This is a genomic window from Pseudomonas sp. LAP_36 (genome assembly GCF_019456785.1).
GTDB lineage: Bacteria > Pseudomonadota > Gammaproteobacteria > Pseudomonadales > Pseudomonadaceae > Aquipseudomonas > Aquipseudomonas tritici.
In genome coordinates this window covers 226,340-1,127,450 of the sequence record NZ_JAHZMS010000002.1, presented here as the reverse complement: position 1 = coordinate 1,127,450, position 901,111 = coordinate 226,340, and the positions used below count along the sequence as shown (strand labels likewise).

At 60.3% G+C, this 901,111-nt stretch carries 858 protein-coding genes, 12 tRNA genes and 17 pseudogenes (1 of these 887 only partly in view); 428 read left to right on the top strand and 459 right to left on the bottom strand.

Features of this window, described 5'->3' with window-relative positions:
- The 8 genes from JBO08_RS10970 to JBO08_RS10935 form a co-directional block, all read left to right on the top strand.
- Positions 1-117, top strand: the final stretch of a protein-coding gene (locus JBO08_RS10970) for an SPOR domain-containing protein (protein WP_065874102.1). It extends 546 nt beyond the left edge of the window; the window shows 117 of its 663 coding nt (coding positions 547-663); its start codon lies beyond the left edge, outside the window; it ends in the stop codon at positions 115-117.
- 256 nt (positions 118-373) lie between these two features.
- Positions 374-931 carry a CvpA family protein gene (locus tag JBO08_RS10965; RefSeq protein WP_003234314.1) on the top strand — a complete coding sequence of 186 codons (558 nt, stop codon included), beginning with the start codon at positions 374-376 and terminating at the stop codon, positions 929-931.
- Between the two features lie 41 nt (positions 932-972).
- Positions 973-2,478, top strand: coding sequence for an amidophosphoribosyltransferase (gene purF, locus JBO08_RS10960; protein WP_049712337.1), 1,506 nt, complete (start codon positions 973-975; stop codon positions 2,476-2,478).
- Between the two features lie 65 nt (positions 2,479-2,543).
- A complete protein-coding gene (locus JBO08_RS10955; RefSeq protein WP_065874100.1) occupies positions 2,544-3,755 on the top strand; it encodes an O-succinylhomoserine sulfhydrylase in 1,212 nt (403 codons plus the stop codon).
- Between the two features lie 11 nt (positions 3,756-3,766).
- Entirely contained in the window at positions 3,767-4,531 is a 765-nt protein-coding gene (locus JBO08_RS10950) for an SDR family oxidoreductase (RefSeq protein WP_065874099.1), read from the top strand.
- Between the two features lie 107 nt (positions 4,532-4,638).
- A tRNA-Val gene (locus tag JBO08_RS10945) sits at positions 4,639-4,714 on the top strand.
- Between the two features lie 55 nt (positions 4,715-4,769).
- Positions 4,770-4,846: transfer RNA gene (locus JBO08_RS10940), tRNA-Asp, on the top strand.
- 104 nt (positions 4,847-4,950) lie between these two features.
- A tRNA-Asp gene (locus tag JBO08_RS10935) sits at positions 4,951-5,027 on the top strand.
- Between the two features lie 221 nt (positions 5,028-5,248).
- Here JBO08_RS10935 and JBO08_RS10930 read toward each other — a convergent pair.
- Entirely contained in the window at positions 5,249-6,532 is a 1,284-nt protein-coding gene (locus JBO08_RS10930) for an FAD-binding oxidoreductase (RefSeq protein ID WP_065874098.1), read from the bottom strand.
- Between the two features lie 184 nt (positions 6,533-6,716).
- Here JBO08_RS10930 and JBO08_RS10925 point away from each other — a divergent pair.
- Positions 6,717-6,793 (top strand) — tRNA-Val (locus tag JBO08_RS10925).
- Between the two features lie 343 nt (positions 6,794-7,136).
- Here the strand turns inward: JBO08_RS10925 and JBO08_RS10920 are convergent.
- Both JBO08_RS10920 and JBO08_RS10915 read right to left on the bottom strand, forming a co-directional pair.
- Complete coding sequence (locus JBO08_RS10920) at positions 7,137-7,322, bottom strand: hypothetical protein (RefSeq protein WP_220075110.1); 186 nt, start codon at positions 7,320-7,322, stop codon at positions 7,137-7,139.
- 9 nt (positions 7,323-7,331) lie between these two features.
- Positions 7,332-7,877: a hypothetical protein gene (locus tag JBO08_RS10915; protein WP_220075109.1), complete on the bottom strand. Its 546-nt coding sequence runs from the start codon at positions 7,875-7,877 to the stop codon at positions 7,332-7,334.
- A gap of 339 nt (positions 7,878-8,216) precedes the next feature.
- On the opposite strand from JBO08_RS10915, the gene JBO08_RS10910 reads away from it, so the two are divergent.
- The 4 genes from JBO08_RS10910 to JBO08_RS10895 all read left to right on the top strand — a co-directional run bounded on the left by JBO08_RS10910 (position 8,217) and on the right by JBO08_RS10895 (position 11,039).
- Positions 8,217-8,933, top strand: coding sequence for a DUF969 domain-containing protein (locus tag JBO08_RS10910; RefSeq protein WP_065874096.1), 717 nt, complete (start codon positions 8,217-8,219; stop codon positions 8,931-8,933).
- On the top strand, positions 8,930-9,880 hold the full coding sequence (locus JBO08_RS10905) for a DUF979 domain-containing protein (RefSeq protein ID WP_065874095.1): 951 nt from the start codon (positions 8,930-8,932) through the stop codon (positions 9,878-9,880). Before JBO08_RS10910 ends, JBO08_RS10905 begins: the two co-directional genes overlap by 4 nt.
- 7 nt (positions 9,881-9,887) lie before the next feature.
- On the top strand, positions 9,888-10,517 hold the full coding sequence (gene pcp / locus JBO08_RS10900) for a pyroglutamyl-peptidase I (RefSeq protein WP_220075108.1): 630 nt from the start codon (positions 9,888-9,890) through the stop codon (positions 10,515-10,517).
- 63 nt (positions 10,518-10,580) lie between these two features.
- On the top strand, positions 10,581-11,039 hold the full coding sequence (locus tag JBO08_RS10895) for an anti-virulence regulator CigR family protein (protein WP_220075119.1): 459 nt from the start codon (positions 10,581-10,583) through the stop codon (positions 11,037-11,039).
- A gap of 11 nt (positions 11,040-11,050) precedes the next feature.
- Here JBO08_RS10895 and JBO08_RS10890 read toward each other — a convergent pair whose 3' ends face one another.
- From JBO08_RS10890 to JBO08_RS10875, 4 genes are all read right to left on the bottom strand, one after another.
- Positions 11,051-12,451, bottom strand: coding sequence for a heavy metal sensor histidine kinase (locus JBO08_RS10890; RefSeq protein WP_065874091.1), 1,401 nt, complete (start codon positions 12,449-12,451; stop codon positions 11,051-11,053).
- The gene (locus tag JBO08_RS10885; protein WP_049712399.1) at positions 12,448-13,119 is read right to left on the bottom strand and encodes a heavy metal response regulator transcription factor; all 672 of its coding nucleotides are present in this window, start codon (positions 13,117-13,119) and stop codon (positions 12,448-12,450) included. The genes JBO08_RS10890 and JBO08_RS10885 overlap by 4 nt, the downstream gene beginning before the upstream one ends.
- Positions 13,120-13,161: 42 nt before the next feature.
- Complete coding sequence (locus JBO08_RS10880) at positions 13,162-13,407, bottom strand: DUF2790 domain-containing protein (protein ID WP_049712400.1); 246 nt, start codon at positions 13,405-13,407, stop codon at positions 13,162-13,164.
- A 111-nt stretch (positions 13,408-13,518) separates the two neighbouring features.
- Complete coding sequence (locus tag JBO08_RS10875) at positions 13,519-14,289, bottom strand: alpha/beta fold hydrolase (RefSeq protein WP_065874089.1); 771 nt, start codon at positions 14,287-14,289, stop codon at positions 13,519-13,521.
- A 206-nt stretch (positions 14,290-14,495) separates the two neighbouring features.
- Between JBO08_RS10875 and JBO08_RS10870 the strand changes: the two genes are divergently transcribed.
- Positions 14,496-15,173 carry an HAD family hydrolase gene (locus tag JBO08_RS10870; RefSeq protein ID WP_065874088.1) on the top strand — a complete coding sequence of 226 codons (678 nt, stop codon included), beginning with the start codon at positions 14,496-14,498 and terminating at the stop codon, positions 15,171-15,173.
- Between the two features lie 19 nt (positions 15,174-15,192).
- On the opposite strand, the gene JBO08_RS10865 is transcribed toward JBO08_RS10870, so the two are convergent.
- From JBO08_RS10865 to csrA, 3 genes are all read right to left on the bottom strand, one after another.
- Positions 15,193-15,486 carry a hypothetical protein gene (locus JBO08_RS10865; protein WP_065874086.1) on the bottom strand — a complete coding sequence of 98 codons (294 nt, stop codon included), beginning with the start codon at positions 15,484-15,486 and terminating at the stop codon, positions 15,193-15,195.
- A 95-nt stretch (positions 15,487-15,581) separates the two neighbouring features.
- On the bottom strand, positions 15,582-15,821 hold the full coding sequence (locus JBO08_RS10860) for a hypothetical protein (protein WP_065874085.1): 240 nt from the start codon (positions 15,819-15,821) through the stop codon (positions 15,582-15,584).
- Positions 15,822-16,032: 211 nt separating this feature from the next.
- Positions 16,033-16,227, bottom strand: coding sequence for a carbon storage regulator CsrA (gene csrA, locus JBO08_RS10855; protein ID WP_003192511.1), 195 nt, complete (start codon positions 16,225-16,227; stop codon positions 16,033-16,035).
- A gap of 263 nt (positions 16,228-16,490) precedes the next feature.
- On the opposite strand from csrA, the gene JBO08_RS10850 reads away from it, so the two are divergent.
- A complete protein-coding gene (locus JBO08_RS10850; protein WP_065874083.1) occupies positions 16,491-16,856 on the top strand; it encodes an SPOR domain-containing protein in 366 nt (121 codons plus the stop codon).
- 31 nt (positions 16,857-16,887) lie between these two features.
- On the opposite strand, the gene JBO08_RS10845 is transcribed toward JBO08_RS10850, so the two are convergent.
- From JBO08_RS10845 to JBO08_RS10835, 3 genes are all read right to left on the bottom strand, one after another.
- The gene (locus JBO08_RS10845) at positions 16,888-17,577 is read right to left on the bottom strand and encodes an endonuclease (RefSeq protein ID WP_065874081.1); all 690 of its coding nucleotides are present in this window, start codon (positions 17,575-17,577) and stop codon (positions 16,888-16,890) included.
- Positions 17,578-17,581: 4 nt separating this feature from the next.
- Entirely contained in the window at positions 17,582-17,833 is a 252-nt protein-coding gene (locus JBO08_RS10840; protein WP_082224448.1) for a DUF1654 domain-containing protein, read from the bottom strand.
- Between the two features lie 190 nt (positions 17,834-18,023).
- Positions 18,024-19,112: an asparaginase gene (locus JBO08_RS10835; protein WP_065874077.1), complete on the bottom strand. Its 1,089-nt coding sequence runs from the start codon at positions 19,110-19,112 to the stop codon at positions 18,024-18,026.
- 564 nt (positions 19,113-19,676) lie between these two features.
- On the opposite strand from JBO08_RS10835, the gene JBO08_RS10830 reads away from it, so the two are divergent.
- From JBO08_RS10830 to JBO08_RS10800, 7 genes are read left to right on the top strand one after another with little or no spacing between them, the layout of a single operon-like run.
- Positions 19,677-20,636, top strand: a complete 960-nt coding sequence (locus JBO08_RS10830; RefSeq protein ID WP_065874076.1) for a sugar ABC transporter substrate-binding protein — start codon at positions 19,677-19,679, stop codon at positions 20,634-20,636.
- 57 nt (positions 20,637-20,693) lie between these two features.
- Positions 20,694-22,247 (top strand): sugar ABC transporter ATP-binding protein, encoded by a 1,554-nt coding sequence (locus JBO08_RS10825; protein ID WP_220075107.1) that lies wholly within the window; start codon positions 20,694-20,696, stop codon positions 22,245-22,247.
- A complete protein-coding gene (locus JBO08_RS10820; RefSeq protein ID WP_015884943.1) occupies positions 22,244-23,221 on the top strand; it encodes an ABC transporter permease in 978 nt (325 codons plus the stop codon). The genes JBO08_RS10825 and JBO08_RS10820 overlap by 4 nt, the downstream gene beginning before the upstream one ends.
- 3 nt (positions 23,222-23,224) lie before the next feature.
- The gene (locus JBO08_RS10815) at positions 23,225-24,247 is read left to right on the top strand and encodes a LacI family DNA-binding transcriptional regulator (protein WP_065874073.1); all 1,023 of its coding nucleotides are present in this window, start codon (positions 23,225-23,227) and stop codon (positions 24,245-24,247) included.
- A gap of 23 nt (positions 24,248-24,270) precedes the next feature.
- Entirely contained in the window at positions 24,271-25,188 is a 918-nt protein-coding gene (rbsK, locus tag JBO08_RS10810) for a ribokinase (RefSeq protein WP_065874072.1), read from the top strand.
- Positions 25,185-25,589 (top strand): D-ribose pyranase, encoded by a 405-nt coding sequence (rbsD, locus tag JBO08_RS10805; protein WP_065874070.1) that lies wholly within the window; start codon positions 25,185-25,187, stop codon positions 25,587-25,589. Before rbsK ends, rbsD begins: the two co-directional genes overlap by 4 nt.
- Before the next feature lie 25 nt (positions 25,590-25,614).
- Complete coding sequence (locus JBO08_RS10800) at positions 25,615-26,643, top strand: nucleoside hydrolase (protein ID WP_049712414.1); 1,029 nt, start codon at positions 25,615-25,617, stop codon at positions 26,641-26,643.
- A gap of 33 nt (positions 26,644-26,676) precedes the next feature.
- Here JBO08_RS10800 and JBO08_RS10795 read toward each other — a convergent pair whose 3' ends face one another.
- On the bottom strand, positions 26,677-26,889 hold the full coding sequence (locus JBO08_RS10795) for a hypothetical protein (protein ID WP_032886978.1): 213 nt from the start codon (positions 26,887-26,889) through the stop codon (positions 26,677-26,679).
- Between the two features lie 171 nt (positions 26,890-27,060).
- Here JBO08_RS10795 and JBO08_RS10790 point away from each other — a divergent pair, with 171 nt between their 5' ends.
- Together JBO08_RS10790 and JBO08_RS10785 are read left to right on the top strand one after the other, a co-directional pair.
- Positions 27,061-27,369, top strand: a complete 309-nt coding sequence (locus tag JBO08_RS10790) for a hypothetical protein (RefSeq protein ID WP_065874069.1) — start codon at positions 27,061-27,063, stop codon at positions 27,367-27,369.
- Between the two features lie 144 nt (positions 27,370-27,513).
- Entirely contained in the window at positions 27,514-27,834 is a 321-nt protein-coding gene (locus JBO08_RS10785) for an I78 family peptidase inhibitor (RefSeq protein WP_065874067.1), read from the top strand.
- A gap of 73 nt (positions 27,835-27,907) precedes the next feature.
- Here JBO08_RS10785 and JBO08_RS10780 read toward each other — a convergent pair whose 3' ends face one another.
- Positions 27,908-28,120: a cold-shock protein gene (locus tag JBO08_RS10780; RefSeq protein ID WP_003234260.1), complete on the bottom strand. Its 213-nt coding sequence runs from the start codon at positions 28,118-28,120 to the stop codon at positions 27,908-27,910.
- Positions 28,121-28,409: 289 nt separating this feature from the next.
- On the bottom strand, positions 28,410-28,724 hold the full coding sequence (locus JBO08_RS10775) for a hypothetical protein (RefSeq protein ID WP_015884935.1): 315 nt from the start codon (positions 28,722-28,724) through the stop codon (positions 28,410-28,412).
- 367 nt (positions 28,725-29,091) lie between these two features.
- Between JBO08_RS10775 and thrS the strand changes: the two genes are divergently transcribed.
- The 9 genes from thrS to JBO08_RS10730 all read left to right on the top strand — a co-directional run bounded on the left by thrS (position 29,092) and on the right by JBO08_RS10730 (position 36,547).
- Complete coding sequence (gene thrS, locus JBO08_RS10770) at positions 29,092-31,014, top strand: threonine--tRNA ligase (protein ID WP_024076468.1); 1,923 nt, start codon at positions 29,092-29,094, stop codon at positions 31,012-31,014.
- Entirely contained in the window at positions 31,014-31,565 is a 552-nt protein-coding gene (infC, locus tag JBO08_RS10765) for a translation initiation factor IF-3 (protein ID WP_015884933.1), read from the top strand. Before thrS ends, infC begins: the two co-directional genes overlap by 1 nt.
- Before the next feature lie 60 nt (positions 31,566-31,625).
- Entirely contained in the window at positions 31,626-31,820 is a 195-nt protein-coding gene (rpmI, locus tag JBO08_RS10760) for a 50S ribosomal protein L35 (protein ID WP_002553160.1), read from the top strand.
- Between the two features lie 29 nt (positions 31,821-31,849).
- Positions 31,850-32,206: a 50S ribosomal protein L20 gene (rplT, locus tag JBO08_RS10755; RefSeq protein ID WP_003174975.1), complete on the top strand. Its 357-nt coding sequence runs from the start codon at positions 31,850-31,852 to the stop codon at positions 32,204-32,206.
- A 109-nt stretch (positions 32,207-32,315) separates the two neighbouring features.
- A complete protein-coding gene (pheS, locus tag JBO08_RS10750) occupies positions 32,316-33,332 on the top strand; it encodes a phenylalanine--tRNA ligase subunit alpha (protein WP_065874065.1) in 1,017 nt (338 codons plus the stop codon).
- A gap of 26 nt (positions 33,333-33,358) precedes the next feature.
- Positions 33,359-35,737 (top strand): phenylalanine--tRNA ligase subunit beta, encoded by a 2,379-nt coding sequence (gene pheT, locus JBO08_RS10745; RefSeq protein WP_220075106.1) that lies wholly within the window; start codon positions 33,359-33,361, stop codon positions 35,735-35,737.
- Between the two features lie 3 nt (positions 35,738-35,740).
- Positions 35,741-36,043: an integration host factor subunit alpha gene (gene ihfA, locus JBO08_RS10740; protein ID WP_002553164.1), complete on the top strand. Its 303-nt coding sequence runs from the start codon at positions 35,741-35,743 to the stop codon at positions 36,041-36,043.
- On the top strand, positions 36,024-36,380 hold the full coding sequence (locus JBO08_RS10735) for a MerR family transcriptional regulator (protein ID WP_003219935.1): 357 nt from the start codon (positions 36,024-36,026) through the stop codon (positions 36,378-36,380). The genes ihfA and JBO08_RS10735 overlap by 20 nt, the downstream gene beginning before the upstream one ends.
- Before the next feature lie 90 nt (positions 36,381-36,470).
- Positions 36,471-36,547 (top strand) — tRNA-Pro (locus JBO08_RS10730).
- Between the two features lie 69 nt (positions 36,548-36,616).
- Here JBO08_RS10730 and JBO08_RS10725 read toward each other — a convergent pair.
- Positions 36,617-37,798, bottom strand: a complete 1,182-nt coding sequence (locus JBO08_RS10725) for a tyrosine-type recombinase/integrase (RefSeq protein WP_258407172.1) — start codon at positions 37,796-37,798, stop codon at positions 36,617-36,619.
- Positions 37,684-38,085 carry a hypothetical protein gene (locus tag JBO08_RS28145; RefSeq protein ID WP_258407168.1) on the bottom strand — a complete coding sequence of 134 codons (402 nt, stop codon included), beginning with the start codon at positions 38,083-38,085 and terminating at the stop codon, positions 37,684-37,686. The genes JBO08_RS10725 and JBO08_RS28145 overlap by 115 nt, the downstream gene beginning before the upstream one ends.
- A gap of 86 nt (positions 38,086-38,171) precedes the next feature.
- On the opposite strand from JBO08_RS28145, the gene JBO08_RS10720 reads away from it, so the two are divergent.
- Entirely contained in the window at positions 38,172-38,981 is an 810-nt protein-coding gene (locus tag JBO08_RS10720; RefSeq protein WP_220075104.1) for a hypothetical protein, read from the top strand.
- 125 nt (positions 38,982-39,106) lie between these two features.
- Here JBO08_RS10720 and JBO08_RS10715 read toward each other — a convergent pair whose 3' ends face one another.
- Positions 39,107-40,366 (bottom strand): site-specific DNA-methyltransferase, encoded by a 1,260-nt coding sequence (locus JBO08_RS10715; RefSeq protein ID WP_220075103.1) that lies wholly within the window; start codon positions 40,364-40,366, stop codon positions 39,107-39,109.
- Entirely contained in the window at positions 40,363-40,674 is a 312-nt protein-coding gene (locus tag JBO08_RS10710) for a hypothetical protein (protein WP_258407167.1), read from the bottom strand. The genes JBO08_RS10715 and JBO08_RS10710 overlap by 4 nt, the downstream gene beginning before the upstream one ends.
- An 89-nt stretch (positions 40,675-40,763) precedes the next feature.
- Here JBO08_RS10710 and JBO08_RS10705 point away from each other — a divergent pair, with 89 nt between their 5' ends.
- Complete coding sequence (locus JBO08_RS10705) at positions 40,764-41,669, top strand: hypothetical protein (protein WP_220075102.1); 906 nt, start codon at positions 40,764-40,766, stop codon at positions 41,667-41,669.
- A 53-nt stretch (positions 41,670-41,722) separates the two neighbouring features.
- Here JBO08_RS10705 and JBO08_RS10700 read toward each other — a convergent pair whose 3' ends face one another.
- Positions 41,723-43,396: a DNA cytosine methyltransferase gene (locus JBO08_RS10700; protein ID WP_220075101.1), complete on the bottom strand. Its 1,674-nt coding sequence runs from the start codon at positions 43,394-43,396 to the stop codon at positions 41,723-41,725.
- 91 nt (positions 43,397-43,487) lie between these two features.
- Between JBO08_RS10700 and JBO08_RS10695 the strand changes: the two genes are divergently transcribed.
- Positions 43,488-44,147, top strand: a complete 660-nt coding sequence (locus tag JBO08_RS10695) for a hypothetical protein (protein WP_220075100.1) — start codon at positions 43,488-43,490, stop codon at positions 44,145-44,147.
- An 82-nt stretch (positions 44,148-44,229) separates the two neighbouring features.
- On the opposite strand, the gene JBO08_RS10690 is transcribed toward JBO08_RS10695, so the two are convergent.
- The 12 genes from JBO08_RS10690 to JBO08_RS10640 all read right to left on the bottom strand — a co-directional run bounded on the left by JBO08_RS10690 (position 44,230) and on the right by JBO08_RS10640 (position 51,204).
- Positions 44,230-45,051, bottom strand: a complete 822-nt coding sequence (locus JBO08_RS10690) for a DNA translocase FtsK (protein WP_220075099.1) — start codon at positions 45,049-45,051, stop codon at positions 44,230-44,232.
- Between the two features lie 9 nt (positions 45,052-45,060).
- Complete coding sequence (locus JBO08_RS10685; protein ID WP_220075098.1) at positions 45,061-45,261, bottom strand: hypothetical protein; 201 nt, start codon at positions 45,259-45,261, stop codon at positions 45,061-45,063.
- Positions 45,262-45,263: 2 nt separating this feature from the next.
- Positions 45,264-46,907 carry a YqaJ viral recombinase family protein gene (locus JBO08_RS10680; protein WP_220075097.1) on the bottom strand — a complete coding sequence of 548 codons (1,644 nt, stop codon included), beginning with the start codon at positions 46,905-46,907 and terminating at the stop codon, positions 45,264-45,266.
- The gene (locus JBO08_RS10675) at positions 46,894-47,655 is read right to left on the bottom strand and encodes a recombinase RecT (RefSeq protein WP_220075096.1); all 762 of its coding nucleotides are present in this window, start codon (positions 47,653-47,655) and stop codon (positions 46,894-46,896) included. Before JBO08_RS10675 ends, JBO08_RS10680 begins: the two co-directional genes overlap by 14 nt.
- A 163-nt stretch (positions 47,656-47,818) precedes the next feature.
- Positions 47,819-48,073, bottom strand: coding sequence for a hypothetical protein (locus tag JBO08_RS10670; protein ID WP_220075095.1), 255 nt, complete (start codon positions 48,071-48,073; stop codon positions 47,819-47,821).
- Positions 48,070-48,204: a hypothetical protein gene (locus JBO08_RS28140; protein ID WP_258407166.1), complete on the bottom strand. Its 135-nt coding sequence runs from the start codon at positions 48,202-48,204 to the stop codon at positions 48,070-48,072. Before JBO08_RS28140 ends, JBO08_RS10670 begins: the two co-directional genes overlap by 4 nt.
- Positions 48,201-48,434 carry a hypothetical protein gene (locus JBO08_RS10665; RefSeq protein ID WP_220075094.1) on the bottom strand — a complete coding sequence of 78 codons (234 nt, stop codon included), beginning with the start codon at positions 48,432-48,434 and terminating at the stop codon, positions 48,201-48,203. Before JBO08_RS10665 ends, JBO08_RS28140 begins: the two co-directional genes overlap by 4 nt.
- Positions 48,431-48,721, bottom strand: coding sequence for a hypothetical protein (locus tag JBO08_RS10660; RefSeq protein ID WP_220075093.1), 291 nt, complete (start codon positions 48,719-48,721; stop codon positions 48,431-48,433). Before JBO08_RS10660 ends, JBO08_RS10665 begins: the two co-directional genes overlap by 4 nt.
- 408 nt (positions 48,722-49,129) lie before the next feature.
- A complete protein-coding gene (locus tag JBO08_RS10655; RefSeq protein ID WP_220075092.1) occupies positions 49,130-49,300 on the bottom strand; it encodes a hypothetical protein in 171 nt (56 codons plus the stop codon).
- Positions 49,301-49,739: 439 nt separating this feature from the next.
- Positions 49,740-50,096 carry a hypothetical protein gene (locus JBO08_RS10650; protein WP_220075091.1) on the bottom strand — a complete coding sequence of 119 codons (357 nt, stop codon included), beginning with the start codon at positions 50,094-50,096 and terminating at the stop codon, positions 49,740-49,742.
- Between the two features lie 130 nt (positions 50,097-50,226).
- Positions 50,227-50,475: a hypothetical protein gene (locus tag JBO08_RS10645; RefSeq protein ID WP_220075090.1), complete on the bottom strand. Its 249-nt coding sequence runs from the start codon at positions 50,473-50,475 to the stop codon at positions 50,227-50,229.
- Positions 50,476-50,487: 12 nt separating this feature from the next.
- Entirely contained in the window at positions 50,488-51,204 is a 717-nt protein-coding gene (locus JBO08_RS10640) for a S24 family peptidase (protein WP_220075089.1), read from the bottom strand.
- A gap of 89 nt (positions 51,205-51,293) precedes the next feature.
- On the opposite strand from JBO08_RS10640, the gene JBO08_RS10635 reads away from it, so the two are divergent.
- The 17 genes from JBO08_RS10635 to JBO08_RS10555 all read left to right on the top strand — a co-directional run bounded on the left by JBO08_RS10635 (position 51,294) and on the right by JBO08_RS10555 (position 61,749).
- Complete coding sequence (locus tag JBO08_RS10635) at positions 51,294-51,482, top strand: Cro/CI family transcriptional regulator (RefSeq protein ID WP_220075088.1); 189 nt, start codon at positions 51,294-51,296, stop codon at positions 51,480-51,482.
- Between the two features lie 2 nt (positions 51,483-51,484).
- Entirely contained in the window at positions 51,485-51,793 is a 309-nt protein-coding gene (locus JBO08_RS10630; protein WP_017847636.1) for a CII family transcriptional regulator, read from the top strand.
- Positions 51,794-51,795: 2 nt separating this feature from the next.
- Positions 51,796-52,575 (top strand): YdaU family protein, encoded by a 780-nt coding sequence (locus JBO08_RS10625; RefSeq protein WP_220075087.1) that lies wholly within the window; start codon positions 51,796-51,798, stop codon positions 52,573-52,575.
- Positions 52,572-53,291 carry a replication protein P gene (locus JBO08_RS10620; RefSeq protein WP_220075086.1) on the top strand — a complete coding sequence of 240 codons (720 nt, stop codon included), beginning with the start codon at positions 52,572-52,574 and terminating at the stop codon, positions 53,289-53,291. The genes JBO08_RS10625 and JBO08_RS10620 overlap by 4 nt, the downstream gene beginning before the upstream one ends.
- Positions 53,284-53,550 (top strand): hypothetical protein, encoded by a 267-nt coding sequence (locus JBO08_RS10615; protein WP_220075085.1) that lies wholly within the window; start codon positions 53,284-53,286, stop codon positions 53,548-53,550. The genes JBO08_RS10620 and JBO08_RS10615 overlap by 8 nt, the downstream gene beginning before the upstream one ends.
- Positions 53,551-53,647: 97 nt before the next feature.
- Positions 53,648-53,746 (top strand): hypothetical protein, encoded by a 99-nt coding sequence (locus JBO08_RS28440; RefSeq protein WP_405045941.1) that lies wholly within the window; start codon positions 53,648-53,650, stop codon positions 53,744-53,746.
- Between the two features lie 163 nt (positions 53,747-53,909).
- Positions 53,910-54,677: a hypothetical protein gene (locus tag JBO08_RS10605; protein ID WP_309304402.1), complete on the top strand. Its 768-nt coding sequence runs from the start codon at positions 53,910-53,912 to the stop codon at positions 54,675-54,677.
- 134 nt (positions 54,678-54,811) lie between these two features.
- On the top strand, positions 54,812-55,477 hold the full coding sequence (locus JBO08_RS10600; RefSeq protein ID WP_220075083.1) for a hypothetical protein: 666 nt from the start codon (positions 54,812-54,814) through the stop codon (positions 55,475-55,477).
- 232 nt (positions 55,478-55,709) lie between these two features.
- A complete protein-coding gene (locus JBO08_RS10595; RefSeq protein ID WP_220075082.1) occupies positions 55,710-55,961 on the top strand; it encodes a holin in 252 nt (83 codons plus the stop codon).
- Positions 55,958-56,473 (top strand): glycoside hydrolase family protein, encoded by a 516-nt coding sequence (locus tag JBO08_RS10590; RefSeq protein ID WP_220075081.1) that lies wholly within the window; start codon positions 55,958-55,960, stop codon positions 56,471-56,473. Before JBO08_RS10595 ends, JBO08_RS10590 begins: the two co-directional genes overlap by 4 nt.
- The gene (locus JBO08_RS10585) at positions 56,470-56,733 is read left to right on the top strand and encodes a hypothetical protein (RefSeq protein WP_220075080.1); all 264 of its coding nucleotides are present in this window, start codon (positions 56,470-56,472) and stop codon (positions 56,731-56,733) included. The genes JBO08_RS10590 and JBO08_RS10585 overlap by 4 nt, the downstream gene beginning before the upstream one ends.
- 11 nt (positions 56,734-56,744) lie before the next feature.
- Positions 56,745-57,212 (top strand): lysis system i-spanin subunit Rz, encoded by a 468-nt coding sequence (locus tag JBO08_RS10580; RefSeq protein ID WP_220075079.1) that lies wholly within the window; start codon positions 56,745-56,747, stop codon positions 57,210-57,212.
- Between the two features lie 4 nt (positions 57,213-57,216).
- Positions 57,217-57,687 carry a terminase small subunit gene (locus tag JBO08_RS10575; RefSeq protein ID WP_220075078.1) on the top strand — a complete coding sequence of 157 codons (471 nt, stop codon included), beginning with the start codon at positions 57,217-57,219 and terminating at the stop codon, positions 57,685-57,687.
- Between the two features lie 28 nt (positions 57,688-57,715).
- The gene (locus JBO08_RS10570) at positions 57,716-58,048 is read left to right on the top strand and encodes a hypothetical protein (RefSeq protein ID WP_220075077.1); all 333 of its coding nucleotides are present in this window, start codon (positions 57,716-57,718) and stop codon (positions 58,046-58,048) included.
- A gap of 1 nt (position 58,049) precedes the next feature.
- On the top strand, positions 58,050-58,859 hold the full coding sequence (locus JBO08_RS10565) for a portal protein (RefSeq protein WP_220075076.1): 810 nt from the start codon (positions 58,050-58,052) through the stop codon (positions 58,857-58,859).
- Between the two features lie 71 nt (positions 58,860-58,930).
- Positions 58,931-60,067 carry a hypothetical protein gene (locus tag JBO08_RS28135; protein WP_258407165.1) on the top strand — a complete coding sequence of 379 codons (1,137 nt, stop codon included), beginning with the start codon at positions 58,931-58,933 and terminating at the stop codon, positions 60,065-60,067.
- Positions 60,068-60,132: 65 nt separating this feature from the next.
- Positions 60,133-61,749, top strand: coding sequence for a hypothetical protein (locus JBO08_RS10555; protein WP_220075075.1), 1,617 nt, complete (start codon positions 60,133-60,135; stop codon positions 61,747-61,749).
- Between the two features lie 214 nt (positions 61,750-61,963).
- Here the strand turns inward: JBO08_RS10555 and JBO08_RS10550 are convergent, their stop codons facing one another.
- From JBO08_RS10550 to JBO08_RS10540, 3 genes are all read right to left on the bottom strand, one after another.
- On the bottom strand, positions 61,964-62,650 hold the full coding sequence (locus tag JBO08_RS10550; protein WP_220075074.1) for an SOS response-associated peptidase family protein: 687 nt from the start codon (positions 62,648-62,650) through the stop codon (positions 61,964-61,966).
- 284 nt (positions 62,651-62,934) lie between these two features.
- A complete protein-coding gene (locus tag JBO08_RS10545) occupies positions 62,935-63,291 on the bottom strand; it encodes a hypothetical protein (RefSeq protein WP_220075073.1) in 357 nt (118 codons plus the stop codon).
- Between the two features lie 86 nt (positions 63,292-63,377).
- Complete coding sequence (locus JBO08_RS10540) at positions 63,378-63,587, bottom strand: hypothetical protein (protein WP_220075072.1); 210 nt, start codon at positions 63,585-63,587, stop codon at positions 63,378-63,380.
- Positions 63,588-64,083: 496 nt separating this feature from the next.
- Here JBO08_RS10540 and JBO08_RS10535 point away from each other — a divergent pair, with 496 nt between their 5' ends.
- The gene (locus tag JBO08_RS10535; RefSeq protein WP_065946012.1) at positions 64,084-65,592 is read left to right on the top strand and encodes a hypothetical protein; all 1,509 of its coding nucleotides are present in this window, start codon (positions 64,084-64,086) and stop codon (positions 65,590-65,592) included.
- 32 nt (positions 65,593-65,624) lie between these two features.
- Here the strand turns inward: JBO08_RS10535 and JBO08_RS10530 are convergent, their stop codons facing one another.
- A complete protein-coding gene (locus tag JBO08_RS10530) occupies positions 65,625-66,476 on the bottom strand; it encodes a lipopolysaccharide biosynthesis protein (protein ID WP_065890675.1) in 852 nt (283 codons plus the stop codon).
- Between the two features lie 384 nt (positions 66,477-66,860).
- Between JBO08_RS10530 and JBO08_RS10525 the strand changes: the two genes are divergently transcribed.
- From JBO08_RS10525 to JBO08_RS10475, 11 genes are all read left to right on the top strand, one after another.
- Positions 66,861-67,529, top strand: coding sequence for a GntR family transcriptional regulator (locus JBO08_RS10525; RefSeq protein ID WP_220075071.1), 669 nt, complete (start codon positions 66,861-66,863; stop codon positions 67,527-67,529).
- Between the two features lie 68 nt (positions 67,530-67,597).
- On the top strand, positions 67,598-68,404 hold the full coding sequence (locus tag JBO08_RS10520; protein ID WP_220075070.1) for an ABC transporter substrate-binding protein: 807 nt from the start codon (positions 67,598-67,600) through the stop codon (positions 68,402-68,404).
- Positions 68,405-68,415: 11 nt separating this feature from the next.
- On the top strand, positions 68,416-69,192 hold the full coding sequence (locus JBO08_RS10515; RefSeq protein WP_065874057.1) for an amino acid ABC transporter permease: 777 nt from the start codon (positions 68,416-68,418) through the stop codon (positions 69,190-69,192).
- Positions 69,193-69,194: 2 nt separating this feature from the next.
- Positions 69,195-69,974 (top strand): amino acid ABC transporter ATP-binding protein, encoded by a 780-nt coding sequence (locus JBO08_RS10510; protein ID WP_015884888.1) that lies wholly within the window; start codon positions 69,195-69,197, stop codon positions 69,972-69,974.
- Positions 69,975-70,011: 37 nt separating this feature from the next.
- The gene (locus JBO08_RS10505; RefSeq protein ID WP_065880895.1) at positions 70,012-71,622 is read left to right on the top strand and encodes a gamma-glutamyltransferase family protein; all 1,611 of its coding nucleotides are present in this window, start codon (positions 70,012-70,014) and stop codon (positions 71,620-71,622) included.
- Between the two features lie 84 nt (positions 71,623-71,706).
- On the top strand, positions 71,707-74,097 hold the full coding sequence (locus JBO08_RS10500) for a TonB-dependent receptor (protein WP_065880896.1): 2,391 nt from the start codon (positions 71,707-71,709) through the stop codon (positions 74,095-74,097).
- A gap of 246 nt (positions 74,098-74,343) precedes the next feature.
- Positions 74,344-75,258: a Fe(3+) dicitrate ABC transporter substrate-binding protein gene (locus JBO08_RS10495; RefSeq protein WP_371905391.1), complete on the top strand. Its 915-nt coding sequence runs from the start codon at positions 74,344-74,346 to the stop codon at positions 75,256-75,258.
- A 2-nt stretch (positions 75,259-75,260) separates the two neighbouring features.
- Positions 75,261-76,250 carry an iron-dicitrate ABC transporter permease FecC gene (gene fecC / locus JBO08_RS10490; protein ID WP_065910899.1) on the top strand — a complete coding sequence of 330 codons (990 nt, stop codon included), beginning with the start codon at positions 75,261-75,263 and terminating at the stop codon, positions 76,248-76,250.
- Entirely contained in the window at positions 76,247-77,215 is a 969-nt protein-coding gene (locus tag JBO08_RS10485) for an iron chelate uptake ABC transporter family permease subunit (protein ID WP_065874050.1), read from the top strand. The genes fecC and JBO08_RS10485 overlap by 4 nt, the downstream gene beginning before the upstream one ends.
- Before the next feature lie 4 nt (positions 77,216-77,219).
- Positions 77,220-78,011, top strand: a complete 792-nt coding sequence (fecE, locus tag JBO08_RS10480; protein WP_065874048.1) for a Fe(3+) dicitrate ABC transporter ATP-binding protein FecE — start codon at positions 77,220-77,222, stop codon at positions 78,009-78,011.
- 128 nt (positions 78,012-78,139) lie between these two features.
- Positions 78,140-78,754 (top strand): TetR/AcrR family transcriptional regulator, encoded by a 615-nt coding sequence (locus JBO08_RS10475; protein WP_220075069.1) that lies wholly within the window; start codon positions 78,140-78,142, stop codon positions 78,752-78,754.
- A gap of 188 nt (positions 78,755-78,942) precedes the next feature.
- Here the strand turns inward: JBO08_RS10475 and JBO08_RS10470 are convergent, their stop codons facing one another.
- Positions 78,943-81,693 (bottom strand): glycoside hydrolase family 3 protein, encoded by a 2,751-nt coding sequence (locus tag JBO08_RS10470; protein WP_220075068.1) that lies wholly within the window; start codon positions 81,691-81,693, stop codon positions 78,943-78,945.
- Positions 81,694-82,202: 509 nt separating this feature from the next.
- On the opposite strand from JBO08_RS10470, the gene JBO08_RS10465 reads away from it, so the two are divergent.
- From JBO08_RS10465 to gspD, 12 genes are all read left to right on the top strand, one after another.
- Complete coding sequence (locus JBO08_RS10465) at positions 82,203-82,430, top strand: hypothetical protein (RefSeq protein WP_049712459.1); 228 nt, start codon at positions 82,203-82,205, stop codon at positions 82,428-82,430.
- 154 nt (positions 82,431-82,584) lie between these two features.
- Positions 82,585-84,321 (top strand): type II secretion system ATPase GspE, encoded by a 1,737-nt coding sequence (gene gspE, locus JBO08_RS10460; RefSeq protein ID WP_065874043.1) that lies wholly within the window; start codon positions 82,585-82,587, stop codon positions 84,319-84,321.
- Entirely contained in the window at positions 84,318-85,520 is a 1,203-nt protein-coding gene (gene gspF, locus JBO08_RS10455) for a type II secretion system inner membrane protein GspF (protein ID WP_220075067.1), read from the top strand. Before gspE ends, gspF begins: the two co-directional genes overlap by 4 nt.
- A gap of 19 nt (positions 85,521-85,539) precedes the next feature.
- Positions 85,540-85,965 carry a type II secretion system major pseudopilin GspG gene (gspG, locus tag JBO08_RS10450; RefSeq protein ID WP_024076412.1) on the top strand — a complete coding sequence of 142 codons (426 nt, stop codon included), beginning with the start codon at positions 85,540-85,542 and terminating at the stop codon, positions 85,963-85,965.
- A gap of 9 nt (positions 85,966-85,974) precedes the next feature.
- Positions 85,975-86,406, top strand: coding sequence for a type II secretion system protein (locus JBO08_RS10445; protein WP_065874040.1), 432 nt, complete (start codon positions 85,975-85,977; stop codon positions 86,404-86,406).
- Positions 86,403-86,771, top strand: a complete 369-nt coding sequence (locus JBO08_RS10440; protein WP_065874039.1) for a type II secretion system protein — start codon at positions 86,403-86,405, stop codon at positions 86,769-86,771. Before JBO08_RS10445 ends, JBO08_RS10440 begins: the two co-directional genes overlap by 4 nt.
- Complete coding sequence (locus JBO08_RS10435; RefSeq protein ID WP_065874038.1) at positions 86,768-87,397, top strand: prepilin-type N-terminal cleavage/methylation domain-containing protein; 630 nt, start codon at positions 86,768-86,770, stop codon at positions 87,395-87,397. The genes JBO08_RS10440 and JBO08_RS10435 overlap by 4 nt, the downstream gene beginning before the upstream one ends.
- Positions 87,394-88,119: a type II secretion system protein GspK gene (locus JBO08_RS10430; RefSeq protein WP_220075066.1), complete on the top strand. Its 726-nt coding sequence runs from the start codon at positions 87,394-87,396 to the stop codon at positions 88,117-88,119. The genes JBO08_RS10435 and JBO08_RS10430 overlap by 4 nt, the downstream gene beginning before the upstream one ends.
- Positions 88,116-89,159 carry a PilN domain-containing protein gene (locus JBO08_RS10425; protein ID WP_065880899.1) on the top strand — a complete coding sequence of 348 codons (1,044 nt, stop codon included), beginning with the start codon at positions 88,116-88,118 and terminating at the stop codon, positions 89,157-89,159. The genes JBO08_RS10430 and JBO08_RS10425 overlap by 4 nt, the downstream gene beginning before the upstream one ends.
- Positions 89,134-89,745, top strand: a complete 612-nt coding sequence (gene gspM, locus JBO08_RS10420; protein ID WP_065874035.1) for a type II secretion system protein GspM — start codon at positions 89,134-89,136, stop codon at positions 89,743-89,745. The genes JBO08_RS10425 and gspM overlap by 26 nt, the downstream gene beginning before the upstream one ends.
- Positions 89,742-90,266, top strand: coding sequence for a general secretion pathway protein GspN (locus JBO08_RS10415; RefSeq protein WP_065890683.1), 525 nt, complete (start codon positions 89,742-89,744; stop codon positions 90,264-90,266). The genes gspM and JBO08_RS10415 overlap by 4 nt, the downstream gene beginning before the upstream one ends.
- Positions 90,263-92,485, top strand: a complete 2,223-nt coding sequence (gene gspD / locus JBO08_RS10410; RefSeq protein ID WP_220075065.1) for a type II secretion system secretin GspD — start codon at positions 90,263-90,265, stop codon at positions 92,483-92,485. Before JBO08_RS10415 ends, gspD begins: the two co-directional genes overlap by 4 nt.
- A 25-nt stretch (positions 92,486-92,510) precedes the next feature.
- Here gspD and JBO08_RS10405 read toward each other — a convergent pair whose 3' ends face one another.
- Positions 92,511-92,888: a c-type cytochrome gene (locus JBO08_RS10405; RefSeq protein WP_139113221.1), complete on the bottom strand. Its 378-nt coding sequence runs from the start codon at positions 92,886-92,888 to the stop codon at positions 92,511-92,513.
- Between the two features lie 224 nt (positions 92,889-93,112).
- Between JBO08_RS10405 and JBO08_RS10400 the strand changes: the two genes are divergently transcribed.
- On the top strand, positions 93,113-93,505 hold the full coding sequence (locus tag JBO08_RS10400; RefSeq protein WP_049712476.1) for a DUF4398 domain-containing protein: 393 nt from the start codon (positions 93,113-93,115) through the stop codon (positions 93,503-93,505).
- A 10-nt stretch (positions 93,506-93,515) separates the two neighbouring features.
- Positions 93,516-94,289 (top strand): OmpA family protein, encoded by a 774-nt coding sequence (locus JBO08_RS10395; protein WP_065890684.1) that lies wholly within the window; start codon positions 93,516-93,518, stop codon positions 94,287-94,289.
- 110 nt (positions 94,290-94,399) lie between these two features.
- Here the strand turns inward: JBO08_RS10395 and JBO08_RS10390 are convergent, their stop codons facing one another.
- From JBO08_RS10390 to JBO08_RS10370, 5 genes and pseudogenes are all read right to left on the bottom strand, one after another.
- Positions 94,400-95,860, bottom strand: a complete 1,461-nt coding sequence (locus tag JBO08_RS10390) for an aldehyde dehydrogenase family protein (protein WP_220075064.1) — start codon at positions 95,858-95,860, stop codon at positions 94,400-94,402.
- Between the two features lie 156 nt (positions 95,861-96,016).
- Positions 96,017-96,845, bottom strand: a pseudogene (locus tag JBO08_RS10385) (GNAT family N-acetyltransferase).
- Positions 96,842-98,023: an FAD-binding oxidoreductase gene (locus JBO08_RS10380; RefSeq protein ID WP_065874027.1), complete on the bottom strand. Its 1,182-nt coding sequence runs from the start codon at positions 98,021-98,023 to the stop codon at positions 96,842-96,844. The pseudogene JBO08_RS10385 and the gene JBO08_RS10380 overlap by 4 nt, the downstream one beginning before the upstream one ends.
- The gene (locus tag JBO08_RS10375) at positions 98,020-98,424 is read right to left on the bottom strand and encodes a RidA family protein (protein WP_065874026.1); all 405 of its coding nucleotides are present in this window, start codon (positions 98,422-98,424) and stop codon (positions 98,020-98,022) included. Before JBO08_RS10375 ends, JBO08_RS10380 begins: the two co-directional genes overlap by 4 nt.
- On the bottom strand, positions 98,414-99,553 hold the full coding sequence (locus JBO08_RS10370; protein ID WP_220075063.1) for a DSD1 family PLP-dependent enzyme: 1,140 nt from the start codon (positions 99,551-99,553) through the stop codon (positions 98,414-98,416). Before JBO08_RS10370 ends, JBO08_RS10375 begins: the two co-directional genes overlap by 11 nt.
- 94 nt (positions 99,554-99,647) lie before the next feature.
- Between JBO08_RS10370 and JBO08_RS10365 the strand changes: the two genes are divergently transcribed.
- A complete protein-coding gene (locus tag JBO08_RS10365) occupies positions 99,648-100,532 on the top strand; it encodes a LysR family transcriptional regulator (RefSeq protein ID WP_220075062.1) in 885 nt (294 codons plus the stop codon).
- Between the two features lie 20 nt (positions 100,533-100,552).
- Here the strand turns inward: JBO08_RS10365 and JBO08_RS10360 are convergent, their stop codons facing one another.
- Together JBO08_RS10360 and JBO08_RS10355 are read right to left on the bottom strand one after the other, a co-directional pair.
- Positions 100,553-101,266: a cupin domain-containing protein gene (locus tag JBO08_RS10360; RefSeq protein ID WP_220075061.1), complete on the bottom strand. Its 714-nt coding sequence runs from the start codon at positions 101,264-101,266 to the stop codon at positions 100,553-100,555.
- Positions 101,267-101,288: 22 nt separating this feature from the next.
- Positions 101,289-102,140: a GNAT family N-acetyltransferase gene (locus tag JBO08_RS10355; RefSeq protein ID WP_220075060.1), complete on the bottom strand. Its 852-nt coding sequence runs from the start codon at positions 102,138-102,140 to the stop codon at positions 101,289-101,291.
- Between the two features lie 597 nt (positions 102,141-102,737).
- Between JBO08_RS10355 and JBO08_RS10350 the strand changes: the two genes are divergently transcribed.
- The 12 genes from JBO08_RS10350 (at position 102,738) to JBO08_RS10295 (ending at position 116,773) form a co-directional block, all read left to right on the top strand.
- Positions 102,738-103,406, top strand: coding sequence for a haloacid dehalogenase type II (locus JBO08_RS10350; RefSeq protein ID WP_065875916.1), 669 nt, complete (start codon positions 102,738-102,740; stop codon positions 103,404-103,406).
- A 22-nt stretch (positions 103,407-103,428) separates the two neighbouring features.
- The gene (locus JBO08_RS10345; RefSeq protein WP_065880922.1) at positions 103,429-104,703 is read left to right on the top strand and encodes an FAD-binding oxidoreductase; all 1,275 of its coding nucleotides are present in this window, start codon (positions 103,429-103,431) and stop codon (positions 104,701-104,703) included.
- Positions 104,704-104,798: 95 nt separating this feature from the next.
- Positions 104,799-106,436: an ABC transporter substrate-binding protein gene (locus JBO08_RS10340; RefSeq protein WP_065875920.1), complete on the top strand. Its 1,638-nt coding sequence runs from the start codon at positions 104,799-104,801 to the stop codon at positions 106,434-106,436.
- Between the two features lie 13 nt (positions 106,437-106,449).
- Entirely contained in the window at positions 106,450-107,406 is a 957-nt protein-coding gene (locus JBO08_RS10335; RefSeq protein WP_220075059.1) for an ABC transporter permease, read from the top strand.
- The gene (locus tag JBO08_RS10330) at positions 107,403-108,278 is read left to right on the top strand and encodes an ABC transporter permease (protein WP_065875922.1); all 876 of its coding nucleotides are present in this window, start codon (positions 107,403-107,405) and stop codon (positions 108,276-108,278) included. Before JBO08_RS10335 ends, JBO08_RS10330 begins: the two co-directional genes overlap by 4 nt.
- Before the next feature lies 1 nt (position 108,279).
- Positions 108,280-110,121: an ABC transporter ATP-binding protein gene (locus tag JBO08_RS10325; protein WP_220075058.1), complete on the top strand. Its 1,842-nt coding sequence runs from the start codon at positions 108,280-108,282 to the stop codon at positions 110,119-110,121.
- Positions 110,118-110,426, top strand: a complete 309-nt coding sequence (locus tag JBO08_RS10320) for a (2Fe-2S)-binding protein (protein ID WP_065875926.1) — start codon at positions 110,118-110,120, stop codon at positions 110,424-110,426. Before JBO08_RS10325 ends, JBO08_RS10320 begins: the two co-directional genes overlap by 4 nt.
- Entirely contained in the window at positions 110,408-111,784 is a 1,377-nt protein-coding gene (locus JBO08_RS10315; RefSeq protein ID WP_220075057.1) for an NAD(P)/FAD-dependent oxidoreductase, read from the top strand. Before JBO08_RS10320 ends, JBO08_RS10315 begins: the two co-directional genes overlap by 19 nt.
- A complete protein-coding gene (locus tag JBO08_RS10310; RefSeq protein WP_220075056.1) occupies positions 111,781-112,935 on the top strand; it encodes an FAD-binding oxidoreductase in 1,155 nt (384 codons plus the stop codon). The genes JBO08_RS10315 and JBO08_RS10310 overlap by 4 nt, the downstream gene beginning before the upstream one ends.
- Complete coding sequence (argE, locus tag JBO08_RS10305) at positions 112,932-114,089, top strand: acetylornithine deacetylase (protein ID WP_065875931.1); 1,158 nt, start codon at positions 112,932-112,934, stop codon at positions 114,087-114,089. Before JBO08_RS10310 ends, argE begins: the two co-directional genes overlap by 4 nt.
- Positions 114,090-114,206: 117 nt before the next feature.
- A complete protein-coding gene (locus JBO08_RS10300; protein ID WP_065890692.1) occupies positions 114,207-115,667 on the top strand; it encodes an NAD-dependent succinate-semialdehyde dehydrogenase in 1,461 nt (486 codons plus the stop codon).
- Positions 115,668-115,687: 20 nt separating this feature from the next.
- The gene (locus JBO08_RS10295; protein ID WP_220075055.1) at positions 115,688-116,773 is read left to right on the top strand and encodes a tartrate dehydrogenase; all 1,086 of its coding nucleotides are present in this window, start codon (positions 115,688-115,690) and stop codon (positions 116,771-116,773) included.
- 123 nt (positions 116,774-116,896) lie between these two features.
- Here the strand turns inward: JBO08_RS10295 and JBO08_RS10290 are convergent, their stop codons facing one another.
- Positions 116,897-117,823: a glyoxylate/hydroxypyruvate reductase A gene (locus JBO08_RS10290; RefSeq protein WP_220075117.1), complete on the bottom strand. Its 927-nt coding sequence runs from the start codon at positions 117,821-117,823 to the stop codon at positions 116,897-116,899.
- A 194-nt stretch (positions 117,824-118,017) separates the two neighbouring features.
- Here JBO08_RS10290 and gabT point away from each other — a divergent pair, with 194 nt between their 5' ends.
- The 3 genes from gabT to JBO08_RS10275 are packed head-to-tail and all read left to right on the top strand — an operon-like array spanning position 118,018 to position 120,537.
- Positions 118,018-119,310 (top strand): 4-aminobutyrate--2-oxoglutarate transaminase, encoded by a 1,293-nt coding sequence (gabT, locus tag JBO08_RS10285; protein ID WP_065875936.1) that lies wholly within the window; start codon positions 118,018-118,020, stop codon positions 119,308-119,310.
- Between the two features lie 48 nt (positions 119,311-119,358).
- Positions 119,359-120,003 (top strand): 2-haloalkanoic acid dehalogenase, encoded by a 645-nt coding sequence (locus JBO08_RS10280; protein WP_065880929.1) that lies wholly within the window; start codon positions 119,359-119,361, stop codon positions 120,001-120,003.
- A gap of 45 nt (positions 120,004-120,048) precedes the next feature.
- Positions 120,049-120,537 carry an Lrp/AsnC family transcriptional regulator gene (locus tag JBO08_RS10275; RefSeq protein WP_010449292.1) on the top strand — a complete coding sequence of 163 codons (489 nt, stop codon included), beginning with the start codon at positions 120,049-120,051 and terminating at the stop codon, positions 120,535-120,537.
- Between the two features lie 89 nt (positions 120,538-120,626).
- Here JBO08_RS10275 and JBO08_RS10270 read toward each other — a convergent pair whose 3' ends face one another.
- From JBO08_RS10270 to JBO08_RS10260, 3 genes are all read right to left on the bottom strand, one after another.
- Positions 120,627-121,703, bottom strand: coding sequence for an aldo/keto reductase (locus JBO08_RS10270; RefSeq protein WP_065875938.1), 1,077 nt, complete (start codon positions 121,701-121,703; stop codon positions 120,627-120,629).
- 270 nt (positions 121,704-121,973) lie between these two features.
- Positions 121,974-123,047, bottom strand: coding sequence for an L-idonate 5-dehydrogenase (locus JBO08_RS10265; protein WP_065890695.1), 1,074 nt, complete (start codon positions 123,045-123,047; stop codon positions 121,974-121,976).
- A 14-nt stretch (positions 123,048-123,061) separates the two neighbouring features.
- Entirely contained in the window at positions 123,062-123,835 is a 774-nt protein-coding gene (locus tag JBO08_RS10260; RefSeq protein ID WP_065875940.1) for a glucose 1-dehydrogenase, read from the bottom strand.
- Between the two features lie 148 nt (positions 123,836-123,983).
- On the opposite strand from JBO08_RS10260, the gene JBO08_RS10255 reads away from it, so the two are divergent.
- The 5 genes from JBO08_RS10255 to JBO08_RS10235 all read left to right on the top strand — a co-directional run bounded on the left by JBO08_RS10255 (position 123,984) and on the right by JBO08_RS10235 (position 128,416).
- Complete coding sequence (locus tag JBO08_RS10255) at positions 123,984-124,856, top strand: LysR family transcriptional regulator (RefSeq protein WP_065876018.1); 873 nt, start codon at positions 123,984-123,986, stop codon at positions 124,854-124,856.
- A gap of 104 nt (positions 124,857-124,960) precedes the next feature.
- Positions 124,961-125,581, top strand: a complete 621-nt coding sequence (locus tag JBO08_RS10250; protein ID WP_065875941.1) for a glutathione S-transferase family protein — start codon at positions 124,961-124,963, stop codon at positions 125,579-125,581.
- Between the two features lie 18 nt (positions 125,582-125,599).
- Positions 125,600-126,520, top strand: coding sequence for a LysR family transcriptional regulator (locus JBO08_RS10245; RefSeq protein WP_065880931.1), 921 nt, complete (start codon positions 125,600-125,602; stop codon positions 126,518-126,520).
- Positions 126,520-127,404: a LysR family transcriptional regulator gene (locus JBO08_RS10240; protein WP_065880932.1), complete on the top strand. Its 885-nt coding sequence runs from the start codon at positions 126,520-126,522 to the stop codon at positions 127,402-127,404. The genes JBO08_RS10245 and JBO08_RS10240 overlap by 1 nt, the downstream gene beginning before the upstream one ends.
- A 79-nt stretch (positions 127,405-127,483) precedes the next feature.
- Positions 127,484-128,416 carry a pyridoxamine 5'-phosphate oxidase family protein gene (locus JBO08_RS10235; RefSeq protein ID WP_220075054.1) on the top strand — a complete coding sequence of 311 codons (933 nt, stop codon included), beginning with the start codon at positions 127,484-127,486 and terminating at the stop codon, positions 128,414-128,416.
- 218 nt (positions 128,417-128,634) lie between these two features.
- On the opposite strand, the gene JBO08_RS10230 is transcribed toward JBO08_RS10235, so the two are convergent.
- Positions 128,635-129,093: an REP-associated tyrosine transposase gene (locus JBO08_RS10230; RefSeq protein ID WP_220075053.1), complete on the bottom strand. Its 459-nt coding sequence runs from the start codon at positions 129,091-129,093 to the stop codon at positions 128,635-128,637.
- Positions 129,094-129,418: 325 nt separating this feature from the next.
- Here JBO08_RS10230 and JBO08_RS10225 point away from each other — a divergent pair, with 325 nt between their 5' ends.
- On the top strand, positions 129,419-129,823 hold the full coding sequence (locus JBO08_RS10225) for a RidA family protein (protein ID WP_065875946.1): 405 nt from the start codon (positions 129,419-129,421) through the stop codon (positions 129,821-129,823).
- A 41-nt stretch (positions 129,824-129,864) separates the two neighbouring features.
- On the opposite strand, the gene JBO08_RS10220 is transcribed toward JBO08_RS10225, so the two are convergent.
- On the bottom strand, positions 129,865-131,352 hold the full coding sequence (locus tag JBO08_RS10220) for an aldehyde dehydrogenase family protein (RefSeq protein WP_065875947.1): 1,488 nt from the start codon (positions 131,350-131,352) through the stop codon (positions 129,865-129,867).
- Positions 131,353-131,584: 232 nt separating this feature from the next.
- On the opposite strand from JBO08_RS10220, the gene JBO08_RS10215 reads away from it, so the two are divergent.
- Both JBO08_RS10215 and JBO08_RS10210 read left to right on the top strand, forming a co-directional pair.
- Entirely contained in the window at positions 131,585-132,754 is a 1,170-nt protein-coding gene (locus JBO08_RS10215; protein WP_065875948.1) for a p-hydroxyphenylacetate 3-hydroxylase oxygenase component, read from the top strand.
- A gap of 57 nt (positions 132,755-132,811) precedes the next feature.
- Positions 132,812-133,291 (top strand): annotated as a pseudogene (locus JBO08_RS10210) (flavin reductase family protein); the annotation flags it as partial.
- A gap of 32 nt (positions 133,292-133,323) precedes the next feature.
- On the opposite strand, the gene JBO08_RS10205 reads toward JBO08_RS10210, so the two are convergent.
- Positions 133,324-134,646, bottom strand: a complete 1,323-nt coding sequence (locus JBO08_RS10205; RefSeq protein WP_065875950.1) for a hypothetical protein — start codon at positions 134,644-134,646, stop codon at positions 133,324-133,326.
- Positions 134,647-134,863: 217 nt separating this feature from the next.
- Here JBO08_RS10205 and JBO08_RS10200 point away from each other — a divergent pair, with 217 nt between their 5' ends.
- The 3 genes from JBO08_RS10200 (at position 134,864) to feaR (ending at position 137,947) form a co-directional block, all read left to right on the top strand.
- Entirely contained in the window at positions 134,864-136,363 is a 1,500-nt protein-coding gene (locus JBO08_RS10200) for an APC family permease (protein ID WP_065945913.1), read from the top strand.
- Complete coding sequence (locus JBO08_RS10195; RefSeq protein ID WP_220075052.1) at positions 136,329-136,892, top strand: DUF3156 family protein; 564 nt, start codon at positions 136,329-136,331, stop codon at positions 136,890-136,892. The genes JBO08_RS10200 and JBO08_RS10195 overlap by 35 nt, the downstream gene beginning before the upstream one ends.
- Positions 136,893-137,005: 113 nt before the next feature.
- On the top strand, positions 137,006-137,947 hold the full coding sequence (gene feaR / locus JBO08_RS10190) for a transcriptional regulator FeaR (protein WP_065875953.1): 942 nt from the start codon (positions 137,006-137,008) through the stop codon (positions 137,945-137,947).
- An 18-nt stretch (positions 137,948-137,965) separates the two neighbouring features.
- Here the strand turns inward: feaR and JBO08_RS10185 are convergent, their stop codons facing one another.
- The 5 genes from JBO08_RS10185 to JBO08_RS10165 are packed head-to-tail and all read right to left on the bottom strand — an operon-like array spanning position 137,966 to position 142,035.
- A complete protein-coding gene (locus tag JBO08_RS10185; protein WP_065875954.1) occupies positions 137,966-138,721 on the bottom strand; it encodes an SDR family oxidoreductase in 756 nt (251 codons plus the stop codon).
- Positions 138,711-139,514 carry an SDR family NAD(P)-dependent oxidoreductase gene (locus JBO08_RS10180; RefSeq protein ID WP_065875955.1) on the bottom strand — a complete coding sequence of 268 codons (804 nt, stop codon included), beginning with the start codon at positions 139,512-139,514 and terminating at the stop codon, positions 138,711-138,713. The genes JBO08_RS10185 and JBO08_RS10180 overlap by 11 nt, the downstream gene beginning before the upstream one ends.
- Positions 139,507-140,328, bottom strand: coding sequence for a molybdenum cofactor biosynthesis F family protein (locus JBO08_RS10175; RefSeq protein WP_065880937.1), 822 nt, complete (start codon positions 140,326-140,328; stop codon positions 139,507-139,509). Before JBO08_RS10175 ends, JBO08_RS10180 begins: the two co-directional genes overlap by 8 nt.
- A 12-nt stretch (positions 140,329-140,340) precedes the next feature.
- Positions 140,341-140,706 carry a cupin domain-containing protein gene (locus JBO08_RS10170; protein WP_065875957.1) on the bottom strand — a complete coding sequence of 122 codons (366 nt, stop codon included), beginning with the start codon at positions 140,704-140,706 and terminating at the stop codon, positions 140,341-140,343.
- Positions 140,707-140,736: 30 nt separating this feature from the next.
- Positions 140,737-142,035: an FAD-binding oxidoreductase gene (locus JBO08_RS10165; RefSeq protein WP_220075051.1), complete on the bottom strand. Its 1,299-nt coding sequence runs from the start codon at positions 142,033-142,035 to the stop codon at positions 140,737-140,739.
- A 207-nt stretch (positions 142,036-142,242) separates the two neighbouring features.
- Here JBO08_RS10165 and hpaR point away from each other — a divergent pair, with 207 nt between their 5' ends.
- A complete protein-coding gene (hpaR, locus tag JBO08_RS10160; protein WP_049712530.1) occupies positions 142,243-142,671 on the top strand; it encodes a homoprotocatechuate degradation operon regulator HpaR in 429 nt (142 codons plus the stop codon).
- A 63-nt stretch (positions 142,672-142,734) separates the two neighbouring features.
- Here hpaR and hpaI read toward each other — a convergent pair whose 3' ends face one another.
- From hpaI to JBO08_RS10120, 8 genes are all read right to left on the bottom strand, one after another.
- Entirely contained in the window at positions 142,735-143,535 is an 801-nt protein-coding gene (hpaI, locus tag JBO08_RS10155) for a 4-hydroxy-2-oxoheptanedioate aldolase (RefSeq protein ID WP_220075050.1), read from the bottom strand.
- A gap of 16 nt (positions 143,536-143,551) precedes the next feature.
- A complete protein-coding gene (gene hpaH / locus JBO08_RS10150) occupies positions 143,552-144,355 on the bottom strand; it encodes a 2-oxo-hept-4-ene-1,7-dioate hydratase (RefSeq protein WP_220075049.1) in 804 nt (267 codons plus the stop codon).
- Between the two features lie 11 nt (positions 144,356-144,366).
- Complete coding sequence (locus JBO08_RS10145; protein ID WP_065890700.1) at positions 144,367-145,671, bottom strand: MFS transporter; 1,305 nt, start codon at positions 145,669-145,671, stop codon at positions 144,367-144,369.
- 46 nt (positions 145,672-145,717) lie between these two features.
- Positions 145,718-146,110: a 5-carboxymethyl-2-hydroxymuconate Delta-isomerase gene (locus tag JBO08_RS10140; RefSeq protein WP_220075048.1), complete on the bottom strand. Its 393-nt coding sequence runs from the start codon at positions 146,108-146,110 to the stop codon at positions 145,718-145,720.
- A 15-nt stretch (positions 146,111-146,125) separates the two neighbouring features.
- Positions 146,126-146,983: a 3,4-dihydroxyphenylacetate 2,3-dioxygenase gene (gene hpaD / locus JBO08_RS10135; RefSeq protein ID WP_065880940.1), complete on the bottom strand. Its 858-nt coding sequence runs from the start codon at positions 146,981-146,983 to the stop codon at positions 146,126-146,128.
- Between the two features lie 144 nt (positions 146,984-147,127).
- Positions 147,128-148,588 carry a 5-carboxymethyl-2-hydroxymuconate semialdehyde dehydrogenase gene (gene hpaE, locus JBO08_RS10130; RefSeq protein ID WP_065875964.1) on the bottom strand — a complete coding sequence of 487 codons (1,461 nt, stop codon included), beginning with the start codon at positions 148,586-148,588 and terminating at the stop codon, positions 147,128-147,130.
- A 5-nt stretch (positions 148,589-148,593) separates the two neighbouring features.
- Positions 148,594-149,364 carry a fumarylacetoacetate hydrolase family protein gene (locus tag JBO08_RS10125; RefSeq protein WP_065875965.1) on the bottom strand — a complete coding sequence of 257 codons (771 nt, stop codon included), beginning with the start codon at positions 149,362-149,364 and terminating at the stop codon, positions 148,594-148,596.
- A complete protein-coding gene (locus JBO08_RS10120) occupies positions 149,361-150,026 on the bottom strand; it encodes a fumarylacetoacetate hydrolase family protein (protein ID WP_065875966.1) in 666 nt (221 codons plus the stop codon). Before JBO08_RS10120 ends, JBO08_RS10125 begins: the two co-directional genes overlap by 4 nt.
- 128 nt (positions 150,027-150,154) lie before the next feature.
- On the opposite strand from JBO08_RS10120, the gene hpaA reads away from it, so the two are divergent.
- Positions 150,155-151,015 (top strand): 4-hydroxyphenylacetate catabolism regulatory protein HpaA, encoded by an 861-nt coding sequence (hpaA, locus tag JBO08_RS10115; protein ID WP_065875967.1) that lies wholly within the window; start codon positions 150,155-150,157, stop codon positions 151,013-151,015.
- A 42-nt stretch (positions 151,016-151,057) separates the two neighbouring features.
- Here the strand turns inward: hpaA and JBO08_RS10110 are convergent, their stop codons facing one another.
- Complete coding sequence (locus JBO08_RS10110) at positions 151,058-151,852, bottom strand: helix-turn-helix transcriptional regulator (RefSeq protein ID WP_220075047.1); 795 nt, start codon at positions 151,850-151,852, stop codon at positions 151,058-151,060.
- A 530-nt stretch (positions 151,853-152,382) separates the two neighbouring features.
- On the opposite strand from JBO08_RS10110, the gene JBO08_RS10105 reads away from it, so the two are divergent.
- The 3 genes and pseudogenes from JBO08_RS10105 to JBO08_RS10095 all read left to right on the top strand — a co-directional run bounded on the left by JBO08_RS10105 (position 152,383) and on the right by JBO08_RS10095 (position 154,691).
- The gene (locus tag JBO08_RS10105; protein ID WP_065875969.1) at positions 152,383-153,303 is read left to right on the top strand and encodes an ATP-binding cassette domain-containing protein; all 921 of its coding nucleotides are present in this window, start codon (positions 152,383-152,385) and stop codon (positions 153,301-153,303) included.
- A gap of 296 nt (positions 153,304-153,599) precedes the next feature.
- On the top strand, positions 153,600-153,980 hold the full coding sequence (locus tag JBO08_RS10100; protein ID WP_309304241.1) for a hypothetical protein: 381 nt from the start codon (positions 153,600-153,602) through the stop codon (positions 153,978-153,980).
- A pseudogene (locus JBO08_RS10095) lies at positions 153,980-154,691 on the top strand (ATP-binding cassette domain-containing protein). The gene JBO08_RS10100 and the pseudogene JBO08_RS10095 overlap by 1 nt, the downstream one beginning before the upstream one ends.
- Positions 154,692-154,747: 56 nt before the next feature.
- On the opposite strand, the gene arnT (JBO08_RS10090) reads toward JBO08_RS10095, so the two are convergent.
- Both arnT (JBO08_RS10090) and JBO08_RS10085 read right to left on the bottom strand, forming a co-directional pair.
- A complete protein-coding gene (gene arnT, locus JBO08_RS10090; RefSeq protein ID WP_065910909.1) occupies positions 154,748-156,403 on the bottom strand; it encodes a lipid IV(A) 4-amino-4-deoxy-L-arabinosyltransferase in 1,656 nt (551 codons plus the stop codon).
- A gap of 174 nt (positions 156,404-156,577) precedes the next feature.
- Positions 156,578-157,255 (bottom strand): histidine phosphatase family protein, encoded by a 678-nt coding sequence (locus tag JBO08_RS10085; protein WP_065876019.1) that lies wholly within the window; start codon positions 157,253-157,255, stop codon positions 156,578-156,580.
- 274 nt (positions 157,256-157,529) lie between these two features.
- Between JBO08_RS10085 and JBO08_RS10080 the strand changes: the two genes are divergently transcribed.
- From JBO08_RS10080 to JBO08_RS10065, 4 genes are all read left to right on the top strand, one after another.
- Positions 157,530-158,198: an ABC transporter ATP-binding protein gene (locus tag JBO08_RS10080; RefSeq protein WP_065880970.1), complete on the top strand. Its 669-nt coding sequence runs from the start codon at positions 157,530-157,532 to the stop codon at positions 158,196-158,198.
- 1 nt (position 158,199) lies between these two features.
- Positions 158,200-160,662, top strand: a complete 2,463-nt coding sequence (locus JBO08_RS10075; protein ID WP_065890705.1) for an FtsX-like permease family protein — start codon at positions 158,200-158,202, stop codon at positions 160,660-160,662.
- Positions 160,652-161,716, top strand: a complete 1,065-nt coding sequence (locus JBO08_RS10070) for a lipocalin-like domain-containing protein (RefSeq protein ID WP_220075046.1) — start codon at positions 160,652-160,654, stop codon at positions 161,714-161,716. Before JBO08_RS10075 ends, JBO08_RS10070 begins: the two co-directional genes overlap by 11 nt.
- A 112-nt stretch (positions 161,717-161,828) precedes the next feature.
- Entirely contained in the window at positions 161,829-163,340 is a 1,512-nt protein-coding gene (locus JBO08_RS10065; protein WP_065875973.1) for a hypothetical protein, read from the top strand.
- A 60-nt stretch (positions 163,341-163,400) separates the two neighbouring features.
- On the opposite strand, the gene JBO08_RS10060 is transcribed toward JBO08_RS10065, so the two are convergent.
- A complete protein-coding gene (locus tag JBO08_RS10060; RefSeq protein WP_220075045.1) occupies positions 163,401-164,498 on the bottom strand; it encodes an SMP-30/gluconolactonase/LRE family protein in 1,098 nt (365 codons plus the stop codon).
- The gene (locus tag JBO08_RS10055) at positions 164,495-165,172 is read right to left on the bottom strand and encodes a sterol desaturase family protein (protein ID WP_220075044.1); all 678 of its coding nucleotides are present in this window, start codon (positions 165,170-165,172) and stop codon (positions 164,495-164,497) included. The genes JBO08_RS10060 and JBO08_RS10055 overlap by 4 nt, the downstream gene beginning before the upstream one ends.
- Positions 165,173-165,490: 318 nt before the next feature.
- On the opposite strand from JBO08_RS10055, the gene JBO08_RS10050 reads away from it, so the two are divergent.
- The 6 genes from JBO08_RS10050 to JBO08_RS10025 all read left to right on the top strand — a co-directional run bounded on the left by JBO08_RS10050 (position 165,491) and on the right by JBO08_RS10025 (position 172,389).
- Positions 165,491-166,414 carry a substrate-binding domain-containing protein gene (locus JBO08_RS10050; protein ID WP_065890709.1) on the top strand — a complete coding sequence of 308 codons (924 nt, stop codon included), beginning with the start codon at positions 165,491-165,493 and terminating at the stop codon, positions 166,412-166,414.
- Positions 166,415-166,477: 63 nt separating this feature from the next.
- On the top strand, positions 166,478-167,986 hold the full coding sequence (locus tag JBO08_RS10045; protein WP_065875977.1) for a sugar ABC transporter ATP-binding protein: 1,509 nt from the start codon (positions 166,478-166,480) through the stop codon (positions 167,984-167,986).
- Positions 167,952-168,944 carry an ABC transporter permease gene (locus tag JBO08_RS10040; RefSeq protein WP_049713527.1) on the top strand — a complete coding sequence of 331 codons (993 nt, stop codon included), beginning with the start codon at positions 167,952-167,954 and terminating at the stop codon, positions 168,942-168,944. The genes JBO08_RS10045 and JBO08_RS10040 overlap by 35 nt, the downstream gene beginning before the upstream one ends.
- Positions 168,945-168,972: 28 nt before the next feature.
- Positions 168,973-170,052, top strand: a complete 1,080-nt coding sequence (locus JBO08_RS10035) for an alcohol dehydrogenase catalytic domain-containing protein (protein WP_065875978.1) — start codon at positions 168,973-168,975, stop codon at positions 170,050-170,052.
- 2 nt (positions 170,053-170,054) lie between these two features.
- Positions 170,055-171,587, top strand: a complete 1,533-nt coding sequence (locus JBO08_RS10030; RefSeq protein ID WP_220075043.1) for an FGGY-family carbohydrate kinase — start codon at positions 170,055-170,057, stop codon at positions 171,585-171,587.
- A gap of 76 nt (positions 171,588-171,663) precedes the next feature.
- Positions 171,664-172,389: an SDR family oxidoreductase gene (locus JBO08_RS10025; protein ID WP_065880948.1), complete on the top strand. Its 726-nt coding sequence runs from the start codon at positions 171,664-171,666 to the stop codon at positions 172,387-172,389.
- Here the strand turns inward: JBO08_RS10025 and JBO08_RS10020 are convergent.
- The 14 genes from JBO08_RS10020 to JBO08_RS09955 form a co-directional block, all read right to left on the bottom strand.
- Positions 172,386-173,390, bottom strand: coding sequence for a LacI family DNA-binding transcriptional regulator (locus JBO08_RS10020; protein WP_220075042.1), 1,005 nt, complete (start codon positions 173,388-173,390; stop codon positions 172,386-172,388). The two genes, JBO08_RS10025 and JBO08_RS10020, sit on opposite strands and share 4 nt — an antisense overlap.
- 58 nt (positions 173,391-173,448) lie before the next feature.
- Positions 173,449-174,312, bottom strand: coding sequence for a LysR family transcriptional regulator (locus tag JBO08_RS10015; RefSeq protein WP_065890711.1), 864 nt, complete (start codon positions 174,310-174,312; stop codon positions 173,449-173,451).
- A 334-nt stretch (positions 174,313-174,646) separates the two neighbouring features.
- Positions 174,647-176,050 (bottom strand): amidase, encoded by a 1,404-nt coding sequence (locus tag JBO08_RS10010; protein ID WP_220075204.1) that lies wholly within the window; start codon positions 176,048-176,050, stop codon positions 174,647-174,649.
- Complete coding sequence (locus JBO08_RS10005; protein WP_220075205.1) at positions 176,047-177,315, bottom strand: Zn-dependent hydrolase; 1,269 nt, start codon at positions 177,313-177,315, stop codon at positions 176,047-176,049. Before JBO08_RS10005 ends, JBO08_RS10010 begins: the two co-directional genes overlap by 4 nt.
- 13 nt (positions 177,316-177,328) lie before the next feature.
- Entirely contained in the window at positions 177,329-178,024 is a 696-nt protein-coding gene (locus tag JBO08_RS10000; RefSeq protein WP_048719438.1) for an ABC transporter ATP-binding protein, read from the bottom strand.
- On the bottom strand, positions 178,024-178,773 hold the full coding sequence (locus tag JBO08_RS09995; protein WP_065880953.1) for an ABC transporter ATP-binding protein: 750 nt from the start codon (positions 178,771-178,773) through the stop codon (positions 178,024-178,026). Before JBO08_RS09995 ends, JBO08_RS10000 begins: the two co-directional genes overlap by 1 nt.
- Entirely contained in the window at positions 178,770-179,780 is a 1,011-nt protein-coding gene (locus tag JBO08_RS09990) for a branched-chain amino acid ABC transporter permease (protein ID WP_220075206.1), read from the bottom strand. Before JBO08_RS09990 ends, JBO08_RS09995 begins: the two co-directional genes overlap by 4 nt.
- 1 nt (position 179,781) lies before the next feature.
- Positions 179,782-180,642, bottom strand: a complete 861-nt coding sequence (locus JBO08_RS09985) for a branched-chain amino acid ABC transporter permease (protein ID WP_049712559.1) — start codon at positions 180,640-180,642, stop codon at positions 179,782-179,784.
- A gap of 57 nt (positions 180,643-180,699) precedes the next feature.
- Positions 180,700-181,902: an ABC transporter substrate-binding protein gene (locus JBO08_RS09980; protein ID WP_220075207.1), complete on the bottom strand. Its 1,203-nt coding sequence runs from the start codon at positions 181,900-181,902 to the stop codon at positions 180,700-180,702.
- Between the two features lie 243 nt (positions 181,903-182,145).
- Positions 182,146-182,916, bottom strand: coding sequence for a FadR/GntR family transcriptional regulator (locus JBO08_RS09975; protein WP_065875988.1), 771 nt, complete (start codon positions 182,914-182,916; stop codon positions 182,146-182,148).
- Positions 182,917-182,976: 60 nt separating this feature from the next.
- On the bottom strand, positions 182,977-183,774 hold the full coding sequence (locus JBO08_RS09970) for an alpha/beta fold hydrolase (protein WP_065875989.1): 798 nt from the start codon (positions 183,772-183,774) through the stop codon (positions 182,977-182,979).
- 104 nt (positions 183,775-183,878) lie between these two features.
- Positions 183,879-185,282, bottom strand: a complete 1,404-nt coding sequence (locus JBO08_RS09965) for an efflux transporter outer membrane subunit (RefSeq protein ID WP_065880956.1) — start codon at positions 185,280-185,282, stop codon at positions 183,879-183,881.
- A complete protein-coding gene (locus tag JBO08_RS09960) occupies positions 185,275-187,245 on the bottom strand; it encodes a MacB family efflux pump subunit (RefSeq protein ID WP_220075208.1) in 1,971 nt (656 codons plus the stop codon). Before JBO08_RS09960 ends, JBO08_RS09965 begins: the two co-directional genes overlap by 8 nt.
- A 1-nt stretch (position 187,246) precedes the next feature.
- Positions 187,247-188,416, bottom strand: a complete 1,170-nt coding sequence (locus tag JBO08_RS09955) for an efflux RND transporter periplasmic adaptor subunit (protein WP_065875992.1) — start codon at positions 188,414-188,416, stop codon at positions 187,247-187,249.
- Positions 188,417-188,671: 255 nt separating this feature from the next.
- On the opposite strand from JBO08_RS09955, the gene JBO08_RS09950 reads away from it, so the two are divergent.
- The 4 genes from JBO08_RS09950 (at position 188,672) to JBO08_RS09935 (ending at position 192,866) form a co-directional block, all read left to right on the top strand.
- Positions 188,672-189,154 carry a sigma-70 family RNA polymerase sigma factor gene (locus JBO08_RS09950; protein ID WP_065875993.1) on the top strand — a complete coding sequence of 161 codons (483 nt, stop codon included), beginning with the start codon at positions 188,672-188,674 and terminating at the stop codon, positions 189,152-189,154.
- A gap of 120 nt (positions 189,155-189,274) precedes the next feature.
- Positions 189,275-190,612 carry a lysine N(6)-hydroxylase/L-ornithine N(5)-oxygenase family protein gene (locus JBO08_RS09945; RefSeq protein WP_065875994.1) on the top strand — a complete coding sequence of 446 codons (1,338 nt, stop codon included), beginning with the start codon at positions 189,275-189,277 and terminating at the stop codon, positions 190,610-190,612.
- 197 nt (positions 190,613-190,809) lie between these two features.
- Positions 190,810-192,030, top strand: coding sequence for a putative DNA modification/repair radical SAM protein (locus JBO08_RS09940; protein ID WP_065875995.1), 1,221 nt, complete (start codon positions 190,810-190,812; stop codon positions 192,028-192,030).
- Positions 192,027-192,866 (top strand): TIGR03915 family putative DNA repair protein, encoded by an 840-nt coding sequence (locus tag JBO08_RS09935; protein WP_065910918.1) that lies wholly within the window; start codon positions 192,027-192,029, stop codon positions 192,864-192,866. Before JBO08_RS09940 ends, JBO08_RS09935 begins: the two co-directional genes overlap by 4 nt.
- On the opposite strand, the pseudogene JBO08_RS09930 reads toward JBO08_RS09935, so the two are convergent.
- The 3 genes and pseudogenes from JBO08_RS09930 to JBO08_RS09920 all read right to left on the bottom strand — a co-directional run.
- Positions 192,835-194,247 (bottom strand): annotated as a pseudogene (locus tag JBO08_RS09930) (efflux transporter outer membrane subunit); the annotation flags it as partial. The gene JBO08_RS09935 and the pseudogene JBO08_RS09930 sit on opposite strands and share 32 nt — an antisense overlap.
- Complete coding sequence (locus tag JBO08_RS09925; protein WP_065945922.1) at positions 194,231-195,400, bottom strand: efflux RND transporter periplasmic adaptor subunit; 1,170 nt, start codon at positions 195,398-195,400, stop codon at positions 194,231-194,233. The gene JBO08_RS09925 and the pseudogene JBO08_RS09930, both read right to left, overlap by 17 nt.
- The gene (locus JBO08_RS09920) at positions 195,390-198,611 is read right to left on the bottom strand and encodes an efflux RND transporter permease subunit (RefSeq protein WP_065875998.1); all 3,222 of its coding nucleotides are present in this window, start codon (positions 198,609-198,611) and stop codon (positions 195,390-195,392) included. The genes JBO08_RS09925 and JBO08_RS09920 overlap by 11 nt, the downstream gene beginning before the upstream one ends.
- 196 nt (positions 198,612-198,807) lie before the next feature.
- Here JBO08_RS09920 and JBO08_RS09915 point away from each other — a divergent pair, with 196 nt between their 5' ends.
- Positions 198,808-199,218 (top strand): hypothetical protein, encoded by a 411-nt coding sequence (locus tag JBO08_RS09915; RefSeq protein WP_049712574.1) that lies wholly within the window; start codon positions 198,808-198,810, stop codon positions 199,216-199,218.
- On the opposite strand, the gene JBO08_RS09910 is transcribed toward JBO08_RS09915, so the two are convergent.
- On the bottom strand, positions 199,215-199,367 hold the full coding sequence (locus JBO08_RS09910) for a hypothetical protein (protein ID WP_175403023.1): 153 nt from the start codon (positions 199,365-199,367) through the stop codon (positions 199,215-199,217). The two genes, JBO08_RS09915 and JBO08_RS09910, sit on opposite strands and share 4 nt — an antisense overlap.
- Before the next feature lie 210 nt (positions 199,368-199,577).
- Between JBO08_RS09910 and JBO08_RS09905 the strand changes: the two genes are divergently transcribed.
- Positions 199,578-200,240 (top strand): C39 family peptidase, encoded by a 663-nt coding sequence (locus JBO08_RS09905; RefSeq protein ID WP_065880961.1) that lies wholly within the window; start codon positions 199,578-199,580, stop codon positions 200,238-200,240.
- Positions 200,241-200,389: 149 nt separating this feature from the next.
- Here JBO08_RS09905 and pbpG read toward each other — a convergent pair whose 3' ends face one another.
- Positions 200,390-201,313: a D-alanyl-D-alanine endopeptidase gene (gene pbpG, locus JBO08_RS09900; protein WP_065876000.1), complete on the bottom strand. Its 924-nt coding sequence runs from the start codon at positions 201,311-201,313 to the stop codon at positions 200,390-200,392.
- 207 nt (positions 201,314-201,520) lie between these two features.
- Positions 201,521-202,375: a bifunctional methylenetetrahydrofolate dehydrogenase/methenyltetrahydrofolate cyclohydrolase FolD gene (folD, locus tag JBO08_RS09895; RefSeq protein WP_065876001.1), complete on the bottom strand. Its 855-nt coding sequence runs from the start codon at positions 202,373-202,375 to the stop codon at positions 201,521-201,523.
- A 279-nt stretch (positions 202,376-202,654) separates the two neighbouring features.
- Here folD and JBO08_RS09890 point away from each other — a divergent pair.
- The 11 genes from JBO08_RS09890 (at position 202,655) to JBO08_RS09840 (ending at position 212,687) form a co-directional block, all read left to right on the top strand.
- Positions 202,655-202,731 (top strand) — tRNA-Arg (locus JBO08_RS09890).
- A gap of 32 nt (positions 202,732-202,763) precedes the next feature.
- Positions 202,764-202,839, top strand: a tRNA-His gene (locus tag JBO08_RS09885).
- Positions 202,840-202,896: 57 nt separating this feature from the next.
- A tRNA-Leu gene (locus tag JBO08_RS09880) sits at positions 202,897-202,981 on the top strand.
- Between the two features lie 77 nt (positions 202,982-203,058).
- Positions 203,059-203,134 (top strand) — tRNA-His (locus JBO08_RS09875).
- Positions 203,135-203,533: 399 nt separating this feature from the next.
- Positions 203,534-204,844 carry a trigger factor gene (gene tig / locus JBO08_RS09870; protein ID WP_065876002.1) on the top strand — a complete coding sequence of 437 codons (1,311 nt, stop codon included), beginning with the start codon at positions 203,534-203,536 and terminating at the stop codon, positions 204,842-204,844.
- A gap of 91 nt (positions 204,845-204,935) precedes the next feature.
- The gene (gene clpP / locus JBO08_RS09865; RefSeq protein ID WP_017848147.1) at positions 204,936-205,571 is read left to right on the top strand and encodes an ATP-dependent Clp endopeptidase proteolytic subunit ClpP; all 636 of its coding nucleotides are present in this window, start codon (positions 204,936-204,938) and stop codon (positions 205,569-205,571) included.
- Positions 205,572-205,683: 112 nt separating this feature from the next.
- Positions 205,684-206,967 carry an ATP-dependent Clp protease ATP-binding subunit ClpX gene (gene clpX / locus JBO08_RS09860; RefSeq protein WP_017136464.1) on the top strand — a complete coding sequence of 428 codons (1,284 nt, stop codon included), beginning with the start codon at positions 205,684-205,686 and terminating at the stop codon, positions 206,965-206,967.
- A gap of 173 nt (positions 206,968-207,140) precedes the next feature.
- Positions 207,141-209,537, top strand: coding sequence for an endopeptidase La (gene lon / locus JBO08_RS09855; protein ID WP_065890721.1), 2,397 nt, complete (start codon positions 207,141-207,143; stop codon positions 209,535-209,537).
- 148 nt (positions 209,538-209,685) lie between these two features.
- A complete protein-coding gene (locus tag JBO08_RS09850) occupies positions 209,686-209,958 on the top strand; it encodes an HU family DNA-binding protein (protein ID WP_003174819.1) in 273 nt (90 codons plus the stop codon).
- Between the two features lie 230 nt (positions 209,959-210,188).
- Complete coding sequence (locus JBO08_RS09845; RefSeq protein ID WP_220075209.1) at positions 210,189-212,063, top strand: SurA N-terminal domain-containing protein; 1,875 nt, start codon at positions 210,189-210,191, stop codon at positions 212,061-212,063.
- Between the two features lie 99 nt (positions 212,064-212,162).
- Positions 212,163-212,687 carry a GNAT family N-acetyltransferase gene (locus tag JBO08_RS09840; RefSeq protein WP_065876005.1) on the top strand — a complete coding sequence of 175 codons (525 nt, stop codon included), beginning with the start codon at positions 212,163-212,165 and terminating at the stop codon, positions 212,685-212,687.
- Here JBO08_RS09840 and JBO08_RS09835 read toward each other — a convergent pair.
- Positions 212,634-213,839: an MFS transporter gene (locus JBO08_RS09835; RefSeq protein ID WP_065876006.1), complete on the bottom strand. Its 1,206-nt coding sequence runs from the start codon at positions 213,837-213,839 to the stop codon at positions 212,634-212,636. The genes JBO08_RS09840 and JBO08_RS09835 overlap by 54 nt on opposite strands.
- A 118-nt stretch (positions 213,840-213,957) precedes the next feature.
- On the opposite strand from JBO08_RS09835, the gene JBO08_RS09830 reads away from it, so the two are divergent.
- Both JBO08_RS09830 and JBO08_RS09825 read left to right on the top strand, forming a co-directional pair.
- Positions 213,958-214,857 carry a LysR family transcriptional regulator gene (locus JBO08_RS09830; RefSeq protein WP_065876007.1) on the top strand — a complete coding sequence of 300 codons (900 nt, stop codon included), beginning with the start codon at positions 213,958-213,960 and terminating at the stop codon, positions 214,855-214,857.
- Between the two features lie 89 nt (positions 214,858-214,946).
- Entirely contained in the window at positions 214,947-215,720 is a 774-nt protein-coding gene (locus tag JBO08_RS09825) for a DUF2242 domain-containing protein (RefSeq protein ID WP_065876008.1), read from the top strand.
- 1 nt (position 215,721) lies between these two features.
- On the opposite strand, the gene aceE is transcribed toward JBO08_RS09825, so the two are convergent.
- Positions 215,722-218,382: a pyruvate dehydrogenase (acetyl-transferring), homodimeric type gene (gene aceE / locus JBO08_RS09820; RefSeq protein ID WP_065876009.1), complete on the bottom strand. Its 2,661-nt coding sequence runs from the start codon at positions 218,380-218,382 to the stop codon at positions 215,722-215,724.
- A 145-nt stretch (positions 218,383-218,527) separates the two neighbouring features.
- Between aceE and JBO08_RS09815 the strand changes: the two genes are divergently transcribed.
- On the top strand, positions 218,528-218,998 hold the full coding sequence (locus JBO08_RS09815; RefSeq protein ID WP_065876010.1) for a MarR family winged helix-turn-helix transcriptional regulator: 471 nt from the start codon (positions 218,528-218,530) through the stop codon (positions 218,996-218,998).
- Between the two features lie 63 nt (positions 218,999-219,061).
- Here JBO08_RS09815 and JBO08_RS09810 read toward each other — a convergent pair whose 3' ends face one another.
- The 3 genes from JBO08_RS09810 to JBO08_RS09800 all read right to left on the bottom strand — a co-directional run bounded on the left by JBO08_RS09810 (position 219,062) and on the right by JBO08_RS09800 (position 222,555).
- Entirely contained in the window at positions 219,062-220,066 is a 1,005-nt protein-coding gene (locus JBO08_RS09810) for a transketolase-like TK C-terminal-containing protein (RefSeq protein ID WP_065876011.1), read from the bottom strand.
- A 333-nt stretch (positions 220,067-220,399) separates the two neighbouring features.
- Positions 220,400-221,428 carry an AraC family transcriptional regulator gene (locus JBO08_RS09805; protein WP_065890724.1) on the bottom strand — a complete coding sequence of 343 codons (1,029 nt, stop codon included), beginning with the start codon at positions 221,426-221,428 and terminating at the stop codon, positions 220,400-220,402.
- Positions 221,425-222,555 carry a carbon-nitrogen hydrolase family protein gene (locus JBO08_RS09800; RefSeq protein ID WP_065890725.1) on the bottom strand — a complete coding sequence of 377 codons (1,131 nt, stop codon included), beginning with the start codon at positions 222,553-222,555 and terminating at the stop codon, positions 221,425-221,427. The genes JBO08_RS09805 and JBO08_RS09800 overlap by 4 nt, the downstream gene beginning before the upstream one ends.
- A gap of 213 nt (positions 222,556-222,768) precedes the next feature.
- Here JBO08_RS09800 and JBO08_RS09795 point away from each other — a divergent pair, with 213 nt between their 5' ends.
- Positions 222,769-224,808 (top strand): NADPH-dependent 2,4-dienoyl-CoA reductase, encoded by a 2,040-nt coding sequence (locus JBO08_RS09795; protein ID WP_220075219.1) that lies wholly within the window; start codon positions 222,769-222,771, stop codon positions 224,806-224,808.
- A gap of 55 nt (positions 224,809-224,863) precedes the next feature.
- Positions 224,864-225,748, top strand: coding sequence for a 1-aminocyclopropane-1-carboxylate deaminase/D-cysteine desulfhydrase (locus tag JBO08_RS09790; RefSeq protein WP_220075210.1), 885 nt, complete (start codon positions 224,864-224,866; stop codon positions 225,746-225,748).
- Positions 225,749-225,938: 190 nt separating this feature from the next.
- Here JBO08_RS09790 and JBO08_RS09785 read toward each other — a convergent pair whose 3' ends face one another.
- The 3 genes from JBO08_RS09785 to JBO08_RS09775 form a co-directional block, all read right to left on the bottom strand.
- Entirely contained in the window at positions 225,939-226,505 is a 567-nt protein-coding gene (locus tag JBO08_RS09785) for a cytochrome b (RefSeq protein WP_065873482.1), read from the bottom strand.
- 131 nt (positions 226,506-226,636) lie between these two features.
- The gene (gene phnX, locus JBO08_RS09780; protein WP_065873481.1) at positions 226,637-227,464 is read right to left on the bottom strand and encodes a phosphonoacetaldehyde hydrolase; all 828 of its coding nucleotides are present in this window, start codon (positions 227,462-227,464) and stop codon (positions 226,637-226,639) included.
- Positions 227,461-228,585 carry a 2-aminoethylphosphonate--pyruvate transaminase gene (locus JBO08_RS09775; RefSeq protein WP_065881795.1) on the bottom strand — a complete coding sequence of 375 codons (1,125 nt, stop codon included), beginning with the start codon at positions 228,583-228,585 and terminating at the stop codon, positions 227,461-227,463. The genes phnX and JBO08_RS09775 overlap by 4 nt, the downstream gene beginning before the upstream one ends.
- Before the next feature lie 113 nt (positions 228,586-228,698).
- Between JBO08_RS09775 and JBO08_RS09770 the strand changes: the two genes are divergently transcribed.
- Both JBO08_RS09770 and JBO08_RS09765 read left to right on the top strand, forming a co-directional pair.
- On the top strand, positions 228,699-229,556 hold the full coding sequence (locus tag JBO08_RS09770; RefSeq protein ID WP_065881798.1) for a LysR substrate-binding domain-containing protein: 858 nt from the start codon (positions 228,699-228,701) through the stop codon (positions 229,554-229,556).
- Between the two features lie 100 nt (positions 229,557-229,656).
- Positions 229,657-230,364 (top strand): YebC/PmpR family DNA-binding transcriptional regulator, encoded by a 708-nt coding sequence (locus tag JBO08_RS09765; protein ID WP_049712595.1) that lies wholly within the window; start codon positions 229,657-229,659, stop codon positions 230,362-230,364.
- A 115-nt stretch (positions 230,365-230,479) separates the two neighbouring features.
- Here JBO08_RS09765 and JBO08_RS09760 read toward each other — a convergent pair whose 3' ends face one another.
- The 4 genes from JBO08_RS09760 to JBO08_RS09745 form a co-directional block, all read right to left on the bottom strand.
- Complete coding sequence (locus JBO08_RS09760) at positions 230,480-231,772, bottom strand: protein kinase (RefSeq protein ID WP_220075211.1); 1,293 nt, start codon at positions 231,770-231,772, stop codon at positions 230,480-230,482.
- Positions 231,773-231,811: 39 nt separating this feature from the next.
- Positions 231,812-232,906 (bottom strand): cell division protein ZapE, encoded by a 1,095-nt coding sequence (gene zapE, locus JBO08_RS09755; protein WP_065881802.1) that lies wholly within the window; start codon positions 232,904-232,906, stop codon positions 231,812-231,814.
- 120 nt (positions 232,907-233,026) lie between these two features.
- The gene (locus JBO08_RS09750; RefSeq protein ID WP_065881804.1) at positions 233,027-233,764 is read right to left on the bottom strand and encodes an anti-sigma factor; all 738 of its coding nucleotides are present in this window, start codon (positions 233,762-233,764) and stop codon (positions 233,027-233,029) included.
- Entirely contained in the window at positions 233,761-234,267 is a 507-nt protein-coding gene (locus JBO08_RS09745) for a sigma-70 family RNA polymerase sigma factor (RefSeq protein WP_049712599.1), read from the bottom strand. Before JBO08_RS09745 ends, JBO08_RS09750 begins: the two co-directional genes overlap by 4 nt.
- A gap of 168 nt (positions 234,268-234,435) precedes the next feature.
- Here JBO08_RS09745 and JBO08_RS09740 point away from each other — a divergent pair, with 168 nt between their 5' ends.
- Together JBO08_RS09740 and JBO08_RS09735 are read left to right on the top strand one after the other, a co-directional pair.
- Complete coding sequence (locus JBO08_RS09740) at positions 234,436-235,518, top strand: catalase family peroxidase (protein WP_065873475.1); 1,083 nt, start codon at positions 234,436-234,438, stop codon at positions 235,516-235,518.
- The gene (locus tag JBO08_RS09735) at positions 235,515-236,054 is read left to right on the top strand and encodes a cytochrome b (protein WP_049712601.1); all 540 of its coding nucleotides are present in this window, start codon (positions 235,515-235,517) and stop codon (positions 236,052-236,054) included. The genes JBO08_RS09740 and JBO08_RS09735 overlap by 4 nt, the downstream gene beginning before the upstream one ends.
- On the opposite strand, the gene JBO08_RS09730 is transcribed toward JBO08_RS09735, so the two are convergent.
- A complete protein-coding gene (locus tag JBO08_RS09730) occupies positions 235,956-237,227 on the bottom strand; it encodes an MFS transporter (RefSeq protein WP_065881805.1) in 1,272 nt (423 codons plus the stop codon). The genes JBO08_RS09735 and JBO08_RS09730 overlap by 99 nt on opposite strands.
- A gap of 99 nt (positions 237,228-237,326) precedes the next feature.
- Here JBO08_RS09730 and JBO08_RS09725 point away from each other — a divergent pair, with 99 nt between their 5' ends.
- The gene (locus JBO08_RS09725; RefSeq protein ID WP_220075212.1) at positions 237,327-237,779 is read left to right on the top strand and encodes a helix-turn-helix domain-containing protein; all 453 of its coding nucleotides are present in this window, start codon (positions 237,327-237,329) and stop codon (positions 237,777-237,779) included.
- Here JBO08_RS09725 and JBO08_RS09720 read toward each other — a convergent pair.
- Positions 237,776-238,927 carry a M14-type cytosolic carboxypeptidase gene (locus JBO08_RS09720; protein WP_065881807.1) on the bottom strand — a complete coding sequence of 384 codons (1,152 nt, stop codon included), beginning with the start codon at positions 238,925-238,927 and terminating at the stop codon, positions 237,776-237,778. The two genes, JBO08_RS09725 and JBO08_RS09720, sit on opposite strands and share 4 nt — an antisense overlap.
- 466 nt (positions 238,928-239,393) lie before the next feature.
- Positions 239,394-239,744, bottom strand: coding sequence for a DUF6124 family protein (locus JBO08_RS09715; RefSeq protein WP_065873470.1), 351 nt, complete (start codon positions 239,742-239,744; stop codon positions 239,394-239,396).
- A 130-nt stretch (positions 239,745-239,874) separates the two neighbouring features.
- On the opposite strand from JBO08_RS09715, the gene JBO08_RS09710 reads away from it, so the two are divergent.
- Positions 239,875-240,507: a LexA family transcriptional regulator gene (locus JBO08_RS09710; protein ID WP_065881809.1), complete on the top strand. Its 633-nt coding sequence runs from the start codon at positions 239,875-239,877 to the stop codon at positions 240,505-240,507.
- Here JBO08_RS09710 and JBO08_RS09705 read toward each other — a convergent pair.
- The 4 genes from JBO08_RS09705 to JBO08_RS09690 are packed head-to-tail and all read right to left on the bottom strand — an operon-like array spanning position 240,504 to position 246,029.
- The gene (locus JBO08_RS09705; protein WP_220075213.1) at positions 240,504-242,429 is read right to left on the bottom strand and encodes an acetyl/propionyl/methylcrotonyl-CoA carboxylase subunit alpha; all 1,926 of its coding nucleotides are present in this window, start codon (positions 242,427-242,429) and stop codon (positions 240,504-240,506) included. The genes JBO08_RS09710 and JBO08_RS09705 overlap by 4 nt on opposite strands.
- Complete coding sequence (locus JBO08_RS09700; RefSeq protein ID WP_065873467.1) at positions 242,426-243,232, bottom strand: gamma-carboxygeranoyl-CoA hydratase; 807 nt, start codon at positions 243,230-243,232, stop codon at positions 242,426-242,428. The genes JBO08_RS09705 and JBO08_RS09700 overlap by 4 nt, the downstream gene beginning before the upstream one ends.
- 14 nt (positions 243,233-243,246) lie before the next feature.
- On the bottom strand, positions 243,247-244,854 hold the full coding sequence (locus JBO08_RS09695; protein WP_065910973.1) for a carboxyl transferase domain-containing protein: 1,608 nt from the start codon (positions 244,852-244,854) through the stop codon (positions 243,247-243,249).
- Between the two features lie 11 nt (positions 244,855-244,865).
- Positions 244,866-246,029, bottom strand: a complete 1,164-nt coding sequence (locus JBO08_RS09690) for an isovaleryl-CoA dehydrogenase (protein ID WP_220075214.1) — start codon at positions 246,027-246,029, stop codon at positions 244,866-244,868.
- Between the two features lie 150 nt (positions 246,030-246,179).
- Here JBO08_RS09690 and JBO08_RS09685 point away from each other — a divergent pair, with 150 nt between their 5' ends.
- Positions 246,180-247,814: an AMP-binding protein gene (locus JBO08_RS09685; RefSeq protein ID WP_220075215.1), complete on the top strand. Its 1,635-nt coding sequence runs from the start codon at positions 246,180-246,182 to the stop codon at positions 247,812-247,814.
- Between the two features lie 81 nt (positions 247,815-247,895).
- Positions 247,896-253,070, top strand: coding sequence for an NEL-type E3 ubiquitin ligase domain-containing protein (locus JBO08_RS09680; RefSeq protein ID WP_220075216.1), 5,175 nt, complete (start codon positions 247,896-247,898; stop codon positions 253,068-253,070).
- Positions 253,071-253,617: 547 nt separating this feature from the next.
- On the opposite strand, the gene JBO08_RS09675 is transcribed toward JBO08_RS09680, so the two are convergent.
- The 3 genes from JBO08_RS09675 to JBO08_RS09665 all read right to left on the bottom strand — a co-directional run bounded on the left by JBO08_RS09675 (position 253,618) and on the right by JBO08_RS09665 (position 256,084).
- Positions 253,618-254,517: a hydroxymethylglutaryl-CoA lyase gene (locus JBO08_RS09675; RefSeq protein ID WP_065911059.1), complete on the bottom strand. Its 900-nt coding sequence runs from the start codon at positions 254,515-254,517 to the stop codon at positions 253,618-253,620.
- Positions 254,518-254,533: 16 nt separating this feature from the next.
- A complete protein-coding gene (locus tag JBO08_RS09670; RefSeq protein ID WP_065881821.1) occupies positions 254,534-254,926 on the bottom strand; it encodes a MerR family DNA-binding transcriptional regulator in 393 nt (130 codons plus the stop codon).
- Between the two features lie 222 nt (positions 254,927-255,148).
- Positions 255,149-256,084 carry a LysR family transcriptional regulator gene (locus tag JBO08_RS09665; RefSeq protein ID WP_049712614.1) on the bottom strand — a complete coding sequence of 312 codons (936 nt, stop codon included), beginning with the start codon at positions 256,082-256,084 and terminating at the stop codon, positions 255,149-255,151.
- A 152-nt stretch (positions 256,085-256,236) separates the two neighbouring features.
- Here JBO08_RS09665 and JBO08_RS09660 point away from each other — a divergent pair, with 152 nt between their 5' ends.
- Entirely contained in the window at positions 256,237-257,466 is a 1,230-nt protein-coding gene (locus JBO08_RS09660; RefSeq protein ID WP_065873461.1) for an acyl-CoA dehydrogenase, read from the top strand.
- Positions 257,467-257,597: 131 nt separating this feature from the next.
- On the opposite strand, the gene JBO08_RS09655 is transcribed toward JBO08_RS09660, so the two are convergent.
- Positions 257,598-258,929: a substrate-binding domain-containing protein gene (locus JBO08_RS09655; RefSeq protein WP_220075217.1), complete on the bottom strand. Its 1,332-nt coding sequence runs from the start codon at positions 258,927-258,929 to the stop codon at positions 257,598-257,600.
- Positions 258,930-259,056: 127 nt separating this feature from the next.
- The gene (gene xthA, locus JBO08_RS09650) at positions 259,057-259,869 is read right to left on the bottom strand and encodes an exodeoxyribonuclease III (protein ID WP_065873459.1); all 813 of its coding nucleotides are present in this window, start codon (positions 259,867-259,869) and stop codon (positions 259,057-259,059) included.
- Between the two features lie 169 nt (positions 259,870-260,038).
- Here xthA and JBO08_RS09645 point away from each other — a divergent pair, with 169 nt between their 5' ends.
- From JBO08_RS09645 to JBO08_RS09615, 7 genes are all read left to right on the top strand, one after another.
- The gene (locus tag JBO08_RS09645; protein ID WP_065873458.1) at positions 260,039-260,689 is read left to right on the top strand and encodes an N-acetyltransferase; all 651 of its coding nucleotides are present in this window, start codon (positions 260,039-260,041) and stop codon (positions 260,687-260,689) included.
- A 64-nt stretch (positions 260,690-260,753) separates the two neighbouring features.
- Positions 260,754-262,481 (top strand): autotransporter assembly complex family protein, encoded by a 1,728-nt coding sequence (locus tag JBO08_RS09640; RefSeq protein ID WP_065881825.1) that lies wholly within the window; start codon positions 260,754-260,756, stop codon positions 262,479-262,481.
- A complete protein-coding gene (locus JBO08_RS09635; protein WP_220075218.1) occupies positions 262,481-266,152 on the top strand; it encodes a translocation/assembly module TamB domain-containing protein in 3,672 nt (1,223 codons plus the stop codon). Before JBO08_RS09640 ends, JBO08_RS09635 begins: the two co-directional genes overlap by 1 nt.
- 186 nt (positions 266,153-266,338) lie before the next feature.
- Positions 266,339-266,812: a MarR family winged helix-turn-helix transcriptional regulator gene (locus JBO08_RS09630; RefSeq protein ID WP_065881829.1), complete on the top strand. Its 474-nt coding sequence runs from the start codon at positions 266,339-266,341 to the stop codon at positions 266,810-266,812.
- Positions 266,809-268,260 (top strand): efflux transporter outer membrane subunit, encoded by a 1,452-nt coding sequence (locus tag JBO08_RS09625; protein ID WP_065946332.1) that lies wholly within the window; start codon positions 266,809-266,811, stop codon positions 268,258-268,260. The genes JBO08_RS09630 and JBO08_RS09625 overlap by 4 nt, the downstream gene beginning before the upstream one ends.
- A gap of 15 nt (positions 268,261-268,275) precedes the next feature.
- The gene (locus JBO08_RS09620; RefSeq protein ID WP_065873453.1) at positions 268,276-269,475 is read left to right on the top strand and encodes an efflux RND transporter periplasmic adaptor subunit; all 1,200 of its coding nucleotides are present in this window, start codon (positions 268,276-268,278) and stop codon (positions 269,473-269,475) included.
- On the top strand, positions 269,475-271,004 hold the full coding sequence (locus tag JBO08_RS09615) for a DHA2 family efflux MFS transporter permease subunit (RefSeq protein ID WP_065910979.1): 1,530 nt from the start codon (positions 269,475-269,477) through the stop codon (positions 271,002-271,004). Before JBO08_RS09620 ends, JBO08_RS09615 begins: the two co-directional genes overlap by 1 nt.
- Before the next feature lie 80 nt (positions 271,005-271,084).
- Here JBO08_RS09615 and lpxH read toward each other — a convergent pair whose 3' ends face one another.
- On the bottom strand, positions 271,085-271,834 hold the full coding sequence (gene lpxH / locus JBO08_RS09610; protein WP_065890745.1) for a UDP-2,3-diacylglucosamine diphosphatase: 750 nt from the start codon (positions 271,832-271,834) through the stop codon (positions 271,085-271,087).
- Positions 271,831-272,334 (bottom strand): peptidylprolyl isomerase, encoded by a 504-nt coding sequence (locus JBO08_RS09605; RefSeq protein WP_065873450.1) that lies wholly within the window; start codon positions 272,332-272,334, stop codon positions 271,831-271,833. The genes lpxH and JBO08_RS09605 overlap by 4 nt, the downstream gene beginning before the upstream one ends.
- A 248-nt stretch (positions 272,335-272,582) precedes the next feature.
- Between JBO08_RS09605 and JBO08_RS09600 the strand changes: the two genes are divergently transcribed.
- On the top strand, positions 272,583-274,283 hold the full coding sequence (locus tag JBO08_RS09600; protein ID WP_065881835.1) for a glutamine--tRNA ligase/YqeY domain fusion protein: 1,701 nt from the start codon (positions 272,583-272,585) through the stop codon (positions 274,281-274,283).
- A gap of 37 nt (positions 274,284-274,320) precedes the next feature.
- Positions 274,321-275,709, top strand: a complete 1,389-nt coding sequence (gene cysS, locus JBO08_RS09595) for a cysteine--tRNA ligase (RefSeq protein ID WP_065873448.1) — start codon at positions 274,321-274,323, stop codon at positions 275,707-275,709.
- A gap of 378 nt (positions 275,710-276,087) precedes the next feature.
- Here the strand turns inward: cysS and JBO08_RS09590 are convergent, their stop codons facing one another.
- The 9 genes from JBO08_RS09590 to JBO08_RS09550 form a co-directional block, all read right to left on the bottom strand.
- Entirely contained in the window at positions 276,088-276,423 is a 336-nt protein-coding gene (locus JBO08_RS09590) for a DUF6124 family protein (protein WP_065873447.1), read from the bottom strand.
- 311 nt (positions 276,424-276,734) lie between these two features.
- Positions 276,735-277,286, bottom strand: coding sequence for a dihydrofolate reductase family protein (locus tag JBO08_RS09585; RefSeq protein WP_065890747.1), 552 nt, complete (start codon positions 277,284-277,286; stop codon positions 276,735-276,737).
- 190 nt (positions 277,287-277,476) lie between these two features.
- Complete coding sequence (locus JBO08_RS09580) at positions 277,477-277,815, bottom strand: Na+/H+ antiporter subunit G (RefSeq protein ID WP_065881836.1); 339 nt, start codon at positions 277,813-277,815, stop codon at positions 277,477-277,479.
- Positions 277,812-278,090, bottom strand: a complete 279-nt coding sequence (locus tag JBO08_RS09575; protein WP_003211751.1) for a K+/H+ antiporter subunit F — start codon at positions 278,088-278,090, stop codon at positions 277,812-277,814. Before JBO08_RS09575 ends, JBO08_RS09580 begins: the two co-directional genes overlap by 4 nt.
- Entirely contained in the window at positions 278,087-278,575 is a 489-nt protein-coding gene (locus JBO08_RS09570) for a Na+/H+ antiporter subunit E (protein ID WP_065881838.1), read from the bottom strand. The genes JBO08_RS09575 and JBO08_RS09570 overlap by 4 nt, the downstream gene beginning before the upstream one ends.
- Positions 278,572-280,254, bottom strand: coding sequence for a monovalent cation/H+ antiporter subunit D (locus tag JBO08_RS09565; protein WP_065890748.1), 1,683 nt, complete (start codon positions 280,252-280,254; stop codon positions 278,572-278,574). The genes JBO08_RS09570 and JBO08_RS09565 overlap by 4 nt, the downstream gene beginning before the upstream one ends.
- Complete coding sequence (locus JBO08_RS09560; protein WP_003192163.1) at positions 280,251-280,595, bottom strand: Na+/H+ antiporter subunit C; 345 nt, start codon at positions 280,593-280,595, stop codon at positions 280,251-280,253. Before JBO08_RS09560 ends, JBO08_RS09565 begins: the two co-directional genes overlap by 4 nt.
- A complete protein-coding gene (locus JBO08_RS09555) occupies positions 280,595-283,516 on the bottom strand; it encodes a monovalent cation/H+ antiporter subunit A (protein ID WP_220074150.1) in 2,922 nt (973 codons plus the stop codon). The genes JBO08_RS09560 and JBO08_RS09555 overlap by 1 nt, the downstream gene beginning before the upstream one ends.
- A gap of 204 nt (positions 283,517-283,720) precedes the next feature.
- Positions 283,721-284,689, bottom strand: a complete 969-nt coding sequence (locus JBO08_RS09550) for a DMT family transporter (RefSeq protein WP_405045928.1) — start codon at positions 284,687-284,689, stop codon at positions 283,721-283,723.
- Between the two features lie 54 nt (positions 284,690-284,743).
- On the opposite strand from JBO08_RS09550, the gene JBO08_RS09545 reads away from it, so the two are divergent.
- From JBO08_RS09545 to JBO08_RS09495, 11 genes are all read left to right on the top strand, one after another.
- Positions 284,744-285,307, top strand: coding sequence for a helix-turn-helix domain-containing protein (locus JBO08_RS09545; RefSeq protein WP_065873442.1), 564 nt, complete (start codon positions 284,744-284,746; stop codon positions 285,305-285,307).
- A gap of 154 nt (positions 285,308-285,461) precedes the next feature.
- Positions 285,462-286,658: an SfnB family sulfur acquisition oxidoreductase gene (locus JBO08_RS09540; RefSeq protein ID WP_220074152.1), complete on the top strand. Its 1,197-nt coding sequence runs from the start codon at positions 285,462-285,464 to the stop codon at positions 286,656-286,658.
- A 12-nt stretch (positions 286,659-286,670) separates the two neighbouring features.
- Complete coding sequence (locus JBO08_RS09535) at positions 286,671-286,997, top strand: acyl-CoA dehydrogenase (protein ID WP_065873440.1); 327 nt, start codon at positions 286,671-286,673, stop codon at positions 286,995-286,997.
- Entirely contained in the window at positions 286,997-288,427 is a 1,431-nt protein-coding gene (locus JBO08_RS09530; RefSeq protein ID WP_065873439.1) for an LLM class flavin-dependent oxidoreductase, read from the top strand. Before JBO08_RS09535 ends, JBO08_RS09530 begins: the two co-directional genes overlap by 1 nt.
- A 132-nt stretch (positions 288,428-288,559) precedes the next feature.
- Entirely contained in the window at positions 288,560-289,462 is a 903-nt protein-coding gene (locus tag JBO08_RS09525; protein ID WP_065910983.1) for an AMP-binding protein, read from the top strand.
- Positions 289,459-290,229 carry an ABC transporter ATP-binding protein gene (locus JBO08_RS09520; RefSeq protein ID WP_065910984.1) on the top strand — a complete coding sequence of 257 codons (771 nt, stop codon included), beginning with the start codon at positions 289,459-289,461 and terminating at the stop codon, positions 290,227-290,229. Before JBO08_RS09525 ends, JBO08_RS09520 begins: the two co-directional genes overlap by 4 nt.
- Positions 290,229-291,110: a branched-chain amino acid ABC transporter permease gene (locus JBO08_RS09515; protein ID WP_065910985.1), complete on the top strand. Its 882-nt coding sequence runs from the start codon at positions 290,229-290,231 to the stop codon at positions 291,108-291,110. Before JBO08_RS09520 ends, JBO08_RS09515 begins: the two co-directional genes overlap by 1 nt.
- A gap of 4 nt (positions 291,111-291,114) precedes the next feature.
- Positions 291,115-292,164: a branched-chain amino acid ABC transporter permease gene (locus JBO08_RS09510; RefSeq protein WP_065881845.1), complete on the top strand. Its 1,050-nt coding sequence runs from the start codon at positions 291,115-291,117 to the stop codon at positions 292,162-292,164.
- 21 nt (positions 292,165-292,185) lie between these two features.
- Positions 292,186-293,526 carry an ABC transporter substrate-binding protein gene (locus JBO08_RS09505; RefSeq protein WP_065910986.1) on the top strand — a complete coding sequence of 447 codons (1,341 nt, stop codon included), beginning with the start codon at positions 292,186-292,188 and terminating at the stop codon, positions 293,524-293,526.
- A 3-nt stretch (positions 293,527-293,529) separates the two neighbouring features.
- Positions 293,530-294,297 carry an ABC transporter ATP-binding protein gene (locus tag JBO08_RS09500; RefSeq protein ID WP_065910987.1) on the top strand — a complete coding sequence of 256 codons (768 nt, stop codon included), beginning with the start codon at positions 293,530-293,532 and terminating at the stop codon, positions 294,295-294,297.
- A 12-nt stretch (positions 294,298-294,309) separates the two neighbouring features.
- Positions 294,310-295,704 (top strand): FAD/NAD(P)-binding protein, encoded by a 1,395-nt coding sequence (locus tag JBO08_RS09495; protein ID WP_220074153.1) that lies wholly within the window; start codon positions 294,310-294,312, stop codon positions 295,702-295,704.
- A 12-nt stretch (positions 295,705-295,716) separates the two neighbouring features.
- Here the strand turns inward: JBO08_RS09495 and JBO08_RS09490 are convergent, their stop codons facing one another.
- From JBO08_RS09490 to JBO08_RS09475, 4 genes are read right to left on the bottom strand one after another with little or no spacing between them, the layout of a single operon-like run.
- Positions 295,717-296,964, bottom strand: coding sequence for an efflux RND transporter periplasmic adaptor subunit (locus JBO08_RS09490; RefSeq protein WP_065910989.1), 1,248 nt, complete (start codon positions 296,962-296,964; stop codon positions 295,717-295,719).
- Positions 296,954-298,432: a TolC family protein gene (locus JBO08_RS09485; RefSeq protein WP_065910990.1), complete on the bottom strand. Its 1,479-nt coding sequence runs from the start codon at positions 298,430-298,432 to the stop codon at positions 296,954-296,956. Before JBO08_RS09485 ends, JBO08_RS09490 begins: the two co-directional genes overlap by 11 nt.
- A complete protein-coding gene (locus JBO08_RS09480; protein ID WP_065873430.1) occupies positions 298,425-299,642 on the bottom strand; it encodes an ABC transporter permease in 1,218 nt (405 codons plus the stop codon). Before JBO08_RS09480 ends, JBO08_RS09485 begins: the two co-directional genes overlap by 8 nt.
- Entirely contained in the window at positions 299,639-300,343 is a 705-nt protein-coding gene (locus JBO08_RS09475; protein ID WP_065881857.1) for an ABC transporter ATP-binding protein, read from the bottom strand. Before JBO08_RS09475 ends, JBO08_RS09480 begins: the two co-directional genes overlap by 4 nt.
- Positions 300,344-300,705: 362 nt before the next feature.
- On the opposite strand from JBO08_RS09475, the gene JBO08_RS09470 reads away from it, so the two are divergent.
- Complete coding sequence (locus tag JBO08_RS09470; protein WP_065873428.1) at positions 300,706-301,464, top strand: TetR/AcrR family transcriptional regulator; 759 nt, start codon at positions 300,706-300,708, stop codon at positions 301,462-301,464.
- Between the two features lie 180 nt (positions 301,465-301,644).
- On the opposite strand, the gene JBO08_RS09465 is transcribed toward JBO08_RS09470, so the two are convergent.
- The 3 genes from JBO08_RS09465 to JBO08_RS09455 all read right to left on the bottom strand — a co-directional run bounded on the left by JBO08_RS09465 (position 301,645) and on the right by JBO08_RS09455 (position 305,611).
- Positions 301,645-302,703 (bottom strand): FUSC family protein, encoded by a 1,059-nt coding sequence (locus tag JBO08_RS09465; protein WP_065911060.1) that lies wholly within the window; start codon positions 302,701-302,703, stop codon positions 301,645-301,647.
- Between the two features lie 148 nt (positions 302,704-302,851).
- Positions 302,852-304,468, bottom strand: a complete 1,617-nt coding sequence (locus tag JBO08_RS09460; protein WP_065881859.1) for an NADP-dependent glyceraldehyde-3-phosphate dehydrogenase — start codon at positions 304,466-304,468, stop codon at positions 302,852-302,854.
- Positions 304,469-304,546: 78 nt separating this feature from the next.
- A complete protein-coding gene (locus tag JBO08_RS09455) occupies positions 304,547-305,611 on the bottom strand; it encodes an MFS transporter (protein ID WP_065946322.1) in 1,065 nt (354 codons plus the stop codon).
- 128 nt (positions 305,612-305,739) lie between these two features.
- Between JBO08_RS09455 and JBO08_RS09450 the strand changes: the two genes are divergently transcribed.
- The 4 genes from JBO08_RS09450 to JBO08_RS09435 all read left to right on the top strand — a co-directional run bounded on the left by JBO08_RS09450 (position 305,740) and on the right by JBO08_RS09435 (position 310,119).
- Complete coding sequence (locus JBO08_RS09450) at positions 305,740-306,456, top strand: helix-turn-helix transcriptional regulator (RefSeq protein WP_065873425.1); 717 nt, start codon at positions 305,740-305,742, stop codon at positions 306,454-306,456.
- A 28-nt stretch (positions 306,457-306,484) separates the two neighbouring features.
- A complete protein-coding gene (locus tag JBO08_RS09445) occupies positions 306,485-307,360 on the top strand; it encodes a Dyp-type peroxidase (RefSeq protein WP_220074154.1) in 876 nt (291 codons plus the stop codon).
- A 199-nt stretch (positions 307,361-307,559) separates the two neighbouring features.
- Positions 307,560-308,927, top strand: coding sequence for an MFS transporter (locus JBO08_RS09440; RefSeq protein ID WP_220074155.1), 1,368 nt, complete (start codon positions 307,560-307,562; stop codon positions 308,925-308,927).
- Between the two features lie 58 nt (positions 308,928-308,985).
- Positions 308,986-310,119 (top strand): MFS transporter, encoded by a 1,134-nt coding sequence (locus JBO08_RS09435; protein WP_220074156.1) that lies wholly within the window; start codon positions 308,986-308,988, stop codon positions 310,117-310,119.
- A 1-nt stretch (position 310,120) separates the two neighbouring features.
- On the opposite strand, the gene JBO08_RS09430 is transcribed toward JBO08_RS09435, so the two are convergent.
- Positions 310,121-310,642: a DUF3087 domain-containing protein gene (locus JBO08_RS09430; RefSeq protein ID WP_065881869.1), complete on the bottom strand. Its 522-nt coding sequence runs from the start codon at positions 310,640-310,642 to the stop codon at positions 310,121-310,123.
- Positions 310,643-310,755: 113 nt separating this feature from the next.
- On the opposite strand from JBO08_RS09430, the gene JBO08_RS09425 reads away from it, so the two are divergent.
- Both JBO08_RS09425 and JBO08_RS09420 read left to right on the top strand, forming a co-directional pair.
- The gene (locus JBO08_RS09425) at positions 310,756-310,932 is read left to right on the top strand and encodes a hypothetical protein (RefSeq protein ID WP_220074157.1); all 177 of its coding nucleotides are present in this window, start codon (positions 310,756-310,758) and stop codon (positions 310,930-310,932) included.
- Positions 310,933-310,946: 14 nt separating this feature from the next.
- Complete coding sequence (locus tag JBO08_RS09420) at positions 310,947-311,147, top strand: DUF6021 family protein (RefSeq protein ID WP_065872055.1); 201 nt, start codon at positions 310,947-310,949, stop codon at positions 311,145-311,147.
- Between the two features lie 31 nt (positions 311,148-311,178).
- Here JBO08_RS09420 and JBO08_RS09415 read toward each other — a convergent pair whose 3' ends face one another.
- Positions 311,179-311,415, bottom strand: coding sequence for a DUF6555 family protein (locus JBO08_RS09415; protein WP_065872056.1), 237 nt, complete (start codon positions 311,413-311,415; stop codon positions 311,179-311,181).
- 120 nt (positions 311,416-311,535) lie between these two features.
- Here JBO08_RS09415 and JBO08_RS09410 point away from each other — a divergent pair, with 120 nt between their 5' ends.
- On the top strand, positions 311,536-312,372 hold the full coding sequence (locus JBO08_RS09410) for an arylamine N-acetyltransferase (protein ID WP_065872057.1): 837 nt from the start codon (positions 311,536-311,538) through the stop codon (positions 312,370-312,372).
- A gap of 124 nt (positions 312,373-312,496) precedes the next feature.
- Entirely contained in the window at positions 312,497-313,249 is a 753-nt protein-coding gene (locus JBO08_RS09405) for an outer membrane beta-barrel protein (RefSeq protein ID WP_220074158.1), read from the top strand.
- Positions 313,250-313,309: 60 nt separating this feature from the next.
- Here the strand turns inward: JBO08_RS09405 and JBO08_RS09400 are convergent, their stop codons facing one another.
- From JBO08_RS09400 to JBO08_RS09280, 25 genes are all read right to left on the bottom strand, one after another.
- Entirely contained in the window at positions 313,310-313,624 is a 315-nt protein-coding gene (locus JBO08_RS09400) for a DNA-binding transcriptional regulator (protein ID WP_010209571.1), read from the bottom strand.
- Complete coding sequence (locus JBO08_RS09395) at positions 313,614-313,964, bottom strand: toxin (RefSeq protein WP_065872221.1); 351 nt, start codon at positions 313,962-313,964, stop codon at positions 313,614-313,616. Before JBO08_RS09395 ends, JBO08_RS09400 begins: the two co-directional genes overlap by 11 nt.
- Before the next feature lie 238 nt (positions 313,965-314,202).
- Positions 314,203-315,666, bottom strand: a complete 1,464-nt coding sequence (gene nuoN, locus JBO08_RS09390; RefSeq protein ID WP_049712664.1) for an NADH-quinone oxidoreductase subunit NuoN — start codon at positions 315,664-315,666, stop codon at positions 314,203-314,205.
- 7 nt (positions 315,667-315,673) lie between these two features.
- Positions 315,674-317,206, bottom strand: coding sequence for an NADH-quinone oxidoreductase subunit M (gene nuoM, locus JBO08_RS09385; RefSeq protein ID WP_049712665.1), 1,533 nt, complete (start codon positions 317,204-317,206; stop codon positions 315,674-315,676).
- Positions 317,207-317,255: 49 nt separating this feature from the next.
- Complete coding sequence (gene nuoL / locus JBO08_RS09380; protein WP_065872059.1) at positions 317,256-319,109, bottom strand: NADH-quinone oxidoreductase subunit L; 1,854 nt, start codon at positions 319,107-319,109, stop codon at positions 317,256-317,258.
- On the bottom strand, positions 319,106-319,414 hold the full coding sequence (gene nuoK, locus JBO08_RS09375; RefSeq protein WP_003174727.1) for an NADH-quinone oxidoreductase subunit NuoK: 309 nt from the start codon (positions 319,412-319,414) through the stop codon (positions 319,106-319,108). The genes nuoL and nuoK overlap by 4 nt, the downstream gene beginning before the upstream one ends.
- 2 nt (positions 319,415-319,416) lie before the next feature.
- Positions 319,417-319,920: an NADH-quinone oxidoreductase subunit J gene (gene nuoJ / locus JBO08_RS09370; protein WP_049712667.1), complete on the bottom strand. Its 504-nt coding sequence runs from the start codon at positions 319,918-319,920 to the stop codon at positions 319,417-319,419.
- Between the two features lie 9 nt (positions 319,921-319,929).
- Positions 319,930-320,478 carry an NADH-quinone oxidoreductase subunit NuoI gene (gene nuoI / locus JBO08_RS09365; RefSeq protein WP_003174725.1) on the bottom strand — a complete coding sequence of 183 codons (549 nt, stop codon included), beginning with the start codon at positions 320,476-320,478 and terminating at the stop codon, positions 319,930-319,932.
- Positions 320,479-320,489: 11 nt separating this feature from the next.
- A complete protein-coding gene (gene nuoH, locus JBO08_RS09360) occupies positions 320,490-321,497 on the bottom strand; it encodes an NADH-quinone oxidoreductase subunit NuoH (protein WP_012724954.1) in 1,008 nt (335 codons plus the stop codon).
- Complete coding sequence (gene nuoG, locus JBO08_RS09355) at positions 321,494-324,208, bottom strand: NADH-quinone oxidoreductase subunit NuoG (RefSeq protein ID WP_065910995.1); 2,715 nt, start codon at positions 324,206-324,208, stop codon at positions 321,494-321,496. The genes nuoH and nuoG overlap by 4 nt, the downstream gene beginning before the upstream one ends.
- Positions 324,209-324,343: 135 nt before the next feature.
- A complete protein-coding gene (nuoF, locus tag JBO08_RS09350; RefSeq protein ID WP_065872061.1) occupies positions 324,344-325,699 on the bottom strand; it encodes an NADH-quinone oxidoreductase subunit NuoF in 1,356 nt (451 codons plus the stop codon).
- Positions 325,696-326,193 carry an NADH-quinone oxidoreductase subunit NuoE gene (gene nuoE / locus JBO08_RS09345; protein WP_003174721.1) on the bottom strand — a complete coding sequence of 166 codons (498 nt, stop codon included), beginning with the start codon at positions 326,191-326,193 and terminating at the stop codon, positions 325,696-325,698. The genes nuoF and nuoE overlap by 4 nt, the downstream gene beginning before the upstream one ends.
- Before the next feature lie 2 nt (positions 326,194-326,195).
- The gene (nuoC, locus tag JBO08_RS09340; protein WP_065872063.1) at positions 326,196-327,980 is read right to left on the bottom strand and encodes an NADH-quinone oxidoreductase subunit C/D; all 1,785 of its coding nucleotides are present in this window, start codon (positions 327,978-327,980) and stop codon (positions 326,196-326,198) included.
- Between the two features lie 72 nt (positions 327,981-328,052).
- Positions 328,053-328,727, bottom strand: coding sequence for an NADH-quinone oxidoreductase subunit B family protein (locus JBO08_RS09335; protein WP_012724951.1), 675 nt, complete (start codon positions 328,725-328,727; stop codon positions 328,053-328,055).
- A gap of 10 nt (positions 328,728-328,737) precedes the next feature.
- Positions 328,738-329,151, bottom strand: coding sequence for an NADH-quinone oxidoreductase subunit A (locus JBO08_RS09330; RefSeq protein WP_003219575.1), 414 nt, complete (start codon positions 329,149-329,151; stop codon positions 328,738-328,740).
- 651 nt (positions 329,152-329,802) lie between these two features.
- Complete coding sequence (gene aceA / locus JBO08_RS09325) at positions 329,803-331,128, bottom strand: isocitrate lyase (protein ID WP_065872064.1); 1,326 nt, start codon at positions 331,126-331,128, stop codon at positions 329,803-329,805.
- A 490-nt stretch (positions 331,129-331,618) separates the two neighbouring features.
- Positions 331,619-332,356: a secretin N-terminal domain-containing protein gene (locus tag JBO08_RS09320; RefSeq protein ID WP_065881881.1), complete on the bottom strand. Its 738-nt coding sequence runs from the start codon at positions 332,354-332,356 to the stop codon at positions 331,619-331,621.
- A 205-nt stretch (positions 332,357-332,561) separates the two neighbouring features.
- Positions 332,562-332,984 carry a GNAT family N-acetyltransferase gene (locus tag JBO08_RS09315; RefSeq protein ID WP_049712672.1) on the bottom strand — a complete coding sequence of 141 codons (423 nt, stop codon included), beginning with the start codon at positions 332,982-332,984 and terminating at the stop codon, positions 332,562-332,564.
- Positions 332,977-334,143 carry a cupin domain-containing protein gene (locus tag JBO08_RS09310; RefSeq protein WP_049712673.1) on the bottom strand — a complete coding sequence of 389 codons (1,167 nt, stop codon included), beginning with the start codon at positions 334,141-334,143 and terminating at the stop codon, positions 332,977-332,979. Before JBO08_RS09310 ends, JBO08_RS09315 begins: the two co-directional genes overlap by 8 nt.
- A gap of 83 nt (positions 334,144-334,226) precedes the next feature.
- Positions 334,227-335,597, bottom strand: coding sequence for an adenylosuccinate lyase (gene purB / locus JBO08_RS09305; protein ID WP_065872066.1), 1,371 nt, complete (start codon positions 335,595-335,597; stop codon positions 334,227-334,229).
- A gap of 125 nt (positions 335,598-335,722) precedes the next feature.
- Positions 335,723-336,346 carry a high frequency lysogenization protein HflD gene (gene hflD, locus JBO08_RS09300; RefSeq protein WP_065872067.1) on the bottom strand — a complete coding sequence of 208 codons (624 nt, stop codon included), beginning with the start codon at positions 336,344-336,346 and terminating at the stop codon, positions 335,723-335,725.
- Complete coding sequence (gene mnmA, locus JBO08_RS09295; protein ID WP_065872068.1) at positions 336,343-337,467, bottom strand: tRNA 2-thiouridine(34) synthase MnmA; 1,125 nt, start codon at positions 337,465-337,467, stop codon at positions 336,343-336,345. Before mnmA ends, hflD begins: the two co-directional genes overlap by 4 nt.
- Positions 337,468-337,525: 58 nt before the next feature.
- A complete protein-coding gene (locus JBO08_RS09290) occupies positions 337,526-337,972 on the bottom strand; it encodes an NUDIX hydrolase (RefSeq protein ID WP_065890767.1) in 447 nt (148 codons plus the stop codon).
- A gap of 69 nt (positions 337,973-338,041) precedes the next feature.
- Positions 338,042-339,259, bottom strand: a complete 1,218-nt coding sequence (locus JBO08_RS09285) for a serine hydrolase (RefSeq protein WP_065910997.1) — start codon at positions 339,257-339,259, stop codon at positions 338,042-338,044.
- A gap of 172 nt (positions 339,260-339,431) precedes the next feature.
- A complete protein-coding gene (locus tag JBO08_RS09280; protein ID WP_065910998.1) occupies positions 339,432-341,657 on the bottom strand; it encodes an NADP-dependent isocitrate dehydrogenase in 2,226 nt (741 codons plus the stop codon).
- Positions 341,658-342,152: 495 nt separating this feature from the next.
- Between JBO08_RS09280 and icd the strand changes: the two genes are divergently transcribed.
- Positions 342,153-343,409, top strand: a complete 1,257-nt coding sequence (gene icd, locus JBO08_RS09275) for an NADP-dependent isocitrate dehydrogenase (RefSeq protein ID WP_065890769.1) — start codon at positions 342,153-342,155, stop codon at positions 343,407-343,409.
- A 77-nt stretch (positions 343,410-343,486) separates the two neighbouring features.
- On the opposite strand, the gene cspD is transcribed toward icd, so the two are convergent.
- Positions 343,487-343,753 carry a cold shock domain-containing protein CspD gene (gene cspD, locus JBO08_RS09270; protein WP_065872072.1) on the bottom strand — a complete coding sequence of 89 codons (267 nt, stop codon included), beginning with the start codon at positions 343,751-343,753 and terminating at the stop codon, positions 343,487-343,489.
- A gap of 218 nt (positions 343,754-343,971) precedes the next feature.
- On the opposite strand from cspD, the gene clpS reads away from it, so the two are divergent.
- A complete protein-coding gene (gene clpS / locus JBO08_RS09265) occupies positions 343,972-344,340 on the top strand; it encodes an ATP-dependent Clp protease adapter ClpS (RefSeq protein ID WP_005789091.1) in 369 nt (122 codons plus the stop codon).
- A gap of 29 nt (positions 344,341-344,369) precedes the next feature.
- Entirely contained in the window at positions 344,370-346,640 is a 2,271-nt protein-coding gene (gene clpA, locus JBO08_RS09260) for an ATP-dependent Clp protease ATP-binding subunit ClpA (RefSeq protein WP_049712679.1), read from the top strand.
- A 175-nt stretch (positions 346,641-346,815) separates the two neighbouring features.
- On the opposite strand, the gene infA is transcribed toward clpA, so the two are convergent.
- The 3 genes from infA to aat form a co-directional block, all read right to left on the bottom strand.
- Entirely contained in the window at positions 346,816-347,034 is a 219-nt protein-coding gene (gene infA, locus JBO08_RS09255; protein ID WP_002553999.1) for a translation initiation factor IF-1, read from the bottom strand.
- A gap of 100 nt (positions 347,035-347,134) precedes the next feature.
- Positions 347,135-347,842: an arginyltransferase gene (locus JBO08_RS09250; protein WP_065881890.1), complete on the bottom strand. Its 708-nt coding sequence runs from the start codon at positions 347,840-347,842 to the stop codon at positions 347,135-347,137.
- Positions 347,843-347,897: 55 nt separating this feature from the next.
- The gene (gene aat, locus JBO08_RS09245) at positions 347,898-348,578 is read right to left on the bottom strand and encodes a leucyl/phenylalanyl-tRNA--protein transferase (protein WP_065872074.1); all 681 of its coding nucleotides are present in this window, start codon (positions 348,576-348,578) and stop codon (positions 347,898-347,900) included.
- Between the two features lie 497 nt (positions 348,579-349,075).
- Here aat and JBO08_RS09240 point away from each other — a divergent pair, with 497 nt between their 5' ends.
- The 6 genes from JBO08_RS09240 to cysG are packed head-to-tail and all read left to right on the top strand — an operon-like array spanning position 349,076 to position 356,575.
- Positions 349,076-351,481 (top strand): DNA translocase FtsK, encoded by a 2,406-nt coding sequence (locus JBO08_RS09240; protein WP_049712682.1) that lies wholly within the window; start codon positions 349,076-349,078, stop codon positions 351,479-351,481.
- A gap of 54 nt (positions 351,482-351,535) precedes the next feature.
- Positions 351,536-352,159, top strand: coding sequence for an outer membrane lipoprotein chaperone LolA (gene lolA, locus JBO08_RS09235; RefSeq protein WP_016975527.1), 624 nt, complete (start codon positions 351,536-351,538; stop codon positions 352,157-352,159).
- A gap of 27 nt (positions 352,160-352,186) precedes the next feature.
- Entirely contained in the window at positions 352,187-353,509 is a 1,323-nt protein-coding gene (locus tag JBO08_RS09230; RefSeq protein ID WP_049712683.1) for a replication-associated recombination protein A, read from the top strand.
- Positions 353,509-353,883 (top strand): fluoride efflux transporter CrcB, encoded by a 375-nt coding sequence (crcB, locus tag JBO08_RS09225; RefSeq protein ID WP_065872076.1) that lies wholly within the window; start codon positions 353,509-353,511, stop codon positions 353,881-353,883. The genes JBO08_RS09230 and crcB overlap by 1 nt, the downstream gene beginning before the upstream one ends.
- Before the next feature lie 16 nt (positions 353,884-353,899).
- A complete protein-coding gene (gene serS / locus JBO08_RS09220; RefSeq protein WP_065881892.1) occupies positions 353,900-355,180 on the top strand; it encodes a serine--tRNA ligase in 1,281 nt (426 codons plus the stop codon).
- Positions 355,181-356,575, top strand: coding sequence for a siroheme synthase CysG (gene cysG / locus JBO08_RS09215; RefSeq protein ID WP_065881894.1), 1,395 nt, complete (start codon positions 355,181-355,183; stop codon positions 356,573-356,575).
- 104 nt (positions 356,576-356,679) lie between these two features.
- Here the strand turns inward: cysG and JBO08_RS09210 are convergent, their stop codons facing one another.
- The 6 genes from JBO08_RS09210 to tusD form a co-directional block, all read right to left on the bottom strand.
- Positions 356,680-357,675: a glutathione S-transferase family protein gene (locus tag JBO08_RS09210; RefSeq protein ID WP_065911000.1), complete on the bottom strand. Its 996-nt coding sequence runs from the start codon at positions 357,673-357,675 to the stop codon at positions 356,680-356,682.
- An 88-nt stretch (positions 357,676-357,763) separates the two neighbouring features.
- A complete protein-coding gene (locus JBO08_RS09205) occupies positions 357,764-358,747 on the bottom strand; it encodes a glycosyl transferase family protein (protein WP_175406000.1) in 984 nt (327 codons plus the stop codon).
- A gap of 14 nt (positions 358,748-358,761) precedes the next feature.
- Positions 358,762-359,097 carry a TusE/DsrC/DsvC family sulfur relay protein gene (locus JBO08_RS09200; protein WP_065872081.1) on the bottom strand — a complete coding sequence of 112 codons (336 nt, stop codon included), beginning with the start codon at positions 359,095-359,097 and terminating at the stop codon, positions 358,762-358,764.
- Positions 359,094-359,372: a sulfurtransferase complex subunit TusB gene (gene tusB, locus JBO08_RS09195; RefSeq protein WP_065881903.1), complete on the bottom strand. Its 279-nt coding sequence runs from the start codon at positions 359,370-359,372 to the stop codon at positions 359,094-359,096. Before tusB ends, JBO08_RS09200 begins: the two co-directional genes overlap by 4 nt.
- Entirely contained in the window at positions 359,372-359,722 is a 351-nt protein-coding gene (gene tusC, locus JBO08_RS09190) for a sulfurtransferase complex subunit TusC (RefSeq protein WP_065872083.1), read from the bottom strand. Before tusC ends, tusB begins: the two co-directional genes overlap by 1 nt.
- 1 nt (position 359,723) lies before the next feature.
- On the bottom strand, positions 359,724-360,116 hold the full coding sequence (gene tusD, locus JBO08_RS09185) for a sulfurtransferase complex subunit TusD (RefSeq protein WP_065911001.1): 393 nt from the start codon (positions 360,114-360,116) through the stop codon (positions 359,724-359,726).
- A gap of 157 nt (positions 360,117-360,273) precedes the next feature.
- Between tusD and JBO08_RS09180 the strand changes: the two genes are divergently transcribed.
- On the top strand, positions 360,274-361,455 hold the full coding sequence (locus tag JBO08_RS09180) for a CaiB/BaiF CoA-transferase family protein (protein WP_065881905.1): 1,182 nt from the start codon (positions 360,274-360,276) through the stop codon (positions 361,453-361,455).
- A gap of 92 nt (positions 361,456-361,547) precedes the next feature.
- Here JBO08_RS09180 and JBO08_RS09175 read toward each other — a convergent pair whose 3' ends face one another.
- Together JBO08_RS09175 and JBO08_RS09170 are read right to left on the bottom strand one after the other, a co-directional pair.
- Complete coding sequence (locus tag JBO08_RS09175) at positions 361,548-362,042, bottom strand: SprT family zinc-dependent metalloprotease (RefSeq protein ID WP_065872224.1); 495 nt, start codon at positions 362,040-362,042, stop codon at positions 361,548-361,550.
- A gap of 128 nt (positions 362,043-362,170) precedes the next feature.
- The gene (locus JBO08_RS09170) at positions 362,171-362,773 is read right to left on the bottom strand and encodes a Yip1 family protein (RefSeq protein ID WP_065872086.1); all 603 of its coding nucleotides are present in this window, start codon (positions 362,771-362,773) and stop codon (positions 362,171-362,173) included.
- A 364-nt stretch (positions 362,774-363,137) separates the two neighbouring features.
- Between JBO08_RS09170 and ttcA the strand changes: the two genes are divergently transcribed.
- Both ttcA and JBO08_RS09160 read left to right on the top strand, forming a co-directional pair.
- Positions 363,138-363,962, top strand: coding sequence for a tRNA 2-thiocytidine(32) synthetase TtcA (ttcA, locus tag JBO08_RS09165; RefSeq protein WP_220074159.1), 825 nt, complete (start codon positions 363,138-363,140; stop codon positions 363,960-363,962).
- A gap of 67 nt (positions 363,963-364,029) precedes the next feature.
- Complete coding sequence (locus tag JBO08_RS09160; protein ID WP_065872088.1) at positions 364,030-364,701, top strand: DNA-3-methyladenine glycosylase I; 672 nt, start codon at positions 364,030-364,032, stop codon at positions 364,699-364,701.
- Positions 364,702-364,789: 88 nt separating this feature from the next.
- On the opposite strand, the gene JBO08_RS09155 is transcribed toward JBO08_RS09160, so the two are convergent.
- From JBO08_RS09155 to arsC, 3 genes are read right to left on the bottom strand one after another with little or no spacing between them, the layout of a single operon-like run.
- Positions 364,790-365,209, bottom strand: a complete 420-nt coding sequence (locus tag JBO08_RS09155; protein WP_065881909.1) for a DUF2069 domain-containing protein — start codon at positions 365,207-365,209, stop codon at positions 364,790-364,792.
- Positions 365,193-365,807 (bottom strand): NAD(P)H:quinone oxidoreductase, encoded by a 615-nt coding sequence (gene wrbA, locus JBO08_RS09150; RefSeq protein ID WP_065872090.1) that lies wholly within the window; start codon positions 365,805-365,807, stop codon positions 365,193-365,195. Before wrbA ends, JBO08_RS09155 begins: the two co-directional genes overlap by 17 nt.
- On the bottom strand, positions 365,804-366,157 hold the full coding sequence (gene arsC, locus JBO08_RS09145) for an arsenate reductase (glutaredoxin) (RefSeq protein WP_220074160.1): 354 nt from the start codon (positions 366,155-366,157) through the stop codon (positions 365,804-365,806). Before arsC ends, wrbA begins: the two co-directional genes overlap by 4 nt.
- A gap of 115 nt (positions 366,158-366,272) precedes the next feature.
- Between arsC and JBO08_RS09140 the strand changes: the two genes are divergently transcribed.
- Complete coding sequence (locus JBO08_RS09140; RefSeq protein WP_049712698.1) at positions 366,273-366,734, top strand: TlpA disulfide reductase family protein; 462 nt, start codon at positions 366,273-366,275, stop codon at positions 366,732-366,734.
- Between the two features lie 112 nt (positions 366,735-366,846).
- Here the strand turns inward: JBO08_RS09140 and JBO08_RS09135 are convergent, their stop codons facing one another.
- From JBO08_RS09135 to JBO08_RS09120, 4 genes are all read right to left on the bottom strand, one after another.
- Complete coding sequence (locus tag JBO08_RS09135) at positions 366,847-367,251, bottom strand: META domain-containing protein (RefSeq protein ID WP_065890780.1); 405 nt, start codon at positions 367,249-367,251, stop codon at positions 366,847-366,849.
- On the bottom strand, positions 367,248-367,688 hold the full coding sequence (locus JBO08_RS09130) for a hypothetical protein (RefSeq protein WP_065872093.1): 441 nt from the start codon (positions 367,686-367,688) through the stop codon (positions 367,248-367,250). Before JBO08_RS09130 ends, JBO08_RS09135 begins: the two co-directional genes overlap by 4 nt.
- 71 nt (positions 367,689-367,759) lie before the next feature.
- Complete coding sequence (locus JBO08_RS09125) at positions 367,760-368,749, bottom strand: 2-hydroxyacid dehydrogenase (RefSeq protein WP_220074161.1); 990 nt, start codon at positions 368,747-368,749, stop codon at positions 367,760-367,762.
- A 178-nt stretch (positions 368,750-368,927) separates the two neighbouring features.
- A complete protein-coding gene (locus JBO08_RS09120) occupies positions 368,928-371,681 on the bottom strand; it encodes a response regulator (RefSeq protein WP_065881915.1) in 2,754 nt (917 codons plus the stop codon).
- Between the two features lie 338 nt (positions 371,682-372,019).
- Here JBO08_RS09120 and JBO08_RS09115 point away from each other — a divergent pair.
- Positions 372,020-372,559, top strand: a pseudogene (locus JBO08_RS09115) (sensor histidine kinase); the annotation flags it as partial.
- A gap of 44 nt (positions 372,560-372,603) precedes the next feature.
- Here the strand turns inward: JBO08_RS09115 and JBO08_RS09110 are convergent.
- Entirely contained in the window at positions 372,604-373,119 is a 516-nt protein-coding gene (locus JBO08_RS09110) for a DUF2062 domain-containing protein (protein ID WP_012724913.1), read from the bottom strand.
- Between the two features lie 135 nt (positions 373,120-373,254).
- Between JBO08_RS09110 and JBO08_RS09105 the strand changes: the two genes are divergently transcribed.
- From JBO08_RS09105 to murB, 8 genes are all read left to right on the top strand, one after another.
- Positions 373,255-375,480: a DNA internalization-related competence protein ComEC/Rec2 gene (locus JBO08_RS09105; RefSeq protein ID WP_258407213.1), complete on the top strand. Its 2,226-nt coding sequence runs from the start codon at positions 373,255-373,257 to the stop codon at positions 375,478-375,480.
- 83 nt (positions 375,481-375,563) lie between these two features.
- On the top strand, positions 375,564-376,199 hold the full coding sequence (locus tag JBO08_RS09100; RefSeq protein WP_033896796.1) for a MotA/TolQ/ExbB proton channel family protein: 636 nt from the start codon (positions 375,564-375,566) through the stop codon (positions 376,197-376,199).
- Complete coding sequence (locus JBO08_RS09095; RefSeq protein WP_220074163.1) at positions 376,196-376,624, top strand: biopolymer transporter ExbD; 429 nt, start codon at positions 376,196-376,198, stop codon at positions 376,622-376,624. Before JBO08_RS09100 ends, JBO08_RS09095 begins: the two co-directional genes overlap by 4 nt.
- A complete protein-coding gene (gene lpxK / locus JBO08_RS09090) occupies positions 376,624-377,634 on the top strand; it encodes a tetraacyldisaccharide 4'-kinase (RefSeq protein WP_065911005.1) in 1,011 nt (336 codons plus the stop codon). The genes JBO08_RS09095 and lpxK overlap by 1 nt, the downstream gene beginning before the upstream one ends.
- 24 nt (positions 377,635-377,658) lie before the next feature.
- Entirely contained in the window at positions 377,659-377,844 is a 186-nt protein-coding gene (locus JBO08_RS09085) for a Trm112 family protein (RefSeq protein ID WP_003174668.1), read from the top strand.
- Positions 377,841-378,605, top strand: a complete 765-nt coding sequence (gene kdsB, locus JBO08_RS09080) for a 3-deoxy-manno-octulosonate cytidylyltransferase (RefSeq protein ID WP_065881922.1) — start codon at positions 377,841-377,843, stop codon at positions 378,603-378,605. The genes JBO08_RS09085 and kdsB overlap by 4 nt, the downstream gene beginning before the upstream one ends.
- Complete coding sequence (locus JBO08_RS09075) at positions 378,605-379,069, top strand: low molecular weight protein-tyrosine-phosphatase (protein WP_065872101.1); 465 nt, start codon at positions 378,605-378,607, stop codon at positions 379,067-379,069. The genes kdsB and JBO08_RS09075 overlap by 1 nt, the downstream gene beginning before the upstream one ends.
- The gene (gene murB / locus JBO08_RS09070; RefSeq protein ID WP_065890784.1) at positions 379,066-380,085 is read left to right on the top strand and encodes a UDP-N-acetylmuramate dehydrogenase; all 1,020 of its coding nucleotides are present in this window, start codon (positions 379,066-379,068) and stop codon (positions 380,083-380,085) included. Before JBO08_RS09075 ends, murB begins: the two co-directional genes overlap by 4 nt.
- 75 nt (positions 380,086-380,160) lie before the next feature.
- On the opposite strand, the gene JBO08_RS09065 is transcribed toward murB, so the two are convergent.
- Positions 380,161-380,832, bottom strand: coding sequence for a Bax inhibitor-1/YccA family protein (locus tag JBO08_RS09065; RefSeq protein WP_003174664.1), 672 nt, complete (start codon positions 380,830-380,832; stop codon positions 380,161-380,163).
- A 152-nt stretch (positions 380,833-380,984) separates the two neighbouring features.
- Between JBO08_RS09065 and JBO08_RS09060 the strand changes: the two genes are divergently transcribed.
- Positions 380,985-381,075, top strand: a tRNA-Ser gene (locus JBO08_RS09060).
- Between the two features lie 127 nt (positions 381,076-381,202).
- On the opposite strand, the pseudogene JBO08_RS28130 reads toward JBO08_RS09060, so the two are convergent.
- Positions 381,203-381,367, bottom strand: a pseudogene (locus JBO08_RS28130) (integrase); the annotation flags it as partial.
- Between the two features lie 88 nt (positions 381,368-381,455).
- Here JBO08_RS28130 and JBO08_RS09055 point away from each other — a divergent pair.
- The 6 genes from JBO08_RS09055 to JBO08_RS28125 all read left to right on the top strand — a co-directional run bounded on the left by JBO08_RS09055 (position 381,456) and on the right by JBO08_RS28125 (position 385,524).
- Complete coding sequence (locus JBO08_RS09055; RefSeq protein WP_258407067.1) at positions 381,456-381,686, top strand: hypothetical protein; 231 nt, start codon at positions 381,456-381,458, stop codon at positions 381,684-381,686.
- A gap of 251 nt (positions 381,687-381,937) precedes the next feature.
- Positions 381,938-382,366, top strand: a complete 429-nt coding sequence (locus JBO08_RS09050; protein WP_065881926.1) for a hypothetical protein — start codon at positions 381,938-381,940, stop codon at positions 382,364-382,366.
- 170 nt (positions 382,367-382,536) lie between these two features.
- On the top strand, positions 382,537-382,908 hold the full coding sequence (locus JBO08_RS09045; RefSeq protein ID WP_225930638.1) for a hypothetical protein: 372 nt from the start codon (positions 382,537-382,539) through the stop codon (positions 382,906-382,908).
- Positions 382,909-383,000: 92 nt separating this feature from the next.
- Complete coding sequence (locus JBO08_RS09040) at positions 383,001-383,633, top strand: hypothetical protein (RefSeq protein ID WP_065881928.1); 633 nt, start codon at positions 383,001-383,003, stop codon at positions 383,631-383,633.
- Positions 383,634-383,832: 199 nt separating this feature from the next.
- A complete protein-coding gene (locus JBO08_RS09035) occupies positions 383,833-384,324 on the top strand; it encodes an N-acetyltransferase (protein WP_309304401.1) in 492 nt (163 codons plus the stop codon).
- A 702-nt stretch (positions 384,325-385,026) separates the two neighbouring features.
- Positions 385,027-385,524, top strand: coding sequence for a hypothetical protein (locus JBO08_RS28125; protein WP_225930637.1), 498 nt, complete (start codon positions 385,027-385,029; stop codon positions 385,522-385,524).
- Between the two features lie 158 nt (positions 385,525-385,682).
- Here the strand turns inward: JBO08_RS28125 and JBO08_RS09025 are convergent, their stop codons facing one another.
- From JBO08_RS09025 to JBO08_RS09015, 3 genes are all read right to left on the bottom strand, one after another.
- On the bottom strand, positions 385,683-386,546 hold the full coding sequence (locus JBO08_RS09025) for a sensor domain-containing diguanylate cyclase (RefSeq protein WP_065890834.1): 864 nt from the start codon (positions 386,544-386,546) through the stop codon (positions 385,683-385,685).
- A 228-nt stretch (positions 386,547-386,774) separates the two neighbouring features.
- Positions 386,775-387,206 (bottom strand): glycine zipper domain-containing protein, encoded by a 432-nt coding sequence (locus tag JBO08_RS09020; protein ID WP_065872107.1) that lies wholly within the window; start codon positions 387,204-387,206, stop codon positions 386,775-386,777.
- Between the two features lie 228 nt (positions 387,207-387,434).
- On the bottom strand, positions 387,435-387,836 hold the full coding sequence (locus tag JBO08_RS09015) for a hypothetical protein (protein ID WP_065872108.1): 402 nt from the start codon (positions 387,834-387,836) through the stop codon (positions 387,435-387,437).
- A 174-nt stretch (positions 387,837-388,010) separates the two neighbouring features.
- Here JBO08_RS09015 and JBO08_RS09010 point away from each other — a divergent pair, with 174 nt between their 5' ends.
- The 3 genes from JBO08_RS09010 to JBO08_RS09000 all read left to right on the top strand — a co-directional run bounded on the left by JBO08_RS09010 (position 388,011) and on the right by JBO08_RS09000 (position 389,721).
- Complete coding sequence (locus JBO08_RS09010) at positions 388,011-388,172, top strand: hypothetical protein (RefSeq protein ID WP_175405998.1); 162 nt, start codon at positions 388,011-388,013, stop codon at positions 388,170-388,172.
- A 5-nt stretch (positions 388,173-388,177) separates the two neighbouring features.
- Positions 388,178-388,495, top strand: coding sequence for a hypothetical protein (locus tag JBO08_RS09005; RefSeq protein ID WP_065882052.1), 318 nt, complete (start codon positions 388,178-388,180; stop codon positions 388,493-388,495).
- Between the two features lie 476 nt (positions 388,496-388,971).
- Positions 388,972-389,721, top strand: coding sequence for a hypothetical protein (locus JBO08_RS09000; protein WP_065872109.1), 750 nt, complete (start codon positions 388,972-388,974; stop codon positions 389,719-389,721).
- Here the strand turns inward: JBO08_RS09000 and JBO08_RS08995 are convergent.
- The 3 genes and pseudogenes from JBO08_RS08995 to JBO08_RS08985 form a co-directional block, all read right to left on the bottom strand.
- Entirely contained in the window at positions 389,672-391,489 is a 1,818-nt protein-coding gene (locus JBO08_RS08995; RefSeq protein WP_065872110.1) for an EAL domain-containing protein, read from the bottom strand. The two genes, JBO08_RS09000 and JBO08_RS08995, sit on opposite strands and share 50 nt — an antisense overlap.
- 91 nt (positions 391,490-391,580) lie before the next feature.
- Positions 391,581-391,673: pseudogene (locus tag JBO08_RS28435) on the bottom strand (DUF2256 domain-containing protein); the annotation flags it as partial.
- 54 nt (positions 391,674-391,727) lie between these two features.
- Complete coding sequence (locus JBO08_RS08985) at positions 391,728-392,009, bottom strand: hypothetical protein (RefSeq protein WP_220074164.1); 282 nt, start codon at positions 392,007-392,009, stop codon at positions 391,728-391,730.
- Between the two features lie 240 nt (positions 392,010-392,249).
- Here JBO08_RS08985 and JBO08_RS08980 point away from each other — a divergent pair, with 240 nt between their 5' ends.
- The 4 genes from JBO08_RS08980 to JBO08_RS08965 all read left to right on the top strand — a co-directional run bounded on the left by JBO08_RS08980 (position 392,250) and on the right by JBO08_RS08965 (position 396,373).
- Positions 392,250-392,519, top strand: a complete 270-nt coding sequence (locus JBO08_RS08980) for a hypothetical protein (RefSeq protein WP_065872112.1) — start codon at positions 392,250-392,252, stop codon at positions 392,517-392,519.
- A 144-nt stretch (positions 392,520-392,663) separates the two neighbouring features.
- Positions 392,664-394,775: a TonB-dependent receptor domain-containing protein gene (locus JBO08_RS08975; protein ID WP_220074165.1), complete on the top strand. Its 2,112-nt coding sequence runs from the start codon at positions 392,664-392,666 to the stop codon at positions 394,773-394,775.
- 126 nt (positions 394,776-394,901) lie between these two features.
- On the top strand, positions 394,902-395,444 hold the full coding sequence (locus JBO08_RS08970) for a sigma-70 family RNA polymerase sigma factor (RefSeq protein ID WP_220074166.1): 543 nt from the start codon (positions 394,902-394,904) through the stop codon (positions 395,442-395,444).
- Positions 395,441-396,373, top strand: a complete 933-nt coding sequence (locus JBO08_RS08965; protein WP_065872115.1) for a FecR family protein — start codon at positions 395,441-395,443, stop codon at positions 396,371-396,373. The genes JBO08_RS08970 and JBO08_RS08965 overlap by 4 nt, the downstream gene beginning before the upstream one ends.
- Here JBO08_RS08965 and JBO08_RS08960 read toward each other — a convergent pair.
- Complete coding sequence (locus JBO08_RS08960) at positions 396,370-398,187, bottom strand: sigma-54-dependent Fis family transcriptional regulator (RefSeq protein WP_220074167.1); 1,818 nt, start codon at positions 398,185-398,187, stop codon at positions 396,370-396,372. The two genes, JBO08_RS08965 and JBO08_RS08960, sit on opposite strands and share 4 nt — an antisense overlap.
- A 382-nt stretch (positions 398,188-398,569) precedes the next feature.
- On the opposite strand from JBO08_RS08960, the gene JBO08_RS08955 reads away from it, so the two are divergent.
- The 6 genes from JBO08_RS08955 to JBO08_RS08930 are packed head-to-tail and all read left to right on the top strand — an operon-like array spanning position 398,570 to position 404,493.
- The gene (locus JBO08_RS08955; protein WP_065881935.1) at positions 398,570-399,664 is read left to right on the top strand and encodes an ABC transporter ATP-binding protein; all 1,095 of its coding nucleotides are present in this window, start codon (positions 398,570-398,572) and stop codon (positions 399,662-399,664) included.
- A complete protein-coding gene (locus JBO08_RS08950; RefSeq protein ID WP_065872118.1) occupies positions 399,664-400,761 on the top strand; it encodes an ABC transporter ATP-binding protein in 1,098 nt (365 codons plus the stop codon). Before JBO08_RS08955 ends, JBO08_RS08950 begins: the two co-directional genes overlap by 1 nt.
- Positions 400,758-401,624 (top strand): carbohydrate ABC transporter permease, encoded by an 867-nt coding sequence (locus JBO08_RS08945; protein WP_017735078.1) that lies wholly within the window; start codon positions 400,758-400,760, stop codon positions 401,622-401,624. The genes JBO08_RS08950 and JBO08_RS08945 overlap by 4 nt, the downstream gene beginning before the upstream one ends.
- A gap of 10 nt (positions 401,625-401,634) precedes the next feature.
- The gene (locus JBO08_RS08940; protein WP_003232361.1) at positions 401,635-402,435 is read left to right on the top strand and encodes a carbohydrate ABC transporter permease; all 801 of its coding nucleotides are present in this window, start codon (positions 401,635-401,637) and stop codon (positions 402,433-402,435) included.
- Between the two features lie 10 nt (positions 402,436-402,445).
- On the top strand, positions 402,446-402,718 hold the full coding sequence (locus JBO08_RS08935) for a DUF2160 domain-containing protein (RefSeq protein ID WP_003232363.1): 273 nt from the start codon (positions 402,446-402,448) through the stop codon (positions 402,716-402,718).
- Between the two features lie 32 nt (positions 402,719-402,750).
- On the top strand, positions 402,751-404,493 hold the full coding sequence (locus tag JBO08_RS08930) for an ABC transporter substrate-binding protein (protein WP_065872119.1): 1,743 nt from the start codon (positions 402,751-402,753) through the stop codon (positions 404,491-404,493).
- Between the two features lie 44 nt (positions 404,494-404,537).
- Here JBO08_RS08930 and JBO08_RS08925 read toward each other — a convergent pair whose 3' ends face one another.
- The 5 genes from JBO08_RS08925 to JBO08_RS08910 all read right to left on the bottom strand — a co-directional run bounded on the left by JBO08_RS08925 (position 404,538) and on the right by JBO08_RS08910 (position 409,036).
- Positions 404,538-405,377, bottom strand: coding sequence for an alpha/beta fold hydrolase (locus JBO08_RS08925; protein WP_175403062.1), 840 nt, complete (start codon positions 405,375-405,377; stop codon positions 404,538-404,540).
- 23 nt (positions 405,378-405,400) lie between these two features.
- Positions 405,401-406,174, bottom strand: a complete 774-nt coding sequence (locus tag JBO08_RS08920) for a trans-aconitate 2-methyltransferase (protein ID WP_175403061.1) — start codon at positions 406,172-406,174, stop codon at positions 405,401-405,403.
- 104 nt (positions 406,175-406,278) lie between these two features.
- On the bottom strand, positions 406,279-407,523 hold the full coding sequence (locus tag JBO08_RS08915) for a YcaO-like family protein (RefSeq protein WP_083228100.1): 1,245 nt from the start codon (positions 407,521-407,523) through the stop codon (positions 406,279-406,281).
- 49 nt (positions 407,524-407,572) lie between these two features.
- Positions 407,573-407,704 carry a hypothetical protein gene (locus JBO08_RS28120; RefSeq protein ID WP_256532845.1) on the bottom strand — a complete coding sequence of 44 codons (132 nt, stop codon included), beginning with the start codon at positions 407,702-407,704 and terminating at the stop codon, positions 407,573-407,575.
- Between the two features lie 429 nt (positions 407,705-408,133).
- Positions 408,134-409,036, bottom strand: a complete 903-nt coding sequence (locus JBO08_RS08910) for an AraC family transcriptional regulator (RefSeq protein WP_175406001.1) — start codon at positions 409,034-409,036, stop codon at positions 408,134-408,136.
- Positions 409,037-409,174: 138 nt separating this feature from the next.
- Here JBO08_RS08910 and JBO08_RS08905 point away from each other — a divergent pair, with 138 nt between their 5' ends.
- From JBO08_RS08905 to JBO08_RS08895, 3 genes are read left to right on the top strand one after another with little or no spacing between them, the layout of a single operon-like run.
- The gene (locus JBO08_RS08905; protein WP_065872122.1) at positions 409,175-409,918 is read left to right on the top strand and encodes an SDR family NAD(P)-dependent oxidoreductase; all 744 of its coding nucleotides are present in this window, start codon (positions 409,175-409,177) and stop codon (positions 409,916-409,918) included.
- Positions 409,919-409,934: 16 nt separating this feature from the next.
- Positions 409,935-410,336 (top strand): VOC family protein, encoded by a 402-nt coding sequence (locus JBO08_RS08900; protein ID WP_065881941.1) that lies wholly within the window; start codon positions 409,935-409,937, stop codon positions 410,334-410,336.
- Positions 410,333-411,292 carry a trans-acting enoyl reductase family protein gene (locus JBO08_RS08895; RefSeq protein WP_065872124.1) on the top strand — a complete coding sequence of 320 codons (960 nt, stop codon included), beginning with the start codon at positions 410,333-410,335 and terminating at the stop codon, positions 411,290-411,292. Before JBO08_RS08900 ends, JBO08_RS08895 begins: the two co-directional genes overlap by 4 nt.
- 360 nt (positions 411,293-411,652) lie before the next feature.
- Here the strand turns inward: JBO08_RS08895 and JBO08_RS08890 are convergent, their stop codons facing one another.
- A complete protein-coding gene (locus tag JBO08_RS08890) occupies positions 411,653-412,081 on the bottom strand; it encodes a hypothetical protein (RefSeq protein ID WP_065872125.1) in 429 nt (142 codons plus the stop codon).
- Positions 412,082-412,244: 163 nt separating this feature from the next.
- On the opposite strand from JBO08_RS08890, the gene JBO08_RS08885 reads away from it, so the two are divergent.
- A complete protein-coding gene (locus JBO08_RS08885; protein ID WP_065881945.1) occupies positions 412,245-413,258 on the top strand; it encodes an ABC transporter substrate-binding protein in 1,014 nt (337 codons plus the stop codon).
- 32 nt (positions 413,259-413,290) lie between these two features.
- On the opposite strand, the gene JBO08_RS08880 is transcribed toward JBO08_RS08885, so the two are convergent.
- Positions 413,291-414,079 (bottom strand): helix-turn-helix domain-containing protein, encoded by a 789-nt coding sequence (locus JBO08_RS08880; RefSeq protein WP_065872127.1) that lies wholly within the window; start codon positions 414,077-414,079, stop codon positions 413,291-413,293.
- An 86-nt stretch (positions 414,080-414,165) separates the two neighbouring features.
- Here JBO08_RS08880 and JBO08_RS08875 point away from each other — a divergent pair, with 86 nt between their 5' ends.
- The 3 genes from JBO08_RS08875 to JBO08_RS08865 all read left to right on the top strand — a co-directional run bounded on the left by JBO08_RS08875 (position 414,166) and on the right by JBO08_RS08865 (position 416,739).
- Positions 414,166-415,164 carry a bile acid:sodium symporter family protein gene (locus tag JBO08_RS08875; protein ID WP_065872128.1) on the top strand — a complete coding sequence of 333 codons (999 nt, stop codon included), beginning with the start codon at positions 414,166-414,168 and terminating at the stop codon, positions 415,162-415,164.
- Between the two features lie 84 nt (positions 415,165-415,248).
- Entirely contained in the window at positions 415,249-415,386 is a 138-nt protein-coding gene (locus JBO08_RS08870) for a hypothetical protein (RefSeq protein ID WP_175406751.1), read from the top strand.
- A gap of 168 nt (positions 415,387-415,554) precedes the next feature.
- Positions 415,555-416,739 carry a sugar transporter gene (locus tag JBO08_RS08865; RefSeq protein ID WP_065872129.1) on the top strand — a complete coding sequence of 395 codons (1,185 nt, stop codon included), beginning with the start codon at positions 415,555-415,557 and terminating at the stop codon, positions 416,737-416,739.
- Positions 416,740-416,768: 29 nt separating this feature from the next.
- Here JBO08_RS08865 and nadS read toward each other — a convergent pair whose 3' ends face one another.
- Entirely contained in the window at positions 416,769-417,056 is a 288-nt protein-coding gene (nadS, locus tag JBO08_RS08860) for a NadS family protein (RefSeq protein WP_049712743.1), read from the bottom strand.
- A gap of 2 nt (positions 417,057-417,058) precedes the next feature.
- Positions 417,059-417,373 carry a type II toxin-antitoxin system RelE/ParE family toxin gene (locus JBO08_RS08855; protein WP_065872131.1) on the bottom strand — a complete coding sequence of 105 codons (315 nt, stop codon included), beginning with the start codon at positions 417,371-417,373 and terminating at the stop codon, positions 417,059-417,061.
- A gap of 223 nt (positions 417,374-417,596) precedes the next feature.
- Between JBO08_RS08855 and aqpZ the strand changes: the two genes are divergently transcribed.
- Entirely contained in the window at positions 417,597-418,301 is a 705-nt protein-coding gene (aqpZ, locus tag JBO08_RS08850) for an aquaporin Z (RefSeq protein WP_065872132.1), read from the top strand.
- A 493-nt stretch (positions 418,302-418,794) separates the two neighbouring features.
- Here the strand turns inward: aqpZ and tal are convergent, their stop codons facing one another.
- The 7 genes from tal to JBO08_RS08815 all read right to left on the bottom strand — a co-directional run bounded on the left by tal (position 418,795) and on the right by JBO08_RS08815 (position 425,977).
- Entirely contained in the window at positions 418,795-419,718 is a 924-nt protein-coding gene (gene tal / locus JBO08_RS08845) for a transaldolase (protein ID WP_220074168.1), read from the bottom strand.
- Positions 419,719-419,742: 24 nt separating this feature from the next.
- Positions 419,743-420,696: a sugar-binding transcriptional regulator gene (locus tag JBO08_RS08840; protein ID WP_065872134.1), complete on the bottom strand. Its 954-nt coding sequence runs from the start codon at positions 420,694-420,696 to the stop codon at positions 419,743-419,745.
- 45 nt (positions 420,697-420,741) lie between these two features.
- On the bottom strand, positions 420,742-421,542 hold the full coding sequence (locus JBO08_RS08835; RefSeq protein ID WP_065872135.1) for an SDR family oxidoreductase: 801 nt from the start codon (positions 421,540-421,542) through the stop codon (positions 420,742-420,744).
- Between the two features lie 9 nt (positions 421,543-421,551).
- Positions 421,552-422,316: an SDR family oxidoreductase gene (locus JBO08_RS08830; RefSeq protein ID WP_065881949.1), complete on the bottom strand. Its 765-nt coding sequence runs from the start codon at positions 422,314-422,316 to the stop codon at positions 421,552-421,554.
- Between the two features lie 145 nt (positions 422,317-422,461).
- On the bottom strand, positions 422,462-423,970 hold the full coding sequence (locus tag JBO08_RS08825; RefSeq protein WP_065881951.1) for a sugar ABC transporter ATP-binding protein: 1,509 nt from the start codon (positions 423,968-423,970) through the stop codon (positions 422,462-422,464).
- A 15-nt stretch (positions 423,971-423,985) separates the two neighbouring features.
- Positions 423,986-424,918, bottom strand: a complete 933-nt coding sequence (locus JBO08_RS08820; RefSeq protein ID WP_220074169.1) for a sugar ABC transporter substrate-binding protein — start codon at positions 424,916-424,918, stop codon at positions 423,986-423,988.
- A 51-nt stretch (positions 424,919-424,969) separates the two neighbouring features.
- Complete coding sequence (locus JBO08_RS08815) at positions 424,970-425,977, bottom strand: ABC transporter permease (protein WP_049712752.1); 1,008 nt, start codon at positions 425,975-425,977, stop codon at positions 424,970-424,972.
- A 361-nt stretch (positions 425,978-426,338) separates the two neighbouring features.
- On the opposite strand from JBO08_RS08815, the gene JBO08_RS08810 reads away from it, so the two are divergent.
- The 3 genes from JBO08_RS08810 to JBO08_RS08800 are packed head-to-tail and all read left to right on the top strand — an operon-like array spanning position 426,339 to position 429,578.
- Positions 426,339-427,175, top strand: a complete 837-nt coding sequence (locus JBO08_RS08810; protein WP_065872139.1) for a transketolase — start codon at positions 426,339-426,341, stop codon at positions 427,173-427,175.
- Complete coding sequence (locus JBO08_RS08805; protein WP_065872140.1) at positions 427,165-428,097, top strand: transketolase family protein; 933 nt, start codon at positions 427,165-427,167, stop codon at positions 428,095-428,097. The genes JBO08_RS08810 and JBO08_RS08805 overlap by 11 nt, the downstream gene beginning before the upstream one ends.
- A 5-nt stretch (positions 428,098-428,102) precedes the next feature.
- A complete protein-coding gene (locus JBO08_RS08800) occupies positions 428,103-429,578 on the top strand; it encodes an FGGY family carbohydrate kinase (protein ID WP_220074170.1) in 1,476 nt (491 codons plus the stop codon).
- A gap of 151 nt (positions 429,579-429,729) precedes the next feature.
- On the opposite strand, the pseudogene JBO08_RS08795 reads toward JBO08_RS08800, so the two are convergent.
- A pseudogene (locus tag JBO08_RS08795) lies at positions 429,730-429,993 on the bottom strand (ABC transporter substrate-binding protein); the annotation flags it as partial.
- Positions 429,994-430,329: 336 nt separating this feature from the next.
- Here JBO08_RS08795 and JBO08_RS08790 point away from each other — a divergent pair.
- From JBO08_RS08790 to JBO08_RS08770, 5 genes are read left to right on the top strand one after another with little or no spacing between them, the layout of a single operon-like run.
- Entirely contained in the window at positions 430,330-431,268 is a 939-nt protein-coding gene (locus JBO08_RS08790) for an aliphatic sulfonate ABC transporter substrate-binding protein (protein ID WP_220074171.1), read from the top strand.
- Positions 431,265-432,590 carry an LLM class flavin-dependent oxidoreductase gene (locus JBO08_RS08785; RefSeq protein ID WP_220074172.1) on the top strand — a complete coding sequence of 442 codons (1,326 nt, stop codon included), beginning with the start codon at positions 431,265-431,267 and terminating at the stop codon, positions 432,588-432,590. The genes JBO08_RS08790 and JBO08_RS08785 overlap by 4 nt, the downstream gene beginning before the upstream one ends.
- A 51-nt stretch (positions 432,591-432,641) precedes the next feature.
- Positions 432,642-433,700 (top strand): ABC transporter substrate-binding protein, encoded by a 1,059-nt coding sequence (locus JBO08_RS08780; protein WP_065881962.1) that lies wholly within the window; start codon positions 432,642-432,644, stop codon positions 433,698-433,700.
- A complete protein-coding gene (locus JBO08_RS08775; RefSeq protein WP_065872146.1) occupies positions 433,687-434,676 on the top strand; it encodes an ABC transporter permease in 990 nt (329 codons plus the stop codon). Before JBO08_RS08780 ends, JBO08_RS08775 begins: the two co-directional genes overlap by 14 nt.
- Positions 434,670-435,458, top strand: coding sequence for an ABC transporter ATP-binding protein (locus tag JBO08_RS08770; RefSeq protein WP_065881964.1), 789 nt, complete (start codon positions 434,670-434,672; stop codon positions 435,456-435,458). The genes JBO08_RS08775 and JBO08_RS08770 overlap by 7 nt, the downstream gene beginning before the upstream one ends.
- Here the strand turns inward: JBO08_RS08770 and JBO08_RS08765 are convergent, their stop codons facing one another.
- Positions 435,459-436,313 (bottom strand): helix-turn-helix domain-containing protein, encoded by an 855-nt coding sequence (locus tag JBO08_RS08765; protein WP_220074173.1) that lies wholly within the window; start codon positions 436,311-436,313, stop codon positions 435,459-435,461.
- A 110-nt stretch (positions 436,314-436,423) separates the two neighbouring features.
- On the opposite strand from JBO08_RS08765, the gene JBO08_RS08760 reads away from it, so the two are divergent.
- Positions 436,424-436,834, top strand: coding sequence for a hypothetical protein (locus tag JBO08_RS08760; protein WP_220074174.1), 411 nt, complete (start codon positions 436,424-436,426; stop codon positions 436,832-436,834).
- A 128-nt stretch (positions 436,835-436,962) separates the two neighbouring features.
- On the opposite strand, the gene JBO08_RS08755 is transcribed toward JBO08_RS08760, so the two are convergent.
- Positions 436,963-437,310: a hypothetical protein gene (locus JBO08_RS08755; protein ID WP_220074175.1), complete on the bottom strand. Its 348-nt coding sequence runs from the start codon at positions 437,308-437,310 to the stop codon at positions 436,963-436,965.
- Between the two features lie 91 nt (positions 437,311-437,401).
- Here JBO08_RS08755 and JBO08_RS08750 point away from each other — a divergent pair, with 91 nt between their 5' ends.
- Together JBO08_RS08750 and glsB are read left to right on the top strand one after the other, a co-directional pair.
- Positions 437,402-437,746 carry a hypothetical protein gene (locus JBO08_RS08750; RefSeq protein ID WP_049712765.1) on the top strand — a complete coding sequence of 115 codons (345 nt, stop codon included), beginning with the start codon at positions 437,402-437,404 and terminating at the stop codon, positions 437,744-437,746.
- Positions 437,747-437,801: 55 nt separating this feature from the next.
- Complete coding sequence (gene glsB, locus JBO08_RS08745; protein ID WP_065890801.1) at positions 437,802-438,710, top strand: glutaminase B; 909 nt, start codon at positions 437,802-437,804, stop codon at positions 438,708-438,710.
- Between the two features lie 98 nt (positions 438,711-438,808).
- On the opposite strand, the gene JBO08_RS08740 is transcribed toward glsB, so the two are convergent.
- The 3 genes from JBO08_RS08740 to JBO08_RS08730 all read right to left on the bottom strand — a co-directional run bounded on the left by JBO08_RS08740 (position 438,809) and on the right by JBO08_RS08730 (position 440,378).
- Positions 438,809-439,309 carry a signal peptidase II gene (locus JBO08_RS08740; RefSeq protein WP_220074176.1) on the bottom strand — a complete coding sequence of 167 codons (501 nt, stop codon included), beginning with the start codon at positions 439,307-439,309 and terminating at the stop codon, positions 438,809-438,811.
- 72 nt (positions 439,310-439,381) lie between these two features.
- Positions 439,382-439,621: a DUF6124 family protein gene (locus tag JBO08_RS08735; RefSeq protein ID WP_065872153.1), complete on the bottom strand. Its 240-nt coding sequence runs from the start codon at positions 439,619-439,621 to the stop codon at positions 439,382-439,384.
- A gap of 547 nt (positions 439,622-440,168) precedes the next feature.
- A complete protein-coding gene (locus JBO08_RS08730) occupies positions 440,169-440,378 on the bottom strand; it encodes a hypothetical protein (protein ID WP_258407020.1) in 210 nt (69 codons plus the stop codon).
- Between the two features lie 409 nt (positions 440,379-440,787).
- Here JBO08_RS08730 and JBO08_RS08725 point away from each other — a divergent pair, with 409 nt between their 5' ends.
- Complete coding sequence (locus tag JBO08_RS08725) at positions 440,788-443,772, top strand: amino acid adenylation domain-containing protein (protein WP_220074177.1); 2,985 nt, start codon at positions 440,788-440,790, stop codon at positions 443,770-443,772.
- 206 nt (positions 443,773-443,978) lie between these two features.
- Here JBO08_RS08725 and JBO08_RS08720 read toward each other — a convergent pair whose 3' ends face one another.
- On the bottom strand, positions 443,979-445,223 hold the full coding sequence (locus JBO08_RS08720) for a saccharopine dehydrogenase family protein (protein WP_065881973.1): 1,245 nt from the start codon (positions 445,221-445,223) through the stop codon (positions 443,979-443,981).
- 28 nt (positions 445,224-445,251) lie between these two features.
- The gene (locus JBO08_RS08715) at positions 445,252-446,349 is read right to left on the bottom strand and encodes a carboxynorspermidine decarboxylase (protein WP_065872156.1); all 1,098 of its coding nucleotides are present in this window, start codon (positions 446,347-446,349) and stop codon (positions 445,252-445,254) included.
- Positions 446,350-446,718: 369 nt separating this feature from the next.
- Here JBO08_RS08715 and JBO08_RS08710 point away from each other — a divergent pair, with 369 nt between their 5' ends.
- The 7 genes from JBO08_RS08710 (at position 446,719) to JBO08_RS08680 (ending at position 453,664) form a co-directional block, all read left to right on the top strand.
- Complete coding sequence (locus tag JBO08_RS08710) at positions 446,719-447,738, top strand: LacI family DNA-binding transcriptional regulator (RefSeq protein WP_065872157.1); 1,020 nt, start codon at positions 446,719-446,721, stop codon at positions 447,736-447,738.
- Positions 447,722-448,726, top strand: coding sequence for an ABC transporter substrate-binding protein (locus JBO08_RS08705; RefSeq protein WP_065872158.1), 1,005 nt, complete (start codon positions 447,722-447,724; stop codon positions 448,724-448,726). Before JBO08_RS08710 ends, JBO08_RS08705 begins: the two co-directional genes overlap by 17 nt.
- Positions 448,727-449,545: an iron ABC transporter permease gene (locus JBO08_RS08700; RefSeq protein ID WP_065872159.1), complete on the top strand. Its 819-nt coding sequence runs from the start codon at positions 448,727-448,729 to the stop codon at positions 449,543-449,545.
- Positions 449,542-450,336 (top strand): ABC transporter permease, encoded by a 795-nt coding sequence (locus JBO08_RS08695; RefSeq protein ID WP_065872160.1) that lies wholly within the window; start codon positions 449,542-449,544, stop codon positions 450,334-450,336. Before JBO08_RS08700 ends, JBO08_RS08695 begins: the two co-directional genes overlap by 4 nt.
- Positions 450,333-451,364, top strand: a complete 1,032-nt coding sequence (locus JBO08_RS08690; protein WP_220074178.1) for an ABC transporter ATP-binding protein — start codon at positions 450,333-450,335, stop codon at positions 451,362-451,364. The genes JBO08_RS08695 and JBO08_RS08690 overlap by 4 nt, the downstream gene beginning before the upstream one ends.
- A 9-nt stretch (positions 451,365-451,373) precedes the next feature.
- Positions 451,374-452,207, top strand: coding sequence for a phosphodiesterase (locus tag JBO08_RS08685; RefSeq protein ID WP_065881978.1), 834 nt, complete (start codon positions 451,374-451,376; stop codon positions 452,205-452,207).
- Between the two features lie 137 nt (positions 452,208-452,344).
- The gene (locus JBO08_RS08680; RefSeq protein WP_220074179.1) at positions 452,345-453,664 is read left to right on the top strand and encodes an OprD family porin; all 1,320 of its coding nucleotides are present in this window, start codon (positions 452,345-452,347) and stop codon (positions 453,662-453,664) included.
- Between the two features lie 171 nt (positions 453,665-453,835).
- Here the strand turns inward: JBO08_RS08680 and JBO08_RS08675 are convergent, their stop codons facing one another.
- Positions 453,836-454,321 carry a GNAT family N-acetyltransferase gene (locus tag JBO08_RS08675; RefSeq protein WP_065872164.1) on the bottom strand — a complete coding sequence of 162 codons (486 nt, stop codon included), beginning with the start codon at positions 454,319-454,321 and terminating at the stop codon, positions 453,836-453,838.
- A gap of 332 nt (positions 454,322-454,653) precedes the next feature.
- Here JBO08_RS08675 and metE point away from each other — a divergent pair, with 332 nt between their 5' ends.
- Positions 454,654-456,942, top strand: coding sequence for a 5-methyltetrahydropteroyltriglutamate--homocysteine S-methyltransferase (gene metE, locus JBO08_RS08670; protein ID WP_065881980.1), 2,289 nt, complete (start codon positions 454,654-454,656; stop codon positions 456,940-456,942).
- A 128-nt stretch (positions 456,943-457,070) separates the two neighbouring features.
- On the opposite strand, the gene JBO08_RS08665 is transcribed toward metE, so the two are convergent.
- A complete protein-coding gene (locus JBO08_RS08665; protein WP_065881982.1) occupies positions 457,071-458,225 on the bottom strand; it encodes a DUF1624 domain-containing protein in 1,155 nt (384 codons plus the stop codon).
- A gap of 134 nt (positions 458,226-458,359) precedes the next feature.
- Between JBO08_RS08665 and JBO08_RS08660 the strand changes: the two genes are divergently transcribed.
- The 4 genes from JBO08_RS08660 (at position 458,360) to JBO08_RS08645 (ending at position 462,952) form a co-directional block, all read left to right on the top strand.
- Positions 458,360-458,857 carry a sigma-70 family RNA polymerase sigma factor gene (locus JBO08_RS08660; RefSeq protein ID WP_065881984.1) on the top strand — a complete coding sequence of 166 codons (498 nt, stop codon included), beginning with the start codon at positions 458,360-458,362 and terminating at the stop codon, positions 458,855-458,857.
- On the top strand, positions 458,854-459,807 hold the full coding sequence (locus JBO08_RS08655) for a FecR domain-containing protein (RefSeq protein WP_220074180.1): 954 nt from the start codon (positions 458,854-458,856) through the stop codon (positions 459,805-459,807). The genes JBO08_RS08660 and JBO08_RS08655 overlap by 4 nt, the downstream gene beginning before the upstream one ends.
- 90 nt (positions 459,808-459,897) lie before the next feature.
- Positions 459,898-462,330 carry a TonB-dependent receptor gene (locus JBO08_RS08650; protein ID WP_220074181.1) on the top strand — a complete coding sequence of 811 codons (2,433 nt, stop codon included), beginning with the start codon at positions 459,898-459,900 and terminating at the stop codon, positions 462,328-462,330.
- 85 nt (positions 462,331-462,415) lie between these two features.
- The gene (locus tag JBO08_RS08645) at positions 462,416-462,952 is read left to right on the top strand and encodes a DUF924 family protein (RefSeq protein ID WP_065911034.1); all 537 of its coding nucleotides are present in this window, start codon (positions 462,416-462,418) and stop codon (positions 462,950-462,952) included.
- 9 nt (positions 462,953-462,961) lie between these two features.
- Here JBO08_RS08645 and JBO08_RS08640 read toward each other — a convergent pair whose 3' ends face one another.
- Complete coding sequence (locus JBO08_RS08640; protein WP_220074182.1) at positions 462,962-463,669, bottom strand: hypothetical protein; 708 nt, start codon at positions 463,667-463,669, stop codon at positions 462,962-462,964.
- A gap of 178 nt (positions 463,670-463,847) precedes the next feature.
- On the opposite strand from JBO08_RS08640, the gene yfcF reads away from it, so the two are divergent.
- Positions 463,848-464,480, top strand: coding sequence for a glutathione transferase (gene yfcF, locus JBO08_RS08635; RefSeq protein ID WP_065872170.1), 633 nt, complete (start codon positions 463,848-463,850; stop codon positions 464,478-464,480).
- Here yfcF and JBO08_RS08630 read toward each other — a convergent pair.
- On the bottom strand, positions 464,455-464,727 hold the full coding sequence (locus tag JBO08_RS08630; RefSeq protein WP_065881990.1) for a hypothetical protein: 273 nt from the start codon (positions 464,725-464,727) through the stop codon (positions 464,455-464,457). The genes yfcF and JBO08_RS08630 overlap by 26 nt on opposite strands.
- Before the next feature lie 131 nt (positions 464,728-464,858).
- On the opposite strand from JBO08_RS08630, the gene JBO08_RS08625 reads away from it, so the two are divergent.
- Both JBO08_RS08625 and JBO08_RS08620 read left to right on the top strand, forming a co-directional pair.
- A complete protein-coding gene (locus tag JBO08_RS08625) occupies positions 464,859-465,494 on the top strand; it encodes an ATPase (protein ID WP_065881991.1) in 636 nt (211 codons plus the stop codon).
- A gap of 34 nt (positions 465,495-465,528) precedes the next feature.
- Entirely contained in the window at positions 465,529-465,870 is a 342-nt protein-coding gene (locus JBO08_RS08620; protein ID WP_049712789.1) for a hypothetical protein, read from the top strand.
- Positions 465,871-465,928: 58 nt separating this feature from the next.
- On the opposite strand, the gene JBO08_RS08615 is transcribed toward JBO08_RS08620, so the two are convergent.
- Together JBO08_RS08615 and JBO08_RS08610 are read right to left on the bottom strand one after the other, a co-directional pair.
- Positions 465,929-466,675, bottom strand: coding sequence for a creatininase family protein (locus tag JBO08_RS08615; protein WP_065872172.1), 747 nt, complete (start codon positions 466,673-466,675; stop codon positions 465,929-465,931).
- 32 nt (positions 466,676-466,707) lie between these two features.
- The gene (locus tag JBO08_RS08610) at positions 466,708-467,421 is read right to left on the bottom strand and encodes a murein L,D-transpeptidase catalytic domain family protein (protein ID WP_220074183.1); all 714 of its coding nucleotides are present in this window, start codon (positions 467,419-467,421) and stop codon (positions 466,708-466,710) included.
- A 40-nt stretch (positions 467,422-467,461) separates the two neighbouring features.
- On the opposite strand from JBO08_RS08610, the gene JBO08_RS08605 reads away from it, so the two are divergent.
- Positions 467,462-469,057: a murein L,D-transpeptidase gene (locus JBO08_RS08605; protein ID WP_220074184.1), complete on the top strand. Its 1,596-nt coding sequence runs from the start codon at positions 467,462-467,464 to the stop codon at positions 469,055-469,057.
- Positions 469,058-469,152: 95 nt separating this feature from the next.
- Here JBO08_RS08605 and JBO08_RS08600 read toward each other — a convergent pair whose 3' ends face one another.
- Positions 469,153-469,716 carry an AAA family ATPase gene (locus JBO08_RS08600; protein WP_065881999.1) on the bottom strand — a complete coding sequence of 188 codons (564 nt, stop codon included), beginning with the start codon at positions 469,714-469,716 and terminating at the stop codon, positions 469,153-469,155.
- 74 nt (positions 469,717-469,790) lie between these two features.
- Here JBO08_RS08600 and dapF point away from each other — a divergent pair, with 74 nt between their 5' ends.
- Positions 469,791-470,594, top strand: a complete 804-nt coding sequence (gene dapF / locus JBO08_RS08595) for a diaminopimelate epimerase (RefSeq protein WP_065882000.1) — start codon at positions 469,791-469,793, stop codon at positions 470,592-470,594.
- Here the strand turns inward: dapF and JBO08_RS08590 are convergent.
- Both JBO08_RS08590 and JBO08_RS08585 read right to left on the bottom strand, forming a co-directional pair.
- Positions 470,582-471,724 carry a PAS domain-containing sensor histidine kinase gene (locus tag JBO08_RS08590; protein WP_220074185.1) on the bottom strand — a complete coding sequence of 381 codons (1,143 nt, stop codon included), beginning with the start codon at positions 471,722-471,724 and terminating at the stop codon, positions 470,582-470,584. The two genes, dapF and JBO08_RS08590, sit on opposite strands and share 13 nt — an antisense overlap.
- Positions 471,714-472,529 carry an alpha/beta fold hydrolase gene (locus JBO08_RS08585; protein ID WP_065872177.1) on the bottom strand — a complete coding sequence of 272 codons (816 nt, stop codon included), beginning with the start codon at positions 472,527-472,529 and terminating at the stop codon, positions 471,714-471,716. The genes JBO08_RS08590 and JBO08_RS08585 overlap by 11 nt, the downstream gene beginning before the upstream one ends.
- 129 nt (positions 472,530-472,658) lie before the next feature.
- Here JBO08_RS08585 and JBO08_RS08580 point away from each other — a divergent pair, with 129 nt between their 5' ends.
- Positions 472,659-473,873 (top strand): YgcG family protein, encoded by a 1,215-nt coding sequence (locus JBO08_RS08580; RefSeq protein WP_220074186.1) that lies wholly within the window; start codon positions 472,659-472,661, stop codon positions 473,871-473,873.
- Between the two features lie 89 nt (positions 473,874-473,962).
- Complete coding sequence (locus tag JBO08_RS08575) at positions 473,963-474,514, top strand: hypothetical protein (protein ID WP_065872179.1); 552 nt, start codon at positions 473,963-473,965, stop codon at positions 474,512-474,514.
- A gap of 15 nt (positions 474,515-474,529) precedes the next feature.
- Here JBO08_RS08575 and JBO08_RS08570 read toward each other — a convergent pair whose 3' ends face one another.
- Together JBO08_RS08570 and JBO08_RS08565 are read right to left on the bottom strand one after the other, a co-directional pair.
- On the bottom strand, positions 474,530-474,955 hold the full coding sequence (locus JBO08_RS08570; RefSeq protein ID WP_065872180.1) for a GNAT family N-acetyltransferase: 426 nt from the start codon (positions 474,953-474,955) through the stop codon (positions 474,530-474,532).
- Entirely contained in the window at positions 474,952-475,449 is a 498-nt protein-coding gene (locus JBO08_RS08565) for a GNAT family N-acetyltransferase (protein ID WP_065872181.1), read from the bottom strand. Before JBO08_RS08565 ends, JBO08_RS08570 begins: the two co-directional genes overlap by 4 nt.
- A gap of 1,040 nt (positions 475,450-476,489) precedes the next feature.
- Between JBO08_RS08565 and JBO08_RS08560 the strand changes: the two genes are divergently transcribed.
- Positions 476,490-476,759, top strand: coding sequence for a hypothetical protein (locus tag JBO08_RS08560; RefSeq protein WP_220074187.1), 270 nt, complete (start codon positions 476,490-476,492; stop codon positions 476,757-476,759).
- A 222-nt stretch (positions 476,760-476,981) separates the two neighbouring features.
- Complete coding sequence (locus tag JBO08_RS08555) at positions 476,982-477,395, top strand: hypothetical protein (RefSeq protein WP_220074188.1); 414 nt, start codon at positions 476,982-476,984, stop codon at positions 477,393-477,395.
- A gap of 238 nt (positions 477,396-477,633) precedes the next feature.
- Here JBO08_RS08555 and JBO08_RS08550 read toward each other — a convergent pair whose 3' ends face one another.
- The gene (locus tag JBO08_RS08550) at positions 477,634-478,194 is read right to left on the bottom strand and encodes a hypothetical protein (protein ID WP_220074189.1); all 561 of its coding nucleotides are present in this window, start codon (positions 478,192-478,194) and stop codon (positions 477,634-477,636) included.
- A gap of 708 nt (positions 478,195-478,902) precedes the next feature.
- Between JBO08_RS08550 and sseB the strand changes: the two genes are divergently transcribed.
- The 3 genes from sseB (at position 478,903) to JBO08_RS08535 (ending at position 480,672) form a co-directional block, all read left to right on the top strand.
- A complete protein-coding gene (gene sseB / locus JBO08_RS08545; RefSeq protein ID WP_220074190.1) occupies positions 478,903-479,703 on the top strand; it encodes an enhanced serine sensitivity protein SseB in 801 nt (266 codons plus the stop codon).
- Positions 479,700-480,308: a hypothetical protein gene (locus JBO08_RS08540; protein WP_065882008.1), complete on the top strand. Its 609-nt coding sequence runs from the start codon at positions 479,700-479,702 to the stop codon at positions 480,306-480,308. The genes sseB and JBO08_RS08540 overlap by 4 nt, the downstream gene beginning before the upstream one ends.
- Before the next feature lie 64 nt (positions 480,309-480,372).
- Positions 480,373-480,672, top strand: a complete 300-nt coding sequence (locus tag JBO08_RS08535) for a hypothetical protein (RefSeq protein ID WP_065882010.1) — start codon at positions 480,373-480,375, stop codon at positions 480,670-480,672.
- A 102-nt stretch (positions 480,673-480,774) separates the two neighbouring features.
- On the opposite strand, the gene JBO08_RS08530 is transcribed toward JBO08_RS08535, so the two are convergent.
- The 4 genes from JBO08_RS08530 to JBO08_RS08515 form a co-directional block, all read right to left on the bottom strand.
- Positions 480,775-481,230: a hypothetical protein gene (locus JBO08_RS08530; RefSeq protein ID WP_065882012.1), complete on the bottom strand. Its 456-nt coding sequence runs from the start codon at positions 481,228-481,230 to the stop codon at positions 480,775-480,777.
- A 598-nt stretch (positions 481,231-481,828) separates the two neighbouring features.
- The gene (locus JBO08_RS08525) at positions 481,829-482,578 is read right to left on the bottom strand and encodes an ABC transporter substrate-binding protein (protein ID WP_065911064.1); all 750 of its coding nucleotides are present in this window, start codon (positions 482,576-482,578) and stop codon (positions 481,829-481,831) included.
- A gap of 273 nt (positions 482,579-482,851) precedes the next feature.
- On the bottom strand, positions 482,852-483,253 hold the full coding sequence (locus tag JBO08_RS08520; protein WP_220074191.1) for a hypothetical protein: 402 nt from the start codon (positions 483,251-483,253) through the stop codon (positions 482,852-482,854).
- 94 nt (positions 483,254-483,347) lie between these two features.
- Entirely contained in the window at positions 483,348-483,551 is a 204-nt protein-coding gene (locus JBO08_RS08515) for a hypothetical protein (RefSeq protein WP_175403059.1), read from the bottom strand.
- A gap of 217 nt (positions 483,552-483,768) precedes the next feature.
- Here JBO08_RS08515 and JBO08_RS08510 point away from each other — a divergent pair, with 217 nt between their 5' ends.
- A complete protein-coding gene (locus JBO08_RS08510; RefSeq protein WP_065872237.1) occupies positions 483,769-484,065 on the top strand; it encodes a DUF3144 domain-containing protein in 297 nt (98 codons plus the stop codon).
- Between the two features lie 232 nt (positions 484,066-484,297).
- Here JBO08_RS08510 and JBO08_RS08505 read toward each other — a convergent pair whose 3' ends face one another.
- The 3 genes and pseudogenes from JBO08_RS08505 to JBO08_RS08495 all read right to left on the bottom strand — a co-directional run bounded on the left by JBO08_RS08505 (position 484,298) and on the right by JBO08_RS08495 (position 487,230).
- Positions 484,298-485,713 carry a cytosine permease gene (locus JBO08_RS08505; protein ID WP_065911039.1) on the bottom strand — a complete coding sequence of 472 codons (1,416 nt, stop codon included), beginning with the start codon at positions 485,711-485,713 and terminating at the stop codon, positions 484,298-484,300.
- A pseudogene (locus JBO08_RS08500) lies at positions 485,701-486,531 on the bottom strand (flavin-containing monooxygenase); the annotation flags it as partial. The gene JBO08_RS08505 and the pseudogene JBO08_RS08500, both read right to left, overlap by 13 nt.
- Before the next feature lie 96 nt (positions 486,532-486,627).
- On the bottom strand, positions 486,628-487,230 hold the full coding sequence (locus JBO08_RS08495) for a response regulator transcription factor (RefSeq protein WP_065911040.1): 603 nt from the start codon (positions 487,228-487,230) through the stop codon (positions 486,628-486,630).
- Positions 487,231-487,346: 116 nt separating this feature from the next.
- Between JBO08_RS08495 and JBO08_RS08490 the strand changes: the two genes are divergently transcribed.
- Positions 487,347-488,960 carry a hybrid sensor histidine kinase/response regulator gene (locus JBO08_RS08490; protein ID WP_065882023.1) on the top strand — a complete coding sequence of 538 codons (1,614 nt, stop codon included), beginning with the start codon at positions 487,347-487,349 and terminating at the stop codon, positions 488,958-488,960.
- Here the strand turns inward: JBO08_RS08490 and JBO08_RS08485 are convergent.
- Positions 488,950-489,285 (bottom strand): hypothetical protein, encoded by a 336-nt coding sequence (locus JBO08_RS08485; protein ID WP_049712816.1) that lies wholly within the window; start codon positions 489,283-489,285, stop codon positions 488,950-488,952. The genes JBO08_RS08490 and JBO08_RS08485 overlap by 11 nt on opposite strands.
- Positions 489,286-489,460: 175 nt before the next feature.
- Here JBO08_RS08485 and JBO08_RS08480 point away from each other — a divergent pair, with 175 nt between their 5' ends.
- Entirely contained in the window at positions 489,461-489,931 is a 471-nt protein-coding gene (locus tag JBO08_RS08480; RefSeq protein WP_065872196.1) for a GNAT family N-acetyltransferase, read from the top strand.
- Positions 489,932-490,232: 301 nt separating this feature from the next.
- On the opposite strand, the gene JBO08_RS08475 is transcribed toward JBO08_RS08480, so the two are convergent.
- Positions 490,233-490,721, bottom strand: a complete 489-nt coding sequence (locus JBO08_RS08475) for an HIT family protein (protein ID WP_065946294.1) — start codon at positions 490,719-490,721, stop codon at positions 490,233-490,235.
- Positions 490,722-490,845: 124 nt separating this feature from the next.
- Here JBO08_RS08475 and JBO08_RS08470 point away from each other — a divergent pair, with 124 nt between their 5' ends.
- Positions 490,846-491,175, top strand: a complete 330-nt coding sequence (locus tag JBO08_RS08470) for a DHCW motif cupin fold protein (protein WP_065872198.1) — start codon at positions 490,846-490,848, stop codon at positions 491,173-491,175.
- 48 nt (positions 491,176-491,223) lie between these two features.
- On the opposite strand, the gene JBO08_RS08465 is transcribed toward JBO08_RS08470, so the two are convergent.
- Both JBO08_RS08465 and JBO08_RS08460 read right to left on the bottom strand, forming a co-directional pair.
- Positions 491,224-491,706 carry a copper chaperone PCu(A)C gene (locus JBO08_RS08465; protein ID WP_065872199.1) on the bottom strand — a complete coding sequence of 161 codons (483 nt, stop codon included), beginning with the start codon at positions 491,704-491,706 and terminating at the stop codon, positions 491,224-491,226.
- The gene (locus JBO08_RS08460; protein ID WP_049712821.1) at positions 491,706-492,314 is read right to left on the bottom strand and encodes an SCO family protein; all 609 of its coding nucleotides are present in this window, start codon (positions 492,312-492,314) and stop codon (positions 491,706-491,708) included. The genes JBO08_RS08465 and JBO08_RS08460 overlap by 1 nt, the downstream gene beginning before the upstream one ends.
- Positions 492,315-492,495: 181 nt before the next feature.
- On the opposite strand from JBO08_RS08460, the gene JBO08_RS08455 reads away from it, so the two are divergent.
- Positions 492,496-492,879 (top strand): DUF2946 domain-containing protein, encoded by a 384-nt coding sequence (locus tag JBO08_RS08455; protein ID WP_220074192.1) that lies wholly within the window; start codon positions 492,496-492,498, stop codon positions 492,877-492,879.
- 63 nt (positions 492,880-492,942) lie between these two features.
- Positions 492,943-493,488, top strand: coding sequence for a putative natural product biosynthesis protein (locus JBO08_RS08450; RefSeq protein ID WP_065872201.1), 546 nt, complete (start codon positions 492,943-492,945; stop codon positions 493,486-493,488).
- A 75-nt stretch (positions 493,489-493,563) separates the two neighbouring features.
- Here JBO08_RS08450 and JBO08_RS08445 read toward each other — a convergent pair whose 3' ends face one another.
- On the bottom strand, positions 493,564-493,842 hold the full coding sequence (locus JBO08_RS08445) for a hypothetical protein (RefSeq protein WP_065872202.1): 279 nt from the start codon (positions 493,840-493,842) through the stop codon (positions 493,564-493,566).
- A gap of 80 nt (positions 493,843-493,922) precedes the next feature.
- Positions 493,923-494,399, bottom strand: coding sequence for a hemerythrin domain-containing protein (locus JBO08_RS08440; protein WP_049712902.1), 477 nt, complete (start codon positions 494,397-494,399; stop codon positions 493,923-493,925).
- A 280-nt stretch (positions 494,400-494,679) separates the two neighbouring features.
- Here JBO08_RS08440 and JBO08_RS08435 point away from each other — a divergent pair, with 280 nt between their 5' ends.
- Positions 494,680-494,886 carry a PLDc N-terminal domain-containing protein gene (locus tag JBO08_RS08435; RefSeq protein ID WP_065872203.1) on the top strand — a complete coding sequence of 69 codons (207 nt, stop codon included), beginning with the start codon at positions 494,680-494,682 and terminating at the stop codon, positions 494,884-494,886.
- 59 nt (positions 494,887-494,945) lie between these two features.
- On the opposite strand, the gene JBO08_RS08430 is transcribed toward JBO08_RS08435, so the two are convergent.
- Together JBO08_RS08430 and JBO08_RS08425 are read right to left on the bottom strand one after the other, a co-directional pair.
- On the bottom strand, positions 494,946-495,506 hold the full coding sequence (locus tag JBO08_RS08430) for a type 1 glutamine amidotransferase domain-containing protein (RefSeq protein ID WP_065872204.1): 561 nt from the start codon (positions 495,504-495,506) through the stop codon (positions 494,946-494,948).
- Between the two features lie 26 nt (positions 495,507-495,532).
- Entirely contained in the window at positions 495,533-496,036 is a 504-nt protein-coding gene (locus JBO08_RS08425; protein WP_065890822.1) for a DUF4142 domain-containing protein, read from the bottom strand.
- Between the two features lie 196 nt (positions 496,037-496,232).
- Between JBO08_RS08425 and JBO08_RS08420 the strand changes: the two genes are divergently transcribed.
- From JBO08_RS08420 to JBO08_RS08410, 3 genes are read left to right on the top strand one after another with little or no spacing between them, the layout of a single operon-like run.
- Complete coding sequence (locus tag JBO08_RS08420) at positions 496,233-496,457, top strand: hypothetical protein (protein WP_065882037.1); 225 nt, start codon at positions 496,233-496,235, stop codon at positions 496,455-496,457.
- A gap of 2 nt (positions 496,458-496,459) precedes the next feature.
- A complete protein-coding gene (locus JBO08_RS08415) occupies positions 496,460-496,891 on the top strand; it encodes a DNA methylase (RefSeq protein WP_065882039.1) in 432 nt (143 codons plus the stop codon).
- Positions 496,888-497,625: a DUF72 domain-containing protein gene (locus JBO08_RS08410; protein ID WP_065882041.1), complete on the top strand. Its 738-nt coding sequence runs from the start codon at positions 496,888-496,890 to the stop codon at positions 497,623-497,625. The genes JBO08_RS08415 and JBO08_RS08410 overlap by 4 nt, the downstream gene beginning before the upstream one ends.
- Here the strand turns inward: JBO08_RS08410 and JBO08_RS08405 are convergent.
- A complete protein-coding gene (locus tag JBO08_RS08405) occupies positions 497,590-498,375 on the bottom strand; it encodes a DeoR/GlpR family DNA-binding transcription regulator (RefSeq protein WP_065872210.1) in 786 nt (261 codons plus the stop codon). The two genes, JBO08_RS08410 and JBO08_RS08405, sit on opposite strands and share 36 nt — an antisense overlap.
- Positions 498,376-498,496: 121 nt before the next feature.
- On the opposite strand from JBO08_RS08405, the gene JBO08_RS08400 reads away from it, so the two are divergent.
- The gene (locus JBO08_RS08400) at positions 498,497-499,657 is read left to right on the top strand and encodes an alpha-hydroxy acid oxidase (RefSeq protein WP_220074193.1); all 1,161 of its coding nucleotides are present in this window, start codon (positions 498,497-498,499) and stop codon (positions 499,655-499,657) included.
- 192 nt (positions 499,658-499,849) lie between these two features.
- On the opposite strand, the gene JBO08_RS08395 is transcribed toward JBO08_RS08400, so the two are convergent.
- Entirely contained in the window at positions 499,850-500,776 is a 927-nt protein-coding gene (locus JBO08_RS08395) for an alpha/beta hydrolase (RefSeq protein ID WP_220074194.1), read from the bottom strand.
- Between the two features lie 161 nt (positions 500,777-500,937).
- On the opposite strand from JBO08_RS08395, the gene JBO08_RS08390 reads away from it, so the two are divergent.
- Positions 500,938-501,795: an SDR family NAD(P)-dependent oxidoreductase gene (locus tag JBO08_RS08390; RefSeq protein ID WP_220074195.1), complete on the top strand. Its 858-nt coding sequence runs from the start codon at positions 500,938-500,940 to the stop codon at positions 501,793-501,795.
- A gap of 11 nt (positions 501,796-501,806) precedes the next feature.
- Positions 501,807-502,394, top strand: coding sequence for an NUDIX domain-containing protein (locus JBO08_RS08385; protein ID WP_065872219.1), 588 nt, complete (start codon positions 501,807-501,809; stop codon positions 502,392-502,394).
- Between the two features lie 64 nt (positions 502,395-502,458).
- On the opposite strand, the gene JBO08_RS08380 is transcribed toward JBO08_RS08385, so the two are convergent.
- Together JBO08_RS08380 and JBO08_RS08375 are read right to left on the bottom strand one after the other, a co-directional pair.
- Positions 502,459-502,779, bottom strand: coding sequence for a contact-dependent growth inhibition system immunity protein (locus JBO08_RS08380; RefSeq protein WP_083207183.1), 321 nt, complete (start codon positions 502,777-502,779; stop codon positions 502,459-502,461).
- Positions 502,776-507,464 carry an RHS repeat-associated core domain-containing protein gene (locus JBO08_RS08375; protein ID WP_220078211.1) on the bottom strand — a complete coding sequence of 1,563 codons (4,689 nt, stop codon included), beginning with the start codon at positions 507,462-507,464 and terminating at the stop codon, positions 502,776-502,778. The genes JBO08_RS08380 and JBO08_RS08375 overlap by 4 nt, the downstream gene beginning before the upstream one ends.
- A 202-nt stretch (positions 507,465-507,666) precedes the next feature.
- Between JBO08_RS08375 and lexA the strand changes: the two genes are divergently transcribed.
- The 6 genes from lexA to uvrA all read left to right on the top strand — a co-directional run bounded on the left by lexA (position 507,667) and on the right by uvrA (position 517,723).
- The gene (lexA, locus tag JBO08_RS08370; RefSeq protein ID WP_220074197.1) at positions 507,667-508,284 is read left to right on the top strand and encodes a transcriptional repressor LexA; all 618 of its coding nucleotides are present in this window, start codon (positions 507,667-507,669) and stop codon (positions 508,282-508,284) included.
- Positions 508,284-508,898 (top strand): translesion DNA synthesis-associated protein ImuA, encoded by a 615-nt coding sequence (imuA, locus tag JBO08_RS08365; protein ID WP_065880669.1) that lies wholly within the window; start codon positions 508,284-508,286, stop codon positions 508,896-508,898. The genes lexA and imuA overlap by 1 nt, the downstream gene beginning before the upstream one ends.
- 7 nt (positions 508,899-508,905) lie before the next feature.
- Positions 508,906-510,318, top strand: a complete 1,413-nt coding sequence (locus JBO08_RS08360) for a DNA polymerase Y family protein (RefSeq protein ID WP_065911047.1) — start codon at positions 508,906-508,908, stop codon at positions 510,316-510,318.
- Positions 510,294-513,386, top strand: coding sequence for an error-prone DNA polymerase (locus JBO08_RS08355; RefSeq protein WP_220074198.1), 3,093 nt, complete (start codon positions 510,294-510,296; stop codon positions 513,384-513,386). The genes JBO08_RS08360 and JBO08_RS08355 overlap by 25 nt, the downstream gene beginning before the upstream one ends.
- Positions 513,387-513,494: 108 nt before the next feature.
- Positions 513,495-515,207, top strand: a complete 1,713-nt coding sequence (locus tag JBO08_RS08350; protein ID WP_065880671.1) for an ATP-binding protein — start codon at positions 513,495-513,497, stop codon at positions 515,205-515,207.
- Entirely contained in the window at positions 515,204-517,723 is a 2,520-nt protein-coding gene (uvrA, locus tag JBO08_RS08345) for an excinuclease ABC subunit UvrA (RefSeq protein ID WP_220074199.1), read from the top strand. The genes JBO08_RS08350 and uvrA overlap by 4 nt, the downstream gene beginning before the upstream one ends.
- A 53-nt stretch (positions 517,724-517,776) precedes the next feature.
- Here uvrA and tkt read toward each other — a convergent pair whose 3' ends face one another.
- A complete protein-coding gene (gene tkt / locus JBO08_RS08340) occupies positions 517,777-519,840 on the bottom strand; it encodes a transketolase (protein WP_065874694.1) in 2,064 nt (687 codons plus the stop codon).
- A 175-nt stretch (positions 519,841-520,015) separates the two neighbouring features.
- Between tkt and JBO08_RS08335 the strand changes: the two genes are divergently transcribed.
- Positions 520,016-520,240 carry a DUF465 domain-containing protein gene (locus JBO08_RS08335; RefSeq protein ID WP_065874693.1) on the top strand — a complete coding sequence of 75 codons (225 nt, stop codon included), beginning with the start codon at positions 520,016-520,018 and terminating at the stop codon, positions 520,238-520,240.
- A 156-nt stretch (positions 520,241-520,396) separates the two neighbouring features.
- On the opposite strand, the gene JBO08_RS08330 is transcribed toward JBO08_RS08335, so the two are convergent.
- A complete protein-coding gene (locus JBO08_RS08330) occupies positions 520,397-521,773 on the bottom strand; it encodes a VOC family protein (protein WP_220074200.1) in 1,377 nt (458 codons plus the stop codon).
- 288 nt (positions 521,774-522,061) lie between these two features.
- On the opposite strand from JBO08_RS08330, the gene JBO08_RS08325 reads away from it, so the two are divergent.
- Both JBO08_RS08325 and JBO08_RS08320 read left to right on the top strand, forming a co-directional pair.
- Positions 522,062-523,471 carry an OprD family outer membrane porin gene (locus JBO08_RS08325; RefSeq protein ID WP_065874691.1) on the top strand — a complete coding sequence of 470 codons (1,410 nt, stop codon included), beginning with the start codon at positions 522,062-522,064 and terminating at the stop codon, positions 523,469-523,471.
- A 69-nt stretch (positions 523,472-523,540) separates the two neighbouring features.
- A complete protein-coding gene (locus JBO08_RS08320) occupies positions 523,541-526,177 on the top strand; it encodes an MGH1-like glycoside hydrolase domain-containing protein (protein WP_220074201.1) in 2,637 nt (878 codons plus the stop codon).
- Between the two features lie 130 nt (positions 526,178-526,307).
- On the opposite strand, the gene JBO08_RS08315 is transcribed toward JBO08_RS08320, so the two are convergent.
- Both JBO08_RS08315 and JBO08_RS08310 read right to left on the bottom strand, forming a co-directional pair.
- Positions 526,308-526,622, bottom strand: coding sequence for an SCP2 sterol-binding domain-containing protein (locus JBO08_RS08315; protein ID WP_049712927.1), 315 nt, complete (start codon positions 526,620-526,622; stop codon positions 526,308-526,310).
- 56 nt (positions 526,623-526,678) lie between these two features.
- Positions 526,679-527,389, bottom strand: a complete 711-nt coding sequence (locus JBO08_RS08310) for a histidine phosphatase family protein (RefSeq protein WP_220074202.1) — start codon at positions 527,387-527,389, stop codon at positions 526,679-526,681.
- A 193-nt stretch (positions 527,390-527,582) separates the two neighbouring features.
- Here JBO08_RS08310 and sohB point away from each other — a divergent pair, with 193 nt between their 5' ends.
- Positions 527,583-528,608 carry a protease SohB gene (gene sohB, locus JBO08_RS08305; protein WP_049712929.1) on the top strand — a complete coding sequence of 342 codons (1,026 nt, stop codon included), beginning with the start codon at positions 527,583-527,585 and terminating at the stop codon, positions 528,606-528,608.
- Between the two features lie 203 nt (positions 528,609-528,811).
- Here sohB and JBO08_RS08300 read toward each other — a convergent pair whose 3' ends face one another.
- Positions 528,812-529,927 carry an alcohol dehydrogenase catalytic domain-containing protein gene (locus JBO08_RS08300; protein ID WP_065880677.1) on the bottom strand — a complete coding sequence of 372 codons (1,116 nt, stop codon included), beginning with the start codon at positions 529,925-529,927 and terminating at the stop codon, positions 528,812-528,814.
- Positions 529,928-529,996: 69 nt separating this feature from the next.
- Positions 529,997-531,004, bottom strand: coding sequence for a substrate-binding domain-containing protein (locus tag JBO08_RS08295; protein WP_065872036.1), 1,008 nt, complete (start codon positions 531,002-531,004; stop codon positions 529,997-529,999).
- Between the two features lie 477 nt (positions 531,005-531,481).
- Here JBO08_RS08295 and JBO08_RS08290 point away from each other — a divergent pair, with 477 nt between their 5' ends.
- Positions 531,482-533,050 (top strand): TerC family protein, encoded by a 1,569-nt coding sequence (locus JBO08_RS08290; RefSeq protein ID WP_065945410.1) that lies wholly within the window; start codon positions 531,482-531,484, stop codon positions 533,048-533,050.
- Here the strand turns inward: JBO08_RS08290 and JBO08_RS08285 are convergent.
- Positions 533,007-533,366, bottom strand: a complete 360-nt coding sequence (locus JBO08_RS08285; protein WP_065945411.1) for a thioredoxin family protein — start codon at positions 533,364-533,366, stop codon at positions 533,007-533,009. The two genes, JBO08_RS08290 and JBO08_RS08285, sit on opposite strands and share 44 nt — an antisense overlap.
- 72 nt (positions 533,367-533,438) lie before the next feature.
- Positions 533,439-533,687, bottom strand: coding sequence for a hypothetical protein (locus tag JBO08_RS08280; protein WP_065872033.1), 249 nt, complete (start codon positions 533,685-533,687; stop codon positions 533,439-533,441).
- Between the two features lie 332 nt (positions 533,688-534,019).
- Between JBO08_RS08280 and JBO08_RS08275 the strand changes: the two genes are divergently transcribed.
- From JBO08_RS08275 to JBO08_RS08240, 8 genes are all read left to right on the top strand, one after another.
- Complete coding sequence (locus JBO08_RS08275; protein ID WP_049712935.1) at positions 534,020-534,868, top strand: transporter substrate-binding domain-containing protein; 849 nt, start codon at positions 534,020-534,022, stop codon at positions 534,866-534,868.
- A gap of 52 nt (positions 534,869-534,920) precedes the next feature.
- Complete coding sequence (locus tag JBO08_RS08270) at positions 534,921-535,583, top strand: amino acid ABC transporter permease (protein ID WP_065872032.1); 663 nt, start codon at positions 534,921-534,923, stop codon at positions 535,581-535,583.
- Between the two features lie 11 nt (positions 535,584-535,594).
- Positions 535,595-536,257, top strand: coding sequence for an amino acid ABC transporter permease (locus tag JBO08_RS08265; protein WP_065872031.1), 663 nt, complete (start codon positions 535,595-535,597; stop codon positions 536,255-536,257).
- Complete coding sequence (locus JBO08_RS08260) at positions 536,254-537,036, top strand: amino acid ABC transporter ATP-binding protein (RefSeq protein ID WP_065945412.1); 783 nt, start codon at positions 536,254-536,256, stop codon at positions 537,034-537,036. Before JBO08_RS08265 ends, JBO08_RS08260 begins: the two co-directional genes overlap by 4 nt.
- A 16-nt stretch (positions 537,037-537,052) precedes the next feature.
- On the top strand, positions 537,053-537,442 hold the full coding sequence (locus tag JBO08_RS08255) for a RidA family protein (protein ID WP_010210958.1): 390 nt from the start codon (positions 537,053-537,055) through the stop codon (positions 537,440-537,442).
- Positions 537,443-537,610: 168 nt separating this feature from the next.
- Positions 537,611-538,375 carry an IclR family transcriptional regulator gene (locus tag JBO08_RS08250; protein ID WP_065880681.1) on the top strand — a complete coding sequence of 255 codons (765 nt, stop codon included), beginning with the start codon at positions 537,611-537,613 and terminating at the stop codon, positions 538,373-538,375.
- A gap of 10 nt (positions 538,376-538,385) precedes the next feature.
- Positions 538,386-539,594 (top strand): amino acid deaminase, encoded by a 1,209-nt coding sequence (locus JBO08_RS08245; RefSeq protein ID WP_220074203.1) that lies wholly within the window; start codon positions 538,386-538,388, stop codon positions 539,592-539,594.
- 116 nt (positions 539,595-539,710) lie between these two features.
- Complete coding sequence (locus JBO08_RS08240; protein ID WP_065890851.1) at positions 539,711-540,616, top strand: sugar kinase; 906 nt, start codon at positions 539,711-539,713, stop codon at positions 540,614-540,616.
- Between the two features lie 120 nt (positions 540,617-540,736).
- Here the strand turns inward: JBO08_RS08240 and JBO08_RS08235 are convergent, their stop codons facing one another.
- From JBO08_RS08235 to JBO08_RS08180, 12 genes are all read right to left on the bottom strand, one after another.
- Positions 540,737-541,012, bottom strand: a complete 276-nt coding sequence (locus JBO08_RS08235) for a peptidylprolyl isomerase (RefSeq protein WP_003174397.1) — start codon at positions 541,010-541,012, stop codon at positions 540,737-540,739.
- Positions 541,013-541,055: 43 nt separating this feature from the next.
- A complete protein-coding gene (locus JBO08_RS08230; RefSeq protein WP_065945414.1) occupies positions 541,056-543,551 on the bottom strand; it encodes a PAS domain-containing protein in 2,496 nt (831 codons plus the stop codon).
- A 138-nt stretch (positions 543,552-543,689) separates the two neighbouring features.
- Positions 543,690-545,648, bottom strand: coding sequence for an acetoacetate--CoA ligase (locus JBO08_RS08225; RefSeq protein ID WP_220074204.1), 1,959 nt, complete (start codon positions 545,646-545,648; stop codon positions 543,690-543,692).
- A gap of 168 nt (positions 545,649-545,816) precedes the next feature.
- The gene (locus JBO08_RS08220; RefSeq protein WP_065872024.1) at positions 545,817-546,590 is read right to left on the bottom strand and encodes a 3-hydroxybutyrate dehydrogenase; all 774 of its coding nucleotides are present in this window, start codon (positions 546,588-546,590) and stop codon (positions 545,817-545,819) included.
- A gap of 7 nt (positions 546,591-546,597) precedes the next feature.
- Entirely contained in the window at positions 546,598-547,989 is a 1,392-nt protein-coding gene (locus JBO08_RS08215) for a GntP family permease (protein ID WP_065880685.1), read from the bottom strand.
- A gap of 286 nt (positions 547,990-548,275) precedes the next feature.
- Positions 548,276-549,685, bottom strand: a complete 1,410-nt coding sequence (locus JBO08_RS08210) for a sigma-54-dependent Fis family transcriptional regulator (RefSeq protein ID WP_049713545.1) — start codon at positions 549,683-549,685, stop codon at positions 548,276-548,278.
- Between the two features lie 101 nt (positions 549,686-549,786).
- Positions 549,787-551,358, bottom strand: coding sequence for an ABC transporter ATP-binding protein (locus JBO08_RS08205; RefSeq protein WP_065872022.1), 1,572 nt, complete (start codon positions 551,356-551,358; stop codon positions 549,787-549,789).
- Between the two features lie 10 nt (positions 551,359-551,368).
- Positions 551,369-552,391, bottom strand: a complete 1,023-nt coding sequence (locus JBO08_RS08200) for an ABC transporter permease (protein ID WP_049712947.1) — start codon at positions 552,389-552,391, stop codon at positions 551,369-551,371.
- On the bottom strand, positions 552,391-553,452 hold the full coding sequence (locus tag JBO08_RS08195; RefSeq protein WP_065880686.1) for a microcin C ABC transporter permease YejB: 1,062 nt from the start codon (positions 553,450-553,452) through the stop codon (positions 552,391-552,393). The genes JBO08_RS08200 and JBO08_RS08195 overlap by 1 nt, the downstream gene beginning before the upstream one ends.
- Complete coding sequence (locus JBO08_RS08190) at positions 553,452-555,311, bottom strand: extracellular solute-binding protein (protein WP_065880687.1); 1,860 nt, start codon at positions 555,309-555,311, stop codon at positions 553,452-553,454. The genes JBO08_RS08195 and JBO08_RS08190 overlap by 1 nt, the downstream gene beginning before the upstream one ends.
- Before the next feature lie 130 nt (positions 555,312-555,441).
- The gene (locus JBO08_RS08185) at positions 555,442-555,723 is read right to left on the bottom strand and encodes a peptidylprolyl isomerase (RefSeq protein ID WP_010210937.1); all 282 of its coding nucleotides are present in this window, start codon (positions 555,721-555,723) and stop codon (positions 555,442-555,444) included.
- 149 nt (positions 555,724-555,872) lie between these two features.
- Complete coding sequence (locus tag JBO08_RS08180; RefSeq protein ID WP_049712951.1) at positions 555,873-556,367, bottom strand: DUF1543 domain-containing protein; 495 nt, start codon at positions 556,365-556,367, stop codon at positions 555,873-555,875.
- Positions 556,368-556,473: 106 nt separating this feature from the next.
- Here JBO08_RS08180 and JBO08_RS08175 point away from each other — a divergent pair, with 106 nt between their 5' ends.
- Complete coding sequence (locus tag JBO08_RS08175) at positions 556,474-557,295, top strand: aldo/keto reductase (protein WP_065872019.1); 822 nt, start codon at positions 556,474-556,476, stop codon at positions 557,293-557,295.
- Between the two features lie 52 nt (positions 557,296-557,347).
- Here JBO08_RS08175 and JBO08_RS08170 read toward each other — a convergent pair whose 3' ends face one another.
- Positions 557,348-557,863 (bottom strand): Hcp family type VI secretion system effector, encoded by a 516-nt coding sequence (locus JBO08_RS08170; protein WP_012724698.1) that lies wholly within the window; start codon positions 557,861-557,863, stop codon positions 557,348-557,350.
- 477 nt (positions 557,864-558,340) lie between these two features.
- Between JBO08_RS08170 and tssA the strand changes: the two genes are divergently transcribed.
- The 7 genes and pseudogenes from tssA to JBO08_RS08135 all read left to right on the top strand — a co-directional run bounded on the left by tssA (position 558,341) and on the right by JBO08_RS08135 (position 564,742).
- Positions 558,341-559,894: a type VI secretion system protein TssA gene (tssA, locus tag JBO08_RS08165; protein ID WP_083213973.1), complete on the top strand. Its 1,554-nt coding sequence runs from the start codon at positions 558,341-558,343 to the stop codon at positions 559,892-559,894.
- 31 nt (positions 559,895-559,925) lie between these two features.
- Positions 559,926-560,423: a type VI secretion system contractile sheath small subunit gene (gene tssB / locus JBO08_RS08160; RefSeq protein ID WP_065872017.1), complete on the top strand. Its 498-nt coding sequence runs from the start codon at positions 559,926-559,928 to the stop codon at positions 560,421-560,423.
- A 28-nt stretch (positions 560,424-560,451) separates the two neighbouring features.
- Positions 560,452-561,927, top strand: a complete 1,476-nt coding sequence (tssC, locus tag JBO08_RS08155; protein ID WP_220074205.1) for a type VI secretion system contractile sheath large subunit — start codon at positions 560,452-560,454, stop codon at positions 561,925-561,927.
- Positions 561,928-561,941: 14 nt separating this feature from the next.
- Positions 561,942-562,334: a type VI secretion system baseplate subunit TssE gene (gene tssE / locus JBO08_RS08150; protein WP_065880689.1), complete on the top strand. Its 393-nt coding sequence runs from the start codon at positions 561,942-561,944 to the stop codon at positions 562,332-562,334.
- Positions 562,324-563,613, top strand: a pseudogene (tssF, locus tag JBO08_RS08145) (type VI secretion system baseplate subunit TssF); the annotation flags it as partial. The gene tssE and the pseudogene tssF, both read left to right, overlap by 11 nt.
- Positions 563,613-563,900, top strand: a pseudogene (locus JBO08_RS08140) (PP2C family protein-serine/threonine phosphatase); the annotation flags it as partial. The pseudogenes tssF and JBO08_RS08140, both read left to right, overlap by 1 nt.
- Positions 563,897-564,742, top strand: coding sequence for a serine/threonine-protein kinase (locus tag JBO08_RS08135; protein WP_065908845.1), 846 nt, complete (start codon positions 563,897-563,899; stop codon positions 564,740-564,742). The pseudogene JBO08_RS08140 and the gene JBO08_RS08135, both read left to right, overlap by 4 nt.
- Positions 564,743-564,746: 4 nt before the next feature.
- Here the strand turns inward: JBO08_RS08135 and JBO08_RS08130 are convergent, their stop codons facing one another.
- Both JBO08_RS08130 and JBO08_RS08125 read right to left on the bottom strand, forming a co-directional pair.
- Positions 564,747-565,076: a DUF6388 family protein gene (locus JBO08_RS08130; protein WP_065872012.1), complete on the bottom strand. Its 330-nt coding sequence runs from the start codon at positions 565,074-565,076 to the stop codon at positions 564,747-564,749.
- A 13-nt stretch (positions 565,077-565,089) separates the two neighbouring features.
- Positions 565,090-565,356 carry a hypothetical protein gene (locus tag JBO08_RS08125; RefSeq protein WP_065880700.1) on the bottom strand — a complete coding sequence of 89 codons (267 nt, stop codon included), beginning with the start codon at positions 565,354-565,356 and terminating at the stop codon, positions 565,090-565,092.
- Positions 565,357-565,664: 308 nt separating this feature from the next.
- Here JBO08_RS08125 and JBO08_RS08120 point away from each other — a divergent pair, with 308 nt between their 5' ends.
- On the top strand, positions 565,665-567,740 hold the full coding sequence (locus JBO08_RS08120) for an EAL domain-containing protein (protein WP_065872010.1): 2,076 nt from the start codon (positions 565,665-565,667) through the stop codon (positions 567,738-567,740).
- On the opposite strand, the gene JBO08_RS08115 is transcribed toward JBO08_RS08120, so the two are convergent.
- Genes JBO08_RS08115 through JBO08_RS08105 form a run of 3 tightly spaced genes read right to left on the bottom strand, consistent with a single transcriptional unit; the run spans position 567,737 to position 571,011 of the window.
- Positions 567,737-568,570 carry a metal-dependent hydrolase gene (locus tag JBO08_RS08115; protein WP_220074206.1) on the bottom strand — a complete coding sequence of 278 codons (834 nt, stop codon included), beginning with the start codon at positions 568,568-568,570 and terminating at the stop codon, positions 567,737-567,739. The two genes, JBO08_RS08120 and JBO08_RS08115, sit on opposite strands and share 4 nt — an antisense overlap.
- A 15-nt stretch (positions 568,571-568,585) precedes the next feature.
- Positions 568,586-569,476 carry an SDR family oxidoreductase gene (locus JBO08_RS08110; RefSeq protein WP_065945344.1) on the bottom strand — a complete coding sequence of 297 codons (891 nt, stop codon included), beginning with the start codon at positions 569,474-569,476 and terminating at the stop codon, positions 568,586-568,588.
- Positions 569,473-571,011: an NAD(P)/FAD-dependent oxidoreductase gene (locus JBO08_RS08105; RefSeq protein ID WP_220074207.1), complete on the bottom strand. Its 1,539-nt coding sequence runs from the start codon at positions 571,009-571,011 to the stop codon at positions 569,473-569,475. Before JBO08_RS08105 ends, JBO08_RS08110 begins: the two co-directional genes overlap by 4 nt.
- Positions 571,012-571,278: 267 nt before the next feature.
- Here JBO08_RS08105 and JBO08_RS08100 point away from each other — a divergent pair, with 267 nt between their 5' ends.
- From JBO08_RS08100 to JBO08_RS08045, 12 genes are all read left to right on the top strand, one after another.
- Positions 571,279-572,277 carry an alpha/beta fold hydrolase gene (locus JBO08_RS08100; protein WP_258407022.1) on the top strand — a complete coding sequence of 333 codons (999 nt, stop codon included), beginning with the start codon at positions 571,279-571,281 and terminating at the stop codon, positions 572,275-572,277.
- 294 nt (positions 572,278-572,571) lie between these two features.
- Positions 572,572-573,852, top strand: a complete 1,281-nt coding sequence (locus JBO08_RS08095; protein ID WP_065872005.1) for an alkane 1-monooxygenase — start codon at positions 572,572-572,574, stop codon at positions 573,850-573,852.
- Between the two features lie 136 nt (positions 573,853-573,988).
- Complete coding sequence (praA, locus tag JBO08_RS08090) at positions 573,989-574,483, top strand: alkane oxidation protein activator PraA (RefSeq protein WP_065872004.1); 495 nt, start codon at positions 573,989-573,991, stop codon at positions 574,481-574,483.
- Between the two features lie 131 nt (positions 574,484-574,614).
- Positions 574,615-575,109 carry an alkane oxidation protein activator PraB gene (gene praB, locus JBO08_RS08085; RefSeq protein ID WP_065872003.1) on the top strand — a complete coding sequence of 165 codons (495 nt, stop codon included), beginning with the start codon at positions 574,615-574,617 and terminating at the stop codon, positions 575,107-575,109.
- A gap of 128 nt (positions 575,110-575,237) precedes the next feature.
- Positions 575,238-576,692 carry an outer membrane protein transport protein gene (locus tag JBO08_RS08080; protein ID WP_220074209.1) on the top strand — a complete coding sequence of 485 codons (1,455 nt, stop codon included), beginning with the start codon at positions 575,238-575,240 and terminating at the stop codon, positions 576,690-576,692.
- A gap of 641 nt (positions 576,693-577,333) precedes the next feature.
- Entirely contained in the window at positions 577,334-577,828 is a 495-nt protein-coding gene (gene praB / locus JBO08_RS08075) for an alkane oxidation protein activator PraB (protein WP_065872001.1), read from the top strand.
- Positions 577,829-577,929: 101 nt separating this feature from the next.
- Positions 577,930-579,384, top strand: coding sequence for an outer membrane protein transport protein (locus JBO08_RS08070; RefSeq protein ID WP_220074210.1), 1,455 nt, complete (start codon positions 577,930-577,932; stop codon positions 579,382-579,384).
- 198 nt (positions 579,385-579,582) lie between these two features.
- A complete protein-coding gene (locus JBO08_RS08065) occupies positions 579,583-582,108 on the top strand; it encodes an acyl-CoA dehydrogenase (protein WP_065871999.1) in 2,526 nt (841 codons plus the stop codon).
- 152 nt (positions 582,109-582,260) lie between these two features.
- Positions 582,261-583,604, top strand: a complete 1,344-nt coding sequence (locus JBO08_RS08060; protein ID WP_065871998.1) for a 3-oxoacyl-ACP reductase — start codon at positions 582,261-582,263, stop codon at positions 583,602-583,604.
- Between the two features lie 3 nt (positions 583,605-583,607).
- On the top strand, positions 583,608-584,498 hold the full coding sequence (locus tag JBO08_RS08055) for a MaoC/PaaZ C-terminal domain-containing protein (protein ID WP_065871997.1): 891 nt from the start codon (positions 583,608-583,610) through the stop codon (positions 584,496-584,498).
- Positions 584,495-585,793, top strand: a complete 1,299-nt coding sequence (locus tag JBO08_RS08050; protein ID WP_065890866.1) for an acetyl-CoA C-acetyltransferase — start codon at positions 584,495-584,497, stop codon at positions 585,791-585,793. The genes JBO08_RS08055 and JBO08_RS08050 overlap by 4 nt, the downstream gene beginning before the upstream one ends.
- Before the next feature lie 31 nt (positions 585,794-585,824).
- Positions 585,825-587,528: an AMP-binding protein gene (locus JBO08_RS08045; protein ID WP_065908842.1), complete on the top strand. Its 1,704-nt coding sequence runs from the start codon at positions 585,825-585,827 to the stop codon at positions 587,526-587,528.
- A 109-nt stretch (positions 587,529-587,637) separates the two neighbouring features.
- Here JBO08_RS08045 and JBO08_RS08040 read toward each other — a convergent pair whose 3' ends face one another.
- Positions 587,638-588,753, bottom strand: coding sequence for a Gfo/Idh/MocA family protein (locus tag JBO08_RS08040; RefSeq protein ID WP_220074211.1), 1,116 nt, complete (start codon positions 588,751-588,753; stop codon positions 587,638-587,640).
- A 307-nt stretch (positions 588,754-589,060) separates the two neighbouring features.
- Between JBO08_RS08040 and JBO08_RS08035 the strand changes: the two genes are divergently transcribed.
- From JBO08_RS08035 to JBO08_RS28110, 6 genes are all read left to right on the top strand, one after another.
- Entirely contained in the window at positions 589,061-590,101 is a 1,041-nt protein-coding gene (locus JBO08_RS08035) for a YCF48-related protein (protein ID WP_175402979.1), read from the top strand.
- A 15-nt stretch (positions 590,102-590,116) separates the two neighbouring features.
- Positions 590,117-592,492, top strand: a complete 2,376-nt coding sequence (locus tag JBO08_RS08030; protein WP_065890870.1) for an RND family transporter — start codon at positions 590,117-590,119, stop codon at positions 592,490-592,492.
- Positions 592,493-592,571: 79 nt separating this feature from the next.
- Entirely contained in the window at positions 592,572-592,865 is a 294-nt protein-coding gene (locus JBO08_RS08025; protein WP_065871991.1) for a DUF5629 family protein, read from the top strand.
- Positions 592,855-594,027: a lactonase family protein gene (locus tag JBO08_RS08020; protein ID WP_220074212.1), complete on the top strand. Its 1,173-nt coding sequence runs from the start codon at positions 592,855-592,857 to the stop codon at positions 594,025-594,027. The genes JBO08_RS08025 and JBO08_RS08020 overlap by 11 nt, the downstream gene beginning before the upstream one ends.
- A 156-nt stretch (positions 594,028-594,183) precedes the next feature.
- A complete protein-coding gene (locus JBO08_RS08015; protein ID WP_016980181.1) occupies positions 594,184-594,363 on the top strand; it encodes a hypothetical protein in 180 nt (59 codons plus the stop codon).
- 159 nt (positions 594,364-594,522) lie between these two features.
- Positions 594,523-594,648, top strand: coding sequence for a hypothetical protein (locus JBO08_RS28110; RefSeq protein WP_256530428.1), 126 nt, complete (start codon positions 594,523-594,525; stop codon positions 594,646-594,648).
- A gap of 157 nt (positions 594,649-594,805) precedes the next feature.
- Here the strand turns inward: JBO08_RS28110 and JBO08_RS08010 are convergent, their stop codons facing one another.
- The 10 genes from JBO08_RS08010 to JBO08_RS07965 all read right to left on the bottom strand — a co-directional run bounded on the left by JBO08_RS08010 (position 594,806) and on the right by JBO08_RS07965 (position 608,307).
- Positions 594,806-595,399, bottom strand: a complete 594-nt coding sequence (locus JBO08_RS08010) for a glutathione S-transferase (protein WP_065880710.1) — start codon at positions 595,397-595,399, stop codon at positions 594,806-594,808.
- Complete coding sequence (locus JBO08_RS08005; protein WP_220074213.1) at positions 595,396-599,034, bottom strand: AAA family ATPase; 3,639 nt, start codon at positions 599,032-599,034, stop codon at positions 595,396-595,398. Before JBO08_RS08005 ends, JBO08_RS08010 begins: the two co-directional genes overlap by 4 nt.
- The gene (locus tag JBO08_RS08000; protein ID WP_220074214.1) at positions 599,031-600,272 is read right to left on the bottom strand and encodes an exonuclease SbcCD subunit D C-terminal domain-containing protein; all 1,242 of its coding nucleotides are present in this window, start codon (positions 600,270-600,272) and stop codon (positions 599,031-599,033) included. The genes JBO08_RS08005 and JBO08_RS08000 overlap by 4 nt, the downstream gene beginning before the upstream one ends.
- A gap of 407 nt (positions 600,273-600,679) precedes the next feature.
- On the bottom strand, positions 600,680-602,320 hold the full coding sequence (locus JBO08_RS07995; protein WP_220074215.1) for a BatD family protein: 1,641 nt from the start codon (positions 602,318-602,320) through the stop codon (positions 600,680-600,682).
- The gene (locus tag JBO08_RS07990; protein ID WP_065945418.1) at positions 602,317-604,056 is read right to left on the bottom strand and encodes a tetratricopeptide repeat protein; all 1,740 of its coding nucleotides are present in this window, start codon (positions 604,054-604,056) and stop codon (positions 602,317-602,319) included. The genes JBO08_RS07995 and JBO08_RS07990 overlap by 4 nt, the downstream gene beginning before the upstream one ends.
- A complete protein-coding gene (locus tag JBO08_RS07985) occupies positions 604,053-605,141 on the bottom strand; it encodes a VWA domain-containing protein (RefSeq protein WP_065872840.1) in 1,089 nt (362 codons plus the stop codon). Before JBO08_RS07985 ends, JBO08_RS07990 begins: the two co-directional genes overlap by 4 nt.
- Positions 605,134-605,628 (bottom strand): DUF4381 domain-containing protein, encoded by a 495-nt coding sequence (locus JBO08_RS07980; RefSeq protein ID WP_028616472.1) that lies wholly within the window; start codon positions 605,626-605,628, stop codon positions 605,134-605,136. The genes JBO08_RS07985 and JBO08_RS07980 overlap by 8 nt, the downstream gene beginning before the upstream one ends.
- The gene (locus JBO08_RS07975) at positions 605,625-606,557 is read right to left on the bottom strand and encodes a DUF58 domain-containing protein (protein WP_065880657.1); all 933 of its coding nucleotides are present in this window, start codon (positions 606,555-606,557) and stop codon (positions 605,625-605,627) included. Before JBO08_RS07975 ends, JBO08_RS07980 begins: the two co-directional genes overlap by 4 nt.
- Before the next feature lie 5 nt (positions 606,558-606,562).
- Positions 606,563-607,522, bottom strand: coding sequence for a MoxR family ATPase (locus JBO08_RS07970; RefSeq protein ID WP_003174327.1), 960 nt, complete (start codon positions 607,520-607,522; stop codon positions 606,563-606,565).
- Positions 607,523-607,953: 431 nt separating this feature from the next.
- The gene (locus JBO08_RS07965; RefSeq protein ID WP_220074216.1) at positions 607,954-608,307 is read right to left on the bottom strand and encodes a hypothetical protein; all 354 of its coding nucleotides are present in this window, start codon (positions 608,305-608,307) and stop codon (positions 607,954-607,956) included.
- Between the two features lie 491 nt (positions 608,308-608,798).
- Here JBO08_RS07965 and JBO08_RS07960 point away from each other — a divergent pair, with 491 nt between their 5' ends.
- A complete protein-coding gene (locus tag JBO08_RS07960; protein WP_220074217.1) occupies positions 608,799-613,667 on the top strand; it encodes an NAD-glutamate dehydrogenase in 4,869 nt (1,622 codons plus the stop codon).
- Positions 613,668-613,803: 136 nt separating this feature from the next.
- Here the strand turns inward: JBO08_RS07960 and JBO08_RS07955 are convergent, their stop codons facing one another.
- The 3 genes from JBO08_RS07955 to JBO08_RS07945 all read right to left on the bottom strand — a co-directional run bounded on the left by JBO08_RS07955 (position 613,804) and on the right by JBO08_RS07945 (position 616,636).
- A complete protein-coding gene (locus tag JBO08_RS07955; RefSeq protein WP_220074218.1) occupies positions 613,804-614,490 on the bottom strand; it encodes a GntR family transcriptional regulator in 687 nt (228 codons plus the stop codon).
- A 17-nt stretch (positions 614,491-614,507) separates the two neighbouring features.
- Positions 614,508-615,209 (bottom strand): FadR/GntR family transcriptional regulator, encoded by a 702-nt coding sequence (locus JBO08_RS07950; protein ID WP_065872845.1) that lies wholly within the window; start codon positions 615,207-615,209, stop codon positions 614,508-614,510.
- A 101-nt stretch (positions 615,210-615,310) separates the two neighbouring features.
- Positions 615,311-616,636, bottom strand: a complete 1,326-nt coding sequence (locus tag JBO08_RS07945) for a C4-dicarboxylate transporter DctA (protein WP_175402987.1) — start codon at positions 616,634-616,636, stop codon at positions 615,311-615,313.
- Between the two features lie 217 nt (positions 616,637-616,853).
- Between JBO08_RS07945 and JBO08_RS07940 the strand changes: the two genes are divergently transcribed.
- Positions 616,854-617,483, top strand: coding sequence for a DNA-3-methyladenine glycosylase I (locus JBO08_RS07940; protein WP_065872847.1), 630 nt, complete (start codon positions 616,854-616,856; stop codon positions 617,481-617,483).
- Positions 617,484-617,519: 36 nt separating this feature from the next.
- Here JBO08_RS07940 and JBO08_RS07935 read toward each other — a convergent pair whose 3' ends face one another.
- The gene (locus tag JBO08_RS07935; protein WP_065872848.1) at positions 617,520-617,921 is read right to left on the bottom strand and encodes a cupin domain-containing protein; all 402 of its coding nucleotides are present in this window, start codon (positions 617,919-617,921) and stop codon (positions 617,520-617,522) included.
- Positions 617,922-618,005: 84 nt separating this feature from the next.
- The gene (locus tag JBO08_RS07930; RefSeq protein WP_220074219.1) at positions 618,006-619,439 is read right to left on the bottom strand and encodes a PLP-dependent aminotransferase family protein; all 1,434 of its coding nucleotides are present in this window, start codon (positions 619,437-619,439) and stop codon (positions 618,006-618,008) included.
- A 154-nt stretch (positions 619,440-619,593) separates the two neighbouring features.
- Between JBO08_RS07930 and JBO08_RS07925 the strand changes: the two genes are divergently transcribed.
- Positions 619,594-620,037: a carboxymuconolactone decarboxylase family protein gene (locus JBO08_RS07925; protein WP_065872850.1), complete on the top strand. Its 444-nt coding sequence runs from the start codon at positions 619,594-619,596 to the stop codon at positions 620,035-620,037.
- A gap of 30 nt (positions 620,038-620,067) precedes the next feature.
- On the opposite strand, the gene JBO08_RS07920 is transcribed toward JBO08_RS07925, so the two are convergent.
- The 4 genes from JBO08_RS07920 to JBO08_RS07905 form a co-directional block, all read right to left on the bottom strand.
- On the bottom strand, positions 620,068-620,835 hold the full coding sequence (locus JBO08_RS07920) for an SDR family oxidoreductase (protein ID WP_049713006.1): 768 nt from the start codon (positions 620,833-620,835) through the stop codon (positions 620,068-620,070).
- Between the two features lie 9 nt (positions 620,836-620,844).
- On the bottom strand, positions 620,845-621,912 hold the full coding sequence (locus tag JBO08_RS07915; RefSeq protein ID WP_220074220.1) for a phosphotransferase family protein: 1,068 nt from the start codon (positions 621,910-621,912) through the stop codon (positions 620,845-620,847).
- A 129-nt stretch (positions 621,913-622,041) separates the two neighbouring features.
- Positions 622,042-622,995, bottom strand: a complete 954-nt coding sequence (locus JBO08_RS07910) for a 2-hydroxyacid dehydrogenase (RefSeq protein ID WP_065872852.1) — start codon at positions 622,993-622,995, stop codon at positions 622,042-622,044.
- Positions 622,996-623,048: 53 nt separating this feature from the next.
- Positions 623,049-623,573, bottom strand: coding sequence for a cysteine hydrolase family protein (locus JBO08_RS07905; RefSeq protein ID WP_065872853.1), 525 nt, complete (start codon positions 623,571-623,573; stop codon positions 623,049-623,051).
- A 384-nt stretch (positions 623,574-623,957) separates the two neighbouring features.
- Here JBO08_RS07905 and JBO08_RS07900 point away from each other — a divergent pair, with 384 nt between their 5' ends.
- A complete protein-coding gene (locus JBO08_RS07900) occupies positions 623,958-625,235 on the top strand; it encodes a serine/threonine transporter (RefSeq protein WP_065872854.1) in 1,278 nt (425 codons plus the stop codon).
- A 51-nt stretch (positions 625,236-625,286) separates the two neighbouring features.
- Here the strand turns inward: JBO08_RS07900 and JBO08_RS07895 are convergent, their stop codons facing one another.
- The 5 genes from JBO08_RS07895 to acnB form a co-directional block, all read right to left on the bottom strand.
- Entirely contained in the window at positions 625,287-625,865 is a 579-nt protein-coding gene (locus JBO08_RS07895; protein WP_065880651.1) for an acyl-homoserine-lactone synthase, read from the bottom strand.
- A 28-nt stretch (positions 625,866-625,893) separates the two neighbouring features.
- Positions 625,894-626,619 (bottom strand): autoinducer binding domain-containing protein, encoded by a 726-nt coding sequence (locus JBO08_RS07890; RefSeq protein WP_065872856.1) that lies wholly within the window; start codon positions 626,617-626,619, stop codon positions 625,894-625,896.
- Between the two features lie 118 nt (positions 626,620-626,737).
- Positions 626,738-628,009, bottom strand: a complete 1,272-nt coding sequence (locus tag JBO08_RS07885) for a glycosyltransferase (protein ID WP_065872857.1) — start codon at positions 628,007-628,009, stop codon at positions 626,738-626,740.
- A gap of 25 nt (positions 628,010-628,034) precedes the next feature.
- Positions 628,035-628,928, bottom strand: coding sequence for an alpha/beta fold hydrolase (locus JBO08_RS07880; protein WP_065872858.1), 894 nt, complete (start codon positions 628,926-628,928; stop codon positions 628,035-628,037).
- A gap of 343 nt (positions 628,929-629,271) precedes the next feature.
- Entirely contained in the window at positions 629,272-631,881 is a 2,610-nt protein-coding gene (acnB, locus tag JBO08_RS07875) for a bifunctional aconitate hydratase 2/2-methylisocitrate dehydratase (RefSeq protein WP_065872859.1), read from the bottom strand.
- 397 nt (positions 631,882-632,278) lie between these two features.
- Between acnB and JBO08_RS07870 the strand changes: the two genes are divergently transcribed.
- On the top strand, positions 632,279-632,749 hold the full coding sequence (locus tag JBO08_RS07870; protein WP_065872860.1) for a DUF1289 domain-containing protein: 471 nt from the start codon (positions 632,279-632,281) through the stop codon (positions 632,747-632,749).
- A gap of 68 nt (positions 632,750-632,817) precedes the next feature.
- Here JBO08_RS07870 and JBO08_RS07865 read toward each other — a convergent pair whose 3' ends face one another.
- Positions 632,818-633,681, bottom strand: a complete 864-nt coding sequence (locus JBO08_RS07865; RefSeq protein WP_065872861.1) for a universal stress protein — start codon at positions 633,679-633,681, stop codon at positions 632,818-632,820.
- Positions 633,682-633,832: 151 nt separating this feature from the next.
- On the opposite strand from JBO08_RS07865, the gene JBO08_RS07860 reads away from it, so the two are divergent.
- Positions 633,833-634,435: a tRNA-(ms[2]io[6]A)-hydroxylase gene (locus tag JBO08_RS07860; RefSeq protein WP_065909528.1), complete on the top strand. Its 603-nt coding sequence runs from the start codon at positions 633,833-633,835 to the stop codon at positions 634,433-634,435.
- Here the strand turns inward: JBO08_RS07860 and JBO08_RS07855 are convergent.
- Genes JBO08_RS07855 through JBO08_RS07835 form a run of 5 tightly spaced genes read right to left on the bottom strand, consistent with a single transcriptional unit; the run spans position 634,391 to position 639,692 of the window.
- A complete protein-coding gene (locus tag JBO08_RS07855; RefSeq protein ID WP_220074221.1) occupies positions 634,391-635,590 on the bottom strand; it encodes an MFS transporter in 1,200 nt (399 codons plus the stop codon). The two genes, JBO08_RS07860 and JBO08_RS07855, sit on opposite strands and share 45 nt — an antisense overlap.
- Positions 635,591-635,633: 43 nt before the next feature.
- On the bottom strand, positions 635,634-636,020 hold the full coding sequence (locus tag JBO08_RS07850) for an ectoine synthase (protein ID WP_065872864.1): 387 nt from the start codon (positions 636,018-636,020) through the stop codon (positions 635,634-635,636).
- Between the two features lie 12 nt (positions 636,021-636,032).
- A complete protein-coding gene (locus tag JBO08_RS07845; protein WP_220074222.1) occupies positions 636,033-637,154 on the bottom strand; it encodes a hypothetical protein in 1,122 nt (373 codons plus the stop codon).
- Positions 637,147-638,139 (bottom strand): hypothetical protein, encoded by a 993-nt coding sequence (locus tag JBO08_RS07840; RefSeq protein ID WP_065909524.1) that lies wholly within the window; start codon positions 638,137-638,139, stop codon positions 637,147-637,149. The genes JBO08_RS07845 and JBO08_RS07840 overlap by 8 nt, the downstream gene beginning before the upstream one ends.
- A 17-nt stretch (positions 638,140-638,156) precedes the next feature.
- On the bottom strand, positions 638,157-639,692 hold the full coding sequence (locus JBO08_RS07835; protein ID WP_083213977.1) for a class I adenylate-forming enzyme family protein: 1,536 nt from the start codon (positions 639,690-639,692) through the stop codon (positions 638,157-638,159).
- A 565-nt stretch (positions 639,693-640,257) separates the two neighbouring features.
- Between JBO08_RS07835 and JBO08_RS07830 the strand changes: the two genes are divergently transcribed.
- Together JBO08_RS07830 and JBO08_RS07825 are read left to right on the top strand one after the other, a co-directional pair.
- Positions 640,258-640,965 carry a winged helix-turn-helix domain-containing protein gene (locus JBO08_RS07830; RefSeq protein ID WP_049713020.1) on the top strand — a complete coding sequence of 236 codons (708 nt, stop codon included), beginning with the start codon at positions 640,258-640,260 and terminating at the stop codon, positions 640,963-640,965.
- Entirely contained in the window at positions 640,966-642,243 is a 1,278-nt protein-coding gene (locus JBO08_RS07825) for an ATP-binding protein (RefSeq protein ID WP_065872868.1), read from the top strand. It begins immediately after the preceding gene.
- A 22-nt stretch (positions 642,244-642,265) separates the two neighbouring features.
- On the opposite strand, the pseudogene JBO08_RS28105 reads toward JBO08_RS07825, so the two are convergent.
- A pseudogene (locus JBO08_RS28105) lies at positions 642,266-642,349 on the bottom strand (MipA/OmpV family protein); the annotation flags it as partial.
- 19 nt (positions 642,350-642,368) lie between these two features.
- Positions 642,369-643,511, bottom strand: a complete 1,143-nt coding sequence (ampC, locus tag JBO08_RS07820; RefSeq protein ID WP_065890887.1) for a class C beta-lactamase — start codon at positions 643,509-643,511, stop codon at positions 642,369-642,371.
- 131 nt (positions 643,512-643,642) lie between these two features.
- Here ampC and JBO08_RS07815 point away from each other — a divergent pair, with 131 nt between their 5' ends.
- On the top strand, positions 643,643-644,518 hold the full coding sequence (locus JBO08_RS07815; RefSeq protein WP_065872870.1) for a LysR family transcriptional regulator: 876 nt from the start codon (positions 643,643-643,645) through the stop codon (positions 644,516-644,518).
- Here JBO08_RS07815 and yghX read toward each other — a convergent pair.
- Both yghX and JBO08_RS07805 read right to left on the bottom strand, forming a co-directional pair.
- Positions 644,515-645,402 (bottom strand): YghX family hydrolase, encoded by an 888-nt coding sequence (gene yghX, locus JBO08_RS07810; RefSeq protein ID WP_065880647.1) that lies wholly within the window; start codon positions 645,400-645,402, stop codon positions 644,515-644,517. The two genes, JBO08_RS07815 and yghX, sit on opposite strands and share 4 nt — an antisense overlap.
- A 43-nt stretch (positions 645,403-645,445) precedes the next feature.
- The gene (locus JBO08_RS07805; protein ID WP_065872872.1) at positions 645,446-645,940 is read right to left on the bottom strand and encodes a PaaI family thioesterase; all 495 of its coding nucleotides are present in this window, start codon (positions 645,938-645,940) and stop codon (positions 645,446-645,448) included.
- Positions 645,941-646,061: 121 nt separating this feature from the next.
- Between JBO08_RS07805 and JBO08_RS07800 the strand changes: the two genes are divergently transcribed.
- Entirely contained in the window at positions 646,062-646,628 is a 567-nt protein-coding gene (locus JBO08_RS07800) for a YceI family protein (protein WP_258407024.1), read from the top strand.
- Here JBO08_RS07800 and JBO08_RS07795 read toward each other — a convergent pair.
- A complete protein-coding gene (locus tag JBO08_RS07795; protein WP_220074223.1) occupies positions 646,625-647,515 on the bottom strand; it encodes a DMT family transporter in 891 nt (296 codons plus the stop codon). The genes JBO08_RS07800 and JBO08_RS07795 overlap by 4 nt on opposite strands.
- Before the next feature lie 90 nt (positions 647,516-647,605).
- Here JBO08_RS07795 and JBO08_RS07790 point away from each other — a divergent pair, with 90 nt between their 5' ends.
- Positions 647,606-648,931, top strand: a complete 1,326-nt coding sequence (locus JBO08_RS07790) for a PLP-dependent aminotransferase family protein (protein WP_065909518.1) — start codon at positions 647,606-647,608, stop codon at positions 648,929-648,931.
- 28 nt (positions 648,932-648,959) lie between these two features.
- Here JBO08_RS07790 and JBO08_RS07785 read toward each other — a convergent pair whose 3' ends face one another.
- Positions 648,960-649,391: a nuclear transport factor 2 family protein gene (locus tag JBO08_RS07785; RefSeq protein ID WP_065909516.1), complete on the bottom strand. Its 432-nt coding sequence runs from the start codon at positions 649,389-649,391 to the stop codon at positions 648,960-648,962.
- 218 nt (positions 649,392-649,609) lie between these two features.
- Between JBO08_RS07785 and JBO08_RS07780 the strand changes: the two genes are divergently transcribed.
- From JBO08_RS07780 to JBO08_RS07765, 4 genes and pseudogenes are all read left to right on the top strand, one after another.
- Positions 649,610-650,707, top strand: a complete 1,098-nt coding sequence (locus tag JBO08_RS07780) for an SMP-30/gluconolactonase/LRE family protein (RefSeq protein WP_220074224.1) — start codon at positions 649,610-649,612, stop codon at positions 650,705-650,707.
- A 96-nt stretch (positions 650,708-650,803) separates the two neighbouring features.
- A complete protein-coding gene (locus JBO08_RS07775; RefSeq protein ID WP_065872878.1) occupies positions 650,804-651,022 on the top strand; it encodes a DUF6434 domain-containing protein in 219 nt (72 codons plus the stop codon).
- Positions 651,019-651,489 carry a RidA family protein gene (locus JBO08_RS07770; RefSeq protein ID WP_010210112.1) on the top strand — a complete coding sequence of 157 codons (471 nt, stop codon included), beginning with the start codon at positions 651,019-651,021 and terminating at the stop codon, positions 651,487-651,489. The genes JBO08_RS07775 and JBO08_RS07770 overlap by 4 nt, the downstream gene beginning before the upstream one ends.
- A gap of 62 nt (positions 651,490-651,551) precedes the next feature.
- A pseudogene (locus JBO08_RS07765) lies at positions 651,552-651,839 on the top strand (CPBP family intramembrane glutamic endopeptidase); the annotation flags it as partial.
- 128 nt (positions 651,840-651,967) lie between these two features.
- On the opposite strand, the gene JBO08_RS07760 reads toward JBO08_RS07765, so the two are convergent.
- Positions 651,968-653,677 carry an amidase gene (locus JBO08_RS07760; protein WP_083224201.1) on the bottom strand — a complete coding sequence of 570 codons (1,710 nt, stop codon included), beginning with the start codon at positions 653,675-653,677 and terminating at the stop codon, positions 651,968-651,970.
- A gap of 54 nt (positions 653,678-653,731) precedes the next feature.
- Entirely contained in the window at positions 653,732-654,520 is a 789-nt protein-coding gene (locus JBO08_RS07755) for a helix-turn-helix domain-containing protein (protein ID WP_065872880.1), read from the bottom strand.
- An 83-nt stretch (positions 654,521-654,603) separates the two neighbouring features.
- On the opposite strand from JBO08_RS07755, the gene JBO08_RS07750 reads away from it, so the two are divergent.
- Both JBO08_RS07750 and JBO08_RS07745 read left to right on the top strand, forming a co-directional pair.
- Positions 654,604-654,909, top strand: coding sequence for a DUF2834 domain-containing protein (locus tag JBO08_RS07750; protein WP_065872881.1), 306 nt, complete (start codon positions 654,604-654,606; stop codon positions 654,907-654,909).
- Positions 654,902-655,342 (top strand): MAPEG family protein, encoded by a 441-nt coding sequence (locus JBO08_RS07745; protein WP_065880638.1) that lies wholly within the window; start codon positions 654,902-654,904, stop codon positions 655,340-655,342. The genes JBO08_RS07750 and JBO08_RS07745 overlap by 8 nt, the downstream gene beginning before the upstream one ends.
- Here the strand turns inward: JBO08_RS07745 and JBO08_RS07740 are convergent.
- The 3 genes from JBO08_RS07740 to JBO08_RS07730 all read right to left on the bottom strand — a co-directional run bounded on the left by JBO08_RS07740 (position 655,339) and on the right by JBO08_RS07730 (position 659,055).
- Complete coding sequence (locus JBO08_RS07740; protein ID WP_065945427.1) at positions 655,339-656,499, bottom strand: GGDEF domain-containing protein; 1,161 nt, start codon at positions 656,497-656,499, stop codon at positions 655,339-655,341. The genes JBO08_RS07745 and JBO08_RS07740 overlap by 4 nt on opposite strands.
- Before the next feature lie 92 nt (positions 656,500-656,591).
- The gene (locus JBO08_RS07735) at positions 656,592-657,722 is read right to left on the bottom strand and encodes a sensor histidine kinase (protein ID WP_220074225.1); all 1,131 of its coding nucleotides are present in this window, start codon (positions 657,720-657,722) and stop codon (positions 656,592-656,594) included.
- 121 nt (positions 657,723-657,843) lie between these two features.
- Positions 657,844-659,055, bottom strand: a complete 1,212-nt coding sequence (locus JBO08_RS07730) for an MFS transporter (RefSeq protein ID WP_065880636.1) — start codon at positions 659,053-659,055, stop codon at positions 657,844-657,846.
- A 144-nt stretch (positions 659,056-659,199) separates the two neighbouring features.
- Here JBO08_RS07730 and JBO08_RS07725 point away from each other — a divergent pair, with 144 nt between their 5' ends.
- Positions 659,200-659,973, top strand: a complete 774-nt coding sequence (locus JBO08_RS07725; RefSeq protein WP_065890896.1) for a helix-turn-helix domain-containing protein — start codon at positions 659,200-659,202, stop codon at positions 659,971-659,973.
- Between the two features lie 12 nt (positions 659,974-659,985).
- On the opposite strand, the gene JBO08_RS07720 is transcribed toward JBO08_RS07725, so the two are convergent.
- From JBO08_RS07720 to JBO08_RS07710, 3 genes are read right to left on the bottom strand one after another with little or no spacing between them, the layout of a single operon-like run.
- Positions 659,986-662,589: an EAL domain-containing protein gene (locus tag JBO08_RS07720; RefSeq protein ID WP_220074226.1), complete on the bottom strand. Its 2,604-nt coding sequence runs from the start codon at positions 662,587-662,589 to the stop codon at positions 659,986-659,988.
- 33 nt (positions 662,590-662,622) lie between these two features.
- Positions 662,623-663,828, bottom strand: a complete 1,206-nt coding sequence (locus JBO08_RS07715) for an MFS transporter (RefSeq protein ID WP_065890898.1) — start codon at positions 663,826-663,828, stop codon at positions 662,623-662,625.
- Positions 663,829-663,832: 4 nt separating this feature from the next.
- Positions 663,833-664,849, bottom strand: coding sequence for an alpha/beta hydrolase (locus JBO08_RS07710; RefSeq protein ID WP_220074227.1), 1,017 nt, complete (start codon positions 664,847-664,849; stop codon positions 663,833-663,835).
- Positions 664,850-665,015: 166 nt separating this feature from the next.
- Here JBO08_RS07710 and JBO08_RS07705 point away from each other — a divergent pair, with 166 nt between their 5' ends.
- A complete protein-coding gene (locus JBO08_RS07705) occupies positions 665,016-665,936 on the top strand; it encodes an AraC family transcriptional regulator (RefSeq protein ID WP_065890899.1) in 921 nt (306 codons plus the stop codon).
- A gap of 112 nt (positions 665,937-666,048) precedes the next feature.
- On the opposite strand, the gene proP is transcribed toward JBO08_RS07705, so the two are convergent.
- Positions 666,049-667,551, bottom strand: coding sequence for a glycine betaine/L-proline transporter ProP (gene proP, locus JBO08_RS07700; RefSeq protein ID WP_065872891.1), 1,503 nt, complete (start codon positions 667,549-667,551; stop codon positions 666,049-666,051).
- Between the two features lie 153 nt (positions 667,552-667,704).
- Here proP and JBO08_RS07695 point away from each other — a divergent pair, with 153 nt between their 5' ends.
- Positions 667,705-668,235, top strand: coding sequence for a GNAT family N-acetyltransferase (locus JBO08_RS07695; protein WP_065872892.1), 531 nt, complete (start codon positions 667,705-667,707; stop codon positions 668,233-668,235).
- Between the two features lie 143 nt (positions 668,236-668,378).
- Complete coding sequence (locus tag JBO08_RS07690; protein WP_220074228.1) at positions 668,379-669,782, top strand: MFS transporter; 1,404 nt, start codon at positions 668,379-668,381, stop codon at positions 669,780-669,782.
- Here JBO08_RS07690 and JBO08_RS07685 read toward each other — a convergent pair.
- Positions 669,769-670,746: a DMT family transporter gene (locus tag JBO08_RS07685; protein WP_065909499.1), complete on the bottom strand. Its 978-nt coding sequence runs from the start codon at positions 670,744-670,746 to the stop codon at positions 669,769-669,771. The two genes, JBO08_RS07690 and JBO08_RS07685, sit on opposite strands and share 14 nt — an antisense overlap.
- A 93-nt stretch (positions 670,747-670,839) precedes the next feature.
- Here JBO08_RS07685 and JBO08_RS07680 point away from each other — a divergent pair, with 93 nt between their 5' ends.
- Positions 670,840-671,742 carry a LysR substrate-binding domain-containing protein gene (locus tag JBO08_RS07680; RefSeq protein WP_220074229.1) on the top strand — a complete coding sequence of 301 codons (903 nt, stop codon included), beginning with the start codon at positions 670,840-670,842 and terminating at the stop codon, positions 671,740-671,742.
- Between the two features lie 37 nt (positions 671,743-671,779).
- Here the strand turns inward: JBO08_RS07680 and JBO08_RS07675 are convergent, their stop codons facing one another.
- The 3 genes from JBO08_RS07675 to JBO08_RS07665 all read right to left on the bottom strand — a co-directional run bounded on the left by JBO08_RS07675 (position 671,780) and on the right by JBO08_RS07665 (position 673,907).
- Complete coding sequence (locus tag JBO08_RS07675; RefSeq protein WP_065880629.1) at positions 671,780-673,072, bottom strand: sorbosone dehydrogenase family protein; 1,293 nt, start codon at positions 673,070-673,072, stop codon at positions 671,780-671,782.
- The gene (locus tag JBO08_RS07670; RefSeq protein ID WP_065909493.1) at positions 673,069-673,494 is read right to left on the bottom strand and encodes a DUF2231 domain-containing protein; all 426 of its coding nucleotides are present in this window, start codon (positions 673,492-673,494) and stop codon (positions 673,069-673,071) included. The genes JBO08_RS07675 and JBO08_RS07670 overlap by 4 nt, the downstream gene beginning before the upstream one ends.
- Before the next feature lie 89 nt (positions 673,495-673,583).
- Entirely contained in the window at positions 673,584-673,907 is a 324-nt protein-coding gene (locus JBO08_RS07665; protein ID WP_065872898.1) for a hypothetical protein, read from the bottom strand.
- A gap of 239 nt (positions 673,908-674,146) precedes the next feature.
- Between JBO08_RS07665 and JBO08_RS07660 the strand changes: the two genes are divergently transcribed.
- From JBO08_RS07660 to JBO08_RS07650, 3 genes are read left to right on the top strand one after another with little or no spacing between them, the layout of a single operon-like run.
- The gene (locus tag JBO08_RS07660; protein ID WP_065872899.1) at positions 674,147-675,175 is read left to right on the top strand and encodes a UV damage endonuclease UvsE; all 1,029 of its coding nucleotides are present in this window, start codon (positions 674,147-674,149) and stop codon (positions 675,173-675,175) included.
- Positions 675,176-675,193: 18 nt separating this feature from the next.
- Positions 675,194-675,673: an ATP-binding protein gene (locus JBO08_RS07655; RefSeq protein ID WP_065872900.1), complete on the top strand. Its 480-nt coding sequence runs from the start codon at positions 675,194-675,196 to the stop codon at positions 675,671-675,673.
- Entirely contained in the window at positions 675,670-676,446 is a 777-nt protein-coding gene (locus JBO08_RS07650; RefSeq protein WP_220074230.1) for a nucleotidyltransferase domain-containing protein, read from the top strand. The genes JBO08_RS07655 and JBO08_RS07650 overlap by 4 nt, the downstream gene beginning before the upstream one ends.
- Before the next feature lie 293 nt (positions 676,447-676,739).
- On the opposite strand, the gene JBO08_RS28430 is transcribed toward JBO08_RS07650, so the two are convergent.
- The 3 genes and pseudogenes from JBO08_RS28430 to JBO08_RS07640 form a co-directional block, all read right to left on the bottom strand.
- Positions 676,740-677,507: a methyl-accepting chemotaxis protein gene (locus tag JBO08_RS28430; protein WP_371905347.1), complete on the bottom strand. Its 768-nt coding sequence runs from the start codon at positions 677,505-677,507 to the stop codon at positions 676,740-676,742.
- A gap of 87 nt (positions 677,508-677,594) precedes the next feature.
- A pseudogene (locus JBO08_RS28425) lies at positions 677,595-678,596 on the bottom strand (cache domain-containing protein); the annotation flags it as partial.
- A 230-nt stretch (positions 678,597-678,826) separates the two neighbouring features.
- Positions 678,827-682,798 carry a bifunctional nitrate reductase/sulfite reductase flavoprotein subunit alpha gene (locus JBO08_RS07640; protein WP_220074232.1) on the bottom strand — a complete coding sequence of 1,324 codons (3,972 nt, stop codon included), beginning with the start codon at positions 682,796-682,798 and terminating at the stop codon, positions 678,827-678,829.
- Between the two features lie 593 nt (positions 682,799-683,391).
- On the opposite strand from JBO08_RS07640, the gene nirB reads away from it, so the two are divergent.
- Together nirB and nirD are read left to right on the top strand one after the other, a co-directional pair.
- Positions 683,392-685,932: a nitrite reductase large subunit NirB gene (gene nirB, locus JBO08_RS07635; RefSeq protein WP_220074233.1), complete on the top strand. Its 2,541-nt coding sequence runs from the start codon at positions 683,392-683,394 to the stop codon at positions 685,930-685,932.
- Positions 685,932-686,273, top strand: a complete 342-nt coding sequence (nirD, locus tag JBO08_RS07630) for a nitrite reductase small subunit NirD (protein WP_065945431.1) — start codon at positions 685,932-685,934, stop codon at positions 686,271-686,273. Before nirB ends, nirD begins: the two co-directional genes overlap by 1 nt.
- Before the next feature lie 175 nt (positions 686,274-686,448).
- Here nirD and JBO08_RS07625 read toward each other — a convergent pair whose 3' ends face one another.
- Positions 686,449-686,946 carry a MarR family winged helix-turn-helix transcriptional regulator gene (locus tag JBO08_RS07625; RefSeq protein WP_225930634.1) on the bottom strand — a complete coding sequence of 166 codons (498 nt, stop codon included), beginning with the start codon at positions 686,944-686,946 and terminating at the stop codon, positions 686,449-686,451.
- Positions 686,947-686,995: 49 nt separating this feature from the next.
- Here JBO08_RS07625 and JBO08_RS07620 point away from each other — a divergent pair, with 49 nt between their 5' ends.
- Entirely contained in the window at positions 686,996-688,495 is a 1,500-nt protein-coding gene (locus JBO08_RS07620; RefSeq protein WP_220074234.1) for an FAD-dependent oxidoreductase, read from the top strand.
- 56 nt (positions 688,496-688,551) lie between these two features.
- On the opposite strand, the gene JBO08_RS07615 is transcribed toward JBO08_RS07620, so the two are convergent.
- The 3 genes from JBO08_RS07615 to JBO08_RS07605 form a co-directional block, all read right to left on the bottom strand.
- The gene (locus JBO08_RS07615; protein ID WP_256548070.1) at positions 688,552-689,535 is read right to left on the bottom strand and encodes an aspartate/glutamate racemase family protein; all 984 of its coding nucleotides are present in this window, start codon (positions 689,533-689,535) and stop codon (positions 688,552-688,554) included.
- Positions 689,536-689,842: 307 nt separating this feature from the next.
- Positions 689,843-690,925 (bottom strand): FAD-binding oxidoreductase, encoded by a 1,083-nt coding sequence (locus JBO08_RS07610; RefSeq protein WP_065880620.1) that lies wholly within the window; start codon positions 690,923-690,925, stop codon positions 689,843-689,845.
- Positions 690,922-691,482 (bottom strand): cysteine hydrolase family protein, encoded by a 561-nt coding sequence (locus tag JBO08_RS07605; RefSeq protein ID WP_065872908.1) that lies wholly within the window; start codon positions 691,480-691,482, stop codon positions 690,922-690,924. Before JBO08_RS07605 ends, JBO08_RS07610 begins: the two co-directional genes overlap by 4 nt.
- Positions 691,483-691,999: 517 nt before the next feature.
- On the opposite strand from JBO08_RS07605, the gene JBO08_RS07600 reads away from it, so the two are divergent.
- The gene (locus JBO08_RS07600; RefSeq protein ID WP_220074235.1) at positions 692,000-692,869 is read left to right on the top strand and encodes a GyrI-like domain-containing protein; all 870 of its coding nucleotides are present in this window, start codon (positions 692,000-692,002) and stop codon (positions 692,867-692,869) included.
- Positions 692,870-693,066: 197 nt separating this feature from the next.
- Here JBO08_RS07600 and JBO08_RS07595 read toward each other — a convergent pair whose 3' ends face one another.
- Complete coding sequence (locus JBO08_RS07595) at positions 693,067-695,601, bottom strand: ATP-binding protein (protein ID WP_371914105.1); 2,535 nt, start codon at positions 695,599-695,601, stop codon at positions 693,067-693,069.
- Positions 695,602-695,951: 350 nt separating this feature from the next.
- Positions 695,952-696,632, bottom strand: coding sequence for a GntR family transcriptional regulator (locus JBO08_RS07590; protein WP_065872911.1), 681 nt, complete (start codon positions 696,630-696,632; stop codon positions 695,952-695,954).
- Positions 696,633-696,930: 298 nt separating this feature from the next.
- On the opposite strand from JBO08_RS07590, the gene JBO08_RS07585 reads away from it, so the two are divergent.
- The 4 genes from JBO08_RS07585 to JBO08_RS07570 all read left to right on the top strand — a co-directional run bounded on the left by JBO08_RS07585 (position 696,931) and on the right by JBO08_RS07570 (position 701,688).
- Positions 696,931-698,016: a phosphotransferase gene (locus JBO08_RS07585; RefSeq protein WP_065872912.1), complete on the top strand. Its 1,086-nt coding sequence runs from the start codon at positions 696,931-696,933 to the stop codon at positions 698,014-698,016.
- Between the two features lie 25 nt (positions 698,017-698,041).
- Positions 698,042-699,397 (top strand): aspartate aminotransferase family protein, encoded by a 1,356-nt coding sequence (locus JBO08_RS07580; RefSeq protein WP_065890904.1) that lies wholly within the window; start codon positions 698,042-698,044, stop codon positions 699,395-699,397.
- 190 nt (positions 699,398-699,587) lie between these two features.
- Positions 699,588-700,256 carry a haloacid dehalogenase type II gene (locus JBO08_RS07575; protein WP_065872913.1) on the top strand — a complete coding sequence of 223 codons (669 nt, stop codon included), beginning with the start codon at positions 699,588-699,590 and terminating at the stop codon, positions 700,254-700,256.
- A 106-nt stretch (positions 700,257-700,362) separates the two neighbouring features.
- Positions 700,363-701,688 carry an FAD-binding oxidoreductase gene (locus JBO08_RS07570; protein WP_220074236.1) on the top strand — a complete coding sequence of 442 codons (1,326 nt, stop codon included), beginning with the start codon at positions 700,363-700,365 and terminating at the stop codon, positions 701,686-701,688.
- 328 nt (positions 701,689-702,016) lie between these two features.
- Here the strand turns inward: JBO08_RS07570 and JBO08_RS07560 are convergent, their stop codons facing one another.
- On the bottom strand, positions 702,017-703,522 hold the full coding sequence (locus JBO08_RS07560) for a methyl-accepting chemotaxis protein (protein ID WP_371914450.1): 1,506 nt from the start codon (positions 703,520-703,522) through the stop codon (positions 702,017-702,019).
- A 222-nt stretch (positions 703,523-703,744) separates the two neighbouring features.
- Here JBO08_RS07560 and JBO08_RS07555 point away from each other — a divergent pair, with 222 nt between their 5' ends.
- The gene (locus JBO08_RS07555; RefSeq protein ID WP_065872916.1) at positions 703,745-705,943 is read left to right on the top strand and encodes an OsmC domain/YcaO domain-containing protein; all 2,199 of its coding nucleotides are present in this window, start codon (positions 703,745-703,747) and stop codon (positions 705,941-705,943) included.
- Between the two features lie 31 nt (positions 705,944-705,974).
- Here the strand turns inward: JBO08_RS07555 and JBO08_RS07550 are convergent, their stop codons facing one another.
- From JBO08_RS07550 to JBO08_RS07530, 5 genes are all read right to left on the bottom strand, one after another.
- Positions 705,975-707,141 (bottom strand): cystathionine gamma-synthase, encoded by a 1,167-nt coding sequence (locus JBO08_RS07550; protein ID WP_065890908.1) that lies wholly within the window; start codon positions 707,139-707,141, stop codon positions 705,975-705,977.
- On the bottom strand, positions 707,138-708,514 hold the full coding sequence (locus JBO08_RS07545; RefSeq protein ID WP_220074237.1) for a cystathionine beta-synthase: 1,377 nt from the start codon (positions 708,512-708,514) through the stop codon (positions 707,138-707,140). Before JBO08_RS07545 ends, JBO08_RS07550 begins: the two co-directional genes overlap by 4 nt.
- A gap of 127 nt (positions 708,515-708,641) precedes the next feature.
- Entirely contained in the window at positions 708,642-709,814 is a 1,173-nt protein-coding gene (locus JBO08_RS07540) for an alpha/beta fold hydrolase (protein WP_220074238.1), read from the bottom strand.
- A 159-nt stretch (positions 709,815-709,973) separates the two neighbouring features.
- Complete coding sequence (dapA, locus tag JBO08_RS07535) at positions 709,974-710,822, bottom strand: 4-hydroxy-tetrahydrodipicolinate synthase (protein ID WP_220074239.1); 849 nt, start codon at positions 710,820-710,822, stop codon at positions 709,974-709,976.
- A 292-nt stretch (positions 710,823-711,114) separates the two neighbouring features.
- Entirely contained in the window at positions 711,115-712,506 is a 1,392-nt protein-coding gene (locus JBO08_RS07530; RefSeq protein ID WP_220074240.1) for a hypothetical protein, read from the bottom strand.
- 206 nt (positions 712,507-712,712) lie between these two features.
- On the opposite strand from JBO08_RS07530, the gene JBO08_RS07525 reads away from it, so the two are divergent.
- Complete coding sequence (locus tag JBO08_RS07525; RefSeq protein WP_220074241.1) at positions 712,713-713,609, top strand: SGNH/GDSL hydrolase family protein; 897 nt, start codon at positions 712,713-712,715, stop codon at positions 713,607-713,609.
- Between the two features lie 114 nt (positions 713,610-713,723).
- Here the strand turns inward: JBO08_RS07525 and JBO08_RS07520 are convergent, their stop codons facing one another.
- From JBO08_RS07520 to JBO08_RS07480, 9 genes are all read right to left on the bottom strand, one after another.
- Positions 713,724-714,116 carry an ester cyclase gene (locus JBO08_RS07520; RefSeq protein ID WP_065872923.1) on the bottom strand — a complete coding sequence of 131 codons (393 nt, stop codon included), beginning with the start codon at positions 714,114-714,116 and terminating at the stop codon, positions 713,724-713,726.
- Between the two features lie 16 nt (positions 714,117-714,132).
- On the bottom strand, positions 714,133-714,852 hold the full coding sequence (locus JBO08_RS07515; protein WP_065880608.1) for an SDR family oxidoreductase: 720 nt from the start codon (positions 714,850-714,852) through the stop codon (positions 714,133-714,135).
- A 29-nt stretch (positions 714,853-714,881) separates the two neighbouring features.
- Complete coding sequence (locus JBO08_RS07510) at positions 714,882-715,502, bottom strand: LysE family translocator (RefSeq protein ID WP_065872925.1); 621 nt, start codon at positions 715,500-715,502, stop codon at positions 714,882-714,884.
- 199 nt (positions 715,503-715,701) lie between these two features.
- Entirely contained in the window at positions 715,702-716,193 is a 492-nt protein-coding gene (locus JBO08_RS07505; protein ID WP_065890913.1) for a GNAT family N-acetyltransferase, read from the bottom strand.
- Between the two features lie 109 nt (positions 716,194-716,302).
- Positions 716,303-716,845 (bottom strand): AAA family ATPase, encoded by a 543-nt coding sequence (locus JBO08_RS07500; RefSeq protein WP_065880607.1) that lies wholly within the window; start codon positions 716,843-716,845, stop codon positions 716,303-716,305.
- Between the two features lie 84 nt (positions 716,846-716,929).
- The gene (locus JBO08_RS07495; RefSeq protein ID WP_225930631.1) at positions 716,930-717,538 is read right to left on the bottom strand and encodes a hypothetical protein; all 609 of its coding nucleotides are present in this window, start codon (positions 717,536-717,538) and stop codon (positions 716,930-716,932) included.
- Positions 717,539-717,675: 137 nt separating this feature from the next.
- Positions 717,676-718,107, bottom strand: coding sequence for a VOC family protein (locus JBO08_RS07490; RefSeq protein ID WP_065890915.1), 432 nt, complete (start codon positions 718,105-718,107; stop codon positions 717,676-717,678).
- 208 nt (positions 718,108-718,315) lie between these two features.
- Positions 718,316-718,780, bottom strand: coding sequence for a hypothetical protein (locus JBO08_RS07485; protein ID WP_065872930.1), 465 nt, complete (start codon positions 718,778-718,780; stop codon positions 718,316-718,318).
- 55 nt (positions 718,781-718,835) lie between these two features.
- Positions 718,836-719,192: a VOC family protein gene (locus JBO08_RS07480; RefSeq protein ID WP_065872931.1), complete on the bottom strand. Its 357-nt coding sequence runs from the start codon at positions 719,190-719,192 to the stop codon at positions 718,836-718,838.
- Between the two features lie 163 nt (positions 719,193-719,355).
- On the opposite strand from JBO08_RS07480, the gene JBO08_RS07475 reads away from it, so the two are divergent.
- Positions 719,356-720,117: a pyrroline-5-carboxylate reductase gene (locus tag JBO08_RS07475; protein ID WP_065890916.1), complete on the top strand. Its 762-nt coding sequence runs from the start codon at positions 719,356-719,358 to the stop codon at positions 720,115-720,117.
- 75 nt (positions 720,118-720,192) lie between these two features.
- On the opposite strand, the gene JBO08_RS07470 is transcribed toward JBO08_RS07475, so the two are convergent.
- Entirely contained in the window at positions 720,193-720,471 is a 279-nt protein-coding gene (locus JBO08_RS07470) for an isochorismatase family protein (RefSeq protein WP_065872933.1), read from the bottom strand.
- A gap of 43 nt (positions 720,472-720,514) precedes the next feature.
- Between JBO08_RS07470 and JBO08_RS07465 the strand changes: the two are divergent.
- Positions 720,515-721,120, top strand: a pseudogene (locus JBO08_RS07465) (LysR family transcriptional regulator).
- Positions 721,121-721,142: 22 nt separating this feature from the next.
- On the opposite strand, the gene JBO08_RS07460 reads toward JBO08_RS07465, so the two are convergent.
- Entirely contained in the window at positions 721,143-722,036 is an 894-nt protein-coding gene (locus tag JBO08_RS07460) for a LysR family transcriptional regulator (protein WP_083207068.1), read from the bottom strand.
- Positions 722,037-722,130: 94 nt separating this feature from the next.
- Between JBO08_RS07460 and JBO08_RS07455 the strand changes: the two genes are divergently transcribed.
- Positions 722,131-723,297: an MFS transporter gene (locus tag JBO08_RS07455; RefSeq protein WP_065880601.1), complete on the top strand. Its 1,167-nt coding sequence runs from the start codon at positions 722,131-722,133 to the stop codon at positions 723,295-723,297.
- A gap of 80 nt (positions 723,298-723,377) precedes the next feature.
- Entirely contained in the window at positions 723,378-724,538 is a 1,161-nt protein-coding gene (locus JBO08_RS07450; protein WP_220074242.1) for a saccharopine dehydrogenase family protein, read from the top strand.
- On the opposite strand, the gene JBO08_RS07445 is transcribed toward JBO08_RS07450, so the two are convergent.
- The 5 genes from JBO08_RS07445 to JBO08_RS07425 form a co-directional block, all read right to left on the bottom strand.
- The gene (locus JBO08_RS07445) at positions 724,450-724,854 is read right to left on the bottom strand and encodes a DoxX-like family protein (RefSeq protein WP_065880600.1); all 405 of its coding nucleotides are present in this window, start codon (positions 724,852-724,854) and stop codon (positions 724,450-724,452) included. The two genes, JBO08_RS07450 and JBO08_RS07445, sit on opposite strands and share 89 nt — an antisense overlap.
- Positions 724,851-725,303 (bottom strand): thiol-disulfide oxidoreductase DCC family protein, encoded by a 453-nt coding sequence (locus JBO08_RS07440; RefSeq protein WP_065872937.1) that lies wholly within the window; start codon positions 725,301-725,303, stop codon positions 724,851-724,853. Before JBO08_RS07440 ends, JBO08_RS07445 begins: the two co-directional genes overlap by 4 nt.
- Before the next feature lie 218 nt (positions 725,304-725,521).
- Positions 725,522-726,859: an MFS transporter gene (locus JBO08_RS07435; protein WP_065872938.1), complete on the bottom strand. Its 1,338-nt coding sequence runs from the start codon at positions 726,857-726,859 to the stop codon at positions 725,522-725,524.
- 142 nt (positions 726,860-727,001) lie between these two features.
- Entirely contained in the window at positions 727,002-727,976 is a 975-nt protein-coding gene (locus tag JBO08_RS07430) for an EamA family transporter (RefSeq protein ID WP_065880598.1), read from the bottom strand.
- 263 nt (positions 727,977-728,239) lie between these two features.
- A complete protein-coding gene (locus tag JBO08_RS07425; RefSeq protein ID WP_065880597.1) occupies positions 728,240-729,121 on the bottom strand; it encodes a LysR family transcriptional regulator in 882 nt (293 codons plus the stop codon).
- A gap of 111 nt (positions 729,122-729,232) precedes the next feature.
- Here JBO08_RS07425 and JBO08_RS07420 point away from each other — a divergent pair, with 111 nt between their 5' ends.
- The 3 genes and pseudogenes from JBO08_RS07420 to JBO08_RS07410 form a co-directional block, all read left to right on the top strand.
- A complete protein-coding gene (locus JBO08_RS07420; RefSeq protein ID WP_065880596.1) occupies positions 729,233-729,721 on the top strand; it encodes a heme-binding protein in 489 nt (162 codons plus the stop codon).
- A 105-nt stretch (positions 729,722-729,826) separates the two neighbouring features.
- Positions 729,827-731,308 (top strand): MFS transporter, encoded by a 1,482-nt coding sequence (locus tag JBO08_RS07415; protein WP_258407026.1) that lies wholly within the window; start codon positions 729,827-729,829, stop codon positions 731,306-731,308.
- A gap of 73 nt (positions 731,309-731,381) precedes the next feature.
- Positions 731,382-731,981: pseudogene (locus tag JBO08_RS07410) on the top strand (HAD-IA family hydrolase); the annotation flags it as partial.
- Between the two features lie 47 nt (positions 731,982-732,028).
- Here JBO08_RS07410 and JBO08_RS28295 read toward each other — a convergent pair.
- From JBO08_RS28295 to JBO08_RS07395, 3 genes are all read right to left on the bottom strand, one after another.
- Complete coding sequence (locus tag JBO08_RS28295; protein WP_065872944.1) at positions 732,029-733,525, bottom strand: methyl-accepting chemotaxis protein; 1,497 nt, start codon at positions 733,523-733,525, stop codon at positions 732,029-732,031.
- A 164-nt stretch (positions 733,526-733,689) separates the two neighbouring features.
- The gene (locus JBO08_RS07400) at positions 733,690-735,849 is read right to left on the bottom strand and encodes a TonB-dependent siderophore receptor (protein WP_065880594.1); all 2,160 of its coding nucleotides are present in this window, start codon (positions 735,847-735,849) and stop codon (positions 733,690-733,692) included.
- A 185-nt stretch (positions 735,850-736,034) separates the two neighbouring features.
- A complete protein-coding gene (locus JBO08_RS07395; protein WP_049713114.1) occupies positions 736,035-736,526 on the bottom strand; it encodes an Lrp/AsnC family transcriptional regulator in 492 nt (163 codons plus the stop codon).
- Positions 736,527-736,646: 120 nt separating this feature from the next.
- Between JBO08_RS07395 and JBO08_RS07390 the strand changes: the two genes are divergently transcribed.
- Both JBO08_RS07390 and JBO08_RS07385 read left to right on the top strand, forming a co-directional pair.
- Entirely contained in the window at positions 736,647-737,681 is a 1,035-nt protein-coding gene (locus tag JBO08_RS07390; protein ID WP_065945445.1) for a histone deacetylase family protein, read from the top strand.
- A 57-nt stretch (positions 737,682-737,738) separates the two neighbouring features.
- Positions 737,739-739,166 carry an amino acid permease gene (locus tag JBO08_RS07385; RefSeq protein WP_049713116.1) on the top strand — a complete coding sequence of 476 codons (1,428 nt, stop codon included), beginning with the start codon at positions 737,739-737,741 and terminating at the stop codon, positions 739,164-739,166.
- Here the strand turns inward: JBO08_RS07385 and JBO08_RS07380 are convergent.
- The 20 genes and pseudogenes from JBO08_RS07380 to JBO08_RS07290 all read right to left on the bottom strand — a co-directional run bounded on the left by JBO08_RS07380 (position 739,144) and on the right by JBO08_RS07290 (position 762,273).
- Positions 739,144-740,178, bottom strand: coding sequence for an alpha/beta fold hydrolase (locus tag JBO08_RS07380; protein ID WP_065880592.1), 1,035 nt, complete (start codon positions 740,176-740,178; stop codon positions 739,144-739,146). The two genes, JBO08_RS07385 and JBO08_RS07380, sit on opposite strands and share 23 nt — an antisense overlap.
- Positions 740,179-740,371: 193 nt before the next feature.
- Positions 740,372-741,133, bottom strand: coding sequence for a PIG-L deacetylase family protein (locus JBO08_RS07375; protein ID WP_065872949.1), 762 nt, complete (start codon positions 741,131-741,133; stop codon positions 740,372-740,374).
- Positions 741,134-741,312: 179 nt separating this feature from the next.
- Positions 741,313-741,972, bottom strand: coding sequence for a glycosyltransferase family 2 protein (locus JBO08_RS07370; RefSeq protein WP_220074245.1), 660 nt, complete (start codon positions 741,970-741,972; stop codon positions 741,313-741,315).
- Positions 741,969-742,568, bottom strand: coding sequence for an SAM-dependent methyltransferase (locus tag JBO08_RS07365; protein ID WP_065872951.1), 600 nt, complete (start codon positions 742,566-742,568; stop codon positions 741,969-741,971). Before JBO08_RS07365 ends, JBO08_RS07370 begins: the two co-directional genes overlap by 4 nt.
- Positions 742,565-743,323 carry a PIG-L deacetylase family protein gene (locus JBO08_RS07360; protein WP_220074246.1) on the bottom strand — a complete coding sequence of 253 codons (759 nt, stop codon included), beginning with the start codon at positions 743,321-743,323 and terminating at the stop codon, positions 742,565-742,567. Before JBO08_RS07360 ends, JBO08_RS07365 begins: the two co-directional genes overlap by 4 nt.
- Positions 743,320-744,318: an acyl-CoA dehydrogenase family protein gene (locus tag JBO08_RS07355; RefSeq protein WP_220074247.1), complete on the bottom strand. Its 999-nt coding sequence runs from the start codon at positions 744,316-744,318 to the stop codon at positions 743,320-743,322. Before JBO08_RS07355 ends, JBO08_RS07360 begins: the two co-directional genes overlap by 4 nt.
- A 1-nt stretch (position 744,319) precedes the next feature.
- Entirely contained in the window at positions 744,320-746,479 is a 2,160-nt protein-coding gene (gene glgX, locus JBO08_RS07350; protein ID WP_065880589.1) for a glycogen debranching protein GlgX, read from the bottom strand.
- Between the two features lie 119 nt (positions 746,480-746,598).
- Entirely contained in the window at positions 746,599-746,871 is a 273-nt protein-coding gene (locus JBO08_RS07345) for a DUF2934 domain-containing protein (protein ID WP_220074248.1), read from the bottom strand.
- A gap of 24 nt (positions 746,872-746,895) precedes the next feature.
- Complete coding sequence (locus JBO08_RS07340; protein ID WP_220074249.1) at positions 746,896-749,646, bottom strand: malto-oligosyltrehalose synthase; 2,751 nt, start codon at positions 749,644-749,646, stop codon at positions 746,896-746,898.
- Entirely contained in the window at positions 749,643-751,727 is a 2,085-nt protein-coding gene (malQ, locus tag JBO08_RS07335) for a 4-alpha-glucanotransferase (protein ID WP_065909454.1), read from the bottom strand. The genes JBO08_RS07340 and malQ overlap by 4 nt, the downstream gene beginning before the upstream one ends.
- Entirely contained in the window at positions 751,724-753,475 is a 1,752-nt protein-coding gene (gene treZ / locus JBO08_RS07330) for a malto-oligosyltrehalose trehalohydrolase (RefSeq protein WP_220074250.1), read from the bottom strand. Before treZ ends, malQ begins: the two co-directional genes overlap by 4 nt.
- A 20-nt stretch (positions 753,476-753,495) precedes the next feature.
- A complete protein-coding gene (gene glgA / locus JBO08_RS07325; protein ID WP_083207047.1) occupies positions 753,496-755,049 on the bottom strand; it encodes a glycogen synthase GlgA in 1,554 nt (517 codons plus the stop codon).
- A gap of 533 nt (positions 755,050-755,582) precedes the next feature.
- Positions 755,583-756,536 (bottom strand): D-2-hydroxyacid dehydrogenase family protein, encoded by a 954-nt coding sequence (locus JBO08_RS07320; protein ID WP_065880586.1) that lies wholly within the window; start codon positions 756,534-756,536, stop codon positions 755,583-755,585.
- Positions 756,537-756,562: 26 nt separating this feature from the next.
- Positions 756,563-757,564: an alpha/beta fold hydrolase gene (locus JBO08_RS07315; protein WP_065872961.1), complete on the bottom strand. Its 1,002-nt coding sequence runs from the start codon at positions 757,562-757,564 to the stop codon at positions 756,563-756,565.
- A gap of 45 nt (positions 757,565-757,609) precedes the next feature.
- Positions 757,610-758,053 (bottom strand): YqaA family protein, encoded by a 444-nt coding sequence (locus JBO08_RS07310; protein ID WP_065872962.1) that lies wholly within the window; start codon positions 758,051-758,053, stop codon positions 757,610-757,612.
- Complete coding sequence (locus tag JBO08_RS07305; protein WP_220074251.1) at positions 758,050-758,496, bottom strand: DUF411 domain-containing protein; 447 nt, start codon at positions 758,494-758,496, stop codon at positions 758,050-758,052. The genes JBO08_RS07310 and JBO08_RS07305 overlap by 4 nt, the downstream gene beginning before the upstream one ends.
- Positions 758,497-758,608: 112 nt before the next feature.
- Positions 758,609-759,067, bottom strand: coding sequence for an SRPBCC family protein (locus JBO08_RS07300; protein WP_065872964.1), 459 nt, complete (start codon positions 759,065-759,067; stop codon positions 758,609-758,611).
- Between the two features lie 82 nt (positions 759,068-759,149).
- Positions 759,150-759,962: a methyl-accepting chemotaxis protein gene (locus tag JBO08_RS28420; RefSeq protein WP_405045952.1), complete on the bottom strand. Its 813-nt coding sequence runs from the start codon at positions 759,960-759,962 to the stop codon at positions 759,150-759,152.
- 48 nt (positions 759,963-760,010) lie between these two features.
- Positions 760,011-761,144, bottom strand: a pseudogene (locus JBO08_RS28415) (cache and HAMP domain-containing protein); the annotation flags it as partial.
- A 133-nt stretch (positions 761,145-761,277) separates the two neighbouring features.
- On the bottom strand, positions 761,278-762,273 hold the full coding sequence (locus JBO08_RS07290) for an aldo/keto reductase (RefSeq protein WP_065890926.1): 996 nt from the start codon (positions 762,271-762,273) through the stop codon (positions 761,278-761,280).
- Between the two features lie 118 nt (positions 762,274-762,391).
- Here JBO08_RS07290 and JBO08_RS07285 point away from each other — a divergent pair, with 118 nt between their 5' ends.
- Both JBO08_RS07285 and JBO08_RS07280 read left to right on the top strand, forming a co-directional pair.
- Positions 762,392-763,303 (top strand): LysR family transcriptional regulator, encoded by a 912-nt coding sequence (locus JBO08_RS07285; RefSeq protein WP_220074253.1) that lies wholly within the window; start codon positions 762,392-762,394, stop codon positions 763,301-763,303.
- Between the two features lie 103 nt (positions 763,304-763,406).
- Positions 763,407-763,595 (top strand): hypothetical protein, encoded by a 189-nt coding sequence (locus JBO08_RS07280; RefSeq protein WP_049713137.1) that lies wholly within the window; start codon positions 763,407-763,409, stop codon positions 763,593-763,595.
- A 15-nt stretch (positions 763,596-763,610) separates the two neighbouring features.
- Here the strand turns inward: JBO08_RS07280 and JBO08_RS07275 are convergent, their stop codons facing one another.
- Positions 763,611-763,991 carry a fe2+ zn2+ uptake regulation protein gene (locus tag JBO08_RS07275; RefSeq protein WP_065872968.1) on the bottom strand — a complete coding sequence of 127 codons (381 nt, stop codon included), beginning with the start codon at positions 763,989-763,991 and terminating at the stop codon, positions 763,611-763,613.
- 238 nt (positions 763,992-764,229) lie between these two features.
- On the opposite strand from JBO08_RS07275, the gene JBO08_RS07270 reads away from it, so the two are divergent.
- The 3 genes from JBO08_RS07270 to JBO08_RS07260 all read left to right on the top strand — a co-directional run bounded on the left by JBO08_RS07270 (position 764,230) and on the right by JBO08_RS07260 (position 769,442).
- Complete coding sequence (locus JBO08_RS07270) at positions 764,230-766,515, top strand: acylase (protein WP_220074254.1); 2,286 nt, start codon at positions 764,230-764,232, stop codon at positions 766,513-766,515.
- Between the two features lie 212 nt (positions 766,516-766,727).
- Positions 766,728-766,801 (top strand) — tRNA-Cys (locus tag JBO08_RS07265).
- A gap of 985 nt (positions 766,802-767,786) precedes the next feature.
- Entirely contained in the window at positions 767,787-769,442 is a 1,656-nt protein-coding gene (locus JBO08_RS07260; RefSeq protein WP_065880579.1) for a methyl-accepting chemotaxis protein, read from the top strand.
- 1,215 nt (positions 769,443-770,657) lie between these two features.
- Here the strand turns inward: JBO08_RS07260 and JBO08_RS07255 are convergent.
- From JBO08_RS07255 to JBO08_RS07230, 6 genes are all read right to left on the bottom strand, one after another.
- Positions 770,658-770,921, bottom strand: coding sequence for a hypothetical protein (locus tag JBO08_RS07255; protein WP_065872973.1), 264 nt, complete (start codon positions 770,919-770,921; stop codon positions 770,658-770,660).
- 153 nt (positions 770,922-771,074) lie between these two features.
- Positions 771,075-771,617: a hypothetical protein gene (locus tag JBO08_RS07250; protein WP_139114569.1), complete on the bottom strand. Its 543-nt coding sequence runs from the start codon at positions 771,615-771,617 to the stop codon at positions 771,075-771,077.
- Between the two features lie 198 nt (positions 771,618-771,815).
- Entirely contained in the window at positions 771,816-772,616 is an 801-nt protein-coding gene (locus JBO08_RS07245) for a trypsin-like serine protease (protein WP_083213981.1), read from the bottom strand.
- Between the two features lie 144 nt (positions 772,617-772,760).
- A complete protein-coding gene (locus JBO08_RS07240) occupies positions 772,761-773,027 on the bottom strand; it encodes a hypothetical protein (RefSeq protein WP_065872976.1) in 267 nt (88 codons plus the stop codon).
- A gap of 111 nt (positions 773,028-773,138) precedes the next feature.
- Complete coding sequence (locus JBO08_RS07235; protein ID WP_065872977.1) at positions 773,139-773,900, bottom strand: SDR family oxidoreductase; 762 nt, start codon at positions 773,898-773,900, stop codon at positions 773,139-773,141.
- 29 nt (positions 773,901-773,929) lie between these two features.
- Positions 773,930-774,757 carry a DMT family transporter gene (locus JBO08_RS07230; RefSeq protein WP_065890931.1) on the bottom strand — a complete coding sequence of 276 codons (828 nt, stop codon included), beginning with the start codon at positions 774,755-774,757 and terminating at the stop codon, positions 773,930-773,932.
- A 180-nt stretch (positions 774,758-774,937) separates the two neighbouring features.
- Here JBO08_RS07230 and JBO08_RS07225 point away from each other — a divergent pair, with 180 nt between their 5' ends.
- From JBO08_RS07225 to JBO08_RS07210, 4 genes are all read left to right on the top strand, one after another.
- A complete protein-coding gene (locus JBO08_RS07225; RefSeq protein WP_175402973.1) occupies positions 774,938-775,084 on the top strand; it encodes a hypothetical protein in 147 nt (48 codons plus the stop codon).
- 267 nt (positions 775,085-775,351) lie between these two features.
- Positions 775,352-775,960, top strand: a complete 609-nt coding sequence (locus JBO08_RS07220; RefSeq protein ID WP_220074255.1) for a LysE family translocator — start codon at positions 775,352-775,354, stop codon at positions 775,958-775,960.
- 339 nt (positions 775,961-776,299) lie between these two features.
- Positions 776,300-777,280: a GlxA family transcriptional regulator gene (locus tag JBO08_RS07215; protein WP_065872980.1), complete on the top strand. Its 981-nt coding sequence runs from the start codon at positions 776,300-776,302 to the stop codon at positions 777,278-777,280.
- 35 nt (positions 777,281-777,315) lie between these two features.
- Entirely contained in the window at positions 777,316-778,254 is a 939-nt protein-coding gene (locus JBO08_RS07210) for an ADP-ribosylglycohydrolase family protein (protein ID WP_065880571.1), read from the top strand.
- Between the two features lie 141 nt (positions 778,255-778,395).
- Here the strand turns inward: JBO08_RS07210 and JBO08_RS07205 are convergent, their stop codons facing one another.
- The 5 genes from JBO08_RS07205 to JBO08_RS07185 all read right to left on the bottom strand — a co-directional run bounded on the left by JBO08_RS07205 (position 778,396) and on the right by JBO08_RS07185 (position 784,835).
- Positions 778,396-779,643 (bottom strand): FAD-binding oxidoreductase, encoded by a 1,248-nt coding sequence (locus tag JBO08_RS07205; RefSeq protein WP_220074256.1) that lies wholly within the window; start codon positions 779,641-779,643, stop codon positions 778,396-778,398.
- 3 nt (positions 779,644-779,646) lie between these two features.
- The gene (locus JBO08_RS07200; protein WP_065945272.1) at positions 779,647-781,218 is read right to left on the bottom strand and encodes an aldehyde dehydrogenase (NADP(+)); all 1,572 of its coding nucleotides are present in this window, start codon (positions 781,216-781,218) and stop codon (positions 779,647-779,649) included.
- Between the two features lie 62 nt (positions 781,219-781,280).
- A complete protein-coding gene (locus tag JBO08_RS07195; protein ID WP_065945273.1) occupies positions 781,281-782,228 on the bottom strand; it encodes a dihydrodipicolinate synthase family protein in 948 nt (315 codons plus the stop codon).
- Between the two features lie 42 nt (positions 782,229-782,270).
- Positions 782,271-783,197: a 4-hydroxyproline epimerase gene (locus JBO08_RS07190; protein WP_065945274.1), complete on the bottom strand. Its 927-nt coding sequence runs from the start codon at positions 783,195-783,197 to the stop codon at positions 782,271-782,273.
- Between the two features lie 12 nt (positions 783,198-783,209).
- Entirely contained in the window at positions 783,210-784,835 is a 1,626-nt protein-coding gene (locus JBO08_RS07185) for an APC family permease (RefSeq protein WP_065872986.1), read from the bottom strand.
- A 190-nt stretch (positions 784,836-785,025) separates the two neighbouring features.
- On the opposite strand from JBO08_RS07185, the gene JBO08_RS07180 reads away from it, so the two are divergent.
- From JBO08_RS07180 to JBO08_RS07165, 4 genes are all read left to right on the top strand, one after another.
- Entirely contained in the window at positions 785,026-785,793 is a 768-nt protein-coding gene (locus JBO08_RS07180) for an AraC family transcriptional regulator (RefSeq protein ID WP_175402974.1), read from the top strand.
- A gap of 300 nt (positions 785,794-786,093) precedes the next feature.
- Positions 786,094-788,157 (top strand): maltose alpha-D-glucosyltransferase, encoded by a 2,064-nt coding sequence (gene treS, locus JBO08_RS07175; RefSeq protein ID WP_065945275.1) that lies wholly within the window; start codon positions 786,094-786,096, stop codon positions 788,155-788,157.
- A 273-nt stretch (positions 788,158-788,430) separates the two neighbouring features.
- Complete coding sequence (locus JBO08_RS07170; protein WP_258407027.1) at positions 788,431-789,210, top strand: GNAT family N-acetyltransferase; 780 nt, start codon at positions 788,431-788,433, stop codon at positions 789,208-789,210.
- A gap of 32 nt (positions 789,211-789,242) precedes the next feature.
- Positions 789,243-790,361, top strand: a complete 1,119-nt coding sequence (locus JBO08_RS07165; protein WP_220074257.1) for an acyl-CoA dehydrogenase family protein — start codon at positions 789,243-789,245, stop codon at positions 790,359-790,361.
- Here the strand turns inward: JBO08_RS07165 and ppk2 are convergent.
- On the bottom strand, positions 790,358-791,275 hold the full coding sequence (gene ppk2, locus JBO08_RS07160) for a polyphosphate kinase 2 (RefSeq protein ID WP_220074258.1): 918 nt from the start codon (positions 791,273-791,275) through the stop codon (positions 790,358-790,360). The two genes, JBO08_RS07165 and ppk2, sit on opposite strands and share 4 nt — an antisense overlap.
- A gap of 185 nt (positions 791,276-791,460) precedes the next feature.
- On the opposite strand from ppk2, the gene pstS reads away from it, so the two are divergent.
- From pstS to JBO08_RS07130, 6 genes are all read left to right on the top strand, one after another.
- Positions 791,461-792,489 carry a phosphate ABC transporter substrate-binding protein PstS gene (gene pstS, locus JBO08_RS07155; protein WP_220074259.1) on the top strand — a complete coding sequence of 343 codons (1,029 nt, stop codon included), beginning with the start codon at positions 791,461-791,463 and terminating at the stop codon, positions 792,487-792,489.
- A 74-nt stretch (positions 792,490-792,563) separates the two neighbouring features.
- Positions 792,564-793,529 (top strand): phosphate ABC transporter permease subunit PstC, encoded by a 966-nt coding sequence (gene pstC, locus JBO08_RS07150; RefSeq protein ID WP_065872992.1) that lies wholly within the window; start codon positions 792,564-792,566, stop codon positions 793,527-793,529.
- Entirely contained in the window at positions 793,529-794,425 is an 897-nt protein-coding gene (pstA, locus tag JBO08_RS07145; protein WP_065872993.1) for a phosphate ABC transporter permease PstA, read from the top strand. Before pstC ends, pstA begins: the two co-directional genes overlap by 1 nt.
- Before the next feature lie 76 nt (positions 794,426-794,501).
- Positions 794,502-795,263: a phosphate ABC transporter ATP-binding protein PstB gene (gene pstB, locus JBO08_RS07140; RefSeq protein ID WP_010210300.1), complete on the top strand. Its 762-nt coding sequence runs from the start codon at positions 794,502-794,504 to the stop codon at positions 795,261-795,263.
- Positions 795,264-795,290: 27 nt separating this feature from the next.
- Positions 795,291-795,989, top strand: a complete 699-nt coding sequence (locus JBO08_RS07135; protein WP_220074260.1) for a hypothetical protein — start codon at positions 795,291-795,293, stop codon at positions 795,987-795,989.
- Entirely contained in the window at positions 795,989-796,579 is a 591-nt protein-coding gene (locus JBO08_RS07130) for a hypothetical protein (protein ID WP_220074261.1), read from the top strand. The genes JBO08_RS07135 and JBO08_RS07130 overlap by 1 nt, the downstream gene beginning before the upstream one ends.
- A 71-nt stretch (positions 796,580-796,650) precedes the next feature.
- Here the strand turns inward: JBO08_RS07130 and JBO08_RS07125 are convergent, their stop codons facing one another.
- Positions 796,651-797,256, bottom strand: coding sequence for a cysteine hydrolase (locus tag JBO08_RS07125; protein WP_220074262.1), 606 nt, complete (start codon positions 797,254-797,256; stop codon positions 796,651-796,653).
- A gap of 216 nt (positions 797,257-797,472) precedes the next feature.
- On the opposite strand from JBO08_RS07125, the gene JBO08_RS07120 reads away from it, so the two are divergent.
- The 3 genes from JBO08_RS07120 (at position 797,473) to JBO08_RS07110 (ending at position 799,149) form a co-directional block, all read left to right on the top strand.
- Complete coding sequence (locus JBO08_RS07120; protein WP_220074263.1) at positions 797,473-798,072, top strand: imm11 family protein; 600 nt, start codon at positions 797,473-797,475, stop codon at positions 798,070-798,072.
- A 168-nt stretch (positions 798,073-798,240) separates the two neighbouring features.
- Complete coding sequence (locus JBO08_RS07115) at positions 798,241-798,438, top strand: hypothetical protein (protein ID WP_065872998.1); 198 nt, start codon at positions 798,241-798,243, stop codon at positions 798,436-798,438.
- Positions 798,439-799,062: 624 nt separating this feature from the next.
- A tRNA-Leu gene (locus JBO08_RS07110) sits at positions 799,063-799,149 on the top strand.
- A gap of 388 nt (positions 799,150-799,537) precedes the next feature.
- Here the strand turns inward: JBO08_RS07110 and choX are convergent.
- From choX to JBO08_RS07095, 3 genes are all read right to left on the bottom strand, one after another.
- Entirely contained in the window at positions 799,538-800,473 is a 936-nt protein-coding gene (choX, locus tag JBO08_RS07105) for a choline ABC transporter substrate-binding protein (protein ID WP_220074264.1), read from the bottom strand.
- 259 nt (positions 800,474-800,732) lie between these two features.
- On the bottom strand, positions 800,733-801,341 hold the full coding sequence (locus tag JBO08_RS07100; RefSeq protein WP_258407028.1) for an HD domain-containing protein: 609 nt from the start codon (positions 801,339-801,341) through the stop codon (positions 800,733-800,735).
- A 24-nt stretch (positions 801,342-801,365) separates the two neighbouring features.
- Positions 801,366-802,481 (bottom strand): TauD/TfdA family dioxygenase, encoded by a 1,116-nt coding sequence (locus JBO08_RS07095; protein WP_258407029.1) that lies wholly within the window; start codon positions 802,479-802,481, stop codon positions 801,366-801,368.
- A gap of 89 nt (positions 802,482-802,570) precedes the next feature.
- On the opposite strand from JBO08_RS07095, the gene JBO08_RS07090 reads away from it, so the two are divergent.
- The gene (locus JBO08_RS07090; RefSeq protein WP_220074267.1) at positions 802,571-803,476 is read left to right on the top strand and encodes a LysR family transcriptional regulator; all 906 of its coding nucleotides are present in this window, start codon (positions 802,571-802,573) and stop codon (positions 803,474-803,476) included.
- Positions 803,477-803,697: 221 nt separating this feature from the next.
- On the opposite strand, the gene JBO08_RS07085 is transcribed toward JBO08_RS07090, so the two are convergent.
- Together JBO08_RS07085 and JBO08_RS07080 are read right to left on the bottom strand one after the other, a co-directional pair.
- Positions 803,698-804,402: a hypothetical protein gene (locus JBO08_RS07085; RefSeq protein ID WP_309304227.1), complete on the bottom strand. Its 705-nt coding sequence runs from the start codon at positions 804,400-804,402 to the stop codon at positions 803,698-803,700.
- Between the two features lie 69 nt (positions 804,403-804,471).
- Positions 804,472-804,777, bottom strand: a complete 306-nt coding sequence (locus JBO08_RS07080) for an NIPSNAP family protein (protein ID WP_065873002.1) — start codon at positions 804,775-804,777, stop codon at positions 804,472-804,474.
- A 657-nt stretch (positions 804,778-805,434) separates the two neighbouring features.
- On the opposite strand from JBO08_RS07080, the gene JBO08_RS07075 reads away from it, so the two are divergent.
- Together JBO08_RS07075 and JBO08_RS07070 are read left to right on the top strand one after the other, a co-directional pair.
- Entirely contained in the window at positions 805,435-805,674 is a 240-nt protein-coding gene (locus tag JBO08_RS07075; RefSeq protein ID WP_220074268.1) for a hypothetical protein, read from the top strand.
- A 42-nt stretch (positions 805,675-805,716) separates the two neighbouring features.
- A complete protein-coding gene (locus JBO08_RS07070) occupies positions 805,717-806,130 on the top strand; it encodes a hypothetical protein (RefSeq protein WP_220074269.1) in 414 nt (137 codons plus the stop codon).
- Between the two features lie 184 nt (positions 806,131-806,314).
- On the opposite strand, the gene JBO08_RS07065 is transcribed toward JBO08_RS07070, so the two are convergent.
- The 3 genes from JBO08_RS07065 to JBO08_RS07055 all read right to left on the bottom strand — a co-directional run bounded on the left by JBO08_RS07065 (position 806,315) and on the right by JBO08_RS07055 (position 808,146).
- Complete coding sequence (locus tag JBO08_RS07065; protein WP_220074270.1) at positions 806,315-806,641, bottom strand: DUF2388 domain-containing protein; 327 nt, start codon at positions 806,639-806,641, stop codon at positions 806,315-806,317.
- Between the two features lie 414 nt (positions 806,642-807,055).
- Positions 807,056-807,643 carry a hypothetical protein gene (locus JBO08_RS07060; protein ID WP_220074271.1) on the bottom strand — a complete coding sequence of 196 codons (588 nt, stop codon included), beginning with the start codon at positions 807,641-807,643 and terminating at the stop codon, positions 807,056-807,058.
- A 221-nt stretch (positions 807,644-807,864) separates the two neighbouring features.
- Positions 807,865-808,146: a hypothetical protein gene (locus JBO08_RS07055; protein WP_220074272.1), complete on the bottom strand. Its 282-nt coding sequence runs from the start codon at positions 808,144-808,146 to the stop codon at positions 807,865-807,867.
- Positions 808,147-808,340: 194 nt separating this feature from the next.
- On the opposite strand from JBO08_RS07055, the gene JBO08_RS07050 reads away from it, so the two are divergent.
- Positions 808,341-808,814 carry a GFA family protein gene (locus JBO08_RS07050; protein ID WP_220074273.1) on the top strand — a complete coding sequence of 158 codons (474 nt, stop codon included), beginning with the start codon at positions 808,341-808,343 and terminating at the stop codon, positions 808,812-808,814.
- Here JBO08_RS07050 and JBO08_RS07045 read toward each other — a convergent pair.
- A complete protein-coding gene (locus JBO08_RS07045) occupies positions 808,786-809,313 on the bottom strand; it encodes a DinB family protein (RefSeq protein WP_220074274.1) in 528 nt (175 codons plus the stop codon). The two genes, JBO08_RS07050 and JBO08_RS07045, sit on opposite strands and share 29 nt — an antisense overlap.
- 125 nt (positions 809,314-809,438) lie before the next feature.
- Here JBO08_RS07045 and JBO08_RS07040 point away from each other — a divergent pair, with 125 nt between their 5' ends.
- On the top strand, positions 809,439-810,131 hold the full coding sequence (locus JBO08_RS07040) for a tellurite resistance TerB family protein (protein WP_220074275.1): 693 nt from the start codon (positions 809,439-809,441) through the stop codon (positions 810,129-810,131).
- Positions 810,132-810,193: 62 nt separating this feature from the next.
- Here JBO08_RS07040 and JBO08_RS07035 read toward each other — a convergent pair whose 3' ends face one another.
- From JBO08_RS07035 to JBO08_RS07000, 8 genes are all read right to left on the bottom strand, one after another.
- Positions 810,194-811,015 (bottom strand): hypothetical protein, encoded by an 822-nt coding sequence (locus tag JBO08_RS07035; RefSeq protein WP_065880558.1) that lies wholly within the window; start codon positions 811,013-811,015, stop codon positions 810,194-810,196.
- An 18-nt stretch (positions 811,016-811,033) separates the two neighbouring features.
- Positions 811,034-811,381: a DUF2493 domain-containing protein gene (locus tag JBO08_RS07030; protein WP_065873010.1), complete on the bottom strand. Its 348-nt coding sequence runs from the start codon at positions 811,379-811,381 to the stop codon at positions 811,034-811,036.
- 65 nt (positions 811,382-811,446) lie between these two features.
- On the bottom strand, positions 811,447-814,161 hold the full coding sequence (gene mgtA, locus JBO08_RS07025) for a magnesium-translocating P-type ATPase (protein WP_065909382.1): 2,715 nt from the start codon (positions 814,159-814,161) through the stop codon (positions 811,447-811,449).
- A 726-nt stretch (positions 814,162-814,887) separates the two neighbouring features.
- Complete coding sequence (locus tag JBO08_RS07020) at positions 814,888-815,499, bottom strand: LysE family transporter (protein ID WP_065880556.1); 612 nt, start codon at positions 815,497-815,499, stop codon at positions 814,888-814,890.
- A gap of 48 nt (positions 815,500-815,547) precedes the next feature.
- On the bottom strand, positions 815,548-816,234 hold the full coding sequence (gene arsH / locus JBO08_RS07015) for an arsenical resistance protein ArsH (protein ID WP_220074276.1): 687 nt from the start codon (positions 816,232-816,234) through the stop codon (positions 815,548-815,550).
- Entirely contained in the window at positions 816,231-816,704 is a 474-nt protein-coding gene (locus JBO08_RS07010; RefSeq protein WP_065873014.1) for an arsenate reductase ArsC, read from the bottom strand. Before JBO08_RS07010 ends, arsH begins: the two co-directional genes overlap by 4 nt.
- Before the next feature lie 13 nt (positions 816,705-816,717).
- Complete coding sequence (locus JBO08_RS07005) at positions 816,718-818,001, bottom strand: arsenic transporter (protein WP_220074277.1); 1,284 nt, start codon at positions 817,999-818,001, stop codon at positions 816,718-816,720.
- A 19-nt stretch (positions 818,002-818,020) separates the two neighbouring features.
- Positions 818,021-818,377 (bottom strand): metalloregulator ArsR/SmtB family transcription factor, encoded by a 357-nt coding sequence (locus JBO08_RS07000; RefSeq protein WP_065873016.1) that lies wholly within the window; start codon positions 818,375-818,377, stop codon positions 818,021-818,023.
- Between the two features lie 176 nt (positions 818,378-818,553).
- Here JBO08_RS07000 and JBO08_RS06995 point away from each other — a divergent pair, with 176 nt between their 5' ends.
- The 3 genes from JBO08_RS06995 (at position 818,554) to JBO08_RS06985 (ending at position 819,844) form a co-directional block, all read left to right on the top strand.
- Positions 818,554-818,769, top strand: coding sequence for a hypothetical protein (locus tag JBO08_RS06995; RefSeq protein ID WP_065873017.1), 216 nt, complete (start codon positions 818,554-818,556; stop codon positions 818,767-818,769).
- A 71-nt stretch (positions 818,770-818,840) separates the two neighbouring features.
- Positions 818,841-819,536, top strand: coding sequence for an AzlC family ABC transporter permease (locus JBO08_RS06990; protein WP_065880555.1), 696 nt, complete (start codon positions 818,841-818,843; stop codon positions 819,534-819,536).
- On the top strand, positions 819,533-819,844 hold the full coding sequence (locus JBO08_RS06985; protein WP_065873019.1) for an AzlD domain-containing protein: 312 nt from the start codon (positions 819,533-819,535) through the stop codon (positions 819,842-819,844). The genes JBO08_RS06990 and JBO08_RS06985 overlap by 4 nt, the downstream gene beginning before the upstream one ends.
- A gap of 152 nt (positions 819,845-819,996) precedes the next feature.
- Here JBO08_RS06985 and JBO08_RS06980 read toward each other — a convergent pair whose 3' ends face one another.
- Complete coding sequence (locus JBO08_RS06980) at positions 819,997-820,212, bottom strand: hypothetical protein (RefSeq protein WP_065873020.1); 216 nt, start codon at positions 820,210-820,212, stop codon at positions 819,997-819,999.
- 243 nt (positions 820,213-820,455) lie between these two features.
- Between JBO08_RS06980 and JBO08_RS06975 the strand changes: the two genes are divergently transcribed.
- Positions 820,456-820,809, top strand: a complete 354-nt coding sequence (locus JBO08_RS06975) for a hypothetical protein (protein ID WP_065873021.1) — start codon at positions 820,456-820,458, stop codon at positions 820,807-820,809.
- Between the two features lie 144 nt (positions 820,810-820,953).
- Here the strand turns inward: JBO08_RS06975 and JBO08_RS06970 are convergent, their stop codons facing one another.
- From JBO08_RS06970 to JBO08_RS06935, 8 genes are all read right to left on the bottom strand, one after another.
- A complete protein-coding gene (locus JBO08_RS06970; RefSeq protein WP_065873022.1) occupies positions 820,954-821,658 on the bottom strand; it encodes a YoaK family protein in 705 nt (234 codons plus the stop codon).
- A gap of 69 nt (positions 821,659-821,727) precedes the next feature.
- A complete protein-coding gene (locus JBO08_RS06965; protein ID WP_065945283.1) occupies positions 821,728-823,350 on the bottom strand; it encodes an ABC-F family ATP-binding cassette domain-containing protein in 1,623 nt (540 codons plus the stop codon).
- A gap of 124 nt (positions 823,351-823,474) precedes the next feature.
- On the bottom strand, positions 823,475-824,512 hold the full coding sequence (locus JBO08_RS06960; RefSeq protein ID WP_220074278.1) for a DNA topoisomerase IB: 1,038 nt from the start codon (positions 824,510-824,512) through the stop codon (positions 823,475-823,477).
- A gap of 78 nt (positions 824,513-824,590) precedes the next feature.
- Positions 824,591-825,670: a molybdenum ABC transporter ATP-binding protein gene (gene modC, locus JBO08_RS06955; protein WP_220074431.1), complete on the bottom strand. Its 1,080-nt coding sequence runs from the start codon at positions 825,668-825,670 to the stop codon at positions 824,591-824,593.
- A 5-nt stretch (positions 825,671-825,675) separates the two neighbouring features.
- Positions 825,676-826,356 carry a molybdate ABC transporter permease subunit gene (gene modB / locus JBO08_RS06950; protein ID WP_065873026.1) on the bottom strand — a complete coding sequence of 227 codons (681 nt, stop codon included), beginning with the start codon at positions 826,354-826,356 and terminating at the stop codon, positions 825,676-825,678.
- Entirely contained in the window at positions 826,357-827,109 is a 753-nt protein-coding gene (gene modA / locus JBO08_RS06945) for a molybdate ABC transporter substrate-binding protein (protein WP_065873027.1), read from the bottom strand.
- A 119-nt stretch (positions 827,110-827,228) separates the two neighbouring features.
- The gene (locus JBO08_RS06940; protein ID WP_065880551.1) at positions 827,229-828,287 is read right to left on the bottom strand and encodes a nitronate monooxygenase family protein; all 1,059 of its coding nucleotides are present in this window, start codon (positions 828,285-828,287) and stop codon (positions 827,229-827,231) included.
- Positions 828,288-828,396: 109 nt separating this feature from the next.
- The gene (locus JBO08_RS06935; protein WP_065873029.1) at positions 828,397-829,275 is read right to left on the bottom strand and encodes an alpha/beta fold hydrolase; all 879 of its coding nucleotides are present in this window, start codon (positions 829,273-829,275) and stop codon (positions 828,397-828,399) included.
- Positions 829,276-829,446: 171 nt separating this feature from the next.
- Between JBO08_RS06935 and JBO08_RS06930 the strand changes: the two genes are divergently transcribed.
- A complete protein-coding gene (locus tag JBO08_RS06930; RefSeq protein ID WP_065873030.1) occupies positions 829,447-830,025 on the top strand; it encodes an ABATE domain-containing protein in 579 nt (192 codons plus the stop codon).
- Here JBO08_RS06930 and ada read toward each other — a convergent pair.
- The 4 genes from ada to JBO08_RS06910 form a co-directional block, all read right to left on the bottom strand.
- On the bottom strand, positions 830,022-831,068 hold the full coding sequence (gene ada, locus JBO08_RS06925; protein WP_065873031.1) for a bifunctional DNA-binding transcriptional regulator/O6-methylguanine-DNA methyltransferase Ada: 1,047 nt from the start codon (positions 831,066-831,068) through the stop codon (positions 830,022-830,024). The two genes, JBO08_RS06930 and ada, sit on opposite strands and share 4 nt — an antisense overlap.
- Positions 831,069-831,143: 75 nt before the next feature.
- A complete protein-coding gene (alkB, locus tag JBO08_RS06920) occupies positions 831,144-831,809 on the bottom strand; it encodes a DNA oxidative demethylase AlkB (protein ID WP_065873032.1) in 666 nt (221 codons plus the stop codon).
- Positions 831,810-831,813: 4 nt separating this feature from the next.
- Positions 831,814-831,981: a hypothetical protein gene (locus JBO08_RS06915; RefSeq protein ID WP_098467678.1), complete on the bottom strand. Its 168-nt coding sequence runs from the start codon at positions 831,979-831,981 to the stop codon at positions 831,814-831,816.
- A gap of 25 nt (positions 831,982-832,006) precedes the next feature.
- The gene (locus JBO08_RS06910; protein ID WP_027606593.1) at positions 832,007-832,309 is read right to left on the bottom strand and encodes a DUF1883 domain-containing protein; all 303 of its coding nucleotides are present in this window, start codon (positions 832,307-832,309) and stop codon (positions 832,007-832,009) included.
- Between the two features lie 212 nt (positions 832,310-832,521).
- Here JBO08_RS06910 and JBO08_RS06905 point away from each other — a divergent pair, with 212 nt between their 5' ends.
- On the top strand, positions 832,522-832,875 hold the full coding sequence (locus tag JBO08_RS06905; protein ID WP_065873033.1) for a hypothetical protein: 354 nt from the start codon (positions 832,522-832,524) through the stop codon (positions 832,873-832,875).
- A gap of 338 nt (positions 832,876-833,213) precedes the next feature.
- Positions 833,214-833,444: a hypothetical protein gene (locus tag JBO08_RS06900; RefSeq protein WP_065873034.1), complete on the top strand. Its 231-nt coding sequence runs from the start codon at positions 833,214-833,216 to the stop codon at positions 833,442-833,444.
- A gap of 9 nt (positions 833,445-833,453) precedes the next feature.
- Here JBO08_RS06900 and JBO08_RS06895 read toward each other — a convergent pair whose 3' ends face one another.
- From JBO08_RS06895 to JBO08_RS06845, 11 genes are all read right to left on the bottom strand, one after another.
- Positions 833,454-833,735, bottom strand: coding sequence for a hypothetical protein (locus JBO08_RS06895; RefSeq protein WP_065873035.1), 282 nt, complete (start codon positions 833,733-833,735; stop codon positions 833,454-833,456).
- A 168-nt stretch (positions 833,736-833,903) separates the two neighbouring features.
- Positions 833,904-834,875, bottom strand: a complete 972-nt coding sequence (locus tag JBO08_RS06890) for a fimbrial protein (protein ID WP_065880550.1) — start codon at positions 834,873-834,875, stop codon at positions 833,904-833,906.
- A 100-nt stretch (positions 834,876-834,975) separates the two neighbouring features.
- Entirely contained in the window at positions 834,976-835,524 is a 549-nt protein-coding gene (locus tag JBO08_RS06885) for a fimbrial protein (protein ID WP_065880549.1), read from the bottom strand.
- An 11-nt stretch (positions 835,525-835,535) separates the two neighbouring features.
- Positions 835,536-836,015 (bottom strand): fimbrial protein, encoded by a 480-nt coding sequence (locus JBO08_RS06880; protein WP_065873038.1) that lies wholly within the window; start codon positions 836,013-836,015, stop codon positions 835,536-835,538.
- Positions 836,016-836,044: 29 nt separating this feature from the next.
- Positions 836,045-836,539 (bottom strand): fimbrial protein, encoded by a 495-nt coding sequence (locus JBO08_RS06875; protein WP_065873039.1) that lies wholly within the window; start codon positions 836,537-836,539, stop codon positions 836,045-836,047.
- A gap of 10 nt (positions 836,540-836,549) precedes the next feature.
- Positions 836,550-837,122, bottom strand: coding sequence for a fimbrial protein (locus tag JBO08_RS06870; protein WP_065880548.1), 573 nt, complete (start codon positions 837,120-837,122; stop codon positions 836,550-836,552).
- Between the two features lie 21 nt (positions 837,123-837,143).
- On the bottom strand, positions 837,144-837,887 hold the full coding sequence (locus JBO08_RS06865) for a fimbria/pilus periplasmic chaperone (RefSeq protein ID WP_139113194.1): 744 nt from the start codon (positions 837,885-837,887) through the stop codon (positions 837,144-837,146).
- Positions 837,884-840,478: an outer membrane usher protein gene (locus tag JBO08_RS06860; RefSeq protein WP_175406703.1), complete on the bottom strand. Its 2,595-nt coding sequence runs from the start codon at positions 840,476-840,478 to the stop codon at positions 837,884-837,886. Before JBO08_RS06860 ends, JBO08_RS06865 begins: the two co-directional genes overlap by 4 nt.
- Before the next feature lie 19 nt (positions 840,479-840,497).
- Complete coding sequence (locus tag JBO08_RS06855) at positions 840,498-841,058, bottom strand: fimbrial protein (RefSeq protein ID WP_065880547.1); 561 nt, start codon at positions 841,056-841,058, stop codon at positions 840,498-840,500.
- A gap of 49 nt (positions 841,059-841,107) precedes the next feature.
- Positions 841,108-841,629 (bottom strand): fimbrial protein, encoded by a 522-nt coding sequence (locus JBO08_RS06850; protein ID WP_225930629.1) that lies wholly within the window; start codon positions 841,627-841,629, stop codon positions 841,108-841,110.
- Between the two features lie 479 nt (positions 841,630-842,108).
- Complete coding sequence (locus JBO08_RS06845; protein ID WP_049713265.1) at positions 842,109-842,294, bottom strand: hypothetical protein; 186 nt, start codon at positions 842,292-842,294, stop codon at positions 842,109-842,111.
- Between the two features lie 307 nt (positions 842,295-842,601).
- On the opposite strand from JBO08_RS06845, the gene galU reads away from it, so the two are divergent.
- Both galU and gorA read left to right on the top strand, forming a co-directional pair.
- Positions 842,602-843,441, top strand: coding sequence for a UTP--glucose-1-phosphate uridylyltransferase GalU (galU, locus tag JBO08_RS06840; protein ID WP_046068218.1), 840 nt, complete (start codon positions 842,602-842,604; stop codon positions 843,439-843,441).
- Between the two features lie 105 nt (positions 843,442-843,546).
- Positions 843,547-844,905 carry a glutathione-disulfide reductase gene (gene gorA, locus JBO08_RS06835; RefSeq protein ID WP_065945286.1) on the top strand — a complete coding sequence of 453 codons (1,359 nt, stop codon included), beginning with the start codon at positions 843,547-843,549 and terminating at the stop codon, positions 844,903-844,905.
- Here the strand turns inward: gorA and JBO08_RS06830 are convergent, their stop codons facing one another.
- Complete coding sequence (locus JBO08_RS06830; RefSeq protein ID WP_065873044.1) at positions 844,906-845,913, bottom strand: DNA-binding protein; 1,008 nt, start codon at positions 845,911-845,913, stop codon at positions 844,906-844,908. It lies immediately after the preceding gene.
- A gap of 170 nt (positions 845,914-846,083) precedes the next feature.
- Between JBO08_RS06830 and JBO08_RS06825 the strand changes: the two genes are divergently transcribed.
- The 3 genes from JBO08_RS06825 to ahpF all read left to right on the top strand — a co-directional run bounded on the left by JBO08_RS06825 (position 846,084) and on the right by ahpF (position 849,414).
- Positions 846,084-847,016, top strand: coding sequence for a site-specific integrase (locus tag JBO08_RS06825; RefSeq protein ID WP_065873045.1), 933 nt, complete (start codon positions 846,084-846,086; stop codon positions 847,014-847,016).
- Between the two features lie 145 nt (positions 847,017-847,161).
- Entirely contained in the window at positions 847,162-847,725 is a 564-nt protein-coding gene (ahpC, locus tag JBO08_RS06820) for an alkyl hydroperoxide reductase subunit C (protein ID WP_003173835.1), read from the top strand.
- 123 nt (positions 847,726-847,848) lie between these two features.
- Entirely contained in the window at positions 847,849-849,414 is a 1,566-nt protein-coding gene (gene ahpF / locus JBO08_RS06815) for an alkyl hydroperoxide reductase subunit F (protein WP_065873046.1), read from the top strand.
- 50 nt (positions 849,415-849,464) lie between these two features.
- Here the strand turns inward: ahpF and gloA are convergent, their stop codons facing one another.
- Positions 849,465-849,986 (bottom strand): lactoylglutathione lyase, encoded by a 522-nt coding sequence (gene gloA / locus JBO08_RS06810; RefSeq protein ID WP_065873047.1) that lies wholly within the window; start codon positions 849,984-849,986, stop codon positions 849,465-849,467.
- A gap of 195 nt (positions 849,987-850,181) precedes the next feature.
- Here gloA and JBO08_RS06805 point away from each other — a divergent pair, with 195 nt between their 5' ends.
- Entirely contained in the window at positions 850,182-850,718 is a 537-nt protein-coding gene (locus JBO08_RS06805; protein ID WP_065873243.1) for a DUF4946 domain-containing protein, read from the top strand.
- Positions 850,719-850,830: 112 nt separating this feature from the next.
- Here JBO08_RS06805 and JBO08_RS06800 read toward each other — a convergent pair whose 3' ends face one another.
- From JBO08_RS06800 to JBO08_RS06790, 3 genes are all read right to left on the bottom strand, one after another.
- Positions 850,831-851,196 carry a histone-like nucleoid-structuring protein, MvaT/MvaU family gene (locus JBO08_RS06800; RefSeq protein ID WP_065873048.1) on the bottom strand — a complete coding sequence of 122 codons (366 nt, stop codon included), beginning with the start codon at positions 851,194-851,196 and terminating at the stop codon, positions 850,831-850,833.
- A 198-nt stretch (positions 851,197-851,394) separates the two neighbouring features.
- On the bottom strand, positions 851,395-852,936 hold the full coding sequence (locus tag JBO08_RS06795; RefSeq protein ID WP_065880543.1) for an EAL domain-containing protein: 1,542 nt from the start codon (positions 852,934-852,936) through the stop codon (positions 851,395-851,397).
- 98 nt (positions 852,937-853,034) lie between these two features.
- A complete protein-coding gene (locus tag JBO08_RS06790; protein WP_220074279.1) occupies positions 853,035-853,904 on the bottom strand; it encodes a LysR family transcriptional regulator in 870 nt (289 codons plus the stop codon).
- 107 nt (positions 853,905-854,011) lie between these two features.
- Between JBO08_RS06790 and JBO08_RS06785 the strand changes: the two genes are divergently transcribed.
- Positions 854,012-854,905 (top strand): DMT family transporter, encoded by an 894-nt coding sequence (locus tag JBO08_RS06785; protein ID WP_065880541.1) that lies wholly within the window; start codon positions 854,012-854,014, stop codon positions 854,903-854,905.
- Between the two features lie 245 nt (positions 854,906-855,150).
- Positions 855,151-856,227, top strand: coding sequence for a 4-hydroxyphenylpyruvate dioxygenase (hppD, locus tag JBO08_RS06780; protein ID WP_065873052.1), 1,077 nt, complete (start codon positions 855,151-855,153; stop codon positions 856,225-856,227).
- Between the two features lie 55 nt (positions 856,228-856,282).
- Here hppD and rarD read toward each other — a convergent pair whose 3' ends face one another.
- The 3 genes from rarD to JBO08_RS06765 form a co-directional block, all read right to left on the bottom strand.
- Positions 856,283-857,164 carry an EamA family transporter RarD gene (gene rarD, locus JBO08_RS06775; RefSeq protein ID WP_065873244.1) on the bottom strand — a complete coding sequence of 294 codons (882 nt, stop codon included), beginning with the start codon at positions 857,162-857,164 and terminating at the stop codon, positions 856,283-856,285.
- Positions 857,165-857,455: 291 nt separating this feature from the next.
- Positions 857,456-858,466 (bottom strand): aldo/keto reductase, encoded by a 1,011-nt coding sequence (locus JBO08_RS06770; protein ID WP_065890956.1) that lies wholly within the window; start codon positions 858,464-858,466, stop codon positions 857,456-857,458.
- Between the two features lie 80 nt (positions 858,467-858,546).
- Positions 858,547-859,449, bottom strand: a complete 903-nt coding sequence (locus JBO08_RS06765; RefSeq protein ID WP_220074280.1) for a LysR family transcriptional regulator — start codon at positions 859,447-859,449, stop codon at positions 858,547-858,549.
- A 101-nt stretch (positions 859,450-859,550) separates the two neighbouring features.
- Here JBO08_RS06765 and JBO08_RS06760 point away from each other — a divergent pair, with 101 nt between their 5' ends.
- Positions 859,551-860,255: an SDR family oxidoreductase gene (locus JBO08_RS06760; protein WP_220074281.1), complete on the top strand. Its 705-nt coding sequence runs from the start codon at positions 859,551-859,553 to the stop codon at positions 860,253-860,255.
- Between the two features lie 95 nt (positions 860,256-860,350).
- Here JBO08_RS06760 and JBO08_RS06755 read toward each other — a convergent pair whose 3' ends face one another.
- Positions 860,351-861,661 carry an MFS transporter gene (locus JBO08_RS06755; RefSeq protein WP_065873056.1) on the bottom strand — a complete coding sequence of 437 codons (1,311 nt, stop codon included), beginning with the start codon at positions 861,659-861,661 and terminating at the stop codon, positions 860,351-860,353.
- A gap of 160 nt (positions 861,662-861,821) precedes the next feature.
- On the opposite strand from JBO08_RS06755, the gene JBO08_RS06750 reads away from it, so the two are divergent.
- From JBO08_RS06750 to JBO08_RS06735, 4 genes are all read left to right on the top strand, one after another.
- A complete protein-coding gene (locus JBO08_RS06750) occupies positions 861,822-862,928 on the top strand; it encodes a sugar diacid recognition domain-containing protein (protein ID WP_220074282.1) in 1,107 nt (368 codons plus the stop codon).
- A gap of 91 nt (positions 862,929-863,019) precedes the next feature.
- Positions 863,020-864,159 carry a glycerate kinase gene (locus JBO08_RS06745; RefSeq protein ID WP_065890959.1) on the top strand — a complete coding sequence of 380 codons (1,140 nt, stop codon included), beginning with the start codon at positions 863,020-863,022 and terminating at the stop codon, positions 864,157-864,159.
- Between the two features lie 53 nt (positions 864,160-864,212).
- The gene (locus JBO08_RS06740) at positions 864,213-865,277 is read left to right on the top strand and encodes a DUF1176 domain-containing protein (protein ID WP_065880535.1); all 1,065 of its coding nucleotides are present in this window, start codon (positions 864,213-864,215) and stop codon (positions 865,275-865,277) included.
- Between the two features lie 61 nt (positions 865,278-865,338).
- Entirely contained in the window at positions 865,339-865,851 is a 513-nt protein-coding gene (locus JBO08_RS06735) for a GNAT family N-acetyltransferase (RefSeq protein ID WP_065873059.1), read from the top strand.
- Here JBO08_RS06735 and JBO08_RS06730 read toward each other — a convergent pair.
- The 3 genes from JBO08_RS06730 to ccoN all read right to left on the bottom strand — a co-directional run bounded on the left by JBO08_RS06730 (position 865,848) and on the right by ccoN (position 868,269).
- Positions 865,848-866,540 carry an aspartate/glutamate racemase family protein gene (locus tag JBO08_RS06730; RefSeq protein WP_220074283.1) on the bottom strand — a complete coding sequence of 231 codons (693 nt, stop codon included), beginning with the start codon at positions 866,538-866,540 and terminating at the stop codon, positions 865,848-865,850. The two genes, JBO08_RS06735 and JBO08_RS06730, sit on opposite strands and share 4 nt — an antisense overlap.
- Before the next feature lie 90 nt (positions 866,541-866,630).
- Positions 866,631-866,840: a cbb3-type cytochrome c oxidase subunit 3 gene (locus JBO08_RS06725; RefSeq protein WP_065873061.1), complete on the bottom strand. Its 210-nt coding sequence runs from the start codon at positions 866,838-866,840 to the stop codon at positions 866,631-866,633.
- A gap of 1 nt (position 866,841) precedes the next feature.
- Entirely contained in the window at positions 866,842-868,269 is a 1,428-nt protein-coding gene (gene ccoN / locus JBO08_RS06720) for a cytochrome-c oxidase, cbb3-type subunit I (protein ID WP_065880533.1), read from the bottom strand.
- A gap of 177 nt (positions 868,270-868,446) precedes the next feature.
- Between ccoN and JBO08_RS06715 the strand changes: the two genes are divergently transcribed.
- Positions 868,447-868,941, top strand: coding sequence for a hypothetical protein (locus tag JBO08_RS06715; protein WP_065873063.1), 495 nt, complete (start codon positions 868,447-868,449; stop codon positions 868,939-868,941).
- Positions 868,942-869,031: 90 nt separating this feature from the next.
- Positions 869,032-869,703: a DUF3313 domain-containing protein gene (locus JBO08_RS06710; protein ID WP_065873064.1), complete on the top strand. Its 672-nt coding sequence runs from the start codon at positions 869,032-869,034 to the stop codon at positions 869,701-869,703.
- Between the two features lie 55 nt (positions 869,704-869,758).
- Here the strand turns inward: JBO08_RS06710 and JBO08_RS06705 are convergent, their stop codons facing one another.
- Together JBO08_RS06705 and JBO08_RS06700 are read right to left on the bottom strand one after the other, a co-directional pair.
- Entirely contained in the window at positions 869,759-871,159 is a 1,401-nt protein-coding gene (locus JBO08_RS06705; protein WP_065945293.1) for a DUF1254 domain-containing protein, read from the bottom strand.
- A gap of 156 nt (positions 871,160-871,315) precedes the next feature.
- Positions 871,316-871,681, bottom strand: coding sequence for a response regulator (locus JBO08_RS06700; protein ID WP_065873066.1), 366 nt, complete (start codon positions 871,679-871,681; stop codon positions 871,316-871,318).
- A 238-nt stretch (positions 871,682-871,919) separates the two neighbouring features.
- Between JBO08_RS06700 and JBO08_RS06695 the strand changes: the two genes are divergently transcribed.
- From JBO08_RS06695 to JBO08_RS06675, 5 genes are all read left to right on the top strand, one after another.
- Entirely contained in the window at positions 871,920-875,417 is a 3,498-nt protein-coding gene (locus JBO08_RS06695) for a response regulator (protein ID WP_220074284.1), read from the top strand.
- Complete coding sequence (locus JBO08_RS06690; RefSeq protein WP_371905342.1) at positions 875,418-876,248, top strand: protein-glutamate O-methyltransferase CheR; 831 nt, start codon at positions 875,418-875,420, stop codon at positions 876,246-876,248.
- On the top strand, positions 876,245-876,850 hold the full coding sequence (locus tag JBO08_RS06685) for a chemotaxis protein CheB (RefSeq protein WP_065873068.1): 606 nt from the start codon (positions 876,245-876,247) through the stop codon (positions 876,848-876,850). The genes JBO08_RS06690 and JBO08_RS06685 overlap by 4 nt, the downstream gene beginning before the upstream one ends.
- Positions 876,844-878,037 (top strand): hybrid sensor histidine kinase/response regulator, encoded by a 1,194-nt coding sequence (locus tag JBO08_RS06680; protein ID WP_065873069.1) that lies wholly within the window; start codon positions 876,844-876,846, stop codon positions 878,035-878,037. Before JBO08_RS06685 ends, JBO08_RS06680 begins: the two co-directional genes overlap by 7 nt.
- Before the next feature lie 78 nt (positions 878,038-878,115).
- Positions 878,116-878,493: a response regulator gene (locus JBO08_RS06675; RefSeq protein ID WP_049713300.1), complete on the top strand. Its 378-nt coding sequence runs from the start codon at positions 878,116-878,118 to the stop codon at positions 878,491-878,493.
- Between the two features lie 364 nt (positions 878,494-878,857).
- Here the strand turns inward: JBO08_RS06675 and JBO08_RS06670 are convergent, their stop codons facing one another.
- The 4 genes from JBO08_RS06670 to JBO08_RS06655 form a co-directional block, all read right to left on the bottom strand.
- Positions 878,858-879,100, bottom strand: coding sequence for a hypothetical protein (locus JBO08_RS06670; RefSeq protein WP_139113196.1), 243 nt, complete (start codon positions 879,098-879,100; stop codon positions 878,858-878,860).
- A gap of 150 nt (positions 879,101-879,250) precedes the next feature.
- Positions 879,251-880,936 (bottom strand): ATP-binding protein, encoded by a 1,686-nt coding sequence (locus JBO08_RS06665; RefSeq protein WP_065909353.1) that lies wholly within the window; start codon positions 880,934-880,936, stop codon positions 879,251-879,253.
- A gap of 2 nt (positions 880,937-880,938) precedes the next feature.
- Positions 880,939-882,441 (bottom strand): ATPase domain-containing protein, encoded by a 1,503-nt coding sequence (locus tag JBO08_RS06660; protein ID WP_065873072.1) that lies wholly within the window; start codon positions 882,439-882,441, stop codon positions 880,939-880,941.
- A 144-nt stretch (positions 882,442-882,585) separates the two neighbouring features.
- On the bottom strand, positions 882,586-883,641 hold the full coding sequence (locus JBO08_RS06655) for a tetratricopeptide repeat protein (protein ID WP_065880530.1): 1,056 nt from the start codon (positions 883,639-883,641) through the stop codon (positions 882,586-882,588).
- 217 nt (positions 883,642-883,858) lie between these two features.
- Between JBO08_RS06655 and JBO08_RS06650 the strand changes: the two genes are divergently transcribed.
- Genes JBO08_RS06650 through JBO08_RS06635 form a run of 4 tightly spaced genes read left to right on the top strand, consistent with a single transcriptional unit; the run spans position 883,859 to position 887,748 of the window.
- A complete protein-coding gene (locus JBO08_RS06650; protein ID WP_065880529.1) occupies positions 883,859-884,626 on the top strand; it encodes an SDR family NAD(P)-dependent oxidoreductase in 768 nt (255 codons plus the stop codon).
- A 12-nt stretch (positions 884,627-884,638) separates the two neighbouring features.
- Positions 884,639-885,823: an acetyl-CoA C-acyltransferase gene (locus JBO08_RS06645; RefSeq protein WP_065873075.1), complete on the top strand. Its 1,185-nt coding sequence runs from the start codon at positions 884,639-884,641 to the stop codon at positions 885,821-885,823.
- A 12-nt stretch (positions 885,824-885,835) separates the two neighbouring features.
- Positions 885,836-886,963 carry an acyl-CoA dehydrogenase family protein gene (locus tag JBO08_RS06640; protein ID WP_220074285.1) on the top strand — a complete coding sequence of 376 codons (1,128 nt, stop codon included), beginning with the start codon at positions 885,836-885,838 and terminating at the stop codon, positions 886,961-886,963.
- 11 nt (positions 886,964-886,974) lie between these two features.
- Complete coding sequence (locus JBO08_RS06635; RefSeq protein ID WP_065873077.1) at positions 886,975-887,748, top strand: enoyl-CoA hydratase; 774 nt, start codon at positions 886,975-886,977, stop codon at positions 887,746-887,748.
- A gap of 77 nt (positions 887,749-887,825) precedes the next feature.
- On the opposite strand, the gene JBO08_RS06630 is transcribed toward JBO08_RS06635, so the two are convergent.
- From JBO08_RS06630 to arnC, 12 genes are all read right to left on the bottom strand, one after another.
- Positions 887,826-888,977: an acyl-CoA dehydrogenase family protein gene (locus tag JBO08_RS06630; protein ID WP_065873078.1), complete on the bottom strand. Its 1,152-nt coding sequence runs from the start codon at positions 888,975-888,977 to the stop codon at positions 887,826-887,828.
- Between the two features lie 3 nt (positions 888,978-888,980).
- Complete coding sequence (locus JBO08_RS06625) at positions 888,981-890,084, bottom strand: enoyl-CoA hydratase/isomerase family protein (RefSeq protein ID WP_065873079.1); 1,104 nt, start codon at positions 890,082-890,084, stop codon at positions 888,981-888,983.
- 141 nt (positions 890,085-890,225) lie between these two features.
- Positions 890,226-890,933, bottom strand: coding sequence for an HPP family protein (locus JBO08_RS06620; RefSeq protein WP_220074286.1), 708 nt, complete (start codon positions 890,931-890,933; stop codon positions 890,226-890,228).
- A 176-nt stretch (positions 890,934-891,109) separates the two neighbouring features.
- Positions 891,110-891,343, bottom strand: a complete 234-nt coding sequence (locus JBO08_RS06615; RefSeq protein WP_065909343.1) for a type VI secretion system contractile sheath small subunit — start codon at positions 891,341-891,343, stop codon at positions 891,110-891,112.
- Between the two features lie 166 nt (positions 891,344-891,509).
- Positions 891,510-893,132, bottom strand: a complete 1,623-nt coding sequence (locus JBO08_RS06610) for a glycosyltransferase family 39 protein (protein WP_065909341.1) — start codon at positions 893,130-893,132, stop codon at positions 891,510-891,512.
- Between the two features lie 3 nt (positions 893,133-893,135).
- Positions 893,136-894,515, bottom strand: a complete 1,380-nt coding sequence (locus JBO08_RS06605) for a UDP-glucose/GDP-mannose dehydrogenase family protein (protein ID WP_049713316.1) — start codon at positions 894,513-894,515, stop codon at positions 893,136-893,138.
- Positions 894,512-894,913: a 4-amino-4-deoxy-L-arabinose-phosphoundecaprenol flippase subunit ArnF gene (gene arnF / locus JBO08_RS06600; protein WP_065873083.1), complete on the bottom strand. Its 402-nt coding sequence runs from the start codon at positions 894,911-894,913 to the stop codon at positions 894,512-894,514. Before arnF ends, JBO08_RS06605 begins: the two co-directional genes overlap by 4 nt.
- Complete coding sequence (gene arnE / locus JBO08_RS06595; protein WP_065945298.1) at positions 894,910-895,257, bottom strand: 4-amino-4-deoxy-L-arabinose-phosphoundecaprenol flippase subunit ArnE; 348 nt, start codon at positions 895,255-895,257, stop codon at positions 894,910-894,912. The genes arnF and arnE overlap by 4 nt, the downstream gene beginning before the upstream one ends.
- Positions 895,254-896,909 carry a lipid IV(A) 4-amino-4-deoxy-L-arabinosyltransferase gene (gene arnT / locus JBO08_RS06590; protein ID WP_220074287.1) on the bottom strand — a complete coding sequence of 552 codons (1,656 nt, stop codon included), beginning with the start codon at positions 896,907-896,909 and terminating at the stop codon, positions 895,254-895,256. The genes arnE and arnT (JBO08_RS06590) overlap by 4 nt, the downstream gene beginning before the upstream one ends.
- Complete coding sequence (gene arnD / locus JBO08_RS06585; protein ID WP_065880525.1) at positions 896,906-897,790, bottom strand: 4-deoxy-4-formamido-L-arabinose-phosphoundecaprenol deformylase; 885 nt, start codon at positions 897,788-897,790, stop codon at positions 896,906-896,908. Before arnD ends, arnT (JBO08_RS06590) begins: the two co-directional genes overlap by 4 nt.
- Complete coding sequence (gene arnA, locus JBO08_RS06580) at positions 897,790-899,781, bottom strand: bifunctional UDP-4-amino-4-deoxy-L-arabinose formyltransferase/UDP-glucuronic acid oxidase ArnA (RefSeq protein WP_065880524.1); 1,992 nt, start codon at positions 899,779-899,781, stop codon at positions 897,790-897,792. Before arnA ends, arnD begins: the two co-directional genes overlap by 1 nt.
- Positions 899,778-900,809: an undecaprenyl-phosphate 4-deoxy-4-formamido-L-arabinose transferase gene (gene arnC / locus JBO08_RS06575; RefSeq protein ID WP_065880523.1), complete on the bottom strand. Its 1,032-nt coding sequence runs from the start codon at positions 900,807-900,809 to the stop codon at positions 899,778-899,780. The genes arnA and arnC overlap by 4 nt, the downstream gene beginning before the upstream one ends.
- Between the last annotated feature and the right edge of the window lie 302 nt (positions 900,810-901,111).

The window sequence follows — 901,111 nt, the reverse complement described above, 5'->3', positions numbered from 1 at the left end:
CGCGTGTTTATCGGGCCGCTGATCGAGCGTGCAGAGGCGGATCGCCTGCGGGACTTGCTGGATCGCCAGCAGAACCTGAAGGGTTTTGTCACCCGTTTCCAGCCTGAGCGCGGCTGATACCGCCAGCCTCTGGTTGGAATGCAAGCCAAGTGTGGGGGCTGGCTTGCCTGCGATGACGGTGGGCTAATCAACAGAGATGTTGAATGTGCCGGCCCCATCGCAGGCAAGCCAGCTCCCACATTTGTTTTGTGGTGGCTTGAAATCGCGTTGGCTTGCCACAAACTATTGATTTGCAAAGCAGCCGCAATCACAGCTTACCGACAGCCCAGCGCTCTGCTAAAATGCGCCGCCTCATCTGTCCGTAGGCTGCACTGTGCCATTTACCTGGGTTGATTGGGCGATTGTTGCAATTGTCGCCATCTCCGCTTTGATCAGTCTAAGCCGCGGCTTCGTAAAAGAAGCACTGTCGTTGCTGACCTGGATCATCGCAGGAGTCGTAGCCTGGATGTTCGGCGGCTCATTGTCGGTCTACCTGGCCGGATACATCGAGACACCTTCGGCTCGCGTCATCGCGGGCTGCGCCATCATGTTCATCGCCACGCTGCTGGTGGGGGCAATGGTCAATTATCTTATTGGCGAGTTGATACGTGTCACCGGCCTCTCCGGGACCGATCGATTTCTCGGCATGGCCTTCGGCGCTGCGCGTGGCGCGTTGCTGGTGGTCGTGGCGGTCGGGCTGTTGAGCCTGGGGCCGGTACAGCAGGATGCATGGTGGCAGGAGTCGGTACTCGTGCCAAAATTTCTATTGGTTGCAGATTGGTCCAAGAACCTCATTCTGGGGTGGAGCAGTCAGTGGCTGGCCAGCGGAATCAGCGTACCCGCTGATCTTCCGTTCAAGGAACACCTCTTACCGGCCAAAACGCCTCAGTAAGTTGTGTTCAGTCAAGATTCATTAAGTAGGGGTTGCGTCGCATGTGTGGCATCGTCGGTATCGTCGGTAAGTCGAACGTCAATCAGGCGCTGTATGACGCGCTAACCGTCCTCCAGCACCGCGGCCAGGACGCTGCCGGTATTGTGACCAGCCACGACGGCCGGTTATTCCTGCGCAAGGACAATGGCCTGGTACGTGACGTGTTCCACCAGCGTCACATGCAGCGCCTGGTCGGGCACATGGGCATTGGCCATGTGCGTTACCCGACTGCCGGCAGCTCGACGTCGGCCGAAGCTCAGCCGTTTTACGTCAACTCGCCTTACGGCATCACGCTGGCGCACAACGGTAACCTGACCAACGTTGAACAGTTGGCCAAGGAGATTTACGAATCTGACCTGCGCCACGTCAACACCAACTCCGACTCGGAAGTGCTGCTCAACGTGTTTGCCCACGAGCTGGCCCAGCGTGGCAAGCTGCAGCCGACCGAAGAAGATGTGTTCGCTGCCGTGACTGACGTGCACAACCGTTGCGTCGGTGGTTACGCCGTGGTCGCCATGATCACCGGTTATGGCATCGTCGGCTTCCGCGACCCGCACGGCATTCGCCCGATCGTGTTCGGCCAGCGTCACACCGACGAAGGCGTCGAGTACATGATCGCGTCCGAAAGCGTGTCCCTGGATGTGCTGGGCTTCACCTTGATTCGCGACCTCGCGCCAGGTGAAGCGGTGTACATCACCGAAGACGGCAAGCTGCACACCCGCCAGTGCGCCGTGGCGCCGAAACTCACCCCGTGCATCTTCGAACACGTCTACCTGGCGCGTCCGGACTCGATCATCGACGGTGTTTCGGTGTACAAGGCACGCCTGCGCATGGGCGAGAAGCTCGCCGAGAAGATCCTGCGCGAGCGTCCTGAGCATGACATCGACGTGGTAATCCCGATTCCAGACACCAGCCGTACCGCTGCGCTGGAATTGGCCAACCACCTGGGCGTCAAGTTCCGCGAAGGCTTCGTGAAAAACCGCTACATCGGCCGTACCTTCATCATGCCGGGCCAGGCGGCGCGCAAGAAGTCGGTTCGCCAGAAGCTCAATGCGATCGAGCTGGAGTTCCGCGGCAAGAACGTGATGCTGGTGGATGACTCCATCGTGCGTGGCACCACCTGCAAGCAGATCATCCAGATGGCCCGCGAAGCCGGCGCGAAGAACGTGTACTTCTGTTCCGCCGCGCCTGCCGTGCGTTACCCGAACGTGTACGGTATCGACATGCCGAGCGCCCATGAACTGATCGCCCACAACCGTTCGACCCAGGACGTTGCCGATCTGATCGGCGCGGATTGGTTGATCTACCAGGACCTGCCGGACCTGATCGAAGCGGTCGGCGGTGGCAAGATCAAGATCGACCAGTTCGACTGCGCCGTGTTCGACGGCAAGTACGTGACCGGGGATGTCGACGAGGCCTACCTGAACAAGATCGAGCAGGCGCGTAATGACTCGTCGAAGATCAAGACGCAGGCGGTCAGCGCGATTATCGATCTGTACAACAACTGAGTGACAACCGGCCCTGAGGGGCCGGTTTTGTATCTTAAATAAAGAATTGAGTAAGGAGTGGCAGCATGAGTCAGGAATGGGATGCCGGTCGGTTGGACAGCGACCTCGATGGCGTAGCTTTCGATACCCTGGCTGTGCGCGCCGGCCAACACCGCACGCCGGAAGGTGAGCACGGTGATCCGATGTTTTTCACGTCCAGCTACGTGTTCCGCACGGCGGCCGACGCCGCTGCGCGCTTTGCTGGCGAAGTGCCGGGTAACGTCTATTCGCGTTACACCAACCCGACCGTGCGCGCGTTCGAAGAACGTATCGCGGCGCTTGAAGGTGCTGAGCAGGCGGTGGCCACGGCGACCGGCATGGCGGCAATCCTGGCGGTGGTGATGAGCCTGTGCAGCGCTGGCGACCATGTGCTGGTGTCGCGCAGCGTGTTTGGCTCGACCATCAGCCTGTTCGAAAAGTACTTCAAGCGCTTTGGCATCGAAGTGGACTACGTGCCTCTGGCGGACCTGTCCGGCTGGGACGCGGCGATCAAGGCCAACACCAAGTTGCTGTTCGTCGAGTCGCCATCCAACCCTTTGGCTGAGCTGGTGGATATCGCCGCGTTGGCCGAAGTCGCTCACGCCAAGGGCGCGATGCTGGTGGTCGACAATTGCTTCTGCACCCCGGCGTTGCAACAGCCGTTGAAGCTGGGCGCGGACATTGTCGTGCACTCGGCCACCAAGTTCATCGACGGCCAGGGTCGTTGCATGGGCGGTGTGGTCGCCGGTCGCGGTGAGCAGATGAAAGAGGTCGTCGGCTTCCTGCGCACCGCTGGCCCGACCTTGAGCCCGTTCAATGCCTGGATCTTCCTCAAAGGCCTGGAAACCCTCAGCCTGCGTATGAAGGCCCATTGCGCCAACGCCCAAGCGCTGGCCGAGTGGTTGGAGCAACAGGACGGTATCGAGAAAGTGCACTACGCCGGTCTCAAGAGCCACCCGCAACACGAGTTGGCCCAGCGCCAGCAGCGTGGTTTCGGTGCCGTGGTGAGCTTTGAAGTGAAGGGCGGCAAAGACGGCGCCTGGCGCTTTATCGATGCCACTCGCCTGATCTCCATCACTGCCAACCTGGGTGACAGCAAGACCACCATTACTCACCCGAGCACCACCTCCCATGGGCGCCTGGCGCCACAGGAGCGCGAGGCGGCGGGTATCCGTGACAGCCTGATCCGCGTTGCGGTGGGCCTGGAAGACGTTGCCGACTTGCAGGCTGACCTGGCTCGCGGGCTGGCGGCCTTGTGATCGAGTGGTCCATGGACACGGCGGCAGCCAGTAACGGGCGTGTCGCGCTGGTGACAGGCGCGGCGCGGGGCATTGGCCTCGGGATTGCCGCGTGGCTGATCAGCGAAGGCTGGCAAGTCGTGTTGACCGACCTGGACCGCGAGCGTGGTTCCAGGGTGTCCAAGGTGTTGGGCGAAAACGCCTGGTTTATCACCATGGATGTGGCCGACGAGAAGCAAGTGGCCCAAGGCGTCGCCGAAGTGCTCGGGCAGTTCGGGCGCCTGGACGCACTGGTGTGCAATGCGGCGGTCGCCGACCCGCGCAACATTACCCTGGAAAGCCTGGATCTGGCCTACTGGAATCGAGTGTTGGCCGTGAATCTCAGTGGGCCGATGCTGTTGGCCAAGCACTGCGCTCCGTATCTTCGTGCGCATGGTGGCGCCATCGTCAACCTGGCGTCGACCCGGGCGCGTCAATCGGAGCCGGACACCGAAGCCTATGCGGCGAGCAAGGGTGGCCTGCTGGCGCTGACTCACGCCCTGGCCATGAGCCTTGGGCCGGAAGTGCGGGTCAATGCGGTCAGCCCAGGCTGGATCGATGCGCGTGATCCCGCAGCCCGTCGCGCCGAGCCGCTGAGTGATACCGATCACGCCCAGCATCCGGCGGGCAGGGTGGGTACGGTCGAGGACGTGGCGGCGATGGTGGCATGGTTGCTGTCGCGCCAAGCGGGGTTTGTCACCGGGCAAGAGTTTGTGGTGGACGGTGGCATGAGCAAGAAGATGATTTACAGCGAGTAGGGCCGGTAGCTGTCTTGAAGCAATTTTGTCTTTTTCAGAAAAACTTCAAGCGGGCTATTGACTTAGGTCCGCTATCTGCGTAAATTTCGCGGCCTCAACGAAGCAAAGGGTGATTAGCTCAGCTGGGAGAGCATCTGCCTTACAAGCAGAGGGTCGGCGGTTCGATCCCGTCATCACCCACCACTTCTTGAGAGTTTTGCCCCAGGGCAAGACGCAACGTTAAAGGTTGCACCGACGCGCAGCGGTAGTTCAGTCGGTTAGAATACCGGCCTGTCACGCCGGGGGTCGCGGGTTCGAGTCCCGTCCGCTGCGCCATATTTCCGGGCTTGATTTATCAGGCTTGAGATTGAACAGCCAAGGCTGATCGATCAGATGTTTAAAGACAGTTGAGGGTTTACGTTCAACTGGTCAAGCGATACGCAGCGGTAGTTCAGTCGGTTAGAATACCGGCCTGTCACGCCGGGGGTCGCGGGTTCGAGTCCCGTCCGCTGCGCCATATCTGCCTCAAGGCCCACTGAACGCCTTGAAGCACAAAGAAAGCCTCTGGCTACTTTGATCCGATAGCAAAGACCCTGGTCGAAAGGCCGGGGTTTTTTGTGTCTGGGATTTGGCTTATGTGGGAAGCGGGCTTGCTCGCGAAGGCGGTTCGTCAGTCAATATTTCCAGTGACTGAACCACCGCATTCGCGAGCAAGCCCGCTCCTACAGTTGGATAGCGTTAGAAGCCCAACTTGTCGCGCAGCCCGTAATACCAGGCCCCGAGCGCCGCAAACGGCGTGCGTAACAGTTGCCCACCCGGGAACGGGTAGTGCGGCAGGTCCGCAAACGCATCAAAACGCTCTGCCTGGCCTCTCAGCGCCTCCGCCAGTACCTTGCCCGCCAGGTGCGTGTACGTCACGCCATGGCCGCTGCAGCCTTGCGAGTAGTAAATGTTGTCACCCAGCCGACCGACTTGCGGCAAGCGCGATAAGGTCAGCAGGAAATTGCCGGTCCAGGCGTAATCGATTTTCACGTCTTTGAGCTGCGGAAAGGCCTTGAGCATCTTCGGACGGATGATTGCCTCGATGTTTGCCGGGTCGCGTGCGCCATACACCACGCCACCCCCGAAGATCAGGCGCTTGTCGCGGGTGAGGCGGTAGTAGTCGAGCAGATAGTTACAGTCTTCGACGCAGTAATCCTGCGGCAGCAACGTCTTCGCCAAGTCATCGCCCAGCGGCGCCGTGGTGATGACTTGCGTGCCACATGGCATTGATTTGGCGGCCAGTTCCGGTACCAGGTTGCCCAGGTAGGCATTGCCCGCGACGATGATGAACTTGGCGCTGACCTTGCCCTCGGCGGTATGCACCACTGGGTTGGCGCCGCGCTCGATGCGCACTGCTGCCGATTGCTCGTAGATCGTTCCGCCCAGCGATTCAACCGCTGCTGCTTCGCCCAAGGCCAGGTTGAGCGGGTGGATGTGCCCGCCACTCATGTCCAGCAAACCGCCGACGTAGTTGTCACAGGCCACCACTTCGCGGATGCGGCGTTCGTCCAGCAACTCCAGCTGCGTGTGGCCGTAGCGTTCCCACAGGCGCTTTTGCGACTCCAGATGGCCCATGTGCTTGCTGTTAAGCGCGGCGAATACCCCGCCGTCCTTTAGGTCGCACTGGATCTGATACTTGGCGACGCGTTCACGAATGATCCTGCCGCCCTCAAACGCCATCTGCCCCAGCAATTGCGCCTGCTGCGGCCCGACGCTACGCTCGATCACGTCGATATCACGGCTGTAGCTATTAACGATCTGCCCGCCGTTGCGGCCCGAGGCGCCAAACCCCACCTTGGCGGCTTCCAGTACCGTCACGCGAAAACCGTTCTCCAGCAGAAACAGCGCGCTGGAAAGGCCGGTATAGCCGGCGCCAATCACGCACACATCGGTTTCGACTTCGCCTTGCAGTGCCGGGCGAGGTGGAACGGTATTCGCGGAAGCGGCGTAATACGACTGGGGATAGGGGGTGTTCGCCATCCTGGAACCTCTGTTTTATATTTTTTACGAGTGCGCCGATCCTACCTGAGTTGAAAATTGCCTGCCAGCCACCCGAAATTCACGGGTGGGCTCCACGCCAATAAAAAATTCGCATATTCATAGGGTTAGCTGCAAAAAAGATGTTGACACCCCTCCGGAATTCCGTAGAATGCCGCCTCACAGCAGGCACGTAGCTCAGTTGGTTAGAGCACCACCTTGACATGGTGGGGGTCGTTGGTTCGAGTCCAATCGCGCCTACCAAACAAAATCCGCTCTGCTGGGCGGTCTAGAAGGGCTCACCGAAAGGTGGGCCTTTTTTTGTTTCTGTTGCCAATCATCTACTGCTTTTTGATACGTAAAATTGTGGCGGATGAGTATTTGAAGAAGGGCTGGGTGGAGGTGGCTGATCCGAAACTCGCACTCAAGGAGGTTTCGCCAGCCTCCGAGTCATCTGCAGAGTAGGTGTTTTGATGCAAGCCCAGCCACACGCTGGGCTTTTTGCATGTTGCACCCCGCAAGTATCCGGTCACTATAAACACGGATTTTTGAGGTCGGTCAGCGCCGTTGAAGGGCGACGGGAACGCCGGGAACCGAAGCGCTAGCCTCAGCCGTTCCCTCCAAGAAATGCCTGCAGCACCACCAGTTCAACCACCGCCACCAACAGCAAAAACATCACGAACCCGAATGAGAACACGCGTTTCCGACGTGGCGGGGTGTAGTCGCTCGCGGCATCTAGAAATCTGAGCACCAGGTCGATCAGCTTCCAGATCAACTCGAAAAATTCGCTCACAAGGACGGCTTACTTGGCCTTGGCACTCTTGATATCGCTGATCATCTGCTTGGCAATTGCCTGCACCTGCTTTTGCGTCATGGCCGAGGCAACCCCTTCCCAGGCGGACGATGAGGTGTCGTAAGTGCGCGAACCAATCGGCGCGCCGGATTTCAGGTCGGAGTAGTCGGCGCGGGAGAAGACCCAGGCGTTACCGACCAACGCACCGGCGACATACCGCGAACCCGGCTCGATGTAGCGGAACTTGCTCACGTTGATGCTGATGGCGACACCTTCCTCACCACGCGGTGCTACCGCAGGGCTTTCGATGACATTTAAGCCGGCCTGACGGGCTTCGACTTGGAGCGCGTTGTTCCAGTCGCGCTTGAGCAGGTTCCAATCCGGATTTTGCTCGACCGGGCCTTCGCCCTTGATGCTGACCACAAGGTTGTGTTTGGCGGAATCCGAGATGACCAGCGCGGCGCTGCCACCACTTTTTACCTTGGCGGCGCAGCCACCCAGCATGGATAAAGCAACGGCGCAGGAGAGGGCGATCAGGACTTTTTGGGCTTTCATTGAATTTCCATATCCACAGCAGTATTGGGTGAAGCGTGCGCGGGTTGCCCGCACACGCTTGATAAACGGGCGGCGCTAAGATGCGCGAATCCTTCCGCGTCTGTCCACATCTTGTTACGTACGCGCGGCTCAATCACCCACAAAATTTATTGGTTTGCAGCAACAATTTTTCTTGTTGGACACCTCCCGCCCCAGGCAGCAAAGTTGCCGCCACTGAAGCTCGACCTTCCGGGTCAACAATAAAAAACCGAGCCGACTGCACGCCGCTTCTTGCTGTGAGCCCTTTGTTCACATCCTGCTGTAATGGCGCCGCAGCGCGCACTAAAGGACCTCTTCGCCATGCAAACTGTTGTGAACTTATGGCCGTTGATCGGCGTACTTGTGATCGTGGTTGGCTTTGTCTTGCGCATCAACCCTCTGCTGGTGGTCACCGCTGCAGCTATCGCCACCGGTTTCGCCGCCCATTTCCCACTGGAAAAAATCCTTGCCACCATGGGCGATGGCTTTCTTCAGACCCGAGCCCTGCAGTTGATTCTGTTATTGCCCCTGGCGGTCATCGGCCTATTGGAGCGCCATGGGCTGCGCCTGCATGCGCAGAACTGGATTGCACGGTTCGAGCGCGCCACGGTCGGGCGCTTGTTGATCATCTACCTGTTTGTGCGCGAATCCACCGCCGCCATGGGCTTGACCAGTCTGGGCGGGCACCCGCAGATGGTGCGCCCGTTACTGGCTCCAATGGCCGAGGGTGCCGCCGAAAAACGCTACGGCAAGCTACCAGACAAATTGCGCCACAAAGTGTTAGCTATGTGCGCCGCGACAGACAACGTCGGGCTGTTTTTTGGTGAAGACATCTTTGTCGCCTTTGGCGCCATCGCATTGATGCACACCTTCCTGCTCGGCTCAGGGATTGATGTGGAACCTCTGCACATCGCGGTGTGGGGCATTCCTACGGCGATCTGCGCGTTTATCATCCATGCGATCCGCCTGCACCGGTTTGACCGAAGGCTCACCCGTGAGATGACGCCTGCCGCCACACCCGTGGAGGTCGCGCAATGATCATTTCCATTCAATACCTCTACTGGCTGGCCGGCGTTCTGCTGCTGATCACGGCGGGCATGATCGTGATGGACAAAACCCATCCCAAGCGCTGGTCCAGTGCATTGTTCTGGTTGTTGTTCGCCATTCCGTTCCTGATCGGTGAGCGTTTGCCGTCGGTGGTTATCGGTGTCGGCGTCGTGGTCATGGCATTGATCGCCGGCATGGGCGGCGTCGGCCGTGGCAAGCATGCCGAGCTGCATGACAAGGCTTCGCGTGCCAGTGCCGGTCGGCTAGGTCACAAACTGTTTATCCCGGCGCTGGCCATCCCCTTGACCACGGTGATCGGCTCGGTGTTGCTCAAACACACCGAAATCGGCGGCGTACCGCTGCTGGACCCGAAAAACACCACCTTCGTCTCCCTCGGTATCGGCTGCCTGATCGCCCTTGGCCTTGCCTGCTGGCTGACCCGCGATACGCCAGTACAAGCCTTGCGCGAATCCCGCCGCCTCACAGAAGCCCTGGGCTGGGCCATGGTGCTGCCGCAAATGCTGGCGATGCTCGGCTTGCTGTTTAACGAAGCTGGGGTCGGCACGGCTGTAGCGCATGTCACTACCACCTATATCAACCTGGATTTCAAGTTGGTGGCGGTGATGGTCTACGTGTTGGGCATGGCCTTGTTTACGGTGATCATGGGGAACGGCTTTGCGGCGTTCCCGGTGATGACCGGCGGCGTCGGCGTGCCGGTACTGGTGGGAATCTACGGCGGTAACCCGGCGGTGATGGCAGCGATCGGCATGTTCTCCGGCTACTGCGGGACCTTGATGACGCCCATGGCCGCCAACTTCAATATTGTGCCGGCTGCGTTACTGGAGTTGCCGGACAAGAACGCTGTAATCAAGGCCCAGTTGCCGACCGCGTTGATGATGCTGGTGGTCAATATCGTACTGCTTTACCTGTTGATGTGAGGTCGAGATGCAAACTGTACTGCTGACGGGCTTCGAGCCCTTTGATCAAGACCCGGTGAATCCGTCCTGGGAAGCTGTGCGCCAACTGGATGGCGTGCTGCTGGAAGGCGATGTGCAGATTGTTGCGCGCCGCCTGCCTTGCGCGTTTGCGACCGCTGGCGAGTGCCTGACCCAGTTGATCGATGAGCTGCACCCAATGATGGTGATCGCCACCGGCCTGGCGCCGGGGCGTAGCACTATCTCGATGGAGCGGGTGGCGATCAACATCAACGATGCACGCATCCCCGATAATCTGGGTGAGCAGCCAATTGATACGGCAGTCGTGGCTGGCGGCCCGGCAGCCTACTTCACGACGCTGCCGATCAAGGCGATGGTCAAGGCTGTGGGCAAAGCGGGAATTGCGGTATCGGTATCGCAAACGGCGGGCACCTTTGTGTGCAACCAGGTGTTCTATCGGTTGCAACACCAGTTGGCGGGATCGGGCGTGCGCAGTGGCTTTATCCACGTCCCCGATGTTTACGGGGCATGCCAGCCGCCGATGGTGCTGTCGACCCTGGTCGAGGGGTTGCGCATCGCGGTGTCTGCGGCATGGCAAACCCCGATGGATATCGTCGAAGTGGGCGGTCAGGTCAGTTGAGGGCAGGGCGTGAGCGCCAACCTTCAACTACAGTTCAGGGACACCCATTCCACGGTAATTGCGATGATCAACTCTCTGAAGTGCGTGTCTGTCGTGCTTTCGCTTGTCTTGTTTGCTGGCAGTGGTATGGCCCTGGCCGATCCTGGTAATGGCAAGGGGCAGGGCAACGATAAAGGCAACGGCAACGGCAACGGCTCGGGCGGGCAGGGGCATGACAAACCCAAAGGCAAAGGCGCATCGGGTAATCACGGCCCCAGCGTCGATCGCGGCAGGGTACTGAATGTATTGGGTGGCTACCGCAACTACTGGAGCCCGGGGCCAGCGTTGCCCCCTGGTATCCAGAAGAACCTCGCACGCGGTAAGCCATTGCCGCCGGGCATCGCCAAAAAGCTGGATGGCCGTTTATTGGGCCAGTTGCCCCGTTATGATGGGTATGAATGGCAGCAAGCAGGTACCGATCTGATATTGGTGACCATCGCGTCGGGCATCATTTACGAAGTACTCAGTGGGGCCTTTGACTGACGGGGCAAACGTTACGCCACGCGTCCTGGGAAAAACAGCTCAAAGCAGGTCACGCCGTCGTGGCTGCTCACGCTGTACCGCCCGGTGTGCAACTGCATGATGGTCGCCACAATCGACAAGCCCAACCCATTGGACTGCGCCGAGCGTTCCCGTGACTCATCCACCCGGTAAAACCGTTCGAACAGTCGCGGCAGATGTTCGGCCGCTATGGTTTCGCCCTGGTTGCTGACCCTCAGGTAAATGCCCTCGGCATCAGGAACCGCCTGAATCACCAACTCAGTCCCCGGCGCACCATATTTGATGGCATTGGCGCATAGGTTCGCCAGGGCCCTGCGCAACAACATTGGCTCAGCCCAGATCACCCCTTCACCTCTAGCCTGAATGCTGATGTCCACATCGCCCGCCAAGCCTTCAAAGTACTCGGCAATGCGTTCAACCTCATCCGTGGCACTGAGCTCCTGGCGTTGGCGCAGGGCGCTGGCCGGGTCGGTGCGGGCCAGGAACAGCATGTTGTCGAGCATCCGCGCCAGGCGTTCAAGTTCTTCGACATTGGACGCCAGCAGTTGCTGATAGCTTTCGATGCTGCGGTTCTGTTGCAGGGCGACTTGGGTTTCGCCCAGTAGGTTATTGATCGGCGTGCGCAGTTCGTGGGCCATGTCGGTGGACACCTGGCCCAGTTGCACAAAGCCCTTGGCCAGCCGCTCAAGCATGGTGTTGAACGAATCAATCATCGGCAGCAGTTCTTTCGGTGCGCCATGGCTGTCGAGGCGTTCGGCGAGGTTGCCGACACCAATGCCCTGGGCGTGCCGGGCCAGGCGGCGCAACGGTAAAAGCCCGCGATGAACAAGCAGGTAACCGACCACTGCCAGGAGGATTGCGGCAATACTCGCCAAGATATAAACGCTCAAGCGATAGCTGGCGAGCACCGCGGTGCGCTCGGTCATCAGGCGCCCGCTGGTGACTTGCAGGCTGCCCAGGTCGCCGGAGTCGATGGAGGCGGCGACGGTGGAGAAGGGCACGCCATTGACGCCAGGCAGATGGTGCACGTCGGCGAGTCCCAGCGCGTGATCCTTCGCGACGGGGGGCACGGACGGCAAATCGATATTACCCGGGTTCACCAGCAGCAGCGGTTTCTGTCCCGGCGCGGCGATGCTCAGTACCGACTCGTGGTTACCCAGCATGTTCTGGAACAGTTCCGGCTTGGTCTTGATCAGGTCGAGCGTGTTGCTGTCGTTGAGCAAGTTGCGCAGTTGATCGACACGGGAAATCAATGCGGCATCGTCGCGCATGATCAGTTCCCGTTCGAGCTCGCGGTACAGCGCCACGCCCAGGGTAGCCAGCAGGGCGAAGGCGAGCAGCGCGAAGATCAACGCCAGGCGCAGGGTCAAGGAATAATGACTGCGCCCGCTCATGGCTGGGTATCGAAGCGGTAGCCGATGCCCCGCACACTGTGGATCAGCTTGAGCTGGAACGGGTCGTCGATTTTCAAGCGCAGGCGCCGCACGGCCACGTCGACTACGTTGGTGTCGCTGTCGAAGTTCATGTCCCACACGCGCGAGGCGATCAGCGAACGGGACAGCACCTGGTCCTGATGGGTCGCGAACAGGTGCAGCAGGGCGAACTCTTTGTTGGTCAGGGTGATGCGTGTGCCGGCGCGGGTGACGCGGCGCTTCAGTACGTCGATGTGCAGGTCGGCGATCTGTAGCTGCTCCTCTTCCCGGCTCGGGCCGCGGCGCGTCAGGGTACGCAAGCGTGCCACCAGTTCAGCGAAGGAAAACGGCTTGATCAGGTAATCATCGGCGCCCAGTTCCAGGCCTTTGATACGGTCGGCAATGTCGTCGCGGGCTGTAAGAAAAAGCACCGGTGTGTCGGCTTCCTTGCGCAGGCGGCGCAGCACTTCCCAGCCGTCCATTTTCGGCATCATCACATCCAGCACGATGACGTCGAACGGCGTCTCCAGGGCCTGGTGCAGGCCGTCCACGCCATCACGGGCAAGGCTGACGGAGTAACCCAATTCCTGAAGGCCATTGAGCAAGTAATTGCCGGCTTTGGGTTCGTCTTCGACTACAAGAATGTTCATGGGAAGTGCCTTGTCTCTATGCGTGGCGCAAGTGTAGCCCGATCAATTATCACTGGGGCAACCGATGGCCTGGACTTGGTAGTCCAACACGTGTTCACGGCCTTGGCTGTCCAGGTAGTTGAGTTGCGCCGGGACGATGCCGCATTGGCCGTAGGTGTCGGTGCTTGACAGTACTTTGGCCACATCCAGGTGCACGAAGAAGCCGGTTTTGTCGTGGATCACGGGTTCGGCGGCAAACACGGAACCGGTTGCGAGCAGAGCGGCAAAGCCGAGGATAAACAGTTTCATGACGGTATCTCTCTAAAAGGGTTGGCTGTCACGTCGTGGCAGTGGGTACACGGTAACCAGCCGTCCCGAACAGCCCACCAACAGGATGATGACAAGTTTGTAATGCGGGGCTCAGGGTTGGCGGCCGGAGGCCTCGAGGATCAGGTCGGTGATTTCCTTGGCGTGGGACACCAGTGACAAGTGGCTCGAAGGCAACTCGATGGTGGTGGCGTTCATACGTTTGGCAAGAAAGCGCTCAAGATCCGGGTTGATGGTCTGGTCATTCGTCGACACCGCGTACCAGGACGGCTTGGTGTGCCAGGCGGCATTGACGGTGCGACCGTTGAACAGGGTTTTAGTGATGGGTTGCTGCACGGCATACAGCTCAAGGGCCTTGGCGTGTGGCACATCGGCGGCGAAGTACTTGAGGAAGGCATCCTGGCTCAGGGTGAGGTAACCGTCGTGGTCTTCGACACCGGACCGTACCGGCATGGTCGGGAACTTGGCCGAAAGTGCGACGAAGTCTTCATTGGCGTCCGGCGCGCGCGCGGCGACGTACACCAGCGAGCTGACCTTCGGGTTGACCCCGGCGTCGCTGACCACCGTGCCAGCGTAGGAATGACCGACCAGCACGGTAGGGCCGTCTTGTTGGTCCAGCACGCGGTTGGTGGCGGCGACGTCGTCGGCCACCGAGGTCAGCGGGTTCTGCACGGCGGTGACGTGCAAACCGGCGGCCTGAAGCCGGGTGATTACCTCGGACCAGCTCGAACCGTCAGCCCATGAGCCGTGTACCAGCACCACGTTATTGGCTTTGATCGGTGCGACCGTGCCGGCCATGGCGGTGCCAGTACCCAGCATCAGCAGGCTGGCGGCGATCAGGCAGAGTTTGCTTGCAGGTTTCATGGTGGGACCCTTTTCATCAGTAGGAAGTGGTGTCATCCGGCGTGGGTGACTGACGACTTCACTGTATGAAGTGAGGGTGCTGCCAACACTTACGGCTGCATTACAAACCTGTAATGCATTCGACGTCGGTTGCGTTTACAAGCGCCGAGGTGATCCGTAGATTGCATTGGGCCGATATTTGTTAAAACCGATGAGGAAACCAAGCAGTGTCCATCCGAGGTTCAGCTGTATTCAACCGCCGTTACCGTGCCTTTCTGTTTGATATGGATGGGACGTTGCTCAATTCCATTGCCGCTGCCGAACGGGTGTGGAGCATCTGGGCTGAACGCCATGGCCTGGATGTGGCAGCGTTTTTGAAGACCATTCACGGTGCTCGAGCGATCGATACCATCACACGCCAGGCATTGCCCGGCGTCGATCCTGAGGTGGAGGCGCAATGGATTACCGAGGCTGAAATCAATGATGTGGACGGTGTTGTTGCGATTCCCGGCGCGGTCACGTTTTTGAACAGCCTGCCGGGTGATCAGTGGGCGCTGGTCACCTCCGCACCCAGGGAACTGGCGTTGCGTCGGCTGCAAGCGGCAGGTATTGCGCCGCCGGCGGTGCTGGTGACGGCTGAAGATGTTGCCCTCGGCAAGCCGAACCCCGCGTGTTACGTGCTGGGCGCGCAACGCCTGGGTGTACCGGTGAAGGATTGCCTGGTATTTGAAGACGCGACGGTAGGCATCCGGGCGGCAGAGGCAGCAGGGGCGGATGTGATGGTCGTGACGTCGACACATCACACGCCTATGGTCACCGAGCATCCTTCGATTGACGGGTATGAACCGTTGAAGGTGCAGTGCGACACGGACGGCTTGTTGTATGTGCAGAGCGGGGCGGCCTGATATAAAAAAGCCGAGCCCGTTAACGGCCTCGGCCTTGTTCGGCATTGGCTTGATCGGGGGGCTGCATCCGATTATTCCTCATGCCTTGGCGTGACAGCACCATCTCCCGAAGAATTTCATTGGCCAGCCGCGCGATTGCCTCGGCGCCCCGATAATGGGCGCGCACGATCCCGGTAATTGCAAAGTGGTCGGTTTCCGGGCCGCTGAGCACTGCCGAAAGCGTTCCGTCCGCGTGCAACGTGCAGGTCACCTGGTAGCTGGGCAGACGGGCTGCCAGTGCGGACTCGATTTGCGATTTACTCAGGGTGTCCATCTTGCTTCAGGCCCTTTTACTGATCATGCACGCCCAAGCATAGGTCGAGTTGTGGCGCTGTAAATACCGGCGATCTGATAGCAAGGAATGCGGTATCAGCGTGTCATTTGTCGGCACAACCGACGTTGCACGGCCCGCTGGATAGGTTTGAGGCAGAACAGGAACAGGTAGCCGCCGAGCAGCAGCGTCAGGTCCAGCCACGAATGGGGATCGGTGGAGCCAGTGCCTTCGATTGCGTACCTCAAGCCATAGGCCAGCCCGACGAAGACCAACCCTATCAATAGGGCGATCAACCAAGACCTGTAGGCAAATGGGTGTGTGGTCGTAGGCCTCATCGACGTGCTCCTGAATGCACACGAATGGCTGAGAGTCAGTCAGGAGATTCGGCCGTGAATGAAACAACAAGTTCCAAGCGTGAAGACAGTTTCATCTTTCCACGAAGATGAACACATTGGCGACGTCACTCACGCAATAAAGACAAAAGCAGTTCCAAGGAGTTTTCGCCAGCCGTTACAGTGAACGAAAGGGCTGGCTACTGGAGGCACTTCAAGGCGTCTGGTTTTTGTCCGGAGCCGTCAGGCCGGCCTGGATGCGCTGGTAGATCTCCTCGCGATGCACGGCAACATCCTTAGGGGCGTTGATGCCGATTCGTACTTGCTGGCCGCTGACGCCCAGGATGGTGATCGTGATGTCATCACCGATGTTTATGCTTTCACCAACTTTGCGGGTGAGTATAAGCATGGACTTCTCCTTGATTACTTTTAAGGACACATGTTTCAGACAGGGCAGGTGTCGGATGTGTGTAGCGTACTGCTTAGCGCTTCCCTGTGACTGCCTCTTTTTAGGACGCATAGAGGCGACATTAATTCCCATGGCGGCATCATACAGGTCTGCGATACATCATTCGCATTGTTTAAGCCAATGTTTATGACGGCCAGAATAGACAGTGAATGATAAAGTCGCCTCTTTATCTTTAAAGGAGCAGGGCAGTGCGTAAAGTAGCGATGGCAATTGCGGTGTTGGCATTGGCCGGTTGCGGTGAAGGCAAAAGCGTCGATGCGCCCAAGGCCAAGCCTGTCGTGACCGAAAGCCAGCCCCAGACCGGCGCGATTGCCGCCCAGGAATGGGACGTGCGGGTTGGCCCGCCGGACCACAAGTTGCAGGCGATCACCGACCTCACCGCCTGGTTGCTGGAACATGGTTTCAATTTTTATATCGTGAAGGTCGACGGCAAGGACGAAGTCCTGTTGGGGCCGTTCGCAACCAAGGCTGAGGCTGAGGCCAAGCAAACGTTGCTCAACGAGAAAATGGCCCGTGCCAAGAAAACCGATACTGTTTCAGAAATCATTGAACACAAGGCTGCGCAGTAACGACTTGGATGGGCGGGGTTTCCGCCCTTTTTCAACCGCAGGCTTTAAGGTTCACCGGGCCGACAAACTCATTGCCGCGTCCCATTACGCATGCCACGGTCTGGTTACGCTGACGTTCCCAGGCCTGTACCGGGTAGGTCTTGTTCCAGGCTTCGTATAACTGGCGATCCTGTTTCGACAGGCGCAAGCCGTATCGCTTGCTCATGTAGAAGTACGTGCGAGCGATCATTCCCCGAATAGAAGGGCGTGGCATCACCTTCTTTGCTTTGAAGTCCACCTGGGTCAAGCATGAGCCGTACTGCCCGCTTTGCACGGGCAGCCAGCCAAAACTGAAGTTATTACGGTCACCATTGACCTCGCCGATGCTCGGTACCAGGTTGTGCAGGTCGGCTTCGGCGCGTTTGAACACGTCATCATGGCGCGTGCAGTTCTTGCGCCCGCCGTCCTGCCAGCACTGGCGCTGATGCCCGATTTGCCAGGCCGGAACGATGTGCTCCCACTCGATCCGCGCGGCACGGTTGGCGTTCTTGCGTGGGATGTAGCCACAGGCTTTCAGGTCCACGCGGTTGCCGGTGTATTTGCAGCCGCAATAAAACTCGGTGGATTGTGGGGCGTACAGTTTCCACGCGACTTTCTTGGCTTCGCTGAAGGTTCGAGGCGCTTGGGCGTGGGCGGTAACGGCGAAAAACAGGCAACACACAGCGATAAAACGGACACTCATTGAATCAATCTTCCTTCGGCACAACCCAGAAAATCTGCACACCGCCATCGTCGCGATAGGCGAGGGTGACGTTGTCGTTCTCCGCGATTTCCTCCAGCAAGCGCGCCCACTCATCCTCCGGCTCTTCCGGCAAACGAAAAATCAAAGCCGCCTTGGCTTTCTGGGCGTTGGTCGAATTGATGATTTTTTGCACACGAATGGCCAGGCGTTCGTAGGCACCAGGTGGGGTTGGCACTGCAGGAGAGGACTTTGCCACGGAATATTCCTTAGTTTGCTGTACGCACATACAGTATTTAACTGTAGGCGATTTCGCAACTGCTTAAACTTCAAGAAGTCCGTCTGACAGCAATTCAGGCAATTTGGTGTAGGGCGCAGGTATTTTTATCGAAGGGTTTTGCGAGGAGGCAGGGGCGGGCAAACCGACCCTGCCGAGGTATCACCGGGAATCAATACTCCCAGAACATCCGTTGCAGCTCTTTGCTGTCCTGAGTCTTGGTCAGGGCGACCATCGCCAGGATGCGCGCTTTCTGCGGGTTCAGGTCGAGTGCTGCGACCCAGTCGTACTTGTCGTCAGGCTGTTCGGCGTTACGCAAAACCATGCCGCCGGCATTGACGTGGGAAGAACGAATGATCTGCACGCCTTGCTTGCGCAGCTCCACCAGTGCAGGTACGACTTTGGACGATACCGAGCCGTTGCCGGTACCGGCGTGGATGATGGCTTTGGCGCCCGCTTGAGCCAGGGCCTTGTAGGCGGTGTCGCTCACATTGCCATAGCCATAGGCGATCTCAACATCGGGCAGGCTCTTGATGTTTTTGATATCGAATTCCGAATCCATGGTGTGACGCTTGGCTGGCAAGCGGAACCAGTAGGATTTGCCTTCAACCACCATGCCCAGTGGACCCCATGGGCTCTTGAACGCTTCTGTCTTGATATTGATCATCTTGCTGACGTCGCGACCCGACTGGATCTCGTCGTTCATGGTTACCAGCACGCCTTTACCGCGTGCCTCTTTGCTGCTGGCCACGGCCACGGCGTTGTACAGGTTGAGCATGCCGTCTGCCGACATCGCGGTGCCTGGACGCATGGAGCCGACCACCACGATGGGCTTGTCGGTTTTTTCTACCAGGTTCAGGAAGTAAGCGGTTTCTTCCAAGGTGTCGGTACCGTGAGTGATCACGATGCCATCCACGTCCTTGCTGTCCGCCAGTTCGGCGACGCGACGACCCAGTTGCAGCAGGTTTTCGTTGTTGATGCTTTCGGACGCAATTTGCATTACTTGCTCGCCGCGTACATTGGCGATCTGGCTAAGCTCAGGAACACCGGCGATCAATTGCTCGATGCCGACCTTGGCGGCCTGGTAGGTGGCGCTGTTGGCGGCGGAGGCGCCAGCACCGGCAATCGTGCCGCCGGTGGCGAGGATCACAACGTTGGACAGTTTGGTCTTGGTTTCAACTTCCTTTGCCTGGACGGCAACGGGGAACAGCAGCAGGAGGGCCAACGCGCCCGGAACAAAAGTCTTCAGTGCAGATTTCATTATTTTTCTCTCTGGTTTTTGATGAGTGCTGTAGCAGGTTCATCTAGAACACCCGGGCAGTTCTGAATGCCACGAGGTGGTTGAGTAGAGCAGGATCTGTACCAGGCCGATTGTGCGCGCGAACATAAAATAACTTATTGATTTATAACGATTTATATTATTTTCGTAGCCTGTTATGCCCAAGTGCGCGTCCGGCTTTCCGAACATCGGGCTGTATTGCGTTCGGTTGTCCGAAAAAAGTTGGCGGTCGGGCCTTTGAGTTGGTAGGCGTGGCGCGGCACGGCCTGTCGTTTTAGAGAACGGCCGGAGGAGGGCGATGTTTAATCACATTCTTTGTCAGGCGCGAGCGAGGTGCTGTATGGCTTGAATGAAAGGCTGTTTTCAACCGTTGACAAATCTCGACAAGGTTCTCATAGTTTGGATAACGCAAACGTTTGCGAGATGTTTCACGTAACACGCCTGAAGTGTCGTGACAGCTCGTATCAGCCACCCGGGTGGGAAGGCTGCCGAAGCACTCTTCGGTGCAAGCGTTGCTCACAATAATCATAAGATCGGAGTGAACCCATGAAGCTGCCATTCGCTGGACGTCTTCTTGCTGTCGCTGTGCTTGCTGCCGCATCCGCCGCTTTGCCTCTTTCCTCTGCATTTGCTGATGACGCCGCCGCCAAACCCAAGGTCGGCCTGGTGATGAAGTCCCTCGCCAACGAATTTTTCGTGACCATGCAAGATGGCGCCAAGGCCTATCAGAAAGATCACGCCGCCGAGTTCGACATGATCACCAACGGGATCAAGAACGAAACCGACACCAGCGCGCAGATCGACATCGTCAACCAGATGATCCTCGCCAAGGTCAACGCTATCGTCATCGCACCCGCCGACTCCAAGGCGTTGGTGACCGTGCTGAAGAAGGCTTCGGATGCCGGTATCAAGGTCGTCAACATCGACAACCGCCTGGACCCGGACGTGCTCAAAAGCAAAAACCTCAATATTCCATTCGTAGGCCCGGACAACCGCAAAGGTTCCAAGCTGGTGGGCGACTACCTGGCCAAGCAACTGGCCTCGGGTGACAAGGTCGGCATCATTGAAGGTGTACCGACCACCACCAACGCCCAGCAACGTACCGCGGGCTACAAGGACGCGATGGATGCTGCCGGCATGAAGATCGTCTCCACCCAATCCGGCAACTGGGAAATCGACCAGGGCCAGAAAGTGGCGTCCGCCATGCTGAGCGAGTACCCGGACCTCAAGGCCCTGTTGGCCGGTAACGACAACATGGCCCTGGGCGCTGTCTCCGCCGTACGTGCGGCAGGCAAGGCCGGCAAGGTGTTGGTCGTGGGTTACGACAATATCGAAGCCATCAAGCCGATGCTGCAGGACGGTCGTGTGCTGGCGACCGCTGACCAGGCCGCTGCTCAGCAAGCCGTGTTCGGTATCCAGAACGCGCTCAAGCTGGTCAAGGGTGAGAAAGTCGATTCCAAAGACGGCGTGATCGAAACCCCGGTCGAACTCGTCCTCAAGAAGTAATCCTGGCAGCACCCAACAGCGTCCGCTCGTCCTGAGCGGGCGCCTGGAGATTTTCCTATGTCATCTTCCGCCCCGAACGCTGTCCTCTCGGTCAGCGGTATCGGCAAGACCTATGCCCAACCGGTTCTGTCCGACATCACCCTGACGCTCAATCGCGGCGAAGTGCTGGCGCTGACCGGTGAAAACGGCGCAGGCAAAAGTACCTTGTCGAAGATCATCGGCGGGCTGGTCACACCCACCACCGGGCACATGCAGTTCAATGGCCAGGGCTACCGTCCAGGCAGCCGCACCCAGGCCGAAGAGCTGGGCGTGCGCATGGTTATGCAGGAACTCAACCTGCTGCCCACGTTGACCGTGGCCGAAAATCTGTTTCTGGATAACCTGCCCAGCCAGTGTGGCTGGATCAGCCGCAAGCAACTGCGCAAGGCTGCGATTGAGGCCATGGCCCAGGTCGGCCTGGACGCCATCGACCCGGATACCTTGGTCGGCACCCTGGGCATTGGCCATCAGCAAATGGTCGAGATCGCCCGCAACCTGATCGGCGATTGCCACGTATTGATCCTCGACGAACCCACGGCGATGCTTACCGCCCGTGAAGTCGAGATGCTGTTTGAACAAATCACCCGTCTGCAGGCCCGGGGCGTGGCGATCATTTACATTTCACACCGGCTGGAAGAGCTGGCCCGTGTCGCCCAGCGCATCGCGGTATTGCGCGACGGCAAGCTGGTGTGTGTCGAGCCGATGGCCAACTACAACAGCGAGCAACTGGTCACCTTGATGGTCGGCCGTGAGTTGGGCGAACACATTGACCTGGGCCCACGCACCATAGGTGGCCCGGCCCTGACGGTAAAAGGCTTGACCCGCTCGGACAAAGTCCGCGACGTGTCCTTTGAAGTGCGCGCAGGTGAGATTTACGGCATCTCCGGCCTGATCGGCGCCGGTCGTACCGAATTGCTGCGTCTGATCTTCGGCGCCGACCTGGCCGACAGCGGCACTGTGGCACTCGGTTCGCCGGCTCAAGTGGTGAGCATCCGCTCGCCGGCGGACGCGGTGGGCCATGGCATTGCTTTGATCACCGAGGACCGCAAGGGCGAAGGCCTGCTGCTGACCCAGTCCATCAGCGCCAACATTGCCCTGGGCAACATGCCGGAAATTTCCGGAGGCGGCGTGGTCAACAGCCGCAACGAAACTGCACTGGCCAAGCGCCAGATCGATGCCATGCGCATTCGCAGTTCCAGCCCGGCGCAGTTGGTGTCCGAGTTGTCTGGCGGTAACCAGCAGAAAGTGGTGATTGGCCGCTGGCTGGAGCGCGATTGCTCGGTAATGCTGTTCGATGAGCCGACTCGCGGTATCGATGTCGGTGCCAAATTCGACATCTATGCCTTGCTCGGCGAATTGACCCGCCAGGGCAAAGCGCTGGTGGTGGTGTCCAGCGATCTGCGTGAACTCATGCTGATCTGTGATCGTATCGGTGTGTTGTCCGCCGGGCGTCTGATCGACACCTTCGAGCGTGACAGCTGGACTCAGGACGAATTGCTCGCCGCCGCCTTTGCCGGCTATCAAAAACGTGATGCGCTGCTCAACGACGCAGTGCTTAGGGATACCCCATGAAAACCACCACTTCACCCGGTAAAACCGGCGGCAACTTCTATGGTCTGGGCACTTACCTGGGCCTGGCGGGTGCTTTGCTGGCGATGATTGCGCTGTTTTCGGTGCTCAGCGACCACTTCCTGTCCTACGACACCTTCAGCACCCTGGCCAACCAGATTCCGGACCTGATGGTTCTGGCGGTGGGCATGACCTTCATCCTGATCATCGGCGGTATCGACCTGTCAGTGGGCTCGGTGCTGGCACTGGCGGCATCGGCCGTCAGCGTGGCAATTCTCAGTTGGGGCTGGAGTGTATTGCCGGCCGCTGTGCTGGGCATGGGCTGCGCGGCATTGGCCGGCACCATCACCGGCTCGATCACCGTGGCCTGGCGTATTCCTTCATTTATCGTATCCCTCGGCGTGTTGGAAATGGCCCGTGGTGTGGCGTACCAGATGACCGGATCGCGCACGGCTTACATCGGTGATTCGTTTGCCTGGCTGTCCAACCCGATTGCCTTTGGTATCTCGCCGTCGTTCATCATTGCCTTGCTGGTGATCATCGCCGCGCAGCTTGTACTGACGCGTACTGTGTTTGGTCGCTACCTGATCGGTATCGGCACCAACGAAGAAGCCGTACGCCTGGCCGGGATCAATCCCAAGCCCTACAAGATCCTGGTGTTCAGCCTTATGGGCCTGCTGGCCGGTGTGGCGGCGTTGTTCCAGATCTCGCGCCTTGAAGCGGCGGACCCGAACGCGGGTTCCGGCCTGGAGCTGCAAGTGATCGCTGCGGTAGTCATCGGTGGTACCAGCCTGATGGGTGGACGTGGTTCGGTGATCAGTACTTTTTTTGGTGTGTTGATTATTTCGGTATTGGCCGCTGGCCTGGCGCAGATCGGTGCCACGGAACCCACTAAGCGCATTATCACCGGTGCCGTGATCGTGATTGCCGTGGTTCTGGATACCTACCGCAGCCAGCGCGCCAGTCGACGAGGCTGAACCATGGCAACGATCAAGGATGTGGCCGCGCTTGCCGGTATTTCCTACACCACGGTGTCCCATGTGGTGAACAAGACTCGCCCGGTCAGCGAGCCGGTACGCATCAAGGTCGAGGCGGCCATCAAGCAGCTCGACTATGTGCCCAGCGCTGTCGCGCGTTCGCTCAAAGCCAAGACCACGGCCACCATCGGTTTGCTGGTGCCCAATAGCCTTAACCCCTATTTTGCGGAGCTGGCCCGGGGCATCGAGGATTACTGCGAGCGCAATGGCTATTGCGTGATCCTCTGTAACTCCGACGACAACGCTGAAAAGCAGCGCAGCTATCTGCGCGTGTTGCTGGAGAAGCGTATCGACGGCTTGATCGTGACGTCGGTGGGTGGCGACGACAGTGGCCTCGCCGCAGGCTTGAGCGCGGTGCGTACGCCCATGGTGATTGTTGACCGGGCGCTGGATGGCATTGACGTGGACTTGGTGCGTATCGATCACGAGGAGGGCGCCTACCTGGCGACCCGGCACTTGCTCGAGCTGGGCCATCGCGATATCGCCTGCATCGGCGGCCCGGCCCATACCCGCGTCGCGCAGATGCGTCTGGCGGGTTATCACCGCGCGTTGAGCGAGGCGGGCGTGGCGGTGGCGGCCAATCGCACCCAAGAAAGTGATTTCACCAGCACTGGCGGTTATGCCGCCGCCGTGCAATTACTGGCGCAAAATCCGCCCAGCGCCATTTTTGCCAGCAACGACATGATTGGTTTCGGCGTGTTGCGCGCAGCGGCGGAGCGTAATATCCGCGTGCCGGGCGAGCTGTCGGTAATCGGTTTCGATGACATTCAAATGGGCCGCTACGTCTATCCGGCGCTGACCACGGTGGGGCAATCGATCGTGCAACTGGGCGAAACAGCGGCCGAGCTTTTACTGCAAAGAATTGCAACACCCCAACTGCCGATCGATCAACGGATCGTGACGCCGAGCATCGTATTGCGTGAGTCGACGGCGCCCGTCGCCGGTACGTTCGCGCAATACCGCTGAACCGAATTGATGAGTACTGATGTATGCCAGCAAAAGTAGTGGTAGTGGGCAGTTTGAACATGGACCTGGTCACCCGCGCCAGCCGGTTGCCGCGTGCCGGTGAAACACTCATCGGCCAAACGTTTTCCACAGTGCCTGGCGGTAAGGGTGCGAACCAGGCTGTAGCGTCGGCGCGACTGGGCGCCGATGTTTCGATGATAGGTTGTGTCGGTACCGATGCCTATGGCGCCCAATTGCGTGACGCGCTGTTGGTGGAAGGCATCGACTGCCAGGCCGTCAGCAGCGTGGACGGCTCCAGTGGCGTGGCGTTGATCGTGGTGGATGACAGCAGCCAGAACGCGATTGTGATTGTCGCGGGCAGTAACGGCGAACTCACGCCGGCCTCGTTACAGGCGTTCGACGCGGTCCTGCAAGCGGCCGAAGTGATCATCTGCCAGCTGGAAGTGCCGATGGACACTGTGGGCTATACCCTCAAGCGCGGGCATGAATTGGGCAAGACGGTGATCCTCAACCCAGCTCCGGCCAGCGGCCCATTGCCGGCTGAGTGGTATGCCTCGATCGACTACCTGATCCCCAATGAAAGCGAAGCCACCGCTCTGAGCGGTGTGACGGTCGACTCCATTGAGAGTGCCAGGGTGGCGGCGACCCGGCTGATTCAGGCGGGCGCCGGCAAGGTCATCATTACGCTGGGCTCTCAGGGCGCGCTGTTTGCCGACGGCCAGGGCTTTGAGCATCTGCTGGCGCCGAAGGTCAAGGCGGTGGATACCACGGCGGCTGGCGATACCTTTGTCGGTGGTTTTGCCGCGGCGTTGGCCAGTGGCAAAAGCGAGGCCGAGGCGATTCGTTTTGGTCAGGTCGCGGCGGCGTTGTCGGTCACCCGCGCCGGTGCGCAACCCTCTATTCCAACGCTGCACGACGTACAAGGTTTTGTACCCTCATGAAAAAGACACCTCTGCTGAATATCGCACTGTCGCGTGTGATCGCCTCCCTGGGGCATGGCGACATCCTGGTGATTGGCGATGCCGGCCTGCCGGTGCCGCCGGGCGTCGAACTGATTGACCTGGCGTTGACCCAGGGCATCCCGGACTTCATCAGCACCTTGCGTATCGTGCTCAGCGAAATGCAGGTGGAAAGCCATGTGCTGGCCGAAGAAATCCTGCTCAAGCAGCCGCCGGCGCTGGCCGACCTCAATGCGCTCACAGAGCAGGCAGCCCTTGGTGAGCGGCGCCTGGCCAGCCATGAAGAATTCAAGCTGCTCAGCCGCAAGGCGCGCGCCGTGGTGCGCACCGGCGAATGCCAGCCTTACTGCAATATCGCGCTGGTGTCCGGCGTAACCTTCTAGAGTTCCCAACGACAAGGAGTGTTTTATGCAACGTGGTCTCCCAACCCTGAAAAATCTGTTCCGGAGTGTCCTGCTTTTGTCCGCACTCACAGCCGCCAGCGCCCACGCGGCGGAAAAAATCGACCTGATCATCGACACCGACCCAGGCGCCGATGATGTGGTGGCATTGCTCTTCGCCATGGCTTCGCCGGAGGAGCTGAACATTCGTGCGCTGACCACCGTCGCTGGTAACGTGCGCCTGGACAAGACCTCCCGCAACGCACGCCTGGCCCGCGAGTGGGCAGGGCGCGAGGAAATCCCGGTCTACGCCGGTGCGCCAGCGCCGCTGCTGCGTACGCCGATCTACGCTGAGAATATCCATGGCAAGGAAGGTATTTCCGGCGTCACCGTGCACGAGCCCAAAAAAGGCCTGGCTGACGGCAATGCCGTTGATTACCTGATCAAGACCCTGAGCACTGCCAAGCCTCACAGCATCACTATCGCCATGCTCGGCCCGCAGACCAACCTGGCGCTGGCACTGACCCAGGCGCCGGAAATCACCCAAGGCATCAAGGAAGTAGTGGTGATGGGCGGGGCGCACTTCAATGGCGGCAATATCACGCCGGTGGCAGAGTTCAACCTGTTCGCTGACCCGGTCGCGGCCGAGATTGTGCTCAAAAGTGGCGTCAAGCTGACCTACCTGCCGCTGGACGTGACTCACAAGGTACTGACCAGCGAGGCGCGCCTGAAAAAGATTGCCGACATCAATAACAACGCGAGCAAGGTTGTCGGCGACATTCTTAACGAGTACGTCAAGGGCGACATGGAGCACTACGGCATCCCAGGCGGCCCGGTGCATGACGCTACCGTCATTGCGTACCTGCTCAAGCCTTCGCTGTTCAGCGGTCGTCAGGCCAATGTGGTGGTGGACAGCCGAGAAGGCCCGACCTTCGGCCAGACCATCGTCGACTGGTACGACGGCCTGAAGCAGGAGAAGAACGTGTTCTGGGTTGAGAACGGTGATGCGCAGGGCTTTTTCGATCTGTTGACCGAGCGTCTCGCGCGTCTGAAGTAATGTGTTGACTGGTCGGCGTTCGGCGGCCGGTTCTTATTCACGTTCGGGGTTGTGTGCCCCCATGTGATCGGCCGGGTATTTCTCGAATACCTGGCCGATGAACGCTTGCGCCGCTTGTGTGCCCAGTTCCTTGACCAGCAGGTCGATACCGATGATCGCCAATTCCTCCGGGCTGCCGGGGCTGTAGGAGCTCTGTCCCTGGGGCCACTTGGCTTTGATGTCGGCTTGGAGCGTTACGGTGGTCATGACTATCTCGCGGGGCTGAAAGTGCTGTGTAGTGCGCTGGAACGCGGTTCTTACCGGGGCAGTTAACCATCTTACGTTGCGTTTGGCACTGATACTTAGGCATGAGGCGCCTCGGAATGAGGTCGGCGCTGTGCGACACTGTCGGCCTGTTTAATTGCCGGGGAACACCACGTGCAGATCGACCTGAACAACCCCGAGAACCTGACCCTGGCGAATGTGCGCCAACTGCTCGCCAGTGCCAGTGACGACGAGCATACCCAGTTGCGGGTGACCAAAGCCGGAATCGCTTTTATCTCTTCAGGCAGCGCTGTAGGCGGTGCGGATATCGACGGGCTGCTGTTTCGCCTGGAGACTTGGGCCAAAGGTTCCGGATACGTAGGGAATGTGGCCGCCAGCGACGAGGTCTGGGTGACGCAGATTTTCAACGCGTTAAAACAGAACTGGCCAGAGCCAGAATTCGCCTACATCGACATCTACTGATTTCATTCATATCTGGTCACGATTGACCGGGCGAATGCCTGTCGAGACTCAGGCAGACTTGCCTGGCGGCGGTTTACGTCTTGAAACCAATCCGCCCAATCGCTGTCGCACGATCTCTGTCCATTTTTTATCATAGGAGGCTTCATGCCTTGGAAGCTCGCATCATTCGGTACTTTGTTGGCAGCACTCGCGTTGGCGGGTTGCAGCACCCCGGGTGCCTCTGAGCCAGCCAAAGACGCCGCCGTGGCCGATGCCGGTCACAGCCGCTGTGAGTCGAAGGCCGCCGAATTCACCGTAGGCCAGAAAGCCTCGCCCCAGTTGCTGGAGCAGGCGCGTACCCGTGCCGGTGCGCAGAACGCACGAATCCTCAAGCCGAACGACATGATTACCCTGGAATACCGCTCCGACCGCTTGAACCTGAACACCGACGACAACCTGGTGATCACACGGGTCAATTGCGGCTAAGCCTCTCCTGGTTTTTGCAGCGCCCACAAAAAACCCCGTCACATGGACGGGGTTTTTTTAGCTCAGCGGAGAATTACTCGCCGCGAACTTGTGCTGCTTGCATACCCTTTTGGCCTTTCTCAGCCACGAAGGAAACGGTTTGGCCTTCTTTCAGGCTTTTGAAACCGTCGCTTTCGATAGCTTTGAAGTGTACGAACAGGTCGTCACCGCCACCTTGAGGAGTGATGAAGCCGAAGCCTTTTTCATCGTTGAACCATTTAACGGTGCCGGTTTGGCGATTAGACATGGTGTATCTCCAAGAAACATATATTTTCAGTAGTGCTGTGCTGCTCAGGCCAACTGGGCACACAGGGCTATCATAGTCGAAATGTTCGGCTTGGGAGCCCCCCCAAGGCATTGTTTGCTAATCAATAGCGTTACGTTTGATGCTCTGATCGGCTGAAAGCCCCGGTTTACGGGGCTTTAGCTCGAAATATCAGCTCGTAAAAAAAGCCGTAAAAGCTGCGTAATTTGTGAGAAACGGCAGTTTTCGGGCCGTTTTTCCGGCAAAACAGGCATGTGATCGGACGAAAATCTTACTTTTTCTTCACGACTTTGCAGGACGAAATAGCCGCGACTGCTTTGTTTTTGAGCTCCGGGCTGGCGTTCTGGTTGGTCATGAGTTCCTTGATCTCTGCAGTGCTCAATTCGGCGTTGATCTTGTCAGCGCCACATTCGCAATGGGCTTTGGCAGTTTTGGCATCCACGTTCTGGCTGGCAGCTGCGCTGCAATCGCTGACGAAGCTGTCGCGAGCACCGGCTGGCCAGTTCGACGGGGCAGCTGCCTGTGCGCCGAGGGAAAGGAGGGTCAGGGAAGCGGCGAGAGCGAGGGTAGAGGTGAAACGCATCATGAGGATGCTCCTTTGGGTCGAGGACGAACGGCGATTCTCAGTGGGTTTGAGGCATTGCGTACAGCTCAAGTTCACTTTTGCAGCTATAAAGGCCGGAATTTGTGTTTAGGCAAGATGGCGGCGGCGCGATGACCGTTCATCTGTGCTAGCATCCTCGTCCTGGCTATTTCCAGGCGCGCCATTTGCCGTCTTGCCATGTTCTTTTTAGCTCACTCCAGTCACTCTGGTCTGATTATCGGTTGGCCGAAAGGCTCCTGCCGCTGTAAGGCAGGCGTTCATTATTGAACGGCCTGGTGTTGGATCTTGTACTGGCTAATCCCAACCCACGTGACCTTTGGTAGGGGTCACCACTAGGAGAGGAGGCGCCATGCCAACTATTACTCTTCCCGATGGCAGTCAACGTTCTTTCGATCATTCGGTATCCGTAGCCGAGGTCGCCGCATCCATTGGTGCTGGCCTGGCCAAGGCCACTGTGGCCGGTAAAGTCGACGGCAAGCTGGTTGACGCCAGCGACCTGATCACCTCCGATGCCAGCCTGCAAATCATCACGCCCAAGGACCAAGAGGGGCTCGAGATCATTCGCCACTCTTGCGCTCACCTGATTGGCCATGCGGTCAAGCAGCTGTACCCCACCGCGAAAATGGTGATCGGCCCGGTCATTGACGAAGGTTTCTATTACGACATCGCCTACGAGCGTCCTTTTACGCCGGACGACCTGGCGGCCATCGAGCAGCGTATGCACGCGCTGATCGAAAAAGATTACGACGTGATCAAGAAGGTCACGCCGCGCGCCGAAGTGATCGACGTGTTCACCGCCCGTGGCGAGGACTACAAGCTGCGTCTGGTGGAAGACATGCCGGACGAGCAGGCCATGGGCCTGTACTACCACGAAGAATATGTCGACATGTGCCGCGGCCCGCACGTGCCGAACACGCGCTTCCTCAAGTCGTTCAAGCTGACCAAGCTGTCCGGCGCCTACTGGCGCGGCGACGCGAAGAACGAGCAACTGCAGCGGATCTACGGCACCGCTTGGGCTGACAAGAAGCAGCTGGCTGCCTACATTCAGCGCATCGAGGAAGCCGAAAAACGTGACCACCGTAAGATTGGCAAGCGCCTGAACCTGTTCCACCTCCAGGAAGAAGCGCCGGGGATGGTGTTCTGGCACCCGAACGGCTGGACCCTGTACCAAGTGCTTGAGCAGTACATGCGCAAGGTGCAGCGCGAGAACGGCTACCTGGAGATCAAGACGCCTCAGGTTGTTGACCGTAGCCTGTGGGAGAAATCCGGGCACTGGGCCAACTATGCCGACAATATGTTCACCACCCAGTCGGAAAACCGCGACTACGCCATCAAGCCAATGAACTGCCCATGCCACGTGCAGGTGTTCAACCAGGGCCTGAAGAGCTACCGCGAGTTGCCAATGCGCCTGGCCGAGTTCGGTGCCTGCCACCGTAACGAGCCATCGGGTGCGCTGCACGGCATCATGCGCGTGCGCGGCTTCACTCAGGACGATGCCCACATCTTCTGCACCGAAGAGCAGATGCAGGCTGAATCCGCTGCTTTCATCAAGCTGACCATGGACGTTTACCGCGATTTCGGCTTCACCGAAGTCGAAATGAAGCTGTCCACTCGTCCGGAAAAACGCGTTGGCTCCGACGAACTATGGGATCGCGCCGAAGCTGCACTGGCCGCAGCGCTCGACAGCGCGGGCCTTGCGTACGATCTGCAGCCGGGTGAGGGGGCGTTCTACGGTCCGAAGATCGAGTTCTCACTGAAAGATTGCCTTGGCCGCGTCTGGCAGTGTGGTACCCTGCAGCTCGATTTTAACCTGCCGATCCGTCTGGGAGCCGAATATGTCTCCGAAGACAACAGCCGTAAACACCCGGTTATGCTGCACCGGGCGATCCTCGGCTCGTTCGAGCGGTTCGTCGGGATCCTGATCGAGCACTACGAGGGTGCATTCCCCGCGTGGTTGGCTCCGACCCAGGCAGTGATCATGAATATCACTGATAAACAGGCAGATTTTGCCGCTGAAGTTGAAAAAACTCTCAACGAAAGCGGATTTCGTGCCAAGTCCGACTTGAGAAATGAAAAGATCGGCTTTAAAATCCGCGAGCATACTTTGCTCAAGGTTCCCTATCTTTTGGTTATTGGAGATCGGGAAGTCGAGATGCAGACTGTCGCTGTGCGTACTCGTGAAGGTGCTGACCTGGGCTCGATGCCCGTCGCCCAGTTCGCTGAGTTCCTCGCGCAAGCGGTTTCCCGGCGTGGTCGCCCAGATTCGGAGTAATTATTATTAAGCGTGAAATGAGACAAGATAAACGAGCTGCACCGAAAGCCCCGATCAACGAGAATATCTCGGCACGCGAGGTTCGGTTAATTGGCGCTGATGGCGAGCAGATTGGCATCGTCTCGATTGATGAAGCGCTTCGTATTGCAGAAGAGTCCAAGCTGGACCTGGTGGAAATTTCCGCCGATGCAATCCCACCTGTTTGTCGGGTGATGGACTACGGCAAATCTATCTTCGAAAAGAAGAAGCAGGTTGCCGCAGCGAAGAAGAACCAGAAGCAGATTCAAGTAAAAGAAATCAAGTTTCGTCCAGGGACGGAGGAAGGGGATTACCAGGTAAAACTGCGCAACCTGGTACGTTTCCTGAGTGATGGGGACAGGGCCAAGGTATCCTTGCGATTCCGCGGCCGTGAGATGGCCCACCAGGAGCTGGGGATGGAACTCCTCAAGCGGGTTGAAGCTGACCTGCTCGAGTACGGTTCGGTCGAACAGCATCCTAAGATGGAAGGACGCCAACTGATCATGGTCATCGCCCCGAAAAAGAAGAAGTAATCAACAGGGCACGGCAGGCCTTCTGATTATGTTTATCAACTGAATGCGGAGTATCCGAACATGCCAAAGATGAAGACTAAAAGTGGTGCTGCTAAGCGGTTTCTGAAAACTGCTAACGGTATCAAGCACAAGCACGCTTTCAAGAGCCACATCCTGACCAAAATGTCGACCAAGCGTAAGCGTCAACTGCGCGGTAGCAGCTTGCTGCATCCGTCTGACGTGGCAAAAGTCGAGCGCATGCTGCGCCTTCGTTAATTTTTGGATCAAGATAGAGGAAGTAACTCATGGCTCGTGTAAAGCGTGGCGTCATTGCCCGTAAACGTCACAAAAAAATTCTGAAACTCGCTAAAGGCTACTACGGCGCGCGTTCACGCGTATTCCGTGTTGCCAAGCAAGCGGTAATCAAGGCAGGCCAATACGCCTACCGTGACCGTCGTCAGAAAAAACGTCAGTTCCGCGCTCTGTGGATCGCTCGTATCAACGCTGGTGCACGTGTTAACGGTCTGTCCTACAGCCGTTTCATCGCTGGCCTGAAAAAAGCGTCCATCGAAATCGACCGTAAGGTTCTGGCTGAACTGGCCGTGAACGAAAAAGCGGTGTTTGCTGCGATTGTCGAGAAAGCTAAAGCCACCTTGGCTTAAGTACCCCCGACAGTCACCCTGGGTTGCTCCTGCAGCCCTAGGTGGTAAACGTCATAAATAGGGGAAGAGCCTTCAAGCTCTTCCCCTATTTTGTATCTGGAGTCTGTACATGGAAAACCTGGACGCGCTCGTCGCTCAAGCTCTCGAGGCTGTGCAAAGCGCTGAAGATATCAATGCCCTGGAGCAAATCCGGGTTCACTACCTTGGCAAAAAGGGTGAATTGACTCAGGTGATGAAGACCCTGGGGAATTTGCCGGCAGAAGAGCGTCCGCAAGTCGGTGCGCTGATCAACGTCGCCAAGGAGCGTGTCACAGAGGTTCTCAATGCGCGCAAGGCGTCGCTCGAGGAGGCCGATCTTGCGGCCAAGCTCGCGGCCGAGTCCATTGACGTCACCCTGCCTGGCCGTGGCCAGACCTCGGGCGGTCTGCACCCGATCACCCGGACTCTGGAACGTATCGAGCAGTTCTTCACCCACATCGGCTACGGCATCGCCGAAGGCCCTGAGGTCGAAGACGACTATCACAACTTCGAGGCGCTCAACATCCCAGGTCATCACCCGGCCCGGTCGATGCACGACACCTTCTATTTCAACGCGAACATGCTGTTGCGCACCCATACCTCGCCGGTACAGGTCCGCACCATGGAAGCGAACAAGCCGCCGATCCGCATTGTCTGCCCAGGCCGTGTGTACCGCAGCGACTCGGATATCACTCACTCGCCGATGTTCCACCAGGTCGAAGGCCTGCTGGTTGATCGCGACATCAACTTCGCCGACCTCAAAGGCACCATCGAAGAATTCCTCCGCGTGTTCTTCGAGAAGGAGTTGGCGGTGCGTTTCCGTCCATCGTTTTTCCCGTTCACCGAGCCGTCCGCTGAAGTCGACATGGAATGCGTAATGTGCAGCGGTAAAGGCTGCCGCGTCTGCAAGCAGACTGGCTGGCTGGAAGTGATGGGCTGCGGCATGGTTCACCCCAACGTGCTGCGCATGTCCGGCATCGATCCGGAAGAGTTCTCGGGCTTTGCCTTCGGCATGGGCGTTGAGCGTCTGGCCATGCTGCGTTACGGCGTGAACGACTTGCGTCTGTTCTTCGACAACGACTTGCGGTTCCTCGCGCAATTTCGCTAGTCGTAACGAATCTTTAGGAGAGCAGGATGAAATTCAGTGAACAATGGCTGCGCGGCTGGGTAAGCCCGCAGGTAGATCGCGACGAGCTGGTTGCTCGTCTGTCGATGGCCGGTCTTGAGGTCGATAGCGTCACTCCGGCCGCCGGTGTTTTCAGCGGCGTCGTAGTGGGCGAGGTGCTGAGCACCGAGCAGCACCCTGATGCTGACAAGTTGCGTGTGTGCCAGGTCAGCAATGGCGCGGAAACCTTCCAGGTCGTGTGCGGAGCGCCTAACGTGCGCCCGGGCCTGAAGATCCCATTCGCCATGATCGGTGCCGAGCTGCCAGGCGACTTCAAGATCAAGAAAGCCAAGCTGCGTGGTGTCGAGTCCAACGGCATGCTGTGCTCCCAGGCGGAGCTGCAGGTCGGCGAGGGCAATGATGGCCTGATGGAATTGCCGGCCGACGCACCAGTGGGCGAGGACATCCGCGTTTATCTGGAACTGGAAGACGCCAGCATCGAGGTCGACCTGACCCCGAACCGTGGCGACTGCCTGTCCCTGGCCGGCCTGGCCCGTGAAGTGGGCGCGTTGTACAACGCTCCGGTCACCCGCCCTGTGGTTGCCGCTGTGCCTGCGGTACACGATGAAGTACGCCCGATCGACGTGCTGGCGCCAAACGCCTGCCCGCGTTACCTGGGTCGTGTGATCCGTAACGTCGACCTGTCCAAGCCAACCCCGTTGTGGATGGTTGAACGCCTGCGCCGTGCTGACGTGCGCAGCATCGACGCGGCTGTCGACATTACCAACTACGTGATGCTGGAGCTGGGCCAACCGCTGCATGCGTTCGACCTCGCCGAAATCAACGGCGGCATCCGCGTACGCATGGCGGAAGAAGGTGAGAAGCTGGTGCTGCTCGACGGCCAGGAAGTCAGCCTGCGTGCCGACACCCTGGTCATCGCCGACCACTCCCGCGCCCTGGCGATTGCCGGCGTGATGGGTGGCGAGCACAGCGGTGTGTCCGAGACCACCCGCGACGTATTCCTTGAGAGTGCCTTCTTCGACCAGATCGCCATCGCCGGCAAGGCCCGTTCCTACGGCCTGCACACCGATGCCTCGCACCGCTACGAGCGTGGTGTGGACTGGAAACTCGCCCGTGAAGCCATGGAGCGCGCCACGGGCCTGCTGCTGGAAATCACCGGCGGCGAAGCGGGTCCGATCACCGAAACCGTCAACGAACAGTACCTGCCGTCCGTTGCCCCGATCACCCTGCGCGCGAAGAGCGTTGAGCAAATGCTCGGCCTGGTGATCGCGCCGGCTGAAATCGAACAACTGCTGTCGGCCCTCGGCCTGGGTATTTCCTCGAGCGGGGAAGGGCAGTGGAACGTTGAGGTGCCAAGTCACCGCTTCGACATCAGCCTGGAAGTCGACCTTATCGAAGAACTGGCCCGCCTTTACGGCTACAACCGTCTGCCGGTTCGTTACCCGCAAGCGCGCCTGGCACCGCAACCCAAGGCTGAGGCGCGTGCGCACCTGCCTGAGCTGCGCCGCCTGCTGGTTGCCCGTGGCTACCAGGAAGCGGTGACCTACAGCTTCATCGATCCAAAGCAGTTCGAACTGTTCAATCCCGGTGTCGAGCCGCTGCTGCTGGCCAATCCGATCTCCAATGACATGGCCGCCATGCGCTCGTCATTGTGGCCAGGCCTGGTGAAAGCCCTTTCCCATAACCTGAACCGTCAGCAAGACCGCGTGCGCATGTTCGAAAGCGGCCTGCGTTTTGTCGGCCAACTCGACGGCCTGAAACAAGAGCCAATGCTCGCTGGCGTGGTGTGCGGTAGCCGTCTGCCGGAAGGCTGGGCGCAGGGCCGCGATGCCGTGGACTTCTTCGACGTCAAGGCTGACGTAGAAGCGGTGCTGGGCTTTGCCGGTGCTCTGGATGCCTTCACCTTCGTTCCTGGTAGCCATCCGGCATTGCACCCGGGCCAGACGGCACGTATCGAGCGCGACGGGCGTTTGGTGGGCTTCGTCGGTGCCATTCACCCTGAACTGTCGAAAACCCTCGGTCTCGACCGTCCGGTCTTCGTGTTCGAACTGGTCCTGGCTGAAGTCGCCTCGGGCAAAATGCCTAAATTCAGCGAGCTGTCGCGCTTCCCTGAAGTGCGCCGCGACCTGGCTCTGATTGCCGACCGTGAAGTGGCCGCCACTGCGGTTCTGGATGTAATCCTTGAAAATGCAGGGGAATGGCTGACAGACCTCAGGCTATTTGACGTCTATCAGGGTAAAGGTATTGATCCGCATAGAAAAAGCCTAGCAGTTGGCTTGACCTGGCAGCATCCATCGCGCACTCTTAATGACGATGAGGTGAATACCACGACACAAAATATCCTCACCTCGCTCGAACAAAGGTTGAACGCCACGTTAAGGAAGTGACGTATGGGGGCTTTGACGAAAGCTGAGATGGCGGAACGTCTGTACGAAGAGTTGGGTCTGAACAAGCGCGAGGCCAAGGAATTGGTCGAGCTGTTTTTTGAAGAAATCAGACACGCTCTGGAAGACAACGAACAGGTCAAATTGTCCGGTTTCGGCAATTTTGACCTGCGGGACAAACGCCAGCGGCCTGGCCGCAATCCAAAAACGGGAGAAGAAATCCCGATCACGGCTCGCCGTGTGGTCACCTTTCGTCCAGGGCAGAAGTTGAAGGCCCGAGTTGAGGCTTATGCTGGAACCAAGTCATAACGACGAGCTACCCGTCATCCCAGGCAAACGCTACTTCACCATTGGTGAAGTCAGCGAGCTCTGTGCGGTAAAACCGCACGTGTTGCGCTATTGGGAGCAGGAGTTTCCTCAACTCAACCCCGTCAAACGCACCGGGAACCGTCGGTATTATCAGCGCCAGGATGTGCTGATGATCCGACAGATCCGCGCGTTGCTTTACGATCAGGGGTTCACCATCAGCGGTGCGCGCCAGCGTATGTCCGGTGATGAAGCCAAAGACGACACGACCCAATACAAGCAAATGATCCGCCAGATGATCTCCGAACTCGAAGATGTACTGGTGGTTTTGAAGAAGTAATTCCGGCTTTTAAAATACTTCCACATTTCAAAAGCTTGCGGTATATTCCGGTTCGCTTCGTTAAGAAGCGAACCCAGTAACACGCCTAGTCGGGGCGTAGCGCAGTCCGGTAGCGCACTAGCATGGGGTGCTAGGGGTCGAGTGTTCGAATCACTCCGTCCCGACCATATTTTTCAGTGACTTAGCCGAACTCTAGCCAGTTCGGCTTTTTTACGCGTAGGGACTTTTGCGGGGGATCATCCCAATTTCCTCCTCAAAATGGTCAGCGCTGGCCCGCGAGAGTCAGTAGCCGACACTTTGTTCGCAGCCTCAATCAAGTGCTGCAACTCCGGGGTAGAATAGTGGCTCGTAATGCTGCCGTTCTTATGCCCCAACAACGCTTTCCGATCTTCCTCTGTCACGCTCGCCGCACGTAGCCTTCTGCCAAAGGTGTGCTTTAAGTCGTGAATCCTGATCGACCTGAATCCGGGGTGTGCCGGCGATTGGTGGGCCTTCTCCCATTTGTCCGCTGCGCGCACCCTGGCTTTCTTCCAGGCCGAGTCGTTCATTCGATGCATCGCCGTTGGCCCGAACTGATCTGGTTGCCCATACGGGAACACCAGGCATTGGTGTAGACCGCGCTGGCCATCGATGATGGACATCGCCACGTTGTTCAAGATCACCAGGCGTTCATCGCCGTTCTTCACCCCTGCGTTTTCACTCCGCCCGCCGAATCCGGCAGGTATCAGAAACACGCTGGTGTTCAGGTCCGGCACCCGTATTTCCCAATCCCACCGCAACTTGCACACTTCCTGCTCCCGGCAACCCGTGTTCACCTTATAGAGGGCCATCCTCAACAGGTGGTCGGGCAGCTCAGGGAATAACAGGGCCTGCTCTTCCCAGGACATCGGGTAGGGTTTGCGGCTCGACTTCTTTTCCTCAAGCATCGATATCATCGGCACGCTCTCCAGCCACGGCCGCTTTTCAGCATCGCGCCACTTGCGGTGACACAGGTTCAAGATCCTGACCACTCGCTGTAGGGCGATATTGACCGTCCTGTTCGATACGCCTGGCTTGACCTTTCCTTTGTCGGTCTTGCTCGGCCGCTGCCGGTCACGAATGAACGTAGCCAGGCTCCCATCATCGATGTGCGTTATCAGCAGATCGCCGATGTATGGGTCGAGTTGTTCGATGTGGGAAGCGGAAAGGCCGATTGATGCCTGGTCTTTGAACTCGACCAGGAACCGGGTGGCAGCCTCGCGCCAGGTTCGCACCTGGCGCACGCCGTAAATCTTTTCCTGCCGCAGCTTTTCCAGCCGATGAATCAAGTACTGCTCGGCTTCTTCCCTCTCGCTTGCTCCAGTGCTTTCTTGAAGTCGGCTACCTCTGACGACTTTGTCGATGTGCCAAATCCCGTTCCTCTGGTAGAGGCCCGACATTGTTTTTCGCGCCATTGTTTTGCTCCTTGGCGCCCACTGCGGGGCGGATTGTTGTCCTGATCGGTCTGCTTTTCAATTGCCATGCGTTCGATGTAGGCGTCTGCCCACTGGTCCAGCTCATGGCGGTCGAAGGCAACGCCCTGTTTTCCAATGGGGAATTCGCGGACGTGGGGGCGGACGGTGTTCTTGAACTCTTCCCGGCACATGCCGAGGTAGGCGGGTGCAGCCGACGCCCGGATGAAGCGCGGCGTGATATCTGCGGCCGGTGCCGCGTTTGCTCTGGACATAGGAATGCCTCGCCACTCTATTTATAGGTGGTGTGATCAGCTTGGATAGGGTTTAGAGTTAAGTTCTATTTCAAAGGGAGATTGCAATGGTGAGCAATGTTTCGGTGGTCGGTTCGAGCGAGGATTCTAAATATATCGCCTATGGCGACGACAGCGGGTACAACGACGCTCTTGTATTTACTTTTTTTATTTTCAAGCGAACAAAACTAAAGTCAATCGTTCGGGATATAGATGATATAAAAAGACGCTTTAAGTTTCCTCTTGGCGTAGGGATACATTGTCGAGAACTTAATAGTGGGCAAATCAGAAAGAAAAAGGGATTAGATCACCTCTCAGAAGAAGATATAAACTCAGTCCTCAATAATGTCATAACTGTCGTGAATCGTTACCAAGGACTTGCGCGGTTCGGTTACGCGTTTACAGATAAGTCCTTGGGTGCTTTCAGTTCGGGCGAGTTGGTGATGCAGTCAACGATAGGTGAGGCTGATATTGCTCTTCCTATTGCTCCGAATCCAAAAGGCATCCTTGGCTTTTTGGCCCAAATGTGTTTTGCCAATGGCCCCCAAGGAGGCCCCAATGGGCCGTGTGCAGCTGATTGCCAAATTTTTATATCTCCTGACCCAACGATGACAAAATTCATAGGGCCCAGAAGCACGCAGGCACATTATTTGACTTCTGGCTATATTGACGATGGACGCAATATTGGCAAGGTCGATAAAGTTGAACCAATAATAGGTGGCGGCAAATATCCTCAACTTCTAGATGTTGCTGACGTGCTTGCATATGTGTGTTGTCACGCAATTCATAAAGACCCATTGCAGAAGAAGTATAATCAGTTATATGACCGTTTGGAGTGGCGGGTTGGCTCCGAGTTTGTGTTGGATCCGTCTCCTTAGATCACATTTTTTATACTTGCCCGGCCTTGCTGCACTTGTCGTGGTCCCCGCTGTTGCGGGGCCTGTTGCATTTGGCGCCTTTGGCCAGGAACCCCAGCACTCCGGCGGACAGCTTGCCGTGCTGCTCATAGCGCCAACTGCCGTGGCTGTTCCTGTTCGTGCTCAATGCGCGCTTGAGCAATAGCTGCATACTGGAGATCGATCTCGCACCCAACGAACTGGAACCCTTCGCGTATGGCAGCCTTGCCCGTGCTTCCGCTGCCCATGAACGGATCCAGCACTACACCGCCGGCTGGGGTCACCAGGCGGCATAGGTATGCCATCAGGTCCGTTGGCTTGACGGTGGGGTGGTTGTTGCCCTTCGTGTCCGTGGTCTGGACTTTGCGGAGGGTGGTGCCCATCTTAAACTGGTGCCCGGGGTTGCTCAGTCCTTCATGCCTGTCGGTGCGGCTTGTCTTGGCGCAGTAGAAGAAGCGGGCAGCGCTCCCACTGTCGCCGTGAAAGGCGCCGGCCACTCGCTCGCGCATGCCGGAGTACTTCACCGAGCCGCTGAAACCGTTGGACGTGGGCTCGGTTCCAAGCACCGGTGCACTTGCTCCGGCTTCGGCGGGAAACATGGCCACCACTTCCTGGCTGCCGTCATGAATCAGGTTCGCTGGCCAGCGGCCCGATCCAGCTGCCCCGCCGCCAGCGCGAATGTTGGTTGCTCCATGCTGCTCGATCGATCGAGTGCCAGCGGAGCCCCGGTCGCCGGAACAGTTGCGGGCATAGGTCTCGTCGGTCACGCCGATGCGGCAACCGTCGACGTTCAACGCGCCAGTGCCCCACTGGGCAACGTTAGTCGCCACGGTCCCGCTGAACGGCTTGCGCGCTACACAGATCGGTTCATGCGCTGGTTTCAACGCGGTGCCCCATCCCTGGTGTGCGCCCTTGAGGTTGTGCGACTTGGGGAAGCCGCTCCCGAACACCCACATAATCTGGTCGCGGATCTCAAACCCGGCCATCTCAATGCCCACCGCCATGTGGTGGTAGGTGCGAGCTGCAGCAAATGACAGCAGGTGACCGCCAGGCTTGAGAACACGCAGGCATTCGGTGGCCCACTCAAACGTGAACGACTGAAACGCCTTCATACCACTAGGTGTTAAGTCGTACTTTCCAGCTTCCGAAGCTGTCGACCGATGCCCGCCAGTGACACCGCAAGCAGGATCAGCCGACGGCATGCTGTCGCGGTAGGCCGCTCGCGATTCAATGTCCTGGCCATCCCAGCTTTTGCCCATGAAGCGGATGCCGTAGGGCGGATCGGTCACGACGCTGTCAACGGAGTTCTCCGGCATCTGCCGCATAAGCTCGATGCAGTCACCGATAAGGATGGTGTGTTGGTTCATCCCGCCTCCTTCAACAAATCAATAACGATCTTCACGCCGCTGGCCACGCTGGCCGGTTGCTGCACGGCGTACCGGGTCAGGTCGGCAATGGCCTTTGCCCGAACCGGCTCGCGCCGGATCGATGCGCCCAGGCCCTGCACGAATTCGATGGCCCACCGCTTGCCCGCCAGCTCCATGACGCGGTTGATGGGGCCGGTGATGACCAGTTCGGGCAAAGGCTCGTTGGCCAGGACTGGCGGGAGTAGTTTGGAAGCGCGCGCGGGCGCCTGGCGGGCACGATCAAGCGCCTGCTGTGCAAATGAGTTCATGGGGGGGGCCCTCGCCGAGCTGGCGTGACAGTGGGTTATGGAGTATTTGTAGCGATTCCGGCGTTTTGCCGAAACAAGGGAAAGTTGCTATGGCATTAGACGTTCAGCGCGCAGTAGCCAACGCGAGGCTTCATTTTGATTCGATGACCGATGACGAAAAAACTCGGTGGAATCAAGCGCAACATGATGAGCATCAGAGACAACATGCAGAGTTCAGGGCAGGCTACCATGCTCAAACATGCTATCTATGTGGCCGAGATATCAAGACGGTCAGCAAAGAGGAGCCATGTCTTCACTGGCTGCTTCGCCGGGGAAAATTTAAAAATAAAGATATAAAACTGATAGCCAATAAATACGGTTACTTTCAAATAGCCGCTTATTTAAGATGGTGCGCCAACGAAGAAAAGTTTATGGCGAATGTCAATGATCTTGTCGAGGAAGCGCCTGCCGGTAAAATCCTAAGCTCCACCATCAAGTGGAAAAATATCGAATGGTCGTTCGATTGTTCACCAAACGATTTGGCCGGTCACGCAGGGAGTCACTCTGACTATCCTCATTATCATTTTCAAATGCGGATAGATGGCCGTCAGTTCATAAACTTCAACGATTTTCATCTGCCATTTAGTCGAAACGATCTATTTGGTCTTGAGTGTATGAACGTTCCGGGAATGCATCCTGGGTTCGGTACTCATGGAGCGGGAATGCAAGATGCAATTAATATAGAACCTGAAGCTATAGTTAACGCGACCCTTCGTACGGAAGAAGAGGAGAGTTCAGCATTCCATATGTCCACTGTCGCATTTTCTGCTGACAAACCTATGAGGGGAGAGGATATATATAACTTGATGCAAGAGAGTAAATCCACCGGGAGAAGCATGGCTTCACTCCTGCATGAGTTTTATAGCGAGAGTGATGTTGCTATCCAAACGATAATTTCGCCTTCCGATGCAGTTCCGGCGATTACATCACGGACAGAGCACAGCAAAAAATCATAAAGGCGATTCTGTACTCATTGTTCGGTCCGGCGCATCGGGGCGAGGAGCGCTTTTTACGGTTGGGATATGGAAACGCTCAGCGCCACCGCCACGGGTTGAACCCAGATCGGCATGCTATTGAGCATGAAGGTTTCGCCGGCCTCGGCCAGCAACAGGGTGGTGCCCATCACATGGGCAATTGCTTCGGCGGCTGCCGGTGGAACTGCATTACCGATCCGCTCGCGCCAGGCCTGGTCGCTCAGGCCGTCCAGTTCAAACCATTCCTCTGGCTCAACCAGACTTTGCAGGGCGGCCAGCTCTAGCGTGGTGAATGGCCGGTGCCAGGTGCCGTCGAGGCTTTCGATAACGCAGGTCAAGCGCTCGCTGGCTTCCGGCATGCGGGGATCTGCGACAGACCACCGGCCGTTGTCCTGGCGGGCACTGGCGGAAACGGCGCCGCACTGATCGTTCCAGCTGGTGACGCCGTAGTGCCCACCGGTGAGGTAGGCGTCTCCTTTCGTGCGCTTCATGCCTGGGCGTGGGTCCTGAACAGCGAAAGCTCCCTGGCCTGTGGTGCTGCCTGAGATAACCGTGCGCGATATGCCATCCCACTGGGCCACGTTGTACTTGGCGTGCCCAATGCCAGGGTCGCGGGGGTCTGCAACGCTGAACGTCCCTTGCCCGGGTGACTTGACGCCGATCACCGCGCCGCTGGTTTCGTCCCAGCGGCGAACACCGTATTGCTGGTATTGCAGGGCGCCAGCTCTTGCCCGTGGATCTGCTACCGAGAACTTTCCGTTCGTTGGCCCGCTGCGCGCAGCAACGGTACCGGCGGTTTCGTTCCAGTCGTGCACACCCAAGAAGCCGTCCCGGAATTGCGGAACAATGACCAGGTCGCGCAGGTAGCCGTCCTCGATCGCTAAATCATTCAGACAGCGCCAGTCTTTCCCGGCTTCGACCAGGGCAAGTCGCACCCATGTTTTCCATTGCAGCGCTGGAACCCGATGCATAGGGCCAGCAGCTTCCACGTCGCCGGCCATGGGCATGCGGCCCAAGATCGAACCGACGGACTTGAGGGTTTTCTTTTCGGGCTCGTACAGGAAGGGCGGCACCTTCTCGATGTGTCTGGCCACCAGCAAGAAACGCTTGCGGCTCTGGGCCAGGCCGCCGATGACGCCGCAGTCGTGGGTTGTTTCTGCAACTGCATAACCGTAGTGATTCAGCAGCTTGTTGATCTGGTCCAGCAGGTGCCGGCCACGGGTGGCCAGGCGCGGCACGTTCTCGAAAACGATCAACGATACCGGGTCATCCTTCCAGGCTTCGCACATCAGCCACACGCAGCGCAGCGTCAGTTCGTTGAGGGCCTGGTACTTCGGGGTCAAGCTCATCGTCTCAGACAGCAAGCCCGAGGCGCCTTTGCAGGGGCTGCTGATGAACACGGCGTCGGGGCGTTCATAGCCGGCGGCACAGCGCACGTCGCCTGGACCAGCCTCAACCCAACCCGGCGGTGGCTGCTTACCGTGGAACGCGGTGTACATGCCCAGGGTGAACAGGTCCATCAGGGTGCCGGGCACGCCAGATAGGCGCTGGAAGTCACGCAACCCGGCCGGGTCAACGTCGATGCCACCAATGCACTGCCACTCGGCCTGCATGTTGCCCACCACGGGCTTGGCTTTGTTGAACCCTTTGGCGCCGCCGCCGAGGCCGCAGCAAAAATGGAAGTGCTTGAAAATTCGCTTGAGCATCATGCGGCGGTTTCCTTATCGGAGAGTGGCAAAACGCTCGCAACGCAAAGGCCGAGTCTTTAAGATCTCGGCATTATTCGAAGGAGCGATCTGTATGAAGTTAAAGTCGGAAGTGATTGGCGGGGTTGTTACGGCAATTTATTTGGTCGGAGTCGCATTTCTTGTTTATTTGAAAAGGGACTCATTGCAAACGTTAGAACTGAACGCGATCGGTGATTTCCTCGCAGGTGTATTCGGTCCAGTCGCTTTTCTCTGGCTAGTACTTGGCTACATGCAGCAAGGTCGAGAGCTGCAGTTAAGTTCCAGAGCGCTGCAATCTCAGGCTGACGAGTTAAAGTCGTCAGTTACTAAGCAAGACGATTTAGTTAAAGTGATTAATAAATCTCTCCAGAACTATCTGCAGTCCTTGGAGCCTTTGTTGCAGCTTAAGTATGTAGAACATGGAAATTGGATTCGTGACGGCGTGCATTTCTTGAGATTTGAGATCGATATCACTAATTATGGTGCGTATTGTGAACGTCTATTGGTAACCGCTTTTTCGAACAGTAAACACAGGGAGCTGTGTGAGCTTTCGTCTTTGGGTCGATCTTCTACCTTGAGTTTTAGTATGGAGGTTTATGATTTTGATAAGTCGGTAAAACTTAGTTTAACGGTTAATTATTTTCGAGCTGATGGACTTGCCGGAAGCCAGAAATTTGAGGCTGAAGTATGTTTTTCTGAAGGAACGAAATTGAAGATAAAAAAGATAGGTTGATGTTTATGGGAGCTATTACTTGGCCTATTCATTTGATCAAAAACAAGGCACCCGTAGGCGCCTTGTGGTGTTTCGGGATGGGTTAAACGACCTCGTCCAGCGTGGCGATGACCTTGAAGCTGTGATCAAACGCCGATTCGCCCTCGGTTTCGATCTCGACCACTTTGTCATCGAGCAGGCGCAACAGCAGGGTGGCTGTCTTGTCGCTATCGATGGCCAGGCGGCTCTGGACCCAATGGCCCTTGAACGCCTTGCTGTTGGACTTGAGCACGATCAACTGCTTGGCATCGTCGTAGGTGAACTCGCCGAACTCTTTGCCCAGGTCCGCGCCGGTGTCGCCAGCACCGCCGGTGCGCTGCGCCAATTCATCGGCGGTGCCCAGCGGGTGCTGGCCGTCCGGCTCGTCTGGTCCAGCACCACCGGCCGGGAACAGGCTGCCGGTCAGGTCGCTTACGTGCAGCGGTAGGTCTGGCTGGTCACGGTCTGGACGGATGTAGTCGAGCCCGTCGTCGTAGTCGGTCGGTGCCAGCACCAGTAGACACATCTTGCCGGGCACCTTCGCCAGGGCACCACCGTTGGGGTCGTTTGCATCAATGTTCGCGGTGATGGTGATTGCCTTTTCTTTGAACTTGGCGTCGATCACCTTCACTTCGACCACTTCAACGTTGCGCGAGCTGATGATGTTGATCGCGGTGTGAGCAGCCTCGGTGGCGCTCTTGACTGCGCGGTCAATCACTTCCTGCTGGCAACCTTCGTTCAGCTTGCTCCATGGGGAGTGGATGTTCTTCACTTCGAACAGGACCATGTTCACCAGGTCGTGAACCAGCAATTCATGCGCGAGCATGGACGGTTCAAAGCCCGCCAGCTTGGCGCGCTCGATGATGTCGCGGTGTTCAGTTTTCATAGAGTGTCCTCAGTGCTTGGCGATGCGCTCAAGCTTCGATTGTTGAGCGGGGCTCAGGTTGGTATGGGCGCCGTAACGCTTGAAGCTGGCGCGTATGTTCTCGACGAATTCCAGTTCCCATTCCCCGCTGGCGTCCAGCTCAGCGGAGGCCAAGATTCCGGCGAACTCCTCGACACTGTCGTAGATGTCGAGGATGGATTGAGCAGCCATGATCAGGCTGCTACCAGTTGGGCCTGCACTGCCTGGATGTGGTTTACCAGGGCGGTACAGATGCGCGAGAAGTCGCATTCGCGGTACAGCGTTGCCCCGCGCTCACGGGCGGCAGGTTCAAACCCAAGCGAGCCCATGAAGCTGGCCGAAACGACGAAGCCGAGGCGGTCGCTCAGGTCTCCAAGCTTGAAGTGCCGGCCATCGTCGACGGGCTGTTGAACTGCTGCAGCCGTCTTGATCGGCGTGGCGGCGACCTGTGCCGGTTGTTCCGTAACCTTCGCAGGAGGTTCAACAACCGGTTCAACGACCTGCTGTTGCTGATGGGCGGCGAGCTGCTGCGCCTTTTCATCCTCTAGGCGTTTGAGATCGGCCTGCTGCTGTTCGTGATCGTTGATCCGGACCTTGATCAGCGCCACCAGGTCATCGTTGGCCTTGAGCGCCAGTTCCTGGAAGTCGTGGAACAGGAACTTGTAGTCAGCTGCCAGCTCATTAAGGCTGGCTTGGTTGACCCGGATGCCGTCGGCGATCCGGCTGGCTTCGATCTTCGCCCTGGCCAGTTCGGCGTCCGCCGCTTCCTGCAGGCTGGACACCGACTTCTTGCCCTTGATGGCGCCTGCAAAGTCCGAGGCCACACGCGGCATGCGGATGCGACCACCGAGCGTTCCGTTGATCTGGTCGATGTGATCCTGCAACGCCTTGGCCGCATCCATGACGATGTCGCTGCGGATCATTTCCTTGCGCGCCTTGACCAGCTTTTCCAGTTCTAGGCGCTTGCGCCGGGTCTCGGCCGTGATGTCATCAATCGCCTTGAACAGCACGTCGATGCTTTCGGTCTGGCTCAGGGCGTGTTCTTTCGCGGCCTTGAGTTTGTCCTCAACCTCGCTGCACCACTTGACCGTGGCGTCAGCATCAGCGAAGTCCTGGTCGGTCTTTAGCTCGGTGCTGATGTTGCTGATAACGGTGAGGGCGTGCGACTTGAAGGCGTCAAGGTTGCTGGCGGTGACCATGCCCGTAACGTCGATGCGAAGCGCAGGCAGTTGATCAGGGGCGGCACCGATTGCCTCGACCTTGGTTTCCTGCGGGACGAATTCACCCAGGTCCTGTTCGAACTGGGCCCAGCCGGCGATCAGTTCTTCACGGCGCCCCGGTACCGGGCTGTAATACATGCTGACGTACTTGTCGCGGGTGCCATCCGAGCAGACGAACAGCACGCGTTCGGCACCGCTCACCAGCAGTTGCTGCTCAAGCTGCCAGTAGTAGTGGGGCTCTAGCTCGCCGGCGCGGATCTGCGTCGCTACCTTCTCGTTCCACAGTTTGTGTTCGAACAGAACGTCCCCCAGCATCGTGGCGCCGTCCATCGAGGCCAGCAGGTTGCCGCTGGTGCCGACGATTGGGTACAGCTCTTCGCCTATATCTTCCTCGGCCAGGGGACGCGCCATTTCCTCGGTGGCGTGGCCACGGTCGAACGCGGCCTGTTGCTGCGGCGTGACGTCCGGAACAATGCCGGTCTTTTTCATCGCCAGTAGATCGTTGCGGGTCTGGAACTTCGAAACGCCCTTCATCGCGGGCGCCTCCGAAGCGGTGAAGTGACTTGCGCGAAGGGCCAGCCATTCCGGCGTTCCCTGCTGGACGTTATGCACTTTCATTGGTGGCTTCTCCTTCGATTGGGGCAAGGTCGCGAATGCGCTGTTCTTGCTCAGGGGTAACGATGTATTTGCTGGTTAGGGTCACCAGCAGGTGTTCCGGGCTGGTGCGGTTCTGCGCGATCATCCCCCGCCACTTCTCCGCGTTTTCCTCGAGCTTGCTGTCGGGGTAGGCCGGCAGCACCTTCGGCTCTTCGGTCTTGCGGGGTAGGGACTGGTTGAGCTCGCGCTCGGTTGGGATGTCCTGGACCTCTTCGGCCATCGGCATGCCGCGCAGCACGTCGGGGAACACGTCTCGCAGGGCAAACGACCGGGCACGCATTTGGCGCATACGTTTCGGGTATTGCGCCCAGGGGCCTTGCTTGCCCTTGAGGCCGGCTTGCTGGGCGTCGGTCATGCTGAACGTGCGGGTCTGTTCGTCTTCGCCGACACGCTTCACCCGGCAGGAAGCCGTCTCACCGTCGTCGGTCTCATACACGTACTCACACAGCGGCGAGCTGCGGACCAGGGCGATGACCGCGTCACCCCAGAGCGATGGGCGCCCGTTGATGACTGCAATGCTTTGCATGGCTTGCATGGGCTGCAGGCCCAGCTCCATGCCCCACTGCACGGCCACCAGGATGTTGGCGGGCTTTTTCTGAAAGTCCTTCGGGACAATGTCGGAGGCCGCGAGGAAGTCGGCGAACTTCAACGCCTCGTCGAGGTTCTGCGGCGCAAGACTGAACGTCTGCTTGATGGCTAATTCGGACACAAGAGTTTCCTTGCCGCGACGTGCGCAGCATTGAGGGGTTTAAGGGGTTATTGAGTGATCAGGCCGCCGATGGCGGGGCCCAGTAGAACGATGGTGAGGAAGGTCACGCCGACGATGGCCGAGGTCCAGCGGATGGCGCGCCGCCGGTCACGCTGTCGGGTGGTCATGGGATGCACCTGTCGCTGCGCCCGCAGTAGCTGTAATCCGGGTTGAACTCGCGGGCGTCACAGTCGAACACGTAGCTGCAGCCGCACGATCTGCAATCGGCCTGCCACGTGTTGCCAATCCGCTGCAAGCCATCTGGCTCACGATCTTGAGCAGCCTCATTGCGGTAGTTGCGCTCTATCCGGCTGTGGCGCTTGGCCTCGGCGGCGCGAATGTTGGCGGTGTCCGTCGCGTCGAACCGGCGATATTTCATGTAAACCTCGCAACCAACATGCCGCGGCGAATCTCAATGCGCAGCGGCCGGGGTAGATCGGTGACCAGAAAAAAGCCCTGCAAGTGCAGGGCGTCTCTGAGTTCGTTAACGGTTCGGCAGATGATCGTCATGCATCCCGTCCTTGCCGGCGCTCGTAAACACGGTGCAGGCGTTCGGTGTAGTAGGCGTCCTCGGCTGCGTCGATCACGCCAAGGGTGCGGAAGATCAGGAGGGCGGTGTTGGCCGAAGCCTTGACCGCGACCGCGCTGCACTCGGGGTCAATCACGCGAGCGATGAACCCCTCCAGCATGCCGACTGCCAGTTCGTGGTTGGCTGCGGCCAGTTCGTGTTGGCTGCTCATGCTGCCCACCGTTCCCGGCGCTTGCGGGCGTCGATTTCATGCCAGAGCGCCAGTTCAATCTGCTTGCGGTAGCAATGCGCCAGGGACGCAAACGACCATTCCCGGCTGCAACTCATGCGCACGCCGTCATCGTCATAGGTGACGGCAGACACAATCTTGAATTCCAGTTCCCGTTCGCCCTGGGCGTCCCAGTCGCTGTTGCTGCTGCCGGGGCAGGGCGGGTCATCTGCGAGTACGGTCACCTCCACCTGGAGGACAAACCCCTCAACAACTATTTCGTGTTCCATGGTCGCCTCCATAGGCGGGGATGGGAAAAGTGCCTGTTTTTACAGGGACAGGCTCCCTGTTTCCTCGCTTTCCACAGTCGAGGTAAAGCCATATGCTGCTTATTCCACAGTCGAAAAATAGGATGTCGTTATGTCGGAATACTTGGTGCGAGTTGAGTTGTTCGGGGCAACTGGGGAAGGCTATGAAAGTCTTCATGAGAAGATGGAAGCATTAGGGATGAAAAGGACAATCCCTTTCAGCGATGGCAAAACGTATGTAATGCCGATAGGTACCTATTTCGGCTCAAGCAGCCTTAGCGTTGTACCTTTGAGGGAAAAGGTATGTACCGTTGCAAACGCGTTATCACCATTCAAAAACGCTGCTGTCTTTGCTTGCTCCGTTCAGCCTGATCAGTGGTCGGGATTCCTCTATACGATCTGACGTGGATCTAAAGCCCGACCTTCTCCGCTTGGTGAACTGAGGGCATGTAGCTTCAAAATAGCAATCGCAATATCGAAGGCATCCTGAAAACTGATGCCTTCATCATCGGCAGATTTCTGCACTATTTCTTCGATCTGCTTCGTCTGGTTTTCAGTCATCGCTGTAGCTCCGGTTGTTTTCCCAATGCACCCGTCGCCAGGTGCATCAGTGAAAGGTTCCGGTGTTGCTGGCCGCTGTTACACGCCACCTGCGGACTGGGCGATTACTTTCTCGGGGGCCTTCGGGGCCCAACACCCAGCCGCGACACTGTCCGCTGGAAAACTGATTCGGGGCTTTGCGCTGCGCACCCTGGGACAGTTGCCATCCCTCTGGACCGTTGAGGCCGGTCCATCGCTTGCCTGTGAAACTGGGCCGGTGGTGATCCGGCAAGGTGAGGCGGTGGAGCTAAAGAGCGGTGGCTTTCGCCGTCTCGCTGCATATGCAAGCAGACTTGCACTTATAAAAGCATGCTTGTATCTGATATGCAAGTTCACTTGTGTATTTTCCTTGGGGCGAAAAAAAGCCCGCTCATCGGCGGGCTTTTGAAATTCGTAGGTTTTAGTAGCTTGAATCGAGCCATAGAGCGGCGTCGTATACGGTTTTCAGTGGGTTGTCGCGGCAATATTTTTCAACGAAGGCAGTCATCGACTCGCTATCTGGTTGCAGCTTCATAGCTGTTTTAGAGTCCATGAAGCGTTGGGTGTTTGTCCCACTCAGATAGCCCTGTAACCACGTTACAGTCAAAGCGTCCGTAAGCTCTTTTTGCCCTTTAGGCGGCTTCATGAATTTTCCGCAAGACGTTGCCCCTATACCGCTTATAGCAAATTTCGTTTCAGCGTTTGACGTCGTTGGTGTGAGGATCACGGAGCACAGTGCCACCGCGACCGCTGAAGTTTTCAAAAGCTTCGTATGCATCAAAGTAATCCCGATTTTTTAGTCGAGGCCGGTATCGGCTTCGGTCATAACTCTTGCAGCATGGCATGCTGTATTTGCCTGCACGGTATGCACTGATCGCAGCTTGTGCAGAAGCCGTTAGGTTACGGTTTCATTGGATATCTCTCGGCTTGTAAAGGCGATAGAGGAACCAGTCTTTAACAGTTCCAAGGCCGAATACTGCGAAGAACGAAACGATGTACAGCAGGAAATACGCGACCTCTGCCCATCCACCCCGCTTTGTACTCAGCCATCCATCAAGCCAATACACCGCCAGGCCAAATGCGCCGAACACTAAGAATGCAAGTGTCCAGGCGTGCTTCTCGTGAGCCTTATAGATTTTCCGATCAGCCTCGTTCAAGGTCGGCACTCCTTAAAGCTTCCTTGCGTTCCAGGCCAGCAGCACGCGGGCGTGAATGATCATTTCGGCCAGTTCAGCGCCTTTGATGTCATAGGGAGGGAACGTCTCATTATCGGAAATCATGCGCAGCATCTTGGGCAGGCGTTGCAGGCGCTTGATGTAAAGCATCCCATCCAGAGTAAAGACGTATACCCCATCTACCACCACTTCGTTGATGCCCTGGTCAACGATCAGTGGGTCACCACTTGAGAAGGTCGCACCCATGCTTTCACCGAAGCCGGTGATCACTGACAGGTTGTCGCCGTTGGTGTAGGTGATGCCTTGCTCACGTAGGTACTCAGTTCGAACGGTGATATTGCGGACCGTCTCGATATATTCCTTCGGAAGAACCTGGCCAGGACCCATTGAGGCGACCACATCGTACTGAGGAATATCAATTTCGTCGTCCCTCTGCTGTCGGGAGAAGTCGCCTATCACTACGTTGTCCATGGCACGCCGCCTCGGTGGATCGCCGACGCCATCCAGTAGCCAGTCGACCGTCGTATCCAGTCCACGGGCCAGCGCCAGCAGGTTGTGGTTTTTTATGTTCCCGGTATCCCCAGCGAACCACTGGCGCACGGCTTCATAACTGACATCGCATGTAGTTGCGATCAGCCGTTTTACGCCACGTACGCCGGTTTCAGGCTTCCGTGCCAGTACAAGTTTTGTCATTCGATCAGTGATGTTCATCTGCCCAATCTACAAGTTGGCTTGTCAAGCATGCTTGCTTATTAAATACAAGCATGCTTGAATTTGGCGTAAGAGCATTGGAGGTGCCTATGAAACGCCAAACAGCGATTGATTATTACGGCTCCATCCCCAAGCTCGCACGGGCACTCAAAATCACTTATGAGGCCGTGCGGCAGTGGGGGGATGAAGTCCCCGAGTTGCGCCAGTACCAGCTGGAAAAGCTCACGAATGGAGCACTGAAGGCCGGCCGAGAAAGCCGGTCTCAGTCGGTGGCATAGCCATGTCGACGAGCCCATTGAACCAAGAGCAGACCGTAAGGGCCCGCAAGAACTATGTGGTCCTCATGCAGAAGCTTGCATCGATCGGCAACGGCCCTGTCGCGCTTGCAGTGGGTTGCGATGAAGCAACCATCAGCCGCATGAAGCCGGAGAAGTTCCAGCAGTTCGCTGAAATCCTTGCCGTGCTGGGGTTGAAGATCGTTCCCGAGGAAATGCGCTGCTTTAACGAGCAGGACATCGCCATGTTCATCCATGGATCAAAGCGTTGGATGGAGCATATCCAGGGCGTTGATCAGCTTGAGGAGGGTTGATCGTGGCCGCGCTTCCGTACATGCAGCTGTACGTCGCCGATTACCTGGCTGACACCATGCACCTGACCACCGAGGAGCACGGTGCATACCTGTTGCTGATATTCAATTACTGGCAGACCGGGAAATCGATTCCTAAGCCACGCCTGGCGCGCATTGCACGGCTTTCCAACGACCGTTGGACGGACGTTGAACGGTCGTTGCAGGAATTCTTCACGGACGATGGAGAGGACTGGGTTCACACCCGGATTGAACGTGACCTAGACGCCGTTTATGCATCCCAAAACCAGCGCAGTGAGGCCGGAAAGGCGTCGGCACTCGCAAGAAAAAACAAGAAAGAACAGACACTTAAACGAAAAGGCAACGCCCGTTCAACGACCGTTGAAAATTCGTTGAACGAAAACTCAACGATAAGAGATACAGATACAAATACAGAAGAAGATCTAAAACCCCCTTTATCCCCCCTTCCAGAAAACCCGGTTACAGCACCTGAGCCGAAACCCAAGCGCAAATGCCGCTTGCCCGAACCCTTCAACGTGTCCGGCGACATGCGCAAGTGGGCAGCAGATCGCGCCCCCGGCGTGAGCCTGATCAACGAAACCGAGAAGTTCGTGAACTACTGGCGTGGGAATGGCCAGACCAAGGCCGACTGGATCGCCACTTGGCGTAACTGGCTGCTCAAGGCCCAGGAAGATGCCAACCGCCGTACCACGCAACCACACCGCACCAGCCAACCGCCACTGGATATGTCCAGCACCGCCTGGGCACTGGAGCCGATTCTATGAAACGCGTTTCCGATATCACCAATGGTCTCGACCCACAGCAGGCGTTGGCACAGATCCCAGCCGCCCAGCCGATCAAGGTGGACAAGCAGACCGCCGACATCGTCAACACCGTATTCGACAAGCTGCAGGGCATCTTCCCAGCTTGGCGCCAGGCATGGACCGACGACAAAGCGCTGTACAACGCCAAGCGCGAGTGGATCGCAGGTTTCATCCAGGGCGGAATCAACTCGGACGCGCAACTGGCTTTCGGTTTCCAGCAGGCCCGCAAGTCCACCAGCCCATTTCTGCCTAACGTCGGCCAGTTCGTTGCATGGTGCAACGCACCGCCAGAGGTGATGGGCCTTCCGTGTGAAGCCCAGGCATGGGACGAAGCCCGCGCAGGCAAGTACAGCCACCCGGCCGTGCGTATCGCCGCCGAAGCCACCAGCACGTTCGATCTGCACGGCGGTTCGAACAACGACAAGGCTTTGCGCCAACGCTTCGAACGCAACTACGCCATCGTCATGCGCCGCGCACAGACCGGCCAGCCACTGGAAGGGCGCATCGCCAAGGGCATTGGCCACGACAGCATGCGTCCGCGTGAGCAGGTGCAGCTGGAGTACTCCCGCCAGGAAGCCGACCGCATCGTCGACATCCTCGAAATTCCCAAAGACCCCAAAGCGTGCAGAGCACAGCTGCTGGCAACGCTCGGCATTCGGAGAGACAAGCATGCGTGATTACAGCGAATTGGAGCTGATCGCCCAGGCTGCAGTTGGGTTTACCGATGTGAGCCTGGCACCCGATGTGGTTCTTGAACTGATCGCAGAGAACAAGGCGCTGCGTAAGGATTCTGACCGGTATCAATGGCTCAGGGACAAGAGCGAGGCCGTGCATCAGTTCTACCTGAGCGTGCCGCTGTGGTTCACGGGCGTACGCTTTCGCGCTCAGGACGTGGACAACGCTATCGATGCAATGAGCATGGGAGAGCAGCCATGACCGACCTCAAGCCTGTTTCTTTCGTAGTCCCAACCGAGCCCCAGGGCAAAGGTCGTGCGCGTATCGGCAAGCCGTCTGTGACGCTCTCAACGGCGTCGTGTTCAAGGATGACGTGCAGGTTACGGACGGATCGTTTAGACGGCGCTGGGGCGCTATACCGGGCGTTCACGTACGAATTGTGCCGCTGTGCCTGTGATCGACCAGCAATACGCAAAAATACGCACCAAGGGGGATTTATGAGACTGATCAGCGCACGGCAAGCATGGCGGGAAGCGTTGCACGAAAGCCGGGACTCTGTGCTGGCAGCAGCTCAGGAGCGCATCAAGCTGGGTAAACGGGGCAGGGTGATCGGAGAAACCATGCCCTCAATGCGTGACAGCAACGGCCGGTGCGCGCACATGCTCGCTGCCGGCCTTGTGCAATCTGCGATAGGCACGTTGCCCAAGCCGTTACAGCACTTCGGACACGCGCTGTACTCGCCTGTCGCCAATGGCCAGGACATCAACGTGGCGCACGCCCTGGTCTGGCTGACCGTGGACTTCGGCGAGTGCACCGCCAAGCGCAAGGAAGTGGCGTACTGGATGGCCCTGGCCGCTATCAAGAGCCACCAGGCCGCCGTCAATGGGCGTGAAGCATGGGGCCCCGGCCGTGTGATTGAGTTTGTGCACGACTGGTACGGGACGAAGGTCAGCGTCAGCCATTGGGCGCGCGACTGGGCGACGATCTGGTCCACCATCGCCAGTACTGTGGATGCGCTGGACGCGAAGGCGTTGAAGCCGGTGGCTGCTGTTATCTTGAAAATGGCAGAGCGGCGTGTGTACGGCGCAAGCAGGTGGGACCTGCACAACCGGCAGCATGCTGCCGACTTGAGGGCGGCAGCGTATGATGCTCGCCGCGATGTAGCGCGCAATTCGCTGCGGCGGCGCCTAAACGCCATGGACACCGAGCATCTGCGCCGATGGTTCCACCGCATGAATATGTACGGTGCGGCGTACCGCGCTGAGTGGGGGAAAGACACGCAGGAGAATCCCGGACGCCACTTGATCTACAGCGATCGAGTCAGCGAGTACTGGAGACAGCGCCAGCGTGTAGGTGATGTAGGGAATCTGGCGGCATTGTCGGCTTGATTTCTCTGCGCGGTGTTGACCAGGTGTGTGGTACTGATCAGTATCTGCGGCCTGCCTTGAGTTTTGTCAGGCTGTTTCACTGGGTGCAACTCTAAAGTTTGGCTTGATTTTTCTTTTTTAGGAGCAGGGCGATAATGGACGAATCTTTAAAGAATGATTTGCGAGGACTGTTTAAGAAGGCTGCGGATTTAATTGACCGCGATAGCTTCGGACAGGAACCAAATTACACCGCCGCTTTTTTTGGGAAGCTTAAAGGTGAAAGATTTTCGCTCCCGAGTGGCGAGTATGTTCAACTGGATGCTTCAATATCTAATGACCGTGGCCCCGGGTCTGCGGAGTTCAAAACCGGTATAGATATCGGGCTTATTTTGAAATGGGTAAACGATGGCGTGGTTTACGAGAAGGCGCTGCTTATGCAGGCAAAAAACCACGTCGATACACTAAATGCATCCGAGATATTAGCCTTATTCGTTCAGTGCGCAAAAATGTCAAAGATTACCTCCAGTTACGTAGTAATGGACTGCCCTTTCGATAGAACGGTCCCAAAGGTATATGAGACTCGACCAGTCAATACGTTGATCAAACCGCCATTTTCGCTTGATGATTACTTGATCGATTGGATTTTGCCATGTTCCAGGGGCGACTATAATCCTAAGGTTGTTGATCTGGCTAAACGTGCAAATAGAGCCTTGACTATTACGACCAACAGTCCAAAGCCTACCAACACGGCCACACAGAAGAATGACAAACCTGATACACCTACTAGTGGGAAAAGACCAGGCAAAAAGCCGAAAATGTGATTTTCCAAGCGAACTGTATCTTTTGGCTAAACGAATGAAGTCTTTGCCGTCCTTGACCGTTTGGCGAGTGTTCTGATACATTTTTCGCAAGTTGCAAAGTTACGTCCAGCTCCCAGAAACCCGCCAAGTGCGGGTTTTTTGTTGCCTGGAACAATCCCCCCGAGCCCTGGCATTTGCCGGAGCTTTTTCGTTTCTGGAGGCCCATATGGACGCCCCAGGTAGGAGCAGAAACATGGCCAACCCGACGCCCGAGAGCATCGTAGAGGTGGTGGGTGCGTCAGTGGCCAACAAGGGCATGTTGGTGGGCGGTGCTGCTGGTATGGTCGGCTCGCTATCCCAGGTCAACTGGATTGGTATCGCCGGCGTCGCGGTGGCCGTGCTAGGCCTGCTGATCAATCTGTACTTCCAGGTGCGCAAGGATCGCCGCGAGCACGCCGAGAGCATTGAGCGCATCAAGGCCTTGCGCGAGCAGTGCCAGCGATGAGCCCTGAACTGCGCAAGCGCATCGCCGTGGGCCTGCTCAGTCTCAGCGCTGCCGGCTTTACCGCCTGGCAGGCCAGCGAAGGCCTGACCACCAACGCTGTCATCCCCACCAAGGGTGACATTCCCACCATTGGCCATGGCTCGACACGTTACGAAGACGGTTCGCCTGTCCGCATGGGTGACACCATCACCCCGGCTCGCGCCGAAGTCCTGGCCCGTAACCTGAACAGCCAGGCCGAGAAGCAATTCGCCGCATCGCTGCCCGGGGTGAAGCTGTACCAAGACGAGTTCGATATCTACATGGACTTCGTGGGCCAGTACGGCATTGGCACCTGGTTGAAAGGCTCCCCCCGCCGCGACTTGCTGGCTGGCGACTACGTCCAGGCTTGCAACGACCTGCTCAAGTACAAGTTTGCCGCTGGCTTCGATTGCTCGACGCCTGGAAACAAGCGCTGCGCCGGCGTGTGGACTCGCCAGCTTGAGCGTCACGCCAAGTGCATAGGTGCCCAATGAAATATCGCAAGCCAGCCGAAAACGTCGATGCCATGCAGTACACCGGTCTCAACCTCGATGAGGTCATGGCCTTCTGTCCTGAACTGGTCGAGTCGGGCGGCTTCGGGTTCACCGACCGCGTGAACGGTGTCGTGGTCATGAACACCGAAACGGGCACCCGCCGTGCATTGCCTGGCGACTGGATCGTCAAGGCTGCCGACGGTTCGCTCAAGGTCGTGAAGCCCGAGGCATTCGCCGCCACCTACGAGCTGGCCGAATAAGGAGTTTTGCCATGATCCGTTACCTCATTGCCGCACTCGCTGCATGCCTGGTGCTGATCTACGGTGGATGGAGCCAAATCAAGGGACAGGCCAAGGACATGGCCATTGCGAAGGATCGCATTACCACTCTTGAGCTTGAGGCCGCGTCACGCAAGAACACCCAGAGACTGCTGGCCCAGCTCGACACCGAACACACAAAGGCCCTGACCGATGCGCAGAACGCTAACAATCAGCTCCGTACTGCTGTCGCTACTGGCGCTCACCGGCTGTCCGTCAAGGCCACCTGTCCAGCCACAACTGGACCTGCCGCCACCGCCGGCCTGGGTAATGCAGAAGCGCGAGCCGAACTTGACCCCGCGACTGCTGAACGAATTGTCGCCATCGCCAACGATGGTGACGAAGGACTGATAGCCCTGCGCGCGGCACAGGACTACATCAACACCGTCTGCCTGGGCGTTACCACACAGAAGGGGCAGTGAATCTATGGCCCTGACCGCGAAACAGCAGGCGTTCGTTCTTGAGTACCTAGTTGACCTCAATGCCAGCCAGGCAGCAATCAGGGCGGGGTATGCAGCCAAGGGCGTCAATGCGGCTGCCTACCAGCTCATGCAGCGCCCGGCCATCACCGCCGCAATCAAGGCAGCGATGGAGGCCCGCAACCAGCGTACGAAGGTCGATGCCGACTACGTCCTGAACCGGCTGGCCATCGACAGCAGCGAAGAGCTTGAAGCCGAGCTGACATCGCCGATGTACACCCACAACGCCAGTGACCAGATCGCCCTGGAAAAGAAGGACGACATCAAGAAGCGCCTGGGCATCTCGCCTGATGACGCCGACGCCTTGGCCTTGACCTACGCCATGCCGGTGATGAAGAGCCAATACAACGAATACGGCGGGGCCGGGGCCAGCAACAACGGCCTTGAATCCGAATACGACCCTTACGCGAGTAACTGACATGTGCGGAAAGAAGATCAAAAAACTGATGAACAAGGTGATCGACCTCGACCCGCTGCGCGGCGGTGACGTGATCCTTGAAGGCCTGGGCTTGCCCAACCTTACGGGCGAAAACACCGGCATGCTGGGCGCCGCCGACCGGGCCAAGGAAGCAAAGGAAGCGGCTGCAGAGCAGGCGGGTTCCATCAACACGGCTGGCACCACGGCGGCCACGACCTCAAGCGACTCCGTACAGGCAGCCGTTGAGGCTGAACGCAAGCGGCGCCTGGCCCAGTCCGGCCAAAGCGGAACCATTCTGACCGGTGCATCTGGCGTGCTTGGCAATGCCAGCACCAGCCAGAAAACGCTGCTGGGGGTGTAAGTTGGCCGACTCCCTACGCGAACGCTGCGAGAAGCGCTACACCGCTCTCAAGAGCGAGCGCGACAGCAACTGGCTACCCGAGTGGAAGGAACTGGGCGACTTCATCAGCCCGCGCTCTGGTCGTTGGTACAACACCGACACCAACGACGGCAAACGCCGCGATCAGAAGATCATCAACCCGCAGGCTACTTTTGCAGCCCGTACGTTGGGCGCTGGCATGCACACCGGCATGACCAACCCTGCAGCGCCCTGGGTGAAGTTCGGCACGCCTGACCCAAGCCTGATGGACTTCGCCCCGGTCAAGGCCTGGCTGTTTGCAGCCGAGAAGGCCATGCGCGAAGTCCTGGCCAGGGGCAACCTGTACAGCGTGCTGCCCAACCGCTACAGCGAAGAAGGCATTTTTGGCACCGCCCCCATGGTGGTGATGCCAGACGACAGCGACTTGCTGCGTTCGTACCCACTGGCTGTCGGTAGCTACATGCTCGCCAACAACAGCCGCAACCAGGTGGACACGCTTTACCGCGACTTCCGCATGACCGCCCGCCAGATGGAGCAGCAGTTCGGCAAGGACAAGATGGACACCGCGTCCAAGAACCTGCTTAACAGCAAGCCCGACGCCTGGATCGACATTTGCCATGGTATCGAGCCCAACGACACCCGTGAGAAGGGCCGCAAAGACAACACCAACATGCCTTTCAGGTCCGTGTACTGGGAGAAGGGCGGAGACAAGGATTTGATGCTGCGTGAATCCGGCTTCAAGGTGTTTCCGGTCATGGCGCCGCGCTGGGATGTGCTGGGCGAAGACGTTTAGCGCACGACAACTGGACCACCGCAGAGATCAGCCTTGCGCCGCGTATTGCTGCGCCGGCGTCGGCTACTGCTGTGAGCGGTGGCGGTTCGGGCGTAACCCAGGTATGGACCTACCAGGTCACCGCTGTACTCGATGACGGCAACACCCTGGATGAGTCTCTACCCGTCACCTCCAATGCCATCACGGTGTTCAGCAACACCATGGCCGGCACCATTACCTGGCCTGCCGTCGCGGGTGCGACCTATTACATCATTTACAAGGACAACGCCGGCGCCGGCATCTACGGCTTCATCGGCCGGGCTACCGGGACCACGTTCACCGACCAGAACATCACCGCCGTGAAGACGGACACACCACCGAACGGCAAGGATCCATTTGTGGGAGCGGGCAACTACCCGGGTGCCGTGGGCTACTACCAGCAGCGCCTGGTGTTCGCCGGCAGCGACAAAAGCCCCCAGACCGTTTGGATGAGCAAGACAGGTCTGTTCAAGAACTTCGGCTACTCGATCCCCAACAAGGACGACGACGCCATCACGTTCACCATTGCCAGCAAGGAAGTGAACCGCATGCGCCACCTGCTGGGGCTGCGCAAGCTGCTGGGCCTCACCTCGGGCGGCGAATGGACGTTCACCGGCGCTGACACCGGCTTGACTGCCAAGACCATCCAAGCGAGCCAGGAAGGTTACGACGGTTCGTCCATCGTTCCGCCCGTGGTGGTCGGCAACAGTGCCGTGTACGTGCAGGCGCGGGGCAACCGGGTTTCGTCCTTCGGCTACTCGATCAACGACGACGGGTTCGCCGCAGCTGACCTGACGCTTTTCAGTGCCCATCTGTTCAAGGGTAAAGAGCTGACCAGCGTGGCCTATCAGAAAATCCCTGACTCCATCGTCTGGTACGTACGCGATGACGGCGTGCTGCTGGGGCTGACCTACCTCCCGGAACAGCAACTGGTGGGCTGGCATTGGCACGACACAGACGGCTTCGTCGAGTCCATCGCCTGCATCGCCGAGGGGCAAAACAACACCCCATTCCTGAACCTGTTCTATACGCGGATTGCCATGGACCACCTGTTCCTTTGGTCAGTGCAAGAGGCCATGAACCCCGGATCGCTTCGCCGGACTGAACAGAGAATCCAGCAGGAAAGCGGGCAAAAGTTCCTGGTCAAACCGTCACAAAGCTACCTCGACCCACTGGGCATAGCCCGATAGCAGTCACGCCAACAGCGCCCCGCCATTGAGTGGGGCTTTTTTTGCCTATAGAAAAGGTTTCCGCCATGACGGTTTCAACCATTACCAGTACAGCGCAATTCGACCCGAACGGGGTCACCATCAATTTTCCGTTCGCCTTCCGCTTTTTCGCAGCCACTGACTTGAAGGTGTTCTGGCAGAAGCCGGACGGAACAATCCAGCTACTGGTGCTAAACAGCAACTACACGGTGCAGGGCGTCGGCAATGACGCTGGCGGCAGTATCACCACCATTGGAACCCCACTACCTAACGGGCTGCTGGTTGTGTCGCGGATCATGGTGGCCACACAGCTGACTTCCTTCCGCAACCAGGGCGAGTTCTTCGCGGAGATCCATGAAGACGCGTTCGATAAGCTGGTAATGCTTGTGCAGCAGACCATTGATAGTCAGGGCAGGGGGCTGACAGTTCCGGTCGCTGATCCTTTGGGTATTGATCTAGTGCTGCCAGGCTCAGTTGCGCGCGCCGGAAAAGTGCTGGGGTTCGACCAGGACGGCGAACCTGTTGTTTCGAATCTGTCCCTTGAGCAGATCGAGCAACAACCAGCACTCGCATTAGAGGCCGCCGCCCAGGCAGCAGCCTCTGCCGAAGCGGCTGGGGATTCTGAGGTGGCCGCCGGCACCTCTGCGGATGAATCCGCCGCTGCCGCTGCCGCCGCTGCCGCATCGGCTGAATCAGTGGCGTTCGCCGCGCTACAGCTCGGTATGTCGACATGGGGGCATCGACCTCAACCGTTCCAGGGCTTTGCGCTGGATGATGGGCAGGAGTTGGAACGGGCCGTTTATCCTGCGTTTGCTGCGGCGCTGGATGCTGGTCTGCTGCCGACAGTGACGCAGGCGCAGTGGAATGCAGATCCCGGTAATCGGGCATGCTTCGTGGCTAACTCCAGTACTGGCAAGTTCCGTATGCGTGACCTAAACGGCGTATCTGCCGGATCACTTGTAGCGGGCGGTGCGTTCCTCCGGGGCAGCACTGGGACGTCTCCAGTGCTCCGGCGGGACCAATTCCAGGGCCACCGGTTCGGGTCGGCAGATGGATACCAGCTATCGCATAACGTGAACTACCCCACAGCCAACGCACTGGATGACGCGATTCGGGGTGTTTACGGACGTAAAGTGACGTCTGAGTTCCTCCAGATCGGTAGCGACGGTGTGAATGGTACACCCCGCGTAGGGTCTGAGACTTACCCCATGCACGCAACTGGTGCCTGGATGACCCGCCTGTTCGGAATCATCACTCCGCTAGGCTCGGCTGAGGCCGCAAGTCTTGCGACGGCGTATGCTTCGTTGGCTTCACGGATCAGCGTGGTTGAGCAACTTCCAAGAACCAGGGCACTCGGTTGCTTTAACGGTGCAGTGTTCGCTGTGCTATCCACTTACGAATGCACTATTACCCGAACCGGGGCAGGCATATATGTCGTGGTGTTCAACACTCCACGACCTAACCGAAATTACAGCGTATCAGCGTCGTACTCTACTGATAGCAACGCGGTGGACGACTTCAGTGCGGCGTCGACGCCTCGCACGCTGCACATCCCGACAGGCCTGAAGCTAACAACCGGGTTTACCATCTACACGGGCGGGAACAACACGGCAGGCAACGGCCGGTTCGATTTTCGGGAGGTTAGCTTCACCGTCACACAATAACGGCTGGCCTCTGCTCCCAACGGCTCATCAACATCCTCCGGTATTTTCGAGACAGGTTGCATGGGGAGGGCGTTGAACTACCCTTCACCGTGACAATCATAAGCGGGTCAATAAAACCCCAGTGGGGAGCCATGGATAAGCGGTTGGCGGGTCTTTCAATTCTGCTAACGCTCGTCTGGGCAGTGAGCGTGGCTTCGGTGATCTGGTATTTCTACTAGATCTCGGCCACCCGCTGAATCAATTCCGGCCCTTGATTGCGCACATTGCCCACGGCCACATTGACCTTAAACCATTCGAAGGCATTGGACGGTTCACCCTGAAGCAGCACCATCTGCTCGGCTCGCTCCTTTGGCGTGGCCGGGTCGAGCCATTCGCGCGCCAGCTCCGGCGAAAGTACCACTGGCCGGCGGTCGTGAATGTCCACCATCCCGCCTGCACTGTCTGCAGTGATAATCACGAAACCGTCGTGCTCACTAGGTCCTTCGTCTGCGTCAGGTAGCTGGCCGATAGCCGCGCAGAATATCGGTTCTCCATCTCGCCGGCGGATCAGGTAGGGCTGTTTCTTCGGTCCGCCTTCATCTACCCATTCAAACCAGCTGTCTATGGGCGTGATCGCCCGATGTGGCCAGATGGCCCGGAAGAACGGGCCATGTGCGACTTTCTCTACGCGCGCGTTGATTGGCGCAGCACGGTCTTTCGCCCAATGTGGTCGCCAGCCCCAGCGCACCGGGTCGGCGTGCAGCAGATCGCCCTGTAGGTGCAGCAGCGCAACTTGAGTCGTTGGCGCAACGTTGTAGCGCTCGATCGGTTGATCACCCACAGAGTTAGCCAGGGCATTGGGCATGCTCAGGACTGCAACAAAGTCATGGATGCCACGGTACTGCGTCAGTCTTCCGCACATGGTCGTCTCCGCTCGTCGGGGCTGGTGAACAGCCAGGCTTCGATCAGCCTCTACAGGGTAGACACTGGACAAGAGAATTAGTCATGACGATCGGTAATGGGCAAGACAATGCATTAGAGGGATCAGCCCCGCCTAGCATTAGCGCAGCGACCAGATCTCTATCCCATGAAGAGCGATACGACATGAGCATGTCCGCTGCGAACGTTTTGCGGTCGCATGGCCTCATTGACAGGGCCGGCTGGATCGACTTGTCAGATAGAGCTCTGACTGTATACGCAGACGAGCTAGGCTGATGCCTCTTTCAAGATTTTCAACTCCATCAGGAGCCGTTGATTCTCCCTGAAGAGGTGGTCTCGCTGGCCGGTCACCAGGTCAATGCTTCGAAAGCTTCCTGTGTCAGACGACTCATTGCTCTTGGGCGATATTCGCTCAAGGGCTTCCCTCAGTGCCATCTCTGCTAATGCTTTGCCCGTGGCGAGCAGGTCATTCATCTGCACCAGGCCGGCAACATTGGCCCGAGCTTTACGCAGCATAGCTTCGGTATGGCTGAGTTCGTCCTCCAACAGGGCGCACTGGTGTTGGTACATTTCCAGGGGCGTAGGGCAGCCAAGCCACTCGGATGTGTCTTCGTCGATGTTCATGGTGGGATAGCTCAAATGCTGTATGTGCATACAGTAATAGAGCTTTGCTCAGGATGCGATTTGAGGCGACGAGCTGTAGGGCCGGATTATTCCGGGGACATCAGGACGGCCAGGGTGAGCTTAATGAACTCCTCGTTCTCATCGATGGTGTGCAGCGCGCCGCGGATGTTCTCAGCCACCTCGGCTGAGCCACGCTGTTCCAACCAGTTCGAGAGCTCCATTATGGAAGCCTCGAGCGCAAGTTGATTTTCGTAGAGTTTTGAAAGCAGGGAAGGGAGTAGGTCGGTGTTCGGCATGGCTGTTCCTCCTTGGAATGAACAGCGTAGCATTTGATTCAGCACTGGGCCGAGTTGGTGCGGCAGGACGCCGAGGGCAGGGACTTTCTTGGCGAAAGCTTGTAGGGAGAATTGCGGGGATTAGTGAATCCCCGTCCAACATCGTTAGGCGTCGATTGCAGTGGGCGCCTACGTAAGGTGTTGCTGTTTAAGGCATTTCGGAACGTCCGCTAGCATGGGGTGCTAGGGGTCGAGTGTTCGAATCACTCCGTCCCGACCATATAATTCAAAGGGGTCGCGAGATTAATCTCGCGGCCCCTTTTTGTTTTTAACGTGTCTACCTTTACAAGCCATTCCGGGCCTCTTGAACCTTTCGAGTCGGATGATTATGCCCCTGAGGTTGATCCTTCAGGACCTGTGCGTCGTCAGCGTGCTCGATGACACGGCTATGGCGCTTGTTTTCTCGGCTTACGGTTAAGATGACGCAGGTAAAACATCACAGGGGAAGGCACTCGCGATGGCAGCTCGTTTTGATCCATGGGTCCATATCGATTGGAAAACCCCCGGCGGCGAGTTGCTTGTGCTGCTCCAGCATTACTATCCCGATATCAGTGTGTTTTCCGGCGCGCCATTCGAGGCGCTGTTGGATGAGCTCTCCAACGAAATGCCGGAGGTCTGCTTTGAGGCGTTGGCAGCCGTGTTGGCGCGCCACGGCTTCGACCTGTGGAATCTGGACGCCGGTGGCGATGATTACCGACCGGTCATTTTTCCGACCGATCAGCGCCAGGCTTTTGCACAGCATTGGCAACAACAAAACGCAGAACCACAATTCACCCCAACGTTGATTGGGCTGAAAAAGCCTCTTGCCACTGAACGCAAACCCACCAAGCCCAAGCGCAGCAAATTGAAATGGCTGCAGGACGTCCATGACTATCCCGGGCCCACCTATGTGGATGAATACAACTATCGCAACGGTTGGGCCGCCATTACCGAGCAGGACGAAGACCAGTGGCTGTGCTTTCTGATTGATTACAATCGATGGCCGCCCACCGAGCAGGACATGCTTGAGCGCCGGAGCGACGGTGTAGACGGCGCTGACTTGCAACTCATCGATGCCAACGCTCAGCGCAGCCTGTGGAAGCGTCGGGCTACAAGCGGTGCTTACCCTTCGGATGATCGTTACCGGTACGAAATTCATCAAGGCGATGACATTCAGGGCTTCGGCGCCGCCGAGATGGAATGGCCGGAATTCGAAGACCCCTGCGTGGTGGTCGATGCGCAGGTTTTCGAACGTCAACGCCTCTACCAGCCCGAGCAGTTGACGCGGATCTGGCGGATCACGATGCATGCCAGCGAGGTCATTTTCGAGCACTCGGATGAACTGACAATCCTGCCCATCGGCCCGCGCCGTTTGCTGTTCATGCAGCACAACGGTGCGCTGTGCTGGATTTGGAATCAAGACGCAGCACACCAGGCTGTTGCTGCCCAACCGATGCCGGCTCATGCTTATAAATTACGGGCGTCTACTGCGTACCTGGGAGGTGACGAGGTCCTGTTGTTCAGCGAAGGCGAGCGGCAGAACCCTGAGCACACGGGCTACCAGGAGACTGTGCTGTTGGCGTGGCGCTTCAACTTCATCACGGGTGCCACGACAAAGGCGGTGTTGGACGGCTTTGGCAGCGAGCTGTGCCAGGACACCCGCCTGCTCGTCACACAGCCCAAGCAGGTCATCACGTTGCGTACGTTTCATGGGCAGCTTCAGGTTGCCCGTGGACATGGGGATTGGTGGGTGTGGAATTACCGGACTCATAGTTCTGGCACGCAGACGTTGGCGTGGTTTTGGAATCAGGTCAGCAATGAAGTGGTGAAACTGTCTTCCAAGGATATTGTGCGGGTGAAACCGCAGATTCGTTACCTCAGGGCGCAGGATCGGTATCTGGCGTTTGAAACAGCGTTTGTAGCGCGGATGCCGGAGTTTGCGCAGATCATTGAGGCTAAGGGGTGTGAGGTTTTGGTTTTTGAGTGAGGGCGGGCACCTGACCATAAACCTGGCGCCTGCTACCCGAGCATCGCCTCAACCTCTGCAAGCGTGACCTGCGGGACCACACTGTCCGGAATTCTTGAAATGTCAGACAGGTTATAAACCATGAAGTCCTCGCCCATGACCTTTTTGGACATCAACTCAAGCGACGGCAGTATGCGTGTGAAGTAGTGTTGGTCCAGTCCGCAGGGAGAGTTTTTCGATTCCTGGGTCTCGTAAAACCTTCCAGCGTTTTGGTCCAGATCCACCCCGACAAGAAAAACCTTGTTGAATCCAACGTGGAATGCCAACTGTATCGCCAGATAGGCCACGGTTCGTGCATCAAAAAAGCCCTGGCTCATGTCTTTACTGAATCCCAGCGGTCTTTTGCGATGGGGCAGCAAGGGATGATTGACGACCAGCGTGCGGCGTCTACCCAGTATCGAATCCAGCCAGGAAGGTCTTTTAGCTTTGGTCAGCGGGTATAACCGTCCTGCTGGGAGAGCACGCGACGATCGCGCGTGGTCTTCCCAAAGCGCGACCCTCTGGCTGATCGCCATGGCGTGTTTGAATAATTCCGGCTGCTGTTCGGAAAAACTTCTATCCGTGCAGGCATAAAAATACGGTTTGACGTCGGTGTCCTGAAACATGGAGATAGCGCCATTCATCGTGATCATCGGCACGTGCGCAAATTTCTCGAGAGGAAACGACTTTGCCGATGCGCCTGAAGCAATGATGAAAACGGCACCTGTCTCAATGTGCCGACAAGAACCGAAATCCTGCGTAGTCAGGCAACGTTTGTTTGAACGCTGTCGCGCTGAATCTGGCGTGTGCAAAGCCTGCTTGATGTTGCCCACAGGCTTCGCATTGACGAGGGACGTCTGTTTCATCGGGCCCTACCTTGCGGCTAAATGTAAGTACGTATATCAGCCGACCCGATGACGGCTACTGAGTTCCCTTTACACCGTGCCCACCTCTCAGAACACTGAGGTGCGCACCGATTTGTTGTCCTTGATACGGCACCGGAAATACGTTTCCGTGCCACCGGTGATCAGGATGTTGCCATCCAACCGTACGTGTTACTTGTGCCCACGGATGGGGCGTTCATGAGCCATTTCGTAGCAATTTCCTACGTAAGCCTTCCTTCTATCCTTCGGCATTTCCAATCTATTCACTCTGAATCAATCACTTGGCTCATCTCGGCAAAGTTGGCACACATTCTGCTTTTTTGTATCCGTGGATAATTGGATACAAAAATTCAAAAGGTGCTGCCGATGCAATTTGCCCCTGCTTATGTTGACCGTCAGCCTCTCACCGCGGAGGAGGAGGCCTACAACTTCCTGCTCGATGCTATTTGTGGTGGTCGCTATCGCAAAGGCGACCGGCTGATCGCCGAAGACATCGCCAGCGAGATCGGCATGAGCCGCATGCCGGTACGCGAAGCCTTCCGCCGCCTGGATGCACAGGGCCTGGTGACGTTGCGACCGAACCGTGGCGCCATCGTCAGCGGGCTGGATATCGACGAATTGCACGAGGTCTTCGAAATGCGCAGTGCCCTCGAAGGCCTGGCAGTGCGCGTCGCGGTGGGTCGTATCGGCGAGCGTCAGTTGGCGGCGCTGGAGCGCATGCTCGATGAGATGGACGACTACCGCGACGAAAGCGCCGCGTGGGTCAGCCGCCACCGCGCCTTCCACGAATACCTGTGCAGCCTCAGCGGCCGGCCGCGCCTGTTAAAGCAGATATCGGCGCTCTATTCCCTGGTGGAAGCGCCCATGCGCCTGTGGCTGCAACACGGCGAAAAACCCCTCAGCGCACGCCAGGAACACGCGGTGATCCTCGATGCGATTCGCGCCGGTGACGCCGTCCGCGCCGAAGCCGTGGTGCGCGAGCACATCGAAGGCACCGTGCCGGCGCTGATCCAGTTCCTGCAAGCCGAAAAATAACAAAGACCTGCTGTGTTTTGACGTTGAGTCCTGCCCCCCGTTGTACCCACGAACTGGAGTGTCTGGTCATGCATAAACGCCGCGCCTTGCTGGTGGCTGTCTCCCTCGGTCTCTGTACCCAATGGGCCTGCGCTGCACCGCCGGTGCCGGATCGCCTGTTAACGGTCGACAAACTCACCTACTGCTCGGGGATGGATTCTCCGCCCCTGGTGTCCTTCGACGAAGCGCAGAAACCGCGTGGGCTCACGGTCGACCTCGGCCTGGAGATCGCCAAGCGCCTGGGCGATAAAAAGGTGCAGTGGCGGGTCATCCCTTTCTCCGGGCTGGTGCCGGCGCTGCTCGCCCAGCAGTGCGACATGATCGTCGACCAGCTGTTCGACAAGCCCGAACGCCGCCAAGTGATCGACATCGTCAACTACATGTATTCCAGCCAGTCGGTAGTGGTGCCCAAGGGTAATCCCAAAGGCATCAAGACCCTCGATGACCTGTCCGGGCACAAGGTTGCCGTACTCAACGGTTCTACCATCAAGACCCTGCTGGACACGCAAAACGACAACCTGGCCAAGGCCGGCAAGCCGCCGATGAAACTGGTGGTCTACAACACCGACACCGATGCGTTCCAGGCCCTGCGCATCAGCCAAGTGGACGCCTACGGCACCACCGTGGAAACGGCCGGCTACTACGCCGCGATGGCCCCGGACCTGTTCCAGGAAGGCGTGCCGGCGTTCAGCCGGATCCTCACTGGCCTGGGCATGCGCAAGGACGACCCGCAACTGACCGCCGCCGTGCAGCAAGTGATCAGCGACATGCGCAGCGATGGCAGCTACGTCGCGTTGCTGAATAAATGGCATGTCAGCAGCGACACTCTCGACTGAGGTTTCCCGCAATGAACTTCAATTGGGATGTGTTCTGGCAGTACCTGTTGCAGCCCAGCGGGGTGTACCTCACCGGGCTTTGGCTAACCTGCCTGATCGCCGTGTCGGCGATGCTGCTGGGCTGCGCGCTGGGGCTGGCGGCGGCGTTGTTGCGCTTGTCAAAGAACCCGCTGCTGCACCTGCCGGTGCGTTTTTATGTGTGGTTGATGCGCGGCACGCCGTTGCTGGTGCAGATTGTGTTCCTGTACACGGCGCTGGCGGCGGGCGGGATTTTCCGCTTTGAGGATATCGATCTGTTTGGCCTGGTTGTCCCCGGCAACATCCAGGCGGCGATCATTGCGTTGGGCCTGAATGAAGGAGCGTACATGGCTGAGATCATCCGGGCCGGCATCGGCGCGGTGGACAAGGGCCAGTACGAGGCCGGACGTTCACTCGGCATGGGTTTCGCCAAGCTGATGCGGCGCATTGTGCTGCCCCAGGCGTTCCGGGTGATCGTGCCGCCGCTGGGCAACGAGTTCAACGTGATGCTCAAGAACACCACCCTGGTCAGCGTGATCGGCGTGCAGGAGCTGCTGCTCAGCACTCAAATGGTCACCTCGGCAACGTTCCGCGTGTTCGAGCTGTACCTGGTGGTGGCGATCTACTTCCTGATGCTCACCACGCTGTGGGGCTTTTTCCAGCGCTGGCTGGAGGCGCGTTTCGGCCAGTCCGATCGGCCTTCCGCGCCACCGCCGGCAGCCAGCCGCATGTTCGGGCGCAACACCCTTAAATTGCTGAGGGGACGCTAACCATGGCGCACCAAAGTGAAGAACTGATCATTGAAGCGCTGGATATCCACAAGTCGTTTGGCACGCTGCAGATCCTCAAGGGCATCTCGCTGCAAGTACGGCGCGGCGAAGTGGTAGTGCTGATCGGCGCCTCGGGCTCTGGCAAGACCACCTTTATCCGTTGCATCAACCTGCTGGAAGACATCCAGGGCGGGCGCATCCGCGTCAACGGCCGCGCCATGGGCTATCGCGAGCGCAGCGACGGCAGCCTGGTACGCGATTCGGAGCGCAACATTGCCCGCCAGCGCCGCGACATTGGCATGGTATTCCAGCGCTTCAACTTGTTCCCCCATATGACTGCGCTGGAAAACATCATCGAAGCGCCGATCCAGGTCCTCGGCACGCCACGTGCCGAAGCGCTGGAACAGGCGCGTGGCCTGCTGGCGCGAGTCGGCTTGGCGGACAAGGCCAGCCACTACCCATCGATGCTTTCCGGCGGCCAGCAGCAACGGGTCGCCATCGCCCGCGCCCTGGCGATGAAACCCCAGGCCATGTTGTTCGACGAACCCACCAGCGCCCTCGACCCTGAAACCGTCGGCGAAGTGCTGCAGGTGATGAAGGAGCTTGCCGAGGAGGGCATGACCATGGTGGTGGTCACCCATGAAATGGGCTTTGCCCGTGAAGTGGCGGACCGCGTGGTGGTGCTCGACCAGGGCGAACTCATCGAACAAGGGCCGCCGGAACAGATTTTCAGCCACCCCAGCCACCCCCGTACCCGGGCCTTTCTCAGCCGCGTGTTATGAGCCCGCTAATAAACCTTTGTGTTGAAGAGCCTTTGCCATGTTGAAATTCTCCGCTCACGAGTACCCCTATCCCTCGCAACGCCAAAGCGTGTTTGCCAAGCGTGGCATGGTCGCGGCGTCCCAGCCCCTGGCCGCCCAGGCCGGCATCGAGATCATGCAAAAGGGCGGCAACGCTATTGATGCCGCCATCGCCACGGCGGCCGCGTTGACGGTGGTCGAGCCCACTGGCTGCGGCCTGGGCGGCGATGCGTTTGCCCTGGTCTGGTGCAAAGGCCAGTTGCACGGCCTGAACGGCAACGGCCATGCGCCGGCGGCCCTGAGTATCGAGACGGTCAAGGCGGCGGGGCACGATCAAATGCCGCTGTACGGGTGGACCCCCGTCACCGTACCGGGCTGCCCATCGGCTTGGGCCGAGCTGTCGCAACGCTTCGGCAAGTTACCGTTTGCCGAGTTGCTGCAACCGGCGATCAGCCTGGCGCGGGACGGTTTCCCGCTGTCGCCGGTGGTTGCTCATCAATGGCAGATTGCGCTGGATGAGTTCACGCCTCATCGCGACCCAGTGCTGGCTGCCTGGTTCGACACCTTCCTGATCGACGGTTGCGCGCCGCGAGCGGGGGAGATTTTCCGCAACCCGGCCCAGGCCCGCACCCTGGAAGAACTCGCCGCCACTCGCTGCGAAAGCCTGTATCGCGGCGCCCTGGCCGAACGCCTGGACGCCCACTCCCGCGCCAGCGGCGGCTACCTGCGCGCCAGCGACCTCAAGGACTACCGCGCCCAGTGGGTGGAGCCGATCCACATCAACTACCGGGGCGTGGATGTCTGGGAAATCCCACCCAGCGGCCAGGGCCTTGTGGCGCTGATGGCGCTGAATATCCTCGAAGGCTTCTGCTTCGATCACCGCGACAGTCAACAAACCTGGCACCGCCAGTTGGAGGCGATGAAACTCGCCTACAGCGACGGCCTGCACTACATCACCGACCCGCTGCACATGCGCTTGGCCGTCGCCGATCTGCTCAGCGATGACTACAGCACCCGTCGCCGTAGCCAGATCGGTGAACAAGCCCAGCCCCCGAAGCCCGGTGACCCCCACGCCAGTGGCACGGTCTATCTGGCCACGGCGGACGCCGAAGGCAATATGGTCTCCTTCATCCAGAGCAACTACCACGGCTTTGGCTCCGGTGTGGTGCTGCCCGACAGCGGCATCGCCCTGCAGAACCGTGGCCAGGAATTCAGCCTCGATCCTGCCCACGCCAACTGCCTGGCGCCGGGCAAGAAAACCTTCCACACCATCATTCCCGGCTTCCTCACCAAGGACGGCCAGGCGCTCGGCCCGTTCGGTGTGATGGGCGGCTATATGCAGCCCCAGGGCCATGTGCAGATGGTGATGAACCTGGTGGACTTCGGCCTCAACCCGCAAGCGGCCTTGGACGCGCCGCGCTGGCAATGGCTGGGCGACATGAAAGTCGGCATCGAGCAGGGCGCCTCCCGCGACCTGGCCAATGCCCTGGCGCGGCGCGGGCATCAGGTACAAGTCGCCAGCGACCTCACCGACTTCGGGCGCGGGCAGATCATCCTGCGTGATCCGGTCAGTGGTGTATTGTGCGGCGGCACCGAGCCCAGGGCGGATTCAACGATCGCAGTGTGGTAAGCGAAAAAAATTGGCGGAGCTTGTCCCTTTTTTTCATCTCGCCTGTCATTCCAGGCAAGTGAACAATATCGAGAGCTTCCGCCAATGCCTGTAGTCCGCCCCTTGCTGAAACTGAGCCTGCTGCTGAGCCTCAGTGCCAGCCCGTTATTCGCTGCCGTCAGCTATGCCGAAGACACTGCCGCCCGCCGCAGCTACCAGGTGCCGGCCGGCAGCCTGAGCGCGGCACTCACCCGGTTTGCCGGGTTGGCAGGCGTCAACCTGTCGGTAGACCCGGCCCTGGTCAGCGGTCGCACCAGCAGTGGTTTGTCCGGTGAGTACGCCGTAGAGGAGGGCTTCGCCCGCTTGCTGCAAGGCTCCGGCCTGCAACTGCAACCCATGGGGGCACAGGCCTACATGTTGGTGCCGGTGCCGGATGGCAGCAGCCTGGAACTGGCGCCGACCTCAATCCTTGGCACCACCGGCCTGTATGACGGCGACACTTACGCCGGTGGGCAAGTGGCGCGCCGTGGCTCGCAGGGTTTGCTGGGCACGCGGGACTTTATGGAAACCCCGTTCAGCATGACCACCTACACCGCTGACGCGGTGAAAAACCAGCAGGCGCGCACCTTGGGCGACCTGATCGCCAGCGACCCGTCGGTACGCGCCACCAACCCGGCCGGTGGGCGTTATGAGCAGTTCACCATTCGCGGTTTCAGCCTGTTCAACAGCGATGTGTCGTACAACGGTCTCTATGGCGTACTGCCGACCTACACCATCGACATGGAAATGGCCGACCGCGTCGACATCTTCAAAGGCCCCACCCAGTTGATCAACGGCATCTCACCGCGCGGCAGCGTCGGTGGCGGCATCAACGTAGTGCCCAAGCGCGCCACCGACAAGGACATCAACTCGTTTACCGGCAACTGGGCCTCCGACAGCCAGGCTGGCGGCGCAGTGGATGTGGGCAGACGCTTCGGTGAGGACAACAAGTTCGGCATCCGCTTCAACGGCGTGAAGCAGTCCGGCGACACCGAGTGGGACCACCAGAGCGTCGACCGCGAAATGGCTGTGTTGGGCCTGGACTTTCGCGGCGAGCGCCTGCGCCTTTCCACCGATATCGGCCACACCGAACGCGACACCGATGCACCGCAAGAGCGCGTGCAGGTGGCGGCCGCAGCGCCGGTGCCCAGCGCCAACGATGTGCGCCGCAACTACGCGCAATCCTGGAGCAAGGCCAGCACCAACGACACCTTCGGCACGGTCAACGCTGAGTACGACCTCAGCGATAACGTGATGCTGTATGGCGGCATGGGCGCGCGTAAAAGCAACCACGACTTCCTGCGTCATGCGGTGTCCGTCACCAATGCGGCTGGCGCGTTCACTGTGCAGCCGCGGGATTTCACCCGCGATGAAAACGTACGCACCTACACCGCCGGCGTGCGCAACTGGTTCCATACCGGGCCGGTGAGCCATGAGGTCAACCTGGCGGCCAGCTACTTCGACATGGACTTCACCAACGGCGGCGCCCGCTACGGGACGGCGACGAGCAACCTCTACAACCCGGTGCAAACGCCGACGCCGTCCACGGCGATACGCCAGGACGCCAAGGTCTACACCGAAAACAAATTCAGCGGCGTGGCCTTGTCCGACACCCTGGGGTTCTTCGACGACCGCCTGCTGCTGACCCTCGGCGCGCGTTGGCAGCGCGTCAAGGTGGATGACTGGAGCGACGGCGTCAAAGGCAAGACCGGCTACGACGAAGAAAAGGTCTCGCCGTCCGGTGGCCTCCTGTTCAAGGCCACCGACAAGCTGTCGCTGTACGCCAACTACATGGAAGGCCTGAGCCAGGGCAAGATCGCGCCGTCGACCTCGAGCAACGAGGACGAAATCTTCCCGCCGTTCATCAGCCGCCAGGTGGAAGTGGGCGCCAAATACGACGCCGGCGCCTTTGCCGTGACCGCCGCTGTGTTTCGCATCAAGCAGCCGGCCTATGAAACCAACGCCACCTCGCGGTTGTTCGGCCCCAACGGCAAGCGTCAGAACTCCGGTGTGGAGCTGAGTGTATTCGGCGAGCCGCTCAAGGGCGTGCGCCTGCTGGGCGGGGTGATGTACATCGACAGCGAGCTGAAGGACACCACCAACGGCGCCTGGGACGGCAACCGCGCCCCGGCGACGCCTAAATACAACGTTAACCTGGGCGCCGAATGGGATGTGCCGGGCCTTGAAGGCCTGACGTTGACCAGCCGTGGCATCTATTCCAGCTCGCAGTACCTGGACCAGTCCAACGTCAAGGAAATCGATGCGTGGAACCGCGTCGATGTCGGCGCGCGGTATGGGTTCAAAGTGGATGACAAGCACATCACCTTGCGGGCGAATGTGGAGAACGTCGCCGATAAGCGCTACTGGAGCTCGGCCGGGGCGTCGGATGACAGTGAGCCGGGGTTGACCTTGTCGACACCGCGTACCTACCTGCTGTCAGCCACCGTCGACTTCTAGCGGGTGTACACCGATCAAAATGTGGGAGCGGGCTTGCTCGCGAAAGCGGTGGCCCAGTTGGAACATCTTCGACTGACCCTCCGTATTCGCGAGCAAGCCCGCTCCCACATTTGATCGGCGGTGTCGGCGGGGATCACCTTAATGAGAATGTTTTTTGATCGCGCCGCCCCAATATGGAATAGTACCCGCCGTTTTCCCCAACAGGTCTAGCTGGGGTGTTCCAACGCCGAGGTCCTTGTCATGCGAATGTTGCGCTCCATCCCCACCGTTGCCGCCTGCCTCTTGGCGTTCTCTTCAAGCCTGCTGAGCGCCGCCCCGATCGACCTCAATGACGGCCAGCACGCGGTGCATCTGCCGGACGCGCCCAAGCGTGTGGTGGTGCTGGAGTTTTCCTTTCTCGACAGTTTGGCTGCCGTTGACGTAACGCCCGTTGGCGCCGCCGATGATGGTGATGCCAACCGCGTGTTGCCCCGTGTGCGCCAGGCTATCGGTGAGTGGAAGTCCGTAGGCCTGCGCTCGCAGCCGAGCATCGAGGAAATCGCCCGGCTCAAGCCCGACCTGATCGTCGCCGACCTCAATCGCCACCAGGCGTTGTACAGCGACTTGGCGAGCATCGCGCCGACGCTGTTGTTGCCCTCGCGTGGTGAGGATTACCAAGGCAGCCTGAAATCTGCCGAGCTGATCGGCAAGGCGCTAGGCAAGAGCGCGCAGATGGAAGCGCGTATCCAGAAGAACCGTGAAAACCTCAAAGCCATCGCGCAACAGATTCCCGCTGGCGCCAGCGTGCTGTTTGGCGTCGCCCGTGAAGACAGCTTCTCCGTGCACGGCCCAGACTCCTACGCCGGCAGCGTGTTGCAGGCCATCGGCCTGAAAGTCCCATCGGTACGCGCCAACGCCGCGCCCACCGAATTTGTCAGCCTGGAGCAACTGCTCGCCCTCGACCCGGGCTGGTTGCTGGTCGGCCATTACCGTCGCCCCAGCATCGTCGACAGCTGGAGCAAGCAGCCGTTGTGGCAAGTGCTCAGCGCCGTGCGTAACAAGCAGGTAGCCGAAGTCGATGGCGACAGCTGGGCGCGCAACCGTGGCGTGCTGGCCTCGGAGCAGATCGCCGAAGATGCGTTGGCGATTCTTAAAGGCGGCAAAGCTGTGTTGAGCCAGTAAGCGTGCAACGCGGTTTTGCGGCGGCAGGCATTGTATTGCTGGGCGCGTTGTTGTTCTGGCTCTCGCTGTACAGCTGGTCGCCGTTCACGCTCACGGCGGCGGACGCGTGGAATGGGCTGTTCCATCAAGGCAGCGTAGGCGGCAACATGGCGTATATCGTCGCCCAGTTGCGCGTGCCGCGTGCCGTGTGTGCCGCCTTGGTCGGCGCCTGCCTGGGCCTGGCCGGCGCGCTGATGCAGGGCATTACGCGCAACCGTCTGGCCTCGCCGTCCTTGTTTGGTGTGACAGCGGGCGCGGCGTTGGGCTTGGCCCTGTTTTCCACCGGCCTGGTCGCGCCGCCGTTTGCCGGTGGTGCATTGTTGATGACCTGCCTGGGCGGCGCGTTGGCCTGGATCACGGTATTCAGCCTTGGCGGCGCCTGGTCGCCGACCACGGCCCAGGGTCGTCTGGTCTTGGCCGGCGTTGCGGTAGCGGCATTGTGTGCGGCACTGACCCGGCTCACGGTGATTCTGGTCGAGGCCCAGGCGCAAAGCGTGCTCAACTGGCTGGCCGGCTCCCTGGCCAATGTGGGCGCCGCGCAAGTGCAGTTGCTCTGGCCGTGCACCTTGATTGGCGGGCTGTGGGCGCTCTGGTGTGCACCGCGCCTGAACCTGATCAACCTTGGCGAAGACGCCGCACGTTCGTTGGGCGTGGGCATCGCCAGCCTGCGTTTGCAGGTGTTTATCGCCAGCCTGTTGCTGGTGGGGGCGAGTGTCTGTGCCGTGGGGCCGATCGGTTTTGTCGGGTTGATCGCGCCGAATATTCTTCGCCAGTTCCTCGGTAATGACTACCGCTGGCTGATCCCGCTGAGCGCAGCGTTGGGCGCGGTGATCGTGCTGGGGGCTGACCTGCTCAGCCGCGCCGTGGCTTTCCCGGTGGAAACGCCGGCTGGCGTGGTCACCGCGTTGATCGGCGCACCGTTCTTTCTCTTTCTTGCCAGGCGCGCCTTATGATCCGGCCACGATTACGCCTATGGCTGCTGCTCGGCCTGTTGCTGCTGGCGACCTTCGTCAGCCTCAGCGCCGGCACCCTGTGGCTCACGCTCGACACCGTGCTGGACCGCCTGCTGGCCCACGATGCACTCGACTTCGAAGTATGGAACCACCGCCTGCCACGCAGCCTGATCGCGATCCTCGCAGGTGCAGCCTTTGGCCTGGCCGGGGCGATTGTGCAGGGCGTGATCCGCAACCCGCTGGCTTCGCCGGAAATTCTCGGCGTGACCCAGGGCGCGGGGCTGGCGCTGACCGTGGTGATCATCAGCTGGCCGCACTTGCCAATTGCCTGGCTGCCGCTGGTGGCCTGTTTGGGCGGGGCGGCTGGCGCGTTGCTGCTGGCGCTGTACAACACCGGGGTGAGTTTTTCCGGGGTGCGCTTTGCGTTGTCCGGGGTGGCGATTGCGGTGACCTTATCCAGCGTCACCGAGTTTCTGATCCTGTCCCACCCGCTGGATATCAACACCGCATTGCTCGCGCTGACCGGTAGCCTGTGGAGCCGCAATTGGCACCATGTGGCGCTGCTGCTGCCGTTCCTGGTGTTGATCCCCGTGGGCCTGTGCCTGGCCAAGCCGCTGAACCTGGTCGCCCTCGGCGATGAGGCCGCCCACAGCCTCGGCACGGCACTGAACCGCACGCGCTGGCTGGCAATGGCCTGCGCGGTGCTGCTGACCAGCCTGGGCGTGGGCGTGATCGGGCCGATTGGGTTTATCGGCCTGGTCGCACCGCATATGGCGCGGCGGTTGGTGGGCGGGCATCACCAGTACCTGCTGCCGGCGTCGATGCTGATCGGTGCACTGTTACTGGTGCTGGCCGACACGTTGGGACGCACGTTGATCGCGCCCAGCGAAATTCCCGCCGGGGTGCTCACGGCGGTGATTGGCGCGCCGTATTTTCTTTGGCTGCTGGCACGGTTCAAGGGCTGATGACATGAGTATTCTTCAAGCACATCAACTCGATATTGGCTACGGCGCGACACGCATCGTGCAAGGGTTGTCATTCACGCCACCCGCCGGAAAGGTCACTGCGCTGATCGGGCCGAACGGCTGCGGCAAATCCACCTTGCTCAAGGCCTTTGCGCGCATCCTCAAGCCGACCCAGGGCGAATTGACCCTGGATGGCCAGGCCTACGCCGGCCTGTCCGCTCGCCAATTGGCGCGGCAGATTGCGTTTTTGCCTCAAGTATTGCCGGTGCCGGAAGGTGTCAGCGTGCGCCAATTGGTCGCCTATGGTCGCAGCCCGCACAACTCATTGTGGGGGCGCCTGAGCGGCAACGATCAATCCCATGTGACCCAGGCCATGCAACGCCTGGAACTGGACAGCCTGGCCGACCGCGCCCTGGCAGATCTATCCGGTGGTCAACGCCAACGTGCCTGGCTGGCCATGGTGTTGGCGCAGAACGCGCCGGTGGTGTTGCTGGATGAGCCCACGACCTACCTGGACATCAGCCACCAGGTTGAACTGCTCGACTTGATGGGCGAACTGGCCGCTGAAGGGAAGACGGTGATTACCGTGCTGCACGATATCAACCAGGCTTGCCGTTATGCCGACCACCTGGCGGTGATGCACGGTGGCAAGCTGGTGGCCGACGGCGCGCCGGGGGACGTGATCAGTGCCGAGCTGATGCGGCAGGTGTTTGAGGTGCAGGTGCAGATCATGAACGAACCGGTGTCGGGCACGCCCATGTGCGTGGTCGAAAAAAGCACCCGCCATTCCGCCTGACGCAAGGGTGAGGTGCAGCGCTTGAACCTGTTGGGCTGCCGCTTGATCGAACGGGAGAGCACCTGAGCTTTATTTGCGGCTCAGGGCCGATTTGGATACGGTGCAAGCCTGCCCACAAGGACGTCCTCATGAAAGAACCCGCCCCCAAGACCCGTCGCGCACCCAAAGGTGAAAAACGCCGCGAAGAACTGCTGGACGCAGCCTTGCAGGTGTTTTCCCTGGAAGGTTACAGCGGCGCCTCGATGGCCCAGGTGGCAGCGATTGTCGGCATTTCAGTGGCCGGCTTGTTGCACCACTTTCCCAGCAAAATTTCGCTATTGATGGGCGTGTTGCAGCGTCGCGACGAGGTCAATCAACGGATTGCCGACGAAGTGCGAGCTGAAAAAACCCTCAATGGCTTGCTCGGCAGCCTGCGTGCCATTAACCGCTCGAACGCAACGGCACCGGGGGTGGTGCGGGCGTTTACGATTCTGAATGCCGAAAGTTTGCTGGACACCCACCCGGCGTGGACGTGGTTCCAGGAGCGCTATGCGGCGATTCATCAGCGGATGCAGGGACAGTTTGACGAACTGGTGGCGGCGGGGGAGGTGCGCGGTGATGTGGACATCGCCGGGCTGGTGGAAGAGATTCTGGCCATGATGGATGGGTTGCAGGTCCAATGGCTGCGCTTTCCCGAGCGGGTGGACCTGGTGGCGCGTTTCGATACCTACATTGCGCGGGTCGAAGCGGCCATCAGAACCTGAGTCGCACACGCACCCACCTGATGTATGAAGATCCAAATGTGGGAGCGGGCTTGTTGTGGCGAGCAAGCTTGCTTGCGCTGGGGTGTGAAGCGCCCCCAAAAAAAAGCCGGAGATTGCTACGCAATCAGCGGGAGCAAGCTCCCTCGCCACAGCAAGCCCGCTCCCACAAAAAGCACTCCTCTTATCTGTTAGTTACCGTTGGCACTGCCCTGGCTGCTGTCATCGCTCATGTCATAGCCATCACCGTCGCTGGTGCCGCTGTCACCTTCATTCTGATGCAGCACGCCACCGGTCTTCACCGTCGATTCACGCAGCGTCGAATTGAGCGCTGAGCGCGGCAGCGGGTTGCTGGTGGTGGTCGACAGTTCCTGGCGGAACGGGTTGACCAGCTTGGCGTTCAGGCGAATATCCTGGGACGACGCCCCCACCGACAGGTTGAAACTGTCCGCATCCACCACCCATTGCTTGCTCGCCACGTCGTAGTAAGCCAGCGAGCGGTCGTTGAGCTCGATGGTCACGCGCTTGCTCTCGCCAGGCTTCAAGAACACCTTCTTGTAGCCCTTGAGTTCCTTGATGGCGCGCTCCACTTTCGGGTTGTTCTGGCCCACGTACAACTCGGCGACTTCGGCGCCTGCCACTTTGCCGGTGTTGGCCAGGTCGAACGACACCTTGATCGGTGCACCGGCCACCGCCACCCCAGGGGTCACGCTGATATTGCTGTAGCCGAAGGTGGTGTACGACAAGCCATAACCGAACGGGTAGAGCGGCTTGATGCCTTTCTTCTCATAGCCGCGATAGCCCAGGAACAGGTCATCCTTGTAGCTCATCTCGGCCAGGGTTTCCTGGTTGTCGAATTTTGGGAAGGTCGCGTAGATCGGGTTGTCTTCGATGTTGCGTTCGATACTGATCGGCAGCTTGGCCGACGGGTTTACCTTGCCCAGCAGAATCTCCGCCAGGGCCTGGCCGCCGTTTTGCCCAGGGTAGAACGCATGCAGCGCGGCCGGTACCTGGTCGATCCAGTCGCTCATCTTCAAACCGGTACCGCCGTGCAGCGTGACCACGGTGTTCGGGTTGACCTTGGCGATGCTCTGGATCAGCAGGTTCTGGTACTCCGGCAAATCGAAGCTGTGGTCGAAGCCTTCACCCTCGTATTCGTTGCTGTTACCGGCTGCCACCAGCACGGCGTCGTACTGCGCCAGATCCTTGGGCGCGACCAGCGAGGCCCAGCTCATTTGCACGCCGACCAGGCCGCCCATGGTCGAGAGGTAGCCGTTGCGACGCGAGTATTCCAGCTTGATATCGACGGGTTTGCCGGCCTCCAGGTTGACCTTGGCAAACACCGGGATGGTCGGCGGGATGCTGTTGTTTGGCAGCGGCTTGCCGTCGCCGTTATCGAGGACTTTCTTGCCGTTGACATAGAGGCGCACCGCACCGTCGGCGCGGATCTTGAACACCTGTTCGCCGCTGACGGCTGGGGTGATCTGGCCGCTGTAGCGAATCGAAGTGGCGGCGGTATCGCCGTTCACCGGCAGGCTGTCGGTGGACCAGTCCAGGTCGACATGCGTGTCAGTGCGGCTGGCGGCCGGGTCACCGGACCAGTTGGTGTTGCTGAAGAACTCGGTCTTCAAGCCTTTGGCGCTGTTGCCATTGCTGTCGGCATGGGTCCAGGTCGAAGTGGCCGGGTCCAGGGACAGCCCGTCGATGAACTCGACCTTGGCGCCCGGCGCCAGTTGCTGCAGGCCGCTCAGCTCGCTGATGTAGTTAGCGGCCATGACGTTGGCACTGCCAAAACCGGTGGGTGGCGCGTACTTGGCCAGGGTGCCGACCACGGCGATGCGCTTGACCTTTTTCGCGTCCAGCGGCAGCAGGTTGTTCTGGTTTTTCAGCAGCACGATGCCTTCACGGGCGGCGTTCAGCGCTACGCGATTGCTGGTGGCGCTGTTCATGTTGTGGCTGGTCAGCGGTGCCTTGCTGTCGAACTTGTACAGGTAGATCTGCTTGAGAATGCGGCGCACCTTGTCATCGATGGTCGCGCTGCTCAGCTCGCCGCTGTCCAGGTACGGCTTGAGGATGGTGCTGTTCATCTGGTAGCCCATCATGTCCAGGTCGGTGCCGGCCTGTGCCGCTGGCAAACCGCTGACCACAGCGTTGTAGTCACTCTGCACGAAGCCGGGGTAGCCCCATTCGGTTTTCAGAATATCGCGCATCAGGTGCTTGTTCTGGCACGCGAATTCGCCGTTCACCTTTTGGAACGCGCACATCATCATCGCGACTTTGCTGTTCTTCGAGGCGGACTCGAACGGCGGCAAGGTCATTTCGCGCAGCACGCGCTCGCTGATGATTTCATCAAGGTGGAAGCGGTTGCTTTCCTGGTCGTTGGCGGCGAAATGCTTGGCATTGGCCCACACCCCGCGTGACTGAATACCGTTGATCAACGCCGGCCCGAGGCTGGCGCCGAGGAACGGGTCTTCACCGGACAAATACTCGAACGCACGGCCGCTGTATGGCATGCGATACAGGTTCACGCCGGGGCCGGTGACAAACTGATAACCGCCGCTGGCAGTGTCATAACCCAGGGCACGGCCCAGGTCGATGGCGCGGCGCGGGTTCCAGCTGGCGGCCAGGTTTGGCCCGGACGGGTAGACCACGCCTTGTGCGTTGCCTTCGCTAGTGTAGCGCACACCCACGCCGCCATCGGCGCCGTGAATCTGCGGGACACCGTACTGGGTCAGCGGCTTGACATCCCAGCCACCGGTGCCGCCGATGTAGGCGAGTTTTTCTTCCATGGTCATCTTGGCCAGGGTTTTGTCTGCGGCGTTTTCCGCACGGCTCACACGACCTTCATCCAGGGCAGGGCTGGTCGCCGCGTGCACCTGGGACACGGCCAGTGCCAGCAGGGCGAATGCCGACTGTGCACCGATCATTTTGCGTTTATTCATGGGTCTCTCCGACAACTGTTCAGTAAACATGGCGCGCCGAGAAGTGCGGGTTGCTGTGCACGCTCGTCACTTTTTTCTGGGCAATAGTTACCCGTGATCGCAATTTTTAACCGATGGCTAATTGCAACTATTTGGCGAATTACGCAGTTTTATAAGTGTAATAATTGTAGTGGTTATTGTTGTAAGTAGTGTCTAAGCGATATCACGAGATGGCATTTTGAACCGCGAAAACCGCATAATTAAGGCAATTCTTGCGGTTATAAGTCAAACGAAAGCTAATTTTTGCGTGAAATAAGAAATAATTTCTTACGTTTTGGAACTTGTGTTAAACCTACTAGTCGATTGGTTTAAGGAAATATGTCGTGGCATGGCTAACTAGTGGCATTGCTCGGTAGTTCTAAAGTGCCATGTCTTATACAAGCTGTAATACACACTGCTTTGGTGTAGGGTCTTGATCGAGTTCAAGGCGCCACTTGGGCTATCTGCTGTTTTTGATCTGGAGAAAGTTGATGAAGATTTCCTTGCTGGGTGCCGGTGTTGTACTGAGCGTCGCGCTGAGTGGCGCGGCGATGGCGGCTGAGTCCACGGACGCTGATGCGACATCCGGGGCCACCGATTCCACCGTGCTGACCCAGGCCCACGACGCCAAGGCGGCAAAAAAACAGAAGGCTGAAACCACCAAGGGTGGCCGGCCGCTGAACAGCAGCCAGACGACCGCGCCGAAAACGTCCAACTGACGGGAAAACGCGGACTCCTGTGGGAGCGGGCTTGCCCGCGATAGCGGTGTATCAGCCAGCATATTCGGCCCTGATCCACTGCCATCGCGGGCAAGCCCGCTCCCACAAGGGGTTTACACAGCCCTTTAGCACATCGCCCCTCAGATTTTTACCCATGTCCCAGCCCAGCCTTTCAACGCCCATCAATGCCTGCCAACTGCATATCCCGAACACCGAACAGGTGTGCGCGTGGTTGATGCAACAGGCCGGCTTGAAAACCGTCGACCTGGAGCGCGCCCGACGCCTGTCCCAGGAAGGCGGCGACAGCGAGTTGCTCGGCTTGCTGACGCGCCTCGGGCTGGTCTCCGAAGTGGAATTGGCCCGCGCCTGGGCAGACTTGCTCGGCGCACCGCTGCTGCTGGCGGATGCCGCGCCGCCGCTGCTGGACCCGTTGCCACAACTGACCGAGCGTTTCATGCGCCACTACCAGGTGGTGCCCGTGGGCTGGAGCCAGGGCGGCCTGCGGGTTCTGGCGGCGAACCCGTCGCTGGTGTACCCGTTCCAGGCTGTGGCCTATGCCTGTGGTGTGCCGGTGTGGTTGGCCGTGGGGCCGCGCAATGAAGTCGAGACGCTGATCGAGCGCTACTACGGCCAGGGCCGCTCAGCCATGGGCACCTTGATCGAAAACCTCGATGAGCAGGGCGGTGCACTGGAAGACATCGAACACCTCAAGGACATGGCCTCCGAGGCGCCGGTGATTCGCCTGGTCAACCTGATCCTGCAGCGCGCGGTGGAACAGCGCGCCTCGGACATTCATATCGAGCCGTTCGAAAACCAGTTGAAGGTGCGCTATCGCATCGACGGCGTGCTGCACGAAGCCGAGGCGCCGCCGTCGAGTTCCTCAGCGGCGGTGATTTCGCGGGTGAAAATCATGGCGCGCCTGGACATTGCCGAGCGGCGCCTGCCGCAGGACGGGCGGATCATGCTGCGTATCCAGGGCAAGGAGCTGGACTTACGGGTGTCCACGGTGCCCACCAGTTTTGGCGAGTCGGTGGTCATGCGCCTGCTCGACCGGCAGACCGTGCAGTTCGATTTCCAGAGCCTGGGCTTCGATGGCCAGCGCCTGGAAACCTTCCTGGAAGTGCTCGAACGGCCCCACGGCATCCTGCTCGTCACCGGGCCCACTGGCTCGGGCAAGACCACCACGTTGTACACCGCGCTGTCGCGCCTCAACACCGCCGAGCGCAAGATCATCACGGTCGAAGACCCGGTGGAATACCAGCTTGAAGGCATCAACCAGATCCAGGTCAAACCCGCCATCGGCCTGGACTTTGCCGGCGCGCTGCGCTCCATCGTGCGTCAGGACCCGGACGTGATCATGATCGGTGAAATCCGCGACCTGGAAACCTGCCGCATCGCGATCCAATCGTCCCTCACCGGCCACCTGGTGCTGTCGACCCTGCACACGAATAGCGCGGCGGCGAGTATCACGCGGCTGCTGGATATGGGCGTCGAGAGCTACCTGATCGCCTCGACGGTCAATGGCATCCTCGCCCAGCGTCTGGTGCGGCGCCTGGACCCGACCACGCGCGAAGCGTTCGAAGCACCCGCGGAGTTGATCGCCGAACATGGCCTGGATCGGTTTACCGAGCAGCGCCCGATCATGCTCTATCGCCCCCGCGCCGATGCAGCGGGCGGTGGCTACCACGGTCGCAGCGCAATCACCGAACTGCTGGTGATGAACGACGAACTGCGCAGCCTGTTGATGCGCCAGGCCGACGCCGCCACCCTTGAACAGGCCGCCCGCCGTGGCGGCCTGCGGACCTTGCACGAAGAGGGCCTGCGCCAGGCCGTGGCGGGTGTCACCTCGCTCGAAGAAGTGCTGCGCGTCACCCGTGGGGAGGGCGCGTGAGCCTGTTCAAATACCGCGCCCTCGACAGCCAGGGCCAGGCGCAAAACGGCACCCTGGAAGCCAAGGACCACGCCGCTGCCGTCGCCGCCTTGCACAAGCGCGGCTTGCTGTTGTTGCAGATCGATGCGGCGGGGGGCCAGGGGCTGCGCAAGGCCTTTGGCCGTGGCCAGTTGAACGGCGCGGCACTGGTCAGTTTCACCCAGCAACTGGCCACGCTGTTGGGCGCCGGCCAACCGTTGGAGCGCTCGCTGGGCATCCTGCTCAAGCAGCCTGGCCAGCCGCAGACCCGCGCGTTGATCGAGCGCATCCGCGAACACGTCAAGGCCGGCCGACCGTTATCCAAGGCGCTGGAGGAGGAGGGCGGCCAGTTCTCGCCGTTGTACCTGAGCATGGTGCGTGCGGGTGAGGCGGGCGGCGCCCTGGAGGACACCCTGCGCCAGCTCAGCGATTACCTGGAGCGTAGCCAGTTGCTCAGGGGCGAGGTGATCAACGCCCTGATCTACCCGGCCTTCCTGGTCGTGGGCGTGCTCGGTTCGCTGGCCCTGTTGCTGGCCTACGTGGTGCCGCAGTTCGTGCCGATCTTCAAGGACCTGGGCGTGCCGATTCCGCTGATCACTGAAGTGATTCTGGCGCTTGGCCAATTCCTCGGTGCCTATGGCCTTGCGGTGTTGGCCGGTTTGATCGTGACGATCTGGACACTCGCCGCCCGCCTGCGCGACCCGCAGCGCCGCGAAAAATACGACCGCCGCGTGTTGGGCATTCGCATCATCGGCCCGCTGCTGCAGCGGGTCGAAGCCGCGCGACTGGCCCGCACCCTTGGCACCTTGCTCAGCAACGGCGTGGCCCTGCTGCAAGCCTTGGTGATCGCCCGGCAGGTTTGCACCAACCGCGCCCTGCAAGCGCAAGTCGCCCAGGCTGCCGAGTCGGTGAAGGGCGGCGGCACCCTGGCGAGTGCCTTCGGCAGCGAGCCGCTGCTGCCCGATCTGGCCCTGCAAATGATTGAAGTCGGCGAACAGGCCGGCGAACTCGACAGCATGCTGCTCAAGGTCGCCGATGTGTTCGACGTCGAAGCCAAGCGCGGCATCGACCGCTTGCTGGCCGCCCTTGTGCCATCCCTGACCGTGGTCATGGCGGTGCTGGTGGCGGTGATCATGCTGGCGATCATGCTGCCGCTGATGAGCTTGACCAGCAATATATGAACCCTTGAGGACTGCACCTATGCGCCATACCCGATTCAAACCCGCCCGCCGCCAGGGCGGTTTTACCTTGCTGGAAATGCTCGCGGTGATCGTGCTGCTGGGCATCGTCGCGACCATCGTGGTGCGCCAGGTCGGCGGCAATGTGGACAAGGGCAAATATGGCGCGGGCAAGGCGCAACTCGCCAGCCTGAGCATGAAGATCGAAAGCTATGGCCTGGACGTCGGTTCGCCGCCCAAGACCCTGCAGCAATTGGTCGACAAACCCGGCAACAGCGCCGGCTGGGCCGGGCCGTACGCCAAGCCGTCAGACCTCAAAGACCCGTTCGGCCATGCCTTCGGCTACCGCTTCCCCGGTGAACACGGCGCCTTTGACCTGATCTTCTACGGTCAGGACGGCCAACCCGGTGGCGAAGGCTACAGCGCCGACCTGGGCAACTGGGAATAACCCGCTAACATGATCAGCCCCCAACGCGGCTTTACCCTCCTGGAAATGCTGGTGGTGATCGTTTTGATCAGCATCGCGGCCGGGTTGGTGGGGTTTGGCCTGCAACAAGGCCTGCGTGCGGCGAAAGAGCGCCAGGCCGTGGGGCAGATGGTCGAGGCGTTGCGGGCTACGCGGGCGCGGGCGATTGTCAGCGGCAGTACAGAAAAAACCCTGTTCGACCTGCACGCGTTGAGCTTCCAGGCGCCGGGTCGACCGTTGAAACACTGGCCGGCCGACCTGCAAGTGACCCTGCACACCGCCGAGCACGCAGGCGCCGCGATCGAGTTCTACCCCGATGGCAGCTCCACCGGCGGCAACCTGCTGCTGACCAATGGCAGCCGGCGTTGGCGCATCGATATCGGCTGGCTGACCGGCAGCGTGCAGTCCAAGGCGCTGCCATGAAGCACCAGGGCGGTTTCACGTTGCTGGAGATGCTCGCCGCGCTGACGCTCATGGCGATCTGCAGCAGCGTGCTGCTGGTTGCGTTCGGCCAGAGCGCGCGTTCGCTGTTGCAGGTTGCGCACAGCGACCGGCTTACCCACGCCGCCGTCAGCGTGCTGGACCAGGAAGCCACGGGGCCGCTGGCCAATGGTGTGCGCCACGGCGATCTGGACGGCGTCGCCTGGCAATTGCGCATTGCCCAGCAGCCCACCCGTATCGGCCAGCCACAGCTGTTTCGCCTCGACCTCAGCGTCAGTGAAGGCCCGCGCAACGCCAGTTTCAGTACCTTGAAACTGCGCGCAGCCAGCGACAAGGCAGGCCTGTGAAGCCGCGTCAGCAGGGCTTCACCTTGCTCGAGATCATGATCGTGCTGAGCTTGCTGGGCGTCTTGCTGGTGCTGGTCGGCGGCGCGTTGCTGGGGGCCAATCGTGCGGTGCTCAAGGCGCAGCGCTACACGGTCAGCCTGGATGAAATGCGCGCCGCGCAGCAGTTTTTGCGTACCTCCATCAGCGAGGCGCTGCCCTTGGACGTCACCGAGGACGACAGCCAGACCGATGGGTTTTTCGCCGGTGGCCCGCAGCGCATGCAGTTTGTCGCGACCTTGCCCGGCGTGCTCGGTGGCGGGATCCAGCGCTTCACCTTGCAGTTGGCCGGCGCCGAGGCGCAGCGCGATTTGCAGGTGGCGTTCGCGCAGTTTGAGTCTGCGGCGCAGGTCAGCGTGCCGGCCTCGCGCAGTGAGCCGCAGGTGTTGTTGAAGGGGGTCGAGGACCTGCAATTCAGCTACCGCGGCCTGTCGCCCAAGGGCCAGGCCACCGGCTGGATCAGCGAGTGGCCGTGGACCAAGCGCTTGCCGTATGCGGTGCGCATCGCGGCCCGTGTGAATGGACCGGTGCCCTGGGTGACCCAAGTGGTTGCGTTGCGCTTGAACCTGTCGGGCGGGGCACCGGAATGATCAGGCATCAGCGTGGCGTGGCCCTGTTGGTGGTGCTGTGGGTGCTGGCGTTGCTCAGCCTGTTGCTGGGCGGCCTGGCCGGCTGGGTGCAACTGGAAACGCGCCAGGCCGCCTGGCACCGCCAGCACACCCAGGCCGTGTTGGCCGCCGAGGCAGGCGTGGCGCTTGCGATGCAAGGGCTGGCCGACCCGATGCAACGTAAGCAGTGGGTGGCCGACGGGCGAGAAATCCCGCTGGTGTTTGACGATGCACAGCTGCACGTGAGCCTGCACAGCGAGCGCGGCAAGTTGTACTTGAACAGCGCCGAGGTCGCCGACTTCGCCCGCCTGGCCCTGGCCTGCGGTGCCACCCAAACCCAGGCCAACCAGCTCGCCAGGGACTTGGACGTGCGGCGCAACCAAGGCCTGGCGCCGTTTCGGGTAGTCGAAGAACTGCGGCAACTGCCGGGCATGACCCAGGCGCTCTACAGCGCACTGGTGCCCGAGATCAGCCTGTGGAGCGGCCTGGATCGGCCTGATCCGGCGTTCGCCAGTGCTTTGATGCGCCGCGCGCTGAACCTGCCGCACCAGAGCGCGGTAGGAGCCGACCCCGGCGAAGTGCTGGTGGTCAGCAGCCGCGCGCAACGGCCCGGCGGTTACCACGCCCGATTGCAAGCCACGGTGTTATTGAGCCCCGCGCAAGGCAGCGCACAACCTTATCGAGTCCTACGTTGGCAAGAATGAACGATCACTTAACCGCACGGCTTCAGTGGCTGACGGAGCCCATCACCCAACGCTGGCGCGGCAGCCTGCTGCAACTGGGCTGGCGCCTGTGGCTCAAGGAACTGCGTGGCTGCCTGCCGGCGTGGCTGTCGCTGCAGGACATTCCCGAGCATTGCTATCGCTGGCCGTTGACCGCACCCGTGGCAAAACCCGCTGGCGAAGCACGCCAGGTGTTGCTGCTGGCACCCGATGCGGTGCTGGTGCAAACCCTGCAATTGCCCCCGGCGGCAGCGCGCAACCTGGCGACGGTGGTCGGCTATGAGCTGGACCGCTTTACTCCGTTTGACGCCGCCCAACTGTACTTTGTCGCGCGCCAGGAACGCCGCACACCCACGCACGTGCACGTCACGCTGGTGGCGATCCTGCGCGAGCGCCTGGACCCGATTCTCAATGAGTGTGCGGCCCTCGGATTGCACCCCCATGCGGTGGATGTGGACACTGGCGCAGGCGCGCCCATGGGCATCGACTTGCTGCCGGCACCCTTGCGCCCGCGCCAGCGCCCACAGGGCAAGGGCTTGCAGCGCAGCCTGCCGTGGCTGTGCGGTGCCTTACTGATTGCCGCGATGCTGCTGTGGCTCAACGACCGCCAGCGCGTGCTGGAGGCCATGCAGCACAGCGTGCGCGAGCAGAAAGCCCAGGTTGCCGAGGTCCAGGCCCTGCGTCAGCAACTGCTCACCACCCGTGGCGCGGCGCAGTACCTGATCCGCCGCAAGGCAGCCCAACCGCCGTTGTCGGCGCTGCTCAACGAGCTGACCGCTTGCCTGCCATCCGACACCTGGATCGACCAGTTGGAGGTCAATGACGGCGCCGACGTGTCCTTCTCCGGGCAAAGCGCCAAGGCCAGTGCCTTGATCACGCGGATCAAGGGCTGCCACAGCCTGGAAAACGCCCAGTTCGAAGGGGTTATCCAACCCGATGCGCAAACCGGCAAGGATCAGTTTTCCTTGCGCGCCCACCTGCACCAGGAGGCCGCCGATGCGCCGACCACTGACACCCCGTGAACGCCGTGGCGCCGCCCTGATCGGCCTGGCCCTGGTGCTCGGCCTCGGTTATTGGCTGTTGATCGACAGCTGGTTCGCCGGTCCCTTGCGCGACATGGGCGAGCAGGCCGAGCAGCTACGTGAGCAACAACAACGCTACGCCGGCGTGTTGCGCCAGGGCGCCAGCCTGCGCCAACAGCTTGAGCTCGCACGGCAGGACCCGGCCAGCAGCACCAGCCTGTTGCCCGGCGATGACCCCAGCGCCGTCGCGGCCGACCTGATGCAGCGCATCGCCGACCTGATCAACAGCCGCGCCGGCCTCGGTGGCGGCTGCAGCCTGACCCAACGCATGCCCATCACCCCGGAGCAGGATGACGCCGAGCCGTATCGCCAGGTCAAAGTCAGCCTGACCCTCAACTGCGCCATCGAACCCTTGACCGCGATCCTGCATGAACTGGAGTACCAGCGGCCGTTCCTGTTTGTCGATGAGATGAGTATCCGCCGCCCGCCCAACGCACCTGCCAGTGGCGGTGCCGGCCAGCTGATCGTGCATTTGCTGGTGCGCGGCTACCTGCAGCCGGCCGCCGCACAGCAGGTGCGCCAATGATCCCTGCATTGCGTCCTCTGGAATGGCTGTTGCTCGGTGTGTCCGCGCTGCTCGGCCTGTTGATGGTCGGCATCCTCAGCAGCATTGGCGATGCGCCGCAGTGGTTGCCGCCGCCTGACCCTGATGCGCGCGCTAACACCTCGGCCAACGCGCTGGTGGCCCCGAGTGCGACCCTGGAAAGCCTCGCCGGCACCTGGCAAGCCCCCTTGTTCAGCCCCGACCGCAGCCCTGATCGCGCGGTCGGCCAGGCGGCCGTCTCCAGCCTGTCGAGCCTGACGCTGACCGGCATCGTCCTGGAGGGCAACCTGCGCGTTGCACTGCTCAAACGCAGCGACGGCCCGCCGCTGAAAGTCCACCAGGACCAGACCCTGCCCAACGGCTGGCGCCTGGAACAACTGACACCCCGCGAAGCGCGCTTTGTGCTTGACGGCCGCACGCAGACCCTGAGCCTGCGCGCGCCGCGTTTGCCCGCGCCGTCCACGACACCCCCGATTACCCTTCCTCACGAGTCCGCCCCTTGATCGATACCTTCCCCGGCGCTTTGCGCACCACCGTGTTTTGCCTGGCTACCGCCGTTTCCCTCGGTGGCTGCGGGACATTTCCTGAGCACCTCGACCCGGACGAAGCCCTGTTGCACGAGGCGATGCAAGGCACTGGTTCGCAACGCCCGCCAGTGGACCCGGCCAGCGAACAGGCCCCGGTCGACAGCGGCCAACCCCAGGCGAAGACGCCCCCTCAACGCCAGTTGATTCGTGGCAATCAGCAGTTCGTGCGCGCGCCGGCAGCAGCGCCGGCAAGGAAGGAGGAGGGCAGCGGTGACATCGTGTTCAACTTCGCCGACCAGCCGATCGAAGCGGTGATCAACAGCGTGATGGGCGACCTGCTGCACGAAAACTACAGCATCGCCCAGGGTGTGAAAGGCAACGTCAGCTTTTCCACCTCCAAACCGGTGAACAAGCAACAGGCCTTGTCGATTCTGGAAACCCTGTTGTCGTGGACCGACAACGCGATGATCAAGCAAGGCAACCGCTACGTGATCCTGCCCGCCAACCAGGCGGTGGCGGGCAAGCTGGTGCCAGAGATGCGCGTGTCGCAGCCGTCCAGCGGCCTGTCGGCGCGGCTGTTTCCGCTGCGCTATATCTCGGCCACCGAGATGCAGAAACTGCTCAAGCCGTTCGCCCGCGAAAATGCATTTTTGCTGGTCGACCCGGCGCGCAATGTGCTGAGCCTGGCCGGTACTCCAGAAGAATTGGCTAATTACCAGGACACCATCGACACCTTTGATGTGGACTGGCTCAAGGGCATGTCGGTGGGCGTGTTCGGCCTGCAACGTGCGTCGGTGGCCGAGCTGATGCCCGAGCTGCAGAAAATGTTCGGGCCCGACAGCGGCATGCCCCTGGCGGGCATGGTGCGGTTCCTGCCGATCGAGCGGACCAACTCGGTGGTCGCGATCTCGTCACAGCCGCAGTACCTCAGTGAAGTGGGTGACTGGATTCACACCATCGATGAAGGCGGCGGCAACGAGCCGCAGATGTACGTCTACGATGTGCGCAATATGAAGGCCACCGACCTCGCCAAGTACCTGCGGCAGATCTACGGCACGGGCGCGATCAAGGATGACACGCCGGCCAAGGTTGCCCCCGGTTTGCGCACGGCGACCCTGTCTTCGCCGGGCACCAACAGCACGTCCGGCAGCACGCCTGGTGGCCTGAGTAACAACCTGAATAACAGCCAGCCCGCCGCTGATGATGAGGATCAGGAACCGGAAGCCGAGCAGGGCAGCGCCGAGCAGGGCATGGGCGAAGACGCTCCGGCCAAAAGCCTCGACGCCGGCACCCGCATCACCGCGCAGAAAAGCAGTAACCAACTGCTGGTACGCACGCGCCCGGTGCAGTGGAAAGAGATTGAATCGGCGATCAAACGTCTCGACAACCCGCCGCTGCAAGTGCAGATCGAGACGCGCATCCTCGAAGTCAAGCTTACCGGCGAACTGGACCTTGGCGTGCAGTGGTACCTGGGCCGCCTGGCCGGCAATTCCACCAGCACCACCGTGGGCAACACCGCCGGCAGCCAGGGCGCCCTTGGCGGTGGCGGCGCGGGCCTGGGGGCAGCGGACTCGTTGTTCTACTCCTTTGTCAGCTCCAACCTGCAAGTCGCCTTGCACGCCCTCGAAACCAACGGCAGCACCCAAGTGCTGTCGGCGCCGTCGCTGGTGGTGATGAACAACCAGCCGGCGCAGATTCAGGTGGGCGACAACATTCCCATCAGCCAGACCACGGTCAACACCGGCACCTCCGACACCACCTTGAGCAGCGTTGAATATGTGCAGACCGGGGTGATCCTCGACGTCGTGCCGCGGATCAATCCGGGTGGCCTGGTGTACATGGATATTCAGCAGCAGGTCAGTGATGCGCAGGATCAGGCGTCGTCGAGTAATGACACGCAGACTAATCCGCGTATTTCCACGCGGTCGGTGTCGACTCAGGTGGCCGTGCAGAGTGGGCAGACGGTGCTGCTGGGGGGGTTGATCAAGCAGGACAATGCGGAGTCGGTGAGTGCGGTGCCGTATCTGGGGAAGATTCCGGGGTTGCGGTGGTTGTTTGGGAATACCAGTAAGTCCAAGGATCGGACCGAGTTGATTGTGCTTATTACTCCGCGGGTCATCACCAGTAGCAGCCAGGCGCGGCAGGTGACGGATGATTATCGGCAGCAGATGCAGTTGTTGAAGCCGGCTAACTGAAGGAACGTGATCAATTGACTGAAAATCATCGACTCTTGGCAATCACTTCGCCCATGTATTGATTCAAATCGCGGAAATCGTTAACCCTCCAAGTGAACGGCGGTAGCTTTACGCCGTTCTCTCGCAACGTTCTGGGGATCAAGTCTCCATTGGGGCGAAGTATGATCGAAGAGACGATCACGCCCGGATAATCATGCAGTCGCTTTTTGAAAGCGGCTGTTGTCAGGTCAGGTGTAGGCGGGTTGCTTTTATTGGCCAGTGGCCCAGTACCTTTGATATCCGCTCCGTGGCACATCGCACAGCGCTGCACATAGAGATTTCGTCCGTTGGTGTTATCTGCGAAGGCCAGGGATGTGTGTGCCAGCGATAAAATGCCGAGCGAAGCGATGAACACTATTTTCATTTCCATATGGCCTTGTTGTGTCGAATGGCGAACAACTCATTGAACAAATAGTACACCTGCCTGTTGTTATTTTTATGAGAAAAATCCTACAGATAGGCGGGATTTTTCATTCTTCTAGTCGATATTTTTCCTCCTAGGATGGCGCGCTCGCTTGATCGCAAGCGAGACGGCAAGGGCCGCTCCATCGGTCCTGCAGCCATAAGAACATGCTTAGGAGTCAACACATGAAGATGACCAGTGTGAGCAAACGCCTGCGCCGCTCGGCCTGGGCCGTGATCGTCGCCGGTGCATTGGCAGGCTGTGCTACGCCGCAGCCGCCTGCGGCAAAAATCTCCCTGGCGCGTGATTCGGTTGGGCGCGCCTTGGCGGCGCAAGCGACCCAGTTCGCCCCGCTGGAGATGAAAACCGCCCAGGACAAACTGGCACGCATGGAGCAAGCCATCGGCGAAAAAAATTACGTCCAGGTCGACGCCTTGGCCGATCAGATCGAAGCCGATGCCGGCCTGGCCGAAGCCAAGGCCACTGCGGTGCGTAAACAACAGGTCTTGAAGCAGGCGCGGGAGGGCATCCAGGTGCTCAAGCAGGAAATGCTCAACGCCCCCGCGACTACTCACTGAGGATCTTGCCATGCGTACCACTCTCGTCATTCCTGTTCTTTCGGCCCTGGGCCTGGCCTTGGCCGGCTGCGCTACGCCACCGGAAAACCCGCAACTGCTGCAAGCGCGCAGCCAGTTCTCCAGCCTGCAGCAAAAGCCTGAGTCCAACACCCTGGCGGCGGTTGAAACGCGCATCGCCTCCAACGCACTGGACCGCGCCAACCAGTTGTCACTGCACAGCCGTACTGACCCGCAGATCGATCAGCTCGCGTACCTCGCGACGCAGAAAATCGCCCTGGCTGAGCAGACCATCGTCGGTCGCAAAACCGATGCGCAACTCGACAACATCGCGGTCGACCGTACCCAGGTGCAACTCGACGTTCGCACTGCGCAGCTCAAGGCCTTGCAGGCGATGAAAGCGCAGCCTACCGAACGTGGCCAGGTCGTCACCTTTGGCGATGTGCTGTTCGATACCGGCAAGGCTGAGTTGAAGCCGGGCAGCCAACGGGATTTCCAGGGGCTGGCGAACTTCCTGTTGCAGAACCCGGAGCGCCAGGTACGCGTTGAAGGTTTTACCGACAGCACCGGTGGCGATGCTTACAACCAGAGCTTGTCCGAGCGCCGTGCCCAAGCGGTTGCCCGTGGCCTGCAACGCCTCGGCGTCGGGGCTGAACGTATTGCAGTGATGGGCTACGGCAAGCAGTTCCCGGTCGCCGATAACCTCAGCGCGCCGTCACGCCAGTTGAATCGCCGTGTGGAAGTGATTGTGTCCAACGATGCGTCGGCGGTCAGCGCTCGTCGCTAAGCGGGCGGGTTGTTCGATGTGGCAGTTGTCGCGCCCCGGCGCGGCATGCCCATGAACCGGGAGCGGCACTGCCGCTCTCGGACTTGACGCTTGCCAGTCGGTAACGTGTATCAGCCGAAGCCAACGATGGCTTTGGTTTCCAGGTATTCCTCAAAACCATAGATACCGTACTCGCGCCCATTTCCCGAGCGCTTGTAACCGCCGAAGGGCGCCATGGGGTTCCAGGCCGGGTAGTTCAGGTGCACTTGCCCGGCGCGAATGCGCGAGGCGACGGCACGCGCAAGCTCAAGGTCTTGCCCCTGAACATGGGCACCCAGCCCGTAAACCGTGTCGTTGGCGATAGCGACTGCTTCATCGACTGTGTCATACGCAATGATGCAGAGCACCGGGCCGAATATTTCCTCTTGAGCAATGCGCATGGCAGTGGCCACTTCAGAGAACACAGTCGGTCGGGTATAGAAGCCCTTTGCAAAACCCCGCACACGCCCTGGCCCACCGCACAGCAGTTTTGCACCCTCGTCGAGGCCAGCGGCGATCATTGCTTGCACGCGATCGAATTGTGCGCGGTTGGCGATGGGGCCCAGTTGCGTCTCTTCCAATTGCGGGTCACCCACGATGAGTGCATTGGCAGTCTGCGCGGCCAGTGCCTCGACCTCCGCCAGGCGGTTTCTGGGCACAATCATTCGGGTCGGCGCGCTGCACGATTGCCCGACATTGCGAAACGCTGACATCACGCCCAGCGGCACAGCCTTGGCGAAATCTGCATCGGGCAATAGCAGGTTTGGCGACTTGCCGCCCAATTCCTGTGTGACCCGTTTCACTGTAGGCGCGGCGGCTTGTGCAACCAGTGCGCCGGCGCGGTTTGAGCCGGTGATTGAAATCATGTCGATATCGGGGTGGGCCGCGATGGCTGCACCCACGTCGGGACCGCTGCCGTTGACTAGGTTGAACACACCGGGCGGCAAGCCGGCGTCGTGCAATAGTTGTGCAAAGAGCAGGGCGCTCAGGGGGGACAGTTCGCTGGGTTTCAAGACCACGGTGCACCCGGCGGCGATGGCCGGGGCGACTTTTGCGGTGATTTGATACAGCGGCCAATTCCACGGCGTGATGAGACCGCACACCCCGATAGGTTCGCGTTCGATCGCCGTGCCGTCTTCCACCGTCCGAAAGCGGTAGCTGGCCAGCAGGTCACGTGCGACGCGAACGTGCTCGGCCGCCAGCGGCACCTGCATGGCCCGCGCAAAACTGATGGCAGCGCCCATCTCCAGAGAAAGCGCCTGCGCCAGCGCCTCTTTGCGCTCAAGGATCAACTCATGGATTTTCCCGAGGATTTGCGCGCGCGACTCGACGGAGCGCGCCGACCACTCGGGGAACGCTGCACGCGCCGCCGCGACCGCACGGTCGACATCCTCGGCCGAGCCGCGCGCTACCTCGGCTACCACCTCTTCAGTGGCCGGGTTGACCACCGGCAAACTGGCCGGGACGGCAGGGGGCGTCCAACGGCCGTTGATATAAAACTGCTGAGACGTTGGCAGATCAACGCGGTCGTTATTCGAAGAGTGTGTGGTCATCCAACGAGCTCCTTGGAGCGGTGATAAGCGCTGCGAACAGCGGGGCCGGGCGTCTGGATACGCTACCAAAACGGCCCAGGCAAAAGATGCCGTTGTTCAAGCCTGCAAGGAATAATCTGCCGTATCCGGCGGGCTGGCCTTGCATCATGCTGAGCCCTAGCCGATCGCTTGAGTCACCAGCGCAAATTGTTGGATCCCGTCGCGCGATTGCGGCGGCACGCCCAGTACCATCCGCGGCGCCCGATCAACGCACGGCAGCCCCAGGCTTTCCAACCAGTCGGCCAACCCGCACTCGCTGAGAATGTCGAAGCGCACAAACGCACCAGGAATCAACTGCAGCAGGTGGCTGATCAACTGTCGGGTGGTCCAGGTCCTGCGCGACCACCGGACCAATGATATGGCCGCGACCAAAGCGACGGAGCAGGGCGCAACCCTTCAGGTGCCCGTCTACATCGATGCCGACGACGTGCTCGGCCGTTGGCAGCAGATCGTTGAGGACTGCGGTACGGTCCAGTCCACTGCCGGCATTGGCCAATTCAATCACCTGAGGGTAATCGGCCAGGTTTAACGCACGACATTTTGCAAAGGGCGCCGGCGTCTGCGGCACCCCTTGGTGTTGCTGAATACGCGCGAAGTCAACGAACCCCATGCTTGCATACAGCGGCGCGCCTGACTCGGTGGCGTTGAGGATCGGCGTGCGCGGCGCCGCGGCGTCCAGGCACCGCTGCATCAACTGGCGGCCGATGCCTTTGCCTTGATGTTGATCGCTCACGATCACCAGGCCGATGGAGGAATAGGCGCCTTGGTGGCAAGCGAACGCTACGCCCACCAACTGCCCCGCATGCTCGGCGACAAAGCCTTCCGACGTGCGCTGCACCATGGCCCAGTCTTCCTCGCGGTGCGGCCATTTAAGGTGCACCGAGAGCGCGTGGGCGGCGGGCATGTCTGCCGCGGTAGCCGTGCGGTACGCATAGGCGTGGGTCATATGAGTTTTCCTGTGCTGAGAAGGCTTGTGGACAGCTGCGCTGTAAGCGATGGCTGCGTGAACCGGCGGATATCGAAGGGACTGATCAAGGTGCTGGTACTGCCGGTGCTGATCAATTCGGCCATGACATCGCCGACGCCGGGGCCGAGCTGGAAGCCATGGCCGCAGAAACCAAACGCATAAAACAGCCCGTCCACCATACCGCTTGGGCCCATCACCGGCAGCGAGTCCGGTGTGTAGCTCTCGATGCCGCTCCACACGCGGATGATGTTGAGATTCTCGGCGCCTGGCAAAAGTCGGCGCATCTGCCGCATTTGGTTAAGCAAACTTTCCGGCTTGAAAAACGCCCGTCGGTTGACCATATCCGGGGCGCAACGGTTACCACCCCCGATGATGATGTTGCCACGTGGGATCTGCCGGAAGTAGATCACCTCTTCCTTGATTTTGGTGAACACGCCAATCACGGTCGGCAAGGCGTAGGGCACTGGTTCAGTGACGGACATCTGCGGGCCGTTGGGTTCCAGCGGCACCGGCTCACCGAATTGCTCGGACAACCGGGCTGCCCAGGCGCCGGCGGTAATCAGCAATTGCTCGGCGGCGAACAACTGCCCATCGGTGGTGGTGACGTGGAACAGGCCGTTGACCTTCTGCACGTCGGCCACTTCGGTTCTTTCCTCGATTCGCGCCCCTAGGCGACGCGCCGCACGGGCAAACGCCGGGGCGGCCAGGCGTGGGTTGGCGTGACCGTCGTGGGGCGCGTAGGAACCGCCCTTGACCTCCGGGCCAAGGAAGCCGAAGCGTTGATGCAGCTCGGCGCCGCGATAGATTTTCAAGTCCAGTTGCACCGCTTCCGGCGCGGCGGCATAGGCCTCCAACTCGGCGATTTCGTCTTCGCGGTAACACACGCGCATGTGGCCACTGGGGATGAATTCGAGGTCATCGTCGATCAGTTCCGGCAGGCGCTTCCACAGCGCCCAGGAACGGTTGGCCAATTCAAGCTGCCCCAGGTAGCGCCCCTGGCGACGGACGTTGCCGAAGTTGACGCCGCTGGCGTATTGACCAATCTGATCGCGCTCCAGCAGCGTCACCGCACGGCCGCGCCGGCTCAGGAAAAACGCCGATGAGGCGCCCATGATGCCGCCGCCAATGATCAAGACATCACTTTTTTGCGCGTTCATGAAGGCTCCTCTTGTGCGCCTCGGGCCACGGCTTCGATTTCGATCAGGTAACCATGGTGCAACATCGGGACCGGTACCACGGCGCGGGCTGGCCGGTGCTCGCCCAAATAGTGTGCATAAATGCGGTCAAACGCCGGCCAATGTTCTATCCCGACCACATACACCGTCACTTTGAGCAGGTCGCGGGGGCTCAGCCTGGCTTCCCTGAGGATCGCTATCAGGTTGTCGAGGGCAATCGACGCCTGAATCTCAAACGGTTGATCGGCGCTGTGCTCGCCATTGGCGCGTACCGGCAATTGCCCGGACACGTACATCACGCCGGCGTGGACCACCGCCTGCGAATAGTGCCCGCCCGGCGCTGCCGCGTCTGCGGTATGAATCACCTCTGGATTACCAGCCATGCAAGCGACTCCATGTATGCACCGCGCCGTCGGCGTCGAGGGCGTGATAGTCCGGGAACTGCGCGCCGGTGGCGCAGGCATGGTTGGGCAGGATGCGCAGGCGACTGCCGATAGGGAAGCGCGCGGCAAGCGCGTCACTGTTGGCGGCGCCCAGGGTGATGATGCCATGTTCCTGGTTGGCGCCCGTGACCAGCGCCCCGTCGATCCAGTCGCCCGCTTCGGTACACACTTGGCCATAGCCAAAGTCCTGGCGCTGACGCTGCGTGCCGCGGTCACGGCTCATGGCCATCCAGCCGGCGTCCGTGATGATCCAGCCTTTGTCCGGCTGATGGCCGATCACGGTGGTCAGCACGCTCAACGCCAATTCGTCTGCCCGGCATACGCCAATGTTGTGCATGACCAGGTCGAAGAACACATAGACGCCTGCGCGCACTTCGGTGACGCCGTCGAGGTTGAGCGCCGATAGCGCGGTGGGCGTGGAACCGATGCTGACTTCAGGGCACGCCAACCCGGCTGCGCGGATGCTCTCGGCGGCGCGCACGCAAAGGTCGCGTTCCTGTTCGGCCAACGCTTGCAGGGCTTCAAGGGTGTCCAGTTCGTAACTGGAACCGGCGTGGGTCATCACACCGCGCAGGCGCATACCGCCGCCGCCGCTGAGGATGGACGCGACATCGATAAGCGCAGGGTCTTCAGCGGCCAGGCCGGAGCGATGGCCGTCGCAGTCGATTTCAATCCACACGTCGAAGCGTTCATCGTGTTGCTGGGCGAACGCGACGATGGCCTGGGCACCTCTGACGCTGTCGGTGAGCACGCTCAGGTCGCAACCGTTGCGCCGCAGTGCCAACGCCTGGGGTAATTTGCCCGGTGCAATGGCAACGGCGTAGAACACATCGCGGATGCCTTGGGTGAAGCAATGCTCCGCTTCTTTCAAGGTGGAAACCGTGACGCCGCTGGCCCCCGCAGCGAGCTGCGCCTCGATCACGGGCAGGCACTTGCTGGTTTTGATGTGGGGGCGCAAGCGCACGCCGAGGCTGTCCATGCGTTGCTGCATACGCTGGATATTGCGCTGCATTCGCGGGACATCGATGAGCGCTGCTGGCGTGTCGAGAGAGGCAATCGGCGTGGGCATGACGGGACTCGGATGGCTGGGTACGGCAACACTCTACTCAGGCATCCTTAAGGTGTGGTTCAATCCAGGCTCATCAATCATTAAGTAAAATTGAATGATCTCCATCGAAGACCTGCGTCTCGCCGTGACGCTTGCACGTTCGGAGTCGCTGAGTGCAGCGGCCAGGGCGCTGAACGTCTCGCCGCCGGCGCTCTCCATGCGCCTGCGTAAGTTGGAGACGCTGCTGGGGCTGACCCTGGCCAATCGCGATGCGCGGCGCCTTAGCCTTACCGCCGATGGCGAGCGGTTTTCGCGTGAAAGCGCGCTGCTGCTGGAACAACTCGAGGCGCTCCCGGAGTCGTTCAGGCAAAAGGACGAGAGGCTGGTGGGCACGTTGCGGCTGGCGGCGCCGTTTGGCTTTGGTCGACAGCGACTCGCGCCGTTGCTGGCGCGTTTTATACGCTTGCATCCGCAGCTTTGCCTGCACTTGGATTTGCGTGAGACGCCCTGGCCTGACCGGCATGACAGCGACGCAGTGATTCACATCGGCCACCTCAATGACAGCCTGTGGACGGCCCGGCAACTGTCGCCGAACCAACGCTGGTTATGCGCGAGCCCGGCTTATCTGCAAGCGCAGGGCGTGCCGTCGACGCCGGACGAGCTCACGGCGCATCGCTGCATTTGCATTCGTGAAAATGATGAAGACGTCACGCTGTGGCATATGCGCAAGGGCCAGGGGCGCAAGACGCTGCGCATCGAGCCCGTCTTGTTGAGCAACGATGGCAGCGTCGCCCGGCGCTGGGCCGAGCAAGGGCTGGGGTTGGTGCTGCGTTCGCAGTGGGACGTGAGCGACGCCATCGCCAACGGCAGCCTGGTACGGGTACTGGCCGATTGGAGTTTCGACAGCGCGCCGGTCAACCTGCTGGTGCCGTCGCGCAAGCTTCGCAGCCCGCGCGTGCAGGCGTTGGTGGCGTTTCTGGAAGAGGCGTTGAAGGTGTGATCAGCTTGCGCTGATCTCCGTTATTTCACCGCATACACCTTGCGTACGTAAACCGTACTGGTCCAGGCGCAGGGTGCGTTTTTGGCGACGAATACGGTGTCGCCGGTGTTGACGGTCACGTCGATACCTTTGTCATCCTGCAGCGTGACACTGCCCTCAAGCAGGTGCATCAATTCGTGCAGTTTGTGCGGGCGGCCGTGGCGGGCGTAAGGCGTCGAGTCCCAGACGCCGATGCGCAACTCGGTGGCCGCGTCGTCGAACAGGTTGAGTGCGCGGCACTGCGGCGTGGGGCCGATCAGGATCGCAGGTTCCGGGGCGGCCGAGGGGTTGAGCAGGGTGTACGGGTCGAGGAAGGTCAGGCCGGGGCAGGCAGGGACGTCGGACAGGTCGAGGGCGCAAAACGCCCATTCACTGTTGGCACTCGCCTGTACGGTGAGGTGGGTGCCACGGCCGATCACGGCACTGGCGCCGACACCCAGTTTCAGTGTTTGTCCTGCGCTGCTGAGTACCACTTGGCCGGCGTGCACCACCAGCGTCTCGCTATGGGGGAAATCTTCGATCACGGCTTCGCCGCTGAACTGCACCCGGCCTGCGGACACACCGTCGTCGCCCCGCCAGGCGAGTTGGCGGCTGTCGCCGAAGGGGTCAAGTGCGCTCAACGCTGCGTTGTTGAAAGACGTGGCAACGCTACTGCCGTCGGCGCGAGCCAACAGCAGGATTTGGGGAGATGACATGTGGAGTGCTCCGGGAGGAAAGTCAGCCGATCGCCTGGGTGATCAGGGCAAACGGGTATACGCCTTGGCTGGCCTGGGGCGGCGTGCCCAGGGACATCTGTGCGACGGTGTCGATGTTTTTCAGGCCGGCGCTCTCGAGCCAGTCGCTGAGGCCGCAGACTACGGGGATATCGATGCGCACAAAGGTGTCGGGGACCTGCGCCAGTAACGCCGCGATCAGGTGCTTGGCCTGGTTGAGGTTCTCGGCGACCACCGGGCCGATGCAGCGGCCACGGCCAAACGGGCGCAGCAGGGCGAAGCCGCGTAACTGGCCGTCGCGCTCGATGCCCACGGCGTGCTCGACCTGCAGGTCGCGCAGCACTTTGCGGCGGTCCAGGCCGCTGGCGGCCTTGGCCAGGGCCAGCAGCGTGGCGTGGTCATCGGCGCCCAGCGCACGGCAGCTTTCGCCGGGTGCCAAGGCCACAAGGTCGGGCACCAACGCTTGGCCTTGATGCTGCTGGACCCGGCCGAACTCGACGAAGCCCTGGCTGGCATACAGCGGCGCGCCGGCGAGGGTGGCGTTGAGCAGGGGCGTGCGTGAATCGCAGGCGGCGAGGGCCTTTTCCATCAAACGACGGCCGATGCCTTGTCCTTGATAGTCATTGCTGACGATCACCAGGCCGATGGTCGCGTAATCGCCTTGGGGGCAGGTGAAAGCGCTGCCGATCAGGCGTTCGCCGTCCATCACCACGAAGCCGTCGCTGACCCGTTGCAACATCGCCCAGTCTTCCAGGCGGTGGGGCCATTTCAGTTGCACTGACAAGGCATGGGCGGCGGGGAGGTCGGCCACTGTCATCGGGCGGTAGGTATAAGCGGGGTGTGGCAGGGTGGACATGGCGAGCCTCCAGGGAACGTGGTTTTTAGCACGGCGAGGGTGCTTGTATCCCACCTGGCCTGGAGGCTGGCAAGAGGGGCGGGCACATTCGGTAGATTCCCCGAGCTGTTCAAGGCGGGACCACAGTTGCTACTTAATTGGTGCAGGTGCGCAGCAGCAAATGCTTCCTGTAGTGAGCGGGCTTGCCCCGCGCTGGGTGGCGACGCCGCCCCAAACCAGGCGACCTGGATTTATCCTGATACTCGGTGGTGTCCTTATTGGGGCGGCTTCGCCACCCGCGCGAGGCAAGCCGCTCACTACAGGTGGCGGGTCAATCAGCCCGCCACACTTTCTGCCGCCCACACCCCCTATTCTTGAGGCCCTGGCCCTGGAAATCCCCATAAAAGCGCACAAACAAAGGCCCTGCCCAAGCCTGGCGCGCACCGCAAACTCTGCTGAGCCCAACCCCCAAAACGGTGGTTTGTATTGAGCGCGGGTCGTTTTAGACGGCATATGCTGATTTCACAGTGGTGTAATGAACCTGTGCTGCAACGAGGCCGACGCGCCGCCAGGGCAGCGAACGCTTGTCACATTCAACTGACTCCAGGACCGCACTCAATGAGCTTTCTTCGCCCCAAATTCATTACGTTCGACTGCTACGGCACGCTCACCAACTTTCATATGGGCACCATGACCCGCGAGCTGTTCGCTGACCGCATCACTCCTGAGCAGATGGACCAGTTCGTCAAGGACTTCTCGGCCTACCGTCTTGACCAGGTCATGGGCGACTGGCGCCCGTACGATGAAATTCTCAAGACCGCCCTGGCCCGTACCTGCAAGCGCTGGGGTATCGACTACCGCGAAGAAGGCCAGCTGTATTACGACGCTGTGCCGACCTGGGGGCCCCATGCGGACGTGCCGGCCGGTCTGTCGAAGATTGCCGACAAGATCCCCTTGGTGATCTTCTCCAATGCCATGGACAGTCAAATCATGTCCAACGTCGACAAGCTCGGCGCGCCGTTCCATAAAGTGTTCACGGCTCAACAGGCCCAGGCCTACAAGCCGCGGCTGGCGGCGTTTGAATTCATGCTCGACAACCTCGGGTGCGGTCCGGAAGACATCTTGCATGTATCTTCCAGCTTCCGTTATGACCTGATGTCGGCCCATGACATGAAGATCAAGAACAAGGCCTTTGTTGCCCGTGGCCACGAAGTGCCGGCCAATGCGTTCTACGGTTACCAGCAGATCACCGATATCGGTGGGTTGCCGGCGTTGGTCGGTCTGTAAACGCGCACCTTGAGGGTAAGACATGGGCAGTGAATCCTATTGGCTCGACACCGCACCGGCGTTTACCGGTGCCCAGCTGGGCGGCTTGCCCAAGCAGGTCGACGTGGCCGTGGTCGGCGGTGGGTTTACCGGCCTGGCGGCTGCGCGGGCCTTGGCGCTCAAGGGCGCCAGCGTCGTGGTGCTGGACGCCGGGCGCGTGATCGGTGAAGCCTCGGGGCGTAACGGTGGGCAGTGCAACACTGGCGTGGCCCAGGATTACGCCGGGCTGCACGCCAGCCTCGGTGCCGCCAAGGCGCGCGCTTATTACCAGGCGTATGAGCGCGCGGTACAGAGCGTGGTGTCGCTGGTCGAGCAGGAAGGGATTGCCTGCGACATGGTGCGCAACGGCAAGCTCAAGCTGGCGGCCAAGCCCATGCATTACGAAGGCCTGGCCCGCACGTGCGAGCTGATCCGCCAGGAGGTGGATGCCGATGTCGAGCTGCTCAGCGCCGAACAGACCCACGCCGAAGTCAACTCGGCGCAGTTCCATGGCGGTTTGCTGCAACGCAACGGCGTGCAGATGCATGTCGGGCGCTTTGGCGTCGGGTTGGCCGAAGCGGCGGCGCGGCGTGGTGCGATGATTTACGAGCACACGGCCGTCAAGGATTGGAAGGCCCAGGCCGGCGGTTATCAGGTCAATACCGCCAAGGGGTCGCTGCACGCCGGGCAAGTCTTGCTGGCCACCGGCGCCTGTCAGCATGGCGACCTTGGCTGGTACCGCCGGCGCATCGTGCCGGTGGGTAGCTTCGTGATTGCTACCGAAGTCTTGCCCCAGGCGTTGATCGACCAATTGTTGCCGCAGCGCCGTGCGTACGTCACCAGCCGCATGATCGGCAACTACTTTCGCCTGACCCCGGACAACCGCCTGCTGTTTGGTGGGCGTGCGCGGTTTGCCATGTCCGACAGCGTCTCCGACGCCAAGAGCGGCAAGGTGCTGCAAGCGGCGATGCTGAACATATTCCCGCAGTTGGCGGGGGTAAAAATCGACTACTGCTGGGGTGGGCTCGTGGACATGACGTCCGACCGCCTGCCCCGCGCCGGCCAGCATGGCGGCGTGTTCCATTCCATGGGCTACAGCGGCCATGGCGTGCAGATGTCGGTGCACATGGGCCAGGTCATGGCCGACGTCATGGCTGGCAACACGGCGGCCAATCCGTGGCGTGAACTCGAATGGCCGGCGATTCCCGGGCATTTCGGCAAACCCTGGTTCCTGCCGTTCGTGGGCGCCTATTACCGTTTCCAGGACTATTTGCACTGAGTTGCCGTTGTTGCGTCACCGTCGTTTGCGTTTCCAGGACGCTCCGGACATCCGTGAGCACTCGATTCTTCCGATTATCGACAGGTAGCCTTGCTATGACTGACAAAAAAAACACACCCGAGCTCATTTCCGGCCAGGAAAGCCTGCGGGTGTTTGAAAGTCTCAACCGCGGCATGTCACGCCGCAACGCTTTGCAAATGCTCGGCGTTGCCGGTGTGGCCGCCGCCGGTGCGGGCAGCCTGTTCGGCAGCGCCGGTCAGTTGTTCGCCGATGAAGCCGCCGTTGAGGGCAAAGGCAAGCCCGGTGGCAAGATCCGTGTCGCCGGCATGTCCAGCTCCACCGCCGATACCCTTGACCCGGCCAAGGGCGCACTGTCCACCGACTACGCACGCCACTACATGTTCTACAACGGCCTGACCCGTTTCGATAAGCACCTGGTGCCGCAACTGGAACTGGCTGAGCGCATCGACAATACCGACGCGACCGTGTGGACGATCACCCTGCGCAAAGACGTGACCTTCCACAACGGCAAGGCCCTGACGGCCGCCGACGTGGTGTTCTCGCTGAACCGCCACAAAGACCCGCTCACCGGCTCCAAAGTCATGCCGCTGATGGAGCAGTTCGCCGAGATCAAGGCCAGCGGCCCGAACGAAGTGCAGATTCGCCTCAGCGCGCCAAACGCCGAGCTGCCGTCGATCCTGGCGGTGTCGCACCTGCTGATCGTGCCCGAAGGCACCACCGATTTCGGTAAAGGCATCGGCACCGGACCGTTCACCGTGGGCGAGTTCAAGCCAGGTGTGCGCTCGATTGCCGTGCGCAACAAGAACTACTGGAAACCGGGCCTGCCGTACCTCGACGAGATCGAATTCATCGCCATCGCCGACGAACCGTCGCGGGTCAACGCGCTGTTGTCGGGCGACGTGCACATGATCAACGAGGTCAACCCGCGCTCCACCACGCGCATCGCCGCGAGTGCCAAACACCGGGTCGTGGATGCGCCGTCGGGCAACTACACTGACTTGATCATTCGCCAGGACCAGTTGCCCGGCAAAAGTCCGGAATTCACTCAGGCCATGAAGCTGCTGCTCGACCGTGAGCAGGTCAAGTCCGCGGTGTTCCGTGGGTTTGCCGTGGTCGGCAACGATCATCCGATTGCGCCGGGTTCGCGTTACTTCAACACCGACTTGCCGCAGACGGTCTACGACCCGGAAAAAGCCAAGTTCCTGTTGAAGAAAGCCGGCATGGAAAGCATCACCATGCCCGTCATGGCATCGCCTGCCGCCACCGGTTCGGTGGACATTGCTGTGCTGTTGCAGCAATCGGCCAAACAGGCCGGGCTCAAGCTCGACGTGAACCGCTTACCGAGCGATGGCTACTGGTCCAACCACTGGATGAAACACCCGCTGAGCTTCGGCAACATCAACCCACGGCCGAATGCCGACGTGATGTTCTCGCAGTTCTTCCAGTCCAAGGCGCCGTGGAACGAGTCCGGCTGGCAGAACGACCAGTTTGACCAACTGCTGATGCTCGCCCGTGGCGAAACCGACGACGCCAAGCGCGCCAAAATGTATGGCGACATGCAGGCGCTGGTGCACGACCACTGCGGTATCGGCGTGCCGGTGTTCATCAGCAACATCGACGGCGTGGACCAGCGCGTCAAAGGCTACGGCACCAACCCGTTGGGCGGTTTCATGGGCTACATGTTTGCCGAGCAGGTGTGGTTGGACGCGTGAGGAGGGCGGTACGATGAATAGCAATACACTGTGGTTGATCGCCCGGCGCGTCGGCGCCGGGGCCGTGACCTTGTTGATCGTGTCCATGGTCGTGTTTGCGATCACGGCGGTACTGCCGGGGGACGCGGCGCAACAATCCCTCGGCCAGTTCGCGACCCCTGAGCAGGTGGCGGCACTGCGCCTGAAGCTGGGGTTGGACCAGCCCGGTGTATTGCGGTACCTGCACTGGTTGATGAGCCTGCTCACCGGCGACATGGGCGTGTCGGTCTCCAACGAGATGCCGGTGGGTGAACTGATGGCCGGTCGCGTGCCTAACACCCTGATGCTGGCGGGCGCCACGGCACTGGTCTCGGTGCCGGTGGCGCTGGTACTCGGTATCGGCTCGGCGATGGGCCGGGGCGGGCGCATTGACAGCTGCCTGAGCTTTGTCACCCTGGCCATGGTCGCGGTGCCGGAGTTCCTGGTGGCGACCCTGGCGGTGCTGATCTTCGCGGTCAACCTGGGTTGGTTGTCGGCACTGTCTTACGCCAGCGACATCACCTCGCCGCTGCAATTCATGCGTACCTATGCGTTGCCGGTGATGACGCTGTGCTGCGTGATCGTCGCGCAAATGGCGCGCATGACCCGCGCCGCCGTGATCGACCAGCTCGACAGCCCCTACGTGGAAATGGCCCGGCTCAAAGGCGTCAGCCCCATACGCATCGTGCTGCGCCATGCCCTGCCCAATGCGATCGGGCCGATTGCCAATGCCATCGCCCTGAGCCTGTCGTACCTGTTGGGCGGGGTGGTGATCGTCGAAACCATCTTTAACTACCCCGGCATTGCCAGCTTGATGGTCGATGCCGTGACCAACCGTGACATGGCGCTGGTGCAAGCGTGCACCATGTTGTTCTGCGCGGCCTACCTGGCGTTGGTGCTGCTCGCCGACCTGTGCGCAATCCTGTCCAATCCGAGGCTGAGAAACCAATGAACCCGCTCATTGCGAAATCCAAGCCCGCGTCCTCCGCCCTGGCCCTCGCCAAGGTGTCCAGCGGCCCGTCGTGGCTGGGCCTTTTGGGCGCCGTTGTGTGCGTCGCCTGGTTGCTGGTGGCGCTGTTGGGCCCCTGGCTGGCGCCACACCCCGTGGGTGAAGTGGTGTCCGATAACATCTTCGAAGGCTTCAGCCTCACTCATCCGTTCGGCACTGATTACCTGGGTCGCGACATGCTCAGCCGGGTATTGGTGGGTGCGCGATTCACGGTCGGGCTGGCGTTGGTGGCGGCGTTGTTGGCCAGTACCTTTGGCACCGGGTGTGCGCTGCTGTCGGTGGTGTCGCCCAAGTGGCTGGACGAGATCATCAGCCGCATCATGGATGCCTTTATCTCGATCCCAAGCAAAATGCTTGCACTGATCATGGTCTCGGCGTTTGGCTCGTCAGTCACGCTGCTGATCTGCACGGCGGTGATCAGTTATATCCCCGGCTCGTTCCGCGTTGCCCGCAGCATGGCGGTCAATATCGAGGCCCTGGAATATGTGCAGGTGGCGCGTACGCGCGGCGAAGGCCGTTTGTACGTGGCGTGCATGGAAATCCTGCCGAATATGCTCAACCCGGTGCTGACCGACCTGGGGCTGCGTTTCGGCTACATCGTGCTGTTGCTCAGTGGCATGAGTTTTCTCGGCCTGGGCGTGCAACCGCCAGACGCCGACCTTGGCTCGCTGGTGCGCGAAAACATCGGCGGCCTCAATCAGGGCGCGCTGGCCATCATTATTCCAGCGTTGGCCATTGGCACACTGACCATCGGTGTAAATCTGTTGATCGACTACCTGTCCTCACGACGCAGTCGACGCACGGGAGGCCATTGAAATGACCCAATTGATTCGCGTCGAAGACCTGCGCGTCGTTGCTGGCGACGAAGGCAGCGAGGTAGAAATCGTCAAAGGCGTGAGCTTTTCCCTGGAAAAAGGTGAAGTGCTGGCGCTGATCGGCGAGTCCGGCTCAGGCAAGACCACCATCGCCCTGGCATTGCTCGGCTATGCACGGCGTGGCTGTCGCTTGTCCGGCGGGGTGGTGCAGGTGGGTGAACACGACATGCTCGCCCTGAGTGAAAAACAGCTGCAGGGCCTGCGTGGAAACCGCGTGTCCTATATCGCCCAAAGCGCCGCCGCCGCGTTCAACCCGGCGAAAAAACTCATCGACCAAGTGGTAGAGGGCGCGTTGATCCATGGCCTGGGCACCCGGTCCGAGTTGCAAGCCAAGGCCATCGGCTTGTTTCGTGACCTGGCCCTGCCCAATCCCGAGCGCATCGGCCGGCGTTACCCGCACCAGGTCTCCGGCGGGCAACTGCAACGGGTGATGGCGGCGATGGCGCTGATCAGCGACCCGCTGCTGGTGGTGCTCGACGAGCCGACCACCGCGCTGGACGTGACCACCCAGATCGACGTGCTGCGCGCATTCAAACGCGTGGTGCGCGAGCGTGGCGCGACGGCGGTGTACGTGTCCCACGACCTGGCCGTGGTTGCGCAAATGGCCGACCAGATTGTGGTGCTCAACGGTGGGCAAATCCTCGAGCAGAGCGCCACCGCGCCGCTGCTCAAGACCCCGGCCCATGAGTACACACGCAGTCTGCTGGCCGCCGCGCGGCCGGATACCACCATTCGCCCGCCTTGCGGGATTGCCGAAGACGTACCGCTACTGACCATCAGCGGCCTCACCGCCGGTTACGGCAACAAGAACATGCAGGGCATGCCGGCGATTCGGGTGCTGGAAGACATCGACCTGACGGTGCGTCGCGGCCAGGCCATCGGTGTGATCGGTGAGTCGGGCTCCGGCAAATCCACGCTGGCGCGTGTGGTCGCGGGGCTGTTGACCCCGGCCATCGGTGGGCTGACGTTTGACGGCCAGCCGCTGGGCGGCAGCCTGTCTGAGCGTACCCCGGAGCAATTTCGGCGCATCCAGATGGTGTTCCAGAACGCCGACACCGCCCTCAACCCGATGCACAGTGTGGCGACCATCCTCAGCCGCCCGCTGAAGATGTATTTCGGCCTCAAAGGCGCAGCGCTACAGGCGCGTATCGGCGAACTGCTCGACCTGGTGCGGCTGCCGCGCACCCTGGCTGAACGTCGGCCCAATGAACTTTCCGGCGGGCAAAAACAACGGGTCAACCTGGCCCGCGCGCTCGCCGCCAAGCCTGACCTGATCCTGTGCGATGAAGTCACCTCGGCCCTCGACACCGTGGTCGGCGCGGCGATCCTCGAACTGCTGCGCGACCTGCGCCAGCAACTGGGTGTGTCCTACCTGTTTATCAGCCACGACATCTCCACCGTGCGCGCGCTGTGCGATGACATCGTGGTGATGTACAGCGGCCACAAGGTGCAGGCCGGCAGCCGGCAGTCGTTCGCCGAACCACCGTTCCATCCGTATACCGACCTGTTGATTCACTCGGTACCCGAGTTGCGTCAGGGCTGGCTGGAAAGCCGCGCCACCACCTGCGCGACACTGCCGCCGATTGGCGAGCGGGCCAACGTACCGGAACTCTGCACCTTCCTCAGTCGCTGCCCGGTACGGGTCGACGGCCTGTGCAACCGCACCGCGCCGAACCGCCGCACCCTGGACAACGGCGGTGAAATTCTCTGCCACCACGACAGCGCCCAGCTGCTGAACACCCAGCAGGGCGTCACGACCATGACCTTGGGAGCGTATGCATGAAAGGGCGTTTTGTGAGGCTGGCCGAGCAGGGCCGGCCGACGGTCAGCCTGACCGTGGATGGCGCACCGGTCGAAGCCTTGCAAGGCGATACCTTGATGGTCGCGCTGCTGACCCAGGGCAACGCCTTGCGCCAATCGGAATTCGACAGCGGGCGCCGCGCCGGCTTCTGCCTGATGGGCGCGTGCCAGGATTGCTGGGTGTGGACCCGCAGCGGCGAACGCCTGCGGGCTTGCTCCAATGAGGTCCGTGACGGACTGGACATTGTCACCACACAACCGGAGGCGACATGGCCACTGCACGGGTAATTATTGTCGGCGCCGGGCCGGCCGGCGTTCGCTGCGCGGAAACCTTGCTGGCGGCCGGCATCAAGCCGATCGTGATCGATGAAAATCGCCGCGACGGCGGGCAGATCTACCGTCGCCAGCCAGACGGCTTTACCCGCGATTACACGACGCTGTACGGCACTGAAGCTGCCAAGGCCCAGGACCTGCACCTGAGTTTCGACCGCCTGCGCGGCGCCATCGACTACCGCCCCGACACCCTGGTGTGGAACCTCACGCCGGGGCAGTTGTGCTGCGTGAGCCAGGGCCGCCACAGCACGGTGGATTACGACGCGCTGATTCTTTGCACCGGCGCCACCGACCGCTTGATGCCCATCGAAGGTTGGCAGTTGGCGGGCACCTACAGCCTGGGCGGCGCGCAGATCGCGCTGAAAAACCAGGCCGTGTCCATTGGTCATCGCGTGGTGTTCATGGGCAGCGGGCCGTTGCTGTATCTGGTCGCGAGCCAATACGTCAAAGCCGGCGCCGAAGTGGCAGCGGTGCTCGACACTTCGCCGCTGAGCCTGCGCCTCAAAGCCTTGCCCAAACTGCTGGCGCGCCCGGCGGTGCTGTTCACCGGGATCAAGCTGCTGGCACAACTGTATCGGGCCAAGGTCGCGGTGCACCTGGGGATCAAGCCGCTGCAAGTCATGGGCGATGCGGCCAATGGCGTGATGGGCGTGCGGTTCACCACGGGCAGCGGGCGGACTGAGACGGTGCAAGCCGATGCCGTCGCGCTGGGTTACCACCTGCGCCCGGAAACCCAACTGGGCGACCTCGCCGGGTGCGCCATGGCGTTTGATCATGCGTCCAGCCAGTGGTGGCTGGCGACCGATGAGGCCGGGCGCACGTCGGTAAAGGGCGTGTATGCGGCTGGCGACGGTTCGAAAATTCGTGGTGCGGATGCCGCTGAGCACGCCGGGCGCCTGGTGGCGTTGGCACTGCTGGAAGACCTGCAGCAACCGATCAATGCCGGCCTGCGTGATGAACAACAGCAGGCCCTGGCCGTGATGGATCAATTCCGCCTTGGCTTGGCCGAAGCGTTCCCGTGGCCCAGCGAACAGGCCAAGGCGCTGCCGGACAGCGCCATTGTGTGCCGCTGCGAAATGATCAGCGCCGGTGAACTGCGCCGCACGGTGAGCGAGAAGGGCGCCTGCGAGGTTAACCGCGCCAAGGCGTTCAGCCGCGTGGGCATGGGCCGTTGCCAGGGGCGCTATTGCTCCCAGGCCGGCGCAGAAGTGATCGCCGCCGCCGCCGGTGTGCAGGTCCAGGAAGTCGGTCGCCAGCGCGGCCAGGCACCGGTCAAGCCGTTGTCGATGCTCACCGAGGAGGTGTCGTCATGAGCGTGCAAAAAGCCGATGTGGTGATTGTCGGCGGTGGCCTGATGGGCTCGGCGACCGCGTTTTTCCTGCGGCGTCGCGGGCAGTCGGTGATCCTGCTGGAGCGCGACCAGATCGGTCAGTACGCCAGCGGCGTCAATTTTGGCAATGTGCGCCGGCAAGGGCGGTTTCTCGGCCAACTGGCCCTGGCCAACCGTTCCTGGGCCTTGTGGAAACGCCTGCCGGAGCTGATCGACGATGACCTGGAGTTCATCCCCAGCGGGCATATGCGCGTGTGTTATCGCGACGATGAAATCGCCGAGTTGGAGGCCTATGCCGCCGCGCCGGAAGCGGTGCAACTGGACCTGAAAATCTATCGTGGCGCCGAGTTGCGTCAACGTTTCGGTTTTCTGGGGCCGGACGTCAAGGGTGGCTCCTACGCGCCCCACGACGGCCACGCCAACCCACGGCTGGCTGCACCGGCGTTTGCCCGGGCCGCCAAGCGCCTGGGCGCGCAGATCGAAGAGCGCACCGAAGTGGCCGAGGTTCAGAAAGTCGGCGCCGACTTCCATATCACCACCACCGACGGCCGCCAGTTCCAGGCCGCGCAACTGCTGATCACCGCCGGCGCCTGGGGCCAGAAACTCTCGGCGCAGTTCGGCGAGCCGGTACCGCTGGACACCCACGGCCCGCAAATGGCGGTGACTGAGCCGGTGCCCTATGCATTGCCAACAGTGATCGGCGTGTACACCAAGATTCCCGAGGAAGTGATCTACTTCCGCCAGATTCCCCGAGGCAATATCGTCATTGGCGGCGGCTACCGCAGCAAACCCGACATGCTTAACCGCCGCGCCTATGTGGAACCGCGCAGCATCCTCAATCAGGTCAACCAGATGCGCCGCCTGCTGCCGGGCGTAGGCAACCTGAGCATCATCCGCGTGTGGAGCGGCATCGAAGGCTACCTGCCGGATTCGTTGCCGATAATGGGTCCCAGCGGCACCGTCGACGGGCTGTTCTATGCCTTCGGTTTTTGCGGCCACGGCTTCCAGCTCGGCCCTGGCGTGGGGGATGTGATGGCCGAACTGCTCAGCACCGGCAGCACCAGCACGCCCATCGAGCCGTTCTCCATCACCCGCTTTGCGGTCCCTGCCGAACACCGGAGCCAGGCCTCATGAAACCCCGCGTCCTCGAGATTCTCAAACAACTGATGGCCTTCGACACGGTGTCATCGGAATCGAACATGGCCCTGATCGACTACGTGCGCGGCCTGCTGCTGGGCAAAGGCATCGAGTCGTTGATCGTCAAGGACCAGAGCGGCAAGAAGGCCAACCTGTTCGCCAGCACCGGGCCCAAGGATCAGCCTGGCGTGTTGCTGTCCGGGCACACCGACGTAGTGCCGGCAGCAGGGCAGGCGTGGACCTTTCCCGCCTTTGCCGCCACCGTGCAGGACGGGCGCATCTATGGTCGGGGCAGTTGCGACATGAAAGGTTTTATCGCCCTGGCCATCGACGCCATGCTCGATGCCGCCGACTACAACCTGAACCGCCCCCTGCAACTGGCCCTGTCCCATGACGAAGAGATCGGTTGCGTCGGGGTGCGGCGCTTGCTCGACGTGTTGCACCTGGCACCGATGCGACCCTTTTTGTGCGTGATTGGTGAACCGACCAATATGCAGTTTGTACTCGGCCACAAGGGCAAGGGGTCCTACCGCACTTATTGCCGTGGGCAGGAGGCGCATTCTTCGCTGGCGCCGCGTTCTGTCAACGCGATCCATGTCGCCTGCGACTTTATCGCCGCCCTGCGTGAGAGCCAGCAGCAGCTGCAACAACAGGGCGCCCAGGACCATGACTACGACGTGCCCTACAGCACGGTGCACGTCGGGCAGATTGTCGGCGGCAAGGCGCTGAACATCGTGCCCAACCTGTGCACCTTGGATTTCGAGGTCCGCAACCTGCCGGCCGACGATCTGGATCAGTTTCTGGAGCAGATGCGCGAGCGTGCCGAAGTGATCGTGCGTGAGGCGCAGAAGCTGTCCAGCGTGGCCGCCATCGAGATTGAAACCGTCAACGTCTACCCTGGCCTCGACACGCATCCCAGCGTCGAAGCGGTGCGCTTCCTCAAACAGTTCGCGGCGCCGGACACCGGCACCTCCAAGGTCTCGTTCGGCACCGAAGGCGGCCTGTTCAAGCAGCGTCTGGATGTGCCAGTGGTGGTGTGCGGGCCAGGCTCTATCGAGCAGGCGCACAAGCCCGATGAGTTTATCGAGATCAGCCAGATGGACGCCGGCGAGCGCTTTTTGCAGGGCTTGCTAGGCTCGCTCAAGGCCTAGCAGAGCCTGCCGTCCTGGGGTGAATTTCAGCACGGCACGCTGCTGTAACCGCACTTTCGGCATCCTCATCCGTGGTAGCTCCCTAGACTGGAACCTGTCTCGGATCAGGACTCGACCATGCTCAAGAATCGCTTGCAAGACCCCAGCCTGCTGGCTGAACTCGCCTACGTGGATGGCCAATGGATTGCTGCCGACAGCGGCGCCACCCTGGACGTCCGCGACCCCGCTACTGGCGGCCTGCTCGCGCAGGTCCCGGCGATGGATGCGGTAGATACCCGCCGTGCCATCGAAGCTGCCGAAAGCGCCTGGCCCGCCTGGCGTGCGCGCCCGGCGGCAGAGCGCGCGGCGCTGCTGGATCGCTGGTACCAGGCGATGCTCGACAACCTCGACGACCTCGCACTGATCATGACCAGCGAGCAGGGCAAGCCGCTCAACGAAGCGCGCGGCGAGGTGCGCTACGGTGCCGGTTTCGTCAAATGGTTCGCCGAGGAAGCGCGCCGGGTCTACGGCGAAACCATGCCGGCGCCCAGTGGCGATCGCCGCCTGCTGACCCTCAAGCAACCGGTGGGCGTATGCGCCGCCATCACCCCGTGGAATTTCCCCAACGCGATGATCACCCGCAAATGCGCACCCGCGCTGGCGGCCGGGTGCCCGATCATCGTCAAACCGTCGGACCTTACACCGCTGTCGGCCCTGGCCCTGGCGGTGCTGGCTGAGCGCGTCGGCATTCCTGCAGGGGTGTTCAATGTGATCACCGGGCTGCCCGCCGACATCGGCGCAGAGCTGACCGGCAACCCGGCGGTGCGCAAGATTTCCTTCACCGGCTCCACGGCGGTGGGCCGCTTGTTGATGCGCCAGAGCGCCGAGCACATCAAGCGCCTGAGCCTGGAATTGGGCGGCAATGCGCCGTTTGTTGTGTTCGATGACGCCGACCTGGAACAGGCGGTGGCCGGCGTGATGATCAGCAAATTCCGCAACGCCGGGCAAACCTGCGTGTGCGCCAACCGCATCCTCGTGCAAGACGGCATCTACGAGCGTTTTGCCGCGCGCCTGGTGGAAGAGGTGGGCAAGCTCAAGGTGGGCAACGGCCTGGAAGACGGCGTGACCATCGGCCCGCTGATCAACCCCGCTGCGGTAAACAAAGTGGCGCGGCATATCGACGATGCCCTCAGCCAGGGCGCTCGATTGTTGTGTGGTGCGATCCCTGCTGGCGACAACCAGTTTGTGCAGCCCACGGTACTCGGGGACGCCCATGCCGGGATGTTGCTGGCCAATGAAGAAACCTTCGGCCCGGTGGCGCCGCTGATGCGCTTTACCGATGAAGCCGACGCGCTGGCCCTGGCCAACGCGACGCCGTACGGCCTGGGTGCCTACTATTTCACCCAGGACTTGAAGCGTTCGTGGCGCTTTGGCGAGGCCCTTGAGTTCGGCATGGTCGGGCTCAATACCGGGATTATCTCGATGGAAGTCGCGCCATTTGGCGGCATCAAGCAATCGGGGCTGGGGCGTGAGGGCAGCAAGTACGGCCTGGACGAGTACCTTGAAGTCAAAGCCTTCCACATCGGCGGCTTGAACTGACAGTCAGTGAGGAGTGGTGCATGAACAAGGCATTCAGGATCGCCGCGATTGCCGGCGATGGCATTGGCAAGGAAGTGTTGCCCGAAGGGCTGCGGGTACTGGAACAGGCCGCGAAAATCTGGGACCTGAACCTGAGCATTGAGGTGCTTGATTGGGCCCACTGCGATTACTACCTGGAGCACGGGCAGATGATGCCCGAGGACTGGTTCGAGCAACTCAAGGGCTTTGACGCTATCTACTTCGGCGCGGTCGGTTGGCCAGAAAAAGTCCCGGACCATATTTCCCTGTGGGGCTCGCTGCTCAAATTTCGCCGCGACTTCGACCAGTACGTGAACATCCGCCCGGTGCGGCTGTTCCCCGGCGTGCCGTGCCCGCTGGCCGGGCGCGAGCCTGGGGATATTGATTTTGTGGTGATCCGTGAGAACACCGAGGGCGAGTATTCGTCGGTCGGCGGCAAGATGTTTGAGGGCACCGAGCATGAGTTTGTGTTGCAGGAGTCCGTGTTTACCCGGCGTGGGGTCGACCGCATTCTCAAATTTGCCTTCGACCTGGCCCAGACCCGCCCGCGCAAGCGGTTGACGGCGGCGACCAAGTCCAACGGGATTTCCATCAGCATGCCGTACTGGGATGAGCGCACGGCGTTGATGGCGGCGAACTACCCCGACGTGACGTGGGACAAGCAGCACATCGACATCCTGTGTGCGCGGTTTGTGTTGCAGCCGGACCGGTTTGACGTGGTGGTGGCGTCGAATCTGTTTGGCGACATCCTGTCTGACCTGGGGCCGGCGTGTGCGGGCACGATCGGGATTGCGCCGTCGGCGAACCTGGACCCGCAGCGGCGGTTTCCCTCGTTGTTCGAGCCGGTGCATGGCTCGGCGCCGGATATTTATGGGCAGAACATTGCCAACCCGATTGCGATGATCTGGTCGGGGGCGCTGATGCTGGATTTCCTGGGGAATGGGGATGAGCGCTATCGCGCGGCGCATGATGGGATTTTGCGGGCGATTGAACAGGTGATTGCCGAAGGGCCGATTCCGCCGGATCTGGGCGGGCAGGGCTCGACGCAGGATGTCGGGCTGGCGATCACTGAAAGGCTCGATTTCTAAGCAGAGCACGGTCAAAAATGTGGGAGCGGGCTTGCTCGCGAATGCGGTGTATCAGTCAAAGATGTACTGACTGAATCACCGCATTCGCGAGCAAGCCCGTTCCCACATTTTGATCTTCATACATCAGTAGCCCAGTGAACGATCCACTTCGCCGACCATGCGCTCGCCGCGCTCAAACCGGCGGATATTTTCCAACAACACCCCAAACGCACTCGCCGGCTGGGTCATCGCCGCAATATGCGGCGTCAGCACAATCTGCGGATGATCCCAAAACGGATGACTCGCCGGTGCAGGCTCCTCCTGCAACACATCCAACACAGCGCCACTCAACCGGCCGCTGCCCAATGCCTCCAGCAAATCCGCTTCAACCAGATGCCCCCCACGGCCCATATTGATCAACGCCGCCCCCTGTGGCAGTTGCGCAAACACGCGCCGATTGAGGATGCCCTGCGTCTGCTCGGTCAGCGGCAGCACACACAGCAGAATGTCGCACTGACTGAGAAACGCCGGCAGTTGCGCTTCTCCTGCATAACACTCCACCCCTGAAACCTGGTGCGCGCTGCGTGCCCATCCCGACAACGCAAACCCCAGCGGCGCCAACGTCGCTAGAATCTCTCGCGCCTGGGCGCCCAGCCCCATCACCCCAACCCGCCGATTCACCGCCGGTTGCAACAGGTGCGCCTGCCAGCAGCGCGCAACCTGCTGCTGGCGATAACGCAACATATCCCGGTGCAGGCTGAGCACGGCCCAGCTGGCGTATTCGCACATGCCACGGGTGATGCCCGGGTCGAGCAGGCGCGCCACCGGCAGCGCCGGCGGCAAGCGAGACAGGTCCAGTTGATCGACACCGGCCGACAGCGCAAACAGCACTTTGAGGTTGGGCAGCAATTGCGCCACATCCTCCGGGGCTGTCCAGGCGGCGAGGTACTCGACCTCTTCGGGGTTGCCGATGTCTGGCCAGGCACGCCATTCGATATCCGGGGCATGGTGGGCAAAGAGCGCCTGCCACTGTTGGCCGCGCACCGGATCAGCTTTGTAGAGCAAGGCCATGGGCATTTCCTGCTGGATAAAGGGAAGCTTCATCATCGCCCATACCCCGGCGCAGGATCTGTTGAAAGGCGGGGGCAAAACAGTTGATCCGAATTTCTCACGGGGCAAGTTCGGCTGAGTGCGTTGCCCGCAGGCCGTAATCTGAACAGCATCGCAACCACCTCCAGGTTGCCGGACTCACGATGGGAAATGCCATGAATAGCAAAGTCGACGAAACCCCTCATTTGCTCCGTCAGCGCGAGCAGTTCGTGCCCCGTGGTCTGGTGACCGCGCATCCGCTGGTGATCGACCGCGCCCAAGGCGCTGAGTTGTGGGACGTGGATGGCAAGCGTTACCTGGACTTCGTTGGCGGCATTGGCGTGCTGAATATCGGCCACAACCACCCTAAAGTCGTGGCGGCTGTGCAGGCCCAATTGCAGAAGGTGTCCCACGCGTGTTTCCAGGTTGTGGCTTACCAGCCTTATCTCGACCTGGCCCAGCGCTTGTGTGAAATGGTTGGCGGTGAGGAGGCCTATAAAGCCGCGTTCTTCACCTCCGGCGCCGAAGCGGTAGAAAATGCGGTGAAGATCGCCCGCGCCCACACCAATCGTTCGGCGGTGATCGCCTTTCGTGGCGGCTTCCATGGCCGTACGTTGCTGGGCACTACGCTCACGGGGATGAGCCAGCCTTACAAACAAAACTTCGGCCCGTTCGCGCCGGAGGTATTCCACACCCCCTACCCGAACGCTTATCGCGGGGTGACCAGCGAGGTCGCGCTCAAGGCGCTGGATGAGTTGCTGGCAACCCAGGTCGCGCCGGAGCGCGTTGCGGCGATCATCATTGAACCCGTGCAGGGCGACGGTGGTTTCCTCACGGCGCCGCCGGAGTTTCTGCAGGCGCTGCGCGCGTTGGCCGACAAGCACGGCATTGTATTGATCCTCGACGAGATCCAGACCGGCTTCGGTCGCACCGGCACCTGGTTCGGTTTCCAGCACGCCGGCATCAGGCCCGACCTGGTCACCGTGGCCAAGAGCCTGGCCGGAGGCTTGCCGTTGTCCGGCGTGGTCGGCAAGGCGCACATCATGGATGCGCCGCTGCCCGGCGGCCTCGGCGGTACCTATGGCGGTAACGCCCTGGCCTGTGCGGCGGCGCTGGCGGTCATCGAAGCGTTTGAGCACGAGCAGTTGCTGGCGCGCAGCCAAGTGCTGGGCGAGCGTTTGCGTCAGGGTTTACTCGGTTTGCAGGCGCGCTTCGCGAACATCGGCGACGTACGCGGCACCGGTTTTATGCTGGCCATCGAGCTGATCAAGAATGACCCTGAGCGCACCCCGGATGCCGACCTCAATCAACGGGTGATCGACGCCGCCCGCGCCGGTGGTTTGCTGGTGATCAAGTGCGGCGTACACCGCAACGTACTGCGCTTCCTCGCGCCGTTGGTGACCACCGAGGCGCAGGTCGACGAAGCCTTGCAGATTCTCGACGCGGCCTTGGCACGGGTCTTGAATTGAGGCTGTGCCCGCTAGGGGCGAAATGCATCAAGGGAGGCTTGACCCACCATGGGGCTGACAGATTATCGGGCGTTGCTGATTGACTGCGATGAAGTGCTGGTGGATCGGGATTCGGGGGTGTGGGCGGCGTTGCAACCGCTGCTCGACAGCCGTGGTGGGCAGCCAACCCGGGAGGCCGTGCTGGCCGAATACGACGCGGTCGTTGCCGCGCTCTACCCGCGGTTTGCTGAGCTAGGCTTCAGTGGCGTGTTGTGTTTCGCTCATCGCCAGCTGGCTGAAAAGTGGGGCCTGCATGCCAGTTGGGAGGAGGGCATGAGCTTTGCCCGTTCCGCGGGCAATTGGTCGCTGTTCGAGGATGCGCCGGGGGCGATGCTGTACCTGCGTAAGTTTTATCGCCTGCTGGTGCGTGGCGACCGCGATGCCGAGGATCGCGGGATGTTGTGCGAGCGCCTGGGGATTGCACCGGAAGATTTCATTTCCCTGGCCGATGACCCGCAATGGCACAATCCTCAAGCCTTTGATGAGCAGCCGATTCTGCACGTGACGCGTCCGTCGGTCGGCGCAGAGCACGCGCTGGACCGCTGTTTGATCGGCCGCCAACGGGCCAGACAGCCTTCGCCTTGCGCGGCGGAGTACTGCATCAACAGCATGGCGGATCTGGTGGCGCAGCATCAGCTGTCTTTACGGCGCTGATTTTGCTAGAAGATTGTCTTACAAACGGCAGTCAAGAGGTACGCAATGGAAGGGCAAGTCAAGCTGGACCGGATCGACATCAGCATTCTGGTTGAACTGCAAAAGGACGGCCGGATGACCAATGTCAGCCTTGCCGACGCCGTGGGCCTGTCTGCCAGCCCCTGCCTGCAACGGGTCAAGCGGTTGGAGTCGGCCGGGTATATTTCCAGCTACAAGGCGCATTTGAACCTGGCCAAGATCACCGACTCGGTCACGGTATTCACCGAGATCACCCTCAGCGACCACAAACGCGAGGATTTCGCCAAGTTCGAATCCAACATCCGCCTGGTTGACGAAGTGCTCGAATGCCACCTGATCAGCGGCGGCTATGACTACCTGGTGCGCTTCATGACGCGCAGCATCCAGCACTATCAGGAAGTGGTCGAGAGTTTGCTGGACAAGAATATCGGGATTTCCAAGTACTTCAGCTACATCGTGATCAAGTCGCCGGTGCTCAAGGACGGTGTGCCGCTGCGCAAGTTGCTGCGGCACTGAATCGGGTTTGCGTGGGCTGTACTCGGTTAACAGTGTGGGAGCAAGCCCGCTCCCACAGTTTTTGCTCTGCGGTGTGTCACATGCCCGCGCTACTTGTCGGTGCGCGCATCCAGGGTCTTCTGATGCTCCGCCAGAAACGGCTGTTCCGCCGGATCAAAGCGGTCGATCCCGGCGGTAAAACGATGCCAGTACGGGTACAACGGCTGGCGACGCGTCACCGCCTCGATGCGCAAAGACTGCTCTTCGGTGAGTTTCAGTTCAGTCGCCGCAAGGTTGTCACGCAGGTGCTCTTCGGTGCGCGCGCCGACAATCAGCGAGGTGATCCCCGGTCGATCCTTGAGCCATGCCAGGCACGTGCGGGCAACCGAGACGCCGTGTTCATCACCGACAGCCGCGAGGGTTTCAATAATGTCCAGGGCGCGCTCCTGGTCGTGCACATAAGGTTCCGGCCAATCGCTGCCCTGACGGGTGTTGGCAGGCGGTTTTTGCCCGCGACGGGTGGAACCGGTCAGCAAACCCTCGCCCATCGGGCCCCATACCAGGGTGCCCACCGACTGATCCAGCGCCAGTGGCAGCAACTCATACTCGGCTTCGCGGGATTCCGGGGTGTAGTAGATCTGCTGGGTGATGGGCTTGAGCATGCCGTGCAGCTCGGCCTTGCCCAGGGTTTTCATCATCTGCCAGGCGGTGAAGTTGCTGGTGCCGAAGTAGCGGATTTTGCCCGAGCCCACCAGCAACCGCAGCGCTTCGAGGGTTTCCTCGATGGGCGTCATACCGTCCCAATTGTGCAATTGGTAAAGGTCGATATGGTCGGTACCCAAGCGTTTTAAACTGGCCTCGCACGCACGGATCAAGTGATAGCGCGAGGAACCGGAGTTGTTCGGGTTCTTGTCCACGGGGCTGCGGCCCTTAGTGGCCAGGAGGATGTCGTGGCGCTTGTCGCCCAGGGCTTTACCGACCACTTTTTCGGCCAGCCCGTGGGAGTAAAGATCGGCGGTGTCGACCATGTTCACACCCGCGTCGAACGCGATATCGAACATGCGCTTGGCCTGGGGCACGTCCACCGATCCGCATTTTTCAAACTCTGCGCGACCGCCAAAAGGCACGGTGCCCAGGATGATTTCGGACACCAGCAGGCCGGAATGGCCCAGTTGTCGGTATTGCATGTTGCCTCCTACTAAACGTTGCACGTGAAGGTGTGAACGACGTGGATGGCGATAGTTTGAATTTTTTCATGAAAAAATCGTGCGTCTGCATCTGTGGTGTTGGCTGGAATTCGGTCTTGGCTACGGGCGCAATTTCAGCAGTGACGAAGATCCCCTGTGGGAGCTGTCGAGCCCCAGCGAGGCTGCGAAGGCGGCAGTACTGCAAGCATGTTCGTCGCCTGACACTCCGCTTTCGCAGCCTCGCTAAAGCTCGACAGCTCCCACAGGGGATCAGTGTTGTTGGGAGGCCTGCATTCCTGGATCAGGCACGCCGAAATCCAACACCACCTTCATCGCCTGCGTCTTGTCCGCTGCCAGTTCAAACGCCTGCGCCGCCTGCTCAAATGGCACCGTATGGGATATCACGGGGCGCACGTCGATGATCCGGCGGTTGAGCAAGTCCACCGCCTGGGCGAATTCCGGGTGGAAGCGGAAGGTGCCGCGCAGGTCGATCTCGCGGCTCACCAGCAGATTGAGCGGCAGCGACACGTCGCCGCCCAAGCCCACGGTGACCAGCACGCCTCGCGGCGCGATGCATTCCAGGCCGTTGCGCAGGGCCTGGGCGCTGCCGGAGACTTCGAACATGACGTCGAAATAGCCTTTTTCAGTGGTGTAGCGTTTGAGCGCATCAGCACCGCTGGCGAGGTTGTGGGTGCGCGTGGCACCCATTTTTTCAGCGCAGGCGAGGGCGCTGGTGGACAGGTCTACGGCGACAATTTCAGCGGCTCCAGCAGCGCGCAGGCTACCGATCAACAGGTTGCCGATGGGACCGCAGCCGGTCACCAGCACGCGCTTGCCGAACACCGCGCCGGCCCGTTGGATCGCGTGCAAACCCACCGACAAGGGTTCGGCCAACGCACCTTCGGCCAGGCTGACATCATCGGCCAGCAGATGGGCTTGGTGGGTCTCGATCACCAGGCTTTGGCGAAACGCGCCCTGGATATGCGGGAAAGGCATGGCGCTGCCGTAGAAGCGCATGTTCAGGCAATGGTTGGGCAAACCCTGATGACAGTAACGGCAACCGCCGCAGGGTCGCGACGGGGACACCGCCACGCGTTGCCCTACCTTGAACAACCCGGCATCGCTGCCCACCGCGTCGATCACCGCCGACACTTCATGGCCGAGCACCATCGGCTCGCGCAGACGCACGGTGCCGAAGCCGCCGTGCTGGTAGTAGTGCAAATCGGAGCCGCAGATACCGCCCCGTGCGATGCGTACCCGCAGTTGGGCGGGGGCGAGGGTCTGTGGTTCGTCCAGGCGGTCGACTCGCAAGTCTTTCGAGGCATGGCAGACAATGGCGTGCATACAATTCTCCAGGGTTACAGCGACGCGGTGATGCCACCGTCGACGTAAAGAATATGACCGTTGACGAAGCTGGCGGCGTCACTGGCGAGGAATACGGCGGCGCCGGCCAGCTCGTCCACCTCACCCCAGCGGCGGCTGGGTGTGCGTTGCACCAGCCAGTCGCTGAATTCCGGATTGGCGACCAGATTGGCGTTCAGATCGGTCTTGAAATACCCAGGCCCGATCCCGTTGACCGTCAGCCCATGGGGGCCCCAATCGATGGCCATGCCCTTGGTAAGCATTTTCAGCGCGCCCTTGCTCGCCGCGTACGGCGCAATACCCGGGCGGCCCAACTCACTTTGCACCGAGCAGATATTAATGATGCGCCCACGCTTGCGCGGGATCATCGCCCGCGCCACGGCCTGGCCGACCAAAAAGGCGCTGTCGAGGTTGGTGCTGATCAGTTCGCGCCAGTGCTGCTCGCTGTAGTCTTCCAACGGCCCACGGCGTTGCATGCCGGCGTTGTTCACCAGGATATCCAGCGGGCCGAGGCGTTCTTCGATGTTCGCTACGGCGGCCTGGATGGCCGCGCTGTCGGTCACATCAAACGCCTGTGTGTGCACGTCGAGGCCTTCCAGCGTCAACAGTGCGGCGGTGTCGCGCAAGGTACTGCGGTTGCGCCCGTTGAGCACCACCCGCGCACCGGCCTGGGCCAGGCCGCGGGCGATCGCCAGGCCGATACCGGCGCTGGAGCCAGTGACCAGCGCAAGCCGGCCATCCAGGCGAAAGTGGTCTAAAACGTTGTGCATGGGGCCGTTGCTCCTGGCGCGCTCATTGTTATAAGCAAAATCCGATGATGTCCTGCTTGGTTGGCCTAAGTTCACTCCGGTACAGGCAGTGGGTCCAATGTTCATTTATGATCGGGTGATCAACATTTGTGATAACCGGGGAGGCCTGATGGAGCTAAAGCACTTGCGCGCCTTTGTGGTGCTCGCCCAGGAGCTGCATTTCGGCAGGGCGGCGGCGCAGCTGTCGATTGTGCAACCGGCGTTGAGCATGCAGATCAAATTGCTGGAAAGTGGCCTGGGCGTACGCCTGCTGGATCGCAATCGCCATTCGGTGACCCTGACCGATGCGGGTCGCGTGTTTCTGCCTGAGGCCCAGGCCACTTTGCATCAGGCGGCGCGTGCAGCGGATGCGGCGCGGGCGTCCAATCGCGGCGAAATCGGCCGGGTGCGCCTGGGGTTTGTGTCGTCGGTGCTGCCGCAGCTGTTGCCGGAATTGATTCGCACGGTGCACCAGCGATACCCGCGTATCGAGCTGGAGCTCAAGGACATGCCCGGGCCCGACCAGGCTGCCGCGCTGAAGAACGGCCTGCTGGACTTCGGCCTGATGCGCCTGCCCGCCAGTCACCCCGGCGTACAGACCCGTGCGGTGTTGCACGAGCATTTCTGTGTGGCGTTGCCGATGGATCATCCCTTGGCATTGAAAACGTCGATCCACCCCACCGATCTGCTCCGGGTGCCGGTGTACATTCTCGCGCGACGCTATGCGCCGGGTTTCTACGACGAATTTATCCAAGCCGTGGGCATGCCCCTGGAGATCGCTTCTGAGCTGGGCGAATTTACCACCATGCTCGCGCTGGTCTCCGCGGGGCTGGGTGTTGGGGTGCTGCCGCAGCAGGCGGCACGGGCGCTGCCGTCCAATTGCGTGTCGCGGCATATGGAGCTGGGCGCCTTTCAGGCCACTACTGGTTTGGCTTGGACCGAGCTGGACAGCGCGGTGAAGACCACCTTGTTCAACCTGATCGTGGAATTGTCCGGCGAGTGATTGTTTCGCCAGATGAAATGCTGGATTGTAAATCCTGGTGATTCCAACGCTCGGGGCAGGGGTAGAACATGCAGAGCGTCGACCCCATTCTTCTGGAGCTTCTCATGATCAAACTCTACGGTTTCCCGTTGTCCGGCCACTCCCACCGGGTCGAGCTGATGCTGTCCCTGCTGGGGCTGCCCACCGACTACATCCTCGTGGACCTCAAGCAAGGCGCCCACAAAGCCCCCGACTTTATTGCCAAGGTCAACAGCTTCGGCCAAGTGCCAGCGATTGATGACAACGGCACTGTGTTGGCCGATTCCAACGCAATCCTGGTCTACCTGGCGACCCAATACGGCAACGGAAAATGGCTGCCGAGCGACCCCCGGGGGCAGGCCCGCGTGCAGCGTTGGCTTTCGGCCGCCGCCGGTCAACTTCACGCCGGGCCCGCCACCGCACGCCTGGCCCTCGTGTTTGGTGCCGAGGTCGACACTGTCACTGCCATTACCAAATCCCACGCTTTGCTGACGTTGATCGAAGCGCAACTGAGCCAAAGCCGGTTCCTGGCCAGTGAGCAACCGACCATTGCCGATATCGCCTTTTACACCTACGTGTCCCACGCGCCGGAAGGCAATGTATCGCTGGCCGACTACCCTCATGTGCGTGCCTGGCTCGCGAGCATCGAGGCGTTGCCGGGCTTTGTCGGCATGCCGCGCACGGCGGTAGGTTTGCAGTCACAGTAACGTTCAAGAGGGCCACCGATGGATCGATTTCATGAAATGCAGGTGTTCCTGGCGGTGGCCGAGGAGGAGGGCTTTGCCGCCGCCGCGCGCCGCCTGAAAACCTCACCCCCGAGCGTGACCCGGGCCATCGCCGCGATGGAGGCGCGCATCGGCACTCAACTGCTGGCGCGCACCACCCGCAGCCTGCACCTGACTGAAGCCGGCCAGGGTTACCTGGAAGATTGTCGGCGCATCCTGGCGGAACTCAATGAAGCCGAGGAAGCGGCGGCGGGCAGTTATTCCATCCCTTGTGGCCACCTGACGGTGACCGCGCCGGTGCTATTTGGCGAGCTGTATGTGGCGCCGGTGCTGGGGGAGTACCTCGACCGGTTTCCCTTGGTCAACATCAACGCCTTGCTGGTCGACCGCGTGGTCAACATGACCGACGAAGGCGTCGATGTGGCGGTGCGTATTGGCGATCTGCACGAGCCGGGGCAACAGGCGATCAAGGTCGGCGAAGTGCGTCGGGTGGTGTGTGCAGCGCCGGCCTATCTCGACCGGCACGGGCGGCCCCGGCATCCGACGCACTTGCGTGAGGCCAAGATTGCCACGTCGTCGTCCAGCCAATTGGTGAGCGAGTGGAATTTTGTCGACGCGGATCAGCCGCTGACGGTGCCTATTGAGCCGCGCCTGGTCGTCTCGGCGAACAATGCCGCGATCAACCTGGCGAGGCTGGGCTGGGGCATGACGCGGGTGCTGTCCTATCAAGTCGCAGCCTCGGTGGCCGCCGGGGAGCTGGAAATTGTTCTGGAAGCCTTCGAACCGGCCCCCTTGCCCATCCAGGTGGTGTTCCAGAAAAGCGGCCGCGTGCCTGCCAAGATCAACACCTTTGTCGACTTTCTCAGCCATCGCCTGAGCCAGGACGCCGCCCTGAACCCGGCGATGAAACGGCGCAGCTGATGGAGCGTTATCGCGATATGCAACTGTTCGCCGCGCTGGCCGGACAACCGAGCCTGGCCTCGGCAGCGCGGGATGCGCAGGTGTCGGGGCCGACCCTGGTGCGGGCGATTGCACGCCTGGAAGCGCGTTTGCGCGTGCCGTTGCTTGAGCGCAGTACGCGCGGCGTTAGCCTGACCGACGCCGGCAGCGCCTACCTGGCCGACTGCGTGCGCCTGATCACCGCCGTGGACGCCGCCGAAGCGTCAGCCAAAGGGTTGCATGTGCAGGCCGAGGGCAATCTGCGGGTGTTTTTGCCATTCCTGTTCAGCCGCTATGTGATGGCGCCGGTGTTGGCCGACTACATGGACCGCTACCCTGAGGTGCGCGTCGTCGCTCATTACCATGACTATTACCCGAACCTGCATGAAGAGGGACTGGATGTGGCGATCCTCGTCGGCGAACTGCCCAGCTCATCGTTGATTGCACGGCCGGTGGGGCGGGTGCGGCATATCCTTTGTGCCAGTCCCGATTACCTTGTGGCCCACGGCGAACCCCTGCACCCGGATGACCTCAAGCAACATCGGCTGATTGCCAGCGCCGCTCAGGTGTATTGGGATTTCCATGGCTATCAGCTCAAGACCCGCGCGCGCCTGAGCTGCGCCACGGTGCAGGGCACGATCAATGCGGCCGTGCATGGGGCGGGGCTGATTCGCTGCCTGAGCTATCCGGTTCACGAGCATCTGCTCAAGGGTCACCTGCGGCAGGTGTTGCCGGGCTACGAACCGCCGCCGCTGCCCGTGCACGTGGTGTATCGCGAAGGCCGCAATGCACCGATGCGTGTGCGCAGTTTTGTCGATCACTGCGTGACAGCGCTGCGCGAGCATCCAGCCTTTCAGCTGGCGTAATAGTGGATTGCCCGGCGTGGTTATTCCCTCGGTGGCTGGCAGGGCGCAGCATCGAGGTATCCAACATGAGGTGCTCGCCATGAACCTGATCGAACAAAGTCCCTGGCATGCTGGCGAACGGCAGATGCAAGCTGCGGTTGGCGTGGCCGAACGCATGGCCGTGATCGGGCCCAAGGTGATTCGTGATCACCTGCCGGAGCAGCATCGTGATTTCTATCCCTTGTTGCCTTACCTGATGCTGGGCGCGGTGGACGAGCAGGGCATTCCCTGGGCGACGATGGTGGAAGGGGCGCCGGGCTTTGCCCACTCGCCAGACCCACAGACCTTGCAGATCGACAGCCTGCCGTCTGCGGGCGATCCGGCCCGTAACGCCTTGCTCAACGGCGCGTCGGTGGGCGTGCTGGGCATCGACCTCAGCACCCGCCGTCGCAACCGCATGAATGGGCGAATCAGCAGGCTCGATCACGAGGGTTTTTCGGTCGACGTGGTGCACACCTTCGGCAATTGCCCCAAGTACATCCAACGGCGGCCGGTCGATTCCATCGCGCGCAAGCCCGGCACGCAGGTGGAACGCTTCAATGACCTGGACGACGCGGCACAAACGATGATCCGCGACGCCGACACGTTTTTCGTCGCCAGCTACGTGGACCTGGACGGCCAACGCTCGGTGGACGTCTCCCATCGCGGCGGTAACACCGGCTTTGTGCGGGTTGAAGGCAACGTACTGACCATCCCCGACTTCGCCGGCAACCTGTTCTTCAACACCCTGGGCAACTTGCAGAGGAACCCGGTGGCGGGGTTGCTGTTTTTCGATTTTGCCTCGGGGGATGTGTTGCAGGTTGCCGGGCGGACTTCGCTGATCCTCGACGGCCCGCAAGTGGCCTTGTTTGAAGGCGCCCAGCGCTTGTGGACAGTGACCGTCGAACACGTGGTCCGCCGCCCGGCGGCGTTGGCGCTGAGGTGGCAGTTCGCGGAATTTTCGCCGTTCAGTCTGGCGATGGGGCGCTGGTAGGCGGGGTTGTGGAGTAGGTCGCGTTGGGGAACAACTGATTGGTCATCTCGATGATTTCCCATCGGCGCGCCGCCCCTGTAGTGAGCGGGCTTGCCCCGCGCTGGGTGGCGAAGCCGCCCCAAACCGGATCGCCGCAGTGTGTCAGTGAATCTTGCGGCGCCTGGGTTAGGGCGGCTTCGCCACCCAGCGCGGGGCAAGCCCGCTCACTACATGCGCTGTCAGAGCCAGGCAGCATCCCACAGTGAGTAATCGCCTACCCGCTCAACCAGGCCTGCTCGCAACGGGTTAGCCACCATGTAGCGCGCCATCGTACGAATATCATCCTCTACACGCACAGCCCTATCGTAATAACCAGGTTGCCAGACGCGTTCCTTGCTTCTGCGACGCCTGTTAATCGTCAGCGTACTGCGTGACTTGATGCGCCGGACAACGTCGGCCAACGTCTGCTGTTTCAACTCAAACAGCCAATGAATATGGTCAGGCATAATTACCCATGCCGTGGAATCGACCAACCCAAGTTCATGAACTTGTCGGAACTCGGCAACCAGCAGGCGACCCAGGAACAGGTCGGCGAACAAACGCTGGCGGTGGTGAACGACGATGGTAATGAGATAGCTACGTCCGTGTTCTGAGTAGCGACCGTGACGCAGGCGATGTGTTTGAGGTTTTGGGCGCAATCCGTTGCTCCTGGAATAGTGCTTAGGAACATTAACGCTAGCTCGCGATTTACAGTGAACCTCCGCGATTTGGTCACTGAATATTTGTAGTGAGCGGGCTTGCCCCGCGCTGGGGGGCGAAGCCGCCCCAAAACGGATCCCCGCGGTGTGTCAGGTGAGTTTTGCGTTGCCTTGTTTGGGGCGGCTTCGCCCCCCAGCGCGGGGCGAGCCCGCTCACTACAAGGGTCCCGGGCACGATGGTTGAAATGTTGCCAGATGTTGAATCACCAGATTGCGCCAACCCAGTGCGTTAGCCTTGTTTTCCCACCGACAACAAGGACTCGTCATGCTGCGAAAAGTCATCAATCCCACAACCGTGTTCAACTCCCTGCAATACGGCTTCAGCCAGGCCCTCGAAGTGCCGGAAGGCCGGCGCATCCTGCTTTCCGGTCAGGTGGGCGTGGATGCCCAGGAACGTAGTGTCGGCCCTGGCATCGCTGAGCAGACCGCGACCGCCCTCGACAATATTGAAAAGGTTCTGGCCGAGGTCGGCGGTGATCTATCCCATGTGGTGATATTGCGGCTGTATATCGTCGAGTCCGCCCGTGATCAGCAGGAGCCGATTGCCCAAGCGCTGCGTGAGCGCTTCCCGCACAACCCACCGCCGTCTTCGTGGATCATCGTCAGTGGGTTGTCATTGCCGGAATGGTTGATCGAGATCGAGGCTGAGGCTGTGATTCCTTTCAGTTAAGCGATCACTCTTTTGAGCACACGAGGCTCAAAGGTGGGAGCTCAATACCGAATCATCACCGATTTAAGCTCGGTGTAATCCTCGATAAACGCACTGCCAAATTCTCGCCCAACCCCCGAAGACCGACTGCCCCCAAACGGCACCGCTGGGTCGAGCAAGGTGTGCATGTTCACCCACACGGTGCCGGCATGGATGGCCGGCACCATGCGCAGGGCTTTGCCGAGGTCGTTGGTCCACAGGCTGGCGCTGAGACCGTAAGGGCCGTTGTTCATCAGGGCGAGCAGTTCTTCTTCGCTGTCGTAGGGCAGGAAGGTGGCGATGGGGCCGAAGGTTTCTTCGTTGAGCAGGGTGTCGTTGATGCTGTTGGCAAGGATCACCGTGGGCTCGACGTAGCAGCCGGGGCGGTCGATGAGGGTACCGCCGTGGATGATCGTGTTGTTTTCGGCGCGGGCCTGGGTGAAGTAGCCGAGCAGTTTGAGTTGGTGCTGATGGTGGGTGACCGGGCCGAATTCGGTGTGTTCGTCCAGCGGCGAGCCGATGTTCAGGCGACTGAGGCGAAGTTTGAGTTTCTCCAGCACTGCGTCAATCTGTGAGCGGTGCACGAAGAAGCGTTCGGCCGCTGCGCAGATTTGCCCGGAGTGCAAAAAGCCCGCTTCGATAATGCCGTCCACCGCCTTGTCCACGTCCACGTCGCGCAGGAAACCCGCGGCGTTCTTGCCGCCCAGTTCCAGCGTTGCGCGGGTCAGGCCGGCGCCCATGGCGCTGCGGCCGACGGCGATGCCGGTGGGCACGGAACCGGTGAACGACACTTTGTGAGTGCCGGGGTGTTCCACCAGGCCTTTGCCGACATGGCCGCCACCGGTGAGCACGTTGAGCACGCCGGCCGGCAACCCGGCTTCGATGGCCAGCTCGGCAATGCGCAGGAGAGTCAGCGGGGTGAATTCGCTGGGCTTGATGATGATGCTGCAGCCAGTCACCAACGCCGAGGCGAGTTTCCAGATGGCGATCATGGTGGAAAAATTCCACGGCACGATGCCCACCACCACGCCCACCGGTTCGCGCAGAGTGAACGCGGTGTAGCGCTCGCCGTTGAACGAGGGCAGCGAAGGGGTAAGGGTCTGGCCGCTGAGCTTGGTCGCCCAGCCCGCGTAATACCGCAGGAAATGCGCGGCCTGGTCGACTTCGAAGGCGCGGGAAATCTGGATGATCTTGCCCGACTGGCAGGTCTCGATCTGCGCCAGTTCTTCGCGGTTGCGTTCCAGCAGGTCGGCGAGTTTGAGCAGCACATTGCCCCGCGTCGCCGGAGCGGCTTGCGACCAGCGCTGAAAGCCCCGGTTGGCAGAATCCACTGCCGCATCGATGTCCGCCAGGTCCGCATCGGCCACTTGGGCGATCACCTGCCCCGTCGCCGGGTTGGTCACGGCGAGGGTCTGGCTGGAATGGCTGCGCACGGTGACGCCATCGATAAACAGCCCATGGGGTCGACGCAGGAAAGCTTCGACTTGAGGCAGCAGCGGGATATCACTCATGGCAGGTTCCTGGCAGTTCTGAGAAAACCCGAGGGTAACCAACGGTGGGCAGGGTCGCTTGACTGTGCCTGCCGCACGCTATGTCTGTGCCTGCCACCCTATGAAAAGTACAATCTTGCCTGCGGAACGTGCATTTCCCATCCGCGTGTCCCATTTGATACTCGCCCTGCATCAGGCGCCGCTCCTCAAACCGGAGCGCCTGCCGGACTCCCAATAATAAGCAGGGCCCTCCATGAAAAAGCCAAACCCGCTGCTCGAAGACCTCAAGCCTCTCTTGCCGACCATCGCCGCGAATGCCACGCGGGCCGAACAGATGCGCCAGGTGCCGGATGAAAATATCGCCTTGCTCAGAAGCATCGGCCTGCACCGCGCGTTTCAACCCAAGGCGTTTGGTGGCCTGGAACTGTCGCTGCCCGAGTTCGCCGACTGCATTGCTTCTCTCGCCGGCAGTTGCGCCAGCACTGCCTGGGCCATGAGCTTGTTGTGCACCCACAGCCACCAACTGGCCCTGTTTTCGGCAGAACTGCAGCAGGAAATCTGGGGCGAAAACCCGGATGCCACCGCCAGCAGCAGCATCGCGCCGTTCGGGCGCGTGGTAGAGGGCGAGGGGGGTGTGTATTTCAGCGGCGAAATGGGCTGGAGCAGCGGCTGTGACCATGGTGAATGGGCGATTGTCGGCTGCCGTCGGCAGAACGCCGAAGGCACCCAGGATTATTGTTTTGCCGTGCTGCCTCGCAGCGACTACCAGATCCGTGATGACTGGTTCGCCGCCGGTATGAAAGGCAGTGGCACCAAGACCCTGATCATCGACAACGCCTGGGTGCCCGAGCACCGTATCCAGAAAGCCAAGGACATGATGGAAGGCAGGTCCGCAGGCTTTGGCCTTTACCCCGACAGCCAGATTTTCTACGCGCCGTACCGGCCGTATTTCGCCAGTGGTTTTTCCACCGTCAGCCTTGGCGTGGCCGAACGCATGTTGGAGGTGTTCCGCGAAAAAACCAAAACTCGCGTGCGCGCCTACACCGGTGCCGCCGTCGGTGCTGCAACACCGGCATTGATGCGTCTGGCCGAATCCACCCACCAGGTGGCCGCCGCCCGCGCGTTTCTGGAAAAAACCTGGCAGGACCACGCCGAACACAGCGCCGCGCACCGTTACCCGAGCCGCGAAACCCTGGCGTTCTGGCGCACCAACCAGGCTTACGCGACCAAAATGTGCATCGAGGCTGTGGACCGGTTGTTCGCCGCAGCTGGCGGTAATGCCTGGTTTGAACACAACGAAATGCAGCGCCTGTTCCGTGATTCCCATATGACAGGCGCCCATGCCTACACCGACTACGACGTCTGCGCTCAGATCCTCGGCCGTGAGCTGATGGGCCTGGAGCCGGACCCAAGCATGGTGTGACACGTTCTTCCTCAACAACAATCAGGGCGCCCGTTCGAGGACGCCTGGGAGTCTTGCATGTCTGACAGCAGCGTTTTCGACCCACGGGCGTTTCGCCGTGCCTTGGGTAACTTCGCCACCGGGGTGACCGTGGTCACCGCCGCCACCGCGTCCGGGCGCAAGGTGGGCGTGACCGCCAACAGTTTCAACTCGGTGTCCCTCGACCCGCCGCTGGTGCTGTGGAGCATCGACAAACGCTCCAACAGCCACGAAGTATTCGAGGAGGCCAGCCACTTTGCGGTGAACGTGCTGGCGGCAGACCAGGTGCACCTGTCCAACAACTTTGCGCGCCCGCGTGAGGACCGCTTTGCCCTGGTCGAATATGAACCGGGGGAGGGTGGCTCACCGGTGTTCGCCGATTGCTCGGCGCGGTTTCATTGTGAGAAATACCAGCAGCTGGACGGTGGTGATCATTGGATCATGATCGGCAAGGTGGTGGCCTTTGATGACTTCGGCCGGGCGCCACTGCTCTACCATCAAGGGGCGTATGCCGAGGTCCAGGCGCTGCGTCCGTGCGCGCCCGAGACGATTCAGAACGGCACGGCGACCACTAACTGACTGTAGACGTTAGTGCCGTTGCCACCGACCTGGTTGCCACCGGTCTCTGCATCCTTATTCGGTTTGTAGAGGCCGAGCAGCGGCGTGATGATCAGGTGCTCGTTCACCGCCCACTCGACGTACAGGTCCAGCTCGCGGCCATCCAGGTTCAGTTGGCCACGGGTGCTGACGGTGTTGTAGTCGAAAAACAGCGCACCGAGGGTGACGTTCTCCAGCGGCTTGACCTTGAACGCCACGTGTTGCACCGCTGTATTGGTGTTGTACGGGCCGGAGTAATTGCCCGTCACTTCACCCTGCACCCAGGTGCCGTAGCCACGGTTGAAGCCGGCGAACATCGCGTCCCAGTTTTTTGAATAGCGCGCGTAACGGTAGGTCAGGTCCGGTGACCAGGGAAGGTCGGCGAAGGTGTAGCCGGCTTCGGCGTAGCCGGCGTTTTCCTGGCTGTCACGGCGGTCCTGGCGAGCCAGTTCAAACGCGAAATGCGCGTTGTCGATCCCTGCGTTACCCGCACCGCGCAGGCTGTAGAGGTTCATGCCTTTGCGCTGGCGTTGTACGTCACTGGCGAAGCGTTCATCCACATCGACCCCGTGAAGATAGGTCAGCCCCAGGGTGCCCGGCGCGGCGCTGTATTCCAGGGTGCCGACGGCCATTTCGGTCATGGCCTGGGCGGGGTTGTCAGATTTGATCCACATCAGGCTGCCGTGCACGCCATCCTTGCCCCCCAGGCGGACCACGGCGGTCTTGTCGAAGGCATGGCGTGCGGCGATGTAATAGGCGCCGCCACGGTTGAATTCACCGTCTCCCACGCCCTTGCCCAGGTTGGGCCCGTCATCGTTGACGATAAAACCGTCGCCCAGCGTGATGACCTGCCGGCCAAACGACAGGTCCACGCCATCCTTGCCCAGCACCGGGAACAGGTCGCCGGAGCGCCAGCCGGCAAAGGCTTCGTCAAACTTGGTGGTGCGCTCCTTGCCCGTGGTGACCCCAGACGCATCACCATCGCCCCAAGTCCCGGAACTCACCAGGTTGGCCGTGCCGTACACACCGCCAAAGGTGCCCAGGATTTGCTCCACGCTCAGGCCGTACTTGATAAAGGCCTCGCGCCAGGTGGAACCACCGCTGCGTCCATCGTAGTTCTTCGGGCTGTTGAACATCCCGTACACGGAGAGGAAGTTGCCGGTGACCTTAGTGTCTGCGTCGGCATATAACTCGACTGCCTGGACCTGGCCCACCAGCAGGGCAACGCCCAGGCCGACCGCCTGGCGCAGGCGGCGATTTTTCAGTGTGTGCTCCATTGTTATTGTCCCCAGCTTGGTTAAGAGTGAGGGCGCATTAGGGCGAGCACTGGGGGCCCAAGTCTTTTCTCTGCGTGCCAGGGAATTGACCGAGGCCGCCAAGCTTTACACGATGGCAGGGAGCAACAAAACCGGCGGCAGACAGGGGCAAGACGACTAACTCGAGTGGGGCGCAGAGTACTGACACATTAAAAAAACCGTCTTCGAGGACCCCACCATGTCGATCAACGACCGACTCACCGCGCACCTCAACCGTGGCACGGTAGGTTTCCCCACCGCGTTGGCCAGCACCATTGGCCTGATCATGGCCAGTCCGGTCATTCTCACCGCCACCATGGGCTTTGGCATCGGTGGCAGCGCGTTTGCCCTGGCGATGTTGATTGCTGTCGTGATGATGCTGGCCCAAGCGACCACTTTCGCCGAGGCCGCGTCGATCCTGCCTACCACTGGCTCGGTGTACGACTACATCAACTGCGGCATGGGGCGGTTTTTCGCGATTACCGGCACCCTATCGGCCTACCTGATCGTGCATGTATTTGCCGGAACCGCCGAAACTATCCTGGCCGGGGTCATGGCCCTGGTGAACTTCGAACACCTCAATACCCTGGCTGAATCCGCTGGCGGCTCGTGGCTGCTCGGCGTGGGTTTTGTAATCGTATTCGGTGTGCTGAATGCGTTTGGCGTCAGTGCGTTCGGCCGCGCGGAAATCATCCTCACCTTTGGCATGTGGACCACCCTGATGGTGTTTGGCGTGCTGGGCTTGATCGCCGCGCCCGCCGTGCAGTTGGACGGCTGGTTCGGTGAGTCGCTGGTGGGCACCGACCTGATCACCGTGTTGTCGTTGGTGGGCATGGCAATGTTCATGTTTGTCGGCTGCGAATTTGTCACGCCACTGGCGCCGGACCTGCGCCAATCGGCCAAGGTGATGCCGCGTGCAATGATGCTGGGGCTGCTGGGCGTGGCCACGTGCATGTTCATCTACGGTGCGGCGATGAAACGCCAGGTGGAAAACGTGCTGCTTGACGCCGCTTCGGGTGTGCACTTGCTGGACACGCCCATGGCCATCCCCAAGTTCGCCGAGCAGGTGATGGGGCATATCGGCCCGCTGTGGCTGGGCATTGGTTTTCTATTTGCCGGTGCGGCCACTATCAATACCTTGATGGCGGGCGTGCCGCGCATTCTGTACGGCATGGCCGTGGACGGCGCGCTGCCCAAGGTGTTCACCTACCTGCACCCGCGCTTCAAGACGCCGCTGCTGTGCATCCTGGTGGCGATGCTGATTCCGTGCCTGCACGCGCTGTACCTGGGCGGCAACACTGACAACATCATGCACCTGGTGCTGGCGGCGGTGTGTGCGTGGAGTTTCGCCTACCTGCTGGTGACGATCTCGGTGGTGAGCCTGCGTATTCGTCGGCCGGATTTGCCACGGGCCTACCGTTCGCCGTGGTTTCCGCTACCACAGATCGTCTCGAGCATCGGCATCCTCCTGGGCATGTGGTTTATCACGCCCCCGGGCATGAACCCGGCAGACATCTATGTGCCGTTTGGCGTGATGTTGGGCGGCACGGCAGTGTATGCGTTGTTCTGGACCCTGGTGGTGCAGAAGGTCAGCCCCTTCAAGCCGGCCTCCGTGGAGGAGGTGTTGGCAAGGGAATTCAGCAACTATCCGGAGCAGGCCGACCATGTCTACAGCGACTTTGCGGCAAAAACTGTTTGAGCTGTTTCGCGCTGATCGTGCCCCGGCGGGCTATCGACCGGGCGTGACCCTGGAGCGTTTGCGGCGCAACCTCGGGCTGGAAAAGCTGGAAGTGGAGGGCATGCCGTTTGAGATTGTCGAGCGCACCGAGTCGCAGTTGTTGATGCATGTGGTGATGACCAAATTTGTGCTGCACGTACCTGCTCTCGCAGGAAGCACAGGTAGCTTCGAGGTGCACCATGGCGGCGCGATTCGCCGCCATGGCATTCGTGTGCGCCGCCGTTGCGGCAACCAGGCGTTGGGCCATGAATTGCACGCGCGCATCCTGGCAGACGACGCGCTATTCCAAGCGCTGATGCCGCTGGACTTCAAGCGCCTGCGCATCGAGCTGCAAGGCCAGCAATGGTGCGTGCGGCTAGAGCACATGGGCGGTAGCGAGGTGGTCAATCGCCTGCCGGCCTTTCGGCGTTACATTGCCCTGAGCCCTATGCAGCGCAGCCATTTGCTTGCGACGCTGGCGGGCTTGAAACGGGTGTTGTCAGACCTCTGATTGGCATCATTAGTGCTTCTGTAAAGGGCAAACAGGTTGTTGTTGCGTGCATATAGATAACATGTTAACTATTGCACCAGAACAACAAAAAGAAGCCATTGCGGAGACACCCCATGAGCATCCCACAGCATGCGCACGACGGGCTGGACACTTGGAACCGCGAGCTACGCGCCGCGTGCGGTCACTTCGATACGGAACTGGCGTTCAACCGCTCGCTGTTTATCGGCGAGATCAGAGACTTGCCGCGCGGCGTGGCCCTCCTGCGCACCAATGCCGGGCTGATCAAACGCCCGGCGCACCACGCCGACCACGATAACGACCAGGACTGTTTCCTGGTGAGCCAGCGCAGCGGTTACTCGCAAATCGTGCAGAACGGCCAGACGCTGCAACTGGCCCCCGGCGAAATGTTGTTGATGGACTCTGTGGGTTCCATCGAAATCACACCCTTCGGCCTGATCGAGCACGCCTCGTTGTCACTGTCGCGCCTGCAGGTGTGCAAGCACCTGGGCGGCGACGCACGGGCTTTCGGCAAGATATCCTCGACCAAAGCCTGCGGGCGTATGTTGCATGTGCTGATGGATCAGCTGTGCAAGGACGACACCGAAGACGGCGCGGGGGAAGTGGAGGCGCTGCAAACGGCCTTCGTTTCGTTGCTGGGTTCGGCCCTGGAACAGGGAGATGAGTGCCGCGAAGGCATGGCGTCGTTGCAGGGCAACAACCTGCGCAGCTATGTGCAGAAGATTATTGATGAATCGCTGAGTCAGCCTGGGCTTAGCCCGATCGGCCTGGCCAATCGGCTGAATATTTCAGTGCGGCACCTGTATCGCTTGTTCGAAGAGCAGGACGACAGCGTCTGCCGCTATATCCAGCGGGCGCGGCTCAAACGCAGTGCGGATGACTTGACCAACCCGTTCCTGCGCAGCGAGTCGATCACCTCGATTGCCTACAAATGGGGCTTTACCGATTCGGCGCATTTCAGCCGTTCGTTCAAGAAGCAATTCGAGGTGTCGCCCAAGGATTTCCGCTCCAGCCGGATGCAGGCGGTCGGTGCGTAGCCACATTTGAATCGATTTTCAGACTTCTGGCAGGGTGGACCCACCGTCCACCACCAGGGTCTGCCCGGTGATGTAGCTGGCCAGGTCAGATGCCAGGAACAACATGGCTCCGGCGATATCCACCGCCGCGCCCAAACGACCCAGGGGCACACGGCTGGCGATCGTGTCATTCAGCGCGGCGTCACCCAGGTTGCCCATCGCCGGGGTTGCGATCATGCCCGGCTCCACACCATTCACCCGCACATTCAACGCTGCCAGTTCCAAAGCCGCATTGCGGATAAAGCCATTGACCCCGGCCTTGGACGCTGCGTAATGGCTGAGCCCCGGATAACCGACCCGGTTGCCGGTCACCGAAGACGTCACCAGCACGCAACCCCGACCCTGTTCGCGAAACGTCGGCAATGCAGCCTGGGTCAGCCAGAACAACGCCGACAGGTTGACCGCCAACGTGCGCTGCAGGATCTGCGGGGTGATGTCTTCAAACGCCGTCAGCGGAAAATACCCGGCGTTGTGCACCAGGATATCCAGTTGTGGCAGCCCTTGAACGCAGTCAAAAATAGCCTGTGCCTCTGCCAGATCGACACCCACGGCTTCAACCCAATACCCCTGCGCCGATAGCGCTGCGGCCACGTCCTGGGCCTGCGCCAGCAGACGGTCGGCGATCACCACCCGTGCGCCACGCTGGGCAAACGCCTCGACGATGCCCCGGCCAATGCCCTGGGCGCCGCCGGTAACAAGCACCACTTGCCCGCTGAAATCCAGATCATTCGGCATACGTGGGCTCCAGGCGCGTGAAAGCCAATGTTGGCACATCGACGATGCTTGAACCGCCGTCCGCCACCAGCGTTGCTCCGGTAATGATCGATGCCTCACTGGAGGCCAGGAATCGACAGACCTTGGCGATCTCTTCGGCACGCGCGGCACGGCGCAGCGGCACATCGGCACAGACCCGCGCATAGGCCTGCTGCAACGTGTCGCCATAAGCGTCCATCAGCGGCTGCATCTCCGCATCGGCCATGGGTGTGTGCACCCAGCCCGGGCAGACCGTGTTTACCCGCACGCCGCGCGGCCCGAAATCCCGCGCGAGCGAGCGATTAAGCCCGAGCAACGCATGCTTGGCCGTGGTGTAACTGCACACCTCAGGGCCCGCCGCGAGGGAGGCGATGGAGCCGATCAACACGATATTCCCGGCGCTTTCCTGCAAAAGCGGCAGGCAAGCACGGGCACTGTAGAACGCGCTGTCCAGATTGCTGCGCAGCGCGCCTTCCCACGTGGCCGGGCTGGTCTGGGTTGCGCTGCCCAGGCCATGGCCGCCGGCACAGGCCAGCAGCACATCGAGGCGCCCGTAATGCTCGTGGATCTGGCGGATAAACCCGTCCCACGTAGTCGGACAGGCGGCGTCACCCACCAAAATCAGCCCGCCGGTGTCCCGCGCCACCTGCTCCAGTGGCTCACGCCGCCGGCCGATCAGCACCAGACGCGCGCCTTCCTGCGCATACAGCCGAGCACACGCGGCACCGATGCCCGTGCCGGCCCCGGTGATCACCACCGTGCGCGGCTCAGTCACGGGGGTATTCCGTGCGGTTGAGTACCTGGCAGTACGAGCTGATCGGGAAGTTTGACAGCGCGTCAAAGGACGCCCCCGCATAACCGAAGATCTTGCCGTCACTGCGGTGTTGTTGCAGGTCGATCAGCACCAAACCGAGCGTGGGCACGATCTTCTCCTGCCACACGAACAGGTACAGCTGCTCGGCGATTTTGTAGTAATGGCAGCGGTCGGTGTCGCACAAGCCTTGCTCCACACCCTTCAAGCATTGCCAGGCGTAGAAGCGTTCGTTGAGATAGATGTGTTCGTAGACTTCGCTGGGGCTGTAGCGGTATAGGTTGCGCAGGCCGATCAGTTCATCGGTCGGTGCATGCAGGCAATGGCCGTCCTGCCATGGGCGGTCGAGGCTGCCATGCAGGAAGTCGACTTCTACCGAGGTCAGCGGTTTACCGGCGAGGGCGCGGTGGTAGAGGCCTTCGTGGGTCTCAGCCTGATCCGGCAGACGGCCGATCACGGCGGTGAATGAGGCGTGCGCGGTGTCCAGCACCAGGCTGATCGACCAGCTGTGCCCGGCCTCATGCTTGACGAAGTCGACCAGGTACAGGCCTGGGCGAATCGAGGTGGCACGGTACGCCGCGCTGCCGCTGGAGTGGCCATCCGCGGCGTGCCAGGCCAGGCGGTCCTGCTCGAAACGATGCTCGATCTGCCAGCCATTGGCGAAGTGCAGGGTGAAGGCCTGGCCTGCCAGCTCGGCGAGGTTGGGCAGGATGAACGCTTCTGGGGCAAAACCGTCGGCGAGGGCGCCCACGGTGATCCAATCGGACGAACTCGTCATGGCAATGCCTCCTTACACGACGGCGAAGTAGTGTTTGACGAAGCTTTCGCTGACCACTTCCCACAGCACCGGCGTGCCTTTGGTCACGAACCAGCTGTCACCGGCCTTGTAGCGCGTGGTTTTGCCTGTGGATTCGTCGGTCAGCAGCACTTCACCGGTGACCACGGTGGCCTGTTCGGCGAACGGGTAGACCATGCGGAATTTGCCTTGGGTGGTGCCGAAGTAGGCGCTGCTGACGGCATCGGTGGGTGCGCCAAAGGTCATCTTGCCGAAAGCGCGGACTTCACCTTCGAGAATCTCGGAACCGAGGTCGGCCACGGTGCCCCAGGCGTCGAGTTCCGACAGCTGGGTATTGTGCTTGAGGGTGGTAAGGGTCATGGCAGTTGCTCCTGATGAGAAAAAATGGGGTTAACGGCGCCCGTTCCAGTAACCGGATAGTTGGTGCCAGGATTTACCCGCCGTCAGCAGCAAGGGGCGGATCGCGTCCTTGCCGATGATGGACGGGCGATGAATAGAGCTGATCAGGTCATAGCGCGCCGAGCCTTCGCTCATGCCCTCGGCCAGGACCTTGCAGATGATGTGGCTGGGGGTCACGCCGAAGCCCGAATAACCCTGCACGAAAAACGCATTGCTGCGCCCCGGCAAGGTGCCGATCTGTGGGAACAGGTTGGGGCTGCACGCCATAGGACCGCCCCAGGCCAGGTCGATTTTCACGTCTTTGAGATAAGGGAAAATCTTCAGCATGAGGTGGCGGTTCCATGCCTTGAGGTCGCCGGGAATATGCTCCACCAGCGGTGTGGCAGCGCCGAACAGCAGGCGGTTCTCGTTGGTGACGCGGTAGTAATCGATCACCGGGCGGATATCGCTGTAGGCGCCGCGAATCGGGCTGATGCGCTGGATAAGCTCCTCGGACAACGGCTCGGTCATCATCTGGAACGCGTAGGTGTTGATGGTTGAGCGGTGCAGCTCCGGCTCCAGCTTGTTGAGGAAGCTGTCGCAGGCCCACAGCAACTTGCTGGCGCGTACCGAGCCACGGCCGGTGCGCACGGTGATGCGCTCGCCGTAGCTGACTTCCAGCGCCGGGCTGTTCTCGAAAATCCGCACGCCATGGCTGGCCAACGCAGTGGCTTCGCCCAATAGCAGGTTCAGCGAGTGCACATGCCCGCCGCCCATGTGCAGGAGGGCACTGCTATAGGCTTTGGAGCCGATGATTTGCTGCACGTCGGAGCCGCCAAGAAAGCGGATCTCGTGCTGGCTGTTGACCGACTTGAAGTCCTTTTCCCAGGCGCGCAGGGTTTTCTCTTGGCGCGCGTTGAAGCCCATATAGCCGTAGCCGTAGCAGAAGTCTGCGTCGATGTTGTACTTGGCGATGCGGTTCTTGATGATGTCGGCGCCCAGGTCGCTGATCTCGAACACCTGGCGCAGGCCGTCTTCGCCGACGTCTTTCTTGATTTTCTCAAGGTCATGGCCGATGCCCGCCATGATCTGGCCGCCGTTGCGGCCGGTGCCGCCAAAGCCCAGGTAGCGTGCTTCGAGCACGACGATATTGGTGATGCCTTTTTCCGCCAGTTCCAGGGCCGTGTTGATGCCGGAGAAACCGCCGCCGATCACCACGACGTCGGCGTCGATGTCCTGCTCCAGGGTGGGGAAGCTGAGGTTGTATTTCTTGGTGGCAGTGTAATACGTGGGGGTTTCGATGTTGATCATGGCGCAGCCTGAAAAGGTGAAGGAAGGCTCTAAAGCGGATGCCTCCATTAGGGGCCCTGACGGGATGGAAGTCTTGATCCTGCGTGCCCAGGCTTTTGATCGAGCGCGCCATGGGCGGTGCGATCAACAAGTTATAGCGCGCTCGCTGGCAGGGAATGCTAGAGTTTCGTTAAATTATTAACTAAATACGTCGTGACCCTGATTCCTATGCTCAAACCTCGCCAGTCCCTGACCTTGACCCTGCTGCAAGCCCGCGAAGCCGCGATGAGTTTCTTCCGCCCGTCCTTGAACGAACACGGCCTGACCGAACAGCAATGGCGGATCATCCGCATCCTCGAGCAGCACGGTGAACTGGAGATTTATCAACTGGCGGAACTGGCGTGCATCCTCAAGCCGAGCATGACCGGCGTGCTGGTGCGCATGGAAACCGCCGGCATGGTGCATCGGCGCAAGGCCGAGCAGGACCAGCGCCGGGTCTTGGTGACGTTGGCCGATAAGGGCAAGGCGAGTTTCGAATCGATGAGCCATTGCATGGAGGCCAACTACCAGCGTTTGCAGGATCAGTTGGGAGAGGAGAAGTTGCAGACGTTGCTGGGCCTGTTGGATGACCTGAAGAACATCAACCTCAAGCGCTGAATCAATGCATGGCCCACTACAGGCCAAAGGTGGGAGCTGGCAAGCCAGCTCCCACAGGAGATCTCAGTAGACTCCTCCTCCTGGGGTGGCCTCGGGAATGCCTTTGAATTTCCCCGCCAGCGCCTGCAACCCACGCATCAACACCGTGGTATCCACTCCCACTGCCACAAACGTCGCACCCAGCTCGATATAACGGCGCGCCAGGCTTTCATCAGCACTGAGAATCCCCGCCGCCTTGCCCGACTGCACGATGCGCGCGATTGCCTGTTCAATCGCCACCTGCACCTCCGGATGCCCAGGATTGCCCCGATGCCCCATCGACGCACTCAAATCCGCCGGGCCGATGAACACGCCGTCCACCCCCTCAATGGCGGCAATCTCATCCAGATTCGCCAGGCCTTCACGGTTTTCAATCTGCACCAGCAGGCACATCTGTGCATCCGCCTGATCGAGGTAACCGGGAATGCTGTTCCAGCGCGAAGCCCGGGCCAGGGCGCTGCCCACACCGCGAATACCCTGTGGCGGATAACGCATGGCGCGTACCAGTTCGCGGGCCTGGGCGGCGCTTTCCACCATGGGCACCAGCAGTGTCTGGGCGCCGATATCCAACAGCTGCTTGATGAGCGCGCTGTCACCAATCACCGGACGAATCAACGCCTGGCTAGGGTAGGGCGCTACCGCCTGCAACTGGCCGAGCATGCCGTGCAGGTGATTGGGCGCGTGTTCGCCGTCGATCAGCAGCCAGTCGAAACCGGCGTTGGCGGCCAATTCCGCACTGCAAGCGTTGGCGAGGCCGAGCCACAGGCCGATCTGTACCTCGCCCTTGTGCAGGCGTTGTTTGAAGTGGTTGACGGGCATGTCCATGACGATCCTCCAGGGTTCAGACGAAGCGGCAGGCAATCGAGCCGAGCATGTCGTAGTCGACATGAAAGGTGTCGCCAGGCCTGGCCGCGACCGGCCGGGTGAAAGAGCCGCCAAGAATGATTTGCCCCGGCAACAGCGTCACGTCATAGGCTGCCAGCTTGTTTGCCAGCCAGGCGACGCCTTTTGCCGGGTGATTCAGCACCGCCGCCGATACACCAGATTCTTCGATTACGCCATTGCGGTACAGCACAGCGGGTACTTTGCGCAGGTCGATCTCGGTAGGCCGCACGGCGCGGCCGCCCAGCACCACACCGGCATTGGCGGCGTTGTCGGAGATGGTGTCGAAGACTTTGCGGGTAGCGTTGGTCTGCGGGTCGACCTGCTGGATGCGCGCGTCAATGATTTCCAGCGCCGGGATCACCCATTCGGTCGCGTCGAGCACATCGAGCACCGTGCAGTTCGGGCCCTTGAGCGGTTTGCCGAGGATAAACGCGAGTTCCACCTCCACCCGCGGCACGATGAAGCGTTCGAAGGGAATGTCGCTGCCTTCGTCGAAAAACATGTCATCGAGCAGAGCCCCGTAGTCGGGCTCGGTGATGTTCGACGACACTTGCATGGCCCGCGACGTGAGGCCGATCTTGTGGCCCTTCAACGTACGCCCGTCCTTGATCTTCTGCGCCACCCAGGCGCGCTGGATGGCGTAGGCGTCGTCAATCGTGATGCCCGGATAGTCGAGGGAAAACTGGCGGACCTGTTCGCGGCTGCGTTCGGCGCGGTCCAGGTTGGCAGCGGCCTGGAGGATTTGCTGGGAGTCGAGCATGGCAAGCGTCCTTAGTGTGGGTTAACGATGGCAGCGTGGGTGCGCAGCACCAGCAGGCCGCCGAGGGCGATAAACAGGGCGAGTACGTAAAGGGCCAGGCTGGCGCTATGGGTGGCGTCGCGCATCCAGCCGATCAGATACGGCGCGAGGAACGCGGCGATGCTGCCGAACGAGCTGATCATGGCGATGCCGGCCGCTTGGGTCGTGTTGGACAGAAACGCCGGCGGCAGTTGCCAGAACATCGGCAACGCTGCACTGGCGCCCATGCCGGCGACCACCAGCCCGCCCATCACCAGCAATGGATTTCCCGGCGCCAGGCCGGCCACGGCGATGCCGACGGCGGCCATCAGCAGCGGCACACACAGGTGCCAGCGGCGTTCGCGATGGCGGTCGGATGAACGCCCGCAGCCGATCATGAAGAAACACCCGGCCAGGTACGGCACGGCGCTGAGCAGGCCGACCTGGCTGTCGCGGCCAATGCCGGCGCCGTGGATCAGGGTGGGCATCCAGAACGCCAGCGTGTTGACCGCCAGCATCACGGCGAAATACACCGCCACCAGCAACCACACCTGCGGGTCGCGCAGGATGCCGCCGAACGAGGTGATGGTCTTGCGCTGTTCTTCGCTGCGCAGTTGGGCGTACAGTTGTTGTTTCTGCTCAGGCGTAAGCCAGCGCGCCGAGTCAAAGCTATCCGGCAGCCACTTGAGCACCACCAGCCCCAGCAACACCACGGGCAGGCCTTCGATCAAGAACATCCACTGCCAGCCGCGCATGCCGCCCACATTATGGAAATGTTCGAGGATCGCCCCGGACAAGGGCCCGCCCAACACACCGGCCATCGGTACCGCAATCGCAAACAACGCCGTGACCTGGGCCCTGCGCCGCGCAGGGTACCAACGGTTGAGAAACACCAGGATCCCGGGGAAAAAACCGGCCTCGGCAACCCCCAGCAAAAAGCGCAGTACATAGAAACCACGCGCGCTCTCCACCCACAGCATGCCGGTGGACAACACGCCCCACACCACCATCAGGCTGGCGATCCAACGCCTGGGGCCGACGCGGTCGAGTGCGATATTGCTCGGCACGCCAAACAGCGCGTAGGCGATAAAGAACAGTCCGGCGCCGAAACCGTAGACCGTGTCGCTGAAATGCAGGTCGCTGCTCATCTGCATCTTGGCGAAGCCGATGTTGATGCGGTCCAGATGGGCGAACAGGTAACACACCAGCAACAGCGGCATCAGGCGCCACGTCACCAAACGATGGGTGCGGTCGTGCTCGGCCAGCGCGCGGCTGGCAGTGGATTGGGCTGTGCTCATGATGTTGTACTTTTTGTCTGAGTGGCCGTGAGGGGAGCGGCGGGATTCAGCCCGCCGGGTTGTTCAGGAGCGCATGCACATTGTTCAGCTTGTAGTTGAGCTGCGGATGTAACTCGACCATCTCGAATGACAGTGCCAGCAAGCGTTGCGCCTGCAACGGGGCGAAGTGTTCGGTGATCAGCGCAAACAACGCCTCGGCCACCGCCTGGCGCGTGGCCAGGTCGCGGCCATGGCCGACCTTGAGGGTCATGTGCACAAAGGCGTAGTCGTGCTTGCCATCGGCCATGCGCCAGGTGTCCAGGCGCACGCCGCGGCTGCGAATACCGCCCAAGGGAAACACGTCACTGTCTCCCAACACGCGGTGAACCTTTTCAAACAGGCCAGGCAGGTCGGCCTGCTGTTCAATGTTGTCGGTGTACTCGGCGATAAAATGCGGCATGGGTTTCTCCCAGTTCTATAGCGGGAAAATCGCGTTGATCTGGCCGGTGCCCGAACTGCCGAACGGCGGCGTAATGATCTCCGCCGGCTGGGCATATTCCGGCCCGCCGAGCAGGCCCAGGAGCATGGCGGTGTCGTGCATCTTGCCTTCGCCAAAGCAGTGTTCGGCGTAGTCCGGCAGCATCGCGCAGAACTCTTTGAAACGGCCTTGCTTCCACATTTCCACCACGTGCAGGTCCATCTGTTTGTCGAACTCGCGGGTCCAGTTGTGGATATTCGCCTCGGCCTCGCGGTCGTCCGAAAACCGGTGGGACAGCGAGCCGGACGCCAGCACCAGCACCTTGCGATCGCTCTTCTCGATCGCCCGGCGTACGGCGGCACCGAAGGCAAAGCTGTCTTCCAGGCGGTGCCAGGCGCACCACGCGGCGATCGAAATGACCTTGAATTTCTCATCCTCCGGCACGCCCATGTGCATGTAGCGCATGGGCACCAGCGTGCCGTATTCCAGCTCCAGGCTCGGGATGTTATGGGCCATGCTGCGCACGCCGGCCAGGTTGGCCTCGGCGGCGATCAGCTCGCCCAGTTCCGGGCAACCGGGGTAGGCGTAGTCCATGTTCTTGATGAAATGCGGCAGCTCGTTGCTGGTGTAGGTGCCCTGGAATTGCTCGCCGCAATTGATGTGATAACCGCTGTTGACCAGCCAGTGCACGTCAAACACCACCGCCGTGTCGGCGCCCAGCTCGCGGGCGCGGCGGCCGATTTCCTTGTGCCCGGCAATCGCCGCGTCGCGACAGCCGTGATGCTTGCCGGGCAGTTCCGACAGGTACATCGACGGTACGTGGCAGATCTTCGCCGCCAGGACCACTTCGCCCATGATGATTCTCCTGAATAATTATTCTTGTAATGACAATGAGATCCCTGTGGGAGCTGGCTCGCCTGCGATGGCATCGACGCGTTCTCCTGAGGCACCGCATCGCGGGCAAGCCCGGCTCCCACAGGACAGCTAGCATGTCCCGAATTACACGCCCCAACGCGGGATGTGATGACTGCCCATGGAAATGCACACGTTCTTGATCTCGGCAAACACTTCAAAGCTGTACTGGCCACCTTCGCGACCGGTACCTGAACCTTTCACCCCACCGAACGGCTGACGCAAATCGCGCACGTTCTGGCTGTTGATAAATACCATGCCGGCTTCAATACCGCGCGCCAGGCGATGGGCCTTGCCGATGTCCTGGGTCCAGATGTAGGAGGCCAGGCCGTACTCGGTGTCGTTGGCCAGTTGCAGGGCCTCGGCCTCGTCCTTGAAGGGAATGAGGCACACCACCGGGCCGAAGATTTCTTCCTGAGCGATGCGCATGTTGTTGTTCACGTCGGCAAATACCGTCGGCTGGATAAACTGGCCGCGGCTCAAGTGCGCCGGCAAGTTGGCTGGCCGTTCCAGGCCACCGGCGAGCAGGGTCGCACCTTCCTCGATACCAATCCTGATGTAGCCGGTGACCTTGTCGTAATGCGCCTGGGTGATCATCGAGCCGACCTGGGTCTTCGGGTCTTGCGGGTCCCCTACGATCAGGCGTTTCGCGCGGGCGGCGAATTCGGCGACAAACTGCGGGTAGACGCTTTCCTGGATAAAAATGCGGCTGCCGGCGGTGCAACGTTCGCCGTTCAGCGAAAAGATCGTGAACAGCGCCGCGTCGAGGGCCCGCTCCAGATCAGCGTCTTCAAAGATCAGCACCGGCGACTTGCCGCCCAGCTCCATGGAGTACTTTTTCAGGCCTGCGGTCTGCATGATTTTCTTGCCGGTGGCGGTGCCGCCGGTAAAGGAAATAGCGCGCACATCCGGGTGACGTACCAGGGCATCGCCCGCCGTGGCGCCATAACCCTGGATCACGTTGAGCACGCCGTTGGGAATCCCGGCTTCTAGCGCCAGGCGCCCCAGTTCATTGGCGGTCAGCGGCGACAGTTCCGACATCTTCAACACCGCCGTATTGCCCAGGGCAAGGCACGGCGCGGTCTTCCAGGTGGCGGTCATGAACGGCACGTTCCACGGCGACACCAACCCGCACACGCCCACCGGTTGGTACAGGGTGTAGTTGAGCATCTGGTCGTCCACCGGATAACTGTGGCCGTCCATACGTGTGCAGACTTCGGCGAAGAAGTCGAAGTTGTGCGAGGCGCGCGGAATCAATACGTTTTTGGTCTGGTGGATCGGCAGCCCGGTGTCGAGGGTTTCCAGTTCGGCCAGGTGCGGCACGTTCTGCTCGATCAGCTCACCGAGCTTGCGCATCAGGCGTGCACGTTCCTTGGCTGGGGTGTTGGCCCACTTGGGGAACGCTGCCTTGGCTGCCGCTACGGCTTGCGCGACTTCCTCCGGGCCGCCGCTGGCGACTTCACCAATCGCCTCGCCAGTGGCCGGGTTGTAATTGATGAAGGTGTCTTTGCTTTCGACTTCACGGCCGTTGATCCAGTGTTTGATCATGTCTCTCACGCCTCTTTACGGACGGAGAAGAATTCCGTCTCGCTGACAATTCGGTTGACCAGCCGGCCCACGCCTTCGACTTCCACCACCACTTCATCGCCGGGCACCACATCGGCCAGGCCCTCGGGCGTGCCGGTGGCGATCATGTCGCCGGGTTGCAGAGTCATGAAGCTGGACAGGTATTCGATGAGGTAGGGGATATCGAAAATCATGTCGCGGGTGCTGCCTTCCTGGCGCAGTTCACCGTTGATCCACGTGCGCAGCTTCAGGTTGCTCGGGTCGGGTACGTCTGCGACATCGACGATCCACGGGCCGACCGGGGTGGTGGCGTCGCGGTTTTTTACGCGCAGGTTGGGGCGGTAGTAGTTTTCCAGGTAGTCGCGGATCGCGTAGTCGTTGCACACCGTATAGCCGGCCAGGTAATCCAGGGCGCCGGCGCGCTTGACGTTGCGTGCGACCTTGCCGATCACTGCCACGAGCTCGCACTCGTAGTGCATGTAGGCGACGTTGTCCGGGCGCCAGGTGAGTTGGCGGTGGCCGGTGTAGGTGCCGACGGACTTGATAAAGGCCAGCGGTTCCGTGGGTGGGGTGAAGGCCAGCTCGGCGGCGTGGTCGGCGTAGTTCAAACCGAGGGCGAACATGGTGCCGGTGGCCGGTGGCAGCCATTCCACCTGATCCTCGGCGAGCAGGCGACCATCGCTCAGGCGCACGGCGTTATCGGCCTCGACCTGCACAGCGTGGACATTATCTTCAAAGCGGATGCGGGCGTGTTTCATGCTTGAGTCTCCGCTTGAATATGGCTAAAAAGGCGGCCCACGCCGCTGATCTCGACCTCAACCTTGTCGCCAGGCAGCACATCCACGCGGCCTTCAGGGGTGCCTGTGATCAGCACATCGCCGGGATGCAGGGTCATGAATTCGCTGATCTCGGCGATCAATTGCGGGATATCGCGGACCCAATTGGCGGTGGAGTTTTCCTGGCGCAGTTCGCCGTTGACCGACAGTTTGAGGCTCAGCTTGTTTGGGTTGGCAATCTGATCCCGCGGGACAAGGTGTGGCCCGAGGACGCAAAAGCCATCGCGGCATTTGGCTTTGACGGCGGGGCGGTAGTAGCTGTCTTCCGGCAGGCTGAACTCGTTGACCACCACGTAGCCCGCCACATGAGCCATGGCATTTTCCAGGCTGACGCGGCTCGCACGCTGGCCGATCACCACACCCAGGGCGGGGCCGGGTTGCAGGCGTTCACCCTGTGGATGCAGCACCACGGCGTTGTGCCCGTTGCGCGTATTCGGGGTTTTGATAAACAGCACGGGCTTGGTCGGCGGCTTCTGGTAGGGCGCCTGCTGGAAGGCGGCGAGATGCTGGTCCAGCAGGCCCCGGTAGTTCAGCGCAACGCCGAACAGGGTGCCGCTGGCAACATCATGCAGGGTACGGCTCATGCGTTTCTCCTGACGGTGGCGACTGCTGCATAGGCAGTTCGTTAAGTTGTTAACGTTATAATTAATATGTTAACTACCGTCAAGCGTGGCAAAATCCAACGGCACTCAAACAAGAACCAGGTGACAACGTGCAGCCGATTCCCAACATCAACATCGGGCAGGTCTACGACCAGCGTTACAGCGATGCCGAGGTGCATTACGACAAGCTCGGCAACCTGGCGGGTTTTTTCGGGCGCAACATGCCCGTGCATCGGCATGACCGTTTTTTCCAGGTGCATTACGTGAAGAGCGGTGCGGTGCGGGTGTATCTGGATGACCGCCAGTACGTGGAGTCCGGGCCGATGTTTTTCCTCACTCCGCCCACGGTGCCGCACGCTTTTGTTACCGAAGCGGATGCCGACGGACATGTGCTGACCGTGCGCCAGCAACTTGTGTGGGGAGTGATTGACGCCGACCCCAGCCTTGCCTCTGGCGCAGCCTGTGTGGCGCTGACGGCGGGTGACCACGGCCTGGATCAACTGTTTGAAGACTTGAACGATGAGATCAACGCTGAACGGGCAGGGCGCGCCGCTGCGCTGGAGAGCCTCACGCGGCTGATCATGATTCGCTTGCTGCGCCTGTGCGCGCACTCGTTACCCGCGCGCCCGACCCGCCATGAGGACCTGCGCATCTTCCATCGCTTCAACGAATTGATCGAGGCCCACTATCTGGAGCACTGGCCGCTGGTGCGGTATGCCGAGGGGATTGGCGTGACCGAGGCACGCCTGAATGAAGTCTGTCGACGCCTGGCTGATCTACCGTCCAAGCGCCTGATCCTGGAACGCGTGATGCAGGAAGCCAAGCGCCTACTGCTGTTTACCGGCAGCTCCGCGAACGAAATCTGCTACCAGTTGGGTTTCAAGGACCCGGCGTATTTCAGCCGGTTTTTCCTTCGTTATGCGCAGCTGACGCCGGGAGAGTATCGGCTGCGACAGTCGGGTTTGCGCTGACACTTCAGGCGCCTACCCTCGCGAATGCGCTCAATTTATTCATCAAACACCGATCATCCATTTGGCCAAACCATGTCGCCCACTGACGCCCAACTTCGCAGCAGCGCGCTTGAAGTAGGTTTCGATGGAGCTGTTCTTCACGCTGAGTTTTTCCGCCATCTGCGGCACGGTGCCGCCCGTCAGTAGACCGAGGCACACCTCCTGCTCGCGTGCCGAGAGGGTGATGTCGCCGAGGGACAGGCGCTTGTAGAACTCACGCTGCAATTGCGATTGTTCCAGCAACGTGTGGGCCGGTTCGACTTCGGCGTGCGGTGCCTGGCGCAGGCTCTGCGCATGGAACTCGATAAGTGGCAGCAGGGTGTCCGACAGGCACTTGAGAAACGACAACTCGGCCAGGGAGAACCCGCGCTGGTTGGGCGGGCGATAAAACGAAATCACACAGCGCCGTTTGCCCTGGCGCGACACCAGGTTGCACTGGTGCGAGGTGCCGCGTGGGTACGCGCTTTTGGCCTTGGCCTTTAGCTGGATCAGCAGCGGGTCCTGCATGCCGAGCATTTCCCGCAGCAACGGGTGGTCGTCCATGGAGTTCAGCGGCTGGGGCGGCGGCAGGTCCTGCGTCTGGCCAGCGCTGCCGAGCAACGTGATATCGAGCACGCGGTCGCGTAGCTCGTCGAGGGTCCATTCGCTGAGGTCCACCAGGTGGATCGGTACCCATTTGTCCACCAGGTGCAGCATGTGCGCGGCGAAGTCGGCGTGCCCACTGTTGGCAATCAACTCGCCCATTTCGGCATAGAAATTCGGGCTTTGGGTGTTCGCAATAGTGCGGGTCAAGCTCATTGCCATCTCATCCTTGATGTCGAAAACCGTCTGCAAATTCTCTGGCCTCTGCGGGGCGATCCGTGGCTCACACACCAGAGTTGGTACTCGAAATTGTAGTTAGCTAGGGGATTCGTCCTACGCATGTAGCAGAAACGATGGACACAAAGTGCCATAAAAACAACGTCATTAATTCGACGTTTCTGAGAGGCAATTCCGGATGCAAAAAACCAAAGGTTTTTTTGATTTTCGTTAACTTGTTGATAATTAAGTAATAATTACTATTTTTAGGCGGCCATGAAATCCAATAGCGGGCAAACATAGCCAATGTCCTACAACTCTTTAATCGTTTCAGCGGATCGCCGTCAGCCAAGCGCTCAACGAGCTGCTGACAAGGGCCTTATAACTCAAAATATTTTTGATATGCGATTCAGCTATTGGATTGTTCATGAGGTAATGCATTTAATTTGGTGCCTAACTCATTGTTGTTTTGCATAAATCAGCGCCCTGGCGCGTTGCAATGAGTCATTGTTCCGCCTTAGAGATTAGCCATGAGCAACCCCGTTGCCCCCGAGCCGCTGGTCCGCCTGCTTGGCCTGTGCAAGCGCTTTGGCGCCCAATGGGCACTGGATCAGATCAACCTGGATATCTACCCGGGGGAGGGCGTGGCGCTGCTCGGCGCTGCGGGGGCGGGAAAATCTACCCTGGTCAACATCCTCAGCGGCATCCTGGCGCCGGATGCTGGCGAACTGTGGGTGGATGGGCAACGCCAACGCTTTACCTCGCCCTTGTCGGCACGCCGAGTCGGCATTGTGGCCGTGCACCAACAGCCCGACGACGCCATCGCCCCTGGCCTGAGCGTGGCTGAGAACCTGTTGCTCGATGAGTTGGGGCAGCCTGACGTGGATTTTCTGCTCAACCGCAAGAGCCTGTTACAACGCGCCGAAGCCATCGCTGCCGGCCTGGGCCTGGACCTGCCGCTGCAATACCCGGTCGAACGCCTCGGCCAGGCGGATCGCCAACTGCTGGTACTGGCCCGCGCTTTTGCCCTGCAACCCAGGCTCCTGATCCTCGACGAACCCACCGCGGCCTTGCCGGAACCCGACACCGAACGCCTGCTTGGCCTGATCGACAGCCAGCGCGCACAAGGCGTGGCCATCCTCTACATATCCCAGCGCCTGTCCGACCTGCAACGGGTCACCAACCGCGCGATCGTATTGCAGGAAGGGCGGCTGACCAGCGACCTCAACACCCGGCACTTGCCGAGTGCGGCTTACACCTTGTTTGGGGATGTGGCCGAGCATTCTGCGATAACCCCTGACAAAGCGTTGCCGGTGCCGTTTCTGGAACGGTTCACTCGGGCTGGGTTTATTCGCAATCGGGCCGAGGGGCGGGCCGTGCAGGCGCAGGTGAGGGGATTGCCAGTCCACAAGACTAGCTCGCTACTAAACGACGAAGCGGAGTCAAGTTAGGGTTGCATATCTGTTCGGGCGCGCGATATGAGTTGTGCCATTTGTCGGATTGTTTTATGCATGCTTGTAGGAATAATCCTCATCCTACAAAAAATATCTGAGTTGGCGCTTTCTGGTTTTACGCGTTTGTAGCGTCAAGTGTGGCGCTATTTGGTCTGGCGTTTTACATAGTGGGTCGGAGGGAAAGTGGCTTTCTGCGATCATTCGTTTATACGGGCCGAACAAGAATTATCTTTCTTATTGGGCAGTTTCTCGCGTATTCGGTTGTTGCAGTACTGTATTGCACTGTCTTCTATGTGCTCGCGCGTCATTCTTTTGGCGTTTTTAACGGCGCTGAGTACTTAGTTGTGGTTGCGCGGTTTTATATATGTTTTCTTATTTTTTCCATACCTTCGCTATTGCTGACGCTGGTGCCGCTGGGCTTCAAGAATGCGAGTACTGTCTTTTCCATGTTGTCGTTGGCGATGCTGGCGCTTGGGATTATGAGTTCTGGTTCTTCCAGTCCAGCCTTTGTCATTGTCAGTTTTTTTAATCCGATGGGGTGGGCAAACAAGGTTATGTTAGTCGGGGTGGCGGAGTGTTGGTTGGTTGTTCTACTGGTTGTCGTGTTGTTGGTAGTTTCGTTCTTTTTGATGTTTCGCTTTTTACGTATTAACCCCGTATGGAGTCGTTATTGATGAAACGGCTTATCGTAAACGCTCTTGACGTCAGGTATGCCTCTCACATTTTGTTGCAGCATGCGACTCTGACAATTGAGGCGGGTTCAATTTCAGGGTTGTTAGGACCAAATGGCTCCGGAAAAACCACGTTTTCGATGTGATTTGTGGCCTGAAGAAGATAGCGGGCGGTGAGATAAACAACTCTTTTCCAAACTGCTTTATCTGTCGCAAATCATCAACACACCCCCTGTGTTTCGCATGTTCGACATCTTCAAAATGACCATGCTCTTTTGCTCTGAAACACAGGTCACTCAACAACACGCTTTGGAGAGGATCGGAAAATGGAGCCCCGGCATTGCAGAAAGGTATTGCGACATTTGGAACAAAAAATCCTCCCTCTGTAGCTACGGAGAAAAGCGTTGGTTTTTCACTTTGTCATTGCTCTGCGCCAACGCGGACCTGGTGATACTGGACGAACCCACGGCGGGTGTAGACCCTGAGTTTCGTTATCACATTTGGCGATGCCTGGAGGGGGCGGCGGCGGAAGGTGTCGCGGTGTTGGTTTCATCGCACAACGTCGATGAGATCGTCACGCATTGCGATGACTTTTACATGCTTAGCCAGCGGCGATTCAACCGTTTCACTGACGCGCAAAGCTTCATGAGCACGTACGGTGGTAACAGCCTGGATGAGGCATTTATCCATGCCGCCAGCCTGCCAAAGGGATAGACCACGCCCAGTAACAGCAGCAGGATCACCGCGTTCAGTTATCCAGAATGCCGCCCTCAGGCCGATTTCGGGTAGATGATCAGTTCCAGGCAACCCTTGTAGTAGCGTTTGCCCCCAGGCGGCAGTTGCCCCGCTTCGCGCATTTCACTGGTGCTGTTGACCCGCATCAGCACGCCTACCGAGCCGTGCTGGCGCGCGTCCTTGAGCCAGGTTTTTACTTCCTCCAATTCGACTTTGCGATGTACCGACCCCGCGTATTGCAAGCCGTAGCGCAGTTCGCCTTCGGTGTCATACAGCGCCACTTCCGGGCGTTTCAGGCGCCAGGCCAGGGCGCTGGCATTGCTCAGTTCATTGCTCAACAGCGCGTTGGTCTGCTGCAGTTCTTCAAGGTGTTCGAGCACGAACTGGTCGGGCATTTCGTTATCTGCGATCCACGCCGGCATGCTCGCTGGCAGCAGGGTCACCAGCAGGCCGATGCCCAGCACCGGCATTGCCCACAACGTCAGCGGGCGAAACGCTTGCAACAAGTTGGCGAGGATCCACACCAATAACACGATAAAAGCCAGGGACAGGCTGAACATCTCGGCGTGGCTGTTGCTGTACAGCGGCCGAGCGATCTGCAGATAGATCAAGCCGATCATGGCGACCATGCCGATCACGAAGTTGAGCAGGCCATTGAGGCAGATTGTGCGGGCGCGGCCGGTGCGGATCAGGTCGACCAGGGTATGCCCCATCAGCAATGCCAGGGGCAGCAGGCACGGCATGATATAAGTCGGCAGCTTGCCGTTGCTCAGGCTGAAGAAGCCCAGCGGCAGCAGCAACCACAGGGCCAGGAAGGTGATCGCCGGCTGGCGCTTTTCCTGCCAGGTCTTGCGCAGGGTGGCGGGTAGCAGACCTGCCCACGGCAGGCAAGACACCGCGATGATCGGCAGAAAGAACCACCACGGACGCACGTGTTGCGCGTTGTCGGCGCTGAAGCGGCGGATGTGTTCATTCCAGAAAAAGAAGCGCCAGAAGTCGGGTTCCTGAAGGTGGATCGCCAGCGCCCACGGCAGGCACACCAACACCGCAACCGCCATGGCCAGCGGGCCATAGCGCAGCAACTCGCCCAGCCGGCGTTGCCAGAGCATGTAGGGCACGGCAATCAACACCGGCAGGGCCCAGGCCAGGAAGCCTTTGGTCAGGAAACCCAGGCCGCAGGCCAGGCCCAGCACGCCCCAGGCGCATAGGCGAGCACGCGTCGTGGCGCTTTCAAGTGCAAACCACAGGGCGACCAGGCTCAGGTTGACCCACAAGGTGAATTGCGGATCGAGGTTGGAGTAGCCCGCTTGCCCGGCCACCAGCCCGAAACTCAGGTAGAGCAGGGCGCAGGCGAAACTTTTGCGCGGATCATTCCACAGACGGCGGGCAATCAGGTAGGCAAGCAGCACGCTCAGGCCGCTGGTCACGGCTGAGGCGATGCGCACACCGAACAGGTTTTGGCCAAACACTGCCTGGCCCAGGGCGATCAACCAGTAGCCGCCGGCGGGTTTTTCGAAATAGCGGATACCCATGAAGTGCGGCGCCAACCAGTTGCCGCTTTGCAGCATCTCCTGGCTGATCTGGGCGTAACGGGTTTCGTCCGGGGTCCACAAGCCGTGCAGGCCCAGGGGCAACAGGTAAAACGCGACAAACGCCAGCAACACTACCGGCAGGGGTTTTAATCGATTCATGAAAACGTCGCTCCTTGACGTTTAGTGGCGGACGTTTGAAGTAATGAACTAATAACGGGAATAGTCACAGCATTCACTGAATTGCGGGAAATAGTCATGACGTCCTTAATTAAAAGGCGCAACTAAACATGCCAGAACAGGGCTGTCTTTTTGCTGAACAGGCCGAAGGGTGAGTTAATAGAGTTGTTTAAGAGCGGCGGGCCAGTCGGGATTGTTGACGATGCCCAAGGTCTTGAATTTGCCGTGGGGCAATACCTGTACGAACAGCGCACTGCCGTACTGGGGGAACGTGGCGTGGGGAAAGCCGAGGGTGGCTTCGAAGTCGGCAATGCAGCCGCTGTGGGTGACGAAAACCAAGTTGCGTCCCGGGGTTTTGTGGCTGAGCAGCTCTTCACCCATGGCCGCGCCGCAGACGGCTTGCTGGCCGGAGGTCACTTCGTTTTTGCCAAACATGAAGCGCAGCGTCTGAGCCGTGCGGATCGCGGGGCTGGCCAGTACGTCGCTGCCCTCCATGCCCAGTGTTTTAAAGGCGTTGCCCAGGGTTTCCGCCTGCTGGCTACCGTTGATCGTCAAGCCTTCCACGGGGCCCAGGCAAGGGTTGGCCGAGCGGTCGCAGCGCTCTTCGTGGCGCACCAGTACGATCAGGTCACCGTCGCGCCAGAGGGGCAGCACGTGGGAAGTCAGCAGGCGATCACTGACGCCCAGGTCGCGTGGCGAGGCGTGCCAGAGCAGGTTGCCGGCGACCAGCAGGCCGACCACGAATAGCCCCAACCATAGCGGTCGCAGGCGCTTGCTCAAGGCTCGGCGCGAGCGCGGTTTGGTCAGGGTAAGGTCAACCACTTCATTCACCATGGGCATTGTTGGCAGTGTCGTGTTAGTTGATCGCAACGTGTTGGCGGATGCCCGTAGTGGTGCCAGAGGCTGTCACAGGCGGGCTGTCTTTTCGCTGAACATGTTGTGGTTAAAAGTTGTCAGGCGTGGCAACTAACAAGTTGCCGACGAATGACCCATGGCCGGCAATTTAAAGTGCAGTGAGTGGGCAGCCGGTGAAATCAATGTGAAAAATTTGCGTGGTTGGGAGCAGCAGCCGTTATTCTCGATTGCCGCCCATCAAACGAGTGTTGCCATGTTGCAGGTGCAAGGAGTGTTTAAAAGCTATGCCACCCCCCAGGGTTCGTTAGCGGTGTTGGCCGGCGTCGATCTGCTCCTGGCCGAGCGCAGCAGCCTGGCGTTGATGGGCGAATCGGGCAGCGGCAAGAGCACCCTGTTACACCTGGTGGCCGGGCTGGATCGGGTGGATGGCGGCAGTATCCAGGTGGGTGAGCAGCGCCTCGATCAGCTCAGCGAGGCGCAACTGGCGCATTGGCGGCGTACGCAAATCGGCCTGGTATTCCAGCAGTTCAACCTGATCGGCAGCTTGCGGGTCGAGGACAACCTGGCGTTCCAGGCGCGGCTGGCGGGGCGGTTTGACCCCCAGTGGCAGGCGCAACTGGTGGAACGCCTGGGCCTGGGTGATCTGCTCAAGCGCTACCCGGAACAACTCTCCGGTGGTCAGCAGCAACGGGTCGCGGTGGGGCGGGCTTTGGCGTCACGACCGGGCCTGTTGTTGGCCGATGAACCCACCGGCAACCTTGACGAAGCCACCAGCGATGAAGTCCTGCAACTGCTGCTCGATTTGCTGCGCGACAGCCCCACCAGCCTGTTGATGGTCACCCACAGCCCGCGCATTGCCGCACGGCTGGACCGGCAGGTGGTGCTGCACCGCGGCCGTGTCGTACCGGCAGGCGCTGCTTGAGATGGCGGTGTTTTATTGGACATTACGCGCGCTGCTCAGCCACTGGCGGCGGCATCCCGTGCAGTTCTTCAGCGTGCTCACCGGCCTGTGGCTGGCCACCGCGCTGTTGATTGGCGTGCAAGCGCTCAACAGCCAGGCGCGCGACAGCTACGCCCGCGCCAGCCAATTGATCGGGGGTGAGCCGCAGGCCAGCCTCAGTGCGCCGGACGAGGCCGCTTTCCCACAGGCGGTGTTTGCCCAACTGCGTCGTGCCGGTTGGCCGGTGTCGCCGGTGGTGCAGGGGCGCGTGCAGCTCAAGGGGCTGGAGGATGTTCGCTTGCAGTTGATGGGCATCGACCCGGTGTCGTTGCCCGGCAGTGGCGCGGTGGCGGGTCAGCGCTTGAGCCAGGCGCAGATGCTGGCGTTTTTCGAACCGCCGGGGCGCACGTGGATCGCGCCGCAGACCTTGCAGGTCCTGGGGCTGCACGAAGGCCAGCAGCCGACTACCCTGAGCGGCCATACACTGCCGCCGCTGCAAGCCCAACCGGATATGGCGCCCGGCGTGTTGCTCACCGATATTGGTTTTGCCCAACCTGTGCTGGAGCTGCCCGAGCGCCTGTCGCGCCTGCTGGTGGACAAGGCTTTTGCCGCCGGCCACCCCACGCCGCCCGCCGGATTGCAACTCAAGCAGGGCGAGGACAACAACCTCGCGCGCCTCACCGATAGCTTTCACCTGAACCTCGATGCGCTGGGCTTCCTGTCGTTTGTGGTGGGGCTGTTTATTGTGCACGCCGCCATCGGCCTGGCCCTGGAGCAGCGGCGCGGGCTGTTGCGCACCTTGCGTGCCTGCGGGGTCAGCGTGCGGATGTTGATCGTCAGCCTGAGTGTCGAACTGGGCGTGTTGTCATTGTTGGGTGGCGTGCTTGGCGTGGCGAGCGGCTACCTGTTGGCCAGTCTGTTGCTGCCGGATGTGGCGGCCAGCCTGCGTGGCTTGTATGGCGCCGAGGTGGCGGGGCAGTTAAGCCTGAGCCCGTGGTGGTGGGGCGCGGGATTGGGCTTGAGCTTGTTCGGCGCGTTGCTCGCTGGCGCCAGCAGCTTATGGCGGGCGGCGCGCTTGCCCTTGCTGGCGCTGGCCAACGCCCAGGCCTGGCATGAGGCGCATGGACGCTGGTTGCGCCGTCAAGGTTGGGTGGCCAGTGCTGCGCTGCTGATCGCGGTGCTGGCGCTGTGGTTGGGCAATAGCCTGGCCGCCGGCTTTGTGCTGATGGCCGCCTTGTTGCTTGGCGCTGCCCTCGGTTTGCCGGTGGTGCTCAATGGCCTGCTCAAAGCCGTGTTGGGGCGCAGCCGTTCGGTGCTCGGCCAATGGTTTCTGGCGGACTGCCGCCAGCAGTTGCCGGCGTTGAGCCTTGCGCTGATGGCTTTGCTATTGGCCCTGGCCGCGAATATTGGCGCGGGTTCCATGACCTCGGGTTTTCGTCACACATTCAATAACTGGCTGGAGCAGCGTCTCACCGCCGAGCTGTACCTCAACCCGCAAAACCCGGCGCAGGCGCAGCAGCTCAGTCATTGGCTGGCGCAACAACCGTTGGTAAAAACGGTGCTGCCCACCTGGCAGGTCGCGGTGCAATTGCAGGGCTGGCCAGCGGACCTGTTTGGCGTGGTCGACGACCCGACCTATCGCCAGCACTGGCCGTTGCTTGAGGCGACGAATGAACCGTGGGACCAGTTGCAGCAAGGCGACACCTTGATGCTCAGCGAGCAACTCGCGCGCAGGCTCGGTGTGCAGCTCGGTGATAGCGTGAGCATCCCCACGCCACACGGCGTGTGGGCGCCCAAACTGGTGGGGATCTACGCCGATTACGGCAACCCCAAGGGCCACGTGCTGGTCAATGCCCAGCACCTGTTGGCCCACTGGCCGACGCTGTCACCGGCGCGTTTCAACCTGCGGGTTTCACCGTCGGACGTGGCGCCGCTGGTGCGTGAGGTGCAACGCGCCTTTGCCCTGGAAGACAGTCGCATCGTCGACCAACAGCAACTCAAGGGCTGGTCGAGCCAAGTGTTCGAACGTACGTTCGCCGCCACTGCCGCGTTGAACAGCCTGACGTTGGGCGTGGCCGGTGTCGCGCTGTTTATCAGCCTGTTGACCCAGAGCCAGAGCCGCCTTGGCCAACTTGCACCGCTGTGGGCATTGGGTGTCACGCGCCGGCAATTGATGCTGCTCAACTTGGGCCAGACTTGGCTGTTGGCGGTACTCACGCTGGTGCTGGCGTTGCCGCTTGGCCTGCTGTTGGCCTGGTGCCTGGACGCCGTGATCAATGTGCAGGCCTTTGGTTGGCGCCTGCCGTTGCAGGTGTTCCCGTGGCAGCTCGCTCAATTGCTCGGGTTGGCGATGCTCGCGACCTTGCTGGCCTCGGCCTGGCCGTTGTGGCAGTTATACCGCAGCCGTCCTGCGGATTTGTTGAGGACGTTTGCCAATGAAGATTAAGTGCCTGTTGTGGGCGTTTTTATTGTTACTGGGCGCTTGCGACAAAGTCCCAGAACCGCAGGAAAGCTTCGCCGGGTTGGGCAGTGACGCAGCAGATTTCGCCCAAGTGGTGCCCGGCAAGGTCTTCAGCTTTCCCGAGGACCACGGCCCGCACGCAGGCTTTCGCATTGAGTGGTGGTACGTCACCGCTAACCTGAAGGATGAACAAGGCAATGTATTCGGCGTGCAATGGACGTTGTTTCGTAACGCCCTCAAGGCCGGGCCGACGCAAGCGGGCTGGCACGACTCGACCATTTGGCTTGGGCACGCCGCTGTCACTTCCGCCACTCACCACTACGCTGCGGAGCGCTACGCCCGAGGCGGGGTCGGCCAGGCCGGCGTCCAAGCAGTGCCGTTCAACGCCTGGATTGACGACTGGAGTTTCGCCACCCGCCCCGGTGCCGCGAGCGCGTTGGCGGACATGCAGCTCAAGGCCAGCGGCGCGCAATTCGCCTATGACTTGAACCTCACCTCCAGCCGCCCGTTGGTGCTGCAGGGCGACGGCGGCTACAGCCGCAAATCCGAGCAGGGCCAGGCCTCGTACTACTACAGCCAGCCGTTTTTCAACACCAAGGGCAGCGTCAGCATCGACGGCAAGGCCTACCAAGTCACCGGCCCGGCTTGGCTCGACCGCGAGTGGAGCAGCCAACCGCTGACCGCCAACCAGACCGGCTGGGACTGGTTCTCCCTGCACCTGGACCGAGGCGAGCAGTTGATGCTGTTCCGCGTGCGACAAACCGATGGCGCGTCGTATATGACCGGCACTTGGATTGATCACGAGGGGCGTACGCAAACCCTGCACAACGCGGATATCGAGCTGAAACCGCTGGAAACCACCGACATTGACGGCCGCAAGATTCCCACACGCTGGTCGCTGAAAGTTCCTGGAAAACAGCTGGATATCACCCCCCAGGCCGTCAACCCAAACGCCTGGATGAACCTGAGTATTCCGTACTGGGAAGGGCCGGTACAGTTTGACGGTGGGGTGGGGTATCTGGAGATGACGGGGTATTAGGCGAAAAGATCCCTGTAAAAATACTGGACATGCATACAGTTGTTGGCTAGATTCCATCCCAGGTGACCGGATGTCACCTGAGCTTCACTTTTTAACTATGGATGGATAAAAAATGAAATCGAAAAAAGCCTTTATGTTGGGCGCGGCCATGGCGGCCTCCTGCTTCGTTTCGGCCTTTGCCCTGGCCGAGCAATACCCTCACCTCGCTGCGCAAGCCGTTAAACCTGACATCAAGCAAAGCCTGAAAGCCGCTGGCAAAGTCCCGGCCACCAAGGCTTCGGCGGCGCTGAAAAAGCAACTGAACGCAGGCGCCCAACTGAAAAAGCCGGTGTTCGCCGCGAAGGCCAAGGCCGACTCGGTGGTGGAAGACCATAGCGCACCTGCCCCGGTAACCCAGGTCAAGAAAGCCGGCGCTCAGCCAGCCACCGCCGTGCAAGCGGCGCGGGTCCAAGGCTGTGAAACCACGCTGGACGTGAATGAGTTGTACACGGTCAATGGTGTGCAAACCGGTGACCTGCTGTGCTACCACTTCAACCTGCCGCAGACGGCCCGGATCAATGCGCTGCTGGTCGGCCAGACGGCCGGTACCGACATGTCCTTGACCCTGTTCCAGGACGATGGCCAAGGCAATCCGATCCCGCTGGGCACTTCCAATAACCCCGGTACCGGTGACGAAAGCCTCAGCGGCGTATTGCCGGCGGGTGACTACTACTGGTTCATGGAAGCCAATGCGGCTGTCTCGGGTTCGAGCTTCCAGTTCGGTGTGGCGGTCAATGCCAATATCGATGCCTTCGAACCGAATGACACGCCGGACACGGCCTTTCAACTGCCGGACACCCTGAACTACATCAGCGGCAACGCCGACAGCCTCGATGATGTCGACTACTTCGACTTCACCGCCGTGCGTGGCCAGAGCGTGGGCATTGCCCTGTCGGCCGATGCCGGCAGCGGCAGCACCCGTGGCAAATGGATCCTTGAGCGCTTCGATGGCAGCCAGTGGGTCACCGTAGGTGCCAATATCGTCTCGACGTCGATCCCGAGTCCGGGTGTGGGCGGTGTGGTCAAGGTGCGGGTGCGCCCGAACCAGCACCCGAACGAGCCGTGGAGCGCGACGGGTAAATACACCCTGTCCTTTGGTTCCAACCCACGTGTCGACAACCCGGATATGAAAGGCGAGGCCAACGTGTTGCGCATCCCATATTCCGCGTCTGATGTGGGCTACGGCTACATGACCACCCAGGCTTATCGAAACCTGACCTGGAAAATGAACCTGTCCGACAGCACCGGCGCGCCACTGGTGGGGCTGCACCCGATTGTTTATCTCGACCAGCACATCAACCCGGACACCGGCAATATCGTCTACAAGGCGTATTCGGCGGCGACCGACAGCTCCGGCCAAGCCGGTGGCACGATCAACGTGGGCACGTGCGCCGGTGACTTCCAGACTACCTTTGTCGATTACTCCCAGGGCTACAACAACACCTGGCGTACCGACTTCAACTACGGCGTGTGGCGCATGGAGGTGCTGGAATACCCAGGCATTGGCGTCGGCGGTGAAAACACCGAGTTCGTCAGCTTTGGTCACCTGTGCAAGCAAACCTTGCTCAGCAGCACTAAGAGCTAAACGCGTGTAGCCGCAAGCAATGAGGGCATACAGGCCGAGCGCCTGTGTGCCCTTTTTGCGTCAGGGCGCCAACGCCAGCGCCAATGGCACGCGCGCCATGCTCGTGCTTTTCAACGAACCCAGGTACAACCAGTTGCCATACTCCCGGGCCGTGGTGATGGGCGAGTAATTGCCAGCACTGCCATCCTGCAGATTGGCGATGACGTTACCCTCAGTATCCAACCCCAGCACAAAAGCTTTGCGCTCGATGGGTTTGGGCACCACCAGCAGCGCCCTTACCATGACCTTGCGCAGCAGGGGGTAGCCGGCAAAGCTGTCCAACAGTGGATTGCGCGGCGAGTACAGCGCCACCCAGAAACGGTCCCTGCCGTTGAAGCTGAGGTTGTCCGGCAGGCCCGGCAGGTTGTCGATGAACAAATCATGGGTGCCGGCTCGTTTGCCTTTGAGCCAATAACGGCTGATGCGATAGGCGCCGGTCTCATTCACCAGTACATAGCTTTCATTCGGACCCAACGCCACGCCGTTGGCGAATTGCAGCTGCTCCAGTAGCACATCGGTGTTGCCGTTGCTGAAGTCATAGCGCAGCAGCCGACCATCACCGCCATGCTCGATCACCGCTTCACCGTCCTGTCCGTAACCCCAGCGACTCGATGCATCGCTGAAGTAGGCATAACGTCCGCTGGCGTCCACGATAACGTCATCGGTGAAGCCAAACGGCAGGTCATTGGCGCCGGTGCTGAGGGTGGTGAGTTGGCGTTGGGCATCCAGTGCAAGCAGCCCCTTGATCCCATCGGCAATGATCAGGCGACCATCCGGGTGTAGCGCCATGCCCAGGGGGCGCCCGCCGGTATTGGCCAGCACTTCCAGGCTGCGGCTGTCGGGCGAGGTGCGGATGATGCGTCCGTCATGCAGGCCACTGATCAGAAATCCCTGGGCATCCAGCAGCAAGGCCTCGGGCCCGGCGATGTCCTGGGCGCCGATTTTCTGCACACCCTTGAGGCGCTGGTTCTCGGCGTAGGGGCCGTCTTTCATCGAGGGCGCCTTGGGCGGCGTCCAATTCACCGGTTGCACCCTGGTCGGCATCAACAGCAAAAAGGCGATCACTGCCAGAAACAGCACAAACAGCAGATGGCGCAGTTTTCTTGGGCGGGTACTCATGTGGATTCCTGGTTGCTGTGGGGAGTCGGTTCCCAGTGCAGGGTGCCGAACAGGTAGTCCATCAGGGGAAGCACGATATTGAAATTACGCCCCTGCATCAGCTCACGGCGGTGATGCAGGGCGTGCAGCCGGTGCATCTGGCGGATCCACGGCAGGCGCGCCACCGGGTGGTTGGCGGGCAAGTGCTCGCAGGCGTGAAACACTTCGTAAAGTAAATACCCAAGGATCATGCACCCGGCGAACAGCCCGGCGACGTTGGGGCTCAGTTGCTGAAGCAGCCACCAGGCGGGCAAGGTGATTGCCAGGCTGTGCAACACGATCAGCCAGGCCGGGAACAGGATGACGCGCCAGTCCCTGGGGCTGTCGAACGTCATGTGGCCGGGGGTGAAGAAGCTGTGGTGATCACCGGTGTGGCGCGCGTAGAACAAACGAGTCAAGGCATGTTTATGGTGGCCGAGGTGGCGGTGCACCAGGTAGATGCAGAGGTTGAAGAACACCAGCGTCACGGGCACGGTCAGCCATTGCAATGCGGATAGGTGGGCGGTGGATGACCACGCCAGGCCGATGCAGGCAACGCCGTAGCCGAACACGAAACTGGCATGAAGCCAGGGGTTGTAGTGGCGTGCGACGTTGGCGCGGTAGCGGGCGCGAAAGGTCTCGGTGGGGTGGGCCATGGCGGGCAGCTCGGTGTTTTTATTGTTAGAACGTGAGCTTAGTTGGCGGCGGGGAATGTGCGAGTTTTCGAAGGCAAGGCCAATCAAATGTGGGAGCTGGCTTGCCTGCGATGCAGACGCCTCGGTCCTTCAGCCAGACCAAGGTGATCCCATCGCAGGCAAGCCAGCTCCCACACTTATCCGAGTTCGCTCTTGAGTGTTATCGCACCCCGACCGACCAGTGGGGGCTTGCACACGCCTAATTTCCTTGCTAGCTTCTCGCAAAATGTTAACGATAACATTTGCTCTAAAAATAAAAACAAAACAGAGACCCACGCCATGAAAATGCTTCCGAAAACCCTGTGTTTATTGGCTGTAAGCATCACCCTCGGCACCGCTTCCCCTGCGTTTGCCGACACTGCCAAGCCGATCCGCATCGGCGCGTCCTTCCAGGAAATCAACAACCCCTATTTCGTCACCATGAAAAACGCCCTGGAAGAAGCCGGGGGAACCATCGGCGCGAAATTGATCATCACCGACGCCCGCCATGACGTGTCCAAGCAGGTCAGTGACGTCGAAGACATGCTGCAAAAAGGCATCGATATCCTGCTGATCAACCCCACCGATTCGGTGGGCGTGCAGTCGGCCGTCAAATCTGCCCACGCCGCCGGTGTGGTGGTGGTCGCGGTAGACGCCCAGGCGGATGGCCCGCTCGACTCTTTCGTCGGTTCGAAAAACTTCGACGCCGGCTTCCAGGCCTGTGAATACCTGGCCAAGAACATTGGCAACAAAGGCAATATCGCCATTCTAGATGGCATCGCCGTGGTGCCGATCCTGGAGCGTGTGCGCGGTTGCAAAGAGGCCGTTGCGAAGCACCCGGACATCAAGATTGTCAGCATCCAGAACGGCAAGCAGGAGCGTGACCAGGCACTGACCGTCACCGAGAACATGCTGCAGGCCCAGCCCACCCTCAAGGGTATTTTCAGCGTGAATGACAACGGCTCCCTCGGCGCTCTGTCGGCCATCGAAGCCAGCGGCCTGGACGTGAAGCTGGTCAGCGTCGACGGCGCGCCGGAGGCGATCAAGGCGATCCAGAAACCCGGCAGCAAATTCATCGCAACCTCGGCCCAATACCCCCGCGACCAGATCCGCCTCGCCCTGGGCATTGCCCTGGCGAAGAAGTGGGGCTCGCAAGTGCCGGCCACCATTCCAGTCGACATCACCCTGATCGACCAGGCCAAAGCCAAGGATTTCAGCTGGTAAATCGCCCAGGCCCCACGCCAGCCGTGGGGCTTAAGGTTTCCTTCTGAATACGAGGTCGGCGGCATGAGCAGTCTTCTGAAGCTGGAAAACATCTGTAAGCGGTACCCGGGCGTACAAGCCCTCAAGTCCATCAACCTGCAAGTCGAGCGCGGCGAAATCCACGCCCTGCTCGGCGAAAACGGCGCGGGCAAATCGACCTTGATGAAGATCCTCGGCGGCGTCGAGCATCAAGACGAAGGTCAGATCCTGATCGACGGCCAGGCGCAGCAGTTCGCGACCTATCGCGATGCGATTGCCGCCGGTATCGGTATCGTTTTCCAGGAATTCAGCCTGATTCCCTACCTCACGGCGGTGGAAAACATCTTCCTCGGCCATGAGCTGAGCAACCGCTTCGGCCTGTTGCGCAAGCGCGAGATGGTCGAGGCCAGCGAGGCCTTGTTCAAGCGCCTGGGCGTGACCATCGACCTGCAATGCGCGGTCAAGCACCTGAGCGTGGCCGAGCAGCAGTTTGTCGAAATCGCCAAGGCCCTGGCCCTGGATGCGCGCCTGCTGGTGCTTGATGAACCCACCGCAACCCTTACGCCCAGCGAAGCCGAGCTGTTGTTCGAGATCATGCGCGAACTCAAGCGCCAGGGCGTGGCGGTGATTTTTATCTCGCATCACCTGGAAGAGATTTTCCAGGTGTGCGACCGCATCAGCGTGCTGCGTGACGGCGGCAATGTCGGCGTCACCGATGTGGCCGACAGCGACATCGACCGCCTGGTCGAGATGATGGTAGGCCGTCGCCTGGAATGCAGTTTTCCGCCCAAACCGACCACCGCGCGCGGCCCGCTGTTGCTGGAGGTCAAGGACATCCAGTTGGTGCGCAACGGCCCCCACAACAGCTTCCAATTGCACAAGGGCGAAATTCTCGGCTTTGCCGGCTTGGTCGGCTCCGGCCGTACCGAACTGGCCCTGGGCATGATGGGCGCGCTGCCGTCAGTGAGCAAAGAGGTGTGGCTGCGCGGTGAAAAAATCACCCTCGATGACCCGGCCCAAGCGTTGGCCCACGGCATCGGCCTGCTCCCGGAAAGCCGCAAGAGCGAAGGGCTGATCACCGATTTCAGCATTCGCGAAAACATCTCGCTGAACAACCTGCCCAAATACCAGAACGCCTCCGGCCTGATCGACAAAAGCCGCGAATGTGCGAGCGTCGAAGGCCTGATGAAACAGCTGTCGATCAAAGCCCCGAGCAGCGAAAGCCGGGTGTTCAATCTCAGTGGCGGCAACCAGCAGAAAGTCGTGATCGCCCGCTGGATCAACCACCACTGCGACGTGCTGGTGTTCGACGAACCCACCCGTGGCATCGACGTGGGGGCCAAGGCGCAGATCTACGCGCTGATGCGCAGCCTCACCGAACAGGGCTACGCAATCATCATGATTTCCTCCGAATTGCCAGAAGTCATCGGCATGTGCGACCGCGTCGCCGTGTTCCACAAGGGCGCCATCGTCAAGGTACTCGAAGCGTCTGCCGTCAATCCTCAAGAGGTCATGCGCCATGCAACAGGGGGCTCAAGTGAATACGTCCATTAGCAGCGGCGACAGCAGCCGGCTGCGCCTGAACCTGGCGCGGCTGGTACGTTCGCCGGCGTTTTATCCGTTTGTGGGGCTGGTGGTGGTGACCCTGGTGATGATCCTCGCCAGCGACACGTTCCTCACCGCCAGCAACCTGTCGAACATCGCCCGCCAGGTGTCGATCAACGCGATTATCGCGGTGGGCATGACCTGCGTGATTCTCACTGGCGGCATCGATTTGTCGGTGGGGCCGGTGATGGCCTTGTCCGGCACGCTTACCGCCGGGTTGATGGTCGCGGGGCTGCCACCAGGTTTGGCGATTGGCGCGGGCATGTTGATCGGTGTGGCCTTCGGCATCGGCAACGGTCTGTTCGTGGCCTACCTGCACATGCCGCCGATCATCGTCACCCTGGCGACCATGGGCATCGCCCGTGGCCTGGGCCTGATGTACACCGACGGCTACCCGATTTCCGGGTTGCCGGAGTGGTTCGGCTTCTTCGGCCGCCAGAGTCTGTTCGGCATAGAAGTGCCGATCCTGATCATGCTGATTACCTACGCCGCCGCCTATGTGCTGCTGCAACACACGCGCATCGGCCGCTACATCTACGCCATCGGCGGCAATGAAGAAGCGGTGCGTTTGTCCGGCGTGCGCGCCGCGCGCTTCAAGTTGCTGGTGTACGGCATCAGCGGCCTCACGGCGGCGATTGCCGGGCTGGTGCTGACCTCACGCTTGATGAGCGGCCAGCCGAATGCCGGCGTGTCGTTCGAGCTCGATGCGATCGCTGCCGTGGTCCTTGGCGGCGCGTCGATTGCCGGCGGGCGTGGGGTAATCGTCGGCACGTTGCTCGGCGCCATGCTGCTCGGCGTATTGAACAACGGCCTGAACATGCTCGGCGTTTCGCCCTACGTCCAAAGCGTGATCAAGGGCGGGATCATTTTGCTGGCGATTTTTATCAGCCGTCAGCGCCATAAATAAACTACTTACAAGAACGGGATCAGACACCATGGATAAGCACACCGAAATGCAAGCCGTCGTCTGCCACGGCCCCAAAGACTACCGCCTGGAACGCATCGGCAAACCTCAGGCACGCGCCAATGAACTGGTGATCCGCATCGCCGCCTGTGGCATCTGCGCCAGTGACTGCAAGTGCCACTCGGGCGCGGCCATGTTCTGGGGGGGCGACAACCCGTGGGTCAAGGCGCCGGTCGTGCCGGGCCACGAGTTTTTTGGCTATGTGGTGGAGGTCGGCGAGGGCGGCGAGGAGCACTTCGACGTCGCGGTAGGCGACAAGGTGATTGCCGAACAGATCGTGCCCTGCGGCAAGTGCCGCTTCTGCAAATCCGGCAAGTATTGGATGTGCGAAGTGCACAACATCTTCGGCTTCCAGCGTGAAGTGGCCGAAGGCGGCATGGCCCAGTACATGCGCATTCCCAAGACCGCCATCGTGCACAAGATCCCTGAATCGGTGTCGCTGGAAGACTCGGCTCTGGTGGAGCCAATGGCCTGCTCGATCCACACCGTCAACCGTGGCGATGTCCAGCTTGACGACGTGGTGGTCATCGCCGGTGCCGGCACCCTTGGCTTGTGCATGGTCCAGGTTGCCGCGTTGAAAACCCCGAAGAAACTGGTGGTGATCGACATGGTCGACGAGCGTCTGGAACTGGCGAAAAAATTCGGCGCCGACGTGGTGATCAACCCGTCACGCGACAACGCCCGCGAGATCATCAATGGCCTCACCGACAATTACGGTTGCGACGTGTACATCGAAACCACCGGCGTACCGGCCGGCGTCACCCAGGGCCTGGACTTGATCCGCAAGCTCGGGCGCTTCGTCGAGTTCAGCGTGTTTGGCGCCGAAACCACGGTCGACTGGTCGATCATCGGCGACCGCAAGGAGCTGGACGTGCGCGGTGCCCACCTCGGGCCTTACTGCTACCCGATCGCCATCGACCTGTTCGAACGTGGCCTGGTCACTTCCAAGGGCATCGTTACCCACGATTTCCCGTTGGATGACTACGCCGAAGCGTTTGAGCTGGCCAACTCGACCAAGTCAATCAAGGTGCTGTTGAAGCCGGTGGCCTGAGCATGAACTACGTGATGGGTGTCGACATAGGAACCCAGAGCACCAAGGCGCTGCTGGTGGATGGTCAAGGCACGATCATCGCCCAGCACAGCCAGGGGTATCGCGTAGATACCCCGAAAGTGCGCTGGGCCGAACAATGGCCGCAGGTCTGGCTGGACGCCGTCGAAGCCTGTGTCGCGCAGTGCATGGGCAAGGCGGGCGTGGCGGCGCAGCAGGTCAAGGCGCTGTGCATCAGCAGCCTGTATGGCGGTTCGGGAATTGCGGTGGATGCACAGATCACACCGCTGCACCCGTGCCTGATCTGGATGGACCGCCGCGCCGGCGAGCAGGTGGCCTGGGTGCGCGAGCAGGTGGACCTGGAGCGTTTGTTCGAGGTCACCGGCAACTCGGTGGACAGCTACTACGGTTTCACCAAGATGCTCTGGCTCAAGCAGCACCAGCCTCAGGTGTGGGCGAAAACCCGCTACCTGCTGCCGCCCAACAGCTATATCAACTGGTGCCTCACGGGTGAGTTGGCGGTGGACCATAGCAGCGCCGGCAACATCGGTGGTGTCTACGATGTGAAAGCGCGTGATTGGTCCGGCGAGATGCTTGATGCACTGGGCATACCGCAGGCGATGATGCCTGAACGCCTGGTGTATTCCGGTGAATTGGTCGGTGGCTTGTTGCAAGACTGGGCATTGCGCCTGGGCCTGCAAGCCGGCACGCCGATCCTGGCCGGTGGCGTCGATGCGGCCATGGCCACCTTGGCAGCGGGCGTGACTCAGCCGGGCAATCACGTGGCGATGATCGGCACCAGCATGTGCTGGGGTTACCTGAACCAACAGGTGGATGCACACCACGGCTTGGTGAGCATGCCCCACGTCTATAACGGCCACCGGGACCTGTACATATTCGGCGGTGCGATCACGGCCGGTGCCTCGGTCAGCTGGTTTCGCGAGCAGTTCTGCCAGGCTGAAGAGCTACAGGCCAAGGCCACCAGCCAGGACAGCCTGGCGCTGCTGGAACAGAGCGCGATGAGCATTCCGGCGGGCAGTGAGGGCCTGTTGTTCCTGCCGTACCTGATGGGCGAGCGCAGCCCGGTGTGGGATGACCGCGCGAGTGGCAGTTTTGTCGGCTTGAACCTGTATCACAGCCGCATTCACCTGTACCGCGCGGTGCTGGAGGGGGTGAGTTTTGCCCTGCGGCATAACATCGAAGCGGGCACGCGCGGGGCGCATTCCCTGGACCCGCGTTTGATCGTGGTGGGTGGCGCGAGCCATTCGGATCTGTGGATGCAGATCATCGCGGATATCACGCAGTACCCGGTGTACACCATCGTTCAGGAGGTAGAAGCGGCGTTGGGTGCGGCGTTGTTGGCGGCGCATACGGTGGGGTTGGTGAGTGATGGGGAGATGGATAAAGGGTGGGTGCAGCTGGCGCTGCGGGCGGAGCCAAAGGTTGAAAACGTCGGGGTTTATGACCGGGCGTTTGCCGAGTATTTGAAGCTGTATCCCGCCCTGAAACCGATCATGCATAACCTGCAAACGAACTGATTCAACACAGTCCAAATGTGGGAGCTGGCTTGCCAGCTCCCACATTGGATCTTCATTGTTTTTGAGATCTCTATTCATGAACGCAGCCTTTGACTTCACCCACCACCGCATCCTCGTCACCGGCGCCAGCAGTGGCATCGGCCGCGAGATCGCCCTGCAGCTGATTGCCAGCGGCGCCGACGTCTTTGCCCTCGGCCGAGACGCCCAAGCCCTGGCCCAACTCGGCTGCCACACCCTCTGCCTGGACATCGCCGACAGCACCGCCCTCGACAAAGCCCTGCAAGACCTGCCGCCGCTGCACGGCCTGGTCAACTGCGCCGGCATCTCGCGCCTGGAACCCGCCGCCGCGATCAGCGCCGACGCGTTCGACCAAGTGATGAACGTCAACGCTCGCGCCGCCGCGCAAGTCGCCAGCCGCGTGGCCGCCAAAATGATCGAGGCACACATCGCCGGTAGCATCGTCAACGTCTCCAGCCAGGCCTCGCTGGTGGCCCTGGACGATCACCTCGGCTACTGCGCGTCCAAGGCCGCGCTGGATGCGATTACCCGCGTGCAATGCGCCGAGTGGGGCCGTTTTGGGATTCGCGTCAACAGCGTCAATCCTACGGTCACGCTCACACCGATGGCGACCATGGCCTGGTCCGAGCCGGCCAAGCGCGATCCGGCGCTGGCGGCTATTCCCTTGGGACGCTTCGCTGAAACCGTGGAAGTTGCGCTGCCGGTGCTGTTCCTGCTGAGCCGCGCCGCCAGCATGATCAGCGGCGTCAGCCTGCCCATCGACGGTGGCTACACCAGCCGCTAGCCGTTTTCCAACCGGCCGGCTATCACCACCTTGTCCCGTGGTTTGAACGGGTCTTCGAGGCGGTCGAGCAACAGGCGTACCGCGCTGCTGCCGGCCAAGGACGCGTCGTGGGCCACGCAGGCGATGGGCACGCCGAAGATATCGGCGAAGGGCAGGCGATCGATGCCGCAAATGGTCAGGCTGTCGTGGGGGATGTTGTGCATGCGCAACGCGCGCAGGGCACCGAGGGTGATCAACTGGTTGAAGCCCATGATCGCATCCGGCGCCGAGTGTTCGGCCAGGTAGTCGAGGGTGTGCAGGTACGACGGCATCAGCGTGTAGTCGCCGGCCTGCACCTCGACCTGCACCAGGGGATGTTCGGCCAGCACTTCACGCAGGCCCTTGAGGCGTTCGACGGTGATGCGTGAGTGTTCGGGACCCGTCAGCACCAGCAGGCGCTTGAGCGCGGGTGTCTGGCGCAGCAGGTAGTGCGCGGCCTGGATGCCGCTGTGATAGTTGTCCAGCACTACGCGGCTGAACGGGCTGTCGTGAATCGTGCGATCGAGCAGCACCACCGGGGTCTTGCCGTTGCCCAGGCGTTCAAGGTAGTCGGGCTGGTAGCTCGGCTCGTCCGAGACCGGCGACAGGATGATCCCCGCCACGCGGTAGCCCAACAGGGTGTCCACGGCTTTGCTTTCCAGTTCTTCCAGTTCGTCGGTGTCTACCAGCATGATGGTGTAGCCGTGCTGCTTGGCCTCGCGGGAAATCGCCTTGATCATTTCGCTGTAGAACGGGTTGTCCACTGAGGCGGTGATCACGCCGATGATCAGGCTTTCGCTGCGCTTGAGCCCGCGCGCGAAGGCGTTGGGCACGTAGTCCAGCTCCCGCGCTACTTCGAGGATGCGCGCCAAGGTGGCCGGTTTGACCAGGTCGGGTTTGCTCAGCGCGCGGGACACTGTGATGGTGGTCATGCCGACCCGTTTGGCGATGTCGCTGATGGTGACGGACTTTTTCTTGTTCATCGGTAAGGCTGCAAAAGGAAACACCCGCAGGCTAGCATGCGCGCGGGGGTAGGGTGATTCAAATCAATGGGTCCCAGCGCTGCGACCAGTCAGTTTCAGCCTTGACCACTTCGCGCAACAACCCCAGTGCCTGTTGCAACACCGCCGAATCCCGCGCCCGTGAATACACCAGGTAAGTGGGGAAGCTGAACTCCGGCGCCTTGGGCACGCGCTGCATCACGCCACTGTCCAGGTAGCTTTGCACCACGCGGGTACGGAAATAGCCGGCGCCGCCGTTTTCGAGGATGTACTGCAACGCCAGTGGCCCGAGGTTGAAACTCAGCGCGGCGCGGGCCTTGTCGGGCAGGGCGGCGTCATGCTGCTGACGAAAGCCTGGGCCCCAGTCGATATACACGTAGGGGGCCGGATTGCTCACCAACTGCACCAGGATCAGTTTTTCTTCCAGCACCTGCTCCACCTGCAACCCCGGCCAGTATTGCGGCTGGAACACCAGCGCGGCGTCGAGCACGCCGAGTTCCAGCTGGCGCAGCAGGTATTCGCCTTCGCGGATTTCGGTACGCAGCGCATGGCCCGGAATATGTTGGCGCAGCGCCTGGGCCCAGCCGAGCATCAACGGGTTGCACAGGCTGACCTCACCGCCGATGTGCAGCACATTGCGATAGCCATCCGGCAGCGGCAGGTCGCGGCGCGCGGCTTCCCAGGTTTGCAGCAATTGGTTGGCGTACACCACGAAGGCTTCGCCGTCGGCGGTCAGGCGTGCGCCGGCGCGGTTGCGGATGAACAGCGTGCTGCCCAATTGGCTTTCGAGGCTCTTGACCCGCGCGGTGATAGCGGTTTGGGTGACGTGCAGTTTCTCGGCCGCCGCAGCCAGGCTGCCGCAGCGGGTGATTTCGAGGAAAGTGCGTGCCAGTTCGATGTCCATGAAGCCCCCGGGGATGAATGGGGGGCATTGTAGTGGAATGTGGTCAAACCTGTGGGAGCAGGCTTGTCGAGTCGTCGAACCGCTGCGATAGCCATAAGTATCTACACATCTTCAACGTGAAATTGCGTAGCAGCTGTCGAGCCCTGGCGAGGCTGCGTCAGCGGTGTGTCAGACAGCCCGCAAACGCAGCCTCGCCAGGGCTCGACAGCTGCTACGCAGAGGGGGCCCCCAAGATGTGTAGATACCTATGCTGCGATGGCGGTGATTCAGTCAATCCAGTTGTCACTGATGCACGGCTATCGCAGGCAAATCAGCTCCCACAGTAGATTGCATTTCAGACTGGGTTTTTTGGTGCCTGCAAGTGCGGGGTAGGGAATGCTTTGGCGTACGCCTGGCACACCCGCAAAACCTTTTCATCCGCAAACCGCGCGCCCACCACGTGCAACCCCACTGGCAAACCATTCGCCGCCAACCCGCACGGCACCGAAGCTGCCGGTTGCTGCGTCAGGTTGAAGGGGTAGGTGAACGGCGTCCACTGCGTCCATTCCTGCAAACCCGAACCCGGTGGCACGTCGTGCCCGGCGTCGAACGCGGTGATCGGCATCATCGGCGACACCAGCACGTCGTAATGCTCATGGAATGCGGCCATGCGCGCCACCAGGGCTGCGCGCGCTTCGAGGGCCGCGTTGAAGTCATCCAGGCTCAAGCGTTCGCCGCGTTGTGCGATGCGCAGCAAACCAGGATCGAGCAGCTGCTTTTGCGCCTCGCTCATGCTCCCGGTCAGGCGTGCGGCGCCGGCGGCCCACAGGGTGCTGAAGACTTCCAGCGGGTCACTGAAGCCGGGGTCGATTTGCTCGACATGGGCGCCCAGTTGCACCAGCCCTGCCACCGCTTGAGCGACGACCTTGGCCACGTGCGGGTCGACGTCAACGTAACCGAAGTTCGGGCTATAGGCGACCCGCAAACCTTTCAGATCCGTACCCGGCATGAGCCATGGCGTGGTGCGTGGCGCACCGACCAAGCCATCGCGCGCATCCGGCTGGGCGATGGTCTGCAGCATCAACACGCTGTCTTCCACCGTGCGGGTCATCGGCCCCAGGTGCGAGAGGATGGTCATGGAGCTGGCCGGCCATTGCGGCACATAACCGAAGGTGGGCTTGATCCCGAAGGTGCCCGTGAATGCACAGGGAATCCGGATCGAACCGCCCGCATCGCTGCCCTGGTGCAACACACCGAGGTTCAATGCGGCCGCTGCCCCTGCGCCGCCGGACGAACCGCCGGCCGTGGTGCGTGTGTCCCAGGGGTTGCGGGTGACGCCGTAGAGCGGGTTGTCGGTGACGCCTTTCCAGCCGAATTCCGGGGTGGTGGTCTTGCCCAGCAGCACCGCGCCGGCCTTGCGCATAAAGGCGGTGAAGGGCGCGTCGATGTCCCATGGGCCCTCGGCGGATGTGGTGCGCGAGCCCTTGCGGGTGGGCATGCCGATCGTCAGCGTGAGGTCTTTGATCGACGCCGGCACGCCGTCCAACGCGCCGCAGGGTTGGCCGTCGAGCCAGCGTTGTTCGGAAGCACGCGCTGCGTTCAGCGCGCCTTCGGGGTCCACGTGGCAGTAGGCGTTTACCACTGGGTTATAGCGTTCGATACGCAGCAAGGTATCCTCGGTGACTTCCACCGGCGACAGGCTCTTGTCGCGAAAATGCTGCAGCAGTTGCACCGCCGTCAGTTCGCCGATCTCACTCATGCCACATCCCCCTGAGCCGCATTGACCATGGCCCGCAGCAATACCGCGCAGCCCGCCGCCAGGTCATCCGGCGCGGCGTTTTCGATTTCGTTATGGCTGATGCCGCCCTCGCACGGCACAAAGATCATCCCGGCGGGGCCCAGTTCGGCCACGAAAATCGCGTCGTGCCCGGCGCCGCTGACGATATCCATATGGCTCAAGCCCAACACACCCGCCGCGTCGCGCACCGCGTTGACGCAGGCCGGGTTGAAGTCCAGCGGCGGGAAGTCGGCCGTCGGCGTCAGCTCAAAGGTGAGGCCGTGTGTTTTGGCGGTGGCTTCGATCACGCCGCGCACTTCATCGACCATGGCTTGCAGCGTGTCCGCATGCAGGTGGCGCAGGTCGATGGTCATGTGCACTTGGCCAGGAATCACGTTGCGTGAACCGGGGTGCAGGCTCAGGCAACCGACCGTGCCACAGGCGTGGGGTTGTTGTTGATGGGCGATACGGTTGACCGCGCTGACCACCTCGGCGGCGCCAACCAGGGCGTCCTTGCGCAGGTGCATCGGCGTCGGGCCGGCGTGGGCTTCGACGCCGGTTAAGGTCAGGTCGAACCACTTCTGGCCCAGGCAACCCATGACCACGCCAATCGTGGTGGCCTGGTCTTCCAGCACCGGACCTTGTTCGATATGGGCTTCGAAATACGCGCCTACCGGATGGCCCAGCACCGCCCGGGCACCGGCATAGCCGATGCGCTGCAACTCGGCGCCCACTGACAGGCCTTGGTCGTCGAGCTTGTCGAGGGTGTTCTGTAAATCGAATTTACCGGCAAACACCCCCGAACCCATCATGCACGGCGGGAAGCGCGAGCCTTCTTCGTTGGTCCATACCACCACTTCAATCGGCGCTTCGGTTTCGATGTTCAAATCATTGAGGGTGCGGATCACTTCCAGCCCGGCCATCACCCCGTAGCAACCGTCGAACTTGCCGCCGGTGGGCTGGGTGTCGATATGGCTGCCGGTCATCACCGGGGGCAGGGCAGGATTGCGCCCGGCGCGGCGCGCGAAAATATTGCCGATGGCGTCGACACTGACGCTGCACCCGGCCGCCTCACACCATTGCACAAACAGGTCGCGGGCCTGGCGGTCCAGATCGGTGAGGGCCAGGCGGCACACGCCGGCTTTGGCCGTGGCGCCAAGCTGGGCCAGGTCCATCAAGGATTGCCACAGGCGGTCGCGGTTGATCAGCGGGGCGTTGCTCTTGAGCGGTTGCGCAAAACTATTCATCAGCAGTCTCCGGTCAGGCACTCAGGGCCAAATAGCGGTTTTTGATGGTCGGGTCGGCGCGAAAGGCGGCGGCGCTGCCCTCGTAGACCACGCGGCCTTGTTCGAGCACGTAATGGCGGTCGGCGAGCTTGTCGCAGACCATCAGGTTCTGTTCCACCAGCAACACCGGCAGGCCGTCGTCCTTGACCTTGCGCAGGATCTTCACCAACTCGTCGACGATCACCGGGGCCAGGCCTTCGGTGGGCTCATCAAGGATCAGCAACTTTGGATCGTTGAGCAGCGCACGGGCGATGGCGAGCATTTGTTGCTCGCCGCCAGAAAGCGCATGGCCGGCGTTTTTGCGACGTTCCTTGAGGCGCGGGAACATGCCGTAGACGTCTTCGAGCTGCCAGCGGCTGGTCTTGCGTGCGGCGATGCGCAGGTTTTCTTCGACGGTCAGCAGGCGGAAAATTCCGCGGTTCTCCGGTACCAGCGCCAGGCCCTGGCGAGCAATTTCAAAGATCTTCTGGCCCACCAGTGCCTGGCCGTTGAAATGGATCTGGCCCTGGCGTGGGCAAATAATCCCGAGGATGCTGCGCAGCGTCGTGGTCTTGCCGGCGCCGTTGCGGCCCAGCAGCGTCACCAGCTCGCCAGGGTTTACGGTCAGCGACACGCCTTCCAGCACGTGGCTCTTGTCGTAGTAGGAATGGATATTCTCGACGATCAGCATCAGGCAGCCTCCCCAAGGTACGCACTGCGCACACGTTCATCGGCCCGCACGAATTCCGGCGTGCCTTCCACCAGGATCTGCCCGTGGCTCATCACCGTGATGCGTTGGCTGATGGACATGACAATGCTCATGTTGTGTTCGATCAACAGCACCGTGTGGTCGCGGCCGAGGTCGCTGATCAGTTGGGTCATGATCGGGATGTCGTCGATGCCCATGCCCGAGGTGGGCTCGTCGAGCATCAACAGTTTGGGTTTGGAGCAGATCGACATGCCCACCTCCAGCACGCGTTGCTGGCCGTGGGACAACTCGCCGGCCAGGGTGTCGGCGCGGGCGGTGAGTTGCAGGCGTTCCAGCACGTGGTCGGCCATCTCCAGGTGTTCGCGCTTGCTGTCCACGCGGCGCCAGAAATTCAGGGCGCGCACACCATCGCGGCCTTGGGCGGCCAGGCGCAGGTTTTCGCGCACGCTGAGGTTCTGGAACAGGCTGGTAAGCTGGAACGAGCGCGCCATGCCCAGGCCGACACGGGCATGGGCCGGTTTGCGCATCAGGTTCCTGCCGTCGAAATGAATCGCCCCGGCGGTGGCCTGGCGCTCACCGGTGAGGCAGTGGAACAGGCTGGTCTTGCCCGCGCCGTTGGGGCCAATGATGGTGTGGATGGTGCCGGCTTCGACCTTGAGGTTTACGCCATTCACCGCATGGAAGGCACCGTAGGCCAGTTCCAAGTCTTTGGTTTCCAGCAGGATGCTCATAGCACGTCCTCCTTGGCGACAGCGGCGGCCTTGCGACTGCCTCGCACCCGTTCAAACAGCGACACCAGGCCGCCCCACAAACCACCGCGCATGAAGATCACCACCAGGATCAAAATCACCCCCAGCAGCATCAGCCAGCGCGGCCACAGGTCGGAGAGGAAATCCCCCAGCAGCACGATGGAACCGGCGCCCAGCAATGAGCCGAACAAAGAGCCCGTGCCGCCGACGATGGTCATGATCAGGATGTTCTCGGACATCATCAGGTCGATATTCGACAGCGGCACAAAGTGCAGCAGCATGGCGTACAGCGCGCCGGCAACCCCGGTGACCGCGCCGGACAGTACAAACACCAGGATTTTGAAATGCCGCGTGTCGTAGCCGATGGCCGAGGCACGGGTTTCGTTTTCGCGGATCGCCATCAGCGTGCTGCCGAACGGTGAGGCGATCACTCGGCGTGCGCCGATAAAGATCAGCAGGAACAGCACCGCGACAAAGCCGTAGAAGGCGCGGGCGTCGGCGAGCGATAGCAACACGCTGTCACCGAGGCGGATTTCCGGGCGTGGCACGCTGAGCAGGCCGTTGTCGCCGCCGGTCCAGTCACTGAGCGTATAGGCGACGAAGTAAGCCATTTGGCTGAACGCCAGGGTCAGCATCACGAAGTAGATGCCGGTACGGCGGATCGCCAGGGCGCCCACCAACAAGGCCAGGAACCCACCGGCAACGGCGGCGCCGAGCAGCGCCGTGAACAAACCCATTTGCAGGTGGATCATCAGCAACGCCGCACAATACGCGCCGGCACCAAAGAAGATGCCTTGGCCGAAGGACAGTAGCCCGGTGTAACCCAGCAGCAAGTTGCAGGCGAGGGCGGCCATGGCAAAGATCAGGATCTCGGTGGCCAGGGTCGCCGAGGGCAGTATCAAGGGCAGGCCAATCAGCACTGCCAATACCCACAGCAACATCGCGCGCGATTGCGTCTTGGCAAACGGCAGGGGGTTTTTCTCGCTCATGTCAGGCTCTCCCAAACAGGCCGTAAGGACGTACCAGAATCACCACGGCCATTGCGCCGTAGATCATCAGGCTCGCGCCCTGGGGCCAAAGTGTGGTCATCAGGCTTTGCACCACGCCCACCAGCAAACCGCCGACCAGCGCACCGCTGAACGAACCCATGCCGCCGATCACCACGACCACAAACGCCACCCCGAGAATTTCCGGGCCGACGAAGGGCTGGGCGCCGCGCAACGGCGCGAACAGCACACCGGCCATGCCGGCCAGGGCAACGCCAAGGGCGAAGGTCATGGAGAACAGGCGGAAAATATTGGTGCCCAGCAACGAGACGGTTTCGGTGCTCTCACTGCCTGCCCGTACCAGGGCGCCGAAGCGCGTGCGTTCCAACAGCAGCCACAGGCCCAGGCCGACCAGCCCGGAAAACACGATGAGGAATAGGCGGTAATAGGGGTAGACGAAGTCACCCACCACCAGCACGCCGCGCAGCAGCTCAGGCACGGCGACGCTCTTGCCCACCGGCCCCCAGATCATCACGCTGGCTTCCTGGATGATCAGCGCGATGCCCAAGGTCACCAGGATCTGGAACATGTGCGGCAAGTGGTAAATCCGCTGGATCAATAATCGCTCGATGGCCCAGGCCAACGCGGCCACCACCAGCGGGGCGATCAACAGCGCCAGCCAGAAATTGCCGGTGAGGCTCACGGCGGTGTAGCAGATGTAGGCTCCCAGCAAGAAGAACGCGCCGTGGGCGAAGTTGACGAAGTTGAGCAGGCCGAAAATGATCGTCAGCCCGACCGCGATCAGGAAGTAGATCATCCCCAATCCAAGGCCGTTGAGTATCTGGAACAGGTAAAGATTAAGCATGCAGGAACCCTCTGCAGGAGGCCGCTCGCACGGCCCTGCGCTACCAAATTCAGGGGATCAGCCGAGCGTGCAGCCCGTGGCTTCCACTGGCGGGAACGACTGGCCGGCGCTGAGCACTTTGGCCAGGTCGTCCTTGTCGGCCATGTCGCCGGTGGCCTTGCCGATCAGCAGGTAGTAATCCTTGATCACTTGGTGGTCGCCAGCGCGGATCGATTCCTTGCCGGTCGGGCCTTCAAAACTCAAGCCCTGCATGGCTTTGGCCACGGTTTTACCGTCGAAGCTGCCGGTGCTAATGATGGTTTCGAGCATGACCTTGGTGCTGATGTAATCGGCGGCCAGCGGGTAGGTGGGGTTGATGCCGTACTTGGCCTGGGTCAGCTTGACCAGTTCGCGGTTGAGCGGGGTGTCGACCTGGTGCCAGTACTGCGCGCCGAGGTACACGCCTTCAAGCACATCGCTGCCCAACTCCTGGAATTGGTCGAGGCCGGCGGACCATACCAGCAGCACTTTCATGCGCTCCTTGATGCCGAAGTTCACCGCCTGGCGCAGGGTGTTGGACGACTGGCTGCCGAAGTTGAGCAGCACCAGTACATCGGGCTTGGCGGTGATGGCGTTGGTCAGGTAGCCGGAGAATTCTTGTTCTTGCAGTGAGTGGTAGCTGTTGCCGATGTGTTCCAGGCCGTTTTCCTTGAGCACTGTTTTTGCGCCTTCAAGCAGCGCTTCGCCGAACACGTATTGCGGGGTGATGGTATACCAGCGCTTGGCGTCCGGCAGCAGTTTGATCAGCGGCACCATGGTTTCGCGGATCGCACCGTAGGTGGGCACCGACCAGCGGAAGGTCGCGAGGTTGCAATCCTTGCCGGTGACTTCGTCGGCGCCGACCGGGGTCATGAACACACCGCCGACTTTGTCGACTTCCTTGGCCACCGCCAAGGCTGACGATGACAAGGTGCAGCCCTGGAAGAACCGCGCGCCGTCCTGCTGGATGGCTTCCTGCACCTTGCGCACGGCCTTGCCGGCGTTGCCTTCGGTGTCGATGACTTTGTAGTTCAGTGGCCGGCCGAGCAGTTCGGGGTGCTGTTCCACCGCCAGGCGCGAACCCATGTCGGCAAATTTGCCATAGCTGGCAAAGGCGCCAGACATGGACTTGAGGCCGTAAAAGGTAAAGGGCTCGGCGGCGAATGCCGACCGGATACTCAGCGGGAGGCTGAGGGCGGCGGCTGCGGTGAGACTGGCTTTCAACAACGTACGACGCTGCATGGGGTGACTCCCTGGTTTAGTTATTGGCAGGAGTGGCAAGGGCGATACGGTGGAGCAAGGGCCTGTGGGCAGGCCTGTTATTGAATTGGGTGAAACGGTCTGAGGGTTGGAACCCGGTCAACTGTGGGAGCTGGCTTGCCTGCGATCGCATCGACTCGGTGTAACTGAACACCGAGGTGCCTGCATCGCAGGCAAGCCAGCTCCCACATTGATCGGGTTTCCACAGTAGGTACCGCGGTGTTTTCAGTGGTTGTGATCGAACTCCAGCAGAAAATGCGGGCTGACTTCACCTTCCAGCGCCGTCATATGGTGTTCCGCATCGCACATGTGCTCATGCATCAAACCGCGCACCGCGCGTTCATCCCCGGCACGAAAGGCGATCAGCAACTGTTTGTGATAATCCAGGTTGGCCGCGTCGAACTGCTTGCGCTTGGGCTTGTAGGCCTTTTTCAACACCACCAGGTCGCGCAGCAGGTCGTTGAGAAACTGCGCCATGAAACTCAGCAACGGATTGGGGCAGGCCTTGGCCAGCAGGTTATGGAACTCCAGTTCCGCCAGGCGTTGCTCGCGCTGGCCGGCCTCGCTGTCTTCCGGGGCGCTGCAGAAATCCACGTTGTCTTGCAGGGCCTGGTAGTCGTCTTCGCTCAAGCGCCCGAGCACCGACACCGCGAGTTCCACTTCGATGACTTTGCGCAGTTGGTACACCTGCTCGCCATCCAAATGCTGGAAGTGCAGGTAGTTGCGCAGCGCGCGGCTGGCGGGCTCAGTGCCGGCCTGGTTCAGGTAAGCACCACCGCTGGGGCCGGTGCGTGTGCTCACCAGGCCTTCCACTTCCAGGGCCTTGAGCGCTTCGCGGGCCGAGCCCTTGGAGCACTGGAAGCTTTCCATCAGCTCACGTTCAGTGGGTAGACGGTCGCCGGGCTTCAAGGCGTCGGTGACGATGGAGCGCTTGACCGACTCGACAATCACATCGGACAGCTTCTGGCGTTTGCGTCGGAGCGGGCGACTTAGCATGGGTTCGATTTATCGTATTAATGCGGATAAATAGCACTTAATAGCGATCGGGATGCAGCGTCAACGCCACGTGTCGTTTTCGATGGCAACAGGTCGCAAACGGGTGGCTGCTCCGCGGTTACCTGAGTCAAGGCAACGGGTGGACGGCGGTGGCTGCTTGCCAAAGACCAGGAAGTCTGCGACCCAGCGGTTGATGCAACTGCTGGCGGCGTGCTTGACGGGTTCTTTCAGCCGCAGTTGCTCGACCGGCGAAGCCGCTTCTTCGGCCTGTTGCGCGTTGACCAGCACCATGCGCGCCACGCGATCGGGAAACAGCGCAGCGTAACGGCTACCCAGGCGGGCGGCGTTGTCATTGCCCAGGTAGAGCAGTTGGGCGTCGCCAAGTTGCCTGCGGACGTACTCCATGTCCTGGGCGGCCTGTTCGATGCCGTTGTCGTTGCTGAGGTCGCGGGGGCTGAGTTCGATCACGTCGTAACGGTCGACCAGCGTGCGATAGGCGGGGTTGGCGTAGGCGCCCCAGAGGCTGGTCAGGTGAATGACAAAGGTGCCGCCCTGGTTGTTGGCGGCGGCGTCGCCAGCCTGGGCAAACACCACGCCTTCACGGTTCAGCGGGTCACGGGCGCCGACGCGAGTCAGGTAGAGACGCAAGCTGCCTTGCCGGGGCGCGGCGTAATTGCGCGGTACGTTCACAATGCCGCATTGGGTGCGTTGCAGCACCTCGGGGTCCAGGCGCTCAACGGTGGGCAGGGGGCAGTCCAGCAGCCAGTCGATGGTGGTGGGAGGGATCAGTGGTTGGGCAGAGGCAAGGCTTGCCGTCAGCCAGAGACAGGCGCACGTCAGGTAGTTTGCAACAGTCATCGAGAGGTCCTGGGCGGCCGTGTAATAGCGGCTTTTTTACCAAGGACCTCAGGTCGAAGAATGTAGGGTGAAAAGACAGCTAATGTACGAGATCGGAGTTTTGTTTATCGGATCTGTGCCTGCCAGCCACCGCCCAGTGCCTTGTACAGCGCGATGCTGGCCTGCAGGCGTGACAGCCGCAGTTGCACATTCTGGTCTTGGGCCGCGTACAGCGTGCGCTGGGTTTCCAGCACCGTGAGCAGGTCTTCGGCACCTGCCTGGTAGCGGCTTTCGGCGATCTGGAACGCGGTCTGGGCCTGTTTCAGCTCTTCACTTTGCCATTCGCGTTGCTGGTCGAGGCGGGTGATGCCGCTGAGGGCTTTTTCCACATCGGCAAAGCCATTGATGATCGCGCCGCGATAGGTTTGCAGCAGTTCATCCTGGCGTGCGCGAGCCTTGTCACGTTCAGCACTTAAACGGCCGTTGTTGAAGATCGGGCCGACGAGGCCGGCGGTCAGCGTGTAGTAGGGGCTGCGCAGCACATCCATGGCCTTGTAGGCGTCGGAGCCCAAGGTTGCACCAAGGGTGACGGCGGGCAGCATGGCCGCGCGGGCCACGGTGACGTCGGCCTGTGCTGCCGCCAGTTGCGCCTCGGCCTTGGCGATATCGGGCCGGCGGCTGAGCAGTTGGCTGGGCAGGCCGGCGCCGATGGTCGGCCAGGTCAGTGCCTGAAAGGGCTCGGCGCCCAGGTCCAACGCCTGCACCGGTTGGCCGAGTAGGGCGGCCAGGGTGATCTGCGATTCTTCGGCCAGTTGCTGGATCAGCGGCAACTGGCGTTGCTGGCTGGCCACCAGGCTTTTTTGCTGTGCCAGTTCCAGGGCCGTGGCGGAGCCGGCGTCGTAGCGCGTCTGTACCAGGTCGAGCACGTTGCGCGCATTGGCCAGGTTCAGCTCGGCGATCTGCTGGCGTTGGTGGGCGGCGAGAGTTTGTGCGTAGCGGTCGGCCACGCTGCTGAGCAGGGTCAGTTCCACGGTGGCCCGGTCAAACTCGCTGGCGCGCAGGCTGTGCAGGGCGCTGTCGCGGGCGGCGGCGCGGCCACCCCAGAAGTCCACTTCGTAGCTGGCGGTGAGGTTGGCGCCGAAGTTGTCGACGGCGTCGTCGCTTTGGGACGCATCCAGGTCCGGTCCACCCGGGCCGCGTATGAGTTTCTGGTGACTGGTCGCGAGGTTGAACTTCACCTCGGGCAACAATGGCGCACCGGCTATCACCGCACTGGCCTGCGCCTGGCGCACACGGGCCGTGGCGGCGGCAACGTCGAAACTGTCACGGCGGGCCTGCTCGATAAGACGGTTCAACTGCGGGCTGGCGAAGTGTGTCCACCATTGCTGGTTGGTGGCCTGGGCGGCGTCGCGCTCGGCGTATTGCCAGGCGGCAGGCGGCGCAATAGCCGTGTCGATGGCCGGTGGGTTGCCGGCGCAGGCGCTGAGCAACACACACAAACCGGGCAAGTAGATGGATCGTTTATTCACTGGTCAACGCCTTAACCGGATCGAGCCGGGCAGCTTTACGGGCCGGCATAAAGCCGAATACGACGCCGGTGACCAGCGCGCAACCAAATGCGCCACACACCGCCACCAGGGAAAACTGCACCGCCACCTCGGCCAGTACCAGCACGCCACCCACCAGCAGGGCCAGGGCGATGCCGCACAGGCCGCCGACCACCGAGAGCATCACCGCTTCGGTAAGGAACTGGCGCAGGATGTCGCGCTGGCGTGCGCCGGTGGCCATGCGGATACCGATTTCGCGGGTACGTTCGCGCACGGTCATCAACATGATGTTCATCACGCCGATACCGCCCACCAACAGGGAAATCGCGGCAATCGAACCGAGCATCAACGACAGCGTGTTCTGCGTGTGGGCTTCGGCCTGGATCATCGCCGCGTTGTTGGTCAGCTCGTAATCGCGCTTGCCGTTGTGCAGCGTTTGCATCAACTGGTCGATGGCCAGCTCGGCCTCGTGGACCTTGCGCGCATCAGCCGCCGCGATCACCACGTATTCGGGGTTATAGCTGCCGAACAGCCGCACGCTGGCGGCGGTATAAGGAATGGCAATGCGGTCGTCGCTGTCCTTGTTGCCGGAGCTGGCGCCTTTTTCCGCCAGCACGCCGATCACCTGAAACGGCACGTTCTCAATCAGGATGTACTGGCCGATGGGGTCGACCTCGCCCTTGAACAGCTTCTCGCGCACACGATGCCCGATCACCGCCACCGTGGCGGCGGCGCGCTCGTCCTCGGCGGTAAAATAATTGCCCTCGACCACCGGCCAATTGAAGATCTCCGGGAAGTTGGTGTCATTGCCGCCCACATAGGCCATGTAGTCGACATTGCCAAAACGCACGCCGGCTTCGCTGCCGTTGACCGGCATGATGCGCTGCACCTGAGGCAGGGCGGCCAGTGCGTGGACGTCATTGAGCGTCACGATCCCCGGCGGCGTACGCGGGTTGGGCGACGATCCACTGAGGTAGATGATGTTGGAGCCGAACGCGCCCATCTGCGCCATGACCTGGCGCTTGCTGCCTTCGCCCACCGCCAGCATCACCACCACCGATGCCACGCCGATAATGATGCCCAGCAGGGTCAACGCGGTGCGGAAGCGGTTGATCCACATCACCCGCCAGGCAGCTTGCACGGCATCCACCAATTCGGCTTTCCACGCGCCATTGTGCTCGGCGCCGTCGGCCAGGCGTTGGCGCAGGTCAACAGCTTGCAGGGCGCCGTTGGCTAATGCAGGAGCAACTTCGCTGCCATCGGCCGAGTCACTGATGATCAAGCCATCGCGAATCTCGATGATGCGGTTGGCCCGCGCCGCCACTTCGCGGTCGTGGGTGATCAGGATCACCACGTGGCCTTGGCTGGCCAGTTCGTCGAGCAGGGTCATGACCTCGGCGCCGCTGTGGCTGTCGAGGGCGCCGGTGGGTTCATCGGCCAGGATGATGTGGCCACCGTTCATCAACGCGCGAGCGATGGACACGCGTTGCTGCTGGCCGCCGGAAAGCTGGTGCGGGCGGTTGCCGGTGCGGTCGGCCAGGCCCAGGCGCGTGAGCAGCGCGTTGGCGCGGGCATGGCGCTCGGTGGCGCTGATGCCGGCATAGATCGCCGGCATCTCGACGTTTTCCTGGGCCGAGCCGGAGGGAATCAAGTGGTAGCCCTGGAACACGAAGCCAAAGGCTTCGCGGCGCAGCCAGGCCAGTTCGTCACTGTCCAGGTGCGCGACGTTTTCCCCGGCGAACAGGTAGTCACCGACGCTTGGGCGGTCGAGGCAGCCGAGGATATTCATCAGCGTGGACTTGCCGGAGCCCGAGGCGCCGACGATGGCAACGAACTCCCCGGCATGAATCGACAGGTCGATGCCGCGCAACACGTCGACCTGCGGGCTGTCGCCGCCGCCGTAGGATTTGCGGATGTTCTTGAGTTCGATCAGGGGCGTGGTCAACTCAACCCCCGTTGCCGTCGGCCGGGCCGATCACCAATTGATCGCCCTCGTTCAGGCCGTCGAGCACCTGGACGCGCAGGCGGTCACTGATGCCCAGGTGCACGTGGCGTTCTTCGATACGGCCGCTTTTGGTCAGGACCCGGGCGATCTGGCGGTCGGCACTGGACGTGCCCCGCAGCGCGGCAACCGGTGCAGTGAGGGCGTCCTTGACCTGGCTGGCGACGAAAAACACCTGGGTGGTCATCTCCGCCATCAACGCGTTGTCGCTGTTGTCCACGTCCAGCAGCACGGTGTACAGCACCACACGGCCACTGCCGCTTTTGCTGGAACTGTTGGGGCTGCCGCTGCCTTGGGTTTCATTCAAGGGCTTGGGCGGGATCGGCAGGATCTGCCGCACGGTGCTGGTCCAGCGCCGGTTGCCGCCGCTCAGGGTGGTGAAATAGGCGGTCATGCCCGGTTTGACGTGGCCGATATCGGCTTCCGAGACTTCCGCCCAGACGGTCATCGGTGACAGTTTGGCGATGCGCAGGATCAGCGGTGTCTGCTGCTGGGCGTTCAGGGTCTGGCCAACGCGCGCGTCCACCGCCACTACGGTGCCGGTCATCGGCGCATAGATGCGCGTGTAGCCCAGCTCCGCTTCATCGCTGCGCAGGCTGGCCTGGGCTTGCCGGATCTGCGCCTGGAACATGCTGACCCGGGCCGCTGTGGCGCTCAATTCAGCTTTGGCGGTTTGTACATCTTCTTCGCGGGTCGCATTACCGGCGGCCAGGCGCTGCTGGCGCTGGTACTTCTGGCGTGCCAACTCATGCTGGGCGTTTTGCTCCTGCAACTGAGCCTTGAGGTTTTCGATGGCGTAGCGGCTGGCGTCGAGTTTGGCTTTTTGCGTGGAAGGGTCGATCTCCACCAGCAACTGACCTTCCTGGACCTGATCGCCGGCCTCGACGTGGATCTTGCGGATCTGCCCGGACGCCTGTGCGCCTACATCGACATAACGCCTGGGTTGCAGGGTGCCCAGGGCCGTCACGCTGTTTTCGATATTGCCGCGGGTGACGCTCACAGTGGTGAGGGTGTCGGGCCCCGGCGGCAGCACTTGCCAGGCCGCGATGGCGATGACGGGGATCAGGCACGCGATAACAAGCAAGGCGCGTCGGGCAGGTCGAGGGCGTTTCATGCTTTGGTTCCAGCCAGGAAAGTTCGGACCGCAGTTGCGGGGAGCTGACAAGTAGACGAGGGAATTGCGCGGGGATTTAGGCTGTTACATAAGCAGTTACAGCTCCCTTGAAGAAAAATAATCGTCCGTTGATGCAAGTGTGCTTTAAAAGTAGATGAGAATTACTATAAATTGCACGCACTCAAACTGCCATCACCTAAACGCTGTCTTTTTTGCACCCAAGGGCCTAATGCCGCCACCCGGCGGTCGGGAGTCATGTTGGAAAACTACTATCGCGAGCTGGTGTGTTTCCTCAACGCCAAGCTGGGCAACCGTCAGGTGGCCGAGGATGTGGTGCATGACGCTTATGTCCGGGTGCTGGAACGTTCCAGCGACACGCCCATCGAACAACCCCGCGCCTTTTTGTACCGCACTGCGCTCAACCTGGTGATCGACGGTCATCGCCGCAACGCCTTGCGCCAGGTTGAACCCCTGGATGTGCTGGATGCCGAAGAGCGCTTCGCCAGTTGCTCGCCCCACACCCACCACGACCACGGCCAGCGCCTGGAATTGCTCGAACGTGCCCTGGCCGAGCTGCCGCCTGCCTGCCGCGACAGCTTTCTGCTGCGCAAGCTCGACGGCCTGACCCACCTGCAAATCGCCGAGCGCCTGTGCATTTCCCGCGCCCTGGTGGAAAAACACATCGTCAACGCCATGAAGCACTGCCGGGGGCGGATGCGAGAGTGGGAAGCGCACTGATCACCTGTTAGTTAAATTTTATTTCACTGTCCTCGTTTCCTATCAACAGATGACCTGTTGTGCAGGTCTTGAAAGGTATTCCCGCCCCACCGCCAAGGGGCTTATCCAGAGGACACTGGAATGACACAGGCTATTGCTTCGCCCGCGGTTCACGACCTGATCGGTATCGGTTTCGGCCCTTCGAACCTGGCGCTGGCCATCGCCCTGCAGGAGCGCGAAAAGGCCCAGGGCAAACTGGACGTGCTGTTTCTCGACAAACAGGCCGACTACCGCTGGCACGGCAATACCCTGGTGACCCAGAGCGAACTGCAGATCTCGTTCCTCAAGGACCTGGTGACTCTGCGTAACCCCACCAGCCCGTATTCCTTCGTCAATTACCTGAAAGCCCACGACCGCCTGGTGGACTTCATCAACTTGGGCACCTTTTACCCGTGCCGCATGGAGTACAACGACTACCTGCGCTGGGTCGCCGGGCAGTTCCAGGCCCAGGCGCGCTACGGCGAGGAAGTGCTGGCCATCGAGCCGATCCTGCATCAGCAGCAGGTTGAAGCGCTGCGCGTGATTTCCCGCGATGCCCTGGGCGAGCAGCATGTACGCACCACCCGTTCGGTGGTGGTCAGCGCTGGCGGCACACCACGTATTCCGGAGGCGTTCAAGGCGCTCAAAGGGGACAGCCGGGTGTTCCACCATTCTCAATACCTGGAGCGCATGGCCACGCAACCGTGTGTCGAGGGCAAGGCCATGCGCATCGCCATCATCGGCGGCGGCCAGAGTGCAGCCGAAGCGTTTATCGACCTGAACGACAGCTTCCCGTCGGTGCAGGTCGACATGATCCTGCGCGGATCGGCGCTCAAGCCCGCCGATGACAGCCCGTTCGTCAACGAAGTGTTCTCGCCGGCCTTTACCGACCTGGTGTTCCAGCAGGAAGGCGCCGAGCGTGAGCGCCTGGTCGCCGAGTACCAGAACACCAATTATTCGGTGGTAGACCTGGACCTGATCGAGCGTATCTACGGCATCTTTTATCGCCAGAAAGTCTCCGGCATCGCCCGCCAGGCGTTCCGCACCATGACGGTGGTCGAGAAAGCCACCCCTGGTCCGTTGGGCATCGAGCTGGTGCTGCGCAATAACGCCAGCGGCGAAACCAGCGTCAATCATTACGATGCGGTGATCCTCGCCACCGGCTACGAGCGCCAGACGCACCGCGCCTTGCTGGCGCCGCTGGAAGGCTACCTGGGCGACTTTGACGTGGCGCGCGACTACCGCATCGTCACCGACGAGCGTTGCAACGCCGGGATCTACATCCAGGGTTTCAGCCAGGCCAGCCATGGATTGAGCGACACCTTGCTGTCGGTGCTGCCGATTCGGGCGGATGAGATCGCGGCGTCGTTGTATGCGCTGGACCGTGGGCGCGGCAAGGGGCGGTCGGTGCAGGATTTGCTACTCGCTACCGCCAGCTGATCGTTGTGGCGAGGGAGCTTGCTGTGGCGAGGGAGCTTGCTCCCGTTCGACAGCGCAGCTGGAGCCGGCTTTTTGGGACCGCTGCGCAGCCCAGCGGGAGCAAGCTCCTTCGCCACAAAATCTCTGTCCTACAGACGGCACTGGCGTGATGGTTGAGCTACTGATACTGTACAAAAAACCAGTGCCGGTAGCCCTCCATGCAGTTGATCGAAAAACTCAGCATCCTCGCCGACGCCGCCAAGTACGATGCGTCGTGCGCCAGCAGCGGCGCGCCCAAGCGTAGCTCCGAGGGCAAGGCGGGGCTGGGTTCTACCGATGGCATGGGCATCTGCCACAGCTATACGCCCGATGGGCGATGCGTGTCATTGCTCAAGGTGTTGCTCACCAACTTCTGTCTCTACGACTGCCAATACTGCGTCAACCGCCGCTCCAGCGACGTGCCCCGCGCGCGTTTCAGCCCGGAGGAGGTGGTCACATTGACCCTGGACTTCTACCGGCGCAATTGCGTCAGCGGGCTGTTTCTCAGCTCCGGCATCATCCGTTCGTCCGACTACACCATGGAGCAGTTGGTGCGGGTCGCCAAGCTTCTACGCGAAGAGCACGACTTTCGCGGCTATATCCACCTCAAGACCATTCCCGACGCGGACCCGGCGCTGATCGCCGAAGCCGGGCGTTATGCCGACCGCCTGAGCGTGAATATCGAACTGCCTACCGAGACCAGCTTGCAGACCCTGGCGCCGGAAAAACAGATCGTCTCGATCAAGCAGGCCATGCAGACCATCTACACCGGCGAGCAGACCGTGCTCAACGAGCCGCGCGCGCCGCGATTCGCCCCGGCAGGGCAGAGTACGCAAATGATCGTCGGCGCCGACGACACCGATGACAGCACCATCCTCCACGGTGCCGAGGCGCTTTACGGCAATTTCAAGCTGCGGCGTGTGTATTACTCGGCGTTCAGCCCCATCCCCAACAGCCCGAAGAGCGTGCCCCTGGCTGCACCACCGCTGATGCGCGAGCATCGCTTGTACCAGGCCGATTTCCTGCTGCGCAGCTACGGGTTCAGCGCCAACGAACTGTTCGCAGGCCCCGGCCACCTGGCCCTGGATATCGACCCCAAGCTGGCCTGGGCCCTGGAACACCGCGAGGTATTCCCCCTGGACCTGAACCGCGCCGAGCCGACCTTGATTGCGCGCATTCCGGGCATTGGCCTGCGCACCACCCAGCGCCTGGTGGACCTGCGGCGTGAACGCAAGATCCGCTTCGAAGACCTGGCGCGCATGCGCTGCGTACTGGCCAAGGCCAAGCCGTTTTTCATCACCAGTGACTATCACCCGCAACAGGCCGAAAGCACCAGCGTGCTGCTACGTGAACAATTGCGCGACCGCCCCGCACCCCAGCAAATGGGGCTGTGGGGATGATCAGCCTGGAATGCGACAACCTGTTCAGCACTTGGCGCGACCAGGCGCGATGGCTGCTCAGCCATCAGGTCGATCCCAGCCAGGTGAGCTGGGGTGAGGCCGAGGTAGCCGATCTGTTTGCCACCGACCAGTCCATCCCCGAAGGCCTCGGGCCGTTCCAGACGCGCGTGCCCAAGGCGCTGTTGGATCTGCTGGAGTCGGCCGCCTGCTACCACGGCGACCAGCGCTGGAGCCTGCTGTATGAAGTGTTGTGGCGTGTGAGCCATGGCGATCGTACTGCGATGCTGGCGGGGGACAAGCTGGGCAGCGAGTTGCAGCGGCGGATCAAACAGGTCAGCCGCGAGGCGCACCACCTGCATGCGTTTGTGCGGTTTATCGCATTACCCGCCGGGGCGGGGGCGGAGCTGCCGGAATATGTGGCCTGGCACGAGCCTGCACACGACATTCTGAAATCCGCCAGCCAGCATTTCGTCGGGCGCATGGGCCGTCATCGTTGGATGATCGCCACGCCGCTGGACGGGGTGTACTACGACGGAGAGCAGCTTATTCATCAGCGCGAGTGCCCCGAGGCGTGGCGGCAGCTGGCGCAGAATGTGGAGGATCCGCACAGTGCGATGTGGCTGACCTATTACAGCCACATCTTCAACCCGGCGCGGTTGAACCCCAAGGTGATGGAAGGGCACTTGCCGAGCCGGTTCTGGAAGAACTTGCCCGAGGGCAAGTTGATCCCAGGGTTGATCACTGAGGCGCGGACGGGGAAGCAGAAGGATGGGCAGGCGAAGTTGATTGGGGCAAAAGCCGGTCGCCAGATTGCCAGCCCCCACCGAGCGCGGTGACCAATCCCACGCTTGCCTGTAACTGACGGGTCTGCACCGCCTGCAATGTTTGTTGTGCCTGCAAGGCTGCCGTTTGTGCGGTCACTACATCCAGGTAACTCACGGCCCCGGCTTGGTAGCTGTTCATCGCCAGCGATTGCGTATGTTGCGCGGCATCCGCCGCCGCCTGTTCGTCCTGGGCTTCCTGTTGCAAGTCCCGAAGCTGCGCCAGGTTATCTTCGACCTCGCGCACCGCTTTCAGTACGCGGCTCCGGTATTGCGCCGAGGCTTCTTCAAACTCCGCTTTGGCTTGATGTTCATTGGCGCTCAAGCGGCCGCCATCAAAGATCGGCAAGTTGACCAGCGGCCCCAGCGCCCAATACCGATTGCCCGCCGAAAGCAGATTGCCGACGCCTTGCGTCTGCCCGCCAACCAACCCGGTCAAGCTGAAATCCGGATACCACGCGGCCTTGGCCACCCCGATATTCGCATTGGCCGCAAACACCCGCCGTTCCGCCGCCGCAATATCCGGGCGGCGCTGCAGCAACTGGCTGGGTAACTGCGTAGGAATTCCCGGTAACGCGATCAACTGTTGGCTCGGCGGCAACGTAAAATCACTGGCTGCGACACCCACCAGTTCACCAATGGCATGCTCAGTAAGGTTGCGCTGGCCGCGCACCTCATCCAATTGCGCCTTGGCTTCTGCCAACTGATTCTGCGCGCGGGTCAGGTCCAGCTCAGAAGCAATCTGGCCTTCATACCGGCTGCGGGTCAATTGCAGCGCTTGGCTGAAATCGTCCAGCGAACGGTTGAGAATTCGCGCCTGCGCATCCAGCCCATTGAGCTGCACATACAACGTCGCCAACTGGTGCTGCAGGCTCAAGCGTGCCACCGCCAAGTCATCGCCGGACGCTTGCGCCTGAGCATCACCCGCCGCCACCTGGTTGCGGATTTTGCCCCACAGGTCCAGGTCGTAGCTCAATAAAAAGCCTGCGGTGTTGCTGTTATACACGGACGGCTGAGTCGTCCCCCGCAACGGTCGCGAGTCCGATTGCCGTTGCCGCAACGGCTGCGCGCTGGCAGTGATTTGCGGGAACAACCCGGCATGCAGTTGGCTGGCGTACGCCTGGGACGCATCGAAGTGCGCCAGCGCTGCATCCAGGTCCGGATTGGCCTTGAGCAGTTGCTGTTGCAGGTCATTCAGGTGTGGGTCGTTGTAGAGTTTCCACCATTCGGGCGCCAGTTGGTCGCAGGGTTGAGCGCTGTGCCACGGGCCGTCACGGGTCTGTTCGCGGTAGCCCGTCGGGAGGTTTACCGAAGGCACGGTGTAGGTCGGCGCCATTGAGCAACCTTGCAACGCCAGCAGTATCAGGGCTGCGACAGGTTTAAGCCTTGGGCACATGTGCACCTCCCGAGGCGTTGGCCAGTTGCACCGGGTCGCCTTCACGCAGGGCGTCAGGTGGGTTGTCGACGACACGGTCGGCGCGTTTCAGGCCCTGGTCGATCACCAAGCGTTCGCCCAAATCCAATCCGATGTGGATGTTCTGCAGGTGCACGTGATTCTGCGCGTCCAGCACCGCCACTTGCGTGCCTTGGGCGCGGAAGATCAACGCGCTGGCCGGGATGCTCACGCCATGGGTGTCCACCGGAATCGGCAGGGTGGCTTCGGCGTAATCACCGGGCAGCAATTCGCCGTTGGGGTTGTCTGCCACGAACTGCGCGAGCAGGGTGCCTGAGCGGCGGTCGATGGCGGTGGAGTCGCCGATCAGGCGGGCCTTGAAGTGTTCGCCAGGATGCTCGGGCACTGTCAGTTCGGCTTCAAGGCCGGGATGGATGACGGCCGCGTAGTTCTGTGGCACCGGCACATACAGGCGCAACTGGTGGGTGTCAGCAATGTTGAACAACTCGGGATCACTGTCGGTATCGGCTTTGATCAACTGGCCGATATCGGTGTTGCGCGCGGTGATGGTGCCGGCGAATGGCGCACGAAGGGTCTTGTAGCTTTCCAGCGCGGTGAGCCTCGCGTAGTCGGCAGCGGCGGCTTCGGCGTTGGCCTTGGCCGCGGCGGCATTGGAGGTTTTTTCATCGGCCTCCTGGCGTGATACCGAGTGGCTGGCGAGCAGGTTTTGCCAGCGGGTGGCGGTGGTTTCGGCCAGGCGTGCGTTGGCTTGTTCCTGCACTAGGCGTGCGTGGGTTTGGGCCAGTTGCTGGTCCAGGTCCGGGCTGTCGATCTCGGCGAGGACCTGCCCGGCCTTGACTTGAGTGCCGATGTCGGCTTTCCAGTCTTTCAGGTAGCCGCTGACCCGGGCGTGAATCGGCGCCTTGCTCCAGGCTTCCAAATGCGCGGGCAAACGCAGGGTATCGCCGGCGGCGTTCTGTTGCGGTTGGACCACCCTCACTTGAGCGATGGCGGCAGTCTCGGTCCAGGCGGCAACCGATTGTTCGTGCAGCGTACGGGCGTGCAGGCCGTTGGCGACCAACAGGGCGGCCAGGGTCAGGCCGCCGACACCCATGAGCATCAGACGCTTGCGCGAGGGTTTTTGATCAGACGACATGTGGGGGAACTCCTGCAACTGCGCGAGTAGAGTGACGACCGTGGACCAGGCTGAAGACCACGGGAACAAACAACAGGGTGGCGACGGTGGCGAAGATCAAGCCACCGATCACCGCACGGCCGAGCGGTGCGTTCTGCTCCTCGGAGATCGCCAGTGGCAGCATGCCGATGATCATCGCCAGGGCGGTCATGCACACTGGGCGAAAGCGCGTGTAGCCCGCTTCCAGCGCGGCCTTCAGCGCATCACCATGTTCGGCCAGGCGTTCGCGGCAGAAGCTCACGACCAGGATCGAGTTGGCGGTGGCGACGCCCATGCACAGGATTGCGCCGGTCAACGCGGGCACCGACAGCGAGGTGCCGCTGAGGAACAGCATCCACACGATCCCCGCCAGGGCCGCCGGCAAGGCGGTGATGATCACGAACGGGTCGGCCCACGACTGGAAGTTGACCACGATCAGCAGGTAGATCAGCACCACCGCACCGAGCAGGCCGACGCTCAAACCGCTGAACGCTTCATGCAACGCATCGATCTGCCCGTGCAGGCTGATCACCGCGCCTTTGGGGCGCATCGACGCGGTGTCATCCAGCACTTTTTGCACATCACGGGCTACGCCGCCGAGGTCGCGGCCTTGGACATTGGCGTACAAGTCCAGGGTCGGTTCGATGTTGTAGTGAGTCACCACCGCCGGGCTCTGCACGCGGGAGATGGTTGCCACGCCGCCGAGGATTTGCGACTGGCCGCCAGCACCCGTTACCGGCAGCGCTTCCAGTGACGGCAGGCTGTCGAGGCGGTATTGCGGGGTCGCGGCAACGATGGAATAGGACACGCCGTTGGCCGGGTTGAGCCAGAAGGTCGGCGCCACCTGGGAGCTGCCGGCGAGGGAGGCGACCATGCTGTTGGTCACGTCACGCTCCGTGATGCCCAGGCCGTTGGCGCGCATCCGGTCGACATTCACCTGCAAGGACGGGTAGCCGGTGGACTGTTGGATACGCAGGTCGGCGATGCCCGGGACGTGCTGCAGGCGGCGCTCCAGTTCTACCGCATAGGCGCGGTTTTCTTCGTCGCTGCGCCCGGAGATCTTCACGTCCAGCGGGGCAGGCGCGCCAAAGTTGAGGATCTGGCTGCTGATATCCGCCGGCAGGAACGCAAAGTGGCTGCCGGGAAAACTTTGCGGCAAGGCTTCACGCAGTTTCTTCACATAGTCCGCGGTGGGGGCGTGGTCTTTTTTCAAGGTGACCTGGATGTCGCCATCCTGCGGGCCGATGGTGCCGCTGCTGCTGTAGGCCATGTCGATGCCGCTCAGCGGGATGCCGATGTTATCGACAATGGTGTCGAGTTCTTCGGCGGGAATCACTTCACGAATCCGCGCTTCGATGCGGTCGAAAGCGGCGGCGCTTTCTTCGATGCGCGTGCCCAGTGGTAAACGTACGTGAAGGGCGAGGGCACCGGCGTCGGTGGCTGGGAAGAAGTCCTGGCCCAGGCTAGGCAACAGCAGGAATGACGCGAGTACGCAGGCCAGGAAACCGACGATAAAGCGTTTGCGATTGCCCAGCGCCAAGGTCAGCAGGCCGTAATAGGTATCGCGGATATTCGAGAAATGGCGCTCGAACCCCTGTTGGAAATTCAGCATCGATTGCAGCAGGGCGTTGCGCTGTTTCGTGTGCTGCTCACCTTCGTGATGATTGATGAATTCATCTTCCGGGTGATGCCCCGCGCCTGGCTCCGGCATGTGCGGCTTGAGCAGGAACATCGCCAGTGTCGGTACCAACGTACGCGAGAGGATGAACGAACTGGCCATGGCAAAGATGACCGCCAGGGCCATCGGGCGGAACAGGTAGCCGGCGATGCCTTGCAGCAAGAACATCGGCACAAACACGATGCAGATGCACAGCAGCGAGACGAACGCCGGGCCGACGATCTGCGCGGCGCCGTCGAGGATCGCGGTTTTTACCGCCTTGCCTTGTTCCAGGTGCCAGTTGATGTTTTCGATGGTGACCGTGGCGTCGTCCACCAGGATGCCCACGGCCAACGCCAGCCCGCCGAGGGTCATCACGTTGAGGGTTTGCCCGGACACCGCCAGCAGCGCGATGGCCGAGAGTACGGCCAGGGGAATCGACGCCGCGATGATCAGCGTCGAACGCCAGCTGCCAAGGAACAGCAGGATCATCGCGCTCGTCAGCAGCGCGGCAATGATGCCTTCCTGGGCCACGCTGCCCACCGACTGTTTGACGAACACCGAGGCGTCGCCCAGCAGCGAAGTCTTCAGCGACGGCGGCAGCGTTTCGTTGATGCGCGGCAGCATCTGCCGGATGCCGTCGATGATCGACAGGGTAGAGATGCTGCCGTTTTTCAATGCCGGCATCAGCACCGCACGGTGGCCGTCGACGCGTACGATGTTGGTCTGCGGCGGCGAGCCGTCACGTACGTGGGCCACCTGGCCGATGGTGATCAGCGCACCGTCGACGGTTTTGATTGGCAAATCGTTGAGTTCATCAATTGCCTTGGGGCTGTTGTTGAGCAGGATCGTGTATTCGTTGGGACCGAGTTTGGCGGTGCCCACTGGGATGATCTGGTTTTGCAACGCGAGTGCATTGCCCACGTCCTGGGCCGACAGCCCTTTGGCGGCCAGCGCCTGCGGGTCGAGGTCGAGGGTGATCTGGCGTTGTTTACCTCCCATGGGTGTGGGCATCGCCAGGCCGGGCAGGGCGCTTAAAGGCAGGCGGATGTTGTTTTGCACCAGGTCGCGAATCTTCGCCTCCGAGAGGCTCGGGCTGGAGAATGCCATCTGCAGGATCGGCACCGTGGAGGCACTGTAGTTGAGGATCAGCGGCGGCGTGATGCCCGGTGGCATCTGCTTGAGTACGGTTTGAGAAACTGCCGTCACCTGAGCGTTGGCGGTGCGGATATCCACGCCGGGCTGGAAGAAGATCTTGACGATGCCCATGCCGGGCAGCGATTGCGATTCGATGTGTTCGATGTCGTTGACGGTGGTACTCAGGGAGCGTTCGTAGGTGTAAATCACCCGGCCGGCCATGGCGTCCGGCGACAGGCCGTTGTACTGCCACACCACCGCTACCACAGGGATGCCGATATCCGGGAAAACGTCAGTGGGGGTACGCAGGGCCGCCATTGGCCCGATGATGCAGATGAATATGGCCAACACGATAAACGTGTACGGCTTTTGCAGTGCGGTCTTTACCAGCCCGAGCATGCGTGAACCTCCAAAGGAGCAGGATTGCAAACCCCGGCAGTCTTGCCCGACCCACCTAACACGCACCTTTCAGCCAGGTGAAGGAACATTTAGGTAAGGGCTGAAGATCGTTTCATATGTATTCATTTGTTCTAAACAGGCGCGCTCACCAAGCTTGTAACCCATCGGACACATCGTCTTTTTTTGGAGCCCTGCCATGTCACTCAAACCCCTGTTGTTGATTCCCGCCCTCGGTGCTGTGCTGCTGTTATCGGCCTGCGCCGGCCCCATTCCAAAAGCCGACCCGAGCGAAGCCTGGATCGGCTTGAAGGAAGAAGCGCCTAACGACCTGATGGCTGAGCGAGTGGATGGAAAACGCGTGGATGATGGGCGTTTTTTTGAAGTGACGCCGGGAGATCATCGCCTGGATGTGACGTTATTCGAGGAAGAACCAGGCGACGACAACCAGCAGGACTGCCAGGGCCGGGTCGAGTACAAGGACTTCAAGGCGGGTGAGCACTACACCTTGGTGGAATCCAGCCTGGGCACGACCGTGCGCGCATCCCTGGAGGATGGCCACGGCAAGGAAGTCGCGGCGACTCAGGATTTCAATTGCATGCCTGGCTAGGCGTGATGCACCGCTGCCTTATGAGGCTTGGCGGGTTTGGCGTGGGGGTGATGGTGCCGGCGGGTAATGCGCAACACCCCCCACAACATGGCGCCGGCTACCGCCAGCCAGCCGCAGATCAACAGGAAAATCGTTGTTGCAAGGCTCATTCGGGCCTCCTTTCGCCCCGTTCGGGGCACACACAGTCTTCTCAAGGGACAGTCTAGCTAGCTGGCGGTTGCCTGCTATTGACCAATGGTCGTGTCTGACCAACTTCTTTGCTCTATCCACTCCCTTTACTAAGCCTGCGGGCTATACCCGCGTGGCAGAGCGTCCTATGATCAGGGCCCTCACCGGCAGTTGATCAAGAGAGTAGAAAATTGCGGTTACGGTCGAACCTTAAAACATCCGTGTTGCTCGCCTGTGCCCTGGGGCTTGCGGCCTGTTCTGCAACCCCATCGAGGCTGGCGGGCCTGCCGGAGCGCGTCGAGCTCAATGGCGTGCCGACTTTTCGGAGCGAGGCTTATCAGAGCGGTCCTACGGCTTTAGCCAGCATGCTGTCGCAACAAGGCATTGTCATGACACCGGGCCTGCTGGATAAGCCGCTGCGTTTACCGGGCGCCGAGGCAGACCTTGAACGCAACATGCAGGTGCTGGCGCGTGAATACGGGCTCATGGTGTATCCGCTGGATGCAGAGCTGACGGCGGTGCTGGCGCAGGTGGCGGCGGGTTACCCGGTGATGGCGCGGATTGGTGGTGGGATGTGGTCTGACGCGCATTATGTGGTCGTGGTCGGGTTCAATCAGCAGAAAAGCACCGTGCTACTGCGCTCCGGGATGGACCGGCGCCTGTTGATGAGCTTCAGCGACTTTGAATCGAAGTGGAAGAGCGCGGGGAGTTGGGCAATCCTCACCCAGCGCCCTAGCCAGTTGCCGGCCAATGTGGATGCGCAACGCTGGCGGGATTCGGCTAATGCAACGGCCCAGGCGGGGCAGGAACGGGCGGCGGCGCAGGCACTTAAAGTGTTGGCGGAACGCAAGTAAGGAAAACACCGACGATCCAATGTGGGGCTTGTGTGGGAGCTGGCTTGCCTGCGATAGCATCTCCGCGGTGCCACTGAAACACCGCAGTGTCTGCATCGCGGGCAAGCCCGACTCCCACACAAGCCAGCTCCCACATAGGTAGTGCGTGTTTAGCGACGCACTTCCGCAGCGTTAGGACGGTTCTTCAGGTTCTTGTCCGCCTTGTAGCGCAATGCCACATCCGGCACCGAGCCGCTCTTACCGGTTTCAACCCAATTACGAATCCGGCTGGCATCGGCAAAGTGCGTGAATTTGCCGAAGGCATCCAGGATCACCAACGACACCGGGCGGTTACCCATGCTGGTCACCAGCACCAGGCAGTGGCCGGCCTGGTTGGTGAAGCCGGTCTTGGTCAGCTTGATGTCCCAGTTGGCGCGGTTGATCAGGTGATCGGTGTTGGAGAAACCCAGGGTATAGTTGGGTTTGCGGAACGAAACGGTCTTTTCCTTGGTGGTACTCAGTTGGCTGAGCAGCGGGTAGTGGCGCGCGGCGGCCAGCAATTTGCTCAGGTCACGGGCGGTGGACACGTTATGAATCGACAGGCCAGTAGGCTCGACGTAGTGGGTGCTGGTCATGCCCAGCGCTTTGGCCTTGGCGTTCATCGCCGCGATAAACGCTGGATAGCCGCCTGGGTAGTGGTGGGCCAGGCTGGCGGCGGCGCGGTTTTCTGACGACATCAGGGCGATCAGCAACATCTCTTTGCGCGGCATTTCGCTGCCGATTTTCACGCGGGAGAACACACCTTTCATTTCCGGCGTGTCCTTGATATTGATATCGATGTACTCATCCATGTTCTGCTTGGCTTCGAGCACGATCAGGCCGGTCATCAGCTTGCTCACCGAGGCAATGGGCACCACCACGTCGGGGTTGCTGGAATAGATGACCTTATTGGTCTGCAGGTCCACCAGCATGGCGCTGCCTGAAGCGATCTGCAGCTTGGAGGTATCACGCGGAGCCTGGGTGGTTTCGGCTGCTTGCGCGAAGGTGCCTGTGAAAGCAAAAAATAGGCTGACAATAGAGAGACGAATTTTCACGCGGATGAACTCGCTAAAAAAGTAAGGAAATACCGTTGGGGAACGGGTTTTTGATAAATGCCGTTACATTTTAGGAGTATGGATCAGAAACTGTCGAATGTTCTTCTAAAGCCAGATGAAAGTTCCTAAAAACTAAGAAAAAAGAGTTTTTTTGCGGGCAATAAAAAGCCCTGCGATAAGACAGGGCTTTTTCAGTACACCTGGTTATTAATCGTGCAGGGTTTCTGCGGCGTACAAGGTGTTTTCCAATAGGCAGGCACGCGTCATCGGGCCAACTCCACCCGGTACTGGAGTAATCCAGCCGGCGCGGGGCAGGGCGGTTTCGTACACCACGTCCCCCACCAGTTTGCCGTCTTCCTGGCGGTTGATGCCCACGTCGATGACGATGGCGCCTTGCTTGATCCACTCACCCTTGACCAGGCCCGGCTTACCGGCGGCGACAACGACCAGATCGGCGCGGCCAACGTGGCCGGCGAGGTCTTTGGTGAAGCGGTGGGTGACGGTCACGGTGCAGCCGGCCAGCAGCAGTTCCATGGCCATCGGGCGGCCGACGATGTTGGACGCGCCGACAACCACGGCATCAAGGCCATACAGGTCGACACCGGTGCTTTCCAGCAGGGTCATGATGCCTTTCGGCGTGCACGGGCGCAGCAGCGGGATACGCTGGGCCAGGCGGCCGACGTTATAAGGGTGGAAGCCGTCGACGTCCTTGTCCGGGCGGATGCGCTCCAGCAATTTGGACGCGTCCAGGTGCTCGGGCAAAGGCAGTTGGAGCAGGATGCCATCGATCTTCGGGTCGTCGTTGAGACCGTCGATCAGGTCAGTAAGCGCCTGCTGGGTGGTCTCGGAAGGTAAGTCGTAGGCTTTGGAAATAAAGCCGACCTCTTCACAGTCTTTGCGCTTGTGCGAGACATAAACCTGGGACGCAGGATCGCTGCCGACCAGGATCACCGCGAGGCCAGGCGTGCGCAGGCCTTGCTGGCCACGCTCGGTGACGCGTTTGGCGATCTGCTGGCGCAGGCTGGCGGCGATTGATTTGCCGTCGATAAGTTGTGCAGTCATTACGCGTGATTAACCATCGAGAGGGGGAAGAAAAGTGCGCGCATTCTCGCATGCCATGACGTGAGGGCAAAGGCGCTTGGTCTGCAAATTGCCCTAACCCCTTAAATAAAATCAGTTTTTTTCAAAAAAGATTTGACGGGTTTCCAGGCCCTCTATACTATTCGTCGCACTTGTCGGGCACAGCCTAGCACTGGTTAAGAAGGTCGAGCAGAATAGAGTGTTGTTCTGCAAGGCTGGAAGCACTTAGTTTGTAATCCTCCAAGAGTACAGATTAATCAGGCGCCCGTAGCTCAGCTGGATAGAGCATCCGCCTTCTAAGCGGATGGTCGCAGGTTCGAGTCCTGCCGGGTGCGCCATTAGGCAGCTTTGGCACAAGTAGCGCTAGTTGGTGGGCGTAGCTCAGTTGGTAGAGCACGGGATTGTGACTCCCGTTGTCGAGGGTTCGATCCCCTTCGTCCACCCCATATTTTGAAAAGGCGCCAGATTAATCGTCTGGCGCCTTTGCTTTAAGAGCTACAAGCGCGGATGTGGTGGAATTGGTAGACACACTGGATTTAGGTTCCAGCGCCGCGAGGCGTAAGAGTTCGAGTCTCTTCATCCGCACCAAACAAGGCTTGGCCATGTCGAAAGGCAGGGCAGGGCTAAACAAAGAAGTGGTTTGGTTTCTTTGTTAACGCAATATGGTGGGCGTAGCTCAGTTGGTAGAGCACGGGATTGTGACTCCCGTTGTCGAGGGTTCGATCCCCTTCGTCCACCCCATATTCGAAAGGCGCCAGATTTAACAGTCTGGCGCCTTTTTTGGTTTCAGCGGTACGAATATTCGGCGGCTGCAGGTAGTGGGTCGCAACGGCAGGGCGTTTCGTCGTATTTATGTATCTCGATGATGCCGCACTGCCTGCTGGCCCTGTTTGAGGGGTTGGCCGCCAAGGGGGTGCAGACGACTTCTTCTATATATAGAAGAGGCGGCGCAGAGCCCTGGCGTACTTGGCTGTATTTGTCACCGGGGCGAGGTGCGTCAGTGCCTTCGTACCGATAAATTGCCGGCTGTTTTCGGGCGTATTTTCAGTAGGGTGACTTCTTGAGTTTGACCCACTAGAATGCATGCCCTTGATTGGGGTCGGAAATGGCCGGCTAACGTCTGTGCAACGAGGAATATCCATGCAAGTTTCTGTTGAAAATACTACTGCTCTCGAGCGCCGCCTGAGCATCACCGTTCCGGCAGAGCGTATTGAGACTGCGGTCAACAAGCGTCTGCAGCAGACTGCCCAAAAGGCCAAGATCGCTGGTTTCCGTCCAGGCAAAGTGCCAATGAGCGAAATCAAGCGCCGTTTTGGTGCTGATGCGCGCCAGGAAGCTGTTGGTGACGTAATCCAGGCTTCTTTCTACGAAGCAGTGGTTGAGCAAAAGCTGAACCCAGCAGGTTCGCCGTCGATCGAGCCTAAGTCCCTCGAAGCGGGCAAGGACCTGGAATACGTTGCCGTATTCGAAGTGTTCCCAGAATTCGAAGTGGCCGGTTTCGACGGTATTGCTATCGAGCGCCTGAGCGCCGAAGTGGCTGATTCGGACCTGGACAACATGCTGGAAATCCTGCGCAAGCAGAACACCCGTTTTGAAGTAGCCGAGCGTGCTGCCCAGAACGAAGACCAGTTGAACATCGATTTCGTTGGCAAGGTTGACGGCGAAGTCTTCGCTGGCGGCTCCGCCAAGGGTACTCAGCTGGTGCTGGGTTCCAACCGCATGATCCCTGGCTTTGAAGACGGCCTGGTTGGCGCCAAAGCCGGCGAAGAGCGTGTTCTGAACCTGGAATTCCCTGCTGACTACCAGAACCTGGACCTGGCTGGCAAAGCCGCCGAGTTCACCGTGACCGTCAACAGCGTTTCCGAGCCTAAGCTGCCTGAGCTGAACGAAGAGTTCTTCGCTCAATTCGGTATCAAGGAAACCGGCATCGAAGGCTTCCGCACCGAAGTTCGCAAGAACATGGAGCGCGAGCTGCGTCAGGCCATCAAATCCAAGGTCAAGAACCAGGTCATGGACGGTCTGCTGGCTGCCAACCCGATCGAAGTGCCTAAGGCACTGCTGTCCAACGAAGTGGATCGCCTGCGCGTACAAGCTGTTCAGCAATTTGGTGGCAACATCAAGCCTGATCAACTGCCGGCCGAGCTGTTCGAAGAGCAAGCCAAGCGCCGCGTCGTCCTGGGTCTGATCGTGGCAGAAGTGGTCAAGCAGTTCGACCTCAAGCCTGACGAAGACCGCGTTCGCGAAATGATCCAGGAAATGGCTTCGGCCTACCAGGAGCCTGAGCAGGTTGTGGCTTGGTACTACAAGAACGACCAGCAACTGAACGAAGTACGTTCGGTTGTGCTGGAAGAACAAGTTGTGGATACTGTTCTGCAGAAGGCTAAGGTGACCGATAAAGCGGTCTCTTACGAAGAAGCAGTCAAACCGGCGGAAGCACCACAAGCCGACTGATTGTCCAACTCGTTGGAAATTCAACCATAAGCCAGCCTCGCGCTGGCTTATGCGTTTTCAAGACATGACTATTTGGGAGTAACTGCAGAGCATGTTCCGTAATTCCTATATTCAGCAGAACTCTGATATCCAGGCCGCTGGCGGCCTGGTCCCGATGGTTGTCGAGCAGTCCGCTCGTGGCGAACGCGCCTACGACATCTACTCGCGCCTGCTCAAGGAGCGAGTGATTTTTCTGGTGGGCCCGGTAGAGGACTACATGGCCAACCTGATCTGTGCGCAGCTGCTGTTCCTTGAAGCGGAAAACCCGGACAAGGACATCCATCTCTACATCAACTCACCGGGCGGTTCGGTGACTGCGGGCATGTCGATCTACGACACCATGCAATTCATCAAGCCGAACGTATCCACCACTTGCATTGGCCAGGCTTGCAGCATGGGCGCGTTCCTGCTGACTGCGGGTGCCGAAGGCAAGCGTTATTGCCTGCCTAACTCGCGCGTGATGATTCACCAGCCACTGGGCGGTTTCCAGGGCCAGGCGTCGGACATCGAAATCCACGCCAAGGAAATCCTGTTCATTCGCGAGCGTCTCAATACGTTGATGGCCAAGCACAGCGGGCACACCCTGGAAGAAATCGAGCGCGATACCAACCGCGACAACTTCATGAGTGCCGAGGCCGCGCGTGACTACGGGCTGATCGACGCCGTGATCGACAAGCGCCCCGCTTAATATAAGCCGCTCAAAATAGGGCCGGTCGGCATGTCCGACCACTGGCGGGCTTGAAAAAGCCCGCATAAGCCTTCATCTTGTGTTGCAAGCCTATCGGATTTGGATCGAACGAATGACTGACACCCGCAACGGCGAGGACAACGGCAAGCTGCTCTATTGCTCCTTCTGTGGCAAAAGCCAGCATGAAGTACGCAAATTGATTGCCGGCCCCTCGGTCTTTATCTGCGACGAGTGCGTCGACCTGTGCAATGACATCATCCGTGAGGAGGTGCAGGAAGCCCAGGCCGAAAGCAGCGCGCATAAATTGCCTTCGCCTAAAGAAATCAGCGGCATCCTTGATCAATACGTGATTGGTCAAGAGCGTGCAAAGAAGGTTTTGGCCGTAGCGGTATACAACCACTACAAGCGCTTGAACCAGCGTGACAAGAAAGGCGACGAAGTCGAACTCGGCAAGAGCAACATCTTGCTGATCGGTCCTACAGGCTCGGGTAAAACCCTGCTTGCAGAAACCCTCGCTCGTCTGCTCAACGTTCCGTTCACTATCGCCGACGCCACCACCCTCACCGAGGCTGGATACGTGGGTGAAGACGTCGAGAACATCATTCAGAAGCTGCTGCAGAAGTGCGACTACGACGTAGAGAAAGCCCAGATGGGTATTGTCTACATCGACGAAATCGATAAGATTTCGCGCAAGTCTGACAACCCGTCGATCACTCGGGATGTTTCCGGTGAAGGCGTGCAGCAAGCCCTGTTGAAACTGATCGAAGGCACGGTTGCTTCCGTACCGCCACAAGGCGGCCGCAAGCACCCGCAGCAGGAATTCCTTCAGGTTGATACGCGCAACATCCTGTTCATCTGTGGCGGTGCGTTCTCCGGGCTGGAAAAAGTTATCCAGCAACGTTCCACCCGGGGCGGCATTGGTTTCGGTGCAGAAGTACGCAGCAAGGAAGAAGGCAAGAAGGTGGGCGAGTCCCTGCGTGAAGTCGAGCCTGACGATCTGGTCAAGTTCGGTCTGATCCCGGAATTCGTTGGCCGTCTGCCCGTCCTGGCCACGTTGGACGAATTGGATGAGGCTGCTCTGATTCAGATCCTCACCGAGCCGAAAAACGCCCTGACCAAGCAATACGCCAAGCTGTTCGAGATGGAAGGTGTAGACCTCGAGTTCCGTACCGACGCACTCAAATCAGTGGCCAAGCGGGCACTGGAGCGCAAGACCGGTGCACGTGGCCTGCGTTCGATTCTGGAAGGCGTGTTGCTCGACACCATGTACGAAATCCCCTCGCAGTCCGAGGTGAGTAAAGTGGTGATCGACGAAAGCGTTATAGAAGGCAAGTCCAAGCCACTGTATATCTACGAAAACAGTGAGCCGGCTGCCAAGGCTGCGCCAGACGCGTAAGCGTTTCGCAGTTTCGGTATAAACAAGGGGCCTCCAGGGGCCCCTTTGTTTTTACAGCGTTTTTACTCCAAAGCGTTTACTGCGTTTAACTGCTGGCAATAAGCTTGTTTTTTTTGCATGCAGCCCCCATCTTGGTTTCAAGTTTATTTTTCAACTGTCATAGAGGCGAAATCATGAAGACAACCATTGAATTGCCTCTCCTGCCGTTGCGTGATGTCGTCGTCTATCCGCACATGGTTATCCCGCTGTTCGTGGGGCGCGAGAAGTCTATCGAAGCCCTCGAGGCCGCGATGACGGGCGACAAGCAGATCCTGCTGTTGGCCCAGAGAAATCCTGCTGATGATGATCCAGGCGAAGATGCCCTGTATCGCGTGGGCACCATTGCTACCGTGCTGCAATTGCTCAAGCTGCCTGATGGCACTGTCAAGGTGCTGGTGGAAGGTGAGCAACGGGGTGCGGTCGAACGCTTCATGGAGGTGGACGGCCACCTGCGCGCCGAAGTCGCGCTGATCGACGAAGTCGAAGCCCCTGAGCGTGAGTCGGAAGTTTTTGTACGCAGCCTGCTCTCGCAATTCGAGCAGTATGTGCAGTTGGGCAAGAAAGTCCCGGCTGAAGTCCTGTCTTCCCTCAACAGCATTGATGAGCCAAGCCGCCTGGTCGACACCATGGCCGCGCACATGGCGCTGAAAATCGAGCAGAAGCAAGACATCCTCGAAATCATCGACCTGTCGGCCCGTGTTGAGCATGTGCTAGCGCTGCTGGATGGCGAAATCGACCTGTTGCAGGTTGAGAAACGCATCCGTGGCCGTGTGAAGAAACAAATGGAGCGCAGCCAGCGCGAGTACTACCTGAATGAGCAGATGAAGGCCATCCAGAAAGAACTCGGCGACAGCGAGGAAGGCCACAACGAAATCGAAGAGCTGAAAAAGCGCATCGATGCCGCCGGCCTGCCGAAAGACGCCCTGACCAAGGCTAACGCCGAGCTGAACAAGCTCAAGCAAATGTCGCCGATGTCGGCTGAAGCCACCGTGGTGCGCTCCTACATCGACTGGCTGGTGCAGGTGCCGTGGAAGGCCCAGACCAAAGTGCGCCTGGACCTGGCTCGCGCTGAGGATATCCTCGACGCCGATCACTACGGCCTCGAAGAAGTCAAAGAACGCATCCTCGAATACCTCGCCGTGCAAAAGCGCGTGAAGAAAATTCGTGGGCCGGTGTTGTGCCTGGTGGGGCCGCCTGGCGTGGGTAAAACCTCCCTGGCTGAGTCGATTGCCAATGCCACCAACCGTAAATTCGTGCGCATGGCCCTCGGCGGTGTGCGCGATGAAGCGGAAATTCGTGGTCATCGCCGGACTTACATCGGTTCGATGCCAGGAAGATTGATTCAAAAGATGACGAAAGTGGGTGTGCGCAACCCGCTGTTCCTGCTCGATGAAATCGACAAAATGGGCAGCGACATGCGTGGCGATCCGGCATCGGCCCTGCTCGAAGTGCTCGACCCGGAACAGAACCACAATTTCAACGACCATTACCTGGAAGTCGATTACGACCTGTCCGACGTAATGTTCCTGTGCACCTCCAACTCCATGAACATCCCGCCAGCGTTGCTGGACCGGATGGAAGTGATTCGTCTGCCGGGCTACACCGAAGACGAGAAGATCAACATCGCGGTCAAATACCTCGCGCCCAAGCAGATTTCGGCCAACGGCCTGAAGAAGGGCGAGATCGAGTTCGAGCTCGAAACGATCCGCGACATCGTGCGTTATTACACCCGCGAGGCCGGTGTACGGGGCCTGGAGCGCCAGATCGCGAAAATCTGCCGCAAAGCGGTCAAGGAACATGCGCTGGAAAAACGCTTCTCGGTGAAGGTCACCGCCGACTCCCTGGAGCATTTCCTGGGCGTGCGTAAATTCAGTTACGGCCTGGCCGAGCAACAGGACCAGGTAGGGCAGGTCACTGGCCTGGCGTGGACCCAAGTGGGCGGCGAATTGCTGACCATCGAAGCTGCGGTGATCCCGGGCAAAGGCCAACTGATCAAGACCGGTTCCCTGGGTGACGTGATGGTCGAGTCCATCACTGCCGCGCAGACCGTGGTGCGCAGCCGCGCCAAGAGCCTGGGGATCCCCCTGGACTTCCATGAGAAGCACGACACGCACATCCACATGCCGGAAGGGGCGACCCCGAAGGACGGCCCTAGCGCAGGCGTAGGGATGTGCACGGCCCTGGTGTCGGCATTGACTGGCATTCCGGTGCGTGCCGATGTCGCTATGACCGGGGAAATTACCCTGCGTGGTCAAGTACTGGCTATCGGTGGTCTGAAGGAGAAATTGCTCGCCGCACACCGGGGTGGCATCAAGACCGTGATCATTCCTGAAGAGAATGTTCGCGACTTGAAAGAAATTCCTGACAATATCAAGCAGGATCTTCAGATTAAACCGGTTAAATGGATTGACGAGGTCCTGCAAATTGCGCTGCAATACGCGCCGGAGCCCTTGCCGGATGTGGCTCCGGAGATTGTCGCGAAGGATGAAAAACGCGAGTCAGATTCCAAGGAAAGAATTAGCACGCATTAATGCGATTAAGCCGGGTGGCTTCCTTGACAGCTTTTTAGAGCCCTTGTTATAAAGCGGCTCTTAAGTGTCTGTAGGCCATTCAGCACTGGCTTTTGTTTTTACCAAAAAACTTAGAATCATACTCAATAGAAATATAAGGGGACTTAGAGTGAACAAGTCGGAACTGATTGATGCTATCGCTGCATCCGCTGATATCCCGAAAGCTGCTGCTGGCCGTGCGCTGGATGCAGTAATCGAATCCGTCACTGGCGCTCTGAAGGCCGGCGACTCCGTGGTCCTGGTAGGCTTCGGTACTTTCTCTGTGACTGACCGCCCAGCTCGCACTGGCCGTAACCCACAGACTGGCAAAGCACTGCAAATCGCTGCTGCCAAGAAACCAGGTTTCAAAGCCGGTAAAGCCCTGAAAGAAGCCGTTAACTAAGCTTCGCTCAAGCCTTACCTACCCGGGTCGGACGCAGGTCTGGCCTGGCAGCGGAGCGGCAGTTGACCTACGTATCCATTGGGTCGCTACGCCGGGGGTGTGGGTTCAAACCCCCGTCCGCTCCGCCAGTTACGAGAAGGCGCATCCTCGGATGCGCCTTTCTTCTATCCGGACTCTACCCACGCTCCACGGTTGCCTATTTTTGAAGTTCAACCGTTTCTGGGGGACGCATGCTGCAAAATATCAGGGACAATTCACAAGGCTGGATTGCCAAGACCATTATCGGGATCATCGTCGCATTGATGGCGTTCACCGGTATCGAAGCCATTTTCCAGGCTTCGGGTAACAGTAAACAGGACGTGGCCAAGGTCAACGGTGAAGAGATCACCCAGACCGAGCTGAGCCAAGCCGTCGACATGCAACGTCGCCAGCTGATGCAACAGCTGGGCAAGGATTTCGATGCTTCGCTGCTGGACGAAAAACTGCTGCGCGAGGCGGCCCTCAAGGGTCTGATCGATCGCAAGCTGCTGCTGCAAGGTGCGGCCGATTCCAAGTTTGGCTTCTCTGAAGCTGCGCTGGACCAGGTGATCCTGCAGACGCCGGAGTTCCAGGTGGACGGCAAGTTCAGCGCCGAACGCTTTGACCAGGTGATTCGTCAACTGGGCTACAGCCGTATGCAATTCCGTCAGATGCTGACCCAGGAAATGCTCATCGGTCAGGTTCGCGCAGGTATCGCCGGCAGTGGTTTCGTCACCGACGCCGAAGTGCTGGCATTCGCCCGTCTGGAAAAACAGACCCGCGACTTCGCCACCGTCAACATCAAGGCCAACCCTGCCGCGGTGAAACTCACCGACGACGAGGTCAAGGCTTACTACGATCAGCACGCCAAAGAGTTCATGACCCCTGATCAAGTGGTTATCGACTACCTGGAACTGAAGAAGTCGTCCTTCTTCGACCAGGTCAGCGTCAAGGACGATGAGCTGCAGGCTGCCTATCAGAAAGAAACCGCCAACCTCGCTGAACAGCGTCGTGCGGCGCACATCCTGATTGAAGTCAACGACAAGGTCACCGACGCGCAAGCCAAGGCCAAGATCGAAGAAATCCAGGCCCGCCTGGCCAAGGGGGAGAAGTTCGAAGCCCTGGCCAAGGAGTTCTCCCAGGATCCAGGTTCGGCCAACAGTGGCGGCGATCTGGGCTTTGCCGGCCCAGGCGTCTACGACCCGGAGTTTGAAACCGCGTTGTACGCGTTGAACAAGGACCAGGTCTCGGCGCCAGTGCGCAGCACCTTCGGTTGGCACTTGATCAAGCTGTTGGGCGTTGAGGCACCGCAAGTGCCAACGTTTGCCAGCCTGAAAGACAAGTTGACCAAAGAGCTCAAGGCGCAGCAAGTCGAGCAGCGTTTTGTCGAAGCGACCAAGCAATTGGAAGATGCGGCATTTGAAGCGTCCGACCTGGCCCAGCCGGCATCCGACCTGAAGCTGACCGTGCATACCTCCGCGCCGTTTGGCCGTGAAGGTGGCGAAGTTGTTGCAGCCAACCGTGCCGTGGTCACCGCTGCCTTCAGCCCGGAAGTGTTGGATGAGGGTGCCAACAGCGCCGCCATCGAGCTGGACCCGGAAACCATCATCGTGCTGCGTGCCAAGGAGCATCTGAAGCCTGCGCAACTGCCGCTGGAAAGCGTCAATGCCGCGATTCGTACGCAGATGGCCAAGGAGCGCGCCAGCGCGGCTGCCAAGACTCACGCTGACGAATTGATCGCCAGCCTGCGTGATGGCAAGACCCCGCTGAACCAGCCGGTCGACGGCCAGGCCTGGAAGGTCACTGAAGCGGCTACCCGTAGCCAGGAAGCGATCGACCCTGCGGTGTTGCAAGCCCTGTTCCGCATGCCCAAGCCTGCGGCCAAGGACAAGCCGACCTTCGCCACCGTGACCCTGGCTGACGGCAGCCTGGTGATCGTGCGCTTGAACGGCGTCAACGAAGCCGCTGCACCAACGGATGAAGAAAAGGCGCAATACCGCCGCTTCCTCGCTTCCCGTGTCGGGCAGCAGGACTTCGCGGCGTACCGCAAGCAGTTGGAAACCAAGGCTGACATCAAGAAGTACTGATGTCGGTTTGAACAAGAAGCCCCCGGCCTGAAAAGTCCGGGGGTTTTTTTATGTGCGCTAGACTGGGCATTCACTGTCGCGGACCAAGGAGTTTTCAGCGTGTTCGATCAAGGAAGTGAGGGGGTGGTGATCCGCCGGGCCAGTGTGGCGGATGCCCCGGCGGTTTTGCAGGTGTTCGACGAAGTGATTGCCTGGTTCGTGTCCATCGGCAATAACGGTCAATGGGGAACCGAGCCTTGGTCGGCCTCGCCGCGGCGGGTTGCGCAAGTAACCGATGCCTGCGCGATGCCGGGTGCGTGGGTGGTAGAGGAACGCGGCGGCCGGGTCCTGGCCGCACTCGTGTTGGGCGAGCCCATGGCTTATGTGCCCGCAGCGACAGAGCCGGAGGTCTATGTGCGGCTGCTGATCGCTGCGCGGGATCAGCGTGTACGGGGTATCGGTCGGCGCCTCATGGCCTTCGCCGACGACCGTGCCCGTGCTGCGGGAGTGAGGCGTTTGCGTGTGGACTGCTACGGCGGTGGGACCGGCGACCTGGTGCGGTTTTATGAGTCCTGTGGCTATGAGCGCATTTCAACGTTCGACCTGGAGGGATGGCCGGGCCAGTTGTTGGGGCGCAGCCTGTAGAGCGCCGGCCAGGGCCAGCAGCATCAGCAGCACAACCGCCCACGGAAATGCGCCGACACCCCACCCCTGGAGCAACACGCCGCCTGCCAAACCGCCGCCCGCGATGCCCAGGTTCCAAACGGTCACCAGCATCGACTGCGCGGCATCCGCCGACTCGCCTGCCGACTTGGCCAGCGCTGTTTGCAGGAGCGCGGGCAGTCCGCCGAAGGCCAGGCCCCATAGCGCGACGGCGGTGTAGATGACCGCTGGCAGGTCAATCCAGAACGCCAGCGCAAAGGCGATCAGGCCAAACAGCGCGCAACTGATCAGCAACAGTGCGCGCAACCACCGATCAATCAATACGCCGGCCAGCCAGATGCTCAATAATGCGGCGAGGCCGAACACCAGCAGCAGCCGGTCGATATCCGCAACAATTCCCGCCGGTACCAACAGCGGGGCGATATAGGTATAGAGAATGTTATGGGCCAGCACGTAGGTGAAGGTCACCCACAGCACCGGACGAATGCCCGGCAATGTCAGCACTTGATGCAGCCCCAAACGTTTTCCGCCGCGTTCGCCGGCAAAATCCGGAAGCTGCCAGCGCGCCCAGATCAGTAGCACCAGGGTCAGCCCGGTCATGATCGCAAAACTCAGGCGCCAGCCAACCGCGGCGCCCAGAAAGGTGCCGGCGGGTACACCCAATGACAGCGCCAACGGGGCGCCCAGCATTGCCACCGCAATCGCCCGGCCCTGCAGATGTGGCGCAACCATTCTGCTGGCATAACCCGCCAGTAACGCCCAGAGCAGCCCGGCGAATACGCCGGCGAAGAAGCGCGCCACCAAGGTCAGCCCATAGTGGCTGGAAAGGGCGGTCACGCTGTTGACCAGCGCAAAGCCACCAATGGCCACCAGCAACAAGGGCCGCCGTCGCCAGCCTCGCGTCAACAGCGTCAACGGGATGGCCGCCAGCAGTGACCCCAGGGCGTAAAGCGTAACCAATTGGCCAACCAGCGCGGGCGAAACGCCCAGGCCTTCGCCCATCTGCGGCAGGAGCCCGGCAGGCATGGCTTCGGTGAGGATGGTGATAAAGCCGGCACTGGCCAGGGCCAGCAAGCCTGCCATCGGCAGTGTTTCAGGCCGGGTTGTGACGGGGGAATCGGTGAGGGAGGTCATCGCGCTCTGTCCATGCAAAAGGTCGAGCACGCAGAGTAGGGGGCTGTGGTCGGCGGAAAAACAGGCTAAGGTTCCGAACTTATCGGACCTTAGTGTCCGCAATCTTCAAAGGCCCATCATGGACAGTCTTGGCAGACTCTCGGTATTCGTGCAGGTGGCGGAGACTCGCAGTTTCACCGCCGCCGGGCGTGCGCTGGGGGTGTCGTCTTCGGCCGTAGGCAAAAGCATCGCGCGGATGGAAGAGCGCTTGGGTGTGCGGCTGTTTCACCGCAGCACCCGCAGCATCACCTTGACCAGCGAGGGCGCGCTGTTCCTTGAGCGTTCGCGGCGTATCCTTGCCGAAGTCGAGGCCGCTGAGCGCGAGCTGACCGAAGCCAGCGCCACGCCTCGGGGCAAGCTGCGCATCAGCGTGCCGCAAGTGCGCGGTTTGTTGATGCCGGTGCTCAGCGATTTTATGCGGGCCTACCCGGATATCGAGCTGGATGTGGATTTTTCCGACCGCATGGTGGACGTGATCGAGGAAGGTTTCGACGCGGTTATTCGCACTGGCAAACCGGAAGATTCGCGCCTGATGGCCCGTCATCTGGGGCATTACCAATTGGTGCTGGTCGGTACACCGGCTTATTTTCGCCAGCATGGCACGCCGAAAGAGCCGCAGCAGTTGAGCGAGCATGCCTGCCTGCGCCACAAGTTCTGTACCACAGGCAAACTGGAACCTTGGCCGCTGCGCATCGCCCCCGGCGCCTCGGAACCCTTTTTACGCGCGCCTCTGGTCAGTACCACCATCGAGTCCCTCAACCATGTGGTGCACGAAGGGTTGGGTATCGCTTGCCTGCCGGACTATATGGTCAACCGCGCTGTGCGCGAGGGGCGCCTGCAAAGGGTACTGGATGACTACCTTGAACACCGGGGCAGTTTCTGGATGTTGTGGCCATCAAGTCGCCATGCGTCGGTTAAATTGCGCGTATTTGTTGATCACATGTGCGCCGGGCTTTTTCCTACAGGTGGCGTCTCATAGGGCTGTGACGTTTTACCGACAGGAATGCGCGCGCCAAGGCCTCGTTCTGTTGCACAATACGGCCCTGACTGTTTTCCTCGGGATTTTCAATGTCGACATCATTTTACTTGCGTGGCCTTGGGGTGGCGCTGGTGTTGGCGGGCGCCGCGGGCTGCTCGTCACCCAAGACCGCTATCTATGAACATGAGAGCTTCGACGACTCCGGCACGTTTTCACGGGATTACCCGGTCAGTGATGTCGCCGCGTGCGAAGCCGCGCGGCGTGCCCTGCTGAGCCAGGGCTACATCATCACCAGTAACGATTCGAAAGTGGTCGTGGGTAACAAGAGCTTTCAGCAGACGGGCGAGAGCCACCTGCAGATCAGCTTCAACGTGGTGTGTGCCGATGATGGCAAAGGCACCAACCATTCAACGATGTTTGCCAACGCCTTGCAGGATCGCTACGCGCTGAAGAAGGTCAACAACTCCGCGAGTGTGGGGGTGGGTGTGCTGGGGTCCGTGTCGATGCCAATCGGCTCTACCGATGACTCGATGGTGAAGGTGGCCAGTGAGACCGTGTCCGCGCCGAAGTTCTATGATCGTTACTTTGCGCTGGTGGATGTGTTCCTGCCGCAAGAGGTGAAGAAGGCCGAGAATATCCCTGAGAAGCCGAAGGCTGACCTGGGGGTGCCGGAACCTAAAGCCGCCCCGGCTGCCGAGAAGGTCGAGCCGCCGAAGGACGCGCCTGCCGCTTCACAACCCGTCACGCCGCCTGCCGAGGCCGCGCCGATTGCCCCGCAAGCAGAGCCTGCACCGGCTGCCACCAACCCGGAGTTGCCTGCGCCGACCGAAGCGATTCCGCCCCTGCCGACGCCTGCACAGTAACTCAGACCGCTACGGGGTTCGTCTTGTCGACGTTGATCCCGTAGCGGCTGATTGCCTCACTGACTTTATCGCGACCGATCACACCGTCATCCGCCAGCGCCTTCAAGGCCGCCAGCACGATGAAGTGCCGGTCCACTTCGAAAAATGCCCGCAGGGTTTCTCGGGTATCCGATTGCCCGAAGCCATCCGTACCCAGTGCCACAAAGCGCCGGCCAGGCACGAAAGGGCGGATCTGATCGGCGAATAGCTTCATGTAGTCCGTCGCCACCACCACGGGTCCCGTTTCACCGGCCAGGCATTGCTCCACATAACTTGGCCGTGGCTCGCTCTCCGGGTGCAGCAGGTTCCAGCGCTCGGCCTCATGGCCATCGCGACGCAATTCGGTAAGGCTGGTTGCGCTCCACACGTTGCTTTGCACGCCAAAGTCTTTCTCCAGCAATTCAGCCGCCGCCATGACTTCCCGCAGGATTGAGCCACTGCCCATCAGTTGCACCTGGGCCTGCTCGCTGGCATTCAGTCGGTACATACCCTTGAGAATTCCATCTTCCACGCCATCAGGCATCGCCGGGTGCGGGTAGTTTTCGTTGAGCAGGGTGATGTAGTAGTAAATGTCCTCTTGGTCGACATACATCCGCCGCATGCCTTCGCGAATGATCACCGCCAGCTCGTAGGCAAACGTCGGGTCGTAAGACACACAGCACGGAATCACCGACGACAGGATATGGCTGTGCCCATCGTCATGTTGCAAGCCTTCGCCCATCAGCGTGGTGCGGCCGGCCGTGGCGCCGAGCAGGAAGCCGCGCGCCCTTGCATCGCCTGCCGCCCAGGCAAGGTCACCGACGCGCTGGAAGCCGAACATGGAGTAGAAAATATAGAACGGAACGGTCATCAGGCCGTGGTTGCTGTAGGACGTACTCGCCGCGATCCATGAGGAAATGGCGCCGGATTCATTCAGGCCTTCCTGCATGATCTGTCCGTCCTTGCTCTCCTTGTAGTAGCTCAGTTGCCCGGCGTCCTGTGGGGTATAGAGCTGGCCGACGGCGGAATGGATACCGATCTGACGGAACAGGCTTTCCATGCCGAAGGTGCGCGATTCATCTGGCACGATGGGCACGATCAGTTTGCCCAGGTGCGGGTCCTTGAGCAGGGTGCCAAGGATGCGCACGAAGGCCATGGTAGTGGAGATCGCGCGTTCGCCGGTGTCTTTAAGCTGGGTGGCAAAGGCGCTCAGTTCAGGGATTTGCAACGATTCGACCGCACTGTGTCGCGCCGGTACGTAGCCGCCGAGGGCCTGGCGGCGTGCAGCGAAGTAGCGGGCTTCTTCGCTATCCGCGGCAGGCTTGATGTATGGGATTTCGGCGAGTTGGTCGTCGGCCACTTCCAGGCCGAAGCGGTCGCGGAAGGCTCTTACAGCGTCGGCGCCCATTTTCTTGAGTTGGTGGTTGATGTTCTGGCCTTCGCCAGCTTCGCCCATGCCAAAGCCCTTGACGGTTTTCGCCAGGATCACGGTAGGTCGGCCGTTGTGGCGCACGGCGGCGGCGTAGGCGTTGTAGACCTTGTCCGGGTCATGCCCGCCCCGTGAAAGTTTCCAGATATCGTCGTCGGACATGTCCGCAACCAACGCCAGCAATTCCGGATATTTGCCGAAGAAATGTTCGCGCACATAAGCGCCGTTCTGGGACTTGTAGTTCTGATAGTCGCCGTCCACGCATTCCATCATGCGCTGGCGCAGCAGGCCGCTTTGATCTTTTTCCAGCAGCGCGTCCCAGCCACCGCCCCAGATCACTTTGATCACGTTCCAGCCAGCGGCGCGGTACAGGCTTTCGAACTCCTGGATCACCTTGGCGTTGCCGCGCACGGGGCCGTCCAGGCGTTGCAGGTTGCAGTTGACCACGAAGATCAGGTTGTCGAGTTTCTCGCGACCCGCCAGGGAGATGGCGGCCAGGGATTCCGGCTGGTCCATTTCGCCATCACCGAGGAAGGCCCAGACTTTGCGCCCTTGGTGCTGCTTGAGGCCGCGCAATTCCAGATAGCGCATAAAGCGCGCCTGGTAAGCGGCGGTGATCGGGCCGAGGCCCATGGACACGGTGGGGAATTGCCAGAAGTCCGGCATCAGCCGTGGGTGCGGATAGGACGAAATGCCCTCGCCACCGGCCTCGCGGCGGAAGTTGTCGAGTTGCGCTTCGCTGATGCGGCCTTCCAGGTAGGCGCGGCCGTAAATGCCAGGGGAGGAGTGGCCCTGGATGTACACCAGGTCGCCGTCAAAGGTATCGGTGCGCCCACGGAAGAAGTGATCGAAGCCTACGTCATACAGCACAGCAGCTGACGCATAGGTCGCAATATGCCCACCAACGCCGGAGTGTTTGCCTGCACGCAATACCATCGCCATGGCGTTCCAGCGAATAAACGCATTGGTCCGGCGTTCGATGGCCAGGTTGCCAGGGTAGGGCAGTTGGCGGTCCACCGGGATGGTGTTGACGTAGGGGGTGGTCACCCGCCCATAGAAGTCGCCATGCCGCGCCACGTCGAAATCCAGCAACTGATCGATCAAGTAGTGCGCGCGCGGTCGGCCTTCGGTGGACAACACCGATTCGATGGACTCCAGCCACTCGCGGGTTTCCTGTGGATCGTCGTCGCGTCTGACTGCGTTGTTCGGGGTCATGTGGAGCTCCAGGGTAGGCGGAATTCAAGTGGCGGGCTCTTTGTGGGAGTGCCGTCAATGTAATTGCAATTGCAACTACATAGCCGAATCTAGCGCGGGATGAGCTACTATTGCAACCTTCTTGAAATCCCTCGGATGGTGTTGCATGTCGTCGAAAGAGCCTGATGTATGGTTCCGTTTTGTCAGGGCCCACAGGACGGTCATCCGTGAAATCGAACGCCGCCTGGCCGAGGCGAACCTGCCGCCCTATGCCTGGTACGACGCATTGTGGGGCCTGGAAAGCGGCCCCGATGGCACCCGCCGCATGCACGAGCTGGCGGATGTGCTGGCCATCGAGCGCTACAACCTCACGCGCCTGGTCGACCGCCTGGAAAAGGATGGCCTAGTCGTGCGTTCGCGCTCCGATGGCGACGGCCGCGCGGCGTTTGCCTCGATCACCGATGCCGGCCGGGTGTTGCGTAAAAAAATGTGGAAGATCTACGAAAGCACGGTGGATGAGTTGTTCCTGTCGCAGATCGAACCGGAGCAGCGCCAGGGGTTTGCGGATGCGTTGGAGCGCACGGCGGGGCTGGCGATGGAGGCCGGGGTACAGACCCGCAGCCGGCGCAAAACCTGAAACTCAGTGGAGATCCAATGTGGGAGCAGGCAAGCCAGCTCCCACAGTTGACGGCGTTCCAATTCATTTGAGCGGGTACCGGGCCATCGCTGTTTCCACCTGCTGAAGATCAATACGCCCCTCATCCGCCAGCGCCCTGAGCGCCATCACCACAATCCAATACCGACTCGGCGCCCCGGCCTGCACCGACCCGGCCCCCAGCGCCACAAACCGCGCATCCGTATGAGCGGCCAACTGATCGACAATCGCCTGCGGATATCCGGTGACAGCAATCACCGGCGCCGCAGTTGCGGCCAGGCATTCACGCAGATGGCAACTGCGCTTGGGCGCTGTGGGGTGCAGCCGATTCCAGCGTTCAGCCGCTGCAGCCTCACGCGCCAGTCGCGTGTAACTGGGGCAACTCCACACCTGCGCCGTGATGTCCCAGTCCTGCTTCAATAACCGTGCGGCATGCAGCACGTCTTCCAGTGCCCGGCCCGCACCGAGCAAACGTACGTCGCCCGTGTGGTCACGCTTGATCGGGTACATGCCCTTGAGCGCGTCCTCGCGATCCTGCGCGCTCAGCACCCCTGCGCTTTGCTGATCATGTAACGCCAGGTAATAAAACCCCGGTTCACCGTCGACATACAGCGTGTGCAAGCCTGCCAGCACAATCGCCCGGGCTTCTTCACCGGAAGCCGGGTCGTACGGCGTGCAACGTGGATGGGTAGCGAGCCACAGCGGCAGGGAAGGTTGTGCACCTTTGGGCCAGGGCGAAGGCTGGTTTTCGATGTCGTTGCACAGGATGCCGCGTTGCTGGGTCACGTCCGCCAGCGCACTCAACTGTGCCGATGATTGCGCACTGTGCAGGTACAGCAAGGGTTTTTCGACGGTATTGCGCGCAAACCAGCTGGGCCAGTTCCCCACGCGCCGGGAGCGTGACTGGCCGCGAATCACCCACGCCTGTCGGCTGGATTCGAGCGTGTTGGCCATGGTCATCACGGTGTACAGCGGTGAGTTGGGAGCGTCTTCTGCGGCGCTCAAAACGTCGATGCAGCGTTGCGCGCAGTCAAGGGTGGAGGTGGGCATGGGCGAGTCACCTGGTCACGGATGCGCCTACCCTAATCGAATCCATTATGTGATTGCAATTGCAATGATTGCAATCGCACCTCAAGTCCTGGCGGCTAAATCCATAAAGCGCTGCTACGTTTAATCCTGGAGTGCAGGAACGTCATGGCGCAGACATTTTTTCGTCATCACGGCACTTTAGGCTGTTGATGAATGTCATTTGTTTGCAACCGCTGTTAATTCAAAAAAGGAGTCCCCCATGGACGATTACCAGGAAGAGCTGCTCGAGTACCAGGCCTTTGAATGGGACCCGCTGGAACCCGCAGACGATGCAACCGAGCTGTAAGACCGACTTCAGGCGGAATGCCGCTGACTGCGGCGAAATTCCCCTGGGGTCTGGTTGTTCCACCGCCTGAACGCCCGCTGGAAGGCTTGGGCGGAGGCAAAACCGAGCAAGTAGGCGATCTCGCCGAACGCCAGTTCCGTATCGCGAATATAGGTCATGGCCAGGTCGCGGCGGGTATCGTTGAGAATGGCGCGGAACTGAGTGCCTTCTTCGGCCAGTTTGCGGCGTAGCGTCCAGGTCGGCAGCTTCAAGCGTGCCGCCACTTCTTCCAGGTCGGGTTCCCGGCCGCCATTGAGCATCGGCCCGAGCAACCGGGTAATGCGCTCGCGCAGGCTGCGGGTGCGGGTCAATTGCTCCAACTCTCTCTCACAAAGTTGTAACAACAGGTTCCAGGTACTTGGGCAGTGCTGCGGGTTGCGCAGGGCCAGGGTTTGCTGGTTGAGGCGCAATTGGTTGGCCTCGGCGCTGAAGTGAATGTCTCCGAGCGCGTTGTACTGATCGGCATACACCGGTGTTTCAAATTCGATGTCGATGCGTTGTGCCTGCACCCGGTGTTGGGCCAGGCTCGACAATTGATGCAGCCAGCCGGCGATGATCGAGTCGACCACAAAGCGGTTGAAGGCGTTGTAGGGGCTGATGGAGTAGAAGCGGAGCCAGGCGCCTTCGGCATCTTCGACAAAACTCGACTGCCCGCGATAATTGGAGCCGTACAGTGCTTCGAAACGAGTCAATGTGCGCGCAGCCTCGCGTACGTTGGGCGCCTGGGCGGCGGTGACGCCCGCGAGCCCTGCCTGGCTCAGGCGGCTGAACTGGCCCATGCGCAAACCCAGGCCCGGGTCGCCGGTGAGCTGGATGGCCGCATGGCCAAGGCGCATGTAACGCGGGATCGACAAGCGTGCACCGGCCTCGGCGAGGCGCGCCGGGTCGAGGCCGTATTGCAGCAGCAGCGGCTGCGGGTCCTGGCCGTGGCTGTGGATGGCATCCGCCAGGGTGTGCACGAAGCCCACCGACAGGTCCCCCAGCCGTACGGGCTTCACAGCCAGATATTCAACAAGCGCGCACCACGGGCGTCGCTATCTGCGCTGATTTGCCCGTTGCTGCTGAGGAAGCTATGCCCAGCGGTGCCCAGGTCCCAGAATTGTCCACGCAGGAACACGCTCATGCCGGCGCTTGCCTGACTGACGGGGGGCTGGCTGATCAGCGTGAGACGGCGCCAGGCTTCGCCTTCACTGAGTTCTTCGGGCTTGAGGCTGATTTCAGTCGGGGTGGACACGCTTTTGAAACCGCGCCATGGGCCGTCCCAGGTGTCACGTCCCAGCACAAAGGCCGGCACTGCGATCAACTGCGCGCCGTGTTCGTTGAGTTTGCGGTAGTTTTCCGGGTACCAGCTGTCGCTGCCCACCAGCACGCCCAGGCGACCGGCCGGGGTGTCGACCACGCTGACGACGTTTTCATCACCGGGTTCGATAAAGCCACGTTCATTGTAGATCGGGTAGAGCTGACGCTGCGGCTCGCCGACGGGCAAACCGTCGGCGCTGAAGACCACGCTGGCGTTATACAGCGCACCATGGCCGACCTGCAGCTGTCCCTGACTGACGCTTGGGTTGGGCAGGGTGATGGAGCCGGCCACCAAGGTCACGCCAAACTCCTTGGCCAGGCCGCCAAACAACACCTGATAGTCCCGCGCCATGCCATCGGCTTTCATGCGCAGGTAGGCGTCGTCGGTGCGGTTGTCGCCCGTGGCGCTGATCCACGCGCGCGCAAACATCAGTGGGTTGCTGACCGACAGCCAATTCATCGCATCTTTCGCGTGGAGAGCCTGGTAGACCTCGTTCTTCTCGCCTATGAGCATCAGCCAGGTGCCAATATGTTCGGGCAGTACCACGATGGTCTTGTCGTTGATCAGCCCTTGGTCGCGGGCTTTTTGCAGGTAGGCCGACAGCTTCAGGTGCAGGCGTTCCAGGCTCTGGTAGTCGGCCGGAAACAGCTCCGGCTGGATGCCCAGCAAGTTGCCACGGTCAGCCGGCAGGCCTTCGTTGACGGCAAGGGTGATGCGCAGGTCCGACAGGTAATGCGCCACGGGGCGCTCCTGGGTCCAGACCAGATACGCGGCGACGGCGGCAACCAGGGCCATGGTGACGGTAAAAGCGAGAAGTTTACGCATGGGGCAACAGACAACAGACCGTGTGCAGGGTTCGCCGACTAGGGTAGGGCCCATGGACCGGCTTGCCAAGGGGCGCTGTGCATTTGGATCAATAACTTGTCAGTTTCAGTCATTGAGCGGTAGTCCGCCGGCTCTTAGTCTGTGGGACATAAACCGATGGCGGGCCGCATGAGCCTGTCACGCCCCCGTGATGATCCGTTGTGGAGCTTGACCATGACCGCTGTTGCCTACCCGCACCTGCTGGCCCCGTTGGACCTGGGTTTTACCACCTTGCGCAACCGTACCCTGATGGGCTCGATGCACACGGGCCTTGAAGAAAAGCCCGGCGGCTTCGAACGCATGGCCGCCTATTTTGCAGAGCGCGCCCGTGGCGGCGTTGGCCTGATGGTCACTGGCGGCATTGGCCCGAATGACGAGGGCGGGGTGTACGCCGGCGCGGCCAAGCTGACCACCGACGAAGAAGCGCAAAAACACAAGATCGTGACCAAAGCCGTGCATGAGGCGGGCGGCAAGATCTGCATGCAGATCCTCCATGCCGGTCGTTATGCCTACAGCCCTAAACAAGTTGCACCGAGCGCGATCCAGGCGCCGATCAACCCGTTCAAGCCCAAGGAGCTGGACGAAGAAGGCATCGAAAAGCAGATCCAGGATTTTGTCACCTGTTCGTTGCTGGCCCAGGTCGCCGAGTACGACGGTGTGGAAATCATGGGGTCCGAAGGCTACTTCATTAACCAGTTCCTCGCCGCCCACACCAACCATCGCACCGACCGCTGGGGCGGTAGCTACGAAAACCGCATGCGCCTGGCGGTGGATATCGTGCGCCGTGTGCGTGAGGCCGTGGGCCCGAATTTCATCATTATCTTCCGCCTGTCGATGCTCGATCTGGTGGAGGGCGGCAGCACCTGGGAAGAAATCGTGCAGTTGGCCAAGGCCATCGAAGGCGCCGGTGCGACCCTTATCAACACCGGGATTGGCTGGCACGAAGCGCGTATCCCGACCATCGCCACCAAGGTGCCGCGCGGCGCGTTCAGCAAAGTCACCGCCAAACTGCGCGGTGCGGTGCAGATTCCGCTGATTACTACCAACCGCATCAACACCCCGGAAATCGCCGAGCAGATCCTCGCCGAGGGCGATGCCGACATGGTGTCCATGGCACGCCCATTCCTGGCCGACCCGGAATTCGTCAACAAGGCTGCCGCTGGCCGTGCCGATGAAATCAACACCTGTATCGGCTGCAATCAGGCCTGCCTGGATCACACCTTCGGCGGCAAGCTGACCACCTGTTTGGTCAACCCGCGCGCGTGCTATGAGACTGAGCTCAACTACCTGCCCGTGAAGCAAATCAAGAAGATCGCCGTGGTGGGTGCCGGTCCTGCCGGTCTGGCGGCGGCAACGGTGGCTGCGGAGCGCGGCCATCAGGTGACGCTGTTTGACTCCGCCAGCGAGATCGGCGGCCAGTTCAATATCGCCAAGCGCGTGCCGGGCAAGGAGGAGTTCTTCGAAACCCTGCGCTACTTCAAGCGCAAATTGCAGACCACCCACGTGGAGCTTTGCCTCAATACCCGTGTGGACGTGGCGCAACTGGCGGCGGGTGGTTATGACGAGATCATCCTGGCCACCGGCATCGCGCCGCGTACCCCGGCGATCCCGGGGGTCGAGAGTGCCAAGGTGCTGAGCTACTTGGATGTGATCCTCGAACGCAAACCGGTAGGCAAGCGCGTAGCGGTGATCGGCGCCGGTGGTATCGGTTTCGATGTCTCGGAATTCCTCGTGCACCAAGGTGTGTCCACCAGCCTGGACCGCGAAGCGTTCTGGAAAGAGTGGGGCATCGACACCCAGCTGCAAGCCCGCGGTGGTGTTGCCGGTATCAAACCGCAACCCCATGCGCCGGCGCGTGAAGTGTTCTTGCTGCAACGCAAGACTTCCAAGGTGGGCGACGGCCTGGGCAAGACTACCGGCTGGATCCACCGTACCGGTTTGAAGAACAAGCAGGTGCAGATGCTCAACAGCGTCGAGTATTTGAAAATCGACGATGAAGGCCTGCATATCCGCATTGGCGCCGAGGGTGAAACCCAAGTGCTGGCGGTGGACAATATCGTCATCTGCGCCGGCCAGGACCCGCTGCGCGAACTGCAGGACGGCCTGGTCGCGGCGGGCCAGACCGTGCACCTGATCGGCGGCGCCGATGTGGCGGCCGAGCTGGATGCCAAGCGCGCTATCAATCAGGGTTCACGCCTCGCTGCCGAACTGTAAGAACCCAAACGGGGCGGTGTTAGACTACCGCCCCGTTTTTCATACAGATGTCCCGATGGGCCCCTTCGATTGGCTTCCCCGCGCACCGCTTGAACCCTTGCAGCTGGATTGGCTGCAAGGTGTCGAGCTGGCCGTGTTGCGCCTGGATTGTATCGACCCGCTGATCAGTGGCAACAAATGGTTCAAGCTCAGCGGGCATTTAGCGCAGGCGCAAAACGCCCGCGGCATCATCAGCCTGGGCGGCGCTTACTCCAACCATTTGCACGCGTTAGCCGCCGCCGGCAAGCGCTTTGACTTCCCCACCGTAGGCCTGCTGCGCGGGCATCCACAAGACACCCCTACTGTCCTCGACTTGAAGGCATTTGGCATGCAATTGCATTGGCTGGGGTATGGCGGTTATCGCGCGCGCCATGAACCGGACTTTTGGCTGCCGTGGCGTGAGCAGTATCCCCATCTGCATCCCGTGCCTGAAGGCGGCGGTGGTATTGCGGGTGCATCGGGTTGCTCCGTGTTGGTCGAGCAGGTGCGGGCGCAGTTGCCCGCACTGGGGTGGACCGACTACGACGGCTGGTGGTTAGCTGCAGGCACTGGCACCACGTTGGCCGGTCTGGTGCTGGCGGAGGCGGGTGCACACACGGTGCACGGCGCCATGGCGGTGCCGGATGATCACGGTGTGGCGCAGAACGTGGAGTCTATCGTGCAAGGTGGGTATGAGCTGGTGGACGCCAGCCGAGGTGGCTTTGCCAAGGTGGATCCGCTGCTGCTCGAGTTTATCGAAACCACAGAGCGGGCCTGCGGCTTGCCATTGGAGCCGCTCTACACCGGCAAGGCGTTACTGGCCTTGAAGGCGCAGATCGAAGCAGGGCGCTTTACTTCCGGCACCCGCCTGATCTTCGTGCACACCGGCGGCCTGCAAGGCCGCCGAGGGTTCAATGCCTGACACAGAACCCCTGTGGGAGCGGGCTTGCTCGCGAAGAGGGGTGTCAATTGGCATATCTGTACCTGGCCTACCGCATTCGCAGGCAAGCCAGCTCCCACATTTGAACCGGTTACCCTCGATCCAACCTATTTGACTGCCAGACCGTCACAGGCACGACGCAGCACGCTACCCATGCCGTAATCGCGTTCCATCATTCAGCAGTTTTCTTGGCAAACCGCCCCGGCATCATCCGCAACGCCGTGTTGTCCCGCAGGACGTAATGGTGGGCAATCCCCGCCAGTGCATGCAGCCCGATCAGCCAATAACCGACCTTGCCGAACCAGACATGCCAGCCTTCAATCTGCTTGGCGAGGTCCTTGTTCTCGCCAATCAACGGCGGCAACTCCATGCCATAGAACATCACCGAATGCCCCTCGGCACTCACAATCAGCCAGCCGGCAATCGGCATGCCGATCATTAGCGCGTACAGCGCGACATGCATCAGCGTCGCCAGCAGGCTCTGCCATTGCGGCGGTGCCGGCACGATCTTGGGGGCAACCCCCAGGCTGCGCGCAAACAACCGTAGCCACACCAGCACAAACACGGTAAGGCCAAACATAAAGTGCATTTCGACGATCAACGTTCGCGCACCGCTGCCTTTCGGAAACTGGCCACGCAGTTCAATGCAGGCGTAGACCACCGCCAGCAGCACCACCATCAACCAGTGCAACGCGATCGACATGGTGCTGTAGCGCGTATCGGAGTTTTTCCACGGCATCGCTGGGTTCCTCACTTATCAGGTACAGTTTATTCACGGAACAACATTGCGTTCTTTGGTGACGCAGTGCGTTAACTGTAAGCCGATTTTGAGCGTTTTGCCCCACGCAAATGCCGTTGTTTTGACCTCTATCAGTGGCTCTGCGGCATTTCCCCACGGGCCAGGCGCGCATTGATGTCGGCGATCACCGAAGGCAGGTCGTTGATGGTGTCGATCAGGTAGTGCGGGCGCGAGCCTTCGAACATCGCTTCGACGCGCTTGCGCTCGCTGGCCAGGGTGGCGGTGTCAAGGGCGCGGAACTGCGCGTAGGTCAATCCCAGTGCGTTGCCGGAGCAGGTCAGGGCCACGGTCCACATCCCGGCGCGGCGGCCTTCGAGGATGCCGGGCACGGTGTCGTCGACTTTCACGCACGCTGCCACATCATCGATGCCCAGCGCGATCACATTCGCCAGCGCCTGGGCCGGCCATGGGCGGCCGTTGGGCACTTCATCGGTCGCGACTACATGGTCGGCGATATAACCGTTGGTGGCCGCCAGGGCGACGACTTTATCCATCACTTGTTTGGGGTAGCCGGAGCAGGAACCGATCTTTATGCCTTGCACGCGCAGGCGTGCGATGGTGTCGAGGGCACCGGGAATCAGCGCCGAGTGTTCGGCGATCTTCTCGATCTGCAACGGCATGAAGCGTTGGTAGATGGCGGTTACGTCGTCATCGGTCGGCGTGCGGCCGAACGCCTTGCGGTAGCGCTCGGCGACCTGCGGCTGGTCGCAGAGGGTGCGGATGTGATCCCACTTGCCCATGCCCATCGGGCCGCGGGCTTCTTCGATGGAGACTTGCACATCGAACTCGGCAAAGGCTTCGACAAAAATCTGCGTGGGTGCGAAGGAGCCGAAATCGACCACGGTGCCTGCCCAGTCGAGGATCACAGCTTGCAGGGCATTGGGGTTCTGGTAGTTCATGCGTGTGCTCCGAAGGAAGAAAGGGTGATGCCCATGGCTTGCAGTGCCTCGGCAATGGCGGTGACGGCGGCGTGCATGTCGGTGGCGTCGACATGGCCGATGCAGCCCACGCGAAAGGTTTCCACCTGGGTCAACTTGCCCGGATACAGGATGAAACCCTTCGCCTTGACCCGCTCGTAAAAATCCTTGAATTGATAGTGCGGGTCTTGCGGAGCATGGAAGGTGACGATGATCGGCGCCTGGATCGCCGCCGGCAGGAAGCTGCGCAGGCCCAGTTCGGCCATGCCATCCAGCAGCACCTGGCAGTTGCGTGCATAGCGTCGATGGCGCGCGGGCAGGCCGCCTTCTTCAACGTATTGCAGCAGCGCTTCGTGCAGGGCGGCGACCACGTGGGTCGGCGGGGTGAAACGCCATTGGCCGGTCTTGGCCATGTAGCTGTGCTGGTCAAACAGGTCCATCGCCAGGGAGTGGCAGTTTCCTTGGGCCGCGGCCAACGCGGTTTTTTCGGCGAAGACAAACCCCATCCCCGGTACGCCTTCCAGGCATTTGCCGGAGGCTGCAATCAGTGCGTCGAACGGCACTTCATGGGCGTTGATCGGCAGCGCACCAAAGGAGCTCATGGCGTCGATGATCAAGCGCTTGCCGTGGTTTTTAATGACCTGGGCGATTTCCGGCAGTGGGTTGAGAATGCCGGTGCTGGTTTCGCAGTGGATCAGCGCGACATGGGTGATGGCCCTGTCGGCTTGCAACAGGCGGTCGACGTCGGCGGCGGTGGTCGGTTCGTCTTCGGCGGTTTCAAAGGTGCTGAAATCGCGGCCGAGCACGTCGCAGATCTTGGCCAGGCGCTTGCCATAGGCGCCGTTGATCAGCACCAGCACCTTGCCGTCGCGCGGTACGAGGGTGCCGATGGCGGCTTCGACGGCGAACGTGCCGCTGCCTTGCAAGGGCACGCAATGGTGGCTGTCGGCGCCGTTGAGAATCGCCAGCAGGTGCTCGCGCACACTGGCAGTGAGCTGGTTGAACCGGTCATCCCATGAACCCCAATCCACCATCATTGCCTGACGGGTCCGGGCGGAGGTGGTCAGGGGGCCAGGGGTCAGCAGGATCGGCGCGGTGGTCATTTCAAATTCTCGCAAGGCATCGGGGGCTGAAGCTACGGCGACTAAATTGCAGTTTGGCTTGTCATCAATCAAATTGTTTGTTGTTATGCGAGCTATCAGTGAGGCCGATAGCTATGAATCTGTTTCAATTGCGCGCATTCGATGCCGTGGCCCGCGAGGGCAGTTTTACCCGTGCGGCGGCGCGGCTGTTCATCAGCCAACCCGCGGTAACCGGGCATATCAAGGCGCTGGAAGAGCACTACCAGATCCCGTTGCTGCGGCGTACCGCACGTCGGGTAGAGGTGACGGAGGAGGGCGCGCGCCTGGCGGCGATCACGCGGGCGATCTTCGGCCTGGTAGATGAAGCGCAGGCGATGCTGGAGGCCAACCAGCAATTGCTCACCGGGCGCCTGGAAGTGGCGGCGGACGGCCCGCATCTGGTGATGCCGATGATCGCCAGCCTGCGCGCGCGTTACCCTGGGATTACCGTCAACCTGCGCTTGGGCAACGCCCAGGAAACCCTGGCCGCGTTGTTGTCAGAGCATGCGGATGTGGCGGTACTTACCGAGGTCGAGCCGCGCAACGGCCTGCATTTGCAACCTTTGAGCGAGTCGCGGATCTGCGCGCTGGTGCCTGTAAGTCACCCCTGGGCGACGCTGCCCAAGGGTATCCGCCTGGGTCAGCTTAACGACGTGATCATGGTGCTGCGCGAGCCCAGCTCCATCACCCGGCGCACCTTTGATGACGCCTGCCTGGCTGCCGGTGTACAGCCCAAGGTGCTGCTGGAACTCGACAGCCGTGAGGCGGTGACCGAGGCCGTTGCTGCCGAGTTGGGCGTAGGCGTGGTGTCGTCGATGGAAGTCAGCCCGGACCCGCGCGCGTGCGCCGTGCCGATCCAGGGCGAAGGGCTGCTGAATCGCCACATGCTTGGTTGCATGGAGCGGCGGCGCTCATTGCGCTTGATCCAGGCATTTTTCGAGTTGGCACCCTGACGGTTTTTTGGTGGAACGATGCGTTCTTGCGCTATAAACTCTGCCCCCAAAGCGCCGGCCAGTAGACGTTTCGGCGCGATGGACGAAAAGAGAGTGAGTCATGGGCGCACAGTGGAAAGTCAAACATAAAGAAGCGGCATCCAATGCCAAGGGCAAGATCTTCGGCAAGCTGGTGAAAGAAATCACCATCGCCGCCCGCAACGGCGCCGACACCGCGACCAACGCCCACCTGCGTCTGGTGGTGGAACAGGCCAAAAAGGCCTCGATGCCCAAGGAAACCCTGGAACGCGCCATCAAGAAAGGTGCCGGTCTGCTCGGCGAGACCGTGCAATACCACCGTGTGACCTACGAAGGGTTCGCGCCGCACCAGGTGCCGCTGATCGTCGAGTGCGTGACCGACAACATCAACCGCACGGTGGCTGAAATCCGTGTGGCGTTCCGCAAGGGCCAACTGGGCGCCTCCGGCTCCGTGGCTTGGGACTTCAACCACGTCGGCCTGATCGAAGCCTCGCCGGACAGCCCGGACGCCGATCCGGAAATGGCCGCGATTGAAGCCGGGGCCCAGGATTTCGAAGACGGCGAGGAAGAGGGCACCACCCTGTTCATCACCGAAACCACCGACCTGGATGCTGTACAGAAGGCGCTGCCGGAGCAGGGCTTTACCGTGTTGTCGGCCAAGCTGGGTTACCTCTCGAAAAACCCGGTGAGCGGTTTGAGCGCCGAGCAGATGGCTGAAGTCGAAGCCTTCCTGGAAGGCCTGGACAACCATGATGACGTGCAGGATATGTTCGTCGGCCTGGCTGGCTAAAACGCGGTAAAAATGTGGGAGCTGGCTTGCCCGCGATGGCGGTGTATCAGTCACTGGAAAGGTGAATGACACGACCTCATCGCAGGCAAGCCAGCTCCCACAGTTGGATTGGGTTTTAGCCCTGGTTCAGCAGCGCTTCGATTTCCTCGAAGCCAGGCCGTGCCATCACCTCTGGTTGACAGCAATTTCTTTGCAGCTCCCTCCACTGCGCGTTCACTCCCGACTCAACCCGCTCCAACAACTCCCCCAGCAACACCCCAAACGCGCGCACTTCAATCCGTTGCAGCGCTCTGGTTTCCACGGTGTCCGCCGTGGCATGGAACGACGCTGCGCCAAAGTCCCCGAGTAAACAATCCCCGGCTTCATTCCACAAAATGTTGTGGCCATACAGATCGCCATGGGTGATGCCGTGCCGATGCAGATGCGCGCCCACCGAAGCGATACCCCGTGCCATACGCAAGGCAACGTCAAAGCTGAAGCGCACGCCCGGTTCGTAGATATCCCGGGTGCACGAGGCCAGGCTCGGCAGTGCCGCGAGGTTGCGGTAGCTCGGGTCGATCAAGTCCATCACCAGTGCGGCCTGGTTATCGGGGTGGCCGACTACCCGGCCTTGCACCTTGATCAGGTTGGGGTGCAGCCCGGCAGCAATGCAGGCCTGCATTTCGTGCAGCGGTGAGCCGTCGCTGGTGATGGTGCCTTTATAGAGTTTGACAGCGACGGGTTTGCCTGACGGTTTCCACAGCGCTTTGCGGATAACGCCGGAAGCGCCTTCGCCAAGGACTTCGGCCAGTTCCAGTTCGGACCAGGGAATATGTGGTGTGGCGTCATCACCTGCCACCTGCATCGCCATTTCCACCGGGTTACCGGCATAGGCCAGCCAGGTCAGGCTTGGCAGGGCCAGTAGCCATCGCGGCAGCTGGGTGAAGCGGTTGGAGGCGATGCGCAGCAATTCGAGGTTGTGGCAGTGGGTCAGGCTTTCCGGCAGGTGCGTCAGTCGGTTGCCGGCCAGCATCAGTTTTTGCAGCAATGGCCGTTCGCCCAACTCGTCAGGCAGCTCGCTGATCTGGTTATCGGTCAGGATCAGCCAGCGCAACAACGGCGGCAACGCGGCGGCAGGCACGTGGCGGATCTGGTTGGCCTTGAAGCCGATCATGCTCAGTCTGGTGCATTCGCCCAGGCAGGCTGGCAGTTCAGTAAAGAGGTTATCCGAGCAAAACAGCACGCGCAGGTGAGGCAGGCGGTGCAGGTCGTCGGGCAGGCTGCTCAGGGCGTTACCGCTGAGGTTGAGGATCTCCAGCGAGTCGGCCAGTTCGAAAATTTCCTGGGGGAATTCGGCCAGTCCGCAGGACAGGTCCAGCCGTGTGATACCGGCCAGTTGGCCGGCCTTGAGTTGGGCGAGGGTATTCATGAACGGCGCAGTCACTCGGCAAGGGGGCGTGAATGGCGTTCATGATACCGGGTCGCGCGAGCGTTGCGGGCTGGCCTGTTGCAATTGTCCGAGACGGCTGGCGGTGCGGGCGAGGTCGATGGCTTGGCCACCCAAGGCAATGTTGAGGGGCTGCTCGCCGATCAGAATCAGTTGCTTGTCCCGGTCGTAGAGTACGTCCACCAGATTGATGAATCGCTGCTGCACGGCAATCGGGCACTCCGCCAGTGGTGGCAAGCCGTCGATGACCCAGTAATCGTAGTCCTGGCACAGCAGCAAGTAGTCCATCACTGCCGTCAACTGTTCGCACAGGTCGTTGAAGGTGAAGGCAATGGAGCGGCCTGTATGGCGGCGACATATCAAGGTTCGAGTGCCGACGGGCAAGGGCTGAGGCGTGCAGTTTACAGGAGGCAAACCGAGTGCTTCGCGCTGGCTCGCGGTCCCCGGCCAGACATAGTGACCGCTGGTAAAGCGTTGCGCGCTCCGAGTCTGGGGCAGGCTGCGAAAATCCTGGGGCGAGCTGACTTCCAGCACCTCCATACGCGCGGCGATCAGGTCGATCACCGGTTTGAAACGCTCGTGATACAGGGGGTTGGGTAGCAAGTCTTGCGGCGCATAGTTGGACGTTACCAGCACCAGCACACCGCGTCCGAACAGCGCCTTGAACAGCCGCGATATCAGCATGGCATCGCCGATGTCGTGGACGTGGAATTCGTCGAAACACAGCACCCGGCAGTCCGTCAGCAGTTCATCCAGGGTCAAGGCCAGGGCATCGTCTTGCCCGCGATGCTTGAACATGCCGCGATGCAGTTGGGCAAAAAAGTCATGGAAGTGCACACGTTGCTTCTCGGTAATCGGCAACGCCTGAAAAAAACCATCCAGCAGCCAGCTTTTGCCGCGCCCCACCGGCCCGTGCAAATACAGGCTGCGGGTGGACTGGCCGGCGAGCAGGGTCTTGGTTTCACGGGCCAGGGCGGCAATGGCGCGGGTTTGACCAGTGCTCAGGGTAAAGCCCTGTTGCTCGGCTTTTTGCTGAAAGAATGCAGGGATGGGCGAGTCGTCGAGGCTGTCGGTTCTTTTACCGAGGAGGCGACGGATAAGGGGAAGCACGGCCAATGCAAGTCACTCTGTATTTCAGTGGTCGCTTACTGTAGGGCGCCCGCGGCGATTTGACCAATAGAGAAGGGTGCCGCTTGCCGGCACCTGTCTCGATAGCGTCGTGCTGGGCGTGGGCTTCTAGAACTTCAGCATCTGCGGGGTGGGCTGGTCCACTGGGCTGACCACCGCATAGTTGTAGCCAGCGCCGGACCAGTATTGGGCCTGCAAGCCATCGGCACTGCGACTGCCACGGGGCAGGAAGCCGTTTTCCGGGCCCGGTGGGCGGATGTAGAAACTGATGCGCCGCCCCTGTGGGTCTTCGTATAGCACCATGGCGGCGGCACCTTGCTCGGTAGTGAGCAGGCGGCCGCTGACCGGCATGAAGCCTGATGCGCTCAAGTCGGGCAGGCGGTGGGCCTGGTTGAAGTAGCGGTCGAGCCAAGCCTGCATCGTGCCGTTGCCCTGGACTTTGTAGTCGGCGGGCATGATGCCGTCCTGCGCAAACAGGCGGAAGGCTTGCATCGCATCGGCCATCGGCAACAGGGGAGGCTGAGTGGCTTCACGGGCGTGCCAGCCACCCAGGCCACCGAGGCTGACGGCGATCAATAGCATGGCTGCCGTAGCGAAATGGCGGCGCGATTGGCGCTTGATGCGCTGGCGAATCAGTGCCGGGTCCAGGTCCGGGTTAGCCGGCTGTTGCAGGGCACCGCCCAACGCGGCGCGCAGCAATTGCGCGTCGTGCTGCCAGGCGTGGACCTGGGCTGCGACGTCCGGATGGGCCGCCAGATAGGTTTCCAGGACACGGCGATCACTTTCCAGCAGTTGGTGATCGACGTAGGCATGCAAATCGCGTTCGCTGGGAGGCAGGCTGATCATTTGAGTATCCGCAGGGAAGGGCTGGCAATTTCGCCATCACTGAGTTGACGCAGGGCTTGGCGTGCCCGGGACAGGCGCGACATCACGGTGCCGATGGGCACATCGAGGATTTCGGCGACCTCCTTGTAGCTCAAGCCTTCGACCGAGACCCACAGCAGCAGGGCGCGCTGCTCGGTGTTGAGTTGATCGAAGGCTTGCAGGGTTGACTGGGCGATCACCGTACGTTCGACCGACGGCTGCGCATCGTCGCGTCCGGTGAAAAATTCGAGCATGCGAGCGTAGCGCCGGGTGCGGCGATGGGCGTCGAGGAACTGCCGATAGAGAATCGAGAACAGCCAGGCGCGCAAGTCGCCTTCGACGCGTTTGTCGGCCCAACTGATGATCGCCCGTTCCAGGGTTGACTGTACCAAGTCGTCGGCGCTGCTGGCGTTACGCGTCAGGGACACGGCAAAACGCCGCAGCCTGGGGATGAGTTCACGTAACGGTTCGTCGAGTTCATGCATGGGGAGCTGGCTGTTCACTACGCTGGGACTAGAGAGACGTGCGGCGATGAAGGTTATTCCCCCTTGCGGGGAAATAAATCCAAGGCCAGGGAATAGAGCCGATCGGCGTTCGTCTTAATGCTCCGACCTTATGTTCTCCCCTACGGCCTTGGGCCCTGGAGTTTCTTCATGGTAGATCACTCATCACCGCCCCGTCCCCCCTTGAGCACGGCGAGCCTGATCGCGCGCCTGGCGGGTATCGGAGCCGTGGTTGCGGTTGTGGCGGGGGCATTTGCCTACGTCAATGGCACCCTCGACCCACAGCGCCTGCGTCCGAAAACCCTGGTCAATGCCCTGGAAACCAACAACGGTGTCCACCCTGGCTTCCGGCGTAACCATGCCAAGGGCGTGTGCGTGGCCGGGTATTTCGAGAGCAGCCCCGAGGCGCGTGCCTATTCCAGCGCCCAGGTGTTCAACGAGGCCAAGACCCCACTGATTGGCCGATTTGCGTTGCCCAGCGGCAACCCCTATGCACCGGACAGCAGTGTGCCGATCCGCAGTTTTGCCGTGCAATTCAGCCAGGCCAACGGCCAGCAGTGGCGCACCGGCATGAACAGCATGCCGGTGTTCCCGGTGGGCACGCCTGAGGCGTTCTACCAACTGCTCAAGGCCGGTGCGCCGCAGCCTTCCACCGGCAAACCGGACCCGGCGGGCATGCCGGCGTTCTTTGCCGCCCATCCCGAGACTGCACCGTTCCTGGCGTGGGTCAAGACCGCCAAGCCTTCGGCCAGTTACGCGACCGAAACCTACAACGGCATCAACGCGTTCTACCTGGTGGGGGCCGATGGCAAGCGCCAGGCCGTGCGTTGGGGCGTAGTGCCGCAGAGTCAGGATGCAGCGGGTGATACTGCGCCTGCCGGCAGCGATTTCCTGGAAAAGGACTTGGTACAGCGCCTCGCTGTCGGGCCGCTGCGCTGGCAGTTGAACATGACCCTGGCCAACCCCGGCGATCCTTTGGACGATGCAAGCAAAGCCTGGACCGGCGAGCATAAAGTCATCAACGCCGGCACCCTGGTGCTGCAAAGCAGCCAGGCTCAGGCCGATGGCGATTGCCGCGACATCAACTTCGACCCGCTGATTCTGCCCAGCGGCATCGAAGCCTCCAATGATCCGTTGCTGGCGGCACGTTCGGCGGCGTACGCCAGCTCGTACCTGCGCCGCGCCGGTGAAGTCAGCCCGTTGCACAGTGCCCCTCAGGAGTCGAAGCCATGAATGCTCAACCACGGTTTTTCGCTCCCCTGGCGCGCCTGCTGCACTGGTTGATGGCGCTGATGGTCATCGCCATGCTGTTTATCGGCGCGGGCCTGGCGGCCTCGGTCTCGGAGCGGCATGAATGGTTGATCCACCTGCACAAGCCGCTGGGGATCGCGATTCTGGCGCTGGTGATCGTGCGGCTGGTGGTGCGCTTCTCCACGCGCCAACCACCGTTGCCCGCCGACTTGCCGCTGTGGCAAGTGTTGGCGGCCAAGGCGTCTCACCTGGTGCTGTATGCCTTGATGCTGGTGTTGCCGCTGCTGGGCTGGGCGATGATTTCGGCGGCGGGCGACCCGGTGATGCTCAGCAGTTCAGTGCAGTTGCCGGCGCTGGTGGGGGCAAATGCGCCTTTGTTTGCGGTGCTGCGCAAGGCGCATGGGTTCCTGGCCTATCTGCTATTCCTCACCGTGTTGTTGCACCTGGCGGCGGCGCTGTTCCATGGGCTGATTCGCCGTGACGGCGTGCTGCAAAGCATGACCGGCAGTAAAGACTGAGACCGGTTTCGGGGGCAGTGTGGCCAGCCAGTAGATCAACGCCAGCAGGTTGATCGCCGCGCCCAGGCCGCACACCCCGATCCACCCGGCCCAGGCATACATCGCCGTGGCACTCACCGATCCCACCGCACTGCCCACTGAGTAAAACACCATGTAACCCGCCACCAGCCGACTCTGTGCATCGGGGCGTACCGCATAGATCAGGCTTTGGCTGGTGACGTGCACGGCCTGCAAGCCCAGGTCGAACACAATTACCCCCAGCGACAATGCCCACAGCGACGATTGGGTAAAACCGATGGCAACCCAGGAGAGCAGCATGAGCAGCAGTGCCGTGCCGCTGACCCATTGGGCGAAGCCCTTGTCGGCCAGGCGTCCGGCGTGCGCAGCACCCAGGGCTCCGGCGGCACCGGCGAGCCCGAAGAGGCCGATCTGCGTGTGCGAAAGCGACAGCGGTGGGGCGCTCAAGGGCAGTACCAATGGCGTCCACAGAACGGTGCCGGCGGCGAAAATCAGCATCGCCAGCACGGCGCGGTCACGCAAGACTTTTTCCTCTTTGAACAAGCTGAAAACCGAGCGGATCAACGCGCCATAGGTGCCGGTCGCCTGCGGTTGCTCGGTGCGTGGCAGCACTCGCCACAGTAGGATCGCCATCAATAACGTCAGGCCCGCCGATAGCAGGTACACCGAACGCCAACCCGCGAGGTCAGCCATGGCGCCTGAAACCGAGCGCGCCAGCAGCAACCCGACCACGATACCGCTGGTAACCAGTCCGACCACGTGCCCGCGCTGTTCAGGCGACGCCAGATGGGCCGCCAATGCCACCAGCACCTGGGCGATAACGGCCAGCAGCCCGGTGAGCGCCATGCCGGCCAGCAGCCAGAAACTGTTGGAAGACAACGCCACCACCAGCACGGCGAGCGTGGAAAGCAGCAATTGGGTGACGATCAGTTTGCGTCGGTTGAGTAGATCCCCGAGAGGCACCAGCAGCAACAGTCCTACGCCATAACCTATCTGGGTGAGGGCGATGATGATGCCAACGGTGGCGTGGTCCATGGCAAAGGTCTCGGCCATGGCGTCGAGCAGCGGCTGTGCGTAGTAGACGTTGGCCACCGACAGGCCACAGGCGATGGCGAACAGCGATACCACGGCGCCGCTCAAGGGGGATGACGACATGCGGCTTATCCTTTTCTGGTTTTAAAATGAAACCAGTTGTACGGTAAGGATTCCGGTTTTATATTGCAACTACATTGTTAGTCGAGTTCAGGCAGCCTGATGGTCAAGCTCACCCGTTTTGAAAATGCCGAATGCCCGGTGGCGCGTTCGTTGGATGCCATAGGCGATGGCTGGTCGTTGCTGATCATTCGCGACGCGTTTGATGGCATCCGTCGCTTTGGTGAATTCCAGAGCAGCTTGGGGATGGCCAAGAATATTTTGTCCGCGCGCTTGCGCAGCCTGGTGGCCCATGGCGTGCTGGAGGTCGTGCCGGCGTCGGATGGTAGTGCGTATCAGGAGTACGCCCTCACGGAAAAGGGTCAAGGCCTGTTCAACGTGATCATCGGGTTACGGCAGTGGGGGGAAGGGTTTTTCTACGAGGCAGGCGAGGCGCATTCGGTGATGGTAGACCGCGCCCAGGGTGAGCCGCTGCGAGCGCTGGAATTGCGCTCCGCGGATGGACGCTTGCTGGGGCCCGAGGATTGTCGGCGGGTGCCCGCCGAGTCGGTTTAACGCAGCTCGTCGACGATATAGGCCACGGTGCTCAATACATCCTTGCCCAACTGCATCGAGCGTTTACCTGACCAACCGGTGTGCGGGTTGGGGGCGTCGTCGTTGTCCTTGAAGGGCATTTCAAGGGTCAGGGACAGGCAGTCGTATTGCTCGCCTACCGCGTTGCAGGCCAGGCTCATGTTGGCTTCTCCCGGCAGGTCGCGGGTGTAGCCGAAGGTGGTCTGGAAGTCGCGGGTCAGGCCACTCAAGTGGCTGCGGAAATGTTCTTCCAGCGTCTCGATGCGCGGGGTATAGCCGAGGTTGCCTTCACAGCCAGCGGTGAAGACGTAGGGGATTTCCTCGTCGCCGTGGATATCGAGGAACAGGTCAACGCCGTACTTTTCCATTTGTTGCTGCACGAACAGCACTTCCGGGCTGTTCTCCTGGCTGGCGCTCTGCCAGGCGCGGTTGAGGTCCTGGCCCATGGCGTTGGTGCGCAGGTGGCCGTGGAAGGCGCCGTCCGGGTTCATGTTGGGCACGAGGTACAGGTCGGCGACTTTCAGCAGCTTTTTCATCTCATCGTCGCCGTCCTGTTGCAGGCGTTCGATGATGCCTTCCATAAACCATTCGGCCATGTGCTCGCCGGGGTGCTGTTGAGCGATGATCCAGATGTTGCGCCGGCCTTCGCCCCCTTTACCCCGCCGTAGCAGTTGGATATCACGGCCTTCAACACTTTTACCGGTGGCCAGCAATTGGGTGCCCGTGCGGTTCAGGGCCTGTTCGATCAGCCAGTCGTGACGCTCGCGGCTATAGGGTTCGAAATAGGCGAACCAGGCATGTTTTTCGCGGGTCTCAAGGCTGATATGCAGGATTTCCCCATCAAATCGCGAAGGTACCCTAAACCAATTGGTGTGGTCGTAGGACGCCACGGCGTTGTAGCCGCTCCATGCGTTGGGGTAGGAGGACTGTCCCGCGTTGCTCAGGCGAAAGGTATGGGTGTGGCCCACATGCATGCCTTCGGCCTTGAAGTGGAACCACTGGTAATGCGCGCTGCAGGTATCGGGTTTGATTGCCAGCAACAACTGATAGGCATCGTGGGCATCCAGTACCTGGATATTGCCACTGTCGAAGTCGGTGCTTATTTTGATGGAGGTCAAGGCCACGGTCATAGTCTGGTTGCCTGAGTATGAGTGTTGTGGCGGCTATATTACACAGGAGTCTGGTAAAGACCGGATGCAAAATTGTTGCGAGAGGGAGGGGGGCGTCGTCCTTGACGCCGCGGCAGCTTAGAATCTATGAGATTGATTCTCAAGCGCTAATTCGCAAAGATGTGGGCTGGAGCTACCCGCTGGCTTTCTTTTGGCGATGGTCTTTTGCTACCATGCGCCCCATCAAGTAGCACACAGTCTTCATTAGCCTGAAGCCACGCCAGGGAAACTGGCAAAAAAAAGACCCGGCCAAAGAGCCGGGTCAAAAACCGTGATTAGCCTGATGAGGAGATATTCCAAGAGTCCGACCTAAGGTCCCTTGGTCTATCGACTGATCTCGCGATCAGCTGGGTCCAATAATAATCATTATCATTTGCAAGTCAAATGTTTTTATCCGTGGGATAGAAATATTTTTTCTAAGCGCCAGTTATTTGTTCGCTTGAGCCTCTGGCACCTGCAATGATCGCTCCACCATCGCCTTCGCCATATCGATCAAATACACCACTGAAAACGCCATGTCACGATGACTGCCCTGATGGCTGCTCGCTGATTCATAGGCCGTTGCCGCGGCGCTGCGCAACAGCTCCGAGGCGTGCACCAGGGCTTCCTCCTGGCTGATGCCTGGATTGATGGCGAACAAGGCCTCGTCAGGGGTTGATGCCGACATATCTTCTTTCAAGTAAAAGTCCAACGCACGCTTGGCGGCACCGCTGCTGCGCAGATCGTGCAATTCGTTGTCTTCCGGGATTTCAGGCAGGAGAAGCGGGCTTGTCGTCATAAGGGGCGGTACTCTGGGTGGATGTCGAAAACCTTATGTCCGATGATAGTACGTATCGTATTTATGTCGTTTTATGGATTACTACAAACTGTTTATTGCCCTGAAAACTACGTGACGTATTGTCAGCCCCATGGATAACTGGATCGCGTTGGTCAAGGCCAACATGGAAGACCGCAAGGTCACGCAAGGTGAGTTGGCTGAACGCTTGGGCATGTCCCAGGGCGGCGTGGGCCATTGGCTCAACAAGCGCCGTGCACCCAGCCTGGCGGACATGAACCGGGTATTGGCGGCGTTGGGCCTGGGGTATCTGGAGGTCGCGCTGGACATTCGCGAGCGGGCCGATGAAGTGCCTCTGGAGAAAAACTACAACCCGTATTTCCGCTATCCGGTCAGCGATTGGAAAGGGCTGTGCGAAATCCGCGAAGAGCGAACGCCTTATGGCACCGCCCGTTTCGAGTTGACGGATTATCATGCCCACGGCGATGCCTTTTGGCTGCCGGTTACAGGCGATGCCATGACGGCACCCAGCGGGCTCAGCGTGAGTGCGGGCATGATGATTCTGGTCGATCCGGCCATTGCCGCCGAGCCCGGCAAGCTGGTGGTCGCCCAATGGGCCGAGAGCCCCCAGGCGACCTTCCGTCAGTTGCTTGAAGAGAGCGGCCAGCTCTATCTGGTACCGCTCAATCCCACTTATCCGAAACGGCAGTTCACCGGCGATTGCCGCATTCTCGGCGTCGTTGTGCAGGCCACGGCAAAGTTCTAGCCCGCTGTTTCCAGCTCCACCAACGCGCAACCTTCGGCAACCATTTCGCCTTCCTGGCAGAACAGCGCCTTGACCACTCCAGCCTCGGGCGCGCGGATGCTGTGTTCCATCTTCATGGCCTCCAGTACCACCAGTTGCGTGCCGGCCTCCACGTTGTCCCCGACCTGCACCAGCACGCGCACTATGCTGCCGTTCATCGGCGCCGTAAGGCCACCTTGATGAGCGCCGCTGGCGTCGACCGCTGCAATCGGGTCAAACAGGCTGACGGCATGCATCTCGCCGTCCCAACGCAGGTACACCGTACGGTCGTGGCGTACAGCCAGATGGCTACGGCGCACGCCCTGGTGCTCGATCAACAACGGTTCGCCGCGCATTTGCGCGGTATCGGCAGCCAGTGTCACCAGCCGATCCTGACCATTGCAGCTCAAATGCAGCGAAACCTCGGCAGGTAAACCGGTACGAAAGCCTCGCTTATCTGCCCAAGGCCCGTCACCGGCCGGCAAGGTCTGTATGAACGCCGCGCCCGCTGCCTGCCAGAACTCATTGCTCAGTTCGCCAGGTATCGGCAGCAACTCATCCTGATAGCGCGGAATAAAGCCGGTATCCAACTCGGCTGCCGCAAACGCCGGATGCCCGATAATGCGCCGCAAAAAGCCCAGGTTGGTCTTCAGGCCACCCACGGCAAACTCATCCAGCATGCCCAGCAAGCGCAGGCGCGCCTGTTCACGGTCCTCGCCCCAGGCAATCAGCTTGCCCAGCATCGGGTCGTAGTAGGGCGACACGCTATCGCCTTGCTCGACACCGCTGTCCACGCGGCGGCCAGCGCCCGGCGCGGATTCGCGGTACAGCGTCAGGTGCCCGGTGGCGGGCAGGAAATCATTGGCCGGGTCCTCGGCATACAGTCGTACTTCGATCGCATGGCCGATCAGCGGCACCTGTTCCTGAGTGATAGGCAGCGCCTCGCCCTGGGCGACACGAATCTGCCAGGCCACCAGGTCGAGGCCGGTAATCGCCTCGGTCACCGGATGCTCCACCTGCAGCCGCGTGTTCATCTCCATGAAGAAAAACTCACCGCGAGCGTCCAGCAAAAACTCCACGGTACCTGCGCCGACATACCCGATGGCCTGGGCCGCACGCACGGCGGCTTCGCCCATAGCCTTGCGTTGTTCAGCAGTCAACCCAGGTGCCGGCGCCTCCTCGACAACCTTTTGGTGGCGCCGCTGGATCGAACAATCGCGTTCATTGAGGTACAGGCAGTGCCCATGCTGATCGGCAAACACCTGGATCTCCACGTGACGCGGCTTGAGCAGGTATTTTTCCACCAGCATCTGCCCGTTGCCGAAGGACGACAGCGCCTCACGCTGTGCAGAGGCGAGGGCTTCGGCCAATTGGCTGACATCCTCGACCACCTTCATGCCTTTGCCACCGCCACCGGCCGTGGCCTTGAGCAGCACCGGATAGCCGATACGCTCGCAGGCCGCGCGGAAGGTTTCCAGGTCCTGGGCCTCGCCGTGATAACCCGGTACCAGCGGCACGCCGGCGGTTTCCATCAGCGCCTTGGCGGCCGATTTGCTGCCCATGGCGTCGATGGCCGAGGCGGGCGGCCCTAGGAAGATCAAGCCGGCGGCTTCGATCGCACGGGCAAACCCGGCGTTCTCCGACAGAAAACCATAGCCCGGATGAATTGCCTGGGCACCACTGGCCTGGGCGGCGGCGATCAGTTTATCGATTTGCAGGTAACTGTCGGTGGCTTTGCTACCGCCCAGGTCGACACGGATATCGGCCTCACGGCTGTGGCGTGCATCGCGGTCGGTGGCGCTGTGTACGGCCACGGTTTTCAGGCCCATGGCCTTGGCGGTGCGCATCACGCGGCAAGCGATCTCGCCACGATTGGCGACCAGCAGGGTCGTGAGTGGGCTCATGAACGCGGCTCCTGTGGCTGCCAGCTCGGTGGACGTTTTTGCAGGAAGGCGCGCAAACCTTCCTGGCCCTCGGCGCTGACGCGAATGCGCGCAATCGCATTTTCGCAATAGCGACGCAGGGCCGGAGTGAGGGCGCCGTTGCCGACTTCGCGCAGCAAGTCTTTGCTGGCACGCATCGCCGCCGGGCTGTTTTGCAGCAGGTTGGCGACCCACTGTTCCACCTGCTGGTCCAGCGTGTCGATTGGGTAGCTCTCCGCCAACAAACCGATCTCCCGTGCACGCTGGCCGCCGAAGCGTTCGGCGGTCAGCGCATAGCGCCGCGCCGCGCGTTCACCAATGGCCTGCACCACAAACGGGCTGATCACCGCCGGTGCCAAGCCAATGCGCACTTCCGACAGGCAGAACTGCGCATCGTCCGCGCCAATCGCCATGTCGCAGCAACTGATCAGGCCCAGTGCGCCGCCGTAGGCCGCGCCTTGTACCACCGCCAGTGTCGGGATTTTCAGCTTGGCCAGGTTGTACATCAGCTCCGCCAGTTCGCGGGCGTCGTCCAGGTTGGTGTGGTAATCCAGTTCGGCCGATTGCTGCATCCAGGCCAGGTCTGCGCCGGCACTGAAGTGCTTGCCGCGTCCGCGCAGGACTAAAAAGCGCAAGGACGGATCGCCTTGCACCTGGTCGAGGGCGATGATCAGTTCGCGGATCATCTCGGCGTTGAACGCGTTGTTCTTGGCTTCACGACTGAGCCACAGCGTGGCAAAGCCACGGCTGTCGGTGATCAGTTCGAGGGTATTGAAATCGCTCATGGGTGCAGCTCCATTTACATGCGAAACACGCCGAAGCGGCTCGGCTCGATGGGGGCGTTCAGCGAGGCGGACAAGGCCAGGGCCAGCACGTCGCGGGTCTGCAACGGGTCGATGACACCGTCGTCCCACAGGCGCGCGCTGGAATAGTAGGGGTGGCCCTGGGTTTCGTACTGGTCGAGGATTGGCTGCTTGATCGCGGCTTCTTCTTCGGCGCTGAAAGCAACGCCCGCGCGTTCAGCCTGCTCACGTTTAACCTGCACCAGCACGCCGGCCGCCTGTTCGGCCCCCATCACGCCAATGCGTGCATTCGGCCACATCCACAAGAAACGCGGGTCATAGGCACGGCCGCACATACCATAGTTACCGGCACCAAAGCTGCCACCGATGATCACTGTGAACTTCGGCACCTTGGCGCAGGCCACTGCGGTGACCAGCTTGGCGCCGTGTTTGGCAATGCCGCCAGCTTCGTATTTCTGCCCGACCATAAAGCCGGTGATGTTCTGCAGGAACAGCAGGGGAATGCCGCGCTGACAGGCCAACTCGATAAAGTGCGCGCCTTTTTGCGCTGCTTCGGCAAACAGAATCCCGTTGTTGGCCAGGATCGCCATCGGGTAGCCGTGCAGGTGCGCAAAGCCGCACACCAGCGTGGTACCAAACAATGCTTTGAACTCATCGAACACTGAGCCGTCGACCAGCCGTGCGATCACTTCGCGCACGTCAAAGGGTTGCTTGGCGTCGGCCGGAATCACACCGTAAAGCTCTTCGCAGCTGTACAGCGGTGCTACGGGCGTGCGCTGCAACAGTTCGCCCTGCTTGCGCCAGTTGAGGTTGGACACGCTGCGTCGGGCCAGCGCCAGGGCGTGTTCATCGCTGTCGGCGTAGTGGTCGGCCACACCAGAGATCTTGCAGTGCACATCGGCACCGCCGAGGTCTTCGGCGCTGACGACTTCACCGGTAGCAGCCTTCACTAAAGGCGGTCCGGCGAGGAATATCGTCGCCTGGTTGCGCACCATGATTGCCTCGTCCGCCATCGCCGGCACATAAGCACCGCCGGCGGTGCATGAGCCCATCACCACGGCAATCTGCGGGATGCCTTGGGCACTCATATTGGCTTGGTTGAAGAAGATCCGCCCGAAGTGCTCGCGGTCCGGAAACACTTCATCCTGACGTGGCAGGTTGGCGCCGCCGGAGTCCACCAGGTAAATGCACGGCAGGCGATTCTGCTCGGCGATAGTCTGTGCACGCAGGTGCTTTTTTACAGTGAGGGGGTAGTAGGAGCCACCTTTCACGGTGGCATCATTGGCGACGATCATGCATTCGACGCCTTCCACGCGGCCGATCCCGGCAATCACGCCAGCGGCGGGTACATCTTCGCCATACACCTGATAAGCGGCCAATTGGCTGAGCTCAAGAAACGGCGAGCCTGGGTCGAGAAGACGGTTGATGCGCTCGCGTGGCAGCAATTTGCCGCGCGACGTGTGCCGCTCCTGAGCCTTGGCGCCGCCGCCTTGCTGCACATCGGCGAGCAGGCTGTGCAGGGCGTCGACCTGTTGGCGCATCGCCGCGCTGTTGGCGGCGAACTCCGCCGAGCGTGGGTTGAGCTGGGTGTGCAAGGTGGCCATGGTGCGCTCCTTCAGCGGGTTTCGTTGAAGAGTTCGCGACCGATCAGCATCCGGCGGATCTCACTGGTACCGGCGCCGATTTCGTACAGCTTGGCATCGCGCAACAGCCGCCCGGCAGGGAATTCGTTGATGTAGCCGTTGCCACCGAGAATCTGGATCGCATCGAGGGCCATTTGTGTGGCGCGTTCGGCGCTGTAGAGGATCACCCCGGCCGCATCCTTGCGCGTGGTTTCGCCACGTTCGCAGGCTTGGGCTACCGCGTAGAGATAGGCGCGGCTGGCGTTGAGTTGGGTGTACATGTCGGCGACCTTGCCCTGGATCAGTTGGAATTCGCCGATGCTCTGGCCAAACTGCTTGCGGTCGTGGATGTAAGGCACGATGAGGTCCATGCAGGCCTGCATGATCCCGGTGGGGCCACCGGAGAGCACCACGCGTTCGTAGTCCAGGCCGCTCATCAGCACTTTCACGCCGCCATTGAGTACACCGAGGATGTTCTCTTCGGGCACTTCCACGTCATCGAAAAACAGTTCGCAGGTGTTGGAGCCGCGCATGCCCAGCTTGTCGAACTTGTTGCTGCGGCTGAAGCCTTTCCAATCGCGCTCGACGATAAACGCGGTGATGCCGTGGGCGCCTTTTTCCAGGTCGGTCTTGGCGTAGATCACGTAGGTGCTGGCGTCGGGGCCATTGGTGATCCAGGTCTTGCTGCCGTTGAGCACGTAATGATCGCCGCGCTTGTCCGCGCGCAGTTTCATCGAGACCACATCGGAGCCGGCGTTCGGCTCACTCATGGCTAACGCGCCGACGTGTTCGCCGCTGATGAGTTTGGGCAGGTACTTGAGTTTTTGTTCATGGCTGCCGTTGCGGTTGATCTGGTTCACGCACAGGTTGGAGTGCGCGCCATAGGACAAGGCCACCGACGCCGAACCGCGGCTGATTTCTTCCATGGCCACCACGTGCGCCAGATAACCGAGGCCGGCGCCGCCGTACTCTTCCGGCACAGTAATGCCTAGCAGGCCCATGTCGCCGAACTTGCGCCACAGGTCGGCGGGGAACAGGTTGTCGATATCGATCTGTGCCGCACGGGGCGCGATTTCCTTGCCCACGAACGACTGCACCTGGTCGCGCAGCATGTCGATGGTTTCACCGAGGGCGAAGTTCAGGGACGGGTAACTCATGGACAGGCACCTTAATGTGAGCTTTGTTTTTGTGTGGATGGCGCGCCAGGGAAGGGCGCTCACCTTTACGTTAACGTAAGCTTGCGTTAAGGCGCTGTCAATCGTAGTTTACGTTTACGTCAACCTACAAAAAAGACAACAGGGGTCGTTATGGATCAATCGAATCAGAGCTACAGCCGTGGCGTTCAGGACAAGACCTTGCTGGCCATGACGATTGGCCAGGCCTTTGATCGCACCGTTGCACAGTTTCCCGATGGCGAGGCTCTGGTGGTGCGCCATCAACAGCAGCGCTACACCTGGCAGCAACTGGCCCACGCCGTGGATTTACATGCCCGCGCATTCCTCGCACTGGGCATGCAGATCGGTGATCGCCTGGGTATCTGGGCACCCAATTGCGCCGAGTGGTGTATCAGCCAGATCGCCAGTGCCAAGCTGGGTGTGATTCTGGTCAATATCAATCCGGCGTACCGCAGCAGTGAATTGGAGTACGTGCTCAAGCAGTCCGGTTGCCAGTGGCTGGTATGCGCCGGGTCGTTCAAGACGTCCGATTACCACGCGATGCTCCAGGAATTGAAGCCCGAGCTGCGCTGCATTATCAGCCTCGACCCCAGTCCGCCCACGGGATTCTTGCCCTGGTCGCAGTTGGCCGCGCTCGGCGCTGGCATCGCGCCCGAACAATTGCACAACCGCCAGGCCAGCCTGCACTTCGACCAAGCCGTGAATATCCAGTACACCTCCGGCACCACCGGCTTCCCCAAGGGCGCGACCCTCAGTCATCACAATATCCTCAATAACGGCTATATGGTCGGCGAAAGCCTGGGTTTAACCGCGCAGGATCGCCTGGTGATCCCGGTGCCGCTGTATCACTGCTTTGGCATGGTGATGGGCAACCTGGGTTGCATCACCCACGGCACCACCATGATCTACCCCAATGACGGCTTCGACCCGCTGCTGACCCTCACTGCCGTCGCCGAAGAGCGCGCCACCGGCTTGTACGGCGTGCCGACCATGTTTATCAGCATGCTCGATCACCCACGTCTCGGCGACTTCGAGCTGTCTACCTTGCGCACCGGCATCATGGCCGGTGCGACGTGCCCCATCGAAGTGATGCGCCGGGTCATCAACGAGATGCACATGAGTGAGGTGCAGATTGCCTACGGCATGACCGAAACCAGCCCGGTGTCCCTGCAAACCGGCGCGGATGATGACCTGGAACGTCGCGTCACCACGGTCGGCCGCACCCAGCCGCAGCTGGAAAACAAGATCATCGACGCTGACGGCAATACCGTCGCGCGCGGTGAAATCGGCGAGTTATGCACCCGTGGCTACAGCGTGATGCTTGGCTACTGGAACAACCCCGACGCCACCCGCGAAGCCATTGATGACGCCGGCTGGATGCACACCGGCGACCTGGCGAGCATGGACGCCCACGGCTACGTGTGCATCGCCGGGCGCAACAAGGACATGATCATTCGCGGTGGAGAGAACGTGTACCCGCGTGAGTTGGAGGAGTTTTTCTTCACCCATCCGGCGGTGGCGGATGTGCAAGTGATCGGTATTCCGGATGAGCGTTACGGTGAAGCCATCGTGGCCTGGGTCAAGTTTCATCCAGGCCATGTGGCCAATGAATTGGAACTGCACACCTGGTGCAAGGGGCGCATCGCGCATTTCAAGACGCCCAAGCATTTCAAGATCGTGGAGGAGTTTCCAATGACGGTCACGGGCAAGGTTCAGAAATTCCGCATGCGCGAGATCAGCATCGAGGAGTTGCGCGACGACGCCTGAAGCGGGGTGCATGTCTACTGCTGCGCGCGCCAGCGCGGTGCCTAAAGTGGCGCACGACTTCGCCACTTGACGGCCATACCGATGACACACCGCACGATTGATCCCCCGACGCGCCCTCTTCAGGACGAGCACAGTCCACATGGACGGCTTATCAAGGACAACACACCTGACTGGTACACCGATGCGCTGGATCAGCGCAAAACCGAACTGGCCTCGTTGGCACTGAACATCCCGGATTGGTACAAAAAGGCCCCGGCGGCTGCGCGCGATCGCATGAGCACGATCCACTCACGCAGCAGGACGTCCTTGAACCAACTCGATCAGATGTTCAGTGAACTGAAGGGACCGGCAGAGTACGCCGAGCCGTTGTTGGTGGCAGCGATCGAGAAAACGTTCGGGCAGAGGTTGGATACCAGAAAAGCGTTTTATGCCCGCAAGCTGACCCAGCTGGAATGCGAGTCCGCCCCCAGAGAAGTCTCGATTTCCCACGCCAGCACATTGGCCCCGCAATTCTATTTTTACAAAGGCATCAGCTTGCTGGAGGCTGCGCTGAACAACTTCACCTCGCAAGAGGCAAGTGATCCGGTTTGCCAGGACTGCCACTTGATCACCTATTACAACTTTTACCAATATCCAAGCGACAAGCTTCATTCGCCAGGTAACGTCCAGTCACTCCCAGTGCGTATCAAGCCTCATGAGTTCGCCAAACTGTGTCGGGAACTCGATCTGGGGAGCTCCTACTACGAGTACGTGCGCACCTTTCTCAACAATCATATTCGGACCACCACCACGCCGGCGGGAGTTGGCAAGCTGTACAGCACCCTGGTTACCAGCCATCGGAACCAGTTGAAACTGGCCGCTGAGATTGCCTTGATGAAGGGGGACATCGGCGCTGATCACCACCAGTTGATCAACGATCTGTTAATAGATCAGGCAGACCGCAAATGGGACGGCGAAGTGGTGAAGTTTTCGCCGTTGCGGTTACTCAATTTTGTGATCGAGAACATCCTGGTCATCGGTCCGGTCGTGTGGCGGACAAATGTGAGGAGTGCAGAGCTCGTGCCCCGACCATGCCTGGTATACATTCCCGGCGATCCACTCCATCCACTCAAGGTCTATGACCATGTTGCGGCCTTTACCGACGAGCTGACGACGCGTTTGTGTCATGTCGAATACCGCACATTCTTCAGCCAGTTCGTGCCACTTGCCGATCAGGATGGTTTTTTTACACAGTTGAAGACACTGCTGGATCCGGGGGCGGTATACGCCCACGATCAGGATTTTGCCCCGGCGCAAAAAAGCCGGATCCATCGTCAGGGAACCTATGCGTCGCCGTGGCGAGACGTCTGGATGGACTGCGCGATGCAGCGCATACGGCTGATCATGAGCAATGCCCGCACCAGTGTGGTGTCCACCCAGGATGTCGACGATCGGGTTTACAAAGCCTGGCTCTGGTCGTTCGGCAGCAAAGCGCTGGATATTCTCAATCTTGCCTCTTTCGTGGTGCCTTTCCTGGGAGAGGTGATGCTGGTCGTTGCCGCCGCGCAAGTGCTCTACGAGGTAGGTGAAGGGATTGATGCCTGGTCCCAGGACGATGCCCAAGCGGTTTGGGCACATTTTTCGGCGGTGGGTTTCAATCTGGCGGGGCTGGCGCTGCCCAAAGTGTTGGAGACAGCGAAAAATACGGCGTTCATCAAGCGACTGGTGCATGTGGAACTCGGAGGGCGACCGCGTTTGTATGATTTCCAGCCGAGGTCATATCTGCATCAAATTGCGTTGCCCGACGGACAACGGCCAAACGCGCTAGGGCTCTATGTGCACGAAGCAGGTCTCTACTTGCCGGCAAAGGGGGGTGGTCATTACAAGGTCAAAGCCAGCGGTACCGATAACGAATTCAGGTTTGTGCACCCTGAGGGTGATACCCGCTATGCGCCACGTGTGCGACATAACGGCGAAGGTGCTTGGGTGCATGAGTTCGAACAACCGTTGACGTGGGATCGCCAAACCCTGTTGCGTCGCATGGGGCATACGGTCGATCACCTTAGCGATAGTCAGCTCGAGCAGGCGAGGGCGATCAGTGGCGTCACAGATGACGAGTTGCGTCGGGTGTTCATCGAGCACCGGCCGCCTGCGCCACTCCTCAAAGATATGCTGCGGCGGTTTGAATGCGCCGCTAAATACCAGTCATTTATTGATCGGTTGAGCCACTCAGACCCTTGGTTTTTTAGCCAGGTCGATTGGTTCACACAAGTCCAGTTGTTGCTCGAGTGTGGGATGTGGCCCGAGTCGCGCGTGTTGGTGGCGCTGGATGCTGAGGGCAATCAGGTGTGGTGTTCAGCTGTTCCGAGTGATTCGTCCTCGGTCGTCACGCTTGGGCATGAGGAACTGAAAAGTGGCCGCCTCTTTTCGTCATTCAGGGAGCAGTTGACGGAGCCCGAAATTCGCCACTTACTGGGCGAAAAAAAGATGACGCAAGAGGCGGTATCAACGCTGTTCCTAAGGACCCGAGACGTTTCATCCGAGACTTCGTCCTCCGCGATCGAAGAACGTGACGATGGAGATACTGATCCGCTGATGCAGTATTTGCGTACACATTATGCGAGGGTGGTGAGGTACCGGGATTGCTTGCTTGAGGCGGCCTATAGCACCAAAGTCAAGCTGTTCAACCGGGAGATATCAGCCGGTGATGTATCCAGTGACGCGAACGTAAAACTGATCCAGCGCGACTTTCCGGGTCTGCCTAAACTGGCCGCCGAAGAAATAGTCAGCCATGCCACTAGTCAGGAACTGACAAGCATGCAGGCCGGGTCACGTTTGCCTTTACGCCTGGCCGAGGAAGCGCGTGTTTACTGGCAGAAGGCGCGAGTCATGCGGGCACACGCTGATCTTCTGTTCGACAACCAATTCACGTTGGACGTCGTACGGCTGGCCTTGCACAAGATGGCCTCGCTGCCCGGACTTCTGGAAGGGGTGTCTGTTGAGCTACGCGAGGGCGCTTACGATGGTCCTCTGCTGGACCGGGTGGGCGATACGAGCGCGCCCAGGCAACTGCGTCTTATCCATACCGACCTGAAGGAGTGGAAACTCTGCAGCGGCCCGGAAAAAGCAGAGTACTGGCGCAGTGATGAAGGCGCGTTCTTTAACGCGCTCTGGATGGCAAGCAGTGGCAAGTTCACAGGGTGGGCCGAATTCAATAGGGCTGCCCAACGCTTGAAGATGCAGATTGCGCAACAGCCGCTGAGCGAGCTGGCGAGCCGGCGCGCACTTGGCTTGAAAACAATCAAACCCGGTTTCAAATCACCCATGCGTCTGGCTGACGGGCGCATAGGGTATCCACTCAGCCCGGTGGGCGGCGCTGGCGAGCGTCCGTCTGTTTGTACGATGAAAGCAATGTCGCTGTACCCGTCGAAGTCCATGGCAGAGGTCGAGGTCATGCTCGACCTTCAAGGCGCTGGCGACGCTGTACTTCTGGCGAAGTTGACCCAACTCGAAGCTGAGCTTGCAGACTTGGACACGGCGCTGGCCCGGTGGCAGCAGGAGGGCGGATCGGGTTATGCAAGCGCCAGGCGCAGAGTGTCGGGCACCATCAAGGCTGCCTGGCGTAGAAGTTCTGCGCAGGCATTGGCTGGGGATCAGACGCCGATCGGCCATGTACTGGACTTGTCGCATGAAGTGATTGGCGAATTGCCTGCGATAACCGCAAATATGGATCACGTGGGCAGCCTGGTTCTACGTCGAATGGCGCTTTCAGACAGCTCACTGCCTTTTCTGAACGCATTCGGCGGCTTGCGCTGGCTGGACATGCGAGAGAACAACCTGACGCAACTGCCAGATTTCGCTAATGGCGGGTCCGGGCTGACTAAACTCTATTTGAGTGGAAACGATATCCAGTTGACCGAATCGAGCCGCCTGCGTCTGGAGAGAATGCAGAGCCTGAAGATTCTGAATCTCAGCGATAATCGTCGCCTGGGATGGCAGGCCGACCTGCGCCGCCTGCGCAATTTGAACCAGCTTTATCTTTCGGATACCGGCACGGAGACCTTTCCTATCGGCGCCGAACAACTACCTCAACTGGCCCGCGTCGATCTGCACACCAATCGGATCACGACGTTACCTGAATACGCTTATCAGCATCCGGACCGCATCATCGTGCACGACAATCCATTGTCGGCGGCTACCCTGGCGCGGCTGGGTGAGCCTTTCAACGCGGCGCATTTGGGGGAGCACATCACGGTCGACGAAGCGCGCGGCTTGTGGCTGGGAGCGTTGTCGGCCAGCGAATCAGCCCGGCGCGGCGGGATCTGGGACGAACTCAGGGCCCATCCTGAGTCAGCCGCTTTTTTTACCGTGGTGTCCGATACTACTCGCAGCGCGGAATTCAGCAGTGATGTGACGCGCCCGGTACTGGCGCAGCGCGTGTGGAACATGCTCGAGGCCGCAAGCGAAAGCCAGGCTATCCGAGCGTCGTTATTTGCAGCTGCCGATGATCGAGTCACCTGTGGCGACGGCAGTTCGGTCGAATTCATGAATCTTGAGAGTGAATTGCTGGGGGCGAGGGCACTCGAGTTGGCAGGCGTTGAGAGCGAAGAGGGCGCCTTGGTATCCACGGGCAGAAAGTTGTTTCGTCTAGCGTTGGTAGACGCCATTGCCGAACGGGATGTCGCGGCGAGAGGACCCGGGTTTACCGAGCAGGTTGAAGTCATTCTGGCTTATCGCACCCGGCTTGCGGTATCGCTGGATTTGCCGGTCCAATCCCGGGACATGTTGTTTGCGCAACAGGCCGCTGTGAGTCAAACGGATATCGATAATGCGGGCGCAGAGGTGCAAAGAGAAATGCGCAATGCGGCTAAAGAGGCGGACTTTTTTATCGGGCGCCTGTTCTGGGATAAGCACCTGCGCACCCGATACCCTCAGGAACTTGAGGCGTTAATGAAGCCGGACCTGGTTCTGATAGACGAAAAGAGCACTGCGCTGTTCGATATTTCGGATTTGCAAGGCGAGCAAGACGCCGCTGTAGATCCAGCCACAAAAGCACTGTGGCAGACAAAACATGATGAGGCAGTCGACCGGTTGGCGCGCCTGTTGAGTATGCGCAGGGATCAAATCCTGGTGAACGGCTCGATGCAAAGCGTGTTTTTTGAGCGTGAACTCAAGCAGCTAGGGGCTGAGCGGCAGGCGCTGGAACAACGAGCGCTGCACACCTTGACGCGGCGGGTGTTCAACAACTTCGCGGCCTCAGGTGGGACCGCCCTGTAATCGCACGGTGCAGAAAGCACAAAGGGGACCCTAGGGTCCCCTTTAATTTGTCGTTGCGTGCTCTTTTTTATTATTGAGGGGCGGTCTATTGTTGTTTTTGGCAACCGTTACCCTTTACCGCTGTTTTTGGCGACCCCCATTCGGGGTCAAGAGCAAACGTATTTTTTTGAGCGCTGATCTGCTTCTTCGTTATCGATCCAACCAGTGGGTAGCTACCTGAGGTAGTTTTATTTTTCTCTAACCGGTTGCGGGTTTCGGCACGCCGTACCCTGCAAAGCACATCTTCTCCAAAAAAATCTGTTAGCTGCGTCTCTGCCGTGTTGTTTTTGTTATGTCAGAGTCGTTTCGTCTTATTTTTATTAGGTTTGGCGCTTTTTATTCTTGTTATGCCATAGAGATAGCAGAAGCCGTGCCAACTTTGTAAATCCCTTTAAAATCAATGGTTTGATTTTTTTGTGGGAGGTGGCCTACGGCAAATACGACAAAATATGTTCCCGTGTTACTCGTTGTGTAGGTGTGCGGTAACACATTGTCACGGCTACGCTACTCAACTGGCGTTGCCTGCCTTGGCCACGCGCGACCCTGTCGGTCGGCCCAGCACGTTGCTGATTTGCTGGCCCGCACGAATCAACGCCTCCAGGTCTATACCGGTCTCGATGCCCAATCCGTTGAGCAGGTACACCACATCTTCGGTGGCAACGTTACCGCTGGCGCCTTTGGCATAGGGGCAGCCGCCAAGGCCCGCGATAGAGCTGTCGAACACGGTGATCCCTTCCAATAGGCTGGCGTAGATATTCGCAACGGCCTGGCCATAGGTGTCATGGAAGTGCCCGGCCAACTTTTCTCGTGGCACGTGGGCGCCGACCACCTCGAACAGTCGCCGCGTCGCGCCCGCCGTACCGGTGCCGATGGTGTCGCCCAGGGACACTTCATAGCAGCCCATGGCATACAACTCGCGCGCGACCATCGCCACCTGTTCCGGCGCTATCTCGCCCTCATACGGGCAACCCAGTACGCACGAGACATAACCACGCACGCTGATCCCATGTTGCTTGGCCGCGGCCATGATCGGCGCGAAGCGTTCCAGGCTTTCGTTGATGGAGCAGTTGATATTGCGCTGGGAGAACGCCTCGGACGCCGCCGCAAACACCGCTACTTCCTTGACGCCGGCCGCCAACGCGTCTTCAAAACCACGCAGGTTCGGCGCCAGGGCACCATAGGTCACGCCAGCTTTACGCTGAATCTGTGCAAACACCTCGGCAGAACCGGCCATCTGCGGCACCCATTTGGGCGATACAAAACTGCCGACCTCGATATAGCTCAAGCCCGCAGCGCTGAGGGCGTCCACCAGTTGAACCTTGTCCGCCACGCTGATGGGTTGGGCTTCGTTCTGCAAACCGTCGCGCGGGCCGACTTCCACCAGGCGTACGTGTAAGGGGAGGGACATGGCAGTTACCTTCTGATCAATGGCCAACCTGGCTCATGGTGTGGGCCAGGGCCTGGGTGCAGCGCTCTTCGGCGGTGTCCAGCTCCAGCTTCATTTGTTCGATATCCAGCAGTTGCTGTTCCAACTGTTCACGGCGCTCGGCGATCTTGGCCAGCATGCTGTTGAGTTGGATGTGGTTGCCGCCGGAGGGGTCGTAGAGCTCGATCAGTTCGCGGCATTCGGCCAGGGAAAAACCGATGCGCTTGCCACGCAGGATCAGCTTGAGGCTGACCTTGTCGCGCGCCGAGTAGATGCGCTCCTGGCCCCGGCGTTCCGGGGCCAGCAGGCCTTGTTCTTCGTAGAAGCGAATGGCGCGTGTGGTGATGTCGAGCTCGCGGGCGAGGTCGGAGATGCTGTAGGTCGTGCTCATGGGTGTGCCCGAGAAGATGTCTTGGGCGCTAAGCTAATGGCTGCTTGACGTTAACGTCAAGGGGCGCGCTCTTGTAGTGAGCGCGCTTGCCCCGCGCTGGGTGGCGAAGCCGCCCCAAACCGGGCGACCTGGGTGTATCTGGGACTCGGTGGTGTCTCGTCTAGGGCGGCTTCGCCACCCAGCGCGGGCGGTGCGACGATTCGACAAGCCCGCTCACTACAGTCAGGCTTGTTTTCCATCCAACTTCTTCTCATGGGCCGTCACCTGCTGGCACAACTCGATCATCTGCTCGCGCATCCAACGGTTCGCCGGGTCTTGATCGGTGCTTTCGTGCCAGTACAGGTGGGTTTCCACCGGCGGCACATCGTTGACCGGCAGGTTGAACCAGTGCAGTTCGTGGCGGCGGGCGAAGCGTTCGGGCACGGTCATGACCATGTCGGTCTGCTGCAACACTTGCGAGGCCATCAGGTAGTGCTGGGAGCGCAGGGCGATCTTGCGCTGGATGCCCATTTTGCCCAGTGCCAGGTCAACGTGGCCCAAGCCGTTGCGGCGGCTGGAGATATGGATGTGGGTCAGCGCCAGGTAGTCATCCAGCGTCAGCTTGTCTTTGCCAGCCATGGGATGACCCTTGCGCATGGCGCACACATAGCGGTCTTCCATCAGCTTGACGTGGCGCACCTGGGGGTCGGTGTTGAGCGGCGCATCCACGGCAAAGTCCAGGCGCCCGGCGGCCAATTCCTTGGTGGTCTCGCGGCGTTTGGACAGGAAACTCTCGATCACCACCGTCGGCGCCAGGCGGCGCAAGCGCTGGAACAGCGGCGGCAGAATCACCGCCTCGGTGAGGTCGGTCATGCTGATGCGGTAGGTCTTGGCCGCCTGCTGCGGGTTGAAAATCCGGCTTTCCTGCACCGACACCCGCAGCAACGACAATGCATTACGCACGGGGCCGATGATGTTCTGCGCCATCGGCGTGGGCACCATGCCTTGGGCAGTACGCACGAACAGCGGGTCGTTGAAGGTCTCGCGCAGGCGTGCCAGAGCGTTGGACACCGCCGGTTGGGTGATGCCGACAATCTGCCCGGCGCGGGTCAGGTTGGCTTCGGTGTAGATCGCGTCAAAGACGATAAACAGGTTGAGGTCGACCTTGCTCAGATTCATTGGGTTGCGCTCTTATTGTTAGGGTGCCGATAGGCCGATCATATATCGGTGATGAATGTTAATACACGCCGAGAATAGGCTAGGTAAATTATCAACGCTGTTCTAGCATCGATTGCATGACCTAAACAACCTCTCAGAGAAGGGAGCTGCTCATGGATTTCGCTTATTCGCCCAAGGTTCAGGAACTGCGTGAACGCGTCACTGCATTCATGGATGCTTACGTTTACCCGGCCGAGCCGGTGTTCGAACGCCAGGTCAGCGAAGGTGATCGCTGGCAGCCCACGGCAATCATGGAAGAGCTGAAGGCCCGCGCCAAAGCCGAAGGCCTGTGGAACCTGTTCCTGCCGGAATCCGAACTGGGCGCTGGCCTCACCAACCTTGAATACGCGCCGCTGGCCGAAATCATGGGTCGCTCACTGTTGGGCCCGGAGCCGTTCAACTGCTCCGCCCCTGATACCGGCAATATGGAAGTGTTGGTGCGCTACGCCAACGAAGCGCAAAAACAACGCTGGTTGGCGCCGCTGCTGCGTGGTGAAATTCGCTCAGCCTTCGCCATGACCGAACCGGACGTAGCGTCTTCGGACGCCACCAACATGGCTGCCCGCGCCGAGCGCCAGGGCGACGAATGGGTGATCAACGGCAAGAAATGGTGGACCTCCGGCGCCTGCGACCCGCGCTGCAAGATCCTGATCTTCATGGGCCTGAGCAACCCGGATGCGCCGCGCCATCAGCAGCACTCGATGATCCTGGTGCCGGTGGACACCCCCGGCGTGAAGATCGTGCGCCCGCTGCCAGTGTTCGGCTACGACGACGCGCCCCATGGGCATGCTGAAGTGCTGTTCGACAATGTGCGCGTGCCCTATGAAAACGTGCTGCTCGGCGAAGGCCGTGGTTTTGAGATTGCCCAAGGCCGCCTTGGCCCAGGCCGTATCCACCACTGCATGCGCTCCGTCGGCATGGCTGAGCGTGCACTGGAGTTGATGTGCAAACGCTCCGTCAGCCGCACCGCGTTCGGCAAGCCGCTGGCCCGTTTGGGCGGCAATATCGACAAGATCGCCGACTCACGCATGGAGATCGACATGGCGCGCCTGCTGACCTTGAAGGCGGCGTACATGATGGACACTGTGGGCAATAAGGTCGCGAAAAGTGAAATCGCCCAGATCAAAGTGGTCGCGCCGAATGTGGCCTTGAAGGTGATTGACCGTGCGATCCAGATCCACGGCGGCGCGGGCGTCTCCAACGACTTCCCGCTGGCCTATATGTACGCCATGCAACGTACGCTGCGATTGGCGGATGGGCCGGACGAAGTGCACCGCGCCGCGATTGGCAAGTTTGAGATTGGCAAGTATGTGCCTAAAGAGTTAATGCGCAGCGGGCAGTAACACCGCGTCGCCTGCATTCGCGAGCAAGCCCGGCTCCCACATTCGACCGAGTTTTTAAGGAGAACACGGTCTAATGTGGGAGCCGGGCTTGCCCGCGATGAGGCCAGTCTGAACAACCCAAAACCCAAGGTTCAGTACACCCAAACCTCCACCCGCCGATTCTTGATCCTGCCTTCATCCGCCGTATTTGCGGCCACCGGCATCTGTGCCCCAAACCCACGAATATCGCGCAATACCACACCGTTCTTCACCAGCTCCCGACGCACCGCCATCGCCCTCAACTTAGATAACAACGCCGCCCGTTGCGGGTCATTCTTGGCATCACCAAACCCCACCAATGTCACCTGCTTATCCAGCTTGTCGTGGCTTTTCAGATACGCCACCACCCGTTGCAAATCCTGGCGCGCCTTGTTGTCCAGGCTGGCACTGCCTTCTTCGAAGCGAAAATTCACGGTCAAACGCTGAGCGTCACGCGCGATGGCCTGATAGTCCTCGGGCATCGACGCGCGCGGCTCGACGGCGATCGCCTGTACCTGCTGCGCGATAAACCCGTTGGCCGCCACAATCGCCTGGCCCTTGCTGCTCTGGGTAAAGTCCACCAGTGCCTTGGCCCACGGGTTATGACCCGATGGCGGCAGGTAGAAAAACAACCGTCGCGACAGCGGGTAATCCTCGGTGGCAATCAGGCTGTTCAGCGGCAACATGGGGTGCGAGTCGCCATCCACAATCGCCACCGCCTTCGCCTGACGCACATAAGGCAGGCCGATAAAACCGATGCCCTGAGGGTCCTGGCTGACCGCGTCGGACAGCTGTTCGCTGGACTCGAAGCGTTTGGCACCTGCGCCGAGCGGCTTGCCACGCAAGCGCAGCACCAGTTCCTTGAAGGTGTCGTAGGTGCCGGACTGATCATCGCGCGCATACAAATGAATCGGCCCGCCGATGCCGCCTAATGCTTCCCACGTGCTGATTTCGCCATTGAAGATCTGCGCCAGTTGCTCGGTATTCAGGGTGTTCAACGGGTTTCGCGGGTTGAGGATGATGGCCAGCCCGTCGATGGCGATCACCTGTTCGGCTTCGGGGCTTTTCAGGTCGCCGAGGGGTTCGAGGTCGACCAGTTCGCTGTCCTTGATCGGACGGGACGAGGCTGCCAGGTCGGCCGTGGCTTTTTTCAGCGCCATGAAACCGGTGCTGGAGCCGTGGGCAGCGACCTCGATCGACACGGTCTTGCCTTGGCGCGTCTTGCCGGTCACGCGCTGTTCATTGTCACCTTGCGCCGGTTCAATGCGCACCGCCTGCAGGCCCTGATGTTCCATCAACCCCTTGGCCAGCGCGGGCCCCAGCGCCGCGCCAATGGTATTGGAACCCTGGATGCGTAATGCAGGGCCTTGATCGGGAGCGGGTAGGGGGGCGGAAGCAGCGTAGAGAGGAAAGAGTGCCAGCAGAAACAGAACGCGCAGCATCATGCCGGCACCTTCTTAAGCCAAAGGGAGTGCCGCGAGAATAAGTCAGGCCGGTTGCAGAAATATGACTGATAAGCCAGGGGTCCAGTTGTGGGAGCAGGCAAGCCAGCTCCCACGTTGAAGGGGGGTGTCAGCTCAATTCAAGCCAGATCGGCGCATGGTCGGACGGCTTCTCCAGCCCGCGCAGATCGTAATCCACGCCCGCATCCTTGACCCTTGGCAGCAAGCCATTGGACGCCAGGATCACGTCGATGCGCAGCCCGCGCTTGGGCTCATCTTCAAACCCACGGCTGCGGTAGTCGAACCAGCTGAAGCGGTCGGCCACGTCCGGGTTGAGGTGGCGGAAGCTGTCGACCAGGCCCCAGTTCTTCAGGCGGGCCATCCATTCGCGTTCTTCGGGCAGGAAACTGCACTTGCCGGTCTTGAGCCAGCGCTTGGCGTTGTCGGCGCCGATGCCGATGTCGCAGTCTTCCGGGGAAATATTCACGTCGCCCATCACTACCAGCGCCTGGTCATTGCGGAACTGGCTTTCCAGCAACTGTTGCAAGTCTTCATAGAAGCGTTGCTTGGCCGGGAACTTGGTCGGGTGGTCGCGGCTTTCGCCTTGAGGGAAGTAGCCATTCATGATGGTGACCGGTTGGCCGTTTTCGTCGGCGAAGGTGCCCCAGATAAACCGGCGCTGGGCGTCTTCTTCGTCGGTGGCAAAACCCTTGTGCAGGCTCAACGCCGGCAGGCGCGAGAGCAGCGCCACACCGTAATGGCCTTTTTGCCCGTGGTAGTACACGTGATAGCCAAGAGCTTGCACTTCGGCCAACGGGAACTGGTCGTCGTGGACTTTGGTTTCCTGCAGGCCGATCACATCCGGCTGGTGCTTCTCGATCAGCGCCGCCAGCTGATGAGGGCGGGCGCGCAGCCCGTTGATATTGAAGGAGACGATTTTCATGGTCGGCAGTCCAGTCCTGGCAAAAGGGCGATGCTAGCCGACAAGTCGGACGGGGGCCAGCGTGGCGGTAGGGCAGTTGCGCTGCTAATGTCTGGGAACGACTCGTGCTGCGTGGGTTCGTACCCATAAGAACGCCGCCTTCTGAGCGGTGCCCAGGGAGATTCACTGTATGCCAGACACTTCGACCGCCATTGGCGAAATCCGCTTGCTCAACAGCGGCTATTCCCGTGAGGCCCGTTCCCTGCTGTACCAGGCCTATCGGCATGAGCCAACATTTGCCTATATCTTTGAAGCGGAACGTTCAGGTTATGAGCAGCGAGTGCGCGCCACCGTGCGCGAACTGGTCAAGCAGCATTTCTTCCAGAAGCTTCCGGCCATCGGCCTGTTCGTCAATGACCGGCTCATCGGCATCGCCCTGATCGCTCCCCCGCAGCGGCGCCTGGGGATTACCGAGAGCTGGGCCTGGCAAATCCGTATGTGGCTGAGCACCGGCGTGCGCGGCACGCGGCGTTACCTCGACTACCACCATGCGGTGCTGGCGTGCCTGCCAAGTGAGTCGGTGCATGTGCTGCCGCTGCTGGGTATTCACCCGCAATTCCAGGGCAAACACTACGGCGAGCAGTTGCTTGAGGCGGTGCACAACTGGTGTGCCGACGACCCGCACTCATCCGGTGTGGTGCTGGACACCGGCAATTCGCGCTACTTGGATTTCTATAAGCGCCAGGGGTATGAAGAGATCGGTGAAGTCGCTGTAGGACCTGTCGTGGAGCACGTGTTTTTTCATCCCAACCCGCAGTCGTCACATGCTGCAACGGCTTGATGCAGAATTTTTCAGAATTTTCCGAGTTCTAAAGTGCTCTCCAGCTCGTGTAGCATCCGCGCCTATGAAGTTTCCAGGAAGATTTACCAGCGGCTTGATTCTGCTGTTCACAAGCTGCGGCGCGTTGGCGCAAAGCGAACTGGACGTGCGGATCAAGCCCTCAAACGATGCGTTGAAAGCCAACATCGAAGGCTACATCGGCGGGGTGGGCGATCGTGATGAAGAGGCCTTGCTGCGGTTCAGCCGTGGCGCCGAGGAGCAGGCGCGAAAAGCAGCCCAGGCCCTGGGCTTCTATCAGCCACAGATCGAAAGTGATGTGAAGGGCGGCAAGAACCCGCGCCTGATCCTCACCATCGACCCCGGCGAGCCGGTGCATTTGCGAGACGTGACCATACGGGTCGACGGCCAAGCCGCAGACCTCAAGGCCTTTCGCGTGCCCGTCAGCGACGACCTCAAATCCGGCGCCGTGCTCAACCACGGCCATTACGAAGATGCCAAGCGGCTGATCCAGAACCAGGCCTCGCGCTACGGTTTCTTCAGCGGGCGTTTTACCAAACAGAAGCTGTCGGTGGACCCGCAGGCGGGCGTCGCCGATATCGAACTCATCTATGACAGCGGCCCGCGCTACACCTTGGGCAAGGTGAGCTTTGCCGGCGACACGCCGTTTGACGAAGAGCTGCTGCAACGCATGGTGCCGTTCAAAAGCGGCACGCCCTACGATTCCGAATTGATCGCCGAACTCAACCAGAACCTGCAAGCCAGCGGCTTTTTCGAAGGCGTGCGCGTGGACGCTGCGCCGGCCGCCTCGACGGATGACATCATCCCGGTGGCTGTGCGCCTGGAGACCCGCAAGCCCCGCACCATGGGGCTGGGCCTTGGTTTTTCCACCGACGTTGGCCCGCGCGGCAAAGCCAACTGGACCCGTCACTGGGTCAACCCCCAGGGCCATAGCTATGGCTGGGAAGCCGAGCTGTCGGCGCCGCGACAGAACGTCGGCCTGTGGTACGACATTCCGCTCGACCCCCCGCTCACCGACAAACTGCGCTTCGCCGGTGGCTATCAGAACGAAGAAATCGCCAACACCGACACCGTGAGTAAATTGCTCACCCTCGGCCCCGAGTGGCATAGCAAGTTGCCCAGCGGCTGGACCCGGGTAATCTCGCTCAAGTATCAGCGTGAAGAATATCGCCTGGGCAACGACTCCGGCTTGAGTAACCTGGTGATGCCGGGGATCAGCTACTCCTACCTGCGCAGCGACAACCGCATTGACCCGCACCACGGCTACCGCCTGCAATTCGACACCAAGGTCGCCAAAGAGGGCTTGGGCTCCGACACCAACCTGCTTTACGGCACGGCCATGGTCAAGGGCCTGACCACCTTGTGGGACAACCACCGCTTTCTGGCCCGCGCCCAGGTCGGCGGCAGTGCCACCAACGGTTACAAATCGGTGCCGCCGTCGTTGCGCTTTTTTGCCGGTGGTGACCAGAGCGTGCGCGGTTATGAGTACCAGACGCTGTCGCCCGAGAACGACCGCGGCGACCGCATCGGTGGCCGCTACATGGTTGCCCTCAGCGCCGAGTATCAATATTCCATCGCCGAGAAATGGCGGATCGCGACGTTTATCGACCAAGGCAACTCGTTCAATTCCCTGGACCTGCCCAGCCTGAAAACCGGCGTCGGCGTCGGTATCCGCTGGGTCTCGCCGGTCGGCCCGATCCGCCTTGACCTGGCCCACGCCCTCGAAGATCCGGGCGGCGTTCGATTGCACTTTTCCATGGGGCCTGAGCTGTGATGCGTGGTGTGAAAAGAGCGGGGCTGGCCGTGGTTGCCATCCTCGCCGTGCTGTTATTGGCGCTGTGGGCGTTACTCGGCACCCAGGCCGGCAGCCGCTGGGCGTTGGCCCGCGTACCGGGTTTGAGCGTAGAGAATTTCCAGGGGCATTTGGGCGACCAGTGGAGCGCCGACCACCTGCTGTGGCAGCAAGACAGCAGCCGCGTCGAACTCCAGGCACCGACCGTGGATTGGTCGCCCGCCTGCCTGTTGCGCATGACGGTGTGCATCAATCGGTTGGACGTGGACCAGGTCAGCCTGCAATTTCCGCCGGGCACTGAGGAAAGCAGCGGTCCGATCCAGTTACCCGACCTGAAACTGCCGGTAGCGATCCAGTTGGGCGACGTTCGCGTCGGTCGCCTGCTGTTCAACGGCAGCGAAGAACTCAAGGGCCTGCAATTGGCGGCGCATTGGACGGCTGCCGGCCTGCAGATCGACTCTGTGCACCTGCAACGCGATGATCTGGTACTGGACTTGGCCGGCTTGCTGCAACCCACCGGCGATTGGCCGCTGACCGCGACTGGGAATGTAAGCCTGCCGTATGCGCCAGGTGGTGCACCTTGGGCGGTGGCGTTGAAGATTGATGGGGATTTGTTAAAGACGCTCAAGCTTGATGCAGACAGCAGCGGCTATCTGCCAGCCAAGCTCACGGGCGAACTGCAACCCTTGGCAGAAAACCTCCCGGCCCAATTGCACATCACCGCCGACGGTTTCAAGCCCAGCGCCGATCTACCGGACACCTTGCAACTCAACAAACTCGATCTCACCGCTAAAGGTGACTTGAAGCGCGGCTACCAATTGTTGGGCAAGGCCGTGCTCCCTGCGGAAAAAGGCCCGGTGGATGTGCTGCTGCAAGGCCGGGTTGACGCCAAGGGCGCGCAGATCGCCGGCCTGGACCTGAATGCCGGAGACAAGCAAAGCCTCAAGCTGACGGCCCAACTGGATTGGCAACAAGGCTTCAGCGCCGACGCCAGGATCGACTGGCTGGACTTCCCTTGGCATCGTCTCTATCCGGTTATCGACGAGCCGCAAGTCGCACTGCGTACCTTTAACGGTGAGGTCTCCTACAAAGACGGTAACTACCTGGGCAACCTCAAGGCCGACCTCGACGGCCCGGCGGGCAAGTTCAATGTGGTCACGCCGTTCAGTGGCGACCTCAAGCAAGTCTTCCTGCCCGAGCTGAAACTCACCGCCGGCCAAGGCAAGGCCGAAGGCCACTTGAACCTGCAATTCGCTGACGGCATCGCCTGGGACACCGCGCTCGACCTGTCGGCCCTGAACCCGGCGTACTGGGTTGCTGAACTGCCCGGCACCCTGGCCGGCCCCCTGCGCAGCAAGGGCGAGTTCAAGAACGAGCAGCTCAAGCTGAATGCCGACCTCGACCTCAAGGGTCGCCTGCGCGGGCAAACTGCCGTGCTGGCGGCCAAGGCCGAAGGCGCGGGCGAGCAGTGGACCCTGGCCAACCTGGATATCCGCCTGGGCGACAACCGCATCAACGGCAGCGGCAGCCTGCAACAACGCCTGGCTGGGCAGATCGATATCAAGCTGGCGCGCCTGGCCCAGCTGTGGCCGCAGTTGCGCGGGCAGGTTAATGGCCGACTCGACGTGGCCGGCAGCCTCAAGGCCCCCCAAGGCAAGCTCGGCCTCAAAGGCCAGCAATTGGCGTTCGCCGACAATCGCCTGCAAAGTCTTACCCTCGACGCCAGCCTCGATAACGCCCAGCGCGCCAGGATCGACCTCAAGGGCAGCGGCATTCAAAGCGGTGACACTCAGGTCGGCACCCTGACGGCCAGCGCCCAGGGCGATATCAAGAACCAGAAGGTCCAACTGGACCTGGCCGGCCCCTTGGTCAAGCTGGCCCTGGCGTTGGATGGCAACCTCGACAAAGGCAATTGGCGCGGGCGCCTCGCCAGTGGTGATGTGCAAGCGGGCGGCCAGGACTGGAAGCTGCAAGCACCAGCGAAGATCGAACGCATGGCCGATGGCAAGCTGACGTTTGCCGCACACTGCTGGGTCTCCGGCCCTGCCAGCCTGTGCGGCGAAGACCAGCGGCTGATGCCCGAGCCAAAGTTGCGCTACCACCTCAAGCAATTTCCCATCGACAGCCTGGCGGCGTTTTTGCCCAAGGATTTCGCCTGGAAGGGCAAGCTCAACGCCGACCTGCAGCTCGATCTGCCGGACAGCGGCCCCAAAGGCGTGGTTTCGGTTGACGCCAGCGGTGGCACCTTGCGCGTCAAGGACAAGGACCAGTGGCTGGATTTCCCCTATGACACGCTGAAGCTGGAAACCACGCTCAACCCCAAGCGTATCGACACCCAGCTGGACTTCCGTGGCGGCAAGCTCGGCGAGCTGATGGTGCAAGCGCAGATCAACCCGTTGCCGAAGAACAAACCGATCACGGGCACGTTCACCCTTGCCGGCCTGGACCTCGCGGTGGCGCGGCCGTTTGTGCCGATGGTGGAAACCCTCAGCGGCAAGCTCAATGGCAACGGGCGCATCTCCGGTGGCTTGTTGGCACCTCTGGTCAACGGCAGCGTGAACCTGGTGGGCGGTGAGATTTCCGGTCCGGAACTGCCCATTAGTCTGGAAGGCCTGAACGTGCAGGCGCTGATCGCCGGTGAAAGCGTGCAGCTCAACGGCGGCTGGCGCAGCGGCAAAGCCGGGCAGGGCAGCCTCAAAGGGCAGATCGACTGGGGCCAGGCCCTGGTGGTGGACCTCAGCCTGCAAGGCTCGCAGTTACCGGTCACGGTTGAACCTTATGCCGTGCTGGAAGTGGCGCCCGACCTGAAAATCACCCTCAAGAATGACAAGCTCGCCGTCGCCGGCAACGTGCACATCCCGCGAGGCGATATCATCGTGCGCGAGTTGCCACCGTCCACCGTGAAGGTCTCGGATGACACCGTGATCGTGGGCAGCCAGACCGAAGAGGGCAAGCCGCCGATGGCGATGGCCATGGACATCAACGTGGTGGTGGGTGAAGACAAGCTCAACTTCTCGGGCTTTGGCCTCACCGCCAAGGTGCAGGGCCAGGTGCACATCGGCGACAACCTCGACACCCGTGGCGAGCTGTGGCTCAACGATGGCCGCTACCGCGCCTACGGGCAGCGGCTCGATGTGCGGCGTGCACGGCTGCTGTTCGCCGGTCCGTTGGACCAGCCGTATCTCGATGTCGAAGCGATCCGCAAGACCGACGATGTCATCGCCGGTATCCGCCTGAGCGGCAGCGCCGAGCAGCCCACCACGCAAATCTTCTCCGAACCGGCCATGAGCCAGGAACAGGCGCTGTCCTACCTGGTGCTGGGCCGTCCGCTGAGCTCCACCGGTGAAGACAACAACATGCTTGCCCAGGCGGCGTTGGGCCTGGGGTTGATGGGCAGCGCCGGGGTGACCTCGGACCTTGCCACCAAGTTGGGCATCCAGGATTTCGACCTGGATACCCAGGGCAGCGGCAACAACACCGCCGTGGTCGCCAGCGGCAAAATCACCGAAAAGCTCAGCCTGCGTTACGGGGTAGGGGTGTTCGAACCGGCCAGTACCATCGCCTTGCGCTATTTGTTGAGCAAGAAGGTGTACCTGGAGGTGGCGAGTGGTGTGGCCAGTTCGTTGGATATCTTCTACAAACGCGATTTCTAAAACCCGGCACTGTTCAAAACGGTGGGAGCTGGCTTATGTGTGCGCTGGCTCCCACATTGTGTCTGCCTTCCAAACCACTCGTCGCGTAATTACAAAGCAAGCTAACTATTCCATTTGACATTCGCTGCCTAAGCAGTAATATCTCGTCACACATTCACTGCCTAGGCAGTAATAAGGTGACTTCCGATGAAACACTTCACCCCGGATAACTTCCACAACTGCCACCTCGGGCTTTTGCTTGGGCGTGCCGCAATCCTCAAAGACCGCATCATCGACACCCACATGGAACCCCACGGCATCACCGCCGCGCAGTTCAAGGTGTTGATCATCATGGCTCAGTTTGGCGTCGACACCCCGGCTGAGCTGTGCCGCCACCTGTCTCTGGACAGCGGTTCAATGACGCGCATGCTCGACCGCCTGGAGCATAAGGGGCTCCTGGGCCGCAAGCGTTCAGAGCTGGATCGACGCCAAGTGCAGCTGGTGCTCACCCCGGACGGCCAGCGCCTGGCAGACATGCTGCCGTTCATCGGCGCCGATGCGTTGAACCAGTTGGCCGGCGCACTGGAGCCGGGTGAGTTGGAAACCCTGGAAAAGATCCTCAAGAAAATTCTGATAGCTGCAGGTGATCCGATCACTATCCAGCGGGTAGGTAACCAATGAACACACGCGCCCTTTGCCTGGTGCTGGTGGCCATGAGCATGGCCGGTTGCGCCAATTACAGCGGCCTCGACACCCAGGGCAAGCGCCTTGACGCCAATACCCTGCAAACCGGCAAGTCCTTGAGTGGCGTGGCCTTGTCGAGTGCCGCCTGGCCCAGCGCCGACTGGTGGAAAAGCCTTGGCGACCCGCAGCTCGACGGCCTGATCCAGGAAGCCCTGCAAAACAGCCCCGACATGCAAGTCGCCAGCGCCCGTGCCCATCAGGCCGAAGCCGCCGCCTACGCCGCCAATGCCGAGCGCATGCCGACCCTGGATGCCAGCGCCGGTGTGAGCCGCTCGCGCCTGGCCAAAGACCAGGACCCTCGCGGCGAAGGCGATGCCTATTCGACCGTGCGCAACATCGGTGCCAGCTTCAACTACAACTTCGACCTCTGGGGCGGCCAGCGCGCTGCCTGGGAAGCCGCGCTGGGCGAGGCACGCGCCGCCCAGGTTGATCAACAGGCCGCGCGCCTGACCCTGGCCGCCAACGTCGCCAAGGCCTACAGCGACTTGGGCCAGGCGCATATCGTGCGTGACCTGGCCAATGACGACCTCAAACGCACCCGGCAGATGCTTGACCTGAGCAAACGCCGCCTGGACTCGGGCATTGACAGCCAGTACCAGTACCAACAAACCGAAAGCCTGGAAGCCAGCTCCCAGTCGCAACTGATCGATGCGGAAAAACAACTGCAGAGCGCAAAAATCGCCCTGGGGGTGTTGCTCGGCAAAGGCCCGGACCGTGGCAACGAGCTGGCCCGTCCCAACGTGCTGAAGCCCAGCGCAGTCGCCGTGCCTTCAGTGCTGCCGGCTGAACTGCTGGGCCGTCGCCCGGACCTGATCGCCGCGCGCTGGCGTGTCGAGGCGGCGGGCAAGAATATCGACGCGAGCAAAACCCGCTTCTACCCCAACCTCAACCTGAGCGCGAGCGCCGGGGCCGAGTCGTTGCTGGGGGACGCGATGTTTGGTTCGGCCAGCCGCTTCTTCAATATCGCGCCGACGATCTCGCTGCCGATCTTCGACGGCGGCCGCCTGCGCGCCGACCTGGATGCCCGCGACGCCGACTACGACCTGGCCGTGGCCCAGTACAACAAAACCCTGGTGCAAGCCCTCGGTGATATCGGCAACACCCTTTCGCAACTGCGCGACACCGGCCGGCAGATCCAGGCCCAGCAACACGCCGCGGACATTGCCCAGCAGTCCTACGACACCGGCGTTCAACGCTACAGCTCCGGCATCGGTAACTACCTGGATGTGCTCAGCATCGAGCAGCAGTTGCTGCAGGCCCAGCGTCAGTTGGCGAGCCTGAATGCTGCGCAGATCGATCTGTCGATTCAATTGATGCAGGCCCTGGGTGGCGGATACGAGGCCAACAATGTGGCCGCGACCACCCCAGCCACCCGCTCGGAATAATTTGAGGTATTTGTCATGGCCACTGCCGACAGCAACACCGCAACTGAACAAACCAAGGACAACAACCCACGCAAACGCAAAGTGATGCTGATCGGCCTGGCACTGATCGTCATCCTCGGTATCGTCGGCGTGTGGGGCTGGTATGAGCTCTACGGCCGCTTCAACGAAAGCACCGACGACGCCTATGTGAACGGCAACGTGGTGGAAATCACCCCGCTGGTGACCGGTACCGTGGTGAGCATCGGCGCCGACGATGGCGATTTGGTCCATGAAGGCCAGGTGCTGATCAACTTCGACCCGAACGACGCGGCCGTCGGCCTGCAAAGCGCCCAGGCCAACCTGGCCCGCACGGTGCGTCAGGTGCGTGGTTTGTACAGCAACGTCGACGGCATGAAGGCCCAGGTCAATGCGCAGAAAGCCGATGTGCAAACGGCCCAGGACAACTTCAACCGCCGTAAAACCCTGGCCCAGGGCGGGGCGATTTCCCAGGAAGAACTGTCCCACGCCCGTGACAGCCTGACGGCGGCGAAAAACGCCCTGACCAACCTTGAGCAGCAACTCAAGACCAGCAACGCGCTGGTGGATGACACCGTGATCTCGTCCCACCCGGACGTGCAGGCCGCCGCCGCGCAATTGCGCCAGGCGTACCTGACCAATGCACGCAGCACCCTGATTGCCCCGGTCACCGGCTACGTGGCCAAGCGCACCGTGCAACTGGGCCAGCGCGTACAACCCGGCACGGCGTTGATGGCGGTGATCCCACTCAACCAGCTGTGGATCGACGCCAACTTCAAGGAAACCCAACTGCGCGATATGCGCATTGGCCAGCCGGTGGACATCGAGTCGGACATTTACGGCAGTGACGTAAAGTACAGTGGTACCGTGGACAGCCTTGGCGCCGGTACCGGCAGCGCATTTGCCCTGCTGCCGGCGCAGAACGCCACCGGTAACTGGATCAAGATCGTGCAACGGGTGCCGGTGCGCATCCACATCAACGCCGACGAGTTGGCCAAACACCCGCTGCGCGTGGGCTTGAGCACCGTGGTCAATGTGGACCTGCACGACCAGAGCGGCCCGGTCCTGGCGCAACAGGCGCCGCAAAAGGCGTCGTTCACCACCAATGTGTATGACCGCCAATTGGCCGAGGCGGATGCCATGATCAACCAGTTGATCCATGACAACAGCACCGCCGCGCCCAAGGCTGCGCAACGCTGATGAGCAATAACGCCTCCTTCACGCCACCCAGCCTGTTGATGGCCACTATTGGCCTGTCGCTGGCGACCTTTATGCAGGTGCTCGACACCACCATCGCCAACGTGGCGCTGCCGACTATTTCCGGCAACCTCGGCGTGAGTTCGGAGCAGGGCACCTGGGTCATCACCTCGTTTGCGGTGAGCAACGCCATCGCGTTGCCACTCACCGGTTGGCTGAGCCGCCGGTTTGGCGAGGTGAAGCTGTTTTTGTGGGCGACGATGCTGTTTGTGCTGGCGTCGTTCCTCTGTGGTATTTCCACCTCGATGCCCGAGCTGATCGCCTTTCGGGTCGTGCAAGGCCTGGTGGCCGGGCCGCTGTACCCGATGACGCAGACGCTACTGATCGCGGTCTACCCACCGGCGAGGCGCGGCATGGCCCTGGCGTTATTGGCGATGGTCACGGTGGTGGCGCCGATTGCCGGTCCCATCCTCGGCGGCTGGATCACCGACAGCTACAGCTGGCCGTGGATCTTCTTTATCAACGTGCCCATCGGCATCTTTGCGGTGATGGTGGTGCGTTCGCAACTGAAGAAACGCCCGGTGGAGACCAGCTACCAACCCATGGACTACGTGGGGCTGCTGAGCCTGATCGTGGGGGTTGGCGCCTTGCAGATCATCCTCGACAAGGGCAATGACCTGGATTGGTTTGAATCCAACTTCATCATCATTGGTGCCGCGATTTCGGTGATTGCCCTGGCGGTGTTCATCATCTGGGAGATGACCGACAAGCACCCGGTGGTGAATCTGCGGCTGTTCGCCTACCGCAACTTCCGCATCGGCACCATCGTGTTGATCCTGGGTTACGCAGGCTTCTTCGGCATCAACCTGATCCTGCCGCAATGGTTGCAGACCCAGATGGGCTACACGGCCACGTGGGCGGGCCTGGCGGTGGCGCCGATCGGCATCCTGCCGGTGCTGATGTCGCCGTTTGTCGGCAAATACGCGCACAAGTTCGACCTGCGCCTGCTGGCAGGCCTGGCGTTCCTGGCGATTGGCTTGAGCTGCTTTATGCGTGCGGGTTTCACCAATGAGGTGGACTTCACGCACATCGCGATGGTGCAGCTGTTCATGGGCATCGGCGTGGCGCTGTTCTTCATGCCGACCTTGAGCATCCTGATGTCCGACCTGCCGCCCAACCAGATTGCCGACGGTGCGGGCCTGGCGACGTTCCTGCGGACCCTGGGCGGCAGCTTTGCGGCCTCGCTGACCACCTGGATCTGGATTCGCCGGGCGGACCAGCACCATGCGTACATGAGCGAAAACATGACCACCTACGACTCGGCGACCCGCGATGCGTTGCAGGCGCTGGGTGGGGCAGGTCACAAGGCGTATGCGCAACTGGACCAGATCCTCACCAGCCAGGCGTACATGATGTCCACCGTGGATTACTTCACGTTGCTGGGGTGGATGTTCATGGGGTTGATGTTGCTGGTGTGGTTGGCCAAGCCGCCGTTTGGCGCCAAGGCTGGGCCGGAAGCCTCAGGCCACTAGTTCGGCGTTTTTGTAGTGAGCGGGCTTGCCCGCGCGAGGCAAGCTCGCTCACTACAAAAAGCCAGCCAGGTGCAGTCGGTTCAGGCGCCGGGCAACGCCAATTGCGGGTTCACAAAATCAAACGCCGCCAATTGAAACCCGTGCTCATCCACCTGCAACGCCCACCCTTGCTTATCCCAATCCCCCAGCACAATACGCTTGGCCGCCTGTTCACCAATCTGCAACTTGTGAATGGCGGGGCGGTGAGTATGGCCGTGGACCAGGGTGCGCACGCCAAATTGCTGCATCACCCGCGGCACTTCTTCGGGCGTCACATCCACAATATCGTTGGCCTTCATGCGCGTCTGCGCACGGCTTTCACTGCGCAGCTTGCGCGCCAGCTTGTGCCGGGTGCGCAACGGCAGGTGGCGCAGGATAAACAGCACAATCGGGTTACGCAGGATGCGCCGCAGCTTCATATAGCCGACGTCGCGGGTGCACAGGCTGTCGCCGTGCATCAACAGCACAGGTTCGCCATGGAGCTGCACGACACTCGGGTCCTTGAGCAAGGTGGCACCGGCTGCTGTGCAGAACGCCTTGCCGATCAGGAAGTCGCGATTGCCATGCATGATAAAAATCGGGGTGCCGCTGTCGCTTAGCTCGCGTAGAGCCGCGCAAATCGAGCGCTGGAACGGTGTCATCCCATCGTCGCCAATCCAGGCTTCAAAGAAGTCCCCCAGAATGTACAACGCCTGGGCGCCACGGGCGCGGCCATTGAGCAGATCCAGAAACGCCCGGGTGATGTCCGGGCGCTCCTCTTCCAGATGCAAGTCTGAAATCAGCAATATCACCCAACGATCTCGGCTTTCTCGACGATAACGTCTTCTACCGGCACGTCCTGGTGACCTGCTTTGCTGGTGGTCTGCACGCCTTTGATCTTGTCAACGACGTCCTGGCCTTCGGTCACTTTGCCGAATACCGCGTAGCCCCAGCCCTGCACGTTCTTGCCGCTGTGGTTCAGGAACGCGTTGTCGGCCACGTTGATGAAGAACTGCGCGGAGGCCGAATGCGGCTCCATGGTACGGGCCATGGCGACGGTGTACTTGTCGTTGGAAAGGCCGTTGTCCGCTTCGTTCTGGATGCTTGGGCGCTTGTCTTTCTTTTCTTTCATGCCAGGTTCGAAACCGCCGCCCTGGACCATGAAGTTGCCGATGACACGGTGGAAAACGGTGTTTTCGTAGTGGCCGGCTTTAACGTACTCGATGAAGTTGGCGACCGTGATCGGGGCTTTCTCGGCGTTCAGCTCGATGACGATGTCACCGTGGTTGGTGGTCAGTTTGACTTGAGTCATGTTCACTACTCTTTTCAGGGAATTCGTGGGTTTGGGTGCCTGGGCACCACGACCGGTGTGGCGAAATTGCGGCCAAGACGCGCAGTTTAGCGTGCCTTGCAGGAATTTCGAGGTGGTTTTTTACCGCCTATGCAATAAATGCAGCCGTTTTCAGTGCTTCTCTGTCAGGTGCTTGACAGCATCGGCTATGATATCGCCTTTGTTTTGTCGGCCTAGCCCGGCCACGTACTTGTCTGTTCAAGGATCCTATGAGCAAGCCCACTGTCGACCCTACCTCGAATGCCAAGGCCGGACCTGCCGTCCCGGTCAATTTCCTGCGCCCGATCATCCAGGCGGACCTGGATTCGGGCAAGCACACGCAGATCGTCACCCGCTTCCCGCCAGAGCCCAACGGCTACCTGCACATCGGTCACGCCAAGTCGATCTGTGTGAACTTCGGCCTGGCCCAGGAGTTCGGTGGCGTCACGCACCTGCGTTTCGACGACACCAACCCGGCCAAGGAAGACCAGGAATACATCGACGCCATCGAAAGCGACATCAAGTGGCTGGGTTTCGAGTGGTCCGGTGAAGTGCGCTATGCGTCCAAGTATTTCGACCAGTTGTTTGACTGGGCGGTCGAGCTGATCAAGGCCGGCAAGGCCTACGTTGACGACCTGACCCCGGAGCAAGCCAAGGAATACCGTGGCACCCTGACCGAACCGGGCAAGAACAGCCCGTTCCGCGACCGTTCGGTGGAAGAGAACCTCGACTGGTTCGCCCGCATGCGCGCCGGTGAGTTCCCGGACGGCGCTCGCGTACTGCGTGCCAAGATCGACATGGCCTCGCCGAACATGAACCTGCGCGACCCGATCATGTACCGCATCCGCCATGCCCATCACCACCAGACCGGTGACAAGTGGTGCATCTACCCCAACTACGACTTCACCCACGGTCAGTCCGACGCCATCGAAGGCATCACCCACTCCATCTGCACCCTGGAGTTCGAAAGCCATCGCCCATTGTATGAGTGGTTCCTCGACAGCCTGCCGGTACCGGCGCACCCGCGTCAGTACGAATTCAGCCGCCTGAACCTGAACTACACCATCACCAGCAAGCGCAAGCTCAAGCAACTGGTCGATGAAAAGCACGTGCATGGCTGGGATGACCCGCGCATGTCGACGCTGTCGGGCTTCCGCCGTCGTGGCTACACGCCTGCGTCGATCCGCAACTTCTGCGACATGGTCGGCACCAACCGTTCCGACGGCGTGGTTGACTTCGGCATGCTCGAATTCAGCATCCGCCAGGACCTCGACGCGAACGCCCCGCGCGCCATGTGTGTGCTGCGTCCGTTGAAAGTCGTGATCACCAACTACCCGGAAGACAAAGTCGAGCACCTCGAACTGCCGCGTCATCCGCAAAAAGAAGAACTCGGCGTGCGCAAGCTGCCGTTCGCCCGTGAAATCTACATCGACCGCGATGACTTCATGGAAGAACCGCCAAAAGGCTACAAGCGCCTGGAGCCAAACGGCGAAGTGCGCCTGCGTGGCAGCTACGTGATCCGTGCCGATGAAGCGATCAAGGACGCCGATGGCAACATCGTCGAACTGCGTTGCTCGTACGACCCGGAAACCCTCGGCAAGAACCCTGAAGGCCGCAAGGTCAAGGGCGTGGTCCACTGGGTGCCTGCGGCTGCCAGCATCGAGTGCGAAGTGCGCTTGTACGATCGTCTGTTCCGCTCGCCGAACCCTGAAAAGGCCGAAGACAGCGCGAGTTTCCTCGACAACATCAACCCTGACTCCCTGCAAGTACTCACGGGTTGTCGTGCGGAGCCCTCGTTGGCCGACGCACAGCCGGAAGACCGTTTCCAGTTCGAGCGCGAAGGTTACTTCTGCGCGGATATCAAGGACTCGAAACCCGGTCAGCCGGTATTCAACCGTACCGTGACCTTGCGTGATTCGTGGGGCCAGTGAAGCCTTTGGCGGCTTTGCGTAGAAAGAAGGAAATGTCGTGCTAACGATCTACAACACACTCAGCAAGACCAAAGAAGTCTTCAAACCGCTGGATGGCAACAAGGTGCGCATGTACGTGTGCGGCATGACCGTGTACGACTACTGCCACATCGGCCACGGCCGCAGCATGGTTGCCTTCGACCTGGTGACCCGCTGGTTGCGTTTCAGCGGCTACGACTTGACGTACGTGCGCAACATCACCGACATCGACGACAAGATCATCAACCGCGCCAATGAAAACGGCGAGTCGTTCGACGCGCTGACCGAGCGCATGATCGCCGCGATGCACGAGGATGAGGCGCGCCTCAACATCCTCAAGCCGGACATGGAGCCACGCGCCACGGACCACATTCCGGGCATGCACGCGATGATCCAGACCCTGATCGACAAGGGTTACGCCTACGCCCCAGGCAATGGCGACGTGTACTACCGCGTCGCCAAATTCATGGGCTACGGCAAGCTGTCGCGCAAAAAAATCGAAGACCTGCGCATCGGCGCCCGCATCGAAGTCGACGAAGCCAAGCAAGACCCGCTCGACTTCGTGCTGTGGAAAGGCACCAAGCCCGGCGAGCCGAGCTGGGAGTCGCCGTGGGGCGCCGGGCGTCCGGGCTGGCACATCGAATGCTCGGTGATGTCCACCTGCTGCCTTGGCGAAACTTTCGACATTCATGGCGGCGGCAGCGACCTCGAGTTCCCGCACCACGAAAACGAAATCGCCCAGAGCGAAGCCGCCACCGGCAAGACCTACGCCAACGCCTGGATGCACTGCGGCATGATCCGCATCAATGGCGAGAAGATGTCCAAGTCCTTGAACAACTTCTTCACCATTCGCGACGTGCTGGAAAAGTACCACCCGGAAGTCGTGCGTTACCTGCTGGTGTCGAGCCATTACCGCAGCGCCATCAACTACTCGGAAGACAACCTCAAGGACGCCAAAGGCGCCCTGGAACGTTTCTACCACGCGTTGAAAGGCCTGCCCGCCGTGGCGCCGGCTGGCGGCGAAGCCTTTGTGGCCCGCTTCACCGAAGTCATGAACGACGACTTCGGCACCCCGGAAGCCTGCGCCGTGTTGTTCGAGATGGTGCGTGAGATCAACCGCCTGCGCGAGAGCGATCTCGACGCGGCGGCGGGTCTAGCGGCACGCTTGAAAGAGCTGGCCAGCGTGCTGGGCGTGTTGCAGATGGAAGCCGATGACTTCCTGCAAGCCGGCGCCGAAGGGCGTGTGGATGCGGCTGAAGTGGATGCGCTGATCCAGGCGCGTCTGGCTGCTCGTACCAATAAAGACTGGGCGGAGTCCGACCGTATCCGTGACCAACTGACCGCGATGGGTGTGGTGTTGGAAGACGGCAAGGGTGGGACGACGTGGCGGTTGGCTGATCAGGCCTGATCGGTAAACGCTGAACAAAAACGCCCCGACTGGTTCGGGGCGTTTTTTTGCACACTGTTTAACGTTTCACTCGATCCACTGTGGGAGCTGGCTTGCCTGCGATGAGCATAGGTATCTACACATCTTGAGGGAGCCCTCTGCGTAGCAGCTGTCGAGCCCCGGCGAGGCTGCGTTTGCGGGCTGTCTGACACACCCCTGACGCAGCCTCGCCAGGGCTCGACAGCTGCTACGCAATTTCACTTTGAAGATGTGTAGATACTTATGCTGCGATGAGGGAGTGTCAGTCATCGAAGATGTTGACTGACCCACCGTAATCGCAGGCAAGCCAGCTCCCACATTTTTTACCGTGCCCACTTTGCGAACTCTTCAATTTCAGATTTATGTGTGAGTTGGATGGTCTTTGAGGCTTAGTGTTTTATCCACCATTAGCTGGATCCCCTCCAGCATCCGACACATTCCCAAGGCCACGCTGCGAGGATTGCCGTCGATCTCAAAAGCCAAATGGCTTGCCAGCGCTTGAACCGAGGCAAGATCCTCCGACGCGTTGACCAGCAGCGTCTCGACGTCTAATCCTTCGCGTACGGTAAATAAACTATGGTCCTCAGTAGAAGGCTCTGGTTTCTCAGGTGGGTTCAGATAGTGGTTGATTGCTCGATGAGCCGCAGTATGAAACGCGGCTGAGTCTGACGGCGGATTCGGACTGTCTTTGATCATGACGAAGCTCCTAGAGTATTGGAGCCACCACCCATCGCTGCGAAACGATACCGGGGTGGCAGCTGTACGCAGGTTCGCAGACCGGGACTCTAGGCACCCGGCATACCCGAAGGTATCCCGCGCACAGCCGCCATAACATCAGGCATAAAAAAGCGCCCGCTATCTTGAGGTGGACGCTGTGCGTCTAGAGTTTAACCGGGCTGCGAAACCCGGTCGCTGAGTTTTCAGCGACCACCGAAGATTAGGGCGTCATCTTCCGAGGGGCAACCTTAGAACGCTGTCGGAAATTTCCGGGAGCTGATGCCTGAGCATCAGCGCTTGTCAGTGACTTCGTACCGACTCTGAACAAATCCATTCTCCGACACATACGTGCCGATATGGCGAAGATCATGCTCGTTGCCGACCTGGCTGAAAAATGGAATCCCTTGCCCCAGCAGCACCGGAATACGCGTAATGATCAGCTCGTTGATCAGCCCTGAGTCTAGAAACGCCTGGATCGTTTGGCCACCATCGATATAGAGATGCTTCATGCCGCGTTCGGCTAACTGTGCCACCAGCGCGATTGGGTCCAGGGACATCACCTCGACCTTGCCCTGCAAATACGTCGGGATTTCTACGGCCTGGTGAGAAAGGGCGATGACCGGCATACCCTCATAGGGCCACTCCGCAAACGACAGGACTTTTTCCAGGGTTTTGCGGCCCATCACCAGCGCATCAACCGTCGCGATGTAGCTTTCATACGTCAGGCCGTTCAACGCTGCCAGCTCATATTCCGGCCGGTGCAGCCACTCGATATCGCCATCTGGCCGGGCGATAAAACCGTCAACGCTCGCGGCGATAAACACGGAACACTTGATATCCATAATGGGAATTCCTTTTCCTGATGTCCGAAAGACGTCCCCGGCACACATCCGATCTCGCGCCTGGCACCCATTCAAATGTGGGAGCTGGCTGGCCTGCGATGAGGGCGTGTCAGTCACCGAAAATGTTGACTGACCCACCGCAATCGCAGGCCAGCCAGCTCCCACATTTTTACGCTGCCCACTTGAGGGATCAGCGGCGGCTGCTGACCTCGGCGGGGACGTCGTCACCGGCCATGCGCTTGCGGAACAGTCCGGTGCGGGCCAATAGCAATGTGGTCACCGGCACCGTGATCGACAACAAAATCGGAATCAACCACCCGTGCAACACCGGCCCGGATTTGAGCACCGAAAAGTAGATAATCGACGCCAATGCTACACACCACGCGCCTAATGTCGAAGCCAGTGCCGGTGGGTGCATGCGTTGAAAAAAGTCCTTCATCCGCAGTAATCCAATCGCGCCAATCAATGCAAACACACTGCTCAACACCAGCAGCACCGCGACCACCGCTTCCATCCATAACGGCATCATTCAATCACCTCCCCACGCAGCAGGAATTTCGCCAGGGCAAACGAGCCCACGAAGCCAAACAGCGCAATCAGCAGCGCCGCTTCAAAGTAGGTGTCACTGGCATAACGAATGCCCAGCACCAGCATCATTAGCATGGCCAGGATGTACAGGTAGTCCAGCGCCAATACCCGGTCTTGTGCCGACGGGCCTTTGAACAGGCGCACCAGGGTCAGCACCATGGCCAGGGAGAACAGGAACAGGCTGAACAGGATCGCGTTGGAGAGCAGGGCGCTCATTCGAAGATCTCCATCAGGGGCCGCTCGTAGGTGGTCTTGAAGTGCTCGATAAACGACGCTTCGTCCTCGAGGTCAAACACGTGCAGCAGGAGGATGCTGCGGTCCAGCGCCAGTTCCGACCAGATGGTGCCGGGCACCACCGTGGTGATCATCGACAGCGCGGCCAGGCCGTTGGCGTCGCGCAGGTCCAGGGGGATCTTGATAAAGCGCGAACGCGGCGGGCGTGAACCACAGATCAATACGCCCCAGGCCACTTGCAGGTTGGAGATGATTACATCGCGACCCACCCGGAAAAACAGGCGAATGATCACACCCGGGCGGCGGATGCGAATCGGCAGCGGGCGCAGCGGTGCCATCAACAGCGGTGCAAGAAAGCCCAGTGCGGCACCCAGCAGCAGGTTGCCAGCGCTGAGTGACACGTTCAGCACCAGCCACAACAGCCACAGGGCCAGGGACAGCCACGGGGCAGGGAACAGGCGCTTCATGGCTGCACCTCCAACGCGGCGGTCTTGGCTTCAGGGCTGGGGACGGGACGTGTTGCCATGACGGCCATCACGTAGCGTTCCGGGTTGTTCAGGCTGGCGGCGGTGGCCTGGGTGTAGCGCATCAGCGGTTCGGCCTTGAAGGTCAGCAGGATGCTAAGGCCGAGCAGAAAGAAGATCGGCACGCACTCGTAGCGACGCAGCAGCGGTGAGGGGCGCTCTTCGGGGGTCCAGAAGCGCTGGATGCCCAGGCGCGCAAAGGCGATCAGCGAAGCCAGGCCGGAGAGGATCAACAGCGCCACAAGGCCCCAGGCAGCGGGACGGATTGGCTCGTCGACACTGACGCCCAGGCCCAGCGGATTGACCAGCGCACTCAACAAGCTGAGCTTGCCGATAAACCCGGACAACGGCGGCATGCCGATAATCAGCAGCGCGCAGGCGACAAAACTCAAGCCGAGGAACGCCATGGTCCACGGAATCACCTGGCCGACGACGGCTTTCTGCTCATCATCCAGGTTGACGCCGGGGCGCGGATGCAGGGATTCCATGGCCTTGGGCAGCGCATCGATTTCTTCGTCCAGCGGCAAATCGTTGGCCGAACGCGAACGCTCGATCAGCTCAGCCAGCAGGAACAGCGCGCTTAACGCCAAGGTGGAGCTGACCAGATAGAACAGCGCGCCAGCAGTCAGGCTCGGCTGGGCGAAGCCTACCGCCGACAGCAGAATGCCGGCTGACACCAGAATGCTCAGGCTGGCCATGCGCTCTAGACGCTGCGCCGCCACCATCGCCAGCGCCGCGCAGATGATGGTCGCCATGCCGCCATACACCAGCCAGTCGCCGCCAAACAGCGCTGACGCACCGGCCTGGCCGGAGAACAGCAGGGTCCACAGGCGCAGCACGGTGTACACGCCAACCTTGGTCATGATCGCAAACATCGCCGCCACCGGCGCACTGGCCGAGGAGTAGGCCGGGGCCAGCCAGAAGTTCAGCGGCCACATGCCGGCCTTGGCCAGGAACGCGGTGGCGAGGATCGCCGCACCGGCATGCAGCAGGCCGCGATCGGCTTCCGGCACCAGCGGGATTTTCAGCGCCAGGTCGGCGAAGTTCAGCGTGCCGGTGACGCCATAGATCATCGCCGCGCCAATCAGAAACAGCGACGACGCCAGCAGGTTGATTGCGATGTAATGCAGCCCCGACGACACCCGCGCGCGGCCGGAACCGTGCAGCATCAAACCGTAAGACGCCGCCAGCAACACTTCGAAGAACACAAACAGGTTGAACAGGTCGGCGGTGAGAAACGCACCATACAACCCCATCATCTGGATCTGGAACAGTGCATGGAAACTGGTGCCCGCACGGTCCCAGCGGGCCATGGCGAACAGCAGCGCGCTCACGCCGATGATCCCGGTGAGCACCAGCATCAGCGCCGACAGTTGGTCCACCACCAGCACGATGCCAAACGGCACTTGCCAGTTGCCCGGCAGGTACACGCCGATCGAGCCGGGGCCGCCTTTTTGCGTCCAGTACAGCAGCAGAATGGCAACGCCCAGGCCAAGCATGCTCGACACCAGGTTGATCTGCGCCTTCAGCGGGCGACGTTTTTCACCCAGCATCAGCATCAGCGCGGCGGTGAGCAATGGCAGCAGGATCGGTGCGACGATCAGTTGGTTGACCCAATTCATTCCTTGGGCTCCCGGCCGTCAACATGGTCAGTACCGGTCAGGCCACGCGAGGCCAGCAGCACCACCAGAAACAGCGCGGTCATGGCGAAGCTGATCACGATCGCCGTGAGCACCAGCGCCTGGGGCAGCGGGTCGGTGTAGTTGAGCAGGTCCTGCGGCACGCCGTCCTTGATGATCGGCTCTTTACCGATAAACAGGCTGCCCATGCTGAAAATGAACAGGTTGACCCCATACGACAGCAGGCACAGGCCCATCACCACCTGGAACGTCCGTGGCCGCAGGATCAGCCAGACGCCGGAAGCGGCCAGGACTCCAATGGCAATTGCGATGACTTCTTCCATCAGGCGGCTCCTTCTGTTGCAGCAACGACCTTGGCCTGGTTGCTCGGTTTATGCGCTCGCACCGACTGGTGACCGAGGGCAGTGAGCATCAGCAGCGTCGAACCGACGACCATGGCGTACACGCCGACGTCGAAGAACAGCGCGCTGGCGACATGAATATCGCCCAGCACCGGCAGGCTGAAATGCCAGGTGTGCGTGGTGAGGAACGGGTACCCGGCAAACAATGCGCCCAGGCCCGTCAAGGTCGCGGCGAGCAGGCCGAAGCCCATCCAGCGCATCGGCCGCAGGCTCATCTGCGCCTCCACCCACTGCGTTCCGGCGACCATGTATTGCAGGATAAACGCCACCGACATCACCAACCCGGCGACAAACCCGCCGCCCGGCTGGTTATGGCCGCGCATGAACAGGTAGAACGACACCACCAGCGCAATCGGCAATAGCAGGCGCACCAGCACCGCCGGCACCATCATGAAGCCCAGGGCGGTATCGCTGGCCTGGCGCGGGTTGACCAGGTCGGTGGCCACGTCCGGCGCGAGTTGGCGCTGTTGCGCGGGCAGCTGCATGCTTTCCCTGGACGGGCGGAAGCGCCGCAGCAGGGCGTACACGGTCAGCGCCACGGCGCCGAGCACAGTGATTTCGCCGAGGGTATCGAAGCCACGGAAGTCCACCAGCATCACATTGACCACATTGCTGCCGCCGCCTTCGGGCAGGGCGCGGCTCAGGTAGAACGAGGAGATATCGTTGGGCGTCTGGCGCGTCAGCATCGCATAGGACAGCAATGCCATGCCGCCGCCGACAAAGGTGGACAGCAGGAAGTCGCGCAGACGACGGATGCGTGCCTTGCGCAGCGAACTGGGCAGTGGCGACACTTCTTCGATCCGCCTTGGCAACCAGCGCAGCCCCAGCAGGATCAGCACCGTGGTGACCACTTCGACCACCAGTTGGGTCAACGCCAGGTCCGGCGCCGAGAACCACACAAAGGTGACGCAGGTCATCAGGCCGCACACGCTGACCATGGTCAGGGCCGCCAGCCGGTGATACTTGGCTTGCCAGGCGGCACCGAGGGCGCAGGCGATCGCCAGCAGCCACAGGGTCACAAACACGATGGAGCCCGGGATTTTCGGCCGGTCGCCCCAACTGAGGCCACTGTTGATCATCGGGATCATGCCGCCGATGACCGCCACCAGCACCAGCAGAAACAGCTGGGTCTGCAGGCGCTTGGTGCTGATGCGTTTTTCGATCTTGCGCACGCCGCGCATCATCACCACCAGGCAGCGCTCAAAGCCGCGCTTGCCATTGAAGTAGCTGATGACGGGCGGGTATTTGAAGCGGCCCAACTTGAGTTGCTTGCGCAGAAGCAGGTAAAGCACCACCCCGCCGGACATGGCCACCAGGCTCATGATCATCGGCGCGTTCCAGCCGTGCCAGATCGCGAGGCTGTACTCCGGCAGCACACCGCCCACCACGGGCAAGGCGGCGGCAGCGAGGATAGAGCCGACGACCTGAGCCGGGAAAATCCCCACCAGCAGGCAAGTAAACACCAGCAGCTCAACCGGGGCGCGCATCCAGCGCGGCGGCTCGTGAGGGGTGTGCGGCAGGTCTGTCGCGGTCGGGCCGAAGAACACATCCACGGTAAAGCGCAGGGCATAGGCCACGCTGAACGTACCGGCGATGGTCGCGATCAACGGCAGGGCGAATTCCACCCATTGAGTCGAGGAGATAAAGACGGTTTCGGCGAAGAACATCTCTTTGGACAGGAAGCCATTGAGTAACGGCACGCCGGCCATGGACGCACTGGCCACCATCGCCAGGGTCGCGGTAAACGGGATCAACCGCACCAACCCGCTGAGCTTGCGGATATCCCGCGTGCCGCTTTCGTGGTCGATGATGCCCGCCGCCATGAACAGCGACGCCTTGAAGGTCGCATGATTGAGAATATGGAACACCGCAGCGACGGCGGCCAGCGGGCTGTTAAGGCCCAGCAATAAGGTGATCAGCCCGAGGTGGCTGATGGTGGAGTAGGCCAGCAGGCCCTTGAGATCATTCTGGAACATGGCGCAGTAAGCGCCGAGGAGGAGGGTGAGGGCGCCGGCGCCGCCGACGATATAGAACCATTCTTCGCTGCCGGACAGCGACGGCCACAGGCGGGCCAGCAGGAACACGCCGGCTTTCACCATCGTCGCCGAATGCAGGTACGCCGACACCGGCGTGGGAGCCGCCATCGCGTGGGGCAGCCAGAAGTGGAACGGGAACTGCGCGCTTTTGCTCAGGGCACCGATCAACACCAGGGCCAGCATGACCGGGTACAGCGCATGCGCGCGAATCTGATCGCCCGCCGCCAATACCAGGTCCAGGTCATAGCTGCCGACGATATGCCCCAGCAACATCACGCCCGCCAACAGGCACAAGCCGCCGGCGCCGGTGACCATCAACGCCATATACGCGCCGCGCCTGGCATCGGCGCGGTGGTGCCAATAGCCAATCAGCAGGAACGAGAACAGGCTGGTCAGTTCCCAGAAGAACACGATCTGGATCAGGTTGCCGGAAATCACCAGCCCGAGCATGGCGCCCATGAAGGCCAGGAAAAACGCGAAAAAGCGCGGCACCGGATCATCCGGCGACATGTAGTAACGCGCATACAGCGACACCAGCGAACCGATGCCGAGCACCAGCATCGAGAACAGCCAGGCAAACCCGTCCATGCGCAACACGAAGTTCAGCCCAAGGCTGGGCAACCACATGAATTCTTCGCGGATCACGCCACCGTGGGCGATCTGGGGGTAGAGCAGGGCGACTTGAATCGTACCAACCAGCGCCACCAGGCCTGCCAGCAGGGATTCGGTGTTACGTGCATTGTGCGGCAGCAAGGCCGCCAGACAGCTGCCGATAAAAGGCAGAAGCAGTAGAACTATCAGGGACATAGGCTTCTAATCTGCGGGAGTTTGGGATGCATCATACGTGCCGCTTTCGCGATCACCAAACGGCAAGATGTGTAAGGATCCTACAAAGTAGGCCGAAAACTCCCATAATGCATTGTTTCGAGGGAGTGGGCTTTGAAGTGCTTACCCCTGTGGGAGCCGGGCTTGCCCGCGATAGCGATTTCCCAGTCACCACAGGGTTCGGCTTTACCCCTGCTGTTCCTGTTCCCGAGCATCCCGCAATTCAAGGGCCTTCTGCCCCTTGGTCTTCATCTCACTCACAATCACCGCCGCCACAATCAACACGGCCCCCAGCATCGCAATCGGCGGGAAGCGTTCTCCGGCAATCCGCCCCACCACGCCCGCCCACACCGGCTCACCGGCATAGATCAACGTCGCCCGCGTTGGCGAAACACTCTGCTGCGCCCAATTCATCGCGACCTGAATCACCGCACTGGTCAAGCCCAGGCCCACCGCGCTGAACAGCAGTAGCCACGAAAACCCCGGCAGCGCTTCGCCCATCGGCACCACCATCAGGAACGACAGCAGCGAAGCGGTGGCCAGTTGCACAACCGTCACCCGGCGCACATCCACTTGCCCCGCGAATGCACTGATCAGGATGATTTCCGCCGCAATGGCGATGGCGCCGATGAGCGTAGCGATTTCACCGGGACTGAAATTCAACGAGGCCCCCGCCGGCCCCGTCAGCAGCATCAAGCCGGCAAACGCCAGCATGATGCCAATGCTCGGCATCAACCCCGGGCGACGGCCCAGCACCAGCCATTGCAGCAGTGGCACGAAGGGCACATAGAGCGCGGTGATAAACGCCGACTGGCTGCTCAGGATGCTCTGCAAACCGATGGTCTGCAGGCCGTAGCCAAACATGATCGCCACCCCAATAAACACACCGGCCTTCAATTCGAACAAGGTCAAGTCACGCAGGGTACGCAAGGAAAAGCAGCCCACCACAATGGCCGCAGCGGCAAAGCGCAGGCCTACGAAAAACATCGGCCCGCTGACGGTCATCGCGTGCTGCACCAGCAAAAACGTGCCGCCCCAGATCATGGTGATCACCACCAGGATGCATTCGGCTTTGCTGAAGCGGTTGAAACGCGGGGACGCGGTCGAGGTAGTCATGGCGGCTCTGATCTTGCACAGTGAGAACGCGGCACGCACAATGCGCCGCACGCTGGGCAGTATACTGCGCACACCCACCCATTGAGCAATATAGTGCACAAAGAAAATCCACAACGGGCCTCGGTCCTGCAGCACGTCAGCCAGAACGTTCGTCGCCTGCGCCACGCCGCCGACCTCAGCCAGACCGCGCTTTCGGAAAAATCCGGAGTCAGCCGACGCATGCTGGTGGCGATCGAGGCGGGGGAGAAGAATGTCAGCCTGTCCACCCTCGACCGCGTGGCCGAAGCGTTAAACGTGGCCTTCAGCGACCTCATCCAGGCGCCGGACGCGCCCGACCACAGCCGCATCAATGAGCTGGCGTGGGCCGGTGAGATTCCGGGCAGCAAGGCGGTGCTACTGGCCAAAGCCAATGCCCGGCGCGAAGTGGAATTGTGGGAGATGCGCCTGGAACCCGGTGATCGCTACAGTCCCGAGCCCGATCCGGATGGCTGGAGCGTGCAGCTGTTCGTGTATGAGGGCGCACTGACCCTGATCCTCGACGACGAAGAAAAACACGTCGTGGCGGGTGAGTTCTATATGTTCGCCAGCCGCCAATCCCACGGCTATCGCAACGAGGGTGACGTGGCGGTGTGCTTTGTGCGGACCGTGGTGATCTAACTGTTCGCCCGGCAACAGTAAATGCACACTTTGCTGGTTTGAAACGCGCTCTACTGCGCTGATTTAACAGCAAGTCGCTGATTTTATTGGCGATTAAATTCAGGCACGACTCCTGCAATCACTCCAGCATCCCATCGGAGCCTGGAGTCGGCCCATGTCTGCCCACCCTCAACACCCTGCCCATATCATCCGCTCGGACGCGGAAGCCATCGAGGTTGCCACGCGCCTGGCCGCACGGTTTGCCGTCGACGCCAGCGAGCGCGACCGCGAGCGTCGCCTGCCCATCGCTGAGCTCGACGCGTTTTCAGCCAGTGGCCTGTGGGGCATCACCATTCCCAAGGCCTACGGCGGCGCCGAGGTGGCCTATGTGACCGTGGCCGAGGTGATCAAACTGATTTCCGCCGCGGACCCTTCACTGGGCCAGATCCCACAGAACCACCTGGGCGTGGTCGACATCCTGCTGCAAACCGCGACCGAGGAACAAAAGCGTCATTACTTCGGCAAAGTCCTGGCCGGCTACCGTTTCGGCAACGCCTTCTCCGAAGCGAAGAGCAAAAATGCCGGCACCTTTGACACGCAGATTCGCTTCCATGGCGACACCGCGCAAATCAATGGCGAGAAGTTCTACTGCACCGGTGCATTGTTCGCCCACATCGTGCCCACCGTTGGCAACAACGAAAACGATCAAGCCTTCATCGCCTTCGTCGAACGTGATGCGCCGGGTCTTAGCGTGATCGACAGTTGGGACGGTTTCGGCCAGCGCACCACGGCCAGCGGCGGTGTGACCCTCGACGGCGTCACCGTGCCGCGCAGTGCGGTGATCCCCGCCCACCAGGCCTTCGACACGCCCACCGCCAACGGCCCGATCTCGCAGATTATCCAGGCCGCCGTCGACACCGGTATCGCCCTGGGCGCTCTCGAACACGCCAAGATCTACGCACGCCAGGCGCGCCCGTGGATCGACAGCCAGCAGGATCACGGCTGGCAAGACCCGTTCACCATCGCCGCCATCGCCGACCTCGAATGGCGTGTGCACGGCACCGAAGCGATTCTCGCCAAGGCCGGCAAGGCGGTCGACCAAGCACTCGCCGAACCCAGCGAAGACAGCGTGGCCCACGCCTCGCTGGTGGCCGCCCAGGCCAAAGTGCTGTCGGCCGAAACCGCCTTGCTCGCCAGCAGCAAGCTTTTCGAACTGGCCGGAACCCGTTCGGTCACCGGCAAGCACAACCTTGACCGCTTCTGGCGCAACGCGCGCACCCACACCCTGCATGACCCGGTCCGCTGGAAATACCACCTGATCGGTAACTTCGTGCTCAACGGCGTGAAACCTGCGCGTCACGCCTGGAACTGAGGAGCCTGACCTATGACCGTACTGAATCTTGCGCGCCAACTGCTTGAAACTACCCGCCACCACGTCGAGACAAGCGATGACCCGTACGTGATCAGCCGCTTCGGCGATTTGCAGATCCGCGTCGATGTCGCCGCCGCGTTGCTGGAGCGTGCCGACACTCACCCGAGCCCGGTTGCCGCCACCGAAGCGCAGATCGCCGCTGCCGAAGCCCTGATTGCCGCCAGCAACGCCGAGTTTGAACTCACCGGCCATCGCACCGCACTGCCGTCGACACTCGATGATCCGTTGCGCCTCAAATACCAAATCGTTGGCAACTACCACCTCAACGGAGTGCTTTGATGGCCCGTGAAATCCGCTTGAATGCCTTCGACATGAACTGCGTCGGCCACCAATCCCCCGGCCTGTGGGCGCATCCGCGTGATCGCTCGTGGCAGTACAAGGACCTGGAATACTGGACCGACCTCGCCAAAATCCTTGAGCGCGGCAAGTTCGACGGCCTGTTTATCGCCGACGTGTTGGGCATTTATGACGTGTACAACGGCAATGGCGACGCAGCGATTCGCCAGGCTACCCAGGTGCCGGTCAACGACCCGTTGTCGCTGATCGCGCCGATGGCGCTGGTCACTGAACACTTGGGTTTTGGCCTGACCGCCTCGTTGTCGTTCGAGCATCCTTATCCGTTCGCCCGGCGTCTCTCCACACTTGATCACCTGACCAAGGGCCGGATCGGCTGGAACATCGTCACCTCTTACCTGGAAAGCGGCGCCAAGAACCTCGGCCAGAAAGCCCAGACCGAACACGACGCGCGCTACGACTATGCCGAGGAATACCTCGAGGTTTGCTACAAGCTTTGGGAAGGCAGTTGGGAGGAGGGCGCGGTGCTGCGCGACCGCGAGCGGCGGATATTCAGCGACCCGAGCAAGATCCACGAGATCCGCCACGTGGGCAAACACTTCCAGGTGCCCGGCATTCACCTGTGTGAACCCTCGCCGCAGCGCACGCCGGTGCTGTACCAGGCGGGTGCGTCGAGCCGTGGCAAGCAGTTCGCCGCCGAACAGGCGGAATGTGTATTTGTGGCTGCGCCGTCCAAAGTGCTGCTGAAAAAGACCGTCGCCGATATCCGTCGCCGTGCCGCCGAAGCCGGGCGTGATCCGAAGAAAATCCTGATCTTCAACCTGCAGACGGTGATCGTCGGCGAGACGGACGCACAGGCAAAAGCCAAGTTCGACGACTACAAATCCTATGTCAGCTACGAGGGCGCGATGGCGCTGATCTCCGGCTGGACCGGTATCGACTTCAGCCAGTTCAAGCCGGATGAGCCGCTCAAGCATGTGCACACCAACGCGATTCAGTCGGCGGTGGAAGCATTTTCCACGGCGGACCCAGACAAGGTCTGGACGCCGAACGAACTGGCTGATTGGGTTGGCATCGGCGGCTTTGGCCCGTTGTTTGTCGGCAGCCCGGAAACCGTGGCGGACTTGCTGCAGGAATGGGTCGAAGAAACCGATGTGGACGGCTTCAACCTGGCGTATGCACTGACCCACGAAACCTTCATCGACGCCGTCGACCTGCTGGTGCCGGAGTTGCAGAGGCGCGGTGTGTATAAGACCGAATATGCCCAAGGGACGTTGCGCGAGAAGCTGTTCGGCGACGGCCCACGACTCGGAGCGAACCACCCTGGCGCCGGCTACCGCAATCTATCGGGTGTACACAAAACGAATGTGGGAGCGGCGGTGCGACGACTCGACTTGCTCGCGAAAGCGGACTGACATTCAGCATTGATGTTGACTGACCTACCGCATTCGCGAGCAAGCCCGCTCCCACATTTTGATCTTCATTGTTTGATCTATTTCAGCCAGCGGACCACCGCACGCTTAACCACCCAATAGGAGCATCTGCCTATGAGCGTGCACGAACTCAAACGCCCGCTGACCCTGGAATGGCCCGCCGAACTGCTCGGCAACCTGCCCAAGGCGCTCGAACAACTGCATCACTGGGCGCAGATCACACCGTTGCACACCGCCCTGCGCCACAAACGCCAGGGCCAGTGGTATGCCTGGCGCTGGATCGATGCATTACGTGACGTGGAGCGCCTGGCCGACGGCCTGCGCCAGCGGGGTTTCAGCGAGCAGTCGCGGCTGGCGCTCAGCGGGTCTTTCGAGCCGAACCTGCTGCTGCTGGCGCTCGCGGCGCAGGCCATCGGCGGGCAGGTCTTGACCCTGGACGATGACCTGGAGCCCGAGGCGCTGCAGCAAGACCTGTGGCGCATCCACCCCACCCATTCTTATGCGCCGGGCCGCCAACACCTGCGGCATTGGCAGTCCGCCAACCCAGTGGATTTCACCCAACTGCTCGGTCCGGTCGAACCGGCCCAGCACCTTACGCGGTGGTGGCAAGCCACCGACGAGGCCGCGCTGTGGAGCGAAGAGGGCACCCATTGGCAGGGGGGCCTGGTCGTGGTGCTGGAGCAATGGCTCAACACCGGTCACGGCCTGGCCTTCCCGGAAAGCCAGGCCTCGGCGCGGCGTGATCGCAGTGAAATTGCGCCCACCGGCTTGCTGTTGTCGCCCATACGTTTGCAGTACCTGGCCGACGAGATTGAAAGCCGCCTCGCGCCCCACGGGACCTGGCGTCGGCGCTTGTGCGACTGGGCCATCGCCCACCCGCAAAGTGGCCTGCGTCGCCTGCTGAAAAACCGTGTGCGCAAACTGCTCGGCTTCCAGCGCCTGGCCTATATCTGGCAACCCCTCAAATCCACAGCCGAGCCGACGTGGCTGGATGAATTCAAACGGGACATCGCATGAGCCAAGCCATCCTCCAGGTGCGGGATATCTCGCTGTCGTTCAAGGGCGTCAAGGCGATCAATGCGTTGTCGTTCGACGTAGTGCGCGGCGAGATCTGCGCGCTGATCGGGCCCAACGGTGCCGGTAAAAGCTCGTTGCTCAACGTGCTCAATGGCGTTTATCGCTTCGATGCCGGCGAGATTGTTTTTGAAGACCAGCACTTCCACCGCATCGATCCGTTGGGTGCCGCGCGGCGGGGCATTGGCCGCACCTTCCAGAACAACGCGCTGTTCAAGAAGATGAGCGTGCTCGACAACATCCTCACCGGCCTGTCGCGGCATATGCGCAGCAGCGTTATCGAGCAGGCTTTAGGGCTGCCCCGCGTGCGGCGAGAAGCCGAAGCGTTCCGGCTGCGTGCCCAAGGCATCCTCGAATTTCTCGAACTGCAAGCCCATCGCGATGTATTGGTCGGCAACCTGTCTTACGGCCTGCAAAAACGCGTGGAGCTGGGTCGGGCGCTGATCGCCGGCCCCAGCCTGTTGCTGCTCGACGAACCCATGGCCGGGATGAACGCCGAGGAAAAACACGAAATGGCGCGCTTCGTCGCCGACGTCAACCGGGACCTCGGCACCACCGTGGTGTTGATCGAACACGACATGGGCGTGGTCATGGGCCTGTCCGACCATGTGGTGGTGCTCGACTACGGGCGCAAGGTCGGCGACGGCACGCCCGCCGAAGTGCAGGCCAATCCCGAAGTGATCGCGGCTTACCTGGGAGCGGTGCACTGATGACGTTCTTCCTTGAAACCCTGCTCGGCGGCCTGCTCGCCGGCACCCTGTATTCGCTGGTCGCTATCGGCTTCGTGCTGATCTACAAAGCCAGCGGCGTGTTCAATTTCGCCCAGGGCTCAATGCTGCTGTTTGCGGCGCTGACCTTTGTCAGCCTGCATGAGCAGGGCGTGCCGTTTGCCCTGGCATTGCTGCTCACGGTGATCGTGATGATCGTCGGCGCCTTGCTGATTGAGCGCCTGGTGCTGCGGCCGCTGGTGAACCGCTCGCAGATCACGCTGTTCATGGCGACGCTGGGCTTGTCGTTCATCGTCGAAGGCCTGGCCCAAGGCTTGATGGGCTCGCAAGTGCGCGCGCTGGACCTGGGCATCGACGACGTGCCGCTGTTCGTTGGCCCGCTGATGCTCAGCCAGTTCGACCTGATCGCCGCCGCTGCCGCTGTGGTGCTGGTGACGGTATTGGCGCTGCTGTTCAACAAAACCCGCATCGGCGTGTCGCTGCGTGCGGTGGCGGATGACACCACGGCGGCGCTGTCCATCGGCATCAACCTTAACCGCATCTGGCAGATCGTTTGGGCCGTGGCCGGGATTGTCGGGTTGATCGCCGGGCTGCTGTGGGGCGCGCGCCAGGGTGTGCAGTTTTCGCTGTCGCTGGTGGTGCTCAAGGCCCTGCCAGTGTTGATCATTGGCGGTTTTACCTCGATTGGCGGGGCGATTGTCGGCGGGCTGATTGTCGGCGCGGCGGAGAACCTCGCCGAGGTCTACATCGGCCCGCTGATCGGCGGCGGCATCACGCCGTGGTTCGCCTACGTATTGGCCCTGGCCTTCCTGTATATCCGTCCCGCCGGCCTGTTTGGCGAGCGCGCCATCGAGCGAGTCTGAAACCATGTCGATCCCCGTTGCTCAAGAAACCGCGCCGCTGTTGCTGATCCAGCGGCGTATCCCCTGGGGCCTGATTGGCCTGTTGGCGCTGGCGTTTATCGTGGTGCCGCTGTGGGGCAATGATTATTGGCTCAATGCGATTCTGATCCCGTTTCTGGTGCTGTCGTTGGCCGGGTTGGGCCTGAACCTGCTCACCGGCTACACCGGGCAAACCTCGGTGGGCGCTGCCGGTTTCATGGCTGTCGGCGCGTTCGCCACCTACGGGTTCCTGCTGCGCTTGCCGGAGCTTGGTTTGCCGGTGGCCTTGCTCGGCGGTGGGGTTATCAGCGCTTTGGTTGGCCTGCTGTTCGGTTTGCCCAGCTCGCGGATCAAAGGCTTCTACCTGATGGTGACCACGCTGGCCGCGCAATTTTTCCTGGAGTGGCTGTTCGTCAAATTCCCCTGGTTCTACAACTACGGCTCATCCGGGACTATCTCTGCGCCGAAGCTGGCGCTGTTCGGCCATGACCTCAACACCCCGCTGGGTCGCTACCTGCTGACCCTGGTCACGGTGCTGTTGTTGACGTGGACCGCGACCAATCTGGTGCGCAGCCAGGTCGGGCGCAACTGGATGGCGATCCGCGACATGGACACCGCCGCCGCCGTGGTCGGCATTCCCGTGGTGCGCTACAAGCGCCTGGCGTTTGCGGTCAGCTCGTTCTACTTAGGGATAGCCGGCGCGCTGTGGGCCTTTGCCTACCTGGGCACGGCCAGCGCCAGCAGTTTCGATATCAACCGCTCATTCCAGATCCTGTTCATCATCATTATCGGCGGCATGGGCAGCATCGCCGGCAACTTCGTCGGCGCGGCCTTCATCAGTTTGCTGCCGATCTTTCTCAGCCATGCCGGGCAGGCGCTGTTCGGCGGTTCGGTGGATGCAGGGCAGTTGCAGAACCTGCAGAAAATCATCTTTGGCGTGTTGATCATCGTGTTCCTGATCAAGGAACCCGACGGCTTGATTCGCCTGTTGCACAACCTGCGTGACCGTGTGCGGCAGTGGCCGCTGCGTTTCTGACATTCCTCGAAGAGAACTCCTATGCGTGCATCCTTGAAACGTTCCCTGATCGGCGCCGCTTTCGCGCTGGCCTCACTGGCCGGCGCTGTACCCCAGGCAATGGCCTCGCCGGACCAGCAATTCATTCCCCTGGCGACCTACCGTGTCGGCGCCTATGCCTCCAGCGGCGTGCAGGTGTGGGCCGGGATGATTGACTACCTGCGTTACATCAACGAGGTCGAAGGCGGTATCAACGGCGTGAAACTGGTGTGGCAGGAATGCGAGACCGAATGGACGGCGGAGAAGGGCATCGAGTGCTACGAGCGCTTCAAGAATGGCCTGGATGGCGCGCCGGTCGCGGTGTACCAGCCTAACGGTGCACCGGCAGCCTATGCGCTGAGCGAGCGTGCCGAGGTGGACAAGATCCCGCTGATCACCCTGGGCTACGGTCGCACCGAAGCCACCGACGGCACGGTGTTCCCGTACAACTTCCCGGTGATGCTGACCTTCTACAGCGAGGCATCGACGCTGGTGAACTACATCGCCGAGCGCGAGGGTGGTTTCGACAAGCTCAAGGGCAAGAAGATTGCCACGGTCTACCACGATTCGGCCTACGGTCGCGAAACCCTCGGCCCGCTGAAGTTGCTGGCGGACAAATACGGCTTTGAAAATATCCAGATTCCGGTGGCCGATCCTGGCAACGAGCAATCGGCGCAATGGCGCCAGGTGCGCCAGGCCAACCCGGACTGGGTGTTCCTGCGCACCTGGGGCGTGTCCACCCCGGTGGCGGTGAAGACCGCTGCGCGCTTCGGCTTTCCGGTGGACCATATCATCGGCGATATCTGGGCCAGCTCCAGCGAAGACGTCTTGCCCGCAGGCGCTGCCGCCAAAGGCTACCTGGCCCTCACACCGTACCCGGCGGGTGCGGACTTCGAGATCCACAAACGGCTCAAGCAATACATCCTCGACAAGGGCCACAGTGATCTCAAAGACCTGAAAAACTTCGGCAGCGTCTACTACAACTCCGGCCTGGTGAACGCCGCCGTCGCGGTGGAAGCGATCCGCACCGGCCAGGCCAAGTTTGGCAAGCGCCCGCTCAATGGCGAAGAAGGCCGTTGGGGCCTGGAACACCTGAATATCGACGATGCGCGTTTGAAGGACATGGGCTACCTGGGCCTGATGCAGAACCTCAAGCTGTCCTGCCGCGACCATGAAGGCGGCGGCTCGGCGCGGATGCAACAGTGGGACGGCGCCAATTGGACACTGATCAGTGACTGGATCGCCGCCGACCGCGCATTGCTGCGCCCGTTGATCGATGAAAAATCCGCTGCGTTCGCCAAAGAAAAAGGCCTGACGCCGCGTACCTGCACCGGGGATGAATAAACCATGAGCCAGCCTGCCACCGACTCTGCGCGCCCGTCGCTGCTGACGGTCAACGATATCGAAGTGATCTACGACGGTGCGATCCTGGCGGTGGCCGGCGTGTCGCTAGACGTGCCCAAAGGCGCCATCGTCGCGTTGCTCGGTGCCAACGGCGCGGGCAAGAGCACCACGCTCAAGGCTATTTCCGGGCTGGTGCGCGCCGAGCGAGCTGAAGTCAGCCGCGGCGTTATCGCGTACGCCGGCGGCGACCTGGCCGGTGTCGATCCCAGCCAACGCGTGCGCCAGGGCATGGTGCATGTGCTGGAAGGTCGCCACGTGTTCGGCCAGCTCACCGTGGAGGACAACCTGCGCAGCGGCGGCTTTGTGCGGCGCCTGAGCCGCAAGGACATGGCGCACGACCTGGAACGTATCTACGCCTGGTTTCCAAGGCTCAAGACCAAGCGCAATACCCGCGCCGGGCTGACGTCGGGCGGCGAGCAACAGATGGTCGCCATCGGCCGGGCGCTGATGACGCGTCCTACTTTGGTACTGCTCGACGAGCCGTCCATGGGTTTGGCGCCTATGATCGTGCAGGAGATTTTCGAGATCATCGCGCACCTCAACCGTGAGCAGCAGGTGAGCTTTTTGATCGCCGAGCAGAACATCAACGTTGCGCTGAACTATGCGTCCCACGGCTACGTGCTGGATACTGGGCGCGTGGCCCTGAGTGGCAGCGCCGCTGAACTGCTGGCGCGGGGCGACCTGCATGATATTTATCTGGGCAAACAGTAAGGGCGACTTCGCATGACTGAATCCATCCGCAACGCTGATGTGGTGATCATCGGCGGCGGCCTGAGCGGCACGATGCTGGCCGTGCAACTGCTGCGCTTGCCGGGCAAGCGGCAGATTCTGGTGATCGAGCCGCGCGCTGAACTCGGCCGGGGCGAAGCCTACAGCGCCGTCGAGCTGGGCCACACCCTGAACGGCAACGCGGCGCGCATGAGCGTCGACCCGGACAATGCCGACGACCTGACCCAATGGCTCACCGACTACATTGGCGCGGGCGGTTGGCCCGAGTCAGGCCAGCAGGCGGTGCCGATCAGCGAGCTGTTTCCGCCGCGCGGCATTTTTGGCCTGTATGCCCAGCAACGCTTGGCCGAAGCCAGGGCGCAGTCCGCTTCCAGCGTTGAGCATGTGCGCGGTGAAGGGGTCGACCTGCAAGTGGATGACGCCTCGACGCTGCTCACCCTTGATAACGGGCAGCAACTGCGCGGCGACGTTGCGGTGTTGGCCACCGGCATGTTCCCGGCGGCGCGTACACCGCAGACCGAGTCCAGCGGCTTGAACGCGGCGGCGGTCGACCCTTGGGACGTGCAGGCGATGACCTTGATTGACCCGCAAGCGCCGGTGCTGATCATCGGTTCCGGGCTGACCATGGTCGATGCCGTGGTGTCCCTGGAACAGGCCGGGCATTGTGGGCCGATCGAAGTTTTCTCGCGTCACGGCCTGCTACCTCACGTGCGCCGACAACCGCCGAGCTGGGTGGATTTTCTCGGTGAGGACCACCGCCTGCGGAGTCCTCTGCAATTGCTGCGTGAGGTGCGTCGCCAATGCCGGATTGCGCAAGCGCAGGGTATCGATTGGCAAGCGCCACTGGACACGGTGCGCGCGCATATCGCTCGCCTGTGGAGCCAGGCCAGCGAGCGTGAAAAACGTCAGTTCGTGCGTCATGTCAGGCCGTGGTGGGAAAGCCATCATCACCGCTCGCCGCCGTTGAGCGCGCAGCTGGTGGCACGGTTGCAGGAAGAGGGGCGGTTGCGGATTCGGGCGGCGTCTTACAGAGGCCTGGAACCTTCGGTTGAAGGGGTGACCATCCGTTTGCGTCACCGCGGCGAGCAAGCGGTCGCGCAGGTTTCAGGGGCGGCGTTGATCAACTCCAGCGGCATCGAATACGACTGGCGCCGCGTGGCCCGGCCGTTGCCGCAACAGTTGCTCAAGCGTGGGTTGATTCAGCCAGGGCCATTGGCGTTGGGGATTGCGGCGGATGCTTCGGGGGCTGTGGTGGATGCCCAGGGGCAGGTCAGCTCGCGGTTGTTTGCCATGGGGCCGCCGTTGCGGGGGATGTGGTGGGAAAGTACGGCGGTAACGGATGTGGCGATTCAAGCTAAAGCCTTGGCCGCAAAGCTGACAAAAATCTAAATGGATCTTCATTTATCTTGAGACTTTCACAAGTCCAGGCCTAAGCCCAAACACCTCAACCCCCTGCGCCGTCGATTGCCCAGTCGTCACCTTCACTCGCTCCACCGGCTTATCCATCGCCTCCCGGTATTCAACCGTCATGTCCGGCTGGATCGCCTGGCTCGGAATCACAATCGCCTGCGCATTGTTGTAGGTCACGATGGTCAGCCGCGCGCTCATCCCCAGCCGCACACGCTGCAACTGTTGCGGCGTGAGCTTGGGAATCGACAAGGTCACCGGGAATTGCGCACTGCCCTGGCTGTCGGTGGCAATCGCCAAACCACTCACCACGCTTACCGACCCTGTCAGCCGCTCACCCTCAAAACCATCCCCCAGCACTTCCACCGCCTGGCCCTGGTGCAACTGGTTGATGTCCAGCTCCGACACCTTGGCAACGATTTTCAGCCGCTCGATATTTGCCAGGCCAAACAACACCTGACCCTGGCTGACCTTACTGCCGGCCTGCACCGGGGCATTGTTGTTGCCGCCGCCTTGGGAGGAGGAGCTATTGCCCGGCGGTGGCACCACGATGCCGGAGAAGGGTGCCTTGACCTCTTTGCCTTCGAGCAGTTGGTGCAGGGCGTCGTATTTCACCGTGGCGTTGGTCAGTTCCATGTCGGCGATCTGGCGGTATTCGCCCTTGCCCTGGTCGATCGCCTGTTGCAATTCGCTGCGGGCGGAGGCGAGGTCCAGTTGTTGCTGCTGGGTCTGTTGCCTGAGGTCGTCCAGCTCATTGCGCGGGATGATACCGCGCTGGAATAGGTTTTCACTTTCGGTGAGTTTGCGCTGGGTGTTACTGGCGGTCATTTCGGTGGTGCGCAGGCTGCGGCGTGCACGACTGACGGTGGGGCCGTTGTCCCAGTCCTGCATCTCTTGCACGGTGCGCCGGGCCTTGAGTTGGGCGGAGAGGGCGTCGCGCAGTTGCACCTCCAGGGTCGCCGGGTCCATGCGCAACAGCACTTGGCCGGCCTCGACCCGCTGGCCTTGCTCCACCAGATTGGCTTGCACATTGCCATCGAAAGGCGCGGTAAGGGTGATGGTGGTGTCGGGCTCGATCTTGCCCACCAAGCCGATCTGGTGCACCAGCGCGTCGGGCTTGACGGCCAGCCACTGCTCATTGGTGCTGGCCGGCGCGGACGCAGGGCTGCGCAAGGCCAGGCCCGCGCCACCCAGCAGTACGATCAATACAGCGCCAAGCAGGCGTTTTTGATTAGTAGTCATTGAGGGCGATTTCCCAACTTTCCAGCGTCATGCCCAGCGTCAAGTCGAGCTGGGTCTGGGCGTTCAAATAAGCGATCAGCGCATTGAGCTGCGCGTTTTCGGCGTTGCGCAGGTCGGTCTCGAAACTCAGCACCTGGAAGTTGGTGGAGCGCCCGGCGCTGAGTTTTTCCCGCTCGATCTCGATCTTGCGCCGCGACAATTCCACGGCGCGCTGGGAGATTTCATATTGGCGCCAGCGGGTGCCGAGGTCCCGCACCACATCGTTGACGCTGCGCTCCAGTTCCTGGCGCGCGTCGGTGATGCGGATCTCCTGGTCCTCCACGTTTACCCGTGCGCGGACTTCGGCCTGGCGCGTGCTGATATCGCCGATGGGGATTTGCACCTGCACCCCGGCGTAGCTGTCCCACGTGCGATTGTTGCTGCTGCCGGCATCGTTATTGTAGGCGTCGCGCACCTGATTCGCGCCGGCCACCAAGTCCACCTGCCAGCGCCCGGAGTCCTTGGCGATCACCAGGTTGAGGTCAGCCTGCTGGCTGCCGAGCAAGGCGGCAAGGTATTCAGGCTGCTGGGTCTGCGCCAGGTTGAAGGCCTGGCGCTTGTCGATCTGCATCGGCCGGGCCTCCAGGGCTTCGGTGGCGCGGACCGGCGTGGACAGGTCCAGGGCCAGCAGGCGCAGTAGGGAGAGACGGCTGGTGTCCAGTTGATTCTGCGCCTCTTCCACGCCGAGTTGCTGGGTGGCGATGTCGGCTTCGGTCTGCACGATTTCAAACTCGGCCATGCGCCCGGCACTGATCAGCGCCTTGTTGACTTCCAGCAAGGTGCCGGAGCGCTTGAGGGCGTCCTGCACGATGCTCAGTTGCTCCTGCGCGCGCAGCAGCTCGCGGTAGGTCGCGATGATCTGGCTGATGGTCTGCGCCACGGTGGCCTTGAGGTTCAGGCGGTTGGCCTGTTCCGACAGGCGCGACAGGCGCAGCGGTGCGGTGGTGGCGTCCCAGCCGGCGCCACGCAGCAGCGGCTGGATGATCGCCAGGTCGAGGCCATCGCTGCGGTAGCGGCCGGCGCGGTCGGCGTTGTTCAGTTGCTGGGTCCAGGCCATGCTCAGGCGCGTGCCGTATTCGCCGAGCAGGCTGGTGGCCGGCGCCACGCTGGCATTGCGCGCGTTGTCGGCGGAGCCGCGGGTATTACGGTAGTAACTGTTGAGGGTGAGCTTGGGGTTGAACACATCTTCGGCGACGCGCAGGTCGAACTTCTGCGCGACCCGTTGCAGGTAGGCGCTGCGAATCGCCGGGTTGTTGCGCAGGCCCAGGTAGACCGCATCGCCCAACGTCATGGTGGTGGCCTGGGCATTCAACGAGACGCCGCGGTCATAGCCGCTGCGCGTGGTGCTCGGCGCCGACGGTTTGATCACCACGTCGGCGGCCACGCCCGGCAGGCTGACCAATGCGAGCAGCCAGAGCCATTTACTCATCGCGCAGGGCCTCCACCGGCTGCAACCGTGAGGCCGAGACCGCCGGGTAGAGGCCGAAGAACAACCCCACCAGCAACGTGCTGCCCACCCCCAGCGGCAAGGCCGCGACGGCGAGGGCGAATTCCCAGCTCGACAGCCAGGCATACAGCCACGCGGCGGTCATGCCCAACACTGCACCGCACAAGGCCCCCACCGCCGTGAGCGTGATGGCTTCGAGCAGGAACAGGTTGCGGATGTCCCGCTGGCGCGCGCCGAGGGCCATGCGAATGCCGATCTCGCGGCGGCGTTCCGAAACGTTCATCAGCATCACATTCATTACCCCCACGCCACCGCCCACCAGGGAGATCGCACCCAGGGCCAGCAGCAGGTAGGCGAAGGTACGGCTTTGCCGGGTCATGCCGTCGATCATTTGCTGGGGCACCTGGATGTCCACATCGTGGTCGGGAAGTTGCGGTTTGAGAGCGGCGGCTACGTCCTTGGCAACGCGCTCCATGTCCTGGCCCTGCGTGGCGCGGATGATCACGTTGCCGATCTGCGGCGCTGCATAGATGCGGCGCATGCCTTCGGCGGGGATGAACAGTGATTCGTTGGCCTGCACCGGCATCAGCATCGCCCGCGGCTGGCCCTGCAAAATGCCCACAATCAGGAACAGGTAATCGTTGATGCGCACACGGTCGCCCAGTTGCAGTGGGTCACCCGGCGCGCCCAGGGCCTCTGCCACCTGCGCGCCGATCACGCCGTAGGTTTCGTTGGCATCAAAGCTCGACAGGAAACGCCCCTGTTGCAGTGCCAGGCGCATCGCGTCCTTGATACCCGGTGTACTGCCGACGAAGTTGGTGTTGACGGTGCGGCCATGGAATACGATGGGCCCGCTGAATAACGAGAGGGCGCCGATGTGCGCAACGCCGGGCACCGCTTGGCGCACAGAGTCCAGGTCCAGGCGGGCGGGCATCGGTGAACTGCTGCCGCCTTTAGGTGGGAACTGGGCGATCAGGGTGTCGGTGCCCATGTCCTTGAAGATCATCGCGGCATCCACCGCCGCGTTATGGCCGATATTGATCAATGCCACCACCGACGAGCTGCCGATCACGATACCCAGCAGGGCCAGGATCGAACGCTTGCCCAGGGTGCGCAGGCTGACAAACGCTTCATGCAGCAGTTGGCTGAGGCTTTGTTCGACCCGCAGGCGGCTCTCTCCCTGCGGGGTCATAGGCAGCCGGCCTCTTGCACCACGCCATTGCGCACCAGGATCTTGCGGTCCAGGCGCTCGGCGATGTGCGGGTCGTGAGTGACGATGATCAGCGTGACCTGTTGCTCGCGGTTCAAGGCCAGCAGCAGGTCCATGATGTCCTGGGCGGTGGTGCTGTCGAGGTTGCCGGTGGGTTCGTCGGCCAGTATCACCGAGGGTTTGCCCACCAGGGCCCGGGCAATCGCAACCCGTTGGCGCTGGCCGCCGGAAAGGTCGGCGGGGCGATGGTGGGCACGGTCGGCCAGGCCCACTTGCTCGAGCATGCGCAGGGCTTGCTCCACCGACTCGTGGCGCGATAGGCCGCGATAACTCAAGGGCAGGGCGACATTGTCCAGGGCGCTGAGGCGCGGCAGCAGGTTGAAACTCTGGAACACGAACCCGATCTGCTGGTTGCGGATGGCCGCCAGCTGATCGGGGGTGGCGTTGAAGATATCGTGGCCGGCAAAGTGGTACTGACCGCAGTTGGGCAGGTCCAGCAGGCCGAGGATATTGAGCAGGGTACTTTTGCCGGAGCCGGATGCGCCGAGGATGCCGCAGCTGTCGCCGCTGGCGATGGTCAGGCATACATCATTGAGAATGGACAGGTGTTGCCCGGCCAGCTGATAGCTTTTGCCGATGCCTTGCAGCGAGATCAAGCCTGGGTGCGCGGGGGTAGCTGTCATGAATATGCCTTCAGTCTGGGCGCCGCCCTCATCTGCTCCGGTAAAGCTTTGTAACAAGTTGGGGAGACTGAAGGAGTACACGCCATGGACTGGTTTTGTTTCTTGTTTTTAAAATATTGTTTGAATACTAACCGGCTTCCCGTCGCTTCGCCAGCCATCGATGTAGAGCGGTATTACCTTGGGAAAATGCTTACTCCCGGTGGAGAAAGGTGGCTCAACACTTTGATGAATCATCCATGGCGAGCCCGTCGTTCGAGGCTTTCGAACATATGGCGGTGTGTCACTACTTGCTTTCGAGCGACGTCCCCGGTATAAAAAAATCAAATAATTTTTTAAAACAATATTTCCCACGTGGAACTTCTATGGTCGCGAAGAAAGTCAGCGCTCCAAACATTACCAAGACTCGATTGCTGGATGCGACAGAGGCTCTCTTCATCAAGTATGGATACGACGCCGTTTTGTTGCGGCAGATTACCGAGCGCGCCCAGGTGAACCTGGCGGCGGTGAACTACCACTTCGGGGACAAGGACTCCCTGATGAAAACCCTGCTGATGCAGCGCCTGGAACCGCTCAACGAGCAGCGCCTGGAGCTGTTGGCACGCTGCGAAGCCGAGTCCGACGGCCCACTCGATTGCGACACCTTGCTTGGCGTGCTGTTTGCCCCGGCCATGGGCCTGGAACGCAGCGATCCAGCCAGCGCGAGTGGGGAAGGGCGTTCGTTTATCCGGTTCCTGGGTCGGGTCTACAGCGACACGTCGCCGTTTATCCAGGAATACCTCAAGGTGCATTACCAGCCGGTGTTCCAGCGTTTCTTCGAAGCCTTCGCCCTGGCCTTGCCGGATCTGCCGCGCAATGAACTCGGGGTGCGCCTGCAATTTGCCCTCAAGGCGATTTCCGGCGTGATGGCCGGGACCGAGCTGCGCCTGCTGATGAACTCCATGAGCCTGGGCCGTCCGGCGACGGATGCCGAGGTGATGGCCAAGTTGATCACCCTGGTGTCGGCGGCGATCCGCGTGCCACAGCAAAGCCCGGAAGCGGAGCATGCCTTGGCCAAGGTTCTGGATACCCAGCGGGCCATTCGTGAGCAGGCGGTCGCGCCCGCGAACAAGGCGGCGCGCTAGCTCAAATTCCAGGCAAAAAAAAGCCCGCTGGGGCGGCGGGCTTGATATGCAACGTTTGTAACGGATGAGGCTTCACACTACGTTCCGGGATGTGAATAAAACGTGAAAACTTTGTAAGGTAAAGTGTGAAAACCTTGAAATCTGTAATCGCATGGGGAATTTCTTTTCCTCCCGGCGAATTCAGATTTTCCAGCGCCCGGCACTCTTGGCCAGCCGCTGGCGCAGCGCATCGATGTTCTGCGCCAGTTGCAAGGTCAGCAGCCGGTAGCCATCCAACGCGCTATAGACCGGCACGTCCAACCCAGGCTCAACGCTGGCGTGGCTCGGCCGCTCCAACCGCTCCGTTACTCCAGATTTCAACGCCCGTGCCATGCCCACCAGTTGCACGCGAATTTGCCGATGCTCGGCCTTCAACATCACCTGCATCCGCGCCATCGCCGGTTTATCGCGAGGGTCGGGCCGGGTATTGCCGAGAATTTCCAGGGTGCTGATGCACATCCGTAAATGCCGCTGGATCGCGTCCAGCTCAGTCATGGAGATGCGTACCTCCTTGGACACCGACGGCATTAACGAGCGCAACTGCAACATCGCCGCATTCAGCCGATTGAGCAGCTTCAGGTGCTGATCATCCGTGACCGACTCGCCATTGATAATCCGGCTGTAGATCTCGGCGCAATCGCGCAACGCGCTGGCCAGGTTGTAGCGCCAGGAGTACACGGCATACAGCGGCAGGGCGAAGGAAAAGGCCAGGGCGAGGGCGATACCGATCAGGATATCCACGGTGCGCCATAACCCGTCCGACAGCGGGTTGTCGCCGTGACCCGCGACGATAAACACAGTGATCGCCGAGAGCAGCGCGGTGTAACCGCCCTTGCCGATGGCGTGGTAGGAAAAGAAGCCGCACACCACCGACATCAGCAGGTAGGTCAACAGCGGCTGGCCGACGTACGCCTCCTGCACCACCAGCAACAAGCCGACACTGGCGCCGATCAAGGTGCCATAGGCACGCTCCACGGCTTTCTTGCCGATATTGCCGTGGTGCTGCAAGCCGCCGATCACCACCAGCATGGTCACCGAGGCCCATTCACCGTGGGGCAGGTTGAGGCCAGTGGTCAGCATAATCGTCGCCAGCAAGCCGATGGACACGCGCACGGCGTGGATCAGCTTGGCGTGGCGATAGCGGCGGTAGGGGTCGAGCAGTGGGCGCAACAGGCGCCGGGCGAAGAGGGGCAGGTTCATCGGTATTAAAGTGGCCTCGGTGATCAGGGCAAACTCGATCACATGTGGGAGCTGGCTTGCCTGCGATGCAGGCACCTCGGTGTTTCAGGTACACCCGGTCGATGCTATCGCAGGCAAGCCAGCTCCCACATTGTGAGCGGTGGCACGCTTAAAAAATGTAATCAGTGGTCAAGAAACTCGAATCACGGTTACGCAAAATATCGCTGACCAGCGCCTTGTTGCTCTCCTGGAATTTGGTCGCCACCAAGGTGCGGATCGAGAACACGCGCAATGCGTCATGTACCGACAGCGTGCCCTCGGCCGAGTTCTTGCGCCCGTTGAAAGGGAAAGTGTCCGGCCCGCGCTGGCACTGGGCGTTGATGTTGATACGGCCGACCTGGTTAGCGAAGGTATCCACCAGGCGCCCGACTTCCACGGCATTCGTACCGAAGATGCTCAGTTGTTGACCGAAATCCGAGTCCAGCACGTAGTCGATCACCTTCTCTACATCACGGTAAGGCACGATCGGCACCACTGGGCCGAACTGTTCCTCGTGGTACACGCGCATCTGCGGGTTCACCGGGTACAGCACGGCCGGGTAGAAGAACGACCCGCGACTCTCACCGCCATGCTCATTCACCACCTTGGCACCGTGTTGCGCGGCATCGGCCACCAGGCTGTTGAGGTAATCCACCTTGCCCACTTCGGGCAATGGCGTCAGCGTCACACCGTTTTCCCACGGCATGCCGGGTTTGAGCGTGGCCAGCCTCTTATTGAATTTGTCGATAAAGCTGCCGACGACATCTTCATGCACGAACAGGATTTTCAACGCGGTGCAGCGCTGGCCATTGAACGACAACGAGCCGGTGACGGCTTCACTGACGGCATTGTCCAGGTCTACCTCAGGCAGCACGATGCCGGGATTCTTCGCATCCAGGCCCAGCGCCGCACGCAGGCGGTGCGGCTTGGGGTGCAGTTTCTTCAAGTCACTGGCGGCCTTGTTGGTGCCGATAAACGCGAAGATATCGATCCTCCCGCTGGCCATCAGCGCGCTGACGGTTTCGCGGCCACTGCCGTAGATCACGTTGATCACCCCGGCTGGGAAGCTGTCGCGAAACGCCTCCAGCAATGGGCGGATCAGCAGCACGCCGAGCTTGGCTGGCTTGAACACCACGGTGTTGCCCATGATCAGCGCCGGGATCAGCGTGGTGAACGTTTCGTTCAGTGGGTAGTTATAAGGGCCCATGCACAAGGCCACGCCCAGCGGGACGCGGCGGATTTGGCCGAGGGTGTCCTGTTCCAGCTCGAAACGGCTGGAGCGACGGTCGAGTTCCTTGAGGGCATTAATGGTGTCGGTGATGTAGTCGCAGGTACGGTCGAATTCTTTCTGCGAGTCCTTGAGGTTCTTGCCGATTTCCCACATCAGCAACTTCACCACCGCGTCGCGTTGTTCACGCATGCGTCGCAAGAACGCTTCGACATGCTGGATGCGGTCGGCCACACGCATCGTCGGCCATTCGCCCTGGCCCCGGTCATAGGCGCGCACGGCGGCGTCGAGGGCGGTCAGTGCGGTGTCGGCATCCAGCAGCGGCGTGCTGCCGATATGCACACGCTCGTCGCCCAGTTGCACCGGGCTTTGCACCTTGGCTAACGGGCCGTTCCATACTTGCAACTGGCCGTCGACCAGGTAATCGCGCTGTTCGATGGGCGCTGCCAGGCGGAATTCTTCGGGAATGTCGGCGGCGGAGGCGGGAAACAGCTGGGCGAGCAGGTTGCTGGTGGTCATGTCGCTACCCCTGTAATAGTTGCAAAACATGACTAGAGAGTCACTCATCCAAGGGCTGCGTGGCAAGCGCCAGGCGCATCAGAGCAGCCCGCCGGCCAGCGCTACGCCTAGCGCCGCGCCGATTTGCCGGGCGGTGTTGAGGATGCCGGCGGCCACCCCAGCCTGTTCCTTTTGCACCCCATTCATCAGCGCGGCAGTGGCGGCGGGGGTGATCAGCCCCGCGGCGAGGCCGATCAGCGGCATGGGCACGACGATCAACGCGTAATCGGGTGTTGAGACGCTCATCAGCAGCAGGGTGAAACCCACGGCGTATGAAAACAAGGCGCCACCGATCAGCCAGCGGCTGCCAAAGGCGCGAACCAGTTCGCCGGCCATTAGGCTGCCAAGGCTGACCATGACCGTCAGTGGCAGGAAGGCGGCGCCGGTCCTCAGCGGTGAGAAACCCAACGTCCGCTGGAAATACAGGCTGAGTAAAAACATCAGGCCATACAACAGCAGCGCCGACACCAGGGACACTGCCACGCAGGCGCTGAACACGCGGTTGCCAAACAGTTGCACCGCGCGCCACACCGACGCTCGAGGCTGTGGTGCACTGGCGGCAAGGCGCGCGCTCAAGCCGATGGCGATCAGGCCCAGTGGCAGGTTGGCGAGGAAAATGCTGCGCCAGCCCAGGGTCTCGATCAGCACGCCGCCTACCAGAGGCCCGGCAGCCATGGCGATACCGCCACAACCGGCCCAAATGCCGATTGCTTTCGCGCGCCCGACCGGGTCGTCGAGATACGCCTGGTTGATCAACGCCAGTGACGCAGGCACCAGCATCGCTGCACCCATGCCTTGCAGTACCCGAGCGGCAACCAGTGTCATGCCATTCCCGGCCAAGCCACACAGCAACGACGCCAGGGTAAACAGCAGCAATCCATGCAGATAGAGACGGCGCGCGCCAAACCGGTCCGCCAGTGCTCCGCCGCCGAGCAGCAGGCAGCCAAAGCTCAACGTGTAGGCGCTGACCACCCACTGCAGCGCTGTATTGTTGCTGTGCAAGGCGAGGGCGATGGGCTCCAGCGCGACGTTGACGATGGACGTGTCGAGGATCACCAGTACGTAGCTGAGGCTGGTTGCGGCCACTGCCTGTCGTTGTTGCATCGCGGGTCATCCTTGAAAGGGGCAGGCGGCGAATCTAGCCGAACGGTTGACGTGGATGCTTCGACGGCGGCCGAAGCATGCACGCGGTCGGCGCGCCTATACTGCGTCGGTCCTGATGGAGAGCTGCCATGTCAAACCCGTCCACCTTCACTGAAGTTGCCGCCCTGATTGCCGAGCCTGCCCGCGCCGCGATCCTGCTGGCGTTATTCGACGGGCGTGCGCTGCCGGCCGGCGAACTGGCCTTTGCCGCCAGCATCACCCCGCAGACGGCCAGTACCCACCTGGCCAAGCTGGTCGCCGGTGGGTTGCTCGCCTGCGAAACCCAGGGCCGGCATCGTTATTACCGCTTGGCCGGTGCGCATGTGGCACAGGCCATTGAATACCTCAGCGCAATTGCCCCGATGTCGGCGATAGTGCTCAAACCCCAGAGCCGCGAAGCCCAAGGGCTGCGTTTTGCGCGTTGCTGCTACAACCATCTGGCCGGGCAATTGGGCGTCGCCGTGACCCAGGCGTTGGAGAAAAACGGCTACCTGCGCGCCATCGACGATAAACACTTCGAGGTGCTGCCTGCAGGCGAAATATGGTTGCGCACCCTGGGCATCGACTCTCCTACCGTGAAGCCCGCCCGCCAATGCCTGGACTGGACCGAGCGCACTCATCACGTGGCCGGCCCGCTGGGCGTGCAACTGCTGAGCGCCTTGTGCGAAGCCGGTTGGTTGCGCCGTTCCAAAAACTCCCGTGCGGTGCTGGTCACGCCCAAAGGGTGGGCGCAGTTCAAGGCGCAACTGGGGCTGGCCCCGCGTGACCTGGAAAACCTTGAGCACAAGCCCGCGCTGGCCGGGTAAACTTGGCGGCTTTCTTGAAGGAGTTCACATGAGTCAGTACCAGCCGGGCATTCTTGCCGCACCGGTGCCGTTGCAGGCACGCCATCTGTTTTTTGCCGTGGATTCCCTGGCTGCCGTTCCCGCAGCGCTGGACGCGTTGGTGCAGTTGGCCGATTCGGCGGCAGTGGTCGGTTTTGGCGAGCCGCTGGTAAGCGCTCTGGGCGCAGGGATTGAAGGCTTGCGCACATTCCCCACCGTCAGTGGGCCGGGCGCGCATAACCCGTCGACCCAGCAAGCACTGTGGGTGTGGTTGCATGGCGTGGATCGTGGTGAACTGCTGTTGCGCAGCCGCGCGTTTGTAAAGGCGCTGGCCCCGGCGTTTCGCCTGGTGCAGGCGACCGAAGGTTTCCGCTACAAGACCGGCTTCGACCTGACCGACTACGAAGACGGCACTGAAAACCCCCATGACGACGCAGCGGTTGAAGCGGCCCTGACCGACAGCGGCGCCAGTTTTGCCGCGATCCAGCAGTGGCAGCACGACCTCGACGGCTTCGCCGCCTTGCCTGCGCAAGAGCGCGACCACATCATCGGCCGTCGCCACGGCGACAACGAAGAACTCGACGACGCCCCCGAGTCCGCCCACACCAAACGCACCGCCCAGGAAAGCTTTACCCCGGAAGCCTTCGTGGTACGCCGTTCCATGCCATGGGCCGAGAATGGCCAGGCCGGGTTGATGTTTCTTGCGTTTGGTCATTCCTTTGATGCGTTTGAAGCGCAACTGCGCCGCATGAGCGGCCTGGAAGATGGGATTGTCGACGGGTTGTATCGCATCAGCACGCCGCTGACCGGCGGCTACTACTGGTGCCCGCCGATCAAGGAGGGGCGTCTGGACCTGAGTGCACTGTTCGTCACTGCAAGCCACTGAAAATGTGCGAGGGGGGGCAGCTACCTACCGGCTCGGCGGGTGAATACCTGGCCACCTGGCTTGGCAGTGAATTATTGTGGGGCTTGGCTAAAACGGAGCATCGGTGAACATGAAGATACGGACAGCCACGCAATCAGCCACTGAAAAAATTCGCCGCCGCCCTTAATCTAAACGCCTTTGTCACCTGCCCGGACCGTTCATGTCTTCTGTTGCCGATGGGTTGCCCCTCAATAAACGCCTGCCGGCCGTCATTGCGATCTCCTTGGGGATCGGCATGGCGACGCTGGACACGGCCATCGTCAACACCGCGTTGCCGACCTTGGCCGAGGGGATTGGCACTGACTCTGCGTCGGTGATCTGGGTGGTCAATGCCTACCAGTTGGCGATCATCGCGACGGTGCTGCCGTTTGCTTCGCTCAGTGACGTATTGGGACATCGCCGCGTTTACCTCGGCGGGTTGCTCGTCTTTATCGTGTCGTCGCTGTTTTGCGGCCTCGCCGGTTCGCTCGTCACCCTGACCGCCGCGCGGGTGGTGCAGGGGCTGGGGGCGGCGGCGATCATGAGCGTGAATACGGCGTTGTTGCGGCATATCTATCCTTCAAAAATGCTTGGACGGGGGTTGGGCTATAACTCGTTGGTGGTGGGGCTGGCGTTTACGCTTGGGCCGACGGCGGCGTCGGCGATACTGTCTGTGGCGACCTGGCACTGGTTGTATCTGATCAACGTACCCTTGGGCTTGCTCGCACTGGCGCTGGGCTTGCGCTCGTTGCCGACCTTGCCGATGACTGGGCACGCCTTTGATCGAGTCGCCGCCGTGTTGTGTGCCGGGTTGTTTGCGTTGCTGGTCTTGGGGCTGGGCACGGCAGTGCACGGTGCACAAGGCACTCTGACCCTAGGCCTGATCGCCGTGGCGCTGGCGTGCGGCGCCTTGCTGCTGCGACGCCAAGCCGGGCACCCGGCGCCGATACTGGCGCTGGATCTGTTCAAGCGCCCGGTGTTTGCGTTGTCTTCCCTTACCGCTATTTGCGCCTTCAGCGCCCAGGGCCTGGCGTTTGTGTCGTTGCCGTTTCTGTTGCAAGCGGCGCTTGGCCATAGCCAGGTCGAAACCGGCTTTCTAATGACGCCGTGGCCGGCTGTGGTGGCGGTGATGGCGCTGGTAGCGGGGCGCCTGGCGGACCGTGTATCCCTGGGCGCGCTGTGCGGCATCGGCCTATTGATGCTCAGCGTGGGAATGGCCGCGCTGGCAACATTGGGCAGCGGCGCCTCGGCGTTTGATATCGGCTGGCGCATGGCGCTGTGTGGAGCCGGTTTTGGCTTCTTCCAGTCACCTAACCTCAAGGCGTTGATGACCAGCGCACCGCTGGCTCGCAGTGGTGGAGCCAGCGGCATCGTGGCGATTTCGCGATTGCTGGGGCAGACGCTGGGCGCGTCGTTGGTGGCCTTGTGTTTCCACCTGTCGCTGGGCAACGGCCCGCATTATGCGCTGTGGTTGGGTTGCGGGTTCGCACTGGTGGGCGCCGTGGCCAGTGGCTTGCGTTTGTTGCCCTACGGGAAAAAGCCGTTGTAAATCACGGTTGCGGAAGGCTACCGTGGCGACCTGAATATTTCGGGATGTTTCCAGATTTATGTCCAGCCTGGCCCTCCGCACTGCTGATACCCATTCTCGCCGCGCCGCGCTGACCCTGGCCTTATGCTTGCCCAGTGACGTGTTGCTGTACCTGCTGCTGCCGATGGAATCCCAGGCGTTCGGTATCACCCTGGCCCAAGCCGGGGTGCTGCTGGCGGCCAACCGCCTGGTGCGGATTTTCGGCTACCGGCATGTGCTCAATTTCTACGCGCGCAACGGCGACCGCCTGACCTGCATGATTGCCGCCGGCGCGGCGACCCTGTGCGCGTTGGGCAACTCGATGTTGTCGGGTTTCGCGGCCTTGTTGGGCTTGCGGCTGGTGTGGGGCCTGTGTTTTGCCGCGTTGAACCTGTCGACCCAAGTACTGGCCACCTCGGAGCCGGCCGGTGCCGCACGCCGGGCCGGGCGTTCCCGGGCGATGATTGCGCTGGGGCCGATGCTGGCGCTGCCGCTCGGCGGCTGGCTGACGTTGTGGGCCGGGCCGCGTCCGATCTTTTTGATTTTGGCCGGGTGTTGCCTGGTGGGCTTGTGGATGGCGCGCGGCTTGCCTACCGCTGGGCATGATTTACACAGCACGCCGGGGCGTCGCTTCAAGTGGCCGGACAGCGTGGCGGTGTGGTCGTTTATCGAGGGCGTGGCGCTGGATGGTCTGTTTATCTTTGGCCTGTCGATCCAGGCGCAGAAGCTGCTTGGCGGTGATGCGGTGCTGATCGCCGGTGGCCTGATGGCCCTGCGGTATGTGTCGGAAATGCTCCTGAGCCCGTTGGGCGGCCGCGCCGCGCAGCGTTTTGGCGCCACCTCGATGTTGCTGTTGTTTTCGTTCCTGAGTGCCCTGGCCCTGACGGCGTTTGGCAGTTACTGGGTGATTGTCGGCGCGGCGGCGGTGTTGGTACTGCGCGCGCTGCAACTGCCGCTGGTGACGACCCTGGTGGCGGAGCGTAACCCCGGTTCGATGCGCGTATCGGCCCTGGCCTCGAATGCCGTGTGGCGTGATGTCGGCGCCGGCCTCGGGCCATTGCTCGCAGGCCTGCTACTGCCGATTGTCTCGGCGCCCTGGGTGTTTGGCCTGGCGGGCGCGGCGATTGCGCTGAGCGCGGTGTTCTGCTGGAGGGCCAACACGGCAACGCAATGATTCAAGGGGTTTTGAAGCTTTGCAGCCAGGCCGGATCGAAGCGGGTTTGTTCGGTATCCATGCCCAATGCCTGCATCTTGGCCTTATGGGCCTCGACCTCACCGACCAATTGCGCCTGGGCGCTGGAGTTGGCGTCCAACTCATGCATTTGCGTCAGGCCCAGGTGATAAAAACGCAGCACCTTGATCGCCGTCGGGTCATTGGCCTGGACCCGCTCGGTGACCTTGTGCATCACATTGGTCACGCTCATCAGGCTGCGCTTGAGTTGCCAGCCGTACACCGCCGGCGCCAGCCAAGGCTGGGTCCAGAACGGCCCGCGCACCAGGGCCAAGGTGATCAGCACCCCGGCGAAGACGCCGCCGACATTGAAGCGGAAGTTATCACCGCCGGGCTCGCCGAACAGCATCACTGCCAGGCTCGACAGCAACATACCCAGGGCCAGGAAGAGCACCGCCACAATCAGCGTACTGCGCCGGGTCTGTTGGCGAAAGGTGACAGGGTCGCAGGGTTTGAGCTCGAACATCCGGGTCGTTTCTCCAGAAGGGGCTGGCATCATCTCACGCTTGGGCAAACAAGTTGAACGATGGCGCACAGCGGTTTCTCTAAAGCTGTGTAGACCCTTTGAGGTGAACCATCATGTCCGACTACAAGCAGCCGCCGCCCGGCACCCCGAACCCTGACCGCACACCCGGTGAAGAGGAGCGTGACAACGATGCGTTGCGCCCCAATGACCCGGCGGAACGTCAGAACGACGACGTGGAACGCGTCGAGGAAGACCTGGAAAACCTTCACGACAAAGCCCGCCCGCGTTAAACAAGGAGATCGCCGTGAGTAATCCACCGAAAGGTCCGTCTTCAGACGAGCATGCCAGCGGTAAGGATGAATTGGGCTTCGACCCGGATTCGCCGGATGTGGCAGACCCACAGGTCGACCCCATCGGCCCTGCCATTGCACCGCTGGACAAGGACAAGAAAGACCCGGCAGAAAAAAAGCCGCCCTACGATCCGTTGGGCGACTTGAAGCCTTGAATCGAGCCCCGCCTTTGTGCGGGGCTTTTGTTTATTTGGGCGCGATCCAGATGACGTCGGTAATGCCGAATTTCTCCGCCCAAGGCCGGGTAGTTTTCTTCACCTGTTCGTGGCCGACTCGACCCACACGACTGACATGCGCAATGTCGGCATCAACGGCCGCCCAGTGCCATGCCTCGGCGTTGTTCATCACTTCGGCGCGCACCACAAAGGACTTCGGTTGACCGTGCAGTTGGTAGTTGATGGTGTAGATTTTTGCGGTACTCATGTTGCCTCCCTGTGTTGTTATAGATGGATACGGGAGCGTTCAAAAAGGTTCATTCAAAATGACAACCTGCGTGTTGGCGCGGCATAGTGTGGCCTCTATCCCGCGCCCAAGGATTGCGCCATGTCACTGTTGACCCATAGCCGCCTCTACCTGCAACGCCTGGGCTATGACACGCCGCCCGCGCCAACCTTGCACACCCTGCAGGATTTGCAGCTGCGCCATGTGTGCACCTTTGCCTTCGAAAGCCTGTCGACTTTGATGCGCCTGCCGGTGCCCATTGACCTGCCCAGCGTCGAGCAAAAAGTGCTGTTGGAGGGGCGGGGCGGATACTGCTATGAGTTGAACCAGATGTTCCTGGCCCTGTTGCAGGAACTCGGTTTCGATGCAAGAGGTATCACCGGTCGGGTGGTGATGGGCGGCCCGCCGGACGCGCGCACCTCGCGCACTCATCGCTTGAGCCTGGTGACGCTGGAAGGCGTGCGCTATATCACCGACGTGGGTTTTGGCGGCATGGTGCCCAGCAGCCCATTGCAACTGGACACCGATGCGGTGCAGGCCACGGCGCACGAACCTTATCGGCTGAGCTTCGACGGCCAGGGCAGTTACACCCTGTGGGCGCAAGTCGCCGGGGAGTGGCGGGGCTTGTATGTATTCGACCTGCAAGTGCAGGGGGCCATCGACTATGAAATCGGCAACTGGTACGTCTCCACCCACCCGGATTCGCCGTTCGTGGGCCAACTGAAAGTCGCGCGGTTGGCGGCGGGTAAACGCCATACCCTGAACAATGCCAGCTATGCAGTGCACTCCCTGGACCGGCCGAGTGAAAAACGTACGCTCCAGAGTGCCGATGAAATGGTGGGGATGCTCGCCGACATTTTTGGGATTCGCGTGCCAGTCTCGCCCCAGCTTCGCCAAATCCTTGCGGGCTTGGCAGCGTCTGAATCTGGAGGCCGTTGAGCTAGAGCCTTGGTTGGCCCGTTTTATCTTCAGATCGGTGCAAATTATTTCGAACCTTTCGCGTAAGCCAGGGTTCGAAGCGGTTCCTGAATAATTTGCTCACCAGACAAGGAGATGTAAAACGATGTCCAAGCTATTCGGAAAATTCTTCAAGGGTTCATCGCTGCTGGCGCTGGTCGCTGCGCCTGCCGTGGTGTTCGCCGCACCGTCCACCGACCCGATTTCCACCTTCGGGATCATGGGCAGCTACAACGACTTCAAATTTGAAGGCGGTAGCCAAAGCGACAAGAGCCACATGCCCGAAGCAGGCCTGTTCTACAACTTCGGTAACAAGCTCACTGCTGAATCCGGCTTTATCTACCAGGCCGGTATCGAAGCCAAGTACGGCAAAAAAAGCGACAACAAACTCAAGGAAGGCCAGGCTGACCTGGACCTCGGCTGGCGTGCTGCGCTGGATGCGCGCAACTTTGTCGACGTGATCGTGGGTGGTGGCTACAGCTGGACCCGCTACGAGCCGGAAATCAACGACCTCGATGTGAAACTCACCAACAAATCGCCGTTCGCCAAGGCGGCCCTGGGCTACAACCACCAGTTCGACGACATGACCCTGCGCGTCGAAGCGGGCGCCCGTCGTACTATCGATGGCCGCACCAGGCTCAAGGTAGATGACGTTGGCAGCGACACCGTGGACCTAAAGGACCGCACCAATCCGTACGCCGAAGTCAGCCTGCTGATGAATCAGAAAGGCGACCTGCCGGTGATGGCGGGCCTGTACTACACCCGCACCGAGTACAAGCTCGACGGTGATTCCGACGTAGCCGACAACACCAAGCTCAAGCGTGATGAGTACGGTTTCAAGGTCGGTATCGCGTTCTAACGCCGTTGCAATGGAAAACGCCCCGAATGTTCGGGGCGTTTTTTTTGGGGTAATTGCAGGTCAACCCAAGGCAGCAAGTTGCGCCACGGTCTCAGGAAAACGTGCCACCAGGCGAATCAGGGTGGCGGCCTGAGCGTTGGGTTTGGCCCGGCCTTGCTCCCAGTTCTCCAGCGTACGCGTGTTGGTGCGCAGGTACATGGCGAAGACCGCACGGGAGAGGTTGAGCTGTTGGCGCACGGCGACGACTTCCTCTGCGGTGAGCGGCTCCAGGTTGTTGAGATGAACCTTGTGGGTCCGCAGGGTGACTTTGCCTTGGCGTTCGTTTGCCAGGGCGTCGAAGCCTTCGACCAGTTCGGAAAAGATTTCACGTTTCATGGTGTGTTCTCGCTTTGATTTCCCTGTCCAGCATGTGTTTTAGGGCTTTTTTGTGCTGTGGCGTCAGGTCGTCCTGTTCGTGTTTGCCGTACAGGGTGAATAACCAGAATTGCGTGCCGCCCGACCACCAGTAGTAAATGACCCGCAGGCCACCGCGCTTGCCTTTGTTGCGTCGTTCGTCGACAAAGCGAACCTTGCGTAACCCGCCTGTTCCCTCGATCACGTCTCCCGCTTCCGGGTTCTTCATCAACGCCTGTTGAAAACCGTGGAAAAGCTCGTCACTCAGATAGTCCTTGCGATGCCGCTCGAAGGCCGGCAGTTCGATAAATAGAGCATCCATGTTCTGTACGTAGCCTGCGTATAGTTTGGTGGCCCACTCGCTTTGGGTCAAGTGACCCTGCTGTGGGAACTTTCCTAAAACGCAAACACCATACGGCGGCCTTCATTGGGTAGATGCCAGATAAGGAGGCAGGTGCAGGAGGAAATTTCCCTGAGTAGGGGAGGGTAAAAGCACCGGCCCCAGAAACGCAAAACGGCGCCCGAAGGCGCCGTTTTGTCTACTGCATCACGCTAAGCGATCAAACGCCCAGTACCGCGTGCTGCACCAGGGTGAGCAACGGTTGTGGGTACACGCCCAGGAAGAACGCGAGCAGGGCGATGGCCAGCAGCATTACGCCGCCTGCCTTCTGTTCCCAATGCAGCTCGGCGTCCACACGGCGCAGGTTTGGCTCGATCAGGTACAGGGTGACCATCACGCGCAGGTAGTAGAACACGCCGATGGCGGAGCCCAATACCAGCGACGCAACCAGCCACCATTCATGCGCTTGAACACCGGTCGCCACGATGTAGAACTTGCCGATAAAGCCTGCGGTCAGCGGGATACCTGCCAGGGACAGCATCATCACGGTGAGTACGGCGGTCAGGTACGGACGGCGCCAGAACAGGCCGCGGTATTCGTACAGGGCGTCGGCGTCACGGCCTTTGAATGGCGAGGACATCAGCGTGATCACGCCGAATGCGCCGAGGCTGGTGATCACGTAGGTGACCAGGTACACGCCCATGGCTTCCACGGCCAGGCCTTTGCTCGCCACCAGGGCGATCAGCAGGTAGCCGAAGTGGGCGATGGACGAATAACCCAGCAGACGCTTGAGGTTGTTCTGGGTCAGCGCCAGCAGGTTACCGAACAGGATCGACGCAATGGCGATCACGGTCAGCACGTCGCTCAGCACGCCGGTGTTGGCCGCAGGCGAGATCTGGAACAGACGCACCATCACCGCAAACACGGCCACTTTCGACGCGGTCGCCAGGAACGCAGCCACTGGCGCCGGGGCGCCTTCGTACACGTCCGGGGTCCACAAGTGGAACGGCACCAGGGACAGCTTGAACGCCAGGCCGATCAGCATCATGGCCAGGCCCAGTTGGGCAATCGGCGCAGGCATGCTGGTCGCCGCCAATGCGTGGCCGATGCCGGTGAAGCTCAGGCTGCCGGCTTCTGCGTAGAGCAGGGCCATACCGAACAACAGGAACGCGGAACCGGCGGCCGACAGCACCATGTACTTGATGCCGGCTTCCAGGGAGCGCTTGTTGAAGAAGGCGTAGGCCACCAGGCCGTAGGTCGGGATCGACAGCAGTTCCAGGCCGATGAACAAGCCGGCCAGGTGCTGAGCGCTGACCAGCACGATACCGCCGGCCGCAGCCAGCAGGATCAGCAGGTACAGCTCTTCCTTGTTGCCCGGGTAGCCGGTGCCGCCTTCGCCAAGGTAGGCGTGGGCGAGGGTGACGCAGGCCAGGGTCGCGACCAGGATCAACGCGATGTACAACAGCGCGAAGTCATCGACCATCATCAGTGGCGTGACCGCCAGTGGTGCGACCTTGAGGGCCGGAATGATCGACAGCAGGGCCAGGTTGAGACCGGCACACGACAGCAGGAACGTTTGCGAGTGATTGCGGCGCCAGGCGATTGCCAGCATCACCACCACGATGGTGAGGCTGGTAATCAGCAGCGGCGCAAGCGCGATAAAGTGTTGGATCGTAAATTCCATAGCGCTCTTACCGGGCCGAAGCGAGTTGAGAGAAGGCGGTGCCGAACCACTGCTGCACGCCATGCATCGTCGCGGCAGAAGTGTCCAGGAACGGTTGCGGGTACACGCCGATGTAGATCAGCAGTACCGCAAGGCCGAGCACCATGATCAGTTCGCGCGCATCCATCCCTTGCAGGACGGTGTCGGACTTGGCCGGGCCGAAGTAGGCGCGGTGGATCATGATCAGCGAGTAGACCGAACCAAACACCAGGCCGGAGGTAGCAATCGCACTGATCCACGGTGTTTGCACGAAGGCACCCATCAGGATCAGGAACTCGCCGATGAAGTTACCGGTACCCGGCAAGCCCAGCGACGCGGCGGCAAAGAACAGGCTGATCGCCGGCAGGTAAGCGATGCGCGACCACACGCCACCCATTTCCCGCATGTCACGGGTGTGCAGGCGTTCGTACAGCTGGCCACTCAGGATAAACAGTGCAGCGGCCGAGACACCGTGGGCCAACATCTGGATCACGGCGCCTTGCAATGCCAACTGGCTGCCGGAGTAGATGCCGATCAGTACGAAGCCCATGTGGGAAACGGACGAGAAGGCAATCAGACGCTTGATGTCGGTTTGTGCGAAGGCCAGGAACGCGCCGTAGAAGATCCCGATCAGACCCAGGGTCATGGCGATCGGCGCGAACTCGGCCGAGGCATTCGGGAACAGCGGCAGGGCGAAACGCAACAGGCCGTAGGCGGCGGTCTTCAAGAGGATACCGGCCAAGTCCACGGAACCGGCGGTCGGTGCCTGTGCGTGGGCATCCGGCAGCCAGGAGTGGAACGGCACCACCGGCAGCTTCACCGCGAACGCGATGAAGAAGCCCAGCATCAGGATGTACTCGGTGGTCAGGGACATCTTGGTTTTCAACAGGTCGGCGTAGTTGAACGTAATCACGCCCGTGCTGTTGAAGTTGACCAGTACCAGACCCAGGATCGCCACCAACATGATCAGGCCGGAAGCCTGGGTGAAGATGAAGAACTTGGTCGCCGCGTAGATCCGGGTTTTCTTGCCGTCCGAAGAACTGTGACCCCAGAGCGCGATGAGGAAGTACATCGGCACCAGCATCATTTCCCAGAAGAAGAAGAACATGAACAGGTCGAGGGCGAGGAACACGCCGACAACGCCGCCCAGGATCCACATCAGGTTCAGGTGGAAGAAGCCCACGTGACGCTGGATCTCTTTCCAGGAGCAGAGTACCGAGAGGATACCCAGCAGGCCGGTCAGCAGAATCATCAACAGCGACAGGCCGTCGAGGGCCAGGTGCACGTTGATGCCGAAGCGCTGGATCCACACGTGCTTGAACTCAAGCGCGAAGGTTGGATCGGCACCCGGTGCCGGAGCAAATGAATAGTCGCCATGGGCCCACAGCCAGAGGCCGAGTGCGAGTTCCAGGGACATGGTCAGCAACGCAATCCAGCGGGGCAGGGTGGCGCCGAAGCGTTCACCCATCCAGCAGAGCAGGCCGCCGATAAAGGGGATCAGGATTAGCCAGGGCAGAATCATGACAGGCTCGTTTCCTTTCGCAAGTTCGCAAAGATCGCAATGTTCATAGTCAAACCGCTACCACAACGATGGCGCCGATCACCAGCACGGCACCTGCCGCCATGGAAGCTGCATACCAACGCAATTGGCCCGTCTCGCTGCGACTCAGGGCGGTGTGACCGGCCTTGGCGGCACGCGGGATCAAACCGATGGTCTGGTCGAGCGGGTCTTTACGCAGTACATGGCTGATGGCGAGGTAAGGCTTGACGAACAGTTTGTCGTAGAGCCAATCGAAGCCCCAGGCAGCAAACCACCAGGCCGACAGGAAACGACCAATGCCACTGTTGGCAACGGCCGTCACGAAGCGACGTTTGCCGAGGAACAGCAGGGCCGCCAGCAGGATACCCGCGATGGCGATGGCGCCCGAGGCGATTTCCAAGCTGTGCTTGGCCGCGCCGCCAGCATGGCCAGCGCTTTCCGGCAGTACACCGGCCAGGGGTGGGGTGATCAGTGCGCCGATGAAGGTCGACAGGATGATCAGTACCGACAAAGGCAACCAATGCGAAATGCCGTGGCCTGCGTGTGCTTCGGTCTTGGCTTCACCGTGGAAGGTGATGAAGATCAGGCGGAAGGTGTACAGCGAGGTCATGAACGCACCCACCAGGCCTGCGTACAGCAGGTTCTGGTTACCGCTGGCAAAGGCTTCCCAGAGGATTTCGTCTTTCGAGTAGAAACCGGCGGTCACGAGCGGCAGGGCTGCGAGGGCGGCACCACCGACGATGAAGCTGGCGTAGGCCAGTGGCAGTTTCTTCCACAGGCCGCCCATCTTGAAGATGTTCTGCTCGTGGTGGCAGGCAACAATCACCGCACCGGACGCAAGGAACAGCAGGGCCTTGAAGAAGGCGTGGGTCATCAGGTGGAAGATCGCCGCGTCCCAGGCACCCACGCCCAGGGCCAGGAACATGTAGCCGATCTGGCTCATGGTCGAGTAGGCGAGGATACGCTTGATGTCGGTTTGGACCAGCGCGGCAAAGCCGGCCAGTACCAGGGTCACGCCGCCCACTACGCCCACCAGGTGCAGGATATCCGGCGCCAGGGTGAACAGGCCGTGGGTACGCGCGATCAGGTAGACACCCGCAGTCACCATGGTTGCCGCGTGAATCAGTGCGGAAACCGGGGTAGGGCCGGCCATCGCGTCCGCCAGCCAGGTTTGCAGCGGCAGTTGCGCGGATTTACCGACAGCGCCGCCCAGCAGCATCAGGGTGGCCAGGGTGATCCAGAAGTCGCCGACCTGGAATTTCTGCGGTGCCAGCACCAGCAGTTCCTGGATGTTCAGCGTGCCCACCTGTTGGAACAGGATGAACAGGCCGATGGCCATGAACACGTCGCCGATACGCGTGACGATAAACGCCTTGAGTGCCGCGTTACCGTTGTTGCGGTTGCTGTAGTAGAAACCGATCAACAGGTACGAGCACAGGCCCACGCCTTCCCAGCCGAAGTACAGGAACAACAGGTTATCGCCGAGCACCAGGAACAGCATGCTGGCGATAAACAGGTTGGTGTACGAGAAGAAGCGCGAATAGCCCGCTTCACCGCGCATGTACCAGGACGCGAACAGGTGGATCAGGAAGCCCACGCCCACCACCACGCCAAGCATGGTGATCGACAGGCCGTCGACATAGAGGGCGAAGTTGGGCTTGAAGCCCTCCACCGACATCCACTGCCACAGCACCAGGGTGTAGTGACCGCCTTCCGGCGGCGCCACGTTGAATTGCCAGATGACGTAGGCGGCCACGATGGCCGACAGGCCAATGGAACCCACACCGATCAGGGCAGAAAGGTTTTCCGACCAGCGTCCGCGAGAGAACGACAGCAGCAGGAAACCGATCAGGGGGAATACGAAAGTCAGAAAGATCATGTTCATCCGCGCATCTCACTGGCAGCGTCGATATCAAGCGTGTGGAAGCGACGATACAGTTGCAGCAGGATCGCCAGGCCGATACTGGCCTCGGCGGCTGCCAGGCTGATCACCAGGATGAACATGACTTGTCCATCCGGCTGGCCCCAACGTGCGCCTGCCACGATGAACGCCAGTGCTGCGGCGTTCATCATGATTTCCAGGCTCATCAACACGAACAAAATGTTACGGCGAACCATCAGGCCGACCAGGCCAAGGCAGAACAGGATGCCGGCGACCGCCAGACCATGCTCCAAAGGGATAGCAGGCATCGTCATTGCTCCTTGGCTTCGTTGCGGCCCAAGTGGAAGGCAGTGATGGCTGCGGCGAGCAGCAGCATCGAAGCCAGTTCGACCACCAGCAGGTACGGGCCGAACAAGCTGATGCCCACGGCCTTGGCGTCTACGGTGGTGTGGCCGATGGCCTGGCCGCTCTGGTGAGCGAACAGCACATACAGCAGTTCAGCCAGCAGCAGCGCTGCGAGGATGACTGGGCCGAGCCAGATGCCGGGCTTGAGCCAGACGCGTTCCTGGGCGACCGAAGCCGGACCGAGGTTGAGCATCATCACCACAAACACGAACAGCACCATGATGGCGCCGGCGTAGGCGATCACTTCCAGCACACCGGCGAACGGCGCGCCGAGTGCAAAAAAGGTCATGGCCACGGCGATCAGCGAAATGATCAGGTAGAGCAGGGCGTGCACAGGATTGGTGTTGGTGATCACGCGAAGCGTGGACACCACTGCAATACCGGACGCGAAATAGAAAGCGAATTCCATCTTTCTTCCTTAAGGCAGCAAGCTCTTCACGTTGATCGGCTCGGCTTCGTTTTGTGCGGCGCCTTTCGGCTTACCAGCAACGGCCATACCTGCAACACGATAGAAGTTGTAATCAGGGTTTTTACCGGGACCAGAGATCAGCAGATCTTCTTTCTCGTACACCAGGTCCTGACGTTTGAACTCGGCCATCTCGAAATCCGGTGTCAGCTGGATCGCGGTGGTCGGGCAAGCTTCCTCGCAGAGGCCGCAGAAAATGCAGCGCGAGAAGTTGATGCGGAAGAAGTCCGGGTACCAGCGACCGTCTTCGGTTTCAGCTTTCTGCAGGGAGATGCAACCCACCGGGCATGCCACGGCGCACAGGTTGCAGGCAACGCAACGCTCTTCGCCATCGGGGTCACGGGTCAGCACGATGCGGCCGCGATAGCGCGGCGGCAGGTACACCGCTTCTTCCGGGTATTGCAGGGTGTCGCGTTTGCGGAAGCCGTGACCGAACACCATCACCAGGCTTCGCAACTGGGTACCGGTACCCTTAACGATGTCGCCAATATATTTGAACATGGGTCAAATCCTCACTGAACCGCGGCCGCTGGCGTGTTCAACAACACAACGGCAGCCGTCACCAGCAAATTGATCAGGGTCAGTGGCAGGCAGAAGCGCCAGCTGAAATCCATCACCTGGTCGTATCGTGGACGCGGAATGGAAGCGCGCAGCAGGATAAACAACATGATGAAGAACGCGGTCTTCAGGAAGAACCAGAAGAACGCCAACTGCGGCAGGATGCCGAATGGACCGTGCCAGCCGCCGAAGAACAGCGTGACCAGCAGGGCCGAGATCAAGATGATGCCGATGTATTCACCGACGAAGAACATGCCCCATTTCATACCGGCGTATTCAATGTGGTAACCGTCGGCCAGTTCCTGTTCCGCTTCCGGCTGGTCGAACGGGTGACGGTGAGTCACGGCGACGCCAGCGATGAAGAAGGTACAGAAGCCAAAGAACTGCGGAATGATGAACCACAGGTTCTGCGCCTGGTACTCAACGATGTCGCGCATGTTGAACGAGCCGACCTGCACCACGATGCCCATCAGCGCGAGGCCCATGAAGACTTCGTAGGACACGGTCTGGGCCGAAGCCCGCAAGCTGCCCAGCAGGGCAAACTTGTTGTTACTCGACCAACCCGCGAACAGCACCGCGTAGACCGACAAGCCGGCCATGGCGAAGAAGAACAGCAAGCCGATGTTCAGGTCCGCCACGCCCCAGGTCGGGGTGATCGGGATGACCGCGAAGGCGATCAGCAAGGCGCTCATGGCCACGACCGGTGCCAGGGTGAAGATCACCTTGTCGGCAAACGGCGGGGTCCAGTCTTCCTTGAAGAACATTTTCAGCATGTCGGCAGCGATCTGGAACATGCCGAATGGGCCAACGCGGTTCGGACCGTAACGGTCCTGCCACCAGCCCAAGAGGCGACGTTCGACGAAGCTGAGCAGAGCGCCCGCGACAACCACGGCCAACAGGATCACGATGGCCTTGACCACCGAGATGATCACGTCAATCACTTCAGGCGTGAACCAAGTCATTGCGCTGCCTCCTGCAGACCGTCAACGGTTTTGCCAAAGATCGCCGCTGGAATACCGGCGATGCCTTTCGGCAGGGCAACCATGCCAGCACCCAGCTCTTCGTTGATGCGCAGCGGCAGGCGCAGGGTCTGGCCAGCCACGTTCAGGCTGAGCAGGGCACCGTCGTTGACGCCCAGGCGATCGGCTTCGGACTTGGCCAGGGCCACGTAGGCTTCTGGAATGCGCTCTTGTACCGGCGCGGCCTTGGAAGAGGTCTCTTCGCTGCCAAACAGGTGGAAGAACGGCACAACCTGCCAGGTGCCCGGGGCCGGGTTGAACGGACGCGGTACGGCGGCGAACCAGTTCAGCGAGTCACCGGTGCTTTCGATCAGGCGGGTGCCCGGGTCGCCAGCGCGGATGTGACCACCGACTTCGTCCTGGAACTTGTTCCAGGCCTGCGGCGAGTTCCAGCCCGGCGACCAGGCAAATGGCACCTGCTGACGTGGCTCGACCGAACCCGAGTAACCTTCCATCGAGAAGTTGAACGCGGTGTCCGGGTCTTGCGGCGTACGCGGTTCGTGCACGCTGATGTTGGCGCGCATGGCGGTACGACCGGAGTAACGCAGCGGCTCACGGGCGAGTTTCATGCCCTTGATGCGGAACGCGGCGGATGGTGCGGCGTCGACGATACGTGCCAGCTGCGGCGCGCTTGCGGCGGTGGCAGCGGTGACGTGGTCGAGCTGGGTCCAGTCGATTGGCTGGTTCAGCAGGGTCGCGCGCAAGGCATGCAGCCAGCGCCAGCCTTCATGGACCAGGATGCTGGCGTCCATGTATTTCGGGTCGAACACTTGGAAGAAGCGCTGGGCGCGGCCTTCCTGGCTGACCAGGGTACCGTCGCCTTCGGCGAAGGTAGCGGCTGGCAGCACCAGGTTGGCACGCTCGCTGGTGGCGGTCTTCTGGTGGTCGGCAACGATCAGTACTTTGGCCGCGTCCAGCGCGGCGTCGACCTTGGCCGAATCCGTGCGGGTGTACAGGTCGTTTTCCAGCACGACGATGGCGTCGGCGTTGCCGTCGATCACGGCTTGCAGGGCCGCGTCCAGGGACTCGCCACCGAGCATGGCCAGGCCGAGGCTGTTGGCTTCCGGTACGACCAGGCTGATGGAGCCGTTTTTGTCGCGCAGCTTCAAGGCCTTGGCGATGTTGGCGGCGGCTTCGATCAGCGCCTTGGAACCCAAGGAGGTGCCGGCAATGATCAATGGGCGCTTGGCGGCCAGCAGGGCGTCGGCGATACGCTGGGCCAGTTCAACGGCTTCAGTGTCCAGGCCTTCGACCGCCGGTGCGCTGGCGTCGAGGGCGTGGGCCACGGCAAAACCGATGCGCGCCAGGTCGTCCGGTGCTGCGTGTACGCACTCTTCAGCGATATCGTCGAGCTTGGTTTCAGCAAGGCTTGCAATAAACAGCGGGTTCAGCGCGTGCTGGCCGATGTTTTTCACCGCGGCGTCGAGCCAAGGCTGTACGCGCATGGCGTCGGCCATGTCTTCAGCCTTGCCTTTCACCGACTGGCGCAGCGACAGCGCGATACGCGCAGCGGTCTGGGTCAGGTCTTCACCGAGCACGAAGATCGCGTCGTGGTCTTCGATGTCGCGCATGTTCGGAACGGGCAGCGGGCTGTCGTTCAGCACTTGCAGGACCAGGCGGATGCGCTCCAGTTCACCGGCTTCGATACCGCTGTAGAAGTGCTCAGCGCCGACCAGTTCACGCAACGCGAAGTTGCTTTCGAGGCTGGCGCGTGGCGAACCGATACCGACGATGTTGCGGCCGCGCAGCAGGTCGGCGGCTTTATCCAGCGCCGCGTCGAGGCTCAGCTTGGCGCCATCGGCCAGCAGCGGCTGGCGTGGGCGGTCTTCGCGGTTGACGTAGCCGTAGCCAAAACGGCCACGGTCGCACAGGAAGTACTGGTTGACCGAACCGTTGAAGCGGTTTTCGATGCGACGCAGTTCGCCGTAGCGTTCGCCCGGCGAGATGTTGCAACCGCTGGAGCAGCCATGGCAGATGCTCGGCGAGAACTGCATGTCCCACTTACGGTTGTAGCGCTCGGAGTGGGTCTTGTCGGTGAACACACCGGTCGGGCAGACCTCGGTGAGGTTGCCGGAGAACTCGCTTTCAAGCACGCCGTCTTCAACGCGACCGAAGTACACGTTGTCGTGGGCGCCGAACACGCCGAGGTCGGTGCCGCCGGCGTAGTCTTTATAGAAACGCACGCAGCGATAGCAAGCGATGCAGCGGTTCATCTCGTGGGAAATGAACGGGCCCAGTTGCTGGTTCTGGTGGGTGCGCTTGGTGAAGCGATAACGGCGCTCGTTGTGGCCGGTCATCACCGTCATGTCTTGCAGGTGGCAGTGACCGCCTTCCTCACAGACCGGGCAGTCGTGGGGATGGTTGGTCATCAGCCATTCGACGACACTGGCGCGGAACGCCTTGGATTCTTCATCGTCGATGGAGATCCAGGTGTTGTCGGTGGCTGGCGTCATGCACGACATGACGATACGACCACGGGTGTCGTTCTCGTCGGTGTATTGCTTGACCGCACACTGGCGACAGGCACCGACGCTACCAAGCGCGGGGTGCCAGCAGAAATACGGGATGTCGAGGCCTAGTGAGAGACATGCCTGTAACAGGTTGTCTGCCCCATCGACTTCGAGCGCTTTGCCGTCTACGTGGATAGTGGCCATGGTTCAAAGTTCTTCGTTGGCCCGTTGTCAGCGGGCGTGGCTAATGGAATCTTGTTATTCATGTGCATCTACACAGCCCTAAAGGCGTCAGCACATGAGAAGGCGAAAGGCACGAACCCTTCGCCTTTTAAAGCGTTACGCGCCGACTACGATCGGCCTCGCCAGAGGCGGGACGGCGGCGCTGGTAGGCGCGATGCCGGCTTCGAACTCCGAGCGGAAGTATTTGATTGCGCTGCCCAATGGCTCCACGGCGCCCGGTGCGTGAGCACAGAAGGTCTTGCCTGGGCCAAGGAAGCCGACCAGGCCGAGCAGGGTTTCGATATCACCCTCGCGGCCTTCGCCATTTTCCAGGGCCATCAGCAGCTTCACGCTCCATGGCAGGCCGTCGCGGCAGGGGGTGCAGAAACCGCACGATTCACGTGCGAAGAACTGCTCCATGTTGCGCAGCAACGAAACCATGTTCACCGTGTTGTCGACCGCCATCGCCAGGCCGGTACCCATCCGGGTGCCCACCTTGCCGATGCCGCCGGCATACATTTGCGCGTCGAGGTGCTCAGGCAGCAGGAAACCGGTACCGGCGCCGCCTGGCTGCCAGGCTTTCAAGGTGTAGCCGTCGCGCATGCCGCCGGCGTAGTCCTCGAACAGCTCGCGCGCGGTCACGCCGAATGGCAGCTCCCACAGGCCAGGGTTCTTGACCTTGCCGGAGAAGCCCATGAGCTTGGTGCCCATGTCTTCGCTGCCTTCGCGAGCCAACGATTTGTACCAGTCGACGCCGTCGGCGATGATCGCCGGCACGTTGCACAGGGTTTCCACGTTGTTCACGCAGGTTGGCTTGCCCCACACGCCCACGGCGGCAGGGAAGGGCGGCTTGGAGCGCGGGTTGGCGCGGCGGCCTTCGAGAGAGTTGATCAGTGCGGTTTCTTCACCGCAGATATAACGCCCGGCGCCGGTGTGCACGAACAGTTCGAAGTCGAAACCCGAACCAAGGATGTTCTTGCCCAGCAGGCCCGCTGCCTTGGCTTCCTGCACCGCACGGTTGAGGTGCTTGGCGGCGGTGGTGTATTCGCCACGCAGGAAGATGTAGCCACGGTAGGTTTTCAATGCGCGGGCGCTGATCAGCATGCCTTCGATCAGCAGATGGGGCAGTTGCTCCATCAGCATGCGGTCTTTCCAGGTGTTCGGTTCCATTTCATCCGCGTTGCACAGCAGGTAGCGGATGTTGATGGATTCGTCCTTGGGCATCAGGCCCCACTTAACACCCGTGGGGAAACCTGCACCGCCGCGGCCTTTAAGGCCGGCGTCTTTCACGGTCTGGACGATATCGTCCTGGGCCATGTCGGCGAAGGCTTTGCGCGCAGCGGCGTAACCGTTCTTGGCCTGGTACTCGTCGAGCCATACCGGCTCGCCGTCGTCACGCAGGCGCCAGGTCAGCGGGTGAGTCTCGGCCGAACGCTTGATCAGGTTGGCCGGGCCGAAAGAGGTCAGGGTCATGGGTAGCCCTCGAGCAATTGGGTCACGCCAGCAGGCTGTACGTCACCGAATGTGTCGTCGTCGATCATCAACGCCGGCGCCTTGTCGCAGTTGCCCAGGCAGCACACCGGCAGCAGCGTGAAGCGGCCGTCCGGGGTGGTCTGGCCGAGGCCGATGCCCAGTTTGTTCTGGATCTCGCTGACCACCGACTCGTGGCCACCGATGTAGCAAACCATGCTGTCGCACACGCGAATGATGTGGCGACCCACCGGCTGGCGGAAGATCTGGCTGTAGAACGTCGCCACGCCTTCAACGTCGCTCGCGGGGATGCCAAGGATCTCGCCGATGGCGTAGAGGGCACCGTCAGGCACCCAGCCACGTTCCTTCTGGACGATCTTCAAGGCTTCGATCGACGCCGCGCGCGGGTCTTCGTAGTGATGCAGCTCGTGCTCGATGGCCGAGCGCTCGGTTTCACTCAGGGTGAAACGGTCTGTCTGGATAAGCGTGCTATTCATGCTTAGCGGTCCACGTCGGCCATAACGAAATCGATACTACCCAGGTACGCAATCAAGTCCGCGACCATCTCGCCTTTGATCACCGAAGGGATCTGCTGCAAGTGCGGGAAGCTTGGGGTACGAATCCGGGTGCGGTAGCTCATGGTGCCGCCATCGCTCGTCAGGTAATAACTGTTGATACCCTTGGTCGCTTCAATCATCTGGAAGGATTCGTTGGCCGGCATTACCGGGCCCCACGAAACCTGCAGGAAGTGCGTGATCAGGGTTTCGATGTGCTGCAGCGTGCGCTCTTTCGGCGGCGGCGTGGTCAGCGGGTGATCCGCCTTGTACGGGCCGGCCGGCATGTTGCGCATGCACTGCTCGATGATCTTCAGGCTCTGGCGCATTTCTTCGACGCGCACGATGCAACGGTCGTAGGCATCGCCGTTGGCCGCCAGCGGGACTTCGAATTCGAAGTTCTCGTAGCCGGAGTACGGGCGCGCTTTACGCAGGTCGAAATCGCAGCCGGTCGAACGCAGGCCAGCACCGGTGACGCCCCATTCCAGGGCTTCTTTGGTGTTGTACTGGGCGACGCCGATGGTACGGCCTTTGAGGATGCTGTTGTCCAGCGCTGCCTTTTGGTACTCGTCCAGACGCTTGGGCATCCAGTCGATGAATTCCTTGACCAGGCGCTCCCAGCCATTCGGCAGGTCGTGGGCCACACCGCCGATGCGGTACCAAGCCGGGTGCAGGCGGAAGCCAGTGATGGCTTCGATGACCTTGTAGGCACGCTGACGGTCGGTGAAGGTGAAGAACACCGGGGTCATGGCGCCAACGTCCTGGATATAGGTGCCCAGGAACAGCAGGTGGCTGGTGATCCGGAAGAACTCGGCCATCATGATGCGGATGGTGTCGACGCGGTCCGGTACCTTGATGCCGGCCAGCTTCTCGACCGAGAGCACGTACGGCAGGTTGTTCATCACGCCGCCGAGGTAGTCGATACGGTCGGTGTACGGGATGAAGCTGTGCCACGACTGACGTTCGGCCATCTTCTCGGCACCACGGTGGTGGTAGCCGATGTCCGGCACGCAGTCGACGATTTCTTCGCCGTCCAGTTGCAGGATGATACGGAAGGCACCGTGAGCCGAAGGGTGGTTCGGGCCCAGGTTGAGGAACATGTAGTCCTCGTTGGTGCCGGAGCGTTTCATGCCCCAGTCTTCCGGACGGAAGCGCGCGGCCTCTTCTTCAAGCTGTTGCTTGGCGAGGTTGAGGCTGTACGGGTCGAATTCGGTGGCGCGGGCAGGGAAGTCCTTGCGCAGCGGGTGACCTTCCCAAGTGGGCGGCATCATGATGCGCGTCAGGTGCGGGTGGCCCGGGAAGTCGATACCGAACATGTCCCAGACTTCACGCTCGTACCAGCTGGCGTTCGGCCAGATGCCGGTCACGGTCGGTACGCTCAGGTCGCTTTCGGACAGCGCGACCTTGATCATCACGTCGCTGTTACGTTCGATCGACAGCAGGTGATAGAACACGGTGAAATCGGCGCCGCTCGGCAGGCCTTGACGCTTGGTGCGCAGACGCTCGTCCACGCCATGCAGGTCATAGAGCATGACGTACGGCTTGGGCAGGTTGCGCAGGAAGGTCAGGACTTCGACAAGCTTGGCACGCGCCACCCACAGCACCGGCATACCGGTGCGTGTGGCCTGGGCGGTGAAGGCGTCAGGGCCAAAACGGTTATTGAGTTCGACGACCACATCCTGGTCGTCTGCCTTATAAGGCGGGATGTACAGAGCGCTGCCTGTAGTCATGGTTTTTTATCGCTTTCGGTCAACGTAAAGAATGAAGCCAGGTTTTCGTTCTATAAAAGAAGCGGTGCTGGATCAGACTTCGTCGGGGCTGCGCAGGTTGGTGACTGCGATACGCTGTTCGCGGCGCTGTTCCTTTTGCGACGGCATCTCGGCGCGATACACGCCTTGATCGCCGACGACCCAGGAAAGCGGGCGACGCTCCTTGCCAATCGATTCCTGCAACAGCATCAAGCCTTGCAAGAACGCTTCAGGGCGGGGCGGGCAGCCAGGCACGTAGACGTCCACGGGCAGGAACTTGTCCACCCCTTGAACCACGGAGTAGATGTCGTACATGCCACCGGAGTTGGCGCACGAACCCATGGAGATAACCCACTTTGGTTCGAGCATTTGCTCGTAGAGACGCTGAATGATCGGCGCCATCTTGATAAAGCAGGTACCGGCGATAACCATGAAATCCGCCTGACGCGGCGATGCCCGGATAACTTCGGCGCCAAAGCGCGCGATATCGTGGGGCGCCGTAAAGGCGGTGGTCATTTCCACGTAGCAGCAGGACAGACCGAAGTTGTACGGCCACAGGGAGTTTTTACGCCCCCAGTTGACCGCGCCACTCAGCACGTCTTCCAGCTTGCCCATGTAGATGTTTTTGTGGACTTGATCTTCTAACGGATCGGAAACGGTTTCCCGTTCGCCGATAGGGTACTGATCGTTAGGAGCATCCGGGTCGATCCTGGTGAGATTGTATTGCATCGCCAAAGCCTCATTGTTTCAGCTTCGCTTGCCGCTTACGACGAGCTTCCGGAGCCCAATCAAGGGCGCCCACTCGGAACAAGTAGACAAGGCCTGCCAACAGAATTGCTATGAAAACGAGGGCTTCGACGAATCCGGTCCAGCCGCTTTCGCGGACGGACACAGACCAGGCAAAGAGAAAAAGGGCTTCGATATCGAAGATCACGAACAGCATCGCGACCAGATAGAATTTGGCTGAGAGCCGCAAGCGGGCGCCACCTGTAGGCAGCATGCCGGACTCGAACGGTTCATTCTTGCTGCGGCCCCAGGCTTTTGACCCGAGGAGGCTGGAGACACCGAGCATGAAGGCGCAAAGGCCGACAACACCGAGGAGGAAAATGGCAAAGCCCCAGTTGTGGGCCATGAGTCCTGTCGCTTCGGTCATGCTGGAAATCCTTAACAGAGAGCAAAGGTCTCTGAGCTCGAAAAAGTAACGATGCAGTGACGATATGTCGCACTGCAATCAATCGCGGTGATTTTATGGCTAAACACCGGGCAAGTAAAATTCCTAGGGCGAAATTATTCGGTGGAATAAGCACATAGTGCACCTTCTTGGGGCTGTAGCCCTTATGGGGCGGGCATTAGCGGGCATTTAATCAAATGTGTTTTGTTTAACCGGTAACGAAGTTTTTATGAGTCAAATGATAATGAATATTGTTTGCGTGGGGTTTAAGCGAATGTTTCTCGTGTGGCGCGGGAAGTTGCCGTTACTTGGTTGATTGCGGCTTAGTTGCCGATTGGGATCTTTTAACCGATTGGGCTCTGGCAAATACCGCTCTGGATCAATGTTTTGCACAAAAAGTACCCGGCTCGGTCTCTGTGGGAGCCGGGCTTGCCCGCGATGGCGGTGTGTCAGCAAAAGAATGTGGTGACTGGCACGCCGCCATCGTAGGCAAGCCAGCTCCAACATCTGCTCTGCATTGCGTCAGTCAGATTTTTTCACGCAAAAAAACGCCCCGAACCAGTCGGGGCGTGATTGTTGTGCGGCACTGCGGTTAGCTTTTGAACGGTTACGCAGTGGCCGTGTACTCGATACTTAGTGGAACTGCTCTTCTTCGGTCGAACCGGTCAGCGCGGTCACGGACGAGGAGCCGCCCTGGATCACGGTGGTCATGTCGTCGAAGTAGCCGGTGCCCACTTCCTGCTGGTGCGCCACGAAGGTGTAGCCCTTGGCGGCGTCAGCGAACTCTTGCTCCTGCAGCTTCACGTAGGCGGTCATGTCGTTGCGGGCGTAGTCGTGCGCCAGGTTGAACATGCTGTGCCACATGTTGTGAATGCCGGCCAGGGTGATGAACTGGTGCTTGTAGCCCATGGCGGACAGTTCGCGCTGGAACTTGGCGATGGTCGCGTCGTCCAGGTTTTTCTTCCAGTTGAAGGAAGGCGAGCAGTTGTACGACAGCAGTTGGTCCGGGTATTCCTTCTTGATCGCTTCGGCGAAACGACGGGCTTCGTCCAGGTCCGGCTTGGCGGTTTCGCACCAGATCAGATCGGCGTACGGCGCGTAGGCCAGGCCACGGGCGATCGCCTGGTCGAGACCGGCGCGCACTTTGTAGAAACCTTCCTGGGTACGTTCGCCGGTCACGAATGGCTGGTCGTACGGGTCGCAGTCGGAGGTCAGCAAGTCAGCGGCGTTGGCATCGGTACGCGCCAGGATGATGGTTGGTGTGCCGGCAACGTCAGCGGCCAGGCGGGCAGCGGTCAGCTTCTGTACGGCTTCCTGGGTTGGCACCAGTACCTTGCCGCCCATGTGGCCGCACTTCTTCACCGAAGCCAGTTGGTCTTCGAAGTGCACGCCGGCAGCGCCTGCCTCGATCATGCTCTTCATCAGCTCGTAGGCGTTGAGTACGCCGCCGAAACCGGCTTCAGCGTCAGCCACGATGGGGGCGAAGTAGTCGATGTAGCCTTCGTCGCCCGGACCTTTGCCAGCTTTCCATTGGATCTGGTCGGCACGACGGAACGAGTTGTTGATGCGCTTGACCACGGTTGGAACCGAATCCACCGGGTACAGCGATTGGTCGGGGTACATGGATTCAGCGGAGTTGTTGTCCGCCGCCACTTGCCAGCCGGACAGGTAGATTGCCTGGATACCGGCTTTTACCTGTTGGACTGCCTGGCCACCGGTAAGGGCGCCCATGCAGTTGACGAAATCTTTGTCGGGACGGAAGGAAGGCTTGGCACCTTGGGTGACCAGGTTCCACAGCTTCTCGGCGCCGAGTTTTGCAAAGGTGTGCTCAGGTTGAACCGAGCCACGCAGGCGGACGACGTCAGCAGCGGAATAAGCGCGGGTCACGCCTTTCCAGCGTGGGTTTTCAGCCCAGTCTTTCTCAAGGGCTGCAATTTGCTGTTCGCGTGTCAGTGCCATGGAAGTAAACCTCGTCGCGTCTTCGTGTGGTGGAAAAATCCATTTGCCAGCCCTGCATTCAATGCGTGGGCAGGGCTGCTCGCTGACCAGAAGCTTAGGCGGTCATGTCGGGTCTGGCGGGGAATGCGACGGGATGAACGATTGGCGAGAGGGGGGAGCAGGTAAAGGCAGACCAGGAACAGTCTTCAGGCGTCGTGGGCCCTTAGGTGTTCAGCAGCGTGTAGCCGGGTTACCTGGTTAGCTTCCGTCCCTCGGGACAACTTCGTTCCAGTCGCAACCTCGTCAAACACACCTTGTGGGCGGTACAGACACGAATCGGCTCAGGTGGGTAGCTTAGAGCGGCGATCCGAAGGCCCTTGCCAGGGCCCCTGATTAGCGGGAGCGAGGCCATCATGCCCATGCTTTTTTGGATCGTCAAATGTTTTGTAGTGCTTTTTTTTGAGCACTACATCTTTAGTCTAATACGACTCATCAGTCAGTTTTTGGTGCTTCAGTTCAGGGTGTCGACCTTGACCCGCACCGTTAGGTCGTCGCGGCCCTGAGTAGAGTAGCTGCGGGTTGTAGAGGATTTGTCGGCCTGGGTTTCGCGATTGATGCCAGCCAGGGTAATCCACTCGCCCAACTGCCCGCTGACGGTTGTGTCGGTGCTTTGCACGTTCACTACATCGGGACGTTCCTGGCTCATGCGGTCACGGTTGGTACTGATTGCCAGGTGCACGGTTTCACCGGTGACGCTGGCTGTGACGTAGAAGCCCTGGGTGACGTTGCGGTACTGGGTCTGGTTTTGCAGACGGCCATAGCTGTCTTGCTGGGTGGTAGTGAGCGGTACGCTTTGACCCACCTGGATCAAGGCGGGTACGCCTTCACTGGCCTGGATCTGCTGGATACCGCCGTCGCGGCTGGTGGTGCCGTAGCTGATGATGCGGGTCTGGCTGTCGCCGCTGTTCTGCTGATTGCTTTCGTTGGTGTCGACGGTGATCAGCAAGCGCTTGGCCGGGGTGTCCAGTTGCGAGAGCAGGGCGCGCAAGTCCTGGATCTTGGCGGGGTCGGCCTTAACGATCAGCTGGTTGCCGTAGGCACTGACGGTGCCGTCCTTGCCAATGAAGTTCTGTGCCACAGGCAGTAGGTCGGCGCTGGTGCGGTTGCTCAGGTTGACGACTTCAGTGTCGGCCATGGCCGAGACGCTGGCGGTCAGGAGAAGGGCGGTGAGCAGGGTGCGTAGGGACATGTCCGTGATCTCTGCGAGTCATTTGGGCTTGAGTTTGCCAGTTTGTCGGCCTGGCGTGTAGTGAGCGGGCTTGCCCCGCGCTGGGCTGCGCAGCAGCCCCAATAAAAACGCCGAGTTCTTTCTGGAAGAACTCGGCGTCTGGTTTTAGGACTGCTGCGCAGCCCAGCGCGGGGCAAGCCCGCTCACTACAAGCCAGTGCCCCGGATCAGTCCCCGCGCACCATATCCACATGCGGAATCCCGACTTCAAGAAACTCATCACTGACAATCTTGAAACCCAACCGCTCATAGAACGGCGCCGCATAAACCTGCGCACTCAGAAACTGCCGGGTCTGGCCGCGTTTCTCGGCCTCGCCGATCACCGCTTCCATCAGCTTGTCGCCGACCTTCAGCCCGCGCCAGTCCTTGAGCACCGACACGCGACCAATCTCGCCGCTGGGCAGCAGGCGAGCAGTGCCGATAGGAAAGTCGCCTTCAAATGCAAGAAAGTGCATGGCGCCAGCGTCGTCCGCGTCCCACTCCAGCTCCGGTGGAACCGATTGTTCAGCGATAAACACCGCTTCACGAATGCGCCGAATCTCGTCGATATCCTTTCGCCAGTCCGCGACACGTACGTGAATCTTATTCATCGGCAAATCCCAGGCTGCCTTGCTTGACCAATTCGCACAGCAGGTCGCGACCGTCTTCATCCGCCAGCCATGGGCCGAGGTTTTCAGCATGCAAGGCGTCGGCGGCGCAGATCAGCTTCAACAGCTCGCGCAATTTGCCTGGCAAGTAACGGCTCTGGCCGCTGGCGAACAGCAGCACGTCGTCGTCCACTTCCGACCAGGCCATTCGCGCGCTCGGGTTGCGCACGAGGATCGCGCCGTCTTGCAGGCTGCTGATGAAGTCTTCTTCGCCCACTTCTTCACCGGCCACCAGTTCCGGGTAACGTGGCTCGGTCATGAACTGGCCGAACCAGGTCAGCAGCATGCGCTCGTCGCTCATGTGCTCGGCCAGCAGGCTCTTGAGGCGGTCGAGGGCGTCGCTCTGGATCTGGTGCGGGTCGCTGACGGGTTGGGCGTCTGCGTCGGTGTAACGCTCTTCGTCGGTCAGGTACTGGGCCAGGAAGTCGGTGAAGTGGGTCAGCACTTCAGCAGCGCTTGGCGCGCGGAAGCCGACCGAGTAGGTCATGCAGTCATCTTCGGCAATGCCGAAGTGCGCCAGGCGCGGCGGCAGGTAGAGCATGTCGCCCGGTTCCAGGACCCATTCGGCGCTTTCTTCAAATTCGGCGAGGATACGCAGGTCAGCGTGTTGCAGCAGCGGGCTTTCGGAGCTGCACATCTGGCCGATCTTCCAGTTGCGCTTGCCCTGGGCTTGCAGCAGGAACACATCGTAGTTGTCGAAGTGCGGACCCACGCTGCCACCCGGGGCCGCAAAGCTGATCATCACATCGTCGATGCGCCAGCTCGGCAGAAAGCGGAACTGCTCCAGCAGCTCGGCCACTTCCGGTACGAACTGGTCGACGGCCTGCACCAGCAGGGTCCACTCACGCTCGGGCAGGGTGCTGAAGGCGTCTTCAGCGAACGGGCCGCGACGCAGTTCCCACGGACGCTCGCCGTGTTCGATCACCAGGCGCGATTCGACTTCTTCTTCTAGGGCCAGGCCGGCCAGTTCGTCGGCGTCGATCGGGCTTTCGAAATCAGGAATGGCCTGACGAATCAGCAGCGGTTTTTTCTGCCAATAGTCGCGCAGGAATTCCCGTGCCGTGATGCCGCCCAGAAGTTGAAGAGGGATATCAGGATTCATGTGTAACCTATTGAAAAAATGCACTTTTCAGACTGAAATAAAAACGCCCGGCGCGGCCGGGCGTCTCAAGGGTCTTGCGGTAATCAGATGCGCTTGGCTTGCTCTACAGCGTTGCCGATGTAGTTGGCCGGGGTCAGCAGCTTCAGCTCGGCCTTGGCGGCGGCTGGCATGTCCAGGCCGTCGATGAAAGTTTGCAGTGCTTCGGGGCTGATGCCCTTGCCGCGCGTCAACTCTTTCAGCTTCTCGTAAGGGTTTTCGATGTTGTAGCGGCGCATCACGGTCTGGATTGGCTCGGCCAGGACTTCCCAGCACGCGTCCAGGTCAGCGGCGATCTTCTGCGCGTTGAGCTCAAGCTTGCTGATGCCTTTGAGGCTGGCTTCGTAGGCGATCACGCTGTGAGCGAAGCCCACACCGAGGTTGCGCAGTACGGTGGAGTCGGTCAGGTCGCGCTGCCAGCGGGAGATCGGCAACTTGCTGGCCAGGTGCTGGAACAGGGCGTTGGCGATGCCGAGGTTGCCTTCGGAGTTTTCGAAGTCGATCGGGTTGACCTTGTGCGGCATGGTCGACGAACCGATTTCACCGGCAATGGTGCGCTGCTTGAAGTAGCCCAGGGAGATGTAGCCCCAGATATCGCGATCGAAGTCGATCAGGATGGTGTTGAAGCGCGCAATGGCGTCGAACAGCTCGGCAATGTAGTCGTGCGGTTCGATCTGCGTGGTGTACGGGTTGAAGCCCAGGCCCAGCTCGTCTTCGATGAAGGCGCGGGCGTTGGCTTCCCAGTCGATCTCAGGGTAGGCGGACAAGTGGGCGTTGTAGTTGCCTACGGCGCCATTGATCTTGCCCAGCAGTGGCACGGCTGCGACCTGAGCGATCTGGCGCTCCAGGCGGTACACCACGTTGGCCAGTTCTTTGCCCAAGGTCGTTGGCGATGCCGGCTGGCCGTGGGTGCGCGACAGCATCGGCACATCGGCGAAACGGATAGCCAGTTCGCGGATGGCTTCAGCGGTCTGGCGCATCAGCGGCAGCATGACGTCATCACGGCCTTCGCGCAGCATCAGGGCGTGGGACAGGTTGTTGATGTCCTCGCTGGTGCAGGCAAAGTGGATGAACTCGCTGACCTGGGCCAATTCCGGCAGCTTGGCCGCTTGCTCTTTCAGCAAGTATTCGATGGCTTTGACGTCGTGGTTGGTGGTGCGCTCGATCTCTTTCACACGCTCGGCGTGCTCCAGGGAGAAGTTTTCCGCCAAGGTGTTGAGCACAGCGTTGGCTTGCGCGGAAAACGCCGGCACTTCGCTGATGGCGGGGTGAGCGGCCAGGCGCTGGAGCCAGCGCACTTCAACCAGTACGCGAGCACGGATCAGGCCGTATTCGCTGAAAATAGGGCGCAGGGCCTGGGTTTTGCCGGCGTAGCGGCCGTCAACAGGGGAAACCGCAGTGAGCGAAGAAAGCTGCATGGGGTGTTCTCGGACAGTCGGGCAACGAAATGGGGCGCGTATCATACATGAAAAAATCCGCCGGTCCGTTGCCAACTGACCGGCGTATTACGCGTAACGGCTTGAAAATGAGCGGCTGGTGCGACTTATTCGTTGCGCATCAACGGGTAAAGTTCTTTGAGCAATTTGCGACGGCTGATGACCAACTGCCAACGATGTCCGCCCAACTGGCGCCACAAGCGCGCCGAGCGAATACCGGCCAGAAGCAGGGCGCGGATTTTCGAGGCGTTGTTTGGCTGTTGCAGGTTGCGCATGTCGCCGTGTACCTGGATTCGTTGGCGCAAGGTGCTCAAGGTGTCCTGGTACAGCGCACCGCAGGCGGCAACCACGTTTTCGTGGGCCGGGCCGAAGTGTTCCACTTGGGATTGGATTTGCGGCAGGCGCTTGCCGATGACCTCGAGCATGTCCTCGCGCTTGGCCAGTTGACGCTCAAGGCCGAGCATCGACAGCGCGTAGCGCAACGGCTCGCGCTGCAAGGTGCTGGGGTCGCGCTCAAGGGCGCCGATCAGCGCGCGGTAACCTTCACGCAGCGCGATATCGTCACCCCCGTAGACTTCCAGGGTGTCCTTGGGGTCGCGGATCAGCAGGCTGCCAAGCATGCAGGTCAGTCCGGCTTCGGTGACCTGGCCGGTCTTGGCGATCTTGTCCACCAACACCGCAGCCAGGAAAACCCCGCCCAGCGCGGTCAATTGCTCCTGGGTCGGGCTCATGCGGGGTTGCTCCAGGCTTCGGCCACTTCAATCACGCCGCCGCCCAGGCAGATTTCGCCGTCATAGAACACCACGGACTGGCCAGGGGTGACTGCGCGCTGCGGGTCATCGAACGTCGCACGATAGCCGGTGGCGGTTTTTTCCAGGGTGCAGGGCTGATCGCCCTGGCGATAGCGCACTTTGGCGGTCAGGCGACGCGGGCTGCTCAGGTCGATCGGGTTGACCCAATAGATCTCGGAAGCCAGCAGGGCGCCGGAGAACAGCAATGGATGTTCGTTGCCCTGGCCAACAATCAGCACGTTGTGTTCCAGGTCCTTGACCAGCACGTACCACGGCTCTTCACCGGCGTCTTTCAAGCCGCCAATGCCCAAGCCCTGGCGCTGGCCGATGGTGTGGTACATCAGGCCATGGTGACGGCCGATGACGTCGCCTTCGGTGGTTTTGATTTCACCCGGTTGCGCCGGCAGGTATTGCTTGAGGAAGTCGCTGAAGCGGCGCTCGCCGATAAAGCAGATCCCGGTCGAATCCTTCTTTTTGGCGGTGGCCAGGCCGTGTTTCTCGGCGATCCTGCGTACTTCGGGCTTTTCCAGCTCACCCACCGGGAACAGGGTCTTGGCGATCTGTTCACCGCCAACGGCGTGCAGGAAGTAGCTCTGGTCCTTGTTCGGGTCCAGGCCCTTGAGCAGTTCGGTGCGGCCCTCGATGTCGCGGCGGCGCACGTAGTGGCCAGTGGCGATCAGATCGGCGCCGAGCATCATCGCGTAGTCGAGGAACGCCTTGAACTTGATTTCACGGTTACACAGGATGTCTGGGTTCGGCGTGCGGCCGGCCTTGTATTCGGCCAGGAAGTGCTCGAACACGTTGTCCCAGTATTCGGCGGCAAAGTTGGCGGTGTGCAGCTTGATACCGATCTTGTCGCACACGGCCTGGGCGTCCGCCAGGTCGTCCATGGCGGTGCAATATTCCGTTCCATCGTCTTCTTCCCAGTTCTTCATGAACAGGCCTTCCACCTCATAACCCTGCTCCATGAGCAGAACGGCGGAAACGGAAGAATCCACGCCGCCGGACATGCCGACGATGACGCGCTTCTTTTGGGTGTCAGAAGGGGCTGGATCACGCATAGGTTTCAACGGGTGTCTTGAAAAAGGACGCGATTCTATCAGGCCCGAGCCTTCAAGGCTAAAGAGAAGGGCGGATCAATTCGAGACTGTGGCGCTGGCCGGCCAGATAATCGTCGATACAGCGGATGATCAGCTCGCTGCGCCAGCTGTCGCGCAGGGCCATCAGCTCGTCACGGGTCAGCCAGCGGGCGCGGATGATGCCTTCGTCGAGTTGATAGTCCGGGTGGTGTTTCAGGGCTTTGGCGGTAAAGCAGACTCGCTGGTAGGTCACGCCATTGCTGGGGGCGGTGTACAGGTAGATGCCGACGAGGCTGGTGGCTTCGACGTCCCAGCCGGTTTCTTCAAGGGTTTCGCGTACGGCGGCCTCGATCAGGGTTTCATGCGGGTCGAGGTGGCCGGCGGGTTGGTTGAGTACGGCGCGGCCGCCCTTGAGTTCTTCGACCATCAGGAAGCGGCCGTTGTCTTCGACGAGGGTAGCGACGGTGATGTGGGGTTGCCAGGTCATGGGAGTTCTCGATGAATCAGAGGGGCAAACGCGCATCATACAGGGGCGCCCGCCGAGCGCCCCTGTTGTTTACTTCGCGGCCTTGGTGATGGCGTCGAAGGCGACCATGTCGTCAATGACTTCACCGCCGGTGGCTTTGGTTTGCGCTTGCCACACGACGATCACCACTTTTTTGCTAGGGTTGATGTAGATGAACTGGCCGAAAATGCCTGCAGCCGTGAAGGCTTTGTCGGCCTTGGAGGCGTCGGTCCATGCGGGCCACCACATGGAGGCAAAATCACCGTACGCGGGATCGGTGCCGGTGGTGGCGCTGGCAAAGCTCATCCAGTCCTTGGGCAACACTTGCTTGTCGCCGGCCTTGCCGCCGCTGAGTACGAATTGTCCGAACCGCCCGTAATCTTCCAGCGTTGCGCTGATGCCGCTACCGCCCACTTCATTGCCGTTAGGGCCATCGAGCCACCAGTTGGCGTCGGTTTGCATGCCGTACGGCGCCCAGATCTTCTCACTCAGGTACTGCGCCAGCGGCTTGCCCACTGCGGCGCTGACCAGTTGTCCCAAGACTTGGGTTTCGCCGGTGCTGTAGTTGGTTCGGGTCCCAGGAGGCGCGGCGCTGGGCAGGCTGGCCATGAATTTGAGCGCGGAGCCGGGTACTTGCTCGGTTTGCAGCTTGAGCATCATGCGGCGGTCTGATGTGGGGTCAGCATACTTTTCGCTCCATTTGACCCCGGAGCGCATCGCCAGGACCTGACGTACCGTGGCCTGGTCATAACCGCTGCCAGCCAGTGCGGGCAGGTAGCGGGTCACTTTGTCATCAAGGCTTTTGATCGAGCCATCCTGCAGTGCAGCGCCGACGAGGGTCGAGGTAATGGATTTGGCCACTGACATCGACATCCAGCGGGTAGCCGGTGTGTTGCCTTTTTCGTAGCGTTCAGTAACGACTTGACCGTCCTTGATCACTAGCAGGCCTGTTACCCGGTTCAGGGTGACATAGTCATCGAGGCTGTAGCGTTTGCCTTCGTAGTCGAATGTGACCGGGCTCAGTGGTTGGCTGCTGCGCGGCAGTGGAAACGGGTGGCCGCCGGCGGGAATGGTGCGCACCGGGAATAAGCGGTCGATGTTGCGGAAGGTGCTGACAGCTGCGTCGGGGCTTAGTTTGCCGTCGTACATCGTCTGCACGTCGCCAATCGGCTCCTGTGCGTGGGGATAGGGCGGCGAATGGGTTGCGCAGGCGGTCAGCAGTGCGATCGCTGAAGCCCAGGCCAGCGCTTGGAAGTGAGCTCTTTGCATGGAAACTTCCCTATGTATGGTTTTCTGAATGGCTTGAACCAAAACCCAAAGCAAGTCCTGCGCCCATTCTCCAAAAAAAACGCAAAAAAAATCCGGGACCCTTTCGGGTTCCGGATTTTCCTGCTGTGTGAAGATCAGCCCGCAATCGTCACATCAGCGACACCGTGAAGCATCACACCAGCGCAGCAATCGCCGCATTGAGCGTGTTGCTCGGACGCATGGCCTTGCTGGTCAGCTCTGGGCTCGGCGCGTAGTAGCCGCCGATGTCCACTGGCTTGCCCTGTACGGCGTTGAGTTCGGCAACGATGGTTGCTTCGTTCGCGGTCAGGGTTTTTGCCAATTCGCCAAACTGCGCTTGCAGTGCAGTGTCTTCGGTCTGAGCGGCCAGGGCTTGAGCCCAGTACAGCGCCAGGTAGAAGTGGCTGCCGCGGTTGTCGATGTTGCCGACTTTGCGCGATGGCGACTTGTTGTTGTCGAGGAACTGGCCGGTGGCCTGGTCCAGGGTCTTGGACAGTACCAGGGCTTTCGGGTTGTTGTACGTCACACCCAAATGCTCAAGGGAGGCGGCCAGGGCCAGGAACTCGCCCAGGGAGTCCCAACGCAGGAAGTTCTCTTCGACCAGTTGCTGCACGTGTTTCGGAGCCGAACCGCCAGCGCCGGTTTCGAACAGGCCACCGCCGTTCATCAGCGGCACGATGGACAGCATCTTGGCGCTGGTGCCCAGTTCCATGATCGGGAACAGGTCGGTCAGGTAGTCACGCAGCACGTTACCCGTCACCGAGATGGTGTCCAGGCCCTTGCGGGTGCGCTCCAGGGTGAACTTCATCGCGTCGACGGGCGACATGATGCGGATGTCCAGGCCTTCGGTGTTGTGGTCTTTCAGGTAAGCCTGAACTTTCTCGACCACGACACCATCGTGTGCACGCTGTGGGTCCAGCCAGAAAATGGCCGGGGTGTTGCTGGCGCGGGCACGGTTGACGGCCAGTTTGACCCAGTCCTGGATCGGCGCGTCTTTGGTCTGGCACATGCGGAAGATGTCGCCGGCTTCGACTTTCTGTTCCATCAGCAGGCTGCCCTTGCTGTCGGTGACGCGGACTACGCCGTCAGCCTTGATCTGGAACGTCTTGTCGTGGGAGCCGTACTCTTCGGCTTTCTTGGCCATCAGGCCAACGTTTGGCACGCTGCCCATGGTGGTTGGGTCGAACGCGCCATTGGCCTTGCAGTCTTCGATGACGGCTTGGTAAATGGTGGCGTAGCAGCGATCCGGAATCACAGCCTTGGTGTCGTGCAGCTGGCCGTCGGTGCCCCACATTTTGCCGGAGTCACGGATCATGGCAGGCATCGAGGCGTCGACGATGACGTCGCTCGGCACGTGCAGGTTGGTGATGCCTTTGTCGGAGTTGACCATCGCCAGGGCAGGGCGAGCGGCGTAGACCGTCTGGATGTCAGCTTCGATCTGCGCTTGCTGGTCAGCCGGCAGGGCCTTGATGCGTGCGTACAGGTCGCCGATGCCGTTGTTCAGGTTGAAGCCGATCTGCTCCAGCACGGTCGCGTGCTTGGCCAGGGCGTCTTTATAGAACTCGGCAACGATCTGGCCGAACATGATCGGGTCGGAGACCTTCATCATGGTGGCTTTCAGGTGAACCGACAGCAGCACGCCTTGTTTCTTGGCGTCTTCGATTTCAGCGGCGATGAACGAACGCAGGGCTTTTTTGCTCAGTACGGCGGTGTCGATGATTTCGCCAGCCTGTACCGAGGTTTTTTCCTTCAGGACGGTCGCAGTGCCGTCTTGAGCGATCAGCTCGATCTTGACGGCATCAGCGCCTTCGATCTGTACGGCTTTTTCGCTGCCGTAGAAGTCGCCACTGTTCATGTGCGCAATGTGCGACTTGGAGTCGGCAGCCCAGGCGCCCATTTTGTGCGGGTGCTTGCGTGCATAGTTCTTGACCGACAGCGGTGCGCGGCGGTCGGAGTTGCCTTCGCGCAGTACCGGGTTCACGGCGCTGCCCTTGACCTTGTCGTAACGTGCACGGGTTTCTTTTTCCGCGTCGGTGGTTACGGTTTCCGGGTAGTCCGGCAGGGCGTAGCCCTGGGCCTGCAGTTCCTTGATCGCGGCTTGCAGCTGCGGGGTCGAGGCGCTGATGTTAGGCAGCTTGATGATGTTGGCTTCAGGCGTAACGGCCAGGTCGCCCAGTTCGGCGAGGTGGTCCGGGATAGCCTTTGCGCCCAGTTGCTCGGGGAAGCTTGCGAGGATACGCGCGGCGAGGGAGATGTCGCGGGTTTCCACGGCAATATCAGCGGAAGCGGTGAAGGCCTCTACGATAGGCAGCAGTGAATAGGTGGCGAGTGCCGGGGCTTCGTCGGTGAAGGTATAGATGATCTTCGAGCGGGTGGGCATATTCGGATTAACTCTCTTCTTTGCTGAAAGCGTGCGCAGAAACTCGAGATGCGCCGGGTGGAGCGCGTTCGTTCAAAGTCATCCATGAGCGAAATGTCGAGGTTTCTTCGCGGTGATGTTGGGTTGCATCAGTCGAGCGTCAAGCGGGTGGACTATTGTAATAGTCCTGCTTTGCGAGCCGGGGGCATCTGTTCTAGAGCGGTCGGCTGTCGTGACTCTTTGGTCAGCGGCGGCATTATACATAGGTCGCTATGCTTACGCCGAGCCTTCATACAAAAGGTGTGTCGTCCATTGGTCTAAAGGTCGCAGGTGTCGGGTTACGCCTAAAGTCGCACGATGTGCTCAAGATTGGCGCTTTTCCCTTTGCTTTCAGGCTTGTAGGCGACAATTTATGCTGTTTTCGGGGCAAATGAGCATGGCGCGAGGTTTCAGTCGCCATTTATCTGGAGTAGGCTCGAACGCAGCCAGATGTTCAATCCATAGATGGAGTTCAGCATGGGATACAAGAAGATTCAGGTTCCGGCAGTCGGCGACAAAATCACCGTCAATGCAGACCATTCTCTCAATGTTCCTGACCAACCGATCATCCCTTACATCGAGGGTGACGGTATCGGCGTCGACATCAGCCCGGTGATGATCAAGGTGGTCGACGCAGCTGTTGAAAAGGCTTACGGCGGCAAGCGCAAAATCTCGTGGATGGAGGTTTACGCCGGTGAGAAGGCGACCCAGGTCTACGATCAGGATACCTGGCTGCCCCAGGAAACCCTGGATGCGGTCAAGGATTACGTGGTGTCCATCAAGGGGCCGCTGACCACGCCGGTGGGTGGCGGCATCCGTTCGCTGAACGTGGCCCTGCGTCAGCAGCTCGACCTTTACGTGTGCCTGCGCCCGGTGCGCTGGTTCGAAGGCGTGCCCAGCCCGGTCAAGAAACCAGGCGATGTGGACATGACCATCTTCCGTGAAAACTCCGAAGACATTTACGCCGGGATCGAATGGAAGGCCGGTTCGCCCGAAGCGATCAAGGTGATCAAGTTCCTGAAGGAAGAAATGGGTGTGACCAAGATCCGTTTCGACCAGGATTGCGGGATTGGCATCAAGCCGGTGTCGCTGGAGGGCACCAAGCGCCTGGCGCGCAAGGCCCTGCAATATGTGGTGGATAATGACCGCGATTCGCTGACTATCGTGCACAAAGGCAACATCATGAAGTTCACCGAAGGGGCCTTCAAGGAGTGGGCCTACGAAGTGGCGGCGGAAGAGTTCGGCGCGACGCTGCTCGATGGTGGGCCGTGGATGCAGTTCAAGAGCCCGAAGACCGGCAAGAATGTAGTGGTCAAGGATGCGATTGCCGACGCGATGCTCCAGCAAATCCTGCTTCGTCCGGCTGAGTATGACGTGATCGCCACCCTCAACCTGAACGGTGACTACCTGTCTGATGCCCTGGCCGCGGAAGTGGGCGGTATCGGTATCGCGCCGGGGGCCAACTTGTCCGACACTGTGGCGATGTTCGAGGCAACCCATGGTACTGCGCCTAAATATGCAGGCAAGGACCAGGTCAACCCAGGTTCGTTGATTCTGTCGGCAGAGATGATGTTGCGCCACATGGGCTGGACCGAGGCGGCGGATTTGATCATCAAGGGCACCAACGGTGCGATTTCGGCCAAGACCGTGACTTATGACTTCCATCGCTTGATGGAGGGCGCCAAGTTGCTGTCTTCGTCGGCCTTCGGCGATGCGTTGATTTCGCATATGTAAGACAGAAACACAAAAAGCCAGCCACCCTCGTGAATCGGAGTGGCTGGCTTTTTTATGGAAGTTTGCTCAGTGGCTGATCAGGCCAGTTGCGTTTTTGGTTTTTGAGCTGGTTCTGTTTTAACGGTGCCGATGCAGATTGATGCTTTGATTTTCACAGCGTGCTTGCCTTTGGGGCCTTGAATAATCTCAAAATCGACGCCCTGGCCCGCTTTCAGGGTTTTGTATCCTTCCATGTCGATCGCTGAGTAATGCGCAAAAAGGTCTTCATCCTTGCCTTCTTCAATGATGAAGCCGAACCCCTTGGCATTGTTGAACCACTTGACCTTACCAGTTGCCATACCCATATCCCTCTGCACCAGACTCCATCACTGGAGTATCATCCAGTTTATCCGTCCTAACCCGAATAAATAAGGTTGACTGCGCGGACCTTTTTTACCCACTGTGGGTTCTATTGGTTGTAACACCGATTTGCCGATAGTCAAGGCGACCCGTTGGTCAGAGTTGAAATTCTGACAGGTCGCCCCCACCACTGTATTTGAACCACTGACGAACCTTTCTTTCCATGCATGCAAACAGCCAGATTCGACTAACATTCAATCAGGATCGACCGGATCAGGAACATGATGACGACGGTTCTGCAGGCATTGCTGTTCAAGAGGCCAAGCCTGCTTTACAGGCGCCGCCGATGTACAAGGTGGTTTTGTTCAATGATGACTACACACCGATGGATTTCGTCGTCGAAGTGCTCGAGGTGTTTTTTAACCTGAACCGCGAGTTGGCGACCAAGGTAATGCTGGCCGTTCACACAGAAGGACGGGCAGTATGTGGAGTGTTTACCCGCGACATCGCCGAGACAAAGGCCATGCAGGTCAACCAGTACGCCAGGGAAAGCCAGCATCCGCTACTCTGTGAAATCGAGAAGGACGGTTAACGCCGACCACTTGGGTATGAGGTGAAGCTATGTTAAACCGCGAGCTCGAAGTCACCCTCAATCTTGCCTTCAAGGAGGCCCGTTCGAAGCGTCATGAATTCATGACCGTCGAGCACCTGCTGCTGGCACTTTTGGATAACGAAGCTGCCGCCACCGTTCTGCGTGCGTGCGGCGCTAACCTCGACAAACTCAAGCATGACCTGCAGGAGTTTATCGACTCCACGACGCCACTTATTCCCGTCCACGATGAAGACCGTGAAACCCAGCCAACCCTGGGCTTCCAGCGGGTGCTTCAGCGTGCTGTTTTCCACGTGCAGAGCTCCGGTAAGCGTGAAGTCACGGGCGCCAATGTGCTTGTGGCCATTTTCAGCGAGCAGGAAAGCCAGGCAGTGTTCCTGCTGAAACAGCAGAGCGTTGCCCGTATCGATGTCGTCAACTACATCGCCCACGGTATCTCCAAGGTGCCTGGGCACGGCGATCATTCCGAGGGTGAGCAGGAGATGCAGGACGACGAGGGGGGTGAGTCTTCTTCTTCGGGCAATCCACTGGATGCCTATGCCAGCAACCTCAATGAACTGGCGCGCCAGGGGCGGATCGATCCGCTGGTGGGGCGTGAGCTTGAAGTTGAGCGCGTCGCGCAGATCCTTGCGCGTCGTCGCAAGAACAACCCGTTGCTGGTGGGTGAGGCGGGCGTGGGTAAAACCGCGATCGCCGAAGGCCTGGCCAAGCGCATCGTGGATAACCAGGTGCCGGACCTGCTGGCCAACAGCGTCGTCTACTCCCTTGATCTCGGCGCTTTGCTCGCCGGGACCAAGTACCGGGGCGATTTCGAGAAGCGCTTCAAGGCGTTGCTCGGCGAGCTGAAAAAACGCCCGCAGGCCATCCTGTTCATCGACGAGATCCACACGATCATTGGTGCCGGTGCGGCCTCCGGTGGGGTGATGGACGCCTCCAACCTGCTCAAGCCGTTGTTGTCCTCGGGTGATATCCGTTGCATCGGCTCGACCACGTTCCAGGAATTTCGCGGCATCTTCGAGAAAGACCGTGCCTTGGCGCGTCGCTTCCAGAAAGTCGATGTGTCCGAGCCTTCGGTGGAAGACACCATCGGCATCCTGCGCGGGCTCAAGGGGCGCTTCGAAGCGCACCACGGTATCGAGTACACCGATGAAGCCTTACGTGCGGCGGCTGAGCTGGCGTCGCGCTACATCAATGACCGGCACATGCCGGACAAGGCCATCGATGTGATTGACGAGGCGGGTGCTTACCAGCGCCTGCAGCCGGTCGAGAAACGCGTAAAACGCATTGACGTGCCTCAAGTCGAGGATATCGTGGCGAAGATTGCGCGGATTCCACCTAAACACGTCAACAGTTCTGATAAGGAACTGCTGCGTAACCTGGAGCGCGACCTCAAGCTCACCGTATTTGGCCAGGACGCGGCCATCGACGCGCTGTCCACTGCGATCAAGCTGTCGCGTGCGGGCCTCAAGTCGCCGGACAAGCCTGTCGGTTCGTTCCTGTTCGCAGGCCCGACCGGCGTCGGCAAGACCGAAGCGGCGCGGCAGTTGGCCAAGGCCATGGGGATCGAGCTGGTGCGCTTCGACATGTCCGAATACATGGAGCGGCACACCGTGTCGCGCCTGATCGGTGCGCCTCCTGGCTATGTCGGTTTCGACCAGGGCGGCCTGTTGACCGAGGCGATCACCAAGCAGCCGCATTGCGTGTTGCTGCTCGATGAAATCGAGAAGGCCCACCCGGAAGTCTTCAACCTGCTGTTGCAGGTGATGGACCACGGGACCCTGACCGACAACAACGGGCGCAAAGCGGACTTCCGCAACGTGATCGTGATCATGACCACCAACGCCGGTGCCGAAACGGCCGCGCGGGCTTCGATTGGCTTCAGTCATCAAGATCACTCTTCTGATGCCATGGAAGTGATCAAGAAGAGCTTTACGCCAGAGTTCCGCAACCGCCTGGATACCATTATCCAGTTTGGTCGCCTCAGCCATGAGGTCATCAAAAGTGTGGTGGACAAGTTCCTCACCGAGCTCCAGGCGCAGTTGGAAGACAAGCGCGTGCAACTGGAGGTTTCGGAAGCGGCGCGCAGCTGGATCGCCGAAGGCGGCTACGATGCGGCAATGGGCGCACGCCCGATGGCGCGTCTGATCCAGGACAAGATCAAGCGGCCGCTGGCCGAAGAGATCCTGTTTGGCGAGCTTTCCGACCATGGTGGCGTGGTGCACATCGATCTGAAGGACGGCGAGCTGACCTTTGACTTCGAAACCACGGCTGAAATGGCCTGATAGCTGACTGCAACAAAGCAAAAGGCGCCGAAAGGCGCCTTTTTGCTGTCTCTGATTGTGCAATGCAGTCTTCAGGTCAATAAAGACCAAATGTGGGAGCTGGCTTAACCAGTATCTGTTAAATCGCACACACACAAAAACGCCCGGCATAACCGGGCGTTTTGTATTGACTTGCTTAGCGAGCGCGGTAAGTGATGCGCCCTTTGCTCAAGTCATAGGGCGTCAGCTCGACGCGCACTTTGTCGCCGGTAAGAATACGAATGTAGTTCTTGCGCATCTTGCCGGAGATATGCGCGGTTACGACGTGCCCATTTTCCAACTCCACACGAAACATGGTGTTGGGCAGGGTGTCGACGACAGTGCCTTCCATTTCGAAGCTGTCTTCTTTCGACATGCAGTAAAGCCCTCGGTATCCAGTGAATGGCCCGGTGCAACTGCGCCAGGCAAAAGCGGCGTGCATTGTGCCCGAAAAAGGGTGTTTAAGCCAAGGGGTTCTAGTTAAGTGTGACCCATCTTTGATTAATCAGCAGTTCAATCGGTCGATATTGGGTCTTGTAATTCATCTTTTTGCAGTTCTTGATCCAGTAGCCGAGGTACACCGCCTCCAGTTCCTGGCGCAGCGCTTCGCCAATTTGCCAGAGGATCGCGAAGCGTCCCAGGCTACGGCGTTCTTCCGCAGGCTCATAAAAGGTATAGACCGCTGAAAGCCCGTTTGGCAGCAAATCGGTCACGGCGACGGCCACCAGGCGGCCGTCCGCACGAAACTCGTAGAAGCGTGAGAAGGGCAGGTCGCGCACCAGGAACGTGGAAAACTGGTCGCGACTGGGCGGGAACATATCGCCGTCGGCGTGGCGTTGCTCGATATAACGCTGGTACAGGTCGAAGTATTCTTCGGTAAAGCGCGGCTTGGCAGGCATCACCGTCAGGTCGGCGTTGCGCTTGAGGATGCGTTTCTGGTTACGGTCCGGCAGAAACTGCGCCACAGGGATGCGTGCCGGCACGCAGGCATTACAGTTCTGGCAATGCGGCCGGTACAAATGATCGCCACTGCGCCGAAAGCCCATTTCCGAGAGATCGGCATACACATGCACGTCCATCGGCTGGCTGGGGTCGAGGAACAGTGTGGTGGCCTGCTCGTCGGGCAGGTAGCTGCAAGAGTGGGGTTGAGTGGCATAAAACTTCAAACGCGCCAACTCGGTCATGATCAACCCTCGGATAAGCTTTGAAATAAGTGTAAGCCAGGAGTGCACAAGTCGCTTAAGAAACCCACGGTCCGGCGTTGGGCTGGTCCAGATGGTCACGCAGGAAACCTGCGAATTCGCTGCGGGATAGGGCGCGGGCACCCAGGCTGTGCAGGTGGTCGTTGGGCATCTGGCAGTCGATCAGCACGAAACCCCAGGCCTGCAATTGGCGGGTCAACGTGGCGAAGCCGAATTTCGAAGCGTTGTCGGCGCGGCTGAACATCGATTCGCCGAAAAACAATTGGCCCATTGCCAGGCCATACAGGCCGCCCACCAGTTCCCCGTCGTCCCAGACCTCTACCGAATGGGCGTAGCCGCGCTGGTGCAGTTCCAGGTAGGCGCTCTGTATGCTTTCAGTGATCCAGGTGCCATCGGCATAGGCGCGCGGTGCGGCGCAGGCCTGGATGACCGCAGCAAAGTCCTGGTCGAAGGTGACACTGTAGCGCTGCTGGCGCAACAGTTTGCCCAGGCTGCGAGACACATGCAGTTCATCGGGGAATATGACGGTGCGTGGGTCAGGCGACCACCAGAGGATCGGCTGGCCCTCCGAGAACCAAGGGAAGCAGCCATGACGGTAGGCTTGCACCAGCCGTTCGGCCGAGAGGTCGCCACCGGCCGCGAGCAGGCCATTGGGCTCGCGCATGGCCTTGGCCAGCGGAGGGAAGGTCAGTGAATCGCGTTGTAACCAGGTCAGCATGGCATCCAGGCTTACGGAAGGGGAGGGGAGTGACAGGTGTGACACCTGCTTGCGCAGTGCTGATTATTGTCGACCTGGCGCCATCGGGCCAGCCCGAATCGGCCTTTCAGGCGTATTAGCGTGAGCAGGTGTTTCTGCAACTCTGTGTCGGGGACGCGGTCGTAATCGGGTCGGTTCGATGCAGGCCATTTGCCAAGCTGGCCTGGATTGATAAAAACAGCTCATAAGCCTTTGTCAGCAAAGACAATGCATGCTCAAATTGAACATGTTGTGAGACGCGATTGGCTAGGCTGCCGGGTGAAGGGCCAGGGCGTGGCATCGCAGTCACAAACCCGTACAATGCGGGCATTGTGGCGCTTTCCTCATTTCATCCAGCAATCGCCCAATGGTAAAAAGTAGATTCAACGACACTCGTTCATTTTTCAGCTGCTCGGATTGGGCAGTATTTGCAGTCATTCAACAGATGGACGCGCTAAAGGCGCAGGAAAAGACCCGTTTTGAAGAAATCCGCCGCAACACCTAAAGCAGCAGTCGTGCCGGCCTGGCGCCAGCACCTGCATTATCGCCTCAAGGAAGGTGCGCTGATCGCTATCGGCGCGCTGTGCCTGTTCCTGATGATGGCCTTGCTCACGTATGGCAAGGACGATCCGGGCTGGAGCCATAACAGCAAGATCGAAGACGTGCAGAACTTCGGCGGCCCTGCCGGTTCCTACAGCGCCGATATCCTGTTTATGGTGCTGGGTTACTTCGCGTATATCTTCCCGTTGCTGCTGGCGATCAAGACCTGGCAGATCTTCCGCCAGCGTCACGAGCCATGGCAGTGGAGCGGTTGGCTGTTTTCGTGGCGCCTGATCGGCCTGGTGTTCCTGGTGCTGTCCGGCGCGGCCCTGGCCCATATCCATTTTCATGCACCGACCGGCCTGCCGGCGGGTGCGGGCGGTGCGCTGGGCGAAAGCCTCGGCGACCTGGCGCGCAAGAGCCTGAATATCCAGGGCAGCACCCTGATGTTTATTGCGCTGTTCCTGTTCGGCCTCACCGTGTTCACCGACCTGTCGTGGTTCAAGGTGATGGACGTGACAGGCAAGATCACCCTCGACCTGCTGGAGTTGTTCCAGGGCGCGGCCAATCGCTGGTGGTCGGCCCGTGTGGACCGCAAACGCATGGTGGCCCAACTGCGTGAGGTGGACACCCGCGTCAACGAGGTGGTGGCCCCGAGCACGCCGGACCGACGCGAACAGGCCAAGGTCAAGGAACGCCTGATCGAACGCGAGCAAGCCCTGAGCAAGCACATGTCGGACCGCGAGAAGCAGGTGCCGCCAGTGATTGCCCCGGCACCGCCCAAGGCCCCCGAGCCCAGCGCTCGCGTGCAAAAAGAGAAACAGGCGCCGTTGTTCGTCGACAGCGCCGTCGAAGGTACCTTGCCGCCGATCTCGATTCTCGACCCGGCCGAAAAGAAACAACTCAATTATTCCCCAGAGTCGCTGGCGGCCGTCGGCCACCTGCTGGAAATCAAGCTCAAGGAATTCGGCGTCGAAGTGACGGTGGACTCGATCCACCCCGGCCCGGTGATTACCCGTTACGAGATCCAGCCGGCTGCGGGCGTCAAGGTCAGCCGTATTTCCAACCTGGCGAAAGACTTGGCCCGTTCCCTGGCCGTGACCAGCGTGCGCGTGGTGGAAGTGATCCCCGGCAAAACCACCGTGGGTATCGAAATCCCCAACGAAGACCGCCAGATCGTGCGCTTCTCCGAAGTCCTGTCGACGCCGGAATACGATAACTTCAAATCGCCGGTCACCCTGGCCCTGGGTCACGACATCGGCGGCAAGCCGGTAATCACTGACCTGGCGAAAATGCCTCATCTGCTGGTTGCGGGTACCACCGGTTCCGGTAAGTCGGTGGGCGTGAACGCGATGATCCTGTCGATCCTGTTCAAGTCCGGCCCGGATGACGCCAAGCTGATCATGATCGACCCGAAGATGTTGGAATTGTCGATCTACGAGGGCATCCCGCACCTGCTGTGCCCTGTGGTCACTGACATGAAGGACGCCGCCAACGCGTTGCGTTGGAGCGTTGCCGAGATGGAGCGCCGCTACAAGTTGATGGCGAAGATGGGCGTACGTAACCTGTCGGGCTTCAACGCCAAGGTCAAGGAAGCCCAGGACGCCGGCACACCGCTGGCCGACCCGCTGTACAAGCGCGAAAGCATCCACGACGAAGCGCCGCTGCTGACCAAGCTGCCGACCATCGTGGTGGTGGTCGACGAATTTGCCGACATGATGATGATCGTCGGCAAGAAGGTCGAAGAACTCATCGCACGTATCGCCCAGAAAGCTCGGGCGGCCGGTATCCACTTGATCCTCGCGACCCAGCGTCCGTCGGTGGACGTGATCACCGGCCTGATCAAGGCCAACATCCCGACGCGCATGGCGTTCCAGGTGTCGAGCAAGATCGACTCGCGGACCATCATCGACCAGGGCGGCGCCGAGCAACTGCTGGGCCACGGTGACATGCTCTACATGCCGCCAGGCACCAGCCTGCCGATCCGGGTGCACGGCGCGTTTGTTTCCGACGATGAAGTACACCGCGTGGTGGAAGCCTGGAAACTGCGCGGCGCGCCGGAATACAACGACGACATCCTCGCAGGCGTTGAAGAAGCCGGCAGTGGCTTCGACGGCGGCAGCAGTGGCGACGATGATGCCGAGACCGACGCGCTGTACGACGAAGCCGTGGCCTTCGTGCTGGAAAGCCGTCGCGCGTCGATTTCTGCCGTGCAACGCAAACTCAAGATTGGCTACAACCGCGCCGCCCGCATGATCGAATCCATGGAAAATGCCGGCGTCGTCACCGCAATGAACACCAACGGCTCGCGCGAAGTCATTGCCCCCGGGCAGATGCGCGACTGACCCCGTGCCGCGTGGCAGCACGCGGCGCGCCCTGACTACTCAATGAGGACTCCCATGCGTCTTATCCGCATGCTGTTGTTGCCGGCACTGGCCCTGACCGCTGTTTCGGCTCACGCTGACCCGGCTTCCGTCGCCAGCCTGAAGAACCTGTTGGACAAATCCCAAACGCTGACTGCGCGCTTTTCCCAGCTGACCCTGGATGCCGGCGGCACCCAGTTGCAGGAAACTGCAGGCGAAATGGCCGTGCAGCGCCCGGGCCTGTTCTACTGGCATACGGAAGGCAAGGCTGAGCAGACCATCGTGTCCGATGGCCAGAAGGTCACCCTGTGGGACCCGGACCTGGAACAGGCGACCATCAAGAAGCTCGACCCGCGCCTGAACCAGACCCCGGCGCTGTTGCTGTCGGGCGATGTGTCGAAAATCAACGACAGCTTCGACATCACGTCCAAGCAAACCAGCAACGTCATTGAGTTCACCCTCAAGCCGAAATCCAAGGACACCCTGTTTGACACACTGTCCCTGTCGTTTGGCAACGGCGTGATCAATAACATGCGCCTGGTCGACAGCGTCGGCCAACGCACCGATATCCTGTTCTCCGGGGTCAAGGCCAACCAGCCGGTGCCGGCGTCCAAGTTCAAGTTCGACATCCCCAAGGGTGCCGATGTGATCCAGGAATAAATCCCCCAGAGGTTTCAAACGCTGCCCATGGACCTGTTTCGAAGTGACCCGATTGCCCAGCCCCTGGCCGCGCGCTTGCGCTCGACCAATCTGGATGAGTACGTCGGTCAGGAACACCTGCTCGCGCGCGGCAAGCCCCTGCGCGAAGCCTTGGAGCAGGGCGCACTGCATTCGATGATCTTCTGGGGGCCGCCGGGCGTGGGTAAAACCACCCTGGCGCGGCTGCTGGCGAAGGTCTCGGATGCACACTTCGAAACGGTCTCGGCGGTGCTCGCCGGGGTTAAGGAGATCCGCCAGGCGGTGGAAGTCGCCAAGCAGCAGGCCGGGCAATACGGCAAGCGCACCATCCTGTTTGTCGATGAAGTGCATCGCTTCAACAAATCGCAGCAGGATGCGTTCCTGCCCTATGTGGAAGACGGCACGCTGATCTTTATCGGTGCCACCACCGAGAACCCTTCTTTTGAATTGAACAACGCCTTGCTTTCGCGGGCGCGCGTCTATGTGCTGAAAAGCCTGGACGAGGCGGCGATGCGAAAGCTGTTGCAGCGTGCGTTAAGCGAAGACAAGGGCCTGGGCAAGCGCCAGCTGAGTCTCAGCGATGAAGGCTTCAAGATACTGATGAGCGCCGCCGACGGTGACGGGCGCCGCTTTCTCAACCTGCTGGAAAACGCCTCGGACCTCGCCGAAGACGGCAATGAAATTGGCGTCGACCTCCTGCAAAGCCTGCTCGGCGATACGCGTCGGCGCTTCGACAAGGGCGGCGAAGCCTTCTACGACCAGATATCGGCGCTGCACAAATCCGTACGCGGTTCCAACCCGGACGGCGCGCTGTACTGGTTCGCGCGCATGATCGACGGCGGCTGCGACCCGCTTTACCTTGCCCGCCGCGTGGTGCGCATGGCCAGCGAAGACATCGGCAACGCCGACCCGCGTGCGCTGAGCCTGTGCCTGGCGGCGTGGGAAGTTCAGGAGCGCCTGGGCAGCCCGGAAGGCGAATTGGCAGTGGCCCAGGCCATTACCTATTTGGCCTGCGCACCTAAAAGCAACGCGGTGTACATGGGCTTCAAGTCCGCGCTGCGCGCCGCGGCCGAACACGGTTCCCTGGAAGTGCCGCTGCACCTGCGCAACGCGCCGACCAAGCTGATGAAACAACTGGGTTACGGCGATGAATACCGTTATGCCCACGATGAACCGGACGCCTATGCTGCCGGTGAAGATTACTTCCCCGACGACCTTGAGCCACAACCGTTCTACCAGCCGGTGCCCCGTGGCCTGGAGCTGAAGATCGGTGAAAAGCTCAATCACCTCGCCCAACTCGATCGACTCAGCCCAAAACAGCGGAGAAAGTAGTGCTCAAGACGATTCTTGCCGTGTCCGCAGCCGGCATCGCTGGTACATTATTGCGTTTCGCCACTAGCACCTGGGTCAGCGCCAACTGGCCGAAGCATTTTTATGCGGCGACCCTGGCGGTCAACCTGGTGGGCTGTTTGATCATCGGGCTGTTGTACGGCTGGTTCCTGCTGCGCCCGGAAGTACCGATTGAAATTCGGGCTGGCTTGATTGTCGGCTTTGTAGGCGGTCTGACGACCTTTTCATCCTTTTCACTGGATACGCTGCGCCTGCTGGAAAGCGGGCAGGCCCTGGTCGCCTTCGGGTACCTGGGCATCAGCGTGTTCGGCGGGCTGCTCGCCACCTGGGCTGGCCTGTCCTTGACCAAACTTTGATAAACGAGAGACCGACATGCTCGATTCCAAACTGTTACGTAGCAACCTTCAGGACGTAGCGGACCGCCTGGCATCCCGTGGCTTTGCCTTGGATGTCGCGCGCATCGAAGCGCTGGAAGAACAGCGCAAGACCGTCCAGACCCGCACCGAAGCACTGCAGGCTGAGCGTAATGCGCGTTCCAAATCCATCGGTCAGGCCAAGCAGCGCGGCGAAGACATCGCGCCGCTGATGGCGGATGTCGAGCGCATGGGCACCGAGCTGTCCGACGGCAAAGTCGAGCTGGACAAGATTCAGACCGAGCTGGATTCGATCCTGCTGGGCATCCCTAACGTGCCGCATGAGTCTGTGCCGATTGGCGAAGACGAAGACGGCAACGTCGAAGTGCGCCGTTGGGGCACGCCAAAAGCCTTTGATTTCGAGATCAAGGACCACGTTGCCCTGGGCGAGTTGACCGGCGGCCTGGATTTTGAAACTGCCGCCAAGATGTCCGGCGCACGCTTTGCCTTGCTGCGCGGCCCGATCGCGCGCATGCACCGTGCCCTGGCGCAGTTCATGATCAACCTGCACACCGCCGAGCATGGTTACGAAGAAGCCTACACCCCTTACCTGGTGCAGGCGCCGGCGCTGATGGGCACCAGCCAGCTGCCGAAGTTCGAGGAAGAGCTGTTCAAGATCAGCCGCGACGGTGACGCCGATCTGTACCTGATCCCGACCGCCGAAGTGTCGCTGACCAACATCGTGGCGGGCGAGATCCTCGACGCCAAGCAACTGCCGTTGAAGTTCGTGGCTCACAGCCCGTGCTTCCGCAGCGAAGCCGGTGCATCGGGTCGTGACACTCGCGGCATGATCCGCCAGCACCAGTTCGACAAGGTCGAGATGGTGCAGGTCGTCGAGCCGTCGACGTCCATGGAAGCCCTGGAAGGCCTGACCGCCAACGCCGAACGCGTCCTGCAACTGCTGGAGCTGCCGTATCGCGTGCTGGCGCTGTGCACGGGCGACATGGGTTTCAGCGCCGTGAAGACCTACGACCTCGAAGTGTGGGTGCCGAGCCAGGATAAATACCGCGAGATTTCGTCGTGCTCCAACTGCGGTGATTTCCAGGCGCGTCGTATGCAAGCGCGTTTCCGTAACCCGGAAACCGGCAAGCCGGAGCTGGTCCACACCCTCAACGGTTCGGGCCTGGCCGTAGGCCGTACGCTGGTGGCGGTGCTGGAAAACTACCAACAGGCTGACGGTTCGATCCGCGTGCCTGAAGTGCTCAAGCCTTACATGGCTGGCGTCGAGGTCATCCGCTAAATGGAATTTCTGCCGCTGTTTCATAACCTGCGCGGCAGTCGTGTGTTGGTCGTCGGTGGTGGGGAGATTGCCTTGCGCAAATCCCGGCTGCTGGCCGACGCCGGTGCGGTGTTGCGGGTGGTTGCTCCCCAGATCGAAGACCAGTTGCGTGAGCTGGTGCAGGGCAGTGGCGGGGAACTGATGTTGCGCGGTTATCAGGAGGCCGACCTCGACGGTTGCACCCTGATCATCGCGGCAACGGACGACGAGCCGCTGAACGCGCAAGTGTCCAGCGATGCCAAGCGTCGTTGCGTGCCGGTCAATGTGGTGGATGCGCCGGCCTTGTGCAGCGTGATCTTTCCGGCGATTGTCGACCGTTCGCCTTTGGTGATCGCGGTGTCCAGCGGCGGCGATGCGCCGGTGCTAGCGCGCCTGATCCGCGCCAAGCTGGAAACCTGGATTCCTTCCACCTACGGTCAGTTGGCCGGGTTGGCGGCGCGTTTTCGTGCCCAGGTCAAAGGCTTGTACCCGGATGTGCAGCAACGTCGCGCGTTCTGGGAAGAGGTGTTTCAAGGCCCGATTGCCGATCGCCAGCTGGCCGGGCAGGGGGCTGAAGCCGAGCGTTTACTGATCGAAAAGGTCAACGGAGCGCCGCCTTATGCGCCGGGTGAGGTTTACCTGGTGGGCGCAGGACCGGGTGATCCTGACCTGCTGACCTTCCGCGCCCTGCGCCTGATGCAGCAAGCCGATGTGGTGCTGTACGACCGCTTGGTAGCGCCGGCAATTCTCGAGCTGTGCCGCCGTGATGCCGAGCGCGTGTACGTCGGCAAGCGTCGCGCCGACCATGCTGTGCCGCAAGATCAGATCAACCAGCAACTGGTTGACCTGGCCAAGCAAGGCAAACGCGTGCTGCGCCTCAAAGGTGGCGATCCATTCATCTTTGGGCGAGGTGGTGAAGAGATTGAGGAACTGGCAGCCCACGGCATCCCGTTCCAAGTGGTGCCGGGGATCACGGCGGCCAGCGGTTGCGCAGCGTATGCGGGTATTCCGCTGACCCACCGCGACTATGCGCAGTCAGTGCGATTTATCACCGGGCATTTGAAGAACGGGACGTCTGACCTGCCTTGGCAGGATCTGGTCGGGCCATCGCAAACCCTGGTGTTCTACATGGGCTTGATTGGTTTGCCGATCATCTGCGAACAGCTGATCAAGCATGGGCGGGCAGCGGATACCCCCGCAGCCTTGATCCAGCAGGGCACCACGTCCAACCAGCGTGTGTTTACTGGCACGCTGGCCGACTTGCCGCGCATGGTGGCGGAGCATGAAGTGCATGCGCCGACACTGGTGATCGTCGGTGAAGTGGTGATGTTGCGTGAGAAGCTGAAGTGGTTTGAAGGCGCCCAGGCACAGGTTTAAGCCTTAAAAGCATCGCGGGCAAGCCCGCTCCCACAGGGGATTGCATTCCAATGTGGGAGCGGGCTTGCCCGCGATGGTGCTTCAAAGCCAGCTCATAATTCGGATCAGTTCCGGACACCTTTGCCGCTCAAACGCAGCCGATCATGCTGTGCATCAAACACCTGCAACGGCCCCTTCGGCACAACCCCTGTCGGATTGATCGTCCGGTGGCTGGCGTAGTAATGCCCCTTGATATGCTCAAAATCCACCGTCTCAGCCACACCTGGCCACTGATACATCTCCCTCAGCCAATTCGACAGATTCGAATAATCCGCAATCCTGCGCAAATTGCATTTGAAGTGGCTGTAATAGACCGCATCAAAGCGAATCAGCGTGGTGAACAGGCGCACATCGGCTTCGGTCAGGTGCTCACCGGCCAGGTAGCGATGATTGCCTAGATGCTGTTCCAGGTGATCCAGTTCGGCAAACACATCATCAAACGCACTTTCATACGCCCGCTGCGAAGTGGCAAAGCCTGCGCGGTACACGCCGTTGTTCACGGCGGGATAAATGCGCTCGTTCAGCGCGTCAATGGCAGGGCGCAGCGCTTCGGGGTAAAAATCCAGGGTGTTGCCGGTCATCCCGTTGAACGCGCTGTTGAACATGCGGATGATTTCCGCCGATTCATTGTTCACGATGCGCTTCAGCTTTTTGTCCCACAGCACCGGCACGGTGACGCGCCCGGTGTAGTCGGCGGTGTCGGCCGTGTAGCGTTGGTGCATGAAGGCGAAATCGTCGAGCGCGTCGCCGGTCGAGCCGTGGGCCTTGTCGAACGTCCAGCCGTTTTCCAGCATCAACCAACTGACCACGGACACGTCGATCAAGCGTTCGAGGCCCTTGAGCTTGCGCAGGATCAGGGTGCGATGGGCCCACGGGCAGGCGAGGGACACGTAGAGGTGGTAGCGACCGGCCTCGGCCTTGAAGCCGCCTTCGCCGCTCGGGCCTGGCGAACCGTCGGCGGTCACCCAGTTGCGGCGTTGCGCCTGTTCCCGTTGGAATGCGCCGTCTGCGCTACTTTCGTACCACTGGTCTTTCCAGCGTCCTTCAATCAGCAAACCCATGACTGGCTCCTCTGCTATTAAGCGTTGGAGGCCAGTCTAAAGGGCTGAGTTCGATTTAAAAGCGCAAAGACTGCAGGTGAATGATCGATTAAATCGATTTATCCCGCGCGTCCCAGTATTGCTGGGCCACCACGAACGCCTGTTCACGTGAGTGACCCAAGCCGCGCAAGGCCAGGGCCATGGTGGCGATCAGGGCCAGTTGTGGGTAGCTGTCTTCGACATCCCCGCGCCACACGGCCTTCAGGTGTTCGGGTTCCAACGTGGCAGGTTTGACGTGGCGTTGGGCGGAGAGGGCGGGCCATTCCTCGTCCCAGCTTTCGCCACCGGTGGTGCCGTACAAATGGCTGGCCGAGTCGGGGTTGATCTCGATTTCGCCGCCATCGCCCTTCACGACAATCACATTGTCGCCGAGCAAGCCGCTGGCATCGCGGTGCACGCCCTGGTAGCCGGGGTGGAAAATGCTTTGCAGGCCAAGCCGCGCATTCAGCGGGTTGAGCAGGCGCGCCAGGGAATGGATCGGTGAGCGCAGGCCCAGGGTGTTGCGCAGGTCGATCATGCGCTGCAACTGCGGCGCCCAATCGCCCAGTGGGATAAATGCCAGGTTGCCTCGCTCATAGGCGGTCTCCACCTGCTGCCAGTTACGGCACAGCGGAATCTCCAACGCTTCCACTAATTGCTCGGTGTACAGCCGCCCCGCCGTATGCGCGCCGCCGCCGTGCATCAGGATGCGCACGCCATTTTGTGCCAGGCACTTGGCGGCAAGCAGGTACCACGGCAGGTGACGCTTCTTGCCGGCGTAGGTGGGCCAGTCGACATCCACGTTCAGCGCCGGGGCGTTGAGGCGTTCGCGCACGGCTTCGGTGAAGCCGGCGAGTTCTTCCGGGCTTTCTTCCTTGTGGCGCAACAGCATCAAGAAGGCGCCGAGCTGGGTGTCTTCGACTTTTTCGTCGAGCAGCATGCCCATGGCTTCGCGGGCTTCCTCGCGGGTGAGGTTGCGCGCGCCGCGCTTGCCTTTGCCCAGGATGCGCACGAACGGCGCAAACGGGTGCTCGGCAGGGGTTTCAAGGGTCAGCGGGGCAAAGTCGGTCATAAGCAATTCGTCGGCCTGGGCAGGCCCGCCAGCTTGGCGGCGAGTTTGGCGGGAGTGCCGTTGAACAGTTTGTTGAGGTGCAGGCTGTTGCCCTTTTCCGGGCCCAGCTTCAAGGCGGTGTACTTGATCAGCGGGCGGGTGGCGGGCGACAGCTGGAATTCGGCGTAGAACTGGCGCAGCAGCTGGAGGATTTCCCAATGGTCCGGGGTCAGCTCCAGCGTCTCAGTGGCGGCCAGGGCGATTGCCACCTCATCGGACCACTCGTTCAGGTCAACGAGGTAGCCGTCCTTGTCCAGTTCCAGGGTGCGTGCGCCGACGGTCAGGGTGTTCATAGCCAGGTGTTGACCTTGTCGTAGTCGATCGACAACTGCACGAAACCTGGGTAGTCCACGCTGTCGGCCCAGTCCGGCAGAGGCAAATGGCGCGCCTGCATGTCTTCGGCCAGCACAAAGACCTTCACGCCCTTGGTTTGCAGCGCCGGGTTGTGCAGCGCGTAGGCGCCATCGCCGCAGAGCAGGATGGCGTCCTTGGCGCCACAGATGCGCAGGCAGCTGTCGAGGCGGCTATCGGTAAACGGGGAGTGGGAAACCACATGCAGAGTCGACATCAGAGGGTCATCACCTGGTCGTAACGGTCAATCAACTGGGAGATCGCTTCGCTGTCCAGCGGCTGGGCGCTGGCGGGCGGCGCGAGGCCGCGCTCGGCCAGGCTATGGCGGCAGGCAAATACGTCATCGATGCCAAAAAGGCCCAATGCCTGCAAGTTGGCGCTGAGGTCTTTTTGCTGCACGGCCTTGGCATCCTGGTGCGGCGCCAGTTGGAACACGCCGTCATCAAGGAACAGCAGGCCGATCGGTAGATCGAAGGCGCCACCGGCCAGGACGATATCCAAGGCTTCCCGGGCACTCGGCCCGGACCATGGCGCCTGACGGCTGATCACCAACAAGGATTTGGACATGTCACGGCCCTCCAAAGCAGATCAGGCGGTCAGCGGCCTGGGCGGCGTCATGCAACTGACCCAGGCCCGACAGCGCCCACGGTGCATCCAGGTTCACCGCGCTGCGTTGATAGCGCGCGGCTTCCTCCTGGTTAAGCACGCCACGGCGCAAGGCGGCAGCGATGCACACCACACCGTCGAGTTGGTGCTGGCTGACAAACTCACGCCATTGGCGGGCAATGTCTTGCTCATCCTGGGGCGCAACGATGTTATTGGACGCGCTATACACGCCGTCCTGGTAGAAAAACAGCCGCACAATCTCATGCCCGCCGGCCAACGCCGCTTGGGCGAACAGCAGGGCACGGCGCGAAGAGGGCGCGTGGGCGGCGGAAAACAGTGCAATCGCGAACTTCATGGAACACTCTGCAAGCAAACGTGGGGCAATGATAAAGCCGCTGCCACGAAAAAGCCCGCCGTGATCAAAACGGTCACTGTTGGTGACCGTTCCGGCGATTGCCGGTAAGCGCAAGGCTGCCTAGTCTGTGTGCATTCAAAACAAAAATGGAGTGCCCATGTCAGGTCCCTTGGCGTCCCTCAAAGTGTTGGATTTTTCCACCTTGCTGCCGGGCCCGTTTGCATCGTTGATGCTGGCGGACATGGGCGCCGAGGTGCTGCGTATCGAATCGCCCACGCGCCCGGACCTGCTGCGGGTATTACCGCCCCATGATCAGGGTGTTTCGGCGAGCCATGCCTACCTCAATCGCAATAAGCGCAGCCTGGCGCTTGACCTCAAGCAGCCTGAAGCGCTGGAGATCGTGCGGGCGTTGGTCAAGGCGTACGACATCGTGCTCGAACAGTTCCGGCCAGGGGTGATGGAACGTCTGGGCTTGGGGTATGAGGCGTTGAAGGCGATCAACCCAAAGCTGATTTACGTGTCTATCACCGGTTACGGCCAGACCGGGCCCTATAAGGACCGCGCCGGGCACGATATCAATTACCTGGCACTGGCCGGCGTGGCCAGCTACACCGGTCGTGCCGACAGCGGGCCGCTGCCGTTGGGCGTGCAACTGGCGGACGTGGGAGGAGGGTCGCTGCATGCGGTGGTGGGGTTGTTAGCGGCTGTTATCGCCCGACAGCAGAGCGGGGTCGGCCAATACCTGGATGTGAGCATGACCGACTGCTCGTTCAGCCTGAATGCCATGGCCGGCGCGGGTTACCTGGCGTGTGGGGTGGAGCCGGAGTGGGAGAGCCATGTGCTTAACGGCGGGAGTTTCTACGACTATTACCGCTCGCGGGAGGGGCGCTGGATGGCGGTGGGCAGTTTGGAGCCAGGGTTCATGCAACAACTCTGTGAAACGCTGGGACGGCCGGAGTTGGCGGCACAAGGCTTGTCGCCCAGGCCGGAGCAGCAAAAAGCCCTTAAGCAGGCGCTGAAAGTCGAGTTTGAAAAGCGTAGCTTCGAAGAGTTGTGTGAGTTGTTTGCTGGGGTCGACGCCTGTGTCGAACCGGTGCTCAGCCTGAGCGAGGCAGTGGAGCATCCGCAGTTAAAAGCGCGCGAACTGATCAGCCAGGTGCCTCGGGGTGACGGTTCGACCCAGGCGCAACTGGCCTGCCCGTTGAAGTTTTCCGAGGGGGTGCCAGCGCCTCGGCATATCGGAGCTGCAGTGGGGGCGCACAGTGATGAGGTATTGGCGGAGTTGGGGCTTAGTGCTCAGCGGATAAGCGAGCTGCGACAGGCTAAGGTGGTTGGGTAGCCTGAGCTGACGCTATCGCAGGCAAGCCAGCGCCCACATTTGATAGGCGGCGCGGTCAAAGTGTGGGAGCTGGCTTGCCTGCGATGAGGCCCTCACTCCACCCGAGTTTCCCCGGTAAACACCAACGTCTGCCGACACCGCCGACACAAATACCGCCGCCCCTGCGCCACCATACCATGTCGCTGCGACGAAAACGGAAAGTCGCTATCGGCACACGGGCATCGGTAAATATAGCGAGTCACCTGGCGACGCTTCACCTCATACGTGTGGCAACGGTCAGGCGGCAGTTCGTAAACCCCGCGCATGATCAATTGCCATTCCTCGCCATGGGGCTGAATGCGCTCGCCGAACAATTGGTGGGCGATCAGGTGCGCCACTTCGTGGGCCACGGTCTGTTTCAGGAAATGCTGGCTGTTTTCACGGTACAACTGTGGGTTGAAGCGCAGCAGGTTCTCGTGCAAATGCGCGACACCGGCCTTCTGGCCCCGCAGCTTGAGGCTGACCTGGGGGCGTTTGAAGCTTCGTTTGAAAAAGGATTCGGCTTGTTGGAAACAATCTTCGACGCGGGTATTGAGTTGCTCGGGCATGCTGTACATATCTCCAGAGACCCCCAGTATGCCGCAAAGCTGAGTGTTTCCGAATCTGTCAGGCGCCGAATGGTCATGCATAACGCACAAAGCCACCTTGCGGTGGCCTTTCCTACGGTTTAATCGGATCAGTTGGTATAGATCGGCCCTACGCCGAGGCCCCAGACAATCACGGTAAACGCCATGATCGCCACCAGTACCACTAGGCCTACGGCCAGCACCGAGCTGGAAAACAGGAAACCCTCATCCGGGTCGATGTTCATGAAGGTCGGCAGCCCCACGTACAGCAGGTACACCGTGTAGCAAATCGCCGCCGTGCCCACGACCATGCCCAGCCACATATGTGGGTAGAGCGCCGCCAGCCCGCCGATAAACAGCGGCGTGGCGGTGTAGGTGGCAAACGCCACGCAGCGCGCCATGCTGGGGTTGGCGTCGTAGGTACGCGCCATCCAGTGGATGAACGCGCCCATCACCGCCACACCGCCAAGCATGGCGGCGTAGGACATGAGCGTCATCCACAGGGCGCTTTCCTGGGTCAGCATCACTGGCGAGCGGTTGCCGATGACCCAGCCAACCTGGGTGGTACCGATAAAGGCTGATACGGCGGGGATCGCCGCGAGAATCAGTGTGTGAGTGAGGTACATGTGGCTGATGCTTTCTTCTTTATCGCCACGAATTTCCCGCCATTCCTGGTCGGGATGGGTAAAAAGCCCCACGACGTGATGGATCATGCCGGTCACTCCTGTCGTTATTGCCATCGCCCCCCATCGGAGCGCCCACGGGCCAAATGGCCTCAAAGGTCCCGGATAGCTGTGCGACCTCTAGTCGCAGTATAGGAAGAGATGCCCGGAATAACTGTAGGGCCTTTAGAGCAAATTGCGCTGTAAACATTGGGCTTAATCGCGGTGAGGTCTGTCAGGCGCCACTCGGTCGACTGTGGGAGCTGGCTTGCCTGCGATGGCGACCTGTCAGAAACCGATACGTTAACTGGCCCACCGCTATCGCAGGCAAGCCAGCTCCCACATTGGAACTCGGTCGCTCATAACGGTAAAATACCCGGCTTTTCGTCACACACCTCCAGCGGATCCAAGCGCCATGGGCACTCTTACGGTCAACCAGAACAAACTGCAAAAACGCCTGCGTCGCCTGGCCGGTGAAGCGGTCGCCGATTTCAACATGATCGAGGACGGCGACAAGGTCATGGTCTGCCTCTCCGGCGGCAAAGACAGCTACACCTTGCTTGATGTGCTGCTGCACCTGCAAAAGGTCGCGCCGATCACGTTTGAGATCGTTGCCGTCAACATGGACCAGAAACAACCGGGCTTCCCCGAGCATGTGCTGCCGGCCTACCTCAAGGCGTTGGGCGTCGATTACCACATCGTCGAAAAAGACACCTATTCGGTGGTCAAGGAACTGATCCCGGAAGGCAAGACCACCTGCTCGCTGTGCTCGCGCCTGCGCCGTGGCACGCTGTACACCTTCGCCGATGAGATCGGCGCGACCAAGATGGCCCTGGGTCATCATCGCGATGACATCGTCGAAACCTTCTTCCTCAATATGTTCTTCAATGGCTCGCTCAAAGCCATGCCACCCAAGCTGCGCGCCGATGACGGGCGCAACGTGGTAATCCGCCCGCTGGCGTATTGCAACGAGAAGGACATCCAGGCCTACTCCGACCTCAAGCAATTCCCGATCATCCCGTGCAACCTGTGTGGCTCCCAGGAAAACCTGCAGCGCCAGGTGGTCAAGGAGATGCTGCTGGACTGGGAGCGCAAGACGCCCGGTCGCACCGAAAGCATCTTCCGCAGCCTGCAGAACGTGCAGCCGTCGCAGTTGGCCGACCGCAACCTGTTCGACTTCACCAGCCTGAAAATTGATGAGAGCGCCGCTTCGCGCTTCGTTAATGTTGTGAACCTCTGAGCCTATTCAATGCTCTGACACACGGCGCTCGCGGGCGCCGTTTTCAATTCGAATCCCAGGAGAGGGCATGCGCGATTACAAGTGGCTGCACGAATATTGTCTGAACCGCTTCGGTTCGGCGGCCGAGCTGGAAGCCCACCTGCCTGTACCCAAGACCCCGGCGCAGTTACGCAAGATCAGTGATGACCGCTACCTGTCGACATTGGCGCTGCGGGTATTTCGCGCGGGTTTGAAGCACAGCGTGGTAGACGCCAAGTGGCCGGCGTTCGAGCAAGTGTTCTTCGGCTTCGATCCGGAAAAAGTCGTGCTGATGGGCGCCGAACACCTGGAGCGGTTGATGCAGGACACGCGAATCATCCGCCACCTGGGCAAGCTCAAGAGCGTGCCGCGCAATGCGCAGATGATCCTCGACATTGAGCAGGAGAAAGGCAGCTTTGGTGCGTTTGTCGCCGATTGGCCGGTGACCGATATCGTTGGGCTGTGGAAGTACCTGAGCAAGCACGGCCACCAACTGGGCGGGCTGTCAGCGCCGCGCTTTTTGCGCATGGTGGGCAAGGACACGTTTGTGCCGAGTTATGACGTGGTCGCGGCGTTGAACGCGCAGAAAATCGTCGACAAGGCGCCGACCAGCCTGCGCGACCTGGCGGCGGTGCAGGGGGCGTTCAACCAGTGGCATGCCGAGAGCGGCCGGCCGATGTGTCAGTTGTCGATGATGTTGGCCTATACGGTGAATCATTGAGACCGAGGTGAGGCCATCGCAGGCAAGCCAGCTCCCACAGGGGAATGCATTCCAAATGTGGGAGCTGGCTTGCCTGCGATAGCGGACGTCAGGCCGGCAAAGGACCTGCCGCCAACCGCCGATTCAACTGATGCCGCCACCGCACGTACAACAACGCCGTACAAAACACCGCCAGGCTCGCCAGCATCTCCAACACCCCGAACCACTGCCGGTTCGGGTCGTACGCCGCCAGCGCGCCTTTGATGAAATACAGGTTCACCACAAAACACATCCACGAATGCCCGCGCGCGCTGCCTTGCAGCATGCCGGGCGCCAGCACCAGCAGCGGCACCAGTTCGATCAGCAGGATCACCCACGGCCGCGCGCCGTGCAGGTCGGCGACGAACAGGTAGTAAACGCAGAGCAACCCCACCAAGCCCAAAAACGCCAACAGGCTCAGCGTGCGCGCCACCTTGACCCGTGGCGCCAGCCACGCCTGGGAGGGCAGGACCTTAGGCTTCCTGGCCACGGCCGTTCTCCAGCAACCTAGCGGTTTTAGCCAGGCGCAGGCCCAAGGCGCGGCACAGCGTGATTTCGTGTTGATCGAGCATGCGCTTGCCGTCAGGCCCGGCATGGTGGCTGGCGCCATACGGCGTGCCGCCGCCTTGGGTGTCGAGCAATGCCTGTTCGCTGTAGGGCAGGCCGGTGATCAACATGCCGTGGTGCAACAGCGGCAACAGCATCGACATCAGCGTGGTTTCCTGGCCGCCATGCAGGCTGGCGGTGGAGGTAAACACCCCGGCCGGCTTGCCGACGAGGGCGCCGGTGAGCCACAGGTTGCTGGTGCCGTCGATAAAGTACTTGAGCGGCGCGGCCATGTTGCCGAAGCGGGTCGGGCTGCCCAAGGCCAGGCCCGAGCAGTTTTTCAGGTCATCGAGGCTGGCATACAGTGCGCCTTCGTCCGGAATGCTCGGCGCGACGGCTTCGCACTCGGTGGAGATCGCCGGCACGGTGCGCAGTCGGGCCTCCATTGCGCCTTGTTCGATGCCCCGGGCAATGTGCCGGGCCATTTCGCTGACCGAGCCGTTACGGCTGTAGTACAAAACCAGCACATACGGGGCACTCACGGCAGGATCTCCAGCACGTTCTCTGGCGGACGGCCAATGATGGCTTTATCGGTGGTTTCGAGGATCGGGCGTTCCATCAACTTTGGATGCTCGGCGATGGCGGCGATCAATTGCGCTTCGCTGAGGCTGGCGTCGGCCAGGTTGAGGGTCTTGTATTCGTCTTCGCCGGTGCGCAGCAGTTGGCGCGCGCTGATGCCCAGCTTGCCGAGCAATGCTTTCAGCTGCGCGGCGCTCAGCGGGGTTTCGAGGTAGCGCACCACGCTGGGCGTGAGGCCGCGGGCTTCGAGCAATTCCAGCGCACCGCGGGATTTCGAGCAGCGCGGGTTGTGATAAAGCGTCAGATCGGTCATGTGCGGGTCGCATCTTGCGTAAGGTGGCGGGTATTCTACCCGCGCTGCGGCCCGTCCTTAAACCGTAAGAGGCGATAGGTCGCAGTCAACGTTCATTTTTGCGAAGGATTACCCCATGACTAGGCGACTGATCGGTGCATTGGCGATCATCACAACCCTGCTGCTCAGCGGCTGCGGTAATGACTACGGCGTTGACCAGTATGGCCAGAAAGTGGCGGCCGAACGCTTGGACAAACAGTGGCTGGTGGTCAATTACTGGGCCGAATGGTGTGGCCCGTGCCGCACGGAAATTCCTGAACTCAATGCCTTGGCCGAACAGCTGAAGGCTCAGAACGTGGGGGTGTTCGGGGTCAATTTCGACAACGTGCAGGGTGAAGAGCTGAAAGCCGCCAGTGACAAACTGGGCATCAAGTTCACCGTGCTGGCGCAGAACCCGGAGGGGATTTTTGATATCCCGCGCAGCGAAGCGTTGCCGGTGACCTACATCATTGATGACAAGGGCAAGGTGCGCGAGCAGCTGATGGGTGAGCAGACGGCGGAAGGGGTGTTGGCTAAGCTCAAGGCTTTACGCGGCTGATTTGGTAGGCGCTGGCTTGCCTGCGATGCAGGCGACTCAATGTGTCTGTGGTACCGAGTCGATGTGATCGCAGGCAAGCCAGCTCCCACAGAAAAGCCAATCCGCAGTGAAATCAGCCTTCTTCCAGCCACAGGCGAATCGGCTTGCCCTCGGCCGGCCAGAAGCGCGTTTGGTCAATCGGTGAGATATCCCAGCGCTGCACCCCCTGCAGGGCCTGGAAGAAGCGGTGTTCCTGCTCCATCAAGGCTTCGGCGCACAGCTTGCGGGTGCTGCCGATCTTGCCGAAGCTGATCTTGTCGCCTTCGACGGTGTACGGCGCAAACCAGTGGTTGCAACCGCCATTGCCGTAGGCGCGGCCATCGGTGCCGAGGGTGACGGTCAGGTGCGCGTAATCCATCAACGGCCGCTCACCAATCCATTCCACCACGTAGCTATGATCCCGCTTGAGCTTGACCGCGTCCCCGGCGCAACCCGTCAGGGCCGCCCCGAGGGCGGCGAGCAAGAGCAGGCCTCTCATTGCGCGGCCTTTTGGCATTTCGGGCAGCGGTGCTTGTCGCCTTCGCTGGCCCAGCCCAACTCGGCAATGCGCGCGTTGGCGGCCGGTTGCAGGGGTTCTTTGGTCAGCTTGGTTTCCACCGCAAACTCGAACTCCAGCACCGCATCGCAGCTGTCGCAGTTGACCTTCCAGGTGTGAATCTCCAACTCGCCGAATTTCGGCCCCTGGGCCATGGCGACCCATTGGCCGGCCGGGCGGATGGAGTAGCGTGCGTCACCTTCGACGGTAAGGCGCATCGACAGGGTTTTACTGCCACGCAGGGTGACGATCAGCACGTCGCCATGCTTGATCGAACCACCGTTGCCAGTCACCTGGTAACGGCCCGGCACCAGGGCGCGGCATTCGATCAGGGTGTGTTGCGGGCTCAGCAAGCTGAAGCGGAAATCGTGTTCGGCCATGGATCCTCCAAATAGGCGCGGCATCCTATCACGGGTGCTGGCCTATCATGAGCCTGGTATGTGACCGCTGATCATCCTTCGACAAGGTTCTGCGCCCGGCCATCGGCCCATGCGGCAATGTTGGCCAAGGTGGTGCCGGCGATGGCCGCCAGGGCTTCGCGGGTAAGAAATGCCTGGTGCGCGGTGATGATCACATTGGGAAAGGTCAGCAGACGCGCGAGTACGTCGTCTTGCAGGGGCAGGTCGGAGCGGTCCTCGAAAAACAGCTGCGCTTCCTCCTCATACACATCCAGCCCGAGGTAGCCGAGTTGGCCCTCCTTGAGTGCCTCGATCAGCGCCGGGGTGTCGACCAACCCCCCGCGACCGGTGTTGATCAGCATCGCACCCGGCTGCATCTGTGCCAGGGAGCGGGCGTTGATCAAGTGTTTACTGTCGGCGGTCAGCGGGCAGTGCAGGCTGATGATCTGCGCTTGGGCCAGCAACTCAGGCAGGCTCACGTAGCGCGCCCCCAAGGCCAGGACCTGCGGGTTTGGGAAGGGGTCGTAGGCGAGCAGTTGGCAACCGAAACCGGCCATTATCTTGGCGAACGTCGCGCCGATCTGCCCGGTGCCGACCACGCCGACGGTCTTGCCCACCAGGTCGAAACCGGTGAGGCCATGCAGGCTGAAGTCGCCGTCGCGGGTGCGATTGTAGGCGCGATGCAGGCGGCGGTTGAGGGCGAGGATCAGTGCGACCGCATGTTCGGCCACCGCGTGGGGCGAGTAGGCCGGCACGCGCACGATGGTCAGGCCCAGGCGCTTGGCGGCGGCCAGGTCCACATGGTTGTAGCCCGCCGAGCGCAGGGCGATCAACCGCGTACCGCCCTTGGCCAAGTGCTCCAGCACCGCGGCGCTGAGGTCGTCATTGATGAAGGCGCACACCACTTCGTGATGCTCGGCCAGGGCCACGGTGTCGAGGTTGAGCCGTGCAGGCTGGAATTGCAGCGCCAGGCCCGGTGGCAGCGGTTCGCCGAGAAAACTGTCGCGGTCGTAGGTCTGGCTACTGAAAAGAATGACGCGCATTGGAATGCTCTCTGCACTAACTGACTGACTGAATAAATACATAAACCCTGTGGGAGCTGGCTTGCCTGCGATTACGGCCTGTCAGGCGACGGGGGTTTGGAAAGACCCAAAAGTAAGCGGCCAGCGTGGTTGACGGGGCGCCTGAGATTAAGATCAAAAGCAGATCCAAAGCGGAGCATTAGGCATTGACCCTTGCTTCACTCGCCAGCCGGGCAATCGCCATGTCCAGTTCGTCCAGCGCGTGCAGGGCCTTGGCGTCGTCCTGTTTGAGCAGGGTCTCGGCGCGGTGGCAGGCGGCACGCAGTTGCGGTACGCCGCAGTAACGGGTTGCGCCGTGCAGGCGGTGCACACGTTCGATCAGGGCGTTGTTGTCATTGGCTTCGCGGGCGATGGTGATGGCCAGGCGGTCGGCTTCCAGGGAGGCCAGCAACATGGCGAGCATGTCCGCCGCCAGGTCAGCCTTGCCGGCGGCCAGGCGCAGGCCCTCTTCATGGTCGAGCACCGGCAATTTCACGCCAGGGCCGAGGCCGTCCGTTGGGCGTTCCGGGCCTTGGTTACGCAGGGCCAGGCCGGTCCATTTCAACACCACTTGGGCCAGTTGCCGTTCGCTGATGGGTTTGGTCAGGTAGTCGTCCATGCCGCTTTGCAGCAAGGCGCGCTTTTCGTTGGCCATGGCGTGGGCGGTGAGGGCGACCACCGGCAATGGCGTGCCGCTGCGCTCGCTTTCCCACTGGCGGATCGCCTCGGTGCTTTGGCGGCCGTCCATGCCAGGCATTTGCACGTCCATCAGCACCAGGTCGAAAGTGTCCTGTTTCACGGCGTCGACGGCCGCATACCCGCTTTCCACTGCACGCACCCGCGCGCCCATGTCTTCCAGCAGGGTTTGGACCAGCAGCAGGTTCGCCGGGTTGTCATCCACGCACAATACGCGCGGCGCCCGGCTGGACAGCGGCTCGCCCGGTTCGCTGCGCGATGGCCGCGGGCTGATCAGGTCGGACAGCGCGCGGCGCAGCTTGCGCGTACACGCCGGCTTGGCCTGCAATTGGCTATTGGGGTTGGGTACGGACTGGTTGAACAGCATCTGTTCAGTGGTGGGGCACAGCACCAGCACCTTGCAGCCCAGGTGTTCAAGGTCCCATAGATGCTGGTTGAGGCGCTCGGGCGGGATGTCATTGGCGGTTACGCCAAGTACCGCCAGGTCAATCGCCTGATCGGTCTGATGGGCACTGGTGATGCCGTTGGTCAGGCTTTCCAGACTGTTGAACGGGGTAACTTCCAGGCCGCAGTCTTCCAACTGATGTTGCAGCGCCTGGCGCGCCAGTTCATGGTTTTCCAGCACCGCCACGCGACGGCCGAGCAGCGGCGCGCAAGGCAAATCCTCGACATCGTCACGGGTCTTGGGCAGGTTCAGGCTGATCCAGAACTCCGAACCTTCGCCCGGCGTACTGTCGACGCCGATTTCACCGCCCATCTGCTCGATCAGGCGCTTGGAAATCACCAGGCCCAACCCGGTGCCGCCGGGCTGGCGCGACAGTGAGTTATCGGCCTGGCTGAACGCCTGGAACAACGCGCGCACGTCTTGGCTGGACAGGCCGATGCCGGTGTCCTGCACGCTGATGCGCAGTTGCACGCTGTCTTCCTGCTCGTCCTCGATCATCGCCCTGGCCACGATGGTGCCTTCACGGGTGAACTTGATCGCGTTGCTGATCAGGTTGGTCAGGATCTGCTTCAGGCGCAGCGGGTCCCCGACCAGCGCCAGCGGCGTGTCGCGGTAGACGAGGCTGACCAGCTCCAGCTGTTTGGCATGGGCGGCGGGAGCGAGGATGGTCAGGGTGTCCTGCAGCAAGTCGCGCAGGTTGAACGGGATGCTGTCGAGCACCAGCTTGCCGGCTTCGATTTTCGAAAAATCGAGGATCTCGTTGATGATGCCCAGCAGGTTGTCGGCAGACTTTTCGATGGTGCCCAGGTAATCGAGCTGGCGTGGGGTCAGTTCGCTTTTTTGCAGCAGGTGAGTAAAGCCGAGGATACCGTTGAGCGGCGTGCGGATCTCATGGCTCATGTTGGCCAGGAACTCCGACTTGATGCGGCTGGCCTCCAGGGCTTCCTTGCGCGCCAGGTCCAGCTCGATGTTCTGGATCTCGATGGTTTCCAGGTTCTGGCGCACGTCTTCGGTGGCCTGGTCGATGCTGTGTTGCAGTTCTTCCTGGGCGTTCTGCAGGGTCTCGGCCATGCGGTTGATGCCCGACGCGAGCTGGTCCAGCTCCTGGCTGCCCAGCGCAGGCAAGCGGGTTTGCAGGTTGCCGTCCTTGAGTTGGGCCACGGCCTGCTTGATCTGGCCGATTGGCGAGTTGATCGTGCGGCTGATGCGCAAAGCCAATGCCGCGGTGCAGATCAAGCCGATGGCGATCAGCAGCAGGCTGGCGAACAGGCTGCGGTAGCCGCGCAGCAACATGCCGTTGTGGGAGAGTTCCACCTCGACCCAGCCCAGCAGGCGGTCGGCTTCATCCGGGATCAGGTCGCCCGCAAGGTTGCGATGACGACCAAACACCGGCAGCAGGTAGCGGGTGGCGTCATTGCCGGTGCGCTGCAACAAATGGGAACTGTTGCCGATGGGCGCCTGGTTGAGCATAGTCGGGCCCGCATGGGCCAGGGAGATGCGGTCCGGACTGAGGAACGCCACGGTGCGCACGTCCGGCTGCTCCAGGGATTGAGTGGCGATGCGCTCCAGCAGGTCGGTGTTGCGGGCGCTCAGGGCCGGCGCCACCAGCGGAGCCAATTGCTCGGCGATCATTTCGCCGCGTTGCAGCAATTGGGTCTGCAGTTCCGAGAGCTGCATCCAGGTGAAGTAGCCCCCCAGCAACGAGGCCATCAGGCTGGTCGGTAATAAGGTCAGCAACAGTACGCGGCCTTTTATCCCCATTCTTGTCAGCACGCTACTCTCCTGCTACCACATTGATATCTATGATCGGCACGGGCATCCGGCCCGCGCCACCTGCGCAGTGTAGCCATTTGCGCGGCGTGGAATCTTGCAAATTAATGACATACGGCAATCTTGAAGTCATTTGGCGCCCGGTGGCGATTGCCTGCGGCAAGGCAATCTTGAATAATCGGCCATTGAGAATGACTTGCAGATACTAATGAATCCCGCATCAATCGGCCTGCCCAGTATCCTGACCATCGAAGATGACACCCGTGCTGGGCGCCTAGGTCCATGAGTACCTGGGGCGCTGTGGGTTCCAGGTGACCTGGTGCCAGAACGGCCAGCAGGGCCTGCAGATGGCGCGGGACAGTGAGCAAGACCTGGCGCAACTGCGCGAGCGGTTGGGGCGTGAGATCGACGCCATGCAGCGCCTAGTCGAAGACAGCCTGCAACTGGCCTGGCTGGACACCGAGCGCGCGCCGCTGCCCCAGGAGGATATCCAGCTTCAGGCGTTATGGGACATGCTGCGCGAAAACGCGTGTTTTGAAAGCGATTGGCCGGCGTCGCGCCTGCCTTGCCTGCTAGGTACGGAGTGCTGGGTACGGGGCAACCTGAATGCGTTGGCCCAGGCCCTGGAAAACATCCTGCGCAACGCTATTCGCCATTCGCCTGTGGGCGGCGTGGTCAGCCTGGATGGCCGGCGTGAAGGGGATTATTGGCATGTGTGGCTGGAGGATCAGGGCGGCGGGATCGATGACGGGGACCTGGAACGGATCTTCGCGCCCTTTACCCGCCTGGACGGTTCACGCCCCGGCGATGGTGGCTTCGGCCTGGGCTTGAGCATTGCCCGCAACGCCGTGCAACGCCAGGACGGCAGCCTGTGGGCGTAAAACACCGGGCAAGGGCTGCGCGTGCATTTGCGCTTGCGGGCCTGCTAAGCGCGGCGTTGTTTGCGCTTTTTCCACTGATGGGCAACCCACCAGCGCCAATAGCCCATGGTCAGGCAGTAGGCGAGGGCGCCCAGCACCAGTCCCAATACCACTGAACCGAGCAGGAACGGCTGCCACAACGTACTCAGTTGCCCGCTGATCCATTCCCAGGTCAGGTCATCGGGCAGGCTGCGGGGTGGCACGTTCATCAGCCAGGCGCCGGTCATGTAGGTGCAGATAAACACCACCGGCATGGTGATCGGGTTGGTCAGCCACACCAGGCTGACCGCGATGGGCATGTTGCCGCGCACGGTAATCGCCAGGACGGCCGCCAGCAGCATCTGCAAGGGAATCGGGATAAAGGCCGCGAACAAACCTACGGCCATCGCGCGCGCGACCGAGTGCCGGTTGAGGTGCCAGAGGTTCGGGTCATGCAGCAATGTGCCGAGAAACTGTAATGACTTGTGTTCCCTGATACTGCTGGGGTCAGGCATGTACCGTTTGAATAAGCGCCGTGGCATAAGGGGTCCAGGTCAGTTCGAGGGGCAAGTATGCCCGCATTCTATAAACAGAAAATTCAGACTTTGTGACAAAACATCATAGGCAATGTCGGACGCCCGGCTAAGACTGAGTGGATCACTTGAAAGGGATGATTCATGAGGACAGGGATGTTCGCGTTGGCGCTGGGGTTACTGGCCCTGCGTTTTTTACCGGCATTGCCGCCTGCGGGATGGCTGATCGCCTTGCTGGTGCTGGCGTTGATGCTGTTGCCGTTTCGCACTTACCCACTGGCGTTTTTCCTGCTGGGGCTGAGCTGGGCATGCATCAGTGCGCAGTGGGCGCTGGATGATCGCCTCAAGCCGACCCTGGACGGCCAGACACGTTGGGTGGAGGGGCGAGTCATTGGGCTGCCGCAGCAGACGGGCGAAGGGGGGCGTTTCGAATTGGCCGACAGCCGGTCGCGAAATGCCCGGTTGCCCAAACGCATCCGAGTGTCCTGGCGTGGCGGGCCGCCTGTGCACAGCGGTGAGCGCTGGCGCCTGGCAATCACCCTGAAGCGGCCGGCCGGTCTGCTGAATTTTCACGGATTTGACCAGGAAGCCTGGCTGCTCGCCCAACGTATTGGTGCCACCGGCACGGTGAAGGACGGCGAACGTCTGGCTGCGGCGCGCAGCGCCTGGCGGGATGGCGTGCGCCAGCGCTTGATGGCGGTGGATGCCTTTGGTCGGGAAGCAGGCCTGATCGCCCTGGTGCTGGGAGACGGCTCTGGATTGGCCGCCGCTGATTGGCAGGTGCTACAGGACACCGGCACTGTGCATCTGCTGGTTATATCCGGCCAGCACATCGGCATGCTGGCGGGCTTGATCTACGGGTTGATCGCCGGGTTGGCACGTTATGGGCTCTGGCCCCGAACCTGGCCGTGGCTGCCGTGGGCGTGTGGCCTGGCGTTCACGGCCGCGCTGAGTTACGGCTTGCTGGCCGGGTTTGGCGTGCCGGTGCAGCGCGCCTGTGTGATGGTGGGGCTGGTGTTGTTATGGCGGCTGCGCTTCCGGCACCTGGGGCTGTGGTGGCCGTTGCTGTTGGCACTCGATGGGGTGTTGGTCCTGGAGCCGTTGGCCAGTTTACAGTCGGGGTTCTGGTTGTCGTTTGCGGCGGTGGCAGTGCTGATCCTGGCGTTTGGTGGGCGGCTGGGGGCGTGGAGCGTGTGGCAGGCGTGGACCCGCCCCCAGTGGTTGATTGCCGTTGGATTGTTACCTGTCTTGCTGGTGCTGGGGTTGCCCATCAGCCTGAGTGCGCCGCTGGCCAATCTGGTTGCCGTGCCCTGGATCAGCCTGGTGGTGTTACCGCTGGCGTTGCTGGGGACAGCGTTGCTGCCGCTGCCGTTTATAGGGGAGGGAGTGCTATGGCTGGCGGGCGGTGCGTTGGATGGGTTGTTCAAGGGCTTGGCATGGCTTGCCGGACAACTGCCTGCCTGGATTCCGGCCGAGGTACCGCAGCGGTATTGGCTGCTGAGCCTGCTCGGTGCGCTGCTATTGCTATTACCCAAGGGCGTGCCATTTCGTGTGCTGGGCTTGCCGATGCTGTTGCTGGCGGTGTTTCCCCCGCGTGAACTGGTGCCCCATGGGCAAGTGGAGGTGGTGCAGTTGGACGTCGGCCAGGGGCAGTCGCTGATCTTGCGTACTCGCCATCACACCTTGCTCTACGACGCCGGCCCGCGCTCCGGAACCTTTGACCTGGGTGCGCGGGTGGTATTGCCGTCGCTGCAAAAACTCGGGGTAAAGGCGTTAGACATGATGTTGATCAGCCATGCCGATGCGGATCATGCCGGCGGCGCGGGGGCGATTGCCAAGGGGATGCCAATCAAACGCGTGGTGGGCGGGGAAACCGAGGGCCTGCCGGCGTTTCTCGGTACGCAGTCGTGCAACAGTGGCGAGCGATGGACCTGGGACGGTGTGACGTTCGAGCTGTGGCAGTGGCCGGACGCTATCAGTGGCAACCCGAAGTCCTGCGTGTTGCAGGTGCAGGCCAATGGTGAGCGCTTACTGTTGACCGGCGATATCGACCGCGCGGCGGAACAGGCAATGCTCGCCTCACCTCTGGCAGTGCCCACCGATTGGTTGCAGGCGCCACACCATGGCAGTCGCAGTTCTTCGTCCTGGGCGTTTGTGGAACACCTTGCCCCTCGTTCGGTGCTCATTTCACGAGGGCGCAGCAATGCGTTCGGCCATCCGCATCCGCAGGTGATGGCACGCTACCAGCGGTTGGGCAGCCAGGTCTATGACAGCGCCGAGCAGGGCGCCGTGCGCCTGCAACTGGGGGCATTTGCACCACCGGTTGTTGCGCGCAGTCAACGCAGGTTCTGGCGTGAACGGTTACCTTAGGCGCTTGTGGCCGCAGCCGATGGGGTCTGTGGTCGACGAACCTATATGGTAAAGTGGCGCACTTTTTCGAGGGGACATTCACTGTGTGGGAATTGGTCAAATCCGGCGGCTGGATGATGTTGCCGATCATCATGAGTTCTATCGCCGCACTCGGCATCGTCGCCGAACGCCTGTGGACCCTGCGCGCCAGTCGCGTCACCCCCGAGCACCTATTGGGGCAGGTCTGGGCCTGGATCAAGAACAAGCAACTGGACAAGGAAAAACTCAAGGAACTGCGCGCCAACTCCCCGTTGGGTGAAATCCTTGCCGCCGGCCTGGCCAACTCCAAGCATGGTCGCGAGATCATGAAAGAGTGCATCGAGGAGGCTGCCGCCCGTGTCATTCATGAACTGGAGCGCTACATCAATGCCCTCGGCACCATCGCTGCCATGGCGCCGTTGCTCGGTTTGCTGGGGACGGTGCTGGGCATGATCGATATTTTCAGCTCGTTCATGGGCTCCGGCATGACCACCAACGCGGCCGTATTGGCCGGTGGTATCTCCAAGGCGCTGATCACCACGGCAGCGGGCCTGATGGTCGGTATTCCTTCGGTATTCTTCCACCGTTTCCTGCAACGGCGCATCGATGAGCTGGTGGTCGGCATGGAGCAGGAAGCCATCAAGCTGGTGGAAGTCGTGCAGGGTGACCGTGACGTTGATCTGGTTGGGGGCAAAGCGTGAAATTTCGCCGCAAGCAACGGGAAAATGTCGATATCAACCTCGCGTCGCTGATCGACGTGGTGTTTATCCTGCTGCTGTTTTTTGTCGTCACCACCACCTTTACCCGGCAAACCGAGCTGCGCGTTGAACTGCCGGAAGCCGTGAGCGGTTCGCCGGCCGAAGACCAGGAGGTCAAGCAACTGGACATCGCCATCAGCGCCGACGGGGTGTTTTCAGTGAATAACCAGTTGCTCGAAAAGAACGATCTCAACAGCCTGATGGAGGCCTTGCAGAAAGAGTCCGGCGGCGATACCAAGCTGCCGCTGTCGATCAGTGCCGATGGCAAGACCCAGCACCAGGCCGTGATCACTGCCATGGATGCCGCCGGCAAGCTCGGTTTCAGCCACCTGCGCATGACCACCGTTGAGGCAGCGAGCCAACCCTGATGGCCATGTCCGATCGTTTGCTTAAGGCCTGGTACGAGGGCCATCCGGCGCTCACGTTGCTGCGGCCGCTGGAATCCTTGTACCGCCGAGTGGTGCAGCGCAAGCGCGCACGTTTCCTCGCGGGTGAGGGTGAGATCTATCAGTCGCCGGTGCCCGTGGTGGTGGTCGGTAATATCACCGTGGGTGGCACCGGCAAGACCCCGTTGATCCTGTGGTTGATAGAGCACTGCCGACGCAGCGGCTTGCGCGTGGGGGTGGTCAGCAGGGGGTATGGGGCCAAGCCGCCGCAGTTGCCATGGCGGGTTGAAGCCAACCACAGTGCCGAAGTGGCGGGTGACGAACCCTTATTGATCGTGCAGCGCTGCGGCGTACCGTTAGTGATCGACCCCGATCGCAGCCGTGCGGTCAAGGCGCTGCTGGTCAGTGAAACCCTGGACCTGATCCTCTCCGACGATGGCCTGCAGCATTACCGCCTGGCCCGCGACCTTGAATTGGTGCTGATCGACGCCGCCCGTGGCCTGGGCAATCGCCGTTGCCTGCCGGCGGGGCCGTTGCGCGAACCCGTGGAGCGGCTGCAGAGTGTCGATGCGCTGTTGTATAACGGCGCCGCAAGCGACCGAGACGATGGTTTTGCCTTTCGCTTACAGCCTTCCGCACTGGTCAATCTGAAGACCGGCGAGCGCCAGCCGGTCGATCACTTTGCGGCGGGCCAGCAGGTGCATGCGGTCGCCGGTATCGGCAACCCGCAGCGTTTCTTCAACACCCTCGAAACGCTACACTGGCAGCCGATACCCCATGCGTTTGCCGACCACGCGCCGTACAGCGCCGAAGTCCTGAATTTTTCACCGTCATTGCCGCTGGTCATGACCGAAAAGGACGCGGTGAAGTGCCGCGCCTTTGCCCAGCCCGACTGGTGGTACCTTGCGGTGGATGCGCTGCCGTCGCCGGCGTTTGTCGCCTGGTTCGACACGCAGCTGATGCGCCTGTTGCCTGCCCGTCTCTTGCCTTAAATCGCTTCTTTCCAGGAAACACTCATGGACACCAAACTGCTCGATATCCTCGCTTGCCCGATCTGCAAAGGCCCGCTCAAGCTCAGCGCCGATAAAACCGAGCTGATCAGCAAAGGCGCCGGCCTGGCTTACCCGATCCGTGATGGCATCCCGGTAATGCTGGAAAGCGAAGCCCGCACCCTGACCACCGATGAGCGCTTGGATAAATGACCACAGCCTTTACCGTTGTCATTCCCTCCCGCTACGCGTCGACCCGCTTGCCGGGCAAGCCGCTGCAACTAATCGGCGACAAGCCGATGATCCAGTTGGTGTGGGAACAGGCCTGTAAAAGCAGCGCCGAGCGCGTGGTGGTGGCCACCGATGATCCACGCATCATCGAAGCCTGCAAAGGCTTCGGCGCTGAGGCCGTGCTGACTCGCGAAGACCATAACTCCGGCACCGACCGCCTGGCCGAAGTGGCCACGAAACTCGGCCTGGCACCTGATGCCATCGTGGTCAACGTGCAAGGTGACGAGCCGTTGATTCCGCCGAGCGTGATCGACCAAGTGGCCGCCAACCTGGCCGCCCATGGCGAGGCGCGCATGGCGACCCTGGCCGAACCGATTGAAGACATCGACACCTTGTTCAATCCGAACGTGGTGAAAGTGGTCAGCGACATCAATGGCCTGGCGCTGACGTTCAGCCGTTCGACCTTGCCGTGGGCGCGCGATGCTTTCGCCAAGCACCCCGACGTATTGCCGGAAGGCGTGCCGTATCGCCGTCATATCGGCATCTATGCCTACCGTGCCGGTTTCCTGCATGACTTCGTCAGTTGGGGCCCGTGCTGGCTGGAAAACACCGAATCGCTGGAGCAGCTGCGTGCCTTGTGGCACGGCGTGCGCATTCATGTGGGCGATGCGCTGGAAGCGCCGCCGGCGGGTGTCGACACTCCGGAAGACCTTGAGCGCGTCCGTCGCCTGCTGGGGGCCTGATGGAGGTCTTGTTTGTCTGCCTGGGCAATATCTGTCGCTCGCCCACCGCAGAAGGCGTGCTGCGCCATAAATTGCGCGAAGCGGGTTTGGCAGGGCAGGTCGAGGTCGCGTCCGCCGGTACGGGTGAATGGCATATTGGCAACCCACCGGATAAGCGCAGCCAACGTGCGGCGCTGGTGCGCGGCTATGACTTGTCGGCCCAGCGGGCCCAGCAGGTCTCCCGCGCCGACTTTGCGCGCTATGACCTGATCCTGGCCATGGACCACAGCAACCTGCGCAACCTCAAGGCCATGCAGCCGGGCCAGGGCACAGCGGAGCTGGACCTGTTCCTGCGCCGCTACGACGGCGAAGTGGACGAAGTGCCAGACCCTTATTACGAAGGTGAACAAGGCTTCGAGCGGGTCCTGGACCTGATCGAACGCGCCTGTGATTTATTGGTGATCGAATTGAAGGGGCGGTTATGACCTTGCAGGTGCTCTCACAGGTATCGCTCAAGCCCTTCAATAGCTTTGGCATCGACGTACGCGCCCAGTTGTTCGCCGAGGCTCACAGCGACGATGACGTCCGCGAGGCCCTGGCTTATTCAGCCGCACATGCGGTGCCACTGCTGGTGATCGGTGGTGGCAGCAACTTGCTGCTGACCCAGGACATTCCTGCGCTGGTCTTGCGCATGGCGACCCAAGGCATCCGCGTGGTCCACGATGACGGCACGCAGGTGGTGGTCGAGGCGCAAGCGGGCGAAGCCTGGCACCCCTTCGTGCTATGGACCCTGGAACAGGGTTTCTGCGGCCTGGAAAATCTCAGCCTCATCCCCGGTACTGTTGGCGCAGCACCGATGCAGAACATCGGCGCCTACGGCGTGGAGATCAAGGACGTATTCGCCGGGCTGACCGCCCTGGATCGCCACACCGGCGAACTGCGCGAATTCAGCCTGGAAGAATGCAACTTTGCCTACCGTGACAGCCTGTTCAAGCACGAAACCGGCCGCTGGCTGATCCTGCGGGTGCGCTTTGCCCTGAGCCGCACCAGCCACCTGAAACTTGACTACGGCCCGGTGCAGCAGCGCCTGGCGGGGCAGGGGATCACTGAAGCGACGCCGAGTGACGTCAGCCGTGCGATCTGCAGCATCCGCCGCGAAAAACTGCCGGACCCGGCAGAGCTTGGCAATGCGGGAAGCTTCTTCAAGAACCCATTGGTGTCCCAGGTGTTGGCAGCTGAGCTGCAGGCGCTGTACCCGGACCTGGTGGCTTATCCGCAGCCCGATGGGCAGATGAAGCTCGCGGCCGGTTGGCTGATCGACAAGGCTGGCTGGAAAGGCTTTCGTGAGGGGGATGCAGGTGTGCACAAACTGCAGGCGCTGGTGTTGGTCAACTATGGCGGTGCCTCGGGGCACGATATTGCCAACCTGGCTCAGCGGATCCAGCAGGATATTGCGCAGCGTTTCAAGGTTGATCTGGAGATGGAACCCAACAAATACTGAAACCGGCTCTTAACAGCCTAAAAACAAAAATGCCCCGTATCTTTCGATACGGGGCATTTTTATTGCGTTAACTAATCAATCGTCGCGGCTCATGATGCCGAAGATCTGCAACAGGCTGATAAACAGGTTGTAGATCGACACATACAGGCTCACGGTCGCCATGATGTAGTTACGCTCACCGCCGTGGATGATGGCGCTGGTCTGGAACAGGATGCACACCGAGGAGAACAGCACAAAACCCGCGCTGATCGCCAGTTGCAGGCCACTGATCTGGAAGAACATACCTGCAACCACAGCCGCCAGCAGCACAAAGAAGCCTGCGGTGATGAAGCCACCCAGGAAGCTCATGTCCTTACGGGTGATCAGCACGTAGGCCGACAGACCACCAAACACCAGGGCCGTCATGGCAAACGCCGAGCTGACCACTTCCGCACCGCCGGCCATGCCGAGGTAACGGTTGAGGATCGGGCCGAGGATAAAGCCCATGAAACCGGTCAAGGCAAACGCCGACACCAAGCCCCAGGCCGAGTCGCGCAGCTTGTTGGTCAGGAAGAACAGCCCGTAGAAGCCGATCAGCACGACAAAGATGTTCGGGTAGCCGACGCGCATCTGCTGAGCCACAAACGCCATTACGCCGCTGAATGCGAGGGTAAGGGCGAGCAAGCCATAGGTGTTGCGCAACACGCGGCTGACTTCAAGCTGCTCAGCCTGCGCGTTGCCATTCACTGCGTAATTCTGTTCGCGCATGGCGACACTCCTTCGGTTTTGAAACGTTCAGTCGCAAAGATCATAACAGACGCTCTGTAACAAGCGATGCCGAGAGTTTGACAGTGTGTTTCATTCGGGTATTATGGCGCCCGCTGAGACAGGATGGGCTACTATAATCCTGTGATGCACAAGGGAAATTGGCAGAGTGGTTGAATGCACCGGTCTTGAAAACCGGCGAACGTTAATAGCGTTCCCAGGGTTCGAATCCCTGGTTTCCCGCCAAGATTCACACGAAAGCCTCGCGAAAGCGGGGCTTTTGTGTTTTTGGGGTTTGGCAAAGCTATCAGCGTACAGGCTGATAGTTTCCGCATCCTTTCAGGCGGTTTCCGCAACTCGTTGCAAATTGCGGTCAGCGAGTCGGCTTCACGATCTCCCCAACGTGTCGATATACGGTCTCGGTTATCCGCTTGTCTGTGAGTCCCAGGAGCCGGCTTGCATCTCCTAGGTCGAGGATCTCGCTTGCGGCCTTGGGGCGGATGTCGCGGAACTGGAACTTTCGAATGCTGGCTGCCAACACTCATCAATACAGGTCGACGTGGGCGTGTGCCGAACGGTGCGCAGGATCGCCAAGCACTGTACGAAAGAGCTCTGAAGGTGCTGCCATGATGCCCGTGAATTGCCTAGCGTCGATCCTGCTGGCGATGGTGGTCAGCGCTGGTGGAACTTGGCGCGTACAGGATTGGCGTTATAGGGAAAAGCTGGCTGGCATTGGCGAGGCCCAAGCGCTTGCTATCACCGAGGCTGGCAATGTGGCCCGGAAAGAAGAACAGCGCCGTCAGGCTCAAGTTAATAAGGAAGCAAGCGATGCGCGAGAACAGAACAACGTCAGGTGATTTTCGCGCTCACCACCCTCTGTCGGGGGACACGCGCATCCGAAGAGAGTTACCGCAGTCAGTAGGCAGGTTGCAGCAGCGCGAACAAGAGCAAAGGACATGAGGGTGGGCTTCCTTGCGAGTAAAAATTTGCTCACCAACACCGGCAATGTGCCACTTTTTCAGGCTTTAGAGAGCGTCCCTGACAACCCAAACTACTAGAGTCGCTATGGGGCGTGATATCGTTTTGCCTCTATTGGTGGAGGCAGCAGATGAACGTCAAAAACTGGCAGGGATGGGAGCCTGAGTGGTTAAAGCTCACGGAACACTATAAGAGCGCACCTGTTGTCCCCGGGGCATATATTATTTGCGCAGACAGGGCGCTCAATCGCGCGATAGGCGTGGATGAGAACGGAATATTGACCATTGGAGAGTCAGATAATCTTAGGCGCCGCCTCTCTGCATTTGTTCGATGCGCAAAAAATCCTGGAGCAGCCGGGCATATGGCTGGCTGGCGTTTCAACTATGCGGCGTTTGAGAAAGTCTTCCCTCTAGAAACGCTTTGGGTGAGTTGGTATCCGACTTCTGATAAAGCGGCTGCGTACGCGAAGGAAGGGGAAATGCTGGCGTTGTATCTGGCTGAACATTACGAGCTGCCTCCGCTGAATTACAAGTTCAATTGGCCAAGGATTGAAGAGTAACGGCACTCGCTTTGCTCACTAGCCCGGTGGTCGGCTGTCGGTATGCCGCAGTAAGCGACTGGCTCCGTGCAAACCCAGAATTTTGCTGGCTGTTATCGGACGAATACCGTGGTAGCGATTGGGTATAGGTTGATGTATTACTACGCAAACTAATTTGAAGGATCAAAGCAATGCGTTTTTTGATTGGCTCATTGATGTTGCTCACCTCTGCTGTAGCGCTCGGCGATGAAGCCCAAATGAAGCAGTGGGAAAAGATGGATCGCTGCTCGAATGCGGCCTTTATCGCGGTACAGATCCTGGAGGAAAGCGCGGACACCTCCAAGCAGGCGCTGGCGCTACATGGAGCGGTAGAAGGGCTCAAAACCAACACAACGTTGAAAGAAGCTACACCCACTGGAAATGAAGTCAGGGGTGCCTACAACTTTGCTCTCCGGATTTCTTACGGGATGCCTCGGCCCTTCGCGAAGCGTGAGCATGATTGGCTCATTGCCCAAGCTGCGACTTCGTGCACTTTATGGGTTCCAAGCGTTAGCGCCCAGTAATCATAGCGAGTGGATGGCTGGCGCTTCCTTGAGTCAGCATCGAGGGTGTGCGTCATTGGTAATACCTACGCTGCACCCCTGGAGCCTGCTGGATGAATCCTCAAAGCCCACCTCGCCATGTCGCAACGACTCAAGTCGCGCCAGGCACTCAAGCCCCTGTCGTCCACCCACCTATTTGGCATAGTGGTCCGGATTTACCGATCATTGGCAGCACGGGTTCGGGCATTTTGGGTTTCTGCTTTGCGCTGCTTATGTTGTTGCCGGCTTTTGGCCTGGCGATATTGCTTCTTCTCGGACTTGGCGCGATGCAGGATGTGCCGTCCAGCGATGAGTCGAGTTTTACGACGTCGTCGCTCATCCTGTTCCTGCTTGGTTTTGTTGTGCTCATGGGGCTGGTCTTCGGGTGGTTTTTCTCTGCGCCTAGCGTGCAAGCCTTCACGTTTGACGAAGGTCAGCAACTGCTTACCCTCACGGTCACCCGTCGCGGCCGTAAACCCTCCGAATTGCGCGTGCCGTTTAGCGACATCCTTTATATCTGCCCCTACCAGCTCGCCATGTTTGATCGCGATGGCCATTTTAGCGTTGTGTATAAGGGGCCGAAGGACAAAGTGTTCGAATACCGATTTGCTGAGGGTACTTCTCTGGAAGAAATCGAATTTCATTCGGCGTGGTTGCGAGGAATAATTGGCGAACGGATGCATGAACTACTGAATCTGGACAAATGAACGAAGCACGTGGGTAATTCACTCCACCTGACCACACATTTGCATTCGACTTGACCAGTCATTTGCATCGGGTTTGACCAGTACACTGGGTGGCCCTAACTGGCAAAAATCGGCCAGAAGCAGCCTTTCATGATCGGCTGTTAGCCACCTGTAACCTCGCGCTGCACCCGGATCGCGACCCATCGTCCGGCTTTGCGAAATGTCAGGCAAGCCATACCATACCTTCACGTCATCAAAGGCTAATGGAATGGCACTACAACTCAGACAAGCACGTGTTACCGATCTTCCGGCCATCTACAGAGGCGAGGAGAGCTATATCCGCTGTTGGGAGCCCGAGCATGAAGCATCGTGGCGAGCCCAACTGGAACGGCACCTGACGCGTTGGGTAGAGAATTTTGAACGTCTGAACGTCGCGTTCATGGGTAATGCCTTCGCAGGTTACTCACTCTGGATACCTGAGCAGAGTTACGCAGAACTTTGCACTATCCATGTAAGTCCAGAACATCGGCGTAGCGGGGTGGGAATGGCCCTCTTGGAAGCCTATGCACTGGACGCGGCACGGCACGGATTTACGCAGTTGCGGTTGAGTGTGCGACCTGATAACCCCGCGAAGAGGATGTACGAGAAGGCAGGGTTTTTATGCACCGGTACCGGTGCCCATGATTACCTGACGTATAAGCGCCAAGCGTGAGGGGTGTTCGGTGCGGGTCCGCTTCTGGCCCAAAACAGTCACGATGTATTTCGTAAATCGTTGGGCAATGCTGTGGCTTGCCTTCATTCGACAGGATGCTTGGGAGGGCAAAAACGGTTCCCAAACTCAAAACGCCCCCCCTGCAGAATGCGGTCTGTAGACTGACCGGTTGCCATGAGTAATGGAACGCCGACGGCCTTCAGGGCGTCGGCCCGCTTGAATTTGCCTATCGGTCTTGAAAACCGGCGGATGTTAATAGCGTCTCCAGGGTTCGAATCCCTGGTTTCCCGCCAAGATTCAAACGAAAGCCTCGCGAAAGCGGGGCTTTTGTGTTTCTGGGGTTTGGTGGCGGAACACGGTTTTTCGTAGGCGTTCCGAAACGTTGCCTATTTGAAAGGCTTGGCGATTGCACCTATTGCATGAGTCGCCTCATCTTGCCCTGCGATCCGAACACGGCACAATGAGGGTCCATGCTCAGCTTGGACCCACCGCAATTGTCCCGTTAAATCTGTGGCTTTTCTGACGAGCTTTTACTCGTCATCTCTTTGTTTTTTTACTATTATCACTCACCTGCGCACTCAAGGAAGAGAGGCTGAGCGCCTTGAGTCTGGTAGAAAATTTATACTCGATCATCGAGTGAGTTATTACTTTTACCCAGAACCTAACGACTCAGCCAACCATAATTACGTCTTGGTGAAACCGATGTATAAACTGTGTGGCATCGCTGTAGTGGTAGGACTTGCCCTCTCTGGATGCGCTACGAAAACGCCAGAAAAATCTAACGTGACTCCGCCTCCTGCCGTCGTCCAGGAAGCCCCCCCTGAAGTCGCGTCTTCGACACCACCTAATTGGACTGTGCGATATGAGGCTGCACCTGCGGGCACCAGTGCTGACTCCCACGTCCCTGCCTCTGCGGAAGCTGCTCAGTCAGAATCAGAAACAGACTTAAACCAAAATCGCGCAGAGCAATGCCGTAAAGAACTGGACGTTTTGAAGGTTTACAACAAAGCGTCTTACGTTAAATACGAGGCGGAGTACCAAGCCATTGCTGCCAAGACCGCTAAATATATGGAAATCAAAGACTCATTAGGTCCTGACTTGAACTACATGGTTATGCCCGCTTATCAATTTCAAATTCGTGAGTTCTGCTTCCGCGTTAAGACCCGTCTATCGGAACTTGTGCTTCGCCAAGCCAAATAGCCTCGTGCATGATGGTCAGCAAGCGGTTCTTCACCCGTAAGGCTGAAAAGCCCTTTGATTTATCCAAGACCATAAAAGCCAATGCCCCGACTCGTCGGGGCATTGGCTCTTTACCGACGCGGGTTGCGAGACCCTACGCTACGGTGTACTTCATATCTTCACTCACTCGCAACCCGCAGCCTCTTCACCCGATACATCTCCCCATCCGCATGACTCAACAGCGTATCCGCATCCTCTCCATCCTCCGGATAAAACGCCACGCCGACGCTGCAAGACGGCATTTTCACTCCGCCAAACTCGGCTCCCAGTGGCTCAGCCATGACCGCAAGTATCTGCGCCACCTTCCCGGCAACCGCATCCGGCGACTGGATATCCGTGATCAGTACCGTGAATTCATCACCGCCCATCCGGGCCACTAGATCGCCTTCGTGCACACAGCGCTCTAGCCGTCGTGCAATCACACAGAGCACGCGATCGCCCATGGCATGACCATGCACATCGTTGATGCACTTGAAGTCGTTGATGTCCAGAAACAGCAACGCCAAGCTCCGGTCATGGCTCTGTGCACTTTGCAGCGCACTGTCGAGCCGATCGTTGAACAGCGATCGGTTGGTGAGGGCCGTCAGCGGGTCATGATGGGCGAGGAAGCGTAACTCTTCCTCGGCCTGGGTGAGCGCCGTTACGTCCCGCGCGACACCGATCCGCGCACCGACTTCTTTGGACCAGAAGGCCGCCCACAAAATGTGTACGACGCTGCCATCCTTGCGCAGATAACGGTTGCGGAAGTCGACGTGGGCTTGGCCATTCATGACCCGAACTATTGAGGCGCGGGTGCGCGCGAGGTCTTCAGGGTGCATGTAGTGGATGATCAGGGTGCCGATCAGCTCTTCGGCGCGGTAGCCGAGCAGTGACTCACAGGCGTCGCTCACGAAGACAATCTGGTTGTCGCTGTCGACGACGAATACCGTATCCAGCATCAAGTGGATCAGTTTTGGATAGAGCGCTTGTAGGTCAACGGGCATGGGGCATTGGGCGTCCGGTTCAGATGGCCTGATCATAGCCCAATCATGACGGGCGGCGGCGGGGAGTCCTGCGAGTTTTTAATACCGTTCATACTCGTCGAACCCCGGTTATTCAAAACAGGTGCTCACACATATGATCAGGCCCAGCCCCTCACTTGTTCGCTAAGCTGACCCGCCAAACGGCGTCTGCATTTATTGGCGCCTACTGCAAGCACGAGCCATGGCTCATCAATGGCGCTTGTTCTTATGCTTGTGCTTATTGTTGCCTTTGTGCTTTTTCCCGTCAGATCGATGATTGCTCTCATCATCCGCCAGGTTGTTGCCGAGCGCGCCACCTGCAGCGCCACCGAGACCCGCTCCGATAGTCGAACCAGTTGTGCCGCCCAGACGATTGCCTATAAGTGACCCACCCGCAGAGCCAACTCCGCCGCCTATCGCAGCTTCTGTCCTCTTACCCTTCTGGGCACCGACTGCTCCACCGGCGGCCCCCCCTAAGCCTGCGCCTACCGCTGCACCCGTTGAGCCGCCAAGCTGTTGGCCGACGATATTGCCAAGTGCACCACCAACGCCACCTCCAAGAGCGGCTGTACCATCACCGGCGGCTATCGCTCCTTGCGATATCAGAACACCCAACACCAGGGCGGGTAGTGTCATTTTCATTTTGTGAACCTCTATGGGCTGTCAGCAGGCGTTAATCTTTAAAGCACGCTTGGGATTAAAACAAAAGCTCGAAGTTCTGCGCGGGCGGCATATGGCAAGCATGCTGGCCCCCGACTCGCGAAATTAAATCTGACATTGAAACGCAGATGCCGACCTCACGAGCATAGACGGTGGAAGGCACTGAAAGTAGCGCCTGATAGCAACTCTCGCCGTCTCGCTATTCCACACTCACCATTTTTCGGTAAACCAGTATCTGGCGAGTTTCACTTGGTTTCTGAGGCCTGTCTGACCTTTGACACATACGTCCTCCAGTTCCTCGGCTGATTTTGGAGGCGCCTTCTTAAGGCTGGGCTTCAGGCCGTCCTTAAAGGTCGGTCCAAATTCTGGGCTGGCCTCTGAAAGGAATCGGATCGCCTTCGCGTAATCGTCTTCAAGGTCTTGCGGGAGAGTGCCACATGCGGCTTTTGTATGCTGGTAGACCTGCCCCCACATGAATCCCGATTTATCAGGCGTGCTCAGCTCCGAGTAAGTGTCTGCGGCAACACAGGTGCAGGAGAAAACCAGCGAGATTGCAGCCATGCAAATGTGCTTCTGGTTAATCCGCAAGCGCTTTCCATTGTCGTCACTCATTTACCTTTCCTGGTCCCGAAAAAACGAACGGCAAGCTTATACAAACACCGAGAAATAAACAGGCCGTTGCGGCGGTTCCACGGCCAAGGTTGTTACTGATGCCCGCCGAAACGTATGATCAGGCCGAGCGCCTCATCTGGTCGCTAAGCCTCACCTTCTATAAAGGACATGAGCATGGAAAAGCACTTCGGTAATTCAGGCCTGTTCAAGGCTGCTTCGTCTCACTGCAACGAAACTCTGGGCAGCGGCATTGCCCGCTGGGAGTTGAAGAATATTGCGTTGAATACGAAGGAGTTTTTGATATGTCCAAAGAACTACTCGGAGTTTCTGCTCTAGGGTTGATGATCATCGGTGAGTTTTGTGCAATCTACAGTGAGGTGGTGACCGCCAAGTTGGCTCAAGCGGGCGACGGCTCATGGCACGCTTTCATCATGCCTGTTGTGTTGATGTGCTTTGCCGGGCTTTGTCTGCTGGGGGCTTATTGGCTGGGGTATCTTGCGGTCGGTGACATCTGGGTGGTGACGGTTGTGTCCGTTACCTCCTTATTGCTGCTGGAGCCTATCGTGATCTGGGCGCTGTTTCAGGAGTTCCCCGGTCGAGGCGCATTGATCGGGTTTTGCCTGGGCGCCTTAGGTATGTTGTCCACGATCTTGCTATAGCTGCACGCTCTGGCCCGGCAATCGACTGTCGGGCCAGATGATGGCTTATAGCTGGCAATACCTCTCACTGCCGCAACTGCAGCTGAATGTGAAGGCAGTCACACGCCGCTCAACAAAAAAGCTGAGCCACCGAAAGCAGGCAAATCACCTGAACAACCATTTGAGCTCGAATTGGATGTTTCATTGCCGTCTCCCTCATGTACAGCTGCTGGTGAGTATGCCGGGGCGATATAGAAAAACGCGCCAAGCCGTTCAAAGGTTGAAATGCCACCCTGGATCGCCAACAACACACGCAGCTGTTGCAAACAGTATAGAGCCTAAAAAAAATTCTTCACGTTTGAGCCCGTTCACCGGCCGGACGGTATCTGCTTACAACTATCTAGCCACGGCCATTGCACTTTTTTTGATTTCTTAGCTCTATCCTTGTCCCAGCCCCGCCGATTCCCGCGTGGGCAGATGAGCCAGATCGGGTGCCGATGGATCGCACGTTTCCTCGTTTCAATATTCGACGGCTACGCCAGCCCATGCTGCTGGCTGCCGTGCTGATGCTCTGCGCCAGCGGTTGCAGCCAGCAACAGGGTCGGGATATCGCCAAGCAGTTCAGCAATGGCAAACCTGATGAATTCTTCCAGACCAGTGTCGATCGCATGGCAACACTGGGCATGCGCGACAATTTGCAAAGCCTGTATTTGCTCATGAACAAGCTCTATCTGCGTAATCCCAGCCAGTGGCGTCAGTCGGGTTACCCGGATGCGGTGACCGCTGCGCGGGAGATTCGCCAGGCCATCGAGCAACGCCGATCCCTTCCAGCGCTGGGGGAGCGCCGTGACTTGGCGGCGCTGAGCTATTCCTTGAGCCCGGAATTCAAAGGCGACCGCGTCGGCGCTTTTATCTATGCCATCGGCAGCATGATCGTGACTGCTCACGGTGGGCGCACGGAGTTTTACATCACCGATGCGATCAACCCTGAATTCGTCAGCAATGCTGCGCGCAATATCGAGAAGGCCACCTGGCTGCTGAGCAAGCGCCAGGATGCGAATGGGGTGTTGCTGCTGTTTTCCAACGAGATATCGGAGGAGGGCAGCAACCTGAGTTTCGCGGTGGAGTTCGGCAAGATTGTCGCTCGCCTCGATCTGCTGACCCAGATGCTCGATGAGCGCTACCGGCGCATAGGTGTCAACTACGCGCAGAGCTTGTTGCTGATGAATTTTCTGCCGGTGCAGTAATCGTGCGGTAGCCGCCTGCCTGAAACCAATCGGCGAGGGCGTCTGCCCCCATTGGCTTGGAGATCAAGAAACCCTGGGCCTCCGAGCATCCCCATTGAGTGATCAATTCGAGGGTATCCGCGTTTTCCACGCCCTCTGCGACTACCTTGTAGCTGAGTCCCCTTGCCAATTCGATCAGGGTTTTGACCAGACGCGCATCTTTTTCATGGGTTTTTATGTTGCTGATCAATGACTGGTCCAGCTTGACCGAATCAATGGGCAATTGGCGCAAGTACGTCCAATTGCTATAGCCCGTGCCGAAGTCATCAATAGCAACGCCTATGCCGTATCCGCGGGCTCGTTCAAGTTGACGGCTGACCGTGTCTGCATCAGTCATCAACGCGCTTTCGGTAAACTCCAGCTCAAACGTGGCAGGGTCGAGTTGGAGCCTGTGGATGTCATCGATCATCTTGTCGATAAATCGCGGTGTTTCCAGGTCGCCCGCGGTGACGTTCATGGCGATGCGAATCACCAGCCCTTGCTGTTTCCAGGACAGTGCCTGATGGAGGACTGCGTCGAGTACCCAAAAACTGATCGAATGCATCAGCGCGGTTGTTTCCGCCAAGGGAATAAATTCCGAAGGGGAGATCGCGCCGAATAGCGGATGCTCCCAACGCAGCAATGCCTCGACACTGCTGCATTCACCCTGCGGCAGTTGGATCTTCGGCTGGAATACCAGGCTTAATTGATGACGGGCACGCATAGCGTCCGGCAACGAACTCAAGAGCATAAAAGCACGCTGCTGCGCCGCATCGATGTGCGGTTGATAAAGCGACCACCCCAGGTTTCTGTCCCTGGCGTCGTCCGCTGCGGCAACGACGAGCCTGATCCAATCCTGCGGCTCGCCACTGGTGACTGCCAGGACACCAATACCGGCATGCATGAGAATCGGGATCCCGTGGCACTCGACGGGGGTATGAAAATCTTCAAGAATCCCGGCGCACACATCCTCCAGAGGCACGCTGCCTTTTGACAAAAAGCCGAAGCGCGTCGGGCTGATTTTATATAACAGGCATTGGCTGGGCAGCAGCGCGTGCAGACGTGCTTTGATCGCCAGGATCAGGTCCTGGACGAAGTTGTAGCCGAGCGCTTTGACCACGTTGTTCAAGAAGGCCGGGGAGACAATATCAACGGCAAAAACGTGAAAATGCTCGGACGTCGCCGCTGCCTGGCGGATGTCTTCCTCAAACCGCAGGCGGTTGAACAGCCCGGTAGGCTGGTCGATGTAAATGCGAGCACGCGCGCCAGTGATGTGCATCATCACCAGCTCAGCGAAATACACCAGCATGGAAAAATCACGCTCGCTCATTGGCTCGCGGGGCACGGTATCGATGATACACAGACTGCCCAGCGAGAAGCCGTCAGCTGTCATCAGTGGCGCACTGGCGTAATACCGAATGTAGGGCGTGCCGGTGACCATCGGGTTGTTTATAAAGCGCTCGTCGTTGTGCGAGTCGAGAATCTCAAGCGGTACCCGGTCGAAAAGCGAATAGGCGCAAAATGAAATTTCGCGCGCGGTCTGCTCTTCTTCAATGCCGATGCGTGCTTTGAACCACTGCTGATGCTCATCGATGATTGAAATCAGCGCGATGGGCGCACCGAAATAGTTCGAGGTCATCGCGACCAGTTTTTCGAAGGCGTCGTCGTGTTCGGCATCGCGAGCGCACAAGGCTGCGACGCGCTGCAAGCGTTGTACTTCATAGTCTGAAGTCGGAGTTGCTTCGTCCATGTTGACCCCTGCGTATACGTAGACTTGCCTGAAACCTATCAGCTACGGTGTCCTACCGGATTACCTATTTATCTATCAAGACAATAGCAAATCATTGTGCAGGGTTGCAGCCTTGTGCCGGCGGTGGAAGCGGGCGCTTGCCTCGTCGACACCGCTCGGAGCAATAGCGCACCTCGTCCCAGCATTATCTTGCGGCTTATGACGCGCTTGAAAGCGGCGCCTTGACGACGCCATCCCGTCAATCGTCCAGGCTGAACGTCAACCATGCGGCGTGTCCAGCCTGACGGTTGATTTCCACGATCACACCCTTCACAACGCTGCCATCAGGCAGCCTGACTTCCACGTGGTTAGCGTGTCCTGGCCACTGTACGGGCTGATCGACTTCCAGGCGTGCGATGGTCGGCGTGCCGCTTTCCGAAAGGCGCACGGTCACATTTTCGTTCAAGCACTCGTCTGGCTCCACGCCCAAGTGGCGAGAAGCCAACAACACACTGGCAGTGCCCTGATAAGTTTGAGACATGAGATTGCTTCCTTTAATTAGCGGGCGGATTCAGGCGGTAGACCTCCTGCCTGACCCAGAGGTTTCCACGGAGTGATTGCCGGTTATGCAAGGCCTTAGAGAAAACCGGATGGCCGGCCCTATCTGCCAGTAGGGAGTTTCCGTTTTGCATGTAGGAGGCGGCCTATCTTGCACCCCGTGGCTTGAAACACCTGTCTGCCGGCAATAGCCTCGGATTTTTCTGAAAGTGAAGCCTTCACGATGGGTAAGCGAAAAACGGTTTGGCCGACTGAACGCGAAATACGCCTGCGCTTTATCCTCTTCGCGGTAATCGACGCGGCAAGCGCTCAGGGTGTTTCCTCCGAGTTGTTGCTGCCAGCGCACAAATTACTGCGTGAATCGCCCACTGAGGCGCAGGTATTGAGAACGTTGGGCGAAATTCTCGACACTGATGAAATGGTTGGGTTCAGGTTTGCTCCAGGATCAGAAGCAGAGGAACTGATGCGGACGTTAGGCGAACCTGGCGGCTGAGTTCTTTGCGTCCGAAATGACAGTATCTGCGAACCAGCTACAGTTGATGCTGTTTTGTGAAGGGGCTGGTGCGTTAATAGGGAGTGACCTGGCGGGCGTCTCAGTCTTCCCACCACGTGCCCCCGAATTCCAAGGACTTGCCCGATGCTGTTGCGCCACCCTCCGTTCCTGTTTGCCGCCCTGACGTTAAGCTCACTGGTGCACGCCGAAGACCTGCAATTGGCCCCGGTCGAAGTCACCGGCAGCGAAGCCAGCGCCGGTGAAATGGCGCAGGCGCAGCTCAGAAACGTCCCCGGCGGCACTAACTACATCGACATGAACAGCGTGCAGCAGGGGCGGGTGAGCACCAACGAAGACGTGTTCAAGTACCAGGCCGGGGTGTACGCCAAGGCAGCGAACAATGAAGGGGTGAAACTCTCGATTCGCGGTTCTGGCCTGAACCGCAGCCCCGGTTCCCATGCCTCCGGCTTGTATGAAATGTTCGACGGACTGCCACTGACCGGGCCTGGTGGCACCCCCTATGAGCTGAAAGACCCCTTGTGGCAAAGCCGCGTCGAAGTGCTGCGCGGCGCCAATGGTTTTGACCAGGGCGCCCTGGCCCTCGGTGGCGCGGTCAACTACGTGACCCGCACGGGCTACGATGCGCCTAAGTTGCAGGTGCGATACGAGGCGGGCAGCAAGGGCTACGCGCAGCGTGAGATCAGTTCCGGCCAGGTGTTGGGGGATGCCGACTACTACATCAGCCTCACCGACTCCGCGTCTGACGGCTACCAGCGCCAGAGCGCCGCCACCGGCAAGGGCGTGGCCGCTAACTTCGGCTACCGCTTCAACCCGGACCTGGAAACCCGCTTTTATTTCCGCTACCGCGAAACCAACAACGACACCCCCGGCAAGCTCACGCGCGCGCAAATCAGCCATGACCCGCGGGCGGCCAACAGCCTCAACGCCGCCCGCGACTCCAAGCGCCTGCAACCGGGCTCCACCTGGATCGCCAACAAGACCACCTTGCAGTTGGACGACAATTCCCGGGTCGAAGTCGGGCTGGCCTACCACGACTACCCGATGGACCTGCGCGAAGGCACCAACCGCCTTAAAGTCGCCTACACCGATGTCAGCGGCACCCTCAACTACATCCGCCAGGACACGCTGTTCGGCCACGACAGCAAAACCACGCTGGGCCTGCGCACTACCCAAGCGATGCCTAACAACGGCGCTGCGGAATATGTGCGCACGCCCGCCGTCAATACCGCTGGCTACGCCCCGGGCACCAAGACCCGCGACTACAGCTATCTGGGTTCCGACACCGTGCTGCATATCGGCAACGACCTGGAGCTGGTCCCTGACCTGTGGCTGACGACCGGCCTGGCCGCGATCTACACCCGGCGCGAAACCCAGGTCACCTATCCCGAAGGCCAGGCGCCGCTCAGCCAGCACGACTGGGACTACGCGCCGCGCATCGGCCTGCGTTATGACTTCAATCCGCAACTGCAGGTGTACGGCAACCTGAGCCGCTCGGTCGAGCCGCCGCACGCGTGGTCGATGATCTGGGGCTCCAACAAATACTTCACGAGTGGGCCGGCCAAAGGTTTGGCGCGCGAAGGGGTGAGCCTGGAAAACCAGACCGCCACCACCCTGGAAATCGGCGGGCGTGGCGAAGCGTGGCTCGGCCAATGGGACCTGGCGCTGTACCGCTCTGAAGTGCGCCACGAACTGCTCACCGTGGAAACCCAGGCGCAAACGTCCACCAGCAATGCCATTATCGCCGAAGCCAATGCCAGCCCCACTGTGCACCAAGGCCTGGAAGTGAGCCTGCTCAGCCCCTTGTGGGACGGCGGCTGCAACGGCCAGCTCTCCCTGCGCCAGGCCTATACCTTCAGCGACTTCCACTACCGCGACGACGACCGTTTCGGCGACAACACCTTGCCCGGTATCCCCAAGCACTACTACCAGGCGCAAGTGCGCTACAGCCACCCGACGGGTTTCTTTACCAGCCTCAATAGCGAATATTCCTCGCGCGTGGCGGTCGATTACGCCAACTCCTATTACGCTGCGTCCTACACCATCCTCGGCGCCACCTTTGGCTACGACGCGCCAAAGCAAGACTGGCAAGCCTGGGTCGACCTGCGCAACCTCACCAACCGCCGTTACGCCAATACGGTCACGCCGGGCTATGACGACAAGGGCCAGGATGTAGCGCGTTCGACGCCAGCGGATGGCCGCGGCATCTACACCGGCGTCTCCTGGAGCTGGCGCTGACAGGCAAGCCAGCTCCCACATTTGATCGGGGCTACTTTCAGAGAGGGACAGGCCCTTGCTCCTACACCGATTTACTGGCATTGTTTGCGCAATTGGTAACACTTCCCATTTGAGATCTTTTTGCGCATGCATGACATTCCCGCCGCGCTGGGCGACTCCGTCCGGCAGCAGACTCTCACGGCGATGTACAGCGAGCACCACGGCTGGTTGCACGGCTGGCTGCGCAAGAAACTCGGGTGCTCCCAGCATGCCGCCGACCTGGCGCATGACGCGTTCATCCGCGTACTGATGCTGGCCGAACCGCAAACTATCAAGGAACCCCGCGCCTTCCTGGCCACCACGGCAGGGCGGTTGTTGATCGACGGCGCTCGTCGTCGCCGTATCGAAAAAGCCTACATGGAGGCGTTGGTGATCCAGTGCGAAGACGCCGGCATGCCCGACCCAGCCGCGATTCATGTGGCGCTGCAAGCCCTGGAACGCATCGCCGAGATGCTCACTGGCCTGCCTGCCAAAGTCTGCGAAGCCTTCCTGTTGAGTCGCCTGGATGGGCTGACCTACAGCGAAATCGCCACGCGCCTGGACGTCTCTTCCAGCACCGTCAAAAACTACATCTCCAGCGCCCTGGTGCATTGCTACCACAGCCTGCACCCGACAGACCCGCTGGTATGAGCACCGAGCAGATCATCCAGCAAGCGGCGCAGTGGCTGACCCGCCTGCACGACGAGGACGTCAGCGACGCCGACCGTCACGCGTTTAATGCCTGGTGCCAGGCCGACCCGCGTCACGCCGTGGCCATTGAACGCATGCGCGCCTTGTGGGGCAGCCTCGACACCTTGCCCGCCAAGCCCGCCCGTGTTGCCCTGAACCGCGCGTTTACCCCGCAACGTCCGCGTGGTGCGCAGGTGGCGGGCTTGCTCGGCGTGGTCTTGTGCAGCTGGCTGGGCTTGCAACACGTGCCGGTCTGGATGGCCGACCAGCGCACCGCCGTCGGCGAGCGCCGGCAGATTGCCCTCGAAGACGGCAGCCAGTTGCAGCTCAACAGCAACTCGGCAGTCGACGTGAAATTCGACGGGCATCAACGCGTGATAGAGCTGTTGCAAGGTGAACTCTGGGTCGAAGTGGCCAAGGATGCGCAACGGCCTTTTGTGGTGCGCACCGACCAAGGCACGGCCACCGCATTGGGTACACGTTATCTGGTCAAGCGGGCGGCAGACGGCACCACGGTCGTCACGGTGATCGAGTCCAGCGTAGCGGTCAAAGGTGAAGCCAGCGAGGGGGTCAAGGTCACGGCCGGCCAGCGTTCGGTCCTTGACCACGGCCGCGCCCAGCCGCCGCAAGCCATCGCCGATGCCGACCCGGACGCTTGGACCCGCGGCCTGCTCAAAGTCAACGACCAACCCCTGAGCGAGGTGCTGCAAACCCTCGCCAGCTATCGCCACGGGATGCTGCGCTTCGACCCTCAGGCCCTGCAGAACCTGCGGGTATCGGGGGTCTTCAAGCTGGATGACACGGCGGCGGCGCTGTCGTCACTGGCGGATAACCTGCCGATCCAAGTGGAGTACTTCACCGACCTGCTGGTGGTGGTCAAGCCGCGCTAGCCTTCGTTCTGGCGCAGGCGCTTGTACAAGGTATTGCGGCTCACGCCCAGCTCGCGCGCCAGGTGGGAAATATTCCCGCCGGCAGCCTTCAAGCGCTGGTTCAGGTCGATGCTGTCGTCCAGCTCGTCACTGGCGGGCCGCGGCGCCGCCATGTCCAAATCCACAAAAAAATCATCCGGCAGGTGTTCCGGGCGGATCGGCTGCTCCTCGGCCATGGCTAGCGCCACCTGCAACACGCTGCTGACCTGGCGCAAGTTCCCCGGCCAAGGGTGCTGATCGAACAGCGCCAGCACTTCGGCGCTCAGGCCCGCCCATTGGGTCGGCTCGCGGTGTTGCTGCCACAGTTGCTGGAACAGCGCCTGCTTGTCCGTACGCTCGCGCAACGGCGGCAGCTCCAGCGTCAGGCCGCCGATACGGTAGTACAAATCCTCACGAAACCGCCCGGCCTGCACCAGCTCGCGTAACGTGCGGTTGGTGGCCGAAATGATGCGTAAATCCACCGGGAACAACTCGCTGCTGCCCACCGGCTGCACGCAACGCTCCTGCAATACCCGCAGCAGGCGGGCCTGTGTCGGCAGCGGCATATCACCGATTTCATCCAGGAACAGCGTGCCCTTGTCGGCCTTGCGGATCAGGCCGATGCTGCCTTTTTGATTGGCGCCGGTGAACGCGCCTTTTTCGTAGCCGAACAGTTCCGACTCCACCAGCTCTGCCGGAATCGCGGCACAGTTCACCGCAATAAACGCTTTCTGGCTGCGTGAGCTCGCCTGGTGCAGGGCTTTGACGAACACTTCCTTGCCCACGCCGGTTTCACCGTGGATCAGCAGGGGGATGTCCTTCTCCAGTAAGCGCTCGGCCTGACGCACGGCTTTCTCCACGCGCACATCGCCAAAATGCAGGGTCTTGAGGCCAATCGACGTGGGTTTCGCCGGCACCGGCTCAGTGAATACGCGGGCTTGTACCGGCATCTGCTGCGGCCGCTTCAACAGGCACTGGAAGCGGTTGCGTCCCGCTGCTTGCAGCGAGAAGGGCAACCCCTCCGGCTGGTTCAACAACTCCAGCAACGACACCTTGAACAAACTGTCGATCATCACCCGCGACAAACTGATGCCCAACAGGTTGTCGGCACGGCGATTGGCCGACAGCACCTGGCCGCTTTCATCAAAAATCAGCAGACCGGCCCACTGGCTATCCAGATTGCTCAGGCCGGTGTTGAAGGTCAGTTGGAAGTGTTCACCGCGAAACAGGTTGAGGATCAGCCGGTTTTCCACGGTCTGGCTCATCATCTTGACCATGCCCAGGGTGTGGGAGGGCGGCAGGTAGCTGTCGCTGGACACATCCAGCACCGCGATGATCTCGCGCTGGGCATCAAAGATCGGCGCCGCTGAGCCCGTCATGAAGCGGTTGGCCTTGAGAAAGTGCTCATCGTGTTCGATATGCACCGCCTGGGCACAGGCCAGCGCGGTGCCGATAGCGTTGGTGCCGCTGGAACGCTCCATCCAACTGGCGCCGGGGTTGAAGCCCCGAGCCAGCTTGGGCTCGATAAAACGCTGGGTGCCCCAGCTGGTCAGCACCTGGCCCTGGTTGTCAGCCAACATGATCAGGCAATTGGAGTTGCTGAGGATGTTCTCGTAGTAGGGCAGCACTTCCTGATGGGTGGTTTGCACCAGCGAGTGCTGGCTTTCGAGCAATTGGCTGATGCCCTCGGCGGGCAGTTGGTCGAAGCTGGGCGTGCTCTGGTGGTCCAGGCCGAAGGCGCGGCAACGGCGCCAGGATTCCTGGATAAGGGTGTCGTGAGCCAAGGGTTCGGCCATGGGGGCGACCTTCGTTTTTATTGTTATTGGGCTTGCACAATCTACAGGTTGGAACGGTATCCACATCAAATGTGTGAGCGGGCTTGCCCGCGATTGCGGTATATCAGCTTGCTCATCAAGTGACTGACCCACCGCCATCGCGGGCAAGCCCGCTCCCACACTAGTCCTACAGTATTCGATAAATCGAGTTCAAACAGTGTTGTTCAGTACTGTTCATTGTCAACCCCTGACTGTTCAGTTGTTCAGCCTGCGTTGTTCATTTCTGTTCACACCTGAACATCCCATTTAAGCCATTTCCTTGCGCATCAAGCACTTGCCGTTTTGGCACGAAACTCGCTGTCACATCTGGCCAGATTCATTCCAATAATAAAAAGGTCGTGTCATGTCATTGACCCTGGAAAATGTCTCCCGTGTTGTCGAAGGCCAAACCTGGATCGACGACGCCAACCTGCGTTTCGAAGCCGGTTCCTTTAACGTCCTGCTCGGTCGCACCCTGTCCGGCAAGACCAGCCTGATGCGCCTGATGGCCGGCTTGGACAAGCCCAGCAGTGGCCGCATCCTGATGAACGGTGTGGATGTCACGCAAAAGCCGGTGCGCCTGCGCAACGTGTCGATGGTGTATCAGCAGTTCATCAACTACCCGACCATGACCGTGTTCGAGAACATCGCCTCACCGTTGCGCCAGGCCGGTGTGTCCGACGAGGTGATCCAGGGCAAGGTGCTGGAAACCGCGAAGATGCTGCGCATCGAGAAATTCCTCCAGCGCCACCCGCTTGAACTCTCCGGTGGCCAGCAGCAACGCACGGCCATGGCCCGCGCGTTGGTCAAGGACGCCGAATTGATCCTGTTCGATGAGCCCTTGGTGAACCTGGACTACAAACTGCGCGAAGAGCTGCGTCAGGAAATGCGCGAACTGTTCGCGGCACGTCACACCATCGCCATCTACGCCACCACCGAGCCCAATGAAGCGTTGGCCCTCGGTGGCACCACCACCATTCTTCACGAAGGCCGGGTGGTCCAGAGCGGTAAAGCCGCCGAGGTGTATCACCAGCCGCAGACCGTGCTGGCCGCTGAGCTGTTTTCCGAACCGCCGATCAACCTGATGCCAGGGCGTATCAGCGGCAACGAAGTGAGCTTCGCCAATTTCGTGCACTTCCCGCTGAACGTCGACCTGCGCCCCATCGGTGAAGGCGAGTTCCGGTTTGGCGTACGCCCCAGCCATATCAGCCTGGTACCGAGCAACGACGACGACCTGGAGCTGGCGGTGACCGTGGAAGTCGCGGAGATCAGCGGCTCGGAAACCTTCCTGCACGTACGCAGCGAGCATTTCCTGTTGGTGCTGCACCTGTCGGGGGTGCACGAATACGACGTCGACGCGCCGATTCGTGTGTACATCCCCACCCATAAACTGTTTGTGTTCGATGGCCAGGGCCGTTTGGTCCAGGCCCCCGGACGCCGTGTCGCGAGGGTTGCCTGATGGCCGAGATCCACTTGCAGAACCTGGCGCATAGCTACAGCCCTACGCCGAGTGGTCCTGAGGACTACGCGATTAGGGAAATGAACCACGTGTGGGAGCAGGGGGGAGCCTACGCCTTGCTCGGGCCGTCGGGCTGCGGCAAGTCGACGTTGCTCAATATCATCTCCGGCCTGCTCAGCCCGTCTGAAGGCCAGGTGCTGTTCGACAGCAAGGTGGTTAACGACCTCACCCCGGAAAAACGCAACATCGCCCAGGTGTTCCAGTTCCCGGTGGTGTACGACACCATGACGGTGTTCGATAACCTGGCATTTCCCCTGCGCAACCAGGGCATGGCCGAAGCGAAAATTCACAGCAAGGTGCAGGAAATTGCTGAAGTCCTTGACCTGCAAAGCCTGCTGAGCAAAAAAGCCCGCAACCTCACCGCCGACGAAAAGCAGAAAGTCTCTATGGGCCGTGGCCTGGTGCGCGACGACGTGTCGGCGATCCTGTTTGACGAACCGCTGACGGTGATCGACCCGCACCTCAAGTGGAAACTGCGGCGCAAGCTCAAGCAGATCCACGAGCAATTCAACATCACCATGGTCTACGTGACCCACGACCAGTTGGAGGCCTCGACCTTCGCCGACAAAATCGCGGTGATGTACGGCGGCCAGATCGTGCAGTTCGGCACGCCCCGTGACTTGTTCGAACGGCCGAGCCACACCTTTGTCGGCTATTTCATCGGCAGCCCTGGGATGAATCTGATCGAGGTGCAGGCCGAAGCGGGCGGAGTACGGTTTGCCGGCATGCACCTGCCATTGTCCGAGGCCATGCAGCAACGTATTGCCAGCGCCGATTACAAGAAATTGCAGGTGGGTATCCGCCCGGAATTTATCCACGTGTGGGACGAGCACAATCCTGACGCCTTGCAGGCTGATGTCACACACCTTGAAGACCTCGGTACCTACAAGATCGTGACCCTCAACCTCGACGGCGCCACGCTCAAAGTGCGCCTGGCCGAAGACAAACCGGTACCCGAAGGCAAGGCCTCCATCAGTTTCCCGGCGCAATGGCTGATGGTGTATGCCGACGATTACCTGCTGGAGGTGCTGCCATGAACAAGGTGCAGAACAACAAGGCCTGGTGGCTGGTGTTGCCGGTGTTCCTGCTGGTGGCGTTCAGTGCGGTGATCCCGATGATGACCGTGGTCAACTATTCGGTGCAGGACATCTTTGACCAGTCCAGCCGCTACTTCGTCGGTGCCGATTGGTACAAGCAGGTGCTGCTCGATCCGCGTCTGCATGACTCATTGCTGCGCCAGTTCATCTACTCGGCCTGCGTGCTGCTGATCGAAATCCCGCTGGGCATCGCCATCGCCCTGACCATGCCGACCAAGGGGCGCTGGTCGTCGCTGGTGTTGATCATCCTCGCTATTCCGCTGCTGATTCCATGGAACGTGGTGGGCACCATCTGGCAGATTTTCGGCCGCGCCGACATCGGCCTGCTGGGTTACAGCCTCAATGCCCTGGGCATCAGCTACAACTACGCGGCCAACACGGCGGACGCCTGGGTCACCGTGCTGGTGATGGATGTGTGGCACTGGACTTCACTGGTAGCGCTGCTCTGTTATTCCGGGCTGCGGGCCATTCCGGATGTGTACTACCAGGCTGCGCGGATTGATCGGGCATCGGCCTGGGCGGTTTTCCGACATATCCAACTGCCGAAGATGAAGAGCGTGCTGCTGATCGCGGTGATGCTGCGGTTTATGGACAGCTTCATGATCTACACCGAACCCTTCGTCCTCACGGGCGGCGGACCGGGTAACGCCACCACCTTCCTCAGTCAGACACTGACCCAGATGGCTGTGGGCCAATTCGACTTGGGCCCGGCGGCGGCATTCTCGCTGGTGTATTTCCTGATCATCCTGTTGGTGTCCTGGCTGTTCTACACCGCCATGACCCACTCCGACGCCAACCGCTGAGGCCGCCAACATGAGCAAGCGCAAGCTGATTCCATTGCTGATCTACATCCTGTTCCTGCTGGTGCCGATCTACTGGCTGCTGAACATGTCCTTCAAGAGCAACACCGAAATCCTCGGTGGGCTGACGCTGTTTCCGCAGGACTTCACCCTGGCCAACTACAAGGTGATCTTCACCGACCCGAGCTGGTACACCGGTTACCTCAACTCGCTGTACTACGTGAGCCTGAACACGGTGATCTCCCTGAGCGTGGCGCTGCCGGCGGCCTATGCGTTTTCGCGCTACCGTTTCCTCGGTGACAAGCACCTGTTCTTCTGGCTGCTGACCAACCGCATGGCGCCGCCGGCGGTGTTTTTGCTGCCGTTCTTCCAGCTGTATTCGTCCATCGGTCTGTTTGACACGCACATCGCCGTCGCCTTGGCGCACTGCCTGTTCAACGTGCCGTTGGCGGTGTGGATCCTGGAAGGCTTCATGTCCGGCGTGCCTAAGGAAATCGACGAAACCGCCTACATCGACGGCTACTCGTTTCCTAAGTTTTTCGTGAAGATTTTTATCCCGTTGATTGGCTCCGGCATTGGTGTGACCGCGTTTTTCTGCTTCATGTTTTCCTGGGTCGAACTGCTGCTGGCGCGCACCCTGACCTCGGTCAACGCCAAGCCCATCGCGGCGGTGATGACGCGCACGGTCTCGGCGTCGGGTATCGATTGGGGCGTACTGGCGGCGGCGGGGGTGTTGACTATCCTTCCCGGCATGCTGGTGATCTGGTTTGTTCGCAACCACGTGGCCAAGGGCTTTGCCCTGGGCCGGGTCTGAGGAGTCGATGATGGAATGGATGGCCTGGACCACCCCCACGGCGCTGTTCTTTGGCGGCATAGCCCTGATCCTGGCGGGCATGACCACTTGGGAACTGCGCTCGCCGAGTATCCCTCGGCGGGGTTTTCTGCCGATCAGCACCACCCGTGGTGATCGCTTGTTTATCGGTCTTCTCGGTAGCGCCTACCTGCATTTGCTGGTCATCGGCGTTACCGACTGGAGCATCTGGGTGGCGTCCGCGCTCTCCCTGGTATGGCTGTTGAGTGTGATGCGTTGGGGCTGAAGCCCTTGTGAATAAACCACCTGGAGGTCTCTATGTTGAATAAAAACAATAAGCTGCGACATAGCATTTCATTGGCCGCCGTACTGGCCCTCAGCGGTTTGAGCGCCTCGGCCTGGGCCGATGCGTATGAAGATGCCGCAAAAAAATGGATCGGCAGCGAGTTCAAGCCGTCGACGCTCACCGAAGCCCAACAGCTCGAAGAGTTGAAGTGGTTCATCAAAGCCGCCGAACCCTTCCGTGGGATGAAGATCAACGTGGTGTCGGAGACCCTCACCACCCACGAGTACGAGTCCAAGGTGCTGGCCAAGGCCTTCACCGAGATCACCGGGATCAAGCTGACCCACGACCTGCTGCAGGAAGGCGACGTGGTGGAGAAGCTGCAAACCCAGATGCAGTCCGACAAAAACATCTATGACGGCTGGGTCAACGACTCCGACCTGATCGGTACACACTTTCGCTATGGCAAGACCGAATCGATCACCGACCTGATGGCCAATGAAGGCAAGAACTTCACCTCGCCGACCCTGGATATCAAGGACTTCATCGGCATCTCCTTCACCACCGCGCCGGACGGCAAGATCTACCAATTGCCCGACCAACAGTTTGCCAACCTCTACTGGTTCCGCGCCGACTGGTTCGAGCGCCCCGAGCTGAAAGCCAAGTTCAAGGAAAAATACGGCTACGACCTCGGTGTGCCGGTGAACTGGTCGGCCTATGAAGACATCGCCAAATTCTTCAGCGAAGACGTCAAGGAAATCGACGGCAAGCGCATTTATGGGCATATGGACTACGGCAAGAAGGACCCGTCCCTGGGCTGGCGCTTCACCGATGCCTGGTTCTCCATGGCCGGTGGCGGCGACAAGGGCCTGCCCAACGGCTTGCCGGTGGACGAGTGGGGCATTCGCGTGGAGGACTGCCACCCGGTGGGCTCCAGCGTCACCCGTGGCGGCGACACCAACGGCCCGGCCGCGGTATTTGCCACACAGAAATACGTGGACTGGATGAAAGCCTACGCGCCACCGGAAGCGGCGGGCATGACCTTCTCGGAATCCGGCCCGGTGCCGTCCCAAGGCAACATCGCCCAGCAGATATTCTGGTACACCGCGTTTACCGCCGACATGGTCAAACCGGGCTTGCCGGTGGTGAATGCCGACGGCACGCCGAAATGGCGCATGGCGCCGTCACCTGTCGGACCGTACTGGGAAAAGGGCATGAAGAAGGGCTATCAGGACGTAGGTTCCTGGACCTTCCTCAAGTCGACGCCGGAGAAACAGAAACTCGCGGCCTGGCTTTACGCGCAGTTCGTGACCTCGAAGACCGTCTCGCTGAAGAAAACCATCGTTGGCCTGACGCCGATTCGTGAGTCCGACATCAACTCCCAGGCCATGACCGACATGGCGCCGAAACTGGGTGGTTTGGTGGAGTTCTACCGCAGCCCGGCGCGTACCGAATGGTCGCCAACCGGCACCAACGTGCCGGACTACCCGCGCCTGGCGCAACTGTGGTGGAGCAACATCGCCGCGGCCGCCAGCGGCGAGAAAACCCCGCAGCAGGCCCTCGACAACCTGGCCAAGGAGCAGGATGCGATCATGACGCGCCTGGAGCGCTCCAAGGTGCAACCGGTGTGCGGCCCGAAAATGAACCCCGAGCGTGACGCGCAGTACTGGTTCGACCAGCCGGGCGCGCCAAAACCGAAACTGGCGAATGAGAAGCCGAAAGGCGAGACCGTGAGCTACAGCGACCTGCTCAAGTCGTGGGAGGCGGCGCGTAAGTAATAACGCCAGTGTAGAAGGGTAAAACGACACGCTTGCGTGTCGTTTTACTGTCCGCAGTTTGCCCGCATCAGGCTTTGTTGAATTGCACGCATCAGCACGGGATCAAACGCATCATGCCCGGCGCGCAATAGTCTGCATTTCAGCAGTGCTCGTTGGCGCAACCAACGCAGGCTCGACAGGCCGATAGGGTCATTGATGCCCTGTATCACGTGGCACGCACAGCTCAGTGTCAGCCCCTGATCCTCCTCGCAAAAAAAATAACCGGCGCGATGGTAGTGCACCTCCAGACGGATTGCGCGCAAGGCGACTTCATCAATGAAGTGCTCCAAGGCTGCCTTGCCCATCCGCTGGCGATTCAGGCGCAGCGCTGCGCCGACCCATGCCATCGCTGCCTTGTGTTGCAAGCGTTCGCAAGATTGTTCGAGGTCCTTGCACACTTGTTCAAACGATGTAACCGCCTCGGCCTTCAAGTAGCACGCTAGTGCTCGATGGTAGGTGGCAAGGTGATTGGGAGTGGGTACGAACAGTGATGCCAGCACCAATCGGCATACTCGCGATGGGGCCTGCCAAGCATATTTGAGCGCCAGCCAACTACCCCAGGAAATACCCAGCAATGTGATCTGGGTAAAGCCAAAATGCTTACGCAACGCTTCAATGTCTTCGATGATCCGGGCCGTTTCGTTGTTCTGCCACTCGCCATGGGGACTCGAGCGTCCGCCACCGCGCTGGTCGAACAGGACGACTTCGAAGTGTTCCAGGTTAAAAAACGCCAGGTGATCGTGGCTGGAACTACCGCCCGGCCCGCCGTGCAAGAAGAACACCGGTTCACCACCTTCCTGGCCGTGCCGCTCCCAATACACCTGATGGCCGCCGGATACCGGCAAGTGCCCACTGCGATACAGAGGCTTCATGCCGAGGGGCGACTGAGCAAGTAAAACTGAAACAGCTCAAGCTGTCCTGGCCGGGCTGCCACACAGGATTCCAAGGTGATGCCCAGCGCTTGTGCGATCCAGGGGACTGCCGGCAGTACCGGCGTATGACCAAAAACCAAGGCCAGGCCACTCGGCTTGAGGCTGCCGAGTAATGTGCGCAACAAGGTTTCGGCGTCGCGCCGCGTGACCACCTCGGCGTTGAGAAAGCGTAGGATCAAGGCATCGCAGGCAGGGTTTTCCCGTGCAGCGTCAGCTTGCCTGAAGCGCACGGTTGAACCGACGTGGCGTTGCGATGCGTAGCGAATCATCGAGGCCGAAAGGTCCGAGCCCAGGCACCGGCAACGGGGCAGCGCCTGGGCCAGATGGGCGATCAACTCGCCGGTGGAGCACGCCGGGTCATGGATCAGCGCCCCAGGCTTGAGGCGCTCGCGTAGCACAGCGACACACTGTTCACGAAAGTGCGCTTCGTCGATGTTCAACTGCGTGGCGCGCTCATCGTCACACTCCCAAAAGCTCGGCGGGCAGACGAATTCCTCAGCGTGCATCTCCAGCGGCGGATACGGAAAGCACACGTCGCTATGGATTTGCTGCTGTGCTTCGATAAATGCCAGGTGCTTGGCCGCAGGCGTAGCGGCCTGATAGAAAAGTGCAACGCCTTCATTGCTCCAGTGATGGCTGGTGAGGGGGCCCAGCAGCATGGAGGGACGCAAGAGGCTGCTCAGGCGGCGTTGCCCCTGATCGTCGGGCATCGGCCTGTTGCGGCCTGCCCAGTGGCGGCTCCCGGTATTGAGTACAAACAGCTGACTGAGCCCGAATCCCAATGGCTCAAAATGACGTTGCACGGTGCTGGGGTTCATAGCGTGGCAACTTGCGATTCACCGCATAGACGCCTGCCGCGCTGTTGCGGCACCACGATATTGCCGGTGGAGACCAGGAAAAAACGCTCCAGCCCCGGGATCACCACCTGGACGAGCGTGGTGCCAAGCTGGCTTTGAAACAGGCGGCACACCCCGGGTGTCAGGTTGTGGCTGGCCATATCGCCCACCAGGAGAGTGATTTGTTCGCCTAGACCGGTTGGCGCCGGCCGCTCGTGGAGTTGCACCCATTCGACGGGTTGCGCCATCAGGCGCTCAGGGGCGAATTGCAGGCAGCGTTGCAGGCGCGGGAATCGTGCCAGGTGTCGCTGGGCATTGAGCAAATGACGGCTCAAAGGCGGTTCGACCGCGAGCGCTTGCAACTGTGCTAGTTCGGTCAGTGCACGCCAGGCCGCGTGCGCGGGCGTCAGGGAGGTGCCTGAGCCGTAGACGGTTGGCATCGCGCAAGGCGTGTTGATAAAGGCCAGGCAGGTGGTCGCGCAGAATTCGCGGCTGATATCCAGCAAGACCACCTCTGCATCGAAGGGCTGACTCAGTGTTTGCAACACGGCTCGGGCCTCGGGGCCAAGGCTGTCCGGATAGACGCGGCGTAGACGACTGAGCGGGCGCTGGTAGTAGAAATGCTCCAGCAGAAACAGTGAAAGGGCATCCCGTTCGATAGTCTCGTTCAAGGCATGCAGAAGCGCTTCGTCAGCCGTGGCTCCGATGGCAGTTCCGCTGTTGCTCGAATAACGGCGCAGGACGCGCAGGTCTGTCGGATCGTTATGCAGTGGCTGCTCGCAGTAGCGTGGGCAGGTCAACGCTAGCGGGTAGGAAAATGACTGGTCATCCACCAAGCTGCGATAGGTGCGGCAAATGACAGCGTCTTCTTGTTGTGCGACCAGCAATGCCAACGCGCTGTCATCGACAAACTGTGGGTGATCAACAAAGTAGCCGGACGCCTGGCAGTGAAGGGGCGACGCATGCAGATCGTCGCTCAAATAGTGTTCCAGTGCCTCATATAACGCGCCGACACGTGCCGCTGCCGGAGGACCCTTGCCCGCGCCGCGTGCGACCTCTATCGCATGTGCGTCGTACAAACAGGCTTGGACGCACAGCTCGCCTTCACCCACGATGCGCAAATGTGCGCGCAAATTCAACGCACTCAACTGGGCGAGAATCTGATGGTGGGCGAGTACGAGTGTCTGGCAGCGTTCGGGGGCGATGGCTTGGGGAATGCTCATGAAGGTAACTCCTGGGAAGGAGGAGAGGCATTGCCTCTCCTCGACTCACTTACTCGGCTTCCAGCTCCGCTCTTTCCGTATCAGTGAGTTGCAGGGTCTCGATGAAATCATCCGCGTGCTCCTGCTCCAGCTGTTCCATCTCGGCGATTTTATTTGCGTTTGCACTAGCCATGTAGCCCATGTTTGAAGCCTCATTTTTGTTTGAAGGTAGGGTGACGTGCTCTCGATGAGCACGGCTAGAACCTATTAAAAATGGCCGGCGTGGGCAAATGTGAGCAGCTGTTGCAAAAGCGTTGGCGGAGGGCTATGGAAATGAATTCTTTCACTTCAATATTTGACCGCTGTGGAGAGGTTGCTTTGCTTTGGAACCGGGGGCTGCGTCTGTGGTGAGATCCATCGCTAAGGGGAGCAGCGGTAGGCATTGCCCTGGGCAGGGGCGGGTAAGTCTTCCAGAGGTGTTGAATTTTCGCGGTGGTGAAGCGGTGATGGCCGTCCCGATATTGATCTTGGTTTGATGTACTACTGACGCTGTCGGGCTTGCTTGCAAAAAGATTGATAGGAGCGCTCGCTAGCCTGCGATGGCATCACCACGGTGCGCCTAACGCCCAGATCAGTCCTGCATTGAATGACGGCTTTTGTTCTCGCCTAAAATTCGCGCTGTATCCCTCGCCGGCGGCAGCCCAAACACCCGCGCATAGTCCCGGCTGAACTGGGTCGCGCTTTCATACCCCACTTCAAACGCCGCACTTGTCACGCTGCTCGCGCTGGCCACCATCAACGTGCGCGCCTGCAACAATCGCACACGCTTCTGATACTGCAACGGGCTCAGATTAGTCACCGCCTTGAAGTGCCGGTGAAACGCCGAAACACTCATCGCCGCCTTCTGCGCCAATGCTTCCACTCGAATCGGCTCTGCAAAATCCCGGCGAATCCACTGGATCGCCTGGCTGACCCGCGCTATGGCGGTATCCGGCGCAGCAATCTCGCGCAACATCCAGCCGTGGGGGCCTTGCAACACGTGGTAGAGGATTTCCCGCTCATACACCGGTGCCAGGGCGGCGATCGCCACGGGGTCACCCATCAGGCGCAGCATGCGCACCCAGGCATCCATCAAGGCCGGCGTCACCGCCGCCACTGAAAAACCGGCTTCCTGTTCGCGACGACCACTGGGCGCCGGCAAGTCATTGAGCAGTGTGGTCAGCACGCTCGGGTCCAGGGTCAGGCTCACCGCCAGGTAAGGTTCGCCGGTGCTCGCCGGGTTCACCACCCCCACGGCAGGCAGCTCGATGGACATCACAAAATACGTCGCCGGGTCGTAGCGCAAGGTGCGGTCGCCCACGGTCATGCACTTACTGCCCTGCAGGATCAGGTTGATCATCGGGTCATACACCGCCGCGAGCATATGCTCGGGAATCGCCCCCTGGACCATCGCCACGCGGGGGATACCAGTCTCGGTGCGGCGGTTTTCAGCCTTGGCGGCCAGGGCACGCAGTTCGATCAATTGAGTATTCATGGCCGCCATGCTGTTCCTTCCTACAAACCTCGCGCAAGCAAAAAGCAGAAACAGGCAGGATTGGAGTAGGAACGGCTGCGTGGAGGCGTGGGGTGATGGCTACTGTGGTCACTCAACTTTTTAGCACTGGAGCAGGCCATGAGCGTCATCGTAATTACCGGAGGCAGCCGCGGGATCGGTGCCAGTACCGCCCAATTGTGTGCGCGCCAGGGGCACGGCGTGATCCTTACTTACAACAGCAACCCGGATGCGGCGCAGGCGGTGGTCAAGCGCATAGTGGCTGAAGGCGGTAAAGCCGTGGCGCTGCAATTGGACGTTGCCGCCGTCAGCACTTTCGCTGCATTCCACGATGCCGTGGCGCACGCCCTGCAAGCCACTTGGGGCGTAAGCACCCTGAGCGGCCTGGTGAACAACGCGGGCTACGGCCTGTTCAACCCCCTTGAATCGGTGACCGAGGCGCAATTCGACGGCCTGTTCAACGTGCACCTCAAGGGGCCGTTTTTCCTGACCCAAACCTTGCTGCCGCTGCTGGAAGAACACGCCAGCATCGTCAACCTCACCAGCGCCACCACCCGCGTCGCTACGGCTGGCGTCGCACCTTACGCCGCTTTCAAGGGCGGCCTGGATGTGCTCACCCGCTACATGGCCAAGGAGTTCGGCGAGCGGCGTATCCGCGCCAACGCCGTGTCCCCCGGCGCGATCCGCACCGAACTGGGCGGCGGCTTGAACGACGAGTTCGAAGCCCAACTGGCCGGGCAAACCGCCCTTGGCCGTGTAGGCGAACCGGAAGACGTGGCACGGGTAATCGCCCTGTTGCTATCGGAAGAAGGCCGCTGGATTAATGCCCAGACCCTTGAAGTCGCGGGCGGCTACATCATCTGAGTCGGGAGACCCCACCATGCTGGATCATCTGTTTATTTCGGTGAGTGATATCGAGCGCTCCATTCGTTTCTACGCAGCCACCCTGACGCCCCTCGGCATCACTGCGCGGCATGACTACGACGGCAAAGACGGCCCACCCGGCCACCCGGACTTGAAGGGCTTTGGCGCCAATGGCCGGATATTTTTCTGGTTGCGCGAAGGCGTGGTGGAAGGGCGAGCTGTGCATGTGGGCTTTGTCGCCAATAATCGCGCTGAGGTGGAAAAAGCCTACGCCGCCGCCTTGGCGAACGGCGCCACCGACAACGGCGCGCCGGGTGCACGCCTGCATTACGACCCCAACTACTACGCGGCCAATGTCCTTGACCCGGACGGCTACAGCCTCGAATTCGTCTACAAGAGCTGGCAGCACACCTCATGAAAACCCTGATGATCTACGGCGCCACCGGCTACACCGGACGCATGGCGGCGCAACACGCGAAAACACTCGGACTCAACCTGGTGCTGGCCGGCCGCAACGTCGAACGCCTGGCTTCCCTGGCGGCTGAGCTGGACGCGCCTTACCGCGTATTCACGCCAGATGCCGCCCAGTTGGAAGGGATTGACGTCCTGCTCAATTTCGCCGGCCCTTTCGCCCAGACCGCCGGAGCCCTGATGCGTGCGTGCATCGCCAATGGCACCGACTACCTGGACATCACCGCCGAAATCAACGTGTACCGCTTGGCCGAGCAACTCGGGGCTGGAGTGCAGGTGATGCTGCTGCCCGGTGTGGGCTGGGACGTGGTGCCCACCGACTGCCTGGCCCTGCATGTTGCCCGCCGTGTGCAGCAGCCGCAGTCGATAAAAATCGCTCTGCAGGTGCCCGGCGCCATGTCCCGTGGGTCGGCCATGAGTGTCGGCGAGATCATCGGTGCCGGCGTGATGGCGCGGATCGACGGCCAACTGGTCGCCACGCCGGACGCGCAACCGCAGTACCTGGACTTTGGCGATGGCCCGGCGCTGTGCGCGCCCTTGTCGTTTGGCGACCTAGTGACGGCCTGGCATTCCAGCGCTATTCCGAATATCGCCATGTTCGTGCACATCACTGGCGAAGCCTTTCCCGAAGGCGACCTGTCGCTGCTGCCCGATGGCCCCACCCAGGCACAGCGTGACGCCCATCGCGCCCTCGCCGTGGCCGAAGTTATGGGTGCCGATGGTTCGGTGGCGCGTTCGGTCATCGAGACCGTCAACGGCTACAGCTACACCCCACTGGCAGCCGTCGAAGCCGCGCGCCGGGTACTCGGCGGTGAGCGCCGGGCCGGCTTCGAAACACCTGCAAAGCTGTTCGGCGTGGGCTTTGCCCAGACGATTGCCGGTACGCAGATCATCGATTATTGAGCTATCGGGAATTGCCATCGGCGGGTATTTGAGAACGTCGCAGCTCAAATGTGGGAGCTGGCTTGTCGAATCGTCGAACCGCTGCGATAGCCATAAGTATCTACACATCTTCAACGTGAAATTGCGTAGCAGCTGTCGAGCCCTGGCGAGGCTGCGTCAGCGGTGTGTCAGACAGCCCGCAAACGCAGCCTCGCCAGGGCTCGACAGCTGCTACGCAGAGGGTTCCCCCAAGATGTGTAGATACTTATGCTGCGATAGCGGACTGTCAGTTTACAAGTGCTTTGCTGACCCGCCGCTATCGTAGCGGTGCGACGATTCGACAAGCCAGCTCCCACCTATTGTCGTGCGGTGATTTCAAGATCACGCCGCCTGTGGCTGAACCAGCAACTCCCCCTCGACATCCTTGACCAACTCACTGGCCAAAAACAGCGGTGCCAGGCGTTTATGCAATTGTGGCTCGACAAACTCCTTCACCGTCTCCAGCGCCAGTACGCCGCTCAACGGCAACTCGGCCTTGGTGTACGACAACCAGGCTTTCTTCAGTGCCTGCAACACATCACTGCCGGCGGTGGTGGCGAAGCGGCGGTGGGTAGGTTTACCGTCAAAAGTGAAGGTGTGCTGGAACGCGTAGCCGGTTTCATCACCCTGGCTGGCGGTGCAGCGGATGCAGCTGCACGGGCCTTCGCCGAAAGCACTGCGCAGGTAGGCGTTGAAGTCCACCACGGGTTTGAGTGACAGGCGCTTATCCACCTCGAACAGGTCCCCGGTCATTTTTTCGTCAGTGTTCAACGTCCATTTCCTCGCAGGTTCGGCGGTTTTTCAAAGCGCGGCACAATAGCAGCCGAGCGGCTGTTTGTGGGTTATTTGCATAACAATAGATCTCGATATTCTTTTCCCGTCTTAAAAATCGTGGCTACCCTCGTTCACCTTCTCAAAAGTGCGGCAGATCCCCATGACCCTCAAGCGCTCCTCTTTGACCCTTCTGGCTGCCTCGCTGGCTGCCGCAAGCACTTTGCTCAGCCCCGGTGCCCAGGCTGAGGGCAAGATCAGCATTGCCCAGCAATTCGGCATCGGCTACCTGATCCTCGACGTGGTGCGTGACCAGTACCTGATCGAGAAGCATGGCAAGGAGCAGGGCCTGGATATCCAAGTGGAGTGGAACAGTATTTCCGGCGCCACGGCGATGAACGAATCGCTGCTGGCCGGCGCGCTGGACGTGGTTTCCGCGGGCGTGCCGCCGATGCTCACCCTGTGGGACCGCACCAAGGGCAAGCAGAACGTCAAGGCCATCGCTTCGCTCGGTTCGATGCCCAACTACCTGCTGACCAACAACCCCAACGTGAAGACCCTCAAGGACTTCAGCGAAAAAGACCGCATCGCCGTGCCCGCCGCTGGCGTGGGTTTCCAGTCGCGGACCTTGCAGATCGAGACGGCCAAGCAGTTCGGCGATGCCAACTACAAGAAGTTTGATGACATCTCCATCAGCCTGGCGCACCCCGACGCGACTGCCGCATTGATTGCCGGTGGCTCGGAGATCAACTCGCACTTTTCCAGCCCGCCGTTCCAGTATCAGGAATTGCTCAATCCGAATGTGCACAAGGTGCTCAGTTCCTACGACATCCTCGGTGGGCAGGCGACGTTCAACGTGCTGTACACCACGCAGAAATTCCACGACGAAAACCCCAAGACCTACAAGGCGTTCTATGCCGCGCTGGCCGAAGCCGAACACATCATCAAGGCTGATAAACCGGCGGCGGCCAAGACGTACATTCGGGTAGAGCAGTCGAAGTTGCCGTTGGACCTGGTGGAGAAGATCGTCCAGGACCCGGAAATCGACTTCACCATCGTGCCGCAGCGAACCTATATCTATGCTGAAAAACTGCAGGAACTCGGCGTGCTGAAAAACAAGGCCGACAGCTGGAAGGACTACTTCTTCGAAGAAGCCCACAGTGGTAACGGCAGCTGACCTCCAATGTGGGATCTGCAGTGTTTGAGCGGTCAGCGGAAAAACTCACCGGGCGTGGCGTCAAACTGCTGCCGAAACGCATTGATAAACGCCGACGTCGACTCATACCCACACCCCAACGCCACATCCGTTACCCGCTCGCCTTGCTCCAGGGCGGGCAGGGCGGTGAGCAACCGCAAGCGCTGGCGCCATGCGCGAAACGTCAGCCCGGTATCCCTCAAAAACAACCGGCTCAACGTCTTCTCACTCACGTCCAGCTTTTGGCTCCACTGGCCCAACGTTGTCTGCTGCTCCGGGTGCAGGTTCAAACTGCGATAGATCTGCCGCAAGCGCGGGTCCAGCGGCAGCGGTAACATCAAATCGACCTGCGGCGCCGCTGCCAATTGATCCAGCACCACTTGCGCCAAACGCCCATCCGGCCCGTCCTCAGCGTATTCCACCGGGAGTTCGCTGAAGCTGCGGATCAACTCGCGCAGTAAATTGCTCACTTCCAGCACATGACAGCGCTCAGCCGCCCAGGCCGTGACGCTGCAGTCGAGGTACAGACTGCGCATTTCTGTGTGGGGCGAGCTGAACACCCGGTGCGGCATTCCCGCTGGTATCCACACAGCGCGCTGTGGCGGCGCCACGAAACGGCCGACGCTGGTCTGGATCTCCAGCACCCCGGAAATCGCGTAGGACAATTGCACCCAAGGGTGGCTGTGTCGGCGGGTCAGCGCACGGTTGGGCAGCGATTCGGTGCGCCCATACACCGGCCGTGGCAGGCTGGAAAGCCCAGGGACACTGCGGCGGACGGTCTTTTCATGTCCTTTAGGCGGCATTTACTGGCTCATTGGCGTTAGTCGGTAATAAGCCGTTACGTTAGAGTCGCGGTGACGCTCTTGGCAACCCCTGGAAGATCCTGCTTATGACTCGCCCGCGTTTCGTGCCCGACAACTTCACCCTGACGCTGATCGCCACGGTGATCCTCGCCTCCCTGTTGCCCGCCAGCGGCCAGACCGCCGTGGCCTTCGGCTGGGTCACCAACCTGGCTATAGCACTGCTGTTTTTCCTGCACGGCGCCAAGCTGTCGCGCCAGGCCATTGTTGCCGGCGCCGGTCATTGGCGCCTGCACCTGCTGGTGTTCAGCCTGACCTTCGTGCTGTTCCCGCTGCTGGGCCTGGCGCTCAAGCCGCTGTTGTCGCCAATGATCGGCAACGACCTGTACATGGGCATGCTTTACCTCTGCGCTCTGCCGGCTACGGTGCAGTCGGCGATTGCCTTCACGTCCCTGGCACGCGGCAATATCCCGGCGGCGATTTGCAGTGCGGCGGCCTCCAGCCTGTTTGGCATCTTCCTCACGCCGCTGTTGGTGACATTGCTGCTCAACGTGCACGGTGACGGCGGCTCGACCGTCGACGCAATCCTGAAAATCAGCGTGCAATTGCTGCTGCCGTTCATCGCCGGGCAGATCGCGCGTCGCTGGATCGGCGAGTGGGTGGGGCGCAATAAATCCTGGCTGAAATTCGTCGACCAAGGCTCGATCCTGCTGGTGGTGTACGGCGCGTTCAGCGAAGCGGTCAACGAAGGCATCTGGCACCAGATCCCGCTGTGGGAACTGGGCGGGCTGGTGGTGGCGTGCTGCGTGTTGCTGGCCTTGGTGTTGGTGGCGTCGGCGGTGCTGGGCAAGGCCTTCGGCTTTAACCAGGAAGACCGCATCACCATTCTGTTCTGCGGCTCGAAGAAGAGCCTCGCGACCGGCGTGCCGATGGCGCAGGTGCTGTTCGCCGGGGCGACCATGGGGGTGCTGATCCTGCCGCTGATGCTGTTTCACCAGATCCAGTTGATGGTCTGTGCGGCATTGGCCCAGCGTTATGCCAAGCGCCCGGAAAGCATTCCGGAATTGATGGGGCAGGTGGATCCTTGATCTACGTCACAGCCTTTGCCGAGTAAGCTAAATAAACGCCCGGCCAGACAACTTAGTGGTAAGAGCCCAGTAAGGCGTGTCGGCATGAGCACTAAAGGTATTTCGCTGCTTACCGGCCTGTTGTGCGTCTGGGCGGGGCGTGCGGCGCGGCGCAAACCGTGGGCAGTGTCGTCGAGCCCGGATGTGCGACAAATGCGCACAGGGGCACGGTCATTGAGTTGAACGGCTGTGCCGAGTCCAGGCGTGTAACTAAGTGATCATCCTGACGTCGCCCTGACCCCCTTAGGCGACGATCCGCGTCAACAGCGGGGCCAGAAACCTATAGAATGCTCGGCGGCGGCGCTTGTCCTGGGTGGCCGCTCGATCACCGTCAGAGTACCGCGCCGTTCAATGAGCATTTCAGCCGCAACCCCCCAAACCAATTGGCAACCGGTCATCGCCCTCGCGTTGGCCGCCTTTGTGTTCAATACCACCGAATTCGTGCCCGTTGGGCTGCTCAGTGCCATCGGCGCCAGCTTCGACATGCCGGTGTCCAGCGTCGGCCTGATGCTCACGATCTACGCCTGGATCGTGTCCCTGACCTCCCTGCCGGTGATGCTGCTGACCCGCAACATCGAACGGCGCAAGCTGCTGATCGTGCTGTTCTGCATGTTTATTGTCAGCCACATCCTTTCCAGCGTCGCTAACAGCTTCGGCCTCCTGATGCTCAGTCGCATTGGCATTGCCTTGTCCCATGCCTTGTTCTGGTCGATCACCGCATCGTTGGCCGTTCGCTTGGCGCCGGAAGGCAAGCAGGTGCAAGCCCTCGGCCTGTTGGCTACCGGTACGTCCCTGGCCATGGTCCTGGGCATTCCCCTGGGTCGCCTGCTCGGCGAAGCCATGGGCTGGCGCACCACGTTCCTGGTGATCGGCGCCTTCGCTGCCGCACTGGTGTTCTGGCTGGCGCGCACCTTGCCGCTATTGCCGAGCCAGAACTCCGGCTCCCTGCGCAGCCTGCCGCTGCTGTTCAAGCGCCCGGCGCTGGTGGCGCTTTATGTGCTCACCGCGATGACCGTCACCGCGCAATTCACCGCCTACAGCTACATCGAACCCTTCGTCGAAGGCGTGGCCGGCATGAGCGGCAGTGCGGTGACCCTGATCCTGCTGGTATTCGGCGGCGCGGGCATCATCGGCTCTCTGCTGTTCAGCCTGGTGCACCGCTTCAACCCGCATGTATTCGTTGTCGGCGCGGTATTTATCCTGGCCGCGTGCCTGGCGCTGCTGCTGCCGTTGAGCGGCGCGGAATCCTACCTGGTGGTGCTGAGCATTTTCTGGGGCATGGCGATCATGGGCTTTGGCCTTGCCATGCAGTCCAAAGTGCTGGTGCTGGCACCGGATGCCACCGACGTGGCCATGGCGATGTTCTCCGGCATCTACAACATCGGCATCGGCGGCGGCGCACTGATGGGCAGCTGGGTCGGCAGCCAGTTCGGCTTCGCCTGGATCGGCGCGGCGGGCGGGTTGCTGGCGGCGGTGGCGTTGATTGGGTATTGCTTGGCGATTCGCAAGTTTGGGCAGGGTGTGGCGGGAGCCTGAATCAAACTCTCGCGCCAGCCACCGTTGGGTTAAAGGGCCAACGCATTCAACACATGGACCGGGTCATTGTGAATGGCCCTCAACAGCGCCTTTGCTGGCCCTGTTGGTTCGCGTCGCCCCTGTTCCCAATTACGTAGCGTGCCGATTTGAACATCGATGATGGCTGCGAATTTGGCTTGAGTCAGGCCCGTTGCCTTACGGATTTGTTTGACTTGAAGCGCGTCAACAATGAATTCGCGAGAGGGCTTGCGCTCGCCTCGGACGATTTCGTCCATCTGTTGCACGCTTTCCATCAGCTCATCGAAGAATTTGCTCATGGTTATCTCCAGTGTTCGATGACGGCTTTCAGTGCTTTGCGTTCATCGTTAGTCAGGTCTTGCTGTTCGTTTTTTGGATAGATCATTAATAACGCAATTTTTGAAGCCGTTACAAAGTGGTAGTAAATCACTCTGGCGCCGCCTCGTTTGCCGTGACCTTTTGAAGCAATACGCAGCTTTCGGATGCCGCCCGTTCCTTCGATCACATCTCCAACGCACGGATTGAACATCAACGCTACCTGCAAACCCAGGTAGGCGTCGTGATTCATGAGCTCCGTTACACGCCGGGTGAAAACCGCAGTTTCAATGAAAATCATAGCAAATGTACGCCATTGACTTAGTCGGCGGCAATGCTAGTGCAGTCAGGGAAGGGGAACAGCTGGTTAGTTGTAAGCGGGTTTTATACAAAGGGCCGGCGTGCTTCAGAAGCAACGTGTTCAGGGGCTAGAACTCCAGACAAGTCTTACACAGTATTTTGATACCCATTGCTACCGTCGCCCAGGACCGCCCACGGCCTGTGGTGACGGCACTTGAGCAGCAATGGAGTCCACTGTGCAAAAGCGTTTGACCGCCGAGTTTATCGGCACTTTCTGGCTGACGTTCGGCGGCTGTGGCAGCGCCATTCTGGCGGCTGCCTTCCCCGGCTTGGGCATTGGCTTTGTGGGCGTTTCGCTGGCGTTTGGTCTCACTGTATTGACCATGGCCTACGCGGTCGGCGGCATCTCCGGCGGGCATTTCAACCCGGCGGTGACCATTGGCCTATGGGCAGGGCGCCGCATTCCTGCGGGTGATGTGCTGCCGTACATCGCGGCGCAGGTCAGCGCAGCGATCGTCGCCGCTGCGGCGTTGTACCTGATTGCCAGCGGGCAGCCTGATTTCGCAGTGGGTGGTTTTGCCGCCAACGGGTATGGCCCATTGAGCCCAGGCCTCTTCGACATGAAGGCCGCTTTGCTGGCCGAACTGATCGCCACGTTTTTCTTCGTATTCATCATCATGCGCGTGACCGCACCGGGCGCTGTGCCTGGCTTTGCGCCGATTGCCATCGGCCTGGCGCTGACGTTGATTCACCTGGTGCTGATCCCGGTGACCAATACGTCGGTGAACCCGGCGCGCAGCACCGGACCGGCGTTGTTTGCCGGGGGCGAATACATGGCGCAGCTATGGTTGTTCTGGGTGGCGCCAATTGTTGGCGGAGTGTTGGGAGCGTTGGCAGCTCGCACGCTGGGCGAGCAAAAGCCGAGTTGACACCTTATACGTTTGAGAAAATCGGTACAGACTTAGCTTTCGGCAGTGTTGGCTTTGGCGTTGGCCTTGGCTTTTGATCTGTTTTTGATGTTGATCTCAGGAGCCCCGTCAACCACGCTGGCCGAACGCAGGCTTGAATCCGTGGGTAACCCGGCAGGACGCCGGGTTAGCCGCGCTGGGCCAAGGATGGCCCATCGCGGCGGCCCACGGATTCAAGCCGGAGTGAGGGCACACCGAGCCTGGGCGAGGTGCCGAGTGGTGGGGCAAGAGCGTTTTGGTTACTTTGCCGCTTTTGCAAAGTGACTCGCCGTAAGGGCGAAACCTATATTAGCCATCACCTAAATAACGGATATGTACTCATTCCAACCACAACACATGGCCGCCCTACAAACCGCCATCGCAGGCAAGCCAGCTCCCACATTTTGATCGATTTACACCTGATAGGGTTCGGGCGGCTATCAGGTTGCCACCGGACCAAAAGTAGACAGCGTCATCACAGCGCAGCCAATACCGCCTCAAGCTTCTCCTGATCCCGCGCAAACTGGCGAATGCCTTCGGCCAGCTTCTCGGTAGCCATCGCATCTTCGTTGGAAGCCCAGCGAAATTGCGCCTCGTCGATGGTCTGGCGCGGCTCGCCCGTCGCCCCCGGTACCAACTTGCGCTCCAGCGGGCCGTGGTCTTCATCAAGTTTTTGCAGCAATTCGGGGCTGATGGTCAGGCGATCGCACCCGGCCAATTCCTCTATCTGGCTGAGGGTACGAAAGCTGGCGCCCATGACCACAGTCTTGATGCCGTTGGCCTTGTAGTAGTTGTAGATCCGCGTCACCGACTGCACGCCCGGGTCTTCAGCGCCGGTGTAGTCCAGGCCCGTGCTCTTGCGGTACCAGTCGTATATGCGGCCGACGAAAGGTGAAATCAGGAACACCCCGGCATCGGCGCACGCCGCCGCCTGGGCAAACGAAAACAACAACGTGAGGTTGGTCTGGATACCGGCCTTTTCCAGGCGCTCGGCGGTTCGAATGCCTTCCCAGGTAGAAGCCAGTTTGATCAGTACACGGTCGCGGCCGACACCGGCTTTGTCATACAGCTCGATGAGCTGGTTGGCCTTGGCCCACAGCGCGTCTTCGTCAAACGACAGGCGCGCGTCGACTTCGGTCGAGATGCGACCTGGAATGGCCTTGAGGATGCCGCAGCCTACTGCCACCGAAAACTGGTCGCAGGCCAGGCCCAGGTCACCCTTGGACAGGTCGACCGAGTGACGCAGGATGTCGCCGTAGTGTGCGATAGCCGAGGCTTTGAGCAGCAGCGACGGGTTGGTGGTGGCGTCGACCGGTTTCAGACGGCTGATAGCCTCAAGGTCGCCCGTGTCGCAGACCACCGTGGTGAACTGCTTGAGTTGTTCGAGCTTGGATGTCATGAGCGGTCGATCTCCCTAATGAGTTTAGTGATTCAAGGCCTGTGCGGTATCCAGGTCGGTGATCAGGATGTCCAGGTAGCCGCCCTCGAGCGCGCCGCGAATCGCCTGGACCTTGTTCAACCCGCCGGCCAGGCCGAGCACGCGGTGGATCGAGCGCAATTTGGGCAGGGCCACCGACACTACGAATTCTTCGTCTTCCTCCAGTACCGGCTTGCCCTGGGCATCGAAATAGCGCAGGCAGATGTCACCCACGGCACCGCGCTCGGCCAGCAGGCGCAGCATGTCTTCGGTGTAGTAGTTACCGCTGTTGCGCAGCAGTTGCGACGGTTCCAGGTCGCCGATGCCGACAATCGCCAGGGTGATGCTGTCAAAGCGTTGCAGCACCTCCTTGACCTCTTCCATCTGCATGATGCGCTGCTTGCTTTGCACTGATTGCTCGATGCTTTGCGACGGCAGCAAAAACGCCGGGCAGTTGAGCAGGGTGGCCAGGCGCTGGGTGAGCAGGGTGGCTTCAAACGCGCCCTTATGGCCGACGCCGCCCAACAGTTGTACCACTTCCTGGGCTGCCTGTTTGCCCGGCTGCGCATGCAAGTGGCCAACCATGGCGCGAATGGTGCTGCTCCACGACGAAATACCGATATGGTCCTGGGGCGACAGGCTGGTTTCCAGGTAATGCGCGGCCGCTGAACCGATGGCCTGCTTGATGCTTTCATCGTTACCGGGCTCGGTGGCTTCCACCACGATCACCTGGCGCACGCCGTAGCGGCGCTGCAATTGGGTTTCCAGCTCCAGGTGAAGGCCCTGCAGGCGCATCACGCTGATCTTCACCACGCCTTCCTGCAGCGCCCGACGCAGGGCGCGGCTGATAAAGGACTGCGACAAGTCCAACTGTGCGGAAATCTCGGATTGCTTGAGCCCTTCTTCGTAATAGAGGCTCGCGATCTTGGTGATCAGGCGCTGTTCTTCGATCTGGCTCATGAAGGCCTCAGTGATGACATCAATGCGGGTGAGGATACCAAACCCTTACGACATGATCAGGCCGCCGTCGATATTGATCGCCTGGCCGGTCAGGTAAGCCGCGTCATCGGACGCCAGGAACGCCACCAACCCCGCGACATCCGAGGGTTTGCCGGCGCGGCGCAACGGGATGTTCTTGACCCATTCGGCCATCAACTCCCCCTTGCCGTAGCGCTTTTCGTCGGTGCTGAGAATCTCGCCCCAGACGCGGTCGTTGTAGTCCCACATCTCGCTTTCGATGATGCCGGGGCAGAACGCATTCACCGTGATGTTGTGCCGCGCCAACTCCAGCGCCAGGCTCTGGGTGATGCCGATCACGCCCATTTTGCTCGCGGCGTAGTGCGGCGTGTAGATAAACCCCTGGCGGCCCTGGCCGGATGACGTGTTGATCAGCCGTCCGCTGCCTTGTTTGACCATGTACTTGGCCGCTTCCCGGCACCCCAGCCACACGCCGGTAGTGTTGACCTGTAGCACCTTGTCGAAGTCGGCGCGGGGCATGGTGTCGTAGTGGTCGATGGTGATGATGCCGGCGTTCTGCACCGACACGTCGATGCTGCCAAAGCGGGCATGGCCTTCGCGGTAGAGCTTTTCGATGTCGCTTTCGTCTGTGACGTCGATGCCCAGGGCCAGGGTGTCCACGTTGTATTCCTGGGCGAGCTGGTTGGCGGTAAAGGTCACGCGTTCCAGGTCGTTGGAGGCCAGTACCAGGTTGGCGCCCTCTTGGGCGAAGCGCTCGGCAATGCCGGCGCCGATGCCACGGCAGGCGCCGGTGATGACGATGGTTTTACCGCTGAATCGTTGCGACATGATGAACTCCTACCAGCACACAAAGCCGCCATCGACCAACAGGTCGACACCGGTGCAGAAAGACGACGCCTGGCTCACCAGGAAGATCGCCGGGCCAACCATTTCTTCCACGCTGGCCATGCGGCCCATGGGCGTGGTCTGTTCAAATATCTTCACCTGGTCGGCCACTTCCGGCCGCGAGTTCATCGGCGTGGCGGTGTAGCCGGGGCTGATGCAGTTCACGCGCAAGCCCTTGTCGGCCCATTCCATCGCCAGGCTTTTGCTCAGGTGGATCACCCCAGCCTTGGAGGTGTTGTAGTGCGCCTGCAACAGGCCACGGTTGACGATGCTACCGGACATGGAGGCGATATTGACGATGGCGCCTTTGCCACGCGGCAACATCACCGCGGCCTGGGCCTGGCAACTGAGGAAGATGCCGGTGAGGTTGATGTCGAGGGTGGTTTGCCAGCGTTGCAGTTCCAGGTCTTCGGCAGCCTGGGCGTTGGCGATGCCGGCACAGTTGACGGCGACGCTGAGTTCGCCGAGTTCGCTTTCGGTGTGGGCGACGGCCGCATCCAGGGCGGCACGTTCGGTGACCGTGCCGCTGAGGGCCAGGGCGCGACGGCCGAGGGCTTGGATGCGTTCGACGGTGCTGGCGATACCCGGGCTGCCGGGTAGATCGAAGCAGGCTACATCGGCGCCGGCTTCGGCGAGGCCGACGGCGATGGCTTGGCCGATGCCACTGCCGGCGCCAGTTACAAAGGCGACTTGGCCCTGAAGACTAAAAAGCTGCATGAAATACTCCATTGTTGAAATCACAGTGGGACCCCTGTGGGAGCTGGCTTGCCTGCGATAGCGGTCGTTCAGTCACCTCTTCGGTGGCTGGTACACCGCCATCGCAGGCAAGCCAGATCCCACAGTTGATGTGTGTTGTCTTTGCTCACGCGGTGGCCATTTCCATCACTGACACCGGTGTGGCTTCACCACGCTCCAGAATCCCCATCTGCCGTCCCCGGCTCATCACCATCACGCGATGGGACAATCCCAGCACCTCATCCAGGTCCGAACTGACCACTATCACCGCCATGCCCTTGGCCGCCAGGTCTGCAATCACCTCATAAATCGCCGCCCGCGCACCCACGTCGATGCCTCGAGTCGGCTCGTCCAGAATGAACACCTTGGGATTACGCGCCAGCCATTTGGCAATGATCACTTTCTGCTGGTTACCGCCGGACAGGCTGGAAATCCGCGACTGCGGCGCGCCTTTCACGCCGAGTCGAGCCACCGCCGTGCGAGCGAATTCGCGCAGCGGGGCAGGGAACACCCAGCCGCGTTTATCCAGCAGGTCGGTGTTGCCATAGATCAGGTTGTCTTCGATGCGATGTTCCACCACCACGCCTTGCTGCTTGCGGTCCTCGGGCACCAGCACCACGCCGGCCTGGATGGCTTCGAACGGCGAGCGCAACTGACGCACCTCGCCATCCAGCACCATAAGCCCCTGAATGTCCTGGGCCGCGCCGGCAATGGTGCGCACCAGTTCGGTCCGCCCGGCGCCGACCACGCCGGCAATGCCGAATACCTCACCGGCGCGCACGCTGAAATCGATGCCGTGCAGGGCGAATTCACGGCAGCTTAAATCCTTGACCTGCAACATCACTTGGTCCTGCGGCGGTTGCAGCGCGGGGAAAATTCGCTCCAGGCTGCGTCCGACCATTTGCTCGACCAACTCACGCACCGGCACCTGGGCCGTGGCGTGCAAGGCAATTTGGCGACCGTCACGCAGTACCAGCACGCGGTCGGCAATACGCGCGATTTCTTCCAGGCGATGGCTGATGTAGATAAACGACACCCCCTCAGCCTTGAGCCGTTCCACCTGTTTGAACAGCAGCTCGGTCTCTTCCCCACCCAACGCCGCGGTGGGTTCATCGAGAATCAACAGGCTCGCCTTGAGGGTCAGCGCCTTGGCGATTTCCACCAGTTGCTGCGCCGCCACGCTCAGGCCTTCGACCTTGCGCGACGCCGGCACCTTGAGCCCCAGGCGTTCCAACTGGATCTGCGCCTGGGCTTCCATGTATTCGCGGTCCACCTTCCCATAACGCATGGGCAGGCGGCCGACGAAGATGTTTTCGGCGATCGACAATTGCGGCAGCAGGCGGATTTCCTGATGGATCAGGCCGATCCCGGCGCTCAGCGCGGCCCCCGGCGAACCCGGTGCGTAAGGCGCGCCGAGCCAGGTCATGCTGCCGCCGGCTTCGGGCTGCACAAGCCCGGCGATGATCGACGACAGGGTGGATTTACCCGCGCCGTTCTCGCCGAGCAGGGCCAATACTTCGCCGGGGCGAATGTCCACGTTGACCTGCGACAGGACCTGCACCGGCCCGTAGGCCTTGCTGATATTGCGCAGGCACAACACCGCTTCGGCGGTGTTATCCAGAGCTGCTGCTCGCATGACGACCTCCAAGGTTTACGGGTGCTGTTGCAGGAACGGCGCGACGTTGTCTTTGGTGGTCAGCACGGTGGGCAGCAGTTGTTCCTTGGGCACGTCTTTGCCGGCCTTCAGGTCAATCGCCGACGCCACCGCCAGGCGGCCCATCTTCTGCGTCTGCTGGGTCATAGTCGCGTTCAGCACACCGCTTTGCACCGCCTTGAGCCCGGCGACGTCACCGTCAAAACCAACCACCACGACCTTGTGATCCAGGTTGCCGACTTTCACTGCCTGTGCAGCGCCCAACGCCATGGCATCGGCACGGCCGAAAAACACGGTGATGTTCGGGTCACGCTGGAGCAAGTCCTGGGCCACGGCGAAGCCTTTGTCCTGGGCCCATTCGGCGGGTTGCTGGGCGACGACTTTGAGGTCCGGGAAGGCTTTCAAGCCTTCTTTGAAGCCTTTGGCTCTATCGTTTTCAGGGGTGGTGCCGAGCTGGCCTTGCAGGATCGCGATGCGGCCCTTGCCGTCGGTGATCTTGCCGACGTATTCGGCCAGCGTCTTGGCACCTGCCACGCTGTCGCTGGCGATAAAGGTATCGCCCGGCGCGTCAGGGGCGTTGCGGTCGACGGCGATCACCGGGATGCCGGCGGCCTTGGCGGCTTTGACTGGCACACCGGCGGCGGTCGCACCGGCAGGGATGTAGATCAGCACGTCGATCTGGCGGGTGATCAGGTCTTCAATCTGGCTGACCTGGGTAGACGAGTTGCCCTGGGCGTCCACGGTGATCACCTTGATCCCCTTGGCCTTGCCCTCGGCTTCCACCGATTGCTTGATCTGGTTGAAGAAGTCGGCCTGCAGGTTGGCCACGGCGAGGCCGATGGTCAGGTCCTTGGCCCAGGTGGTGCCGGCGGCGGTGAGGGTGGCGGCAGCGAGAGCGGTGGCCAACAGCAGTTTCTTGGGGCTGAACATGTCGGTGACTCCTGGTTTTATTGTTGGAGGGTGTCAACTGTCGAACAGGTTTTAACGGGCAGTGCTGGAGCGGCGTCGCAGGGTGTCGATGGTCACGGCGAGGGCGATGACCACGCCGATCACCACTTGTTGAATAAAGGGTGAAACGCCCAGCAGGTTGAGGCCATTGCGCAGCACGCCAATGATCAACACGCCCACCAGGGTGCCGCCGATGCTGCCGACGCCACCGTTAAGGCTGGCGCCGCCAATGACCACGGCGGCGATGGCGTCCAGTTCCAGGCTCAGGCCGGCACTGGGTTGCGAGGAATCGAGGCGCGCGGCCAGGGTCACGGCGGCGATACCGGCGAGGGCGCCACTGATGGCGTACACCCACAGTGTGATCGCGCGCACCTTGATACCCGACAGTCGCGCCACTTCCGGGCTGCCGCCCATGGCGTAAAGGTTGCGGCCACCGGCACGAAAGCGCAGGAACACCCAGGCCACTACCAGCATCACCAGGAAAAACCCGACCGTCGCCGAGAGAAAACCGAAATGCCGCACCGTGGCCAGATTGGTAAACCACTCCGGGTAGCCGACAATCTGCCGGCCTTCGGTGAGGATATTCGCCAGGCCACGGGCCACCGACATCATGGTCAGCGTGGCAATGAATGGCGGCAACTTGGCATAGGTAATCAGCGCGCCCGACACCAGCCCGGCGAGCATGCCGGTGGCGATCGAGATCGGAATCGCAAAGCCCAGCGGCACGGCCTGATCCTGATAGAGCCAGCCGAGCATCATCATTGAGAAGGCCAGCACCGACCCTACCGACAGGTCGATGCCGCCGATCACGATCACGGCGGTCATGCCAATCGCCAGGATGCCCAGCACCGTGACCTGATCAAGGATGTTCAGGCCATTGCGTAAAGAGAAGAAGAATTCCGAACTGAAGGAGAAGACCAGCACCAGCAGCACCAGGCCGATCAGCGGGCCGCCGATGTTGCTGGGGAGCAGTTTCACCAGCCGTGGGCGGTGGGGCGGCTTGAGTTCGGCCGGGTGCTGGACAATAGCTTTGGCGTCCACAGTGTTCTCCTGATTTATTTTTTTTGGAGTGCTTTCAGGCGACTTGAATATTTATGCGTGCCTGACTGTTAATTCAGATTCCAGTGCCACCGTGTCAAAGTCAAGCGCTTAATTTTTCAGGTATGCCTCTAGAACGCAGCTTTTACCGGGCGCAAAGCCACGGGATAGAGTGGCGCGCCTGGGATTTTGGCCGTTTGTCCGAGGGATCTTTCCGGGTTTTATTTCATTTTTCCACCGTCCGCTTACTTGACCTGCGGGGCGTTCGGCGTCTAAATAGAAATATATTGTCACTGCTGAATAAATATTCAAACACAGCTTTCGGCACTTTCACCTCGCGTGGTCAGCCCACAGGAGCCGCTGCATGAATGCCTTCCAGTACGACGCTCACCAGATCAAAGAACAGGCCCGCCTGATCCGGCGCCACGTGATCCGCCTGAATGCCGACTCTCCGGCCGGCGGGCACACCGGGGCCGACCTGTCGGAAACCGACATCCTCGCCACCCTGTACTTCCGCATCCTCAATACCGGTCCGGAGCGCACCGAAGACCCGGAGCGGGATATCTACATCCAGAGCAAGGGCCACGGCGTCGGCGGTTTGTATTGCTGCCTGGCGCAGGCGGGCTACATCCCCACCGAGTGGTTGCCCACCTACCAACACTTCAATTCCCACTTGCCCGGCCACCCGGTACGCCAGAAAACCCCCGGCATCGAACTGAATACCGGCGCCCTCGGCCACGGTCTGCCGGTGGCGGTGGGGCTGGCGTTGGCGGCGAAGATGTCCGGCAGCAAAAAGCGCATTTACGTACTCACCGGCGACGGCGAGCTGGCCGAAGGCTCCAACTGGGAAGCCGCGATGGCGGCGGCCAAATACGGCCTGGATAACCTGTTTGTGATCGTCGACAAAAACAAGCTGCAGCTGGCGGGGCTGACGGCCGACATCATGCCGCTGGACCCGCTGGACGTGAAATGGGCCGCCTTCGGCTTCAGCGTCAGCGAGTGCGACGGCAACGATGTGGGCCAGTTGATCGCAGCCTTGGAAAGCATGCAGACCAAAACCGGCGCGCCCCAGGTGCTGATCGCCCACACCATCAAAGGCAAGGGCGTGTCGTTTATCGAAGCTCGCCCCGAATGGCACCACCGTGTGCCCAAGGGTGATGAAATCAACGCAGCACTGGAGGAGTTGAACCATGGCGAGTGAACATTTGGCGAGCGTCATGGTGGACGCCTTTATTGCCGCCGTCGATGCCGGGCTCGACGTGGTGCCGGTGGTCAGCGACTCCACCTCCACGGCCAAGATCGGGCCGTTTGCGCAGCGTTTTCCCGAGCGCCTGATCAACGTTGGCATTGCCGAGCAGTCGCTGGTCAGCGTTGCGGCGGGGCTGGCATTGGGCGGCAAGATCGCCGCCACCTGCAATGCGGCGCCGTTCCTGATTTCGCGGGCCAATGAACAGATCAAAGTGGACGTCTGCTACAACCAGGCCAATGTGAAGATGTTCGGTCTGAATGCCGGCACCAGCTATGGCCCGTTAGCCAGTACCCACCACAGCCTCGACGATATTTCGGTGATGCGTGGCTTTGGCAATGTGCAGATCTTTGCCCCTGCCGATGCCGTCGAGTGCCGGCAGATTGTCGATTACGCGCTGCGGTATGAGGGGCCGGTGTACATCCGTCTCGACGGCAAGGCCTTGCCCGACGTTCATGGCGCCGATTACCAATTCAAACCCGGGCACGTGGATATCCTGCGCCAGGGTGCAGACCTCAGCATCGTCGCTTTGGGGTCGGTGGTGCACGAAGCGGTCGACGCGGCGGCGTTGCTGGCGGAGCAGGGCATTGAGGCGCAGGTGATCAACCTGTCGTCGATCCGCCCCTTGCAGCGTGATGTGCTGTTGAGCGCGTTGCGTGGCACGCGCGCGGTGATCACTGTCGAAGAACACAACATCAATGGCGGTGTCGGCAGCCTGGTCGCCGAAGTGCTCGCCGAGGCCGGCCTGGGCATTGCGCTGACTCGCCTGGGCATCGGCGATGGCGAATACGCCGCCGCGGGCGCCCGGGAACCGACGCGCGCCTTGCATAACATCGACGTGGCTGGGATTGTGGCGGCTGCCACTCGGTTGCGGTGAACGTCATGAATAATCCTACGCCGCTGATCCTGGCGATAGATGAAGGCACCAGCAACGCCAAGGCGGTGCTGGTCAACGAGCTCGGGCAGGTGATAGCACGCGGCTCTCGGCCATTGAGCATCATTCATCCACAGCCGGGTTTTTCTGAGCAGGATCCGCTGTTGATCTGGCACAGCACCCTGGCCGCCATTGAAGAATGCCTGGCTCAGGTGGATCGGCCAGTCACTGCATTGGCCATCAGCAACCAGCGTGAATCGGTGGTGGCCTGGGATCGACATACCGGTGAAGCACTCTCGCCGTGTATCAGTTGGCAGTGCCGGCGCTCCACGGCGTTATGTGCCCGGCTGCACGCGCAAGGTCATGAGGCGCTCGTTCTGGAAAAAACCGGTTTGGCCCTCGACCCGATGTTTTCCGCCGGCAAGTTTCGCTGGATTCTCGACAATCTGGAAAATGGTCATGCCCGCGCTGCTGCGGGTGAGATCTGCCTGGGCACGGTCGACAGTTGGCTGCTGTGGAAACTCAGCGGCGGCCAGGTATTTGCCACCGACTATTCCAACGCCGCGCGCACGCAATTGTTCAACCTGCACACCTGCGCCTGGGACCCAGAGCTGTTAGCGCTGTTCGCCATCCCGCTGGCGGCACTGGCGCCGATTCGGCCCAGCGCCGGCTTCTTCGCCGAAACCGTCGCGGTGGGCGGCTTGCCCGCCGGCATCCCGGTGATGTCGATGATCGGCGACTCACACGCCGCACTCTACGGGCAGGGTGGTTTTGCGCCCGGCCTGGTGAAAGCCACGCTTGGCACCGGCTCATCCTTGATGACGCCCATGAGCGGCCCGATTGCCTCCACTCACGGCCTTTCGACCACACTGGCCTGGCACGACGGCGGCACACCGACCTTCGGCATGGAAGGCAATATCGTCCACACCGGTGCCGCCGTGCAGTGGGCTTCGCGGCTGGTGGCCGGGGAATCCCTGGACGCCTTGACGGAGCAGGCCGCGCAACTGCCCGACAACGGCGGCGTGTATTTCGTGCCGGCGCTGTCCGGGCTGGGCGCGCCACATTGGAAAGCTGACGCACGCGGGTTGATCTGCGGGCTGACCGAAGCCACGTCCGGCGCACACATCCTGCGTGCTTCACTGGAATCCATCGGTTATCAGATCCGTGATGTGTTCGAAGCGATGCAGCAGGACATCGGCAGCCCGTTGAAGGCGTTGTGGGTGGATGGCGGCGCGACGCGCAACCGCTGGCTGATGCAGTTCCTGGCCAACCTGCTGCAACGCCCGGTGGTGCGCAGCCTGTCACCGGAGGTGTCGGCATTGGGCGCGGCGCACCTGGCGGGCAGGGCGTCGGGAGTGTGGGCGAGTGATGAAGCGCTGGGCGCGTTGGAGCGCCAGCGGGAGCGGTTTGAGCCGCAGGAAGATCCGGCGATGGCGGGGCGTTATGGCGAGTGGAAAAAGGCCTTGAGCCGTACTCTTCTCTAACTATTTATGCAGCCTAAAAGTGTGGGAGCTGGCTTGTCGAATCGTCGCACCGCTGCGATAGCGGTTTTTCAGCCAATATTTTCATTGCTGACCCACCGCCATCGCAGGCAAGCCAGCTCCCACAATTGATCGAGTTGTGCCTGTTATTCGCTCAAGGCTTCCAGGTCTGCACATCCTTCGCATCCACCGCCTTGGGCAACAACCCCGCCTTGAAGAATGCATCGGCAATCTTCTGCTGTTCACCCAACTGATCGATTGTCACCGGCTGCACCTGATAGCTGCGGAGTGCATTCGCCGCTTCAACCGTGGCGACATCCAGATTGCCCCACAACGGGCCGAGCACTTTAGCCGCGTCCTGCGGGTTGGTTTTCACCCACTTGCCCGCTTTTTCCAACGCGTCATACACCACCTTCAACGCGCCCCACGATAGCCTGGGCCTCGGCGCTTATGCCGATGGAAAAAGCCAACAACCCGATTACTGCGGCGAGGGTACGACGTATGGACATGGTGTGCTCGATCTCTAACGAAATAGATTTGAGCTTAAGGTTCTAAAAACTATTCGTTAAATACTCTTTCGATCTTAGCTTAGGGCGCTTTTCCCAGGTTCCGACGAATTGGGCATAACCATAGAATTATAGGGTTCTTTCATAATTTCTCGTCATTAATATAATCGAATTAACTCTACTGCCAGGCCTTGCGCGGGTTTTTGGCATATGCAGCTCTTTTCATTTCTCCCACGCCAAGGTCTTCCATGACGTTCAAGAAACTTATTGTTGCCGCCAGTTTGCTGTTCGCCGCTGCGGCGGCCCATGCCGAGCAAAGCCTGGATATCAGCTACCAGCGTTCGTCCACCTTGTGGATCCTGCTCAAGCAAAATGGCCAGTTGGAACAGCGCCTCAAGCCGCTGGGTTTCACAGTTAACTGGCATGAGTTCAGCACCGGCCTGCTCAGCTCGCTCAACGCTGGCAGTGTCGATCTGCACGCCGATGTGGCCGACGCCTTTGCCCTGTTTACCCAGGCCGCGGACGCGCCGTTGACCTACTACGCCCAGGAAAACTCATCGCCGAGTGCCCAGGCGATCATCGTCCAGGAAAAATCACCGATCCACAGCATCGCCGACCTCAAGGGCAAGACCGTCGCCGTATCCAAAGGCTCGGGCAGCAACTTCCTGCTGATCTCTGCGCTGAAAAAAGCCGGGCTGACGCTAAGCGATATCACCCCGCGTTACCTGGAAGCGCCGGATGGCGGCGCCGCCTTCGCCAATGGCAGCGTGGACGCCTGGGTGATCTGGGACCCGTTTCTCGCCACCCAGCAACTCGATCATCATGTGCGTGTGATCGCCGATGGCAAGGACGGCCTGGCCGACTACAACCGCTTCTACCTGGCCACCACTCAGTTCGCCAACGCCCACCCGGACGTGTTGCAGGTGACCTTCGACACCCTGCGCGAGACCGGCCAATGGGTGAAGGCCCATCCCAAGGAAGCCGCCGAAATACTTGGCCCACTGTGGGGCAATATCGCCCCTGCCACGGTGGAGCGCGCGAACAGTCGCCGCAGCTACAACATCATTCCCGTGAAGGTTGAACACCTCGCCGAACAACAACGCATCGCCGACACCTACTACGCCGCCAAGCTGATTCCCAAGGCATTGAAGGTCAGCGCAATCACCGTGTGGACACCCAAACCATGAGCCGCCAAATCCATTTATCCGCGTTCCTGTTGAGTGGGCCGGTGGTGCACAGCCATGCGGTGTGGCGCCACCCGGAAACCGTCGGCAATTACCTCGACCCCGAGTATTACGCACGGGTAGCCAAGGTGGTGGAGGAGGGGCTGTTCGACTTCCTGTTCTTCGCCGATCGCCTCGCGGTGGGTGACCAGATGGGCGGCTCCCGCGAGTTCGCCTTGCGCTACGGCGCCCAGGACGCCACGCGCCTGGACCCGTTGCCGATCCTCTCTTACCTGGTGGGCAAGACCACCAAGCTGGGCCTGGGCGCCACCCGCTCCACCACCTATTACGAGCCGGCGCACATTGCCCGCGAATTCGCCACCCTCGACCACCTGTCCAAGGGCCGTGCGGCATGGAACATCGTGACCTCGATGAACGACAGCGAAGGGCGTCTGTTCGGCAAGGACAAGCACCTGGAACACGACCTGCGCTACGACCGCGCCGACGAGTTTGTCGAAGTCGCGTTGAAGCTCTGGAACAGCTGGGGCAAGGACGCGCTGAAACTGGATCGCGAAAGCGGGGTGCTGGCGGACCCTGAACTGATCCGTTCGGTGCAGCATCAGGGCGAGTGGTTCAAGGTTGAAGGCCCGCTGAATATTCCGCGCACGCCCCAGGGCCGGCCGGTGCTGATCCAGGCCGGTTCTTCGGGGCGTGGCCGGCGTTTTGGTGCGCGTTGGGCCGAGGCCATTTTCACCATTCACCCGCACTTGGCGGCGATGCGCGCGTTTCGTGATGACGTACGTGCCCAGGTCGTGCAACAAGGCCGTGCCGCTGACAGCTGCAAAGTGCTCACGGCGGTGATGCCGTTTATTGGTGGCAGCGAAGCCGAGGCCCGCGCCAAGCGCGACAAGCACAACGCGCTGGCACGTCCGGAGTTGGGGTTGGTGACCTTGGCTTCGCAGCTGAATGTCGACCTGTCGCCATTCCCGCTGTCGGCGACGCTGGCCGAGATCGCTCAGTCGCCCCTGATCCCTCGGGCGGCCGCTGAAAAGCTATTGATGCAAGGCCCGGAAACCACCCTCGAACAACTCGGCCGCATCTTCGCCAGTAGCGTGCGTGTGCCCCAGTTGGTGGGCACCGGCGCACAAATCGCCGACCAGTTGGCCGAGCTGTTCGAGCAGGGCGGTTGCGATGGGTTTGTGATTTCGCCGGGGTATCTGCCGGGCTCGTTCACGGAGTTTGTGGAGAGTGTGATTCCGCATTTGCAGCGCAAGGGGTTGTTCCGCACGGCGTATGAGGGGACGACGCTGCGCGAGCACCTGGGCCTCGCTGATCTCACACGCTGAACGCCCACATGTCATATCCGCAAATCTATCAATTTAGAAGGGACACTTTGCATGACTGATTTCGATTATTTAACCCGTCGTCGCCTGCTCGGCCTGGCCGGTATCACCCTGGCCAGCCTGTCGCTGCCGCGCCTCGGCTTCGCTGCCGACGCGCATGCCGGCCATAATGTCGCCCAGGAACCTGCCGGCACCGGTGAGTTCATCCGCCTCGACGCACCGCGCAAGTTGAAACTCGCCGTCAACCTGAACGCCGTGTGCCTGGCCCCGGTGGTGATCGCCCAGGGCCAGGGCTTTTTCACCAAGCACAACCTGGACGTGGAACTGGTCAACTTCGGCAACTCCACCGAAGTGCTGTTGGAAGCGATTGCCACCGGCAAGGCCGATGCCGGCGTGGGCATGGCGCTGCGTTGGCTCAAGGCACTGGAACAGGGTTTTGACGTGAAACTCACCGCCGGCACCCACGGTGGCTGCCTGCGCTTGCTCAGTGCGGTGAATGGCGGCGTGACCAAACTCGAAGACCTCAAGGGCAAGGCCATTGGCGTGACCGACATGGCCAGCCCGGACCGCAATTTCTTCTCGATCCTGCTGAAAAAACACGGTGTCGACCCGGTACGTGACGTGGAATGGCGTCTGTTTCCAGCCGACCTACTCGGCACTGCGCTTGAGCGCGGCGAAGTGCAGGCGGTGAGCGGTAGCGACCCCTTCATGTACCGCCTGATCAAGTCTGGCGTGGCGAAGGAGCTGTCCACCAACCTGGTGGAGGAGTACGCCAACCTCAGCTGCTGCGTGGTCGGTGTCACCGGCAAGCTGGTGCGTGAAGAAAAGCGCGTGGTCGCGGCACTGACCCAGGCGATCCTCGAAGCTCACGACTATTCGGTGCAACATCCGGAAGAAGTCGCCAAAGGCTTCCAGGCCCATGCGCTGAACACCTCGGTGGAGGAAGTGCAGGCGATCCTCCACGACCACACCCACGGTCACCACGCGGTGGGCGCGGCGCTGACCCAGGAAATCCTCACCTACATTACCGACCTGAAAACCGTCGAGGTGATCAGCAAGAGCACCGACCCGTTGGAGTTTGCCAAGGAGATCACCGTCGATGTCTTCAGCTGATGCAACAACCCTGAACCCCTCCCTGGCGTTCAAAGTCTGGTGGCAGGGCGTGGCGGTGGTCGGGGCCTGGGTCGCCGTTGCGCTGTTGATCAGCTACTGGCCCAACGCGACACGCAACTGGCCGATGACCCAAGGCTTGGCCAACCTGTGTGTGGCTGTGGCGGCGCTGTTCATCGTGCTGAGCCTGCTGGGGCGCAAGCTGCCAGGGCTAGGCCTGCGCTTGCGTAATGCCGGCCCTTGGTTGATCGCCTTGCCGGTGCTACTGGGTATCTGGGAGTTGGCCACCGCCAAGCTGGCGCTGTTGCCGGTGCCGTTTTTTGCGCCGCCCCAGGCCTTGCTGGCGGTGTATCTCGAAGACTATCCGCGACTGGCCGACAGCCTGCTGCATTCGGCGTTGCTGCTCGGCTCGGGCGTGGCCCTGGGCGCGATCACCGGGTTTATTGCCGGGGTGGCCATCGGTTGGTCCACGCGCATCGGCTACTGGTTGCACCCGGTGCTGCGCATCCTTGGCCCGGTGCCGTCAACGGCGTTGTTGCCGCTGTGTTTTTTCCTGTTTCCGAGCAGTTGGAGCGCCAGCGTGTTTCTGATCGCCCTGGCCACGTGGTTCCCGGTCACGGTACTGACTTGGTCCGGCGTGTCGAGCGTGGATCAAGCCTATTACGACGTGGCCCGCACCTTGGGCGCCAAGCAGGGCTTCCTGGTTTTCAAAGTGGCGATTCCCGCGGCCTTGCCCCACGTGTTCGTTGGCCTGTTCATGGGCCTGGGCGCTTCCTTTTCGACGCTGGTGGTGGCGGAGATGATGGGCGTCAAATCCGGCATCGGCTGGTACCTGCAATGGGCCCAAGGGTGGGCCGCCTACGCGAATATGTACGCCGCATTGCTGATCATGGCACTCGCCTGTTCAGGGTTGATCACCGGGTTGTTCCTGGTGCGTGATCGGTTGCTGGCCTGGCAGAAAGGATCAATGAAATGGTAGCCCTGGCACACGCAGTATCGGCGTCGGAAGGCTTGGCGCTGCGCATCGAAAACCTCAGCCATGGCTTTGCCCTGGACGGGCAGCACCTGCCGGTGTTGGAGCGGGTGTCTCTGGAGGTGGCGCCGGGAGAGTTTGTGGCCTTGCTCGGGCCTTCGGGTTGCGGCAAATCCACCTTGTTGCGTTTGGTGGCTGGCCTGGAACCGGCGGATTCCGGCCGCTTGCTGGCGGATGGTGAAGCCATCACCGGCCCGGACCCAAGCCGCGTGGTGGTGTTCCAGGACCCGACGCTTTACCCGTGGCGCCGCGTGTGGGACAACGTGGCGGTCGGCCTGGAAGCCCAGGGCCTGCTCAAGACCCATTCGGCCAAGGTCGATGAAGCCTTGGAAAAGGTCGGCCTGAGTCAGTTCGCCCGTGCCTATCCTCGGCAACTCTCCGGTGGCATGGCGCAACGGGTGGCCCTGGCGCGCGCACTGGTCAATCAACCGCGCCTGCTGATCCTCGATGAGCCCTTAGGCAAGCTCGACTCCTTGACCCGCATCACCATGCAAAAAGAGCTGATCGGCCTGTGGCAACGCCAAGGCTACACGGCGTTGCTGGTGACCCATGACGTGGAAGAGGCCTTGCTGCTGGCCAACCGGGTGATTGTGTTCAGCGACCGTCCGGCAAAAATTCAGGCGCAATTGAGCATTGATCGGCCGTATCCACGGCACCGCGATGATCCTTATCTGGTTGACCTGCGGCGCCAGATACTGGGCCTGCTGGGGTTGGGCGGCAGCTGGTAGTCATTCAGGGTCAGCTTCTTTCAGCGCAATGGCCTGGGGCGTCGCGCTAAATGCTCCAGCGCGGTCTGCCAGGTAACGCGCCGGCGGCTGGCCCACCGCCTTGCGGAACATGGTGATAAAGCCGCTGGCGTTCTCATAGCCGAGCTCCAACGCCACCGTTTGCACGCTCTGGCCTTTGGCGAGCCGCTGCAACGACAGGATCACATGCAACTGCCGGCGCCAGCGACCGAAGCTCAGCCCCAGTTCCTCCAGCAGCAAGCGCGTCATGCTGCGTTCGCTCATGCCGATGCGCACCGCCCATAGGCCGAGAGTGGCTTTGTCCGCCGGTTCGGCCAACAGACTATCGGCCAGGCGGCGCAGTCGAGGGTCCTTGGGCATGGGCAAATGCAGGGCTTCGATGGGTGCAGCCGCCAGTTCGTCAAGCAGCGTATTGATCAAACGGCCCTGGGCACCCCCTTCGTCATAGAGCTGCGGGAAACTCACCGCCTTGCTGATCAACTCATGCAACAGCCCCGACACGGCCAACGTGCAGCATCGCAGGGGCAGGGCGCATGCGACGCCAGGGTCGATCAACAGGCAATAGACTTCCGCTTCGCCAGACCCGCGCGCCGCGTGGGACGTGCCGCCGGGAATCCACAGTGCACATTGCGGCGGAACGATCCAGATACCCGCTTCGATCTCGCAATGGATGATCCCGCGCAGGGTGTACATCAACTGGCCCTTGCGATGGGCATGTTGCGCATGTTCCCAGGTGTCCGACGTGCTGGTGGCGGTCACGGCCACCACGGCGCGCGGGAACACATCGGCGTCCTTGGCCATCAGCGGGTCGTGCATTTCAAGGCGATGGTGCTTCATGGCGGGGATCGCAAGTTGGCTGAATTGCGAAACAGTCTGGCTATCCTGTGCAATGCCGTCTAGTGGTGCGGTGGATATAGTGAGATCCGTTCTCAACAAGGAGCTCTGCCATGCGACTCGACAGCACAACATTCCCAGTGGTGAAAATCGTCTTTGATGCGCCCAGCGAGAGAGGCCCGGAAGATGCCCTCCGGATTTTCGAAAGCCTGTTGGCCCGTCAGCAATCCTTCGTGTTGCTGCACGAAAAAACCGTGGATGAAAACAACCACGAACACTCCCACGAGGAACGCAAGCATGCCTCGATCTGGATGAAGAAAAACAAACAGGCGCTGCGTGCCTACGTCAAAGGCATGATCCAGGTGGAACCCAGCGCAGCGCAGCGCCTAGCGCTCAAGCCGTTCGCCGCGATGTTCGGCAAGGCGTGGGGGTACCCGTTGCTGGTGGTAGAGTCCAAAGACCAGGCGTGGGCACTGGCGCGGGATGTGCTGGATGAGCGGGTGTCGGATGTGGCGCATTTTTGAAGGGTAATGTGGAGCAAAAAATGTGGGAGCGGGCTTGCTCGCGAATGCGTTTGATCAGTGGATACATCGTTAACTGATACACCGTATTCGCGAGCAAGCCCGCTCCCACATTTGTTCGGTGGCGAGGCTCAGTCCACGCAAATCGCCCGGCCGAGCTTGCCTTTTTCCACCGTCGCCGAGCAGCCGAAGTGGCTGTTGTCCACCTGGCACGCGCCTGTCACCGGGCCATTGCCCGTTTGGGTGGTGACACTGGTCTGGCACTCGCCATCACACTGACTAGAGTCGGTACACGCCTTACCTGCATCCTTGTACGGCGTGATGCATGTCCAGCTCTGCAACTTGCCGACTTGCTTCATCGTGCCGCCGCCTGCCAGGCACGTCGACGCGGCGGCGTCTTGCGCAGGTGGCGTGGTGGGCGCTGTTGAGGTGCAAGCCGATACCAACAGCAGGGCGGCCAGGCCGATCATCAATTTCATGCAAAAGTCCTCATAGGGTAAGCGCAGCGGTGCAGTGTACGGGCAATTGGACTACTTTGATTGACGAGCGATCCCTACCCGGTACTTACCCATGCACACGTTATGGAAGCGGTATTTGGCCTTGCTGGAAAACGATCTGAGCACACAGATTTTCGACAACGTGAAAAACCTGCTGGTGTGTGCGCTGTTGTTTGCGGCAGGGACCAATACGCTCGTGGGCCAGCAGGACCTGTTTATCGGGGTGTTTGCCTCCAGCGTGGCCGGCTGGGGACTGATTGTGCTGTCGACGCTGTTGATGCTGTTGAACGTCAGTGATGGTATCCGTCGATTGGCCAAGCTGCGTTATCACCTGGCGCTACAGCTGTTGTTGATCCTGGTGTATCTGGTGGTGGCCGAGCGGGTGGTAGAGATTGTGTGGGGCTTCCGCGCGCATTGAAGTATCCTCCGCGCCCCGCTTATCACTGATTCAAAGACAGATGACAGGACAAGACATGCAGGCGCTGCTGGACTCGATCCTTGACGAAGTTCGTCCATTGATCGGCCTCGGCAAAGTCGCCGACTACATCCCCGCGCTGGCCGATGTACCCGCCAACCAGATCGGCATCGCCGTGTACGGCAACGACGGCTCGGCCTACCGCGCCGGTGACGCCGATACGTTGTTCTCGGTGCAGAGCATTTCCAAGGTGTTCAGCCTGGTGCAGGCCATCGACCACGGCGGCGAAACCATCTGGGAACGCTTGGGCCACGAACCGTCCGGGCAACCGTTCAACTCCATGGTGCAACTGGAATTCGAGCGCGGGCGCCCGCGTAATCCGTTTATCAATGCGGGCGCGCTGGTGATTTGTGACATCAACCAATCGCGCTTTGCCGTACCGATCCTGTCGATGCGCGACTTTGTAAGGCGCCTGTCCGGCAACCCGCAGATCCTGGTCAACAGCGTTGTCGCCGAATCCGAAGCCCAGCACGGCGCGCGCAACGCGGCCATGGCTTACCTGATGAAGTCCTTCGGTAACTTCCACAATGACGTAGACGCGGTGCTGCACAGCTACTTCAACTATTGCGCGTTGCAGATGAGCTGCCTGGACCTGGCCAAGGCCTTCAGCTTTCTCGCCAACGAGGGCACCAGCGCCCACAGCGGCGAGCAAATCCTGACGGCGCGCCAGACCAAGCAAGTCAACTCGATCATGGCCACCAGCGGGCTGTATGACGAGGCAGGGAATTTCGCCTATCGCGTGGGGCTGCCAGGCAAAAGCGGGGTCGGCGGCGGGATCGTCGCGGTGGTGCCGGGGCAGTTTACGGTGTGCGTGTGGTCGCCGGAGCTGAACGCGGCGGGGAACTCGCTGGCGGGGATGAAGGCGTTGGAGTTGTTGAGTGAGCGGATTGGGTGGTCGGTGTTCTAAGGTGTAATGGCGTTGATCTGCTGAAATGCAATCTACCAGCACCATGATTTCCCTGTGGGAGCGGGCTTGCCCGTTCCCACACGGGTTCAGCAATCACTTTAGGCCTTACGTTTCAAAAACAAATCCACCATCAAGTACAGTGCTCCAGCGGTGATCGCTATATCGGCGATATTGAACACGCCGGTATGCGTCGGTCCGACATTCAGGACCATGTAGTCGACCACATGACCGTGGCGAAAGACGCGGTCGATCAGGTTGGCGATGCCACCCAGCGCAATCGCATACAGCGGCAAGACCTTACGCAGTGGTTGGCTCCAATTGGACAGCGACCACCACATCGCCCAGGCCACCACTACTGCCACGCCGACGATAAAGATCAGCTGTTTGACCTGCGGCGGCAAAGCAGCGCCCAGGCTCAGGAAGGCGCCTGGGTTCAGGCTCAGTTCCAATGCGAGGTTGATGGGGTTAGAGCCGATTTTGAAACTGTTGGCTTGCAGTGAAACCAGGGCCAGTAGTTTGACGAGTTGGTCGACGGCAACAAAGGCGATACCGGCGAGGAGGGCGAAGGTGCGGCCTCGCAGTAGGGGTGACGTGCTCAAGCGGTAACTTCCTGTTTGGGGGCGGTCGATAGAGCGCCCGAAGATAGCTCAGGCGCTCTATCCCGTCCATCTTCAGGCCGCCGGGTGGGCTACGTCCAATGCCTTGTCGACCAGCAGTTGCACACCTTCGAGCATGCGGCAGATACCCAGTGCGACGTTGCGTTGAGCACCGTCGATTTCAAAGGCCAGGTGAGTGGCGATATCGTTGATGGAGGCCAGGTCCTGGGAGGCGTTGACCAGCAGGGTTTCCGTGCCTAAGTCGGCGCGGACGGTGAAGAGTGTTTCTGGGGGATTTGGACTGTCTTTGATCATGGTGAAACTCCGTCGGGAATGGAGCTGCCACGATTCGCGGTCAAACGAAATAGGGTGGCAGCTATACGCGGGTTGACCGACCGGTCCCGAGGAGCCCGGCATACCCAAAGGTATCCCGCGTACAGCTGCCGCGACACGATACATCAGACGTAAAAAAAACGCCTGAATCGATGTTGGCATAAGTGTATTCGGGTTCGGACGGTCAAATCCGGTCGCTGAATTGGCAGCGACGGCAGAGAGGTTAGTCAGCGCACTTCCGAGCGACAACCTGAAACGGTTGTGGGATATATCCGAGAATCTGGGGCGCAGTGCCATCCCTGTGGGAGCTGGCTTGCCTGCTATGCAGTGTGTCAGCTAGCACATCCGGCACTGGCACTCTCGCCACGGTGCGGTATGACCGCCACATCTTAAATCATCGGCTGGAGTGTCTATTCACTGCCGTTATTTGCACCCCCTGGCTTTCCTCTTCGGCATCGGCACAATCATGCTCACCTCACCCTGATACCGTTGATACCTCTCCCTAAACAGCACCACCAGATCCTTTTCTTCAAAGTGGGTCCCAACGAAGAGATAGATGGTCAGCCCCACCGCAAACAACAGTGATTGGCCCAGCGTTGATGTCCTTGGGCACCAGGACGCCACCCACGAAGCCTATCAGGTATAAAAAAGTGACCAGGAAAGTCAGATAGCAGCCGGTGCTGTAGACCAGACCGACCCGGCGCGCGGGGAGGCTGTTCGAGTTCTTCGGCAGGTTCATGGACGAGTCCTTTCGTACAGGGTGAATGGTTAAGCCAGTCGACGTACGAATTCGACTGGCTAAGGCTAGCGAGGTTTACGAGATCAGTAACCTGTAGGAAGTGACAGTATCTTTGACCGTTTGGCGATTGGTCTTCTACTACCGCGTGCGACGCGTCAGACCAAGCAAGTCAACTCAATCATGGCAACGAGTGGGCTATATGAAGAGGTGGGGGCTGGTCGCCAGAATCGAATGCGTTGGAGTGGTTGAGTGAACGATATGGGGGGGGCGGTGTGTGGACGCTATAGCGATTAGATGAAGTCAGTCTAAAAAACTGTCATTTCTAGCAGGGGAAATGTTCTGGAAATCAGCAAAAAATAACAGCTGGAAGGCGGACGTGCTCAAGGAGAGCGAACCAGGAGGGTTTAACATGTTCCCGCACACGGTTGTGAGCGCATTTGCACAACAGGTCAAGGTCAACCCCGATCGGTTGGCTGTGGTAGGCCACGAGCAACGGCTGACTTACGCAGAGCTCGACCATCAAAGCACTAAGGTGGCGGCTGGTTTGCAAGCGTTGAAGATCGGTGTCGGCGATCTCGTGTTGGTTCAGGCTGAGCGCTCGGTGGCGCTGATCATTGCCTTTTTGGCCGTACTCAAAACCGGTGCAGCGTACGTCCCGCTCGACAGGACATTGCCACAGAACCGCAAAGAATACGTTGCCCGGCAATGCGGCGCTCGGGTGGTGCTCTCTACCCTGGCTGATGATCGAGCGCCATTGCCTGAGTGCACATTAACAACGGTCGACGAGTTGCTGGCCGGGCCCGAGTCCGTGCTGTCTCGACCTGTCTGGGTCAAGCCCACGGACGTTATGTACGTGATTTTCACATCGGGCACTACGGGCAATCCGAAGGGCGTGGTCGTCGAGCATCGTAGCGTCATAGGGTTGATGCTCGAACACAATGCACGTCTGGATATCGACCCGAGCAGCCGATCCACGGTGATGGCAGCAGTAGGGTTTGACTTGATCCAAGCAGAAGTCTGGTCAAATCTGGTTGTCGGAGCTTGCCTTTATCTGCTGGATCAAGAGTCGTTACTCAGCAGTGATGCATTCCTGGCTTTTTGTGTGACGCATCAAATCACGCACGCGTTCGTACCAACCCTGAAAGTCTACAACATCGTGAATGCCCGCCAGCCGCCAGCCCTCTCACTCAAATACATCTATACCTGTGGCGAAAAGCTGCATCCCCTGAGAGTGGAGCACTTATCCTTTAAATTGGTGGACTGTTATGGCCCCACCGAAGCGACCATTTTCGTTACCTCGCACCTTGTGCAAAGCAGACGTTTGAACCAAGCCGATTCCATTGGCCTTCCGATCGGGCAGTGCAAAATCTACATCCTTGATGAGCATTTGCAGGAAGTAGGCGCTGGCAAGGTAGGTGAGTTGTGTATTGCCGGGCCCTGTTTAGCCAGAGAATATCTGGGCGCGCCTGAATTGACCCGGCAGCGTTTCATCTATTCCAAAGTGCTCAGGCGTCGCCTATATCGCAGCGGCGACCAAGCGCGGATCCTTGAGGATGGCAGTATCCAGTTTCTAGGGCGGCTGGACGGTCAAGTCAAGATACGCGGCTACCGGGTTGAACTGGGTGAGATCGAGGCACGCCTGCTTAAGGAGTCGCAAGTCACCAGTGCGGCGGTGGTTGTGGAAGATGGGGGCACTCAGGCTGACAAACGTTTGGTTGCATTTGTCGTGCCCTGGAATCGACACGTCCATCCGAAGCGGCTGGAGGCCGACCTGCGCCGTAGCCTTGGGCGCGACTTGCCTGAATATATGGTGCCTTTCACCTTCCACTGCGTGGCCGAACTGCCAAGCAATGGCAACGGCAAGACCGATAAGCCAGCCCTGCTCGAATTATTGAAAAAACTGCAACCCGACCTGTTGGCAGTGGATCGCTTCAGCGATGAAAACCAGCGCAAGGTCGCGCTCGCTTGGTATGCGGTGCTCGGGCATGGCAATTTTTCAGTGGACGATAGTTTTCTTGAGGTGGGCGGGCATTCGTTGCGCGTGGCGCAGTTGGCTAAACAGCTGTCTGAAGGCTTCGGTATCAGGGTGGCAGTGCGTGAAATCTATGAACATATCGTATTGAAAGATCTTGCCGCTGAGCTGGCCCACCGCTGTCAGCCTTCCGCGCAGGGCGGCGCTCAGCCTGCCATCAATTTCGAAGATGATGTATTCCTGGATGCCGGTACGGATTTTAGAGGTGGCTTTGATACCGCACAGGTAGGCGACCCAAAGCATGTCTGGCTTACCGGGGTGACAGGGTTCGTTGGGATTCATCTGCTCCAGCAGCTTTTAGCCACGGGCGCCGCGTGCATTCATTGCCCGGTACGCTGTGAACAGCCCGAAGCCGGCCTGGCGCGGCTTCAACAAATCAGCGAGCGTTACCGGGTGGAGCTTAAAGCGAGTGATTGGGCGCGCATCCGTGTGTATGTCAGCGATTTGTCGCAGCACAACATGGGATTAGAGCCCGGCGAGTATGCGTGGCTTTCTAAAATGATTGATGCGGTGGTCCACTCGGCCAGCGCGGTCAATTTCATCATGCCGTATTCCTACATGAGGACTGATAACGTCGAGGGCCTCAGGCGCATTCTCAGTTTTTGCGCCGCAGGAAAAACCAAAGCGCTGATGTTGATGTCGACTATTTCCATCTACAGCTGGGGGCACCGCTATACCCTTAAGCGCCGTGTGTACGAGGACGATTGCATCGATGAAAACCTACCCGCAATACGGCACGATCTTGGGTATGTTCAAAGTAAGTGGGTGATGGAAAAAATAGCGGATATGGCGGCGGCCAAAGGCCTGCCCTTGATGACTTTCCGCCTCGGTTACGCGACCTGTCACAGCCGCACCGGCGTATGTGCCGACTACCAGTGGTGGGGCCGGTTTATCAAAACCTGTCTTGAGCATGGCGCGGTGCCAGACCTGCGAAAAATGCGCGAAGGCCTGACGACTGTTGACTACATGGTAAAGGCCGTCGCTCACATTGCTCGCCAACCTGCGGCCCTTGGCAAGAAATTCAACCTGTGCCAGACGCTGCACCGTGATCCAAATCTCAAGCAGTTTTGTTCGCGGGTTGGCCGTTACTATGGGCGCCGCCTTGCTGTCTTGCCGTACGAGAAATGGGTTGGGCTGTGGGAAAACCAGACGGATGCGTTGCTGTACCCGCTATTGGGGATGTTCAAGGACGACATGCATGAGGGGCAAACGATATTGCAGCTTTACCAGCACAATTACGCTTGGGATAGGCGCAATGTCCGGGCTTTTTTGATGGGCAGCGGGATTCGGCAATCGGAATTCTCGGGAGACGTGCTGGCGCGCTACCTGGACCGGTTGGGAGGCGGCGTTGGAAATATCTGAGAATTTGGGGCGCAGTGCCATCCCTGTGGCAGCTGGCTTGCCTGCGATATCGGTGTGTCAGCAGCCTCTCAGTCACTGGAAGACCGCTATCGCAGGCAAGCCAGCTCCCACATGTTGATCTTCATTCTTCTTTGGGATTTATGTGAGCCCCAACAAAAAATGCGCCCCTGAGGGCGCATTTTTTTGTTCGGTCAGCTATCGCCTATTCAGGCAGTCGCATCCCAAGCACGATCACCATTCTCGTCTTTAATCCGAGTTGGCAACCCCATCACGTCCAGCGCCTTCAGGAACGGCTCAGCCGGCAGTTCCTCGACGTTGGCCATGTGCTTCACATCCCACTCACCACGGGCAACCAGCAGCGCAGCGGCTACGGGTGGAACGCCTGCGGTGTACGAAATGCCCTGGCTGTCAGTCTCGGCAAAGGCTTCTTCATGGCACGCCACGTTGTAGATGAACATCTCACGCGGCTGGCCGTCCTTGGTGCCTTTGACCAGGTCGCCGATGCAGGTCTTGCCGGTGTAGTCGGGCGCGAGCGAAGACGGGTCGGGCAGCACGGCCTTGACCAGTTTCAGCGGCACGACTTCCAGGCCTTCGGCGGTGGTGACCGGCTTCTCGGAGAGCAGGCCGAGGTTTTTCAGTACGGTGAACACGTTGATGTAGTGTTCGCCGAAGCTCATCCAGAAGCGCACGTTGGGCACGTCGAGGTTTTTCGACAGGGAGTGCACTTCATCGTGGCCGGTGAGGTAAAGGTTCTGCGAACCGACGACCGGCAGGTCGTCGGTGCGTTTGACTTCGAACATGGTGTTGCTGGTCCACTGGCTGTTCTGCCAGCTCCACACCTGTCCGGTGAACTCGCGGAAGTTGATTTCCGGGTCGAAGTTGGTGGCGAAGTATTTGCCATGGGAGCCGGCATTGACGTCGAGGATGTCGATCGAGTCAATGCGGTCGAAATGCTGTTGCTGCGCCAGCGCGGCGTACGCGTTGACGACACCTGGGTCGAAGCCCACGCCAAGGATGGCGGTGATGTTCTTCTGTTTGCACTCTTCCAGGTGGTTCCATTCGTAGTTGCCGTACCACGGCGGGGTCTCGCAGACCTTGCCCGGCTCTTCGTGGATGGCGGTGTCGAGGTACGCAACGCCCGTGTCGATGCAGGCACGCAGTACCGACATGTTGAGGAACGCGGAACCCACGTTAATGACGATCTGCGATTCAGTCTCGCGGATCAGGGCCTTGGTCGCTTCCACGTCCAAGGCGTTCAGCGCGAAGGCTTGGATGTCGGCGGGAACCTTGAGGCTACCCTTGGCCTTGACGCTGTCGATGATGGCCTGGCATTTGGAGATGTTGCGCGACGCGATAGCAATACGACCGAGTTCGTCGTTGTGCTGCGCGCACTTGTGGGCCACCACCTTGGCGACACCTCCTGCACCAATGATAAGAACGTTCTTTTTCAATTGCTTTATCTCTCCTTTATCCGCCAGCTTACGAAAGGCTGGACAGGTAGTCGTCGTAACCAAATTCACGAACCACTTCGACTGTACCGTCGAGTTGTTTCACTACGATGGACGGCATTTTCAGGCCGTTGAACCAGTTTTTCTTGACCATGGTGTAGCCCGCGGTGTCGATGAACGACAGCCGATCGCCGATGGCCAACGGACGATCAAATTGATACTCGCCGAAAATGTCCCCGGCCAGGCAGGATTTGCCGCACACCATGACGGTGTGTTCGCCATCGCTTGGCGCCAGCTTGGCGTTGAGGCGATAGATCAGCAGGTCCAGCAGGTGGGCTTCGATGGAGCTGTCTACCACGGCGAGGTTTTTGCCGTTGTAGAGGGTGTCGAGCACGGTGACTTCCAGGGAGGCGCTGTTGGTGATCGCTGCTTCGCCCGGTTCCAGGTAGACCTGCACGCCGTACTTCTCGGAGAACGCCTTCAAGCGGGCGCAGAACGCGTCCACGGCATAGTCTTCACCGGTGAAATGGATGCCGCCGCCAAGGCTGACCCACTCGACCTTGTGCAGCAGCGCGCCGAAGCGTTCTTCGATGGTGCCGAGCATTTTGTCGAACAGGCTGAAATCGCCGTTCTCGCAGTTGTTGTGGAACATGAAGCCGGAGATCTGATCAATGACGCCTTCGATCTTCACCGGGTCCCATTCGCCGAGGCGGCTAAACGGGCGCGCCGGGTCCGCCAGGAGGTAGTCGGAGCTACTCACCTGTGGGTTCACGCGCAGGCCACGGGTCTTGCCTTCGGAGCGTTCGGCAAAGCGCTGCAGCTGGCTGATCGAGTTGAAGATGATCTTGTCGCAGTGCTCCAGCATCTCTTCGATTTCATCGTCGGCCCAGGCCACGCTGTAGGCGTGCGCTTCACCTTCGAATTTCTGGCGGCCGAGCTTCAACTCGTACAGCGACGACGAGGTGGTGCCGTCCATGTATTGCTGCATCAGGTCGAACACCGACCAGGTGGCAAAGCACTTGAGCGCCAGCAACGCCTTGGCGCCGGACTGCTCGCGCACATAAGCAATCTTCTGCATGTTGACCAGAAGTTTCTGTTTATCGATGAGGTAGTACGGCGTTTTGATCATTTTTGAGAGCCTGCGGCGGTGCCTGCCAAAAAAGGACAGGCATTGTGCCCGCACTTGGATTGAATCGAAAGGTTAGTGGGCGGAATTTGCTGCACCCGGTTTTCAATCGTAGTTGCGAAGTATGACTGTCTATAGGCATACACAGGTCGAATGTGGGCGCTGGCTTGCCTGCGATAGCGGTGGGTCAGTGCCAACAGTACTGGCTGATAGTCCGCAATCGCAGGCAAGCCAGCTCCCACCTTTGATCATCACCCAGCGGGAGAGGGCGCTTAATGCTCAGTGACATCAAACCGTCATCTCCCCACCACCGTCCTGCCACATTCCCCCGCTACTGTCCTCGCCAATGAGATCGATCTCAAGCGAGTGACAATGACTGACCTGAAAGACGTTGCGCGCCTGGCTGGCGTATCCCGCGCCACCGCCGCCCGCACTTTTGCTTCCCCTGACCAAGTGCGCCCGGCCACCCGTGAACAGGTGTTCGCCGCCGCCCGCGAGTTGGGGTTTCGGCCCAATCTGCTGGGCCGCCAACTGCGCCTGCAAACCACCCAGTTGATCGGCGTGGTGGTGCCCAACCTGCTCAACCCGGTGTTCGCTGAACAGTTCCAGGCCATGGAGCGCGCTGCACGGTCGCGCGGCTACAGCCTGTTGCTGGCGACCACCGACTACAGCAGCGAACGTGAGTGCATTGTGGTGGAAGAACTGCTGCGCCAGCGCGTCGACGGCTTGGTACTGACGGTCACCGATGCCGAAAGCAACAGCGTGCTCAGCAGCCTGAACACCGAGCAGACCCCGTTCGTGCTGGCGTATCACCAGCCGAGCAACCCCAACTACAGCGCTGTGTCGGTCGACAACCGCGCAGGCATGGCCCTCGCCACGCGATATCTGCTGGAAGCCGGGCACCGCCGCATCAGCATGGTCGCCGGGCCCGCGTTGCAATCGGACCGTGCTCGCCTGCGCTACGCCGGCTACTGCGATGCCATGCAGGAATACGGCCTCAAGAGCCGTCCGGTGATCGAAATGCCGGCTCACACCCAGGCTGAGTTCGCCGCTATCGAACCTTTCCTCCAGGGCGCCGATGCACCGACCGCCTTGGTGTGCTCCAACGACTTCCTGGCGATCAGCCTGATTGCCGAACTGCGTCGCAACGCCTGGAACGTGCCCCAACAGCTTTCGGTGATGGGCTTCGACGGCATCAGCCTCGGCACCCAGATGCACCCGACCCTGTGCAGCGTGGTGCAGCCCATTGCGCTGTTGGCCAGCACCGTGATTGACCAACTGCTGGCGCAAATCGCCGGCAACACCCCGACGTCCCATTGCCTGCCTTGCCATATCCGGCCCGGCGAAAGTACTCAACCCTACGAGGAGACCCTTGATGCGCGCACTCAGTAAAACCCTGGCAGCCCTGTTGCTGTGCGGTGCGGCCAGCCTGGCCCAGGCCGCCGAAACCGCGATCTGCTACAACTGCCCGCCGGACTGGGCCGATTGGGGCACCCAGCTCAAGGCCATCGCCGCCAGCACCGGTGTGCAGGTGCCGCTGGACAACAAAAACTCTGGCCAGTCCCTGGCGCAATTGGTGGCCGAGAAAGCCGCACCGGTCGCCGATGTCGTTTACTACGGCGTGACCTTCGGCCTGCAGGCGCAAAAAGCCGGCGTGGTCGACACCTACAAACCCAAGGCCTGGGACCAGATCCCTGCTGGCCTCAAAGACCCGGCCGGCCATTGGTTCGCGATCCACTCCGGCACCTTGGGCATCATGGTCAATGTCGACGCGCTCGGCGGTTTGCCGGTCCCGCAAAGCTGGGCTGACCTGCTCAAGCCGGAATACAAAGGCATGGTCGGTTACCTCGATCCGTCCAGTGCCTTCGTCGGCTACGTGTCGGCAGTGGCGATTAACCGCGCCATGGGCGGCGACCTGGACAACTTCGCCCCGGCCATCGACTACTTCCAGAAACTCGCGAAAAACGCGCCCATCGTGCCCAAGCAAACCGCCTATGCGCGGGTGCTCTCCGGCGAATTGCCGATCCTGGTGGACTACGACTTCAACGCCTATCGCGCGCGCTACAAAGACAACGCCAACGTCGCCTTCGTGATTCCGAAAGAAGGCAGCATCAGCGTGCCCTACGTGATGAGCCTGGTCGCCAATGCACCGCACCGCGCCAATGCCGAGAAAGTCCTCGACTTCGTGCTGTCGGACGAAGGCCAGGCGCTTTGGGCCAAGGCTTACTTGCGCCCAGTGCGTCCAATGAAAATGCCGGCTGACGTGGCTGCGCAGTTCCTCCCGGACAGCGACTATGCCCGTGCCGGTGTGGTGGACTACGAAAAAATGGCCGCTGTGCAGGAAGCCTTCGCCGCCCGATACCTTAACGAGGTCAAGTAAGTGGCCGCATCGGCAAGACATGCAGCCTGGGCGCTGGCCCCGGCTTTTGCGGTACTGCTCGCGTTCTGGTTGTTGCCGCTGGCGCACCTGATGGTGCTTGGCGCCGAGAGCCGCGACAGCAGCGGCAGCGGCTATTGGCAGGTGCTCAGCAGCGCGCAGTACCTGGGCAGCCTTGGGCAAACCCTGATCCTGGCAGTGGTGGTGACGCTGGTCGCTTTGGTGATTGGCGGCATCAGCGGCGTGTTCCTCGCCCGCCAGCAGTTTTTCGGGCGCTCGGCGCTGGTGGCGTTGCTCACTTTTCCTTTGGCCTTTCCCGGCGTGGTGGTGGGCTTCCTGGTGATTTTGTTGGCAGGCCGCCAAGGCCTGCTGGCCTCACTGGGCCTGCAACTGGCCGGGGAACGTTGGATCTTCGCCTACTCATTGGCGGGGCTGTTTGTGGGCTACCTGTACTTCTCGATTCCGCGAGTAATTCTCACGGTAATGGCCGCCTGCGAAAGCCTCGACCGCAGCCTGGAGGAGGCCGCGCATTCACTGGGCGCAGGGCACTGGCGCGTGGTCTGCGACGTGATCGTGCCCGGTTTGGCACCCGCGTTGGCGTCCTGTGGGGCGATCTGCTTTGCCACGTCCATGGGCGCTTTCGGCACCGCCTTTACCTTGGGCACGCGGCTCAATGTCACCCCGGTGGCGATCTACAACGTATTCACCAACTACGCCAATTTTGCCGTCGCCGCTGCGCTGTCGGTGGTACTCGGTGCGGTGACCTGGGCGGTGTTGCTGCTCACGCGACGCCTGGTGAAAAACGCGGGGACTGTGCTGTGAAACGCTCATCGCTGTTTGTGATTCAACTGCTGTTCACCCTGCTGGTGTGCGCCTTCATGCTGGTACCGGTGCTGATGTCGTTGCTGGCCGGGCTGACCCGCAACTTTTTCGTGGGTGTGTCCAGTGGCTTGACCTTTGATTGGATTATTCAGGTGTGGCAGGCCTATTCGCCGACTGTGTGGCTGTCGCTGCAATTGGCCTTGGCCTGCGCGGTGTGCGTCTGTGTCATCGGTGTGCCGGCAGCCTACGCCTTGGTGCGTATGAACAACCGCTTCAGCCGCGCCTTCGAGGAGCTGATGGTGCTGCCGGTGGCCATGCCCGGCTTGGCCAGTGCGTTGGCTTTGCTGCTGACCTACGGCCAGTTCGGCAGCTTCCGCAGCAGTTGGCTGTTCATCCTCGTCGGTCATGTGCTGTTCACTTTGCCGTTCCTGGTACGCCCGGTGATGGCGGTGATGCAACGCCAGCAATTGCCGGTATTGGAGGAAGCAGCGGCCAGCCTGGGTGCAGGTCCGATAAAGCGCTTTTTCAGCGTGGTGGTACCTAATTGCCGGGCGGGGATTCTGGCGGGTGTGCTGATGGTGGTCACCTTGTCCCTGGGTGAATTCAACCTGACCTGGATGCTGCACACGCCGATGACCAAAACCTTGCCGGTCGGCCTGGCCGACAGCTACGCCTCGGCCCGGCTGGAAATCGCCAGCGCCTATACCCTTATCTTTTTGCTGATGATCGTGCCGCTGCTGATTGCACTGCAGGCCATCAGTGCCCGTTTGTCCCGTGGAGAGCGTCGATGACCGCTATCACTATCCGCCTGCAAGGCTGTCGCAAGGCGTTCGCCGACGGCACCGTGGCCGTGCATGACTTGAATTTGACCGTTGAAGGCGGCGAAACCCTGGCGATCCTTGGCCCGTCCGGCTGTGGCAAAACCACCACCCTGCGCCTGATTGCCGGCCTGGAACGCCCGGATGTGGGCCAGGTGTTTTTCGGTGACCAGAACGTGACCCGCCTGCCCATTGAACGCCGTGACGTGGGCATGGTGTTTCAGAACTACGCGCTGTTTCCCAACCTGGATGTGGCGGGCAATATCGTCTACGGCCTGAAAATTCGCGGTATGTCGGCACCGGAGCGCAACAAGCGTTGTGAAGAATTGCTGGAACTGGTGGGTTTGCAGAACCACGGCAAGCGCAGCATCCATGAACTGTCCGGCGGCCAGCGTCAGCGCGTGGCTTTGGCCCGTGCGTTGGCGCCGCGCCCCAAGGTTTTATTGCTGGATGAACCTCTGGCAGCGCTGGATGCGCAACTGCGCGAACGCCTGCGCAGTGAGCTGAATGAACTGCTGCGCGGTCTCGGCATTACGTCGGTGTTTGTCACCCACGACCAGGGTGAAGCCATGGCCTTGGGCGATCGCATCCTGGTGATGGAGCACGGCCGCGTCGCCCAGTTGGCCAGCCCACGGGACATCTACCAGAAACCGGCCAACGCCTTCGTCGCGGGCTTTGTCGGCAACCTTAACGCTTTCGTGGTGATCGAGCCGTCAGCCCATGGCTTGAAAGTCTGCGGCGGCGAGTTGCCGTGGCACGAAGCCAACCTGCCGGGCACGGTCTACTGCCGCCCCGAACACCTGCGGGTGATGGAGGGCGAAGGGCACCTGCACGGCCATCTGCTGGCGCAGTTTTTCCAGGGCGCGCAAAGCCGCCTGCTGGTGGATGTCGGCGGCCCGCAACCGCTGTTGGTCGACAGCAGCGACAACCAGCTGTACGCGGTCGGCGCGCCGATTGCCCTGGCGGTTGCGCCGCACATGTTGTTCACCCTGAATGCTTGAGAATCTATTGTGAATCGTCCGTTTCTAGTCGCGCAGATCAGCGACCTGCACCTCAAAGCCGGCCAGCGCTTGACCTATGGCGTTGTCGATACCCTGGGTGCGTTGCGCCGCGCCGTCGACCATTTGAACGCAAGCCACCCACGGCCCGATATCGTGGTAATCAGCGGTGACCTGGTGGACTTCGGCCGCGCCGATGAATATGCCGTGCTGCACCCCGAACTCGCACGCCTGCACATGCCGTGCTACCTGGTGCCTGGCAACCATGACACACGCGGGCCGTTGCTGGAGGCGTTCCGTGATCACCCTTATTTGCCACTGTCGGCAGATGGCCCGTTGGACTGGGTGGTGGACGAGTATCCGCTGCGCCTGATCGGCCTCGACTCCACCATTCCCGGCGGCCATGGCGGGCAGTTGTTGGACAGCCAATTGCAGTGGCTCGATGAGCAACTGGCGTTGCGTCCTGATGCACCCACCTTGCTGATCCTGCATCACCCGCCGTTCATCAGCGGTATCGGCCATATGGACCGCGAACCCTTCATCAACGCCGCTGGCCTGGAGCAGGTCGTCGCACGCCACCCGCAAGTGGAGCGGCTGTTGTGCGGGCATCTGCATCGGCCGATGCAGCGCCGTTTCGGCGGCAGTTTGAGTTGTGTGTGTCCCGGCACGTCTCACCAGATCGTGCTGGATTTGCAAGAAGCGGCGCCCGCGCATTTCAACCTGGAGCCGGCGGGCTATTTGTTGCATCGCTGGGAGGCGCAACAAGGTGTGATCAGCCACAACGGCGTGTTCGGGGAGTACCCGGGGCCGTATCCGTTTTATGACGCTCATGGATTGATTGACTGAGGTTTTACGGAGGTTCACTTCGCGCAACTAAGTCGTAAACGTTAGTTAACGCACCGGCCAAGCCGAGTTTGGCCGCGTGCTTCCTGCTGCCCATTTTTTGCGCCCGGAACTTGGATTCCGCGCCGGAGTTCGTCCTGATGAAAGCCACTTTGAATGTAATAAGCGTATTGACCGGCGGCCTGGGCATTGCCCTGAGCCCCTTGGCCTCGGCTGATTTCTTGAGTGACAGTAAAGCCAACGTGAGCATGCGCAACTTCTACTTCAACAACGACAACCGTGACGGCGCCGCCGCACCGTCCAAGACCGAAGAGTGGGGCCAGGCGTTTATCCTCAACTATCAGTCAGGCTTTACCGATGGCACGGTGGGGTTTGGTCTGGATGCGGTCGGCATGCTCGGCCTGACCCTCGACAGCGGCGCCGGCCGCCATGTGGGCAGCTCGATGATCCCCAACGACGACGGTAAGGCCGCCGATAGCTGGAGCCGTGGCGGCGCCACCGCTAAGGCGCGTTTCGCCAAGACCGAGGCGCGCTACGGTTACCTGCGACCGAACCTGCCGATCCTGGTGAGCAACGATGGGCGCCTGTTACCGCAGTCGTTCGAAGGCGGGCAAATCACCAGCAAGGACATCGACAACCTGACCCTGGTCGGCGGCCAACTGCAACACACCACCGGTCGAGGCTCCAGTGATCGCAGCGGCCTGGCCGCGGCGGGTGGCACTCAGGAAAGCAACAAATTCAACTACGCCGGTGCCGACTACCAAGTGATCAAGGACCTGATGGTCCAGTACTACTACGCCAACCTTGAAGACTATTACCAACAGCACTTTGCCGGGCTGATCCACGTGTTGCCGCTCGGCGAATACGGCTCGCTGAAGACTGACCTGCGTTACTTCAAAACCACGTCCGACGGCAAAAACAGCACCGTCGCCGGTCGTGCCGAAGGCTACAAACTTGGCGGTTATACCAAGAACGGCACCGGTGAAATCGACAACAACACCTGGAGCGCAGCGTTCATCTATTCCCTGGGCCCGCACGCGATTACTGCCGGTTACCAGCAAGTCTCGGACGACAGCAACTTCGCGCAACTCAACCAGGGCGGCCTGGTGAATAAAGGGGAGGGTGGTTCCAGCCTGTACCTTTACACCGACCGCACCGTGCAGACCTTCATCCAGGCCGGCGAGCGCACCGCGTTTGCGCAATATGCCTATGACTTCGCGTCGCTCGGCGTGCCGGGTTTGAAGGCGTCGCTGATGTACTTGAAAGGCGACCATATCCTTACCGCCAGTGGCAACGATGCCAGCGAATGGGAGCGGGATATTTCCCTGGATTACGTGGTGCAGAGCGGTACGTTCAAGAACGTTGGGTTTGGCTGGCGTAATGGGGTTTCGCGCAGCGAGGTCGCACGGGATCAGGACCAGAATCGGCTGTTCGTGAGTTATTCGATTCCGTTGATGTAATTACTCTCAAAGCTCTGCAAAAACCAATGTGGGAGCCGTCGAGCCCCAGCGAGGCCGCGATGACGGCGGCATTGCCGATAGAGATGCCGCCTGACACACCGCCATCGCAGCCTCGCTGAAGTTCGACAACTCCCACAGTTGATCGATGTTGCTGAACGGACAGTGTCCGTCTCAGCAACGCTTCAGTGCCTTTGCATGCGTTGCCGTGTCATCCGCCACCTGATGAAAGCCACAGCGAAGATAAAACGCTGCGGCTTCGGGCGTATCGGTCGACAGGCGAACCGATTGGAACTGCGCGCGGGCATGTTCCAGCAGCTGTTGCACCAGTGCTTTTCCGACATTGCGACCGCGTACGGCGGGCGCAACGTACACGCGGCGGAGTCGTCCCGTGCCTGGAGGTGCATACGGGTCACAGTTAAGGCCGCCGATTGCGACCAGTTGCCCTTCACAAAATACGCCCAACAGGCACTCGCCCGGTTGGTCGAATCGGTTGGCGTGGTCGTCCCACTCGGTAATCAGGCGCGTCAGGAATCTGAAACCTTCGGCGATAGCTTGGGCTTCCAAGTTACGGATCTGTTCTGGAAGTCGTTCGAGTTTGCGTATCGAAGGAAGGTTGTCCTGGCATTTTCTGGAATGGCTGTGGTTGGTGGCATCCATGCTAATTCTGCTCTTGATAAATACCCACGCGATTACAACCCTGAAAACCCAGAAGATCAAATGCGGTAGCCGCCCCTGTAGTGAGCGGGCTCGCCCCGCGCTGGGTGGCGAAGCCGCCCTAAACCCAGGCGCCGCAATCTTTCTGAAAAACCGAGGTGGATTTATTGGGGCGGCTTCGCCACCCAGCGCGGGCGGTGCGACGATTCGACAAGCCCGCTCACTACCTGTCAACATGAGCAGATCTTGTGATCATCTCGAATAAAATGAGTTTGTTTCACTATCTCCATCTGCCGACAATAGCTCCATAAATATTGACATTGGAGTTGTAAGTCATGGCAGTCGCTCATTCCCTTGGTTTTCCGCGCATTGGACGCGATCGTGAATTGAAAAAAGCGCAGGAAGCGTTCTGGAAGGGCGAGCTCGACGAAGCCGGCCTGCGCGCCGTTGGCCGTGATCTGCGCAAGACCCACTGGGACCTGCAAAAACAGGCCGGCATTGAACTGCTGCCAGCCGGTGACTTCGCCTGGTACGACCAGGTACTGACGCACTCGCTGATGTTTGGTGTGATCCCGGAGCGGTTCCGCCCGGCGGATGGCATAGCCACCCTGCAGACCCTGTTTGGCATGGCCCGTGGTGTCAGCGACAGCTGCTGCGGCAGTGCCCACGCCCAGGAAATGACCAAGTGGTTCGATACCAATTACCACTATCTGGTGCCTGAATTCAGTGCTGACCAGCAGTTTCACCTGGGTTGGGATCAGTTGTTCGAAGAAGTCCAGGAAGCCCACGAGCTGGGCCACAACGTCAAGCCGGTAGTGATCGGCCCGCTGACTTACCTGTGGCTGGGCAAGGCCAAGGGTGGTGATTTCGACAAGCTCGATTTGCTTGACCGCCTGCTGCCGCTGTACGGCCAGATCTTCCAGCGCCTGGCAGAGCTGGGCGTGGAATGGGTGCAGATCGACGAGCCGATCCTGGTGCTGGACCTGCCGCAGGATTGGAAAAACGCCTTTGAACGTGCCTACAACCAGATCCAGCGCGACCCGTTGAAAAAGCTGGTGGCGACTTACTTCGGTGGTCTGGAAGAGAACCTCGGTCTGGCCGCCAACTTGCCGGTGGATGGCCTGCACATCGACCTGGTGCGTGCGCCGGACCAGTACCCGACCATCCTCGACCGCCTGCCGGCGTATAAGGTGCTGTCCCTGGGCGTGGTCAACGGCCGTAACGTCTGGCGTTGCGACCTGGAAAAGGCCTTGGCTACCTTGCAGCACGCCCATGAGAAACTGGGTGATCGGTTGTGGGTTGCGCCGTCCTGTTCCTTGTTGCACAGCCCGGTGGATGTAGGCCGTGAAGACAAATTGGATTCTGAGCTGAAAAGCTGGCTGGCGTTTGCCGTGCAGAAGTGCGCTGAAGTCGCCGTGTTGGCACGTGCGGTCGACGCGCCAGAAGCGCCAAACGTACTGGCTGCCCTGGCTGAGAGCCGCACCGTACAAGCGGCCCGCGCCGCGTCGCCGCGTATCCACAAACCTGCGGTGCAAGCCCGTGTGGCTGCGATCACCGCCAAGGACAGCCAGCGCCAGTCACTGTTTGGCCAGCGCATCGAGAAGCAACGGGCCGGCCTCAACCTGCCGCTGTTCCCGACCACCACCATCGGGTCGTTCCCGCAGACCGCGTCGATTCGCCTGGCGCGTCAGTCGTACAAGGCTGGAAAACTGAGCGAAGCCGAATACGTCGAAGCCATGCACAGCGAGATCAAGCACGCCGTGGAGGTGCAGGAAAACCTCGGCCTGGACGTGCTGGTGCACGGTGAAGCCGAGCGTAACGACATGGTCGAGTACTTCGCCGAGCAACTGGACGGCTATGCATTCACCCGCTTTGGCTGGGTGCAGAGCTACGGTTCGCGCTGCGTGAAACCGGCGGTGATTTTCGGCGACCTGAGCCGGCCGAAAGCCATGACCGTGGAGTGGATCCGCTACGCCCAAGGCCTGACAGGCAAGGTGATGAAGGGCATGCTGACGGGCCCGGTGACCATGCTGATGTGGTCGTTCCCCCGCGAAGACGTGAGCCGCGAAGTGCAGGCCCGTCAACTGGCCCTCGCCATCCGTGATGAGGTGGTGGACCTGGAAGCCGCCGGCATCAAGATCGTGCAGATCGACGAAGCTGCGTTCCGCGAAGGCCTGCCGTTACGCCAGGCGCAGTGGCAGCACTATCTGGAGTGGGCCACCGAAGTGTTTCGCCTGTGCGCCTCGGGTGTGCGTGACGAAACCCAGATCCACACCCACATGTGCTACAGCGAATTCAATGATGTGATCGAGAGCATCGCCGCGATGGATGCCGACGTGATCACCATCGAGACTTCACGTTCGGATATGGAGCTGCTGGACGCGTTTGAAGCCTTCGCTTACCCGAATGACATCGGGCCGGGCGTGTATGACATCCACTCGCCGCGCGTGCCGGATGCTTCGGAGATGGCCAATCTGTTGCGCAAGGCGGCGAAGCGGATTCCGGCTGAGCGGTTGTGGGTGAACCCGGATTGTGGGTTGAAGACGCGAGGTTGGCTGGAGACGGAAGCGGCGCTGGTCCACATGGTGACGGCGGCCCGTCAACTGCGTGCCGAACTGGCCTGATTCCTGGGTAGAACACAGTCAAAAATGTAGGAGCTGGCTTGCCTGCGATACAGGCACCTCGGTCTGAAGTGACACCGCGGTGATGCAATCGCAGGCAAGCCAGCTCCCACAGAAAAGCAACCGGGGCGCTATAGGTACTTGAGCCATGCCAAGTCGCGGCGCCGCGCTTTCAGCCCGGCGAACCAGCGCACTGGCAGGTAGAGCGCCAGGGGCAACAACAGCGCCATCAGCCATATCGCGCCCATACCGTCGAACCCAAAGTAGTTGCCATGGTTCAGGCCAAACAACGCCACACACGCGACATACAGCAGCTTCAACACATACAGATGCAGCAAATAAAAGAACATCGGCGCAGCCCCGAACGTGGCCAGCACGCTAATCCAGCGTTTCTGCCCCGCACGTTCAAACGCCAGCAACAGCAACAACCCAATCCCCAACGTCAGCGCCAAAAACAACAGCGAAGGCGGGTACTTGGTGACGTTGAAAAAGCTCATCAACGTCTGCACGCCACTGTCATACGCCTGCCAGGGCTTCTCGCCATAGCCATTGGCCGCGCGCAGTAACACGAACCCCACCAACGCACCCACGCCGCCCAGCAACAGATAACGCTGGCGTAACGCCGGCTGCATGCCATTGGCAAACAGCGGGCCCAAGCCGTAACCCAGGGCAATCACACCGATCCACGGCAGCACCGGGTAGGTGGTGCGCAGTCGCAGCGAGTCGCCCACCTCGATCCAACTGCGCTCATGCAGGATCGTCCACGGAATATGCAACGCCGAACCCGCATCGAAATGCAGCCCATCCAGCAGGTTATGCCCGGCAATGATCACCACCGCCAACACGATCAACGCCGGACGCGGCAACCACACCAGCGCGGCCAGGGCGATCATGCTCACGCCAATCGCCCAGATCACCTGCATATAGATCACGCTGGGCGGCAGCTGAAAGGTCCAGGCAAAGTTGACCAGGGTAAATTCCAGCACCACCAGGAACAGCCCGCGCTTGAACAGAAACGCCGACACATCGCGACGGCCCTGGTATTTCTGGCCGTACAGCCAGGCCGACAAACCCGTGAGCAACACAAACACTGGCGCGCACAGGTGGGCGAGGGTGCGGCTGATAAACAGTGCGGGCTCGGTGCTGTCGATGGTCATCGGGTCGCCGACCTGGCGGTGCAACAGGAACGTTTCGCGCACGTGGTCCAGCAGCATGAACAGGATCACCAAGCCGCGCAGGGCGTCGATGGAAAGCAGGCGTTGGCGTAGCGGAACAGCATCGGTCATGGGCGGGATCACAGGGCAGGGTGGAAATTGGGCGTTATCCTATAACATTAATTTGCGCGTTGCCGCGATTCGTTGCGCAGATTAGAATGCGATCAATTCTTAATTACTCCGTGGCCCCTGTGCCGGTGACTCGCATGTCGTCCCCCGTCAATCTGCCCATTCAGGACCTGTACTGCGAACACCACGGATGGTTGTACCGCTGGCTTGACCGCAAGTTGGGCAATGCCAGCGACGCGGCCGACCTGGCCCATGACACCTTTATGCGCCTGCTGACCCGTCAGAACGGCGCCGGGTTCGGCACTGAGCCGCGCGCGTTGCTCACCCATATCGCCAAGGGCTTGATGATCGACAGTTGGCGTCGCCAGGAAGTCGAGCGCGCCTACCTGGAAACCATCGCCCATCTGCCGGAGCAGGAAGTGCCGTCGTCGGAAACCCGCTGGCTGATCCTGGAGGCGCTGTACCGCATCGAAGCCATGCTGCGCGATTTACCGGACAAGACTCGCCGAGCCTTCCTGATGTCGCAGATCGACGGCCTGACTTACCAGCAGATAGCCGATGAGTTAGCGGTGTCGCTGGTCTCGGTCAAACGCTACATGCGCGAGGCCTTCCTCGCGTGCCTGAGCGTGGCATGAACCCGTCCATCGACCCGTTGATCCTTGGCGAAGCCGCTGACTGGATGGTGCAATTGCAGTCCGGCAGCGCCACCGATGAAGACCGCCGCGCCATCGCTCAATGGGAAGGCCGCAGCGCCCAGCACGCCCAGGCGTGGCAACGGGCGCAGGCGATTCTGGGGGATTTCAACAGCGTGCCGGCTGCGATTGCCGGCGACACCCTCAAACGCATCGGTCGCAAGCAATCCCTCGGCCGCCGCCAGGCCCTCGGGCTGTTGCTGCTGGCGGCGCCGGCGACGTGGCTGGCCTATCGGCACAAGCCCTGGCAGCCCTGGACAGCCGACCAGCACACCGCTATTGGCGAGCAACGCAACCTCACGTTGCCCGACGGCACACGCCTGCTGATCAACACCGCCAGCTCGCTGAATATCGCCTTCACCGACCAGGTGCGGCGCCTCGAGTTGCTGCAAGGCGAGGTGATGATCACCACCGCCAAAGACCCCGCGCCGACACCTCGACCGTTTGTCGTGCAGACCCGCCACGGCACCGCCCGTGCGCTGGGGACGCATTTCAGCGTGCGGGTCGGCGAGCAGAGCAGCCGCGTGGCTGTGCTCGACGGCGCGGTGGAAATGCTGCCGCAGCGCGCCAGTCGTGGGTTGATCCTCAAGGCCGGCGAGCAAAGTGCCTTTGGCAGTGACGGCGTCGCCGCAGTGCAGCCGCTGGATATCAGCGCGACGACCTGGCAGAGCGGCATGCTGCTGGCCCAGCAGATGCGCCTGGCGGATTTGCTCAATGAACTGGGGCGCTATCGCCATGGCGTGTTGCGTTGCCACGACAGTGTGGCCGGGTTGACCGTGTCCGGGGCATTCCCCTTGCGTGACACCGACGCCAGCCTGCGCCTGTTGCAGGAAACCCTGCCGATCAAAGTCAGCAGCCTGACCGGTTACTGGGTGACCCTCGAACCGCGCTGAAATTTTTTCATTTTTCGCTGATACCTTTTCAGTTGTCGCCCGGTGTAGAGGAGAACCCTCAACATTTGTACCGCGCCGACAGGAATTCCCATGACCTTCACACCGCATCCCATCCGCCCTTTGAAGGCCTTGAGCCTGGCTGTTGCCCTGGCGGCGATCGCACCGTTGCACAGTGCCGTGGCAGCGGACGCGGCGTCGACCAGCGCAGTACGCAGCTACAGCCTCGCGCCGGGCCCCTTGGGCAATGTGTTGGCGCAGTTCGCGGCGTTGTCCGGGGTGCCGTTGTCGTTTGATTCCACACTGCTCAATGACCAGCAAAGCGCCGGTTTACAGGGCAGCTATACCGCGCAATCGGGTTTTATGCGGCTGCTGCAAGGCAGCGGCTATACCCTGCAAAACACTGGCGCGAATGGCTACACCGTAGTGCCCCAGGCCACTGGCGATGCGCTGGAGCTGGGCGCGACCACTATCAGCGGCGAGAGCGGGGCGCAGGCCGACACCTATGCCGGTGGCCAGGTCGCGCGTTCGGCGCGTTTGGGGGTGTTGGGTAATCGCTCAATCAATGACGTGCCATTCAGCGTGGTCAGCTACACCGCCAAGACCATTGCCGACCAGCAGGCGCGCACCGTGGGAGATGTGCTGCTCAATGACGCGTCGGTGCGCCAATCGTCAGGCTTCGGCAATTTCTCCCAGGTGTTTACCATTCGCGGCCTGCCGCTGAACACCGATGACATTGCCTTCAACGGCCTGTACGGCGTGCTGCCGCGGCAGATCATCACCACCGAAGCGCTGGAGCGTGTCGAGTTGTTCAAAGGGCCCAATGCCTTCGTCAATGGTGTATCGCCAGCGGGCAGCGGCATTGGCGGCAGCGTCAACCTGGTGCCCAAGCGCGCCGAAGACACGCCGACCCGCAGCGTCACCCTCGACACCACCACCGATGGTCAAAGCGGCGGCCACCTCGACCTGGGCCAGCGTTTTGGCGAGGACAACCGCTTCGGCGCGCGGGTTAACCTGGCCAAGCACGGTGGCGACACGGCCATCGAGGATGAATTCAGAAGCTCGCAATTGGTGGCCGTCGCCCTGGATTACCGTGGCGATCGCCTGCGGGTGTCCACCGATTTCGGCTACCAGAAACAGCGCATCAACAATGGCCGCTCCGTGGTGTACCCGAATGGCGCCCAAGTGCCAGAGGCGCCATCGGCAAGGCACAACTATGCCCAGGATTGGAGCTGGTCGGAGCTGGAAGACGCCTACGGCATGTTCAATGCCGAGTACGACCTGAATGAAAACTGGACGGCCTACGTGGGCGGCGGGGCCAAGCACACGCGGGAAAATGGTCAGTATTCGTCGCTGTACGTGGGCAACAATGGCAGCGGTCGCGTGGGCTTTTTGTACTCGCCTCACGATGAAGACAACAAAAGCGCCATGGCCGGCTTGAACGGGCATTTCAACACGGGGGCGGTGACTCATCAGGTCAACGTCGGTTTGTCTGGCATCTGGGGTGAGCAGCGTTCGGCGTTTGAAGCGATCCAGCAGGCCAATCGTCAGCCGGGCAATCTGTATGACCCGGTGCAGATTCCGCGTCCGTCTGTCACCTACTTCGGCAGTGATATCCACGACCCGCGCATCGTCGGCAAAAACCGCATCAAAAGCGCGGCGGTGTCCGACACCCTGGGCTTTATTGACGATCGTGTGTTGCTGACCCTGGGCGTGCGGCGCCAGACCATTGAGGTGGACGCGTGGAATACCACCACAGGCGTGCGCAATGCCAACTACGCCGAGACCATCACCACACCCGTGTATGGCCTGGTGGTAAAACCGTGGGAGCACGTGTCGTTCTACGCCAACCGCATTGAAGGGCTGGCCCAGGGGCCAACCGCGCCGTTGACCAATGTCACCAACCCTGGTGAGGTCTTTGCGCCTAACCGCAGCAAACAGACGGAAGCAGGTGTGAAGCTGGATTGGGACAGCTTTGGTGCGACCTTGGGTGTTTACCGTATCGAGCAGCCGAACAACGCCACATCGCGCCTGCCCGGCAATACTCTGGACACCTTCAGCGTCGACGGCGAGCAGATCAACAAAGGTGTGGAGTTGAACGTCTTCGGCGAACCAATTGACGGCCTGCGCCTGCTGGCCGGTGCGACCTGGATGAACACCGAACTGAAGAACACCTCCAACGGCCTCAGCGACGGCAATCGCGCCGCCGGCGTGCCGCGCTTCCAGTACAACGTCGGCGCCGACTGGGACATTCCCGGCATCCAGGGCGCCGCCGTCAACGCACGGATGCTGCGCACCGGTGGCGAGTACGTCAACGCCACCAACACCCTGAGCATCCCCGCCTGGACCCGTGTCGACCTCGGCGCCCGTTATGGTTTCAAGGCCGACGACAAGTACATCACCCTGCGCGCCAACGTCGAGAACGTGGCGAACAAAGCGTATTGGGCGTCGGCGTCGACGGCCAATAATTACCTTACCCAGGGTGAGCCGCGCACCGTCAAACTCTCGGCGACGGTGGATTTCTAACCAGCGACGCCGCTCCCATATTTGATCCCGGCCAGGCGATGGATTCTGATACCGTCAGATGAATCGCTTGCCTAGGCCTCTCATCATGACAACGCCAAATGCCGTCATCGACTTCTGGAAACACGCCGGCCCAAAACGCTGGTTCGCCAAGGACGACGTCTTCGACGCCACGTTCCGCGACACCTTCCATGCTGCCCACTTGCAAGCCGCCCGGCGCGAACTGGAAAGCTGGCTGGACTCGGCGGAGGGCGCGCTGGCCCTGCTGATCCTGCTCGACCAATACCCCCGCAATACCTTTCGTGGCACCGCGCATATGTTCGCCACCGACCCGCTGGCGCGGCTGTATGCCCAGCGCATGGTGGACGCCGGGCTGGATCAGCAGATCGAACCGGCGTTACGCGCGTTCTGCTACCTGCCGTTCGAACATTCGGAACACCCGGCGGATCAGCAACGCTCCCTGATCCTCAACCAGCAACTGGACGCCAACACCTACCATTGGGCCAAGGAGCACGCCGAGATTATCGAGCGCTTCGGACGTTTTCCCCATCGTAATGAGGTGCTGGCTCGAGAGACCACGGATGAAGAGCGTGTGTTTCTGGATGAGGGTGGCTTTGCTGGATAGAGCAGGGTTTTATTGGGCGGGTCGGTAGATGTCCAGCCGCTCGCGCGCATATGGGCAACCGTTGCTTGCCAGCGCTTTCTCTAAGTATTCGATGCGCAGGGGCAACGCCTTCCTCTTATCAGTCTGACTGGCGAGCAATTTGTAGAGCTCAGCGCGGAAGTCGTTTGCACTGCCCAGTTGCAGTTCAACGCCAGTGGGGGGCGCCCCGCACGTTAGCCAGACGGTCGGTTGCGGGTAATAGCGAGCATAGTCGGGCAATTTCGCGAGAGCGCCTTGCAGCGCCGGTTCATACCGTGGGCCTTGGGTGTAACTCAGGCAGGCATTGGCCAGATACAGGGCGGCAGGGGCGAAGCCTGCCTCCAGGCTTGACGCCGAGAGGTCGCACATCTCCTGTTCTTTACCGGGGACCAGATAAGACTGGTAAAGCAACACCAGCCGATATTGCGCGACAGGGTGGCCGGCCGTTGCCGACTCGCTCAGCAGTCGCTCGGTGAGACGAAATGGCTCGCCCAGCTCGCGCATTTTCTGATCAAAGTCCGCCGCCTTCTGGTTGGCCTGCACGGACCGCATCAGGTCGGCGAGCTGTGGGTCGGTTTTCGCCAGGACCGCGACGGCTTCCTGGTACTGCGCTTCGCCGGGAGGCGATGAGTTTTCGCCGGCCATGGCTATCCACGAAGCGGCGAAGAGGGGCAGACAAAACACAAAAGGCAAGCGCAAGACGAAAATCCCTTTCCGGCCGTGCAGGGTTGCACGCGAGGCGGCGAGTCTACCTTGGCAGGCCTGGCCGTCAAAGCCTAGCCTGGCTATTCCTGCCAGGAATGCCCCCATAAAAACAGCGCATTGTCTTTCTCGCGGCACATCTCGTAGCGTGGTGTTCCATTCAAGGAGAGCCGTTATGAGCCAGCGACCGTTGCGTCTGTATGTTGATCATTTGTATACCAGCCCCTACGCCATGTCGGTGTTCGTGACCCTGAAGGAAAAGGGCCTGGCGTTCGACACGCTCACCCTGGACTTGGACGCTGCGCAGAACCAGGCGGCTGATTTCGCCCAACTGTCCCTGACCCAGCGTGTGCCCACCTTGGTAGAAGGTGAATTTGCACTGTCGGAGTCTTCGGCGATCACCGAGTACCTGGAGCAGGTTTATCCCGAAACGCCGGTGTACCCGGCCGACCCCAAGCAGCGGGCGAGGGCGCGGCAGGTGCAGGCGTGGCTGCGCAGCGATTTGCTGCCGATTCGCCAGGAACGCTCGACGATGGTGGTGTTCTATGGGCAGAAGATGCCGCCGCTGTCACCCGTGGCCGAAGCCGCCGCCGCGAAGTTGATCAGTGCGGCACAGGCGTTGTTGGTGGGTAACCCGGGCTATCTGTTCGGCGCATGGTCAATTGCCGATGTGGACCTGGCGGTAATGCTCAATCGCTTGATTCTCAACGGCGACAGCGTGCCCGCCGAGTTGGTGGAATACGCGCAACGCCAGTGGCAGCGGCCGTCCGTGCAGGCGTGGGTCAATCAACAACGCCCTGCACTGTAGAGCGTTCAGTGATCTGCAAGACGCGGCGGTCCAGGTCTTCCCAGTCCGCCATGCCCAGCACTCGCGTGGTGTTCAGGCCGCGCAGGTAGCCGCGCAGTTGCTGGGCACTGGCCGTGACTCGGCTGGCATCCGCCGCGTCATCCTGCAGCACGTTTTCATAATCGACCAGGTAATCGGCGACCCGCTCGCGAAACTCCGGTAGTACGGCTTCGCGGATGCGGTCGAAGGTTTTCTGGTGGGGCTTCATGGCGTGGTCCTTATAGGTTTTATGGGTGCACTATCGGTTCAGATAATAGTCACCATCACGGATCGCAAGTTCTGTTTTTGCAGGAAAAGCGGAAAATCTCCCCATCGAGACGCTGTTCAAGGAAATGCGCGATGAGGACGTTTATTCAACTAGCTTTGATGGCCCTGATGCTTGGCACGGTCGTCGTGAACAACGTCGCACTCGCCGATGATAGCCATTTGCTACCTATCGTCAGTAGCGTAGACTCGCTACAGCACACGCAGTCGGTAGGTGTGTTGTTGAGCGATAACACCCGCGACAACCTCAGCTACCTTGAACGCTACCACGACATGGCCTTGAATGGCGCCAAGGATGCCCTCGACGGGCGCATCCGCCAGGCGTTCGTCAACAGTTCCGACCCGGAATTGGCCATTGATTGGTTGATGAACTCGCTGCAAGGCAGTTTTTTGTCGGTGACTGTCTACGACAACCTGGATGCCCTGGTGCAGGCTCACCCCGATGTGGTGGTGATGCTCGATACCCATAACCAACTGTTGACCCAGCGTAATGACCAAGTCGAAGCGCGTTTTATTGCGCGGTTCTATGACGCGAACCTGCAATACATCGCCAAGGCCGAAGGCTCGGTACACAAGCAGGTGCCGTCGGTGTGGGTACGTGACAAGGCCGTGCCAGAGATTGCCGCGCAGATCGAGCAGCAGCGCGATGTGCAGTTGGATGCCTTGAAGCAGTTCGATGCGTCGCTCAAGGCATTAGTCCGCGCGGGTTGATGTGAACCATTATTTTTATAGTCAGGAATTTTTCATGCGCTCTTTTTTCGCCCCGGGCTTGGCCTTTGCTTCCCTGTTGCTGGCCGGTTGTGTTTCTGCTCCCAATGCACCAACGCTGACCCTGCAAACCAGCAAGGCCCCCGAGGCTTATGTGCAATGTGTGTTGCCCAAGCTGGAAAAGCACGGGATTACCTCCACCGTGACACAGGGCTCGCGCCACGCCAGGGTGTTGTTGACCAGTAAGATTGCCGCCGACGATGTACTGGAAGCCTACAAGTCCCAGGAGGGCGCCAAGGTGTTCTTGTATGAACGCAAGCCACTGGCGTCGACGATTACGCCGTCGCGGTTGGAGCTGGCTGCACAGGAATGTAAGTAACACACGATCCCTGTGGGAGCAGGCAAGCCAGCTCCCACAGTTTGGATGTGTGTAGGGCCTAGGGTTTGGCTTCGTTGCTGAAGGTGTTGACCGTCTTGATCAGCCCTTGAGCCGCCAACGCCACCAATTCCCCACCTTTCTCTACCGTCGCCAGCGCTGGGTCTGAGCCCATGCGCCCATCAGGGAAGCGCGCGCGGAAGTCCAGCGCTTCGCGGATCGGCCCGGTGTTGGCGATTTGTGGCGAGTAGTCGGCGGTCTTGATCGATTCCGGGTACGCCCACTGCGTCACCGCGATCTCCGATGGCGTGGCATGGCTGCCATGGCCTACCGGGAATTGGCGTTGAGCCAGGTCATTCACACCTTCTAGGTCCCACCAGTTCACCAGCTTTAACGCAAATCCGGCCGGGCGGCGGGCGAAGCTGGCTTCGGCGTACAGCTCGGAAAATGCCGCTTCAATGGTGGCAACATTGCCACCGTGGCCGTTCAGGAACAGGATCTTCTCGAAACCGTGCCCGGCCAGCGAACGCACCCAGTCGCCAATGGCGGCCATGAAGGTGGAAGGGCGCAGGGAAATGGTGCCGGGGAAGCCCAGGTGGTGCTGGGCCATGCCGATGTTGAAGGTCGGGCCGATCAGGATGTCGGCATTCTTCTGCGCCTCATGGGCGATGATCTCCGGGCACATCCAGTCGGTACCGAGCAGGCCGGTGGGGCCGTGCTGCTCGTTTGAGCCGATGGGGATCACCACCGTGCGGCTACGCTCCAGAAATTGCCCGATCTCGATCCAGGTGGATTGGTGTAGAAGCATTCGACGCTCTCTTTTTTATCTATGGGGACAGGCTATCCGCCACGGATTGTACGACTACTCGCCACCTGTTGGGGTTTGCAATTGAGGTACGTCGAGGACTTCAACCAGCGCTGGTCGGGGTACCACGAAAACATGAACTGCCCATCCTTGAGTTTATCCACTACCTGGCGCGCCACCTGCGGGCGCACGGCTGGGCAACCCTGGCTGCGGCCGATACGGCCTTCGCGCTTGCTCCACAACGGGCTCACGTAGTCGGCGGCATGAATCACGATGGCGCGGTCGCGGGCCTGGTCATTGAAGCCCGGCTCCAGGCCATCCATGCGCAATGAGTAACCGTGGGTGCCCAGATAACTCTCCTGGGTGCGGAACAGGCCCAGGCTGGATTGGTGGCTGCCTTCCAGGTTGGAGAACTGCGTGGCGAAGTTCTCCCCGGATTTGGCGCCATGGGCCACTAGGTCGCGCAGCACCAGGGTCTTCTTGCGCAAATCGAAGATCCACAGCCGACGGGCGGTCGAGGGCTGGGAGTAATCAATGACGGCCAGGCGATCGGAACGTTCTTCGCCGTTATTCACCGCGCACTGCACCGCGTTCAGGGCGCTTTTCAAGACAGTGGGATTGAGTTCTGGAGCCGAGCGCGCCAGGCTGCTATACAAGGAAGGAGGAATCCCATTGGCGGCGAGCGCTAAATTGCTCAACGTAACCAAGGGCATGGCGATCAGGCCGAGGCGGCAAAGAAAATTCAACATCTACAGTACATCCCCCCGCTGTGGATTGGAGCTAAGACAATTGTTCAAAAAACACGCATGTTACTTGAGCATTTGCCTGCTCGTTGCACCATTGGTCGCGACAGCCGAGGCACTGCCGGTTGAGCCGTTGCCGGTGACCACGCCGGCGCCGGTCGATCTGGCGCCCGTGCAACAGGCGTTGGCGCAACTGCCCAGTGTCTGCCCAGGCCTGGCGCCGCAGATCGACGCCGTCGGCCAACTGCGCCTGCAAGCGTTCTACCAACAGCAGGGCAACGCGCCGTTGTGGTCAGCCGAAGAGCGCCGCCAAGCCTTGCACACCCAACTGCAAATGCTCGCCGATGACGGCCTGAACCCCACCCACTATAGCTTGCCTTCGGCGGACGCCACGGCCAACGTGCTGTGCAGCGATATCAGCATCAGCCAAAGCTACCTGCAAGCCCTGCAGGATCTGCACTACGGGCGCCTGCAGCAATCGCGCTTCGAACCGTTGTGGCATTCCCAACCGCCCACCCGCGACCCCAACATCGAAGTGCTGGCCTTTGCCGCCACCGGCCTGCAAGACATGGCCCAGGCGTTTGACCAGGCCCGTCCCAGCGCGGACCTCTACCGCAGCCTGCGTAACGCCTATTCCACTGTACGCCAGCAGCCGTTGCCCCATTGGGACCCGGTCGCCAGCGGCCCACTGTTGCGCCCCGGCATGGAAGACCCGCGCGTGCCGGAACTGGCGCGACGCCTGATCAGTGGCGGCTACCTGGCCAAGGCCTCCAGCGGCAAGCAGTACCACGACGAGCTGGTCAAGGCGGTCAAGGCCTTCCAGCTCAGCCACTCATTGCAGGCTGACGGCGTGATCGGCGCCGGCACCGTGGCGGAACTGAATATCAGCCCGGCGATCCGCCGCGAACAACTGCGCATCAACCTTGAACGCTTCCGCTGGTTGGCCCAGGACCTGGAGCCTGAAGGCGTGCTGGTCAACGTCGCCGCTGCGCAACTGAGCGTGTATCAGAGCGGCATCCCGGTATGGCAAACCCGCCTGCAAGTGGGTCGCGCCGAACGTCAGACGCCACTGCTCAAATCGCGCATCACGCGGCTGACGCTCAACCCCACCTGGACCATCCCGCCCACCATCATGCGCGAGGACAAGCTCCCGGCCATCCGCCTCAACCCCGAATACCTGCGCCAGCAAAACCTGCAAGTGCTCGACGCCGAAGGCCACCCGCTGGCACCCGAGCAAATTGACTGGGCGCGCCCCGGCAATATCCTGCTGCGCCAGGAAGCCGGCCCGCGCAACCCGCTGGGCAAGATTGTGATGCGCTTTCCCAACCCGTTTTCGGTGTACCTGCATGACACGCCCAGCCAGCCGCTGTTTACCAAAGGGCCGCGGGCGTTCAGCTCGGGCTGTGTGCGGGTCGAGCAACCGTTGTTGCTCAGGGATTTATTGGTAAGCCCGGCTGAGCGCGCCCGTACGGATGAGCTGCTGGCGACCGGCGTGACCCATGAGTTCAGGTTGGCGACACCGGTGCCGGTGCTGTTGGGCTACTGGACGGTCGAGGTCGACCGCCAGGGTGGGTTGGTGTACGCGCCGGATATTTATGCGCGGGACCTGGTGTTGATGAAGGCGATGGGGAGTGTGCTCTGAGGCACTCGCTCGACACCACCGCGGGCCTGTAGTGAGCGGGATTGCCCCGCGCCGGGCTGCGGAGCAGCCCTGAATTCGGGCAATACGTTCTGGTCTTACTGGGGCTGCTTTGCAGCCCGGCGCGGGGCAAGCCCGCTCACTACAAAGACCTCTTTTGCCGTAGAGGTGAGACTTGTCAAAATCATTGCAGTTGCCTGATCTGGCGTCATGAAGGCGGTGTCGACTGTCAGCGGTGCTTCATTCCAATCTTGGTACTCATGCACCAGAACCGACGCCCAGGTTGGAGGCGCCAGGCCGGCAATATCCCCCGCACGGGCTTCTACCCGCCGTTGATGTTCCAGCCGGTCAGAGCAAATCACCCTGACATCCAGCAACGCCACCTCTGCCGTTGCCGCTACGGTCTTCCACGCTTCCCGACTTTCCTCGACCGGGTTCACGCAATCGGCCACCACGGTGTGGCCCAAGCTTAGATTACTCAACGCCAGCGCATTCGCCACGCCATAGCCGCTGGCGCCCACATCAGTCGACAGTACGCCAGCTTCGCGGATCGCCTGTTCGATCACGTCGATGCGCAGGTAAACCGCGCCGATCTGGCGCGCCAATGCCTGGGCAATCGTGGTTTTGCCGGTGCCGGGCAGTCCGCTGAAGACAATTAACATGCGTTGCTCTCGATGGGGTTGGGCCGGTTCAGAGTATCCTTCAGTTCCCCCACAGGTCGACCACTGGACAGCCGATGCCTTTGCCGTTCGTAAAAATGCACGCCCACGGCGACGATTTCATCATCGTTGACCGCCGTGGACTCGACGATCCGATTAGCCCGCAAATCGCCCGCCAGTTGGGTAACCGCCACACCGGAATCGGCTTCAACCAGCTGGCTGTGCTGCTCGACTGTGAAGACGCCGCCGCGCGCATCAAGTTCTGGAACCCCAACGGCACGCCACTGGCAACCTGCGGCAGCGCCACCCGTGGTGTGGCCGACCGTTTGATGCATGAGGCCGGCACGGATTCGGTGGTGCTGCGCACTGATCGGGGCCTGCTGACCTGCGTGCGCGCGCCGGGGCGGCAAGTGTCGGTGAATATGGGCGAGCCTTCGCTGGAGTGGTCGGCAGTACCGCTGGCTGAAGCCATGGACACACGCACCTTGCCTCTGGAAGGCAACCCGGCGGCGTGCAGCATGGGCAACCCCCATTGCACGTTTTTCGTGGAAGACATCGCGGTTGTCGACGTAGCGGCCCTGGGCCCGGCGCTGGAAAACCACCCGCTGTTCCCGGCCAAGACCAATGTGCATTTCGTGCAGGTGCTCGACCGGGGCCACATCCGCCTGCGTATCTGGGAGCGCGGCGGTGGCGTGCCGTTGGGTTCCGGCTCGTGCTGCTGTGGGGCGGTGGTCAATGGGATTCGGCGTGGGTTGCTGGATGCCACGGTGCAGGTGCAATGCGACGGCGGCACCGTGACCGTGCACTGGGCAGGCGAGGGCGATGTGGTGCTGACGGGCAGTGTGGAGCCGGTCATGCAGGGCAGCGTCTACGTGCCCTGAAACTTCACGGTAAATGTGGTGCCGAGTGTGGCACAGGAACTCACCGCCACATCCCCGCCGTGTACCTTGGCCAACTCGCGCACGATATACAGGCCAAGGCCCACACTGCGCACATCGCTGCCTTGGTCGGTGCCACGGGTCATGGGCTCGAACAGCCCGGCCAGCAGCACTTTGGGAATCGCCGCACCATAATTGTGTACTGACACTTCGCAGGCACCATCGCCCAGCCGCGACGTCACCGTGATCGGCTGTTGCAGGTCGCCATAGGCCACGCTGTTGGCCACCAGGTTGCCGATGATCTGCTGCACGCGGTCGGCGTCCAGGTTGGCATCGCCATGGCCTTGTGCGTGATGCTCCAGTGTTGCCTTGGGAAACGCCACGCGCAGTTCATCCACGGCGCGGTGAATCACGCTGTGCAAATCCAGAGGGGCCGCCTTGATGACGATGCCCTGGCCGACACGGGCCTGGGTGAAGTCCAACAGGTCGGCGATCATGCGCTGGGCGCGCTCGGACGATTGACCGATATGCCCCAGCAGTTGGCGTTCCTTGGCCGTGCGTTCGCCACGGCTGAGAAAGTCGGACGCCATGCGGATCGCGGTGAGCGGGTTTTTCAGGTCATGGCTGACAATCGCGACCATCTGCTCGGCGAACAGCGCACGGCGTTGAGCGATGGCATAGGCCTCGCTCAACTCGACCTGGGCTTGATGCAGTGCCAGTTCAGCGGCGGTTTTTTCCTGCAGCAGCGCTTCGGCCGTTTTGTGGGCGTTCAGCAGCTCCCGCTCGTATTTGTCGCGATCAGTCGTGCCAAACAACGCGAGGTCGTAGACCACGTGATCGGCCAGTTCGCGTTTATTGCCGTTGAGCAGCATGGTCAGCTTGTGCCCGTCGCGGTGCAGCAGGTCCAGTTTCACCTCGGCGACACTGCCGTGCATGCGCAGCATCGGCGCCAGGTGGGTCTGGTGGAAAATCCGCCCGCCCATGGTCAGCAGGTCCTGGAAACGCTTGCCGCACAATTCGGCAGTGCTGAACCCCAGCCACTCGCTGAAGCGCGCGTTGGCCTGCAGGATCGTGCCGTCTTGCGCGGTGACTGCCAGGGCGCAGGCGGCGCTGTCGAATAGCTCAGCCGGCATCGGGCACGGCCCACGGTGCCAGAAACGCTTGCATGGCAGTCGCGCAGGCGTGCGGCGCGCTCATGTGAGGGCAATGGCCGACGTTGTCCACCAGGCAATAGGTGCTGTTGGGCAGTACGCTGTGCAGGTATTCGCCCACGGCGATGGGGGCGATCAGGTCATCGGTCGATTGCAGGATCAGCACCGGGGTGGTCAGGCCGATCACGTCCTTGCGGTTGTCCGACATAAACGTGACCCGCGCGAATTGCTTGGCGATGTCGGGTTCGGTGCGGCAGAAACTGTCGGTCAGCGTGTCACTCAACGCCGGTTGGTCGGGCGCGCCCATGATCACCGGGGCCATGGCACTGGACCAGCCGAGGTAATTGCTGTCGAGGGTGTCGAGCAGGTCATTGATATCGCTGCGCTTGAAGCCGCCGACATAACCGTCTTCGTCGATATAGCGCGGCGACGGGCCGATCATCACATGGGCGGCAATACGGCCGGGGGCCAGGCGGTCGGCGAGGGTGCCGATCATCGCGCTGACCGAGTGGCCCACGTGAATGACGGGGCCGACCGCGTATTGATCAATGATCTCGTTCAGATCGCGGGCGTAGCCATCCAGAGCACTGTATTTAGCCTTGTCAAAGGCGCTGAGGTCCGACAGCCCTGCGCCAACCAAGTCGTACAGCACGACCCGAAAACGCTCGCAAAATGACGGGACCAAGTAATTCCACATGGCTTGGTTGCAGCCAAACCCGTGGGAAAACACCAGCGTCGAGGCGCCGTTGCCCATGACACTGACGTTGTTGCGCTTTTGTAAGTCCATGCAGGGCCCCGGTTATGGCGTATTGCTATGCGTGCGGGCAGTTTAAATAGTCAACGCCGTAGGGTCACGCGTTATAGCGCTGATAAGGTAAAGTCGGCGTCTTCAGGAAGAAACTTCAGGTAACAAAACATGATGCGGTGTGTGCGGCAATCCGTCTTGAGTCTGCTGGTGCTGGTGATTGCCAGCCTGTTTACCACCGCCCAGGCAGACACTTCGCCCATCGGCGTCGCCCTTGACCAGCGGGTGATCGACCTCACCAACACCCTCGATGCCATCACTACCACCCGTCTGAAAAAGCAACTTGCCGATCTGGAGCAGCGCAAAGGCTCGCAGGTTGCCGTGTTGCTGGTGCCCAGCACCGGCGGCGCGAGTATCGAGGATTTTTCCAACCAACTGTTCCGGGCCTGGAAGCTGGGGCGCAAGGGCGTTGACGACGGCATCCTACTGGTGGTGGCCAAGGACGACCGCAAAGTGCGCATCGAAGTGGGCTATGGCCTGGAAGGCACGGTCACCGATTTGCTGACGCATCAGATCATCGAAGCGCACATCAAGCCGGCGTTTGCTCAGGGGGATTTTGCAGGCGGTGTCTCCGAGGGCGTGAACGACCTGGTGGTGTTGGTGGACGGCGGCGACTTGCCCAAAATCGCGGAGCCAGGGATCAATCCCCAGTTCATTGGGATATTTCTCGCGTTTATCATCGGTGCCATTGGCGGTGTGCTGCTTGCCGCCGGCAAGCTGCATTGGCGCCGCGCCGTGATTGCCGCAGTGGCGGTCACCGGCCTGTTGGCGATTTTTTGCGGCGGCCGCGAATGGCCGATGTTCCTTATCGTAATGCCGCTGATCCTGCTGATCGGCGGCGCCGCGTTTGGCGCGTTGTGGCTGGCGCGCGGGGTGTTTTACGGCGTGACTGGGCTGCTGGCCTACACCCTTGGGTTGGTGGCGGTGGATCGTTGGTACGCAGACGTCAACTTCATCCACTGGCTGGGGTTTCCGGTGGGGGCGTTGGTGGTACTGGGCTTATACCTGATCCTGTTCGTGGTGTTGAGGGACGCCTGGAAGCAAAGCCGAGTGGGCTTTTTCGCGCGGCTGGCGGCTGCTGTGGCGGTCTATGTCGCGGCGGGGACGCTGATGGAACTCGGCCGTAATGGCTGGCTGTACGCGTTCCCCATTGCTTCGTTTGCGGCGCTGTTCATCTTTGGCAAGACCCGCGGTGGGGTGGGGTCGAGCTCGGACGACTCTTCAAGCTCAAGCTCCAGCAGTTCCAGCTCCAGCAGCAGCTCGAGCAGCAGCTCCTCTGGTGGCGGTGGTTCCAGCGGTGGCGGCGGAGCGTCCGGAAGCTGGTAGTAGCTACTGCAAATCGCCAGTGGCATTCACCTCAAGATATTCGCGATGATGTCGATAGGATCTCATCGCTCACAAGGACAGTCCTCCCGATGAAACTGCTGAAACTCGCCGCCGTATTGACCCTTCCACTGCTCGGCGCCTGCTCCGACTACCACTACAAAAACTACCAGGGCGACTGGGCCCCGGAAAAACTTCACCCCGTCGACCTCTCCAACAACGCGCCGGACGCCGTGCTGGTGTACTTCGACACCTGGCGCGAGCGCGAGCTGGGCGTGCCGTTCCACCGCCTGGTATTGGCCGTCGAAGTAGATGGCCAGCCGCTGCCCGGGGCAGGGCGTCGTTCGATCCTGGACGTCAGCGGCGAGCAAGCCCTCAAACTCACGCCGGGCAAGCACTCGCTGCGCTGGTGCAACGTGTCGATGAATGCTCTGGGCACCGGTGGCGCGTTCTGCAACAAAGGCGCGGACGACGTCGACTTCAAAGCCGGCCAGCGTTACATGGTGACCTACCGCCTGACGGCCAGCACCAAAGGTATCGGGCCTGTGGGGCCGCACTACAGCACTGAATACCGCACCTATTCGAGCATCCGGAACCTGGACACCCAGGAAGTGATTTTCCCATTGCCGGGTGAGGAAGAATGACCCCGCCGGTGCGCGTCACAACACCTTAGACAAAAACACCCGGCTGCTGCCCTGCGGTTCGCACGGTATCTCGCCGAACCGCACCCAGCCACGCCTCTCGTAAAACCCCGGCGCCTGGAAACTCAGGGTATACAACACCGCGTTAGCACAACCCCGGCGCCGGGCCTCATCTTCAAAGGCTTGCAGCAACTGGCTGCCGAGCCCAGTGCCGCGCAGCGAATCGGGCAGGTGGAACAGGTCGAGGAAGGCCATGCCCAAGGTGGTCTTGCCGGTGATGCCGCCGAGGATTTGCTGGGTGTCGGGGTCCTTGATCAGCACCGTGAGCAAGCGCCGATCGTTGTAGCCGGTGATGGCTTCGTTGAAGGCCGCCAGGCCGCTGCCCAGGATGCGCTCGGCGTCGGGGTTGGGTTGGTCGCTGACCTCAATACGCGGCACGTTCATCCCTGGAGCGCCATGACCATCTCATGCCACGCCATCCCGCCGTGATCCGACGGCGAAGGTCGCACATAGCGATAGCCCATGCGCTCGTACAGCGGCACATGCCGTTCCTTGCACATCAAGTGAATCGTCTGCTTGCCCATCCCGCGCATGCGCTGCACAAACTCGGTCATCAACGCCGTGGAATACCCCTTGCCCTGATGCGCCGGGTCGACCACCACCGACATGATCACCACATTCGGCGCCTCGGCCGAATGCCCCACCAACTCCTTGAATGCCTCGTCCGACATCACCACATCGTGAGCGCAGCCGCAGTTGATAAAACCTACCACCTCGCCATCGGCTTCCAGGATCAGAAAGCCCTGCGGATATTGCGCAATGCGCGTGGCGATTTTTTCCAGGGTGGCGGCTTCGTCGCCTTCGTAGGCGGTGGTTTCAATCTCGAAGCAACGAGCGGCGTCAGCGGGGAGGGCGTTGCGGAAAGTGAGGGCGGGCATGGGGTGTCCTGGGGGTGTTGAGCGAAAGGCCACATCATAGGCATCACGCAAGATCACTGCCAGTCATGCTGCCGTCTTCGCGGCCTCGCTAAAGCTCGACGGCTCCCACAGGGGAACTGCATTGTCTGATTGTTCGGCGATCAAAATGTGGGGAACTGTCGAGCTTTAGCGAGGCTGCGAAGGCGTACAGCTCGCGGGGTGCGCCAAGACAACATCCGGGCAAGGCCAGTAAATTGCGAACCGGAGTTGGGTAATGAAAGAGGGAGATGGATGTACATAGGTGAACTTGCCAAGTTGTCGGGGGGGCACTCCCAAAGCCATTCGTTTGTTTGAAGCTGGGAAAGTAGACTTTTGGCATTTCTTCCCGCTTTGACAATTTGCCGACGCGCGTTCACACGTTCTGGGCTTGCAAGTAGAGTTTGGAAATCATCTCTTCCCTTTTTTAAAGTAGGTGCAAATGGTGACTCCCTTCGTTCTTCAAGACTTTGATGTTGGATGGGTCGCCACCGACGCCGTCGGGCAGGTTGCGCTCTTCACTACGGGTGGCCCAGGGCCGGTCCCTGATTCCGCATTGCCCTCAGTCGAGAACTCCGAAGAGTTTGTCCTTTCATTGCCGGAGATGTCCGATGTGGATCGGGTCACTGCCATGGCTGGCGCAAACGCTTTCGTTGAATTTGCCAAACGTGGGTTCTTTGCGTACGACTGGTCGGACGTTCATCGCGATGCACGCCAGGGCTTGAGGGGGTATGAGCTGCAATACCGTCCACTGAATCCACTGACACTTTCCGAGTTGCCTACCCCTTTACGGGCATTGGCTGAGGCTACACGGCTATCTGACGTAACGTTCGGAGCATCCATCATAGTGATAGGTGATCAGATTTCTTAGCCTTCATTCGGTGGTCAGGCGCCGTTTTTTTGGTCGGAAGCCTTCAGTTGCGTACGGCAGCAACTGGCCAGAATCAGGCATTCGATTTCGCTATTCATCAATCGCCCGAGCGTGCGAAATTACCAGCTCTTCAAATTCTCTTAAAGGCAGGCTCATGCCATCCACCCTGGCAGTCTCGGATATTTTAGGTCCATGGAGTGGCGATACCACCGCAGGACTCATTCAGCGTTGCAGGGAGGCATGGGACACACCTCTAGAGAGATTGAATGATCTTATGGTCGCTACTTTTTTGAATCAGAACATCGCGACGGAACACTTACTGATTGAGGCGAAGCGCCGCATGAAAGACCAGGAACGAGATGAAACCGAGTACTTCGAGGGCCAGCTTCTTGAAGCTATCGAGCGCTTGCAATCCGGCGAGTAACTCATCCCGACGGTTTATTGCGCTCGACATGGACTATCTGTATTGGGCAGCTTTCTGTCTCGCGCGACTGGCAGAGAACGTCAGCTTTGGGGCCAGGCTGTGTGAAAACACGTTTTTAGAACGATTCGGCCATGGGGGCATTCGAGCAGGTTTTGAGGCACCATATGATCTCTAAGAATCCAGCAGCTCGACGCAGCTCGCAAACCAAATCAGGAAGAATGAATGCCTTCCCGTCGCCGCCTCAGTAGTGTCTGTCAAAGTATTGCGCATCACGCTGCGAGCAGTCTGTCGTACGTACACCCACATCTGTTGCAAGCCCTCAAAGCGACCGGGGAATCGATCGCGACGGTGGATCTACTGAGTGCGACCCCATACCCGAAGGAGCTTCTCAGTCATCCCCACCTTCCCACCGCCCTCTCTTCACTACGTGATCGTTTTGAACAGATTTTGAAATCTGAAGGATTTTTAATAACCGACCTCAACGAGGCCAAGCTATTTTTCAAACCTGATGGCCAATACCGTGACGAGTATTGTTGCGAATGCCACGCAAGGTTGTCTCATTCAAGGGGCCGTAAATACTTTGCGGCAGTCAATTGCATGGGTAAATCCATTGTTCCCCAGCTTGCCAATATCTGACCAATCCCCTCCGGTAACGTCTTCAATCCAGATGAAAGGCGAGCTTTGCTTTAATAAAAACGGGGTCAGACCACCATTATTTGTGTCATTTTGGCATCGCTCCAGCCCCGGTCAACCTTCCTGTTACCGGAGTGCAAGCCCGACTCCACTTATACTGCCTGCCGCCGCAAGGTCAGGATGTCAGCTCGGGTCGGCATCTGCCCGTCATGATAGACGTCTGTCGGCCAAAAGCAGCCTCTCAACGCGTCGCACATTGACCTCTGCGAAGAAAATCTTTAAGCACCGCCTGATAGAGCGTCAATGGCTGATTGCCCGTATTGAAGAGTGCAAACGGAATCATCGTGAGATGTGAAAACGACGTGGAGTTTATCGAGTAGGTTTTCTGCCTGCAAAAGCGCTGGTCCTTATTCAATATAAAATCAAACTTGAAAAGGTTTGTCCGCGTACACCAACTGGGGATCAAACCCAGACTCAGGCCCGTCAAGTAATCTTGTCCGCAAGCGCCGTCAGATGAGAACTCCGAGATCTTTATTTCTAATGCCGGCAGACTCGGGGCGGCAAAGCTGGAGTTCTTATCCTGTGCATCGGGAATAACGTTGAGTGTCGCTGCGTATGCGTCCTTGCCGAAGCGACTGTCTTTCCATGGGGAGTTTATTGCGTAACTGAAGCTGGAGATGATTTCTTGTGTTTCGGGTTCAACGGGTTCGTTGATTGTCGGCTGGGACGAATAAGATGTGCAGCCGCAACAGAGTATCGCAATGCTGACAAACACAAACCCGTTGGCTATTAAGCGACGCATACTCAGTTTTCCCTAACTATCAATTAGCCAACATACCTGTCACTTAACGCCGTATAGCATCTTATCTACACGCCGGACGGCTGAATCAGCATAACAGGGCAGACTGTACGCGCGACACTTCGGGAGAGAGAAAAGGCCGCCGCCATGCTTTCTTTACCCCAACCCAGTGCGAACCCGCGAACGTTGAAGGCAAACGCTGAACGACAACACCTGCCCAAGCTGTCCAGCGGCTCTTATTGGCCGGTTGTTGCCGGTAGCCACCGGCGACATTGACCCGATGCAGCCAGTGACAATTGGCAGTGATCGACCAGAATCGGTTGATCGTGAGGTGGATCCGTAAAAACGGGGTCAGACCACCATTATTTGTGTCATTTTGGCATCGCTCCAGCCCCGGTCAACCTTCCTGTTACCGGAGTGCAAGCCCGACTCCACTTATACTGCCTGCCGCCGCAAGGTCAGGATGTCAGCTCGGGTCGGCATCTGCCCGTCATGATAGACGTCTGTCGGCCAGAAGCAGCCCTTCGAGGCGAACCGCATTTGGCTCTTCATCCACCACTGATATGGAGGAACTATCCTTGGAAAACCGTTCAGGGTGACTCTCCGTATGCTCCAGATTTATTAGCCTGCTGTTCTTCCTGTTTTCACCGTCGCGTGAAAAACTGCGCGCTCTTTGCCGCTCACTTTTTGTCTGTTTTGATGGAACTGCCGATGGACATCATGGATACCAAGCAAGAAAACACCCTTGAAAAATCACTCAGGCTGGCGGCGGATGAACCGGCCCATCGACCTGACTTTTTCAAGACTCTGTTGAATTCCACTATCTACGTCCTTGGCACTGCCGGCACTGGCGAAGGGCAAGTCAACCTCGAGGCTGGTAGCAACATCAGCATCGCGCATTGGCAAAAGCCTGACGGCTCCGCTGTCATCCCGTTTTTTTCTTCGTTGCAAACACTACAAATTTCCATAGATAGCGAAGAGTCCTACGTAGAGATCCCGGCCAGATCGCTGTTTGAAATCACACTGGGTACCCCTCTTTTCCTCAATCCAAAGTCTCCTTACGGGAAAGAGTTTTTCCCGGAGGAAGTGCGCCATCTGCTCTCCGACGAGATCGGCCAAAAGCTGATGCAGCGCACGGTCGAAAAAGACACCAAAGTGCTGCTCGGACAGCCGTCGCAATATCCGTCGAAGATGGTCAACTCGCTCACACAATTACTCGCCAAACATCGCAACGTAAAGCATGCATTTCTGGCCTTGATGCATGACGCATCGTCTGATCAAAAGCCTCATCTGATCATTGGTATTGAAGCGGACGGAGATATTGAACGGGTCATGCGCGAAGCAGGTAACGTTGCCGGGGATACCGCTCCGGATGGCGAACCCGTTGACCTCTATCGCGTTCACGAAGGGGAATCAGGCCTTAGCGATTACTTCCTCAAACAAACCACACCCTTCTATGAACGAAAGTCGGCAGGCTGGCTGCGTTCATTGTTCGGCTTGGGCAAAGCGTGACAGAGATCAACGCCGTGCTAACCGCCGAGCAGGCCTGCGAAATCGTGCTTGGCCTGTTTGACGGCGTCATGAGAGATGGCAAACCTGAGCGTTTTGTCATTCAGTCATGTGAGCTTTCCGCCAACGGTGATTACTGGGTTATTCGCAGTAACAGTGAGGATTACGTCGTCCACGGAATGACGGAGTTCTGCTACGTCGGTGTTAACGCGCACTTGATCAACGTCATGACGGGCGAGCGTGAGACAGTCGTCAGTTGCATGAGTGTCGATGAGTATCTGCAAGACAAATACGATCTGGAGGCAGTATCGGGCAACCAGTATGTACTGACCCCCGCAATTGACCGAGGCGACAAACCGGCGCTGGTCAATTTGCGTCGAAAACTGCAGTGCACCTATCCGCAAACCCTTGCGTTGCTGACGGGCAAACAACGACTTTGGCTCACAGGTAAACGCAGGCTTCTTGAAGAAGCGCAGCGACTGCTTCTCGAACAAGGCATAACCACCCAAATCGAGTTAGTGCTTGATGCCGGCGAAGCAGTCGCCATCGGCGTCGAAACCTGGCACATCGAAGCGGTGTTGAGGGCTGTGCGCAAGAGGTTGTGCTGAGCCGACGCCAAGGAGCAGTCATATAAAATGCCGTAACCCACCATCAATAGAGACGGCCGGCGCCATGCCCCAGCACACAAGTCACCTATTTGCTTATGTAAGGAAAATCAGCGATTTCCGGCCTGACGTTACCGCTATCGTGCTTTTCGGCCTGAGGGCCGAAGACGATGACCTGGTGTATCTGGAGATACGCTTTAAGGACTACGCAAAACTCCAAATTGAAGGCGACCACTTGATACTTGGATTGGATGAGGCACTGGAAAGCGCCGAGTTCGAGTACGGTATTTTGCCAAATGATTGGCGAGTAATGAGCGAGGCGGAAATTCAGCGAATCCCATTCTTTGTCGGTGGAGCATGCGTTTAGTGAGTTGACCGCTTTGGGTCGATTTCAATAAGTCGTGACAGTCAATAAATGACCCAGAGTGAACGCCCTAAAAAAACAGAGCAGTCTCCTCCCTCCGCCAAATCAAATCTCAAGCGCGGCTCTTACAGTGCGCACGTAGGAGGTTGAGCTGAATACGAATGGGCCAACGCCAGGTACTACGCGAGGTTCTTCATATCCATTTTCGTAAGCAAATGCCTCCCAAATTATCTCAGCACAGAATCTGCGAATTTGCACTGAGTAGGCTCCGCATCCGATGTCACCACACTCGGGGCAAATATAGATGAGCACCCGATAGGGCTCTGCCTGGGGCTGGTCGCATCGAATCAAGCTCTGGGCAAACCGGAGATTCTGTTCTGGATAACCTGATACGAACCCACTCATGTAGTCAGAATGCCCACCGTCAGCGGTCACCAGAATTTCCAGTAAAGAATGCTCGTCGATTTGAAAATCAGCAAAGCTACGCTCAACACTGCTACAGCCGTCCGATGAGCTTCCGGGGCGAACCCTATCCTCAAAGGTCATAGTGTTGTGCGGCATGCCTTACTCCTTGCTTAAAGGTACTCAGAATTAGACACATTGGGCACGAGTCAGGCAAGGCCGGAGGACTTCGGCGAATGTCCGGTTGTGGCCGATTGTGTTGAAAAAGTTGGTTTGTCCAAAACGCTCGGATACAGATAGGTAAAAACACCTGTTTTGCGTGCTGCTACATGAAATCCGAGTCGTGAGCCTTCTGCCAAAAACACAGATTTCAATCTCGGGCGCGAACTTTTCTACCGTGGAAACCGAAGCCGACTTTTTCAACACAATCGGCCGATAGCAGTCTTTAGGAAGTGCGGGCGCTGGACAAGCATGCGGGCACCACTATGGCCAAGCGACTTCGCAATGATCAGATCCGGTCCGTTGTTCCGAGCGTTACCAACGGCAGTGTCGACCTGAACCACTCGAGCACCTCTGACTGCTCACTTTGGTGAAGCATCATCTGCTCCGCAAGCTCCGTTGGCGTGGCCGGGTTAAGCCGTTCCCTTGTTCCAAGGCTGATGGCTGCATATTGCAAAAATGTTCATGACTTATCCTCCGCGTTGAGTGAGAGCAAGGCTGGATAAGTGCGAGGCGGGCTTGCGCTGGTTCCGCGCTGTCATTGCCCGATGGGTTGATTGTATCGATCCTGGATGCGCTCCAGCTCGCCCGAGTGGCGCAGTTGCTCTAGGGCGTGGGCCCAGGAGGCTACCAGTTCGTCGTCACAGTCGCGGCTGAAGGCGATGTACAGCGATGAGCGATAGAGCTCGATGGGAATCTGCCGCAGCGTGCCGGGGGCGATGTTCAACTGGCGGCTGTAGTAAGCCACTCCCGCATCGGTGTCGCCTATGATGATATCGGTGCGTCCGGCTAGCAGCATGCGATAGAGCTGCAGGCTCTCGGTTGCAGTTTTTTCCAGGTTGTTGAAGCCCCGCGACTGCAGAATCTCGGGTATCAGGCCGGCATGTCTCGTGGTAATTTTTGGGGCGTGCAGTAGCTGCTCCAAGGAATTCACCGGCTGCTGCGCATTGGCTAACTGATAGGGGTGAATGGACTCTTCCACGATCGGTCCGACCCACTTGTATAGCGGTTCGCGCTCTGCCGTGCGGAATAGTGAATACATGATGGTCTTGGGCCGGGTCTTCAATGCGCGGGCGCTTCGCATACTGGGCAGCAGCACCACCTCAAAGTCATCCCCGGTCCGCGCCATTATGGCTCGAACGATCTCCGTGGCCATGCCGGTGAGCTGATTGTTCTCCTGGTAGTTGTACGGCGCCCACTCTTCAGTAACGACCTGATACTGCTCGGCCCTGACGGGAGTGCCAAGTAATAGGCAGAGCAGCGCGGCAGTAAGTGTCGAATGTTTCACGTGTTCTGCCTGGTGGGCTGTGCGGTGATCAAGGGTGGATCTGATCAAAAGAGCGAAATTAGTATAGACCCTGACACGCGTCAAACGCCTGATCCAGTCCCGTAAACCGTCACCACGGCGATTGATACATACGAACCAGTACGCATGGCACAGGTTTCTCAAGAGCGTTTAGCGGATTGCCTCTTATCGGTATCGGTTGGGACATATAGTGACCGTCCGGTTCTGGCCGAACGCAGCCAATAGCAACTGCAGATTTCGACCAATCGCGCACGCTCAATCTCGCTTCTCAGACTCTCCTGATGCCACTGACAAGATCGCCCCATATTCGCCTTCCTCAGGGACATAGGAAACAAATCTGTCACTGGCATCCTTTTGCACCCAAAGGCGTCCACAGTTCTGGCATTCGTAGACATTCGACATGCGGTGAATGTAGATGCGGGCTATTCGGCCTTGCAGTTCGTCAGTAGCGCTGCTCCAGGGTGCGAACCCGCCAAATGCCTCAGCTATCGCAGCCTTGTCTCCGGATTCCGCAGCCTCTACCAGAGGTTTGAGTTCGCGGTGCACCTCATCCCAACATTCATTTTCTACCTCGTCGCGAAGCAGGCTCGCCTTATAGGGCAAGCTGTCGGTTTGATCGGTAATCACATGACCACACTTACAACCCAGTTTGCTCATTTGCGGTTCATCCCTAGTGTTCGATCACTTCGTTAAATGGCGGGCAACTCTTTGGCAAAATTTTCGACTTGGGCAGGGGTAATTCATTCAGCCCTTAGGCTTTCATCAGCCTGTAAAAGTCCTCCAGCGCCTCGCGAAATTCCGCCAGGGAAAAACTGATCGGGCGATTCTCGGCGTCCCATCGAGTGGTAATACCGACTTCCAGACCGTTGGATACGCTCAACCCAAAACGGCGCCAGTGCAGAGTCTCTCCGTCAATCACCTGTTCGGTCATCAGCACAAAGCAATCGAAGTCCATGTCATCGCCGCAGTGGGAACGCGCTTGAGTCCGCGCGAGTCGCCGAACAGGTTATCGCCAGGTTCAACGCTTGCTGAAGGGCACCCGCGTGGTGAGCGGCGAGTGCCAATAGCGGGCGTCAAACCTTGGCATTTTTTTGTTTACGTGTCGTAGCATAGCCGATGCGGGAAGTGTTCCAATTACGGAATTTCCGACAATGATAGATAGGTACCCAGCAATGCCAGATGCCACCGATGAAGCATTCTTTGATCGTGCAGACGCGCATATAAACCTGTCGAACGAGCAGCTTAGGGCGCTCGGAGACCTTGGAAAGGTTAGCGCGTCGATGATGTTTGGCACCACTCGATTCAATGCTTGGGTGAGCACTCGCAACTTCAAATCAGGCGAGGAAATGGCGCAGGCTCGCGAAGCGATGTTGAAGTATTTTTGTGAGCAGTACCGGATGATGCTTGAAGATAACCTCGACGACCATATCAACAACTTCAGCAAGTACATGACTGCGCAAGACGCCTGATTAATCTTGGTTACTCTCGGTGATTGACTGTTTTTTAGCAGTCGATCTCGATGGGCCACTATCGACCAGACGCATGCTGGCACACCTCGACGGTTAGATTGGCTGCCGCTTCACAACCTGGCGCGGGGCAAGCCCGCTCACTACAAAAAAGGCGATGCCCGGCCATCCCCTAAAATCAGAAAACCCGCCAAGGCGGGTTTTCTGACAGCTCAAGTCACAGCCGACGGATGTTTCAAATCCCGCCCACCAACTTGCCCCCCTCCATCCTGCGCTTATAAGCACTGTCCCGACTCGCCAACCAGAAATACAACGGCGACGTCACCACCAACCCCACCACCCACGACAAATCCGCCCCGTTGATGTGCTCCGAAATCGGCCCCACGTACAGCGGCGTGTTCATGAACGGAATCTGCACCGCAATCCCAATCCCATACGCCAACAAGGCCTGCGGGTTGTAGCGCCCGTAGATCCCGCCGTCCACGCGGAAGATCGAGGCAATGTCGTACTTGCCCTTATGGATCGCGTAGAAGTCGATCAGGTTGATCGCGGTCCACGGCACCAGTACCACGAGCAGCACCAGCACCATGTCGACGAGGTGGCCGATGAAGTCTTTGGAGGCGAATACCGCTGCAATCGCGCAGGCGGCCAGCACGATAATCGAGATCACTGCGCGGCTTTTCGCGGTGGGAATCCAGCGATAGGCAAAGGTCTGCACCAGGGTGATGATCGACAGCACTGCGCCGTACAGGTTGAGGGCGTTGTGGCTGATCACGCTGAGCAAGAACAGCACCAGCATCAATGGGCCGATGGCGCCGGTGGCGAGTTTGACGGCGTCCATGGTGTCCATGCCCACCGGGGTGGCGAGCACGGCGACGGCGCCGAAGATGAAGGACAGGCTGGAACCCAATGCCGAGCCGAGGTAGGTGGTCCAGAACGTGGACGCGACGGGTACGTCTGCCGGCAGGTAGCGGGAGTAGTCGGAGACGTAGGGCGCAAATGCGATTTGCCACAGCGCCGCCAATGACACGGTCGCCAGCCAGCCGGAGATGTTGAAGCTGCCGCGTGTCAGGAAGTCCGTGGTCTGCACGTGGGTGAAGATGTAGCCAAACCCGAGCACGATCCCGGCGCCCAGTACCCAGGTGCCGATGCGGTTGAGCACGTGGATAAAGCGGTAGCCGATGATGCCGATGATCCCGGAGCCGATGGCGCCGATCACGATGCCCACGGGTACGGGCACTGCGTCGACCACGCCGTGCAGGGATTTGCCGGCCAGCACGATGTTGGAGGCGAAGAAGCCGATGTACATGACGCCGGCGATGACCACCACCAGCAGTGCGCCGAGGGAGCCGAACTGGGCGCGGCTCTGGATCATTTGCGGGATGCCCATTTGCGGGCCCTGGGCCGAGTGCAGCGCCATCAGCACGCCGCCGACCAGGTGGCCGACAAGGATGGAGACGATACCCCAGATGAGGTTGAGGTGGAACAATTGCACACCCAGCGCACCGGTAACGATCGGCAGCGGCGCGATGTTCCCGCCGAACCACAGGGTGAACAGGTCTCTTACCTTTCCATGGCGATCTTCCGGGGGCACGTATCCAATCGTGTGTTTTTCGATAAGCGGGGCGGAGGATGTTGCAGTGGTAACCAGGTCATGCCTTGCTGGGCCAGTTCGCGGAAGTCGATGGTCTTGCCGCCGTGTGCGCCGCTGACCGCGATGGTCACGTGTTCACGGCCCGGTTTCATGGCTGCCTGATCCCACTCGCCCAGCACCCCCAGCCACCAGCAGAAGTCGCGGTTGCGATAGGCGCGGGGCGGGCGGTCATGGGCGCCAACTGACAGGTAGACCTGGCGGCCCGAGCGTTGCAATTCATCGGCGATCTGCACACCGGACGAGCCGGCACCCACCACCAGCACGGCGCCCGTTGGCAATTGTGCAGGGTTGCGATAGTCAGCGGAATGGATCTGGTGCAGTGCCGTGTCTTTGGGTGCGATGGCTGGGATCACTGGCGTCTGGAACGGCCCGGTCGCCGCCACCACGCGGTTGGCTTCGATCACACCGTCGCTGGTGTGCACGGTGAAACCGGGGCGGCCGACATTGCGTACAACGGAGGTTACGTTCACGCCGGTGCGGATCGGCGCATTGAACGTGCGTGCATAAGCCTCAAAGTAATCCGCTACGCGTTCTTTCGGCGCGAAGCCATCCGGGGCGACATCATCGAATACCAGGCCTGGAAACCGGTCATGCCAGGCCGGTCCGTTCGCCACCAGCGAATCCCAACGCCCGGTGCGCCAGCGCTCGGCGATGCGGCTGCGCTCCAGCACCAGGTGGGGCACGCCTTGCTTGCTCAAATGCTCGCTCATGGCCACGCCCGCTTGACCGGCGCCCACCACCAGGGTGTCTGTTTTTATTATTGCTTCAGTCATGTCTCTGTCCTTGCGTGATGCAGTTGGATTCAGCGTTGGCATGACTTCAAGGTAGGGGGAGGGGGGTTATAAATAAAATATTATTAAGCTGGGAATTGAGCATAAATATCGGATGCAACGAGGCGGGCCCGGCTGTGACTAGAACTCCCCGGAATACTTCACCGCCGCTGCTGCCCGCGAAGGCACATCCAGTGCGCGCAGCAGTGACGACACATGGATGCGCACGGTAAACGGCGAGATATCCAGGGCCTTGGCGATTTCCTTGTTGGTCTTGCCCTGGGCGATCAGGCGCAGCACGTCATGCTGGCGGGCAGTGAGGGTGTGGGTGTCGAGGGGCAACAAGCCTGAGGGCGCGAACTTGACCAGCACTTCGCCCTCGCGGATGGCCAGCAGCGCCTGGCCGATTTCGTCGGGGGCGATGTTCTCGCCGATAAAACCGTCTGCGCCCAAGGCCATCACCTGATCGATCAGCGCCGGGTCGTCCACCATCGACACTACGATCAACGTGGTGCGTCGCAGTTGCTGGCGCAGTTCTGCCAGCTGGCTCAGGCAGGTCAGGCCCGGAAAGCGCAGGTCGAGGATCAGGGTGTCGATCTCGCCGTCTTCACGGAGCAGCGCGTGTACCCGGTCCAGGTCGCCGGCCTCCTGCACCACGGCCTCGGGCAGCAGGCGCTGCACGGTGCGCAGCATGCCTTCGCGAAACATCGGATGGTCGTCGGCAATGATGATGCGACCGGTCATGAGGGTGCTCCTTCCTGGGGCAGGGTTGTGCTCTGGCATGCTACCTTACCACTGCGCCCGGGGCCTGCCTGTGGAGCGTGAAGGAATTGATGATTGCCGCACAAGGACGTAACCCCATGAGTCTTGAGACCAACTCCGAGCTCGACCAGGCCAACCTGCGCATCGTGGTGGCCGGTATCGCGATTGTCTACATCAGCATCCTCGGCTTTTTGCCTGGGCATTCGTTGGACACGTACCTGCCGGTAATCGTGTATATCGTCCTGTTCCTGCTGGCCTCCATCGTATTTCGCCAGGTGATCGCCCGATGGCCCGGGCATTACCCGGCGCGGCGGATCTTCGGCATGATCCAGGACTACACCGGCACCTCGTTCGGCATGGTGGTCGGCGGCGAGGCGGCACTGCCGCTGTATGCGGTGATGGTGTGGGTCAACCTCGGCAACGGCATGCGCTATGGCTCGCGTTACCTGGCGATTGCCACGGGCCTGGCGTTGCTGGCGCTGTTGATCGTGTACCGCCTCACGCCGGTGTGGCAGGCGCAACCATTCATGGTGCTGATGCTGATGACCACCAGCACGGTGATCCCGGTGTACGCGCATATCCTGCTGGAGCGCACGCGCAAGGCGTCCGAGCAAGCCATCGCCGCCAATCTGGAAAAATCGCGTTTCCTCGCCCAGGCCAGCCATGACCTGCGCCAGCCCATCCACTCCATCGGCCTGTTCACCGCCTGCCTGCGCGAAGCCCGGCTGGGCGATGAAGAGCGCCGACTGGTGGACAACATCGACCGCTCGCTGCTTAACGTGTCGCAGTTGTTCCGCTCGATTCTCGACCTCTACACCCTCGACAACGGCCGCTTGCTGCCCAAGTACCAGGCGGTGCACCTGGGCGAGTTTCTCGCCGACCTGGTGCGCCAGAACGCCGAGGCCGCACGTTGGGCCGGCGTGGAGTTGCGCCTGCGGCCTTGTGCGCATTGGGTGCTGGTCGATCCGGCGCTGTTGGCGACCATGGTGCAGAACGTGCTCTCCAATTGCTTCAAATACGGCGCGCAACGGCCGGTGCTGATCGGCGTGCGCATTCGCGACGGCGGCTTGGCAGTGGAGATTCATGATCGGGGGCGGGGGATTGCCGAGGAGCATCTGTCAAAGGTCTTCGAAGAGTTTTATCGGGTGCGCCACCTGCGTGACAAAGACGTCGAAGGCGTAGGCCTGGGGCTGTCCATCGTCAAGCGCCTGGGGCAGTTGATGAGCGTGCAAGTGAGCCTGCGTTCACGGGTCGGCCGTGGCACCTCGGTAAGCCTCTACGGCCTGACCCTGGCCACCGCGCCGCATGCAGCGGCACCTCGCGACGACACACGTCAGACCGGCCTGCTGACCGGCTTGAAGGTGTGCCTGGTGGAAGATGACTACAACGTATTGCTCGCCACCCAGGCGCTGTTGGAGCGTTGGGGCTGTGAGGTACAGGCTGAAACCTCGGGGCGCGACTTGGTCAGCGACTGCGACATCATCGTTGCCGACTACGACCTGGGAAACCACGCCACCGGTATCGAATGCATCGATGCCCTGCGCGAACAACGCGGCTGGGCAGTCCCGGCGCTGATCCTCACCGGGCACGACGTGGAGAAAATCCAGGCCGCGTTGCACGACCGTCAGATCGCGATTCTCTCCAAGCCGGTGCGCCCCGCTGAACTGCGCGGTGTTCTGCGGGACTTGAGCCAGGAGGCCGTTACTGAGTGAAGCCCTGCAATGCATTGCCGCGCGCACCTTTGGGTTGGCAGTAGGCTGCAGGCTTTATCAGGCCAAAGCTTCCTACCGCATGCAGCGCCCCGCCGACGCCGGTTGAGAGCACGCAGTTATAGTCGCCGGACGCGGTGCTGGCGATGTAATAGGTGGTCATGGAGTCACTGCGCACGTTAGCAATACGCTTTACCGGCTCGCCCAGGTTGGTTTCCGACAGCGTCTTGAGATGGTCTTCGGTGGGCTTGATGTTGCTGCAGCCGGCCACGCCAATGATCAAGGCGCCCAACAAGGTGAGGCGGGTAACGGAGGATTGCAGTTTCATGGTGATTCTTCCTTGGGGTTGTTAGGGCTTTTCCGGCGCGCAACAGGCCCACCCGCGATAAATGCGCGGTGCCAGAGGAGCGTTGGAAGTGCCGAGGAATATAGCGCCGCAAGGGGGAGGGGTCGATTAGCACAAGTGTGCTAGTGGCGCGATGATTTCATGGAGGGAGAGTGAAATGCTGGAGATAAAACGGGCTGCCCCGGAGGATGCCCAGGTGGCGTTCGACATCCGCTTGCAGGCCATCCGTAGCCAGTGCATCGGCGCCTATACGCGCGAGCAAATGATGCTGTGGACGCGGGGAAAGGCCGAGGATGGCTACGACGTGCTGATGGATAAACTGTTTTACCTGGGGTGTATACAGGGGGAGCCGGTTGCCACCGGGATGCTCGACCTGGACAACAACGAAGTAGGTGCGCTGTTTGTACTGCCCGAATTCACCGGGCGTGGATATGGCAAGGCAATGCTCGATCACCTCGAAAACGTTGCGCAGGAACGGGCGATTGAAACCGTGGTGCTGGATGCGACGTTGAACGCAGCGACATTCTATCGAGCCTGCGGATACGTGGGGGACGAGCAGGCGACTTACCACTCGCCCTCGGGGTTAGCGTTAGCGTGTATTCCGATGACAAAACGACTGAGTGCCTGACTGAACACTGTTCAAGAGGTGGGAGCTGGCTTGCCTGCGATGGCGGTGTGTCAGGCGCTTAAAGTGTTGGCAGTGCCGCCGCCTTCGCAGCCTCGCCGGGGCTCGACAGCTCCCACATTTGATCTGCGTCGCTGCTGAAATTGCGCCCGCAGCTATAACCGAAATCCAGCCAAAACAGCAGATCCCCTGTGGGAGCTGTCGAGCTTTAGCGAGGCTGCGAAAGCGGAGTGTCAGGCGACAAAAAAGCTGGCAGTGCCGCCGCCTTCGCAGTCTCGCCGGGACTCGACAGCGCCAATGTTCATCACGCCGACCGAAAGGCCGTGCGCAACCGCGCAATCACTGGGTAGATTGATTCCCCCCGGACCTGCGGCGGCGTAGTGCTCTCGCCAAATTCGCGCCACACAAACAGCGTCAGCTCGGCCCCGTCGGTCAGCGCCTGCGCGGGAGGCTGCGGGCCAAAACCCTGCAGAATCCGATATCGCTCATCCCGCCAAAACGCGTCCTCCACCCAGTCGTACACCGGGATGAAATGAAAATGCAGCGGGAATCCCGGCATGTGCCCATAACGGCTGATGTACAGCCATTTCGGCTTTAGCTGCGCTTCCATCACTCGCTGAGTCTTCGCGAGCAACCCGCCCAGCTCGGCCAGCGCTGCGTCCGGCATATCCGCCAGGGAGTGGATTGGCGCTTTGGCACCCAGCATCAGGTACCCCGGCAGTGCCGAAGCCACGTGGTGGTTGAGGCGCCAGTGTTCGGTTTGGTGGAGGACGAAGGCAGGGTCGATCTGCATAAGCGTATCCATGGGAGCTGGACCGGCAGAATACCTGTATCCCACAAATGCGGTCGATCTGTGTCTATCGCACGCGGCACCCGGTGGATAGCCTCAAACGACTCCAACCACCACCGAGCCCACCATGGATCTCACCGCCGTCCCCTTTGGCACCACCGATTGGTCCACCCTCGAACCCAGTATCCACGCTGGCGTCACCGGCAGCGCCTTATGGCGTACCTGTCACTTTGGTACCACCCGGGTGCGCATGGTCGAGTACACGCCCGGCTACCTGGCGGATCACTGGTGCTGGCGCGGGCATGTGCTGTTGTGCCTTGAAGGCGAGTTGCACACGGAGCTGGAAGATGGCCGCCAGTTCACCCTGACAGCTGGAATGAGTTACCAGGTGGGCAATGACATGGAAGGGCATCGCTCATCGACGGGCGTCGGGGCGAAGCTGTTTATCGTGGACTAAACCGTCATTCTCCGTAGGCGCGAGCAGGCCCGCGCCTACGGTCTTCCATCAATGCATCTTGCTGTGGTCCATATGGCCATGGTCCATGCCATCCAACCCACGCGCCTTGGCGTTGACGTCGACAACCTGCTTTTCGCCCTTGGCGTTTTTCACGGTGAGGGTCAGTGGCACCTGGTCGCCTTCCTTGATCTGGCCGGTCAGGCCCATCAGCATCACGTGGTACCCGTTGGGGTCGAGGGTTACGGCTTTGCCGGCAGGCAGTGCCACCGAGTCCACCGGGCCCATGCGCATCACATCGTCCTTCATGCTCATCTCATGGATCTGCACGTCCTTGGCCACGGGCGAGGCCACGCTCAGCAGTTGGCTGTCGCTGTCGGCCGTGACGGTCATGAACGCACCGCTGGAAGGCTGGCCCGGCACGGTGGCGCGCACCCACGCGTCGGTCACTTGCACCTGGGCACTGGCGTGCGCTGCGAGGCCGAGCAGGGTCAGGCCGAACGTCAGGCGCTTGAGGTGTTGAACGGCAGTCATTAGCAGACCTCCATGACGGTGAGCAGGTCTTCTGCGCACTCTTTAGCGGTAAGGGACGCCTGCAGGCCCAGGCGTAGGTTGCCACGGGTGTCGAACACGAAGCTGGTGGCGGTGTGGGACAGGGTGTAGGTGTCGCCGGCGGGGATCTTTTCATAAAAGATGCCGAATTCCTTGGCGGCCACGGCAATTTCTTCCGGGGTGCCATACAGCGCTTCGAAGCTGGGGTCGAAGGCCTTGACGTACTTGTCGAGAATCTCGGGCGTGTCGCGTTCCGGGTCCAGGGTGATAAACACCACCTGCATGATTTCGCCGTCGCGGCCCATCAGCTTCTTGGCCTGGGCGGCACGCGCCAGGGTGGTCGGGCACACGGCCGGGCACTGGGTGAAACCAAAGAACACCACTGGCATCAGGCCACGGTACGAACTGAGGGTGACGGTTTCGCCAGCGGTATTCTTGAGCTTGAAGGTGCGACCCATGATCTTGTCGCTCAAGTCCTTGCCGTACTTGAAGTTCAGCTTGGGGCTGTAGTCACAGCCGCCCAGCAGGCTGCCCAGGCCCAGCAGGCCCATACCGGTCAGCACTTTGCGGCGGGTGAATAGCGTACTCATCAATGGTGCGTCCTGTGAAACGCCTGCATTGCTCTGGATCTACACATCAGGCTTTGAAAAGGAGTAAAGGAGGAGGGCGCCAAGTCTACCAACCCTGGCTGCGACACGTAATCTGCGACGTTCTGTCACAGGGGCGTGCCGTGCTTCATCCTTTTGCGGCTCTGGTGGTAGAGTCGCCGCCATGAAATTGAGCCACCCCGACCGTTCACTGATCGCCTGGGCCCTGTACTTTTGCGTGCTGATGAACCTGTTCGTCTGCGGTTTGGGTCATGGGCAGATGATGGGCCAGGCACTCAATGGCATCGGCGGGGCGTTCTGTTCGGTGGACGGCAGCCAGGCGCCAGTTTCCGACAAAGGGTTGGGCAGCCCGTCTTCCAGCAACATCTCGAACTACTTTGCCTGCCCAGTCTGCCACGCGTTGACGCTTGCGCTGGTGTTTCTGATCGGGCTGGCCTGGCTGTTGGGCCTGGGACGAACGCCACGTCCGGCCCATGAACGGCGCAACAAGGCGCCGCCGCGTTATTCCTGGCCCTCGGCCAACCCCCGCGCTTCACCTGCATGCTGACGTACGCCCCGGGGCCTCCTGAAACCAGGAGGCGTTCCATCGTCATGACTGTGAGTGCGTTTGATGAACCTCCTATTGCCCGCAGGCGCCAGCCGCCTGGTCAGCAAGGCGTCCCGTCGCCTGCACGCGGAACCTGTTCCGCCTGAATACCCCAGTAATTCGCGTAATTTCGTGCATCTGGATGCGCGCCTTTTGCCCTATTGGCACACCCTGTTCGATATCTGCCCGGCGCTGCTCAAGCTCGACCCGCCCGAAGGCCTCAACCTGTTTCGCAGCTTCATGACCTGGGCCTATCGCAACCGGCCGCCGCTGGATTGGACCTACCACGTGAATGTCTGCCGCTGGCTGCTGGGCTCGGTGTATGGCGCGCAGATCGATGATGAGCCCATCGAGGCATTCATGGCGGCGGCGGCCGCGGGCTGGGTCAATACGGACGAAAGCCAGGCCCAGGGTGTGGTCCTGGCCTGGCAGTCGTCGCGGGTTGTCGATTGGAAACACGCTCAGCGTACCGGGACCGAACTCCCGGCGCTGCCACCGCCACCCTGGGATTTCGCATGGTGCCCGTTGACGGTATCGCGTGGCTTCAGCGGATGGTTGCCGGTGCCTTGAGCGGCTGCCGAGTGCCTCTGGTCGAGCTTTTTCCGCTTCACCCCAACCACCAACCACCGGGTCACGGATGAGCCGTCAACTGCCTGAGCGAGGTTTTTCCTTGCTGTCTTTATGGCTATCGGCGGGCTTAGCCGGTTTGCTCGGCGGTTTGTCGGTGTCTTTGGTTTTCTTGTCGCTGTCGGAGGGGCTGCTGGGGTAGGTCCCAGGCGGCAGCGCGGAACCGGCGGCGCTGTCGCCAGTCAAGGCGTTAGCGGCAGGCTCGGGGTTATCGCCAAAAGCGGCGAGGGCGGGGCCCGCGAGCAAGGCTGAGAGGCCGACGATATGCAAAATCCGTTGGTACGATCTGGTCTTCATGACGCAATCCCCTACCGTGTGGGTACATCCAGAAACAGCCCCGAAGCCTGGATCACGTCCAGGCTTCGGTCATGCTTCGATCAAGCCGCCATTGGCTTGGTCGACTGCGCCTTTTTATGCGCGGCTTTCATGGCTTCCATTTCAGCGCCCAACTCTTCCAGCAGCGCCTTACCCAGCAGTTTTTTGGCCTGCGGGAACATCTCGGTTTCCTCTTCTTCGATATGGTGCTCCAGCAACTCCTTGACCACTTTAACGCGGCCGGAGAACTCGGTTGTCGAAGGCTCAGTCTGCTTCAAGTCCGGCAGCACCAGCGAGTCGACGGTGCGATGCTCTTCCTTGGCTTCGTGGTACATGATGTCCTGCTCCTTGCCGCCGGCCTTTCTGAATGCCGGGTATAGAATCTCTTCTTCCAGCTTAGTGTGCAGGCTGATTTCTGCTTCCAGCTTGGCCAGTAGCTCAGTACGCTTTTTAACCCCGCGTTCGGTTGACTCACTCAATTGAGTCAACAGGGCCTTCACGCGTTCGTGGTCGGCTTTGAGCAGGTCAATGGCATTCATGGGTGACACCTCACGGGAAAATCAGGGCGTGTCGAAATGCACGCCTCGTCCTGAGGAAACATTGCATCAGGTGTACCAACCTGAGATTTTTCTGAATGTTCAGATAAATCATGCGGTTAGCTGCTACAGAACAGGCCGGGTGTCGTGCAGCTTGCATGGTTGCCTGCGTGGAGGGTTGCATTCCACCCTGAATGACGGGCGTATTAGCTGTTGCAGGTATTTTTAATGAACCCTCAGCGCCGATACTTGACCTAATGCACAAGACCTCAGGAGGTGACTCATGCAATTAGAATATATCTGGATCGGTTTGGCGGTGATTTTGCTGCTCGCGGAGCTGTGGGCGATTAACGTTGTGTTGCGTAGCACAAGTGGCTGGGAGACTAAGGGGTTGTGGCTGATAATCCTGATCTTCGTGCCGCTGTTTGGGTTGATTGCATGGGCAGTGCTCGGGCCGAAACGTGAGATGCCCGAGCAGCATCGAGGCTAAATCAGAGGTAAAAAAAACAGGCGCCCATTGGGCGCCTGTTTGCGTTCAAAGCCAGCTGTTTAGCCTGCGACAGCCTTGGCAATCGTGTCGTTGAACGCCGGCAAGTCGTCCGGCGTGCGTGAGGTAATGAGCGTCCAGCCATTGGCTGTGCACGTTTTGGTCTCGGCATCGACCCAATCCGCGGCGCCGGCATTGACCAAGTCGGTGCGCACGCTCTTATACGAGGTCAGGGTCTTGCCCTCGACCACGCCCGCATCGATCAACGCCCACGGTCCATGGCAGATCGCTGCCACGGTTTTACCCGCCGTGACGAATTCGTTGATCAACTTCAAGGCTGCTGCATCCTGGCGCAAGGTGTCGGCATTGACGGTGCCACCGGGGATCACCAGGGCATCGAAATCCGCACCGGACAGTGCCGACAGCTTGGCGTCTGACTCTACGGTGCGGTCCTTTTCGGTGTCGCCGACAAACGTCTGGGTGGTGCCGCCCTCACTGGATCCATGGGTCACCGTAGCGCCAAAACCGCGTAGCGCTTCCAGGGGCTTAAGCAGTTCGTCGCGCTCGATACCCGTGTTGGACGTGATGATGAGGATGTTCTTGCCGTTGAGTTGCGAACTCATGTTTGAGTACCTCCTGAGTCGTGGGGTTACTTGGCGTATTTGGCTTGCAGATCCTTGGCGGCCTTCAGGTGAGCTTCAAGGGTTGGCAGCGTCTTGGTGGCGAAGGCTTTCAACTCGGCATTGTCCGAAGACGTGGATTCTTTCTTGAACAGCTCGACGGTTTTTTCATGGGCGGCGACCTGATTGTTGGCGTAGGCCTCGTCAAACGATTCGTCGCGCATTTCCAGGATGGCTTTCTTGGCCTTATCCGTCAGGGCAGCATCATCCGGTACTTCGATGTCGAGCTTTTTAGCCAGGGTCGCCAGTTCCTGATTCGCCTTGGTGTGTTCGGTCACCATGTGTTGGGCAAAGGTCTTCACATCAGCCGAACTGCTCTTTTGCAGGGCCAGCTTGCCCGCTTCGATTTCGGTGATGCCACCTTCGGCCGCATTGTCGACAAAACTATTGGACGTGGCGGCCATGGCGGTCGAAATCGAGCCTGCAACCAATACGAAGGTCAGGCCCATTTGTTTCATTAACTGAGTAGTCATGGTGTGGCTCCTTAAAGGTGGCTTGATGCCGTTACCTGAGTGTTGAGAGGGCGGCTGTGCAAAAGGTTTAATTTAATTCGCGCTTATTTCGCCAGTGGCCGTGCCCGGTTGAATTCTTGAACTATCGAAATTCAGTGGCCTCTGCTGCTTAGGTGCCCGCGGACTTTTGCGGGCTGCAACTGCCAGGAGATTGACCATGACCGATCACAAAAATGCTGACAAAACCCCAGACCCGATCAGCTCGGAAAACGTGCAGAAAGGCATTGAACAGCCGTCCAAGGGGAAGACCCTGGACCGTCCGAACCCCAAGACCGAAACCGTCGATAAAGTGCTGACGCCGACTTCGATCAAAGAGACTGAGCGCCAGACCGATGCCATTAACGAGCAGGCCGACAAAGCCGAGCGCAAGTTGGGGCACTAGCCATGGCTCGGGCGATTAGCGCGTCTGAATTGGGCATCGAGCTCAAGCCTGATGATGACGCGAGCCTGTTCAAATGGTTGATCGCCAGCTTCTTGATGGGCAAGCGGATCCAGGCACCCATCGCTGCACAGGCCTACAAGGTGATCGTTGAAGAACAAGGTCGCGACACTGCACGCAAGTTGCAGCACTGCACTTCACGGGAATTGGTCGCAATGTTAGGGCGTGCTCACTACGTGCGTTATGACGAAACCACCGCGCAGCGCTTGCTGGACCTCAGTGCCAAGCTGAATGCCGAGTACGCCGGCAAGCTCACCCAGATGCGCAGTGCCAGTAAAGACCGGCAGGCGTTTGAAAAGCGCCTCGGGGAATTCGACGGCGTGGGACCTAAAACCATCGAGATTTTCATGCGTGATGCGGCGACGGTGCTGTTTTGACCGCGCCGCTTTTTGTGGGATGCGCGGGCTGGAGTTTACCGCGTGAGCATTGGCCGGCATTTGTGGCCGAGGGCACGCATTTGCAGCGCTATGCGTCACGCTTCAATGCAGTGGAAATCAACAGCTCGTTTTACCGCCCCCATCTGTCAAAGACCTATGAGCGTTGGGCGCAATCAGTGCCGTCGACGTTTCGTTTTTCGGTCAAAGTGCCCAAGCGCATCACCCATGAATTGCGCTTGCAGCGTTGTGAAACCGCGCTGGATGAGTTTCTTGAACACAGCCTGCAGCTGCGTGAAAAGCTCGGCTGCTTGTTGATTCAACTACCGCCGTCGCTGAGCTATGAACCTGCCATCGCCAGCGCTTTTTTTACGGCGTTACGCCAACGCTTTGCCGGCGCCGTGGTGCTTGAGCCGCGTCACGCTACCTGGCTCGCAGCCGAGGTGATGTTGCAGGATTTTGAAATTGGCAGGGTCGCCGCTGACCCTGCGGTGATTGAAACCGGCGGCGTGCCCGGCGGTTGGCGGGGCGTGAGTTATTGGCGCCTGCATGGATCACCGCGTATCTATCACAGTGCTTATGGCCCTGAGCGAGTGCAGGCATTTGCGCAGGCATTGGTTCAGGCTACGAACGCCGGCATTCCCACGTGGTGCATCTTCGACAATACCGCCAGCGGGCATGCGACGCCCGACGCCTTGTCACTACTCGACCTCTACTCGCAACACTTCCAAGCCTAACTGCTCATACGCTTCCACACTCGGCACATGCCATTCGGTAATCAGTGTATGAATGCGGCTGCAGGGCGCCACCACAAAGGGCTCCACCGCACCGAGCTTGTCCGCCAGGGTCACCGCCACTACATGGGAGGCGCTGTCGAGCAAAGCTTGCTTGACCGCCACTTCATCAAAGTGCAGCGAGCTGATGCCCACTTGCGGATGCAGCGCGCACACCCCGGTAAACAGCAGGTCGGCCTTGATGCTCTGGATAAGGCGCACGGTTTCGTGGCCGCTGGTGGAGAGGGTCGCCGGGTTGAGTTGGCCACCGGTGAGGATCACTTTTACATCGGGATGGTCGGCCAGTGCGATGGCGATCATGGGCGACGTTGTGACCACGGTCAGGCGAATCGAGCGGGGTAATGACTGCGCGATCTGCAGCGTTGTGGACCCGGAATCGAACAGCACGATCTGGCCATCTTGCACGCGGTCGGCCGCGAGTCGGGCGAGGCGGCGCTTGGCCTCGTTGGTCTCGCCAACGCGGGTGAAAAAGTCTTTGCCAGTGTCCTTGGGCCGGGGCAGGGCGCCGCCGTGCACGCGTTGCAACAGGCCGGCGGCGGCAAGTTCGCCGAGGTCGCGGCGGATCGTGTCCTGGGACACGGCAAAGTGGTCCACCAGTTCCGAGGCGGTGACTTTGCCGTCGCGTTCCAGCAACAACAGGATCTTCTGTTTGCGCAAAGAAGGCAGGTCAATGGCTTGATGAGTGTTGTGCATGGTTTTGCGTCATTTTGCGGGTTTGTGCGAGATTATGCGTCTGCCGATATAAACGCAATGGCTGGTTGAGCAGCCGATGGGCGGTTACTCTCAGTGTTCAGTTCAGGGAGAGGTGACTTAGATGTCGTTGATTACAACCATCGAAGATTTACGCAAGCTCGCGCAGAAACGTGTCCCACGGATGTTCTACGACTACGCCGACTCCGGCTCCTGGACTGAGAGCACCTACCGGGCGAATGAAAGCGATTTTGCCCGCATCAAATTCCGCCAGCGCGTGGCACGCAATATTGATGAGCGCTCGATCCGTACCAGCATGATCGGCCAGGACATGGCCATGCCGGTGGCGCTGGCACCGACTGGACTGGCCGGCATGCAACATGCCGATGGCGAGATCCTGACCGCCCGCGCGGCTGCCGCGTTTGGCCTGCGCTACACCTTGTCGACCATGAGCATCTGCTCCCTGGAAGACATCGCCGAACACGTCGGCAAGCCGTTCTGGTTCCAGTTGTATGTGATGCGCGACCGCGCTTTTATCGAACAATTGATCGAACGCGCCAAGGCTGCCGGCGTGGATGCGTTGGTGCTGACCCTCGACCTGCAGATCCTCGGGCAACGCCACAAGGACTTGATCAACGGCCTGTCGGCACCGCCCAAGCTGACCCTGCCGAATATCCTCAACATGGCCACCAAGCCGCGTTGGGTGATGGGTATGCTGGGCACCAAGCGCCGTGGTTTCGGCAATATCGTCGGGCATGTAAACGGTGTGGCGGACATGAGTTCGCTGTCTTCCTGGACGGCCCAGCAATTCGACCCGCGCCTGAGCTGGGACGATGTGGAGTGGATCAAGAAGTGCTGGGGCGGCAAGTTGATTATCAAGGGCATCCTCGATGTAGAAGATGCGCGCCTGGCCGCCAATTCCGGCGCCGATGCACTGGTGGTGAGCAACCACGGCGGTCGTCAGTTGGATGGCGCTCCCTCGAGCATCAGCCAACTGCCGGCAATCGTGGAGGCGGTGGGCGAGCGTATTGAGGTGTGGCTTGACGGCGGCATCCGTTCCGGCCAAGACGTGCTCAAGGCGATGGCGTTGGGTGCAAAGGGCACCATGATCGGTCGGCCACATTTATATGGCTTGGGTGCGATGGGCGAGGCGGGCGTGACCAAGGCACTCGAGATCATCGCCCGTGAGTTGGACGTGTCGATGGCGCTGTGTGGGTATAACGATATACGCGATGTGAATCGCGAGATTTTGTTGCCGGGTACATTTCCAGAAAACGTTTACTGAGCAAAAAAAACGTAAAAATATAAAAAGAGTTGTCCACGAAAACCGTGGGTATCTCTGTGGATAACTTTGCGAAGCCCCGGCAGGGTTGGCGATTTAAGCCAAGATCAATATTTGATCAACTTCTGATTTGGCCCAGCATGGGCTGGGTTTGCGCTTGACAGGCAAGCGCGAACCCAGTGCCGGAAAGTGTTTTTACGAGTCGCCGTTGCGGCCTGTGGCGTGCGTGACAACCTGCGGTGGCATCTTCGCTTGCATCAGTTTGTCCAGCGCCTGGCCATAACTGCGACCGCCCAGGCTCATGCTGTTGTTATGGCTGGCGCCGGGCACCAATAACAGGCGTTTGGGTTCCTGGGCGGCCTCAAACAATTGTTGGCTGAAACGCGGCGGCACGTAGCGGTCGTCAAGGCCATGCACCACCAGCAGCGGCATATGGATATCGGCAATCTTGTCGATGGAATCAAATTTCTGCGACAGCAGCCAGCGCACCGGCAACGAAGTGTTGGCCACCGCCGTGGCTACATCTGCCAGCGAGGTAAAGGTGGATTCAATCACCAACCCGCGAACCGGCAGTGGTGTTTGTTTGCCTAACTCGGCGGCCAGGTCGATGGCCACCGCACCGCCCAGGGAGTGGCCGTAGATCAGGCGTTTGCTCGGGTCAGGTTGCAGCACCTGGAAACGTTCCCAGGCGATGCGCGCGTCTTCATACACGCTGGTTTCCGACGGCAGCTCGCCGTGGCTCTGGCCGAAGCCGCGATAGTCGATGGCCAGCACCGAGTAGCCCAAGGCATGCAGCTGTTCGATGCGAAACAGTTGCCCGGTCAGGTTCCAGCGTACGCCGTGCAGGTAGAGGATCGCGGGGGCGTCCTTCTTGTCCGCCGGGTACCACCAGCCATGGATGTTCTGCCCCGATTTGAAACTGGCGGGTTTGAGTTCGAACTCCTGCACTGCCTTAGGCAAGCCGCTGTACCAGCTGGCGGTACCCGGCTCGATGCGAAACACCAGTTCGCGCTCCTTGTGTTGCAGCACGGAGCACCCCACCGGCAGGCCGACGATCAACAACGCCATGCACAACAGCGCAAACCAGCGCAGGCTCAGGCGCGAGAGAAAACGTGAAGACATGAAGATTCCAGAAAAAAGGTGAAGCAGGGTTTTTACCAGATGGCCCACACAGGCAGGAATTAATTCGACAGCCGTAAAAGGGGATTGCTTGCAAAGTGTTACAGCATTGAACAATGCGTGCCGGGATTGTTAGGGTGGGGGCCGAACAGGAGAGCAAGCACATGGATTTCACAGGTAAAACCGCAATCGTTACCGGCGGCGCACGCGGGTTGGGACTCAGCTATGCACGGGCACTGGCCCAAGGCGGCGCGCGCGTGGTGATCAGCGATATCGGCGCCGACAATGCCGGCGCAGGCAGCGATGCCTCGGTGGTGCTGTCGGCGGCAGAGGCTTTGCAGGCCGAAGGCTTGACTGTCATCGGCCATGGCGGTGACTTGTCCACGAACGAGGGCTGCCAACAACTGGTTGCGTACGCCATCGAGGCATTCGGCCAACTCGATATCCTGATTCACAATGCTGGCTGGGTGGGTTACCAGAACATCGCTGACCTCGACGTTGCGTTCCTGCAACGTGCCATGGACATCAACCTCTACGCTCCACTTTGGCTGTGTAAGCACGCTTGGCCGCACCTGCTGCGTTCATCTGCGCCGCGCATCATCCTCACCACCTCCGACCGCGCCATGTACGCGCAGTATGAACAGACCGGGCTGGTGGCCTACAGCGCAGGCAAGATGGCGCAACTGGGCATCATGAACGCGTTGAGCCATGAAGGCTTTGAGGCGGGCATCAGAGTCAATGCGATCTCACCGGTCGCCAAGACGCGCATGTGGGGCGTAACCGAGGAACCGGACGAACTCAAGCCGGAGTGGGTGACGCCGGGGGTTGTGTTCCTCGCATCAGCGCAGTGCGACGACACGGGTTACATTCTGCGCGCCAGCAACGGGCAATTTACCGCCACGCGCTTTACGGAAAATCCCGGCGTGGAATACCCCCGTGATTTGGCCCGAATCAAGGCCCGCAGCGCCGAAGAAGTCGCCGCTGCCTGGGATCGCATCAAACAAACGCAGGCACTTTCTTGAGAAAACCGATCATGGACAACAGCCCCGTTCGCATCACCGCAGAAGAGACACTCTCGGAAAACTGGTACTTGCTGAAAAAATACAGCTTCGACCTGCGCCGCCGCGACGGCAGTTGGCAAGCCCAGACCCGCGAGGTGTACGACCGCGGTAACGGCGCGACCATCCTGCTGTACAACCGCGAGCGGCGCACAGTGTTGTTGATTCGCCAGTTTCGGATGCCGACGTTCGTCAATGATTACCACGGATACCTGATCGAAGCGGCGGCAGGGTTGCTCGACAATGCGAGCCCCGAGGAACGTATTCGCCTGGAAGCGGAAGAAGAAACCGGGTATCGCGTGGGGCATGTGGAGAAGGTTTATGCGGCGTTCATGAGCCCGGGCTCGGTGACGGAGCGGATTCACTTTTTCATCGGTGAATATCAACCGGGGGACCAGGTGGGCAGCGGTGGCGGTCTGGAAGAAGAGGGCGAGGATATCGAGGTGCTGGAGCTGGGCTTTGAGCAAGCGCTGGCGATGGTGCAAAGCGGGGAGATTGCGGACGGGAAGACCATCATGCTGTTGCAGCATCTGGAGTTGCGGATGTTGAAAGAAGGGTGGTGAGTCAGTTCTTCCTCGGCGGCATATTTATTGTGGCGAGCGAGAAAACTCGCCACATAGGTTGCTTTTAAATAGGGTTTTCTTGTTTCAGTAAGTGCTCATCGAATTTAACAATGATGTGATTTAACCATGAGGGTCCTGATGCCCATTGATTAGGGTAGTAATAGTAGCAGTGCTGTTCATGAAATAAGTTATTTTGGAACTCTGGTTCATTTGTGTAGGTTTTTATTAGTTCTATTATTTCCATTTTTACAGTGGTGATGACATCTCTTTGTGAGTCAAGTAGGAATGAGCCAATTACTTCATCGGCTGAAGAGTATTCCGCTGTCCAATCCTGATTAAAGTAGGCGCCAAAAAATTGCTGAAGTTCAGTCAGTGGTAGGTTCATTTTTCAGGATATCCCGTCAGTAATAAATAGCCATCTGGCATCTTAGGTTTTCTCTTCAGAACCAGAATGAAGTTGTAGACTGGAATGGACGATTCAGCGCCTCTAATAGCGCTCAATCCTACCGGAAAGTTTGAACTTTCGTTGATGATATGTTTATCTTTTTTTCCTTCTAAAAAATTTAAGATTTCCTGTCTACGGTTGGTTAAGCTTTTAGAAACAAGAGCTTCTGCTTCCTTTTTGTTTCTGAACGTAGATGCCGCTGGAATATGTGGTTCCAATTCCAGCCTTGCAAACAATTGTGCATCCGTCTGCTCAACGTGCTTCTTGAGCAAATGCCCCCCTGCATCTTCGTGTGTATCTAGTATGCCGCCAGGGCAATTTCCAATCTTACAACTCAATCCTAATGGGTCTATCCATCCCGTAGGGTTAGGGACGTATAGGTAGGCGTTGATCCCACCCGCCAGCTTTACCGGATCCGGCGTCAGGTAACGACCAATATCCGGATTGTAGTAGCGATGGCGGTTGTAGTGCAGTCCGCTTTCCTGGTCGAAGTACTGGCCTTGGAAGCGCAGCGGGTTGTCGACTTTTCCTATGTCGAGGCGGGTGATTTCACCGTAGGCGCGGTAGTGGGCGGACCAGACGATTTCGCCATCTTGAGCGGTGAGTTCCTGTGGGGTGCCGAGGTGGTCGAGTTGGTAGTGGTAGGGCTTGGTATCTTTTGGACCGAAACCTTCCAGCAGGGCTAACGGACGGAAGCTGTCCGGTTCGTAGAGGTAGCTGCGGTGCCGATTCGCGTGGTGTTCGGCGATGAGTTTGTCGCCTTGCCAGAAGAATTCGGTGGTCAGGCCGTCGATGGTTTTGCTGATGCGGCGGCCGAAGGGGTCGTAGCGATAGCTGGCGGTTTGGCCGTTGGGTTGGGTGAGGCCGATGAGGCGGTGTTGGCAGTCGTAGCGGTATTCGGTGACGAGTTGATGGCCCTTTCCGCGACGTTCACGGATCAGGTTGCCGAAGGCGTCGTAGTCGTAATGGCGGTCGCCTTGGATCATCAGGCGGTTGCCGGCGACGATGTCCGGACCGGGGCGGTCTTGCATGAGCAGGTTGCCGGCGGGGTCGTGGGCGAAGCGTTCCTGCTCGCTTTGGGAATGGTTCGCGCGGGTTAGGCGGTTTAGCGGGTCGTAGTGGTAGTGGTGTTCGCCTTTGCGGGTGTCATTGAGGCGGGTGAGGTTGCCGGCTTTGTCGTAGTCGTAGTGGCGTTGGTAGAGGGTGTGTTGCTGTTGGGTGACGGCGTGGGCATGCAGGCGTTGCTGATCGTCGTAGTGGTAATGGCTGATCAGTTGGCCTTGTTGGCGTTGGTGTTCCTGGCCGGCTTTGAACAGGTGCGAGGTGAGGTTTTTACCGTTCAAGTCGACAGTGGCCAGATGGCCGCCTTTGTCGTGGTTGAAGGTGAGGCGGTTGTTGTCGGGTAGTCGCAATTTTTGAAGTTGGCCGCAGGCGTCGTAGCCGTAACGCAAAGTGCCCCAGCCTTGGTGTTCGGCCGTCAGGCGGTTTTGCGGATCGTATTCGTAGGACAGCGCCCAGTGGCCGTCTTCGACGCTGAGGAGGTTGCCTTGGCGGTCGTAGGCGTAATCGACAATGTTGCCGTCGGGCAGGGTTTTTCTTACGAGTCGACCGGCGTGGTCGCGCTCGTAGCGGGTGACTAACTGACTGCCATCGTCGCCATGTTCGGTCTTTTCTTGCAGGTTGCCGTTGAGGTCGTAAACGTAGGCAGTGCGCTGGCCGTCAAACCCGGTTTCCTGTTGGATCAGGCCGTTGTTGTGGTATTGGAGCCGGTAAGTTTCGCCGACTTCGTTTTCGATTTCGGTCAGCAACAACCGCACGTTGTCGTAACGGTATTTGACCTGGGTTCCGTCGGCGTTGATGCGGCGGCTAATGAGGTGCAGGCCGTCGGCATATTCGTAACGGGTGACGTGGCCGAGTTCATCGCGTTCAGCGGTGATTTTTCCGTAAGCGTTGTAGGAATATATGCGCGTGTCACCGCTCGGCAAGACGATTTGGACTAATCGCCCAACGCTGTCCCACTGATACTGGGTCAGCGCACCCTGTTCATCCTCACGCGCAATCTGCCGCCCCAGATCGTCATAGCGATAGCGCTTTACGCCGCCATTCGGTAATTGCTCTTCAAGCAACTGCCCACGCTCATTCCAGACCAGCCGCTGACAACTGTGATCCGGAAACCAAACCCCAATTAGCTGGCCGTATTTGTTGTAGCTGTAGTCCGTGGAATGACCGTCTGGATCGGTCCTACGCGTAACGTCGCCCTGGTCATTACGCTCATATTTCCAAACCGCCAGACCCCGCCTTACAACCCGTACGAACCCATTCTCATGCTCGTAGGAAGTCGGCTCATCATCCCCCGGAAACAACGCCACCAAGCGCCCAGCTTCGTCATACTGATACGCCGTCACCGCCCCCAGCGGATCCTGCTCAACCGTCAGCCGGCCTTTGTTATCGTAGGATTTGAAATGCTCAGCACCATCCGGATCCACCCGCTGCACCAGCCGCGCCCGCTGGTCATGCACGTAGACTTCCTGGCTGCCATCGGCGTTATGAACCGTGACCTGCCCGTCGTCATCCCAGACATACCGCGTGTCCATCTGCGAAAAGCTCGCCCAATGCCGGACACACCGCGCCGCCTTGCCAGACCTTTCCCACGCCCAAAAGAAACTCGCCCCACCGGCCAGTCCGCGCTCAAGAATGACGTGCTGTTCGTCGTACCGATAAACCTCACTTTCACCTACAGCATTGGTCGCTGAAACCAACCGCCCGACATCGTCATAGGCGTAGGAAACAACGTTCTGCTCTGTCACCCAGACAAACGGACCGTCATCCACAGCCCGCTCAACCTGGTAATCCACCGCAACAATGCGGCCCGACGCGTAGCGCAAAAACAACGAGCGCCCCACACCGTTATCCAGCCGCTCGATCTGCCCCAGGTAGTTACGGAAAATGCGCAATCGGTTGTCATACGCATCGCTGATCGCTGTCAGCACACCGTCGCGGAAGTGGTAGAAACGCGATGCCTGAGCCAGCACCAACTCATCAGGCAAAGACCCCAGGTAGATCGCGGCTTCGGCCAGGCTGTTGGTGATCGCGGGCCGAGAAACAGATGGCAAGGGCAGGGTAGTCGACCGATTTTCATGATCTGTCCACACCACCGAATCACCGGAAACCGTGAGCCGATGCGCCAGCGAGTGACTCCAGCCAAACCCCAACCCGCAATCCACTTCCACCGCACTGGTGCGATACAACCGAGTCCACTCAAACGGCAGAATCCCATCGAGTGCACCATCAGTCAGCGTCAGTAATTCCTCCCCAGTAACCATCGACACCGGGCAGCCATTGGTAGCGGTCTTATCCGAAGCAGCCGCCGCATCCCCAGCCGGGTTCTTCGCAACAACAGGCGTATCGTCGACAGGTTCCTGCCGCACCAACACCGTCCGCTGGGCCTTGTCCCGAACCATCGACACCGGATTGGAAACCACCTGATCCCCAGCCTTTAACGGCACATCCGGAATCACCCTGGTCGGTATCGCCGGGCCCCCCAACAGAATCGGCTTGGCCAGCTCTGCATGATCATCCACGCGAGCCTTCCCGAACTGCCCGGCCATATGTTCCAACCACCTGCGCGCCCTGTGAGACTTGATGCCCTCCAGCACCTTCGCACTCATGCGCACCGCCATGCCCATCCCGGCAGTGGCAAGACTCAGCAACAAATTGATCAATACTTCAGCGCTGATTTCCCCCAGCAACTCATTCATGTACGCCGGCGGCAACAGCCGCATCCAGCTGACCATCGCCGACAGATAGATGAACAGCAGCGGCTCATCGCTCAGCACCAACAAGCCTTTTGCGATGCTTTCGGTGCCGAGTTTCAGCAGCTGTTCAAATTGGTCCTGAGACAGGTAGTGCAGGAGTTTTTCGGCATGCCCCAGCGGGTCTGAAAGCCACTGAAACAGCTGCTTGATGGTGTCCCACAGCGAATACAACGCCTCACCAAACCCGCGTGCGTAGCCTTGATGCAGTGAGAGGTAGCGCTTGAGGAAGTCGGCTTCGGAATACCCCTTCCACAGCGGCTTGAATGTGCCGCTCCATTCAGCGCGCAGCCAACCTTCCAGCGGTGCGATAACCGACTGATAAGAGGCGTACAGCGCCTTGAAATGCGCTTTGGAAACAGTGGGGTAGAAACTGACCCGGTACTGCTGGTTGCGATCACATTCTGTGATTTCGAGAATGCCGCTGGGGCCAATCGTCTTATGGATCGGCTCACCCAGCGGGCCACCGTTGGGGTCGATGCGTTGCACCATCACGGGCGTATTACCAATGGGCACGAACCGTGAGCTCTGGAACATATGCACCAGGGTCAGCGTGCCGTTGGCCTGGCAGGTTGCGGTGGTGGTGCTGGGAAAAAGCGAAGGGCTGATCGGCGCGACCAGCGTCACTTCATCCCCGACCTTGAATACCTGTTCGATATCCAATGCCGAAAAGCTGAAAAAACTCTCGGCCCAGGCGTCGTAGTGATTAAGGCAGCGCTTGAAGTCGCTGATAACGGCTTCGACGTCTCGCGCCTTCGAATCCATGGTGGCCAGCACCAGGTAGCCAATGGCTTGGCTGGTTACGCCTATCATGAAACAGCCCCATCAACCGGGGCCCACACAAAAAACGCCATCTGCAATCCCTCGCACTGTGTATTCAGGCGAAGGACTTTGCGGACCTTTTCAGGGGAGGGGAGTAGAGGTAATCCGACCATCACGTGGGACGTTTCGACAACGCTCGTCCTTCCTCCACGCGACTGGCGGCTATTGTCAGAAATTTCCCACAGGAGTACAAATGTACTCCATGACGACTTTAACCCCCCGCCGTACCGCCATCCTGACCTTTATCCGCGACCGCATCGCGCAGCAAGGCCAGCCCCCCAGCCTCGCCGAGATCGCCGAGGCGTTCGGCTTTGCCTCGCGCAGCGTGGCGCGCAAGCATGTGCTGGCGCTGACCGAAGCCGGGTTTATCGAGGTCAACCCTAACCAGGCCAGGGGCATTCGCCTGCTCAACCAGCCACCGCGTCCGGAATGGCTGGATGTGCCGGTGCTCGGTCGAGTCGCTGCCGGCTTGCCCATCGGCGCCGATGCCGAAGTGCACAGCCGCCTGCAACTTGACCCGTCTACCTTCGCAAAAACGCCGGACTATCTGTTGCGGGTGCAAGGTGACTCGATGATCGAAGATGGCATTCTTGACGGCGACCTGGTGGGCGTACGCCGCAGTGCCGAGGCGTTGAATGGGCAGATTGTGGTGGCGCGCCTGGACGGTGAAGTGACCATCAAGCGGTTCGAACGCAATGGCGACAGCGTGCGCTTGCTGCCGCGCAACCCCGCGTACCAGCCTATCGTGGTGGGGCCCGACCAGGACCTGGCCATCGAAGGCGTGTTCTGCGGTTTGGTGAGGCAAGGCTGATGGGCGCCGTGATTGCACTGGACACGCTGTTCAATGGCGGCCGCGTGTGGAAAGGCAGGCCCGCCGCGCCGCCGACGAGTGTGCATCCCACGGGGTTGGCGGCGCTGGATGCGGTGTTGCCCACGGGCGGCTGGCCGGAGGCGGCCTTGAGTGAAATCCTCATGGCCAAGGAGGGTGTGGGCGAGCTGCAACTGGTGCTGCCGACCCTGGCGCGCCTATCAAAGGCGGGGGAGCGGATTGTGTTGGTGGCGCCGCCTTATACGCCATACCCGCATGCGTGGCAGAACGCCGGGGTTGATCTGCGCCTGCTCTCAGTGATCCAGGCCGAGGAGCGCGACGCCTTATGGGCCGTGGAGCAGTGCCTGCGTTCCGGCAGTTGCGGCGCGGTGTTGTGCTGGCCGCGCAAGGCTGATGACCGGGCGCTGCGTCGTCTGCAAGTCGCGGCGGAAACCGGGCAGACCCTGGCATTTGCCTGGCGCGCCTTGGGCGAGGCGATCAACTCATCGCCCGCCGCCTTGCGCCTGGCGGTCGAGGCCAAGCCCGCGCAGGTGCGAGTGCTCAAGTGCCGGGGCGGTCTGGCTCATCCGGCGCCGATTGCGCTGGCGGGGCACTGAGGTTGCCATGCGCTGGGTGTGTATTGTTTTCCCGCAATTGGCGCTGGACGGGGTGCTGCGTGTGCACCCTGAACCGGACCAACCCCTGGCCCTGCTGGCCGGCACGCCGCAGCGACGCGTGCTGCAAACCGTCAATGACGCCGCCCGTGCCTTGGGCCTGCGGCCTGGCCAATCCCTGACGGCAGCGAATGCCCTGGCCAAGACCTTTGCCAGTGCCGAATACGACCCTGCCGAGATCGAACGCTACCAACAGTTCCTTGCCGCCTGGGCCTACCAGTTCAGCTCCCAAGTCAGCCTGCATTACCCGCGTGCCTTGCTGTTCGAGATCGAATCGAGCCTGGGGCTGTTCGGGCCGTGGCCGCGGTTCGAAGCGCGCTTGCGCAAGGAATTGACCGAACTGGGTTTTCGTCACCGGATCGTCGCTGCGCCCAACCCGGCCGCCGCGCGGGTGCTGGCGAATATCGATGATGGCCTGGCGGTTACCGATGACGTCCTGATGCAGGCCCTGGCGTCGCTGCCCATCGACCGCGCCGGGCTCGAACCACAGGCCGCCACGGCCCTGTCGCGCATGGGCCTGCGCTGCTTGGCCCAGGTGCAGGCGTTGCCCCGGCATACCTTGGCGCGACGTTTTGATGCCAGTTTGCTCAAGCACCTGGACGCACTGACCGGGCAGCGTCCGCTGGCCCTGGCGTTCTATCAGCCGCCGGACCAGTTTGATGTGCGTATCGAGCTGAATTTCGATGTGCAATCCCACCAGGCGCTGCTGTTTCCTTTAAGACGGTTGACCGGCGATCTGTCCGCGTTTCTGTGCGGTCGCGACAGTGGCGTGCAGCGTTTCGACCTGCACCTGGAACACGCCCAGGCGCCGGACACTGTGATCAAGGTCGGCCTGCTCAGCGCCGAGCGTGAACCGGCGATGCTGTTTGAATTGGCCCGTGGCCGCCTGGAGCACGTTCAAGTGACCTCGCCGGTACGCGGCTTTCGCCTGGTGGCCCAGGACCTGCCAGTGTTCGTGCCGCAGCGCCATGACCTGTTCGACGACCGCCCGCAACAGACCCTGCCGTGGGAACAATTGCGCGAGCGCCTGCGCGCGCGCTTGGGGGATGAGGCCGTGCGGGGCCTGCGCTTTCACGCCGACCATCGTCCAGAATGCGCCTGGCAAGCGGCGGCGGATAAAAACCCGTGCCAGGCCTTGAACAAGGTGCAACGGCCCGGCTGGCTGCTGCACGAACCCACACTGCTGGCCGAGCACAGCGTGCACATCCTCATGGGCCCGGAACGCATCGAATCCGGCTGGTGGGACGGCGCCGATATCCGCCGTGATTACTACCTGATCCAGACCCGCGCCGGCCAGCAAGGCTGGGCCTATCGCACCGTGGGGCAAAGCGATGGGCTGTGGCTGCAAGGCTGGTTTGCATGAGCTATGCCGAGCTGCACTGCCTGTCCAACTTCAGCTTCCAGCGCGGTGCGTCCAGTGCGCTGGAGTTGTTCGAACGGGCCAAGCGCCAAGGCTACAGCGCCCTGGCGATCACCGATGAATGCACGCTGTCGGGCATCGTGCGTGCCTGGCAGGCGGCCAAGGCGGTGGAGCTGCCGCTGATTATCGGCAGCGAGATGCGCATCGAGAACGGCCCGAAACTGGTGCTGCTGGTGGAAGACCTCAGCGGCTACCAGCACCTGTGCCGCTTGATCACCCTGGCCAGGCGACGTGCTGAAAAAGGCAGCTATCGCCTGCTGCTGGAGGACTTCGAGCAACCGTTGTCCGGCCTGCTGGCGCTGTGGGTCGCCGAAGACAGCAGCACTCAAGCCGAGATCCAATGGCTGCGCCGCACCTTTGCCGGGCGCTTGTGGCTGGCGGTGCATTTGCATTGCGGCCAGGACGATGCGCGCCACCTTGAGCAGCGCCTGGCACTGGCGGCCAGCCTGAAAATCCCGGCGGTGGCCTGCGGTGATGTGCATATGCATGCGCGCGGCCGCCGTGCCCTGCAAGACACCATGACCGCCATCCGTCATCACGTACCGGTGGCCGAAGCCGGCACGCGGCTGCACCCCAATGGCGAGCGGCACCTGCGTTGCCTGGAGGCGCTAAGCGCGCTGTACCCCGCGTCGTTGCTCGACGAAACCCAGGCGATCGCCCGTCGTTGCACCTTCGACCTCAGCCAATTGCGCTACCACTACCCACGCGAGCTGGTGCCCGCCGGCCACAACGCCGAATCCTGGCTGCGCGCCGTGACCGAAGCAGGCATCGCCCAGCGTTGGCCGCAGGGTGTCGACGCCAAGACCTTGCAGCAGATCAACAACGAACTGGCGCTGATCAGCGAGCTGGGCTACGAAAGCTACTTCCTCACGGTGCATGACATTGTGCAGTTCGCCCGCAGCCGTTCGATCCTGTGCCAGGGCCGGGGCTCGGCGGCCAACTCGGCGGTGTGTTTTGCCTTGGGCATCACCGAGATCGACCCGAGCCTGACCCGTCTGCTGTTCGAGCGCTTTCTCTCCAGGGAGCGCAATGAGCCGCCGGACATCGACGTGGACTTCGAACACGAACGCCGTGAAGAAGTGCTGCAGTACGTGTTCCAGCGCTACGGCCGCACTCGCGCGGCGCTGACGGCGGTGGTCAGCAGTTACCACGCGACCGGCGCGGTACGCGATGTGGCCAAGGCCTTGGGCTTGCCGCCCGACCAGATCAACGCGCTGGCCGAATGTTGCGGGCGCTGGAGCGACGATACGCCGCCCCTGGCGCGCCTGCGTGAAGCCGGTTTTGACCCCGAAAGCCCGATCCTGCGTCGTGTGCTCACGCTCACCCAGCAACTGATCGGCTTCCCCCGGCACCTGTCCCAGCATCCTGGCGGCTTTGTGATTTCCGAATACCCGCTGGACACCCTGGTGCCGGTGGAAAACGCGGCCATGGCCGAGCGCACCATCATCCAGTGGGACAAGGACGACCTCGACGCCGTCGGCTTGCTCAAGGTGGATATTCTCGCCTTGGGCATGCTCAGCGCGATCCGCCGCTGTTTCGATTTGCTGCGTCGTCATCGCCACCGGGATTTGAGCCTGGCGTCGGTGCCCAAGGAGGACCCGGCGACCTACGCGATGATCAGCAAGGCCGATACCATCGGCGTGTTCCAGATCGAGTCGCGGGCGCAGATGTCGATGTTGCCCAGGTTGCGCCCGAAGGCGTTCTACGACTTGGTCATTGAGGTCGCCATCGTGCGGCCGGGGCCGATCCAGGGCGGCATGGTGCATCCCTATTTGCGTCGGCGTAATAATGAGGAGGAGACCACCTATCCCTCGCCGGAGCTGGAAGTGGTGCTGAAGCGCACGCTGGGCATCCCGCTGTTCCAGGAGCAAGTGATGCAGATCGCCATGGTCGCCGCCGACTACGGCCCTGGCGAGGCCGACCAGCTGCGCCGTTCCATGGCCGCCTGGAAACGCCATGGCGGTTTGGAGCCGCACCGCGAACGCCTGCGCACTGGCATGCTCAAAAACGGTTACACCGAAGCCTTCGCCGCGCAGCTCTTCGAGCAGATCAAGGGCTTTGGCAGTTATGGCTTCCCTGAATCCCACGCCGCCAGTTTCGCCTTGCTGACCTACGCCAGTTGCTGGCTCAAGTGCCATGAACCGGCGGCGTTTGCCTGTGCGCTGATCAACAGCTGGCCCATGGGCTTCTACAGCCCGGACCAGATCCTGCAGGATGCGCGGCGCCATCGCTTGCAGATTCGCCCGGTGGATGTGCAGGCCAGCGACTGGGATTGCAGCCTGGAACCCATCGACGGTGCGCAGCCGGCGATCCGCATGGGTTTGCGCATGATTTCGGGGTTTCGCGAAGAAGATGGGCGGCGCATCGAAGCGGCGCGCCAACGTCGGGCGTTCAGCGACATCGCTGACTTGGACGAACGCGCCGGACTGGATGCGCGTGCGCAGGCGTTGCTGGCGGATGCCGGTGCCTTACGCGCCCTGGCCGGCAACCGGCACAAGGCGCGTTGGGAAGTGGCGGGGGTGCACAAACAACTCGGGCTGTTTGCCGGTCTGCCCAGCCCCGACGAAGCCGTGGTCGAGTTGCCGACACCCACGGTGGGCGAGGACCTGCACGCTGACTACGCGACGGTCGGCACCACCCTTGGCCCGCATCCGTTGGCGTTATTGCGCGCGCAATTGCGTAAGCGGCGCTGCCGCAGTTCCCAAGAGCTGATGCTGGTCGAGCATGGGCGCAACGTCAGCGTCGCCGGGTTGGTGACCGGTCGGCAGCGCCCAGGCACTGCCAGTGGGGTGACCTTTGTCACCCTGGAAGATGAATTCGGTAACCTCAATGTAGTGGTCTGGCGTGACCTGGCTGAGCGTCAGCGCCAGGCGCTGGTGGGCTCGCGCCTGTTGAAAGTGGACGGGCGCTGGGAAGCGGTGGGTGAAGTTCGGCACCTGATCGCCGGCCGGCTTACCGACCTGACGCCGCTGTTGGAAGGGATAAATGTGCGCAGCCGGGACTTTCACTGAGGCGGGGGCTTGTGGAGGCGTAACCCCCTAAATTATAAGAGATGAACCATCCGCGTCCGACGCGCTCCAAATTTTTGCGACCGTCCTCTCTTAGCGCAGAGCCAACCGATGCAATTTTTATCCAACTCTCATGGCTGTGAAGGCTGGGCCGGTGAAATGGCCCGGCGGATCCGCGCATTTGATTGGTCGAACACCGACCTGGGGCCCATTGAACAGTGGTCCACCAGCCTGGTCTGCAACGTGCAGATGATGCTGGCATCACCCGTGCCGATGGTGATGTTGTGGGGCCGCGCGGGGTACATGATCTACAACGACAGTTATTCGGTATTTGCGGGTGGCCGCCACCCTTACCTGCTGGGCACGCCGGTAGAACTGGGCTGGCCGGAAGTGGCCGACTTCAACCGTCATGTGGTGGACACCTGCCTGGCAGGCGGGACCTTGTCGTTCAATAACAAAGACCTGGTGTTGTTGCGTAACGGCAAACCGGAAACCGTGTGGCTGGATCTCTATTACAGCCCTGTCGCCGGCGACAGTCAGCAACCCGCCGGGGTGTTGGCGATTGTGGTGGAGACCACCGAGCTGGTGAAATCCGAGCAGGTACGCCAGGAACTCACCCATAACCTCGAGCAGCGTGTGGCCGCCGAAGTGCAGGCGCGCTCTGCCGCCGAGGATAAGTTGCGCCAGTCGCAGAAACTCGAAGCCATCGGCGGCCTGACCGGTGGCGTGGCGCACGACTTCAACAACTTGCTGCAAGTGATCGCCGGCAACCTGCACTTGCTCGCCCGCCACGAGCCGGACAACGCGCAGGTGCAGCGACGTGTCGCGGCGGCCATTGCGGCGGTGGATCGTGGTGCCAAGCTGTCATCGCAATTGCTGGCGTTTGCCCGGCGCCAACCGTTGTCGCCGGCGGTGTACAACCCGCAACGCATTTACGCGGGCCTCGGCGAACTGCTGCAAAGGGCGCTGGGAGAAACCATCCATATCGATGTGCAGTTGCCCCAGGATTCGTGGTGCATCAACGTCGACCGCAACCAGCTGGAAAACGCACTGCTCAACCTGGCGATCAATGCCCGCGACGCCATGCAAGGTGAGGGGGTGATCCGCATCACCGGCGAGAACATTATCCTCAACCCCGGCGATTGCGCGGGTAAAAGCATCAAGCCCGGTGAGTACGTGCGCCTGGCTGTTACCGATATCGGCGTGGGCATGCCGCCGGCCATCCTGGCGCGGGTGTTTGAGCCATTCTTCACCACCAAGCGTAACGGCCATGGGACCGGCCTTGGCCTGAGCATGGTGTTTGGCTTTGTGCGCCAGAGCGGCGGGCATGTCGACGTGTGGAGTGAGGAAGGGCGCGGAACCGTGGTGCAGATGTATTTCCCGCGCAGCCTCGGCGAAGAGTGCGAGGACGCCTGTGACGAGCCTCTGCCGCATGTCCATGGCCATGAAACAATCCTGGTGGTCGAAGACAACGAAGACGTGCGCGAGACGGTCGTGGAACTGCTGGAGCAGGCGGGTTATACCGTGCTCACGGCCGAAGACGGTGACCGCGCAATGAACATGCTACAGACCGGTGTACAGCCGGAGCTGATTTTCACCGACGTGGTGATGCCCGGTCGCGTCAAGAGTACCGACCTGGCTGACTGGGCTCGCGCACAAACGCCTGCCGTGGCAGTGCTGTTCACTTCCGGGCACACCCGCGACATTCTCTCCAACAATCATTTGCTGAGTCCCGAGATTCATCTGCTGAGCAAACCCTACAGCCCCGAAGCCCTGACGCAACGGGTCCGCAGCGTGCTTGCCGCCCAACAAGGTTGTCCATGACTTCACAGCGCAACATCCCCTCGATCACCGCCCACCACACAGGCTTCGTCCGCGTCCGCGGCGCCCGCGAACACAACTTGCGTAACGTCGATGTGGATATTCCACGGGATGCCTTGGTGGTGTTTACCGGCGTCTCGGGTTCGGGCAAATCGTCCCTGGCGTTTTCCACGGTGTATGCCGAGGCGCAGCGGCGTTATTTTGAGTCGGTGGCGCCGTATGCACGGCGGCTGATCGACCAGGTCGGCGTGCCGGATGTGGACAGCATTGAAGGCCTGCCGCCCGCCGTGGCCCTGCAACAGCAGCGCGGTACGCCGAGTGCGCGCTCGTCAGTGGGTAGCGTCACCACGCTGTCGAGCCTGATCCGCATGCTGTACTCCCGCGCCGGCAGTTACCCGCCGGGCCAGGCGATGCTGTACGCCGAGGACTTCTCGCCGAACCTGCCGCAAGGTGCCTGCCCGCAATGTCATGGTCTTGGGCGCGTGTACGAAGTGACCGAGGCATTGATGGTGCCCGATCCCTCGTTGACCATTCGCCAGCGCGCGGTGGCCTCCTGGCCATTGGCGTGGCAAGGGCAGAACCTGCGCGACATTCTGGTGACCCTGGGCTATGACGTGGATATCCCGTGGCGCGACCTGCCGAAAAAGCAGCGCGACTGGATCCTGTTCACCGAAGAAACCCCCACCGTCCCGGTATACGCTGGCTTCACCCCCGAACAGACCCGCGATGCGCTCAAGCGCAAGCTTGAGCCCAGCTACCAAGGGACCTTCAGCGGCGCGCGACGCTACATCCTGCACACTTTCACCCACACCCAAAGCGCGTTGATGAAAAAGCGCGTCTCGCAGTTCATGCAGGGCAGCGCTTGCCCGTTATGTGAGGGCAAACGCCTGACCAGGGCCGCGCTGTCGGTGAAGTTCGCCGGGGTGGATATCGGTGAGTTGTCGCAGTTGTCATTGGCGCAACTGGCCGAGTTGCTGCGGCCGGTGGCGGCGGGGCAGGACAAGATGAAGCTATCGGTGGAAAAACGCCTGGCCGCGCAACGTATCGCCCAGGACTTACTCGAGCGGGTCAGTACCTTGACCGAATTGGGCTTGGGCTATTTGTCCCTGGAGCGCAGCACACCGACCTTATCGTCCGGAGAGTTGCAGCGATTGCGCCTGGCCACACAGCTGGGCTCGCAATTATTTGGCGTGATCTATGTGCTGGACGAGCCGTCGGCAGGCCTGCACCCGGCAGACGGCGAGGCGCTGTTCACCGCGCTGGATCGTTTGAAAGCGGCGGGCAACTCGTTGTTTGTGGTGGAGCACGACCTGGAAACCATGCGCCGCGCCGACTGGCTGATCGACGTGGGCCCGGCCGCCGGTGAGCATGGCGGGCAAGTGTTGTACAGCGGGCCGCCGGCGGGGCTGGCGCAGGTGGAGGCGTCGCAGACGCGTGAATACCTGTTCGCCGAAAAGCGCGTGTCGAATCAGGAACGCCGCGAGCCCTCCGGCTGGCTGAAGCTGGAAGGCGTGACGCGTAATAATCTCAAGGCCCTTAACGTCGTTTTCCCGCTGGGCTGCTTCACGGCAGTCACCGGGATTTCCGGTTCGGGCAAGTCCAGCCTGGTCAGCCAGGCGCTGCTGGAGCTGGTAGGCAGCGGCCTCGGCCGGGTGGTGGAAAACGACGATGAGCCGAGCCTGGAAGACGACACGCCGCAAACCAGCGGTGGACGTATCAGCGCCGGGCTCGAGCTGATCCGCCGCCTGGTGCAGGTGGACCAGAAACCCATCGGCCGCACCCCGCGCTCCAACCTGGCGACCTACACCGGGCTGTTCGACAACGTGCGCAAACTGTTCGCCGCCACGCCGGCAGCCAGGAAGCGTCATTACGACGCCGGCCAGTTCTCCTTCAACGTCGCCAAGGGCCGTTGCCCGAACTGCGAGGGTGAAGGGTTTGTCAGCGTCGAGCTGCTATTCATGCCCAGCGTGTACGCGCCATGCCCGACCTGCCACGGCGCGCGGTATAACCCCGAGACGTTGGCTATCAAATGGCAGGGCTTGAGCATCGCCCAGGTCCTGGGGCTGACGGTGGAGCAGGCGGTCGACGTGTTTGCCGAACAACCCAGTGTGTTGCGTTCATTGCAGGTGCTGCGGGATATCGGCCTGGGTTACCTGCGCCTGGGGCAACCGGCGACCGAGCTGTCGGGCGGCGAAGCGCAACGCATCAAACTGGCGACCGAGTTGCAACGCAATGCGCGGGGCGCCACGTTATACGTGCTGGATGAGCCCACGACGGGGCTGCATCCACGGGACGTGGACCGCTTGCTCATCCAGCTCAATCAGCTGGTAGATTCGGGGCATACGGTGGTTGTGGTGGAGCATGAGATGCGCGTGGTGGCGCAGAGTGATTGGGTGATTGATATCGGGCCGGGGGCAGGGGATTTGGGCGGTAAGGTAGTGGCTTGCGGCACACCGCAGAAAGTCGCCAAAAGCAAGACCAGCCGCACCGCGCCATTCCTGGCTCGTGAGCTGATCTAACCGACACTGAAGATCAACGGTGGGAGCAGGCAAGCCAGCTCCCACCGTTTTGATCAGTGTTGAGTCAGTTGGATTTGTGCCTTGGCTTGCTTAACCACATTCTCCAGCGTAAACCCAAACTGCTCCTGCAACTTGGCCAACGGCGCCGACGCGCCAAAGCTGTTCATCACCACTTTGGCCCCGGTCTGCCCCACATACCGATCCCAGCCCAAAGGCCCCGCCTGTTCGACCACCACCCGAGCTTTCACTGCCGGCGGTAATACGCTGTCGCGATAGGCCTGGTCCTGGTCTTCAAACAACTCCCAGCTGGGCATGGAGACTACCTGCGCAGCAATCCCTTCGCTTTTCAGTTGCTCATACGCAGCCACGGCCAGGCTGATTTCACTGCCCGTCGCCAACAACAGGACTTCGGGCTCATCGCCACCCGCCAACACATAAGCCCCCTTGGCCGCGCCGGACGCCGCTGCATACCTCGTACGGTCCAACGTCGGCAATGGCTGGCGCGACAACACCATGCAACTCGGTCGATGGGTTTGCGCCAGGGCCACCTTCCACAGCTCCAGGGTTTCATTCGCATCACCGGGTCGCAGGGTCAACAGTCCCGGTGTCGAGCGTAACTGCGTGAGGTGCTCGATCGGCTGGTGCGTCGGCCCATCTTCACCCACGCCAATCGAGTCATGGGTAAACACAAACACCACCGGCAGTTCCATGATCGCCGCCAAGCGGATCGGCGGCTTCATGTAGTCGCTGAACACCAGGAACGTCGAGGTGTACGGGCGCAGATAGGACAGCGCCATGCCATTGGCAATCGCGCCCATCGCGTGTTCACGAATGCCGAAGTGCAGGTTGCGCCCGCTGTAGTCGTCGGCACTGAAACGGCCGGCGCCCTCAAAGGTCAGGTTGGTCTTGGTCGACGGCGACAAGTCCGCCGAGCCGCCCAGCAACCAGGGGATTTGCTCGGCAAACGCATTCAGTACTTCGCCACCGGCGGCACGGCTGGCCACACCCTTGGCGTCGGTATCGAAGCTGGGCAGGTGTTTCTGCCAGTGTTCCGGCATTTCCCCGGCACGCATGCGGCGCAATTCATCGGCCAATTCCGGCTCGTACTGCTCAAGTTGCAACAGGTGCTCGGCCCACTTTTCATACAGCGACTCGCTGCGGTCAAGCAAGGCATCACGCAAGTGCGTGCGGACATCATCGGGCACCAGAAAGCTGGCGTCTTCCGGCCAGCCATACGCGGCCTTGGTCAAGCGAATCTCATCCTCGCCCAAGGGCTCACCGTGGGCGGCGGCGGTGTTGTGTTTGTGCGGCGAGCCATAACCGATCACGCTGTCGACCACAATCAGGGTCGGCGCGCCGCGGTTGCAATGGAAGGCTTCCAACGCATTGCTCAGGGCTTGCAAGTCGTTGGCGTCGGTCACGTGCAACGTGTGCCAGCCATACGCCTGGAAGCGCTTGATCACGTCTTCGCTGAACGCCAGCTCCGTGTGACCCTCGATGCTGATGGTGTTGTTGTCGTAGATCCAGCACAGCTTGTCCAGCTTCAAATGCCCGGCCATCGACGCGGCTTCGCTGCTGATGCCTTCCATCATGTCGCCGTCACCACACAGGGTGTAGACGTTGTAGTCGAACAAGGCTTTTTCTTCGCGATTGAACCGCTTGGCCAGCCAACGCTCGGCCATCGCCATGCCCACGCTGTTGGCGCAGCCTTGGCCGAGTGGGCCGGTGGTGGTCTCGACCCCGGTGGTCATGCGGTACTCAGGGTGGCCTGGGGTTTTTGAACCGGCTTGCCGGAACTGCTTGATGTCGTCCAGGCTGATCGCCGGCTGGCCGGAACGCTTGCCATGTTCATCAATCTCGACCACGCCGGCCAAGTGCAGCAGCGAATACAGCAGCATCGACGCATGCCCCACTGACAGCACAAAGCGGTCACGGTTGGGCCAGTCGGGATGTTCCGGGTGGTAACGCAGGAAGCGGCTCCACAGCGTGTAGCCCACTGGCGCCAGGCCCATGGGCGTGCCCGGATGGCCGGAATTGGCCTTTTGCACGGCGTCCATCGCCAGGGTGCGGATCGTGTTGATGCATTGCGTGTCGACAGCGGTGGCAGCGTGATTCATGAATCCGGTCTCCCTCGAGTGTCTATCTACAGTGGAGGGCGGGGCGCCACGAAGGTTTGATCGCATCGCCGATGCCGCGACGAACGGGGATGTATTGACCCCGAACATGACAAGACCCCTCGCAATGGTCTAGCTTCTAGGGCGTAAGCCATTGATCAACTTGCGGAGGTACGCCATGCCAGTGAAACACGACCTGTATCAGGACTTGGGGTTGAGCAAGGAAGTCGTTCACGAACGCAGGGCAAATGACAAACGCCTGGACTCGCTGCTCACTCAATACGACGACGCTGACAAGGAGGTGCTGAAGGCAGAATCAGCAAGCGCCGGCGATGAAGAGGTGGAGAAGCTGAAGAAGAAACGGTTGTTGATCAAAGACGACATTGTGGCGAAGTTGGGGTAGGGGATAGTCCGCGTTCCTACAGGGGGCGCACACATTTGTTCAGAATTGTCTGAAGGACAGGCTTCTCTTCACTGCCTATGATGCCCACCGCCTACCCGACTCTGGGGACTGTTGCGGCGTAAGGATTGCGCCGGTGAGCCGGGTGGGTACTTTATTTCATGCCAGCAGCGCCAGGGTGCATTCATCGATAGAGCGCTGCTGAGTCTCGCCATATAGCGTCAATTCATCAACCGTCCGGCGCCCCAGCGCCCTTTCAAACTCGGCCTGGTTCGAGTTCGCCGCGTAGTGGCTCTGCCCTGCATCCCCCAGGTTCGACTGGAAAATCCCCGCCGCGCTCACCGGCAGAAAATCCTCATACACCAACGGCTCCACATTAATGTGGCCTGCCGCGATCAGCGCTTCCAGGGTGCGCGGTTGATCCGCTGTGCCGCGCGCCGCCAGGCCTTGCTCGGTGGCGAAATAGCGGAAATACGCCAGGCCCTGCTCACGCATTTGCCCGTAGTTATCCGGGAAGGCCTGGAAGTGCTGCTCCATCAATTGCATGTAACGCGCGGCGTTGCCCTCATTCGGGAAGGCGCCCAGTGCGTCGCGCGCGGCGTTCAGCAGGTGGTCGTACAGCGCACGGCCTTTGGGCGTGAGCGCCACACCGCGCTGCTCGATTTCGCCGAAGCGCGCGCTGTGGCTGCCTTTGGCGTCGGTGAAGGCGATGGGTTCGTCGAGCGCCTTGAAGCTGGTCTGGCGCAGCAGGATCGGGCAATGACGGCGCGGTGGGCCTTCGATCACGGCCTTGGGGGTGATGCCTTTGTCGGGCATGGCGGCCTGGACCTGGTCGATGTCCAGCGTGCGCGGGGTCAGGTGGTTGATATGCGGGCCTTTGAAAGCGACAACGTCGGCAATCAGACGGTGCTGGTCGCTCAATTGCTGATAATGCGCAGCGGTGACGGTAGCGGTGTGGTGCCAGCGGAAGGTTTCCAACGCCTGGCGGATGAATTCATCCGCATCCACGCGGTTGAGGCCGCCGTCCTTTTCCGACTGTTCAATCAGCGCCAGGGCGCCAGGGGTGAAGATCGAACGTTTGGCCAGGGCGGTCTCGGCGAAGGTGCGCAGGTCGGCATTCTCGATCAGTTTCAGGCGCAGCAATGAGGTAAATACGCGAAACGGGCTGGTCTGCAGCGCCTGTTCATGCACCGCGCGAAAGGCGGTGGAGTGCACGGGCACGCCAGCCGGGGTCAGGTCGTAATAGCCCACTGGCTGCATGCCCATCACCGCAAACAAGCGGCTGATGGTCGCCAGTTCTGCAGGCGTGCCTAGGCGGATCGCTCCGTGGCGCTCCATGTCCAGTCGCTGGATTTCGCCGGTGCGTTGCAACTGCTGCGCCAAGCTCGGTTCGGCGTCGAGCACACGGGTGTTGGTCTCGGCCACCAGCTCCATCAACGCGCCATACAGGGGAACTTCATCTCGGTACATGTCGGACATGGCCTTGGAAAAGCCCTTGCGGATCTCGTCTGGGCTGACATGTGCGGTGGTGGGCATAGAAAAATTCCTGATGGCATGGCGATGGGGGTGGCCGTTGCCCGGAGTTTGTTGAGCGCAAGGCTTGCTTGCAAACGAAGAATCCTCAGGACTTCATTCTGCAAATGAATGAGATGACCTGAATATGACAAAAAACAGCCGGTGCAAAATTTCATTTTCCGGCGGTTTTCCTAACTAATTCTTCACGGAGTGCGCCCCGGTCGGCATGAAAGAATCGCCACGTTTGCAAGGATGAAAACGCCGTCATGCACATCACGCACATAAAAATATGTTTAGGGGCCGTCATTAATGAAAATTTCTACACTGGCGTTGTCGATCACCGCCGCCGTTCTTGCACAACAGGCTTACGCTGATGATTTCGGGCTCGGCGCTCTGGGCACGGGTAACGGTCACAGCGGTTTCCTTGAAGACAGTCATGCGGCCATTAGTTCGCGGACCATGTACTACAGCGCGGATAACCGCTCGGGGACCAACAACGACCTGCGCGAAGCGGCAACCGCGCTGCGTTTTGACTACAAATCCGGCTACACCCAAGGCACCCTTGGCGTCGGCTTCGACGTCATGGCCTTCGGCGCCTTGCGCCTGGACGGTGGCGATGGTCACACCGCGGGCCCAGGCTTGGCGGGGAACGGCAACAGTTTCTTCCCAACCAAGAATAATGGTACCGAACCGGCCGATTCCTTTGGTCGCGCGGCAGGCAATGTAAAGTTCCGCATTTCCCAGACCGAATTGCACGTCGGCGGTGGCTTGGCGCCGGTCTTGCCGATCCTGGTCTCCAACGACAGCCGTGTGGCACCGCAAACCTTTGACGGCGGGGTCCTCACCTCCAACGACATTCCAAATGTCACCTTCACCGGCGGTGAGCTCAACCGTGCCGAAGGCCGTGCCTCCAGCAACTCCACCGGCTTGAGCGTGGCCGGCGGTACCCGCGACAGTGACAGCTTCAAGTTTGGCGGTGTGGACTACAAGCCGTTTGGTTCTTCCGACAACACCATCGCGAAAAACCTGACGTTGCAGTACTACTACGCTCAACTGCAAGACTTCTACAAACAGAACTACGTCGGCCTGGTTCACGTATTGCCACTGGGTAATGACCAGTCGTTCAAGACGGACCTGCGCTACTTCGACAGCAGCAGCGACGGCAAGAACGGCGAGAGCGGCTACCAGTTCAACAACAACGGCGGCTTTGCCAAGCATGCCAACGAAGTGGACAACAAAACCTACAGCGCGGCCTTCACTTACCAACTGGGCGGCAGCAGCTTGATGCTCGGCCATATTGGCGTGGGTGACGACGGCGGCTTTGTGTGGGTCAACCAGGGCAGCCTGGCCGACCCGCATGCGCAAGGCGCCGGCGGCAGCGACTTCTACCTGTTCACCGACGCCGTGGTCGGCCAGTTCTCCCGTGCGGGCGAGCAGGTCAACTTTGGCCAGTACTCGTATGACTTCAAGGCCTACGTGCCTGGCCTGAAAGCGTCCGTGGCTTACCTGGACGGTACGGATATCAAGTCGAAAGTCGCCGGCGGTCCCGACCAGAAAGAAAACGAAGCCGACTTCCGCCTGGACTACGTCGTGCAGGCAGGGCCGCTGAAAGGCTTCGGTACGACTTTCCGCACCGGCACCTACCACGGTAAAAACACCGGCACTGCCGATCAGGATCAAACCCGCCTGATCTTCAACTACACGTACGCCATCTTCTAAGTCTTCATGTGCACCCGGGCGTCATTGGGCTCTACACTGCCTCTCACTTGGTAGGCGATGGAGGACCCAATGGCGGCCACACCCGACACCCGAATAGTTGGAACAATCGAAGGCCAACGCCTGGCGACGCCGGGTGCCGAGCGTTGGCGCGAGTGGGGCCCTTATTTAAGCGAACGCCAATGGGGCACGGTGCGCGAAGACTACAGCGCCGACGGCGACGCCTGGACTTACTTCCCCCATGAACATGCCCGCAGCCGTGCCTACCGCTGGGGCGAAGATGGCCTGGCCGGTTTCAGCGACAAAGCGCAACGCTGGTGCCTGGGCCTGGCCCTGTGGAACGAGCGCGACGCGATCATCAAGGAGCGCCTGTTCGGCCTCAACAACGCCGAAGGCAACCACGGCGAAGACGTCAAGGAACTGTACTTTTTCGTCGATGGCGTGCCGAGTCATGCCTACATGCGCATGCTCTACAAATACCCCCATGCAGCCTTTCCCTACGACGACCTGATCAGCGAGAACGCCCGCCGTGACCTGCAGGATGCCGAGTACGAAATCCTCGACACCGGGGTGTTCGCCGACAACCGTTACTGCGACGTCAGCGTCGAATATGCCAAGCACCAGCCCGACGACCTCTTCATGCGCGTCACCGTGCACAACCGTTCGGACCAGCCGACCCGCTTGCAGGTGCTGCCCCAACTGTGGGCGCGCAATGACTGGAGCTGGACCTTTGATGCGCCCAGGCCGCTGTTGAAGATGGACGGAGAGTCGGTGCTGGCGCGCCATCATGAACTGCCTGATCGCCATCTCAGTGCCTGGGGCCAGGATGGGGTGGAGTGGCTGTTCTGCGAGAACGAAAGCAACTATCCCAGGCTAAATGGACAGCCGGCGCCAGGGCCGTTCAAGGATGGGGTCAACGATTACGTGGTTGAGGGTGTGCAAGCGGCGATTCGCCGTGACAGCGGCACCAAGGTCGCGGCGCGTTTTGTCCTCGAATTGGCGGGCCTTGAAAGCAAAACGCTCTATCTGCGTTTTGCGCCCGTCGACGCGCCGCAGGTCAACGCGCGCACGCTGTTCGAACAACGCCGTCAGGAGGCCGACGAGTTTTACGCCGCCTTGCAACATGGCGTGGCCAGCGACGATGCGCGCAATGTGCAGCGCCAGGCGTTGGCCGGGCTGCTGTGGTCCAAGCAGCTGTACTATTTCGACGTAAACCAATGGCTCGACGGCGACCCGGCGCAACCCGCGCCACCGCCCGAGCGCCTGCATATCCGCAACACCCATTGGCGACACCTGTCGAATTTCGACATTCTCTCCATGCCGGACACCTGGGAATACCCGTGGTATGCCTCGTGGGACCAGGGCTTCCAGGCGGTGGCCATGGCGCTGATCGATCCGGGGTACGCCAAGCAACAGCTGTTGCTGCTGGTGAAAGACCGTTTCGTGCACCCCAACGGCCAGTTGCCGGCCTATGAATGGCGCTTTGACGACGCCAACCCGCCGGTACATGCCTGGGCCAGTTGGCGGGTTTATCAGCAAGACAAAGCGCTGAACGGTGTAGGCGATATGGATTTCCTTGAGAGGATTTTCCATAAGTTGCTGTTGAATTTTTCCTGGTGGGTGAACCGCAAGGATGCCGAGGGCCGCAACCTGTTCCAGGGCGGTTTCCTGGGCTTGGACAATATCGCCTTGTTCGACCGCTCGGCCGCGTTGCCGCCGGGTTACCAGCTGGATCAGGCCGACGGCACGGCGTGGGTCGCGGCCTATGCCCTGGACTTGATGCGCATCGGCCTGGAGCTGGCCAAGCGCAACGTCGTCTACGTCGACATCGCGGTGAAGTTTTTCGAGCACTTCCTGTACATCGCCGGCGCCATCAACCGCGTCGACGACAGCGCCGAAGGCCTGTGGGATGAGCAGGACCTGTTCTTCTACGATGTGCTGCACCGCCCCGACGGCCAGAACGAGCCGGTGCGCCTGCGCTCCATCGTCGGCCTGATGCCGCTGTTTGCCGTGCTGGTACTGGAACAGCGCGAGCATGAAGGTTTGGAAGGGCTGCGCGAGCGGCTCTTGGGTTTCATGCATCACCGCCCGGACCTGGCAAAGCTGGTCTCGCGCTGGAATGAGCCGGGACAAGGCAATCGCCTGCTGCTGGCGCTGCTGCGCGGTGAGCGCACCAAAGACCTGCTGCGGCGCATGCTCGATGACAGCGAATTCCTGGCGCCCTTTGGCGTGCGCTCCTTGTCCAAGGCTTTCGCCGAGCAACCCATGGCGTTGAAGATGAATGGCACCACGCTGAGTGCCTGCTATCAGCCAGGCGAATCCGACTCGCGTTTGTACGGCGGTAACTCCAACTGGCGCGGGCCGTTGTGGATGCCGGTGAACTATATGTTGATTGAGTCGCTGCGCGAGTTTCACCGTTACTACGCGGATAACTTCTCGGTGGAGTACCCGACGGGCAGTGGTTATCTGTCGTCGCTGGAGGACGTGGCTGACAGCCTCAGTCAGCGGCTAACGCGGTTGTTTCTAAGGGATGAAAATGGCCTGCGGCCGTCGATGGCGGGGTATGCGCAGTTGGAGGCGGACCCGGAGAGTCGCGATTTGGTGCTGTTCCACGAATACTTTCATGGTGAGACCGGGAGGGGGCTGGGCGCGTCGCACCAGACCGGGTGGAGTGCGTTGGTGGCGTTGCTGCTACAGCCAAAAACCTGAGTCACACCGCAGAATAAAATGTGGGAGCGGGCTTGCTCGCGAATGCGGTGGGTCAGTCACATATTCGTTGACTGACCCACCGCATTCGCGAGCAAGCCCGCTCCCACAGGGATCCAGGGTTACCCGTGAATCAGGAAGGGAACAGCTCGCTCAGCTTCATCGCCAGCATCATGTCGCCTTCGGTGCGCAGCTTGCCGCCCATGAAGGCTTGCATGCCGTCAGTAGAGCCGTCGACGATGCCTTCCAGGGTTTCGCTGTCCATGACCAGGGTCACTTGGGCGTCCGGGTTTTCGCCTTCATGAAGTTCGCAGGTCTTGTCTTTGACGACCAGGGAAAAGTTCTTGGTGTCGTCGATACGGAAACCGAACACCAGGTCCAGGCCGTCAGCGGCGGCTGGGTTGAACTTGGCTTTCATTGCTTCTACAGCTTTGGCTACGTCAGTCATGGTTTCGATCCTTTAGGGTAGAGTCCAGTGACCTTGGGGTCACGGTTGGCCGCAGTTCATCGGAAGGTGATGAGCTGCGGCGCCTTCAACAGTTGCAAGTGGGTATGGCTGTTGAAGGAAGCCAGTGCCACCTCGCGACCGCGGAATTTCAGCTGGTTGAGCGAGGTGTTAACAATTTGCCAGTTCAGTTCGAACGCCTGGGCAGCGGGCATTCGGGTAATCAGGTGGAGCAGGGCGGTGATGGTGCCGCCGGAGGTGAACACCGCAATCTTCTGCGTGTTGTCCGCCGCTTCAAGAATACGCTGCAGGCCGCCCTGGACACGCTCGACAAATCCCAACCAGCTTTCCAACCCATGCGGGTCGTAGGTGCCGGCCAGCCAGCGGTCGATGATCAAGGCGAAGATGCGCTGGAATTCGCTGCGGTTCTGCGCGGCATTGCGCAGGATCTCCAGGGCTTCGGGTTCACGGCTGAGCAGGTCAGGGAGCAGGGCACGGATGATTGCGTCGGCATCGAATTCGTTAAACGCGCTGTCGGTTTCCAGCGCCGGTACCGGCAGGCCCAGGGCGCTGTATTGTTCGAAGGCGGCGGTGGCAGTGTGCTGCTGGCGGCGCAGGTCGCCGGCCACGCAGCGATCGAAGACCAGGCCCATGTCCGCCAGGTGGCGACCGAGCACTTGTGCCTGCTCCACGCCGATGGGCGACAAGACGTCATAGTCGTCTGCACCGAAGGAGGCCTGGCCATGTCGAATCAAATAGATGCTGCCCACGTCCGTTTTCCCGGTACGTTGAAAGTCTGGCGAGGTTATGAGGATGCCTTCAAGCTGTCAATGAAAAAACATACGCTTGTTTTAAAAGTGCGTTGGAGGGCGCCTGGTGGCGGTTTGAGCACTGGCTCACAGCAAGCCCCGTCGGTATGCTGGGGTCATCCGCGCCTGGCGCACTGCACTTGTAAGGAGAACTATGGATTTTCTGGCCGAATACGCGAGCTTTCTGGCGAAGACCGTCACCCTGGTGGTCGCTATTCTGGTGGTATTGATCAGCTTCGCGGCGTTGCGCAGCAAAGGTCGTCGCAAATCCGCCGGCCAGTTGCAGGTCAGCAAGCTCAATGATTTCTACAAGGGCCTGCGTGAGCGCCTGGAGTCGAGCCTGCTCGACAAAGACCAGCTCAAGGCGTTGCGAAAATCCGAAGGCAAGGCTGAAAAGAAGAAAGGCAAACAGAAAGCCGAGGCCAAGCCACGGGTGTTTGTGTTGGATTTCGACGGCGATATCAAGGCTTCGGCCACTGAGAGCCTGCGCCATGAAATCACCGCACTGCTGAGCCTGGCCACGCCAAAGGACGAAGTGGTACTGCGCCTGGAAAGCGGCGGCGGCATGGTCCACAGCTACGGCTTGGCATCTTCGCAACTGGCGCGTATCCGTCAGGCGGGCGTGCCGTTGACCGTGTGCATCGACAAGGTCGCAGCCAGCGGCGGTTACATGATGGCGTGCATTGGCGAGAAGATTATCAGCGCACCGTTTGCCATCCTCGGCTCCATTGGTGTGGTGGCGCAGTTGCCTAACGTCAACCGCCTGCTGAAAAAACACGACATCGACTTCGAAGTGCTGACCGCGGGTGAATACAAACGCACCCTCACCGTGTTTGGCGAAAACACCGAGAAGGGCCGCGAGAAGTTCCAGGAAGACTTGGACATCACTCACCAGTTGTTCAAGAATTTCGTCTCGCGTTATCGCCCGCAGCTGGCAATCGATGATGTCGCGACCGGAGAAGTGTGGCTGGGTGTTGCGGCGCTCGACAAGCAATTGGTCGATGAGCTGCAAACCAGCGACGAATACCTGGCCACCAAGGCCAAGACCGCCGAGGTGTTCCACCTGCATTATGCCGAGCGTAAGAGCTTGCAGGAGCGGGTTGGCTTGGCGGCGAGTGGCTCGGTGGACCGGGTGCTGCTGACCTGGTGGAGCCGGCTGACCCAGCAGCGGTTCTGGTAACCCGACGTTGAATGTTGGTAATCCCATGCGGGCATTGTAGTGAGCGGGCTTGTCCCGCGCTGGGTGGCGAAGCCGCCCCAAACCCAGGCACTTCAGTTCTAGCTGAAAAAACTCGGTGCCTGAGTTGGGGCGGCTTCGCCACCCAGCGCGGGACAAGCCCGCTCACTACATACCAATGCCCCACATTGGTTTGGCGTTGATGGTTAAGGCTCGAGTACCACCTTTAAGGATTTGTCGCCGCGCTCCATCACCGCAAACGCTTCCTTGAAGTCTGCCAGGGCGAACTTGTGGGTGACCACGTCGCGCATGTCGATCTTGCGGTTGCCGATAAAGTCGATGGCGCGTGGGTACATGTAGGGCCCCAGGTGCGAGCCGAGCACGTCCAGTTCCTTGCGGTCGCCGATGATCGACCAATCCACTGTAGCCTCGTCATTGAACACGCTGAACTCAACGAAACGCCCCAGCTTGCGCAGCATCGCCAGGCCCTGGTTGACCGCTTTGTGATGGCCGGTGGCTTCGATGTAGATGTCGCAGCCGTAGCCGTCGGTGATTTCACGGATCTTCGCCACCACGTCGACTTCGGCCGGGTTCCACACTTCGTCTGCACCCATGCGCAGGGCGAGCGCGGTGCGTTCGGGTTTCATGTCCAGCACGATGAGTTTTTTCGGGTTACGCATGCGCACTGCGCCGATGATGCCCAGCCCCAGCGTGCCAGCGCCAGCAACTACCACCACGTCATCGAAGTCGACATTGGCGCGCTCTGCAGCATGCAGCGAGCAGGCGAGGGGTTCGATCAGGATGGCTTCGTCCGGAGCAATGGCGTCCGGGACTTTGTGGATGATGCCTTCCTTGGTGAAAATCATGTACTGGGCCATGGCGCCCTGCACATTGTTCTGGAAGCCATACAGGTCGTGTTTCTGGCACATCCAGTACTGGCCGTGATTGCAGAAGCGGCAACCCCAGCACGGTACGATCTGCTCGGAAATGACCCGGTCACCGACCTTCACGCCGCGTTTTTCCGCGTCGGGGCCCAGGGCGACCACGCGGCACACGAATTCATGGCCGGGGATCATCGGCGGTTTCACATAGCGCGGTTGCTCGGCATCGCCCCAGAACGAAGGCGCGCCGCGATAGGTCTTGATATCGCCCATGCAGATGCCGCACAGCTCGACCTTGGTGAGGATTTCGTCGGGGCCGGGCACAGGTACATCGACGGTTTCCAGTCGATAATCTTCCGGGCCATAGCAGACCACTGCCTGCATGGTTTTCGGGATGACCGGGAATAGTTGTGCTTGCGAACGTTCGGTAACGGTGGACATGGCGGGCCTCGGGGCAAAGGTGAGCTCATCGCTCCTGTGCGCACACAGGAGCGATCAACCGGCAACGTTTTATTTGGCGCCGCTGACTTGCTTGTACAGCGCGTCGGCGTTGGCGTTGGTCACGGGCACCCAGGGCAGGATGTAGTTCTTCGCGGTGCCATCGGCCCATTTCACGTCTTTGGCGTAGCGCTCCCAGATCACCGATTGCGGTTTGTAGTCCTTGCCGGCGAGTGCGCGCAGGGCTACATCCAGCGCGCCTTGGGATTGGGCTTGGGCGTCTTGCAGGAAGGTGGTGACTTCGTCTTTTTTCGCCGCTTGGATCGCATCCGGCATGCCGTCGATGGAGGTGACCGGTACGTCCTTGGCGGTCAGGCCGTGGGATTTCAGTGCCTGTATGGCGCCTAGGGCCATGTCATCGTTTTGCGCGATCACGCCGTTGATGCCTTTGGGGTGAGCGTTCAGCCAGTCTTCAGTGAGTGTCATGGCCTGGGCGCGGTCCCAGTTGGCGGTCTTTTTCTCGATGATCTTGATGTCCGGGTGCTTGCCCAGTACTTCCAGTTCGCCTTTTTCCCGATCGATCTGCGCCGACTGGCCGATCGGGCCCTGGATAATCACCACGTTGCCTTTGCCGTTGAGCTTGTCGACCATGGCTTGGGCCTGCAGGCGGCCGCCTTCCACGTCGTCGTTGCCCACATAGGGTACGGAGGCATCGGCTACTTTCGTATTGGAGGCGATGACTACCACGTCGTTGCTCATGGCTTGCTTCACAGTGCCCACGCCGGCCTTGGTGTCGATGGGCACGAACAGGATGGCGTCGTAGTGCTGGGTCACCATGTTTTCGATCTGGTTGTTCTGGGTCAGTGCGTCGTAGTTGCCGTCGAATACGGTCAGTTGCACGGTACCGTCTTTGACGGCGGGATGTTCCTTGAGCTCGCGCACCCAGTTCTGCATGAATTGACCCTTGAGGCCGTAGACCGCGGCGCCGACCTTGTAGGTCTTGCCGTCGGCAGCCAGGGCGATGCTGCTGGCGAGGAGGGAGAAGGCTGCAGCGGCGGCGAAGGTCGTACCAAGTTTCATGATGAGAACCCCAATTATTGTTGTAGTCAGTTGTTCATTCATTGCCTTGTTGTGATCATATGTTTATCAAATGAAAATATGATCAGTCAAACCCTTTCGCATAAAACAATAAAATAGCTTTTATAGGGAGGCTCAGGATTCTTTTCCGATCATTAGCCCGTTATTAGTGATTTTTTGCCATGATATTAATTTCATACATTGATCATATGATCGTTTGGTTTTGTCGGGGTTTACAGATTTTGTAATAGTTTTGCGTTGTAGGGGATTTCGCTTTCGCCTGTACGATTCAGGTCCTTTTGTCATCGCAGGATTTGCATGAACACCCTCTCGGAGCCTCCCAGTCGTCTTTCCTCAAGACAACCGCTGCCGCTGTTCCCGCTGAAGCACCCCGTATTCCGACTGCTAGTCTTGTCCCGGTCCTCTGACCGTGCGTTGCCGTGTCTGGCATTCTGAAATTCGATTGAAGAGACTCTATAAATGGAATGGTTAGCGGATCCAACGGCCTGGCTCGGCCTGTTGACCTTGATTGTGCTGGAACTGGTTCTGGGCATCGACAACCTGGTGTTTATTGCGATCCTGGCGGACAAGTTGCCGCCGGAGCAGCGTGATCGTGCGCGCTTGATCGGTTTGTCCCTGGCACTGCTGATGCGCCTGGGCCTGTTGGCGAGTATTTCCTGGTTGGTGACCCTTACCCAGCCACTGTTCGAGGTGTTCGACAAAAGCTTTTCCGGCCGTGACCTGATCATGCTGTTTGGTGGTGTGTTCCTGCTGTTCAAGGCCACCATGGAATTGCACGAGCGCCTGGAGGGCCATGTCGCACAGCGAACCGGCAACGTGGCCTACGCGATGTTCTGGCCAATCGTGGCGCAGATCGTGGTGCTCGACGCGGTGTTCTCCCTGGATGCGGTGATTACCGCCGTGGGCATGGTGGACGAGCTGGCGGTGATGATGATCGCGGTGATCGTGTCCATCGGCCTGATGATCGTGGCGAGCAAGCCGTTGACCCGCTTCGTCAATGCACACCCGACCGTGATCATGCTGTGCCTGGGCTTCCTGATGATGATCGGTTTCGCGCTGACCGCCGAAGGCCTGGGCTTCCATATTCCCAAGGGCTACTTGTACGCGGCCATTGGTTTCTCGATCCTGATCGAAGTGTTCAACCAGATTGCCCGCGCCCGCCGCAAAAAATCGGCGCAAGGTGTGTTGCCGGTGCGTGAGCGCACTGCTCACGCGGTGATGCGTTTGCTCGGCGGCCGCAGCCTGGCAGTGGAAGAGGTGGGCGAAGACGTGGCCGATTTGCTTGGCGAGTCGGATGCTGCACAAGGCCCGCTGTTCGACCGACGTGAACGCGTGATGATCAGTGGCGTGCTGCAACTGGCCGAACGGCCGATTCGCACGCTGATGACGCCGCGGGCCAAGGTCGACTGTATCGATCTGGCAGACGATCCCGACACTATTCGCTTGAAATTGATGCATTCGTCCTACTCGCGGCTGCCTTTGATCCGCAACGGTGCCGTCGATGAGCCATTAGGCTTCGTGCACAAGAAGGAGTTGCTCAAGGAATACCTGGCCGGTAACGAGCCGAACCTTGAGCATCTGGCGCGCCGCGCGATCAACCTGCTGGAGAGTTTTTCGATCCTTAACGCCCTGGAGCAGATGCGTCAGGAATCCACGCACATTGCGTTCGTGATCAACGAATTCGGTGACTTCATGGGGGTGTTGAGCATGACCGACATTCTCGAATCCATTGCCGGTGAGTTGCCGGACGCCAGCGAGATCGAGGGGCCGGATATCGTCGAAGAGGGAGCGGGTTTTCGCGCCAATGGCGCGTTGAACCTTAACCATGTGCGCCAGCGCACAGGCTTCAACGCGGTTGCAACTGGGGATTATCAGACCCTGGCGGGCTTGGTAATGAGCCTGCTGGACCGCTTGCCGGTGGTGGGCGACAGCCTTGTGCATGAGGGCTGGCGCCTGACTGTCGCGGTGGTTGAGGAGCGGCGGGTCACGCAGGTTCGCCTGGAGCCCGCTGCCGGGCATAGCGTCTGAAGATTTCTGTGAGTGTTTGCTCCTGGGTTTCCCAGGAGCCGAACCTCGTGATGACTTCCATGACTTTGCCCTCCACGTGCGTGACCAGTGTGGGCGTGCTGTTGATTTCCAGTGGCAGCCTGGGGGTCTTGGCTGTCTCGAGCACCATGCTATTTATAGTGGAGTCATAGGTGTCGGCGATGGGCTCGAAAAGCTTCACGGCCTTTGCGCACGGCGGGCAGTCCGGCATAACAAACAGTAAGAAAACGATCCGATTCGATGCCAGCACCGACTGGTAGTCCTCGATGCTGGTGATGACGTCTTTGGCGATTCCCATGGTGATCTCCCTATCGGCAGCGGTGTTTGGCCAACGCTAAGCCGGAAGGTCACTACCGTCTACTGTCAACCTTTACAGGTCCCCCTCACGTTCCACGCGTTCCCGCGCCTTGCGTGCCTGGCTCGCACATTTCTTGTATTCCAAGTTGTCCCTGGAGGCCTTCGCTTCGCGATAGCCGTGGTGATTCTGGCTCGTGTAGTGGGTGCTCAAGGCTTCGTTGAGCTTGCGCAGTTCTTCCTTGCAGTCACGACGATCGTTGCTGGCAGAGGCGCCGGCGGCCACCAGGAAGGCCAGCAAAAACAGGCTGAGACGTAGCTTCATCAGGGCGGGGTCCTTATCGGCATGAATGTGCCAAGGCTAGCCCAGGGCAGGGATTTTTCCAGGTTGGGCGTGCACTGCACGGGTGCGCGGTAACACTGTTATGGCGCACTCAAGTGGGGCCGATCACCGCTGTGTGGGGCCTTGGGTAGCACGCTCATTCCAAGTGATGGCGCAACGCCTCATCGCCGAAAACATTCATCCAACTGATTCCTAACGAATTTATTCCAAGCATATTTTTCTGTTAGCGCGTGTGGCACACTTTCTGCTGTCTATTCCGTTGTTACATACTAAGTTCCGGTATAGCGGAATACACAACTCCTGGAGTGCTTGTCATGCATCACCGACCTTCCGTGTTTAAAGCGTGTGTTTTTCTCTTCGCCGCATCGGCTTCCCTCGCCAGCCTCGTGCAAGCGGCGGACAGCAAGCTCGATAACGTGCTCAAGCGTGGGCACCTGATCGTGGGTACAGGCAGTACCAATGCGCCGTGGCACTTCCAGGGAGCGGATGGCAAGTTGCAGGGGTTTGATATCGACATCGGCCGCATTGTGGCCAAGGGTTTATTCAACGACCCGAGCAAGGTCGAGTTTGTGGTGCAGTCGTCCGACGCACGCATTCCCAACCTGCTGACCGACAAGGTCGACATGAGTTGCCAGTTCATTACCGTCACTGCCAGCCGCGCGCAGCAAGTCGCGTTTACCCTGCCGTACTACCGCGAAGGTGTGGGCCTGCTGCTGCCGAACAACAGCAAGTACAAAGAGATTGAAGACCTGCAGGCAGGCGGCGATGGCGTGACCGTGGCGGTGCTGCAAAACGTGTACGCCGAAGAGCTGGTGCATCAGGCCCTGCCCAAGGCCAAGGTCGACCAGTACGACAGCGTCGACCTGATGTACCAGGCCGTGAACTCCGGCCGCGCCGACGCCGCCGCCACCGACCAGTCCTCGGTCAAATACCTGATGGTGCAGAACCCCGGCCGCTACCGCAGCCCGGCCTACGCCTGGAGCCCGCAGACCTACGCGTGCGCCGTCAAGCGTGGCGACCAGGATTGGCTGAACTTCGTCAACACCGCGCTGCATGAAGCCATGACCGGTGTGGAATTCCCCACCTACAAGGCCTCGTTCAAGCAGTGGTTCGGCGTTGATCTGCCGGAGCCGGCGATCGGTTTCCCGGTTGAGTTCAAGTAATTCGTGAAAGCCGGGGCGCCGCGAACGGCGCCCCATTCAGGTACTGTCGACCATGAACTATCAGTTGAACTTTGCCGCCGTCTGGCGCGATTTCGACACCTTGCTGTTGGGGCTCGGCCTGGGCCTGGAACTGGCATTGCTGTCGATCGCCATCGGCTGCGTGATCGGCCTGCTGATGGCGTTTGCCATGCTGTCCAGGCACCGTGCGCTGCGAATCTTCGCCTCGGTGTATGTGACGGTGGTGCGCAATACACCGATCCTGGTACTGATCCTGTTGATCTACTTCGCCTTGCCCAGCCTGGGCATCCGCCTGGACAAGATCCCCTCGTTCATCATCACCTTGTCGCTTTACGCCGGTGCCTATCTGACCGAGGTGTTCCGCGCCGGGCTGTTGAATATTCCCAAGGGCTTGCGTGAAGCCGGGTTGGCGATCGGTTTGGGTGAATGGCGTATCCGCGCCTACATCACCGTGCCGGTGATGCTGCGCAACGTGCTGCCTGCGCTGTCGAACAACTTCATTTCGCTGTTCAAGGACACCTCGCTCGCCGCCGCCATCGCGGTGCCGGAGCTGACCTATTACGCCCGCAAGATCAACGTCGAAAGCTATCGGGTGATTGAAACCTGGATGGTCACGACTGCGCTCTACGTGGCTGCCTGTTACCTCATCGCCATGCTGCTCCGCTACCTGGAACAGCGCCTGGCGATCCGTCGTTAAGCGAGGTTTCCATGTACGAATCCCCAAGCTGGCTGCATGAGTTGTGGATCGCCCGGGAGACGCTCTGGGCGGGCTTCCAGGCCAGCGTGTATGTCTCGGCGTTGGCCATTATCTTTGGCACCCTGATCGGCATTGTCGCCGGGTTGATCCTCACCTACGGCAAATTCTGGATGCGTGCGCCGTTTCGTCTGTATGTCGACTTGATCCGTGGCACACCGGTATTTGTACTGGTGCTGGCGTGTTTCTACATGCTGCCGGCGCTCGGCTGGCAAATCAGCGCGTTTCAGGCCGGTGCGGTCGGGCTGACGTTGTTCTGCGGCTCCCACGTCTCGGAAATCGTGCGCGGCGCGCTGCAAGCCATTCCCCGTGGGCAACTGGAAGCGGGCAGGGCGATTGGCCTGACGTTCTACCAGTCCCTGGCCTACGTGCTGTTGCCCCAGGCGTTGCGCCAGATTCTGCCGACCTGGGTCAACTCCTCGACAGAAATCGTCAAGGCCTCGACCTTGCTCTCGGTGATCGGCGTGGCCGAGCTGTTGCTGAGCACCCAGCAAGTGATCGCACGCACTTTCATGACCCTGGAGTTCTACCTGTTCGCCGGGTTTCTGTTCTTTGTCATCAACTACGCCATCGAATTATTCGGTCGCTACATTGAAAAGCGGGTGGCCTTGCCATGAACCAACCTCAAACAACCCACCCGCTGCTGAACATTCGCGGGCTGCGTAAACAATACGGCGAAGTCGAAGTGCTCAAGGGCGTCGACCTGTCCATGCAGCGCGGCAATGTGGTGACCTTGATCGGCTCCAGCGGCTCGGGCAAGACCACGCTGTTGCGCTGCGTCAACCTGCTCGAAGAGTTCCAGGGCGGCCAGATCACCCTGGATGGCGAGTCTATCGGTTACAGCGAGATTGCCGGCAAGCGCGTGCGTCATCCTGAACGGGTGATCGCCCAGCACCGTGCGATGACCGGCATGGCGTTCCAGCAATTCAACCTTTTCCCACATTTGACGGCGTTGCAGAACGTTACCCTCGGCCTGCTCAAGGTCAAGAAAATGGGCAAGGACGAAGCCATCGCGCTGGCGGAAAAATGGCTGGATCGCGTGGGACTTCTAGAGCGTCGCAACCACTTCCCCGGCCAGCTTTCCGGTGGCCAGCAACAGCGTGTGGCGATTGCCCGTGCGATTGCCATGAACCCGAGCCTGATGCTGTTCGACGAAGTCACCTCGGCCCTCGACCCCGAGTTGGTGGGCGAAGTGCTCAGCGTGATCAAGGGCCTGGCGGAAGAGGGCATGACCATGTTGTTGGTTACCCACGAGATGCGTTTTGCCTATGAAGTCTCGGACAAAATCGTTTTCATGAACCAGGGCCGCATTGAAGAGCAGGGTACCTCGAAGGATATTTTCGAACGTCCGCAATCGCCGCGCCTGGCGGAATTTCTCAAGAACATTCGTTTTTAATCAGGAGCCTATTTTTATGAGTATCACTCGTTACGGTGCCGGCAGCACAGCCGGTGGTGGCCAGCCACGTCCTTTCGCCCGCGCGGTGGAAGCGGACGGTTGGCTGTACGTCTCAGGCCAAGTGCCTGCGGTGGACGGCGAAATCATCACGGGCGGGATCATCGAGCAAACCCGCCAGACGATGCGCAACGTGGTGGCGATCCTCGAAGAAGCCGGCTACGAACTCAAAGATGTCGTGCGCGTCGGCGTATGGCTGGAGGACCCCCGGGACTTCTGGAGTTTCAACAAGGTATTCGGCGAATACTTCACCCCGGAACACGCCCCGGCACGTGCCTGTGTGCAGGCGAACATGATGGTCGATTGCAAGGTCGAGATTGATTGCGTGGCCTACAAGAAAAAAGGCTAAATGCCCCCCACTCTTGAGACCACCCGAGATCAAATGTGGGAGCGAGCTTGCTCGCGAAAGCGGTGTGTCAGTAAATGCATCTATAACTGATCCACCGCATTCGCGAGCAAGCCCGCTCCCACAGGGGATATGTGTTGATAGCAACATTTTGACCGGACCGAAACCGCCATGACCGAAGACACCATCAAACGCCGCGCCAAGGGCCTGGACCGTGCATTCGATATCCTCGACTTCCTCAAGGAAATCGGCCAGCCCCTGCGCCCGAATGATATTGCCAGCGGCATCGGCAGCCCCAAATCCACCGTCTACGAATTGGTCGCGTCCTTGCTCGAACGACGCATCCTCGAAACGGTGGGCAAGGACGGTCACGTCTACCTCGGCCGCCAACTGTACTTTCTTGGCCAGGCGCACCTGCGCCATTTCGACCTGACCCGCGAGGCCGACCACGCCTTGCAGGAGATCGTCAGCCAGACCCACGAAACCGCGCAGATGTGCCTGCTCAACGGGCGCAAATACACGGTGGCGCTGATGCGCGAAGGTGAGCGGCATTTTCGGATTTCCTCGGACATCGGCGAAAACGCACCGATCCCCTGGACCGCCTCCGGACGCCTGCTGCTGGGGCATTTGAGCGACCAGCAGATCATCGACCTGATCGATCCCGACGACTTCATCCTGCCGGATGGCCAGCGCTTGCCGCTGGAGACCTTCCTGGCGCAAATCCGTCAGGCCACCCTCGATGGCTTCTTTTCCTTCGACAGTGTGGCCGACACCTTTACCCATTGTTTTGCCGCCCCGGTGCGCGACGCCCAAGGCATCAGCATTGCGACCCTGTGCATCGTCGCCCCGCGCGCCGATGCGGTCAAAAACTACAACGACTATCGCCGGGTGTTGATCGACAGCGCCAACAACCTGGCCCGGCGCATCAACGAATAGGAGTTTTCCCATGTCTGCCATCAATGCCGTTGAAAAGGGCGCCGCCGCCGTCGGTGCCCACCTGGTCCGCGACGTCAGCTTGCCAGCCTTGGTGCTGCACCGTGACGCCCTGGAACACAACATCCGCTGGATGCAGGAGTTTGTCAGCAAGAGCGGCGCCGAACTCGCGCCCCATGGCAAGACCAGCATGATGCCGGCACTGTTCCAGCGCCAGATCGCAGCGGGTGCTTGGGGCATCACCCTGGCCAACGCCGTACAGGTCCGTGCTGCCTACGCTGGCGGCGTGCGCCGTGTGTTGATGGCCAACCAACTGGTAGGCGCGCCAAACATGGCGTTGATCGCTGACCTGTTGGCCGACAAGGATTTCGACTTCCACTGCATGGTCGACCACCCGGACAACGTCGCCGACCTCGGCCTGTTTTTCGCCGCTCGTGGTTTGCGCCTCAACGTAATGATCGAATACGGCGTGGTCGGTGGCCGTTGCGGTTGCCGCAGTGAGCAGGAGGTCCGTGATCTGGCCAAGGCGATCAAGGCCCAGCCCGCCCTGGCCCTTACCGGTATCGAAGGCTATGAAGGCGTGATCCATGGCGAGCACGCCATCAGCGGCATCCGTGAGTTCGCCGCCAGCCTGGTGCGCTTGGCGGTGGACCTGCAGAACAACGGCTCTTTCGACCTGCCCAAGCCCATCGTCACCGCGTCGGGGTCGGCCTGGTACGACTTGATCGCCGAGTCGTTCGAGGCGCAAAACGCCGCCGGCCGCTTCCTCAGCGTGTTGCGCCCGGGCAGCTATGTGGCCCACGACCACGGCATCTACAAAGAGGCGCAATGCTGCGTGCTCGACCGTCGCAGCGACCTCAGCGAAGGCCTGCGCCCGGCGCTGGAAGTTTGGGCGCATGTGCAATCGATGCCCGAGCCGGGTTTTGCGGTGATCGCCCTGGGCAAGCGTGACGTCGCCTATGACGCCGGTTTGCCGGTGCCGCTCAAGCGCTACAAGGCCGGTATCCTGCCGGCGGAAGGTGATGACGTGGGGGCGTGCAAGGTCACGGCGGTGATGGACCAGCACGCATTCATGACCGTCGCGCCGGGGGTGGAGTTGCGTATTGGCGACATTATCTCGTTCGGCACTTCGCACCCGTGCCTGACCTTTGACAAGTGGCAAGTCGGCTGTTTGGTGGATGAGCAGTTGCAGGTGATTGAGTCTTTGCATACCTGCTTCTAGACCGAGTTGCGGCCATCGCAGGCAAGCCAGCTCCCACATTTGAAGGTATTTACAATTCAAAATGTGGGAGCTGGCTTGCCTGCGATGGGGCCCTGAACAACACCCGAGAACCCGCCATGCCCCCCGAACCCCACATCGCCCTCATCGGCGAATGCATGATCGAACTGCAACACCGCGCCGACGGCAGCCTGCACCAAAGCTTCGGCGGCGACACCCTGAACGCGGCGGTCTACCTGCGCCGCGAGCTGGGCGACACCGCTCACGTCGACTACGTCACCGCACTGGGCGATGACAGCTTCAGTGACGCCATGTGCCAACAGTGGGCGCAAGAAGGCCTGGGCCTGGGCAGGGTCCAGCGCCTGCCCGGGCGTTTGCCAGGTTTGTATTGCATCCAGACCGATGCCAATGGCGAGCGTAAATTCCTCTATTGGCGTAACGAAGCCGCCGTGCGCGAGTGCTTCACTACGCCTGCGGCCGAGCCGATCCTGGCCGCCTTGCCGGACTACGACGTGGTGTATTTCAGCGGCATCACCCTGGCGGTACTGGGTGAACTCGGCCGTGAGCGTTTGCTGCAAACCCTGATCGAAACCCGTCGACGCGGGGGCAAGGTGGTGTTCGACAACAACTACCGACCGCGCCTGTGGGCCAGTGTCGAGGCGGCACGGGCGGCGTATCACTTGGTGTTGGCCGAGGTGGATATTGCCTTGTTGACCGAGGATGACGAGCGCGCGCTGTTTGGTTATGCCGACAGTGAGCAGGTGTTCGCGGCGTATCCGGGAATTGCTGAGGTGGTGCTCAAGCGCGGGGCGGATGCGTGTTTGATCCGTTGTGCCGGGGAGCGCTTTGCCGTGCCGGCGCTGAAGGTGGAGAAGGTCGTGGATACGACGGCGGCGGGGGATTCGTTCAGTGCGGCGTATTTGGCTGGTCGGCTCAAGGGTGGGTCACCCGAGGAGGCTGCCTTGGCTGGGCATCGGTTGGCGAGCCGGGTTATCCAGGTGTCGGGGGCTTTGATTCCCAGGTGAATGGCCGCCTGCGGCGGTTCGGGAGCAAGCCCCCTCCCACAGTTGACAGCGTTTTAACTGAAAGAATGCAGTCGAATGTGGGGGCGGGCTTGCTCGCGAAAGCGGTCTAAAGCCAACCCCTCAATCCCGGTAAAACACCTGCACCAAGTGATACCCAAACTTACTCTTGATCGGCCCGTGAACCACCTTCACGGGCTTCTTGAAAATCACCGCATCAATCGCCCCGACCATCTGCCCAGGCCGCACTTCACCCAGATCGCCACCACGCTTGCCAGACGGGCAGGTGGAGTACTTCTTGGCCAGCACGTCAAACGCCTCGCCCTTGGCAATGCGTTGCTTGAGTTGTTCGGCTTCTTCGCTGGTTTTCACCAGGATATGACGGGCTTGGGCTTTCATTGATCTCTACCAAGTGTGCGACGGCGCGCGATTATGCCTGAACTCATTCGTCCACGCTGATCATGCTGCGGATTTTCGTGGCCAGCAGGTCGATGGAAAACGGTTTGGCAACCATGTCCATGCCGTCTTCCAGAAAGCCCTGGCGCTCAGCGGCTTTCTCGGCGTACCCGGTCATGAACAGGACCTTGAGACCGGGCCGCTGCTGACGGGCAATTTCCGCCAACTGCCGGCCGTTCATGCCCGGCAGGCCGACATCGGTGACCAGCAAATCCACGCGCAGGTCCGACTCCAGCAGCGGCAGTGCCGCCCTTGCGTCCGCCGCCTGGTGCGCGGTGTAGCCCAGCTCATCGAGCACATTGACCACCAGCATGCGCACCGCCGGGTCGTCCTCGACCACCACCACCGCCTCACCCTCCAGCGCCAACGGGGCTTCGCTTAGGTGCGGCGGCTGGCTGCTTTCCAGCGACGTACCGTACAGGCGCGGCAGGTACAGGCGCACACACGTGCCGTGGCCCGGTTCGCTTTGAATGGTCACGTGGCCGCCGGACTGCTGGGCGAACCCGTAGATCATCGACAGCCCCAGGCCGGTGCCCTGGCCGATGGGTTTAGTGGTGAAGAATGGGTCGAACGCCTTGGCCAGGATCTTCGGCGCCATGCCCGTGCCGTTGTCGCACACGCCCAGCATCACGTAGTCGCCAGCCTTGACCGGTTCAAGGGTGGTGATGTCGGTGCCGTCCAGGTAACTGTTGGCGGTTTCAATCAGGATTTCACCGCCATCGGGCATGGCATCGCGGGCGTTGATTACCAGGTTGAGCAAGGCGTTTTCCAGCTGGCTGGCATCGGTGTTCACCGGCCAGATGTCGTGGCCGAGTTGCACCTTGAGCGCGATATGCGCGCCCTTGGTACGCCGGAACAAATCTTCCAGAGACGTCACCAATTGGTTTGGGTTCAGCGGGCGTCGATCCAGCGACTGGCGGCGTGAGAACGCCAGCAAGCGGTGGGTGAGGGCGGCCGCACGATGGGCGGACGACACGGCGGCATCGGTAAAACGCCCGATCTCATCACTGCGCCCGGCGGCGATATAGCGCTGCATCAGGTCCAGGCTGCCGATGATGCCGGTGAGCATGTTGTTGAAGTCATGGGCGATACCGCCGGTGAGTTGGCCGACCGCTTCCATTTTCTGCGCATGGCGCAGGGCGTCTTCGGCGCGCTCGCGCTCGTACATTTCGTTTTGCAGGCGCTGGTTGGCCTCGGCCAGCGCCTGGGTGCGCTGGGCCACGCGTTCCTCGAGGTTTTCGTTGAGGTGGCGCAGGGCTTCTTCGGTGAGTTTGCGTTCGGTCTCATCGATCACAAAGATGTAAAAACCATTCACCGAGCCGTCATTGCTGAAGCGCGGCAGGTACTTCATCAAGGCATGCCGCGGCCGGCCGTCGCGGTGCGGCGTGACGGTCATGAAACTGCAGGCCTTGCCCTCGAGCGCGGCGGCAATCTTGTCCGCCCGCCCGGCATACACCTCGTCGCCGAGCACTTCGCGGATGGTCTTGCCGTACAGTTCCTGGGGCGTCCTGCCGTACCACTCCAGGTACGCACTGTTGTTCAGGCGGAAACGCTGTTCGTGGTCGACATAGCCGATCAGCACCGGCATGGCGTTGATGATCAGCTGCAACTCTGTCTGGCTTTGGCGCAGGGCTTGCTCGGTGTGCTTGCGTTCGGTGAGGTCCAATGCGGCGCCGAGGAACCGCGCCGGGCGGCCTTGATGGTCCTTGTAGCAACGGCCCCGGGCAAACACCCAGCGCACGTTGCCGTCGGCCTGCAGCAGGCGGTATTCCTCAGCGTATTCGGTGCCGAAGGTGATGCAATGCTTGATGCTGCGCGTCACCGTGCCGCGGTCTTCAGGGTGCACGCCTTGCAAATAGTCGCTGATCGGCAGCAGGCCTGCATCGCTGGGGGCGACGCCGTGCAGGTAGGCGAAATGCGCGTCGGCAATAAAGCGGTCTTCGCCGATATCCCAGTCCCAGGTGCCTACGGCGTCAGTGGCCGCCAAGGCGAGTTGCAGGCGTTGTTCAGTGTTGTGCTGGGCCCGGCGGCGTTCGTTGGTTTCGATGGCGGTGACCAGGATGCCAGCCACCTTGGCGCTTTCATCGCGGACCGGGCTGTAGGTCAGGTCCAGCCAGATCTCGGTGTCGCGATTATTGCGTTGCAGCACGAAGCGCTGCTCGCTGAACGTGCGCACCTCGCCGCTGAGCACTGCGTCGTAGACCGGCGCGGCAAAGCTTTCCAGCTCCGGCCAGGTCTGGTGCGCGGGCTTGCCCATGGCTTCGGGGTGTTTGTTACCCGCCAGCAGCGCGAAGCCGTCGTTATAGAGTTGCGTGAGTTGGCTGCCCCACAGCAGCAGCATCGGCATCGGCGAGTGCACGACGATATCCACGGCAGTGCGCAGGCTTTGTGGCCAATCATTGGCCTCACCGAGGGGGCTTTGCGCCCAGTCCAGCCGCGCAATTAAAGCGGCGGCTTCGCTACCGGTGGATGTTCCCTTCATGATGTAAAAGCCCTGAGCGTAACGCTTTGAAAGATGACAACACCCATTATCCCGTGACTTGGGAATGAGTGACTACCCCCGAAAAATAGCATGCATTCGGGGTTTGTCTTCAAAACCGTGCGCCAAGGCTGAAACCTTTCATCCTTCAGCCAGTTCAGGGCGATCGCGAAACTGCTCCAGCGCCTGCGGGTTCGCCAGGGCGTCGGTATTCTTCACGGGCTCGCCGTGCACCACATTGCGCACCGCCAATTCGACGATCTTTCCGCTGATGGTGCGGGGGATATCGGTGACAGCGAGGATCTTCGCCGGTACATGGCGGGGTGTGGTGTTGGCGCGGATGACCTGGCGAATGTGTTGCTCCAGGGCTGCGTTCAGTTCGACACCGTCGTTGAGGCGCACGAACAGCACCACACGAACGTCGTCCTGCCAGCGTTGACCAATCGCCAGGCTTTCCAGCACCTGTGGGACTTTTTCCACCTGGCGGTAAATCTCTGCCGTGCCGATGCGTACGCCGCCCGGGTTGAGCACGGCGTCGGAACGCCCGTGAATCAGCAGGCTGCCATTGGGCCGCTGTTCGGCGTAGTCACCCTGGGCCCATACGCCGGGGAACTGGCTGAAATACGAGGCGCGCAGTTTCTGGCGCTCCGGGTCGTTCCACAGGCCGATCGGCATGGCCGGGAAATGCCGGGTGCACACCAGTTCGCCTTTTTCGCCGATCAGTGGCTGGCCCTGGTCATTCCACACCTCAATGGCCATTGCCAGGCTCTTGCACTGCATTTCGCCGCGCCGCACCGGCAACACTGGGTTGCCGATCACAAAGCAGGAGACGATATCGGTGCCGCCGGACATGGAGGACAGGCACAACTCGCCCTTGATCTCGCGATACACGTAGTCGTAGCTCTGCGGCGACAACGGTGAACCCGTTGAAATCAGGCCTTTGAGGCTGCCCAGGTCGTGGGTCAGGCGCGGTTGCAGGCCGGACTTTTCCAGCGTGGCGAGAAACTTGGGGCTGGTGCCGAACACGCTGATCTTTTCCGCGTCGATCAGGTCGATCAGCCGCTCGGGGCCTGGATGAAAAGGCGAACCGTCATACAGCACCGCCGTAGCGCCGATGGCCAGCACCGACACCAGCCAGTTCCACATCATCCAGCCGCAGGTGGTGTAGTAGAACAGGCAGTCCTCGCGCGACAGGTCGGCGTGCAGGCCGTGTTCCTTGAGGTGGGTGAGCAGCACGCCGCCGGTCCCATGGATGATGCATTTAGGGATGCCGGTGGTGCCGCTGGAATAGAGGATGTACAGCGGATGATCGAACGGCACGGCGACGAATTCCGGCTCGCCACCGGCTTGGTAGAAGTCCTGCCACAGGGTGATGCTGGCGTGGGTGCGGTAGTCCTCGACTCGCGCCTGGGGCCGTGCATAAGGCACGATGATCAACTGTTCCAGGGACGGCAGGCGCTCGAGGATTTCATTGAGCTTGGCGGTCTGGTCGATGTCCTTACCGGCATAGCGGTAACCGGCGCAGGTGATCAGCACTTTGGGTTCGATCTGGCCGAAACGGTCGATGACGCCCTGGGTGCCAAAGTCGGGCGATGAGCACGACCAGATCGCGCCCAGGCTGGTGGTCGCGAGCATGCCCACCAGGGTTTGCCAAGTGTTGGGCATGCACGCGGCAACCCGGTCGCCCTGGGTGACGCCGGCAGCGCGCAGGCTTTTTTGCAGGCCGGCCACGTGGGCGGCCAGTTCGGCGTAGGTCAATTGCTCGCGCTGGCCATCTTCGCTGATGGCGACCACCGCCGGGTGATCGTCGCGGCGGCGCAGCAGGTGCTCGGAAAAATTCAGGGTGGCGCCGGGAAACCAGTGGGCGCTGGGCATCTCGGTGTCTTCGATCAGCACCGCCGTGGGCGGGCTGCGAAATTGCACGTCGAAGAACGCCACGATCGCCCTCCAGAAATCCGGGCGCTGGTCGATGCTCCACTGGTGCAACGCCGGGTAGTCGCTGAGCTCCACGCTGTAGCGTTCGTTGATGTAGCGGCGGAACTGGTCCATGCGCGTCTTGGCGATGCGTGCCGGGGAGGGTTGCCAGAGGATGTCGGACATACGCAAGTCTCTTATTCTTCTACAAATCTATCCAACAAAATCGACCCAATGTGGGAGCGGGCTTGCTCGCGAATGCGGTGTGTCAGCCAGAAATTTGTTACTGACCCACCGCATTCGCGAGCAAGCCCGCTCCCACATTTAGATCTCCTGTGTGTGCACGATGGGGGTCTACTGTGCCAGCCAACCGCCGTCGATATTCCACGCCGCACCGCGCACCTGGCTACCCGCCTCGCTGCACAAAAACAGCACCAACTCACCCAGCTGCGGCGGCGTGACAAACTCCAGTGACGGCTGCTTCTCCGCCAACAAATCATGCTGCGCCTGCTGCGGGTCGATGCCATTGGTGGCGCGATCATCAATCTGCTTCTGCACCAGCGGCGTCAGCACCCAGCCTGGGCAGATGGCGTTGCACGTGACGTTACTGGTCGCGGTCTCCAGGCCGACCACTTTGGTCAGCCCGATCACGCCATGCTTGGCCGCCACATACGCCGCTTTGCCCACTGAACCGACTTGCCCATGCACCGACGCGATATTGACAATGCGCCCCCAGCCCTTGGCTTTCATGCCTGGCAAGCTCAAGCGCGTGCTGTGGAACACCGAGGACAGGTTGATCGCGATGATCGAGTCCCAGCGCTCAGCCGGGAAGTCTTCCACCGCCGCGACGTGCTGGATGCCGGCGTTATTCACTAGGATATCCACGCCGCCGAATTCACGCTCGGCGTAGGCGATCATGTCGGCGATCTGCGCCGGGTCGCTGACGTCCGCCGGGTGATGGCCGACCTTGCCGCCAAACGCTTGCACTTGCGCGATCACCGCGCTGGCGTCGCCAAAGCCGTTGAGGATCAAATTGGCCCCGGCCTTTGCCAGGCTCAACGCGATACCCAGACCGATGCCGCTGGTGGAGCCGGTGACCAGGGCGGTCTTGCCGTTCAATGTCGTCATGAAAACCTCACACAATGCCGGTGGCGTAGAAAGTACCGATCACCACGAACACCGCGAGGGTCTTGATGATCGTGATGCCGAAAATGTCCTTGTAGGCTTCGCGGTGGGTCAGGCCAGTCACCGCCAACAGCGTGATCACCGCGCCGTTGTGGGGCAGGGTGTCCATGCCGCCGCTGGCCATGGCAGCCACCCGGTGCAGCACTTCAAGGGGGATATTGGCCGCATGGGCCGCCGAAATAAAGCTCTCGGACATTGCCGCCAAGGCAATGCTCATGCCGCCCGACGCGGAGCCGGTGATACCGGCCAGCAGGGTCACGGTAATTGCTTCGTTGACCAGCGGGTTGGGAATGCCTTTGAGCCAGTCTGCCAGTACCAAAAAGCCTGGCAACGAGGCAATCACTGCGCCAAAACCGTATTCCGAGGCGGTGTTCATCGCCGCCAGCAGCGCACCGCTGACCGCACTTTTACTGCCTTCGGCGAGCTTGCTTTTGATCGCCTTCCAGCCAAACACTAGCACCATGATGATGCCCACCAGCAACGCCGCCTGCACCGCCCAGATTGCGGTCAGCTTGGCGATGTCGGTGGTCACCGGCGCGCTCATGCCCGGCAGGCTGAGGCTGTGGGTCTTGCCGTACCACTGCGGGATCCAGTGGGTGAACAACAGGTTCATCACCCCCACCAGAATCAGCGGCGACAGCGCGATCCATGGGTTGGGCAGGGTCAGGTTTTCAGCGGTTTCGGGCTCGTTGCGCAGCTCGGTGCCATAGCCTTCGCCCGCGCGCTGGGCTTTGTTGCGCTGACGCGCCAGGTAGAGCATGCCGGCGCAGAACACGAAGATTGTGCCGATCAACCCCAGCCACGGCGCGGCCCAGGCGGTGGTGTTGAAGAAAGTACTGGGGATGATGTTCTGGATCTGCGGCGTGCCGGGCAGGGCGTCCATGGTGAACGAAAACGCACCGAGGGCGATGGTTGCCGGGATCAGCCGCTTGGGAATATTGCTCTGGCGAAACATCTCCGCCGCAAACGGGTACACCGCAAACACCACCACGAACAGCGACACGCCGCCATAGGTGAGCAGGGCGCAGACCAATACGATCACCAGCATCGCCTGGCGCGTGCCGAGCAAACGGATCGCGGCGGCGACAATAGAGCGCGAGAAGCCCGACAACTCGATCAGCTTGCCAAACACCGCACCGAGCAGGAACACCGGGAAATACAGTTTGATAAAGCCGACCATTTTCTCCATGAACACCCCGGTAAAGGCAGGGGCGACGGCGGACGGGTCGGTGAGCAGGACAGCGCCGAGCGCGGCGATGGGGGCGAACAGGATAACGCTATAGCCACGGTAGGCAGCCAGCATCAGCAGCGCCAGGGCTGCCAGGGCAATGATCACACTCATGGTGTGTCTCCATCGGATTGTTATTTTTGTGGGGTGAGGCTTTGGAGGAGGGCTATAGCGAGATGTGTGCCAAGATTTTAACTGATTGAAATATATAGATAATTCATGTTTTTTTGATGGCGATCTTGAACTGAGTCTCTATTTTGAGACAGATGAAGATCCAATGTGGGAGCGGGCTTGCTCGCGAATGCGGTGTGTCAGTCAAAGGATTCTTTACTGGTACACCGCATTCGCGAGCAAGCCCGCTCCCACAGTGTAATGTCTTTATATGTAGATCGGTGTCTCTTTATTGAGACTCGCTGATCCCCAGCGCCACCATTTTCTTATACAACGTCGACCGCCCAAGCCCCAGCCGCTTCGCCGCCTCCACCACATTCCCCTCACACGCCTCCAACGCCGCCCCGATTACCTGCCGATCAAATCGCTCCCGCGCCACACTGAAACTCTCCCCCTCGACCGGCACCACCGCACTGCCACGCTGCACCGGGGTGAACGTACCAATCGCCGCACGAATTTCCCGGGCATCCAACACCAAGTCATCACTCAACAACGCCGCCCGCTCCAGCACGTTACGCAGCTCACGGATATTCCCCGGCCACGCATGCTGCGCCAACAAGGCCAACGCTTCATGATCCAGTTCATGCTGGCTGCGCAGTTCCTCAAGGATCGCCTCACTCAACGCCGGGATATCCTCCAGCCGCTCGCGCAACGGCGGCACCTGGATTGGGAGCACATTCAGCCGGTAATACAGGTCCGCACGAAACTCACCGCGCTTGATTGCCGCTTCCAGGTCCATCGACGTGGCGGCTATTACCCGCACATCGCTGTGCAGCATCTCGTTGGAGCCTACTGGCTCAAATTCTTTTTCCTGCAATACCCGCAGCAATTTGCTTTGCAGCGGCAGGGGCATGTCCCCGATCTCGTCGAGGAACAGCGTGCCGCCTTGGGCGATCTGGAATTTACCGGGACGGCCCTTGCGGTCAGCACCGGTAAACGCGCCCGGTGCGGTGCCGAAGAACTCGGCTTCCAGCAGGTCTGCGGGAATCGCCGCGCTGTTGACGCTGACAAAGGCCTTGTGCGCCCGCGTGGAGGCGCCGTGAATCGCCTGGGCGAGCAACTCCTTACCCGTGCCGGTTTCCCCCAGTAACAATACCGGCGATTCGGCACTCGCACTGCGCCGCGCCCGGCGTTTCACTTCAAGGCTGGCGGCGCTGGTGCCGATGAAGTGCGCGAAGTTGTATTTACTCTGGCGCGAACGCAGCAATGAGCGGGTGGAGGCCAGCTCCTGTTGCATGCTCAGGTAACGTTCGATCAATGGCGACAGGTTGCGCAGCTCATCAAACAAGGCAAAACCAATCGCCCCGATCACCGCGCCTGCGTCGTTGTGGATCGGCAGGCGCATCACCACCAGCGGGCCTTTGGGCGTGTCCTGGATATCCAGCAGGATCGGCTGATCATTGCGCACCACCTGGCGCAGCAGGCTGTTGGAAATCACCTGTTCGCAGGGCTGGCCGATGGCTTCATCGGCGCTTTTCAGGCCGAAACGCTTGGCGTAACGCTCGTTCATCCAGACAATATTGGCGTCGCGGTCGACAATCACCGTGCCCTCGCTGGACTGCTCGATAATCTCGAACAGCGACTGGATGGCCAGGCCGCGAACCTGTTGGTAATCCTTGAGGTTATCGGTGATGTTCATGCTCATGCCACCCACACAAAATATAGATAGGATCGCGGTCCTGTGGGAGCTGGCTTGCCTGCGATGGCGCCCTTCAGATCGCTATCGCAGGCAGCCAGCGCCTACAGGGGAATGTGCGCCGCGGCTAAAAGCTCTTTGGTATAGGCATGCTGCGGCGAATCAAACACCTGGTGGCTCGCGCCGGCCTCCACCACCTTGCCGTCCTTGATCACGATCATGTCGTGGGCCATGGCGCGCACCACCGCCAGGTCATGGCTGATAAACAGGTAAGTCAGGCCGTATTTCTCTTGCAGTTCACGCAGCAGTGCCACCACTTGTTTCTGCACCGTACGATCGAGGGCCGAGGTGGGTTCGTCCAGCAGCATCAGCGCCGGCTTGAGCACCAGGGCGCGGGCGATGGCGATACGTTGGCGCTGACCGCCAGAAAACTCATGCGGATAACGGTGCCGGCTGGCAGGGTCAAGGCCCACGTCCTTGAGCACCTGAACCACCTGTGCATCGCGATCGGCCAGGCTGCACGGTGCGTGCACTTCCAGGCCTTCGCTGATGATCTGCTCCACGGTCATGCGCGGGCTGAGGCTGCCGTAAGGGTCCTGGAACACCACCTGCATCTGCTTGCGCCATGGGCGCATTTGCTGGTTATTCAGCGGGTCGAGGGCTGCACCCTGGAAGCGGATGCTGCCGCTGGAGTCGAGCAAACGCAGGATCGCCTGGCCCAAGGTGGATTTACCCGAGCCAGACTCGCCGACGATCCCCAGGGTCTTGCCGCGCTGCACGCTGAGGCTGATGCCATCCACCGCACGCAGATAGGTTTTGCGCCGAAACAGGCCGCTGCTCAGCGGGAATTGCACGCTCAGGTCGTCGACCTGCAACACCGTCTCGCGCTCATCGCTGCACAGCGCATCACCGGCCGGTTCAGCATCCAGCAGCAGGCGGCTGTAAGGGTGCTGAGGCGAATTGAACAGGGTCTGGCAGTCGGCCTGTTCGACAATCTCCCCGGCGCGCATTACGCACACGCGTTGGGCAATGCTGCGCACCAGGTTGAGGTCATGGCTGATCAGCAGCAGCGACATGCCCAGGCGTTGCTGTAAGGACTTGAGCAGCAGCAGGATCTTGCGCTGCACGGTCACGTCCAGGGCGGTGGTGGGTTCGTCGGCGATCAGCAACTCCGGCTCGCAGGCCAGGGCCATGGCGATCATCACCCGCTGGCGTTGGCCACCGGAGAGCTGGTGCGGGTAGGCCTTAAGCCGCTCCTGGGGTTTCTGGATACCCACCAGCTCCAGCAATTCGAGGATGCGCGCCTGCGCCGCCTTGCCGCCCAGGCCCTTGTGCAGCAGCAGGGTTTCGCCGATCTGCTTTTCGATGCTGTGCAGTGGATTGAGGGAGGTCATCGGCTCCTGGAAGATCATCGCAATGCGGTTGCCGCGCAGCTTTTGCAGGGTAGCCGCTGAGGCACCGATCAATTCCTGGCCTCGATACTTCACCGAACCTGTGGTTTGCGTACCGGCTTCGGGCAGCAATTGCAGGATCGAATGGGCCGTCACCGACTTGCCCGAGCCCGACTCGCCGACCAGCGCCAGGCATTCGCCGGGGCGCACATCCAGGCTCAGGTTGCGCACCACGGTCTGGCCAGTGAACGCGACGCTGAGGTCGCGGATTTCGATCAAGTTCATACGGGAGCACTCATGAACGGGGGTCGAAGGCATCACGCAATGCCTCGCCGATAAATACCAGCAGCGACAGGATCAGCGCCAAGGTGAAAAACGCCGTCAGGCCCAGCCACGGCGCTTGCAGGTTCTGTTTACCCTGGGCGATCAGTTCGCCCAGCGAGGCGCTGCCTGCCGGCATGCCAAAGCCCAGGAAGTCCAGGGCGCTCAAGGTCGAAATCGCCCCCGTCAAGATAAACGGCAGGTAGCTCAACGTCGCGGTCATCGCGTTGGGCAGGATATGCCGGCGAATGATCTTGCCGTCACCCAACCCCAACGCTCGGGCGGCCTTGACGTATTCCAGGTTGCGCCCGCGCAGGAACTCGGCGCGCACCACATCCACCAGGGCCAGCCAGGAAAACAGCGCCATGATCCCCAGCAGCCACCAGAAATTCGGCTCGACAAAGCCGGACAGGATGATCAGCAGGTACAGCACCGGCAGCCCCGACCACACCTCCAGAACGCGCTGGCCAATCAAATCCACCCAGCCACCGTAGTAGCCCTGCAAGGCACCCGCGGCAATGCCGATGGCGGCGCTGATCGCCGTGAGCGCCAAGGCAAACAGGATCGACACCCGTGCGCCAAAGATCACCCGCGCCAACACATCCCGCGACTGGTCATCGGTGCCCAGCCAGTTCACCGTTGAAGGTGGGCTGGGGGCAGGGCGGGTCAGTTCGTAGTTGGGCGTGTCATCGCTGAACGGGATCGGCGGGAACAGCATCCAGCCGCCGTCTTGTTTGATCAGCTTTTGCACGTAATCGCTGCGATAGTCGGCCTGGAACGGCAGCTGGCCGCCGAATTGCTGCTCGGTGTAACGCTTGAATACCGGGAAATACAGCTCGTTCTTGAAGCTCAGCACCAAAGGCTTGTCATTGGCGATCAACTCGCCGCCGAGGGTCAGGATAAACAGGCCGATAAACAGCCACAGCGACCACCAGCCGCGACGGTTCTTCTTGAACCGCTCGAAACGCCGACGGGCAACGGGAGACAAATTAAGCATCAGGCGTTCCTCGCGGCGAAGTCGATACGCGGGTCCACCAAGGTGTAGCAGAGGTCACCGATCAGTTTTATCAAGAGGCCGAACAACGTGAAGATAAACAACGAGCCGAATACCACCGGATAGTCCCGCGATACGGCGGCTTCGTAGCTCATGCGGCCCAGGCCGTCGAGGGAGAAGATCACTTCGATCAGCAAGGAACCGGCGAAGAACACACTGATAAACGCCTGGGGAATGCCCGAGATCACCAGCAACATGGCGTTGCGGAATACATGACCGTACAGCACGCGTCTTTCGCTCAAACCTTTGGCGCGTGCGGTAACCACGTACTGACGCGTGATTTCATTGAGGAACGAGTTTTTGGTGAGGATCGTCAGCGTGGCGAAACCGCCAATCACCAACGACGTTACCGGCAATACCAGGTGCCAGAAATAGTCGGCGATCTTGCCCACGGTGCTCAGTGCTTCGAAGTTTTCCGAGACCAGCCCGCGCACCGGGAACCAGTTCAGCGAGGTGCCGCCGGCAAAAACCACGATCAGGAACATCGCAAACAAGAACGCTGGCATGGCATAGCCGATGACGATCGCGGTGCTGCTCCACACATCGAAGCTGCTGCCATGGCGCACGGCCTTGCGAATTCCCAGGGGGATCGACACGAGGTAGGTGATCAGCGTCGCCCATAAACCAAGGGAAATGGTCACGGGCATTTTTTCCAGGATCAGGTCGATCACCGTCTTGCCGCGAAAGAAGCTGTTACCAAAATCCAACTGGGCATAGCTCTTGAGCATCAGCCACAGGCGTTCCGGCGCGGGCTTGTCGAAACCGTATTGTTTTTCGATGTCCTTGATCAACTTAGGGTCCAGGCCACGACTGGCGCGGGAACCGCTGCTGATGCCTTCGCCGGATGACCCGCCGACGCTACCGCCGCCGATGCCTTGCAGGTTGGCGATGGCTTGCTCAACCGGACCGCCGGGGGCGGCCTGTACGATCACGAAATTCACCAGCAGGATGATCACCAGCGTCGGGATGATCAGCAACAAGCGCCGCACGATATAGGCAAACATCAGCGCGCACCTCCGCGTTTTTTCAACTCGGCTGTCATTTGTTCATTCGTCAGTGGCGTGGGGCTGATTTCCCACCAGGTTTCCAGGGCTTCGTCGTTCTTCGCCTCGATGGCCGGGCGACCGAAGCGGTTCCACCACGCGGCCGAAGTGCCCGGTGGGTAGTAGTTGGGGATCCACAGGTAATTCCATTGCAGTACCCGGTCCAGCGCGTGGGCGTAGGTGAGCATCTGCGCCTGGGTGTCGGCCTTGACCAGGCCCTTGATCAAGGTGTCGACGGCCGGGTCCTTGAGCACCATGTAGTTATTGGCGCCGGGGTCATAGGCCGCCGCCGAGCCGAAGTAGTTGTACAGCTCCATGCCTGGCGACGTGGTAACCGGGAAGCCGATTACGATCATGTCGTAATCTCGCGTCATGATTCGGTTTACATACTGCGAGGAGTCGATACGGCGGATATTCAAGGTGATGCCGATCTGGGCCAGGTTGCGTTTGTACGGCAGCAGCAGACGCTCGAGGCCGTTCTGCGTATTGAGGAAGGTGAACTCCAGCGGCTCGCCCTCGGCGTTCACCAGTTTATCGCCTTCAGGTTTCCAGCCGGCTTCTTCCAGCAAGGCCAGGGCTTGCAACTGCTTGTCGCGGATCATGCCGCTGCCATCGGTCACCGGTGCCTTGAACACCTCGGTGAAGACCTCGTCGGGGACCTGGCCGCGCAAGGGCTCGAGAATCGCCAGCTCTTCTTTGCTGGGTAACTGGCTGGCCGCCAGCGGGCTATTGGAGAAGAAACTCTGCTGGCGGATGTACATGTTGCGCATCATCTGCCGGTTGGCCCATTCGAAGTCCCACAGCATCGCCAGCGCCTGGCGCACGCGGCGGTCCTTGAACATCGGCTTTTGCACGTTGAATACATAACCCTGGGCCGCTTGCGGCATCTCCTTGGCCAAATGCGCGCGTTGCAAGCGGCCATCGTCGAGGGCCGGGCCGTTGTAGCCGATGGAATAGCCGGTGGCGGAAAACTCGCGGTTGAAATCGTAGGCGCCACCGCGCAAGACCTGGCGGGCCACTTCGGTGTCACCGAAATACTCCAGGCTCAGGTGATCGAAGTTGTACAGGCCACGGCTGACAGGCAAGTCCTTGCCCCACCAATTCGGGTCGCGGGTAAAGGTGATGGTGCTGCCGGAGTCGATCTTGCTGATTTTGTACGGACCGCTGCCCAGCGGGGCCTCGTAACCGCCGCCATTGGCGAAATCACGGGTTTTCCACCAGTGCTCCGGGAAGACGGGCAGGGTGGCAATGTCCAGGGGCAGGGTGCGGTTTTCATTGCTGGAGAAGTCAAAACGCACCTGGCGCTCGCCCTCGACTTCGACGTGCTTGACGTCGGCGAACAGCGTGCGAAAACGCAGGCTGCCCTGGGTCATCAACAGGTCGAAGCTGTAGCGCACGTCTTCGGCGGTGATTGGCTTGCCGTCGGCAAAGCGTGCCTTGGGGTTGAGGAAAAAACGCAGCGACAGGCCGTCCTCGGCGCGCTCCATTTTTTCGGCGACCAGGCCGTAGACCGTGTAGGGCTCATCCAGGGAGCGCTGGGCCAGGGGCGCGTACAGCCAGCCATCGACCTGGGAAACGCCGATGCCTTTGTCGATATACGGCAACACATGGTCGAAGCGCCCGATTTCGATCGCCGAGCGGCGCAGGGTGCCGCCCTTGGGGGCATTCGGGTTGGCATAGTCGAAATGGCTAAAGCCGGCGGGGTACTTGGCCGGTTCGCCGTATACCGTAAGGTAAGGTTGGGGCGCCGCAATCACGGCGGTGCTGGCCAGCAACAGGGCCAGGGTCGAGCTAAACAGGTAGGAAAAAGCCAATCGCATTGTCAGCCTTGAACGCCGTGTGAAGTAGAAAAGGGATTTGTACGCTAACGGCATCAGCGTCGCCAGTCATCACATGCACAACGGCCCACCAAAAGGCGGGCCGTTGTTTATAGCATCAGCGCAGACTGGATCAGTCCTGGCGGCTGGTGACTTCCAGCAGGTGGTAGCCGAACTGGGTTTTCACCGGGCCTTGCACGGTGTTGACCGGGGCGCTGAATACGACAGTGTCGAACTCTTTTACCATCTGGCCTGGACCGAACGAACCCAGGTTGCCGCCGTCGCGGCTGGACGGGCAGCTGGAGTTGGCTTTGGCGATTTCTGCGAAATCGGCGCCGCCTTCGATTTGGGCCTTGAGTTCGTTGCACTTGTCTTCAGTGGAAACGAGGATGTGACGGGCGGTGGCTTTGGCCATGGGAAGTAACTCCTTGAGTAAAAAGGGTGAGCCTACCGGATTCAGTCGGTTATTTCCTGGCAAAGTTCCACTGGATTTTGGGTACTGCACTAAACCTGAGCAGGCATCTATCCATCGTTAAGCTGCTTCGGCGTAGCGTTCATACCCGTTCAAAGCAAGACGATATAGTCGTTTTGCTGGAGGATGGGCCGGTGCGGGCCTTGCACTAAATGCACATAACGGCCGTCCACCAGATCGATGGGGAGGCAGTCGTCTATGTCCATCACGGCGTCAGTATGGGCCTGGGACCAGTGGCGCAGCATCTGTTGCTTGCCTTTGCTCATCGCTTCCTGCTTGTTGCGTGCGACCACCAGCAGATAGTGGTGGGCCTCGCCAAAGCTATTGGCTTCATAACCGCCCAGGTTGATGAAATACAGGTGATGCGCGCCGGCAGACGGTGCCAAGTGGCTTATCTCGACTTTCCAGCCGTCGACGCCGTCCACTGCCATCCACGAATCGATATGCACGCCCTTGGGGCTGCCGAACCAGTCAGCGCGTAATTGCGGGTAGGCCGCTTCCAGCGTGTCCGCCACAGCGAATACCACATCGTGCACTTCAATCTTTGCGCGTGGGTGCTTACCCCCGAGCATGACGACAAACAGCATTGCAGGTTCTTCCTGGCGACTTGGCAAAGGCTAACCATACTTCGATTGAACCCTTTTGTCCGGTCAATGCCACACTGTTAATCCGCGAACTTATCAGGAGGTTGTCATGCGTACCATTGATCTGGCGGGCGTTCCCGTCCCTGTCATCGGCCAGGGAACCTGGCGCATGGGCGAAAACCCCGACCAGCACCGCGCCGAAGTCGCGGCGTTGCAACTGGGCATTGATGAGGGCATGACCCTGATCGATACCGCTGAAATGTATGGCGAGGGTGGTGCTGAAACAGTCGTCGGCGAAGCCATTCGCGGTCGGCGTGACCAGGTGTTCCTGGTGAGCAAGGTCTACCCGCACAACGCCAGTCACAAAGGCGTTCCCCGTGCCTGTGAAGCCAGCCTCCAACGCCTGGGCACGCACTACATTGATCTATATCTGTTGCACTGGCGCGGCCAATATCCTCTTGAAGAAACCGTCGACGCCTTTGAGCGCTTGCGCGAAGCCGGCAAGATTGGCCGCTGGGGCGTCTCCAATTTCGACGTGGCCGACCTGCAGGAGCTCGCATCTCCAGCCTGCGCCACCAACCAAGTGCTCTACAACATCGAGGAGCGTGGTATCGAATTCGACCTGCTGCCCTGGTGGCAACAGCATCACTTGCCCTTGATGGCGTACTGCCCGATCGCCCAGGGTGGCGAGCTGTTGGCCAGCCCGACCCTCAAGCAGATAGCGCGGCGCCACGAGGTTACGCCCGCCCAGGTTTCCCTGGCCTGGGTGTTGCGCCAGGACGGTGTTATCGCGATACCCAAGGCCGTCACCCCCGAGCACGTGCGACTCAACGCAGCGGCCGCCAAGCTGGTACTGGATGAGCACGACTTGGACGCTATCGATCGCGTGTTTGGCGCGCCCAAGCGCAAGCACCCGTTGGCGATGGTTTAGCCAACTGGCAGGAACGGCGTCTTCCTTGGCGCCGTTCCTGTATCAATTCTCCCTAGCCCGCAACCGGGCTGCGCCAGTCATCAGACCCCGATGTCCCGGACACTTCATGGGTCCACACGATCTTGCGATACGTGAAGTACACATCTTCCAGGTGCGTGAAATGGGCGTTGTCCGGGTCCTGGCAATTGGGCATGCGTGACTGGATGTCAACGATGGTCGCCCCCTCCAACTCAATGGTGAAGTAGTGTTCCTGGGTGCCGGCCGACGAGGTGCGCAACCATTCCAGCCGACACTTGACCTCTTCGCCGCTGGTCAATGCGCTGAACAGCAATGGCGAAGACTTATCGAAGACCTTGCTGATCATCAAGGGCTTATGGACCCTCTGGCCCGTTGGCTGGCCCGACTGCGGATCGCGGGGAATGATCACCTGATGAGCAAAGGCCTGGACCAGGATCTGGTCCTCATGGCCTTCCTGATAAATGTTACCTACCGAGTCCTGGGTAAACGTGCCTGCCGTAATCAAACCTTGTTTGACACCGGTGATGGAGAGATACGCGGGTGTTGGCATGACGGGTTTCCTTGCCTGATTAATGAGGTAGTCCCAACCGATAAATGTGCCGGCTGGGCAAATACCTATAACAAGAAGCGTGCCTGAAAGTACGTCGCCCAATAAAATTAGGGGGGCAGCGTTATATGTGCATGGAATTTCTATGAGATAGGCGAGTTTTAATTGCTTTGGACGGTATTTGATTGCGCAGCGGTGCGCATTTAGTTGCTCAGATAGATCGCTTGGTAAAACTTACAGTTTTCGAAGAGGTCGAGCATCTACAGTTGTTTAAGTGCGCAAAAAGCTGCGCATTCGTCGATTTAGGATTTTTGTAGGAAAAGGATTAAGTGTAATTCCGTCGCTTGCTGAATGTTATAGGCGTGGCTAAGGTTTGGGAGCTTTGCAGGGGTTTCTGCAAAGTACAGATGGCTTTCTGATGTGCAGTTTTAAATGTGATTAGTTGGCCTTTTTGTCTCGGTTAGTTGCGCGCGGTGCCAAATGTCTTATTCGGACGAGCTTTGTGATTATTGGCTTGAAGTTGCACGTTCGCCGTGTACGCAAACACGTTTTGCGGGCAGCGATATGCGCTTTTCAAGTGAGTATGAAGTCTTGGAATCAGAGCTGGCCAAGGTGCAGTCGATTCATGGCAACGGCCAGCCCGATTGGCATAAGGTCCTGGAAACCAGCGAGATCCTGTTACGCCAGCAGTCCAAGGATCTGAAGGTGGCCGTCTGGCTGACCTGGGCGCTGCACCAGCGTGAATCCTTCCCAGGCTTACTGGCCGGGCTCGGGTTGCTGCGTTATCTCTGCGAGCATCATTGGTCGGCGGTCTACCCTGAAAAACCGCGCACCCGTGGCGCGGCATTCGGATGGTTGGTGTTGCGCCTTGAGCCCCTGTTTATGCAGGGCCCGCCGCTGCAGAACCAGCAGCCTCTATTCCGTGCCGTGCTTGAGCACCTGATATGCCTCGATGAGCTGTGGACCAAGCACTTGGGCGATGACGCGCCGTTGCTGCTGCCGATACGCAGGCAATTGGCCCAGCGATTGGAGCGGGCTGCGCAGGGCGACGCCCCGGCGGTGGGGTTGAATGGCGTCATTGCGCAGGTCAAGCAGGCGACCAGCCAATTGCTCAAACCCGAAGGGGTGGTGGACAACGAAAAAGACGCCAGCAAGTTGCTGCGTACGTTGCAGGAACAAGCCCGTTCCCTGTGTGCCTGGTGGTTGCGCCAGAACGCTACTGACCTGCGCGCGCTGCGCCTGAATCGAACATTGACATGGCTGGCACTCGCCAGCTACCCGGATGCCGATAATGAGCGGGTCACCGCCTTGCGCGGGCCAGCCCCCGACAAGCTCAAGCGTTATCACGAACGTTTTGCCCAAGGCCATCACGCCGACCTGGTGCTTGAACTCGACGCCAGTCTCTGCGGTGCGATGTTCTGGTTCGATGGGTTGCGCATGCTCTGGCAATGCCTGGAGGCCTTGCAGGCCGAACAGGCCATGACCGAGCTGGAAGTGACCTTCGCTCTGTTGTTGCAACGCTTGCCTGAGCTGCCGGCCTTTCGCTTTCACGACGGCGCCCCTTTTGCCGATGCCGTCACGCGCGACTGGATCACGCTGCAGGTTGCGCGTCATCTACAAATGCCCGAATCACCTGCAGCGGTGGTTGATGCTGAAGCCGAGCCCTGGGAGATCGCCTTGCAAGGCGTGGCGCCCCGGCTGCTAAAGGACGGGCTCAAGGCCGCCATCCATGAACTCAAGCAAGGCATGCACGCCGCTCGCAGTGATCGCGCGCGTTTTTATTGGCGGCTGGCCCAGGCGCGCCTGTGTGTACAGGCCGGCAAACATGAGCTGGCGAAGATCCAGCTCGAACACCTCGACCACGAATTGCAACGTACGGGCCTGGAACGCTGGGAGCCGGAGCTGGCCCTTCAAGTCACCCAGCTTTTGTATCGCTGCTGCGATCTGCTGCCACAAAACCACGCCGTGCGCGAACGCAAGGAAGACACCCACCGCAGGCTGTGCCTCTTCGATCTGGAAGCGGTACTTGAATAGGCTTTCGAGCCACTTAAAAAGGAGATACACCATGGCCAAAGAAGGTTCGGTAGCCCCCAAGGAACGTATCAATATCACGTTCAAACCCGCCATCGGCGGCGCGCAGGAAGACGTCGAACTGCCATTGAAATTGTTGGTGCTGGGCGATTTCACCCAGCGTGAGGATGTGCGCAAGCTCGAAGATCGCAAGCCTATCGCGATCGACAAGAACACCTTGGATGACGTGTTGGCCAAACAGGCGTTGAGCTTGACGCTCAACGTGCCCAACCGCCTGCAGGAGGAGGCAGACGTTGAGGAACTGGCCATTCAGGTCCGCATTAATTCCATGAAGGATTTCAATCCCGCGAACCTGGTTGAACAGGTTCCCGAGCTGCACAAGCTGATGGCGTTGCGCGAGGCACTTATGGCGCTGAAAGGACCATTGGGCAACACCCCGAGCTTTCGCAAGGCTATCGAACAGGCCCTGGCCGATGACGAGTCCCGCACCCGGGTATTGGCGGAGCTGGGGCTGGACACCCCCGACACCTGACATTTTTCAGTAAAAGGACACTGACCACATGACTACACAACAGCACCCGCTACCTGCACCAACCGCTGACCAGTACAGCATCCTCGACAACATAGTTGCGCAGACACTACTGAGTGCGGACGACGAGGCGTATGGCATTGCCAAACGTGGCGTCTCAGCGTTTATCGAAGAGTTGATCAAGCCGCAAAACCGTGGCGAGCCCGTCAAGAAACGCTTGGTCGACCGCATGATTGCCGAGATCGACACAAAGCTCAGCCTGCAAATGGACGAAATTTTGCACCACCCGGACTTCCAGGCGCTGGAAGCCTCCTGGAAGGGGCTGCAATTGCTGGTCGACCGCACCAACTTTCGCGAGAACATCAAGATCGAGCTGCTGAACGTCTCCCGTCAAGACCTGCTGGAAGACTTCGAAGACTCACCGGAAGTGACTCAGTCCGGGTTGTACAAACATATCTACAGTGCTGAATACGGTCAGTTTGGTGGCCAGCCTGTGGGTGCGATTATCGCCAACTACTTCCTGTCACCCAGCGCGCCCGATGTGAAGCTGATGCAGTACGCATCCAGTGTGGCTTGCATGGCCCATGCGCCTTTTATCGCTGCCGCCGGGCCGGCGTTCTTCGGATTGGAAAGTTTCACCGGTTTACCGGACCTCAAGGATCTGAAAGACCATTTCGAAGGCCCGCAATTTGCCAAATGGCAAAGCTTCCGCCAAAGCGAAGACGCGCGTTATGTCGGGTTGACGGTACCGCGATTCCTGCTTCGTACGCCCTACGATCCCCTTGAATGTCCAGTCAAGACCTTCGCCTACCATGAAAACGTGGTCAACAGCCATGAGCACTACCTGTGGGGCAATACTGCCTACGCCTTTGCCACGCGCCTGACTGACAGTTTCGCGCGGTTTCGCTGGTGCCCGAACATCATCGGCCCGCAAAGCGGTGGGGCAGTGGAAGACTTGCCTTTGCATCACTTCCACAGCATGGGCGAAATCGAAACCAAGATTCCGACTGAAGTACTGGTGTCCGACCGTCGTGAATACGAACTGGCGCAAGAGGGCTTCATTGCCTTGACAATGCGCAAGGGAAGCGACAATGCCGCGTTTTTCTCCGCCAGCTCGGTACAAAAGCCGAAATATTTTGGCCTCATTCCCGAAGGCAAGGAAGCCGAGCTGAATTACCGCTTGGGTACCCAGTTGCCTTACATGATGGTGGTCAATCGCCTGGCCCACTACCTCAAGGTCCTTCAGCGCGAGCAACTGGGGGCGTGGAAGGAACGCACCGACCTTGAACTGGAACTCAATAAATGGATTCGCCAGTACGTGGCCGACCAGGAAAACCCCAGCGCCGAGGTGCGTGGGCGGCGCCCCTTGCGCGCAGCGCGCATTGTTGTCAGTGACGTCGACGGCGAGCCCGGCTGGTATCGCGTCAACCTGAGTGTACGGCCGCACTTCAAGTACATGGGGGCAGACTTCACGCTGTCCCTGGTTGGCAAGCTCGACAAAGAATGAGCAGAGGCCAGGGAATGCCCCACCACCAAAATCTTTTCGAGCGCCTCGCGGCTGCCCCCGCATGTGGAGTGACATCCGTCGCCATCCATCTCGGGAAAATGCTCAGTATCCGTGCAGGCAGCGTACAGACGCTGCCGGACTACGGTTTGCCCGACCTCAATGATATGAATCAGAGCCTGCATGAATCATTGAGTCAGTCGCGTCTGTTGATCGAGCGATTTATCCGAGCCTACGAGCCGCGCTTGAAGCATGTGCGGGTCACAACACTGCCACGGGATCATGACCCATTGGCCCTGGCGTTCGCTATCGAAGCCACGCTGATGGTCAAGGGCATCCGCCAGCCCGTGGTGTTCACCGCGCGGCTATGTGACACCGGTCGTGTAGAGGTCATGCCGGATGTCGTTTAACCGTTATTACCAAAGCGAGCTCAGTGCGTTGCGGCAGCTTGGACGGCGGTTCTCCGAACGCAATCCGGCGCTTGCTCCCTTTCTCGCGGAGTCAGGCCAGGACCCGGATGTAGAGCGCTTGCTGGAGGGCTTTGCGTTTCTTACGGGTCGCCTGCGGCAGAAACTGGATGACGAGCTTCCAGAGCTGACGCATTCGCTGATGCATTTGCTTTGGCCGAACTACATGCGACCGATGCCCGCCTTCAGCATCCTGCAGTTCGACCCCTTGAAACATTCCGGCCCTGGTGTGTGGGTCGCGCGGGATACACCGGTCGAAAGCGCCCCAGTCAACAACGAGCGATGCCGTTTTCGTACCTGTTACGCCACGCAGGTTCTACCGCTGCGACTGAGCGCGCTGGAGTACAGCTGCCAAGCAGCGTGTGCGATTTTGAGCCTACGCCTGGACGTCAGCGACGAAGGGAATTTCTGTGAATCGACCTTCGATCATTTGCGCCTGCATCTGACGGGAGATCGCTACATCAGCCAGGAGCTGTACCTGAGCCTGTTGCGTCATCTTGGCGGTATCGAGCTACTGCCTTTGGGCCGCGATGGCCAGCCGCTCGAGGGAGGTGATGGGCAGGCGATATCGCTGCGATTGAGCGCCGACCGGGTACAACCCGTGGGGTTCAGTGAGGAGCAGGCGTTGATTCCGTATCCGTCGAACACTTTTCGCGGGTATCGCCATCTGCAGGAGTACTTTGCCTTTCCCGACAAGTACCTGTTTGTCGATGTGGGTGGCCTGGAGGTACTGCGCAGTTTGCCCGGTGAATTACTGAAGCAAGTGTACGGGGTGGTGTTGCGCTTCGAATTGCGCAATCCATCGCGTGAGTCCCAGGTGCCTACCCTGGATAACGTGAAGCTGTACTGCACGCCCATCGTCAACTTGTTCACGCATGACGCCGTACCGATTCGCCTAGATGGCAAACAAGACGAATACCTGCTGATTCCCGGCGAGTATTCACGAGAGAACGCTGGCGTGTTTTCCGTAGACAGTGTCACCGGTTGGCAGCCTGGGGGGCTCGGATATCAGGCCTACGTACCCTTCGAATCCTTCGAGCATGATGGCGACACTGACCTTTCGCAAGGCGCACCGAGTTACAGCATTCGCCAACGGACGTCGGCGCAGCATGCGGGGCTCGATACCTGGCTTAGCTTTGGTAACGGCCTGGCAGTGGAGCCACAGACGCTGTCGATCGAATTGACCTGCACCAATCAAAACCTGCCTCGGCTGTTGCAGGTAAGCAGCAACTGAGTCCAGAAATGGCCCAGGCTCATCCAGGCGCAAGGGCGTTGACCCGTGCAGTTGGAGCCCGGCAGCCACTGAGCCTCGAGATACTGGAGCTGCGTACCCATCCCGGAGATGTGTTTTTGTTGTGCAGCGATGGTCTGTACCAAGGGCTCAGCTGCAGGGAACTGGGGAGGGCCATGAGTGCAGGTACGCCACGGCAGGTGGTGGAGCAGCTATTCAGCGACGTATTGCGGGGGCCGGCGCGGGATGACCTCACCGCCGTGGTGGTCCAGTCATGAGCGCGGCGGCAGGTCCGCCTAACCTGCTGGCGGGGCGCTATCAGCTTGAACGAATCCTGGGTACCGGGGGCATGGGCGTGGTCTATCGGGCCCGGGACCTGATGCATGAGGCGTTCGGCGAGCCCGACTGCCGTGTGGCGCTGAAGCTGTTGGGCGAGACCCTTTCTGCCTCCGACGACGCTCATGTGTTGCTGTACAGCGAATTCGCCCTGACCCGAAGTCTGCGCCATGACCATGTGGTACGCGCATTTTCATTCGAGGTAGACACCACGCACCAACTGGCATTTTTCACTATGGAAGTGATGCCGGGCCTGACCCTGGATCGCATGCTCCCGGAGTGTCCGCAGGGGCTGGCATGGCAGGAGCTGCAACCCATGGCCCTGCAATTGCTGGATGCACTGGCCTATACCCATCGGCAAGGCGTCCTGCATGGGGATGTGAAACCGGCGAATATCATGGTGGGGGAGCAAGGGATACGCTTGTTCGATTTTGGCCTGGGCCATGCCGAGGCGCAGGCAAAAGCTGGGTTGCCGAGCTTGAGCCGCAGTCGCCTGAATGCCTGGACGCCGGCGTATGCGGCGCCTGAGCTGATAGCGGGAGGGGGGCCGTCGGCCAGTGCCGATTTGTACGGGGCTGCCTGCGTGCTCTATGAACTGGCCGAAGGCCGCCGCCCCGGCGAACGCCAGCAGAATCAGCGACTGCGTCGGCCCAGGCAACTGCCCAGGCACTGTTGGCCTTCGTTGTGTTCAGCATTGGCGATGGACCCCGAGCAGCGAACGGTAGGCGTCGCCGAGTTGCGCGATGCGTTGGCGGGCCGGCGTCGTTGCTGGTTCCTGAGCTAGTGCGTCAACCGGGGAGGTCATGCAGCTGGCAGTACTCGCTCCAGCCCAGGCCCGCCATCTGCGCCACTTCCCTGTGCACCTCGAGGCGCTGGGCTTCGAAGGCTTCGGCGGACTCGGAGGTCAGTTTGAGGGTCAATTCCCAGGCAAACAGGCCTTGGCGTTCGGCTTCCGCTTCGAAGGCTTCATGCAGCCGCTCGGCGCGGTACTGCGCCAGGGTTTCGCCCTTGGCCTGGGCGGCCAGCGGGTTCAGGGTATTGAGTTCGGTGGCCACATCGGGGTGTTCGTTGAGGAACCTGTCCAGTGCTAACTGGTGGTTATCGCCAGGTGGTGACAAAGGCTTGCTCCAATCAAGGGCCGGATTCCGGTCGGTGGGATGCACAGAGGCGACGCGCGCGTTTGCGCAGCCGGCGGTGGGTCCAGGCGCGTATGGGGTTGAGTAAAAACAATAACAGATACGCGCTCAGCACGAGGGCCAAGTCCACAGAGCTATTGTTGGGGGACCCCGTCGCCCGTTCAATAACGCCCCTGCTGATCAACAGCAGCGCGACGCCGAACACCCACAGCAGCACGTTGAAAAACAGCGGGTGCCCCTTCATTGGCAGCTTACTTTGCATAGCCAGCTTATCTCCCTGGTGCCTGCTTCCTTTGCAACAACCTTCCTTGATCAGTTGCGCCCCCGGCGCCGCGAGCCTGCACCCATAAACACACAGGCAGTAAGTATTGAAGCAGATTCCGCGATTGGCCCAGCTTAGAAAAGTCAATTATTTGGAAATATTCAGCGAATTTCCTGTCATCCATTGTTGAAAAAACACCCGGAGGAATGGCAAAAAGCTTTCGCTCACTGTGCCTGGACGTGTAGCGTTAGCCCGTGTTTACGGCGCTGCCTTCCAGGGACAGTGGGCGATGGGCAGAGGGATGGGTCATGGCGCAAACGCTGTTCAAGCTTTTCTTCACCCAACGTCTGGCCGCCTTGGCCAGCACGGAGTCGCTGCGAGCGATCCGCGAAGGGTTGTTGTGGATCCTGCCGTGCCTGCTGGTGTCAGCGAGCTTTCTGATCCTGTCTGAATGTGCTCGCGTGCTTGGCTTCGACCCGCAGGTGGTGGCGTTCCTCGCCGGCCTCCACAATCAGATCAGCTCCGTCATCCCACTGCTGGTGGCCGCTTCCATTGGCTACATGCTGGCGATCCAACATCGCCTGCCGCAACTGCCGGTGGCATTCCTGTGCCTGGCTCATGTGGTAGTGGCGACGTTTGTCCTGCGGGAGTACCCGCGCGCCTCGGCCACCTTCGTACTGTTTATCGCGATTGCCTCGCCGCTGTTGAATGTGCCGGCGATTGCCTGGCTGCACCGTTACCGCTGGACCCGAGTGGTCAACGAAGACCTGGTGGGGCACAACCTGCGAGGTACGATCAACATGGTGGTGCCGGGGGCGATCACTGCCTTGGCGTTGGTGGCAGTGCTGTCCTTGTTGTTGCAGGTGCCCTATGTGGCCCAACTCCAAGGGCCGCAGGTACTCAATGCGTTGGAATCGCCCTACGGCAGCGGCCTGTTTGTGACATTGATGAATTCGCTGCTGTGGTTTTTCGGGATCCACGGTGTGTACGCCATGCAACCGTTGTTCGATGTGCTGGACCAGGCCGTAGTGCTGAATAGCACGGCGTCGGCAGCGGGCGAGCCCATCAAGTATGTGTTGAACAGCGGCCTGTTGGGCAGCTTTGCGTTTATCGGTGGTTCTGGCGGTGCATTGTGCCTGTTGCTGGCGATCCTGCTGTTCTCCAAGAGCCAGTCCATGCGCCTGTTGGCGGTGGCGAGTGTGCCGCTCTCACTGTTCAACGTCAGTGAAGTGCTGCTGTTCGGTTTACCGATCATTCTCAACCCGCGCTTGTTCATACCGTTTCTGATCGTACCGGCGTTGAACGCCACGGTGGCGTTAACCGTGGTGCAGATGGGCTGGGTGTCGCCGGCAGTGGTCAGCGTACCGTTCACGGCGCCTGTGCTGCTCAACGCCTATCTCAGCACCCACGGCGACCTGGCGGCGGTGGCGCTGCAACTGGCACTGCTGGCCCTGGGCACGCTGGTGTATGCGCCGTATGTGCACGCGATTCATCGCCAGGCCACTGAGGGCGGCACGGTCTACCTCAAGTCCCTGGACATGACCTTCCGTGGCCTTGAGGAAAAGGGCCGGTTGCGCGAGTTGGACCCGGTGCTCGCTTCGCACAAGACTTTGGCGCGCCAGGCCACTGAGCTGAGCCGCATCCAGCAGATCAGCGACTACGAGTTCTACCTCGAATTCCAGCCGCAGGTCTCGACTCGCACCGGCCTATGCACCGGCTGTGAGGCGCTGATGCGAGCTCGTGATGCCCAGGGCACGGTGCATTCGCCGTGGGAGTTCCTGCAATGGCTGGCCCAGGCACAGTTGATGCCGGACGTGGATGTGTGGGTGGCATCCCAGGCGGTTCGCCAATACCAGAAGTGGCAAAAACTTGGCTTTGCCTTGCCGATGACCATCAATATTTCCAGCGCGACCCTGACCGACGCTGCCTATGGCGAGCGCCTTGTGGAGATTCTGGCCCAGGCCCACGGGCAGGTATCGGTGGAAATCACCGAGGACGCGCTGGTCAGTGATATCCAGGCCACGCGCCAGACCATCCAGAAGCTGCAAGCCATGGGTGCCAAGGTTTACATCGATGACTTCGGCACCGGGTTTTCGGCCTTGAGTTACCTGCACCAGTTTCCGGTGGACTTCATCAAGATCGACCGCAGTTTCGTGGTGGCCCAGCATGATCCCAAGGGCGCTCAGGTCATGACCGGCATGTTGCGTTTTTGTGAGGCCCTGAACTTGGGTGTGGTGGTGGAAGGGGTAGAGACTGCCGAGCAGTTGGCCTTCCTGAACACCGGCGCCGAATTGATTATCCAAGGCTGGTATTTCAGCAAGGCGCTGCCGGGCGATCAGTTGGAAGGCTTTGTGCGAGCGCGTGCCGCGTTAGCCGAGGGCTAATAACCGCGCTGGGTCTGCTCGATTTCCTCGACCAGGCTGTCTATTCCAGCCAGACGAGCCCGGTTGTCATGGTCCCAGGGGTGAAAACCGGGTTTGAAGTAATGCAACCACGGCACCAGCATCCGTGGGAAAACCCCCTTGGGCCCATACAGAAACTTCAGCATGCGCCAGAAGCCTTTCAGGTGCCCCCCCGATTTGCGGTCGGCAATCAGCAGGCGCAGGTGGAAATCGAATACCACCAGCCAGAAGAGCAACGTGGTGGTCAGCATGGTCCCGGTGCGTAGCAAGTAACGCTTGGGGCCGGGCTTGATCACGCGGTTCCACACGTCGAAGGCTACGGCCTTGTGTTCGGTTTCCTCCAGGGCGTGCCAGTACCACATCTGCTGGTAGCCTTTGAGTGAATGGCCGAAACGTGTCGGGTCGCTCAGGAGTATTTCCGCCAGCATTGCGGTGTAGTGTTCAAGCGCAATGGTCACCGCGAGGTTGAAGGACGGCGGCAGGTGTTTTTTCTGCAGGTCGAGGATGAATTTAAGCCGTCGGTCCAGGGTGTGTGCCGGCAATCCTGCCTCTTGCAGCAGGTTGTTGTAGGCCACGTGCTCACGGCTGTGCATGGCCTCCTGGCCGATAAAACCCTGGACCTCTTTCTTCAGTTCAAGGTCATCGATGTGCTGGCGGTAGTGGCGCACGCTGTCCATGAAAAACAGCTCGCCCTGGGGGAACAACAGCGACAAGGCGTTGAAAAAATGCGTGATGAACGGACCCTGTTCATGCCAGTCCTTGATGCGCTCGGCGGGCAGGTCAAAATGGATGTCACGGCGGATCGGTAACATAGTGCATGCTCCTGTTCAGAGACGGGGCTCGTCGTTGGTTTCAAACACCGGCGTGCGGGCTTTTGGGGCTATGCGCTGGCTGGCGAATACCACTAAGGCTTGATAGGCCGCCGGCAAGCACCGGGCGAGCAGGTCGAGGAAATACGCGTCACGGCCGATCAGCACACGACGCTTGTTTTTGCGCACGCCTTGCAGGATCACTTTGGCGGCTTGGTCAGCGTCAGTGATGAACAGCTTCTCGAAGTCGGCGCGGGCCTGCTGTTCGCTGTGGATCAGGAAACCCGTCATGTTCGCGTCGATACGGCTGCTGCGACAGATATCGGTACGAATGCCTCCTGGGTGTACGCAGGTGGCGGAGACGCCGCAGCGCTGCATATCCAGCTCTTGGCGCAGGGATTCGGTAAAGCCGCGCACGGCGAACTTGGTAGCGTTGTAGCCACTCATGCCGGGTTGGGCAAACAGGCCGAATACGCTGGACGTATTGACGATATGGCCGTCACCCGAGGCTTTCAGATACGGTAGGAACGCCTTGGTGCCGTGGACCACACCCCAGAAGTTGATGCCGACAATCCATTCCAGGTCGGCGTAGTCCACACCTTCCACCGTGCTCGACAGCGCCACCCCGGCATTGTTGAACACCAGGTTGACCTGGCCGTGTTCGGCAACGCAGCGCGCGGCCCAATCCAGCATGGCCTGGCGGTCGGAAACATCCAGCACCTGGGTGGTGATCAACACGGGGGCCAGGGTCGAGGTCTTGATCAACGCCTCGGTCTGTTCCAAGCCCTGGCTGTTTTTGTCCGCCAGCGCCAGGTGGCAGCCTTCCCGAGCCAGGGCCAGGGCGAGGGCGCGACCCATGCCGGATGCCGCGCCGGTAATGGCCGCTACGCGACCGTTGAATGACTTCATGACAGGCTGCCTTCTGCGGTGGAGTGGGGCGCCGGCACTGGACGGCTGGGCGTGTTGACCGGTAGCAGGTCGGCCACATAGTCCTTGAGCGCAAACTGCCGGGTGACCTGCTTGAAGCGCCAGGTGGAGCCGGGCCATAGGGTGGTGTTCTTGCCCGTGCGCGGGTCGAGGTACCAGCTTTGGCAACCGCCGGTGTTCCAGATAGTGCGCTTGAGCTTGTCTTGCAGCTGTTGGTTGTAGGCGCTTTCGACACTGGGTTTGACGTCGACAGTGGCGATGCGATGCCGCTGCATGTGCTGGAGTGCGTCGAGGATGTAGGTGACCTGGGCTTCGATCATCAGGATCATCGAGTTATGCCCCAGGCCGGTGTTGGGCCCGACGATCAGGAACAGGTTGGGATAGCCCGGCACGGTGGTGCCCTTGTAGGCGTGGGCGCCGTCTTGCCAGGTGTCCATCAGGTCCACGCCACCGCGCCCGATGATGCAATCGCGGGGCAGGGGATCGGTGGCCTGAAAGCCGGTGCCGAAGATCAGGCAATCGGCCGGGTGCTTGATGCCGTCAGCGGTGATCACACCGTCAGCTTCAATGCGCAGCACGTTGTTGGTGACCACCTCCACATTGCTGCGCGACAACGCCGGGTAGTAGTCATTGGAAATCAGCACGCGCTTGCAGCCGATGGTGTAGTCCGGGGTCAGGGTTTTGCGCAAGGAAGGGCGAGCCACTTGTTTATGCAGGTGACGCAGGGCGATTTTCTGCACCATCTTCATCAGCCGTGGGTGCAGGGCAAAGCCGACCACCCGGCCTTCCAGCGCCCAGTAAAAGGCGCCGCGCACCAGGCGCTGAGTGAAGGGCAGGTGCTTGAACAGCCAGCGTTCGAAGGGCGAAACCGCGCGGTCGGGCTTGGGCATGATCCACGGCGGGGTGCGTTGGAACAGGTCCAGGTGAGCCACCTGCGGCGCGATCTGCGGCACGAACTGAATGGCACTGGCGCCGGTGCCGATCACCGCCACGCGTTTGCCCTTCAAGGAATAATCGTGATCCCACTGTTGGGAGTGAAAGCGTTTGCCCTTGAAGCTGTCGAGCCCTGGAATATCCGGCAGCGCCGGGCGCGACAAGCCGCCCATACCCGATACCAGTACCCGCGCACTGACCTGACGGCCATCGCTGAAGCTCAACTGCCAGCGTTGCTGTTGGTCGTCGAACACCGCACGTTTTAGGCCCATGCCGAAGCGCAGGTAGGGCGCCAACCCAAAGCGCGTGGCGCATTGTTCCAGGTAAGCGCGGATCTCTGCCTGCGGCGCGAACTGTCGCGTCCAGTCCGGGTTGGGCGCAAAGGAAAACGAATACACATGGGACTGCACATCGCAGGCGCAACCTGGGTAGTGGTTGTCCCGCCACGTGCCGCCGAGGGTGTCGGCCTGTTCGGCAATAAAGAAGTCGGTGAACCCGGCCTCCTTGAGCTTGATCGCCATGCACAGGCCGGCAAAGCCTGAGCCGATGATGGCAATGTCGATTGAATCACTCTGGGCATTCATAAGCAGTCCTTCGTGGGCATCGGGTGTGCTCGCTTTCTTGTTTTGTCTTTTAGATAGAACACCATTGCAAAGAAAAATTGAATTACTTATTTTAAAAAAGATTTTAAATAATCTACCTGAAAATATCGCCTACGCTAGTCCCAGGTTCCTCATGTGCGATTTGTCCGACGGACAGGCACGAAGTTTAGGTCCAGGGTGTGGACGATGGCTGAGGCCTTGATCAATTCCGGTCGGGTCGCCAGCAGCAGGGATGCAGAGGACCGAGCTATGGCTGTTGAATGGGTTATCGCTGCGGCTGTGTTTATAGGCGTGAGCACTGCTTTGTGGGGGTTCAGTGCCTGGATGACGCGGCGTATCGAAGCTGCCGTTCCGAGCAACGGGCGCTATGTGGAAGTGAATGGCGAGCGCTTTCACTATTACGAGGAGGGCAAGGGCCCGCCGCTGTTGATGATTCACGGGCTGATGGGCAGCAGTCGCAACCTAACCTATGCCTTGTCCGGCCAGTTGCGCGAGCACTTTCGAGTGATCACGCTTGACCGTCCGGGGTCGGGCTATTCCACGCGCCATAAAGGCACCGCCGCAGACTTGCCGGCCCAGGCGCGGCAAGTGGCAGCCTTTATCGGCACGTTGGGCCTGGACAAACCGCTGGTGCTGGGGCATTCCCTCGGCGGCGCGATTTCACTGGCGCTGGCCCTGGACCATCCCCATGCCGTGGCTGGCCTGGTCTTGGTGGCACCCCTGACCCATCCCCAACCCACATTGCCCCTGGTGTTCTGGTCACTGGCGGTACGACCGGCCCTGCTGCGGCGTTGGGTTTCGCACACCCTGACCGTGCCAATGGGCCTGCTCACACGCCGCTCGGTGGTCAAGGGCGTGTTCGCTCCGGACACTGCCCCAGAGGATTTTGCTACCCGGGGCGGCGGGCTGCTGGGCATGCGGCCCGACAACTTCTATGCGGCGTCCAGCGAGATCGCGCTGGTCAACGATTACCTACCGGACATGGTCAAGCGCTACCCGCAACTGACGCTGCCGATCAGCCTGATTTATGGCGCGCGTGACAAGGTCCTGGACTTTCGCAAACACGGGCAGGCCCTGGCTGACAGGGTCCCCGGCCTGAAGCTGCAGGTGGTGGAAGGGCGCGGCCATATGTTGCCGATCACCGCCACGGCGCGGGTGGTCGAGGCGGTAATGCAATTGGCCAAGCGTGCCCGGCCGCCGGAAACCGCCGCGATCCTGCATCCGCCATTTGCCTTGGCAAACAAATAATCGTGACCTCCACTGCGCGGTGGACGGTCCGAAATGCTTGCCCTAGAGACCTGACCAAACGGCAGAAAAACAGACTGCCCAGTCATGCGGAAAAGGCCTCGAAAAAGTAGTTGACGACCTATCGATTCCGCGCTATTTCTTTAAAAAAATATTTCAATGTTTATTTTGAAATTATTTTTGAAATGCCTAAGAGCGAATAAAAATGAAAAAAACGCCTTTTATCGCATGGTTGATTTCTCGGAGCATTCAGCGCTCCCCGAACCTTTTTTCTGCCTCCCTGCCACGGAGGTTGCCATGAATCAGACTCTGGCAGCCCCAAGCGTATGGACCGACGGCAAGCGTCACCTGTGGTGGCTGGGCATCATGCCCCTGGCCACGCCATTGCTCTCCGGTGCCCTGGCCATTTCCACCGGTATCCAGCAACTTTGGTGGGTTGGCGTGCTGGTGATCTTCGGCCTGATCCCGCTGATCGACGGCTTGCTTGGTGAGGATGTGAGCAACCCGCCCGAATCCGCCGTCAGCCACCTCGAATCCCAAAGCTATTACCGCTGGATCGTCTACACGGGCGTGCTGTTCGTCATTTCATCGGTGGTGATCACCGGTTGGCTGGCCGCCGGCGGTATCGACTGGATCATCCGGGGCGGTTTGTTGCAAGCTGCCGCGAACCTGGAACCGTCCAACTGGTTGTCCCACGCCGCCAGCTACATCACTGCGCGCACTCAGCTGCATGGCGAAGCGAGCTGGTTCACCTACCTGGGCATGGCCATGTCGACAGGTGCCGCTACCGGCATCGCGATCAACACGGCCCACGAACTGGGACACAAGCCCAACGCGTTGGAAGTGTTCCTGGCCAAGGTCACCCTGGCCCCGACCTTCTACGGCCACTTCTACACCGAACACAACCGTGGCCATCACGTACGTGTGGCTACACCGGAAGATCCAGCCAGTTCGCGCCTGGGGGAGAGCTTCTGGGCCTTCCTGCCCCGCTCGGTATGGCTCAGTGCCCGTTCGGCGTGGAACCTGGAGCGCGAACGCCTGCGCAAGCTCGGCTTGCCCGCCTGGCATTGGCAGAACGGCGTACTCAGCGCATGGATGTACAGCGTGGTGCTGTGGGGTGCGATGATCGCGTGGTTGGGCGTGGCAGTGATCCCGTTCCTGATCATCCAAGGCATCTACGGCTTCTCGCTGCTGGAAGTGGTGAACTACGTCGAGCATTACGGGCTTAAACGCCAGAAGTTGCCCAATGGTCGTTATGAGCGTTGCTCACCACGGCATTCATGGAACAGCAACCGTATTGTCACCAATATCTTTCTGTTCCAATTGCAGCGGCACTCCGATCACCATGCCAACCCAACCCGTAGTTATCAGTCGTTGCGCCACTTTGATGAGTCGCCGCAACTTCCCTACGGCTATGCGAGCATGATTGTCTGGGCCTATGTGCCTTACTTGTGGCGCCGTCGCATGGACCATCGAGTGCTGAACCATTATGCCGGGGATATCACCCTGACCAATCTTCAACCTTCACAACGCTTGAAGTATCTGGAGAAATACAGCGGCAGTGCCAAGCCGTTCTGAGGTGAATTAAAACATGTGTTGTGCGCTCAGGATCTGTGCATCGCGCAGGTCTCTATCGCCCAGGATTCTCCAAATGAGTTGCAAAAAAACAGTGTTTGACCCGAACAAAAATAATTTAAAGGGAAGGACGTACACTATGCAATCACCTGCCAAGTTCACCACCCATATCGTATTGGCCGCGCTGGGCCTGATCGTCTATCACCAGGCTCAAGCTGCGCGCATTGAGCCTGCCGGCAGTGCGTTTACCGCCCAGGGCCCCATCAGTTTTTCCAAAGGTGCGCTGATCAGCGCCGACTGCACCATCAAGGTCGCCGGCAAAGTGGCGGCCGACGGCTCATCGGTGAATGTCGACAAAGTTGAATTCGATGGCGGCCTCAAATGCAGCCGAGTCGAAGCCATTAACCTGCCCTGGGTATTAGTTGCCAAAGACACCAAGAGTGGTTCTATGTCGAAAATCAGCGTGGATGTTCATGCCTTTGGTTTAGGCGGCAAGTGCGGGCCTTCTACCGCCGAGGGAACATGGGATAACGCCACCGGTAAGTTGGAAGCCGCGAACGTACCGATTGGCGAAGACTGCACGATCAAGACGGTGTCGATCAAGATGCCACCAAACTTCAAAGTGGTTGAATAAACATTAAATGTTGTTGCGGTAATTGAATTGAGATTTGGCTGGAAAGGGAAGTTCTGCAGTTTCACCGTGACCTCTCGATCATGGCCATTACCCCCTGGCGAATGACTCGCCATAACATGTGAGGAAAAACAATGAAAAGCTTGAAAACCCTCGTATCGTTGTCTGCTTTGGCTGTTTGCATGGGTGCTGCTTCCATGGCGAACGCTTATAGCATCGCTCCGGTTAACACCAGCTTCACCGCGCCAGGCACCATCTCGGTGAAATCGCCATCCTCCTTCCAAGCCACCGTTAATTGCGGTGCGACGTTCACCGGCAATGTTGATGCGACGGGCGTTGCAAAAATCACGGGCGTGGCGGTGACCGGTGGCGGGCTGTGCGCCCTGCCCAAGATCACTGGTTTGCCCTGGACTTTGACCGCCACTGGCCCGGCTGCCGGTTCTGTGACCAACGTCGGTTACACCATCGCCAGCTCGATTCTGTACCCGGCCTCCAATTGCGGCCCGTCCACCATTACCGTGGGCTACAGCGGCGGCGTGCTGTCGGCAGCCAACCAGACGCTGAGCGGCAGCTGCACCGTGGTGAGCCTGAGCGTGACACCAAGCCCTGCGCTGACCATCGTGCCTTGAGAGCCGCTTGAGCACACAGGGTTGATCACCCATTGAAAACTGGCGCCTGAACCAGGCGCCAGTTCATGAATAGCCAGGCAGCAAGACGAACCGGCGGGACCGGCTCAGATAACAATAAGGAGTGCCGCATGAATAATAAGAAACAACATGTGCAGGTTTTGCTGGGGCTGGCGCTGATAGGAGGGGCGATTGTGATCGCACCCGTGCAAGCCGGCGGTTTTTCAACGCCGACCTACGGCGCGCCAGGTTGGGGTCGGGCTTTTGCGGGCGGCTCGCTGTTCAAGAATGACCCGAGCTCGGCGTACAACAACCCGGCTGCCATGGCTTTTGTAGAGCATAACGTTGCGCAATTTACCGTCGACTATGCGCGTATCAAGATCAAGTACAAGGGCGATGCCTCTGATTATGCAGGTAACCCGATTTCCAGTACTCCGTTGGACGCAGGTGGGTTTCCCGACCTCGCGGCGACCACTGCTAACAACAACGACGGCGGGCAAGGCGGGTTTACGGCCTGGTTGCCAACCGGTTTCATGGTGATGCCCCTGGGGGATCGGTTCGCTTTCGGCCTGAGCCAGGTCGTTCCCCAAGGCATGCGCTCCACCTGGGATCAGGATTCGAAACTGCGCGACTTTGCCGTGGACACCAAGATCGAAACGGTGGGTTTGACGGGGTCCCTGTCGTTCAAGGTCAATGATCAATTCTCCATCGGTGGTGGCGTGATCGTGCAGCACAGCAAGGGCTTCGTAAGCCAGAACGTCGACTTGCTATCTGCCGCTGCCGTGTCGGATTCCGTCCTGGGCGGGGTCACGTTTCCATCGGATGTCGGTAGCGCATTGATGCGTGTCAAGGTCGACAATATCTCGGCTGGCTGGTTTACCGGCGTCGTGTGGAAACCCACGGACCGAGATACGTTGGGCTTGAACTACCACGCCAAGATCAAAAACAAAATGACCGGTAAATACAATATTTACGCCGATCAGTTTTCCTACAACCTCATGACCCAGCCGAGCCCTTTCGGCGGTAGCGGCACACTGGTTAATACGGCTTATCCCGGCCTTGAACTGGCGCCGGACGGTGCCCATGCCAGTGTCCAACTGGACATTCCTGCCACTGCGAGCCTGGATTGGGTGCACCAGTTCAACGACCGATTCACCCTGGGCGCCAGCGTGACCTGGACGCAGTGGTCGTCGTTTAAAGACCTTACGCTCAAGTCGGGAGGCGCGACGATCGTCTCCATCCCCTACAACTATAAAGACACCTGGATGTACTCGGTCGGCGGCGATTTCCGCGCCACCGATGAATTGACCCTGCGTGCCGGTGTGGCCATCGACCAGACACCCACCCGCAACTCCACCCGTGACCCACGGATCCCGGATGGGGACCGCACCTTTCTGTCGTTGGGCGCTGGGTACGATGTCAAAGCGGTCAAGGGTTTGAGTCTCGATGTTGCGTACTCCCACCAGTTCGTTCAGGAGGTCAAGCTGAAGACCCAGAACGTCGATCGCCTGGGTGGCGCCAGCCTCAACGGCAAAGCCGAGTCGTCGGGCGATGTCGTCAGCTTATCGGCAACCTACGCGTTCTGACGTTTGCGGAGGCCGATGGAAGAAGGCATCAAGCGCATCTTGCTGCCTTCAACCAGCGGTTCGTCCTCAATTCAGCGACAGCGAACTCTTCTCATATCAACATTCCTGCTGCCCCATGCCTCTCGCATCTTATCGCTAGCAACTTGTTGCAGTGTTGCTCCGAGCCCATCCTAATCCGACACGCAATTACCCTTCGTAGCGCTGCTCTGAGGAGCCGCCACAACTTCCCTACCGTGACGCAAGCCAAAGTATCTGGAGTGGGTTACGCAATCACGCTCTGAATAAAACGCTGATTTCCATCGCTCAGATTTTTCCTATTTCGGCGCATGCTTAGTTGTATGAAAGTTGCTATGTCCGAATAAAAATAATTTTGAGGGAAGAGTGCTAGCGATGCAATTACCTAAAGTATTCGTCCCTCTCTGCCTAGGTTCCCATGGGGCTGTTCACTTATTGCAAGGCCGTGCCCGCTTGGCAGCGCCTACTGCACTCTCACACACCATTACCGAATGAATTGATTCTAGCTATGTATAGATCATTGATTTGAAGTTTGGCCGGATCAAGGGGTTTCGCTATGTTGCTTTAACTTCTCGATCCTGGTCATTACCCCGGCGAATAACTCGCCTTTATATGTGAGGAATATAATGATGAACTTTAAAACCCTCGTGTCGTTGTCTGCCCTGGCTATTTGCATGGGGACCGCTTCCATGGCCAATGCGTACAGCATTACCCCGGTAAACACCAACTTCACTGCACCCGGCACGATCTCGGTGAAATCCCCGTCTTCCTACCAAGCTGCTGTTAACTGCGGGGCCACCTTTACCGGCAATGTCGACGCCGCCGGCGTTGCAAAAATTACCGCTGTAGCCATCACCGGTGGTGGTCTGTGCAGCCTGCCCAAGATTACCGGCTTGCCTTGGACATTGACGGCGACGGGGGCCACGGCGGGTTCTGTGACAAATGTCGGGTACACCATCGCGGGTTCTATTCTGTACCCGGTCTCCAATTGCGGTGCTTCCACTATCACAGGCAACTACAGCGGCGGTGTGTTGACGGCGACCAATCAACCGCTGGCCGGCAACTGCACGGTAGTGAGCCTGAGTGTCAAGCCAACGCCAGCGTTCACCGTTGTGCCTTGAGGGTGGCTTGAGCACACAGGGCTGATTGCCCGTTAAAAGACAGGCGCCTTTCACCAGGCGTCTGTTGGTTTAGCTATATGAGATGGCATTAGGAATACCGTATGAATGACAAGACACGACCGGTACAGGTTCTCCTGGGGTTGGCGTTTATGGGCGGGCTGATGATTGCCGCACCTGTGCACGCCGGTGGTTTCTCCACCCCGACTTATGGTGCGCCTGGCTGGGGCAGGGCATTTGCCGGTGGTTCGCTGTTCAAGAACGATCCGAGCGCTGCGTACAACAACCCAGCTGCCATGGCGTTCATAGACCGTAACGTTGCGCAGTTCACGGTCGACTACGCACGCATCAAGATCAAATACACAGGCGCGGCCTCTGAGTACGCAGGCAACCCAATTTCCAGTACCCCGCTGGATGACAGCGGTTTCCCTGATCCCACAGCGACTACCGTGAACAACAACGACGGTGGCCAAGGAGGTTTTTCCGCTTGGCTACCGACGGGTTTCATGGTGATGCCGCTTGGTGACCAATTTGCCTTCGGGCTGAGCCAGGTTGTACCCCAAGGCATGCGATCCACCTGGGATGAAGACTCGAAACTGCGCGGTTTTGCAGTGGATACCAAAATCGAAACCGTGGGTTTGACGGGGTCATTATCGTTCAAGGTCAACGACGAGTTTTCCATCGGTGGCGGCGTGATCGTTCAGCACAGCAAGGGCTTCGTCAGCCAGAACATCGACTTGCTGTCGGCAGCGGCGGTGTCCGATTCCATACTCGGCGGCACTCCTTTCCCATCGGACGTGGGCGGCGCGTTGATACGGGTCAAAGTCGACAATATTTCAGCAGGCTGGTTTACCGGCGTCGTCTGGAAACCTACGGAGAAAGACACCCTGGGTCTGAATTACCACGCCAGGATCAAGAACAAGATGACCGGCAAATACAACATTCATGCCGATCAGTTTTCCTACAACCTTATGACCCAACCGAGCCCATTTGGCGGCAGCGGTACGCTGGTGGGCACGGCTTATCCGGGACTTGAGCTGTTTCCGAACGGTGCGCATGCCAGTACCCAGCTGGATATCCCTGCCACCGCGGGCCTGGACTGGGTGCACAGGTTCAATGATCGATTCACCCTGGGGGCAAGCGTGGTTTGGACGCAGTGGTCGGCGTTCAAGGACCTGACGCTCAAGTCCGGTGACCTCACGATCGTCTCTATTCCCTACAACTACCAGAACACCTGGATGTACTCCCTGGGTGGAGACTTCCGTGCCACCGATGAACTGACCTTGCGTGCGGGCGTGGCCGTCGACCAGACGCCTACCCGTAACTCGACCCGTGACCCGCGGATCCCGGATGGTGATCGCACCTTTCTGTCCGTTGGCGCCGGGTACGACGTAAAGGCAATCGAGGGCCTGACGCTTGATATTGCCTATTCCCATCAGTTCGCTGAGCAGGTGAAGTTGAGGACCCAAAACGTAGACCGGCTGGGCGGCGCGAGTCTCAATGGCAAGGTCAAGGCGTCCGGCGATGTCATCAGCCTGTCGGCGACCTACACGTTCTGATGTTTCGCTGGGTGATCCGCTCAGCGTGTTGATGGACCAGGCGGCCCGCTCGGCCGTCATTTTTTTGCCCTAGCGTTAAATAATTATTTCAAAACAAAATTTGAATATAGTTTTCGAATTTTGTAGTGTGGCGTTACGCCGCAGGTCATCCGACCCGGCGCACGTAGGCCGTACCCTGAATCAAGTAGAGGTATCTCCATGGTTATCTGGTTACTGGTGGGTTTCGCAGCAGCGATTGCCCTGGCATATCGACAAGCTGCCGCCACCCTGTGGTTGGGTGCCGGCCTGGTCTGGCTGGCGGCGGGTTACCTGTTCAACGTGGTTGCCGGATTCGGTACCACCGTCGCGGCCGTGCTGGTGGTGTTGCCCGCGTTGCTGATGACGATCAAGCCCCTGCGCCGCACCTTGCTTACCAGCAAGGCCCTAGGCCTGTTTCGTACGATCATGCCGGCGATGTCCGACACCGAGCGCGCCGCCATCGAGTCTGGCACTGTGTGGTGGGACGCCGAGTTGTTCAGCGGCAAGCCCAACTGGCAGCGCCTGTTGCAAGCTGCTCCAGCCAGTCTGAGCGCCGAAGAACAAGCCTTTCTCGACAACGAAGTGGAAACCCTGTGCGACATCGCCAATGACTGGGAAACCACCCAGGTGTGGCAGGACATGTCACCCGAAGGCTGGCAGTACACCAAGGATGCCGGGTTTCTCGGCATGATCATTCCCAAGCAATACGGCGGCAAAGGGTTCTCCCACTACGCGCACTCGCAAGTGGTGATGAAGTTGTCGACGCGCTGTTCGGCGGCGGCGATTTCGGTGATGGTGCCCAATTCCCTCGGTCCGGCGGAGCTGCTGTTGCATTACGGCACCGATGCCCAACGCAATTACTACCTGCCGCGTCTGGCGCGGGGCGAAGACATTCCGTGCTTCGCGCTGACCAGCCCCTATGCCGGCTCTGATGCGGGGGCGATTCCCGACCTGGGCATCGTCTGCAAAGGCACCCATGAAGGCGAGGAAGTGCTCGGTTTTCGTGTGACCTGGGACAAGCGCTACATCACCCTCGGCCCGATTGCCACGGTGTTGGGCCTGGCATTCCGCGCTGAAGACCCGGACGGCTTGCTCGGTGCTCCCGGCTCACTCGGCATCACCTGTGCACTGATTCCAACGTCCCATCCCGGCGTGAACAGCGGTCGCCGTCATTGGCCATTGAATGCTGTGTTCCAGAACGGTCCTACCACCGGTAAGGATGTCTTCATCCCACTGGAATGGGTGATCGGTGGCCGCGAGCAAGTCGGCAATGGCTGGCGCATGTTGATGGAATGCCTGGCAGCGGGGCGGGCGATTTCCTTGCCGTCGGCCAACGTCGGCCTGGGCAAGGTCGCGGTGCGCGGCACCACGGCCTACGCTGCCATGCGTAAACAGTTCGGCTTGCCGATCGGAAAATTCGAAGGCGTGCAGGCGCCACTGGCACGCATGGCCGGGCACCTGTATGCCTGCGATGCGGTGCGTAAAGTCTCGGTAGCGTCCCTGGATGCGGGTGAGAAACCTTCGGTGATCTCGGCCATCGCCAAGTACCACGTCACCGAGCGCGCGCGCATCATCGTCAATGACGGCATGGACATCGTTGCTGGCAAGGGCATCTGCATGGGGCCGAATAACTTCCTGGCGCGTGCCTATCAGCAAAGCCCCATCGCCATTACCGTGGAAGGCGCGAACATCATGACGCGCTGCCTGATCATCTATGGCCAGGGGCTGATTCGTTGCCATCCCTATGTGTTCCGCGAGATGGAAGCAGCGAGCAACCCGGACCGGCGCAAGGCGCTGGAAGACTTCGACAGCGCGATGTTCGGCCATGTGAGCTTTGTGCTGGCTAACACCGTACGCGCGGCAGTGCATTCTCTGACAGCGGGGCGGCTGATATCCGTACCGGCCAAGACCGACCCCGCGTTGGCGTCCTACTATCGCCAGGCCAATCGTCTGTCGGTGGTGCTGGCGTTGATTTCGGACGTTTCCATGGGCGTACTGGGCGGTGCCCTCAAGCGTAAGGAAAGTATCACCGGGCGCCTGGGGGATATTCTGTCGCAGCTGTACATTTTGTCCTGCGTGCTCAAGCGCTTCGAGGATGACGGCCGGCCCCAGGCGGACCTGCCGTTGGTGCACTGGTCGGCCCAGGATGCATTGCTGCGGGCTCATGAAGCGCTGGCCGAGGTACTCGATAACTACCCGTCAAAAGCGGCGGCGGCCGTGGTGCGGGCGTTGACGTTCCCGTTCGGTATCCCGTTGCGCAAACCTTCGGACCGTCTGCTGGCCCAGGTGGCGGATGTGGTGCAGACACCAGGCGAAACCCGCGACCGCTTGCTGGCCAATTCCTACATCCCACGTCCGGAAATCGACAAATTGGCCTACGGCGAACTGGGCTTCCGCCTGTTGCCGCAGGTGGAGCTGATCGACGCCCGACTCAAGCCCGCCGTCAAGCAGGGCTTGATCGAACCGATGCCGATCTCAGCCACGGCCTTCACCGTCTGGCGCGTCAAGGCGCGGGCGCTGGACCTGATCAGCGACGACGAAGACACCTTGCTCGGTCGCTATGTGGAATACGCCGACCACGGCATCCAAGTGGATGACTTCCCGCAGGACTTCGGGTTGCTGGAGGCGTTGCAGCGGCGCAAGCAAGCGCTGGAGCCTATGCCAAAGCGCCGAACCGCCCAAGGTGAAAGTACCTCGGTGAATTAGGAGAAACACGATCCAAATGTGGGAGCGGGCTTGCTCGCGAATGCGGTGGATCAGTCGCTGCATCGGGTGACTGAAACGGCGCATTCGCGAGCAAGCCCGCTCCCACACTGATCGGGTTTACAGCCAAGACAGCGTTGTGAGTAGAACTACCTATGAGTGACAGCTACCTTTCTTTCGTCAATTCCCCTTGGGGCCGTCGCCTGGCCCAGGCCGTTGGTCTGCCGCAACCCTTGGCGCTGCAACGTCATCGCAGCGGCCAGCAAGGCCTGGCCAACCCGGTGATCCTCGCCGGGGCAGGGCGCCTGGCCTTTGAGGTGCAGCGGATTTTCGCGGCCACCGACACCGTCACCGCCACCCCGGCCTCGCTCAAGGCGCCGTCCACGGTGAACGTGCAGGGCGCGGTGTTTGACGCCAGCGCCGTGGCCGACCTGCAGCAACTGGATGAGCTGTATGTGTTCTTCCATGCCAACGCCAAGCGCCTCGGTCAGCACGGCCGCGTGGTGGTACTCGGTACCGCGCCGGAACACTGCCAGGACTTGCCCCAAGCCATCGCCCAACGCGCCCTTGAAGGGTTGGTGCGTTCGCTGGCCAAGGAGTTGCGCCGGGCGATCACCGTGCAACTGATCTACGTGGCGCCGGGCGCCGAAGACGCACTGGACAGCAGCCTGCGGTTCTTCCTGTCGCGCCGGTCGGCGTATGTATCGGGGCAGGTGGTGCGCCTGGAAAAACCGGTGGACGGCCAGGTTCCCGTCAACTGGGACAAACCCTTCGCCGGCCGCCGCGCGCTGGTCACCGGCGCTTCCCGTGGCATCGGTTTGGCGATTGCCCAAGTGTTGGCGCGCGACGGTGCCCATGTGGTGTGCGTGGATGTACCGCAGGCCCAGGCGTCGCTGCAACACGCGGCGGAGAGTGTCGGCGGTTCGGCGCTGCCCCTGGATATCACTGCAGCGGATGCCGGCGCACTGCTGCAGGCCCATGTCAGTCAATACGGCGCTTTTGACGTGGTGGTGCACAACGCCGGGATCACCCGCGACAAAACCATCGCCAAAATGACCGAGACGGCGTGGCGCAGCGTGCTGGCGGTCAACCTTGAGGCGCCCCTGCAACTCAGCGACGCGTTATTGCAAAACCAAGGGTTGAACCCCGGTGGGCGCATCGTGTGCGTGTCGTCGATTTCCGGCATCGCTGGCAACCTCGGGCAAAGCAATTACGCCACCTCCAAGGCCGGTGTGATCGGCCTGGTCCAGGGCCTGGCACCGCGTGCGGCGGCGCAGCACGTCACTGTGAATGCGGTGGCGCCGGGGTTTATCGAAACCCAAATGACCGCGAAGATCCCGCTGATGATTCGCGAAGCGGGGCGGCGCATGAATTCGCTGTCCCAAGGCGGGCAGCCGATCGATGTGGCCGAGACCATTGCCTGGCTGGCGCACCCAGCGTCTGGCGGGGTCAACGGCCAAGTCGTACGCGTGTGCGGCCAAAGCCTGCTGGGAGCCTGAGCCATGGACTACGTGACACAGATTATCGACCCACCGCCATCACGCACCCGCTTGCTGCTGGACGGCGTGCGGGCCTTGCGCAAGCCAGCGCTCGACGGTGCGCCTGTATTGCCCAAGGAACGCCTGGTGCGCTCGGCAGTGGAGTTATCCGCCGCTGGCATTGCCGCGTATGGCCGTGCCTGTGGTTTTCGCCGCGAGCAAGGCGTGCCGCTGTCTTATCCCCATGTGTTGGCGTTCCCGCTGCACCTGATGCTGTTGACCCGCCCGAGTTTCCCGTACCCGGCCAGCGGCATGGTGCACCTGGCGAATCGTATTCGTCAGCACCAACGCCTGCACGAAGGCCAGGCCTTGCGCCTGGAAGTGTATTGCGAGCGCTGGGTCGCGCATCCCAAGGGGCAGGCGTTGAGCATCGCGACCCGTGCCTACAGTGCTGGCACCCTGGTATGGGAGAGCGACAGCCTGTACCTGCGCCGGGATGTCAACGACCCGGTCGGCGAGCCCTGGGACGACGCGTTGCCGTTGCAGGAAGAAGGGTTGTTGCGCACTCAACGTTGGGTGCTGCCCGCCGACCTGGGCCGGCGCTTTGCCAAGGTCTCGGGGGATTTCAACCCGATCCACACGTCGGTGATCGGCGCGAAAATCTTCGGCTTTCGCCGTGCCATCGCCCACGGCATGTGGACCTTGGGCCGCGCCCTTGCCGCGCAGCAACCGCCCGGTGGGCTGGACCAGGCCGAGGCGCATTGCGATTTCAAGCTGCCGATCTTCCTGCCCGGCCAGGTCGCGCTGTGGAACCGTCCGGCAGCGGGCCCTTGCCGTGAGTTTGAAGTCCGCAATTTCGCAGGTGACAAGCCTCACATGCGTGGACTGTTCGTCTGGAAAGAGAGCCTTAAATGACTGATTACAGCTTCAACCGAGCTCCGGTTCGCCGCGTCGCGATTATCGGCGGTAACCGCCTCCCTTTTGCGCGCTCCAACACGGTGTACGCCCACGACAGCAACCAGGATCTGCTGGTCGCCGCCTTGCAGGGGCTGGTCGACCGCTACAACCTGCACGGCCAACGCCTGGGTGAGTTTGCCGCCGGGGCGGTGATCAAGCATTCGCGGGATTTCAACCTGGCGCGTGAGTCGCTGCTGTCCACCACCTTGTCCCCGGACACCCCAGCCTACGACGTGCAGCAAGCCTGTGGCACCGGCCTGGAAGCCGCATTGCTGGTGGCGAACAAGATCGCACTGGGCCAGATCGAGGTGGGCATTGCCGGGGGTTCCGACACCACCTCCGACGCCCCCATCGGCATCAACGAATCCCTGCGCCACACCTTGCTCGCGGCCAACCGCGCCAAGGGCATGGGCGACAAGCTGAAAGCGCTGCTCAAGGTTCGGCCGTCGATGTTTTTCAAGCCCTTGCTGCCCCGCAATGGTGAGCCACGCACCGGCCTGTCCATGGGCGAACACTGCGAGGAAATGGCCAAGCGCTGGCAGATCAAGCGCCTGGCCCAGGATGAGCTGACACTCACCAGCCATCAGCGCCTGGATGCCGCTTACAAACGTGGCTTCTTCGACGACCTGATCAGCCCCCATCGCGGCCTGGCCCGGGACAATAACCTACGCGCTGACGCCAGCCTGGAGAAACTCGCCGGGCTGTCACCCGCTTACGACCGCCAGAACGGCACGCTCACCGCAGGCAACTCCACGCCGCTGACCGATGGCGCTTCGGTGGTGTTGCTGGCCAGCGAAGAATGGGCAGCCGAGCACGGCTGGCCAGTGCTGGCTTACCTGCGGACCGGCGAAACGGCAGCCGTGAACTTTGTCGACGGCACCGAAGGCCTGCTGATGGCCCCGGCCTACGCGGTGCCACGCATGCTCAAACGTGAAGGCCTGAGCTTTAATGACTTCGACTTTTTCGAGATCCACGAGGCCTTTGCCGCCCAGGTGCTGTGCACGCTCAAGGCCTGGGAAGACGCCGATTATTGCCGCGAGCGTCTAGGCTTGGACGCGCCGCTGGGCCCCATTGACCGGGCGAAAATGAACGTCAACGGTGGCTCGCTGGGCTGCGGTCACCCGTTCGCCGCCACCGGAGGCCGGCAATTGGCAGCGCTAGCCAAGATCATCCATGAGAACGGCGGCGGGCGCGGCCTGATTTCCATCTGTGCGGCAGGCGGACTGGGCATTACCGCCATCGTCGAAAAGTAGCTCTATCAAAAACAACAACAAGGAGACTGCCATGAACGCTGTAAGCCTGGAACAAACCGAACGGATCTGGCTTGACGCTTACCTGCCTGGCGTCCCGGCGGATATCGATGCCGCGATTGAAGATTACCCATCGTTGCGCGAGGTGTTCCTCGAACACTTGGAGAAATTCCACGAGCGTGTGGCGTATGTGAGCATCGGCACCGAAATGACTTACGCCGACTGGCAGGTGCAAGGCATTGCGTTCGCCGCCTGGTTGCAGGGCCAGGGTGTGCAAAAGGGCGACCGCGTGGCGTTGATGATGCCCAACTGCTTGCAGTACCCGATCTGCCTGCTGGGTACGATCCTGGCCGGCGCGGTGGTGGTCAACGTCAACCCGCTGTACACCTCCCATGAACTCAAGCATTTGCTCAAGGACAGCGGCGCGCAGACCGTGGTGATCTTCGAAAACTTCGCGCATACCCTGGAAAAAGTCATTGCCGGCAGCAGCGTCAAGCGCGTGGTCATCGCGGCCATCGGCGACTTGCTCGGCACCTTCAAGGGCGCGGCGATGAACTTTATCCTGCGTAGCGTGCAAAAGCAGGTGCCGGCGTTCAATCTGCGCGGCTCGGTGCGGTTCAATCAGGCCTTGAAACAGGGGCGCGGGCTCAATCATTTTCCGGTGGAAATGCACCTCGACGACCTGGCTTTCCTGCAATACACCGGCGGCACCACCGGCGACGCTAAAGGCGTGATGCTCAGCCATCGCAACATCATCGCCAATCTGCTGCAGGCCAAGGCCTGGGTCGGTGACCAACTGGACCAGCAAAAGCAGGAAACCAACGTCACCTTGCTGCCGCTTTACCACATTTTTTCGCTGACGGTGAACTGCCTGATGTTCATGTGCCTGGGCGGGCGCAATATCTTGATTGCCAACCCGCGGGACGTGAAGCGGGTGCAGATGATCCTGCGCAAGGAGCGCTTCAACGGCATTGCCGGGGTCAACACGTTGTTTAATGGCTTGCTGGAAAACAAGGCGTTTTGCGCGCGGGACTTTTCCGACTTGCGCATGGTGATCGCGGGCGGCATGGCCACCCACACCGCCGTGGCCAAGCGTTGGAAGGAAGTCACCGGGCTGCCGATCATCGAAGGCTATGGCCTCACCGAGTGTTCGCCGGTGGTGAGCATCAGCCCGATCAATATTGCGCGCATGCGCGAGATGGAATTCACCGGCAGCATCGGCGTGCCATTGCCGTCGACCTGGGTGCGGTTTATCCGTGAAGACGGCGAGCTGGCCGAGATTGGCGAGCAGGGCGAACTACAGGTGCGCGGGCCGCAGGTGATGCAGGGCTACTGGAAACGCCCGGAAGCCACCGCCGAGGTGCTGGATGCCGAGGGGTGGCTGTCGACCGGCGATATCGGTGTGATGGACGAGCGTGGCTATATCCGTCTGGTGGATCGCAAGAAAGACATGATCCTGGTCTCGGGCTTCAACGTGTACCCCAATGAAATCGAAGACGTGGTGGCGTTGCACCCAGGGGTGGCGGAAGTGGCGGCGATTGGGGTGGAAGATGGCGTGACGGGGGAAAAGGTCAAGATCATCGTAGTGCGCAAGGACCCGAACCTGACGCAGGAGCAGATCCTGGTGCATTGCCGGGAGTATCTGACGGGGTACAAGGTGCCCAGGTATGTGGAGTTTCGGACCACCGAGTTGCCCAAGACCACCGTGGGAAAAGTCCTGCGCCGCGCCTTGCGCTGATTCGAAGGTTTAGGTGATCCAAATGTGAGCTGGCTTGCCTGCGATAGCGGTGTACCCGTTACACCGCCATCGCAGGCAAGCCAGCTCCCACAAAGTTCTGTGGTGGATTTTAGAGTGAGTTCACGGCTACCCAGCGTTCTTCCTTGGCCGCCAGGCGAATCGCCGTCGCCAAGCGCTCGACCTCCCATGCCGCCTCAAAGTCAGTGCCCTGCGCACCCTGGCCAGCCACAGCCAGAATCAACTCCTGCACCTCCAGCGTCTTCAACTCGTTGTACCCCAACTGGTGCCCCGCAGCCGGGCTGAACGCCGCATAGCCGGGCAGGGCGGGACCGGCCAACAGACGCTGGAAACCCTCCTGGCCGACACGGCATACGCGCAGTTCATTCAAGCGCTCCTGATCGAACGCCAGCGTGCCTTTCGTCCCGCTGATCTCGAAGCTCAGGTGATTCTTGTACCCATGCTTGAGCCAACTGCTGCTGACCGTGCCGCGCGCGCCGTTGGCGAACCGCAGCAGGGCATGCACCTGGTCATCCACGGCGATGGATTTCAAGTCGGTGCTGTCTTTGACGGCAGGGCGCCGGGCGTGGACGGTCTGGGTATCGGCGCACACGCTGACGACATCCCCCACCAGATAGCGCGCCATCGACAGCAGATGGCTGCCCAAGTCCGCCAGCGCGCCGCCGGCATGTTCCACTTCGCAGCGCCACGACCAAGGGGACGTCGGGTCGGCCATAAAGTCTTCGCTGAATTCACCCTGGAAGCTGATGATTTCGCCCAGCTCGCCATTGGCAATCATCTGCCGGGCCAAGGTGATCATCGGGTTGTGCTGATAGTTGTAGCCGACCCGCGTGACCACGCCAGCCGCACGGGCGGCGCGGCGCATGGCGTCGGCCTGCTCCAGGCTGACCGCCAGGGGTTTTTCGCAGTAAACCGCCTTGCCTGCCGCGATGGCGGCCATGGCCATGGGGTAGTGCAAATGGTTGGGGGTGGTGATGGCCACTACATCGACCCTGGAATCATTGATCAGCGTCTGCCAGTCGCCGTGGGCCTCGGCAAATCCCCACGCCGTGGCGCAGCGCTGTGCGCGTTCGGTATCGGCGTCGGCCAGTGCAGCCAGTTTGAGGGTAACTGGCAATTCGAATACCGCGCGGGCGTTATTGAATGCCAGGGCATGGGCGCGGCCCATGAAGCCTGTGCCGATCAAGCCGATTCCGAGTTCGCGCATTGCCGTGGTCCTTTGCATTATTGTTTTGAGAGGGGGTATTAATGGAATAAAAATTCTCTAAATTCAATAGATGGAATAAAAATTCATTAGGCTGCCGAAGATCACCCCAGCGAATGCAGCTATATTCAGGCCATGGGGAAACGGCGTCAGTTAACAAAAGATAACGTAGCGCCGATTGTCAGACGATTCGAAAGCCCGATAGGATGGCCCCTGCTTCCTCCAGGCGCTCTAGATTGCAGGTTTCAAGGCCCCGGAAGGCAGGCGATAACAATAATAAATGGGAGAAAGGTCTATGAGTGAGCCTGTCATGGGTTGGGTTGTTTGCCGCCCACGCGCCGCACGCAAGGTTGCGTTGTTGGCCACAGCGCTCTCGTTGCTGGTCGGTGGTGTGTTGTCCACGTCCGCACTGGCAGCCAGCGATACCACCGCAACACCTGCGTTTGCGATTGAATCCCCCAAGGCCGCCAAAGGCCTGATGATCGACGTGGTCCATGCCGGCAAGCGCCTGGTGGCCGTCGGTGATCGCGGGCATATCCTCTATTCCGACGACCAGGGCAGCACCTGGACCCAAGCCAAAGTCCCCACCCGGCAACTGCTCACGGCGGTGTTTTTTGTCGATGAAAAGCAGGGCTGGGCGGTGGGCCATGATGCGCAAATTCTCGCCAGTTCCGATGGCGGTGCCACCTGGACTCAGCAATACCAAGACCTCAAGCGCGAAGCCCCGTTGCTCGACGTGTGGTTCAACGACGCCAGCCACGGCCTGGCCGTCGGCGCCTACGGTGCGTTGATCGAAACCACTGACGGCGGCAAAACCTGGAACGACGTCAGTGACCGCCTGGACAACGAAGACCAGTTCCACCTCAACGCCATCGCCCATATCAAGGACGCCGGCCTATTCATCGTTGGTGAGCAAGGCAGCATGTTCCGCTCCAGCGACGACGGCCAGACCTGGGAAAAACTCGAAGGCCCTTATGAGGGCTCGCTGTTTGGCGTAATCAGCACCGCCCAGCCGCAGACCCTGCTGGCTTATGGCTTGCGCGGCAACCTTTACCGCTCCACGGATTTCGGCAGCACCTGGGAACAAGTTGAGCTGAACGCGGCGCGGGGAGCGCTGGAGTTTGGTTTGTCGGGCGCGACTTTGCTGGATGACGGTTCCATCGTTGTCGTCGGCAACGGTGGCAGCGTGGTGGTCAGTCATGACGATGGGGCGACCTTCAGCGTGTTCAATCGTCCGGACCGTATTTCGCTGTCGGCCGTCACGGCGGCAGGCAACGGCAACTTGATTCTGGCCGGGCAGGGTGGCGTTCGTGTTGCCATGCCCACCGGCGCTGAACCGACAAAACAATAAGAAGGCGGGCAAAGAATGAGCAGTCATCACAACGATAAAGCGACCTTTCTTGAGCGCCTGATCTTCAACAACCGCCCGGCAGTGATCGTCATCTGCCTGCTGGTGAGTATTTTCCTGTTCTGGCAGGCGACGTTGATTCGCCCGTCCACCAGCTTTGAAAAGATGATCCCCCTCAAGCATCCCTTCATCGAGAAGATGATGGAGCACCGCAACGACCTGGCCAACCTGGGCAACACGGTGCGCATTTCGGTGGAGGCCAAGGACGGGGACATCTTTACAAAGGAGTACATGGAGACCCTGCGCCAGATCAACGACGAAGTGTTCTACATCTCCGGCGTCGACCGTTCGGGCCTCAAGTCGCTGTGGAGCCCCAGCGTACGCTGGACCGAAGTGACCGAAGAAGGCTTTGCCGGTGGTGAAGTGATTCCGCAGAGCTACAACGGCTCGCCGCAAAGCCTTGATCAACTGCGCAACAACGTGCTCAAGTCCGGCCAGGTCGGGCGCCTGGTAGCCAACGATTTCAAATCAAGCATTGTCGATATCCCGCTGCTGGAGTCTTACCCGGATCCGCAGGACCAAGGCAAGTTGCTGGCCCTTGACTACCGCAAGTTCTCCCATGAACTCGAAGACAAGATTCGCGACAAGTTCGAAGCGCAGAACCCTAACGTCAAGATCCACATCGTCGGTTTCGCCAAGAAGGTCGGTGACCTGATCGATGGCCTGGTGATGGTGGTGCTGTTCTTTGGCATCGCGTTCGTTATCACGCTGATTCTGCTGCTGTGGTTCACCAACTGCCTGCGCAGCACCGTTGCGGTGTTGAGCACGACATTGGTGGCGGTGGTCTGGCAGCTCGGGTTGATGCACTTTTTCGGTTTCGGCCTTGATCCGTATTCGATGCTGGTGCCGTTCCTGATCTTCGCCATTGGTATTTCCCACGGTGTGCAGAAGATCAACGGTATCGCCCTGCAATCCAGTGAAGCGGACAACGCGCTGACCGCCGCCCGCCGTACCTTCCGGCAACTGTTTCTGCCAGGGATGATCGCGATCCTCGCCGACGCGGTGGGCTTCATCACGCTGCTGATCATCGACATTGGCGTGATCCGTGAACTGGCCATCGGCGCGTCCATCGGCGTGGCGGTGATCGTGTTCACCAACCTGATCCTGCTGCCGGTGGCGATTTCCTATGCTGGCATCAGCCAGCGCGCCATCGCCAGGAGCAAAAAGGACGCGCACCGCGACCACCCGTTCTGGCGCCTGCTGTCGAAATTCGCCAGCGCCAAAGTGGCGCCGGTCTCGATCCTGCTCGCGCTGGTCGCCTTCGGCGGCGGCCTCTGGTACAGCCAGAACCTGAAGATCGGTGACCTGGACCAAGGCGCGCCGGAACTGCGCCCGGACTCGCGCTACAACAAAGACAACAATTTCATCATCAGCAACTACTCCACCAGTTCCGACGTATTGGTGGTGATGGTCAAGACCAAGGCCGAAGGCTGCTCGCGCTATGAAGCCATGGCGCCCATCGACCAGTTGATGTGGAAGATGCAGAACACCGAGGGCGTGCAGTCGGCGATCTCGCTGGTGACCGTGTCCAAGCAGATGATCAAGGGCATGAACGAGGGCAACCTGAAATGGGAAACCCTGTCGCGCAACCCGGATGTGCTGAACAACTCCATCGCCCGTGCCGATGGCCTGTACAACAACAACTGCTCCCTGGCGCCCGTGCTGGTGTTCCTCAACGACCACAAGGCCGAAACCCTCGACCGCGCGGTGCATGCGGTGCAGGACTTCGCCAAGGAAAACAACAAGGATGGCCTGGAATTCATTCTCGCGGCGGGTAATGCCGGGATCGAGGCAGCGACTAACGAGGTGATCAAGGAATCGGAGCTGACCATCTTGATCCTGGTGTACCTGTGCGTGGCGACCATGTGCATGATCACCTTCCGCTCCTGGGCGGCGACCCTGTGCATCGTGCTGCCGCTGGTGCTGACCTCGGTGCTCGGCAACGCGCTGATGGCGTTCATGGGTATCGGCGTCAAGGTCGCGACCTTGCCGGTAGTGGCCTTGGGCGTGGGGATTGGCGTGGACTACGGCATCTACATCTACAGCCGCCTGGAAAGCTTCCTGCGTGCCGGCCTGCCGCTGCAAGAGGCGTACTACCAGACGCTCAAGTCCACCGGTAAAGCCGTACTGTTCACCGGTTTGTGCCTGGCGATTGGCGTGTGCACCTGGATCTTCTCGGCCATCAAGTTCCAGGCCGACATGGGCTTGATGCTGACCTTCATGCTCCTGTGGAACATGTTTGGTGCGCTGTGGCTGCTGCCGGCGCTGGCGCGGTTCCTGATCAAACCGGAGAAGTTGGCGGGGCAGAAGGGCAATTCTTTGTTCGCTCACTGACCGATATAGACCATTGCCGCAAGGCACTGCGGGGGAATTGACCTATCATGTGTCTTTTCCCCCGCAGTGACTTCACATCATGACCGACGCAGCACCCAACCTGAGCACCGACCTGAAAGACAGCGACATGCTGATCATCAACGGGCTGCACGCCTTCGACTTCACGTTCGATCATCACTTGCAGATCGAAAGCATGGACGGCCGGGAACTCAAGCGTTGGACGTTCAGTCCAGATCAACTGAACGCCGCCACCTTTGATAGCAGCTTGCAAAGCTGGCTCTTGAGCAACGAAGACGGTGAACACCGTCTGGTCTGCCTGAGTGCGATCAAGGGCGACAACAACAACGACGAGGATGAAGCGGATGATGCGTAAATTCTGGCCCCTGCTGATGGCCGGCAGCGTAGGCGCGATGTCGGTGCAAGCCGCGCCGGCCGACACCTATGCACTGTTGGTGGGCAGCTACACCGCTGGCACCAGCGAAGGCATCTACCGCCTGCAATTCGACAGCCGTACCGGCACGTTCCAGGGCCCGCCGGTGCTGGCGGCCAAGGCCGCGAACCCGTCGTGGCTGACGGTTTCCAAGGACCAGAAGCGCCTGTTTGTGGTCAACGAAAACGGGCCGGGCCAACAGGATGCGGTAGGCCGCGTGAGCAGCTACAGCATTGATCCGCAGAATCATCAGCTGACCTTGATCAACCAGGTCCAGAGCCTGGGCAACGAGCCCACCCATTCCAGCGTGGCCGCCGATGGGCGCTACCTGTTTGTGGCCAACTACTCGGTAGTGGAAGACCCGGGCGGAAGCCTGGCGGTGCTGCCGGTGGATGCCGAGGGCAAGCTGTCAGCCCCGGTGCAACTGAGCGGCCACCCGGCCAGCCGCGTTAACCCGGAGCGCCAGGCGTCCAACCATGTGCATTCGGTGGTGTCGTCGCCGGATGGCAAATACGTGTTCGTGCAGGACCTGGGCGCGGACAAGGTGTTTGCCTATCACTACGATCCCAAGGCCAATCATGAACTGCCATTGACCCCGGCCACTCCGGCCTCGGTGCAACTGCCGCCGGGCAGCGGTCCGCGTCACTTGTTGTTCAGCGCTGATGGCAAACATGCCTGGCTGACCACCGAGATGAGCGCGCAGGTCGCGGTGTTTGACTACAAAGATGGCCAGCTGACCCAGACGCAACTGGTGGACTTCGCCGCCGGGAAACCGGTACCGGACAAGGCTGGCGCTGCGTTGCACGCGTCCAGTGATGGCAAATTCCTCTACGTGAGCAACCGTGGCACGGCCAATCAGTTGCTGGTGTTCAGCATCGACCCGGCTACCGCGCACCTCAAGGAACTGCAACGCCGTTCCGTGGAAGGCGACCACCCGCGCGAGTTCAGCCTGGACCCGAGCGGCAAGTTTTTGCTGATCGCCAACCAGAAAAGTAACGAAATCGTGGTGGTTGAACGCGACCCCAACACCGGTCTGCTGGGTAAAACCGTGCAGAAACTGGCGATCGACGCCCCCAGTGACCTCAAATTCCTGGTGCGTCAATAAGCCACAGGCCCCGCACTGCGGGGCCTGACCCGGTGTATTAATTCTATTAATAGCGGCTACTGTTTCAAAGCATTTCTAAGGTTCAACCCTCGGGCGTAAGTTGGGTTCCAAGGCCTTCCCAGGCCACCCAACCAAACGAACACAAGGGTTACCGACATGAACTTGAATCTCTTCTCCATCATTGCCGCTTCCGCTGTTTCCGCCACTGTCGCCCTGCCAGCGGCGGCCAGCGTGGAAGTTTCCGGCAAAAAATCCAGCACCAGCGCCTACACCCAGAAATACCTGCAACAAAGTGCCAACTTCTACGCCGCACTGGATCACAAGACTCAGCAATAACCTGCACAAAAGCAGACGCCAAACCACTGGAACGAAGCCTGGCTCGTTCGAGTGGTTTGGCGTTTGTGCATCTGCAGAATAAAAATGATTGATATCACATTGCCATGTGTTTAAATTTGACGCTCAAATATTGACGCATTTATTCCTGGAATCGACAGCATGGCACTCCGACTCGCCGCACTCATCCTGGTTCTCTACTCCGCCCCCATCCTGTCCTCCGTACAAGGGGTGGACGGTGAGCCGGAGATTGCCCGTGAGCGATTACTTAACCTGGTTGAAGGCTAAACCGAATCCCAGTAGTGAGCGGGCTTGCCCCGCGCTGGGCTGCGAAGCAGCCCCAAAACCAGGCGCCGAGGAATACCTGACACCGTGCGGCGTTTTCGATGGGGCCGCTTCGCAGCCCAGCGCGGGGCAAGCCCGCTCACTACAGAGCCCTGTCGGGTCAGGTCTTTGCCATTACGGCAATGAACAGCGGCGATTGCAGGAAGCGCTCCAGCCACTGCTGTAACCGGGGATACGGTGCACCGGCAAACCATTCCCGATCCACATGGGCGAACTGACGCACAAACGGCGCCAGGGCCATGTCTGCCAGGCTTGGGTGATCGGCGAATAAGTACTCGCGATTCGCCAATAATCCCTCAAGTGTGCGCAAGAACACCTCGCCCTCGGCCCGATAATGTTCCATCGGCTGTTCCGGATAGCGTTCGGCATACTTGTATCGATTCAAGTGATACTTGAAGCCCACATCGTTCTCGGCAATCAACGCCAATACCGCCGGGTCACCCTGCAGCAGCCAATCATCCGGGTCGTGCTGCGCCAGCGCCCACTGCATGATCGCCAGGCTTTCATCGATCACCACGCCATTCACACTCAACACCGGCACCGTGCCTTTGGGTGACAGCGCCAGCATTTCGGCCGGCTTGGCCTTGAGGCTCACTTCGATAATGCGCACGGGCACGCCGCAATAGCGCAACGCCAGGCGCGCACGCATCGCATACGGGCAGCGTCGAAACGAATACAGCAGCGCCTCACTCACTTGACCTCCAGGGTGCTCAAGCCATTGCCCTGGCGCTTGACCTGGATCTGCACCGGAATGCGCTCGTGCATTTCCTGCACGTGGGAGATCACCGCCACTTTGCGGCCCTGGGCCTGCAAACCGTCCAGTGCGTCCATCGCCAACTGCAGCGACTCGGGGTCCAGGCTGCCGAAGCCTTCGTCGATAAACAGCGACTCGATCTTCAACGTGCTGGAGGCCATCGACGCCAGGCCCAGCGCTAGCGCCAGCGACACCAGGAAGGTTTCACCACCGGACAACGAATGCACCGAGCGCAGTTCATCGCCCATTTCCGTGTCCATGACCAACAGGCCCAGCATGCTGCCGCCGCGCTTGAGGCGGTAGCGGCGCACCAATTGGCGCAGTTGCACGTTGGCGTGGTGCACCAGCAGGTCGAGGTTGTAGGCCTGGGCGATCTTGCGGAAGGTGTCGCCGGTGGCTGAGCCGATCAACGCATTCAGGCGTGCCCAGCGTTGCCATTCGTCATAGGCCTTGGCGATCTGTTCGGCGAAGGCCTGATTGGCATCCTGGCGGCGCTGGTCTTCGGACTGGCGCGCGCGCAATTCGGCGCAGGTTTTTTCTCCCTCAGCCAACTGTTGGTTGAGCGTAGCCAACGCGCTGTCCAGTGCTTCGGCTTCAAGGTTGCCGTTGTGCAGGGCTTGGTGCTCGGCCAGGCGTTGCTCGCGTTCTTGCAGCAGGACCTTGGCTTGTTCAACGGCTTTTTCGCTGTGCTGCAACTGCTGGCGCAATTGGCTGACCTGGGCGTCATCGTAGGCCAGCAAGCGGTTGAGGCCATCGTTATCGAGCTCCGGGTGCCGGGCTCGCCACTCGCCGAGGCGTGTGTCCAGCGATTGCTGTTCGGCCTGTAAGGCTTGCTGGCGCTCCTGCTGGGCCTTGAGATCGGCGGCCAACTGGATCAATGCGTTGTGGATCTCTTGCAACTGCTTGTTGGCGTCGGTTTCACTCTGGCGTGATTGGGTCACGGCCTGATCCAACTGCTGTTGCCAGTGTTCGGCACTGCCGTGCTCGCCAAGCAACGCGCCGAGTTTTTCCTGAGCTGCTTGTTGCTGGGCGGCCAACTCGTTGACCTGCTGATTCAGCGCATCGAGTTGCTGCTGGCGGTGCTGCTGATGCGTCTGTTCTTTCTCGATCGCTTGTTGGCGTTCTTGTTGCTCGGCCAGCTCATCACGTTGATGGCCGAGCTGTTCAAGGCGCTGGCTGACCTGTTGGTCCAGCTGCATGAAGGTTGCGGCCGGCTCGGCACGCAAACCGTCCAGGGTGTCGGCGGGCAACAGGCTGGCGAAGGCATTCAGTTCCTGCTCAAGACGTTCGCGGTCGCTGGCCAGCTCGCGTTGCTGATCCACCAGCAATTGACGGGCCTGCTGGCTCGCTTCCTGGGCGGCTTGCAGTTGTTGCTGCAGACGCCCGGCGTTTTGTTGCAGGTTGAGCAGGGCACCTTGGCGTTGTTCGTCCTGGGCGATGCTCTGGGTCAGTTGACTCAACTGTTGATCAAGCCAGGCGCTGCGTTTGGCCTCATCCTGGTTGAACAGCGCGGCCGACAGTGGGTGCGCATCCAGGCTGGGCTTGAGTGCTTGTTGTTGCGTCGCCAGTTGCTCCTGCTGTTGCAGGTATTCCTTTTGCTGGGCGATCAAACCGCCGACTTCGCCGCGCAGCTCGGTGAGCTTTTCCTTGAGGGTGTCGACGGCTTTCTGCGCCGTGGCTTCCTCGTTTTCGTCATGGCGACCTAGGCTCTGCAGCAGCGCTTCGGGCTGGTGGTACGGGTGTTCGTGGCTGCCGCACACCGGGCAGGGCTGGTCGTCCTGCAACTGCTCGCGCAATTCTTCGACACTGGCACTGCGGGCCAGGCGCTGGCGCTCAAGCAGTTGCTTGGTCACCGTCAGGGTTTGTTCGGCAACGGTCAGCTCCGCCTTGGTTTGCAGGCCGGTCTGGTTCAGTTGCTCGCGTTGCTGTTGGGCATCGGCGAGCTTTTGCGTCAGTACGCTGGCCTGCTGGTCCAGCTGCTGCTGGCTGTCCCACAGGCGCGTCAGGTCTTCAAAGGCGCGTTGCTGTTTGCGATTGTCTTGCAGCAGGCTGGCCAGCAACTGGATTTGCTCGGCCACGGCATGCGGCTCGGCACCGGCCTCCTGATACAGCAGGTCCAGAGCCTCGCGTTGTCCGGTGAACTGTTCGGCTGCGCGGGCCGCGCGTTGTTCCAATTGCGGCAGTTCGGCCTGGCCTTTGTTCAGGCGATTGCCTATCAACATCAGCTGTTGCAAGCGATCGCGGTAGGCGGTCCAGGCGTCGCTCAAGGGGGCGAGGGCGGCGCTGCGATCAAGTTCGGTGGCCAGGCGTTGGAGGCGTTCGGCGACTTGGCTTTGCTTTTCCAGCAGACCGTTAAGCCGGGCCTGGCCTTCGGTGCAGGCGTGTTCGTGCTGCTGTTTGTCCTCGGCGCGCTTGGCCAGCGCTTTGGTCAAGTGGGCGAGGGTGCTCTGCTCTTCAAACGCTTGGCGCAGCAAAGGCACGGCATCGGCCTGGTTTTTCAGCGCCTCGGCCAACGCGGTTTGCGCGGTGGCTTGCTGTTGCTCGGCCTGCGTCTGGCGACTATGCAGTTGGCCCTGTTGTTCGATATGCAACTGAATCTGCACGGCCAACGGGGCAAGCACGCTGTTGAGTTCGGCTTGGCGGGCGAACTGATGACGTTGCGGCGCCAATTGCTCCAGGCGACTCAGGTCCTGGCGTTGCGGGCCCTGGGCATCCCAATCAGCCTGTGCCCGTTGCAGCTGTTCGGTGGCGGCGAGCTGGCGCTCCTGCCATTCGCGCAGTTCCTTGAGCCAGGTGTGTTGCAGCTCCAACTGCTTGAGTTGGGCCTGTTGGTTCTTGAGCTGGGCGTTTGCGGCGTCGAATTGCTGATCCAGTTCGGCACGTGCTTCAGGGGCCAGGGGCACCACGCCGGTGGCTTGGTCCTGCAACTGCTTGTGCGCGTCCCTGGCGTCTTTGGCCTTGTCGAAGGCGCGTCGGCCAAGCTGGGTGTAGAGGGCCGTGTCGGTGAGCTTTTCGAGCAGTTCGCTGCGCTCGTTATCGTTGGCCTTGAGGAAGGCACTGAACTCGCTTTGCGCCAGCAATACGGCGCGGGTGAACTGCTCGAAGTTCAGGCCCAGGGCCAGTTCCAACTGGGTCTTGTATTCGGTTTTCTGGCTGGCCAGCAGTTGGTCGCTGTCCAGGTCGATCAGGCTCTGGCGGCTGTTCTGCAACTTGCCGCTGGCCTTGTCGCGGGCGCGGTTGGCTTCCCAGCGCGCACGGTAGCGACGGCCGCTGACGCCGACAAAATCCACTTCGGCATAACCACCCCCGGTGCCGCGACGAATCAAGGTGCGCGGGTCGCCAATGGAAATATCGCTGTCGGCATCCGGCATCTTCGCCTGGCCGGTATCGCCCAGGCGCGGCACAGCGCCGAACAGCGCCAGGCACAACGCATCCAGCAGGGTGCTTTTACCGGCGCCGGTCGGCCCGGTAATCGCGAACAAACCCGCGCTGGCCAGCGGCTCTGCGGTGAAGTCGATCTCGAACGGGCCCGCCAGGGAGGCGAGGTTTTTCAGGCGGATGGCGAGGATCTTCATGGCTGTTGCTCCTCCTGTTGCACTTCCTGGAGCAGCACAGCGAAATCCTTCAAGGTCTGTTCATCCACTTCACTGCCGTAACTGTCCTGCCAGGCGCGGCTGAACAATTCCTGGGGCGTGAGCTGGTCGAGTTCGATCAGGCGGTCTTCGTCCGTGTTGTCGCTGCCGCGCTTACCGGCGTACTCGGCGGCGATGCGCACCAGGCGCACGGCTTTGCCTTGCAGGGCGGTTTCGATTTGCTGGCGCAGGTCGGGTTGCGGCTCGTCCAGGCGCACGCGCACTTCCAGCCAGGGATGGCGCTGGGTTTCAGCGAGCAGGTCGACGTCCGGCAACTCGGCCAGGGCCTTGAGGATATCCGCCAGCGGCGCAGCCTCCAGGCGTTGCAGGTCAACCGAACGCGGGATCAGCAGTGGTTCGACACTCACCAGGCATTGGCCCTGGAACGTCACGTCGAGGATCTGGTGTTTGTAGCCGATTTCGGAAAATGACAACGGAATCGGCGAGCCGCTATAGCGAATCCGCTCTTCGCCATTGACCTTTTGCGGCTTGTGCAAATGGCCGAGGGCGACATAGCCGACACTTTTATCGAACAGGCTGGCCGGCAGCGCCTCGGCATTGCCGATGATCAGGCTGCGCTCGGAGTCTTCCGACACCGAGCCTCCGGCCATGTGCGCATGGCTGATGGCAATCAGCGCCTGGCGTTTTTTACGCTTGGCGTTGGCGGCGGCGATCAGCCATTCATGCACTTGGCCGATACCGCGCAGGTAGTCGTCACCCAGGTGTGCACCGGTGACTTCCGCCGGGCGCAGGAATGGCAAGGCCAGGCACCAGCCGGCAATCTTGCCCTTGGCATCCGGCAGTGGGATCAGCAGGCGTTCGGCGTCGAGTTCGCCGTCATCCAGCCACAGCACGCGACCGAGCGCATGGGTGCGCAGGCGACGCATCAGTGGTGCGGGCAGTTCGATGCGCGAGCCGGAGTCGTGGTTGCCGGCGATCATCACGATGGTCAGCTTGGGGTTTTGCTCGTGGGCGCTGATGATGAAGTCATACAGCCGTTCCTGTGCCTTGAGCGGCGGGTTGACCGTGTCGAATATATCGCCGGCGATGAGCAGCACATCCGGGCGCTGGGCGTTGAGTTGGCCCAGCAGCCACTCGAGGAAACAGGCGTGTTCGAAGTCGCGTTCCTGGCCGTGGAGGTTTTGGCCAAGGTGCCAGTCGGAAGTGTGGAACAGACGCAAGGCGAACTCCGTGAATAAACAGAAAAGTGAATAGCCGCCATGAACAGAGAAGGGCGGTGAAAAGGAAGGGAGTTTACCTGTAATGCGAACCCGGTGCCTGCGGGCGAAGGAGATCAACTGTGGGAGCTGGCTTGCCTGCGATGGCGGTGTGTCAGTCAAAAATGAGCTGACTGATCCACCGCCATCGCAGCATAAGTATCTACATATCTTTATTCCCCCCCAGGCGTAGCAGCTGTCGAGCCCCTGCGAGGCTGCGTCAGCGGTGTGTCAGACAGGCCGCAAACGCAGCCTCGCTGGGGCTCGACAGCTGCTACGCACTATCACAGTGAAAATGTGTAGATACCTTTGGCCGTCGCAGGCAAGCCCGCTCCCACATTTTGATTTGTGTGGCGTCAGGGATGTTGCCGTTACTTGGGATACAACGGCGGCAGGCTGGTGGTGTCGGCGGCCGGATCCAGCTCACGCTCAGCCACCGGGATGGCCTTCACCGCACGCCACAGGTCTTCACCCAGCCAATAATGGCCGCCCTCGCTGTAGAGCGCGCCGTTCAACCCATCCAACGCGTCCGACAGCGGTACAAACCGCGCGGCCATGTCCGCCAGGGTTTCCGGCTGTTGCCGGGCCCAGGCGTCGAGGGCTTGGCGGGTGGCCTGGGGGTCGTTGGCCTGGGTGGCGCGCTTGAGGTCGTCGAGCAGGGTGCGCGGGCTCGGGCCGGCTTGCGCGGCGCGCAGTACGGCGGGCTGCCGTCGCGCGCGCCACCACAGGCCAAAACCGAGCAAGGTGGTGCACGCGAGGAGCAGGGTGCTGAGTTGCCACAGCCATAGGTGGTTGTCGTCGGGGGCGGTGATGACGGTAGGCGTGGCGGGCGCGTCAACCACCAGGCTCGGGTTGATCGCCACTTGCAGGGTGCGGGCCGGCAGACTGGTGCGCTCAAGGTGATCTTCGTGGGTGTTCCACCACACCACTTCAACGGCGGGCAGTTCCAGTGCGCCTGCGCGGGTGGGCACCAGGGCTTCGCGGTCTTCGCGGCTGCCGATCAGGCCGCGGTCGCTGGTCTGGTTGCCGAGCACCGGTTGGTCCGGGTAGCGGCGCAGGCCGTTGATCTCGGTGCTGGGCAGCGCCGGCAGTTGCGCGCTGGACAGGCCTTCGGCCTTGACCGTGAGGCTGCGGGTCAGGGAGTCGCCGACCTGCACATGCTCAGGCTCCGGGTTCCAGCTTTCGCTCAGGGTCAGGCTGCGCGCCGGTAGCCAGGGCGTATCGGCGGGGTACAGCGCCGGCTTGGGCTTGACCACCAGCGGCAGCTCCGCCGAGCTGACGTGGATCAGCTTGCCGGGCTTGGTACCTTGCAGCGTGTTCTCCTGCGGCGGGCGCGACTCCACCAGCGTCGCGCTGAACGTCTGCGCCGGAATCGCCAATGTGCCGCTGTGCTGCGGGTAAATCGCGTAGCGGGTTTCGATCACGCCGTGGCGAATGCTGTTGATCACCTTCTCGTAGGTGCGTGACTCGCCCAATTGCTCGACGCGTGCGTCGGCAATCTGCAACGGCGTGAGGCTGCTGTCGTCATACAGCGACACCGAGTGGTACACGCGCACGGTCAACAGCGCCTGGGCCTGGACGTAGACACTGGTCTGGTCAAGATTGGCCTCGACAAACACCGGCGCCAGTTCGGCGGCTGTGTTCTGGCTGGCGGTTTCTACCACTTGCAGGCTGATCGGCTGGGTCTTGTACTCGCCTACTTGCAGGGGCGGGATGAGCACCGTGCCGTTTTCCTTGGGCAGCAGCGTGATGATCCAGCGTGTGGTGGCGTGGTTATCGCCGCCCAGCGTGGTGAGTTGGTTGATCTGCCGCGTACCGCTGACTTCGAACTGCGCATCCAGCGGCGACAGGTCGGGTTTGCCGAACTGCGTTACATCGCTGGACTCTACCGTGAGCTCCACCGTTTCCCCGGAATTGAGGCGGCTGCGGTCGACGCTGGCGGTCAGGCTCGCCGCCTGGGCGTGGCCTGCCGAGAGTGCGAGCAGGAACAGTAGGGTGGTGCGGCGGCTCATCGAGTCTTGTCCTGATGTTGTTGCTGTTCGTACCAGAATTTGCGGCGCAGCAGTTCGCCGGGGTTGTCCGGGATCTCCCGCAGCCATTGCTCCAGGGCCTGGCGACGTTCACCGTCGAGGCTGGCGTCGGCAGGAAGCAGCGGCGGGGTAGTGGTTTGTTCGTCGCCCAGTTCGCTGCCCGGCACTTCATTGCCTGGGGCGCGCGGCGTATTACCGGCCTGGGTGTCGCCGGTGCCGGCTTCCCCCTGGCCTTGGGATGACTGCTCGCCACCCGTGGTGCTTTGCCCATTCGCGCCCGGTTGCGCAGTTTGGCCGGGTTGGGTGGTTTCGTCATCCTCGTTATCGGCTGGCTTATCGGGTTCGGACGGCTCTTTTTCCTGCATCAGGGTTTCCACCAGCGCTTTGTTTTTCAGGGCCGGTTGCAAGTCGGGTTGTGCTTCAAGGGCCTGTTCGTAGGCGTCGATGGCGGCCTCCAGCTCACCGGACTTGGCCAGGGCGTTACCCCGATTGTAGTGGGCGTAGGCGTCATTGCCCTCGGCGAAACGCTTGATGGCCTCGGCATAGTTGCCGGCTTCGTAGAGCGCTACGCCCTGCCACTGCGGGTCTTCGAAGTGTTCGGCGGCTTCGGCGGGGCGTTTCTTCTTCAGCAGGTATTGGCCTTGTTGGTCGGGACGCAGCCACAGGTCCTGCAAACCGAAGGCATAGCTGGGTTGCGGCGCGCTCAACAGCAGCAGGGGCAGGCAGAACAACCAGCCACGCCGACCGGCGCAGGCAGCGAGCAGCAACAGCGGCAGGAGCAGCCAGTAACCCTGGTCTGCCCAGGTGTCGAGGTGCAGCAGTTGACCGTCGTTGCGCAAGGTGTGTGGCGGGTCCAGTACACCGAGTTGGCGCAGGTCCTTGTCGTCCAGGCGGGCGGCGCGGTAGCGACCGCCCATTTCGCTGGCGAAGGCCTTGAGCGTCGGGCTGTCCAGGCGTGGCACCAGGATCGCGCCTTGTTCGTCCTTGAGAAACTCGCCACTTTCCTGAGTCACCGGGGTGCCTTCCCGGCTGCCGATACCGAGGATCGACAGGGTCGGCGCCTGGCTACTTTGCAGCAGCAGCCGAATGCCCTGGCGTTCCTGTTTGGACAGCGAAGAGCCAATCAGCACCAGACGACCCTGGCCGAGGCCGCCTTGTTTGAGCAGGCCCAGGGCTTTCTCGACTGCCAGGTCGGCGCGGTGTCCGGGCTCCGGCATGATTGACGGGCGCAGGGCTTCGAGCAGGTTGCGGCTGGTGCCCAGGTCGTCTGACAGCGGCACCAGGGTGTGGGCGCTGCCGGCGTAAACGACGATGGCCGTCTGCGCATCGGTGCGTGCCTGCAATAGGTCATACAGCTTGCGCCGCGCCTGTTCCAGGCGGTTGGGCGGGCTGTCGGTGGCAAGCATTTCCGGGGTCAACTCCAGCAGCACCACCAAAGGATCGGAGGGTTTCTGGCTGGACTGCTCAACCCTTTGCCAACTGGGCCCAAGCAGCGCGAGCACGGCCAAGAGCCAGGCAATGCCGAGCACCACCCATGGCGATTTGCTTTCGCGCCCGTTGCCACCACTGAGCAACACGGCGTGGAAGGCCGGCGGCAGGATCATCTGCCAACGCCCGGCGCGCTTTTGCCGATGCCACAGGTGCCAGAGCAACCAGCCGAGCAATGGCAGGAGCAACAGCGACCAAGGGCGGAACCAGTGCGGCCACAGGTCGATCATCGACGCCTCCGCAATCGCAGGCGTTTGAGGCGCTGGCGCCATTCCGGGTGCTGTTGCAGGAAAATCCCCTTGCTCGACAATTTGGTGAACCACCGATGCAAGGCGTTGTTCGGCCAGCGTTCCTGGATCACCAGCAACATGCTCAGCACCAACGCCAAGGCCAGCGGCGCGCTGTACAGGGCCAGGGCCGGGCGCGCCTGGGTGGGTTGCTGTTCAACGGGTTCGAGCTTGTCGAGCGTTGCCTTGATCGCTTGCAGCTCTTCGCCATCACGGGCGCGGAAGTACTGGCCGCCCGTAGCCTCGGCGATGGCCTTGAGTGCCGGTTCGTCGAGGTCCAGGCTCGGGTTGACGCCGAGGATACCCAAGGAACCGGTTTGTTCCGGGTCTGCGCCGATGCCGATCGGGTAGATCTTCACGCCTTCTTCAGCAGCGAGGCGCGCGGCGGTCAGTGGGTCGATCTGCCCGGCGTTGTTGGCGCCGTCGGTGACCAGGATCAGTACACGGCTCTGCGCCGGGCGCTGACGCAGGCGTTTCAAGGCCAGGCCAATGGCATCGCCAATTGCGGTGTTCTTGCCGGCAATGCCGATGCGCGCTTCATCCAGCCAGGTGCGCACGGTGCGGCGGTCAAAGGTCAGCGGTGCTTGCAGGTAGGCCTGGCTGCCGAACAGGATCAGGCCGACGCGGTCACCTTCACGGCCTTCAAGAAAGTCGCCGAGCAAGTGTTTGACCAGGCTCAAGCGGCTGACGTCCTCGTCTTGCCAGTTCATATCGGGGAAGTCCATGGAGCCGGACACGTCCACCGCCACCAGAAGGTCGCGGCCACTGGCGGCAATCGGCAGCGGCTCGCCAAGCCATTCCGGGCGGGCAGCGGCGGTTAACAACAGCAGCCACAGCACCACAAAGGGCGCTTGCTGGCGCCAGCCGGGCAGGTTGACGCGGGCGCGGCGGCGAGCCAGGCCCTCAAGGTCGCTGAGGTAGCTGACTTTTAACGCCGGCTCGCCGCTGTCGGCTGCCGGCAACACAAGCCGCATCAGCCAGGGCAAGGGCAACAGGGCGAAGATCCACGGCCAGGCGAACTCAAACATGTTTGCGAATCCAGGTGTCGACGGCTTGGGTCAGGCCGGCGATGGCCTTGTCGTCGAGTTTGCATTCGGGTTTGTAGGCGCCTTCCACCAACACCATCCAGCGTGTGAGGCCCGCGGCGGGGCAGCGGTTGTCGAGGAACGCCAGCCATTTTCGGCCGTTGAGGGTATGGCTCTGGCTGTAGGGATAGTCGTTGCGGCACAGGCGCTTGAGCAGGCCGTTGAGTTGCTGCAACCACGCGCCGGCCGGGGCCCCGTCGTAGGGCTTGGGCATCAGCGCCAGTTCCGCGAGGGCGGCGATGCGCAATGGGTCCAGCGGTTGCTCGGCGCGGGCGATGGGGCGACGGGTTGGCAGAAAGCGTCGCAGTGACCAAAGCCCCCAGCCGAGCAGTGGAATCACCAGCAGCAACAACCACCAGCCCGGCGCAGGCGGCCAAAAGCCGATGGCTGGCGGGGCGATCAGCGGTTGCAGTTGGTCAAGGCTGCTCATTGTTTTTTAACCGGACGTTGCGGGTTAAGGTACTCGCGCAGTTGCTCGACCATTTCGCTCTGGGTGCTCAAGGGCATCAATAAGATGCGCAGCTTCTGGGCGAGCAGTTCCCAGCGGGCGATGCGTGCTTCGGCTTGGGCCTTGTAGGCCTGGCGCAAATCGACGTTCAGCGTGTCCAGTTCCAGCTGGGCACCGCGTTCGGCGAAACGCAGCAGCCCGGCAGCGGGCAGGGCGTGGTCCAGCGGGTCGGAGATGGGCAACAGCAGCAGGTCGCAGTGCCGCGACAACAGGCTCAATTGCTGCTCGGCACCTTCGGTGAGCGCGCGTTCATCGCAGATCACAATCACCAGGCTGCCTGGGCGCAACACTTCGCGGCCACGGCGCAGGGCCATGCCCAGGGCATCAGCCTCGGGGCGGCTTTCGGTGTTCAGGCTCTGGTTGACGCGCACCAACCGGTTGAGCAGTTGCAGCAGACTTTGTTTGCTGCGGCGCGGCTTGATTTCGTAGTGCTCGCTATCGCCGAACACCAGCCCGCCCACGCGGTCGTTATGCCCCAGCGCCGCCCAGCCGATCAGGCTGGCCGCCTGGGCCGCCAGCACCGATTTGAACATTTGCCCTGAGCCGAAAAACAGCCGGCAGCTTTGCTCGACCATGATGAAGATCGGCCGCTCGCGTTCTTCGTGGAACAGCTTGGTGTGCGGTTCCTGGGTGCGCGCGGTCACGCGCCAGTCGATGGTGCGCACATCGTCGCCGGCCTGGTACACGCGCACCTGGTCGAAGTCGACACCGCGCCCGCGCAGCTTGGAGTGGTGCAGGCCGATCAGCGGGCTGCGCTGGCTCGGCGTGGAAAACAGCTGCACTTCGCGCACACGGTGGCGCATCTCGATCAATTCGCTGAGCGTGACGCGGATTCCATCGCTGGCGTTCATGGGTTTCAAGCGACGGCAACGACGTCAAGAATGCGTTGCACCACGCGGTCCTGGTCAATGCCGGCGGCTTCGGCCTCGAACGACAGAATGATGCGATGGCGCAGCACGTCGAACAGCACCGCCTGGATATCTTCCGGGCTGACGAAGTCGCGACCGGCCAGCCAGGCATGGGCGCGGGCGCAGCGGTCGAGGGCGATGGAGCCGCGTGGGCTGGCGCCATAGGCGATCCACTCGGCCATCTCCGGGTCGAACTTGGCTGGAGTGCGCGTGGCCATCACCAGTTGCACCAGGTATTCCTCCACTGCATCGGCCATGTACAAACCGAGGATTTCCTTGCGCGCGGCGAAGATCGCCTGTTGGCTGACGCGGCGCTCAGGCTTGGTTTCGCCGTTCAGGGCTTCGCCACGCGCCTGTTGCAGAATGCGCCGCTCGACGGCGGCGTCCGGGAAGCCGATCTTGACGTGCATCAGAAACCGGTCGAGCTGGGCTTCGGGCAGCGGGTAGGTGCCTTCCTGCTCGATGGGGTTTTGCGTGGCCATCACCAGGAACAGCGGCGACAGGTCGTAGGTGCTGCGTCCGACGCTGACCTGGCGCTCGGCCATGGCTTCCAGCAACGCCGATTGCACCTTGGCCGGCGCGCGGTTGATTTCGTCGGCCAGCACCAGGTTGTGGAAGATCGGCCCCTGTTGGAACACGAAACTACCGGTTTCCGGGCGATAGATCTCGGTGCCAGTGATGTCGGCTGGCAATAGGTCGGGGGTGAACTGGATTCGATGGAACTGCGCTTCTATGCCTTCGGCCAGCTCTTTGATGGCCTTGGTCTTGGCCAAGCCCGGCGCGCCTTCTACCAGCATATGGCCGTCAGCGAGCAAGGCGATCAGCAGGCGATCGATGAGTTTTTCCTGGCCGAGAATCTGCGTAGAAAGAAAGGTTCGCAGCGCAAGCAGCGCTTCACGATGTTCCATCGATGACGGTTCCTGGAGAGATGAGCCTGAGTGCCGTGAAAAAAGCGTCGGGCTTGGGGGGCTTACTTTAATGCATGGCAGGGGGTGGCGACTAACGGCGTGACGGGTATTTTTCGGAAAACTTGTAGGAATTTTGTGTGTGGCGCACCAATTCTGTTGAGCACACCGTTCATGTGGGAGCTGGCTTGCCTGCGATGCAGGCGACTCGGTGTGTCAGCCAGACCGGGTTGATGCCATCGCACCATTGGTATCTACCTATCAGGAGCGAGCCCTCTGCGTAGCAGCTGTCGAGCCCCGGCGAGGCTGCGTTTGCGGCTTGTCTGACACACCGCTGACGCAGCCTCGCCGGGGCTCGACAGCTGCTACGCACGTTCACTTTGAAGATGTGTAGAGGGTTACGACCAGCTCCCACAGTTGATCGTTGGTGCAGTTTAAATTCGGGTGAAAGTGCCGGTGCCTTTGAGGATGTTCTGCAGGGTTTCTTCAACTTCGGCCATGTCCGACGCGGCCGTGGCATGGGTGATCTGCAGCTGATCCTTGCCCCCCAGCGCATCCGCATCCCCGGCGGCGAGTTCCACCATTACGGTCGTATCGCTCAGCGTGACCTTCAACCCATCCAGGGTCGACGGCTCGTAATCCCAGGTCAGTTCGACTTCGTCTTCATCGGGGTAGCGGGTGAGCATGAACATCTCGCCGTTCTTGCCGTGGCAGCAGAGCATGGCCATGTTGTCTTCTTCGTCGTCGCACGGGGTGACCATCAGGGCGTCGGTTTTCAGTTGCAGCATGGGGAATCCTGTCTGGGGTAGGGCGTTATGGGGGCAATTGTGCCATTGCGACGAATTTTGTGCTGCATCCTGTGTCAGACCCCGTGCATGACCTGGCGGGCTGAATCAGTCATTTCTGGTACTCGGGGGATTGAAAAACGCCGGTTTTTCTACCTGGAAATCCGGGTTGCCCAAGTCGCAACCCCGAGCCTGCTTACCGATGACCGAATATGTCGCAGCGTCGCAAGCAGCTGTCTTCCTACACTCGTTAAGCTGCGCAACGGATGTGCACGTGCCAGGCGCTTGACCTGCCCGTCGTACCGTCACCCGGCAAGGTGCGCATCTTATGGAAGTTGTATGTGACCTCATTGTCTTGTCCAGCTTCACCCACCTGTCACTCTGATTCGTTTATGGTGTTTCCAGAATTACCAGCGAACAGAGCTGACGGTCTCCCCGCAAGGGGATAACACGCGACGCTTCCATCAATAACAAGCCCAAGCGGAGTACCACAGATGGCGTTCTTCACCGCAGCCAGCAAGGCCGACTTCCAGCATCAACTGCAAGCGGCACTGGCCCAGCACATCAGTGAACAGGCACTGCCACAAGTGGCGCTGTTTGCTGAACAATTCTTCGGCATCATTTCCCTGGACGAACTGACCCAGCGTCGCCTTTCCGACCTGGCCGGCTGCACCCTCTCTGCGTGGCGCCTGCTTGAGCGCTTTGACCACACCCAACCGCAGGTGCGGGTCTACAACCCCGATTATGAACGTCATGGCTGGCAGTCGACCCACACCGCGGTCGAAGTGCTGCACCATGACTTGCCTTTCCTGGTGGACTCGGTCCGTACCGAACTGAACCGCCGTGGCTACAGCATCCACACCTTGCAAACCACCGTGCTCAGCGTACGTCGTGGTGCCAAGGGCGAGCTGCTGGAAATCCTGCCGAAAGGCACCCAGGGCGAAGGCATCCAGCAAGAATCGCTGATGTACCTGGAAATCGACCGCTGCGCCAACGCCGCCGAACTGAACGTGCTGAGCAAAGAGCTTGAGCAGGTGCTGGGCGAAGTGCGCGTGGCCGTGGCTGATTTCGAACCGATGAAAGCCAAGGTCCAGGACCTGCTGGCCGGTATCGACGCCAGCCAGTTCAGCATCGACGGCGAAGAAAAAGCCGAGATCAAGAACTTCCTGGAATGGCTGGTGGGCAACCACTTCACCTTCCTCGGCTATGAAGAGTTTGTGGTACGTGACGAGGCGGATGGCGGTCATATCGAATATGACGCCGATTCGTTCCTCGGTCTGACCAAACTGCTGCGCGCCGGTCTCACCGCCGACGACCTGCGCATCGAAGACTATGCCGTGGCCTACCTGCGTGAACCGACCGTGCTGTCGTTCGCCAAGGCTGCGCACCCGAGCCGCGTGCACCGCCCGGCGTATCCGGACTACGTGTCGATCCGTGAGATCAGCGCCGACGGCAAGGTCATCAAGGAACACCGTTTCATGGGCCTGTACACGTCCTCGGTGTATGGCGAAAGCGTGCGGGTCATTCCTTATATCCGTCGCAAGGTCGCGGAAATCGAACGCCGTTCCGGCTTCCAGCCCAAGGCTCACCTGGGCAAGGAGCTTGCTCAAGTCGTTGAGGTGCTGCCGCGTGATGACCTGTTCCAGACGCCAGTCGACGAGCTGTTCAGCACCGTGATGTCGATCGTGCAGATCCAGGAGCGCAACAAGATTCGCGTGTTCCTGCGCAAAGACCCGTACGGTCGTTTCTGCTACTGCCTGGCTTATGTGCCGCGCGACATCTATTCCACCGAAGTGCGTCAGAAAATTCAGCAGGTACTGATGGATCGGCTGAAAGCCTCGGATTGCGAATTCTGGACCTTCTTCTCCGAGTCCGTGCTGGCGCGCGTGCAACTGATTCTGCGGGTTGACCCGAAGAACCGCCTGGACATCGACCCGCTGCAACTGGAAAAAGAAGTGGTGCAAGCCTGCCGCAGCTGGCAGGACGACTACGCCAGCCTGGTGGTGGAGAGCTTCGGTGAAGCCCACGGCACCAACGTGCTGGCCGACTTCCCCAAAGGCTTCCCGGCCGGCTACCGTGAGCGTTTTGCCGCACATTCGGCCGTGGTCGACATGCAGCACCTGCTCAGCCTCACCGAAGCCAACCCACTGGTAATGAGCTTCTATCAGCCGCTGGGCCAGGTTTCCGGCCAACGCGAGCTGCATTGCAAGCTCTACCATGCCGACACCCCGCTGGCGTTGTCCGACGTGCTGCCGATCCTGGAAAACCTTGGCCTGCGCGTGCTGGGTGAGTTCCCGTATCGCCTGCGCCACGCCAATGGTCGTGAGTTCTGGATCCATGACTTCGCGTTCATCGCCGCCGAAGGCGTGAACCTGGACATCCAGCAGCTCAACGACACCCTGCAGGACGCGTTCGTGCATATCGTGCATGGCGACGCCGAGAACGATGCGTTCAACCGCCTGGTACTGACTGCCGGCCTGCCTTGGCGTGACGTGGCCTTGCTGCGTGCCTACGCCCGTTACCTGAAGCAGATCCGCCTGGGCTTTGACCTGGGTTACATCGCCAGCACCCTGAACAACCACACCGACATCGCTCGCGAGTTGACCCGGTTGTTCAAGACCCGTTTCTACCTGGCGCGCAAACTCACCGCCGAAGACCTGGAAGACAAGCAGCAACGCCTGGAACAAGCGATCCTCACCGCACTGGACGATGTTCAGGTGCTCAACGAAGACCGCATCCTGCGTCGCTACCTGGACCTGATCAAGGCCACCCTGCGTACCAACTTCTACCAGACCGACGCCAACGGTCAGAACAAGTCGTACTTCAGCTTCAAGTTCAACCCGCACGCGATTCCTGAGCTGCCTAAGCCAGTGCCGAAGTTTGAGATCTTCGTGTACTCGCCACGGGTTGAAGGTGTGCACCTGCGCTTCGGCAACGTCGCGCGTGGCGGTTTGCGCTGGTCCGACCGTGAAGAAGACTTCCGTACCGAAGTGCTTGGCCTGGTAAAAGCCCAGCAAGTGAAGAACTCGGTCATCGTGCCAGTGGGTGCGAAGGGCGGCTTCCTGCCGCGTCGCCTGCCACTGGGCGGCAGCCGGGACGAGATCGCGGCCGAAGGCATCGCCTGCTACCGCATCTTCATTTCCGGCCTGTTGGACATCACCGACAACCTGAAAGACGGCGCCCTGGTACCGCCGGCCAACGTTGTGCGCCATGACGACGATGACCCGTACCTGGTGGTGGCTGCGGACAAGGGCACTGCGACCTTCTCCGACATCGCCAACGGCATCGCCATCGACTACGGCTTCTGGCTGGGCGATGCGTTTGCTTCCGGTGGTTCCGCCGGTTACGACCACAAGAAAATGGGCATCACCGCCAAGGGCGCGTGGGTCGGTGTGCAGCGTCACTTCCGTGAGCGCGGCATCAATGTGCAGGAAGACAGCATCACGGTTGTGGGCGTCGGCGACATGGCCGGTGACGTGTTTGGTAACGGCCTGTTGATGTCCGACAAGCTGCAACTGGTCGCGGCCTTCAACCACCTGCATATCTTCATCGATCCAAACCCGAACCCGGCCACCAGCTTCGTCGAGCGCCAGCGCATGTTCGAGCTGCCGCGTTCGGCCTGGACCGACTACGACACCAGCATCATGTCCGAAGGCGGCGGTATCTTCTCGCGCAGCGCGAAGAGCATTGCCATCTCGCCACAGATGAAAGAGCGCTTCGACATCGCGGCCGACAAGCTGACCCCGACCGAATTGCTGAACGCCTTGCTCAAAGCGCCGGTAGACCTGTTGTGGAACGGCGGTATCGGCACCTACGTCAAGGCCAGCACCGAAAGCCACGCCGATGTGGGCGACAAGGCCAACGACGCACTGCGCGTCAATGGCAACGAGCTGCGCTGCAAAGTGGTAGGCGAGGGCGGTAACCTCGGCATGACCCAACTGGGTCGTGTGGAATTCGGCCTCAATGGCGGCGGTTCCAACACCGACTTCATCGACAACGCCGGTGGCGTGGACTGCTCCGACCACGAAGTGAACATCAAGATCTTGCTCAACGAAGTGGTGCAGGCCGGTGACATGACCGACAAGCAGCGCAACCAGTTGCTGGCGAGCATGACCGACGAAGTCGGCAACCTGGTGTTGGGCAACAACTACAAGCAGACCCAGGCCCTGTCCCTGGCGGCGCGCCGTGCCTACGAGCGTGCCGCCGAGTACAAGCGGCTGATGAGCGACCTGGAAGGCCGTGGCAAGCTGGACCGCGCCATCGAGTACCTGCCGACCGAGGAACAGCTCACCGAGCGCGCCGCGAACGGCAAGGGCCTGACCCGTCCGGAGCTGTCGGTGCTGATCTCGTACAGCAAGATCGACCTCAAGGAAGCGCTGCTCAAGTCGCTGGTGCCGGATGACGAGTACCTCACCCGTGACATGGAGACCGCGTTCCCACCGAGCCTGGTGGCCAAGTTCGGAGAGGCCATGCGTCGCCACCGTCTGAAGCGCGAGATTGTCAGCACCCAGATCGCCAACGACCTGGTCAACCACATGGGCATCGCCTTCGTGCAACGACTCAAGGAGTCGACGGGCATGAGCCCGGCGAATGTGGCGGGTGCTTATGTGATCGTGCGTGACATCTTCCACCTCCCGCACTGGTTCCGCCAGATCGAAGCCCTGGACCACCAGGTGTCGGCTGACGTGCAACTGGAATTGATGGATGAGCTGATGCGCCTGGGTCGGCGCGCCACGCGCTGGTTCCTGCGCAGCCGTCGCAACGAGCAGGACGCTGGTCGTGACACCGCGCACTTTGGTCCGCACCTGGCGGCGTTGGGCCTCAAGCTCGACGAACTGCTGGAAGGCCCGACTCGCGAAGGCTGGCAGAACCGTTACCAGGCCTACACCGAAGCCGGTGTTCCTGAGCTGTTGGCACGCATGGTTGCAGGTACTACCCACCTGTACACCTTGCTGCCGATCATCGAAGCCGCCGATGTAACGGGGCACGACGCCGCTGAAGTGGCCAAGGCCTACTTCGCCGTCGGCAGCGCCCTGGACTTGCCATGGTACCTGCAGCAGATCAGCGATTTGCCAGTGGCCAACAACTGGCAGGCCCAGGCCCGCGAAGCCTTCCGTGATGACGTGGACTGGCAGCAACGCGCGATCACCATCTCCGTCCTGCAAATGGCCGACGCGCCACAAGACATGGAAGCCCGCGTGGCCCTGTGGCTTGAGCAGCACAAGGACATGGCCGAGCGTTGGGTGGCGATGATGGTTGAGATTCGTGCCGCTGTGGGCACGGACTACGCCATGTATGCAGTGGCCAACCGTGAGTTGCTGGACCTGGCGTTGAGTGGTCAGTCGGTGCTGCAACCGGCTTGATCAAGCGGTAAAACAAAAGCCCCCGTATCGTGAGATTCGGGGGCTTTTTGTTGGAACACCTTCTGACAAACGATGCAGGGCAACTGTGGGAGCAGGCAAGCCAGCTCCCACATTTTGATCTCCATCTACCTTGGGGTCAGTGGTGCTTCAGTAATTTAGTTTCCAGGTGGTCCAGATGCTGGGTCATCAGCGCCACCGCGGTAGTTGAGTCACGCTGCTCCACTGCATCCACAATCGCCGCATGTTCCTGCCACGCGCAATACGTGCAGGCTTTTGCTTCGTATTGGGCAATGATCAACGACGTCAGCGGCACCAAACTGTTAAGGAACTGCGCCAGCGGTGCATTGCGCGCCATCGCTGCCAATTGCAGATGAAACTCTCCCGACAGCCGAATCGCCGGCCCACGCTGGTCGCGCTCGATGCACTCGCGCTCGCGGGCAATCAGCTCGCGTAACTGGCGTACCTGGGTCGGTGTGGCGTGCGCGCAGGCCAGTTGCACCACGGTCATTTCAGTCAGGCGCCGTGCTTCGAGAATTTGCCGGGTTTGCTGCTGGTCCGGCGCGGCGACCTGGGCCCGTTGGTTGGGGCGCAGGATGATCACTTGCTGATGGGACAGTTTTGCCAGGACCCGGCGAATCACACTGCGGCTCACGCCAAAGATTTCGCCCAGGCCTTCTTCGGTAAAACGACTGGCCGGGGCAATGCGTTGTTCGAGGATGGCGTCGAACAGCTGCGGGTAGATGTCGTCCACCGAAGGCTTTTTACCGGCGACCAGGCGCAGGGCAGGGAGGATGGGATCGCGTTGCAGCGCGTGAGCGGTCATGGCCTGTCTCCAGAAAGTCAGCTGCCCAGATGGTCGTCCGGGATGTTCAAACGAATGCCCATGCGCAGGCCTTCCTGAAGGATGTGCCGACGCATTTCCGCACTGGCCAGGGCGCTGTTTTTGTTGCGGATGGCGCGCACCACGGCCTCGTTCTCTCGCAGGCGCTCCGCCAGGTGCTCGGGCGAGTTGCGCAGCACTTGGGCGCTTTGCTTGAGGGCATTGCTGGTTTGCTGCACCACGTTCTGGAAGATCGGGTTGGAGGTCAGGGCGAACAGTTCTTCATGGAAGTCGATGTAGGCGTTCATGCCGGCTTCGGCGTCGCCGGCGTCGAGGGCTTCGCGCATGTCCATCAAGGTCAGGCGCAATTGGCCGACCTCTTTGCTGCTGATGGATTGGGCCACCAGGCCGACGATGAAGGGTTCAAGGGTGTAGCGCAGTTGCAGGATATCTTCCAGGCTGGCGTCGGCCACGGCGTCGCTGGATTGCGGCTCGCTGACGCTGGTCTCCAGCACCACCACGCCTTTGCCGGGCATGGAGCGCACCAGGCCAAGGGTTTCCAGGACGATCACGGCTTCGCGCAGGCTGGGGCGGCTGATGCCCATTTGTTCGGCCAGTTCGCGCTGGCCGGGGAGCATTTCGCCGCGTCGCCACTGGCCCCGCTTGAGTGCGGCGCGCAGTTTTTCTACGACTGAATTGACGACGGTTGAGGTGCTGATCACGTCGTACACTCCTTTAAGTTGCAAATACAATAATTAAACTGGCGTTGAGCCAATGTGGGAGGCTGGCAAGCCAGCTCCCACATTTGAACCGTGTCGCTTGCTCAGAACTCCTGATGCGCCGGCAGCACCGGTTTCTTCGCCTGGAAGGCGTAGCCTTGGTGACCATCGAGGACCTTGTTGGCACGCTGGATATCGATGTCTTTCTCCCAGCGGGCAATGGCCACGGTGGCGACGCAGTTGCCGATCAGGTTGGTCAATGCACGGCCGATGCCCATGAACCAATCCACCGCCAGCACCAGCACCAGGCCCACCACCGGAATCGCCGGGATCGCCGTAAGCGTGGCCGCCAGAATCACCAGGGCCGACCCTGGAATGCCGTGGGCACCCTTGGAGGTAATCAGCGACACCAGCAAGATGGTCATCAGGTCGGTCATCGACAGCGGTGTACCGGTGGCATTGGCGATAAACACGATGGCCAGGGTCAGGTAGATCGAAAAGCCATCGAGGTTGAACGAATACCCGGTTGGAATCACCAGGCCGACGGTGGAACTGCCAATACCCAGGTGCTCAAGTTTACGCATGACCTGCGGCAGCACGGCGTCGGAAGAGGCGGTGCCCATGACAATCAGCAGTTCTTCACGCAGGTACTTGAGCAGCGGCCACATGCGCAGCCCCGACACGCGCATCACCAAGCCGAGAATCAGCGCGACGAAAGCGAAGCAGGTCAGGTAGAACAGGCCCACCAGGCTGCCCAGATGTTGCAGCGAGTCCAGGCCGTAGGTGCTGGTGGTGAAGGCGATCGCGCCGAATACGCCGATTGGCGCCAGGCGCACGATCATGCCCATGATGCGGAAAATCACGTGGCTCAGTTCATTGATCAGCCGCGTGATGCCGGAGGCCGCTTCGCCCACCAGGTTCAGCGCACTGCCGAACAGCACCGAGAACAGCAGCACCTGCAACACGTTGTTCTCGGCGAAAGCGCCGATCACCGAGTTGGGGATCAGGTCCATCAGGAATTGGCTGGTGCCCTTGATGTGCTGGCCCTTGTCGGCCAGTTCATTGAGGCCGGCGGAGGAGAGCTGTTCCAGGTGGATATTGGCGCCAGTGCCGATACCGGTGCTGAAGGCCATGATCAGGCCGATCACCAGGGCGATGGTGGTCAGCACTTCAAAGTAGATCACCGACTTGAGGCCAATGCGCCCGACTTTCTTCAGGTCGCCGGCGCCGGAGATGCCGCTGACCACCACGCAGAACACGATCAGGCCGATCAGCATCTTGATCAGCTTGATAAAGCCGTCGCCCAAGGGTTTGAGTTGCGAGGAGAATTCGGGAAGGGCCAGGCCGCAGATTATGCCTAACATCAGGCCGATCACGACTTGCAGGAAAATCGAACGCGAGCACCATCTGAGCATGGGAGGGATCTCTATTCGGTGCCCTGGTGGTTCCAGGGCTTAATTGTTGTGGTCATACCGGTAAGTCCAGTGCGGGGCCAGTCTAGGCCAGGTATTTTTGAAATAACAAGTCATTATTTGCCAGTTGACGGGTCCCGGTCTGACCAGTTGGTCGGTGAGGGCGATGCTTGAGCGGTTGGCGGGGCGGGATTTTTTTCGCTTATCATCCGCCGCTCGGCCTATGAGGTGATAGATGGACCAGCCAGGACTGACCACCGACGAAACCGGGCGCACCCATTGCACCTGGCGCACCGCAGCGCCGGAATACCCGCATTACCACGACTGTGAGTGGGGCGTGCCGGTAGCGGATGACATCCAGCTGTACGAGAAGATCTGCCTGGAAGGTTTTCAGGCAGGCATGGCCTGGATCACCATCCTGCGCAAACGCGAGCAGTTTCGCGCGGCGTTCGAAGGTTTTGATTTTCGCCGGGTGGCGCAGTACGGCGAGTCGGATATCGAGCGGCTGATGCAGGACCCGGGCATCGTGCGTAATCGCGCGAAGATCGTGTCCACCCTCAACAATGCGCGCAGGGCATGTGAGTTGGTGGAGGAGGCCGGCTCGCTGGCACGGTGGTTGTGGGCGTTTGAGCCCGCTGACGATGAACGCCCGGCCTTGGTAGACATGGCTTACTGGACGGGTAACCCCACCTCACCGGCTTCCGAACGTTTGTCGAAAGCCCTGAAGAAGCGGGGTTGGACGTTTGTCGGCCCGACCACGATGTATGCGCTGATGCAGGCGATGGGGATGGTTAATGATCATCTGGAAGGCTGCTACTGCCGGCCGCGAATTGAAACGCTGCGGCGGCAGTTCAAGCGGCCCTGAATCCCTGCTCCCACAGGGGGGTGGTGGTGTGGCTGATTAGTGTGGAAGGGGTGTCAGCACCTCAGCCTTGTCATCCAACACCATCACCACCAGCAACTTGGCCGGTTTTGTCTGGCTGGCATTGCTCGATTCAAAGTGCCGCGAACCCGCCGGTTCGTAGAACGACTCACCCACTGTGTAGGTCTTCGCCTTCTCCTCATTCACCCGCGAAGTCACCGCGCCCTCCAGCACGTAAGCCACGGCGGTGCCGGTGTGGCTATGGGGCACAGTGGCCTGGCCGGGGGCATAATCGACGGTGAGCAGGATGGTTTTCTTGCCGGGCACATTGGTCAGCGCGTGCTCTTGCAGAACCTTGATCGATTCCTGGTTGTAAACCGGTTCGTGTGCAAAGGCGGTGAGCGAGGTGAACATCAGCGCGCTGGCGAGCAGTCGTTTCATGGCGAGGTTTCCAAGTCATTCGAGACCTCTTCACCCTACGCCGCAGCGCCTGGGTGACCAATGACCAATCCAGCGGAAAACCGCCTAGCCAATCTGCTGGAGAATATCGCGGACCTTGTCCAGCGCCGGGTCGATGTCCAGGGTTTCGATGGCGCCGAAGCCGATGATCAGGCCAGGACGTACCGGAGCGTCGTGGAAGAACACATCCAGGGGGTACAGACCCACTTCGACCTGCCGCGCCAGCTCCATCAGCAGCGGGATGTTGACCGGCACCTTGCACAATGCAGCCATGTGGAACCCGGCCACGGTCGGCACGGCGTCGAACCACGGCGACAAATCCCCCGCCAAGCGCTGCAGGATGCGCTCGCGGCGCCCGGCATAGACCGTGTGGCAGCGGCGGATATGCTTGAGCAGGTAGCCTTCGCTGATGAATTTGGCCAATGCCCATTGCGGCAGCGTCGAGCTGTGCTGGTCGGTCAATTGCTTGGCTTTGAGCACCGCGCCATGAATCGCCGGTGGCAGCACCGCGTAGCCCAGGCGTAGCTCGGGCAGCAACGTTTTCGAGAAGGTGCCGACGTAGGTCACCAGGCCGCGGGTGTCCATGCTTTGCAGGGAGTCGGTAGGGCGCCCCTCGTAGCGGAACTCGCTGTCGTAGTCGTCCTCGATAATGATCGCGCCCAGCTCTAGCGCCCGCGCCCGCAAGGCTTCACGGCGTGGCGGGCTCATGGGCATGCCAAGGGGGAACTGGTGTGAGGGCGTCACGTAGATCAGCCGCGTGCCGTCGGGAATCTGGTCGACGCGAATGCCCTGTGCATCCACCGGCACACTGGCAACGTTGGCGCCCATTGCCATGAACAACTGGCGTGCGGGGCTGTAGCCGGGGTCTTCCATGGCGACAATGCTGCCCGGTTCCAGCACCACGCGTGCGATCAAATCCAGCGCCTGCTGTGCGCCGTTGGTGACGATGATGTCGCTGTCGCGGCATTTCACGCCGCGCGAGAACGCGATATGCCCGGCGATTGCACTGCGCAACGCAGGCAAGCCTTCGGGTTGGCTGTAGAACCCACTGTTCTGGGCAATCCGGCGCAGCGCGTCCTGGGTGCAGCGCCGCCATTCATCCTGGGGGAACTGGTTGCGGCTGGTGGCACCGCCGATAAATTCGTAACGCAGCGTGCTGTCGCGCGTGGGGTGGCGCATGGGCGAGGGCAGCGACTGCCACTTCGCCAGGTTGGCGGCGCAGGCCAGGTCGGTGGCGGTTTGCAGGCGTTCGGACTGCGGTGCGCGGGCGTTGACGAAGGTGCCACGGCCCGTCTTGCCGACCAGCAGGCCTTCGTAGGTGAGGGTGGCGTAGGTGTCGGACACGGTCTTGCGCGATATGCCCAGTTGCTCGGCAAGCAAGCGGCTGGGCGGCAATTGCGCGCCAGCGGCCAGGCGTCCGGAGCCGATGGCTTCGTGCAGCTGTTGGTACAACTGTTCGGCCAGATCCTTGCGGCCGTTGATCACAACGTGCAGTTCCATGTCTTATCCCGGGCATTCACTCTTTGCCAAGATTACGCGCCTGCGTGACAGGCTCAAAATGGTCTGCGCATAAACCGGCTGATTGGCTATAGGGCTTATGCCTTGCGGACTCTAGGCTGGTTTGTCATTGCGCCCTACGCCAGAGAACCGTTCCATGGAACCTCGCCTCGATTACTACACCGCCTCGCCGCAAGCGCTCAAGGGCATGCTGATGCTGGAGGCGACAACCTTTGGTTTGTCCATCGAAAAGCCCTTGCTGGAGCTGATCAAGATTCGTGTCTCGCAGCTCAACGGCTGTGGGTTTTGCACAGACATGCACTCAATGGCGGCGCGCCAGCGCGGCGAAACCGAGCGACGCTTGTTCGCGTTGTGCGTATGGCGTGACTCGCCGTTTTTCACGGCACGGGAAAAGGCGGCACTCGCCTGGAGTGAATCGGTGGCGACGCTGCCGACCTCGACGGTATCGGATGAATTGTACGCGGCTGTACGCGTGGAATTCAGTGAGCAGGAGCTGGTGGACCTGACCATGGCGGTGTCCAGCATCAGTGGCTGGAACCGCCTGGCGGTGAGCTTTCGGCAGCAGCCGCCGAATGCTTGAATGTGCCAGCTCCCACATAGAGTGCGGCTTTCAGGACAGGAAACCGCCATCCACATTCAGCGACACACCCGTGGTGTAGCTGGATGCATCGCTGGCCAGGAACAGCACCGCGCCGGCCATCTCGCTTGGATCCGCCACACGCTTGAGGGGGATCTGCGCCAGGGCCATTTTCAGGATTGCGTCATTCTTCACCAGGGCCGAGGCGAACTTGGTGTCGGTGAGGCCCGGCAACAGGGCGTTGCAACGAATGCCGAACTCGGCGCATTCCTTGGCGAACACCTTGGTCATGTTGATCACAGCGGCCTTGGTCACCGAATAGATGCCCTGGAATACACCCGGCGAAATCCCGTTGATCGACGCTACGTTGATGATGCTGCCGCCGCCGTTTTCGCGCATCAGCTTGCCGGCTTCCACCGACATGAAAAAATAGCCACGGATGTTCACGTCAACGGTCTTCTGGAACGCACCGAGATCGGTGTCCAGCACGTTGCAGAATTGCGGGTTGGTCGCAGCGTTGTTCACCAGGATATCCAGGCGACCAAACTGTTCGCGAATGCCGGCGAACACTTGGGTGATCTGCTCCATCTCGCCGATGTGGCAGGCCACGGCGGTGGCCTTGCCGCCGTCGGCGATGATTGCATCAGCCACGTGCTGGCAGCCTTCCAGCTTGCGGCTGGAAACGATCACGTGAGCGCCTTGTTGGGCCAGCAACTTGGCGATCGCTTCACCGATGCCACGGCTGGCGCCGGAAACGAATGCGATCTTGCCATCGAGGTCGAACAGGTTGGTCTTGGACATGAGGGTTCCTTAGAGGGCTGATTTACCGATGACATTCAGGCTCATTTGCTCCAGCAGCTTGTTCATTTGAATGAACTGCGGAAAGCGTTTGTCCTGGGTCTGGCCATGGAAGAAGCGGTAGTAGATCTGCTGCACGATACCGGCCAGGCGGAACAGGCCGTAGGTGTAGTAGAAGTCGAAATTGTCGATCTGCAGGCCCGCGCGTTCAGCGTAGTAATCGACGAACTGGCGGCGGGTGAGCATGCCGGGGGCGTTGCTTGGCTGACGGCGCATCAGTTGCACCGGCGCAGGGTCAGCGGCTTCGATCCAGTAGGCGAGGGTGTTGCCCAGGTCCATCAGCGGGTCGCCGAGGGTGGTCAGTTCCCAGTCCAGCACGCCGATGATCTGCATCGGATTATGCGGGTCAAGAATCACGTTGTCGAAGCGGTAGTCGTTATGCACGATGCTTGACGTCGGGTGGTCGGCGGGCATTTTTTCATTCAGCCAGGCGCGTACCGCATCCCAGCGTGGCGCGTCGGGGGTCAGAGCCTTTTCGTAGCGATCGCTCCAGCCACGGATCTGGCGTTCAACGTAGCCTTCGGGTTTGCCCAAATCCGCCAGGCCGCAGGCGCTGTAGTCCACCTGATGCAGTTCAACGAATTTGTCGATAAAGCTCTTGCACAGCGCCTCGGTCTTGGCGGCATCCAGGCCCAGCTCGGCCGGCAGGTCGGAGCGCAGGATGATGCCGTTGACGCGCTCCATCACGTAGAACTCGGCACCGATCACCGATTCGTCGGTGCAATGCACGTAGGCCTTGGGGCAGTAGGGAAAGCCGTCTTTGAGCTGGTTGAGAATGCGGTATTCGCGGCCCATGTCATGGGCGGACTTGGCTTTGTGCCCAAACGGTGGGCGACGTAGCACGAACTCCTGACCGGGGTATTCCAACAGGTAGGTCAGGTTGGACGCGCCACCTGGGAACTGGCTGATCGTAGGCGTGCCGCTCAAGCCCGGGATGTGAGCCTTGAGGTAGGGATCGATCAGGCTGGCATCAAGTTCTTCACCTGGGCGAATTTGGGTCGATTGGTCGTTCAGCGCCATGCTTATCCCTTCTGCTTATTCTAAAGGCCTTGGACTATTTCCTAATCTAATGCGCACCACCGCCCAGCGACAAGGTCGGGGCGGCTTAATAGGTTAGCGTGTTGGACGATGATCAGCGTGCCTGATCGGTCATTTATTGGGCGGGGGCAGGGCGACCGGCGTGAGCACCGGACGCCCGGCGAAGTATTCCACCAGGTTGTCGGCCACGCGTTGCACGGTGTCATGGGCGGCTTCCGGCGAGAGGCCCGCGACATGGGAGGTGAGCACGGTGTTGCCGAGTTTTTTGAGCGCGTCGGGCACCTTGGGCTCGTCGTCGAACACATCCAGCGCGGCGCCGCCGATGCGGCGTTGCTCCAGGGCGGCGACCAGGTCGGCGGTGACCACCACGCTGCCACGGCCGATGTTGACCAGATAGCCATTCGGCCCCAGCGCGTCCAGGGCATGGCGATCGATCAGGTGGCGGGTGCTGGCGCCGCCGGGGGTGGCCAGGATCAGGAAGTCCGAGGTGCGCGCCAGTTCCACGGCGGTTGCGCAGTAGGTGTAGTCCACGTCGTCGCGCGGCTGGCGGTTGTGATAACTCACCTCCATGCCGAATCCCAGGGCGGCACGCTTGGCGATCTCCAGGCCCACCGCACCGAGTCCAAGAATGCCCAGCTGCTTGCCGCCCAGCGACGGGCGCATCACTTTCGGCCATTCATGACGGCGCACGGCTGCGTCGGTCTGAGGGATGCCGCGCACCAGCGACAGCAGCAACGCCATGGCGTGATCGGCCACCGACGGCGCATTCACTCCGGCGCCATTGGTGACGACGATTCCGCGATTGCTGGCGGCCTGCAGGTCAACATGCTCATAGCCGGCGCCGATTACGCAGATTATTTCCAGCAGCGGCAGGGCGGCGATTTCCTCGGCGTACAAACCCAGCGGGCCACGGGTCAGTACGGCGTTGATCTGGCTGCCATGGGCTTTGATGGCTTCGGCGCGTTCGGTGGGCGTCGGCGCCAGGATCACGTGAAAGTCATTGCTCTCGATGATGGGCAGGTATTCGTTGATGGTTTCTACCAGGACCAGAACGGTGGCGGTCATCGGAAGGCTCTTCCTGAAGGGTTTGAGGGCATGAGTATGCAGTATTTGCGTGGTCAGAAGCGGATCTCAGCCGCTCTCGTGCGCTTCACAAACGCCCCAGCCAACGTCGCGTTGTGATGCTCGATAATCGCCTCGGCTTTCAATGCCGCAGTGTCCATGCAGGTATGGCCGTCTTCCGGCAGCACCACCTGGAAGCCCAGTTCCACCGCAACCCGGCAGGTGGCGTCGATACAGAACTGGGTTTTCATGCCCACGATCACCAATTGGCTGACCTGTGCCGCCCTCAGTTGCTGCTGCAAGTCTGTGCCCAGGAAGCAACTGGGGCGGGTTTTGTTGAACAACAGATCGCGCGACTCGTCGACATCCAGGCCATGCCATAGCTGCCAGGGCGCGCTGCCGGCTTCAATCGGCGAGCCTGCCGGGCCAGTGTGGCGGGCGACGAAGATCGGGGCGCCTGCATGGCGTGCACGCTGAATCAGTTGGTTGATGGTGGCGAGTACACGTTCGCGCTCGAAGGGCTTTTCCGGACCGTCGTATAAGCCAGTTTGCATATCAATGATCAGCAGGGCGTCAGTCATGGTGTTGCTCCTTGCAATGGCCAGATGGCGGAGCAATAAAAAGGCCCCGTCCATTGCTGGCGGGGCCTTGGGTTGAATCTGTGAGGTGTCTAGCGTGAACACCCACCGCAACCGCACGACCCGCCTGAGGCGGTCGTGGTGGTGGTGGGGGTGAGGTTCAGCTGAATACGGTTCATGGCTGGATCATGCTGAAAGCGGCGCCAAGTTGTCAACGAATGTGTTTGATTTGTGCGCGGCGCGTCGATGTACCACGCCACCGTTCCTCAGCTAAGTCTTTGCTTATTCAACAGAATCCCGGACAATCCGGCCCCTTCTATGGTCGGGGCGCTGCCTGTCAGGTTTTTCTGACTCGTCCCGACCGTGTAAAAGCGGAGATCCGATCGGATGAATGATCAGGCCAATAGCGTCGACCAACGCTATGAGACGACACCTGCAACCCTCACACGCTGGAGCCGCCAGGACACCACCTGGATGCTTGGCCTGTTCGGCACCGCCATTGGCGCCGGCACGCTGTTCTTGCCGATCAACGCGGGCCTGGGAGGCTTCTGGCCACTGGTGATCCTCGCGGTACTGGCCTTCCCGATGACGTTCTTCGCCCACCGTGGCCTGACCCGCTTCGTACTGTCCGGTCGAGAAGGCTCCGACATCACCGACGTCGTCGAAGAGCACTTCGGCATCAAGGCCGGTGCGCTGATCACCTTGCTGTACTTCTTTGCTATCTTCCCGATCCTGCTGATCTACAGCGTGGCGCTGACCAACACCGTTGGTAGCTTCATGGAACACCAACTGCACATCATGCCGCCACCACGAGCGATTCTGTCGTTGGTGCTGATCCTCGGCCTGCTGGCCGTGGTGCGTTGCGGCGAGCAAGTGATCGTCAAGGCCATGAGCCTGATGGTGTATCCGTTCATCGTCGCCTTGCTGTTCCTGGCGGTGTACCTGGTTCCGCATTGGAATGGCGGCATCCTCAGCACCGCCAGCGTAGTCCCGGCACCGTCTGCACTGCTCAATACGCTGTGGCTGGCGATCCCGGTGATGGTGTTCTCGTTCAACCATTCGCCGATCATCTCGGCCTTTGCGGTTGACCAGAAGCGCCAGTACGGCGCCCACGCCGATGAGCGCAGCTCGCAGATCCTGTCCCGCGCACACGTATTGATGGTGGTGATGGTGCTGTTCTTCGTATTCAGCTGCGTACTGACCCTATCGCCGGCGCAGTTGGCCGAAGCGAAGGCGCAGAACCTGTCGATCCTGTCGTACCTGGCCAACCACTTCGATAACCCGACCATCGAGTTTGCCGCTCCGTTGATCGCGTTTGTGGCGATTGCCAAATCGTTCCTGGGCCACTACATCGGCGCCAGCGAAGGCCTCAAGGGGTTGGTGCTGAAAACGGGTCGTCGCCCGGGTGCCAAGCGCCTGGACCGCATGACTGCCGCTTTCATGCTGGTGGCGTGCTGGATGGTTGCGACGTTAAACCCAAGCATTCTCCACATGATTGAGGCTCTGGGTGGTCCGATCATTGCTTCAATCCTGTTCCTGATGCCGATGTATGCCATCCGCAAAGTGCCGGCCATGGCCAAGTACCGTGGGCAGGCGTCCAATGTGTTTGTCACGGCGGTTGGCCTGGTGGCGATCACTGCGGTGGTGTACTCGCTGATTCCTTGATGTGAGCAAAACCTTCGACCCGGGCTTTCCTCACACCTGGATCACGCAGCGCTATGCAACGGCCGAATCAGCGTGCAACGCGATTTGGCCGTTTTTCTGCCAGGCCGGAAAACTCAGCGCTACCAGGTGGTCTTTGTTCACGCGTTGCGCAGCGCCGAGGCGACTCAACTGCACACCATTTTTCAGGAAATAACGCTCCAGTGCCGGGGTGGTGACCGCCACCACTCGATTGGCGCCCTGGCGCCAGGCATGGTGCAGGCTGTTCCACCAGATCCGCATCGGTAAGGTGCCTTCCTCAAGAGCTCGGGCGGCAAAGCGCGACACTTCCCAAGTATCACTGCTTTGCGGGCTGGGCTGGTCGCACAGAAATCCAAAGACTTCCGACAGCAGATAAGGCTGTGTGGTCGGCAACAGTCGTGCGCAACCGCAGACCTGGCCTTTGGTGTCCAGGGCGAGGATGTGACGGGTGTCGGCCTGGTCGAACTGGTCGAATTCGCGTTGGGGCAGGGCGCAGGTGGAGTCTAGTTTCCAGCCCAGTTGCTGGATGAACACTTCGTGTCGATAGCGGCCCAGGTCGTCCTCAAGGGCTGCAGACAGTTCATGGTGATGGCGGGTGATGATATTGATCATTGGATGTCCTTATCGTGATCGTCGGGCCCTAGATCAAGCCCAGTGCGGCGGCATAGGCAGCCGCCAGTGTCTTGTTGGCGGCCCCGAATTTTTTCTGGATGGCCTTGAGGTGAAAGTTCACGGTGTTGATGGAGATGGTGAGGATCAGCGCGATCTCGCCGGAACTTTTGCCGTCGGCGGTCCACTGCAGGATCTCCCGCTCACGCAGACTGAGGCACACCGATGGGTGGGTGCGTTCGCTATGGCCAAGGTCCGTCAGGCGCAGCGTCACCTGTTCGAGGATGCAGCGCAGGCGCAATTGTATTTCGTCGCTTTCTGCCTGTGAGATCCGGTCTTCGCGCCGGGCCACGGACAGTAACCGCAGCGAGTGATCGTGGCTGCGAATCGGCAGCGTGGCGCCGATGCGCAGACCCCAGTCCCGAGCTTCCAGCCATAACTTTCGACTGTTATCAAACAGTGCGTCGTTCCACAGCACCATCTCGGTGGAACGCAAGCCACTGAGAATCGACGGATCGACTGCCGCGTAGTTTTGCTCCTCGTAATGTTCCAGCCATCTTTCGGGGTAGGAGCCGTAAATCTCGGTTTTTGGACGGGTAAAAGGGGTCAGGTGGCGTACGCCATAGGCGTAATACTCGAACCCCAGTTGCAACACCTCCCGCTCCAGCAGCGCGAACACTTGTGGCCCACCCTGTTGCTTGAGCATCTCTATCCGCAAGCGATTCCACCAGCGAATGAGGTCGTTTTCCTTCTCCATGGACAGTCGCCTCGATTCCCCAAACCTTTGGCAATCTAGCCCACGAGATATTTCTGTCAAACTTTTCCTAGGCTTTCCCGATGGCTCTGGCACGGTGCTTTCACCCAAGACGCTGGTGTTATGACGCTTGGCGCAGACGAGGAATTGAATGGCGCGCGTGGCACTGCTCAATGGCCTTGACCGCTGTTTCACAGGACGCCGCGTCGGCGGGCATCAGGCTACTCGCCCGCAGGCTGGCCTTTTGCAAGTGGGTATCGTGTAACAGTGCTGCGATCGCCCCTTGCAGGTCTTGGCTGTCCAGGGGCAGGTCGAGGCGAATCCCGCACCCCATGCGCACCAGTCGCTCGGCGTTATCGAACTGGTCGTGAGCGATCGGCAGGACGATCTGTGGAATGCCGGCCGCAAGCCCCAGGCTCATGGCACCAATGCCGCCGGGGTGGACCAGGCCCGCCGCGCGGGGCAACAGTGAACTCATCGGCAAGAACGGACGCTGCATCACCGTGGGCGGCAAGTCGCTGATGACCGGCCGATCACCGGTCAGAAAAATGCCGCGTGCGCCCGACTTGTGCAGCGCTGCGAGGGCGAACCGATAAAACTGATGGTCAAAGTGCTCAGTGGAGCCTTGGGTGAAGACAATGGGGGCAGATCCTGCGTCCAGAAAAGTTCGGCTTTGCTCATCGAGCCCGAGGGTGCCGCCGTCGAACAGTGGGAAGCCGGCCATGTGCAAGGGCTGCGGCCAGTCTTGCTGTACGGGGGCGAACCATTCGGGGAACAGGCATATTACCCCTTGAGGCGAATGCATCCATTGGCTGAAGATAGTCTTCACCGTGCCTGGCAGCCCGTGTTTGCGGCGCAGGGCATTGATTTGGGGCGCACAGGTACGGTCCAGGCTTAGGTATTCGATCCCGCGCCAGAGGAGTTTACGCAGGGTCAATGGCAAGCGCGGCGATACATTGAAGGTGGGGTGCACGGGCGGCAAATGTGCAGACAGCAACGTTGATGGTGATACTTGGACGGACAGGTAGGGGAAGCCGTATTTTTCATGGGCGATACGAGCACCCAAGGCCCACAGCGAGCCGACGACCACGGTGTCGTCGTTGTCCTGGGCGGTCACATAGTCGTAGACCGGCTCTAAAAGGCCGGCGATGGCTTGCCACAACACGCCGAAGGATGTCTTCGGGTCCCACAGCCGGGGATCACCCATGGCGGCGGTGTAGGTAGCCTCATCACATAACGGTACGAAGTCTAGGCCTCGCGCCTCAATGGTGCGTTGAAAAGCCGGCATGCTGCACAAGGTCACCTGATGACCGCGCAGAATCAGGGCAGAGCCCAGGCCGATAAAGGGAAAAACGTCACCGGCCGAGCCGATGGCAATCATGATTACTCGCATCATCCACATCCTTGTCGAAAAGTGCTCAGGCGAAGCTCAACTGCGCTCGGTGCGGGGGCGACGCGTGAAGCGCCTCTGGCTGGGTATCGCGAGGCGCCAGCAAATGACCGAGCAATGCACGGTGCACGCCGTTGGCCGCCGCCCTGGATTCCAGATCCAGAAAATGCCCGCTGCTCTCGGCCGTGGAGAAGCTGCAGTCACGGATGTACTGTTTGAAGCACTGCACGTCCATGGCGCTGGTGTATTCGTCCCAGGCGCCGTTCAAAAAGTGCACATGGCTGTTGATGCTCGAAAGTTGCGGCAGGTAAGCCCCCTCGTTGAGCTTGAGCGCCTGGTCGATATGGAATCGCGCTTGATGCTGCTCGGCGTCGATCAACTGCGCCATGTGTTGTTGATTAGCGGTCTTGAGTCGGGCCGGAAGGTGCTTGCCCAGTGTCTGGTTGAGCAAATGGCCGATACCTGCGTTGTCATCCCGGGCCATGAGTGCCTGGGCCCCGCTGACGTAGTCGAGCATCGGTGCGTTGAGGCCGGGAGCGAATGACATCACGACCGAGCTTTTGACGGTGCCCGGGTTTCTGGCGAGCGCCAACAGGGTCGACAAGCCACCCCAGGAGGCGGAAACCAGGTGGTGAATATTGAAGCGCTCGATCAATGCCAGCAATATCTGCACTTCGTCGTCCTTGGTCACCAGGCACCGGTCCGGGTTATGAACGCGGGAGTTTCCAGCGAACGGTAAGTCAAACAGCACCACGTTAAAGTGTTCGGCCAGGCATTTGCTTGTACGGGCAAAGGCCGACGTCGTGGCCATGGCGCCGTTGACCAGCAAAACGTTATTTTTATTGGGAGCATCGCCGATTTGTTCCACTGACACCGAATAATCCTTGAAGACCTTCTTGATCACATAGTGTTTACGCGACATAACACACCTCCAGTCAGCACTTGAAAAACAGGCGAGAGCGCCCCTGCCACTGAGCTCAGGTGCCGGGGGCAAGGCTTGATTGTTTTTTATTAGAAGTAGTACGGCTTACAGCGCGAAGTAGATCCAGAGCAGGCAGATCCCATGACGCAGGTTTCAGGCTGTAGAGAGTTTTAGTCTTCAAGGTGTTGGGGGACAACTACCTGATCTGGTAGGTCGGTATACAAAGGCGGTCGGCAATCAGTGTGTTTCATCTGGCGCGGCGGTTCTTCAAGCACAAAAAAACGCCGCGTATCTTGCGATACGCGGCGTTTTTTTTACCGGGTGTAGCTACATCAACACACCCTTAGGCTTGAATCACCGGGATGTTGGCGCTTGCTGCGATCTTACGGAACTCAGCGATCTGGTCGAAGTTCAGGTAGCGGTAGACGTCACTGGCCATGGTGTCCAGTTTCGCCGCGTAGCCCATGTACTCTTCAACGGTCGGCAGGCGACCCAGGGTAGAAGCCACTGCTGCCAGCTCAGCCGAAGCCAGGTAGACGTTAGCGCCGTCACCCAGACGGTTCGGGAAGTTACGGGTCGACGTCGACACAACGGTCGAGTTCGGTTCTACGCGTGCCTGGTTACCCATGCACAGCGAGCAGCCCGGCATTTCCATGCGCGCGCCAGCTTTACCGTAGATGCCGTAGTAGCCTTCTTCGGTCAATTGGTGAGCGTCCATCTTGGTCGGCGGCGACAGCCACAGACGGGTTGGCAGCTGACCCTTGACCTGCTCCAGCAGCTTGCCGGCAGCGCGGAAGTGACCGATGTTGGTCATGCACGAACCGATGAACACTTCGTCGATCTTCTCACCGGCAACGCTCGACAGCAGACGGGCATCGTCCGGGTCGTTCGGTGCGCAGAGGATCGGCTCGTTGATCTCGGCCAGGTCGATCTCGATGATTTCGGCGTATTCCGCGTCGGCATCGGCTTCCATCAGCTCAGGGTTGGCAACCCAGGCTTCCATCGCTTGGGCACGACGTTCCAGTGTGCGCGGGTCGCCGTAGCCTTCACCGATCATCCAGCGCAGCAGGGTGATGTTGGAGTTCAGGTACTCGGTGATCGACTCTTTCGACAGCTTGATGGTGCAACCGGCAGCCGAACGTTCGGCCGAGGCGTCGGACAGCTCGAAAGCCTGTTCCAGCGTCAGGTCGTTCAGGCCTTCGATTTCCAGGATGCGGCCGGAGAACGCGTTCTTCTTGCCTTTCTTCTCTACCGTCAGCAGACCCGATTGGATCGCGTAGTAAGGAATGGCATGAACCAGGTCACGCAGGGTGATGCCAGGTTTCATTTTGCCTTTGAAGCGCACCAGGATCGATTCCGGCATGTCCAGTGGCATTACGCCAGTGGCTGCGGCAAACGCGACCAGGCCAGAGCCGGCCGGGAACGAGATGCCCATCGGGAAGCGGGTGTGGGAGTCACCACCGGTACCGACGGTGTCCGGCAGCAGCATGCGGTTCAGCCAGCTGTGGATGATGCCGTCGCCTGGACGCAGCGATACACCGCCACGGGTCATGATGAAGTCAGGCAGGGTGTGGTGGGTGGTCACGTCGATCGGCTTTGGATAGGCCGCGGTATGGCAGAACGACTGCATTACCAGATCGGTCGAGAAGCCCAGGCACGCCAGGTCTTTCAGTTCGTCACGGGTCATCGGACCGGTGGTGTCCTGGGAACCCACGGTGGTCATCTTCGGTTCGCAGTAGGTGCCAGGGCGAACGCCTTTGCCTTCTGGCAGACCGCACGCCTTGCCGACCATTTTCTGTGCCAGGGTGAAACCTTTGCCGGTGTCGACAGGCGCTTCAGGCAGCTTGAACAGGTCGGTAGGGCCCAGGCCCAGTTCAGCACGCGCCTTGTCGGTCAAGCCACGACCGATGATCAGCGGGATACGGCCGCCGGCGCGGACTTCGTCCAACAGCACCGGGGTCTTCATTTCGAAGGTGGTGATGACTTCGTCGGTGCCGTGTTTGCAGACTTTGCCAGCATGCGGGTACAGGTCGATCACGTCGCCCATGTTCATGTTGGTAACGTCGAATTCGATTGGCAGTGCGCCAGCATCTTCCATGGTGTTGTAGAAGATAGGAGCGATCTTGCTGCCGAAGCAGAAGCCGCCAGCGCGCTTGTTCGGCACGTAAGGAACGTCGTCACCGAAGAACCACAGTACGGAGTTGGTCGCGGATTTACGCGAAGAACCGGTACCGACCACGTCACCGACGTAGGCGATCGGGAAGCCTTGGCCGCGCATCTCTTCGATCTGCTTCATCGGGCCGGTCTTGCCTTGCTCGTCCGGCACGATGCCTTCGCGAGCCATTTTCAGCATGGCCAGGGCGTGCAGCGGGATGTCAGGGCGGGACCAGGCGTCCGGGGCAGGGGACAGGTCGTCGGTGTTGGTTTCGCCGGTGACCTTGAACACGCGCAGGCTGATCTTGTCGGCCAGGGTCGGGCGGTTGCGGAACCACTCGCCGTCTGCCCAGGACTGGATCACGGCTTTGGCGTGATCGTTGCCATTGCGGGCTTTTTCGGCCACGTCGTGGAACGCATCGAACATCAGCAGGGTGTGCTTGAGTTGGGCGGCGGCGACAGGTGCCAGCTCGGCGTCGTCCAGCAGCTCAACCAGTGTCACGATGTTGTAGCCGCCTTGCATGGTGCCAAGCAGTTCAACGGCGCGTTTCTTGTCGATCAGGGGGGAAGTGGCTTCGCCCTTGGCCAGGGCAGACAGGAAACCGGCCTTGACGTAGGCAGCTTCGTCAACGCCTGGTGGAATGCGGTTGGTGATCAGGTCAACGAGGAATTCTTCTTCGCCAGCCGGAGGATTTTTCAGCAGCTCAACCAGGCCTGCGGTTTGTTCGGCGTTAAGCGGCTGGGGAACAATACCCAGGGCTGCACGCTCTTCGATATGTTTGCGGTAGGCTTCAAGCACAGTTATTACCCTCATCAGTGGTCCCACGGGACGCTCATCCAGCAATGAACGGCACGCATGCGCTCGGGGGCTTTTTGAGCCACAAAGCCAGCGCTGCCGGCATTTCTCACAGAAGCTGCTTTCAAAGTTTTACGCCTGCAGAACGGAGCTGATGAGGGTTGGCGAGGGCGTTGACCTACCGAGTCATTCACCATCGCCAACACCGTTCTGAAGGAACGACTGTGCTCGTGACGCTTTGAAAACAGCTTCCAGCGGATTATTGGCGCCTTACAAGGCCGGATGATTCTACGGCAAAAAAAAACTAAAGGTAAGTTGCCTCGCCAAGTTTGCAGGGTGATAGCCGTTAGACAAAGGGCTAACATGGCGCATTGTTTCGCTGATCTGCGTGTCGTTGCCCATGTCCAACCAAACCATCAAGACTCCCTGCGTCGGCCTGTGCTCCACGGTTTACGGCGATCTCGTGTGCCGTGGTTGCAAGCGTTTCCACCACGAAGTGATCCAGTGGAACGGCTATAACGAAGAAGAAAAACGCGCGGTCTGGCTGCGGTTGGAGCAGCTGTTGGTGCAGGTAATGGCCGGCAAAGTCGAGGTATTCGACCCCAAGACCCTGCGTGGGCAGTTGGAGCAGCGCAAGATTCGCTTTGTGCCGCATCAATCCGAGTATTGCTGGGCGTACCAGTTGATCGCCCGTGGTGCGCGGGTTATTTCCAACTTGGAGGCTTACGGCATGGTGCTGTTGCCGGAGTTTCGCGATTGGCCCTTGCCGGACCTGCGCGATGCCATTGATCGGGAGTTTTTTATCCTGTCGGAGGCGCACTACCAGCGCTATATCGCGCCAAACTTTTTGAAGGATGCACTGGGGCACTGACTGGAGCGGTCAAGGCGGGAGCAGGCAAGCCAGCGCCCACAGTTGATTTTTGTTGCCTGAAGACCCCGTCAGGGCTTGCTGGCCAGTTCCTCCAGCTGATCCATCAGCGTGTCAGGCTTGAGCACCAACACATCACTTTCCACTGCATCCAGTATCACCTCCGCCGTATTGCCGATCAGCGCTCCGGTAATCCCGGTGCGCGCCACGGTGCCGATAATCGTCACCGCCGCCTGCCACTTATGGGCGGCGAACGGGATCAGCACATCCGCCGGGCCTTCCTCAATGTGCAAGTGTGAGTCGTCCACATCGAACTCTGTCTGAAACGCCTTACATTGCTCGCGATAACGCGCCTCGATGGTTTCCTTGAGTTGGAAGGTCGGGTCTGCCGCCGACAACATCGGCGACGGGTGGGCGCTGATGACATGCAACTGCGCCTTGGCCAGGCTGGCGATATCAAAACCATGGTCGATGATTGAATTGTGCAGCGCCCGATGATCTGCATCGGTGTTGCCCACATCGATCGCCGCCAGGATCACACCGCTCATCCACGGCTTAGCCGTCTTGACCAGCAGGACCGCCGACGGGCAGTAGCGCAGCAACTTCCAGTCCGCAGGCGTCAGCAGGGCTTTCTTCAACGGGCTGTCGGGGAAATGCTGCTTGATCACCAAGCCACAACCCTCGGCTTGCTGCACATCGATAATGGTTTCATGCAGGCTGTCATTCCAGGCCTGCTCGGTGCTGACGCTGTAGCCGTCTTCCTGCAAGCCCGACTTCAGCAGCGCCAGAAGCGCCGAGTGCTCATGCTTCTTGTCGCAGACCAGCAAATGCAAGTGCGCGCCAGTGACCCCGGCGATCAGCTTGGCGCGCTTGAGGGCCAGGCTTTCCGAATGCTCGGGTTCGATGACCACCAGGATGCTGCGGATGGCTTGCATGATTGGATCTCCAAAAGAGGCGGGGGCTGGAACAACTATAGTTGCTGCCCGCCAGACGTCATGTTGATGCACATCAAGGCCCGTGACTGGTGGTCTGCGGCGGGGTCGGTATAATCGCCGGCCTTTTGTGATCCTTTTGCCCGTGAGCCCGATGAACCTGCCAGAAATCCACGAATTCCTCGGTTGCCGCACCCCTGACGCTTGGGTCCAGGCCGCGCTGGCCGATCAGGAAACCCTGCTGATCGACCACAAGAACTGCGAATTCAAAGCCGCCAGCACCGCCCTGAGCCTGATGGCCAAGTACCACGGCCATGTTGACCTGATCAACATGATGTCGCGCCTGGCCCGCGAAGAGCTGGTACACCATGAGCAAGTCATGCGTTTGATCAAAAAGCGCAAGGTCGAGCTACGGCAGCTGCACGCCGGGCGCTATGCCTCGGGTTTGCGCAAAGTCGTGCGCAGCCATGAGCCGGTCAAACTGGTTGACACGCTGGTGGTGGGTGCCTTTATCGAAGCGCGCAGTTGCGAGCGTTTCGAAGCATTGGTGCCGCATTTGGACGAAGAACTCGGCAAGTTCTACTTTGGCTTGCTGAAAAGCGAGGCGCGGCACTTCCAGGGTTACCTGAAGCTGGCGTACCAGTATGGCGACGCCAAGGACATCGCTCAGGTGATCAAGCGGGTGAGGGCGGCCGAGCAAGAGCTGATCGAGTCACCCGACATCGAATTCCGCTTTCACAGTGGCGTGCCAGCCTGACGCGACGGCCACGCCGATCAGCGCGGTGATCCCGGTCAGCAGCAGGATCACCGTCTGGGTACTCAAGGGCGCGGCGAGTACGGCAATCGCAAGACCGGCCAATGGCTGTGCCAGGTTGTTGAGCAACGTGATCACGCCCACCGTTTTACCGAAGTCTTGCACCGGAATGACCCGTTGACGTGTGCTGCGCATATACACGTTGAACATTTTGTCGAAACCGGTGACCAGCAGGAATCCCACGGTGTAAGCCCAAAGCGTGGGGCTGACCGCCATGACCAGGGCCCCGGCCCCGATCATTGAATACGACAGCCCGCCCAGCACTTTCAACGACAGCGTGGCGCGCGCCAGGTAAAACAGGATAGCGATGGTGACCACTGCGCCGGCCGCCTGTAGCAACGCATAGGCATCCTTGCCGGCGGCGAATTGACCCGTGACCATCGCCGCCGACGTGGCCAGCGTCACGCCGATGATCAGGTTCACGCCGACCGCGAGGGCAATGATGCGCTTCAGCTCTGGCAGGTTGCGGATATGCCCGAATGCGATGCGCAGCGGTTGCAGCCAGATGTCCTGATGCTGTTCAAAACGCTCAAGATTCACCGTGGTGTTGCGCTGCCATGCCCGCATCGCCAGATCTGCCAGCACAAACAACCCGGCAACCCCAAGTACTACCCAATGCCAGGCCCACACCTCCAACATCAACGCCGCTACCAGCGGCCCCAGCACCAGGCCGCTCTGGTCGGCTATTTGTGAGTAGGACAAGGTCTTGGCGTAGGTGTAATGCTTGAAGATGTGTGGCATCACGACTTCGCGAGCCATGATGCCTTGCGTCGTCAGTACGCCGCACAGCGCAGACAGGGCCACCAGCCAATAGATACCGTCAAACACCCCGTAAAGCGCTACGGCCACCACGCACGCCAGTGCGCGGTAAACCTGGCTGATATGCAGGATGCGCACCGGCGAGAATTTATCGCACAACGCTCCACAGACGGGAAAGGCCAGGTAGCGCGGCAGCGATTCGACGAAAAACGCCAACCCGGCCCACGCGACGCTGTTGGTGGTCTGGAACACAATCAGCGGCACGATAAACAGCAGGATCTGGTCCGCCAGCCGTGACAGGAACAGTGAGATAAAAAAAGCCAGGTAATCCTTGCGCATGGTGTTCCCGTTTCAATGAATCATAGAGTCAACTGACAGCCGATCAATAGCTTGAGCCAGAGGTGTCGCTGAGGTTGTGGCGCTCATCGCCCCTGAGCGGCGGGTTGAACACACTCACCAGTACCAGGTCCTCGTCCTGACCACCGCGCAGGTAATGGCGGTCATGCTGGTCCAGCACATACATGTCCCCTGGGCGGATCTGATAGACGTTGCCGTTCATATCTTCAACCTCACCGTTACCTGCAATGCAATAACAGGCTTCCAAGTGATTACGGTAATGCAGCAGAGACTCGGTGCCTGCGCGCACGACGGTATGGCAGACGGTATAGCCCATCTGGTCTTTTTCCGTCAGCAGGCGGTGGCTGGTTCCAGCACCCCACTCAACAAAGTGGGCGGTGTTTTCAATATCGGCTTTGCTGCGAACAAACATCGTCGTCTCCCGTTAATGATTTGAGGCTAAAAGGGGGGGGTGGAGCGCTGAAGCAGCACTGGCGAGCATGGCTGAATCCCAATGCACGTCACGGTGCGCGGCCATTGTTTGCAGGTCGCGCCAGTGGCGATGCAACGGATTGCCGGTGGTCATCAACGAGGCGCCACTGTGTTCTACCAGTCGGTGTACGGCTTCAACGCATTGGCGGGCGAGGTAGCTGCGATCACGCTTGAGGGCTGACAACTGGCTCTCGCTGAGTGAGCGCAGTGCCTGACCTGATTCGTCCAAACGATTGACCAGTGAATCAAACAGCGCACTGGCCGCCGTCAACTGCGCGCCACTGTGGGCTACCCGCTCAAGGGCCACCGCCGAAGGTGGAGTAGTTTGCTGCGCGAGCGCCTGGAGGTGGAGGTCGTACGCCCCCTCCGCGCAGCCCAATAGCGGGCCTATGATCGAGGTCGTGATGAACGGCACGATGGGCACGCTGTAAAGGTAATCCGACCCGGTGCCCGCCGGTCGTGCACCGAACACCTCTTGAAGCGGGAAGACTTCGTGATGAGGCACCAACAGCTCTGGTGTTACGACATCATGCGAACCCGTGGCGCGCATGCCTATGCTGTCCCAGGAGTCGAGAACAGTGACACCTTGCTTCGCTGCGACAACCAGGAAGCGCTCGCTGGCGTCGGCCGTAGGAGGGTTCGCGCAGGGTGCATTCAGAATCAACCACGTCGCGTGTTCAATGCCAGAACTGAATCGCCAGCGCCCGCTGACACGCATGCCCCCAGGCTCAATGGATAATCGACTGTCCGGGCCTGCCGATGCAGAGGCAAACAACTGTGTCGTGCCGCCGTCGTAGAGTTTCGCCTCAAACGACGGATTCAAGCGCGCTGCGATGGCGGCGTGTCCTCCCACCAAGCTGATTAACCAGCCTGTCGATGCACATGCCCTGGCCGCTATCCTTGATGAACGAACCAATGCTGGCCAGCCGGGTTTCAGCGGTTTGGCTCTGCGGGGGCAAACCAGGTTCAGCAAACCGCTTGAGCGCAACTCACCCAGTGTTTCGTCGCTCAATCTACGGCTTTTATCCGCAAGGGCAGCCCGCTCGCGCCACTGGGATAGATAAACGTCAGGCATCGAGAGCGTCCCCTTGCGGCTGTTTGCCAAGGGACGCATTTTCGAAGCAGAAGCCGCCGGGCTGATTGACCGGGCCTAGCAGTTCGAGGAAGTGCTCGATGTGGTTCTGATCGTCTGATGCGACGAATTCGCAGAAATTGGTGCTATTCCATAGCAGGAAGACGTGCTTGAAGTGCCGCTGAAGGGCTGCAACCAGAGCCTCCTTGCGGACTTGTCCGTTTTCCATCTGATCGAGCATTTGTCTGCGCTTCCACTCGATTTCTTCGACGGTGAAATAGCGCGTCTTGAAGCGTTTATCCTTGAGCGCTTCCCGGCGCAGATATTCCTCAGGGTCGGCGTGATTGAGTTTTTCCAAGAAGAACGCCAGGCCGCCCGGCTTGAGCAGCGGTTTGATATGACTGAGCTGCAGGTCGCGGTCCTGAGTGTAGAACTGGAATGCAGCGGTTTCGTAGAGGTAGTCGAACCCCTCGGCAAACCGTTGATAAGGCGCCGAGCTGAGCAACGACGGGGTGACCTTGAAGAACGATTGTGGGTAGAACAGTGAATGCTCAGGAGAGGCATACCGATCAAAGGCGATCTGATTGGCGCGGTTGGGCGAGCACGTCAGTGTCTGAACCAAGCCGCGAGAGTGGGCCGCCAGCGCGCGGCCATTGCTGCCGTCGAAGGCATCGACTTCAAAAAAACTGAAGTGTTGTGCCTGTCCGGTGCGGCGGGCGTTGGAAAGTCGGGTCAGCGCCACACCAATTCGCGCCATCTCCTCGAGAATGTACGGGACGCTGGCCAGGAAGTGCGAAAACAACGGGCCGGCATCAGCCACCAATTGATCGTGGTAGGCAATGACATCGACGTCCGCGATGGTATCGCGAAGATGGCTGGTGAGTGGCTGGGAAGGAACCTGGGTCGAGCCGGTGGCCAGGCTGTGAAAGTGCTCGGCCAACTTGAACATTGAACTGTTTTCTAATGCTGCGTCGTACGGCGGGTTCATCGTATCGCTCCTTGATTTCAAGCCAAGCCTTTACCGGTGGTCTTTCCGGAATCGGTTTGAGGCAACGCATCCATGAATGCCCATTGCGCCGGGACCATGTGCCAGTCCATCAGCCGTTTGCAATGCTCCTTTAATGCGGCTTCGCAAGTTGAATCGTGGTCTCGTTCCAGTACTACAAATGCCTTGGGCAAAAAACCCGCAGACTCGTCGGCTACCGGCATTACAACCACTTGGGCGACGGCGGGGTGGGAGGCCAGGCACTGCTCTATCTCGCGTGGGTTCACATTCCATATGTTGCGAGCAAATACATCATCCTTGCGCGCTATATAATAGAGAAAGCCTCGGTCGTCTTTCTTGAAAAGGTCGCCTGTGCGATAAAGTCTCGCTTCACCGAATACGTGTGTTTTTATGGCTGAGTGAGTGGCTTCAGGCATTTGCCAATATTCAAGCATCAAGTAATCACTGGTCACCCAAAGTTCACCGATAGTGTTCGGCTGTGTTATTTGTTCGCCGTCATCATTGACAATGAATACGCGAACACCGGGCAAAGCCTTGCCAACAGAAGTAGGGCGTCTATCAATTTCTTCAGGTGGCAAATAACTGACGCGTTTGCATTCAGTCAGACCATAATTGGAGAAGATTTGAACGTCGGGAAGTGCAGCGCGAATACGTTCTATATGACGGGAATACAACGGCTGACCGCTGCTGGAAATATAGCGCAGCGTGGGCAGTTGCTGTCGCCAGTGCTCTTTGGTCGCGGCAAGCAGGAAAAATATGGGCGGGAAGACGTGCATGCCGGTTACGCCTTCACGTTTCACCACTTCAAGAACATCGTCCGCATCCGTCGGTGGCAAGCTCTCAATGACCGATGTGCCGCCGAAGTACAAGGGCATCAAGATGTTGTACACGCCGTAGTCAGAGGCCAATGTGGAATAGCTGAGGATCACATCGTCCGGCGTGTTGTTCAGATAAGCGGTAACGGCGCTTGTCGCCGCGGCCATGATGCGATGGTTGACCACCACGCCCTTCGGGTTGAAGGTGGAGCCGGACGTATAGAAAATCGACGTGATGCGAGTATCGTCCTGCAGGTCGGGAAGTGCGGCCGCCTGAGTGTCCGGTGTCGATACTGCACGGTCCAGAGAGACTATTTCCGGGTGCAGTGTTTCATCGTTGCCGATCAGAATGATGCGATCGACATCGGTTTCCAGGTGCAGCGTTTCCAGGGCATTGCAGCCTTGGGTGATCAGAACTTTCGCGCCAGTATGCTTGAGCTGATACACCAGTTTTTCGCGGCTGTAAGTCGGGTGTGTGGCGGCGGTAATAGCGCCGGTACGCAGGACGGCGAGATAGGCCGCGATCAGGTCGAAGCAAATCGGGGAATACAGGGCGACGCGATCTCCCGGATGAACGCCGTTGGCGACTAATACATGGGCTATTTGTAGCGTCCGTGTGCGAAGCATTTCATAGGTGTAACGGATTCCATCAACAACGACAGCGCACTTTTCGGGGTGTTTTGCCGCGATCTTCTCGATGACGTCGTGATACAAGAACATGAAAGGCTACCTGCATTCAATAATACAAATAATATAAAGAAGGTCAGCGCCGTTAGCGCGAATCTCTGAGCTAGATTATTGGTCTGTTGAATAAAGGATGGTCGACAAAGTTATTGCGATAGATAAAATCGAGAAGTGGCACGATATCAGTTCCTTTGATATTTATTTTAATTGTCATCCATGAACTTTCGCGAAGAGGACTTGCTGAAAGTACACGGATAGTTTCATTTGAGTTGTAAGGCTGTCAACGGTAGCACGGTTGGTTTTTTGTCACGGCGTGGTGACAATATAGGGGGCGAGCCTGATAAATGTTAGAGGTGAAATTTCCTGATTAGACGTGAGCAACGGCTGTCAGAAAAAACCACGGTCACTCGTAAAAACGACGACGGTGGCCGGTGATTGACGCGTTAAAAAATACACGCGAAATGTTAAAAACTCTTAAAAACATGAAGTTTCTCTGAAAACTTCGGTGAAAGCCGGTTTCTGTCAGGCTCGGTGGCCTCTTCGGCCCAGCTTGCCACCTATAATGCTCGATCTTCAATCCGCTTCCGCACACTGAGAACTTATGGAAAACCTGGGGTTGGGCAAGGTCTTGCTCGTTGAGGACGACGAAAAGCTGGCAGGGCTGATCGCGCACTTTCTGTCACAGCATGGTTTCGAGGTGCGCGTGGTGCATCGAGGCGATGAGGCTCTGGCGGCGTTCCTGGACTTCAAACCGAAGATTGTCGTGCTTGACCTGATGCTGCCCGGCCAGAGCGGCCTGCATGTGTGTCGCGGGATCCGCACGGTGTCCGACACGCCTATCGTGATCCTGACCGCCAAGGAAGATGACCTGGACCACATCCTCGGCCTGGAGTCTGGTGCCGACGACTACGTGATCAAGCCGATCAAGCCCCCGGTGCTGCTCGCACGCCTGCGCGCCCTGCAGCGGCGGCAGGCGCCAGAGCCGACGGTGCGCGGGGCCCTCGCTTTCGGGCGGTTGGCCATCGACCGCAGTTGCCGGGTGGTCAGCCTGGGGGATGACAAGATCGACCTCACCACCATGGAGTTCGAGCTGTTGTGGCTGCTGGCGAGCAACTCGGGGACGATCCTGTCCCGTGATGACATCCTCAACCGCATGCGCGGTATCGCGTTCGACGGCCTCAACCGCAGTGTCGATGTGTACATCAGCAAACTGCGCGGCAAACTCAACGACAACCCGCGCGAACCGGTGTGCATCAAGACCATCTGGGGCAAGGGCTACCTGTTCAATCCGTTTGCGTGGGAGGTCTAGATGCTGCGGCTCTATATCCGCCTGTACATCATCCTGGCGCTGGGCCTGGCGGGGGCAATCTGGCTGGTTAACTACACCTTCGATGAGTTGCTCCCCGAGGCCAACGAAACCTATAACCGCGAAGCCCTGCGCGGCCCCGCCTATGGCCTGGTCGAGCAATTGCGTCCTGTGCCGGCCGAGGCGCGCGAGGTGCGCCTGAGCGAATTGCAGCAGCATTACGGTCTGCGTCTGGACTTGGTGCAGCGCGATGAGTTGGCGCTGAGCCAACGCGAGCAGCAATTGCTCGCGGCCGGGCAATTAGTGGTACGTGGCGACTTCATGGAGTTCATCGCCAATATCGATGGCGGCCCCCAACTGCTCAATATCAAGCTGCCTGAAGAGCCTAAATGGTTGTACCTGTGGGCCTACGGCCTACTGGGATTGAGCTTGGCAATCGTGCTGTATTTCTGGGTTCGTCCGCACTGGCGCGACCTGGAGCATATTCGCCTGGCTGCACAGCGTTTCGGTGACAACGACCTCAGTTCCCGCATCCTGCTGCCACGCCGCTCCACCGTGCGCGAGCTGGCGGGGCACTTCAACCAGATGGCCGAGCGCATTGAAAGCTTGATCGCTAACCAGCGCGAGCTGACCAACGCCGTGTCCCACGAGTTGCGCACGCCGATTGCGCGCCTGTCGTTCGAACTCGACCAGCTCAAGCAACAGACCGACCCGCGCCAGCGCGGCGAATTGATCGCGGACATGTACGCTGACCTCGGCGAGCTGGAAGACATGGTCTCCGAGCTGCTCACCTACGCTAGCCTGGAACGCGGTGCCACCCAGGTCACCCGCGAGCGCATCGAAGCCCACAGCTGGCTCGACAGTGTGATCGGCAGCGTGGCCCTCGAAGCCGAAGCGGCCGGCATTCAACTGTCGCTGCGTACGTGCGAAGTGGACTTTATCCAGATCGAGCCGCGCTTTATGGCGCGAGCGGTGATCAACCTGCTGCGCAACGCGATCCGATACGCCGAGCGCCGTGTGGAGGTGTCGCTGGTCAAGTTCGGCAGCGGCTATGAAGTGCGGGTGTGTGATGACGGCCCCGGTGTGCCGGAGGAGGGCCGCTCGAAGATCTTCCAACCCTTCATGCGCCTCGACGCCAGCCGCGACCGTCGCACCGGCGGCTTCGGCCTTGGACTGGCGCTGGTACAACGGGTGTCGCAGTGGCACGGCGGCCAGGTGCAAGTGCTGGATTCGGAATGGGGCGGGGCGTCGTTCCGGATGACGTGGGCGTACGCCGATTAACAACACTACAGTTGCTCCTGCCCTGGCCGGTGGTGACGTCGTACCCGGTCTGCAGGTCGTTACGGTCGCCAAAATGGCTGTTGAGGCTGGCATCGACGGAACCGTAAGCGCGGTGGAAGCAAACTTCAGTTATCCATAGCGCTCAGAATCGCATGCGCCACCTTCACGCGTTCGGCGTTCGGGTAGTTCTTGTTCGCCAGGATCACCACGCCTATATCCTTGGCTGGCACATACGCCACGTAGGCACCGAACCCGGCGGTAGAGCCAGTCTTGTTGAACAGGACCTGAGCACGATGCGTCTGAGCAGGTTTCAGCCAGTTGACCTTGTGCGGGTTCATCGCCATTGGGGTGGAGTTGCCGTCAAGCAACGCTTGCAGCGTGATCGGGTAAGGGTAGGACTCCCAGCCCAGGCCCTGGGTCATGCCCTTCACGGTGTAGTAGCCGGTATGAGTGGTGGCGATGGCTTGCTGCAGCGCTTTTTCCAGGGTGTCCGGGTGCATGTTCGCGATGACGTAACGCGCGAGGTCCTGGGTGCTGGTCTTGACGCCATAGGCTTCGCTGTCCAGCGCGCCGGGGCTTACGCGAACCGGTTTTTGATCCTTGTCGTAGCCCTGGGCATAGAGGCCTGCCTTGTCGGCAGGCACACTCACGTAAGTGTTCTTCAAGCCCAGCTTGGGCAGCAGGGTTTTTTCCATCGCGTCGTTGAAGGGCTGACCGAGGCTTTGCGCGGCGATGTAGCCAAACAAGCCAATGCTCGGGTTGGAGTAGAGGCGCTGTTCGCCGGGCGCGTATTTGGGTTTCCAGCGCTGGAAGTAATCGAGCATGGTCTCGGCGCTGTCGGCCGCGTCGGGAAACTGCAGCGGCAGCCCACCGGGTGTGTAGGTGGCCAATTGCAGCAGGCTGATGCTGTCAAAAGCGCTGCCGCGCAGGCTGGCCACGTGTGCGCTGGCCTTGTCCGAAAGCTTGAGCGTGCCGATGGCCTGGGCGTAGCCGCCCAGAGTGGCGTTGAAGGTTTTGCTCAATGAGCCGATTTCAAACAGGGTGTCTTCGGTAACCGGCTGCTGGGTGTCTTTGGCGGCAACGCCATAGTTAAAGTATTGCACCTGGCCTTTATCCACCACGGCAACCGACAGGCCAGGAATGTTCTGTTGCTGCATCAGCGGTGCAACACGGCTGTCCACGAGCGTGCGCAGGTCGGTGGCGGCCATACAGGTGCCGGAGCCCAACAGCAAGGTTGATAGCACAATTTTTTGTACGTGATGGTTCATGGCAATTTGCTTCCATTTCGATGATGCACTGATGATCAAGGCCTGCGCAGGCGCCGCAAATCTAGGTGGATTTTGTTCCCTCGGCAAACGATGATATCTCAGGCCAGTCATTAGAAATTTTAGGGTCAAGCATGTTGCGCTCCCATCTGCCCCTCAACGCACTGCGTGCCTTCGAAGCGTCGGCTCGCCACTTGAGCTTCACCCGCGCGGCCATTGAGTTATGCGTGACTCAGGCAGCGGTCAGCCATCAGGTCAAGAGCCTGGAAGCACAACTTAATGTCACATTATTCAAGCGTCTACCTCGAGGCCTGATGCTCACCCGTGAAGGCGAAACCTTGCTGCCGGTGGTGCGTGAGTCGTTCGACCGCATCGCCCAGACGCTCAGCCAGTTCGAAAGCGGGCACTACCGCGAAGTGCTCACCGTGGGCGCAGTCGGCACCTTTGCGGTGGGCTGGTTGCTGCCACGCCTGGCGGATTTTCACGCGCGTTACCCCTTTATCGACCTGCGGTTGTCCACCCACAACAACCGTGTCGACGTGGCCGCCGAAGGCCTCGACTACGCGATCCGCTTTGGCGCGGGAGCCTGGCACGGCACCGATGCCTGCGAACTGCTGGAAGCGCCCCTCACCGTGCTTTGCGTGCCGCAACTGGCCGAGCAACTGCACACCCCCACTGACCTGTTGAACCACACGTTACTGCGCTCCTACCGCGCTGATGAGTGGAGCCTGTGGTTCCAGGCCGTCGGTCTGCCCGCCGACACCCTGGTGCCGCGCAGTATCGTGTTTGATTCCTCGTTGGCAATGATGGAAGCGGCCTTGCAAGGAACGGGGGTGGCATTGGCGCCAGCGATGATGTTTTCGCGGCAGCTGGAGCGTGATGTGATTCGCCAGCCGTTCGACGTCGGCATCACCACCGGCAGCTATTGGCTCACGCGATTGCAGTCGCGGGCCGAGACGTCGGCGATGCTCGTCTTCAAGGGGTGGTTGCAAGAGCGGGTCCGTGGTTAAGCCAAGTACTTGCGAAACCATCCCAACGTTCGTTCCCATGCCAGATTCGCCGCCGCCTCGTCATATCGCGGCGTCGAGTCGTTGTGAAAACCATGGTTGGCGCCCTTGTAGATGTACGCCTCATAGTTCGTGCCTGCAGCCTTGAGTGCCGTTTCATACGCCGGCCACCCCTCATTGATCCGTGTATCCAGCTCACCGAAATGCAGCATGATCGGCGCCTTGATCCGTGGCACGTCGTTGGCCTCCGGCTGGCGCCCATAGAACGACACCGCCGCGCCCAATTCCGGATAGGCCACGGCTGCCGCATTGGTCACGCCGCCGCCGTAGCAGAACCCGGTGATGCCGACTTTGCCGGTGCTGCTGTCGTGGTGCATCAGCCATTCGATAGCGGCGAAAAAATCGTTCATCAGCTTGGTCGGGTCAACCGTCTGTTGCAGCGCCACGCCTTTTTCGTCGTTACCGGGGTAGCCGCCCACCGAGGTCAGGCCATCCGGCGCCAGGGCGATGAAGCCAGCTTTGGCCAGGCGCCGGGCGACGTCTTCGATATAGGGGTTGAGGCCACGGTTTTCATGCACGACCACCACGGCGGGCAACTTGCCCGCGGCCTTGGCCGGGCGCACCAGGTAGCCGCGCACGGTGCCGTTGCCTTTGGGCGAGGGGTAGGTGATGTAGTCGGCAACGATGTCCGGGTCGGTGAATTTCACCTGTTCGGCCAGCGCGTAGTTGGGGCTGAGGGCTGCGAGCAGAGCCGAGGCGGTGAGGCCACCCAAGGTGAACAGCGCGGCGCGGTCGAGAAATTCGCGGCGGTTGATCTTGCCGTGGGCGTAGCCGTCGTAGAGTTCCAGCAGTTCGGGGGCAAAGTCTTTCGCGGTGAGACGAGTCATCGGTGCATCCTCGATTAGCGGTGGCAGTCAATGTAGATCAGGATCAGCCCTCACGCCCATGGGCGGCGGCTGCCAATTGGCCGGTATCGACGCGCACGAAAACCGAGTCGCCCATGGCGGTGAGCACGTCACCCGCGTACACCTCGCAGATCACGCGGGTCTTGCGCCCCACGTCGCCCTCGACCCGTGCGCGCAGGGTGAGGGTGACGCCCATGGGCGTTGGCTTGATGAATTTGATGCCCAGGTTGCCGGTCACGCAGTCAATGCGGGGCAGGCTGCCGGGTTCGCGCCCCTCGGCGCGGTAGTGGTAGGCCATGGCGGTCCAGTTGGAATGGCAGTCGACCAACATGGCGATCAGGCCGCCGTAGACCAGGTCGGGCCAGCCGCTGTATTTTGCTTCGGGCATATGCTCGGCGATCAGGTGGATGCCGTCCGCGTCCCAACGGCTCTTGATATGCAGGCCGTGGGGGTTGCTGCCGCCGCAGCCGTAGCAGATGCCGTCCGGCGCGGTGAGGTCCTGAAGCGAAGGGGTGTGCATGGAGCGTCCTTATTATTCTGGGGCGACTACTCTGTTTAGCAGGACAAACGCCTGATGGGAACAAATCCCTGTTACAGCGTGTTAGCTCGGTACCTGTGTCTTTTCCTCTGCGGAGCGCTGCATGAAACGTCGAATGTCCCCGGTCGCCATACTGGTCCTGACCCTTGCTTTCTGTTCCAGCGCCCAGGCGGTGGAGTACAACGACGTCAACCGCACCGCCAGCCAGATCAGTTTTACCTATAAACAGTTGGGGCAGCGGGTGTACGGCACCTTCAGTGAGTTCGAAGGCACCTTGACGTTCGATACGCAAAAGCCGGAAGCCGGGCATGCATTGCTCAAGATCCAGCTGGCCAGCATCGACGCCGGCAGCCCGGACGCGAATGACGAGCTGCAGCGTGCGTCGTGGTTTGACACCGCGACCTATCCAGTGGGCGTTTACGAATCCACCGGCGTCGCGGTCCTGGGAGATAACCGCTTCAGGATCAGCGGCAACTTGACCATCAAGGGCACCACGCGCCCGGTGGACGTCGACGTGGTGCTCAAGGAGCAAAGCGGTATCGGCGTGTTCGACGGCGAATTCATCCTCAAGCGCGGCGATTTCAAGATTGGCGAGGGCGAGTGGGCCGGCAACAGCGTGGTGTCGAATGACATCAACATCAAGTTCAAGATGGTCGCGCCGCAGCGTTAACGGGCGAACTTCTTCGCGCCCGCCACGCAGCCGATCACCGCGACCGTCACCAGCACCATGCCCAGGCTGACCTGCTCATGCAGCAAGCCAGCCGCCAATGCCAGGCCGAAAAACGGTTGCAGCAACTGCAACTGGCCGACGGCGGCAATGCCCCCCTGGGCAAGGCCGCGGTACCAAAACACAAAGCCGATCAACATGCTGAACAACGCCACATAACCCAGGCTCAGCCAGGCGGGCAGGCTGATGCCGCGCAAGCTTGGCGGTGCCAGGAGCAGGCTCAAGGGCAGCACCACTGGCATTGCCACCACCAACGCCCAGCAGATCACCTGCCAGCCGCCCAGGCTGCGCGACAAGGTGGCGCCCTCGGCGTAACCCAGGCCGCAGACCAACACTGCCAGCAACATCAGCAAATCGCCGGCGGGTGCGGCGGTCAAACCCTGGGCGACGGCATAACCCATCACCAATACGCTGCCCAGGATCGAGAACAACCAGAACACTGGACGCGGGCGCTCACCACCGCGCAGTACGCCAAACACCGCGGTCGCGAGGGGGAGCAGGCCGATAAACACGATGGAGTGGGCCGAGGTCACGTACTGCAGCGCCAGTGCGGTCAGCAGGGGAAAGCCGATCACCACGCCAAGGGCAACGATCGCCAGGGGGACCCATTGGTGGCGCGCGGGGCGTTTCGCCTTGAACCACCACAGCAGGCACAACCCCAGGCTGGCGGCGATGGCGGCACGGATCATGGTGAGGAACACCGGGTCGAACTCCATCACGGCAAGCCGTGTGGCGGGTAAGGAACCGCTGAAAATCACCACGCCAATAAAGCCATTGATCCAGCCTTGGGGGCGGGTATCCAGGGTGCTGATGGGGGATGTGCGTTCCATGAGGAGGCGCCCGAATAATGAGGGGTTGCGTTCAGGCCATCCTAGGGGCGAGCATTAAGACAATCAAAAAATTGTCATGGATACATCCCTATGCCGCGCGCCCGCTACAAGTCGCTGGTCGACACCTTTGCCGAGAGCATCCGTTCGGGGAAAATGCCGCCGGGTACGCGCCTGCCGACGCACCGGCAACTGGCCGCCGATCATGGCCTGGCGCTGGTGACCGCGAGCCGGGTTTATACCGAGCTGGAAGCCATGGGGCTGGTCAGCGGCGAAACCGGACGCGGCACGTTTGTACGCGAGATCTCGCTGCCGCCAGGGCAGGGCAGTGGGCAGATGACGGTTGCGGCGGGCATGCTCGACCTCAATTTCAACTACCCCTCATTGCCGGGCCAGGCTGACCTGTTGCGCACGGCGTTGCGTCAGTTGGCGCTGTCCGGCGACCTTGAGGCCCTGTTGCGTTACCAGCCTCACGCAGGGCGTTTGCATGAGCGAGCTGCCGTCGCACGGCATTTACTGAACCGAGGGCTGACGGTAGAGGCCGACCAGGTGCTGCTGGTCAGCGGCGCCCAGCACGGCTTGGCGGTGACGATGATGGCGTTGCTCAAGCCGGGGGACGTGGTCGCGGTGGATGCGTTGACCTATTCGGGGTTCAAGGTGCTGGCCGAGACCCTGCACCTGGAAGTTGTCGCGATCCCGGTCACGCCCGCCGGCACAGACCTGAGCGCCTTGCAAAACCTGTGTCGCAAACGTCCGGTGCGGGCCGTGTACAGCATGCCGACCCTGCACAATCCCCTTGGCTGGGTCATGGACAGGGACCAGCGTGAGCAGTTGGTTTCCATCGCCCGGCAGCACAATCTAATGATCATTGAGGACGCGGCCTACGCGTTCCTGGTCGAAAACGCACCGCCACCCGTGGCGACCCTGGCGCCGGAGCGCACGGTGTATGTGGGCGGGCTCTCAAAAAGTGTCGCGACCGGTTTGCGCGTGGGGTATGTTGCGGCGCCAAATGACTGGGTTAAAGCACTCGAGCGCACCATCATGGCCACCACCTGGAACGTGCCCGGCGTCATGAGCGCCATTGCCGTGGCGTGGATCGAAGATGGCACGGTGGCGCAACTGGAAGCGCAAAAACGCCAGGACGCCCAGGCCCGGCAAGCCTTGGCGGCGCAGGTGTTGAAAGGGCTGGCCTACACCAGCCATCCCTCATCGTATTTTTTGTGGTTACCCCTGCCCGAGGACGCACGCGCTGACCAGATCGCCATGGCCCTGCAGTGCGACAATATCTCGGTATCCACCGCCGAACCGTTTGCCGTCACGGCTTATGTGCCGCACGCGCTGCGCCTGGCGCTGGGTTCGGTGGACATGGCGGCGCTGCGCGAGGCATTGCTGACAGTGCGCAAGGTGGTGGAGTGGTGAGCCGGCGCACGCGGCTCACCGCTGGCCATCAGTACTTGTAAGCCTGGCGCCCGATCAGCAGCCACTTGCCTTTCTGCTTCTGCCAAACCTGGAAATTGTCGATGTCGGTGGGCATTTCAACGCCACTGTTCACGGCCAGCGCGTGGAAGTGGTTGCGCACCAGGGCGGTGTCGCCTTGCAGGGTGACGGTCTGGTTCTGCATTTCCAGGGTCTTGAAGGCGCTGGTGTGGGTTTCCAGGTCGGCGATGAATTGCGCTTTGTTCTGCACCTTGCCGCTGGAATGGCCGTAGGTGAGTTTGTCGGACGTCAGCGCATCAAGCTGCTTGAGGTCCAGGTGCAGCATGGCTTGGGTCAGTTGGTCGACCGCTTGGGCCACCTCCTTTTCCGCAGGGGCAGGCGCTGCGGCGACATAGCCGGTAAACAGGCAGAGAAAACCGATCAGTACTTTGATTTTTTGCATGTGGGGTTCCTTATTGTTGTTGGGGTAGCGGACAACGCGTTACTGTTTGTGTCGTCGTACAACATTGCTCTATCCACGCTTATTTTGAAAACTAAATTTTTGATTATTTACAGAGTTCCTGCATTGCATGGGACTTGAGGTTTCATTGTTCTTGTACGATGTCCCATCACTGACTAAGAATGGTGTCCCGTCTAACAATAAAATAACGGAGACACACGATGAATCTTCCCCCTCTGCCTGCGCGGACTGACCACAGTCGCCGCGTCTTCCTCAAGCGTTCCTTGGCGGTTTCCGCATCGGTCGCGGTGCTGGGCAACCTGCCTCACCTGGCAGAAGCCGCCGAGCCGTTGAGCCAGCGTTATCCAGACCCACTGATCAAAGTGCTCGATGACAGTTTCCTGGAGTTGCGTCTGTTCAACGCCAGTGTCGAACGGCTGGCGACAGGTTTGCGCTGGGCCGAGGGGCCGGTGTGGGTCGGCGATGGCCGCTACTTGCTGGTCAGCGATATTCCCAATAACCGTATCGTGCGCTGGGACGAAGTGACCGACAGCCTGTCGGTCTACCGCGAAAACGCTAATTTCTCCAACGGCATGTGCCGCGATCGCCAGGGCCGCTTGCTAGTGTGCGAAGGTTCGACGACCACCCGCGAGGGCCGGCGAATTACCCGCACCGAACACAACGGCAGCATCACCGTGCTGGCCGACAGCTTTGACGGCAAACCTTTCAATTCGCCCAACGATATCGTGTGCAAGCGAGATGGCTCAGTGTGGTTCAGTGACCCGCCGTTCCAAACCGGCAACAACTACGAAGGGCACAAGATCACGCCCACCCAACCCCATGGCGTCTATCGCATCGATGGCGAAAGCGGCACGGTCACGCGAGTGATCGACGACCTCAACGGGCCCAATGGCCTGTGTTTTTCACCTGATGAAAAAGTCTTGTACGTAGTGGAAGGTCGGGCCAAACCCAACCGGTTGATCTGGGCCATCGATGTCAAGGACGACGGCACGCTCGGCGCCCGTCGCAAGCACATCGAAGGTTTCGACTACGCAGCGCTGGACGGCATCAAGTGTGACGAGAGCGGCAACCTGTGGTGCGGTTGGGGCGGCAATGGTGACCCCAAGGCCGACCTGGAAAAACTCGATGGTGTGCGTGTGTTCAATCCACAAGGCAAGGCCATCGGGCATATCTCGTTGCCCGAGCGCTGCCCCAACCTGTGTTTTGGCGGTCGCGAAGGCAACCGCCTGTTCATGGCCGGCAGCCATTCGATCTACGCGTTGTTCGTCAATACGCGGGACGCCGGCTTCGGCAGCTAACGTGTAAAAAAAACACGATGGGCGTCGGTTGGCAGGCGTTCATCGTGGCATTTGGCGCTATGCTGCTGGCTCCTGAGGCATCAGAGCGTCAAGCAAATGGACTTCAATTGGCACAGCGACTCCATCACCCGCAGCACCCCCGTGACCCCACACTACAAAAATACTCAAAACGTACGCCGCTTCATGCTTGAGCACTGCGGTCCGGGGTTCAAATTCGATCGTCCCTTTATGGCCTGGATTCGCAACGACCAGCCCAAGACCCTGGGCGACGTGGTGGATGAATGGCTGCGCCGAAACGAGGATTCACGCCCATGACACCCGATGAGAAATACCAGGCCGCCCAGCAACGCCTTGGCTATCAGCTGGACGAATTCAAAATCGGCGGCAACTACACGCCGTTGGTTCGCGACGGCAACCACCTCTACATCAGTGGCCAGATCCCCCGCGTCGGCGATGCGATCGTGCTGCCGGGCAAGGTTGGGGCAAGCCTGACCGTGGCCCAGGCGCAAATCGCCGCCGGTATCAGTGCCTTGCGTTGCTTAGGGTTGCTCAAGCAGGCGTTGGGTTCGCTGGACCAGGTCAGGGCGATCCCGCGCATCACCGTGTACGTGCGCAGTGCCGAGGATTTTGATCAGCAGAGTGAAGTGGCCAACGGCGCGTCGGATTTGTTGCACGAAATTCTGGGTGCCGCCGGGGCGCACACGCGTACGTCGGTGGGGGTGATGCAGTTGCCGAAGTCGGCGGCGGTGGAGGTCGATATGATTGCGGTGGCACACGGTTGAGCGACCGATGATTAACCAGGGAATGGCGGTACTGATTAACTACGGCACGTATCTGGCGCCGGGCCTACGGCGCCAATGCATTGGAAGAAGTGTTGTTTCGCGGTTATTTGCAGGGTTATCTGGAACAGCATGTCGCGCCCTTACGCGCCGCACTGGCCAGCGGCGTGGCGTTTGCGGCTTGCCATGCGTTCCTGGCACTGAGCGTCACCCAGTTGGGCTGGCCGGTGTTGTTGTTCACGCTGATCGAAGGGTTGGCCTGTGCGCTGGTGCGCATGCGCTACGGGGTGTTGGCGGCGACGCTGACCCATGGCACGGCAATCCTGCTGGTTGCCGTGCCTCAGATGGCTTGATGTGAAATGCAGGCGAAAATGTGGGAGCTGGCTTGCCTGCGAAAGCGCTGGATCAGTCGGCATATCCGTCACTGAAAGACCGCATTCGCGAGCAAGCCCGCTCCCACATTTTGATTGCGTTGAGTCAGTTACATCGGCGCCAACGGCGGTGTGCGCGTTGGAATTTGGCGCTTGCTGCCCGTCGCTTCATACGCCGAGGCAAACCGCAGCAACGCCGAATCATCATAGGCGCGCCCGGCGAATGTCAGCCCTATCGGCATGCCAATATCCGCCATTACGCCCATCGGCACGGTAACGGTCGGTACGCCCAGGTGGCGGATGGCGAGGTTGCCGTTAGCCACCCAGACGCCGTTGCTCCAGGCGATATCGGCTGAGGCTTCGTTCACGTCGGCATCCGCCGGGCCCACGTCGGCCACGGTGGGGAACAGCACGGCGTCGAGGCCGAGCTTGTCCATCCAGGCTTCCAAGTCGATCCTCCGGGTTTGCTCCAATCCGCGCAGGCCGTCGGGGACGGTACTGATCTGGTCCCATGGGGTGATGCCACGCTCGGCCATGCGCACGTATTCGTCCATGCCGGCGGCCAAGTCGTCCTCACGGTTGGGCAGGGTGCCCGGGTCGTGGGGGAAGATCTTTGGCCCGTCCACATCCGCCAAGCGGTTGAGCGCCGGGTCGTTGTTGGCGCGCAGGAAGTCGTCAAACGCCCAGGCTGACAGTTCCCACAGTTCATCGTGGAGGAATTCCTTGGACACCAGCCCCCGGGTGAACACGGTGGGTGCGCCAGGGCGGTCGCCTTCGCAGTTGGACACGAGCGGGAAATCCACATCAATCACTTCCGCGCCGGCCGCTGTCAGCGCCTGGCGCGCGTCTTGCCACAGGTCGATCACGCTGGCGCGGGTGTTGATTTTCTGCCCGGTCGGGCCACCGATCCCGGGTTTTTCGCTGGTGCCGGCGTCGGGGTCGGCGTTGATGTACATGCGCGGCACGCCAAAGCGTTTGCCCGCCAGGGATTCGGCAGGCGCCGCCAATTCAGCGTAGGAAGCAGGGCGTACCGAGGTGACGCTCGGGATCGGCACCCACGGCTGCAGGCGCCACAGGTCGCCACGGGTGTCCGGGTCTTCGGCGACCACCACGTCGAGCACTTCCAGCAGGTCGGCCATGGTGCGGGCGTAGGGCACCACCACGTCCATGGTCGGCGTGAGCGGCCAGTTGCCGCGCACCGAAATCACCCCGCGGGACGGGGTGTAGGCGCACAGGCCATTGTTGGACGCCGGGCCGCGCCCGCTCGACCAGGTTTCTTCTGCCAGGCCAAAGGCCGCAAAGCTCGCCGCCGTCGCGGTGCCAGCGCCGTTGGACGAGCCGGAGGCGAACGGCGCGGTCAGGTAATCGGCGTTATACGGGCTTTCTGCGCGGCCATACACGCCACGTTGCATCCCGCCATTGGCCATCGGCGGCATATTGGTCTTGCCCAGGCAGATGGCACCGCCGGCGCGCAGACGCTCGATGGTGAACGCATCACGTTGCGCGACCAGCTTGGCAAACGCCGGGCTGCCGGATGCCGCAGTCAGGCCCTTGACCAGGTAGCTGTCTTTGGCGGTGTAAGGAATGCCGTCCAAGGGCCCCAAGGTTTCGCCTTTGGCCCGGCGTGCATCGGACGCCTCGGCTTCTTTCAGCGCTTCGGGGTTGCGCACCACCACGGCGTTCAAGGCGGTGGCGGTCTGCGGACCGTCATAGGCATCGATTCGCGCCAGGTATGCCTGGACCAGTTCAACGGCCGTGGTCTGGCCGGACTCAAGCGCCGCGCGCAATTGGGCAATGGAGACTTCAGTAACTTGCATCACGTTTTTTTCGCCGCCTTCAAATGGGGGTATGGCGGCAGTCTACGTACAGATATTTCACAAAACCAGCGCCGCATAATCCGCATAGGCGCCGCGCATCACCTGCCACGTCGCCTCGTCAGCGGGAATCAGGTGTTCGATGCGCAGGGAGGTGAGGGTGATGTCCTGGGGCATGCCGAAGGTGGTGAAGGTGGACAAAAAGCTCAGCTCGCCCTGGGTTGAGCGCAGGCGGGTCAGCACCAGCGGTGGCAGGTGCGCGGGCAGTTCAGCGTTGGTCGGGGTTGGCAGGCTCGCCAGTAGCGCGGCCAGTTCCGGATTGCCCAGCGCCTCGCGAGTGGCACGCTGCCAGGCCAGGGTGCGGATCTCATCGGCATTGAGCAGATGATCGCCGAGGCCGCCGGCTTGGAGCAGGGTGGTCAGCAGGTTCAAACCTTCAGCCGCATCGGGCGGGATACCCACCAATGCCAACAACACGCCGGTACTGGCATTCGCTGCGAGTACTTGCCACTGGCTGTCCAACAGGATCGCAGGCGCTGGGTTGTTGGCGTGCAGTACATGGCTGACCGCTTCGCGAATCGCGGCCATGGCGGGCGAGGCGAGCGGAGTGGCGGTATAGCGCGGGGCGAATCCGGCCGCAAGGAAGACGCGGTTGCACTGGTCCAACGGTGCCTCCAGCGCCGTCAGCAGGTTATGCAAGGTGACGGGGCTCGGCTTGGCGCGGCCGGTTTCGAGGCAACTGAGGTGGCGCTGGGAAACGCCGGTGATGAGCGCCAGGTCGAGTTGGCTCAGCTTGGCCTGTCGGCGTAATTGGCGCAGTTGTTCGCCGGCAGTTGAAGGGGCGTCCATGGCGTGGTCATGACCTCCGAGGTCATTGCGAAGGGCTGAACCTTATCACTAACTTAGGCCTTCATCATTCCAAGGATGCGACCATGAGACGACCCTCTATTGCCCTGGCGAGCTTGCTGGGATTTTCGTTGTACACCCTGGCGACGATGCTGACGGCGGAGCAGTCGCTGCTGGCATTTGGGCTGGAACTGATGTCGCGGCCGGACACGGCGCAGGTGGTGATAGACCTGTACTTGATGGCGGTGCTGGCGTGCGTATGGATGTACCGGGATGCGCGGCGGCGAGGACGGTCGATGGCTTCGGTGGTGCCGTACTGGGTGCTCACGGCGGTGTTTGTGTCGGTGGGGCCGTTGCTGTATCTCGTGGTGAACGGGTACCGAGATGAATGAGCTTTTGCAGGTCTACGCGCTGTGTGTGCTGGTGCTGTGCCTGAAGATGTTTGCGATTTCCTGCTATCAGGGCTTTTTTCGGATACGGGGTTTCGCATTTACCAATCGTGAGGATGCGGCGTTCTTCAATCGGGCCGTGCATTCAGAGGAGGTGCCGCAAGTCGCCAGGGCGGCCAAGGCCTGGGCGAATGACTTGGAGAACATTCCAATATTTTTCGTGTTGGGGGGACTTTGCATCGGGCTGGGAGCTACCGGCACTCTGACTGCAGGGCTGTTTGTGTGTTTTACCCTTGCCCGGGTCGCACACACGCTGATGTATCTGGCTGGCTGCCAGCCTTGGCGCACACTCGCGTATGGACTGGGCTGCATTTGCTTGTTCGGGCTGGGCGTCACGCTGAGCGCCAGATTGATGGACTTTCCCATTCACGTTTAGGATGCAGCTCCCGTTCTATCCACCAACCGGATGCTATCCCGCCCGCCACGCTTGGATTCATACAAGGTGCTGTCACCTTGCTCAATCAGCGCCGCGAGGCTGGGGGGTGGCTGGTCGAACAGGCTGGCGCCGATGCTCAGGGTCACGGGTGCAGGCGTCATGAAGGTCTGCGAGGCCAGGTGATGAAACTGTTCGCGCAGGCTGCTGCCCAGTTCGACAATCTGCTCAGTCGAGGCCGGATTCAACAGGATCACGAACTCATCCCCACCCAAACGCGCAGCCAGCGCGCCCTGAGGCATCGCGCCACGAATCAATTCGCTCAAGGCGATCAACAAGCGGTCGCCGGCGGTGTGGCCATGAAGGTCGTTGACCAATTTGAAATTGTCGATATCGATCAGCAGTAAGGCGCCGGGTTGTGCGGGCGATACCTGGGCCAGCAAGCGCGGCGCGCGCAGGTCGAGGGCGCGGCGGTTGTACAGGGCGGTCAGTGGGTCACGGGCGGCGAGGCGGGCGATCTGTTGTTCGCGGCGGTATCGCTCGGAGCCGGTCATCGACAATGCAATCAACATGATCGCCATGGCGCCTTCCACCAGGGAAATCTGGATGATCTCGCCCTTGAATGCGGCGAGGTCGATCAAGGTGCCCGGGATCAGCACCGATAACGCCTTGGCCACATAGAACGCGCCATGGATCAGCAGCACGTAGCGCAATTGCACCGCGCCGATGCTCAAGGATTTGCCATGGGGCCGCAGCAAAAAGCTGGCGCGCAGCGTCGGCAACGCCACCAACAGTGACTGCACCGCCAGCATGGCTTTGGACCATGACGGGTCCACCGGCAGCATCAGCATGCCCAGCCAGGTCAACAACATCAGCAGCCACAGCGGCGACAGGCGGGTTTGAGTAAATCGCGCCACCCCAAGTAAAAACAGGAAGTGTGCGGTCACCAGCAAGCCATTGGCGAACCAGATGCCGATTATCATAAAGCCATTGATGCGCAGCAGGGCGAGCGTGGAGCCAAGGCCGATGGTGGCGAAACCGGCGCTCCAGCACAGCAGCGACGGTTCGCGCACGCTGCGCCATTCAACGGCCAGGTACAGGGCGGCAGCGGCTGCCAGGGCAACGGAAAGTGCCAAAATCGTAGGAGGGTCGAGCGTCATGTTGCCGGGCCGCCTGGGGTGCGTTTGAAAGCGCGATTGTAAGCGTTTCCGACGCGTTTTCGGAGCCTTGCTGGCGAGTGGCTATCAGTGTGTCAAGCTGCAACCAGCGGCACCATTACCCGAAACTCCGTACCCCACTGCGATGTTGACGCGACCTCGATCGAACCCTCATGAGCCGCCACAATCTCAGACGCGATGAAAAGTCCCAGTCCAAGGCCTTCCGCAGGGCCATGCTCAATCACCGAGCGCTGCGAAAAACGCCCCATGGGATTGAAAATGAACGGCAGCACATCCTCCGGAATTGGCTCGCCTTGATTGTGAACGGTGAACACCAGGCTGCCATCGGAAACCGCAAGCCGCACCGTGATCGGCAGGCGAGCATCGCCGTGCTGCACTGCGTTACCGATGATATTGGAGAACACCTGCTCCATGCGCGCGCCGTCGAACGTCCCAAGCGCGGGCGCTGTTGTTTCATATTTGAGCTGCGCGTGTGGGTGAAACGAGCGCATTTCTTCGACGATGCGTTCGCAAATGGGGGCTAGGTCAATGTCCACGCGTTTCACAGGGATGCCGGGGCCCATCTGGCAACGGGTCAAATCCAGCAGGTCGCCGACAATTTGGCTCGCCCGTTGAACACTGGTGTAAATCTGCCCGGCGACTTTGTTGCCGCGCTTCCCGACCTCTTCCGAACGCCGGAGCATGTCGGCGCCTAGCAGAATGGCGCCCAAGGGCGTGCGCAAGTCATGGCCGAGGATACCCAGGAACACATTGCGCGAGGCTTCTACCGCCCGTGAGTAACTGGCAATGGACTCCGTGAGGGCTTGATCGATGGCTTCATGAAAGCGGTTCATGTCATCGATATCCAGCGGCGTGCCGTGTTTGACCTGCTGGAGCCACTGGCTGAGCACGCTGGTGCGCAGCGCGCGGTATTCAGACACCATCTGATCAATCGAGAAACCCGCCATCAAGCGTGTCACGGCATGGGTTTCGGCGGGGGTTTCGTCTTCGTCCTGCGGTGCGAGGCCCTGGGCCTTGTCGATTTGCTCCTGCGCGGTCTGCGTGTTGCGCAGGTCCATGGCAATGGCTCGCAGCATCTGCTCGGCATGATCACGCAGGTCTACACGGTCGAGATCAGCCCCAGGCGTCTGGATAGTGCGGGCAAAGTCCTCCCAGGCCTGAAGGATCGGCTCGAGGTTCTCAATAATGAAATCTGCCAGGCGCATACGGGTGTTTCCTTGGTAGGGAGGCAAGCGTGAACGCACAGGAAGCCGCCAAACAAGGATTTAAACATGGATTGGCCTGTTCAGCTTGCGCAGGCGTTCGTGCCTGCGCATGCCGTAGACGTCAAACGCCTTTGGTTGACGGTAACAATATCGTCAGGATGCCGACTAACGGCAGGAACGAGCAGATTTTGTAGACGTATTCGATGCCGTGGCTATCGGCAAGCAACCCCAGCAACGCTGCACCAATCCCGCTGAAGCCGAACATCAGGCCGAAGAATATCCCGGCGATCATGCCCACATTGCCCGGCACCAGTTCCTGGGCAAACACCACGATGGCCGAGAACGCCGAGGCGAGCACAAAACCGATCACCACGCTCAGCACCGCCGTCCAGTACAGGTCGACGTAGGGCAGCGCGAGGGTGAACGGCGCGGCGCCGAGGATGGAGAACCAGATGACCTTCTTGCGGCCGATCTTGTCGCCAATCGGGCCGCCCGCGAAGGTACCGACGGCAACCGCACCGAGGAACAGGAACAGGTACATCTGCGAGCTGGCGACGGACAGCTGGAATTTTTCAATCAGGTAAAAGGTGAAGTAGCTGGTCAGGCTGGTCATGTAGAAGTACTTGGAAAACACCAGCGCAGCCAGCACCACCAAGGCAAAGGTCACGCGGCCTTTGGACAAACCATGGGTGGCTTGGCCGCCTTGCTTGAGCTTGAACAGGTTGAGGTGGTTACGGTACCAGCGGCTTAAACCGTAGAGCACCAGGATCGCGAACACCGCAAACAGCCCGAACCAGGCGATATGGCCCTGGCCGTAGGGAATGATGATTGCCGCCGCGAGCAACGGGCCCAAGGCGCTGCCGGTGTTGCCGCCGACCTGGAACGTCGACTGCGCCAGGCCGTAGCGCCCGCCGGAGGCCAGGCGTGCGACGCGCGAGGTTTCCGGGTGGAAGGTCGACGAGCCGACACCGACTAAACCGGCTGCGAGCAGGATGGCCGGGAAGCTGCCGACAAACGCCAGCATCAGGATGCCGATCAGGGTGCACACCATGCCCGCTGGCAGCAGCCACGGTTTAGGGTGACGGTCGGTGTGGTAGCCGATCCACGGCTGCAGCAACGAGGCAGTCAGCTGGAAGGTCAGGGTGATCAGGCCCACTTGGGTAAACGACAGGCCGTAGTTGGCCTTGAGCATCGGGTAGATCGACGGCAGCACGGCCTGGATCAGGTCATTGATCAAATGCGCCAGGGCGCAGGCGCCAAGGACGCGCATGACCAAGGGGCTGGCCTGGGGCGCAGTGGTTGCAGCGGCGGGTGACGCAGTGAGGGTCGACATGCAGGCATTCCATTCAAGGCGGCGAACACAGGTGGCAACTTCTTAGGTGGCCATCCATTACAAAATGATTCGGGAGTTATGCTAGATTCGCTGCAAATGCCTGTCTCGCGAAATTCGGGAGGCAACTAGCGCAAAAAGGGCGAAATGATCAAATCACTGGATCTATTTTTACAGGAGATCGACGAGGGCGATTGGGCTGTCATCAGTTCGGCCACCGATTATCCGGAAAACTGGGTGATCCCCGACCACAGCCATGAGAAGCATCAACTGCTGTACGCCACCGAAGGCGTGATGGTGGTGCACTCGGCGCAGAACCAGTGGACGGTGCCGCCCAATCGCGGCTTCTGGATGCCCAGTGGGCACGTCCACTCCTTGCGTTGTGTAGGCCCGTTGAAGATGCGCAGCGTCTTTGTCCGTCCCGACAGCTTTCCCAATTTGCCCACCGAAACCAAGGCCGTGAGCATTTCGCCCCTGCTGAGTGAGCTGATCAAGGCGTCGGTGAGCTTGAAACCACCGTATGCCGAGGACTCACGGGACGCGCGCATCATGCACCTGATTCTGGACGAGCTGGCACTGCTGCCGGCTTTGCCACTCTCGCTGCCGCAACCCGCCGACCCGCGCGTCCACCGGATCTGCCAGGCGTTGCAGGATGAACCGGGCGATGCCTCGACGGTGGCGGACTGGAGCGAGCGCTTGAACCTTGACCAGAAAACCATCCAGCGCCTGTTCCGCAAGGAAACCGGCATGACGTTCGGCCAGTGGCGCCAACAAGCAAGGCTGCTGCTGGCGCTGGAGCGCATTGCGGTGGGCGAAAAGGTGATCGATATCGCCCTGGAGCTGGGGTATGAAAGCCCGAGCGCGTTCACCAGCATGTTCAAGAAGCAGTTCGGCAAGACGCCCAGCCATTTTTTCAGGTAGCGCCCGGCGTTATCACTGCACGATGCCGGCTTGCACGTCCAACAGGCGAGTGAAGGTTTCGATGTCCAGGGGGCGACTGAGGAAATAGCCTTGGCCCTCTTCACAGGCCACGGCCTTGAGCAGTGCCACGTGTTCAGCCGTTTCGACGCCTTCGGCCGTTACCGTCAGTGCCAGGGCGCGGCCCAGGCCGACGATGGCCTGGATAATCGCCTTGTCATCGTCGCTTTCTTCCAGCCGGGTCAGGAAGCTGCGGTCTATCTTCAAACCGTCGAACGGGAACGTGCGCAGGTAGCTCAGGGATGAGTAACCGGTGCCGAAGTCATCCATGGCGATGCGTATGCCCAATTGTTTGAGCGTGCGCATGACCTCCAGCGCCCCGGTGGCATCTTCGAGCATGACGCTTTCGGTGATTTCCAGTTCCACGCGTGCGGGTTCGATACCCGAGGTTTTCAGGGCCTGGCGTACGCGCTCTACCAGGTTGCCACGCTTGAATTCCATAGGGGACAGGTTCACCGACACAAAAAGATGCTCTGGCCACTGGGCTGCGCTTTTACAAGCGGTTTCAAGTACCCAGTCGCTCAGGGCCAGGATCAGCCCGGACTCTTCGGCAATCGGAATAAAGGTGTCCGGCGTGATCAGGCCGCGCACCGGATGTTGCCAGCGCACCAGGGCTTCAGCGCCGACCATCTGGCCGTCGGCGATGCGATAGCGCGGCTGGAAGTGCAGGCGCAGCTCCGCATGTTTGATTGCAAAGCGCAGGTCGCTCTCCAGGCGTCGGCGTTCGATGATCCGCGCGTTCATATCGCCGGAGTAGAACCGCCAGGTATTACGGCCCGCAGCCTTTGCCTCGTACAGTGCAATATCGGCGTAACGCAGCAGTTCCGTGGCTTCGCGCGCATCGTTGGGGGCGATGGCAATGCCAATACTGGCGCTGATGAACACCTCTTGCTCGTCGATTCTGATCGTGCGCTCGATCGATTCGATCAAGCGCTTGCACAGGGCTTCGACCTCGTCTTGAGTGCCTGCATCGCTCAGGATCAGCACAAATTCATCACCGCCGACACGGGCGACCAGATCACCATGGCGCACGCAGGCGGCCAGGCGGGCCGACACTTCGTTGAGCACCCGGTCGCCGGCAGCGTGCCCGAGCAGATCGTTGACCGGTTTGAACCGATCAAGGTCCAGGCTGAGCATTACCAGGGGCTGCGTTGAGGTGGACACCTCAGCTGTTGACAGCTCCGCGCTCGACAGCGCCTTGAACTTGCCCTCCAGGAACGCTTGCAGCCGCGTGCGATTGGGCAGCCCGGTGAGGGCGTCGTGCTGAGACAAGAACTCGATGCGTCGACGGGACTCGACTTCTTCCGTCACGTCGGTGGCTGTCCCGCGAAAGCCGCCACACGGCATCTGCCGCGCTGACAGCCGTGTGCTGCGTTCCAGCCCCAGTGCATCGACGTAGCGGCACTGCACACTGATATCCGGGCGGCGTCCGGGGGTGCTGAGCCATTGCGAGAGCAGGCCGGTCTCGGTCTCGAGCAAGTCGTTCATCGTGGCACCGATCCACGCATGCCGCGCCAACCCGGTGACGCCTTCGAAGCGCTCCGACAGGTAGGTAAAGCGCCAACCGGCGTCGATTTCCCACACCCAATCTGAACTCGCCTCCACCACATCGCGAAAGCGTGCTTCGCTGGTCGCCAAGGCGTTCTGGCTGTTCTGCAGCGACGAATGGCTAGCGTCCAGGGCGAGCGCGGCCGCCGTGGTGCGGCGTGAAATGACCCAGCTCATCACGCATACCAATAACGCGGCCAGGCCAAGCAGGGGCAGGCCTACGCCCATCAAGCGCAAACCGGGTCGGGCCGGCTCCCAATGCAGGCTGCCGGCAGCGCCGTTGTCGCCGAGGGGGAACAGCAACGTCTTGCCGATTTCATCAGGGGTAGCGATGTGCAGCTTGCTCACGCCGAATTCATCGCCGATCACGGCCAGCTTGGCACTGTTGAGGATGTCGACGAAGATCAGTACCGAGGCAGGCCGGCCATCCGGTTTCACCGTAGGGTCTGTGCCGGGGGTGATGGCGGCTGCGGCCACCAGCGCGGGGCTGCCCTTAACGTTGATGAAGGCTGTGGCGGGTGTTTCGCTGTAGGCGCCTGCACGTGCTTGCTCCACAATCCCGGCAAAGGGCTGGTCGAGCCATTGCGCGAGTTCGACATCTTGCAGCTTGCCATCGACGACCGCGTAGACCGTGCGGTTGGCATCATTGACCACAAACAGGCCTTGAAAACCGAAATCTTCGAACAGCGTGGCGCCGATATTGCCGCGGACATACGCCCAATCACTGTCCACTTTAACGTGCAGGTGTTTGTAGGCATCGCTCCAGAACGCGTAGTCCTTGACCGTCACCCGCAGGGTTTTTTCCAGGGATTGCACGGCTTTACGGGTATAGAAGGCGCTTTCTGCCTGTTCGGCACGGTCCAACTCATAGGCGAGGTAAACCAGCGAATAGGCTGCCGCCGCAAAGACGACAGCCAGCAACGCCATGAACTTGAACAGTGAGGTACGTGCCAGCGAAAGGCTGGTGCGATCGGAAAGCGAGCGGACAATAGGGGCGAGGGTATTCGGCATTGTTTCCGGCAGGGCGTCACTGCAAGTCAGAAGTTATCCCTTGTTATCGGCGAGCCCGGCGAAATATTTAGACCGCCACAGGTGATTACCGCTGGCGCGTGCTGCCAGCCAAGCCAGTAAGGCAGCGGCGCCCAGCACTGCCGCGCTCAACTCGAATGTCGCCTGATACCCGCTCAGGTCAAACACCAGGCCTCCCACGATAGCGCCTGAGGCGATCGCCAGTTGAATGATCGCAACCATCAAGCCGCCCCCTGCTTCGGCATCGTCGGGCAGGGTTCTCGACAGCCAGGTCCACCAGCCCACCGGTGCGGCAGTCGCGACCAGGCCCCAAAGCCCGAGTAACACGGTGGTCAGCACGGTGGAACTGCCTACCATGACCAGTGCCAGCGCAATCCCTGCCATCAATAACGGGATGATCGCCACTGTCAGGAAAAGGCCTTTTTTCAGGAACCGCTCAATCAGGAACGTCCCCGCAAACCCTGCCAGCCCCAACACCAGCAGCATCAACGACAGCCGGGAAACGCTGACCTGGGTGACGGTCTCCAGAAACGGTCGCAGGTAGGTGAACAGCATGAATTGGCCCATGAAAAATGCGCTTACCGCCAGCATGCCCAATGCCACCGGCGTGCGTTTCAACACGTGCAGCAGGCTGCTTTTCTTCGCGCTGACGTCTGATGTGATCGACGGCATGCTCACCATCAACCAAGCCGCCGCCAACACCGCAACCGGGACGACGCAAAAAAACGCCCCGCGCCAACCGATCAAACCGCCGACAAAGCTGCCCAGCGGCGCGGCGATGACGGTGGCCAGCGCGTTGCCGCCATTGACGATGGCCAATGCGCGCGGCACCTGTGGCTGTGGCACCAGGCGCATGGCGGTGGCCGCCGACAGCGACCAGAAACCGCCGATGGCCACGCCGATCAAGGCACGGCCAACCATGAACACCAGGTAATTTGGCGCGAACGCCACCACCGTGCCAGAGATGATCATCAGCAGGGTCAAGGACAGCAGCAGGCGCTTGCGATCGACCCGCGCCGCCACGGCCGCGATCATCAGGCTCGTGAGCAAGGCAAACAACCCGGACACCGAAATGCCCTGGCCGGCCTGGCCTTCGGTGATGTGCAGGTCGGCCGCCAGCGGCGTCAGCAGGCTCACGGGCATGAATTCGGACGCGACCAGGGCAAATGCCGCCAGCGACATAGCGAGTACGGCGCCCCAGTTTTTTGTGGTGTGGGTCATCACTTCAATGGCTCTTGAAGAAGGTGGTGAGCTTGGCGAACGGGATCAGGTCGACCCGGTCGTACAAATCCACATGGCCCGCGTTAGGGATGATGACCAGCTCTTTGGGTTCGGCGGCACGCTGATAGGCGTCCTCGCTGAATTCACGGGAATGGGCGTTGGCGCCGGCGATCAGCAACAGCGGGCGTGGGGAAATCGTCTCAATGTCATTGAACGGGTAGAAGTTCATGAACTTCACGTTGCTGCTCAGCGTCGGCCGCGTAGTGGTTTGCGGCGAGGCACCGGTCGGGGTGAACTCACCACGCGGTGTGCGGTAGAAATCGTAGAACTCATCGCCAATCGCATCGCCGGTCAGGGTAAGGGGCGTGCCGCCGGTGTAGACGGTCTCGCCACCCTGGAACTCCACGTAGCGCTGGTTGGCGGCTTGCAGCATGACCTGTTGGCGCTGCGCCAGGGTCACGCCATGTTTGAGGCCATTGCGGTTGGCGGCGCCCATGTCGTACATGCTCACGGTAGCAATCGCCTTGAGGCGTGGGTCGATCTTCGCCGCAGCGATAGCGAAACTGCCACTGCCGCAGACGCCGATCACGCCAATGCGCTCGCGGTCGACGATTGGGCGGGTGCCGAGGTAATCCACGGCGGCGCTGAAGGCTTCGCTGTAGAGTTCGGGCAACACGGCGTTGCGCGGCTCGCCTGCACTGGCGCCCCAGAACGACAGGTCCAGGGACAGGGTGACAAAACCCTGTTCAGCCATTTTGGTGGCGTAGAGGTTTGCGCTTTGTTCTTTGACGGCACCCATCGGGTGGCCGACGATGATGGCGGCATTTTTGGAGGCCGGAGCAAGGTGCTTGGGCACGAACAGATTGCCTGCGATCGCCATGCCGTATTGATTGTTGAAGGTGACTTTTTCGACGGTCACCTGTTCGCTTTGGTAGAAGTTGTTGGCTCCGTTGGACATATCGGCTCCCAGTGAAGAAAAAGAAGTCACCAGCAAACCCAGGGCGAGCAAGAGGCTTTTCATCGGATGATCCTTGAGAAGGTCGGTCCGCACATTTTCCCTAGGCAGGGCGGGGTTCTGTAGTGCGTTTCACTGGATTACTTGCCTGATCCTCTGAGTCTTGCGGTTTGCCGGGGACGCCCACGGGCTGGCCGGGGTAAAGTCCAGTCAAGAGAGGAACGAGCGTGTTATGACGATCAATCAAACAGCGTTGGATGTACTGATCCAGGCCATCGGTTCGCGGGTGCACGCGCCCGGCGACTACTCCATGCCGATTCCCGGCCTGGGCTTTTATCGACGGGAGCAGCCCGCGCAACCGGTGGTGTGCATGGTCGAGCCGTGCATCGTGCTGGTGGCCCAGGGTGAAAAGCAGTTGTGGGTCGGCGGGGAGGGATATCCGTATGACACCTCGCGGTTTCTGGTGACCTCATTGGACATCCCGGCCAACTCCGAAGTGATCGCCGCCAGCCCCGAGCAACCGTGCCTGGGGCTGACGTTCAAGCTGGACCTGCGCATCCTGGCTGAGCTGATTGCCCAGAGCGAGCTGCCACCGACCCGTGAACGGGCAGTGCTGAAAGGGGTGGGGATTGGCACCGTCACTGAAGGCATGCTCGCGTCGTTCGCACGACTCGTCGCGTTGCTGGATGAGCCCGAAGCCATTCCGGTGCTGGCGCCGTTGATCCAGCGCGAGATCCATTACCGGCTCTTGAAAAGCGACCAGGCTGGCCGCCTGCGGCAGATATGTTCAGTCGACGGGCAGGGCTATCGCATCGCCCGGGCGATCGACTGGCTCAAGCTCAACTACGACGCGGCGCTGCGCGTGGAAGAGCTGGCCGCGCGCGTGCAAATGAGCGCAGCGACCTTTCATCATCACTTTCGCCAGTTGACGGCGATGAGCCCGCTGCAGTACCAGAAGTGGTTGCGCCTGAACGAGGCGCGGCGCTTGATGTTGAACGAGCACCATGACGTGTCCAGCGCGGCGTTCAAGGTGGGCTATGAAAGCCCGTCGCAGTTCAGCCGCGAATACGGCCGCTTGTTCGGCGTGCCGCCCAAGCGCGATATTGCAGCGCTGCGTGGCAAGGTCGGGGTGGCTGATCGGGCGTCAAATTAGCGGAACCCATTCCAGGTCGGCGATCACGGTGCGCTCATCGGCGCTGAGCAAGAATTCGAGGCGGTGACCCTCGATTGGCGTGGTGGCCGGGGCCACCTCGCACGTTCAGGCTTTAATTGATCCGCGGATGCTGCTGCACCAGGTTCTGGCGCTTGGCTTCCAGAGCGGCAATTTCTGCATCGATGTCTTCGATTTTCTGCTCGATATTGTCGTGATGTTCCTGCAGCAACTCCTTGGCTTCTTCCATGTCCGAAGCGGCCGGCGCTGCGCCGCGCAATGGCTTGTTGGCGGTTTCCTTCATGGTCAGGCCGGTGATCAGGCCGACTACGGCAAACACCATCAGGTAGTAGGCGGGCATGAACAGGTCGTTGGTGCTTTCTACCAGCCAGGCCACGGCGGTTGGCGTGAGGCCGGCGATCAGTACTGAAACGTTGAACGCAGCGGCCAAGGCGCTGTAGCGCAGGTGGGTGGGGAACATCGCGGGCAGTGTCGAGGCCATCACGCCGATGAAGAAGTTGAGGATCACGGCCAGGATCAGCAAACCGGCGAAGATCAACCCGATCTTGCCGCTGGTGATCAGCATAAACGCCGGGATGGACAGGAACAGCAAACCGATGCTGCCAGCGATGATGAAAGGCTTGCGGCCGATCTTGTCGCTGATAAAGCCAATGAACGGCTGCACGAACAGCATGCCGACCATGATCGCGATGATGATCAGCACGCCGCTGTTTTCTTTGTAATGCAGGTTATGTGACAGGTAGCTCGGCATGTAGGTGAGCAACATGTAGTACGTCACGTTGGTCGCTGCGACGATACCGATGCAGGTCAGCAGGCTGCGCCAGTGCTTGGTCGCGACTTCCTTGAACGAGACTTTGGGGCCGTGGGTCAGGCCTTCGCGGTCGCCTTGCTCGAGTTTGTCCATGTGCTGTTGGAATGCTGGTGTTTCTTCCAGTGCATGGCGCAGATACAGGCCGATGATGCCCAGGGGCAAGGCGAGGAAGAACGGCAGGCGCCAGCCCCATGCTTCGAATTCGGCTTCGCCCAGGACGCTGGAAATCAGTACCACTACGCCTGCGCCCAGGACGAAACCAGCGATGGAACCAAAGTCCAGCCAACTGCCCAGGAAGCCGCGCTTGCGGTCCGGGGCGTACTCGGCGACGAAGATCGACGCGCCGGTGTATTCACCGCCCACCGAGAAGCCCTGGGCCATTTTGCACAGCAACAGCAGGATCGGCGCCCAGATGCCAATCGAGGCATAACCGGGGATGAGGCCAATGGCAAAGGTGCTCAGGGACATGATCACGATGGTCGCGGCGAGCACTTTTTGCCGTCCGTACTTATCGCCCAGTGCACCAAAGAACAGGCCGCCCAGGGGACGGATCAGGAAGGGCACGGAGAAGGTGCCGAGTGCAGCGATCATTTGTACGCTGGGCGAGGCGTCGGGGAAGAACACCTTGCCGAGCACATAGGCGACAAATCCGTAGACGCCAAAGTCGAACCATTCCATGGCGTTACCCAGTGCGGCGGCGGTGATTGCCTTGCGCACCTTGGTGTCGTCGACAATGGTGATGTCTTTCAATCCGATCGGTTTGACGCTTTTCTTACGTAATTTCATGCGGGGCACTCTAAAGCAGAACAGGGGAGGTGCCATCGCAGCGATGGCACCGCTCTGTCAGTTCAGATACAAGCGGACATGAAATAATTCACCGTTATTTGCTTTTTTTTGCAGATGCATTGAACTTCGTCGATTCACAACGGAGCGATCTGAATGCCCGCGACTTTTTCCCGCCTCATCTACCGTCCACCGCAGCCCGCAGACGTGCAGCGATTGTTCGCGATCTTCGGCGACCCGCAGACCAACCTGTTTAATCCCGCCGGCCCCATGGTCACCCTCGGCGATGCGCAACGCCTGCTGGATCGTTGGCTGGGGCAGTGGGCCGCTCAGGGGTATGGCTGGTGGGCGATTGCGCGAAATGAGGCGCCGGAACACATCATCGGCTTCGGTGGGATCGCGCCACTCCACTACTTGGCCGAACAGCGCATCAACCTGGGTTACCGGTTTGCAGTGGAAGCCTGGGGGCAGGGCTACGCGACCGAGCTTGGCCGCGATGCGCTGGCGCTGGCATTTGAAACCCTGGGCGTGCCCGAAGTGTTCGGCCTGGTACGACCGGACCACGCAGCCTCGATCCGCGTTCTGGAAAAGATCGGTATGCAGCCTTTCGGCGTTCTTGACGATGTGCCGGGCAAGTCGCCAAGCCGGGTGTTTCGCATTTGTCATCCTACAACTGCTTTTGCCTGACCTTTCACATAGCCGCGCAATACCTCGATAAAGGGCAATCTTTCAGATTGACACCGTGTAGGTGTCCCGATATAAAAGTCGCAGTTGTACGATGACATATGACGTTACATATGTCCTACCTAACAAAAATAAAAAGTGATGCCATGAACTTGAACGAGCCCATCAACGCCCATCGCGTTGGCCAAGCTGTAGGCAACTATCGCTGGACCATCTGCGCGATGCTGTTCTTCGCGACCACCGTCAACTACCTCGACCGCCAGGTGCTCAGTCTCTTGGCGCCGCAGTTGTCGACGCAATTTGGCTGGAGCAACACCGACTACGCCAACATTGCTGCAGTTTTCCAGTTTGTCTACGCGATCTCCATGCTGTTCGCCGGGCGCTTTGTCGACAAGATCGGCACCAAGGCAGCCTACGTGGTGGCGATTGGCATCTGGTCCACGGGTGCCATCATGCATGCGTTCTCGGTGCCGATGGGCGAGGGCATCGCAGCGATCAGCGGCGCGATTGGGCTGGCAGTGATTCCTGTGTCGATTGCAGGGTTCATGCTGTCCCGTGCAGTGTTGGCGATTGGCGAGGCGGGCAACTTCCCAATTGCGATCAAGGCGACTGCCGAATACTTCCCCAAGAAAGAACGCTCGCTGGCCACCGGTATCTTCAATTCCGGGGCCAACGTCGGTGCCATCCTGGCGCCTATCTGCGTGCCGTTGATTGCCGGTTTATGGGGCTGGGAAGCGGCGTTTATTGTGATCGGTGGGTTGGGTTTCGTGTGGGTGGCGGTGTGGATCGCACTCTATAAGAAGCCGGATGAGCAAAAGCGTCTGTCGCCCGAAGAGCTGGCCTACATCCGCAGCGACCAGACCGTGCAGCCCTTCACGCCTGAACCCGCTGGCGCAGTGGCGAAAAAAGTCTCGTGGTTAAAGTTGCTCACTTACCGCCAGACCTGGGCCTTTGCTTTCGGCAAGTTCATGACTGACGGCGTGTGGTGGTTCTTCCTGTTCTGGCTGCCCACCTACCTGTCGGCGCAATACGGTATGAAAGGCCCCGACATTGTGCTGCCGCTGGCGGTGCTGTACAGCATGACCATGGTTGGCAGTATCGGCGGCGGCTGGTTCCCCAGCTACTTCATGGCGCGCGGCGATGCGCCGTATGACGGCCGCATGAAAGCCATGCTGGTGATTGCGCTGTTCCCGCTCGTGGTACTGCTGGCGCAGCCGTTGGGTTACATCAGCTTCTGGGTCCCGGTATTACTGATCGGCGTGGGCGCGTCGGCGCACCAGGCGTGGTCGTGCAACATCTTCACCACCGTGTCCGATATGTTCCCGCAGAAGACCGTAGCCTCGGTGGTCGGCATCGGCGGCATGGCCGGCGGCCTGGGCGGCGTGGTGATGACCAAGATCGGCGGCTGGGTGTTTGACTACTACAAGTCCATCAACGACATCCACACCGGCTACATGATCATGTTCGCCATTTGCGCACTGGCCTACCTGGTGGCCTGGAGCGTGATGAAGACACTGGTGCCGCGTCACAAGGAAATCACTGACCTGTAATTGGCACGGGCAAGGCGGTGTCTCGCTTGGCTATCAGGATGATGCGCACCGCCATCACCACGCCGATCAGCACCGCCGCCAGGCCTGCCGCTTCCATGAGCGTCGGGCCCCGGCCTGCGAACGCCAGGCCGAGCAGGGTGGCGAACAGTGATTCAAGGGCGATCAACTGGCCGCTCAGGACCATGGGTAAGCGACGTGTTGCGGCGTTCCAGGCCCAGGCGCCGACCACGGTGGACATCACGGCAATCACCAAGCCCCAGGCATACAACGGCGCCGCCTGTTCAAGCCCAGCGCCGAGGACTGGCAGCCTCAGCAACCCCAGGGCCTGCATGAACGGCCACAGGCACAGCGCAGCGATGCCGGCCCCGGCCAGCATCAGCGCGGTCCAAAGCCCGGTCGCCTGAGCCGGTAACTGCATCAGGTGCTGTTGGTTGAGCACGCTGAACAGTAGCCATAAGGCCACGGCACCCAGCGACCAAAACAACCCCGACAACCACGAACCGGCACTCAACGACGGTTGATGAAGGCTGCCGACGTTCGACAGTGCCAGCCCTGTCATCAGGCACGACAAGGGGGTGATCAGTCGACGCCATTCGACGGTCTTGTGCCGCGCATTGCCCAGCAACGCGAGCAGCACCGGCACCGTCCCGACGACCGCCGGCGTGAGCACCGGCCCGGCAAAGTGCACGCCGGCGGCGATGCACACGCCATAACCCAGGCAACCCAACGCGCCCAGCCCGCCTGCCAGCAATCGCTGGCCAGGCGTGATCAGGTGCAAATGAGCGCGACTCAGGAGTATCCAACCGACGCCCAGCCCGCCGACGAACAGGAATCGCACGAGCATCAGGTCGTAGAGGCTGTAGGCGCCGGTCACGTAGGGGGTGATGAAGTTCAGCGCCCAGCCGAGGGTTGCAATCACAGCAAGGAACAGTCCGACAAGTATTGACGCGGGTGCAGGATTCATCCGGTTATCCATCAAGTAATGGATGCCCATGGTGCCCAGCCGCGCGGCCGTGCTACAAACGAGTTCTCGGCCCTGGATACATAACCAAAGATTATGAATACGCTCGGTAAAACCCTACCGCCCCTCGCCAGCTTGCTGCCCTTCGAAGCGGCGGCACGCCTGGAGAGTTTTTCCAAGGCAGCCGATGAGCTGCACCTCACCCAGGCCGCGATCAGCCGACAGATCCGCGGGCTCGAGGATAATCTTGGGATCAAGCTGTTTCAGCGCCGCAATCGTGCCGTGTTCCTCACGCCGGAGGGGCGCGAGCTGGGGCGGGTGATCAGCGAGGCGCTGCGCAGCATCGGTGATGGCGCCGCCCGCCTGCGCGCGGTGCACCACAGCAACCGTGTGGTGCTGCTCTGCCAGTTGTGTGAAGCGTTTTATTGGCTGATGCCGCGCTTATCGACGTTTCACCAGCAATACCCGTATATCGAAATCCAGGTGGTGACCACCACTCGACCCTTGACTGAATTCAACGACCCCTTTGACGTTGCGCTGCAAAGCACGCGGCGCGCCAGTGGGGCTCATCCGCTGATATTCACAGCCTCGGACGAAGTCTTTCCGGTGTGCAGTCCGCTCTACCTGGCCGTAGAGCAACCGCTGTCACTAAATGCATTGCAGCGTCATACGTTCTTGCACCACAGCGCACCGCCGCCGCATCTGATGGAGTGGGAGGAGTGGCTGCAGGTGTTTGGCCATAGGCTGGCCGGGGATGCGCGAAGTGCCACGTTCGACAGCTACCCACTGATGTTGCAGGCCGCTGTAGAGGGGTACGGGATTGCCATGGGCTGGCGTCGCACCGCGAGCCGCTTGATTGAAAGTGGCGCGCTGGTGAGGCCGTGCGCCGAGAGCGTGCACTTGCCCGACGCTATTTCGGTTTATCGGCATCAAGCGGCTGGGAGGCGGGATGAAGTGGCGGCGCTGCTCGCCTGGCTCGAGGCGCAGTTGCAGGATTAAGGATGACAGGGGCGCTGTCCGCCCCTGTCGTGCACGGCTAGGGGTTGCGTGTCACTCGCCATACGGTATTGGCCAAATCATCGGCAATGATCAGCGCGCCTTTCGGGTCCACCGTCACACCCACCGGCCGGCCGCGGGTTTTGCCGTCGTCACCGCGGAAACCGGTGGCAAAGTCGATAGGTTCGCCAGAGGGCTTGCCGTTGCTGAAGGGCACGAAGATCACCTTGTAGCCCACCGGGTTGTCACGGTTCCAACTGCCGTGTTCGCCAACAAATACGCCGTCGGCAAACTTCTCACCCATTTGCGCGATGGAAAAGTCCACGCCCAGTGCCGCCACATGGGAGCCGAGGCTGTAATCCGGCTTGATCGCGGCGGCCACTTTGGCCGGGTTCTGTGGCTGTGCGCGTGGGTCGACGTTCTGGCCCCAATAGCTGTAGGGCCAGCCGTAGAACGCGCCTTCACGCACCGAGGTGAGGTAGTCCGGGACCAGGTCCGGGCCGAGTTCGTCGCGTTCGTTAACCACCGTCCACAGTTGGCCGGTGTCCGGCTGAATAGTCAGCGCCGTCGGGTTGCGCAGGCCTGTCGCGTAAGGTTTGTGCGCGCCGGTTGCGGCATCGATCTGCCAGACCATCGCGCGGTCGATCTCCACTTCCATGCCGCGTTCGGTAACGTTGCTGTTGGAGCCGATACCCACGTAGAGCTGGCGACCGTCAGCACTCACGGCCAGGGATTTGGTCCAGTGGTGGTTGATCTGCGCCGGCAGGTCGGTGACTTTGATGGGCGCGCCGCTGGCTTTGGTCTGGCCGTCGGTGTAGTCGAAGCGCACCAGCGCATCCTGGTTGGCCACATACAGCTTGCCGTCGGCGAAGGCCAAGCCGTAGGGCGCGTTCAGGTTATCGGCGAACACGGTCTTGAGTTCGTAGGTGCCGTCACCGTCGGCGTCGCGCAGCAGGGTCAGGCGGTTGCCGCCCTTGACCTTGGTGTTGCCTTCGGCCTTGATCAGGCTGGCGATCACATCCTTGGGCTTGAGCTTGGCCGCGCTGCCGCCACGGCCTTCGGCGACCAGGATGTCGCCGTTGGGCAGCACCAGGGTCTGGCGTGGAATGGCCAGGTCAGTGGCGATAGCGGAGATGCTGTAGCCGTCCGGCACCTTGGGTTTCTGCTCGCCCCACGGCACGGGCTCGGCAATCTTCATGCTGGGTAGCAGGCTGCTTTGCTGTTCCGGCAACTTGGGGTCCGGGCCGCGGGCCTGGGTCTTGTCGCCTTCGCCACCGCATGCGGTCAGCAACAGCGCAGCGCTTAATAGGGTCAGCGTGCTGGACGTTTTCATTGGGCAGCTCCCGAGCGCAGGTTAGTCAGGCCGATCCACGTTGCGACGAATGCCAGCAGCGTGACAATCGCCGACAGCACCAAGCCCGTGGGCATCATGGCGTATGCATCCTTGGCATGCTGAAAGGCATTGACCAGGCCCAATACCCAGGCGGCTAACAACACCAGGAAATACACTGCGGGTCGCCCGGATTTACGCTCGGCGCGCAATAGATTGACCAGCGAAAACAACAGCGCAAATCCACTGAACACCAGCGCACCGGCAATCAGCCAGGACGCGAAGTTGGCCCACTGAATCTGGTAGGTCTGGCCGTAGGCAATATCGCTGAGCAGTGCACCCAGAAACAGCGGCACGCTGCCGGCGAGCATTATTGAGTGCAGCGGGCCAGGTCTTGTCGCGTAGTAGGTGGGGAGGGTAGTCATGGGGGTAGCGGCTCCTTATCGTTCAGCGCTCCTGGAGTCAGGGCGCGGTGACTTCGCATAGGAGAGGAGCTTTTCGTTTATCAGAAAGTTCACTGAGGATTGGTGTCGAGATGTTTTTCGTACCACTCGGCATAGGGTGTGTTGACGACCTGATGGCGGTTGAAGTCCGGACTGCCGTCGCTCCACCACACCGGACCGCGTTCGCCCAGTGCGACTTTGGCGCGCTGCACGTGCTGACGGGCCAGCTTCAGCGCTTGCGGGTCGTCGTGCGCCTTGGCCGCTTTGACCGCACGGCGAGCGTCCATCAGCTCGTGCACCAGGCGCTGACGGGTGTCTTCGTCCAACGTCGGGTCAGTGCAGCGCCACAGTTGGCCATTGACTATGAAGTAGTGTTTGTCCGGCGTGCTAAGCATGGTGCCAGCGCAGTACCCGCAACACGCCCCACATCATCGAAATCACAATCGCGATCCAGCCGGCAAACAGGCTGAAGAGGGTCATTGCAAGGTTCATAAGCACCTCCAGTGTGTGGTCGTCTTTATAAATGACCCCGGTCAAAAACCAGGATTCAACTTAATTTCCTGACTGAACCCCTGGCAGGGTTACCCACCTAAGCACCTATAATCCCCACACTTGCTTACCATCAGGCCTTTCCATGCCCCATCCTCGCATCGGCTTCGCATGCCAGTACAAGCATCCCGAACGCCTGCTGTCGGCCAGCGCCCTCAAGCTGATCGAAGGCCCGTTCAACCCGCGTACCACCACCCTGCGCTGGATGGACGGGGTAGCGCCTAACGTGGCCCGCGACAAGCTGGTTGAAGTGGTGACCCACAACCTGGCCGCCCAATTGCGCTTGCTGGCCTATGTCGCCGAACTGCCGCCGACCTTGCGCATGCTGCGCTTGAGCAGCGATCTGCTGCCGTTCTACAGCCACCCGAAGGTCGCTGCGGTTTACAAGGATCCGGCCATCGAGCGTCAATGCGTGGAAGGCTTCGCCACCATCGGCGAACTGGCGCGTGCTTCGGATATCCGCTTGTCGTTCCACCCAGGCCAGTACTGTGTACTCGGTTCGGAAAACCCCGGCGTGGTGGAAAACAGCCTGGCCGAATTTGAATACCACGCCGACATGATCCGCATGATGGGCTACGGCCGGCGCTTCCAGGACCTCAAGTGCAACGTGCATATCGCCGGTCGCCTGGGCGTGGAAGGCACCCGTGCGGTGTGGGCGCGGCTGTCGGAAGTGGCGCGCAACTGCATCACCTTCGAGAACGACGAAAAAACCTACGGCCTCGATCATTGCCTGCAAGTCGCCGACCTGGCGCCGGTGGTGCTGGATATCCACCATTGCTGGATCAATGAAAACGAGTACATCGACCCCCACTCAGAGAGGGTCACCCGCGTGATTGAAAGCTGGCGTGGCGTGCGGCCTACCCTGCATTACTCCCAGCCCCAGGAAGTCTTGCAGGAGCTCGGTTTCGACGCCGAGCACAAGCTGGAAATGGACGCGCTGTTGAAGGTGGTTTCCAAGCGCGACCTGTATGCCCACAGCGCACAAATGTGGAACCGCTGGACCAACGACTATGCGCTGCAGTTTTTCGATCGCTTCGACATCATGTTGGAGTCCAAGGACAAGAATGTGGCAGCTTGGGCGTTTTATGAGCATTTCAAGCGACGTTCAGTTTAAAAAAGGAAACCTTTACTCATGCCAACTCTGCATCTGCTATGCGGCAAGATAGCGTCGGGCAAGTCAACGCTCGCCAGCACCCTCAGCGCTGAACACGCGGCGATGCGGTTAAGCGAGGATCAGTGGCTCGCTCAGTTGTACCCCGGTGAAATTTTGTCGGTGGCGGATTACCTGCGCTGCGCCCAACGCATCCGCGGGGTGTTGGGGCCGCTGGTGGTAGGTTTGCTGGAGTCGGGCGTCAACGTGGTACTGGATTTTCCGGCCAACACCTTGGCTAACCGCCAGTGGCTGCTGGGACTGGCGCAGGCCGCCGGGGTGCCACACTGCTTGCACTATCTGGAACTGGACGACGACACCTGCCGCGCCCGACTGCATGCGCGTAATGCGCACGGTGAGCACGATTTTGCGGCGACGGATGCCGAGTTTGATCTGATCACACGCCACTTCTGTGTGCCAAGTGAGGAGGAGGGGTTGGTGATTGAGGTGCATCGCTCGTGAGTGCAGCGCATTTTAAAGGGGTCGACGCGGAAGGTTTCATCCTTACTGTCCCCGAAACGTCCGTGCAGAGTGAGTTTCAGCCATTGCTGGAGGAGGCCTGCACCGCTCTGTCGCAGAAAGCACTGGGAGTGGAGGGTATCTACCTCTATGGCAGTGTGGCGCGCGGTGATGCCATCCCGGGTGTTTCCGATCTTGATCTCACGCTGGTGCTGCGCGAGTCGCCGACTTCACAGGTACTGGAACGGCTGGAAGTGATCCGGCGCGATCTGGGGCGGCGGCATTTGCAAGTCACCAAGGTGGATTTTGATATTGGCAGCCGTGGGGAAGTCATGGCAGCGGAAAACCGCAACAGCTGGGGGTTCTGGATCAAGCACCATTGCCGATGTGTGTGGGGTGAGGACCTTGCGCTGCACGTTGATCGGTTTCGGCCTTCCGTGGAAATTGCCTTGGCCATGAACGGTGACTTCGAAAAGGTATTGACCGACTACCTCACACGCATCGCAGGCGCCGACACCGAGCTGGAGCGACTTCGCTGGCAGCGCGAAGCGTCACGCAAGCTGATCAGGGCGACCCATGTATTCCGCTCGCGGGATGCGGCTACGTGGCCGCAGACACTCGAAGAGCACGTTGCGCTGTTCGTCCAGGGGCATCCGACAATGATGATTCAGGTGGCGTTCTTCCTGTTTGAAGCCCGAAACCCGAGTGCCGCCGGCGAAAAATTCTCAGCCCGACTCCAGGCCTTTCTGAGCTGGATGGTTTCACAGCAAGCGTAGTTCTACTGGCGTTCGCCGGTATAGGCGAAATCCAACCACCACAGCAGATCCCCTGTGGGAGCTGTCGAGCTTTAGCGAGGCTGCGAAAGCGGTGGGTCAGGTGATGAAAATGCTGGCAGTGCCGCCGCCTTCGCAGCCTCGCCAGGGCTCGACAGCTCCCACATTTGAGCTTTATCGCCGCTGAAATCAAGCCCGTAGCCAAGACCGAAATCCAACTAAAACAGCAGCTCCCACCGGTTATCTTGGTCACCGCTTAAAGCTGCGTTCGCAGGTACAACCGAGGCCCACGGATCCTACGACTTGAACCGTCCCACCAACCCATTCAACTCATCCGAAAGGTTGGACAACCGCCCCGAATCGTCCTGCGCCGAGTTGGCCAGGCTTTCTACCAGTCGGGCCTCGTCGTAGATCTGCTGGATATGCCGGTTGATCTCTTCGGCCACGCTGTGTTGTTCCTCGGCGGCGGCGGAGATCTGCAGGTTCTGGTCGCGGATTTCGTTCACTGACAGTTGAATGCCTTCGAAGCTGTCCCGTGCGCTTTCGATGGACGACACGCTGGCCCGCGACAGGTCCAGGCAACTGCCCATCTTTTGCGTGACCTCCTGGGTCTTGTTTTCCAGGGTGCCGAGCAGTTGCTCGATTTCGCCGGTGGAGTCTGACGTGCGCTTGGCCAGTGCGCGCACTTCATCGGCCACCACGGCAAAACCACGGCCTTGATCACCGGCGCGGGCGGCTTCGATGGCAGCGTTGAGCGCCAAGAGGTTGGTTTGTTCGGCAATCGCGCGAATGGTGCCGAGGATCTGGTTGATGCTGCGGCTGCCGGCCTCCAGTTCAACCATGGCTTGGGACGACTCGGTGAGACGGCGGCCCAAGCGGTTGACGTTATCGGTCGTGACCTCGATCTGCTGCTTGCCCTCTGCCACGCGACGGTGCCCGTTTTCGGCGGACTCCGCGGCGCCGCTGCATGAGCGCGCGACTTCGTTGGCGGTGGCGACCATTTCGTTGAACGCGGTGGACACCAATTCAACCGCCTCACGTTGCCGGCCCGCAGCTTCGTTCATGTTGTGCGCGACTTCGCTGTTGACCTTGGAGGCGTTCTGCAGATTGGCGGAAGCGGCGCCGATATGCTGGATCAGTTGGCGAATCGCCGCGAGAAACTTGTTGAACCAACCGGCCAGTTCGGCGGTTTCATCCTTGCCCTGCACCTGCAGTTCGTGGCGCAAGTCACCTTCACCCTCGGCGATGGACTGCAAGCCCGTGCTGACCTGGCCGATGGGCTTGACGATGACCTTGGAAAACGCTGCGGCAATCAATCCGAAGATCAGTACCAGCACGCCGACGATGATCGCGGTGAGGTAGGTCATGCGCGTGGCTTCAGCCATGACTTCACGCTGCTCGATCAACCCGATGTAGCGCCAGCCAAGGCTGGGGGAGGTCCACACGTTGGCCATGTAGCGCACGCCGTCGATGACCACTTCGGTGGAGCCTTGCGGTGTGTTGGCGAGTTGCGCATAGGCGGCGCCCAGGTCTTTGAGCGGTTTGAAGCTGTGGGCGGCGTCGCGCGGGTCAACCAGCACCACGCCGTCTTCGATCAGCATCACGTAGCCGCTTTCACCCAGCTTGATGCTCTTGACCAGCTCGGTGAGGTTTTTCAATGAGACGCTGACTACAAACACGCCCTTGGCTTTGCCGTTATCCAACAGCGCCCGTGCGGTGCCGACCAATGCCACATCGTCTTTGTCGTAATAGTAGGCGGGCGTACGGACGGTCTTGCCGGGGCTGGCCATGGCCGCTTTGTACCAGGGGCGCGTGCGCGGGTCGTACTTGGCCAGTTGCGGGTCATCCGGCCACTTGGCATAGGTGCCGTCTTCCAGGCCGATGGACAGGATCGCCGCCGCTGGGTGCGTGGCGCCAAAGCGCGCGAATCGGTCGATGACGGCTTGCGCCTCGGCCGGCATGGGCTGGCTGGCCGCGTCGGCGGGCTGGTAGTTTTTCAGCGTGTTAACTGATGTGTATACAGGATCGGTGGCCATTTGATCGACGTTCTGCAGGGTGCCGTCGAAGAACTGGCGGATATTGCCATCAATCTGACGGATCTCCCGGGTGCTGCCATCGATAAACTGATCCACCGCCTGGGTCCGCGTGTTCATGACCGAGATCACAGCCACCAGGCTTACCGGTATAAACGCAACAGAGACGAATGCCAGTACCAGCTTATTTTTTATTTTCATCGACACGACCATCAGCGTAGAGGGCGGCCAAATCGTCGTCTCCATCAAAGAAGCGCGGCGATTTGCTATCACTGATGTTTCGGCCCGGCTGCGATAAAACTTTAGGGTTTTTTGTACACAATACAAATTGCTTATTGTTCTGTATCCAATCAATACACATCACGCAGATAACGCTTCTGTTCACTCAACTGCCGCCAGTAATCCACGGCGGCTTCCACGCCAAGTCCTCCGTGGGTTTGCGCGACCTGACGCAGCGCCTGGTCGACGTCTTTGGCCATATGGCTGGCGTCGCCGCAGATGTACAGCTTGGCGCCGTCCTGCAGCCATCGCCAGAGCTCGGCGCCCTGTTCGCGGATGCGGTCCTGCACGTAGACCTTCTGCGGCTGGTCGCGGGAGAACGCCAGGCTCAAGTGAGTGAGCAAGCCGTCGCGTTGCATGCCTTGCAGTTCGTCCTGGTAGTAGAAATCGCTGGCCGCGTGCTGTTCGCCAAAAAACAGCCAATTACGGCCCTGATGCACCAAGGCGCGGCGTTCCTGCAAAAACGCGCGGAACGGCGCGACGCCGGTGCCTGGCCCGATCATGATCATCGGCACGTCGCCATCGCTGGGTGTGCGGAAGTGTTTGGACGGCTGCACGAACAACGGCACTTCAGCGTCGCCCGCGCGGTCGGCGAGGAAGGTCGAGGACACGCCTTTGCGCTTTCCATAGCGCACGGCGGCCACCGTGAGGTGCACTTCCTGTGGGTAAGCCTTGGCACTCGAGGCAATCGAATACAAGCGTGGCTGCAGGCGCTTGAGGGTGCCCAGCAGTTCGTCCGCGGAGCAATCGATCGGGTATGCCTGCAGCACGTCCGCCAGTTGCCGGCCCCACAGCCAGTCATTCAGTTCGGCCTTATGCTCGGGGTTGAGCAAGTGTTTGAGGCCTGGGTTGGCGCTGCGCTCGGCGATGAAGGCCAAGGTGTCGCTGCTCGGCCGGGCGATTTCGAAGTGCTGGGTGAGCGCCTGTTGCAGCGGCACATCACCGAAGGTATCGATGTTCACGCAAGTGCTCGCACTCAGGCGGGTGAGGTCGAGCAGTTCGCTGACCAGTTCAGGGCAGTTGCGCGGCCGTACCCCGAGGGCATCACCGGCTTCATAGGTGAGCCCGGAGTCAGCCAGGTCCAAGGCAAACTGGCGGGTTTCCTTGTGGGCACTGTGAGGGTTCAGGTGCCGGTTGAGCAGCAGCCTTGACCCATACAGCTTGGTTTTACCGGCTGGCGTGGCCGGCGCTACGGGCTTTGCCGGATTGAGGGTGTGTTGGAACCGCACCAGCCAGGCATCGGCGCGTTCCTCGAATTCGGTGTCGCAGTCGACACGCTCCAGCAGGCGGGTGGCGCCCAATTCCAGCAAGCGCTGGTCGAGTCGCTTGCCGTGGTTGCAGAACTGGTCGTAATTGGGATCGCCCAGGGCCAGCACCGCAAAGCGCAGGGATTCCAGGCGCATTTCAGCGGTGCTGAGGCTGTGCCAGAAACCTTCGCCGTTGTCCGGTGGGTCGCCGTCGCCAAAAGTGCTGCTGATCAGCGCGAGGGTGTGAGTGCTCGCCAGTTTGCTCGCGGGGAAGTCCGCCATCGCGCTCAGTTCCACCGTGATTCCAGCGTCCCGCAGGCGTTTGGCAAAACGCTCGGCCAAGGCTTCGGCGTTGCCGGTTTGCGACGCCCACAGCAGGGTGACTGCCGGGGAGGGCGCTGCGATGGCGTCTGCACGACTGAACAAACCGCCAAGCAGGCCGTCCAGCCACAGCCTGGATTCCCTTGCCAATGGCGCATTCGCCGGCATCGTCGGTACACCGCCAGCCTGGCGCGCGGCGGATTGCAGGCCACTGAGGAACCCGGCGAGATAGGTGCGCTCACTGTCGCTCAATGGCGGCGGCGATAGATGACGGATGCCGACGATGTCGGCGAAGGCGTTAAGGCGCGACAAGGTGCTGTCCTCTGGTTCGGGAGCGTGGAGGTCCAGAAACTGGTGATCGATCAGTTCGACCCGGGCCAGGGCGACGGCGCAGAACTTGAACGCCGGCTGAAGCGAAATCGGGTCCACGGCGTCATGGGTCACGGCGTTGATCGCCAAGTTTTCACCAAACACATCGTTCCAATGAAACGGCGCAAAGCAGTTGCCCGGCCGCACACGGTCGGTGACCACGGCAGGCAGTACGGCGCGGCCACGTTGTGAGCGTATTTCAACCCGGTCCTTGTCCTTGATACCCAGGCGGGCGGCGTCTTCGGGATGTAGTTCCACGAAGGGCCCGGGGTTGAGTTTGTTCAACGTGGCGACCTTGCCGGTCTTGGTCAGCGTGTGCCATTGGTGCTGCACGCGGCCGGTGTTCAGCACGAAGGGAAACGCCTCATCTGGCATTTCCGCTGGCGGCATATGGGGACGGGCGAGGAACTGGGCTTTGTCGTTTTCAGTGGCGAAAGTGAGTGTGCCGCCCTTCACGTAGCGGATCGGGTTACGGTCTGCCGCATCGTCTGATGCGCAGGGCCATTGCAGCGGCTTGTCACGCAGGCGCGGGTAGCTCGCGCCACGAATGTCATAGCCGGTCTTGGGGTTCCAGGCGCGTTTGATCTCTTCAAAGACGTCGGCGGCGGACGCATAGGTGAAGGCCTCGGCGAAGCCCATCTCACACGCGACCCTGGCGATGATCTGCCAGTCGGGCAGGGCCTCGCCGGGGGGCTCGACGGCTTTTTGCATCAGGGTCAGGTTGCGCTCGGAGTTGATCATTACCCCTTCGGCCTCGGCCCACAGCGCGCCAGGCAAAAGGATGTCGGCGTAGCGGTTGGTCTCGGTGTCGAGGAAGGCGTCCTGAGTGATCACCAGCTCGGCGGTTTGCAGGCCTTTGATGACGGTTTGCCGGTTGGGCACGCTGGCCACCGGGTTGGTGCAGATAATCCAGCAGGCTTTGATCTGCCCAGCCGCCATCTGCTCGAACATCGCCACGGTGCCGCCGCCGGCCTGGCGCGGCAGGCTGTCGTGGGGGATTTGCCACAGGTCCTCGATAAAGGCGCGGTCGGCCTCGACCAGCACCGAGCGTTGCCCTGGCAGGCCGGGGCCCATGTAGCCCATTTCGCGCCCGCCCATGGCGTTGGGTTGCCCGGTCAGGGAAAACGGTCCGCTGCCCGGGCGGCAGATGGCACCCGTGGCCAGGTGCAGATTGCACAGGGCATTGGTGTTCCAGGTGCCGTGGGTGCTCTGGTTGAGGCCCATGGTCCAGCAACTCATCCACTCGGCAGCCTGGCCGATCCAGTCGGCGGCTTGGCGGATATCGGCTTCGGCAAGGCCGGTTATGGCTGCGACCCGGTCTGGCGAGTAATCCTCCAGAAACGCGGGCATCGCCTCCCAGCCCTCGGTGAAGGCCGCGATAAAGGCTGGGTCGGTGTGGCCGTTCTTGACCAGCAGGTGCAACAGGCCATTGAGCAAGGCGAGGTCGGTGCCGGGCGCTATCGGCAGGAACAGGTGGGCCTTGTCCGCCGTGGCACTGCGTCGGGGGTCGACCACGATCAGCTTCGCGCCGGCCTTGACCCGGTCCATCATGCGCAGGAACAGAATCGGGTGGCAGTCGGCCATGTTCGCGCCGATCACGAAGAACAGCTCGGCACGGTCGAAGTCCTCATAGGAACCCGGTGGCCCGTCGGAGCCAAGCGACAGTTTGTAGCCGCTGCCCGCGCTGGCCATGCACAGGCGCGAGTTGGATTCGATGTTGGGGGTACGCACGAAGCCCTTGGCCAATTTGTTGATCAGGTATTGGGATTCCAGCGACATCTGGCCCGACACGTAGAAGGCCAGCGCATCCGGCCCGTGGGTATCGAGGGTGTGGCGCAAGCGGGCGGCGGTTTCGCTGATGGCCTTATCCATGGCAATGCGCACCGGGTCGTGATCGCGTGCCTGGCGCACGTAGGCATTTTCCATGCGGCCGGAGTCGGCGATGGCTTGGCCGCAGGTGGTGCCTTTGGTGCACAGGCGGCCGAAGTTGGTGGGGTGGGCCTTGTCGCCGATCACCTTGACCACTTTGTTGTGCTCGACCTGCATGACGATGCCGCAGCCCACGCCACAATAAGGGCACACGCTGCGCACGTTTTGGTTTGCCATCCGTAACCCCGTAAACAAAAAAGGCGCCTTGTAACCCTCCGTTGAAAACGGGGATTACACGGCGCCTTTGTCGTGAGAGAGCAATCAGCGTTGATTGCCTGGTTGAAGTATTCCTAGCAAGTCACGCGCCAGGTTTTTCATCTGGCTGTAGTGAGCGGGCTTGCCCCGCGCTGGGTGGCGCAGCCGCCCCAAACCAGGCGACCTAGTTCTAGCTGGATATCGGCGGTGTCTCTACTGGGGGCGGCTTTACCACCCAGCGCGGGGCAAGCCCGCTCACTACAAAAGCGGTCGGAGTGCACATTTATGAAGCGTGGCGCACCAGTGAGAGGCGCTGAGCGAGGTGTTCGGCGCAGTTAGCTGATGCCAGGGGCCAGTGCATTAGGCTGTCCGACTATTTGGCACAGACCCTGCAAGCTCCCCCCTCAACCCACCTCGGTCAACGACGATCGACATCCTTGGGCAATAGCGGTAAATCCGGCGCAGTCGCCCGATCCGAACCCGCATAAGAACAGGCAAAGACGCCTGGAACCGCAAGGTTTCAGGCGTTTTTTTTTGCTTTTTTAAACCGTGATGAGCTTTGTCGGGTGATTTATATGAACAGTCTCAAAACCCTGATCGTCGTCGGCAATGGCATGGTCGGTCACCATTGTGTGGCGCAACTGATCGAACGCGGCGCGCTGGATCACTACCGTTTGCATGTGTTCAGCGAGGAGCCGATGCGCGCCTATGACCGGGTGCATCTGTCCGAATATTTCACCGGCCGCGATGCCGAGTCGCTGGCACTGTCCGAAGCCTCGCTGTACCAGACCCCGGGCGTGACCTTGCACCTGGGCGTGCCTGTATTGGAGATCGACCGCGCCCGCTGCGAGGTGATCACCGCCGACGGCTGCGTGGCCTATGACAAGCTGGTGTTGGCCACCGGTTCCTATCCATTTGTGCCGCCCATCGAAGGCGCTGAAGGCGATTCGCGGCTGGTGTATCGCACGCTTGAGGACCTGGATGCGATTCGCAAGGCGGCCGCCAATGCGCGGCGCGGCGTGGTAGTGGGCGGCGGCCTGCTCGGTCTGGAAGCCGCCAACGCGCTGAAAAGCCTGGGGCTTGAAGCGCACGTAGTGGAGTTCGCGCCGCGCTTGATGCCGGTGCAACTCGACGATTTTGGCGGCCTCGCGCTCAAGGCGCAGATCGAGCGGCTGGGCGTCGGTGTGCACCTGTCCCGTGCTACCCAGTCGATCAGCGCGGGCGCGGAGTATCGCTACCGCATGAACTTTGCCAACGACGAATTCCTGGAAACCGACCTGATCGTGTTCTCCGCTGGCATCCGTGCCCAGGACGCGCTGGCGCGCCAGGCTGGCCTGGAAATCGGCCCGCGCGGCGGCGTGGTGATCAACGATGAATGCCTGAGCATCGACCCGAATATCTACGCGATTGGCGAGTGCGCGTCCTGGAACGGCAGTCTGTTCGGCCTCGTCGCGCCGGGCTATCAGATGGCCCGAGGCGTTGCTGCGCTGCTCTGCGAGCAAACCGCCGAGCCGTTTGTGGGCGCCGACATGTCGACCAAACTCAAGTTGCTCGGTGTGGACGTGGGTTCCATCGGCGATGCCCATGCCCACACGCCCGGCGCACGCAGCTACCAGTTTATCGACGAAGCCAGCGCCAGTTACCGGCGCCTGGTGGTGGATGCTTCGGGCAAGCATGTGATTGGTGCTGTACTGGTGGGCGATAACAGCTACTACGACACCCTGCTGCAATACATGCAGAACAGCATTGCACTGCCGTCCGAGCCGGCCAGCCTGATCTTGCCATCGTCCAGCGGCGCACCGACCCTGGGCCCCGGCGCATTGCCGGAATCGGCCACCGTGTGCTCCTGCCACAACGTGACCAAAGGGTCGATCTGCTCAGCCATCGACGGCGGCTGCAGCGACCTCGGCCTGCTTAAAGCCCAGACCAAGGCCTGCACCGGTTGCGGCGGCTGCGCCGGGTTGCTCAAGCAGGTGTTCGAGCATGAGCTGATCGCCCGTGGCGTCAGCGTCGACAAAAGCCTGTGCGAACACTTCGCCTACACCCGCCAGGAGCTGTACGCCTTGGTGCGTGTGGAAGGCATCATCACGTTTGACGAACTGCTCGCCAAACACGGCCGTGGCCACACCGGTTGCGATGTGTGCAAGCCGGCAGTCGGCTCGATCCTGGCGTCGTGCTGGAACCAACCCATCATGGACGCGTCCCTGGTGCCGTTGCAGGACACCAACGATACATTCATGGCCAACATGCAGAAGAACGGCACCTACTCGGTGGTACCACGCATCCCGGGGGGGGAGATCACTGCAGAAAAACTCATTGTGATTGGCGAAGTGGCGAAGAAATACGACCTCTACACCAAGATCACCGGCGGCCAGCGCATCGACCTGTTTGGCGCGCAGCTGCACGAACTGCCGGACATTTGGGGTGAACTGATTGCCGCCGGCTTTGAAACCGGGCATGCCTATGGCAAGTCCACGCGTACGGTGAAGTCCTGCGTGGGCAGCACCTGGTGCCGCTACGGCGTGCAGGACAGCGTGAAAATGGCGCTGCTGATCGAGGATCGCTACAAAGGCCTGCGCTCGCCGCACAAGCTTAAGTTCGCGGTATCCGGCTGCACGCGAGAATGCGCCGAAGCCCAGAGCAAGGACGTCGGCGTGATCGCCACCGAGAAGGGCTGGAACCTCTACATCGCTGGCAACGGTGGTATGCGTCCACGCCATGCAGAGCTGTTCGCCACTGACTTGGACGATGCCACGCTGATCCGCTACATCGACCGTTTCCTGATGTTCTACATCCGCACCGCCGACAAATTGCAGCGCACTTCGGTATGGCGCGAAAGCCTCGAAGGCGGCCTGGATTTCCTCAAGGATGTGATCCTTGAAGACAGCCTGGGCCTGGGCGCTGAGCTCGAAGCGCAGATGCAACTGGTGGTCGACCGCTACGAATGCGAGTGGGCCAACGCGCTCGCGGACCCGGAGAAACTCAAGCGCTTCCGCACCTTCGTCAACGACAAACGCCCGGACCCGGACATTCACTTTGTTCAGGAACGCGGCCAGCGCCGGCCGATTATGGCCGCTGAACTCAACCTGATTCCGGTCATCGAGGAGATTGCGTGATGAGCCAACCCGTCTGGAAAACCGTGTGCAACGAGCAAGACCTGGTGACCAACTCCGGCGTGGTGGTGTGGTTGGACGGCGCGCAAGTGGCGCTGTTCTACCTGCCGGATGCGCAAGACCAGACGCTGTATGCCATTGACAACCACGACCCGGAATCGGGCGCGAATGTGATCGGTCGTGGTTTGATCGGCAGTATCAAGGGCGACTTGGTGGTGGCTGCGCCGATCTACAAGCAGCATTACCGCCTGCAGGATGGGCAATGCCTGGAAGAGCCAAACCAGCGCCTGCGCGTGTGGCCGGTGCGGCTCAACGGTGGGGTGGTGGAGGTGGGGGTAGGTTGAGCAACGGTGGGAGCTGTCGAGCTCCTGCGAGGCTGCGATGGGGTCACCTCGGTGTACCTGCTGAACCGCAGCGTCTGCATCGCAGCCTCGCCAGGGCTCGACAACTCCCACATCGTCCTGCTCTGTTTTGAAGACAGCATTCCTTGACTGAACCCGATCAAAGCAATGTGTGGCCTCAGGAGATATCCTTCGTTGCACGCACCGAGTCATCCTTGATGTCCTCGGCAAACTTGCGCATCAGCCGCACCAAGTTGTCGAAGTCGCCTTCGTCCCACGTGGAGAAGATCGACACGCCGATCTTCTCGCGCGCTTCGTCCACGCGGTCGGTCATGACCTTGCCTTTCTCAGTGATCACCGACTCGCGCACGCGTCGATCAAGCGTGCTCTCTTGGCGCAGGATCAGGCCGAGGCTTTCCAGTTTCGCCACCTGCCGGCTCACGGTGGTGTAGTCACGGCCTACGCGGTCGGCCAGTTCGACCACGCCAATCGGGCCCAGCCGCTCCACCAGCACCAGTAGCGGAAACAGTGCGCGGTCCAGGGAAATCCCGGCCTCGCGCACCATGGCTTCGTCGCGTTGCGGGCGGTTCATCACGCCCATGATTTCCACGAGTGAACCATGCAGGTCGCGCAGTTGGGCGGATATATGTGCGTTTTGCACATTTTTAATTGACACGGTGTTGGCCTCTCTTAATATGTGTGTATTGCACATATAGGTGTTCCATATGAAAGCGCAATTCGCTGTCGATGTACTGATTTGCGGTGCCGGTGCCGCCGGCCTGACCCTGGCAATTGACCTAGCAAGAAGGGGTATCACCTTCCGCCTGATCGAAAAAAGCACCCAGCCGTTCCATGGCTCTCGCGGCAAGGGTATCCAGCCAAGGTCCCTGGAAGTCTTCGAAGACCTGGGGATTCTCAACCGCCTAGTGGCCGTGGGGGGAGTCTATCCGACTGACCGGCGCTACCGCGACGATGGCAGCTACAGCGAAGCCGATTTAGTGGCGCATAAAGCCCCGACACCGGCCGAGCCCTATCAACAACCGTTGATGGTGCCGCAGTTTTTGACCGAGCGTGTGATGCGCGAGCGCCTGTTCGAACTGGGCCACCAGCCTGAGTTTGGGTGTGAGTTGGTCGGGTTCGAGCAGGATGCCGAGGGCGTTACCGCACAGCTTGTGAGCAAGTCGGGCGACGACAGCGTTCGTGCGCGTTGGCTGGTGGGGGCCGATAGCGGTCGCAGTTTTGTGCGGCATGCGCTGGCTATCGGATTCCCCGGCAAGACCCTTGGCGTACGCGCCCTGGTAGCGGATGTGGTGCTGACCGGCCTTACGCGTGATGCATGGCACCGCTTTGGCGACGGTGATCAGCAGCGCCAGATTGCCGTATGCCCATTGGCCGGCACCGACCTGTTCCAGATCCAGGGGCCGATCCCCGCCGATGTCGACATCGACTTCAGCGCCGAAGGGCTTACGGCCATCATTGCCGAACGCACCGGGCGCGACGATATCCACGTGCATTCCGTGTCCTGGGCATCGGCCTACACCATGAATGCGCGATTGGCCGACCGATACCGCGCAGGTCGGGTGTTGCTGGTGGGTGACGCCGCCCACATCCATCCGCCTACCGGTGGCCAGGGCCTCAATACCAGTGTGCAGGACGCCTACAACCTCGGCTGGAAGCTGGCGGCGGTGGTGCAGGGCGCGGCTGAAGGGTTGCTCGACACCTACGAGGTGGAGCGCCGGCCGATTGCTGCATCCGTACTTGGGCTGTCGACCCAATTGCTCGCAGAGATGAAGAATGGCGACCTGCGGCGGGGTAGGGAAGTGCACCAGTTGGATATCGGCTACCCGCAGTCCTCGCTGGCGTTGGAACATTCCGAACGCCGCGGCGTTTCAGCGGGCGACCGGGCGCCGGATGCGCCGATACGTGGCGCGGCTGGCCAGCCCTTGCGGCTGTTCGATCTTTTCCGGGGCGTGCAGTGGACGTTGCTGGGCTATGGCGTGGCGCGTGGTGCGGTGCCGCCTCGGCCGGGATTGCACATCCATGTGTTCGGGTTGGACGGCGGTGTGATTGACGAGCAGGGGCATTTCCAAAACGCTTATAAATTGGCCATCGGCGAATGGGTGTTAGTGCGCCCCGACGGGTATATCGGGGCGATTGTTTCCTCAGACGACCTTGAGCGTTTGGAAGCCTACCTGGCTAGGGTAGGACTGCCATTGAACCCGTGACGGCGCGGGGCTAGTTGCATGTTCAATCGTACCCGCAGCTATAGGTGTCAGTAGGGTCAACCCCGCTTGCGCAATGCTTCCATCGCCGCCGTCAGGCCTGTGGCTGCGCTGGTAAGCGGTGTTGGCCCAGCAGTGACAAGCAACGCCGCCGCGCTCATTGAAGCCTGCCCCAGCGCAACGATGCTTGCCCCTTCAACATAGGCGCGGTCTGCCGCCTGCGCGGTGGCTGCCAGATAAGCGTCGATGTTGCCCGCCTTGAACAGCTCCCAGGCGCTCGGGACCCACTGCACCTGTACGGATGCAGTGGAGTGCTGCGTGGCCTGGTGGAAAATGCGCGAGGTGGGTTCGAGGGTTGTCTCCACGGCGCACAACACGACGATTTTTCCGCCAGCGTTGACCGCTGCAATTGCGAGCGCTTCATCTGCTCTGAGAATGGGTACTTGAATGTGGGAGGGAATGTGTTCAACCGCTGGGCCCAAGGTCGAGCAGGTGAGCACCACGGCGTCGGCTCGCCTGGCCAGGGCAAGCAGCGCGGAGGCGGTTGACGCGACAATGTCCGCCGTCAGGTGGCCTGCCTGTTCCGCTGCCGCCAAGAGGTCTGGACGCACTTCATGGTGCAGCACGTCAGGCTCGATACCCAACGCCTTTGCGGCCGCGTCAAACACGCTGATATTGCTGGCGGCGGTGTGAAGGCAGGCTATTCGAAAAAGGTTTGCCTTGGCGATCGTTGCCCTACCGAGGTGAGTCACAAAGCCTCCAGAAACAGACAGGATGAAATCGGCGGCGCGCTGACAGAGGTCTGCGTTGGAGGAGCGGATATCCAGCGTCAGAGGGGCAGTCGAGACCGGGTCAATATCAATCCGCTCGTTTGGGTAACTGCGCAGTATTAGCGTCAACTCTGTCCAGTGTCGATCCTCGGGCGTACTGCAATCACCGTCAGAGTCGATGTTACAGCCGGCTCCCCACAGATGTTCGGCGATGCTATGGAAATCGGGTAGCAGGCATGCCGGTGTGATCTTGATTGAATAGTGCGAGGGCATGGGGCGGTGCATCCTGTTCATAACTGGGCTTACGGTTTTATCCGGCGGTAATGGTCGCACAAGCCAGACGGTCTGACCTGTGACGGCCAAGGGTACCTACACAACTTTCAAAGGCTGAAAAATCTCCTTGTAGTGAGCGGGCTTGCCCCGCGCTGGGCCGCGAAGCGACCCTAAGTCCTGGCATCGCGCTTTACTTGAAGAAACTCGGCGGCTTTTTTGGGGCCGCTTCGCAGCTCAACACAAGAAACGCTATGCCCGGAGTCGCGGCTTGAAATGCTTCAGGACGCGTGAGTCCCCAGACCTGCGCCTACTGGGTGTGAAAAAAACGCTCGGGACGGCAAGGATCAAGTGCAGTGCAAGGCCTGCCGTCGATGATCTCCTCACTGGCCAGCCGACCCACTACGGCCGCCAGCACCACACCGGGGTGCATGGCACACACGTAGACACCGCCGACGCTTGGCAGGTAGCCGATGATCGGGATGCCATCCAATGGGACAGGACGAAGCCCCACGCAGGCTAGTTGTGGCGCCAGCGAACCGAGCCCGCTGAGTTGGTTTTCGATGACTCTGGCCGTTTGCCGTGCGATCACTGACGGGTGGTTCTGCGCCGCGTCGTCCCGATAGTCTTCCGCCGCCAATAGCGTGCCATCGGCAGTTTGCCGCACCTCCATGTCGGCGTTGGCAATCAGGGTACGTACGGCGCCAGGTTGCGCCACATAGCGAATAAAAATAGACGGCGAGGCTTCCACCGGAAGGGGTGTGCCCAACATGCCAGTCAGTGCCTTTATGCCGGTTCCCGCGGCAAGCACGACCACGTCGGCGTCCAAGGTTCCCAATGGGGTTTCAACACCGGTCACTTGGTCGCTGACGGTTCTGAAGGCGACTACCCGAGTCTGCGTCAGCACCGTCGCGCCACGGTCCTTGGCTGCTGCCACCAGCGCGTGGGTTGCTTGTACTGCGTCCAACGCGCCTTCCTCGGCTTTGAACAAAGCCTGGGCAGGGGGATTTTTCAACTGCGGCTCGAGTTCGAGTATCTGCGAACCTGTCACCTGCGTTGCCGTGGACGCATGACTCGAACTATGCAGCGCTTCATCGGTGCCTGCGCCGTAACACAGCGCACCTGTCCATTGGATCTTCAGCTCGGGCAGTTCCTTTTCCAAACGGTGGTAATCGCCGATGGCTGCGCCGCGCAGGAGGGCGATCGGGTCAGGTGCCGCGCGTGAAGTGTTGAGCCAGGCGAATGAAGTCGCCGTCACGCCCGACGCAATGTCTTGCGCTTCAACGAGGGTGACATTGGCGCCTTTGCTCGCCAAATGATAAGCCAACGAGGCGCCAACGATACCCGCGCCTATCACCACCACTCGCTTGCCGGTAGCGTTATCCCTATTCATAGCCCGCCCAGGATTACGGAGGCGTCCACAACCTTGGCATAGTCCATCGCCAGGTTACTCAGCGACAACGCATGCACATCCTCCGCCGGCCACAGCCGTCCGGATAAATCAGTCTGATCAAACGTATAACAAGCATCCGCCACCACGCTCACAGCAAAACCCAGGTTGCCGCCGGAGCGCGCCGTGGCTTCGACGGAATTGTTGGTGATAACGCCGACGATCACCAACTGCCGGATCGAGCGTGCATGCAGCCAGCGCTCCAGCCCCGTAGCCGTGAAGGCATCCGGAACGTTCTTCTCCACCACATGCTCATGCGCCAGCGGTTGCAGCGCGGGCTGGAACTCACAGCCCGGCTGGCCCGGCCAGAATACCGAGTCGGGTGAGCGGGAAATGTGCCGGATGTGGACGACGGGACGGTTGGATTGCCGCCACGCGCTCAACAAACGCTGTATCTGCACTTCGGCGTCGAGGTTATTGCGACGCCCCAGCTTCGGCTGGTTCATGCCTTGCTGCATATCGATGATCAGCAGTGCAGCGTTGGTTGCTGGCGGTTCCATGACACGTCCCTTTACTCGTGAGGTTCGAAACATAACAGCCAATGTGGGCATCCAGACAGCGATTTGTTCGTAGTATTCTCTACAGCGTCAGGGGCAGGAAGTAGTCGTGTCTGCTACCTCAATTGTGCATGGCCGACACGTTTCAAATAGACCCTCGCGGTGAGGCGCGCTATCAACAGGCAGTCTCGTATCTACAACAGGCGAACAGCACAATCCAACCTGGCGGCTGGCGGAGGAACTTGAGTTCTACATGGACTCGGATTTCGTAGAACTCTTGCCGCAGAACACGGCAAGCATGACCTATCTGGGCAGCTTTAACTGAGCCTCGGCGTACGGCACCACTGCGTCGGTACGCCCGCTTGATCCTTTTCATTATTGAACCGCTCCGCCCTTTAAAACGCCTTGGAAGAGGATCGCACCGGCAAAGCCAAAGCGTGTCTTTAGCAAACGCGGCTAGGCGCGTTCACGCCGCTATAGTCGACTCTATTGACGGCCGTACTTCCAGGAGTCTTTTCCAGTGTCTGACATGCCGACCCATTTTGCTTACACAAAACGTTTCAACGCCGTACTCGCCTACATTGATGCCAATCTCGAAGGCGACCTGTCGGTAAGGACGTTAAGCCAGGTGGCGAACTTTTCGACGTTTCACTTCCATCGACAATTCAGTGCGTTCGTAGGCGTGCCGGTTTCACGTTATGTGCAACTGATGCGACTACGGCGGGCAGCACATCGCTTGGTCGCCCTCGCTGATCACTCGGTGCTGGGCGCCGCCTTCGATGCCGGTTTTGAAAGCCCCGAGGCATTTTGCAGGGCGTTCAGGCGGGCATTCGGTACCACGCCGAGTGCTTTCAGGAAGGAACCTAACTGGCAAGTCTGGAATGCGGTATTTGCAATCCCTCACTTTTCCAGGACGATCACCATGCAAGTACGAATTGTAGATTTCCCTGAAGTCAAGGTAGCAGCGCTCGAGCACCGTGGACCACCGGGGCTCGTCAATGAGAGCGTGCGCAGGTTCATTGAGTGGCGTGTACAGAGCGGACAGTCGCCAGTGGCGTCGAGTCGCACCTTTGGCATTCCCTTTAACAATCCCGATACGACACCCCCACACGCATTCCGCTTCGCAATCTGCGGCGAAATCCACGAGGCGGTGGCGGCTAATGAGTTCGGCGTGCACGAACTCCTCATTCCTGCCGGTCGCTGCGTCATGGTGCGACACGCGGGGTCACCGGAACACATCGGCGAAACGATCTATCCCATTTACCGCGATTGGCTTCCTGCCAGTGGGGAGGAGCTTCGCGACCAGCCGCTGTTTTTCCAGTACCTGAGCGCCTACCCCGAGACGCCGCAGGATCAATGGCAAACAGATGTGTATATTCCGCTGCAATAGCGGAGCAACTAGCTTTGGACCCTAGCATGTGATCTCCCAATTGCTAAGGCGATACCCTAAACACGGTCGCGACTCAGCAATAGGCGCTGTGAAGGCGTAGCGTCAATCATCATCCCGTCGCCAGGTGTAAGACTGTAGCCTGGGATGAATGGCGCATCGTTCACCCCATACTCTGGCGAAGGTCAGGGTATTAAGCCCTAAGATTCTGGCGCAGGGTCCTCGCACTTGCCTCGGAGCACGGCAAGGCTTGTTGCAAGTTCGCTTTTGCGAAACGGCTTGTTGAGCCGCGGAAGATCCGGGTCCAGCCCTTCACGTTCGGCATACCCGGAGACCAGCAGGATCGCGGTTTCAGGCCTTGCGGAGCGGACCATCCTGGCCAAATCGGTCCCGTTGATACCCGGCATCAGATGGTCCGTGATCAGCAGATCAAATGCCTGCCCGTTGGCCATCAGCTGCATGGCCTCTTCGCCGGAGCCGGCCTCGATCACTCCGTAACCCAGTTCGCAAAGCATGTAAGAGGTACTCGCCCGTACCAGCTCCTCATCGTCGACCAGCAGCGCGATCCCGCGTGTCAATTGCGGCTCTGATGCCTCGACAATGCGCAATGCCCCTGCTGCCACGGTCATGCTGCGCGGCAACCAAAGCTCCACGTTCGTTCCGGAACCTGGCGAACTCTGAATCGTGAGGGCTCCGTTCAATTGTGATGCCAGCCCATGCACCATCGAAAGACCCAAGCCAGTCCCTTTGCCGACACCCTTAGTGGAGAAGAACGGCTCCACCGCTCGACCAAGCGTGGCAGCGTCCATGCCAACGCCCGTGTCTGCGACAGTCAAACAGAGATATTCACCTTGCGGCAGCTTTGAACGATGCCCATCGCCGACCAGCGCCGTGCTGGCAGAAATGCGCAGGGTACCGCCCCCCATCATCGCGTCACGCGCATTGACGGAGAGATTGAGAAGAGCCATCTCCAACTGATTCTGATCGGCAATGGCCGCTGGCAGATTCTCCGGAACATCAACGACCACCTTGATTTTCGGCCCGGTCGTGCTCGCCACCAGATCGCCCATATCGTTCAGCAACCTCGCCACATCGACCGGAACCGTTTGCAACGGCTGACGGCGCGCGAAGGCAAGCAGTCTCTGTACTAGCGTCTTGGCACGCTCCGCCGATTGCATCGCGCCCGAGATGAGACGTTGCTCCCGTTCGCCACCCACGCCACGGCGCAGGAGCAGATCGAGTGTGCCTACGATGGGCGTGAGCAAGTTATTGAAGTCATGAGCGACGCCGCCGGTGAGCTGCCCCATGGCTTCCATCTTCTGGCTCTGACGCAGCGTCTTCTGGACCTCCTCGCGCTCGACGATGGCCTGGACAATTCGCCCTTCAAGGGTTTCATTAAGCTCCCTCAGTTCCTCCTCGGCAGCCTTGCGAGCGGTGATTTCGACTGCCGTGCCGGTGACGCGCACACAGATACCGGCCTCATCGAACACCCCGCGCCCCTTGGCCGCGATCCAGCGGACGATGCCGTCCTCTCGGCCAATCGTGCGGTAGTCGACCTCGTAGAGCGCGCGGCGCTTTGGGTCAGCGGCCGCTAAGAAGGCATCGATCGTCGCGTCACGATCCTCGGGATGCAAACCATCGTAGAAGTCTTGCAGCGTGACCGTCACGTTAGCCGAGATGCCGAACATCGCCTTGGTTTGTGAGGGCCAAACCAGCGTGTTATGAACCAAATCTACGTCCCAGAAACCCACATCGGCGTGGTCAACAGCAAGGCGCAACCTGGATTCGTTGATACGGATCACCGAATCCGCTCGTGCACGGTGAACGGTCATCCCGACCGTATGGGCCACGAAATCGATGATCTCGATATCCGCCGGCAACGGCTCACGCAGCTCACGGTGGTAGAGGACGAACGCACCGAGTAATGCGCCCTGCGCCGATCGGATAGGACTTGACCAGCAGACGAGCAACCCATGTCCGAGGGCCAGGTCGCGAAACGGGCTCCAGCGTGGGTCGATCATGATGTCGTCCGCTTCCACTAAAGCACTCTGGTAGCCCAAGAACGAGACGCCGGCAATGGCTTTGACTGCGTCAATGTAAGCGTCAGGCAGGCTCGGGCCGGCGCAATGCTCCACATGATCGCTGTCCTCATTGAAGAGCACGATGCTCCCCACGAATCCCGACGTTGACAGCGCTTCCACCTCGCGGACGATTGCATCCAGAGTAACGTTCAGGTTTGTTACTTCTACAGCCAGCTTCAGGACTCGATTCTGAGTGGCGCCTAGTGCTGCCCCGCGATTGCGTGCCTGGGTCAGGCGCGCATTCTCGATAGCGATCGTTGCCAGTCGCGCCAGGCTTTCCAACCGCTTGATCGTATCGGGATCATGATCGCGAACCTCCGACCAGTAAGCGCCAAGCGCCGACATCGGAACAGGTCTACCAATGGGGACCATCACAAGGCTTCGGACAAAAGTGGGCGTGTAAGCGTCCTGCGGGATACGTGGATCGAGCCAAACGTCGCGGATCGCAACTGTCTCACCGTGGCGCATCGCCCAACCAGAAATACAGTGGTCGATTAAGAAGCTCTGGCCTTGCCAAAGGGGGGAAACTGCGTCTTCGGCTACATAAGAACAGCGGCCTTCATTTTCGATGACGACCGCAATGCCCTCCGCGCCTACCGCGGCGCGCGCCGTGTCCCTCAAGACAGCGACGACCTCGTCCACCGAGGCCGCCATGGCCATTCGCTCACTGGCGTTCAGCACATGAGACAGACGGTCATCACCGACCAGATCCTTGGGATCATTAAGCAAACGTATCTCCCAACGGCCGCAGAATCCTGTTCTGCGGCATGGTTCAAATTGAAGGAGGGAAAGAGAGGCTGAAGCGCGACTCTCTTTTCGCCATTGTCGAATTTCAGTCTCTCAGAAAATCGCTTATCAGGCATCACCATAGCGGTGGTTTACGATCGGCAGCACTTGGCCGAAGGCAGGCGGGGACTGCCTTGTTTCGGCTGCGTCATGAGGCCGGTCCTCATGGAAAGAGCCCCTCAGGGCGCTCCAGTCCGAGGTCGAGGTAGCTGCGAACCTCAGGACTTGCGGCGCTCGAAGCGCGCACGTAGCAGCTTTGTACTCAGGTCTTCCCAATGCTCGACGAACGCGACGCGCGCGGTCTCGAAATCCCTGCTGCGCAGGCACTCGATCAGGTGTTCATGATCAGAAACAATCTCCTTCGGGTCTTCATAGCAGGGCTGCTGCAGCACCAGTAGCAGCTCAATCTCGCTTTCCAGCATCGCATAGCTTCGCCGCAGTCGCGGGCTGCCGCTCGCATGGATAATTGCCCGGTGAAAATCGCCATCTGCGGTGACGATTTCCGAACGCGGTGCATCGGCCGGCGCGCGACGCAGTGTTTCCACGGCGCTCAGCGCGGCGGGCGGAATCTCCCCGCTGAGGATAATCATGCGTACCGCCTCGGTTTCAAGAACCCCGCGCAACCTGGCGATATCGACGATGTCGTTTGGCCCGAATTCGGGTATGCAAAAGCCACGATTAGGCACCTTCAGCAACAAGCCGAATGAGACCAGTAATTGAGCCGCGCTGCGGAACGTGTTGCGTGCCACCTCGTACTCATCCGCCATTCTGACGTCCCTCAGGAATTCGCCTGGCTCGAAGTCACCGTTCAGGATCCTGCCCTTGAGCTTTGCAGCCAGCACCTCGACCGCCGAGGGCTTGGCTGAGTGGGTGTCAATGTTCGCGCTGGGAAAAATCATTTTATACAACACCAGGGTGGGGGCTCGGCTGAGGGTTGATTCTAATATGTTTGGGCGGCTGGGCACCAGCAATCAACCTTGAGTGCTCCGTGTTTGTTCTACAAAAATAAAAGTAGGCAAAAATAATTCACTAAGTTTTCTTATTTAAAATCAAATATTTGAGGATGTTTTTTGAAAGTTAACCCGTATATCTCGAAAAAAATTGGCCTTAATCTCTTTCAATATAAAAAATTGTAGCACAATATTCGGGCATCAAAGACGTGCGCGGCATCGCATGTCCAGGGCCAGGAGTTCAGCGATGCAAGTGATTCAGAACGATCTGCACAGTGAGGACCTCGCAAGCTTGCAGGGTGATTTGGCGGCGCCTTTTACCCCGGTCTCCCTGGAGGAAGGCACACGGATCCTGCGCGAGCAGTTTGGCTTAAGTGCGGACCTCACCCGGTTCGCGACGGAAAAGGACGATACGTTTCGGTGCGACTGCCAGGGCGGCACGTCTTATGTGCTGAAAATCGCCAACCCGCGGGAGGTTCCGCTGGAACTCTCGCTGCAGGTCGAAGTGATGCGGCACATTGAGCGCAAGGCGCCGCAGCTTCCGACCCCCAGGGTTTATCAATCGCTGGAGGGTGAGTACCTGACACGCATTACCACGCGCAATGGCGATTCAAGGCAGGTGCGGCTCATGAGTTTCCTGGCAGGCACGCCGCTCGACAAAACCTCGGTGAAACCGCTAGGGCGCGAGCATATCGGCCAATTGCTTGCCCGTCTCAGGCTGGCCACTGCCGATTTCTCCCACCCGGCAGAGTCGCGCAAGGTGTGCTGGGATGTTCAGCACCTGAGCACACTCGAGCCCCTGATCAACTGTGTGGCTGAGCCGCTGCGCCGCCAGCAATTGGAAACGGCGCTTGAACGGTTTTCTGCGGTTGAGGGCTTGATCGCCGGATGTCGGCAGCAAGTGCTGCACAACGACTTCAACACTTCAAACATTGTGATTGATACGCGCAGCAAGCAGTTTGTCAGCGGCGTCATTGATTTTGGCGACACGGTCAAGACCGCCATCGCCATTGATGTCGCCACGGCCATGATGAACCAGTTAGGCACGGTAGGCGCCGATGACTCGGTGGATATTTTTGCCCCGGCAAAAGATCTCCTGCGGGGCTACCTTCGCATCGCCGACCTCACCGGCGCAGAGCTGGCCCTCATCCCGCACCTCGCAATGGCGCGCTTGACCGCCCGCGCCTTGATTACGACCTGGCGCTCGCAATTGTTCCCGCACAACAGCGCGTACATCTTGAGGAATGCTGCGCCCGGCTGGGGCCAGCTCGACTGGATGCTTAACCGATCACCCGCGCAAATGTCAGAACTCCTGATGTCCTTCGCCGATTAATGCTTCCTTGCTAAAGGGGATTCAAATGAGCAATTCAAAAATCGAGGCTACCCGTGGTGATATGCCAAACGGGTTCAATCCGGCCAATATCGAGAGGCTGGACGTCACGACGCGCGAGCATATCGAGCGGCGCGCCAATCTGTTAGGCCCGGCCTATCGGTTGTTCTATAACGAACCCGTGGGCGTGGCCCGTGCGAAAGGCGCTTACCTGTATGACAAGGACGGCAATGAGTATCTGGATGCCTACAACAATGTCGTGTCGGTGGGGCACTGCCATCCTCGCGTCATCGCGGCGATCACCGAGCAATTGAGTACCCTGTGCAGCCACACCCGCTATATGCAGGACGGCATTCTCGATTATGCCGAACAGCTGCGTGCGACTGCGGATGGCGAGATGGGCGCTGACGGGCAGTTGATGTTCACGTGCAGTGGCTCGGAAGCCAACGACCTGGCAATCCGCATTGCGCGCCATCACACCGGTAACACCGGCGTCATCGTGACCGCCGAGGCGTATCACGGAAACTCTGCCACCGTGGCGGCGTTTTCACCCTCGCTGGGGGCCAACGCCAAACTTGATCCGTTTGTTCGGCAGGTCCCTGCGCCAGACTCCTACCGTATTCCGCGTGAAGCGCTGGGGCGCTATATGGCGGACCAGGTCAGTGCGCAGATTCAGGATATCCAGCGCCATGGCGGTGGTGTCGCGGCCTTTATCGCCGACTGCCTGTTCTCCTCCGATGGCGTGTTTTGTGACCCGGTCGACGTGTTCGGCCCGATTGCCGAGGTCGTGCGTAAAGCCGGAGGCTTGTTCATTGCCGATGAAGTTCAGTCCGGCTTTGGGCGCAGCGGTACGCACTTCTGGGGCCATCAGCGCCATGGCGTCGTGCCGGACATCATCACCATGGGCAAACCCATGGGCAACGGTTACCCCGTGGCGGGCTTGATGGTACGCCCGGAAGTCGTTGCGAGTTTCGGGCGCGACATGCGTTATTTCAACACCTTCGGCGGTAATAGCGTGGCGATTGCCGCAGCGCAGGCAACGCTCGACGTCATTCGCGAAGAGCAGCTCATGGCCAACGCCAACCGTGTGGGAGGGCTGATCATGGCCGGTCTGAAAGACCTGGCCCAGCGCTATGAGCCGATCGGCGATGTGCGCGGCACCGGCCTGTACTTCGCTGTTGAATTGGTTACGGACCGGAGCTCGAAAGCGCCTGACATGAAAACGGCGCTGCGCCTGGTTAACCATTTACGTGAGCAGCGGGTGCTGATTTCCGCCACGGGACCGGATGCGAGCATCCTGAAAATTCGCCCGCCACTCATCTGGACGCCAAAGGAAGCGGGTCGACTGCTGGACGCGCTGGAAAAGGCGTTTGCTGCGTTGTGAACCCTGGCCTGTCGCGCTGGCAAAGTCTGCCGGGCCAGGCCAAGTAAACGGTAGTTTGTTGCAGGTAGCCCATGCTTTTAACCGTTTATGCATGGCCTCGTGGTGATGTAATAACCCCATGACGAGCGATGCCCCATGCGTCGAACTGCCTGCCCCGCTATGACTTCATCCCTCATTAAGGACCGCATTCATGAGCTTTCTTCGCCCCAAATACATCACCTTCGACTGCTACGGCACCTTGACCAATTTCAAGACGGCAGCCTTGACGCGCGAGCTGTTCGCCGACCGTGTTCCCGCTGAGCGCATGGATCAATTCGTCAAGGATTACGCCGCTTACCGCCTGGACCAAGTGATGGGCGACTGGCTGCCGTATGACGTGATTCTCAAGACCGCCCTGGCGCGCACTTGCAAGCGATGGGGGATCGAATACCGCGACGAAGGGCAGCTGTACTACGATGCCGTACCGACCTGGGGCCCGCACGCGGATGTGCCCGCGGGCCTGGCAAAAATCGCCGGCAAAATTCCACTGGTGATCTTCTCCAATGCGATGGACGAGCAAATCATGTCCAACGTCGACAAGCTCGGCGCACCCTTCAACAAGGTCTTCACCGCGCAGCAGGCCCAGGCTTATAAACCGCGTTTGGCGGCGTTTGAGTTCATGCTCGACAACCTCAACTGCGGGCCGGAGGATGTGCTGCACGTGTCGTCAAGCTTCCGTTATGACCTGATGTCGGCCCACGACATGAAGATCAAGCACAAAGCGTTTGTCGCCCGTGGTCATGAGCAGCCCGCGCATGCCACCTTTGGTTACCATCAGATTTCGGACATTGGTGGGTTGCCTGGGCTGGTAGGGCTTTAGTCCTGAGCGCGCCTGGAGAAAAAATCCGCCCGCCGGGTTGAGGCTAACCCGATTTGATCAATGTATGCAGCGTAAACGGCTACCGACGCCAACGGGTACTTCAAACATGCCAGCTCCCTTAGTTTCCATAAAAACCACACCCGAACTGCCGACGGAGGCTGATGTGGTTGTGATTGGCGGCGGCATCATCGGCGCGTTTACCGCCTATTACCTGGCCAAGCGCGGCTTCAAGGTAGCCCTGGTCGAGAAGGGCATGATAGGTGCCGAGCAATCGAGTCGTAACTGGGGTTGGTGTCGTCAGCAAAATCGCGATGCGCGCGAGTTGCCGATGGCGACTAAAAGCCTGGAGTTGTGGGGGCAGTTCAGCGCGCAAACGGGTGAAGATACGGGGTTTACCCGCTGCGGCCTGCTCTACCTCAGCAACAACGAAAAGGAGCTCGAGGGCTGGGCACGCTGGGGTGAATTTGCCCGCACCGTCAACGTCGAGACTCATATGCTCTCTGCGCAACAGGCTGCTGAGCGCGGCAAGGCAACCTGCAAGCAGTGGAAAGGCGGGGTGTTTGCGCCCACTGACGGCATTGCTGATCCTTCCCGCGCTGCGCCGGCGGTTGCTCGCGCGATCATGAGCCTGGGCAGCACGGTGCATCAGGGCTGCGCCGTCCGTGGAGTCGAGACCGAGGCGGGTCGATTGTCTGCGGTGGTTACCGAAAAAGGCACCATCCGTACCAAGCTCGCGGTGCTCGCCGCGGGTGCCTGGGCGTCCTCCTTCTGTCGCCAATATGGCATTCGTTTTCCCCAGGCCACCATTCGGCAGACTGTGCTATCGGTAAGCGCGCCTTCTCAGGAAATACCCAGTGCGCTTCACACGGCCGGCGCCTCCATGACGCGCCGCGCCGATGGCAGCTACACGCTGGCGATCAGTGGTAGAGGGCGTGTCGACGTCACACCGCAACTGCTTGGTTTCGCTGCGCAGTTTCTGCCGATGTTTCAGCGCAGATGGCGCAGCCTTGCACCTGGCGGGCTGGAGGGCATTCGCTCGGGCCATGAAAGCTGGAAACGCTGGCGCCTGGACCAGCCGACGCCGATGGAGAAGATGCGAATTCTCGATCCGAAAGCGGATGCCTCTGCGGTTGCACTGACCTACAAGCGAGCGGTGGAGCTGGTTCCTGCTTTGAAGGGCACAAAGGTCAATGCCGCCTGGGCCGGTTATGTGGACAGCACCCCTGACGGCGTTCCCTGCATTGGCGAAATGCCTAGCCTTCCGGGGCTGGTGCTGGCAGCCGGGTTCAGTGGGCATGGATTTGGTATTGGTCCAGGCGCAGGCCACTTGATAGCCGATATCGTCAGCGGCGCTGCGCCCATTGTTGATCCGCGACCGTATCACCCGGACCGCTTCCAGTCCTCGTCCTGGGGTAAGGTTGCGGACTTCTGAGCCCGCCGCCGGTGATTGGCGTGCTGCCGCAAACCAGGGACTGCCCGGCCGACAGCCTCGGCAGATCCTTGTGGGGCGCTGTGCATCGCTGAGTCTGTCTCCTGGCCGGCGACACCAGTGCGGTGTCGAGGCCGGGCGTGAGTGTGAGCAGCGTGGCAGCGAAGGTGAAGGCGAGGGGGTTATCCGTGATGGACATGGGAGGGCTTCATGACGGGGGGGAGGCAGGCGTTAACCCAAACAGGGTTACCCCATAAAGGCACCGGTTTTTGGTTTTGCTGTGGCAAGCCCGCTCGCCACAGCAAGCGGGCTTGCCACCGTTAACAGAGGATCAGCGATTAAACCGCTCAACCAACGCATATTGGGTGGATGCGGTACTTGTCAGCTCCTTGCTCAGGTCAGTGGATTGATGGGCTTGTATCGAGGTCTGGTCAGCCAGTTCGGCGATGGTGGTGATGTTGCGGCTGATCTCCTCGGCGACCGCGCTCTGTTCTTCGGTGGCGGCGGCGATCTGGGTGGTCATGTCGGTGATATGGGACACCGCTTCGCTGATGCCTACCAGGGCCTGGTCAGCTTCGAGCACCCAGGCGACGCCTTCCTGCGCTTGGCGTTGACCGTTTGCCATGCTGTTCACGGCGTTGTTGGAGGACGCCTGCAACTGGGTAATCAGCCCGTGGATCTGGGTGGTGGATTGGGAGGTGCGTTGCGCCAGTTGGCGCACTTCGTCGGCGACGACGGCAAAGCCGCGGCCCATTTCACCCGCACGGGCCGCTTCGATAGCCGCGTTGAGCGCCAGCAGGTTGGTCTGGTCGGCAATGCCTTTGATCACATCCACCACACTGCCGATTTCGTCGCTGTCCCGAGCCAATTGCGCCACGGTGACGCCAGTCTCGGCGACGACAGCGGACAGGCGTTCGATGGCTTCACGGGTATCCCGCGCCACCTCACGACCGCGTCCGGTCAGCACGTTGGCTTGCTGGGTGGCATCCGCGGTGCGCTGTACGTGGCTGGCGACTTCCTGAGTGGTCGCGGCCATCTGGTTGACGGCGGCGGAGACTTGTTCGGTTTCGACACGCTGGCGGTCCAGGCCCTTGGAGCTGGCAGAGGCCAACTGATCGGATTGCCCGGCCAGGGCACTCAATTGTTCAGCGCTGTCCTGCAGACGGGTGAGGCAGGTTTTCAGGCGCGCGCTCTGGCTGAGGAACGCTGTTTCCAAGCGTGCCTGTGGCCCCCGGGCGTCGCTGTACATCTGCGCGATCAACGCATCCGACGTCGAGGGTTCGACACCTTGCAACAGGCGCAAGGTGCTGCCTTGGCGCCAGCGTGAGCAAAGCATACCGACCGGCACAGCGACGGCGACGGCCACTGCAATAGCCAGCGGTGCACTGAGGAATAATCCAGCGAGGCTGCCAGCCAGTCCGGTTGCCACGTAAGGCACGCAGCTGACGGCGGCCGGCAGCCAGGCATCCTGGCGTGGCACGCCCGGTTTGCCCCGGCTGATACGCTGATACAGGGCCTGGGCCCGGCGGATTTCGTCGGCGCTGGGCTTGACCCGCACTGACTCGAAACCGACAACCTTATTGCCTTCAAAAATCGCCGTGACATAAGCGTTGACCCAATAGTGGTCACCATTTTTCGAGCGATTCTTGACGATGCCCATCCACGGCTGGCCTTGTTTGAGCGCGCTCCACATGTGCGCAAAAACGGCGGGGGGCACATCAGGGTGACGTACGATGTTCTGCGGCGCGCCGATCAGGTCGGCGCGTTCAAAGCCGCTGATCTCGACAAAGGCGTCGTTGCAGTAAGTGATGACACCGCGGACATCCGTGGCGGAGATGAGTTTTTGTTGCGGCGCGAGGGAAATCTCGCGTTGTGTTACAGGCTGGTTATTGCGCATTCAGACTACTCCCTGGTTGCCCTCAGTCCATCGGCGCCAACTGCTAAAAGGTTAATGCACATTGGCTAATTCGCCAGCCACTGGTCAAAAGCCTGAAATTTGCGGATGAAACCCCTCATAATGGCGGCCATTTTTGTTTAGCCGTTATTCTGGTGTGCCCCCATGGAAATCAAGGTCAACTTTCTCGACAACCTCCGGCTTGAAGCCAAGTTCGATGACTTCACGGTGATTGCCGACCAGCCCATTCGCTACAAAGGCGATGGCTCGGCACCGGGGCCGTTCGATTACTTCCTGGCGTCGTCGGCGTTGTGCGCGGCGTACTTCGTGAAGCTCTACTGCGAAACACGCAATATCCCCACGGACAATATTCGCCTGTCGCAGAACAACATTGTCGACCCGGAAAACCGCTACAACCAGATCTTCAAGATCCAGGTTGAGTTGCCGGCGGATATCTCCGACAAGGACCGCCAGGGCATCCTGCGCTCCATCGACCGCTGCACGGTTAAAAAAGTGGTGCAGGCCGGGCCTGAGTTCGTCATCGAAGAAGTCGAAAACCTGGACGCTGATGCCCAGGCGTTGTTGATGCCAGGTTCTACGGCCGAGGGCGGTACCTACATTGCCGGCAAAGACCTGCCACTGGAACAGACCATCGCCAACATGTCCGGCATTCTCGCCGGCTTGGGCATGAAGATCGAAATCGCTTCGTGGCGCAATATCGTGCCCAACGTCTGGTCGCTGCATATCCGCGATGCACACTCGCCGATGTGCTTCACCAACGGCAAGGGCGCGACCAAAGAGGGCGCCTTGGCGTCGGCACTGGGCGAGTTCATCGAACGGCTCAACTGCAACTTCTTCTACAACGACCAGTTCTGGGGCGAAGAACTGGCGAATGCAGCCTTCGTGCATTACCCGGATGAGCGTTGGTTCCAGCCAGGTCCCAAGGACGCACTGCCAAGCGAAATCCTCGACGCTTACTGCCTCAAGGTTTACAACCGCGATGGCGAACTGCGTGGTTCGCACCTGTTCGACACCAACTCCGGCAACGAAGCGCGCGGGATTGTTTCGCTGCCATTCGTGCGCCAGTCCGACGGGGAGGAGGTGTACTTCCCGTCCAACCTGATCGAAAACCTTTACCTCAGCAACGGTATGAGTGCGGGCAACACCCTGGCCGAAGCCCAGGTGCAATGCCTGTCGGAGATTTTCGAGCGTGCAGTGAAGCGTGAAATCATCGAAGGTGAGTTCGCCTTGCCGGACGTACCGGCCGAGGTCCTGGCCAAATACCCTGGCATCCTGGCCGGTATTCAAGGCCTGGAAGCCCAGGGCTTTCCGGTATTGGTAAAAGACGCCTCGTTGGGCGGTGAATTCCCGGTGATGTGCGTGACCCTGATGAACCCACGCACCGGCGGCGTCTTCGCCTCCTTCGGCGCGCACCCGAGCCTGGAAGTGGCGCTGGAGCGCAGCCTCACCGAACTGCTGCAAGGCCGCAGTTTCGAGGGTTTGAATGATCTGCCGCAGCCGACCTTTGAAGGCCAGGCGGTGACCGAGCCGAACAACTTCGTCGAGCACTTCATCGACTCCAGCGGCGTGGTGTCGTGGCGTTTCTTCAGTGCCCAGTCGGACTACGAGTTCGTTGAGTGGGATTTCTCCGGCGAAGGCGAAGACTCGAATGCCCAGGAAGCCGCGACGCTGTTCGGCATCCTTGAAGGCATGGGCAAAGAATCCTACATGGCGGTGTACGAACACCTCGGCGCCACCGCGTGCCGCATCCTGGTGCCGGACTACTCGGAAATCTACCCGGTGGATGACCTGATCTGGGACAACACCAATAAGGCGCTGTTTTTCCGCGCGGATATCCTCAACCTGCACAGCCTCAATGAGGAAGAGCTGCAAGCGTTGGTCGAGCGTCTGATCGAAAGCGAGCTGGACGACTACACCGATATCACCACCCTTATCGGCATTGAGTTCGACGACAACACCGCCTGGGGTCAGTTGACCATTCTGGAGTTGAAATTGCTGATCTTCCTCGCCTTGCAGCAACACGAGGAAGCCAAAGAGTGCGTGGAGATGTTCCTGCAGTACAACGACAATACCGCTGAGCGTGGCCTGTTCTATCAAGCGATGAATGCGGTGCTGGAGATGGAACTGGACGACGACCTGGAACTGGCGGATTACGAAGCCAACTTCCGCCGCATGTTTGGCAATGAGCGGATGGACGCGGTGATTGGTTCGGTGAAGGGCGATGTGCGGTTCTATGGCCTGACGCCGACCAGTATGAAGCTGGAAGGGTTGGAGCGGCATCAGCGCTTGATTGAGAGTTACAAGAAGCTGCATTCGGCGCGCGCCAACATCACCTCAGCCTGACGCTGATCCCACAGGGGATCGATGTCGGATGTTAGATGTGTGCCAGGGCCTGCGCCAAATCCGCGCGCAGGTCCTCTACATCCTCAACGCCCACCGACAACCGCACCAACCCATCGCCAATTCCCAACTGCGCCCGCGTGGCGGCCGGAATGCTCGCATGGGTCATGATCGCCGGGTGTTCGATCAAGCTTTCCACGCCGCCGAGGCTTTCAGCCAGGGCGAAGATCTTGACGTTTTCCAGGAAGCGCGTAGCGCCGGCCAAGTCGCTGTTCAGGTCAATCGAAATCATCCCGCCAAACCCACGCATCTGTTTTCGTGCCAGCTCATGCTGCGGATGGGACGCCAGGCCCGGGTAGTACACCCGCGAAACGTGCGGTTGCTGCTCCAGCCAAGTGGCCAGGTCCAAGGCGTTGCTGCAATGGCGCTCCATGCGCAGTGCCAGGGTTTTCACGCCGCGCAGCGTCAGGAAGGCATCGAAGGGGCCAGCGATGGCGCCAACCGAGTTCTGCAGGAAGCCCAGGCGTTCAGCCAGCTCAGGGTTGTCGCCGACAATGGCAATGCCGCCAATGACATCGGAGTGGCCGTTGAGGTATTTGGTGGTGGAATGCACCACCACATCAAAGCCCAGCTCCAGCGGGCGCTGGATCCATGGGCTGGCGAAGGTGTTGTCGGCCACGCAGATGATGCCGCGATCGCGGCAGATGCGCGCGATCGCGCTGAGGTCGGTGAGGCTCAGCAGGGGGTTGCTGGGGGTCTCGACCCAGACCATGCGCGTGTCGTCCTGCAAGCTGGCCTCAAACGCCGACAAATCACTCAGGTCGACAAAGCTGAAGCGGTGCCCGGCGCTGCGTTGGCGCACCTTGTCGAACAGACGGAAAGTGCCGCCGTACAGGTCATTGCCGGACACGATATGGGCGCCGGCATCCAATAATTCCAGCACCGTCGAGATCGCCGCCAGCCCGGACGCAAAAGCGAATGCCTGGCTGCCACCTTCCAGGTCCGCCACGCAGCGCTCTAGGGCAAACCGTGTCGGGTTATGGGAGCGGCCGTAGTCGAAGCCCTTGTGCACGCCGGGGCTGTCTTGCAGGTAGGTGGAATTGGCGTAGATCGGCGGCATCAGCGCGCCCGTGGTCGGGTCGGGAGATTGCCCGGCGTGGATCACTCGCGTGGCAAATGCGCTTTTATCAGACTGACTCATGCCAGGGACCTCCGTAAGTGGTTGAGCAGGTCGACGCGGGTGATCAGGCCGTGGAAGCCCGAGGCGTCGGCAATAATGGCGACCAGGCCGCGATCCAGTTCCGCCTGCAATTGCGCCAGGCTGGCGCTGGGGGCCAGGGTTTGCAGGGTGTCTGTCATGGCGCTGGAGACGATCATGGAGAAGTGCGTGGCGTCCTGATGCAGGCCCAGCAGGATGTCGGATTCATCGATCACGCCCACCAATTGCTTGCCGTCCACCAGCACCGGCAGTTGGGACACGTCAGCCAGGCGCATGCGCTGGAAGGCGGTGAGCAGGGTGTCGTCGGGGCTCACGCTGATCACGCGGCCGTCTTCGAAGCGCCGCGCGATCAGGTCGCGCAGGTCGCCGTAGTGCTTGTAGTGCAGCAGGCCCGCGTCGGTCATCCATTGGTCGTTGTAGACCTTCGACAGGTAGCGTGTGCCCGTGTCGCACACAAAGGTCACCACACGCTTGGGCTCGGTCTGTTCGCGGCAGTAACGCAGGGCGGCGGCGAGCAGGGTGCCGGTGGATGAACCGCCAAGGATGCCCTCGGCCTTGAGCAACTGCCGGGCGTGGTCGAAGCTTTCTTCATCGCTGATGGAATAGGCGTGGCGCACGCTGGACAGGTCGGCAATCGAGGGGATGAAGTCCTCGCCAATGCCTTCCACCGCCCAGCAGCCCGGTGTGTCCAACCTGCCGCTGCGGCTGTATTCGGCCATCACCGAACCGACAGGGTCGGCGAGCACCATGGCCAGTTCGGGCTGCACGCGTTTGAAGAACCGCGTCAGGCCGGTGAGCGTGCCGGCCGAGCCGACGCCCACCACAATCGCGTCCAGATCATGCTGGGTCTGGGCCCAGATCTCCGGCGCGGTGCTGGTCTCGTGGGCCAGGGGGTTGGCCGGGTTGTTGAACTGGTCGGCAAAGAACGAATCGGGAATGTCCTCTGCCAGGCGCGCGGCCATGTCCTGGTAATACTCGGGATGGCCCTTGCCCACGTCGGAACGGGTGATATGCACCTCGGCGCCCATGGCCTTGAGGTGCAGCACTTTTTCCGTGGACATCTTGTCAGGCACCACCAGCACCACCCGGTAGCCCTTGGCCCGGCCGACCAGCGCCAGGCCCAGCCCGGTGTTGCCGGCGGTGGCTTCGATGATCGTGCCGCCAGGGCGCAGACGGCCGTCGCGTTCGGCGGCATCGATCATGGCCAGGCCGATACGGTCCTTGATGGAACCCCCGGGGTTTTGCGATTCAAGTTTGAGAAACAGCGTGCAGGGACCGGTGTCGAACCGGCTGATCCGAACCAGCGGCGTGTTGCCGATAAGCTCGAGGACGGCGGGGCGGGAAGGGCTGGGCATGGCGTCACCGGTGCGAGTGGGCGTAGGTGGGACAGCAAAGTGCAAAGCATGCCTTGGACCATAGGCCTGGATCGCAGCGCTCGCAACCGGGTGGTCCGCTGTTTATCTTTTTTTGGCGCATTGGCCGTCAGGGCGGGTTTTGTCGATGCGATAACGACGTTGAAGACGCTTGCATCACTTGATCCATAACCTGGGCCTGCCAACCGAAGTACGGATTGAATGTCAGCCGCGCATGCACTTTGCCCGGCTCGCGATAACCCCAATCCGAATACCAAACGGGGTCGCCTGCGCGACAACGCGCAAAGTCCTCATCGGTCTGGCCGTTCAAGCAAACAGGCTGGCTGCCGCTGGGCCCGTAGAGGGGATTGGTGGGGGCGAACAACACCCCCATATGGGAGAACTGGCTGATCCGCTCTGCGGGCAAGTGGTCATTGCGTACCAGGACCCGCGACATTGGTTGTGCGCTGTTGGGGTCGCCGTACCAGATCATTCGCGAAGCCGGGTGGGTGAAACGCTCGGCGAAGGTTTGCTTTACAAAACCGACGTCTATCACCGAGTCATGGGCAGCGCTGACGATCAGTACGGGCCGATCAAACGGCCGGTCTTTCAGTTTGTCGCGTACTGACTTGCTGGTCTGGTAGAACTGGGCAAAGCCATTGGTGGGGATGTTCTGGTAGCGCAGCGGTGTTTGTTGCTGGCGAGGGCCGGCAGGGTCGCGCAGCCAGGGTTTGATGTGGGCCAACCAGGACGACAGCCAAATGTAACGATTGCGTGCCTTGAACGCGGGCGAAAACATCAGCAGCCCGGCAATGCTCGGATCTTCAATAGCGTACTCCAACACCAGATTGGCGCCCGTGGAGAAACCGCCGAGATAGACTTGATCCACCTCCTGACGCAGCAGCGCCACGTGTTGTGCCACCGTCCTGCGCCAATCCTCGATGTTAACGTCGAGCATGTCCGACGGTTGCGTGCCATGCCCTGGCAGCAGCAGCGTGCGCACGCGGTAGCCCCGCGACGCCAGTTGCGCGCCAATGTCGCTGAAGGACCCCGGTGAGTCGCCCAAACCGTGCACCAGTAGCACGCCGTGGCCATTGGGCGTTTGCGAGACCCATTCGCGCGGCGCATTCCAGTCCAGTTCCAGCCTGTGGTCTGGGTTTTGGAAACGTCGGTCACGCTCAAGGTCCACCAGCGTTTGTTGGCGGTATTGTTCGAAACTCGACGGCGCAGGTGAGGGCAGTACGGCTGAGTGGGCGGTGCAACCGACCAGGCTGAGCAGCATCAGTAAATGCAGTGATTTCATCGAGTCCCCCCCCAAGCGGCGCAAAGTGCAGCCGACCTTACGCGCCGATCAGGTCTGTCGCCAGTCTGATAGCGAGCAATCACCCTGGAAAAATATAACGATTAGTAACTGCTGTCTAAAGCGATCGGATTGCCGCTGAGCACCTCTGTCAGAACGTTCCTACAATTGCTTCAGCCGGGTAACAACCGAGTCGCTGGCTCGCTGCATAGGTGCCCGCAGCTCGCTGCCGATCAACCCCTCCAGCGCCAGTGCGGCCTTCACTGGCGCCGGATTGGGCTCCATGAACATCGAGTTGATCAATGGCAGCAACTGGAAAAACGTCGTCCGCGCCTCGGCCAGTTGGTTGTCCCGCACCTGCTGCCACAACGCTACAAACTCTGCCGTCCTTATATGTGCCGAGGCCGCAATCGCCCCGGTCGCGCCGAGGCACAGCGCGTTGAACATCTGCACATCTTCCCCACACAACACATCCACCTCAGCGCTGGCCAGCAGCGCCAGGGTATTGCCCAGGTTGCCGCCGCAGTCCTTGATCGCCAAGATCCGCGGGTGGGTGACGATAGTCAGCAAGGTGGCCTGCTCGAAGGTTGCGCCGGTGCGATAGGGAATGTCATACAGAATGATCGGCACGCTGGACGCATCGGCCACTGAGTGGAAGAAGGCCACTAGGCCGGCCTGGGACGGGCGGATGTAACTCGGCGCCGGCACCAGCAAACCGGCGACCGGGCGTTGCAGGATTTCACGCTGGAAGTGCAGCAATTCAATCTGGTTGTTGCCCGCGAGGCCCATCACCACGCGGTGCGCCGGGACCAACTGCAACACCGCATCCAGCACCGCGAGTTGTTCCTGGCGGCTCAGCGATGCGGCTTCCCCGGTGGTGGTGCATACCATGATCCCGGCCACGTGCTTTTCCAGCAGGTGGCTGACCAGCCGGCGCAGGCCGATAAAGTCGATGGCACCGTCATGGAACGGCGTGACCACGGGGACCCAGATACCTTGAAACGATGACATGCACTTTCTCCTGATGATTGACCGCTTGAGTCACCGTCAGAAGGGCAGAGGGAATTGTGCAAGGGAGGAAGACCGTCGCGCTCAATGTCCTGTCAGCTCATCTGACGGGACAGCGCGCCCCGGTCACATGAGCGACTGTTTCTTCGATTTGAGGGCGTGCGCCACGCAACCTTGCGCCTTGGCAATTGGGCCAATGGCGGAAAGGTTAACGGAGGACATTGCGGACATTGGCTGACACACCCTGAATAAGGCCTCCATCTTTATGGAATATTGCAGAGTGTGTCAACGGCGTTTATTCGAATTTCTCGATACGCGTGTCGGAGTAGTAGAACGCGTTCTTGTCCGTGCTCGACTCGTAGAAGTAAGCGTAGTCGGTCAGGTAGTACAGGTGGTTCACCCGGTTGTATTCATCATTGTCGAAGCTGCACTTAAGGGCCTTGGCCGTCCCGAGCAGGCCAGGGTTGAGCTCGCTGGCTTGCAGTTCGCGTTCAACTACGCAGCGGGTAATCTGGACTTTGGTGCGGCTGCCAATGAGGCTGTTGAGGCTGGAGCGCGTTGTTTGATAAATCACGGTGTCGCCCACCGGCAGGGATTTCCAGTTGCCGGTGAAGCTCAGCTGCGTCAGCGTCTCGCTTTCTGCCATGCCTGAGGAACTGAAGGTGCTTTTCGCCACCAGGGGGATGAGGTTGCGCCAGCTCACTGTGTGGCTTTCATAGCCTTGCCCGCGAGTGGCGATGGCCAGTTGCCCGCTTGCCGCATCTTGGCTGATGAAGTCCGCACTCTGGCTGTTGGTGGTCTCGCCCTTGAGTGTCGACGTGCCGGTCATGTGCACGTATTTGAAGGCACGGGCGGGCTTGTCCAGGTTCAACTGCGTGATTGCGGCCAGCACCTGAGGTTGTACCGAGGTCAGTGCAATGGTCACCGGCGCCTTCAGCCGTGGTTTGAACGCCGGCAGCGCGGCAATCTTCTGCGGGGTGACGCACACCTTATTGAATAACAGCACATAGTCGGCATCGCTACCGGCGATTTTCTGTGGCGTGGGGAAACTGTCGACGCGGCCATCACTGACGCGGTTGTCGGCGTCCATGTCGTAGCCAGCCAGCGCCTTGTAGGTACCGTCCGTGCAAGACACCGCAAAGTGCTCGCGTTTCTGCGCATAGGGGGCGTTGTAGGGCATATCGTTGAGCACCGCCGGTTCGTCGAAGGCGGCCCAGAAGCGTGTTTCGCCATTCACGGTCTTGATGCTGTTGGCGTCGATCAATACCTGGTTGTCATGCTCGTTGGCCTGCACCAGGCGCCAGTCTGGCTTCGGCGTTTCGGCACAGGCGCGCACGAATGTCTGGTTGGCGGCCAAGGTCGCGCGCAATTGCGGCGATAATTTGCGCGCCGCGCTGTAGCGGCCGGCACTGGCGGGGTAGACACGTTGCGAGCCGTCCAGGTACAGCAAATGCAGTTGCGGCGATGAACAGGCTGCCTCGAATTGCATGGTGCGCCGCAGACCACTCGGGCCGTCCGGCATCAGCAGCTCGAAGCTGAGCAGGTCGCCTTCGCGCACGATGCTGTTTTCAACCAGGGGCTGGGCGAGGGTGTCGGCGAACATGCGGTCGACTTGGGTTTTCTGGTTGGCACAGCCGGCCAGGGTGGCGATGCCACCGATCAGCAAAAGAGGAGTGATAAAGCGCACGAGAGCCTCGTTGAGTCCATTCGGGTTTAAGGGTGACGGCGGGGAGAGCTGAATCTGTAGCCGGATGTTACAAGGTGAAAGCCTAACGAGCCAAACGGCATCTGTACAGCGCTTGCATGGCCGCCGCCGGATATGTGCGGGTCGCAATCGTTTTACTGCGTTTGCAGCGGGGCGCTAGTCTATCCAGACATTCTGGGAGAACTTCGATGATTCGACGCGCGTGCCTGGCTGCTCTGCTGACCCTGTCTGCCTCGACCGCCTTAGGCGCCTCGAGCTACGATCATCTGTATGCCTTCGGCGACAGCTATTCCGACAATGGCGCGGGCGAAGCGCTCACCACGCGACTCGCGACGCAACAGGTCAAGGATGCCCAAGCGCTGCCAGGCCCGCTGTATTGGAAGGGACGCTGGAGCAATGGCCCGACCGCCGTCGAAGGCTTGGCCGACGCACTGAAAATACCCCTGACCGACTACGCGGTAGGGGGGGCCAAAAGTGGCCACGGCAACTACTACACGTGGATGATGCCGTCCCAGGATACGGGCGTTCTGGGCCAAGTCGCCGAGCACTTGCAGGCCGCCAAGTCGCACAAAGCCGACCCCAAGGCGCTGTATTTCATCTTCATCTCGGCCAATGACTTTTTCGAATGGGCCGATTTCTCCCATCCTGAAACCATTGAAGCACTGAGCGAATCCAGCCTGGCCAACATTCGCAGCGCTACCGAGCAATTGGTAGCGGCGGGCGCCAGGCACTTGATGGTGGTGGGCACCACAGACCTCAGCCATGTGCCCGCCGTGGTGCAGGGCAACCAGGTCGATAATGCGAAGAAATACCAGCAGTTGCTGGCGCAAAAACTCCCGGCTGCGCTGGCGCAGGTCGGCGTGGCAAAGGTCAGCTATTTCGACCACTTGGCCTTCAGCGACAAACTGCGCGCCAATCCCGCCGCCAATGGCTTCAAGGACCTGGACACACCGTGCCAAGCCACTTACCCGGAAGTGAAACCGGTGTGCACCAACCCCGATGCCCATTATTACTGGGACGAGTGGCACCCCACCCGCACAGTCCACGCGCTGGCGGCCAAGGCGATGCTTGAGGTGCTGCCTTAACCTGCGGCCACCGCCGCTTCAATCGCGGCGATGAAGGGCGGTGCCGTCGTACCAGAGGCAAAGGGTATTTTTGCGGTTCATGGTCGGTCTCCACAGAAAATCGGTGTGTGGAGTCTAGACGGCCAGTTGCTGTTCGATGGCTCCCTTGTCGATTACCGACCACACGTGGGCAAATTTACCGTCCACCACCTCATAGAACACATTCTCGTCGAAGCTCACCTTACGCCCATTGATCGGCAGCCCGAAAAACTCGCCTCGGGGGGTAACATTGAAATTCAGGCGGCTGGCAACAGTAGGCGGGTCGGCGACCAGCAATTGGATACGAAACACCAGGTCAGGTATCTCGCGAAAGTCCCGCTCCAGCATGGCGCGGTAGCCGGCGAGGCCGACTACCTTGGCGTTGTAGGTCACGTCCGGGTGCACGAAGTGATCCAGGCGGTCCCAGTCCTGGCGGTTCAAACAGTCGATATAGCCCTGGTAAAAGGCGGCGAGTTCATCTCGGCGCATACGGCGTTCTCCTCTGTTAAAAGCGCTCGTCCAGAATGGCCGGCAAGGTGATTTCCTTGACGAAGCTGGCCGACGACAGGCTTAACGCCATGCGCACCACCTGCACCACGTCGTGCACGGGGATCGAGTGGCCTTCATCACGCTGCTCGGCCTGCGCACGCGGCGTACTCAAAGGGTCTTGCGTATTCAGGTACCCCAGGTTCAGACACGTAACCGCCAAGCGCTGCTGGCGATAGCCTTCACGCAGTGCATCGGCAATCCCGCGCAAGGCAAACTTGGAGGCCCCAAAAGCCACTTCCGGACGGCCACTTTGCGGCAGGCCGGAAGTGGAGCCGGTCAGGATGATCCTGGGGTTGGGGCTTTTGAGTAGCACTGGCAACAGTCGCTTGATCAGCAGCAGGGTAGACGTGATGTTGCAGGTGACGATGGCTTCGATCTGGTCATCGTCGTCGGCCAGGAAGTTGTAGGTCGGGTCGAAGGCAAATTCTTCCCAGATGCCCAGGTTGTAGATCAGCGTGTCCAAACCACTTTCTAAGATCGTTTCTGCAATGACTTGCGCTGCCTGAGCGGGTTTGGCGAGGTTAGCCTCGATCCACTTCACCTCAACGCCAGCCTTGTGGTCCAGGTGCTCGGGACGGCTGCGGGACACGCCCAGCAACGTATCCCCAGCCTCGCCGAGCCCCTCGATCAGGGCTTTTCCCAACCCTTTGCTTGCGCCAACCACCATGGTTTTCATTACGTGTCTCCTTGACTGTATAACGTTAGTTAAGCCCTGCGCGCCATCAACAACACCGTCGCCGCCGCTGACAGCAACCCCGCGCAGCATCGATTAAACATACGCTTGCCCCGAGGCTCCGCAAACCAGCGCCGCATATGCAGGCCCATATAGGCGTAGGCACTGATGGCGATCCATTCCAGCACCAGGAACATCACGCCCAGTAGAGCGAATTGTGGAGTGATCGGCTCGCCGGGCACGACGAATTGCGGCAGGAACGCGGTGAAGATCAAGATGGCTTTCGGATTGCCCGCCGCCACTAAAAACTCCTGACGCGCCAACGCCCACAATCCCACACTAGCAGTAGTCGACTCAGCCTCTGCCTCGGGATTCGCCCGCCACAACTGATACGCCAGATAAAACAGATACGCCGCCCCCAGAATCTTGATCCCATAAAACAACAACTCCGACGTTTGCAGCACCACTGCCAAACCGGCCGATGCGAGGGCGATCATGCCGGCGAAGGCCAGCAGCCGGCCAATACCCGCCAGGCACGAGGTGCGGTAGCCGTAGCGCGTGGCGTTGCTCACAGACAGCAGGTTGTTCGGGCCGGGCGCCATGTTCAAGGCGAAGCAGGCGGGGAGGAAAAGGGCGAGGGTGGCGAGGTCCATGGCAGCTCCGGGATCGCGTGGGCGGGGAGGTGTGAGGATAAGGGGGCAGGGGGCAGTTGGACAATGCGCGCGTTGAGTCTGCGATGACGCCAACGCGCGCGGATCAACTTAGCTCTGGCTTGCCGGTGTCTCTTCGGTAGTTGAAACCTCGGCACGCAAACGTTGACCGACGCCATCCATCAGGTCAGCTGGGCCTGGATCAGGTCTCGGCTGCCGAGTTGCCTTGGGCAGGGTGACGAACATAATAGTTGTCGAACTCGGTACTTTCGACAAACTGGAAGCCATGACGCGTGTAAAAGCGATTTGACTCGCTTTCTCTGAGAGCCCCTACCCGCACTGCCATTCCTGCGGCCTCCGCTTCCACGAAGATTTGACTAAGGACAACCGAACCTATGCCCGCGCCTTGTGCGCTCGGCTTGATGTACAAATGATCAAGCAGTAATCCGTCGATAAGCGGCTTGACGACGACGAAACCTACTCGCTCGCCGGAAACTTCGATGTAGCGAGTGGACTCGGAGGAAAAGCCTTCGCGAAAACGCTCTCGGGCCCGCACGGGATCGAAGCGACCAATGCGCACAAGGCTTTCACGCATGGCTTCAATCCGAATAGCCACAAGTGTTTCGAAATCACTGGGTTGAGTTCCAACAAGAGTAACTAAAGGGATATCCGTAGTTGCGGGCTGAAATTGCATCCCGAGTGCTCCCGTTTCCATTCAGTAGAATCAGCTCTCACAGAAAGCTTGTTTGAAAAGTCCCAACGGTGGATGGGGCAATGTGGGTTAACGGATTCCGAGTGTTCAGCTACGGCGACATGCGCGACACCGCCTGCACGACATCCTCTGCCATCTGTTCAGCACTGCTCATCCCGTCAACCCGTAAGACCGGGGCCGTCTGCCGGGATAACCACGCCTCGTGCCACGCTCGGTTGCGTCCTGAAAAGTTCGGGTCATCATACTGCGAAGCCCATTCCCGAAAGGCCTCATGTATCTGATGCATGTCACCACCTGGCGCTATCCGGCCGCCAAAGTGCTCTTTCTCACGTGCCGCCAGCCGTTCAAGGCGAACGGGTGTTGGTGTGACAACGAAGACAATCAGCTCCGCATCAGCGATCAGCGCATCGCCCCAGCCCATGCATGAACCGCTCAACACCCAATCGCCGTCACCGAGTGCTTGCTGCATCAATGACACGCGATCAGCGGGAGGCCGCTTGGTTGTGTAAGGAGGGTCTGTGGGCATCCAGTAATAATCATCGACATCGACCTGCCTTACATCAAGCCGCGTGGCGAGGTTCTGACCCAAAGTCGTCACGCCCGCACACGACGCACCTGTGATGTAAATCCGCATTTTTTCCTCCATGAATACACGCTGGTTTCGAGGTCAGTGAGCTACCCGATAAGCAGGCCGACTATTCCGTCCTGCTCTGGCATTTCAAGGCAAAGGCGCTGGATTGACGGTGTACCAACCCGACGGTGTCTTGGCACACACCTGCGGTCTCAGCGGTGTTTCAACGGTGGTATTGCCCTGCGCCGAGAGTTGGCGCACGGCAATCACGCAACCGGCCTTGAACGTGCTGATTTTCAGCATCTGAAGTTCCATTTCATAGTCCTTACCAGGCTCGGGGATGAGCGTGACGGGCGCGGGAAAGCAGGACATTTGTGAGCCGCCCATGGCGAACCCGGCAATGAAGGGTTTACCCGCCGGGATGACATGCTCGTCAAATACCTTGGGCGATTGGTTGATGGCTTTGCTCGCCTTGCTGGCGGGCATGCCAATCACGCTGTTCTGGCTGTCGGTCGCTCTGAAAGGGTAAAGGCCCGCCGAGTCGACATGCGCTTTTTGCCATCCGGCTTCTTCAGGCGTTTTGGTCAGCAGGGACTCGTTGTAAAACTTCTCGCAGGTCTGGCCACTGAGGAAGCCCGCGTTGGTGGTGTCACCCGTGATCAGGCGGACGCGGGCTGAGTTGGCCGGGTCATATTGGCTGATTTGTGCTTCGTTGCGGACGTCGGTTTTGGTGGTGGCGCAGCCGATCAGGGTCAAGCTGACGGCCAGAGGAAAGAGTAAACGCATGGGTAACCTTCATTCCTGTGATGGTTGGTGGCCGCAACCATACTATGAAGGGTGCTTATTCGCCCACCTGACATGTGCTGCTGAGCGGACGTTCGCCTTTGCCTGCTTCAAGCTGAACCCGCCGGCCGTTCACCCAAGCGCTCGACCAACCTTACAAGATAGCCATCGGGATCCTGGACGATGAATTCGCGCTGGCCGACTTCTACGTTGTTCGCCCGATACCAGGTGTCTTTGCATGCTCGAAAGAGTGGAAATCCAGCCTGACCCAATTTCTGGATGATGGGGGCCACAGCCACAACGTCAATCTGCAGGTTGATGCCTCTTCCAAACGGCTTACTCAACGGAGCAGTCAGCCATTGGCCTGCATCCGGGGCGGCCTGCTCAAGCATGACTTGCGCACCGTTCAGGTCGAGGTAAGCGAACCCGTCTTCTGGGCGTTGGTAAACCACTTCAAATCCCAGGCAGGACACCCAAAAGGCCAGGCTGCTTTCCAGGTCCGTGACCATTAACTCTGGAACCAGCTTGCTACGTTCGAACATCAGGTGACTTCCCTTTCATTAGGCTTATTCAGCGGTGACGCTTGTAAATCACAAGCGCGTTGGAGGGTGCGATTACCAACGTCCGGCCCGTGTACGAAAACCCATACGCTCTCAACTCGGACTCAATGGCCAGCTCGTGGAATATAGAGGGCTTATTGTATTGGGCACCCTACAGCCCCAGGCATAAGCGAAGGCTAGCGGGTGCCCCCTAATAGCGCACACCCTTACTGACGACTTCCCCCGTCGCCGCATCCTCCAGCCATATCTTCAGGCGATTGAGCCCAATGTACTGGGAGCGGGCGATTATCTTTTGGCCGGGCTTCCCCTCAAACGCCAACTCCGTAAACATGAAGTGGCGGGGCAGGTGGTACTCCAACTGGATCTTGTACGCGCCGGGAGTCAGTACGGCGCGCTGAGGGGAGTCATTCCGGTAGTAGTAAGTGGAGAACGGAATGTCCCCCACTTTTTTGTCGTTGATCCGGATGATGTTCAGGTCCGCTTGGCCGTCAAGGAGGCTACGTTGAGGCCTGCCCGCATAGGTGTCGGTTTCGACGACGGTGTAGAGAGACTCGTCGTTGATATCGCCGGACTCGACGTTCGAGTACGCGGGCATTTCGGCACAACCGTGCAGGCCCAGAAGCAGGAGCAAAAACGGTAGGGTAAGTTTGCGCATTGACAACACCTGGGCTAATCAAGAAATGGGGCATCTGCGAGGGGACTGCGCAGGTTTACGGTTGAACACTCCACACTGCCAGTTCGTAACCATCAGGGTCGGTGAAATGGAACCTGCTTCCACCGGGGAACGAAAATGTCGCGCGGGTAATTACAGCGCCCAGGGCTTTGAGCCGCTGCTGCGCGGCATCGAGGTCGTCGGTGTACAAAATGATTAAAGGACCACCTGGTCGAACCGGCTCACCCGTGGTGAAGCCACCGGTAAGGCGGCCATCGCTGAACTCAGTGTAGGTAGGGCCGTAGTCGACGAATGTCCAGCCAAACGCGCTGGCGTAGAACGCTTTGCTGCGGGCAATGTCGCCCACATTGAACTCGATGTTGTCGATTTGCCGATCTTGACCGCGAACACTCATGCTTGCCTCCATGGCTGATGTTTAAGGCAGCGAGTGTAACGTACTCGTACACCTTCATGAATCTTGCTTGAGTAGTTACTCAGGGCGAAACCGGGGTCGCCAAATGTGCCTATGATGCTTCGAAACCGCGCCATTATCGGCTTGAGATAAGGGAGGAAACACAGTGCTGAAGATTGGAATCCTGGGTGTGGGTGAGCTGACGGAGAAGGTTGTGATCGGGCTTCGCCGTGGCGGGTTTGCCGGGCGGGTGCTGCTTTCTCCGCGCAATCACGAACGTGCACAGCAACTCAGCCGTCAGTGCGCGTGTGAGGTGATGGCCGACAATCAACAGGTCGTTGATGAGTCAGACCTGTTATTCCTCGGTGTGCGCCCGGAGGTGGTCGAGCAACTGTCCAATGAAATACAGCTCAAACCCCAGCAAACGCTGGTGTCGTTAGTGGCCGGTTTGAAGCACAGCGAGTTGCAACGCTGCTTCCCACAGGCGCGCCCCGTGCGCGCAATGCTGTCCTATGCGGCCCAGATCAACCAGTCCATGGTGGTGATCACGCCAGGCAGTGAGCCTTATGAGACGCTACTGGGCACGCTGGGTTCGTTGATAGTGCTCGACGAAGCGGCGTTCGAACTGGCCACCGTGGCGGCTTGCATGAATGGTTGGTTCTACTTCTTCCTGAGCGATTTGCAGCAATGGTTTACCGATAAGGGCTTGTCGAAAGAGCAGGCTGCGCAGCTTGTGATGGGCAACATGCAAGACTGCCTGGCCAGCGCCCGGCACCAGCCGCAGGCCAGCCTGCAAGCGTTGGGTAGCGCCATTGCGACGCCAGGGACGTTTACGGCGGCGGGGTTGGAGGTACTCAGGGATAACGGCGCAATACAGGCGTGGCGCGAGACGTTTGATCAGGTGCTTAAGCGGCTACAGAAAGGCTGACGACATTATTACGAGGGGGGATGAAGCAGCCTTTTGACACGGTATCGTGCCCGCGTCTCTTCATCCCCGCTCAAATTACCCTTCGATGGCTGGCACTGGTGTGTTGAGCAACTGCTGTTCCCACAGATACGCAATGCCGCTGCCGGCGGCATGCTGCTGGAGCACCTCTGTCAGTGCGACGCATATTTCCGTCCACAGGCCAGCGATGACTAGTTGCTTGCGGCCGGTGGCTTTTACCGCATCCACGACTACCGGGTCTTCCCAAGTGTTGATGAACGTCCGGTCAATGACCTCTTGGCCGGGAAACACATCGGTGATTTGCGGGAAGATGAAACCTCCACGTTCAGCGATCATAGCGTGCGGTGGTTAGCTGTGTCGCAAAATGGGGAACACTGATTTGGATATTGAAGAGCTTCAGACCTTCGTAGAGGTTGCCGATGCGGGGGGCGTTTAGGCTTGGCGTGTCCAAGTCAATCGTCAGCCGCAGGTTGGCTCGGCTGGAAGCAGAACTTGGCGTGCAGTTGCTGGCTCGGTCTACTCGCGGTGCGGCGCTCACAGAGGCCGGCGCCACATTTCGCACCCGTGCTGGCGGAAATGGCCCGACGACACCCGCAGCTGCATATCCAGACCGGCTACAGCGATCGCTTTGTTGATCTCATCACAGAGGGTTACGACTGTGCGATACGGGTCGGCTACCTTCAGGATTCCAACCTGATCGCAAGATGCATCGGTCCGATCAACGACAAGCTGGTTGCGAGTCCGGGTTATATCAAGGCTCACGGTTCACCTAAGAAGCCGCAGGAGCTCATCGCCCATCAAGCCCTGATGCGTGGCCAGCGGTGCACTTGTGCCGATCATGACGGGGTATCCACCACCCCCGGCGGGTGCCTACATGGTCCGCCCGGCAGGCCAGCATCCCGCACAGAAGATTCGGGGCCTCACCGAACTGTTGATCGAGTATTTCGGCACGTCACCGCATTTTGCGGGGGGCGCGGCGGTATGAAAACGATTGAGCCAGGGGTTGTTTATATCCGGTGGTATTCCAGCAAAAAATCCACGAACACACGTATCCGCGCTGGCATGGTTGTACCGCCAACAAACACCGCGTGAATCGGCTCCCTATCGCCAGGGTTCCAGGACTGCAGCAGGGGGACCAGATCACCGCGTTGCACGTCCTCTGCAACAGTGAACTCGCCGATGCGCGCGATACCGGCACCTAATCGAGCCAGTTGAGCAAGCGCTTCGCCACTACTGCATTCGATATTGCCGCTTATCTTCAGTGAAAACTCGCTGCCGTTACGGGCGAAGGGCCAGTCGGGCTGCGCACGGTGGAAGTTGAAGCGCAGGCAATTGTGCCGCAGCAGGTCGCCTGGTTCTTGAGGGGTGCCGTGGTGCCGCAGGTACTCAGGTGACGCTACCAGTACCTGGCCGGTGTCTCCGATTCGGCGCGCGGTAAGAGGGCTGTCTGGCAGGTGGCCAAAGCGTATCGCTACGTCGGCTTGGCCGCCGAGGATGTCAACAACTTCGTCGCCCAAGGTCAGGTCAACGACAATGTTCGGGTAGCGGGCGCTGAATGCGGCCACTAAGGGCACGATGGCCATGCGACCGTGGCCCAGGGCAGCACTGACGCGCAGTCTGCCTTTGGGTACGCCTTGATCGGCGATGGCTTCCTCGACTTCGGCCATGTCGGCCAGGATGCGTCGGGCGCCACGAAGATACACCTCGCCCTCGGCAGTGAAGGTTATCGCTCGGGTCGTGCGAATCAGCAGGCGGGTGGCGAGGCGATGCTCCGTGCGGGCGATAACTCTGCTGACTGCCGAGGGAGTCAGGCGTAGCGCCCGGGCCGCAGCCGACAGGCTTCCTTCCTGCGCCACCATCACGAATACAGCCATCTCACCTGACCTGCCGTTGAAGTCCATTTTTGCCTCGCACGCAAAGGTGATTGCCAATTTAGCGGTCTAGTGCCCTAAAAGCGTAGATCGTAACATTTGGCGCATGAATGAGGAGACTTCCATGCGTATCAATCCCCCCCTTGTAGCACTCGCCGTAGGTGCGTTCGGTATCGGCGTCACCGAATTCGCACCCATGGGCATGTTGCCCAACATCGCTCAGGACCTTGGTGTTTCGATTCCCGCCGCTGGCCTTTTGGTCAGTGCCTATGCCCTGGGGGTGCTGCTCGGCGCGCCACTGATGACCTTGACCACGGGCAAGATTCCCCGGCGCTCTCTGTTGATCGGACTCATGGCCATTTTCACGCTGGGTAACGTGATGTCGGCCCTGGCAACCGGTTATTACGACCTGCTGTTCGCCCGTGTCGTAACCTCGCTCAACCACGGCGCGTTCTTTGGCGTCGGTTCCATTGTGGCCGCCAGTGTGGTGGCGCCGGACAAGCGCGCCGGGGCGGTCGCCGCCATGTTCACGGGCCTGACCCTGGCGACCATCGGCGGTGTACCGCTGGCGACCTGGTTTGGCGAACTGCTCGGCTGGCGCACGGCGTTCTGGGGTATCTCCGGACTGGGCGTGGTGACGATGGCGGCGTTGTGGTTCGCCCTGCCTAACCTGCCGCTTGCGAAAAGCGAGGGTGTGCTGGCCGAAATCAAGGTGTTGGGGCGTGGGCCGGTACTGGCGGCGCTGGCGCTGACTGTCGTCGGCTCGTCCGCGATGTTCACCGTGTTTACTTACATCGTGCCGATCTTAAGCAGCGAAACCCATGCGTCCACTGCCTTTATTACCGGCATGCTTGTGCTGTTCGGCGTCGGTTTGACCCTCGGCAATATGTGGGGCGGTAAGTCGGCAGACCGTTCGATCGACCGCACTCTGATCGTGTCACTGAGCGTACTGATTCTTGTACTGCTGGCATTCACAATACTGATGCGTTGGCCGGTACCGGCTGCCATGAGCATCCTCATATGGGGTATCGCCAGCTTCGCCGTCGTACCGCCGTTGCAAATGCGCGTGATGGAAGCTGCCAAAGGCGCGCCGAATCTGGCCTCGGCAGTCAACATCGGCGCGTTCAACCTCGGCAACGCGATTGGGGCAGCAGTCGGTGGGGCGGTGATCAACGCAGGGTTAGGGTATCCAGCGATATCCCTGGCTGGAGCAGCGATGGCAGGTCTCGGGCTGCTGATGGTGCTGACTTTCGCCTGGGGCTCCAGAGCCCGCGTCGCTGCGGTGGTCTAGGAAATCGGGTATCGTTAGCCGCCTCAGCTGCCAGCCTGCCCCAGACGCTGCGCACGATTAATTGTTCAGGGAAGACTGGAATGACGCTCAGGGTGATGGTGATCGGTGGCTACGGTAACTTCGGCAGCATTGTCTGCCGGCATTTGGCCGTAGCCCCGGGCATTGAGCTGGTGCTCTCGGGCCGTGATCCCCATAAGTTGCAGCGCAAACTTGATGAGTTGAACGCACAGTCGGGCAATGTGTGCGAAGGCTGGTGCGGCGATGCCATGGGGGCCGGGTTCGCTGGCGTCCTGCAGTCTCGGAACATCGGGTTGGTGGTTCACACCGGTGGCCCGTTTCAGGGGCAGTCCTATGCCGTCGCCCTGAGTTGCATCGAGGCGGGCGTGAACTACTGCGACCTGTCTGACTGCCGCACGTTCGTCAATGGCGTGGGCGTGCTGGATGCACAGGCCAAGCAGGCGGGCGTCGCCATTCTCACGGGGTGCAGTTCGGTGCCGACGCTCTCGTCGGCGATCATCGATCAGTACCGGTATCGCTTCACGCGCATCGACTCGATCGAGCATGGCATTTCCTCTTCGGCCAAGATGCCGGGCTTGTCGACGGTCGAAGGTGTGCTCGCCTATGCGGGCAAACCGATCAAGCAGCTCAGGAACGGCCAGGTGCATGAAGTGTTGGGCTGGCAAGACCTGACGCTGCGCAAGCTGCCACAGCTAGGCACACGGGTGCTGGCTAATGTGGACGTGCCCGACATGGATATTTTCGCCGGCCGCTATGGCGCCCATACCTTGAGCTTCAAGGCGGGCGCGGGACTCAAACTGGGAGGCGTCGCCAACTACGTGCTGGCCCAGGCGCTGCGGGTGGGAATTGTGCGTGATCATGTCACCTGGGCCGCACGGCTGCATCGGCTGGGGACCTGGTTCGAACGCTTGGGTGATGGCAAAAGTGCAATGTACATCGATGTGCGGGGCCTGGGTGCCGACGGCCAACCGTTGTCACTGGCTGTGCAACTGACGGCCTTGAACGACAAAGGCCCGGAAATCCCTAGCTGCGCCGCCGTTGCGCTGGCTATCAAGCTCGCCCAGGGCTACGTACCCGAACCCGGCGCGCGGCCGTGCGTCGGTGAGATAAGCGTCGACGAATACATGGCGGCCATCAACGATCCGGCGAACCTGAGCCTGGCCGTGCTTTTTTCTGACGGATATTCCAAGCCACTGCACACAGCGCCAACCCGGCCACGTTAAGTGACACAGGGTTAAACGCCTCCCTTAGCAGCGCCGGGCTGACTACCGCCACATCCACCAGCAACCCAATCAGTGCCGTCGCCGCCACCGCGATCGGCCAGGGATTGCGTGGTGAAAGCACGATCCATAACGCCAGCGCAATCTCGCCAACCCCCGCCAGCGTGGCGAATAACTGCACCTGCTCGATCCCGTGCGCCTGAATCATCGTCCGCTCGCCGTCGCTTAGCCACAACAGCTTCGGCACCAGCCCATGATAGGCGAACATAAACGCCAGGCCGCCTCGGGCGATCCAGTTGATGCGCACCAGGGCGTTCATAACGGGCCCTTCAAAAAACGCTGCTCATGATCGGGATCCGGTAACAGGCAGGTGGTGTACTTGCCGAAGAGCCGATAGCGATTGCGTGCGATGCGATCGTAAGCCCAATCCCGAAGCCCCCGCGGGATGCCGCGCAACAGCAGAAAGGGACGCCACGCGGCAGGCAGTTGCGCGATGATTTCGAACACCGCGTCCGAACGCACCCAATAGTGGTGGTCGCGAATCACCGCCAGGGTGTCGAACTGATCGAGTGGCAGCCCCGCCCAAGCCAGCAACGCCTGCCCCTCGGGGGATTGCACTGCCGCCAATCGAATACGGCGTGGGTGGTCATGGCGAATCAGGAACCTGGCCCAACCGTTGCACAGCTTACACACGCCGTCGAACAACACGACGGTTTCGCCAGGGTTGAGCAAAGGTGCTGGAGAAGGGCGGGTTTGGGATGCGGGCATGAGTGAGGGTCCAATCGGGCGGGCTTAGGCTGGATCTTACCCGTGTTCAGCGCGAATCGTGGTGGTTGGGCTTCGGTTGTCGCTATGGGCGCAATTTTAGCCCCGATTAAGATCAAATGTGGGAGCTGTCGAGCCCCGGCGAGGCTGCGAAGGCGGCATTGCCGACCTCTTTATCGCCTGATACTCCACTTCGCAGCCCCGCACCGGTGTTAGGGAACCTAACGCGAAAGCAAAGGCGCTGCTTCCTTCTCCTCCGAACCCACATCATGCAACGAAACCCTCGACGTCTCCGGCAATGCCAACCCGCCCGCCAACGCCAACAACGCCACCGCAATCAGATAAAACGCCGGTGACAGATTGCTCCCCGTAGTGCTGATCAACCACGTCGCCATCAGCGGTGCGGTTCCGCCGAAGATCGTATAAGCCATGTTGTAAGTGATCGCCGAGGCGGTGTACCGCGTGCGCGTCGGAAAAGTCTCCGACAGTAACGCCGCCGTGACCACGCCACACAATACTGCACCCACCGCGAGCATCATCACCCCGACAATAGACGCCGCAAACGAACCCGAACTGGCCATCAGGAACGACGGAAACACCACCACGATCAGCAATGCACACGCCGTCATCACCGTGATCCGACGCCCCACTCGATCTGAATACAACCCCGCCAGCGGGCAGATTGCCGCCGCGAAGATCAACGCAATCAGCGACACCAGCAACGCCGCCGCCCGACTCAGCCCACCCGCCACTTGCAGGTACGTCGCGAAGTAGGTGGTGAACATATAAAACGACAGCGCCGTCAGCGACACAAAAGCGCCCAGGCAGCAGATCGCCGCACCATGGTTGCGCAAGGTTTCCTTGAGCGGGGAGTGAGCGACTGCGTGCTCCTGCTTAACGGCCTGGAAGGCAGGCGTCTCATCCAGTTTCCAACGCAGGTAAAGCCCCACCAGGCCCAGCGGTGCGGCGATCAGGAACGGCAGGCGCCAGCCCCAACTGCCCATCGCCTCGGCGGATAACGAGGCCTCAAGGGCGTAAGCCACCACGGCTGCGGCGGCGAAGGCGGAAAACGTCGACACCGGCACGAAGCTGCCGTACCAGGCGCGCTTGTCACTGGGCGCGTGCTCCATCAGGTAGGCACAGGCTCCGGCGTATTCGCCCCCGGCTGAGAAACCTTGGGCGCAGCGGATCAGCGACAAAAGAATCGGCGCCGCGACGCCGATGGCCGCGTACGTGGGGAGCAGGCCGATCAAGGTGGTGGCGCCGGCCATCAGCAGGATCGTCATGGCCAGCGTGCGTTTGCGGCCGATCCGGTCACCGAGCATGCCGAAGAAAATCCCGCCCAAGGGTCGGAAGGCGAAGGCAACGGCGAATACGGCGAAGGTTTTCAGCAGCGCGGCGCTGGCGTCGCCGCTGGGGAAAAATTGTTGGGCGATGGTGGTGGCGAGGAAGCCGTAGACGGCGAAGTCAAACCACTCGACGAAGTTACCGATGCCGGCGGCGATGATGACCTTTCGCAGGGTTTGGGGGCTGACCTGTTCGGTGGACGGGCTCGTCATGGGGGAGGGCCTCGGAATGATCGGGGATGATCGATTATCGGGGGAGGCGGTTGGGCCGCGGGGCCCAAAAGAGTCGTCCGCGTAGTCAGTAGCGACTCTGTGGGCTTGTGGAGGCAGGAATTGGGCCAGGTGAGGCGAGGAGCTATCGCTGGGCGGGGCTGGGTGATTGTGGCTCGGGCGCAGGCCGAGGCGACCTGCGATAAGTCAGCAGCATAATCCCGGTCACCACGATGACACCGCCGGCCAACTGCCCGGCGCTGAGCATTTGATCGAGCACGATCCAGCCCATCAGCAGCGTCGCCAGCGGCTCGATGTTCATCACCGGTGCATTGCGCGGCATATCCAGGCGGGGGACGGAAATGAACAGCACGATAAAACCGGTGCCGTAGAGCACGACCAACGTCGCGAGCGCCAGCCAACCAGTACCCGTTGCCGGTAAGTTCAGGCCGCCTGGAAGGGCACCACTCACGCCGGCGAGGTTGACGCTGCTGAACACGATAAAGATCGTCAGCAGGCTGCGCACGGAACCACGTACCTGGGACAACTTGTGATCGGTGATCCACAGCGCGCAGGCGAATACAAACGCGGCGCAGAAGGCGAGGGTTATGCCGAGTAGCCAGTGCGGGCCGATGTCTGTATTGCTGGAGAGGCGGCCTGGTACGTCGAGCACAAACACCAGCCCCACCAGAATCAAGCCCATCAGCAAGGCGGTGCGCGCAGTGGGGCGTGGGCCGCCAAATGCCCAGGTGAGCAGCGCCAGCAAAATAGGGAAAACATTGCCCACCAACAGCGCCACCGCTACCGGTACACGGGCTACGGCGGAATACAGGCACAGGCTTTGGGCGGCAATGAGTAAGCCCAGCACTACTTGCCAGCGCCACGCACCGGGCGGCAGACGCAGGCTTTGACGTTGCCACAGCACTAATGCGGCCAGCACCAATAAAGTGCCGCCTGAGCGCAGCAGAATGGCCAGCAGCACCCCGGCACCATCATCGAAGGCTACGCGAGCGGCGATGTGGTTGCCGGCGAACGCGCAGCCCATGCAGAGCAGAATCAACACGGCGATGGGACGGGAGAATAGGGCGGATGTCGTTTGAGCGGGGGCAGGGGCAGTCATGGGGGAACTCGTGCAGTGGACGCCATCGTCGGGGATGGCTATTTATTTTTAGGTTGTCGTACAACTACGTGTTGGGATTTGTAGCCTGTTTGAGGCGAAGGGGCAAGGTCGTTCAGGCAGTTCACGCGCCGGGTGGGCGTAAACACACCTTTGTACGTGGAGTGGTTTAGGACCGACTGGCAGGTGTTGCAGGAGGAGCATCCCAGATGCTGGGCACAGACGGAGGTCTGACGCTCTATAACTGCGGTCGATCCCAGACGGTCCTATAAGCGCTCATCGGTCTCAAGGATCTGGCTAATCAGGTTACACACAATCGGCAGCTTCTCATGGCGGCGAAACAAAGCCCCCACCTCTGAAAAAATGGGAGGCCCAGCGATCCCCCTAAAAACCACGTTTGGCAGTTGGATAGTTTGAATCAGAACACTGGGAATTACCGCTATACCCACGCCCAGTGCCACTTGTGTCAGCACTTCGACCAGGCTTCCGGGAACCGAACCAATGTATGGATCGAATCTTCCGCGCTTGGCCACTTCACGCAACCCTAACGCTTGTTCAGGGAGCACAAACAACTCGCTCGCAAGCGCGCTCGGACGAATGTCATCCTCTGTCGTTGCCAAGATATGGTCAGCTGGCAACGCAAGGCAGAAGCGGTCTCGCGCCAAAATACGGCTGGAGATTGCATCAGGTAGATGCACGGGCATTCGTACAAAGGCTACATCAATCCGCCCATCCTCAAGACGTGCCGTGAGCTGCTCGGTAGGGAGTTCCTTGGTGTTCACCATGACGTCTGGCCACTGATTGCGAAAGCGCTGGACTTGGTCTTGGAGTACCCCGAAAAAGGCGGCTGAACCAACGTAGCCGATTTCCACTCGGCCAACCTGGCCTCGGCCTGCACGTTGGCCCACGTTAATAGCTCTTTCAAATTGTTCAAGGGTAGAGCGGGCTTCTGTCAGAAACGCTTCCCCAGCCGGCGTCAAAGTGACAGACCGCTTTGTTCTGTTAAAAAGCCTGGCTTCTAACGAGCTCTCTACTTCCTGGATTTGCGCAGTGAGCGTTGGGGCAGAAACGCCCAGTTGCTCAGCTGATCGTGAAAAATGCAGATTTTCCGCAACTGTGACGAAGGAGCGAAGATGGCGAATATCCACGTGACTTGACCCCTGTATTCAATTTTTCTGAATTATATGGCTAATAGGCTTTATTGTTCTGAATTGTCTCCCTTGTTTCAATCATTGGACTCACTTTCCTAGGAGTTCATCATGTTTCGTCTCCCCCACATCGCAATCGCTGCTGGCCTCGCTGGATCCCTCGCACTTGTTTCCTTGCCAGCAGCAGCATTGGAGTTGCCCAGCCAGCCAGTTCTGACGCTTGCCGCCGCTCAACAGATCCTCTCAGCGGCGCAAACGAAGGCACAAACGGCTGGGTGGCCGTGCGTGATCTCCGTTGTCGATAGTGCTGGCCTGCCCATTCTCCTCGCTCGCATGGACAACGCCGCTGTCCCAGCGGGTGTTGAACTGGCTCCCGGCAAAGCGCGCACAGCTGCTCTGTTCCGACGTCCCAGCGGCGCGCTGGAAGACGCCATCAACGGCACCCGGCCTGCCGCTATCACCGCACAAGGCTTTGTGCTGATGCGGGGTGGTTTCCCGATCATCGTCAACGGACACACCGTTGGGGCGGTAGGGGTATCTGCGGACACACCCCAGCACGATGAAGAGATCGCTCAAGCCGGGCTCGCGGCATTTAAATAAACGCCCTTTTCAAAAAGTGCAGTGACTGCTGCCGTTATTAAAAGAGACTGTCATTCCATGAGAAAAGAAGCCGCCATACTGGCTGTCGCGTCGGCGGGCTGTGCCATGACCGTTCTAGATACGAACGTCGTGGGCATCGTTTTGCCAACCATTGCCAGGGATCTTCAGGCATCGTTTGCAGAGGTCGAGTGGGTCATAAGCACCTATGTGCTCTGCTTCGCTGCCCTCTTGCTTCCAGCAGGCTCCATCGCTGACCGTTACGGCCGACGACGCGTCTTTTTGTTCGGAATAGCGCTCTTTGCAGCCTCTTCTCTGGCCTGTGGTTTGGCGCCTTCAGCGCCAGGCCTTTATCTGGCGCGAGCGGTACAGGGCGTCGGATCTGCTTTCCTGCTTGCTCCTGCCCTAGCCATCATCGGACACACTTTTCACGATGAAAAAGCGCGCAGCCACGCATGGGCGATATGGGGCGGCATCATGGGACTCACAATGGTTGTCTCGCCGCTCATTGGTGGGGTGATCAGCAGTTCACTGGGATGGCGCTGGGCTTTCTATATCAACATTCCAGTCTGCCTATTGCTGGCGGCAGCGGTCGTGACGCTGGTGGATGAATCTCGTGACCCCGTTCCGAGAACGCTGGACATCCCGGGAATTGCGCTGTTCGCGCTAGGGATGTTCAGTGCCACATGGGCGCTCATCGCCGGTCCCAGTCATGGATGGTCGAGTATCCCTGTCCTCGTGAGCATGATCGGGGGCCTGCTGTTTTTCGCAGTCTTTGTCTGGGTCGAAAAGCGTCGTACTCACCCAATGCTTGATCTCGAATTGTTTACAGCCAGACCCTTCGTTGGCGCCGTACTCGCGATGCTGGCCTATGCCTCGTCTGCTCAAGTCATGGCATCGCTGTTACCGCTCTTTCTACAAAATGGCCGTGGCAACGGCGTACTCCAAGCGGGTATCGCCATGCTTCCATTTGCCATTGCGATGCTGATTTTTCCACAAGTAGGCAGGCGGCTTTCACCTTACCTTGAAAGCGCGGGCATCCTGGCACTGGGCCTCTTAATCGTTGCACTTGGTAACCTGATTCTGATGTTTGCCGCCGTTCAGCAGGGAGAACTGTTGCTGATTTGCGGCATGGCAATCCTGGGAACAGGCGGTGGATTGCTGAATGGCGAAACCCAGAAGGCCATCATGGGCACAGTGTCTCGGAGTCGCGCCGGAATGGCATCCGGCATCAGCACTACCTCCAGATTCACCGGCATATTGCTGGGTTTCGCCGGACTGGGAGCGGTACTCGCCAGTGGCGTGAAATCGGCGGTAGAAAGCAGGCTGATAGACGCGGGAGTGTCTGCTAAACCCGGATTTTCCGAGTACGTCATGGCAGGCGACTTCGAGCGTGCTATCGCACTGTATCCCCACGACTTAACCGAAACGCTGAGGGGGCTCGCTCAGCAGAGTTACAGCCAGGGATTCGCGGGCGCCTTTGTGATTGCCGCTCTGTTCTCGCTGCTCGCATCCGCTGGGGTGTATGTGCTGATGCGTAGCAAAAAAGCCATAGCCCTGCAAAACGTGAGTAAAAATACATGTCGATAAATGACCTGGAAGTTGCACACCCGATTGAGACCGGCGCAATCATTTTTGACCTTGACGGTCTCTTGTCGACTCTGCGGGCGACATGACCGCGCAACTGAACACCATTCTGATCGAGCGGAATCTTGAGCCAATTCTGGTCGCAACCACTTCATTATTCCTCGGTGACGGAATGCGTTCTTTTGCCAAGCGGGCGTTCTGCTTGCGGGGAGTGGATGATTTGGAAGAAGCGATCGATACCTTCACCTCGCGCTACGAACATACTGACCACCGGATGACAAAACCCTATGAAGGGGTAATTGAAACCCTCAGCGCGTTGCGAGGCGCGGGATGGAAACTATCGGTTTGTACGAATAAAAACGAAATGATCGCCATCGATATTCTCAAGCAAACCGACCTGTTGAGATTTATGGATGTGGTTTGTGGTGGGGATACCGTGGCCTTCAAGAAGCCTGACCCTAGACACCTAAGTGCAGTGGTAGCGCGGGCCGATTATGAAAAGCTTCCCAAGATCATGATCGGAGACAACTGGAACGATTTTGAAGCCGCCCGTGCGTACGGAATTCCGTTTGCTTTTGCCAGTTGGGGCTACGGAACTCTGCCCGACGATTGCAACGCCGCTAACCTCACAAAATTCAGTGACATTCTCGACATCGTTGGCTTGCCTGTGCATTGAACATCGTGTGCTAAAAGCAGCGTCCTTTGCAGGCAGCGCAGGCCTCATCACTGATGAAACCGCCTCCCCAACGCATCCAACCGCACCGCAATCGGCGGCAACCGTTCACTGCTCCTCGCCAACATCTCCACATCATCCGCCGTGCTCTGCGCAATGCTTTGCACCGACTGCAACCGCCCGACAATCTCCAGGTTCGCCGAGGTCTGTTCGCGGGTGGTGGTCACGATCCGCCCATTCAGGTCGTCGATGTGCGCGATGTCATTGCCTACCGCGCGCAGCATATCGACCGCCACCTGGCTGTCTTCCACGCAACGTTCGACGCCTTGGCGGCTGTCGTGCATGGCTTCTACGGCTTGGCGGCTGCCGTGTTGCAGGCTTTCGATGATGGTTTTGATTTCTTGGGTGGACACCGCCGTGCGCTGCGCCAGGCTGCGGACTTCGTCGGCGACCACCGCGAAGCCACGGCCTTGCTCGCCGGCGCGGGCGGCTTCGATGGCGGCGTTGAGGGCGAGAAGGTTGGTTTGGTTGGCGATGCTGCTGATGACTTCCAGTACGGTGCCGATGTGTTCGGCTTGTGTGGCCAGGCCTTGCACGGTCTCGTGCGTGCCGTTGAGGCGTGAGGCCAATTGGGTGATTTCCTGCTGGGCGCGGCTCACGCTTTCCTGGCCGCGCAGGACTTGTTGACTGGCTTTGCCTGCGTGATCCACGGCATGTTCGACGTGTACGGCGATGTGGCCCATGGCGTCTTCCATGCGCTGCATCGAGCCGGTCATCTGGGTGATTTCTGCCAACTGATGCCGCGCGCCTTTTTCCAGGGTGCCGCTGGCGTCTGCCAGTTCCTGGCCGAGTTGGCCGAGGCCGTGGGAGTCACGGGCGACGCCGTCGATCAGGTGGGTGATCTGTTGCAGGAAGTGGTCGAAACGCTTGGCCAGGGAAACGCGCATTGTGCCTTTGTCAGCGCTGTCGGCCTCAACAGTGAGCTGAGAAGTGACCGCGAGCATTTTCTCGAGCATTTCCTGGCTCTCGACTGCTTCGGCCTGGCTGTGCACGGCCAGGTAGAGCAGGGCAACGGTTTCCATCACCACGTAGAAGGCGTGAACGAACACCATGGTCCAGCCGCCGTGGTGTTCCATCACGAATACCGGGAAACCTTGATGTTGCAGCGCATGGAACACCACGTGGTGCACGGCAATTGTCGCCGCTGCGATCAGGATCGGCAGCCAGTCGCGATAAAACGTCAGGACCGCCAGCAGCGCGAAGATCCCGAAGTGCGCTTCGATCACCCCCTGCGCCTGGTTGATGTGCAATGCCGCCATCACCATCAGGCCCGCGCCTAATGCGCAGCGCATCACGCGGGTTCCGCCAAGGGCTCGATAAAGCGCAGTGAGCACCACGCCGGTGCCGCCGCCCACGATCACGGCCTGCATCAATGTGTCGTGCCAGAACGCCAGGCCCAGCGAAAACAAAAACATCAGCCAGATCAACGCCAGCATGATGCGGTCGGCTTTACGGTAGTGCTCGAAAAAACGCGCGGGGGTGGGCATTCACACTGACTCCATGGGGTCTGGTCGAAACAAAGCGGGGGCAGGGTGGAGCAAGTTGGGTGTTTTATTTTTATTGGATTGAGTGTTGCCAAAGGTATATCGGCATCAAGAGAAGGGACTTGAGGAACGGCTACCCGGTCGGCTAGCCGTTTATAAAGGTGCGGTCAGAAGCTGTATTTGGCCGTGACGCCAAAGCTGCGTGGGTTGCCGTAGGTGTCGGTGGAACCCCAGATCGGGCTGGTGGCGATTGCCGAGTAGTAGGTGCGGTCAAAGATGTTGTTCACGTTCAACTGCAGGTCCAGATGCTTGTTTACCTGGTACCCGGCCATAACGTCTGCAACTGCATAGCTGCCTTGTTCCAGGCGATAGGTATTGCTGTTGGCGAGCACCACATCGTTGTACATGCGGCTTTGCCAGTAAACGTTGCCACCGATGCGCAGTTTTTCCAGCGGGCCCTGGAAGCGATAGGAGGTGGTGAGTTTGAACAGGCGCTCTGGGGTGTCGGTGTCGAAACGCTGGTTGTTATTGGCAGGCTTGGTGTCCTTGACGTAATGCGCACGGGTGTAGGTAAAGCCACCGCCGACTTGCCAGTTCTCAGTGAGGGAACCTTGCAGCTCCAGATCTATACCCTGGCTGCGAACCAGTCCGGACGCTTCGTAGCAGGCGGTGATCGGGCATCCCACCTGGCTGTCAGGCAATGTCGCGCGGTTTTTCTGGTCGATCTGGAATACTGCCAGGCTGGCGTTGAGCGCACCGTTAAAGTACTCGCCCTTGATGCCGACTTCGTAGTTTTCACCGACGATAGGTTCCAAGGGTTTGTCCGAAAAATCCCGACTTGTCTGCGGCGTGAAGATATCGGTATAGCTGGCGTAGACCGAATGGTGCTCGTCAAGGTCGTAGATCACCCCGGCGTAGCGTGTGAGGTTGCGGGTGACTTTGTAGTCGCCATCGCCCTGGCGGTCATCGTAGTCATACCAGTCCACACGGGCGCCCAGGATGACCTTGAGCGGGTCTGCCAGGTTCAGTCGGGTTGTCAAGTAAACCCCATCCTGGGTGGTGATGCTGTGGCCTTTGCCGTCGCGTACGAAGTTCGGCTTTGCGCCATTGAGTGGGTAGTTGGTGTCGTAGGGGCTGAACTCCTTGGAGGTGGCGTCATAGATGCGTTTGCTGGTGCCCACCACCACTTCATGGGTACGACCGAAGGCTTCGACCGGGCCGCTGAAGAAGGTGTCCAGCCCGTATTGCTTGTCATCCTGGTGCGATTGGTAGGCGGTGCGCGCCAGGGTGGTTTCATAGCGCGACTGGTAGGTACCGGTGAATACACCGTCCAACTGTGATGAGGAGCCGGCGATGTGGAGTTTCCAATCGTTGGCGAAGCGATGCTCGATATCACCAAATACCGTGTCGATGGTCAGTTTCTTGTTTTCCCAGTCCGAGCCGGGGTTGGTGGAGCGAGGCAGGTTCAGGTGGTGGCCGTCAGTGCCGATCGGCAAGCCGCCCCAGAAGTGGTTGGTCTGATCTTCCTGGCGCGAGAAGCCCAGGGTCGCGGTGGTGTTTTCGCTGAGGTCGGCTTCGCCGATGGCATAGAACAGTCCGTGGTCGCTTTCTTCACCCTTGCGGAAACTGTTGGCGTCCCGGTATGAACCCACCACGCGACCGCGCAGGGTGCCGCTGTCATTCAAGGCGCTGGAAGCGTCGAATTCGCCGCGATAATCATCCCAACTGCCGGCAGCACCGGTGATCGAAACCTGCGGCGTGGCAGTGGGACGCTTGCGCACAAAGTTGATCGCAGCCGAAGGGTTGCCCGCGCCGGTGACCAGTCCGGTTGCGCCACGAATCACTTCCACCCGGTCGAACATCGCTAAGTTGGGCTGCACGCTGTTGGCGTAGCCAGAATACGAACTGGGGATGCCGTCGAACATCATGTTGTCGATGTCGAACCCGCGTGATTTATAGGTATGCCGACCGGGGCCGCTGGATTGGCTGAGGAACAGGCCGGGAGTGTTCTTGACCACGTCATTGACGCTGGTCATGGCCTGGTCGTCCATGCGTTGGCGGGTGATCACCGTGACGGCCTGCGGGGTCTCACGCATGGTCAATGGCAGCTTGGTCGCCGTTTTCATCGCGCCGGTGGTATAGGACTGCGTGCCTTCGGTGGTTTCGCCAAGCTGCTGCTCCCCGGAGATTTGCGTGGCACCCAGCTCAAGCGTGGTTGCTGGCGTTTCAGTGTCCGCGGCAAAGGCCGCTTGGGCGCTTGCAAGACAGACAGCCAACGCCATTAAACTGGGTGAAAAACCTTTGCCGCCGTGTTGTTGCACAGGCATGGAACTGAACCTCCCCGAATGCCGTCCGTGGCGAATAATAAAGATGTTGATAATTATTCGCATAAGTTTGGCAGATTGAGTCGGGAGGAAAAAGCCTTCAGGGAGAATTAGTTAACGAATTTTTCACATGTGGCGGATGGGGCGTTTAGCCATCAATCTCCAAACGCACCCCCAGGTAGGGCCGCTCAGTCGCGCTTGGGAATGGCCACCCGGCTTGTCGCCTTCACCTCTCGCAACGCCAGGCTGGACTGGATCGAAGCAATCCCCAGTTGGCGCCTTAGCACGCTCTCGACAAACTCGCTGTAGCTGTCCAGATCTTCCGCCAGCACTTGCAACAGGTAATCCGCATCCCCCGTGATTTTGTGGCACGACAATACCTGCGGCAGCTCTTTCACCACCGCCTCGAAAGCGTCAGGCGCATGGTCGGTATGGATGGCGAAACGCACATGCACAAAGGCCATGATGTCCAGCCCGAGCATCTTGCGATCGAGGTTGGCCTGGTAGTCCTTGATCACGCCTTCTTCTTCCAGGCGTTTGCGTCGGCGCCAGCAGGGCGTGAGGCTCAGGGATAACCGCTCGCTCAGTTGAGCGTTGGAAATACTGGCGTCTTCCTGCAGCAGGGCGAGGATGGCGAGATCAGTGTCATCAAGAGCGACCTGTTTGGTTTTATTTTTCATAATCGTGAGCCGTGGAGGTAAATATTCCCGATAAAGCTAACAGTGCCGTAAGTAAAAGCAAAGAAAGCCCGGCGTAGCCAGAACAAAATAGACCCTGTCTTTTACTGGCGGATGACCCACATGCTGACTGTTTTTAGCGAAGCCCACCGTTTGCACCATGGCACCGAACTGAAGGACGGCGTGCTCAAACCCTCGTTCGAACAACCGAGCCGCGCCGACACCGTGCGTGACCGCGTCAGGCAGGTTGGCCTGGGCGATATCATCGTACCGCGGCGCTTTGACCGGGCCTGTTATGTCAACGCCCACAGCGAGCGCTACGTGGCATTCCTCGAAACTGCCTGGGCCGAATGGACCGCCATCGGCCGCAGCCATGACGCACTGCCCCTGGTGTGGCCGGTCCGGGACTTGGCCAACCAACAAGTGCCGGATTTCATCGATGGCAAGTTGGGTTTCTTCGCCATGGACGCCGGCTCGCCGATTACCCGCACTACGTGGGAGGCGGTAAAAACCAGCGCCGATATCGCCTTGACCGGCCTGGCACTGTTGGATGAAGGCCATTACAGCGCCTTCGCGCTGTGCCGCCCACCGGGCCATCACGCGGCGCGTGAATACATGGGCGGCTATTGCTACCTCAACAACGCCGCGATTGCCGCGCAGCAAGCCATCACTAAAGGCGCCAAGCGCGTGGCGGTGCTGGATGTGGATTTTCACCACGGCAACGGCACGCAGAATATTTTTTACGACCGTCCGGACGTGATGTTCATTTCCCTGCATGGCGACCCGGCGGTGTCCTATCCGTATTTCTCCGGTGCCAGCAGTGAGCGCGGCGCAGGTGCGGGGGAGGGCTTCAACCTGAATTACCCGTTGCCCAAAAACACCACGTGGGACCACTACCGAACCGCCCTTGTCGACGCCTGCCAACAACTGCGCCGTTTTGCACCCGAGGTGCTGGTTATCTCCCTCGGTGTCGACACCTTCAAGGACGACCCCATCAGCCACTTCCTCCTCGACAGCCAAGACTTCCTCGGCATGGGCGAAATCATCGCCAGCGTTGGCGTGCCCACGCTGTTCGTGATGGAAGGCGGCTACATGGTCGATGAAATCGGCATCAATGCCGTCAACGTGCTGCACGGTTTCGAAAGCAAAACCCAATAACAACAACCGTCGACTTTTCTTCTGCCAAAACTCAAAAACATAACAAGAGGTTTTGTGATGAAAACAACCACGCCCGGGCTTTATGAAAAGCCTGCGTTGCAACGTACCCTGAGCAACCGCCATATCCAGTTGATGGCCATGGGCGGTGCGATCGGCACTGGCCTGTTCATGGGCTCCGGCAAGATCATTGCGCTGTCCGGCACCTCGATCATCCTGATCTACATGATCATTGGGCTGTTCGTGTATTTCGTGATGCGCGCCATGGGCGAGCTGCTGCTGTCCAACCTCAACTTCAAGAGCTTCGCCGACTTTGCCGGGGCGTACCTGGGGCCGCGCGCGGCGTTCTTTCTCGGCTGGTCGTACTGGTTGAGCTGGAGCGTAGCGGTGGTGGGGGATGCTGTGGTGGTCGGCGGCTTCTTCCAGTACTGGTTTCCGGATGTGCCGGCGTGGATGCCAGCGGTGGGTATGTTGCTCACGCTGTTCGCGCTGAACGTGCTGACGGTCAAGCTGTTTGGCGAAGTGGAGTTCTGGTTCGCGATCATCAAAATCATCGCCGTGGTGACCTTGATTGGCGTGAGTGTGGTGCTGATCGCCAGCTCGTTTGTCTCGCCGACCGGCGTCACGGCTTCGCTGACCCATTTGCTGGACAAACAGGCAGCGTTTCCCAATGGCCTGTTCGGCTTTTTTGCCGGCTTCCAGATGGCGATTTTTTCTTTCGCCGGCACCGAACTGATTGGCACGGCCGCCGCCGAAACCCGCTCGCCAGAGCGCACGTTGCCCAAGGCGATCAACTCGATCCCGCTGCGCATCATCCTGTTCTACGTGCTGGCCCTGGCGTGCATCATCGCCGTGACCTCGTGGCAGCAAGTCTCGCCGAGCAAAAGCCCGTTTGTTGAGTTGTTCCTGGTCGCAGGTTTTCCGGCCGCTGCGGGCATTGTGAATTTCGTGGTACTCACCTCGGCGGCGTCATCGGCCAACAGTGGCGTATTTTCGGCCAGCCGCATGCTGTTCGGGTTGGCCGACCTGGGGGATGCCCCGGGCATTTTTGGGCGGTTGTCGAACAGCAGCGTGCCGTTTATCAGCCTGGCGTTTACCACCCTGCTGATGCTATTGGGGCTGGTATTGCTGTTTGTGGTACCCGAGGTGATGACCGCCTTCACCATTGTGTCCACGGTGTCAGCGATCCTGGTGATTTTCACGTGGTCGACCATCCTCGCGTCCTACATCGCCTACCGTAAAAAACGCCCGGACCTGCACGCGAAATCCATCTACAAGATGCCTGGTGGTGTGCCGATGGCCTGGTTTTCCCTGGCGTTTCTCGCGTTTGTACTCGGCCTGTTGGCGCTGCGGCCGGATACACGCTTGGCGCTGTACGTGATGCCGGCCTGGTTTATCTGGCTGGGGATCGCTTACCAGTTTTCGCGCTTCAAGGGTGCCCATTGGATGAAGGCGACACACTCGGTCACAGGTGATCCGCATCAATGACGGCCTTGGCAAACGCCTCGGGCGCTTCCTGCGGCAGGTTGTGGCCAACGCCACCATTGATCAGGCGAAACGCATACTTGCCGGTAAAGCGCTTGGCGTAGTCGCCGGGGGCCGGGTGCGGCGCGCCGTTGGCGTCACCTTCGAGGGTGATGGTCGGCACGCCAATCGATGGCGCCTGGGCGAGTTTCTGCTCCAGCGGTTCGTATTGGGGTTCGCCCTGGACCAGGCCCAGGCGCCAGCGGTAGTTGAACACGGTGATCGCCACGTGATCCGGGTTCTCCAGGCCTTTGGCGCTGCGCTCGAACGTGGCGTCATCGAACGTCCAGTGCGGTGAGGCCAGCTGCCAGATCAGTTTGGCGAAGTCGTGTGTGTTTTTCTGGTAGCCATCCGCGCCGCGTTCGGTGGCAAAGTAAAACTGGTACCACCATTGCAGCTCGGCTTTAGGCGGCAAAGGGGTTTTGCCCGCCGCCTGGTTGCCGATCAGGTAACCGCTGACCGACACCAGCGCTTTGACCCGCTCAGGCCACAGCGCGGAAACGATGTCTGCCGAGCGGGCGCCCCAGTCATAACCGCCGAGCACGGCTTGCTTGATCTTCAGCGCGTCCATGAAGTCGATCACATCACTGGCCAGTGCGGCCGGTTGGCCGTTACGCAGGGTTTTATCCGAGAGAAAACGCGTGTCGCCATAACCGCGGGCGTAAGGGATCAGCACGCGATAACCCTTGGCCGCCAGCAACGGCGCCACCTGGGCGTAGCTGTCAATGTCGTAGGGCCAGCCATGTAGCAGGATCACCACTGGGCCGGTCGCCGGGCCGACTTCGGCATAGGCCACGTCCAGCAGGCCGGCGTTGACGTGCTTGAGGGCCCCTAAGGCCGTCTGAGTGCTGGCGACGGCCCGAATAGGCGCCTCGGGCATTTCCGCGTGAGCCATGCCCAGGACGCCGAACGGCAACAGGGCAAAGGTCAGGAAAAGAGGGTGGCGTTTGGAGCGGCGATTCAACTGAGCGTGCATGGCGAGCCTCCTGCGGCTTGATGTGTGCCGGGTGCTCAGTGAAACGCCGGGCTGTATCTGGCCTGTTTCAGGAAACCCGCCGGGTTAAAGCCGGTGTATCGCCATGGGCTCTGTACACACTGCGATACAAGCCTGCAATCCGACCCTCACACTCAACAAGCATCAAACACAACAGGAATGGCCAGGTGAGGTTTTACGACAGCACGATCTCATAAGGCTCGCGCATACGCTCCAGCAGCACCTGGGCCAGCATGGGCGCCAGGCCGATTTCCGGGTCGCCGGCCAACTGGCTGGCATAGGCGTGGACGGCATGGAGTTTGCGCGCCACGCTCCAGCTGTCCAGACGCACTTTGCGCGCCCGTTGCCAGGGGATGATCGCCCCCTCTCGGGCGGGCCAGTGCCAGGCCCAGATCGGCAATTCATGCAGCTGCGCTCCGACCAGGCTGCACGCCTTGGCGCTGGCACGGCCGACTGCGTCATGGTCGGCATTGCCGTCATTGCGCCAGGTGCTGAACACCGCGTCGCCAGGCTGCAGGTAACGCGCGATGAACTGGCTAAGTTGTACTTCCCGGGCGGCGAGGGCGGTATCGCAGAACCCGCCACGTATCCACTTCAGGCTGTGCAACGGCATGCCCAGGCGGCGCAGGGCTTCGACGCTTTCCTGCGGGCGCACCACGCTCAAGCGGCTCGCCGGCCATATGTTGGACCCCGGGTGGCTGGCACTGCCGTCGGTGATGGAGATCAGTTGCAGCGGGTGTTCCAGGGTACTGAGCAACTGCAGCAAGCCGCCACAGGCCAGCACTTCGTCGCCGGGATGCGGGGCGATGATGACCACGCGCGCGCCAGCGGGTACCAGTGAGGACGCGGTGATCGGAAGGATTTGCGCCAGCTGCGGGGCGCTGTTCCAGATTTGCGCCGTACCGCAACGGCCGTCGCTTAAGGAAGCAAGCTTCATGGGGTGTTACATCCTTGTCGATTGATGCTGTGGGTCGTGCCCCGTGGGCGGGACGACTCTCTTATACCCACCACAGGCTCCGCCGCAGTGGCTGCATGGCACTCCAACCGTGGAATACCAGCAAGGCGTCCTCAGCATAGACAAGGATTGGTCGTTTTTACATTCAGCAACGTCGTTTTTTAAGTGGCGTGCATCAAACTCTTCAAATAATCGCCAAACCCGCCTTGTGCGCGGGCGTCCAGGCGCGCACTGGTGATCACTTGCGGCGTATGGCTCCAGGCGATGGAGGCGCCGCACCGCTCAAGGTTGCGCACCAACTGGACATCTTCATGGCACGCCAGCGGTTCGAAACCGCCGGCGCGGACATAAGCGCCAGCGCTCACGCCCAGGTTGGCACCGTGGATGTGCCGATGACCGTCACGGGCCTCATAACCTTGCAGATAACGAATTTGTGCAGCGGGGTCGAAATCTTCGCTCCAGGCGTCCACCGTGACAGTGCCGCACACCGCATCCACCCCCAGCGCCAGCTGCGCCACCAGCCAGTCCGGGGCAACCCGGCTGTCGGCGTCCGTGCAGGAGATCCAGCGCGCGCCCTGATTGAGCAGGTGGCGCGCGCCAACGCCGCGCACATGCCCCACATTGCGCGCCTGGGCTTCGAGGTACTGCACCGGGTAGGCCTGGGCAATGGCGGCACTGCCATCGCTGCAACTGTCGAGCACGACCAGGATAGTGACTGCTTCGCCCATCAATCCGGGGTGGCCAGCCGCGATCAGCGCCGCTTCAAGGCAGTCGCCCAGCAACGCCTCTTCGTTATGTACCGGGATCAGAATGCCGATCATCGCAAGCCCTCAAGGGTGGCGACCGAGGTGCCATCGCGGCTCCATAGATCAAGAAGAAAGTCGTGTTCGTGATGGCTTGCGATCCGCGGCATGTCCAGGCGCTGCTGGAGCAGCGCGTGCACCTGCTCGGCAGTCTGCGGGCAACCTTCGATAGGCGGGCGCCAGTGGCAGGCCAGCACTTGGCCGTCGTCGGTAAGCGAGGCGCGGGCGCGATCGATCAACTCACTCAGGTCATCTGCGTCAAGGTAGTAGCACAGCTCGCTCAATACGATCAGCTCGAACTGGCCGGTGGGCCACTGTTCGGGCAAGCGACTCTGTCGCACTTGTGCATGCGGGAAACCCAACAGGCGGCTACTCGCCAGCGCCACGGCGGCGGCGGCGGTGTCGCAACACAACAGGCGGTCACAACGTGGCGCCAGCTCGAAGCTCAGCTCGCCATTTGCGCAACCGGGCTCGAACACCGAGGCGTAGCGCGGCCGCGTGAGTATCGCCAGGGTCAGTGCGCGTTTGCGTCGCTCGTACCAGCGTTGGCGAAACGCCCAGGGGTCGTCGTTCTCGGCGAACAACTGGTCGAAGTAAGGCGTGGCCACACTCATACGAACACCACTTCAAAAGGCTGCAACAAGCGCTCCACCACATAGGGCGCGAGCACCGGCGCGAGGCCGACCTGCGGGTCGCCTTCCAACTGGCTGGCGAAGGCATGGATGGCGTGGCGCTTGCGGGCGATGGCTTCGCAGCTCAGCGGGATCTTGCGCGCGCGATGCCAGGGCACCAGGCTGTTTTCGGGGGTTGCCCAGTGCCATGTCCATACGGGCACCTCATACAGGGTTGCGCCCACGCCCTCGGATGCCTTGGCGCTGGCACGGCCAACGGCCTCATGGTCGCAATGGCCGTCTTCGCGCCAAGTGGTGAACACGACGTCGTTGGGTTTGAGGTAGCGCTGGATAAACGCAGCGAGTTCGTCCTCGCGGGCCGCGACCTTGCTGTCGCTAAAGCCCGCGCGCAGCCATTTCAAGCTGTGGGCAGGCAGGCCCAGACGATGCAGGGCCTGTGCTGACTCCTGGGGGCGCACCACGCTCAAGCGCTCAACTGGCCAACGTTGCGAACCGGGATGACTGGCGCTGCCATCGGTGACTGAAATCAACTGGATCGGCCGGCCCAGCGCCGCCAAACCCTGCATCAGCCCGCCGCAACCCAGCACTTCGTCATCCGGATGCGGCGCAATGATCACCGCACGATGGCCTTCCGGCACCAACTGCTCGACGCTGATCTGTGGCAACTCGGCCATTTTCGGCGACGCCTGCCAGTGTTGCAGCGGCGTACCCTGGCCAACAATCGGATTGGCTTTCATAGCTGCCACCTGCCTGTGGGGGCGCCGGCGGCCAGTTCGCCAAGACCGGCCAAGTCGCGCTCGGCATGGCTTTGGCGCATATACACCGGCAGGTCCGCCATCAACTGGGCGAAGTGCGGGTCCTTGCAATAGGGGCCCGCACCGACCGCGCGACCAACGTGGCGAATCACTTGCTCAACCGTGTCTTCGATGCAGGCGCGCGTCTGTTGGGCCAACGCCCTGGCGTCAGCCTGCGGTTCGCGGTCGACGTGTTCGGCACTGGCGCGCAGCACGCAGGCGGCACTGTTCAATGCACTGTCGACGGCGCCTAGGTGGGCGAGGGCATGCGGTTCCGGGCGTTTATTGCATTGTTCACGCAGGACTTCCGCCAGGCGTTGCACCGCGCCGTACCAGCAGGCCGCAATGCCAATCCCGCCTTGCCAGAAACCAGGACGGGCGAGGTAATCACCGGGGCCGCCCACGGCAAGCCCCCAGGCCCCATCAAACACGACTTCCACGCTGCCGGTGGCCGCCATGCCCACGGCATTCCAGCCCTCGTCAGTCACAGTGATGCCGGGTTGGTCCATGTGCACCGCCACCAACTGCTGGCGATCCTCTTCGTCCCAGGCCGTCAACAACCCGTGGCTGACCACCGCGGCGCCGGAGCACCAGGCCTTACGCCCTTGCACGATCAGGCGATGGTCCTCTTTGCGCACATGCACCTTGGCCGTGGGTGGTTCGGCCGCCCACATACCCCACGTACTGCCCAAGGGCGGCAAGGGGCTGTCGAGCTCGGCGATAATTGCCAGGGCATCGGTATGGCCTTCAAACAGCTTGCACAGGCGCAGGTCGTGACCTGCCACCTGCGCCAAGCGGCTGAACCGTTCCAACGTCTGGCCGCTGCCGGGCAACGGCAGTTGGTCCAGGCCTTCTTCCTGAAGCGCCTTCAGGGCGGCGCCCAGGGCTTGCGTGTTCGCATAGCCCCGGTTGCCTTGAAGGAATCCATGCAACGCCATCTCACACCTCGTCTTCGTGCTGCAGCTCAAACAGTAGCAGCGAGCGGCCGGTCACCGCGTATTCATGTTCAAAGTCGAAACGTTCCTGGCCACGCACCGCAGGCTCGTTGGTGTCGAGCATGCAGGTCCAGAACTCACCCTCGGGCACTGGCGGCAGGCGGAAATTGACCATGTCGTGGTGGGCGTTCACCACCAGCAGCAAGGTCGCATCGGCGCCGGCACGGCGAATCCCGGTTTCCTGGGCGCGGCCATCCATCAACATGCCCAGGCAGCGACCGTGGCTGTCTTCCCACTGCTCGGTGCTCATCTCGGTGCCATCTGGCGATAGCCACGTCACGTCCTTCACGCCGATATCTTCGTTGTAATCGCCGACCAGGAAGCGCCCGCGACGCAGGATCGGGTAGGCCAAGCGTAGCTTGATCAGGCGTTTTACAAACTTGAGCAGCGCCTTTCCGTCGTCGTCCAAATCCCAGTTGACCCAGCCGATCTCGCTGTCCTGGCAGTAGGCATTATTGTTGCCGTGCTGAGTGCGGGCAAATTCGTCCCCGGCCACGAGCATCGGCGTGCCTTGTGACAACAGCAGCGTTGCGAAGAAGTTACGCATCTGGCGCAGGCGCAGTGCGTTGATCTCGGGATCTTCGGTCGGGCCTTCGACGCCATGGTTCCACGACAGGTTGTTGTTGCTGCCGTCCTGGTTGTTCTCGTCGTTGGCTTCGTTGTGTTTGTCGTTGTACGACACCAGGTCGTGCAAGGTGAAACCATCGTGCGCGGTGATGAAATTCACCGAGCTGTAAGGGCGACGGCCGCGATGATTGAACATCTCGCCCGACGCGGTCATGCGTGCGGCGAAATCCGCCAACTGGCCGTCATCACCTTTCCAGAACGCGCGCACGGTATCGCGGAAGCGGTCATTCCATTCCACCCAGCCCGGCGGGAAATTGCCCACTTGGTAGCCACCAGGGCCGCAGTCCCAAGGCTCGGCGATCATTTTCAGCTGGCGCAGCACCGGGTCCTGGCGGCAGGCCACGAGGAAGCTGTGGCGCTCGTCGAAACCGTCGCGATAGCGCCCGAGGATGGTCGCCAGGTCGAAGCGGAAACCGTCGACGTGCATCTCTGTCGCCCAGTAGCGCAGCGAGTCAGTGACCATCTGCAGCACGCACGGGTGGCTCAGGTCCAGGGTATTACCGGTGCCGGAATCATTGATGTAGAAACGTTTGTCATCCGGCATCAGGCGGTAGTACGAGGCGTTGTCGATGCCACGCATGGACAGGGTCGGGCCGCGTTCGTTGCCTTCGGCGGTGTGGTTGTAGACCACATCGAGGATCACCTCGAGCTTCTGTTCATGCAGGTGCGCGACCATCTCCTTGAACTCGGCGATCTTGCCGCTGGCCAGGTAGCGCGGGTCCGGGGCGAAAAACGCGATGCTGTTGTAGCCCCAGTAGTTGGTCATGCCCTTTTCCAGCAGATGCTGGTCGTTGACAAATGCGTGTACCGGCAGCAATTCGACAGAGGAAATGCCCAACTGGCGGATGTGCTTGAGTACATCATCTTCCATAAGACCGGCGCAGGTGCCGCGCACGGATTCGCCCACGGAAGGGTGGCGCATGCTGATGCCGCGCAAGTGGGTTTCATAAATGATCGTACGGTCCCACGGCACACGCACCGGCTGGTCGTTGCCCCAGGTGTGTGCCGGGTCGATGACCTTGCACTTGGGCACGAAGGGCGCGCTGTCGCGTTCGTCGAAGCTGAGGTCGTCGTCGGGGTGGCCGATGGTGTAGCCGAACAGCGCCTCCGACCATTTGAGTTCGCCCACCAGCTGTTTGGCATAGGGGTCGATCAGCAATTTGTTGTGGTTGAAGCGGTGGCCGTTGGCCGGGTCGTATGCACCGTAGACACGGTAGCCGTAAATCAGCCCGGGGTGGGCGTCGGGCAGGTAACCGTGGAAGATTTCGTCGGTGTATTCCGGCAGTTCAATACGCTCAAGCTCCACCTCACCGGTGTCATCGAACAGGCACAGCTCAACCTTGGTGGCATTTGCCGAGAACAGTGCAAAGTTGACGCCCAGACCGTCCCAGGTCGCGCCAAGTGGGAAGGGCAAACCTTCACGAATCCGCGACGGTTCGCTGTCCGGCGTCGGTGAGGTTTTATCGGGTTTGCTCATTGTGTTGCTCCTGCAAGGGTCTTTTTTCAGGCCGAACGCGGCCCTGCTGACGAGATTTCAGCTGACAATTTGGAATAAGAAATCACCTCTTGCCGACGGCGCCGGCAAGAGGTGTGAGGTCAAGGCTTGGGCTTCTTCGGCGCCGGCGGCTTTTTAGCGGCCGCTGGTGCTGGCTTGCTGGCCGCTGGTGCTGGCGGCTTGGCTTTTGGCGACGGTTTAGGCGCGCTTGTCTTGGGCTTGGCCCCCGCCTTTGGCTTGCTTGGCGTCAACGCTTCGGCTTCCGCCAGCTTGCGCGCCATTTCCCAGTGCCGCGCATCTTCACCGTGGGGTTTGCCTTCGGACTCCCAGATCTGATGCGCCAGCTCGCGTATGCGTTTGTCTTCAGTACTCATCACAATGCTCCTCGCAGAAAATTTTCAGCTTTCTTGATCATCAGGATTGATAAAGACATTGACCGGGAAATCCCCCAGGGCAGTGCTAACCAACAGCTCCTTGTCTGGTGTGACTGCGCCTGTATGAAAAAGTCCCTTCCAGTTTTGGGTTGTCGCGGCGAACGGTAATTTCACCCGCGTATCGCCCCAAACCTGCGCATTGATCTGGGGATGCACACCGTTTTCAAGCAAGCGATGGGGCCAGCGTGGCACCACCACCAGCAGGCGTTTGCCCAGGTGTTCACGACAGAACGCGACCACCCGTTCAGCGTGCTTGCCAACCACGTCCAGCGGTGTGTAGGTGCCGCTGCGGAACAGCTCGGGATGGGCCTTGCGCACGGCCAGCACCTGAGCAATCAGCGCCTGTTTGATACGCCCGTCGCGCCAGTTGAACAGCAGTTCGCCAATGTCCGGTGGTGTATCCAATGCGTGTTGCCGTGCATTGAAATCCACCGGGCGGCGGTTGTCCGGGTCCACCAGGCTGAAGTCCCAGAACTCATCGCCCTGGTACAGGTCCGGCACACCCGGCACAGTGATGCGAAGCAAGGATTGCGCCAGGCCATTCAACGCGCCGGCTGGGGCAATTGCCTGGGCGGCGTTACCGATAGCGGTGCGCAATGGGTGGCCTTCGTCGCTGAGCAACAGCCGCGACAGGAATGCCTCGACGCCTTGTTCATAGGCCTCGTTGGGCGCGCTCCAGCTGCTCTGCAACTTGGCTTCGCGCAGGGCTTTTTGTTGCCACTGCCACAGGCGCTGCTGGTAACCCTCGAAGTCGGCGGCCAGGTCCAGCGGCCAACTGCCCAGCAGTGCCTGGTAGAGGATCAATTCATCGCCGGCTGACGGCGTGTTTGCATCGGTACGCAACGGGGCGGCGAGGGTGCGCCAGTGCTCCACTTGCTCGACGTACCACGGCGCGCACTCGCTGATCACCGCCAGGCGCGCGCGCGTGTCTTCGCCGCGCTTGTGGTCGTGGGTGGCGGTGGCCAGCAGGTTGTCGGGGAAGCTCTGCAAGCGTTGCCCGTTGACCGCATGAAAATCGGCCAACGGCGCGCTGAACTGCTCAGTGCTGAAGCCCACGTCATTGCGCGATAGCAATACCGCCGAACGATAGAACGCCGTGTCTTCCACGGCCTTGGCGGCCGCGGGCGACGTCAGTTGCTGGAAGCGCACGCAGGCATGCTTGAGGATCTTGCGTTCACGGCCCACAGGCCGATTGCGCCATGGCTGGCCGCCCAGCCATTTCTCCAGATGCTCGAGTACTGGCCAGTCGCCTTCACCCAGGGTCGTGCGAGCGCCCTCCATGGCTTGCTGGAATACCTTGTCGTCGGCGGCGCTGCGCCCACGGGCACTGATGTAGGTGCGGTACACCGGGAAGTGCACGATCAGTTCCTGCAAGGCACGGCGGATCGCGCCCAGGGTCAGGTCGCGGGTCATCACATCGTCGCGGGCCACTTGCAGCAGCGCGCGCGCCACGCTTTCAAAGTCGCCGCCGAGTGAACCGTTGAGGATTTGCTGGCGCGCCAGTCGGGCTTCCTCAATGAAGGCCGAAGGCCGTTCGCTGTGGCGCGTCCACAAGTCGGCCAACGGCTCAAAGCCGTCCGGGTGATGTTGCAGCAGCGAGAGCTGGTTCATGAATTCGTAGCCGGTGGTGCCGTCCACTTGCCAGTCTTCACGCAGGGTTTCGCCATCTCCGAGGATTTTTTCCACAAAGATCGGCAGATGCCGCTCTGGCGACAGCGAATCGACGCGGCGGCGCAGCTTGCGGCAGTAACCGCGCGGGTCGGCCAGGCCGTCGATATGGTCGATGCGCAGGCCATCTACCAGGCCTTCGCTGATCAGTTCGAAGATTTTGCCGTGGGTGGCTTCGAACACCGCAGTGCGTTCTACGCGCAGGCCGCCGAGTTCGTTGACATCGAAGAAACGACGCCAGTTGATATCGTCCGCAGCGGTGCGCCAGCTGGCCAGGCGGTAGGCCTGTTGTTCGAGCAACTGATGCAGGCGGTTGAAGCCCTCGGGTTGGCGCCCGTCGAACTCGGCCAGCCGTTGTTCAATGGCCGGCAACACCTCGGTGGCACGTTCGGCCAAGGCCTGCTTCAGCCACTGCGCCTCATGGTAGGCGTCGTCTTGGTAGGCAAGGGCGGAAAAGCGCTCCGCCAAGGGCTTGAGCAGTTCACCGGTGCCCAGGATCGCTGCGTATTCCTTTGGGCAGATCGGGAAGCGGTGTTCGTAATGCTCGACGTAGAACGCGCCGTGGGGGGCGTCGAACTTCAAGGTCAGGGCGCCGGTCTGCAGGGCTTCGCCATAATCGCTGCCTAGGAATGGCATCAGCAATTGGCCCTTGAGCAACGGGTCGGGCGAATGCCACTGAATATCGAAGAACTCGCTGTAGGGGCTCAGGCGACCCCACTCCAGCAGGTCCAGCCACCAAGGGTTATCCGCGCCGCCCACCGCCATGTGGTTGGAGACGATATCGAGGATCAGCCCCATATTGTGCTCACGCAGCGCCGCGACCAAGCGGCGCAAGGCCGCTTCGCCGCCCAGTTCCGGGTTGACGCTGGTGGGGTCGACCACGTCGTAGCCATGCATGGACCCGGCGCGGGCGCTGAGCAGTGGCGAGGCATACAGATGACTGATGCCCAATTGGGCGAAATACGGCACCAGGGGCACCGCATCATCGAGGGTAAAACCTTTATGGAATTGCAGGCGCTGGGTGGCGCGCAGGGGCAGTGCTTTCATCGGTCACGCTCATAGGCTTGGTTGCGCGCGACGGCCAATAGTTCGAGGCGGCGGGCGGCTCCGGCATTGTCGAGCAGGCTGGAGGCTTCACCCGGCAGGCGGCGGCGCCAGTTGGGGTGGGTGTCGGTGGTGCCGGGCAGGTTGGGCTGTTCTTCGACGCCCAGCGCGTCCTCCAGCGGCAGCAAAACCAGCGGCGCGCGGGTGTGGCCGAGGTAGCGCACGCTGGCGTCGATCATATGGTCGGTTTCATTGCGAATTTCTTCGACGAAATTCTGCGGGTCCTGGCTCAAGGCCTGGCGCAGTGCCTGGCGTTCGCGCAGGCGGTGTTCGCTCCATTGCTCCACAGTCGGCGCATCGATCAGGCCGAGCTGGATGTTCCAGTCGATATCACGGCTGTGCCACCAACCGTTGAGCGTAGGCAAGTCGTGGGTGCTGGTGGTGGCCAGCGCGTTGTCGGGCCAGTCGAGGATCGGCCTGAACTGGCCTTCGTGGTTTTGCTCGAACAGCAACACACGCATGCCCAGAATAGAGCGGGCGATGAGTTTTTCGCGCAGGCCATCCGGCACCGTGCCGAGGTCTTCACCGAGCACAATCGCCTGGTGGCGGTGGGATTCCAACGCCAGCAGGCGCAACAGGTCGTCCACCGGGTAATACAGGTAGGCGCCGTCCCTGGGCGAGGCGTCCATGGGGATCACCCACAGGCGTTGCAGGCCCATCACATGGTCGATACGCAAGCCGCCAGCGTGGGCGAAGTTGGCACGCAGCATTTCGATGAAGGCGCGAAAACCATGGCGCTTGAGGCCTTCAGGCGAGAACGCGGATATGCCCCAGCCCTGGCCGGCACGGTTGAGGATGTCGGGCGGCGCGCCGACGGTCAGGTTGGCGAGCAACTCATCCTGGCGGCTCCAGGCCTGGCTGCCGCCGCCGTCGGCGCCCACGGCCAGGTCGGCGATCAAACCGACGCCCATGCCGCTGCCTCGGGCGGCCTGCTGTGCGCGCTCAAGGCAACGGGCGATCAGCCATTGGCTGAAGGCGAAGTAGCCGATTTCATCGCGGTTTTCTTCGGCGAACTGCGCCAGGGCTGGGCTCTGGGGCGTGCGCCAATCCTGCGGCCAGTGGCGCCAGTCAAGGTCTTCACCCTTCGCGGCACGTGCGGCTTGCACGGCTTCGAAGCGGCAGTGGTTTTCCAGCGCCTCGCCACCGGCCTGGCGGAAACTCAGGAAATCGGCGTGTTGTGGGTGGTGGCCGTGACGGAAGTCTTCATACAGTGCACGCAATAGTCGCTGCTTGGCCTTGGCGGCCGTGGGCCAGTCGATCAGGGTGTGCTGCTCCAGATCGTGCAATTCATCTGTCAGGCCGATGGCCTCGATGGCGTTGCGCACTTCGCGCTCACCCAGGATGCAGCCAGGCGAAGCGTACAAGCCGTTGAGGAACAAGCGACTCGATGGCGAGTAGGGGCTGTAGCGCCCGGTGTCGGCGCTGAACATCGCGTGCATCGGGCTGATCGCCAGGGCGTCGGCGCCGCGTTCGGCAGCCGAGCGGGCCAGGTGCTCCAGGGCCAGGGTGTCGCCAAAGCCGCCATCACCCAGGCGGCGCAAGGAATACAGTTGCGCGCTGACGCCCCAGGCGCGGGCGGGTTGTGTGTCAACGGCTTCGGCCACGCTGTAGCAATGGGTGGGGGCGACGGCCAGGGTGAACGTCTGGCCGGCGATCTGCACGTGGTGGTAGCCGAGGGCAATGATGCCCGGCAGCACTGCGTTGCCATCAAGCCGCAGTTCCAGGGTTTCGCCGTCCTCAAGGCTGACCCGGCACGCGGTGTCCGGTTCAAAGTAGCGCGCCAGGTCCAGCCCTTCGCCGCTGTCGATGGTCATCAAGGGTGGCAGGTGTTTGTCTTGTTGCACCTGCTCCAGTTCGTACAGGCTGGCGTCGATCTCGGCATCGCTGTCGGCCGGGTGGCCCAGGCCTTTGAGAACGGCGCGCAGGGCGTCGGCTTTCACTCGTTGCGGGCGACCGTTTGCGTCGATCCAATCGACGGCCAGGCCCGCTCGGCTGGCGAGGATTTCCAGGTTCGCTTCGCTCAAGGGTGCTCTCCAACAGGGGATAAGGTGACGCGTGCGCTGTACGGCGGCAAGTGTGTGCCGGCGTTGGCAGGCGTTTCGAACAGGACGGGGGCCATCGCCGGATGATCCAGGGCCGTGGCGCTCAGGTTGAGGTCGATCTGCAGCCGGCTGCCGTTACCCAGGCGCCAACGGGCAGTGACGGCGCCCTCGGCCAACACCTCGGCGCCCAGTGCCACGCTGCCCGGCAAGTGCGGCACGATGTGATGGTGGCGCAGGCTCAGCAGTTGGCGGTAGAGCTGGGCGTGTGAGTTATCGGTAAACGACGGTGCCGATTGTAGAAAGGTGGACGCGTCGTTGGGATCGGGAATGCGTTCACGTCGTTCCGGGTCCTTGAACGCGGCGAAGTCAGCAAACTCACTGCGCCGTCCTTCACGTACCGCTTCGGCCAACTCGCCGTGATGGTCGGTGAAGAACAGGAATGGCTCGCTGGCATTCACCTCGTCACCCATGAACATCAGCGGAATCATCGGCGACAGCAACAGCAGGGCGGTCGCGGCCTCCAACGCCTGGGGCGAGCAGAGTTGGTGCAAGCGTTCGCCCAGAGCGCGGTTGCCGATCTGGTCGTGGTTCTGCAAAAACGCTACAAACGCGGTCGGTGGCAGATGCCCACTGGGTTCACCGCGCTCATGGCCATGCCGAGTGGTGTGGCCCTGGTAGATAAAACCTTCGCTCAGGCAACGGGCCAATTTAGCCGTAGGGTCATGGGCAAAGTCGCTGTAATAGGCATCCGTCTCGCCCGTCAGCAAGACGTGCATGACGTTGTGGAAGTCATCGTTCCATTGCGCGTCGAAATCGCGCTCGTACTCAAGAAGGCCGGCCTGATTCAGTTCGTTTTCCAGGGTCAGCCAGACGTGCCGACCCGTGTCCACTTGTTCGCGAACCCGGTGGGCCAACTCTTGGAGAAACTCCGGATTGTCGATGGCATGCACCGCGTCCAGGCGCAGCCCGTCGAAGCGGTATTCGAGCAGCCACATCAAGGCGTTATCCAGGAAGAAGTCGCGCACTTCACGGCGATCGAAGTCGATACCCGCGCCCCATGGGGTGTGCACGTCTTCCTGGAAGAAACCCTTGGCGTATTGCCCCAGGTAGTTGCCGTCGGGCCCGAAGTGGTTGTAGACCACGTCAAGGATCACCGCCAGGCCATGCTCGTGGGCGCTGTCGATCAGGTGCTTGAGCTGTTCGGGGGTGCCGTAGGAAGCTTGAGGCGCGTAGGGCAGGACCCCGTCGTAGCCCCAGTTGCGTTCGCCGGGAAATTGCGCCAAAGGCATTAATTCAATCGCGGTGATACCCAGCTCAGCCAGGCGTGGCAGGTGTTTCTCGACGTCTGCGTAACCGCCCAGTGCACCGACATGCAGTTCGTAGATCACTGCTTCGTGCCAGGGGCGGCCTTGCCAATTGCTGTGTCGCCACTGATAGGCGAGCGGGTCGACTACCAGGCTCCAACCATGTACGTCCGAGGCTTGAGCCCTGGACGCCGGGTCGGGTACATCCATTTCTCCGTCAATGTTGTAGCGGTAGCGCGTGCCCGCAGGGCACTTGATTTCTGTTTCGAACCAGCCATCTGCCTGAGGCAGCATGGCGACGGACTTGCCATCTTCCAATTCAACGCTGACATAAAACGCGTCTGGCGCCCACAAGGCAAAACGCGTGTGTTGCGCGTCCAGCATGATTGCGCCGTGGGGCCAGGTTTCCAGAGTCCGTAACGGCATCTATAGAGACCTTCCTTCGATTATTTAGCGGATTTCCCCAGTGCCTTCGCCACCAGTTGTTCGTAGAGCTCGGCGTAGGGTTCCACCGCCTGGCTCCAGTTGAACGGCTGCGTCATCGCCCGGCTGCGCATGGCGTTGAGCAGGCCTGGGAAGGCAAACACCTTGAACGCGCGGTTCAAGGCTTCTTTGTAGCTGTCGACGGTGGATTCATTGAACAGGAATCCGGTCACGCCATTTTCGATGGTGTCGGCCAAGCCACCGGTGTTACGGGCGACGGGCAGCGAACCGAAGCGCTGGGCATACATTTGGCTGAGACCGCAGGGCTCGTAGCGCGACGGCATCAACAGGAAATCGCTGCCGGCGAACATGCGTCGGGCATCGGTCTCGTTAAAACCGATGCGCACGCCGATTTGGCCTGGGAAGCGCAGCGCCAGTTCACGCATGGCGTTCTCTTCTTCCGGCTCGCCGCGACCGATGATAGCGATCTGCCCACCTTGCTCGACGATAAAGCTGGCAACGGCTTCGGTGAGGTCGAGGCCTTTCTGGAACACCAGGCGCGACACCACGGCGAACAGCGGGCCGGTCGACTCATTCAAACCGAACAGGTTGCGCACTTGAGCGGCGTTGACCGCCTTGCCTTCCCAGTCGCCGATGTTGAAGTTGTGCGTCAGGTGCGGGTCAGTGGAGGTTTCCCAGCTGTCTTCGATCCCGTTGGGAATGCCGCTGAGCAGACCTTGCTGGGTCTTGCTGGCCAAAAAGCCATCAAGGCCGCAGCCGAATTCCGGGGTGGTGATTTCCCGGGCGTAGGTGGCGCTCACGGTGGTGATATGGCTGGAATACGCCATGCCGGCCTTGAGGAACGACATCTTGCCGTAGAACTCCATGCCTTCCTGTTGCAAGGCGTGAGGGGGAATCCCCAGCTCAGGCGTGGAGGCCAGGCTGATCACGCCCTGGTAGGCCAGGTTATGGATGGTGAACAGCGTCGGGGTGCGTGACCCACGCCAGTGCATATAGGCCGGCGCCAGGCCAGCGGGCCAGTCGTGGGCGTGCACCAGGTCCGGGCACCAGTGGATCTGCGCCAGGTTGGCGGCCATGTCAGCGGCGGCCAGGCCCAGGCGGGCGAAGCGAATATGGTTGTCCGGCCAGTCGCGGCCGTTGTTGGCGCCGTAGGGTGTGCCTTCCCGTTCGTAAAGCTCGGGGCAGATCAATACATAGATGACCAGGCCGTCCTTGAGGTCCATGCGCCCGATCTTGCACGGCGGCAACGCGGCGTGGCCACCCAGCTCACCAATGATATGGATCGGATTATCGCTTTCCATCACCTGCGGGTAACCGGGGATCAGCACCCGCACATCGTGCAGATGGGCCATGGCTCGCGGCAGCGCCGCAGACACATCGCCCAGGCCGCCGGTCTTGACCAAGTCGGCAAATTCGGAAGTGACGAACAGCACCTTTTTACGATTTGGATTGTGGCTCGGGACGGGCCGCACCGTGTTGAGGTCGACCAAAGAGGTCGACCCGCCAACTGGCTGACTAACACGCTCTCCCTGAATACTTGCAGCGGCACTGATCATAGTTATCTCCACGTGTTGGTCGGCTAATGGCCCGCTGCCATTAGCTCCGATGACCGCATCCTGCGGCCAGGCGCACAAGCGCATGACAAAACTGGCAAGGCGTATGCCAGTTGCACGGTTAGCTTAAAAAGATTGGATAGACGGCATCTGGTATGAACCGCTTGTGCGCGCCTTACCCTAAACCTGACCTATGGCAGAGTTGGAAAGTTTCGATTATTTTCGCGGGGTTTTTGTTTTGAAACGGACCCATCGGTCATCAGTCTAGGACAGATCCCAGAGTCTGTAGGGTTTATACGAGGATTTTGTAGGACAAAATACTTGTAACCATATGCTTTGCGCGAAGGGAGGGGTTTGTAGCGAGCGGGCTTGCCCCGCATGTAGTGAGCAGGCTTGCCCTGCGCTGGAGTGCGAAGCGCTCCCAATTTTGGCGGGCCCGGCTCAACAGTGTGACCGAGGTGGCTATTTGGGGCCGCTTCGCGCCCCAGCGCGGGGCAAGCCCGCTCACTACGAGAGGGTTGCCCTTGAATGGTGCGTTATCCCAGCACGCGAATGGGCAGACCGTTTGTCCAAGCGTGGATGTTTTCGATCATCTGAGAATAGAACTGCCGGTAATTCTGCTGGCTTACATACCCCACGTGTGGCGTGGCCAGCACCTTTGGCAAACGGCGGAACGGGTGGTCCACTGGCAACGGTTCCTCGGCGTATACATCCAGCGCCGCCCCCGCCAGGCGTCCGCTTTCCAGTGCATGCACCAGCGCCTGCTCATCCACAATCGGTCCGCGTGCGGTATTGACCAAGTGGGCCGTGGGCTTCATCCAGCCCAGTGCCTCGGCATCCACCAGCCCACGACTGCGGTCGCTGAGCACCAGGTGCACGGTGAGGATGTCGGCTTGTTCAAACAGCTCTCTCTTGCTGACCCACGTAACGCCGGACTGGGCAGCACGCTCAGGCGTAAGGTTTTCGCTCCAGGCAATCACGCGCATGCCAAACACCTGGGCGAACTGCGCGACTTTCTGGCCAATGCTGCCAAGCCCGAGAATGCCCAGGGTCTTGCCATACAGGTCGCCGCCGAGGCCAACCTGCCAGTCGCCAGCGCGCAACGAATTGGCTTCGGCTACCAAGTTTCGGGTGGAGGCCATGATCAACGCCCAGGTCAGTTCCGGCGCCGCGTGTTTATAGCTGTCGGTGCCGCATACGGTGATGCCCTGGGCCTTGGCAGCAGGAATGTCGATCGCCGCGTTGCGCATGCCGCCGGTGACCAGCAATTTGAGCGCTGGCAGGCCTTGCAGCAGGGCTTTGTCGAAGGTGGAGCGTTCGCGCATCACGCAAATCACCTCGAAGCCCTTTAAACGCTCGATCATGGTGGCGGTATCTGCCGGGTAATCGTGCAGAAAGTGCACATCGCCCACGGCCTCCAGGACCGACCAATCCACCACGCCACTGGCCACATGCTGCCAATCATCAATGACTGCGATCTGTACCGACATTCACGAGCACCTCGAAAAAGGTTGGATTAAAGCGCGTTCAGCCCCTGCAACAGCGCTTTGTGAAACTGGGCCGGTTCCTCCATCTGCGGTGCATGCCCCAAGCCTGGGAATTCCACCAGGGTTGCATGGGGAATCAACTTGGCCACTTGCTTGCCCAGCACGGCATAGTTGCCGAGCTTCGCCTTGACCGCTGGCGGTGCGACGTCTTTGCCAAGGGCGGTGTTGTCGGACGTGCCGATCAGCAGCAGCGTGGGCATTTGCAGGTTCTTGAACTCGTAGTACACCGGCTGGGTGAAGATCATGTCGTAAATCAGCGCCGAGTTCCACGCGACCAGCGTATGCCCCGGGCCGTTGCTCAGGCCTGCGTACATGTCCACCCAGCGCTCGTACTCCGGCTTCCAGCGCCCGACGTAATAGGTGGCCAGTTGATATTTGCGAATGCCTTCGGCGCTGACTTTCAGCTCGCGCTCATACCATTGGTCGACGGTGAGGGCGGGCACGCCCAAGGCCTTCCAGTCTTCCAGGCCAATCGGATTGACTAGCCCGAGCTGTTCGGTTTGCGCGGGGTACATCAGTGCATAACGCGTGGCAAGCATGCCGCCGGTGGAGTGGCCAATGAGCGTGGCTTTTTGAATGCCGAGCTTCTCCAGCAACTGGTGGGTGTTGGTTGCCAGTTGCTGGAAGCTGTATTGATAGTGATCGGGCTTGCTGGAGCTACAGAAGCCGATCTGGTCCGGCGCGATCACCCGGTAACCGGCGTCGCTCAGGGCTTTGATCGAGCCTTCCCATGTGGCGCCGCAGAAGTTCTTGCCGTGCATCAGCACCACGCTGCGGCCGTTGGCCTGCCCTTTGGCGGGCACGTCCATATAGCCCATTTGCAAGGCCTTGCCCTGGGATTCAAATTCGAAATGCTGAAGCGGGTAGGGGTATTCGAAGCCTTGCAGCTCGGGGCCGTAGGTCGCGGCGAACGCTGGGGCGGTAGTGGCCGCGAGCAGGCCGGCGATGCAAAAAGCGCGGGTCAGGGGCATTGGCAGGGCTCCGAAAAAGGGTGCTCGGATGCTGTTGCGAGGGGATTAAGTGGGGATTAACACCCACTGCAAGGTAATTGCCGCGAGCACGCCATAACGTACGCTTTTGGCCAGGGTCACCAGCAGCAGGAATCGCCACAGAGGCTCACGCATTACCCCGGCGACCAACGTCAGCGGGTCGCCAATGATCGGCACCCAGCTGAGCAACAGGGTCCAATGCCCCCATCGCGCGTAATGTTTGCGGGCTTTGTCCAACTGCCTGTCGCTGACCGGAAACCAGCGCCGTTCCTTAAAGTGCTCAACCCAGCGGCCGAGCCACCAGTTCACCACTGAACCCAGCACGTTGCCCAACGTGGCAACCCCCAGCAACAGCCATAGGCTGTAATGCCCGCTGAGCAGCAGGCCAACCAGAACGGCTTCCGATTGCAGTGGCAGTAAGGTCGCGGCGCCAAACGCCGCGAAGAATAATCCCAGGTAGCCCGCGATCATTGCGCCGGGTATTCAGCCACCACGACATCTTTACCCTCACGGGTCAGGCCGATGACTTGATAAGCCTCGCTGCGGCCTTCCACTTCCATACCCGGCGAGCCCATGGGCATGCCCGGTGCAGCAATGCCCAGCAGGTCATCACGTTTGCGCAAGGCCAGCACCTGTTCAGCGGGCACGTGGCCTTCGACGAATTTGCCGTCGATCACCGCGGTATGGCACGAGCCCAGGCGCGGTGCCACGCCCATGCGTTGTTTGACGGCGCTCATATCGGCTTCCACGTGGTCGTTGACCTTGAATCCGTTGCTTTCCAGATGGCTGATCCACTTTTTGCAGCAGCCGCAGTTGGCGTCACGGTGCACGTCGATGGGGATCAGGTCGGCGGCCTGGACGAGGGTGGTGGTGAACAGGGCAGAGAGCAGGGCCAGGCGTAATGTGCTTTTCATAGGGGAGGCTCGCGTGCAGGCGTTAGCAATTGGGATGGCGGCGATCATGACGACGTCATCGCAGGCAAGCCAGCGCCCAAAGGTCAGCAGGCAGGGTGGGAATGTTTCAAAATTATACGAAGGGTGGATTTTCCATCCGACGCTTGAGCTGGCCGAGGGCTACCGCCGAGAGTTCGATCATGCGTTCATGCAACGTGGTCAGTTGCAATTCGGTTTCATACGTCAATACACGCTTGAACAGCGTCCCGCCTTGGTGGGGCAGCAGGAAATAGTGGATGGAGCCATCGACGGCCACGGAGGTGAACACCGTCTTGAATTCGCCGGGGCGCCGGGCGATCTGTACGCGGTAACTCATCGGCACACGCACACCCAGCAAGTCGATGAATTCAGTGAAACGTGCGCCGGCAGGAAGGGAACCGGTAGTGCCGGTGTCGGCGCTGAGGGATGTGGGGTGCCATTCGTGCCAGCGATCCGGTTGGGTCACATAGTCGTAAACGGCTTCGATGGGAGCCTGGATAAAGCGTTCCTGACTGATCCGCTCCAAGCGGACCGACTGCTCGGCTGAGCGCATGGCACACCTCCTGTGTGGCGTCTTCGAGCTGTCAGAATAGTCCCACTCCCGCGCTTTGGCACGGGAGTGTTTCAACCATTTATCACCGCACTTTGAAGCGACCCATCAAGGCAATCACTCGGCCATTCGCATCCAGCAGGCTCTGGGTATTGGTTTCAGTGGCGTGGCCGCTCTGTACCAGCTCTTCGACCATTTGTCGGATCTGCACCATGCTGCGGTTGATCTCCTCGGTCACTGCGCTTTGCTGCTCGGCGGCCGTGGCGATCTGGGTGCTGAGGTTGTTGATATGGCTCACGGAACCTGCCATTTCGTCCAGGCCGGTGTTCACCCGCGCCGTGGCATCCGCCGCCGACTGACAGCTGGCCTGGGTGTTTTCCATGGCCGCTACCGAGGAACTGACGCCCGCGGTCAGGCGGGTGAGCATTTCGTTGATCTGCGAGGTGCTGGCCTGGGTGCGGGCGGCGAGGGCGCGGACTTCATCGGCGACCACCGCAAAACCACGGCCCTGCTCCCCGGCACGCGCGGCTTCAATCGCGGCGTTGAGGGCGAGCAGGTTGGTCTGGCCGGCAATTGCACCGATCACGCCGAGGGTTTCGGTGATGCGTGCGGCGTCCTGGCGCATGTTTTCCACGCTGTGGGTGGCGCTGGAGACTTCGCCGATCAAGGCGCTGACGCTGTTGGATGCCTCTCCCACCACCACGCGGGAACGGTCGGCGTGCTCATTGGCGCGCTGGGTGAACGCAGCGGTTTCAGCGGCGTTTTGCGCGACGGTGTCGGCGGTGGAGCTCATTTCGGTGATGGCGGTTACCGTCTGGTCGGTTTCCGAGGCGTGCCGCACCAGAATCTGATTGGTGTGCGCCGAGGTCCGCTGCAGTTGCTCAAGGCTCGACGACATGGCACCGGTGGCTTGGGTGACCTCGCCGATCATGTTCTGCAGGTAGACGATAAAGCGGTTCACCGAGTGACCAATGGCACCCAGTTCGTCTTCGGCGCGGATGGTGATGCGTCGTGTCAAGTCGGCATCGCCGGCGGACAGCGCGTCGATATTGGTTTTCAGCGACTTCATGCGCTGCACCAGTTGGCGGATCGCATACACCGCGAGCAGCACCAGCAGCAATACCATGGGGATTTGCAGCAGGGCCAGGGTGCCGAGCACGTCGTCGCGCTGGGCGGTAATCAGCGAAGTAGGCAGGGCGGTGGCAAGGAACCACGGCGTGCCGGCGATCGGGCGCATATAAAAGGTGCTGGCCACGCCCTGGTTGTCGAACTCGCTGCGTTGCAACGCCTGGTCGCGATGGGCCAGGGCCTTGCTGACCTGGGCGGCAAACGCCGAGGAGCCGCTGAGTTCGCTGATGTTTTTCAACACCACCGGGCTGCTGATGCGCGTGCTGTTGCTGATGATCTTGCCGTCGCCTTCGACGATCAGCATTTGCCCGCCGATGTCTTTTTCTTTGCTGGCCACCAAGTCATTGAAGAAACCCAGGGTCACGTCGATGGTGGCGACGCCATAAGGCACGCCGTCGCGCTGGATCGCCATGGCGCAGTTGGTGCGCGGCTCCTGGCTGGCGTCGTCCTTGTAGGCGGCGGCCCAGGCGCATTGGCCGCGCGGCGAGGCCAGGCCACCTTTGTGCCAGCTCTGGTCGTAGTAGTTGGGCGCTGGGTCGCTGTTCCAGAACGTATTCACGGCCAGCTTGCCCGAGGCATCACGGTGCCAGAACGTGCTGTGCTTGTTGCGTCCAGGCGTGCGTTGATTGGGCAGCGGCCAGATCCCGCCGCCGAAGACTTTCAGCTCGCCATATTGGTCGACCAGGCCTGGGAGGACTTTGTCGATGGCATCGCTGTCGAGCAAAGGGATGGTCTGGGTGATGCTGCGTTGCTGGGACTGAACCTTGTTCAGCTCGCCCTGGATTTGCTCGGCGACCTCAGCGATGCGGTTGAGCACCACCTGTTCTTCGGTATGACGCAGCGTAGGCGCGACCAACTGGCCGATTCCCACCACGGTCAATACAAATAACACCAGGACGAACAGCACCAGGAACAGGGTATAGCGGGCTTGGATGGAGCGCAGTGGGGGCATGGGGTCGTCCTTACGAAGCGTTTATTGTCGACGCGGCTTTGTTAGAGCTTCGTAGGGCTATCGGCTTGGATAGGAGGAGCTTTAGGTACCATCGTGCAAGAAAAAAGAGCGCCTTTTGAGGGCGCTCCTTTGATCAGATATCCAGCATGGCCATTACCGCCTCGGGGTAGCGCGAGCCGGCGGGTGCCTCGGCGGGGAAGATCGCTTCCAGGGCCGCCAATTCTGCCTGGCTGAGGTTGATTGAAACGGCCGCCGCATTTTCTTCCAGGTACTTGCGCTGCTTGGTGCCGGGAATCGGAATGATGTAATCGCCCTGCGCCAACACCCAGGCCAGCGCAAGTTGCCCGGCGCTGACACCTTTATCGGCTGCCAGCGCCTGCACTTGCTGCACCAGTTGCAGGTTTTTGCCGAAGTTTTCGCCTTGGAAACGCGGGTTGAAGCGACGGTAATCATCGGTGCCGAAGTCATCCGGGCTTTTCAGTGCGCCCGTCAGGAAGCCACGGCCGAGCGGGCTGTAGGGGACAAATGCAATACCCAGGCGCTGGCAGGTGGCGAGGCAACCGTTATGTTCCTGGTCGCGGCTCCACAACGAGTACTCGCTTTGCAGGGCACTGATCGGATGCACGTTATGAGCGCGTTCCAGGGTGGCGGCGGAGGCTTCGCTCAGGCCCAAGTAACGCACCTTGCCTTGTTGCACGAGCTCGGCCATCGCGCCGATGGTTTCTTCGATGGCGACATCCGGGTCGATACGGTGCTGGTAGTACAGGTCCAGGGTTTCTACACCCAGGCGCCGCAGGGTGCCGTTGATGGCTTTGCGGATGTACTCGGGGCGGCCATTGACGCCGCGCGACGTGGGGTTGGCCGGGTCGCGCAGGATGCCGAACTTGCTGGCCAGGAACACCTGCTCGCGTTTGCCGGCGATGGCTTGGCCGATCAGTTGTTCATTGGTGTGCGGGCCATAGATGTCAGCAGTGTCCAGGAAATTGATGCCCAGCTCCAACGCGCGGTGCAGGGTGGCGGTGGCTTCCCGGGTGTCGTTGCCAGGCGTGTAGAAATCGCTCATGCCCATACAGCCGAGGCCGATGGCGGAGACGAGTGGGCCGTTTGTACCGAGTGGACGGGTGTGCATGGGGTCAGCTCCTTAATGGGGAAGGGCTCCATTGTCACGCTCGACAAAATCGGGATAAACCGGCTAAAACTGCTATCACTGTTCGTATTATCTAAATAATCCACTGGGGAGCCGTCACTTGGACCGTTTCAACGCAATGCGTGTGTTCACACGGATCGTCGAGCTGCGCGGCTTTGCCAAGGCGGCCGACAGCCTGCAATTGCCACGCGCTTCGGTGACCATCCTGATCAAGCAATTGGAAGCACACCTGGGCGTGCAACTGTTGCAACGCACCACGCGGCAAGTCAGCCCTACGTTGGATGGCGCCGCGTACTACCAGCGCTGCGTACAACTGCTGACAGACCTGGAAGAAACCGAAGCGGTGTTTTCCACCCAGCGCCAGAACCCGCGCGGCACCCTGAGCGTGGATATGCCGTCGGGCATTGGCCGCTTGATCGTGATCCCCGCATTGCCGTCATTCACTGCGCGCTACCCGCAGATTGAACTGGAGATAGGCCTTAACGACCGCCCCGTGAACCTGATCCGCGAGGGCGTCGATTGCGTGCTGCGCGGCGGCCTGGCCCTGGACGAATCGCTGGTGGCGCGGCCTTTGGCGATGATGGATCAACTCACCCTGGCAAGTCCGGAGTACCTGGCGCGCAGGGGGGTTCCCACCTCATTCGAAGACCTGGTCGATCACCAGATGGTCGAGTACGTCTCCAGTGCCAGCGGCAAACGGTTCGGCCTGGAATTTGAGGTGGGCGGCGAATTGCAGACGGTCAACCTGCCAAAAGGCTTGGCGGTGAACAGTTCTGACGGCTACTTCGCTGCCTGCGAAGCCGGGTTCGGCTTGATCCAGGCGCCGCATTATCATGCGATGCGCCAGTTGGCCGAGGGCACGTTGCTGGAAGTATTGCCGCAGTTGGCTGTGCCGAAGATGGCCCTGACCGCGTTGTACCCACCACACCGCCAACTGTCCCAGCGCGTGCGGGTGTTTGTCGATTGGCTGGTTGAGCGCTGCGCGCAATCGGGCACCGGTTTGCAGCGCTAGGCATCGCCTGTAACATGTGCGCCTGTCGGACCCGCTCGCCATTATGTGCCTGGCAGATTCGGCTATTCACCGTAGCTACACTCTTCAGGTTCAGGAACCCGTCATGACACAAAAGCAACGTTTGAAATATTCGATTCTGATTGCCCTGGCCGTACTGGCGACGATGTTTGGCCTGTCCTACTTGCAGAACACTGGGGTTATCAGTGAGAAAACATTCCAGACCATCGCCATTGCCGTCGCAGTGGTCGTGGTGGTGATCAACGGTGTCATGCGCCGCAAGGTCAAGCTCTAAGCGCTAGGTCGTGCCTCAGGTGCGACCTTCGATCACCTTGGCAGCCTCTTCGTGGAGGCTGTAGCTTTTATCTGCATTGAGGGTGATCACGCCCTCGCTGCACAGGCGCTTGAGCACCTCGCGCACGCTGAGAAATGACAGCGGAATGCCCAGTTCCAGCAAATGGCTGTGCACACCGCGCACGCCGAGGCTGCGTCGGTTGTCGGCGGCGGTGAGCAGGGCGTCAATGACCTTCAGCCGGATCAGGCTGGTGCGCAACCCAAAACACTTGAGCAGGTGGCGAATACGCTGGTTGCCTTGCTGTTCCGGCGTTTTGCCGAACACTTGTGTACCGCTGCCAAAAGTGGTCTCGGCAGCCGGTGAATGTCCATCCGTGGGCACTTGCGAGTTGTACATGCAAAAACTCCTTATCAGAGCCTGATCAGGAAAAAAATGAGCGCTCTTGATTAATAAGACGAACGAGCGAGCGAAATCATGAAGTGCCGGATGTAGAAAATTCGTCGGTATCGGTTTTGTCACATTCGCACCGCCGTCAATAAACCTCGCCCCTTGCTAAATTATTCCCAGTGGTTTGCGTTCTTACGGTGGGGTTATTACCCCGCGTGAGGCGATTAAATCTGACTGTGGAGTCTGCGTGATTATTTCCAATGGGTTGTCCAGGGTATGTGTGGCCGGGGTGTTGCTGGGGTTGAGCCTGGCTGCGCTGGCGCGGGAGCAGGTGACGCAAGCGTCGGCGGATATCCGTCGTACCAGCTATGGCGTGCCGCACATACGCGCCAATGACGAGCGTGGCCTGGGCTTCGGCATTGGCTACGCCTACGCCCAGGACAATCTGTGCCTGCTGGCCAATGAAGTGGTCACGGTGAATGGCCAGCGCGCCAGTTTCTTTGGCCCCGAGCAGACGACCCTGGAAGAGCGCAACAACCTGGCCAGCGATGTGTTCTTTACCTGGCTGAATACGCCGGACGCCGTCGCCGCGTTCTGGAAAGCGCAGAGCCCACAGATCCAGCAGCGTATTGAAGGTTATGTGGCCGGCTACAACCGCTACCTGAAAGAGCAGGGCGCGCCGGCACAGTGCCAAGCGGCGTGGGTACGGCCACTGGTGGCTGAAGACTTGGTCAAACTGACCCGTAGGCTGCTGGTGGAAGGTGGCGTAGGCCAATTCGCCGAAGCCTTGGTCGGCGCGACACCTCCACAAGCCACGGCCAGTGCGCAGACCAGCGCCAAGGCGTTTGAACTGGCCGCCGCCAACCAGCAACGCTTTGCCTTTGATCGCGGCAGTAACGCGGTGGCGGTGGGGCGTGATCGCTCATTCAATAGGCGCGGCATGCTGCTGGCCAACCCGCACTTCCCGTGGGTGGGCGGCATGCGTTTTTATGAGATGCACCTGACCATCCCCGGCCAGCTGGATGTGATGGGCGCCGCGCTGCCGGGCTTGCCGGTGATCAATATCGGCTTCAATCAGCATGTGGCGTGGACCCATACGGTGGATACGTCCAAGCACTTCACCCTGTACCGCCTGACCCTGGACCCCAAGGATTCCACGCGCTACATGCTCGATGGCAAATCTGTTGCCCTGGATAAAACCACGGTGAACGTGCAGGTCAAACAAGCTGATGGCAGCCTCAAGAACCAGTCGCACACGGTCTATAGCTCGCAGTTCGGCCCAGTGGTGCAGTGGCCGGGCAAGCTCGATTGGGATAGGCAGTACGCGTTCAGTCTGCGCGACGCCAACCTGGGCAACGACCGCGTGCTGCAACAGTGGTATGCGATGAACCGCGCCAGCAGCCTTAATGAACTGAAAACCTCAGTGCGCACCCTGCAAGGTATCCCGTGGGTCAACACGGTGGCCGCCGATGACCAGGGCCAGAGCCTGTACATGAACCAGTCAGTGGTGCCCAACGTCAGCGCGGCCAAACTGGCGCAATGCAGTGACCCTCACGCCGCCCTGCAACTGATCATGCTCGACGGCGCCCGCAGCGCCTGCGCCTGGGACATCGACCCACGCGCGGCCCAGGCCGGCATCTTCCCGGCTGAACAGCTGCCGCAACTCGAGCGCAGCGACTACGTGCAGCATTCCAACGACTCGGCGTGGCTGGTCAACCCCAAGGCGCCACTCACCGGGTTCTCCCCGGTGATCAGCCAGGACCACATCGGCCTCGGCCCGCGCGCGCGCTTCGCGCTACAACGCCTGCAGTCCCTGAATAAACCGATCACTGTCACCGACCTGCAAAACATGGTGATGGACAACGAGGTGTACCTGGCGGGCCAAGTCATGCCCGACCTGCTCGCGTTCTGCGCCAAATACCTCGGCGCCGACGCCGCCGCGCTGCAACCGCTGTGCACCAGCCTGAAAAACTGGGACCAGCGCGCGAACCTCGACAGCGGCGTTGGCCTGGTGCACTTCATCAACCTGGTGCAACAGCTGCAGGAAATCCCCGACGCCTGGCGCGTCGCCTTCGACCCGGCCCAGCCTCTCACCACCCCACGTGGCCTGGCCATCGACCGCGCCCCCGTCGCCAAAGCCCTGCGCGAAGCGATGCTGACGTCCACCGCCGAGGTCGCCAAACTCGGCCTGAGCGCCAACAGCACATGGGGCGACATCCAAGTCTCCGGCCAAACCCCGGTCCATGGCGGCCCGCAAGAACTGGGGGTCTACAACGCCATGCAAACCGTACCCCGCGCCGACGGCAAACGCGAAGTCGTCAGCGGCACCAGCTACCTGCAAATCGTCACCTTCGACGACCAAGGGCCGCATGTCAGGGGCGTACTTGCGTTCTCCGAGTCCAGCAATCCAGCCTCCAAACACAGCAAGGACCAGACCCAAGCGTTCTCCCAGAAAAAACTCAGCCCGCTGCCCTTCACCGAAGCCCAAATCAAGGCCGACCCGCAGTACCAACAACTGCACATCAAGGAGTAGGGCAGGCACGCAACTCCTTGATGGCAATACGAAATATTTTTGAAATCAAGGGGTTGCACGCATTGGCAAATACGTACATAATGGCGCCCATCGAACGCAATGAGGCATTAAAAACCTCAATGTATTCAATGAGTTAGAGTAGAGGCAGGGTTCTTCAGCCCACTCAAGTTTTTATGCGGTGAGTGTTAGTCGTTGAGACACTGATCGTTTGAGGCCGAGTAGCAAAATGGTTATGCAGCGGATTGCAAATCCGCCTACGCCGGTTCGATTCCGACCTCGGCCTCCACTCTTAGAAACCCCGTAGATTAACGTCTACGGGGTTTTTTATTGCCTGCGATTTTGTCATCGCTTCCGCAATTTTTCGGATCACTTCCGCAACACTGCCATTTTTCGGGAAATTCAAGACGCTGTTATCGGTATGCCTTTCCTCGATTGGACGTGGGATTGTGCTCAAGACTAAGGAGCCTAAGCGTCCACTAAAGGCCAGAAGCGATCATCCGGCAATGCCTACTACATGCAATCGGCCATCGATTCCGGCAATCTCGGCGGTGTCGAATCCACCTAGGGGCCCAGGTGCGAACCGATGCCGCTAGGCAGGGAAACAGCACAGCTTCCCGATAGGTTAACTCGGCCGCGCAGAGTGCAAGGTGTCGCACCGGAGCACACGGCCGCCGCGCATCGCGTGCCATACGTTCTCCATCGTCTTGGCGCCGTTTTGGTACCGGCAATATCTACATGGCCATACAACCGGGGCGATAGGTCTATGGCATGCATTGTCGTTTAGCCATGACCTCGGCTTTCCGGAGAAGCTTGTTGTAGTAGGAATTTTCCTATCCAGTTCCCTATATCCCTACCACCTAGTAGGGATCTTCTGATGGTAGCGGCAGTGTCATTAGGCCATCCTTTCAATCCAGTCGTCGAGCTGCAGATTCATCGGTGATGACTGTCCGTATTAAGACGGGCAACGCCAACCCCAGCTTGGATGCAGCCAAGTGCTTGCTGGCGGTTACCTCTATTTCTGGCGCCTGCCAGAAACCGGATGTCACTGACCGTTCATCGGGATTAAATAATGTCATTACGACATCTCGCCCATATAGTTGTACAAGACTTGTACAAGATTCAGTACTTGTACAAGTTTCGGCTAGCCAGGAAATAACACCGCTACCCGTTGCTGTTGAACAAAAGAATACCTGCGCAGGATGCGGACCAAGGGCGAATAGATGCCCTTGCAGGTGCCTCTAATTGCTCCTCCCATGACGCAGGTACATCATATGCCATCGCACACTCCCCGGCTCTCGACACGGACCAGTCTCTATGCCGGCTATGCCAGCCTGCTCGCGTTTATGTTGCTGATCGCCGCTATCTCGCTTTACGCCCTGGCTAACAGCAATAAGGACTTTTTCCTCTACGTTAATGGCGTTGATGCACGCACCCGCCTAGCCAACACACTGAACGACGCCGCCGCCCAGCGCGCGATTGCCCTGCGTAACATCGCCTTGAACAGCAATGTCACCGCGAGAGAACAGCAGCGGGGCGCTATTGCCGTCAACGAACAAATGGTGGCCAGCAGCCTCGTCGCGCTACGCCAGGCAATTGATAACCATGATGATGTGTCGCCCAAAGAGCGTGAACTGCTTTCAACCTTCGAGCAGGTCGAGAGCCGCTACAAACCGGTAGCGCACAGCATTGCCGAACACCTGTTCAAGGGTGAAAACGATGAGGCTCTGCGCATGGTCAGCGAGCAGTGCACACCATTACTGGCCGAGCTGACACAGGCAATTGGCGAATACCTGCGCTACACCAACCAGAGGGCAGACCTGCAGGTCAGCGAAAATGACGAACGCTATCTGTCACAACGCAACCTTCTACTGGCCATTACTGCGCTGGCCGTCTTACTAGCAGCGGTACTGGGTTACGTCATCAGCCGCAACCTGCTGCGCGCGCTGGGTGCCGAACCGAGTGAACTCAACCAGCTCGCCCAACGGGTTGCCAACGGCGATTTGCGCGCTAGCGAGCGCACGATTGAGCCACCACAAGCCAGCATAATGGCCGCCCTGCTGAGCATGCAGGAGAACCTGCGGGACATGACCAAAGGCATAAACCTGTCCTCACAGACCGTGGCCGAATCCAGCCAGGAGCTTAGCCAATCGAGCCTGAGAAACGCCGAAAGCGTGGCCATGGCACAGTGCGAGGTCGAGCAGATCGTCACCGCCGTTCACCAAATGGCCGCCACCGTACAGGATGTCGCGCGCAACGCCGAATCCGCCGCCAGTGCCGCCAGCGAGGCCGATAGCGCGGCCCTGTACAGCCAGCAGAAGGCCAAAGATGCCGTCAACATGATCGACGAACTGGCCGAGACAATCGAACAGTCCAACATGGCCATGGGCCGGCTGAAGAATGAAACCGGCAATATCGGTGGCGTGCTTGAAGTGATCAAGTCGGTCGCCGACCAGACCAACCTGCTGGCCCTCAATGCAGCCATCGAAGCTGCCCGTGCTGGCGAGGCCGGACGCGGCTTCGCGGTGGTAGCCGACGAGGTGCGCAGCCTGGCACAGCGTACCCAGAAGGCCACCTCAGAGATTGAGGGGCTGATTGCCAGTCTGCAGAAAATTGCCGACGAGACCTCGCAGCATATGCAACGCTGCAAGCGCTCCAGTGCGCAGTCGGTGGCCGGCGTTTCCGAGGCCGGTGACGCGGTAAGCACGATCGTAACCATGATCGAGCGGATCAATGGAATGAACCACCAAATCGCCGCTGCCGCAGAGCAGCAGAGTACCGTTGCCGAGCAGATCAGCCGGGGCATCGTGACCGTCAGCGAAAGCGCCGAGCAATCCGCTGCAGCCTTCCGCAGTGCTCAGAAGGAAAGCGAAGGACTGGCACGCACCAGCGTGACATTGCGAGAGAACATCTCGCGCTTTCAGCTCTAGGGTCTGTTGCCGTTTCATCGCGAGTCGCGTTGCTGCGAGAAGTGGCCCCCGGTTAGGCGCAGGACACAGGTAACGGTCCGAGTCCTGCAATAACATCGGGGGGCATTTTCCTCGCAGCGTTATGGGCTGAACCCAACTTCGCAATACCTGTAATTTTTGAACGTCTGCTTTTGGCCGTTTTCTACCTATCGTAAATTTCGTAGCACCGGATCATTTCGTAGGCTTAACAATTTCAACGACTCGCCGATAGACCTTCTTGGTCATTTCTTCTGTGGAGTGACTTAGTAGGCAGCTCGCGTGAGTCAGCGCTATCTCGCTAGCAGCGTTAGGCCGGATATCCTTGAATTGGAATTGCCGAATGCTAGCAGCCAGCGCGGGGTCACCCTCAGCCGCGGCTTTGATCGCCGCCTTCTCCCGTGCGTCGTCCCACCGGTTGCGCAACATCTGCTGTCTCATTCGAAGTCCAGACGTATTGGTGATCAAGGTCGATATCCGAATATCTTTGATGACTTTAAAGGGGGAGGATTTTCTGACAGGTAGCGATTTAGAAACGCTATGCTTCGGTTTTCAAGGAAGTGAGGAACATGGATGTCCAGCTCGTTTCACGCCTTCGGGTTTATCTTTCTTGCTAGTGGTGCAAGTCTTCTTCACCTATGGCTTATCTGCAGGGTGATGGTTAGCAGCCTCGGCGGATTTAAGAGAGCCTTGTTACTGGTGGCACTGTTACTTGCTCCGATATCTGCTCTTACAGCCGGGCACGGTTGGTGTGGAAAGCTCATCTTTCCAGAGGACATTGAGATCAGTTCAGACTAGGGTTTGCACGGGCGCAGGTCGGCGGGCATCGCGGACGTCGGCGAAGTTTAGGCTGGGCAGCCGGTCGTGCGTCACTCAGGTAAATCCGTTTCGCGGGAGTCCGGGTCATTTCCGGGCGGTGGGCGGATTGAGTTGAACTGCTGCTTCCTCCAGGTGCCGAAATAGCACCATCCAGAGGACATAGCAATGACTGAAGAAAAGAAGAAAGAACCTGAGCAACAAACTCCAGCGCACTCCACTGAGGAAGAACGGGAGCGCCTGAAGGACTTCAACAAAAACGGCATTCCGCCTGGCACTTGCTGAGTATTACGCGATCCGTGCCGGAAGCTCATCGGTGCGCCGGTGGAGCGGCACGACTGTCAGCGCTTAGGTCTACGCTGAAGACCGGGCGTAGGACAACCCTTATGGCGCTTCAGCTTCCACCTGTTTTGGCTGAGCTCGTACGTATGTGCCAAGCATCCAAAGGACACAGGTAATCAGGGCTGTAACCAAACCTACAGCCAGGCTGCCTATTGCCACGCCGATGTCATAGGCCGTCATGAGCCCCGTAAAAAATACCAGTACGGCGCTTAAGCTTATTTTAGCCGTCACGATTCCAGATAAAATTGACGCGGCGAAAATCGGTATCGAGAGTGCAATGCGTATCCATTTACTTGCTTTGTTCACCGAGAACCTCCTTGTTGGGCTGAGTCGTTCGCTGCATGCTAAAGCCTACCCGCGACACATCCAATTTTGCAGCTTTTCCTGAATATGGTTTCACCAAAACCGCCTATGAGGCGGTTTTTTATTGCCTGTGATCGGGGGGCGCAATGTGCTCCTTTACGGAACAAGGCTATCGTCGAAGTCTTCCCGTTCGATGGTTGTGTAGGCCTGCTCGCGAATGCCGCCTTCGGAATAGGTGCAGAGTCGACTTGTTGCTTTCTTTCCCGGTAGACGCACGACGATGCCCTCGCTGAATTCGGGGTCGTTGGGTTCTCCTGGGGTAAAGTTTGTGCGCACCGTACGGTCGAAAACGGCGTAGGTTACGCCATGATTGGTGAAGCGCAGGTGTGCCTCGGCGCCACCTGAGTAGCCCGTAGAGCTGAGCCAGAAATGACCATTCGGTGGACTCAGCTTCTCGGGGTAGCTCAATTCAATTTTGCCGGGCGTACCAAATCGGTACTGCACATAGCCTGTTGTCGCTGAGAAGCCGGGCGATGCACACACCGAGATCATCTTCGGGCCGGAATCGCATCCGAATAATAGCGTTTCTTCCGTCGAACATAGAAAACGCTGCTCCGACGTCCCCGCGAGCGCGTCGAGCGCTATGGCACCCATCGTCAGGAAGCAAAGGCCTTTTAGCATCGTGACTTTAATTCCCATGAGGGTGTCCGTTTTATTCGATGGAAATTTATCAGCATTTGTTCTGTGCTGTCGCAAACGCAGGATTTGGGCGTACGCCTTCATGAGCCAACAGAGCTATTCACCCGGCGCCCGCCATCCCAAGGAAGTGTGTCGCAGTCAACAGGCCTGTGTAAACGTAATATCCCCACGCCTACACAGCCGCCGTAAATCATGCAATCAAGGCGATTCGCTCATTGTTTCACGAATAAAGTCAGCGATCTTCGGGTTGGACAAGCGTGCAATCAAGACGCCTTGACTGACGACGCCCAGTTGCACAAACCCTCTTTTGGGATGTTTGACGAATACAGGGCCACCGGAGTCGCCGCTGTCCGGTATCAAGCCGTCAGCCCCCACACAGAAGGTGTTTTGCAGGTTCACGTTTGGCGCGAGTGATGTGCACAGTGCGTCCGTCATTCTGGGCAAGCGTGCGCGCTGCAGATGGTCCGGATATACGTCGGGGGCTGGGCTGCGCGCCGTGTTTCCCCAGCCGAGGACGGTGGGGCGCTTGATGCGATCCTCAAGCCCTGCTTCGCGTGTCACCGGCGTGATGGACGGGATGTCGGTGATGTCGTGATCAAGTTTGAGCAGCGCGACATCAAGGGTCAGCGAGCGCAGGAATTCAGGGTGAACAGCGATTTGTTGTACGCCGACGGTATGGCCCTGCCGTGTATTGCTCAACAGGGTGCGCCCGAGGATCACCTCGACGTCACCCGGTTGCGTGTTAACCAGGCAATGGGCCGCGGTCAGTACCCATCGAGGTGCGACCAAGGCCGCGCCACAACCGTGACGCTCCAGCGACGTCGTGCCTGACGCTTTGAATTGGAGCGAAGCCATAAACGGGTAGCGCCCATCCTGCGCATCCGCGCCGCCCACGATGGCGAAAGCGGCCATTGGAACTGTCAGCAGGGCGACGACACAGGCTTTTCGCAGGAAGCGGGTTATCGGTTGTAATGCGGAGTAACAGCTACTGTCGAGCATGGCGACCTCTTCAAGGGCTATTGGGAAGAGGTCAAGTAGTCCACGGGCGATGACACCTGCAAAATGAGAAGAGGGCTAAAAAGTTGAGCGATGTTTCTGTGGTTGGATAGCGAAACGTGGACAGAGTCCCCGCACTGCTTATGATCACAGCTGAATCGGGCGATCGTCAGTCCTGACGATCCTCTTGTCTTTGGCCTCATTCGCATAGGCGCCAATTTTTTCCTGTTGCGCCGCCAGCAGCGTGCATATTTTCATCAGCGTCATGGCCTCATCCGGCGTCCTGCCGCTGGCCGCGATAGCGGTCAATTCGACCACCGACCAGCCAATAACCGCCGCCGCATCTTCCAGGTCGTAAAACAATTCCTGCTGGGCAGTCCTGGGCCCATCGAGCCCTTGTATCAGGTCGTCCATTCAGCCCTCCAACCGCTTCAGTTCAAAACCCAAGGCGTTCATCCCGATTTCGGTCAAGTCCGTGTGCTCGACGAGGTAGTGCGTCTTCCACGCCAAGCGTGTGTAAATGCGTCACTTGCCCCCAGTCACATCCAGAAACGTCCCAGTAATAAACGACGCCTCTGCACCGGCCAACCACAGCACGGCCCGCGCCACCTCTTCGGGTTCTCCTCCGCGGCCCATCGGGATACTGTCCTTGACGCGATCAACGCGCCCAGGTTCTCCGCCGCTGGCGTGCATTTCTGTGTAGATGTGCCCCGGACGTACGCAGTTGACGCGTATGCCTTCGCGCGCGACTTCTTTGGACAGCCCGATAGTGAACGTCTCCAGGGCGCCTTTTGACGCGGCGTAGTCCACATACTCATTCGGGCTGCCGAGCCGGGCGGCTCCCGAGGATACGTTGATCACGCTGCCGCCTTTGCCGTTGTGACGAAACGACATGCGTTTGACGGCTTGCTGCGCACACAGCATCGGGCCGATGGCATTGATCGCAAAGATGCGCTGAATGCGGGCGACGTCGAGGTCTTCGAAGCGCGATTGCAGCCCAATGATTGCGGCATTGTTGACCAGTACGTCGATGCGGCCAAACGTCTCGTCGATGGTGGCGAACAGTTGAGCGACTTGCTCCGGGTCTGCACTGTCGGCGCGTATGGCCAGGGCGCGTCGTCCTACTGCTTGTACGTCCGCCACTACGCCGAGTGCGGCGGCCTCGTTGTTGATGAAGCTGATGGCGACGTCGTAGCCCTGCGCCGCCGCGAGCCGCGCTGTTGCGGCGCCGACACCTCGGCTTCCGCCGGTGATCAGGATCAGGGGTGCTGAAGAGACGGTATCCATTTCTTGAACCTTTTATGAGTGGGGGAAGGTCAGCCAATAAGGATCGTGCCGGTGGCAATGACAACGCACGCCAGCACTTTACGGACAGTCAGTGACTCGCCCAGGAAGAAATAGCCGATCAAGGCCGCAAACACCACACTGGTTTCGCGCAGGGCCGAGACGGCTCCCATGGGCGCTTCAGACATGGCAAAGATGACGATGCCGTAAGCCAGGAGCGAGACGAGCCCACCCATCAAGGCGGTGACGAAGCCCTGGCGTGGGGTGAACAGGCTGCGTGCGTCGCGCAGGCCGATGTACACCAGTGGCATCAGTACGCCCCAAAGTGCACACATCCATGCGGTGTAGGCCAGGGGTGCGCCGGACAGCCTTGCGCCGATGCCATCTGTCACGCTGTAGGCCGCTATGAAAAATCCCGTGCCCAAGGCGTAGGGCAAACTGGGGACGGCCAGCTTGCGTTGCTTGAAGGCCAGCGAAATGATGCCGCCCGATACCAATGCGATGCCCAGCAGGGCACTCGTGCCTACGGCTTCACCCGCAAATGCCAAGGCGAACAGCGTAATCAGAATGGGTGAGGAACCACGGGCAATCGGGTAGGTTTGCCCAAGGTCGCCCATCTTGTAGCTGCGCACGAGGAACAGGTTATAACCCACGTGCAGGACGCCCGACAGGACCGCGTAAGGCCAACTCGCCGCGGCGGGTGATGGGAGACTCAGGGCAATGCCAGTACTGACGATGGCAACCGCCAGGCACATCACGGTCATTGACCACAGCCTGTCGTTGCCGGCGCGCAACAACGCGTTCCAGCTTGCGTGCAAGAGGGCGGCGAAGAGAACGAGTAACACAATCGGAAAAGGCATGCGCCATGTTAAGCAACACAGTGACCTGACGGAAGTCAGTTGTTACTCATGGCGTGACGGCACGTTGTACCGTCACGCATACAAACCCTACCATCAGGTTACACGATAGCCGTGACGCACTTCTCCTTGCACTGTCATATCAAACGAGAAGTTAATCTCGTCAAGTAAGAGAGTGATGTCATGAAGTTGAAGTATCTAACCAAGGCGGCTGTTGTCGTCGCGCTGTTGTCGAGCTTGTCGGGCTGCTGGATATTCATGCCGCCGGGTGGTGGCGGCGGTGGGCACGGTGGCGGGCATGGTCAGGGCGGTGGCCCAGGCCCGCGTTAAATCATCAGCGCCGCAGGCAAGTCATGAACAATGGCTTGCCTGTTTTTTTTCCTGCGATAAACCCCAGGCAAAGAAAAGCCCGCGTGGGGAGCGCGGGCTAAAAGGATGTTCATTAGGAGCTGGGTCCACCATAGAGCGTCATCTGTGAAAGGTTTGTGAAAGCGTTGGCAAAAAAGTGTATGCCTCAATCGTGCCGTGGCTGTACGGGGCAGGGGGCTCAATAACCCTCTACTGTCGCAGGCATACCCCCCGTTTGGATGCCGCATCATGTACATGTCTAGCAGTCTGTTGTCAGCGTTCGTGCTGTTCGCCTTTGTGTCTTCGATCACGCCAGGGCCCAATAACACCATGCTGCTCGCCTCGGGGGTGAATTTCGGGTTCCGCCGGTCGATGCCCCATGCGCTTGGGATCAGCATCGGTTTCATGGTGCTGGTGATCGCGGTGGGCCTTGGCTTGGGCGAGGTGTTCAAGGTGTTTCCATGGGCCTACACGCTGTTGCGCTACGTGGGCGCGGCGTACCTGCTGTACCTGGCGTGGAAAATCGCGACGGCGGGCGGCCTGTCCGACAGCAACGATGAGCAGGGCAAGCCCATGACCTTCCTCGGCGCGGCGGCGTTCCAGTGGGTGAACCCCAAGGCCTGGATCATGGCGCTCGGGGCCATCACCACCTATACGCCGGCTGAAGGCTATGTCACCAGTGTGCTGGTGATTGCGCTGGTGTTCGCCGTGGTCAACTTGCCCAGCGTGTGCGTGTGGGTCGGGTGTGGCAGTGGCTTGCGCAGTGTATTGCGTGAGCCGCGCTGGCTAAGACTGTTCAACGGGTCGATGGCCGGTTTGCTGGTGCTGTCGCTGTACCCGATGCTGTTTGCCGGCTGAGTGTCAGACCGGCGAGATGGTCGCCAGCAAGCCAATGCCGATGGTCAACACCAAAAAGCCGAACAGGAAAAGTGCCATCTTGGCCATAAGGCCTCCGCAGAGTGGGTAGGGAATGGGGCCATTGTCCGCCTCACCCGCATTTCAATACAGGCGCAGATAGCAAAGAAAAAACCGTATCAGATGGCCCGACCCCTGTTCTGCCACGGGCTTTGAGCGTTTGCGGTTTTCTCAAGATCAGTGCCTGAGACAGCCAACGCGTTTCCCCCTAAGATGGCGCCCACTGCATCAACAATAAAAGTGGGCCAACCCTCGATGGAAAGACGTCAATTCAGCGGTGGCATGAAAGGCAAGAACCTGCGCTACCTCAATGAAACCCAGCAGCCAGCATCGGTGACCCGTGTCGGCTTCTTGCTGCTTGAGCACTTTTCCCTGCCTGCATTCACCCAGACCCTGGACACCCTCGTCACCGCCAACCTGCTGCGTCCGGAATTATTCGCTTCGCGCACCTTCGGCTGGGACGATGGCGAAGTCAACAGCGACCTGGGCCTGGTGATCCGCCCCGACGCACGCCTCGACGTGGCGGCCCTGCAAGACCTGGAGTTGCTGGTGATCTGCGGCGGTTTTCGCACTGAACTCAAGGCGAGCGAAGACTTCATCCACCTGCTGCGCAACGCCGCCGAACACGGCGTCGGCCTCGCCGGCCTATGGAACGGTGCCTGGTTCCTCGGTCGCGCCGGCCTGCTGCAAGGCTATCGCTGCGCCATTCACCCCGAACATCGCCCGGCCTTGGCGGAAGTGTCCAAGGCTGCCCACGTCACCAGCGAACCTTACGTGATCGACCGCGACCGCCTCACCGCGTCAAGCCCCTCCGGCGCCTTCCATATGGCGCTGGACTGGATCAAGGGCTTGCACGACAAAGCCCTGGTCGAAGGTATCGAAGACATCCTGGCCTTCGAAGAATCCCGCTACCGGCGTATCAAACCCACCGAAAACGTCAGCGTCAGCGCGCCCCTGCGTGAAGTCGTAAAACTCATGGACGCCAACCTCGAAGAGCCCTTGGAACTCGACCAGTTGGCTGTCTACGCCGGCCGCTCCCGCCGCCAGCTTGAGCGGTTGTTCAAGGAACAACTGGGCACCACGCCGCAGCGTTACTACATGGAACTGCGTGTCACCGAAGCACGCCGGTTGCTGCAACACACCGAGCTGTCTCAGGTGGAGGTGCTGGTGGCGTGCGGGTTCGTCTCACCGAGCCATTTCAGCAAGTGCTATAGCTCGTATTTCGGATATCGCCCCTCCAAGGAGAAGCGGTTGGTCAAGTAGAGTTATGCCTGACTCATTTTTTTCAAGGAAGACCTATGCCTCTTACACGTTTGGATCGTTATCGCGGCAGCTTATTGGGCCTGGCGTGCGGTGATGCAGTGGGCACTACCGTTGAATTCATGCCACGCGGCACATTCACGCCGCTCACCGATATGGTGGGGGGCGGGCCGTTCACCCTGAAGCCGGGGCAATGGACTGACGACACCTCAATGGCGTTGTGTTTGGCGGAAAGCTTGGTGCGTAAAGGTGGGTTTGATCCCGCCGACCAGATGGGCCGGTATTTGAACTGGTGGAAGTGGGGCTACTTGAGCTCCACGGGTGATTGTTTTGATATCGGCATGACCGTGCGTTCGGCACTGGCGGCTTTTGAGGCGCACGGTGATCCGTTTGCAGGATCTACTGACCCTTTTTCCGCGGGCAACGGTTCAATGATGCGTCTCGCGCCGATCGTGCTGTTTTACTTTCCAGACCTTCGGCGCGTCGACGATTTTTCCCGTCAAAGTTCCCGTACGACCCATGGCGCCCAAGAGGCAATCGAGTGCTGTGTGGTGTTGGCGCGGGCAATCAGTAACGCCTTGAATGGGGTGCCAAAGGAACAGCTAGCGACCGTCTCAAGCGCCGGTCTTTCTGCGCCAAAGGTTGTGGCAATTGCCCAAGGCGAGTATCGCAACAAAACTCGGGAGCAGGTCACCGGTTCCGGTTACGCCGTGGCGTCGCTGGAGGCTGCGCTTTGGTGCGTACTGAACACAGACAATTTCGCAGACGCTGTGTTGGCAGCCGCGAACCTGGGCGATGACGCCGACACCACCGCTGCCATCGTCGGCCAATTGGCCGGTGCGCATTATGGGGTGCAAGGTATTCCGGCGGGATGGCTGGAAAAGCTCTGGATGCGGGAGGATATTCAGGAAATGGCTGATGCCTTGTTCAAGGTTTCTACTGAACAACGCGCCAATCAAACGGACACGTATCTATAGATACACACGTTTAAATGTCTGCGGGCTTGCTCGCGAATGCGGTGTATCAGTCACAGCGTCAATCACTGACCCACCGCATTCGCGAGCAAGCCCACATTTGCACTGCTTACACTCCATGAATTGTTGTCGGCAATTGATTTTTTAGAATCGGTCCAGGCGATAAGCCTCCAGTGCCGGTGCTGCCGCTCCTCGATTCGGGCTCGCCAACTCCCCAACCAACTCCGCCGTCACCGCCGCCTGCGTCAACCCCAAATGCTGATGCCCAAACGCAAGCAGCACTTTCCCGTCGCACACCCGGTCAATCACCGGCAGCGAATCCGGCAACGACGGCCGGAACCCCATCCACGGCGTTGCACCTTCCGCACTCAGGTCCTGCCTGAACAACCCTTTGCTCAACCGATGCAACTGCCAGGCGCGCGCCATATTCGCCGGGCGGTCGAGGCCGGCAAATTCCACGGTGCCGGCCAGTCGCAGGCCGTCGGCCATAGGCGTCATGATGAATTTGCGTTCCAAGGAGGTGACGGCAAACGGCAGGCGCTGCTGTTCGTGGGGCAGCATGAGGTGATAGCCGCGCTCCGTGTCCAGCGGGACTTTTTTACCGGTCAGTGCAGCGGTGAGTTTGGCTGAGTGGGCACCGCAGGCGACCAGCACCTGCCGTGCGGCGAGCGGGCCTTGGTCGGTGGTGAGTGAGACGCCGTGTTCTTCCACGCGTCCATCCAGCACCTGGCGCTTCAGGAATTGCACGCCACTGGCCTTGGCTGCCTGGACCAGCTCGCACACCACTTGGTAGGGGGCCAGGAAGTGCCCGGTGCTGGGGAAAAACAGCCCGCCTCGGATGTTGTCGCTCAATTGCGGTGCAGCCTGGCGTATCGCGTCGCCGGACCAGAACGCGACGGGCACCTGTTGCGCGTGCATACGCTGTTGCAAGGCATCCAGGGCGTCCCGTGAGTCCGCCCGTTCAAACACCAGCAGCGAGCCCTCTTCACGCAACAACTCCGGGCGCCCGATGCTGTGCAGCAGGCGCTGCCAGGCGCCCAGGCTGCCCTCGTTGAGCACGCGGATACCCGCGACCGTGCGCTGATAGCTGGCCGGGCGCAGGTTCAATAACAGGCGCAGGAACCAGGGCAGGGCGCGCGGCAGGTATTTCCAATCCAGGCGCAGCGGGCCCATGGGGTCGAGCAGCATGCCGGGCAAACGTTTGAGGATCGACAGGTCGGCAATCGGAAACACCTGTTCGGTCGCTAGGTGCCCGGCGTTGCCATAGGAAGCACCCATGCCGGGTTCCTGCTGGTCGACCACCACCACGTGCCGGCCCTGACGCGCCAGTTGCAGTGCACAGGCGACGCCGATAATGCCGGCGCCGACCACTACGATATCGGGATCGGACATGGGCTACGCCTCTCTCTGGCCGTCGAGCAAGCGCCGCAGCAACAACGGGTTGCCGTGCTGGAGCGCGCCGGGCAACAACGCATCGGGGAAATCCTGATAGCACACCGGCCGTAAGAAACGCTGGATGGCTGCCGTGCCCACCGACGTGCTGCGCGAGTCCGAGGTGGCCGGGAAGGGCCCGCCGTGGACCATGGCCTCACACACTTCGACCCCGGTCGGCCAGCCGTTGACCAACAGGCGCCCGGCCTTGCGCTCAAGCACAGGCAGCAGGGCCTTGGCGCTTGGCAGGTCGTTTTCGTCCAAATGCAGGGTGGCGGTGAGTTGGCCTTCCAGGTGTTCAGAAACCTGTCGCATATCTTCGGGGTTGGCGCATGCAACGATCAAGGATGCCGCGCCGAAGACTTCGGCTTGCAGCGGTTCATTGGCCAAGAAATCGCTCGCCTGCGTCACGAACAAATGCGCCTGTCCTTGGTTGGGACCGGTGGCCGCCGGACCTTTCGCAACAACCTTGGCGCGTTCAGTCAAGGCGCCCACACCTGAAGCGTAGGCACTGGAAATACCGGGCGTAAGCATGGTCTGCGCTGCACAGTTCGGCAGTAGATCAGCCGCCCTGCGGATGAAACGATCCAGATCCGGCCCTTGTACCCCAATCACCAGTCCTGGGTTGGTACAAAATTGCCCGGCACCCTGGGTCAAGGAACTCACAAAACCCTGGGCCAATACCTCAGTCCGAGCCGCCAACGCCGCCGGGAACAGGTACACCGGGTTGATCGAGCTCATTTCCGCATACACCGGAATCGGCTCGGGCCGTGCCTGCGCTGCTTGCGTCAGCGCAAGCCCACCGCTGCGAGAGCCAGTAAAGCCGACGGCCTTGATGCGCGGGTCGGTAACCAGCGCAATACCGACCTCACGGCCCGAGCCGTACAGCAGCGAAAACACGCCCTCGGGTAAGCCACACGCTTTCACCGCTTGCGCCACTGCCCGGCCCACCAGCTCACTGGTGCCCGGGTGAGCACCGTGGGCCTTGACGACTACCGGGCAACCGGCGGCCAGTGCAGAGGCGGTGTCGCCACCGGCCACGGAAAACGCCAGCGGAAAGTTACTCGCGCCAAACACGGCCACCGGGCCCAACGCGATGTGGCGCTGACGCAGGTCTGGCCGTGGCAGTGGCTGACGCTGCGGCTGCGCCGTATCTACCCGCACATCCAGCCATTCCCCGGCACGCACGGTGCGGGCAAAGATGCGCAGTTGCCCGCAGGTGCGGCCGCGTTCGCCTTCAATGCGCGCGCGGGGCAGGCCGGTTTCGGCAACGGCGCGTTCGATCAACTCATCGCCCAAGGCTTCGATGTGTGTGGCGATGGACTCAAGGAAGGTCGCGCGGGCCTCCAGTGAGGTTTCGCGGTAGAGATCAAAGGCCGTCCACGCCAATGCGCACGACTGCGCGACATGTTCGCCGTCGCCGCCCAGGTAGGCGGGCTCCAAGGCTGCGTTGGTGGCGGGATTGATCGCCCGGATCGCATCGCGATTGCCGCAAATGAGTTGCTGACCGATCAGCATCTTGCCCGTCAGAGTCATGGAATCGTCCTGGAAAAAAGGTGGGGTTGGCCGCTGCGAGAACCACAGCGGCGCGTAAGGGGTCAGGCGACGTTCTGTTCTGCCGACCAGTTGGCGTACCACTGGCGGAACAGCGCGTACTGATGCTCGGCGTAACGGCGCTGGGCGTCGCTGAGGGCGTCGGTCTCGTTGAAGTGCAGGGCGTAGCCCTTGTCGCCGTTGAGCACCATCAAGTGCTTGTAATACAGCACCAGGTCGCAGCCTTCATCGAACGATGACAACACTGCCAGCGCGGCTTCCAGTTCACGGGCCTGGCGGCGGGCCTTGGCATCGCCCTTGGCGGCTTTTTTGCTCAGTGCCACCAGTTGCAGGACTTCCCGAGGCAGTGCATTGCCGATACCGGTGATGGCGCCGGTGGCGTTGCAGTTGACGAAGCCGTGCACCACCTGGGTGTCGACGCCAACCATCAGCGTGACGTTATCGTCCTGGGAGGTGATGTGTTCGGCTGCGTAGCGCAGGTCGGCACCGCCACCGAATTCCTTGAAGCCGATCAGGTTCGGGTGTTCGCGGCGCAGTTCGAAGAACAGGTCGGCGCGGGTGGCAAAGCCGTAGTACGGGCTGTTGTAGATCACCGCCGGCAGGTCTGGCGCAGCCTTGAGGATTGCCGAGAAGTGCGCCTTTTGCGCGGTGGCGGAGGCGCCTCGGGACAGGACGCGCGGGATCACCATCAGGCCATGGGCGCCGACTTTGGCGGCGTGGGCCGCGTGCGCTACTGCCTCACGGCTGTTCACTGCGCCGGTGCCAACGATAGTCGGCACGCCCGCCGCCACCAGGCGTGCCACACCTTCCTGGCGCTCGGCCTCGGTGAGCAGCGGCCAGTCGCCCATGGAGCCGCAATACACCACGGCACTCATGCCGATATCGATCAACTCGCGGCCCTTGGCGACCAGGGCGTCGAAGTCCGGTTTGCGCTCAGCGGTGCACGGGGTCATCAGGGCGGGGATGCAGCCGGTGAAGATGTTGTCGCTCATTGTTCTAACTCCTGGAGTCGTTCAGTTGAATACGGCCGGGGCTCAGATGCCCCAGGCAAAAGGGTCGCGCTCGTCGATCAGCAAGGTGCTGTCGGCGGTCATGTAGGCGCTGCCGGTGATGAAGGGGCGGATACGCTCGCCGTCCCATTCGTAGCGCGCTTCGAATTGGCTGCCGGTGATGCTGGCTTGTGTCCAGGTTTCACCGGGCGCGAGTTTTCCATCGGCGGCCAGGCAGGCCAGCTTGGCGCTGGTGCCGGTGCCGCAGGGTGAGCGGTCGTAGGCTTTGCCGGGGCACATCACGAAGTTGCGGCTGTCGGCCAGGTCGTCGTCGGCGAACAGTTCGATATGGTCGATCAGCGCGCCGTCTTCACCGTGGATGCCCTGGTCTTCAAGGGCCTTGAGCATTGTCCAGGTGTAATCGGTCAGCGCGTCGACGTTGTCCATCTGCAACGTCTGGCCGTGCTGCGACACCAGGAAAAACCAGTTGCCGCCCCAGGCGATATCGCCGTAGACCACGCCATGGCCCGGCACGTCCACCGGCACCCGTTGGCGAAAACGGTAGGCGGGCACGTTGCGCAGGGTCACGCTGGCGTCCTCGTGCAAGGTTGCCGCAACCGGGCCGACCGGCGTGTCGATGGTATGTACGCCGGGCTGGATGCGCCCCAAGTGGTGCAGGGACGCGACCAGGCCGATGGTGCCGTGGCCGCACATGCCGAGGTAACCGGCGTTATTGAAGAAGATCACCCCACACACCGCGCCAGGGGTGACGGGCTCGCAGTACAGCGCACCGACCAGTACGTCATTGCCACGCGGCTCCAGCAGGCAGGCGCGGCGCCATTGATCGTGCTCGGTGCGCAGGTGCACTCGTTGTTCGGCAATGGTGTCGCCGTTCAGCGCAGGGAAGCCGCTCATGACCAGGCGCGTCGGTTCGCCGCCGGTGTGGGAGTCGATCACATGCAATCGTTTCATAAAACGCTCCAATCAATGGGTGGCCGGGGTGAGCGGGGCGTGGGTGTGGGGCTCGTCCACCGTCTCGCTTTCATCGTCTTCGGTCTCCAGGCGTACCAGGTGCGCTGGTACTCCGGTGGCAGCCCCCCAGTAGTAAATGCCCAGTGCGCAGACCGCGACTACCGCAGTGTCAAACGGATGGCTGATGACACCGATTCCGCCAAAACTGCCGAGCTTGGACAGCAGGATGGTCACCGCGTAAAAGCCGATCAGCCAGGCTGAAGAGCGCACTTGCTGTTTGAGATTGAGGTGCGCGGTCGGCACCCAGCGGGCACACAGCAGGTACACCACGAACATCAGGATTTGCAGGCCGAGCAGCCAGGAAACGGTGCTCCAACCGGACCAGTACACGATCAACGCGGCGATGATGAACGACAGCGGGCCGAGCACCGCCATGCCTTTGACGCGGAACGGGCGCGCCATCTCTGGTGCATTGCGACGCAGCGCGGCGACGGTGACAGGGGCGACCGCGTAGCTGAGAATCAGCGCCGCGGACACCACATTGATCAGCGCTTCCCAGGACGGAAACGGCAGGGTCCAGAACACCGACAAGCCAAAGGTCAGCCACAGTGCCGGGCGCGGAATGCCGGACTTCTCATCGATACGCGTGAAAACCTTGAAGAACGTACCGGTCTGCGCCCAGCCATACACCACCCGTGGGGTAGCGTTCATGTAGATGTTGCCGCAGCCGCTGGGGGAGATCACCGCATCGGCTACCACCAGGTACGCCAACCAACCCACACCCAGCGCCAGGGCGATATCCCGATAAGGCAGCGCCAGCTCCTTGCTGATCCCGGCCCAGCCGTTGGCGAGCATTTCCGTGGGTACGCCACCGAGGAATGCGGTTTGCAGCAGCACGTAGATAGCGGTCGAGAGCAACACCGAGAGGATCAACGCAATGGGGATCGTACGTTGCGGGTTCTTCACTTCACTGGCCACCGAGATGATCGGCGTAAGCCCCAGATAGGCAAAAATCACCCCGCCGGCCGACACCGCCATCTCGATGCCCGACAGGCCAAACGGTGCGAAACCCTGGACCTGGAAGTTCGCCGGCTTGAAGAAGGTGAACAGCACGCCAATCACCAGCAACGGCACGATGAACTTGAACACGCTCACCAGGTTATTGGCGATGGCAAAGGTTTTTACGCTGCGGTAATTGAGCACGAAGAACAGGCAGAGCAGGGCGAATTGCACCAGCCAGCCCAGGGTGGTCGGGTCGCTTGAGCCGACCTTGGTCAGCTCGGGAAACCACGCCGCGGCGTATTGACGCGAGGCAACCACTTCGATGGCTACCAGGCTCGAGAACGCGATCAACGTGATAAAGCCCATCAAATAGCCCAGCAGCGGGCCGTGGGAGTAAACCGGGTAGCGCACCACGCCGCCGGCGCGGGGCAATGCAGCGCCCAGTTCGCAGTACACAATGCCCAGCAGCAGCACGGCGAAACCACCGATAAGCCAGGAAATGATCCCCGCAGGCCCTGCGATTGCAGACACATGACTGGCCGCGAATAACCAGCCCGAACCAAAGATGGCCCCCAGCCCGATAAAGGTGAGGTCCATCAATGAAAGTTGTTTCTTGAACTTGCCTTGACCTGACATAGCGTCGCCTTCTTGTGAGTTATTGGATAGGCATGCAGTGGCCCTACAGTGAACTCATGAACGGCGGCGCGATTGATGTTTTTTACCGGCATCGATGACGAAATCAGCACAGTTTGCACCGCTCGACAGCGCCCTGGGCATCGGGCAATCTGCTACGCATCGAGGCAATTTTCGGGGGAGGGGGACAGTCATGATGCAGAGCGCGTTTGCGACCCTTTGCCAAGGGAGCGAGGCGAATCGCCCCCACACCATCGAGCACTTATTGGCCGGTGTGATGCAACTATTGCCGATGCTGGATGTGATTCCCAATGCGGCGATTTTCATCAAGGACACCCAGGCCCGTTACGTCCTCGCCAACCGCACCCTGGTGCAACGCTGCGGCCTCAAACACCTGCAACCGCTGCTGGGCAAGACCAGCGCTGAAGTCTTCCCCGCGCAATTGGGACCGGGTTACACCGAACAGGACCGGCGTGTGCTCGAGCAAGGCTTTGTGCTGGAAGACCAGCTTGAATTGCACCTGTACGGCACCCGCGAACCCGGCTGGTGCTTGACGCACAAGTGGCCGTTGTACAACCACGCCGGCGCGATCATCGGCCTGGCCGGCATCTCGGTCGACCTGCAAACCGCCAGCGAAAGCCACCCGGCGTACCAACGCCTGGCCGCCGTGGACGCGCACATCCGCGCGCACTTCAACCGCCGCGTCACCCTGGGTGAGCTGACGCGCATCGCCGGGATTTCAGTGGCGCAGCTGGAGCGTTACTGCAAACGCGTGTTCCATCTGACGCCCCGGCAGATGATCCAGAAAGTGCGCCTGGAGCACGCGCATCGGTTGCTGCATACCGACATGCCGATTACCGAGGTTGCGTTGCAGTGCGGCTATACCGACCACAGCGCGTTCACCCGCCAGTTCAAGGCCTCGACGGGGTTTACGCCGAGGCAGTATCGGGAAACCCGCTAAGTCTGCGGACGGTACTTATCTGCGCCATCGCAGTGTCAATATCTCCCCCCCCTTTTGAGCATGCAGGCGCAACTTGTAGTGAGCGGGCTTGCCCCGCGCTGGGGGGCGAAGCCGCCCCGGTAAAGACACCGCCGTATTCCAGATACAACCGGGTCGCCTGGTTTGGGGCGGCTTCGCCACCCAGCGCGGGGCAAGCCCGCTCACTACAGTCCATCGCCAGCACCATCCCGATGCAACGAATGGCCCACACAACCCTCATATGTTCACGAGTAATGCTTCACGACGACAGGTATCAGGCTTATGACGGCGGCTGAAAACAACCATGTGAACTGGCTGGTGGAACAATCGATGCTGCATGCAGCACGCCAGCGGGCCAAGCTCTATTCGGGGCAGGGCCGGTTGTGGCAACAGCCTTACGCACAGACCCGGCCCCGTGATGCGACGGCCTTGTCGTCGGTGTGGTTCACCGCCTACCCGGCGTCGATCGTGACCCGTGAAGGTGGCACGGTATTGGAAGCGCTGGGGGATGAGGCGCTGTGGCACGCCCTGTCGAAAATCGGCATTCAAGGCATCCACAACGGCCCACTGAAAAAGTCCGGCGGCCTGAGCGGAACCGAGCACACGCCGACCATCGACGGCAATTTCGACCGCATCAGCTTCGAGATCGACCCTGAATTGGGCACCGAAGCGCAGTTACAGGCGTTGACGCGCATGGCGGCGGCGCACAATGCGGTGATCATCGACGACGTGATCCCGTCCCACACCGGCAAGGGCGCGGACTTTCGCCTGGCCGAGATGGCGTACGAGGACTATCCCGGCCTTTACCACATGGTGGAAATTCGCGAAGAAGACTGGTCGTTGCTGCCCGACGTGGTCGCGGGGCGCGATGCGCAGAACCTCAGCCCCGTGCAGGTCGATGCGTTGCGTGACAAAAACTACATCGTCGGCCAGTTGCAGCGGGTGATTTTCTTCGAACCCGGCGTCAAGGAAACCGACTGGAGCGCAACCAACGTCGTGCTGGGCGTGGATGGCAAGCCGCGTCGCTGGGTGTACCTGCATTACTTCAAGGAAGGCCAGCCGTCGCTGAATTGGCTGGACCCAACCTTTGCCGCGCAGCAGATGATCATTGGCGATGCGCTGCATGCCATCGACGTAATGGGCGCAAAGATCTTGCGCCTGGATGCCAACGGGTTCCTCGGTGTGGAGCGCAAGCTGGATGGCACGGCCTGGTCCGAGAGCCATCCGCTGTCGATCACCGGCAACCAGTTGTTGGGCGGCGCGATCCGCAAGGCGGGCGGTTTCAGCTTCCAGGAGCTGAACCTCACCGTGGACGACATTGCGTCCATGTCCCATGGCGGTGCCGACCTGTCCTATGACTTCATTACCCGCCCGGCGTACCAGCATGCGCTGTTGATGGGCGACGCCGAGTTCCTGCGCTTGATGCTGCGCGAAATGCACCGCCAGGGCATCGACCCCGGCTCGCTGATCCACGCGTTGCAGAACCACGATGAACTGACCCTGGAACTGGTGCATTTCTGGACGTTGCATGCCCATGACACCTTCCTTTATCAGGGCCAGACCTTCCCCGGTAACATCCTGCGCGAGCACATTCGCGAGCAGATGTACGAACGTTTGGCCGGCGAGCATGCGCCGTATAACCTCAAGTTCGTGACCAATGGCGTGTCGTGCACCACCGCCAGCATCATTACGGCGGCGCTGGGGATTCGTGACCTCGACGCGATTACCCAGGCGGACATCCAGCAAATCCGCCAGATCCATCTGCTGCTGGTGATGTACAACGCGATGCAGCCTGGGGTGTTTGCCTTGTCCGGCTGGGACCTGGTCGGCGCGCTGCCGTTGGCGGCCGAAGAAGTCGAGCATCTGATGCGCGATGGCGATACGCGCTGGATTCATCGCGGCGCGTATGACCTGGTGGATTTGAACCCTGAGGCAGAACTGTCTGCCGGCCATATGCCACGTTCGAAGAGCCTTTACGGCAGCTTGAACAGCCAGTTGCAGGACCCCGAATCCTTCGCTTCGCAACTGCAGAAAATCCTCGCGGTACGCCGTGCCTACGATATCGCGGCCAGTCGCCAGATCCAGGTGCCGGAAGTCGAAAACCCGGGGCTGCTGGTGATGGTCCACGAATTGCCGGCCGGCAAGGGCATACAAATTACTGCGCTGAACTTCGGCGCCATGCCGATCACCGAAACCCTGCATTTGCCTGATATTGCTGCCGGGATGGTGGTGGATATCATCAATGAGCGCGTGGAGGGAGACCTGACGGCGGAGGGGGCGTTCACCATTACCCTGGACGCATATGAGGGGTTGGCGCTGCGGGTGGTCAGTAGTTCACCCCTCTAGCGTTACCGCATCGTGTAGTGAGCGGGCTTGCCCCGCGCTGCCACCCCGCCTATTCAGATAATTCGCGGCGTCTGGTTTTAGGGCTGCTACGCAGCCCAACGCGGGCAAGCCCGCTCGCCACAACCGTGTGAACAAGTGATTTTAATTATTAGGGAAGGGCGTTAAAAGTTCGCGAACGCTTTCAGAGTTTCCTTACGCTGCCTATATAAAACTGCATGTAGTGTCTCGCTCACTACGTGCTGATTAATAGCGCGGTGACTCAAAGGAACAGAAATGCGATCTCAGCCGGTACCCCGTGATGAACATTCAACTGCGCCCGTGCAACGTGCACAGTTAGTGGTCAGTCTCGCCACGACACAAGATGAAGTACGTGAAGTGCAACGCCTGCGTCATCGTGTGTTCACCGACACGTTTAAACTGTCCACACTGGCTGACCCCGAGGCATTAAACACTGATGAGTTCGATGACTATTGCGACCACCTGCTGGTTCGCGACACCCGGACTTCGGCTGTGGTGGGCGCCTATCGCCTGATGGGCCCGGCAGCGGCACAACGCATGGGGCACTATTACTCGGAGAGAGAATTCGATCTCACTGGATTAGAGTCTTTACGCCCCAGAACCGTTGAAGCCATGCATGCGTGTGTCCACCCCGAGTACCGCAGTGGCAGCGTGATCATGATGCTGTGGTCAGGCCTGGCGAGGTATATGGAGCGCGAGGGCTGTGACCATTTGATGGGGTGCGCGAGTGTGAGCCTGTCCGGTGGAGGCCACAATGCGGCGGCGTTGTACCGCAGCTTCACCTCGGAAAATCTGGCGCCTGCCGACTATCGGGTACTCCCCCACATACCCTTTCCTATTGAGGCATTCGAGCCTGGGTATATACCGCGCATGCCACCGTTGCTCAAAGGTTATTTACGCAGCGGTGGCTGGGTATGTGGTGTGCCTGCGTGGGATAAGGAATTTAACGTTGCGGACTTTTTTATCTTATTGCCGCTGTCGAAGTTGGACAGTCGTTATGCACGGCATTACTTGAAGTCTCAACAGTCGTTTTGAGGTTCGGTTGATAGTTTAAGGGTTTAATGAATATGGTGTTGAAAGAAGAAAGAGCTGTCGCGTTAATCTGTATTCCCGAGTTATTGACTGTTCTCGAGGCTGCCTCACTTATTGAACTTGAACGGGGAGGGTCCAAACAACTGGCGACGTTGTTTCGAACGTTGGGTGCTCCCGGGCTATCCATTGCCCACGCATTGGGCGGCGGAGGTGTCAGCGCGGTGAACCTGGCGCAGGTGCATACGTGGGTCGGCGCGCATTGCCCTTCTTTGGCGGTGATGATGACCATGCATCACCATACCGTTGCCGGCATGATGGCGGCGAGTCAGTTTTTCCCCGACATTCAAGGGCTGTTAAGCGTGGTTGCACGCGACAACCTGCTGGTCGCCTCGGGATTTGCCGAGGGGCGGGCGCACGCCAATATCCTGGAATCCACCTTGTCCGTTGAAAAGACAGCGGCGGGCTACGTGGTAAGCGGCAGCAAAAAGCCGTGCACGATGACGCACCATTTCGACGCGATCACGTTTGGCGTCAACTACGTCGACCCTCAAGGCAAGACCCATATCGGTATCGGCCTGGGGCTAGCAGGCGACCCGAACATCCAGCGGAAACAATTCTGGTCGGTGCCGCATTTGCAGGCGGCGGACAGCCACGAAGTGATCTTCAATAATCTGCTGGTGCCTGAGTCGATGATGTACTTCAGCAACGCCGTCGATAGCCAGTTGGACAATGTTCAACAGGGGACTGGTGAGCACCTGTTTGCCATCTGGTTCCAGTTGCTGGCCTCGGCGTCCTACCTGGGCATGGCGTCTGCGCTGGCATCACGTGCATTGTCGTCCAACAAAGGCTCGCAGGATGATCGCGCGATGCTGCTGATTGATCTGCAGGGCGCCACCATGGCGGTACGCGGCCTGGCGGTGTCGATCGATCAGAATCGCTTTCTGCGCGCTGACCTGGCGCGTGCGCAGGCCACCCGGTTTGCCGTGCAGGAGGCGATCAATCGCATCAGCACGCGTGCGTTCGAAATCCTCGGAGGCATGGCGTTCATGTCGTCCGAGGAAATCGCTTACCTGATGGTTGCAACGCGGGTGCTGGCATTTCACCCCACCTCCAGGCTTGCCAGTGTGCCGTTCTTGTGTGAGCAGCTAAGCTAGTAAAGTTGCGGCACGATGAGTTCCGGTGGCGTCGGGCTGCGCGAATAATCTTCCTGCCGCACGCGCTGCGGCAGTTCGATCACCGGTAGCTCGACTTCTTCATACGGCATCTGGCCAAGCAGGTGGTTGATGCAGTTGAGCCGCGCTTTCTTCTTGTCATCGGCCTGCACCACCCACCACGGGGCTTCGGCGATGTGAGTGCGCTCAAGCATGACTTCCTTGGCCTTGGTATAGGCCTCCCAGCGCCGACGCGACTCCAAGTCCATCGGGCTGAGTTTCCACTGCTTGAGCGGGTCGTGAATGCGGCTGAGAAAGCGCAGGTGCTGTTCCTGGTCGGAGATCGAAAACCAGTACTTGATCAGTTGGATACCGGAGCGGGCGAGCATGCGCTCGAACTCCGGCACGCTGCGGAAGAACTCTTCGTATTGGTCGTCGTTGCAAAACCCCATGACTTGCTCCACGCCCGCGCGGTTGTACCAGCTGCGGTCGAACAGCACGATTTCGCCGGCCGCCGGCAGGTGCGAGACGTAACGCTGGAAGTACCACTGGGTCTGTTCGCGGTCATTCGGCGCAGGCAAGGCGGCAACCCGGCAGACCCTGGGGTTCAGGCGCTGGGTGATGCGCTTGATCACGCCACCTTTGCCGGCGGCATCACGCCCTTCAAACAGAATCACCACTTTGTGGCCGGTCTTCACCACCCAGCTCTGCAATTTCACCAGTTCGCCCTGCAGGCGGAACAGTTCGCTGAAATAAATCCTGCGGGCTGTTTTTTCGCTGCTTTCACCGACGTGCTCGTCGAACAGCGCGTTCAGGTCATGCCCGTCTTCGGACAATTCCAGTTCCAGCTCTTCATCACTGTGATCAAGCAGTTCACGGCGGATGCGCTGCATCAAGGCGTCTTCTACTGAGGACATGGGCGGAACTCGCGTGGTGGGGGATGGCAAAGTCTTAGACGCAATTTGTTACGAACCAATTACAGCAAAATGCGTAATTGCGGCGGGAGAGGGGGACAACAAGGCGTTTTGCCATTCCACATTCATAAAACCGTAACAAGATTGTTGCAGAGTGCCTCAGCCCGTAATCACAAGGATTTTCCTGAATGAAACGTCTGATGAAGTCTGCTGCACTCGCCGTCGCGGTTTCTCTTAGTGCCACCTCGGTATTTGCGGCGGAAAGCGTCCGCCTAACAGGTTCTGGTGCAAGTTTCCCGGCCCCTATCTACCTCACCTGGTTCAAGGACTTCAGCAAGAAGACCGAAGGTGTCACGGTTGACTACCAGTCCAAGGGCAGCGGTGCGGGCGTACAGGACTTCCTGAACAAGACCGTCGATTTCGCCGCCAGTGACTCGGCAATGAAAGACGAAGACATCGCCAAGGTGGCTGAAGGCGCGCAACTGCTGCCGATGACCGCGGGTGAAATCGTGCTGGCGTTCAACCTGCCGGGCAATCCTAAAGAGCTTAAGTTGCCGCGCGATGTTTACTCCAACATCTTCCTGGGCAAGATCACCAAGTGGAACGATCCGAAGATCGCCGCTGCCAACCCAGGCCTGAAGCTGCCTGACATGCCGATCACCGTGGTTGTGCGTGCAGACTCCAGCGGCACCACCGCTGTGTTCACCAAGCACTTGGCTGCGATCAACCCTGAGTTCCAGAAGGACTTGGGCGAAGGCAACACCGTTAACTGGCCCGCCAGCGACAAGTTCATCAAATCGCCGAAAAACGATGGCGTAACCGCGACCGTTCGCCAGACTCCAGGCGCCATCGGCTACATCGAATACGGCTTCGCCAAACTGGCCAAGGTCGACTTCGCCCAGTTGCAGAACAAGGCCGGTAAATACGTTGTGCCTAACGCCGAAAGCGGTGCAGAAGCCCTGGCTGCGGTGAAAATGCCGGAAAGCCTGGTGGCCTGGTTGCCGGATCCGGATGGCGCCAAGTCCTACCCGATCACTTCCTACACCTGGATGATCTTCCGCAAGAAAAACGAGAGCCCGGCCAAAGCCAAGGCCATGCGTGAAATGGTCGAGTACAGCCTGACCGAAGGCCAGAAAATCGCCGATTCGATGGGCTACATCCCGCTGCCGCCATCGGTTGTCGAGCAAGTTCGCAAAGCTTCCGCCAACATTCAGTAAGGCTTGCCAGGCCACCCCCGGCATGGGCTGTCAGCCAGGCCGGGCGTGTTCCCCCCTTGTTCCGGAATTAGCCAATGAACTCACCTTTTGTCGTACCGGTTAACCCGGACTCTGCGTGCCAGCCACCTTCTACGAAGGACTTCCTGGTTGACCGCACCTTCCGTGCGCTTGCACGCATAGGCGTAGTGCTGGTGCTGGCGCTGGTTTTCGCGCTGGTCTTCGAAGTAGGGCGCAAGGCACTTCCCGGCATGGAAAAGCACGGCTTTGATGTGCTGTTCGGCAGTGTCTGGGACGTAAACCAAGGTAAATACGGCATTCTGCCAGCTATTTGGGGCACGCTTTACAGTGCCTTCATCGCGTTGCTGATCGCAGGTTTTTTCGGCGTCAGCATGGCGATTTTCCTGACCCAGGATTTTTTACCGGCCAAGCTGGCGGCGGTGTTTCGCACCATCGTTGAACTGCTCGCCGCGATCCCCAGCGTCGTTTACGGCCTCTGGGGCATTTATGTGGTGATCCCGGCCATCCGCCCGCTGACGGCGTGGCTGAATACCGAGCTCGGCTGGATTCCTTTTTTCGGCACATCCTTGAGCGGGCCGGGCCTGTTACCGGCAGCACTGGTACTGGCGATTATGATTCTGCCGACCATCGCCGCCGTTTCCCAGGACGCCCTCACGGGTGTGCCGATGAAAACCAAGCAAGCCGCCTACGGCATGGGCACCACCCACTGGGAAGCGATTCTCAAGGTAATGGTGCCATCCGCTGCCACCGGCATCTTTGGTTCGCTGGTACTGGGCCTCGGCCGCGCATTGGGTGAAACCATGGCGCTGGCCATGCTGGTCGGCAACGCGAACAACATCTCCCTTTCGCTGTTTGCCCCGGCCAATACGCTGGCGGCCTTGTTGGCGCTGAACTTCCCCGAAGCCGGCCCGAACGAGATCGAAGTGTTGATGTACGCCGCACTGGTGCTGATGTTTATCACGCTGCTGGTAAACATTATCGGTTCGATGATCATGGTCTACGCCCAGCGGGGGACTAAATAATGACTGACCTCTCGTCTCCACTCACCACCGCGATGCCGAGCCTGCAACGTCGGTTCGAAGGCCGTGCCCTGCGCAGCCTGATCTTGACCAGCCTGGTGTGGTTTGGTGCGCTGCTGGCCGCCGTGCCGCTGATTTCGGTGCTCTACATGCTGATCACCCGTGGTGGTGCTCGCCTGAGCCTGGAAGTGTTCACCGAGCTGCCACCGACTGGGTTCGAGACCGGCGGTGGCTTCGGCAACGCGATGGCAGGTACGTTCGTCATGGTCGGTATCGCTGCCGCCATCGCGGTGCCCGTCGGCATCATGGCGGCGATTTTCCTGGCGGAACTGGGCCCCGACAGCAAGCTGGCGAACGCCTCGCGCTTTGCCGCAAAAATGCTCACCGGCTTGCCGTCGATCCTGGCGGGTGTGTTTGCCTACGCGCTGGTGGTGATGACCACCGGGACTTACTCGGCACCGGCAGGTGGCGTTGCGCTGGCCGTGCTGATGCTGCCTATCGTGGTACTGACGGCTGAAGAGTCGATGAGGATGGTGCCCAAGATCATGAAGGATGCCGCCTACGGTATGGGCTGCACCCGTTCGCAGGTGATCTGGAAAATCGTCTTGCCCACCGGCATGCCAGCGATCCTTACCGGCGTCATGCTCGCCGTGGCCCGCGCCGCCGGCGAAACCGCGCCGCTGTTGTTCACTGCGCTGTTCAGCAACTACTGGATCTACCACGACGGCAACCTGGCGGTGATGAACCCGACGGCCTCCCTTGCCGTGCTGATCTACAACTTCTCCGGCATGCCCTTCGACAACCAGCTTGAGCTCGCATGGGCGGCCTCGTTGGTGCTGGTAATGATCGTGCTGGTCGTGAATATCGTGAGCCGTATTTTCGGCAAGCCCAAGTATTAAGAACGGGAGCACCTGAATTTTGAACGTATCATCTGCGCAAATAGCCGCTCCGTTTATCACCCAGTCGCCTGTGGTCATGGACTGCAAGCTGGACAAGATTTTCTACGGCAACTTCATGGCGGTGCGTGATAGCCATGTGCCGATCGAGAAAAACAAGATCACGGGCTTTATCGGCCCGTCCGGCTGTGGCAAATCAACTGTGTTGCGTAGCCTCAACCGCATGAATGACCTGGTTAAGGGCTTCCGCTTCGAAGGCCACGTGCATTTCCTGGGCCAGGACGTGTATGGCAAGGGCGTTGACCCGGTAGTCGTGCGCCGCTACATCGGTATGGTGTTCCAACAGCCGAACCCGTTCTCGATGAGCATTTTCGACAACGTGGCCTTTGGCCTGCGCCTCAACCGCTACAAGGGCGACCTCGGCGACCGTGTCAAGCACGCGTTGCAAGGTGCTGCCTTGTGGGATGAGGTCAAGGACAAGCTCAAGGTCAGCGGCCTGTCGCTCTCGGGCGGCCAGCAGCAACGCCTGTGTATCGCCCGCGCCATCGCCACCGAGCCGGAAGTATTGTTGCTGGATGAGCCTTGCTCGGCGCTTGACCCGATTGCCACTCGCCGGGTCGAGGAGCTGATGGTCGAGTTGAAGAAGGATTACACCATCGCGCTGGTGACGCACAACATGCAGCAGGCGATTCGTGTGGCAGATACCACCGCGTTTTTCTCGGTGGATATTTCCCAAGGCACTCGCACCGGCTATCTGGTGGAAATGGGCCCGACCGCGCAGATTTTCGAAAACCCGCGCGAACAAATGACCGGGGACTACATCAGCGGCAAGTTCAGCTGACCCATGCACCGTTTTTCAGGATTGCCAATGACTGCAACACGTCGTCTTGATTTGCTCGCGATCGAACGCGCACTGCGTAAGGTACAGAGCCGTTTTGCCCAGCTCAGCCAGGACTTTACCGAGCCACGCGACCCGCTGACAGACGAAGTGCTGCAGAATGTGCTTGATGGCTATGCCCTGATTGACGACTATGTGGCGCGGGGTGTCGACCTGTTCGACCTTCAGCAACTGAACCTGATGCTGGAGATCAATGCCACCGTGCTCTGTGGCAAAGACCCGCTACGCCGGCAGGAATACGCGCAACACCTGCTGGCGACCGAAGTGCATTTTTTCAACAATGTCGAGGGTGGCATCAAGGACTTGTATAACTGGTACTGCAAGCACCACAGTGAATCGGTGTGGAAGCGCGCAGCTGGTGTCTACGTGCGAGTCCTCAGCAAGCCGCAATTGTTCATTGAAGGCAATCACCGCAGTGGGTCGCTGATCGTCAGCTACCTGCTGATGCGCGAGGGGTTGCCGCCCTTCGTATTGACGCTGGACAACGCCGAGGGCTACTTCAACCCGTCCTCGGTCATACGCAACTCCGCCAAGCATGGCGTCATGGCGCTGTATGAGTTGCCCAAGATCAAGAAAAAGTATGCTGCGTTCCTGGAAGATAATGCCCCTGATCCAATGGAGTTTTTCCTGAGCGACACACCAGCGCCCGTCTATCAGGGGGGCCATTGATGGGAAGGTATCCAGTGCTCGACACAGTCAAGCGTGTGTTCAAGCGCCAGCGCATCCGTATCTCGTTCGATATCGATGACACGCTGGCTTGCCAGCTTCACCACAGCGCGACCGAACACAGCCGTTTGCCGGCGTGTGTGCACCGTTGGCTGGGCGAGCCGCTGCGCAGCGGAACCCGCGCACTGACCCGCGAACTGCGTCGCCAAGGCTGCAGCGTCTGGGTCTACACCTCATCCGGGCGGACCCCGTCCTACATACGCCGCTGGTTGTTGCTGTATGGCATCCACGTCGACGGTGTGGTCAACAGCGTGCGGCACAACCAGGCCCTCACCGAGCGCGGACTGTTGAATACCCCGTCAAAATTGCCGTCGGCGTTCGACATCGACTTGCATGTCGATGATTCCGAGGGCGTTCAGCTTGAAGGCTTCGATCACGGTTTTCGCGTCGTGGTTGTGGACCCGGAAGACGAGCAATGGGCGCAACGCGTGCTGGATGCCGTCGCACACCTGCAGGCACAGCTCGCCCGGCAACAACCGCAGAGGCACAAACTGCCGGTGCCGGCTTATCCGGGGCTGACGTTGAACGGGTAAGGTGGAACGGTTGTGCATGAAGAGCGTTAAGCAAGGGGGCGACTGACCAATCAGTCGCCCCCTTTTTTTGCTTATTTGGCGCTCAACGCCCCGAGAAACGCGGTATGCCGCATTGCCTGCGAAAACATCGGCAACGTGAAGTTTTCAGCGGCCTTTTGTTGCTCATCGGTGAACGTCGCCGTGCAGTCGGTCAAGGTCACTACGTTGTAGCCCTTCTCATAGCCTGATCGAACCGTACCTTCGACGCAGCAATTGGTCAGAAACCCCGCCACCACCAGGTTCTGGATGCCATTGTTGCGCAGCACAAGGTCCAGGCCAGTGGTGGCAAAGCCATCCAGCCCGCGCTTGCCTTCCACGAGAATATCGCCGGGCTCACGCGTCACGGCGTCGGTGATCTCGGCACCCCAACTGCCGGTGCGAAAGGCGCTGCCGTCAGCTACACCCTTGAGAATCCCGTAATCGCGTGTTGTCAGCTCTGGATAGCCCTCGGCGAACTGGATCGGCAGGTGGATGATCTTCACGCCCAGCTTGCGCGCTTGCTGCACGGTGGTTGCGGTGTTGGCCAGCATGTCTGACTGGTGCATCACATCTTTGACTGCGTCATGGAACACGCCACCAGGGGTGGTGAAATCGTTCTGGAATTCGATCAAGACAAGGGCGGTGGCGTGTGGATTCATGGTGAGTCTCCGAATAGGGGAGCAGTTGGTGTTCAGCGCCAATGACTCACCAGACGGTGAGTGGGCGACGTCGACGCATAAGATGATGCGTTGGGAGCGTAGAGCCATCTGAGCATACCTGCACCCGTCGGAACAGATTTTTGAGTCACGCGGTCTTAGCGACGTTATCCTTTTAAGCTGCGCTCGGTGAATAAACGGGGCTCTTGGAGAGTACGTGTGAAGTATTACTGGCTCAGGCAGGACATTATGATGGCGGACAAATGGACGCTTGGCGACGTACGGCACGTCAATAACTGGCACTTCAGAGAGCCGCCCGTTAATTTCATGGAGCCTGGGACTTACACGTTGGATGTGCGTTTTGAAGGCGCTGAGGTGGACTATTCACTGGCGGGTTATGCCAGTGTGCCGGTGTTGAGTTCGAAGGCCTGTCAGGCGCTGTCCGGGTTGCCGGAAGTGGACGAGCCTTATTGCAATGTCGTATTCGAGCCTGTGCTGATTGCAAATAAAGAAGTCCGGGGTGCCTACTTTCTTATGATCATTGAGACACAAATAGACTGTGTCGATGAGCAAAGATCTAACTTCAAGAAGTTCGAACCCGATGACCCTGTGAGACCCGATCTGGCGGGTGAGTATCGAGCATTCACCCGGCTTGTGATTGACCCTGAAAAAATCGGCGATCAGCACATTTTCAGAGTGAAAAAATATTCGGGCGCGATAATAGTCAGTGACGAGGTCAAGCGTCGGCTAGAGAACGTTGGTGCCGCAGGAATGCTTTTTGAATCCGTGTCGGGTGACGACAGAGGTGGGAATGCGTGAAGCGCCTGGCCGCACAAATGATGATTAAGAACAGTGCGCGTAGGTTGCTGGAGCGATTCACTATCGAGGCATCAGACGTCACCGTTCGTCCAAACCTTTGCACTCGCCGTAACCGGCCCACTCTTATGTTTACGCGCGGATGTTCCGAGCTTAGAACGGAGAGCCAGCATGGAAATCGACAGAAATGCCCCCGGGAACATTTCACAGCAGGACGTAACCCGCGGCACAGATAATGAAGCCGGGCACGATCCGAAGCGCGATGAGGACAACATCCCGCTGCCGCCGGACGACGAGGCACCTCTTGAAGAAGATATGTCTGACGTGGATGCTGCCGATTCGGTAGCGAGCGAGCACCCCGACAACTGATCGGCCTCACAGAACAACAATCCCGACGTCTGCGTCGGGATTGTTGTTTGTGCGTTGAGCGCTATGAAACCTCAGGGGCGGAAGGCTTCGGCGGCGGCCTCAAATTCGAAGTGCGGATGTACCTGCCAAGTATCCACAAGCCACTACCCACAGCGGCCAATACGCCAGATAAGAGCAAATCAGCCAGGCCTTCTCCGGTCTTCTCGGGCGTCACAAATCTGGAGAGTATTTTCACCCATGCAGGAACACTCATGTAGACGGTCAGTATCCAGAACACCACGGACGTCGCATAAACCGGTATCGAAAGGGTCGTGCGTAGCCAGGCAGGGGCCTTATTCATCAGCAATTACGTCCTTGTTGGTCTGGGGGGCAGAAGGCGGTGGCGATTGCGATCCCCTGCGTGAGCCCATTTTGCGTTGCTTGCATTTCGTTGCGAGGGCGTGAAGATAGCAGGGCGGGCGATGCATCGAGGCACGAAAATCTCAGTTTTTCCTTCGTTATCTTCATCTAGATCACTGATCTAACGAGCTTTTTCGCCCGAGTCGTGGTGCAAGAAAGCTGCCTTGCGACCTTGCGCCGACGCGACTGGATCTATATATTCCCAACCCTGCAACACGCGCTGCCGCCCGAATGGCGAAACTGGTAGACGCATGGGACTTAAAATCCCCCGCTCGTAAGGGCGTCCCGGTTCGATTCCGGGTTCGGGCACCATCTAAAATCAAGGGTCTGCGAGCGAAAGCTAATGCAGGCCCTTGTTTGTTTCCGGTCCGCAATTTCAAATGTCGCTCCGCAACTCACTTAGTTGGCGTGACCTTTGAGGGCTCTCACTTCGAGAACTTAGACATTCGCTACACCACGGCCAACCAGCGACATCCAGCATTGCGGTTTCTGTATGTAGAACTCGGCCGCGTCATTGGTGGTGAGGCTGTCCTTGGTTAGCGATAGCCCCTAGGAGCATTCGAGGTTTTTTCAGTAAGCGTCCGGTTAAGGCACGTTGCGATGAGTAAACGCCTGGCAATTGGCTACATATGGCTCCCTCAGCGAGCCTCCAACTGCGGATTTTCGATAAAAAAAGCCGCTTCACTGAAGCGGCTTTTCTTTACTTGGAGATGTTTGCTAATACTGCTGCTTTCGCGTCTTTACCGTCGACGGTAGTCACACCCGCCAGCCAGCTATCCAGAGTCTCAGGATGAGCGGCCAGCCATTTTTTCGCTGCACTCAAAGCGGGCTCCTTTTTGTCGAGGGAGTTCATGATGCTGCTCTCCATGTCGACCGTGAATTTCAGATTGCTGTACAACTTGCCAACGTTACCGCAGCGCTCGGCATAGCCTTTGGATGTGATGGTTTTGACCGTTGCTGCGCCGAAATCGGGACCGAAGGAATCATCACCACCCGTTAGATACACGATGTCCATGTTCACGTTCATTGGGTGAGGCGCCCACGCCAGGAACACAATGGGCTTCTTGCGTTGAATCGAGCGAGCTACCTCTTGGATCATGCCTGCTTCACCAGACTCGACCAGTTTGAAATCCTTCAAACCATACGAGTTGTCCTTGATGATCTTCTGCACCAACGTGTTTCCGCCGCTACCAGGCTGGATGCCGTAAATGCGGCCTCCGAGTGGGTCTTTAAATTTCTCGATGTCCTTGAAATCCTTCAACCCCTCATCGGCCAGAAATTTTGGAACTGCGAGTGTGTATTTTGCACCGGTGAGGTTAGGGGCCGGGAGAACGGACAAAGAGTCCTTTAGGGGGGTAATCAGAGGATCCTGAGATGGCGACCAGTAGTTAATGAACGTATCCAGCTTGCCATCGCTAAGAGACTTCAGAACGATTGGCAGTGAAAGCATATTGTCCTCAAATTTGTACCCCAGACCTTCGGCCACCACCTGAGTTAATGCATTTGTCGATATTCCATCAAGCCACCCCACGTTCGCGGTCTTGATGACTTGGCAACTACTGGGTTCTTGAGCCATAACCAACACGCTTTGAGATGCCAAGGTTACTGCGATCACGGTTTTGTAAAACTTGTTCATCCGACTCCCCTCTAGAGTTGCACTAAGTCTGTTTGACGTATCTGGATGGCAGACTCAAATTTGCACGTGGCTGACGCTTATGAATTGCGCCTTTCCCGCTTCGATTATCGGCCAATCGCCAGTACGGCATAACCGCGTTTCTATTATGAGGAGCATGCGGTTTTCTTATGGATCAGTAGGGAGGGATCCACCTGGATATGCACGTAATAGCGGCAGCACGCTGCCGCTATTACGCAAATTTGAACCGTAAGTAAAATGCCTAGGCCACAGGTTGGTCGAGCGCGCTGCGGCCCATAGTCTGGTCGCCAACGTACTTTTGATCGAATGCTGGCCGAGTGAAAATCCTCCGAACCATAGGCTCGAAGTGCTCCAAAGGGCGAGTCGGGTAATCGGGGTCAAAGGACGATTGGTCCCATTCCTCACAGAAGCGCACACAGCTCTCGTAGTACGGGTGATCCTTGTACAGATCCCGCTCATTACGATCACCGCCGAAGAAGTGCACGTAGTAGTAGTTCTGGAAGAGGCCGTGAAAATTGATGACCCAGGTCACCTCTGGACGAACATATGGGCGAAGGATGGATGCTGCATACTGGGAGTGGTTGTAGGGGGCGAGCTCGTCGCCTAGGTCATGGATCAGCGCTGCAACCACCATCTCCTCATCTGCACCAGCGTCCTCAGCTCTACATGCGGTCTGAAGCGAATGAGCGAGCCTGCTCACCTTGTAACCGCTTAGAGAGTGTTCAAGATCCCGCAAGCATTTTAGGAGCCGATCTGGCAGCTCCTTTGCGAAATCAGTTTCCAGCTGGGTCAGCATTTCATATTCGGCTTTGGTGCCGTCTTTCATCTGGGTAAAAGCTACGGTTTCCATCATCAGTCCTCAGGCTTTCGAATCTTATTGAGCTCTCAAGCTTCTTTTCATGGCTTTGTAGATGCCTTTGGGGCCGTCCATATCCATGTAGCAACCTTGCAGATGGCGTCGACCTTCATTGGTATCAAAGCTCGTCCGTCCATGGAGGACACGGGTGTTGTTGAACATTTGCAACTCGCCGTTCTCCAGCTTGAAACGTCGCTCGAATGCCGGATCCACAAAGAGCTCCCCCATGCGACGACGTGCACGGTGGAATATGGCCATGTCGTGTTCATTCAGCAGCGGTAGATAGTCGAGGCGCGGGCTATAGCTGACACCTGTCATTCGGCCTAGCGCGTCAGTCATGATGATCGGCCGGCGTTCAATCAACTCCACGTCGTTGTCGACGTGGCGGTAACGTACCGGCACGTTGGCCAGCAGTTCGAAGCCTTCAGGATCTTCCAGCTTGAGCTGCTCTGCGGCCGCGAGACTGTCTACGAGTGTAGAGAGGCCTCCCGATGTTTCGTTGATCAGGCAGTGCAAGAGCTGGATGCCAGGCATCGGGTCGCGATAGGGGTTATCGGTATGAGGATCGAGGTGAATCGAGCGATAGGCCAGGTCATTGGAGTTAGGCCGGGAGTAGACCTCGAAGTACTTGCCGAAATTAGTTTCGCGCACCTGGCCGAAGATTTTGCCTACATCCAGAACTGACTCTGCTTCGGTGGGCACGTTCTGGATAACGACAACCCCATAGGTCAAAAACTTGCTGAATGCCTCCAATCGATAATCGAAGTCACTCAGTCGGTTGAAGTCGATGTAGATGAGCTGAGTGTCAATATTGCTCTTCCAACTGATGGGCGTTGGCAGGCCATCCAGCGGATCGAAGTCGGCACGAAACTCCGTGAGGTCATACAGCCCCGCATAACCATCACTGAATGACAGCCATGCCTGATCTACGCCTTTGGCCTCTGCTTCAACCAGAGTGATGCCGTCAGGAAGGTTATGCGGGTTAAACAGTCTTTGCTGAGTAGTGACATCAAGACTGATAGCGTCCTGGCAACGCTCCCGCAACCACAGAGGCGCTAGCACAATGGTTTCCCCTGGCAACTGTGCGATCACGGATGCCGGTTGTTGCTTGATTTCAAAAGTGACCTGTACCATGAGAACCTCCAAATAGGTGGTCTCAGTATCCTTACGTGCTCAGGGGATAAACACCCGCAATCCCCTTATTAGAGGTATGCATAAACGTTATGGAGCCGAGCGAACAGGACCTCCCGCCACTTAAATCTTTGGTCGCCTTTGAGGCCACAATCCGCTTGGGTTCGATGACGGCCGCAGCTGTTGAATTGGGCACTACTCAACCGGCGATTTCTCAACGGATTCGCACCTTGGAGGAGTCGCTTGGATGTGTACTCTTCGAACGTAAAGGTAAGCTGTTGCGACCCACCTATGAGGGTCAGCAGATTTATTCAGGCCTAGCATCCCCGGTGAGTGAAATTAAGGCAGCGGTCAAGCGCATGCGTCGCCATTTCAACAAGCAGAAACCTACCATCTCGATCGCTGCGAATTTTGGATTCTGCTATTTCTGGCTTATGCCGAAATTGCCTGCGCTCCAGGGCCAGTTCCCCCAGATTCAATTCAAGATTCGCCCAGTAAACCTTGACGATGATCCGATGCTTCAAGATGCCGATATCGCCATTCAGTTTGGATCCCTCGACGGTGACTTCCGATTTGAAAAGCTACTGATCCCCGAGACGGTATTCCCAGTGTGCAGTTCAGATCTGGCTGAAAAGCTGGGGCTAATGGAAGGTACGAAAATAAGCAGTATCGAGGATCTACCGCTGCTTCATAAGGACAGCGATGACTCCCGGTGGCTGGATTGGCATCACTGGTGCCTGCACGCGAAGATCACTCCGCCAGAGGAAGCGCCAGTTTTTTGCTTCAATAACTATCCATTGCTGCTGACCGCTGCGCAGGAGGGTCAAGGTATCGCCTTGGGCTGGGCTGGGCTGATCGAAGAGCAGATCAAGGCGGGCAAATTGATCGCTCTCGGGCCTTCAGTAGACCGGCCTCACCGGGGTTACATTGTGAGATCGAACTATCACGAGACACTTCTGGTGAGGGATGTCCTTCAGTGGCTGATTGCGGCAAGCTGACCTTGAAGCCTGCGCCGTTGAATGTCCGCCAAATCCGTTTCCGCTGCTGAAAATCGTGCTGGCGAGGTATTAGATTAACTCGATGCCGATCCCGCCAGGGACCAGACTCGTCTATCTGGCGAGCATTCTCGCCTAAATGGGTGTCCGATTTCATTAGACCACTACAGTCGCGTTTCCATGTGGTTTAGGCAAAGCCTAGGCTTTGTACAGTGCTTAAAAAGTTACTGATGATTTTTTGATACAGTTTTCGCTGTATCTAGCTCGCTTTGTAAGGACCGAAGACGAGCATCATTTGGATATTTTAGTTTTAGCTCGTCCAAGTTTATTTTTGCCTTTGAATATTGTTCGAGCTTTATTAGATTCCGCACCAAAACTATTTGAGTTACTCGCCCTGGGGCAATATCAAAAGCCGCTTGATTAAATTCTAGGGCTTTTTTGAAGTCGGTGTACTGTTTACCGTTGTCGCCCATATACAAAAGGCCAAGTACGTTGTTTGCCGAAAGCTGGTGCGGGTCGATTTTGACCGCCTGTTCGAGGCGATCTCGGGCCGAGGCGACTCTGCCTTGCATCAGATCTGCATCCGCCATATTGACGAGATAGTAATAGGAGTTAACTGGGTAATAAGCCGCTGCTTTTGCCGCATATTCTCCCGAACTCTGGTAGTCACCTGCCTCATAGTAGCTAAGGGATATATACCGTAGGGCTGAAGCCTTTTGTTGATTGGTGGCTGCTGGGTCTGCCTCAATTTTCTTAAAGTTTGCAATGGCAGCAGTGTTATTTCCTCGATCTTGAAGTTCTTGGCTTTGCGCAAACGTGTTTTTTATTTCGTTTTTATGTTCGTTGGTTTTTAGTGAGTCTTGGATTTTATCGCAGCCCAATACAGCTAAGCACAAACAAATAATGAACGCTATTTTCAATTTTTGCACTTTCTTTCTCGACGTTGCCGGGCGTGCCTGCCTTAGTATAAAAAGCCCTGCGGACCGGGTTTGTTTCTTTCAGTCAAGTACTGGCCGCATGAAGCTTCTCTCCGTACTGACGATAAATCTCTTATCCGCTGCCAGCGCGAAGGTACTAACGCATTCGGGGTCAGTTTTGGACTCCTCGCGATAGCGCTCGTAATCCGCAAGGCTCGGAAAGCTGAAAAGGCAGTAAGCGACGTTGTTTGCGCCTTCAGCGGGGAGGAAATAACCATGATGTGTGCCCCCCATGCGATTGACTATGCGAATCCACAGTCTTGAGTAGTTTTCAAAGGCCGGGATTTGATAGGGGTCAATCTGATACTTCAGATGGCAGGTGATCACGCGAGTCGTCCTTGTCCAGTTTGAATGAGTAGCTTACTGGACATCCGTGTGATTGGTAAAACTCGACTAGGTACTGGTTTTTTTTGCATCAGCTTTACGCCTTCCAATCGAAACCCACCGGCGAAAGCGGAAAGATCACAGTGTTCGTGATTCGGACGCCGTTGGCTCGGGTTGCGACATTGTCGTATACGTCGATGGTCGAAAAGCTACAAAAATCGGCACCGGGTAGCGCGTTACCTTTTACCTGTCGCCTGGATCGCCGAAATCTAGGCGCTGGCCTGGCGGGCTTAGGCTTGTGCGCAGGAGCTGCAATACGAACCATTGCAGCAACGGTGCAGCCTGGCAAGAAAAGCCTGTACCGCATCAGCGGCGACATGGCAGGCTTTTACATTGCCCCCCTATGTCGATTACAACTGGACCAAGAAAACCATGAAGCCGCCTCCGGGCGGCTTTTTATTGCCTGGAGAAAACATGGACGCAGCACAGAAGCCCGATATCTACGGCACCGAGGGCGGCTCGTAAAAGCCAAAAACTCCAGCCGAAGCGCCGGACAACCTGCGCTCTGTAGCGATGGCTAGTCTCCAGTGAAGGGTGGTTGCTGTTGAATGCGTTGACTGCTACAAAACCGGCCCAATGTGCTGCCAAGGACTGCAATCAATGATTCTGCTACTGATGGCTCTTCTGATGCGCGCGGAGGATCCCGTCTATGCTGTCAATGAAGAAAACTGCAAATTTGGACATTTCATTGAGCTGCCGAACGACTACAGGAGTCGTCGACTGATGAAGGCGTGCTTTGAAGGCATCAAAGATGAACCCATGCCCGCCAGTGGAAACTTGCAGGAAAAGACTGTGCGCCCACTGAAGGAACTCATGGGTATTTCGGTTGATTTACGGTAGCGCACACCCCATCGTGGTCTGAATGGGTGAGGATTTATTGCTATGCACCAGGTTGTTGAAAGGGCGTTAAACGTGATCGCAGCAGAGAGCAGCGAGCCCGAATACACCGAAGCGTTCAGCGCAGCTCATGCGGTAGTGGTTGAGTTTGGAGAGCAAAATCTGGCCGACCGACTTTTTGCCGATATCCCTGATTCAATCTCTTTCATGGAGGTGGCCCGGCTATTCGACTTTCTTGCATGGCAGACGGATGACAACGGATCAGCAATGACTCGCACTGCTGAGCGCTGGCTCGTGGAAGGCTCAGATCTGCGCAAGATTCAGATCGCTCTAAACCTCGAGGTGTACCCGTTTCCGGATGGGCAAGAGATGTACCGCGTGCTGTCCGATGTGGCTTTATCTCACCCGCAGGTGGTTGATAGATGCCAGCAGCTAATCAACTCTCGGCAGAATCGGTAGCACTTGCTCACACAGTCACATTGCGATCACTGTCGCCAGTACAGCGCACTCCGGCGTGATGATCTGGCGATTCATAGCCTCACGCTCTCGTCGTTGCGTTGGGACACCTCAGCCAACTGAATCCTCTGTACTCGAGGAGAGGCAATAAGGCGCTCGACTGTGAAAAGGTCGTGAAAGGTTACGCTCAGTGGGAGGTTACTATCGCCTGGGCCAGTTGCTCGTCCGACATTAGCGCAGGGGCATTGGTCGCGCGGTAGTACCGGGAGGCTTGTTCAAACTGGGCACCCCGTATCTCGCCGTCCGAACCGATGAACGCCAAGGCGTCGGTTTTGGCCGACTTGAAAATCTTTGGCGGATCGGTCGTGAGAGATGTGGTTGCTCCAATTAAAATGGTTGGCGAGGAAATTGTGATAAATATTCCTGCAGCGATAGGGTTGACGTCATCACCTGATACGGCCTGAGTGCTGACCGATGCCAGCAGGGCGATAGCCAGAGCCTTCCATGAGTCCATTCTTCGAAGCTTCCATTGCGATCAGAGGGCGCCACCATAGCAGAGGGGGGGATCGCTAGAAACAAGAAGCCCGGCGCTTGGCCGGGCTCGATGATGGATGCCTATCCTGCTATGACGCCTCACAAGCCCCCGGATCTTTGTATGCTTCGCACCAGGCCGCCTTCAGTAGGACTTTGCATTCGCGCATGAAAACGAGTCCATTCAAGATGCATTTTCACACGTTGCGTCGACGAAGGAATCCAATGCAGCTATTGATTGCCGTGCATAAGCTCCCCGCGACAATGCCAATAAAAACGAACACCAATGCACCGTGGCTGAAGTTCATCGGCCACACAAATGGGCTCGCGGATGATGTTGTGATGGCATCCACCAGGTTGGGTAGAGCGCTGAATACCCAAATCAACAAACCGGTGATCATGCCATGTAACGCAGTGGTGACTGCAGGTAACGCTCGGTAAACCACAGAACCGGCCATCCAACCAGCATGCTCAACAGCCCCCCGACCATGAACATCAGGATGAATGCCGGTATGCTCTCGTCCGAACCAGGAAGGTACAACGCTGCGGCCGTTCCTAGTGTTATCGCCCCTGAAAGGGGAACGGCATATACCCAGCCACGCGCTGCATACCGGGTTTCGTCGCTGCCCTCGTACAACCTTTCTATTCCGTAGATTGTGGCGGAAAAAAGCAGCCAAAGAATGATGCCAGAGCCAATCGCCAGCGGAAGGTATTTAAGTGACGCGCCTCCCAGTAGCCAGGCCACCAGCGATTGTATAAGGGCGTTAAGAAGATTGCGGCCATTGGAGCTTGCACCGTTCGCGTCACTACGCAGTAGTAAGGGAATGCCAAATACAACCCCAACGACGGTTCCAAACAGAAACCCAGAGAACAACATCGACTCATTCCAGCCTTGGGTCATGCATCGAGCGGTAGCGCAGATAATCCCTGCACACAACGGTACCGCGACCAACCGGAGCTCTTGTTCTTTTTTCTTGAGCTTCACGAGACCTCCTAAAGGTCGCTCAGTGGATATGCCGGATCAGACTAGGCGCGCACTCCACGCGAGCCTCCGCCTCGCACTCCGTAGAAGTGGTTCAGTGCTATCAGCTCCGGCAGTTTGGCTACTGCCGGGACCTCCATGAATCACACCGGTAATGGGATGGTCTACGATGATCGACTAACACTCAAGAGCCCCGGTTTTGCCGGGGCTCTTGTTTGTGTGGCTTATACGAAGGGCTGACCGCTGAAGCCCCGTGGCAAACGCTGCAAACCGGGCAGGTCGGTCAGGCGTTGTGTCCACGCGCTACGCCAGTCGATCACGGTATGGGTCTTGGCGTTACGATTGGCGCGGCGGGCAGCATTGCGCTGGGTGCGGCGCGCTTCTTTGTAGGCTTCGGTGTTGCGGCAGGTACGGCACTTGACTCGGTTCAGCTCGACGCTGGAAGGGAGGTTGGTGCCGTGGTGGCCACAGGCTAAATGACCTGCGACTTTGAAGTGAATGACCATGTAAGCGTCTCCTTCTTGGGGTACGCGCATCGGTAGACTCACAATGCGCGCGGGGAGGGCGGGGGCAGCAAAAGTCCCGACACCTAGGGTTACGACCCCAGTTACGAAGCAGCGTTCGGTTTTGGGGCTGGCTTGTTCAACTCTGCGCCCGGACGCTAACCTGCCACGCTACCCATCAATAAAAGGATGCAATGATGAGCGTCGATGCCCTGCCATACGAAGGCAGCTGCCGCTGTGGCCGTGTGCGCTTCAGCGTGAGTGCAGCCCCAGTGATCACCATGGCCTGCCACTGCACCGGCTGCCAGAAGATGTCTTCCAGCGCCTTCTCCCTGAGCGCATTGATTCCCGCCAGCGGTTTCACGGTCACCCAGGGCTGCCCGGTGATCGGCGGCCTGCAGGGGGTAGACCGCCACTACTTTTGCCCGCATTGCATGAGCTGGTTGTTCACCCGCCCTCATGGCATCAATGAGTTCGTCAACGTGCGCGCGACCTTGCTGGATAATGCCAGCGGTTATGTACCCTTCATGGAGACCTGGACCAGCGAGAAATTACCTTGGGCATCCACCCCGGCCGTTGAAAGCTTTGCGCAGTTGCCGGAGCCCGCGGCGTTCCCGCGCTTGATGCAGGCGTACGCTGAGTTCAGTCGATCAACGCTAGCAAATCCGTAGTGCCCACATCCAGGCCCGCCTGGCTCAGCAAGGTGGTTGCCTGGCCCCGGTGGTGGGTCTGGTGATTGAAAAAGTGCACCAGCAAGCTGAAGAAGTTTTTATCGGCGGCCACACCGCGCATGTTGCGGTAATGCAGGCTCTGATCCAGGTCGGGCGCCTGTACGGTGTGCGCCCAGTCAAGGATGAGTTGATCCAGCCAGGCTCGACGGGCGGCCAGTTCACGGATGTTGGCAAAGGCCAACTGCGTCAAATCAACAGGTGTGGCGACTGCGCTCAGCGGAGCCAGTGCCGCATAGCCAGCAGGATGCAAGGCAAAGCGCTTGAGCCAGACGGTGTCGCCTAATACCAGGTGGTTCAACGTACCGAGAATCGAGCCGAAAAACGCCTTGCGGTCCATAAGCAACTCCGCGTCCGACAGCGTGCCGGCCGCTTCGTAGAGCTTGCGGTTCATCCACTGGTTGTAGCGGGCCATCAGCACGACATGCTCAATCCGGTTCACTTGGGTTTTCTCTCAGAGGCACGGTGACGCCATGATAGGCCGTGCCCGCCCGGCGGTCATGGTGTTCCGGCAGGGCCGGGCTATGGTTGTTAGACGCCAACACTGCGCCCTGGGAGGGTGAGATCATGAACACCAGCGACTTACTGGAACAACTGCTGCGCGCCGGGCAAGGGGGCAGCGCCTCCTCGAGCGGCGGTTTGGGCGGACTGCTCGGCGGCTTATTGAAAGGCACCAGCACCGGCAATGCCTCGGCCGCTGGTGGCTTGGGTGGCTTGTTGGGCGGGCTTGGCGGCATGTTGGGCGGTGCCACTGGCGCTCGTCCTGCCCAGGGACGTTCCGGCGGGATGAACTACGCGGCGCTGGCTTCCTTGGGCATGGCGGCATTCCAGGCCTACCAAGCCTGGCAACGCCAGCAAGCCAGTGCTCCGCAGCAAGCCATCCAGACGGTCGACCAGCTTGACGGCCCCGCAGCCGAAGCCCACAGCCATGCTGTTTTGCGTGCGTTGATCGCCGCCGCAAAAGCTGATGGCCATATCGATGAAAAAGAGCAGCAACTGATTTCCAGTGAACTGGGGCGGCATACCGACGATCCGCAATTGCAAGCGTGGCTCGACGCTGAAGTTGCCAAGCCCCTGGATGCTGCGGATTTCGCCGAGTTCGCCAGCGACCCGGCAGTGGCGGCGGAAGTGTATCTGGCCAGTGTGATGCTGGTGGACGATCAGCAGGACGCCGAACGCAACTACCTGGACGACTTGGCAGGTCAACTGCAAATCGACCCGCAATTGCAGCTGCACTTGGAACAACAGGCCAAGGCTTGATTGATCTGCGAACTTCCGGTCGAAGTAGGATGAATGTGGGAGCTGAGGGTCTTAAAACGCTGCTAGAAGCGCAGCGTGGCTCCAGTGGTCAGCCATTGGTCTCGTTCGCCGACCAGGCTGCGCCCGACCACCAGGTCTACATCGACCAGCTCGCCGAGGTGAAACCGGGGCCCGGCCTGCCATGCCTGATCGCCACCCTCCTGGCCGTAGCGTTCGGCGATCACCGTCATTAACGGCGCGACCTGGTACTCCAGACCAGTGCCCCAAGTCAGGCGGTGTTTCTGATCGCCTTCGTTGTAGGCATGCGACCAACCGGCATTCAGGTTCACCCGCAGGGGCGCCAGCGGTTGCCACGTCAACGGGATGTTGAAGTCTGCACCCTCAAAAGCGTGTCGGCGATCCAGTGCAACGTGCGCACCGGCAGACACGGCCATTTCCAGCCCCAGGTCTTCCCGCGACAGTACCTGCGCCTTGAGCTGCGGGCCCACCTGCGTTTCGCTTTTGCCTGCGCTGGTCGCGCGTGACAGCGCCGCGCCCCATTGCACCGAAGGCATGGCGGCAAAGGTGCAGGCCGGCGACAGTGTTTCATTATGCGTACTGCCATCGTGTCGATTGGCGGTGTACCAGGCGTCGACGTTGCAGGTGCCTGGCGCATTGATCGCGCCGTCGTCGACCCCATACGCGCCGCCGGCTGCGTTGGCCTTGGACAGCAAGGCAATCATTAACAGAACGCCCAGGGTCAGCCCTATAAACATCAGGTTGCGCTGCAATGCGCGCCGCTTGGCCGGCGGCAATAGCAACAAGGTCTGGCGTGCGCCTCGGTAGTGACGCGCACGGTATTTGGCGAACCCATCCTGGCGCGCCGGGGTGTGTTTCTTGTGCATGATGCACCTCGCTTGAATTCAGCTTTCTACGGTCAGCACCGAAATGCCACTGGCTTTGGCCTGGCAGACCAGCTCGGACGTGTCGTCACCACCCGGCAGGGCGATGACCACGTCAGGGCGGCTGTCGGTAAGCATGAAATGGTTGCGCTGGCGTTCCGCCTGCTTGCCGTGGCGTTGCCAGTTGGGCGGGTAGCGCACCACGTCAATGCCCAGTTCCCGCGCCCACTCCTCAATCTCGCTGCCGAGGAATTGGTTGCCGCCGTGGATCAGTACCTGCACCGGGCGCAGGCGGTGGTAGGCGTCCAGCACTTGGCGGGACAGTCGGGTGTCGGCGTAATGACGACCTGCACAGATCAAGACGCGCATAAGGTCTTTCCTTTTAGTGCACGGTGGCGGCCGGGCGGCCGCCACCGTTTAAACGGCGGGGGCGATCAGTACCACTGCTTGAAGCGGCGGATGTAGATCGTCTTCATCAGTTGGGCTACGCAGCAGTAGCTGAGCAGGGTGCCGACCAGCCATGGGAAGTACGCCAGCGGCAGCGGTTGCAGGCCTACCAGCGTGCCCAGCGGCGAGAACGGTACGTAGATCCCCAGCGCGATCACCACACCGGTCATCATCAACACCGGCCAGGCGGCGGTGCTCTGGAAAAACGGGATCTTGCGAGTGCGCAGCATGTGCACCACCAGGGTTTGCGAAAGCAGACCCTCGATAAACCAGCCGGACTGGAACAGGGTCTGCATTTCCACGCTGTTGGCGGCGAACACGTACCACATCAGCGCAAAGGTGGTGATGTCAAAGATCGACGAGGTCGGCCCGATCCAGAGCATGAAGCGACCGATGTTTTTCGCATCCCACTTGCGCGGCTTGGCCAGGTATTCCTTGTCCATCTTGTCCCACGGCAGGGCCAGCTGGGAGATGTCGTACATCAGGTTTTGCAGCAGCAGGTGGATCGACAGCATCGGCAGGAAGGGGATGAACGCACTGGCCACCAACACCGAGAACACGTTGCCGAAGTTGGAGCTGGCGGTCATGTTCAGGTACTTCATGATGTTGCCGAACGTTTCGCGTCCCTTGAGCACACCTTCCTCCAGTACCATCAGGCTCTTTTCCAGCAGGATGATGTCGGCCGACTCTTTGGCAATGTCCGTCCCGCTGTCCACCGAGATCCCCACGTCGGCATCGCGCAGTGCCGGTGCGTCATTGATCCCGTCACCGAGGAAGCCCACGGTGTGGCCGTTGGCTTGCAGCGCCTTGAGTACCCGGGATTTTTGTAGCGGTGTCAGTTTCGCGAACACCGTGCGTTCTTCCACGCGACGTTGCAGGGTGGCATCGTCCATCGCTTCGATGTCGGTACCGAGCAGCGGCTGGCCTGGATCGAGGCCGACCTGACGGCAGATCTTGCTGGTGACCACGGCGTTGTCGCCGGTCAGCACTTTGACCGCCACGCCAATCTGTTGCAGCGCCGCAATCGCCGGGCCGGCAGTTTCCTTAGGTGGATCGAGAAAGGTCAGGAAGCCCTGGATCACCAGGTTGCGCTCATCGGCGGTGGTGTACTGCTGGCGCGCCAACGATTTCGGGATGTGACGGGTGGCCACCACCAGCACACGGAATCCGTCTTCGTTATAGTCATTGGCAAGCGCCAGCAATTCTTCACGGCGGCGCTCATCCAGCGGTACGGCTTTGCCTGCCTCCATCACGTGAGTGGAAATACCCAGCATCTCTTCCACGGCGCCCTTGCACACCAGCAGTTGATCGTCGGCCGCATCCTTGACCACGATCGACAGGCGACGGCGGACAAAGTCGAACGGCAATTCATCGACCTTGCTGTAGGCAAATGGCGCCTGGAACTTCGGATTCTGCTCCGAGAATTGCACCACGGCCTGGTCCATCAGGTTCTTCATGCCGCTTTGGTGGTAGCTGTTCAGCCAGGCCAGGGACAGCACCGCGTCATCACGCTGGCCAGAGGCGTTGACGTGATGCTCGAGGATGATCTTGTCCTGGGTCAGCGTGCCGGTCTTGTCGGTGCACAGCACGTCCATGGAGCCAAAGTTCTGGATCGCGTTGAGGCGCTTGACCACCACTTTGCGCTTGGCCATGGCGGTGGCGCCCTTGGCCAGGTTGGCGCTGACGATCATCGGCAGCATTTCCGGCGTAAGGCCTACGGCAACTGCGAGGGCAAACAGGAAGGCATCGCCCCAGTCACCCTTGGAGAAGCCATTGAGGAAGAACACGATCGGCACCATCACCAGCATGAAGCGGATCAGCAACCAACTGACGCTGTTCACCCCACGGTCGAAGGCGGTTTGCACCCGCGACCCCACAATTGCCTTGGCCAGGGAGCCAAAGTAGGTGCGTGGTCCGGTGGCGACCACCACGGCCGTGGCACGGCCGCTGACCACGTTGGTGCCCATGAAGCAGATGTTGGGCAGGTCCAGCAGGTTGGCCTGGTCGGCAGCCACTGGCCCGGCGGATTTTTGCGTAACGTCGCCGAGGGTGTCGTACTTCTCCACTGGCAAGGCTTCGCCGGTCAGCACTGCCTGGCTGATAAACAGGTCGCGGGATTCGATCAGGCGGATATCGGCCGGGATCATGTCGCCGGCTGAGAGTTGTACGATATCGCCGGCCACCAGCTCGCGCATCGGCACTTCGCGCAGGGTGGGTTGGGCGCCGACCTGCTCACGGCGTAGCACGGTGGCGGTGGTGCGTACCATGGCTTTCAGGGCTTCGGCGGATTTCGCCGAGCGGTGTTCCTGCCAGAACCGCAGCAGGCTGCTGAGCAGCACCATGGTCATGATGATGATGACTTTGGTCGGGTCGGCCTCTTCACCGTCCTGCATCGGCAGCCAGCAATCGGTGAAGAAGCTGATGCCAGCCAGCGTCAGCAGTACGTAGATAAACGGATTGTTCAGTGCCTGCAGGAACTGCACGATGGCGTGAGGCGGCTTGTCATGGGCGACTTCGTTGTGGCCTTCCCGTTGCAGCCGGGCAGAGGCGTCCAATTCGGTCAGGCCGTCCCGGGTGGCACGCACGTTCGCCAGGGTGGCCGACAGGCCGTTGTGCGCTTCGCGGGCGGCTCGCATTGACAATTTAGTGTCGGCGTCAGTGCGATTTTTCTTGTGCAGAGGCGTGTTTTTTACGGCGCTCATTGTCTGTACTCCTGTCGCCAATTCTCGACAAAACATACCCGGTACTTACCTGAAGACAGGCGAGCGAAAGCATGCCGAGTCGCTAACTTCGCGATCGGGTTAAATAAGGTGCTTATATATGTTTTGCTGGTGCGTTAATTAACTTGCGCGCAGCGAACTACAACTGGAAGTGTTCATGGCGAACCCCAGGGTATTCATCAGAAAGTTGCTGTTTTCAGCCGGTTTAAGCGGCGCGAGCGCTCACGTTAAGACCGGGGCTGAAAACCTTCGGTCTCTGTGGGTCTTGAGGGGAGGGTGTGACAATCGCCGCGCGGGAGGGCGGGAAATCGACGCGCACACGGCGTGGCGTGGCCCGCAGGGCGGCGGCCGGCGTGTGCAGATCAGGCAAAACAAAGCATTGGAAGGTCATAAAACACCTCGGGACCGGACGGGCGACCGGCGAGGCAGTTACGGTGGAGCATCGAGCTCTAGCGCAGCTTACCGGACCGTGAGGCGAGTCCTGTCATGTTCTGGGTTTGGCGCCCGATGCCCGCTAACACGGTGCTCGGACAGCGACTAGATACTGTGTCCATTGGCTTCTTTAGTGAGGTTTAAAAAAGGCCCCAGTTGCGGGCACGGGCAATCTACTCAGACGGTTACAAAATGTCAATGCATGATTAATTAAATGAACCGATGTTCAGAGTTTATTCAGGCAGACAGCCCGTGTAAGTTGTCGGCTCTATAACTTCATATTCCTTGCGCGGCCAGAACTGCCAGATAGATCAATACCACGCCGCAAGTGCCGTAACTGATGCGCTGCCACAACGGTGATGCGTTCTTGCGCAGCACGTTGACCAGCGCAGCAATCAGAAAGCACGACAACACCGACGCCAGCATGAACCCGGCGAAAAACATCAAGGTTTGCCCATGACTGGGCGTGGCGCCGACGATGCCCGACAACGCGCTGCCCAGCGCGCCCCAGTAAACAATATTCTTCGGGTTGGCCAGGGAGATCGCTGCGCCGACCGCCAGCGCATTTTGCCGAGTGCTGGCGGGTGCGTCGTCTGATTCAGGCAGCTTCCAGGCATCGATCAGGCTGCGCACGCCCAGCCAGGCGAGGTACACCGCACAGACTACCGTCAGCGGCACGCGCACGGCGTCATGCTGGATCAGCAGGGCGATCCCGGTCAGGCCGATCACCGCCCACACCGCGTCGCCGACCAGCGACCCAACCTGCACCAGAAGGGCCGGCGTGAAGCCATGGAGCAAACCACGGCGCAGGGTCTCCGCCAACACGGCGCCGGGAGAGAGGCAAAACACAAAACCGAATATCAGTGCGTAGAAAAAGATCGTCAGCATGCCCGCGTCCTTTCAGGAAAGTGCCAGAGCATACGCGGGAAGGGGGGATCAGATCGACCGTTGGTTGAGACGCTGCGACAGTTCGTCAGCACTTTCCTTGCGCTCCGAATAACGGTCTACCAGGTCCGGGCGATCGCGCAGCAGTAGCGTGAACTTGACCAGTTCTTCCATCACATCGACCACGCGGTCGTACAGGGCGGAAGGTTTCATACGGTCTTGATCGTCAAACTCCATGAACGCCTTGGGTACCGAGGATTGATTGGGGATAGTGAACATACGCATCCAACGGCCCAATACGCGCAGTTGGTTCACGGTATTGAAGGATTGCGAACCGCCGGACACTTGCATCACCGCCAGGGTTTTACCCTGGGTCGGGCGCACTGCGCCAAGGGCCAGCGGCACCCAGTCGAGCTGCGCCTTGAACACGGCCGACATCGAGCCGTGACGTTCCGGTGAACACCACACTTGGCCTTCGGACCACTTCATCAGCTCCAGCAGTTCCCGCACTTTGGGGTGATCACTCGGTGCATCATCGGGCAGAGGCAAGCCGCTGGGGTTGAAGATGCGCGTTTGTGCGCCGAAGTGCTGCAACAGGCGTGCTGCTTCTTCCACCAGCAGGCGGCTGAACGAGCGTTCGCGGGTCGAGCCGTAGAGCAGCAGGATGCGCTGCGGATGCGTCGAACCGCTACGCAGTGGCGCTGAAAGGGTGATATCGAGATTGGGCAGTGTGGTCATGAAAGCACCGCAATACGGTCGAGTTCCACCTTCAAGTCGGCAGGGCTGAGGCGGTCAAAAGGCACGGCGAAAAATGCCCGGCAGCGTGTGGCAATGATCGCCAGCGTGGCGTCAAATGCAGCTTGGACATTTGTGTCGTCGCCTTGAACATCGGAGGGGTCCTCCAACCCCCAATGCGCCTTCACCGCCGGCCCGAAGTACACCGGGCACGCTTCGCCCGCAGCTTTGTCGCACACGGTAATCACCAAGTCCGGTGGGCTGCCCGCAAAGGCGTCATTGCCTTTGCTGTACAAGCCTTCAGTGCTGATACCCGCTGCCTGCAGCGTACTGAGGCTGCGTGGCAGGACCTGGCCCTTCGGAAAGCTGCCGGAACTGATCGCCTCAAAACCGTGCGGTGCCAGATGGTTGAACACAGCCTCGGACAAAATGCTGCGGCAGCTGTTGGCGGTACACATGAACAGGACTTTCATTGCGGTATCTCCTTCAAAGACTCAGGCGCAAGGCGAGGGCGGCAAGGGTGATCAGCAGCACCGGCAGGGTCAGCACGATCCCGACTTTGAAGTAGTAACCCCAGGTAATCGTGATGCCTTTGCGTGCCAGAATGTGCAGCCACAGCAAGGTAGCCAGGCTGCCGATGGGAGTGATCTTCGGGCCCAGGTCGCTGCCGATCACGTTGGCGTAGATCATCGCGTCCTTGACCACGCCCACGGCATGGCTGGACTCGATGGACAGCGCGCCGATCAACACCGTCGGCAAGTTGTTCATCGCCGAGGACAGCAGCGCCGTCAGCACACCCGTGCCCATCGCCGCGCCCCACACGCCGTAAGTGGCGAAGGTATCGAGCCAGGTTGCGAGGTAGGTGGTGAGGCCGGCGTTTCGCAGTCCGTAGACCACCAGGTACATGCCTAAGGAAAAGATCACGATTTGCCACGGTGCTTCTTTCAGCACTTTGCGCGTGGAGATCGTGTGGCCCTTGGCGGCGATGACCAGCAGGAGCACGGCGCATACGGCGGAAATCGCGCTGATGGGAATGCCCAGCGGCTCCAGGGCAAAGCAACCGACCAACAGAATGCCCAACACCCACCAGCCGGCGCGGAAGGTGGCGCGGTCGTGGACGGCACTGGCGGGATCTTCTAGGTCGGCCGGGTCGTAGGTTTGCGGGATATCGCGGCGGAAGAACCACATCAGCACCGCCAGCGTGGCCGCGACGCTGACGAAGTTGACCGGCACCATCACGGCGGCGTATTCGTTGAAACCGATCTTGAAGTAATCCGCCGAGACGATATTCACCAGGTTCGAGACCACCAGCGGCAGGCTCGCCGTGTCGGCGATAAAGCCTGCGCCCATGACGAATGCCAGGGTCGCCGCCGGGGAGAAGCGCAGGGCCAACAGCATCGACATCACGATCGGCGTGAGAATGAGCGCCGCGCCGTCATTGGCGAACAGCGCCGAGACCAATGCGCCGAGCAACACCATATAGGCAAACAAACGCCGGCCGCGCCCACGCCCCCAGCGTGCTACATGCAGGGCGGTCCAGGCAAAGCACCCGGCCTCGTCGAGCAACAGGCTGATGATGATCAGTGCGACAAAGGTCCCTGTGGCATTCCAGATGATGTGCCACACCACCGGAATATCCGCCAGGCTGACCACGCCAGAGGCCAGGGCCAGGATGGCGCCCAGGGTTGCGCTCCAGCCAACGCCCAGGCCCTTGGGTTGCCAGATGACCAATACGATGGTGAAGATAAAAATCGCGAGTGCGACAAGCATGAATAAACGCTCCGAGGATTCAGCAGCAGGTGCTGGCCCGTTGTGGTCTGTCGCCCATTGCATCCAGACGCTGTGCGTCGCTGTGCAACCAGGGCCGGTTGGCTTGCAGGGTGGTGTGCAGCACGGTAGTCACCCAGTCGGGTAATGCCGGGTTGATGCGGTAGTAAATCCATTGGCCTTGGCGACGGTCCAGCAGCAACCCGGCACTGCGCAGTTGCGCCAGGTGGCGGGAGATTTTTGGCTGGCTGTCGTCCAAGGCATGGATCAGTTCGCACACGCAAAGTTCGCCTTCACGCAGGATTAATAACGTCAGGCGTGCCCGGGTGGTATCGGCCAGGCATTTGAACAGGGTGGGTGGGGAGATGGAGTCCAGCATGGCCAAGGCCCTGTATATATGGTTATCCGAATATACGTATTTTCATATGTAACGGTCAAATCCTGTTTCAATTGATATGGATCAAATGCCTTGAAATCCGCCACAAGTGTTTGAAATTAAAATGAAACATGAATGTCCTAAAGTGCCTCCCCATTGCTGATGAAGGAAGAACCCGCGTGACCCGTGCCACTCGCAACCTGCGCAAGACCCTGGATTCCGTCGCGGAAAATAACGAAACCGCGGCCTTCGACTTGATGCGTGCCGTCGAAAAACTCGGCGATGAAGTGCTGCGCCAACGCTTGCTCAACACCATTCACCGGCTTAACCAGGACGCCCATGAACTGCGCGAAGCGCGCGATTCGGTGGGGCCGGTGTCGGTAAGGCTGGCCTGAGCAAGATCGTTCAAGACAAGCTCCTGGTTGCGCTGGCATGCTTGTCGACTGTCTGTCGATGAGCCGTTTCCATGCCCACTGCCTTACCTCATTACGCCTTCGCTCGCGGCGCCATCGCCGTCATTCCCTTGTCCCTGGCCTGCGCGCCGTGGGGACTGCTGGCCGGTTCGATGGCCATCGATGCACAGTTCACCCCGTTGCAAGCCCAGGGTTTGTCCGCCATCGTGTTTGCCGGCGCTGCGCAACTGGTCGCCATCGGTATGGTCAAGAGTGGCGCCAGCCTGATTTCCATCGTGCTGACCACCTTGCTGCTGACGTCCCAGCATTTGCTGTACGGCATGCATTTGCGCCCAATCCTGTCGCCCCTCAAGACCCGCTGGCGCATGAGCCTGGGCTTTCTGTTGACCGACGAATTCTTCGCACTGGTCAGCCATTTTGACCGCGAGACCTTCAACCGCTGGTACGCCCTGGGCGTCGGCCTGACGTTCTATATCATCTGGAACCTGTTCACACTGGCCGGTATCGTGCTCGGCAAAAGCATTCCCGGCCTTGATCAACTGGGGCTGGAGTTTTCCATCGCCGCCACGTTTATCGCGTTGATTACGCCGGTGGTGCGTGACATCCCCACGGTGGTCTGCGTGGCCGTGTCGTTGCTGTTTTCGGTGTGCTTGAGCTTTCTGCATTGGGAGTCGGCGGTGGTGGTGTCCGGCGTGTTGGGCATGAGCGCGGGGTACGCCTGCAAGCGACTGGGAGTAGGGCAGCAATGATCTACATCATGATTGTGGCCATGGGCCTGGTGGTATTTCTCAACCGTTACCTGTTTATCGAGCCGCGCCTGCCGGTGCGCCTCAACCGTGGCGCGCGGGAGTTTCTCGGGTTCGCCGTGCCTGGCATGCTCACGGCGATTTGCGGGCCGATCATTTTCCTGGCCGACCATCAACTCAACCTCAGTCCGGCCAACCCTTACCTGCTGGCGGGGCTCAGCGCGGTGGCGTTGATGTTCTGGACACGCAATGTGTTGATCACTGTGCTGTTGAGCATGGCGTTGTTCTACCTGTTCCGCTGGTTGCTTTAATCCCCGGACGAAAAAAAGCCCGCGGGAGGGCGGGCAGAAGGGAGACTTCTAACAATGAGCATGGCCAATATAGGCAGCACAGGCTCCCTTCACAGTGAAACTAAATTCATGCTGCACACAGCAAGGCAGCCCGATTGGGCTGCCCGGGCGCATCAGCTTTTTGCGTTGAGCTTGCGCAGTTCTTCATAGGTGGCCGACTGGACGAACCAGAAGCCGGAAATGATGCACCACGTCAAAGTACCGCCCACCAATACCGCCAGGCCCGACAAAAAGCTTGCGCTGAACATCGTCACCAAACCCATCAGCCAGACGAAGGCCAGTGCGATGTAGAGAACGGAGTTGTTGACGCTGATGACGAAATCTTTCATGACGCTTCCTTGTTGAGGGTATCCCGTTGATCTCCTCAGTGAGATCAACCGCGGCATCATAATGCCATGTGTCGGGAGGCGCCACCTTCAAGCACCCCGCCAGGTGGGCGTGCTCCCACCCTTGACCGTACGCTCGCCCTCGAGGATGCAGCGAATTCGCTTTTAGGCGCGTGCGTGACGTAATAGTCCTCGGGTGTAGCAGGCTAATGGTAGAGTCGCGTTTTTTTTCAACGGAGCAATGGCATGCACAAGGTGGTAATTGGCGCACTGGTACTGGCGGCCCTGGCCGGTTGTGCAGGTTCGAAGATGAAAGAGGCGCGCGCCGGCACGCCCTACAAAACCCTGGCTTCAGACAAGGCCACACTGGTAGTTGCTGAATGCGTGCAGTTCGGCTGGCAGGATGAAAGCGTGTTCGGCGTTGACGCCGGCGGCTTCAAGGAACCCATCGGCGCCGGCGGTTTTACCGTGTACACGACTGCAGGCGACTACTTTGTCGATGTGCAAAGCGCGGGTGCCGGTTCCACCATCAAGTACTACGCAGCAGAAGACAATATGCCAGCCAAGCGGCGCTTGGCCGCACTCGCGACTTGCCTGTAATCCATTGCTTTAGTCGTTTTAGGAAATGCCTGGCACGACAGTTGCGCGGCATTTGGATTATGATTCACCCGCTCGCCCGACATGATGGCTCTTTACCAGTACACGGACGTCGAGGCTTAAACGTCGGGCGAGCACCTTTTTTCCTCAGCGCGGCATGTAGCCAAGGTGCCAGCGCCGGGGAATCTTCAGCGACACCAGCCCCAGCACGCCTGCGAAGACGCCGCTGACCAGCAGCGCCCTCAAGCCCATCTGCTGCTCGAGCACCGCGCCAATCACCGCCCCCACGAACATCCCGGCCCATGGGATCAGTTGCACGCGCCAGCCGCTGCGACGCTCCCCAAGCAGCCAGCGCCCCAGCCCGCGTCCAAACCGTGAAAGTGCGCCGGTGACGTAAGTCAGGCCTACGGGCAATCCGTTGACCTCTTCCACAGCGGCATTCAGCATGCCCATCGCGACGATCGCCGCCAGCAGCGCGGGCAATGTATCGGCGAAGGGCAGCACGGCAGCGCCGCACAACAAGCCGGCAATACACAACAGCAATGGCAGTGCATGGCGGCGGCTCAGCCGGCTGACCACGACGCCCAAGGCGTTACCGACAACAAAGGTCGCGACCAGCAACAGCAGCCGCCCGGTCAGGCCAAGATCCCCGGCGCTGATTGCTACCGCCAGGCGAGTCGTGTTGCCGCTCATGAACGACACAAAATCACCGCTGGCCATGAAGCCGATGGCGTCAGTCATTCCCGCCAGCACCGACAGGCTGGCCACCAGCATCAGCCCGACCCGGCCACGCCAGCGCTGTCGATGGGCCAGTGCAGCATTGGCGTTGGGTTTGCGCGGCGAAGGCAACATAGGACCGGGTTCCTCGGTGAGATTATCCGGCCACTACCGTAGGGCGCTTTTAGGGCGCACGCAATGACCTCAGACACACTCTAGGTACCAGCCCGTACGCTGCCAGGTGAAAAAGTGGGTCGGCCTGATCGCTTGCACGAAATCCACGTCATGGGACACCACCATCATCGCCCCTGTAAAACCTTGCAGCGCCTGTTCAAAGGCCATCACCGATTCCAAGTCCAAGTGGTTGGTCGGCTCGTCCAGCAACAACAGTTGCGCCGGCACTTCGCGCCACAAGGCAATCGCCATCGCGGCCTTCAAGCGTTCGCCGCCACTGAGTTGCCCGGCGGGTTGGGTCACGCGCAAGGCGTTCAGTTGCAGCAACGCCAGGCGCGTGCGCAATTCGGCTTCGGCCAGTGGCGTGTCGAGCAGGTTGAGTTGCTCGACGATGGAACGCTGGTCGTCCAGCAGCGCGAGATGCTGGTCGATATAGGCACTCGGCACCTGCACGCTGCAGGCGCCATTGACCGCTTGCCATTCACCTGCCAACACCTTGAGCAACGTGGATTTGCCGCACCCGTTCGGCCCACGTACAGCGATGCGTACCGGCCCGGCAAGGTGCAGGTTGAGGCAGGTCGAGGGCAGCCATGGCAATTGCGCGTCGACCAACGCCAGCACCTGTCGGCCATTGGGCACCGCTGACGCGGGCAATGCCAACAGCGTTGGCGTTTCATCCAGTACCTTTTCGTAGGCTTGGCGCACCTGGGCATCCAACGCCTGTTTGTGTTGCCCATGCGCGCTGCGCACGCTGCTGAGGATTTCCGTGGCGGCGCCTTTCCAGCGCGCTTTGGTGAAACGGTCAACATTGGCTGTTTCCGCCTGTTTGCGTGAGTGGGCGGCATTGCGTTGCAGGTTGTCATGGTCCTTTTGCAGGCGCCGCCGTTCGCGGCTACGCGCCAGGCGTGCGTGTTCCAGGGCAGCGACGGCAGCGTGTTGTTGGGCATCGCGCTGAAGGCGGTAAGCATCGTAGTTGCCGCCATACACGTGGACGCCGAGGGATGACAGCTCGATGATGCGCCCCATGGCGTTGAGCAATTGTCGATCATGGCTGACCACTACCAGGCCGCCACGCCAATCCGCGAGCACTCGCAGCAGCCAGGCACGGCCGTCGCTGTCGAGGTGGTTGGTGGGTTCGTCGAGCACCAGCAGGTGTGGCGCGGCCAACAGCGCTCCGATGACCGCGACGCGGGCCAACTGGCCGCCGCTGAGTTGGTCGACAGGGGTCTCAACATTAAGCTGCGAAAGACCCGCCGCATCCAAGGCGCTGCGCAAACGCTCGGCCAGGTTCCAGCGGTCGTCGATCAACGCCAGGTCGTCGTCCTGCGCGGCGCCTTGGGCCATGCGTTCGAGCGCTGCCAATGGCGCAGCCGTACCCGTGAGATGAGCGACTGTGTCGCCCGGCACCACCACAACGTTCTGCGCGACGTAAGCCACATGGGGCGGTCGATTCAGCGTGCCAGAGGAGGGCGACAGCTGCCCGGCGAGCAACTTCGCCAGGACACTTTTGCCGCAGCCGTTACGCCCCACAATGCCGGTGGGGGTGTGATCGATGGACAGGTTCAGGTCGTCCAGCAAGGTCTCGCCATTGGCGAACTGGAAACACAGGTGTTGCAGGGAAACGAGGGCGGGCAGCCGGTTGACGTCAGTCATCAGCACCTCCAAAAAAATGTCGGACAGGCCAACAAGCGCGCCAGGCGGCCTGTTGCAGGTACATTTTGGAAGGCTTAGTTGTTCACGTCGGCGCTCGTCCCGTGAGTCAGAAGGGAGGCAGAGCCTAACCCACCTTGGCCTTTTTCGGCAAATCCGCCGCCAGTTGCTCAAGGAACATTGCCAATGCCGCTTCTTCGGCCTTGAGCCCTTTGCGCAGGCGCGGCTTGGGCAGCTTGGAGAGTTCGCCGAGGCTGAAATGCTCCAGCACCGCAGGGTGGATGTAACACTTGCGGCATACCGCCGGGGTGTTGCCCAACTGCTTGGCGACGTCCTTGACCATTGCCACCACGTGCCGTTTGGCATCGGACTCGGGCTGCCACTCCAACTCCCGCAACACCGCCAGCGCCATGGCGGTGCCGGCCCAGGTGCGGTAATCCTTGGCGGTGAAGTCCGCACCGGTGAGGCTGTGCAAGTATTCATTCACGTCCTGTGAGCTCACGGTGTGCCGCTCGCCGCTTTCGTCCAGGTACTGGAACAAGTCCTGCCCCGGCAATTCCAGGCAGCGCTTGACCACCGTCGCCAATCGCCGATCTTTAACGCTGATCTGGTGTTCGACGCCGCTCTTGCCGCGAAACTGGAACTTGATCTCACTGCCTTTCACATCCACATGGCGGGTACGCAGCGTGGTCAGCCCGTAGGATTTATTGTCCCGCGCATATTGGGTATTGCCGACGCGGATCAGCGTAGCGTCCAGCAGCATCACCACGGTGGCCAATACTTTTTCGCGGGTGAAGCCAGGTTCGGCGATTTTCGCTTCCAGCTGTTTGCGCAATTTTGGCAGGGCGATGCCGAACTGCTGCAGCCGAGAGTACTTGTCGCTGTCACGCACCTCACGCCAGCGCGGGTGGTAGCGGTACTGCTTGCGCCCACGCGCGTCGCGGCCGGTGGCTTGCAGATGGCCGCGCGGGTCGGCGCAGATCCACACATCGGTGTAGGCCGGCGGTACGGCCAGGGCGTTCAGGCGCTTGATCTCGTCGAGATCGCGGATGCGCTCACCCTTAGGGTCGAAGTACTGGAACTTGCCCCGCAGCGTCTTGCGGCGGATGCCGGGCTGGGTGTCGTCAACATAATGCAGGTCGCGGGGTAGCGCAGAGTCGGACATGGTGCGGGTTCCTTGGCAACAAATCAGGCCGGTATGTCTGATTGACCGCAGCCGTTTGCGGTCGTGCCAAAAGGTTGCCTACGCCAACACAGCCACCGCCTTGATCTGCGCCCACAGTGTCTGGCCGGGGTGCAATTGCAACTGGTCGCGGGAGAACCGCGTGATACGTGCCAGCAACGGCGTGCCACCTGCGTTCAGGCGTACCAGCACGTGTGCGCTGTTGTCCGCCGGAACTTCCTGGGTCACCGTCACCGGCAGGCGATTGAGGATGCTGCTGTGTTCTTCTGCCTGCAGGCTGAGGCTCACATCACGTGCCTGGACTTTGATGCGCAACGCTTTGCCCACGGCCAACGCTGCATGGGCCACGCGCATGTGCAGGGCGCTGTCGGGCAGTTGCAGCGTGAGCAGCTGATAATGTTCGTCGTAGGCACTGACCGTGCCGTTGATCACCACGCCAGCGTCATCGCCCCGTGCCAGGGGCAGGTCGAGGCGCGCCAGGGTTTCGCCAATGGGGCCGCTGGCCAGGGCCTTGCCGTCGCTGAGCAAGACGATGTGACCGGCCAGGCGTGCGACCTCATCCTGAGCATGGCTGACATACAGCACCGGGATATCCAGTTCATCGTGCAGACGTTCGAGGTACGGCAGGATTTCACCTTTGCGCTGGCTGTCGAGGGCGGCCAGGGGTTCGTCCATCAACAGCAACTTCGGGCTGGTGAGCAAGGCGCGGGCGATACCGATGCGTTGGCGTTCACCGCCGGAAAGATGCTGGGGGTTACGGTCGAGCAGGTGGCCGATCGCCAATAACTGCGTGGCCTGGGCCATGTCCACACGGCGTTGCTGACGGGGGATGCGCTTGAGGCCAAATTCCAGGTTCGCCCGCACCGACAAATGCGCAAACAGGCTGGCCTCCTGAAACACGTAACCCACGGCACGCTTATGCGGTGGCACAAACACCCCGTTGCGGCTGTCTTGCCACACCTCATCATTGATCTGGATGAAACCGTCTTCGGCGCGCTCCAGCCCGGCGATACAACGCAGGCAGGTGGTCTTGCCGGAACCGGAATGCCCGTAGAGCGCGGTCACGCCGCGACCGGGCAGGTGAAGGTCAACCTCGAGGGCAAAGCCCGAATACGTGAGTTGCAGGCGCACATCAATCATTGGCATCAGCTCCAGCTCACCTTTGTTTTACGGCTGGAGTAGAGCGCCAGCAACACCAGGAACGCGAACACCACCATGGAGCCGGCCAGCCAATGGGCCTGGGCATATTCCATGGCTTCGACATGGTCGTAGATTTGTACGGAGACCACCCGGGTCTTGTCCGGGATATTGCCGCCGATCATCAGCACCACGCCGAATTCGCCGACGGTGTGCGCAAAACCCAGGATGGAGGCGGTGATAAACCCCGGCCGTGCCAAAGGCAAAATCACCGTAAAAAACGTATCCCAAGGATTGGCGCGCAGGGTCGCGGCCACTTCGAGCGGGCGCGTGCCAATGGCGGAGAAGGCGTTCTGCAAGGGCTGCACTACAAACGGCATGGAATAGATCACCGAACCGATGACCAGCCCGGCGAAGCTGAAGGTGAGGGTGCCCAGGCCCAGCCATTGAGTGAACTGGCCGAAGTAGCCATTGGGGCCCATGGCCAACAGCAGGTAAAAACCAATCACCGTGGGTGGCAACACCAACGGCAAGGCGACGATGGCACCGATGGGGCCGCGCCACCAGGAGCGGGTGCGCGACAGCCACAGGGCGATGGGAGTGCCGATGACCAGCAAGATCACCGTGGTCAGTGAGGCGAGCTGGAGGGTCAACCAGATAGCGGAAAAATCGGCACTCGATAGCGGCATTTAGAGCTCGTAACCGTAGGACTTGATGACGGCAGCGGCTTTAGGCCCCTTGAGGTATTCAACCAGTGCCTTGGCAGCGGCGCTGTCTTTGCCCTTGTTGAGGATGACCGCGTCCTGTTTGATCGGGTCGTGCAGGGAGGCTGGAACGATCCACGCCGAACCGCTGGTGACTTTGCCGTCTTTATAGATCTGCGACAAGGCCACAAAGCCCAGCTCGGCGTTGCCGGTGGACACAAACTGATAGGCCTGGGTGATGTTCTGACCCTCAACGAGCTTGTCCTTGACCTGCTCGGTCAGCCCTTGTTTGGCCAATACTTGGGTCGCGGCCAGGCCGTAAGGTGCCGTTTTCGGGTTGGCAATCGACAGATGTGTGAACTGGTTTTTCTTCAGCACTTCACCTTTGGCATCGACATAACCTTCTTTCGCCGACCACAGGGCCAGGGTGCCAACGGCGTAGGTGAAGCGTGACCCCTTGACGGTATCGCCTTCGGTTTCGAGTTTTTGCGGGGTGGTGTCGTCGGCGCTCAGGAACACTTCGAACGGCGCGCCATTCTTGATCTGGGTGTAGAACTGGCCGGTGGCGCCGTAGGCGGCGACCAGTTTGTGGCCGGTGTCTTTTTCGAAGTCGGCGGCAATCGCCTGGATCGGTGCGGTGAAATTGGCGGCCACGGCCACTTGGACTTCATCGGCCTGCGCCGAGCCAAAGGCCAGCGCCGCGACCAGAACGGCCAGGCGTGAGGCGTGAATCTTCATGAAGCAGCTCCTTTGAGGGTGTACGGCTTGTTATAGATAGAAGGCTTAACCGCTATGTACGAGAATATATAGCGGTTGGCCGGTGCCGGTACAGTGCAAAGTTGCCACGGATGACGGATCTACTTGAGCTTGGCCAGGGCCTGTTCTGCCAGTTCGCGCGTCAGCTCATACGTGGTCGTGTCTTTGCCCAGGCGCAGTGCCTGACCGGACCACAGGTTGCTGAAGCCCGCTTCATCCTTGGCCTTGAGCGGCATCAGCGCGCCGCCTGAGGTCGGGAACGCTGGAGCGGCCGGGTTGATCGCACCCAACTCACGCATCACGCGGTTGACGATGCCGCGTGCCGGGCGGCCGGTAAACAGGTTGGTCAGTGCCGTTTCGCTGGCCTGGGCATGACGCAGCGCATGGTGGTGCGAAGCCGTGACGTTGGCTTCAGGGGTAAACAGGTACGCCGTACCGATCTGCACCGCCGAGGCGCCAAGGGCAAACGCTGCGACAATCCCACGCGCATCGCCGATACCCCCGGCCGCGATCACCGGCACGCGGACGGCGTCGACGACTTGCGGCAACAAGGCGAACAGGCCGATCTGGGTGTTGAGGTCATCGCTGAGAAACAAGCCGCGATGCCCGCCTGCTTCAATGCCCATGGCGATGATTGCATCGCAGCCATGGTGTTCCAGCCAGAGGGCTTCCTCTACGGTGGTGGCCGAGGACAACACCTTGGCGCCGGTGGCTTTTACCCGATCCAGCAGGGACTTTTCCGGCAGGCCAAAGTGAAAACTGACGACCTCGGGGCGGAATGCTTCGACCACCTGGCAGGCGGCGTCATTGAAGGGGGCACGGTTGGACACCGGTGTTGGCGCATCAAAGTCGGCACCCAATTCGCGGTAGTAGGGTTCCAGCAATTCTTTCCAGCGTCGATCGCCTGCGGCGTCAGGTTGCGGGGGTTGATGGCAGAAGAAATTGACGTTGACCGGGCGCGTGCTGGCCTGGCGGATGGCGGTCAGCGCTTCGCGCAGTTGCTCGATACTCAGTGCGGCGGCCGGCAATGAACCCAGCGCGCCCGCATTATTGGCGGCGATCACCATGGCAGTGGTGGTGCCTACCGCCATTGGGGCCTGGATGATCGGCACTTCGATGCCCAACAGGTCGAGAAGGCGGGTGTCTGGCCAAGTGCTCATGGGGTGCGTCTCCAGCGTTAGTGAGGCTTCACGCTGTTTTAACAGGGCCCCTGGCACCCGGCCAGTCTGTTTTATTCACTGGACGAACGTGCCGTTTCGTGGTGCGCCATCAGTCAATGGCATGGCCCACGACGGCGTGAATTCGCTCGGCGATATGTGCCGCATGGGTTTCCAGGGCGAAGTGGCCAGTGTCGAGCAGTTCCACCACGGCGTTGGGGTTGTCGGTCTTGTAGGCGTGTGCGCCTGGCGGAATGAAGAAGGGATCGTTCTGGCCCCAGATCACCAGCGTTGGCACGTGCGTCGTCTTGAAAAAGGCCTGGAACGCCGGGTACAGCGTCAGGTTGTTACGGTAGTCGAGGAACAGGTCCAGCTGGATCTCGTCATTGCCGGGACGCTGCATGAGCAGGACATCCAGCATGTAGGATTCCGGCGCCACGCGCTCGGGGTGGTTTACACCGTGCAGGTACTGGTAGCGCGTGCCTTCCAGGCTGATCACCGCGCTGCGGATGACTTCGCGGTTGGCTTGGCTCGGTTCGGCCCAGTAGGTGCGGATCGGTGCCCAAGCATCGCCCAGGCCCTCCAAGTACGCATTCCCGTTTTGCGAAACCAGCGCGCTGACCCGTTCCGGGTGAGCCACCGCGAGGCGCAGACCAACCGGTGCGCCGTAATCGAAGACATACAGCGCGTAACGGCTCAGCGCCAGCGCATCGACAAAATGCTCAACCGTGACTGCCAGGTTATCGAAGCTGTAGTGATAATTGCGCTCGGCCGGTACCTCGGTGAAGCCGAAGCCCGGTAAATCTGGCGCGATGACCCGAAAACGCGTGGCGAGCAGGGGGATCAGGTCGCGGTACATGTGCGACGAGCTGGGGAAACCATGCAGCAGCAACATGACGGGGGCCGCCGGGTCACCGGCTTCTCGATAGAACATGCGTACGCCATCGACATCGATGTGGCGGTAGTGAACAACGGGGGCTGGAGTGGTCATGATGAGGCACCTATGTAACTTGATTGGATTGATATACGGGTTACTTTTTCAAAAGCTGCGCTCAAAAATGTAACCTGTCAAATTGTTTATATTGGTTAGCTAAGTGTTCTTTGTAACTACCCGGATGAATTAATAGCGGTTACGATAGAAGCGCGCCCAAGAGGATTGAACATGACCACCCACGCAGCCCTGGAACCCTATGTCCTTGCCGATCACCCGGTACTGGACATGCTCAACACCCGCGCCAACGTCGACGGCGAGCCCTTCGAGTTCTGGCAGGCTGACGCCGATGTTGCGCGCTGGTTGGTCCGCTTGGGCTGGGTCGAGGAGGGTGCGACGCCTGCGTTCGAGGACGGGGCGTTACTGGCAACGGCGAAGACGCTGCGGGAAGTGATCCGGGCCTTGCTGGAGGCACGCAAGGCGGGCGAGCAAGCTGATCCGGCGGCGCTCAATGGCTTTTTGCGCAAGGCCGTCAGCCATCCACAGCTGTCCTGGCCGGCACCGGGTGAATTGCAGTTGGTGCGTGAGCGCAAACTGCAAACGCCGGAACAGTTTCTTTCGCCGATCGCCGAAGCCGCCGCTACCTTGCTCGTGGATGCAGATTTCAACCTGATCCGCACCTGCGAACACCCTGAATGCGTGCTGTGGTTCTACGACCGTACCAAAGCGCATAAGCGTCGCTGGTGCAGCATGGCGCTGTGTGGCAACCGTCATAAAGTCGCCGAGTTCCGCAAGCGCAAGCAGGGTTAGATTTTGCTCTCACGCTCCAGCAGCTGCTGCTTGCGCTCCACGCCCCAGCGATAGCCCGAGAGGTCGCCATTGCTGCGCACTACGCGGTGGCAAGGGATTGCCACCGCGAGGCTGTTAGCGCCACAGGCCTGGGCCACTGCGCGGAACGACTTAGGCGCACCGATCCGCGCTGCAATCTGCGCGTAGCTGGCCGTGCTCCCCGGAGGGATATCGCGCAAGGCTTGCCATACGCGCTCCTGAAACGCGGTACCACGCAGATCCAGCGGCAAGTCCAGGCCAAGCGCGGGCGCTTCGATAAACCCCACGACCTGGGCGACCAGCTGTTCGAAGTGCGGGTCGGCGCCCACCAGCTCGGCTTTGGGAAATTGATCCTGCAGATCACGCGCCAACCGGTCCGGGTCATCTCCGAGCAAAATCGCGCACACACCACGGGCACTTTGCGCCACCAGGATTGCACCCAGCGAGCATTGCCCGATGGCAAACAGGATCGCAGTGTTAGTGCCGCCGGCTTTGTAGTCGCTGGGCTTCATGCCAAGCAATTGATCTGCGGATTCATAAAAGCGGCTGTTGGAGTTGAAGCCTGCGTCATACAGCGCATCGGTCACCGAGTGCGGGCCCCTGAGGCCATCGCGCACTTTGCGTGAACGATGGGCGCTGGCGTAGCCCTTGGGGGTCAGGCCGGTGACGGCTTTGAACACGCGGTGAAAATGGAAGGGGCTCAGCTTGGCTTGCGTGGCCAGCGTGTTCAGGCTGGGCGGGGTGTCGGCCTGTTCGATATGCCGGCAGGCGTCGGCCACCCGTTGTGCATGGTGTGCTGCCAGTTGCGTCTGGTCGCCGGCAGCGCGTTTGCTGGCGCGATAACCCGCCGCTTCGGCCTGTGCAGCCGTGTCGAAGAACTCGATATTTTCCGGGCGCGGCAAGCGCGAAGCGCTGCTCGGGCGACAGTACACGCCGGTGGTCTTCACACCATAGACGAACAGCGCATCGGCTTTGGGATCACGGGCCAGAATGGCGGCCCAGCGGGGGTCTTGTTCGGTGGTCATGGTCGGCACTCTTGACGGGTCCTGGCCAGATTAGTCGTGCCGTGAACACCTGGCACTCTGAAGCTTGCGGTCAAATCAGCCGGCAGTGCGAAAGGTGAGATTGATGCGTTGCGCGCCCATGACCGGGTGCACGCCTTCCTTGATCGGCATCACCCCATGAAAACGCAAGCGGTCCACGCCGCCCCACACCACCACGTCGCCATGGAACAGCGAGACTTTCTGGGGCTTGTCACTGCGCTCGTGCCCGCCAAACAGAAAAATCGCCGGCAACCCAAAAGAGACCGACACCACCGGTTCGCTGTAGCGGCGCTCATCTTTGTCCTGGTGCAGGGCCATTTTCGCGCCGGGTACATAACGGTTGATCAGGCAGGCGTCGGGCGCAAAGTTGAGAAAGCCGGCTTCTGCCGCTGCCAACACGGCCAATTGGCGCAAGGCGTCCGGCATCTGCGGCCATGGCTGAAGGTTGCGCGGGTCCAATGGCGAGTAGCGATAGCCCGAGGCATCAGTGGTCCAGCCCAGATCGCCGCAACTGCTCAATGCAGCCGACATGGTAAAGCCACCAGGTGTCACCATGTGCCGAAACGGTGATTGAGCCAGCACCCGTCGCAGTTCCGGCAGAAGACGCTCAACCCAGGGCAGGGCGTAGCCTCTTAGCACGTAGGACTGTTCGCCAATTTGCTCGCGCCCTGCGGGTTGCTGCAAGGCGTCATCGGCGAACAGATCAGTCGTGAGGCCAGGCATTGACTTACAGTGCCTTGCTCACGTTGATGTCGGTGATTTCATCACTGGCATCGTGAATTTTCGCCAGGGCTTGCTTGGCTTCTTCTACGCTGTTGGTGTGCAGTTGAGCGAACTCAAAGCGGCGTTCGCCGTTGAGCTTGTATTTGATTACGTACTTGGTGGTAGCGGTCACGGCTATTTCCTATTGACTGTTCGGATCAGCTCAGTTTGGTGCTGGTGCGACGCACAATGCGAATCTTGTGGGACAGCGCGGGTTTGCGGGTCACGCTGATTGCGCGGCGCGTGACCACGTCCAGGGTGATGTTCCAGAACCCGGTGCTCGGTGCGGTGATTTTGGCAGGGAACGTGTCGAAGGCGCCGCCGTGGTAGGTGTGGCGACCGCCGTTCTTGAAGCTGCGAAAATTCGCGTCGCTCATCAGACGGATATTACAAGTCTGCGAGCATTCGATGACGACAATGTCTCCCTCGTTGAGGTGCTCGCGCTGGTGGATGAATTTCATGGGGGTGTCTCCAGAAGGGCTTTTTCTGAAAAATCAGAACGATACGTAGGTTAAGATGGAGTTTATCAGCCCCAGCACGTTTATTATCGGGTCGTCTTCAACGACATCGACAATTTAAAACAGTTATTTACCGAGTTATCAGGGATAAATCCTACTTGGGCGGGAGAAATTTACCATCCCCGCTGTCGTAGGCTCTTTATCGGAGGTTTTATATGAAGTGGAGTGTGTTGGTTCTGGCCCTGGCGATTGGTGGGTGTGCTTCGGTTGCAGATATCAAGCAGACGCCGCCGACCTTGGCGGTCATTTCCGGGAAAAAACCACAGGAATACGCCGCGTGCGTGGTACAGAAATTGTCGGCGACTCGCCGGCCGCCGCAGATTGAACCGCGTAAGGAAGGGGGTATGCAGGTGATTGTGCCGCAGAAGTTTTCCGCCGACCCTTCGGCAATTTTCGAAATTGATGAACGTTCCAGTGGTAGCAGCATCAAGCTCTACGAGAGCATGTCCAATGTGCCGATCCGTCCGGGTGACGTGAAAAAAGCTGGCGAAGAGTGCATCTCCGGCTGATATAGCCCGTTTCACCCTGTTACTTCTAATCCGATAAAAAGCCTGGTCCCACCATCGTGGTGCCAGGCTTTTTGTTGGGCCCGATTTGGGAATTGTCGCGACGGGATAATCCCCCCTAGCCTTTTTAGGTTTATGCCATAAGCGCCTAAGCTTATAACTATAAAAATGGAGTCGTGATGATGTCGCTGAATCGGGTACTGATGGGGCCAATCTCAACGGCCAAACCGTAGAAGGCGTGCTGAACGGGCAAGGCATCCGTTAAACTGTTGTCCGATCAATGCAAAAATGTCGCGCAAACCCTCGGTTTGTGCGGCATTTGTCTATTCGGGAAGTCATTCATGAAGCGTGAACACGTCAGCGCTCGCCAGGCCGAAGGCCAGATATCGGCGACTCACATTATCCAGAATCCGGCCGACCTGGGGGAGTGGATCGTATTCTTCAAGAAAAGCGGCGGCCGCAGTTTTTTCCTGGTGGATGATCAGGATGAAATCGAGTCGTTCGCGCGCCTGGATGACCTGGTAGAGACCATCCGCAGCCTGGGCATCAAGTTCGCCGATATTCAGTTGTAGGCGAAACGCTTACTTGCAGACCACCACCACACTGCGACTTTTGAAGTTGCCCACATCCTGCCCCAGGGTCTTGTCACTTTCCTTGAGCGAAGGCGTGCCCTCGGTGCCGACGATACGGTAGCCGGTGCCCGCACACGAGGCATCCGCCTTTTCGTAGCAACTGGCCCAGGAGTTGGCCTCGCCCGAACAGTCAATGGTCAGGCCTTGTTCGCCGTTTTTCAGGTAGACGTCAGAAGTGGTGGTGCAGCCGGCGAGCGCCAGTACCGCAGTCAGTGCCAGAATCTTGTTCATGAGTTGGGTCGTCGTCGAGGGTGTAGGAGGAGGGCGCTGACACTGTCGTGGGGCGTTGGTGCAGGATTATAGCGAACTGCCACCTGGTGCGCAGTCAAAGAATGTACTCCGCGACTGCGCACCCTTGGGTTGGGCATAAATGCCTTGGACTTCAGTGTCTGGCGCAGGTCATGGCACCCCCATCACGAGTACGCCGCTCCCGCTTATGGTTCCAGCGGCAGGCAACGAACCCGCTCGCCGTACCAAAGCAAACGTCACATCGTCGCCGCCGACACTGTTGGTGATCTGGGTCAGGAACTTACCGTTCACTTGCACGGCGGATCCCGCTCGCACAAGCGCCGTACCGACGTTCGGGTTGGTCATTACCAGCAGGCGTGTGTCAAACGACGACGGGTTGCCTTTGTACGTGATGGTGATCGGTGTGGTGATGCCGGCGTTCGGGCAGGAGTAGGTGAGCCTGCGGTTGCTGCGGATGGGCGTTGTGAGCGGGTCGGTGCCAATTGCCCGCTGGTTTACGGTGCCGAAGTCTATATTGATCGGGTTGTTATTGTTGATCGTGCACGTTGACGGAGAGATGGAGAAATTGTTGGCCGCGGTATATGTCAGCGCAAGCGTTGAACTGCCGGAATTGTAGTTATTTGTCTGGTCGAGATTGAGCCGCCCCAGCACATCTCCGACTCGGATATCGATAGGGTTACTCGGATTGTTACGGACCAAAATGTAGGGGGTGACATTGACCGGTACGCCGACGGAGTTGTTCAGCATGGTCGTCGTCCGGATACCATTTGGAATGGGGGTGTTGTAGAAACTGCCGTTGATCCGCAGCCCCGTGCCTTGGTTAGTGAATTTGGGTCCAGGCACCCAGGCGGGCCCGACTCTTGCCGACGTTGCCCAGTAGTCGGTATACCAGGGCTGGCTACCGCCGTAGTGGGAAAATCGACATTCCAGCCTGACCCCTTCGAGCATTATTCGGGTTTTGTCCGCACCCAGTTGGACGGTCACGGGGACCTGCAAGTTGAGTGTCCCGCCGGAGCCGACGAATATCCAAGGCCCACCATTCACGCGGCAATCGGTTGCCTTCGCGGTTGAGGTCACGCCAATCAAGACGAGAAGCACCATGGCTGCATAAAGTCGTTTCATCTTTCTCTCTCGTTGCGCATCTCTCCAGGCAGTGCCCGGTGAACATTCAGTTCGGGGTGGCACTGGCGTCGGTTAGAGATGTGAGGTTTGTCCAGGGCTGTTATGGATAATCCAGCGTAAAGGTCGAGGTCACCGTGTAGGCGCCAGGCCCGATCGTCTGATCCCTGATCGCATTTGGCTCGCCTTTTACATAAGCCTTGAGTTCAATCACATTGCTGCCATTGCTCAGTACCTGTTCATCACTGGGGGTATTGAGGGGCAAAGGCTTGTCGTCCGGCGTCTCTATGCCAACGCCGATACCGGAAGCAATACTTCCGCCATCCAGGGCGAACAACCCAGGCAGCGCCATATTTTCTCTACCGCCCAGGGTGATGGTCACTGTCTTGCCAATTGCGGTGTCGCACGCCTCCAGGTGCAATCTGAACCCCTTACCCTGCGTGCGGGTGTTGATGTAGAGGTGCTTACTGGTCACGTCCCAAAGTTCGAGCGCGATGGCCTCGTCGCCAGGGCGGATCGTGCAGGCCTGTTCAACCAGATTGCCCTTGAACCTCAGGTTATCCACGGCATGCCCCGTGGGAATGAGGCCGAAGCAAAGCAGGAGTGCCAACCCAGCGTGGGGCCGGCGCTCATGAACCCTTTGATATGGCATACGCCCGACTCCTATTGGTATTCGGCCAGCAATGTGGCCACTGCCGTAAACCGTGCGGGGGCAAGGACTGCGCCCGGCCGTTGCACAGGGACCACTTCCAGTACCGGCGGCGACGAGAGGGTGATATCCAGTGGCGTGTTGAGTTGGAACGGCACATTGTTCTGGAACAAGCGGATACCCAGTTCAGGCACACTGCTCTGCACCGCCGATGCGTCAAACGTCGTTGCTGTACCGTTAACGCTCAACTTCAGGAGCCAGGGCATCGTGGTCGCACCGCAACTGATGGTGTAGCCAACGCCTTTGCGGTATCTCACACCATCGATCAGCTTGGTGCCGATATCCCCGAAATCGACTTCAATCGTGCTGCCCGCGTCAATCGTGCAGGGGGGCGGCTCGTTGAGCGTTCCGCTGAACGTCAAGTTCGCCGACGCAGCACTGCAAAGGCTGATGCAACACAAGGCGAGCAACGCGTGGCGTGGCCTGAATGTCATTGATCGTTTCTCTTTATTGATAAGCGGCTTCATTGGTAATCGATCACCAGGGTGGCGGCTGCATCAAATGCCCCCCCGGTCAGTTGGCTGCCCGCGCGTTTGACAGGTACCGCCTGCACAGCCGGAAAATTCGGGTAGGTAAAATTCACCACAGTATTCAATGGCCAGTCACTGCCATTGACGAGCAGCTTGACGCCGAGGTCAGTTTTGCGGGTTACCAGCACACGGCTATCAAACGCAGCACCCGTGCCCCTGAGCTGAAGGGTCAGCGCATTGCTGAAGGGGGAGTCGCAGGTGACGGTATAAGGCACATTTTTACGATAGTTAACGCCGTCAATCCGGGACGTCAGCAGGTCATTGCCAAAAGGCACATCCAGCGTGTTGCCCCCATTAATCACACAGGGTGGCGGCGCGATGATCACCGCGCGGATGGTCAGGTTGGTGTTGGCCTGCACACTGAGGCTGACGGCCCAAAGCAGGCCGCCCATGATAAGAATGGCCCGCGAGCCGGTTGTCCTAGCCATCGTTATGCCCTTACTCATAATTGAGCCTGAAATCCACCACGGCCCGAAAGGCGCCACTGGTCAGCGAGGCGGAGGTGCGCGTCGGCCTGACAGTCCAGACCTGGGTGTTACTGCCCAAGGGCAGGAACAAGGGTTCACCCCTGAAACCCAGTTGCACATCTCGTCCCAGTGCATCGGTCAAGTGCAGGCCCATGCCGGAAACCCCTTGAACCTTGACCAGGCGTGGATCATCGGCATCAGCCGGCGCCAGAAACGTCACCGACAACACCGGTTGGAAAGCACTCCAGGCCAGGTTTCCCGTACGTTCGCTGCGGACGCTGCCGGCCGTGCGATGGCAATCGGTAAACCGCACCTCGAAGGCCACCGGCTTTGCCTGGTCTCCTGGCCGTTGCAGTTGACTGGCTGACACTGCACCCAGGTCGATCGTTTGATGAAGCGATGTCATTTCCAGGTTGCAGGGCGTTTCATGCATCGTCCCGGAAATATTCAACATTCCATTCATCCCTTCGACGTCTGCCGCCTGGGCGCTTTGCAACAAGGCCAGTAGCAGGCCGCCCAAGACCTTCATTTGCTGCGACTTCATGACGTTCTCCGGCAGCGGGCGCTACTCATTAGGCGCGTTGACTTTGCACGTGTTGCCACTGCAGGTGAAGGCGAGCAGCGGACGTCCACCGTAGTCGTTGACGTAGGACAAATAAGGCGTGGTGCCGAGCGCGGCGGCGGTGGGGCCCAAGGTCAGCGCGCCTTTGGGTGGCACCATCTGTGGCTCGAAGCCCGCCACGGTTTTGCCGTCCTTGGTGCTGCGCGCATCCACCAGGGTCACGTAGTACGGCGTGGGGTTATTCACCGTGTATCGCTCGCCTTCGAGGGTCAGGGTGAGCTTTTCCTGCCAGGGGTTGGACAAGTCTTGTTGGCTTGGGGTAATGGCTTGGGGCCGGTAGAACAACTTGATGCGGGTCTGCAGCGCAATTTGCAGGGTATTGGCCTTGTCGGTGCGTGGCGGAATTTCCCTCAAATTGAAGTAGAAAACCGTTTCGCGATCCTGTGGCAGCGAATTTGCAGCGGGCAACGCCTGTACCTTGACCTGGCTTTGCTTGCCCGGCTCAAGACGTTGAACCGGCGGCAACACGATCAGGGGCGAGGTGATCTTTTTTCCCTCTTCATCTTCCAGCCAGCCCTGGGCCAGATACGGCAGTTGGGTATTGTTGTTGGTGATGTTGACGCTGGTGGCATTTTTGCCTCCATCAAAAATCACGCGGGTACGGTCCAGGCCGACGGCGGCGTTGGCACACGGGCTCAAGCCTACGGCCAGCAATGTGAGGGCGGGGAGTGAGAGACGAATGTTCATGAGGATGTGTTCTCCGTTTCGATGCTGTTGTCGGTCAGCGCTGCTGGATCGGGCGAGGTCTGTTCACTGGCGACCGTCCGGCAGCCCAGTTGCAGGGTGTCGGTCAAGCCATCGGCGGGTAAGGTGTCGGGGAGGGTGAGCACGCATTGTTCGGCGCCGCCCCAGCTCACGGTCATTTGCGCGCCGGCCTGGATACCGCTGAGGTAGACCGCGCCGCCGTCATTCACAATGCCGGTGTCCTGCTGCCGCGCATTCTTCACCGTCGCGCCGAACGGCGGCGTGCTGCCATCCGCCAGACGCACAACCGCCATGGCTTTTTCGCCGGCAATCACGTCCAGGCTGCGGTATCCGATGGCGCCCTCGGTGAGGGTCAACTGGGCAACGGACTGCGTGGCTTCGACGTTCACCGGCAGGCTTTCCAGGTCGACACTGGCCGCTGTGCGCTGATAGCTGCTGATATCGGAAATAACGGCTTTGCCGAAGGCATTGCTGCGTGTTGGGGTGCCGTAGCCTCGCACCGGCACATCGGGTACGCCTGCGGTATCGACCATCAGGCGGGTGCCGCCAGTGCTGTTGGTGCGATGCAGCGCCCCTCCGTGAGGCGTCAGCGTGCCACCACCCCGTGCGGAAACGCTGAGGCTGGCGTACCTGCCTTCTTGTTGGCTGGCTGCCAGATCGATATCTGCCTGATCTCCAACATGGCTCAGGTACCCACTGGCCGCTTTATCGCCGACGCTGAGCTGGTAGCTGTTACGTTCATCGAGGCGATCACTGTAGCGCGTGGATAACGCGTTCTTACCTGCGGTTCGACTGGCGTCCAGGGCCAGTGTGCCGGTGCGGCCCAGGGGCAGACTGACCGACAACGTCACGCCGTTATCCTTATAGTTGTAGTCAAGCGTACGGTATACATTCAGGGACGCACTCATATTCTTGATACTGCCCACATTGAAATAACGTGCTACTGATAAGTTCCAGCGCTGCGTCGCGGGCCGTGCCCAATAAGTTTGTTTGTTGTAGCTTGCATACACGGTGGCGCCCAAGTCACGGAACTGCTTATTAACGGTCGCCGTGTACAGTGCCTTGCTGTCGCCAATGGGTTTCCAACTACTGTCGCGCTCGTTACGCCCGGAAAGTTCGCCGTTCAATCCATAATGGCGAGCATCCAGGTACTCGCTCATGCTTAAGTAATTCCTTTCGGAAAAGCGATAACCTGCAAAAGTAATCTGGCTGTCGTACTGTTCAAAGTGCTTGGAGTATTGAAGGCGGTAGGATTTACCCGCCAATGTTTGATTCCATAGCGTGGCGTGGGACTGAGTGGCATCCAGCGAGACCGCACCGAACATCAACAAGTCACGCCCAACGCCCACAGACAATGCGTGGTAGTTGTTATCCGTTATTGCGCCGCCATACAGCGACCAGCCATTACTGACACCCCACGAGAACTCGCCGCTGCCAAAAAAATCGCCATCGGCGTTGTAATGAAGATTCGATGGGCGGCCAGCCGCCAGTTTGTAGCGCACCTGGCCAGGGCGGGTCAGGTAAGGAACACCGGCGGTATCCATCTGGAAGCTATGCACTGAGCCATCCTGTTCCTCCACCCGCACATCCAGCCTGCCACTGACGGCGTCATTGAGGTCCTGGATCCGAAAGGGGCCTGCCGCCACTAGCGTTTCATAGAGCACACGCCCTTGCTGGCTGATGATGACCCTGGCGTTGGTTTTAGCCACTCCGACAACTTCCGGTGCGTAACCACGCAGGTTGGGAGGTAACTGGCTTTCGTCCGAGTTGAGCGCGGCGCCGGTATACCGGAAGCTGTCAAACAGGTCCGAATACAGGTAGTCCTCGCCAACGATAAGGCGCGCCTTCAGTGCCGGGATGGCGCGATAAGCGTAATAACGACTCCACTCCAGCTTCGGCTGGTTGGATGCATTTTCGCGGTCTCTGTCGACGCGCCCCTGCCAATCCGCCCGCAGCCGCCAAGCGCCGGCGTTAGCCCCCAGCGTGCCGTTGCCGGAGAAATTGTTTCTCGCCTGCTCATGCTTTTGGTAGGTGGACTGGGCCGTTACGTTGTAGTCCATCAGCAGCCCGGGCACCCCATCATCCCAGCGCGAGGGGGGATCCCAATTGATGGTGCTGTATTCAAGGTAGGCTTGGGGGAGGTTGATGTTCAGCGTAGAGGTCGCCAGATCTCCGCTGACCTCCATGCCTGGCAAGCTTTGAATATCCAGGCATTCGCCGCCTCTCCACCACAAGCGCTCTGCGTCTCCAGACGCTTTCAGGCCCAGTTGCTCGACAATATCGGACGATAAGCAGGCCTGGCTGCCTTTGGGGTCGTTATCGGGGGGGTAAAATGCCACCGACTGCTCAGCGATCGGCTGGCTGTTGAGCTGCACGACCATGGCGTAGGTGCCCGGCAGGATAAATCCGCTGCGCGCAAACTGGGACAAGTCAATATTGGTGCGATCACTGAGATCAAGCACGTCGGTATTAAACTCGATATCCCCGGCGCCCAATGCAGTCCCGGCGAGCGACATAACCCCGCCGAAGAAACCTGGACGCAACGCATGTTTGATTTTCGACGCATTCAACATGAAGGCAATCCATCACTGTTCAAAAGTATTCCAACTCAAACCGCACAGCGGCAAGATGAGCGCCCGGCACCAAAGGCAGACCGTTGCCGACTAGACGAAGCGTGTAGTCGAGTGTCATGTCGCCTTCCTTTAATGGGTGTAAGCCCATTGGCACACCCGGGACACTTTCCTGACCTGCTGAATCCCAGATATGAAACGCGACGCCTTGCGAATCACCGAAAGCCGTGAAAGAGCGACCTTCTCTATCGCGAGCGCCGTCAAACGTGACGCGCAGGTGCTGCCAGTCGGGCAGGGTTTCACCGGGGCGCGACGGGTCAGGGCGAGTTAATGAGCAATTGACCAGGCGCAACTGGAAGGGGTGAGGTGCGCCTACGGTATTGCGCAACAGGCGACCGATGGGTTCGGGAGGCATCTCGATGGATTGATCGGCGCTGGCCAATTCCAGCCCGCACGCAGAGTCAATGACCTCTCCATTTAACGTGACGATGCCATCGCCTTGGGTGGGTACCTGCCCGGCAACGCCTGGACTGATGAACATCGTCAGAGAAGAGGCGAGTGCGACGCTTATGAATGTTTTCACCGTTATCTCCCATCAGATTCCCCCGCCACTGAGGTGGCGGGGGAAGCGCTTACTGATAAGCCAGGGTGAAATTGGTGACGGCGCTGAAATCACCTGGGACGATGTCACCCGTGGCGCCACCTTTTACATAAGCGCCGAACTCCAGCGTGTTGTCCCCGGCCACAATCCCTTGAGGCGTGGTGGGAACACCCAGTTCAACGGGGGTGTTGCCGTGGGTCATCATGATGCCGATGTTGCCGGCGCCGCCGACGGTGCCGATTCCGCCTGGAACGGCAGAAGACGGCGCGGCGGTGAAGGTCGTGGTGACGGTGTTGTCCGTAAGACCCGTCAGGTCACAGCCTTCCAGTTTAATCAGCACGCTTCGAGGGTTGGAGGAACCGCCCGCTTGCAGTTGATGCTTGGCAATCGCCCCTAGGGGAATGGTCTGGTCGACTGATTCAGGTTTGATGGAGCAGGCACCCGAGTGGACTGATCCAGTAAACGTAATTGTTCCATCTGCCGCCTGGGCACCGGACATCGAGCCGACCAACAGCCCAATAGACAACAGCGCAGTTTTCATTTCATTTTTCATCAGCAAAGACCCATCTATAAGTAACCGTCACAAAGAAACCCTGCAGGCAGGCGTGGACCCACCGTCGCGTCTTAATCTAAAACGTGCGGGGCACTCAGTTCGGCGCTGATCGCATTGCAGATAAAGTATCGGATCTTCCAATTACTTGTATTGCAAATGGCGGCTACGCTCGAACTTGGGCCATTGTCAGGCTTGCGTTAAAAGAATTAAATCGCCTAATTCGCTTAGTTGCGTAGCCTTATCATATGACCGCTTGTAAGAGGGGTATGGCATTTTGCCAAAAATCAATAATTGCCTGTAAGACATTAACTACAAACAGTTTTGGATGGGTTTTTAGTTGTTATCAGGGCTGTAAGAATAGGATTACAGGATCATTGGTGCAACACTGTCCAGTGTCGCTTTGTTACTGCGCAACAACCCTTATAGGTGCCCACAAAAAAGCCCCGTACAACGGGGCTTCATGCGCAGCGCAGCGGAACTTACTTGCCTTTCGGCCGTTTGCTCGACGCGTGACCCGCTTCATCCACAAATACTTCGGCTACCGCAATCGCTTGGCTTTCGGTGGCGAAGGCCCCGGCGACACTGTCGCCGTGGAAATTGATCAGGTGCCAACCGTCCGCTCGCTGCGTGATCAGGTAGCCGTTTACGCCTTTGGGTTCTGACATCTATCAATCTCGTCGTGTGGTTCAATGGCGTAATGATAGCGCCAAATGTTGCAGGGCCGGGCAAGTTATTCTAGGTCAGTGTCCTGATCGCAAAAGCATGCTAAAAAGGATGCAGCCCATAGAAACACTGAGGTGCAGGCGTTTTTTGCCGTGTCGGTGGAGACCCTCTTCACAAGACCAGCGGAACTTACGCTGACATTTTTTCTCTATGATGACATCGCAACGCCAGCAGGACCCATTGTAAGGTGCCTGCGGCCTCATTAGACTGCGCCGAATTCCGTACGCACAGCCCTTTGTAAGGACCCATATGATCAAGAAATGCTTGTTCCCAGCAGCCGGTTACGGCACTCGCTTCTTGCCAGCGACCAAGGCCATGCCCAAAGAGATGCTGCCGGTGGTGAACAAGCCACTGATTCAGTACGGCGTCGAAGAGGCACTGGATGCCGGTCTGAACGAAATCTCCATTGTGACCGGCCGTGGTAAGCGCGCGCTGGAAGATCACTTCGACATCAGCTACGAGCTGGAAAACCAGATCAAAGGCACCGACAAAGAGAAATACCTGGTCGGCATCCGCAAGCTGCTGGACGAGTGCTCGTTCTCCTACACCCGTCAGACTCAGATGAAAGGCCTCGGCCACGCTATCCTGACCGGTCGCCCGCTGATCGGTGACGAACCGTTCGCTGTGGTACTGGCGGATGACCTGTGTGTGAACCTCGACGGCGACGGCGTGCTGACCCAAATGGTCAAGCTGTACCAGAAATACCGTTGCACCATTGTTGCGGTCATGGAAGTCGATCCATCGCAAACCAATAAATACGGCGTGATTGCCGGTGACGACATTGGCGACGGCCTGATCCGCGTTCGTGACATGGTCGAGAAGCCAGCCCCTGAAGATGCGCCGTCGAACCTGGCGATCATCGGTCGTTACATCCTGACGCCGGACATCTTCAAACTGATCGAAGAAACGGAGCCAGGTAAAGGCGGCGAGATCCAGATCACTGACGCCCTGATGAAGCAAGCCAAAGATGGTTGCGTGATCGCCTACAAATTCAAAGGCCAGCGTTTTGACTGCGGCGGCGCTGAAGGCTACATCGAAGCGACCAACTTCTGCTTTGAGCACTTCTACAAGACCGGCAAGGCTTACTGATCCACGTTAGCCCGTCTGTTGTAAGAGAAAGCCACCTTCGGGTGGCTTTTTCGTTTTTCAGCCCCATCTAAGTCGGTATGCTGATGTCCTGCCGAGGAGAGTGAAATGGCCTACGATTTTGACCTGTATGTAATTGGCGCCGGTTCCGGCGGTGTTCGCGCAGCGCGTTTTGCCGCTGGCTTTGGTGCCAAGGTGGCCGTGGCGGAAAGCCGCTACCTGGGTGGTACTTGCGTCAACGTCGGCTGCGTGCCGAAAAAACTGTTGGTGTACGGCGCACATTTTTCCGAAGATTTCGAGCAGGCCAGCGGGTTTGGCTGGTCTCTGGGGGAAGCGAACTTTGATTGGGCGACCCTGATCGCCAATAAAGACCGTGAAATCAACCGCCTGAACGGCATCTACCGCAACCTGCTGGTCAACAGCGGCGTGACCCTGCATGAGGGGCATGCGCGCCTGGTTGATCCGCATCAGGTGGAAATCAACGGTGAGCGCTTTACCGCCAAACATATTTTGATTGCCACTGGTGGCTGGCCGCAGATTCCTGAAATTCCAGGGCGTGAACACGCGATTGGCTCCAATGAGGCGTTCTTCCTCAAGGCGTTGCCCAAGCGCGTGCTGGTGGTTGGCGGCGGTTACATTGCGGTTGAATTCGCCGGGATTTTCCATGGCCTGGGCGCTCAGACCTCATTGCTGTACCGCGGTGACCTGTTCCTGCGCGGCTTCGACGGTTCGGTGCGCACGCACCTGAAGGAAGAGTTGACCAAGCGCGGCCTGGACCTGCAATTCAATGCCGACATCGAGCGCATCGACAAACAAGCCGATGGCAGCCTCAAAGCCACGCTGAAAGACGGTCGCGTGCTGGAGGCTGACTGCGTGTTCTACGCCACGGGTCGCCGTCCAATGCTGGACAATCTGGGGCTGGAAAACACAGGGGTCAAACTCGACAAGCGCGGTTTCGTTGAAGTGGATGACCTGTACCAGACCGCCGAATCGTCGATCCTGGCCATCGGCGACGTGATCGGGCGCGTGCAGCTGACACCGGTTGCCCTGGCCGAAGGCATGGCCGTGGCGCGCCGTCTGTTCAAGCCTGAGCAATATCGCCCGGTTGATTACGCGATGATCCCGACCGCGGTATTCAGCCTGCCAAACATCGGCACGGTTGGCCTGAGCGAAGAAGAAGCGAAAGAGAAGGGCCATAAGGTGCAGGTCTTCGAAAGCCGTTTCCGGCCGATGAAGTTGACCCTGACCGAATGTCAGGAAAAGACCCTGATGAAGTTAGTGGTCGACGCCGACACCGACAAGGTGCTGGGTTGTCACATGGTCGGCCCGGATGCCGGTGAGATCGTCCAGGGCCTGGCGATTGCGCTCAAGGCGGGAGCGACCAAGCAACATTTCGATGAGACCATCGGCGTGCATCCCACGGCGGCGGAAGAGTTCGTCACCATGCGCACGCCTGTGGCGAACTGATCAAGCCTCGGGTGTTGCCTCTGGCGCCGTTGCAATGGCGGCGGCCAGGCGCAATGCCTCGATGCTCGCCTGGGCCTTGATCAGGTCCAGTTCCAAGGTTTTGTTGGTGTGCTGGTGTTCGGTCAACGCTTCCTGGCGTGATTGGCTCTCCAGCACGGCAACCCGCAGACGCTCCTGAAGCAGGGTGCGTTCGCTTTCAATCAGGCTTACCTGCTCGCTCAGATGGAGCTGCTGAGCCTGGTCTTTGCGCGATTGTTCTTGCAGCGCAGCCAGCTCCTTCGCGGTCACGCGATGTTCGATCAACAGTCGCTCATTGTCGCGATGCAGTTGGGTGATCTCATCCTGGCGCACCATCGCGCTCTGCTGGGCCTGGCGCAATTCGGCCTGTACCTGTTGCAGCTGCCCTTCGTGGCGGCGCTGTTCCTGTTCGCGCTGTTCCTTGATCGCATTGCGGTAATGCTCCAGGGCATCGCGGGCGTGCAGGTGCTTTTCTTCCAGCGAACGAATCTGTTCGTCCTTGTCGTTGATCCGTAGCTCGTAATCGCTGCACGCCTGGCTCAGCCCGGCGTTACGGGTTTGCTCGGTCTGCAGGCTGGTGCTGGCCGTTTGCAGCGCTGCGCTTTCTTCTGCCAGGGCCGCGGATTGGATATCGAATTGTTGCTTGAGTTGGCTGTGAGCCTCCTCAAGGTCTTCGATCTGGGCGAGCAGGGCGGCTTTCTGCTGCTCGAATTGCGCCAGGGCCAGATCGATTGGCTCCTGGGCTTTCTCCTTCAGGCGTTGAGCCAGCCGCGCCACCAGCTCGCCAAGCTCGTCGTCGATCGGCGCTTCGGTGATGGTGAGGCGGGTTTCGCTCTCGTCCAGCTCCTTTAAATACCGATGAATCGTGGTTTTAGAGCCCGTGTTGCCCATTTCGATACGTACGGCGTCGATGCTGGGGTTTTCGCCGCGGGCGATGATCGCCAGGCGTGCCGTTTGAACTACTGCTTTATTGATGCCGCCGCGAGCCATGGGGTCTCCGTCGATTTAGTACCGTGGTACGTAGTATGTATTTACATACTGTATCATGCATTAAAACTTGTTGAAAATCATGAATTAACAGATGGGATATTGGCGTATTATCCCGTGTCATCAGCGTTTTATCCGCGAAAACACCTGCCAGCAGTACGAATAGGCCTTCTATGAGCGATCTCGATCGTTATCTCAACGCCGCCACCCGCGACAACACGCGACGCAGTTATCGCGCCGCTATCGAGCACTTTGAAGTGAGTTGGGGCGGGTTCCTGCCTGCGACCAGCGACAGCGTTGCGCGCTACCTGGTCGCTCACGCAGGCGTGTTGGCCGTCAACACCTTGAAGCTGCGCCTGTCGGCGTTGGCGCAATGGCATACGAGCCAGGGGTTTCCTGACCCGACCAAAGCGCCAGTGGTGCGCAAGGTGCTCAAGGGCATTCGTGCCGTGCACCCAGCGCAGGAGAAGCAAGCCGAGCCGTTGCAGCTCAAGCATTTGGAACAGGTGGTTGCTTCGCTTGAGGTCGACGCGAAAGAGGCAGCGCAGGCACAGGATCAGCCCCGGTTGCTGCGTGCCAAGCGTGACACTGCGTTGATTCTGTTGGGTTTCTGGCGTGGCTTTCGCAGCGATGAGCTGTGTCGCCTCGATATTGAGCATGTGCAGGCCACACCGGGTACCGGCATTAGCCTTTATCTACCGCGCAGCAAAAGCGACCGCGACAACCTCGGCAAGACTTATCACACCCCGGCGCTGCTGCGTTTGTGCCCGGTGCAAGCCTACAGTGAATGGCTCAGTGCCTCGGCCCTGGTGCGTGGCTCGGTGTTTCGCGGCATTGATCGCTGGGGCAACCTCGGGGCGGAGGGGTTGCACCCCAACAGCGTGATTCCATTGTTGCGCCAGGCGCTGGAACGCGCCGGCATCCCCGCCGAGCAATACACCAGCCACTCATTGCGCCGAGGCTTTGCCACGTGGGCGCATCGCAGTGGCTGGGATTTGAAGTCGTTGATGAGTTACGTCGGCTGGAGCGACATGAAATCTGCCATGCGCTATGTTGAAGCGACGCCCTTTCTAGGCATGACTTTGGCGACGCAACCGCTGCTTTGAGATTTCTTCTATTAATACAGTCACCTGATAGGGAAAACCAATCGTCAGCATGAGGTTTGCCAATGAGCCATCGTCAGAGAGAGTCGGTAGGATTCACTTCATCAACTTACTAAGCCCTTCTACAAACCCTGACGGAGAGTCAACGATGCCTATCATCAACAGCCAAGTAAAACCGTTCAAAGCGACCGCCTACAAAAACGGCAACTTCGTCGATGTGACCGACGCTGACCTGAAAGGCAAATGGTCCGTTGTGTTCTTCTACCCAGCCGACTTCACCTTCGTTTGCCCAACCGAACTGGAAGACCTGGCTGACAACTACGCCGAATTCCAGAAGCTGGGCGTCGAGATCTACAGCGTTTCCACCGACACCCACTTTGCCCACGCTGCCTGGCACAACACTTCGCCAGCCATCGGCAAAATCCAGTACACCATGATCGGCGACCCAACCCTGACCATCTCCCGCAACTTCGACGTACTGATCGAAGAAGCTGGCCTGGCAGACCGCGGTACGTTCGTGATCAACCCAGAAGGTCAGATCAAGATCGTTGAGCTGAACGACGGTGGTGTTGGCCGTGACGCTTCCGAGCTGCTGCGCAAAATCAAAGCCGCCCAGTACGTCGCTGCCCACCCAGGCGAAGTGTGCCCAGCCAAGTGGAAAGAAGGCGAGGCCACTTTGGCTCCGTCCCTGGACCTGGTCGGCAAGATCTAAGTCTGTGAAGCCTCAAGGGCGGTATTCCGCACCTACCCAGTAAGCTGCAACCGCCCTCAAAAACGCCCGGGCGAGATTCGCTCGGGCGTTTTTTTATACCCAGAATTCAAGGAAATCGCCCGTATGTTGGACGCCAATCTTAAAGCTCAATTGAAGTCATACCTGGAGCGGGTCACCCAGCCGATCGAGATCGTTGCCTCTCTCGACGACGGTGCGAAATCCCAGGAAATGCTTGCCCTTCTTCAGGACGTCGTCAGCCTCACTACGCTGATTACCCTGAAAACCGATGGCGATGATGCGCGTAAGCCTTCGTTCTCCATCAACCGCCCGGGTGCCGAGATCAGCCTGCGTTTCGCCGGTATCCCCATGGGCCATGAATTCACTTCGTTGGTGTTGGCCCTGCTGCAAGTCGGTGGCCACCCGTCGAAGGCCAGTGTCGAAGTGATTGAACAGATTCGCGCCCTTAAAGGCGAGTTCAGCTTCGAGACGTACTTCTCGCTGTCGTGCCAGAACTGCCCGGACGTGGTCCAGGCGCTGAACCTGATGGCTGTGCTTAACCCGAACATCCGCCACGTCGCTATCGACGGCGCGTTGTTCCAGGCTGAAGTCGACGAGCGCCAGGTCATGGCAGTGCCGAGCGTGTACCTCAATGGTGTGAACTTCGGCCAGGGCCGCATGGGCCTGGAAGAGATCCTCGCCAAGCTCGACACCAGCGGTATCGAAAAGGCCGCCGAGAAAATCAGCGCCAAAGACGCCTTTGACGTCCTTGTCGTCGGCGGTGGCCCGGCCGGTTCTGCGGCTGCGATCTACGCCGCACGTAAAGGCATTCGTACCGGCGTGGCGGCTGAGCGTTTTGGTGGGCAGGTGCTGGACACCATGTCCATCGAGAACTTTATCTCGGTACAGGAAACCGAAGGCCCGAAACTGGCCAGCGCCCTGGAAGCCCACGTGCGTCAGTACGACGTGGACATCATGAACCTGCAGCGTGCCAGCAGCCTGATCCCTGCGAAAAACGCCGGTGAGTTGCACGAGATTCGCTTCGAAAGCGGTGCGACGCTCAAGTCCAAAACCGTGATCCTGGCCACCGGTGCTCGCTGGCGGGAAATGGGTGTGCCGGGCGAGCAGGAATACAAGGCTAAAGGCGTGTGTTTCTGCCCACACTGCGATGGCCCGTTGTTCAAGGGCAAGCGTGTGGCAGTGATCGGCGGCGGTAACTCCGGCGTTGAAGCGGCCATCGACTTGGCCGGGATCGTCAGCCACGTCACCTTGCTTGAGTTCGACAGCAAGTTGCGCGCCGATGCTGTGTTGCAGCGCAAGCTTTACAGCCTGCCGAACGTTGACGTGATCACCAGTGCACTGACCAGTGAAGTGAAAGGCGATGGCCAGAAAGTCACCGGCTTGGCGTACAAGGATCGCGACAGCGGCGAGTTCAAGACTATCGACCTCGAAGGTATCTTCGTGCAGATCGGTTTGCTGCCCAACACCGATTGGCTCAAAGGCACTGTCGAGCTGACCCCTCGCGGCGAGATCATCGTCGATGCGCGTGGCGAGACTTCATTGCCAGGTGTGTTTGCTGCCGGCGACGTCACGACTGTGCCCTACAAGCAGATTGTGATCGCAGTGGGCGAGGGCGCCAAAGCTTCACTGAGTGCTTTCGATCACTTGATCCGTACTTCCGCGCCGGCGTAAATCCCGGGCCGAAAATGAAAAACCCATGAGCGATCATGGGTTTTTTTTGTTTACATCGGCGCTGGCTGAATGATCTCAACCCAGTACGCATCCGGGTCCTTGATGAATGCCAGGCTTTTCATGCGGCCATCGCTCAGGCGCTTCTGGAAGTCACAGCCCAGGGCTTCGAAACGCTCACAGGCCGCGACGATATCCGGTACCGAGATGCAGATGTGGCCAAAGCCACGCGGGTCGGTGTTGCCGTTGTGGTAGGCGAAGTCGGCGTCGTTTTCGGTGCCGTGGTTGTGAGTCAGCTCCAGGATACCTGGGATCGACTTCATCCACTGGGTACGTTCGGCAGCGTCGGCCGGGATCTGGGATTTGTCCACCAGGGCCAGGAAGTACAGGCTGAATTCGGCTTCCGGGAAGTCGCGTTTCTCAACCAGCGAAAAGCCCAGGACGCGCGTGTAGAAGTCCAGCGACTGGGTGATGTCCTTGACCCGCAGCATGGTGTGGTTGAACACGAAGTTCGTGGTGGCGGTGTCAGGTTGGGCAGTGACGCCCGGGAAAGTGTTCAGTTCGTGCAGGCTCATGGGCCCTCCAGAAAAAATGGGGCAAACGCGGCTCTAAGATGTGAGCAGGTCCTTGGCTTGCGGCTGGCATCCTTGCAGCCAGGGCATGATACGCAAGGCCTGCGCCGCGCGCCAAATGAAAAAGGCCACACAGGCCTTGCGACCAGTGGGGCAGGGCCTCAAACTTTGGCGCTTGAACCTTGGGTGTTTTTCGCAATGATCGAACTTCGTAAACCGTTGTTGAGCGCTGTGTGTTTGCTGTTGGGCAGTCCTTTCGTATTGGCGGCCGACCCTGAGATTCATTGGCCCAGCGGCTGGCAAATCGAAGAGGTGACGCCCGATGGCGACGCGCCCGGTAAACCTCAGCCTGTCTCTCGGCAACGGGCGATCAAGAACGATGAAAACGGCGCGACCTTGATGGTCATGGAGTTGACCGGCACGCCGATTGAGGCGGGGCACAAGGTTAATCTTCAAGGTGTACTGCTGGAGATGCGCAAGTCGATTCAGAAAGATTTTGCCCAGGGCGGTTATCAAAGTGTGTGCAGCAAGATGCGCCCTACAACATTGAGCCGTCTTGATGCGCTGGAAACTACCTGTGTGATAACCGAAAACGGGCGTCACGTGCTTTCGCAAACATTGGTCGGGGCGGTTGATGCCGATAAGGCGTATGTTTTTTCATACGCGGGGCAGGCGAATGCATACGAGGCAAGCAAGGACGAAGTCAGTTCGGTGCGCGATAGCCTGAAACTTTAAGTATGTAATGCCCATCGATTATGAACATGATGAAACGTTATTTAAGTTCGATTTCGAACCGTTGAAATAAAAAAGCCCCGCATAAGCGGGGCTCTTTGTTAGTGCGGTGTGATCAGCCGCGCAGCCAGGAATCTACAGTGGTGGCGCCGTACTGTTCTTTCCAGGCCTTGAGGCCACGGTGGTTCCCGCCTTTAGTTTCGATCAGCTCACCGGTGTGTGGGTTCTGGTAAACCTTGACCACGCGTGCACGGCGCTGTTTTGGTGCGGTAGCGGCAGCAGCGCTGGACTTGCCAGGGTTTGGATCAAGGATGGAAATGATGTCGCGCAGGCCTTTGCCATAGGTCTTCATCAGGGCTTGAAGCTTTTCTTCGAATTCGATTTCTTTCTTCAGGCCGGCGTCGTTCTTCAGGGATTCCAGCTGGGCAAGCTGCTCTTGAAGGGCCTTTTCTGCTGCGCGAAATTCGGCGAGTCTGGACAAAATCTGTACTCCAATAATGGTGTTGGCTGATATCAACTGCAGACAAAGCTATAAACCAAGCGCTTTAAGGCGACCCAAGAAAGAAGTCGTCCTGCGAATTCTGCACAGGCAGGAAAAATTGTAGTAGTTAATCCGCTGCGAGTAAATCATGTCTTTTGTCTAAATAACATTATTTCAGGGCATAGAGTGTGTGGCTATTCAATGGCTGGCCAGGGATTTAATAAATTCATCGCAGGGCAAAGGCCTTCCGAACAGATAGCCCTGCAGGAAATCCACACCTTGACTGGCTAGATAATCACACTGTTGAGCGGTTTCCACACCCTCTGCAACGATGCCCAGGTCGAGCTTGCCAGACAGTTCTATAATGCTGTCCAGAATATGCCGTGATAGTGCATCGGCGCCGATCATGGCGACAAAACTCTGGTCGATCTTCAAGTAGTCGACATTGAAGTTGCGCAAGTAACCCAGGCTGGAATGACCGGTGCCAAAGTCGTCGATGGCAATCATCACGCCCAGTTCATGCAGCGCGTCGAACAAGCGCCGGGTGATATCGCTGGGCTCGATCAACTCACGTTCGGTCAGTTCCAGCACCAGCGTCACTTGGCCCACGGGGAAGGCGGCGAGAAACTCCCGACAGTCATTCACCAGCGCCAGGTCCTGGCAATGGCGTGCGGTGATATTTACGCCGATATGAAAGCCAGGGCTGAAGCGCGCGGCGTGCGGCGACAGTTGCGCGGCGGTCTGGCGCAACAGGGCGCGGGTCATCGGCACAATCAGGCCCGAATGCTCGGCCAGGGGGATGAACAGGTCAGGACGCACCAGACCTTCCTTCGGGTGTTGCCAGCGCATCAAAACTTCGCAGCCGGCCCACTCGCGCGTATCGCCGCGCACCACTGGCTGGAAATACGGAATGAATTCATTGGCGCCCAGCGCCCGTTGCAGTTCCTGGGTCGGCGCTGAAGAGCGCTTTTGCAGCCAATGCGCCAATACGCCCGCCAGCACGCCAAAGAACACCACCAGGCTGAACAACGCCGCATACCGGGCCTGCATGTACCGCCACACTTCACCTGCCGGCATGCCAGCGGTGACGCTGTAGTGATAGCGATCGGATACCAGCTGATAATGCGCCACCGCAAAAACGGGTATGGCGGTGTTAAGCACCTTGCCATCAGCCCCTAGCCAATTTGGGCCAACTTGCAGGACCAGGTAGGCGTAACGGCTGATCAAGCGCAGCGCGTTGGTCAGGTGATAGCCATCAATCGACGCAAAAGCGGCCTTGTCGCCGTCGACCAACCGGTAAACCAGTAGAGCGGTATCCGGCGTCACCGGGTTGCCATTCATCAACCATAAGCGGCCGTCGACGTAGTCATCCGGGTTGACCGGTGACGCGTAGTTATCGCCAAACAGCGAGCTGCAATAGATATTTTTCTGCCAGGACAAGGTGGTTGCGCGCACAAACGGCCGACGCGTGACCTGTTCGCGCAGGGCCAACTGTGCACTGTTGTCACAAGGTTGCCCCGCCAAAGGCAGCAAGGCCTGGGCGGCGAGTGCGGTGTTATCGAGCATCAAGTCGAATTGGCGCACGGCTTCCTGGGCTGTCTGGGCGGTGCTTTGCTGCAGGGTGCGTTCGGCTTGCCAGTGCAGGATGACCAGCCCGAGTGCAATCGGCAGCAAGGCACTCAAGGATGTGATCAAGTAACGCGTGGCGCGTTTTCGCGGGCCGTTGATGGTCAGGGGCATGAAGTAAACGGCCTGTTGCCTGTGTCAGATTCAATCGATGATAGTTGGCTTGGCCCAAATACGCTCGCCGTACCTAGCCGTTTGGCCAGTAGCCAGCGCTACAGTTCCAGGCCTTGGGCAATGCGGATAAAGGCGAGGGTTGCGGGGGAAGACTGGCGCCGGTCCAGTACCGCCAGGCCCACTTGGCGTGGCACACGCGGTGACAGCGCGCGCTGCACATAACGCGGGTCGCACCCAGCCGGCAAGGAGGCTTGCGCCACCACGCTCACGGCCTCACCCCGGCTGACGGTTTCCAGCGTGCTCAGCAACTGTGAGCAGCGATAGCGCACGTTTGGCGTCAGCCGCGCCTCGTTGAACAGCCGCACCACCAGTTCAGTGGAGCCGGCCTCAGTCAGGGCGAAGGGTTCGTTGCACAAGTCCTTGAGGCTGACCTGTTCGCACGCGGCCAGATGATGGTCTGCGGGCAGCAGCGCAACCATCTGGTCCTCGAACAGGGCGAAGGTGTCGAAGCGTTCCTGTTCCAGCACCACAAAGCCAATATCGATACGACGCTCGTCGAGCCATTGGATAACCTGCCTGTCCGGCCCTTCGTCCACATGCACTTCAATGCCTGGGTAATCCAGGTGGAACTGGCTGAGGATCTTCGGCAGCAGGTGATTCGAGGCCGTCGGGCCAAAGGAACCGATGCGCAGCGTCCCGCGTTTCATGCCCCGCGCATCCGCCGCTTCCTGTTGCAAGGTGTTCGCCAGGCCAAGCATTGCCCGGGCGCGCCCGAGCAATTGCGCGCCAATATCACTGAGTTCCACCTGAGCCTGGTGACGCCTGAACAATGCCACGCCCAGTTCCTGTTCCAGACCCTTGATTGCATGGGACACCGCCGACTGGCTGATACCCAGGCGGTGGGCCGCGCTGGTAAAACCGTGCAGCTCGGCCACTTGGGAGAATATTTCGAGTTGGGTCAGGGTCATGAGTAATCACTCATTTTACGATGACGATGTATTACCAGAAGAATGGGCCAACCCTCAAGTCATTAGAGCCTCAGCCTGTGCATTTGCCCTCGGATCGCATCACGTATATGAAGTTGGCTGCCGTCACCATGATTTGGGGCGGTACCTTCGTGGCCGGTCGCTACCTTAGTGCGGCGATCGACCCTTTGCTCGCGGCCAGCCTGCGGTTTCTACTGGCCAGCCTGGCATTGCTGGCGTTCATGGGGCTGGCGCGCATCCCACTGGCCCGTCCAAGCCCCAGGCAGATGGCACAATTGGTGATGCTGGGTTTTTTCGGCATCTTTTTCTACAACCTGTGTTTCTTCTACGGGTTGCAGTACATCAATGCGTCGCGGGCTTCATTGATCGTGGCGTTGAACCCGGCAGTGATCGGCCTGGCGTCCTGGTGGTTATTCAAGGATCGCCTGAACACCAGCAAAATCCTGGGTATCGCGTTATGCCTGACGGGCGCCGCCCTGGTCATCGTCAGTCGCAACCCCCAGGTGCTGAGCGAAGCAACCAACACTTGGCGTGGGGATTTACTGATCGTCGGGTGCGTAGTGGGATGGAGCGTCTACTCGCTGTTTTCCCGTGGATTGAACCAGCGCCTCGGGCCGCTGCAGACGGTGACTTGGTCGATATTGATGGGCACCGTGATGCTCACCGCAACCACGCTGATCATGGGCCGCTTCTCGGTCGAGGCGATTGGCAGCCTGCATGCCCCGCAAGTACTGAGCCTGGTGTACCTGGGCGTTTTGGGGTCGGCGCTGGCCTATATCGGCTATTACGATGGCATCCGCCAAATCGGCGCGACACGTTCCGGCGTATTTATCGCGCTCAACCCGCTAACCGCCGTGATCTCTGGCGCTTTGCTGTTGGGCGAGCCGTTGACTGCGCCGATGCTGGCCGGTGGCGCGGTGATCCTGCTCGGCATCTACCTGTGCAATAAACCCCTTGCACGTGCCAGGGCATTGGGGATTTGATAAGAGTACGGACAAATACGGTTACGCTGTGTAGAATCGATTTACGCATACAAGAATATGACTTGCGCTCACGCAAGCCTCGGCCGTCAGAGACTGATGACACCATGAAGCTACTCGGCTCCCCCCTCATCTTTGGTGATTTCCTCGCCCGCAGCGTGCGAGGCCTCTCCTGTGCGCCGCCCGTGCCTCTCATCCTTGCTGGCAATTGAAACCGTCACTACACAAGAATGATGAGGCGCCAAATCATGGCAGATCTATACGAAAACCCAATGGGCCTGATGGGCTTTGAATTCATTGAATTCGCGTCGCCGACGCCGGGCACCCTGGAGCCGATCTTCGAGATCATGGGCTTCAGCAAAATCGCGACCCACCGCTCGAAAAACGTGCACCTGTACCGTCAGGGCGAGATCAACCTGATCCTCAACAACGAACCCAACAGCATTGCCTCGTACTTTGCGGCCGAGCACGGCCCGTCGGTGTGCGGCATGGCGTTCCGCGTCAAGGACTCGCAACAGGCCTACAACCGCGCGCTTGAGCTGGGTGCGCAGCCGATTCATATCGAAACCGGCCCGATGGAATTGAACCTGCCGGCGATCAAAGGCATTGGCGGTGCGCCGCTGTACCTCATCGACCGTTTCGGCGAAGGCAGCTCGATCTATGACATCGACTTTGTGTTTCTCGAAGGAGTTGATCGCAACCCGCAAGGCGCCGGTCTCAAGGTTATCGACCACCTGACCCACAACGTCTATCGCGGGCGCATGGCCTACTGGGCCAACTTCTACGAGAAACTGTTCAACTTCCGTGAAGCGCGCTACTTCGATATCAAGGGCGAATACACCGGCCTGACCTCCAAGGCCATGAGCGCGCCGGACGGCATGATCCGCATCCCGCTGAACGAAGAGTCGTCCAAGGGCGCCGGGCAGATCGAAGAGTTCCTGATGCAGTTCAATGGTGAAGGCATCCAGCACGTGGCGTTCCTCTCTGACGATCTGGTCAAGACCTGGGACGCATTGAAGAAGATCGGCATGCGCTTCATGACCGCGCCGCCGGACACTTACTACGAAATGCTCGAAGGCCGCTTGCCAAACCACGGCGAGCCGGTGGATCAACTGCAGGCGCGCGGCATCCTGCTCGATGGTTCTTCGGTTGAGGGCGATAAGCGCCTGCTGCTGCAGATTTTCTCGGAAACCCTGATGGGCCCGGTGTTCTTCGAATTCATCCAGCGCAAGGGCGACGATGGGTTTGGCGAGGGCAACTTCAAGGCGTTGTTTGAGTCGATCGAGCGCGACCAAGTCCGCCGTGGTGTGTTGACCGCCGACTAAGCGTAAAAAAGCCCGGCCGAGGATAACCTCGGCCGGGCTTTTTATTGCCTGCCAATCAGGCGCTGCGATGACGTACCAAGTGCTTGAACCCTTCAAACACCAGCACCATCACCGCCAGCCAGATCGGAATGTAGGTCAGCCATTCGCCGCCCTTGATCCCTTCGCCCAAGATCAGCGCCACACCGAGCAACAGGACCGGCTCTACGTAGCTGAGCAGCCCGAACAGGCTGAACGCCAGCAAACGACTGGCGATGATGTAGCTCACCAGCGCCGACGCACTGATCAGCCCCAGCAGTGGAATCAATGCGTAGAGCTTCGGGTAGGCATCCATCGCCGCAAAACCTTGCTCGCCACTCTGCACAAACCACCAGGCCACTGGCAGCATCAGCGCCATATCCAGCCAGAGTCCACCCAGATGATCGGTCTTAAGGTATTTGCGCACGATGAAGTACATCGGGTAGCCGATGATTACCACCAACGTTGCCCAAGAGAAACCACCGGCCTGGTACAACTCGTTGAGCACCCCAAGGCCTGCAAAAAATACCGCGACCCGCTGCAAGTACGAAAGCTGTTCGCCCCACACTAGGCGGCCGGTCAACACCATGGTGAGTGGCAACAGGAAGTAACCCACCGACACATCCAGGCTGCGCCCGTTCAACGGCGCCCACATGAACAGCCACAACTGCACGCCCAGCAAGGCCGAAGACACCAGCACACCGGCAATCAAGCGCGGCCGGTCCGCCAACATCCGCACCAACTCCCACACCCGTCGCCATTCGCCGCTGACGATCATGAATACCGTCATGCAGGGCACGGTGAGCAACATGCGCCAGCCGAAAATTTCCAGGCCGCTCAAGGGGGTCAGCAATGATGTGAAGTAATACATCACGGCAAACAACACCGAGGCCAAGACCGATAACACAACACCTTTAGACACACTGTCCTCGCGAAAACCATTGATACACAAGAGGGGGGATTTCAAGAGGGTGATTATGGTGCTTTTGGCGGGAGAGGGGTGCTCTGTTTTGGGGCGTTTTTCAGGGAAATTTCTCGTGGGGCCAACGAATTGAGCGCGGTGTTCCAGGCGAAGCAGGTTGAATGTGGGCGCTGTCGAGCCTCAGCGAGGCTGCGATAGCGCAGTGTCATGCGATGAAGATGTTGGCAGTACCGCCGCCTTCGCAGCCTCGCTGGGGCTCGACAGCTCCCACATTGTGTTCACCAAAAAAGCCTAGGCGCGTGCCACGCGGCCCGAAACAAAATGCCCCACATCATTGAACCCCGGTGTGGACGCATGCCCCGGCGTCACCAGCGAATCAATGAACGCTTCATCTTCCGCCGTGATCTTCACATCCAGTGCGCCGATGTAGGCATCCCACTGCGCCTCGGTGCGTGGCCCGACAATCGCCGAACTCACCGCCGAGTTATTCAACACCCAGGCAATTGCAAACTCGACCATCCCGACGCCGCGCCCTTGGGTGTATTGCTGCATCTGCTGGGCGATGCGCAGGGACTCCACGCGCCATTCTGTTTCCAGGATGCGTTTGTCCTGGCGCGCCGCACGGCTGCCGACCTCGGGGGTCACGTCCGGGGCATATTTGCCGCTGAGCACGCCCCGCGCCAGTGGGCTGTAAGGCACCACGCCCAAACCGTAGGCAGACGCGGCGGTGATCTGCTCGACTTCGGCCTGGCGGTTGACGATGTTGTACAGCGGCTGGCTGATCACGGGTTTGTCCACGCCCAGGCGTTCGGCCACGCGAATCACTTCGGCAATGCGCCATCCCCGATAGTTGGACAAGCCCCAGTAACGGACCTTGCCCTGGCGGATCAGGTCGCCCATCGCCGACACCGTCACCTCCAGCGGCGTGTTGTGGTCCTCGCGGTGCAGGTAATAGATGTCGAGGTAATCCGTGTCCAGGCGCGTGAGGCTGGCTTCCAGTGCGTTGAAAATGCGCTTGCGACTCAGGCCGCTGCGGTTGGGAAGGCCGTCCGGCGGGCCGAACCCGACTTTGGACGCCACGATCCAGTCTTGGCGCTGCCGGGTGATAGCTTCGCCGACAATTTCCTCGGAGCGTCCGCCCGTGTAGACGTCCGCCGTGTCAATAAAATTGATGCCCTGGTCCCAGGCCTTGTCGATGATGCGCAGCGAGTCTTCGGTGTTGGTCTGTTCGCCAAACATCATGGTGCCCAGGGTCAAGGCGCTGACCTTCAAACCGGACTGGCCCAATGTGCGGTAAATCATGGATAACTCCTCAAAGCGGGAAACGTGCCCCATGCAATACCAGACTCAAAGGCTCTGGGACAAGCCCTCTAAGCGTTTCTTCAGGTGCTCAGCAAGGCCTGACAACGCACATGTAAAAAGCGATGCAGTACCTTCACCCGTTCCGATACTTGCAGGCGGTGGGGGCACATCAGGTTGAACGGCGTCGGCTCGCCTTGCCAATCAGGCAGCAAGGGCACCAGCCGACCGGCTTTGATGTCGCGGGCAATATCCAGATTGGCTTTGTAGGCGATGCCGTGACCGGCCAATGCCCAGCGCCGGACGATTTCGCCGTCATCGCTCAAGTAGTCGCCCGTGACCTCGACTTCCTGAAGCAGCGCACCCTGGCGAAAGTACCAGGTACTGTTGGCCCGCCCCTGACGCATGTAGCGCAGCGTGTTGTGTTGCGCCAGATCGGCCGGTGTTCGGGGCGTGCCATGGCGCGCCAGGTAATCCGGGCTGGCACAGGGGATGCGGTGGTGATCGGGCACCACCGGCAGTGCCACGAGGCTGGAGTCCCGGGGTACGCCAAAACGCAAGGCAATGTCCACGGTGTCGCGGAACAGGTCGGCATTGCTGTCGTTGAGCAGCAACTGCAGGCGGATGTTGGGGTGTTCGCGCTTGAACTCATCCAGCCAGCCCAGCAGCACATTGCGCCCGAAATCCGACGGCGCCGCCAGTTGCAGCAAGCCGCTGAGGCTGTGGCCCTGCTGCCTGATCGCCTGTTCGCCCTCAGCCAGTGCTTCCAGCGCCACGCGCGCGCTCTCGAGGTAGCGCCGGCCTTCCTCGGTCAGCCGCATGCTCCGCGTGGAGCGCGCCAGTAACCGGATGCCCAACCGGGTTTCCAGGCGCTTGAGGGCGATGCTCGCTGCCGCTGGAGTCAAGCCCAAGCCTCGTGCAGCGGCAGACAGGCTGCCGGTGTCAGCGGTGCGCACAAAGACTTCAAGGTCTAGGGTCGAGCTCATTTGTAAAAATCCTTTAAAGATCTTGTCGTTTTACCGGGATTTTTCGCTGATTGCCAAGCTGGGAAGATGAACACTCACTTTTTCAATCAGGAATCTTCCCCATGGCTTCTTCCTTAAACGGCAAAACCGTCATCGTGATCGGCGGCAGCAGCGGTATTGGCGCGGCAGTCGCCAAGGCCGCCGCCGCGCGTGGTGCACAGGTGGTAGTTGCCGGGCGCCGCTTGGCGCGTGGCGTCGAAAACGGCCTGCGCAGCGAACCGGTGGACGTCACCGATACCGCGTCGCTGCAACGCCTGTTTGAAGGCGTGGGGCGCTTTGATCACCTGGTCTATACCTCCGGGCCGAGCGTACGCGCCAAGAGCTTGCTCGAAACCGACTTGCTCGAGGCTCAGGACAACTTCAACGTGAAGCTGTGGGGCTCGCTGCGGGCTGTCCAGCAGGCACTGCCATTTCTCGACGAACACGGCAGCATCTGCCTGACCTCCGGGCAATTGGGTCGAAAACTGGTGCCTGGGCAGTTCATCAAGGTCGGCATCAATGCCGCGACCGAAGCGCTGGGCAAGCAATTGGCCAAGGAGTTGGCACCGCGTCGGGTCAATGTGATCTGCCCGGGGGTGATTGATACGCCAGCGTATGCAGGGTTGGCTGAAGACCAGCGTCTGGCCATGTTTGCCAAGGCGGGCGGTGGGTTGCCGGTCGGCCGGGTAGGGCAGGCGGAAGAAGTGGCGGCGGGGTATGTATTGGCCATGGAAAACGGCTTTCTGACCGGCGCCGTCATCGACATCGACGGCGGCGGCCAGCTGTAAACACCGGACAACAATGTGGGAGCTGGCTTGCCTGCGATAGCGGTAGTGAATTCACCACCGCTATCGCAGGCAAGCCAGCTCCCACACGGACTGCATTAAGCCTTCAAGGTACGCGTCATCCGCAACGCCAACACACTACCCCCGACAATCACCGCCGCGAGCAAGTACAGCGCCATATCGGTAGACCCGGTGGCATCCTTCACAAACCCAACGATATACGGGCTGAGAAAGCCAGCCATCTGGCCCATGGAGTTGATCAACGCCAACCCGCCCGCCGCCGCGCCTGCACTGAGCATGGCGGTCGGCACCGGCCAGAACATCGGCAGGCCGGTGAGGGCGCCCATGGTGGCGATGGTCAGGCCGAGAATTGCAATCGCCGGGGTGGTGGCGAAATTCACCGCAATCACCAGGCCGATCGCGCCCATCAACATGGGCACCACCAAGTGCCAGCGCCGCTCTTTGCGCAGGTCCGCAGAGCGCCCCACCAGCAACATGAACACCGCCGCCAGCAGGTACGGAATGGCGCTGAGCCAGCCGATCACCAGGTTATCGCTGAAACCCAGGCTCTTGATGATCGACGGCAGCCAGAAGTTAATGGCGTACACGCCGCTCTGGATGCAGAAGTAGATCAGGCCGAACGCCCAGATCGCCGGGTTCTTGAACACCTCAGCCAGGGAGTCGGTGGTGGTTTTGGGTTTGTTCGCCAAGTCGGTGGCCTGGTCGGCTTCCAGCACCGCACGCTCGTGGGGCTTGAGCCACTTGGCATTGGCAAAGCTGTCGCTGAGCAGAAAGTAGGCGAGGGCGCCCAGGATTACGGTCGGAATGCCCTGCAGCAGGAACATCCACTGCCAGCCCGCGAGGCCACCTTGGCCGGCGGCGAAGTGGTTGAGGATCCAGCCGGAAAACGGGCTGCCGAGCAAACCGGAGACCGGGATCGCCGACATGAACAGCGCCATGATCCGCCCACGGCGGAACGTCGGGAACCACTGCGAGAGGTACAGCACCACACCGGGGAAGAAGCCGGCTTCAGCCGCACCGGTAAACAGGCGCAGGGTGTAGAAATGCGTCGGCGTGGTGACGAACAGCAGGCAAGTGGACAGCGTGCCCCAGACGATCATCATCAATGCAATCCAGCGGCGCGGACCGAACCGGGTCAACGCCAGGTTGCTCGGTACGCCACACAGCACGTAGCCGATAAAGAAGATCCCGGCGCCGAGGCCATACACGGTTTCGCTGAATTTCAAGGCATCGAGCATCTGCAGTTTGGCAAAGCCAACGTTTACCCGGTCGAGGTAATTGAACAGGTAGCAGATGAATATGAAGGGGATCAGGCGCAGGGTGATGCGCTTGTAGATGGCGTTTTTATCGTCATCGGTGGCCAGTGCGGTAGCGGCGCTCTGTGACATGGCGTTCTCTCTTTATTATGATTTTTCGCGATGCGAGGGTAACGTTGATCGCCCAAAGAGTCTCGGCCACCTGGCAGGCTGCTGTCTTTGTGCTCGCGCACAGCGAACCCTGCTTTGCGCTGTGCCTATGAACAACCCGCTTTCCAAGGAATTTAGCCCCATGTTCGAGCTGGATCATGACCTGGCGCAGAATATCGTCGATCGCACCATGGCGATTCTGCCCTACAACGTCAATGTCATGGACAGCCAGGGCCTGATTCTTGGCAGCGGTGAGCCTGAGCGTATCAACACCCGTCATGAAGGCGCGCAACTGGTGCTCGCCAATGGCCGCGTGGTGGAAATCGATGGTCAGACCGCCAAGCACCTCAAGGGCGTGCAACCGGGCATCAACCTGCCGCTGATGCACGACCAGCGCCTGATTGGCGTGCTGGGCATTACCGGCGAACCGGAAGGCCTGCGCACCTACGCCGAACTGGTGCGCATGACCGCCGAAATGCTGGTGAGCCACCGCCACCAGCAGGCGGAGCAGCAATGGCGGCGTCAGCGTTGTGATGACCTGCTCGCCTTGCTGCTGGCCGAAACCGGCGACTCGCCGCGCCTGGTGGATGAAGCCCAACAGTTGGGCCTCAAACCGCAGCTGGCGCGCACGCCCTACCTGTTTGAGCTGGGCGCGGGGCAATCGGCAGAGGCCTTGAGTGCCTGGCTGACCTCACGTTATCCGGACAGCTGGTGTGTCAGCTCGGCGCAATATTCACTGCTGTGGTGCCGGCCGGCGGCGGTACAGGTCGATAATCCTCGCCTGCTGGAAAAACTCGAAGGGCTGGGCTGGAATATCCTCCGCGTGGCCGTTGGCGGGCAAGCGGACGGGCTGGCTGGGTTGCGCCGCTGCTATCGACGCGTGGGTGACCTGCTCGCCTATGGTCGCGATGTATTGCCGCAGTCGCGCTTGCTGACGCTCAACCGTTATCGCCTGCCGGTGATGCTCTGGCGCCATCGCTACGACGATGCCCTCGACGAGTTGCTCAACCCGCTGCGCAAAGTCCTCGCCAAGGACAGCAACGGCCAACTGCTGGCAACGCTGCGCAGTTGGTGCGAACACGATGGGCAAAGCCAGGCCTGTGCCGATGCGCTGGGCATTCACCGCAACAGCCTGCGTTACCGCATGGAACGCATCGCCGAACTCAGTGGTGTCGACCCGCTGACCCTCGACGGCATGCTCGCGCTCTATCTGGGCGTGCAGTTGCTGCCCCAGGCTTTGTCGGAATGAACAACAAAGCGCAGCCGTACTTGTGCATTGGACCGGCGTCAGCGGCGGTGCCAACTGGCAGCATGGGCGTTATAAAAACCGGAGAAAGCCCATGAAAATCATCATCGCCCCCGACTCGTTCAAGGACAGCCTGAGTGCCGAGGGCGTGGCCCAGGCCATTGCGGCCGGGTTGGCCCAGGTCTGGCCGGATGCACAATTGGTCCAGTGCCCGATGGCGGACGGTGGTGAAGGCACAGTTGAAGCGGTACTCGCCGCGTGCAATGGCCAACTGCGTCGCCAGACCGTCCGGGGTCCGCTGGGCGCCACGGTCGAGGCGAACTGGGGCTGGCTGGCCGACAGCCACACCGCCATCATCGAAATGGCCGAAGCCAGTGGCCTGCAACTGGTCCCGTCGGGCCAGCGCGATGCATGCACAACCACCACATACGGCACCGGCGAACTGATCCGCGCAGCCCTGGATGCCGGTGCCCAGCGCATCATCCTGGCGATTGGCGGCAGTGCCACCAACGATGGCGGCGCGGGTGCGATGCAGGCGCTCGGCGTGCAACTGTTCGACGCCGCAGGCCAAGCGCTGCCCCCCGGTGGTCTCGCCTTGGCTCGCCTGGCACAGATCCGCCTTGAACAACTCGACCCGCGCCTGGCGCAGGTGAGCTTCGACATCGCTGCCGACGTCAACAACCCGCTGTGTGGCCCCCACGGTGCCTCGGCGATATTCGGCCCGCAAAAGGGCGCGACTCCCGAGCAAGTCCAACTACTGGACGGCGCCCTCGGCCACTTCGCCGACCACTGCGCCCAGGTGCTGCCCAAGGATGTGCGCGACGAACCCGGCAGCGGCGCCGCCGGCGGCCTGGGCTTTGCCGCCAAAGCGTTCCTGGGTGCACAGTTCCGTGCCGGTGTGGAGGTGGTTGCCGAACTGGTTGGCCTGGATGCAGCCATACGTGGCGCCGACCTGGTGATCACCGGCGAAGGCCGCTTCGACGCCCAGACCTTGCGGGGCAAAACGCCGTTCGGTGTGGCGCGTATTGCCCAACAACACAACGTGCCGGTGATTGTGGTTGCGGGCACATTGGGCGAAGGCTACGAACAGATGTACGCCCACGGCGTGGACGCCGCATTCGCCTTGCCTTCCGGGCCGATGAGCCTGGAGCAGGCGTGCAGTGAGGCGCCGCGGTTGTTGAGTGAGCGGGCGGCGGATATTGCGCGGGTATGGCGCACCGCTTCCAGGCACTGACGTAACGCCCCATACATGGGACAATCCGCGTCTTTTCGACACGGAGAGTCCCCATGCTGCGCCCCGCACTCCTGGCCCTGATACTGACCGGCACCCCCGCGCCAGCCTTCGCACAACCCCCCTCGGAAACCGTACCACTGCTGCGGGAAATCAAGGAATGGGTGGTCGGTTGCGACAACTTGCGCAACTGCCATGCCCTCAGCGCACCCAGCGGCGTTGATGAAGAAGACTACAGCTCGCTGACGTTGCACCTCTGGCACCAGGCCGGTCCAAAGGGGTATCTGCGTCTGCGCTTCGATCACCGTGGTGAAGCCGTGGACCTTTCCACCTTGCTGCTGGACGGTCAGCCGCTGGGCCTGGCGTTGACCCGCGATTTGCACGTTGAGTTGGACGATCAGGGCGGGGATCCCGAGGTGCAGTCCTATGGGGTGATTGAGGACGCTTCGGCGCGGCGCTGGTTACAGCGTTTGCGCAACGGTCAGCGACTGCAGTTGCCAGGCGATGAGCACGCGCATGTGTCATTGAGCGGGCTGAGTGCTTCGCTGCTGTTAATGGATGCGGTGCAGGGGCGCGTGGATAACGTGACGGCGCTGGCCCGACCCGGTAAGGGCGCTGCCAATGAGGTACCGCCACGCCTGCCGACGCCGGTGCTGCGCAAATTTGTTTCACCGCCGCCGTTAAACGCGCAGGAGCAGGCGGGCCTGGTAGCGGTCGCGTTGAAGGCGGCCACGCCCGAGGAGGGTGACGCCGAAGCACAAGCAGGTGCCTTGACGGCGCAGCAAGCGATGACCGTGGTGAGGTACGACTGTGCGGCCTACAACTGTGAGTACGACGTCAACAGCCGCCAGCGACAAGCGCCCTACACAGAAACGCCTCTCAATGTGCAGCCGTTGCCCCTGGATGGCGCCGCGCTGCAAGGCTCGGTGTGGTATGACGAAGCCTCCGGCACCCTGAGTTATTTCTACAAGCAGCGTGGAGTCGGTGATTGTGGTGGCGCAGGTTCCTGGGTGTTTGACGGCGAGCGTTTCCAGCTCAGCGAGTTTCACATCATGCCGCGCTGCACCGGGGTCGCTTCGGGGGATTGGCCAGCCTTGTGGTCGACCATGCCGGCGCCCTAGCCATCGGGCAGGCTTGGCCCCTACACTGGCCGGCCACGTGTCTTTCAACGGATGAAACACCATGCACACACCTGAACCCCACATCGTGATCCAGCGCTTCACCGAGGCCCACCTGGAGGGCGTCGCAGCGCTCTATAACGAACCGGCGGTGTGTCGTCAGGTGCTGCAAATGCCTTTTCAGTCGGTCGAGGCGTGGCGCAACAAGCTGGTCCAGGACAACGAGCGCCGTCTACAGCTGGTGGCCGTGCACGGCGGTGAAGTGATCGGCCAGCTGGGTCTTGAACAGTACCCGCGTGTACGCCGGGCCCACGTCGGTTCCTTCGGCATGGGCGTAGCGACGGCGTGGCAGGGCAAGGGGGTTGGCTCCCGGTTGTTGACGGCCGCGCTGGACGTGGCCGACAACTGGATGAACCTGCGCCGAGTAGAACTTACCGTGTACGCCGACAACGAAGCGGCGCAAGGGCTGTACCGTAAGTTCGGCTTCGAGGTCGAAGGCGTATTGCGCGATTACGCCCTGCGCGACGGCCAGTTTGTCGATACCGTGAGCATGGCGCGCCTGCGCACCTCGGCTTAGTCCTGCAAGGCAAACGCCACCGCAGCCTGCGCATGCAGCTCGGTGGTGTCCAGCAATGGCAGGTCGCTGTGCTCCGGCTTGATCAGTAGGCTGATTTCCGTGCAACCGAGGATGATCGCCTGGGCGCCACGTGCGGCCAGGGACTCGATCACACCTTGGTAAACCTTGCGTGACGCGTCACTGATCACGCCAACACACAACTCCTCATAGATGATCCGGTGCACGGCCTGGCGCTCGTCCACCTCAGGCACCAGCACGGTCAACCCCTGGGCGGCCAGGCGCGACTTGAGAAAGTCCTGCTCCATGGTGAACGCGGTGCCCAGCAAACCGACCGTCAGCGTGCCGGCGTCCACCGCAGCCGCACCCGCCGCATCGGCAATATGCAGGAACGGAATCGACACCGCGGCTTCAATACGGGGCGCCACCAAATGCATCGTGTTGGTACACAGCACGACACAGTCAGCACCGCCCGCCTGCAAGCGGCGTGCGGCCTCTTCCAGAATCAGCGCGGCGTCATCCCAGCGGCCGGCGTGTTGGGCCTGTTCCACCGGGCCGAAATCCACGCTGTACATCAACAGTTGCGCCGAGCGCAGCGGGCCGAGCGTGTCGCGCGCGCGTTGGTTAATGATGCGGTAGTACTCGGCGCTGGACTCCCAGCTCATGCCGCCGATAAGGCCGATGGTGCGCATGCGATGCTCCTGACACGGAAAGTCGCTTCACCTTACGCATTGACGCCTGGATAGTCATACGCAGTTGGCCGCGAAATGACCGGTGCAGTTTCACATGTCCAGATTGGCCCAGCCCGGCTTGGCCTCTTCCGGCGCCACCGCGTTGATCTGCTTGCCAGTCGCCTGCTCCACGCGCCGCGCCGCCTCCGGGTCATCGGCGAAAGGCATCAAGCTGGCGTCGTCCAGGCTCTTGTCCGTCTGGCCGCGCAAGCAGTACTCCACCGCGCCATACAGGCACGCCACCATCAGCAAACCCCACATATCAGGCGATCCGCGCATCAAGCTGGGCCAGTTTCAAGTCCGCGACGCGTACCGTGCGCCAGGTGTTGTAGGCCATCAACACCATCCCGGTGAGAAAGAACACGCCACCGGCAAACCGCACCACAAAACCCGGATGACTGGCCTGCAAGGCTTCGACAAATGAGTAGGTGAGGGTGCCGTCATCGTTGATGGCCCGCCACATCAGGCCCTGGGTAATGCCATTGACCCACATCGAGGCGATGTACAGCACGGTGCCAATGGTTGCCAGCCAGAAATGCAGGTTGATCAGCGCCACGCTGTGCATCTGCTCGCGGCCGAACACCTTCGGGATCATGTGATACAGCGAGCCGAAGGTGATCATCGCCACCCAGCCCAGTGCCCCGGCGTGCACGTGGCCGATGGTCCAGTCGGTGTAGTGGGAGAGGGCGTTGACGGTCTTGATCGCCATCATCGGCCCTTCGAAGGTCGACATCCCGTAGAACGCCAGGGACAACACCAGGAAACGCAGGATCGGGTCGGTGCGCAACTTATGCCAGGCACCCGACAAGGTCATCATGCCGTTGATCATCCCGCCCCAGCTCGGTGCCAGCAGAATCAACGACATTGCCATGCCCAGGGACTGCGCCCAATCAGGCAGGGCGGTGTAGTGCAGGTGGTGCGGGCCGGCCCAGATATACAGGGTGATCAGCGCCCAGAAGTGCACGATCGACAAGCGATAGGAGTACACCGGGCGTCCGACTTGTTTCGGTACGAAGTAGTACATCATCCCCAGAAAGCCAGTGGTCAGGAAAAACCCTACGGCGTTATGCCCATACCACCACTGCACCATGGCATCCGTCGCCCCGGAATACACCGGGTATGACTTGAACCAGTCCACCGGGATCGCCAGGTGGTTGACCACATGCAGCATGGCGATCACCAAAATGAATGCGCCGAAAAACCAGTTGCCCACATAGATGTGTTTGGTTTTGCGCCGCACCACGGTGGTGAAAAACACAAGGGCATAGGCCACCCACACCACGGTCATCCACACCGCGCCGGAGAACTCGATCTCGGCGTACTCCTTGGTGGTGGTGTAGCCCAGCGGCAGGCTGAACAACATGATCACGATCACCGACTGCCAACCCCAAAAGGTAAACGCGGCGAGGCGGTCGGAAAACAACCGTACCTGGCAGGTGCGCTGTACCGCGTAATAGCTGGCGGCAAACTGCGCACTGCCGGCAAAGCCAAAGATCACCAGGCTGGTGTGCAAGGGGCGCAAGCGGCCAAAGGTGGTCCAGGGTAAATCCAGGTTCATTTCCGGCCAGACCAGTTGCGAGGCGATCCACACACCCATGGCCATGCCGACCACGCCCCAGACGATGGTGGCGATAACGAATTGGCGGACGACTTTATAGTTATAGGCCTGCCCGATTGTTGCTGTGCTCATGCTCAGTCCTCCCACGGTTCCAAGTGGCGGCACTGTAGGAAGCGTGGGTAAAACAAAACAGACTCAGAGGAACCTCATTGCAGCGGATCAGTTGCTTTGCCAGCGTTAGTCGCACGGCCGGCCACCGCATCTGCCATGATTGAGCTTCGCAACCTGGCTCACCGGAGGAGATCCGCAATGGACGATGTACAGCAACTGGGCGAGATGCTTCGTCATTACGCCGATAGCGAAGCGCATAAAAAACAGCAATTCGACGTGCAGTCGGCCCGCTGGGCGCAAAAACTCGACGCGTTGTTCGGGCAGATCGAGCAATGGCTGGAACCGGTGAAAACGGTGGGGTTGCTTGAAGTGCACCGAGAGCCTTACGTGGCCAGCGGCCCAAGCATCCCGGTGGAGACGTCGACCTTCAAGACCGAGAAACTGACCGTGCAGATCACCGGCAAACCGGTGGAGTTCGTGCCGGATGTGATGGGGGTGGGTGGGTTGATCTCCGTCTCGGTCATGGGTTTGACCGCCGCGCGGCATGGCAGCGTTTCCCTGGTGCTGCCTGCGGATAAAAACGATTGGCTGTGGAAGAAGACCAATGGCCTTAAAGACCCGGACACGTTCGGCTTTGACGCGAACTTCCTGGCGTCGCAGTTGCAGAGCCTGATTCCTCGCGAACGCGCCTGAACGGCAGGTGGTTGGAGCAGGGCTATTTGCCCAGGATTAGCTATACCTACAGCTCAATGTTCCAACGCCGACCGCCAGGGAGTTCAAAAGATGAAATTAAGGCAAGTCGTTACCGTGCTGTGCGTCGCTTCGCTTGGGCTGGCGGGCTGTGCCAGCAAGATTACGCAACCCGATGAATACTCGGGTTTTCTCTCGGATTACAGCCAACTGAAGCAAGGCAAGTCGCCTTCGGGCGCCGAAGTGATGCGCTGGGTCGACCCAACACTGGATTTGAGCCGCTACAGCGCGGTGTACATCGAACCGACGCAGTTCTACCCCAAGCCCCAGGCCACCGCCAAGATTCCGGACAGCACCCTGCGTGGCATCAACGATTATTTCAACCAGGCGCTCAAGCGTGAACTGGCCAAGTCGTTGCCCCTGGCCAATGGCCCAGGTCCAGGCGTCATTGTGGTGCGCGCGGCGATTACGGCGGTCGGCAGCAAGACCGAAGGCCTCAAGCCCTATGAGTTTATTCCGGTCGCTCTGGTGGCTGCGGCGGTCAGTACCGGTACCGGCATCCGTGACCAGGAAACCACCCTGGGCACCGAAGCGCAGTTTCTCGACGGCGCCAATGGCAAGGTACTCGCCCAAGTGGTACGCAAAGGCACCGGCAAGCCGTTGGCCAATGATTCCCAAGTGATGCAGTCCAGCGATGTGAAAGGCGTTATCGACGGCTGGGCGTCGGACCTGCACCAGTCCTATGTGAAGCTGAAAAAGCACTGAACCTCAACCCCATCCTGGCCGGCTCGTTGGTGTCACAACTGCCGGCCAGTCGCTGCTACTTCTGGGGTGTCAGGGGTGGCAGCTTCCATTGGCCATTAACTGCTTCCGGCTTGGGCAGGTACATGCGCAGTACCGCGTAGAAGGGCGCGGGCGGCGCGGGCAGCCAATTGCTCTGTTCTGCCTTCGGCGGCTCGTGGTGTTGCAGCGCCAGGGTCACGCCGCCGTCGGCGTCGCGCTTGAGGTTGGGCAGCATCCGTGAATTGATCAGGTAGCGTTTCTTGTGGTTGGGCACCAGTTGCCCGGTCTTGGCTTCATACATGGTCAGCGACCAGAATGCATCGGCCGGTGGCAGTTGGTCTTTGGCAAAGTGAACGGTGTAGCTATGACGCGCACCATTGGCCGGTTTGCCTTCGCTGTCGACGGCGTAAGTCATGTAGCTGACTTCTTCGGCCGAATTGCCGAACAAACGCTGGATAGCGCCGGCGTAGCGGTACAGGTAGTTGTTTTTCAGGCGATCACGGCTGCCATGCAGTTCGCCACTGGTGACCTGAAGGGTGTCGAGCTTGTCTTTCTTGAAGGCTGCAAACTCGGCTTTGCCATCTGCTATGCCTTGTTCCAGGGCTTTGCGCTGTTCCGCGCTGAGCTGGCTGACCTTGAAGGGCGCGCCAGGCGCGATGCCGATGGTGGCAAAGCGGGCCAGCAGGTCTTTCTCGCTGTCCTGAGGCTTGGCGTAGGCCAGCATAAAGTTCAGGTAGCGAAACAGTTGCGGGCTGTCTGTCATCGCCGCCGTGGGCTTGGGCCACTCGATCTTTGCCACCTTGGCCGGTGCGGCTTGCTTCACATAGCCGCTCAGCGGCTGCACCTTGTAGCCGTTCTGGATCTGCTTGACCTTGTTCAGGTCTTTTTCATCAAACAACTGCGTGCGGTAGAGCGCGTAGACCAAGTTGCTTTCGCTGTAGATCACCCGGTCCACATCCATAGGCTGCTGGCCCTTCCAATCAGGACCCGCGACCATGTAGTGGCCGCCATGGTTGCCGGTACTGCGAGTGCCCAGGTACGCAATGTTCTGGCTATAAAGGTCGATCAACTGCACCGAGTAATAGCGATCGTCCTCAATCCCGGGCAACGTCAGCACCATCGGCTCCCTGCGCAGGTCCATCCAGACGAAGGAATAGGGCGTGTCAGGGTTCGCCTTGGCCTGCGTGGTGTCTTTCGGGCTGAGCACTTGGGCGGAATGCCCCAGCCGATTGATCGGCGCCTTGAAGTTGGCGCCGCCTTGATCAACGGCCTGCGTATAGAGCGTCTTGTACATCTCCACCACCGGGTAGCCATACAGGTAGGCTTCCTTGGCAATCGCCCGGGCCTCACTCGGTGTTGCCGTGAAGTCAGCCCAGGCGCCGGTGCTCATGAGTATCGAGAGGCTCGCCAACAGCAGGCGCGTCGGTTTTCCAATCATGTTGTTGCGTCCTTCGTGAGTGCGTTTTGAAGAATGAGTAGGGGTGGCGCGGGGAAGCGCTGAGTTTCCGGTTTTATTGGTCGAAGGTCACGTTAATCTCTGAACATCTGACGCAAAAATGCCGCCCATGCAGGCGGCACTGAAGACAAGCCGGGATTACAGCGCAGGCAACATCGATTTGACTTTGTCGCGCAGTTGATCGATGGAAAACGGCTTGGCGATGACCTGCATGCCGGCAGACACGTCGATATTCTCGGCATAGCCGCTGGCGAACAGGATTGGCAGGGCAGGGCGTAGTTCGCGGACCTTGATCGCCAGTTGCTTGCCGTCCATGTCTGGCAGGCCGACGTCGGTCATCAGGAGGTCGATCACCTGGTCGGTGTTTTGCACCAGAGCCAGCGCCTCCTCGGCATCGGCCGCCTCTACCACACTGAATTCCAGCTCCTCCAAGACATCGACGATGAGCATGCGCACGATGGCATCGTCTTCGACGACAAGGATGGTGGAGGTGACTGCAGACATAATCGAATTCCCAAAAAAGGCAAGGGTTTACACGCGGCCGTTCTGACAGGCCTCTTCCTTGAGTAAGCGGGCACTCATGACAAGTTCCCGCTGGCCGTAAAAACAATGCGATAGAAAAGACGAGAGAGAATAGCGGGTTCCTTCGCAGGAATCTGTACAAAACCGTTCTAGAAAAATAGTCTTGCCCGCCACTTTGCGGCAAACTCCCGGTTTTTCCACCTTTGGCCAAGGCATTTCCATGACTCCCGCGTCGTCCGTCGATGAAAAGAGCTTTCGTAACCTCCTGAGCCGAAACGTTGCACTGCCCCTGAGTGTGGGTGTGCTCAGTGCAGTGTTTTTCGTCGTGCTGATCACCTACCTGTTGTCGGTAATCCAGTGGGTGGAACACACCGATCGGGTTATCAATAACCTGAATGAATCGTCCAAGCTGACGGTGGACCTGGAAACCGGCATGCGCGGCTTCCTGATCACCGGTGACGAGCATTTCCTCGACCCCTACGAAGTGGCCAAGCCGCGAATCATCGCCGACCTGCGCAATTTGCAGGAGTTGGTGGCGGACAATCCGCAGCAGGTGGACCGCCTCAAACGCCTGGAAGCATTGCAGGCCGAGTGGAACAACTATGCCCAGTCGATGATTGATCTGCAGCGCACGAGCGGCGACTACCGCGATGCGGTCAAGGCCGGCCGCGGCAAGCGCCTGACTGACGAAATCCGCAAGGAATATGACGACGCGGTGGCGATGGAGCAGCAGTTCCGCATCGCCCGCAATGAAGAGGTCACCCGCACAACGGTGATCAGTGTCACCTTGTACTTGGCATTTGTGTTGGGGTTAAGCGGTTTCCTGGCTTATATCGGCCGTAAGAATCTTGTTTCATTATCAGACAGTTACAGCGAAAACCTCGCGTCACAACAGAAGATCGCGCGACGCTTGGAACGGCAAGCCTGGTTGCGCAATGGCCAGACCGAACTGGCTGAACAGGTCCTCGGCCAACTCACCTTGAACATGCTCGGCCGCAATATCCTGCAATTCTTTGCCCAGTACATGGGCTCGGTCGTTGGCGCGCTGTACGTGCGCGAAGAACACGGCGGCCTCAAGCGCGTGGCCACCTACGGTTTCTCCCGCGAGCAAGAGCAACGGGAGCAGGCCATCTACAGCGACGAAGGCATCGTTGGGCAGGCAGCCCATCTGGATCGGCTGATTCGCCTGGACGACGTGCCAGTGGATTATTTCAAAGTCAGTTCTGGCCTGGGTGAAGGCGCTGCCCGTAGCGTACTGGTGGTGCCGACCAACAATGACGAGCGGGTCAATGGGGTGATTGAGCTGGGTTTCCTGCGCCCACTGGAAGAGCGTGACGTCGAGCTGCTGGAGCTGATCTCCAGCAATATCGGCACCTCCATCGAGGCCGCTCGGTATCGTCAACGCCTGCAGGAAGTGCTGGCCGAGACCCAGCAGCTCAACGAAGAGCTGCAAGTGCAACAGGAAGAGCTCAAGACCGCCAACGAAGAGCTGGAAGAACAGTCACGCATCCTCAAAGAGTCCCAGGCCCACCTGGAAACCCAGCAGGCTGAGCTGGAGCAGACCAACGAGCAACTGGCCGAGCAAACCGAGACCCTCGCCGAGCAGCGCGACGCCATGGACCGCAAGAATATCGAGCTCAACCAGGCCCAGCTCGCGCTGGAAGATCGCGCCGAAGAGCTGCAGCGCTCCAGCAAGTACAAGTCTGAATTCCTCGCCAACATGTCCCACGAGCTGCGCACACCGCTGAACAGCTCGCTGATCCTGGCCAAGTTGCTGGCCGAGAACCCCCAGGAAAACCTCAGCGCTGAGCAGGTCAAGTTTGCCGAGTCGATCTATTCCGCCGGCAATGACTTGCTCAACCTGATCAACGACATCCTCGACATCTCCAAGGTCGAAGCCGGCAAGCTGGAAGTGCGCCCGGAAACCTCCAGCGTGGCGCGCCTTGTAGACGGCCTGCGCGGGATGTTCGAGCCGCTGGCGGCCGATCGTAAACTGGGTTTCCAGGTGGACGTGCAGGAAGGTACGCCGACCCTGCTGTTTACCGACCGCCAGCGCCTGGAGCAGATCCTGAAAAACCTGCTGTCCAACGCGCTCAAGTTTACCGAGCAAGGCGAGGTCAGCCTGTCGGTGTCCCGTGCATCCGGGGAAGGCATTGCCTTCACGGTGCGCGATTCCGGCATCGGTATCGCCCCGGACCACCAGGAAAGCATCTTCGAAGCCTTCCGGCAGGCCGACGGCACCACCAACCGCCGTTATGGCGGCACCGGCCTCGGGCTGTCTATTTCCCGCGACCTGGCCACCCTGCTGGGCGGTTACATCCGTGTGACCAGCGAGCCAGGCAAGGGCAGTGTCTTTACCCTGGTATTGCCGGAGCAGTATGTAGAGCGCGAAGCAGACGCGGCACCGGTCGAACAACCACGCCAAGCAGTCGTGGTGCCTGCGCCAATGCCGGTCAAGGTAACACCGCTGCCGGTAGCCGATGCCAAGCAGATCCCGCGTTTCGCCGACGACCGCGACAAGGCCCCCTTCACCACGCGCTGCATCCTGGTGGTGGAAGACGAGCCGAATTTCGCCCGCATCCTGTTCGACCTGGCCCACGAGCTCGGCTATAACTGCCTGGTGGCCCATGGCGCAGACGAAGGCTACAGCCTGGCCGAAGAGTACATCCCTGACGCGATCCTGCTGGATATGCGCCTGCCGGACCACTCCGGGCTGACCGTGCTGCAACGCCTGAAAGAACACGCCAACACCCGCCATATCCCGGTGCATGTGATTTCCGTGGAAGACCGTGTCGAGGCGGCCATGCACATGGGCGCCATTGGTTATGCGGTCAAGCCCACCACCCGCGAAGAGCTCAAGGACGTCTTTGCACGCCTGGAAGCCAAGCTGACCCAGAAGGTCAAGCGCGTACTGCTGGTGGAAGACGATGACCTGCAGCGCGACAGCATTGCCCGCCTGATCGGCGACGATGACATCGAGATCACCGCCGTTGGCTTCGCCCAGGAAGCCCTCGACCTGCTGCGCAACCATGTCTACGACTGTATGATCATCGACCTCAAGCTGCCCGACATGCTCGGTAACGAGCTGCTCAAGCGCATGGCCACTGAGGACATCTGCTCGTTCCCGCCGGTGATCGTCTACACCGGGCGCAACCTGACCCGCGACGAAGAGGCCGAACTGCGCAAGTATTCGCGCTCGATCATCATCAAGGGCGCGCGTTCACCGGAACGCCTGCTGGATGAGGTCACACTCTTTCTGCACAAAGTCGAGTCCCAGCTGTCCCATGATCGTCAAAAGATGCTCAAGACTGCGCGCAGCCGCGACAAGGTCTTCGAGGGGCGCAAGATCCTGTTGGTGGACGACGATGTGCGCAACATCTTCGCCCTGACCAGCGCCCTGGAGCACAAAGGCGCCGTGGTGGTCATTGGGCGCAATGGCCGTGAAGCCATCGACAAACTCAACGAGGTCGAGGATATCGATCTGGTGTTGATGGACGTGATGATGCCGGAAATGGACGGTTACGAGGCTACCGCCTTGATCCGCCAGGACCCGCGCTGGAAGAAGTTGCCGATCATCGCAGTCACGGCCAAAGCGATGAAGGACGATCAGGAACGCTGCCTGGCCGCCGGCTCCAATGATTACCTGGCCAAGCCGATTGACCTGGACCGCCTGTTTTCTTTGATTCGCGTGTGGCTACCGAAGATAGAACGCATTTAAGTGGAGCGACGTTTTTTGGAAACAAGCAGTGACATTGAGTTGCGCCTGTTGATTGAGGCGATTTACCTCAAGTACAGCTACGACTTTCGCGACTACTCCGGTGCGTCCGTCAAGCGCCGCGTGGCCCATGCGTTGCGCCAGTTCGACTGTGCGACCATTTCCGCCTTGCAGGAGCGTGTGCTGCACGACCCGGCGGCGTTCATGCAGTTGCTGCAATTTCTGACGATCCCGGTGAGCGAGATGTTTCGTGACCCGTCGCACTTCCTGGCGATCCGCCAGGAAGTGGTGCCGTTGCTCAAGACCTACCCGTCGATCAAGATCTGGATCGCCGGCTGCAGCACGGGCGAGGAGGTGTACTCCATGGCCATCCTGCTGCGTGAAGAGGGCTTGCTGGAGCGTACGATCATCTACGCCACGGATATCAACCCGGCGTCGTTGGAGAAGGCCAAGCAAGGCATCTTTTCCCTGGAAAACGTACGGGCCTACACGGCCAACTATCAGCAGGCGGGCGGGCAACGCTCATTTGCCGACTACTACACGGCAGCCTACGAGTACGCGATCTTCGATAAGACGCTGCGCGAGAATGTCACGTTCGCCGACCACAGCCTGGCGACTGACAGTGTGTTTTCAGAAACTCAATTAATTTCGTGTCGTAACGTGTTGATTTATTTCAATAAAAAATTGCAAGATCGCGCGTTTGGGTTGTTCCATGAGTCGCTGTGCCATCGCGGCTTTTTGGTGCTGGGCAGCAAGGAAACCTTGGATTTCTCCGCGTACGGCAAACAGTTTGAACCCTTGGTCAAACAGGAACGGATCTACCGAAAACTATGAATCAAGCGGCTGCCAGCCCGGCATCGGTCCGGGGCATAGAGGCTATCGTCATCGGTGCGTCTGCCGGTGGCGTGGAAGCCTTGCTGACGGTGTTCAGCGAATTGCCAGCGGATTTCGGCTTGCCGATCATCACCGTGCTGCACTTGCCGGATGAACGCCGCAGCCAATTGGCCGAGGTGTTCGACCGGCGTGTTGCCATGCGAGTGGTGGAGGCCCGTGACAAGGAAATGCTCAAGCCCGGCACCCTGTACTTCGCCGGGCCCGGCTACCACCTGTCGGTGGAGCAGGATCGCAGCCTGTCCCTGAGCCAGGAAGACCGTGTGCACCACTCGCGGCCGGCAATTGATTTCCTGTTTGAATCGGCCGCCGATGCGTACGGCAAAGGCTTGATGGCTATCCTGTTGACCGGCGCCAACCATGACGGCGCCCGGGGCCTGGCCCACGTCAAGCAGCAAGGTGGAACTACTGTGGTGCAAGAACCCACTGAAGCACGCATTGCTGTCATGCCCCGTGCAGCGCTGGCGCTGCATACACCCGACCACATTCTAACGTTGAGCCGGATTGGCTCACTGCTGGCTTCCCTGGAATATTCCCCATGTTAAGTACTGTGCAGGCCAAACTGCTGATCGTCGACGATCTGCCGGAAAACCTGCTGGCCCTCGAAGCGCTGATCAAGCGCGAGGACCGGCAGGTGTTCAAGGCATTGAGCGCTGACGAGGCCTTGTCCCTGTTGCTGGAGCACGAGTTCGCCCTGGCGATTCTCGATGTACAGATGCCCGGCATGAATGGTTTTGAGTTGGCCGAATTGATGCGCGGCACCGAAAAGACCAAGAACATCCCGATTGTGTTTGTCAGTGCTGCCGGCCGTGAGCTCAATTACGCCTTCAAGGGCTATGAAAGCGGCGCCGTCGACTTCTTGCACAAGCCGCTGGATATCCATGCGGTAAAGAGCAAGGTCAATGTGTTCGTTGACCTGTACCGCCAAAGCAAAGCCATGAAGCTTCAGGTAGAAGCGCTTGAGCGCAGCCGTCGCGAGCAAGAACTGTTGCTGTCGCGCCTGCAGGCCGCGCAGGCCGAGCTGGAGCAGGCGGTCCGTATGCGTGACGACTTCATGTCAATCGTCGCCCACGAAGTGCGCACGCCTCTCAATGGCCTGATCCTCGAGACCCAACTGCGCAAGATGCACCTGGCCCGGGATAACGCCGCCGCATTCACCCTGGACAAGATGCACGCCATGGTCGACCGCGACGAGCGCCAGATCCAGAGCCTGATTCGCCTGATCGAAGACATGCTCGATGTGTCGCGCATCCGCACCGGCAAGTTGTCGATCCGCCCGGCGCGTTTCGATCTGGCGCAGCTTGTGAGCAACCTGGTAGAGAACTTCGGCCCCCAAGTCGCGGCGGCGGGCTCTTCCATGGAACTGATCGTCGACGGCCCCGTGGAAGGCAACTGGGACGAGTTCCGCATCGAACAGGTGGTGACCAACCTGTTGACCAACGCACTGCGCTACGGCGCCAAAAGCCCGGTGCAGGTGCGCGTGTACAGCGAACACGGCGAAGCTCGCGTGGAAGTGCGTGATCACGGGATCGGTATCAGTGAAGAAAACCAGAAGCGAATTTTCCAGCAGTTCGAGCGTGTGTCTGCCAGCCAAGTGGCTGCGGGCCTCGGCCTGGGGTTGTTTATTTCCGAGCAGATCGTTGCAGCCCATGGCGGCACTATCGAGGTCGAGAGCCAGATAGGTGAGGGCGCCTTGTTTCGGGTGTGTTTGCCCCTCGAGGCATTGGCATGAAATCAATCGTCACCTCGACGCAACCTCTGCGTGACCCCATGGTCGTAATTGCAGCAATTGACCGGACAAAGGCTTCCCATGAGTGAAGATGCGCAAGATGTCGTTCTGATCGTCGAGGACGACGAATCCATTATGTTTGTGCTGGGCGAGTACCTGGCCGGCCTCGGCTATCGGGTATTGAAGGCCATCGATGGGGAGCAGGCCTTCGAAATCCTCGCAACCAAGCCGCACCTGGACCTTATGGTGACCGACTACCGCCTGCCCGGCGGGATTTCCGGGGTGCAGATCGCCGAGCCGGCGATGAAGTTGCGCCCGGAACTGAAAGTGATCTTCATCAGCGGTTACCCGCAGGAAATCCTTGACTGCAACAGCCCCATCACGCGCAACGCGCCGATCCTGGCCAAGCCGTTTGACCTGGATACGCTGCAAGAGCATATCCAGCGGTTGTTGGCCTGAAGGATACGGCGCCTGCCGGCAGGCGCCGCTCATTTCCCCCTCTCAGGGCGTAAGCTTCTGTACGTTTGCGTTGAGCATACTTGAAGGTGTAAACGCGAACCTGATCGCGATGGTAGGACGAGTGTGGATCGATGGGCAGGGTGATGACACCCAGGACCGTTTCCAGATCATTTTTGACCCTGGCCGCGAGTTGATCTGGCGTCATGTAACCCACAGAACCGGGTGGTAATTGGGCCTTCTTGAGCGTCCAGATGTATTGGGGCAAATGCAGCCAACACTCGATTAATGATCTGGTCGTTAAATGTGTGTCGGTTATTGATATCCTCCATCTCTCGCTTTTGGTGTTCGAACGCATCTTCATGGTTCAAGTGCGCGCCGCCTGCGAAAACCTTCTGCTGCTCCAACTGCGCAGCACGGTCGTTTGCAGCGTCAACGGTTGTTGGGCATATCGCTGAGCCAGTTGACTGTCACCATCAACGCTTGGCGGCTGTACAGAAGCGTCGGTTTGCAGAGCCGCCAGCGACAGGCGCGATGTCTGGATAAACGGGGGTTCAAATGGGACAAAATGGGCAAGCGACGGAGTGGAGAGGTGTGCAGACAGGGTCATCAGTGCATGCTCAGTCGGGACTGTCGAATAGGTTCGCAGCGTCCTTACGCGAGGGTTTCCTACCTGTTCGTGTACCGAAGGCACTAAATGATTCCACGATTACCCTGCCTGCTAATTACCAAGTAATGCAGGACGAGTGACGGTTGCTCGTCAGCGGTCCGTCATGTCGACTGACTGTTTGATCATCTCCCGGACCTTTACGGTCAACAAATCAAAGGTGAACGGCTTGGTGATCAACTGCATCCCAGGATCAAGGAAACCGCCACGCACCGCTGCATGCTCGGCGTAACCGGTGATGAACAGCACCTTGAGATCCGGACGGATCTGCCGGCCGATTTCCGCCAGTTGGCGGCCATTCATGCCGGGCAGGCCAACGTCGCTGATCATCAAGTCAATACGTTGCTCCGACTCGATGATCGGCACCGCCGTGTTGGCGTCACCCGCTTCGACATAGCCATAACCCAACTCTTTGAGTACCGCGCTGACCAGCACGCGCACGGCGGGGTCGTCCTCGACAATCAGTACCGTTTCCCCCGCATTGGCGGAAGGCAAAAGCGCTGGGTCAGCCACTAACTCGGCGGCGATTTCGCCGATGAACCGTGGCAGAAACAGACTGACCGTCGTGCCTTTGCCCACTTCGCTGTGAATGGTCACATGGCCACGCGACTGGCGGGCAAACCCGTAGATCATCGATAAACCCAGTCCCGTGCCCTGGCCGATGGGCTTGGTCGTAAAGAATGGGTCGAACACGCGGCCGATAACACTTTCCGGAATGCCACAGCCCGTGTCGCTGACGCGCAGTTCAACGTAGTCACCCGGCAGCAGGGTGCCGTAGGCGGCGGTGAACACACTGTCGAGGTGGCGGTTATTGGTTTCCACGGTCAGGCGGCCACCGTTGGGCATCGCGTCACGGGCATTGATCACTAGGTTGAGCAGGGCGTTTTCCAACTGATTGGGGTCGGCCTCGGCGGTCCACGGTTCGTGGGCGAGTTGCATGTCCAGGGCGATGCTTTCGTTGATACTGCGTTGCAGCAACTCACCCATCGAAGTTACCAGTTGGTTGATCTCCACGGGCTTGGAGTCAAGTGATTGCCGGCGCGAAAACGCCAGCAGCCGATGGGTAAGGCTCGCCGCACGGTTAGCGGAGGTGACGCCCAGATCGATGAGGCTGTCCAGGTCGTCCAATTTGCCTCGGGCAATACGCCTTCGCAGCATTTCCAGGCTGCCGATGATCCCCGTCAACATGTTGTTGAAGTCGTGCGCGATACCGCCAGTGAGCTGGCCGACGGCTTCCATTTTCTGAGATTGGCGCAGGGCTTCCTCGTTGCTGCGCAGCTGCATGGTGCGTTCTTCGACCTGCTGCTCCAAGGTTGCCAACGTACGTTGCAGGCGCAGTTCGCTCTCACTTAAGTCAACCAGGCGGTCGCGCGCCTCATACTGCCGGCGCCGGCTGCGCACGGCAGTAGTAACCAGGCTGATCAGCGTGGAGGGGTGAAACGGTCGTTCCAGAAAGGTCACGTTGCCAAGCAAATTGCTCAGGTGAGACGAGCCGCTTTGCTCCTTGCCGCCATGGTGAGTCATCAGCACGATGGGCAAATCGGACCAGGGCGGCTGGCGACGCAGGCAATCAAGCAACGTATTGAGGTCAACACCGCGCAACGCTTCGACCGCCACGATCAGCAGGCCGGCGCCTTGCTCCAGCGCCTCGCACAGTCGTGGCAAGTCGCTGGCAATCAGGCTGCCATACCCCGCTTCTTTGAGCATCATTGACGCGAGTACGCTATCGCGTCCCATCGGCGCAAGAATGATTGCTCGCTCGGATACAGGTAACGACATACTCACTCTAACGGGTCCACGAGCAGCGGGGCTTCACTCCCGATGTACGTCGGCACCCCGCGCAATACGCCCTGGAACGACTCGAGTGGGTCACCAACGGCCATGCCGCCGGCGCCGATGCGGTACTCGCGGATGGTCGACTCGTGGGTACCGGTACGTTTCTTGATCACGGAAATAGCCCGTCGGACTTTGCCGAGTGCCTCGAAGTAACGCAACAGGATCACCGTGTCTGCCAGGTAAGTAAGGTCGACGGGCGCCTGCATGTCACCGACCAGACCGTGCTGGGCAACGGTCATGAAGGTCGCGGCACCACGTCGGTTGAGGTAAAGCAACAGTTCGTGCATGTGCAGGATCAGCGAGTTCTCTTCCGGCATGGCGGCCTGGAAACCGTTGACGCTGTCGATCACCACCGTCTTGATGCCGCGCTCGTCCACGCAGCGCCGCACGCGGTGAGAAAACTCACCCGGTGACAGCTCGGCGGCATCCACTTGCTCAATGAAAAGATTGCCGGTTGCCTGCAGTGCTGGAAGATCGATGTTCAACTGCCGCATGCGTTCGAACAACAGGCCGAGTTCTTCATCGAAAATAAACAGCGCGGCTTTCTCTCCACGCGACACGGCGGCAGCAGCGAACAGAATCGAAATCAGCGACTTGCCGGTGCCGGCTGGGCCTAGGATTAACGTGCTGGAGCCGGTCTCGATGCCGCCACCCAGCAATGCATCCAATTCGCCAATGCCACTGGTGAGCGTTTGACGGACATAGCCGGCGCGATGTTCGGCGGCCACCAGTCGCGGGAATACGTGGATGCCATCGCCGGCAATGGTGAAGTCATGAAAGCCGCCGCGGTATTTTTGCCCACGGTATTTGACGACGCGCACCCGGCGCCGCTCGGCACCGTAGACCGGCGTCAGCTCTTCCAGGCGGATAACGCCATGGGCAACGCTGTGTACGGTTTTATCCAGCGCTTCGGTGGTCAAGTCATCCAGCAACAGGACCGTGGCGTCATAGCGCACAAAGTAGTGCTTGATCGCCAGGATTTGCCGGCGATAGCGCAGCGAACTCTGCGCCAGCAAGCGGATTTCCGACAAACTGTCGATCACCACGCGGGTCGGCTTGACCTTTTCCACCACTTCGAATATCTGCCGGGTCGCTTCGCCCAATTCCAGATCGGACGAATACAACAGACTTTGCTGGTGATCAGTGTCGAGAATGCTTTCGGGCGGCGTCAGCTCGAATATGTGAATGTTTTCATCGAGGTCCCAGCCATGGGACTTGGCACCCTGGCGCAACTCGCGCTCGGTTTCCGAGAGTGTGATGTACAGGGATCGCTCGCCGCATTTGGCGCCGTCCTGAAGAAAGTGCAGGGCGACGGTGGTTTTGCCGGTCCCAGGCTCACCTTCGAGCAGGAACAAATGGCTGCGAGACAAACCGCCGGCAAGAATGTCGTCGAGACCGACGATACCGGTGGCTGCTTTGTCACTTGATAGCGCATTGGATGTAGACAAGAAGTGCCCTCAGGTCACATACGAGTAGAGGTGCGCGTTCGTTCGAACGCGCCATATTCTCTTGACCGTTGTGTATTCCGGGGGTTCAACCGTTTCAGGAGGTTTGTGCGGCGCGTCGGCTTTTCAGAACATTTTGCTGAAGCGCTATAGACCTTGTTGCAGCGCCGGATCGTCGGGATTCTGCTGTTCCAGTTGCGCGAGCAGCACTTGCACGTTCTGGAGCTGGCCGCTTTCCTTCCAATAGTTGACCAGCAAAACCCGGGCTTTGCGATTGGCGGGGTGGCGCTGGATGATCTCTTCCAGTTGTCGCTGGGCGGCTTCCAGTTCCTGCTGGGCGTGCAGGGTGGTGGCGAGGTCGTAGCGGTAATCCTGATTGCCCGGTTCCAACTCCACCGCTTTGGATAGACCCAGCAGGGCATAGGGGCGCTCGCCATGGTGCAGCAGCCACATCCCCAACGCGTGTTGCAGATACGCTGATTCCGGGTGCGCCGCCAATTGGCGCGCCAGGAGCTGGCGGGACTCGTCGGTCTTGCCCTGTTTATCCAGCAGCTCGATCTGCGCCACCACGGCTTGCAGGTTGTCCGGCTGCAGCCGCATGGCCTGTTCCAGGGCATCTTGTGCTTGCGGCAACAGTGCGCTGTGAATGTACAGGCGCGCCAGTTGAATCCAGCCTTCAGCCGTTTCGGGTTGGGCCTTGAGCTCTTTCACAAACTCATCCAGCACCTGCTGCAAAGGCCCGAAGTACAGGCCCAGGGTGTCGGGGGACAGACCCAGCAGGGCGTTGGCGGCGGTGAATCGGACAGCTTGTTCGGGATCGTCCAGTACCGGGCCGAGCAACAGCGTGCGCTGGCCGGTGGGCACCAGGCCGACAATGCTGTGGATGGCCGCTTCGCGGACCAGCGCCGATTCGCTGCTCAGGTCTTTATCTGCAAGCTTCAAGGCTTGAGGGCTAGGGTAATTGGGCAGTTCGGCGTGCAACGCCGCGCGGCGCTCGGGCGACAGGTCCGGCCGACCGAGTTGCTGGTACAACACGCGGGCGGCGCCTGGCTCACCGTTGCGCGCCTGTTTCAGGGCTTTGGAGTAACCCTGGAAAATCGCAGGAGGTACGGCCACCGGGGTGGAACGGGAGAAATACCAGATCAGCACAATAGACAACAGGGCGCACAGGCCGATGATGGAGTAACGGCGTGACTTTGACATGCAGGCGTCCGAAAGCGTGGGCAGGAGAGCAAAGCCGTCAGCTTCGGTCAGAGCATGGCAGGTGTCAAACCCGTGAGCAGCATGCGTCCCATCGCTTGTTGAGCGGCGGGGTCGATGACTGGCCAAAACAGTCAGCTAGTTTGAAGGTTTTGACCATTGCCGCCCTGGCGCTCCAGAGCGACTATTCCGACCATTCGGACCGTTCAAGGGAACAATAATGCAGATTGAAAACAAGATCTTCCTGGTCAGCGGCGGCGCTTCCGGTCTCGGTGCGGCTACCGCTGAAATGCTCATTGCCGCTGGTGCCAAAGTGATGCTGGTGGACCTCAACGCCGACGCGTTGGCGGCGAAGGCCCAGCAGCTCGGCGAGAACGCCCGCAGTGCAGTGGCAGATATCAGCCAGGAAGCGGCTGCCGAATCCGCCGTGCAGGCCACGGTTGCAGCGTTTGGCGGTTTGCATGGGCTGGTGAACTGCGCCGGCGTGGTGCGTGGCGAAAAAATCCTCGGCAAAAACGGCCCCCACGGGCTGGCGAGTTTTGCCCAGGTGATCAACGTCAACTTGATCGGCAGCTTCAACCTGCTGCGCCTGGCGGCTGCCGCCATTGCTGAAACCGAGGCGAATGACGATGGCGAGCGCGGTGTGATCATCAATACCGCTTCCGTGGCCGCATTCGACGGGCAAATCGGCCAGGCCGCCTACGCCGCCTCCAAAGGCGCTATTGCCAGCCTGACGTTGCCCGCCGCACGTGAGCTGGCGCGCTTTGGCATTCGCGTGATGACCATCGCCCCCGGCATTTTCGAAACACCGATGATGGCCGGCATGACGCCCGAAGTGCGCGACTCCCTGGCCGCCGGCGTGCCATTTCCGCCACGCCTGGGCAAACCCGCCGAATACGCCGCGCTGGTGCGGCACATTATTGAAAACAGCATGCTCAATGGCGAGGTGATCCGTCTCGACGGCGCCTTGCGCATGGCTGCCAAGTAAGGAGTATTTCCCATGACTGATCCCATCGTTATTGTCAGCGCCGTGCGCACGCCCATGGGCGCGTTCCAAGGCGACCTCAAGGGCCTGACGGCGCCTCAGCTGGGTTCCGCCGCGATTCGTGCCGCCGTTGAGCGTGCCGGTATCGCCAGCGACGCCGTGGATGAAGTGTTGTTTGGCTGCGTGCTACCCGCAGGCCTCGGCCAGGCGCCCGCTCGCCAGGCCGCATTGGGTGCCGGGCTGGACAAGGGCACCCGTTGCACCACCCTCAACAAGATGTGCGGCTCGGGCATGGAAGCGGCGATCCTGGCCCATGATGCGTTGCTGGCCGGCAGCGTCGACGTGGTGATTGCCGGCGGCATGGAAAGCATGTCCAACGCGCCGTACCTGCTGGACCGCGCGCGCAGCGGCTACCGCATGGGCCACGGCCGCGTACTTGACCATATGTTCATCGACGGCCTCGAGGACGCCTACGACAAGGGCCGCCTGATGGGCACCTTTGCCGAAGATTGCGCCTTGCATAACGGTTTCAGCCGTGAGGCCCAGGACGCGTTCGCCATTGCCTCGCTGACACGTGCACAGGAGGCGATCACCCATGGCAGCTTTGCTGCGGAGATCGTCCCGGTGCAAGTCACCGTGGGCAAAGAGCAGAAAACCATCCTGCATGACGAACAGCCGCCCAAGGCCAAACTGGACAAGATCGGTGGCCTCAAACCGGCGTTCCGCGAAGGCGGTACCGTCACGGCGGCCAACTCCAGCTCGATTTCCGATGGTGCGGCGGCGCTGCTGCTGATGCGCCAGTCCGAAGCTGAGAAGCGCGGCCTGAAACCTCTGGCAGTGATCCATGGGCATGCGGCATTTGCCGATGAGCCGGGGCTGTTTCCGGTGGCACCGGTGGGGGCGATTCGCAAGCTGATGACCAAGACCGGCTGGAGCCTGGGTGAAGTCGATCTGTTCGAGATCAACGAAGCCTTTGCCGTGGTCAGCCTGGTGACCATGAGTAAGCTGGAAATCCCCCACGCCAAGGTCAACATCCACGGTGGCGCGTGCGCCCTGGGCCATCCAATCGGCGCCTCAGGGGCGCGGATTTTGGTGACGTTGCTCTCGGCCTTGCGCCAGAACGGCCTCAAGCGCGGCGTCGCCGCCATTTGCATCGGCGGTGGTGAAGCCACAGCCATGGCCGTCGAATGCCTGTACTAAGGACTTATCATCATGCTGGCGAATGAAGAACAACTGCAGATCAGCGACGCCGCCCGGCAATTTGCCCAGGAGCGCCTGAAACCCTTTGCTGCCGAATGGGACCGCGAGCACCGTTTTCCCAAGGAGGCCATCAGTGAAATGGCCGAGCTGGGCTTTTTCGGCATGCTGGTGCCGGAGCAGTGGGGCGGGTGCGACACCGGTTACCTGGCCTACGCCATGGCGCTGGAAGAAATCGCCGCAGGCGACGGTGCCTGCTCGACCATCATGAGCGTGCACAACTCGGTCGGTTGCGTGCCGATCCTGAAATTCGGCAACGACCAGCAGAAAGAGCAATTCCTCAAACCCCTGGCCAGCGGCGCGATGCTCGGTGCCTTTGCGCTGACCGAACCTCAGGCCGGCTCCGATGCCAGCAGCCTGAAAACCCGCGCGCGCCTGGACGGCGACCATTACGTACTGAACGGCTGCAAACAATTCATCACGTCCGGGCAGAACGCCGGTGTGGTGATTGTGTTTGCCGTCACCGACCCGGCTGCCGGCAAACGCGGGATCAGCGCGTTTATCGTGCCGACCGACTCGCCGGGCTACAGCGTGGCGCGGGTCGAAGACAAGCTCGGCCAGCATGCGTCTGACACCTGCCAGATTCTCTTTGAAGACCTGAAGGTGCCGGTCGCCAATCGGCTGGGTGAGAAGGGCGAAGGCTACAAGATTGCCCTCGCCAACCTCGAGGGTGGCCGCGTGGGCATCGCCTCGCAAGCAGTGGGCATGGCACGCGCAGCCTTCGAAGCGGCCCGCGACTATGCCCGCGAGCGCGAAAGCTTCGGCAAACCGATCATCGAGCATCAGGCCGTGGCCTTTCGACTGGCCGACATGGCCACGCAAATCGCGGTTGCCCGGCAGATGGTGCATTACGCCGCCGCCCTGCGTGACAGCGGCAAGCCAGCGCTGGTGGAAGCCTCGATGGCCAAGCTGTTTGCCTCGGAAATGGCCGAGAAAGTCTGCTCGGCTGCCTTGCAAACCCTCGGCGGTTACGGTTACCTGAGCGACTTCCCCCTGGAGCGGATCTACCGCGATGTGCGGGTCTGCCAGATTTACGAAGGCACCAGCGATATCCAGCGCATGGTCATCTCACGCAATCTTTAAGGAGCCGATACATGAGTTACGAAACCATCTTGCTCGAAGTCCAGGGCCGCGTCGGGCTGATTACCCTCAATCGTCCGCAAGCCCTGAACGCCCTGAATGCGCAACTGGTCAGCGAATTGAACCAGGCGCTGGATGGCCTGGAAGCCAACCCCGAAATCGGCTGCATCGTGCTGACGGGCTCGAAAAAGGCCTTTGCCGCCGGTGCCGATATCAAGGAAATGGCCGAGCTGACCTACCCACAGATTTATCTGGACGACCTGTTCAGCGACAGCGATCGCGTAGCCAACCGTCGCAAACCGATCATTGCCGCGGTCAACGGCTTCGCTTTGGGTGGCGGTTGCGAACTGGCGTTGATGTGCGACTTCATCCTGGCCGGTGACAACGCCAAGTTCGGCCAGCCGGAAATCAACCTCGGCGTACTGCCAGGCATGGGCGGCACGCAGCGCCTGACCCGCGCGGTGGGCAAGGCCAAGGCCATGGAAATGTGCCTGACTGGACGCTTCATCGACGCCGTGGAAGCGGAGCGCTGCGGAATTGTCGCGCGTATCGTGCCGGCCGATGAATTGCTGGAAGAAGCGCTGAAAGTCGCCACCCTGATTGCCGGCAAATCAGTGCCGATCAGCATGATGGTCAAGGAAAGCGTGAACCGTGCGTTTGAAGTAAGCCTGTCGGAAGGCGTGCGCTTTGAGCGCCGGGTGTTCCACGCAGCGTTTGCAACGCAGGATCAGAAGGAAGGCATGGCGGCGTTTGTGGCCAAGCGTGCGCCGGAGTTTAAAGATAAGTAACACAATTGTATAAACACTGAAGATCAATATGTGGGAGCGAGCAAGCCCGCTCCCACATTGGTTTTGTGGTGCGTCAGTCAGATCTGATAATTCTTCAGTTCCCTGGCGATCACCATCCGCTGAATCTCGCTGGTCCCTTCGTAAATCTGCGTGATCCGCGCATCCCGGTAGTAACGCTCCACCGGGTAATCCTCCAAGTACCCATACCCGCCGTGAATCTGCATGGCTGACGAGCAGACTTTCTCCGCCATTTCCGAGGCAAACAGCTTGGCCTGGGAGGCTTCCGACAGGCATGGCTTGCCGGCGCTGCGCAGTCGCGCGGCGTGCAGGATCAGCAGGCGCGCGGCATTCAGCTGGGTTTGCATGTCTGCCAGCAGATTGGCCACGCTCTGGTGTTCGATGATCGCCTTGTTGAACTGCACGCGATCACGGGCATACGCCAGCGCCGCCTCAAACGCCGCACGAGCGATTCCCAATGCCTGGGCAGCAATGCCGATGCGCCCGCCTTCCAGGTTGGACAGGGCAATCGCCAGGCCCTTGCCACGCTCGCCGAGCAGGTTGGCCTCGGGCACCGTGCATTGGTTGAGGGTGACGGCGCAGGTGTCCGAAGCGCGGATACCCATCTTGTGCTCGGTGCGATCCACTACGAACCCGGGAGTTGCCGTAGGCACCAGGAACGCCGAAATGCCTTTCTTGCCCAGCTCCGGGTCCGTCACGGCGAACACAATGGCCAGCTTGGCGCGCTTGCCGTTGCTGACGAACTGCTTGGCGCCATTGAGGACCCACTGGCCGTCACGCAGTTCGGCACGGGTGCGCAGGTTGTGGGCTTCAGAACCGGCCTGGGGTTCGGTCAGGCAGAAGCAGCCAATCGCTTGGCCGCTGGCCAGGTCCGCCAGCCAGGTTTGCTTCTGTGCATCTGTGCCGTAGTTGAGGATTGGTCCGCAACCCACTGAATTATGGATACTCATCAATGCGCCAGTGGCACCGTCCCCGGCGGAAATTTCTTCCACGGCGAGGGCGTAGGCGACGTAATCGACATACGTACCGCCCCATTCTTCCGGCACCACCATGCCCAGCAGGCCCAGTTCGCCCATCTTCGCCACCAGGGTGTCGTCGATCCAGCCGGCTTTCTCCCAGGCTTGCGCGTAGGGGGCGATTTCGCCACGGGCAAAGTCGCGCGCCATGTCGCGGATCATCACTTGTTCTTCTGTGTATTCAATGTCTTGCATGGCTTAGTTCGCAACCTGCTTGAAGTGATGAAAGAAGCTTTCTACATGGCTGGGCGCCAGCCCATGCAGGGTTGGCGGGTTCCAGCGGGGGCTCTTGTCTTTGTCGATGATCAGGGCGCGAACACCTTCGATCAGGTCGCCGCGCTCGAACCATTGCCGGTCAAGGTGCAACTCCAGGGCAAAACATTGCTCCAGGGGCAGGCGGCGGCCGCGACGTAACATTTCCAAGGTGACGGCCATGGCCAGCGGCGAGCGGGTTTTCATCAGGTTGGCGGTGGTCAGCGCCCATTCGTGGCTATCGGCGACGGTGACTTCCTGAAGCTGCTCAACGATGCTCGGTACATCCGGCAGCGCGAAGAAGTGGTCGATGGCCGTGCGCAAAGCGGCCAGCGGTGGGTCGGGCAGTTGCTGCACAGCCAGTTTGGCGAGCACGCCTTGCAGGTCTTTAAGTGGTGAGTCATGCCATTGCAGGCGATCAAGCTTCTGGTCCAGCTCGGCGAGCTTCGCGCTGTCGAGATACCAGTCTGCCAACCCGCAATACAACGCATCGGCTGCGCGGATCTGCACCCCGGTGACGCCCAGGTAGGTGCCCAGCTCGCCGGGGATACGCGACAGGAAATAACTGCCGCCCACGTCAGGGAAGTAACCGATCGCCACTTCCGGCATCGCCAGGCGACTGCGTTCGGTGACGACGCGCAAATCGGCGCCCTGCACCAGGCCCATGCCGCCGCCCAGGACAAACCCGTCCATCAGTGCCAGCACCGGTTTGCGATAATGGTGAACGGCCAGGTCCAGCGCGTATTCCTCGACAAAAAAGTCTTGGTGCAGGCTGTCGCCGTTCTTGAAGCTGTCGTATAGGGAACGTATATCGCCGCCGGCACAAAAGGCCTTCTCGCCCGCACCGCGCAAGACCACGGCGTGCACCTGGGGGTCATCGGCCCACGCCTGCAGTTGGGACGCTAGGCGGCGCACCATGTCCAGGGTGATGGCATTCAAGCCGGCGGGGCGATTGAGGGTGAGGTGGCCGATATGGTTGCGAATCTCGGCGAGCACTACGTCCTGATGCGTATCTGCGTGGCTTGCCTCGGTTGAAACCTGAGCAGTCATCGATAACTCCCTGCTTTTATTGTTCTTTATCAAGATGTTCGCGAACGAAACATCCCTTGATCGTACCAGTGCAAATTTGCCCAGTACAACCTTCAATCATGCAGGTCGTTTTTGCATTTATGCAGCGAGTGGGTGACGGCCTCAAGGCACCCGACTGGCCAGCACTTCACCAATACTGCGGCGCCTGGCGTGGGTTTCCGCTGCGTGGATCAGTTGTTCCAGCGCTGTGGGCTCCACGTCATAGAATTGCTCCATTTCGGCCAGCGCGAGTTTTAAATCGGCGGCGGTAATGGCGGGGTCTCGATCAGCGTTGGGGTAGGGCAAAAGGGGGGCCGGTGATTCGGCGGCTTTCGGATAGCGCGTGCGCGTAGCGTTGTTATAGGCCAGTGCGCAGGTCAACAAGGCGCCGGCACCGAGTAGCACCGCGCCTAACTCATACCAACCCAGTGCGGCGGACGCCGGGTCAGCCAATACCAGCGTCATGGCTAGGCCACCGGCCGGCGGGTGCAGGCAGCGCAGCCAGCACATCAGCACCACCGTCATGCCCGCCGCCAAGCAGGCGCCACCCAGGGACGGGCCGAGAACTCGGGTCACCAGCAGGGCGACGACACCCGCGCAAAGGTAGCTGCCGATGATCGACCAGGGCTGCGCCAATGCACCCGATGACACGGCGAACAGCAACACGGCCGAAGCGCCAAGCGGGCCGAGCAGGTGCAATGCGACCTCCATGCCAAACGCTTGGGCACATAGCCAGACACTGAAGAGTGTGCCCACGGCCATTCCAATCGCAGCACGGCTCCATTCGGTGGGGCGGGTGTTGATTGCAGCGGGGAGCCAGCGAGCGAGCATTGAAAGGGAGTCCATAAACAGCGGGCAAAAAAAAAGGCTTGTCTGGTCGCCCGGAAAAGCCCTTTGAGCGTTCCAACCGTTGGGGGAAAGAACCTCTGCAGTGTGCCGACCCTGGAGAAAGGGTTCCAATGCATATTAATGAAGCTTGAGTGCAAGAATAATGAATTGTAACGGCGTTAATTGGGCAGAGAGCAACAGACCTTACCGAGCACGCGATTACGGGTTTCTTCGTCCAAAAAACGTCTGTGAAGGTTTTCCTGTAACCCCGGTTCACTGGCCAACGGTCCTTTCAATGCCACCAAGGCATCGCGCAACCCCATCAGCCGGTCCAAAGGCAGCTTGGACACGTAGGCGGCCTGCACTTCGGCACGGGTCAGGGCAGGCTTATCAAGCGAAACATGATCTGGCACGGTGTTGTCCTCTCGTCCTTGTTATGACCCATGACCTGTGGCGGTAAATAAATACCGCACCCAGGCGAGTTTACAGTCGGGTTTTGGGCGCAGGAAAGGGAAAAGGCACCAGCCATTACGTAAAGCTACGTAGGAGTTTTCTGCGTCGGGAGCGCCGGCGCAGGGGTCAAGGTTGCGCGGTTTTCGCCAGGTGCAGGAGCACGTAAGGGTTGCGGTCGAATTCGCCGGTCAGGGTTGGGGTAATGGAACGAAAGCGCGGGTCCGTCAAACCTTCGTAGTCCGCAGCGCTCATCACCAGCCAAGCGGGCCCTTGGATCGGCTTCAAGTCGGCCGCTTGCTGGGTGAACAACGGCACTTGGTCGCAGTCGACGTTGACCATGTATTTGATGGCCTTGGCGTCCTTGCCCAAACCGTGCAAAACCACCGGCGCCCGTTGTTGCATCACCTGCTCATGGACCTCAAGGGTAAAGGTGCGGGTGTCGTAGACACTGCGTTCCAGCGGTTCGACCACCAGAATATAGGTGGCCCAGACCGCCAATACGGCTGTAAACGCTGGCCCGACCGGGCGCAGCCGCGTCTTGAACAACGCCAGCAGCGCCAGGACCTGCAGCCCCCCAAGCACGCCGAACACCCAGCCAAGATGGCTCATTTGTTCAGGATAGCGCGGTCTCGCGAACAGCAACCCGACAATCAACAGCGTCGGTAACACCGTCCAGATACCCAGCATCAACCCGCGCAGCCAGGCGAAGAGGCGCCCGTGCGCTACGTGGAAGGGATACGCCGCAATAATTGCCGCCATGGGCAACATCGGCAGTACATAGCGCGCCTTTTTAGCCTGGGGAATCGACAGGCCAAGCATCACCAGAAGCCCCGCGCCCGCGCAGTACCACACCAACTGCAACGCCGGCCCTGGGGCACGCCGCCCGCTGATCAGCATCGCCAGCAGCACCAACACTGCCATCGGGTACGCCATGGCATAGTTGCCCAGGGAACTGGTGAAGTAATACAACACGCCACTGGAGCCTTCGCTGCCATCCATGCGTCCGAGGAACTGCATGCGGATCACGTCCTGCATGAAGCCTTCGCCACCACTCAGCTTGGCCATCAGCAACAACAGGCCAACACACGCCCCCAGTAACGCCAGCGCGAGTAAGCCGAAGCTGAACAGCTGGCGCCATTGCCGGTTGATCAGGTAGTAGCTGCACAACACGCCAGTGGGGATGACCAGGCCAATCGGCCCACGCACCGCAAAGCCGACAATCAGCAGCAGGTACAGCCAGTGCAGGCGTTTTCCCGCACCGAAGTGGTCATGGGCATAACCCAGGTAGAACACCGCCAGGGAGATCGCGGCCAGCATCTGGTCGAGGGACACCGAGCGGGTTTCGCTGATAAACGTGCTGCTTAGCAAGAGTAGTGCAATGCTCAGCAGGCCCCAGCGTTGGGAGTGGGGCGCGGTCAGGCGATACACCAGGGTAACGATAAACGCCGAGGCAATCGCCGTGGGCAGCCACGCGGTGAGGCTGGTGACCTGGCCCAATGGCAAGGACAGCAACCACGTCAGCAGCGTCGACGTAGCCAGGTAATCCGCATAGGGCTGCCCGTACGTGGTGGGGAAAAAGCTAGGCCCATGGCGCAACATCTCCTGGGCGAACACCACGAAGCGTGAGTCGAAGCCAATAATCGCCTGGTGCCAGCTGCCGGCAATAAACAGCAACAACGCCAGCAACCCCACACCAAGGGATTGGCGGCGGATCGTTGGGTTTAACAAGGGCGGTCGAGCTTTGTTCACGTCTCAGGCTTCCACGACCTGTGGCAGCCACTGCTGCTGGGGAATCGGCAAGTTGCACGAGTCGCCGCGGCCAATCGGGTAGTACTGGAAGCCTTTGCGCGCCAGGCGTTCGCCGTCGTAGAGGTTACGACCGTCAAAGATCACCGGGGTTTTCAGGCGTTGGTGGATCAGGTCGAAGTCCGGCGCCTTGAACTGTTGCCATTCGGTGCAGACGATCAGCGCATCGGCCCCACCCAGGGTCGACTCCGGGGTGCCCATCAGCATCAGTCGTGGGTCATCGCCGTAGAGGCGCTGGGTTTCTTGCATGGCTTCCGGGTCGAACGCACGCACACTGGCGCCGGCGGCCCACAACGCTTCCATCAGCACCCGGCTTGGCGCATCACGCATGTCGTCGGTGTTGGGCTTGAACGCCAGGCCCCACAGGGCAAAGGTCTTGCCGCGCAGGTTGCCCTTGAAGTACGCATTGACCCGTTCGAACAGCTTGCTCTTCTGGCGCTGGTTGATGGCTTCCACCGCCTCAAGCAGGTCGCTGGAGCAGTTGGCTTGCTTGGCGCTGTGGATCAGGGCGCGCATGTCTTTGGGGAAGCATGAGCCGCCGTAGCCACAACCGGGGTAGATGAAGTGGTAACCAATGCGCGAGTCGGCGCCGATGCCAAGGCGCACGGCTTCGATGTCCGCGCCCAAGTGTTCAGCCAGCTCGGCGATCTGGTTGATAAAGCTGATCTTGGTCGCGAGCATGCAGTTGGCGGCGTATTTGGTCAGTTCGGCGCTGCGCAGGTCCATGAAGATGATGCGGTCGTGGTTGCGATTGAACGGCGCGTACAGGTCACGCATCACATCGCGTACTTCTTCGCGCTCGCAGCCGATGATGATGCGGTCCGGGCGGCGGCAGTCGGCAACGGCCGAGCCTTCCTTGAGAAATTCCGGATTGGAGACGATGTCGAACTCCAGGTGCCGGCCAGCCAGGTGCAGGGCTTTCTCGATATGCGCACGCAGGGTGTCGCCGGTGCCGACGGGCACGGTGGACTTTTCCACCAGGATTACCGGTTCCTTGCGGTGACGGGCCACTGCATCGCCGACTGACAGCACGTACTTAAGGTCAGCCGAGCCGTCTTCATCCGAAGGCGTGCCCACGGCGATAAACAGCACTTCACCATGCTCGACGGCCAGCTTTTCATCAAAGGTGAAATGCAGGCGCCCGCTCTCCAGGTTTTCCTTCACCATCGCCGCCAGCCCCGGCTCGAAGATGCTCACATGGCCTTGCTGCAGCAGCTTGACCTTGTTCTGATCGACGTCCATGCAGATGACATCGTGACCGACTTCGGCCAATACGGTGGCCTGCACCAGGCCGACGTAACCACTACCAAATACACTGATTTTCATGGGGCATTCCTGGGACTTGTAGCGCTAGCACGACGAGAGTTGATAACCAGCACACCGAGGATGACAAGCGCCACCCCCAGGGTTTTTGAAACGGAAAAATCTTCGTTGAACATCGGTAGGCTCGCCGCCAGCAGGTACACCAGGGCGTAGCTGATGCTCAACAGCGAATAGGCGCGGCCCAGCGGCAGGTGCTTGAGCGCGCCGAGCCAGCAGAGCATCGACAGCGCGTAGGCCAGGATCGCCAGGACGACGACGCCGAGGGCACCGAGGTCGATGCTTGCCGTGAACCATTCATTGGGCTGCGGCAGGCGCGTCATGCTCCAGCGCATGCCCAACTGGGCAGCACTGACCAGGCCGACGCTGCCCAAGGCCAAGGCAAAACCTTGTACCCGGCTCATACGTGGCGCCCCAGCAGCACGACACCACCGATCACCAGCGCCACGCCCAGCCAGTGACGGCCGTCGATGGGCTCATGAAACACAAACCGCGCCACCAGTGTGACCAGTACGAAATTCAGGCTGAGCATGGGGTAGGCAATGCCCACTTCAAGGCGCTGCAGCACCAGCAGCCACACCAGCAGGCCCAGGCCCAGGCACACCAGCGCCGACCACAACCACGGCGAGCGCAGCTTTAACGCCCAGCCATGCGGCAGGTCGCGCCAGCTTTCCACGGCGAACTTCTGTGAGACCTGGCCCATGCACGTCAGCAGGCAGGCGGCCAATAACAGCAGCAGGGTGATCATGGATTCACCTGCGGGAAGATCAGAATCACGATGTTGCCTTGCTCATAGCGCTTGCCGTCAGTCGGCAGCAAGGCGACTTCGGCGATTTCATCGTCACCTTTAACGCGCATCACCACGCCGACCGGACCTTTCTGGCGCGCATCGCTCATCCATTGCTGGACTTGGGTGGTGTCTATTTTGTGGTGGCCGGCATCCGGGTAGGCGAGGCCGTATTTGACTTCGCCGACGGTGTTATAGAGCGTCACGTCCGGGCGTGCCAGGCGCCACGACAGCGCCGACGCCGCGCCCAGGTCATTGCTGAGCAACGCGGTGGCGGGTTGCAGTTCCTGCAGGTGGTCGATGATGAATTGATCCGGGGTCTTGTTGTACACCACCGAGTGCGGCAACGCGGCCGGCAACAACGCGACCATCAACCAGCTGCCGAGTATGGGGGCAGCCCACAAACGCAATGGCTGCGCGGCGTGCAGTAAGTTGACCAGGATCCAGCCGAACAGGAAGGTGAACACCAGCACCAGGCTGAGGGTTTCCTGGCCGTGCGCGTACACCGGTTTTTTCAGTTGAAACCAGCTCAGCGCCAGCAGCACCACTACACCAATGACCAGGTTCAGCCAGCCGTTGATCCGCAATGCCCGGTAGCGGCCCTGGGCCAGCTTGTCGGCCAGGGTATTGCCCATCAGCAAGGCCAGCGGCAGCAGGCACGGCATGATGTAGGAGGGCAGCTTGCCCTTGGCCAGGCTGAAAAATGCCAGGGGCATCAGCAGCCACAGCAACACAAAGCCGATTTTCGCGCTGCGCTTGTCCAGCCACGCCTGTTTCAAGGTGGACGGCAACAGGGCGACCCACGGCAGGCTGAACGCAACCAGCAACGGCAGGTAGTACCAGAACGGCTCGGCGTGCTGCGCATCGTCGCCGGCGAAGCGTTGGATATGCTCGTGCCAGAAGAAGAAGTTCCAGTAGTCCGGCTCTTGCAGGTGCACCGCCAACGCCCACGGCACGCTCACGACGATCGCCACGATCACGGCGACCACGCCGTAACCCAGCAGCTCACGCAAACGCTTTTGCCAGATCGCGTAGGGCAGGGCGATCAACACCGGCAGCAGCCAGGCCAGGAAACCCTTGGTCATAAAGCCCACGCCGCAGGCCAGGCCGAGTAGCGCCCAGGACCCGAGACGACCGTTGCGAGTAGTGCTGTCGAAGCAGAACCACAAGGCCACACCGGTCAGGTTCACCCAGAAGGTGAATTGCGGATCGAGGTTGGCGTAACCACCCAGGGCTGCAACGCTGATAAAGCTCATGTAGAGCACGGTGCTGACCAGGCTTTTTTGCGGGTCGTTCCACAAGCGGCGGCTGACCAGATACACCAGCACAATGCTCAGGCCGGTGCTCAAGGCCGACGCAAACCGCACGCCAAACAGGTTCTGCCCGAAAATCGCCTGGCCCAGCGCGATCATCCAGTAGCCCGCTGCAGGCTTCTCGAAGTAGCGAATGCCCATGAAGTGCGGCGAGGCCCATTTGCCGGTCAGCAGCATTTCCTGGCTGATCTGCGCGTAACGGGTTTCATCCGGAATCCACAGCCCGTGAGTGGCCAGCGGCAGCAGGTAAAACACGCCAAACGCCAACAAGAGCAAAGGCAGGGCCATGCGACGGATCATGCCTGCTGCACTCCGAGCCAACCTTCACGGCCACTCAAGGTGCCGCGCACCAGTTGTTGCTGGGGCAGGGTGGTCAGGTCGCTGGGCAGCAAATCGCCCAGCGGCTTGAAGTCGATGCCGCGCTGCGCTGCCTGGGCGAGCAAGTGGCGAAAATCATTGGCCATCAGAATCCCTTCTACTTCTGCGTGGATCGTGTAGACGTTGAGCTTCGACGCGGCAAAGCGGTCGAGAATGAACGCATTAAAGTCTTGGGTAGACACCACCGGCCCGACGACTTCGTCGAAGGTCGGCAGGTCTACCGGAATTTGTGGGGTACCCGCGCTGCCATCGGCCAAGGTAGGACGAAACAGGCTGGTGCCCCGGCAATCGCTGTTGTAGCGAAAGTTGAAGCCTTGCTTGGCTTGCACCACGCGCTCGTCCGCACGCCAACCGGCGGCGGCCGAACAGTCGACGCGTTCGCCGAGGATATCGCTGAGGGTGTCGACGCCACGACGGATCTGTTCGACCAGCTGTGCTTCACTCCAGCGCCCGGTGTTGGCCTGCCAGCCGTGGTGATCCCAGGCGTGCAGGCCGACTTCATGCCCCGCCGCCTTGGCCTGGCGCATCAAATGCCCCAGGTCACGGCCGATCGGCTTGCCCGGCCAGGCGGTGCCGGCCAGCAGGATATCCAGGCCATACAGCCCGACGGCGTTGGAACGCAGCATCTTCCACAGGAATTGCGGGCGGATCAGGCGCCACAGGTGGCGCCCCATATTGTCCGGCCCGACACTGAAGAAGAACGTCGCTTTCACCCCCGCTTCATCCAGGGTTTCGAGCAACCGCGGCACACCTTCACGGGTGCCACGGTAGGTGTCGACGTCGATGCGCAAGCCTGCCTGCATTAGTGCTTATCCGCGATTTCAAGCATGGCTTCGCGCAGGAAGAAGTCCAGCGTGTTGCCGATGGTTTCGCTCATCTCTACGGTTGGCTCCCAGTTCAGCAGGCGCTTGGCGTTTTCGATGCTTGGCTTGCGGTGCGCCACGTCCTGGTAACCGGTGCCGTAGAACGCCTTGCTCTCAACGTCGCGGAAACCGGCGAACGGCGGGAAGTTGCCACGCAACGGGTGCGCTTCGAACTGACGCAGCAGCTCTTCGCCCAACTGCCGGATGCTGGCTTCGTTTTCCGGGTTGCCGATGTTGATGATCTGGCCGTTGCACGCATCGTTGTCGTTATCAATGATGCGTGCCAGGGCTTCGATGCCGTCGGCGATGTCGGTAAAGCAGCGCTTCTGCTCGCCACCGTCGAACAGGCGGATCGGCGTGCCTTCCACCAGGTTGAGGATCAGCTGGGTGATGGCGCGGGAGCTGCCGATACGTGCCGAATCCAGGCGGTCCAGGCGTGGGCCCATCCAGTTGAAGGGACGGAACAGGGTGAAGTTCAGGCCCTTGGCGCCGTAGGCCCAGATCACGCGGTCCAGCAGTTGCTTGGAGACCGAGTAGATCCAGCGCTGCTTGTTGACCGGGCCGACCACCAGGTTCGAGGTGTCTTCGTCGAAGTACTGGTCCTGGCACATGCCATAGACTTCGGAGGTCGACGGGAAGATCACGCGTTTGTTGTACTTGACGCAGTAGCGCACCAGCTTGAGGTTTTCTTCGAAGTCCAGTTCGAACACGCGCAACGGGTTGCGGGTGTATTCGATTGGGGTGGCGATGGCCACCAGCGGCAGGACCACGTCGCACTTCTTGATGTGGTACTCGATCCACTCGGTGTGGATGCTGATGTCGCCTTCCACGTAATGGAAGTTCGGGTGGCTGCGCAGGCGCTCGATGGCGTCGGAGCCGATGTCCAGGCCGTAGACTTCGTAACGGTCGTCACGCAGCAGGCGCTCGGACAGGTGATTCCCGATAAAGCCGTTCACACCCAGGATCAGCACGCGGGTACGGCGTGGCTTGCGGCCGGACTCGGCGCCGCGCAGCACGGAACCGTCGACCAGGCCCAGTTCGTTGGCCAGGGACGGGCCGGCCAGGTACAGGCCGTTGTCGTTGCGCTGGCCGAACTTGATCACCAGTGAGTCTTCGCCGCAGGCAATGCGCAGCGGGTTGACGCTGATCACTCGGCCCGGCGCCAGGCCTTCGTTGCCCTTGAGCACTTCGGCTTGCCACACGATCAGCTTGTGCTCGCCCACGGCGCAGAAGGCGCCAGGGTACGGTTGGGTGACAGCGCGAACCAGGTTGAACAATTCTTCAGCCGGTTTTTTCCATTCCAGTTTGCCATCGGCGGCGGTGCGGCGGCCGAAGTAGGTGGCCTGGCTTTCGTCCTGGGCAGTTTCAGCGAGTTTGCCGGCGGCCAATTGCGGCAAGGCATCGCGCAGCAGGTTGCTGGCAGCGTCGCGCAGTTTGGCGTGCAGGGTCAGGCCGGTGTCGCTGCGCTCGATGAGGACTTTTTGCTGGGCCAGGATCGCGCCGGCATCGGCACGCTTGACCATGCGGTGCAGGGTCACGCCGGTTTCGGTCTCGCCATTGACCAGCACCCAGTTGGCCGGGGCACGGCCACGGTACTTGGGCAGCAAGGAGCCATGCAGGTTGAACGCACCTTTGCGCGCGGTGGCCAACAGTGGCTCGCTCAGCAGGTTGCGGTAGTAGAACGAGAAGATGTAGTCCGGGTTCAGCTTGGCGATACGCTCGATCCACAGCGGGTGGTTGGCGTCTTCCGGGGCGTGCACAGGAATACCGTTGCGCGCACACAGTTGGGCGACGGAACCGTAGAAGTTGTTTTCCTTCGGGTCATCGGCATGGGTGAACACGGCAGCAATTTCGTAACCGGTATTGAGCAGCGCTTCAATCCCTGCACAACCAATGTCGTGGTACGCGAATACAACAGCTTTTGAACTCATGATTGGACCTGATCAGCAGAAGTAGAGGTATGGGAGGACACCAGGCCGTCAACGACGACCACCGGAGCAGGTGCTGCCGGCGTGTTGCGCAGTACTTTTTCGATAAAGAAGCGTGGGCGGGCACGCACGTCGCTGTACATACGGCCCAGGTATTCACCCAAGAGCCCCATGCCGATGAACTGGCCGCCGGTGAACACGAACAGCACCGCAAACAGCACGAACAAGCCATCGCCGGCCCAGTCGGCACCGAACACCAGGCGCAAGATGATCAGGGCGAAGGCGAACAGCATGCCCAGCGCCGCCAGGCCGAAGCCGACGATGGACAGCAGGCGCAGTGGGGTCGTGGTCATGCAGGTCAGCAGGTCGAACATCAGGCTGATCAGGCGCATGGCGCTGTATTTGGATTCGCCGTGTTCGCGCTCGGCGTGGTGCACCAGGATTTCCGTGGTGTGGCGGGCAAAGCCGTTGGCCAGGATCGGGATAAAGGTGCTGCGTTCGCGGCAGGCGAGCATTGCATCGACGATGGTGCGGCGGTAGGCACGCAGCATGCAGCCGTAGTCGGTCATGGCCACGCCGGTGGAACGTTGTACGGCCAGGTTGATCAGGCGCGAAGGCCAGCGGCGGAAGGCCGAGTCCTGGCGGTTGTTGCGCACCGTGGCGACCACGTCGTAACCCAGGGCGGCTTGTTCTACCAAGCGCGGGATTTCTTCGGGCGGGTTCTGCAGGTCGGCGTCAAGGGTAATCACCACTTCGCCCCGGCACTGCTCGAAACCGGCCATGATCGCCGCATGTTGGCCGTAGTTACGGTTGAGGATCACCGCCACCACGTTGCTGCCGTCTTCAGCGGCGGCGTCTTCCAGCAATTGGGCCGAATTGTCGCGGCTACCGTCATCCACCAGGATGATTTCGTATTCGTAGGCCAGTTGCTTGCAGGCTGCCGTCGTGCGACGCAGCAATTCAGGCAGGCTCTCTTGTTCGTTGTAGACCGGGATAACGATCGACACGCAATGAATAGGGTAGGGTTTCAAAGATTCATGACCTCGGGGTTAGAGCAACTTGGAGCGTGGAAACAGCAGCTGTCATTGGGCAAAAGCCCGGTCCGCAGATTTAGAAGCGGCGCCAAAGGTGAAGCATAATCAATAGGTTAGACGATATAGCGCGGTTTGCTATGAAGTGCTGTGTTTAAGATTAAGCGTAAAAATGTGGAACAGATATGAAAGGCTGATGAAAAACTCGTTTATTTGACAGGTAGACAGCTAGGGTTCAGCTAAACAACTAAGGGGCTTAGGGCTTTAGTTGGTTGGCGAAATAGGAACTGTTTCTGGTGCTT

What these genes read in the sequence shown, in the direction of transcription:
- JBO08_RS07165 (WP_220074257.1), top strand. Translation starts at nt 789,243, where the DNA reads ATGGTGTTGAAAGAAGAAAGAGCTGTCGCGTTAATCTGTATTCCCGAG.
- JBO08_RS09555 (WP_220074150.1), bottom strand. Translation starts at nt 283,516, where the DNA reads ATGTCCCTGATAGTTCTACTGCTTCTGCCTTTTATCGGCAGCTGTCTG.
- JBO08_RS08910 (WP_175406001.1), bottom strand. Translation starts at nt 409,036, where the DNA reads ATGAATACTCAATTGATCGAACTGCGTGCCCTGGCCGCCAAGGCTGAA.
- JBO08_RS08220 (WP_065872024.1), bottom strand. Translation starts at nt 546,590, where the DNA reads ATGACGACATTGAACGGCAAGACCGCCCTGGTCACCGGCTCCACCAGC.
- JBO08_RS07710 (WP_220074227.1), bottom strand. Translation starts at nt 664,849, where the DNA reads ATGAAAAGCCTCTTGCTCGCCCTGGGTTTGCTGGTGACTTCTTTTTCT.
- JBO08_RS08400 (WP_220074193.1), top strand. Translation starts at nt 498,497, where the DNA reads ATGTCGTTGATTACAACCATCGAAGATTTACGCAAGCTCGCGCAGAAA.
- JBO08_RS28120 (WP_256532845.1), bottom strand. Translation starts at nt 407,704, where the DNA reads ATGGGCTACATGGCTAGTGCAAACGCAAATAAAATCGCCGAGATGGAA.
- JBO08_RS08420 (WP_065882037.1), top strand. Translation starts at nt 496,233, where the DNA reads ATGACCGATCACAAAAATGCTGACAAAACCCCAGACCCGATCAGCTCG.
- arsH (WP_220074276.1), bottom strand. Translation starts at nt 816,234, where the DNA reads ATGACCACACTGCCCAATCTCGATATCACCCTTTCAGCGCCACTGCGT.
- JBO08_RS08825 (WP_065881951.1), bottom strand. Translation starts at nt 423,970, where the DNA reads ATGCGAGCAGCAGCTCTGGATAACACCGCCGAAGCGGTGTTGTGCCTG.
- JBO08_RS08675 (WP_065872164.1), bottom strand. Translation starts at nt 454,321, where the DNA reads ATGGATGCCACCAACCACAGCCATTCCAGAAAATGCCAGGACAACCTT.
- JBO08_RS07275 (WP_065872968.1), bottom strand. Translation starts at nt 763,991, where the DNA reads ATGTACAACTCGCAAGTGCCCACGGATGGACATTCACCGGCTGCCGAG.
- JBO08_RS10710 (WP_258407167.1), bottom strand. Translation starts at nt 40,674, where the DNA reads ATGAACTCATTTGCACAGCAGGCGCTTGATCGTGCCCGCCAGGCGCCC.
- JBO08_RS07750 (WP_065872881.1), top strand. Translation starts at nt 654,604, where the DNA reads ATGAGACGACCCTCTATTGCCCTGGCGAGCTTGCTGGGATTTTCGTTG.
- JBO08_RS08810 (WP_065872139.1), top strand. Translation starts at nt 426,339, where the DNA reads ATGAATGCCTTCCAGTACGACGCTCACCAGATCAAAGAACAGGCCCGC.
- JBO08_RS09540 (WP_220074152.1), top strand. Translation starts at nt 285,462, where the DNA reads ATGTCTGCCCACCCTCAACACCCTGCCCATATCATCCGCTCGGACGCG.
- JBO08_RS08755 (WP_220074175.1), bottom strand. Translation starts at nt 437,310, where the DNA reads ATGAAATTGATGATCGGCCTGGCCGCCCTGCTGTTGGTATCGGCTTGC.
- JBO08_RS10705 (WP_220075102.1), top strand. Translation starts at nt 40,764, where the DNA reads ATGGCATTAGACGTTCAGCGCGCAGTAGCCAACGCGAGGCTTCATTTT.
- JBO08_RS10075 (WP_065890705.1), top strand. Translation starts at nt 158,200, where the DNA reads ATGGCGGTGTTTTATTGGACATTACGCGCGCTGCTCAGCCACTGGCGG.
- JBO08_RS10050 (WP_065890709.1), top strand. Translation starts at nt 165,491, where the DNA reads ATGAAAATGCTTCCGAAAACCCTGTGTTTATTGGCTGTAAGCATCACC.
- JBO08_RS09640 (WP_065881825.1), top strand. Translation starts at nt 260,754, where the DNA reads ATGAAGTTTCCAGGAAGATTTACCAGCGGCTTGATTCTGCTGTTCACA.
- arnD (WP_065880525.1), bottom strand. Translation starts at nt 897,790, where the DNA reads ATGCAGGCAGGCTTGCGCATCGACGTCGACACCTACCGTGGCACCCGT.
- JBO08_RS09015 (WP_065872108.1), bottom strand. Translation starts at nt 387,836, where the DNA reads ATGAGTGACGACAATGGAAAGCGCTTGCGGATTAACCAGAAGCACATT.
- JBO08_RS10815 (WP_065874073.1), top strand. Translation starts at nt 23,225, where the DNA reads ATGGCAACGATCAAGGATGTGGCCGCGCTTGCCGGTATTTCCTACACC.
- JBO08_RS09210 (WP_065911000.1), bottom strand. Translation starts at nt 357,675, where the DNA reads ATGGGTTTGCTGATTGAAGGACGCTGGAAAGACCAGTGGTACGAAAGT.
- JBO08_RS10735 (WP_003219935.1), top strand. Translation starts at nt 36,024, where the DNA reads ATGCTGGAACCAAGTCATAACGACGAGCTACCCGTCATCCCAGGCAAA.
- JBO08_RS07595 (WP_371914105.1), bottom strand. Translation starts at nt 695,601, where the DNA reads ATGGCGGCCTCGGTGGACGAGGTCGTCGCTGTCTTGAGGGACACGGCG.
- imuA (WP_065880669.1), top strand. Translation starts at nt 508,284, where the DNA reads ATGGGCGCCGTGATTGCACTGGACACGCTGTTCAATGGCGGCCGCGTG.
- JBO08_RS08205 (WP_065872022.1), bottom strand. Translation starts at nt 551,358, where the DNA reads ATGAACTTGATCGAAATCCGCGACCTCAGCGTCGCGTTCACTGGCCAG.
- JBO08_RS07210 (WP_065880571.1), top strand. Translation starts at nt 777,316, where the DNA reads ATGCCTCTTACACGTTTGGATCGTTATCGCGGCAGCTTATTGGGCCTG.
- JBO08_RS06700 (WP_065873066.1), bottom strand. Translation starts at nt 871,681, where the DNA reads ATGTCTGCAGTCACCTCCACCATCCTTGTCGTCGAAGACGATGCCATC.
- cysG (WP_065881894.1), top strand. Translation starts at nt 355,181, where the DNA reads ATGGAATTTCTGCCGCTGTTTCATAACCTGCGCGGCAGTCGTGTGTTG.
- JBO08_RS09005 (WP_065882052.1), top strand. Translation starts at nt 388,178, where the DNA reads ATGATCATCGGTGAGTTTTGTGCAATCTACAGTGAGGTGGTGACCGCC.
- JBO08_RS10820 (WP_015884943.1), top strand. Translation starts at nt 22,244, where the DNA reads ATGAAAACCACCACTTCACCCGGTAAAACCGGCGGCAACTTCTATGGT.
- JBO08_RS06650 (WP_065880529.1), top strand. Translation starts at nt 883,859, where the DNA reads ATGCAGATTGAAAACAAGATCTTCCTGGTCAGCGGCGGCGCTTCCGGT.
- hppD (WP_065873052.1), top strand. Translation starts at nt 855,151, where the DNA reads ATGGCAGATCTATACGAAAACCCAATGGGCCTGATGGGCTTTGAATTC.
- JBO08_RS10205 (WP_065875950.1), bottom strand. Translation starts at nt 134,646, where the DNA reads ATGGAGCACACACTGAAAAATCGCCGCCTGCGCCAGGCGGTCGGCCTG.
- treZ (WP_220074250.1), bottom strand. Translation starts at nt 753,475, where the DNA reads ATGCCGTTACGGACTCTGGAAACCTGGCCCCACGGCGCAATCATGCTG.
- JBO08_RS10295 (WP_220075055.1), top strand. Translation starts at nt 115,688, where the DNA reads ATGAACAAGGCATTCAGGATCGCCGCGATTGCCGGCGATGGCATTGGC.
- JBO08_RS07970 (WP_003174327.1), bottom strand. Translation starts at nt 607,522, where the DNA reads ATGGAACATCGTGAAGCGCTGCTTGCGCTGCGAACCTTTCTTTCTACG.
- JBO08_RS09335 (WP_012724951.1), bottom strand. Translation starts at nt 328,727, where the DNA reads ATGCAATACAATCTCACCAGGATCGACCCGGATGCTCCTAACGATCAG.
- JBO08_RS08730 (WP_258407020.1), bottom strand. Translation starts at nt 440,378, where the DNA reads ATGAACCTGCCGAAGAACTCGAACAGCCTCCCCGCGCGCCGGGTCGGT.
- JBO08_RS07680 (WP_220074229.1), top strand. Translation starts at nt 670,840, where the DNA reads ATGAATACGCTCGGTAAAACCCTACCGCCCCTCGCCAGCTTGCTGCCC.
- modC (WP_220074431.1), bottom strand. Translation starts at nt 825,670, where the DNA reads ATGATTGATGTGCGCCTGCAACTCACGTATTCGGGCTTTGCCCTCGAG.
- JBO08_RS09715 (WP_065873470.1), bottom strand. Translation starts at nt 239,744, where the DNA reads ATGACGACAAGCCCGCTTCTCCTGCCTGAAATCCCGGAAGACAACGAA.
- JBO08_RS07100 (WP_258407028.1), bottom strand. Translation starts at nt 801,341, where the DNA reads ATGGAAACCGTAGCTTTTACCCAGATGAAAGACGGCACCAAAGCCGAA.
- JBO08_RS08245 (WP_220074203.1), top strand. Translation starts at nt 538,386, where the DNA reads ATGTCTGCCATCAATGCCGTTGAAAAGGGCGCCGCCGCCGTCGGTGCC.
- JBO08_RS09415 (WP_065872056.1), bottom strand. Translation starts at nt 311,415, where the DNA reads ATGAGTACCGCAAAAATCTACACCATCAACTACCAACTGCACGGTCAA.
- JBO08_RS10365 (WP_220075062.1), top strand. Translation starts at nt 99,648, where the DNA reads ATGATCTCCATCGAAGACCTGCGTCTCGCCGTGACGCTTGCACGTTCG.
- uvrA (WP_220074199.1), top strand. Translation starts at nt 515,204, where the DNA reads ATGACTTCACAGCGCAACATCCCCTCGATCACCGCCCACCACACAGGC.
- JBO08_RS08960 (WP_220074167.1), bottom strand. Translation starts at nt 398,187, where the DNA reads ATGGCCGAACCCTTGGCTCACGACACCCTTATCCAGGAATCCTGGCGC.
- JBO08_RS09635 (WP_220075218.1), top strand. Translation starts at nt 262,481, where the DNA reads ATGCGTGGTGTGAAAAGAGCGGGGCTGGCCGTGGTTGCCATCCTCGCC.
- JBO08_RS07220 (WP_220074255.1), top strand. Translation starts at nt 775,352, where the DNA reads ATGTACATGTCTAGCAGTCTGTTGTCAGCGTTCGTGCTGTTCGCCTTT.
- JBO08_RS10525 (WP_220075071.1), top strand. Translation starts at nt 66,861, where the DNA reads ATGCAATTTGCCCCTGCTTATGTTGACCGTCAGCCTCTCACCGCGGAG.
- JBO08_RS10910 (WP_065874096.1), top strand. Translation starts at nt 8,217, where the DNA reads ATGCAAACTGTTGTGAACTTATGGCCGTTGATCGGCGTACTTGTGATC.
- JBO08_RS07180 (WP_175402974.1), top strand. Translation starts at nt 785,026, where the DNA reads ATGATGCAGAGCGCGTTTGCGACCCTTTGCCAAGGGAGCGAGGCGAAT.
- JBO08_RS09130 (WP_065872093.1), bottom strand. Translation starts at nt 367,688, where the DNA reads ATGGCCGAACACGATTTCCGCTTCAGCTTGCTGAGCCCGCAACACACC.
- JBO08_RS08030 (WP_065890870.1), top strand. Translation starts at nt 590,117, where the DNA reads ATGAGCAGTCATCACAACGATAAAGCGACCTTTCTTGAGCGCCTGATC.
- JBO08_RS08470 (WP_065872198.1), top strand. Translation starts at nt 490,846, where the DNA reads ATGGATCTCACCGCCGTCCCCTTTGGCACCACCGATTGGTCCACCCTC.
- JBO08_RS09655 (WP_220075217.1), bottom strand. Translation starts at nt 258,929, where the DNA reads ATGATGCTGCGCGTTCTGTTTCTGCTGGCACTCTTTCCTCTCTACGCT.
- JBO08_RS08360 (WP_065911047.1), top strand. Translation starts at nt 508,906, where the DNA reads ATGCGCTGGGTGTGTATTGTTTTCCCGCAATTGGCGCTGGACGGGGTG.
- JBO08_RS08445 (WP_065872202.1), bottom strand. Translation starts at nt 493,842, where the DNA reads ATGAAGACCAGATCGTACCAACGGATTTTGCATATCGTCGGCCTCTCA.
- JBO08_RS09830 (WP_065876007.1), top strand. Translation starts at nt 213,958, where the DNA reads ATGGACAGTCTTGGCAGACTCTCGGTATTCGTGCAGGTGGCGGAGACT.
- JBO08_RS06885 (WP_065880549.1), bottom strand. Translation starts at nt 835,524, where the DNA reads ATGCCATATCAAAGGGTTCATGAGCGCCGGCCCCACGCTGGGTTGGCA.
- JBO08_RS06635 (WP_065873077.1), top strand. Translation starts at nt 886,975, where the DNA reads ATGAGTTACGAAACCATCTTGCTCGAAGTCCAGGGCCGCGTCGGGCTG.
- JBO08_RS09815 (WP_065876010.1), top strand. Translation starts at nt 218,528, where the DNA reads ATGTCGTCGAAAGAGCCTGATGTATGGTTCCGTTTTGTCAGGGCCCAC.
- JBO08_RS07370 (WP_220074245.1), bottom strand. Translation starts at nt 741,972, where the DNA reads ATGATCGGCATTCTGATCCCGGTACATAACGAAGAGGCGTTGCTGGGC.
- JBO08_RS10245 (WP_065880931.1), top strand. Translation starts at nt 125,600, where the DNA reads ATGGATCGATTTCATGAAATGCAGGTGTTCCTGGCGGTGGCCGAGGAG.
- modB (WP_065873026.1), bottom strand. Translation starts at nt 826,356, where the DNA reads ATGCCGCTATCGAGTGCCGATTTTTCCGCTATCTGGTTGACCCTCCAG.
- JBO08_RS07245 (WP_083213981.1), bottom strand. Translation starts at nt 772,616, where the DNA reads ATGCTCGACAGTAGCTGTTACTCCGCATTACAACCGATAACCCGCTTC.
- JBO08_RS09000 (WP_065872109.1), top strand. Translation starts at nt 388,972, where the DNA reads ATGGATCGCACGTTTCCTCGTTTCAATATTCGACGGCTACGCCAGCCC.
- JBO08_RS07585 (WP_065872912.1), top strand. Translation starts at nt 696,931, where the DNA reads ATGCAAGTGATTCAGAACGATCTGCACAGTGAGGACCTCGCAAGCTTG.
- JBO08_RS10685 (WP_220075098.1), bottom strand. Translation starts at nt 45,261, where the DNA reads ATGGCTGCTCAATCCATCCTCGACATCTACGACAGTGTCGAGGAGTTC.
- glgA (WP_083207047.1), bottom strand. Translation starts at nt 755,049, where the DNA reads ATGATCAGTGCCGCTGCAAGTATTCAGGGAGAGCGTGTTAGTCAGCCA.
- JBO08_RS07305 (WP_220074251.1), bottom strand. Translation starts at nt 758,496, where the DNA reads ATGAAAAGCACATTACGCCTGGCCCTGCTCTCTGCCCTGTTCACCACC.
- JBO08_RS09050 (WP_065881926.1), top strand. Translation starts at nt 381,938, where the DNA reads ATGAACGTCAAAAACTGGCAGGGATGGGAGCCTGAGTGGTTAAAGCTC.
- JBO08_RS08570 (WP_065872180.1), bottom strand. Translation starts at nt 474,955, where the DNA reads ATGAACGTGCCGCGTATTGAGGTCAGCGACCAACCCAACCCCGACGCC.
- JBO08_RS08805 (WP_065872140.1), top strand. Translation starts at nt 427,165, where the DNA reads ATGGCGAGTGAACATTTGGCGAGCGTCATGGTGGACGCCTTTATTGCC.
- JBO08_RS08300 (WP_065880677.1), bottom strand. Translation starts at nt 529,927, where the DNA reads ATGTCCACCGTTACCGAACGTTCGCAAGCACAACTATTCCCGGTCATC.
- JBO08_RS08820 (WP_220074169.1), bottom strand. Translation starts at nt 424,918, where the DNA reads ATGTTCAGCCCCAAGAAACTGCTGTTGGCCACCGCTCTCGCTGCCGCC.
- JBO08_RS09765 (WP_049712595.1), top strand. Translation starts at nt 229,657, where the DNA reads ATGGGCGCACAGTGGAAAGTCAAACATAAAGAAGCGGCATCCAATGCC.
- JBO08_RS10035 (WP_065875978.1), top strand. Translation starts at nt 168,973, where the DNA reads ATGGATAAGCACACCGAAATGCAAGCCGTCGTCTGCCACGGCCCCAAA.
- JBO08_RS07935 (WP_065872848.1), bottom strand. Translation starts at nt 617,921, where the DNA reads ATGAAACGACTGCTCGCCAGCGCGCTGATGTTCACCTCGCTCACCGCC.
- JBO08_RS07870 (WP_065872860.1), top strand. Translation starts at nt 632,279, where the DNA reads ATGTCCAACCAAACCATCAAGACTCCCTGCGTCGGCCTGTGCTCCACG.
- JBO08_RS07865 (WP_065872861.1), bottom strand. Translation starts at nt 633,681, where the DNA reads ATGCAAGCCATCCGCAGCATCCTGGTGGTCATCGAACCCGAGCATTCG.
- JBO08_RS07480 (WP_065872931.1), bottom strand. Translation starts at nt 719,192, where the DNA reads ATGAGTGTTCGCGGTCAAGATCGGCAAATCGACAACATCGAGTTCAAT.
- pstC (WP_065872992.1), top strand. Translation starts at nt 792,564, where the DNA reads ATGAACTCACCTTTTGTCGTACCGGTTAACCCGGACTCTGCGTGCCAG.
- pstA (WP_065872993.1), top strand. Translation starts at nt 793,529, where the DNA reads ATGACTGACCTCTCGTCTCCACTCACCACCGCGATGCCGAGCCTGCAA.
- JBO08_RS07400 (WP_065880594.1), bottom strand. Translation starts at nt 735,849, where the DNA reads ATGCCTGTGCAACAACACGGCGGCAAAGGTTTTTCACCCAGTTTAATG.
- JBO08_RS07055 (WP_220074272.1), bottom strand. Translation starts at nt 808,146, where the DNA reads ATGGTCATTCACTTCAAAGTCGCAGGTCATTTAGCCTGTGGCCACCAC.
- JBO08_RS08895 (WP_065872124.1), top strand. Translation starts at nt 410,333, where the DNA reads ATGAAAACCCTGATGATCTACGGCGCCACCGGCTACACCGGACGCATG.
- JBO08_RS07020 (WP_065880556.1), bottom strand. Translation starts at nt 815,499, where the DNA reads ATGCTGACGATCTTTTTCTACGCACTGATATTCGGTTTTGTGTTTTGC.
- JBO08_RS10215 (WP_065875948.1), top strand. Translation starts at nt 131,585, where the DNA reads ATGAAAAAGCCAAACCCGCTGCTCGAAGACCTCAAGCCTCTCTTGCCG.
- JBO08_RS08425 (WP_065890822.1), bottom strand. Translation starts at nt 496,036, where the DNA reads ATGACTACTCAGTTAATGAAACAAATGGGCCTGACCTTCGTATTGGTT.
- JBO08_RS10335 (WP_220075059.1), top strand. Translation starts at nt 106,450, where the DNA reads ATGAATAGCAATACACTGTGGTTGATCGCCCGGCGCGTCGGCGCCGGG.
- JBO08_RS06685 (WP_065873068.1), top strand. Translation starts at nt 876,245, where the DNA reads ATGAATCAAGCGGCTGCCAGCCCGGCATCGGTCCGGGGCATAGAGGCT.
- JBO08_RS07620 (WP_220074234.1), top strand. Translation starts at nt 686,996, where the DNA reads ATGAAAGCGCAATTCGCTGTCGATGTACTGATTTGCGGTGCCGGTGCC.
- JBO08_RS08800 (WP_220074170.1), top strand. Translation starts at nt 428,103, where the DNA reads ATGAATAATCCTACGCCGCTGATCCTGGCGATAGATGAAGGCACCAGC.
- JBO08_RS09160 (WP_065872088.1), top strand. Translation starts at nt 364,030, where the DNA reads ATGCGCGATTACAAGTGGCTGCACGAATATTGTCTGAACCGCTTCGGT.
- JBO08_RS10830 (WP_065874076.1), top strand. Translation starts at nt 19,677, where the DNA reads ATGAAGCTGCCATTCGCTGGACGTCTTCTTGCTGTCGCTGTGCTTGCT.
- JBO08_RS10620 (WP_220075086.1), top strand. Translation starts at nt 52,572, where the DNA reads ATGAAACGCGTTTCCGATATCACCAATGGTCTCGACCCACAGCAGGCG.
- JBO08_RS07235 (WP_065872977.1), bottom strand. Translation starts at nt 773,900, where the DNA reads ATGGATACCGTCTCTTCAGCACCCCTGATCCTGATCACCGGCGGAAGC.
- JBO08_RS08980 (WP_065872112.1), top strand. Translation starts at nt 392,250, where the DNA reads ATGGGTAAGCGAAAAACGGTTTGGCCGACTGAACGCGAAATACGCCTG.
- JBO08_RS10715 (WP_220075103.1), bottom strand. Translation starts at nt 40,366, where the DNA reads ATGAACCAACACACCATCCTTATCGGTGACTGCATCGAGCTTATGCGG.
- JBO08_RS06665 (WP_065909353.1), bottom strand. Translation starts at nt 880,936, where the DNA reads ATGTCGTTACCTGTATCCGAGCGAGCAATCATTCTTGCGCCGATGGGA.
- JBO08_RS08760 (WP_220074174.1), top strand. Translation starts at nt 436,424, where the DNA reads ATGCGACTCGACAGCACAACATTCCCAGTGGTGAAAATCGTCTTTGAT.
- tssA (WP_083213973.1), top strand. Translation starts at nt 558,341, where the DNA reads ATGTCTTATTCGGACGAGCTTTGTGATTATTGGCTTGAAGTTGCACGT.
- JBO08_RS07260 (WP_065880579.1), top strand. Translation starts at nt 767,787, where the DNA reads ATGCCATCGCACACTCCCCGGCTCTCGACACGGACCAGTCTCTATGCC.
- JBO08_RS09915 (WP_049712574.1), top strand. Translation starts at nt 198,808, where the DNA reads ATGTCACTCAAACCCCTGTTGTTGATTCCCGCCCTCGGTGCTGTGCTG.
- JBO08_RS07135 (WP_220074260.1), top strand. Translation starts at nt 795,291, where the DNA reads ATGACTGCAACACGTCGTCTTGATTTGCTCGCGATCGAACGCGCACTG.
- JBO08_RS10595 (WP_220075082.1), top strand. Translation starts at nt 55,710, where the DNA reads ATGGCCAACCCGACGCCCGAGAGCATCGTAGAGGTGGTGGGTGCGTCA.
- modA (WP_065873027.1), bottom strand. Translation starts at nt 827,109, where the DNA reads ATGAAGATTCACGCCTCACGCCTGGCCGTTCTGGTCGCGGCGCTGGCC.
- JBO08_RS09725 (WP_220075212.1), top strand. Translation starts at nt 237,327, where the DNA reads ATGGTCAAGCTCACCCGTTTTGAAAATGCCGAATGCCCGGTGGCGCGT.
- JBO08_RS08650 (WP_220074181.1), top strand. Translation starts at nt 459,898, where the DNA reads ATGACCTTCACACCGCATCCCATCCGCCCTTTGAAGGCCTTGAGCCTG.
- JBO08_RS09035 (WP_309304401.1), top strand. Translation starts at nt 383,833, where the DNA reads ATGTCAGGCAAGCCATACCATACCTTCACGTCATCAAAGGCTAATGGA.
- JBO08_RS06765 (WP_220074280.1), bottom strand. Translation starts at nt 859,449, where the DNA reads ATGAGCTCGACCCTAGACCTTGAAGTCTTTGTGCGCACCGCTGACACC.
- JBO08_RS08940 (WP_003232361.1), top strand. Translation starts at nt 401,635, where the DNA reads ATGAGCAAGCGCAAGCTGATTCCATTGCTGATCTACATCCTGTTCCTG.
- JBO08_RS06980 (WP_065873020.1), bottom strand. Translation starts at nt 820,212, where the DNA reads ATGAAAGATTTCGTCATCAGCGTCAACAACTCCGTTCTCTACATCGCA.
- JBO08_RS10070 (WP_220075046.1), top strand. Translation starts at nt 160,652, where the DNA reads ATGAAGATTAAGTGCCTGTTGTGGGCGTTTTTATTGTTACTGGGCGCT.
- JBO08_RS07520 (WP_065872923.1), bottom strand. Translation starts at nt 714,116, where the DNA reads ATGCGCCGAGATGAACTCGCCGCCTTTTACCAGGGCTATATCGACTGT.
- JBO08_RS10020 (WP_220075042.1), bottom strand. Translation starts at nt 173,390, where the DNA reads ATGAACAAGAAAAAGTCCGTCACCATCAGCGACATCGCCAAACGGGTC.
- JBO08_RS07490 (WP_065890915.1), bottom strand. Translation starts at nt 718,107, where the DNA reads ATGTTCGAACGTAGCAAGCTGGTTCCAGAGTTAATGGTCACGGACCTG.
- JBO08_RS07940 (WP_065872847.1), top strand. Translation starts at nt 616,854, where the DNA reads ATGGACCAGCCAGGACTGACCACCGACGAAACCGGGCGCACCCATTGC.
- JBO08_RS07205 (WP_220074256.1), bottom strand. Translation starts at nt 779,643, where the DNA reads ATGTCCGATCCCGATATCGTAGTGGTCGGCGCCGGCATTATCGGCGTC.
- JBO08_RS09440 (WP_220074155.1), top strand. Translation starts at nt 307,560, where the DNA reads ATGTCTTCTGTTGCCGATGGGTTGCCCCTCAATAAACGCCTGCCGGCC.
- JBO08_RS08380 (WP_083207183.1), bottom strand. Translation starts at nt 502,779, where the DNA reads ATGAACCTACCACTGACTGAACTTCAGCAATTTTTTGGCGCCTACTTT.
- JBO08_RS06960 (WP_220074278.1), bottom strand. Translation starts at nt 824,512, where the DNA reads ATGTCCGACTCTGCGCTACCCCGCGACCTGCATTATGTTGACGACACC.
- JBO08_RS07880 (WP_065872858.1), bottom strand. Translation starts at nt 628,928, where the DNA reads ATGTCGCGTAAACACTATGTGATCAAGAAGGTCTTCAAGGATTATTCG.
- JBO08_RS08405 (WP_065872210.1), bottom strand. Translation starts at nt 498,375, where the DNA reads ATGCACAACACTCATCAAGCCATTGACCTGCCTTCTTTGCGCAAACAG.
- JBO08_RS09845 (WP_220075209.1), top strand. Translation starts at nt 210,189, where the DNA reads ATGCTGCAAAATATCAGGGACAATTCACAAGGCTGGATTGCCAAGACC.
- JBO08_RS10915 (WP_220075109.1), bottom strand. Translation starts at nt 7,877, where the DNA reads ATGAAAGCCCAAAAAGTCCTGATCGCCCTCTCCTGCGCCGTTGCTTTA.
- JBO08_RS06630 (WP_065873078.1), bottom strand. Translation starts at nt 888,977, where the DNA reads ATGCAAGACATTGAATACACAGAAGAACAAGTGATGATCCGCGACATG.
- JBO08_RS07500 (WP_065880607.1), bottom strand. Translation starts at nt 716,845, where the DNA reads ATGCGGATTTACATCACAGGTGCGTCGTGTGCGGGCGTGACGACTTTG.
- JBO08_RS07745 (WP_065880638.1), top strand. Translation starts at nt 654,902, where the DNA reads ATGAATGAGCTTTTGCAGGTCTACGCGCTGTGTGTGCTGGTGCTGTGC.
- JBO08_RS10165 (WP_220075051.1), bottom strand. Translation starts at nt 142,035, where the DNA reads ATGATCAACATCGAAACCCCCACGTATTACACTGCCACCAAGAAATAC.
- JBO08_RS06965 (WP_065945283.1), bottom strand. Translation starts at nt 823,350, where the DNA reads ATGACTGACGTCAACCGGCTGCCCGCCCTCGTTTCCCTGCAACACCTG.
- JBO08_RS06825 (WP_065873045.1), top strand. Translation starts at nt 846,084, where the DNA reads ATGAGCGATCTCGATCGTTATCTCAACGCCGCCACCCGCGACAACACG.
- JBO08_RS08510 (WP_065872237.1), top strand. Translation starts at nt 483,769, where the DNA reads ATGCCAGATGCCACCGATGAAGCATTCTTTGATCGTGCAGACGCGCAT.
- JBO08_RS10085 (WP_065876019.1), bottom strand. Translation starts at nt 157,255, where the DNA reads ATGGTGAATGAAGTGGTTGACCTTACCCTGACCAAACCGCGCTCGCGC.
- JBO08_RS07975 (WP_065880657.1), bottom strand. Translation starts at nt 606,557, where the DNA reads ATGAACGCCAGCGATGGAATCCGCGTCACGCTCAGCGAATTGATCGAG.
- JBO08_RS10885 (WP_049712399.1), bottom strand. Translation starts at nt 13,119, where the DNA reads ATGAACATTCTTGTAGTCGAAGACGAACCCAAAGCCGGCAATTACTTG.
- JBO08_RS10835 (WP_065874077.1), bottom strand. Translation starts at nt 19,112, where the DNA reads ATGAAATCTGCACTGAAGACTTTTGTTCCGGGCGCGTTGGCCCTCCTG.
- JBO08_RS08555 (WP_220074188.1), top strand. Translation starts at nt 476,982, where the DNA reads ATGCCTTCCCGTCGCCGCCTCAGTAGTGTCTGTCAAAGTATTGCGCAT.
- JBO08_RS10670 (WP_220075095.1), bottom strand. Translation starts at nt 48,073, where the DNA reads ATGAAATATCGCCGGTTCGACGCGACGGACACCGCCAACATTCGCGCC.
- JBO08_RS10475 (WP_220075069.1), top strand. Translation starts at nt 78,140, where the DNA reads ATGAAAGAACCCGCCCCCAAGACCCGTCGCGCACCCAAAGGTGAAAAA.
- JBO08_RS10930 (WP_065874098.1), bottom strand. Translation starts at nt 6,532, where the DNA reads ATGGCGAACACCCCCTATCCCCAGTCGTATTACGCCGCTTCCGCGAAT.
- JBO08_RS09645 (WP_065873458.1), top strand. Translation starts at nt 260,039, where the DNA reads ATGCCAGACACTTCGACCGCCATTGGCGAAATCCGCTTGCTCAACAGC.
- JBO08_RS09495 (WP_220074153.1), top strand. Translation starts at nt 294,310, where the DNA reads ATGACTGAATCCATCCGCAACGCTGATGTGGTGATCATCGGCGGCGGC.
- JBO08_RS10380 (WP_065874027.1), bottom strand. Translation starts at nt 98,023, where the DNA reads ATGAACGCGCAAAAAAGTGATGTCTTGATCATTGGCGGCGGCATCATG.
- JBO08_RS07525 (WP_220074241.1), top strand. Translation starts at nt 712,713, where the DNA reads ATGATTCGACGCGCGTGCCTGGCTGCTCTGCTGACCCTGTCTGCCTCG.
- JBO08_RS07815 (WP_065872870.1), top strand. Translation starts at nt 643,643, where the DNA reads ATGTTGCGCTCCCATCTGCCCCTCAACGCACTGCGTGCCTTCGAAGCG.
- JBO08_RS06940 (WP_065880551.1), bottom strand. Translation starts at nt 828,287, where the DNA reads ATGAGCACTTGGCCAGACACCCGCCTTCTCGACCTGTTGGGCATCGAA.
- JBO08_RS08265 (WP_065872031.1), top strand. Translation starts at nt 535,595, where the DNA reads ATGTACGAATCCCCAAGCTGGCTGCATGAGTTGTGGATCGCCCGGGAG.
- arnA (WP_065880524.1), bottom strand. Translation starts at nt 899,781, where the DNA reads ATGAGTTCAAAAGCTGTTGTATTCGCGTACCACGACATTGGTTGTGCA.
- JBO08_RS10145 (WP_065890700.1), bottom strand. Translation starts at nt 145,671, where the DNA reads ATGAGCACAGCCCAATCCACTGCCAGCCGCGCGCTGGCCGAGCACGAC.
- JBO08_RS07345 (WP_220074248.1), bottom strand. Translation starts at nt 746,871, where the DNA reads ATGAGTACTGAAGACAAACGCATACGCGAGCTGGCGCATCAGATCTGG.
- JBO08_RS28145 (WP_258407168.1), bottom strand. Translation starts at nt 38,085, where the DNA reads ATGTCCAGAGCAAACGCGGCACCGGCCGCAGATATCACGCCGCGCTTC.
- JBO08_RS06730 (WP_220074283.1), bottom strand. Translation starts at nt 866,540, where the DNA reads ATGCGCACCATCGGCCTTATCGGCGGCATGAGCTGGGAGTCCAGCGCC.
- JBO08_RS06900 (WP_065873034.1), top strand. Translation starts at nt 833,214, where the DNA reads ATGAAGCGTGAACACGTCAGCGCTCGCCAGGCCGAAGGCCAGATATCG.
- clpP (WP_017848147.1), top strand. Translation starts at nt 204,936, where the DNA reads ATGTTCCGTAATTCCTATATTCAGCAGAACTCTGATATCCAGGCCGCT.
- JBO08_RS07310 (WP_065872962.1), bottom strand. Translation starts at nt 758,053, where the DNA reads ATGATCGCGGGCTACCTGGGATTATTCTTCGCGGCGTTTGGCGCCGCG.
- pstB (WP_010210300.1), top strand. Translation starts at nt 794,502, where the DNA reads ATGGACTGCAAGCTGGACAAGATTTTCTACGGCAACTTCATGGCGGTG.
- JBO08_RS09710 (WP_065881809.1), top strand. Translation starts at nt 239,875, where the DNA reads ATGGATAACTGGATCGCGTTGGTCAAGGCCAACATGGAAGACCGCAAG.
- JBO08_RS07990 (WP_065945418.1), bottom strand. Translation starts at nt 604,056, where the DNA reads ATGATCGACCTGTGGCCGCACTGGTTCCGCCCTTGGTCGCTGTTGCTC.
- JBO08_RS10300 (WP_065890692.1), top strand. Translation starts at nt 114,207, where the DNA reads ATGCTCAAGAATCGCTTGCAAGACCCCAGCCTGCTGGCTGAACTCGCC.
- JBO08_RS08735 (WP_065872153.1), bottom strand. Translation starts at nt 439,621, where the DNA reads ATGATCAAAGACAGTCCAAATCCCCCAGAAACACTCTTCACCGTCCGC.
- JBO08_RS10350 (WP_065875916.1), top strand. Translation starts at nt 102,738, where the DNA reads ATGAGCTTTCTTCGCCCCAAATTCATTACGTTCGACTGCTACGGCACG.
- JBO08_RS07550 (WP_065890908.1), bottom strand. Translation starts at nt 707,141, where the DNA reads ATGAGTCAGTCTGATAAAAGCGCATTTGCCACGCGAGTGATCCACGCC.
- JBO08_RS08655 (WP_220074180.1), top strand. Translation starts at nt 458,854, where the DNA reads ATGAACCCGTCCATCGACCCGTTGATCCTTGGCGAAGCCGCTGACTGG.
- JBO08_RS07725 (WP_065890896.1), top strand. Translation starts at nt 659,200, where the DNA reads ATGATCAAATCACTGGATCTATTTTTACAGGAGATCGACGAGGGCGAT.
- JBO08_RS10290 (WP_220075117.1), bottom strand. Translation starts at nt 117,823, where the DNA reads ATGGCCTTGCTCTACAAAGCTGATCCGGTGCGCGGCCAACAGTGGCAG.
- JBO08_RS08190 (WP_065880687.1), bottom strand. Translation starts at nt 555,311, where the DNA reads ATGCGATTGGCTTTTTCCTACCTGTTTAGCTCGACCCTGGCCCTGTTG.
- JBO08_RS07460 (WP_083207068.1), bottom strand. Translation starts at nt 722,036, where the DNA reads ATGGACTTCAACGGCAGGTCAGGTGAGATGGCTGTATTCGTGATGGTG.
- JBO08_RS08550 (WP_220074189.1), bottom strand. Translation starts at nt 478,194, where the DNA reads ATGCGTCGCTTAATAGCCAACGGGTTTGTGTTTGTCAGCATTGCGATA.
- JBO08_RS08985 (WP_220074164.1), bottom strand. Translation starts at nt 392,009, where the DNA reads ATGTCTCAAACTTATCAGGGCACTGCCAGTGTGTTGTTGGCTTCTCGC.
- JBO08_RS10220 (WP_065875947.1), bottom strand. Translation starts at nt 131,352, where the DNA reads ATGAGTGATATCCCGCTGCTGCCTCAAGTCGAAGCTTTCCTGCGTCGA.
- JBO08_RS06675 (WP_049713300.1), top strand. Translation starts at nt 878,116, where the DNA reads ATGAGTGAAGATGCGCAAGATGTCGTTCTGATCGTCGAGGACGACGAA.
- JBO08_RS06850 (WP_225930629.1), bottom strand. Translation starts at nt 841,629, where the DNA reads ATGAAAAATGAAATGAAAACTGCGCTGTTGTCTATTGGGCTGTTGGTC.
- JBO08_RS28140 (WP_258407166.1), bottom strand. Translation starts at nt 48,204, where the DNA reads ATGACGATCATCTGCCGAACCGTTAACGAACTCAGAGACGCCCTGCAC.
- JBO08_RS09075 (WP_065872101.1), top strand. Translation starts at nt 378,605, where the DNA reads ATGGAGGTCTTGTTTGTCTGCCTGGGCAATATCTGTCGCTCGCCCACC.
- JBO08_RS09955 (WP_065875992.1), bottom strand. Translation starts at nt 188,416, where the DNA reads ATGAAACGCCCTCGACCTGCCCGACGCGCCTTGCTTGTTATCGCGTGC.
- JBO08_RS09450 (WP_065873425.1), top strand. Translation starts at nt 305,740, where the DNA reads ATGTCAAACCCGTCCACCTTCACTGAAGTTGCCGCCCTGATTGCCGAG.
- JBO08_RS09575 (WP_003211751.1), bottom strand. Translation starts at nt 278,090, where the DNA reads ATGAGCGCCCTGCTCTCCAACGCGATCCTGTTCAGCCTGTTCCTGTTC.
- JBO08_RS09910 (WP_175403023.1), bottom strand. Translation starts at nt 199,367, where the DNA reads ATGAGCCTTGCAACAACGATTTTCCTGTTGATCTGCGGCTGGCTGGCG.
- JBO08_RS10000 (WP_048719438.1), bottom strand. Translation starts at nt 178,024, where the DNA reads ATGCTGATCGTCGAGAATATCCATTCCTACTACGACAAGAGCCACGTG.
- nuoE (WP_003174721.1), bottom strand. Translation starts at nt 326,193, where the DNA reads ATGAATAGCACGCTTATCCAGACAGACCGTTTCACCCTGAGTGAAACC.
- ahpF (WP_065873046.1), top strand. Translation starts at nt 847,849, where the DNA reads ATGTTGGACGCCAATCTTAAAGCTCAATTGAAGTCATACCTGGAGCGG.
- argE (WP_065875931.1), top strand. Translation starts at nt 112,932, where the DNA reads ATGAAACCCCGCGTCCTCGAGATTCTCAAACAACTGATGGCCTTCGAC.
- glgX (WP_065880589.1), bottom strand. Translation starts at nt 746,479, where the DNA reads ATGAGCAAACCCGATAAAACCTCACCGACGCCGGACAGCGAACCGTCG.
- JBO08_RS07900 (WP_065872854.1), top strand. Translation starts at nt 623,958, where the DNA reads ATGAATGATCAGGCCAATAGCGTCGACCAACGCTATGAGACGACACCT.
- tssE (WP_065880689.1), top strand. Translation starts at nt 561,942, where the DNA reads ATGCCCCACCACCAAAATCTTTTCGAGCGCCTCGCGGCTGCCCCCGCA.
- JBO08_RS09790 (WP_220075210.1), top strand. Translation starts at nt 224,864, where the DNA reads ATGGGCCCCTTCGATTGGCTTCCCCGCGCACCGCTTGAACCCTTGCAG.
- JBO08_RS07895 (WP_065880651.1), bottom strand. Translation starts at nt 625,865, where the DNA reads ATGATCAATATCATCACCCGCCATCACCATGAACTGTCTGCAGCCCTT.
- JBO08_RS08210 (WP_049713545.1), bottom strand. Translation starts at nt 549,685, where the DNA reads ATGAACATCACCGATAACCTCAAGGATTACCAACAGGTTCGCGGCCTG.
- JBO08_RS07580 (WP_065890904.1), top strand. Translation starts at nt 698,042, where the DNA reads ATGAGCAATTCAAAAATCGAGGCTACCCGTGGTGATATGCCAAACGGG.
- JBO08_RS06795 (WP_065880543.1), bottom strand. Translation starts at nt 852,936, where the DNA reads ATGCCCCTGACCATCAACGGCCCGCGAAAACGCGCCACGCGTTACTTG.
- JBO08_RS08350 (WP_065880671.1), top strand. Translation starts at nt 513,495, where the DNA reads ATGCAATTTTTATCCAACTCTCATGGCTGTGAAGGCTGGGCCGGTGAA.
- JBO08_RS10065 (WP_065875973.1), top strand. Translation starts at nt 161,829, where the DNA reads ATGAAATCGAAAAAAGCCTTTATGTTGGGCGCGGCCATGGCGGCCTCC.
- JBO08_RS07955 (WP_220074218.1), bottom strand. Translation starts at nt 614,490, where the DNA reads ATGACCGCTCACGCGCTGCAACGCGATCCCATCCTCCCTGCCCTGCGC.
- JBO08_RS08565 (WP_065872181.1), bottom strand. Translation starts at nt 475,449, where the DNA reads ATGCCCGCCCTCACTTTCCGCAACGCCCTCCCCGCTGACGCCGCTCGT.
- JBO08_RS09280 (WP_065910998.1), bottom strand. Translation starts at nt 341,657, where the DNA reads ATGCCCACCCGCTCGAAGATCATCTATACCTTCACCGACGAAGCCCCG.
- serS (WP_065881892.1), top strand. Translation starts at nt 353,900, where the DNA reads ATGCTCGATTCCAAACTGTTACGTAGCAACCTTCAGGACGTAGCGGAC.
- JBO08_RS08790 (WP_220074171.1), top strand. Translation starts at nt 430,330, where the DNA reads ATGACGTTCAAGAAACTTATTGTTGCCGCCAGTTTGCTGTTCGCCGCT.
- JBO08_RS09580 (WP_065881836.1), bottom strand. Translation starts at nt 277,815, where the DNA reads ATGATGCCGTTATGGATGGAAGCGGTGGTCGCGGTGCTGCTGGTGTTG.
- JBO08_RS08920 (WP_175403061.1), bottom strand. Translation starts at nt 406,174, where the DNA reads ATGCCCGACGATCAGGGGCAACGCCGCCTGAGCAGCCTCTTGCGTCCC.
- JBO08_RS07615 (WP_256548070.1), bottom strand. Translation starts at nt 689,535, where the DNA reads ATGCCCTCGCACTATTCAATCAAGATCACACCGGCATGCCTGCTACCC.
- JBO08_RS10405 (WP_139113221.1), bottom strand. Translation starts at nt 92,888, where the DNA reads ATGAAAATAGTGTTCATCGCTTCGCTCGGCATTTTATCGCTGGCACAC.
- JBO08_RS09310 (WP_049712673.1), bottom strand. Translation starts at nt 334,143, where the DNA reads ATGAATCCTGATATCCCTCTTCAACTTCTGGGCGGCATCACGGCACGG.
- JBO08_RS06895 (WP_065873035.1), bottom strand. Translation starts at nt 833,735, where the DNA reads ATGAACAAGATTCTGGCACTGACTGCGGTACTGGCGCTCGCCGGCTGC.
- aqpZ (WP_065872132.1), top strand. Translation starts at nt 417,597, where the DNA reads ATGGAGTCCACTGTGCAAAAGCGTTTGACCGCCGAGTTTATCGGCACT.
- JBO08_RS07845 (WP_220074222.1), bottom strand. Translation starts at nt 637,154, where the DNA reads ATGCCTGACGTTTATCTATCCCAGTGGCGCGAGCGGGCTGCCCTTGCG.
- JBO08_RS10355 (WP_220075060.1), bottom strand. Translation starts at nt 102,140, where the DNA reads ATGTCCACCCTGCCACACCCCGCTTATACCTACCGCCCGATGACAGTG.
- JBO08_RS07685 (WP_065909499.1), bottom strand. Translation starts at nt 670,746, where the DNA reads ATGAATCCTGCACCCGCGTCAATACTTGTCGGACTGTTCCTTGCTGTG.
- JBO08_RS10955 (WP_065874100.1), top strand. Translation starts at nt 2,544, where the DNA reads ATGAGTCAGGAATGGGATGCCGGTCGGTTGGACAGCGACCTCGATGGC.
- JBO08_RS10615 (WP_220075085.1), top strand. Translation starts at nt 53,284, where the DNA reads ATGCGTGATTACAGCGAATTGGAGCTGATCGCCCAGGCTGCAGTTGGG.
- kdsB (WP_065881922.1), top strand. Translation starts at nt 377,841, where the DNA reads ATGACCACAGCCTTTACCGTTGTCATTCCCTCCCGCTACGCGTCGACC.
- sseB (WP_220074190.1), top strand. Translation starts at nt 478,903, where the DNA reads ATGGACATCATGGATACCAAGCAAGAAAACACCCTTGAAAAATCACTC.
- JBO08_RS07785 (WP_065909516.1), bottom strand. Translation starts at nt 649,391, where the DNA reads ATGCAAAAAATCAAAGTACTGATCGGTTTTCTCTGCCTGTTTACCGGC.
- JBO08_RS10950 (WP_065874099.1), top strand. Translation starts at nt 3,767, where the DNA reads ATGGACACGGCGGCAGCCAGTAACGGGCGTGTCGCGCTGGTGACAGGC.
- JBO08_RS07690 (WP_220074228.1), top strand. Translation starts at nt 668,379, where the DNA reads ATGAACTTGAACGAGCCCATCAACGCCCATCGCGTTGGCCAAGCTGTA.
- JBO08_RS06670 (WP_139113196.1), bottom strand. Translation starts at nt 879,100, where the DNA reads ATGACCCTGTCTGCACACCTCTCCACTCCGTCGCTTGCCCATTTTGTC.
- tssB (WP_065872017.1), top strand. Translation starts at nt 559,926, where the DNA reads ATGGCCAAAGAAGGTTCGGTAGCCCCCAAGGAACGTATCAATATCACG.
- JBO08_RS08965 (WP_065872115.1), top strand. Translation starts at nt 395,441, where the DNA reads ATGAGCACCGAGCAGATCATCCAGCAAGCGGCGCAGTGGCTGACCCGC.
- JBO08_RS10400 (WP_049712476.1), top strand. Translation starts at nt 93,113, where the DNA reads ATGAAGATGACCAGTGTGAGCAAACGCCTGCGCCGCTCGGCCTGGGCC.
- JBO08_RS07905 (WP_065872853.1), bottom strand. Translation starts at nt 623,573, where the DNA reads ATGACTGACGCCCTGCTGATCATTGATATGCAAACTGGCTTATACGAC.
- JBO08_RS08390 (WP_220074195.1), top strand. Translation starts at nt 500,938, where the DNA reads ATGGATTTCACAGGTAAAACCGCAATCGTTACCGGCGGCGCACGCGGG.
- JBO08_RS10555 (WP_220075075.1), top strand. Translation starts at nt 60,133, where the DNA reads ATGACGGTTTCAACCATTACCAGTACAGCGCAATTCGACCCGAACGGG.
- JBO08_RS09110 (WP_012724913.1), bottom strand. Translation starts at nt 373,119, where the DNA reads ATGCCACGGCGCTTATTCAAACGGTACATGCCTGACCCCAGCAGTATC.
- JBO08_RS10665 (WP_220075094.1), bottom strand. Translation starts at nt 48,434, where the DNA reads ATGAGCAGCCAACACGAACTGGCCGCAGCCAACCACGAACTGGCAGTC.
- ampC (WP_065890887.1), bottom strand. Translation starts at nt 643,511, where the DNA reads ATGAACCATCACGTACAAAAAATTGTGCTATCAACCTTGCTGTTGGGC.
- JBO08_RS10865 (WP_065874086.1), bottom strand. Translation starts at nt 15,486, where the DNA reads ATGGACACCCTGAGTAAATCGCAAATCGAGTCCGCACTGGCAGCCCGT.
- JBO08_RS10700 (WP_220075101.1), bottom strand. Translation starts at nt 43,396, where the DNA reads ATGATGCTCAAGCGAATTTTCAAGCACTTCCATTTTTGCTGCGGCCTC.
- JBO08_RS07780 (WP_220074224.1), top strand. Translation starts at nt 649,610, where the DNA reads ATGAATCTTCCCCCTCTGCCTGCGCGGACTGACCACAGTCGCCGCGTC.
- gloA (WP_065873047.1), bottom strand. Translation starts at nt 849,986, where the DNA reads ATGAGCCTGCACGAACTGAACACTTTCCCGGGCGTCACTGCCCAACCT.
- JBO08_RS10630 (WP_017847636.1), top strand. Translation starts at nt 51,485, where the DNA reads ATGTCGACGAGCCCATTGAACCAAGAGCAGACCGTAAGGGCCCGCAAG.
- JBO08_RS08055 (WP_065871997.1), top strand. Translation starts at nt 583,608, where the DNA reads ATGGACTACGTGACACAGATTATCGACCCACCGCCATCACGCACCCGC.
- JBO08_RS09400 (WP_010209571.1), bottom strand. Translation starts at nt 313,624, where the DNA reads ATGAAACGTGAAATCTTTTCCGAACTGGTCGAAGGCTTCGACGCCCTG.
- JBO08_RS10905 (WP_065874095.1), top strand. Translation starts at nt 8,930, where the DNA reads ATGATCATTTCCATTCAATACCTCTACTGGCTGGCCGGCGTTCTGCTG.
- JBO08_RS09735 (WP_049712601.1), top strand. Translation starts at nt 235,515, where the DNA reads ATGAATGCTCAACCACGGTTTTTCGCTCCCCTGGCGCGCCTGCTGCAC.
- JBO08_RS09515 (WP_065910985.1), top strand. Translation starts at nt 290,229, where the DNA reads ATGACGTTCTTCCTTGAAACCCTGCTCGGCGGCCTGCTCGCCGGCACC.
- JBO08_RS10485 (WP_065874050.1), top strand. Translation starts at nt 76,247, where the DNA reads ATGATCCGGCCACGATTACGCCTATGGCTGCTGCTCGGCCTGTTGCTG.
- JBO08_RS08710 (WP_065872157.1), top strand. Translation starts at nt 446,719, where the DNA reads ATGACTGACCTGAAAGACGTTGCGCGCCTGGCTGGCGTATCCCGCGCC.
- JBO08_RS07185 (WP_065872986.1), bottom strand. Translation starts at nt 784,835, where the DNA reads ATGTCAGGTCAAGGCAAGTTCAAGAAACAACTTTCATTGATGGACCTC.
- JBO08_RS07840 (WP_065909524.1), bottom strand. Translation starts at nt 638,139, where the DNA reads ATGAACCCGCCGTACGACGCAGCATTAGAAAACAGTTCAATGTTCAAG.
- JBO08_RS08630 (WP_065881990.1), bottom strand. Translation starts at nt 464,727, where the DNA reads ATGAAGCCCCACCAGAAAACCTTCGACCGCATCCGCGAAGCCGTACTA.
- JBO08_RS07320 (WP_065880586.1), bottom strand. Translation starts at nt 756,536, where the DNA reads ATGTCGGTACAGATCGCAGTCATTGATGATTGGCAGCATGTGGCCAGT.
- JBO08_RS07130 (WP_220074261.1), top strand. Translation starts at nt 795,989, where the DNA reads ATGGGAAGGTATCCAGTGCTCGACACAGTCAAGCGTGTGTTCAAGCGC.
- JBO08_RS09695 (WP_065910973.1), bottom strand. Translation starts at nt 244,854, where the DNA reads ATGGCCACCTTGCACACCCAGCTCAACCCACGCTCGGCGGAGTTCGCC.
- sohB (WP_049712929.1), top strand. Translation starts at nt 527,583, where the DNA reads ATGGATTTTCTGGCCGAATACGCGAGCTTTCTGGCGAAGACCGTCACC.
- JBO08_RS09315 (WP_049712672.1), bottom strand. Translation starts at nt 332,984, where the DNA reads ATGAATAAGATTCACGTACGTGTCGCGGACTGGCGAAAGGATATCGAC.
- JBO08_RS08110 (WP_065945344.1), bottom strand. Translation starts at nt 569,476, where the DNA reads ATGAAGTCATTCAACGGTCGCGTAGCGGCCATTACCGGCGCGGCATCC.
- nuoH (WP_012724954.1), bottom strand. Translation starts at nt 321,497, where the DNA reads ATGACTTGGTTCACGCCTGAAGTGATTGACGTGATCATCTCGGTGGTC.
- rbsD (WP_065874070.1), top strand. Translation starts at nt 25,185, where the DNA reads ATGAAAAAGACACCTCTGCTGAATATCGCACTGTCGCGTGTGATCGCC.
- JBO08_RS10270 (WP_065875938.1), bottom strand. Translation starts at nt 121,703, where the DNA reads ATGCAATACCGACAACTGGGCCATTCCGGCCTGCTGGTGTCCGAAATC.
- JBO08_RS10780 (WP_003234260.1), bottom strand. Translation starts at nt 28,120, where the DNA reads ATGTCTAATCGCCAAACCGGCACCGTTAAATGGTTCAACGATGAAAAA.
- JBO08_RS06975 (WP_065873021.1), top strand. Translation starts at nt 820,456, where the DNA reads ATGCACAAGGTGGTAATTGGCGCACTGGTACTGGCGGCCCTGGCCGGT.
- JBO08_RS08100 (WP_258407022.1), top strand. Translation starts at nt 571,279, where the DNA reads ATGGCTGTTGAATGGGTTATCGCTGCGGCTGTGTTTATAGGCGTGAGC.
- JBO08_RS07925 (WP_065872850.1), top strand. Translation starts at nt 619,594, where the DNA reads ATGGAACCTCGCCTCGATTACTACACCGCCTCGCCGCAAGCGCTCAAG.
- tusC (WP_065872083.1), bottom strand. Translation starts at nt 359,722, where the DNA reads ATGTCCAAATCCTTGTTGGTGATCAGCCGTCAGGCGCCATGGTCCGGG.
- JBO08_RS09795 (WP_220075219.1), top strand. Translation starts at nt 222,769, where the DNA reads ATGACCGCTGTTGCCTACCCGCACCTGCTGGCCCCGTTGGACCTGGGT.
- JBO08_RS07610 (WP_065880620.1), bottom strand. Translation starts at nt 690,925, where the DNA reads ATGAATAGGGATAACGCTACCGGCAAGCGAGTGGTGGTGATAGGCGCG.
- JBO08_RS09285 (WP_065910997.1), bottom strand. Translation starts at nt 339,259, where the DNA reads ATGCAAAGAGCTCACTTCCAAGCGCTGGCCTGGGCTTCAGCGATCGCA.
- JBO08_RS08325 (WP_065874691.1), top strand. Translation starts at nt 522,062, where the DNA reads ATGAAAATTTCTACACTGGCGTTGTCGATCACCGCCGCCGTTCTTGCA.
- JBO08_RS08905 (WP_065872122.1), top strand. Translation starts at nt 409,175, where the DNA reads ATGAGCGTCATCGTAATTACCGGAGGCAGCCGCGGGATCGGTGCCAGT.
- tusB (WP_065881903.1), bottom strand. Translation starts at nt 359,372, where the DNA reads ATGTCGACTCTGCATGTGGTTTCCCACTCCCCGTTTACCGATAGCCGC.
- gabT (WP_065875936.1), top strand. Translation starts at nt 118,018, where the DNA reads ATGAATAGCAAAGTCGACGAAACCCCTCATTTGCTCCGTCAGCGCGAG.
- JBO08_RS10080 (WP_065880970.1), top strand. Translation starts at nt 157,530, where the DNA reads ATGTTGCAGGTGCAAGGAGTGTTTAAAAGCTATGCCACCCCCCAGGGT.
- nuoN (WP_049712664.1), bottom strand. Translation starts at nt 315,666, where the DNA reads ATGGAATTTACGATCCAACACTTTATCGCGCTTGCGCCGCTGCTGATT.
- JBO08_RS07705 (WP_065890899.1), top strand. Translation starts at nt 665,016, where the DNA reads ATGACGATCAATCAAACAGCGTTGGATGTACTGATCCAGGCCATCGGT.
- JBO08_RS09940 (WP_065875995.1), top strand. Translation starts at nt 190,810, where the DNA reads ATGCAGTTGATCGAAAAACTCAGCATCCTCGCCGACGCCGCCAAGTAC.
- JBO08_RS07315 (WP_065872961.1), bottom strand. Translation starts at nt 757,564, where the DNA reads ATGCCCCTGACCCGCGCTTTTTGCATCGCCGGCCTGCTCGCGGCCACT.
- JBO08_RS07385 (WP_049713116.1), top strand. Translation starts at nt 737,739, where the DNA reads ATGAAAACAACCACGCCCGGGCTTTATGAAAAGCCTGCGTTGCAACGT.
- praA (WP_065872004.1), top strand. Translation starts at nt 573,989, where the DNA reads ATGCAATCACCTGCCAAGTTCACCACCCATATCGTATTGGCCGCGCTG.
- JBO08_RS10345 (WP_065880922.1), top strand. Translation starts at nt 103,429, where the DNA reads ATGGGCAGTGAATCCTATTGGCTCGACACCGCACCGGCGTTTACCGGT.
- JBO08_RS09055 (WP_258407067.1), top strand. Translation starts at nt 381,456, where the DNA reads ATGATGCCCGTGAATTGCCTAGCGTCGATCCTGCTGGCGATGGTGGTC.
- JBO08_RS07290 (WP_065890926.1), bottom strand. Translation starts at nt 762,273, where the DNA reads ATGCACACCCGTCCACTCGGTACAAACGGCCCACTCGTCTCCGCCATC.
- JBO08_RS10500 (WP_065880896.1), top strand. Translation starts at nt 71,707, where the DNA reads ATGCCTGTAGTCCGCCCCTTGCTGAAACTGAGCCTGCTGCTGAGCCTC.
- JBO08_RS10315 (WP_220075057.1), top strand. Translation starts at nt 110,408, where the DNA reads ATGGCCACTGCACGGGTAATTATTGTCGGCGCCGGGCCGGCCGGCGTT.
- JBO08_RS10040 (WP_049713527.1), top strand. Translation starts at nt 167,952, where the DNA reads ATGCAACAGGGGGCTCAAGTGAATACGTCCATTAGCAGCGGCGACAGC.
- JBO08_RS08885 (WP_065881945.1), top strand. Translation starts at nt 412,245, where the DNA reads ATGACCCTCAAGCGCTCCTCTTTGACCCTTCTGGCTGCCTCGCTGGCT.
- praB (WP_065872003.1), top strand. Translation starts at nt 574,615, where the DNA reads ATGAAAAGCTTGAAAACCCTCGTATCGTTGTCTGCTTTGGCTGTTTGC.
- JBO08_RS08465 (WP_065872199.1), bottom strand. Translation starts at nt 491,706, where the DNA reads ATGACTGCCGTTCAACACCTCAAGCGCCTGACGTTCGGCCTGACCCTG.
- JBO08_RS10110 (WP_220075047.1), bottom strand. Translation starts at nt 151,852, where the DNA reads ATGAGCTTGACCCGCACTATTGCGAACACCCAAAGCCCGAATTTCTAT.
- JBO08_RS09770 (WP_065881798.1), top strand. Translation starts at nt 228,699, where the DNA reads ATGAATCTGTTTCAATTGCGCGCATTCGATGCCGTGGCCCGCGAGGGC.
- murB (WP_065890784.1), top strand. Translation starts at nt 379,066, where the DNA reads ATGACCTTGCAGGTGCTCTCACAGGTATCGCTCAAGCCCTTCAATAGC.
- JBO08_RS07240 (WP_065872976.1), bottom strand. Translation starts at nt 773,027, where the DNA reads ATGGACGACCTGATACAAGGGCTCGATGGGCCCAGGACTGCCCAGCAG.
- JBO08_RS10445 (WP_065874040.1), top strand. Translation starts at nt 85,975, where the DNA reads ATGATCAGCCCCCAACGCGGCTTTACCCTCCTGGAAATGCTGGTGGTG.
- JBO08_RS07390 (WP_065945445.1), top strand. Translation starts at nt 736,647, where the DNA reads ATGCTGACTGTTTTTAGCGAAGCCCACCGTTTGCACCATGGCACCGAA.
- JBO08_RS08515 (WP_175403059.1), bottom strand. Translation starts at nt 483,551, where the DNA reads ATGGACTTCGATTGCTTTGTGCTGATGACCGAACAGGTGATTGACGGA.
- JBO08_RS09140 (WP_049712698.1), top strand. Translation starts at nt 366,273, where the DNA reads ATGACTAGGCGACTGATCGGTGCATTGGCGATCATCACAACCCTGCTG.
- JBO08_RS09675 (WP_065911059.1), bottom strand. Translation starts at nt 254,517, where the DNA reads ATGTCCCTCCCCTTACACGTACGCCTGGTGGAAGTCGGCCCGCGCGAC.
- JBO08_RS07450 (WP_220074242.1), top strand. Translation starts at nt 723,378, where the DNA reads ATGACGCTCAGGGTGATGGTGATCGGTGGCTACGGTAACTTCGGCAGC.
- JBO08_RS07730 (WP_065880636.1), bottom strand. Translation starts at nt 659,055, where the DNA reads ATGTCGACCCTCACTGCGTCACCCGCCGCTGCAACCACTGCGCCCCAG.
- JBO08_RS06830 (WP_065873044.1), bottom strand. Translation starts at nt 845,913, where the DNA reads ATGGCTCGCGGCGGCATCAATAAAGCAGTAGTTCAAACGGCACGCCTG.
- rbsK (WP_065874072.1), top strand. Translation starts at nt 24,271, where the DNA reads ATGCCAGCAAAAGTAGTGGTAGTGGGCAGTTTGAACATGGACCTGGTC.
- JBO08_RS08095 (WP_065872005.1), top strand. Translation starts at nt 572,572, where the DNA reads ATGAATCAGACTCTGGCAGCCCCAAGCGTATGGACCGACGGCAAGCGT.
- JBO08_RS09010 (WP_175405998.1), top strand. Translation starts at nt 388,011, where the DNA reads ATGGAAAAGCACTTCGGTAATTCAGGCCTGTTCAAGGCTGCTTCGTCT.
- JBO08_RS08125 (WP_065880700.1), bottom strand. Translation starts at nt 565,356, where the DNA reads ATGCAAAGTAAGCTGCCAATGAAGGGGCACCCGCTGTTTTTCAACGTG.
- JBO08_RS10775 (WP_015884935.1), bottom strand. Translation starts at nt 28,724, where the DNA reads ATGATGCGTTTCACCTCTACCCTCGCTCTCGCCGCTTCCCTGACCCTC.
- JBO08_RS08180 (WP_049712951.1), bottom strand. Translation starts at nt 556,367, where the DNA reads ATGCTGTTTGTCGTCATGCTCGGGGGTAAGCACCCACGCGCAAAGATT.
- JBO08_RS06990 (WP_065880555.1), top strand. Translation starts at nt 818,841, where the DNA reads ATGCCCACTGCCTTACCTCATTACGCCTTCGCTCGCGGCGCCATCGCC.
- JBO08_RS07670 (WP_065909493.1), bottom strand. Translation starts at nt 673,494, where the DNA reads ATGACTACCCTCCCCACCTACTACGCGACAAGACCTGGCCCGCTGCAC.
- galU (WP_046068218.1), top strand. Translation starts at nt 842,602, where the DNA reads ATGATCAAGAAATGCTTGTTCCCAGCAGCCGGTTACGGCACTCGCTTC.
- JBO08_RS10850 (WP_065874083.1), top strand. Translation starts at nt 16,491, where the DNA reads ATGGCAATTGCGGTGTTGGCATTGGCCGGTTGCGGTGAAGGCAAAAGC.
- JBO08_RS09320 (WP_065881881.1), bottom strand. Translation starts at nt 332,356, where the DNA reads ATGTCCCTACGCACCCTGCTCACCGCCCTTCTCCTGACCGCCAGCGTC.
- dapA (WP_220074239.1), bottom strand. Translation starts at nt 710,822, where the DNA reads ATGTCATCGTTTCAAGGTATCTGGGTCCCCGTGGTCACGCCGTTCCAT.
- JBO08_RS08645 (WP_065911034.1), top strand. Translation starts at nt 462,416, where the DNA reads ATGACAACGCCAAATGCCGTCATCGACTTCTGGAAACACGCCGGCCCA.
- JBO08_RS09425 (WP_220074157.1), top strand. Translation starts at nt 310,756, where the DNA reads ATGTCCGACTACAAGCAGCCGCCGCCCGGCACCCCGAACCCTGACCGC.
- JBO08_RS09465 (WP_065911060.1), bottom strand. Translation starts at nt 302,703, where the DNA reads ATGAACCTGCCCCTCTTCGCCCGGCGCCTGTTGCGCCCACTGCTCGAC.
- JBO08_RS10140 (WP_220075048.1), bottom strand. Translation starts at nt 146,110, where the DNA reads ATGCCGCATTTTATCGCCGAGTACACCGACAACATTGAACAGCAGGCC.
- JBO08_RS10330 (WP_065875922.1), top strand. Translation starts at nt 107,403, where the DNA reads ATGAACCCGCTCATTGCGAAATCCAAGCCCGCGTCCTCCGCCCTGGCC.
- JBO08_RS10785 (WP_065874067.1), top strand. Translation starts at nt 27,514, where the DNA reads ATGCCTTGGAAGCTCGCATCATTCGGTACTTTGTTGGCAGCACTCGCG.
- JBO08_RS10025 (WP_065880948.1), top strand. Translation starts at nt 171,664, where the DNA reads ATGAACGCAGCCTTTGACTTCACCCACCACCGCATCCTCGTCACCGGC.
- JBO08_RS07250 (WP_139114569.1), bottom strand. Translation starts at nt 771,617, where the DNA reads ATGGGAATTAAAGTCACGATGCTAAAAGGCCTTTGCTTCCTGACGATG.
- gspG (WP_024076412.1), top strand. Translation starts at nt 85,540, where the DNA reads ATGCGCCATACCCGATTCAAACCCGCCCGCCGCCAGGGCGGTTTTACC.
- JBO08_RS10280 (WP_065880929.1), top strand. Translation starts at nt 119,359, where the DNA reads ATGGGGCTGACAGATTATCGGGCGTTGCTGATTGACTGCGATGAAGTG.
- JBO08_RS07355 (WP_220074247.1), bottom strand. Translation starts at nt 744,318, where the DNA reads ATGGCGTTGCATGGATTCCTTCAAGGCAACCGGGGCTATGCGAACACG.
- JBO08_RS08170 (WP_012724698.1), bottom strand. Translation starts at nt 557,863, where the DNA reads ATGCCAACACCCGCGTATCTCTCCATCACCGGTGTCAAACAAGGTTTG.
- JBO08_RS10515 (WP_065874057.1), top strand. Translation starts at nt 68,416, where the DNA reads ATGAACTTCAATTGGGATGTGTTCTGGCAGTACCTGTTGCAGCCCAGC.
- rplT (WP_003174975.1), top strand. Translation starts at nt 31,850, where the DNA reads ATGGCTCGTGTAAAGCGTGGCGTCATTGCCCGTAAACGTCACAAAAAA.
- praB (WP_065872001.1), top strand. Translation starts at nt 577,334, where the DNA reads ATGATGAACTTTAAAACCCTCGTGTCGTTGTCTGCCCTGGCTATTTGC.
- JBO08_RS10600 (WP_220075083.1), top strand. Translation starts at nt 54,812, where the DNA reads ATGGACGAATCTTTAAAGAATGATTTGCGAGGACTGTTTAAGAAGGCT.
- JBO08_RS08950 (WP_065872118.1), top strand. Translation starts at nt 399,664, where the DNA reads ATGGCCGAGATCCACTTGCAGAACCTGGCGCATAGCTACAGCCCTACG.
- JBO08_RS06875 (WP_065873039.1), bottom strand. Translation starts at nt 836,539, where the DNA reads ATGGCTAGGACAACCGGCTCGCGGGCCATTCTTATCATGGGCGGCCTG.
- JBO08_RS08255 (WP_010210958.1), top strand. Translation starts at nt 537,053, where the DNA reads ATGAGTATCACTCGTTACGGTGCCGGCAGCACAGCCGGTGGTGGCCAG.
- JBO08_RS09510 (WP_065881845.1), top strand. Translation starts at nt 291,115, where the DNA reads ATGTCGATCCCCGTTGCTCAAGAAACCGCGCCGCTGTTGCTGATCCAG.
- JBO08_RS07445 (WP_065880600.1), bottom strand. Translation starts at nt 724,854, where the DNA reads ATGAACGCCCTGGTGCGCATCAACTGGATCGCCCGAGGCGGCCTGGCG.
- JBO08_RS07375 (WP_065872949.1), bottom strand. Translation starts at nt 741,133, where the DNA reads ATGAAGCTTGCTTCCTTAAGCGACGGCCGTTGCGGTACGGCGCAAATC.
- JBO08_RS10860 (WP_065874085.1), bottom strand. Translation starts at nt 15,821, where the DNA reads ATGAGGCCTACGACCACACACCCATTTGCCTACAGGTCTTGGTTGATC.
- JBO08_RS08475 (WP_065946294.1), bottom strand. Translation starts at nt 490,721, where the DNA reads ATGCAGATCGACCCTGCCTTCGTCCTCCACCAAACCGAACACTGGCGC.
- JBO08_RS08600 (WP_065881999.1), bottom strand. Translation starts at nt 469,716, where the DNA reads ATGTTAATTGTCTTCAGCGGACTGCCCGGCACCGGCAAAACCACGATT.
- JBO08_RS10235 (WP_220075054.1), top strand. Translation starts at nt 127,484, where the DNA reads ATGAACCTGATCGAACAAAGTCCCTGGCATGCTGGCGAACGGCAGATG.
- JBO08_RS08025 (WP_065871991.1), top strand. Translation starts at nt 592,572, where the DNA reads ATGACCGACGCAGCACCCAACCTGAGCACCGACCTGAAAGACAGCGAC.
- JBO08_RS09565 (WP_065890748.1), bottom strand. Translation starts at nt 280,254, where the DNA reads ATGAATTGGGTCAACCAACTGATCGTCGCACCGATCCTGCTGCCATTG.
- JBO08_RS08875 (WP_065872128.1), top strand. Translation starts at nt 414,166, where the DNA reads ATGACTCGCCCGCGTTTCGTGCCCGACAACTTCACCCTGACGCTGATC.
- JBO08_RS06755 (WP_065873056.1), bottom strand. Translation starts at nt 861,661, where the DNA reads ATGTCACAGAGCGCCGCTACCGCACTGGCCACCGATGACGATAAAAAC.
- gspM (WP_065874035.1), top strand. Translation starts at nt 89,134, where the DNA reads ATGCGCCGACCACTGACACCCCGTGAACGCCGTGGCGCCGCCCTGATC.
- aceE (WP_065876009.1), bottom strand. Translation starts at nt 218,382, where the DNA reads ATGACCCCGAACAACGCAGTCAGACGCGACGACGATCCACAGGAAACC.
- yfcF (WP_065872170.1), top strand. Translation starts at nt 463,848, where the DNA reads ATGAGCCAGCGACCGTTGCGTCTGTATGTTGATCATTTGTATACCAGC.
- JBO08_RS07920 (WP_049713006.1), bottom strand. Translation starts at nt 620,835, where the DNA reads ATGTCCAAGACCAACCTGTTCGACCTCGATGGCAAGATCGCATTCGTT.
- JBO08_RS09180 (WP_065881905.1), top strand. Translation starts at nt 360,274, where the DNA reads ATGTCAGGTCCCTTGGCGTCCCTCAAAGTGTTGGATTTTTCCACCTTG.
- pcp (WP_220075108.1), top strand. Translation starts at nt 9,888, where the DNA reads ATGCAAACTGTACTGCTGACGGGCTTCGAGCCCTTTGATCAAGACCCG.
- JBO08_RS09040 (WP_065881928.1), top strand. Translation starts at nt 383,001, where the DNA reads ATGAATCCTCAAAGCCCACCTCGCCATGTCGCAACGACTCAAGTCGCG.
- nuoC (WP_065872063.1), bottom strand. Translation starts at nt 327,980, where the DNA reads ATGACTACAGGCAGCGCTCTGTACATCCCGCCTTATAAGGCAGACGAC.
- nuoL (WP_065872059.1), bottom strand. Translation starts at nt 319,109, where the DNA reads ATGAACATGATCTTTCTGACTTTCGTATTCCCCCTGATCGGTTTCCTG.
- JBO08_RS08175 (WP_065872019.1), top strand. Translation starts at nt 556,474, where the DNA reads ATGCGTACCATTGATCTGGCGGGCGTTCCCGTCCCTGTCATCGGCCAG.
- JBO08_RS10265 (WP_065890695.1), bottom strand. Translation starts at nt 123,047, where the DNA reads ATGCACGCCATTGTCTGCCATGCCTCGAAAGACTTGCGAGTCGACCGC.
- JBO08_RS07095 (WP_258407029.1), bottom strand. Translation starts at nt 802,481, where the DNA reads ATGGTACAGGTCACTTTTGAAATCAAGCAACAACCGGCATCCGTGATC.
- treS (WP_065945275.1), top strand. Translation starts at nt 786,094, where the DNA reads ATGACGGCGGCTGAAAACAACCATGTGAACTGGCTGGTGGAACAATCG.
- arnT (WP_065910909.1), bottom strand. Translation starts at nt 156,403, where the DNA reads ATGAATCGATTAAAACCCCTGCCGGTAGTGTTGCTGGCGTTTGTCGCG.
- JBO08_RS09700 (WP_065873467.1), bottom strand. Translation starts at nt 243,232, where the DNA reads ATGAGCGATTTCAATACCCTCGAACTGATCACCGACAGCCGTGGCTTT.
- JBO08_RS10440 (WP_065874039.1), top strand. Translation starts at nt 86,403, where the DNA reads ATGAAGCACCAGGGCGGTTTCACGTTGCTGGAGATGCTCGCCGCGCTG.
- JBO08_RS10890 (WP_065874091.1), bottom strand. Translation starts at nt 12,451, where the DNA reads ATGAGCGGGCGCAGTCATTATTCCTTGACCCTGCGCCTGGCGTTGATC.
- hpaE (WP_065875964.1), bottom strand. Translation starts at nt 148,588, where the DNA reads ATGATCAAACACTGGATCAACGGCCGTGAAGTCGAAAGCAAAGACACC.
- lon (WP_065890721.1), top strand. Translation starts at nt 207,141, where the DNA reads ATGAAGACAACCATTGAATTGCCTCTCCTGCCGTTGCGTGATGTCGTC.
- JBO08_RS07040 (WP_220074275.1), top strand. Translation starts at nt 809,439, where the DNA reads ATGAACACCAGCGACTTACTGGAACAACTGCTGCGCGCCGGGCAAGGG.
- JBO08_RS09410 (WP_065872057.1), top strand. Translation starts at nt 311,536, where the DNA reads ATGTCACTGTTGACCCATAGCCGCCTCTACCTGCAACGCCTGGGCTAT.
- JBO08_RS08290 (WP_065945410.1), top strand. Translation starts at nt 531,482, where the DNA reads ATGGAATGGTTAGCGGATCCAACGGCCTGGCTCGGCCTGTTGACCTTG.
- JBO08_RS08830 (WP_065881949.1), bottom strand. Translation starts at nt 422,316, where the DNA reads ATGCAGCTTTTTAGTCTTCAGGGCCAAGTCGCCTTTGTAACTGGCGCC.
- JBO08_RS06680 (WP_065873069.1), top strand. Translation starts at nt 876,844, where the DNA reads ATGTTAAGTACTGTGCAGGCCAAACTGCTGATCGTCGACGATCTGCCG.
- JBO08_RS07395 (WP_049713114.1), bottom strand. Translation starts at nt 736,526, where the DNA reads ATGAAAAATAAAACCAAACAGGTCGCTCTTGATGACACTGATCTCGCC.
- mgtA (WP_065909382.1), bottom strand. Translation starts at nt 814,161, where the DNA reads ATGAGCGCCGTAAAAAACACGCCTCTGCACAAGAAAAATCGCACTGAC.
- JBO08_RS07215 (WP_065872980.1), top strand. Translation starts at nt 776,300, where the DNA reads ATGAAAGGCAAGAACCTGCGCTACCTCAATGAAACCCAGCAGCCAGCA.
- JBO08_RS10175 (WP_065880937.1), bottom strand. Translation starts at nt 140,328, where the DNA reads ATGACGAGTTCGTCCGATTGGATCACCGTGGGCGCCCTCGCCGACGGT.
- JBO08_RS09460 (WP_065881859.1), bottom strand. Translation starts at nt 304,468, where the DNA reads ATGACCACCAGCAACCTGCTCGCCCAGCTGTTTCCCGCCTCCGCCGCC.
- JBO08_RS08585 (WP_065872177.1), bottom strand. Translation starts at nt 472,529, where the DNA reads ATGGACTTACAAAAGCGCAACAACGTCAGTGTCATGGGCAACGGCGCC.
- JBO08_RS08780 (WP_065881962.1), top strand. Translation starts at nt 432,642, where the DNA reads ATGACTGATTTCGATTATTTAACCCGTCGTCGCCTGCTCGGCCTGGCC.
- JBO08_RS10430 (WP_220075066.1), top strand. Translation starts at nt 87,394, where the DNA reads ATGATCAGGCATCAGCGTGGCGTGGCCCTGTTGGTGGTGCTGTGGGTG.
- JBO08_RS08275 (WP_049712935.1), top strand. Translation starts at nt 534,020, where the DNA reads ATGCATCACCGACCTTCCGTGTTTAAAGCGTGTGTTTTTCTCTTCGCC.
- hpaH (WP_220075049.1), bottom strand. Translation starts at nt 144,355, where the DNA reads ATGCTCGACTCCCAGCAAATCCTCCAGGCCGCTGCCAACCTGGACCGC.
- JBO08_RS07980 (WP_028616472.1), bottom strand. Translation starts at nt 605,628, where the DNA reads ATGAGCAGCCTTGACCAACTGCAACCGCTGATCGCCCCGCCAGCCATC.
- JBO08_RS08375 (WP_220078211.1), bottom strand. Translation starts at nt 507,464, where the DNA reads ATGATAGGCGTAACCAGCCAAGCCATTGGCTACCTGGTGCTGGCCACC.
- JBO08_RS07440 (WP_065872937.1), bottom strand. Translation starts at nt 725,303, where the DNA reads ATGCCCGCATCCCAAACCCGCCCTTCTCCAGCACCTTTGCTCAACCCT.
- JBO08_RS07065 (WP_220074270.1), bottom strand. Translation starts at nt 806,641, where the DNA reads ATGGACTCATGGAAGGCTCTGGCTATCGCCCTGCTGGCATCGGTCAGC.
- JBO08_RS09825 (WP_065876008.1), top strand. Translation starts at nt 214,947, where the DNA reads ATGTCGACATCATTTTACTTGCGTGGCCTTGGGGTGGCGCTGGTGTTG.
- JBO08_RS08250 (WP_065880681.1), top strand. Translation starts at nt 537,611, where the DNA reads ATGACCGAAGACACCATCAAACGCCGCGCCAAGGGCCTGGACCGTGCA.
- JBO08_RS07590 (WP_065872911.1), bottom strand. Translation starts at nt 696,632, where the DNA reads ATGATTTTTCCCAGCGCGAACATTGACACCCACTCAGCCAAGCCCTCG.
- JBO08_RS07915 (WP_220074220.1), bottom strand. Translation starts at nt 621,912, where the DNA reads ATGGCGCTGAACGACCAATCGACCCAAATTCGCCCAGGTGAAGAACTT.
- JBO08_RS06770 (WP_065890956.1), bottom strand. Translation starts at nt 858,466, where the DNA reads ATGATTTACCGCACATTGGGCCAGTCCGGTTTGAAGGTCAGCGCCTTG.
- JBO08_RS08560 (WP_220074187.1), top strand. Translation starts at nt 476,490, where the DNA reads ATGCCATCCACCCTGGCAGTCTCGGATATTTTAGGTCCATGGAGTGGC.
- ada (WP_065873031.1), bottom strand. Translation starts at nt 831,068, where the DNA reads ATGACCACCGAACAAGACCCCCGCTGGGCCGCCATTCTGGCCCGTGAT.
- glsB (WP_065890801.1), top strand. Translation starts at nt 437,802, where the DNA reads ATGCAGGCGCTGCTGGACTCGATCCTTGACGAAGTTCGTCCATTGATC.
- JBO08_RS10800 (WP_049712414.1), top strand. Translation starts at nt 25,615, where the DNA reads ATGCAACGTGGTCTCCCAACCCTGAAAAATCTGTTCCGGAGTGTCCTG.
- JBO08_RS10650 (WP_220075091.1), bottom strand. Translation starts at nt 50,096, where the DNA reads ATGCATACGAAGCTTTTGAAAACTTCAGCGGTCGCGGTGGCACTGTGC.
- JBO08_RS07430 (WP_065880598.1), bottom strand. Translation starts at nt 727,976, where the DNA reads ATGACTGCCCCTGCCCCCGCTCAAACGACATCCGCCCTATTCTCCCGT.
- JBO08_RS09685 (WP_220075215.1), top strand. Translation starts at nt 246,180, where the DNA reads ATGGATCAATCGAATCAGAGCTACAGCCGTGGCGTTCAGGACAAGACC.
- JBO08_RS07755 (WP_065872880.1), bottom strand. Translation starts at nt 654,520, where the DNA reads ATGGACGCCCCTTCAACTGCCGGCGAACAACTGCGCCAATTACGCCGA.
- JBO08_RS10375 (WP_065874026.1), bottom strand. Translation starts at nt 98,424, where the DNA reads ATGGCTGGTAATCCAGAGGTGATTCATACCGCAGACGCGGCAGCGCCG.
- JBO08_RS06985 (WP_065873019.1), top strand. Translation starts at nt 819,533, where the DNA reads ATGATCTACATCATGATTGTGGCCATGGGCCTGGTGGTATTTCTCAAC.
- JBO08_RS07605 (WP_065872908.1), bottom strand. Translation starts at nt 691,482, where the DNA reads ATGGAACCGCCAGCAACCAACGCTGCACTGCTGATCATCGATATGCAG.
- JBO08_RS07825 (WP_065872868.1), top strand. Translation starts at nt 640,966, where the DNA reads ATGCTGCGGCTCTATATCCGCCTGTACATCATCCTGGCGCTGGGCCTG.
- tal (WP_220074168.1), bottom strand. Translation starts at nt 419,718, where the DNA reads ATGACATCCAAGCTCGAACAACTCAAGCAGTTCACCACGGTGGTCTGC.
- JBO08_RS08005 (WP_220074213.1), bottom strand. Translation starts at nt 599,034, where the DNA reads ATGAAGATCCTCGCCATCCGCCTGAAAAACCTCGCCTCCCTGGCGGGC.
- JBO08_RS08535 (WP_065882010.1), top strand. Translation starts at nt 480,373, where the DNA reads ATGCCCCAGCACACAAGTCACCTATTTGCTTATGTAAGGAAAATCAGC.
- JBO08_RS07770 (WP_010210112.1), top strand. Translation starts at nt 651,019, where the DNA reads ATGACACCCGATGAGAAATACCAGGCCGCCCAGCAACGCCTTGGCTAT.
- xthA (WP_065873459.1), bottom strand. Translation starts at nt 259,869, where the DNA reads ATGAAAATCGTCTCCTTCAATATCAACGGGCTGCGCGCCCGCCCTCAT.
- JBO08_RS08840 (WP_065872134.1), bottom strand. Translation starts at nt 420,696, where the DNA reads ATGAGCCAGATCGAAGAACAGCGCCTGATCACCAAGATCGCGAGCCTC.
- JBO08_RS06735 (WP_065873059.1), top strand. Translation starts at nt 865,339, where the DNA reads ATGCACACACCTGAACCCCACATCGTGATCCAGCGCTTCACCGAGGCC.
- arnE (WP_065945298.1), bottom strand. Translation starts at nt 895,257, where the DNA reads ATGATCACCCTGCTGCTGTTATTGGCCGCCTGCCTGCTGACGTGCATG.
- JBO08_RS07050 (WP_220074273.1), top strand. Translation starts at nt 808,341, where the DNA reads ATGAGCGTCGATGCCCTGCCATACGAAGGCAGCTGCCGCTGTGGCCGT.
- JBO08_RS10120 (WP_065875966.1), bottom strand. Translation starts at nt 150,026, where the DNA reads ATGAGCCGTACCCTGCATGATGTTGCCAGCGGCACCCTGTTCGGCGTT.
- JBO08_RS08610 (WP_220074183.1), bottom strand. Translation starts at nt 467,421, where the DNA reads ATGTTGAATTTTCTTTGCCGCCTCGGCCTGATCGCCATGCCCTTGGTT.
- JBO08_RS08575 (WP_065872179.1), top strand. Translation starts at nt 473,963, where the DNA reads ATGAAACTGCTGAAACTCGCCGCCGTATTGACCCTTCCACTGCTCGGC.
- JBO08_RS10340 (WP_065875920.1), top strand. Translation starts at nt 104,799, where the DNA reads ATGACTGACAAAAAAAACACACCCGAGCTCATTTCCGGCCAGGAAAGC.
- JBO08_RS08705 (WP_065872158.1), top strand. Translation starts at nt 447,722, where the DNA reads ATGCGCGCACTCAGTAAAACCCTGGCAGCCCTGTTGCTGTGCGGTGCG.
- feaR (WP_065875953.1), top strand. Translation starts at nt 137,006, where the DNA reads ATGAGCATCCCACAGCATGCGCACGACGGGCTGGACACTTGGAACCGC.
- JBO08_RS07485 (WP_065872930.1), bottom strand. Translation starts at nt 718,780, where the DNA reads ATGCGCAAACTTACCCTACCGTTTTTGCTCCTGCTTCTGGGCCTGCAC.
- JBO08_RS10170 (WP_065875957.1), bottom strand. Translation starts at nt 140,706, where the DNA reads ATGACCCTTACCACCCTCAAGCACAATACCCAGCTGTCGGAACTCGAC.
- JBO08_RS08225 (WP_220074204.1), bottom strand. Translation starts at nt 545,648, where the DNA reads ATGTCCGACATCCTCTGGCAACCCTCCCCGGCACGCATCGCCAAGACG.
- JBO08_RS08955 (WP_065881935.1), top strand. Translation starts at nt 398,570, where the DNA reads ATGTCATTGACCCTGGAAAATGTCTCCCGTGTTGTCGAAGGCCAAACC.
- fecE (WP_065874048.1), top strand. Translation starts at nt 77,220, where the DNA reads ATGAGTATTCTTCAAGCACATCAACTCGATATTGGCTACGGCGCGACA.
- JBO08_RS09680 (WP_220075216.1), top strand. Translation starts at nt 247,896, where the DNA reads ATGACACACCGCACGATTGATCCCCCGACGCGCCCTCTTCAGGACGAG.
- JBO08_RS09490 (WP_065910989.1), bottom strand. Translation starts at nt 296,964, where the DNA reads ATGACTACTAATCAAAAACGCCTGCTTGGCGCTGTATTGATCGTACTG.
- phnX (WP_065873481.1), bottom strand. Translation starts at nt 227,464, where the DNA reads ATGAACTACCAGAACCCCAATGCCCTGCAAGCTGTGATCCTCGACTGG.
- JBO08_RS07280 (WP_049713137.1), top strand. Translation starts at nt 763,407, where the DNA reads ATGACACAAAAGCAACGTTTGAAATATTCGATTCTGATTGCCCTGGCC.
- JBO08_RS09920 (WP_065875998.1), bottom strand. Translation starts at nt 198,611, where the DNA reads ATGCTCGGGCTGGTAAAGACCGCACTGCAAAAGCCGTACACGTTTATC.
- JBO08_RS09775 (WP_065881795.1), bottom strand. Translation starts at nt 228,585, where the DNA reads ATGACCACCGCGCCGATCCTGCTGACCCCTGGCCCCCTGACCACCTCC.
- tkt (WP_065874694.1), bottom strand. Translation starts at nt 519,840, where the DNA reads ATGAATCACGCTGCCACCGCTGTCGACACGCAATGCATCAACACGATC.
- JBO08_RS08200 (WP_049712947.1), bottom strand. Translation starts at nt 552,391, where the DNA reads ATGCTTAATTTGTCTCCCGTTGCCCGTCGGCGTTTCGAGCGGTTCAAG.
- JBO08_RS10055 (WP_220075044.1), bottom strand. Translation starts at nt 165,172, where the DNA reads ATGGCCCACCCCACCGAGACCTTTCGCGCCCGCTACCGCGCCAACGTC.
- JBO08_RS08665 (WP_065881982.1), bottom strand. Translation starts at nt 458,225, where the DNA reads ATGACCGATGCTGTTCCGCTACGCCAACGCCTGCTTTCCATCGACGCC.
- JBO08_RS06695 (WP_220074284.1), top strand. Translation starts at nt 871,920, where the DNA reads ATGACTCCCGCGTCGTCCGTCGATGAAAAGAGCTTTCGTAACCTCCTG.
- JBO08_RS09025 (WP_065890834.1), bottom strand. Translation starts at nt 386,546, where the DNA reads ATGCCCGTTGACCTACAAGCGCTCTATCCAAAACTGATCCACTTGATG.
- JBO08_RS09600 (WP_065881835.1), top strand. Translation starts at nt 272,583, where the DNA reads ATGAGCAAGCCCACTGTCGACCCTACCTCGAATGCCAAGGCCGGACCT.
- JBO08_RS06805 (WP_065873243.1), top strand. Translation starts at nt 850,182, where the DNA reads ATGATCGAACTTCGTAAACCGTTGTTGAGCGCTGTGTGTTTGCTGTTG.
- hpaI (WP_220075050.1), bottom strand. Translation starts at nt 143,535, where the DNA reads ATGGACATGCCCGTCAACCACTTCAAACAACGCCTGCACAAGGGCGAG.
- JBO08_RS10465 (WP_049712459.1), top strand. Translation starts at nt 82,203, where the DNA reads ATGAAGATTTCCTTGCTGGGTGCCGGTGTTGTACTGAGCGTCGCGCTG.
- JBO08_RS09760 (WP_220075211.1), bottom strand. Translation starts at nt 231,772, where the DNA reads ATGAATACCCTCGCCCAACTCAAGGCCGGCCAACTGGCCGGTATCACA.
- JBO08_RS09525 (WP_065910983.1), top strand. Translation starts at nt 288,560, where the DNA reads ATGAGCGTGCACGAACTCAAACGCCCGCTGACCCTGGAATGGCCCGCC.
- JBO08_RS06970 (WP_065873022.1), bottom strand. Translation starts at nt 821,658, where the DNA reads ATGTTGCCTTCGCCGCGCAAACCCAACGCCAATGCTGCACTGGCCCAT.
- JBO08_RS07805 (WP_065872872.1), bottom strand. Translation starts at nt 645,940, where the DNA reads ATGCACACCCCTTCGCTTCAGGACCTCACCGCGCCGGACGGCATCTGC.
- ahpC (WP_003173835.1), top strand. Translation starts at nt 847,162, where the DNA reads ATGCCTATCATCAACAGCCAAGTAAAACCGTTCAAAGCGACCGCCTAC.
- JBO08_RS09925 (WP_065945922.1), bottom strand. Translation starts at nt 195,400, where the DNA reads ATGTCGTCTGATCAAAAACCCTCGCGCAAGCGTCTGATGCTCATGGGT.
- JBO08_RS07640 (WP_220074232.1), bottom strand. Translation starts at nt 682,798, where the DNA reads ATGGCAAACCAAAACGTGCGCAGCGTGTGCCCTTATTGTGGCGTGGGC.
- JBO08_RS09690 (WP_220075214.1), bottom strand. Translation starts at nt 246,029, where the DNA reads ATGAGTTACCCGTCCCTGAACTTCGCCCTCGGTGAAACCATCGACATG.
- JBO08_RS07800 (WP_258407024.1), top strand. Translation starts at nt 646,062, where the DNA reads ATGAAACGTCGAATGTCCCCGGTCGCCATACTGGTCCTGACCCTTGCT.
- JBO08_RS07010 (WP_065873014.1), bottom strand. Translation starts at nt 816,704, where the DNA reads ATGAAAGTCCTGTTCATGTGTACCGCCAACAGCTGCCGCAGCATTTTG.
- JBO08_RS10550 (WP_220075074.1), bottom strand. Translation starts at nt 62,650, where the DNA reads ATGTGCGGAAGACTGACGCAGTACCGTGGCATCCATGACTTTGTTGCA.
- JBO08_RS08105 (WP_220074207.1), bottom strand. Translation starts at nt 571,011, where the DNA reads ATGAATGCCCAGAGTGATTCAATCGACATTGCCATCATCGGCTCAGGC.
- JBO08_RS09935 (WP_065910918.1), top strand. Translation starts at nt 192,027, where the DNA reads ATGATCAGCCTGGAATGCGACAACCTGTTCAGCACTTGGCGCGACCAG.
- JBO08_RS07735 (WP_220074225.1), bottom strand. Translation starts at nt 657,722, where the DNA reads ATGCGCCTGGCAGATTTCATTATTGAGAACCTCGAGCCGATCCTTCAG.
- JBO08_RS08115 (WP_220074206.1), bottom strand. Translation starts at nt 568,570, where the DNA reads ATGTTACCGATCCGCCGTGACATCCATTTTGACCTGCCCGCCGAGCGC.
- JBO08_RS08490 (WP_065882023.1), top strand. Translation starts at nt 487,347, where the DNA reads ATGAGTCTTGAGACCAACTCCGAGCTCGACCAGGCCAACCTGCGCATC.
- pstS (WP_220074259.1), top strand. Translation starts at nt 791,461, where the DNA reads ATGAAACGTCTGATGAAGTCTGCTGCACTCGCCGTCGCGGTTTCTCTT.
- JBO08_RS09975 (WP_065875988.1), bottom strand. Translation starts at nt 182,916, where the DNA reads ATGCTAAGTCGCCCGCTCCGACGCAAACGCCAGAAGCTGTCCGATGTG.
- JBO08_RS07890 (WP_065872856.1), bottom strand. Translation starts at nt 626,619, where the DNA reads ATGGAGAAGGAAAACGACCTCATTCGCTGGTGGAATCGCTTGCGGATA.
- ccoN (WP_065880533.1), bottom strand. Translation starts at nt 868,269, where the DNA reads ATGAGCACAGCAACAATCGGGCAGGCCTATAACTATAAAGTCGTCCGC.
- JBO08_RS10845 (WP_065874081.1), bottom strand. Translation starts at nt 17,577, where the DNA reads ATGAGTGTCCGTTTTATCGCTGTGTGTTGCCTGTTTTTCGCCGTTACC.
- JBO08_RS28295 (WP_065872944.1), bottom strand. Translation starts at nt 733,525, where the DNA reads ATGCCCACCCCCGCGCGTTTTTTCGAGCACTACCGTAAAGCCGACCGC.
- rpmI (WP_002553160.1), top strand. Translation starts at nt 31,626, where the DNA reads ATGCCAAAGATGAAGACTAAAAGTGGTGCTGCTAAGCGGTTTCTGAAA.
- JBO08_RS10370 (WP_220075063.1), bottom strand. Translation starts at nt 99,553, where the DNA reads ATGCCCACGCCGATTGCCTCTCTCGACACGCCAGCAGCGCTCATCGAT.
- JBO08_RS07995 (WP_220074215.1), bottom strand. Translation starts at nt 602,320, where the DNA reads ATGAGCCGCCGCACCACCCTACTGTTCCTGCTCGCACTCTCGGCAGGC.
- JBO08_RS10505 (WP_065880895.1), top strand. Translation starts at nt 70,012, where the DNA reads ATGTTGAAATTCTCCGCTCACGAGTACCCCTATCCCTCGCAACGCCAA.
- JBO08_RS09455 (WP_065946322.1), bottom strand. Translation starts at nt 305,611, where the DNA reads ATGCAACAACGACAGGCAGTGGCCGCAACCAGCCTCAGCTACGTACTG.
- JBO08_RS07835 (WP_083213977.1), bottom strand. Translation starts at nt 639,692, where the DNA reads ATGTTCTTGTATCACGACGTCATCGAGAAGATCGCGGCAAAACACCCC.
- proP (WP_065872891.1), bottom strand. Translation starts at nt 667,551, where the DNA reads ATGAAATTACGTAAGAAAAGCGTCAAACCGATCGGATTGAAAGACATC.
- JBO08_RS09705 (WP_220075213.1), bottom strand. Translation starts at nt 242,429, where the DNA reads ATGAGCCCACTCACGACCCTGCTGGTCGCCAATCGTGGCGAGATCGCT.
- JBO08_RS28125 (WP_225930637.1), top strand. Translation starts at nt 385,027, where the DNA reads ATGTATAAACTGTGTGGCATCGCTGTAGTGGTAGGACTTGCCCTCTCT.
- JBO08_RS10680 (WP_220075097.1), bottom strand. Translation starts at nt 46,907, where the DNA reads ATGAAAGTGCATAACGTCCAGCAGGGAACGCCGGAATGGCTGGCCCTT.
- JBO08_RS09230 (WP_049712683.1), top strand. Translation starts at nt 352,187, where the DNA reads ATGGACCTGTTTCGAAGTGACCCGATTGCCCAGCCCCTGGCCGCGCGC.
- JBO08_RS09570 (WP_065881838.1), bottom strand. Translation starts at nt 278,575, where the DNA reads ATGAAGCGCCTGTTCCCTGCCCCGTGGCTGTCCCTGGCCCTGTGGCTG.
- JBO08_RS07435 (WP_065872938.1), bottom strand. Translation starts at nt 726,859, where the DNA reads ATGACGAGCCCGTCCACCGAACAGGTCAGCCCCCAAACCCTGCGAAAG.
- JBO08_RS09480 (WP_065873430.1), bottom strand. Translation starts at nt 299,642, where the DNA reads ATGACCCCGCAGGGAGAGAGCCGCCTGCGGGTCGAACAAAGCCTCAGC.
- icd (WP_065890769.1), top strand. Translation starts at nt 342,153, where the DNA reads ATGGGATACAAGAAGATTCAGGTTCCGGCAGTCGGCGACAAAATCACC.
- JBO08_RS09135 (WP_065890780.1), bottom strand. Translation starts at nt 367,251, where the DNA reads ATGAGAGGCCTGCTCTTGCTCGCCGCCCTCGGGGCGGCCCTGACGGGT.
- lexA (WP_220074197.1), top strand. Translation starts at nt 507,667, where the DNA reads ATGTACTCCATGACGACTTTAACCCCCCGCCGTACCGCCATCCTGACC.
- JBO08_RS07570 (WP_220074236.1), top strand. Translation starts at nt 700,363, where the DNA reads ATGCCAGCTCCCTTAGTTTCCATAAAAACCACACCCGAACTGCCGACG.
- JBO08_RS06930 (WP_065873030.1), top strand. Translation starts at nt 829,447, where the DNA reads ATGACCACCCACGCAGCCCTGGAACCCTATGTCCTTGCCGATCACCCG.
- JBO08_RS09835 (WP_065876006.1), bottom strand. Translation starts at nt 213,839, where the DNA reads ATGACCTCCCTCACCGATTCCCCCGTCACAACCCGGCCTGAAACACTG.
- JBO08_RS07860 (WP_065909528.1), top strand. Translation starts at nt 633,833, where the DNA reads ATGAACCTGCCAGAAATCCACGAATTCCTCGGTTGCCGCACCCCTGAC.
- aat (WP_065872074.1), bottom strand. Translation starts at nt 348,578, where the DNA reads ATGCTGACCTGGTTACAACGCGATTCACTGACCTTCCCTCCGCTGGCC.
- JBO08_RS08620 (WP_049712789.1), top strand. Translation starts at nt 465,529, where the DNA reads ATGCGCTCTTTTTTCGCCCCGGGCTTGGCCTTTGCTTCCCTGTTGCTG.
- clpS (WP_005789091.1), top strand. Translation starts at nt 343,972, where the DNA reads ATGCATGCAAACAGCCAGATTCGACTAACATTCAATCAGGATCGACCG.
- JBO08_RS07230 (WP_065890931.1), bottom strand. Translation starts at nt 774,757, where the DNA reads ATGCCTTTTCCGATTGTGTTACTCGTTCTCTTCGCCGCCCTCTTGCAC.
- arsC (WP_220074160.1), bottom strand. Translation starts at nt 366,157, where the DNA reads ATGACCGATCTGACGCTTTATCACAACCCGCGCTGCTCGAAATCCCGC.
- JBO08_RS07790 (WP_065909518.1), top strand. Translation starts at nt 647,606, where the DNA reads ATGCCGCGCGCCCGCTACAAGTCGCTGGTCGACACCTTTGCCGAGAGC.
- JBO08_RS08435 (WP_065872203.1), top strand. Translation starts at nt 494,680, where the DNA reads ATGCAATTAGAATATATCTGGATCGGTTTGGCGGTGATTTTGCTGCTC.
- JBO08_RS08185 (WP_010210937.1), bottom strand. Translation starts at nt 555,723, where the DNA reads ATGGCCAAAGCCACCGCCCGTCACATCCTCGTTTCCACTGAAGACAAG.
- JBO08_RS10795 (WP_032886978.1), bottom strand. Translation starts at nt 26,889, where the DNA reads ATGACCACCGTAACGCTCCAAGCCGACATCAAAGCCAAGTGGCCCCAG.
- hpaR (WP_049712530.1), top strand. Translation starts at nt 142,243, where the DNA reads ATGCTCAAACCTCGCCAGTCCCTGACCTTGACCCTGCTGCAAGCCCGC.
- JBO08_RS06865 (WP_139113194.1), bottom strand. Translation starts at nt 837,887, where the DNA reads ATGAACATTCGTCTCTCACTCCCCGCCCTCACATTGCTGGCCGTAGGC.
- JBO08_RS08865 (WP_065872129.1), top strand. Translation starts at nt 415,555, where the DNA reads ATGAGCATTTCAGCCGCAACCCCCCAAACCAATTGGCAACCGGTCATC.
- JBO08_RS08135 (WP_065908845.1), top strand. Translation starts at nt 563,897, where the DNA reads ATGAGCGCGGCGGCAGGTCCGCCTAACCTGCTGGCGGGGCGCTATCAG.
- JBO08_RS10640 (WP_220075089.1), bottom strand. Translation starts at nt 51,204, where the DNA reads ATGAACATCACTGATCGAATGACAAAACTTGTACTGGCACGGAAGCCT.
- JBO08_RS07540 (WP_220074238.1), bottom strand. Translation starts at nt 709,814, where the DNA reads ATGAAATCACTGCATTTACTGATGCTGCTCAGCCTGGTCGGTTGCACC.
- JBO08_RS09435 (WP_220074156.1), top strand. Translation starts at nt 308,986, where the DNA reads ATGTCCAGCCTGGCCCTCCGCACTGCTGATACCCATTCTCGCCGCGCC.
- JBO08_RS28430 (WP_371905347.1), bottom strand. Translation starts at nt 677,507, where the DNA reads ATGAACGAAGCTGCGGGCCGGCAACGTGAGGCGGTTGAATTGGTGTCC.
- JBO08_RS07090 (WP_220074267.1), top strand. Translation starts at nt 802,571, where the DNA reads ATGGAGCCGAGCGAACAGGACCTCCCGCCACTTAAATCTTTGGTCGCC.
- JBO08_RS09485 (WP_065910990.1), bottom strand. Translation starts at nt 298,432, where the DNA reads ATGAGTAAATGGCTCTGGCTGCTCGCATTGGTCAGCCTGCCGGGCGTG.
- JBO08_RS10310 (WP_220075056.1), top strand. Translation starts at nt 111,781, where the DNA reads ATGAGCGTGCAAAAAGCCGATGTGGTGATTGTCGGCGGTGGCCTGATG.
- JBO08_RS09085 (WP_003174668.1), top strand. Translation starts at nt 377,659, where the DNA reads ATGGACACCAAACTGCTCGATATCCTCGCTTGCCCGATCTGCAAAGGC.
- JBO08_RS07005 (WP_220074277.1), bottom strand. Translation starts at nt 818,001, where the DNA reads ATGCTTGTCGCACTCGCGATTTTTATCTTCACCATCGTATTGGTCATC.
- JBO08_RS07830 (WP_049713020.1), top strand. Translation starts at nt 640,258, where the DNA reads ATGGAAAACCTGGGGTTGGGCAAGGTCTTGCTCGTTGAGGACGACGAA.
- JBO08_RS07035 (WP_065880558.1), bottom strand. Translation starts at nt 811,015, where the DNA reads ATGCACAAGAAACACACCCCGGCGCGCCAGGATGGGTTCGCCAAATAC.
- tig (WP_065876002.1), top strand. Translation starts at nt 203,534, where the DNA reads ATGCAAGTTTCTGTTGAAAATACTACTGCTCTCGAGCGCCGCCTGAGC.
- dapF (WP_065882000.1), top strand. Translation starts at nt 469,791, where the DNA reads ATGCCTTTGCCGTTCGTAAAAATGCACGCCCACGGCGACGATTTCATC.
- JBO08_RS08020 (WP_220074212.1), top strand. Translation starts at nt 592,855, where the DNA reads ATGATGCGTAAATTCTGGCCCCTGCTGATGGCCGGCAGCGTAGGCGCG.
- JBO08_RS07030 (WP_065873010.1), bottom strand. Translation starts at nt 811,381, where the DNA reads ATGCGCGTCTTGATCTGTGCAGGTCGTCATTACGCCGACACCCGACTG.
- JBO08_RS08455 (WP_220074192.1), top strand. Translation starts at nt 492,496, where the DNA reads ATGAAATTGAGCCACCCCGACCGTTCACTGATCGCCTGGGCCCTGTAC.
- JBO08_RS09950 (WP_065875993.1), top strand. Translation starts at nt 188,672, where the DNA reads ATGTTGGAAAACTACTATCGCGAGCTGGTGTGTTTCCTCAACGCCAAG.
- JBO08_RS09985 (WP_049712559.1), bottom strand. Translation starts at nt 180,642, where the DNA reads ATGCTTAATCTTTACCTGTTCCAGATACTCAACGGCCTTGGATTGGGG.
- JBO08_RS07070 (WP_220074269.1), top strand. Translation starts at nt 805,717, where the DNA reads ATGCACCAGGTTGTTGAAAGGGCGTTAAACGTGATCGCAGCAGAGAGC.
- JBO08_RS07930 (WP_220074219.1), bottom strand. Translation starts at nt 619,439, where the DNA reads ATGGAACTGCACGTTGTGATCAACGGCCGCAAGGATCTGGCCGAACAG.
- JBO08_RS09560 (WP_003192163.1), bottom strand. Translation starts at nt 280,595, where the DNA reads ATGGAAGAAGTCATCGCAATTGCCATTGGAGTCCTGGCCGCTTCCGGC.
- JBO08_RS07545 (WP_220074237.1), bottom strand. Translation starts at nt 708,514, where the DNA reads ATGCCCAGCCCTTCCCGCCCCGCCGTCCTCGAGCTTATCGGCAACACG.
- JBO08_RS09105 (WP_258407213.1), top strand. Translation starts at nt 373,255, where the DNA reads ATGAGGACAGGGATGTTCGCGTTGGCGCTGGGGTTACTGGCCCTGCGT.
- infA (WP_002553999.1), bottom strand. Translation starts at nt 347,034, where the DNA reads ATGTCGAAAGAAGACAGCTTCGAAATGGAAGGCACTGTCGTCGACACC.
- JBO08_RS06620 (WP_220074286.1), bottom strand. Translation starts at nt 890,933, where the DNA reads ATGCTCGCTCGCTGGCTCCCCGCTGCAATCAACACCCGCCCCACCGAA.
- hpaD (WP_065880940.1), bottom strand. Translation starts at nt 146,983, where the DNA reads ATGGGCGAAGTGGTCCTGGCGGCGAAGATCTGCCACGTACCGTCGATG.
- JBO08_RS10390 (WP_220075064.1), bottom strand. Translation starts at nt 95,860, where the DNA reads ATGACCACACACTCTTCGAATAACGACCGCGTTGATCTGCCAACGTCT.
- JBO08_RS10585 (WP_220075080.1), top strand. Translation starts at nt 56,470, where the DNA reads ATGAAATATCGCAAGCCAGCCGAAAACGTCGATGCCATGCAGTACACC.
- metE (WP_065881980.1), top strand. Translation starts at nt 454,654, where the DNA reads ATGGCAGTCGCTCATTCCCTTGGTTTTCCGCGCATTGGACGCGATCGT.
- JBO08_RS07470 (WP_065872933.1), bottom strand. Translation starts at nt 720,471, where the DNA reads ATGATCGCTGAACGTGGAGGTTTCATCTTCCCGCAAATCACCGATGTG.
- JBO08_RS09630 (WP_065881829.1), top strand. Translation starts at nt 266,339, where the DNA reads ATGAAACACTTCACCCCGGATAACTTCCACAACTGCCACCTCGGGCTT.
- JBO08_RS08935 (WP_003232363.1), top strand. Translation starts at nt 402,446, where the DNA reads ATGGAATGGATGGCCTGGACCACCCCCACGGCGCTGTTCTTTGGCGGC.
- nuoI (WP_003174725.1), bottom strand. Translation starts at nt 320,478, where the DNA reads ATGTTCAAATATATTGGCGACATCGTTAAGGGTACCGGTACCCAGTTG.
- JBO08_RS07075 (WP_220074268.1), top strand. Translation starts at nt 805,435, where the DNA reads ATGATTCTGCTACTGATGGCTCTTCTGATGCGCGCGGAGGATCCCGTC.
- JBO08_RS09520 (WP_065910984.1), top strand. Translation starts at nt 289,459, where the DNA reads ATGAGCCAAGCCATCCTCCAGGTGCGGGATATCTCGCTGTCGTTCAAG.
- JBO08_RS08765 (WP_220074173.1), bottom strand. Translation starts at nt 436,313, where the DNA reads ATGAAGCACCATCGCCTTGAAATGCACGACCCGCTGATGGCCAAGGAC.
- JBO08_RS07555 (WP_065872916.1), top strand. Translation starts at nt 703,745, where the DNA reads ATGGAAATCAAGGTCAACTTTCTCGACAACCTCCGGCTTGAAGCCAAG.
- gspE (WP_065874043.1), top strand. Translation starts at nt 82,585, where the DNA reads ATGTCCCAGCCCAGCCTTTCAACGCCCATCAATGCCTGCCAACTGCAT.
- JBO08_RS08040 (WP_220074211.1), bottom strand. Translation starts at nt 588,753, where the DNA reads ATGCGCGAACTCGGAATCGGCTTGATCGGCACAGGCTTCATGGGCCGC.
- JBO08_RS10105 (WP_065875969.1), top strand. Translation starts at nt 152,383, where the DNA reads ATGAGCAACCCCGTTGCCCCCGAGCCGCTGGTCCGCCTGCTTGGCCTG.
- JBO08_RS10825 (WP_220075107.1), top strand. Translation starts at nt 20,694, where the DNA reads ATGTCATCTTCCGCCCCGAACGCTGTCCTCTCGGTCAGCGGTATCGGC.
- yghX (WP_065880647.1), bottom strand. Translation starts at nt 645,402, where the DNA reads ATGACTCGTCTCACCGCGAAAGACTTTGCCCCCGAACTGCTGGAACTC.
- JBO08_RS07675 (WP_065880629.1), bottom strand. Translation starts at nt 673,072, where the DNA reads ATGAAAACGTCCAGCACGCTGACCCTATTAAGCGCTGCGCTGTTGCTG.
- JBO08_RS07125 (WP_220074262.1), bottom strand. Translation starts at nt 797,256, where the DNA reads ATGAATCCACACGCCACCGCCCTTGTCTTGATCGAATTCCAGAACGAT.
- nirD (WP_065945431.1), top strand. Translation starts at nt 685,932, where the DNA reads ATGAGCCAACCCGTCTGGAAAACCGTGTGCAACGAGCAAGACCTGGTG.
- folD (WP_065876001.1), bottom strand. Translation starts at nt 202,375, where the DNA reads ATGACTGCACAACTTATCGACGGCAAATCAATCGCCGCCAGCCTGCGC.
- JBO08_RS08045 (WP_065908842.1), top strand. Translation starts at nt 585,825, where the DNA reads ATGAACGCTGTAAGCCTGGAACAAACCGAACGGATCTGGCTTGACGCT.
- JBO08_RS08415 (WP_065882039.1), top strand. Translation starts at nt 496,460, where the DNA reads ATGGCTCGGGCGATTAGCGCGTCTGAATTGGGCATCGAGCTCAAGCCT.
- JBO08_RS08065 (WP_065871999.1), top strand. Translation starts at nt 579,583, where the DNA reads ATGGTTATCTGGTTACTGGTGGGTTTCGCAGCAGCGATTGCCCTGGCA.
- JBO08_RS08480 (WP_065872196.1), top strand. Translation starts at nt 489,461, where the DNA reads ATGCTGGAGATAAAACGGGCTGCCCCGGAGGATGCCCAGGTGGCGTTC.
- JBO08_RS09125 (WP_220074161.1), bottom strand. Translation starts at nt 368,749, where the DNA reads ATGCGCGTCATTCTTTTCAGTAGCCAGACCTACGACCGCGACAGTTTT.
- JBO08_RS06845 (WP_049713265.1), bottom strand. Translation starts at nt 842,294, where the DNA reads ATGTCAGAACCCAAAGGCGTAAACGGCTACCTGATCACGCAGCGAGCG.
- JBO08_RS10720 (WP_220075104.1), top strand. Translation starts at nt 38,172, where the DNA reads ATGGTGAGCAATGTTTCGGTGGTCGGTTCGAGCGAGGATTCTAAATAT.
- JBO08_RS06905 (WP_065873033.1), top strand. Translation starts at nt 832,522, where the DNA reads ATGAAGTGGAGTGTGTTGGTTCTGGCCCTGGCGATTGGTGGGTGTGCT.
- JBO08_RS06785 (WP_065880541.1), top strand. Translation starts at nt 854,012, where the DNA reads ATGAAGTTGGCTGCCGTCACCATGATTTGGGGCGGTACCTTCGTGGCC.
- JBO08_RS07195 (WP_065945273.1), bottom strand. Translation starts at nt 782,228, where the DNA reads ATGAGCGACAACATCTTCACCGGCTGCATCCCCGCCCTGATGACCCCG.
- JBO08_RS08385 (WP_065872219.1), top strand. Translation starts at nt 501,807, where the DNA reads ATGGACAACAGCCCCGTTCGCATCACCGCAGAAGAGACACTCTCGGAA.
- JBO08_RS10495 (WP_371905391.1), top strand. Translation starts at nt 74,344, where the DNA reads ATGTTGCGCTCCATCCCCACCGTTGCCGCCTGCCTCTTGGCGTTCTCT.
- JBO08_RS10015 (WP_065890711.1), bottom strand. Translation starts at nt 174,312, where the DNA reads ATGGACATCGAACTGGCACGCACTTTCCTCGAAATCACCCGCTGCGGC.
- JBO08_RS10540 (WP_220075072.1), bottom strand. Translation starts at nt 63,587, where the DNA reads ATGCCGAACACCGACCTACTCCCTTCCCTGCTTTCAAAACTCTACGAA.
- JBO08_RS10605 (WP_309304402.1), top strand. Translation starts at nt 53,910, where the DNA reads ATGCCCTCAATGCGTGACAGCAACGGCCGGTGCGCGCACATGCTCGCT.
- JBO08_RS08240 (WP_065890851.1), top strand. Translation starts at nt 539,711, where the DNA reads ATGCCCCCCGAACCCCACATCGCCCTCATCGGCGAATGCATGATCGAA.
- JBO08_RS08725 (WP_220074177.1), top strand. Translation starts at nt 440,788, where the DNA reads ATGTTCCCGCACACGGTTGTGAGCGCATTTGCACAACAGGTCAAGGTC.
- JBO08_RS10895 (WP_220075119.1), top strand. Translation starts at nt 10,581, where the DNA reads ATGATCAACTCTCTGAAGTGCGTGTCTGTCGTGCTTTCGCTTGTCTTG.
- JBO08_RS06725 (WP_065873061.1), bottom strand. Translation starts at nt 866,840, where the DNA reads ATGTGGGGTTTGCTGATGGTGGCGTGCCTGTATGGCGCGGTGGAGTAC.
- JBO08_RS10325 (WP_220075058.1), top strand. Translation starts at nt 108,280, where the DNA reads ATGACCCAATTGATTCGCGTCGAAGACCTGCGCGTCGTTGCTGGCGAC.
- JBO08_RS09750 (WP_065881804.1), bottom strand. Translation starts at nt 233,764, where the DNA reads ATGATCAGCCTGCCTCCCAGCGAACGCGATTTGCATGCCTACGTCGAT.
- JBO08_RS10660 (WP_220075093.1), bottom strand. Translation starts at nt 48,721, where the DNA reads ATGGAACACGAAATAGTTGTTGAGGGGTTTGTCCTCCAGGTGGAGGTG.
- JBO08_RS08335 (WP_065874693.1), top strand. Translation starts at nt 520,016, where the DNA reads ATGCCAGTGAAACACGACCTGTATCAGGACTTGGGGTTGAGCAAGGAA.
- JBO08_RS08395 (WP_220074194.1), bottom strand. Translation starts at nt 500,776, where the DNA reads ATGTCTTCACGTTTTCTCTCGCGCCTGAGCCTGCGCTGGTTTGCGCTG.
- JBO08_RS09200 (WP_065872081.1), bottom strand. Translation starts at nt 359,097, where the DNA reads ATGAACACCCTGACCGTCGGCGCACGCACCCTGGAACTGGACAAGGAC.
- JBO08_RS09810 (WP_065876011.1), bottom strand. Translation starts at nt 220,066, where the DNA reads ATGCCCACCTCCACCCTTGACTGCGCGCAACGCTGCATCGACGTTTTG.
- JBO08_RS09670 (WP_065881821.1), bottom strand. Translation starts at nt 254,926, where the DNA reads ATGAGCACGACCTACAGCATCTCCGACCTCGCCCGCGAGCTCGACATC.
- JBO08_RS07575 (WP_065872913.1), top strand. Translation starts at nt 699,588, where the DNA reads ATGAGCTTTCTTCGCCCCAAATACATCACCTTCGACTGCTACGGCACC.
- JBO08_RS10005 (WP_220075205.1), bottom strand. Translation starts at nt 177,315, where the DNA reads ATGAATAGTTTTGCGCAACCGCTCAAGAGCAACGCCCCGCTGATCAAC.
- hflD (WP_065872067.1), bottom strand. Translation starts at nt 336,346, where the DNA reads ATGAGCCCGACCCAGGAGCAATTGACCGCGCTGGGCGGGGTTTTCCTG.
- ttcA (WP_220074159.1), top strand. Translation starts at nt 363,138, where the DNA reads ATGGGCACTCTTACGGTCAACCAGAACAAACTGCAAAAACGCCTGCGT.
- JBO08_RS06870 (WP_065880548.1), bottom strand. Translation starts at nt 837,122, where the DNA reads ATGAAGTCGCAGCAAATGAAGGTCTTGGGCGGCCTGCTACTGGCCTTG.
- JBO08_RS07655 (WP_065872900.1), top strand. Translation starts at nt 675,194, where the DNA reads ATGCCAACTCTGCATCTGCTATGCGGCAAGATAGCGTCGGGCAAGTCA.
- JBO08_RS08230 (WP_065945414.1), bottom strand. Translation starts at nt 543,551, where the DNA reads ATGAAGGGAACATCCACCGGTAGCGAAGCCGCCGCTTTAATTGCGCGG.
- JBO08_RS07715 (WP_065890898.1), bottom strand. Translation starts at nt 663,828, where the DNA reads ATGACCCACACCACAAAAAACTGGGGCGCCGTACTCGCTATGTCGCTG.
- nuoG (WP_065910995.1), bottom strand. Translation starts at nt 324,208, where the DNA reads ATGGCCACTATCCACGTAGACGGCAAAGCGCTCGAAGTCGATGGGGCA.
- JBO08_RS07510 (WP_065872925.1), bottom strand. Translation starts at nt 715,502, where the DNA reads ATGGACCTCGCCACCCTCGCCCTTTTCCTCCCCGCCTGCTTCGCCTTG.
- JBO08_RS10880 (WP_049712400.1), bottom strand. Translation starts at nt 13,407, where the DNA reads ATGAAACTGTTTATCCTCGGCTTTGCCGCTCTGCTCGCAACCGGTTCC.
- JBO08_RS08460 (WP_049712821.1), bottom strand. Translation starts at nt 492,314, where the DNA reads ATGAGTACGCTATTCACCCGCCGCAAAGTGCTGACCGGTATGGGCCTG.
- JBO08_RS07985 (WP_065872840.1), bottom strand. Translation starts at nt 605,141, where the DNA reads ATGTTTGAGTTCGCCTGGCCGTGGATCTTCGCCCTGTTGCCCTTGCCC.
- JBO08_RS10875 (WP_065874089.1), bottom strand. Translation starts at nt 14,289, where the DNA reads ATGAAACCTGCAAGCAAACTCTGCCTGATCGCCGCCAGCCTGCTGATG.
- arnT (WP_220074287.1), bottom strand. Translation starts at nt 896,909, where the DNA reads ATGATCCGTCGCATGGCCCTGCCTTTGCTCTTGTTGGCGTTTGGCGTG.
- JBO08_RS08120 (WP_065872010.1), top strand. Translation starts at nt 565,665, where the DNA reads ATGGCGCAAACGCTGTTCAAGCTTTTCTTCACCCAACGTCTGGCCGCC.
- JBO08_RS10570 (WP_220075077.1), top strand. Translation starts at nt 57,716, where the DNA reads ATGAACAAGGTGATCGACCTCGACCCGCTGCGCGGCGGTGACGTGATC.
- JBO08_RS07505 (WP_065890913.1), bottom strand. Translation starts at nt 716,193, where the DNA reads ATGCAATTTCAGCCCGCAACTACGGATATCCCTTTAGTTACTCTTGTT.
- JBO08_RS07960 (WP_220074217.1), top strand. Translation starts at nt 608,799, where the DNA reads ATGGCGTTCTTCACCGCAGCCAGCAAGGCCGACTTCCAGCATCAACTG.
- JBO08_RS07720 (WP_220074226.1), bottom strand. Translation starts at nt 662,589, where the DNA reads ATGCCGAATACCCTCGCCCCTATTGTCCGCTCGCTTTCCGATCGCACC.
- JBO08_RS09720 (WP_065881807.1), bottom strand. Translation starts at nt 238,927, where the DNA reads ATGACCGTGGCCTTGACCTCCATCAAAATAAGCACCGACTTCGACAGT.
- JBO08_RS08715 (WP_065872156.1), bottom strand. Translation starts at nt 446,349, where the DNA reads ATGATCAAAACGCCGTACTACCTCATCGATAAACAGAAACTTCTGGTC.
- JBO08_RS10635 (WP_220075088.1), top strand. Translation starts at nt 51,294, where the DNA reads ATGAAACGCCAAACAGCGATTGATTATTACGGCTCCATCCCCAAGCTC.
- JBO08_RS07885 (WP_065872857.1), bottom strand. Translation starts at nt 628,009, where the DNA reads ATGCGAGTAATCATGATTGCCATCGGCTCGGCCGGTGACGTTTTTCCC.
- JBO08_RS08520 (WP_220074191.1), bottom strand. Translation starts at nt 483,253, where the DNA reads ATGAGCAAACTGGGTTGTAAGTGTGGTCATGTGATTACCGATCAAACC.
- JBO08_RS07740 (WP_065945427.1), bottom strand. Translation starts at nt 656,499, where the DNA reads ATGACGCTCGACCCTCCTACGATTTTGGCACTTTCCGTTGCCCTGGCA.
- JBO08_RS08260 (WP_065945412.1), top strand. Translation starts at nt 536,254, where the DNA reads ATGAACCAACCTCAAACAACCCACCCGCTGCTGAACATTCGCGGGCTG.
- JBO08_RS09970 (WP_065875989.1), bottom strand. Translation starts at nt 183,774, where the DNA reads ATGACTGTTGCAAACTACCTGACGTGCGCCTGTCTCTGGCTGACGGCA.
- JBO08_RS08580 (WP_220074186.1), top strand. Translation starts at nt 472,659, where the DNA reads ATGATGCGGTGTGTGCGGCAATCCGTCTTGAGTCTGCTGGTGCTGGTG.
- clpX (WP_017136464.1), top strand. Translation starts at nt 205,684, where the DNA reads ATGACTGACACCCGCAACGGCGAGGACAACGGCAAGCTGCTCTATTGC.
- JBO08_RS09470 (WP_065873428.1), top strand. Translation starts at nt 300,706, where the DNA reads ATGGTCGCGAAGAAAGTCAGCGCTCCAAACATTACCAAGACTCGATTG.
- JBO08_RS10185 (WP_065875954.1), bottom strand. Translation starts at nt 138,721, where the DNA reads ATGCCGAATGATCTGGATTTCAGCGGGCAAGTGGTGCTTGTTACCGGC.
- JBO08_RS10060 (WP_220075045.1), bottom strand. Translation starts at nt 164,498, where the DNA reads ATGAGTACCCGCCCAAGAAAACTGCGCCATCTGCTGTTTGTGCTGTTT.
- JBO08_RS08035 (WP_175402979.1), top strand. Translation starts at nt 589,061, where the DNA reads ATGGGTTGGGTTGTTTGCCGCCCACGCGCCGCACGCAAGGTTGCGTTG.
- JBO08_RS08970 (WP_220074166.1), top strand. Translation starts at nt 394,902, where the DNA reads ATGCATGACATTCCCGCCGCGCTGGGCGACTCCGTCCGGCAGCAGACT.
- JBO08_RS06655 (WP_065880530.1), bottom strand. Translation starts at nt 883,641, where the DNA reads ATGTCAAAGTCACGCCGTTACTCCATCATCGGCCTGTGCGCCCTGTTG.
- tusD (WP_065911001.1), bottom strand. Translation starts at nt 360,116, where the DNA reads ATGAAGTTCGCGATTGCACTGTTTTCCGCCGCCCACGCGCCCTCTTCG.
- JBO08_RS10010 (WP_220075204.1), bottom strand. Translation starts at nt 176,050, where the DNA reads ATGAGTGAGATCGGCGAACTGACGGCGGTGCAACTGCTGCAGCATTTT.
- ppk2 (WP_220074258.1), bottom strand. Translation starts at nt 791,275, where the DNA reads ATGTCCTCAGTAGAAGACGCCTTGATGCAGCGCATCCGCCGTGAACTG.
- JBO08_RS10535 (WP_065946012.1), top strand. Translation starts at nt 64,084, where the DNA reads ATGGCAGCTCGTTTTGATCCATGGGTCCATATCGATTGGAAAACCCCC.
- JBO08_RS07695 (WP_065872892.1), top strand. Translation starts at nt 667,705, where the DNA reads ATGCCCGCGACTTTTTCCCGCCTCATCTACCGTCCACCGCAGCCCGCA.
- JBO08_RS06750 (WP_220074282.1), top strand. Translation starts at nt 861,822, where the DNA reads ATGTTCGAGCTGGATCATGACCTGGCGCAGAATATCGTCGATCGCACC.
- JBO08_RS07190 (WP_065945274.1), bottom strand. Translation starts at nt 783,197, where the DNA reads ATGAAACGATTGCATGTGATCGACTCCCACACCGGCGGCGAACCGACG.
- nuoJ (WP_049712667.1), bottom strand. Translation starts at nt 319,920, where the DNA reads ATGGAATTCGCTTTCTATTTCGCGTCCGGTATTGCAGTGGTGTCCACG.
- JBO08_RS08235 (WP_003174397.1), bottom strand. Translation starts at nt 541,012, where the DNA reads ATGAAAGCCCAAGCCCGTCATATCCTGGTGAAAACCAGCGAAGAAGCC.
- JBO08_RS07515 (WP_065880608.1), bottom strand. Translation starts at nt 714,852, where the DNA reads ATGAAAACCATGGTGGTTGGCGCAAGCAAAGGGTTGGGAAAAGCCCTG.
- JBO08_RS09730 (WP_065881805.1), bottom strand. Translation starts at nt 237,227, where the DNA reads ATGTCGTCATCCCCCTTGAGCGGCGCCGTGGTATCGCTGTTCGCCATC.
- JBO08_RS08915 (WP_083228100.1), bottom strand. Translation starts at nt 407,523, where the DNA reads ATGAGCATTCCCCAAGCCATCGCCCCCGAACGCTGCCAGACACTCGTA.
- JBO08_RS09995 (WP_065880953.1), bottom strand. Translation starts at nt 178,773, where the DNA reads ATGAGCATCCTGCTGGAAACCAAAGACTTGGAACTGGCCTACGGTGCC.
- JBO08_RS10195 (WP_220075052.1), top strand. Translation starts at nt 136,329, where the DNA reads ATGTCTACAGCGACTTTGCGGCAAAAACTGTTTGAGCTGTTTCGCGCT.
- JBO08_RS08770 (WP_065881964.1), top strand. Translation starts at nt 434,670, where the DNA reads ATGGTAGCCCTGGCACACGCAGTATCGGCGTCGGAAGGCTTGGCGCTG.
- JBO08_RS09615 (WP_065910979.1), top strand. Translation starts at nt 269,475, where the DNA reads ATGAGCAATAACGCCTCCTTCACGCCACCCAGCCTGTTGATGGCCACT.
- JBO08_RS09590 (WP_065873447.1), bottom strand. Translation starts at nt 276,423, where the DNA reads ATGATCAAAGACAGTCCGAATCCGCCGTCAGACTCAGCCGCGTTTCAT.
- JBO08_RS08295 (WP_065872036.1), bottom strand. Translation starts at nt 531,004, where the DNA reads ATGAAACTTGGTACGACCTTCGCCGCCGCTGCAGCCTTCTCCCTCCTC.
- JBO08_RS08215 (WP_065880685.1), bottom strand. Translation starts at nt 547,989, where the DNA reads ATGAGTGTGATCATTGCCCTGGCAGCCCTGGCGCTGCTGATGCTGGCT.
- JBO08_RS06790 (WP_220074279.1), bottom strand. Translation starts at nt 853,904, where the DNA reads ATGACCCTGACCCAACTCGAAATATTCTCCCAAGTGGCCGAGCTGCAC.
- JBO08_RS10580 (WP_220075079.1), top strand. Translation starts at nt 56,745, where the DNA reads ATGATCCGTTACCTCATTGCCGCACTCGCTGCATGCCTGGTGCTGATC.
- JBO08_RS10425 (WP_065880899.1), top strand. Translation starts at nt 88,116, where the DNA reads ATGAACGATCACTTAACCGCACGGCTTCAGTGGCTGACGGAGCCCATC.
- JBO08_RS08450 (WP_065872201.1), top strand. Translation starts at nt 492,943, where the DNA reads ATGAACCTCCTATTGCCCGCAGGCGCCAGCCGCCTGGTCAGCAAGGCG.
- JBO08_RS06710 (WP_065873064.1), top strand. Translation starts at nt 869,032, where the DNA reads ATGAAATTAAGGCAAGTCGTTACCGTGCTGTGCGTCGCTTCGCTTGGG.
- JBO08_RS09065 (WP_003174664.1), bottom strand. Translation starts at nt 380,832, where the DNA reads ATGCGCGAACAGAATTACGCAGTGAATGGCAACGCGCAGGCTGAGCAG.
- JBO08_RS09290 (WP_065890767.1), bottom strand. Translation starts at nt 337,972, where the DNA reads ATGACCTGGCAACCCCACATCACCGTCGCTACCCTCGTCGAAGACAAC.
- JBO08_RS06760 (WP_220074281.1), top strand. Translation starts at nt 859,551, where the DNA reads ATGGCTTCTTCCTTAAACGGCAAAACCGTCATCGTGATCGGCGGCAGC.
- JBO08_RS09395 (WP_065872221.1), bottom strand. Translation starts at nt 313,964, where the DNA reads ATGGATGCTCTATTTATCGAACTGCCGGCCTTCGAGCGGCATCGCAAG.
- JBO08_RS08880 (WP_065872127.1), bottom strand. Translation starts at nt 414,079, where the DNA reads ATGCCGCCTAAAGGACATGAAAAGACCGTCCGCCGCAGTGTCCCTGGG.
- JBO08_RS09330 (WP_003219575.1), bottom strand. Translation starts at nt 329,151, where the DNA reads ATGACCGAAGCGACAGGACTCATGGCCCACAACTGGGGCTTTGCCATT.
- JBO08_RS08690 (WP_220074178.1), top strand. Translation starts at nt 450,333, where the DNA reads ATGACCGCTATCACTATCCGCCTGCAAGGCTGTCGCAAGGCGTTCGCC.
- JBO08_RS08590 (WP_220074185.1), bottom strand. Translation starts at nt 471,724, where the DNA reads ATGCCGGCTGAGCTATTCGACAGCGCCGCCTGCGCCCTGGCAGTCACC.
- tssC (WP_220074205.1), top strand. Translation starts at nt 560,452, where the DNA reads ATGACTACACAACAGCACCCGCTACCTGCACCAACCGCTGACCAGTAC.
- JBO08_RS08440 (WP_049712902.1), bottom strand. Translation starts at nt 494,399, where the DNA reads ATGAATGCCATTGACCTGCTCAAAGCCGACCACGAACGCGTGAAGGCC.
- JBO08_RS09620 (WP_065873453.1), top strand. Translation starts at nt 268,276, where the DNA reads ATGGCCACTGCCGACAGCAACACCGCAACTGAACAAACCAAGGACAAC.
- JBO08_RS09585 (WP_065890747.1), bottom strand. Translation starts at nt 277,286, where the DNA reads ATGGATATCAAGTGTTCCGTGTTTATCGCCGCGAGCGTTGACGGTTTT.
- choX (WP_220074264.1), bottom strand. Translation starts at nt 800,473, where the DNA reads ATGAACAAGTTTTACAAAACCGTGATCGCAGTAACCTTGGCATCTCAA.
- JBO08_RS09430 (WP_065881869.1), bottom strand. Translation starts at nt 310,642, where the DNA reads ATGTTCGAGCTCAAACCCTGCGACCCTGTCACCTTTCGCCAACAGACC.
- JBO08_RS10360 (WP_220075061.1), bottom strand. Translation starts at nt 101,266, where the DNA reads ATGTCATCTCCCCAAATCCTGCTGTTGGCTCGCGCCGACGGCAGTAGC.
- alkB (WP_065873032.1), bottom strand. Translation starts at nt 831,809, where the DNA reads ATGCCTGGCCTCACGACTGATCTGTTCGCCGATGACGCCTTGCAGCAA.
- JBO08_RS07855 (WP_220074221.1), bottom strand. Translation starts at nt 635,590, where the DNA reads ATGCGCAAGGATTACCTGGCTTTTTTTATCTCACTGTTCCTGTCACGG.
- JBO08_RS07365 (WP_065872951.1), bottom strand. Translation starts at nt 742,568, where the DNA reads ATGAGTGTGGCCACGCCTTACTTCGACCAGTTGTTCGCCGAGAACGAC.
- JBO08_RS09990 (WP_220075206.1), bottom strand. Translation starts at nt 179,780, where the DNA reads ATGAGCGAGAAAAACCCCCTGCCGTTTGCCAAGACGCAATCGCGCGCG.
- lpxK (WP_065911005.1), top strand. Translation starts at nt 376,624, where the DNA reads ATGGCCATGTCCGATCGTTTGCTTAAGGCCTGGTACGAGGGCCATCCG.
- purF (WP_049712337.1), top strand. Translation starts at nt 973, where the DNA reads ATGTGTGGCATCGTCGGTATCGTCGGTAAGTCGAACGTCAATCAGGCG.
- JBO08_RS08285 (WP_065945411.1), bottom strand. Translation starts at nt 533,366, where the DNA reads ATGGGAATCGCCAAAGACGTCATCACCAGCATCGAGGACTACCAGTCG.
- JBO08_RS10250 (WP_065875941.1), top strand. Translation starts at nt 124,961, where the DNA reads ATGATCAAACTCTACGGTTTCCCGTTGTCCGGCCACTCCCACCGGGTC.
- JBO08_RS08495 (WP_065911040.1), bottom strand. Translation starts at nt 487,230, where the DNA reads ATGACCGGTCGCATCATCATTGCCGACGACCATCCGATGTTTCGCGAA.
- pheT (WP_220075106.1), top strand. Translation starts at nt 33,359, where the DNA reads ATGAAATTCAGTGAACAATGGCTGCGCGGCTGGGTAAGCCCGCAGGTA.
- JBO08_RS10545 (WP_220075073.1), bottom strand. Translation starts at nt 63,291, where the DNA reads ATGAACATCGACGAAGACACATCCGAGTGGCTTGGCTGCCCTACGCCC.
- JBO08_RS10470 (WP_220075068.1), bottom strand. Translation starts at nt 81,693, where the DNA reads ATGAATAAACGCAAAATGATCGGTGCACAGTCGGCATTCGCCCTGCTG.
- JBO08_RS08835 (WP_065872135.1), bottom strand. Translation starts at nt 421,542, where the DNA reads ATGTCGCAACGATTCAGCGGTAAAACCATCGTCATCACCGGCGCCTGC.
- JBO08_RS08750 (WP_049712765.1), top strand. Translation starts at nt 437,402, where the DNA reads ATGCACACGTTATGGAAGCGGTATTTGGCCTTGCTGGAAAACGATCTG.
- JBO08_RS10260 (WP_065875940.1), bottom strand. Translation starts at nt 123,835, where the DNA reads ATGCACAACGTTTTAGACCACTTTCGCCTGGATGGCCGGCTTGCGCTG.
- JBO08_RS09785 (WP_065873482.1), bottom strand. Translation starts at nt 226,505, where the DNA reads ATGCCGTGGAAAAACTCCGATACGCGCTACAGCACCATGTCGATCGCG.
- nadS (WP_049712743.1), bottom strand. Translation starts at nt 417,056, where the DNA reads ATGAGCAAATTCTTCGATGAGCTGATGGAAAGCGTGCAACAGATGGAC.
- JBO08_RS10030 (WP_220075043.1), top strand. Translation starts at nt 170,055, where the DNA reads ATGAACTACGTGATGGGTGTCGACATAGGAACCCAGAGCACCAAGGCG.
- nuoM (WP_049712665.1), bottom strand. Translation starts at nt 317,206, where the DNA reads ATGATTCTGCCCTGGCTAATCCTGATCCCCTTTATCGGCGGCCTGCTC.
- JBO08_RS06860 (WP_175406703.1), bottom strand. Translation starts at nt 840,478, where the DNA reads ATGTTGAATGCGTCGAAAATCAAACATGCGTTGCGTCCAGGTTTCTTC.
- JBO08_RS08330 (WP_220074200.1), bottom strand. Translation starts at nt 521,773, where the DNA reads ATGCCCACCACCGCACATGTCAGCCCAGACGAGATCCGCAAGGGCTTT.
- JBO08_RS09800 (WP_065890725.1), bottom strand. Translation starts at nt 222,555, where the DNA reads ATGCGTAAACTTCTCGCTTTTACCGTCACCATGGCCCTGGTTGCCGCC.
- JBO08_RS08195 (WP_065880686.1), bottom strand. Translation starts at nt 553,452, where the DNA reads ATGTTTGCCTATATCGTGCGGCGCTTGTTGCTGATCATCCCGACGCTG.
- JBO08_RS07965 (WP_220074216.1), bottom strand. Translation starts at nt 608,307, where the DNA reads ATGCTGCAACTGAAAACCGACGCCCTGATGGTCACCCCGTGCGACGAC.
- thrS (WP_024076468.1), top strand. Translation starts at nt 29,092, where the DNA reads ATGCCAACTATTACTCTTCCCGATGGCAGTCAACGTTCTTTCGATCAT.
- JBO08_RS07115 (WP_065872998.1), top strand. Translation starts at nt 798,241, where the DNA reads ATGGAAATCGACAGAAATGCCCCCGGGAACATTTCACAGCAGGACGTA.
- JBO08_RS08660 (WP_065881984.1), top strand. Translation starts at nt 458,360, where the DNA reads ATGTCGTCCCCCGTCAATCTGCCCATTCAGGACCTGTACTGCGAACAC.
- JBO08_RS07225 (WP_175402973.1), top strand. Translation starts at nt 774,938, where the DNA reads ATGAAGTTGAAGTATCTAACCAAGGCGGCTGTTGTCGTCGCGCTGTTG.
- gorA (WP_065945286.1), top strand. Translation starts at nt 843,547, where the DNA reads ATGGCCTACGATTTTGACCTGTATGTAATTGGCGCCGGTTCCGGCGGT.
- JBO08_RS08785 (WP_220074172.1), top strand. Translation starts at nt 431,265, where the DNA reads ATGAGCCGCCAAATCCATTTATCCGCGTTCCTGTTGAGTGGGCCGGTG.
- JBO08_RS08870 (WP_175406751.1), top strand. Translation starts at nt 415,249, where the DNA reads ATGAGCACTAAAGGTATTTCGCTGCTTACCGGCCTGTTGTGCGTCTGG.
- JBO08_RS10255 (WP_065876018.1), top strand. Translation starts at nt 123,984, where the DNA reads ATGGAGCTAAAGCACTTGCGCGCCTTTGTGGTGCTCGCCCAGGAGCTG.
- JBO08_RS07850 (WP_065872864.1), bottom strand. Translation starts at nt 636,020, where the DNA reads ATGTTTGTTCGCAGCAAAGCCGATATTGAAAACACCGCCCACTTTGTT.
- nuoK (WP_003174727.1), bottom strand. Translation starts at nt 319,414, where the DNA reads ATGCCTGCTATCCCTTTGGAGCATGGTCTGGCGGTCGCCGGCATCCTG.
- JBO08_RS10275 (WP_010449292.1), top strand. Translation starts at nt 120,049, where the DNA reads ATGGAAGGGCAAGTCAAGCTGGACCGGATCGACATCAGCATTCTGGTT.
- JBO08_RS09745 (WP_049712599.1), bottom strand. Translation starts at nt 234,267, where the DNA reads ATGCATGAACTCGACGAACCGTTACGTGAACTCATCCCCAGGCTGCGG.
- JBO08_RS10395 (WP_065890684.1), top strand. Translation starts at nt 93,516, where the DNA reads ATGCGTACCACTCTCGTCATTCCTGTTCTTTCGGCCCTGGGCCTGGCC.
- JBO08_RS07665 (WP_065872898.1), bottom strand. Translation starts at nt 673,907, where the DNA reads ATGCTTAGCACGCCGGACAAACACTACTTCATAGTCAATGGCCAACTG.
- JBO08_RS07000 (WP_065873016.1), bottom strand. Translation starts at nt 818,377, where the DNA reads ATGCTGGACTCCATCTCCCCACCCACCCTGTTCAAATGCCTGGCCGAT.
- JBO08_RS06880 (WP_065873038.1), bottom strand. Translation starts at nt 836,015, where the DNA reads ATGACATTCAGGCCACGCCACGCGTTGCTCGCCTTGTGTTGCATCAGC.
- JBO08_RS10510 (WP_015884888.1), top strand. Translation starts at nt 69,195, where the DNA reads ATGGCGCACCAAAGTGAAGAACTGATCATTGAAGCGCTGGATATCCAC.
- JBO08_RS07795 (WP_220074223.1), bottom strand. Translation starts at nt 647,515, where the DNA reads ATGGAACGCACATCCCCCATCAGCACCCTGGATACCCGCCCCCAAGGC.
- JBO08_RS10590 (WP_220075081.1), top strand. Translation starts at nt 55,958, where the DNA reads ATGAGCCCTGAACTGCGCAAGCGCATCGCCGTGGGCCTGCTCAGTCTC.
- JBO08_RS07340 (WP_220074249.1), bottom strand. Translation starts at nt 749,646, where the DNA reads ATGAAAGCACTGCCCCTGCGCGCCACCCAGCGCCTGCAATTCCATAAA.
- JBO08_RS09170 (WP_065872086.1), bottom strand. Translation starts at nt 362,773, where the DNA reads ATGATCCATCACGTCGTGGGGCTTTTTACCCATCCCGACCAGGAATGG.
- JBO08_RS07300 (WP_065872964.1), bottom strand. Translation starts at nt 759,067, where the DNA reads ATGCGCTCAGCCGAGCAGTCGGTCCGCTTGGAGCGGATCAGTCAGGAA.
- JBO08_RS06910 (WP_027606593.1), bottom strand. Translation starts at nt 832,309, where the DNA reads ATGAAATTCATCCACCAGCGCGAGCACCTCAACGAGGGAGACATTGTC.
- JBO08_RS08945 (WP_017735078.1), top strand. Translation starts at nt 400,758, where the DNA reads ATGAACAAGGTGCAGAACAACAAGGCCTGGTGGCTGGTGTTGCCGGTG.
- JBO08_RS08775 (WP_065872146.1), top strand. Translation starts at nt 433,687, where the DNA reads ATGTCTTCAGCTGATGCAACAACCCTGAACCCCTCCCTGGCGTTCAAA.
- JBO08_RS10695 (WP_220075100.1), top strand. Translation starts at nt 43,488, where the DNA reads ATGAAGTTAAAGTCGGAAGTGATTGGCGGGGTTGTTACGGCAATTTAT.
- JBO08_RS09605 (WP_065873450.1), bottom strand. Translation starts at nt 272,334, where the DNA reads ATGACTCAAGTCAAACTGACCACCAACCACGGTGACATCGTCATCGAG.
- JBO08_RS06645 (WP_065873075.1), top strand. Translation starts at nt 884,639, where the DNA reads ATGACTGATCCCATCGTTATTGTCAGCGCCGTGCGCACGCCCATGGGC.
- JBO08_RS06640 (WP_220074285.1), top strand. Translation starts at nt 885,836, where the DNA reads ATGCTGGCGAATGAAGAACAACTGCAGATCAGCGACGCCGCCCGGCAA.
- JBO08_RS08015 (WP_016980181.1), top strand. Translation starts at nt 594,184, where the DNA reads ATGAACTTGAATCTCTTCTCCATCATTGCCGCTTCCGCTGTTTCCGCC.
- JBO08_RS10125 (WP_065875965.1), bottom strand. Translation starts at nt 149,364, where the DNA reads ATGAAACACGCCCGCATCCGCTTTGAAGATAATGTCCACGCTGTGCAG.
- JBO08_RS09250 (WP_065881890.1), bottom strand. Translation starts at nt 347,842, where the DNA reads ATGACCGAGTTGGCGCGTTTGAAGTTTTATGCCACTCAACCCCACTCT.
- JBO08_RS06715 (WP_065873063.1), top strand. Translation starts at nt 868,447, where the DNA reads ATGGACGATGTACAGCAACTGGGCGAGATGCTTCGTCATTACGCCGAT.
- JBO08_RS09445 (WP_220074154.1), top strand. Translation starts at nt 306,485, where the DNA reads ATGAGTCAGTACCAGCCGGGCATTCTTGCCGCACCGGTGCCGTTGCAG.
- JBO08_RS10240 (WP_065880932.1), top strand. Translation starts at nt 126,520, where the DNA reads ATGGAGCGTTATCGCGATATGCAACTGTTCGCCGCGCTGGCCGGACAA.
- ihfA (WP_002553164.1), top strand. Translation starts at nt 35,741, where the DNA reads ATGGGGGCTTTGACGAAAGCTGAGATGGCGGAACGTCTGTACGAAGAG.
- cspD (WP_065872072.1), bottom strand. Translation starts at nt 343,753, where the DNA reads ATGGGTATGGCAACTGGTAAGGTCAAGTGGTTCAACAATGCCAAGGGG.
- nuoF (WP_065872061.1), bottom strand. Translation starts at nt 325,699, where the DNA reads ATGACCCTGACCTCTTTCGGCCCGGCCAACCTGATCAAGCGTTCGGCC.
- JBO08_RS10045 (WP_065875977.1), top strand. Translation starts at nt 166,478, where the DNA reads ATGAGCAGTCTTCTGAAGCTGGAAAACATCTGTAAGCGGTACCCGGGC.
- JBO08_RS10655 (WP_220075092.1), bottom strand. Translation starts at nt 49,300, where the DNA reads ATGACTGAAAACCAGACGAAGCAGATCGAAGAAATAGTGCAGAAATCT.
- JBO08_RS08900 (WP_065881941.1), top strand. Translation starts at nt 409,935, where the DNA reads ATGCTGGATCATCTGTTTATTTCGGTGAGTGATATCGAGCGCTCCATT.
- JBO08_RS06935 (WP_065873029.1), bottom strand. Translation starts at nt 829,275, where the DNA reads ATGACCACTCCAGCCCCCGTTGTTCACTACCGCCACATCGATGTCGAT.
- JBO08_RS08280 (WP_065872033.1), bottom strand. Translation starts at nt 533,687, where the DNA reads ATGAAGCTACGTCTCAGCCTGTTTTTGCTGGCCTTCCTGGTGGCCGCC.
- JBO08_RS09945 (WP_065875994.1), top strand. Translation starts at nt 189,275, where the DNA reads ATGACACAGGCTATTGCTTCGCCCGCGGTTCACGACCTGATCGGTATC.
- JBO08_RS06890 (WP_065880550.1), bottom strand. Translation starts at nt 834,875, where the DNA reads ATGAAACGACTTTATGCAGCCATGGTGCTTCTCGTCTTGATTGGCGTG.
- JBO08_RS08530 (WP_065882012.1), bottom strand. Translation starts at nt 481,230, where the DNA reads ATGCCGCACAACACTATGACCTTTGAGGATAGGGTTCGCCCCGGAAGC.
- JBO08_RS07170 (WP_258407027.1), top strand. Translation starts at nt 788,431, where the DNA reads ATGCGATCTCAGCCGGTACCCCGTGATGAACATTCAACTGCGCCCGTG.
- JBO08_RS09535 (WP_065873440.1), top strand. Translation starts at nt 286,671, where the DNA reads ATGACCGTACTGAATCTTGCGCGCCAACTGCTTGAAACTACCCGCCAC.
- JBO08_RS09405 (WP_220074158.1), top strand. Translation starts at nt 312,497, where the DNA reads ATGTCCAAGCTATTCGGAAAATTCTTCAAGGGTTCATCGCTGCTGGCG.
- JBO08_RS08995 (WP_065872110.1), bottom strand. Translation starts at nt 391,489, where the DNA reads ATGGACGAAGCAACTCCGACTTCAGACTATGAAGTACAACGCTTGCAG.
- JBO08_RS09625 (WP_065946332.1), top strand. Translation starts at nt 266,809, where the DNA reads ATGAACACACGCGCCCTTTGCCTGGTGCTGGTGGCCATGAGCATGGCC.
- JBO08_RS08050 (WP_065890866.1), top strand. Translation starts at nt 584,495, where the DNA reads ATGACTGATTACAGCTTCAACCGAGCTCCGGTTCGCCGCGTCGCGATT.
- arnF (WP_065873083.1), bottom strand. Translation starts at nt 894,913, where the DNA reads ATGAGCCGGGTACAAGGTTTTGCCTTGGCCTTGGGCAGCGTCGGCCTG.
- JBO08_RS06740 (WP_065880535.1), top strand. Translation starts at nt 864,213, where the DNA reads ATGCTGCGCCCCGCACTCCTGGCCCTGATACTGACCGGCACCCCCGCG.
- JBO08_RS07775 (WP_065872878.1), top strand. Translation starts at nt 650,804, where the DNA reads ATGGACTTCAATTGGCACAGCGACTCCATCACCCGCAGCACCCCCGTG.
- JBO08_RS10200 (WP_065945913.1), top strand. Translation starts at nt 134,864, where the DNA reads ATGTCGATCAACGACCGACTCACCGCGCACCTCAACCGTGGCACGGTA.
- lolA (WP_016975527.1), top strand. Translation starts at nt 351,536, where the DNA reads ATGCGTCTTATCCGCATGCTGTTGTTGCCGGCACTGGCCCTGACCGCT.
- JBO08_RS10520 (WP_220075070.1), top strand. Translation starts at nt 67,598, where the DNA reads ATGCATAAACGCCGCGCCTTGCTGGTGGCTGTCTCCCTCGGTCTCTGT.
- JBO08_RS08060 (WP_065871998.1), top strand. Translation starts at nt 582,261, where the DNA reads ATGAGTGACAGCTACCTTTCTTTCGTCAATTCCCCTTGGGGCCGTCGC.
- JBO08_RS08680 (WP_220074179.1), top strand. Translation starts at nt 452,345, where the DNA reads ATGAAAGCCACTTTGAATGTAATAAGCGTATTGACCGGCGGCCTGGGC.
- JBO08_RS08430 (WP_065872204.1), bottom strand. Translation starts at nt 495,506, where the DNA reads ATGAGTTCGCAACTCAACGGCAAGAACATCCTCATCATCACGTCCAAC.
- JBO08_RS06705 (WP_065945293.1), bottom strand. Translation starts at nt 871,159, where the DNA reads ATGATTGGAAAACCGACGCGCCTGCTGTTGGCGAGCCTCTCGATACTC.
- JBO08_RS06605 (WP_049713316.1), bottom strand. Translation starts at nt 894,515, where the DNA reads ATGAAAATCAGTGTATTTGGTAGTGGTTACGTCGGCCTGGTGCAGGCC.
- JBO08_RS10225 (WP_065875946.1), top strand. Translation starts at nt 129,419, where the DNA reads ATGCTGCGAAAAGTCATCAATCCCACAACCGTGTTCAACTCCCTGCAA.
- mnmA (WP_065872068.1), bottom strand. Translation starts at nt 337,467, where the DNA reads ATGCGTGATCCAGCCCCTTCTGACACCCAAAAGAAGCGCGTCATCGTC.
- csrA (WP_003192511.1), bottom strand. Translation starts at nt 16,227, where the DNA reads ATGCTTATACTCACCCGCAAAGTTGGTGAAAGCATAAACATCGGTGAT.
- JBO08_RS10415 (WP_065890683.1), top strand. Translation starts at nt 89,742, where the DNA reads ATGATCCCTGCATTGCGTCCTCTGGAATGGCTGTTGCTCGGTGTGTCC.
- JBO08_RS09980 (WP_220075207.1), bottom strand. Translation starts at nt 181,902, where the DNA reads ATGCAGCGTCGTACGTTGTTGAAAGCCAGTCTCACCGCAGCCGCCGCC.
- JBO08_RS06625 (WP_065873079.1), bottom strand. Translation starts at nt 890,084, where the DNA reads ATGACTGCTCAGGTTTCAACCGAGGCAAGCCACGCAGATACGCATCAG.
- JBO08_RS09500 (WP_065910987.1), top strand. Translation starts at nt 293,530, where the DNA reads ATGAGCCAGCCTGCCACCGACTCTGCGCGCCCGTCGCTGCTGACGGTC.
- JBO08_RS08315 (WP_049712927.1), bottom strand. Translation starts at nt 526,622, where the DNA reads ATGACTGACGTAGCCAAAGCTGTAGAAGCAATGAAAGCCAAGTTCAAC.
- JBO08_RS08930 (WP_065872119.1), top strand. Translation starts at nt 402,751, where the DNA reads ATGTTGAATAAAAACAATAAGCTGCGACATAGCATTTCATTGGCCGCC.
- JBO08_RS09660 (WP_065873461.1), top strand. Translation starts at nt 256,237, where the DNA reads ATGGATTTCGCTTATTCGCCCAAGGTTCAGGAACTGCGTGAACGCGTC.
- JBO08_RS10725 (WP_258407172.1), bottom strand. Translation starts at nt 37,798, where the DNA reads ATGTCGGGCCTCTACCAGAGGAACGGGATTTGGCACATCGACAAAGTC.
- JBO08_RS28420 (WP_405045952.1), bottom strand. Translation starts at nt 759,962, where the DNA reads ATGTCGTCGAGCCTTGAGCAACTGCAGCGGACCTCGGCGCACACCAAT.
- JBO08_RS08625 (WP_065881991.1), top strand. Translation starts at nt 464,859, where the DNA reads ATGAGGACGTTTATTCAACTAGCTTTGATGGCCCTGATGCTTGGCACG.
- JBO08_RS08855 (WP_065872131.1), bottom strand. Translation starts at nt 417,373, where the DNA reads ATGATTTTCATTGAAACTGCGGTTTTCACCCGGCGTGTAACGGAGCTC.
- JBO08_RS07910 (WP_065872852.1), bottom strand. Translation starts at nt 622,995, where the DNA reads ATGACCGCCACCGTTCTGGTCCTGGTAGAAACCATCAACGAATACCTG.
- JBO08_RS07420 (WP_065880596.1), top strand. Translation starts at nt 729,233, where the DNA reads ATGTTTCGTCTCCCCCACATCGCAATCGCTGCTGGCCTCGCTGGATCC.
- aceA (WP_065872064.1), bottom strand. Translation starts at nt 331,128, where the DNA reads ATGGCACTGACACGCGAACAGCAAATTGCAGCCCTTGAGAAAGACTGG.
- JBO08_RS07415 (WP_258407026.1), top strand. Translation starts at nt 729,827, where the DNA reads ATGACCGTTCTAGATACGAACGTCGTGGGCATCGTTTTGCCAACCATT.
- JBO08_RS09505 (WP_065910986.1), top strand. Translation starts at nt 292,186, where the DNA reads ATGCGTGCATCCTTGAAACGTTCCCTGATCGGCGCCGCTTTCGCGCTG.
- JBO08_RS07455 (WP_065880601.1), top strand. Translation starts at nt 722,131, where the DNA reads ATGCGTATCAATCCCCCCCTTGTAGCACTCGCCGTAGGTGCGTTCGGT.
- JBO08_RS08615 (WP_065872172.1), bottom strand. Translation starts at nt 466,675, where the DNA reads ATGCTTCTACACCAATCCACCTGGATCGAGATCGGGCAATTTCTGGAG.
- nirB (WP_220074233.1), top strand. Translation starts at nt 683,392, where the DNA reads ATGAACAGTCTCAAAACCCTGATCGTCGTCGGCAATGGCATGGTCGGT.
- JBO08_RS08070 (WP_220074210.1), top strand. Translation starts at nt 577,930, where the DNA reads ATGAATGACAAGACACGACCGGTACAGGTTCTCCTGGGGTTGGCGTTT.
- JBO08_RS07660 (WP_065872899.1), top strand. Translation starts at nt 674,147, where the DNA reads ATGCCCCATCCTCGCATCGGCTTCGCATGCCAGTACAAGCATCCCGAA.
- JBO08_RS10320 (WP_065875926.1), top strand. Translation starts at nt 110,118, where the DNA reads ATGAAAGGGCGTTTTGTGAGGCTGGCCGAGCAGGGCCGGCCGACGGTC.
- JBO08_RS09475 (WP_065881857.1), bottom strand. Translation starts at nt 300,343, where the DNA reads ATGACAGCTACCCCCGCGCACCCAGGCTTGATCTCGCTGCAAGGCATC.
- JBO08_RS07360 (WP_220074246.1), bottom strand. Translation starts at nt 743,323, where the DNA reads ATGAAAGCCAATCCGATTGTTGGCCAGGGTACGCCGCTGCAACACTGG.
- JBO08_RS09665 (WP_049712614.1), bottom strand. Translation starts at nt 256,084, where the DNA reads ATGAATCTGAGCAAGGTCGACCTCAACCTGTTTATCGTCTTTGACGCG.
- pheS (WP_065874065.1), top strand. Translation starts at nt 32,316, where the DNA reads ATGGAAAACCTGGACGCGCTCGTCGCTCAAGCTCTCGAGGCTGTGCAA.
- JBO08_RS09175 (WP_065872224.1), bottom strand. Translation starts at nt 362,042, where the DNA reads ATGCCCGAGCAACTCAATACCCGCGTCGAAGATTGTTTCCAACAAGCC.
- JBO08_RS09740 (WP_065873475.1), top strand. Translation starts at nt 234,436, where the DNA reads ATGGTAGATCACTCATCACCGCCCCGTCCCCCCTTGAGCACGGCGAGC.
- JBO08_RS28110 (WP_256530428.1), top strand. Translation starts at nt 594,523, where the DNA reads ATGGCACTCCGACTCGCCGCACTCATCCTGGTTCTCTACTCCGCCCCC.
- JBO08_RS10530 (WP_065890675.1), bottom strand. Translation starts at nt 66,476, where the DNA reads ATGAAACAGACGTCCCTCGTCAATGCGAAGCCTGTGGGCAACATCAAG.
- JBO08_RS09045 (WP_225930638.1), top strand. Translation starts at nt 382,537, where the DNA reads ATGCGTTTTTTGATTGGCTCATTGATGTTGCTCACCTCTGCTGTAGCG.
- JBO08_RS08320 (WP_220074201.1), top strand. Translation starts at nt 523,541, where the DNA reads ATGGCGGCCACACCCGACACCCGAATAGTTGGAACAATCGAAGGCCAA.
- clpA (WP_049712679.1), top strand. Translation starts at nt 344,370, where the DNA reads ATGTTAAACCGCGAGCTCGAAGTCACCCTCAATCTTGCCTTCAAGGAG.
- JBO08_RS06745 (WP_065890959.1), top strand. Translation starts at nt 863,020, where the DNA reads ATGAAAATCATCATCGCCCCCGACTCGTTCAAGGACAGCCTGAGTGCC.
- JBO08_RS08975 (WP_220074165.1), top strand. Translation starts at nt 392,664, where the DNA reads ATGCTGTTGCGCCACCCTCCGTTCCTGTTTGCCGCCCTGACGTTAAGC.
- JBO08_RS08485 (WP_049712816.1), bottom strand. Translation starts at nt 489,285, where the DNA reads ATGAAACTGCAATCCTCCGTTACCCGCCTCACCTTGTTGGGCGCCTTG.
- JBO08_RS10575 (WP_220075078.1), top strand. Translation starts at nt 57,217, where the DNA reads ATGGCCCTGACCGCGAAACAGCAGGCGTTCGTTCTTGAGTACCTAGTT.
- JBO08_RS08270 (WP_065872032.1), top strand. Translation starts at nt 534,921, where the DNA reads ATGAACTATCAGTTGAACTTTGCCGCCGTCTGGCGCGATTTCGACACC.
- JBO08_RS07200 (WP_065945272.1), bottom strand. Translation starts at nt 781,218, where the DNA reads ATGACTCTGACGGGCAAGATGCTGATCGGTCAGCAACTCATTTGCGGC.
- purB (WP_065872066.1), bottom strand. Translation starts at nt 335,597, where the DNA reads ATGCAGCTTTCTTCGCTCACTGCGGTTTCCCCTGTTGACGGCCGCTAC.
- JBO08_RS10690 (WP_220075099.1), bottom strand. Translation starts at nt 45,051, where the DNA reads ATGAAAACTGAACACCGCGACATCATCGAGCGCGCCAAGCTGGCGGGC.
- JBO08_RS07380 (WP_065880592.1), bottom strand. Translation starts at nt 740,178, where the DNA reads ATGCACGCTCAGTTGAATCGCCGCTCCAAACGCCACCCTCTTTTCCTG.
- JBO08_RS08080 (WP_220074209.1), top strand. Translation starts at nt 575,238, where the DNA reads ATGAATAATAAGAAACAACATGTGCAGGTTTTGCTGGGGCTGGCGCTG.
- JBO08_RS09530 (WP_065873439.1), top strand. Translation starts at nt 286,997, where the DNA reads ATGGCCCGTGAAATCCGCTTGAATGCCTTCGACATGAACTGCGTCGGC.
- JBO08_RS09020 (WP_065872107.1), bottom strand. Translation starts at nt 387,206, where the DNA reads ATGAAAATGACACTACCCGCCCTGGTGTTGGGTGTTCTGATATCGCAA.